We start from the raw sequence: 910789 nt of genomic DNA on the forward strand, positions 1-910789 counted from the left end.
GACCCAGGCCCCGTCGCACTCGGCGTCGGACAGGCACAGCCCACGCTGGACCTTGAGGTTGGCCCGCAAGGGTGCCAGTTCGCTGATCACTTGGTTAATCAGGGCATCCAGGTCGATACGCTGGAAGTTCAAGGCCGGCGAGCCCTGTTCCAGGCGGGCATAGGTGAGCATCTCGTCCACCAGACGATCCAGGTCCTGAATATCGTGATCCATACCATCCAGGTACTTCTGTCGCGCCTGATCGGTACTTGCCGAAGCAATCATCTCCAGACCAAAACGCAACCGAGCCACTGGTGTACGCAACTCATGAGAGACCGCCCGCACCAGTTCGCGCTGGATCGCCAACAAGCGTTGCAAATGCTCGGCCATGCCGTTGAATGCAGCCGCCAGGCGCCCCACCGAATCCACACCACGAGCCGGCACGCGAGTTTCCAGGCTGCCCTTGGCAATTTTCGTGGCTGCCGATTCCAGGCCGCTGAGACGTCGCTCCAGTTGGCGTACCAATAAATAGACGATCAGGCCGATCAAGCTCAGGCCGAGCACGGCAATCAGCACCAGCCATTGCGGCGGATAAGGGTTCATCTGATACAGAGGGCCGATTTCCAGCACCCAGGGCGTCCCCACCAACCCCGCAAATACCCGGATCGAATCACCGCCCTTGCCCAGGGCCATCACCGTATCGCCCTCGGCCACCCGTCGGCGCTGGTCCTCATCCATATCGGCGGCATCCAGGGTGGACAGGTGCATATCGAAACCAAACCCCTTGGCCTTCTTCAATGCCGCCAGGCGCTCAGGCTGCTCCGCCACCGGATACCGTACCAACTCGTCCGCCAGCAGATAGATGGTTGCCCGGGCCAGTTGCTCGCTGATCTGTTGCACTTCGGCACTGAGCAGCAACTGCTCCTTCTCGCTGACCAGGCGATAGACCCGGGCGGCAAAGGGCCCGATCTGCTCCACCAGCGCCTGCCCGCGCAGCACCCGGCCACGCTGGCTGCTGTCCAGGTCGGTCTGGTTGAAGGTCTTCAGGCTCAGGGGAATCCCCAACAGCCGCTCCCACACGGCCAGGGCGCGGCGACGCTCGATCTCGCTCATGGGCTTGAGGTTATCCGCCATCAGCGAGAAGGTGCCGTGGGCCAGTCGTTCGCGGTACTGCTCGCTGCGCACCTCGTTGAGCAGGTGCAGAGCCAGCACCCCCAGCAGCGCCACCAGGATCAGCGCGGCGCACATGCCGCCATAGATCCGCAGGAAGATGGAGTTCACGAGGGCAAGTCGGCGGCGGCTTCAGGAACGAACAGATAGCCCTTGCTGCGAATGGTCTTGATCAGTCGCGGGTGCTCCGGGTCGTCGCCGATCTTGGGCCGGATGCGCGAGATGCGCACATCGATGGAACGGTCCTGGCCGTCATAACCTATGCCGCGCAGAGCGGTGAAGATCTCCTCACGGGACAGTATCCGCCCCGCATTCACAACCAGCAGCCACAACAGATCGAACTCGGCGCTGGTCAGCTCGATGCCGACATCGCTCAGCCAGGCTTCACGCAGGGCGTTGTCCACCACCAGAGGACCAAATTGCAGGCGCCGGGTTTTCTCCTGGGCAGGCTCCGCTGCTTCGCTGCGCCGCAGCAAGGCCTGGATCCGCGCCAGCAACAACCGTGGGCGTACCGGCTTGCAGACGTAGTCATCGGCCCCCAGGTCCAGGCCCATGACCTGATCCATGTCATCGGTACGGGCGGTGAGCATGAGGATTGGCCCGTCATAGCGAGCCCGAACCTTGCGACAGATACTCAGGCCGTCTTCACCGGGCAGCATCAGGTCGAGAATCACCAGGTCTGGCTGCTCGGCAATGATCCTGGCGGCAGCCCGGGCGCCGTTGCCCTCGATGGCCACCTGCAGGCCGTTACTCTCGAGATATTCACGGGTCAACTCAGCCAGACGCTGGTCATCCTCGACAATCAGTACCTGCCAGGCTTCTTGCTCCACGCTCGACCTCTTTTTTATTGCCAGCATTCACTGGAAAGAAAGCACCCGTCTTTTTGTCATGAAAAAGACGGATAACCGGCCATGGAAAACGTCGCCAGCAACTCATGGACCGCGACGGATTGTAGCAACCGGGATCGGCCCACATACAAGCGACTAAAACGACTCGGTCAGGGGGATTTTTTGTGATAGGGTTCGCGCCCGCAAAAATCCGCCCAAGGCAATTTCAGGCGGTAAAAAACAGTGACAAATGGTTCCATGCACTAGGACTGCGGCCTGCGCGAGTTTTACCCAGCCCATACACAATTTACGCACAACCTTATCCACAGGCAGCACGTTGCAATCAGCCCCCAAAACGCATTATCTTGTAGCCCGCCGGCCAAAAACACCTATATCTAGGGTTTTACGCAAAAAACCAAACACACTTCAGACAAGAAACTCAAGCCCTTTTCTTGCCCCGTTTGGTGGAACCAATCGCTGTTTCAGAAGACCAAGACCGCGCGTGCGGATGGCATCGTTTTCCACCCTGTCCAGGAGAAAGCGGTACGGGTGTTGCAGCAACAAGACTGTCACCCACCAGGAATAAGGTGCCGAGCCCAGGCTCGACACCATGACTTCGGCATGGAAGCGGCGCCAATAGCCCCCTTCCTGAACTGTCCCGAAGTCGTTATGCCCGGCCTCTGCCGGCTGTAGTGCTTCAGGACGGAACGGTGGGCACCTCAATGGTGCCCAAACAAACATAGAGAACGTGGAGACACCCATGCAAACCGACACAACTCGCGAGAACCCGCAGGCCAATGCGCCGCAGGCCGCCGATTCCAACCTGGATCTGTCTGCTACCGCCCCTGGCCAATTGCGCGTGATCAAGCGAAACGGCACTGTCGTTGCTTACACCGATGACAAGATCACCGTCGCTATCACCAAAGCGTTCCTCGCAGTTGAAGGCGGCACTGCCGCTGCCTCGTCGCGAATCCACGACACCGTGGCGCGCCTGACCGAACAGGTCACCGCGACCTTCAAGCGTCGCATGCCTTCGGGCGGCACCATCCACATCGAAGAGATCCAGGACCAGGTCGAACTGGCCCTGATGCGCGCCGGCGAGCAGAAAGTTGCCCGCGACTACGTGATCTACCGTGACTCCCGCGCCAAGGAACGTGCCACTCGCTCCAGCGGCGAAGAGACGGTACAAGCCCACCCTTCGATCCGCATCACCCGCGCCGATGGCAGCTTCGCTCCTCTGGACATGGGCCGCCTGAACACCATCGTCAGCGAAGCCTGCGAAGGCCTGGAAGAAGTCGATGGCGACCTGATCCAGCGCGAAACCCTGAAAAACCTCTACGACGGCGTGGCCCTGAAAGACGTCAACACCGCCCTGGTGATGACCGCCCGCACCCTGGTCGAGCGCGAGCCGAACTACTCGTTCGTCACTGCCCGCCTGCTGATGGACACCCTGCGTGCCGAAGGCCTGGGTTTCCTCGAGGTCGCCGAGAGCGCCACCCATCACGAAATGGCCGACCTGTACGCCAAGGCACTGCCGGCCTACGTCGCCAAGGGTATCGAGTTCGAATTGCTGAACCCGGTGCTGGCTGAGTTCGACCTGGAGAAACTCGGCAAGGCGATCAACCACGAGCGCGACCAGCAGTTCACCTACCTGGGCCTGCAAACCCTGTACGACCGTTACTTCATCCACAAGGATGGCGTGCGTTTCGAACTGCCGCAGATCTTCTTCATGCGCGTGGCCATGGGCCTGGCAATCGAAGAGAAGCAACGCGAAGACCGTGCCATCGAGTTCTACAACCTGCTGTCGTCCTTCGACTACATGGCCTCGACCCCGACCCTGTTCAACGCCGGTACCCTGCGTCCACAGCTGTCGAGCTGCTACCTGACCACCGTCCCGGACGACCTGTCGGGCATCTACGGCGCCATCCACGACAACGCCATGCTGTCGAAATTCGCCGGCGGCCTGGGCAACGACTGGACTCCGGTACGTGCACTGGGTTCCTACATCAAGGGCACCAACGGCAAGTCCCAGGGCGTCGTCCCCTTCCTGAAAGTGGTCAACGACACCGCTGTAGCCGTGAACCAGGGTGGCAAGCGCAAGGGCGCTGTCTGTGCCTACCTGGAAACCTGGCACATGGACATCGAAGAGTTCATCGAGCTGCGTAAAAACACCGGTGATGATCGTCGTCGTACCCACGACATGAACACCGCCAACTGGATCCCGGACCTGTTCATGAAGCGCGTCTTCGATGACGGCAAGTGGACCCTGTTCTCGCCGTCCGAAGTACCGGACCTGCACGACCTGACCGGCAAGGCCTTCGAAGAGCGCTACGAGTACTACGAAGCCCTGACCGAGTACCCTGGCAAGATCAAGCTGTTCAAGACCATCCAGGCCAAAGACCTGTGGCGCAAGATGCTCTCCATGCTGTTTGAAACCGGCCACCCATGGCTGACTTTCAAAGACCCGTGCAACCTGCGCAGCCCGCAGCAGCACGTGGGCGTGGTCCACAGCTCGAACCTGTGCACCGAGATCACCCTGAACACCAACAAGGACGAGATCGCCGTCTGCAACCTGGGCTCGATCAACCTGCCGAACCACATCGTCAACGGCAAGCTGGACACCGCCAAGCTGGAACGCACCGTGAACACCGCCGTGCGCATGCTCGATAACGTGATCGACATCAACTACTACTCGGTGCCGCAAGCGAAGAACTCCAACTTCAAGCACCGTCCAGTGGGCCTGGGCATCATGGGCTTCCAGGACGCTTTGTACCTGCAGCACATCGCCTACGGTTCCGACGCTGCCGTCGAGTTCGCCGACAAGTCCATGGAAGCGGTCAGCTACTACGCGATCCAGGCTTCCTGCGACCTGGCCGACGAGCGCGGCGCCTACGAGACGTTCCAGGGCTCGCTGTGGTCCAAAGGCATCCTGCCGCTGGACTCGCAACAGATCCTGATCGAGGCTCGCGGCCAGAAGTACATCGATGTGGACCTCAACGAAACCCTGGACTGGGCACCGGTTCGTGCCCGCGTGCAGAAAGGCATTCGTAACTCCAACATCATGGCCATCGCGCCGACCGCGACCATCGCCAACATCACCGGCGTATCGCAGTCGATCGAACCGACCTACCAGAACCTCTACGTGAAATCGAACCTGTCGGGCGAATTCACCGTGATCAACCCATACCTGGTTCGCGACCTCAAGGCTCGCGGTCTGTGGGACTCGGTGATGATCAACGACCTGAAGTACTACGACGGTTCGGTGCAACAGATCGAGCGCATCCCGCAAGAACTCAAAGAGCTCTACGCGACCGCCTTCGAAGTGGAAACCAAGTGGATCGTCGACGCTGCCAGCCGTCGCCAGAAGTGGATCGACCAGGCTCAGTCGCTGAACCTGTACATCGCCGGCGCCTCGGGCAAGAAGCTGGACGTGACCTACCGCATGGCTTGGTACCGTGGCCTGAAAACCACTTACTACCTCCGCGCCCTGGCCGCTACCAGCACCGAGAAGTCGACCATCAACACCGGCAAGCTGAACGCTGTCTCCAGCGGCGGCAACCACGGTGACGACTCGGTCCTGGCAGCGCCTGCCGGCCCTGCTCCAGTGCCGAAGGCTTGCGCCATCGACGAGCCAGATTGCGAAGCTTGCCAATAAGCTGAGCTGACAGGCGCCCATGGCGCCTGCGCCAACCCCCGATAGGCCTGCGGCTTATCGGGGGTTTTCTTTTGCCCGCAACAAAGCTGTAGAAGCCGGCTTAGCAATGAACAAGCCTCCCCATCCAAGCGTTGCGCAAGCCTCAAGGACGCATTCACTGGCAAGCCAGCCCCGACAACAAGCCAGCCACCTGCGATACAAGCTTGCACGCCTGCAATGCCACCCCCACCAGCGCACGCCTACGAACCCACCACCAATAAAGGAACTGGATGGCAGCAAACAGGCATGAAAAAGCCCCTCATCGAGGGGCTTTTTGTGTAGCGCTCAAGCGAACCGGTATCAGGTCATCTGGATGATGGTCTGCATGATGGTGCTCTGAGTGGAGATGGTCTTGGCGTTCGCCTGATAGTTGCTCTGCGCCTTGATCAGGTTCACCAGCTCGTTGGTCAGGTTGACGTTGGACTCTTCCAGGGAGTTGGACTGGATCGCTCCCAGGGTGCCGGTCTTCGGTGCGTCATAACCTGGAATACCGGACGAGTAGGTCTCTTTCCACTGAGTGCCGCCTACCGGCTGCAGACCTTGCTCGTTGGTGAAGCTGGCCAGGGAAATCTGACCGATCGCCTTGGTCTGCTCGTTGCTGAAGTTGGCCAGCATCACACCGGTGCCATCGATGGTCAGGCTGCTGATCTGGCCAGTGGAATAGCCGTTCTGCGCGATGATCGAGCGAGTGCTTTCGCCGAACACCGAACCGGTTTTGGTCATGTCGATGCTGACACCGTTCGCCGCAGGCTTGGCACCGTTAGGGGCGAATACGCCATTGGTGACGGTACCCGGAGTCCAGGCGGCAGCCGACATGACAATTTTGTTGCCGGCTATGGTGTACGGCGTAGTCCCTGGCGCAGCTGGCGGGGTAATGGTACTGAGCTTGCCCGACGAGTCGAACGTCATGGTGATCGGCGACTGGTTGGCCATGGTGAATGCAGTACCATCCGGGTTGCGACCATCAATCAGCGTGTAGGTTTGCCACTCATTGGGGTTCGGCGTCTTGATCATGTACTGATCCATGACGTGCTTGTTGCCCTGAGAGTCATACACCGGGGTACTGAACGACTTGGTGTAGGTGGTGTTGTCGGTCGGATTGAACACATAGGCCGGAGTGGTCGAGGCCACATTGATCGGAGTCGAATCGGAGTTCAGGTTGATCGTCGAGGAGATCGAGTCGGTTGGCTTGGGCGCCAGGTTCGAGGTATCGATCCGCAGGTCGGTCAGTACACCGTTGATGATCTTGCCGTTGGCATCTACGGCATAACCTTGCAGGCGCGCAGTGCCATCACTGTTGGTGATGAAGCCTTCCTTGTCGGTCTTGAAGGTACCGGCACGGGTGTAGGTCAGCGAGCCATTGGTGCTGAGCACGAAGAAGCCCTGCCCCTGAATGCCCATGTCCAGCACGTTGCCGGTGTTGTTGATATCACCGTTAGTGAACTGCTGAGAAACGTTGGACAGGCGTACGCCGTTACCAATCACCTGAGTACCGCTGCCCAGCTTGGTGGCCGAGTAAACGTCGGAGAATTCTGCGCGGGAAGATTTGAAACCGGTGGTTGCGACGTTGGCGATGTTGTTACCGGTGACGTCCAGCTGTTTGTTGGCAGCGTAGAGACCGCTAAGGCCGATATTGAAAGACATATTCCACTCCTTGTGCCGGTTAGTCGGCTCTAGATACCAATGGTTTGTACTTTGGACAGGGCAATCGGGCTGCTCATTCCTGCCAGGTTCAGCATCAACTCTCCGCCGGTCTGGCTGATGGTGACGCTGTTGACCGTCGCCGGCAGGTAGGTGATCAGGTCAGTGCCCTTGCCATCAATGGTGGTGCTGGCCTTGAAGGTGTAGTTACCCGGGGCCGCCTTGGTGCCATCGGTCATGGTGCCGTCCCAGACAAAACTGGCGTTGCCGGCCTTCTGGCTGCCCATGTCGATGGTCTTGACGGTGTTGCCATCCTTGTCGGTGATGGTCACCTTGACCGAGCTGACGCTGGACGGAACGGTCACCGAACCGGTCATGCTCTTGCTGGTGTCAACCTGTGTGGTGCCGGACTGGACGATCACCGAGCGACCTACCAGGGACGAAGCCTGCAGAGCCTGAGACGATTTGTAGTTGCCGGTGATGGAGTTCACCGAGGTATTGAGGGTCGTGATCCCTTCCAGGGTGGAGAACTGCGCCAACTGGGCAACGAACGCACTGTTGTCCTGTGGATCCAGCGGGTTCTGGTTGTTCAGCTGGGTCACCAGCAACTTGAGGAACGCGTCCTTGCCCAGGGCCTGCTTGCCGGTGGCGCTGTTCGTCGCTGCCGCCAGGCCGTCGGCGCTGGTGGTGTTCGCGGTCTTCTTCGACGAGTTGGCCAGTACATCCTTGAGGGACGGACCGCTGGTGGTATCAGTAACGCTCATTGGCTTCGCCCCTTATCACTGACCCAGGGTCAGGACCTTCTGCATCATGGTTTTGGCGGTATTCATCATTTCAGCGTTGGTCTGGAACGAGCGACTGGCGGAAATCATGTCGGCCATTTCTTCCACCACGTTGACATTGGGGTAGAAGACGTAGCCCTTGGCATCTGCAGCCGGATGATTCGGTTCGTAGCGAGCTTCCAGATTGCTCTGGTCTTCCACCACGCCCAGCACCTGAACACCTTGGCCTGCAGCATCCTGGTTCTGGAACAGCGAATCGCTGCCACCGCTCTGGGCGCCCTGGAACATGGTGGCAAACACCGGATGACGAGCGCGGTAAGTCTGGTCGATGCTCGACGACACGCTCTCGGCGTTGGCGATGTTACTGGCGACGGTGTTCAGACGAGTGGTCTGAGCGCTCATGCCACTACCGGCAATATTGAAAACACTGGCAAGGGACATGGATTACTCTCCGCGCAGGGCTGCAACCAGCCCTTTGAATTTGCTGTTGAGCAGCGTGAAGCTGGCTTGGAAGTCCACCGAGTTCTGTGCGTAGCTCGACTGCTCCAACTGGGCATCCACTGTGTTCTGGTCGATCGAGGGTTGCATCGGCGTGCGATACAGCAGCGATTCGGCGCCACGGCTCAGGCCCTGGGCTTCGATATGCCGGGTGTTGGTCATGTTCAACGCGAAGGTGCCGCTCTTGACCTTTTCGTTCTGCTCGGCGAGCACAGCGGAGAAATCCAGATCCCGAGCCTTGTAGTTCGGGGTGTCGGCGTTGGCGATGTTGTTGGCCAGCACTTCGGCACGCTTGGCGCGAAAGCCAAGAGCTTGTTCGTGAATACCGAGCGCTTTATCGAAGCTGATGCTCATGTCGGAAACCTTTGGGTGACCTGATTTTTCGTAACCTTGACTTAGCAAGCTACGTGCCAAGTCAAAGACCCCCATAAATCAAGGCTTCTACGGCAGCGGCAAGGCGGCAATGCCAGAAAAGCGGCAATGGATTTCCGCGAAACGCCGGCAAAGCGGCAATCGACCTGCCGCTTTTCGCCCGGCCACCCGATAAAATGGCACCCACAAAAAAGGAGGCCCTGAGGCCTCCTTTTCTATTGCTGCAACCGCCCATCATTTCGCCTGGTAGATGATTCCAGGGCTGCATTGCACCATCTGATAATGATCCGGCAGACCATTGAGCGCTTCGGAAGCGCCCAGGAACAGGTAACCACCAGGCTTCAGCGTGCTGTGAATGCGCATCAGGATGTCCTTCTTGACCTCAGCCGAGAAGTAGATCAGCACATTGCGACAGAACACGATGTCGAACTTGCCAAGGCTGGCGTAACTGTCCAGCAGGTTGAACGAGCGAAACTCCACCCGGCTCTTGATCGGTGCCTTGACCACCCAGCGCCCCGGCCCTTTAGGGTCGAAGTAGCGCTGCAGGCGCTCGGCCGACAAACCACGGCCGATGGCCAAGCTGTCGTATTCGCCGGTCTTGCAGTTATTGAGCATGGTCCCGGACAGATCGGTAGCAACAATCTGCACCCCCATCTTCAACTGGCCCATGTTGCTGCGCTCGAACTCATCGATGGACATCGACAAGGAATAGGGCTCCTGCCCCGACGAGCATGCCGCCGACCAGATCCGCAAGCGCTGATTGGGACTGGCCTTGATGGCTTCGGGAAGCACCTTGTTCTTCAATACTTCGAAGGGATAGGTGTCACGAAACCACAAGGTTTCGTTGGTCGTCATCGCATCCACCACCATCTCGCGCAATCCGCTGCGCGGCTGGGTCTGAATCCGCTGAACCAGCTCACCCAAGGTTTTGATGCCTTGCTGTTCCATCAGTTTGTTGAGACGGCTCGAGACAAGATATTGCTTGTTTTCCCCGAGCAAAATACCACAGGCTTTTTCCAGGAAGACCCGGAACTGTTCAAAATCCAAATTACCCGTAGACAATGCTGCCGCCTCTTAAATCTTATGTTCGCCGGGGGCTGATGCCCTCAGCTGTGGTCTGCTGCTTTGATCCGGTCTACTACCCGGGATGCCAGGTCGTCAGGACGGAACTTGGCAAGGAAGTCATCGGCACCGACCTTCTTCACCATCGCCTGATTGAACACCCCTGACAACGAAGTATGCAGGATGATATGCAGCTTTTGCATGCGTGGATCGCTACGTATCTCGGCCGTGAGGGTGTAACCGTCCATTTCGGGCATCTCGATGTCGGAAATCATCATGAGGAATTCCTCTTCCGGCTTCTTGCCCTCATCCACCAGCTTGCGCAGGTAGTCCAGCGCCTGCCGGCCATCGTTCAGCGCCACCACCTCGACACCCACAGTCTGCAGGCAGCGAGTAACCTGCTTGCGCGCCACTGACGAGTCGTCAACGGTCAACACCCGCAAGGAAACAGCCTTGTGCTGAGTCTCGACGTCAACCACGCCCACCGAAATAGACTCGGAGGTGGGGGCGACTTCCGCCAGAACCTTTTCAACGTCGATGATCTCGACCAACTGGTTGTCCACCCGAGTCACCGCCGTCAGGTAGTGATCACGCCCCGTGCCCTTGGGCGGCGGATGGATCTCTTCCCAGTTCATATTGACGATACGCTCCACCGAGCGCACCAAAAACCCCTGAGTCTTGGTGTTGTACTCAGTGATAATGACGAACGGATTGCTCTGATCCTGCAACCCCCCCGAACCTGTGGCCATTGCCAGATCCAGGATCGGAATGGTCGCCCCTCGAATATTCGCGACACCGCACACCACAGGGTTGGATTTGGGCATCAGGGTCAACTTGGGGCATTGCAGCACCTCGCGAACCTTGAATACGTTGATCCCGTAGAGTTGCTCACCGTCCAGACGGAACAGCAGCAACTCCAGGCGATTCTGCCCAACCAATTGCGTGCGCTGGTTTACCGAATCCATTACACCAGCCATGCCCAGACTCCCCAAAGCTTTAAGATCCGACGCACGCTCATCACTAAACGGCACGGCGCTTGCTTTTTAACTGTTATGAACGCCAAAACGACATTTTTCCGACGCCTGACATCCCCCTACCGCGCATTGCTCTGCGGGATGTCGGCGCTATGTATCCTAAACCCTGGCGGCCCTGCCGTTGCTGATTCGGTCACCCTGCCTGATCTACTTATCGGCGTCACTCAAGGGTTTCTTGAATTCACGGTAGAAGACTACCTGGCTACCAGTCAAACGGAAGGACGCTACGAAATCCAAGTCAACCAGCTGGATCCCCGTATGCGCATGCCTGCTTGCGACAAGGAATTGACAGCGAGCCTGGAAAGTCCAGCACAGCCACTGGGGCGGGTCACGGTCAAGGTCCGCTGCGAGGGAGGCTCACCCTGGACGGTGTTCGTGCCAGCCCAGGTCAAACTGTTTCGCGAAGTGGTCACCACTTCGCGCCCACTCAAACGCACCGGGATCATCGAGCCAGAAGACGTGGTATTGCGCGAGAGAGATATCAGCCTGAACAATCAGGGCTACCTGACTTCCGTGGACCAGGCCATTGGTCAGAAACTTGTCCGACCAATGGTCGCCGACCAGCTTGTTACTCTGGGTCACCTGGAACAGGCTGAAGTAGTACGCAAGGGCGATCAGGTAGTGATTTCGGCACGTAGCGGCACCCTGAACGTGCGGATGCCGGGGGAAGCACTGTCCAACGGCGGCCTGAGCGAGCAGATCAGGGTCAAGAACCTGAACTCGCAACGAGTGATCAAGGCTCGCGTCACCGCGCCGGGGCAGGTGGAAGTGGCCATGTAGATAACTGGCGCTCGACTCGCTCGTTCCCTAAACTGTGGCCGATAACGGGTCGCAGATACCTGCGCTGGCTCGTCGACAATCGAGCCTAAAGTTTTTCAGGGTATGGCCGAAAACATGGCAAGCGTCCAAATACCCAGAGGTTTTCTTCATCATGGTCATCGACTTCAGCCGTTTAAACAGCTCCCCCTCACTGACAGGCAGTACGCGTACCAGCGCCAGCAAGGAAACCGGCGATGCCGGCAAATCCGCTGCGCTGACGACTGCAGCCGAGACCAGCAAAAGCGGGGAATCGGTACACCTCAGCAATGAGGCTCAACAGTTGCAGAAAATCACCGACAAGCTGCGCGATCAGCCTGCTGTCGACAAGGCCCGCGTGGCCGAGCTGAAGCAAGCCATTGCCGATGGCAGCTATAAGGTCGACAGCAACCGTGTAGCCAGCAAACTGCTCAACTTCGAAGCCCAGCGCTAGCCACAGGCTTGCGCCAGGCTTTTGGACGCTTAATCCCCAAGGCCAGCCATGCACGACATCAATCTACTGCAACTGATCAATGACGACCTTGCTCCAGCTCAACAACTGCTGGAGCTGCTCAGAGCCGAATCCATTGCCCTGCACGGCCGCGACATGCCGCTGCTGGAGGATATCCTGGCGCAGAAGCAGGCCCTGGTCATATTGCTGGAACAGCATGGCCGTAAGCGCACAGAGATCCTTGCCAGCCTGAACCTGCCGAGCAATCGTGCAGGCCTCGAACAACTGGCCAGTCACTCCAGCCTGGGCGATCAACTGCTCGAGCAGGGCAACCTGCTGACCCAGTTGCTCGCCGACTGCCAGGCCACCAACGAACTCAACGGCCGCTCGATCCAGATTCAACAGGCCACCACCGCCAACCAGCTGAAAATCCTCAACGGCGGCGAACCCCCAGCTCTTTATGACGCCCGCGGCTCTACCTCTATGCTTGCGAAGCCCCGCCCACTCAGTCAGGCTTAAGCCCCAAAAATGAGCGCGCGCTATCAAGCCGTGAAACATACTGGCAAAATGCCAGACCCTGCGTGTAGTTGTATTTTGTCTGGAGATTGATGAACCGTGTTCAACGCCTCAAACGCGGAAGATGCTCCGCAGCCACCTAAGGTGTTCACCACTGCGTTGGAAATTTCCTCCAACCTGCGGCTGCTGCAAGAGAGCCACGACCCGCTGATCATCACTTTCCATGAGCGCAGCCAGCGCTTCCAGAGCTATCTGGTGGAAGTGGACCGCGACAGCAACATGATTGCCCTCGATGAAATGATCCCCCGCGACGGTGAGCGATTCATGCTGGCGGGCGAGCCATTTCGTGTTGAAGGCTTTCATGAAGGCGTGCGCATCGCTTGGGAAAGCAACGGCCTGCCGACCCTCGACGAATCCAATGGCGGTCGCTGCTACCGGACCACCCTGCCGGACGAAGTGGTTTACCACCAGCGCCGCAACGCCTTCCGCGCCGCACTCAAGCTGGCGCAACTGGTCGACATCGAACTCAGCGGCGAAAAACTCAAGTCCCCTCTGACCGGCAAGCTGCTGGATATTTCCGCTACCGGCTGCAAGTTGCGCTTCGACGGCGATATCTCTTCGCGCCTGCAACTGGGCCAGGTGTACGAGCGCTTTATTGCCGCCCTGCCCTTCGGCAGCATGACCGCCCCGGTCGAACTGCGTTACCTGCATCACGAGGAACGTATCGACACCACCTTTGCCGGCGTACGCTTTCACAACATGAGCGGCCTGGTGCAGCGTCAGGTAGAGCGCTTCGTCTATCAGTTACAGCGTGAAGCGCGGCGCTTCGACAAAGACGATCTCTGAGCCCCACGCTCCAATGAAAACGGGCAGTGCCTTGCGGCAACTGCCCGTTTCTCGTTTCTAGGGCCGAGCCCCGCTTAAATGATCCCGAGCGCATTCATCGGGCGGCGCCTCATCCGGCGCTTGCGGCGTCTCAGGCTCCGCGGCAGGCGCGGCGTCCGGCGCGGGCGCGGTCTGCATCTGATCCTGCACCACCTGCTCATCCACCCGTGGATCGAGGGCCGCCACCAGAGGTGAGCTGGACATGCTGTCCGGCATGGCGACGTGATGCAACGGCGCATCATCCACCTGATGCAGATTGGTCACCGCCTTCGGCCGGATCCTCCAGACCAGGACCAGGGCAAAGAAGCTGAAGAAGGCATACAGCATCTGACTGCCGAACAACTTCATCAGCACCCCAGCCGCCAACGGACCGATGCTCGCCCCCACGCCATAGGTCACCAGCAGCATCGCCGTCAGCGACACCCGACGATCACTTTCCACGTGGTCATTGGAGAAAGCCACCGCCAGCGGATAGAGACAGAACTGCACCAGGGAACAAAGGAACCCGAGGACAAAGAGCATCTCCAGGGGGACCGACGGCAGGATCGCCAGAGGCAGGGCGACCACCGCCAGGAACAGCGCGAAACAGCGAATCAGCAACGCCCGATCATAGCGATCGGACAACCAGCCCAATGGCCACTGCACCACCAGACCGGCAAAAATGCAGCTCCCCATGAACAGACCGACCTGCTCGGTACTCAAGCCCTGCTGCGACGCATAGAGCGGCGCAAGGCCATAGAAGGAACCCACGATCAACCCCGATCCCAGCACGGTACTCAGGGACTGGGGAACTCGCTTGATAAAGAAGCGCGGCTCCATCGGCGCCGGATGCAGAGGCGCCGGGTGAATACGCCGGGTCATGGCCACCGGCACCAGGCACAGGGCAAAGCACAGGGCCACCAGCATCAACAGCTCCAGCCCCAAAGCGGGATGCATGACCAGAATCAACTGACCCAGAACCAGCCCCAGGTAAGAGGCGATCATGTAGCCGCTGAACACCAGCCCGCGCTGATTGGCGTCGGCCTGCTCGTTGAGCCAGCTTTCGATGACCATGTACTGGCACATCATTCCCAGGCCGACGATCATCCGCAGCACCAGCCAGGCCGGCAGCCAGTCCACCAATCCGTGCCCGAGCACCGCCGCCCCGACGATCCCGGCACAGGTAGCGTAGGCGCGGATATGCCCGACCCGGGCAATCAACCGGTGCCCCAGCTTGCCCCCCAATACCAGGCCGAAATAGTTGGCCGCCATCAAGGCACCCACCCACAGGCCATCGACATGGTCGGCGGCCAGGCGAAGAGCCAGATAAGTGCTGAGCAGACCCGAGCCGATCAACATCATCAGCGAGGCGAAATAAAGCGCTCGAAAGGATTTCCAGATTTGGCGCATCGGCGTTCCGAGCGGCTCCTTGAATGAGGTGTCGGACCCTTGGCAAATCAGGGCCCGACCAGCGACGGTTCGGTTATGCCTGGGCCGCTAGCACACGCCGCTCCCAGGGAGTGATTTCATCAAAGAAGCTGGTCAACTCCATGGTCTTCGAAGCGATGTAGCCTTCGATGAACTCAGTGCCGAACAGTTCCCTTGCCAACTGACTACGCTTCAGACGCTCCAGCGCCGCATGCAAGGTACAAGGCAGCGACAGATTGTCCGGAACCTCGAACTCGCCCTGGATCGCTGCCGTGGGTTCAAGCTCATTCTCGATCCCGTGCAAGCCCGCTGCCAGGCTCGCGGCAATCGCCAGGTACGGATTGGCGTCCGCGCCCGGCAGGCGATTCTCTACCCGTCGCGCCACCGGCGAACTGGCCGGAATACGCAGCCCCGCAGCCCGATTGTCATGGGACCAGCAGGCATTGTTCGGCGAAGCGTAAGGATGGCACAAGCGCTGATAGGAGTTCACGTTGGGCGCGAACAATGCGGTGAAGTCCGCCAGCCCGGCCTGCAACCCGCCGATGAAATGGCGGAACATCGCCGTCGGCTGCCCGGCATCGTCACTGAAGACATTACGCCCGCTGCCGATCTCCACCAGGCTCTGGTGAATATGCATCGAACTGCCCGGTGTATGCGCCAGAGGTTTGGCCATGCAAACCACGATCAGTCCGTGCTTGAGGGCCACTTCCTTGAGCAGGTGCTTGAACAGGAAGGTCTGGTCTGCCAGCAACAGCGGATCGCCGTGCAGCAGGTTGATCTCGAACTGGCTGACACCCATTTCATGCATGAAGGTATCGCGAGGCAGGCCCAGGGCCGCCATGCACTCGTAGACTTCCTTGAAGAACGGCCGCAGGCCGTTGTTGGAGCTGACACTGAATGCCGAGTAGCCCTCCTCCCGTCGACCGTCCAGGCCTACCGGTGGCCGAAAAGCCTGTGCCGGATCGTCATTGGCGGCGAACACGAAAAACTCCAGTTCCGTAGCCACCACAGGCGCCAGCCCCAGGGCCGCATAGCGTGCGATCACCTGCTTGAGTTGGCCGCGGGTGGAGAGTCGCGAACTTTCGCCACTGAGCTCATCCGCGTCACAAATGGCCAGCGCCCGCGGCGTCTGGCTCCAGGGCAGACGATGAATCTGCCGAGGGTCGGCATTGAGCGCCAGGTCGCCGTCGTCGCTGCCGTAAAACCGTGCCGGCGGATACCCGCCCATGATGCATTGCAGCAGCACCCCGCGAGCCATCTGCAAACGCCGCCCTTCGAGGAAGCCCTCGGCTGTCATCACCTTGCCCCGCGGCACGCCATTGAGATCCGCAGTGACGCATTCAATCTCATCAATGCCCGTCAATCGCTCGGCGAGTGAACTGTGGCCATCGGTTGTCATGACTCAATCCTTGTTGTTATACGAGCCGCGAACGGCGACCCGTACAAAATACGCATCACCCGTTCAGGATTTCAAGCAGGCAAGAATAAAATCCCGGGAAGGCGCGAACTCCCGGTGAGCAACCCACACGTCATGGCCAGCACCGACTCTGAAAAAGAAGAAGGGAACAGCCCCTGACAGGGCCTGGCCAGCCTGATAACACCTGGCCGCCGCAGCCTTCTGCGAGCACGCCGATCAGACACTCAAGGCAAGTACAGCTTGAACAGCCCGCCGCCTAATGGACCGCCGTTGCTGATGCGGGTGTGTCCGCATACGCCATTGCGCTGATGCAACTCGGCAATGCGCCCGGCGAAATACAGCCCCAGCCCGGTGCTGCCGCTGCTCTGATTGATGCCCTGCACATAATCGGCCTGACGCTCGATCATCGCTTGCGGGTAGCCGTCGCCGTCATCGTTGATGGACAGCACCACCTGCCCCTCTTCATCACTGACCGTGATCAACAGCGCATGGCGGGCATAACGCAGCGCATTGTTGATGCAGTTGGCCAACACCGAAGCAATCAGCTCTCGATCGAAGAAGCCCAGGGGACTCAAGGGATCGACCTCATAGGTGGCAGAGATTCCACGACTCTTGAACACATCCTGATGGCTCACCAGTTGCGCTTCGATGAAATCATCCAACTCGTGGTAAGCCGGTTGCAGCGGCAACTGGTTGACCCCTAGCTTGTACAGCCCCAAGAGCTGCACCAGCATGCCGTTGAGGTGAGCGAAGTGGTAATCGATCACCCCCTGTTCCGGCGCCAGTTGCGTCTCGGGCTGACGGGCCTGCCACTGGGCATGGGCCTGCATCAGCATGGCCAGGGAATTTTTCATGTCATGGACGGTGGAGGCAATCACCGTGGAGAAATCGAGCGCCTGTTGCTCTTCGTTCATTCGCCAAACGCCTTGCTTCGCAGCTTCTGGTAGCGCGCATAACGCGCATCGGTATCGGGCATCATGCCCACCATTTTCAGGCACGCCTGGCATTCTTCCAGGAGCGCCGCGTCTGTCTTGGGGTCTGTGCCGTGCAACAGCGACTGCGCCATGTTCAGGGCAATACTGATGTTCTTCGGCTGCATGGCCAAAGCCTTGCGGAACAGCTCCCGAGCCTCGCTCAGATTACCCGCCTTGTAGCTGCGCACCCCCTGGCGGTTGATGTCGGCCGCCGCATTGGACGAACTGAGAATAGTCGGATCATCGGTGAGCTTGGCGATGTTCTGCATGACCTTCGGATCGTCGCCGTAGATTTCCGCACAGTTTTTCAACATCGACGCACCGGCACTGGCCTGCCCCAACATCTGCAGCTGCTTGGCCACCAGCAATGCCGCTTCGGGACTCATGAACTGCTCCATGCCGTCCAGGCGCATCAACGCCTGCTCGGTGAGCTTCTCTGCGGTTTCCGCATCATTGAGCAGCAGGCTGGTGGCCTTCATCAAGCGCGCACGAATCTGCAGTCCGGGGTCGGTGGGGTTTTCCTTGGCCACGGCACTCAGGGTCTGGTTGATCTCCAGGCGGGTGCGGGTGTCCAGGCCCTTTTCACTGCCCTTGCTGATCAAGGCATGGGCCAGGCCAAGATTGCTTTCCGGGTCCTTGAAGCGCGACTGCGCGCCCTGAGATACAGCCTGCCGATAAGCCCTGGAAGCGCTGTCGAAGTCTTCGTTGGCCATGGCCAGCTTGCCCAGCAGCGCCTGACGACGCACCGCCAGCGGTGACAGGCGCACTGCCTCCTCCAGCACATGCTGGGCACGCTTGGTGTCGCCTTCAGCCACCAGCACATCCGCCAGTCCGTCGTAGAGCCCGGGCATCATCGGGAAAGCCTTGAGAGCCTTTTCATAGACGGCCTTGGCTTCGCCGACCTGCCCGCGCTTGAAAAGCAGGCGACCTAGGCCGACGTAGGCCCAGGGCAAAGGCCGATCCGCGAGAATACTGTTATACAGGCGCTCCAAAGGCTCGTTCTGATGCATGTCGCGCAGGGCATCCGCCCGATAGCGCAGGCACAACGGCGCGTAACGCGGGTCCTGCTTGCACAGGGCGATGCAGGCGTTGAGCACTTCCACCGGCTTGCCCCGATCAAGGGCTTGAAGAATCGGCTTGAGCAGGGTCTTGCGCTGCTGCAGCCGCTCCAGGCGCTGGGCCAGACCGGAACGGTTGAAGGGCTTGGTCAGATAGGCATCGGGCTCGTGCTCCAGGGCACTGAGTACCATGGCCTGACTGCTCTCGGCAGTGACCATGAGGAACACGCTCTCATGACTGATGAGCTTTTCCAGCATCAGGTCTTCCAGCACCTGCTGGCCGTTTTTCTTGCCGTCGCCCAGATGATAGTCCTGGAGGATGAAGTCATAGCGCTTCTGCGCGCACATGCGCAGGGCCTGTTCGCCGGTGTCGGCGGTGTCCACGTCCTTGACGCCCAGCTCACGCAACATCGAACGCACCGAACTGCGGAAGTCCGAGAAATCATCGACGATCAAAAAGCTCTTTTGGTGGTACGCCAGCATCGAAGATTCCAGGCAAGTAAGAAGATCAATCCAGGGACAGCAGGACCCGCCCGGCTTCGCAGCCTGTTTTTGGCGCGCAGATAATAGCTGCTGGCCACGGGCTATCAAGCACTTTCAAGTCGACCTGTGATGCAGATCGCCACTTGGGAACACAATTGTCCACTGAAGGTATCGGCCGGATTCGCCATTCCCTTATAGAGGCCAGACAGCATTTGCCGCCTGATGAAAAAAGTCCTGGCCCTTCGCTGAAAAACACTTAGGCGGCGTGCTCAAACCTTGGATTCTGAAACATCACCTGATAGCGTGCAGCGCCTCAAAGCCTCGATCGTTTTTGCTCCGCAATGCTGGTCCTGCATGCAGGATCGGCCAGCCGGCAAAGGTTCCATCAGTCGCAAGTCCCACAGGCTTGCAATCCGGGTGTCGAAGGATCGGCATGACGCCCGACGGCGGTATCATCGACGAGCAAATGCCGGTCTGCCAGGCAGTGCATCAAGGGATGCGCAGGTCATTATCAAATGGAGTTAACGATGGCGCATGACAGCAGTGCGATAACCGGGATTGAACTGGAACAGTTCATGGACCGCCTTGAGGCGCAACAGCAGGACCAGGAAACCGATACCCTGCTGGCCCAGTTGCAAGCACAGCCGCTGCGGGCCGACTCCCTGGCCTCGATCGACCGCCTGCACACGCTATGGATGCAGGCCGGTGATTCAGCCGCGGCCCGCGCCGTTATCGCAGAGGATGGCCATGCCCTGCTGCAAGCCGTGCATGAGCCTGCCCGCGCTGAGTTGATGATGAACCTGGCCATCCTGCGCTTGCGCATCGCCAGTTATCTGGACGACGACGCAACCTTGCTTGAGGTGCTCGAACAGCTCAACCAGATGGCTACGCAAACCCTGGACTTCAATGTCGAGCACTATCGTCGCTACCGAATCTTCGACGAGCTGGAACAGGGTCGCCTCGAAGTCGCGCTGAAAACCATCGAAGTGCGCTACGCCCTGACCTTGAGCAATCCTGCCCGTGCGGCGCTGCGTGCCTGGGACGCCGCCGACCAGTATCAACGCCGCGCCCGCGTCCTGGCCTTCCACGACCGCGGCGAAGAAGCCCGGAGCGCCGCGTTGGAAGCCGTCAACGCCTTACGCACTGCCGGCCCCGACCAGGACATCGATGAAGGCGACTGGCTGTGGCTGGGCAACTCCCTGATCGAGATCATCCCGTTACGCCTGGCGCTGTTCGAACAACCCATCGCCCAGCTGACTGCTGGCCGCTCGCTGCCCCAGCGCCGCGAATGGGAAGTGCGCACCGCACGCCTGGCCGCCCGCGCCCTGCACGCCCAGGGTGATCTGGCCGGAGCGTTAAAAGTCTGCAATGCCGCAGCCCTGAGCCTGGATTCTGACGGCGGCAACAATTTCATCGAGTACGAACTGCCTTGGCTGATGGAAGCCGGGCGTATCGACGAAGCGGGGTTTCGAGCCTTCATCGACGTTTATGACAGGCAAACCGAGCTCTGGCCGGCCACCGCCCGCCTGGTTCTCGACCGCCTGCAAGATCCCCAAGAGCACAGTGCCTGGTGGCCGATCTGCGTGATGCGCGCCTGTATTACCGAAGAAGCACTGCAGAGTTTTCTCGAAGCGCTGCCGAACATCGAAACCAGCGAGCCCGATACCACCCCACTCCTGGCGGCCCTGTACCAGGCCATGGAAGATCTGGAGACACGCGACTCCCTGTTTGCCCAAGCCCGCGCCGAAGCCCTGCGGCGTGCCCCCGAGCAGCCCTGGATCACCCGCCTGACCGCGGTGCATGACGCAGAGCGCGGCCTGATCGACGCGGCCACCGAAGCCAGCCTGCTGCAGAACGCCATCCAGGCAGGTCGCATGCAGGACAATCGCAGTGCGTTCTCGCTGTTTGCCGCTCGGGTCAACAGTCTGGGAGTGATCGAAGCACTGAAAGCACCGAAGCCGGTGCTGTCCTGCGGAAAATACGCCTACAACTACGCACTGAGCATCGAAGATCTGGCAGAGACCGAAGCCGACAAGTTGCCCAGAGACGCCCGAGACCAAGCCTATTCGTTGCTGCGCGAAGCGCAGAAAGACGCCTACGAGCAGGGCCAGGCCCACATGGAGCGCTACTTCGCCAGCGGCAGCGGACATCCCTACGATGCCTGCGCGCACCTGTACTCCATGCTCTGCAACAACCTGGCGATCAACTATCGCTACTACAACCAGATCCGCTACGAAGACGCCATCGAGTTGCACGCGCGCGGCATCGCCGCCAGCCCGTTCGCCGAGCACTACAACGGCCTGCTCAGTGCGCGTATCTGCCTGGAAGATCTGCCTGGCATCATCGATGCCGCAGAACAGCTTTGGCATTACTCGGCGGAGTTCGGCTATAGCCGCCACGACCCGAATGAGTACGTCGCCTCCGTGGCGTACGCCCTGTACAAGCTCGATCGCGACAATGAAATCCTCATCTGGCTTGAACGCTTGCTCAAGTGGCAGGAAGAGCAAGGCGTCAGCGATCAGCAATTGGACAGCTCCGCGCTGTTCGCCCGGATTCAGGTCGCACGCTACCTGGCCCATGCCCATCCCGACAACGCCGACAGCCTCTGGCAACGTTACGAGCCAGCAGTGCTGTCCTTGAACGAAGTCTCGGTCATGTCCAGCTCGGTGGACTTCCTCAAGGCCCGCGGCCGCACCGCCGAAGCCATTGACTACTGTGCACGAACCCTGGCCCTGTGCGCCCCGGACGATGACTACGACATCAGGTGCCGCGCCCGGATCGAAGAAATCCTGAGCGAGCTGCAAGCCCCGACTCAACCGACCGCCAAGAAAAACTGGTGGCAGATATGGAAGTAAGCGCCGACAAGCGCAGCCCCAGCTACGCCCCGCGCAACCTGCTGAATGCCGATGAACTCAAACGCGGCATCACTCAGCGCAGCCAAGGGCGCGGAGACGAGGACGCGGTACAGGGTTGGTTGCTGAATCACTTCTATCGACACCTGGTGGGCAACTTCGAACCCGCACGGCGCATCCAGACCCTGGAGGACGCCTGTGCAGCGCTGGGTACCGATACGCCGCCGGCCTGGGTGAGCGGGTACTTCGACAGCGCTGCCAAGGCACAGCCCGAAGACTCCGCAAAGGCCGTGGCGACGCTGGTATGGGTCGACCCGCAGGAGCCATTGCTGTTGCAGCAGGAACTGCAACTGGTGGAGTTCCTGACCTCGCGCAAAGGCACGGCACTGGAGGGTAAACTGGAGCGCATCACTTGCCCGCAGGCCCTGGCGCTATGGGAAAAAGAGCACGCACAGATGGCCGCACGGGTCGATCAGGGCTGGCGCCAGAGCTCTCCCGACGCCCTCAATGTGACGGTCTCCTGCGCCGAACACACCTGGGTCGAACTGCGCCCGGAAAGCCCGATGCTACGGGCTGAAATGGCCTTCGAAAGCTATGTGATGCGTCACTGTCTGGGGCAATTCGCCAACCGCCGGGCCTTGACCGGCGGCTACGGTGAACGCTATGCCGAAGCCGTGGAGCAACAGGGCATGCGCGTGTTCAGTCTGCGTGATGCTCAGGGCCAGCCCCACATCACCGTCAGCCTGATCATCCAGGACGACGGCGCACTGACCGTGGAGCAAGTCAAAGGCAAGCAGAACCGCCCGCCCATCGAGCGCTACTTCCAGGACCTGCTGCGCCTCCTCAACACCCTGGGCACCGACCTGCAGACGCCAGCCGACTGCATTGCCATCGGCATCGTCCGCACCGATGCCGGCTGGTTGCGTATCGAGGAAGTCAGCGATGCGCAAGCCCAGACCCGCCTGGTGGCTCGCTACCCGCAACTGTTCTACCGACTGGACGCTCCGTCGGCCATGGTCGAATGGCTGGTGGCGGCCCGTCAGTCCGACTTGCTGCTAGAGGTTGCCCCCCAGGCGCCATCGGTCAAGTACGCCACCCGCCATATCTTCAAGAAAAGCCCCCGGCCACAATGCCACCCCGACGACCCGCTGTATCGGACCGAAGGCGTGCCCTGGACGGACATGTCTGCGCCCCAGGCCGAGGAAATCGTGGCCTGGCAGGCCAGGAACCGGTGAAACGCACATGATGACGATAATTGCCGTAGCCTTCGGCGCCTGGCTGGTATGGCGCTACTTTCGCCGCCAGTCGCCCACCTCTCTGGTGGTGTTCACGCCGCGCAAACGCTGGGCACTGAGCCTGGCGCAACCCATGGTGGATGCCACAGGGATGACCGGCTTCTTCGATCCCGAGACAACTCATTTCATGGATCAGGCGAAAGCCTCCCTCAGGGCCCCGCTGCTGCACCAGATCGGCTTTCGCAGCAACGCCACGGACGACGAAGTCCGCGAGCACTTGGACAGCACCCTGGAACGCCAGTGGTTCCGGGTTGACCTGCACAGCCTGAACGCCAGCGACGACCCGCGAGCAGCAATGGCCTTCGCCTGCGTGCGCAGCGCCTTCTTTGTCCGCTGCGCAATGTTGATGGGCTGGATAGACACCGAGAGCGGATGGCGGATCATGCTCCTCAATGCCCAACGCGCTCAGGATTGCTTCAGCGACTGGGAGGACTTTGGCAGAGCCTTCATGCTCGGGCGCAACCAATGGATCGCAGCGTTCAGGGCCGACTCTCTGGGTGAGGTGTTCAATGAAACAAGCCTGAACCGACTGCTGATGCCCGGTAGCGGCATCTGGGCTGGGGTTGCCTGGCAGGGGCTGCCGGCGTTGTTGCCTGTAGCGGATTGAGACCGCGAAGGGATGGTGTCCCAGGGCAGGTTCGAACTGCCAACCTTCCCCTTAGGAGGGGGATGCTCTATCCAATTGAGCTACTGAGACAAAACGGCAGGCGCCTGATATTTCATGGCGCGTGGGACGGCGTGCATGTTAACGGCCAAGGCCGCATTTGTCATGTTATCCATAGGGCTTTTTGCACGAGCCGTCAGGAGCGCTCCGCTCGCTCATGGCCTCGTCGTGCACATTGCATCACTGCAAAAAGCCATCATTGCAAAATGCAATTCAACAATCCCCAGAATCCATCTCAAGTTATTGTTTTTAAAGAGTTTATCTGCAGTTAAACTCTTGGCACGCAGGCTGCTTTATCAGTGGGTAAAACACTGCGGAGATGACGCCCATGAACAGTGCCCTGTTTCTCTTGAATGCGATCGCCATTGCCGTACTAGTGGCCTTTCACTTTCAACCTGTAGACAACGCTGACCCTACCGGACTGTCTACCGCTCGTTACAACCAGCACCCGGTACCGCAGCTGGCAGTCATGAACACCCAGGTCGAGCCTCGCAGAGTGGCTCGGGTCACCCAGGAAAAGAGCCCGCAGCAACTCGCCGCCACGCCAACCGAAGGCTGGATTTTTTAAGACCAAGACTTCAGGAGTCTCCGATGTCCACCGCAGCCAAAAGCCTGCTTATTCTGACGTTAATCAGCGCTATCGCCGCCTTGCTGCTGCCTGAAGCCCCCTTGGGCAAAGCTGCTCTGATCATCTGCGGCTCAATGTTCAGCCTATTCCTTTTGGCGCTGTTGGCCGGACGCAAGATCAAGTTCGACCCGATATTGCGCTGATCCCGTGCTCGCTCAGTATGGCCAGCAGATGTTCCAGGGTTATCGTCAACTCACAGGAATTGTCTAGGCGCACAACCTGCTCGTCATCCAGCCAGGCAGAAGAGGCAAACTGTTCGTTGCGCTGTAGGCGACGCTCTATCTCCGGCAGGCTTTCCCTGCCTCTACGCAGCAGGCGACGGCGCAATACCTCGGTATCGACCATCAGAACTATCGGAACTAAATCAGGATAACGTTCCCGTGCCTGTGGCAAATGGCCTCTAGAGCCGTTGATCAATACATTCCGCCCCTGCGCCAACCAAGTATCGATTTGCACGGGAATGCCATAACCCAGACCATTAGCTCGCCAAAACAAGGCAAAATCGCCCCGGGCCACCCGCCGCTCGAACTCCTCGACAGTGACCTCTTGCGCCTCCTCACCCACCGACTCGGCCGAGCGCGTGATCACCCTTCTTACAACCTCACATCCCAATGCACTTAAAGGCTGCCTGGCCGCATCAATCAGGCTATCCTTGCCGGCCCCTGAAGGCCCCATCAAATAAATCAGTCTACCCGGCATGGGCTGCCGCTCCGGACAGCACAACTAGTAAATCGGCCATTTGCCACTATCCTCTAACAGGTAGGGATTACGCTTTCATCCGCATAGCATGCACCTTCACAAGTGCACTGACACTCCCGTCGGATGGGAGAATGCGGCCAACAACGCGGGCCCGGTGATCTTTTCAAACCAGTCCGCATTTCTGATAATTGGTGCTGGCATAACGCCTTTATCCAGTTCAATATTTGTCACAGAATTGACGCCAAGGATCTGGCAATTTTGAGGCATGATGCGGGCCTCTTAACAATTCAGGTTGAACATTTGGCAATCAGGCTTGTCCTAAAAGACAGCTCGCGGCCAATTCCGAGAACCGCTCCCCTGAACTAACCGGTTAAATATATGCGCCCATTGAAACAGGCAATTTATTCCAGCCGTACGGCTGACAAGTTCGTCGTACGTCTACCCGACGGGATGCGTGAACGCATTGCCGAGGTGGCTCGCAATCATCACCGCAGCATGAACTCCGAAATCATCGCGCGCCTGGAGCAGAGTCTTATTCAGGAAGGTGCCTTGGGTGAAGAGTTGAGCATGCGTCTGGACAGCCCTGAGCTGTCCTTGCATGAACGCGAACTGCTTCAACGCTTCCGCCAACTTTCACATCGCCAGCAGAACGCTTTGGTTTCGCTGATCGCCCATGACGCCGAAATGGCCGCAGACGCCAACTGATTTCACCCTGAAAGCTCAAGCCAGCCTAGTTGCTGGCTTTTTTTTGCCTGCGATAAAAGCAACGAAGCGCCATAAAGGCGCTTCGCGAATAAACCGATGTGCAAGGCTGGCTCAGAGCAGGAAGATCGTCGCCAAACCAAGGAAGATGAAGAAGCCGCCGCTGTCGGTCATGGCAGTAATCATTACGCTGGCGCCCATTGCCGGGTCACGCCCCAAGCGCGCCAGTGTCATGGGGATCAGGACCCCCATCAGGGCTGCCAACAGCAGGTTCAAGGTCATCGCGGCGGTCATCACCACTCCCAACGACCAACTTCCGTAAAGCATGTAAGCGACAACTCCGATCACTCCTCCCCAGACCAGACCATTGATCAGGGCTACAGCCAGCTCCTTGCGCATCAGGCGTGAAGTATTGCCGGTACTCACCTGGTCCAGGGCCATGGCCCGGACAATCATGGTGATGGTCTGATTACCCGAATTGCCGCCGATACCGGCAACAATCGGCATCAAGGCCGCCAGGGCTACCAGCTTTTCGATAGAGCCTTCGAACAGGCCAATCACTCGGGATGCGACGAACGCCGTGATCAGATTGATTGCCAGCCAGGCCCAACGGTTACGAAGGGACTTCCAGACCGAGGCGAAGATATCCTCCTCTTCCCGCAGACCGGCCATATTGAGGACTTCGGTCTCGCTTTCCTCACGAATCAGGTCGACCATTTCGTCAATGGTCAAACGGCCAATCAGCTTGTCGTTCTTGTCGACCACCGGAGCCGAGATCAAGTCATAACGCTCAAATGCCTGAGCCGCATCGTAGGCATCTTCATCCGGATGAAAGCTCACCGGGTCGCTGGCCATGACTTCCGCGACCTGCTTGTCTGGATCATTGACCAGCAGGCGCTTGATCGGCAGCACCCCCTTGAGCACGCCGTCGTAATCCACCACAAACAGCTTGTCGGTATGGCCCGGCAGCTCCTTGAGACGACGCAGGTAGCGCAGAACCACTTCAAGACTGACGTCCTCTCGAATCGTCACCATCTCGAAGTCCATCAGCGCACCGACCTGCTCCTCGTCATAGGACAACGCGGAGCGAACGCGTTCACGCTGCTGGCCGTCAAGGGCCTCCATCAACTCATGGACTACGTCTCGCGGCAGCTCGGGAGCCAAGTCAGCAAGTTCGTCGGCGTCCATCTCCTTGGCAGCAGCCAGGAGCTCGTGATCGTCCATGTCGGCGATCAGGGTTTCACGCACGGAGTCGGATACTTCGAGAAGAATATCGCCGTCACGCTCAGCCTTGACCAACTGCCAGACGGTCAGGCGCTCTTCCAGAGGCAAGGCTTCAAGGATATAGGCAACGTCGGCAGAGTGCAGATCATCGAGCTTGCGCTGCAATTCGACGAGATTTTGCCGATGGACCAGGTTCTCGACCCGATCGTGATGGTGACCTTCCTGACGGTGTGTCAGGTCTTCAACCACCCGCTGGCGCTGCAGCAGCTCAACGACTTGAGCGAGGCGGTCTTGCAGGCTTTCCTGCGTTTTCTTTACTTCTACTTCGGTCATAGGCGAACTCCACTCCCAGCAGAGGAGCACGCCGGAAGGATCAATCAGTCAGTTCATGATTGTGAAAACGGGATACTGAGTAACTACTGGGTAAGTCCATGGAGGTATTCCACAAGCCCCGGCGGGGCTGACGGGCGCAATGATACACCGCTTGGCAGTTTTAAATGTTAAAAAATCGCGGCAAGAACAAGCGCTTGCGGCATAAACCTGAGTAGCGTCCGAATCTATGAGATTGCGACGCCCCGGCAGAAAAAGAAAACACACACGCAGAGAAAAAAGTTCGGCGACAGACAGGGCATTCGACTTCCGAAGATCAAAGCTGTTCCAGCCGGACGAGCAAAAAGAGCGACAAATAAAACGCAGAAAGCAAAAAGCCCGCATCTTTCGATGCAGGCTTTCTGATGTATGGTGCACTCGACAGGATTCGAACCTGTGACCGCTCGGTTCGTAGCCGAGTACTCTATCCAGCTGAGCTACGAGTGCATTTTGTGTTTTTAGACCAGACCACAACTGGTTGAAGCCAAGTTAACTACATTACTGCAACCAACTCTTAAATGGTGCACTCGACAGGATTCGAACCTGTGACCGCTCGGTTCGTAGCCGAGTACTCTATCCAGCTGAGCTACGAGTGCATTTGTTGCCGCGCATTATAGGCCGTTAAATCTTTTTGTAAAGCACTTTTTCTAGTAATTTCAACAACTTACAGAAAAAGCCAGATTACAACGTACTAAACAAATAATGGCGGAGAACGGGGGATTCGAACCCCCGACACCCTTTTGAGGTGTACTCCCTTAGCAGGGGAGCGCCTTCGGCCACTCGGCCAGCTCTCCGCAACACGGGGCGTATATTAACCAGCTTTCTCCCCGTTTGCAAACAAAAAAAACGATAAAAATTAATGGCTTGGTTCTTCGTCCTTCTCTTTCTTTATCCGCAGGTAAATTTCCTCACGGTGAACCGCCACTTCTTTGGGGGCGTTGACACCAATACGCACTTGATTACCTTTGACGCCGAGCACGGTCACAGTGATCTCGCCATCACCAATGATCAGGCTTTCTGCGCACCGACGAGTCAGAATCAGCATACCTATCTCCTCACGCATTACATTTTCAGGGACTACAGTCTGCAAAAAAAAGGGTGTCGGCCTACAACCTGGTCGGCTGCAGTCCTACACGCCTAAGTATTGACTAGCACGGGCAAAAGAACAGTTTTCTCCCGTGCCGATCAAAAACACAAAGGGCGCGGTCAGACCGCGCCCCTTTCAAACACTTATCACTCGCCCTGGCGGGCTGGAGCGTCAAGCTCAAACGCGGTGTGCAGCGCACGCACTGCCAGTTCCAGGTACTTCTCTTCGATCACTACCGAAACCTTGATTTCGGACGTGGAGATCATCTGGATGTTGATGCTTTCCTTGGCCAGGGCTTCAAACATGCGACTGGCCACACCCGCGTGGGAGCGCATACCGACACCCACGATCGAGACCTTGGCAATATTGGTATCACCGACCACTTCACGGGCACCGATCTCACGAGCGGTGTTTTCCAGCACAGTCTGAGCCGCCAGGTAGTCATTGCGGTGCACGGTGAAGGTGAAGTCGGTGGTGTTATCGTGCGAGACGTTCTGCACGATCATGTCGACTTCAATGTTCGCCGCACTGATTGGGCCGAGAATCTTGAAGGCCACGCCAGGATTGTCTGGCACGCCACGGATAGTCAGCTTGGCTTCATCGCGGTTAAAGGCGATGCCGGAAATGATCGGCTGTTCCATGGATTCCTCTTCATCAATAGTAATGAGGGTGCCCGGACCCTCCTGAAAGCTGTGCAACACGCGCAGCGGAACGTTGTACTTGCCAGCAAACTCGACCGCGCGGATCTGCAGCACCTTGGAACCGAGGCTGGCCATTTCCAGCATTTCTTCGAAGGTGATTTTGTCCAGACGCTGAGCCTTGGGTACCACACGTGGATCAGTGGTATAGACGCCATCTACGTCGGTATAGATCTGACACTCATCAGCCTTCAGGGCCGCTGCCAGCGCCACACCAGTAGTGTCGGAGCCGCCACGACCCAGCGTGGTGATGTTGCCGTGCTCGTCAACGCCCTGGAAACCGGCAACCACAACCACACGACCGGCCTTCAGATCACCACGAATCTTCTGATCATCGATCTGCAGGATTCGCGCTTTGTTGTGAGCACTATCGGTAAGAATACGTACCTGGTTGCCGGTGTAGGACACCGCAGGAATACCGCGCTTGATCAACGCCATGGCCAGCAACGCAATGGTCACTTGCTCGCCGGTGGAGACGATCACATCCAGCTCACGGGGAACCGGTTTAGCTTCGCCACTGATCTGCTTGGCCAGATCGATCAGGCGGTTGGTTTCGCCACTCATCGCCGACAGCACAATCACCAGGTCATCGCCGGCTTCGCGGAACTTCTTCACCTTGTCGGCGACCTGCTCGATCCGCTCGACAGAGCCGACCGAAGTGCCTCCAAATTTCTGTACGATCAAAGCCATTTTCTAAGCCGCCTCAGCCCGTAAAGGGGCGCCCGTTAATCAATCAAACTGCACAGCGCATGGACCCGCCACTAGACGACGGGCCCGGCTCGGCGCCTTAAATACCCTGCTCGACAAATGGCACGGTCAGGGCCAGTGCCGCATCCAGCGCAGCAGCATCAACACCACCGCCTTGAGCCATGTCTGGACGACCACCACCCTTCCCGCCCACTGCCGCAGCGGCTTGTTTCATCAAATCACCGGCTTTGAGTTGGCCAGTCAGGTCCTTGGTTACACCTGCAACCAGTACGACCTTTTCCTCATGGACACTGCCGAGCAGGATCACTGCGCGGCCGAGTTTGTTTTTCAACTGATCCACCAGTGCCAACAGCGCCTTGCCGTCCTGGCCATCAAGACGCGCAGCCAGCACTTTCACGCCCTTGACGTCTGCCGCCTGGGCGGACAGATCGTCACCCGCAGCGCTGGCAGCCTTGGCCTGCAACTGCTCGAGCTGCTTCTCCAGCAGACGATTGCGCTCCAGCACCGCCGACAGCTTGTCGATCAGGTTGTCGCGGCTGCCCTTGACCAGGGTCGCCGCTTCCTTGAGTTGTTCTTCCGCAGCGTTCAGGTACGCCAGGGCCGCAGCACCGGTGACCGCTTCAATACGCCGCACACCGGAAGCCACACCGCCTTCGCTGGTGATCTTCAGCAGGCCGATGTCGCCGGTACGGTTGGCGTGAATGCCACCGCACAGCTCCACCGAGAAATCACCGCCCATGCTCAGTACGCGCACGCTGTCGCCGTACTTCTCGCCGAACAGCGCCATGGCGCCCTTCTTCTTGGCGGTGTCGATGTCGGTTTCTTCGGTTTCCACCGCAGTGTTCTTGCGAATCTCGGCGTTTACGATGTCTTCCAGCGCCTTGATCTGCTCAGGCTTGATCGCTTCAAAGTGGCTGAAGTCGAAACGCAGGCGCTGACTGTCCACCAGCGAGCCCTTCTGCTGTACGTGCTCGCCCAGTACCTGGCGCAGTGCGGCGTGCAGCAAGTGGGTGGCCGAATGGTTCAGCGAAGTGGCGTGACGCACGTCGGCGTCGACCTGAGCATCAACCGCAGCCCCAACGATCAGACTGCCCGACGCCAGTACGCCGTGATGCAGGAACGCACCGCCGGTCTTGGTGGTGTCGCGCACATCAAAGCGTGCATTGCCGGCCTGCAGGTAACCGCAGTCACCGATCTGTCCGCCGGACTCGGCGTAGAACGGAGTCTGGTCGAGAACCACAACCCCCTCTTCGCCTTCATTCAGTACGTCGACCGATTGCCCTTCTTTATAGAGAGCGACCACTTTGGCCGAACCGCTGGTGGCGTGATAGCCGGTGAACTCGGTGGCGACATCGACCTTGACCAGGCTGTTGTAGTCCATGCCGAAGGAACTCGCGGAACGGGCACGTACCCGCTGGGCTTCCATCTCGCGCTCGAAACCTTCCTCATCGAGGGTCAGGCTGCGCTCACGGGCGATGTCACCGGTCAGGTCCATGGGGAAACCGTAGGTGTCGTAGAGCTTGAACACCACGTCGCCCGGCACTACCGAGCCTTCGAGTGCCGCCAGATCCTGCTCGAGGATCTTCAGGCCCTGCTCCAGGGTCTTGGCGAACTGCTCTTCTTCAGCTTTCAGCACACGTTCGATATGCGCCTGCTGGGATTTCAGCTCTGGGAAGGCTTCGCCCATTTCGGCCACCAGGGCCGCGACGATCTGGTAGAAGAAGCTGCCCTTGGCCCCCAGCTTGTTGCCGTGACGGCAAGCGCGACGAATGATCCGGCGCAGTACGTAGCCACGGCCTTCGTTGGATGGCAGTACGCCATCAGCAATCAGGAAGCCGCAGGAACGGATGTGGTCAGCCACCACTTTCAGCGAGGCCTGGGCATCGTTGGTGCAACCGATGGCCTTGGCCGCTGCGTCCAGCAGGCTCTGGAACAGGTCGATTTCATAGTTCGAATGCACATGCTGCAGCACCGCGCTGATCCGCTCCAGGCCCATGCCGGTATCCACCGACGGCGCTGGCAGCGGGTGCAGCACGCCATCGGCGGTGCGGTTGAACTGCATGAACACGTTGTTCCAGATTTCGATGTAACGGTCACCGTCCTCTTCAGGCGAACCGGGTGGGCCGCCCCAGATATCGGCGCCGTGATCGTAGAAAATCTCGGTGCAAGGGCCGCACGGGCCAGTATCGCCCATGGTCCAGAAGTTGTCGGAAGCGTAGGGCGCGCCCTTGTTGTCACCGATGCGCACCATGCGCTCGGCCGGCACCCCGACCTCTTTGGTCCAGATGTCGTAAGCCTCATCGTCGCTGGCGTAAACCGTGACCCAGAGCTTTTCCTTCGGCAGGTTCAGCCACTTGTCGGAGGTCAGGAAGGTCCAGGCGAACGTGATCGCGTCACGCTTGAAGTAGTCGCCGAAGCTGAAGTTGCCCAGCATTTCGAAGAAGGTGTGGTGACGAGCGGTATAACCGACGTTTTCCAGGTCGTTGTGCTTGCCGCCGGCGCGGACGCACTTCTGGCTGCTCACAGCGCGGGTATAAGCGCGCTTTTCCTGGCCCAGGAAGCAATCCTTGAATTGGTTCATCCCCGCGTTGGTGAACAGCAGGGTGGGGTCGTTGCCTGGGATCAAGGAGCTGGAGGCTACACGGGTGTGGCCTTGCTCTTCGAAGAAGCGGAGGAAGGCTTCACGGATTTCTGCGCTTTTCATTAGGTTCTTCCACGGAGACTGCGGCCAAAGGCCTGTGCGCAACGTCAACAGACGAAACGACGGCAAAGGGCCGCATTATATCGGCGTTAATCACTTGGTACAGCGTGTTTGTACGATACAAACAGTCAATTGGACGGAGAACACTGTCAGTTACGGGAAAACTCGGCAAAAGTGCGCACCACTTGTTCGATTTGCCCGGAACTGACATCCAAATGGGTCACCAGACGCAGCCGTGACGCGGCACTGAGGCTGATACCTCGCTCGGCGGCGAACGCCTTGAGGGCTTCGGCCCTATCCCCCATCTGCACATACACCATATTGGTCTGCACCGGCTCGACACTGAAGCCCGCCTGGCTCAGCCCCTGGGCCAGCAGCTGCGCATTGGCATGGTCATCCGCCAGACGTTGCACCTGATGCTCCAGGGCATACAGCCCCGCTGCCGCCAACCCACCGGCCTGGCGCATGCCACCACCGACCATCTTACGCAGGCGCCGCGCCTTGCCGATCAGTTCACGGGAGCCGCACAACACCGAGCCCACTGGCGCACCGAGCCCCTTGGACAGGCACACCGATACCGAATCGAAGTGTTCGGTGATCACCCGGGCATCCACCCCTAGCTTCACCGCCGCGTTATACAAGCGCGCACCATCCAAATGCAGGGCCAGCCCCCGCTCACGGGTAAAGGCCCGGGCCTGGGCGAGGTAAGCCAAGGGCAGCACCTTGCCCTGCATGGTGTTTTCCAGGGCCAGCAAGCGCGTGCGGGCAAAATGAAAGTCATCGGGCTTGATCGCGGCCGCCACCTGATCCAGGTCCAGGGAACCGTCGGCCTGGAGCTCCAGCGGCTGAGGCTGGATCGATCCCAGCACCGCGGCACCACCTCCTTCATATTTATAGGTGTGGGCCTGCTGGCCGACGATGTACTCATCGCCTCGCTCGCAGTGGGCCATCAAGGCCAGCAGATTGCTCATGGTGCCGGAAGGTACAAACAGGGCCGCGGCAAATCCCAGGCGTTGTGCCAGTTCCGCCTCCAACTGATTGACCGTCGGGTCTTCGCCGTAGACATCGTCTCCGGTACGGGCGCAAGCCATGGCCTCGAGCATGCCGGGAGTCGGCTGGGTCACGGTGTCACTACGAAGATCGATCACGCTCATCACATCTGGCTCCAACTACGAGGGACCGCAAGGTCCGCGCTGAACAGGGGGAATTCCCTTTCGAAACGAATTACTGCGGCCCCACGGCCGATTAATCAAGCAGCAACTGTAGAAAACCTTGTGCTACAGGGTGAAAAATCTGATGAACATTATCCAAAAGGCACAATGCTTCCCCGCCAAATCTGTGTTAAAAACTCACCGCCCGCGAAAAACTCGCGGGCAATCGTTCTCAGGGCGGGGTGTAATTCCCCACCGGCGGTAATTGCGCGCAATGTGCATAGCCCGCGAGCGCTTGGCGATGCCCGTGGCAAGTCCACAGGTGACGACAAGGTCAGCAGACCCGGTGTGATTCCGGGGCCGACGGTCATAGTCCGGATGAAGAGAGAACGGGATTGGCGCCAAAGGGCCGCTGCCGGGCAGCTCGTGGGAAATCCACGGCCGTTCTGCGCGCACCCTTAAATCCCATTCGATTCATATACGCCCTGTTTTTCATACAAACAGGAGTCAGAACAGATGCAACCCACCGCAATCGATAGCAAAAGCAAACACCACCCCAACGAGCGCGTCGCCTTTATCCAGGCCTGCTGGCACAAGGAAATCGTCGATCAGAGCCGCCAGGGGTTCGTCGCGGAAATGCTCGCCCAGGGTTATCAGGAAAGCGATATCGACTTCTTCGAAGTCGGCGGCGCCTTCGAGATTCCTCTGCACGCCAAACTGCTGGCCAAGTCCGGTCGCTACACCGGGATCGTCGCTGCGGGGCTGGTGGTGGACGGCGGCATCTACCGCCATGAGTTCGTCGCCCAATCGGTGATCAGCGGCCTGATGCAGGTGCAGTTGGAAACCGAAGTGCCGGTATTCTCCGTGGTGCTGACCCCGCATCACTTCCACGCAGGCGAAGAGCATCAGAAGTTCTTCTTCGAGCACTTCGTGCACAAGGGCCAGGAAGCGGCAAAGACCTGCGCCGATACCCTGCAGAAAGTTCGCGCCCTGCGCCGTAACGAGCAGCGTGCGGTTGCCGTTTAAGCGATAAAAGCATCGCCGGTCACGCCGGCTCCTACAGGATCGTGTAGGAGCCGGCGTGCCGGCGAACCTCAGGCCAGGCCGTCAGCCGATGCCGGCACAATCAGAATCCCCGCACGCAGGCCGTTCTTGACCTTGGGGTTTGGAAAAATGATCCGCGCGCCCTCTTCCTCGATGACCCAACGGGTCTGGGCGATATCCTCGGCCAGCAGGTAACCCACTTCCAACTCGGAAAAGTTCTCGACGTCCGCCGGCAAATGCAGGTGGAAGCTGTCGCTGTGCTTGATGATTTCCCGCGCCACGCTGAACAGTTTCAAGCCATCGAGGGTGTCCTGTTCGGGCTCTGGCTCGGTGCCTTCGATGATGTGCTTGAGGCGGGTTTCCAGGCGCTCGACATTAACCCCCTGGTTCTGCCCGAACGGCCGTGCCTTGCCCAACTCCAGGGTGAAGGACTCGGCACCCAGCTGATCGTAGGTGTAGGCGCTGAAGACAATGGAAGGCTTGTTCTGCAGCAGCACCGCCTCCATGCCCGCCGCCCGCAGGCGCGCCAGTTCACGGCGCGAATGCTGGCGCCCATCCTTCCACGGATAGAGGGCAAACTGTTCGATCTTCGAGCCACGGATCGCCGTGTGCAGATCGTAGTGCAGGCGTTCGCGCCCCGGCAGGTTGAAGAAGCTCGCCGCCAGACGTTCCAGCTCGCAAGCCCGCAGGGCTTCGAAACCACTGCTCAATTCATGCCGGCCGTTGAACAGCCGGTTGACGTCCTGCTCGACGAATCGCTCGCCACGGCGCATGGCCTCGGGGTTGCCGAACAGGAACAGAATGCGTGCCCTGGGCTTCAAGTCGCCCCGGGCAATGTCATGCAACAAACGGTCGAGCAGCTCGATGGGGGCTGTCTCGTTGCCGTGGATACCGGCGGACAGCAACAGGTCCAGACCGTTATCCCGAGCTTCGGGCGGCCGTACTTCCAGGGCGCCCTCGCTCAGCCAGCGCATGCGCACGCCGTCGACAGTCAGTTGAGTCTTCTCTGCCGGCTCGCGGCCGGCGAGGGTCAGTTCAAGCAGTTTGCCGAGGGCGAGCATAAAGCGGCTTCCTTAGTGAGCGTGACCGCAGTCAGGGCCATGCACGTGATCATCTTCACCAGCGTCGGCCGGTTCCATTTCCAGTTGCAGGCTGACCAGGTTGGTTGCCAGCGGACGCAGCAACAGGCTGGCGTATTCGGCATCGCCCTCTTCCACGTCCACGCCGATCAGCAATTGGCCACGGCCGTCCTGCTGGATCCACACTTCCTTGCCCTGCCACAGCACCGCGAAGCGGGTGCAGGAGGTTTGCAGTTGGGTGCCGTCGGTGTCTTCAAGGATCAGTTGCAGGGTATCGCTCATGGGGGTCGTTCTCATCTGGGGTGAAGCGGCGCGCCCGGGATCGCCGGGCGCGGGCTTTCAATTGATCTGGAAGGGATAAACCGCGCCCAGTTTAAGGATTTGCGTCAGTTCATCCAGTGCCGTCCGGCATTCAAGCAACAGCTGCGGGTCCGCCAGATCACTTTCACTGAGGCGGTCGCGGTAGTGCTTGCCGACCCATTGGGTCAGGGTGTCGTACAACGGCGCGGTCATGATAACCCCAGGATTGACTGCCGCCAGCTCGGTTTCATTCAGAGCCACTCGCAGACGCAGACAAGCCGGGCCACCGCCGTTCTGCATGCTCTGCTTGAGATCGAAAACCTTCACTTCGCGGATCAGGCCACCCGAGCTGGTAAGGCTTTGCAGATACTGCCAGACCCGCTCGTTGCTGCGGCATTCTTCCGGCACGATCAGCAGCATCGAACCATCGGCACGGGACAGCAGTTGGCTGTTGAACAGGTAGGAGCGCACGGCATCTTCCACTGTCACCTGCGAGCGCGGCACACAAATCGACTGGAAGTTGCCGCCGCGCTTGCCCAGTTTGCCCTGCAGTTCGGCGAGCATCTTCTCGGTCTCGAGGAAGGCGTCCTCGTGATAGAACAGCACCTCGCCATTGCCCACGGCGATCACGTCGTTGTGGAACACGCCCTGGTCGATCACCGAGGGATTCTGCTGGGCATAGACCACACCCTCCTCGCTCAGGCCATGCAGACGCGCCACGGCTTGCGAGGCTTCCAGAGTCTGACGCGCCGGGTACTTCTGCGGCGCCGGGTAGCGGTTGTCGAACGCGCTGCGACCGAAAACGAAGAACTCGACACCGGCCTGGCCGTAATCACGGCAGAAGCGGGTGTGGTTGGCCGCGCCTTCATCACCGAACTGCGCCACCGCCGGCAACGCGGCGTGATGGGCAAAGTGTTTCTGGTCGGCGAACATCGCCCCCAGCACGCGGCTGGTGGTCGGGTGCTCGATGCTGCGGTGGTATTTGCAGTTCAAGTTGGCGGCGGTGAAATGCACGCGGCCATCGGCAGTGTCGGCACTCGGGCTGACGGTGGCGGCGTTGGCCACCCACATGCTCGATGCCGAGCAACTGGCGACCAGCAAGGGCATCGCCTGCTGGGCGGCTTGCTGGATGACTTGTGCATCAGTCCCGGCAAAACCCAGTTTGCGCAAGGCCGCAACATCAGGCCGCTCCTGCGGGGCGAGCACGCCTTGCTGGAAGCCCATTTCCATCAGCGCTTTCATTTTCGCCAGGCCCTGCAGCGCCGCTTCCTTGGGATTGGAGCCCTGCTGGCTGTTGCTCTGGGAGGCGACGTTGCCGTAGGACAAACCGCCGTAGTTATGGGTCGGCCCCACTAGACCGTCAAAATTGACTTCATAGGATTTCATCAGCGAGGCTCCACGAATCTGTTTGTTATAGGCATCGGTATCTACACAGGGCGCGCGTTTCGCGCTCGTTCGCCGACTAGCCGGCTCCTACACAGATCTGTAGGAGCCGGCTTGCCGGCGAAAAGGCCCCGCAAGTCAGGACAAGCGCACACCCGGCGTCAACGCGCTCGGCAGCACCAGGCTCGGGGTTTCCAGGGAAGCCACCGGATACGCGCAGTAATCCGCCGCGTAATAGGCACTGGCCCGATGGTTGCCCGAAGCCCCAACACCACCAAACGGCGCGCTGCTGGCGGCACCGGTCAACTGTTTGTTCCAGTTGACGATCCCGGCACGGCTCTGCAGCCAGAACTGCTGGTAACGCTCGGCAGAGTCCGACAACAGACCGGCAGCCAGGCCGTACTGAGTGTTGTTGGCCTCGGCAATGGCCCCATCGAAATCAGCGTAGCGGATCACTTGCAGCAAAGGCCCGAACAGCTCTTCATCGGGACGCTCAGCCACTGCCGTCACATCCAGAATGCCTGGGGTCAGCAAAGCGGCCTGAGCCTGGGGCTGGGTCATTTCCAGCAAGGCCACGGCGCCATTGGCCAACAGTTGCTGCTGCGCATCCATCAGCGCGCGAGCGGCGCCCAAGGAAATCACCGAACCCATGAACGGCGCCGGCTGCTGGTCATACGCACCGACATCAATGCTTGCGCTGACCGCCACCAGGCGCGCCAGCAACGCATCACCCCAGGCGCCTTGTGGCACCAGCAGGCGGCGGGCGCAAGTGCAGCGCTGGCCGGCTGAAATGAAGGCCGATTGGATGATGGTGTACACCGCCGCATCCAGATCAGCGACCTGATCCACCACCAGCGGGTTGTTGCCGCCCATTTCCAGCGCCAGGATCTTGTCCGGACGCCCGGCAAATTGCTGGTGCAGATGATTGCCGGTGCGGCTGGAACCGGTGAAGAACAAACCATCGATACCCGGATTGGCGGCCAGGGCGATACCGGTTTCCCGGGCGCCTTGCAGCAGGTTGAGGACGCCTGCCGGCAAGCCGGCTTCGATCCAGCACTGCACCGTCAGCTCGGCGACTTTCGGCGTCAGCTCGCTGGGTTTGAACAGCACGCTGTTGCCCGCCAGCAGCGCGGGAACGATGTGCCCGTTAGGCAAGTGCCCAGGGAAATTGTAAGGGCCGAACACCGCCACCACGCCGTGGGGCTTGTGTCGCAGCACAGCGGTGGCGTCGCCCAAGGGGCCGCTCTTCTCGCCGGTGCGCTCGCGGTAGCTCTGCACCGAGATGGCGATCTTGTTGACCATGCTGGTGACTTCGGTGGCGGCTTCCCACAGCGGCTTGCCGGTTTCCTCACCGATGCAGCGGGCCAGTTCATCGGCCCGCGCCTTGAGGCTGGCGGCAAAGGCCTCGAGCACGCCGATGCGCTTTTCCAGAGAGCGCTTGGCCCAGGCCGGAAACGCCTGGCGGGCGGCCTGCACAGCGCTTTCCACTTGCGCGGCCGTGGCGCCGTTACCGGACCAGATAACCGCCTGGGTCACCGGATTGACCGAGGTGAAGGCTTCGCCCTGGCCGGCCAGCCATTGGCCAGCGATGTACAGCGTGCTCATTATTTCGACTCCCGAGAAGCAGACAGCGGAACCGCGCGGACCTGGTCGCCGGCGTTGAGTTGCAGGCGCTTGGCGGTCAGAGGATCAACCACCAGGGTGCCCGCGGCGAAGCGTGCAGGCGCCGCGGTGATGCGGCAGTCCTCGCGCTTGCGGTTGTGGATCAGGAACGGCGTGGCGTCGTCGCCTGGGGTGCCGATGGCCAGCACCAATGCCTGGCTGTCACGTACCGCGCGGATCTTGCTGGTCTCGCACTCCACCGCCGGGCCGGCGTCGAAGATGTCGACATAGCCCTGGTAGCTGAAACCTTCACTCTTGAGCATGGCCAGGGCCGGCTCGGTGTCGGTGTGGACCTTGCCGATCACGTTGCGTGCATCCTCGGACAGGAAGCAGGTGTACAGCGGAAACTTGGGCATCAGCTCGGCGATGAACGCCTTGTTGCCAACCCCGGTCAGGTAATCCGCCTGGCTGAACTCCATCTTGAAGAAGTGCCGGCCCAGGCTCTCCCAGAATGGCGAACGACCATTCTCATCGGACATGCCGCGCATCTCGGCAATGATCTTGTTGCCGAACAATTGCGGGAATTCAGCGATGAACAGCATCCGCGCCTTGGCCAGCATGCGGCCATTGAGGCCGGTGCGGTAATCGGCATGCAGGAACAGCGAGCACAGCTCGGAGTTGCCGGTCAGGTCATTGGCCAGGAACAGCGTGGGGATCTCGCGGTAGATGTTCAACTCTTGGGAGGCGCTGACCGTCAGGCCGACCCGGAAGTTGTACCAGGGCTCGCGCAAGCCGACGGCGCCAGCGATGGCGGAAATCCCCACCACCCGGCCGTTGTCGTCTTCCAGTACGAACAGGTAGTCCGCATCGCCACGCTCGGCTTCGCCGCGAAAGGTCTTTTCCGCCCAGCCAACCCTGTGAGTCAGGCGCTCTTCGTTGGCCGGCAAGGTGGTGAGGCCGGTGCCGGTGCTGCGGGCCAGGTCGATCAGCGCGGGTAAATCGCTGCTGCGTACGGGACGAACGATCATGCTATCTCCTCAGACGCAGGCCGCTGATGGCCTGCGCGAAACTCGCTGCTTTCCAGGCATGCTTTCCAGGTAATGGAAGCAGGCTTTAAACCGCCACCAGACGCACGCTGGCACCTTCGCCGACGCCCAGGGCTTCGGCGGCTTGCAGATCCAGGGTCACTGGTTTGCCCGGGGCGTAATCCAGCTCCAGCAACACGGCGCGGTAATCCTGCAACTGACCGTTGGACACCAGGTACTGACGACCACCGCCCTTGAGCGCCTCGCCAATCTTCACTGGCACCACGCGGCTCTGGGCAATGGAGCGGATACCCGAAACCCGTGCATGCAAGGTCGGGCCGCCATCGAAAATGTCGATGTAGTGATCGGTTTCAAAACCTTCGCGCATCAGGATGTCAAAGGTGATCTGCGCCCGCGGATGCACCTGGCCCATGGCTTCCTGGGCGGCGTCCGGCAGCAGCGGCACGTAGATCGGGTAATGAGGCATCAACTCGGCAAGGAAGGTCCGGCTCTTCAGGCCGCACAGGCGCTCGGCCTCAGCGTAGTTGAGGTCGAAGAAATTACGCCCGATGGCGTCCCAGAACGGCGAATCACCGTGCTCATCGCTGTAGCCGACGATCTCGGTCACCACCGAATCGGCGAAACGCTCCGGGTGGCTGGCAACGAACAGCAGGCGGCCCCGGGAGTTGAGCTCCGACCAGGGCGATCCCACCAGTTCCGGCACCACATAGAAACTGGTCAACAGACTGTTGCCGGTCAGGTCGTGGCACTGGGACAGGACGTGGATCTTGTTATGGATCTTCAGCTCGCGGGACGCATGGACGAAGGTTTCATTACGGAAGCTGTAGAACGGCTCGGAATAACCGGCGGACGCGACGATGGCCGAACACCCCACCAGCTTGCCGCTGTCGGTGTCTTCCAGGACGAAAAAGTAGCTTTCCTCACCGTTGAAGCTCACTTCAGCAGCGAACGAAGCCTCGCTTGCAGCGATCTTGTCGCTCAAGCGGTCCACATCATCCGGCAAGGAGGTGACACCAATCGGGCTGTCTGCAGCCAGACGCTGTACCTCGCCCAGATCAGCCATTTGCGCGGGGCGCATCACCAGCATGGTGTCACTCCTTACTCTAAAACAGGTCGGAAACCGTCCGACTCAGGGAAAAAAATGCCGGGACAGCCCGGCACAGGAATTAGGCTCGACGCCGGCCACTAAAGCCGACGCCGAGAAGTACTGCTACCTGGATCAGGCTTGAGTCAGTTTCGCCACGGCGCGCTCGAAGCGGTCCAGGCCGGCGTCGATATCGGCATCCTCGATCACCAGGCTCGGGGCAAAGCGCACCACGTCGGGACCTGCTTGCAGAATCATCAGGCCTTCTTTCTCGGCGGCGTTGAACACGTCCTTGGCCTTGCCTTTCCAGGCTTCGCTGAGCACGCAACCGAGCAACAGGCCCAGGCCGCGGACTTCAGTGAACAGGCCGTACTTCTCGCCGATCTGCAGCAGACGGGTCTTGAAGCGATCGTGCTTGGCCTTCACGCCATTGAGCACCTCGGGGGTGTTGATCACATCGATCACCGCCTCGGCCACGGCACACGCCAGCGGGTTGCCGCCGTAGGTGGTGCCGTGGGTGCCAACCACCAGGTGCTTGGCCAGCGCTTCGGTGGTCAGCATCGCCGCGATCGGGAAACCGCCGCCCAGGCTCTTGGCGCTGGTGAGGATGTCCGGAGTCACGCCGTAATACTGGTAGGCAAACAGCTCACCGCTGCGGCCCATGCCGGTTTGTACTTCGTCGAACACCAACAGCGCGTTGTGCTGATCGCACAGCTCGCGAGCGCCCTGCAGATAGGCCAGTTCGGCCGGCAGCACGCCGCCTTCGCCCTGGATCGGCTCCAGCACCACGGCGCAGGTCTTGTCGGAAACCGCGGCCTTCAGAGCAGCCAGGTCGTTGTACGGCACATGGGTGATGCCGGTGATTTTCGGACCGAAGCCATCGGAATACTTCGACTGGCCACCGACGTTCACAGTGAACAGGGTGCGCCCGTGGAAGCTGTTCAGCGCGGCGATGATTTCGTACTTCTCGGCACCGAAACGATCGTGAGCCACGCGACGGGCCAGCTTGAAGGCGGCCTCGTTGGCTTCTGCACCGGAGTTACAGAAGAACGCGCGCTCAGCGAAGGTGGCGTCGATCAGCTTGTGGGCCAGACGCAGGGCCGGCTCGTTGGTGAACACGTTGGACACATGCCACAGTTTACTGGCCTGCTCGGTCAGAGCCCCCACCAGCGCCGGATGGGCGTGGCCCAGTACGTTGACCGCGATGCCGCCGGCGAAGTCGATCAGCTCCCGTCCCGACTGATCCCAGACTCGAGACCCCGCGCCGCGCACAGGAATGAAAGCCGCAGGTGCGTAGTTGGGAACCATCACCTGGTCGAAATCGGCGCGTTGCACCGGAGCTTGCTCAACGGACATCGGAGTCTCCTGAAGAGGAACACCCGCCTGAAACTGGCGAGCGATGGAGGGATTGTAAGGACAGTTTTGTGCCCGGCCTTGTCGCCAAGCGACAACTTCTTATAGCGCCAACCCAGGTTTTACGCGGGTTTATGGCAATGCGACAAATAGCGTCGCAAAGGCGCAGTTTAAACTGCGCAAGGCTCTAGCGGCAGATTCGCCGGGCAATTTGCCCAAGGTAATTACCCAGGTAGTTATCCAGGTTGCTATTCAGATAGTTACGTGGCGAGCGGACCCAAATCTCGAAAAGGTTATCGGCATTGCGACAACAAGGTGTCGAGCTGGATGTTGCGCGGTGAGCGGGTTGCCCGTGGGATTGGCCGGCAAGCCGACGCCTAACGGACGAGGTCAGCCGCGCTCGGCGGGTACGGAGGAGAGTTCGAACGGGCTGCTGCTGCGCCGTTGATTGCGATCTTCACGGGGAGTGGCGCCAAAGAAATTGCGGTAGGCACTGGAGAAGTGCGGACCGGAGGAGAAGCCGCAGGACAGGCCGATCTGAATGATCGACTTGCTGGTCTGCATCAGCATCTGTCGGGCCTTGTTCAGGCGCAGCTCCAGGTAATACTGGCTGGGCACCCGATTCAGGTATTGCTTGAAGATCCGCTCCAACTGACGTCGGGACACACAGACATGCTGGGCAATCTCGTCGGTGGTCAGCGGTTCTTCGATATTGGCCTCCATCAGCAGCACGGCCTGAGTCAGCTTCGGATGGCTGGAGCCCAGACGGTTCTGCAGCGGAATCCGCTGACGCTCGCCGCCCTCGCGGATGCGCTCCACCACCAGTTCTTCCGACACCGCACCGGCCAGCTCGGCACCGTGATCACGCGCCAGCACCGCCAGCAACAGATCCAGCACCGACATGCCGCCACAGGCCGTCAGGCGATCACGATCCCAATCGAACAGATGACTGGTGGCAATGACCTTGGGGAAGCGTTCGGCAAAATCGTCCTGCCAGCGCCAGTGCACCGCCGCCCGATAACCATCGAGCAGACCCAGTTGGGCCAGTGGGTAAACCCCGGCGGACAACCCCCCGATCACACAGCCGGCACGCACCAGCTGCTTGAGGGCGCTACTGAGGGTCGAACTCATCGGTGCCGGCGGCTCATCGGCCAGCAGGAACAACTTCTGACAACCTTCAAGCTTGCCCGCCCAAGGCTCCCCCGGCAGTTGCCAGGCGCCTTCGACTGGCGCTTCGGCCTGCAGGAATGCCAGCTCATAGACCACGTCCGGGTGCACCCGCTGGGCAACACGCAAGGCCTCCTCGGCCAGCGCCAGCGTCAAGGCTTTAGTGCTGGGCCAAATCAGGAAACCAATTCGATGGGCAGTCATGGCGGGCAATCCGAAACGAAAACAGTGTTAGAAGCCAAGGGCGGCAGCACCAAGTTAGACCATCTGGCGCGCGGTGCGCAGCATGACCTAATTTGGTGCATAACGGCAGCTATTACTTGAGGCTGCCAGAGAGGAATTGTTGCAAACGTTCTGATTGCGGGTTCACCAGCACTTCCCGCGGGTTGCCGCTTTCTTCCACCACGCCTTTGTGCAGGAACACCAACTGGTTGGAGACTTCACGGGCAAAGCCCATCTCGTGAGTCACCACCACCATGGTCCGACCTTCCTGGGCCAGGGCCTGCATAACCTTCAACACGTCACCCACCAGCTCAGGGTCCAGGGCCGAGGTCGGCTCGTCGAACAGCATGACTTCCGGCTCCATGGCCAGAGCCCGGGCGATAGCCACGCGCTGCTGCTCACCACCGGACATGTGCCCCGGGTAGGCATCCTTGCGGTGCGCCACACCCACCTTGGCCAGGTAATGCTCGGCCTTCTCGCGAGCCTCGGCCTTGGACACACCCAGCACATGCACCGGTGCTTCCATGATGTTTTCAATGGCGGTCATGTGCGACCACAGGTTGAAGTGCTGGAACACCATCGACAGGCGCGAACGCATGCGCTGCAACTGCTTGGGATCGGCGGCCTTCAAGGCGCCGTCCTTGTTGGCCACCAGCTTCAACTCTTCGTTGTTCAGCAGGATCTTGCCGGCATGGGGCTGCTCCAGCAGGTTGATGCAGCGCAAAAAGGTACTTTTGCCCGAGCCACTGGAGCCGATGATGCTGATCACATCGCCAGCTGCGGCCTTCAGGGACACACCCTTGAGCACTTCGTGACTGCCATAGCGCTTATGCAGGTCTTGGACTTCAAGTTTGTACATGCGGTCGGTTCTCACAAAAACAGTCAGTCGTTGAGCAAGCGCCCGTGACGCAGCGCTTCGCGCCCCGCCACCTTGGCCAGCCAGAAACCGGGTTGGGCATAACGCAGCCGCTCAACGGCGAACAACACGCCGCTGGTGCCAGCACACACCGTACTGACCCGATCGGATAGGGGATCAATCACTTCAAAAATCGGTTCGCCCACTTCTACCCAGCTACCGGCCGGACGCAGAAAGCTCACCACGCCGGGGTGCGGCGCATACAGCAATTCGGTGCCTTCAAACGGCATGGCTTCACAGGCTTCACGCCCGGGCGCCGGCCACTCACCGGCAATCAGCCCCTGCTCGGCGAGAAACGCCAGGATGCCAGCGGCATGCGCCTCGGCCTGAGGACGCCCGGTGTCGGCCTGACCGCCCAGTTCCAGAGTGGTGGCCAGGCAGGCCAGGGGGATCTGCGCCTCGGGAAACTGTTGCGACAGACGCAACCAGGGCAGCGAGCAGGCTTCATCGAACGAACTGCCACCGGAATCTTCCGCCAGCAACCCGACCTTCACATCCAGGTGCGCCGCCAGGGAGCGCCACTGCGGCCAATGCTGCGGCAAGGCGTACATATGCAGCGCCGCCTCGGTATCGCAATGCAGGTCCAGCACCACATCCGCCGTGCAGGCATGACTCAGGAGCACCCGCTGCATGCCCTGCAGCTGACTTGCAGCCGGTGGCAACTCGGACAGCACCTCGCTCATGGCCTGACGGATCAAGCGCACATTGGCGCGAGAATCATCCCCCAGGCGCCCTTCCAGGCGCTGGACCACAGGCCCGCTCAACTCGACGAAGTCGCGGTTGAAGTTCTTGCCGCTGCCGGCCTCGAAACGCCCCTGGTGATTGCCTTGCAGCAACTGCCCCAACCCCAGCGGATTGGCCACGGGCACCAGTTCGATAACACCGTTGAGGGCACCCTCGGCTTCCAGTTCGGCCAGGCGCTTTTTCAGCTCCCAGGCGGTGCGCATGCCGGGCAACTCGTCGGCATGCAGACTGGCCTGGATATAGGCCTTGCGCTCGCCACTGCCGAAACGGAACACCGAGATGCTGCGTTCGCTACCCAGGTGGCTCCAGGGCAATGGATGATCGATACGCTGCATATCAGTGCTTCCGCGGTGCCAGGTAGCGCAGCCAGCGGCCTTCGGCCAGCTTGAACAGGCGCACCAGGATGAACGTCAGGCACAGATAGAACACACCCGCAGTGATATAGGCCTCGAACGGCAGGTAGTACTGCGCGTTGACCGTGCGCGCCGCGCCGGTGATGTCGATCAGGGTCACGATGGAGGCCAGACTGGTGGTCTGCAGCATCATGATCACTTCGTTGCTGTACTGCGGCAGAGCCCGGCGCAGGGCCGATGGCAGGAGAATGCGGCGATACATCTTGTAGCGCGACATGCCCATGGCCTTGGCCGCCTCGATCTCACCGTTAGGCGTGGCCTTGAGGCTGCCGGCGATGATTTCTGCGGTGTAGGCGCTGGTGTTGACGGCAAAGGCCAGGCAGGCACAGAAGGTCGCGCTGGACAGCCAGGGCCAGAGGAAACTCTCACGCACCGCTTCAAACTGGGCCAGGCCGTAGTAGATCAGGAACAACTGCACCAGCATCGGCGTGCCACGGATTACATAGGTGTAGAGCCAGGCGCTCATGTTCACCAATGGCTGCTTGGACACCCGCATCAGCCCCAGGGGCAAGGCCACCAGCAAACCGAAGAACAGCGACAGTGCCAACAGCTTCAGAGTGGTCAGCAAGCCGCTGAAGTACAGCGGCAAGGCGTCATAGATGACGTTGTAGTCGAAGATCATAGATCAGCCGCCCTTACGCCTACCGAGTAGCGCTTCTCAAGGTGACGCAATGCCAGCAACGAAACACTGGTGATCACCAGGTACATGGCCGCCACTGCGAGGAAGAAGGTGAAAGGCTCGCGAGTGGCGTCTGCCGCCTGCTTGGCCTTGAACATCATGTCTTGCAGGCCCACCACCGAAATCAGCGCGGTAGCCTTGGTCAGCACCAGCCAGTTGTTGGTGAAGCCGGGAATCGCCAGGCGAATCATCTGCGGCACCATCACCCGGAAGAACACCTGGAAGCTGCTCATGCCGTAAGCCATGCCCGCTTCGGCCTGCCCCTTGGGAATCGCCATGAAGGCGCCACGGAAGGTTTCCGACAGGTAGGCACCGAAGATGAAACCCAGGGTACCGATACCGGCGGCCAGCGGATTGAGGTCGATGTAATCGTCGTAGCCCAGCAGTGGCGCCACACGGTTCAGCAGGTCCTGGCCGCCGTAGAAGATCAGCAGGATCAGCACCAGATCGGGAATGCCACGGATCACCGTGGAATACAGATCGCCGAGCCAGGCCAGCCAGCGCACCGGCGAGAGGCGCAACGCGACCCCGACCAGACCCAGAACAATGGCCAGGGCCATGGACGACAAGGCGAGCTGAAGCGTCAGCCAAGCGCCATCGAGGATGACAGCCCCGTAGCCTTTCAACATGATTCAGGTCCTCGAAAATTGGGATGAAAAAATGGCGCAAACTTCAGAGATTCTGCTGCTTGCGCCATCTCGGACTGACTGTTTCGACGGTCTTACTTGCCGTAAATGTCGAAGTCGAAGTACTTGTCCTGGATTTGCTTGTACTTGCCATTCTCACGAATGGCAGCGATGGCGGCGTTGATCTTGTCCAGATCGGCCTTGTCACCCTTGCGTACAGCGATCCCTACGCCATCGCCGAAGTATTTGACGTCAGTGAAAGCCGGACCGACGAAGGCGAAGCCTTTGCCGGCGTCGGTTTTCAGGAAGCCGTCATTCAACAGCGTAGCGTCCGCCACGGTGCCGTCGAGGCGACCGGCCGCCACATCCAGGTAGATTTCGTTCTGCGAGCCGTAAGGCTTGATCTGTGCACCCAGCGGCGCCAGGACTTCACGAGCGAAACGCTCGTGGATCGAGCCACGCTGTACGCCGATATTCTTGCCTTTGAGCTCAGCCAGGCCATCGCTGACCTGGGTACCGGCCTTCATCACCAGACGGGCCGGAGTGTTGTAGTACTTGTTAGTGAAGTCCACGGACTTCTTGCGATCGTCAGTGATCGACATGGACGAGAGGATGGCGTCGATCTTGCGCACTTTCAGCGCCGGGATCAGGCCATCGAACTCTTGCTCGACCCATACGCACTTGACCTTCATTTCTTCGCACAGGGCATTGCCGATGTCGTAGTCGAAACCGACGATGCTGCCATCCGGCGCCTTGGAGGCAAACGGAGGGTAAGCCGCTTCGATACCAATTTTCAGCGGCTTTTCATCGGCGAAAGTCGGCAAGGACAGCACGGACAGTGCCAGGGCGCCAAGAAGCACGAGTTTCTTCATCTTAGAACTCCATCGGTAAAGGGCGAAAACGGCAGAGTGAGCGACAGCCCAATATGCGAATGGGTGAAACCTGAATTGCCGCGCTGCGTCCTGGGAACTCCGCAGAGGACTCACACACAGGCAGCGACGAGCGAGTGACCGGCATTCTAACGACAGGCTGGAAGCCGATATTTCCTCAATGCGACAACAAATTACAGAAGCATTGAGAATGCCGGGGCAGCACATTGACAGCTCTTCAAATCTATGCAAGAGCAAAAGACAGTAAACCGATCTATGTTGCAAATTGCGGGCCTATTATTCGCAAAGCCTTCTATTCCGGCAAGCGCAGCGTGATGACTTATTTTTTATAAGGGTATAAAAGGCCCCGGAATAGGGCCGGGCGTTTCCCATTGCCCCGAAAGTGAGCGCGGGGTTACATCTTCGGCAACGTCGGTAACATTCGTATGCGCTCGCCGGAAATATCCGATATTTATTCGCCCCTCTTCGCTGACAAGCCAGCCCCCTGCAACAACCACGCAGGCCCGCAGCAATCAGCTTGCCGGCGCATCATGCGGCCACAAAAAAGCCCCGCCCGGCACAAGGCCGGGCGGGGCTGGATGACTCGGAACCCGCCTCAGGCGACGTTCATGGTCTTGTGGGTATCAATCAGATGCTGCACCACACTTGGGTCGGCCAAGGTGGAGATATCGCCCAGACCGTCGTACTCCGCCGTGGCAATCTTGCGCAGGATTCGCCGCATGATCTTCCCGGAACGCGTTTTCGGCAGGCCCGGCGCCCATTGGATGACATCCGGCGAGGCGATCGGACCGATCTCCTTGCGCACCCAATTCTTCAGCTCCAGACGCAGGGCTTCGCTCGGTTCTTCGCCGCCATTGAGGGTCACATAGACATAGATGCCCTGGCCCTTGATGTCGTGAGGCACGCCCACCACCGCCGCTTCGGCAACTTTAGGGTGAGCGACCATGGCACTTTCGATCTCGGCGGTCCCCATGCGGTGCCCGGACACGTTGAGTACATCGTCCACGCGACCGGTGATCCAGTAGTAGCCGTCTTCATCGCGACGAGCGCCGTCACCAGTGAAGTACATGCCGCGGAAGGTCTTGAAGTAGGTATCGACGAAACGATCATGATCGCGGTACAGGGTCCGCGCCTGGCCCGGCCAGGAGTCGAGGATCACCAGATTGCCCTCGGCCGCGCCTTCGATGATGTTGCCCAGGTTGTCTACCAGGGCCGGGACCACGCCGAAGAACGGACGTGCTGCAGAACCCGGCTTCAGGGCATGCGCCCCCGGCAGCGGGCTCATCAGGGTGGCGCCGGTTTCGGTCTGCCACCAGGTGTCGACGATCGGGCAACGGGATTGGCCGACGTTCTTGTAGTACCAATCCCAGGCTTCCGGGTTGATCGGCTCGCCCACCGACCCCAGCAGGCGCAGGCTGCTGCCGTCGGCGCCTTCACAGGCGGCGGTACCCGAAGCCATCATGGCGCGGATCGCGGTCGGAGCGGTGTAGAGGATGTTGACCTTGTGCTTGTCGACGATCTTCGCCACCCGGGTCACGTCCGGGTAGTTGGGCACACCTTCGAACAGCACAGTGGTGGCGCCGTTGGCCAAGGGGCCATAGACAATATAGGTGTGGCCGGTGACCCAGCCGACGTCGGCGGTGCACCAGTAGACTTCGCCCGGACGGTAGTCGAACACCCGCTCATGGGTCAGCGACGCATAGAGCAAGTAACCGCCAGTGGTGTGTTGCACGCCCTTGGGTTTGCCGGTGGAGCCGGAGGTGTAAAGGATGAACAGCGCTTCTTCGGCACCCATCTCTTTCGGTGCACAGACGCTGCCGGCCACTTTCATCAGGTCTTCGTACCAGATGTCGCGGTGCTGGTTCCACTTGATGTCGCCACCGGTGCGCTTGCACACGATGACTTTCTGGATGCTGCTGGTTTCCGGATTGGTCAGGGCGTCGTCGACATTGGCCTTGAGCGGCACCTTCTTGCCCGCCCGGATGCCTTCGTCGGCAGTGATCACCACTTTCGAACGGCAGTCGATAATGCGACCGGCCAGCGCCTCAGGCGAGAAGCCACCGAACACCACCGAATGGATCGCGCCGATACGGGTACAGGCCAGCATGGCCACCACCGCTTCGGGGATCATCGGCATATAGATAGTCACCACGTCACCGCGGTGCACGTCCTGGCCGCGCAGGGCGTTGGCGAACTTGCAGACTTCTTCATGCAGTTCGCGGTAGGTGATGTTGCGGCTTTCGGAAGGATCGTCGCCTTCCCAGATGATCGCGATCTGATCGCCACGTTCGGCGAGATGGCGATCCAGACAGTTGTAGGAGACGTTCAAGGTGCCATCGGCGAACCACTTGATATCCACGTGGTGGTCGTCGAAGGAGGTCTGCTTCACCGTGGTAAAAGGCTTGATCCAGTCGAGACGCTTGGCCTGTTCGCGCCAGAAACCGTCCGGGTTCACGACCGACTGCTGGTACATGGCCTTGTAGGTCGCCTCGTCAGTCAGCGTATTGGCCAAAACCTCGGGACGAACGGGATACAGAGAAGCCGCACTCATCTTTCTTACCTCGGTGACATAGTTGTTTTTGTATGACCCCGTTGTAGCCGGGGGGCGCCTATAGAACCATTCGACGATGGTAGTAACAACCCCCTGCGAAATACCCTGATATTTGCCGCAACCCTTCAAGAACGCTGCTTACAGCGATATTCACCGCGGATAAAAATGTTCAAACAGACCTGCAGACAGGCCTTTTCCGGGGATTGTTACAAAAACTGTCAAAGGTGTTTATCAAAAGTACGCCTATATGGCCGCCGGCCCCGGGCCTAAAATCCGTCTCGCCAAACAGGCAATCTGATTAACCAAGTTGCAGCCCCCACGAAGGCAGTTAATCAAACTTCTACTCAAGTTCCACACGCAGCCCCACAAAGGCTGCGTGACCCCACACGACCTTAGAAAGGTAAAACGCAAATGAAAGCTTTATTAGTTCTGGCCCTCAGCAGTCTGTGCGTTACCGCGATGGCTGATGAGATCCCGACTGATGTCGCCCAGCAGCAAGTACCGGTAGAGGAATACACTTACTCCACTGACCTGGATATCGCCAAAGTTATCTCCATGAGCGAAGTTCCAGAAGTATGCGAAGTTGTACCAGCGCGCATGGAATATGAAGACTCCCACGGTCAGCGGCATATTCTTCAATACCGCGTAATGGGCAACGGTTGTTCTAACGGTTAATAGCCAAGTTCATTGCATAGACCTTGATGACTGCCGGCCGCAAGAAATCCCTCTTGCGGCAAAGATGCCCGACAACGACCCGCACAAGGGTAGTGAAAGGCTTCACCTTGACGACGTGCGAGTACGGCAATCGCACGCACTTTTCCTGCTGTGGTTGAGGGCCTGCTCATGGCACTGCCAACGACCTTTTGAGCCTCTCGGCTGACGACTTCGGCGAGGGCAATCCCGCCGACCTTGAAGACCTCTGCCAGGAGATTTTCAGCGACAAAACCGGACGATTCGAGTTGTGTTCAAAACCTGAAAAAGGCTTGCAAAAACACAACATCTAGTAAAATTGGCTATTTTTTGGCCACTCGAGGATATTTTTTTCGAGCCTGAAAAAAAATCTTCAACGGCCAAAGCCTTGTAAACCCGCGCTTTGCTCTCAGTCCCCCTCCTTCTTGGGCCCGCCTGCGCCCATCGGTCGCCCCACGGCCCTGAAAATATCCTTATAATGCGTCCTCAAAACGGGCCCGCAACATTCCCTTACCGGATGAAAACGACCTGCTGAATCCCGCGCCGGAGCCGAGACCCTCAGTTCCGCCCGACAGCAGCTTCAAGGCACCCGAACACGTATTTCTGTTTATTGCCTGCGTTCACTGCTGCAACAAACGATTTCCAATGATTTAACGCGGCCAGTAGCGCCGTGTGAAAAGCCAACCCTTTTGTTTTCACACGGGCATCTGGCCCTCAAGCAGGAGACGACACGTCATGCTGAGCTGGGACGAATTCGACAAAGAAGAAGGCGAAGTTGCAGTCAAAGGCGCCAACGCCGGGCACGCTACCGAAGCCAACATGGACCGCCTCGACAGCGCCGGTGGTGCCGCCGCTCTTGAAGCACGCGCCGTGACTGCCAGCGACTCCGCTGCCGTGGCCCGCGCCAAGGCGTCCCTGGACCAGCTCGATATCGCCGAAGGCCTGGCTGAACTGGAAGGCTCTTCCGCTCGTGTCGCCGTTGACGAAAAGCGCATGATCAACTGCCGCGCCGACCTCAACCAGTTGGTACCGTTCAAGTACGACTGGGCCTGGCAGAAGTACCTCGACGGCTGCGCCAACCACTGGATGCCGCAAGAGGTCAACATGACCGCCGACATCGCCCTGTGGAAAAACCCGGAAGGCCTGACCGACGACGAGCGTCGCATCGTCATGCGCAACCTGGGCTTCTTCTCCACCGCCGACTCCCTGGTTGCCAACAACCTGGTATTGGCCGTGTACCGCCTGATCACCAACCCGGAATGCCGCCAGTACATCCTGCGCCAGGCGTTCGAAGAGGCGATCCACACCCACGCCTATCAGTACTGCATCGAATCGTTGGCCATGGATGAAGGCGAGATCTTCAACATGTACCACGAGATTCCATCGGTCGCGAAGAAAGCTGCCTGGGGCCTGAAGTACACCCGTTCGATCTCCGATCCGAAATTCGAAACCGGCACCGTCGACACCGACAAGGAATTGCTGCGCAACCTGATCGCCTACTACTGCGTTCTGGAAGGCATCTTCTTCTATTGCGGCTTCACCCAGATCCTGTCCATGGGCCGTCGCAACAAGATGACCGGTGTCGCCGAGCAGTTCCAATACATCCTGCGCGACGAATCCATGCACCTGAACTTCGGCATCGACGTGATCAACCAGATCAAGATCGAAAACCCGCACCTGTGGGATGCCGAGATGAAGGAAGAAGCCACCCAGATGATTCTCCAGGGCACTCAACTGGAAATCGAATACGCTCGCGATACCATGCCGCGCGGCGTACTGGGCATGAACGCGGCGATGATGGAGGACTACCTCAAGTTCATCGCCAACCGTCGCCTGTCGCAGATCGGTTTGAAGGAAGAGTACCCAGGTACCACCAACCCGTTCCCATGGATGAGCGAGATCATGGACTTGAAGAAAGAGAAGAACTTCTTCGAGACCCGCGTGATCGAGTATCAGACTGGCGGTGCATTGAGCTGGGATTGATTCCCGGATCGATGAAACAAACAAGAAGCCCTGACTTGGTCAGGGCTTTTTTATTGGCCGCGCAAATCCGCACCTGCTTCATCTACAAGGCCCGGCTCATTAAAGTGCGTGCAGGCTTCAAGACCTGCCGTTATAAAGTTCCCTCCTCCGCTTAAGGATCAAAGCGCTCATGAAATTCGATACCGCCTACTGCATCAGCCTCGACGAAAAGTTGTCGATCTATGACGTGCGGGATCTGAACTTCGATGAAACCCTGGTCTTCGACTCGACCAAGGAAAGCTTCCAGTGCCCCAACGATGACTGTCGCGCAGCGTTCGATGCCGCCAATCAACTGGGCACCTTCAATGCCAAGAACGTCAATTACATCCGCACTCCGCATTTCAAGAACCTGCCCAGCACTCTTCATATAGAAGGCTGCCCTTACGGGATCAGCAAAAGCCCCGGCAGCATCGAAGGGGCTGCAGTCGAGGATGATCGCGAGGAACACTTCCCTTCGGAGCTGCTGCTGACCCGCCGCGAATACCTGCGGCGACCGGCCAACCCGACAGCAGCGCCGCAGACACCTGGAAATAACCCGCCAGTGACGCCCGCCAGCTTGCAAGCGCCCCACGCCGGGCGCGATACAACCCCGGACAAGACCAGCGTCTTCGCTCACCCGGTGGAATGCTTCGTGTCGAACATCGACGACAAGGAACTGCTCAAGCGCATGCCGTTGAAGATTGGCGAACACACTGCGTCCTACGCCTCGTTCTTCAAGAAGATCGAGTACCTGCTGGATAACAAGGGGCTGATCTACTGGGGCAAGATCAAGGAAATCAAGGACTACACCCAGAGCTTTCGCATCGACTTCGAGCACAAGGTCTGGTTCAAGGAAGAGGGAGAAGCCAAGAAGAAGCCTTATTCAGTCAACGTCTACCTGAGCAAGAAACTGGTCGACAACTACCGCAAGCGCAAAGCCTTCCTTGAAGAGATAAAGAACGCCATCGACAGCCAGCGTGAGTTGTACTGCTTCTTCTATGGCGTCACCCCGACACTCAAGCAGGTGCCGAGCAAGAAAAACCCCGAAGCGACCTTCGGGGTGTTCAGCGCCAATATCGAGAACCTGGACCATTTCGTGATCCGCGAGGCACCAGGCCTGGAAGCAAAATAGCCCCTACGGTTTCACCGCTTGGGCAACTCCAGGGCCACGGCCCCTGGATGCTTCCTGACCACCGCCCCTGCCAGCCGTCGGCTGTGCATTGGATCAATCCGTTGAACATGGAAGCTCCCTTGTATGAAAAAGCCGAAAACACGGTCAGCCAAGCCAGAGCCAGCATTCAGCAGCGGGCAATTATGGATCTGCGGACAAGGACAATCGAGCCACCAAGCGTGACGCTCCTAGCCCTTCACACACATGCTGAACAGCACCAGCAACAACAGACCGATATACACCCTTGCATGTACACGGTCGGGAATTCTGCCAATCCAGGCAGTGGCCAGGCGGATGCCCAGCAACGAGCCGAGGGTCAGTACCGAGAACGCCAGCAGGTCGACATAACCGACAAACCAGGGGCCGAGATCGAACGAGCTGAAACCGGCCAGGGCCATGTAGGTGACCGTTCCCGCTAACGCCACAGGCACGCTCAGAGGATTGGCCATTGCGGTGGCCTGGGTCATGGACAGACCGCAACGGCGCAATAGGGGCACCGTCATGACACTGCCGCCTACGCCGAGAAAGGTGGCGACAACACCTATTCCTACACCGCCAAAGAGCGTTTCGCGGGCTCCAAGAAGACGCGCCTCCTGCCCTTGGGACGGTTCAAGAAAACCACGTCGCAGCAGGCAGTCAGCAACGGTGATTCCCAGGTAGGCGATAAAGGCATAGCGAAGCACTTCGCCACTGACCCACATGGCCGCTGCCGCACCCAAGATAGCCCCCAGCCCTATATAGCCCCCCAGCGGCCACAGGTAGTGGCGAACAAGATTGCCCGCCTGATGGTGTCGACGGCTAGCGGCCAGGGCATTGACGATCATCACGCAAGTAGAGGTAGCCACCGCGACATGCATCGCCGACTGCCCTGCCGCCGAGTCCGCCCCCTGGCTGCCCAGCAGCATCCAGTACAGCAGCGGCACCACCACAAATCCGCCGCCAAAGCCGAACAGCACGGCGCTGATACCCGTCATGCAACCAAAAAGTGCCAGCAGTAGATAGAACATCGGACCACGCTCGTCTTTGCACAAGAGCTGGACGATAGAGCTTCAGCGCTTGGCCGACTTCAGCAAGTCAGCCAATAATATTTGCGTTTACGCCAAACACGGAACGACTCGGCATGCGCAATATCTCCATCGATCAACTGGATCAGACACCGCGTGCGGTACTGGCCATCGGCACCGACTACGCCGACGGCCAACGCCTGCCTCGTCACCGTCATCGGCGGGCACAACTGCTGTATGGCGCTACCGGAGTCATGCAGGTGGGCACCGATCAGGGCAACTGGGTAGTGCCACCGCAACATGCGGTGTGGATTCCACCCGGGGTGGAACATGAGGTGCTGATGCTCGGGGTCAGTACCCGCAGCCTGTATATCGAACCTGCCGCGGCGCCCCTGGATAACAGCGGCTGTCGAGTCGTCAGCGTCTCACCGCTGTTGCGCCAACTGCTCCTGGAGGCCGTAGAGATTCCCCTGCAATACGATCAGGGCGGGCGTGACGGATTGCTGGTCGACCTGCTGCTGCATGAACTGCGACGCAGCACGGCGCTGCCGCTGCATATCCCTCTGCCGGCTGATGGCCCGCTACTGGAGTTGTGCCAGGCCTTTCTCGGGCATCCCGATATTCACCAATCCCCGGAGCACTGGGCGGATCGGTTGCACGTCAGCCTGCGCACGTTTAATCGCGTCTTCCGTCAGCAAACGGGTATGAGCTTCATTCAATGGCGACAACGAGCCTGCGTGATCCTGGCACTGGCGCGGTTGGCAGCCGCGGAGTCCGTGACACGCATCGCCCTGGATTTCGGCTATGACAGCCCCGGGGCATTCTCCACCATGTTCCGCCGGGTGCTGGGGCGGTCCCCCAGTACCTACCTGAACAGGACGGACCCGAGCCCGGGAAAAACCTTGTGACCAAAGGCGCGGGCAGAGAGCAAAAATCAGTTTGATCCGGGAATTAAACAACTGTACAAATAACCAGTACCAAGCCAACTTCCAGCCTAACCTCCCGGAGAAAACCATGGCCTCTCTAGCGATGAAAATCACCCTGGAACGTATCGCCCTTTATCAATTCACTCCGCAGCACTGTGCCCAGGCCCGGGACATGCTGGATTGGGACATGGATCAACTGTCCCGTGAATCCGCAGTCTCGGTGCAAGCTATCCAGCGCTTCGAAGCCGGCTACGAGGTGCGTGACGTGACCCGCCTGGCACTGGCGTTCTGCCTTGAAGCTCAAGGGTTGGTGTTCTTTCCCGGCTTCGCTCCGGGCCGCGGCATGAATATCAAGGGCGCGACTCCCAACCCCATGGAACGCCCTGACTACGCAATGATCGAGTGATCCAGTGCCTTGAGCAGTTGCCCGCACAAGTCCGGCACTGAAAGCCGGGTCGAATCCAGGCGAACGAGCGGACAGTCGAGGGTTTTGATCCAGCTTTCATGCCGCCGCAGACTGCGGGTTCCGTGGCCACCCTCGTCGTAGCCGGCGGCCCAGGCGAGAAAAGTCTGGGTCGCGACGTAGCGTTCGCCCCCCTCGAAAATCTGCTCGCCGTAGCGCTGGAATTCACGGGCACGCAAGCGCTGCAAGCGAACCTCAGGGTCCAATTGCACGAAGACCGCCAGAGTGAAACTGGGGATCAGCACATCTCCCCAACCACAGAGGGAGCCGGACAGGACCCAGTCCGGCTCCGTCAACACCTGGGTTTGCAACATATGGATACGTGCGTCACGGGGACGCCGGCAACTAAAAGGCTTGGCGCCGGGTTGCCAGAAAAAATCATCGGAATCGAAGTGTTTGCAGCACAAACGCTCGGCCAGGGCCCGACCCAAAGTTGTAGTCCCGGAACCGGATGCACCGAAGATATGAATTCTGTAGGCCATGACACTGCTCCCTCAGAGCGGACATCCAACAAGTTTCACAGCCTCGGCCTGTCTTTGCCCGACCTGCCACACATGGATCAGGACAGGATTACGCAGACTCGACAGCCGCCTGTTCCGAGGCGCCTTCCACCTCCAGCCACCAGGCTCCGCCCCGCTGAGGTTGTGCGAGGTTGAAGGCTTCACCCATCTGCGGCGTAGTGATAGTGATGCTGCGCTCCCAAGCCAGGGCCAGGATACGGTCGAAGGGCTCATGCCAGGCATGCATCGCCAGGTCAAAGGTGCCGTTATGGATCGGCAGCAACCAGCGACCTTGCAGGTCGATGTGAGCTTGCAGGGTTTGCTCCGGCTGCATGTGTACATGGGGCCATTCGACGTTGTAGGCACCGGTTTCCATCAGCGTCAGGTCAAAGGGCCCGTATTGCTGGCCAATGCGCTTGAAGCCGTCGAAGTAACCGGTATCGCCGCTGAAGAAGATCCGCGTCGCTGCGTCGATCATCACCCAGGACGCCCACAAGGTGTGATTGCCATCGAACAACCCGCGACCGGAAAAGTGCTGCGACGGCGTAGCGATAAAGCGGATGCCCTCGACTTCGCAGCCCTGCCACCAATCCAGCTGCCGGACCTTGGCCGCTGGTACCCCCCATTTGATCAGGGTGTCTCCCACTCCCAGCGGGGTGAGAAAGTGCCGGGTCTTGCCTGCCAGGGCCAGTACTGTCTGGTGGTCCAGGTGATCGTAATGGTCATGGGAGAGGATCACCGCCTCGATCTCGGGCAGCGCCTCCAGACTGATGGGGGGCTGGTGAAAACGCTTCGGACCAGCCCATTGCACCGGGGATGCACGTTCGGCAAACACCGGGTCAGTGATCCAGAACTTGTCGCGCATCTTCAACAGCACCGTGGAGTGCCCAAGACGAAACACACTGTGATTGGGAGCCGCCAGCAGTTGCTCACGGGTCAGCGGCTGGACGGGTATGGCACCGGCCGGACGGGTATTGCGCGGTTTGTGGAACAGCATGTTCCAGAAAATCTGCAGGGTTTTACCGAAACCGGCGCGACGTACCGGAGCATGGTTACGAAAGGCGCCCTGCTCCTGGCGGGAAGTTTCCTGGCGGGGTGTGCGTGTGACGCTGGACGAAACAGTGGCCATGATTGAAATGACTCCATTGGAACGCGGCAGGTTCCGACGTTGTTCTGCGGGACGATCTACTGGCCAAGGCACGCAAGCATCAGCCGCCAATCATCGTTTTCAAGAAAAGCTACACTACACAGTGTAGTTTCTGCATTGCAACAGAATTAAGACGAAGTAGACTGCCGACTGATTTCTACGCCGACCCTGACCGAACCCGACTTATGACAGCTCCGAAGCGCCTCACCGACCTTAAACGCGACGCCATCATCCAGGCGGCGATCAGCGAATTCCGCGCCAGCGGTTTCGAGATCACCAGCATGGACAAGATTGCCGCGACAGCCGGGGTTTCCAAGCGCACGGTATACAACCACTTCCCCAGCAAGGAGGAGTTGTTCGCCGAAATTCTGCATAAGCTCTGGAACAGCACCAGCGCCCAATCGGAAGTCAGCTACCGCAGCGACCAGCCATTGCGCGAGCAGTTGCAAAACGTTCTGCGCGCCAAGCTGCAACTGCTAGCCGACAACAACTTCCTCGACCTGGCCCGAGTCGCCATCGCCGCAACCATTCACTCCCCCGAGCGGGCACAGAACATGGTGGAACGACTCGGCGAACGGGAAGAAGGCCTGACCCTGTGGATCCGCGGGGCCCTGGCTGATGGCCGCCTCAAGCCCCTGGACCCGGAGTTCGCCGCGCAACAGATGCACGGGCTGCTCAAGAGTTTTGCCTTCTGGCCGCAGATCACCATGGGCCAGCCGCCCCTGACAGCAGACATGCAGACCCGGGTCATCGAATCGGCACTGGATATGTTCCTGGCCCACTACCAAGCATGAGCCAGCTTGCGCTCCCGTCGTGCAACGTTCCCGGCCACTGTTAAATGGCTTCGAAGGACACTGATTATTCCCACTGGAATAAATGACAATATTCACCAGACTGATCCGATAAACGGCCAAGCCGCAAAAAACACCACAAAGTGTTTCAGTACAGAATCCGGTGCACGAATTTATGGAAAACCAACGCGGCAAGGGGCTGTCATTTGCCCGGCGCATCTATTGGCCAAGGATCATCGGCCTGAGTATCGGCGGCATCAGTGTCCTGGCTGCAATTTACCCCCTGGCCCCGCCTGACTGGGTATGGGCCCTGCTGCTGTTCAATGGCCTGATCTGGCCCCATCTGGCGTATCAGCTCTCGACCCGTTCTGGTTTTCCCTACCGGGCAGAACGCCGCAACCTGTTGTATGACTCGCTGCTGGGGGGATTCTGGGCGGCAACCATGCAATTCAATCCACTGCCGGCAGTCACCATCCTCTCGATGATGTGCATGAACAATGTCGCCGCAGGTGGCTTGCGCCTGTTCATTCGTGGCGGCCTGGCCCAATGTGCAGGGATACTGCTGTCCTGGGCGCTGTTCGGGGCCGCCTTCAGTACCCAGATCAGCCCGCTGCAAATCTATGCCTGCCTGCCCATGCTGACCCTCTACCCCCTCGCAGTGGGCATGGTCTGCTATCGACTGGCGATCAAACTGTCCGAACACAAGCGTGCCCTCAGCGCCCTGAGCCGCACCGACAGCCTCACTGGCCTGCTCAACCACGGCTCGTGGAAAGACCTGTTGCACATCAAGTTCCACAAGTGCCAGCAACAGCAGATGGAAGCCAGCATCGCCCTGATCGACATCGACCACTTCAAAGCGATCAACGACACCTACGGACATATTGTCGGCGATACGGTGCTGCGCCATTTGAGCAATGAACTGCGGCGCAACCTGCGCCATGACGATCTCGCCGGCCGCTACGGTGGCGACGAGTTCTGCGTGATCCTGCCACGCATGAGCCGGCAACAGGCCCTGGATGTAATGGAGCGCCTGCGCCAGGTGTTCAACCAGTACCAGCATCCAGAGGTACAGGAGCTGAAAGTCAGCCTGAGTATCGGTCTGGCGGCTTTCGACTCAAGTTTCCCCGACCCTGCCAGCTGGCTCGATGCGGCGGACAAGGCCCTGTATCTGGCCAAGAACAACGGGCGCAACCGCACCGCCAGCAATGACAGCGAAGCCCATTTCTCGCACGCGCAAATGGCATAAAAACCGTTAAAACTTATACAAAAATGAAGTAAAAAATACTTTTGTATAAGTTTATTTGGATTTTTCTTCGTGGTTGACATCATAATGCCGCCACTTTGCAGCAACGGATAACGCCTTCGGCACCGCTGCCAGCAAAGTCATCCAACCCAACTAAATCGATTCGCAGCCGTTACGTCTCCTCTTGATGCGGCCAGCGACGTTCGCCCGAAATGTCGCCCGCTTCACCGCTGCGAAATTATCTGTCAGTCATGGAACGCTGACATTGAGCAGATAATGCCGATCGCCGGGGAGCTTTCGGCATACCGGCGCACTCCATAGGGATCGACGCGACGTTTCTCCCACAGAGCACCTGCCAACATGCTATTCAACCGTCACAACAAGACCATCGATTCCCTGAACCAGACCATCGTCGAACAATCCCGTCTGCTGGAGGCCATCGACCGCTCCATGGCGGTGATCGAGTTTGACCTCCAGGGCACGGTGCTCCGAGCCAACGACAATTTCCTGAAGACCCTGGGCTATCGGCAAGACCAGGTGATCGGCCAGTCTCACCGACTGTTCTGCCTCCCGGAATACGCTCGCAGCGCCGATTACCAGCAATTGTGGACCCGCCTGAAAAACGGCCAGTTCGAGTCCGGCACCTTTGAACGGGTCGGCGCCACCGGCCAGAGCCTGTGGCTGGAGGCCAGCTACAACCCGATCCGCGATGCCTCCGGTACGGTGTACAAAGTGGTCAAATACGCCCTTGACGTCACCGCCAGGGTGCAAGAGGAAGTCGAGGCCCGGAACAAACTGGAGGCCATCGACCGGGCCATGGCGGTCATCGAGTTCAACCTGGACGGCAGCATCATCGGTGCCAACGCCAACTTCCTCAGCCGCATGGGCTACAGCCTGGCCCAGATCCAGGGCAAGCATCACCGGATGTTCTGCAAACCCGAGCTGGTCAACAGCAGCGCCTACCAGGACTTCTGGAATCGCCTGAACAGGGGGGAGTTCTTCAACGGCCGCTTCGAGCGGGTCGACAAGCACGGGCGCACGCTGTGGCTGGAAGCCAACTACAACCCGGTCTATGACGCCAGCGGACGCCTGTGCAAGGTGGTGAAGTACGCCGCCGACGTGACTCAGCAGGTGGAGAAGCACGAGCAGGATGCCCAGAGTGCGAGCCAGGCTTATCACATCTCGGTGCAGACCCGGAAAGTCGCCGAACAAGGAACAGAAGTGATCCAGCAGGCGGCCAGCGAAATGCGCCAGATCGCCCATAACATCGAGGACTCTTCCTCGCTGATTGCCCACCTCGGCGAACGTTCCGAGCAGATCACCGCCATCGTCAACACCATTCGCGCGATTGCCGATCAGACCAACCTGCTAGCCCTCAACGCGGCCATCGAAGCCGCCCGTGCCGGGGAGCAGGGACGAGGTTTTGCCGTGGTGGCCGACGAAGTCCGGCAACTGGCGGCGCGCACCAGCGGCTCGACGGCGGAAATCTCCAGCATGATCGACATGATCCAGAACGAAACGCAGCAAGCGATCAAGAGCATGGACGGCACTCGTGAACGAGCCGCCAAGGGCGTGCAACTGGCGGATCAGGCCGGGACGGTGATCCTGCAGATTCGCGATGGCGCCAGCGACGCGGTACAAGCCGTCAGCATGTTCGCCAACGAACGCAACGTGCTCTGAGGGTGGTTTTCCCGGCGTCGATAACGACGTCGGGCCTGGCCTTGGGGACTATAGTGGCCTGACGTCCCAACGCTTGGCGGAGGCCATCATGAGTTCCAGTGACACCCCGGAAAAAACCACCCCAATCGTCGACCACCTGCGCTTTCACCGCGCCCACGCCCACCTGGCACCGACCTTTGGCAACGACGCCTTTGCCTTGAAAGCCGAAGCCTTTGCCCGGTTCTTTGGTACCCCGACCTTTCTCGGTGCACAGACCCTGATCGTAGTGATCTGGATTGCCCTCAACCTCACTGGCGTGACCCAGTTCGACGTCTACCCCTTCATCCTTCTGAACCTGGCTTTCAGCCTGCAGGCAGCCTACGCCGCACCGCTGATCCTCCTGGCCCAAACCCGCCAGGCCGCGCGGGACAAGGCCCAATCGGACGCCGACGCCCAACACCGCGAAGCCCTGGCCATCGCCAACAGTGAACGCCAGGCCCAGGCCGCACAGACCACCCGCCAGCTGCTGGAGTTGCTGGAGCAGAACACCCGGCTCACGGAGATGACCAAGCAACTGACCGAACGCATCGAGAACCTCACCAGCGAGATGCACGCACACTTTGTGCGCAAGGATCAGCCCCACCCTTGAGCCTTGCTCATGGCCAGCGCAGATGGCGCGCCAGTTCATCGAACAGGGTCACCACCGAACGCAGGGCCCGGCAATCCGGACGGGTCAGCAGCCACAGCGCGGTGTCATGCCCCAGAGGTTCACTCAACGCCTCCAGACCACCAGCGCCCATGAAAAAATCCGGCAAGGCTGCAACGCCGAGGCCGGCCCTTACCAGTTCGCTCACCGCGAGCATGCTGTTGCAGCGGTAGCTGGGCTGCACGCCAGGCCAGCGCTGACGGCGCCAGGCCACGGTGGGATGGTCGGGGAGAAAATCATCCGGGGCGATCCAGGCCACCTTCGACAGGTCGCTGCAATCCACCCGTAGCTTGTACTCCGGGCTCGCGCACAGCCGATACGACACCGCCCCCAGGCGGCGCCCCACCAGATGTTCCGGCGGTGTCGCGGTCAGACGCAGGGCAATGTCCGCATCACGCCGGTTGAGGTTGGCGAAATCATTGGACGTACAGAGTTCGATCACCAGCGCCGGGTAGTTCGGCATGAATTGCGCCAGGGCCGGCAGCAGCAGACCTTGCAACACCGAGTCGGTGCAGGTCAGGCGTACCGTGCCGCTGATCACCTCTCCTCCCTGGGCCACGCCGATCCGCGCGGCCTCCAGGGCCTGCTCCGCCTGTTCGGCCTGCTGTGCCAGAGCCTGGGCCAGGCTGGTGGGCAGATAGCCGGCGCGGCTCTTGTCGAACAGCTGCTGCCCGAGCCCGGCCTCCAGCCGGCGCACGGCACGAAACACCGTGGAAACATCCACCTTGAGCAGGGCCGCGGCGCGAGCCAGGGAGCCGCCACGGACCAGGGCGAGAATCAGTGACAGGTCGGGATAGTCCAGCTGATAGTGCACGGCTGCATTGATCACTTGGGCAAACGCCAATATTGATTGCGTGATCGCCAATCTATAGTGGCTCCAGGCAGTCGACAAGTCAGAGAGGCCACATGCACACAGCCCGATCTAGCGCCACCATCCGCATCGCCCTGGTAGGGGATTACGACCCACAGATCACTGCACACCAGGCCATTCCCCTGGCCCTGGAACGCGCCGCGACCGATAGCGGGGTCAGGGTGGACTACCAGTGGCTGGCCACGCCGGAGCTGATCCACGAGCAACAGCTCAAAGGCTTCGACGGAATCTGGTGCGTGCCTGGCAGTCCCTACCGCCACATCGACGGTGCCCTCTTGGCGATACGCGTCGCCCGGGAACAGCAACGGCCCTTCCTCGGCACCTGCGGCGGCTTTCAGCACGCGGTGCTGGAATATGCCCGCAACGTACTGGGTTGGTCCGACGCCGAGCACGGCGAGATCAATCCCCATGCCCAGCGCGCGGTGCTCACTCCCTTGAGTTGCGCCCTGGTGGAAGCCCGCGACCGAATCCAGCTGCACAGCGGCAGCCGGATCGCCCAGGCCTACGGCACCCAGAGCATCGAGGAAGGTTATCGCTGCCGCTATGGGGTCAATCCGGACTTTGCCGGCCCCTTGCTCAGCGGCGCCCTGCGCCCTGCTGGCCACGACAGTGACGGCGACTTGCGCGCCGTGGAACTGGACGGCCATCCGTTCTTCGTCGCCACACTGTTCCAGCCCGAGCGTGCGGCCCTCCAAGGCCGCACACCGCCCCTGGTCAACGCTCTGCTCAAAGCCTGCCTGGAGGCGCAAGGATGATCGGCCAGACGCCCGCCCCACCCTATTACGCAGTGATCTTCAGTTCCCAGCGCCACCAAACCGATCCCGCCTATGACCAGGCGGCCGAACACATGGTCGAGCTGGCTCGCCAACAACCGGGATTCCTTGGGGTCGAATCGGCCCGGGGCGAGGATGGCTTCGGCATTACCGTGTCCTACTGGAGCTGCGAGGCGGCGATCCTGGCCTGGAAGCAACACGCCGAACACCGCGCCATCCGCGAACGTGGTCGCAACGACTGGTACCACTACTTTCATACCCGGGTGAGCAAGGTGGAGCGGGCCTACAGCTTCGGCATTTGAAGCAAGGCCCTGAACCGCTCCGGATGCGGTTCAGGGCAAGCGCGGATCATCCCTGGGCGGTCGACAGCAGGCTGCGCACCGCCTGGATTTCCGGTAGATCGCTACGACGCATGTAGACCCGCAGCGGTTCGCTGATGTTGATCCGGTCGTCGATGTTCTGATCCAGCAGCAACTGGATCTGCTCGCGCTTGAGGCTCATGGCCTGATCGGACACCGGCGCCCAGACAAATTCATGGGCCGGCACTATGGCGTCATCCGCCACATCCATGCCGAAGGAGTCTTCGCTGAAACGCACGATGTAGCGACCGGTCTTGCGATTGAAGCCGACAAAGCCCTTGAGCTGATCGGCAGCCTGGCAGATGAGTTCGGAGGTGATGCTCATGGTAAACCTCACTGTAAGTCCCATGGGACGGGTGATCGATGGTCTACACGCGAGGCAAGGAAGGAGCTGTTTTCAGGCTTCCCTCTGATGGGGAAACTGCAGCGCCCAAGAGTACTGCAAAGCACCGGAAAAAACCGCGAAAGATGCGTATGAGAAGGATTTATGTCGCTCTGGAGATAGCACAAGCGTCATTGAGTTGCTAAAAGATATTTCCTTGTACTTGCCTCCACGAAAGGATTTCGAGCATGCCAGCGACCTTCCCCCCTTGTGCCCTGATGTTGGCCCTGATGCTCGGTTGCGGCCTGGCCCAGGCCACTGAACAGCCTGATCCGAATGCACTTGCCGCTCGCCAGGGCATTCCGCACCCGGCAGTGATCGCCCACCGTGGAGCCTCTTTCGATGCCCCCGAGTCCACCGCAGCGTCCTACAGGTTGGCCCGGGACCTGGGTGCCGACTACCTGGAGATGGACCTGCAGCGCAGCAAGGATGGTGTGCTCTTCGCCCTGCACGACAACAACCTGCAACGTACCACCGACGTGGCGCAGAAATTCCCCGAACGCAAGGACAGCCCGGCCAACGCCTTCACCATGGCCGAACTGAAAACCCTCGACGCCGGCAGTTGGTTCAACCAGGCCCATCCGGACCGCGCCCGTCCGGGTTTCGTCGGCCTGAAGATCCTCACCCTGGACGAGATCATCGACATCGCCCTGGGCAATCCACAGCACAAACCCGGGCTCTACATCGAGACCAAGGAGCCCCAGCTGTTCCCCGGCATCGAGCACGATCTCAAGGAAAAACTCCAGGACCGCGGCTGGCTGAGCCCGGCGGGCTCCAAGCTGGCGAAAAGCGAACTGGCCGTGGGCCAGGGCAAAGGCAAGGTCGTGCTGCAGACCTTCGACAAACACAGCCTGGAGCTGCTGCACAAGGCAATGCCCAAGGTGCCGAAAGTCCTGTTGCTGTGGGTGGCTCCCGGCAGCATCGAGCCAGCCTCCGGGCAGACATTCGCCAGCAGCGGCGAGACCGACAAAGCCGCTTTTTATGCCAAACAGCAACCCAAGGACCAGGCCGAGTTCAAGCGCTGGGTCGACTTCGCCAAGACCCAGGGAGCCATCGGCACCGGTCCCTCGGCAGCACTGACGGCTGGCGGCGATCAGAGCTATGCGGATCTGGTGCAACCCTGGATGAATCAGTACACCCACGACCAGGGCCTGCTGGTGCACGTCTACACCGTCGATGAACCGGTGGACTTCAAGAAGGTCATGGCGGCCGGGGTCGATGGCATCTTCACCAACCGCAGCGCCGAGCTGCTCAAGTATTTCAAGCGACCGGCCAGCGCCAGCGTGGCCCAACTGCTGGAGGCCAGCGGTTACTGAATGTCCGCCTCACACTGGAGCGGCGAACTCTGGCTGGGCCATGACTTTGGTCTGATCCATGGGGCGATGGGGCGCACCACGCCCCATGCCCACTACGCCCATCAACTGATCATTGCCCCTGAACAGCCGGTCACCGTGGAACTGGACGGAGTCCGACTCAGTGGCCACTTCCTGCTGATCCAGGCGCTGCGTCGCCACGCCATTATCCAGGCCCCCGACCGGGCCTTCACGGTCTTCGCCGAGCCACTGCGAATCACGGCGCAGGACCTGCAGCTCAGCGTCAGCCGTGTCGAGCCATCACTGCCCGGCCTGGAAGCGGCGCTGCGCAGTTGTCCGCGCCAGCCCATTGCCGACCGTCGCGTGGCACGGGCGCTGCTGGCCCTGGACGCTGCCCTGGAGGGCAAGGTGGCAGCGACGCAACTGGCAGCCCAGGCCCATCTGTCCCTGAGCCAGCTGGAACGGCTGTTCGCCCGTGATGTCGGCCTGCCCGTACGGCGCCTGGTGCTGTGGCGACGGCTGCGCCTGGCCATGGCCCTGTTGCTGGAGGGGCAGGCCATGGCCCTGGCGGCCCATGGCGCCGGGTTTGCCGACACCGCGCACTTCTCCCGCACCTTGAAGGCGCTGTTCGGCGTCACCGCCGGCCAGGCCCTGAAAACCCTCAAGCCCCGTCTGCTGGATTGACCGGGCGCCGCAACGCCTCCGGCACCTTAGGCTCGGCGGCATAGTGTTGGGCCTTGAATGGCTCCAGCAACTGCGGCCAGTAATCCACCGGATAGTCCGGACGGCTTCCGATGCCCAGGTCGCCCTGGCGCATCGCGTAGTCATGTCGATAGAACTCGGTTCCCAACAGCCAGTCCCATACATTGAAGAACAGACCGAAATTCACATCACCGGCACGGCCGTACTTCATATGGTGAAAGCGATGCACCGGCGCCCAGGCAAACACCAGGCGCAGCAATCCCAGACGCATATCGACATTGGAATGCTGCAACAGCAATTGAATGGCAATGGCCAGGGCCAGCAACTGTGCCACCGGCAGCGGAATGCCCAGCACCAACAACGGCAGCAACCCCGCCGTCGCTTCCAGCAGTTGGTGCAGGGGATGCTTGAGCAGACCGTTGAAACCGTACATGCGCAGCACACTGTGGTGCACCGCATGCAGGCGCCAGAGCCAGGCCCAGCGATGGCTGGCGTAATGAGCCAGGGTGATCCCGCAATCGGCGATCACGATCGCCAGCAGCAATTGGCCCCAGAGCGGCCAGTCCCGAGGCCACAGGCCGTCATGGGCCAGCAGCGCCACCAGTCCCGGCAATGCGAGCAGGCCCAGGGCATTCAGGCCCTCATTGACCAGAGCATGCAGACTGTCCCGCAGGCGATCACCCTGGGAGCGATTCCATGCCGGCTCATAAGGCAGGACCCACTCCACCAGGAAAGACACCAGGAGCGCGGCCGCAAACAACACCAGCAACCCGCTCGCAGACGCCTGTGCCGCACTCATCCAGCACACTGCACCACCGATGAATCCACCAAAGAACAAGGGGGCATACAACCACGCAAGCCATCGTTTCATTCACTGAGTCTCCTAGAAGGGAGACACCAGCTTGGGCCCCGCCCCAGCCCCCTGGCTTGAACAAACGGCGCAACCACTGACCTGAATTAAGGGTGAGTTAAGTTGCACTGGCTAACCTGTGTCCATCGAAACCCATCACCCCAAGGAATCAACCCATGACCAAGTTCTCCGCTCTGTTCGCCGCTGCCGCCCTGACCCTGACCGCCGGCCTGGCCCAGGCCGATGTCCGTCCGGACCTGATCCCGGGCCTGCTCAAATCCGGCGCCATCATGGACCTGGAAAAACTCAACCAGGCAGCCCTGGCCCAGCACCCGGGCACCACCGCCGCCAGCATCACCGACACCGAGCTGGAGCAGACCGCTACAGGCGCCTACGTCTACCAGGTGGAACTGCGTGACAGCAAAGGCATCGAGTGGGACGTGGACCTGGACGCCAAGACCGGCAAGGTCCTGAGCAACAAGCAAGACAAGTAAGCCCCCGCACACAGCACAAGGCCGCGCCCCGTTACCGGAGCGCGGCCTTGTGCTTTTGGGCCCGCGTACAGGGTGAGCGGTATCAGGCGCCGAGACGCGCCGTGACTTCGTTCAACTGTCCCGACAGACCATGCAGGTTGCGGCTCGCCGCTTCGGTGCGCTGGACGTTATCGAGGTTGGTACTGGCAATCGAAGTGATCTCGGTCAGGTTGCGCGAGATGTCTTCGGCCACCGATGTCTGCTCCTCGGCGGCGGTGGCGATCTGCCGATTCATGTCGCGGATCGCTTCCACCGCTTCGGTGATGCGCTCCAGCATTGCACCGGCCTCGGTCACCTGCTGCACACTCTGCTCGCTGCGCGACTGACCGCTCTCGATGGCCTGGGCCGCATCCACCGCACCGATCTGCACGCTCTGGATGATCTGATTGATCTCGATGATGGACGCCGCAGTACGCTGGGCCAGGCTGCGCACCTCATCGGCGACCACGGCAAACCCACGCCCCGCCTCACCGGCCCGGGCCGCTTCGATGGCGGCGTTGAGCGCCAGCAGGTTGGTCTGCTCGGCGATCCCCTGGATCACTTCCAGGACCTTGCCGATACGCCCGCTGTCAGCCTCCAGGCGGCGGATCACCGTGGCGGTGTTGGCGATCTCGCCACGCATCTGGGTGATGCTGTGGATCGTGCTCTGCATCACTTGCTCGCCCTGCTGCGCCGACTGGTCGGCATCATCTGCGGCGCGGGCAGCATCGGCAGCGTGGCGCGCCACTTCCTGGGCAGTGGCGGACATCTCGTTCATCGCCGTCGCCACCTGATCGGTGCGGTTGAACTCGTTGGTGCCCTGGGACATGAGGGTAGCAATGGAATTGAGCTCGCCGCTGGAGCTGTCCAGGTCCGCGGCACTGCGCTGCAGGCTGCTGAAGGTCTGGGCCAGGAAGTCACGCAGGGTGTTGGCGGCGGCGGCCAGCCTGCCCAGTTCGTCCTGACGATCGCTGGCCACCCGGTCGGCGAACTGGCCACGGCTGAGCTGGGCGACGTAGTCGATCAACTGGCGGATCGGCTGCACCAGGCTGCGGTTCACCAGCCACAGGCTGAGCAGGCCGATCAGCAAACCGGAAACCAGCATCACCAGGATGCCCAGCCACACCGTACGATCAGCCGCCGAGCTGATGTCCCGGGACTGCTGGTCACTGTGCTTGCGCAGCTCGGTCACCAACTCGCTCATCTGTTCGCTGGTGGCACGGTCCACGCCCTTGACCGCAGCGTCACCGGCACTCGGATCGGCGCCTGCGGCCACATAGGCGTCACGGCCCTTCTGATAGGCCGCCCCCAGCGCACGGTGCTCCTCGGCCAGGCGCTGCACCCGGCTCTTGAAGCCCGAGTCCAGGCCAGGCTTCTGGGCCAACTGGCCGAGGATGTTCTGCACATCCCGCTGACGATCTTCGAACTGCTGCCAGTACTTGTTCAGCTCCTGGGGCTGCTTGCCCCGCAGCAACACGTTCTTCCACTCCTGCACCTGGCTCTTGAACTGCAGGTTGGCCTCGTCGATCAGCTGCGAACTGCGCAGCGGACCTTCGATCAGCTCGCGGTAGCTCTGCACGCCACCGGACAGCAAGTGAAAACACGCCAGGGCGATCAACAACACCGCAAACAGGCTACCGCTCAGCAGGGCAAGAATTTGCGCTCTCAGGGATTTTTGCAAAAACATCGAGAAGATCTCATGGCAGGGATGGAGCAAGCCACTAAAGGCATGCGTAGGTCCGAACTTCCCTGTCAGGAGCATTCGAGGAAAATCGAATGCGCATTGCATGTGAGCGTGATCGGCATCCGCGATCCATTCTTGAGCGCTGCCGACCACTGGTATGGCAACGCGGACTGTGCACTTTGAAACGTCACAAAACTGTCAAAAAGCCTTGCCATGATGAGGCCCAAGTGAACCTGTAAAGCCCGCGCCAGGCACTGTCCCTCCTGCGAGACCCCATGAACCACAGCATCGACCAGAGTCACCGCGATTCCGATCTGTTTGGCCTGCTCTACGGTTTCAACTTTCGGCCCGGCGAACGGGGTCATGAACTGGACTCAGCCAAGGCCCTGCAAGCCCTGCAACAGCCGCACAACGACGACCAATTCCTCTGGTTGCACCTGAACCTGGCCCACGCCGCCTGCGAGCGCTGGATGAAAGCCCACCTGCAATTGCCCGAGGAGTTCTTCGAAGCCCTGCACGAAGGCTCGCGCTCGACTCGCATCGAACACGTGGACTCGGCGCTGCTGGCGGTGGTCAACGATGTGGTATTCAACTTCAGCAGCATGGTGTCCTCGGACATTTCCACCCTGTGGGTCTGCGTGCGCAGCAACCTGATCATCAGCGCCCGCCTGCAGCCCCTGCATTCGGTGGACAAGCTGCGCTCCTCGGTCAAGGCCGGCGAACGCTTTCGCTCGCCCCTGGAACTGCTGGTGCACCTGCTGCGCGACCAGGGCGAAGTGCTGACCCAGATCGTGCGCAAGACCAGCCTCAGCGTCGACCAGATCGAAGACCAGTTGCTGGCGTCCCGAGTCTCCAGCAACCGTGCCGAACTGGGGGCCATGCGCCGGGTACTGGTGCGCCTGCAACGCCTGCTGGCCCTGGAGCCGGGTTCCCTGCTGCGCCTGCTCAATCGGCCGCCGCAATGGCTGCAGAAGGAAGACGTCAAGGAACTGCGCAAGTCCACCGAAGAATTCGCCCTGATCATCAACGACCTCACCGCCCTCGGCGAACGGATCAAACTGCTGCAGGAAGAGATCGCCGCCAACCTCAATGAACAGACCAACCGCACCCTGTTCACCCTGACCGTGGTCACGGTGCTGGCGCTGCCGATCAACATCATCGCCGGCTTCTTCGGCATGAATGTCGGCGGTATTCCCTTTTCCGGCGACCCGGAAGGCTTCTGGATCCTGGTGGCGCTGGTGGCCACCTTCACCGTGATCGCCGGGCGCTGGGCCTTCCGCAAGCGCCAGGACTACTGACCCCACCTTGTAGGGGCCGGCTTGATTTGATCAACGGAACAGCTCAATCACCTAAACCATGACCTGAGGCAGTCTCCCTGTAACATTTGGCAACGATCATGGACACCATTCCTTTCCAGCAACAGGATTGTCCAGCAATGGCCACCCCGTCCCTGACTGCCGCCTCCTCCAGCCTCGATCGCCAACCGCAACTGGATAAAAAACCCGGCCCCTTCACCCTGGTGGTGTTTTTCGCGGTGCTGGCCATGGGCTTGCTGTTCACCGCCTACAGCCTGGTGCACGACATGCACGAACTGGGCACCACGGTCACCACCTGGACGCCCTTCCTGCTGCTGGGCGTGGCCCTGCTGATCGCCCTGGGCTTCGAGTTCGTCAACGGCTTCCACGACACCGCCAACGCCGTGGCCACCGTGATCTACACCCACTCGCTGCCGCCACAGTTCGCGGTGGTCTGGTCCGGTCTGTTCAACTTCCTCGGGGTGCTGCTGTCCAGCGGCGCGGTGGCGTTCGGCATCATCGCCCTGTTGCCGGTGGAGTTGATCCTGCAGGTGGGCTCCTCGGCCGGCTTTGCGATGATCTTTGCCCTGTTGATTGCCGCCATCCTGTGGAACCTCGGCACTTGGTGGCTGGGGTTGCCGGCCTCGTCCTCCCACACCCTGATCGGCTCGATCATCGGCGTCGGTGTGGCCAACGCGCTGATGCACGGCCGTGACGGCACCAGCGGCGTGGACTGGAGCCAAGCCACCAAGGTCGGCTACGCCCTGTTGTTCTCGCCATTGATCGGTTTCGTGTTTGCCGCCCTGCTGCTGTTGGCCCTGCGCCTGTTCGTCAAGAATCGCGCGCTGTACAAGGCGCCCAAGGGCGACGCCCCGCCGCCGTGGTGGATTCGCGGCTTGCTGATCCTGACCTGCACCGGAGTGTCCTTCGCCCACGGCTCCAATGATGGCCAGAAAGGCATGGGCCTGATCATGCTGATCCTGGTGGGCACCCTGCCCATGGCCTATGCCCTGAACCGCACCATGCCCGCCGACCAGTCACTGCAATTTGCCGCAGTGGCCGAAGTCACCCAGCAAGCCCTGGTGAAAAGCGCCCCGCAAGCGGCCCCCGCCGATCCTCGCGCGGTGCTTTCGGACTACATGCGCAGCAAGGAGGCAACGCCTGAACTGATCCCTGCCCTGGCGGCCCTGACCGGTGCCATCGGCGCCGAGGTCAAGGGCTACGGCTCGCTGGCCAAGGTGCCCGCCGAAGCCATGAGCAACGTACGCAACGACATGTACCTGACCAGCGAAACCATCCGCCTGATGGACAAGAACCAAGTGGGTCACTTCGATCAGGACACCCGGGACAAGCTGCAACTGTTCAAACAGCAGATCGACAACGCCACGCGCTTTATCCCGTTGTGGGTGAAGATCGCCGTGGCCATCGCCCTCGGCCTGGGCACCATGGTGGGCTGGAAGCGCATCGTGGTGACCGTCGGCGAGAAGATCGGCAAGACCCACCTGACCTATGCCCAGGGCGCCTCGGCGGAGACCGTGGCCATGCTGACCATCGGCGCGGCGGACATGTTCGGCCTGCCGGTATCCACCACTCACGTCCTGTCTTCGGGGGTGGCCGGGACCATGGTGGCCAATGGCGGCGGGTTGCAGATGCGCACCATCCGCAACCTGGCCATGGCCTGGGTCCTGACCTTGCCGGCGGCGATCCTGCTGTCGGGCAGCCTGTACTGGCTGTTCACCCAACTGTTCTGAGCCGCCGCTGGCCCCGCCCCGTCAGCCGGCGGCGGGCAAGCGGCTGTGCAAACGACTGGCCAGCCCGGCCTGCAAGGCAAACGCCAGGACCCCGGTCAGTGGTGCCGAAAAACTGGCCAAGCCACCCCCCGCCCACATCAGCATCAGGCCCAGGGCCGTGCCGCCGAACCAGGCCGTCAGCCCCACCGGGTTGAAGGCCGCCACGCGCTCAATCGCCGCCACGTCGGTACGCCCCAGCAGAATCTGCGCCAGGGCCACGCCGACCCAGGCCACCACGAAGATCCCCTGATAGGCCAGGGCCTTGAGCAGGTAGGCGAACACATCCGCCAGCATCAGGCCGTAGACAATGATCCCCACGGCCACCGCCCACATCAGGTAGGAACCGCGCAGGCCGAAGCGGCCGAAGAACGCCTGCATGTTCAAGGTCGCCAGGTAGTAGTTGGCGGTGTTGATCCGGGTTTGCGTGGCCCAGACGAACAACAGCCCCCACAGCCCCATCAATTGCAGGATCGCCATCACCACCGAGACTTCGTTGAGTGCACCGTCATGGGGAATGCTGCTCACCAGATAGATCCCTGCCGCACCGTTGAGCAAGAACGTCACTGCGTAGAACGGCATGCCGAAGTTCCAGCGACCGTGATAGCCGGCGTCTTCAGGCTTGCCGAAGCGCGCGTAGTCGAAGGTGAACAGCATCAGGATCCACACCCCCATGTAGGCCACGAAGCAATCCCACCAGCCTGTGCTACTGGGATTGGCCGGGCCAAAATCCAGCCATTGCGGCTGGTAGCCATAACGGCTGATGGACAGGCCCACGGCGAACAACAAGCCCCCCAGGTACACCGGCAACAGCACGCCGTTGAGCTTGTCCAGCCAGTGCTGCACGCTGCCCAGGATCAACGGCACGCTGTACAGCACCACCACCAGCGCCGCCAGCGGGTACAGCAGTTGCGGGTACAGGTGGTTGAGCGCCACGGCGATCACCGAACCCTCGAACACCGCGTAGTAGATGGCCGTGGAGAAGAAGATCAGGGTCGCCAGGCAAGCCCCGGTGCTGCCGAACAACAACCGTGAAAACAGCGCCACCGAGAGCCCGCTGCGCATAGCAAAGCGGCTGAGGACGCTGTTCACCAGGCCATAGCTGAGCACCGACAGGAGCATGCCGATCAAGGCATTGCGGGTGCCGTAGGACAGGGCCAGGGAAGCGCCGACGACGATGTAGAACATCGCGCTGCACACCGCCCACCAGGCCATGGTCAGGGACAGTCGGCCCATGCGTGCATCGCTGGGAAGGGCCACATTGGCCGGGGTCTGCCCGGTTTGATTCGCTTGCGATAAAGCTGCCATGTGCGTGAACTCCAGAACCGATCAAGGGTTGAAGCGCGGGCAGCCGTCACCGCACCGAAGTGCGGCGTTGGCCTACCGTTTGGCATGGCCCGCGCGATGCGGCGGGCAGAATCAGGAAGGAAACAGTTTGCTCAGACAGCTGAGCTTTTTCTTGTAGGAGCGCCGGGCCTCCAGCGCTTCTTCGAGGGTCACCGCGACAAAGCGGGCCTTCTGGTTGGGCTGCATCTGGCCGATCAGGTCAAGGTCGGCGCTGATCACTGTGCCGATCATGGCGTAGCCGCCACCGGACACCGCGTCCCGGTGCAGGACGATGGGTTCCAGCCCCGCCGGCACCTGGATCGAGCCAATCGGGTAGCAACTGTCGACGATGTTCGACGGATCGGAACCGGCGCCGAACGGCTGCTCCCGGGGCTGGAAGCTCAAGGCGCTGCCGCCCTTGAAGCGATAGCCGATGCGGTCAGCTTCCGAACCCACGGTCCAGGGTTCGGCGAAGAAGCTGGCCTTGGCCGCGTCGCTCAAACGTTCGTAGTACAGGCCCGGCACCACCCGCAGGGTGATTTCGCCCCCCAGGGACTGGCGCAACGCCATGGGCAAGCTGGCACCGGGACGGCTCTTGCCACTGGCGACGCCCACCGGCAGCTCATCCCCGGCCGCCAGGCGCCGGCCCTGGAAACCACCCAGGGCGCCCAGGGCGTAGGTCGAACGACTGCCCAGCACCAGCGGCACATCGATGCCGCCGGCTACCGCCAGATAGGCCCGGGCCCCGGCCTTGGGAAAGTCGAAGCGCAGCACTTGCCCGGCCTTGACCGCAAAAGCGGTGTCCAGGTGCATGTCCACACCATCGAGTTTGGGCGTCATGTGCGCGCCGCAAACCGCCACCAGGGCATCGGCGCTGAACTCAAGCTCCGGCCCGAGCAGCGTGCACTCCAGCCCGGCCGCGCCTGCCGGGTTGCCCACCAACTGGTTGGCCGCGCTCAGGGCGTACTGGTCCAAGGCGCCAGACGGCGGAATCCCCAGGTGATAGAAACCTTCGCGACCCAGGTCCTGCACCGATGTGGCCAGGCCCGGTTTGATGACCTTGATCATGCCAGCACCTCCTGCAGCGACTTGGGATAGCCGACCGGGTCGGCGAGAAAGGCATCCAGGGAAAACTCCACCTCGCGGATACGCAGGTCGAAGCGCCCGGCCTCGACTTCGGCCACCGCCTGGTCGTAAGCCTCACGGTCGATGGGCTTGAACTGCACGATGTCCCCCGGACGGAAGAACACCATGTGCGCCTTGAGGTAGGCCAGTTGCTGCTGCGGGTCGTAGATGGGGGCCGGGGTGACGCCGAACATCTGGTAGCCGCCGGCACCGCGCACCGAGTAGATGCAGCCGAAACAGCCTCCATGACCCAGGGTCAGTTTTGGCGTATCGGTGCGTGGTCGCAGGTACTTGGGCACCTGCAACTGCCGTTCACGTTCGACCATCTGGAACATGAACGGCAACCCGGCGACGAAGCCCACCATGGAGACAAACCAGGGCGCACCGCTGTGGGCGGCGATGAACGCCTCGACGTCCGCCAGGCCATTGATCCGCGCCGCGTACTCAAGATCCGTGGCGCTGGGGTCCTGGTGCCGGTCGCGAAAGCGCATCAGGGTTTCGTGGGTCCAGGGATCGTTGTAGAGCACCGGGATCTCGATGATCCGAGTGTGCAGGCTGCGCTCGGCCACCGCCCCGGCCTCGGCCTGCTGCACCGCCTCCAGCAGAACCTGCGGAGCGATGCGATCCGGGTCGAAACGAATCTGGAACGAGGCATTGGCCAGGCACACATCCAGCACCCCATCCAACTCCAGGCGCTCCACGGCACGGGTCACCGCCATGCCCTTGAAGAAGGCTTCCAGGGACATGCTGTCGCTGACTTCGGCGAACAGGTGCTCGTCGGCACCAAAGCTGTAGCGGATCGGCTGGTTCATGCGACACCTCCGGCGCGGCGCTCGGCCAGCCAGGTTTCCAGGGTTCCGGTGTGAAAATCGGCCTGCTGCAACCAGGGTTCGGCCAGCAGTTCACGGTGCAGCGCCAAGGTGCTGGCCATGCCGGTCAAGGTGGTGTGTTCCACGGCTAGCCGCGCCCGGGCCAGGGCCTCGCCACGGTCACGCCCGTGGACGATCAGCTTGGCCAGCAGCGAGTCGTAATAAGGCGGCACAGCATAGCCCGGGTACAAGTGACTATCGACCCGCACCCCCGCCCCTTGCGGCCAGATCAGTTGCTCGACCTTGCCCGGACTGGGGAAGAAATCCCGCGCCGGGTCTTCGGCATTCAGGCGCATCTGCAAGGCCGCGCCATTGAGCTGGATATCGCTCTGGCGCAACCCCAGGGGCTCGCCCCCGGCGATGCGCAACATGGCCTGGACCAGATCGATGCCGGTGATCAATTCACTGATGGGGTGCTCCACCTGAATCCGCGTATTCATCTCGATAAAGAAGAACTCGCCGGTGCTGTCGTCATACAGGTATTCCAGAGTGCCAGCACCTTGGTAACCCAAGGCTTCGGTGAGGCGCACGGCACTGCTGCACAACTGCTCACGCTGCTCGGCACTGAGCACCGGAGACGGCGCTTCTTCGAAGATCTTCTGCCGCCGCCGTTGCAGCGAGCACTCGCGTTCGAACAGGTGCACTGCGTGTTGGCCGTCGCCCAGCACCTGGACTTCGATGTGCCGCGCACGGCCAATGAAACGCTCCAGGTACAGCGCACCATTGCCGAAGGCGGTCTGGGCTTCGCGTTGCGCCCGAGGGAACTCCTCGGCCAGTTGCGCCGCATCCTGAGCCAGGCGAATCCCGCGCCCGCCACCGCCGGCGCTGGCCTTGATCAACAGCGGAAAGCCCACGTTTTCAGCGGCCTTGCGCGCGGCATCCAGGTCGAAGAGCTCACCTGGGGAGCCCGGTACCACCGGCACTCCTGCCGCCTGCGCCGTGCGCCGGGCTTCGGCCTTGTCGCCCATGCGGCGGATGGTTTCGGCGCTGGGACCGACGAAGATCGCCCCGGCCTTGACCACCGCCTCGGCAAAATCGGCATTCTCGGAAAGAAAGCCATAGCCCGGATGTACCGCATTGGCACCGCTGGCCTGCAAGGCACCGAGCAGGGCCTGGACATTCAGGTAGCTCTTGTCAGCCCGCGCCGGGCCGATGATCTGCACTTCATCGGCCATACGTGCAGCCATGGAGTCAGCATCCGCCTCACTGCAGGCGGCAACGGTGGGAATCCCCAAGGCCTTGGCCGCACGGATGATGCGCACGGCGATCTCGCCGCGGTTGGCCACCAGCAACTTCTTGATTGCTTGAGTCATGCCCAGGCCCTCACTGTTCGAGCGTCGCGACGACCTGACCCGGCTCCACCGGATCACCGTCTTCCACCACAAAGGCGCTGACCTGACCCGCGCTCCCGGCGGTCAGTTCGGAAAACTGCTTCATGACTTCGATCAGGCCGATCACGGTATCGGCGCTGACGCTGTCGCCGACCTCGACGAAAGGCGCCGACTCGGGGGTGGCCTTGCGATAGAAAGTGCCCGGCAAGGGGGTGATAACACTGTATTCGGCCATGTCTGTTCCTTTTGGAATAGTTGTAGAAAGGCAGGCAAAAAATCAAAACCAGATGAAACCCGCGTCTGTGCGCGGTGCTTCGTGTCAATGCGCCTCAGCGCGGTGCACGCACCTCGATGCCGGCCTGATCCAGCGCCGTGCGGGTGGCCTCCACCAGATCCAGGGCACCGGGGGTGTCGCTGTGCAGGCAGATGGAATCGAACTCGATGGCCAGGTCCTCGCCTTCGACCGTACGTACCAGGCCGGTCTGGCAGGCACGCAGCACCTTGGCGGCGACGGCGGCCGGGTCCAGGGCGCGCACCTGGCGGGTGAAGACGATGGAGCCGCTGAGGTCGTAATCGCGGTCGGCGTAGAACTCGCGGATCACCGGCTGCCCCAGCTCCTGGGCGACGTGCCAGATCACCGAATTGGGCATGCAATACAGCAGCAGCTCGGGCTCCAGCTTGCGCAGGTTTTGCACCAGCAGCCGCGCGGCCTCTTCATCCCGGGCCAAGTGCATGTAGAGCGCGCCGTGGGGCTTGATGTGTTGCAACTTCACGCCTTGCACCCGGGCCATTTCTCGCAGGGCGCCGAGCTGATAAAGCATGTCGTCCACCAGCTCCTGGGCCGGTGCGTTGATGTGCCGGCGGCCGAAGCCCACCAGGTCGCGGAACCCCGGATGCGCACCGATAGCCACCCCCAGGCGCTTGGCCTGTTCGATGGTGCGGCGCATGGTGCCGGGGTCGCCGGCGTGAAAGCCGGTGGCGATATTGGCCGAACTGATAAAGCCCATGAGCTCGTTGTCGACGCCGTCGCCAATGGTCCAGGGGCCAAAGCTTTCGCCCATGTCCGAATTGAAATCCACTGCCTGCATCACTGTTGCTCCAACTCTTGTGACTTCGTGCAGTGAAAATTAGAGCGGCCTTGACCCCTTGGGAAGATCTATTATCAGATAGAGCATCTTCTGAAAAACAGATAAAGCTTTGCTAGGAGTAGGCAGGCGGTGATCTACGTATCGGCGAAGACCGGCGCGAGATGGCTTTGGCCGGCAAGTCGGCTCCTACAGAAGTGATGGGGAATGGAACATGTCGTTGACCTTGCGCCAGGTGCGCTACTTCGTGGCGACCGCAGAGATCGGGCAGATCTCCCAGGCGGCGATCCACTTGAATATCTCCCAGTCGGCGGTAACCACGGCGATCAAGGAGCTTGAAGCCATGCTCGCCGTGCAGTTGTTCGTGCGCTCGGCCCAGGGCATGAACCTGACCGACGCCGGGCGGCATTTTCTCAACCGCGCCTATGTGATCTTGCGCAGTGTCGAGGATGCGCTGAACAGCCCGTTGCCGGACTACCGGGCCAGCGGCGTGCTGCACCTGGCGGCCAGCTACACGGTGATCGGCTACTTCCTGCCGCACCACCTGCAACGCCTGGAGCACTGGCACCCGGACGTCACCATCGAACTCCACGAGCAGGAGCGCCAGGCCATCGAGCAAGGGTTGCTGGAGGGCCGTTTCGACATGGCGGTGGTGCTCACCGCCAACCTGACCCACCCGGACATCGTCTCGGAAACCCTGTTCAACTCCGAGCGCCGGCTATGGCTGCCGGCCCACCATCGGCTCTGCGAACGAGCCAGCGTCAGCCTGGCGGACGTGGCCCAGGAGCCGTTCATCCTGCTCACCGTCGACGAAGCCGAGCAGAGTGCCATGCGCTACTGGGAACAGGCCGGCCAGCAGCCCAATGTACGGGTGCGCACCAGTTCGGTGGAGGCGGTGCGCAGCATGGTGGCCAACGGTAGCGGCGTGGCGATTCTTTCGGACCTGGTGCATCGACCCTGGTCCCTGGAAGGCAAGCGCATCGAGACCCTGAGCCTGAGCGACGCAGTGACCCCGATGAGCGTAGGCCTGGCCTGGCACCGCGAACGGACCTTCACCCCGGCGATGCAGGCCTTGCGCGACTACTTCCACGACGCCTTCCTCGCGCCCCAGCAACTCAGCGCCCGGCGCTGAACACCTTGCTTGGCGATCTCTTGCCGAACCTCCAGCGGCCTCAAGATCCACGCGTCTCCTACGGAGCCGTTCGCAGCCTGCGGCAGCGGCTACAACCCGACACCTGTAGCCGCTGCCGAGCCCGCGAGGCTGCGAAAAGGCCCGCAGGGCCTTGCCTGGCGATCCTGAGCCAAACCTGTGGCGGCCGGAAAAACCTGCGTCTCCTGCGCAGCCGTTCGCAGCCTGCGGCAGCGGCTACAGGGCTGATTCAGGGGCAGGTCCAGCGCTGTGCGGTGCTGGCGATCTGTGCGGCCAACTGGGCAATGGCCTGTTGATGAGCCTGCACCAGGCTGCTCAGTTCAACACCCGCCGGCTGGCGGATCTGGCTGCTGCAGGTCAGGCTGCGGGCCGGGCCGCCCTCGCCCCGCAAGCGCAGGCTCCAGACCACATCGATCAGCGCGTAACGCCCGGGCAGGGATTCGAAACGCCGTACATCGGTCTGCAACGACAGCACCGGGAGTCCGGGCTGCTTGGGCAAACCTTCAAGGTTGCGGGTGCCGAGCTTGTGCTCCATCTGGCTGGCCAGGGCGTCGTGGAACTCATCCACCAAAGGCGCGCTCCAGCGCTGGGTTTCCAGGATCGCCAGGGTGCCGCTGTCCTGGCGCACCACCAATTGCGGCTGATCCACCTGGACCGGGATGCGCACCGTGGACATCTCGAACTGCAGATTCGCGTTGCGGGCCGCAGCGCTGCCTTCAGTCACCGGCGGCATCAGGGTGTAGTAACGGGTCGGCGCAGAGCTGCAAGCGGCAAGTCCCAGGGTCAGGCTCAACAACAAGGCGATTTTTTTCATGGCTGGGCTTCCGGTGCGGATTCGCGGACAGAGGAGGATGGCGACTGGTAGGCATCCGGTTGGTTGTCTTTGAGACGACCGCGAATCAACGCTTCAGGATGACGACCGAGGAAATCGCTGAGCACCCGTACCGAACGGGCGGTGCGCTGCACTTCCTCCATGGCCTGGCTGAGTTTCTGTCGCTGCGGCGAATCCTCGGAGAAGCTCTCGTTGGCGCTGGCCAGGGTCTTCTTCGACTGCTCCAGGGTGTCGCGCATCTGCGGCAGCACTTGGCCGTTGACCTGTTTCAGGGTCTTCTGCATCTCCGCCAGGCTGCCATCGAGGTTGGCGGCGATGGAGTCGATCGGCAGCTTGCTGATCTTGTCCACCACGGCCTGCAGTTGTTCCTGCAACTTGTCCATGCTGCCCGGGATGGTGGGGATCTCCAGCGGCCGTGCGGCAGGGTTGTAGGCCACCGGCTTGGCATTGGCGACAAAATCCAGGGAGATGTACAGCTGGCCGGTTAGCAGGTTGCCGCTGCGGGGCTGGGCCCGCAGGCCGTTCTTGACGAAGGCGCCGATCAGTTGCGCGGAGCGGGCGTCGTCTTCGCCGCCGGTCTGCTTCACCAGTTTTTCATGGGCCTTGCCCAGGCGCTCGGGATAGATCACCGCCCCTACCAGGGTCGGGAAATACTTGCGCTGTTCGTCGTAGTCCAGGTCCATGGACACCACCTTGCCGATGTTCACCCCGAGGAACTCCACCGGGGCATTGAGCGACAGGCCGCGCAGGGCCTGGTCAAAGCGCATGCGGATGTAATACGGCGCGCCGTCCGGCGGAGCCAGCGCCGTATCCTGATCGCCGAACAGGGTGTATTCGGCATTCTCCTCGGCCGGCTTGGCGTTGGGGCTGTACTTGGGTTCGACGAAGGCGATGCCGCCAGCAAGGATCGAGGACACCGACTCGGTGTTGACCTTCAAGCCGTTGGCGCCCAGGGTCACATCCACACCGCTGGCGTTCCAGAATCGGCTGTCGGTGGTGACGTACTTATCATTGGGCGCGTTGACGAAGATCTTCACGTCCACCCCCTTGCCGCTGTTGGCCAACTGATAGGACACCACCTGCCCCACTTCGATGCGCCGGTAGTAGACCGGCGAACCGATGTCCAGGGAGCCCAGGTCGTCGGTGTGCAGGGTGAAGCGCTTGCCCTTCTGCCCGTAGGTAATGAGCGGCGGGGTTTCCAGGCCCTTGAAGCTGTTCTTGCGCTTCTCCGACTTGCCGGCATCGGCGCCGATAAAGGCCCCGGAGAGCAAGGTATCGACCCCGGAAACGCCGTTGGCGCCAATGCGCGGGCGCACCACCCAGAACATCGAGTCGTCGGCGGTGAAAGGTTCGGCGGACTGATCCAGCTCGACCTTGGCCAGCACCTTGCGGCGATCGTCGCTCAAGGCGATGGAGGTCACCTTGCCGATCACCACGTTCTTGTACTTGACCTGGGTCTTGTTGGCTTCCAGGCCCTCGGCAGTCTGGAAACTGATGGTGATTTCCGGCCCGGCCGACAGCGAGTTGTGGACCACCATCGACAGCCCCACCAAGGCCGCGACAATGGGCACCAACCACACCAGCGAGACATTGAAACGCCGCGTACGCAGCACCGGAGCGCCGGGAGCCGGCTGGGAACCTGCCGCCTTGGAACCTGGATGATCAGACATCTTCAACCTCTACATCCCAGATAAGCCGGGGATCGAAACTCATGGCCGCCAACATCGTCAGCACCACCACCAAACCAAAAAACAGAATGCCCATCCGCGGATCGATGGAACTCAGGGCCCGAAACTGCACCAGGGCCGCCACCAGGGCCACCACCAGCACATCGAGCATCGACCAATAGCCGATCACCTCGATAAAACGGTACAGCCTGGCACGCTCGCGCTGGGCCCAGAGGCTGCGGCGCTGGCAGGTCACCAGCAAGGTGCCGAGGACAAAGAACTTGATGCAGGGCACCACCACGCTGGCGATGAAGATCAACAGGGCGATGTCCCAGGAGCCGTGTCTCCAGAACTCCACCACGCCGCTCATGATGGTGTTTTCACTGGCGCTGCCAAAAATACTGGTGTGCATCACCGGCAGCAGGTTGGCCGGAATATAGAAGATCAGGCTGGCCACGAGAAAGGCCCAGGTCCGCGCCAGGCTGTTGGGCTTGCGCGCATGGACCACGGAGTCGCATCGGGGGCACTGGTGCTCGGATTGCTCGCAGACCTGGCCGCAGGTGTGGCAGAGCATCAGTTGATAGTCCCGGGCGTAAGGGGGCGTATTCATCAGTAGCGACCCTCCAGGTCATCCCACAGATAGCGGATGTCCTTGCCGGAAATCAGGATGATCAGCACCGTCAGCATGGCCAGGGCCCAGAGCCCGAGGCCGGGGTGCACATCGAGCATGCCAGCGAGCTTGACGATGGCCACCAGAATGCCCAGCAGGCACACCTCCAGCATGCTCCACGGCCGCAGGTGCTCCAGAGCCCGCATGCAGGCCTTGAAGCCTGGCGCGGCGCGATCGAAATTGGCGAACCCCAGCACCCAGCACAGCAGAATGATCTGCAGGCACGGTGCCAAAATAATGGTCAGGCCGGTGATCGCCGCAATCAGGCTGATGCGGCCCTGAGCCAAGGCTTCTACCGATTGCCAGAGCGTGGCTTCGTTGCTCAGGCCTTCGAGGCTGATCTTGATCACCGGAAACAGATTGGCGAAGACGAACAACAACCCGGCGGTAATCGACAAGGCGAACAGCTGCTGCACGTTCATGTAGCGGGCACGGGCCAGCAACGCGCCACAGCGCGAGCACTGAGCGGCCTGGCCTTTGCCGAGCGGCACGGATTCGTACAGCGAATCGCAGTGCTCGCAGATGATCCAGTTGCGGGAAATAGTCATGGTCTTCAGATAGTCGGGAGGGCTGCTGGTTCAGTGACGGCCTCCAGCGGACGCACATTTTCAGAAAAACCCGAGGACGGTGTCCAGTTCTGTCTGAAATCAGCTCGCAGACCTCTACGCCATAATAGGCCCCCCGTGGGTTTTCGCCGGCCGAAACCGGCGACTATCACAAAGGCCTGCGGCTCAATGAGCCAGACGCTGTTGCAACCACTTGTCCCGCAGTACGTCGTAGGCCCAGTGGTAGAGGTAGGTGTAGGGCAGAAAGAACAACAGCACGCCGATATCGAGGATGAACGCCTGCAACAGGCTGACATTCAACCACCAGGCAATCAGCGGTACACCCATCGCCACCAGACCGCCTTCGAACAGCAGGGCATGCAGGCCCCGGGTCCAACCATTGCGTGCAAGTTGCAGGCGCTTGAGCAGACGATCGAACAGACCGTTGAACACCACGTTCCAGATCAGCGCCAAGAGGCCGATGCCGATGGTCACCAGGCCCATGTCAGCCATGGGTTTATCCATGATCCAGGACAGCAGCGGTGTGCAGATCAGCACGGCCAGCAGCTCAAAACCTACAGCCTGGAAAATACGTTCGGTAAGGGATTTGTGCAGGCTCATTGCCGTGCTCCTTGAGTGAATGTGTTGGCGATCTTCCAGGATCAGGTCGATACTTCATAATCAATAACCATCGACCAAGGCGATAGTTCATGGCCTCACACGAAGTGCTGCTGGCGTTCGTCCAGGCAGCGACCCAGGGTTCCTTTTCCGCCGCCGCCCGCAAGCTGGGCAAGAGCCAGTCCACCATCAGCGCCGCGGTGGCCAGCCTGGAAATCGACCTCAATGTGCAGTTGTTCGATCGGGCCAGCCGCAAGCCCGGCCTGACCCCCGCCGGGCAGGTGATGCTGCAGCACGCGGAGGAAATCCTCGCGGCCACCAGCCGCCTGGAAATGGCCGCCAGCCAACTGTCCCAGGGAGTCGAGGCGAAACTCACCGTTGCCCTGTCCGACACCTATCAGTCGGATCGCTTTGAAAGCTGCCTGAGCGCCTTCGAGCAGCGTTACCCGGACCTGGAACTGGAATGCCTGATTGCCGAATGCGAAGACCTGATTGCCCTGGTGCAAAGTGGCCGGGCGCACATCGCCTTTGCCGAGATGCAGGCCGATTACCCGGCGGACCTGGATCACCAGACCCTGGATGAACAGGGCGAAATGTCCCTGTACGTCTCCCGCAAGCATCCGCTGGCCCGGCTCGAGCACGTCGATCAGGAAGCCCTGCGCCAGCACCGGGAGCTGCGCCTGGCGACGGTGCTCAACCCCTACGACAGCCGTCCCCAGGGACGGGTCTGGTCGGCGCCCAGCTACCTGATGCTGCTGGAAATGGCCCAGGGCGGTTTTGGCTGGGCGCCGTTGCCGAGCTGGCTGGTAGAAGGCTTCGGCGCCGGCAAATTGCAGGAACTGAACGTACGCGGCTGGCCGCGCAAGGTGGTGGTGGATGCCCTCTGGTCGCGCCTGCACCCGCCCGGGCCGGCCGGGAGCTGGCTATTGGGGCGGATGCTGGAGTGAGGCAGCTCGGGTATCCGCCCCTGTAGAGCGCGCCCTGTAAAGCTACGCAGAGCTGGAGACCAGTTGGGCCAGGCGCGCTTCGAGAAAACGCCGTTCCGGAGCTTGCCGGGTCAGGGCCAAGGCTCTTTGATAGGACTCCCGCGCCGCCTCGACTCGCCCCAACTGCCGGCAGAAGTCGGCACGGGCAGCGTGGATCAGGTGGTAATCCTGCAAGTCGCCGCGCTGCAGGATGGCCTCCACCTGCTCCAGGCCGGCCGCGGGGCCGTCACGCTTGGCCAGGGCCACGGCACGGTTGAGCTCGATCACCGGCGAAGGCTGCAGCCGCAGCAACACCTCATACAGGCCAACGATCTGCGGCCAATCGGTCTGTTCGGCGCTGGGAGCCTCGGCATGCACCGCGGCAATCGCCGCCTGCAGGCAATAGGCTCCGCCGCGTCCGCTGCGCAACCCGCGCTCCACCAGGGCACAGCCTTCGTCCATCAAGGCCCGCTGCCACAGGGAGCGGTCCTGCTCATCCAGCAGAATCAACTCGCCCGTGCTGGAGAGTCGCGCCCCACGTCGCGACTCGTGCAACAGCATCAGGGCCAGCAGGCCCAATACCTCCGCTTCCGGTAACAGCTCCAGCAGCAGGCGCCCCAGGCGTATCGCTTCGCGGGTCAGGTCCTCACGGGTCAACTCGGCCCCCATGGACGCCGAATAGCCTTCGTTGAACACCAGGTAGATCACTCGCAAGACACTGTCTAGGCGCTCGGGCAACTCGTCCAGCGTCGGCACCTGATAGGGAATTCCGGCGTCGCGGATCTTCGCCTTGGCCCGCACGATACGCTGGGCGATGGTGGCCGGAGAGACAAGAAAGGCCCGGGCGATTTCCTCGGTGCTCAGGTCGCAGATTTCCCGCAGGGTCAGTGGCACCTGGGCGTCTGCCGCCAGCGCCGGGTGGCAGCAGGTGAAGATCAACCGCAGGCGATCGTCTTGCACGTCCTCACCGTCCCAGTCGTGCTGTTCCAGGTGCTCCAGCTGGCTGACCAGCGCCGCCTGGGAAGCGGCGAAGCGCGCCCGCCGGCGCAAGGCATCGATGGCCTTGAAGCGTCCGACGGACACCAGCCAGGCCCGAGGATTGTCCGGGACGCCGTCCTTTTGCCAACGCTCCACGGCGACAAAGAAGGCCTCGTGCAAGGCCTCTTCAGCCAGGTCGAAATCCCCCAGCAGGCGGATCAGGGTGGCGAGAATGCGCCGCGATTGCTCGCGGTAGACCCGCGCCACCAGGACCTGCACGGCCTCACCGGATTGACCCGGCATCAGTCCGCCATGCCTTGGGTGACAAGGGTCACGAGACGCTCCAGGCTCTCTCCCCAACCCTGGTGAAATCCCATGGCTTCGTGGGCTTGCCGATCGGCTTCGCTCCAATGCATGGCGCGGGCGGTGTAGAGCGTCTTGCCGTCCTGCTCCTCGAAGGTCACTTCAGCGGTCATGAACGGCTTGCCCGAAGGAATCCAGCCCGGCACATAGGCATCGGTGAACACCAGGCGCGACGGCGCGTGGATCTCCAGGAACACCCCCATGGTCGGGTATTCGGCACCGTCCGCAGCCCGCATCAACGTGCGAAACTGGCCACCGACCCACAGATCCATTTCACACTCCGGGGTGGTCATGCCGTGCGGCCCCCACCATTGCGCCAGCAACGCCGGCTCGGTCCAGGCGCGAAACACCCTGGCCCGCGGCGCATCGATCAAGCGGCTGATGGACAGTTCATGCTCGGCGGCCTGGCGGCCGACTGTTGAAAAGGTCATTGGCAAACTCCTGCTTATGCTTGTTATCAGGGATTGAGTTCACGCACAGGACGCACTTCGACACTGCCGACCCGGGCCGCCGGAATGTTCCCCGCCACCTGGATCGCTTCATTCAAATCCCTGGCCTCGATCAGGTAGAAACCGGCCAGTTGCTCCTTGGTTTCGGCGAACGGACCATCGGTGATGGAGAGCTTGCCGCCACGCATGCGCACCGTGGTGGCGGTCTGTATCGATTGCAACGCCTCGGCGGCAAGCATCCGTCCGCTGCCCTGGACCGACTCGGCATAGGCCTGGCACTCGGCGTCCTTGGGGCTCTCGGGCAGGCTGTGCAACAACTGTTCATCGCTGTAGACCAGACAGAGGTATTTCATGGGTGTCTCCGGGTTCGGGCTGATCAACTATGGTTGCTGTTTTGTCCTTTGGCGAACCACCCGCTCATCAAGGTTGCAGATCGAACTGAGTGGTCCCGGTCTGCATGTCGAACGGCGCCGACCAGTGTTCATGCACCACTTGCCACTGCCCGTCGCGCAGCTCATAGGCGGCGCTCACCCGCATCCAGCAGGCCTTGGTCTGCCCTTGGGCATCGGTGCCCCCGCAATGGGCCAGCCAATGGGCGAACGCCAGTTCCTCGGCGGCCCGCACCTGCAGCTGGTGGAACTCGAAGATGCCCGGCCCCGGGCACTCCTGCATGCAGGCTTGCCAATGTTCACGGTAGGCCGCCTTGCCCGAATACTGCAGGGCGCCGACGGCGTCGAAAGAGACGATGTCATCGGCGTAAAAACTGACGATACGCTCGATGTCCCTGGCGACCACCGCCTGCTGCCAATGGCCGATCAGGCTACGGATCTGTGCTTCGCTGGATGGGTTGTGCATGGCAAAACTCCTCAAGGGTGGAATCAACCGGCACCGGGCAGCCCCTGCAAGAGCGCACTTGAATGCTCGGTACACCCTTAGTCGTCTGGCCAGCCAGACAATCGACAACCTCGATAAAAAATTTTACCGCTCGGGCAAAATCGCTAGAATCCGCCCCCTTCCCTCCCCTGGACAGTCCCGCCAGTGACCACTCGTCTCGTGCCTTATGAACAGCTCGACAGCCATCAGCGTGCCCAACTGCTGAGCCTTGAAGTACGGCCTGAACAGAGAGCGTTTTCCGGGGATATCCATGGCGCGCTGTACACCTTGGGCAATGCACCGGCCGGCGCCATCAAGGGCTTTGCCCTGCTCAGCGACGAACGGCCGGTGGCGTTCCTGCTGCTCAAGCACGCGCCTTGCCTGCCGGCCTGGGCCGAGGCCGACCACGCCACCCTGCACGCCCTGCAAGTGGACCTGCCGTTCCAGGGCCAAGGACTGGGCACCGCCTGCCTGCAAGCCCTGCCCGGCGCCGCGCTCCAGGAATGGCCGCAGCTCAAGGGCTTGATGCTGGCGGTGGATGCCGACAACCAGGCCGCACTCCAGCTCTATCTCAAGCTGGGCTGGGTCGAGAATGGCGAAGCCTGCAAAGGCCGGATGGGTTATGAACGCAGGATGGTCCTGGCGTTTTGAGTTCAGCACTTCAACTCAAGGGCACTCCTGCTTAGCAGCCCCCTGAAAAGCCCCTACGCCGGCGCCCCTTGTGCATCAGGGGCATGCCTGGGACTTACAACCCCCGCACCATCTCATGCCAGGCCATGCCGCCGTGGTCCGACGCCGACGCCTTGACATAGACGAAGCCAAAGCGCTCGTAGAGCGGCACATGGCGTTCCTTGCACATCAGGTGGATGCGCGCCTTGCCCAGCTCGGTCATGCGCGCAATGAAGGCTTGCAACAGTTGCCGGGACAGACCCTGGCCCTGGAAATCCGGATGCACCACCACCGACATGATCACCACTTCGGAACCGGCCGGGTCGTGACCGATCAGTTCCTTGAAGGCTTCGTCGGCCATCTGCACCTCGAAGGTGGCACCGGAGTTGATGAAGCCGGCCACTGCGCCCTCCACTTCGGCGACGATAAAGCCCTCGGGCCAGGTGGCGATGCGGGTAGCGATCTTTTCCCGAGTCGCGGCTTCGTCGCCTTCGTAGGCCAGGGTCTCGATGGCAAAGCAAGCATCCAGGTCGGTGGGCAGGACGGTACGGATCAGTGGGGTCGAAGCAGTCATGGGCGGCAACCTGAAGACGGTGAAGGGTGGCCGATTCTAGCAAGAGTGGCGTTATGGGGAGCCTTGCGTATGCAGGGCATAGGGATAGTCGGGGCCGCCGTAAAGCTTTCATATAAACCCTGGCAAGGGCGGCGCCCAGGGATTATCTATCTGATCCCCGACGCCTCCTGGCCGGCCCCATCAAGCCGGTCCTGCCGCGTCTTGCCCACAGGACTTTCCCCATGAGCAACATCCAGATCGGCCTTCTTGTGCTGTTCAGCATCACCGCCTTCGGCTGCATCACCTTGTACATCGATTTTGTACATGAGCGGCGTCGCGGCAAAAAAGCCCTGAGCGGCGCCACCAGGCAGGATCAGAGCCCCACCAGGCGATAACCCACCTGCAACTCGGTGATCAGGTGCTGGGGCTGAGCCGGATCAGCCTCCAGCTTCTGCCGCAGATGGGCCATGTGCACCCGCAAGTAATGGGCGCGGTCGACATAGTCCAGGCCCCAGACCTCCAGCAGCAGTTGGCGATGGGTCAGGACCCGGCTCTGGCCGCGGATCAGGGCGCAGAGCAGACGGTATTCGATGGGTGTCAGGTGCACCAACTGCCCTTCGCGGCGCACCTCATGGGTGGCCAGGTCGACCTCGATGGCACCGAAGGCCACCTTGCTGGTGGCCGCCACCGCGCCGCTCTGGCCGTGGCGCCGCAGTTGCGCACGAATGCGCGCCAGCAACTCCGGCACACCGAAGGGTTTGACCAGATAATCATCAGCGCCGGCATCCAGGGCGGCGACTTTCTCGTCTTCGCGGTCCCTGGCCGACAGCACCAGGATCGGCACCGCCAGCCAGCCGCGCAGCTCGCTGATCAATTGCTTGCCGTCGCCATCCGGCAGGCCCAGGTCGACGATCACCAGATCCGGCTGGCGGCTGGCGGCATGGATCAGGGCGCGCTTGACGCTGTCGGCCTCGAACACCTGGAAACCTTCGTCCTCCAGGGCAATGCCGACAAAACGGCGGATGTTGGCTTCGTCCTCGACAATCAGGATGCGTGGGTTGCTCATAGGGCTTCCATGGATGGCGGTTGTCCCGCCGGCAAGGTGATGACAAAACTCAGCCCGGCGTCGGCGTGAGGCTGGGCCTCGATACGCCCGCCATGGGCTTCGACAATCCGTTTGGCCAGGGCCAGCCCCAGGCCGATCCCGGCCACCGCGGACTCCTGCTGGCCACGGCTGAAGGCCTCGAACAGGCTGTCCGGGGAACTGCCCTTGGGACAGCCGGGGCCGGAGTCGCTGACCTGCAGGATGATCTGCTGGTCCACCTGGCGGGCCGTGATCTGCACCAGGGTGCCGGCAGGGGTGTACTTGGCGGCGTTGTCCAGCAGGTTCACCAGCACTCGTTCCAGCAGCAGTGCATCCACCTCCACCAGAGGCAGATGGGGCGCCATGGTCACCCGCAGTTCATGTCTGGCCAGGGGCTCGCGCAACTGGCGCAGGGCGCTGCCGACAATCTCCTCCAGGGAATTCCACTGACGCTTGAGGCGCACCCCGCGCTCCTGCATGCGCGCCATGTCCAACAGGTTTTCGATCAGGCGCTGCATCGACGTGGCTTGATCATGGATGCCATGCAACAGCTCGGGCAGCGGGCCACTGGGGGCATGGGGCAACGCGGCATCGGCGGCCCCGATGATGGTGGTCAGCGGAGTGCGCAAGTCATGGGAAATAGCGGCGAGCAAAGTGTTGCGCATGCGTTCGCCTTCCATCTGCACCACGGTGCTCTGCGCCACTTCGACGTAATGCACCCGCTCCAGGGCGATTGCCAGCTGGCTCATACAGGCCTCCAGCAGGCGCTGCTCCTCGGGTTCGTTGAGGCGTTCGGCGTCCGCCAGCTCCAGCACCAGCACCCCGCGCACGCGCATCGGCGCCTTGAGCGGCAGGTAGCAGCCCTTGGCCGCCGCCAGGGTGTCGGTGCCGCTGCCTGCCGGCTGGTCGTGGTCATAGGCCCACTGGGCAATGCTTTCATCAATCGCCAGGGTATTGGCATTCAAGGCTCGCACGCGATTGTCCGCATCCGGCAGCGCCAATCCGACCCGGGCCTCGAACACCCCGCTGAAGGTGCGCAGGGCCACGGCGCAGATCTGCTCCTCGGTCAGTGCCGCCGACAACTCCCGAGCCAGCCCGGCCAGGGAGGTGGCGCGGCGTTCGCCTTCGGCGGCGGTGCGGGCCTGGTGGCGCAGCCGCGCGGTGAGCTGGCCGGTGATCAGGGCAATGCCAAGCATCAAGGCGAAGGTGAAGAAATACTGGGTGTCGTTGACGGTGAACGACAACACCGGCTGGACGAAGAAGAAGTCGAAACACAGCACCGCCAGCATGGCCGCCCAGACACCCGGCCCCCGCCCGAAACGCAAGGCCACCAGAACCACAGTGAGCAGGAACAACATCACCACGTTGGCCGGGTCGAACACCTTCAGCAGCAGCGCCGCCACTGCAGTGGCGGCAAAACAGGCCAGGCTGGCCCACAGATAGGCCGGCGCTCGGCTCGGGGTCAAACCGGCCTCTGGCTTGTCCGCAGCGGCCGGGCGCCGGCTCAAGGGCCCGTTGGCGATCACGATCTGATCGATTTCCGGATGCTGGCGGCTGATGCGATCACTCACCGACTGATGCCAGAACTGCCAGACCTTGCGCGGGTAATGGCCCAGCACCAGGCGATTGGCATTGTGCTCGCGGGCACAGGCCACCAGCGCCTCGGCCACGTCCAGGCCGGGCAGGGTCGCGGTCTCGGCGCCGAACTCGGCGGCCAGGGCCAGGGTCTTCATCGCTGCTGCATAACGGCTGGCACCGTGGCCACGACGTTGCGCCGAGGCCACGTGCACGACGATCCAGTCGGCTTCGAGTTTCTGCGCCAGGCGCGCGGCCTCGCGCACCAGACGTTCGTCCGCCGGGTCGCCGGCGATCCCCACCAGCAAGCGCTCCCGGGCCGGCCACAGGGCATTGATCGAGCGCTCGCGGCGATAGTCGCGCATTTGCGCATCGACCCGGTCGGCGGTACGGCGCAGGGTCAGCTCGCGCAGGGCCAACAGGTTGCCCTTGCGGAAAAAATTGCGTGAAGCGCGCTCGGCCTGGGGCCCCATGTAGACCTTGCCGTCCTTGAGGCGACGCAACAGGTCGTCCGGTGGCAGGTCGATCACCAGCACTTCGTGGGCCTCATCGAACAGGTGATCAGGCACCGTCTCGCGCACGCGGATGCCGATGATGCCGCTGACGATGTCGTTGAGACTTTCCAGGTGCTGGACGTTGAGAGTGGTCCAGACGTCGATCCCGGCCCGCAGCAGCTCTTCCACATCCTGCCAGCGTTTGGGATGCCGGGAACCGGGAACGTTGCTGTGGGCCAACTCGTCCACCAGCAACACCGAAGGACGTCGCGCCAGGGCCGCGTCCAGGTCGAATTCGGGCAAGGCATAGTCGCGGTGCATCAGGCTGTGACGCTCCAGCACCTCCAGGCCTTGCAGCAGCTCGGCGGTTTCCCGCCGGCCGTGGGTTTCCACCACCCCGGCCACCACGTCGCGGCCCAGGGCCACTTCATTGCGGGCGGCGGTGAGCATGGCGCAGGTCTTGCCGACCCCGGCGTTGGAACCGAAATAGATCCGCAGCTTGCCGCGCTGGGCGGCTTGTTCGTCCTGTTGCAGCTTTTCCAGCAGCGCATCGGGATCGGGGCGCCCGTCGCGGGGCGCAGGACTTGCATCAAGCACAGTCATGAGCTTCCTTAAATGAACAATGCGGCGCCCCCAGGGAGCGCCGCATTGCCTGTCCTTGCGTCAAACCAGGCCAAGCCCGGCCAGCAGCATGTCAATCAGCTTGATCCCGGCAAAGGGTACCAGCACCCCGCCCAATCCGTAGATCAGCAGGTTGCGGTTAAGCAAGGCCGCCGCGCCGATGGACCGATACTTCACCCCCTTGAGCGCCAGGGGGATGAGGAACACGATGATCAGCGCGTTGAAGATCACCGCACTGAGAATCGCCGAGTTCGGGCTGGTCAGTTGCATCACGTTCAACGCGCCCAATTGCGGGTAAGTGGCGACGAACGCGGCCGGTACGATAGCAAAATACTTGGCCACGTCGTTGGCCACGCTGAAGGTGGTCAGGGCGCCGCGGGTCATGAGCATCTGCTTGCCGACTTCCACCACCTCGATCAGCTTGGTCGGGTTGCTGTCCAGGTCGACCATGTTGCCGGCTTCCTTTGCCGCCTGGGTGCCGCTGTTCATCGCCACCGCAACGTCGGCCTGGGCCAGGGCCGGGGCGTCGTTGGTGCCGTCGCCGGTCATGGCCACCAGCTTGCCCTTGGCCTGGTAGTCGCGGATCAGTTGCAGCTTGTCCTCGGGACGGGCCTCGGCGAGGAAATCATCGACCCCGGCCTCCACGGCAATCGCCGCCGCGGTCAGGCGGTTGTCGCCGGTGATCATCACGGTCTTGATGCCCATGCGCCGCAGTTCGGCAAAGCGCTCCTTCATCCCGCCCTTGACCACGTCCTTGAGTTCCACCACGCCCAGGGCCTGGGCGCCGTCGCTGACCACCAGCGGCGTGCTGCCGCGCCGGGAGACTTCGTCGACCTTGGCCTGCAAGGCCGGCGGGAAGCTGCCACCCAGGGCTTCGATGTGCCGGCGAATGGCATCGGCCGCACCCTTGCGGATGCTGCGCCCCTGCGGCAGGTCGACGCCGCTCATGCGGGTCTGCGCGCTGAACTGCACGAAGCTGGCGCCCAGGGCCTCGATGTCGCGGCCACGGATGTCGAACTTCTGCTTGGCCAGCACCACGATGCTGCGGCCTTCCGGGGTTTCGTCCGCCAGGGAGGCCAGTTGCGCGGCGTCCGCCAGTTCGCTGTCCTTGATTCCCGGGGCCGGCAGGAAGGCGCTGGCCTGACGGTTGCCCAGGGTGATGGTGCCGGTCTTGTCCAGCAGCAGCACGTCGACGTCACCAGCGGCTTCCACAGCGCGCCCGGAAGTGGCAATGACATTGGCCGACATCATCCGGCTCATACCCGCCACGCCGATGGCCGAGAGCAGGCCGCCGATGGTGGTGGGAATCAGGCACACCAGCAACGCCACCATCACCGTGGCGCTGATCACGCTGCCGGTGCCGCTCATGGCCACGGCGAAGATCGAGTACGGGCTCAGGGTCACGATCACCAGCAGGAACAGCAGGGTCAGCCCCACCAGGAGAATGGTCAGGGCCACCTCGTTGGGGGTCTTCTGGCGCTTGGCCGATTCCACCATGGAGATCATGCGGTCCAGGAACGACTCACCGGGGTTGACGCTGATGCGCACCACCAGCCAGTCGGACAGCACCTTGGTGCCGCCGGTGACCGAGGAGAAGTCGCCCCCGGCCTCGCGGATCACCGGCGCCGATTCACCGGTAATGGCGCTCTCGTCCACCGTGGCCACGCCTTCGATGACCTCGCCATCCAAAGGCACCAGGTCGCCGGCTTCGATCAGCACCACCATGTCCTTGCGCAGCTCGCTGGCAGCCATGGGCAACCAGGCAGCGCCATGCTTGGGCTGCTGCAACAGCTTGGCCAGGGTCTGGCGCTTCATGCCCTTGAGGCTCGCGGCCTGGGCCCGGCTGCGGCCCTCGGCCAGGGCTTCGGCGAAGTTGGCAAACAGCACGGTGAACCACAGCCACAGGGTGATGCTGAGGATGAAGCCGCTGGAGGCCTCGCCTTCACCGCCCAGGGACTGGAACCACAGCAAAGTGGTGAGAATGCTGCCCAGGTAGACCACGAACATCACCGGGTTCTTCCACTGCGCCTGAGGCAGCAGCTTCTTCACCGCATCCAGGCACGCCGTGAACAGCAGCCCACGGTCGAACAACGCTATACGAGGGTTATTACTCATGATCGGTATCTCTTACTCACTGACCGCAAGGGGCGAGGCATGCACGGGTGCCAGGGCATCCAGCGCGAGATTGAGTTGCAGCACATTGACCCGGGGCTCGCCCAGCAGGCCGAAGGTGCGGCTTTCGCTGTGGTCCTGCAGCAGCGCCTGCAGATCGGCCAGCGGCAGGTTGCGCAGGCGGGCCACCCGGTTCAATTGCAGCTGGGCGTTGGCCAGGGAGATGTGCGGGTCCAGGCCGGAAGCCGAAGCGGTCACCGCGTCCACCGGTACCTGCATGTCCGCCGCCAGGCCGTTGAGCTGGCGATAGGCGTTGACCCGCGCGGCTACGCTGTCCACCAGTTTCTGGTTGGTGGGGCCCAGGTTGCTGGCACCACTGGCCCCGGCGTTGTAGGGCTGGGGCACGCTCTTGCTCGGGTCCAGCGGATCGCTGCCCAGGGTCATGCTCGGGCGGCCCTGGAAATACTCCGGGCGACTGAAGGACTGACCGATCAGTGCCGAGCCCACCACCACCCCGTCACGCTGCACCAGGCTGCCCTGGGCCTGAAACGGGAACAGCAGGTTGGCCAGCACGGTGGTCGCCAGCGGATAGGCCAGCCCGGTCAGCAGCATGAAGAACACCGCCGCCACCAGCACCGGGCGCAACAGGCCCTTGAACAGCACCGCAGTGGTGCCTTGGGTTTGCATTTGCGTCGTCATCACAACCCCTTACTTGTAAGTCTGGCCGGCCAGCAACTGCAGTTGCTCCACCAGCGGGCCGAGCGCGAGGGCCGGCAGGAAAGTCAGGCCACCGACCACCAGCACCACGAACACCACCAGGAACATGAACAGCGGCGTGGCAGTGGGAATGGTGCCGGCACCGGCCGGGATGTTCTTTTTCGCCGCCAGCGAACCGGCCACGGCCAGCATCGGCAGCATGGTGAAGAAACGCCCCATGAGCATCGCCAGACCGATGGTGGTGTTGAAGAACGGCGTGTTGGCATTGAGCCCGGCAAACGCCGAACCGTTGTTGGCGGTACCCGAGGCGTAGGCGTAGAGCACCTCGCTGAAACCATGGGGGCCAAGGTTGTTGAGGCTGTTCATGGTGTCCGGCCACAACGCTGCCAGGGCGGTGAAACCGAGGATGCAGATCGGGTGCGCGAGCACCGAGAGCATCACCAGCTTGATCTCCCGGGCCTCGATCTTCTTGCCGAGGAATTCCGGACTGCGGCCGATCATCATGCCCACCAGGAACACCGTCAGCAGGGCGTACTGGATCAGGTTGATAAAGCCCACGCCGTCACCGCCAAACACGCAGTTGAGCATCATCTGCGCCAGGGGCACGAAACCGCCCATGGGGGTCAGCGAGTCATGCATGGCGTTCACCGAACCGGTGGTGGCGCCCGTGGTGGTGGTGACGAACAGCGCGGTGTCGGCGATGCCGAAGCGCAGTTCCTTGCCTTCCATGTTGCCGCCACTCTGGGTTGCCGACAGTTGCTGGTCGGCACCGACCTGGGTCAGCAGCGGATTACCGCCCTGCTCCGCAGTGAAGACAATGGCCAGGAAGCCGACGAACATCACCAGGAAAGTGCCGAAGAACACCCAGCCCTGACGCCGACGCAGCAGCATGCTGCCGAAGGCGTAGGTCAGTGCCGAAGGGATCAGCAACATGCTGAGGATGTGCAGGACGTTGGTCAGCGGGGTCGGGTTCTCGAACGGGTGGGCGGCGTTCATGCTGAAGAAGCCACCACCGTTGGTGCCGATGTGCTTGATCGACTCGAAGCTGGCCACGGCGCCGACGATCAACTGCTGCTGGGCGCCTTCCAGGGTGGTGGCCAGGGCCTGGGAGTTGAGGGTCTGGGGCATGCCCTGCCAGACATAGACCAGGGCCATGACCAGGCACAAAGGCAGCATCACCCGGTACAGGGTGCGGGTGAAGTCGACCCAGTAGTTGCCGATATCCGCCGAGCTGGAACGGCTCAGGCCGCGAATGAAGCCGGCCGCGGCGACAACACCGGCGGTAGCGCCGACGAACATCAGGAAGGTGATCACCGCCATCTGGCTGAAGTTCGACAGGCTGCTTTCACCTGAGTACGCCTGCCAGTTGGTGTTGGTGATAAAGGACGCGGTGGTGTTGAACGCCAGGTCCGGGGTCTGCGCCGCCAACCCCAGGGGGTTGAGGGGCATGACGGCTTGCAGGCGCAGCACCAGGTAGCCCAGGAGCATCATCGCCGCGTTGGACAGCAACAGCGCCGAGCCATAGCGGGCCCAGCCCATGGTTTCGCCGGGGTCGATCCCCAGCAGGCGGTAGGTGGCCCGCTCGGGCAAGGCGTGGCCGCGGCCGCTGAAGACCCGGGCCAGCCATTTGCCCATGAGTACGGCGAGCCCGGTCATTACCCCGAGGATCACCGCGTATTCCAGCACAGTACTCAACATGTCGATGCTCCGTTCAAATCTTGCCCATGGCGACGATGACCAGGGCCGTCAGTACAAAGAACCCCAGGGACAGGCCCACGAAGATCAGGTCGTACATGGCTGGTTTCCTTTCTCGAGAATGCCCGGACGGGCGAATGAAAATGCCGGGGTAGCGTTGGGTGCGGTCATCAGAATTTCTCGGCACGGATCAGCGCGTAACCCAGGTAGACAAACAGCAGCACGGCGCAAAAACCGCTGGCGCCGTAGATGAATTCCAGTGTCAGCAAGGCTTTTCCCCTTAATCCATTGAGGCGGCGCCGCAACCGCAGACAGCGGCCCGGGGCGCAACCGGTCAGGCACCCGGCAACGGGCACCGGCAGGGAGTCGGGAACGAGCCGTCCGCCGCTCTCCTCTGCGCCACGCAGGTTAGGTGAGGGCGTATCAAGGTCGGACACTGATTGCGGGGGGCGGTATTAAGACGGCGTATAGATTGCGGCCAAGGCCGGGGGAATCGGGGGCCGGCCAGCGCCCCCGAGGGGATCATTCACTTTTCAGCGGTAGCCAGACCTCCACCACGCCGCTGCCGGTATCGGGGTTGAAATCGGCGCTGTAGCGCTCGAATTCCGGGGCATCGGCCGCCTCGCGACCGGACTGGGGCAGCCAGGTCTTCCAGATGTAGTTGAAGGTCTGTGGCAGTTCCTGCAAGGAGCCACCGTGCTCGAACACCGCATAGTTCTGCGGCTGCACCTCGATCCAGCGATAGCGCTCGGGCAGGTCGTCAAGCTTGCTGATCTCGACTCCGGCCAGGTATTCGAAGCCACCCTGGCCATCGGGGTTGCAACAGATGCCGTAGGTCACCTCATCCACTTGCCCCGGCACCTTGCCGATGTGGGGGATGAAGCGCTGCCAGAGCTGACCGATGTCCTGGCTGGCGCCAGGGGTAAACCGCTCGCTGAAGCCGGCGATCAGCAGAAAACGCTCTCTTTCGAAGCGCGGTTCTGGACCTGCGCCCTGTTTTTGCTCATCCATGAATGCCACTCCTGCCGCAGAAAAGATGGGTACGGCAGCAAGTATAGAAGCCAATCGCCAGGGCCAGGATCAGAGCGCCGGAAGGTCGACCACCCCGGCGCCGACGATGAACTCCTGATAACCGGATAGGATCACGTACACCGCGAAATAGCAGAAGATCGCCGCAGATGCCAGGTAGGAGTAGCGCAACAGCTTGTCGCCCAGCAACTTGCCGCCCTGGGTCGCGGCCAGGCACAGGCCCATGGTCCAGACCAGCCCGGCGCAAAAGAAGCCGGCCAGGAACAACCCGGAGTCGGCAATCGTGCCGCCACCGGATCGAGCAATCAGGGTGCCCCCCACGGCGGCAAACCAGAGGATCGCGCTGGGGGAAGACATGGCCAGGAAGATCCCGCGCAGGAACTCCTTGCGCGGCGAACCGCGGTCCGCCTCCCCCGCCGTGGCCAGCAGCGCACTGTGATGAATGGCGGCGTAGATCATCTTTGCCGCGAAATACACCAGCAGCGCCGAACCGCCGATCCACAGCACCCAACGCACAGTTTCGTACTGCAACAGTACGGTCATCCCGGCCAGGGCCAATAGCGCGTAGATCAGGTCACCCACGCAAGTCCCCAGGCCCAGGCAGAAGCCCTGGAAATAGCCGCGCTGCATGGCCAGGGTGATCATCGCGATATTGGCCACGCCGATGTCCAGGCACAGCGAAAGGCTCAGCAAAAAGCCGCTGGTAAACTCCATCATTCATCCTGTTTGACGCTGTTGTTCGAAGAGCTGCCGAGCGGCATCAGATCCGCCCGAACGAATCAGGCACAGGCCGGGCGCCGTCCTTGCAGGCAAAAAGCGTGCACGTTATAGCGGCAAACCCGCCAGCCGGGCAAACCGCCGGCAGCGCAAAAATATTTTTCCGCTGCTCTGGACAAGCCCGCGCCAGCGCCTTTATCGTCTGCCCCCGCAGGCCACCGCAGTGGCCAACGTCGCTCGGACGGTTCCGGGCGCTTACGTCTTTTCGAGGCAACAATGGCCGAACAAGGTTCGCCGCGCCGCTTTGCGCGCATCGATCGTCTCCCCCCTTACGTTTTCAACATCACTGCCGAGCTGAAGATGGCTGCGCGTCGGCGCGGCGAAGACATCATCGACTTGAGCATGGGCAACCCCGACGGCGCGACTCCGCCGCACATCGTCGAAAAGCTGGTGACCGTTGCCCAGCGTGAGGACACCCACGGCTACTCCACCTCCAAAGGCATTCCACGGCTGCGCCGGGCGATTTCCCGCTGGTACAAGGATCGCTACGAGGTCGATATCGACCCGGAAAGCGAAGCCATCGTCACCATCGGTTCCAAGGAAGGTCTGGCGCATTTGATGCTGGCCACCCTGGACCAGGGCGATACGGTGCTGGTGCCCAACCCCAGCTACCCGATCCACATCTACGGCGCGGTGATCGCCGGCGCCCAGGTGCGCTCGGTGCCACTGGTGCCCGGAGTGGACTTCTTCGCCGAGCTGGAGCGGGCCATTCGCGGTTCGATCCCCAAGCCGAAAATGATGATCCTGGGCTTCCCCTCCAACCCCACCGCGCAGTGCGTGGAGCTGGATTTCTTCGAGCGGGTGATCGCCCTGGCCAAGCAGTACGACGTGCTGGTGATCCACGACCTGGCTTACGCCGACATCGTCTACGACGGCTGGAAAGCCCCGTCGATCATGCAGGTGCCCGGGGCCAAGGACATCGCGGTGGAGTTCTTCACCCTGTCCAAGAGCTACAACATGGCCGGCTGGCGCATCGGCTTCATGGTCGGCAACCCGGAGCTGGTCAACGCCCTGGCGCGAATCAAGAGCTACCACGACTACGGCACCTTCACCCCACTGCAGGTAGCAGCAATCGCGGCACTTGAAGGCGACCAACAGTGCGTCAAGGACATTGCCGAGCAATACCGGCAACGGCGCAATGTGCTGGTCAAGGGCCTGCACGAGCTGGGCTGGATGGTAGAGAACCCCAAGGCCTCGATGTACGTCTGGGCCAAGATTCCCGAAGCCTATGCGCACCTGGGCTCCCTGGAATTCGCCAAGAAGCTGCTGGCCGAGGCCAAGGTCTGCGTGTCGCCGGGGGTGGGTTTCGGTGAGTACGGCGACGATCATGTGCGCTTCGCCCTGATCGAAAACCAGGACCGGATTCGCCAGGCGGTGCGCGGTATTCGCGGGATGTTCCGCGCCGACGCCCTGGTGCAGAAAAGCTGAGACTCCTTCAGCCACAAAAAAACCGCAGCGATGCGGTTTTTTTGTGCCTGCACTGTAGCCGCTGCCGCAGGCTGCGAACGAGTGCGTAGCACTCGCGGCGATTCAGAAGCCTATCAAGGGCTGACGGCAGATCACCGGGCAAGGCCCTTCGGGCCTTTGCCCACAACCCCGCCGTTTAAACCACCAACGACAACAACAGGATAAAGATCAGGCCCACCACCGAGAGGATGGTTTCCATCGCCGTCCAGGTCTTGAACGTCTCGGCCACGGTCATGTTGAAGTACTGCTTGACCAGCCAGAAGCCCGCGTCGTTGACGTGAGACAGGATCAAGGAGCCGGCACCGGTGGCCAGCACCAGCAGTTCGCGGTTGACCCCGGGGATCATCCCCACCACAGGCACCACGATGCCCGCGCCCGTGATGGTGGCCACGGTGGCCGAACCGGTGGCGATACGAATCACCGCCGCCACCAGCCAGGCCAGGAGGATCGGCGAGATCTGCGCATTGACCGCCATGTGGCCGATCACATCACCCACGCCGCTGGTCACCAGCATCTGCTTGAAACCACCGCCGGCACCAATGATCAGGATGATCGCCGCGGTAGGCGCCAGGCTGGCGTCGAGCAAACCGAGGATCTGCTTGGAGCCGATGCCCTGCTTGTAGCCGAAGGTGTAGAGCGACAGCAGCAGGGCCAGCAGCAAGGCACTGATCGGGTGGCCGATCATGTCCATCCAGATGCGGAAGAAATGCCCGTCCGGCAGCGCCACGTCGGCGAAGGTCTTGAGCAGCATCAGGAACACCGGCAGCAGCACAGTCAGCAAGGTCACGCTGAAGCTGGGCAGGTTCTGCGAGGTGTTTTCACGGGCCAACTGGTCCACCAGCTCCTGGGACGGGTGACCCGGGATGTATTTGGCGATGAAGGTGCCGTAGATCGGACCGGCAATGATGGCCGTCGGCAGAGCAACGATCAGGCCGTAGAGAATGGTCTTGCCAATGTCGGCACCAAACACGCCGATGGCCAGCAGCGGCCCCGGATGCGGCGGCACCAGGCCGTGCACCGCCGACAGGCCAGCCAGCAGTGGAATGCCGATCTTGATCAGCGACACCCCGGTGCGTCGGGCCACGATGAACACCAGCGGGATCAGCAGCACGAAGCCGATCTCGAAGAACAGCGGGATGCCCACCAGGAACGCGGCGAACATCATCGCCCACTGCACCCGCTCCTTGCCGAACGAACGGATCAGGGTCTGGGCAATCTGATCGGCGCCGCCGGACTCGGCCATCATTTTTCCGAGCATGGTGCCCAGGGCCAGGATGATGCCGACAAAACCGAGCACGCCACCAAAACCGTCCTGGAACGCCTTGATGATCTTGTCTACCGGCATGCCCGAGGTCAGGCCGAGGAACCCCGCGGCAATGGTCAGAGCAATAAAGGGATGCAGCTTGAATCGGGTGATCAAGACGATCAGGCCGATGATAGTGACCACTGCATCAACCAGCAGATAGGTCTCTTGGGACATGCCAAACATGGGATTGCCTCCGGTTTGTTGTTTTTATTTAAGCGTTAAAAACAAGGGCCGAGTGGGATAGCGCTACCTATTTCGAGCCAGCACTTAATGTGAAGGTTCAAGGCCATGCTCCAGCCACCATTGGTTGGCCAGTTCGGCCAGGCGCTGGACGCTCAGGGTGCTGGCATCCAGGGCCAGGGTGAGCGGCTCCCCCACGGGGGATTCGAGGGTGGCGAACTGACTGTCGATCAGGGTCGAAGGCATGAAATGCCCTGGCCGGTGTGCCACGCGATCGGCGGCCACTGCCGGTGTCAGTTCGAGGAAGATAAAGCCCAGACCGGGGGTCGCTGCGCGCAGGCGTTCACGGTATTTGCGCTTCAAGGCCGAGCAGGTCAGTACCGGACGCTGACCGGCGGCCAGGGTCCGACGCAATTCATCGCAGAGGCTGTCGAGCCAGCCGGCACGGTCGTCGTCGTCGAGGGGAATGCCGGCGCTCATCTTGGCGATATTGGCGGCAGGGTGGAACGTATCGCCTTCAATGGCCGTGGCGCCGCTGCGTTGGCACAGCGCCTGGCTGACGCTGGATTTGCCACAGCCGGCAACACCCATGATGACCAGGGCGGTAATAGATTGACTCATGTAACACCTCAGCGCGCAGACAGCGCTACCTTCGCTAGTTCTAGTTCTAGTACAAAAACAGTGTCTGCCGACGCCTTCTTGTCATTTTTGTGGGTTGCCGCGTATATAGTCCGCCAAACCAAAGAGTGAGGGTCAGGCACACCTCGCTCACGCATTGCAGCTGTTTCAGGACAGCGCTACCTTAGTGACTTGAATTTTGTTTGGCAAGCCGTCTGATGACCCCTCATAAAAACGATAAAAGCTCCCGTACCACGGGGCGCCCTACCCTCAACGAAGTGGCGCGACTGGCCGGCGTCAGTCCGATCACCGCCTCCCGGGCCCTGCGCGGCGTCAGCAGCGTGGCCACCGAGCTGGTGGAAAAGGTGCAGAAGGCCGCGCAGGAGCTGAACTACGTGGTCAACTCCGCCGCCCGTGCCCTGGCCTCGGCCCAGAGCCAGTCGGTGGTGGTGCTGGTGCCGTCGCTGTCCAACCTGCTGTTCATCGAAACCCTGGAAGCCATTCATCAGGTCCTGCGGCCCAAGGGCTTCGAAGTGCTGATCGGCAACTACCACTACTCCCGGGACGAAGAAGAAAACCTGCTGCGCAACTACATGACCTACCAGCCCCGGGGTCTGTTGCTGACCGGTTTTGACCGTACCGAAAGCGCCCGGCGGATGATCGAGGCCAACAACATCCCCTGCGTCTACATGATGGACCTGGACCCCGGCGCCGGGCTCAATTGCGTGGGCTTCTCCCAGTTGAACGCGGGCGAGACTGCCGCCCAGCACCTGATTTCCCGTGGTCGCAAGCACCTGGCCTACGTCGGCGCACAACTGGATCAACGCACTCTGCTGCGGGGTGAAGGTTTCCGTCGCGCCCTGCAAGAGGCCGGGCTATACAACCCCGATCTGGAACTGCTGACCCCACGCCCATCCTCCGTGGGCCTGGGCGGCGAACTGTTCCTGCAACTGATGCAGAGCCAGCCACAAGTCGACGCCATCTTCTTCGGCAACGACGACCTGGCCCAGGGCGCACTGCTGGAAGCCATGCGCTGCGGGATCAAGGTTCCGGAGCAAGTGGCGGTGCTGGGTTTCAACGACCTGCCCTCCTCGGAACACATGGTGCCGCGCCTGAGCAGTATCAGCACCCCAAGGGAAGCCATCGGCCGCCGTGCAGCCGAGCAGATGCTGACCCTGCTGGCCGGCAATAGCGTGGCCGAGCCCGTGGTGGACATGGGCTTCGAGCTGCGGGTGCGGGAAAGCACCTGAGGTGTTTCAGGGCTGCAGGCTCAGCACGCTGAGCAGCAGCCCGAACCCCACCAGCACCACACCAAATACCTGATCGATACGGCGCTTGTATCCCAGCAATCGACTGGCAATGGCCGGTGCCGAGAAAAACAGCGCCACCGCCACGAACCACAACACGTGAGCCAGGACAATGATCCCCCCGTAGCCGATCTGCACCGGCAATGCCGTGCCCGGCTGGATCACCTGCATAAACAGGCTGAGAACGAAAATCATCGTCTTGGGGTTCAGCGCATTGGTCAGAAAGCCGCTGCGCAGAGCCGCCCATGACGAAGTCTCGACATTCGCCGCCCCCTCCTCGTGCGGCCCCTGGTCCGAGCCGCGCAACAGCTTGATCCCCAGATAGATCAGATAAAGCGCCCCGGCAATCTTCAGCGCGGTGAACCACAGCAGCGACTGCTGCAACAGCACCCCCACCCCCAGCAGGCTGTAGCCGATATGCAGCATGACCCCGAGCCCGATACCCAGGGCAGTGAACACACCGTGGCGGCGCGAGAGCATCAGGCTATTGCGCGTTACCAAGGCAAAATCGGCTCCGGGGCTGAGTACAGCAAGAATGGTAATGGTGATTACGACTAACAGTTCAGTCACGTTACATACGCCTTGGTTATAGAATCAGGCGCTACTGTATGGCGATCGGCACGGGGACAGCCAACGATGAAAACTGACACTCTCAGTGATAAAAACTCACAGACATTGCGCCGACGCCTGCCGCCCCTCGGCGCCTTGCGCTGCTTCGAAGCAGCGGCACGCCTGGAAAGCTTCACCCAGGCCGGCGCCGCCCTGCACCTGACCCACGGCGCCATCAGCCGCGCCGTGCGCGCCCTGGAAGAGGACCTGGGCACGGCGCTGTTCGAACGCCGCAGCCACCGGGTATTTCTGACGCCGGCCGGAGCCGAACTGCTGCACAGCGTGACCCAGGCCCTGGACCTGATCGAGAACACCGCCAGCCGCCTGCGGGCACCGGACCCCGAGGCGCCACTGGTGCTGTCCTGCGAACCGACCCTGCTGATGCGCTGGCTGATTCCACGCCTGCCGGCGTTCCAGGCCGCTCACCCGGAAATATCAATCCAGTTGCTGGCCGGCGGCGGGCCTTTCTCGTTCAATGCCGGCATCGACCTGGCGATCCGCCGCAACGATTTCGCCTGGAGTGATGAAACTCAGGCCCACTGGCTGTTCGACGAAGCCATTGGCCCCGTGTGCCGGCCGGACAAACAGGCTGACTGGACCCCTTCGCCAAACGGCCAGCCGACCCTGGCGGAACACGCTCCGCGCCTGCACAGTACCACCAGGCCACAAGCCTGGGAGCAGTGGCTGCAACAGCGGCAGCTGCCTGCTCCCCCGCCTCTCCAGGAGCAAGTCTTCGAGCATTTCTACTTCAGCCTGCAAGCGGCGGTGGCGGGACTCGGGCTGGCCATCGCCCCCTGGCAACTGGTGCGCGATGATCTGGCTGGAGGGTTGCTTTGCGCCCCTTTCGACTTCGTCGCCGACGGCAGCGCCTATTACCTGTTATCCGCCCAGGCGATCAGCGACGCATCGGCGGCCGGTCATTTGCTGCGCTGGTTGCGTGAACAGGCCCTGGGCTAAAACACGGGGGCGGGCAGCGGCCCCAGCGCTGGATCTTCGCCACTGAGCAACTGCACCAGGGCCAGGGCGCCCTTCTGCAGCGGCCGGTTCTTCAGCCACACCGCATGCACCGGCAAAGACAAGCCGTTGTCGAGGTTCTTGAACTTCAGCCTCTGCAGGCGCCCTGCCGCCAGCAGCGGCTGGATCACCGACAAGGGGAAATTGCCCCAGCCGATGCCGGCTTCCACCATGTGCAGGGCCATGGCCAGGCTGTCGGTGCGCCACAGCGACTCGCCCACCAAGGGCCGCGTATCGCTGATGGGCAAGTCGCGACTGGCCACCACAACCTGGCGAAACCGGATCAGCTCCTCCAGGTACAACGAGCCATCGCTGGCCACAAACACCGGATGTCGCGGCGAGATGCAAGCAATCACCCGCTCACTGCCGATGTACTGGAAATACTCCAGGGCATTCACGCTCAAGCCGGCAAAGGCCACGCCCACACTCACCCGCCCACTGTGCAGCAGTTGCAGCACATCATCCTGGGGGGCACTGAGCACCTCCACCTCCAGCAGCGGATAGCGCTCGGCAATCAGCTTGATGGCGGCCAGCACTCGCTGCTTGTCGATGTCATCCACCACGGCGATCGACAGCTTGCTCTCCAGGCCCAGGGACAGCTCGATGGCGTGCACCTGCAACTGCTTGAGCTGGTCGGCGATCAACCGCGCATGGGGCGCCAGGGACAGGGCCAGGGGCGTCGGCACCGGCTCGCGATGGCGGCGATCGAACAGGGCGTAACCCAGTTCAGCCTCAAGGTTGGCAATACCCATGCTGACCGCCGAGGGCACCTTGCCCAGGGAGCGGGCCGCCGCAGAAAAGGAACCGCGCTCGAGCACGGCGAGAAACAACTGGATGCTGTCACTGGAGAAATTCATGGGGGGCAACCTATCAATAAAACTGAAAGCTTCCGACTTTTTCTGTCATCGCTATTGAAGCTACCTTTCGCGCCCTGCGCCAGTCCAGCCCTGGCCATTGCCATTCAATACCGAGGAATTTCCATGCAAGGCGTGAAACGCAAACTGGTCTACGTATCCCTGTTCGAGGTGTTCGGCATGACGTTTTCGGCCCTCGGCCTGGCCCTGCTGTCCGGCACGTCCCCCAGCAGCACCGGGCCGCTGGCCGTGGTCATCACCAGCATCGCGGTGACCTGGAACTTCATCTACACCACCCTGTTCGAGCGCTGGGAAAGCCGCCAGCCGTCGCGCACCCGCACCGTCAAGCGGCGCATCGCCCATGCCGTGGGCTTCCAGTTGACCCTGATCGTGTTCCTGATCCCGCTCATCGCCTGGTGGATGAACATCAGCCTGGTGCAGGCCTTCCTCCTGGACCTGGCGCTGATCCTGTTCATCCCCTGCTACACCTTCGCCTTCAACTGGCTGTTCGACCGGGTCTTCGGTCTGCCGGCTTCGGCCCTGCCCGATCCGGCCTGAAGCTGGGCAAAACACCCCTGGAGGCAATTTGGCCGTCGCCGAGAACCTGGCTCGCTGATAGATTCCCATGGCCAACCTGTGCCACGAACAAGGAAGCGTCATGGGAACCTCCTGCAGAATTCTCGGTAGAGCCTCGTCCATCAACGTCAGGAAAGTCTTGTGGACCTGTGAAGAGCTGGACCTTTCCTACCAGCAGGAAGATTGGGGCAGCGGCTTCCAGTCGACCCACAGTCCCGAATTTCTCGCCCTCAACCCCAACGCCCAGGTCCCGGTGCTGATCGATGATGCCGGAGCCCTGTGGGAGTCCAACAGCATCTGCCGCTACCTGGCCAACCTGCACCCCGGCAGCGGCCTGCTGCCCATCGCCCCGCGAGCCCGGGCCCTGGTGGAACAGTGGATGGACTGGCAGGCCACCGAACTCAATCCGGCCTGGAGCTACGCCTTCATGGGCCTGGTGCGCCAGCATCCGGATTGCCAGGACAGCCGGCGCATCGGCGCCAGCCTGCTGGCCTGGAACGGCAAGATGGCGATCCTTGAACGGCAGCTTGAGAGCACCGGGAACTATGTTCTCGGTGAAGACTTCAGCCTGGCGGATATCGTCCTTGGCCTCTCGGTCAATCGCTGGAAGATGACCCCGATGGAACACCCGGACTTCCCCGCCGTGGCCGCCTACTACGAACGCCTCAGCCTGCGTCCGGGCTTTGTCCTGCATGGACGTAACGGCACGCCCTAGCCTGCCCCTTCTCAGCCCACCGGAGATTCGACATGGATGGACTCAACGTACTACTGACCGGCGCCTGCGGCAGGATCGGCAAAGTGTTTTTCCAGGGCTCCCAGGAGCGCCATCGCTTCACCCTCACTGACCGCGTCGAGCCGGACTTCGACATCCCGGCGCCCCACCGTTTCGTGCGCCTGGACCTTGATGACCCGCAAGCCATCAGCCGCCTGCTGCCGGGGATCGACGTCATCGTGCACCTGGCCGGCATCCCCCACGCCACTGCCGGTTTCGACGAACTGCTGCCCAACAACATCCTCGCCACCACCTACCTGTTCGAGGCCGCAGTGAACGCCGGTTGCCGGCGCCTGGTGTTCGCCAGCAGCGCCCAGACCATCGAAGGCTACCCGGTGGACCGGCAGATCACCCCGGGCATGCCGGTGATGCCGGCCAACCTCTACGGTGTGAGCAAATGTTATGGCGAAGCCCTGTGTGCCTTTTATGCAGCCCGGCGCGGGCTGTCCTGCATCGCCCTGCGCATAGGGGCGTTCGAGGACCCGCAACACCACGAACTGACCACCACCCGCGACCTGAGCGCCTGGCTCAGCCCTCGGGACGCTGTGCAACTGCTGCAGCGAGCGGTAGAAACCCCCGGGGTGCAGTTCCTGATCGGCCATGGCATATCCAACAACCGCTTCAAGCGCCTGGACCTCAGCGAAACCACCAAGATCCTGGGGTACGAGCCTGTGGACGATGCCTTCCAGGAGCATTTCGGCATTCCCATCACTTACTGAGACGCTGATCGCCGCCCCTCGGCAAACAGGCGGGCGGCAATTGCCAGGAAGCGGCAAGACTTGTCCGCTTACTGGCCACCCGCTGAGAACAATTGCCCTAACCCCCTGATATTCAATGACTAAAGTATCGGCATGGAACTTGCTAAAACTTCAGCCTAGTTCTCTCACACAGGTTCCCGATCATGTTGGTCAACGCCCAGAAATCCGTTTCGGTGCAGCCCACCTCGCGCACCGATATGGACCCGACCACCGCTGCCGCCAGCGCGCTGTACAGCGGCATGCTGCAGCAGGCCCAGAACTCCGTGACCGTGCCGACGTCCCAGTCCAGCCTGCAAGGCAATACCGTGGACGACAACGTCAATGCAGCGTTCGCCAAGACCCGTGTCCTGCTCCAGGCCACGCCGCCCGCCACCAGCACGCCACAGGCCACCAGCGCCACGGAAACCGGTGCCTTGAGCGAGTTCAAGGACTACATGAGCAAGACGCCCGAACAGCGTCTGCGCGACAGCATCCTCAAGGATATGGGGCTGACCGAAGAAGACCTGAGGAACCTGCCGCCTGAACGGCAACTGACGATCAACCAGGAAATCGCCCAGCGCCTGCAAGACAAGATGCAGTTGGCCAAGGAAGAGAAAGAGGCCAAGGACAGCGCCAAGCCGATCGACGAGAAGTTCCTCGCTGCGTTGTAACAGCGCCAACAAAAAGGGTTCCCTGCATGGGAACCCTTTTTTGTATCCGAAGGAAAAGCGCGGCTACAGCTGCAAGGTCGAATTGAACTGGCTGATGGCATCCACCACATGCCTTGAGCCCTGCTGAATCTCCAGAATCACCTCCCCCGCCTCATTGGCCAGCTCGACCCCAAGTCCGGTACGACTCAGGCTCGACTGCATGCTGGTGACCGCGCTCATGGACAGGTCGTGGTTCTTGCGCACCACCTCGACGATCTCCACCGTCGCCTGGCTGGTGCGTGCCGCCAGGCTGCGTACCTCGTCCGCCACCACCGCGAACCCCCGTCCATGCTCGCCGGCCCGGGCCGCCTCGATGGCTGCATTGAGCGCCAGCAGGTTGGTCTGGTCGGCAATCCCGCGAATGGTCTGGACTATGCTGCCGATGATCTCCGATTGTTTGCTGACCGCATCAATGCTGCGGGCGGCTTCGTTCAGGTCGTGGGAAATCTGCTGAATGATCCCCACCGTCTGTTGCACCACCTCCGAGCCCTTCTGGGCGCAGGCATCATTCTGCACCGAGGTACTGTGGGCCGATTCGGCGGCAGATTGCAGAGTGGTCACTTGCTGGGTGATATCGCTGGCGAACTTGACCACCTTGTACAAGCGCCCCTTGGTGTCGAACAGCGGGTTGTAGGAAGCCTCGAGGAACACGGTCTGGCCGTACTTGTTTTCCCGCTCGAAACGGTGGGAATGGTATTCACCACGGTTCAACGAGGCCCAGAACTGTTTGTACTCGGCAGACTCGGCTTCAGAGCGATGACAGAACATGCTGTGGTGCTGACCGAGTATTTCATTCAGGGAGTACTGCATGGTCTTGAGGAAGTTGTCGTTGGCGGCAACTATCTTGCCATCCGGGGTGAATTCGATGATTGCCATGGAGCGGCCAATGGCGTTCAACAGACTCTGGTTTTCATGTTCCAGATGGATGCGCTCGGAGATGTCCGAAGCCACCTTGATCACACTCTTGACCTGACGCTCGGCATCGAACACCGGCATGTAGCTGGCTTCGAGCCAGATCTCCTGGCCGCGCTTGTTCAGCCGCAGGAAGGTGCCGCTGACAGGTTCACCCCGGCCCAGATCACGCCACAACTTGGCGTACTCCTCACTGCGGTAGAACGCTTCCTCACAGAAGATCCGGTGATGCTTGCCGCGTATTTCTTCCGCGGAATAGCCCATGGCCTTGCAAAAGTTTTCGTTGGCGTCGAGCACGATGCCATCGGGAGAGAACTCGATCATCGCCATGGAATGACTGATCGCCGCCAACTTGGCATTGGCCTCGGTCAACGCACAATTAAAGCGCTCGATCTCTAGAAGGTCTGCCTTGTGATGTAGGTTAAACATGGTTGTATCACCTTCAACGCTGTCTTTTGATTGACGGAAGTTTCTAGTCTTTCAACTGATCCACCACAACGTTCCATTAACAGGGCAAGCGCCTCTCTCCATATGAGAAAGGAAGTGTCAGGTGACAAATGATGTTTAATCGGAGAGTCAATGTTGCAACGCTCTTATCAAGCCATCCTTTTCTTGATGACCCGCTGTCGGGTCGGACCTAACAAAGAAAAGAAATTCCATCTAATTAATTACTCCTGATCCTGCGGTGCCTCTAAATGCGCACTCTCGTCTTTATTCATGACGTCAATTTCGTGCCCGGATGAACATTCCACAAACAGCCGTTATAAGGCTGAAACATCACGAGACAGTGGTTGAAAAAGCGACCGATACGCTTTTTCACAATTAAGCATAGACAGACGCCGACTCTATGCAAGGTCACCAGTCATTCTGTTTTCACAACTTGTAAATGCCTCTCAAGCCTTCGCGAAAAGTCTCAATCAAGGCATAAACATGACTCGCCAGGAACCCCCCGCCGACTAGGCCCGAGCAAGCATCTGCACAAAGGCCTGAACCAGTCCGTTCGACTCCCGCCCCGGCGCCGCCACCAGGGCGAACTGGCGCTCGATCGCGCAACTCAAAGGCAGCACCCGCAATCCCTGGCGCTGTTCAGGCAAGGTGCTCTCGGGCACCAGGGTCACCCCCAAACGTTCACGCACCAGGCTGAATGCGCTCTTCCACTCGCGCACTTCGATCCGCACATCCGCCAACGACACTCCAGCTTCAAGCGCCAGGCTGCGGGCATTCACCGAGCAGCCGCCAGTGGCCAGGATAAAAGGCTGCGCCAGCAAGGCTTCAAGTTCGATGGTCGGGGCCAGCCAGGGGTGATCCTGGGGCAGCACGGCCACCCACGAATCGACACCCAGCAACCACGAACGACGCTCGGGAGGCGGATTCAGTACCACTCCCAGATCCACCAGTTGCGCCTCCAACAGGGCTTCGACCTCATCGTCGCTGACCTCCAACTGCACCACCTCGATCCCCGGGTACAGTTGCTTGAAACGTCGCAGCACCGGTGGCAGGAAGCTCGCCAGGACCATGGGAAAGCCCGCCAGGCGCAAACTGCCCTGGAGGATGCCCCGGGCCGTGTCCACTTGTCGGCGAACCTGGGCCAGGGCTCCGAGCATCACCCGGGCCTGCTCCAGCACCTGTAGACCGATTGCCGTGGGCAAAGCCTGGCGGCTTTCCCGAATGAACAGTTGCACGCCCAGCATGTCTTCCATCTGGGCCAAGGCCTGACTGGCCCCGGACTGGGTCATGCCCACCTGTTCGGCGGCCCGGGTGATGGTGCCGCACTCGGCTATCGCCACCAGCAAGCGCCAATGCATCAGGTTCATCATGGCAGTAGCTATCCTTATGGCCATTTTCTGAAAGATTAATTTTACCCATGCCAGTGCTGCCCCGACACTGGCTCGAACATCAACCAGAGACCTGCCGATGAAACTCTACTACGCCCCTCAAGCCTGCTCCCTGGCCTCCCATATCGTGCTGCGGGAACTGCAACTGCCGTTCGACGCCATCCGCGTCGACAATCGCAGCAAGCGCACCGCCGACGGCCAGGATTTCCTCACCCTCAACCCCAAGGGCTACGTGGCCGCCCTGCAGCTGGACAACGGCGAAGTGCTCACCGAAGGCCCGGCGATCCTGCAATACCTGGCAGACCTCAAGCCCGAGGCCGGATTGGCGGCGGCCAATGGCAGCTGGCAACGGGTACGCCTGCAGGAAACCCTGAACTTCATCACCAGCGAAGTTCACGGGATCATGGGCTGGCTGTTCAACCCAGGGCTCGATGACAGTGTGAAGGAGGTGTTCCGGCAGAAGCTGTTCAAACGCTTTGCCCTGTTGGAGCAGACCCTGGAGCGCCAGGATTATCTGCAAGGCGGACAGTTCGGCATCGCCGATGCCTATCTGTTCACCGTGCTGCGCTGGACTGCGCTGTTTGCCATTGATCTGGGAGCCTGGCCGGCACTGGCGAAGTTCCAGGCCCGGGTCGAGCAGCGGCCGGCGGTGCGGGAGGCATTGGCGGTGGAGCTGGCGTAGGTTCGAAACAGCAAATGGAGAAGTCGCGCTGAACAGGCAGAACCCGCGCCTGCCATTCTAGGAGGGATAAAACGAAGCCCGCGTTGCGGGCTTCGTCAAATTGATCAATGGCCGAAGATGTTCACTTCGGTTTTCTTGGCCTTTTTCTCGGCGCGCTTCTCGTCTGCGCTCTTTGCCGGTTTCTTCTTGGCATTTTTCTTGGCGTTCATACCTTTGGACATGATCTTTACTCCACTGCTGCGGGATAGGACTCAGGTATAGCACCTATAGCGGCCGGGGGTTCCTTTATAATCCGCCGCTCCCTGTTGCAATCCCGGAAAGCCATGTCCAGCCTCCAGATCTGCCTCCTTGCCGAGGCCGCGCGCCCCTTGCTGAACAAGTTCTATCGCCAGCACCAGTCGCCCATGCGGGCCTCGTCCGCAGGCCAGCTCTGGGTGGCCAGGAACGAGGGGATCGTCGCCGGAATGAGCCTGACCCCGGTGGCCCAGGGACATTGGCTAACGGGTTTGTTCGTCGCCCCCGACCACCGCGGCCAGGGGCTGGCCGGACAGTTGGTGGAGCGGGCGCTGAAGCAGGTCGAAGGGCCAGTCTGGCTGTTCTGTCACCCGGACCTGGAAACTTTGTATCAGCGCATGAGTTTTTCCACCGCGACCCGATTACCCCAGCCGCTGGCCGAACGGCTGGCTCGCTATCAACGCAGCAAGCCGCTGCTGGCCATGGGGACCGACAGCGTTTGCCTGGGTCCGTAAGCTTGGGCGTTACGCGTCAGCGTTGGGATCGAGGTCGGGAAACAGCACCTCGGTGAAACCGAACTTGCTGAAATCACTGATCCGCGACGGGTACAGCCGCCCGATCAAGTGATCGCACTCATGCTGCACCACCCGGGCATGAAAGCCCGAGGCCACACGCACGATAGGCTCGCCCTTGGGACTGAAGCCTTCATAGCGAATGTGCTGGTAGCGCTGCACCGCGCCCCGCAGCCCCGGCACCGAGAGACAACCTTCCCAGCCCTCTTCCAGCTGCGGACTCAAGGACGTGATCAGGGGGTTGATGAGGATGGTCTGAGGCACTGCCTCCGCCTCCGGATAACGTTCGCTGTGCTCGAAGCCGAAGATCACCAGTTGCAGATCGACACCGATCTGCGGTGCTGCCAGGCCAACGCCACCGACACTTTCCATGGTCTGGAACATATCGTCGATCAGTTGCCACAGCTCGGGGCTGTCGAACATCTCGGGCGCCACCGGGGGCGCAATACGCAGCAGGCGTTCATCGCCCATTTTGAGGATTTCACGGATCATGTTCAGGCTTCGTCAGTGGTCGGATGGCGCGAGTGATCCCGGCCCAGTCCCGATACGTGTTGTTTATCGCCGGGCCCGTCAAAGTCCTTTTCGCCAGGTTCCTTGCCTTCGGCCGACATGTGTTCGATCACCGCGTTCATCTCCGCCCCCAGCAACAGCACTGCAGCAGAGATGTAGAAGTACAGCAGCAACACGATGATCGCGCCGATACTGCCATACATGGCGTTGTAGTTAGCGAAGGTTTTCACGTAGTAGGCAAAACCCAGGGACGCGACAATCCAGACCACCACCGCCAGCACCGAGCCCGGCGTGATGAAGCGAAACTTCTGCTTCACATCGGGCATCACGTAGTACATCAGGGCCACGGCCACCATCATCAGCAGCACGATCACCGGCCAGCGCAGGATGGTCCACAGGGTGACGATGAACTCTTCCAGACCCACCTGCCCAGCCAGCCAGGTCATCACCTGGGGCCCCAGTACCATCAGGGCTGCCGCGGCCAGGAGCATGCCGGCAATGCCCACGGTATAGAACACCGACAGCGGAAAGCGCTTCCAGATCGGCCGGCCCTCGACCACATCGTAGGCAGCGTTCATTGCGCTCATCATCAGGCGCACGCCCGCCGAGGCGGTCCACAGGGCGATGACGATACCCACGGAGAGCAATCCGCCCTTGGACTGTTGCAATTGATCGATCACCGGATTCACCTGCTCCAGGGCCTGGGGCGGCAGCACCAGTTCCGATTGCAGGCGCAGCCAGGTAAAGAAGTCCGGCAGATGCAGGAAACCGATCAGGGCAATGAGAAACAGGATGAAGGGGAACAGCGAGAACAGCATCTGGTAGGCCAGCGCCGAGGCATAGGTGGACATCTCGTCCGCGATGAATTCATTGACCGTGCGGATCAGCACACGGTGCAGGGGCAAACCTTTGAGGTCCGGAAAAATCATAGCGTCTCCTTTCGCCGCAAAAAGGTTGAAGTCGATGGCGACTCAGGGGGCGTTTTCTACAACAAATTAGCCTAGTTGGCGAACCGCAACCATTCGCACGGGCTGATTACGGGTCCTCGACGGTAACGCACACATGAAAACGGCCATCCGAGGATGGCCGCTGCGGTGCATCATCGAAGGCCTCGTACTCAGGCCTTGTCGATGGTCTTTTTCACTGCATCCTTGGTCTTGCCAAGGGCTTGCTGGGCTTCGCCTTTCTTCTCCTGCAACTTGCCCTCTGCCTGCAGTTTGGGGTTGTCGGTGGCCTTGCCGACACCCTGCTTGACGTTGCCGATGGCTTCGTTGGCCAGACCTTTTGCCTTATCTGCTGTGCTGCCCATGGTATTTCTCCGTAGAACATTCATTGATCAAACAAAGAGGATTTGCGTCGTTACCCAAGGTTGACTCGTGGCCGTTGCGCAGAGTTTCAATTATTTTTCGTCAGGCATTTCATCGCAGGCCCGAGGTTGCCCTTTATGTTTGTCGGGCAACCCGGGAGAATGCTCGACCTGTTCAGGCCAAGCACTGAAGATCCAATCCCCGTAGGAATGTTATGAAACTCGATAAAAAGCAGGCCATTGCCCGTAGAAACCAGGAACTGGGCGGTGCGGTGCTGGGCGTCAACAACTGCCATTTCGCGGAACTGAACCGCAATCGCAATATCTGGTGGTTCGATATCCTGGTGACCCGTCTGGCCATTGGTCAGTACGAATGGGTGCACCTGCTGCTGCACACCCCGGACACCAACCAGTTGCTGCACCTGAAAGTGCCGACCGTGTTCCTGCGGGAAAAGATGGAAGGCCTGGTGATCCGCAATGAAGGCAAGCGCAAGGCCGCCCTGAGCCTGGAGTTGAGTGCCGACAAGGACTCCTTCCTCAAGGACGTGCGCCCGGCCGGCACCGGCGTGAACTTTGCCCAGTTCCAGCAGTAAGCCGGCACAAGTTACGACCCCATGAAAAAGCCCCGCACTGGCGGGGCTTTTTTGTGGATGCTGCGGCTTACTTCTTCACGCCGAGCTTCTTCAACTCTTCGTCACGCAGTTCACGGCGCAGGATCTTGCCGACGTTGGTGGTCGGCAGCGCATCGCGGAACTCCACGGCCTTGGGCACCTTGTAGCCGGTGACATTGGCGCGCATGTGTTCCATCACCTGCTCCTTGGTCAGGGTCACGCCTGGCTTGGCGACGATGAAGATCTTGATGATCTCGCCAGACTTCTCGTCCGGTACGCCGATCGCTGCGCACTGCAGGACCCCCGGCAGGGAAGCCAGGACGTCTTCCAGTTCGTTGGGGTACACGTTGAAACCCGAGACCAGGATCATGTCCTTCTTGCGGTCGACGATGCGGATATAGCCGTCCGGCTGAATCAGGGCGATGTCACCGGTCTTCAACCAGCCGTCGCTGAGGACTTCGTCAGTAGCGTCCTGACGCTGCCAATAGCCCTTCATCACCTGCGGGCCCTTCACGCACAGTTCACCCACTTCCCCGAGGGGCAGTTCGTCGCCCGCGTCGTTGATCACCCGACACAAGGTCGAAGGCACTGGAATGCCGATGGTGCCGATCTGGATGTTCTGGATCGGGTTGACCGTGGCCACCGGACTGGTCTCGGTCATGCCGTAGCCTTCACAGATCGAGCAATTGGTGACCGACTTCCAACGCTCGGCGGCCGCCAGTTGCAGGGCCATGCCCCCGGACAGCGTGACTTTGAGCGCGGAAAAATCCAGTTTGCGGAACGCTTCGTTGTTGCACAGGGCAACGAACAGGGTGTTGAGACCGACAAAACCGCTGAACTTCCACTTCGACAGTTCCTTGACCATCGCCGGCAGATCCCGCGGGTTACTGATCAGGATGTTGTGGTTGCCCATGAGCATGATGGCCATGCAATGGAAGGTGAACGCATAGATGTGGTACAGCGGCAGCGGAGTGATGAGGATCTCGCAACCTTCATTGAGGTTGGAGCCCATCAGCGCCTTGCACTGCAGCATGTTGGCCACCAGATTGCGATGGGTCAGCATCGCCCCCTTGGCCACGCCGGTGGTACCGCCGGTGTATTGCAGTACCGCCACGTCGCCGCTGGCAGGGTTGGCTTCCTGTACTGGCTGGCCGTGGCCCTTGCTCAGCACCTCATTGAACTTGACGGCCTGGGGCAAGTGATAAGCCGGCACCATCTTCTTCACGTACTTGACCACACTGTTGATCAGCACACGCTTGAAGGTGGGCAAAAGGTCCGCCACTTCGGTGATGATCACGTGCTTGACCGAGGTTTTGGGGACCACGGTCTCTGCCAGGTGGGCCATGTTGGCCAGGCAAACCAGAGCCTTGGCTCCAGAGTCGTTGAACTGGTGCTCCATCTCCCGCGCGGTGTACAGCGGGTTGGTGTTGACCACGATCAGGCCGGCGCGTATGGCACCGAACACCGCAATCGGGTATTGCAACAGGTTGGGCAACTGCAGGGCGATTCGATCGCCAGGCTGCAAATCGGTATGCTGCTGCAGGTACGCGGCGAAGGCCCCAGACAGTTCGTACAGTTCACCGTAAGTGATTGTCTTGCCGAGGTTGCTAAAGGCCGGTTTGTTAGCAAAACGTTGGCAGGACTGCTTCAACACCGCCTGAATATTCGGATACTCGTCAGGATTGATATCGGCAGCAATCCCAGCTGGGTACTTATCCTTCCAAAAGTCTTCGATCATGGAAGCCCACTCCTCAGCAACGCGAATTCATCACCGCATTTGATGCGATTATTATTTGTCTGTGTTTTTTATTGGTGTCTATTGTTGGTGAGTCTGGCTTTTACTTAGGCCGAGAAGTCACAAAGCGCGCCGAGAGTAGCAGCTTTGGAAAAGGCCGCCTAGAGCCAAAAAAGGCCTCAATAGTCACATTTATGACTCAAGACATTCCAATGGTCATTTTTAGAGTAAAGATTCTACAACCTTGAATTCCGCTCTGGCACGGGGCTTTGCGTCCCCAGAATGCATCGCGGGCAAGCCCGTTGAGCCAACAGGCTTGCCCGCGATGGAAAAAGCCAGGGATCAGGCGATGTCGCGCAGCTCGCGACGCAGGATCTTGCCCACAGGCGTCATCGGCAGAGACTCACGCAGCACGATGTGCTTGGGCACTTTGTACCCCGTGAAATTCTCCTTGCAGTAGGCCTTGAGCTCTTCAAGGCTGACCCCCGCCTCACGAGGCACCACAAACAGCTTCACCGCCTCGCCGGAACGTTCGTCCGGCACCCCGATCACCGCGCAGTTGGCGACCTTGGGGTGAGCCATGACCACATCTTCGATCTCGTTGGGGTAAACGTTGAAACCCGAGACGATGATCATGTCCTTCTTACGATCAACGATGCGCACGAAACCATCGGGATCGATCACTGCAATATCGCCGGACTTGAACCAACCCTCGGCATCCAGCACTTCGGCCGTGGCCTCCGGCTTGTTCCAGTAGCCCTTCATGATCTGTGGTCCCTTGATGCACAGCTCGCCACGCTCGCCCAGCGGCAGCTCGGTGCCCTGGTCATCGATGACCTTCAAGGTGGTGCCCGGCACTGGCAGACCGACCGTACCCAACCGCGAGCGGTCGCCATAAGGGTTGGTGCAGGCCACCGGCGAGGTTTCGGTGAGGCCATAACCTTCGGTGATCCGGCAGCCGGTGAGTTTCTGCCAGCGCTCAGCCGTGGCCTTGACCAAGGCCGTGCCACCGGAGTTGGTCAGCTTGAGGTTGGAAAAATCCAGGTTCTTGAATTCCGGGTGATCCATCAGGGCCACGAACAGCGTGTTGAGCCCCAGCAAGGCGGAAAAACGCCAGTTCTTCAGTTCCTTGATAAAGGCGCCGATATCCCGCGGATTGCTGATCAGCACGTTGTGGTTGCCCGTGACCATCATGCACATGCAGTTCGCGGTGAAGGCATAGATGTGGTACAGCGGCAGCGGCGCGATCATCACTTCCTGCCCTTCACGCCACTGGCTATGACCGTCGGGCCCATGCTGGCCGAGGCAGGCCCGGGCCTGCTGCATGTTGGCCACCAGGTTGCCGTGGGTCAGCATCGCGCCCTTGGCCAGGCCGGTGGTACCGCCGGTGTACTGCAACACGGCAACATCATCGAGCCCCACCTGCAGCGGCTTGATCCCCTGGCCACGCCCCAGGCGCAGGGCACTCTTGAAGGAAATGGCCTGGGGCAAGTGATAGGCCGGGACCATCTTCTTGACCTTGTCCACCACCAGGTTGACCAACCAGCCCTTGGCGGTGGGCATCAGGTCGCCCATCTTGGCCTCGATCAGGAACTGGATATCGGTATCCCCTAAAACTTCCTGGACCTTCTGCCCGAAGACATTCAGGTAGACCAGGGCCCGGGCTCCTGAGTCCTTGAACTGATGACGCATCTCCCTGGCGGTGTACAGCGGATTGGTGTTGACCACCACCAGACCGGCCCGCAGCGCACCGAAGACCGCGATCGGGTACTGCAAAACGTTGGGCATCTGCACCGCAATACGATCCCCCGGAACCAGATCGGTATGGCTTTGCAGATAACCGGCAAAGGCCGCGCTGTAGCGTTCCAGCTCGGCGTAGGTGAGGGTCACCCCCATATTGCTGAAGGCTGGGCGATCAGCAAATTTCTTGCAGGAACGCTCAAACACCTCGATCACCGACTTGAAGGCCCCCAGGTCAATCTCGTTAGGGACGCCGGCGGGGCGTTTATCATTCCAGAAATCAGGTTGCATTATTCTTGTCCTCTCATTACCTGAACGGTCCGGGCCGCCTCTGTAACGCTGTCAGCGGCGGGGCTCCTCGGACGTTAGCAGCTATGGTGAATCAGGCAAATATGCGCAAGTGTGTCATTAATTTTATGAATCTTGCTTCCAACAGGCGTGCGCATCAGACGCACACGCGGCGATACGCTATAAAGTGCAGCGTCTTCGTGCAAAGGAATCGCCATGACCCACGACACGTTCTGGTTGACCACGAGTGATCACCAACGCCTCTTCGTCAACCTGTGGCTGCCCGAGCGCCCGCTCAAGGCACTCATCCTGCTGTCCCACGGCATGGCCGAGCACAGCGGGCGTTATGCTCGCCTGGCCGAGGCCCTGTGCGCCGAGGGTTATGGAATCTATGCCCCGGATCAACGCGGCCACGGTAAAAGCGCGGAATACGGGGTCCTCGGCCACTACGCAGACCAGGGTGGCTGGAACAAGGTCGTCGGCGACCTGGCCAGCCTCAACCAGCACATCGGCCAGCAACACCCTGGCACGCCCATCGTGCTGTTGGGCCACAGCATGGGCAGCTACATCGCCCAGGCCTACCTGCAACATCACAGCGCCAGCCTCCACGGGGCGATTCTCAGCGGCTCGAACTTCCAGCCAGTGGCCCTGTACCGCGCCGCCAGCCTGATCGCGCGGTTCGAACGCTGGCGCCAGGGCGGCCAGGGACGCAGCGCACTGATCGAGTGGCTGTCGTTCGGCTCCTTCAACAAGGCCTTCAAGCCCAATCGCACCGCCTTCGACTGGCTCAGCCGCGACCCGGCCGAAGTCGACAAGTACGTGAACGACCCGCTGTGTGGCTATCGCTGCACCAACCAGCTGTGGATCGACCTGCTCGGTGGCCTGCAGCAAATCAGCAAGATTTCCAACCTGGCGCAGATCGATCCCGGCCTACCGTTGTTGGTCATGGGCGGAGAATGTGATCCGGTGAGCGATGGCAAGCGTCTCAAGGATCTGGCCAACGCATTGCGCGAGGCCGGCAGCCAGTGCCTGCAACTCAATATCTACCCGCAGGCACGTCATGAGCTGTTCAACGAAAGCAACCGTGATCAAGTGACCCACGACGTACTGGCCTGGCTGGACCAAGCGCTGCAACACCGCCGGCCTCCACGGTCGGAGTAAGCGACGGCGCGGTCAGTGCGCTCATTTACCTGTCAGAGGATTTCAGCAACATGACCCAGGTTACCAACACCCCTTACGAAGCCCTGGAAGTCGGTCAGACCGCCCAGTACAGCAAGACCGTCGAGGAGCGTGACATCCAGCTGTTCGCCGCCATGTCCGGCGATCACAACCCGGTGCACCTGGATCCCGAGTTCGCCGCCGCCACCATGTTCAAGGAGCGCATTGCCCACGGCATGTTCAGCGGCGCCCTGATCAGCGCCGCCGTGGCCTGCGAATTGCCTGGGCCGGGCACCATCTACATCGGCCAGCAGATGAGCTTCCAGAAGCCGGTGAAGATTGGCGACACCCTGACCGTACGCCTGGAAATCCTCGAAAAACTGCCGAAATTCCGCGTCCGCATCGCCACTCGCGTATTCAACCAGCGCGACGAGCTGGTGGTGGACGGCGAAGCCGAGATTCTCGCCCCACGCAAGCAACAGACCGTGACCCTGCCGACCCTGCCGGCCATCACCATTGGCTAAACCGCGCCCCACGTAGTCCTCCAGGAGCCGGCTTGTCGGCGAAGGCTTTGCTCGTCATGGCTTGCGCCAGCAAGCCGTCTCCTACCGTCCACTGCCCTCCTCGACCTGCACGCTGGCGGTCATCCCGGCGCTCAGGTTGATGCCTTCAGGCACCTTGTCCAGCTTGATCCGCACCGGAATCCGCTGGGCCAGACGAACCCAGTTGAAGGTCGGCTCCACCTCCGCCAGCAATTGCCCGTCAGGGGTGGCGTTGCGGTCGGTAATCCCCCGGCTGACACTTTGCACATGGCCCGGCAGGGCATCGCCGGCACTCATCAGCCAGACCTTAACCCGGTCGCCGACCTGGATTCGCGGCAGCTTGGTTTCCTCGAAATAAGCCTGGACGTAGAACGTCGAATCATCGATCAGCGCCATCACTGGCTGCCCGGCATTGACGTAGTTGCCCTCGGCCAGGCGCAGGTTGGTGATATGCCCGTTACGGGGCGCGCGCACCTGACTGCGGGCCAGGTTGAGCTCCGCGACCTTGGCCTCGGCCTGGGCCTGACGCAGTTCGCCCCGGGCTATGCCGGCATTGATCTGGGCGTTCTCGCGCAGCTCGGCACTGATGGCCTGGGGACCCAGGGCCGCACGGCGACTGGCCTCGTGCTCGCGCAGACTCAATTGCTGCTGACGGGTCTGAACCACGGCCTGGGCCTTTTCCAGGGCCGCCTCGAACCGGTCGCGGTCGATGCTCAGCAACAAGTCTCCGGCCTTCACGGGCTGGTTGTCCGCCACCTTGAGCTCGCGTACCCAGCCGGATACGTCCGGGGCCACGATCACCACGTCGGCGCGAATCCGCGCGTCCCGGGTCCAGGGCGTCAGCATGTAGTACTGCCACAGGTGATAACCGGCGAAGATCGCCACCGCCACCAGGCACAGGGTAAATACGACACGTACGGGTGTACGCATAATCAACTCCTTATAAAGGTCCCAGGACCACAGTGATCACCGTCAATACACAGACGTACAGGGCACAATCGAACAGGGCTTCATGCCAGATCCAGCGCCCCAATCCGGTGACTCGCACCAGCACTCGCAGCACGCCGGTGACCACCAGCGCCAGCACCACGTAAATCAGAAACGGGCTGAGCAGCACCCCGCCCAACGACCACTCACGCAGCCCCATGACTGTCCTCCTGCTGCCGGCACCAACTGCGCCAGCTGTTTTGCAATTGCAGCACCGCCCCCTTGGCCAGTTTCAACGCGTCACTGGGTGGCTGCTGGTCCAAAGCGTCGAGCAAGGCCGCACTGGGCGCCACCAGGGCTTCCTGGCGATGACCGGCCGGGCCCTGTTCAAGGATGCGTTGCAACTGCTCGAAATACTCGCGCTGCGCCGCACTCACCGGCACCTGGGCCACCGCCAGGCTCAGGCGCAGGTGCATCAGTTCATCGCCGACGTCCAGGCCCAACAGGCCATCGTCCCAGCGACTGCGGGCCTGCTCCGGCAGCTCCGGATAATGCCGGGCCAGTTGCAGCAGGCGATCGGCCATGCGCCCGCCGAACCAGCTTTCCGCGCCCCGCAGGTTGCGCCGGGTCAAACGCACCAGATCACTCAGGGTCGCCGCCAGCAGGCGCCGGCCATGCCAGGCCGGGTTACGCAGAATCAGCAGATGGAAGGCCAGTACCGCGGCGCCCACCCCCAGCACCATGGCCTGGGCATTATTGAAGAAGCTGGCGACATCGAAACTCATGCGGTTCATCGGCGAAATCAACACGATGAAATGCAGGCAGAACGAAGTGGCAGTGGCGCCTATCTGTGGCTTGGCCATGCCCAGGGCGCCGAAGAACAGCGGCACGCCCATGGCCATGGCCAACATCGCAAAACCGCTCCATTGAGGCAGGAGGATCTGCCCCACCAGGAACGCCGCCGGAATCGCCAGGAAGATTCCGCGCATGAAGCTCATGCCAATCTGCGCGCCGTTCTCACGGCTGGCGAACAGGCTGCAGACCACACACGTCAGGAGCATGGCCCCGGAGGCAGCAGGCCAGGCAGTGGCCAGCCAGAAGCTGGCTACCGTGAGGAACGCCAAGGCACTGCGGGCACCGAATACCAGGGCCAGCGACAGATCACGATGGGGAGTCAGGGTTGCCGGTTGCTCCACCGGCGCCCGCCCCTCCTGCACCGCGTCCAGGGCCTGGGTTGCCGCCAGGGCGGTATCCAGCAACAACGCAAAACGCGCCAGGCAAAAGCTCTGCGCCGGACTGATCTGAAGCTCATGGGACGCTTCCTGCAGGCGCGGACGCAGCGCTTGCAAACCAGCCTTGTCGGCCGCCGCCAGGGCTTCCTGAACCCGATCCAACCAGGGCTGCAGTTGCCGGGCTTCGTCGGCGTCCAGTTGTTTCCACTGGCGCCGCACCGAACGGGAGATCCGCAACAGCATCAGCAGCTTCTGGCTCAGGCCACTGATGGCCCGGGCCCGCTGGCGCCCCGATGGACCTTCGAACCAGGCGTGTTCGCGCTGGGAGTCCACGGCGACGATGCGCCCGAGAATTTCCAGCAGGCCCTTGCGCGCCAGGGCATCGCCGGCCAGGGTGGCGCGGGCCGCCTGCATGCCACTGTGCCAGGCGCTGCGGGCCTGATCCGCCAATTGCCGCTCTACCCGCATCGGCCAGATCAGGGCACTGCTGGCGGTGGCGCAAATGATCCCCAGGGAGATTTCCGTGCAACGGGCCACGGCCTGATCGAACACGGTCAACGGGTGACTGATGGCGGGCAAGGCGATGATCGCCACGGTGTAGCCCGCCAGCACGAAGGAATAGGACCAGGCACTGCGCAGCAGCGTGGAACTGGCGGTGCACAACCCCAGCCACAGGGCCAGGGCCAGCAGGAACAACCAGGGCGTCTGGGCGAACAGGCCCATGAACAGCACCGACATCAGCGTACCGACCAAGGTCCCCAGCAGCCGGGCCAGCCCCTTTTGCAGAACCATTCCGGACAACGGCTGAGCGACGATGAACGCGGTCATCAGGGCCCAGGCCGGCTGCTCCAGGCCCCAACGCAACGCCAGCCACAGCGCCAGGCCGCCACCCAGCAGCGTCTTGATCGCGAACTGCACCGCAGGAAGGCTGGGAGCAAGCAAGGCCTGCAAGGTAATGGGCACGAACAAGGACTCTTTGAAGGACTGAATAACCATAGTCGGGATCGCCACGAGTGGGCGCGAGCTAATTATTAGCTAGCTAACTAATTCCCGTCCAGCACTAAATCACAGGCATAAAAAAACGCCAGACTGGCTGGCGTTTTTGACAGGTTTTAACCGTTACGAACGGGCACGGGCCTGGTTGCGCAAGGCTTTGACCTGATCATGATTGCGTTGCACGCCGTGGTACTGGCGCTCTACCACATCACGAATACCCACCAGGTTGTGCTTGCTGATTTTATCCAGCGCCTCCTTGTAGGACTTCAAGGCATGGTCTTCGCCACGCTCGGCCTCGTTGAGCACCGATTCCTCATCCTTGCCGGTCACCAGTGACTTGAGGTCGACCCAACGACGGTGCAGATCGCCACTGACGCTGGTGGAGGTTTCCGGTTCGCCCCCCATGGAGCGCACCACGGACTGCAGTTCGGCGGCGGCGGTAGCGCAATCGGTGGAGCGCTTGATGAACAGCGCCTTGAGTTCTGGGTGCTTGATGTCTTCAGCACAGGTCTTGAACCCTTCCTGACCATCCTTGCTGGTCTCGATCAGGCTGTTGAGCACCGAAATTGCTTCTTTATTCAAGTCAGTCATTTTCTGGTTCCTTGCGGGTTGGGAGAGTTGAGTCAACTGCTGAGTTAACTACTGAATTAACCGTTGCACCCGCCATGCCAGACTTTGAATTTATATTTTTTGCTTAATTTTCAATAAGTTATCTTTTAACTAAAAATCTGTATCCGCGTTATTTGCATGATCTGTCATTTGGCCTGCATGCAGAATGCCTGTATTTTCCATGGCGTTCGAATCACACGAAAGTTGCGCCATGACCCCCGAGACACTTGAACTGCTGATCACCCGGGAAATGCCCTTCGGCAAGTACAAGGGCCGCATCCTGGCCGACCTGCCCGGCCCCTACCTGAATTGGTTCGCCCGCGAGGGCTTTCCCAAGGGCGAGCTCGGCGGCCTGCTGGCCCTGATGCAGGAGATCGATCACAACGGCCTGTCCGATCTGCTCGACCCGCTGCGCGCCAAACACGGCAAACCCAAGCCCCGTCACTGAAAAAGAGCCCACCATGCCAAGGACTGCAGCACCCCTTGCCCATGACGAAGACCATTGGCGTGCAATCGCCCGGCAGTTCGACATCGATCCTGGGCCGATCAATCTGGAGAACGGCTATTTCGGGCGCATGACGCGCAAGGTGGCCGAGGAGTACCAACACAATATCCAGTGGGTGAACCGCAGCAACTCGGTGCATGTGCGCCAGCGCTTCGAACAGATCGAGGCCCTGCAGATCCGTGGCCAGCTGGCAGCACTGCTGGAGGCCCCGGAGAATGCCGTGGCCCTGACTCGCTGTGCTTCCGACGCCCTGCAATCCTTGATCCGCAACTACAACCGCCTGCAACCCGGCGACCAGGTGCTGCTCAGCGACCTGGAGTACGACACGGTGAAAAGCGCGATGCGCTGGCTGGCCCGTCACCGGGGTGTGGAGGTGATAGAAATCGAGCACCAGCACCCTGCCAGTTTTGACAGCCTGGTCGACACCTATACAAGCGCGTTCGAGCGTTACCCGCGACTCAAGCTGATGCCCCTGACCTATGTCACCCATCGCAGCGGACTGGTCATGCCAGTCCAGGCCATTGCCGCCGCCGCCCGGGAACACCAAGTCGACATCATTCTCGACGGCGCCCACGCCCTGGGGCAGATCGAGTTCGACCTGCCCCAGCTGGGGATCGCCTTCGCTGGTTTCAACCTGCACAAATGGATCGGCGCGCCGCTGAGCCTGGGCTTTATCTACATCCACCCGGAACGCCTGGAGGATATCGACCCGGACATGGGCGAGTTCCACTTCCCCACCGACGACATCAGGGCCCGAACGCCCTACAGCACACCGAACATCCCGGCGCTGATGACTTTGCCCCTGGTGTTCGAGGAGCATCGAGCCATGGGCGGTTCGGCGGCCAAGGGCGCACGCCTGAACTACCTGCGCGCGACCTGGACCGAAGCCGTGCGCGAGACGCCAGGGATCGAAATCCTGACCCCGAAAGACCCGCGCCTGTGCTGCGCCATCAGCGCCCTGCGCTTTACCCGCCACGCCGACCAGCAAGCCCTGGTGGAGCGTCTGCTGCGCGACTACAACCTGTTCGCCGTAACCCGCACCGGCGCCGGTTTTGGCCCCTGCATCCGCATCACCCCGGGGCTGGTGACGCCTCTGGAGCACATCCAGTGCTTGATCAGGGCCCTTGGCGAATTGGCCAACCAGTGACGCCTCCCTCTCTTCAAGCGAGGGGCGAGGCTTTTTCTCCAGGCAAAAAAAAAACGGTGCACCGACCAAGCGCACCGTAAAGCCGTAGAACACACCAACGAATCAGGTAAAAATTTCAGTCCAGCAGAGACAGGGCCTCGGCCGTGCACTCTTGAATCCGCGCCCAGTCGCCGTTCTTGATCCACTCGGGATCGAGCATCCAGCTACCGCCCACGCACATCACATTCTTCAACGCCATGTAGCTCTTGATATTGGCCGGGCCAACGCCGCCAGTCGGGCAGAATTTCACCTCACCGAACGGACCGCCCAGGGCCTTGATCGCCGCCACGCCACCGCTGACTTCAGCCGGGAACAGCTTGAAGCGACGATAACCCAGGGCATAACCCTCCATGATCCCGGAAGCATTGCTGATTCCCGGCAACAGCGGGATCGGACTGGCGACACTGGCCTGCAACAAGTCACGGGTGATACCCGGGGTGACGATGAACTGCGAGCCTGCCGCTTCCGCCGCGGCGAGCATGTGCGGATCAAGCACAGTGCCGGCGCCGGTCACCAGTTCCGGGCGCTGCTCGCGCAGGATCTGGATGGCCTTGAGGCCGAACTGCGAACGCAGGGTCACTTCCAGGGCCGTCAGGCCACCTGCCGCCAGGGCGTCTGCCAGTGGCAGCACATCCTGCTCACGGGCGATGGTGATCACCGGCAGAATCCGCGCCTTGGCACAGAGGCTGTCGATCAGGGCAACTTTGTCCGCCATGGAAACGGTCGGGGGTAGGTTTGTCATAGCGGCTGATCCTTGGCTCATGGGCACCAGTAAATCTCTAACGGGGTTTGCAGGAAGGCGCGAATCGGCATTTCGGCAACAGCGTCACCGGCCAGTGCGGCACTCAGGGTGGTCAGCTTGGACTGACCGGAAATCGACAACAGCTGATGGCGGGCCGAGGCCAGTAAGGCCCGGCTCATGCTCAGGCGCTGATGGGGCACAGTCGGCGCCAGCATTGGCCAGCAGCGACGGCTGCCATCGACTCGAAGCGCCTCGGCCAGGTTCGGGCTGTTGGGGAACAGCGAGGCGGTATGACCGTCATCGCCCATGCCCAGCACCAGCACATCAATTCCCGGCAACTCAGCCAGAAGACGATCGGCCTGCTGGGCCGCTTCTTCCAGGTTGGCCGCCGCGCTATAGAGGCTGAGGAAGCTGGCCTTGGCCACCGGCCCCTGGAGCAGATAGCGCTTGAGCAGACCTGCATTGCTGTCGGCATGTTCCACCGGCACCCAACGCTCGTCCGCCAGGGTGATCAGCACCTTGGACCAATCCAGCTCCTGCTTCACCAGGGCCTGGAAAAACGCCACCGGGCTACGGCCACCGGATACCACCAGGGTCGCGTTGCCGCGGGCGGTAATGGCCTCGCGCAGCAGCTCGGCCACTCTCAGTGCCTGGCCTTCAGCCAACAAGGTAGGACTGCGGAATTCGTGGGCTGCTACCCCCGCCGGCAGTTGCAAATCAGATATCGCCATACCAAGACCTCCCGTCCCGCGTGATCAGTGCAATGGAGCTCATCGGCCCCCAGGACCCGGCCGCATACGGCTTGGGCGCATCACCGGATTTTTTCCACCCGGCGATCAACTGGTCACACCACTTCCACGCGGCTTCGATTTCATCTTTGCGGACAAACAGGTTCTGATTGCCGCGCATCACTTCCAGCAACAACCGCTCGTAGGCATCGGGAATCCGTGCACTGCGATAGGTATCGGAAAAATTCAGCTGCAACGGACCGCTGCGCAGCTGCATGCCCTTGTCCAGGCCTTGTTCCTTGGTCATCACCCGCAACGAGATGCCTTCATCCGGTTGCAGGCGAATGATCAGCTTGTTGCTGATCTGCAGGCGCTGCTCGGGGGCGAAGATATAGTGCGACGGCTCTTTGAAGTGGATGACGATCTGCGACAGTTTTTGCGGCATGCGCTTGCCGGTACGCAGGTAGAACGGCACCCCGGCCCAACGCCAGTTGCGGATGTCGGCACGCAGGGCAACGAAGGTTTCGGTGTCGCTCTGGGTGTTGGAGTTTTCTTCCTCCAGGTAACCCGGCACCGATTGGCCCTCGCTGTGACCGGCAATGTACTGGCCACGCACCACCTGGGTGGTCAGGCCTTCCGGGCTGATGGGCGCCAGGGCCTTGAGCACCTTGACCTTCTCGTCACGGATGCTGTCGGCGGACAGGTCGGCCGGTGGGTCCATGGCGATCAGGCACAGCAACTGCAGCAAGTGGTTCTGGATCATGTCCCGCAGCTGGCCAGCCTTGTCGAAATAGCCCCAGCGGCCTTCGATGCCAACCTTCTCGGCCACGGTGATTTCCACGTGGGAGATGTAGTTCTGGTTCCACTGGGTTTCGAACAGGCTGTTGGCAAAGCGCAAGGCGATCAGGTTCTGCACCGTCTCCTTGCCCAGGTAATGGTCGATCCGGTAGATGCGATTTTCCGGGAAGAACTGGGCCACCGCGTCGTTGACCTTGCGCGACGATTCCAGGTCCGAGCCAATGGGTTTTTCCAGGACCACGCGAGTGTGCTGGTTGAGTCCGACCCGAGACAGGTTCTCGCAAATCGCGCCATACACCGCCGCCGGTGTGGCGAAGTAGGCGATCAAGCGTTGTTCGCCGCCGGCGCGCTCAGCCAGTGCCACATAGTCCTCGGCCTTGAGGAAGTCCACATGCAGGTAGCTCAGGCGAGCGAGAAAAGTCTGCAGGACCTCACTGTCGATGTCCTTGTCGCCGACGTACTTGCGCAGCTCGGTTTCGATATTCGCCAGGTGATCTTGCTCGCTGCCCGGCTCACGGGCCAGGGCCAGAATCCGCGTGTCTTCATGCAACAGACCGGCGGCATCGAGTTGGTACAAGGCAGGAAACAGCTTACGCAGCGCCAGATCGCCCAGCGCGCCGAACAAGGCAAAGGTGCAGGGTTCAACCGTTATCGAAGGCATGATGTTTGTTCTTTTATCAAGTTAAGCTACAAATACCTTTTTTCAAGGCATCACTCAAGGAAAAATGTAGTAATAAACACAACATTTTTACAAAATACAGATTCCAGGTGGTGGTCGATCCAGGCCATCAGTAGGATAGGCCACCTCTCAACTTCGCATTGCGGGCGCTCTAGCGGCTCTGCTGCTGCGCCTGTCTAGCCGATCTAGGAAACCTGAATGGACCGAGTGCGAAATCTTCTGGAGCAGATCCAGAACCGCCTTGAAGAACTGAACAAGGCGGAACGTAAAGTCGCCGAAGTCATCCTGCTCAACCCACAGCAGGCGACTCGCTTCAGCATCGCTGCGCTGGCCCAGGCCGCTTCGGTCAGCGAACCGACGGTCAATCGCTTCTGCCGCTCGTTCGGTGTCAGCGGCTACCCGGAACTCAAGCTGCAACTGGCCCAGAGCCTGGCCAGCGGCGCCGCCTACGTCAGCCGCGCCGTAGAGGCCGACGACAACCCCGAGGCCTACACACAAAAGATCTTCGGCAGTGCCATCGCCTCCCTGGACAGTGCCTGCCAGGCCCTGGACCCGAACCTGATCAGCAAGGCCGTTGACCTGTTGATTCAGGCTCGGCAGATCCACTTCTTCGGCCTCGGTGCCTCGGCCCCGGTGGCCATGGATGCGCTGCACAAGTTTTTCCGCTTCAACCTGGCAGTGACGGCCCATGCCGATGTACTGATGCAGCGCATGATCGCCTCGGTGGCCCACACCGGCGAATTGTTCGTGATCATTTCCTACACCGGCCGGACCCGCGAACTGGTGGAAGTGGCACGCATTGCCCGGGAAAACGGCGCATCGGTGCTGGGACTGACCGCGGAAAACTCGCCACTGGCCAAGGCCAGTACCTTGAGCCTGAACATCCCACTGCCCGAAGACACCGACATCTACATGCCGATGACCTCGCGGATCATCCAGCTCACCGTGCTCGACGTGCTGGCCACCGGCATGACCCTGCGCCGTGGCGTGGACTTCCAGCCGCACCTGCGCAAGATCAAGGAAAGCCTCAACGCCAGCCGCTATCCGGTGGGCGACGAGTTCAACTGAGGCTGGCCGGTTCGCCGGCCTGCCGACTCCTACACCGCTGCCCGCGCCTGCAAGCTCAGGTGCGCCTGCTCCCCCGGCGCCAGGCACAGGCTGTCGGTGCCGCCGGCAGCCGCTTCGACGCAGACAAACCGCGACACCTCATTCCAGCTCACCCCCAGCAAGGGCCGGGTGCCGGGGTGCCAGACCACGGTGTCGGCATCGTCACCGGTATCGATACACAGCTCGCGCTGCCAGGCGTGGTCCTTGAGCTGCAATTCGCCTTCGTGCTGGAACACCCGCTGGCACCCGCCCTCGACCCGCAACTCGCCCTGCTGCTGACAGACCTGGCGGTTCAACTGGTCATAACCCTGGGCGCCATCAAGCCCGGACAGCGCTACCTCACCGACGTCACCAATACGCCAGTAGGCATGCAAAGCCTGGCTCAACTGACAAGGTTCACTGTCCTGGTGCTCGGTGCTCAGGCGCAGATCCATGCTTTGCCCCAGGTGTGCGTGCAGATCGACCTTCCAGTCGCACAACTGCAATTGCCAGTGCAGGCGCACGCCGTCCTCTTCGCTGCTGCTGTCCAGCAGTTTCCAGTCCAGCAGCCGCGCCCAACCGTGGGACGGCCAGGCATTTTCACTGGGATGGCGACCGTACCAGGGCCAGCACACAGGCACACCACCGCGGATCGCCCCCACTTGCGGCCACTTCGAGGCACACCACAGCCAGGGCTTCTGCCCGGCCGGCTGAAAGTGCAGCAGTTGGGCGCCCTGGCGACTGAACACCGCCTGGCACAGCGGGTGATCGATCACCAGCACATCGCGCATCTGATAGCGCTCCCAAGCGAACACCGGGCGTTCGCGCAGGGATTTGAAAAAGCGTTGTAGCGGATGCTCATGCATGGGCCGCGGTCCTGAAATTCACTGCTGTCTCGATACTCATCAGGGGGGACTTGCAATCCCCACAAAAAAAAGCGGACGGCCTGGGCCATCCGCAAAATGCGCACATGGAGGAGGAGCTTATCGCAACAGCTCTAGAACACCGACTGAATTTTCAGACCGGCCACCAACGCGTTATCCACTTCATCCACACCGCCCGGATGGGTGATGTATTGCAGGTTGGGGCGTACGGTCAGCCAGTTGGTGACGTGGAAACCGTAGTTGATCTCGTAGTTGTATTCCGTGTCGCGCAGCGGCATGTACAGCGGGTTGTCGTAGTTGCTGATGCCGTTGTCCTCGTTGATCAGCTGGGCGTTCTTGCGCACATCGTCGTTGACGTGGATCCGCGCAAAACCGATGCCCACGTCATCTTTCGGACGCGCATCGAACGGCCCCTTGTACACGAACATCAGCGACTGGTAGTTGTCGACGACGTTGGTGTCCTTGTCATGGAAGGTGGCGTTGGCGGCGATGTTCAAGCCACGGGAAGCGTCACCGTTGTGGGTGGTGAGTTGCTGTTGAGCGACGAACCAGTAGCCGTGCTTGCTGTTGTGCACGCGATAGGCGTCGCCCGTGTCCGCGGCGTCCTGGCCGTTGGCGTCCTTGCGCACATCATTGGCGTCGGCCGTGCTCTTGTAGTAACCCACGCGGTACTCGCCCGGCAGGCTATTGAGCTTGGGCGACCAGACCAGTTCCACCGGCAATACCGTGCCCTTGGTGCCGCTGCCGCTGAGCTTGAAGCCGTTGCCGTGCTCCAGCTGTGACGGGTTCTGGTTGTAAGCGCCGATCTGCGCATACAGCTCGGGGGTGATGTGGTATTTGACCCGCAGCGCCGCCTGGCTGACCGGCCAGTTGTACCAGATACCGGTGGCCCAGTTGCCCACCTGGGAGCCGCAGAAGGCCAGGTTCTGGAACTCGCAGGGGAAGGTGTTGAAGTCTTCGCCTTCGCCGAAGTAACCGGCCTTGACGTCCAGCTTGCCGTCGAGGAACTGGTGCTGAATCCACAGCTGGGTCAGACGCACCATATGGCCACGACCGTACACCTCCTGGGAAGAACTCAGGGTGCCGGCACGCGGGTCGCCGATGCGATCGTTGGAAATGTTCTGGCCGTTACGGTTGGTCAGCTGAATCTTGGCCTGGGTATTGTCCCAGCCCAGCAGCTTCTGCAGATCCAAGGCCACGCCGAGACCGAACTGATCGCTGTAGCGCCCGGTCTTGTCGTCGTTGTAGCCGCCGTGCAGGTTGGCGCCCATTTCACCGACGTAGTCGGCCTTGATGTCGATCCCCTGCTCGATCAGCTTGGTACGCTCACCACCCCAGTCGCCGGTCATCCACTTGGAGTCGGCGCTGAACGCCTCGTCCGCCATGGCATTGGCGGACAGGACCAATGCCGCAGCCGCTGACAACTGGCAAAGCAGCCGGGTATTGCTGTGTTGCTTTTTCATCCCTACATCCTCGTCTTTATTGTTATTAACGATTTATCCAACGCGGTTTACAGCGGGTGCGACGGATGACAGGCCATCCGCCACGGATTCATCGCCCCTTGAACTGCGCCACGTTGCCGCTACGGGGCTCGGACACAGGCGCGCCGGCCGCTCCCAGGCGCTCGCCGCTCTGGGCATCGAACAGCAGCACTCGGGCCGGATCGAACTGCAAGGTCAGGGTTTCTCCTGCCTCGGGCGCCTGATCCGGCGCCAGGCGGCAGCAGACCTTGGTGCCATTGAGGGTGACAAACACCAGGGTGTCGGGACCGGTGGGCTCGACCACCTGGACCTCGGCGCGCAAGGTCGGCAAGCCATTGGCTTCGGTGGCGGCCAGGGCAATCTGCTCCGGACGAATGCCGAGGATCACCTCACGGTCTTCGAGCCCCGCGTCCTGCATGCCCAGAGGCAGCTCGCAACGGGCCTGGCCACTGTCCAGTAGCGCCAGCAGGCGGCCGTCCTTGCGTTGCAGGCGCAGAGGGATGAAGTTCATCGGCGGCGATCCGATAAAACTCGCCACGAACAGGTTGGCCGGGTCGTTGTAGATCTGCTTCGGGGTGCCGAACTGCTGGATGATCCCGTCCTTCATCACCGCGACCTTGTCGCCCAGGGTCATGGCTTCGATCTGGTCGTGGGTGACGTAGACCGTGGTGGTCTTGAGGCGCTGGTGCATCAGTTTCATTTCGGTGCGCATCTCGACCCGCAGCTTGGCGTCGAGGTTGGACAGCGGTTCGTCGAACAGGTAGATCTTCGGCCGCCGCGCCAGCGCCCGGCCCATGGCCACCCGCTGCTGCTGACCGCCGGAGAGCTGGCCCGGCTTGCGGGTCAGCAGGTGCTCGATCTGCAGCAGCTTGGCCACCCGTGCCACTTCCGCGTCGATCTCGGCAGTGGGCATCTTGCGGATCTTCAGGCCGAAGGCGATGTTGTCGCGCACGCTCATGGTCGGGTACAGCGCGTAGGACTGGAACACCATGGCGATGTCACGATCCTTGGGGCTCATGCCGCTGATGTCGGCATCATCCACCAGGATCGCCCCGCCGCTGATGTTCTCAAGGCCTGCGATGCAGTTCATCAGGGTGGATTTGCCGCAGCCGGACGGGCCGACGAGGATCAGGAACTCACCGTCGTCGATCTTCAGTTCGATGTTCTTCAGGGTGTCCGGCAGGCCGGCACCGTAGGTCTTGTTGACGTTGCGTAATTCGAGAGTGGCCATGCTTTACCCCTTGACTGCGCCGGACGTCAGCCCGCGCAGGAAATACTTGCCGGCGAAGATGTAGACCAGCAGTGTCGGCAGCCCGGCGATCATCGCCGCCGCCATATCAACGTTGTATTCCTTGGCCCCGGTGCTGGTGTTGACCAGATTGTTCAGGGCCACGGTGATCGGTTGCGCATCGCCGCTGGCAAACACCACGCCGAACAGGAAATCGTTCCAGATCTGGGTGAACTGCCAGATCAGGCAGACCATGATGATCGGCACCGACATCGGCAAAAGGATCTTGCCGAAGATGGTGAAGAACCCGGCGCCATCCAGGCGCGCGGCCTTGACCAGGGCATCGGGGATGCTCACGTAGTAGTTGCGGAAAAACAGCGTGGTGAAGGCCAGGCCGTAGACCACGTGCACCAGCACCAGGCCGGTGGTGGTGTTGGCCAGGCCGAACTTGCCAAGGGTGAACGAGGCCGGCAGCAGCACGGTCTGGAATGGCAGGAAGCAGCCGAACAGCAGCAGGCCGAAGAACAGCTGGGAGCCGCGAAAGCGCCACATCGACAGCACGTAGCCGTTCATTGCACCGATGAAGGTGGAGATCAGTACCGCCGGCACGGTGATCTTCACCGAGTTCCAGAAGTAGCCGCCCACAGCGTCCCAGGCTTTGATCCAGCCGATGCCGTCCACCACCTGGGGCCAGCTCAGCAGGTTGCCGGTGCGGATGTCTTCCGGGGTCTTGAAGCTGGTCAGCAGCATCACCACCAAGGGAATCAGATACACCGCCGCCGCCAGCAGCAAGGTGGCGTAGATGGCGATCCGACTGAAGTTCAGGGTCGGCTTGGCGAGGGAGTTAGTCATGGCGCTTGCCTCGCAGTTCGGAGTACAGGTACGGCACCAGGATGGTCAGCACGGCACCGAGCATCAGCATGGCGCTGGCCGAGCCGATGCCCATCTGGCCACGGCTGAAGGTGAAGGAGTACATGAACATCGCCGGCAGGTCGGAGGAGTAGCCCGGGCCGCCCGCGGTCATCGCCGCCACCAGGTCGAAGCTCTTGATGGCGATATGGGCGAGGATCATGAAGGCACTGAAGAACACCGGCCGCAGGCTCGGCAGCACGATCCGCAGGTAGATGGTCGGCAGGCTCGCGCCGTCCACCTGGGCGGCGCGGATGATCGACTGGTCAACACCGCGCAGACCGGCGAGGAACATCGCCATGACAAAGCCCGAGGCCTGCCATACGGCGGCGATCACCAGGCAGTAGACCACCCGGTCCTGATCCACCAGCCAGTCCAGGCGAAAGCCTTCCCAGCCCCAGTCACGGAGCATCTTGTCCAGGCCCAGGCCCGGGTTGAGCAGCCACTTCCAGGCAGTACCGGTGACGATCATCGACAGTGCCATGGGGTACAGGTACACGGTGCGGATGAAGCCTTCCTTGCGGATGCGCTGGTCCAGCAGCACCGCCAGGAACACCCCCAGCACCAGGCTGATGGCAATGAACATGCCGCCGAAGAGCGCGAGGTTCTTGCTCGCCACCCACCAGCGGTCGTTGTCCATCAAGCGCAGGTATTGCTGCAGGCCGACCCACTTGTAGCTCGGCATGAAGCTGGAATTGGTAAAGGACAGAATGAACGTCCAGATGATGTAGCCATAAAACCCCACGAGCACGATCACCATGCTCGGCGCCAGCACCAGCTTGGGTAGCCAGCGCTGCAGTGCGTCCAGGGGTGAGGCCTTGCTGAAAACCGCCACAGAGCTCATCGCAAAAACCCAGTTATTGAAGTGAATCCGGGATGCACGCCGCCGCTGCATGGGCGTAAGCCCTGCAGGGCGGCAACACAGTCACAGGTCAGCCGCCGGCGTACCGGCGGCGGGGTCAAGGATTACTGCGCGGCTTTGACCGCCGAGGCCAGTTGCGCACTGGCCTTGGCCGGGTCCGCATCCTTGTCGTTCATGAAGTTGGTGACCACATCGAAGATCGCGCCCTGCACCGCCAGGGAAGTGGCCATGTTGTGCGCCATGCTCGGCTGCAGGCCGCCGGTCTTCTCGTCGGCCAGGAAGTCCTTGGCCGCTGCCTGGGCGCAGGAGTCGAAGCCCTCGGCGCTCATGTCGTTGAGCATGTCGGTGCGCACCGGGATCGAGCCCTTGTTGATGCTGAAGACCTTCTGGAAGTCCTTGCCCAGGGCGACCTTGGCCAGGTCTTGCTGAGCGGCGATATCACCTTTGCGATCGGCCTTGAGCTTGAACACCGCCAGGGAGTCGATGTTGTAGGTGAAGGCCTTGTCAGTGCCCGGGAACGGCACGCACTGGTAGTCCTTGCCGGCAACTTTCTTCGCCGCCGTCCATTCGCTCTTGGCCCAGTCGCCCATCATCTGCATGCCGGCCTTGCCGCCGATCACGTCGGCAGCCGCAATGTTCCAGTCACGCCCGGCACGGTTGGGGTCCATGTAGCCGGTGATTTTCTTCAGTTCGGCGAAGGTCTTGGTCATTTCCGGGCCGGAGAGGGTTTTCTGGTCCAGGTCCACCAGGGCTTTCTTGTAGCCTTCAGGGCCCATGACCGAGAGCACCACGTCTTCAAACACGGTGCTGTCCTGCCACGGCTGGCCACCGTGGGCCAGGGCGATAAAGCCCGCGGCCTTGAGCTTGTCGCCGGCGGCATAGAACTCTTCGAGGGTGGTCGGGGCCTTGTCGATCCCGGCCTTCTTGAACACTTCAGGGTTGATCCACAGCCAGTTGACCCGGTGGATGTTCACCGGCACTGCTACGTAATCACCTTCGTACTTGACGGTATTGGCCACCTTGGACGAGAGCAGGCCGTCCCAGTTTTCCGCTTTGGCCACGTCCTTGAGGGTGTCGGTGCTGAGCAGGCCGGTGCTGCCCCATTCCTGGATATCCGGGCCCTTGATCTGGGCTACGCCCGGCGGGTTGCCGGCCACGGCGCGGCTTTTGAGCACGGTCATCGCAGTGGAACCGCCACCACCGGCCACGGCGCCGTCCTTCCAGGTGAAACCGTCTTTTTCCACTTGGGCCTTGAGCACATCGACGGCAGCTTTTTCACCACCCGAAGTCCACCAGTGGACGACTTCCACGGAACCTTTGGAATCGGCGGCGAGGGCACTCAGGGGAAACAGAGAGGCAAGGGAAATGACAGTGGCGAGGCGAGAAATCGCATTCATTTGAAGTACCTTTCTTGTTGTTATGCATGCAAGTCTGGTGCTTGCGCTGCATACGAGTCTAAACAGCCTAGTCGAACGTTCGGGTAACGAAGCGACGGGGAAATGTCACGACATGGTTACACAAGGCCCGGAACAGACGCTTGGGCCAAAGCCGAAGCCATGCTCGGCGCCAGAGGCAGACGCGGAATCAGCACGGCTTGCCAGGCGTGATAGAGGTCCGGCTTGCCGCCCCAGATCTCGGCGGCCGGGCGGTTGTCGCGGCCCAGTTCGTGATGCCAGCTGCCCTGTTGGCGATCGATGAAATGCGCTTCGCAGAACTCCCAGAAACACCGGTACCAGGTCTCGTACTGCTCCTGGCCGGTGCGCTTAAGCAAGGCGCTGGCAGCGGCGCTGGCCTCGGCGTGGGTCCAGTGCAGGCGCTGGCGCACCACTGGCCGGTTGTCCCAGTCCAGGGTGTAGACGATGCCCGGGGCGCCATCCACGTCCCAGCCGTGGCGGCAGTTGCTCGCAAACAGACGTTGCGCATCCAGCGCCAGCCAGCCCGGGGTCAACAGGCCGGCCTGGACCCGCGATGCCTCCAGGTGCAACAGCAGGCGCGCCCATTCGAAACCGTGGCCCGGCGTGGTGCCGAAGGGCCGGAAACCGTCGGCGGGAAAGGCCCGGTTGTAGTCGCGCAGGGGCTGCCAGTCAGCGTCGAAATGCTCGATCACCATGAAGTCATTGGCGGCGGCGTGCTGATGGATCACCCGATCGACGATGCGCAGGGCGCGGTTGAGCCAGCGCGGGTCCTGGGTGACATCGGCCAGGGCCAGAAAGGCCTCGGTGGCGTGCATGTTGCTGTTGGCGCCGCGATAGGCTTCCGGCTCGCGCCAGTCACGGTTGAAGGACTCGAGCATGGCGCCCTCCTCCTCGCTCCAGAAATACCCGTCGACGATCCGGATCGCCTCCTCAAGTAGGGCCTGGGCACCCGGCCGCTGCGCCAACACCGCAGAGCTGGCGGCCAGGGCGACAAAGGCATGCAGATAGGCAGCCTTGGTGCTGTTGCCATCGGCCTGACCGGCCACGGCGAACCAGCCGCCGTGCTCGGCATCGCGCAACGGCCCCATGAGCGCGGCGATGCCGTGGTCCACCAGCCCGGCATAACCCGGCAGGCCCTGGATGTGCGCCATGGCGAAGCTGTGGGTCATGCGCGCGGTGTTCATGGTTTCGGCCTGGGCAGCGGCGGGCAGGCAGCCCCGGGCATCGAGGTTGCCGAAGCCTTCGGCGAGTCGTGAAGCCTTGGCGAAATCAAGCAGGCGCTGGCCTTCGGCGGCGAGCCAGGAATGGTGAGCGGGCGCGTTCAGCCAACTGCGCAGCGGCAGGGGGAGAGAGTCCATGAGTGGCCTGTTGTTGTTTTTATCGAAGGCTTGAGTCTAATCAAGCCGCTCGCAACCGCAGGTAACGAAGGGCCAGCACAATGTCACCAAGCCGTGACATTGTGCGGCTCCACCCGTAGGAGCCGGCTTGCCGGCGAAGAGGCCCTTGAGTCCTGCAGTGCCCTTGGGGACGCCTTCGCTGGCAAGCCAGCGCCTACACAAGTCAGTGTCTACACAGGCCAGCCGCTCAGTCGAAGGTCCGGGGCAGGTACAGGGTCACCCGCAGGCCGCCTTCGCGCAGGTTCTGCAGGCTGACTTCGCCGCCATGGCTGTGGGCAATGTTGCGGGCAATCCCCAGGCCCAGGCCGTAGCCCTGCTGCTGGCCGGCCAGACGGAAATGCGGCTCGAACACCTGCTCCAGGCGCTGCTCCGGTACGCCCGGGCCTTCGTCGTCTACATGCAGGACAAAACCGCTGTCGTCGTCTTCGATGTGCAGATGGGCTTTCTGGCCGTACTTCAGGGCGTTGTCGATCAGGTTGCCCATACAGCGCTTGAGCGCCAGGGGCTTGCCCGGATAGCTGGCCAGCGCCCGGCCCTGCTGGGTCACGCGGCCATTGCCGTTGGGTGCCAGGTAAGGCTCCACCAGGCAGTCGAGCACCTGGTTGAGGTCCACCGGCTCGATGTTCTCGTGGATGTCGGTGTCCTTGACGCATTGCAACGCACCTTTGACCAGCAGTTCCAGTTCGTCCAGGTCGCGGCCGAACTTGGCTTGAAGTTGTTCGTCCTCCAACAATTCGACCCGCAGGCGCAGGCGGGTGATGGGGGTGCGCAGGTCGTGGGAGATGGCGCTGAACAGCTGGCTGCGCTCGGTCAGGTAGCGGCTGATGCGTTCGCGCATGCTGTTGAAGGCCCGCCCCACTTCCACCACTTCACTGCCGCCGCCCTGCGCCACCGGCTCGACATCGGCGCCCAGGGACATGTCCCGCGCCGCCCGGGCCAGACGCTTGAGGGGCCGGCTCTGCCAATGCACCAGCAGGCCGATGAACAGCAGCAGAAAACCGCTGGTGAGCAGGATGAACCACACCTGCTGCGCCGGCAGCCCCTGCTCTTCGAGACTGGTGTAGGGCTCGGGCAACAGCGAAGCGATGTACAGCCATTCTCCCGGGGCCATCTGGATCTGGGTCACCAGCACCGGCGGGTTCACCGGCTCCAGGGTCAAGGCGTAATGGGCCCAGGAGCGGGGTAATTCGTCGAGCTTGAGGCCGCCATTGAAAATCCGCAGATCATCGGGGCTGACAAAGGTCACGGATAGATCCGCGTCGTTGCCCAGGGACTGGCGCAGCACTTGCTCCACCGCCTGCAATACCGCCTCTTTGCGCGGTGTAGCGGGCAGCACCTGCATGCCCAGGGGCTTGTCATTGAGGGTCACGACAAAACGGGTACCGCCCATGCTGCGCAACTGGTCGAGCACCAGGGGGCGATAAGCCACCGGCAGCGAACGCAGGTAACTGACGCTGGCGGTCATCGAGTGAGCCAGGCTGCGGGCGCTGGTCACCAGGCCTTCGAGCTGAGTAGCGCGCAACTGCGAAACCCAGATCACGCTGGACAGGGCCTGGGCGAACAACACCGCCAGCAAGGTCAGCAGAAGCATGCGCCCCAGCAGCGAGCGAGGCACCGGCACCCGCCGCAATACTCTGCGCACTGCCTCAGTGACCATTGCCGGCAACCACATTGGCTGCCAATTGATAGCCACTGCCACGCACGGTACGGATCAGCCGCGGTGGCTTTTCCGTGTCCCGCAGACGCTGGCGCAGGCGGCTGACAGCCATGTCGACGATGCGGTCCAGGGGCATCAGGTCGCGCCCGCGAGTGGCATTGCCGATGGTGTCGCGGTCGAGGATTTCCTGGGGGTGGTCGAGGAACAGCTTGAGCAGGGCAAAGTCGGCGCCGGAGAGGATCACCTCCTCGCCGTCGTTATGAAACAAGCGGTGACTGATCACATCCAGGCGCCACTCGTCGAAGCACAGCACGTCACCTGCAACCCGCTCCTGGGCGAACTGCACCCGGCGCAACAGCGCCTTGATCCGCGCCTGCAACTCCCGTGGGCTGAAGGGCTTGCCCAGGTAGTCGTCGGCCCCCAGCTCCAGACCGATCACCCGGTCGGCCTCGTCGGAGCTGGCGGTGAGCATGATGATCGGCACCTGGCTGCACCGTGGGTGCTGGCGAATCCAGCGGCACAGGCTGAAGCCGTCTTCGTCGGGCAGCATCACGTCGAGGATCACCAGGTCGCTGGGTGCCTCGCTCAGGGCCTGGCGAAAGCCGGCGCCATCGGCGGTCGTGCGCACCTGGAAGCCGCAGCGGCTGAGGTAGGTTTCCAGCAGCTCGCGAATTTCCTGATCGTCGTCAACCAACAAAATCGACTTACTGACTGAACTCACCGGGGCCGTCCTTATTGTTAGGCAGGGAGCGCGATTATGCCTGATGCCGGGAGGCGTGTTACCGCCTCTTCGCCGGTAAGCCGGCTCCTACGCTGTGCGGCTCAAGGTCAACCCAGGGCCTGCTCCAGCGCTACGCCGGCACCGGTCAGCCCGGAATAGGGCGCCGTCACCAACCACACCGGAATGCCCTTGAAGTAGTCGCTCATGCAGCCCTTGTCGGCAAAGCTCCTGGCAAAGCCGCTGTGGATGAAGAAGTCGGCGAAACGGGGAATCACCCCGCCGACGATATACACCCCGCCCCGCGCGCCCGTGGTCAGCACGTTGTTGCCCGCCACTCGCCCCAGCCAGCAGCTGAACTGCTCCAGCACTTCCCGGGCAATCGAGTCGCCAGCCAGCCCGGCAGCGGTGATGGCCTCCGGGGTATCGAGGCGCGGCTCATGACCGTCCACCGCACAGATCGCCCGGTACACCCGAGGCAATCCACTGCCGCTCAAAGCAGTCTCGGCGCTGACATGACCAATTTCATCGTGGATGTGCTGCCACAGCTGGGTTTCCCGCGGGCTGCTCAAGGGCAGGTCGACATGACCGCCCTCCCCCGGCAAGGCCATGTAGCGGCCGGCGCCGAAATTCAACAGGGTACCGACGCCGAGACCAGTGCCCGGGCCGATCACCACCGCCGGACGCAAGGGCTCGGCAACGCCTTCGCAGACCACGCGAAACTCATCGGGCTGCAAGCGGGTCATGCCCAGGGCCATGGCCGAGAAGTCGTTGACCAGCAGCAACTGCTCCACCTGCAAGGCCTGGCAGAACGCCTGGCGGCTCAGGCGCCAGTGGTTGTTGGTAAAACGGAACTCATCGCCGCTGACCGGACCGGCCACCGACAGGCATACCGAACCGATGGAACCCAGGGCCAGGCCCTGGTCTTGCAGGTACGCCTTGATGGCATCTTCCGGGCAGCGATAGTCCGCCGTTGCATGGACCTGGATCGCGTCCAGTTGTTGGTCTTTCCACAACGCGAAGCGCGCGTTGGTGCCACCGATGTCACCGACCAGGGCCAGTTTCAATTAAGCGTCTCCAGAGCAGAGGTAAAGGCGCTGGCGCCCTGCTCTGCCGAGCTGAAGGCCATGCGCATGAAAGCGAAGAGTTCACGACCGGTGCCGACGTTGTTGCCCAACAGGCCCTTGGCCGGTTCCCGGGCGGCGAATTCGGCGGCGTCGACCTTGAGTTCCAAGGTGCCCTTGACCCCGTCAACGCGAATGATGTCACCGTCCAGCACCCGAGCCAGCGCACCGCCGACCTGGGCTTCGGGACTGACATGAATCGCCGCCGGAATCTTGCCCGAGGCACCCGACATACGTCCATCGGTCACCAGCGCCACCTTGAAGCCACGGTCCTGCAGTACCCCGAGGAACGGGGTCATCTTGTGCAGCTCGGGCATGCCGTTGGAGCGCGGGCCCTGGAAGCGCATCACCGCGACGAAATCTTTTTCCAGCAGGCCGGCCTTGAAGGCGTCGGCCAGGTCCTGCTGGTCCTGGAATACCACGGCCGGGGCTTCGACGACCTGATGCTCGGGGGCCACGGCGGACACTTTCATCACCCCGCGGCCGAGGTTGCCTTCCATGACCCGCAAGCCGCCTTCCGGGGAGAAGGCCCGGGCCACCGGCCGCAGGATGTTTTCGTCGAGGCTTTCGATCGGGCCTTCGCGCCATACCAGCTTGCCGTTATCGAGGAACGGCTCCTGGGTGTAGCGGCTCAGGCCGCGGCCGGCCACGGTATTGACGTCTTCATGCAGTAGCCCGGCTTCCAGCAGTTCACGGATCAGGAAGGACATGCCGCCCGCCGCCTGGAAGTGGTTAATGTCGGCCTTGCCGTTGGGATAGACGTGGGACAGGGTTGGCACCACCTCGGACAGATCGGCCATGTCCTGCCAGGTCAACTGGATGCCTGCCGCCTGGGCAATGGCCGGCATGTGCAGGGTGTGGTTGGTGGAACCGCCGGTGGCGTGCAGAGCGACGATGGAGTTGACCAGGCAACGCTCGTCGACGATTTCGCCAATGGGCGTGAAGCTGCCGCTCTGCTTGGTCAGGCGCGTGACCTGCTGCGCCGCCTCATGGGTCAGGGCGTCGCGCAGCGGCGTGTTGGGGTTGACGAAGGAGGCGCCCGGCAGGTGCAGGCCCATGACTTCCATGAGCAACTGGTTGGTGTTGGCAGTGCCATAGAAGGTGCAGGTGCCCGGGCTGTGGTAGGACTTCATTTCCGATTCCAGCAGCTCCTCGCGGCTGGCCTTGCCTTCAGCATAACGCTGGCGCACATCGGCTTTCTGCTTGTTGGAAATCCCCGACACCATCGGCCCGCCCGGGACGAAGACCATCGGCAGATGACCGAAGCGCAGGGCGCCCATCATCAGGCCCGGGACGATCTTGTCGCAGATCCCCAGCATCAGCGCCGCGTCGAACATGTTGTGCGACAGGGCCACGGCCGTGGACAGCGCAATCACCTCGCGGCTCGGCAGGCTCAGTTCCATGCCGGCCTCGCCCTGGGTCACGCCATCGCACATGGCCGGAGTGCCGCCAGCGAACTGGCCCACCGAACCGATCTCGCGCAGGGCTTTCTTGATCTGCTCGGGAAAACGCTCGTAAGGCTGGTGAGCCGACAACATGTCGTTATATGACGAAACAATTGCCACGTTGGCCGCATTCATCATCCGCAGGCTGTGTTTGTCGTCGGCGCCACAACCGGCCACGCCGTGGGCGAAGTTCGCACACTGCAGCTTGCCGCGCTGCGGACCATCGCTGGCGGCACCACGGATCAACGCCAGATAAGCCTGGCGAGTGGCGCGACTGCGAGCGATAAGCCGTTCGGTGACCTCAAGAACGCGGGGATGCATATGTAGAACTCCAGGCTAACGGATGTGGCGACCTGTTTGTCTATGCTGATCAGAAGCCCCGCCACCGAGGGACAGTGGAGGACATTTCTGACCATTTGGACCAGTTGATTCAGGTCACTCGTTGTAGATAAGACAAAATATTGCCACTAAAAAGGCTTGTTTTCTATTTCTATGCGAATAATCTTGTAATTCCAACAACAAATTTAACGACAGGCGTTTGCACATGACTCTTCGAATCGCAATCAACGGTTTTGGCCGTATTGGCCGTAACGTCCTGCGCGCACTCTATACCCAAGGCTATCGTCAGGATCTGCAGATCGTCGCCATCAACGATCTGGGGGACAGCGCGATCAATGCCCACCTGCTGAAGTACGACACCGTCCACGGCACCTTCGACGCCGAAGTCCAGCACGACCAGGAAAGCCTGACCGTCAACGGCGACCGGATTGCCGTCAGTGCCATCCGCAACCCGGCCGAACTGCCCTGGGCCGCGGAAAAGATCGACGTGGTCTTCGAATGCACCGGCCTGTTCACCGACCGCGCCAAGGCCGCAGCCCATCTTACTGCCGGCGCCCGCAAAGTGATCATCTCGGCCCCGGCCAAAGGCGCCGACGCCACCGTGGTCTACGGGGTCAACCACGACATCCTGCGCCAGTCGCACCAGGTCATTTCCAACGCTTCGTGCACCACCAACTGCCTGGCCCCGGTGGCCCAGGTGCTGCACCGCGAGCTGGGCATCGACAACGGCCTGATGACCACCATCCACGCCTACACCAACGACCAGAACCTCACCGACGTCTACCACAGCGACCCCTACCGCGCCCGTTCGGCTACCCAGAACATGATTCCGAGCAAGACCGGCGCCGCTGAAGCTGTGGGCCTGGTGCTGCCGGAGCTGGCGGGCAAGCTGACCGGCATGGCAGTGCGGGTACCGGTGATCAACGTATCCCTGGTGGACCTGACCGTGACCCTCAAGCGCGACACCACCGCCGAAGAGGTCAACGCCCTGCTCAAGAGTGCCAGCCAGCATTCGAAGATCCTCGGCTACAACACCCTGCCGCTGGTCTCCAGCGACTTCAATCACAACCCGCTGTCGTCGATCTTCGACGCCAACCACACCAAGGTCAGCGGCGGTCGCTTGCTCAAGGTGCTGGCCTGGTACGACAACGAGTGGGGCTTCTCCAACCGCATGCTGGATAACTGCCTGGCCCTGTGCAACGCGGAATAAAACGGATATTCGTCGATGATCGGTATCAGTTTTACCCAAAAGACCATGGCGGCGCGCAAGCGCATCGCCCTGGTCGCGCATGACCACTGCAAGGTCTTTCTGCTGGACTGGGCCGAGCGACAGAAGTCACGCCTGGCCGAACATGAACTGCTGGCCACCGGCACCACCGGGCTGCTGCTGAGCAAACGCCTGGGACTGCCGGTGCAAAGCATGATCAGCGGCCCTCTGGGCGGCGATCAGCAACTGGGCGCGCAGATTGCTGAACAGCGGGTCGACCTGCTGGTGTTCTTCTGGGACCCCTTCGAACCCCAGCCCCACGATCCGGATATCAAGGCGCTGCTGCGCGTGGCGGCGGTGTGGAACATTCCCGTGGCCTGCAACGAGTGCAGCGCCGACTACCTGCTCAGCAGCCCACTGATGAGCCAGGCCCATGAACACCGGATTCCCGACTACCAGGCGTACCTGGCCGCTCGGGGATAAATCACACAAGGCTTGACCATTAGCGCAGATGACAATCATTATCATCTGCTGCAAAAATGGATCAGGCCTTGCTGTGAGTCAATCGCACTTCAACCACGTCTTCCTCACTCAACGAATTTCTCTGCTGCGAACGCTGGAGCGGATGGTCAACAACCACAGCACCGCCGAAGACCTGCTGCAGGAAACCTATCTGCGGGTGACCCGCGCCCTCAGCGAGCGGCCGATCACCCACCTTGAGCCCTTCGTGTTCCAGACTGCACGCAACCTGGCGCTCGACCACCTGCGGGCCCGGCGTATCCAGGGCCGCACCCTGCTGGAAGATGTGCCACCGGAGGTGGTGGAGAGCGTCGCCGCTCCCCTCAGCAGCGCCGAGGACGCAGCCCACGCCGAGCAATTGCTCGAACGCCTGAACCTCAGCCTCGGTCAGCTCAGCCCGCGCCAGCAGCAGATCTTCATCCTCAGCCGCCTGCACGGCCACAGCTATCAGGAGATCGCCGACGCACTCGGGGTGTCGCTGAGCACCGTGCAAAAGGAACTGAAATTGATCATGGCCATCTGCATCGGCGTCGCCGAACGTCTCGACGGCCAGTGAGTCTCAACCGCTGAGCACAATGACTGCGTCAGCCCCAGGCCTTTGCTAACCTTGGCCGGCTTTCGCTCTCTCTTGAAAAAACAGCTGCGCACAGACGCCGCCGAGGAACACCCGTGACGGATTTTCACAGCGCCGAGCCGCCCACCCCTGCCGGCTCGCACTCAAGCACCCTTGCCATGGATCAGGCGCTGGATTGGCTGATCGAGCTGGAACATCCGAACGAGGAACACGTGCGCCAGTTTCATCAGTGGCTGGCGGCTTCACCGCTCAATGCCCAGGCCTTCGAAAAGGCCCAGGCCATCTGGAACGGACCGCAAGTGGCGCTCTGTGCCCAGGCCCTGGCCGCCCCTGCACCGAAGGTTTCACGCCTGGCTCGCCTGCGCCCCCACTGGAAGCCCCTGGCCACCGCCGCGGTGCTGGTGCTTGGGCTGTTCAGCTTCAGCAACCTGCCCCTGCGCCTGCAGGCCGACCACCTGACCCTGGTGGGTGAACGCCAGCGCCTGCAACTGGAAGACGGCTCGAAAGTCCTGCTCAACACCAACTCGGCGTTTTCCAGCCAGATCAACGATCACCAGCGCGTGGCTCGGCTGTACCAGGGCGAAGCCTTCTTCGAGATCCCGGCCACTCTCGGCCGGCCCCTGGAACTGGACGCCGGTCCGGTCAAGGCCAGCGTGGGCGACACCGCCTTCGCCGTGCGCTATCTGGACGGCATCGCCCAGGTCCAGGTGCAACGCGGCGATATCGACCTGCGGGCGACCCACGCCGACCAGCGCATTCGCTTGAGGGCCGGGGAAAGCGTACGCGTCGGCCCTCAGGGGTTTGAGCGCCCGGCCAAGCTCGATGCTGGCAAGGACCTGGCCTGGGTCGAGGGGCGCCTGGTGTTCGAGAACTGCCCCCTCAATCAGGTGCTGGCGGAACTGCGGCGTTATTACCCGGGCTGGATCGTCAACAACAACGAGCAGTTGGCAAGTGTTGCGGTCACCGGCAACTACCGCCTGGACCAGCCCCTGGATGTGTTGCGTTCCCTGGCCCATATCACCTCGGCGCGACTCTCGGAATTCCCGGCGCTGGTGATTCTCAACTGAGAATAATTATTTTTACGCGATAGCCATGGGTCATACGTCTCGTTATAGCCAATGCAACTGATTCGCATTTTTAATGCGTGTCTGCACCTATAAGATTCGTGCGACCCGGAGCGCTCTCGATGTCCCCTCGCCTCAACAGCCGATCCTCTGTTCCCTGTACCCGTCTGCAGAACTGCACGCTGTCGCTGCTCACCGCAGCGATCCTGCTGGCCGGCGCTCACGCCACTCCTGTGATGGCCGCCGATGCCCCGGCGCCTTCCAGCCAGCGCATGGGCAACTACAACTTCGCCATTGCCGAGCAACCGCTGGTCTCGGCGCTCAATGCCTTTACTGCGGTCACCGGCTGGCAAGTGGGCCTGCCCGCCGAGCTGGGTTCCGGCGTTGCCTCCCCCGGCGTACGCGGCTCGCTGCCGCCGGAAAAGGCCCTGGATCGGCTGCTCAGCGGCACCAGCCTGAGCTACCGCAAACTGGGCAACAACAGCATCGTCCTGGAGAAGCGCAGCGGCGCCAACGTGGTGAACCTGCAGCAAGTGACCATCAGCGCTACCCGCCAGGAGCAGGACATCAACTCGGTGCCGAGCACCGTGAGCGTGCAGACCCGGGAAGAACTGGACCGCCAGAACGTCAACACCATCAAGGAGCTGGTGCGCTACGAGCCTGGGGTGTCCGTCGGTGGTGCAGGTCAGCGCGCAGGACTCAGCGGCTACAACATCCGCGGCATCGACAGCGACCGGATTCTCACCCAGGTCGATGGCGTGGAAGTGCCGGATCACTTCTTCAGCGGTCCCTACGCCAAGACCAACCGCAACTATGTCGACCCGGAAATCGTCAAGCGCGTGGAAATCCTCCGTGGCCCGGCCTCGGTGCTCTACGGCAGCAGCGCCATCGGCGGCGCCGTCAGCTACTACACCCTGGACGCCGACGACATCATCAAACCCGGTCAGGACGTTGGCGCGCGCCTGAAGAGCGGCTACAGCTCGGCTGACGAAAGCTGGCTGAAATCCGCCACCGTCGCCGGCCGGGCCAGCGACTTCGACGCCCTGCTGCATCTGAGCCGGCGTGATGGCCACGAAACCGAGTCCTATGGCAGCAACAACGGCACCGGCCTCAACCGCACCGCCGCCAACCCGGAAGACGCCCGCACCACCAACGTCCTGGCCAAGCTCGGCTGGAACTATGCACCGGATGCTCGCCTGGGCCTGACGTACGAAAAGTACAAGGATGACCGCGACACCAACCAGAAAAGCGCAGTAGGCGGCCTGTTTCTCAACGGCGTCGGTCAGAACTGGTATCGCTCGCGGGTCGGCAACGACACCATCACCCGTGAGCGCTTCGGCCTGGAAAACAGCTTCGCCGTGCAATCGCCGATCGCCGACCAGATCAAGTGGAGCCTGAACTACCAGATCGCCAAGACCGACCAGACCACGTCCGAGCGCTACAACCCAGTCTCGGTGTTCTCCCCCAACGCCCGCGACGTGCTGCGTGAACGGCAAACCCTGTACCAGGAAAAACAATGGGTATTCGACGCGCAGCTGGACAAGGCTTTCACCCTGGGTGAAACCGATCATCAACTGACCTACGGTACGACCCTCAAGCAACAGAAAGTTACCGGCTCGCGCTACGGCACCGCCACCTGCCTGAAGGTCGGTGCCGGTTGCACCGCCATCGGCGCGCCAAGCCCGAACGCCGGCGACAGCGTGAAAAAATCCAGCGACTTCCCGGACCCCACCGTCAGCACCTACAGCCTGTTTGCCCAGGACCAGATCAGCTGGAACGCCTGGACCTTCACCCCTGGCCTGCGCTACGACTACACCCAGCTCAAGCCGAAACTGACCCAGGAGTTCCTCAATGTCGCCAACCCTACCGGCAACTTTCCGGTCAGCGACGACAAGAAGACCTGGCATCGGGTTTCGCCCAAGTTCGGCCTGACCTACGCCTTCGACGAGCACTACACGGCCTATGGCCAGTATTCCGAGGGCTTCCGCACGCCGTCGGCCAAGGCGCTCTACGGCCGCTTTGAAAACCTCGCCACCGGGTACGTGGTCGAGCCCAACTCCAACCTCAAGCCAGAAACCAGCAAAGGTTATGAAACCGGCCTGCGCGGCAACTTCGACGCGGGCTCCTTCGATGTCTCGGTGTTCTACAACCAGTACCGCGACTTCATCAACGAAGACGCCATCACCGCCGGCGCACTGCAATCGGTGATCCAGAGCAACAACATCAAACACGCCACCATCAAGGGCGCCGAAGCCAGGGGCCGTCTGAACCTCGATGCCTTCGGTGCACCACAGGGCCTGTACAGCATCGGCTCGCTGGCCTACGCCTACGGTCGCAACAATGACAACGGCGAGCCGATCAACAGCGTCAACCCACTCAAAGGCGTATTTGGCCTCGGCTACGACCAGGACAACTATGGCGCGCTGCTGAGCTGGACCCTGGTCAAACGCAAGGACCGGGTCGACAACAGCACCTTCAAGGCCCCGGATGGCCGCGCCACCAGCGGTCAGTTCAAGACACCGGGCTACGGCATCCTCGACCTCAGCGGCTTCTACAAGGTCACCGATGACCTCACCGTGAACGCCGGCCTGTACAACCTGACCGACAAGAAATACTGGAACTGGGACGACGTGCGCGGCTACGACAGTGTCGGTGAGGCCGGACAAACCGCACCCGCCAACCTCGACCGCCTGACCCAGCCGGGCCGCAACTTCTCGGTCAACCTGGTGTGGGACATCTGACCCCAAACCGCCTCACTGCCCTTTTTCATCCGGGGCAGTGAGGATTTTTTACTGTGTCGCGTCTTCTTGTTCGTCTAGTCACTAAGTGCCTCTCATTCTCAAGGACATCTGCATGACCTCCCAGGATTCCTCCCAGCGTCATCACCTGCGCTCCCAGCGTCTGAACCAGATCACCCACGAGCCCCATTCCAAGCTCGACGCCCTGGTCAAGGCCCACGCACCGTTTGAAACCCAGGGCGCCTTCGCCCGCTTCGTGGTCGCCCAATACCTGTTCCAGTCGGAACTGGTGGAGCTGTACAACGATGCCGAACTGAACCGCATCGTGCCTGACCTGGCCGAGCGCTGCCGCGCCGAAGCGGCCAAGGCCGACCTGGCGGACCTGGACACTGAAGTGCCAGCACCGGTAGCCGGCGCCGTGCGCAACCCGAGCAAGGCCGAAGCCCTGGGCTGGATCTTCGTTTCCGAAGGCTCCAAGCTCGGCGCCGCGTTCCTGATCAAGCGCGCCGTGGGCCTGGGCCTGAGCGAAACCTTCGGCGCCCGGCACCTGGGCGAACCGGCCGGTGGCCGTGCCGAAGGCTGGAAGACCTTCACCCGCATCCTCGACGGCCTGGAATTCACCGCCGAAGAAGAAGCCGCTGCGGAAAAAGGCGCCCTGGATGCCTTCAACCGCTTCACCGTACTGCTGGAGCAGGCTTACTCCAGCGCCGCGCAACCGGCCTGACCCCGACGTTGTGGGCACGGTGGCGGCTGACCCCTCTGCCCTGCCCACAGCGGTATTTTGTCGGCCGGCATCTTCCCCGGATTGAGCCACACGACGCGTTACCTCATCATCGAAGCCATGACCCCCACTCGCCCCTCCTCGTCGAAAATATCCCGCCTGCTGTTTGGCGTGCTGGCCTATATCAGCCTGGCTATCGGCCTGATCGCCATCGTCGTACCGGGCCTGCCGACCACCGAATTCATCCTCCTGGCCGCCTGGGCCGCTACCAAGAGTTCGCCACGCCTGAGTGCCTGGATGGAGAACCACCGGCTGTTCGGCCCGATCCTCTGCAACTGGCGCAACGGCCGGATTGTCAGCCGCAAGGCCAAAGTCAGCGCCACCCTCAGCATGCTGCTGTGCGCCGGCCTGATGCTGACCCTGCTCAATCATCACTGGACGATGTACGCCGCCATCGCTGGCATGACCCTGGGCAACCTGTGGATCTGGTCGCGCCCCGAAGCCCTGCCGCAAACCTGCACCCCGCCTCTGTAACAGCCCGCTTGCCGGGCAGAGCGCCCTCAGCATTGGCATGAGCTTCACGGACCTTTTCGCTGGTAAGCCGGCGCCTACGCGGCGAAGGCCTCATACCTACCGTTCGTCGGCTAAACCTCACGCAAAAGCAGGCCAAGCCGATGTTCCAAACATGGCGCTAAAAGGACTTGGCGACCGGAATCAACCGATTCCGTGCTTACCATCCGTCCTTTCGCGAGATCGCCTCATGCTCGACTCTCTCTCCATCCGCCTGAAAATCGTGCTGTTGTCCGGACTGTGCCTGTTGGGCGTGGTGGCGCTGATCGTCGGCATGAACATCTATCAAAGCCAGCAGAACAACCAACTGGTCAACACCTCCAGCACGCAGATGCTGACGGCCGGTGTCGAGGACCTGTTGCAGGCCAAGGCAGCCGAACAAGCGGCACACATTCAGAAGACCTTCGGCGAAAGCCAGCTGGTAATCACCGCCCTGGCGGATCAGGTCCGGGACTTGCGAGACCTGGCCAACCAGCGCGGCCTGGATGCTGCAGCGCTGCGCGAAGAACTCAACCGCAGCCTGAAAACCGCCTTCGAGCGCAACCCCAAGGTGCTCGGCATCTGGCTCGCCTATGAGCCCAATGCCCTGGATGGCAAGGACAGCGAGTTCGCCAACGATGCCACCCGGGCCTCCAACGAGCGCGGACGTTTTGCTAGCTACTGGAGTCGCGCCGGCGGCCAGCAACTCAATACCGTGATGGCTGAGGAGGACATGACCAAGACCACCCTCAATCTCAGCGGCACACCCTACAACATCTGGTACACCTGCCCCCGGGACACCCGACGCATCTGCTTGCTCGATCCCTATGCCGACACCATCGGCCAGGACAAGAAACAAGTGCTGATGACCACCATCTCCCTGCCCCTGCTGGTGGACGGCAAGGTGCTGGGGGTGATTGGCGTCGACATCGCCCTGGACTCCCTGCAAGCCGCCGCTGTTGAGGCACAGCGGGACCTGTTCGACGGAGCCGGGCACATGATGATCCTCGCCGGTAGTGGGCTGCTGGCCGCTGTCGGCACCGATGCCGGCCAGGTCGGCAAGAACATCAATGAAACCCTTGGCGCCCAGGGCAAGGACATCCTCGCAACACTCAGCGGTAGCCCATCGAAAATCCTCCAGCAAGGCGACCTGATCCGCGCGGTCTATCCCTTCAGCCCGATTGCCGATGCCAAGGCCTGGGGCGTGACCATCGACCTGCCACAACAGGTACTGCTGGCGGACTCGGTCAAGCTGCAAACCCTGCTGGATCAAGCCCAGACCAGCGGCACCCTGAAAACCCTGCTGGTCGCCGTCGGTGCCGGCCTGCTGGGCCTGCTGTTGATGTGGCTCAGCGCCTCCGGCGTGACCCGACCGATCAACAGCGTGGCGCAGATGCTCAAGGCCATCGCCAGCGGCGACGGCGACCTGACCCAGCGCCTGAACTACAGCAAGAAAGACGAACTGGGCGAGCTGGTGAGTTGGTTCAACCGTTTCCTCGACAAGCTGCAACCGACCATTGCCCAGATCAAGCAAAGCATCATCGAGGCCCGCGGCACCGCCGACCAGTCTTCGGAAATCGCCCGCCAGACCAGCGAAGGCATGCAAGTGCAGTTCCGCGAGATCGACCAGGTGGCCACCGCCTCCAACGAAATGAGCGCCACCGCCCACGAAGTCGCCAGCAGTGCGTCCAACGCCGCCCAGGCCGCCCGTGGCGCCGACCAGTCGGCCAAGGAAGGCATGAGCATCATCGAACGCAGCACCCGGGACATCAGCCTGCTGGCCGACGAGGTGAGCAAGGCGGTGGGTGAAGTCGAAGCCCTGGCGGTGAGCAGCGAGCAGATCGGCTCGGTGCTGGAGGTGATCCGCAGCATCGCCGAGCAGACCAACCTTCTGGCCCTCAACGCCGCCATCGAGGCGGCCCGTGCCGGAGAAAGCGGTCGCGGCTTTGCCGTGGTCGCCGATGAAGTGCGCAACCTGGCCAAGCGCACCCAGGACTCGGTGGAGGAAATCCGCGTGGTGATCGAACGCATCCAGAGCGGCACCCGCGATGTGGTCAGCACCATGCACGCCAGCCAGAGCCAGGCGCAGAACAACGCCGGACAGATCCAGCAAGCGGTCCAGGCCCTGGGCAAGATCAGCGACGCGGTCACCGTGATCAGCGACATGAACCTGCAGATCGCCAGCGCCGCCGAGGAGCAGAGTGCTGTGGCCGAAGAGGTCAACCGCAACGTCTCGGCGATTCGCAGCGTGACCGAAACCCTGACCGAGCAAGCCAGCGAGTCAGCCCAGGTCAGTAGCCAGCTCAATGCCCTGGCGACCCAGCAGATGAAGCTGATGGACCAATTCCGGGTATAAGCGCAGGTTCTCGCCCCCCGGCCGCCCGCCGCGGCCGATGACCGGGGGTGATCGACAGGGGCGGCGGTTTCAGGGTGCAATGCCCTCCTCTGAACCGGGGAGTGCGTCATGACCGAACTACTGGTCACCCTCCAGGCCGCGCTGGGCCTGGCGCCCGCAAGCGTCCGACAAATCGGCCAGGGTGCCCTGCCCTCGGCCTTCGCCGTGACCGACCTGGCCTGCGCCAGCATCGCCGCCGCCGGGCAAGCCCTGGCCGAACTGCTCTGTACAGCCAGACCGGACGCCGGCCAGAGGTCAGCGTCGACCGGCGCCTGGCCTCGTTCTGGTTCGCCGGTTCAATCCGCCCGCAAGGCTGGAGCCTGCCCTCTCCCTGGGACCCGATTGCTGGGGATTACCCCAGCCGCGACGGCTGGATTCGTCTGCACACCAACGCGCCCCACCACCGCGCCGCCGCCGAACGGGTGCTGGGCGCGGTGACCGGGCGCGACGCGATGGCCGCCCGAGTGGCCACCTGGGACGCGCTGGAGCTGGAACAGGCCATCGTCGATCAAGGCGGTTGCGCCGCGCAGATGCGCAGTTGGGCGCAGTGGCAGGCGCACCCGCAGGGTCAGACCGTCAACGCCGAACCCCTGGTGCACTGGCTGCCGCACAGCGGCTCGCGGCCAAGCACCTGGAGCGGTTCCAGCGCCCGGCCCCTGGCCGGACTGAAGGTGCTGGACCTGACCCGGGTCCTGGCCGGCCCCGTGGCCAGCCGCCTGCTGGCGGGGCTGGGCGCCGAGGTACTGCGCATCGACCCGCCGGGCTGGAACGAACCGGCCCTGGAGCCGGAGGTGACCCTGGGCAAGCGCTGCGCACGCCTGGACCTGCACGACCTTGAACAGCGCGCGGTATTCGAGGGCCTGCTGGCCGACGCCGACCTGCTGCTGCACGGCTATCGCGCCGATGCCCTGGAACACCTGGGTTACCACGCCGAGGCACGCCAGCGCATCGCCCCGGGGCTGATCGAGGTCAGCCTCAACGCCTATGGCTGGAGCGGCCCCTGGCGCAACCGCCGGGGCTTCGACAGCCTGGTACAGATGAGCGCCGGCATCGCCGCAGCCGGAATGGACTGGAAAGCTGCGGACCAACCGCTGCCACTGCCGGTCCAGGCCCTGGATCACGCCACCGGCTACCTGATGGCCGCCAGCGCTCTGCGGGCCCTGAACCTGTCCTTGAGCGGCGGCCAGGGCCGCTCGGCGCGCCTGTCCCTGGCGCGCACCGCCAAGCTTCTGGTTGAGCATTGCCCGTCAGCGGAAAACGCAACGCCGCTACGCTCGGAAGACGCTGACGATCAGGGGCTGGTTCAGGAACAGACCCCTTGGGGACCGGCCCGACGCCTGCGGGTGCCGTTGCATATCGCAGGAACTCCCGTGCAGTGGGATTGCCCCGCCGGCACCCTGGGCGCCCATCGCCCCCAATGGTGATGAGCCCTCGATCACAGCGCCAGCAGACCGCTGTACAGGCCATAAGCCGCCAGCGAAGCGCCGATGATCACAGCACTGAAGATCAGCTTTTCCAGCGGGGTGAACAGCGGCTGGCCCTGCTCGCGCTTGGCCTGGGCAAACAGAATCACCCCGGGCGCATAGAGCAGCGCCGACAGCAGCAGGTACTTCAAGCCGCCGGCGTACAACAGCCAGATGGCGTAGCTCAGGGCCACGACGGCGATGAACAGGTCCTTCATCCGCTCCCGGGAGGCTTGCTCGTAGGTTTCCCCACGGCCGCTGAGCAACACCGCGTAGGCCGCCGACCACAGGTAGGGCACCAGGATCATCGACGATGCCAAATAGATCAGGCTGGTATAGGTGCCGGCGGAAAACAGGGTGATCAACAGGAAGATCTGGATCATCACGTTGGTCAGCCACAGGGCATTGACCGGCACATGGTTGGCGTTCTCCTTCTTCAGGAACGCCGGCATGGTCCGGTCCCGGGCGGTGGCGTAGAGAATCTCCGCGCACAGCAGGGCCCAGGACAACAGCGCCCCCAGCAGGGAAATCGCCAGGCCAATGCTGATCAGCAAGGCGCCCCAGGGGCCGACGATATGTTCCAGCACCGCTGCCAGGGAAGGGTTCTGCAGCTTGGCCAGTTCAGGCTGGCTCATGATCCCCAGGGACAGCACATTCACCAGCACCAGCAGCGCCAGCACCCCCAGGAAGCCGATCACCGTGGCCCGTCCGACGTCCGCGCGTTTCTGCGCCCGGGCCGAGTAGACGCTGGCGCCCTCGATGCCGATGAACACGAATACCGTGACCAGCATCATGTTGCGCACCTGGTCCATCACCCCGCCAAAATTCGGATTGCTGCGGCCCCAGATATCGCGGGTGAAGATGTCGGCCTTGAACGCCACGGCCGCAATGACGATGAACATCACCAGCGGCACAATCTTCGCCACCGTGGTCAATTGGTTGATGAAGGCCGCCTCCTTGATCCCGCGCAACACCAGAAAATGCACGGCCCACAGCAGCAATGACGCACAACCGATGGCCACCGGGGTATTGCCCTGGCCGAACACTGGGAAGAAATAGCCCAGGGTGCTGAACAGCAGGACGAAGTAGCCGACGTTGCCCAGCCAGGCACTGATCCAGTAACCCCAGGCGGACGAGAAGCCCATGTAGTCGCCGAATCCGGCCTTGGCATAGGCATAGACTCCGGAATCCAGCTCCGGCTTGCGATTGGCCAGGGTCTGGAAGACAAATGCCAGGGTCAGCATGCCCACAGCGGTAATTCCCCAGCCGATCAGCACCGCACCGGCATCGGCCCGGGCGGCCATGTTCTGCGGCAGGGAAAAGATCCCACCGCCAATCATGGAACCCACGACCAGAGCGATCAGTGCACCGAGTTGAAGCTTCTGCGCCGGTTGTGTCATCCCTACCTCTGCCTCAGTGAGTCGATCTGGCGATAAACCTGAAGTTTATTAAATAACGTCTACAAACGTGCGTCTAACAGTAACAGTCAATTAATCATCCTTTATCCGCACTGGCTTTAGATACCCTGCAGAAGACACTGAATAACCGAGTGTTTTGTTCTGTAAATGTACTAAGTGCCATCATCAGTAAGTGATTAATAAACACCCGTAAAGATTTGCACATTCTGCAAAAGGGTCTAGTTTCAAACATCGTCGGTAATGAGAACCCCTACTGATTAGGAGATCACAAAGCGTCTGGAATGGCCCTTTCAGGGCAGCATTCTACCTCCCGTAATAAATCTTAAGTCATTCATTCACAACGGAATGTAGCGATGAACTGATCTAAGTCAGCTGTTCGGATTGCCAGCAGATTTACTCTGAAGTCTCTCTTCTCCTGCATTGGAGTCACGCAATGTCTGAATCCCCCGGTAAACTAAGACTGGGCGCCTTAGTCGCCCTGGTAGTGGGTTCCATGATTGGCGGCGGGATCTTTTCCTTACCGCAAAATATGGCAGCCAGCGCCGATGTCGGTGCAGTTCTTATTGGTTGGGCAATTACCGCTGTCGGCATGTTGACCCTGGCATTTGTCTTCCAGACCCTGGCCAATCGCAAACCTGATCTGGACGGTGGTGTATATGCCTACGCCAAGGCCGGATTCGGCGACTACATGGGTTTCTCGTCCGCCTGGGGCTACTGGATCAGCGCCTGGCTGGGCAACGTCGGCTACTTCGTCCTGCTGTTCAGCACCTTGGGCTATTTCTTCCCGATCTTCGGCGAGGGCAACACTCCGGCCGCGGTGATCGGCGCCTCGGTGCTGCTCTGGGCGGTGCACTTCCTGGTGCTGCGCGGCATCAAGGAGGCCGCCTTCATCAACCTGGTGACCACGGTCGCCAAGGTCGTACCGCTGCTGCTGTTCGTGCTGATTGCCCTGTTCGCCTTCAAGCTGGACATCTTCACCGCCGACATCTGGGGCGTGAAAAACCCGGACCTGGGCAGCGTGATGAACCAGGTGCGCAACATGATGCTGGTCACCGTCTGGGTGTTCATCGGCATCGAGGGCGCCAGCATCTTCTCCTCCCGGGCGGAAAAGCGCTCGGACGTGGGCAAGGCCACCGTCATCGGCTTCATCACCGTGCTGCTGTTCCTGGTGCTGGTGAACGTGCTGTCCCTGGGGATCATGACCCAGCCGGAACTGGCCAAGCTGCAGAACCCGTCCATGGCTGCCGTGCTGGAGCATGTGGTGGGCCACTGGGGCGCGGTGCTGATCAGCGTCGGCCTGATCATCTCGCTGCTGGGGGCGCTGCTGTCCTGGGTGCTGCTGTGTGCGGAGATCATGTTCGCCGCGGCCAAGGACCACACCATGCCGGAGTTCCTGCGCCGCGAGAACGCCAACCATGTACCGGCCAACGCCCTGTGGCTGACCAATGCCATGGTGCAGATCTTCCTGGTCATCACTCTGTTCTCGGCCAGCACCTACCTGTCGCTGATCTACCTCGCCACCTCGATGATCCTGGTGCCCTATCTGTGGTCCGCGGCCTACGCGGTGCTGCTGGCAGTGCGCGGCGAAAGCTACGAACAAGCCCTGGCCGAGCGCAAGAAGGACCTGATCATCGGCGGCATCGCCCTGCTCTACGCGATGTGGCTGCTGTATGCCGGCGGAGTCAAGTACCTACTGCTCTCGGCCCTGCTCTACGCCCCCGGCGTGGTGCTGTTCGCCAAGGCCAAGATGGAACTGCACAAACCGATTTTCACCAACGTCGAGAAGCTGATTTTTGCCGCGGTGGTCATAGGCGCCCTGGTGGCGGCCTACGGGCTCTACGACGGCTTCCTGACCCTGTAACACCGCCTTTCAAGCAACACCCGATTGTTTTGTCTCTGGAGGATCACAGTAATGACCACGGAAAAAGTTAAGTACGGCGTCCATTCCGAAGCCGGTAAACTGCGCAAAGTCATGGTTTGCTCCCCAGGCCTGGCCCACCAGCGGCTGACCCCGAACAACTGCGACGAACTGCTGTTCGATGATGTGCTGTGGGTGGCCCAGGCCAAACGCGACCATTTCGACTTCGTCACCAAGATGCGCGAGCGGGACATTGATGTGCTGGAAATGCACAACCTGCTGACCGACATCGTCGCCATCCCCGAAGCCCTGGACTGGATTCTGGAGCGCAAGATCACCGCCAATCAGGTCGGCCTGGGCCTGGTCAACGAAGTCGGCTCGTGGCTGCGCAGCCTGGAACCACGCAAGGTCGCCGAGTTCCTCATCGGCGGCGTCTCCGCCGACGACCTGCCCAGCAGCTTCGGCGGCAAGACCATCGAGATGTTCCGCGACTTCCTCGGCCACTCCAGCTTCATCCTGCCGCCGCTGCCCAACACTCAGTTCACCCGCGACACCACTTGCTGGATTTATGGCGGCGTGACCCTGAACCCGATGTACTGGCCGGCGCGACGTCAGGAAACCCTGCTGACCACTGCCATCTACAAATTCCACCCCGAGTTCACCCACGCCGACTTCCAGATCTGGTACGGCGACCCGGACCAGGAACACGGCAATGCCACCCTCGAAGGCGGCGACGTGATGCCGATCGGCAATGGCGTGGTCCTGATCGGCATGGGCGAACGCTCATCGCGCCAGGCCATCGGCCAACTGGCACTGAGCCTGTTCAAGCACAAGGCCGTGGAGCGCGTGATCGTTGCCGGCCTGCCGAAATCCCGCGCGGCCATGCACCTGGATACCGTGTTCAGCTTCTGCGACCGCGACCTGGTCACAGTCTTCCCGGAAGTGGTGAGCCAGATCGTCGCCTTCAGCCTGCGCCCTGACGAAAGCAAACCGGGCGGCATTGACGTGCGCCGCGAAGAAACCAGCTTCCTCGACACCGTGGCCAAGGCCCTCAACCTCAAGGCCCTGCGCGTGGTGGAAACCGGTGGCAACAGCTTCGCCGCCGAACGCGAGCAATGGGACGACGGCAACAACGTGGTGGCCGTGGAGCCGGGCGTGGTCATCGGCTACGACCGCAACACCTACACCAACACCCTGCTGCGCAAGGCCGGGGTCGAGGTCATCACCATCAGCGCCGGCGAACTGGGTCGCGGCCGTGGCGGTGGCCACTGCATGACCTGCCCGATCATCCGCGATCCGATCGACTACTAAGCCTTTAGACGACACCCTCTCCGACCGCGCCTACCCGGCGCCGGTCGGACCGATTACCGAATCCGAGGAAATTAATCATGGCGTTCAACATCCACAACCGTAACCTGCTGAGCCTGGAACACCACACCCCACGCGAACTGCGCTACCTGCTGGACCTGTCCCGTGACCTCAAGCGCGCCAAGTACACCGGCACCGAGCAGCAGCACCTCAAGGGCAACAACATCGCCCTGATCTTCGAAAAGACCTCGACCCGCACCCGTTGCGCCTTCGAAGTGGCCGCCTATGACCAGGGCGCCAACGTCACCTACATCGACCCCAACTCGTCGCAGATCGGCCACAAGGAAAGCATGAAGGACACCGCCCGGGTGCTGGGGCGCATGTACGACGCCATCGAGTACCGCGGCTTCAAGCAGGAAATCGTCGAAGAACTGGCGAAATTCGCAGGCGTCCCGGTGTTCAACGGCCTGACCGACGAATACCACCCAACCCAGATGATCGCCGACGTGCTGACCATGCGTGAACACGCCGACAAGCCGATCCACGAGATCAGCTACGCCTACCTGGGGGACGCCCGCAACAACATGGGCAACTCGCTGCTGCTGGTGGGCGCCAAGCTCGGCATGGACGTGCGCATCTGCGCGCCCAAGGCCCTGTGGCCCCATGACGACCTGGTGCAGCGCTGCAAGCAATACGCCGAGGAAAGCGGTGCCCGCATCACCCTCACCGAAGACCCGAAGGCCGCGGTCAAGGGCGTGGACTTCATCCACACCGACGTCTGGGTCTCCATGGGCGAGCCGGTGGAAGCCTGGGCCGAGCGCATTGAGCAACTGCTGCCGTATCAGGTCAACGCCCAGCTGATGAAAGCCACCGGCAACCCGCGGACCAAGTTCATGCACTGCCTGCCGGCCTTCCACAACAGCGACACCAAGGTGGGCAAGCAGATCGCCGAGCAGTATCCGCACCTGGCCAACGGCATCGAAGTCACCGACGACGTATTTGAGTCCCCGGCCTGCATCGCCTTCGAGCAAGCGGAGAACCGCATGCACACCATCAAGGCGATCCTGGTTTCGACCCTGGCCGACCTCTAACCCGCCTCCCCTGCAGGTGCTGGCTTGCCAGCGCCTGCAACCTCTAGAAGGACTGCATTATGCGTATCGTCGTTGCACTGGGCGGTAACGCCCTGCTCCGCCGTGGTGAACCCATGACCGCGGACAACCAACGCGCCAATATCCGCATCGCCACCGAACAGATCGCCAAGATCCATCCCGGCAACCAGTTGGTGATTGCTCACGGCAATGGCCCGCAAGTGGGCCTGCTGTCGCTGCAGGCCGCCGCCTACACCCAGGTTTCGCCCTATCCGCTGGACGTGCTCGGTGCCGAGACCGAAGGCATGATCGGCTACATCATCGAACAGGAACTGGGCAACCTGCTGGACTTCGAGGTGCCCTTCGCCACCTTGCTGACCCAGGTGGAAGTGGACGCCAAGGACCCGGCCTTCAAGAACCCGACCAAGCCCATCGGCCCGGTCTACAGTCAGGAAGAGGCCGAGAAGCTGGCCAAGGAGAAAGGCTGGGCCATTGCCCCGGACGGCGACAAGTACCGCCGGGTGGTGGCCAGCCCGAAACCCAAGCGCATCTTCGAGATCCGCCCGATCAAGTGGCTGCTGGAAAAGAGCAGCATCGTGATCTGCGCCGGCGGTGGCGGCATTCCGACGATGTACGGCGAGGACGGCAAGCTCAAGGGCATCGAGGCGGTGATCGACAAGGACCTGTGTTCGGCGCTGCTGGCCGAGCAACTCGAAGCCGATCTGCTAGTGATCGCCACCGACGTCAACGCGGCATTCATCGACTTCGGCAAGCCGACCCAGAAGGCCATCGCCCAGGCCCACCCGGATGAAATGGACAAGCTGGGCTTTGCCGCCGGCTCCATGGGGCCCAAGGTCCAGGCCGCCTGCGAATTTGCCCGGCACACTGGCAAAGTCGCGGTGATCGGTTCACTCTCGGACATCGAAGCGATCGTCCAGGGCAAGGCCGGCACCCGCATCAGCACAGCGAAAGCCGGCATCAGCTACCTGTAAGACGCTTGCTGTGAGAACACGGGGCAGGCCCGCTGCCTGCCCTCATTCAAAGCCCTGGAGGAGAGACACCTATGGCCATGTTTGAGCCCGGTCACCTGCATATAGAGCGCCATGCGCTGAGCAAGGACGACTTCAGCTACAACCTGTGCATCGACTACGAACTGGCCCAGGACCCCAAGGAGGGTCATGGCATGCTGTTCACCCTGCACGGCACCATTGAAGACAAATCCTTGAAAGAGCAGTTCTTCCTGGCCAAGGACCTGGCCTTTGACTTCGCCCGTCACGCCACCCGCATCGCCCAGCAGTACGGCTTGCCCAAGAGCGCCAGCATTGCCTCCATGCACAAGTACTACGACGAGATGTTCGAAGACGTACGCAAGCAACTGAACGTCAAGCCCGGCGACCCGATCAACCCCGAACACCTGGCATGACCCCCCTTCTGTAGGAGCCGGCTTGCCGGCACGCCGGCTCCTACAACGCCCCCATCGATTTCGACTAAGGCCCTCGCCCAAGGCATACTGGCGCACTTCAGTGTCCCAGAATCTTCTGCCATCCCATGCGTATCCACGTCAGTTTCATCGACCGCGTCGGCATTACCCAGGAAGTCCTGGCCCTGCTGGGCGGACGCAATCTCAACCTGGATGCGGTGGAGATGGTGCCGCCCAACGTCTATATCGACGCCCCGACCCTGAGCCCCCAGGTACTGGAAGAGTTGCGTGATGCGCTGTTCAACGTACAGGGCGTGCAGGCGGTAACGGTGGTCGATATCCTGCCCGGCCAGCGTCGCCACTTGCAGTTGGACGCCTTGCTGGCGGCCATGACCGATCCGGTACTGGCCCTGGACAGCGCCGGCAAGGTATTGCTGGCCAACCCGGCGCTGATCGCCCTGTATGGTCGTGAACCGGCGGGAGAAAGCGTCGCCGAACTGTTTGCCGATGCCGCACTGCTGGAGGCCCTGCTGGAAAACGGCTTTCGCCTGCCGCTGCGGGAAATCATGGTCAACGGACAGACGCTGCTGCTGGACGCCACGCCCATTACCGATGCCGGCGCGCTGCTGACCCTGTATCAACCCAACCGCATCGGCGAGCGACTCTCGGCCCTGCACCATGATCACGCCGAAGGCTTCGATGCCCTGCTCGGCGAATCCCCGGCAATTCGCACGCTCAAGGCCCGGGCCCAACGGGTCGCGGCCCTGGATGCACCGCTGTTGATCCAAGGGGAAACCGGCACCGGCAAGGAGCTGGTGGCCCGCGCCTGCCACGCCATCAGCGCTCGGCACAGTGCGCCCTTCCTGGCCCTGAACTGCGCAGCACTGCCGGAAAACCTCGCCGAGAGCGAACTGTTCGGCTACGCCCCCGGGGCCTTTACCGGGGCCCAGCGCGGCGGCAAACCGGGCCTGATGGAGCTGGCCAACCAGGGCACGGTGTTTCTCGATGAGATCGGCGAGATGTCGCCTTACCTGCAGGCCAAGCTGCTGCGTTTTCTCAATGACGGCAGTTTTCGCCGGGTCGGTGGCGATCGCGAGATCAAGGTCAATGTGCGCATCCTCAGCGCCACCCATCGTGACCTGGAAAAGATGGTCGGCGAAGGCAGCTTCCGCGAAGACCTGTTCTACCGCCTCAACGTATTGAATGTCGAAGTGCCGCCGCTGCGCGAACGTGGCCAGGACATCCTGCTGCTGGCCCGCTACTTCATGCAGCAGGCCTGCGCGCAGATCCAGCGCCCGGTGTGTCGCCTGACCCCGGGCACCTACCCCGCCCTGCTGGGCAACCGCTGGCCGGGCAACGTGCGGCAGTTGCAAAACGTGATCTTTCGCGCCGCTGCGATCTGCGAAAGCAACCTGGTGGATATCGGCGACCTGGACATCGCCGGCACCTCGGTGGCACGACAGAACGATGCCGAAGTCGAGAGCCTGGAACAGGCAGTGGAAGCCTTCGAGAAGGAACTGCTGGAAAACCTCTACAGCAACTACCCTTCGACCCGGCAACTGGCCAACCGCCTGCAGACCTCCCATACCGCCATCGCCCATCGCCTGCGCAAATACGGCATCCCCAGCAAGGCCTGACCTGCCCCCTCACCCGTAGGAGCCGGCTCGCCGGCGAAGAGGCCCTCAAGCCCTGTGTCGCTCTTAAGGGTGCTTTCGCTGGCAAGCCAGCTCCTACCTCCCCGCCGCATCTACCGTTCTAGAAACGACCTGCAACTGTACTGAAAGCGCTACAGCGGAACGATTTCGCTACACAGCCTTGTAATCGCTGCCGTGCAAGGCTTTGATCCTCAAAGCCTTTTTTCTACAGCATCAGGTGTAGCGATTTCGCTACACGCGAAAATTTCAGGCCAAAGAGAAAAACACTCAAGCCATTGTTTTTAAAGGATTAAGTATTTATTGGCCGTGTTCTTGCTATGGACATTGTCATTCGGCTCGGCCCTGCACGAGCATTCAACCGCGTCCACCAGACGAGTCTGGCCCTTGAGGAGTTTCCATGAGCGAGTTGCGTTTTACTGAAGATCACGAATGGCTGCGTAGCGAAGCGGATGGCAGTGTCACCGTCGGCATCACGGCTTTCGCCCAGAACGCTCTGGGTGATGTGGTGTTTGTGCAACTGCCGGAGCTGCAGAGCTACGACAAGGGCGCCGAAGCCGCCACCGTGGAATCGGTAAAGGCCGCCAGCGGCGTGTACATGCCCCTGGACGGTGAAGTGGTCGCCACCAACCCGGCCCTGGAAGACAGCCCGGAACTGGTCAACGAAGATCCACTGGGTGAAGGCTGGTTCTTCCGCTTCATTCCCGCCGATGCCGCCGCTGTCGGCCAACTGCTGGATCAGGACGCCTACGACCGCCTGATCAAAGCCAGCGCCGAAGCCTGAGGAGCCCGTCATGACCGTCAACCTGACTACCGCCAACGAATTCATCGCGCGCCACATCGGCCCGCGCCAGGGCGATGAGCAAGCCATGCTCAACAGCCTGGGCTTCGACTCCCTGGAAGCCCTGAGCGCCAGCGTGATTCCCGACAGCATCAAGGGCACCAGCGTGCTGGACCTGGGTCAGGGCCAGAGCGAAGCCCAGGCCCTGGCCTCGATCAAGGCCATCGCCGCCAAGAACCAACTGTTCAAGACCTACATCGGCCAGGGCTACTACAGCTGTCACACGCCTTCGCCGATCCTGCGCAACCTGCTGGAAAACCCGGCCTGGTACACCGCCTACACCCCCTACCAGCCAGAAATCTCCCAAGGTCGCCTGGAAGCCCTGCTGAACTTCCAGACCCTGATCAGCGACCTGACCGGCCTGCCGATCGCCAACGCCTCGCTGCTGGACGAAGGCACTGCCGCCGCCGAAGCCATGACTTTCTGCAAGCGCCTGAGCAAGAACAAGGGCAGCCACGCCTTCTTCGCTTCCGTGCATTGCCACCCGCAAACCCTGGACGTACTGCGCACTCGTGCCGAGCCCCTGGGGATCAATGTGGTGGTCGGCGATGAACGCAAACTGACCGATGTCAGCCCGTTCTTCGGTGCCCTGCTGCAATACCCGGCGAGCAACGGTGACCTGTTCGACTACCGCGAACTGACCGAGCGCTTCCACACCGCCAACGCCCTGGTGGCCGTGGCCGCCGATCTGCTGGCCCTGACCCTGCTGACCCCGCCAGGTGAGTTCGGTGCCGACGTGGCCATCGGCAGCGCCCAGCGCTTCGGTGTGCCGCTGGGCTTCGGTGGTCCGCACGCGGCTTACTTCTCCACTCGCGATGCCTTCAAGCGCGACATGCCGGGCCGTCTGGTCGGTGTCTCGGTAGACCGTTTCGGCAAGCCGGCCCTGCGCCTGGCCATGCAGACCCGCGAGCAGCATATCCGCCGTGAAAAGGCCACCAGCAACATCTGCACCGCCCAGGTCCTGCTGGCCAACATCGCCAGCATGTACGCCGTGTACCACGGCCCCAAAGGCCTGATCCAGATTGCTCAGCGCATCCACCAACTGACCGCGATCCTGGCCAAGGGCCTGAAGGATCTGGGGCTGGCCGTGGAGCAGGACAACTTCTTCGACACCCTGAGCCTGCGCACCGGTGCCGATACCGCCGCGCTGCACGACAAGGCTCATGCCCGAGGCATCAACCTGCGGGTGATCGACGCCGAGCGCCTCGGTCTGTCCCTGGACGAAACCACTACTCAGGCCGACGTTGAAGGCCTGTGGAACCTGCTGGGCGAAGGCAAGGCCGCGCCGGACTTCGCCGCCCTGGCGGCTGCGGTCACCAGCAGCATCCCCGCCGCCCTGGTCCGTCAGTCGGCGATCCTCAGCCACCCGGTGTTCAACCGCTATCACTCGGAAACCGAGCTGATGCGCTACCTGCGCAAATTGGCGGACAAGGACCTGGCCCTGGATCGCACCATGATCCCGCTGGGCTCCTGCACCATGAAGCTCAACGCCGCCAGCGAGATGATCCCGATCACCTGGGCCGAGTTCGGTGCTCTGCACCCCTTCGCTCCGGCCGAGCAAAGCGCCGGCTACCAGCAACTGACCACCGAGCTGGAAGCCATGCTCTGCGCCGCCACCGGCTACGACGCCGTCTCCCTGCAGCCCAACGCCGGCTCCCAGGGCGAGTACGCCGGTCTCCTGGCCATCCGCGCCTATCACCAGAGCCGTGGCGATGACCGTCGCGACATCTGCCTGATTCCTTCATCGGCCCACGGCACCAACCCGGCCACCGCCAACATGGCCGGCATGCGCGTGGTGGTCACCGCCTGCGACGCCCGCGGCAACGTCGATATTGAAGACCTGCGGGCCAAGGCCATCGAGCACCGCGAACACCTCGCCGCGCTGATGATCACTTACCCGTCGACCCACGGTGTGTTCGAAGAAGGCATCCGCGAAATCTGCGGCATCATTCATGACAACGGCGGCCAGGTGTACATCGACGGCGCCAACATGAACGCCATGGTCGGCCTCTGCGCGCCGGGCAAATTCGGTGGCGATGTGTCCCACCTGAACCTGCACAAGACCTTCTGCATTCCCCACGGTGGTGGCGGTCCGGGGGTTGGCCCGATCGGCGTCAAATCGCACCTGGCGCCTTTCCTGCCGGGCCACGCGGCGCTGGAAAACAAGACAGGCGCGGTGTGTGCCGCACCGTTCGGCAGCGCCAGCATCCTGCCGATCACCTGGATGTACATCCGCATGATGGGCGGCGCCGGCCTCAAGCGCGCATCGCAGCTGGCGATCCTCAATGCCAACTACATTTCCCGGCGCCTGGAAGAGCACTACCCCGTGCTCTACACCGGCAGCAACGGCCTGGTGGCCCACGAATGCATCCTCGACCTGCGTCCTTTGAAAGACAGCAGCGGCATCAGCGTCGATGACGTGGCCAAGCGCCTGATCGATTTTGGCTTCCACGCGCCGACCATGTCGTTCCCGGTGGCCGGTACCCTGATGATCGAACCGACCGAAAGCGAATCCAAGGAAGAACTGGACCGCTTCTGCGACGCCATGATCCGCATCCGCGAGGAAATCCGCGCCGTGGAAAACGGCACTCTGGACAAGGACGACAACCCGCTGAAGAACGCTCCGCACACGGCAGCAGAACTGGTGGGCGAATGGACCCATCCGTACAGCCGCGAGCAGGCCGTGTACCCAGTGGCATCGCTGATCGAAGGCAAGTACTGGCCGCCGGTTGGTCGGGTCGACAACGTGTTTGGCGACCGCAACCTGGTGTGCGCCTGCCCGTCGATCGAAAGCTACCAGGACGCCTAAGCCGTCCATCACAGGAGAGCCGTGCCCCTGCAGATACCGCGTATACCTGTAGGAGCCGGCTCGCAGGCGATGAGCGATAACGCATCAATCGGGTAGAGCAGCGGCGCCTGAATCGCGGGCAAGCCCGCTCCTGCAAGTGCCTACTTGCCGATCACTACAATAAGAAACCGGAGAACCAACATGTCCCTAAGCGTGTTCGACCTGTTCAAGATTGGCATCGGCCCCTCCAGTTCCCACACCGTCGGCCCGATGCGCGCCGCCGCGCGTTTTGTCGAAGGCCTGCGGCGCGATCAACTGCTGGCCAGCACCACCTGCGTCAAAGTCGAGCTGTACGGCTCGCTGGGCGCCACCGGTAAAGGCCATGGCAGCGACAAGGCGGTGCTGCTGGGCCTGGAAGGTGAACACCCGGACACCGTGAACACCGAAAACATCGCCGCACGCCTGCAGCAAATACGCAGCAGCGGACGTATCGATCTGCTCGGCGAACACAGCATTGCGTTCAACGAGAAAGAACACCTGGCAATGATCCGCAAACCCCTGGCCTATCACCCCAATGGCATGATTTTCCGTGCCTTCGATAGCGCCGGTCTGCAGATCCGCAGCCGTGAGTACTACTCCGTTGGCGGCGGTTTCGTGGTCGATGAAGACGCCGCCGGCGCCGACCGTATCGTCGAAGACACCACCCGTTTGACCTTTCCTTTCAGGAACGCCAAGGAGCTGCTGCAGCACTGCAGCACCTACGGCTTGTCCATCAGCCAGGTGATGCTGACCAACGAAAGCGCCTGGCGCCCGGAAGCGGAAACCCGTGCCGGACTGCTGAAGATCTGGCAGGTGATGCAGGACTGCGTGGACGCCGGTTGTCGCAATGAAGGGATTCTGCCCGGCGGACTCAAGGTCAAGCGCCGCGCCGCCGCCTTGCATCGTCAACTGTGCAAACACCCGGAAGCGGCACTGCGCGATGCCCTGTCAGTACTGGACTGGGTCAACCTCTACGCCCTGGCGGTGAATGAAGAAAACGCCAACGGCGGGCGAGTAGTCACCGCCCCTACCAATGGCGCGGCCGGAATCATTCCGGCGGTGCTGCATTACTACATGCGCTTCATCCCCGGGGCCAACGAAGACGGGGTGGTGCGTTTTCTCCTGACGGCGGCCGCCATCGGCATTCTGTACAAGGAAAACGCTTCGATCTCCGGTGCCGAAGTCGGCTGCCAGGGCGAAGTGGGCGTGGCCTGCTCAATGGCGGCCGGGGCCCTGTGCGAGGTGCTCGGGGGCAGCGTGCAGCAGGTGGAGAACGCCGCGGAAATCGGCATGGAACACAATCTGGGATTGACCTGCGACCCGATTGGCGGCCTGGTGCAAGTGCCCTGCATCGAGCGCAACGCCATGGGTTCGGTCAAAGCCATCAACGCGGTGCGCATGGCCCTGCGGGGTGACGGGCAGCATTTCGTCTCCCTGGACAAGGTCATTCGCACCATGCGCCAGACCGGCGCCGACATGAAAAGCAAATACAAGGAAACCGCCCGTGGCGGTCTGGCCGTGAACATTATCGAGTGCTGATGCCCAAGCGACGCATCCGCACATTTTTCAGGAGTTGCCCATGTCCACCGAAACACTGTTGAAAACCCCATTGCACAGCCTGCACCTGGAACTCGGCGCCCGCATGGTGCCGTTCGCCGGCTACGACATGCCGGTGCAGTACCCGCTTGGGGTAATGAAAGAGCATCAGCACACCCGTGAGCACGCTGGTCTGTTCGATGTGTCCCACATGGGGCAGATCCGCTTGAGCGGCGCCAATGCCGCCCAGGCCCTGGAAACCCTGGTGCCGGTAGACATCATCGACTTGCCGGTGGGCATGCAGCGCTACGCCATGTTCACCAACGAACAGGGCGGTATCCTCGACGACCTGATGGTCGCCAATCTGGGCGACGGGCAACTGTTCCTGGTGGTCAACGCAGCGTGCAAGGAACAGGACCTGGCCCATCTGCGCCAGCACATCGGCGATCAATGCGACATCCAACCCCTGTTCGAAGAACGCGCCCTGCTGGCACTGCAAGGACCGGCAGCAGTCACCGTACTGGCACGCCTGGCGCCGGAAGTGGCGCAGATGACCTTCATGCAGTTCAAGCCGGTGCAGGTGCTGGGCGCCGACTGTTTTGTCAGCCGTTCGGGTTACACCGGGGAGGACGGCTTCGAAATCTCGGTACCGGCTGATCAGGCGGAAAAACTTGCCCGGGCGCTGTTGGCCGAGCCGGAAGTGGCGGCCATTGGGCTGGGCGCCCGTGACTCCCTGCGCCTGGAAGCCGGCCTGTGCCTGTATGGCCACGATATGAACAGCGACACCACGCCGATCCAGGCCAGCCTGCTGTGGGCTATCTCCAAGGTCCGCCGTGCCGATGGTGCCAGGGCTGGCGGTTTCCCAGGCGCCCAGGCGATCTTTGCCCAACAGCAAGATGGCGTCAGTCGCAAACGCGTCGGCCTGCTGCCCCAGGAACGGACACCGGTACGAGAAGGCGCGGAAATCGTCGACGCCGAAGGCAACATCATCGGTAGCGTCTGCAGCGGCGGCTTCGGCCCCACCTTGGGCGGTCCATTGGCCATGGGTTACCTCGACGTGAAGCACAGTGCACTTGATACGCCGGTTGCTGCGATAGTTCGTGGGAAAAAGGTGCCAATGCTTGTAAGCAAAATGCCATTCGTGCCACAACGCTACTACCGTGGCTAAAGGACTGTTTCTATAAGTAACGCGGTTGCGTTAGAAGTGCACTAATCTGTAACGCAACCGCCATAAAACAGTGCATATTTTCGATACTGAACGCTACTTATAACGCCCGAAAACAATTGAACAACTCTATCGAATAAGCCCTGCACGCTAGTTCCGCCAAACCTCGGAAAGCTGAGTAAAACCGGGGCTTCGCGGGGCTTGTTTTTTCTCCCATAGTTGGCGTAGAGTTTCCCCACTGTGTTTGCATGGGTCGCTTGGAATCGTGACCTGGGCAGTAGCTAACAAGTTTGCTACAACCCGTTCGACGTCTCTTACTTTCCTGCAACCCAGCCCAGTACTCTTTCATGAGGAAGAGACTGTCATTAATTTTTTAGCGTCAAAGGAAATAAGAAATGTCCCAACGTCAGAGCGGTACCGTCAAGTGGTTTAACGACGAGAAAGGTTTTGGTTTTATCACTCCAGAAAGCGGTCCGGATCTGTTCGTACACTTCCGCGCCATTCAGGGCAACGGCTTCAAGAGCCTGAAAGAAGGCCAAAAAGTGACCTTCATCGCTGTGCAAGGCCAAAAAGGCATGCAGGCTGACGAAGTACAAGCAGAAGCTTAATCGTCTGTAACGAAAAAGCCCCTGATGCTGACATCAGGGGCTTTTTTGTGCGCGCAATTCCGTAAAATGGCTTCTTTTTTCAGTCGAGAGCCTGTCATGTCGAAACATCTGCTAAGCCCCCAAGGCGAATTCCCCGCCGCCGGTCTGGGTCGTCGCCTGGCAGCGATGTTCTATGATTTTCTACTCTGCGTCGCCCTGCTGATTGTCACGGGCGGCCTCTACAAACTGATCCAGATGCAAATCATCGGCGAAACGCGGATGCGCGCCCTGACCGAGTCTGGAGCCCTGGACGGCGATCCACTGTACTCAACCGTACTGCTGTTCGTGCTGTTCGGTTTCTTCGCCAAGTTCTGGACCCATTCCGGACAGACCTTGGGCATGCAAGTCTGGGGCATTCGGGTGCAGAACGCCGATGGCAGCCGCATCAGCCTGTGGCAGGCGCTGTTGCGTTTCATGGTGTCCATCGCGTCCTGGCTGTGCGCCGGCCTGGGCTTCTTCTGGGTGCTGGTGGACAAGCAGAAACGCAGCTGGCACGACATCTATTCCAATACCCAGCTGGTGCGTATCCCCAAGAAAAAGAAATAGCCCGCCACTCACAAAAACGCCCCGACAGATCGGGGCGTTTTCATGACCACGGGAGAAAACCGATCAGGCGTTACCCGCCAGTTTCATCCGCGCCGCCTGGGTAAAGTCCAGCATGCGCTTGAGCGGCCGAACCGCATTAGGGATCAGCGCCGGGTCCACATGGATCTCGTTGCTGCCCTGCTGCAGGCACTGCAAGGTGCGCTCAAGGGTATTCATGGCCATCCACGGGCAATGGGCACAACTGCGGCACGCCGCGCCGTTACCGGCAGTAGGCGCCTCGATGAACACCTTGTCCGGGCACAGCTGCTGCATCTTGTAGAAGATGCCGCGGTCGGTAGCGACGATGAAGGTCTTGTTCGGCAAGCGCTGCGCGGCCGCGATCAACTGGCTGGTGGAGCCAACCGCGTCAGCCAGATCGATCACCGAACTGGGGGACTCCGGGTGCACCAGGATCGCCGCCTCTGGGTACAGCGCCTTCATGTCTTCCAGTTGCTTGGACTTGAACTCTTCATGAACGATGCATGCACCGTCCCAGAGCAGCATGTCGGCACCGGTCTGGCGCTGGATGTAAGTACCCAGGTGCTTGTCCGGCCCCCAGATGATCTTCTCGCCGTTATCCATCAGGCTTTCGACGATCTCCAGGGCGCAGCTGGAGGTGACCACCCAATCGGCGCGGGCTTTGACCGCTGCCGAGGTGTTGGCATACACCACCACGGTACGCTCGGGATGCTGATCGCAAAAAGCCGAGAACTCATCCACCGGGCAACCCAGATCGAGAGAGCAAGTGGCTTCCAGCGTCGGCATCAGCACGCGTTTTTCAGGATTGAGAATCTTCGCCGTTTCCCCCATGAAGCGGACACCGGCAACCACGACGGTCTTGGCCGGATGGGCATTGCCGAAGCGCGCCATTTCCAGGGAGTCGGAAACACAGCCACCGGTTTCTTCGGCCAGGGCCTGAATCACCGGATCACAATAGAAATGTGCAACCAGCACCGCATCCTGAGCCTTGAGCTCGGCAGCGATGGCGGTACGCAGATGGGCCTCTTGCTCAGCGCTCAAGGGTTTGGGCTGCTTGGCGTCGAGGTGGGCTTGAACCAGAAGGCGTTCAGAAATTTGCGTCATGTTCGCAAGACCTGCAGGCGCTTGGGCGCGAAAGTCGAGTATACCACCGGCTCCGGACCGCTTAGGGCCCCGCCGGGAGAGTGAGTTCATCAGGTACGGACAGCATTGGAGCCGCGCAAGGCTACAGAATATCCAGGGTATTCAAAAGCCTATTCTGCCCAACAGCCACGCCCTGCCCCGCCGGCTCCGTATCTGCCCCGGGGCGCGTTCAAGACGCGCCTGGACCGTCGGTCGGGCCGAACACTACCCAGCCCCGGTCCGGCATGCACCACCAGGAGGTGCAAGGAACGACCCAACGGGAACTTCACCCGCCTCGAACAACCCACAACCGCTCACCAAGCGATTCGCGGCAAGGCGCTGCGATCCATAAGCCAGGTCGCCACATCAGGGCTGTTGATCACTGAAGCATGGTGACTCCGCTCATCCCGCCAGTAGCGATTGTCCTGGGCCGGATCGAGGCCCAAGCCCTGGGCCAGCGCCTCGGCGCTGCGGCCAGCAGACAGCAGCACATCCACCGCGCGCCCCTTCAGCGACACGGCCTGCCACTCAGAGAGCAGCAGGATATTGCCGTGGACACAGTCGCGGCTGACCAACTGTGCATCCACCAAGTCGTCGATATAGGCGTACTGCGGGTCGGCTTCCAGGCGCTGGGCAATGGCGGCCGGGGCCAGTCCTCGTAGCTCGGACAGCCGTGGCGGGTCCACCAGCAATACGGGCTGCGGCGCACTTGCCGGGCTCCGCTGTGCCACGCAACAAGCGGCCACATAGGCGCCGAATGAGTAACCCAGCACCGCGTCCACTGTATTCAGGTCGTGCTCCTGGGCAATGTTTCGGGCCAGGGCGCCGACACTGGAATAGGGCCAGTAGTCGCTGTAGTTGACCTGCACCAGCGACACCCGCCCCTTGAGCGCCCGCCCCAGGGCGGAGAAACAGATCGGATGGCCGACAAAGTCGGGAAAGCAGATCAGTTTCATCGCCGTTCCCCCGCCGCGACAAAAGACTCAAGGAAGGCCCGGGCCTGCGGCTCTGGCAAATAGCTGTTGAGCAGCACCTCGCAGCCCTGGGGCGACTTGACCACCGTCAGGTCAAGCAGGGTCTTGGGCCACTCAGTGACCGGGTTGGCGATCCGGGTTTGCAGCCACTGTGCATCACTGGCCGGCAGCTCGACGAAGTTGCACAGGAACGCCGGGGCAAAGCCATACAAGCCCAGCGCAGCCAGTATCTCCTCATAGCCGAGCGCCGCTCGGGCCAGCTTGGCATTCAGGTAATCCATGGTGGCTTGCGGCTCGCAACCCTGGGCAAATCGCCCCGCTGTCAGCGGCACCGGCACGGTGTAAGTGGAAAAACCGCTGATCACCGCCTGCTCGGCCCAGGCGAACAGCAGATTGACAATCGGCGCCTCAATCCCCAGTCCCCCGACACAGCCCTGGCGAAACGCCTGCAACAGGTGGAACAGACGTTGCGGCGAGGCCAGCTTCAGCGGGTCCATGGCCAGCCGCGTCCGCATCTGTACCGCCTGGGCGGTGGCCACTGGCGCTACGACATCGGCCAGCGGCGCATACTCCTCGGCCTCCTGCTCCCAGGCCTCGGTGCCGCCATCTGCCAGGCGCTCATAGTCCTCGACCTGCATCAGGTTGTTACCGATAAAGGAAAAATCCGTCCCCTCCGCTATCAACTGCGGGTCCTGCGCCAACTGCTCAACGCTGCGCAGCAGGCTCAGTTGTCCAACGTGGTTGCCGAGAATGTGATGCAGCCACAGCCCCAGGTGCAGGACACCGTCGATGCGCACCTTGAACAGGCTGCACAGGTCCTGTTCGAACAACGACAGCGGCCGCTGGAGGAAGTGTTCCACACAGGCCTCCTGGCTGGGGAACTCCGCCACGGCGTCCAGCCACAGGCGCGCCGGCGGCTCGGGAGCCAGGTCGAAACAGTACTCGCCCTCGACCCGGGCCACTCGACAGCCCGCTAGCGGATAACGCCGCTTCAGCCCCTGGGCCAGCGCCGCCAGGTCCACTCCGGTGGCCGGCAACTGCTCGGGCCGGAACAGATAGAGCACGTTGTTGGCGCGCAGGTCCTTGTGCAACAGCTCGGCATACACCATCGACAGCTGGCTCTTGTTCAGGCCGATCCAGCGACTGTCACCAGCCGCCTGCAACGGCTCGGGAACGCTACGCAGCGCCTCCCGGGCCTGGCTGGCGGAGGTGGCGCGGACCACGGCAAAACGCCCCAGGTGGCTGTTGATCGAAAACCCTGCATGGGCTTCGGACAGGGACTCCTGCTGCAGCGGCGTGACGTAGTACTGCTCGGTGCCCCTTTCCAGCAACGACGCCAAAACGGGCTGCGCCTGCAGCCAGTCCAGCAACTGCTGCAGGCTGCTCATGCGGTAGAACTGTTCCAGGCCCAGGCCCTCCCGGCCCAGGTGCCGGTTCACCGTATCCACCAGCTTGATTGCCCCCAGTGAGTTGCCTCCGTTGTCGAAGAAACTGCGCTGACGGTCATGAGCGCACACGCCAAAGCGCGCGAGAAAACGCCCCGCTGCCGAATCGTCCACGTCCCGGGGCCGCTGCTCGCCGCACAGGCGCTGCTTCAGTTCAGCGATATCCAGCTTGCCGGACGCCCGCAGGGGAAAGCGTTCAAGCCCGACAAAGCGCTGCGGCAACATGAACGGCGGCAGGCGTTGCCGACCATACTCGGCCAGCGCCCCAGGCTCGACACCGGGGGCTTCCAGGTACACCAGCAGCAACTGCGCCTCGCTCCCCAGATCATCCAGCAGCACCGCACAGTCGAGCATTCCCGGATAACGCTTGAAGGCCGCAGCCACCTCAGTCAACGACAGGCGCTGGCCACGCAACTTGATCTGGTCATCGCTGCGGCCGTGAAAGTGATACAGCCCCTGGCCATCGCGGGAAACCAGATCACCGCTGCGGTAGCAACGCAGCGTCTGGCCCTGCCACGGCCGTTCGATGAAGCGCTCCCGGGTCAGCGCCGCGTCCCCAAGATAACCGGGGGACAGCCCATCTCCGGCAATCAGCAATTCACCGGGCTCATCCACATCGCATTCCTGCCCGTCGGCCCGCACCAGCAGCAAGACAGCATCGTCCACGCCATGGCCGATGGGAATCTCACGGGAGCTGTCAAAGTCCCGGGGAATGGCATAGACACAGGTGCCCATGGTGTTTTCCGTGGGGCCATAACCGTTGTACAGCGTCAGCCCGTCGGCGGCGGCATAGGCCTGCTGGATATGCCCCGCGGACAGCACCTCGCCGCCGACCATCAGCCGCTGGACACCCCGCAGCCAGTCGCGATCGATGTCGATGAAGGTGTTGAACAGGGTCGAGGTCAGCCACAGGCTGTCGACCCCGGCGTCATGGATGTAACGCCGCAGGTGCCCGAGGGTCAGTGGACCGGGGACATGAATATGCAGCTCGCCGCCATTGAGCAGCGCGGTCCAGATCTCGAACTGCGAGGCATCGAAGGTCAGGTTCGAGGCATAGAGCATGCGAAAACCCGGCTGCAACGGAAAGTGTCGCGGGCGGTCGCAAAAGCCCAACACCCCGCGATGGGTGCAGGGAATGATCTTCGGTGCGCCAGTAGTGCCGCTGGAAAAGTTCACGTACACCGGCTCGGCACCGGTTAGCTGCGGCCAGCACGGCCGCTCGTCCGTCGGCGCCAGCAATGGCTCCAGTGCCAGATACCCGGGGCCACCGGCAGCCTCCTGAGTGATGCGCCAATGCACGCCGCTGCGCTCACAGACCGACTGGTTCCACTGGGGCGGATTGCTGCGGTCCAGATAGCAGTACGACAGGCCTGCCCGGACCATGCCCACCAGCAGCACCAGTTGCTCGATCGAACGCTCCACCTCCAGACCCAGGGTGCTGCCCGGCGACAGGCCGAGGCCCAGCAGCCGCGCCGCCACAGCGGCCGAGCGCTGCTCCAGCTCTCGGTAGCTAAGCCGTGCGCCGTTGCAGCTCAGCGCGGTGTCCGTGGCGTGGCGAGCGAAGACTTCATACAGGCGCGAAGCAATAGATAGATGGCCCATGCCGTTAATCGTCCCTGTGCTTGATCAGGTTGATTCCAGGGGCGAAGAACGCCTCTGAGTTGTAGGTCTGCAACGCCTTGTCCAGATTCATCTCGACTCGCTGCAAGTGCTCCAGCCAGGCCTTGCCGGCCACCAGATAGTCGAGGCAGCGCGTGATGTTGCGCTCCACACTGGCTTCCCCCACCGGGCACTGCACGTTCTTGAGGCCATGATGGTAAGCGTCGTCGCGATAACCGTTGCCGCAGCGGGAAACGTTGACGATGTCGATGTTGCCCATTTGCGGCGAGAGCTCCAGGGTCAGGCTGACTCGCCCGACATTCACCAGCCGCGAACGGGTCTGCCCGTTGCCCTCCGGATCGAGCAGCGCCAGCAAGCGCGGAAACAAGGCGCTGATATCGCCATCGATGCACAGGAAGATCCGGGTGAAACGCCCGGCCATCGCCCCAGGCTCGGCCAACAGGTCAAGCACCCGCACCGGCAGGCCCGGATCGATGGCGGCCGGGTTCAGGTCGGCCACCCAGATCTGCGCGTCATGACAGGCCGCCACCAGGCCGAGCATCTTGCCCACCAGGCCCATGCCCACCACCAGGATCTGTTCCCCCGCCTGCAATTGCGCACGGTCCACCGCGTGCACGGCCGTGGCGCCCAGGGTGGCGAGAATCGCCTGGTCCTGAGTCAGTGATGGCGGCACCTTGCACACCAGGCGCTGCGGCACCTGGATCCAGTTGGAATGGGTGGCGATCTTCCAGCCCATGGCCACCACCCGGTCCCCCGGTTGCAAGCCTGCAACCTTGGCCCCCACTGCGTGAACCACCCCGACCGCGCAATAGCCCAGTGGCAACTGCTCGCCCGTCTCGCGAACCTGCTGCAGGTAGTGGCGCTCGGTCCCCGGGCTGACCATGGAATAGTCCACCGCCACCCGCACTTCGGTGGCCGCCAGTGCGGCGAGCGGCGCCTCAAGGGCGATCACGCCATTGGCGCCACAGGCGGTGAGTGTGTAGCAATCGGCGCGCATCAGGCCTCCCGTCCGGTCAGGCGATCCAGGCATTGGGCGAACCCTGGAAAGGAAGTCTGGTAGCAATGCCCTTCGAGGATGGTGGCCTTGAGCCCGTGGGCCAGCAGTAGCACATGGGCAGTCATCGACAGGCGATGATCGCCGAAGGTCGGGATCGCCCCTTGCACCCGCGGTGTCTGCCCGCCCGACACGTGCACGTCGTAGCCCTCGACCCGATAGTCCAGGCCCAGGGCATTGAGCATGCTGCGGGTGGCTGCGATCCGGTCCGACTCCTTGAAGGTCAGTTCGTAAAGGTCACTGAAGGTCGCACTTCCCGGCAGCACGCAGCTGATGGCCAAGGCCAGCGGCACCTCGTCGATCATCGCGTGGAACTGATGCTTGTCGCGCAAGTCGTGGGCCCTGGGTCGGCCACCACCGCGCAGCAGCAGACGCCCCACCGGCTCGCCATGGCGAATGCTGTCCACTTCCAGCGTCAGGTTGAAGCCGCAGGCCAGCAGCCAGTTGAAGAAGCCCAGGCGCGTCGGGTTCAGGCACAGGTTGTCGAAGCTCAGGCACTGCTGCTCCTGGTGGCGGTTGCACAGCAGGAACAGCGCCGCGGGATAGGCAATGGCCGATGGGTCGCGGGGCACGCTGATCTCGGTGGGAATCGCACAGTCACGGGGCTGATAGTGGATCTGCAACTGCTCGTCCTGCAGCCAGTCGCCAAAACTGTTGATGATGCGCTGGGTGTGATCCCGGGCCACCACCGGGTAACGGATCGACATTGGCTTGCGTGCCGCCACCCCGGCAAACAGCAAGGTGCTGATGGCCTGGGCGCTGCCAATCCGGATCTGCGCTGCACCGCCCTGGAACGACGCCTGATGAATGCGGATTGGCAGCGCTCCCGGTCGGCCCAGGTACTCCAGGTGGGCGCCCATCTGGTTCAAGGGCTCGACGATCCAGTCGAAGGGACGATTGCGCAGGGTCTCGTCGCCGTCGACGATGCACGGCACATTGAGCCCCACCAGCATCCCGATCAACAGCCGCGCCGCAGCGCTGGAGGGCCCCAGGTCGACCCGCCGATCATGGGTTGCCTGGGCGAACTCACCGCTGATCTCCAGGGTCTGTGGCGCTTGCCCCGGCGTGACCTCAAGGCCCAGTTGCTGCAGGGCATCGAGCAACAGGGTCACCGCCTTGCCCCGATTCAAGTCCCGCAGGCGCACCGGGTGCCGAGCCAGCGCAGCGAACAGGATCATCCGGTGGCTGATGGACTTGTCCGACGGCAAGTAGTCGTCGATGTTGGCCCAGACCTGCTGTTCACGGTCCAGGGTGAAATCGATGGGCCGGTCCGGATAATCGATCATGGGGTACTCCTGTACTTGGCGGGGTTGATCAGTTCGGCGTCGTCCACCAGTGCTTCGTCGTCGAAGTGGTCGCCCACGCCGGGGCCGGCGGGCAGCACCAGCGGCTGGGTTTCGTAGAAGCGCCGGCGGTTCTTCTTGCGTTCAAGGCCGAGGTTGAAGCCACTCAGGTCGACGCCCCAGCTTTCCAGCCGGCCGTGGGCGATCGCACTGTCCACCAGGGCCTGGCCCCTTTCGGTACGGATCAGCGCACGGCCGTGTTTCTGCTCCTGGGAGCCGTTGAGGCTGGCTTCAAAAATGTTCGGGTCGCCGTCACAGACGCTGACGTCGGCCAGCCCGCTCATCCAGTCACCGCAACTGAGGCAGCGAAAGGTCTTGTTGTCCTTGAGCTTGCCGAGGATTTCCCAGAAATCGATGCCGAAGGTCTGGCTGTCCAGCAGGGTGACTTGCAGGCGCCCGGGGTAATCGCCTTCGCGGTACTTGATGCCGCGGACCTGTTGCGGGTCCTGCCCCAGCACTTCGCTGATGATGCTGCGGGTGCCGGCCGGCAAGGTGTTGGAGGAACAGGCGGTCTCGATCACACAAACGATCTGACTGCGGGCCCAATGGCCGATGGCCGTGTCCCGACGCTGCAACTTGCGGATCGCCTGCACGTGGCAAGCCAGCCCCACCAGGGCGATGCGTGCCTTGGGCTGCTGTTCGTAAACTTCACGCAGGGCATTCAGGTAAGGCGCCAACTGGTAGGTGGACTGGGCATTGTTGATGATCGCCTGTGCGGCGCTGCCCAGCTGCGGGGCACTGCGCCAGCCCTGCTCGGGGTGACGGCCCATGGTCAGGGTCAGGTCCACGGCGAAGTGGTCCCGAGCAGTCAGCAACAAGGTGGTGGCGGTGCCGCCACTGGCCGAGCGCCGGACAATCTGCGGATCGGTGGAGCGCGCGCCGATGGCGTGGCGGCTGATTCCCAGCCAGCGCTCATCGGCACGGCGGGTACGACCGAACAACTCCAGCTCGGCGCGATCGGTATCCGGCTGCAACCCCGGACACACCGCCAGGCACTCGGTGCAACTCCCGCAACTGTCGCCGATGCCCTCCAGCAAAGGCACCACCCGATCCGGGTCGAAGCTGATCAGTTGCTCTGGACACACCAGGGCACAGGCGCCGCAACCGGCACACAGATTCTGATCGAGCACCGTTAGTTTCAATAACATCCCTGTCATCTTGGACAAGCCTCGTGTGCCGTTTCCGGGTGCAGCCGGCCGCGCCCCTGCGAATCAGGAGCGGGCAGAACCTGCAGTGCTGAAGTGGCCGCTGACGGTCAGCTCAAAGCGGGCGTTCCATCTTGATGATTTCGATGGAGACCGGGCTGTTGCCTCGGCTGAAAGTACCTTCGCCGATCTTCTGGAAGCCGTGATGGGCATAGAAGCCTTCGGCCGTCAGGGTCGCCTCCAGGTAGGCGGAGCGGGCACCGCTGGCCCGCAGTCGAGCGAGTGCCACCTCCAGCAAGCGGCTGCCGATACCGCGCCTGGCACCGTCGCCACGCATGAACAACTTGCTGATCTCGTTGCCGTCGAGCTCGACGAAACCTTCGATCTGCTCGCCCTCGGCCAGCCACAACAAGCCCTTTTCCACGGCTTCGCGGTAGGTTTCCGGCGAGCGCCCATCGAGCCACATGCGGATCTGCTGATCGCTGTATTCAGAGGTGCACAGGCGCTCTACCGAGTTGCGGTGGGCCTCGAAAATACCGATCAGATCGTCCGTGGTTGCCTGGCGTATCCGTACATTGCTCATTCAGCTGAACTCCACTTTCTTGGGGGCGGGGTGGTAGCGAAACTTGAAGTTGATCAGGCTGCCCAGCATCACCAGGGCGCTGCCGAGCATCAGGTGCAGGCTCAGGGGCGTCTCCCCCAGCCACGCCGACAGGTAGCTGGCACCAATCGGGTACAGCACGCCGACGTAGCCGGCGTTTTCGGCGCCCATGCGTTTGATCAGGTCGATGAACAGCACGAACACCAATGCCGAACACACCACCCCCAGGTACAGCAGGATGCCGAGGTCGGCCAGGGTTGTGGGCAGTTGCAGCCCCTGGCCGCTGAGCAGCAGGCTGATGGCGTACAGGGCGCAGGCCCAGCCGGACGCGACCTTGTTGATGTGCAGGGTGCCGAGCTGGAAGGTCTTCTGGATATGTTCGGAAAGCACCGAGGCGATGGCCACCGCCAGAAAGGACGTCAGCCCCAGAGCCACCCCAGCCAGCGACAGCGGCCGTCCCGGATCGCCAAGCATGAACACCCCCAGCCCGGCAATGCACACCACTGCGCCGAGCAGGTTGTGCAAGGCCACCGGCACATGCAGGAACACCCGCTTGAGACCGATGATGAAGAAAATAACGAAGGCGCTGAGGCAGGCCATCTGCGCAGCGCCCAGGTAGGCAGTGGCCAGGTAGGCCAGGCCAATGCCGGCATAGAAGTACACCGCCCCCACCGTGGCCATCAGCAGGTAGGCCTTGCGTGCCACCGGTTGCCGGGGGCCAGCGAACAGCCGTTGCCACAACCACAGCACGCCATAGGCGATCAGGAAGCGCAGCATCAGCGACGAGCCGACGTCGCTGCGCTCCACCTGCAGGGAGATGGCGATCCAGTTGGTGGACCAGATCAGCAGGCAACCGAGAAACATCAGCACGGCAACCAGTGAACGAGGTTTCTTGTTGTTATCGGGCATGGCGTTCATGGAGGTTTCTCTAGTTCAAGGCAGTGACGATTCCGCTCAGCAACGACTCCAGGCGCTCGGCGCCGAAGACCTGCGGGTCGTAATCGATTTTCAGCAACAGCTCGCCCGCAGCCAGGTAGCCGGTGAACTCCAGGTGATGGCTGGGGCTGCCCTGCATCAACTGCAGGCTCAAGGGATGCACGCCGACCCGGGCCCCGGGTTGGTTCTCCACGGCGCCGAGGAAGTTGTAGCTGTAGCCACAATCGAACAGGCCCTTGAGCCGCTCGGCCTCGGGCGTGGCGAAATAGCGGTTGCCGAAACTGTGGGCGATCCCCTGGCTGGCCTGCTGGCTGGCCTTGATTGCGCCGGCAATCGCCTGCAGGTCCAGGCTGGTGATCTGCAACACCAGGGGGTAGATCACTGTCAGCCAGCCGAACACGCTGTTGAGCTCGGCGCCACTCTTGTCCAGGGCCCGGCCGTGATCCAGCACATGGACTTTCTGGAACGGGTTGTCGTCGCCCTGGCTCATGGCACGGAGAATTGCCGCCAGCAACAGCTGGCTGGTCTCGGCAACGCCCTGGGCCCACTGCGGCAGGTCGCCGACCGGCCCCAGCGACAGCTCGACACGACGAAAAGCCTCGCGCCGGGGAAACTCGGGCGGCTGCTCCGTCAACGCCCCGCAGCGGCTCCACGGCAGCGCCTCCCAGAACGCCTCATGGGTAGCAGCGGCATGCTCACGCTGGTAGGTCTGCTGCCACTCTTCGAAAGCCGTTGGCCGAGCCCAGCGCTGCATGCACTCCAGGCCCCGTACCAAGCATTCGTCCAGCTCGGAAACCAATAGCATCCAGGAGTACCGATCGACGTGGAACTGATGCCCGGCAATGATCAGGTGGTGGCCATCGGCGTCCTGTTGCTGACTGAAACACAAGTGCTGCCCCTGACTCAGGGAGATGGTCGCGCAGGTCTGGGCCACGGCTTGTTGCAGGTCCGTCGTGGCGGGCAGCAAGCCGAGGTCCTGCACGCCGTGCTCGATGAAGTGATGGCTGAATATCGCCCGCAACGCCTGGCTGACCCGCCCTGGCTCCTCGCCTTCGGCGATATCCAGCACCAGGGCCTGGTTCCAGTGGTCCAGGTCGCTGATCCCGCGACTGAGCAGAAAACGCCGATTGGGCAAGCCAATGGCCTGTGCTCGGGAAACTCCGGGACGGGCCTTGGCCTTCGCTGGCAGAAGCTGCAACTGCCCCAGCGCCTGATCCGACAGCAGCTCTTCCAGGTCCAGCACCAGACCTTTTCTCTTCAGCGTGGCGACCACCTGCAAGGCCCGCAGCGAATCACCGCCATTGTCGATAAAACTCCTGGCCGGGTCCGCACTCTGCCCGCCGAGCACCTGGCCGATGGCCTGCCACAAAGGCTCCGATGCGGCCTCTGTTGACGTTGGTGCCATGGCACTGGCGGCCAGTTGCGCGAGCGCTTGCCGGTCGATCTTGTTATTGCGGTTCAGGGCGAAACGCTCCACCAGCATGAACCGCGCCGGCACCCTGTGCGCGGGTAGCGCGGCCCTGGCGGCCTGACGCAGCAGGTCTTCGTCGAGGCTGGCGTCGCGGGCAATGACAAAGGCCACCAGGGCCACGTTATCCCCCGCCTGATGGGCAATCACGCAGGCTTCCTGCACCTGGGCCAGGGCCTTGAGCTCCGACTCCACCTGAACCAGGCTGACCTTCTGCCCGTTGACCTTGACGATGGAGTCCTTGCGCCCCAGCAGGCGAATGGCGCCATCAGGCAGGCGGCACGCCAGATCGCCGGTGGCATAGCACGGGCGCTGCGGGTCCATGGGGCTGGGCTGGGTCAGCTCGACGATCAGCCCGCTGGCCGGGTCCAGGCGCCGGGCAATCAGGGAGGAATAGAGCAGCAATTCACCCACGCCCTCGCCATAGGGCTGCCCCGGCTCCTGGGCAATCTCCAGGGTTACACCCTCCACCGGGCGATCCAGGGCCCAGGTCGGGTCCTGCAGAGTCTGTCCCTGATCGATCCTGGCGTAGAGCGCGGTGGTGCACTCGGTCGGCCCGTAGGCGTTGAACAATTGCGAACCTGGCGCAAAGGCCTGGTTGAAACGCTGGATGTCCGAGGGGTGGATGATCTCGCCACCGATCACCAACCGCTTGGGCCGGGCGTAAGTGGCGCTGGCGTCGCTGTAGAAGGCTCGCAGGTAGGGCACGGTCATGTGCAGCACGTCGATGTCGTGCTCGGCGATCATTGCCTCGACGGCGGCGAAGTCATGTTCCCGGGGATTGAGGCTGCATAGGGTGGCGCCGGTCTTCAGGCTGGCAAAAATGTCCATCAGGCCGGCGTCCCAGCCAGCGGAAGCCAGTTGCAGGACACGCTGCCCGGGGCCGATACCGACATAGCCGATGTAGTTGTCGATGTGCCGACCCAGGGCCTCGATGCGCTGCACTATGGCCTTGGGCTCGCCGGTGGAGCCGCTGGTGAAGATCACGTACTCCTGGCAGCGCAGCGGGTATGCACGGCCAGGGGCTACGGGCCGGGGCTGCAGTTGCAGCAGATCAAGCACCGCCAAGGAGGCGCTCAGTTGCGCGCCGGGCCGCGTCATGCCATTGAGGATCAGGTTCACGCCCAGGCGCTCAAGCACCGGCGCCAGTTCGTCCAGGTTGCTCGCCGGGTCAATGAACACCACGCGCCGGGCGCTGGACAGGGCCGCGATCAGCGCCGCATACAGGGCCCGGCCATGGCTGGCATACAACGCCACCACCGGCTGCTGCAACCCTTCCAATTCGGCACTGAAAGCCTCGCGCAACTGGTCTAGCTCGGCAAAACCAAGGCGGCCCTGGACATCAATGATTCCTGCAACATCGGTACCCGCCATGCGAGCAAAAGCCTGCAACATGATATCCCTGCCTTGTTGTTATTAGAGGGAGCGGCAAACGCCCTGCAGCGTCTGCATGAATGCCTGGATTTCCTGCCGGGAGATGCTCAGTGGCGGGGTCAGCTTGACCGTCGCCGGATTGCGTCCGCCGGTGCGCACGATCACGCCGTGCTCCAGCAGGCGGTTGCGCAGGGCCAGTACATCACCGCCCTGACCCTGGCCCTCGAAATCGAAGGCGAGCATCAGGCCGCGACCGCGCACATTGACCACCCGTGCATCCTGCCCCCCCTGTTCCTCAAGGGCCTGGCGCAGATAGGCGCCGTTGCTCGCCGCCCACTCCCAAGGTTGCTCCTGGTGGTAGATGTCCAGCACCTTGGAGGCCACGGCGCAGGCCAGGGGCATCAAGGTGAAGGTGGAGGAGTGCTCGGCATACCCCAGGCAGTCCACCAACTCCGGGCGGCCCACCACTGCAGAAATCGGCAGGCCGTTGCCCAGGGCCTTGCCCAGGACCAGCAAGTCCGGCAGTAGCTGCGGGTTGCTGAAAAATGGGGTCCCGGTGCGACCGAAACCGGTGTAGATCTCATCGAAGATGGTGATCACGCCGAAGGTCTTGCCCAGTTCGACAATCGCTTCGAGCAACGCCAGGGGCACCGGGTACATGCCTTCCGCCGCCTGGATCGGTTCGATGATCAGCGCCGCCGGCAAGCGATTGGCCTGATGCGCCTGGCGCAGATCCTCGGCCAGTTGCTCGCGCCACAAGGCGGCTCTGGCCGGGTCCTGGTCGGCATCATAATCCAGGGCCAGGGCGGTCAGTTGCAGGCTGTCGCTACCGGCCAGGTGCTTGCGAAAACCGCGGTTGGAGGTCACCGACAAGGCGCCCTGGGTCTTGCCATGGAAGGAGTTGTGGAAATACACCACGCCCTGGCGTCCGGTCGCGGCGCGGGCAATTTTCAGCGCTACCTCGATCGCCTCGGCACCGGTGACCGCGGCAAACACCGAAGCTTGCGCGTAGGGCACCAGGCCCTCCAGCTTGGCCACCACTTCATGGCGCTGCGGGTTGTCGATGTTCCAGCCGGTATGAATCAGCAGTTCGGATTGACGCTTGAGGACCTCGACCAGGTCATCGCGCTGATAACCCAGGTTGGCGGCGCCGCTGCCACCGGACATGTCGAGAAAGGATTTACCCTGCTCATCGTAAAGAAAGCATCCCTTGCCACGAACAACGGAAGGGCTGGAGGGGGCGCTGCGCTTAACGGATATTGCAACCGCTTCTGTGAACATCCTGTCACCTTGAGTAAGCCGGGCTTGTGACTCACGCACATACTCAGGGACAGATTCGTGCAGGCAGGGCAAAGCCCTGCTGGTTGCGAAGTTACCGACCCTGGTACGTGTTCTCCTTGCCAGGGACGCAACCCCTGTCGGCAATGGCGGCAAGATTTACGCGGGAGGCATTTGCACTGTCAACGAGACCCGCAATTATTTCGAATTTAAAGCGATAACCACTGAAAAAAAGTGGGAATTCAGATAAAGCCCCTGAATTTATCAAGGTTTTTAGGGAGGAGTCGGGCTACCGGCAAAAGGCCAGTCGTTACAGAAACACGGGGCTTTGAGTCGTGGGGAGAGCTGGTGAGTTGAACCATCGCAGCGCGGCAGGGACGTTTTTGCAAGGCAAAAAAAAACCCGGAAATCCTCACTTTCGTGGGCCTTCCGGATTTTCTAAACCGCCAAATATGGTGGGTCGTGTGGGATTCGAACCTACGACCAATTGGTTAAAAGCCAACTGCTCTACCAACTGAGCTAACGACCCGCTGTGTGGTGGCGCGTATAATACTGATTTCTAACGGGAATTCAACACCCTATGTGAAAAAAATCAAAAATAAGGTGTTGGATCGCTGATACCGGCTGCATTGAAGCCCTCCGCACGCAGACGGCAGCTGTCACATTTACCGCACGCATGCCCTCTGTCGTCCGCCTGGTAGCAGGAAACCGTCAGCCCGTAATCCACTCCCAGGCGCACCCCGGCCTTGATGATCTCGGCCTTGCTGAGGTTCTGCAGAGGCGCCTGGATACGGAAGCCCTGCCCTTCGACACCGGCCTTGGTCGCCAGATTGGCCATGCGCTCGAACGCTTCGACGAACTCGGGACGGCAATCCGGGTAGCCGGAGTAATCCACGGCGTTGACGCCAATGAAGATATCCCGCGCCTCCAGGACTTCCGCCCAGCCCAGGGCCAGGGACAGGAATACGGTGTTACGTGCCGGCACATAAGTCACCGGAATACCTTCACCGGGAGTTTCCGGCACATCAATGGAACTGTCGGTCAGTGCCGAGCCGCCGATACCGTTGAGGTTCAGGCCAATCACCTTGTGCTCCACCACGCCCAGATCCCGCGCCACGCGCTCGGCAGCGTGCAACTCGGCACGATGGCGCTGGCCGTAATCGAAACTCATGGTGTAGCAGCGGTAGCCTTCGGCGCGGGCCATGGCCACCACGGTGGCCGAGTCCAGGCCACCGGAGAGCAGGATCACTGCACGTTTTTCGGTCAAGGTTTGGTTCTGTGCTTGCTCAGTCATGTCAGCGCCCCGGCTCATCATTCCAAAGGTATTTGTGCAGCTGCAATTGCAGGCGTACCGGCAGGTTGTCAGCGACGATCCAGTCCGCCAGGTCCCGTGCATTCAGGTCGTGGTGGCTCGGCGAAAACAGCACTTCGCCGGCACGTCGCTCAAGGCCGTACTGGATCAGCTTGGACACGGCCCAGTCATAGTCCTCGCGGGAACAGATGACAAACTTGACCTGATCGTTGGCGGTCAGCAGCTCGATGTTCTCGTAGCGATTGCGATGAGCTTCCTTGGAGCCCGGCGTCTTCAGATCAAGGATCCGACTGACGCGCTGATCCACGGCCGAGATATCCAGGGCGCCGCTGGTTTCCAGCGACACTTCATAACCGGCATCGCACAGCTGCTTGAGCAAGGGAATGGCATTGGGTTGGGCCAGCGGCTCGCCGCCGGTGACGCAGACGTAACGCGGACGGAAATCGGCAACCTGCTCCAGCAGGCTGTCGAGAGTACGCAGGGTGCCGCCGCTGAAGGCGTAGGCACTGTCGCAGTATTGGCAACGCAACGGACAACCGGTCAGGCGCACAAAAACCGTGGGCAGCCCGGCAGTCCGAGTTTCCCCCTGCAACGAGTAGAAAACTTCGGTGATTCTCAATGTGTCTTGCATAGTCGCCACGGGCGTAACAGCTAAACAGGCTGTCCGCCTCCGTCAGGCACTTCAAGGAACCCCGCCATCGCGCAGATCCCAGGAAGCGTGTTTCAGAAAAAAGGGCATGGATTCTAACGAAAAAACCCGCGGCAAGCGCGGGTTTCTTGTAACGGCTGCCAACGCATTTACATGCGTTGCAGATCCCGTTGTGCCAACTGAGCGGCGGAAGTGCCCGGATACTGGGCTACCACCTGCTGCAGAATGCCTTTGACCCGGTCGATATGACCCAGGCGGCGCTCTACATCAGCCAGCTTGTACAGCGAGTCCGGCACCTTGGCGTGCTTGGGATACAGCTGGGAAACCTTGGCGAACGCCTGACCTGCACCTTGCAGATCGCCCTTGGCCAGGTTCACTTCACCCAGCCAGTACTGGGCGTTGCCGGCGTACTGACTGTTGGGGTACTTGCGCAGGAATGCCGAGAAAGCTTGGCTCGCCTTGTCGAAATCCTTGGCTTTGATCAGGTCGAAGGCAGCATCGTAATAGAGCTTTTCCTTGGCCGGATCACCGGGTTCGCTGCTGGCAGCTGGTGCCTGGGCAGCAGCGCCGGCGGCACCGGCGGCATTGCTATCGCCACCGGTAGAAGAATTCTCAGGAGTCGCGGCAGGTGCAACACCGCTTCCTATGCGCCGATCAAGATCCTGGTATCGCTCCAGGCTTTCTTGCTTCATGCGCGCTACATCATTTTGCAGAACTTCGATCACGCCTTGTTGGCGTGCAATCTGCTCCTGCATTTGCTGCAGTTGCTGGAACAGCTCGCCCTGTGCCGAGACAGGGGTCGAAACCCCTCCCCCGGCATAGGCGCCGTTCGTGCCATAACCCGCTGGCGGATAACTGCTCCCGCTATTGTTATAGCCGGAGTTGTTATCGACCACAGGAACCGCAGACCACGCCACAAGCGGCGTGAGACTGAGAGCCAAAATAGTTACAGCACGACGGCACGTTCGCATGACGAATTACTTACGCAGTTCGACGCGACGGTTTTGAGCCCAGGACTGCTCGTCGTGGCCAGTAGCAACTGGACGCTCTTTACCGTAGGAAACCAGCTCCAGCTGTGCAGGGGAAACGCCCTGCAGAACCAGGTAGCGCTGAACGGCTTTCGCACGACGCTCGCCCAGAGCCATGTTGTACTCACGAGTACCACGTTCGTCGGTGTTGCCTTCCAGAACAACGCGAGCGCCGTTTGCTTTCAGGTCTTTGGCGTGAACGTCCAGAGCGCGCATGGCTTCTGGCTTCAGGTCCGAGCTGTCGTATTCGAAGTAGAAGGTGGTGATTGCGCGCAGAGCAGCTTCTTCGCTCAGGGAGCCATCAACAGCACCAGTGTTAGCGCCGTAACCAGCGTTTGGATCAACAGCGCCTTCGCCGGCGTTGTCGCCACCTTTGGAGGAGCAACCTACAGCCACAGCCATGGCCAGAGCCAGCGCAGCAAACTTACCAAACTTCAACATTTCCATCGTGAAACTCCTAATGAACCCCAGTGTGTTAAGTGAAACATTGTAGCGCCGCGTCAGTTCAGGTAAGGGGACCAGGACGGTTCTCTGACTTCGCCTTGAGCGGTAGGAAGCGGGAGCCTCACACGTCCATTAATGGACACGAGCATCAAGACTCCCCGGCCCTGCTGGCGGGTGGCGTAGATTACCATGGTGCCGTTGGGCGCAACAGTAGCTGACTCATCAAGGTTGGTGTCTGTAAGGATTTTTACGCTACCGCGCTGCAAATCCTGAGCCGCCACCCGGAAGTTGGTGAAACCATCCTGGCGGTGAATCATTACCAGGGTCTTTTCGTCAGCAGAAAGTTTCGGGTTGGCGTTGTAGTTACCAATAAAGGTCACACGCTCGGCGCCACCACCGTTGATATTGCTTTTATAGACCTGCGGCTTGCCGCCACGGTCGGATGTGAAATAGATGGTGGAACCATCCTTGCCCCAGAACGGCTCGGTATTGATGCCCGGGCCACTGGTGACACGGCTGATTTGCCGGGATGCCATGTTCATCACATAGATATCCGGGTTGCCATCCTTGGACAGCACGAATGCCAGGCGGCTGCCATCAGGCGACCAGGCAGGTGCACCGTTCAAGCCTTCGAAGTTGGTGATCTGCTCACGGCGCCCGGTATCGATGTGCTGGACGAAGATGCGCGGACGCTTCTGCTCGAACGACACGTACGCAATGCGCTTGCCATCCGGTGCAAAACGCGGCGACAGAATCGGCTCGCGGGACTGCAACAGAGTCACGGCCCGCGCACCGTCGTAGTCCGAACGCTGCAGGGTGTAACGGGTGTTGTTCACCGAAAAGCGCTCAGCCGTCACATACAGCAGGCGCGTCGAGAACGCGCCCTTGATGCCGGTGAGCTTTTCAAAGGACTGGTCGGAAATGTAGTGCGACATGTCACGCAACTGATCGACGCTGCCCGACACGCTACCGGTCAGCACTTGCTGCTCGGTGGCGACGTTGAACAGTGCGTATTGCACCTGCAGGCGACCGCCCGCTGGAACAATGCTGCCGACCATCACGTACTGCGCGCCCAGGGCTTTCCAGTCACGGAAGATGACTTCGCTGGCCTGGGTCGGCAGGCTGATCATGTTCTGCTTGGGGATAGGTGCGTAGTAACCCGAGTTGCGCAGGTCGTCACCGATGATCTGCGCCATGTCGTCCGGCAGCACGCTACCGCCCTGCCAGCCAAACGGCACTACCGCGATCGGAGTGGCCCGATCACTGCCGCTGGTGACCAGAATGTTTTTTTCATCCGCTGCCGCTATCCCTGCCATACAGCAAATAACGACAAGCATTCCTCGAAGAAGGTTTCTCACAAGGCTAGATCCTCAGGTGTGAATGTCATCTTGAATGAACGATAGGGAGCGAAGTCCTTCGGACTCAAACCCTGCATTTCTGTCAAACGCCCAATGTTCTTGACTGCCGCCACCGCCGAGGCGTCGAACGGACCATCACCACTGGACTTGATCACGCTAACCGTAGTCACCGTGCCATCAGGCAACATGCCGATCCGCAGCTCCACCGTCATGCCCTTGCGCGCCGAAGGAGGACGAGCCCAGCCTTCCGCTGCACGGATACGAATCAGGTCATCGAAACTGCCCGCGACACTGTCCCCCACCTCATCCGACTTCGTGGCTTCACGCTCCGGCGTATCGGATAGCAAGTCTGCCAGGGCCTGAGCCTTTTTCTCTTCGGCAGATTTGCGCGCTGCTTCCTGGGCCTTTTTCTTCGCGGCGTCGGCAGCAGCTTTTTTCTTCGCATCCTCAGCGATCTTTTTCTTCGCCTCGTCAGCTTCAGCTTTCTTCTTCGCGTCTTCCGCGGCTTTCTTCTTCGCGTCTTCGACGATTTTCTTCTTCGCTTCTTCAGCGACCTTTTTCTTGGCCTCTTCTTCAGCGGCTTTCTTGGCTTCTTCTTCGGCTTTCTTCTTGGCTACATCAGCCAATTGCTTCTCTTCAGCCTTCTTGGCTTCCGCAGCTTTCTTGGCTTCATCAGCCTTCTTCGCCTCGTCAGCTTTCTTGGCTTCATCGGCCTTTTTCGCTTCCGCGGCCTTTTGAGCAGCCTCTTCTTTCTTTTGTTCCGCAGCCTTGATCTCTTCCTGCTCGACCTTCTTCTGCTCCAACTGCTCGGCTTCGGTCTGACGCGCGGCGGATTTCTTCGCCTCACCCGCAATTTTTTGATTGGTCTGGGTGGTCGCCGGGCTCTTGGATTTCAGCTGATACAGGGTCGCCTGGACGATCGGCTTAGCCGGGGGCAATTCCGGGGTCATGGCGAAGCTGACGAACAGCATGCCAAACACCAGCACGTGCAGGGCGATTGCCCAAACACTAGGCCAGAAGTAGCTTTCCGAGGCGGACGGCTCTCGCTGTTGGTGCATCAGGGCGCCTCGGTAATCAAGCCAACGTTACCGACTCCGGCTTTCTGCAGGCCGCCCATGGCACCCATCACGGCGCCGTAGTCGACGGATTTATCACCGCGAATGAACACCTGGGTGTGTTTGCCGCCTTCGTTGCCGGCACGGATGATCTTGGTCACCGCGTCGGTCATCTGCGGCAAGGTCATCGCCTTGTCCTGTTGCTTTTCGGTGTCGACTTCACTGCCAAGGTTCCAGTAGTAGGTCTTGTCAGCCTTGATCGAAATGGTCAGTACCTGGGTGTTGTTGTCCTGGGGCAAGGCTTCACTGGAAACCTTGGGCAGATCAACTTTCACGCCCTGGTTGAGCATCGGCGCGGTCACCATGAAGATAACCAGCAGTACCAACATCACGTCGATGTAGGGCACCACGTTCATCTCGGCAACCGGCTTGCGTTTGTGGCGAACTCGGGCCATTGGGTTTACCTGCTCACTCTTCGCTGGTGTGCACTTTACGGTGCAGGATCGCCTGGAACTCGTCGGCGAAGGTGTAGTAGCGGCTGATCAGCGTCTCGCCACGAGCGGCGAAACGGTTGTAGGCGATCACCGCCGGGATGGCCGCGAACAGGCCGATGGCCGTAGCGATCAGGGCTTCGGCGATACCCGGGGCCACAGTGGCCAGGGTCGCTTGCTGTGCCTGAGCCAGGCCGCGGAAGGAGTTCATGATCCCCCAGACAGTACCGAACAGACCGATGTACGGGCTGACCGAACCGACGGTGGCGAGGAACGGCAGGCTCTGTTCGAGCTTTTCTTCTTCGCGGGAAATCGCTACACGCATGGCGCGAGCAACGCCTTCCATGACCGCTTCAGGATCTACGCCCGGTTGCTGGCGCAGACGGGAGAACTCCTTGAAACCGGCACGGAAGATCTGCTCTACGCCCGAATCCGGGTCAGGGTTGCTGCCCGCCTGACGGTACAGCTTGGACAGGTCGATACCGGACCAGAAGCGCTCTTCGAAGCTCTCCAGGGCACGTCGACCGGCGCGCAGCAGGTTGCTGCGCTGAAAGATCATGATCCATGAAGTCACCGATGCGGCAACCAGGGTCAGCATTACCAACTGCACTACAACGCTGGCATTGCTGACCAGGCTCCACATGGAGGAATGGTCGACGACGTTAGCTTCCACGCTTTATCTCCTGCTCTGAGTGTGTACCCGCGCTGCTCTCGTCGGCAAAGGCCGTACGCAGAGCGTCTGGAATGGCGCGGGGTTTGAAAGTGTCGGCGCGCACACAGGCCACCAAAAACTGCCCTTCACAGAGCAGCGCATTATCCGTGGATCGCCTGACCTGCTGAGTGAAGCGCAGGCTGACCCGGTTCAATTCGGTGACTTGGGCACTGACCAGAAGCTCGTCGTCCAGTCGCGCCGGCGCGTGATAACGCGCTTCGCTGGAATGCACGACGAATAACAGGTTCTCCCCTGCCAGCTGCGATTGGGCAAAGCCCAAGTGTCGTAGCCGCTCGGTTCGAGCCCGCTCCATAAACTTAAGGTAATTAACGTAATACACGATGCCGCCAGCATCGGTGTCCTCGTAATAAACGCGACAACGATGTGCGAACGGCTCAAGCCCGTTTTGCGCGCGCATACTCTAGTGCTTACTCCTCAGGTTGCCAATCCGGCCAGGCAACTGTTTTTTCATTCTTGAACGACTTTTCGTGAAGTTTTAACGACGCCAGTCCCTAGGACAGCACAAACCCCGAATAAATCGACAAGGCGCGGGTTACTAATCGTCCACGGCATCGAGGAATTCGTCTACCACGGGCATGTCCCCCATTCGTGACGGAATGTTTAGACCGAAGTGCAGGTACGCATGCCGGGTCACCACACGACCACGAGGGGTACGCATGATGTAGCCCTGCTGGATCAGGTACGGTTCCAGCACATCCTCGATGGTATGACGCTCTTCGCTGATGGCCGCAGCCAGGCTGTCGACCCCTACCGGGCCACCGTCGAACTTCTCGATCATGGTCAGCAGTAGACGCCGGTCCTGGTGGTCGAAGCCACGCTCATCAACGTCCAGCAGGTTCAGTGCCAGATCAGCGATCGGCTTGGTGATATGGCCCTTGGCTCGCACTTCGGCAAAATCCCGCACCCGGCGCAATAGCCGATTGGCGATCCGCGGAGTACCCCGGGCACGCCGAGCCACCTCGAAGGCGCCCTCCGGGTCCAACGGCAAGCCGAGAATGCCGGCGGAACGACTGACAATAGTCGCCAGATCCGCCGTGCTGTAGAACTCCAGGCGCTGGACGATACCGAAACGATCGCGCAACGGGTTGGTCAGCATCCCCGCACGTGTGGTCGCCCCCACCAGAGTGAACGGCGGCAGGTCCAGTTTGATCGAGCGCGCCGCAGGGCCTTCGCCGATCATGATGTCGAGCTGGAAGTCCTCCATGGCCGGGTACAGCACTTCCTCAACGATCGGCGACAGCCGATGAATCTCGTCGATAAACAGTACGTCATGGGGTTCAAGATTGGTCAGCAGCGCCGCCAGATCACCGGGGCGCTCCAGCACCGGGCCGGAAGTGCTCTTGATCGATACCCCCATTTCCTCGGCGATGATGTTGGCCAGGGTGGTCTTGCCCAGTCCCGGAGGGCCGAAGATCAAGGTGTGATCCAAAGACTCGTTGCGCCCGCGGGCCGCCTGGATGAACAGCTCCATCTGCTCGCGCACGCTAGGCTGGCCAATATAGTCGGCCAGACTGACTGGACGAATCGCCCGGTCCTGGATTTCCTCGCGCTCACGGGGGCCCGTGGCGGCGATCAGACGGTCAGCTTCAATCACTTAAATCATTCCCTTCAGGGCTCGGCGGATCATGTCTTCACTGCTCAAGCCTTTGTCTTTGATCGCGGAGACCGCCTTGCTGGCTTCCTGCGGCTTGTAGCCCAGGGAGATCAGCGCACTGACCGCATCCGACTCGGCGCTGGCCACCGGCACCGGCGCATCCGGCTGGTTCGGCACCAGGGCAAACATGCTCGGTACGGTTTCCCAGGCTTTGAAGCGGTCCTTGAGCTCCACCAGCAAGCGCTCGGCGGTTTTCTTGCCGACCCCGGGCACCTTGGTCAAGGCCGAGGTGTCCTGGGCCTGCACGCAACGCACCAGCTCATCCACCTCAAGGCTGGACATCAAGGCCAGGGCCAGTTTCGGGCCCACACCGTTGAGACGGATCAACTCGCGGAAAAAGTCTCGCTCGCGCTTGCTGGCGAAGCCGTAGAGTAACTGCGCATCCTCGCGGACGACCAAATGGGTGTGCAAGGTCAGGGGTTCGCCGACCGACGGCAGGCGATACAAGGTGGTCATCGGCACTTCGACTTCATACCCCAGCCCATTTACATCAAGAATCAGGTGCGGCGGCTGTTTCTCAGCCAGAGTGCCGCGCAAGCGTCCAATCACGTTTCAGATCCTTAGGCGATGGCCAGCCCGCAGCTGGCGACTCACAGAGCAGGCGTGCGGGCCGGGGACTCGGCCGCGCAACGCTCCACTCCTAAAATGACTGCGCTGATGCTATCAGAGACGCAAGCGACCGCCACGACTGCGTGCCGTTCCCAGCCCATGAGGCAGCAGACTGGAACGGGTGTGGGCGTGACAGATGGCGATGGCCAGGGCGTCCGAGGCATCGATCTGCGGCTTGGTGGTCAATTTGAGCAGGTGCATGACCATCATTTGCACCTGTTCCTTATTGGCGCCACCGGTACCGGCCACAGCCTGCTTGACCTGGGTGGCGGTGTACTCGGCAATCTCCAGTCCTTCTTCGGCGCCGGCGACAATCGCTGCGCCACGTGCCTGACCGAGCTTCAGCGCCGAGTCGGCATTGCGCGCCATGAACACCTTCTCGATCCCCATGGTCACCGGACCGTAGGTCTGGATGACCTCACGAACACCGCGATAGACGATCTGCAGCCGCTCCGGCAATTCGCCGGCGCCGGTACGGATGCAACCGGAGGCCACGTACACACAGCCGCGCCCCGTGTCTCGAACCACGCCATAGCCGGTAATGCGCGAACCGGGGTCGATGCCAAGAATAAGAGTCATAACGCCTGCTGCTTGAGTAAAGAGGCTTGCCGGCCACGACCGGAACAGCGAAAAGGCAGAAGCCGGAGGCACCCCGCCGCGTAACACTCACGGCTTCGCACATCCGGCCTCAAGGTTAGTGCAGTTGAATCAGCCGAGCTGCTCGGCGACCGACTCAGGAATATCGGCGTTGGAATAGACGTTCTGCACGTCATCCAGGTCTTCCAGCATATCGATCAGCTTGAGAACCTTTTCCGCGCCTTCCAGATCCAGTTCGGCACTGGTGGTGGGCAGCATGACGATTTCTGCGTCCGCAGCAGTGAAACCTGCCGCTTCCAGGGCATTGCGCACGCCATAGAAACCGGCGAACGAGGTGAACACGTCGATGGAACCGTCTTCATTGGTGACCACGTCGTCGGCATCGGCTTCCATCGCCGCTTCCATCAGCGCGTCTTCATCGACACCTTCGGCGAAGGTGATCTGCCCCTTGCGCTCGAACAGATAGGCCACCGAACCGTCGGTGCCCAGATTGCCACCGCACTTGCTGAAGGCATGACGAACAGCAGCCGCTGTACGGTTGCGGTTGTCGGTCATGCATTCGACCATCACCGCCACGCCGTTGGGGCCGTAACCTTCATAAGTCAGCTCGACCACGTCGTCGCTGCCGGCAGCGCCGGTGCCACGGGCGATGGCACGATCGATGATGTCGCGACTCATGTTGGCGCCCAGGGCCTTGTCCAGGGCCAGGCGCAGGCGTGGATTGGAGTTCGGGTCGCCACCGCCCTGGCGGGCGGCAACAGTCAGCTCACGAATCCACTTGGTGAAGATCTTGCCTCTCTTGGCATCCTGACGCTCTTTGCGGTGCTTGATGTTCGCCCACTTGGAATGACCTGCCATAACTTGCTCCAAATTCTCTTTGAAACATTGCCCGCGCCACTTGGCGGGTACGGACAACAAAAACTCGACCCATAGAAAAAGCGCACCCGAAGGTGCGCCTTATCGGGCCGGCTTATTCAGCCTTAGGCTGTTCACGCAGACGGATGTGCAGCTCGCGCAGAGCCTTGGCATCCACCAGACCCGGTGCCTGAGTCATGACACAGGCCGCGCTCTGGGTTTTCGGGAAGGCGATCACTTCACGGATCGACTGGGCGCCGGTCATCAGCATGACCAGACGGTCCAGACCGAAGGCCAGGCCACCGTGCGGCGGCGCGCCGTATTTGAGGGCGTCCAGCAGGAAGCCGAACTTCTCTTCCTGTTCGGCTTCGCTGATACCCAGCAGGCGGAACACCGCTTGCTGCATTTCCTTGCGGTGGATACGGATCGAACCGCCACCCAGCTCGGTGCCGTTCAGAACCATGTCGTAAGCGCGCGACAGAGCGGTAGCCGGGTTGGCTTCCAGCTCTTCAGGCGAGCATTTCGGTGCGGTGAACGGGTGGTGCAAGGCGGTGAAGCTACCGTCGTCGTTCTCTTCGAACATCGGGAAGTCGACTACCCACATCGGAGCCCATTCGCAGGTCAGCAGGTTCAGGTCGTGACCGAGCTTGATGCGCAGGGCGCCCAGGGCTTCGCTGACGATCTTGGCCTTGTCGGCACCAAAGAACACGATATCGCCGTCGACCGCACCCACGCGATCCAGGATCACGTTCAGGTTGGCTTCCGGAATGTTTTTCACGATCGGCGATTGCAGGCCTTCAACACCCTTGGCGCGCTCGTTGACCTTGATGTACGCCAGGCCCTTGGCACCGTAGATGCCGACAAACTTGGTGTAATCATCGATCTGCTTGCGCGGCATGCTCGCCCCGCCAGGAACGCGCAGGGCGGCGATACGGCATTTCGGATCGTTGGCCGGGCCGCTGAAGACCTTGAATTCCACTTCCTTGAGCTGATCGGCAACGTCCACCAGTTCCAGCGGGTTACGCAGGTCCGGCTTGTCGGAACCGTAGCGACGCATGGCTTCTTCAAAGGTCATGTGCGGGAATTCGCCGAACTCCAGACCCAGCACTTCCTTGAACAGGTTGCGGATCATGCCTTCGGTCAGGCCCATGATGTCTTTTTCGTCGAGGAAGCTGGTTTCGATGTCGATCTGAGTGAACTCAGGCTGACGGTCGGCACGCAGGTCTTCGTCGCGGAAGCACTTGGCGATCTGGTAGTAGCGGTCGAAGCCGGCCACCATCAGCAATTGCTTGAACAGCTGTGGCGATTGCGGCAGGGCGAAGAAGCTGCCGGCGTGGGTACGGCTCGGCACCAGATAGTCGCGAGCACCTTCAGGGGTGGCGCGAGTGAGGATCGGGGTTTCGACGTCGAGGAAACCGTTCTCGTCCAGGTAGCGACGGATGCTGGTGGTCATGCGCGAACGCAGACGCAGCTTCTCGGCCATTTCCGGACGGCGCAGGTCGATAAAGCGATAGCGCAGACGGGTTTCTTCACCCACGTCGGAGTATTCGTTGAGCGGGAACGGCGGGGTTTCCGCTTCGTTCAGCACTTCCAGCTCGTAGCCCAGGACTTCGATCATGCCCGAAGCCATGTTGGCGTTGCCGGCACCGGCCGGGCGCAGACGCACCTTGCCGGTGATCTTGACCACGTATTCACTGCGCACGCGGTCGGCGGCGGCGAAGGTTTCAGCGCGGTCCGGGTCGAACACCACCTGGGCCAGACCTTCACGATCACGGATATCGAGGAAAATCACCCCGCCGTGGTCACGGCGACGGTGGACCCATCCGCAAAGGGTTACTTCCTGACCTTCCAGGCTTTCGTTCAGTTGGCCGCAATAATGGCTGCGCATCATGGTAGTGGTTTCACTTCTCGTAATTCGAAATTCGATGGAGGCCTTGCGCACCTCAAGGTGCCGGATAGTGCAAGAACTCGCGCGTGTCGTTCAACTTAGTCAGCTTTGTCGCCACCGGCCAGATTCTTCTTGGAGCCGGTCTTGAAGTCGGTTTCATACCAGCCGGTACCGCTGAGGCGGAAACCAGGCATGGACAGCATCTTTTTCAGTTCAGGCGCCTGGCAGGCAGGGCAGTCGACCAGCGGCGCGGCGCTGATCTTTTGAATAGCTTCCAACTGATGACCACAGGAAGCGCATTGGTAGTCGTACATGGGCATGGGGGGCGTCTCGGCGATCCAGATTACTGCTTGAACTACAGCCAGAGCCCACGCCAAAGCTCGGGCTACTTAGCAAAGAGCGGGATTATATCCATTAAATCGGCCCTGTGCAGCCGTATGACCATATAGATAGCGGACGCTGTGAAAAGGCGCGAATGACGCCCAGGGCGCCATTCGCGATTACAGGCTTAACGATTTTCCAGCAGAGAACGCAGCATCCATGCGGTTTTTTCATGCACCTGCATACGTTGGGTCAACAGATCCGCCGTCGGTTCATCGCTGACCTTGTCCAGCAACGGAAAGATGCCGCGGGCGGTGCGGGTTACCGCTTCCTGACCGGCCACCAGCTGCTTGATCATTTCTTCAGCCGCCGGCACGCCCTCCTCCTCCTTGATCGAGGACAGTCGGGCATAAATGGAATAGGCGCCCGGAGCCGGGAAGCCCAAGGCACGGATACGTTCGGCAATCAGGTCGACGGCCAGGGCCAGTTCGTTGTATTGCTCTTCGAACATCAGGTGCAGAGTACGAAACTGTGGACCGGTGACGTTCCAATGGAAGTTATGGGTTTTCAGGTACAACACGTAGGTATCCGAAAGCAGACGGGAAAGGCCGTCGACGATGGATTTACGATCTTCTTCGCTGATACCGATATCAATTGCCATGTTTCTCTCCGTTAACGGGATGGATTCACCCAATCAGCTGCCGGACCACTCTAGCAAGAGTACTGCTCCCTCGCCGACCAGGATCGTCGATCAGCCTGCGGTGGATTGTCTCGCGGCCCAGCCAAGGCGTTTAAGCCTTGAGTTCGAGCCGATTTTGACAGCAGGGAAAAACCGACGTTCCTTGGAAAACCCTCTGCCATCTGTCTAGAACAGGCCTTTGCCCAATACTGCGAACCCACCGCCTGAGCCACGGCATTTGCGCCCCCCGCCAACGGGCCGCTGCTGATTTGAGAAGGCCTGGGCTTTGCTGTTAAATAGAGCCCGTGTCGCTGTTGCCTATTTCTTCGGCCAGCGCGCATAGGCTGACACCGCGTACGTAACCACCGCCTCACCTATTTGTTCAGAAGCGAACCGTGCGTGATCAGCTCTTCCTTGTGCTTCCTTCTTAACGTGAGTTAATCAAAATGTTGAAAATCGTCCACCTGCTGACAGGCATTGCAGCTCTGCTGCTGTCCTTGATTCCGAGCCTTAGATCCGACGCAATTCCCTACCTGCAACAACCCGATGCTATTTACCTGGCCCTTTTCGGCCTGCTCAACCTGATCCTCGCTCCAGTTATCCCTTACTGGAACAAAGGCTCGCGCCATCATCTGCAGAACCTGGTCAGTGCCCTGCTGGTGCTGGTTGTGGTCCTGCAAACCCTCACCCTGCTGGCACCCATGCCTGTCATTGGCGGCCAACCGGCAGTCCTGGCCAGTTTGTTGATCGCTGTGCTCGCCGTGGCCCTGCATCTGGCCATCAGCTTTTACAAGTCCTCACCGGCGGCCTCCACTGCGCCTACTTACGACATGAGCAATCGCGATACCGGTACCGTGAAGTGGTTCAACACCTCCAAGGGTTTCGGCTTTATCTCCCGGGACTCCGGCGACGATATCTTCGTGCACTTTCGCGCCATTCGCGGAGAAGGCCACCGTGTCCTGGTAGAAGGCCAGCGCGTAGAGTTTTCGGTGATGAACCGCGACAAGGGCCTGCAAGCCGAAGATGTCATTGCCGCACTGCCACGCCGCTGATCCACGCCCACAAAAAAACCGCGCCAAGGCGCGGTTTTTTTATGCATCAAAGACACCTGCTCTCCCTCAATAATGTGGCGGCGGCGCCTCCTCCTCGAAAGATTCGAACTGCCCGACCATTTCTTCCTGACGCTTGAGCAAGGCACTCATCTGCAACTGCAGGCGTTCCACAACCTTCTGTTGCGATACCAGTACATCGTTCAAGGCTTGAATGGTGTCATCCTGGAACGCCAGACGGCTCTCCAGATCGGTTACACGCTCTTCCAGGCTCATAGTTCAGTCCTCCAGAAACTGGAAATCATCGGCCAACACCACCCGCAACCGATCACGGATCGCCTCAACCTGCTGCGCACTATAAGGTTTGGCCGGATGCTTGCCCCAAACCGGCGCGGGCCAGGCGGCATCATCACGCTTACGCACGATCACATGCATATGCAACTGGCTGACCACATTACCCAGGGTCGCCACATTCATCTTGTCGGCGTCGAAGGAGTCCTTGAGCACTTCAGCCAAAGCCGTGGTTTCCCGCCACAGTTGCTGCTGGTCGGTGACATCCAGCTGAAACAACTCACTGATATCTTCCCGACGTGGCACCAGGATGAACCAGGGATAGTTTGCATCATTGGACAGCAACAACCGGCAGAGGGGGAAATCCCCAATGGGCAATGTGTCTTGTTGCAGCCGTGAATCTAAAGTGAACACCGCGCTTACTCCCGCTCAACTCATTCCAGCCTGGTTTTCAGTATCAACGGCACTGGCCAGGCGACAGACGCGCAGCATACCTGCGAATGCATCGGGCTTCATGACCAATGAGCCTGAGCCCGGATAGCGCCCTCGCACCACTTGGCAAGGAGCCACCTCAATGCAAGAGCCACGCCCCACAGCAGGACACTTTCCGGCGCTTCGCACCATTTGCGTACAAGGCACAGGAAACACCCGAAAAGTGACCGGCCAAGCCATTGATGTTCCTCACCCTACTTGCCCATGACTGTATGAACCGTGCACAGCGTTGCAAAAGTTTTGCACCAGAATCGTACAGACGGTCTACGCTGGAATCCTCAAGCATCCGCCGTCTACTCACTTTGCAGTGTGCGGCGGTAACGTTTTGGCACGCTGTGCAACTTATTGCACAGCCCTGCACCAGGAAGAGCATGGCGTCAAGCCAAACAAAAAGACGCTTGGAAGAGCGATTTTATGCGGTTTTTACAGGTCAGCATGCCGCCCAGCAGAAAAAATACGGGGCAAAATCGGTTTGTGCACGCTTGTTGCATTCAACCCGACATTGTCTGCGGCGGACCACTCGAAGTGGCCCGTCACAGACTCATAATAATAGTGGCAGGGTTGCCCCGCGGTGCTTTGTAGAGTGTGTACATGGGGGGCTCAATTCCTCGTGATATTGCTTCGAAGAACACTGCATAAGTTGTTGGTCCGGATACAGACTGGCTGCAGAATTGCGACACCAATCGAGCAATTTGCGACAGGGTCGTAAAGAAGCTGAAAGGATAGATAGGCAAGTATCGCCAACATTGTCAGCGTGATATAAGTTTGCGCCGACACAAAAAGAAAGAGCCGCCCAGATAATAAAACAGGTGGGACGGCAGTACTCTTCTAAAACCAAAGGAGCAAATCACGATGCGCGTGATGAAGTGGAGCATGATCGCCCTGGCTGTATCAGCAGGCACCTCGCAGTTCGCAATCGCGTCCTCCCAGGACGACGCAAAGGGCTTTATCGAAGACAGCACCCTGACCGCGAAAACCCGTCTTGAGTACATGAACCGTGACTTCAAGAACGGTGCAGGTAACCGTCAGCGCGACGATGGCACTTTCAAAAGCGGCTATCGCCAAGACACCGGCCTGAGTGAACTGCTGCAGTACAGCTCCGGCTTCACTCAAGGCACCGTAGGTGTAGGCGTTGATGCTTTCGCCATGGGTGTGATCAAGCTGGATGGTGGTGCTGGTCGTTCCGGTAACGGCATGGCAGCCAACAACCGCCTGGGCGAGCCTGAAAAAGACTCGTCCGCTGTAGGTGGCGCAGTCAAGTTCCGCATCTCCGATACCGTACTCAAGTACGGTAATCAAATGGTTGCCAGCCCAGTATTCTCCACCGACGACAGCCGTCTCCTGCCAGAAGTCGCCACCGGTACCTTGATCACCAGTAACGAGATCAAAGGCCTGGAGCTGAATGCGGGTCACTTCACCGCCCTGCGCTCTCAGACCGGTCAGTACAACGACAGCATCAACGGCCGTAACGGCGACACTGGCCTGAAAAACCCAGGTCTGACTTCCGCTGACTTCGCTGGCGCTACCTACCAGTTCACCGATAACTTCGTCGGTGGCGTTGCAACGTCCAAGGTCGATGACTACTTCAAGAAGCAGTACATCAACCTGAACTACACCTTCCCGATCGCCGATAGCCAGTCGCTGAACCTCGACTTCAACGGCTATCGCACCACGGACGATGGCAAGAAACTGTACGGCAAGCTGGACAACAAACTGTGGAGCCTGGCAGCAGCCTACAGCATCGGCCCGAACAAATTCACCATCGCCCACCAACGCTCTACCGGTGATACCAACTACCAGTACGGTGTTGACGGCAACGGCACTGTCTACGTAGCCAACTCCATCCAGATCTCCGACTTCATCGGCGAAGACGAGCGCTCCTGGCAGGCTCGCTACGACCTGAACATGGCGACTCTGGGTGTTCCTGGCCTGAGCTTCATGGCCCGTTACGTGAAGGGTGACAACATCACCACTTCGTCGAACACCGAAGGCAAGGAAAACGAGTTCAACTTCGAAACCAAGTACGTGATGCAAGAAGGTCCAGCCAAAGACCTGTCGTTCCGCCTGCGTAGTGCTGTGTACCGTGCAAACGGTGCTTACAACACTGATTACACCGCAGATAACAACGACGTTCGTATCATCGTAGAGTACCCGCTGAGCATCTTGTAATAACGCTGCCCAGCAGATTGCGCTAACACGCAATATCTATAGAAGCCGCCGCCCCTAATCAGGGCGGCGGCTTTTTTTTGATCATTAAAAGTATCAGGCGGAAGATAAAATAAAATAGCAAGCTAACTAACATAGTGATCAACGACCGTTGCTATATAACAGTCTGCAAAATCTACCCCCACTACTAGCTCTTGGTGGAACCTCAAAAACAAACAAGGGGCCGATAGCCCCTTGTCTTGAACAGCATTAGTTGACTGTACGGCCAACTTTTGAAACTGACTTACTACACTGCGGCTTCCTGAACCACACGAATCACTCGCTGCGGGAAGGGAATATCGATTCCCGCTGCCTTCAAGCGATCACGGGACAGTTCATTGAACTGGAACATTACGTCCCAGTAGTCCTCAGTCTTGACCCAAACCCGCAGCGACAGAGTAATCGCGCTGTCTCCAAGAGTGGACACCACAGCTACCGGTGCAGGATCGGCCAGCACACGTTCGTCTTTCGCCAACTCCAGCAGCACCTCGCGGGCTTTCTGCAGATCCGCGTCGTAGTCCACCCCCACGTCGAACACCACCTTGCGGGTCGGCTGACGGTTGTAGTTGGTAATAATGCCGTTGGACAGGTTGCCGTTAGGCACGATCACCGTCTTGTTGTCACCGGTACGCAACACGGTGTGGAAGATCTGAATGCTGTCCACGCTACCGCTGATGCCCTGGGCCTCAATGAAGTCGCCAATACGAAATGGGCGGAACAGCAGGATCAGCACCCCGCCGGCGAAGTTCGCCAGGCTGCCTTGCAAGGCCAGGCCGATGGCCAGACCGGCAGCACCGATCGCGGCGACGAAAGAGGTGGTTTCGACACCAATCATCGAGGCCACGCTGACGATCAGCAGCACTTTGAGAATGATGTTGGCCAAGCTGCTGATAAAACCCTGCAACGCCAGGTCAGCATTGCGCAGCGCCAGCAGCTTGCCCACTTTATGAGTCAGTTTGTTGATTAGCCACCAGCCGATGGCCAGGGTGATTACCGCCAGCAGCACCCGGCTGCCGTATTCCATGATCATGGGAATCCAGGCTTGGGAAGCCCGGACCAGGTTGTCTACTTCAGCGTTCAAATCCATCTATCTCTCCAGATTCCCGGGGTTGCGGCGTGCATGACTGACCGGCAGAACGACCGGCTCACCTGGAGCTCAATCGTTTCTGCCATTGCTCCGGCCTCGGACGCCAAAAAGCTCTAGAGGTTCCCGGAGAAGTGGGTCAGTCGCGGAAGTTGTTGAACTGCAGCGGCATGCCGAATTCCTTGGCACGCAGAGCAGCGATGGCCTCTTGCAGGTCGTCGCGCTTCTTGCCGGTAACCCGTACCTGCTCGCCTTGAATCGCCGCCTGCACTTTCAGCTTGGCATCCTTGATATGGGCGACGATCTTCTTCGCCAGCTCTTTATCGATGCCTTCCTTTAATACGGCTTCCTGCTTCATCACCTTGCCCGAGGCAAAAGCGTCCTTGACCTCCAGGCACTGCACGTCGATCTTGCGCTTGACCAGGGCCAGCTTGAGGATCTCGATCATGGCCTCGAGCTGGAATTCAGCTTCGGCGGTCAGGTTGACGGTCAGTTCCTTGTCCTTGAACTCGAAGCTGCCCTTGCCCTTGAGGTCATAGCGGCGATCCAGTTCCTTGACGGCGTTTTCCACCGCGTTGGTGACTTCGTGCTTGTCCAGTTCGGATACCACGTCAAACGACGGCATGTACTCTCTCCAAATAAAAAGGGGCGCTGTTCAAAACATCGAACACGCCCGGCTTGCGGTTAAAATCCGCGCTCATTATAACGGGTCTTTCCACTCCTTCACCGCGCGCCCTTTGCGGGGCTGCGAAACAGAGCGAAAACTTGATGTCCACGACCTGGCATGTTCTCGGCGCCGGCAGCCTCGGCACCTTATGGGCCACCCGCCTGGCCCGCGCCGGCTTGCCCGTGCGCCTGATCCTGCGCGATCAGTCACGCCTGCAGGCCTATCAGGCGGCAGGCGGCCTGACCCTGGTGGAGCAGGGCCAAAGCAGCTTGCAGGCCATACCCGGGGAAACCTGCGATAGCACCGCCCCCATCCATCGCCTGCTGCTGGCGTGCAAGGCCTACGACGCCGAAGCCGCGGTAGCAAGCATCGCCCCCCGCCTGGCCCAGGGAGCCGAATTGATCCTGCTGCAAAATGGCCTGGGCAGCCAGGACGCAGTGGCCGCCAGAGTGCCCCAAGCGCGCTGCATCGCCGCCTCCAGCACCGAAGGCGCATTTCGCGACGGTGACTGGCGAGTAGTCTTCGCCGGCCATGGCTACACCTGGCTGGGCGACTCAGGCCACCCTACCCCGCCGATCTGGCTGGATGAGTTGGGCAGCAGTGGCATCCCCCACGAATGGAGCACCCAGATACTGACCCGACTCTGGCGCAAGCTGGCGCTCAATTGTGCGATCAATCCTTTGACGGTGCTGCACGACTGTCGCAACGGCGGCCTGCAGCAACACCAATGCGAAGTGGCAACCTTGTGCGCCGAGCTGAGCGAGTTGCTGCAATGCTGCGGCCAACCTACTGCGGCGCAGAACCTGCAGCAGGAGGTGGAGCGGGTCATCCAGGCCACCGCTGCCAACTACTCCTCGATGCATCAGGATGTGGCCAGTCAACGGCGGACCGAAATCAGTTATTTACTGGGCTACGCCTGCCAGGCTGCCGCCCGTCACCGCTTGCAACTGCCTCATCTGCAACAGTTGCAGCAACGCCTGGTGAGTCACCTGCGTTTACTCGGATTGCCCAGCGACTGAGCAGCGGCTACGCTGCCCACTTGCTCATTTCCAGCGATACAGCCGATGCCATTGCGCCAGCGTCTTGAAAACCTGCCCGTGGGCCAAAAGCTCCTGGCTGCCCTGCTTGTCCTGCTGACCACCGTGCTGCTGGTCGCCAACCTGACCTTTATCAGCGCCGCTTACTGGATATCCCAGGAAAGCATGGCGCCCCAGGCGCTACAGACCATCGGTCGGCTGGTGTCCAACCCGGCCCTGGCGGCACAGGCCCTGAACTCTCCCGAGGATGCGCAAAAGCTGCTCAGCGAGCTGGACAGCTATACCCCCCTGCGGGCGGCCGCTCTCTATGACGGCAAGGGCATGCGCCTGGCCCAACTGCAACACGGTGAACACCTCAAGCTGCCCGAACGTTACCGACACATCGAAGCCTGGCAACTGACCGAGTTTCGCAGCAACCAAGTGATTGCCCTGCCCCGCCCGGGCCAGGCGCCTGGCCATCTGCTGCTGGTGGCCACCAGCGAACTGCCGATGGCGTTCTACACCGGCACCCTCACCGCAAGCCTAGGGATCCTGATTTTCAGCGTGTTGCTGTGGCTGATCATCGCCCGGCAGATCAAGCGCCTGATCACCCAGCCCATTCACCAGCTCGAGGTGCTTTCGCGCCAGGTGACTCGCGAAGAGAACTACTCCCTGCGCGCCTCCCGAGGCAACCACGATGAAATCGGCAGCCTGGCGGAAGCCTTCAACACCATGCTGTCGCGTATCGAAGCCCGGGAACAACAGCTCAAGCGTGCCCGGGACGACTCCCAGGCCGCCTACGATCAGGCCCAGGGGCTGGCGGAGGAAACCCGCCATACCAACCGCAAGCTGGAACTGGAAGTCCAGGTGCGCAGCAAGATCGAGAAGAAACTCACCGGCTTCCAGAACTACCTCAACAGCATCATCGACTCCATGCCCTCGGCGCTGATCGCCCTGGATGAGCAGTTGTACGTCACCCAATGGAACCAGGAGGCCAGCGCCCTGTCCGGCACCCGCCTGGACGAAGCCCTGAACCAGCCGATCTTCCTCGCCTTCGAACCCCTCAAGCCGTTCCTGCCGCAACTCAAGGAAACCGTCGAGCAGCACACCGTCACCAAGGTCGAGCGGGTGACCTGGTTCAAGGATGAGGAAGCCAAGCACTACGCCCTGACCTTCTACCCACTGATGGGCGGCGCCGGTCGCGGCGTGGTGATTCGGATCGACGACATCACCCAGCGCCTGTCCCTGGAAGAAATGATGGTGCAATCAGAGAAGATGCTGTCGGTGGGTGGTCTTGCGGCCGGCATGGCCCACGAGATCAACAACCCTTTGGGAGCGATCCTGCACAACGTGCAGAACATTCGTCGCCGGCTGTCTCCCGATCTGCCCAAGAACCTCGAACACGCGCAGCAGATCGGCGTCGAACTGCAAACCGTCAACCACTATCTGGAAAGCCGCGAAGTGCCGCAGTTGCTCGATGGTATTCAACAAGCCGGGGCCCGCGCCGCCAAGATCGTCACCCACATGCTCAGTTTCAGCCGGCGCAGCAATCGCCAGATGGCCCCCTGCGATCTGCCGGCACTGATTGATCAGGCGGTGGAAATCGCCAGCAATGACTTTGACCTGGCCATAGGCTTCGACTTCAAGGGGCAGGCGATTATCCGTCAGTTCGACCCGAACCTGGGGCCCGTGCCCGGCACCGCCAACGAGCTGGAGCAAGTGTTGCTCAACCTGCTGAAGAACGCCGCCCAGGCCATTCACCAGCGTGAGGACGACAGCGAACCCGGTCGTATCATCCTGCGCACCAAGCTGAATCCGCCCTGGGCGGAAATCCAGGTGGAAGACAACGGCGTCGGCATGAGCGAAAGCGTGCGCAAACGCACCTTCGAGCCCTTCTTCACCACCAAGGAGATCGGCCAGGGCACCGGACTCGGACTGTCGGTGTCGTACTTCATCATCACCAACAACCACAAGGGGCAAATGGAAGTGCAATCGACCCGGGGCCAAGGCACCTGCTTTACCTTGCGCCTGCCCCTGGCCAGCAGCCAGCCCCAGATTCAAGAACCCCTACCACTGGAGAACTAAGCATGGGTTTTCGCTTGTCGAAGATTTACACCCGCACCGGCGACAAAGGCGAAACCGGACTCGGAGACGGCCGCCGGGTTGCCAAGGATCATCCTCGAGTGGAAGCCATCGGTGAGGTCGACACCTTGAACAGCCAGTTGGGACTGCTCCTGGCCGGCCTGGAAGAGCAGGTTGATACCTGCCAGGGCTTCAAGGAAATCATCGAGGTATTGGCCCCCTGTCAGCACCGGCTGTTCGATCTGGGGGGCGAACTGGCAATGCCGGTGTATCAAGCCCTCAATGAGGCCGAGGTGGAACGTCTTGAGGCGGCCATCGATGTCTGGAATGAAGAGCTGGGCCCCCTGGAGAACTTCATCCTCCCCGGTGGTTCGTCACTGATCGCCCAGGCCCACGTTTGCCGCAGCCTGGCTCGCAGCGCCGAGCGTCGCTGCCAACACCTGAATGCCGTGGAACCCTTGCAGGGAGTGGGACTGGCCTACATCAATCGCCTGTCGGACTTGCTGTTCGTCGCGGCGCGCCTGATTGCCAAGCGCCAGGGCATCGCCGAAATCCTCTGGCAGGCCGCCGCCAAACCCTCCGCGTAGGAGCGGGCTTGCCGGCGATCGGTCCCACGAGCCTTGGGCAACGGCCGACGATGCGCTGGCAAGCCAGCTCCATAGACAGCCGCTGCCAGCACTGCCACAGAGGATGCCTTCAGTCCTGGGGCCAGAAGGCACGGATACCGGCAACACCTTGAGCACCGGCTTCCCAGGCTTGCTGGCACTCGGCAGGCCCCACGCCTCCCAGCAGATAGGCAGGCCTGTTGAAACCACTGAGCAACTGCTGCGCCTGCTCCCAGCCCAGGGGTTGGGCATCGGGGTGAGTCTGGGTCGGCTGCACCGGGGACAAGGTCACGAAATCCACATCCATCTGCTGCGCCAGGGACAGCTCCTCGGCGTTATGGCAGGAGGCAGCCAGCCAGCGATCCTTGCCAAAAGGCCGTCCAGCACTGGCGTACTTGCGCAATTGCGCCGCAGTAATGTGCCAGCCGGCAGATGGGAAATCCCCCAGCCACTCGAAAGGCCCCTTGAGCATCAACTGCGCCTTGCCCGCACACAGGCCCACTGCATCCACCGCCAGATCGCGGTACTGCGGATCGTAGCCACCAGGGGCGCGCAACTGAATCAGCTTGCTGCCCTGGGCAATGGCCTTCTGCATGCCCCGCAGCAAGGTCGGGGTTTCCAGGCCTTCTGGGGTAATCAGGTAGTGAGCGGGTAAACGCGCTGCAGCGACAATCGGCTGATTGGCCGCGGGGAATTCATAATCGGCCAGCTCACGAGGGCTGACCCAGGCCAGGGGCTGGCCTTCGGCGCCGTGAGGCTCGCCGCTGAATGCCGAAACCTCCCAGACATCCAGCAACACCTGTTTATCCGGGTAATCGTGCTGCACCTTGATCAGCGGGCGCGCCGTCTGTACGACGATACCCAACTCTTCCTGCAGCTCGCGGGCCAGCGCGGTTTGTACCACTTCGCCAGCCTCGACCTTGCCTCCGGGAAACTCCCACAGGCCACCTTGATGCTGAGTATCGGCACGCCGGGCAATCAGGATCTTGCCGCTGGCATCCCGGATGACGGCCGCAGCCACATGTACTCGTTTCACCGCACTGTTTCCTCTGATCAGGCATTGGGCCTGGCCCTCACGGGCCAGGCGTTGAGATGCGCGCTTCGCCGGCAAGCCGGCTCCCACAGTGGCTGGAGCAGCGTTGCCGGAGAGGTGCTTAAGTGCGGTATTCCGCGTTGATCTTCACGTACTCGTGAGACAGATCAGTGGTCCAGATGGTTTCGCTGCAAGCACCACGCCCCAGTTCGATGCGAATGGTGATTTCTTCCTGCTGCATCACGGCCGCGCCCTGGGCCTCGGTGTAGCTGGCAGCACGCGCACCACGGCTGGCAATGCAGACTTCACCGAGGAACACATCGATCTTGCTGACATCCAGATCCGCTACGCCAGCACGGCCGACGGCGGCGAGAATGCGGCCCCAGTTCGGATCGGAGGCGAACAGGGCGGTCTTGATCAGCGGCGAGTGAGCCACGGTGTAGCCCACGTCCAGGCATTCCTGGTGAGTGCCACCGCCGTTGACTTCAACGGTGACGAACTTGGTTGCACCTTCGCCATCACGGACGATGGCCTGGGCCACGTCCATGCACACCTCGAACACCGCCTGCTTCAGGGCAGCGAACAGCGGGCCCTCGGCCTTAGTGATTTCCGGCAGCTTGGCCTGACCGGTAGCGATCAGCATGCAGCAATCGTTGGTGGAGGTATCGCCGTCGATGGTGATGCGGTTGAACGACTTGTTGGCACCGTCCAGCAACAGGTTTTGCAGCACTTCCCGGGAGACTTTGGCATCGGTGGCGATGTAGCCGAGCATGGTGGCCATGTTCGGACGGATCATCCCCGCCCCCTTGCTGATGCCGGTCACGGTGATGGTCACGCCATCGTGCTGGAACTGGCGGCTGGCGCCCTTGGGCAAGGTGTCAGTGGTCATGATCCCGGTGGCCGCAGCCGCCCAGTTGTCCACGGACAGGTCATCCAGTGCGGCTTGCAGAGCCCCCTCGATTTTCTCTACCGGCAGCGGTTCGCCAATCACCCCAGTGGAGTACGGCAGCACAGCGCTGGCATCGACGCCGGTCAGCTCCGCCAGCTTGGCGCAAGTGCGGGTGGCAGCAGCCAGGCCCGGCTCGCCGGTGCCGGCGTTGGCATTACCGGTGTTGGTCAGCAGATAACGCACCGCCCCCTGCACACGCTGCTTGGCCAGAATCACCGGCGCGGCGCAGAACGCGTTGAGCGTGAACACACCGGCTACGGTGGAGCCTTCGGCACAGCGCATGACCACCACATCCTTGCGCCCGGGGCGCTTGATGCCGGCCGAAGCGATACCGAGCTCAAAACCGGCAACCGGGTGCAACGTAGGCAAAGGACCAAGACCAACAGCCATGAATGCGCTCCTCTTATCAGGTGTCTGCACCGTCGTCTCAAAAGACGGTGTTGCAAATGGAAAAACGCCGCGACGGCGGATGCCGTCACGGCGCGGGTGTTTCAGTGTCTGGCGAGGATCTTAGTTGATCTGGCCGTGACAGTGTTTGTACTTCTTGCCCGAACCGCAGTAGCACAGTTCGTTGCGTCCCAGTTTCTGTTCGTTGCGCACTGGCGCGGTAGCCAGGGCGACATCGACATCCACCCCTTCTTCCTGCGCTTGCGGCTGATCCAGACCCGGAGCCTCGGCGTGTTCGAACTGCAGGCGCTGAGCCAGTGCCTCGGCTTCCTGACGCAGGCGTGCCTCTTCCTCGGCCGGATCTTCGCGACGAACCTGCACATGGGACAGGACGCGGATCGAGTCGCGCTTGATGGAATCCAGCAACTCGGAGAACAGGGTGAAGGACTCGCGCTTGTACTCCTGCTTCGGGTTCTTCTGCGCATAACCGCGCAGGTGAATACCGTGGCGCAGGTGGTCCATGGTGGACAGGTGGTCTTTCCACAAGTCATCCAGCACCCGCAGTACGATCTGCTTCTCGAAAGAACGCAGCGCTTCGGCACCGGCCTGGTCTTCTTTCTCGTTGTACGCGGCGATCAACTCGTTGAGCAGCTTCTCGCGCAGGGTTTCTTCGTACAGGTGATCGTCTTCGTCGAGCCACTGCTGGATCGGCAGGCTTACACCGAAACCGCTCTGGATCGACTCTTCCAGACCGGCCACGTCCCACTGCTCGGGCAGCGATTGCGGCGGAATATGCGCGCTGACGGTGGCGTTGAGCACGTCCTGGCGGAAATCGGCGATGGTTTCGCCAATGTTGTCCGCAGCCAACAAGGTGTTGCGCATGTGATAGATCACTTTACGCTGCTCGTTGTTGACGTCGTCGAACTCCAGCAATTGCTTACGGATGTCGAAGTTGCGGCCTTCCACCTTGCGCTGAGCCTTCTCGATGGCGTTGGTCACCATGCGGTGCTCGATCGCCTCGCCGGACTGCATGCCCAACGCTTTCATGAAGTTCTTCACCCGGTCAGAGGCAAAGATGCGCATCAGGCTGTCTTCCAGGGACAGGTAGAAACGGCTGGAACCGGCGTCACCCTGACGACCAGCACGACCACGCAGCTGGTTGTCGATACGGCGCGACTCGTGACGCTCGGAAGCGATTACCTGCAGGCCACCGGACTCCAGCACTTGCTGGTGACGCTTCTGCCAATCGGCCTTGATCTGGGCGATCTGCTCAGGCGTCGGGTTCTCCAGAGAGGCGACCTCCACTTCCCAGTTACCACCCAGCAGGATGTCGGTACCACGACCGGCCATGTTGGTGGCGATGGTCAAGGCCCCCGGGCGACCGGCCTGGGCGATGATTTCCGCTTCCTTCTCGTGGAACTTGGCGTTCAGGACCTTGTGCTCGATGCCTTCCTTGTTGAGCAGGTTGGACATGTGCTCGGAGGTTTCGATGGTCGCAGTACCTACCAGTACCGGACGGCCCTGGGCCATGCACTCCTTGATGTCATTGATGATCGCGGCGTATTTCTCGTCCGCGGTCAGGAACACCAGGTCGTTGTAGTCCTTACGAGCCAGCGGCTTGTTTGGCGGAATCACCATCACCTGCAGGCCGTAGATCTGATGGAACTCGAAGGCTTCGGTGTCGGCGGTGCCGGTCATGCCGGACAGCTTGGTGTACAGACGGAAGTAGTTCTGGAAAGTGGTCGAGGCCAGGGTCTGGCTCTCGGCCTGGATGTTGAGGTTTTCCTTGGCTTCGATGGCCTGGTGCAGGCCTTCGGACAGGCGACGCCCCGGCATGGTCCGGCCGGTGTGCTCGTCCACCAGGACCACTTGGCCATCCTGGACGATGTATTCGACGTTGCGATTGAACAGCTTGTGGGCACGCAGGCCGGCATAGACGTGAGTCAACAAGCCCAGGTTGTGGGCCGAGTACAGGCTTTCGCCTTCCGCCAGCAGGCCGACCTGGGTCAGCATTTCTTCGATGAACTGGTGACCGGCTTCGTTGAGCTCGACCTGACGGGTCTTCTCGTCGACAGTAAAGTGACCAGCCTTGGTGACCTGGCCTTCCACTTCCTCGATGTGCTGCTCGAGACGCGGGATCAGCTTGTTGATTTCGGTGTACAGGCGGGAACTGTCTTCAGCCTGACCAGAGATGATCAACGGGGTACGGGCTTCGTCGATAAGGATCGAGTCGACTTCGTCGATCACGGCAAAATTGAGCTCGCGCTGGAACTTGTCTTCCATGCTGAAAGCCATGTTGTCGCGCAAGTAGTCGAAACCGAATTCGTTGTTGGTGCCGTAGGTGATGTCGGCGGCGTAGGCGGCGCGCTTCTCTTCCGGCGGCTGGAACGGCGTGACCACGCCAACAGTCAGGCCGAGGAATTCATAAAGCGGACGCATCCAGTTGGCGTCACGGCGAGCCAGGTAGTCGTTCACCGTCACTACGTGCACGCCCTTGCCGGACAGTGCGTTGAGGTAGACGCCCAGGGTTGCCACCAGGGTCTTGCCTTCACCGGTACGCATCTCGGCGATCTTGCCTTCATGCAAGGTCATGCCACCGATCAACTGCACGTCGAAGTGACGCATCCCCATGACGCGCTTACCGGCTTCACGGGCGACCGCGAAGGCTTCGGGAAGCAATTTGTCGAGGGTTTCACCCTTGGCGATACGGGCCTTGAACTCGGCAGTCTTGGCACGCAATTGATCGTCCGAAAGGGCCACCATTTGCTCTTCGAAGGCATTGACGATTTGTACCGTCTTGAGCATGCGTTTGACTTCACGCTCGTTCTTGCTTCCAAAAAGTTTCTTTAACAAAGGCGCAAACATATCGGCAGGATCTTCCACACATAGGGTTGGAGGGCGGCCCCGTGAGTCGCCCGAGCAGCCCTCATGGCCGCATGCGAACGAGCATTCTACCCGGAAACGATGGTGAGGAAAGTGGCGTTATTCCACGATGCTGGCACAGCGCTGTGACGGGGCTCACCTAAAATAAGGGCTTTTTGCCGAACTTCAAGCCCATTGACCACAGAACTTAATGATTACGATCAGCAAAGCGCCAGAAAGTAGTCAAAGTACGAAAAAGCAATGAGGGCGGTGCCCCGGGCGCTTTCTGCTACCATGGCGCCTCTGTAACTTCAGGTTTCTGATCATGGCATTTCGCCCCCTTACGGCACGCGCGCCTGCCGTTCTTCTTCGCGAAGCCAAGCCACTCAAAGCCATACTCGGCCACGCCCAGCGCCTGGCGCATCTGCAGCGCCTGCTGGAGAGCCAGTTGCAACCGGCTGCTCGCGAACATTGCCACGTCGCCTCCTGGCGAGAAGGCAGCTTGCTGCTGATCGTCACCGATGGCCACTGGGCTACGCGCCTGCGCTATCAGCAAAAACGCCTGCAGCGCCAATTGCAGGAGTTCAACGAGTTCAGCAACCTCACGCGCATCCTGTTCAAGGTCCAGCCACCCACGGTCCAACAGGGCGCAGTGGGGCACACCATGGATCTGTCGAACAACGCCGCCGAAACCATCCAGGCCACAGCCGAAGGCATCACCGATCCCAATCTGCGTGCCGCCCTGGAGCGCCTGGCCAGCCACGCCAAACCACGGGGCTGACCCAGACGCCAGGCTTCAGCGCCGCTTGCTGCCACCCAGCAACGACCCCATCAGCCCCCTGACCAATTGCCGGCCCAACTGATTGGCCGCCTGACGCATGGCTGACTTCAACGCCTGCCCGGCCGCCGTGCCGAGGAACTCACCCGCCCGGTCAGCCAGACTCGGTTCTTCAGCGCCGGGCTTGTCGGGCGTCGCCTGCGCTTCAGGCGCCAGGTCCTTGCGCCCCACCAACACCTCATAGGCAGACTCACGATCGATAGGCTTGTCATAACGCCCCTGTAACGGCGAACTGGCGATCAGGGCCTTGCGCTCAGCCTCGGTCAAAGGTCCGACTCGCGATTGCGGAGGCGCCACCAACACGCGCTGGACCATCTCCGGCGTGCCCTTATCTTGCAGAGTACCCACCAGCGCCTCGCCGATACCCAGCTCAGTGAGCACCGCCAGCGCATCGAAGTCCGGGTTCGGACGGAAACCATCGGCCACAGCCCGCAACGACTTCTGCTCCTTGGCGGTGAACGCCCGCAAGCCATGCTGAATACGCAGGCCCAGTTGAGCCAGCACATCGTCCGGCAAATCCCCTGGCGATTGGGTCACGAAATACACCCCCACCCCCTTGGAACGAATCAGCCGTACCACCTGCTCCAGTCGATCCTGCAAAGCCTTGGGAGTGCCCGCAAACAGCAAGTGGGCCTCGTCGAAAAACAGCGCCAGCACAGGCTTGTCCGCATCACCGCGTTCCGGCAATTGCTCGAACAACTCAGCCAGCAGCCATAAAAGGAAGGTCGCATAGACTTTCGGCGCCTCATGCACCAGACGGCTGGCATCGAGCAGATGAATCCGCCCACGGCCATCGGCCGCCGGTTGCAGAATATCTTCCAGTTGCAACGCAGGCTCACCGAACAGAGCTTCCGCCCCTTGCTGCTCCAGGGTCGCCAAGCGCCGCAACAGCGCCTGACTGGAACCTGTGGTCATCAGCGCCGCGTCATCTCCCAGCAGTTGAGGGTTGTCCTTGAGGTGATTGAGCAGCGCCTTTAGATCCTTCAAATCCAGCAACAAAAGCCCTTCACGGTCCGCCACCTTGAACGCGGCATACAGCGCAGACTGCTGGCTGTCGGTGAGCTCAAGCAGGCTGCCCAACAATAGCGGACCCATTTCGCTCAAGGTGGTGCGCAAGGGATGACCGGACTGGCCCTGGATATCCCATAGCGTTACCGGATACGCCTGAGGCTTATGCTCAAGCCACGACATGCCGGCGATCCGTTCGGCGATCTTGCCCTGTGGATTGCCCGCCGCCCCCAGCCCGCACAAATCGCCTTTGATATCCGCGGCGAACACCGCCACCCCGGCGTCACTGAAGGCCTCGGCCAGGCGTTGCAAGGTCACGGTCTTGCCAGTGCCGGTGGCGCCCGCCACCAGGCCATGGCGGTTGGCCAGGCGCATGGCCTGAGCGATCGGCTGACCACCAAGGTCGGCACCGATAACGAGTTGCGATGAATCAGGCATTTTGTCACCCCTGGTTAAGCTTTGGCCTTACACGGTCGATATGAAGAAATGATGGATCAGAAGTATCTGAAATAAAGGTCAGGTAATTCCTTTGGGATAGATGGAGATATCAGCTTACTTATAACACCGCCCATTCTGCGCGCTTTTCCAACCCGATGCCCTGGACTCAAAGACCTTAGCGGACACACCAAGCCATGAACAAAAATCTGCGCTTCAGCCACAAGATCCTGCTTGCCGCCTCGCTGATCGTCATAGCTGCATTTGCGCTATTCACGCTCTACAACGATTACCTGCAACGCAACGCCATTCGTGATGATCTGGACAACTATCTTCAGGAAATGGGCGACGTTACGGCAAAAAATATTCAGACCTGGCTCGCCGGTCGCGCCTTGCTGATCGAGAACATCTCGCAATCGGTAGCGCTGAACCCCGACCCGACCAATGTCAGCAATCTGCTGGAACAGAAGTCCGTGAGCTCAACCTTCATGGGGGCTTACCTGGGTAACAAGGATGGCACCTTCATCATCCGTCCGAACAGCAAGATGCCCGACGGCTACGACCCTCGCGCACGTCCTTGGTACAAGAGTGCCGAGAGCACCAATGGCTCGGCCCTGACCGAACCCTATATCGACCTGGCCTCCGGCCAACTGGTGATTTCCATTGTCGACAGCGTGATCAAGGCCGGCCAGCGTGTTGGTGTAGTGGGCGGCGACCTCAGCCTGCAGGTGATTGCCGACAGCATCAATGCCCTGGACTTCGACGGCATGGGCTACGCCTTCCTGATCAGCGCCGACGGCAAGATCCTGGTGCACCCGGACAAGAACCTGGTGATGAAGAATCTCAAGGACGTCTATCCCCAGGACACCCCGCGCATCAGCAGCGAGCTCAGTGAGGTCAGCGTCGACGGCAAAACCCGCATCGTCACCTTCACCCCGATCAAGGGCCTGTCTTCGGTGAACTGGTACATCGGCCTGTCGGTGGACAAGGACAAGGCCTTCGCCATGCTCAGCGAATTCCGTACCTCGGCCCTGATCGCCACCCTGACCGCCGTGGCCCTGACCATCGCCCTGCTGGGCCTGCTGATTCGCCTGCTCATGCAGCCCCTGCATGTGATGACCCGCGCCATGCAAGACATTGCCGATGGCGAAGGCGACCTGACCCGCCGCCTGAACATCCACAACCAGGACGAATTCGGCATCCTCGGTACCGCCTTCAACCGTTTTGTCGAACGTATCCACGGTTCGATCCGCGAAGTCTCCTCGGCCACCGAGCATGTCAACGAAGTAGCCCTGCGGGTGGTCAGCGCCTCCAACTCATCGATGCTCAACTCCGATGAGCAGGCCAGTCGCACCAACAGTGTCGCCGCTGCCATCAATCAACTGGGGGCCGCGGCCCAGGAAATCGCCCGTAATGCCGCCCAGGCCTCGCAGCAGGCCAGCGACGCCCGCAACCTGGCTGAAGACGGCCAGCAGGTGGTGGATCGCAGCATCCAGGCGATGAACCAGCTGTCGGACATGATCAGCGCCTCCAGCAGCAACATCGAGACCCTGAACAGCAAGACCGTGAACATCGGGCAGATTCTCGAAGTCATCACCAGCATTTCCCAACAGACCAACTTGCTGGCACTCAACGCCGCCATTGAAGCCGCCCGTGCAGGTGAGGCCGGCCGCGGATTTGCCGTGGTTGCCGACGAAGTGCGCAACCTGGCGCACCGCACCCAGGAGTCGGCGCAGCAGGTACAGACCATGATCGAGGAACTGCAAGTGGGCGCCCGCGAGTCGGTGAGCACCATGAGCAACAGCCAGCGTCACAGCCAGGACAGCGTGGAGATCGCCAACCAGGCAGGAGAACGCCTGAACAGCGTGACCCAGCGCATTGGTGAAATCGACGGCATGAACCAGTCGGTGGCCACCGCCACCGAGGAACAGACTTCGGTGGTGGAGTCCATCAACATGGACATCACCGAAATCAATACGCTGAACCAGGAAGGCGTGGAAAACCTCCAGGCGACACTGCGGGCCTGCTCCGATCTGGAACAGCAAGCAGCGCGCTTGAAGCATCTGGTAGGCAGTTTCAGGATTTGATGACGGGCCTCAGGGCCCTTTCGCCGGCGAGTCGGCTCCTACGCGAGGAGCCGATTGCCAAGCTTTAAAATAGAAGCCGGCTTGCCGGCGAACCACTCACTGCGGTTGCGGCGCGAGCTCCTGCTGCAACTGTTCCCACAGTTGGGCGGCACCCGGAAACTCGGTGCCGTCATCGGCATCAAGTTCATCGGGGTCATAGCGGCTCAAGCACCCCTCGCCGAGGGTCGCGGGGGCCTGGGAAGTGGCTTTATCCAGTGGATCGGTCATCGGGCTGACCTCGTGATTTACAGAACCAGGAGCGGGATATTGACCCCCCGCTCCTGGTTTTTTTTTCAATCAGAACACCACGGTCTTGTTGCCGTGCACCAGCACCCGGTCTTCCAGGTGGTAGCGCAGGCCGCGGGCCAGGACCATCTTCTCCACATCACGACCGAAACGCACCATGTCCTCGATGCTGTCGCTGTGGCTGACCCGTACCACGTCCTGCTCGATGATCGGACCGGCGTCCAGCTCTTCGGTGACGTAGTGGCAGGTGGCGCCAATCAGCTTCACCCCACGCAGAGAAGCCTGGTGGTAAGGCTTGGCACCGACGAAGGACGGCAGGAAGCTGTGGTGGATGTTGATCACCTTGTGCGCATATTCGCTGCACAACGCCGGCGGCAGGATCTGCATGTAGCGCGCCAGCACCACCACTTCGGCGTCGTGCTGTTTGACCAGACGCGAGACCTCGGCGAAAGCCGGCTCCTTGTCCTGGGGATTGACCGGTACGTGGTAATAAGGAATACCGTGCCACTCGACCATGCTGCGCAGGTCATCGTGGTTGGAGATCACACAGACGATCTCACAGTCCAGCTCATCGCTGTGCCAGCGGTGCAACAAGTCGGCCAGGCAATGGGACTCGCGACTGGCCATGAGCACCACACGCTTTTTCTCGGCGGTATCAGTGATTCGCCAGTCCATCGAGAACTCTTCGGCGATCGGCGCAAATGCCTCGCGAAAAGCCTCCAGGCCAAAAGGCAGGGAATCGGCACGAATCTCGTGGCGCATGAAGAACCAGCCACTGAGGTTGTCCGAGTGGTGGCTCGCTTCGGTGATCCAACCGTTATGGGAGGCCAGAAAGTTACTGACTTTGGCAACGATGCCAACGCGGTCAGGGCAAGAAATCACCAACCGAAAGGTGCGCATGAGGGGGAAACTCCAGAACTTCGCAAAGGTCGCCATTCTAGCCACTGCGCGAAAAAACTGCAGTATCCATTGCGCGCCGGGCCTTGATTAGATTGGCAATCGCCGCTTGAAACGCCTAATCCACAGCCACTGCAACGACAGATACCGACACTTGCCAATAGCGCACAACTAGTTTGTGAATAGCGCAGTTGAACCCTTCGACCTATTAAATACCGAAATGATTTTTACGTCTAAACACACTAAGAGAGACAAATAAAACAGCGGTATTATGTTTACTTGCACATACTCTCTGACTATTATTGCGACATTGTCACCCAGCCACTCAGCGCTCAATAAGGTAGTCCACATGTCCCTGATCAACGAATACCGTGCTACAGAAGAAGCCATTAAAGAACTGCAAGCACGTTTGAAAAACCTGTCCCAAGACGACAAACTGAAAACCGAACTGGAATTCGAAGGCAAACTGCGCAGCCTGATGGGCGAGTACTCCAAGTCCCTGCGCGACATCATCGCCCTGCTGGATCCGGACTCGAAAGTTAAAGCACCACGCGCCGCAGTAAAAACCACCGGCACCAAGCGTGCTCGTAAAGTTAAACAGTACAAAAACCCGCACAACGGTGAAGTCATCGAAACCAAAGGTGGCAACCACAAGACTCTGAAAGAGTGGAAAGCCAAGTGGGGCGGCGATGTGGTTGAAGGCTGGGCAACCCTGCTGGGCTAAGCCTTGCCAGTGAGCGCCCGGGCTCCTGCAGTCCGATTGAAAAACGCCAGCCCGCTGGCGTTTTTTTATGCCCCGGCAACCTGTTCCAGAGCCGGGGCCATCGTTCAAAGAGCCAGGCGCCCAGCCAAGGCCCGAACATGCTCGCGCCACTCATCCAGCACCTGGCGCTGCTTCGGATCAGCACTTAACAACGATTGCTCAAGTCCCTGAGCAAAACTTTCCAGGGTATTGGGCGCGCCGAGTTTCGGGTCAAGCAAACGTTGCTGACAGAACCCGCGCCAACGCTCTTGCTCAGTTTTATCCAATGTCTCTGGAAAGTTGCGGGCACGGTAGCGAAAGAGCAATTCAGGCAAGCGCTCATCATCAAATGGCCACTGTTGCTGAGCCAAATGCAACGGATCAGCCTCACGCACTTGCTCACACAAACGCCGATCGCGATCACCAATAAAGCCGTCGTACAACTGTTGCTCCGGGTCCTCGCTGGCCGCGAACTCGTCAGGGCCATAAATCACCGAAAGTTTATCCCGCCAAACTTCCTGGGCTTCAGTCAAAAGCAAGCCACGGCGCTGGTACTGCTCCATGTCCAAGTGCAGCCGTTGTTGATCCTCCACGCGCAAGACATTCAAGGGCGCCACTACCGGGCAGCGATTGATATGGATGAGTTTCAACGGCACTGGCAGCTCACCGTCCAGAAGATCTTCGCGCCGCGTATATAAACGCTGACGCAAGGTTTCGGCATCCAGATCCAGCAGCCCCTGCGGATCCAGATGCAGGTCACAAACGATCAGCGCATTGCGGTTGCGTGGGTGCCAGGCCAGGGGCAGCACCACCCCGATGTAGTGCCGGGCCGCAGAGAAACGCCCGGAAATATGCACCAGAGGCTGCAGCAGGCGGATCTGATCCATCACCCGCTGCTTGCTGCGCAGTTGAAACAGCCAGTCATAGAGCTTGGGTTGCTTGTCGCGAATCAGACGCGCCAAGGCAATGGTGGCGCGGACATCGGACAGTGCATCGTGGGCCTGGCCGTGGTCGATACCATTGGCGGCGGTCAGGCGCTCCAGCTTGAGGGTCACCTGCCCCTGCTCCTGCGGCCAGACGATCCCCTCGGGACGCAGAGCGTAGGCCGTACGCACCACATCGATCAGGTCCCAGCGGCTGTTGCCACCCTGCCATTCACGGGCATAGGGATCGAAGAAATTGCGATACAGGCTGTAGCGGGTCACTTCATCGTCGAAACGCAAGGTGTTGTAGCCAACGCCGCAAGTCCCAGGGCGCGCCAGTTGCCCGTGCACCCGGGTCATGAAATCCGCCTCGCTCAAGCCCTGCGCCGCCAGCCGGCTCGGGGTGATGCCGGTGATCATGCAGGCCACCGGGTGCGGCAGGATATCGTCGCTGGGCTGGCAGTATAGGTTGACCGGTTCGTCGATCTCATTGAGCGCCAGATCGGTGCGAATACCGGCCACTTGCAACGGGCGATCGCTGCGAGGATTGATGCCGGTGGTTTCGTAGTCGTACCAAAAGAGGGAAGTCACGGCCTGTTCCTGAACTGAAAGACCGCCGCAGTCTAGGCGCTCAAGCATCCCCAGGGCCAGCCGCGCGAACCGGCGGCACACAGAGCGCCACGTTGAATTAGCAGTTAATGATGTCGTTTGCCCCTCGGACACTGCTAGCATCTGCGCTGGATTTTTCTCTACCAGGCCAAGCCCCAAAGTTGCCCATGCTTGAGACGACAGCAACGCCAAGGAACGCATCGCTGCACCCGCCACTGGATACGCGGTATCAGGTCGAAACCCCCGAGGGCATCGATCTGCCGCTGCGACCGGCGGGATTGCTGGTGCGTACCCTGGCGTTTGCCCTCGATCTGGGCATCCGCGGGCTGGTGTTGGGCCTGCTGTTCATTGTGCTGGGCTTTTTCGGCGAGATCGGCATCGGTCTCGGTTCGATCCTGCTATTTCTGATCAGCTGGTGGTACATGGTGCTGTTCGAGGTGCTGAACCAGGGCCGCTCTCCCGGCAAGCAAATAATGGGACTGCGAGTGGTTCAGGACGATGGCACCCCCATTGGCTGGAGCGCCTCCCTGACCCGCAACCTGCTGCGCTTTGCCGACATGTTGCCGTTCGGCTACTTCCTTGGCGCGATCAGTTGCCTGCAGCACCCGACCTTCAAGCGCCTGGGCGACCTGGCCGCCGGCACCCTGGTGATCTATCGCGAGCAGTCGGTCAAGCGCCCGGAACTGCCACCCGCCGTCCCCCGCTCCGCGCCTTTTGCCCTGAGCCTGAACGAACAACGGGCGATTCTCGGGTTTGCCGAACGTCAGAATCAACTGTCGGCCGAGCGCACCCGGGAACTGGCGGCGATCCTCGCACAACCGCTGCATGTACCCACCGCCCAGGCCACTGCCGAACTCAACGGCATCGCCCGCGGTTTTCTGGGAACGACATGAAACAAAGCCTTTTTGAGAACCGTCATCAGGCGCAATGGCAACAGTTCGAGCATCTGCTGGACCAGTTGGAGCGACGCCGGGTCAAAGCCGAGGACTGCCAGAACTTCGTCCAGGACTACCGCCGCCTGTGCCAGCACCTGGCCCTGGCCCAGGAGCGCGGTTACAGCAGTTACCTGATCGATCCATTGCAGCAGTTGGTATTGCGCGGCCATCAGCAGTTGTACCGGCAACGCACCGCCATCAGCGCCAACGTCCTGGGCTTCATACTGGCCGGTTTTCCGCGTCTGGTGCGCCAGGAGTGGCGCCTGGTACTGATCGCCAGCCTGCTGTTCTTCGGCAGCCTGCTGGGTATCGGCCTGTTGGTGTACCTCTACCCCGAACTGGTCTATAGCCTGGTGAGCCCGGAGCAGGTGTCGGAAATGCAGAGCATGTACGAGCCCACCGACGGACGCCTGGGACGGGTCGCCGAACGCGCCTCAAGCCAGGACTGGGTGATGTTCGGCTACTACATCATGCACAACATCGGCATCGCCTTTCAGACCTTCGCCAGCGGCCTGCTGTTTGGCCTGGGTAGCGTGTTCTTCCTGTTTTTCAACGGCCTGATGATCGGCGCCATCGCCGGCCACCTGACCCAGATCGGCTTCGGCCAGACCTTCTGGCCCTTTGTCATCGGCCATGGCGCCTTCGAGCTGAGCGCCATTGCCCTGTCCGGTGCGGCCGGGTTGAAACTGGGCTGGGCACTGATCGCCCCCGGTCGCCTGAGCCGCGGCGAAGCCCTGTTGCAGGCTGCGCGGATAAGCGTGCAATTGGTCTACGGGGTCATCGTATTCTTGTTGATCGCGGCCTTTATCGAAGCCTACTGGTCCTCCATGACCTGGCCCGCGCCCTGGATCAAATACAGCGTCGGCGCCATCCTGTGGAGCCTGGTGGTGGCGTACCTGACCCTGGCCGGACGTGAATCCCATGCGCCTGAGTGACGCCAGCGTGACGATCCGCCCACGCAACCCCTGGGAAGCCATGGACCTGGGGATACTGCTGAGCCAACGTCACCGGCGCCTGCTGATGACCAGCTGGGCCATCGTCAGCCTGCCGGTGTTCGCCCTGCTGAGCCTGCTGCTGTGGCAATCCCCATCCTTGGCAGTGCTGTTGTTCTGGTGGCTGAAACCGGCCTTCGAACGCCTGCCACTGTTCATCCTCTCCAAAGCCCTGTTCGGTGAAACCCCAAGCCTGGCAGAGGCGCTGAGGCAGTGGCCACGCTTGCTCAAGCCACAATTGCTGGCCAGCCTGACCTGGCGCCGCTTCAGCATGAGCCGCAGCTTTGTCATGCCGGTGGTGCAACTTGAAGGCCTGAGTGGCGATGCCCGGCAACAACGCCTGGCGGTCCTGCTGCAGCGCAATGCCGGGGCCGCACGCTGGTTGACCCTGATCGGCATGCACCTGGAAGGCGCCTTGTGGATCGGGTTGATGGTGCTGTTCTACCTGCTGCTGCCGCAACAGATCGAACTGGACTGGAGCTGGCAGAGCCTGGTCATCGCCGCCCAGCAGGACTGGTTCTGGCTGGAACACCTGACCAACGCCTTCTACGCTCTGGTCTTGGTGATCTGGGAGCCCATCTACGTGGCCTGTGGCTTCAGCCTGTACCTCAACCGCCGCACCGAGCTAGAGGCCTGGGACATCGAACTGGTTTTCCGCCGCCTGCGCCAGCGTCTGGCGGGCGTCGCGGCGCTGCTGCTGGTGACCGGCCTGATGCTGGCGATGCCGGGCGCATCGATCTGGGCAGCCACTCCCAGCAGTTCCGTGGCAGGCCCCGAAGCGCCACGACTGCTGCAGCAACCGCTGACCAGCAAAGCCTCGAAGGACAGCATCCAGGGCATCCTGGAAAAGCCGCCGTTCAAGAACCAGGAGTCGGTCACCCGCTACCGCTTCGGCGAAGAGCAGGCACAGAAGAAAGACGCCAAGGACAAGCCGCCGGGCTGGCTCAAGAGCCTGCTTGAGAACCTCGACAACAACAGTTTCGGCAGCCTCGCCAAGGGCCTGGAAATCCTCCTCTGGGCCTTGCTGCTAGGGGCCCTGGGCTGGCTGATCTGGCGCTACCGCGATTGGCTGCGAGCCTTTGTCAGCCGCCGTCCGCTACCGCGCAAAAAACGCCCCGCCGCGATCCCCCAGCAACTGTTCGGCCTGGACGTCAGCAGCGAAACCTTGCCTGCCGATGTGGCCGCCCGCGCCGAGGAGCTCTGGTCCAGTCAGCCCCGGGAAGCCCTGGGCCTGCTGTATCGGGCACTGCTCAGTCGCCTGCTGGAAGACTTTCATCTGCCCCTGAGCGTGGCCGATACCGAAGGCCAGGTACTGGAGCGGATCAAGGCCTTGCAGCAACCGCCCCTGGAAGCCTTCAGCCGCGAGCTGACGGAGCATTGGCAGAACATGGCCTACGGTCACCGGATTCCCGGCGCCGATCTGCAACCGCAACTGTGCGACGCCTGGCGCAGTCTGTTCGGCCCAGGAGCGCCAGCATGAAGCGCTATCTTTGGGGCAGCCTGGCCCTGTTGCTGATCCTGGTACTGGGAGCCGCCGGCTACTACCTGTACCGCCACGCCACGCCCTATCAGGAACTCGTCGATCACGGCCCGTCGCCCGAAGCCCGCGCCAATCCCTACCTGGCCGCCGAGATGTTTATGCGCGAACGCGGCCTCAAGGTCGATCACGCCAACGGCCTGGAAGTACTGGCCACCTTGAAGCCCGCCGGCAACAGCCTGCTGTTGCTGGGGGAGCGCTCGAACATGAGCCCGCGCCAGGCCGACCAGGTGCTGGATTGGGCCCGTGCCGGTGGCCGGCTGATTTTTGTCGCCGAAGCCCTGTGGGACGATGACACCCAGCAAAGCGGTGACTTGCTGCTGGATCGGGTGCAGATCCATCAACAGCTCAGTGAAGACCTCGAGGAGCCGCCGGAACAGGAAGCCAACGACGCCTTTCCAAAGCTGACCAAAGTCTATCTGGAAGACGAACAGGCCCCGGCCTACATCGGCTTCGACACCGCCTTCCACCTGGACGACCCTGACAGCCTGGCCCAGTCCTGGGCCAACAGCGGCGTGGCCACCCACATGATCCAGCTCGACTACGGCCAGGGCTCGGTCACCGTGCTGACCGACGCCGACATCTGGAAAACCCCGGCCATCGGCCTGTACGACAACGCCTGGCTGCTGTGGTACCTCAATACCGATACGGCCGTGACCCTGCTGTTCAACACCGACCACCCGAGCCTGTGGCAATTGCTCTGGCGCTATTTTCCCCAGGCGTTGGTAGCCCTGGCGCTGTTGATCGGCCTGTGGCTGTGGCAGGCCGGTAGCCGCCAGGGGCCTTTGCTGGCGCCGGCCCCCAAGGCCCGGCGTCAACTGCGTGAACACCTGCGCGCCAGTGCCGATTTCATCCTGCGCCATGGCGGCCAGGGCCCACTGCTGCAGGCCCTGCAACTGGATATCCGGCGCCGGGCACGACGTCGCCATCCGGGTTTCGAACAACTGGAACCCGAAGCCCAGTGGGACGTCCTCGCCCTGCTCAGCCAGCAGCCTGTCGATGCTGTGCGCCAAGCCCTGCAACCGGTGTCCGGGCAGCGCCTTTCCGGTGCTGATTTCAGCCACCAGGTCGCCCACCTGCAAACTCTCAGGAATGCCCTATGATCTGGTACCTTGCAAAGGTTAGATTCCCATTGTATTAGAAACAGGCCCTTACGAACTCATAGCCTGAGGTGATGTTTGAGGGGCAATCTAATGGCCCTAAATCTGCCAGAGCAGACAAAGGGATTGGGTGCCTAGTCAGTGCAAGGGATGGCAGATGGAGCTTGTGTGGGCTACTGAGGAGTTGATGATCTCTGGGCAACCCTATCCTGGGTTCCCCATCCTCCTGTGGGACACGATGGAGAGTTGCGTCCCAGCCAATCAATTCTTCCGTCACTACCTGCTTCGCGGAGCCATTGGCTCTAAGCGTTCCTGGCCCAGCACCGGGCGCGCGCTGTACGACTTCTTCAGCTTCATCCAAGCTCATGAACTGGACTGGCGCGACGTTGATCGTGGCGAGGCCAAGAGCCTTGTTGCGGCCTATCGGGACTACTGCCTGGTAGCGTGCGAACTGGCACCCGCCACCACTCGCCAGCGCCTGTATTACATCTGCAAATTCTACGAGTTCGCGCTGAAGGAGGGGTGGGTAGAGCGCCTGCCCTTCGCCTACGAAGAGCGCACCGTGAAGCGAGAAACAGGCTTCCTTGCGCATGTCGATGCCAGTGGCGGCAAGGCCATGGCAAACGATGTGATGCCACGTCGCCCCAAGGCCTTGCCCAAGTTTTTGAGCATGACCGAGGTCAAGGCGCTCCTGGCCGTAGCGGAGAACCCCCATCACCGGATGATCATGAGCCTAGCACTGCATACAGGTCTGCGCCGTGAGGAAATCGCCGCCTTCCCGTTGGCCTATGTCTTCGACCCGGACAAGGCGGTACGAACCGAGCGCAACCTCCGCATTCGCCTCGATCCGTTTGATGGTAGCGGCATGGTGACCAAAGGCAGCACGCCGCGAGAGATTCGCGTCAGTCGTCAGTTCATGGCCGAACTCTATCGCTATGTGACGAAGCTGCGCGGTGAACGTGCCTCACTGAGCAAGACCCCGCAAAGGGCGCTGCTCCTCAACCAGTTCGGGCAACCCTACGGTGAGGACGGCAAGAGCCTCAACCGGATCATCAGCGAGGCCGGCAAGCGGGCGGGGATCAAGGTCCATACGCACATGCTCCGACATACCTATGCCACCCATACCCTGGTCAGCCTTCAACGCAACCCTGCGAGCGGGCTGGAGCCCCTGGTGTTCGTCCAACGGCAACTTGGTCACAGTTCGATTCAGACGACCATGGTGTACCTGCATCTGGTCAACGAAATGGCCGACGAGGCGGTGCTGACCTATGACGACGAGTTGAATGCACTGGCGGGGGCGGCCTGATGGGCAAGCGTAAGGTATTTGCCAAGACCGACCTCAGCATCCCTCAAGTCGAGCACAGCCACGACGCGGTAGGAAATGTAGTCATCCTGAACGAGGCCATCCCTCCGAAGAACACCACGGTCGAGTTCGGGCGGAGCAGCTCTAGCCTCCGGCGCTTCGATTTTGCCCGCTGGTACGACTCCGGCATCGACCCCATCACCTACGCCTGCCAGCGTCAGATCGAACGCTTCCTCGCCGGCCAGGACGGTGCCGTCACGGCCAGCACCGTGGTTGGCTACTGCAAAAATGGGCTTCGCAATTTCCTCGACTGCTGCGTTTTGCGCGCAACGGCTTTTGGCCGTGACCTGGCCCTGGCCGATGTGAACCGGGACCTGATCGACGGCTACCTCGGCCATCTGGCCGGGCTGGGTGTGGCGACTACAGCTCAGAAGACCCTCTACACGCAGACCAAGCCCGTGCTGCTTGCCTTGGGGCGGCGAGGATTGATCCCCTTGGTCACCTCCGGCGATGCGGCCACCTTCCCACGTAACCCCTTCCCAAACAGCAACCGCAAGCACAAGAGTGAGACGGCGCTGTCCAAGTTCGAGCGGCAAGCGTTCGCGGTGGCTCTGCGGCAAGTAATCACACCGATCTGGGCCGACGACGCGCCTGTGACCAGCGAACTACTGGCTTGCGCCCTGCTGGTCGTGGCGCTACACACCGGACGCAATACCACGCCGTTGTTGGAAATGGGTCGCGACTGCCTGCGCCCGCACCCCAAGGACAACACCGTGTTCCTGGTGCTGTGGAAGCGGCGCGGCTACAACACCAGCAAAGTGGCTCTGCGCGCCGAGTCGGACGCCGAGCGCCTTCTGGAGTCTACGCCGAGCGTGAGAACCAACGTGGAGCGCCTGATCCGCCGTGTGATGACTCTGACTGAACCCCTGGATGCAGAGACTCCGGACGACCTCAAAGGCCGCGTATGGCTGTATCGCGCTCGCGACAGCAAAGGCCTCAGTCGTATCACAGCGCTGAACACAGCAACGTTGGCATGGGCGACAAACCGCCTTGTAGCCGAGCATGGTCTAACCGACGGCAACGGAAAACCGCTGCGCATCAATATCTCTCGCCTGCGCAAGACCTTCGCTAACCGAATCTTCGAGCTAACCGACGGCGATCTAGCGACCACCGCCGCGGCCCTCGGCAATACCCTGCAGGTGGCCGACCAAAACTACCTGAAGCCCAACGAGAATTCCCGTCGCAACTGGCAGTTCATGGGCGAGGTACTGGTGCAGGAGTTGCTGACTCGGAGCATCGGCGCGACCTATAAAGACACGCCTATGGGCCACTGCGCCGACCCAGAAAATGGTCAATACGCCCTGAGGCGTGAGGGCGCAACTTGCATGAACTTCATGAACTGCCTGCGCTGCAAGCACTACGCGGTGACCGCCGAGGATTTGTACAAGTTGTTCAGCTTCTACTTTCGTGTGCTGGCCGAGCGCTCGCGCATGGACAAGCGACGCTGGGCACGGGAGTACGCCCACATCCCCCGCTTGATTGACAACTACATCGTTGCCGAGGGACTGCGGCGCGACACCTTCAAGGCCGCAGCCATAGAGGCCACCCGTGAGCGCGCCCGCACCCAGCCGCATCCGTTCTGGTCGATTGATCTGATCGAAAGCCTGGAGGTCTTTGCATGAGCGACAACACCCTGGCAGAGCGATCCTGGCCCCCCCTTGCCGCCCAGCCGGGCGATGTACGTGGACTCCCCGAATCCGAACACGACGCCCTGATCATCAGCGCTACTCAGGTCGATGGGCAGTGGGTCATCCTCAGCCGCTACGGCGACGATATCTGGCAACTCGACGGCTTCACGAGCAACGCACAAGCCAGTCATAAACGGCTGGACTTCAGCACCGTGCCGCAGGCGTTTCGAGCGGTGATGAAGGCAATCCTGTACCGTTACCTGCGGCGTGGGCGTGGGCGCGGGATGGGTCGGCCTAAAGGCAACGTGTTACGGCAAACTCTCACTGATGCCAGGCCATTCCTGCGCTATCTGGAAGTGCTCAAGCTCGACCACCTGGGCGCGGTGACGCCCATGGTCTGCGCGACCTATGTGGCCGCCTGCAAAGCACACCGGCAGACCCACCGTTCCAAGGGCAAGCCGCTATCGCAGAATGGGCTGCGCGGCCGCTTCAGGGCCGTCGAAGCGCTCCATGAACTCAGCCAGTACACCGACGACCGGATGCCTCAACATCCCTGGCCAGAGACTTCCGCGAAGGCGATGTCGGGACTTATTGGCAGCGGAGCCCCCCATAAGCTGGGCGGCAAGACACCGCTGATCCCCGATGATGTGTTCTGCGCGCTATTCGAGCAGGCCTACCAGCAGGTTGAGCGAGGCCAGCAACTGCTTGACCTGCGCGACGCGCTAGATGCCCTTGCAGTGCAGCGTAAAGGACGGAGTACCTGGGGGGACATTTGGGCGAAGAACAATCACCTGGATACCCATGGTTGGGAGGGTGGCCTGAGAACATTCCTCAAAGCTCTGACCCACCTACGCACAGCCTGCTACATCGTATTGGCCAGCACCTCCGGCTGCCGCAACCACGAACTGGCCAACGTACTATCAGGCGCACACCACCGTACCCAGGACGATGAAGGCACCGTCTACCACTGGATGCGCTCGCGATCGGATAAGACGGATGCCGGTGTCCATGATTGGATGATCCCCGAAGCTGCCGTACGTGCCCTGCGTCTGATGGAGCGCTGGGCCGCCCCCTATCAGGCCATGATCGCCGCCGAGATCGTGCAGCGCCGGCGTACCAGCTCGCATGATCCGCAAATCGCCGAGGCGCTCAAACACCGCCATGCGCTATTTCTCGGCGTAGCTATGGGAGGCAATCAGGTACGCACGCTTTCAAATAGCACTTGGTGTTACCACCTCAAAGCATTCTCCAAGGCTTGCGGACTGGGCTGGGATCTCGCCAGCCATCAGTTTCGCCGCAAGTTCGCTAACTACGCCGCACACAGCCGCTTCGGCGACCTGCGCTACCTCAAGGAACATTACGCACACTGGTCGCTGGACATGACCTTGGGCTACGCCATGGACGACAGTTGGGGGCAGCACCTTGACCTTGAACTGTACGACGATATTCAAGCGGAGTTGGAAGACATCAAGCTCGGCGTCGTCGATAACTGGCTGGGTGACGCCCCCCTGGCCGGCGGCTATGGCCGCTCGATAAAGCAGTGGCAGCGGGAGCCGCAAAACCTACTGATCTTCAAGGATCACACCTCGATGCTGAAGTCCATTGCCGAAAGCACCGCGATTCGCAGCAACGGCCATGCTTGGTGCACTGCGGACAATGACGGTTGCGTCGGCAATACCCTTGAGCGTACCCGCTGCGGCAACTGCAACAATGCCGTGATCGGACCCGGCCATGCGGCCATTTACCAGCGACTCTACGATGATCTGAAAGGGTTGTTACATTGCCCGGACATTGGCGAGGGCGGCCGCCAACGAGTTGAGCGCGACCTGAATCGCTGCCGTGACGTACTGGCCCAGTTGGGAATGACCCCGGAGACTTTAGTCGCATGAAGCAGAAGGACAAGGCAACCAACTACAAGCCAGCGGAGGATCGTGAAAAGGATCTGAAGATCGCCCTCTACCGCATCCAGAAGGGCCGTACCCGCACCGGGGAAACCAAGGTTACCATCACCGCAGTAGCCCGCGAGGCAGGCGTATCGACGGCGCTAATCCATAACCACTACCCAAGAATTGCCGAGGCTATCCGCGAGGCTCAGGGCCGCTCTAGTCGTGCCATGCGTGATGTGAAACAACAAGACTTGATTGCAGAGCGCATGAAGTCCGCAGCATACCGTCAGGAGATAGAGAAACTGCGGGCCAAGGTTGCCAATCTCGCGTCCGTCAATGAGGTGCTATTGGACGAGAACCGTGTGCTTAAGACTAAGATGAACGACCGAAAGGTGGTCGATCTGACTTCAAAGAACAACTAGCCTCTCGTTATCAGCTGCCTTTTGTCGTCTGATCGAAGACGATGACCAGCAGGCGGAACTACGTCGCTTGCGGGCCGAGCTCAAGCGGGTCACAGAAGAGCGAAACATTTTAAAAAGGCCGCCGCATACTTTGCCAAGGAGTGCGGCTGTAGTGGTCTAATGAAACCGAAAGCCCGCGTCACTGCGGGCTGAAGAGTTAGTTTTTAGACGGAGAAGGCCGAGGTGGAGGCGGAGGCGGCTCTTTCCTCGGCTGGTTATCTTTTACGTAGCGCATCGGCGGTGGAGGTGGCGGTGGTGGCTTTTGGGTCATTACGAGCTTGCTCCTGCTGATGTACGTAGAACGGAAGGAATGACAGCACTGAGACGAACAACGCCGCTGTTACATAGTTTGCAAGCGATCGGAGATAGATCCCACGCTTGTCATTATTTTCTGTATTCACCGTGGCGCCTTCGATGAAGTAATTAAGCACCAAGCTCTTGAAGTGCGCATCGGCTTCCTCTGGAGTATCCCAATATTTCTCGTAGTCATCGCGGAAGCTGCGCCGATGAGTCTCAAGCTCCATCAGTGTGGGAAGGCCCCTGTCGGAATCCCTCAGGGACCATGCAGCACGGAAATACAGAGCGCCGATCAGTAGCATCACACATGTGCTGAGATAGAAAATCCAGAAGAAGATGCTTGCGGTACCGTCCTCGGTGGTTGGTGCTTTGTTAAGCATATACGAGAGGAAGGTCACTATGACTACCAGCATCGCAAGCGGCATACTCAATCTGGCGTAGAGCTTTTCCTTGCGGTCGAGCTCCTGATAGAAAACCTTCTCGTAAAAAGCAAACCTCTCTTTATCGTCCATTATTAGCGCTAGTGCTCCTGGTGGCGTCCAAGGGCCATCATTACCACACCACCAAGCACCACGAAACCGGATCACTGAATTTTATTACACGCAAGGGACGCTGCCATGGCGCTGACCGAGAGCTACCAAGGGAGGCCAACCCGCTCCACCATGAGATACTGCTCTCCTGGTCGATAAGTGAAGATTGCTTTTGAGCTTTGCCTATCGGCAGATTCTTACGCGTCAGGCGAGTACGCTCCAGCGGTCGCGCTTAAGGTGTCTAAAGCATCGCCAACTGCGGATGGTTCGAAAAGTCTTCCCTCGCTGTACTAATCAAGCTGCCGAAGCTGATGCTCCTGCCACCGCCGCCCTGTTTCAGCGTGCGAAGCGCTGCATGCCAAGAAGCCTGCCCGGTAGGATGAAACTGCAGACGAGACAGGTCACCGCCAGCACGGCTCCAAACTTCTTGGTCCCGCGGTCCGAATGGGTAGAGCTCGACCAGAGTCTTTTCTAGCACCGACCAAGGGAGCTCCTCTTGCACCGCTAGCATGATCTCAGGACTGTACGACGACTTCTTCCCACCTTGGCTCAGCGCGACAGCGAAGTTCCCTTCAAGGTTGTCAGCCTTAAAAATTGGGTGCTGGTCGTCTGGGATCAGCTTAGGTACCTCTTCGGAGACATAGTTAAACAGGTCAAAGACCTTGATAAAGCCGCTTGCGCTCTTGTCGGCAGCTCCGCGCAAACCTGCAAGCAGTGCTGTCGTGAATACGCTGTTCCTTGCACCGACAAATACGGACGACACTTCGTCAGCACGACACGACGCCATTAGTGCACGTCCGCTACCAACTGCCAGCTTCGCGAAGGTATTTTGGCTATAGCCAGACTTGAGCTCGTGGCCTTTGTCATCAGTCAGACTCTTCGAGATTGCAGCGCCTCCAGCATGACAAGCGTCGATGAAGACCAGAAGTCGCTTCGCCTTGATCTGCGCAAGTGCAGTAGCTAGTTCATTCGAGCTAATGGATGTGTTTTCAATGTCGGCGAGATCGCTATCCACAGCGACCAGCACACTGTCTTCATTGCCTGCGCTACCCACGACACCACCGTGGCCGGAGAAGAACACGCAGGCCGTATCATCAGGCCCCGCACGACTAGCCAGTTCGTCTAACCCTTTCAAAATTGCTGCCCGAGTAGCTTTTGCATCTAAGAGAGTGACGACGTTGGCGGGGGGATAGCCACAGTGATCCGGCGATGAGAGCGTTGCGGCGACGTCATTGACGTCGTTCAGAATCGCGGCAGGTAGTCTGGAGATTTGCTTATAGTCCGCCACACCAATAAGAAGGGCGTGGCCTTGCGGGTAGCCAGTTGGGTTCATGTTTCAACCATGCGTATGTGGGAGTTTTAACGCCAGCCAACAATGTCCGTGTCGCTAATATAGAGGCGTAGCTTCTCGTTCATTGGAAAATCTCTGCACATCATCTTAAGCAGATCATGTGCTGTCGGACGGCCGCCGAAACGGATTGAAGTCAATGCAGTGTGCCAACGAGTTGAACCATTTTGAGACCGTCCTGGCAGGTCGGAATTCTTGCCACCGGCGCGTGACCAGAGCTCGTCGCTATCCGGACCGCTTGGATATAGTTCACAGACCTCATCTTCGAAGGCTTTCCACTTCTCGGCAGCGCTTAGTTTTGAGAGTCCAAGCATCCAACGCGTATAAAAGCTGAGCAAGTGTGCGCACAGCCTTAGCCCTGGCTTAATATCTGGACGCTTGGCAAGCCAGTCCGCAAGATGTCTAGCCGCGCGCTCCCAATGTCGGGACGCCACAAGCGCTCCCAACTGCTCAGAAGCCGCATGGGAAAGCATGCGAGCGCCCTTCAAGAGGTTGTTCAGCCATTCGATAAACACCTCTTCGGGAAAAGACGGGAGGTCACTGACGATCGCTAGATGCGTTTCAACCGGCACTGATGACCTTTCAAGGACTGACCGCAGGCTCAAGCTCGCCATGATTGCGCGTTCAAGTGGGGCTTCAGGGGTAGTCATCACCTCGCCTTTCGCCGCGCCTTCCAGCCAGCCTGTTGCGGTCGCCTGCAGGTAGTGATCACGCTGTGAAGCGGGTAGAAGCGACCACAGTCGCGCCCGCTCCGAAGTGGCGCAGAGGTCAGCCAATGGGGTCTTTGCCATCGCATCGAGTAAGCCGATGTCGACGATTCGTCCTTGGACGAGTTGAGCTAAAACAGTGTCACGCGCGCCGACGGCATTGCTAGGTGCGTTCCACAGGGAAGAGTTCTTGCCAATCACAGCGCCCCACACCTGTTGCTCAGTAATGTTATCGCAGCGGATGTTAGACAGGATCTGAGGATGAGTAGCGGCCTGCTCTGCGCACAATTCAACCAAGCGCAAATCCTTATGCGCGAGCGTACACTCCAACGTCTGTGAAGGGCTCGCGAACCGAAGGGCTGACCTCAAACCGGCGCTGTGATCTAGGTCTTTATCCACATTCAGCTGCTGGCCTGTTGCATCGATAGGGGACAGTGTTGCCGCTAGCGCAGCGCCGTACGCAGTCAGCCAGCGCTTCTTCAGGAGCGGCGAAAGTAGAGCGGCCGAAGAGGCAACGTGGAGCTTTCTGGGCACTTCCTCCGCCAGCCGCTGCTCAACTGCAGCGTCAGCTGGCAGTGTGCCTACAGCTGCGGCGAACGCGACGTGGCTATGCTCGGCCCATCTCCAAGCTGCTTGGTAAATGGCGGGCTTGTCTCTACGAGCAGCTGTCGATAAGCCGGTTGTCACTGCAGCGCACCATGGCGGCAATGCGAGCGCCTCATCAACCGAGGCCGCGACCATCTCCATCAAGTCGCTGTCGTCCACTGGCGCAAATCCGAGGTTACTAACGAGGAACTCAACGGCTGACCACAACGGTCGTGTGTTGGCAAAGCCAGAGAGCACCAAATTCCTCATTAACAACAACTGCTTGCAGCCTGTGCTTGGAATCAAGGCCGTGAACCGACCGATGAGTTTGTCCTTGATGCTAGCGCCGAATGCCGGCTGATTTGAGAGACCGTCTGCCAAGCGTATAGCAGCCAGCAAATCATCAAAGCTTTCGCCAGTAGAGAGGATGGTTTGCAGCCGTTCAAGCCGGCTCAAGTCCCTGAGCGTATGAACTCCAAGGCCCAGCTCCTCGGCGAGAGCTAGGATTGACTGCACTTCGCGCTGGCCACAGAGAATCCCGGCAGTTTCAGAATTCGAAGTTTGATCGTCTGGCTTGACTATACGATGCTTTGTCCAACGAGCTTGGAGCTGCTCGGGCGTGCATACAAGCGCCGGCGTGGGTTGCTCTACCACATCGTTCGGACCGAAGCTCAGCCGGAACGCAAAGGTTCGTCTTAAGGCCGGCCAGAGGTTATTCCACAGTGAATCAACGAGGTGCTCGAATCCCTCAACGCTCAGTCGTACAACTGGAGCGAGTCCTTGGTCTGCCAACGCGTTCGCCGTACCGATCAAGTCAGCGGCCAGCAGGTTGCTACTGTCTGCAATGTCAAGCTCCAGCGTTACCACCGAGTCGGGGCACTCTGTGACCGAGGCTGCCAGTCGTCCAAATAGCGCGACCAGGCTTCCCACCTCGCACATATCGTCCAATCTGATGATTAACGCATGAGTCAGCACCATGCCACCGCGCGACGCGCTCGAATCCAAAAACGTGCGGGCGAGAAGGTAGTGCTCGTCAATAGGAAAGCCGCGAACAAACGGCGACCAAGCTTGGACACCTGGCGGCACTACATCTGGCAAGTCGAGCCTTGATGCGATGGCAGCGACTATCGGCGCATTCGTACTCGATGTTCTCAGTCCGTGACCACGACCTGGAATCTCGCCATAAACGGCCTGCTCAACTCGCATTCGCTTAGGTCCCGTCTGCCATCAAATATTGAATCGGCAGGGTAATGTCGGTGCTCTTCTCACCGTTAGGTAGCACCACATAACCGAACTCTTCCGGGCCACGGATTGCGTAGTCCTGGTCCGCATCCGTTTTGTCGAGCGCCCGTTCAAGAGCAGATAAGCCAATGACAGTAGGCAATGCCCAATTGCTGCGCACGAACGACCACAGCATCGGCAGTCGAGACTCCAAGAGGTCAGCCGGCAGCTCCGTCGTTTCAAGCTCATCCCAACAGCTCAGCAAGATGGTTAAGCGAGGTTTGTGAAGCGGCCGGTCCAAATGGAACTGCGCCAGGTAGAGCAGCATCTGAAGGAGCTCTACAGTCCTTGCTTGATCTGACAGCTCGTATGTCGCCGCCTCGCCCTGTGCCTCAACTGAAGCGAAAGATTGCAGCGGGCGCGAGAACAAGTCTTCTTCGGATCGAAACGAATGCAGCCTGATGAGTAGGACCCAATCCGTGGCTTCAACCACTCGATCTCGCCAGGCGGCCGGGATCCGCCGCTGCGCGACAAGGTTACGAACCTGTTCGCCGCCATAGTCTGGCCAAACCAGTTCGGCGTAACGACCGGCCTCATCCGAGATGGGCCAGACGCTCTCGACGTAGATGTCAGCAGGTGTGTGGTCTGTCGACTTTCCCTCAGTCAGGCAACTGAGAGCTGTAGTGAACGCCTCCAGGTTCGTTGGAGCGCCGGTCATCTTGAGCGCGCATGCCTTGACCATAAGACGCTTCAAAAACTGGGCACCGTAATGAGTCTTACCGACATTTGACTCGCCGACCAACAAGATGGTGTGTTGAGGCGCCACCAATTATCTCCTACCAAATCGAAAAAGCGGATCGTGACCACAGACTTCTGTAGTGGGTAAATCAACCCCAGCACGCTTGGTGCAAACTATCCAGTCAAATAGCTGACGGAAGCCTTGTGCAGCGTCTACCTCGCCGCAAGGCGATACGCTGACGACGAACTCCGGGACGATAGATGAGTGCGATGCGACCGCTTTTCTGATCTGCGCCTCCATGGCTGCGGCCACATCTACGTCCCCCTTCGTCCAGACAAGTGCCAAGCGCCGTCCGCGGGCCTCAGCCACTGCACGTTGAGCAAGTAGCTGAAAGTCGTTCCGAGCGGTCCCCATTTTGGACCCAGCAAGAGCTTGACGGTCAGCAATCAGGAGTGTGACGTCTGCATGCCGTGCAATCCAGCGTGCTCCTTCCGCGTCAACTGCCTGCTCGTTGATCGCCCATTTCTGAAACCACTCTCCAGGTGCATCGGCAAAAAGAAAGTCGCGTAGCGACCCGTCTTCACGGCGAAAGCCAAGGTGAAGCATTCCGGGTGCTCGGGCCGCTCCGCTGGGGGTGTGGGGCGGAAAGCTTGGGGGCTGCCCCGGCTTCCAGCGCAGATACGTCGCCACCGCCTCCCAACCTGCCAGCGTATAAGAGTTGCTGAATAAATTGGCATCAGTAGTCAGCGCACCTTGCCCCAGCAGCAGATAGAACGCACCGAGTAGTGTCGTCTTACCTGCGCTTTCCGGGCCGACGATACCGATAGTGATGGGTTTTACCTTGCCGCTGACGAAATTGAGATCAGACTCCCCCATTGCCAAACCGCTCCACGGGAGCAGCATCTGGTCGCAGTCAGCCGAAGCAGCTACTTCGCCTTTGCTAACACGCGTCCATTCGGGGCATACGTCAAGCCGGATGTGACCCAGCGTACAGGTGGTGTTGTCATCAGCGAAACAGTTGAGATGGGGGCATCTGTCCATGAGCGCCTTAATTCTTCTTGACCCGCTTGGTTGAGTTTTCGTTTACAGCGCGTGCGCTCTGAAGCTCACGGAATAGGTATGTACCCCACTCAGACGGGGTCATATTAGTGGACGCATCCACGCCAACGAGGACACGCAGAGTCGTCGCGTCGATTTCACTTGAATCCCCAGGGTACCCGATCAACGATAGGAGAGGGCCTCGGCCAACGGGTGCAGTTACGTACCGAGCAGCCAGCGTACGGAAAGGCTGCATGAATACAGTTGTCCTAGCATCGCGCAAAAGGCTAGAGAATTTACACTCGCAGCCTCCTAGATCATCTTTATATGTAGGAAGGCAGCGGATGGCCTCTCGCAGGAAGGCCGATACACTTGCTGGCGAATAGGTTGGTACCTGCTCGTGCAAATCCAGCGCCATCAAAGCAGAGGCTTCGAACGGAGGTAGGTCAAGGTAGCTCGCATGAGCACTTGGAGAATAAAGTGCCTCCTTCCACCAAAGTAGGTTTGTGCGGCGTTGCAGACCTGCCGTTGCACCGCTGAAGCTCGATAACGCCTTATCAACATGGACTGTTATCGCCTTTGATAGATTGGAGAGTGGACCCGAGAGGTCGACAGGAGCTGGCGCTAGCTCCTCGGCCATCTCATCCAACGTCTCTGCGATGACGGCGCTCATCTTGCTTGCAAACTCTTTTCCCCATACTTCGGGATTGTTGTGCGGATAGTGGGCGTTCTTAGGTTCGTTGGTTCCCCACGGCCCCGTTGCTGAGTTTACTTTCGCCCGGAGCTCACTCAGATCGACAGTGGGCGCCTTATAATCCGTAGCCACTGGCGCTGGCGGTTTGTACTGCAACGGTTCAACCGTAATCATTTCTGGCGTTGCCCACTCTTCCTCGGCACGCGCATCGACTTTCGTTTCAATTTCGCTTACAGCTTCGCGCCAAATCTCAGTTTCGTCGGACGTTTCGGCGTGAACCAAGGCATTGCGCGCCGTGTTGACGAAGGCAACGGCAATCGCATCGTCCGAACGAGCCGCCTGCACGATGGCATCCAATAGGATAGCCCGTAAGATGCCAACGGGCCGCCCGGCAAAGGCGTTAGCAACAGTCTCCCATTGCATGCGGAGGCAGGTCATTGCCTCCTCTACAGTTTGGTCCGTCGCTGGAATGTTGGGATCCGCCGCCACCATCGTGAAGCTGGCAGTCTTTGAGGGTACCTTTCTAAGAGTGGCTGACAGACCTTTGGCTGTGGATCGCAGCTTATCGAGTTTAGTGTCATCGCCTTTGAGATCGATGACACCAATCTCAAGAAACCTCAACAAAAATTCTTGTTCCATTCCCTGGTCTCCGGACCTTTTTTGTCATGCAGCAATACATTACTTGAGCCTCCTGGTTCAACACCGGGGGAGTACACAATTTCCGCGACGTCGAGTATGGAAGATCTGATTGTTCCCGAGATCGAGTCCCTTTGGCCCAATAATAACACTCCAATAACCGCGAAGTAGCTGCAACCGTGAACTCAGCCCCCTTCAACTCCCAAGCGCATCTAGGTCGATTTTAGGGACCAAGGCTCGATTATCCGAACTGGATTTTCTTCGGTTTCGTAATCGATCCTGAATCACGTACCTTTGACCATCATGGACTAACCTCCCCCCCTTAAAAATGTTCAAATGAGGCGTTGTCTAAGGATTGCCATAAGGAAAATTGGCAGTCACTCACTCGTTCGACGGGTAAAAAACTTGAAAAAAGTTAAATTAGGTAAGTGACTGATTTATGGAAGATAAACTACATATAACAGTTAGCAAGGCTCCGGAACTGATGAGCGAACAACCCGTCGAATCCCTTGACTCCTCCGAGGCGCCTCAGCCCCAGGTCCATGCGGCCCAGCAGCGGCAACGGGCCAGCCAGCTGGCGCAGGCGGTGCGCCAGGAACTGCAGAAGGTGGTGATCGGCCAGGAGGCCGTGATCGATGATGTGCTGACGGCCCTGATCGCCGGTGGCCACGTGTTGCTCGAAGGCGTCCCAGGTCTGGGCAAAACACTGTTGGTACGGGCCCTGGCCCGCTGCTTTGGCGGAGAGTTTGCACGCATCCAGTTCACCCCGGACCTGATGCCCAGCGATGTCACCGGCCACGCGGTGTACGACCTGCAGACCGAGCAGTTCAAACTGCGCAAGGGTCCGCTGTTCACCAATCTGCTGTTGGCGGACGAAATCAACCGCGCCCCGGCCAAGACCCAGGCCGCGCTGCTGGAAGCCATGCAGGAACGCCAAGTGACCCTGGAAGGCCGGGCCCTGCCCATCGCCCAGCCATTCATGGTCCTGGCGACCCAAAACCCCATCGAGCAGGAAGGCACCTACCCGCTGCCGGAAGCCGAACTGGACCGTTTCATGCTCAAGTTGCGGATGGACTACCCGGACGCCGAGGAGGAGCTGAACATGGTTCGCCAGGTGGCTCGCTCGACCCGCGCCGACATGCTTGATGTACAGCCCCTGCGTACCGTGCTCCAGGCCAAGGACGTGCTGGCCCTGCAGCGCATCGCCAGTGAACTGCCCCTGGACGAACAGGTGCTCGACTATGCCGTGCGCCTGGCCCGGGCCACCCGCAGCTGGCCGGGACTGACGCTGGGCGCTGGCCCGCGTGCCTCCATTGCCCTGGTGCGCGGAGCCCGGGCCCGGGCCCTGCTGCGGGGCGGCGAATTCGTGATCCCGGATGACATCAAGGGCTGCGCCCTGGCCGTGCTACGGCATCGGGTACGGGTCGCTCCGGAGCTGGATATCGAAGGGCTGTCGGTGGAACAGGTGCTCAAGCAGATGCTCGAGCAGATTCCGGCACCGCGCCTGTGAGCCGCCCACACTGATGAAGCCGACTCGTCTGTTGCTGATCTGGCTGGGCACCCTGACCGGCCTGTACATCCTTCTGGGAACGGTGCGTGCCCTGGGTATCGAGGCGGTGCCGCGCCTGGACTCGATCGCCTGGGGCCTGTTGCTGGCGCTGTTGCTGCTGGCGCTGCTGGATGCCCTGCGCTTGTCGCGCCTAGCGTCGCCCGAAATACAGCGTCAGTTGCCCGGCAGCCTGCCCCTGGGACGCTGGAGCGAAGTGCAACTGGAGATCCGCCACCCTTATCGGCAAGCGCTTGAGGTGCAACTGTTCGACCATCCGCCCCAGGGCTTGAGCTTTGAGCACCTGCCACAATCGGTGAGCCTGGAGCCGGGCCAGGTCAGCCGAGTGGGGTATAGCGTGCGACCGCTGCAACGAGGGCATTTCAACTTCCACCAGTGTGAAGTCAGCCTGCCCAGCCCCTTGGGCCTGTGGAGCGCCAGACGACGATTGAAAGTCCACGACAGCTCGCGGGTCTACCCGGACTTCGCCCGCCTCTATGGCGCGCAGTTGCTGGCAGTGGACAACTGGCTCAGCCAACTCGGGGTGCGCCAGTTGCAACGCCGCGGGCTGGGCCTGGAATTCAATCAACTGCGGGAGTTTCGCGAAGGCGACAGCCTGCGGCAGATCGACTGGAAAGCCACCGCCCGCCAGCGCACGCCCATCGCCCGGGAATATCAGGACGAACGCGACCAGCAGATCATCTTCATGCTCGACTGCGGACGCCGCATGCGCAGCCAGGACGGCGAGCTGGCGCACTTCGACCATGCCCTCAACGCTTGCCTGCTACTCAGCTATGTCGCGCTGCGCCAGGGGGATGCAGTAGGCCTCTACAGTTTTGCCGGAGAACGCTCGCGCTACCTTGCGCCAGTCAAGGGCTCGGCCCAACTGAGTGTGCTGCTCAACGGCGTCTACGACCTGGACACCAGCCAGCGTCCAGCCGACTACCAGGCTGCTGCCAGTGAATTGCTGGCGCGGCAGAAGCGTCGGGCGCTGGTGGTACTGGTCACCAACCTGCGGGATGAAGACGACCAGGAGTTGCTGACTGCGGTCAAACGCATCAGCCGCCAGCATCGGGTACTGGTGGCCAGCCTGCGCGAGGAAGTGCTCGATCAGTTGCGCCAAAGCCCAGTACAGACCTTGCCCGAGGCGCTGATCTACAGCGCCGCCGTGAACTACCTCAATAGCCGGGCCGAACTGCATGAACGCCTGAGCGCCCACGGCATCGCCCTGCTCGACGCCCGTCCAGGCGAGCTGGGGGCGGAGCTGGTCAGCCGGTATCTGAGCTGGAAGAAAGCCGGCAGCCTGTAGTGGCTGCCGCGACATTCAGGCCGATGTCTGCAACGGATGGAAGCTGAAGTAGTGCCGCAAGGCCTGCTCCAGTTCAGCGAATTCGGCGGTCGCCCGCAGCAGGCTGAAACCGCTGTCGTACTGGTGAGGGGTCAGGTCCTCATGGCACCACAGGCAACAGGCGCTGAAATCGATGAACTGCGTCTGTCCATCACTGCCGGGGACTTTCACCCGCAGCTCGAACTCGGCACCGATCAGCATCGGCAACTGGCTGATCAACATCAGCCCGTCAGCGGAAATATTGCCCAGGTAACCGACAGGCTTGTCGGTAAACCGGTTGAAGACTTTCAAGTAGGACGGCAGTTGATGCCGCTCGATCCGAGGTTCCGTGAACATGCTGGGTATCGCTATGAAAGGTCATTAAGCATGACCGCACTAGTGCTTCGGAACGGGCCTTGAGTAGCGGCTCGTTCTCCCGGATTCGAGGTGCGAGGAAAATCTTCACAAGGATTTCAACGCCACTGCGCCAGGCAGGAACCGTGCAGTGTTCGAACAACCTGTACAAATGTTAGCTCAAGCGCGAGGGGCAATTACACTGCCCCTGACCGGTATCGCTTACAACGCTGTACGGCGAACTTGTGCTGCACCGTTTGCCGGGTAATGCCCCAGTTGCTGCAAGGTGTCCAGGCGGGCACGAGCACGGTAGGCGTATTCGCTGCTGGGGTACTGGGTAATGATGAACTGATAAGTCTGCGCCGCATCGACGAACAACTTCTGCCGCTCCAGGCATTGCCCGCGCAGCATCGACACTTCCGGTTGGATGTAAGGCCGCGCACGGCTGTTGCGGTCGACCTGGCTCAACTCGAGCATCACGCTCTCGCAGTTGCCGCGGTCATAAGCGCGGTAGGCGTTATTCAAATGATGGTTCATGGACCAGCGGGTGCAGCCGACAACACTGACGGCCAAGATAGCAATGAGTACGAATCGCATGGGGTATCTCCTGTCTTGTGCAGTGTATCGACTCATCGGCAAAAATCTTCAAGGTTGTTGCGGTAAACAAACAAAGCAATAAGTAGTGCAAACGAACAATGACTACAACTTCGGAGCATAGTAGCCTCTCGTTGCGCTTGAACTCAGGAGTCCGTGCATGTCCGTTCGTCGTACCAAAATCGTTGCCACCCTTGGCCCAGCCAGTAACTCGCCGGAAGTTCTCGAACAGTTGATTCTCGCGGGCCTGGATGTTGCCCGTCTGAACTTCTCCCACGGCACTCCGGACGAGCACAAGGCTCGCGCCCAACTGGTCCGCGACCTGGCCGCCAAGCACGGCCGCTTCGTGGCCATCCTCGGCGATCTGCAAGGCCCGAAAATCCGCATCGCCAAATTCGCCAACAAGCGTATCGAACTGAAGATCGGTGACAAGTTCACCTTCTCCACCGTGCACCCGCTGACCGAAGGCAACCAGGACATCGTCGGCATCGACTACCCGGATCTGGTCAAGGACTGCGGCGTCAATGACGAGCTGCTGCTGGACGACGGCCGTGTGGTGATGCGCGTGGAAACCGCCACCGCCACCGAGCTGCACTGCGTGGTGACCGTCGGCGGCCCGCTGTCCGACCACAAAGGCATCAACCGTCGTGGCGGCGGCCTGACCGCTCCGGCCCTGACCGAGAAAGACAAGGCCGACATCAAGCTGGCCGCCGAAATGCAAGTCGACTACCTGGCCGTGTCCTTCCCTCGCGACGCTGCCGATATGGAATACGCGCGCAAACTGCGTGACGAATCCGGTGGTACGGCCTGGCTGGTGGCCAAGATCGAACGCGCCGAAGCCGTAGCCGACGACGAAACCCTCGACGGCCTGATCAACGCCAGTGACGCCGTGATGGTGGCCCGTGGCGACCTGGGTGTGGAAATCGGCGACGCCGAGCTGGTGGGCATCCAGAAGAAAATCATTCTTCACGCGCGCCGCCACAACAAGGCAGTGATCGTCGCGACCCAGATGATGGAGTCGATGATCCAGAACCCGATGCCGACCCGTGCCGAAGTGTCCGACGTGGCCAACGCCGTGCTCGACTACACCGACGCGGTCATGCTCTCGGCAGAAAGCGCCGCCGGTGCCTACCCGCTGGAAGCGGTCCAGGCCATGGCGCGGATCTGTGTCGGTGCGGAAAAACACCCCACCAGCAAGACCTCCAGCCACCGCATGGGCAAGGTGTTCGAAAGCTGCGACCAGAGCATCGCCCTGGCTGCCATGTACACCGCCAACCACTTCCCGGGCGTGAAGGCCATCATCGCCCTGACCGAAAGCGGCTACACCCCGCTGATCATGTCGCGCATCCGTTCCTCGGTGCCGATCTATGCCTACTCCCCGCACCGTGAAACCCAGGCGCGTGCAGCCATGTTCCGCGGCGTCTACACCATCCCGTTCGATCCGGCTTCCCTGCCGCCTGAGCAGGTCAGCCAGGCTGCGATCGACGAGTTGCTCAAGCGCGGCGTAGTAGAGAAAGGCGACTGGGTGATTCTCACCAAGGGCGACAGCTACCACACCACCGGCGGCACCAATGGCATGAAGATCCTGCACGTTGGCGACCCGATGGTCTGAGCCCTGGCTCGCTGAACGCAAAAGCCCCGGTGGTGGAAACCCCGGGGCTTTTTTATGTCCGTCCTTCCCTGTAGCGACAGGTGTCAGCCTTTGGCGAAAAAACCCGACAAGGCGGCGATGGCTTCTGGTGAACGCAGGCGCTGAGTGAACTGCGCGCCCTCTTCTTCTATTACCTGGCGCAGTTGCTCACGATAGGGAGCCTTCATCAGGCGCTTGCTCACCTGCACCGCTTCCGGCGCCAGTTGGCTGAAACGCAATGCCGCCTCCCTGGCTTTGGCCAGGGCTGCCGCGCCATCTCCCAGGGCCGCAGTGGCAATGCCCCAGGCCGCCGCCTGTTCACCACTGAAGCCTTCGCCGAGCAGCAACAACTCAGCGGCCTTGGCCTGTCCCAGCAAGCGCGGCAGGATCAGGCTCGAGCCAAATTCCGGGCACAGCCCGAGGTTGACGAACGGCATGCGCAACCGTGCATCACGGCTGACATAGACCAGATCGCAATGCAGCAACAAGGTGGTGCCAATGCCCACGGCCGCGCCGGCCACCGCAGCCACCACCGGCTTGCGGCAATCGAGCAGGTTGCGCATGAACTGGAACACCGGGCTATCGAGGTCCCTGGGCGGCTGTTGCAGGAAGTCGGCGATGTCGTTGCCGGCGGTAAAGCATTCACTGCTGCCGCAGATCAGCAGGGCATTGATTTGCGGATCGGCGTCCGCCTCGGCCAGGGCTTGCGCCAGACGACTGTACATGGCACGGGTCAGGGCGTTTTTCTTGTCGGGGCGGTTCAGGCGCAGGGTCAGCAGCCCGCCCTCGCGTTGCAGCTCGATGGCATCGGTCATGAAGATCTCGCTCTGGAAAAATCAGCGCTCAACCACGGGGCAGGAACACATCGGCCAGCAGTTGATTGCGCGGCAGCCCCGCCAGGTACAGGCGTCGGGCAAAGGCATCGACACTGTCGGGGTGCCCGCAGAGTAAGGCCTGGGTTTGCCGGGAAACAAGTCGCAGTTGCGCCAGGGCCGTCGTCAGCTGCGCCCCCTGCCACAGCTCCACACTCAGCTGGGGACGGTTCGCTGCCAGGGCTGCCAAGGGTTTGGCCAGGTAATGCTCGGTGGCGTCATGGGCCAGGTGAATGATGCGGATAGGGCCTTGGTGATCCTGACGCAAGGCTTCGCGCAACACCCCGAACAAGGGCGCCAGGCCAGTTCCCGAGGCCAGCAGCCACAGCGGTCGCTGCTGCCAGTCCGGATCGTAGTGCAAGGCGCCACCGCGCAACTCGCCCAGGCGGATCGGGTCGCCCAGTTGCAACTGGCGTGCGGCGTCGCTGAATTGTCCCGGATGCCGGCAGTCCAGATGAAACTCCAGGAAGCGGTCCTCTTCCGGCAGGCTGGCCAGGGAATACGGCCGGGCGATCTGGCTGGTGGTCCACAGCACCAGGTGCTGGCCGGCGCGATAACGCAATGGCCGCTCAGGTTGCAGACGCAAGCGCAGGACTGTGGGCGATAGCCAGTCGAGCCCGACCACTTGGGCCGGCCGGCCATCGCGCAACGGATCGAAAGTCTCGACCTGCAGGTCCTCCACCACCTGGCACTGGCAGGCCAGGCGCCAGCCGCGGCGGCGCTGTTCATCGCTCAAGGCATCCGGCCGACTGTCGTTGGGCAGGCCCTGGACGCAATGCACCAGGCAGGCATGACAACTGCCGGCGCGACAACTGTAGGGCACCGCCACACCGGCCTGATTCAAGGCATCCAGCAGGTTGCTTGCGGGTGCCACCGACCAGCGCCGGCTGCCCACGGTCAATTCAGGCATCGAGGTTTTCCCAGGCGGCGGAACAACGATTGCGGCCGTCGCGCTTGGCCCGGTACAGCGCCTGATCGGCGCGTTGCAGGGCATTATCCAGATCATCACCGGCCTGCAGCAGGGTCATCCCTGCCGACAGGCTCAGGTCACGCACATTCAGGCCCACCAGTTGCACCTCCATGAAGGCCAGGCGCAGACGCTCGCAACAGGAGGTCAGGCGCTCGGCATCACAGTCGGGCAGGAGCACCACAAACTCCTCACCGCCGTAGCGGGCCAGTACATCACCGTCCCGCAGGCAGGCCGTGGCCACCGCGGCGAACGCCTGCAACACCTGATCTCCTGCCGCATGGCCGTGAAGATCGTTGATGCGCTTGAAATGATCCAGGTCGATCAGCGCCAGCCCATGCATCTGCTCCTGGTCCATGGCCTGCAACTCACGGCTGGCGATACGCAGGAAGTGCCGGCGATTGAACAGCCCGGTCAACTCATCGGTAGCCACCAGATCTTCCAGTTGCCGCATCATCCCCCGCAAGGTGTCCTGATGGGCCTGCAAGGCAAAACGCCGCTGCCGCATGCGCGAACGCGACGCCTGGACATAGGCAGCGTACAGGCACATCCACACCAGTATCACCAGCAGCACACAGACTTGCAGCGCCGCCAGCTGGGGATCGTCGAGGACAAAGCGATAGCCGTCCCACAGGTTGACCCCGGCAAAACAGAAGAAGATCAGCGCCGCGCAACGCAGGTAGGCCCGGCGGGATAAATGGAACAGGCCGAACAGCAGCGGCAGGATATAGAACACCAGGAAAGCGCCCCGGGCCTGATCCAGGTGGGCGATCAGCCAAGTCTGCCAGGCAATGCCCAGGACCACTTGGACTTCAGTCAGGCTGGGATCGGCAAAGCGCAGGTTGCGCCCGCTGATGAACACCCAGCACAGCAGGCCCTGAGTGGCCAACACCAACCCCGAGGCCAACAGCGCACTGCTGGTGGAGGCGCGATAGTGCCCCGCGAGAACCGCCAGCCAGAACAGCAGCAGGATCAGTCCGTAGGTGCCCGCAGCAATGGTGAAGCGCTTGAGTAACAAGCTCTGGATGGCTTTATGGGTCAATCGTTGACTCACCGTGAGAAAGGAGGCTTAAAGAGTTTCCTACCCTGCTGGCCAGTTGCAACTTTAGTGCTGCGCCCGGCAAATGACTATCCAAATTTTAAGCCGTGTTCTGCGGTTTTGCCGCTGATTCAGGCAAGAACAGTGCCCATCCGATGGGCGACTTTCGTTTGCCCGGCTGGCGGGTGTGCCGGACCCCCAGGCGCGGTATACTGCCGCGCCTTTTTAGCGTCGCGCCAGTTGTCTGTCCGGCGTGCCTTAGAAGGTGTCTGCAACCGACCGATACACCCTGCTGCAGCCACCTTATTAAATGTTCCCGTCTTTTAGAGGAGCGCGACTCATGACCGTGATCAAGCAAGACGACCTGATTCAGAGCGTTGCCGACGCCCTGCAGTTCATTTCCTACTACCACCCCGTGGACTTCATCCAGGCGATGCACGAGGCCTACCTGCGCGAGGAATCGCCGGCCGCTCGTGACTCCATGGCACAGATCCTGATCAACTCGCGCATGTGCGCCACCGGCCACCGGCCGATCTGCCAGGACACCGGGATCGTCACCGTGTTCGTTCGCGTGGGCATGGACGTGCGCTGGGACGGCGCCACCATGAGCCTGGACGACATGATCAACGAAGGCGTGCGTCGCGCCTACAACCTGCCGGAAAACGTCCTGCGCGCTTCCATCCTGGCCGACCCGGCAGGCGCCCGGAAAAACACCAAGGACAACACCCCGGCGGTGATCCACTACTCCATCGTTCCCGGCAACACCGTGGAAGTGGACGTGGCGGCCAAGGGCGGCGGCTCCGAGAACAAATCGAAGATGGCCATGCTCAACCCGTCCGACTCCATCGTCGACTGGGTCCTCAAGACCGTACCGACCATGGGTGCCGGCTGGTGCCCACCGGGCATGCTGGGCATCGGCATCGGCGGCACCGCCGAGAAGGCTGCGGTGATGGCCAAGGAAGTGTTGATGGAGTCCATCGACATCCACGAGCTCAAGGCTCGCGGCCCGTCCAACCGCATTGAAGAAATGCGCCTGGAGCTGTTCGAGAAGGTCAACCAACTGGGCATCGGCGCCCAGGGCCTGGGTGGCCTGACCACGGTGCTCGACGTGAAGATCATGGACTACCCGACCCACGCCGCCTCCCTGCCGGTGTGCATGATCCCCAACTGCGCCGCCACCCGTCACGCGCACTTCGTGCTCGACGGCTCGGGCCCGGCCGCACTGGAAGCGCCACCTCTGGACGCCTACCCGGAAATCGTCTGGGAAGCCGGTCCGTCGGCACGTCGGGTCAACCTCGACACCCTGACCCCGGAAGACGTGCAAAGCTGGAAGCCGGGCGAGACCGTGCTGCTCAACGGCAAGATGCTCACCGGTCGCGACGCGGCGCACAAGCGCATGGTGGAGATGCTGAACAAGGGTGAAACCCTGCCGGTAGACCTCAAGGGTCGCTTCATCTACTACGTCGGCCCGGTTGATCCGGTGGGCGACGAAGTGGTGGGCCCGGCCGGCCCGACCACTGCCACGCGGATGGACAAGTTCACCCGGCAGATCCTCGAGCAGACCGGCCTTCTGGGCATGATCGGCAAGTCCGAGCGTGGCCCGACCGCCATCGACGCGATCAAGGACAACAAGGCCGTGTACCTGATGGCCGTCGGCGGCGCCGCCTACCTGGTGGCCCAGGCGATCAAGAAGTCCAAGGTCCTGGCCTTCGCCGAACTGGGCATGGAAGCGATCTACGAGTTCGAGGTCAAGGACATGCCAGTGACCGTCGCCGTCGACAGCAAGGGCGAGTCGGTCCACATCACAGGTCCTGCCATCTGGCAGAAAAAGATCAGTGACAGCCTGGCGGTAGAAGTGCAGTAAGCCCTTCTCACGTTTGGCCAAAGCGGCGGTGCTGTTGAGACAACAGCCCGTCGCTTTTTTTATGCCGCGCCCTTTCGCGACACTGTCGGCGATCAACGTTCCACCCGTCGCTCATGCTATCGTTCCCGCCCCCATTGCAGCCTGCCCCGACTCATGGCCCAGATCTCTCGCCCTCTCCGCTTGACGTTCTATATCCTGGTTATTCTCGCTGGCACCGTCATCAGCGCCGGCCTGGCCATGCGCCACGCCGAACGCCAGACGCTGGTGGAGGATGCCGCCCGAGCCAATGAACAGCTAGGGCTGTATGCCAACTCGCTGCACACCCTGATCGAACGCTATCGCGCCCTGCCAGCGGTGCTGGCCCTGGACCCGGAACTGCGTTCGGCACTTCAGGGCCCGGTGACGGCAGACACCCAGGATGCACTGAACCGCAAACTGGAAAAGATCAACGGTGCCGCCCGCTCCTCGACCCTGGAACTGCTGAACCATGAAGGCCTGGCCGTGGCGGCCAGCAACTGGCGACTGCCCAGCAGCTATGTCGGCCACAACTATGGTTTTCGCCCCTACTTCAAGCAGACCCGCAGCCAGGGCAGCGGGCGTTTCTACGCCGTGGGCGTCACCAGCGGCATTCCGGGGTATTTCCTCTCCAGCGCGGTCAAGGCCGACAACGAGGACTTCCTCGGGGCCATGGTGGTCAAGCTGGAGTTCCCCGAACTGGAGCATGAATGGAGCCAGGGCAACGACACCCTGCTGGTGAGCGACGCCCGGGGCATCATCTTTATCGCCAACCAGCCCGGCTGGCGTTACCGACAGTTGCAACCGCTGTCCGCAAACGACCTGGCGGAGATCAAGCTCACCCGTCAGTACGACAAGCAACCGCTGACGGCGCTGCAACATACGACCCTGCAAACATTCGACGACAACAGCAGACTGGTCCAGGTCGAAGGCCCCGAGGGCGTGGCCAACTATCTCTGGGAATCCCTGCCGCTGACCGCCGAAGGCTGGACCCTGCACCTGCTGCGCAAGCCGGCCAGCGCTTTCGAGGAAAGCCGCAATGCCGGGCTGGCGGCCGCCGGTGCCTGGCTGACCCTGGTGTTCCTGTTACTGTTCCTCAGCCAACGCTGGCGCTTGGGGAAAATCCGTCAACGCAACCGTGAAGAGCTGGAGCAATTGGTCCAGGAACGCACTCGGGATCTGCGCACCGCCCAGGAAGGCCTGGTGCAATCGGCCAAGCTGGCCGCCCTGGGGCAGATGTCCGCGGCCCTGGCCCATGAAATCAACCAACCCCTGACCGCCCAGCGCATGCAGCTTGCCACGCTGCGGCTGCTGCTGGATCACGGCCGGGTGGATGAGGCTTACAAAGCCCTGCGACCATTGGACGACATGCTGACCCGCATGGCCGCCCTTACCAGCCACCTCAAGACTTTCGCCCGCAAGAGCCCCAGCGGCCTGCGCGAACGCCTGGATCTGGCCGCGGTGGTGGACCAGTCGCTGCAGTTGCTGGAAACCCGGCTGCGTGCCGAAAACATCCAGATCGAGCTGCACCTGACCCGCCCAGCCTGGGTTCGCGGTGATGCCATCCGCCTGGAGCAGGTGCTGATCAACCTGCTGCGCAATGCCCTCGACGCCATGCAGAACAAGCCTGAAAAGCACCTGCAGATCAGCCTCGAAGCCGAGGACCAATTGTGGCAACTGCGGGTCGCCGACAACGGCGGCGGGATCGCCGAAGAGCACCTGCTGAGCGTGTTCGACCCGTTCTTCACCACCAAGCCGGTGGGCGATGGCCTGGGCCTGGGGCTGGCCGTGTCCTACGCCATCGTCCATGAACTGGGGGGACGCTTGAGCGCCGCCAACCAGGATCAGGGCGCGGTGTTCACCCTCAGCCTGCCCATCGATCTGGAGGCGCACATCCAATGCTGAACTCGGTAATCGTGGTGGATGACGAGGCCAGCATCCGTACCGCCGTCGAACAATGGCTGAGCCTGTCGGGGTTCGAGGTCCAGCTGTTCAGCCGCGCCGAGGATTGCCTGGCGCAACTGCCGAAGAACTTCCCCGGGGTGATCCTCAGCGATGTGCGCATGCCCGGTATCAGCGGCCTGGAGCTGCTGGCCCAGGTCCAGCGCCTGGACCCCGACCTGCCGATCATCCTGCTGACCGGTCACGGTGACGTGCCCATGGCGGTCGAGGCCATGCGCGACGGTGCCTATGACTTCCTGGAAAAACCCTTCAGCCCCGACACCCTGCTCAGCAGCCTGCGCCGGGCCCTGGACAAACGCCGCCTGGTCCTGGAAAACCGTCGCCTGCACCAGCAGGCTGACAGCCGGGCCAAGCTCGACGCCACCCTGCTCGGCATGTCTCGGGCCCTGCAGACCCTGCGCCGCCAGGTACTGGATCTGGCCGCCTTGCCCGTGAATGTGCTGATCCGAGGTGAAACCGGCAGCGGCAAGGAATTGATCGCCCGCTGCCTGCACGACTTCGGTCCCCGGGCCGGCAAGCCCTTTGTCGCCCTGAACTGCGCAGCGATCCCCGAGCAGCTGTTCGAGGCCGAGTTGTTCGGCCATGAAAGCGGCGCCTTCACCGGCGCCCAGGGCAAGCGCATCGGCAAGCTGGAGTACGCCCATGGCGGCACGCTGTTTCTCGACGAGATCGAAAGCATGCCCCTGGCCCAGCAGGTCAAGCTGCTGCGGGTGCTGCAGGAGCAGAAACTGGAACGCCTGGGCTCCAACCAGAGCATCAAGGTCGACCTGCGGGTGATCGCCGCCGCCAAGCCCGACCTGCTGGAGGAGGCCCGAGCCGGACGCTTTCGCGAAGACCTGGCCTATCGCCTGACCGTGGCCGAACTGCGCCTGCCGCCACTGCGTGAGCGCCGCGAGGATATTCCACAACTCTATGAACACTTCGCCCAGGCCGCCGCCGAGCGCCTGGGGCGCAGCGTCGCGCCCTTGAGTGGCGCCCAGTTGAGCCGCCTGCTCAGTCACGACTGGCCAGGCAACGTGCGCGAACTGGCCAACGCCGCCGAGCGTCAGGTGCTGGGCCTCGGGGAGCCGGAAGCCGAAGTCCTCGAAGCCGGCCAATCCCTGGCCGCGCAGCAAGAAGCCTTCGAAGCCCAGTGCCTGCGCGCAGCCCTGACTCGCCACAAGGGCGAGATCAAGGCCGTGCTCAACGAACTGCAACTGCCGCGCCGGACCCTGAATGAAAAAATGCAGCGTCACGGCCTGACCCGGGAAATGTTCCTCAAAGACCCATAACCCCCGCCTGTAGGAGCCGGCTTGCCGGCGAACAGGCCCTCAAGCCAGGTGCAGCCCCACCCACACCCGCAAACGGCAAACCGCCCGAACGCGCCTCCCAGGTGCCGCGCACCTTTCGGCAATTTCCCGCCTACCCCACAGGCACCCATAGGCGGATTTCCGCTCATCACCACCGATCAAACCCCTCTAGCCCGGGCCTCTTGTCCTTGGCACAGGTCCTGCTATAGCCCCAGCAGGCTGCGCTTGCGCGCGCTCCACAAAAACAATGAATAGAAGGGTCCGTCATGGATATCTCTAATACCCTGCCTGCCGGGTCGGCGGCTGCATCCGCCACCGAAAAGACCACCGCCAGCCGCCTGAAGTCGATCTTCAGCGGTTCCGTGGGCAACATGGTCGAGTGGTACGACTGGTACGTCTACGCGGCATTCTCGCTGTACTTCGCCAAAGTCTTCTTCCCCAAGGGCGACACCACCGCACAACTGCTGAACACCGCCGCGATCTTCGCCGTGGGCTTCCTGATGCGCCCGATCGGTGGCTGGCTGATGGGCCTGTACGCCGACCGCAAAGGCCGTAAAGCCGCGCTGATGGCTTCGGTGCTGCTGATGTGCTTCGGCTCGCTGATCATCGCCCTGACCCCGGGTTACGAAACCATCGGCGTCGGCGCCCCCATCCTGCTGGTGCTGGCGCGCCTGATGCAGGGCCTGTCGGTGGGCGGTGAATACGGCACCTCGGCCACCTACCTCAGCGAGATGGCGACCAAGGAACGTCGCGGCTTCTTCTCCAGCTTCCAGTACGTGACCCTGATCTCCGGTCAGCTCATCGCCCTGGGAGTACTGATCGTGCTGCAGAACATTCTGACCACCGAGGAGCTGCAATCCTGGGGCTGGCGGATTCCGTTCGGCATCGGTGCCCTGTGTGCGGTCGTGGCCCTGTACCTGCGTCGCGGCATGGAAGAAACCGAGTCCTTCACCAAGAAGAAAGAGAAGCCAAAAGAAAGCCTGATGCGCACCCTGATGCGTCATCCCAAGGAACTGATGACCGTGGTCGGCCTGACCATGGGCGGCACCCTGGCCTTCTACACCTACACCACCTACATGCAGAAATACCTGGTGAACACCGTCGGCATGAGCATCTCCGACTCCACCACCATTTCTGCCGCCACGCTGTTCCTGTTCATGTGCCTGCAGCCGGTGATCGGTGCACTCTCGGACAAGGTGGGCCGACGGCCGATCCTGATTGCCTTCGGCATCCTCGGCACCCTGTTCACCGTGCCGATCCTCACCACCCTGCACACCATCCAGACCTGGTGGGGCGCGTTCTTCCTGATCATGGCGGCACTGATCATCGTCAGTGGCTACACCTCGATCAACGCGGTGGTGAAGGCCGAGCTGTTCCCCACTGAAATCCGTGCCCTGGGCGTGGGCCTGCCCTACGCGCTGACCGTATCGATCTTTGGCGGCACCGCGGAATACATCGCCCTGTGGTTCAAGAGCATCGGCATGGAAACCGGCTACTACTGGTACGTCACCGCCTGTATTGCCTGTTCGTTGCTGGTCTACGCGACCATGAAGGACACCCGCAAGCATTCGCGGATCGAGACCGACTGATAGAAAAACGGCGCCCGGGTGCAAGGCCCGGGCGCTTTTTTCGCGATCTGTGGGGAGGCTTTCGCCGGCCAGCCGGCTCCTACAGATGATCAACAGATCAGGCAAGTGCGGCGGTGCCCTGGCGCCCATAGCGGTTCTGGGCCCAGGTCGCCCCCACGATCATCACCAGCACAATCCCCACCAATCCCGCCAACGAGCGGATGATGCCGAAGTCCAGGCCACCCTTTTCATGGGGCTTGCTGAGGAAGTCGCGCACATTCGCGCCAAACGGCCGGGCCATCAACGACAGATCACCAGCGGTGTTATCCGGGATCGTCGCGCCGTTGTTCATGACCCAGAAGGCCTGGGTGATCTGGGGGAGTTTGTTCACGGGCAAGGAAACTCACGGCGGCGCCTACGAGTGAGTCTCGTCATGGGGCTGGCTGAAAGAACCGCTGAAGGTTTTTTGTCCTTTTTTATCCGCCACCTGAACAATTAATGATCAGTTAATGGCGCATGCGCAGTCTGACAGTGAATCCAAGTTGCGACTTGGCACGTATCTGTAGTGAGGCCTGGGTGCGGTAACCGGTGGTCAGTAATGACGGCCTACATATCGGTAAATTCGATTTTAATTAGCATTAATTTGCGCTTTTTAATCAAATTTACAGGAGTAGGATTCATTCCAAGCCCAACGCAAACACCTCAACAAACCTGGAGTCACCACCATGAAAAGCAAACTGATCCTCGCCCTGACCCTGTCGGTACTGACTGCCAATACCTTCGCCGCTGACGGTTTCGATCGCACCGGTTCCGCCACCTTCGCTGCCGACGGTTACGACCGCACCGGTTCCGCTACCTTCGCTGCCGACGGTTACGACCGCACCGGTTCCGCCACCCTCGCTGCCGACGGCTATGACCGCACCGGTTCCGCCACCCTCGCTGCCGACGGTTACGACCGCACCGGTTCCGCCACCCTCGCTGAAGACGGCTACGACCGCACCGGTTCCGCTACCTTCGCTGCCGACGGCTACGACCGCACCGGTTCCGCCACCCTCGCTGCCGACGGTTACGACCGCACCGGTTCCGCCACCCTCGCTGAAGACGGCTACGACCGCACCGGTTCCGCTACCTTCGCTGCCGACGGTTACGACCGCACCGGTTCCGCTACCTTCGCTGCCGACGGTTACGACCGCACCGGCTCCGCCACCATCAGTTGATCGATTCACCTGACACCACAGCCCGGCTTCGGCCGGGCTTAGTCTTTTCTGGCCGAGGAAAATCTTTCGCCCCCTGGATCAACCGAGGCCCGGACGCTGGAATTCGACCAGAGCGCACTGCACTATGGCGCCCTTCACTCGCCCCACAGCAGGAACCTTGAGCCATGTCCGACGATATCCACTTTTACCAACCTGCCCTGGGCCACGGCCTGCCCCATGACCCGTTCAATGCCATCGTCGGCCCGCGTCCCATTGGCTGGATTTCTTCCCAGGATGCACAAGGCCGGCTGAACCTGGCGCCTTACAGTTTCTTCAATGCCTTCAACTACATTCCGCCGATCATCGGGTTCTCCAGCGTCGGGCGCAAAGACAGCCTGAATAACATCGAGGCCACCGGAGAGTTCGCCTGGAACCTGGCCACCCGGCCCTTGGCCGAGCAGATGAACCAGAGCTGCGCCGCGGTCCCCGCCGAGGTCGACGAGTTCGAACTGGCCGGGTTGAAGACCGTGGCCTCGAAGATCATCAGCGTGCCCCGGGTTGCCCAGAGCCCGGTGTCCTTCGAATGCAAGGTCACCCAGATCATTCAGTTGCAGCGTGCGGACAAGGAACCAGTGCCGAGCTGGCTGATCCTCGGCGAAGTGGTCGCCGTGCATATCGCCAAGTGGCTGCTCAAGGACGGGATCTACGATACCGCCGCGGCAGAACCCATTCTGCGCGGCGGCGGACCGGCGGACTACTTCCAGCTGGGACCAGAAGCCCTGTTCAAGATGCACCGCCCGGGAGCGGTCAGGTAGTTCGGCGACTCAGTGACTGTGAAAGCTCAGTTCGCCGTCTTGATCGACGTCGGCCAGCTGTTCGAGTTGTTGCGCGGCAGCCTGGTCGGCTTCGTGAGCGGTCTTGAATGTCTGCTCAACCAGGACTTTATGAAAGCGTGGAGCCCCTGAAGCGCCCAGGGCTTTGACGGCGATGGCGGCGCTGTATCCCCCCTCCCCTGGAACCACAGCGGAAACTGCTTCGTAGTGTGCAAACTCTTTACGTGCCATGTTGCTGATCCTGGCCAATGGAAAGTCGGCCATTCTAAACCTTCAACTGGCCAGCTTGTGCAGCGGCGCACGCTGTAGCTGCGCGTACTCTCCATGAGCCTCAAGCGCCGACACCGTGCTGAAGGTGTGGAAGTCCAGGCTGTTGACCACCAGGTCCTGGACCAGCTCGGCGAAGATGGCCATGGTCGGCGAGTTGAAATAGGCGGTCATGCTCTGCTGGCTGCTCCAGAAGCCGGACACCAGCCACAGGTCGGCATCGCACTGCGAATGCTGCAGAGCAAAGTGCAGGCAACCGCTGGCCTGGCGCGATGGTTCGATCAGGCTACTCAAGCGCGCACCCAACTCCGTGGAGCGCCCGGCTCGGGCCCGAACAAAAGCCATGTGACTGACGGGAATATGCGTGGACATGTGGAACCCTCCCAGGGTGTTGTCGAGGCAGCCGGGGACGGGCTGCGACAGAATCAACGATACGGGGCGGGCCCACTTGCGCGTTAGTCGATTTCTGCCGTTGATTTGCCCAATCCTGCGACAAGCCCGCTGCTGCAGCGCATGGGCGGCGACAGGGCACAGAAGCGTTACAACGGTGTTTCAAGCAAGTGAAGCCCCCGAGCATCGGCTCATCTTGTCTATCTCGCGCGCAAGCAGCAGGATCAGGCAAGTTTTACGCAGAATTCGCCTACCCGCGACTCTTGCACAAACTTAAGCTGTGTCGACTGCAAACACCCCGAGGCGCCCCATGTCATCACTGGATACCCTGCCGCCGCCCCTGGCTCCGGAGATGGAACGCCAGCGCGTAGAACTGGCCGCGATCATTGCGCGCAACACCACTGAAGATGGCAGCTATGCCACTGCCATCGACTCGCTGTTTGTCTCGCGCCACAGCACTTCCCATCACTTCGGCTCGGTGCTGGCGCAACCGGCGCTGTGCATCATGGCCCAGGGCCGCAAGGAAGTGCGCCTGGCCGATGAAAGCTACAACTACGACCCGCTGAATTACCTGGTGGTGTCGGTTTCCGTGCCACTGAGCGGCAAGGTGGCGATCGTTTCGCCGCAAGAGCCGATCCTGGCCCTGCGCCTGGACATCGACCCCGGGGAAATCAATGCACTGATCGCCGATGCCGGCCCTCTGGGCGTGCCCGCCCGGCCCACCGGACGGGGCCTGTACGTAGAGCGCCTGGACCCGGCGATGCTGGACGCCGTGCTGCGCCTGACCCGCCTGCTGGACACCCCGAAAGACATCGCCATGCTCGCGCCGCTGGTGCGTCGGGAAATTCTCTATCGCCTGCTGCGCAGCCCCCAGGGCCACCGTCTGTACGAGATCGCCACCGCCAACAGCCAGGGTCACCGAGTCAACCAGGCCATCAAGTGGCTCAACGGCAATTTCGTGCAGCCGTTGCGCATCGATGACCTGGCCCGGGAAGTGAACCTGAGCGTGTCGACCCTGCACCACCGCTTCAAGGCGATGACCGCCATGAGTCCCTTGCAGTACCAGAAACAGCTGCGTCTGCAGGAAGCCCGGCGCTTGATGCTGGCCGAAGGTCTGGAAGCTTCGGCGGCGGGGTATCGAGTCGGCTATGAAAGCCCGTCGCAGTTCAGCCGTGAGTACAGCCGACTGTTTGGCGCGCCGCCCTTGCGGGACATGGCGCGCCTGCGGGTTGGCGGGTAACCCGGGTTCACCGGCAAGCCGGCGCCTACAGCGCGCGGATTACGTGTTTGAGCTCCTGGAAGGCATGCAAGCCCCAGGGGCCCAGTTCACGGCCGATGCTGCTCTGCTTGTAGCCGCCCCAGGCAGTCTGGGGAAAGATCACCTGAGGGGCGTTGATCCACACCAGGCCGGCCTGCAGGGCATTGGCCACCCGCTCGGCATTGTCCACGTCCGCCCCCACCACACTGGCCACCAGGCCGAACTCGCTGTCATTGGCCAGTTCGATTGCCTCTTGCTCGCTGCTGAAACTGCGCACACAGAGCACCGGGCCAAAGATTTCGTCACGCCACAGGGCACTGTCCAGCGGCACCTCGGTGAACACCGTGGGCTGGATGAAAAAGCCCTGCTGCAACCCGGCCGGGCGGCCACCGCCACAGACCAGCTTGGCACCGACATTCAGGCCACGATCGATGTGCGCCAGCACTCTGTGGTATTGCGCCTGGTTCACCAGGGCGCCCATGACCACCTCGGGGTCGAACGGGTCGGCCACCCGAATGCCTTCGGCCCGGGCCTTGAGCCGCAAGAGGAATTCATCGGCCAGCTCGTCGGCGACCAGTACCCGGCTGGTGGCGGAGCACATCTGCCCGGCATTGAAGAAGCCACCGCCACAGGCCAGTTCCACCGCCAGGTCCAGGTCGGCATCCGCCAGCACCAGCAAGGATGACTTGCCCCCCAGTTCCAGGCTCACGCCCTTGACGGTTTCCGCCGCCCGCTGCATGACCTGGACGCCCACCGCATTACTGCCGGTGAAGGAAATCTTCGCCACTCGCGGGTCCGCCGCCAAAGGCGCACCGACCGCCAGGCCCGTCCCGCAGATCAGGTTGAACACCCCGTTGGGCAAGCCGCTTTCGGCGATGATCGCCGCCAGCTCCAGCTCCGGCAGTGGCGTCACTTCCGAGGGCTTGAGCACCACGCTGCAGCCGGCGGCCAGGGCTGGTGCTAACTTCCAGGCCGTGGTGACCATGGGGAAATTCCACGGCACGATCAGCCCGACCACGCCACAGGGCTCACGACGCAGGCGCGCGCTGAAATCCTCACTGGGCAGCGGCACATTCGCATCCTGGGTCGCGTCCAGCTCCTCGGCCAGCCCGGCGTAGTACTCAAAGGTGGCAATGACATCGTCCACATCCATGGCCGCCTCGAACTGCGGCTTGCCGTTGTTGCTCGACTGCAGGTGCATCAGCCGCTCCCGGCGTTCGGCCACGCCTGCAGCGATCTTGCGCAGCACGGCGGCACGCTCGCTGCCACTGCTTTGCGCCCAGCGGGCAAGCCCCGCCGTAGCGGCCCGCAGCGCCTGATCCACGGCTTGCGGCCCGGCGCCTGCCACCCAGGCCAAGGGCGCCTCGGTGGATGGGTTGATCACCTGCAGGTGCTCGCTGCCTGCCGACCATTGGCCGTCGATGTACACACCGTTCAACAGGTGCGGCGAACTCATGCCTGTACTCCTTGAGTCCAGCGATTCTGGTCAACTTCAATCAAGGTCGGTCCCTGGCGGTCAACGGCCATGCGCAGGGCCGCACGCAGTTGTTCGACACTGTCGATGCGCTCGGCTGCGCACCCGAGGCCCTTGGCCACGGCAATGAAATCCGGGGTGTAGATGTCGACGCCGACTGGCTCGATGGCCCGATTGACCATGTATTTCTTGATCTCTTCATAACCCTGGTTGTTCCACAGCAGGACGATGATCGGCGTGCGTGCTTCCACGGCGCAGGCCAGTTCCGCCAGGGTGAACTGCAAGCCGCCGTCGCCGATCAGGCAAGCCACCGGCCGCCGCGAGCTGGACTGGGAAGCGCCCCCGAGCCAGGCACCGATGGCGGCCGGCAAGGCATAACCCAGGGTGCCGTAGCCGGTGGACGAGTTGAACCAGCGCCGCGGCTGCTCAGGATTGAACGTCAGGTTGCCGCTGTACACCGGCTGAGTGGAATCGCCCACCAGGACGATCTCCGGCAACTCCTGGACCACGGTTTCCAGGAACAGGGTCTGGGCCCGGGTCGGCGTGTCCCACAGGTTCTCGAGTTCGCTGCGCAAGGCCGCGGCGCGGGCCTGGCCCCAGTCGCTGCTGCGCTCGCTCAAGGTATGCCGGGACAGCTCTGCCAGCAGGGCTTGGGCTGCGTTCCCGGCATCGGCCACCAGTGCCACTTTCGGTGGGTAGTTGCGCACCGTTTGATCGGCATCGATATCGATCCGCAGCAAGGCCCCGGGAATTTCAAAGCCGCCGGCAAAGGTCACGTCGTAATCGGTTTCCGCCAGTTCGGTGCCGATGGCCAGCACCACGTCGGCCTCGGCCACCAGGGCACGGGTTGCCACCAATGACTGGGTGGAGCCAATCAGCAGCGGGTGGGCCGACGGCAACATGCCCTTGGCGTTGATCGTCAGGGCCACCGGAGCCTGCAGCAGTTCCGCCAAACGGGTCAGGGGAGCGGCCGCATCAATGGCGCCGCCACCGGCCAGGATCAGCGGGCGCTTGGCCATCGCCAGCAGCTGACTCATCCGGGCGACAGCGTCCGGGGCGGCACCGGCACGGGCAATGGTTACCGGCTCGCTGGCCAGCAGATGATCGGCATCCTGAACCAGTACATCGAGAGGAATCTCGATATGCACCGGACGTGGGCGTCCAGCCTGGAACAGGGCGAAAGCCCGGGCCAGCACCACTGGCAATTCATCGGCGCTCATCAGGGTATGGGAAAACGCCGCCACGCCGCTGACCAGCGCACTCTGGTTCGGCAACTCATGGAGCTTGCCGCGCCCGCCACCCAGCTGGCTGCGGGTCTGCACGCTGGAGATCACCAGCATGGGAATCGAGTCCGCATAAGCCTGGCCCATGGCGGTGGTGATGTTGGTCATGCCGGGGCCGGTGATGATGAAACACACGCCGGGCTTGCCGCTGGTGCGGGCGTAGCCGTCGGCCATGAAACCGGCACCTTGCTCATGGCGCGGGGTGACATGCTGGATGGGCGAGCGGGCCAGGCCGCGATACAACTCGACGGTATGCACCCCGGGAATGCCGAACACCTGCTCAACCCCATAACCTTCAAGTAACTTGACCAGTACTTCGCCGCACGTCGCCATCTCATCGCCCTTCTTATTGGTGGAATACCCGACTGACTGCCGACTGAAAAACTCAGCAGACGTCGGGAGGGCTATTGGAACGGTGAGGCTGTAGCCGCAACAATGGATAAAAAGTCATACTAGCCATGTCCTCACGTCATGCCTTGGCTGCCCATGAAACGCTTGCCTCCCCTGCCCGCACTGCACACCTTTCTGGTCACCGCCCAGTGCTGCAATTTCACGCGCGCTGCCGAGCAGTTGCACATCACCCAAGGAGCGGTGAGCCGACAAATTGCCGGCCTGGAAAGCCATCTGGGTTATCCGTTGTTCCAGCGCCATGCCCGGGGCTTGAGCCTCACTAACGAAGGGGCGCAATGGTTGCCGCGGGTGCAGCAGGTATTCGAACTGATCAATGGCGCGGTGGATGACATCGGTGGGCAGAGCCGCAACCTGCGCCTCAAGGCGCCGACCTGTGTGATGCGCTGGCTGCTGCCACGGCTGCTGCAGTGGCAGAGGGAACGCCCGGATGTACCGGTGCAACTGACCACCACCATTCAGCACGGCGTGGATTTCAGCCGCGAACCCTTCGATGCCGCCGTCATGTACGGAGCCCCGCCGTCCCCGACCCTGGGTTCGCGTCACCTGTTCAATGAACAACTGACGCCGGTCTGCTCGCGACCGCTGCTGGAGGGCCCGGTGCCCCTCAAGAACCCGGCGGACCTGCAACAGCACTTGCTGCTGCATCCCTCCCACGATCAACGGGACTGGCAAAGTTGGTTGAAAGCCGCCGGCACGCCACTCAATACCCTGGGCAAGGGTCAGCATTTCGAGACCCTGGACCTGGCGATGTCCGTGGCGTCCCAGGGAACGGGCGTGGCGATTGGCGACTGGGCGTTGATTGGCGACGACCTGAGTGCCGGACGGCTGGTCATGCCTTTTGAACTGAAGATCCCGACGGGCCAGGCGTACTATCTGGTCTACCCGGAGCACCCTGGGCCTGCGGCGGCCTTGCAGGAACTGCTGGACTGGCTGGTGGAGCAGGCCAAACAGCGCTGAATGAGAAAACCCTGATGCCGGCAGACAGCAAAAAGGCCCGCGAGGGCCTTCAACACTGATCGGAACTCCCCGATAACCGCCAACGGCAGGCGGCTACCGGGGCAATCGGCCGCTCATCAGTAACCGACGGTGAAGCGCTGGCGGCGGTGGGCCGGCTTCTCCACTTCATCGAGCATGGCGATGGCGTAGTCGGCGAAGCTGATCCAACTGCGCCCCTGGGCATTGACCAGCAGATCGTCCTGGCCCAGGCGGAACTGCCCGGTGCGCTCACCCTCAACGAACTCCGCCGATGGCGAGAGGAACGTCCAGTCCAGATCCTGCTCCTTGCGCAAGGTGTCCAGGTACACGCCACCGGCGCTGGCCTCGGCCTTGTACTCCTCCGGAAAACCGGGGCTGTCGATGACCTTGCCACCACCGGGCAGCAACAGCGAACCGGCACCGCCCACCACCAGCAGACGCTTGACCCCGGCCTTTTTCACCGGATCGATGATGGCATCAGCCGGGATGGTGGAAAAATGCGCGGCACTGATCACCACATCGTGGCCGGCTACCGCCGCTTGCAATGCAGCACTGTCGGCCACATCCACTTCGCGGGTGAGCACGCCGGCACGCTGGCCGATCTTCGCCGTGTTGCGGGCGATGGCGGTGACGCTGTGACCACGACGCAGGGCCTCTTCCAACAGTTGGCTGCCGGCACGGCCGGTGGCACCAATGATTGCGATTTTGCTCATGACATGTCTCCAGTTGGCTGGGTTCTGAAAGAGTACAGGGGCATCCGCTCCCCGAAGGGAGCGGGTCAAACCGGTTTCACCACTTCATTTCGCCCTTGGCAACCTTGGCGCTCAGTTCCAGGGAACTGTCTTCGCCCAGGTCCGGGTAACGCTTTTTCATGGCTGCGATCAGCGCAGCGGAGTCCTTGGCCTTGGCCGTCTCTTCATCGAAGGCCTTGATGTAGTCCGCGGTGAAGTGCACCGGGGCCAGGGAGCGTGCGCTGTCGCCGAGGAAGTGCCCGGGGATCACAGTCTTGGGCTGCAGGCCCTCAATGGTCTTCAGGGTGCTCAGCCAGTCCTGGTGAGACTGCGGGGTCTGGGTATCGGCCATCCATACGTGGATGTTTTCCGCGACCACCACACCACCGACTACCGCCTTGATCGACGGAATCCAGACAAAGCTGCGATCCGGTTGCTTGCCGTCCAGGCCGATGACTTCGAGCTTCTGCCCTTCCAGGGTCAGGCTGTGGCCCTTGAGTACGCCGGGCACGATGGTCTTGGCCGGAACGTCAGCGCCCATTTTCGGGCCCCAGAACGCCAGCTTGCCATCCACCGTGGCCTTGATGTGATCCACCGTAGGCTGTGAGGCAACAACCTTGGCATCAGGGAAAGCCTTGGTCAGGGTGTCGAGGCCGAAGTAGTAATCCGGATCACCGTGGCTGATGTAGATGGTGGTCAAGTGCTTGCCACTGGCACGGATCTTTTCCACCAGTTGCTGGGCCTGGGATTTGCCGAACTGGGCATCCACCAGGATCGCGTCCTTCTTGCCGCTGACCAGTACCGAGGTCACCGGGAAGATGGCATTGGCCCCCGGGTTGTAGACATCCAGCTTCAGGCTGGGCTCGGCGGCTGCGGCATGGGCGGCAAAACCCAGGGTGGCGGTGGCCAGCAGCAGGCGTTTAAGAGAGGTGAATCCGATCATGAGGGCAGCTCCAGCATCTGTTGGCTTGGTGAGAAGTGGACAAAGCTTAGTTGCCAGACTCGTTACAAAAAATGCGATGCTTGAACATAGTTTGTTTCTGAAAGCGGGCAAATCATGGATCGTCTCCAAGCAATGCGGGTCTTTGTCACCGTTGTGGACCTGGGCAGCCAGTCGGCCGCCGCTGACCACCTGGACCTTTCACGGCCGGTGGTTTCACGTTATCTGGCGGAGCTGGAGGATTGGGTCGGCGCCCGGTTGATGCACCGCACCACGCGCAAGCTCAGCCTGACCGCGGCCGGCGGCGAGATCCTGCCCCGCTGCCGACAGATGCTGGAGCTGTCCAACGATATGCAGGCTGCGGTGGGCGAGCCTGATGATGCGCCCCGCGGGCTGCTGCGCATCAGCGTCAGCACCTCGTTCGGCCAGTCACAACTGGCGGAGGCGGTGGCCGACTACGTCAAGCGTTATCCCGGTGTGAGCATCGATCTGCAGATGCTCGACCGCACGGTGAACCTGGTGGATGAGCGTATCGACTTGGCGATCCGCACCAGCAACGACCTGGACCCGAACCTGATCGCCCGACGCCTGACCGTCTGTCGCTCGGTGATCTGCGCCTCACCGATCTACCTCCAAGAGCACCCGGCGCCACAACGGGTGGAGGACTTGAGCCAGCACAACTGCCTGACCCACTCCTACTTCGGCAAAAGCCTGTGGCATTTCGAACAGGACGGCGAGCAAGTGTCGGTGCCGGTGCAGGGCAATATCAGCGCCAACGAAGCCAGTACCCTGTTGCGCACCACAGTAGCCGGCGCCGGCATCGCCATGCTGCCCAGCTACCAGGCCGGGGAGTACATCAAGCGGGGAGAACTGGTGCGCCTGCTGCCCCATGCCGAACCCCGCAAGATGAACATGTATGCGGTCTACGCCTCGCGCAAGCACATGCCGGCGACCTTGCGCAGCATGCTGGATTTCCTGGTGCTCAGGTTTCCCCAGGAACCGCTCTGGGATGTGGGGCTGTAGACACGATCCAGCGGTTCAATACCTCGCCAAACAGGCTGGGCAGCAGCCTGGCAAGCCCCCGCAACTGACCTATGCTGATATCAGTGCCCCTGAAAACACGGGGTATTGGTTCAGAGGTCGTTGCCATGAACGTCAAGACAAGAAGGTACCTGGCCATCTTCATGACCTGCACCATGACCCTGGCGCTATACGGTACCGCCGCTTATCGCGTCGAGCAGGCCCGCATGCAACAGCGCAACTACGCCAGTTGCAACCTGGAACGCTGCATTCCCCACAACGCCACCTTGAACGCCCTCAGGTGAGCGGCAACGCCCCAGGCTCCCCCGCCTGATCGGCCTTGAGCCGGTCGCGGAACACCTTGGGCGAAATCCCCTCGCGGCGTCGGAACAGCCGGGTGAAATTGGTGGGATCGGAAAAGCCCAGGTCATCGGAAATCTCGTAGATGGTCATCCCGGTGTAGGTCAGCAGGCGCTTGGCCTCCAGCAGTTGACGCTCGTGCATGATCTGCAGCGCCGGTTGCCCGGCCAGCTCGCGGCAGGTGCCGTTGAGGTGCGATACGGAGATGCCTAGCTTGTGAGCCAGGTCCTCGACCTTCACATGCTCGCGGTAATGGGCCTCCACCAACTGGATAAAACCGTTGAAATACTCCCGGGCCCGCTGAGGACGCTGACTGGAACTGCTGCGCTGCAGTGCCTGGCGACCAATCCAGACCACAATCATGCTCACCAGGGCGTGCATGATCATTTCCCGAGCCGGCTGCTGCCCTTGATACTCATTCTGCAAGGCACTGAACAAACCGTTCAGGTACTGCGCATCCTCCCGGGCCGGGTAGCTGCAAGACGTGGCCAGGGTATTTTCCGAACGCCCCAACTGAGCTTGCAAATGGCTCAACAGCGGCGCCGCCAGAGTCACGACATAACCTTCGACATCCTCGGAAAATCGAAAGCCATGGACCGATAACGGCGGCAACACCTGGATCATCGGTTCATCCAACAAGGTCCGCTGGCCTTCGACCTCCAGTTCGGCCTGCCCTCGGAAGACGAACAGCAATTGGCCGAGATCGGCATGCCGATGGGGTTTTATTTCCCACTGGTGCTCACGGCTGCGTTGACTGATGGACTCGCAATGGAGCAGATCCGGGGTGGGCCACTCCAGGCTCTCGCCATAGAGTTTGAACACGGGAATGGCAGCAAGAGCAGGCTTGTTCATCACTACAGTCCAGGCCTCAGAGTAACGGGGGGGGGAGAATTGCACCGCTGAAAAAAAGCTCAGGTAACCGCCAGGTTTCATCGGCCCATTGACGGGTTCAGCCAGGAAAAACGCAAGCACCGGCAACACAAATAAACATTCGTACAGCCAGGATTCAGGAAGCCGGCACCGAGCGCACACTATACAGAATGCGTCCCATTACACATCAACACCAAGTGCCACAAAGCTTTTCGAGAGCGGTGAATCCAAGGCGCTTTGGCACAACCTCCCCCCTTGGAAACCTTCATGAAAAAACGCCGTGCTCTTCCTTGTAGCGCTATCCGATAGCACCCTATCGAGTACACTGACGCCCATTCCCGCCAGCCTTGCCGCTACGGTTCAATCACTGCCCGCAGGTTTTTTCGTGACTCACCTCCAACAGCCTGGCCCACCCAAACCGGCCATCCGCAGCGTGCTGATCGCTCTGATGCTGGCGATCTTTCTCGGCGCTCTGGACCAGACCATCGTCGCGGTCTCCATGCCGGCCATTTCCGCTCAGTTCAAGGATGTCAGCCTGCTGGCCTGGGTCATCTCCGGCTACATGGTGGCGATGACCGTGGCAGTGCCGATCTACGGCAAGCTCGGTGATCTGTATGGCCGGCGTCGGCTGATGCTGTTCGGCATGGGATTGTTCACCCTGGCCTCGCTGTTCTGCGGCCTGGCCCAGAACATGGAACAACTGGTGCTGGCGCGGATCTTTCAGGGCATCGGCGCCGGCGGCATGATCTCGGTGAGCCAGGCCATCATCGGCGACATAGTCCCGCCCAGGGAGCGCGGCCGCTATCAGGGCTACTTCAGCAGCATGTACGCGGTGGCCAGTGTCGCCGGCCCGGTGCTGGGCGGCTATATGACCGAGTTTCTGTCGTGGCGCTGGGTGTTCCTGATCAACCTGCCCCTGGGACTGGGTGCCTGGTGGGTGGCCCACCGCACCCTGGTGGGGCTGCCGGTGCCCCAGCGCAAGCCGATCATCGACTACCTCGGCACTGTGTTGCTGATCATCGGCCTGAGCGCCCTGCTGCTGGGCATCACCCAAGTGGGCCAGGGCCACTCCTGGCGCAGCGCCGAAGTGCTCGACCTGCTGGCCATCGGCTGCATCGTCCTGGCTCTGTTCGTCTGGCATGAGCGCCGGGCTAGGGAACCCCTGCTGCCGATGCACCTGTTTGCCAACCGCAATGCGCTGCTGTGCTGGTGCACGATTTTCTTCACCAGTTTCCAGGCCATCTCGCTGATCGTGCTGATGCCCCTGCGTTTCCAAAGCATCACCGGGGCCGGGGCCGACAGTGCCGCCCTGCACTTGCTGCCCTTGGCCATGGGCCTGCCCATGGGCGCCTATTGCGCCGGACGCCTGACCTCGGTGACCGGACGCTACAAGCCGATGATCCTGGGCGGCGCGCTATTGATGCCGGTGTCGATTCTCGGCATGGCCCTGGTGCCGCCCCAGGAGGTCCTGCTGAGCAGCCTGTTCATGTTGCTCTGCGGGATCGCCGGCGGCATGCAGTTCCCTACCTCCCTGGTGGGCACCCAGAACTCGGTGGAGCAACGGGATATCGGTGTCGCCACCAGCACCACCAACCTGTTTCGCGCCCTGGGCGGCGCGGTGGGAGTGGCGCTGATGTCGGCCTTGCTGTTGGCCTTGTTGCAGGATTCCAGCCTGGCGCATCTGAGTGGCACAGGGCTGATGAACGAGGGGCACTCCGGCAATGCCTTGCTGCAAGGCCTGGACGCCGCGCCTGGCCCCGCCCGCGACGCATTGCGCAACGAGTTGCTGCTGACCTTCCGACATCTGCTGCTGGTCAGTGCCGCAGTCTCCCTGCTGGGGCTGGCGGCGGCGATTGCCATGCCCAATCGCCTGCTACGGGGCCGTGAAGACAAGGCGCATTGATCCTGATGCTGGCAGGGGCCAGCGTTCAGGACTCAGGGGCTGTAGTAACCCACGGCAACCAGCAGCTTCCCGACCTTGCGCAAGTAGGCATGCTTGTCCTCGACCTTGCCCGTCACCGGGTTCTTCCAGCGGTACTCGTATTCCCCCTGATCCTGGCCTGCCATCAGCGCCAGGATCGGCTCCCCCACCGGCTTGCCCTCTGGGTCCTTGATCTTGCCAAAATCGGTATTGAGCAGGCGCAGGTTGGTGCCATGGGCCAGATAGCGGTGGCTGTCGAGGTCCACCACGAACACATACAGATCGTCTTCGAGAAACCCGCCACGCAAGTCATTGATGGCTTTGAGCGTACCCGGCTGATCGCCGCCCAAGGCCGTGGCCGCTCGATCCAGCAGCGCCTTGGCCTGCTCGGCCGAGGCCCGAGGCAGGTAATACCCCACCGCCAGGATGCGTTCGCCGATACGCTGGAAGTACACATGCTTGCGTTCGATCTTGCCGTCGGCCCAGTTCTGCCAGCGGTATTCGGCTTGCTGGATGCCATTGGCCTCGGGAATTTTCAGGGCGTCCTTGAACGCCTTGCGCAGATCCGGTCCCAGGACTTCGGAAACATCTCGGCCAATCAGTGCCGACGAAGGACCGCCACTGGCCAGCATCACGCCCCGGGTGTCCACCACGAACACATAACGATCGCGATCGACAAACTCACCCTGGCGGCTGAAGGCCGCAAACGCCTTGTCACCCTGGTCGTGGTAATAGCGCAGGGCTTTTTCCAGCAGCGCCCGGGCCGCCACACCGTCATCGGCCGCCGGTACCGCCGCATGCAACGACCCCATGCACAGCAATAACAACCATCCCAGCCAGGTATTTTTATGCAACAGCCTCATCGCTCGCTCCTCGTTCCTGATGGCGTTTGAAGAGCGTAGACGGCTGCGCAATATGGGTGAACATTCAGCACACTTTGGCCGAACAGCCCCCACGCCGTGCGCGGGGAGGGCCTGACCACTCAAGGACGGGTATTGATCTGCTGCTGCAGGTTCTGGATCTGGCTTTGCAGGGTATTGATGTTGCGGGTGACTTGGCCACGGAACGCATCGAACTCGGCGGTGCTGGCTCCGTTCTGGGCAGCGGGACGATTGTCCTGCTCACTCTTGAGTACCACCAGCTCCTGCTCCAGTCGCTCGATGGCAGCGCTCGGGTTGCCCTGCTTCTTCAATGCGGCAAGGTCGGCACTCAGACTCTTGAGCTGGCTATCGAGCTTGCCGGCGTCCGCCTGGGCACCTTTGAGGCTCGCCAGTTCAGCGCTCAAGGCTTTCACCTGGGCCTGCAACTGGGCGTTGGCCGCCTGCTGCTCGGCAGTCTGGGCTGTCATCTGCGCCAGGCGCTTGTCCAGGTCAGTCGCCTGCCCGGCCACGCCCTGCTGTTGTCGGCTCTGATCCTGCAGCCGGCTTTCCAACTGTTTGATCTGCAGCTTCAAGGCTTCGCTGTCAGTGGTGACATTGGTCTGACTGGCCACTACCTTGCCGGAGATGTCCTGCAGACGACCGGCGGCCTCTTCACTGATCCTGGCGAAGCTTTCCTGGGTCGCCACCAGTTGCTGCTCCATCAGCGAAATCTGCTGGAAGCTCCACCAGGCAAGACCGATGAAGGCAAAGAACAACGCCCCCACCAATGCCCACAATGGACCGGTACTGGGCCCCTTGGCCTTGGCCACCGGAGCGCTGCGCGAATGCACGGTGGTGCGCTCACGGGCAGCGCTGGTGGTAGGAAAGACATCGTCATCGAGGGGATCGGCGCGCAGACTTGGAACGTCATCGAAGTCATCGTGTGCATCGTTACGCATGGGGCAACCTTTGTGAACCGCGGTGATGGCTGAATGCGGCGAGTATAAACCGCTAATTCACCCGGCCAATGGACCGGCCCGGGCAAACCGGGTTCAGTCTTTGATTTCAGCTTATGTCCTGAGCCTTCCACCAACTGCAGAACTCATCCAGAGCGGCCCACAAGCTGACCTTGGGCTCATAGCCGAGGTAATGCCGGGCCCGGCTGATATCCAGGGTGAAGTTCTTGTTCATGACCTGCATCCCCAGGCGCGACAAGGTCGGTTCAGGACGGCCGGGCCAGAGCTTGCAGAACCCCTCGTTGAGCGCCGCCACGCTATAGGCCAGGCCAAAAGAGCGATAGCGGGTGACTTGCGGCACCTGCATCTGGCGCATCACGTAGTTGACTACGTCCCACAGCGGCACCGGCGCGCCGTTGCTGATGTTGTAGACCTTGCCCAGGGCCGAACCACTGGCGTGCAGGCTGCTGAACAGGGCCTCGTTGAGGTTGTGCACACTGGTGAAGTCGACCTTGTTCAGGCCGTTGCCGACGATGGCCAGGCGACCTTTGCGCTGCATCTTCAACAGCCGCGGGAAGATGCTCATGTCGCCGGCACCGGTGACAAAACGCGGCCGCAACGCAATGACCTCCAGCCCGAACTCCTGGGCACCGAAAACCTTCTGCTCGGCCAGGTACTTGGTGGCTGCGTAGGGGTGCTTGAAACGCTTGGGCACTTGCTCTTCGGTCAGCCCCAGGTGATCTCGGCCATCGAAATAGATCGACGGCGAGGACAGGTGCACCAGGCGCTGGACCCGTTGCTTGAGGCAGGCTTCGACCACATTCTCAGTGACCAGCACGTTGCCCTGATGGAAATCCTGATAACGCCCCCACAAGCCCACCGCACCGGCGCAGTGCACCACGGTATCGACATCGCGACAGAGTTCGCGCACCAGGCCGGCATCGTTCAAATCGCCCTGGACGAACTCGGCGCCACGGCGCACCAGATGATCCACCGCTTCGGCGCGACGGCCGTTGACCCGGACCTCCAGGCCCTGCTCAAGGGCAAAACGAGCAAAGCGCCCGCCGATGAAGCCGCTTGCGCCGGTAACCAGAATTTTCATGAATATTCCTAAACAAAGCAGTGACGAGCTACGAACTACAAGCCGCGCATTGAAAGTCGAAGCGCAAGCTGTGCACTCGCAGCTTGTCGCTTGACGCTTATGGCTGCTCCCAAGGCACCAGCCATTGTGCAGATAAACGTGCCAGGTGCTCGGTCAACAAGCCCAGCAATTGTCCGCCGTTGCGCCAATGATGCCAGTACAGCGGCACATCGATGGGTTTATCCGGCAAAAGCTCCACCAGCAAGCCTCGCTGCAGTTGCTCGCGAACCTGCAGTTCGGGCACCAGTCCCCAACCCAGGCCGGCTTCGGCAAGACGGATGAAGCCCTCGGAAGACGGGCATAAATGATGTTCGAAACCGCCATCGACCCCCAGGGACGCCAAATAGCGATGCTGCAGGAAATCGTCGGGGCCGAACACCAACGCCGGGGTCCGAGCCAACTGCTCGGCGCGCACGCCCTGGGGAAAATGCCGGGCGATGAACGCCGGGCTGGCCAGGGCGCGGTAACGCATGGCACCCAGCAGCAGACTGCGGGCCCCGGCCACCGGGCGCTCACTGGCGCAGACACACGCTGCCACTTCGCCGGCGCGCATGCGCTTGAGGCCCACCGTCTGGTCCTCCACCACCAGGTCCAGAAGCAAGTGATGTTCGGCGCAAAAGTCAGCCACCGCTTCGGCCCACCAGGTGGCCAGGCTGTCGGCGTTGAGGGCGATGCGCAGGCGTTCCGGCAAGCCTTCTTCGTCCAGGGCCGGCACCAGGCTTTGCAGGTCCCGCTCTAGAAGGCGTACCTGCTGCACATGGTTGAGCAGGCGGCGCCCGATTTCCGTGGGCGAAGGTGGCGTCACCCGCACCAGCACCGGCTGCCCGACCCGGGCCTCCAGTAGCTTGATGCGCTGGGAAATTGCCGACTGCGACAATCCCAGCACCTGGGCCGCCCGTTCGAATCCTGCCTGTTCGATCACCGCGGCCAGGGCAGAGAGCAACTTGTAGTCGAACATCAGTTTTCCTAATGAGTGATCAGCACTATTGGTTTTTCTTATACCGCCTGGAGCGAGAAAATAGCCAGCGTAAAGCCTCTGTAATGCTTCTTCGCTCAAGGATTTTGTTCATGGCTGGTGAAACCTCCCTCGCTACCCTGCTACGCAGCATGAGCCCACAGCTCAACGACGGCGAGTACGTGTTTTGTTCTCTCACTGACCCCAGCCTGCTGCAGGACTGCGAAGTGCTGGGCAGCTTTCGCGAACGCGAGGGACTGACGGTTATCCTCCCGCGCAAACAGGCCGAGCGCCTGGGCCTGGCCTTCGATTACGTGGCGGCCTGGATCACCCTCAACGTGCATTCGGCCCTTGAAGCCGTGGGCCTGACAGCGGCCTTCGCTGGCGCCCTGGGCCAGGCTGGGATCAGTTGCAACGTGATCGCCGGCTACTACCACGATCACCTGTTTGTCGGTCAGGCGGATGCCCGGCGAGCCATGCAGGTTCTGCAAAAACTGGCCGCCGGCGAGGAGCAGTAATCATGTGGCAAAGCTATGTAAACGGTCTCTTGGTGGCCGCCGGCCTGATCATGGCCATCGGCACGCAAAACGCCTTCGTCCTGGCTCAGAGCCTGCGCCGTGAACACCACTTGCCGGTGGCGGCACTGTGCGTGACCTGCGATGCCCTGTTGGTGGCCGCCGGGGTGTTCGGCCTGGCCACCGTCCTGACCCAGAGCCCGATGCTGCTGGCCGTGGCGCGCTGGGGCGGCGCGGCGTTCCTGATCTGGTACGGCGCCCAGGCCCTGCGCCGGGCCTGCTCGAAACAAAGCCTGCAACAGGGCGAAGGCCAGACCGTGCGTTCGCTGCGGGCTGTCATGCTCAGTGCCCTGGCGGTCACCCTGCTCAACCCCCACGTCTACCTGGATACGGTGTTGCTGATCGGTTCACTGGGGGCGCAACAAACCGAGCCCGGCGCTTACGTGGTGGGGGCCGCCAGCGCCTCGTTGCTGTGGTTCTTCACCCTGGCCCTGGGCGCCGCCTGGCTGGCTCCGTGGCTGGCTCGCCCCAGTACCTGGAGGATTCTCGACCTGCTGGTGGCGGTGATGATGTTCAGCGTGGCGTTCCAGCTGATCAGCGCTGCGTGACTTATTCCAAAAGGCTCTGGAACCTCTATCCCACACAGTTGTTGCGTGGTTAAGCCGCACCCCCGGTGCTATGATCCGAACCCTGCGCCGCAAAGAGTACAAACTCCCCGGCGCTTGTCTGGCCGCCCGTGATCGGCCTTGCGCTCACCGCAACTGACCTGATTAGGAGAATCATCATGGCTTTCGAATTGCCGCCGCTGCCCTATGCACACGACGCCCTGCAGCCGCACATTTCCAAGGAAACCCTGGAATACCACCACGACAAGCACCACAACACCTATGTCGTGAACCTGAACAACCTGGTGCCAGGCACCGAGTTCGAAGGCAAGACTCTGGAAGAGATCGTCAAAACCTCTTCGGGCGGCATCTTCAACAACGCAGCCCAGGTCTGGAACCACACTTTCTACTGGAACTGCCTGGCGCCAAACGCCGGCGGCCAACCTACTGGCGCTCTGGCCGAGGCCATCAACGCAGCCTTCGGTTCGTTCGACAAGTTCAAAGAAGAATTCACCAAGACTTCCGTTGGCACCTTCGGTTCCGGCTGGGGCTGGCTGGTGAAGAAGGCTGACGGTTCCCTGGCCCTGGCCAGCACCATCGGCGCCGGCAACCCGCTGACCAGCGGCGACACCCCGCTGCTGACCTGCGACGTCTGGGAACACGCCTACTACATCGACTACCGCAACGTTCGTCCTAAATACGTCGAAGCGTTCTGGAACCTGGTCAACTGGAAATTCGTGGCTGAGCAGTTCGAAGGCAAGAACTTCGTCGCTTAAGTCCGTTTGCAGTGCAAAAAACCCGGCCTGGCCGGGTTTTTTTTGCCTCTGACAAAGCCGGCATCTTGTCCCGCCCAGCCGAGACGCTAAGATTCATCTGATGTAAAAATCAACGCCGCCCCTCAAGTTGCAAGGCGTCGCTACCGACACACTATCCACAGCAAGAGCAATCCTGAATCTGATCACCCGGGCCTGGCCCGCAGACGTCCTGTTCTCGGCCTTAATGTCACTTTGACGGCCAACACGGGATTGCCAATACTCATGGCAACTTGACGCTACGCGCACGGAACAAGGAATAGCCCTTTGAAGCTGGAACTCAAAAACAGCTTGTCGGTGAAGTTGCTCCGGGTTGTGCTGCTGTCGGCACTCATAGTGGGCGTAGTCCTGAGCTGTGCCCAGATCGTCTTCGATGCCTACAAGACTCGGCAGGCGGTAGCTAACGACGCCCAGCGCATTCTCGACATGTTTCGCGACCCATCGACACAGGCGGTCTACAGCCTGGACCGGGAAATGGGCATGCAAGTCATTGAAGGCCTGTTCCAGGATGATGCGGTGCGCATGGCCTCCATTGGCCACCCCAATGAAACCATGCTCGCGGAAAAATCCCGCGAGCTGCAGCATTCTTCCAGTCGCTGGCTCACTGATCTGATTCTTGGCCAGGAACGCACCTTCACCACCCAGTTGGTGGGCCGCGGCCCCTACAGCGAGTATTACGGCGACCTGAGCATCACCCTCGACACCGCTACCTACGGCCAGGGCTTCATCATCAGCTCGGTGATCATCTTCATCTCCGGCGTCCTGCGCGCCCTGGCCATGGGCCTGGTGCTGTACCTGGTCTATCACTGGTTACTGACCAAACCGCTGTCGCGAATCATCGAGCACCTGACTACCATCAATCCCGACCGCCCCAGCGAACACCAGTTGCCACTGCTCAAGGGGCACGAAAAAAACGAACTGGGAATCTGGATCATCACCGCCAACCAGTTGCTGGCCTCCATCGAGCGCAACACCCACTTGCGCCACGAAGCGGAAAACAGCCTGCTGCGCATGGCCCAGTACGACTTCCTGACCGGCCTGCCGAACCGTCAGCAACTGCAGCAGCAACTGGACAAGATCCTGGTGGACGCCGGACGCCTGCAACGCCGGGTGGCAGTACTGTGTGTCGGCCTGGATGACTTCAAGGGCATCAACGAACAGTTCAGCTACCAGACCGGCGACCAACTGCTGCTGGCCCTGGCCGATCGCCTGCGCGGCCACAGTGGCCGCCTCGGAGCCCTGGCTCGCCTGGGTGGCGATCAGTTCGCCCTGGTCCAGGCCGATATCGAACAACCCTATGAAGCCGCAGAACTGGCACAAAGCATCCTCGACGACCTGGAGGCCACCTTCGCCCTCGATCATCAGGAAATCCGCCTGCGCGCCACCATTGGCATCACCCTGTTCCCGGAAGACGGCGACAGCACGGAAAAACTCCTGCAAAAAGCCGAACAGACCATGACCCTGGCCAAGAGCCGGTCACGCAATCGCTATCAGTTCTATATCGCCAGCGTCGACAGCGAAATGCGCCGCCGCCGGGAGTTGGAGAAGGACCTGCGTGAAGGCCTGACCCGGGAGCAGTTCTTCCTCGTCTATCAGCCACAGATCAGCTATCGCGACCACCGGGTGGTGGGCGTCGAGGCGCTGATTCGCTGGCAACACCCGGAACACGGCCTGGTGCCGCCGGACCTGTTCATTCCCCTGGCGGAGCAGAACGGCACCATCATCGCCATCGGCGAATGGGTCCTGGATCAGGCCTGCCGCCAACTGCGCGAATGGCACGACATGGGCTTCAGCGACCTGCGTATGGCGGTCAACCTATCCACGGTGCAACTGCACCACGCCGAACTGCCACGGGTGGTCAACAACCTGCTGCAGATCTACCGCCTGCCACCGCGCAGCCTGGAACTGGAAGTCACCGAAACCGGCCTGATGGAAGACATCAGCACCGCCGCCCAGCACCTGCTGAGCCTGCGACGCTCCGGAGCGCTGATCGCCATCGACGATTTCGGCACCGGCTATTCGTCCCTGAGCTACCTGAAAAGCCTGCCCCTGGACAAGATCAAGATCGACAAGAGCTTCGTCCAGGATCTGCTGGATGACGACGACGATGCGACCATCGTGCGCGCCATCATCCAGCTGGGTAAAAGCCTGGGCATGCAGGTGATCGCCGAAGGCGTGGAAACGGCCGAACAGGAGGCTTACATCATCTCCGAAGGCTGTCATGAAGGTCAGGGCTATCACTACAGCAAACCCCTGCCGGCGCGGGAGTTGAGCGCCTACCTGAAACAGGCGCAGCGCAGCAACGCGGTGATCCTATGACCTAAACAGAGCACTGGCCGGCTTGACCTGGCGCAGTCCCCTTCTGAATAAGAAATATTTACAAGCGCGACTCTTTACACATAATGCAAATCTTTCGCATTATGTTGCAGTTTTGCGCGCCCCCCAGCGCCGTCCACTCCCCCTCTCGAAGCAGGATGTTCGCCATGATTCGTATGCCTCTGGCTACCGCCAGTCTGTTGGCCATCGCTATTTCCCTCGCCGGCTGCGGCGAAGGCAAAGACGACAAGGCTGCCGCTCAAGCGCCGACCCCGGCCGCCAGCACTGCCACCCCAGCCACTGACGCTGCCGGCAAGGTCGACGAAGCCGCAGCCAAGGCTGTAGTCGCGCATTACGCCGACATGGTATTCGCCGTTTACAGCGACTCCGAATCCACCGCGAAAACCCTGCAAACCGCCATCGATGCCTTCCTCGCCAAGCCCAACGACGACACCCTGAAAGCCGCCAAGGCTGCCTGGGTTGCCGCTCGCGTGCCTTATCTGCAGAGCGAAGTGTTCCGCTTCGGCAACACCATCATCGATGACTGGGAAGGTCAGGTGAACGCCTGGCCACTGGACGAAGGCCTGATCGACTACGTCGACAAGAGCTACGAGCACGCACTGGGCAACCCGGGCGCCACCGCCAACATCATCGCCAACACCCAGATCCAGGTCGGCGAAGACAAGGTCGACGTGAAAGACATCACCCCGGAAACCCTCGCCAGCCTGAACGAGCTGGGCGGTGCCGAGGCCAACGTCGCCACCGGCTACCACGCCATCGAATTCCTGCTCTGGGGCCAGGACCTGAACGGCACCGGCCCTGGCGCCGGCGCCCGCCCTGCTTCCGACTACCTGGAAGGTGCCGGTGCCACCGGCGGCCACAACGAGCGTCGTCGCGCCTACCTGAAGGCCGTGACCCAACTGCTGGTCAACGACCTGGAAGAAATGGTCGGCAACTGGAAGCCGGATGTGGCCGACAACTACCGCGCCACCCTGGAAGCCGAACCGGCCGAGACCGGCCTGCGCAAGATGCTGTTCGGCATGGGCAGCCTGTCCCTGGGCGAACTGGCGGGCGAGCGGATGAAGGTATCCCTGGAAGCCAACTCCCCTGAAGATGAGCAGGATTGCTTCAGCGACAACACCCACAACTCGCACTTCTACGATGCCAAGGGCATCCGCAACGTCTATCTGGGCGAGTACACCCGTGTCGACGGCAGCAAGATGACCGGCGCCAGTCTGTCGTCCCTGGTGGCCAAGGCCGACCCGGCAGCCGACGCCGCCCTAAAAGCCGACCTGGCCGCCACCGAAGCCAAGATCCAGGTCATGGTCGACCACGCCAACAAGGGTGAGCACTACGACCAACTGATCGCGGCGGGCAACGAGTCCGGCAACCAGATCGTGCGCGACGCCATCGCCGCCCTGGTCAAGCAGACCGGTTCGATCGAACAGGCTGCGGGCAAACTGGGCATCAGCGACCTGAACCCGGACAACGCCGATCACGAGTTCTGATCAGCGCGGCTTCAGCCAAAAGGCGACCTGCGGGTCGCCTTTTTTGTGCCCGTGGCGCTCCGTTTCAGGCGCCTGGACGCTTCCCGGCAAGCTTGTCCTGGGTCAAACCAAACGATAATTCCTCTTATTCAATCCAGGCGGCCCTGTTAGACTTTGCGCCCTTGTTTTGCTCGTCTTGCAGGATGTCCGATGCCCCCGTCGCTGCTTCGCTGGTCCGCTCTACTCATGGCCTTGAGCCTGAGTGCCTGCGATGACGCTCCGCGCTTTACCCAGGCCGAACCGGGGGAAGCCCGGGCCGGCGGCGCGACCACGGTCAACAAGGCCGATCGCAATGCATTCTCCCTGCCATCGGCCAACCTGCCACCGACCCGACGCCTGGACTTCAGCGTCGGCAACAGTTTTTTCCGCAGCCCCTGGGTGATCGCCCCTTCCACCACCACCGCCCGTGACGGCCTCGGCCCGCTGTTCAACACCAATGCCTGCCAGAACTGCCACGTCAAGGACGGCCGCGGCCATCCGCCCGCGCCGGATGCGCTGAACGCGGTGTCGATGCTGGTGCGCCTGTCGATTCCGGATACCCCGGCCTACGCCAAGGTCATTGAGCAGGTCGGCGTGGTGCCGGAACCGGTGTATGGCGGCCAGTTGCAAGACATGGCGATTCCCGGAGTCGCCCCCGAAGGCCGGGTACGGGTCGAATACGATCCGCTGCCCGTACGGTTCAAGGACGGCACCCAGGTGGAGTTGCGCAAACCCAGGCTGCAGATCACTGACCTGGGCTACGGCCCAATGCACCCCGAGACGCAGTTCTCCGCCCGAGTGGCGCCGCCGATGATCGGCCTGGGGTTGCTGGAGGCCATTCCCGAAGCGGCAATCCTGGCCAACGCTGGGCCCGCTGCCGGCAATAAGGCCATTGCCGGACGACCCAACTGGGTCTGGGATGACGCCCAGCAAAAGACCGTACTCGGGCGTTTTGGCTGGAAAGCCGGCCAACCCAACCTCAATCAACAAAATGTTCACGCGTTCTCTGGTGATATGGGCCTGACCACCCGCCTGAGGCCCTTCGATGACTGCACCGACGCGCAAACCGCCTGCAAGCAGGCCCCCAACGGCAATGGTCCGGACGGTGAGCCGGAGGTCAGCGACAACATCCTACGCCTGGTGCTGTTCTACACTCGCAACCTGGCGGTACCGGCGCGCCGCGATGTCGATTCGCCCCAGGTCCTGGCCGGCAAGAACCTGTTCTTCCAGGCCGGCTGCCAGTCTTGCCACACCCCAAGTTTCACCACTGCGGCCAACGCCGCCGAACCCGAATTGGCCAATCAGGTGATACGCCCCTACAGCGACCTGCTGCTGCACGACATGGGGGAGGGCCTGGCGGACCACCGCACTGAGTTCAAGGCCAGTGGCCGCGACTGGCGCACTGCGCCCCTGTGGGGCATCGGCCTGACGGAAACCGTCAGTGGCCACACCCAGTTCCTGCATGACGGCCGCGCCCGCAACCTGATGGAGGCGGTGCTGTGGCATGGCGGCGAAGCCGAGGGCGCAAAGCAACAGGTTCTCGCCTTCAATGCCGAGCAGCGTGCCGCGCTGCTGGCCTTTTTGAATTCGCTATAAACATTCGTCTTATCTGCTTTCTCCACAATAAAGGGAGCCCGAACATGTTCCGCCCCAAACTGCTGTTCACCAGCCTTGCCGCACTCGCCCTGGGCGCCTGCTCGCCCCAGGACCCACAAGCCGTGACCTCGGCCGCTATCGCCAAGCAGGTGATCCTACCGACCTACAGCCGTTGGGTCGACGCTGACCGCCAGCTGGCCATCAGCGCCCTGGCCTTCTGCGAAGGCAAGGAAAGCCTGGACACCGCCCGTGCCGACTTCCTCCACGCACAAAAGGCCTGGGCCGAGCTACAACCGCTGCTGATCGGCCCGCTGGCCGAGGGCAACCGCGCCTGGCAAGTGCAGTTCTGGCCGGACAAGAAAAACCTGGTGGGCCGCCAGGTCGAACAACTGGTCAGCGCCAATGCGCAGATCGATGCCGCGGCCCTGGCCAAGTCCAGTGTGGTGGTGCAAGGCCTGTCGGCCTACGAGTACATCCTGTTCGACAGCAAGATCGACATGGCCGACAGCGCACAGAAAGCTCGCTACTGCCCACTGTTGACCGCCATCGGTGAACGTCAGAAACAACTGGCGGAAGAAATCCTGGCGGGCTGGAATACCAACGACGGCATGCTCGCGCAGATGAGCAAGTTCCCCAACCAGCGCTACGCCGACTCCCATGAAGCCATCGCTGATTTGCTGCGGGTCCAGGTCACTGCCCTGGATACCCTGAAGAAGAAGCTCGGCACGCCGATGGGCCGCCAGACCAAGGGCATTCCCCAGCCGTTCCAGGCCGACGCCTGGCGCAGCCAGTCGTCCCTGCAAGGCCTTGAGGCCAGCCTCAGCGCTGCTCAGACGGTCTGGGCCGGAGTCGACAACAAGGGCCTGCGCGGCCTGTTGCCAGCCGATCAGAAGCCCCTGGCCGACAAGATCGACGCTGCATACGCCGCCTCGCTGAAACTCTTCGCCAGCACCCAGCGCTCGCTGACCGAAATGCTCGGTGACGACGCCGGGCGCCAGCAGCTAAATGATCTGTACGACAGCCTCAACGTGGTCCACCGCCTGCACGAAGGCGAACTGGCCAAGGCGCTGGGTATCCAACTGGGCTTCAACGCCAACGACGGTGACTGATGATGCTGCGACGTCAGGCTTTGGTTCTGGGCAGCCTGCTGCTCAGTGCGGTGACCTTGGGCGGCTGGACGCTGTTCAAGCAAAAGGGCAAACAGCCCTTGCTGCTTTCGGCCAGGGACGATGGTGACGGCAAGCATTACGCCGTCGGTTATCAGCTGGACGGTAAACAGGTGTTTGCCACCCAGGTCGGCCAGCGTTGCCATGACATCATCAATCACCCGCAGTTGCCGATCGCCCTGTTCGTGGCCCGGCGCCCGGGCACCGAGAGTTACCTGATCGACCTGCGCAACGGCGCGCTGCTGCAGACCGTGACCTCGCAACCTGACCGGCACTTCTACGGTCACGCGGTGATCCACAAGGATGGCCAGTGGTTGTACGCCACCGAGAACGACACCCGGGACCCCGGCCGCGGCCTGCTCGGGGTGTATCGCTTCGAAGGCGAGCGTCTGGTGCACAGCGCTGAGCTGTCCACCCACGGTATCGGCCCGCACCAGGTGTCGTGGATGCCCGACGGTGAAACCCTGGTGGTAGCCAATGGCGGCATCCGCACTGAAGCCGAGAGCCGGGTGGAGATGAACCTCGATGCCATGGAGCCCAGCCTGGTGCTGATGCAGCGCGACGGCACCCTGTTGAGCAAGGAAACCCTGGCCCAGCAGATGAACAGCGTGCGCCACATGGGCATCGCCAGCGACGGCACCATCGTCACCGGCCAGCAGTTCATGGGCGCCGCCCATGAGCCCTCGGAACTCCTGGCAATCAAGCGTCCGGGCCAGCCCTTCGCGGCCTTCCCGGTGCCCGAACAGCAGCTGCAAGCCATGGGGCACTACACCGCCAGCGTCGCGGTGCACAGCGACCTGCGCCTGGTGGCCCTGACCGCCCCCCGGGGCAACCGCTTCTTCATCTGGGACCTGGACAGCGGCGCAGTGCGGGTCGATGCGCCCTTGCCAGACTGTGCCGGCGTCGGCGCCGTGGCCGACGGTTTCGTGGTGACGTCGGGACAAGGCCGTTGCCGCTTCTACGACTGTCGTCAGACACAGATTGTGGCAAAGCCGCTGGATCTGCCCGCAGGGCTCTGGGACAACCATCTGCATCTGATCTGAAAAAACCTCCCCGGCCTTGGCGCCGGGAGCTTCGCTGAACGACAGGACGCTCATCTGGAACCCGCACGCGACTCGGAGTAATGTCTACCGGGCTTGTTTACCGGGCTTTCCAAGGAAGCGGAATATGCTGCGTCGCCGCATGCTGATCATGCTAGGTGTGGTCCTGTTGGTCGTGCTGTTGCTGGCCGGCTACAAGGCGTTTTCGATCTACAAGATGGTCCAGGTCTACTCGGCCCCCAAGCCGCCCATCAGCGTGGCGGTGATTACCGCCGACGAGCGCCCCTGGCAAAGCCGGCTGCCCAGTGTCGGCAGCCTCAAGGCCCTGCAAGGGGTCAACCTCAGCCTGGAAGTCGCCGGTACGGTCAAGGACCTGCAGTTCGAATCCGGGCAGCAGGTCAAGGCCGGCCAGCCGTTGCTGACCCTGGACAGCGCGGTGGAAAGCGCCCTGCTGGAAACCGCCCAGGCCGACCTCGGCCTGGCCCAGCTGGATTTCGGACGCGGCAGCCAACTGGTGGGCAGCCAGGCGATTTCCAAGGGCGAGTACGACCGACTCTCGGCACAGCTGCAAAAAAACAAGGCCACGGTCAACCAGCTCAAGGCCGCCCTGGCCAAGAAACGCATTCTCGCCCCCTTTGCCGGCACGATCGGCATCCGCCAGGTGGATATCGGCGACTTCCTGGCCAGCGGCACAGTGATCGCCACCCTGCAGGACCTGAGCAGCCTGTACGTGGACTTCTACATCCCGGAACAATCGGTGCCCAAGATCCGCCTGGGCCAGACCGTGGAACTCAGCGTTGCGGCGTTCCCCGGAGAGTCGTTCCCCGGCAGCATCAGCGCCATCAACCCCAAGGTCGAGAACAGCACCCGCAACGTGCTGGTACGCGCCACCCTGGCAAACCCCGGAGGCCGCTTGCTGCCAGGCATGTTCGCCGACCTGCAAGTATTGCTCCCTGATCCGCAGCTCAAGGTCGTGGTGCCGGAAAGCACCCTCACCTACTCCCTCTACGGCAACTCGGTGTATGTGGTAACGCAAAAGAAAGCCGCCGACGGTAGCCTGGAGAAAGACCCCAAGGGCCAGCCGCTGCTGGTCGCCGAGCGGCGCTTCGTCGACACGGGCGAGCATCGCGGCGGCCTGGTGATGATCAACAAGGGCGTGAAAAAGGGCGAACAGGTGGTCAGTGCCGGTCAGATCAAACTGGATAACGGCGCCGACATCAGCATCACTCCGGACAAGCTGCAACCGGAACAGCCGAACAGCCAGCCCCGCGCCGACTGATCAAGGAATCCCCATGGCCTTTACCGATCCGTTCATTCGCCGCCCGGTGCTCGCGACCGTGGTCAGCCTGCTGATTGTGCTGTTGGGGTTCCAGGCCTGGAGCAAGCTGCCCTTGCGCCAGTACCCGCAGATGGAGAACGCCCTGATCACGGTGACCACCGCCTACCCCGGGGCCAATGCCGAAACCATCCAGGGCTATATCACCCAGCCCATGCAGCAGAGCCTGGCTAGCGCCGAAGGCATCGACTACATGACCTCGGTGAGCCGGCAGAACTTCTCGGTGATCTCGATCTACGCCCGGATCGGCTCCAACAGCGACCGCCTGTTCACCGAACTGCTGGCCAAGGCCAACGAGGTCAAGAACAAGCTGCCCCAGCAAGCCGAAGACCCGGTGTTGAGCAAAGAAGCAGCCGACGCCTCGGTGCTGATGTACATCAGCTTCTCCAGCCCGCAACTGAACAACCCACAGATCACCGACTACCTGTCGCGCGTGATCCAGCCCAAGCTGGCGACCCTGCCGGGCATGGCCGAGGCGGAGATCCTCGGTAATCAGGTGTTCGCCATGCGCCTGTGGCTGGACCCGGTGAAGCTGGCGGCCTATGGCCTGGCGGCCAGCGACGTGAGCAACGCCGTGCGCCAATACAACTTTCTGTCCGCCGCCGGCGAGGTCAAGGGCGAGTACGTCGTCACCAGTATCAATGCCAACACCGAACTGAAATCCGCCGAGGCGTTCGCCGCTATCCCGTTGAAAACCGATGGCGACAGCCGGGTCCTGCTCAGGGATGTGGCGCGGGTGGAAATGGGTGCGGAAAACTACAACGCAATCAGTTCCTTCGGCGGCGTCCCCTCGGTCTACATCGGCATCAAGGCCACCCCCGGAGCCAACCCTCTGGACGTGATCAAGGAGGTGCGCAAGCTGCTCCCGGAACTGGAAGCGCAATTGCCTCCGACCCTCAAATTAGACATTGCCTACGACGCCACGCTGTTTATCCAGGCCTCCATCGACGAGGTGCTCAAGACCCTGTTCGAGGCAGTATTGATCGTGATTGTGGTGGTGTTCCTGTTTCTTGGCGCCTTGCGTTCGGTGGTGATCCCGGTAGTGACTATTCCACTGTCGATGATCGGCGTGATGTTCTTCATGCAGTTGATGGGCTACTCGATCAACCTGCTGACCTTACTGGCCATGGTCCTGGCCATCGGCCTGGTGGTGGACGACGCCATCGTGGTGGTGGAGAACATCCATCGGCACATCGAAGAGGGCAAGTCCCCCCTGGACGCGGCCATCGAAGGAGCGCGGGAAATCGCCATGCCGGTGGTATCGATGACCATCACCCTGGCGGCGGTTTACGCCCCCATTGGTTTTCTCCAGGGACTCACCGGGGCCCTGTTCAAGGAGTTCGCCCTGACGCTGGCCGGGGCCGTGGTGATTTCCGGGATCGTCGCCCTGACCCTGTCACCGATGATGTGTGCACTGTTGCTGCGCCGCGAGGAAAACCCCAGCGGCCTGTCCCATCGCCTGGACCGGATTTTCGACAGCCTGAAGCAGCGCTACCAGCGCCTGCTCCACGGCACCCTTGATACCCGCCCCGTCGTACTGGTATTCGCTCTGATCGTGCTGTGCCTGATTCCCCTGCTGCTCAAGTTCACCAAGGCGGAGCTGGCTCCGGACGAAGACCAGGGCATCATTTTCATGCTGGCCACGGCGCCGCAACCGGCCAACCTGGAGTACCTCAATGCCTACACCGATGAGTTCCTGGCGATCTTCAAGGAGTTCCCCGAGTACTACTCCTCATTCCAGATCAACGGTTTCAACGGAGTGCAGTCAGGCATCGGCGGCTTCCTGCTCAAGCCCTGGGACCAGCGCCAACAGACCCAGATGCAAATCCTGCCTCAGGTCCAGGAGAAACTGGCAGGCATTGCCGGCCTGCAAGTCTTCGGTTTCAACCTGCCAGCCTTGCCCGGTTCCGGCGAGGGCCTGCCCTTTGCCTTCGTGATCAACACCCCCAACGATTACGAGTCCCTGTTGGAGGTGGCCAACCGGGTAAAGAAACGCGCCATGGAGTCGGGGAAATTCGCCTTTGTCGACATTGACTTGGCCTTCGACAAGCCCGAGGTAGTGGTCGACATCGATCGGGCCAAGGCGGCGCAGATGGGCGTTACCATGCAGGACCTGGGGGGTACGCTGGCGACCTTGCTCGGCGAGGCGGAAATCAACCGTTTCACCATCGACGGACGCAGCTATAAAGTGATCGCCCAAGTGGAGCGCGCCTATCGGGACAACCCTGACTGGCTGAACAACTACTACGTGAAGAACAGCAAGGGTGAGGCCTTGCCGCTGTCGACCCTGATCAAAGTCAGCGACCGCGCCCGCCCTCGGCAGTTGAACCAGTTCCAGCAACTCAATGCCGCGACCATTTCCGGTGTGCCCGTGGTCAGCATGGGCGAAGCCATCGACACCATGCGCCAGATCGCCACGCAGGAGGCCCCCGCCGGCTATGCGTTCGACTATGCCAGCGCCGCCCGCCAGTACGTCCAGGAAGGCAGCGCGCTCTGGGTCACCTTTGGCCTGGCCCTGGCGATCATTTTCCTGGTACTGGCGGCGCAGTTCGAAAGCTTCCGCGACCCGGTGGTGATTCTGGTGACCGTGCCACTGTCGATCTGCGGCGCCCTGATCCCGCTGTTTCTCGGCTGGTCGAGCATGAACATCTACACCCAGGTCGGCTTGGTGACGCTGATCGGCCTGATCAGCAAGCATGGGATCCTGATCGTCGAATTCGCCAACCAACTGCGCCGGGACCAGGGACTCAGCGCCCGACAGGCGGTGGAGCAAGCCGCGTCCATTCGCCTGCGCCCAGTGCTGATGACCACAGCGGCGATGGTATTCGGCATGGTGCCACTGATCCTGGCCAGCGGTGCCGGAGCAGTCAGCCGCTTCGATATCGGCACGGTGATTGCCACAGGCATGTCCATCGGCACCCTGTTCACCCTCTTCGTCCTGCCCTGCATCTACACCCTGCTAGCCAAGCCGGACGCCTGAGCCGGGGACAAACAAAAGGCCTCGCAATGCGAGGCCTTCAGGTGGCAGTTTCAGGTCTTCAACTCTGGGGCTTCAACGCCTGGCTCATGCCGAACATGAACAGCAGCAGTTCATGATCCGGCTTGACCGCCACCGAGCTCTTGGCCCCCCGTGGCAATGGGCAATGTTCACCCTGAGCGGCGCTGAGAACCTGCGTTCGCGGCTGCTCCCAGACAACCATCGCCAAGGAAGCAACTGCCAAGGCTCCTGCCAGGAACAAACCTCGTGCAATTTCTAGCTTCATAGCTATAAACCTTTGATGGGGCTGCCAAACACCGTTCTATAAAGGTAGTAGAGCTTTTGCCAGTCGGTGTCATTCCACGACGAATGGCGGCGCAGTTGCTTAAGGTCGTGGGCCGCCGCCCGGCGGCTGCTCAGGCGCTGGCGGCACTTCTCGAAATCCAGCAATGCAATCCTCACCTGGGCCTGCTCGCCCTCGCCATCTACTCGCACGAAAACATGTTTGGAATACAGGCAGCCATGCTGCCAACGGCCCTTGTGCATGCGCGCCAGGGTCTGCGCCAGTGTCTGCAACACTCGTTCGTGCAACGCTTCGCCGTGGCGTTCACGCTCACCTGCGGCATACCAGTTGTCGATTTCCACGAAGCCGTCGAGCGCAGCGGTCACCAGTAGGGCCTGCCACTGGTGCTCGGGGCCGCGCCGGGCGCCGCAGAACACCAGTTCCGGCACCTCTATATCCAGCGAACGCAAGCTTTGCAGGGCATCGCGCTCACGCAGGACAGTCGGACGGCCAAAAGGATGCAGAAAACTGCGATGAATATGCCCGATCTGCCGCTTGGCATAGAGCAAACGACCGCCGCTGATCAGGCGCTGCACGCCGCTCTCACCGCCTCGACGCTTATTGGGTTGCTCGACCCATTCACCTTGTTGGTCCCAGAAGTATTCGAAGCAATCTGTGGGCACGGCATCCATTTCCGAAGCACATTCAACAGCCATCCTCTTACCTCTTGCGTAATACGTAGACTCGCCACATGGCGTAGAGCGGAAAGAAGTCCAGATGCTCCTGGACACGAAAACCGGCTTGCCTGAACTCTTCTTCGACCGTAGCCGCCGGTAACACGAAACGATTCTGGTAACCCTCCTGCCCACCTTCGGACAGCCGCTTGCGCTCCATACGCTTGCGCTTCCAGGCCTTGAAATTGCCATCGACCCATAGCGAGACAATCACGCTGTCACGGGTAACCCGCTGAAACTCCCGTAGCAGCGCCATCCGATGCTCGACCTCGCCGATGTGGTGCAGCAACCGCATGGAAAAAATGCAGTCCACAGCGTTGTCCGGTAAATCGATGGCAAACGCAGACGTTTGCAAGGCTCGTACCCGTTTCACCACGTCGGCCGGTTGCGCCACCGTAGCGGTGCTGAGCATAGCCGCTGAATTGTCAGCGCCAACAATGACTCGATTGGCCTTTTCGGTCAGCAGCGGCCAGAAACGGCCCGTGCCACACGGCAGGTCCAGCACCAGGCCCGGCTCTCCCGCCAGGGCCAGCGCAGCGCGAGCCAATTGTTCATCACGCTTGTGGGACAACTGTCGTGCCAGTCCTTGCTGGTGCTTGAGCAGGTATTGCTGCGCATGTTGGGCATCGTACTTGTCGGAAAATTCCAGCTTGATCGGTGTCGCCATCATCAAAGTCTCCTGCAACTGATGGCGCCACCTTAGGCAGCGACGTGTCAGCGACAGGTCATCCCCTTGTGAAAACTTCGTACCGTCCAACGATGAAATATTTCAGAGTTTTACAGGCAGCAGGCAATGGCCTGGGGCCACTTCAGAAGAAAAATCGACAAGCGAGTGGCCCTGCAAAACAGGGCCTGGCAAGAGTATTCAAGCCTTGGAAGGGGGGAGCTGAACGTGAAAACGACAGCCATTGGGGGTCATGGTACTGAGAGTGACGCTCCAGCCCTGGTTCTCGCAGATGCGCTGGACCAGGGACAAGCCCAGCCCCAGGCCCTCACCGCGTTTTTCATCGCCACGGACAAAGGGCTGGAACATCGCCTCGCGTTTTTCCTCGGGAATGCCCACGCCGCTGTCCTCGACGACAAATCCATCCGCCACCAGGCTCAAGCGAATGAATCCCTGTTCGGTGTAGTGCAAGGCATTGCGCAACAGGTTGCCCATCACCGCATGCAGGAAGGTGGCGTTGTAGCGAGTTTCACCCGGTTGCCCCGGCTCGAAGATCAGCTCGATACCCTTGGCTTCGATGAATTCGCGCCACACCCCGATCAGGTCCTTGGCAGCCTGGGTCAACGTCAGTTGCGGCGACATGCTGGCATCTTCTCGCTGGGCCCGGGCCAGCATCAGGAACGTCTGCACCAGCTCACGCATTTCGTCGCAGGCCCGGGCAATACGTTCGACCTGGGATCGTCCACGGGGATCAAGCCCAGGGTTTTCCAGGAGCAGCTCGCAGGACGTGGCCAGAACCATCAGCGGCGTTCGCAGTTCATGGCTGACGTCACTGGTGAACAGGCGCTCACGGCTCAAAGCCTGGCGCAGACGTCCCAGCGTCGCATCGAAGGCGATCGCCAACTCGCCCACCTCATCCGCCGCATAATCCGGCGCCAGGGGCGGGGCCAGGCCCAGCAATTGATCGCGGTGACGGACCTGGCGAGCCAGACGAACCACCGGTGCCATCACCCTACGCGCCAAGACCCAACCCAGGAACACCGCCAGCGCCAGGCTGAGGACAAAGCCCACCAGCACCACCGCGAACAGCACCCGCTCGCGCTCTTCGAAATCACTCTGATCCTGCAGCAGCACATAACGCCGGCCATCCACCACTTCAACCATGGCGTGATAGGACAGCTGCTCGCGAAACACTTCATGGAAGCCTGGGTCCAGATGCCTCAGGTCCTTGGGCAACTCGAAGTCGCCGCGCCCGCCACTGTAGTAGAACAGCTGGTCGGGCTCGGGGCGGTGATTCCAGTCGGCAACGTTATCCATCAGCAACAGGCGTTGCAGATCGCCGCCAAGGCCGGCGGAGATGAGTTTCTCCTCCACCAGATGCACGGTCGCCACGATGCCCATGGCGAAAGCCCCGGCCACCAATGCGCTCATCAAGGCAAAGGCAATGATGATGCGCTGGGCAAGGCTCTGCTTAAACTCCATCACGGCCCTCGGCCAACCGGTAGCCGACACCGTGCACGGTGTGCAGCAACGGCTTGGCGAACGGCTTGTCGATCACCTGGCGCAGTTGGTGGACATGGCTGCGCAGGCTGTCACTGTCCGGACAGTCATCGCCCCACAGGGCCTCTTCGAGGATTTCCCGGCGCAACACATGGGGGCTCTTCTGCATCAACACTGCCAGCAGCTTGAGGCCCACCGGGTTGAGCTTGAGCAGACGCCCTTCGCGGGTGACTTCCAGGGTATCGAGGTCATAGCTGAGGTCACCGACCTGCAGCGCTCGACGACCACCGCCCTGGGTACGGCGCATCACCGCCTCGATCCTCGCGGCCAGTTCGGACAGGGCAAATGGCTTGAGCAGATAGTCGTCGGCCCCGGACTTGAAGCCCTGAAGCCGGTCATCCAACTGGTCGCGGGCCGTGAGCATGATCACTGGGGTATCGCGCCGGGCATCTTCGCGCAGGCGCTTGCACAGGGTGTAGCCGTCGATCCCTGGCAGCATGATGTCGAGCACGATCAGGTCGTAATGCTCGGTGGCAGCCAGGTGCAACCCCGACAGACCATCCTGGGCGCAGTCCACGGTATAGCCCTTGAGTCCCAGGTAATCCGCCAGGTTGGCGAGAATATCGCGGTTGTCTTCGACCAGTAGAATTCGCATCGGCACTCTCTCCGCACACAGTTAGGGCCGTCTTGGCTCGCGCAGCTTAAGGCCAAGTCCGACTCGCCGCCAGCCTTGTCTGACCGCTCCTGGGGCACTTTTCACCCCTTCAATGGCTTAACAAATTTTTCACCGCTGGCTCACAACCTGACTACAGGGGCAAGCCCAGACTGCCGACCGTTTGCCGACAAGAAACAGACCGGAACAGCCACTTCCTGGCTTGCCCGCCGAGCAGAATGAGCCAATGCGTTTCATTGGCCAGAACTCAGTGGATGTTCGCCGCGCCAGCGCTGTTGGGTTGTTGAACCTGAACGACGAATCGAGCGTCCTGGAGCTGTTGCAAGACACCCCACGGCCACTGCGGTCCTGGTGGGCAACCACCAACACCTGGGACTGTTCGACGGCAAGGGCCTGGCCATTCTCAGTCCATGCCAGAGGCGGCACCGACAGGCGCCCCTCAATTTCAGGCACAAAAAAGCCCCGCCGGTTTTCACCGGCGGGGCTTTTTCAATACGGGGGTAAGGCTGGCTTACATCATGCCGCCCATGCCACCCATGCCGCCCATGTCTGGCATGCCGCCAGCTGCCGGCTTGTCTTCCACGATTTCAGCAACAGCGGCTTCGGTGGTCAGGATCAGACCGCCGATGGACGAAGCGGCTTGCAGCGCGGAACGGGTTACCTTGGTTGGATCCAGGATGCCCATTTCGATCATGTCGCCGTATTCGCTGGTGGCAGCGTTGTAACCGAAGTTACCAGCGCCCTGCTTGACCTTGTCCACAACCACGCTTGGCTCGTCACCGGAGTTGGCAACAATCTGACGCAGTGGAGCTTCGATAGCGCGACGCAGAACAGCGATACCCACGTCCTGGTCGGCGTTGTCGCCTTTGAGGTCCTTGATGCCCTGCAGAGCCCGGATCAGGGCTACGCCACCGCCAGGTACCACGCCTTCTTCAACGGCTGCACGGGTCGCGTGCAGGGCGTCTTCAACGCGGGCTTTCTTCTCTTTCATTTCAACTTCGGAGCCAGCGCCAACCTTGATCACTGCAACGCCGCCGGACAGCTTGGCCAGACGCTCTTGCAGTTTTTCACGGTCGTAGTCGGACGAAGTGTCGGCCACTTGTTGACGGATCTGAGTCACACGAGCCTGGATGTCCGCTTCAACGCCAGCACCGTCGATGATGGTGGTGTTTTCTTTGGACAGGATTACGCGCTTGGCGTTACCCAGGTGCTCCAGAGTGGTGCTTTCCAGGCTCAGGCCGATCTCTTCGGAGATGACGGTACCGCCGGTCAGAACGGCGATGTCCTGCAGCATGGCCTTGCGACGGTCGCCGAAGCCCGGTGCCTTGACGGCAGCGACTTTGACGATGCCACGCATGTTGTTCACAACCAGAGTCGCCAGGGCTTCGCCTTCAACGTCTTCAGCCACGATCAGCAGTGGGCGGCCGGCTTTGGCAACGGCTTCCAGCACTGGCAGCATTTCGCGAATGTTGGAGATCTTCTTGTCCACCAGCAGGATCAGCGGGCCGTCGAGTTCGGCGACCATGGTGTCCGGCTTGTTGATGAAGTAAGGGGACAGGTAGCCACGGTCGAACTGCATGCCTTCTACAACCGACAGTTCGTTTTCCAGGCCCGAGCCTTCTTCAACGGTGATCACGCCTTCTTTACCGACTTTTTCCATGGCTTCGGCAATGATGTCGCCGATGGAGTTGTCGGAGTTGGCGGAGATGGTGCCGACCTGAGCGATGGCTTTGGAGTCAGCGCATGGCTTGGACAGACCTTTCAGCTCTTTGACGATGGCGATGGTGGCCTTGTCGATACCGCGTTTCAGGTCCATCGGGTTCATGCCGGCAGCGACGGCTTTCAGGCCTTCGTTGACGATCGACTGAGCCAGAACGGTAGCGGTGGTGGTGCCGTCGCCAGCGTCATCGTTGGCACGGGAGGCAACGTCTTTGACCAGCTGCGCGCCCATGTTTTCGAAGCGATCTTTCAGCTCGATTTCTTTGGCTACGGAAACGCCGTCCTTGGTGATGGTCGGAGCGCCGAAGCTCTTCTCGATGATCACGTTACGGCCTTTCGGGCCCAGGGTCGCTTTTACTGCGTCAGCCAGAACGTTGACACCAGTGAGCATTTTCTTGCGGGCGGAATCGCCGAATTTAACTTCTTTAGCAGCCATGATCGATATTCCTTAAATACTGTGTAGTAGCGGGGAAATACGTGGGAAATCAGCCTTCGATAACGGCGAGAATCTCGTTCTCAGCCATTACCAGCAGATCTTCGCCATCGACTTTCACGGTGTTGCTGCCGGAGTACGGGCCAAACACCACTTTGTCACCCACTTTCACGGCCAGCGCACGTACTTCACCGTTGTCCAGCACACGGCCGGTACCTACAGCGACGATTTCGCCACGGTTAGGTTTTTCAGCAGCCGAACCAGGCAGAACGATGCCGCCAGCAGTTTTCGATTCTTCTTCGCTGCGACGGATGACGACGCGGTCATGCAGAGGACGAAGCTTCATTGTCGATCTCTCCTAATTGTGGTTTTCAACGGCCGGTGTCGATACCGGCGGGTTAGCAAATCCGGCTTTGCCGGGTGCGGCTCGACGAGCGAGCCGCGGAAGTCTGTCTGGTGTCAGCACCAGAAACCTTGCGGTGACCGTTACATAAGGGCGCATAAGGTTATTACAAGGGCTGGCTGATGAAATTTTTTACATCACCCGGGTTAAAACGAACACGGCACCCGAAGGTGCCGTGTGTTTGAGGCCAGTTATCAAGAATCTCGGTGCTCGAACTCACCTTCAATGACATTGGGCTCACGGCCCAACGGCTGTTGCGGCGCCGGGCCGCCACGGGCCGCACGCATGTCATCGGCGAAGGCACGTTGGCGCAGGGCCTGCTCCTCGGCGCGCTGGCGCATCTTATTGGCCAGCAAGCGACGACTGATCGGCAACAGCATCAGCAGACCGAACACATCACTGATGAAACCCGGCAGGATCAACAGGCCGCCACCCAGGGCCAGCATCAGCCCTTCGAGCATTTGCTGGGCCGGCAGCTCGCCGCGATTGAGACTTTCACGAGCACGCAGTGCCGTGGCCAGACCGGCCACGCGCAACACCAGCACACCGAGCATCGAACCGAGAATGATCAGCAGCAGTGCCGGGAAAAACCCGATGGCCGCGCTGACCTTGACGAAGACGAACAGCTCCAGCACCGGGAACAGTAAAAAGAGCAACAGAAAAGGGCGCATCAAATGGTTTCCTCTGCGGAAGAATGCCTTCCAGTAGACCGTAAATGACGTCGCCAATTCGTGAATTCAAGCACCCGGTGCCGGATTTTTCGGCCATTGATCGGCGTGGGCCAGAAAAACCAGGGCTTCGCGCACTTGTGTCGGCGTGTTGCAAAGGCTTGGAAAGGGCAGCCAGTAAAGAGCCTGGCCAATGCGCAGGTGCATGCCTTCACTGTCGATTCCGGCCAGTTGCGCGGGCTCGCTGTGCGGCAGTCCGGCCAACTCCACATAGTGGGCAATAGCTTTGGCGTGGTCGCTGTTCATATGTTCCACCATGCTCAGCTCAGCCTTGCCGGCGAACGGGTTGGCCAGGGCCACTTGATCCACCCAGTGAATGGCGCCGAAACCGCCGATATAGCGGTGACGCACGGGCTTGAGCACCCAGAAATCGAAGTCATGGGCCTTATGGTAGTTCTGGGATTCCGGGAAATAGCGGTAGTAGCGCTCGGCGGCGGCCTCGATGGCGTCCTGGTCCTCAAGCTTCTCGGCTTCGGCCAGGTAGGTCAGGCGCCCCACTGCTTGCACGTCGTCGGCATCGCGCTCGCCCACCAGCAGCGAACACTTGGAATCCTTCTGCAGATTGTGGGTGTGCTGGGCAATGCGGCTGATAAGAATCAGCGGTCGCCCCTCGGCATCCAGGCAATAAGGCACTACGGACCCAAAGGGAAAACCCGGCATGGCCTTGGAGTGCGTCGACAACACGCCGCGGTATTCCTTGAGCAGCAATTCTCGTGCATTCTTGGCAGCTTCAACGCTCACTTTATGACTCCTTCTTTAGAATCCGTCGAAAACGGACGGGCGCCTGGAGCATTGTTCCAGCTACGCCAACGGGGCAATTCTCTTCTGCAGCCAGGCCAGGTCCGGCAGCCAGCCGAGGTTCCCCCAAAAGGACCACCCCTCAAGACCTGCTAGCGGGACATGCGAATGCAACTCACTGACAAAGTAATCATTATCACCGGCGGTTGCCAAGGTCTGGGCCGCTCCATGGCCGAGTATTTCGCCGCCAAGGGCGCACGGCTGGCCCTGGTGGACCTGAACCAGGAAAAACTCGACCAGGCGGTCGCGGCCTGCAAGGCCCACGGCGTAGAAGCCCGAGCCTATCTGTGCAACGTCGCCAATGAAGAACAGGTCAACCACATGGTGGCCCAGGTCGCCGAGGACTTCGGTGCCATCCACGGCCTGATCAACAATGCCGGGATCCTGCGCGACGGCCTGCTGGTCAAGGTCAAGGACGGCGAGATGACCAAGATGAGCCTGGCCCAGTGGCAGGCAGTGATCGACGTCAACCTGACCGGTGTCTTCCTCTGCACCCGTGAGGTGGCGGCGAAAATGATCGAGCTGAACAACAGCGGCGCGATCATCAACATCTCGTCAATCTCGCGCGCAGGCAATATCGGCCAGACCAACTATTCCGCGGCCAAGGCCGGCGTAGCGGCAGCTACCGTGACCTGGGCCAAGGAACTGGCGCGCTATGGCATCCGCGTGGCCGGCATTGCCCCGGGCTTTATCGAAACCGAGATGACCCTGGGCATGAAGCCTGAGGCCCTGGAGAAGATGACTTCCGGCATTCCGCTCAAGCGCATGGGCAAACCGGAAGAGATCGCCCATTCAGCGGCGTACATCTTCGAGAACGACTACTACACCGGACGCATCCTGGAAATGGACGGCGGCCTGCGAGTCTGATCCTGTCATCGCAACGGTAGGAGCCGGCTTGCCGGCGAAAGCGATCTTGAGGGCGCCTTCGCCGGCAAGCCGGCTCCTACATGACTCACCCGTCTTAGGGTTTCAGTCGTCGCTGATGGTGATGTTGGGCATCGCCGGCGCCGCGGCTTCCTGCAAGACGATGCGCGCGCCGACATGCCGCGCCAGTTCCTGATAGACCATGGCGATCTGGCTTTCAGGCTCGGCGATCACCGTCGGCTTGCCACCATCGGCCTGTTCGCGGATCAGCATCGACAACGGCAACGAAGCCAGCAGTTCAACATCGTATTGACTGGCCAGCTTCTCGCCACCGCCTTCGCCAAACAGATGCTCGGCATGGCCACAGTTCGAGCAGATGTGCACCGCCATGTTCTCCACCACACCCAGCACCGGGATGTTGACCTTACGGAACATCTCGACGCCCTTGCGCGCATCCAGCAACGCCAGGTCCTGCGGCGTGGTGACGATCACGGCACCGGCCACCGGGACTTTCTGCGCCAGGGTCAGTTGGATATCGCCAGTGCCCGGCGGCATGTCGATCACCAGGTAATCGAGATTGCCCCAGTCGGTCTGGGTCACCAGTTGCAGCAAGGCGCCGGAGACCATCGGGCCGCGCCAGACCATCGGCGTGTTGTCGTCGGTGAGGAAAGCCATGGACATGACCTCGACCCCATGGGACTCGATGGGCACGAACCACTTCTGGTCCTTGATCTTCGGCCGGGTGCCTTCGGCAATGCCAAACATGATGCCCTGGCTCGGACCATAGATATCAGCGTCGAGAATCCCCACCTTGGCGCCTTCGCGGGCCAGGGCCAGGGCCAGGTTGGCCGCAGTGGTGGACTTGCCCACGCCGCCCTTGCCGGACGCCACCGCCACCACATTCTTGACGTTGGCCAGGCCCGGGATCTGCGCCTGGGCCTTGTGCGCGGCGATCACGCTGGTGATCTCGACCTTGGCCGAGCTCACACCGTCCAGGCCCTCGATGGCCAGTTGCAGCATCTGCGCCCAGCCGCTCTTGAACAGGCCGGCGGCATAACCCAGTTCCATGCGGACCGTGACCCGGTCGCCCTGGACGTCGATGTCGCGCACGCAGCCGGCGCTGACCGGGTCCTGGTTCAGGTAAGGGTCGGTGTATTGGCGAAGGACGGCTTCCACCGCTGCGCGATTGACGGCGCTCATGGGCAACTCCGATAACAAGACTGGAAAATCAGGCGGCTATCCTACGCCGCCGACTCCTTCGTGGCGAGAAAGCTTGCTGTGCACAATGTGCCCGGAAGGGTGAAAAATCCGCGCTGGCGCTTTATAGTGGCCGACCTCCGTTTCATCAAGTAGCCGAGCCCCATGTCCGAGCCACGCAAGATCCTCGTCACCAGCGCCCTGCCCTATGCCAATGGTTCCATTCACCTTGGCCACATGCTTGAGTACATCCAGACCGACATGTGGGTGCGCTTCCAGAAGCATCGCGGCAACCAATGCATCTATGTTTGCGCCGACGACGCACACGGCTCGGCCATCATGTTGCGCGCGGAAAAGGAAGGCATCACCCCGGAACAACTGATCGCCAACGTCCAGGCCGAACACAGCGCCGACTTTGCCGACTTCCTGGTGGACTTCGACAACTTCCACTCGACCCACGCCGAAGAAAACCGTGAGCTGTCGAGCCAGATCTACCTCAAGCTGCGGGACGCCGGGCACATCGCCACGCGCTCCATCACGCAGTATTTCGACCCGGAAAAGAAAATGTTCCTGGCCGACCGCTTCATCAAGGGCACCTGCCCGAAGTGCGGCACTGAGGACCAGTACGGCGACAACTGCGAAAAATGCGGCGCCACCTATGCCCCGACCGACCTGAAAGATCCAAAGTCGGCGATCTCCGGCGCCACCCCGGTGCTCAAGGATTCCCAGCACTTCTTCTTCAAGCTGCCGGACTTCCAGCAGATGCTGCAAAGCTGGACCCGCAGCGGCACCCTGCAAGACGCCGTGGCCAACAAGATCGCCGAATGGCTGGATGCCGGCCTGCAGCAGTGGGACATCTCCCGCGACGCGCCGTACTTCGGCTTCGAGATCCCGGACGAGCCGGGCAAGTACTTCTACGTGTGGCTGGACGCGCCAATCGGCTACATGGCCAGCTTCAAGAACCTCTGCGCCCGTCGTCCTGAGCTGGATTTCGACGCGTTCTGGGGCAAGGACTCCACCGCCGAGCTGTACCACTTCATCGGCAAGGACATCGTCAACTTCCACGCCCTGTTCTGGCCCGCCATGCTCGAAGGCGCCGGCTACCGCAAGCCGAGCGGCATCAACGTCCACGGCTACCTGACGGTCAATGGCCAGAAGATGTCCAAGTCCCGGGGCACCTTCATCAAGGCCCGCACCTACCTGGAGCACCTGTCGCCGGAATACCTGCGCTACTACTACGCCTCCAAGCTGGGCCGTGGTGTCGACGATCTGGACCTGAACCTCGAAGACTTCGTACAGAAGGTCAACTCCGACCTGGTGGGCAAGGTGGTGAACATCGCCAGCCGTTGCGCCGGTTTCATCCACAAGGGCAATGCCGGGCTGATGGTCGACAGCAATGCCGCTCCCGAGCTGACCGAGGCCTTCCTGGCTGCCGCGCCAAGCATCGCCGACGCCTATGAAGCCCGCGACTTTGCCCGTGCCATGCGCGAAATCATGGCCCTGGCCGACCGCGCCAACGCCTGGATCGCCGACAAGGCCCCATGGTCGCTGAACAAGCAGGAAGGCAAGCAAGCCGAGGTGCAGGCCATCTGCGCCACCGGTATCAACCTGTTCCGCCAGCTGGTGATTTTCCTCAAGCCGGTGCTGCCGCTGCTGGCCGCCGATGCCGAGGCATTCCTCAACGTTGCACCGCTGACCTGGAACGATCACCTGCACCTGCTGGCCAACCATCAACTCAACGAATTCAAGCCGCTGATGACGCGGATCGACCCGGTAAAAGTACAAGCCATGACCGACGCCTCGAAAGAAGACCTGACCGCCAGCCAGACCGACACCGGCGCAGCCGCGCCAGCAGGCAACGGCGAACTGGCCAAGGATCCACTGTCGCCGGAAATCGACTTCGACACCTTCGCCGCCATCGACCTGCGCGTCGCCTTGATCGTCAAGGCCGAAGCCGTGGAAGGTGCAGACAAGCTGCTGCGCCTGACCCTGGATATCGGTGATGAGCAGCGCAACGTGTTCTCCGGAATCAAGAGCGCCTACCCGGATCCGTCCAAGCTCGATGGTCGCCTGACCATGATGATCGCCAACCTCAAGCCGCGAAAAATGAAATTCGGCATCTCCGAGGGCATGGTGATGGCCGCCGGCCCTGGTGGTGAAGAGATCTACCTGCTGAGCCCGGACAGCGGCGCCAAGCCGGGCCAGCGGATCAAGTAAGGCTACAGGCTGGACCCCATCCCCCCGTTGTGCCCGGCGCAACGGGGGGATTTGCATATCTGGCGGCCCTGCGCCCGCGCCGGAGTTTGCCTACTCTTGAGAGACCGCCTGCCCGTACCGGCCCAACCATGACCCACTTCCTCCTCGCCCTTGTCAGCACTGCCCTGATCAACAACTTCGTGTTGCAGTGGCCGCTGGGCGTCGATCCACTGCTGCAGGCCCCAACCGATAGCGCTCGGCAGCGGATTCACGCGCTGGGCCTGGCGACCACGGTCCTGATGCTGGTCAGTTGCGTGCTCGGCCATGTCCTTTATCGTGGCGCGCTGCTGCCTTGGGGGCTGGAATCCTTGCAGTTGTTTCTCTGGCTGCCCCTGAGCGTGCTGCTGATCAAACCGCTGTTGCAGTTGCTATCCCGGGCCTTGCCCAATGTTCCATTCGACGGCCTTTGGCCGCTGCTGCTGGGCAATGCCAGTGCGCTCGGCCTGCTGCTGATCGCCACTGGGGAAAACCTCGGGCTCGCGACCCTCAGCGCCATGAGCCTGGGGGCCGGACTGGGCTTCTGGCTGGTACTGAGCCTGTTCAGCGATCTGCGCCAGCGTATCTCCAACAACGATATTCCCCTGCCCTGGCGCGGCCTGCCGATCGACCTGATCAGCGCCGGCCTGCTGGCAGTAGCGTTTTTCGGCTTCAACGGACTGATCAAAACATGAGTCTGATTCAACGCATCGATGCCCTCCTGCCCCAGACCCAGTGCGGCAAGTGCGGCCACCCCGGATGCAAACCCTACGCCCAGGGCATCGCCAACGGCGAGGCCATCAACAAGTGTCCACCCGGCGGCGAGGAAACCATCGCCGGCCTGGCGCAACTCCTGCAGTTACCGGTGCTGGAGCTGGATCGCAGCCGCGGCGAAGCTCCGGCCCAGATCGCTTATATTCGCGAGGCCGAATGCATCGGCTGCACCAAATGCATCCAGGCCTGTCCAGTGGACGCCATCGTCGGCGCGGCCAAATTGATGCATACCGTGCTGATCGACGAATGCACCGGCTGCGACCTGTGCGTGGCGCCCTGTCCGGTGGACTGTATCGATATGCTGCCGCTGCCCGAGAGCAAGGTGGTACCGATCGTCGGCGGCCTGGCCACCAGCCCCGAGCAGCTGCAAGCCCGCAGCAGCAAGCGCGAGCAGGCGCGACGACGCTTCGAACAACGCAACGAACGCTTGCAACGGGAAGACGCCCGGCGCCTGGCCGAGCGCCAGGCCCGCGCACAACGAGCCGCGCAAACCACTGACGACAGCCAGAACCCGGTGCAGGCCGCCATCGAACGAGTCCGTGCGCAGAAGGCCGCGGCGGCCGATGCAGCACTGAAGAAAGCCAAGATCGAGCTGGCCATGAGCCGGGCCCAGTTGCACAAGTCGCTCAAGGCTTTCGGCCATCCACCGACCTTCGAGCAGCAAATGCAATTGATCGTCCTGCAGCGTCAGTTCGAAACCGCCGAGCAGGCCTTGGCCCAGCTGGAGTCCCAGGCGCCACCTGCTCCGCCGCCAGTGGCCAAGGATGCTGATCTCAAGCGCGCGAAAATCCAGTTGGCGACGCGCCGCGCCGAACTGAAGAAAGCTCAGGCGGCTGAAGCGTCCAGTGCTGAACTGGAAACCCTGGGCGCAGCCCTGGCGGCGGCCGAACAGGCCCTGCATGCCGCCGAGGACGCCAGTGCGAAACCGGCGCCGACACTGACTCGTATCGAAAAACGCCCGATCGATCCACAGCTGCGGCAACTGAAAACCGAACTGGCCTACGCCCGCGCCGATCTGAACAAACTACAGCGCCAGCCCGACACCCGAGCAGAACAGCTGGCCCAGGCTCAGGCACGCTTGTACGAGGCCGAGCGCCAGGTGAAGGCCCATGCTGATAGCTGACGGCGTCGACCAGCGCCTGCGCCAGGCCATGCAGCGAGTGCTGCTGGCCACGCTGCCGGGCCTGTTGCTGATGCTGTGGCTGTACGGATGGGGCGTGCTGCTCAATCTGCTGCTGACCGTCAGCGGCGCCCTGGCCATGGAAGCCCTGGTCCTGTACCTCAGAAGACGCCCGCTGCCGCCCAACCTAGGCGATGGCAGTGCCTTGGTCAGCGCCACGCTACTGGCCCTGGCCTTGCCAGCTTACTGCCCCTGGTGGCTGCCGCTGAGCGCAGCCGCTGCCGCCATTGTCCTGGGCAAGCACTTGTACGGCGGTGTCGGCCAGAACCCGTTCAATCCGGCCATGCTCGGCTACGCCCTGGCCTTGTTGTGTTTTCCCCAGTCGATGACCCATTGGCCTGCGCCCCACGCCATGGACCTGCTTGGCGGCCTGCAACAGGTATTCGGTGTCGCGGACGGCCTGCATGCGGACGCCTGGGCTCAAGCCACGGCACTGGACAGCCTGCGGATCAACAAGAGCCTGACCCTCGACGAACTCTTTGCCGGCAACCCCGCCTTCGGGCACTTCGGCGGCCGTGGCGCCGAATGGATCAGCCTGGGATTTCTTGCCGGGGGGCTGTTTCTGCTGCAGCAGCGGGTCATCAGTTGGCAGGCGCCCGTGGGCATGCTGGGCAGCCTCTTTGTCATCAGCCTGCTGTGCTGGAACGGCTCGGGCTCCGACTCCCATGGCTCACCGCTGTTTCACCTGCTCAGCGGCGCCAGCATGCTGGGCGCATTCTTTATCGTCACCGAACCGGTGTCCGGCCCCAAGGCGGCGAAAGCCAGGCTGCTGTTCGGCGTCGGCGTCGGCCTGCTGACCTACCTGATCCGCACCTGGGGCGGCTACCCCGACGGCGTTGCCTTCGCCGTACTACTGATGAATCTGGCGGTTCCGGGGCTGGAACGCCTGTGCCTCTCGGAACAGGAGAAAGCTTGAGCATGAAGAGAACGCGAGGTCTGCTCCTGCTGGTGCTGCTCGGCGTTCTCGGCGTGGGCGCCACCCTGTGGCTGCAATACGCTGGCGCACCGCGCATCGCCGCCGAGCAACGGGCGTTGCAGGCCCGCAAGTTACTCGACCTGCTGCCTGCGGCAAGCTACGACAACCAGCCACTGGAGCAACCACTGCCCTTGAGGGATGTGCAACTGGATAACAGCCGCTTGCTGGATGGCTACCTGGCCACCCGCGCGGGTCAGCCCAGTGCCGTGCTGCTACGCACTCGAGTGAACGGTTACGCAGGCCCCATCGAGCTGCTGATCGCCATCGACAGCCATGGCCGCCTGCTGGGCAGCAAGACGCTCAAGCAGGATGAAACCCCAGGCCTGGGAGGCCGCATCGCCGAACAACCCAACGCCTGGCTGCTGGGGTTTTCCGGCAAATCCCGCACATCCCCGGACGATGCTGCCTGGGCCCTGAAAAAGGACAATGGCCAGTTCGATCAGATCGCCGGCGCCACAATCACCTCCCGCGCGGTGATCAGCGCCCTGCACGATGCCCTGCGCTACTTCGATGAGCATCGTCAGCAACTGCTTTCGGGAGCCGCCGATGAGTAAGCCACTGTCATTGCCGGGCCTGCTGATGCTGACGCCGTTGATCGGGGCCACGGATTCCTGGGTCAAGGCCCTGGGCCTGGCTCTGGCGTCCACGCTGCTGATCGGGACCTTCGGGGCCGGCATGGGCCTGCTACGGCCACATTTGCAAAGCCGTCAGCAGTGGCTGGCCAGCCTGTTGCTCGCCGCCACTCTCGGCAGTTGGCTGTGGCTGGTGGTGCAAGCCTGGAGTTATGAGTTGCACCAGCAGTTGAGCCTGTACCTGGGCCTGCTGCCCCTGCAATGCGTGATATTGGAACAGGCGGGCTTCTTCCAGCACCGCGACCGGCTACGCCTAACTGCAGGTTTCTGTGGCGCGCTGGTGCTGGTGGGCGCGCTGCGCGAATTGCTGGGCACCGGCGCCCTGGGCAGCCATCTGGGCTGGCTCGCCGGCCTGCCCGGAGATAGCGCCGGTTGGGTGTTGCTGCCCCAAGGCGGATTGCGCCTGCTGACTCTGGCCCCTGGGGGTTTTATCCTGCTTGGCCTGCTGCTGGCGGCAAAGCGGGCCTGGACCACCTCTTCATCCTTCAACCGACCGCCTTCGAGGAAATGAACCACCGATGAATGCCGCCAAACGCCTGGAAATATTTCGCCGACTTCACGAAGACAACCCCGAACCAAAAACCGAACTGGCCTACTCCTCGCCGTTCGAGTTGCTGATCGCGGTGATTCTTTCGGCGCAATCGACCGACGTCGGGGTCAACAAGGCGACCGCCAAACTCTTCCCCGTGGCCAATACACCGGCAGCTATCCATGCACTGGGGGTCGAGGGCCTGTCCGAATACATCAAGACCATTGGCCTGTACAACAGCAAGGCCAAGAACGTCATCGAGACCTGCCGCCTGCTGGTGGAACGCCACAACAGTGAAGTGCCACAGACCCGGGAGGAGCTGGAAGCCTTGCCCGGCGTCGGCCGCAAGACCGCCAATGTGGTCCTCAACACCGCTTTCCGGCAATTGACCATGGCCGTGGACACCCACATCTTCCGGGTCAGCAACCGCACCGGGCTGGCCCCGGGCAAGAATGTAGTAGAAGTGGAAAAAAAACTGCTGAAGTTTGTACCCAAGGAGTTTCTGCTGGACTCCCATCACTGGCTGATCCTTCACGGTCGCTACGTCTGCCTGGCCCGTAAGCCACGTTGCGGTAGCTGTCGAATCGAAGACCTGTGCGAGTACAAGCAAAAGACTTCTGACGATTGAGGCAGCATTGATTTTGTTGATGAGTCGATTGAAAAAATCTTTTTTACCCGCCAGGAGAATATCGATATAAGGAGCGCCAATGGCAGTCTTAGCCTGGAGTTGACCTTATGAGCACTGGCAAAGAACAACTGGACGTGGAAGAAGACTTCATCGCAGCAGACGCAGACGATGCTGAACCGGTGGTCGAGGTGGCGAAAACCAATCTGAGCAAGCGCAGAACCATCGACAATCTTCTGGAAGAACGACGGCTGCAGAAACAACTGGCCGATTACGACTTTGACCTCTAGTCACAAAAGAACCTCCAGACGGAGGTTTTTTTGTGCCTCTCTCGCCCTGAAACTCGACCGGTCAGCCCCTCGGCATGACCGGTCCGTTCCGAATTAGCAGATTGCTCCATTCAGGCAGTCGCTTCAGTCATCCACACTCATACCAACTGATGGCGCTGGGCAAATTCGATCAGGTCAACCAATGAACGAGCATTGAGCTTGGCCAACAACCGCCGCTTGTAAGTGCTGACGGTCTTGTTGCTCAAACACAAGCCCTCGGCGATTTCCTTGTTACTCATGCCATTGGTGAGCTGCTTCAATACGATCAACTCACGCCCTGAAAGAAGCTCGATCATTTCTTCCTCGCTGCTGATGCCCTGACTGGAACGAAAGGTGTGCAACGCCTCGTTGGGAAAGTAGCTGTAACCTGCCAGCACCGCCCGCACCGCACTGATCAGTTCGGTAATGTCCTGCTGCTTGCACACGTAGCCGGCGGCCCCGGCCTGCATGCAACGCATGGAAAAGGGTCCGGGAACTTGCAGGGTCAACACTAGAATTTTGATCGGCATGCCTCTGGACATCAGGCGGGTTATAACTTCAAGCCCATCAAGTTGTGGGATACCAATATCCAAAATCAAAATATCGGGAACATATTCAAGAGCCAACTTTAAAGCATCCGTGCCGTTATCTGCTTCTGCTACTACTTCAAAACCATGGCGTTCCATCAACATGCGCACAGCCAGGCGAATAACAGGATGATCATCCACGATCAATACTCTTTTCATAGGTCCATCCAAGTCCTTAGAGTTTTTTAGAGCCCGCACAATACCCCAGAGAATTGACTCTGACACCGTGCTACCAGGGGCTACGACCCTACGAGGACGATCCTTACAAACAATACCGATTTACCTTACAAAAAAATTTAGATAAAGGTCACTTAACTGGAAAAGCGCTTAAGATTAATCGCTAGAGCAGCTACTTTTCGTACTAAAAGCCACATCATCAGGCAGCACTTTCAGCAGCGGGAGGGTGATTAACAAACTGCACTCAATAGCACTTCTTCGTTCAATCAACTGCCCTACTCAGCCTCTGCCCGTAGGCACCATTAATCAGAAGCAAAAAAAACCCCGCTTATCGCGGGGTTCTTTTAGCAACTCAAGGTATCAGACCAGGGTCCGGCCCTTGTTTGCAGCGATGCGCATGCGCAATGCGTTGAGCTTGATAAAGCCTGCTGCGTCCGCCTGGTTGTAAGCACCACCGTCTTCTTCGAAGGTGGCGATGTTGGCGTCGAACAGCGACTCATCGGACTTGCGACCGGTAACGATCACGTTGCCCTTGTACAGCTTCAGGCGCACTACACCGTTCACGTGGGCCTGGGAGGCGTCGATCATCTGTTGCAGCATCAGACGCTCAGGGCTCCACCAGTAGCCGGTGTAGATCAGGCTGGCGTACTTTGGCATCAACTCGTCTTTGAGGTGAGCCACTTCGCGGTCCAGGGTAATGGACTCGATGGCGCGGTGGGCGCGCAGCATGATGGTGCCACCCGGGGTCTCGTAGCAGCCACGGGACTTCATGCCCACGTAACGGTTCTCGACGATGTCCAGACGACCGATGCCGTGTTCACCACCGATGCGGTTCAGGGTCGCCAGCACGGTAGCCGGAGTCATTTCCACGCCGTCGATGGCGACGATGTCACCGTTGCGGTAGGTCAGCTCCAGGTATTGCGGGGTGTCAGGAGCCTTCTCCGGGGAGACGGTCCAGCGCCACATGTCTTCTTCGTGCTCGGTCCAGGTGTCTTCCAGCACGCCGCCTTCATAGGAAATGTGCAGCAGGTTGGCATCCATCGAGTACGGCGACTTCTTCTTGCCGTGACGCTCGATCGGAATACCGTGCTTCTCGGCGTAGTCCATCAGCTTCTCGCGGGACAGCAGGTCCCACTCACGCCAAGGGGCGATCACTTTGACCCCTGGCTTGAGGGCATAGGCGCCCAGCTCGAAACGCACCTGATCGTTGCCCTTGCCGGTGGCGCCATGGGAAATGGCATCGGCGCCAGTCTCGTTGGCGATTTCGATCAAACGCTTGGCGATCAACGGACGAGCGATGGAAGTACCCAGCAGGTACTCGCCTTCGTAGACGGTGTTGGCGCGGAACATCGGGAAAACGAAATCACGCACGAACTCTTCGCGCAGATCGTCGATGTAGATCTCTTTGACGCCCATGGCTTGCGCCTTGGCGCGGGCCGGCTCGACCTCTTCGCCTTGGCCCAGGTCAGCAGTGAAAGTCACTACTTCACAGTTGTAAGTATCCTGCAGCCACTTGAGGATCACCGAAGTGTCCAGGCCGCCCGAATACGCCAGAACGACCTTGTTTACGTCCGCCATGCCATCACTCCACGGGGTTGTACGGAAAGCCGTCGAGTCTACCGATCCACGAGGATAATTTACAGAGGCGCGACAGCTTATGACGACCAAGCGACAGATTATGTCGAGCGCGCGACGACGACAGCCGTATCAGGAAGTCGCCGCAGCGCTGGAACCGGAGGTGGCCTGAGGCGCCGGAGCCGGTTTTTCGGTGGGGGCGACCCGTTCCAGATGCACATTGACCCGGCGATTCTTCGCTCGGTTGGCAGGATTGGTGTTGGGAGCCAGGGGATAACGCTCACCGTGGAAGCGCACCACAATCTGGTTTTCCGCCAAACCGTTGGCCTTGAAGAACTCCATCACCGCCAAGGCCCGGCGGCGGGACAAGTCGCGGTTGGTCAAGCGATTGCCGCTGTTGTCAGAGTGGCCATCCAGTTCGACGTGATTGACCGTCGGATCGGCCTTGATGAAGTCCACCATCACCTGCAACTTTGCCTTGGCCCGAGCATCGAGTTCGATACCGCCGCCCGGGAACCCGATCTCGCCCTGTTTCACCTGTTCGTAGTTCATCGGCAGCAGTTTGGTCATGCAGCTTTGATAGTCGCTGTAGGCCTTGCTGAATTTCACCGGAAGCAGGCGCACCTCGGAAACCCCACCCTCGCGGGAAAAATGCCGGACCACCGGACTACGCCCCTCCAGCAAACCGATGATCAGGCGACCGGCCTGCATCTGATTGCTGTTGTACAGCACCCCATCCGTGCCGGCCTTGACCGCCCCGAGGTTGATGTCGCCACGCCCCGGCTGCCAGGGCGCCGCGGCCGCAAGCAGCGTCGCCGAGCCACCTGCCTGCATCGGGTTGAAACTCTTGAGGCGAAAAATCGCCTGCTCACCGGCGCGGCGAACGAATTCGCCGGAACCAAAATCGGTGACGGGCTGGATCAAGCGGCACTCGAATTTGTCACCTTCGACCGTCCACTCAATGCTCTCCAGACGGGTCTGGAAAGTGAGAGCCATCGCGGGCAGGCTGGCAAACACACTGAGCAAGGCTAGATAACGCTGGCGCACGGGAGGCTCCACTGACGTGTACAACAGAAAAATCGATAGGCGTTAATACGCCATACCTTCGGGATATCGGTTGCTCGTCGCAAAACTTGATAGCGAGTGCCTGGAAGAGTCTTTTCCGGTAGCATTCCCCCCGAGTTTTACCCGCCTGGAACCTCCAATGTCCGACCGCCTGACCCTGCTGCGTCCCGACGACTGGCATATTCATCTTCGCGATGGTGCCGTGTTGCCCAATACAGTCGCAGATGTCGCGCGCACCTTTGGCCGCGCCATCATCATGCCCAACCTGGTACCTCCGGTGCGCAACGCCGCGGAAGCCGACGCCTATCGCCAGCGTATTCTAGCTGCGCGCCCGGCCGGCAGCCGCTTCGAGCCGCTGATGGTGCTCTACCTGACCGACCGCACCCAGCCGGACGAGATCCGCGCAGCCAAGGCCAGCGGTTTCGTGCACGCCGCCAAGCTGTACCCGGCCGGCGCGACCACCAACTCGGACTCGGGCGTGACCAGCATCGACAAGATTTTCCCGGTGCTCGAAGCGATGGCCGAAGTCGGCCTGCCGCTGCTGATACACGGTGAAGTGACCCGCGGCGACGTCGACGTCTTCGACCGCGAGAAAATCTTCATCGACGAGCATATGCGTCGCGTGGTCGAGCGCTTCCCCAGTCTGAAAGTGGTGTTCGAACACATCACCACCGGTGAAGCCGTGCAGTTCGTCAAGGAGGCTTCGGCCAACGTCGGCGCAACCATCACCGCGCACCACCTGCTGTACAACCGCAACCACATGCTGGTGGGCGGTATTCGCCCGCACTTCTATTGCCTGCCGATTCTCAAGCGCAACACCCACCAGGAAGCTCTGCTGGATGCGGCCACCAGTGGCAGCGAGAAGTTCTTCCTCGGCACCGACTCGGCGCCTCATGCCCAGCACGCCAAGGAAGCCGCTTGCGGTTGCGCCGGCTGCTACAGCGCCTATGCCGCGATCGAGCTGTATGCTGAAGCGTTCGAACAGCGCAATGCCCTGGACAAACTGGAAGCCTTTGCCAGCCTCAACGGCCCGCGCTTCTACGGCCTGCCGGCCAACACCGATCGCATCACCCTGGTTCGTGAAGAATGGACCGCCCCCGCCAGCCTGCCGTTCGGTGAGCTGACTGTCATTCCGCTGCGCGCCGGTGAAAAACTGCGCTGGCGCCTGCTGGAGGATCACTCGTGAGTGACGACCATTTCGACGACGAACAAGAAGGTAACGGCGGCGGCCCTCGACACCCGATGGCAGCTCGTTTTCGCGGTTACCTGCCGGTAGTCGTCGACGTTGAAACCGGCGGCTTCAACTCGGCCACCGACGCCCTGCTGGAGATTGCCGCCACCACTATCGGCATGGATGAAAAAGGCTTCGTGTTCCCGGAACACACCTATTTCTTCCGGGTCGAGCCTTTTGAAGGCGCGAACATCGAAGCCGCGGCCCTGGAGTTCACCGGGATCAAGCTCGACCACCCGCTGCGCATGGCCGTCAGCGAGGAAACTGCACTGACCGATATTTTCCGTGGGGTGCGCAAGGCGCTGAAAGCCAATGGTTGCAAACGCGCCATCCTGGTGGGCCACAACAGCAGTTTCGACCTGGGCTTCCTCAACGCCGCTGTGGCGCGCCTGGATATGAAGCGCAATCCGTTCCACCCGTTCTCCAGCTTCGACACCGCCACCCTGGCTGGCCTGGCTTATGGACAGACCGTTTTGGCCAAGGCCTGTCAGAGCGCGGATATCGACTTCGACGGTCGCGAGGCTCACTCGGCCCGCTACGACACCGAGAAGACTGCCGAGCTGTTCTGCGGCATCGTCAATCGCTGGAAACAAATGGGCGGCTGGCAGGATTTCGACGACTGATCAATTCTTCATCGGGTTGAATTGCCTGCATAAAAAAACCGGCCCTGAGGCCGGTTTTTTTTATGCGTGACGCCTGGCTTACAGCTTGCCAGCGTTCTCGCTCAGGTAAGCAGCAACGCCTTCTGGCGAAGCGGTCATGCCTTTGTCACCTTTTTTCCAGTTGGCAGGGCAGACTTCGCCGTGCTCTTCGTGGAATTGCAGAGCGTCAACCAGACGGATCAGCTCTTCCATGTTACGGCCCAGTGGCAGGTCGTTGACGATCTGCGAACGAACAACGCCTTTGTCGTCGATCAGGAACGCGCCACGGAAAGCCACGCCGCCTTCGGACTCAACGTCGTAGGCCTTGGCGATGTCGTGCTTCATGTCAGCCGCCATGATGTATTGAACCTGACCGATGCCACCGGCATTGATCGGGGTGTTACGCCAGGCGTTGTGGGTGAAGTGCGAGTCGATCGAAACAGCGATCACTTCCACGTTACGTGCCTTGAAGTCAGCCATGCGGTGGTCCAGGGCGATCAGCTCGGACGGGCAAACGAAGGTGAAGTCCAGTGGATAGAAGAACACCAGGCCGTATTTGCCTTTGATGGCCGAGGACAGGGTGAAGCTGTCAACGATTTCGCCATTGCCGAGAACGGCCGGTACGGTGAAGTCAGGGGCTTGTTTGCCTACGAGTACGCTCATTGGATATCTCCTGGTGTGGACGTAGTAATGAAGAAGGGGATTGGCCTTGAGTCTGCCACGCGGATGCGACAGCTCCGTGACCTGACCCCGCTTCGCAAGGACCGGCCATCATACACCGCGTCTTTGAGCTGTCCTTAACGGTTTTTCATCAGCCCGGCTCACAAAGCGAAAAATGCGAATCATCTGTCACTATCGCGAACAAAACCGTTCGTCACCCTGGTAGGAAACTGCAACAAAGGTCGCCGAAACCACTTTGACAATCATTCTCGTTAACATTAAGATCCATCGCAATTGAGCCCTAACCAGCGACGGTTCTCATCCTATGTATGTCTGCCTCTGCACCGGTGTCACCGACGGACAAATTCGCGAAGCCATCTATGAAGGTTGCTGCAGCTACCGCGATGTGCGTCAGGCAACCGGCGTCGCCAGCCAATGTGGTAAATGCGCATGCCTGGCCAAGCAAGTGGTCCGCGAGACCCTGACCGAACTGCAGAGCAGCCAGGCAGCAATTCCCTATCCAGTAGAATTTAATGTCGCCTGATTTCTCGGATAAATAGCACTGTTTTAAACAACCGGACCTAGCGTCCGGTTTTTTTATGCCTGTAATTCAATCGCTTAGGGTCAAAACGCGGAACACAAACATTCTTATTCCGATTAATTTTCATATATTATTCAATAACTTAGGTTTGACAGTAATGTTTGCGCGGCTCAGACTCTGTCCTTATTCCACTAATTAAAGGGCAGGACCCCATCATGAAAGGCGACATTACAGTCATCCAGCATCTCAATAAAATCCTTGCCAATGAACTGGTCGCGATCAATCAGTACTTCTTGCATGCACGCATGTATGAAGATTGGGGCCTGAACAAGCTGGGCAAGCACGAGTACCACGAGTCCATCGACGAGATGAAGCATGCGGACAAGCTAATCAAGCGCATTCTCTTCCTCGAAGGCCTGCCGAACGTTCAGGACCTGGGCAAGCTGCACATCGGCGAACACACCAAGGAAATGCTCGAGTGCGACCTGCGTATCGAACGCACCGGCCATGCAGACCTCAAGGCAGCCATCGCCCATTGTGAGTCGGTGAGCGACTTCGGCAGCCGTGAACTGCTGGAAGATATTCTTGAATCCGAAGAAGAACACATCGACTGGCTGGAAACCCAATTGGGCCTGATCGATAAAGTCGGCATCGAGAACTATCTGCAATCGCAAATGGGTGACGAGTAACTTAACTCGTAATACTCACGCAATAAAAAGCCCCGCCCTCGAAAGAGAGGCGGGGCTTTTTATTACGCGGATATATTCGCGTCAGGCTTCAGTCTTGGCCGCGGCTTTTTCGGCTGCGTCCTTGATCAGAGTCTGCAATTCACCGTTGGCAAACATCTCAGCCATGATGTCGCTACCACCGACCAGCTCACCTGCCACCCACAGCTGTGGGAAGGTCGGCCAGTTGGCGTACTTAGGCAGGTTGGCGCGAATTTCCGGGTTCTGCAGGATGTCCACATAAGCGAACTTCTCACCACAGCCCATTACGGCCTGGGCGGCTTTCGCGGAGAAGCCACACTGCGGGGCATTCGGCGAGCCTTTCATGTAAAGCAGAATGGTGTTGTTGGCAATCTGCTCTTTAATAGTTTCGATGATATCCATGGAACACCTCGGCTGAACTTTCCGACGCTGTTGTCGGCACGGTGGCGCATTGTAACGGAAACCTGAGCGCCCTGCTCGGCCTCTCCGACAGACATCTCAGGCCGCTTCCACCTTGACTGGCACCCCGTTCAACGCCGCATTCCCAGACAACGCATCAAGCTGACGCTCATCGGTCAGGTCATTGGCGCTGCAACCGGGCTGCTCCATGGCAATGTTCAGTTGCACCCCTGGGCGCCCGTGCCCCCAACCATGAGGCAAGCTCACCACCCCCGGCATCATTTCAGTGCTGGCCAGCACCTCTACCTCCACCGCACCAACCCGAGAGCTGATTCTCACCCGCTGGCCGTCATTCAGCCCGCGGCTGGCCAGGTCATCCGGGTGCATCAGCAACTGGTGACGGGGCTTGCCCTTCACCAGGCGGTGATAGTTGTGCATCCACGAGTTGTTACTGCGTACATGGCGACGGCCAATCAGCAGCAACTCATCCAACGGCGGCACGCTCAAGGCGGCAAATCGCGCCAGATCCGCCATGATCGGCGCTGGCGCCGCCTGAATCCGCCGATTCTCGGTTTTCAAGCGTTCCGCCAGATTCGGCTGCAGCGCCCCCAGATCAATACCGTGGGGATACTGGTCCAGTGTTGCCAAGGACAGTTTGAGCGGCGATGCATCGCCGTAGGCACCGGCTCGCAAACCCATGTCAATCATCTGCGCAGGGGGGATGGTCGGCTTCAGCGGTTGTTCGGTTTTCGCGGCAAACGCTTTGGCCAGGCCGACAAAGATCTCCCAGTCGTGCAGCGCACCCGCAGGCTTGGGCAGGATCGCCCGGTTGAAGCGACTGACATTGCGCACTGCAAGGAGATTGAACGTGGTGTCGTAGTGATCGTTCTCCAGAGCCGAGGTGGACGGCAGGATCAAGTCGGCATAACGGGTCGTTTCATTGATGTACAAGTCGATGCTGAGCATGAACTCCAACCCGTCCAGTGCCTGCTCCAACTGCCGGCCATTGGGTGTGGACAACACCGGGTTGCCTGCCACGGTGATCAATGCCCGAACCTGTCCCTCGCCCTCAGTGAGCATCTCTTCGGCCAGGGCCGATACAGGCAGCTCGCCGCCATACTCCGGAAGCCCGGAAACCCGACTCTGCCAAAGGTTGAAATGCCCCCCCGAAGTCGCCGCTACCAGATCCACCGCCGGCTCGGTACACAGGGCCCCACCTACCCGGTCAAGGTTGCCGGTGATCAGATTGAGCAGTTGCAGCAACCAATGGCACAACGTACCGAAGGCTTGGGTCGAAACCCCCATGCGTCCATAACAGACCGCTCGCTCCGCCGAGGCGAACTCCCGGGCCAACTGCCGAATCTGCGGCGCCGCAATCGCACACAGCGGGCTCATGGCCTCTGCGGTGAAGCGGGAAATCGCCTGGCGCACCTCTGCCAATCCATCGACTTGCAGATGACTGTCGCGAATCGGCCCTTCCTCAAAAATCGTGTTCAACAGGCCAAACAGCAAGGCCACATCGCCTCCAGGACGGACGAACAGATGCTGATCGGCCATGGCCGCCGTTTCACTGCGCCGAGGATCGACCACAACCACCTTGCCACCACGAGCCTGGATTGCCCTCAAACGCTTTTCCACGTCCGGCACCGTCATGATGCTGCCGTTGGACGCCAAGGGATTGCCGCCGAGGATCAGCATGAAGTCGGTGTGGTCGATGTCCGGAATCGGCAGCAGCAGACCGTGGCCATACATCAGGTAGCTGGTCAGGTGCTGAGGCAACTGGTCGACCGACGTGGCCGAGAAACGGTTACGGGTCTTGAGCTGGCCAAGGAAGTAGTTGCTGTGAGTCATCAGCCCGTAGTTGTGAACGCTGGGGTTGCCCTGATAGACCGCCACCGCATTATTGCCATGACGCTGCTGGATGCTCGCCAGCCTCTCGGCTACCAGGGCGAAAGCCTCGTCCCACTCGATCGGCTGCCATTCATTGCCCACGCGCCGCACCGGCTGACGCAGGCGATCGGGGTCATTCTGAATATCCTGCAGGGCCACAGCCTTGGGGCAGATGTGGCCGCGACTGAAGCTGTCCTGAGCGTCCCCCTTGATCGAGGTAATGCGCGGAGCGCCACCCTCTTCCTCGGTGACTTCCAGGGTCAGGCCGCAGATCGCTTCGCACAAGTGGCAGGCACGGTGATGGAGAGTCTTGGTCATGGCCAGTCTCTATTGTTTGAAGGCAACCCATAGGGGGCCGCTGGAAGCAAAAACTATGGCGGCTGACCGCTGCTGACACCAGCGACGTTCGCCCCATGAATTCAGGGCCATCAGCCCCAGCCATGATCAGTGCTGTCAGTTCGGCGCCAAGCGCGGCAGGCCATCGGCAGCAATTGAGCAGCAATTCAAAAAAAGGACTGTCACTGAGGCGGTCATGTCAGTGAGTGTCCGGGCCATCTCCTCCCCCAAAAGCGCCATCAGTTACTGCTCCTTGGATTTCATCGCGCATCTATCCCGGCCGCAGATTCGCCTTGGTAACCGCAGTACTTTGCATTAGGAAATGTTTCAGACTGACACCTCCTCGGCATGCCCATGGCAGCGATCTCGGCCCACAGGTCAGAAAACGACTGCAAGCGAACAGCCGGCGCCCCGCTGGATTGCCAAGGCGCGCCAGGGCAGTGTACAAATGCTCGGCTGCTGTCTGGAAACTGGTCTCAAAAGCGTCAGCGCAATCGCGTCCTGACCTCTCTTGCCCGTAATCGCCGTAGCACTATTGGTAAGACGCGACATTTAATTATAAGATCGCGCCTTCCCCTATTTCGTCGCCCCGTGCGGCTTTCGCCGCAGGTCCAGCCCGTTGTTCGATTAAACAAGGCTTTGAGAATCTGCGGTCCGTTGCAAAAAGGTAGTTAATGATGAGCGCAAGGCACTTTCTCTCCCTGATGGATTGCACGCCCGAAGAGCTGGTCAGTGTGATTCGTCGAGGCATCGAGCTGAAGGACCTGCGTAACCGCGGCGTACTCTTCGAGCCCTTGAAAAATCGTGTGCTCGGCATGATTTTCGAGAAGTCGTCGACCCGTACCCGACTGTCTTTCGAAGCCGGCATGATCCAACTGGGCGGCCAGGCCATCTTCCTTTCGCCACGGGATACCCAACTGGGACGCGGCGAGCCCATCGGCGACTGCGCCATCGTCATGTCGCGCATGCTCGACGCAGTGATGATCCGTACCTTTGCCCATAGCACCCTGACCGAATTTGCGGCCAACTCCCGGGTACCGGTGATCAACGGCCTGTCCGATGACCTGCACCCCTGCCAACTGTTGGCGGACATGCAGACTTTCCTTGAACATCGCGGTTCGATCCAAGGCAAGACCGTGGCCTGGATCGGCGATGGCAACAACATGTGCAACAGCTATATAGAAGCGGCCATGCAGTTCGATTTCCAACTGCGCGTCGCTTGCCCTGAAGGCTACGAACCCAACCCGGAGTTTGTCGCTCTGGCCGGCGATCGCGTGACCATCGTCCGCGATCCTCGCGAAGCGGTAACCGGCGCCCACCTGGTGAGCACCGACGTCTGGACCTCCATGGGCCAGGAAGAGGAAACCGCCAAGCGCCTCAAGCTGTTCGCGCCATTCCAGGTAAACCGCGCCCTGCTCGACCTGGCCGCGCCGGACGTACTGTTCATGCATTGCCTGCCCGCCCACCGCGGCGAGGAAATCAGCCTCGACCTGCTGGACGACCCACGTTCGGTGGCTTGGGACCAGGCGGAAAACCGTCTCCATGCGCAAAAGGCCCTGCTCGAGTTTCTTGTCGAACCGGCGTACCACCACGCATGAGCCAGCCATTACTGCTCAACCTGCGCAATCTGGCATGCGGCTATCAGGACCAACGGGTGGTGCAGAACCTCAATCTGCACCTCAATGCCGGTGATATCGGTTGCCTGCTGGGTTCATCCGGCTGCGGCAAGACCACCACCCTGCGGGCCATCGCCGGATTCGAGCCCGTACACGAGGGCGAGATCCAGTTGGCCGGCGAAACCATCTCCAGCGCTGGCTTCACCCTGGCGCCGGAGAAACGCCGGATCGGCATGGTGTTCCAGGACTACGCCCTGTTCCCACATCTGTGCGTGGCGGACAACATTGCCTTCGGCATTCGCAAGCACCCACAGAAAGATCGGGTGGTCGCTGAATTGCTGGAACTGGTCAACCTGAAGAACCTCGGTCAGCGCTTCCCCCACGAACTGTCTGGCGGCCAACAACAACGGGTGGCTCTGGCCCGCGCCCTGGCACCGGAACCCCAACTGCTGCTGCTGGACGAGCCCTTCTCCAATCTCGATGGCGAATTGCGCCGCAAGCTCAGCCATGAGGTGCGTGACATCCTCAAGGCTCGGGGTACCAGTGCCATCTTGGTCACCCACGACCAGGAAGAAGCCTTTGCCGTGAGCGATCAGGTCGGGGTGTTCAAGGAAGGCCGCCTGGAACAGTGGGATACCCCCTACAACCTCTATCACGAGCCGCAGACGCCCTTTGTCGCCAGTTTCATTGGCCAGGGCTACTTCATTCGTGGCCAGTTGAGCAGCCCGGAATCGGTGCAGACCGAACTGGGTGTGCTGCAGGGCAACCGGGCCTACACCTGGCCGTCCGGTGGAGCGGTGGACGTACTGCTGCGCCCCGACGATATCGTCTATGCGCCGGACAGCACTCTGAAAGCGCGGATCGTCGGCAAGACCTTTCTCGGTGCCTCGACCCTATATCGCCTGCAACTGCCGACTGGCAGCCTGCTGGAGTCGATCTTCCCCAGCCATGCCGATCATCAGGTTGGAGCGGATGTGGGGATTCGGGTCGCCGCAGAACACCTGGTGCTATTCCAAGCCTCGGGCAGCACCGCCGCGCAGATTCCACACAGTGAATCAGGGGTACGCCGCTACAGCAGCGCGCACTGATAACGCTTCCCCTGGCCAACCGTCCCCTACAAGATCGCAACGAAATGTAGGGGCCGGCTTGACGGCGAAACACCCGGCACAGTCATTCCAGGTGCAAATGTCCGCTGGCAATCAGCCGCGCATGGCCACCGATCTTCACCCGCTCTCCCTCCAACCGACAGAACAAGGCTCCACCTCGCGCCGAACACTGATAAGCGCTCAACTGCTGTTTATTTAATTGCCGTGCCCAGTAAGGCGTCAGGCAGCAATGGGTCGAACCGGTCACCGGGTCCTCGTCGATGCCAATGGCCGGGGCAAAATACCGCGAGACAAAGTCATGCCGATCTCCACGCGCCGTGACAATCACTCCAGGCCAGGGCAGCTTCGCCAACGCTGCCATATCCGGCTGGCAATCGCGCACCGCCTGCTCCGACTCCAGCACCGCCAACAGCTCATTGGCGCCCAGCAGCTCGATGACTCGAGCACCCAGTATCTGCGCCAAATCTTCCAGCCCAGCCTGGCTGCTGGGGCTGCGCAAAGGGAAATCAAGCCATAGCAGCCCGTCTTCGCGGGTGACACTCAAGGGCCCGGAACGGCTCTGAAAATCGATGCGTTGCGTCGGCTCGTCGTAGACCTCGAACAACACATAAGCACTGGCCAGGGTGGCATGCCCGCACAGGGGTACTTCAGTGGTCGGAGTAAACCAGCGGATTCGCCAGCCTTGCGCCTCGCGCACCACAAAAGCGGTTTCCGCCAGGTTGTGCTCGGCGGCGATCTGCTGCATCAGCGCCTCGTCAAGCCACGCATCAAGCCGGTAAACCATGGCCGGATTGCCGGCGAAGGGGCGATCACTGAAGGCATCGATCTGCTGGAACTCAAGCGGCATAACTGTGCTCCTTGGATAGTCGGCCGCCAGCATGAGGCCCGGAACAAGGAACCCGACAGACACAGAAGGGAAGATTTTCCGGCATACAGCAGCAGCCCGGGCCGCTGCCGACGCCTGGGCTCAAGAGCGACCGATGTCGGCGAACTTCGCCTGGGTGTGCTCGGCCAGCACGGCCGCCGCCAACTCCACCTCCAGGCCACGGCGACCGGCACTGACGAAAATACTGGCCAACGGCTGGGCACTGTTGTCGATAAAGGTCCGCAGTCGTTTTTTCTGCCCCAGCGGACTGATGCCCCCCAGCAGATAACCGGTGGCACGTTGGGCAGCGGCCGGATCAGCCATCTCAGCCTTCTTCACCCCCGCAGCATGGGCCAGGGCCTTCAGATCAAGACTTCCGACGACCGGCACCACCGCCACCAGCAATTCGCCCTTTTCACTGCTGGCCAGCAGGGTCTTGAACACTTGCGCCGGATCGAGATTGAGCTTCTCCGCCGCCTCCAGGCCGTAGGACGCTGCCTTGGGGTCATGTTCGTAACTGTGGATGCGATGTTCGGCGCGAACTTTTTTCAGCAGGTCCAGTGCAGGGGTCATGGCAGCTCCAAGGGGGACGAAAAGGCAAAACCGAGCGAGCGAATTTTAGGCCATTCATCAGCAAAAGGCTCTATTCCAAGCCTTGATAACGCCCCATGAGAGCTGCCAGCACAACGTTCTCTGTCACTCCCGAGACTGCCACCCAGGATCATTCATCTGATTGATATCTATAAAATGACCAATCGTTCACTTTCGACCTTTGACAGCGGTGTTTCTTGTCTATATTTTTTCGTTTCTGAATATCCTGCGGTAGATCCAAGGTTGCACCCAGTAGCAAGACGAGGCCGGAATGGGGATTCCGTCTTCGTTGGAAGTCGCGCTCCATGCCTTTTGCAGCAGCGCCAGACAACAACAAAAATCGAGGTTCACAATGACAACTGCTCTGCAACAACCGTCGCTATCGGGCCAATGCATGGCCGAGTTCCTGGGTACTGCGCTATTGATCTTCTTCGGCACCGGCTGTGTCGCCGCGCTCAAGGTCGCGGGCGCCAGCTTCGGTCTGTGGGAAATCAGCATCATCTGGGGGATCGGCGTGAGCATGGCGATCTACCTGACTGCCGGGGTCTCCGGCGCGCACCTGAATCCGGCCGTGAGTATCGCTCTGTGGCTGTTCGCCGACTTTGATAAACGCAAACTGCCGTTCTATATCCTGGCCCAGGTCGCCGGCGCCTTCTGCGCGGCGCTGTTGGTTTACACGCTGTACAGCAACCTATTCTTCGATTTCGAACAATCCCACCAAATGATCCGTGGCTCCCAGGCCAGCCTGGAACTGGCCTCGGTGTTCTCCACCTTCCCCAACCCGGCACTGTCCACTGCCCAGGCGTTCCTGGTGGAAGTGGTGATCACAGCGATTCTCATGGGCGTGATCATGTCCCTGACCGATGACAACAACGGCCTGCCACGCGGCCCGATGGCGCCGCTGCTGATCGGCCTGCTGATTGCCGTGATCGGCAGCGCAATGGGTCCCCTGACCGGCTTCGCCATGAACCCGGCACGGGACTTCGGCCCTAAACTGATGACGTTCATGACTGGCTGGGGTGAAATCTCCTTCACCGGCGGCCGTGACATTCCGTATTTCCTGGTACCAATCTTTGCCCCGATTCTGGGGGCCTGCCTCGGTGCTGCGGCCTATCGCGGGCTGATTGCCCGGCATCTGCCCAGCGCTGTTGCCGCCTCCGAGGCCGAACCGGCCATAGAGGGCAAGGTCAAAGTTTCTTGATTCTCGCGGCGCGTGATCCTGCCCAAATCGATCACGCGCCTGTTCTCACTCCCTTATTTCGTCCAAGGCAATCGACATGACCGACATTCAGAATAAGAACTACATCATTGCCCTTGATCAGGGTACGACCAGCTCCCGGGCGATCATTTTCGACCGCGATGCCAACGTGGTCTGCACTGCCCAGCGTGAATTCGCCCAGCATTACCCTCAGGCCGGCTGGGTCGAACATGACCCGATGGAAATCTTCGCCACCCAGAGCGCGGTGATGGTGGAGGCCCTGGCACAGGCCGGCCTGCATCACGATCAGGTAGCGGCCATCGGCATCACCAACCAGCGTGAAACCACAGTGGTCTGGGACAAGACCACCGGCCGCCCGATCTACAACGCCATCGTCTGGCAGTGCCGCCGCAGCACCGAGATCTGCCAGCAGCTCAAGCGCGACGGCCTGGAAGACTACATCCGCGACACCACCGGCCTGGTCACCGACCCCTACTTCTCCGGCACCAAGCTCAAGTGGATCCTCGACAATGTCGAAGGCAGCCGTGAGCGCGCCCGTAGCGGCGAACTGCTGTTCGGCACCATCGACAGCTGGCTGATCTGGAAATTCACTGGCGGCAAGACCCACGTCACCGACTACACCAACGCCTCGCGCACCATGCTCTTCAACATCCACACTCTGGAGTGGGACGCGAAGATGCTGGAGGTGCTGGACATCCCGCGGGAGATGCTCCCGGAAGTGAAGTCCTCGTCGGAAATCTACGGCCGTACCAAGAGTGGCATCGCCATCGGCGGTATCGCCGGCGACCAGCAAGCCGCATTGTTTGGCCAGATGTGCGTCGAGCCGGGCCAGGCCAAGAACACCTACGGCACGGGTTGCTTCCTGCTGATGAACACCGGCGACAAGGCGGTGAAGTCCCAGCACGGCATGCTCACCACCATCGCCTGTGGCCCCCGCGGCGAAGTGGCCTATGCCCTGGAAGGCGCCGTGTTCAACGGTGGCTCCACTGTGCAGTGGCTGCGTGATGAACTGAAAATCATCAACGACGCCCATGACACCGAATACTTCGCCGGCAAGGTCAAGGACAGCAACGGCGTGTACCTGGTACCCGCCTTTACCGGCCTGGGCGCTCCCTACTGGGACCCCTACGCCCGCGGCGCGCTGTTTGGCCTGACCCGTGGCGTACGCGTGGACCACATCATCCGCGCCGCCCTGGAGTCCATTGCCTATCAGACCCGCGATGTGCTCGACGCCATGCAGCAGGATTCCGGCGAACGCCTGAAAGCCCTGCGGGTTGACGGCGGCGCAGTGGCCAACAACTTCCTCATGCAGTTCCAGGCGGACATTCTCGGCACTCAGGTGGAACGCCCGCAAATGCGCGAAACCACAGCCTTGGGCGCGGCCTACCTGGCGGGCCTGGCCTGCGGTTTCTGGGGCAGCCTGGAGGAACTGCGGGGCAAGGCCGTGATCGAGCGCGAGTTCGAACCACAGCTGGCGCAAGAGGAAAAAGAAGGCCTGTACGCAGGCTGGAAGAAAGCGGTGAGCCGCACCCGCGACTGGGAACCCCACGACGAGGCCAAATAAGCCAAGCCGTGGATTGGTAACCGCTTGTAACTGGTCGGGAGGGGATTCCTGCGGCATCATGGGCAAATTTTGCACGGCAGCCCAAAGGAAGCCCCATGAATCTGCCTCCCCGTCAGCAACAAATCCTCGATCTGGTCCGCGAACGCGGGTACGTCAGCATCGAGGAATTGGCCCAGCTGTTCGTTGTTACCCCGCAAACCATCCGCCGCGACATCAACCAGCTGGCGGAAGCCAATCTGCTGCGCCGCTATCACGGCGGCGCGGCCTATGATTCCAGCGTCGAAAACACCGCCTACGCCATGCGCGCCGATCAGATGCGCGACGAAAAGCAACGCATCGGTGAAGCCGTTGCCGCGCAGATCCCCGATCACGCCTCGTTGTTCATCAACATCGGCACCACCACCGAGTCCATCGCCCGCGCCCTGCTCAACCACAGCCACCTGAAGATCATCACCAACAACCTGCACGTGGCCTCGATGCTCAGCGCCAAGGACGATTTCGATGTGCTGCTCACTGGCGGCAATGTGCGCCGTGACGGCGGCGTGGTCGGCCAGGCCAGCGTCGACTTCATCAATCAGTTCAAAGTGGATTTCGCCCTGGTGGGCATCAGCGGTATCGACGAAGACGGTAGCCTGCTGGACTTCGACTATCAGGAAGTACGGGTATCTCAGGCGATCATCGCCAACGCCCGACAAGTGATCCTCGCCGCCGACTCCAGCAAGTTCGGGCGCAATGCCATGATCCGCCTGGGTCCCATCAGCCTGATCGATTGCCTGGTCACCGACCAGCAACCGGTACCGGCCCTGACCCAACTGCTCAACCAGCACAAGATCCGCCTCGAAGTGGTCTGACCCCCTCCTCCCCTCCCGGATCCGGCTGTGTCCGAACGCCGCCCAGCAAGGGCTGCATCGTTTTCGGAATCGACACGGCCGATCACTCGCACACAGTCAAAGCCCGCGGCAGCGACTACAGTTACCCCTCGTTAATGTTCGTAAACTTTCCTTTCAGGGCATTTCGATCAGTTTTTTCAATCGAAACTTGCTGGATACGCCCTTCTTTATGCGCTAGTATTTTCGAAAATGAACATTAATGTTCGAATTCAAATATCAAAGCAACACGAGGCCTGTCGATGCCCACTTCTACCTTGCCCGCGCGCCCTCTCTCCGAGGTTTACGATATCGCCGTCATCGGCGGTGGGATCAATGGTGTTGGAATTGCCGCGGATGCGGCAGGTCGCGGCTTGTCCGTGTTCCTTTGCGAAAAAGACGATCTGGCCAGCCACACCTCGTCGGCCAGCAGCAAGCTGATCCACGGCGGCCTGCGCTACCTCGAACATTACGAGTTTCGCCTGGTGCGCGAAGCCCTGGCCGAACGTGAAGTGCTGCTGGCCAAGGCCCCGCACATCGTCAAGCCCATGCGTTTTGTCCTGCCGCACCGGCCGCACCTGCGCCCGGCCTGGATGATTCGTGCCGGCCTGTTCCTATATGACCACCTGGGCAAGCGCGAAAAACTCGCCGGCTCGCGCAGCCTGAAGTTCGGCGCCGACAGCGCCCTGAAGGCCGAGATCACCAAAGGCTTCGAATACTCCGATTGCTGGGTCGACGATGCCCGCCTGGTGGTGCTCAATGCCATGGCCGCCCGGGAGCACGGCGCCCACGTGCATACCCAGACCCGTTGCGTCAGCGCCCGGCGCAGCAAGGGCCTGTGGCAGCTGGAACTGGAGCGTGCCGACGGCAGCCTGTTCTCCATCAGCGCCAAAGCCCTGGTGAACGCAGCCGGCCCCTGGGTCGCCAAGTTCATCAAGGATGATCTGAAGCTGGAATCGCCTTACGGCATCCGCCTGATCCAGGGCAGCCACCTGATCGTGCCCAAGCTGTACGAAGGCGAGCACGCACACATTCTGCAGAACGAAGACCAGCGTATCGTCTTCACCATTCCCTACCTCGATCAGTTCACCCTGATCGGCACCACCGACCGCGAATACACCGGTGATCCGGCCAAGGTGGCGATTACCGAAGCGGAAACCGATTACCTGCTGCAAGTGGTCAATGCGCACTTCAAGAAGCAACTGAGCCGCAGCGACATCCAGCACAGCTACTCCGGGGTTCGCCCACTGTGCAACGACGAATCCGACAACCCTTCGGCGGTGACTCGCGACTACACCCTGGCCCTTTCCGGCACTGGCGAGGAAGCTCCGCTGCTCTCGGTGTTCGGCGGCAAGCTGACCACCTATCGCAAGCTGGCGGAATCGGCCATGGCGCAACTGGCGCCTTACTTCAAGCAGGCCAAGCCCAGCTGGACTGCCACAGCCACCCTGCCCGGCGGCGAGAACATGAGCACGCCACAGGCCCTGGCAGAAGCCATCCGCAAGAAATTCGACTGGGTGCCCAGCCAGATCGCCCAGCGCTGGGCCAGCACCTATGGCAGCCGCAGCTGGCGCCTGCTGGAGGGTGTACACAGCCTCAGCGACCTGGGCGAGCACCTGGGTGGCGGCCTCTATACTCGTGAAGTGGATTATCTGTGCGCGGAGGAATGGGCACTGAAAGCCCAGGACATCCTCTGGCGCCGGAGCAAACTCGGCCTGTTCACCACCGTGGCGCAACAGCAGCAACTGGAAGACTACTTGCAGAAGGTCGAGCACAACCGCGGCAAGATCAAGGCCGCCTGAGTAGCTCGGATAGACAAAGCCCCTGCGCCCTAAGGTTCAGGGGCTTTTTTGTGGGCGACGCATTGAACGTTTCGCCAGCACGCCGACTCCTACAGGTGCCGGATGCGCATTCGGTTTTCCGAACGCAGCACCGAAAATGATTCGGATAACCGGATAATCCGCAGTAAAAACCTTCGCAACAAATATTTAATAGCTTTTAAAATCAAGGTGTTACCTATAAACAATGGGTCTGGCACGACTCATGCTCTACACTGTGCGACGAATGCCTGTCGTGCCAACACAACAGGAGCCGTCAAGGCATTCGCTGTATAAAAGAGCCGTCGAACTGGCTTCATAAAAAAAACAAATGTCGAGGAAATATTGATGCGCATCGTTCCCCATCTGTTGGGCGCAGCTATCGCTGCCGCTCTGATTAGCACTCCAGTTTTCGCAGCCGAACTCACCGGCACACTGAAGAAAATCAAAGAATCCGGCACCATCACCCTCGGACATCGCGACGCTTCCATTCCGTTTTCCTACATCGCTGACGCTTCCGGCGTGCCAGTGGGCTACTCCCACGACATCCAGCTGAAAATCGTCGAAGCGATCAAGAAAGACCTCGACATGCCTGACCTCAAGGTCAAGTACAACCTGGTTACCTCCCAGACCCGTATCCCACTGGTGCAGAACGGCACCGTCGACGTCGAGTGTGGTTCCACCACCAACAACGTGGAACGTCAGCAACAGGTCGACTTCTCCGTCGGCATCTTCGAAATCGGTACCCGTCTGCTGTCCAAAAAGGACTCGACCTACAAAGATTTCGCTGACCTCAAAGGCAAGAACGTGGTGACCACCGCTGGCACCACTTCCGAGCGCATCCTCAAGGCGATGAACGCCGACAAGCAGATGGGCATGAACGTGATCTCCGCCAAGGACCACGGTGAGTCGTTCCAGATGCTGGAATCGGGCCGCGCTGTGGCCTTCATGATGGACGACGCGCTGTTGGCCGGTGAAATGGCCAAGGCCAAGAAGCCTGCCGACTGGGCCGTGACCGGCACTCCTCAGTCCTACGAAATCTACGGCTGCATGGTGCGCAAGGGCGATGCCCCGTTCAAGAAAGCCGTGGATGACGCCATCGTCGCCACCTACAAGTCGGGCGAGATCAACAAGATCTACGACAAATGGTTCCAATCGCCGATCCCGCCAAAAGGCCTGAACCTGATGTTCCCGATGAGCGACGAGCTCAAGGCCCTGATCGCCAACCCGACCGACAAAGCGGCTGACGACAAGAAGTCCTGATTCCTGACTAACCTTATCTCCTGAAGGGGTCCTGCCCTTTCAGGAGCCTGTCACTACCTGCTGGCATTTTTTGGAAACACTCGAACCGGTGGTTGTCGAGCCGCTCGTGTGTGCCTGATCGTCATGATCAGGCGGGAACGGACGTCCCCAGGCGGGTGCTTGTACATCGAACGATCTGAGGGGTAACCCTAATGAATTACAACTGGGACTGGGGCGTATTCTTCAAGTCCACCGGTGTGGGCAGCGAGACCTATCTCGACTGGTTCATCAGCGGTTTGGGCTGGACCATCGCCATCGCCGTGGTGGCCTGGATCATCGCGCTGCTGCTGGGGTCGATCCTGGGCGTCATGCGCACCATACCGAACCGTCTGGTGTCGGGCATTGCCACGGTCTACGTGGAGATTTTCCGTAACGTGCCGCTGCTGGTGCAGCTGTTCATCTGGTACTTCCTGGTGCCGGATCTGCTGCCGGCCAACCTCCAGGAGTGGTACAAGCAGGACCTCAACCCGACCACCTCGGCCTACCTGAGCGTTGTCGTGTGCCTGGGCCTGTTCACCGCCGCACGGGTTTGCGAGCAGGTGCGTACCGGCATCCAGGCGCTGCCACGTGGCCAGGAATCCGCCGCTCGTGCCATGGGCTTCTCGCTGCCGCAGATCTACTGGAACGTGCTGCTGCCCCAGGCCTACCGGATCATCATTCCGCCGCTCACCTCGGAATTCCTCAACGTCTTCAAGAACTCCTCCGTGGCGTCCCTGATCGGCTTGATGGAACTGCTGGCCCAGACCAAACAGACCGCCGAGTTCTCGGCCAACCTGTTCGAAGCCTTCACCCTGGCTACCCTGATCTACTTCACCTTGAACATGAGCCTGATGCTGCTGATGCGCCTGGTCGAGAAAAAAGTATCGGTCCCCGGCCTGATCTCCGTGGGAGGTAAATAATGGAATTCGACTTCTCGGGCATCATCCCGGCCATTCCCGGCCTGTGGAACGGCATGCTGATGACCCTCAAGCTGATGGTCATGGGCGTGGTGGGCGGGATCATCCTCGGCACCTTGCTGGCACTGATGCGCTTGTCCCACAACAAGCTGCTGTCGAACCTGGCCGGTGCCTACGTCAACTACTTCCGCTCGATTCCGCTGCTGCTGGTGATCACCTGGTTCTACCTGGCGGTGCCGTTCGTGCTGCGCTGGATCACCGGCGAAGACACCCCGATCGGTGCGTTCACCTCCTGCATCGTGGCCTTCATGATGTTCGAAGCGGCGTACTTCTGCGAAATCGTCCGTGCCGGCGTGCAGTCCATTCCCAAGGGCCAGATGGGCGCTGCCCAGGCACTGGGCATGAGCTACAGCCAGACCATGCGCCTGATCATCCTGCCTCAGGCGTTCCGCAAGATGACTCCGCTGCTGCTGCAGCAGAGCATCATCCTGTTCCAGGACACCTCCCTGGTGTACACCGTGGGCCTGGTGGACTTCCTCAACGCCTCGCGTTCCAGCGGCGACATCATCGGCCGCTCCAATGAATTCCTGATCGTTGCCGGTCTGGTGTATTTCACAATCAGCTTTGCCGCCTCGCTGCTGGTCAAGCGTCTGCAAAAAAGGTTCGCCGTATGATCTCTATCAAGAACATCAACAAGTGGTATGGGGACTTCCAGGTGCTGACTGATTGCAGCACCGAGGTCAAGAAAGGTGAAGTGGTGGTGGTCTGCGGGCCGTCCGGCTCGGGTAAATCCACCCTGATCAAATGCGTCAACGCCCTGGAACCCTTCCAGAAGGGCGACATCGTGGTCGATGGCACCTCCATCGCCGACCCGAAGACCAACCTGCCGAAACTGCGTTCTCGCGTGGGCATGGTGTTCCAGCATTTCGAGCTGTTCCCGCACCTGACCATCACCGAGAACCTGACCATCGCGCAGATCAAGGTCCTGGGCCGCAGCAAGGAAGAGGCCACCAAGAAAGGCCTGCAACTGCTGGATCGCGTCGGCCTCTCCGCCCATGCCCACAAGCACCCGGGCCAGCTGTCCGGCGGCCAGCAACAGCGTGTGGCCATCGCCCGCGCCCTGGCCATGGACCCGATCGTCATGCTGTTTGACGAACCCACGTCGGCCCTGGACCCGGAAATGGTCAACGAGGTGCTGGACGTGATGGTGCAACTGGCCCAGGAAGGCATGACCATGATGTGCGTGACCCACGAAATGGGCTTTGCCCGCAAAGTGGCGAACCGGGTGATCTTCATGGACAAGGGCCAGATCATCGAAGACTGCCAGAAAGAGGAATTCTTCGGTGACATCAGCGCCCGCTCCGAACGTGCCCAGCACTTCCTCGAGAAGATCCTGCAGCACTAAACCTGTGCTTCTGTAGGAGCCGGCTGGCCGGCGAAGGGGACGCACCGGGCTCCCCTATCGCCAGGTTCGCCCGCTTTGCCGGCCAGCCGGCTCCTATGGACACCGCACAGTGGTTGACCCAAGGCATCTGTGATGAAATGCGACCCCACTCTCTATCGCGCCGCGCCGCCATCACTCGCCGTGAAACCCCGCCTGATCCGTCACCTGTTCCTGCCGCCCCTGGTCATCCTGCTGATGATCGGCCTGGGCTACGTCGGCTTCTGGATCAGCGAACACAATGGCATTCGCAGCCTCAGTGAAAATGGCGAACGCCAGCTGGAACTGCACGCCCGCGCCGTAGAAAGCGAGATCAGCAAATACACCTATCTGCCCAGCCTCCTGGAACTGGAGTCCAGTGTCTCCAGGCTGCTGGCCGATCCCTCGCCGGAGCACCGGCAAACCGTCAACCAATACCTCGAAGGCCTGAATCGGCGCAGCCGCAGCCGGGCCATCTATGTCATGGACACCACCGGCCGGGTGCTGGCCACCAGCAACTGGCGCGATGTCGACAGCTACCTGGGTGAAGACCTGTCCTTCCGCGCCTACTACCAGAACGCCGTACGTGGCCAGCCCGGACGTTTCTACGGCATCGGCAGCACCAGCGGCGAGCCCGGCTACTACCTGGCCCACGGCCTGGAAGAACACGGCAAGATCATTGGCGTGGCGGTGGTCAAAGTGCGCCTGGAGGCCCTGGAGGAACGTTGGCAAAGGGCCCGCCTGGAAGCCTTCGTCAGTGACGAGAACGGCATCATCATTCTCTCCAGCGACCCGGCGCGACGACTCAAGTCGGTCCGCCCGCTCAGCGACGACACCAAGGAACGCCTGGCCCGCAGCCTGCAGTACTACTGGTTCCCCCTCAACGAACTGGAACCCCTGGCCCGGGAACGCCTGGCCGAAGGCGTGGAGAAGCTGACCTTTCCCGCCAATACCGAACTGGTATCCGATGACAAGGCCATCAGCTACCTGTCCCAGACCCGGCCGCTGAGCGACACCCCGTGGAACTTCACCCTGCTCACCCCGTTGCAGGACCTGCGCCGGGAAGCCATCAACCAGGGCATCCTGGTGGCCGTGGCCTTTGCCCTGGTGGCCTTCCTGCTGATCGCCTGGAATGAACGGCGCAAGGTCATCGCCACCCGCCTGGCCGCCCGAGAAGCCCTGCAGGAAGCCAACAGCCAGCTGGAGCGGCGGATCACCGAACGCACCGCCGACCTGCGGGCCAGCAACGAGCGCCTCAAGGGGCAGATCCGCGAACGCCGCCAGGCCGAAGAGACCCTGCGCCGGGCCCAGGACGAACTGGTCCAGGCCGGCAAGCTGGCGGCCATCGGCCAGATGTCTACCAGCATCGCCCACGAGTTGAACCAGCCGCTGGCGGCGCTGCGCACCTTGTCCGGCAACACCGTGCGCTTTCTTGAGCGCGGCGCCCTGGACACCGCCAGCGCCAACCTCAAGACCATCAATGAACTGATCGACCGCATGGGCCGCATCACCGCCAGCCTGCGCTCCTTCGCCCGCCGCGGCGACGACCAGGGCCAGGCCAGCCTGGACAAGGCTGTGGACGCCGCCCTGCAACTCCTCAACGCGCGCATCGAACCCTTGCCCCTGCAACTGCACCGAGCCTTCACCGAACAGACCCTGCAGATCGACCAGACCCGCCTGGAACAGATCCTGGTCAACCTGATCGGCAACGCCCTGGACGCCATGCAGGCCCAACCGGCGCCGGAGCTGTGGCTGGAAGGCGAGCTCGGCGACGGCAAGTATCGCCTGCGGGTCCGCGACAACGGCCATGGCATCGATCTTGAGGCGCGCAAGCACCTGTTCGAACCCTTCTTCACCACCAAACCCGGCGAACAGGGCCTGGGCCTGGGCCTGACCCTGTCCGCCAGCCTCGCCGCCGCCACCGGCGGCAGCCTGGGGGTGGAACATCCGGCAAGCGGCGGCACCGCCTTTGTCCTCAGCTTGCCCCTGGCAAGCCCCAATCAAGCCGAGCCGATATGAACAACGAGCTGACCGTGCTGATCGTCGAAGACGACCCCCATGTCCTGCTGGGTTGCCAACAGGCCCTGGCCCTGGAAGACATTCCCTGCATCGGCGTGGGCAGCGCCGAAGAAGCCCTGGCCCAGGTCGGGGAGAACTTTCCCGGCATCGTGGTCAGTGATATCCGCCTGCCGGGCATCGATGGCCTGGAACTGCTGACCCAACTCAAGGCCCGGGATCGCAGCCTGCCGGTGGTGCTGATCACCGGTCACGGGGATATTTCCATGGCCGTGGGGGCAATGCAGAAAGGCGCCTACGACTTCATGGAGAAACCCTTTTCTCCCGAGCGTCTGGTGGACGTGGCCCGCCGCGCCCTGGAACAACGGGGACTGGCCCGGGAAGTGACCTCCCTGCGCCGCCAGTTGGCCGAACGCAGTTCCCTGGAGGGACGGATCATCGGCCGCTCGCCGGCCATGCAGAACCTGCGGGAGCTGATCGCCAACGTCGCCGACACTTCGGCCAACGTGCTGATCGAGGGCGAAACCGGTACCGGCAAGGAACTGGTCGCCCGCTGCCTGCACGACTTCAGCCGCCGCCACCAACAACAGTTCGTCGCCCTGAACTGCGGCGGCCTGCCGGAAAACCTCTTCGAAAGTGAAATCTTCGGCCATGAGGCCAACGCCTTCACCGGCGCCGGCAAGCGCCGTATCGGCAAGATCGAGCACGCCCACCAAGGCACGCTGTTCCTTGATGAAGTGGAAAGCATGCCGATCAATCTGCAGATCAAGCTGTTGCGGGTATTGCAGGAGCGGACCCTGGAGCGCCTCGGATCGAACCAGAGCGTGGCCGTGGATTGCCGGGTGATCGCGGCCACCAAGTCGGACCTGGACGAACTGAGCCGGGCCAAGGCATTTCGCAGCGACCTGTATTACCGCCTCAACGTGGTGACCCTGGAACTACCGCCCCTGCGCGAACGCCGCGAGGACATCCTGCAACTGTTCGAACACTTCCTGCAGCAGTCGTCCCTGCGTTTCGACCGCACCGTGCCAGAGCTGGACAACCAGACCCTATCGACCCTCATGAGCCACGACTGGCCGGGCAACGTGCGCGAGTTGCGCAACGTCGCCGAGCGCTTTGCCCTCGGTCTGCCGGCGTTCAAGAAGTCCGGCAGCAGCAACGCCCAGGGCCTGGGTTTCGCCGAAGCGGTGGAAGCCTTTGAACGCAACCTGCTGAACGATGCCTTGCAGCGCAGCGGTGGCAACCTGACCCAGGCCAGCCAGGAACTGGGCATGGCCAAGACCACGCTGTTCGACAAGGTCAAGAAATACGGCCTGAGCCACTAGGCTCTGTACGAAAAGTTTTGAGACGAAGGTCAGGCAAGGCGAAAACGGTCGAGGAAGCGGAGTTTACGGGTTGTAAATGAGCATTCCGAGACCGTTTTCAACGCAGCATCACCGAGTATCAAGGCTTTTCGTACAGAGCCTAACCCAAGGCGCAAACATTTATGGATCTATTATTGAAGGCCGCCCTGGGCGCGGCGGTGGTGGTGATTCTGGCGGCCCTGGCCAAAACCCGGAACTACTACATCGCCGGCCTGGTGCCGCTGTTCCCGACCTTTGCCCTGATTGCCCACTACATCGTCGGCAAGGGCCGTTCTCTGGATGACCTGAAGACCACCATCCTGTTCGGCATGTGGTCGATCATTCCCTACTTCGTCTACCTGGCGACGCTCTATGTAATGGTCGATCGCCTGCGCCTGGAAGCCTCCCTGGCGGTGGCCGCCGTGGCCTGGTTGATTGCCGCCACCCTGCTGGTCAGCGTCTGGGTCCGCCTCCACGCCTGAGCCCCTAGCATTCCCGTAGGAACGAGCTTGCTCGCGAAGCCTGCGCCGCGGTCTCTCGCCGGCAACCTGGCCACGACCCTGGCCCGACCCTTGCATTTACCCTGTAAAGCCCGCCCAGCCTGCGTTTTCGCCTGATCACGCAGTTTTCTGGAGGGCGCTGCCATGGGTAAAGAACACCTTGAACATCTTAGATCTCGACCACAGCCTGACCGCCCAGGAGCCCATAGTCCGGCGCCTGAAAAGCGGCCAGGCGCGACGCCTGGACCTGCTGGACCTGGGCCCCAAGCTGCGACTCTGGTCCACCGAACGCACCTACCGTCATTTCCGCGAACGCCTGGGCCAACGCCCCCGGCACAGCGGCCCGCAACCGGAAATCTTCTTTGTCGGCTCCGGCGACTATCACCACCTGACCCCGGCCTTTCTCTACGATCTGCCCGAACCGATCAGCCTGATCCACTTCGACAATCACCCGGATTGGGTGCGCTTCGCCCCCCGCCGGCACTGCGGCTCCTGGGTCAACCGGGCGCTGCAGCTGCCCAATATCCAGCGCATTGTCACCCTGGGCCCGTGCAGTGAAGATCTGCACAACCCGCAACTGCGAGGCGGCAACCTCGGCGCCCTGAAGCACGGCAAGCTGCAGCTGTTTCCCTGGCAGCACGCGCCGTCCAAGGTCTGGGGCCGGGTCGGCGATGGCGCCGGGCACCAGCAACAGGAAAACCACCTGCACTGGCGCAATCTGGCGGACCAGGACTGGGCCGCCTTCCTCGCGCAAATGATCGACAGCCTGCCCACCGCAGCGGTGTGGATCACCATCGACAAGGACGTGCTGGCCAGCGAAGACGCCGCCACCAACTGGGACCAGGGCGGCATGCGCCTGACCCACTTGCTGCAAGCGATACGCGAACTGGCGGCGCGCAAGCGGGTGCTGGGCATCGATGTCTGCGGCGAGTTCGCCAAACCCGCCTTCAGCAATGCCTTCAAACGCTGGGAAGCCAAGTCGGACCAACCTCCGGCCGAGCGCTGGAGCCAGGACGACCTGCTGCGCAACTCAGTGACCAATGAAGCCCTGATCTCGCTGTTCGAGGAGCTGTTCCCGTGACCTTGACCGTTGTTCTGCTAGTCGCTTTTTCCATTGTGCTGGACGTCATCGGCCAGCTCTGTTTCAAGCTCGGCCTGGACCGCCTGCCGGAGCTGGACGGCGGTTTTCGCCTGAATGCCTTCTGGGGCCAGGTGTTCAACGCGCCCCTGCTGTGGTGCGGTATCGGGGCCTATGTGATCGAGTTTTTCGTCTGGCTCGAAGCCCTGTCCCGGGCCCCTCTGAGCCTGCTGTTTCCGGCTGCGGCCCTGGCCTATTGCGGCGTGGTACTGGCGGGCAAGCTGGTGCTGGGCGAGACCGTCAGCCGTCGGCGCTGGATGGGCACGCTGGTGATCACCGCCGGGGTGATGCTGGTGTGCGTGGCCAGTACCTGAGCCTTATTCAACGAATAGAAGGAAACCTTTCATGAGTTCGAACACCTCCCACGGCTGGCTGCACGAGCGTCTGGGCACCATCGTGCTCTGGGCCCTGCTGATCGGCTTCGAGAGCGCCGGCCAGATCGCTACCAAAGTTGGCGGCGACCAATTGGGGCAGATGGATTTCAACCTGCAATGGCTGGCGGCGGTAGCGGTCAATCCGGGCGTGTTGCTGGCAATTGCCTGCTATATCGGCGCGTTTTTCGTGTGGATGCTGATCTTGCGTCGCAGCAGCCTGTCCCTGGCCTTCCCCTTGAGCTCCCTGGTCTTTGTCGTGGTGCTGCTGGGCTCCTGGCTGGGCCTGGGCGAACAGATCAGCCTGCTGCACTGGGTCGGGGTCTTGGTGATCATCGGCGGGATTGCCCTCTTGGCGGAGGGTGAAGAGGCCTGAGGGCCTCTTTGCTACAGCGAAGGGATGTTGTGTAGGAGCCGGCTTGCCGGCGAAGGCGATCTTGCCGGCCCCTTCGCTGGCAAGCCAGCTCCTACAGCCACGGGGTTTAGGCCTTGCGGTGGGCAACCAGGAATCCCAGGCCGTGGGACACGGGAATCACTTTCACCCCCGCCGCCCGCTGCTGTTCGCGGATCTCGCGGTGGAAGGCCTTGACCTTGGTCCAATGCATTTTCGGCCGGTAATGGTGCTCGGCGTGATAGCCGTTGTTCATCCAGATCAGGTTGTACAGCGGGCTGTAGGAACTCACGCCCCAGGCAATCGGCAGGTCCGGATTGCCCCCCAGGTGCTCGTAGTAGCCATTGAGCGAAGACAGCGACTGCCCCAGGTACCAGAACGGCAGCAGCACCAGCACCGCATGCCAGTCATACAGCGCCAGGGCCAGATAGAACGCCACTGTGGCGCCGATTTCCACTTTTACCCAACGAGCATCGTCAGGCCGTTTGCGCTGCATTTCCTGATAGATCTCCTTGGGATCGTCACGGAAAAAGCTCAGAAAAGTGTAGGCCCAGGGATTGTCCGGTTGGCCATTCTTGCCATGCAGGTAGATCGACAGCGGGTCCACAGTCTTGCCGTGGGCGTCCGGCAGGTCGGAGTTGCCCCGGTGATGGCGGTTGTGGATATCGCGGTACAGGGTCTGGGAGAAACCTATGGTCACCGACAGCAGCAGATCGAAGGCGCGGTTCATCCACCCGGGGGTGAAATAGGCGTTGTGGATCTGGTTGTGGGAAATGCTGTTGATGCTCCACGACAGGCTGACTGAATACAGCAGCGCTGCCGGGATGATGAACCACCAGGACAGGGCGTGGAAATCCAGCACCAGCCACAGGACGAAGGCGAAATGCGCCACGGCCATGACAATCGGAATCAGGTCCCAAAGGGAATAGGCCAGTAGACGGTAGGCAGGTCGAGCCATGAAGAACTTCCTAAGAAATTGAGTGCATGGCCGTCATTGCAAAGGCCAGACCAGTTTTCCCTGGAAGCGCCGCAGGCCGGGGGGCGGCCTGCAGCAACGCGCCTCAGAACTTGTAGCTGACGGCGGTCTGCACCTGGCCCTGGTTGACTTCGCCCCGCTGGCGAACAATGGAGCTGTTCGCTGCGGAGTTGACCAGACGGATCCAACTGGCGCTGGCCACCAGCGACCAATTGTTGCCCAGCGGCACCTGGATGTTCTGGCTCAGGCTGAAGTTCTGCAGGCCACCGCCGGCACTGTAGCGATCGATACCCGAAGCCAGGGCTTCCTTGGCGTTGACGCCAAAGAAGGTCTGACTCTGGCGGGCGTCGGCAAAGTGCAGGGTCAGGTTATTGCTGCCGATGATGCCCATGCCCAACGGATAGCCGATCTCCCCTCCGACCTTGCCCAGCATGCCGCCCTGGCCACCGGCACCGCCGACGGCCTGGCCCACGGCGGCGAACACCCGCCAGAAGTCGTCCGGGGCGTATTGCACGAAAGCCCCGACATCGGCCATGTCGCGCACATCCCGCAAGCCGCGCAGCTCACCATCGGCGTTACGTCCCTGCAGGTAGTTGATATAGGGGCCGGCGCTGAAACCATTGCCCTTGAACGCATCCCAGGTCAGGCCGTCGTCGGTACTGAGGCTGACATCGCCCCAGTCCAGATCCAGGTACGGCAGCGGCACAGTGTCATAGCGGCTGCCCGTGGGGTCATGGGGTTGATAGCCGACACCCAGACCGAGTTCGCCCGTGATGTCGGAATCGGCAAAGGCACTACAGGCAACGGTCAGCGACAGCAGGCCGGCGAGTAAAGCAGGGGAAGAAAGCCGAGGCATGAATGAGTTTCCTTGTCTGAACATGCGCGCATCAATCATCAGAGCGCCCCTGGAACGCAAGCACTGATGTTGTTTGTAGCGACCTACAAAATTTGTAGCAAGAACGCTACAAATCTCCTGCCGCCCTCGCCAGAGGCCCAGCCCTGCTGGGTTTTCGCAACTTGGCACAGTCCCTGCTCTACCCCTGTCGCAAGCGCAAACAGCGCTCTTATTCAACAGGTAACAGCAGATGATGCACTGGCATATCGTATGTGACTTCGACGGGACCATCTCCCGCGCCGACGTGATCGATAACGTTCTCCAACGCTTCGCCGACCCGAGCTGGGAAGGCATAGAACAGGAATGGCTGGACGGTCACATCGGCTCCCGAGAATGCCTCAGTCGCCAACTGGCCCTGGTCAAGGCTTCGCCCGCCGAACTGCTGGGCTACTTCGACAGTGTCGAAATCGACCCGGACTTCCCCGACTTCGTCGATCACGTGATCGGCCTGGGCGCTTCCATTGAAGTGGTCAGTGACGGCATCGAGCAAGGCATCGCCCGCATCCTGGCACGCAACTACGTGACCCTGCTGCCGATCCTCGCCAACCGCCTGCGCCAGGTCGACCACAACAGCTGGCGCATCGACTTTCCCTACGCCAGCGACGCCTGCCGCGCCGCCTCCGGCAACTGCAAGTGCAAATCCACGCCACGGGGCAAACGCGTGCTGGTGATCGGTGATGGCCAGTCGGACATGTGCGTGGCTACCACCGCCGACTTCGTCTTCGCCAAGGATCGCCTGGCCGACTACTGCGAACGCAACAAGATTCCTCACGCTCGGTTCGACTCCTTCGCCGAACTGCCGGCGCTGTTGGCAAAACTGCCGAACAACGCGGCCAACGCCACCCATTTCTCCCTTGAAACCCAGGAACTCTTCCACCATGTCTGATATCCGCATCGCTACCGCCGAAGACCAGATCCTTCTGGAAAAAGAAGCCAAGTACTGCTCCTACGGCGATACCGTTCACTACATCGAACCCCCGCGCATCTTCAGCCGCTGCGAAGGTTCCTACGTCTGGGACACCAGCGACCAGGCCTACCTCGACCTGCAGATGTGGTACTCGGCGGTGAACTTCGGCTACGCCAACCCGCGCCTGAACAATGCCCTCAAGCAACAGATCGACACCCTGCCGCAGATTGCCAGCCAGTACCTGCACAAAGGCAAGATCGAGCTGTCGGAAATGATTGCCGTGGACGCCAAGAAGAAGTTCGGCCTCGACGGTCGCGTGCACTTCAACGTCGGCGGTTCGCAGTCGGTCGAGGACTCGCTGAAAGTGGTGCGTAACGCCACCAACGGCAAGAGCCTGATGTTCGCCTTCGAAGGCGGCTACCACGGTCGTACCCTGGGCGCCTCGTCGATCACCTCCAGCTACCGCTACCGTCGCCGCTACGGCCACTTCGGCGAGCGCGCGCAGTTCATCCCGTTCCCGTACCACTTCCGCGGCCCTAAAGGCATGACCAAGGAAGAGTACGGCAGCCACTGCGTGCAGCAGTTCGCCCGCCTGTTCGAGACCGAATACAACGGCGTGTGGGACCCGAAAGTCGGCCAGAGCGAATACGCCGCCTTCTACGTCGAGCCGATCCAGGGCACCGGCGGCTACGTGATCCCGCCGATGAACTTCTACAGCGAGCTCAAGCAGGTGCTGGACCAGCACGGCATCCTGATGGTGGTGGACGAAATCCAGATGGGCTTCTATCGCACCGGCAAGCTGTGGTCCATCGAGCACTTCGACGTCCAACCCGACGTGATCGTGTTCGGCAAGGCGCTGACCAACGGCCTCAACCCACTGGGCGGCATCTGGGCCCGTGAAGAGCTGATCAACCCGGGCGTGTTCCCGCCAGGCTCGACTCACTCCACCTTCGCCTCCAACCCGCTGGGCACCGCCGTGGGCCTGGAAATGTTCAAGATGACCAGCGAGATCGACTACGGCGCGATGGTCATGGAAAAGGGCAAGTACTTCCTGGCCGGCCTGCAAGACCTGCAGAAGCGCTACCCGATCATCGGCGATGTCGACGGCCTGGGCCTGGCGCTGCGCTGCGAAATCTGCACCACCGACGGCTTCACCCCGGACAAGGCGACCCTGGACTTCATGGTCGAGGAAGGCATGAAGGGCGACATCGAGATCGACGGCCAGCGCCTGGGCCTGATCCTCGACGTGGGCGGCTACTACAAGAACGTCATCACCCTGGCCCCGTCGCTGGAAATCAGCTACGCGGAAATCGATCTGGGCATCGCACTGCTGGACCGCCTGCTGGACCGGGCCATGAAGCGATGAGCGCCGCTGAGATCGATCTGGGCGAAGGCGACGCCGGCTTCGTTCTCGGCACGGGTCCGGTCGGGGTCTTGTTGATCCACGGCCTGACCGGCACCCCGACGGAACTCCGTCGGGTGGCCCAGGGCCTGGCCAAGGACGGAACGTGCACGGTGTACGTTCCGACCCTGCCCGGGCACTGCGGGGACAACAGCGACCTGCAGGCCACCGGCTGGCAGGACTGGTACGAGGGCGTACGCAAGACCTTTGTCGGCGTGCAACAGCGTCACGAGCAAGTGTTCGTCGGCGGTCTGTCCATGGGCGCCGTGATGTCCATGTACCTGGCGTCCGAGCATCCGGGGCAGATCAGCGGCCTGCTGATGTATTCCACCACCCTCAAGTACGACGGTTGGAGCATCAACAAGCTGGCGTTCCTCACCCCGTTGCTGATGAAGATTCCCTTCGGCGTGCACATCTGCCGCTTCGAGGAAAAGCCGCCCTACGGCATCAAGAACGAACGCCTGCGGGCCATTGTCGAGAAACAGATGAAGGCCGGCCAGAGCAGCGATGCAGGCCTCTTGACCATGGAGGGCGTGACGGTGCGCGAGTTGCACCGGATGAACGCCGTGGTCAAGAAACGCATGCCTTCGATCATGACCCCGGCCCTGGTACTGCACTCCAGCGAGGACGACATCACCAGTCCGTGGAATGCCGACTACGTGGAGCGCAAGCTCGGCGGCCCGGTGACCAAGATCCTCCTCGACAACTGCTATCACATGATCACCGTGGACCTGCAATACCAGCGGGTGATCGAGTTGAGCGTGGACTTCATCCAGCAGCGAGTGGTTGCACCTGCGGTGCGCGAAGACTATCGCCAGCTGGCATGACTTAAGGAAGATACGTGATTACCGCCCAAGCCTTTTCCACCATCCAGGCCATTGAACGCAGCGCCTGGAATGACTGTTTTCCAGACGCCCTGGAGGATTGGGACTACTACCTGGCCGTGGAAAAAGCCGCCATCGCCGACTTCCAGTGGCGCTACCTGGCGATCTACGAGGGCTCGACCCTGGTGGCGGTAGCGCCGGCCTTCACGACTCAGTATCGGCTCGACACCACGGTCTCCGGCCTGGCCAAACGCTTCACCGAACGCCTGGCACGCCAGTGGCCAGGTGCCCTGGAGCTGCGCCTGTACGCCATCGGCTCGCCCGTGGCCGAACAGTGCAGTGCCGGCACCGCCAGCCATGTTCCCCTGGAACGTCGTCAGGCGTTGCTGGAGCAGTTGTTGCAACTGGCCCGGCGCGACGCCGACAGCTTCGGCATCGGCCTGATGGCGGTCAAGGATGCCCCCAGCAGCGACCCGCAATGGGCCGCCAGTTGCCGGGCCGCCGGCCTGCAAGCCATGCCGAGCCTGCCCAGCGCGCTGCTGCCGGTGCCCTTCGCCTCGATCGACGCCTATCTTGGCACCCTGGGCAAGTCCACTCGCAAGGACCTGCGGCGCAAGCTGCGCGCCCCGGCGCCGCGCATCGAGTGGCGGCGGCAGATCGACGACGTGCTGCCCGACATCATGCGCCTCTACGAAGCCACCCTGGAACGCAGCGACCTGCAGTTCGAGCGCCTGCCGGCGGCCTATTTCACCGGCATTCTCGAACAACTGGACCAGCGCGCCGCCTGCGTCCTGTACTGGGTCCAGGACCAACTGGTGGCCTTCAACCTGGTACTCATCGACCAGCATCGGCTGATCGACAAATTCTTCGCCCACGACTTGAACGTCACCCGTGAGCACAATCTGTACTTCCGCAGTTGGCTGGCCAACGTCGACTACTGTATCCAGCAGCACATTCCCCTGTACGAGTGTGGTCAGGCCGGTTACGCCAGCAAGTTGCGCCTGGGTTGCCAGTTCACCGGTAACATGTTGTTTTTCCGACATCGCAATCCCTTGCTCAATGCCCTGCTCAAGGTGATAAAACGCTTTGTCCGTCCGGATCGCTCCGACCCCGCCATGGCTGCTGCAATAAGCGAAAGTACATGACCAGAAAAGATCGTCGCCCGCCCCGCCCTTTTGCCATCTCCCGCTGGAGCCTGCAGCGCAAGCTGGTGTTGGCGTTCTGGCTGGTCAGTGTGATTCCCACCATGATTGCCGCGGAGCTGGCGGCCACCACGTTGTCGGAGATTTTCGACAGCAACGTGCGCATCTGGCTGCAGGAATCCACCAAGATCGTCGAGGACGAGATCACCGAGATCCTCCATGACAACGCGCGGATCGCCCAGCTGTTCCTGCGCTATACGCGCCCGCCCACGGACCGCAATGCAGCCAAGCATGACAAGCTCACCGCCGATATTGCCGACTCCATGGGCATCGACGTGGTGGCGCTGATCCGCAAGAGCGACCACAAGGTGGTGTTCACCACCGCCGCGGACGACGTGGTGGGGCAGATCAGCACCGCTTCCAACGCCGTCCTGCAGACCATCCAGGTGGGTGGCGTGGCCACCGGGGCGGTGGTCTCGACCTTCCAGACCCAGCTCGACGGGGTCGACTATCAGCTGTTGATCGCCACCTACCTGGACGCCAGCTTCCTCACCAGCGTGGCCGATGTGCACTCCCTGGACCTGCGCCTGTACCTGGCCAAGGCCGATGATTTCTCGGAGATCTTCGCCACCCAGCGCTTCGAGGACCATCCCCCCCGCGTGCCGCACAAGATCGAAGACATCCTGCGCGCCACCCGCCAGCCCACCGAGCAGTTCACCAGCCGCTACAGCGGCCTGTACCGGCCGATCTTCAACGACAGCGGCGATCTGGTGGGGGTAATTTTCAGTGGCCTGCTGCGCCACAGCAGCCTGGTGGGCCTGGTTAACCAGAGCAACCTGTTCATCCTGATCTTCCTCCTCAGCTCGGCCGCCTCGCTGTGTGTCGGCTGGCTGGTGTCGCAACGCCTGACACGGCCGCTGCGGGGCCTGTCCAAGGGAGTCCAGGCGGTGATCGCCGGCGACTACCGGCAGCGGGTGCCGGTGATCGGTGGCGACGAACTGGCGGAGCTGAGCAGCACCTTCAACCACATGAGCGAGCGCCTGGGAGAACTGCAGCACCTGGAGGGCCAGTTGCGCCGTCGCGATCGCCTGCATGCCCTGGGCGAGGTGGCCATGGGCCTGGCCCATGAAATCCGCAATCCGCTGGGCATCATCAAGACCGCCACCCAGTTGCTGCACCGTCGGGCCAACCTGCCGGAAAACGACAAGCGCCACCTGGAATACGTGATCAGTGAAGTCAGCCGGATCAACGACCTGATCACCGACTTTCTCGACTTCGCCAAGCCCAGCGCGCCCATTCGTGCCACCCAGGCGGCACGCCCGCTGGTCGAGGAACTGCTGGGCTTCTGCACCCCGGAACTGGCGACCCACAATATCGAAGCGCGGATCGACGACCAGGCACCGGGTGCGACCATCCATGCCGATGCCCGGCAGCTCAAGCAGGCCTGCCTGAACCTGATCCTCAACGCCATCGACGCCATGCCCGAGGGCGGCCGCCTGACCCTGGGCATCGCCCAGCAGGAAGACGAAACCATCCTCAGCGTCAGCGATACCGGCCAGGGCATCGAGCCGGACATGCTGGAACGCATCTTCACCCCCTTCGTCACCACCAAGGCCTCGGGCACTGGCCTGGGCCTGGCGAAAGTCTTTTCGATCATGGAAAGCCATGACGGCCACATCGAGTGCGTCAGCGAAAAAGATGCCGGCGCCACCTTCAGCCTGTACATTCCGGCCAACGGTGAAGAGGACGACGAGGACACTGATGACGCATAACCTGCTGGTGGTCGATGACGAACCCAAACTCTGTGACCTGCTGTCTTCGGCCTTGAGCCAGAACGGCATCCAGGTGTTCACGGCGGGCAATGGCCTACACGCCCTCAAGGTGCTGGAGCAGGAAGACATCGACCTGGTGATCAGCGACTGGCGCATGCCGGGCATGGACGGGCCGCAACTGCTGGCAGAAATCAAGCAGCGCTACCCGAACCTGCCGGTGATCGTGATGACCGCCTACAGCACGGTGAAGAACGCTGTGCAGTCCATGCGCAACGGCGCCTACGACTACATTGCCAAGCCCTTCGATATCGATGAGCTGGACATCACCGTCAGCAAGGCCCTGCAGTTTCGCGACATCCTCAAAGACAACCAGCGCATGCGCGCCGAGCTCGACGAGCACCAGCAGTTCGACAGCCTGGTGGGCGACAGCCCGGCCTTTCGCCAGGTACTGCAGGCGGTGGACTCAGTACGCGAGAGCAGCGCCACCATTCTCCTGACCGGAGAAAGCGGCACCGGCAAGGAGATGGTCGCCCGGGCCATCCACAAGCACGGCAATCGCGCGGACAAACCCTTTGTCGCCGTCAATTGCGCGGCCATTCCCGAAGGCTTGCTGGAAAGCGAGATGTTCGGCCACCGCAAGGGTGCCTTCACCGGCGCCGTGGCGGACCGGGTCGGACGCTTCCAGCAGGCCGACAAGGGCACCCTGTTTCTCGATGAAGTGGGCGACATGCCCCTGGCCTTGCAGGCCAAGATCCTCCGCGCCCTGCAGGAACGCGTGATCGAGCCGGTGGGCGATCCCCGGGAGCGCAAGGTCGATGTGCGGGTGATCGCCGCGACCAACAAGAACCTGCTGGAAGCCGTGGCCAACAAGGAGTTCCGCGAGGACCTGTACTACCGCCTCAACGTCTTCCCCATTCCCTTGCCGGCGCTGCGCGAGCGGGTCGAGGACATCGCTCCACTGGCCCGCCACTTCGCCCACAGCCTGGGGGCCACCGCCGGCAAGCGCATCACGGGCTTCAGCCCCCAAGCCTTGCAGGCCATGGCCTCCTACACCTGGCCAGGGAACATCCGCGAACTGCAGAACTGCGTGGAGCGGGCCACCATCGTCGCCCGCGCATCGGTCATCGAAGAAAGTGACCTGCCAGGCTATCTGTTCGACACCCCACCAGCAGGAACCGAGGGCAGCGTGGCCCTCAGCGTCGGCCCACAAGTGCCCAGCGACCTGGACGCGGCCCTGGCCGAAGTGGAGCGGGCCTACATTCTCGCGGCCCTGCACCAGAGCAACGGCGTCCAGGCGGCAGCGGCGCAGATGATCGGCATTTCCGAACGCAGCTTCTGGTACCGCCTGAAAAAGCTCGGCATTCAGGTAGACAAGATCATTCGTTGAGCGGGGGTTGCCTCATTCGCCGGCAAGCCGGCTCCTACTGGCGCATGACCTCACAGCACATTCGCGCTATCCACCGGCTCGATCTGGGCCCAGTGGGAAGTGTCTTCGCGATGGTTTTGCAGGTATGGCAGCACCGCCGCCAGCAAAGGCGCCTTGAAGGCGTCCTGGAAACGATGGGCCAACCCCGGAATCAGCTTCAGCTGGCTGCCCTGGATCTGCGCCGCCAGGTGCACCCCATGCATCACCGGCAACAGCGGATCGGCGGTGCCGTGCACCACCAGCGCCGGCACCCGCAGTTGCTTGAGCAAGGCCACACGACTCGGCTCGGCGAGGATCGCCATGATCTGGCGCTTGACGCCCTCCGGGTTGAACGCCCGGTCATAGGACAACGCAGCCTGATGCAGCAGGACCTGACGGTCATCCGCGACCTTCGGGCTGCCCAGGGCCGCCAGCAGGTCCGCCTGCTGCTCCAGGGCGGCTTCACGGTTCGGTGCATTGCGCCGGGACAGCAATTGCACCAGCGCCTCGTTCGGCGCCGGCAGGCCTTCGGCCCCGGAACTGGTCATGATCAGCGTCAGGCTCTCGATTCGTTGTGGCGCCATGGCCGCCAGATGCTGGGCAATCATGCCGCCCATGCTCGCCCCCAGCACATGGAACTGCTCGATGTGCAGGGCATCCATCAACCCCAGGGCATCATCGGCCATGTCGCTCAGGGTATAAGGCGCAGCCACGGGCAGGCCGAGCTTGTAGCGCAGTACTTCGAAGGTCAGGTTGGCGCTGGCCGGAGCCTGGCGCCAGGTGGACAGGCCGACGTCGCGATTGTCATATCGAATCACCCGAAACCCTTGCTGACACAAGGCCTCCACCACTTCGTCCGGCCAGTGGATCAATTGTCCGCCCAGGCCCATGACCAGCAGCAATGCCGGATCGGAACTTCGACCGATGCTTTGGTAGGCCAGGCTCACCTGCGCCAGGTCGACCCGTTGCGTGGGTACGTTGACATCGCAGCGCGAGGCCGCAAAAGACAGCTGGCCGAGCAAAAGCCCGGCCAGCAGGATGACAGTGGAAAACAATCTTGCCCGCATGGAAAACACCGAAACGCAGAACCCCAGTAGAGCGCGAGTCTGATGAACTTCGATGTTTCGCGCTGCCACAGTTGCGTGACAGTTTGATGAAGCCCGCCCAGCGGTCATCGCTTAGGGGCGCTCGAGCGGCGCCTCGTTTGCCGACGAGGTGGAACTGATGATCGCCTTCGTCGGCAAGCAGGTTTCTACCGGCTTTCAGGCCAACTGGCTGCGCAGCTGGCGGGCCGCGGCCACCATGTTCACCAGGGCCGCTTCGGTTTCCGGCCAGGCGCGGGTCTTCAAGCCGCAGTCGGGGTTGACCCACAGTCGCTCGGCGGGAATGCGTTTGACCGCCTTGCTCATCAACTTGACCATCTCGGCAGTGTCCGGTACCCGTGGCGAGTGGATGTCATACACCCCCGGGCCGATGTCGTTGGGGTAGTCGAAGGCTTCGAAGGCTTGCAGCAACTCCATGTCCGAGCGGGAAGTCTCGATGGTGATCACGTCGGCATCCATGGCAGCGATGGACTGGATCACATCGTTGAACTCGCTGTAGCACATGTGGGTATGGATCTGAGTTTCGTCCCGCACACCCGAAGCGCTCAGGCGGAAGGCCTGCACCGCCCAGTCCAGGTACTCCTGCCATTGCGCGCGGCGCAGGGGCAGGCCTTCGCGGAACGCCGCCTCGTCGATCTGCACGATCTTGATCCCGGCCTGTTCCAGGTCCTGCACTTCATCGCGCAGGGCCAGGGCCAGTTGCTGGGCCTGGACCTTGCGCGATACGTCTTCCCGGGGAAAGACCACATGAGCATGGTCACAGGGCCAGTCAGCATGCCTTTCATGACCTTGTCGGTGAGGCTCTGGGCGTACTGGATCCAGTCCACGGTCATGGCCCGGGGCCGGCTCAGGTCGCCGTAGATGATGGCCGGCTTGACGCAGCGCGAGCCGTAGCTCTGGACCCAGCCAAAACGGGTGAACAAGTAGCCGTCCAGTTGCTCAGCAAAGTACTCCACCATGTCGTTGCGCTCGGCTTCACCGTGGACCAGCACGTCCAGGCCAAGGCTCTCCTGGATCTGCACTGCGTGGCGGATCTCGCTGTGCATGGCATCGGTGTAGTCGTTGAGCGACAGCTTGCCCTGCCGGTAGGCCTGGCGCGCCAGGCGAATCGATGCAGTCTGCGGGAAAGAGCCGATGGTGGTGGTGGGAAAGACCGGCAATTGCAGGCGCGCTCGCTGCTGTTCGATACGTTGGGCAAAGGGTGACTGACGCTGACTGTCGGCGGCGCTGATGGCCTTGATCCGGGCCTGGACCTGGGCCTTGTGAATCCGCGGGGACAGGGCACGACTGGCCTGGACCTTGCGGCTTTGCGCCAGGGCCGCTTGCACCGCCGGGGCCTGGGGATCGTTCAGGGCATCACGCAGGACCGAGATCTCGCCGCACTTCTGCACGGCAAAGGCCAGCCAGCTTTTCAGTTCGGCATCCAGCTGGTCTTCCCGGGACAGGTCCACCGGGCTGTGCAGCAGGGAGCAGGAGCTGCTGACCCAAAGGTTGTCGCCGAAACGCTCCTGGGCCACCTGCAACTGCTGCAGGGCCTGTTCCAGTTCGCAGCGCCAGACGTTGCGCCCATTGACCAGGCCCACGGAAAGAATCTTGTAGGTCGGCAGCCGGTCCAGGACCTGGCCCAATTGTTCCGGAGCCCGCACCGCATCGATGTGCAAGCCGTCCACCGGCAGGCCCACCGCCAGGCCGAGGTTGTCTTCCAAACCGCTGAAGTAAGTGGCCACCAATTTTTTCAGCGGCGAGTACTGGAGGATGTGGTAGGCCCGCTCGAAGGCGCTCTTCCACTCCTGGGGCAGATCGAGGGTCAGGATCGGCTCGTCGATCTGCACCCATTCCACGCCCTGGGCCTTGAGCCGGTTGAGGATCTCGCCGTACAGCGGCAGCAGGCGCTCCAGCAGGTCGAGCTTGTTGAATGCATTGCCCTTGGCCTTGCCCAGCCACAGGTAGGTCAAGGGGCCGATGATCACCGGCTTGACCTGATGACCCAGGGCATGGGCTTCCTCGACTTCGTCGAACAGTTGCTCCCAGCTCAGTTGGAACGGCTGGTCGGCGCTGAACTCGGGGACCAGGTAGTGGTAGTTGGTGTCGAACCACTTGGTCAGTTCCTGGGCGTATTGCGCCTGGCCCTGCTCACCGCAGCAGCCAGCACTGGCGCCACGGGCCATGGCGAACAGAGTGTCCAGGGTCGGGCGGCCCTGGGCATCGCGAAGACCGTCGAAACGCTCGGGAATCACCCCGAAGGTCAGGGAGTGACCGAGCACCTGGTCGTACCAGGCAAAGTCGCCCACTGGCAGCAGGTCGATGCCGGCGTCTTTTTGCACTTGCCAGTGCCGAGCCCGCAGCTCGCGACCGACCTCTTGCAATGCAGCCTGATCGAGGGCGCCCTTCCAGTAGGCTTCGAGGGCTTTTTTCAGTTCGCGGTCAGCGCCGATGCGGGGAAAACCGAGGGTGTGGGCCAGAGCCATGGGAAAGCGCCTCCTTGTCAAAGATGGCGCTATTGTCGACAGCCCGGGCAACATGAGACAAACTCAACCTTTTCGTGTTGATCACAAAATTTACTCATGGAGATCCTGGTGCTCGAAATCCGTCACCTGAAGACCCTGCACGCCCTGCGCGAAGCCGACAGCCTGGTTGAAGCCGCCGAACGCCTGCACCTGACCCAGTCCGCCCTGTCCCACCAGTTCAAGGAACTTGAAGAACGCCTGGGCATGCCGCTGTTCGTGCGCAAGACCAAGCCGGTGCGCTTCACCAGCGCCGGCCTGCGCCTGCTGCAACTGGCCGATGCCACCCTGCCGCTGCTGCGCGGCGCCGAACGGGACATTGCCCGCCTGGCCGGCGGCACCGCCGGCCGCTTGCACATGGCCATCGAGTGCCATAGCTGCTTCCAGTGGCTGATGCCCACCATCGACCAGTTCCGCGACGCCTGGCCGGAAGTGGAGCTGGACCTGGCCTCGGGCTTCTCCTTTGCACCGCTGCCGGCGCTGGCCCGGGGTGACCTGGACCTGGTGGTGACCTCCGATCCCCTGGAACTGGCCGGCATCACCTATGTGCCGCTGTTCACCTACGAAGCCATGCTTGCAGTGGCCAACCAGCATCCCCTGGCAAGCAAGCCCTACATAGTTCCGGAAGATCTGCTGAACGAAACCCTGATCACCTATCCGGTGGAGCGGGATCGTCTGGACATCTTCACCCGCTTCCTGGAACCGGCGGACATCGAACCGGCGCAGGTCCGCACCTCGGAACTGACGGTGATGATGATGCAGCTGGTGGCCAGCGGCCGCGGGGTGTGCGGCATGCCCCATTGGGCCCTGCATGAATACAGCTCACGGGGTTATGTGAAGGCCAAGCGGCTGGGTGAAAAGGGACTGTTCGCCACCCTGTACGCAGCGATTCGCGCCGACATGCTGGACGCGCCCTACATGCGTGACTTCCTGCTGACCGCCAAGGACACCTCGTTCTCGACCCTGGACGGCGTCAGCGCTGTACGCTGAGCGCCACCCTCACGCAGGCGCCGGCTGGCCAGCGAGCAGGATCAGCGTGGCACTTCGCGCCACATGTGGATCTTGTCGAGATAGTCCTCCCCCACGCACACCGCCTGGGGTTCCAGCCCGAACTGGACAAAGCCGCAGCGCTGGTACACGGACAGCGCTGCGTCATTGCCCGCCGTCACCGTCAGTTGCACCAGGCGCAGCCCTTCATAATCGGCCGCCTCTGCCAGTAACCTCTGCACCAGTTGATAACCCAGGCCGCAGCTACGCTGCTCGCCCGTGACGTAGAGCCCGAAAAGGGTCGCCTTGTGCCGGGCTTTCTCGCGAAGTTCAAAGGCCAGGCCGACAATCCCCAGCAAACGCCCCTCGGAAAAGGCCCCCAGCAGCAAGTCCAGTTCGCCATCCAGGCGTGCGGCCCACCAGGCCAGTGGCAGCTTTTCCCGCTCCCTGACGCTGGAAGTGAACGCCTGGGGATGGCGGTCATAGGCTTCGAGCATCAAGGCCCGGTATTGCGCGGCATCGTCAGGAGTCAGGTGTTGGATCTGCAGGCTCATGCGAGATCGTCAGTCCGTCATGTTCAGTTGGTACGGCGTTGTTCGAACATCAAGCGCACCGCCAGCCCCGCCAGCACGAACCCCATGAAGTAACGCTGGGCCGAAAGCCAGGTGGGGTTGCTGGCGAACCAGGAGGCAATGCCTGCGGCAAACAGGGCAATCAGCAGGTTCACCGAAAAGCTCACGCTGATCTGGGTCAGGCCGAGAATGAGGCTCTGGGAGAACACCGAACCGTGCTCGGGATGAATGAACTGCGGAAAGATCGACAGGTAGAACACCGCGATCTTAGGGTTCAGGGCGCTGGTCAGAAACCCCATGATCACCAGCTTGCGGGGCGAGTCCACCGGCAACTGCTGGGCTTCGAACGGCGATCGCGCGCCAGGCTTGAGCGCCTGCCAGGCCAGCCACAGCAGATACAGGGCACCGGCCCACTTGAGCACTTCATAGGCCATGGGCACCGCCATGAAGATCGCGGTCAGGCCCAGTGCAGCGGCAAACAGGTGGACGAAAAAGCCCGCCACGACGCCCAGTAACGACGTCACCCCGGCCTTGCGCCCCTGGCAGATCGAACGGGAAATCAGGTAGATCATGTTCGGGCCTGGGGTCAGCACCATCAGCAACGAGGCCGCGGCGAAAATCAGGTAGTCGTGAAGTGGGATCATGGCAGTCCTTGGCAACGGGAGGTCAGGCGAGGCTCGCCTGGGCCTTGCGATAAAACGGCAAGATCAGATCCCGTGTCAACGGCGCCAGAAACAAATCACCATCGCTGGCCGGATCGATCCAGCGCACCTCCTCGATCTCCGCCGCCGGGGTCACCGCAGTGTCGATGCGAACAAGAAAGACCTCCGCCTGCACCACATGGCCGGGCTCGTTGGCGGCCGGTGCGCAAAACTGTTGCAGATAGCGGGCCTGGCTCGGATCGATGCGCAGGCCGAGTTCCTCTTCCAACTCTCGGGCCAGGGCCAGCACCGGCGGCTCGCCGGCTTCGATCTTGCCGCCAGGCTGCATGAAGGCCTCGGTGCCGCGTTTGCGCACCAGCAGGGTCTGGCCATCGGTCCCCAGCAACAGGGCGGCGGCGATACGGATGACGGAGGGTGCAACGGCGGAGGGCAGCGACATGGGGACCTGGACACCTTGAGAACGAAGGCGCAAGGATCACATGCCCGGCAGCGGGTCGTCATCCGCCAGCAGTATATTTCCCGTCGTTCCAGGGTGTTTCTCAGGTGCCCGACTGCGGCTCTCGCGCCAGCTTGACGAACACGCTGTAACGGGCGCCTTCCATGGTTTCAAAGGCGATCAGTTTGTCCACCAGAGGCTGGCTCAGCACCTTGCCGGCGTTGAGCAGAAGCATGCCGTTGTCGGCATTCAGGTTGCGCGCCAGCAGCATGCCCGCCGCCAGCTCCCGGGTGCCCAGGACCTTGACCGAAGGGTCGCCCAGGGTCACATCGCTGAGGTACACAGAACACACTTGGATAAACCCCTCCACCAACTCGGGGTCGTACAGCCGGCCGGCGTATTTACGGATGAACACCAGGGCCTCGTCGCTGTTCATGTGCCGTTCGAGAATCAGCCCGCACTGCAGTTCGATAAAATCCACCGCCAGCTTGAGCAGCCGCGAGCCCAGGGGAATCGCCTCGCCCTTGAGGTGATCGGGAAAGCCGCTGCCATCCCAGTGTTCCTGGTGATGGCGGATCAGGCGCGCCGCATCCTGCACCGGTTCCAGGGTCATCAGCAGCGATTCGCTTTGCGCCGGATAGGCCCGATAGCGTTCACGCTCATGGTGGTGCAACCAATCGGCCGGGGTGATCATCATGCTGTCGCTCCAGCTCAGCTTGCCGATGTTGTGCAGGGCCGCGGCCATGGCCAGGTCGCGCTGCGCCACGGCGTCGATGCCGTGGATCTTGCAGTAGGCACGCACCAAATCGATGATCCGGCGGTTGGTCTGCTTGTCGCTAGGCAGACGCTGGTTCACCAGCAGCGAGAACAGCTCGGCGCCCGTGGCATAGCTGTGCTTGAGCTCCTCATAGGCCAGGTCCAGCATGTCGGCGGTTTGTTGCAGCTCCGCGGTGCGCGACGCGACGCGTTTTTCCAGCTCGGCATTGAGGGCCTTGAGCTGAGTGTTCTGTTCTTGCGCCAGAGCCTCCAGGCGCTGGCGTTCACGCACGGAATGCTGATGCTCCAGCGCCTGGCGCAAGGTCAGCAACAGTTCCTGATCATCCCAGGGCTTGCTCAGGTAACGGTAGATTTCCCCTTCATTGATCGCCTTGGCGATCAGTTTCAGGTCCGGGTCACCGGTCAGCAGGATGCGCGTAGTGTCCGGATAGTGCTGATGAATGCGCGCCAGCAGGGACGGGCCATCCATCTGCGGCAGATGGGCGGCGCTGATTATCAGGTCCACCTCCCGGGTGGCCATGACCTTCAGGGCTTCGCTGGCGTCGTGGGCAAGGTGCAGCACGTAGGAATGAGCACTGAGCAGTTGGTGCAGGCGTTGCAGGATCGCGTCCTGGCTGTCCACCAACAGAACCTCGGGCTGGCGTGTGACTGTGGCAACGTTCAGCTCACCCATGAGACACCTCGGGTCAACATCGATGCACATGTCCTTCATTCTTTTCACTGGCAACACTGATCCTTGTTGCCTGATTCAAGCGTAGAAGCATTTCCGAGGGGAATGATGGCTTTTTAATACCATCCGTCCGCTGAAAGAGCTCCAACGGACGGCGGCGAGAATGGAGGCCAATGACCTCACTTGGCAGCGGCTTTACCGCTGGAACCGAAGGAGGCAAAACGTTTGTTGAAGCCAGCAATACGGCCTTCGGACTGGGTCTTGCGTTGCTGGCCGGTGTACACCGGGTGCGAAGCGCTGGACACATCCAGGGTCACGTAGGGATAGGTCTGGCCATCACTGTGCTGGTAAGTGCGGTCGGTATCGACGGTAGAGCCAATGAGGAAAAACACGTCGGCGGCAGTATCGTGAAACAGCACGGGGCGGTAGTCAGGGTGAATGTTGGGTTTCATCGGAGTCTCCAGCGGCTGGGGTGAAAAATAGTGTTATACAGTAACAATAAAATCCTCTTTAAACGAGAACTTATCGCAATAAGCTTCTACAACAATGGTCTGACTCCTGCCTCGTTCCCCCGATTCAGGCTTGCCCGTAAGGCCCCAGCGGGCCAGTATGCTGGGCTGCAACGCTCTGACACAGCCGTGAATTCCTATAAGAAATGCCTGTGCAGCCCACCGTCCCAGCCGTTCGGTGTCGCTGTCGATTACCCGTTATCAAGGCACCAGGTGCCTGATTGACCTGATGAGTCCGAACCAAGGAAACCGTATGAGCCTGTCACTTCTGAGCCGCTACGCCTTCTTTGCTGCCTGCGTGATATTCACCCTCGCCAGCCTGCCCTTTCTCGAACACGACTGGCTCTGGCCATTCACCCTGGTCACCGGCCTGCTGAGCCTGCTGGGGATCTTCGATCTGCTGCAAAGTCCCCACGCGGTACGCCGCAACTACCCGATCCTGGGCAACATCCGCTACCTGGTGGAAGGCATCCGTCCGGAGATCCGCCAATACCTGCTGGAATCCGACAGCGACGCCCTGCCCTTTTCCCGCGCCCAGCGCTCCCTGGTGTACTCGCGAGCCAAGAATGAAAGCGCCGACAAACCCTTCGGCACCCTGATCGATGTCTACCAGTCGGGCTTCGAGTTCATCGGCCATTCCATGCGCCCGGCGCCCTTGAGCGACCCCAGCAGCTTTCGGGTCACCGTCGGCGGCCCGCAATGCACCCAGCCCTATTCGGCCTCGGTATTCAACATCTCGGCGATGAGCTTCGGCTCCCTGAGTGCCAACGCCATCCGTGCCCTGAACCAGGGTGCCAAGCTCGGCAACTTCGCCCACGACACCGGTGAAGGCAGCATCAGCCCCTATCACCGTGAACACGGCGGCGACCTGACCTGGGAGCTGGGCAGTGGCTACTTTGGCTGCCGTACCGCCGACGGTCGCTTCGACCCCGAGCGCTTCGCCACCCAGGCGCAGAACCCGCAAGTGCGGATGATCGAGATCAAGATGAGCCAGGGCGCCAAGCCGGGCCATGGCGGCATCCTGCCCAAGCACAAGGTGACCCAGGAAATTGCCGACACCCGCGGCATCCGCATGGGCGAGGACTGCATTTCGCCGTCGAGCCACAGTGCATTTTCCACCCCGATCGAAATGATGCATTTCATCCAGCAACTGCGTGAGCTGTCAGGCGGCAAGCCGGTGGGCTTCAAGTTCTGCCTGGGCCACCCGTGGGAATTCATGGGCATTGCCAAGGCCATGCTGGAAACCGGCATCCTCCCGGATTTCATCGTGGTCGACGGCAAGGAAGGCGGCACCGGCGCAGCCCCCGTGGAGTTCACCGACCACATCGGCGCGCCCATGCGCGAAGGCCTGCTGTTCGTCCACAACACCCTGGTGGGCCTGAACCTGCGGGACAAGATCAAGCTCGGTGCCAGCGGCAAGATCGTCAGTGCCTTCGACATCGCCAGCGTCCTGGCCATCGGCGCCGACTGGGCCAACTCGGCCCGGGGCTTCATGTTCGCCATCGGCTGCATCCAGTCGCAAAGCTGCCACACCAACAAATGCCCGACCGGCGTCGCCACCCAGGACAACCTGCGCCAGCGTGCCCTGGTGGTGCCGGACAAGGCCCAGCGGGTGTACAGCTTCCACCGCAACACCCTCAAGGCCCTGGCCGAGATGCTGGCCGCCGCCGGCCTGCAGCACCCGTCGCAACTGGAAGCCAAGCACCTGGTGCGACGCATGTCGGCCACCGAGATCAAGCTGTTCTCCCAACTGCATGTGTTCCTCAAGCCCGGCGAATTGCTCACCGGCGAAGTCAACGGCGAGTTCTACTCGCGCATGTGGCAATTGGCCCGGGCCGACAGCTTCGAACCCAATACCCAAGCCGCCGCTTAAGCACGTCTGTCCAGGCCTCCCCGGCTACCTGGGGAGCCTGGCGACTCACAAGGAAGATTGGAATGCTCAAGGTTATCGCTGAAGATTTCATCAAGCCCGAACACCTGGAAACCGTGCGCCCGTGGTACGCCGAACTGGTGGAAAAAACCCGCCAGGAACCGCTGTGTATCGCCTACGATCTGTTCGTCGATCAGAAAGACCCCGGGCACTTCATCTTCGTCGAACAGTGGCCGGACCGCGCCGCCCTCGACGCTCATTGCAACACCGAACACTTCACCCGCCTGGTACCACAGATCAACGCCTTTCAAGCCCGCGAATGCCGCGTGCTGCTGATGGACGAATTCTAGAAGCCGACATCATCCCGATGCTTGACCGGACCACCGAAAGCAGACCGAACCACCACTGACCTTTCGCAGTTCCAGCATGCCCTTGCTGTCTTTCGAGCAACTGTCCCAGCAACTGCCCGGCAGCCACGGCACCCTGGTGATCATCGAAGTCTAGCCTCACTCGGCACTCGACAAGGGTTCACAACCCGAACCGGGGCCGACTGTGGACGCCCCCTTTATCAGGGACATTCACGCCCGCCACAATGCACAAACGCATAATTAAATTGCATTGACGCATATCTCATCTAAGGTTGCTTGCAGACCCGGCCAGCGCACGCCATCGAGGCTGGCGCCGCGCAGCACCCAGCGCCGGGTCCGGCAACTTGCTGTAGCCCAGATGCCACAGCGACACCAGCCGGAGGCTGGTTTTCACTCATGGAGGATGAACATGTTAAGCACCACCTTGACTCCCACCGGCAACCCGCAGGCCCTGCCCCAATGCCTGGCCGGTACGCTGATCGATCCGCAACTGGCTGAAATCGACCCACGCGCCGAGGCGGCACCCCAGGCCGGCGCCCGACTCAATTTCAGCGTGCAGCCGCAAACCCAGAGCAACTGGTGCTGGGCGGCACTGTCGGCATCGGTCGGCAACTACTACGGCACCGGCTCCTGGACCCAGTGCGGGGTGGCCAATGCCGAATTGGGCCGCAACTCCTGCTGCAGCCAGCCCGGACCGTGCAACGTCTACGGCTACCTGGACTCGGCCCTCAGAACCACCCGCAGTTATGGCGGCATGCGGGAAAACCGGATGCAGATGCCGGCCATCGAAAACCAGCTCGGCATGGGCCGTCCCGTCGGCCTGCGTTGCGCCTGGTATGGCGGCGGCGCGCATTTCCTGACGATCTACGGCACCGATGGCAGCTACATCCTGGTCGCCGACTCCATCTTCGGTTACTCGACCCGTGCCCTTAACAGCTTCCCCGGTTCCTACAACGGCGGCGGCAATTGGACCCACACCTACTTCACCCGGAAAAACTAGGAGGCGTCATGCAACTGACTTACCCCAAGGCGCCCACCCACGGCGTCCAGACCTTGCACCCGGCACTGCAGGCAGCCCTGCGCACCCAGGGTTTCGGCGTCAACCGCGCCTTTGCCAATGCCGGCACCCTGAGCCTGTCCCAGGCATTTCGCGGCTACGCCCTCAGCCTGGAGGACCTGGCCAACGGCAAGGGCCTGGACCAGGCCACGACGGGGGACTGGCATTACCTGGTGTTCGCCGGCGGTGTATCCATCGCCGACGCGCAACTGACGGAAGTGGCCGGCAAGGTCGAGTTCGCGGCGCTCAATCACGGCGCTCTGGCGGCGTCCACCATCAGTGCCCTGAACCTGGCGGAACAGGCCCCCCTGCTGCAGGGGAAATCCTGCGAGTTGAGGTTGCTGTTCATCCCGGCGTTGCAGGTGACGGCGATCTGGCTGCACGCAGCCGATGCCGAAGTGCTGATTCCCATCGACCCCACCCCGGCGAACCTGGCGGCCCACCAGCTCTATGACGCAGCGACGCTGTTGAGCCTGCTGAGCCCCTCGGCCCGACAAGCCAAGGCAGTTTTCGATGCCGATACCAGCGGCACCCTGGGAGGCTGAACCGCGGCAAAAAAAATCCGGCGGCCCTGGCGGGACGCCGGATTCTTCTGTTCAGGCCGTTGGCCCGGGAGGCTCAAGACAAGAGCCTCCCGGGCGAGGGATCACGACGCCGAACTCACCGCATCCTGTTGGGCGTTGGTGGGCTGCAGCTTGAACAGGTAGAACAGCACCGTCAGCAGCACCAGGAACGCCGGGCCGACATACAGCGCCACGCGAGTGTCCGGGAAATAGGCCATCAGCCCCACCACCAGTACCAGGAACGCCAGGGCGAAGTAGGAACTGACCGGGTACAGCCACATGCGGTATTTCAGCGCAGCCCGCTCGCTCGGGCTCAGGCCTTTGCGGAACTTGAGCTGGGCCAGCAGGATCATCACCCAGGTCCAGATAGCCCCGAAGGTGGCGATCGAGGTCACCCAGACGAACACTTTCTCCGGCACCAGATAATTCAGCAGTACCCCCAGCAGCAAGGCGAAGATCGACAGCAGCAGCGCGCGACGCGGCACACCGTTGTTCGAAGTCTTGGCGAAGCCGGCCGGGGCCTGGCCGTTCTGCGCCAGGCTGTAGAGCATGCGCCCGGTGCTGAAGATGCCGCCGTTGCAGGACGACAGCGCGGCAGTGATCACCACGAAGTTGATGATGCCGGCGGCAGTCTTGATGCCCAGACGCTCGAAGGTCATCACGAACGGACTGCCCTGGGTGCCGATCTCATTCCACGGGTAGATCGACAGGATCACGAACAGCGCGCCCACGTAGAACAGCAGGATGCGCCAGAACACCGAGCCGATGGCGTTGGGAATGGTCTTCTGCGGGTTGCGCGCTTCACCGGCGGTGAGGCCGATCATCTCTACGCCCAGGTAGGCGAACATCACCATCTGCAGCGACATCAGCACGCCGGTCACGCCATTGGGCATGAAGCCACCGTGGGCCCAAAGGTTGGAAATCCCCAGCGCCACGCCGTCGTTGCCGAAGCCGAAGGCAATGATGCCAACGCCGCCGATCACCATGGCGATGATGGTGACGATCTTGATCAGGGCGAACCAGAACTCGAACTCACCGAAGGCCTTGACCGCGATCAGGTTGATCGAGCCCATGCTCACCAGGGCCGCCAGGGCCCAGATCCAGCGCGGCACATCGGGGAACCAGATGCCCATGTACACCGCCACCGCCGTGATCTCCGCGACACAGGTCACCAGCCACAGGAACCAGTAGTTCCAGCCGGTCAGAAAACCCGCCAACGGGCCCAGGTAGTCTTGTGCGTAACGGCTGAAGGAACCGGCGACCGGGTTATGCACCGCCATCTCGCCGAGGGCGCGCATGATCACCAGGATCGCCAGGCCGCCGATGATGTAGGACAGCATGATGGCCGGACCGGCCATTTCGATGGCCTTGGCCGAGCCCAGGAACAGGCCGACGCCGATACAGGCGCCCAGGGCCATCAAGCGAATATGCCGTTCGCCCAGTTCGCGTTTCAGCGGGCCGCCCTGAGCGGTCTCGCCGTGGGGCAGTTGGTTGCCAACTGACATAGAGATACAACCTCATTTTGTTATTGGATATGAACCACCGAGTCTGCGAAGCCATGGCGGATAGCCGCAGCTTGCTCAACCGTACCGGCCTTGTGGGGCGGCGCGTCTGTAGGACAAGACCTGCCAGATCAGCGGGGTGCGCAGTATAAAAAGCTCCCGACAGGGCTTTTCACTCTATAAGTAGCTAAATTCAGAGAGAAATCTCGGCAAATACCGCTTTCGCGGAGAAGCATTACCTGCTTTTTGCCCTTAAACCTCACTCGGAAAGGGCCCGGAGTATTGCACAGCCCTGGTGCATCGTCATGCCCCTACCTAGGGCGTATTTACCTGGAAGAAGGCTCTATCACAGCCCTTTCCCACCGGTTCCTGATCAGCCCTGCGGCCGCGGCCCGGTTCCAGGCCCCATTGCTTTCACAATTTCTTCTGCCGCGGCTACCACCGACTAAGCTTCAGACAAGTCCGATCAATCTGCGTGAATGGATCAATCGACTATGGGCGCTCTGTGGCAGACCGATTCGCGTAAAAACGCAGTGCCAAACCACAGCGAGGACGAAGCGCCTTTACCCAAAAAACCCAGGGCCCACCGTTATGCCTGGCGTCTGTTCTGGCTGCTACTGCTGATCACGCTGATCGCCCTGGGTGTCGCCGCCACCCGGGAAATGCGTACCTCCAAGCTCCAGGCCCGGGAATTCAGCAAGCTGGCTCAAGACTTGAGCTATTCCCTGCAACCAGGCCCCAGCGACGCCATGCTCTATCCCGGCGCCGGCCCCTTCGACCGGCGTCTGGGCTATAGCGCCCTGGGCGAGTTCCTGCCGCGTCTGCTCAAACGCGGCTACCTGATCGACGCTCAGACACGGTTTTCCCCGGCATTGATGGACTACAGCAAAAACGGTTTTTTCGTGCCCTATACCGAGAAAATCCAGGCCGGCCTGTCCATCACCGATTGCCGCGCCGCGCCCCTGTATCAATTCAATTACCCACAACAGCTGTATGCCAGCTTCAACCATATTCCGCCCCTGATGGTGCACAGCCTGCTGTTCATCGAGAACCGCGATCTGCTGGACCCCAAGCTGGCCCAGGCCAACCCGGCGGTGGACTGGCCGCGCTTCGCCAAGGCCGCCTGGTCCCAGGTGGCCAAGCTTCTGCACCTGCCCGGGCAGACCGCCGGCGGCAGCACCCTGGCCACCCAGCTGGAAAAATACCGCCACTCCCCCGATGGCTTGACGGTGTCCGGCGGCGAAAAGATCCGCCAGATGATTTCCGCCAGCGTGCGCGCCTATCAGGATGGCCCGCAAACCCTGGAGGCCCGACGCCGGATCGTCCGCGATTACCTCAACAGCGTGCCGCTGTCGGCGGTTCCGGGCCACGGCGAGGTTCATGGCATGGCCGAGGGCCTGCGGGTCTGGTACGGCGCCGATTTCGATCAGGTCAACCAGGCCCTGTCCAGCAACGCCACCGATGCCAGGAGCCTGGCCCAGCGCGGCCTGGCCCTGCGCCAGGTGCTGTCGCTGATGATCGCGCAACGCCGCCCTTCCTATTATCTGGTCAAGGGGCACGCCGAGCTGGCGGACCTCACCGACAGCCATATCCGCCTGCTGGCGCAGAACAATGTCATTGATCCCGCCCTGACCGCCGCGGCCCTGGCCAGCAAGGTCAGCTACCGCGACTGGCAGCAGCAGCCGACGATCCAGCCGATCGAAACCAACAAGGGCATCAGCGTGGCCCGCCGCCGTTTGGCAGCGCTGCTCAACCGCCCCTTGTACGACCTGGACCGCCTTGACCTGTCGGCCACCAGCACCTTGCAGAGCGACCTGCAGCGCCAGGCCACCGAGTACCTCAAGCAGCTCGCCGACCCGGCTTTCGCCGCGCAGATCGGTGTGCTCGGCGAGCGCCTGCTGACCCCCACCAGCACCACGCAAGTGCGCTACAGCTTCACCCTGTTCGAACTCACCCCCGACGGCTCGCGGGTGCGGGTGCAGACCGACAGCACCGACCAGCCTTTCGACATCAACGAAGGCAGCAAGCTGGAATTGGGCTCCACCGCCAAGCTGCGGGTGCTGACCACCTACCTGCAGATCATTGCCGAGTTGCACGACAAGCACGCTGGGAAAACCCCGGCCGAGCTGAAGAAGTTTGTGGTCAACGACCAGGACCGACTGAGCCGCTGGGCCCTCGACTACCTGATGCAGAACAGCGACCGCAGCTTGCCGAAGATGCTCGACGCGGCCCTGGACCGCACCTACTCCGCCAGCCCCGGCGAAGCCTTCTTCACCGGCGGCGGGTTGCATCACTTCAACAACTTCCGCAAAGAGGACAACGGCCGCAGCCCGACCCTGCGCGATGCCCTGCGCGAATCCATCAACCTGCCGTTCATTCGCCTGATGCGTGACCTGGTGCGCTACAGCACCTACGGCGGCGACAGCAGCAGTGCCGAGTTGCTCAAGGACGACGCCAACCCGCGGCGCCAGGAATACCTAGCACGCTTCGCCGACCACGAAGGCACCTCGTTCCTGCTGCGGTTCTGGAAGAAGTACCGCAACAAGGACACCCAGGCACGCCTGGACACCTTTCTCGACGGCATGCACCCCACGGCGATCCGCCTGGCTGCCGTGCACCGCTACCTGCTGCCGGACGCCAGCCAGGACAGTTTCAATCGCTTTGTCCGGGCCCATATGAAAAACGCCAAGACCGCCGAAAAACTCACCGACGAGCGCCTGGACAAGCTCTATGCCGGCTATGGCCCGGGAGCCTATGACCTGCCGGACCAGGGCTACATCGCCAAGGTCCATCCCCTGGACCTGTGGCTGCTGGGCTACCTGATGAACAACCCCGACGCGACCTTCAGCCAGATCGTCAAGGCCAGTGAATTCGAACGCCAGGAGGTCTACAGCTGGCTGTTCAAGAGTCGCCATCGCAGCGCCCGGGACAGCCGCATCCGTACCATGCTGGAAGTCGAAGCGTTCCTGGATATTCACCAGCGCTGGCAGAGCGTCGGTTACCCGTTCGACCACCTGGTGCCCTCCCTGGCCACCGCCATTGGCAGCTCCGGCGATCGTCCGGCGGCGCTCGCCGAACTGGTGGGCACCATCCTCAACGACGGCGTGCGCCTGCCGTCCCTGCGCATCGACAGCCTGCACTTTGCCGCCGGCACGCCTTACGAAACCCGCCTGAGCAACGACCCAGGCAAGGGCAAGCGCGTGATGCCTTCGGAGGTCGCCACGGCGCTGCGCGGGGCCCTGTCACAGGTGGTGGATGCCGGTACCGCGAAACGGGTATCCGGCAGTTTCAAACTGGCGGACGGCACGCCACTGGCCATGGGCGGCAAGACCGGTACTGGCGACAACCGCATCGAGGCCACTGGTGCCGGCGGCCGGGTGCTGAGCTCCAAGTCCATCAACCGCACCGCAACCTTCGTGTTCTACATCGGCGACCACCACTTCGGCACCCTCACAGCCTACGTGCCGGGGGCTTCGGCCCAGGGCTTCAAGTTCACCTCGGCCTTGCCGGTGCAGGTGCTCAAGGGCATGGCGCCGATTCTCATGCCCTACCTGCAGCCTGGCAGCAGCACCCAGTGCCTGGGCAGCCTCGCCCAACGCTGAATCCCTGCGGTGCCCCGCCCCTCCACGCCACTCCATGGCGTGGATCGCCCGCCCATTGTGATTTTCCATCTCAGACCAACGGCAGCTTTGGATGGCGTAGAAGTGCTTGCGTAATCGTTAAGATATATCTTAAGTTATATCTGAACCGAACAGGAGAAAGAGAAAATGAGAGAGCCCCCTCACCACCGCGAACAGGGTGACGGCCACGACAGTTTCGAGCGCCGTCCCGCTCGCGAACGCGGCGGCCGCGGCCCCCGGGTGTTTGCCCCCGGCGACTTGAAGTTGCTGCTGCTGGCGTTGATCGCCGAGCAGCCCTGCCACGGCTACGACCTGATCCGCCAGATCGAAGGCATGTTCGACGGCGCCTACAGCCCGAGCCCCGGTGTGATCTACCCGACCCTGACCTTCCTGGAAGAAAGCGAAATGATCCAGGGCGACGCCGAAGGCGGAAAAAAGCGCTACAGCGTCACCGACGCCGGTCGTCTTTCCCTTCAGGAGCAGGCCATTGCCCTGGACGGTGTGCACATGCGCATCGAGGTCAGCAAGCGCTCCCTGCGCGGCCACGACCGCCCTGCAGAAATCCATGAGGCGGTGCACAACCTGCGCCACGCCCTGCAAATGCACCATGGGCGCTGGAGCCCGGAAGAAATCCTCCGGGTGCGTGACCTGCTGAACAACACCGCCAAGGCCATTGTCGATGGTCCTGTCAGCCACACTGCCCAGGAGAAATCCGAATGACTGCAACCCCAGAGCCATCCATTCACCGGGTCATGCACGAGATCAAGCGCCGGCGCCTGGAAGTCTTGCGCGTTGTCGACCTGACCCCGCGCATGCGCCGCATCACCCTCGGCGGGCCGGAGCTGGCCGGCTTCATCAGCCTGGGCAGCGACGATCATGTAAAGCTGCTGTTCCCGCAGAACGCCGAACAGCAAGCCGCCCTGGAAACCCTGGTGCTGGGCCCGGGCAAGGACAGCGGACCGATGCCCGCCATGCGCGACTACACCCCGCGCCGCTACGACCTGGAACAGGGCGAACTGGACATCGACTTCGTGCTCCATGGCGACGGCCCCGCTTCGTCCTGGGCCGAGCAGGCCAAGCCGGGGCAGTACCTGCACATCGGCGGGCCGCGGGGTTCGATGATCGTGCCGGACATCTTCGACAGCTACTTGTTGATCGGCGATGAAACGGCCCTGCCTGCCATAGCCCGACGCCTGGAAGAACTGCCGGCCGGACGCCGGGTATTGGCGGTGATCGAGGTTCAGGATCGAGCGGAGCGCCAGGCACTGCATAGCGCCGCCGAGGTCGAGGTGATCTGGGTGGAGCGTGATGGCGGCGCGCAGGACCTGATCAGCACTGTGCGTCAGTTGCAGGTCCCGCAAGGCAAGCTGTATGCCTGGGTGGCCACCGAGAGCAAGGTTTCGCGCCAGGTGCGTCGGGTGTTGCTGGATGAGCACCGGCTCAACGACGAATTCGTCAAGGCTGCCGGTTACTGGCGCCTGGACGGCAGCGAAGCAGAATAACCCCGCCTCACGGTAGGAACTGGCGCGCTAGCGAAGGCGATCTCAAGGCCCCCTTCGCCGGCAAGCCGGCTCCTACGGAGTGACCGGGAATGCATTTCCCTTGTAGGAGCGGGCTTGCCAGCGAAAGCGGTCTCAAGGCCCCCTTCGCCGGCAAGCCGGGGCCTACCGGGGTGGCGCCGGGCGCTTGCCCAGCCAGCGATCCAGGCCCAGCAACAACAACGACACCAGGACGAATCCCGCCAATATGCCCAGGGCATTGAGCAGCACTTGGGGATAGCCGAGCTTGTCCACGGCGATAAAAGGATAGGGGTACAGCCCCAGCACATTCCCGCGCAAGAGCAGATAGGCGAAATACAGTATCGGATAAAGCATCCATAAGCCGACGTGCCTCAGCCGCAGCCCACCCTTGGGCACACAGCACCACCAGTAGATCAGGAACAGCACCGGCATCACGTCGTGCAGCAACTCATCCGCCAGCCATTGCCAGCCCTGGGGATGCCACAGATGACGCAACAGCAGGCTGTAAGCCAACCCCACCAGGACAATGCTCGCCGCTACCGCGCCACTGACCGCCGGATGCAGCATGAACGCCTGCCCCCGGGAAATCCGCAGATTCAGGGCACAGGTCAGCACACTGGCCACCAAGGTATTGCTGAGTACGGTGAAGAAGCTGAAGAAGTTCACCAGCCCACCCAGCAGGCTGGCCCCGGCCTCCCAGCGCAACAACAGAATCAGGTACAGCTGAACCGTCAGCCCCAGCCAACCCAGCACTGCGGCAATGGCAATCAGCCCGCGTCGGCTGAGCAGCCCCTGCAGCGATACACCGGCCATGGAATTCCTCAGAGCGGACGCTTGGTGCGCTGCAACTTCACGTAGAGCTTCTCGACCTTTTCCCGTGCCCAGGGCGTCTTGCGCAGGAAGGTCAGGCTCGACTTGATGCTCGGGTCACTTTTGAAGCAACGGATATCGATGCGCTCGGCCAACCCCGACCATTCGTAGTGTTCCACCAGCGCCTTGAGGATCTGTTCCAGGGTTACGCCATGCAGCGGGTCGGTGTGGGTGTCGGTCATGCCAGGCCTTTGCGGGAAGAAAATAGGGAAAGCCGCGCACCTTAGCCGAGGGCATGCGCCCGCGCCAGAGCGCTGTTTTAACTGTAGCCGCCGTAGACAACCACGGCGATTGAGCATGAGAAGCAAAAAGTTCCTGGCTTTTCGCGACAAAAGAGATGTTATATTGTATCAATCAATAACAACTCACCCGCATCCTGGGCACCCCCGTGTCCTGCCTGTTTTCTGACTCAAAGCGCGCTGCGCAACGCTTGCCAAGGAATGACCGATGTCCCTTTCAGTCCCTCGCCCTTCCCGCTCTTTACTGTGGCGCCTGTCGCCGCTGTCCGCCGCCTTGCTGATTGCCTCCCAGGCCCAGGCCCTGGATTTGCCCCAGCAAGTCATCACCGCCAATCCTCTGGGCAGCACTGAGCTGGCCGCCCCCACCACCGTGCTGGAAGGCGATCAACTGACCCTGCAACAGAAAGGCAGCCTCGGTGAAACCCTGAACAAGCAGCCGGGTGTGTCTTCGTCCTACTTCGGTCCCGGTGCCAGCCGCCCGGTGATTCGTGGCCTGGACGGTGACCGCATCCGCATCCTGCAAAATGGCGTCGGCGCCCTGGATGCCTCGTCGCTGTCCTACGACCACGCCGTGCCTCTGGACCCGGTCAACGTTGAACGCATCGAAATCGTTCGTGGCCCGGCGGCCTTGCTGTACGGCGGTAACGCCATTGGCGGAGTCATCAACAGCTTCGACAACCGCATTCCCACCGAAGCCATCGAGGGCATTCACGGGGCCGGTGAACTGCGCTACGGCGGCGCCGACACCACCCGCAGCAGCGCCGGCAAACTGGAAGCCGGCGACGGCACCTTCGCCCTGCACCTGGACGCCAACTCCCGGCAGTTCAATGACCTGAAGATTCCCGGCTACGCCCGCAGCCGCCACGCGCCAGCGAGCGAAGATGGCGACGGCAAGAAAGGCCGCCTGGGCAACAGCGACGGACGCCAGGACGGCGGCGCCATCGGCGGTTCCTACACCTGGGACGACGGTTATGCCGGCCTGTCCTACAGCAACTACGACGCCAACTACGGCTCCCCCGCCGAAGACGACGTGCGTATCCGCATGAAGCAGGATCATTACGCCTTTGCCTCGGAGCTGCGCAACCTGCAGGGCCCGTTCAGCTCGCTCAAGTTCAACGCCGGCTACACCGACTATGAACACCGGGAGATCGAAGGCGGTGAAACCGGCACCACCTTCAAGAACAAGGGCTACGAGGCGCGGGTCGAGGCCCGGCACCTGCCCATCGGCCCGCTGGAAGGCGTGATCGGTGCCCAGGTCAATCGCAACGAGTTTTCCGCCCTGGGTGAAGAAGCCTTCGTGCCGAAGACCGATACCAACAGCGGCGCCCTGTTCATTCTTGAAGAACTGCAAGCCACCGAGCGCCTGAAACTCAGCCTCGGCGGACGCCTGGAACACACCACCGTGGACCCGGACGGCAAAGGCAACGAGCGTTTTGCCCAGGCCGACAAGTCCAGCAGCTTCACTGCCGGCAGCCTGTCCTCCGGCGCGGTTTATACCCTGACGCCGGTCTGGTCCCTGGCCGCGACCCTGGGCTACACCGAACGCGCCCCGACCTTCTATGAGCTGTATGCCAACGGCGCCCACGTCGCCACCGGCACCTATGAGCTGGGCAACGCCAAGCTGTCCAAGGAAAAGGCCGTGTCCAGCGACCTGGCCCTGCGCTTTGACAACGGCACCCACAAAGGCAGCGTCGGGGTGTTCTACAGCCACTTCTCCAACTACATCGGCCTGCTGGGCACGGGCCGGACCCTCAACGATGAAGGCGAAGAAGAGGCAGGCGGAATTCCGGAATACGCCTACAGCGGAGTACGAGCACGCTTCACCGGGATCGAAGCCCAGGATCGCTGGAGCCTGGGAGAAAGCGCCTACGGCAAGTTCGCCCTGGATCTGTCCGGCGACTACACCCGGGCCAAGAACCTCGACAATGGCCAGTACCTGCCGCGCATTGCCCCGCTGCGCCTGAACAGCGGCCTGCTCTGGGAACTGGATCGCTGGCAGGCGCGCCTGGATGTGCAGCATGCCGCCGGCCAGGGCCGAGTGCCGGACCACGAAAGCAGCACCGATGGCTACACCACCTTTGGCGCCAGTGCCGGTTATCGCTTCGATATTGGCCGTAGCCAGTGGCTGGCCTTCGTCAAGGGCGAGAACCTGACCAACCAGACCGTGCGCTACGCCAGCTCGATTCTGCGGGATATCGCCCCGGCCGCCGGGCGCAGTGTGGAAGTGGGGTTGCGTACTACCTTTTAAACCGTTCGCCGGCAAGCCGGCTCCTACAGATCTGTGTAGGAGCCGGCTTGCCGGCGAAAGCGGTTCTCAGCAATAACGTCGCGGGTCCGCCTCGATCAAGCTGGCCAACTGAGTCAGGGCAAAACGCAACTCGTCCTGGGTCGTCGGCGACATCAGCACCACCCGCACGCAACGAGAACTGGCGCCACGCTCCACCTGGAACTGGCTGCCGCTCATCACCAGCACGCCATTGGCTCGGGCCAGGGTGGCGAACTCATCGCCAGTCCAGGGCTCCGGCAAGGTCAGCCACAGGTGATAGCTGTGGGGCTGAGTCTCGATCTCCAAGCCGGCAAACACTTCCCGGGCAATCGCCTGACGCGCCGCCGCTTCGTTGCGCTGGGTCTGCACCAGCTTGCGGTCCAATCCCTCGACAATCACGTTGCTGGCCAATTGCGCGGTCAGGGGCGAGGGCATCCACACACTGCTGCGGACCATCGAGCTCAGGCGCGACAGCAACTTCGGCGGGCTGTAGAGATAGCCCACGCGCAACGCCGGCATGATCGCCTTGGACAGGCTGGTGAGGTACACCGAACGCTGCGGCGCATAGCTGGAAAGCGGTTTGATCGACGGATCGGTGGCGAGAAAGCCGTAGATATCATCGTCGATGATCAAAAAGTCGAACTCTTCGGCAATCGCCGCAATCTGCGCCCGACGCTGGGGTGACATGATCGCCGTGGTGGGGTTCTGGCAGCTGGCGACGCACACCAGCAGCGCCGGTTTTTCCCGCAGGCACTGCTCGCGCAAGGCCTCGGGAATCATCCCCTGCTCGTCCATCGCCACGCCCCGCAGGCGCCGCTCCAGGCCGTGGGCCACGGAGATGATGCCCGGGTAGGTCAAGGATTCGCAGAGCAGCAGATCGCCGGCATTGCTCAAGGCGCTGATGGCCACCATCAACCCGTGCTGGGCACCGGCAGTCATCACCACCTGCTGCCAATGGGCTTCGGGCAGGGAATGGCGCAGCCACTGGGCACCGGCTTCACGATGGGCCGGATGACCACCGTCGGGGGCGTAGTCCAGCGCACGACCGAAATCGCTGCTGCGGGCCATGCCCACCAACGCGCCGCGCAACCAGTACTCCAGGGTTTCGCTGTAAGGCTTGATGATCGACAGATCCAGGGCTTCGGACTGCCCCAGGGACAGCGACGGTGCGCTGGAACCTTCCGGCAACACCAGCGGCGGCTGAGCCAGCACATAAGTGCCGCGCCCGACTTCGCCCTGCACCAGCCCGCGCCGCTGGGCTTCGCTGTAGGCGCGGCTGATGGTGCCGGGGGTGACATTGAGGGTCACCGCCAGCTCGCGCAAGGTCGGCAAGCGGTCACCGTCGTTCAACAGGCCGCTGCTGATATCCCGCGCCAAGGCGTCGGCAATGGACAGGTAGACCGGCTGATTAAACTCGCTTAACTGGGGAACCCACATGGAGACTGATCACCATCGGCTGCATTGAAGTGGGCCGGAGCATATCACAGGCCAGCATGGCCCCTTAACATCGACTCAATCGACCTATTGATTCGATCATCAGGCAAATGAAATAACCGCAAGCGACTCGAACACTTTATTCATGATCAAGATAAGTACTTATAAATTAATAAGTTACACACAAACCCAAAAGACCTCTGGCAAATCTTTCTTGAGAAACAATTGAATCGATCCAATTCATTGAAATACACTCAGCCAGCACCAACCCAATCGACTCAATTTTCTCTCACCCACGCCAGTCGAGATGCCATGCACAGTCTCAGCAAGGACCTGTCCCTCTCCGCCGTGATCGCCGGCCTGATCGCCGTGATCATTTCCTACGCCGGCCCCTTGATCATCGTGTTCCAGGCCGCCCGCGAAGCCCACTTGCCCAGTGACCAGATGTCGTCCTGGATCTGGGCCATCTCCATCGGCAGCGGCCTCACCGGCCTGCTGCTGAGCTGGCGCCTGAAGGTGCCGGTGATCACCGCCTGGTCAACGCCCGGCGCAGCGCTGCTGGTGTCGATGCTGCCCACGGTGTCGCTGCCCCAGGCCATCGGTGCCTATATAGTCGCCTCGCTGATCATTGCCGTGGTCGGGCTGTCCGGGGCCTTCGACAAGCTCATGAGCCGCCTGCCCAAGGCCATTGCCGCGGCCATGCTGGCGGGGATCCTGTTCCGCTTCGGCGCCGAGCTGTTCACTTCGGTCACCCTGCAACCGGCCCTGGTGCTGGCGATGATCGCGGCCTATCTGTTGGGCAAACGTTTCTCGCCACGCTACGCGATCCTGGCAGTGCTGCTGGTGGGCTGCGCCGTGGCCGCCGGCCTCGGCAATTTCAACGGCGGCTCCATCACCCTGGCACTGGCCAAACCGATCTTCACCGCACCCGAGTGGAGCTGGCACGCCATCGTCAACATCGGCCTGCCCCTGGCCCTGGTGACCCTCACCGGACAGTACGTGCCGGGCATGGCGGTGATGCGCAGCGCCGGCTACACCACCCCGGCGCGCTCGATCGTGTCCTGGACCGCTATCACTTCGGCGCTGCTGGCCCCCTTCGGTTCCCATGGCATCAACCTCGCGGCCATCACCGCCGCCATCTGCACCGGTCGCGAAGCCCACGAAGACAAGGACAAACGCTACATCGCCGGGATCGCCTGCGGCCTGTTCTACATCCTCATGGGGATTTTCGGCGCGACCCTGGCCTCGGTGTTCGCCGCCCTGCCCAAGGAGCTGATCGCGGCCCTGGCCGGCCTGGCCCTGTTCGGCGCCATCAGCGCCGGGCTCAGCGGCGCCATGGCCGATGAGAAACAGCGTGAAGCCGCGCTGATCACCTTCCTGGTCACAGCCTCAGGCATGAGTTTTCTCGGCCTGGCCGCCGCGTTCTGGGGGTTGATCTTCGGCCTGGTGGCGCACTTCGCCCTGAGCTACACCCGGCAGAAACAATCCCTCGCCGGGGCCACCGCCCCGCGCTGAACCTGCCCGGGCCCGGTGACTGTTACCGAATCCGAAACGGTTCATGTCAATAAAAGCGCTTTCTCTTGATGAGACGGCGCTTTATCCTTAGCCCCCTAATAAAGCTGAACCGTTTCATCTTTCCCTTTGAAATCAGTGGCCTGCCGTCCTCGATCAACCCGTATCGATGCCACGTGCCGCGCCCTTGCTTCTGCCTATTCCTAGAAAAAGACCTGACTCGAATGCCTATGCCTACTTTTCAGCGCCTAAAAGACAGCGCTGTCCTAACTCCCGTTGCCCTGCCCAAGACCCTGAGCCTGCTCGGCGCCCTGGGGTTTGCCGCCTGCGCCCAGGCCGCCCCGGCCTTCGACAGCGACTCGCCCTGGATGCTCGGCGACTGGAACGGCACGCGCACGGAACTGGCGAACAAGGGCTACGACTTCAAGGTCGACTACGTCGGCGAAATGGGTTCGAACCTGCATGGTGGCTACGACCACGACCGCACCGCACGCTACAGCGACCAGTTCGCCTTCGGCAGCCACCTGGACCTGCAGAAGATCCTCGGCTGGGATGACGCCGAGTTCCAACTGACCGTGACCAAGCGCGACGGCGACAACATCAGCAACGACCGGATCAACGATCCACGGGTCGGCGGCTTCACCTCGGCCCAGGAAGTCTGGGGCCGTGGCCAGACCTGGCGCCTGACGCAGATGTGGTACCAGCAGAAATTCTTCGACCAGAAGCTCGACATCAAGGCCGGCCGCTTCGGCCAGGGCGAAGACTTCAACAGCTTCCCCTGCGACTTCCAGAACCTGGCGTTCTGCGGTTCCCAGGTGGGCAACTGGGCTGGCAGCGTCTGGTACAACTGGCCAGTCAGCCAGTGGGCGCTGCGGGTCAAATACCACCTGACTCCAGAGGTCTACGCACAGATCGGCGCCTATGAGCAGAACCCGTCGAACCTGGACCGCGACAACGGCTTCAAGCTCAGCGGCAGTGGCACCCAGGGCACCCTGTTGCCGGTGGAGTTGGTATGGACACCGAAACTCAACGGCCTGGCCGGTGAGTACCGCGCCGGCTACTACTACAGCAGCGCCAAGGCCAGCGACGTCTACAAGGACAGCAACGGCCAGAGCGCGGCCCTGAGCGGCGAAGCCTACCGCAGCAGCTCGAGCAAGCACGGCCTGTGGTTCGGCGCGCAACAGCAAGTCACCAGCCTGGCCAGCGACCACTCCCGCGGCCTGAGCCTGTTCGCCAACGTCACCGCCCATGACAAGAAGACCAACGCCATCGACAACTACGTCCAGGCCGGTTTGGTCTACAAGGGCCTGTTCGATGCCCGGGCCAAGGACGACATCGGCTTTGCCCTGGCCCGGGTCCACGTCAACCCGGCGTACCGCAAGAACGCCCAGGCCCGCAACCAGGCCCGCGCGATCTACGCCTACGACAACCCCGGCTACCTGCCGCCCCAGGACACTGAATACAGCGCCGAGCTGTACTACGGCGTGCACCTGGCCAACTGGCTGACCGTGCGCCCCAACCTGCAATACATCCGTCATCCCGGTGGCGTCAGCCAGGTGGACGACGCGCTGATCGGCGGGATCAAGATCCAGAGTTCGTTCTAAAGCCGCGAGGCAAAAAACGACGCCATTCACAGTTTTCAGCTGAACCAAGCCCGCGCCTGATCGTCATCTACAGTGAACAAGCGCGGGAACACTCTTAACGTCACGGAGAACCACACTATGAGCACTGAGGGTGCTTCAAGTCCGAGCCGCCGGCTGCCAAGCCTGCTCGGAGTCTTGCTGCTGCTAATGGGCCTGGCCTTGCTGGCCGGGGGGATCAAGCTGAGCATGCTCGGCGGCTCGCTGTACTACGTCCTGGCCGGTATCGGCCTGACGCTGACCGGCCTTCTGCTGCTGGCCGGCAAACGCGCCGCGCTGGGCCTTTATGCTTTGGTACTGTTCGCCAGTACCCTCTGGTCGCTGTGGGAAATCGGCCTGGACTGGTGGCAACTGGTGCCACGCCTGTCCCTGTGGTTCGCCCTGGGCGTGGTCCTGCTGCTGCCCTGGTTCCGTCGTCCGCTGCTGCGCGATGGCCCGGCTCCGATCGGTACTGCGGCCTTGAGCGTGGCCGTGGTTCTGGCCGGTGGCGCCGCCATTGGCAGCCAGTTCACCAACCCTGGGGAAATCTCCGGCGACCTGGGCCGCGACAGCACCGACATGGCCAGCACTGCGCCGGCCATGCCTGATGGTGACTGGCAGGCCTACGGTCGCACCGAATTCGGCGACCGCTACTCGCCGCTGAAACAGATCACCCCGGCCAACATCGGCAAACTGCAGGAAGCCTGGCGCATCCGCACTGGCGACATGCCGACCGCCAAGGACCCGGTGGAGATCACCAACCAGAACACCCCGCTGAAGGTCAACGGCAAGCTCTATGCCTGCACCGCCCACAGCCAGGTCCTGGCTCTGGACCCGGATACCGGCAAGGAAATCTGGCGCTTCGACCCGCAGATCCAGGGCCCCAACGGCGACGACTTCCGTGGCTGGGCGCACATGACCTGCCGTGGCGTGTCGTACTACGACGAAGCCAACTTCAAGAACACTGACGCCATCAGCCAACCGGCCACCCTGTCCCCAGCGGGCCAGGCCATCGCTGCCAGCTGCCCGCGTCGCCTGTTCCTGCCCACCGCCGATGCACGCCTGATCGCCATCAACGCCGACACCGGCAAAGTCTGTGAAGACTTCGGCAACAAGGGCGCCGTGGACCTCAAGGCCGGTATCGGCCCGTTCACTCCGGGTGGCTACTACTCCACCTCGCCAGCGGCCATCACCCGCAACCTGGTGATCATTGGCGGTCACGTCACCGACAACGAATCGACCAATGAACCGTCCGGCGTGATCCGCGCCTTCGACGCGCACGACGGTCACCTGGTGTGGAACTGGGATTCGGGCAACCCCGACGAAACCGCTCCCCTGCCAGAAGGCCAGACCTACACCCGCAACTCGCCGAACATGTGGTCCCTGGCCAGCGTCGACGAGAAACTGGGCATGGTCTACCTGCCACTGGGCAACCAGATGCCTGACCAATGGGGCGGCAACCGCACCGCAGGCGCCGAGAAATTCAGCGCCGGCACCGTGGCCCTGGACATCGACACCGGCAAGCTGCGCTGGAACTACCAGTTCACCCACCACGACCTGTGGGACATGGACGTGGGCAGCCAGCCGACCCTGCTCGACATGAAGACCGCGGACGGCGTCAAGCCGGCGCTGATCCAGCCGACCAAGCAAGGCAGCCTGTACGTACTGGACCGTCGCGACGGCACCCCGATCGTGCCGATCCGTGAAGTACCGGCCCCGACCGGCGCAGTCGAAGGCGACCACACCGCCCCGACCCAGGCCCGTTCGGACCTGAACCTGCTGCCGCCGCCACTGGACGAAAAAGCCATGTGGGGCGCCACGCCGTTCGACCAGATGCTGTGCCGCATCCAGTTCAAGGAACTGCGCTATGAAGGTCAGTACACCCCGCCGTCGGTGCAGGGCAGCCTGATCTACCCGGGTAACGTCGGCGTATTCAACTGGGGCAGCGTCTCGCTGGACCCGGTGCGCCAGTTGCTGTTCACCAGCCCGAACTACATGGCCTTCGTTTCCAAGCTGGTGCCGCGCGCCGAAGTCGCCGCCGACAGCAAGCGCGAAAGCGAAACCTCGGGCGTGCAACCCAACACGGGCGCGCCTTACGCGGTGATCATGCATCCGTTCATGTCGCCTCTGGGCGTGCCCTGCCAGGCACCGGCCTGGGGCTACGTGGCCGGTATCGACCTGACCACCAACAAAGTGGTGTGGAAGCACAAAAACGGCACCAGCCGCGACAGCTCGCCGATCCCGATCGGCCTGCCAATCGGCGTACCGAGCATGGGCGGCTCCATGGTTACTGGCGGTGGCGTGGGCTTCCTCAGCGGCACCCTGGACCAGTACATCCGCGCCTATGACGTGAAAAACGGCAAGGAACTGTGGAAATCCCGCCTGCCAGCGGGCGGCCAGGCCACGCCGATGAGCTACACCGGCAAGGACGGCCAGCAGTACGTCCTGGTGGTCGTGGGCGGCCACGGCTCCCTGGGCACCAAGATGGGCGACTACATCATTGCCTACAAACTGGCGGAATAAGCTTTACCGGCAGGCATGAAAAAGGCGGCTACCTTGGGGTAGCCGCCTTTTTTTGTGTTCTGGGTAGAGATGGACGGTGTACATATCCATTGCTGCGGGTGTGGCTACTGGCGGTTCCGCTCTTACAGCGGGTTTGGGGACATATCCGTTCTTGCGGGTGCGGCCGCTGGCGGTTCCGCTCTTACAGCGGCTCACTTTTGAAAAGCGCAAAAGTAAGCAAAACGCTTCTGCCCCTCCACTCGGTGCCTCGCCTAGGCTCGGCATGCCCTCACTCCGGCATTGATCCGTGGGCCGCCGCCACCGGCCATCCATGGCCGGGTGGCGGCTAACCCGGCATCCCTGCCGGGTTACCCACGGATCAATGCCTGCGTTCGGCCATCGTGGTTAACGGGGCTAACAGATCAAGATCAAAAGCCACAGCAAGAGCAAGACGGCGGCATGCCGGCCGGCCTTGTTTCATTTTTCCTTCACAGGGCGACGTTGCTCTTGGCATAGCCGAAGGTCCTGCGGACCTCTTCGCAGCTTCGCAGGCTCAGCAGCGGCTACAGAACGCACATACTCTGTAGCCGCTGCCGAAGGCTGCGAACGGCTCCGCAGGAGACGCTAAACCTGCCTACCCAATTTTCCTGACATACCGCGCCGCCTGGTTTCGCAGCCTTCGGCAGCGGCTACAGAGAGCTGGCCTGCGCACCTTGGCTTCGGCTTTTGATCTTGATCTTGATCTTGATCTTGATCTTGATCTTCCGACCCCTTCCCAGCCGGCCGAGCGTAGGCGTTGCGTAGGGGGCAGCTCGGCAAGGATGCCGAGCCAGCCGCCGTGACCGCAGCAACGGATATGTACACAAAAAGATCCCGGTTTTACGACTAGCTTCCCCACCGCTCAAGACCAAACCCTCCCCCCCTTCCCCTCAAACCGCGATCACCGAAAATTCCTACAACTCGCGTCCAATTGCATCACCTTGTCCCTCCAAGGCGATGCCCTTAAGGTCTGGGGGTCATTGCAAATTCAGTGACAGGGGTGTGGAAGCCCCTATATCGTTAGGCGCGCAAAGCACCAGCAACCGTCAGGCATGTTTGTAGCCTGCACTTTATGGTGGCTGTGCGCGGGGCACTCTTGAGTGCGCCGGGTGCCTAACGTCCCGGTCTTCCACACCTGCGTACAGCCGCCACCTAATTACGTGGAAGTGATTTTTGGCGACTCCGACTCATACGTTAGGAAGCAGACCAATGAAGAAAATCACACCCGATCCACCCATCGATACAGTGGATAAAAACGTGGAGCACTACATGCCCCTCACCAGCAACGACTACAACATCCCCGCCCTGCTGGTGGACACCCAGGCCCCGCTGGACGCCCTCCACGAAGCCGCCGCCCACCGCATCCGCGCGGCCACCCAGCTGCTGGAAAACATCGCCAGCCACGACAACCTGCAGAGCAACCCGGCCCTGCTCCAGGACTTCGCCCAGCTGTGCGTCATCCCCCTGCGCGACGGCTGCGACCTGCTCGATGTACTGGGCCGGCGCCTGCAGGAACAACTGCTCACCTGACCCCTGATCCGGGCCCGGCGCGCCCCGCCGGGCCAATCAAGCCGCCCCGATAACCGCCCCCTGCGCCCCGTAATTGCAAAGCGACATTAGCCCATTTGTGCTAATCGACCCTCCCCCAGGCCGGGGCTATAGTGCCGAGCAACCACCCGCTCTCCTCCAACACCGCCGTTATGCGGTGTCGGGAGCGGCTGCGCCGTTGAAAACACAACAACACCAAGGAAGATTCATCATGAAACTCCAGTCCAGCCTCCGCCCCTTCGCCCTGATCAGCGCCCTGGCCCTCACCCTGGGCGGTTGCGCCATTGCCAAACCGAGCAACGACGACCTCAAGAACCGCGCCCAGATCACCATTGGCAAACCCGTGTCCACTGTCTCGAACGTGCGTAGCGACGCGTCCCAGACCTACTTCACCGCCAACACCAGCAACGGCGGATACGAGTGTGTATTGCCCAGCGGCGGCATGGTCGCCTTCGCCACCATGGGCGGCGCAGTAGCGCTCCCCGCCCAGTGCACCAAGCAGTAAGCCGGCAGTCCCTGACTACCCAGGTTCGCGGCGACCACCGGCCACTGCGCCATGGCAGGGCTGTGTCGCGCGAACACTGCAACCTCTGCAAAGGTTCTGAACCCATGAACTCCCGCTTATTCATGGTGGCAGGCACAGTCCTGCTCGCCTGTGCCTTGAGTGCCTGCGCGCCGCGCCAGGGACGAACCCTGGACGAATACCCGCCGGTAAAAATCCCCACCGTGCAGTACCCCACCGTCCCCTTCGATACCCAGGCCGCGCGCGCCGCCCTGCAACCCGGCAACGCAACGCTCACCGGCAAGTTCTGCATCGTCGGCAACGACGGCATCGAGAACAGCGGCAATGTGGAGATCTATCTCTACCCGGTCACCCCGCACTTGCAGGCCTGGCATGACTTGCGCAGGTCCCAGCCCGAGGGCGCGCCGGTGAGCATGGCCCCCGAGGCCGTGGCCGTGCACCGGGTGACCCGGACCGACGGCAACGGCATCTTCCAGTTCACGGGGCTGCAACCGGGCCGCTACTTCGTCCAGGGCCAAGACATGGTGTACGGCACCAGCCGCTGGAATGAGTACGTGGGCACCGGCCAGAGCAACACCAACTACGGGCCGGTGACCACCCACTACTACACCGAGCGCAGTTCGATCTCTTCGTACTCAGGGATGCTGGATGACTTCGTCGAACTCGCCAGTGGCGAGAACAAGAAGCTGACCATGACCAACTATCCCCTGCTTATCCCGTGCCGGACCTGGTAGCAGCCTCTTGCGTCACGGCCCTGTGACTGGACGCCAGCGGCGTCTCGCGCAGGGCCCGTAAGGTGCCCCGCAGTTCCACCGGACGCACCGGCTTGGAGAGGATGGCGATGTTGCGGTCGTGCAGGGCGGCGTGGATTTTCTCGAGGTCGTGTCCGGTGATGATCAGCGCCGGCACTTCCCAGCCCCGCTGCTGGCGGATGCTGTCGATGCATTCGATACCCGAGGCACGGGTGCCCAGGTCGTAGTCGGCGACGATAATGTCGCAATCGGTCAGTAGATTCTCCCCGCTCGATTCGGCCTGGACCACGCAGCCCCAGCGCTCCAGCAACGCCGAGGTGGCCAGCAGGACGTTACGGTCATCTTCCACCAGACAGACTCGCAACCCGGTCAGCAAGCCGCTCTGCACCGCTTCGTCACGGCTGTGCAAACGCTGCGGCGCAGCCAATACCAAGCCATGCAGGCTGACGGTAGTACCGTGATCGACCCGCGAACGAATCGTCACCTGCAGGTCGGTCATCTGCCCCAGGCGCTTGACGATGGACAGGCCCAGGCCAACGCCTTCGACGTCCTTGTCGCGCACCTGGCGGACCCGGTAGAACTCATCGAAGATCTTTGGCAGATGCTCCTCGGCGATGCCCCGGCCCTGGTCATAAATGACAATGGCCAGGCCCTGGCCACGACGGCGCACACCGATCAGCACCGGCCGTTCTGCGGCGTACTTGAAGCAGTTGGACAGCACGTTCTGCACCATGGTCGCCAACAGCCCCGGATCAACCCGCACCCAGTAACTGCAGGGGCGCAAGCGCAGTTCGACCCGCGCCCAGCGCGCCGCTTCGGCGTTCTGGCGCACCAGATCCCGCAGTAACTCCCCCAGGTGCACGGTTTCGTACTTGGGCTGCACGCGTCCGTTGTCCAGGGTGTAAAGGTCGAGGATCGAACGGAACAACTGCGACACGTTGAGCAGCGAACGGTCGATGTTGTCCACCAGCCGCCGCTCTTCGCCCCCCAGGTTGGCCTCGCGCAGGCAAGCAGTGAACAGGCCGATGGAATGGATCGGCTGGCGCAGGTCGTGGCTGGCCTGGGCCAGGAACCGGGACTTTTCCAGGTTGGCGGCAATCGCCTCTTCCGAAGCCAGACGGGTGCGCTTGAGCAGGATGTGGGCGTACACCGGAATCACCGTGCTGGTGATCATCAGCATCAGCACCATGTAGGGCTGGGCCTGCCAATACGGGGTCAGCAGATAGACCATGAACAGCGCAAACAGCGCCAGCACGGTGGCAATGGCCAGGTAGCGCGAGCCAAAACGCATGCCATTGCCCAGGTTCACCCAGACCATCACCGCATAAATCGGTAGCGCCCCCTCGCCGCCTACCACCAAGCCGTAACAGGTGCCGGTGTAGTCGTAGACCATGCCCAGGATGCGCCGCGCCGGGTAATGCCCGGGCCAGCGGGCAATGGCCATGCGCAGCAGGATCGAACCCAACATGAACAGGGCAATGTAGATCATCACCGGCACATAAGGGTCGACCTGCTGCCCCGGGAGAAAGCCGATCACGGTAAACCAGACCAGGGCGCACCCGGCCACGATAATCCGCAGGGTGGCCTGGTCGAGTTCGCTGTCCTTCTCAACGTTCATGCAATCACCTCCTTGTGCAATCTGTGTTGCCGTGGTCTTTTGCCGCTCGGCAATACCGCGTATCGAACACGACCAGCGGCCAGTTACAACGCCGCGCGTCAAGTTAGCATGCGCGCAGGACTGGATGTTTCAAGGAGTTTCACGACATGACATGCCGGATTATCGTCGCCGACGACCACCCGCTATTCCGCGAGGGCATGCTGCGCACCCTCCAGCGCCTGCTGCCCGACGCCCTGCTCGAAGAGGCTGGCGACCTGGCGGCGGTACTGGCCCTGGCCCTGACCGGCGAGGAGCCGGACTCGCTGATTCTGGACCTGCGTTTCCCCGGATTGACCTCGGTCAGCCTGATTGCCGACCTGCGCCGACAGCTGCCCCGAACCTCGATCATCGTGGTATCGATGGTGGACAACCAGGACCTGATCGGCGAAGTCATGGCCGCCGGTGCCGACGGTTTTATCGGCAAGAGCATCAGCCCGGAGGAGATCGGCCAGGCAATCCAGGCCATTCGCCAGGGCGAAGTGGTGGTCAAGTACGCACCTTCCGGCTTGCTGCTGCCCCTGGATGCCGGCGCCGAGATCAGCCAGCTAACCACCCGCCAGCAAGAAGTGCTGCGCCTGATCGCCCAGGGCAAGACCAACAAGGAAATCGCCCGGGAGCTGGATATCTCGCCGTTCACCGTACGCATCCATGTCTCGTCCCTGCTGCACACCCTGAAAGTGCCCTCACGGGCAGCGGCTGCGGTGAAGTTCGCCGGGGCCTGGTAACCCGGGACAGGCTCGCGCCCCCATGCCAGAGAGTCGTCTCCGGCGCTGCACCGGCTGTTTGCCCCGGTTGCACCTTTAACGCTGGGAAGCTTGGCGCAAATGAGGCAGCATCGGTCCTGGCACGCCTGTATAAACGCCATGGCATTGGGCGGCACGCCAGGAACAGCGTGCTGGCGCGGCCGCCCCACGCAGGAGAAAAACATCATGAATACGGATGAACGTGATGAACTATTTGATCGGTTGCACCACTGGTTCGGTGACTCGGAAGCCACCAACTGGAACGAATACACCACCGAACAGGTGGCCAAGGGCGTGCTTCACGCCTTTACCCCGGCGCAATGGCAACGGCTCGGCGAGACACTGCTGTCTCGGCCCGAGTACTGGCAGCACCGCTGCGCCGTCTCCCTGGGCGAGTTGCGAACGGCACCGGCCATCGCCTTGTTGAAACGCCTGCTGGCAGACTCGCCTTACCTGGATGTACGGGTCATGGCGGTCTATGAGCTGGACTGGGCGCAAGCTGCCATCGAGCAGCGCTATGCGCCCTGTATCCTGGAAATCATGGACAACCTCAGTGAAGAAGGCATCGAGCCGGAGCTGCACAGCCTGCTGACCAAGGCCGAGTCGGCCACCCTCTGAAAGCCCCAACCCTGGATGCCGGCTCCCCGCCGGCCATCCAGCCCCTTCAGCTGGACACCCGAGACTTCAACATCCAATGCTCGAAGGCCTCGGCGGGCAACGGCCGGCTGATCAGGTAACCCTGGACCGTGTCGCAGCCCCAGCTTTCCAGCAGTTTCAGGCAATGCTCGAACTCCACCCCTTCGGCCACCACCTTGAGCCCCAGCTTGTGACTCATTTCGATGGTTGAGCGCACGATCACCGCATCACCGCTGGTTTCGTCCAGGTTGCGGATAAAGGACTGGTCGATCTTCAACTCCTGCACCGGTAGACGCTGCAACTGGGCCAGGGATGAATAGCCGGTGCCAAAATCATCCACCGACAGACTGATGCCGCAGCCACGCAAGCGCTGCAGCACCGCCAGTGACTGTTCCGGATGGCGCATGATGGCGCTCTCGGTGATCTCGAACACCAGTTGCTCAGCGGCCACCTGATAGCGCTCCAGGCACTGGCTGACCCGGACTTCCAGGCCGTCGTCCTCCAGGTCGCTGGCGGAGATGTTCAGCGACAGGCGCACGGGCAAAGCCCGGCGGTTCCACTCCGCCAACTGCCGAATGCAAGCCTCGATGACCCAGGAGGTCAGGCTGTGCATGCTGCCGGTGCGCTCGGCCAGGGGAATGAACTCCGCCGGCGACACCACGCCAAATACCGGATGCCGCCAGCGCAGCAGGGCTTCGGCCTGGTGCAGGTAATCCCGGCGCAGATCCAGCTTGGGCTGATACAGCAGGAACAGCTCGCCATCGGCGGCGGCGCGACGCAGGTCACGGATCAGGCTGATCTGGCGCTGATGAGCCAGGTCGCGGTCTTGCTGGTAGACCTGCAGGTAACCGGGGTTGAGCGCTGCATCGTGGCGGGCGATCGCGGCACGGCTGATCAGCTCTTCGGCGGACTTGCCGTCGGCGGGATACACCGCCATGCCCATGCAGATCTGGCGCCGTACCTCATCCCCCTGAATCAGCTGGGGTCGGCTCAACAGGTCATGGAGGCGGTCGGCCATGGCAATGGCGCCATCGAGCTCGGTGTTTTCCAGCAGCAGGAGGAACTCGCTGGCGGTGATCCGCGCCGCGGTATCGCCCTGGGACAGCACATCACGCAGCCGCCGGCTCAGTTCCCCCATCATCTGCTCCAGCCCTTCATTGCCAAAGCCTTCGTTGATCGCCCGATAGTTGTCGATCCCCAGGTACAGCAACACCACGTTGCGCCGGGCAGCGATGGCCTGGCTCAGGCGCTCGATGGCCAAGGCCCGATTGGGCAGCCCGGTCAGGGGATCATGCAGGGCGTTGTGGGCCAGTTGCCGCTCACGGGTGGCAATGGCGCTCTGCATGGCGTTGAAGGCATCCGCCAGCACACCGAACTCGTCGCTGCGCTTGATGGCCACCGTGGCCTGATAGTTGCCGGCACCGATACGTCGGGCAGCCTGGGCCAGGTCTTCCAGGGGCCGCGAAACCCGCCGAGCCATCAACAGGGCGAAGACCAGGGAAATCACCAGCGCCACCATGGCGATCCACAGGAACTCCCGGTCCAGTGGCGCAAAGGCTTGCAGTGCCTGTTCCAGGGGGCTCTGCAACAAGACCATGACCCGTGGATCGTGGGCATCCCCGGTATTGGCCAGTTGCAGTGCCTGGTTGAGAAAGCGTTGGCCGTGGGTTTCGCTCATCTGCGGCAGGGACTGCCACAACGAGTCACGCAGGACATTGATGATCGGCGACCAGAAGAACTCCGGCTGGGTGCTGAACAACTCTCCGGGGTGCTCGCCGTCAACGGTCAGGAATGAGACTTCCAGGTTGCTCATGGAACGCAGTTCCCGGGCGAACAACTCATCCATGGGAAAGCCCATCACCACCCGGGCAACGGGCAGCGAATCCAGCACTTCACCTTGCACCAACAGATAGGGGCGGCCTTTGATCGCAACGAACAGCATGTGGGTGTCGTGCCGCTGCGCTCGGCGCAACGCCCGGTCATAGGGAAACGGCTGCCCCCTGGCAATGTCCGCCAGCGTACTGGCGATTACCCGTCCCTCGGGACTGAGCACGAACATCTCGCTGGAACGAATACCCCCACGGTACTGCGCCAGGGACGCGAGGATGTCCACCGGCTTGCCGCTGACCACCGCGCGGTGAAACTCCGAATCCACCACCAGCCAGTCGATACCGTATTGCAGATTGCGACCCCGCAGGTCGAGCAGGCGCTCGAACACGCGAGTGCCGATCTTCAATTGCAATTGCGCCTGCTTCTCCACTGCGTGAGTAGTGGCGGTCTTCACCGCAAAGTACACCGCGCCAATCAGCACCAACAGCAACAGCGCCAGCACCCCGACAATCCTTGCCTGAAAGGTTCGGCGCCACTTCATAGGGCTGCTCTCATCCACTCCGATCGCCCGCCGGGCCGGAAAAGCACCTGCGCGGGTGACGGCCGCCGGGAGCTGAAAAATCCGTTCTTCATACCCATCCCTCTAAGAAGCTGAATGCGCGCGTCAAATAAATGCCGATTTTACTCCGGCATTCCGGACACTCAGATTAATCCTCAAACTGTAGAAGATCACGCAATAAAACAGGTGACATCCAAGTCATTTTATTGACATTTGATGTCCGTCAACGCCGTCCAATACGTCCACAGCGTCCACACCACACGTCTGGACAGAGCCTCAACGGACAGTTGAGGGCCGCTCGGAAAAAAGCTGAAACCAGTTTCCCATTGAAACCCGTCTCGACCTGCCCCATCTAACCTGCATAGCCCATCGCGCAGGAGCCTTCATGAGCGACCAGCAAGCATTTCCCGAAGATCCACGTGAGTACCTCGATCCGGAAAATACCGAACAGCCCAGTGCCCATGGCACCGGCCTGGCCCTGCCCGGGCAGAATCTGCCGGACAAGGTCTACATCATGCCGATTCACAATCGTCCCTTCTTCCCGGCGCAGGTGCTGCCGGTGATTGTCAACGAAGAACCCTGGGCCGAAACCCTGGAGCTGGTAAGCCAATCCGACCACCACTCCCTGGCCCTGTTTTTCATGGATACCCCCCAGGAAGATCCGCGCCACTTCGATACATCCGCGTTGCCGGAGTACGGCACCCTGGTCAAGGTCCACCACGCCAGCCGCGAGAACGGCAAGCTGCAATTCGTCGCCCAGGGCCTGACCCGGGTACGCATCCGCACCTGGCTCAAACACCACCGGCCGCCCTATCTGGTGGAAGTCGAATACCCGCACCAGCCCAGCGAACCCACCGATGAGGTCAAGGCCTACGGCATGGCGCTGATCAACGCGATCAAGGAGCTGCTGCCCCTCAATCCGCTGTACAGCGAAGAACTGAAGAACTACCTCAACCGCTTCAGCCCCAACGACCCTTCGCCCCTGACCGACTTCGCCGCCGCCCTCACTTCCGCCACCGGCAACGAGTTGCAGGAGGTGCTGGACTGCGTGCCGATGCTCAAGCGCATGGAGAAAGTCCTACCGATGCTGCGCAAGGAAGTCGAGGTCGCGCGCCTGCAGAAAGAGATCTCCGCCGAGGTCAACCGCAAGATCGGCGAGCACCAGCGCGAATTCTTCCTCAAGGAACAGCTCAAGGTGATCCAGCAGGAGCTGGGACTGACCAAGGATGACCGCAGCGCCGACCTGGAACAGTTCGAGCAGCGACTGAGCGGCAAGGTCCTGCCGGCCCAGGCGCAGAAGCGCATCACCGAGGAAATGAACAAGCTGTCGATCCTCGAAACCGGCTCGCCGGAATACGCCGTGACCCGCAACTACCTGGAATGGGCCACCGCTGTGCCCTGGGGCGTCTACGGCGAGGACAAGCTCGACCTCAAGCACGCGCGCAAAGTGCTCGACCAGCACCACGCCGGGCTCGATGACATCAAGACCCGCATCCTCGAATTCCTCGCGGTGGGCGCCTACAAGGGCGAGATCAGCGGCTCCATCGTACTGCTGGTAGGCCCGCCGGGCGTGGGCAAGACCAGTGTCGGCAAGTCCATTGCCGAATCCCTGGGGCGGCCGTTCTATCGCTTCAGTGTCGGCGGCATGCGCGACGAAGCCGAGATCAAGGGGCACCGCCGCACCTACATCGGCGCCCAGCCGGGCAAGCTGGTGCAGGCCCTCAAGGAAGTGGAGGTGATGAACCCGGTGATCATGCTCGACGAGATCGACAAGATGGGCCAGAGCTACCAGGGCGACCCGGCCTCAGCCCTGCTGGAGACCCTCGATCCGGAGCAGAACGTCGACTTCCTCGACCATTACCTGGACCTGCGCATGGACCTGTCCAAGGTGTTGTTCGTGTGCACCGCCAACACCCTGGACTCGATCCCCGGGCCGCTGCTCGACCGCATGGAAGTGATTCGCCTGTCGGGTTACATCACCGAGGAAAAACTCGCCATCGCCAAGCGCCACCTGTGGCCCAAGCAGTTGACGAAAGCCGGTGTAGCCAAGAGCAGCCTGAGCATCAGCGACAGTGCCCTGCGCGCCGTGATCGACAGTTACGCCCGGGAAGCCGGGGTGCGCCAACTGGAGAAACAACTGGGCAAACTGGTGCGCAAAGCGGTGGTCAAGCTGCTGGACGAGCCGGATGCAAACATCAAGATCGGGCCCAAGGACCTGGAGGCCTCCCTGGGCATGCCGGTGTTCCGCAACGAGCAGGTCCTGAGTGGCACCGGAGTCATCACCGGCCTGGCCTGGACCAGCATGGGCGGCGCGACCCTGCCCATCGAGGCGACGCGGATTCATACCCACAACCGTGGTTTCAAGCTCACCGGTCAGTTGGGGGATGTGATGAAAGAGTCGGCAGAGATCGCCTACAGCTACGTCAGTTCGCACCTCAAGCAGTTCGGCGGCGACAGCAAGTTCTTCGACGAAGCCTTCGTCCACCTGCACGTTCCTGAAGGTGCCACGCCCAAGGATGGCCCGAGTGCCGGGGTGACCATGGCCAGCGCCCTGCTGTCCCTGGCACGCAACCAGCCGCCGAAAAAAGGCGTGGCCATGACCGGCGAGCTGACCCTCACCGGCCACGTACTGCCCATTGGCGGGGTGCGGGAAAAAGTCATCGCGGCGCGGCGCCAGAAGATCTTTGAGCTGATCCTGCCGGAGCCCAACCGCGGGCATTTCGAGGAACTGCCGGACTACCTCAAGGAAGGCATCACCGTGCATTTCGCCAAGCGTTTTGCCGACGTGGCCAAGGTACTGTTCTAAATCCCTTCGCCGGCAAGCCGGCTCCTACAGGTTGTCCCTTGTAGGAGCCGGCTTGCCGGCGAACAGGCCATAAGCGCCAACCTCCGTCCCCCGGCCCACACCGCCCATCATCTTCAGTTATGCTCGCCGTTCGTCACGAATGATCGGAGCTTCCTGACCCATGTCCGCACCTCGCCTGCTTGCCCTGCTCAGCCTCGCCCTGCTGGCCGCCTGCGCCAGCCAGCCCAAGCAAAACGTCACCGTGGAAAACCAGAGCCAATGCCCCCTGCAATTGCACAACGGGCAAACCCTGACCCTGACTCTGCCCAGCAATCCCACCACGGGCTATCGCTGGGCAATCCAGGATTCGGCCGGCGGCATCCTGCGCAAGGTCAGCCCCGAGGTCTACAGCAATCCCGAGAACACCGGTCTGGTGGGCAGCGGTGGTCAATCCACCTGGCGTTTCCAGGCGTTCGCCAGCGGCCAGGGCCGACTGCTGCTGACCTATCAGCAACCCTGGGCACCGGAAGAAGCACCGGTAAAAGCCTTCGACTGCTCGATCACGGTCAACTGACATGGGCTGGCTGATTCTTGCGCTAATGGGCGCCGCCACCTTCATCTACGGGATCAGCGTGCACGCCACGTTGCTCTGCCTGTTGGTCAAGCCGTTGCCGGTACTGGCCCTGCTGGGCTGGTTGCACGATGCGCCGCCGGGGGACTATCGCCGCTGGATCGCCATTGGCCTGTTGTTCTCAGTGCTGGGTGACGTGCTGCTGGCCTGGCCTTCGGACCTGTTCGTGTTCGGCCTCGGGGCGTTTCTGGTGGCGCACCTGGCCTACCTCAAGGCCTATCTCTGCGACTGTCGGCGCCTGGCGCTGTTGCCGCTGGTGGTGGCACTGGCCATTGGCGCGGGGCTGTTGAGCATCCTGATTTCCCACGGCCTGGGCCCGCTGCTGATCCCGGTGATCGTCTACGCCCTGACCATCAGCGCCATGCTCTGGCGCGCCCTGGCACGCCTGGGCTCGACAGTGCCTGCGCGCTCGGCGGCCCTGGCCGCGGTGGGCGCCTTGAGCTTTGCCTTCTCCGACAGCCTGATTGGCATCAGCCGCTTCGTGGTGGCCTTCGATGCTGCGCCCTACTTGATCATCATTTTCTACTGGCTGGGCCAGTGGGGTATCGCCGCTTCGGCGTTCAGCCAGAAGCCGCGCTGACCTACCTTCGCCGACAGGCCGGTCCCTACAATCTGTAGGGGCCGGCTTGCCGGCGAACAGCATCACACCTTGCGTCGCCCTTGCGCTCCTGAAGGCCCTACGGGCCTTATCGCAGCCTGCGGCAGCGGCTACAATGCCGCCCTCTTTTTATCTCCATCGCTGGAAACGCCGTGAGCAAAGAACCCGACCGCCTATTCGCCCAGCCCCTGGCCCAGGTGCCCGACTTCGCCTTTAACGAGGATGTGGTGCGGGTGTTCCCGGACATGATCAAGCGCTCGGTGCCGGGTTACCCGACCATTGTCGAGAACCTCGGGGTGCTGGCCGCGCAGTTCGCTCAGCCCAACAGCGTGCTCTACGACCTGGGCTCATCCCTGGGCGCGGTGACCCAGGCCCTGCGCCGCCATGTGCGCAGCGACGGTTGCCGGGTGATCGCCGTGGACAATTCGGCGGCCATGGTCGAGCGTTGCCGGGAATACCTCAACGGCCAGGATTCGATGTTCCAGGAGTTGCTGCCGGTGCAGGTGATCGAAGGCGATATCCTGGCCCTGGAGTTCCAGCCGGCCTCGGTGGTGGCCTTGAACTTCACCCTGCAGTTCATCGCCCCGGAGCAACGCCTGGCCCTGCTCGGGCGCATCCGCCAGTCGTTGCTGCCCGGCGGCGCGCTGATCCTCTCGGAGAAGCTGCGCTTCAACGACACCGAGGAACACGCCCTGCTCACCGACCTGCACATCGCCTTCAAACGCGCCAACGGCTACAGCGAACTGGAAATTGCCCAGAAGCGCAGCGCCATCGAAAACGTCATGAAGCCCGACAGCCTCGAAGAACACCGCGAACGCCTGCTGGCCGCCGGGTTCTCGAAAGTCGTGCCGTGGTTCCAGTGTCTTAATTTTGCCTCGTTGATTGCCCTGCCATGATTGATCTGTCTCCCCTCGCTCGCCGTCTGGCGGGCACGCCCCTGGCCGAATGGGCCAACGGCCTGCAAGCCCAGCTCGATGCCAAGATGGAAAAGGGCCATGGCGACCTGGAGCGCTGGCAGAGCGCCCTTGACGCGTTGCCGAAGATCCAGCCCAGCGAAGTCGACCTGATCAACGGCCTGCGCCTGGACACCGACTGCGACGACGCCACCCGGGCGCAGATGCGTACCGCACTGATGGGCCTGTCACCGTGGCGCAAGGGCCCGTTCGACCTGTTCGGCGTGCACGTGGATACCGAATGGCGTTCGGACTGGAAGTGGTCGCGGGTCGCACCGCACCTGAACCTTGAAGGCAAACGCATCCTCGATGTCGGCTGCGGCAATGGCTACTACATGTGGCGCATGCTCGGCGCCGGCGCCCATAGCGTGATTGGCGTCGACCCCAACTGGCTGTTCTTCTGCCAGTTCCAGGCGGTGCAGCGCTACCTGTCGGAGCCCTCGGTGTGGCACTTGCCGTTTCCTTTCGAAGACCTGCCGGCCAACCTGGAAGGTTTCGACACGGTGTTTTCCATGGGGGTGTTCTACCACCGGCGTTCGCCCATCGAGCATCTGCTGGCGCTCAAGGACTGCCTGGTCAAGGGTGGCGAACTGGTGCTGGAAACCCTGGTGGTGGAAGGCGATCAGCATCAGGTGCTGGTGCCGGAAGACCGCTACGCGCAGATGCGCAATGTGTGGTTCCTGCCCTCGGTGCCGGCCCTGGAGCTATGGCTGCGGCGCGCCGGGTTCAGCGACGTGCGCTGCGTGGATGTGAGCGTGACCAGCATCGAGGAGCAGCGCGGCACCGAGTGGATGAAGTACCAGTCCCTCAGCGATTTCCTCGACCCCAATGACCACAGCAAGACCATCGAAGGCCTGCCCGCACCGATGCGCGCGGTGATTGTCGCCAGAAAATAGGCACCGCCCTCCTCCTGTAGGAGCTGGCCGGGCGGCGTTCAGCTTGCCAGCGAACGCGCCCGCCAGAGCGGCGCAAGGCTCAAGGGCCTGTTCGCCGGCAAGCCGGCTCCTACGGTTTTTGCAGGAGCGAGCTTGCTCGCGAAAACCGCAGACGCGTTTGAGATCAGCGCGCTCGACGCGCCTTGAAGAACTCGCTCAGCACCGTGCCGCACTCTTCGGCCAACACCCCGCCCTCGTACAGCACTCGATGATTGAGAAAGCCCTGGGTGAAGAACTGACCCTGGCTCTGCACGATGCCCGCCTTGGGTTCCAACGCGCCGTACACCACGCGGGCAATGCGCGAATGGACGATCAACCCGGCGCACATGCTGCAAGGCTCCAGGGTCACGTACAGGGTGCTCCCGGGAAGGCGATAGTTGCTGACCGCCTGGGCCGCTGCGCGGATCGCCACCATCTCGGCGTGGGCGCTGGGGTCGCTGCCGCTGATGGGGCAGTTGTAACCGCGGCCGATAATCTCACCATCCAATACCAGCACCGCGCCCACCGGCACTTCCCCCAGGGCTGCGCCTTGGGCGGCCAGGGCCAGGGCTTCGCGCATGAAGTCCTGGTCGCGGCTGCGGTCGATGATCGGCGCCGGGCGTATCTGACGCATCACGCCACCTCGATGGCGGCCATCAGACCGGTTTCCATGTGGTCGATCACGTGGCAGTGGAACATCCAGACCCCAGGGTTATCCGCCACCAGCGCCACGCGGGCACGCTCGTTCTTGCCCAGCAGGTAGGTGTCGGTGAAGTAGGGAGTGATCTTCTTGCGATTCGAGGCGATGACCTTGAAGCTCATGCCGTGCAAGTGGATCGGGTGTTGGTACTGAGTCATGTTCTTCAATTCGAAAATGTAGCTCTTGCCCTTTTTCAACGTGGCAATCGGGCGGTCGGCGCAGGTCTTGTCGGTAATGTCCCAGGCCTGGCCGTTGATCTGCCACAGGCTCGGCGGCTGGCCATTGTCCACGTTCACCGAGACCGAGCCAACCCACTCGAAATTGAAGTTGAGCTTCTCGGCGTTGTCGAGATCCGGCTCGGCCACCGGGTTGGCCGGCAGGGCTGGCGGCCACTGGGTCGGCGCATCGTTGTTGGCCACCGAACGCAAAGTGCCCAGGCGCACCGGACCGTTGCGCAGGGACAGTTCCTGCCCCGCCGCCGGCGCCTTGATCGCCAGGCAGATACGCATGCCCGGCCCCAGCCAGTATTCCTTGCCCAAAGGACGCGGCTCGATGGGGTTGCCATCCAGTGCATAGATCTGCGCTTCGACATCGGGGATGTTGATGCGGTAGGTCAGGGTGTTGTCCAGGTTGAGTAGACGCACCCGAGTAATCTGCCCGGCCGGCAGGTCGATCACCGCCTGGGACACGCCGTTGATGGTGGACAGGCGCCCGGCCGTGCCGCCCCGCGCCGCTTCCCGGGGGATGCTGAAGGAGACGAACGCGCCCTCTTCGTCCACGTGCCAGCTTTTCAGGCTCAGGGTGCGCTCGTACTGGAAACCGGTGGGTTCGCGCTCTTCGACGATCAGCGGGCCCACCAGGCCGCGGCCCAGTTCTTCGCTGCTGTTCACATGGGGGTGATACCAGTAGCTGCCGGCATCCGGTACGCGGAATTTGTAGTCGAAGTACTCGCCGGGCAGCACCGGCAGTTGCGAGACATAAGGAACACCGTCCATTTCCAGGGGCAGGCGGATGCCGTGCCAGTGGATGGTGGTGGCCACGGGCAAGTGGTTGATAAAGCGCACCCGCAGCCACTCGCCCTGGCGTACCCGCAGTTCGGTGCCCGGTGCCGATGGCCCGAAAGCCCAGGCTTCAGTCTTGTGCCCTGGCACCAGTTCCACATCCAGCGGCGCGGCGATCAGCTCGTAGTCGTGGCCCGCTTCAGCGTCGGCCATTTTCCCCAGCCAGTAGCGCGAGGCTCCACCCGCTCCCACGCCCACCACTACCAGACCGGCCAGACCACCGAGTATTTGTCGACGGGTAAAGGACATGGACTCAACTACCTCACGTATCCGCGGCGGGCCCAGGCCCGCAAAAGGCGAATACGATACACCCGCAGTTGAGAAACAGTAAGGCCGGCGCGGCGACCGGACGCAGGCGGGACGGGGAAACGATGGGTGTTTTCGAGGGTGCGCTCGCTGGCAAGCCCGTTACTCTTGCAGGAGCCGGCTTGCCAGCGAACAAGCCCCTCAGCCCTGCAATCCCAACAGCAGATGCACCACGCCACCGGCCAGGGGCATCACTGCCGGTACCCCCGCCACTCGCAGGGCGCGGCTGTCCAGCAACTGCGGATCATGCAGTTCCAGGCGCAGGCGGGTCAGGGCCAATGGTTGCTGGCTCTTGATATTGGCGCTGCCACCCAGCGCCGCCAGCATCGCGTCATTCAGAACACTGCCCTTGGCCTGGGGGGCCTTCGGCTGATCAGGGATCAGGTCTGGAGTCAGGGCCTTCCAGAACGCCCGTTGCAATTTCTCGAACATCTTCAGTTCTCCAGAACCAGTGAGTCGGCGGCGACTTGCTGCCGTTGCAGGCATTCACGTACCTGAACCGCGTCTTCCAGATCGATGATCCGCGCTGCCAAGGCCTGGCACTCGCTCAGATCCAACTCCCGCACCCGGGCCTTGATAGCGGGAATCAGCGGCACGCTCACCGACAGCTCGTCTACTCCCAGGCCCAGCAACAGCGGCACCGCCAGGGTCTCGGAAGCCAGTGCACCGCAGACGCCGACCCACTTGCCGTGGGCATGGGCGGCCTGCACCGTGCGCGCGATCAGGCGCAGCACTGACGGATGGAAGCTGTCGGCCTGACTGGCCAGGCGCGGATGATCACGGTCCATGGCCAGGGTGTACTGGGTCAGGTCGTTGGTGCCGATGGAGAAGAAATCCACCTCCGGGGCAAAACGGTCTGCCATCAGGGCCGCCGAAGGCACCTCGATCATGATGCCCAACTTGGGCCGCTCCGCCAGGCCCAGGGCCTGAACCTCGTCATCGAGCAATTGGCGCGCCTGACGCAGCTCCGCCAGCTGGCTGACCATCGGCAACATGATGTGCAGGCGGGCCTGCCCGGCGCTGGCGAGAATCGCCCGGAACTGCTCCCGCAGCAGTTCGGGACGCTCCAGGCACAGGCGGATGCCCCGCAGGCCGAGAAAGGGGTTGGCTTCGCTGTCCATGGGCACATAGGCCAGAGGCTTGTCGCCGCCCACGTCCAGGGTCCGCACCACCAGATTGCGCGTCGGCCCCAGGGCCTGGGCAATGGCCAGATAGGTTTCGGCCTGCTCCTCGGCGCTCGGGGCGTGGCTGCGGTCCTGGTAGAGGAACTCCGAACGCAACAGGCCGACGCCTTCGCCGCCCAGGCTCATTGCCTGCTCGGCCTCCGCCAGAGAGGCAATGTTGGCCGTGACCTCCAGATGATGACCATCGCGGGTCACCGCCGGTTGCGCCGCCTGGGCCAGGTCCTGACGCTGGCGCAGGCGTTGCTGCTGACGCAGGGACTCCAGTTGCTGCAGACGCTGAGGGTCCGGGTCCGTATGCAGTTCGCCGCGATCGGCATCCAGCAGAACCCGGGTGCCGTTGGCCAGGGACAGGACCCGGGACGACAGGCCACAGATCGCCGGCAGGCCCAGGGCCCGGGCGAGGATCGCCACGTGGCTGGTGGCGCCGCCGCCAACGGTGGCAAATCCCAGCACCTTGGCCGTGTCCAGGCTGGCGGTCTGCGAGGGGGTCAGTTGCTCGGCAATCAGAATGGCCTGATCCGGCAAGCTCAGGGCATGCTCTTGCACCCCGAGCATCCGCTTGAGCACCCGTTGGCCGACGTCCGCCAGATCCACCGCGCGCTCAGCCAGCAGCGTACTGCCCAGGCCCTTGAACAGCTCGGCGGTGGCCTCGATGGCACGGTTCCAGGCAAAGGCAGCGCTCTTGCCGGTGACGATCAGGGCCTCGGCCTGCTGCAACAGACTCGGATCGTCGAGGAGCTCCTGGTGGGCCCGAAAGATTTCCTGCTGCGCGCCACCCCGGGCATTGTCCCGCAGCTGCTGCAGGTCCCGGACCGCCTCCCCCAAAGCGCGCTCAAGCACTTCGCGCTCCTGCTGCGGGTTCGCCGCCCACTCCTTTATCTGCAGGCGCTGTTCAGCCACCTGCAGCACCTGGCCGACCGCCGAACCCGGTGACGCACAGACTCCCCGCAGAACCGTCTCCAACGACTCATCCCGCGCCGCTAGCGGCGCAATACTCGGCGCCGCAGCACTGACTTTCTCGCCACAACCTGAGGCCAACAGTTCCACCAGAACCTGGATTGCCTGCTCGGCATCCGCACCTGCGGCACTGACCTGCAAGACATCGCCTTGCACCGTCTGCAAGGCCATGATCGACACCAGGGACTTGGCATTGGCCGAGTCCTGGCGCCGGTGCAGGCAGATATTCGCGGCAAAGCCCTTGGCGGCCTGGGCCAGCAAAGCCGCCGGGCGCGCATGCAGGCCCTGGGGGTTGCCGAGGATCAGCGGTTTGGAAAACAGCGCCTCAGCTTCAGCGTCCTCGGCCTTGGCACCTTCCTCTGCGGAGGCGGGCTCGATCTGTAACACCGGCTGTCCCAGCTCCACCAGCAGGCTGTCGGACACCAGCCCCGTCACCGCTTCGCCACTGACCACCAGCATCAGGGTCAACAGGCTGCGGGCATGCAGGGCCAGGTAGTCAGCGTCGAACTCGATCAGCGGCTGGCCAGCCGAGACCTGCTGACCTTCCTCGATCAGGCAGGTGAAGCCCTTGCCCGCCAGGTTCACCGTGTCCAGCCCGATGTGCATCAGCACCTGCTGGCCCTGCTCGCCGGTAATGCTCAGCGCATGGCCGCTGCGCTGCAGGTTGCTGACCACCCCGGACAGCGGCGCGCAGAGGATCTGGGAAGTCGGGTCGATGCACAGCCCGTCACCGATCACCCGGCTGGAAAACACCGGGTCCGGGACCTGGTCCAGGGGCAGCAGCACCCCGGACAGGGGCGCGAGCAATTGCAAGGGTTGGGTTATGGCCATGACGTCACCTGCTAATGATTCCTTGAAGTGCCGATGGAGCGCGAGCCCCGACAGCATCGCTTATTTCCACCAGTACTCGACCTGCAAACCGACGTTCGCACCATGCCGGGCGCTGCCGAACACACCGCTGTCGGACAGCGCGGAACCGGCCGCCAGCTCATTGGCCGCGCGTTTGGCGGCCTCGTTCCAGCTGGCATAGGTGTAGTACAGGCGCACCTCCGGCCGGGCCCAGAAGTCCGGTCCCTTGGGTGACCAGGTGGGCGCGAAGGTAAATTTACTGAGCTTGCGGGTGCCCCCGGGCGCTTGCACCTGATCGTGGCCAAACTCGGTCACCAGCTTGAACTGCTCGGTGATGGCATAGGCCGGACGCACGCCCAGGGAGATCCAGTTCTGGTCCTGGCCGTCGGGGCGGATGTCCTTCTGATAGACCGCCTCGACCTGGCCGCCGAAGCGCGGGGTGACCTGCCAGTCGAAGAATTCCACCAGGCGATAGCTCTTGTTGCCGTCATCCAGGTAGGGATTGCCGGTGTAGCCCAGGCCGGTACCGGGGCCCTCACCGTATTGCAGGGCCAGTTTGTTCTTGCCGCCGAAAAAATCTTTCTGCACATGCTGGGTGGTGATCGCCCAGCCATTGTGGGCACCACGGCGATCGGGCTTTTCCAGGTAGCTCAGGCCCAACTCCAGCTCGCCGCCGGGGTTGGTCTGGAAACCGGCAACGTTGAAGTCGTGACGGCTCACGGCCTGCTTCTGGTAGAGGTTGTCCTTGCGGGAAAAGGCGTAGCTGTATTTCAGATCGCCGATGCGCACGTCCTCGACCCCGCCGCCGGTGGCGCTCTGGTTCCAGTAGTAGAAGTCGGAAATATGGATGTCGTTACGCTTGTAGTAACGGCGCCCGGCCCACAGCGAGCCGCCATTGAGGCTGGGCAGGTTCGACCACTGGGCGTACATCTGCGGCATGCGCGCCGAGCCGTTCTCGCCCTGGAAGGTCAGGTTGCGGTCGTAGCGGTTGTAGAGCGACGCCATGCCGTCGACGCTGAGCACCGAGCCATCTTCCAGGGTGTACAGGTCCTGGCGCAGCTCAAGCTCCGCGTACTGCTCACACTCGTTGCCCAGGCGGTACTTGGACTGCGCGCCGGGCAACTGGAAGCAGGACTGCGAGCCGCTGTTCACCGAGGTCCCCAGGCCGCTGCGCAGGTACCCGGCAAACTCCAGGGCCTGGGCCGGCAAGGGCAAGGCCAGACACAGGCAGGACGCCGCCAGAGCGCGATTTATTGTTGTTTTCATAAGCCACCGCATTATTTTTATTGTGTTGTATGGATTCATCGGAACCGGCTTGGCGGCGCATGCGCTGGGCCAGAAAGATCGCCTGGCCCGGTTCGCCGGCAAGCCGGCTCCTACAGGGTCAGGTGCAGGACGAAGGACTCGTAAGGCCGCAGGTGCAAGTGCTGGCTGCGCAGCTCGTGGTCCGGGTAGTTGCTGATCAGCAGGCGCTGTTGCATGCCCGTGCTGATCACCGCTTCCGGCAACTCGACCTCACACGGCGAGCCATAGAAGTTGTTCACCACCAGCAGGCGCTCGCCGTCGCCCTCGCGTACATAGGCCCAGATCTGCCGATGTTCGGGCAGCAACTGGCGATAGAGGCCGTGCTGGATCAGCGCCTCATGGCGGCGCAAGGCAATCAGCCGGCGATAGTGATGCAGCACCGAATCTTCGTCGTCGAATTGCGCCTCGACATTGATCTGGCTGGCGTTGGCCGGTATCCCGATCCAGGGCTCGGCGCTGCTGAACCCGGCATTGACCCCGGCATTCCACTGCATCGGCGTGCGCCCGTTGTCCCGGGACTTCTGCTGGATCGCCGCCATGATGGCCTGCGGTTCTTCACCGGCCTCGCGCTTGAGGCGGTGGATGTTCAGGGTCTCGACATCGCGGTACTGCTCGATCCGCTCGAAGTGCGGATTGGTCATGCCCAGCTCTTCGCCCTGATAGACGAAAGGCGTGCCCTGGAGCAGGTGCAGCGCGGTGGCCAGCATCTTCGCCGACACCACCCGGTGCTCACCGTCGTCGCCAAAGCGCGAGACCACCCGAGGCTGGTCGTGGTTACACCAGAACAGCGCATTCCAGCCGCCACCGGCCTGCATTCCGGTTTGCCAGTCGGAGAGGATGCGCTTGAGTTCGAGGAAGTCGAAATCGGCCCGCAGCCACTTCTGCTGGTTGGGGTAGTCCACCTTCAGGTGATGGAAGTTGAAGGTCATCGACAGCTCCTTCGACTCCGGATGGGAATAGCGAATGCAGTGTTCCAGGCGGGTGGAGGACATCTCGCCCACATTCACCAGATCGTGCCCGGCGAACACTTCCCGATGCATTTCCTGCAGGTACTGGTGCACGTTGGGACCGTCGGTGTAGAAGCGGCGGCCGTCGCTCTGATCCTCGGGGAAATCCGCTGGTTTGGAGATCAGGTTGATCACATCGAGACGGAAGCCACCGACGCCCTTGTCGCGCCAGAAGCGCATCATCTTGAAGACTTCGGCGCGCACCTGGGGGTTGTCCCAGTTGAGGTCGGCCTGGGTGTGATCGAACAGGTGCAGGTAGTACTGCCCGGTCTGGGCCTCGTATTCCCAGGCGGAGCCGCCGAACTTGGATTCCCAGTTGTTGGGCTCATCGCGCCAGATGTAGAAGTCCCGGTAGGGGTTGTCCAGGCTGCTGCGGGCCTGCTGGAACCAGGCGTGCTCGATGGAGGTGTGGTTGACCACGATATCCAGCATCAGCTTGATCCCGCGCTTGCCGGCTTCGGCGATCAGCAACTCGCAGTCGGCCATGCTGCCGTAGCTGGGATCGATGGCGTAGTAGTCGCTGATGTCATAGCCGTTGTCCCGTTGCGGCGAACGCAGGAACGGGGTCAGCCACAGGCAATCGACCCCCAGCCAGTGCAGGTAGTCGAGCTTGTCCACCACACCCAGCAGGTCACCGGTGGCCTGGCCTTGGTGGCTGTGAAAACTTTTCGGGTAGATCTGGTAGATCACCGAACGCTGCCAGTCTTGCATGGGGGAATCCTTTGGAAAGTGCGAGGGCATTCGCCGGCGAGCCGGCGCCGACAAGGCCGGTCAGGCCACTCGGTAGCCGGGGCGGATGATCTTCAGGCTCAGGCCGCAGGTCAGGACGAAGGGCACCACCAGGGCGATGACCATGCCAATCACGAACATCGGGATGTACTGGGGAATGATCGAGATGAACCCCGGCAGCCCACCGACACCGATGGCCGAAGCCTGGACCTTGTTCAGCGAGAGAAAGATGCTGCCCAGGGCCGAGCCGATCAGCGCGGCGTAGAAGGGAAACTTGTAGCGCAGGTTGACGCCGAACATCGCCGGCTCGGTGATGCCGAAGTAGGCGGAAATCGCCGAGGTCGAGGCCATGCTGCGATCACGAGCGTTGCGGCTCATGGTGAATACCGCCAGGGCTGCGCTGCCCTGGGCCAGGTTGGACATGACGATCATCGGCCAGATAAAAGTGCCGCCCTGGGTGGCGATCAGTTGCAGGTCGACGGCCAGGAACATGTGGTGCATGCCGGTGATCACCAGCGGTGCGTAGAGCAGGCCGAAGATGGCGCCCCCGAGCACAGGAGCCAGGTCGAACAGGGTGACCACACCCTCGGTGATGAGGATTCCCAAGTGCCGGGTCACCGGCCCGATGATCGCCAGGGCCAGTACGCCGGTGACCACGATGGTGGTGATGGGTACCACCAGCAGGGTGATGGCGTTGGGCACCCGGGCGCGCAGCCATTTTTCGATCACGCTCATCACATAGGCCGCCAGCAGGATCGGCAGGATCTGCCCCTGATAGCCGACCTTCTCGATCTGGAACAGACCGAAGATGTCGAAGTACGGCAGGCTCTGGCCGTCCAGCCCAGCCACGGCCTTGCCATAGTTCCAGGCATTGAGCAGGTCCGGGTGGACCAGCATCAGCCCCAGGACAATGCCGAGGATCTCGCTGCCGCCAAAGCGCTTGGCCGCCGACCAGCCCACCAGGGCCGGCAGGAACACGAAGGAGGTGTTGGCCATCAGGTTGATCAGGCTCCAGAGCCCATCCAGCCCCGGGTACGCCTCAAGCAGGGTCTTGCCCTCGATGAACATGCCCTTGGCGCCCAGCAGGTTGTTCACCCCCATCAGCAGGCCGGCGATGATCAGGGCCGGCAGGATGGGCATGAACACATCGGAGAACACCCGCACCAGACGCTGCATGGCGTTGGTCTTTTCCGCGCCCTTCTGCTTCACGTCGGCAATGGTGGAAACCGCGAGCCCCGTCTGTTCACGCAGGGCGGCGTAGACCTTCTCTACCTCGCCAGGGCCGATCACCACCTGGAACAGGCCACCGGTGAAGAACGAGCCCTTGACCAGATCGATCTGGTTGAGGGTGGCGCTGTCGACCAGGCTCGGGTCCTTGAGGGCCAGGCGCAGGCGGGTCACGCAATGGGCCGCCTGTTCGAGGTTGTCGGCGCCACCGAGGCTGTGCAGCAACTCGCTGGCGATCGTTGAATAGTCGTGGCTCATGCTTGTTCTTCCACCTGAGATTTTTGTTATTGGCAGCACGCCGAGGGGCAAATTACTCGTCTGTACGAGTTAAATCAACAACTCGTACAGACGAGTTTGAAATTTTCTTCCGGCGTGGCCCTGCCCCATGCTTTTTCCACCCGCTAAAGCATCACCAGGGCGCATGGACAAATGCCCCGTCCAGCCCTTAAGGTGCCTGCCTTGAGCACAGTCCGGCACAGAGCCATCCCATGAGCAAATACAACCAGATCTACAGCGATCTGCTTGCCAGCATCACCACCGAACGTCTTGAGCGTGGCGCCCGCCTGCCTTCGGAAAGCGAACTGATGGACAGCTACCAGGCCAGCCGCGGCACCGTGCGCAAGGCCATCGAACTGCTGCAGGAGCGCGGTTTCGCGCAGAAGATCCACGGCAAGGGCACCTTCGTGCTCTCGCCCAACCCTATTGAGTTCCAGCTGGGCGGCATCGTCAGCTTCCAGGAAACCTATCCACGCCTGGGGGATGACGTCAGCACCGAGGTGGTGGAGTTCAGCCAGTTCCCCCTGCAAGGCGCCCTGCGCAACCATCTGCAGGCGCAAGAAGGCAGCCTGATCACACGGATCAAGCGCGTGCGGCGAATCGACGGCAAGCGGGTGATTCTCGACATCAACCATTTTGTCGCCGAGCTGATTCCGGGGCTGGACCGAGAGATCGCCGAGCATTCGATCTACGCCTACATCGAACAGACCCTGCAACTGAACATCAGCTATGCCCAGCGCACCATCGAGGCCAGCCCGCGGAGCAAGGACGACCAGCAACTGCTCGACCTGGACGGCCAGAGCCATGTGATCGTGGTAAGCAACCAGACCTTTCTCCAGGACGGGCGGCAGTTCGAGTACACCGAATCTCGGCACACCCTGGACAAGTTCTACTTCTCCGACGTGGCCCGGCGCTAAGCCCTACCCCGTCAGCCCAACAGAGCCACCAGCTCACCGCTGAGGGGGCCGATGCGCTTCGACTCCTTGGCGGTGTTCACCTGCTGTGCCACCCGCGCCACCTCGATCACCGGGTGTTTGAGAGGGTAACCGCCCTTGCTGTCCAGCCAGCTCAGGACCTCCGCCAGATGCCACAGCGAGGTGCTGCCCTCATGGATCGCCAGGGGAAAACTGTCGGCGTGGCCAAGCATCAGCTTGCGCATGTTCTGCCGTGACACGCCGACGATCTCGGCGATCTCGCTGAGGCCGACAAAGTCCGGGCTGGCCTCCACCAGCCGCGCCTCGGGGATGATGCGCTTGATATCCCCCAGGGCACTGAGCAGCGCCGCTTCGGCACTCTCGGCCTCGCGACTGAACTCCAGGGCCAGGCGCCCGGCCAGACCAGTGCCGACCAGAACATCGGTGCAGCCCGCCGCACCGAGGCGCTCCACCAGTTGCAGCGGATCGCAGCCCTCCAGCGGCAGCAGATAGTTGAGGGTGAACAGGTATTCCATGGTGCTTACTCCTGACGGGCTGCCGGCGCCTTGGCCACACGCAGCTGATTCACGGTGCAGTTGTCGATCACCCGGCATAGCGCCCGGGCGTGCTGGGTCGGGTTCTTCGGCGTACGCCAGACACTGGTGATGCAGAACTCGCCGCAGCGGCACACTTCGTTGTTGTACGGGCAGTAGATCCGCCCCCACGCATGGCCACCACCGACCTCGATTCGCCAGCCCTGCCATTCGGCGTAGCGCAGAGCCATTTCAATGTCCTTCTTGGGATGAGTTGCACGAGCCATCCATAGCCTCCAGTATCGCCAGTCATGCATGGTTGTCAACTGACAACCTTATGCAATCCGATCAAACCCGCGCCACGAACAAGCCGCAGCAAAAACAGCGGGGGGAGACCCAAGGGTAGAGAGAAGCCCGGGGCAGAGCGCCGAACATGTCTTACGTGATATTGCCGGAAGGTGAAAAAGCAGCGTTTCTAAAGGTTCTGCAACACAAATGCCGATGTGTAACGGATTCAATCTCCGCAGAAACGACAATGGCGATCGATCCCCGAAGGTCCCGATCGCCATTGGTTAAAGCCAGCGGATCAAGCGCCGATCACTCGGCCCCGATCATTCCCACTCAATCGTTGCCGGCGGCTTGCTCGACACGTCGTAAGTGACGCGGGAGATGCCTTCGATTTCGTTGATGATCCGGCCGCTGACGGTTTCCAGCAGCTCGTAAGGCAGGTGCGCCCAACGGGCGGTCATGAAGTCGATGGTTTCCACCGCGCGCAGGGCCACGACCCAGGCGTAACGGCGGCCATCGCCGACCACGCCGACGGATTTCACCGGCTGGAACACGACGAATGCCTGGCTGACCTTGTGGTACCAGTCGGCCTTGCGCAGTTCTTCGATGAAGATGTGGTCAGCGCGACGCAGCAGGTCGGCGTATTCCTTCTTCACTTCACCCAGGATGCGCACACCCAGGCCCGGACCCGGGAACGGGTGACGGTAGACCATGTCGTACGGCAGGCCCAGCTCCAGGCCCAGACGGCGGACTTCGTCCTTGAACAGCTCGCGCAGCGGTTCAACCAGCTTGAGGTTCATTTCTTCCGGCAGGCCGCCCACGTTGTGGTGCGACTTGATCACGTGGGCCTTGCCGCTTTTCGCGCCAGCCGACTCGATCACGTCCGGGTAGATGGTGCCCTGGGCCAGGTACTTGATGTTTTCCAGCTTGCAGGATTCGGCATCGAACACGTCGATGAAGGTACGGCCGATGATCTTGCGCTTCTTCTCAGGGTCCGACTCGCCGGCCAGGTTGTTGAGGAACTGCTCCTCGGCGTTGGCGCGGATCACCTTGACGCCCATGTTCTCGGCGAACATGGCCATCACTTGCTCGCCTTCGTGCAGGCGCAGCAGGCCGTTGTCGACGAAAACGCAGGTCAGCTGGTCGCCGATGGCCTTGTGCAGCAGGGCCGCGACCACCGAGGAGTCGACACCGCCGGACAGGCCCAGCAGGACGTTGTCGGTGCCGACCTGGGCACGGATCTGGGCAATGGCGTCTTCGGCGATCTTCGACGGGGTCCACAGCGCTTCACAGCCGCAGATGTCGAGGATGAAGCGCGACAGGATGCGGCCGCCCTGCTTGGTGTGGGTCACTTCCGGGTGGAACTGCACGCCGTAGTAGCGCAGGTCATCGTTGAACATGCCGGCAATCGGGCAGCTCGGGGTGCTGGCCAGGATGTGGAAATCCTTTGGCATCTTGGTGACCTTGTCACCGTGGCTCATCCACACGTCGAGACCGAACAGGCCGTCGGCGTCGACGTGGTCTTCGATGCCGTCCAGCAGGCGGCTCTTGCCCACCACATCAACCCGGGCATAACCGAATTCGCGCAGCTCGGAACCTTCGACCTTGCCGCCCATTTGCTCGGCCATGGTCTGCATGCCGTAGCAGATGCCGAAGACCGGAACGCCCAGATCGAACACCGCTTGTGGGCAGCGAGGGCTGTTGGCTTCGTGCACGGACTCGGGACCGCCGGCGAGGATGACGCCTTTGGGAGCGAATTCGCGGATCGCTTCGTCGTCCATGTCGAACGGATGCAGTTCGCAGTAGACCCCGATCTCGCGCACGCGGCGGGCGATCAATTGGGTGTACTGGGAACCGAAGTCGAGGATCAGGATGCGGTGGGCGTGAATGTCGAGGGCCATGGTCAGTCTCGTCTAATTTCAGAAACGACACGGGGCTGAAAAACACAGCCCCGGTTACTAAATTCGTCAATCGCCTCCGGGCCTGGGCCTGGAGGCGATCACTATCAACCTACGCGATAGTTTGGCGCTTCCTTGGTGATCTGCACGTCGTGGACGTGGGATTCAGCCATGCCGGCGCCGGTGATGCGGACAAACTCCGGCTTGGTGCGCATTTCTTCGATGTTGGCGCTACCGGTGTAGCCCATGGAAGAACGCAGGCCGCCCATCAGCTGATGGATGATCGCGGTCAGGGAGCCCTTGTACGGCACGCGACCTTCGATCCCTTCCGGCACCAGCTTCTCGGCACCCGCGGAGGAGTCCTGGAAGTAGCGGTCGGAAGAGCCCTGGGCCTGGGACATGGCGCCCAGGGAACCCATGCCGCGGTAAGCCTTGTAGGAACGACCCTGGAACAGTTCGATCTCGCCCGGAGCCTCTTCGGTACCGGCGAACATCGAACCCATCATCACGCAGGAGGCACCGGCCACGATGGCCTTGGACAGGTCACCGGAGAAACGGATACCGCCGTCGGCGATCAGCGGAACGCCCGTGCCGACCAGTGCCGCTGCAACATTGGCGATCGCGCTGATTTGCGGCACGCCGACACCGGCAACGATGCGGGTGGTGCAAATCGAGCCTGGGCCGATACCGACCTTGACCGCGTCGGCGCCGGCTTCGGCCAGGGCCTTGGCGGCAGCGCCAGTGGCGATGTTGCCGCCGATCACCTGCACTTGCGGGAAGTTCTCTTTGACCCAGCGAACGCGGTCGATCACGCCCTTGGAGTGGCCGTGGGCGGTGTCGACCACCACCACGTCGACACCGGCGTTGACCAGCGCAGCAACGCGATCGCCCGTGTCTTTGCCGGTACCGACCGCAGCACCGACACGCAGACGACCTTGATCGTCCTTGCTGGCCAGCGGGTAGGCCTTGGCTTTTTCGATGTCGTTGACGGTCATCATGCCCTTGAGGGCAAAGGCGTCATCGACGATCAGCACGCGTTCGATGCGATGCTTGTGCAGCAGCTCACGGACGGCGGTCTTGTCGGCGCCTTCCTTGACAGTGACCAGGCGCTCTTTAGGCGTCATCACTTCGCGGACACTGGCTTCCAGACGGCTTTCGAAACGCACGTCGCGGGAAGTCACGATGCCCACCAGATCGCCGTTGTGCAGCACGGGCACACCGGAGATGTTGTGCATGTTGGTCAGTTCGAGCAGATCACGCACGGTGGCGTCGGCTTCGATGGTGATGGGGTCTTTGACCACACCGGCTTCGAAACGCTTGACCTTGCGCACTTCGGCAGCTTGCTGCTCGATGGTCATGTTCTTGTGGATGATGCCGATGCCGCCTTCCTGAGCCATGGCGATTGCCAGACGGGCTTCAGTGACGGTGTCCATGGCGGCGGAAACCAGTGGAATATTCAGCTCGATGCCACGGGTCAAACGGGTCTTTAGACTGACTTCATTAGGCAGTACTTCGGAATAACCGGGCACTAAGAGGATGTCGTCGAAGGTGAGGGCTTCTTGGCTGATACGCAGCATCGCGGGGGCTCCCGGGCGGGAAAATGGAAGCGCGCCATTATACTCAGACACCTACCCGGGCTCAATGTAAAACTCTGTCTAATATCACTGGAGTGATAGATGGAGATATCAGCGCGCTACAACTCGACCTTGACCCAACTTATCGGTTGATCCAGCCAGTCGGCGAACTCGTCGATAAAACTCTGTTTGAAACCCGCTTCGGCCCAGTTGTTGAAGATAAAGCCCAAGTTGGAAAAGCCGCATTCCTGAAGAAACAGAAAGCCGTTGATGTCATCTTCATGACCGCACTCGGGACAGGTGAAGTTATCGGTTCGCCCCGGCATCCAGTCTTCCAGGCTCTCGAACAGCGCTTCACCCACTTCCTGGCGGCATTCGGCACAGCCGGCTTCTTCGAGAAAGCCCTTGGCCGGGGTATAGATGCAGCGCTTGGTGATGATCTCCAGACCATTGATCGGCTCGCCGAAGGGCAGCGCCTGCGGCCGCAGCACCACCTCCCGTGCCCCCGGCGCAATCGCATGGCCCATGCGATTGCCGGTGCGCCCGCACGTGCTCAGGGTTTCCTCGACGATGTTCTTGCGCACCAGCCAACGCACAATGGCCCGAGCCCGGGGCTCGTGCACCGGCAGGGTGGAAATTTTCGGGACGAGGATGCTTTGCGAGTTCATGGATAAGCCTGAAACGTGCGGGACAGTACGAACGCTTTCGCCGGCAAGCCGGCCCCCACCATCAATTGTAGGAGCCGGCGTGCCGGCGAACGAATTTAAAGGCCCGCAGCTTAATCCCTGAACCCCGCAGGTCAAGTGCTCAGAAAGCGCCCGATCAAGGCAACACCACTGGCCAGCACCAGCCAGGTCACCAGGCGCACAAAGGCCTCCCGGGACAACCTCATGGTCAAGCGCCGTCCCACCCATAGACCCAACGCCATCGCCGGCAACAAGCACACCGCCAACAGCAACAGCGGCAACTCGGCATAGACCCCGGCCAAGGCAAACAGACTCAAGCGCACCACGGTACTGCAACTGATCAACGCACTTTGAGTGGCCCGTGCCGGGTCCTTGGGCAAACGACTGTTCAGGTAAATGGCATATAAAAAGCCGCCACTACCGAACAAGGCGCCAAACATTCCTCCCACTATTCCCATCGGCACCGACCAGCCGGCCGCCAACTGAGCCGGGCGTACCTTCACCCACAAGCTGTAGATGGCATAGGCACTGATAAACAGCCCCATTAATAGAAGCAGCAGATCGGACTTGAGATTGAGCAGAAAGATCACCCCCAAGGTGCAGCCCAGCGCCATGCAGGGCAGCAGGCGCAACAGCTCCGGCTTGGCCACGTCCTTGCGCGATGGCAGCAGGTTGCCGAAGGCTGCGACAAAGTCGAGCAGCACCAACAGCGGCACGATTTTCGACAACGGCATGAACAGGATCAGGACCGGTCCCGCCACCAGCGCCGTGCCGAAACCGGCGATGCCAAACACGATGTACGCCAGCGCGATGCCCAGGCCGATCGCCAACCAACCACCCGGGCCGAAAGACCACTGGTTCAAACCTTCGATTACCACGCTCATCACTGCGACTTCCCCCAAGCGGATCAGCAATGACTTTAGCCAGCGGCGAGCCTTGCGACTAATATCATCAAAGCCTTCAACCCATCGCAAAAAGGCATGCCTTGTGATTTCAACCCGTCAATTGCGCTATTTCGTGGAAATCGCCGAATGCGGCAGCTTCAGCGCTGCGGCAGAACGCCTGTTTGTCGCCCAATCAGCCCTTAGCCGGCAGATCAAGGAACTGGAAAGCCAGCTGCAAACCCCACTTTTCCAACGCACTGCCCGCCAGCCTCGGCTGACCGCCGCCGGTGAAGCCTTCCTGCCCAAGGCACGCAACCTGCTGAGCGAACTGCACAAGGCCGCCGAGCTGGCCACCCAGGTCGGCCAGGGGCAACTGGGCACTCTACGCCTCAGTCACTCAAGCACCGTGCCCATGAGCGGCCGTCTGCTTGGAGGCATCAGCGAGTATCTACAGGCGTGCCCCGGCGCTTCGATGGACATCGTCAAGCTGTCGTCCGAGGCGCAGTTGCAAGAACTCGCCGAAGGCCGGCTGGATGCTGGCCTGCTGCGCCTGCCGGTACTGCGCCAATGCGAGGGAGTGCAAATCGTGCCCTTGTTCAGCGAACCCCTGCTGCTGGCATTGCCGCCGCAGCATCCCCTGGCCCTTGATCCTCCGGCCCACGGGGTGGAGCTTGCACAACTGCGCAACGCAGCCTTTATCTCCATCCCCCATCCCCAGCGTGGGGGCTTGAGCTACCTGTCGGCACAGCTGTGCATGAGCCAGGGTTTCTTTCCCAAAGCGGCGCGAGTGATGTCACGCAAGACCACTCAATTGCAGTTGATCCAGGCTGGTTTCGGCGTTGCCCTGCTGCCCGAATCGATGCAGGACATCGCCCCGGCCAGCGTGCGTTTCCTGCCTCTGGCCGATAGCGATTGCCAGAGCACCGTCGCCCTCGCCTATCGGCAAGACCCCACACCGCTGGTGGCGCAGTTTGTCGAACAGCTGCGCAATCATTGGCAATCGAATTGCGTTGTTCCATGGACTGACAGCCCCTTAAACTGCGCCCCATGATTAAAGATCCCTTTGCACGACTCGGCCTGGACCGCGAGGTCCTCACTGTCACCCAGCTCAACGGCCGCGCCCGGGTGCTGCTCGAGGACGTGTTCAGCAATATCTGGGTCGAAGGCGAGATCTCCAACCTCGCTCGCCCGGCTTCCGGCCATGTCTACTTCACCCTCAAGGACAGCGGCGCCCAGGTGCGTTGCGCGCTGTTCCGGCAGAACGCCGCGCGGGTCCGCCAGGCACTGAAGGACGGCCTGGCGGTCAAGGTCCGGGGCAAGGTTTCGCTGTTCGAGGGGCGCGGCGACTACCAACTGATTCTCGACACCGTGGAGCCCGCCGGTGATGGTGCCCTGCGCCTGGCCTTCGATGCACTCAAGGAAAAGCTCAGCGCCGAGGGGCTGTTCAGTGCCGAACGCAAAGTGCCGTTACCGGCCCATCCGCAACGCATCGGCATTATCAGCTCCCCCACTGGCGCGGTAATCCGCGACATCATCAGCGTGTTCCGCCGCCGTGCGCCCCAGGTGGCACTGACGCTGATCCCCACTGCCGTGCAAGGTCGCGAGGCCACGGCGCAGATCGTCCGGGCCCTGCAACTGGCCGATGCCCGAGGCTTCGATGCCTTGATCCTGGCTCGGGGCGGCGGCTCTCTGGAAGACCTCTGGTGCTTCAACGAAGAGGCGGTAGCCCGGGCGGTGGATGCCTGCGTGACGCCGATCGTCAGCGCCGTCGGCCATGAAACCGATGTCTCCATCAGCGATTTCGTCGCTGACGTACGGGCCCCCACCCCTTCCGCCGCTGCTGAACTGCTGGCACCCGACGCCAGTGACCTGCAACACCGCGTCGACAGCCTGCATCGCCGCCTGGTGATGCGCATCCGCGACCGGCTGATGCGCGACCGCTTGCGCCTCGACGGTCTGGCCCGCCGCCTGCGCCATCCCGGCGAACGCCTGCGCCAGCAGGCACAACGCCTGGATGACCTGGATATGCGCATGCGCAGGGCCTTCGAGCGCAACCTCAATACCCGTCGCGAGCGCCTGATCCGCCTGGAAACCCGCCTCGGCGCCCAGCATCCAGGCCGGCAACTGGCCCTATTGCGCCAGCGCCTGGACAGCCTCGCCGAACGCCTGCCCCGAGCCATGCGCGAAGGCCTGAAAGCCCGACGCCTGCAGTTGCACAGTCAGATGCAGACCCTGCATGTGGTCAGCCCCCTGGCCACCCTGGGACGCGGCTATAGCATTCTTCTGGACGACCGCGGCCACGCCATCCGTACTGCCGCCCAGACCCGCAATGGCCAGCGCCTCACCGCCCGCCTGGGCGAAGGTGAACTGCAGGTGCGAGTCGAAGACAACCACCTGACGCCTGTCACTCTTTCTCTACTGGACTGATCCATGCCGCGCTTTCTCACTTCCCTGCTGTTGCTGTGCCTGGCCTTCAACGCCAACGCCGACAGCTACATCACTCGCCTGTTGAACAAACCCGTGCCTGGTGGCGTGGCGGTAGTGGACCTGGGCAGCGCAGCCCAGGCGCCCAAGGTCAGCTACCAGGGTAAACCCGTGCTGGTGGTGAAGGAGCAGAACAACTGGCTGGCCATTGTCGGTATCCCGTTGACGGTCAAGCCAGGCACCCAGCAGATCAGCGCCGGCAACCGCAGCCTGAACTTCGTGGTGGGCAGTAAAAAATACCCCGAGCAGCACATCACCCTGAAGAACCAGCGCCAGGTCAATCCAAACCCGGCAGACCTGAAACGCATTGATGGAGAACTGGCAGAGCAACTCCGTGCCTATCGCAGTTTCAGCCCCAACACCCCGAGCAACCTGCTGCTGGACAAGCCAGTGAACGGGCCGCTGTCGAGCAAGTTCGGGATGCGCCGGTTCTTCAACGGCGAGGAGCGCAATCCCCACGCCGGCCTGGACTTCGCAGTGCCGGCAGGCACACCGATCAAGACTCCGGCAGCCGGCAAGGTGATCCTGACCGGCAACTACTTTTTCAATGGCAACACGGTGTTCGTCGACCACGGCCAGGGCTTTATCAGCATGTTCTGCCACATGTCGAAGATTGACGTGAAGGTGGGTCAGTCCCTGGCTCGCGGGGCAGTGGTGGGCAAGGTGGGTTCGACCGGACGCGCTACCGGCCCGCATATGCACTGGAATATCAGCCTGAACGATGCCCGGGTCGATCCGGCGATCTTCATCGGGGCGTTTCAGCCCTGATCCCGAGCCCTGATCGCCGGCAAGCCGGCCTCCCCTGAGAATTGCGCAGCCCATCACGACTGCGCAATCGTTAGTATTCTTTCAAAGAATAGCCAGCATAAAATCTCGATATAGATTCGATTTCGAGTATTCCTCTCAATTTTTTTCGACTGCTTGCCATCTCTCACCTCAGTGGTTAGGGTTGAGCACATGAAAACCTCTCACACCCTCATTCAGCGTCGTCAACACCGGAGCCTCTGCCTCGTCAGCGCACGACTGCCAGGCTGAATCGCGGTGCCTCATCCCCCTGCGTCAACACTGCACTCTTGACTCACCGGTAGGCCGCCTCTTTTCGGCCCGGACCATAAGGATTTCTCCATGACCATGCTCAAAGACCCCTCCTCCAAGTACCGCGCGTTCCCGACCATCAACTTGCCGGACCGCACCTGGCCGTCGAAGACCATCACCCGCGCGCCGATCTGGTGCAGCTCGGACTTGCGTGATGGCAACCAGTCGCTGATCGAGCCGATGGATGCGGTCAAGAAGCTGCGTTTCTGGAAGACCCTGGTGGCCGTTGGCGTGAAAGAGATCGAGGCTTCGTTCCCTGCCGCCTCGCAAACCGACTTCGACTTCGTGCGCACCCTGATCGAAGGCGGCCACATCCCGGACGACACCACCATCCAGGTGCTGACCCAGGCCCGTGAAGACCTGATCGCCCGCACCTTCGAATCCTTGCGTGGTGCCAAGAAAGCCATCGTCCACCTGTACAACGCCACCAGCCCTTCGTTCCGCCGCATTGTCTTCAACCAGGACAAGGCCGGTGTGAAAGAAATCGCGGTGAACGCGGCCAAGCTGTTCGTCAAATACGCCGCCCAGCAGCCGGAAACCCAATGGCAGTTTGAATACTCGCCAGAAACCTTCAGCGCCACCGAACTGGAGTTCGCCAAGGAAGTCTGCGACGCCGTGGTGGAAGTCTGGAACGCAACGCCGACCAACAAGGTGATCCTCAACCTGCCGGCCACCGTTGAAGTGGCGACACCCAATATCTATGCCGACCAGATCGAGTGGTTCTGCCGCCACATCAACCGTCGTGACAGCGTGCTCATCAGCCTGCACACCCACAACGACCGTGGCACTGGCGTAGCCGCCACCGAGTTGGGCCTGATGGCGGGCGCCGACCGTGTCGAAGGCTGCCTGTTCGGCAACGGCGAACGTACCGGCAACGTCGATCTGGTCACCGTGGCCTTGAACCTCTACACCCAGGGTGTGAACCCGGAACTGGACTTCTCCGACATCGACGGCGTACGCAAAGTCGTGGAAGAGTGCAACCAGATTGCCGTGCATCCGCGCCATCCTTATGTCGGCGACCTGGTGCACACCGCCTTCTCCGGCTCCCACCAGGACGCGATCCGCAAGGGCTTCGCCCAGCAGAAGTCCGATGGCTTGTGGGAAGTGCCGTACTTGCCGATCGATCCGGCCGACATCGGTCGCAGCTACGAGGCGGTCATCCGCGTCAACAGTCAGTCGGGCAAAGGCGGTATCGCCTACCTGCTGGAACAGGAGTACGGCATCAGCTTGCCGCGCCGCATGCAGATCGAGTTCAGCCAGGTGGTGCAACGGGAAACCGACCGCCTGGGTCTGGAGATGACCGCCCAGCAAATCCACGCGCTGTTGCACAGCGAATACTTGCAGGCCAACACTCCGTACGCGCTGGTCAGCCATCGCCTGCAGGAAGAAAACGGCCACAGCGCCGTGGAAGTGGAAGTGTCGAGCAAGGGCCAGGGCGAAACCAACCTGAGCTGGCGCGGCAAGGGCAATGGCGCCCTGGAAGCCCTGGTGGCCGGCCTGCCGATTCCTGTAGAGATCATGGACTACAACGAGCACGCCATCGGTGCGGGCACCAACGCCAAGGCTGCGGCCTACATCGAACTGCGGGTCAACGGTGAACGTGCGGTCCACGGTGTTGGTATCGACGAAAACATCACCACTGCCAGCTTCAAGGCGCTGTTCAGTGCCCTGAACCGCTCTCTGAGCGAGCAGGAAGCCAAGGCCGCTTAAGCAGCCCTGATAAAAAAGGCCCCGGGGAGTTCTGCTCCTCGGGGCTTTTTTGTATCCGGCCTTGAGCTAACAACTGCGGTGTGTGTCTCAGGCATGCACATCGACGCTGAACATGGCCTGCAACAAGGCTGCCTGCAACACTTGCAAGGTGCTGTTGGTTACGGCGATCTGGGTCTGGATCTCCATCACTTGCTGGACTTTCTGCTCATCGCTGGCCTGCCCCTTCTCGACACTGGCCAACTGCGCCTGTTGCTGTGCCAGGATCTTCTGGGTCTGTTCGATCTGCTTCTGCAACTGCTTGACCGGATCGCCTCCGCCTTTCACCGCATCGATACTGGCATCCGCAGAGTTGACTCGCAGCTCCTGGTCTTCGGCGTCCTTGCTTTCAGCCACCGGCGCCAGCGGGCTGGTGCTGGTGGCTTCGGCCTCCCCCGTCACCGCTTTCGGCGCGGACAGCGGGTAAGGATTGACGACATTGGCATTGATGGTGGTCATGAGTGATTCCTCCTGAATGCCCGTCCTATCGGCTTTCATCCCTGAAGCTTGATATCGGCAACCTGTAAAAAAGTGTGCAGCCGCGCCCCAATCCTTCTAGGTGAACATGAAGGTATCGGCGTCGAGATTCGCGGGAAAGCGTGCTCGATAGGCCGCCAACTCGCCGGCGTTCAAACGTACCTGGAACACCCCATCCGCCTCACCGGCACTGAGCAGGGTCTCGCCCTGGTAGTCCAACACCTGGCTATCACCGGTATACGCAAAGCCCTTGCCGTCGGTACCTATCCGGTTCACCGCAGCGACATAGCACAGGTTTTCAATAGCTCGGGCCGGCAACAAGCGGTTCCAGTGCAGCCGCCGAGCCCCGGGCCAGTTGGCGGTGTACAGCAGCAGATCAGTGTCCTGGGCATCGCGGCTCCACACCGGAAAACGCAGGTCGTAGCAGATCAGCGGACGAATCCGCCACCCCTTGAGTTCGAACTGTACCTGGCGCTCACCTGGGGTGAAGTGATTGTGCTCGCCGGCCATGCGGAACAGGTGGCGCTTGTCGTAATGCCAGACTTCACCGTCGGGACGCGCCCACAACAGGCGGTTGCGATGGCTGCCGTCCGCCGCCTGGATGATCACGCTACCAGTGATCACCGCATCGAGCTTCTTCGCCTGACAGCGCAGCCACTTGCTGGTGGGGCCGTTCTCCGCCTCCGCCAAGGTGCTGGATTCCATGGAGAATCCGGTGGTGAACATTTCCGGGAGGATGATCAGATCCGCACCGCGGGCCTGCTCCAGCAACTGCTCGAAATGCTCGAAGTTGGCCTGGCGGTCATGCCAGGCCAGGGTGGTCTGGATCAACGCCAGATTCAGATCGGGTAACGCACTCAGATCACGCATAGTTTCTCCGCTGCCTGACGCAGCGTCTCCTCGCGCTTGGCAAAACACAGACGTACCAGACGCTGCCCCTGGGGCGGCTGCTGATAGAACACCGACACCGGAATGGCTGCCACGCCGTGTTCGCGGGTCATCCAGGTTGCCATGTCGACGTCATTCAAGTCTGGACGAATCCGCGAATAGTCCACCAGTTGAAAGTAGGTGCCGGCCACCCGGGTAAAGCTGAAGCGCGAAGGGCTCAGCAAGTCGCAGAACAGATCACGCTTGGCCTGGTAGAAGGCCGGTAGCTGCTCGACATGTTCCGGGCATTCGGCCATGAAGTCCGCCAGAGCGTACTGCAAAGGGGTCACGCCGCAGAAGCTGACATATTGATGCACCTTGCGCAGCTCGGCGCTCAAGGCCGGTGGCGCTACGACATAACCGGTCTTCCAGCCGGTCACGTGGTAGGTCTTGCCGAAGGAGCTGACGACGAAAGCCCGCGGATACAGCTCCTCGTGGGCCAAAACGCTGACATGGGGGACACCGTCAAACACCAGGTGCTCATAGACCTCATCGCTGACCAGGTAGATGTCGCGATCACGGATCAACGCTGCCAGTTGATCCAGTTCGGCACGGCTGATCAAGGCTCCACTGGGGTTGTGTGGAGTGTTGAGAATGATCATCCGCGTACGCGGACTCAGGGCTTCGCCAAGTTTCTGCCAGTCGATGGCAAAGTCATCAAGGCCCAGTTGCACATGCACACAACGGCCGCCGGCCAGTTCCACTGCCGGCTCATAACTGTCGTAACAGGGATCGAAAACGATGACCTCGTCACCGCGCTGAATCACCGCCTGGATGGCACAGAAAATGGCCTGGGTGGCGCCCGGGGTGATGGTCACTTCGCTGTCGGCATTGACCTCGACGCCATAGCAGCGAGCGATTTTCGCCGCCACCTGTTGGCGCAAGGCCGGTAATCCGGTCATGGGTGCGTATTGGTTGTGGCCATTGGCGATATGCCGTCCAACCGCGTCACGCAAGGCTTGGGGACCCTCGAAATCAGGGAAGCCCTGGGACAGATTGAGCGCTCCGGTTTCAACCGCGAGCTGGGACATCTGCGTGAAGATGGTGGTGCCGACATTCGGCAGCTTACTGGTGATCATGAGGATTCCCTGCTGAACACCCGGCTCTACGACGGCGCGGGAGGTCCCGAGAATAGCCCAAACACCGGGCATGAAAAAGGGCGCATAAAGCGCCCTCTTACCCACACAAATCCCGGTCGCTCAGCGCTTGTCGCGGCGCTTCTTGTCGGCCTTCTTGTGGTGCGACATCAAACGACGCTTCTTGTTGACCTGGCGGTCGGTCAGCGTGTTCTTGTTGCCCTCGTACGGGTTCTCGCCACCCTTGAACTCGATGCGAATTGGCGTGCCCACCAACTTCAGTACACGGCGGTAGGTGTTTTCCAGGTAACGCACGTAGGACTTGGGCACCTTCTCCACCTGGTTGCCGTGGATCACGATCAGCGGCGGGTTGGCACCGCCCAAGTGGGCGTAGCGCAGCTTGATCCGACGGTTGTTGACCATAGGTGGCGCATGCTCGCCAACGGCGTCTTCGAGAATCTGCGTCAGGCGGCTGGTCGGCCAGCGGGTCACCGCCGACTTGAAGGAGTTCTGCACCGACTGGTAGAGGTTGCCCACGCCGGTTCCGTGCAAGGCCGAGATGAAGTGGATATCGGCGAAGTCGACGAAGAACAACCGGCGCTGCAGCTCGGTCTTCACATAGTCGCGCTCGCTTGGCTGCATGCCGTCCCACTTGTTCAGGGCGATCACCAGGGCCCGACCGGCTTCCAGGGCAAAGCCCAGCAGGTTCAAGTCGTGGTCCACCACCCCTTCCCGGGCGTCCATGACGAAGATCACCACGTTGGCGTCTTTGATCGCTTGCAGGGTTTTGACCACCGAGAACTTTTCAACTTCCTCGTGGATCTTGCCGCGCTTGCGCACACCGGCGGTGTCGATCAGCGTGTACTTCTCGTCGTTGCGCTCGAACGGGATGTAGATACTGTCGCGGGTGGTGCCGGGCTGGTCGTAGACGATGACCCGGTCTTCTCCGAGCATGCGGTTGACCAGCGTGGATTTACCCACGTTGGGGCGGCCGATGATGGCGATCTTGATCCCGTCTTTCTCGCTCGGACCAGGAATGCGCTTGGCTTCCTCGCCTTCGGCGACGATCTCTTCCTCGCCTTCTTCCGGCTCGTCGGCGTCATCCTTGGGGAACTCGCTCAGGGCGATTTCCAGCATCTGGGTGATGCCGCGACCATGAGCACCAGCGATTGGAATCGCATCGCCCATACCCAGTGGCGCGAACTCGGCGCGGGCCATGTCCGGGTCGATGTTGTCGACCTTGTTGGCGATCACGTAGGAGGTCTTGTTACGTTTGCGCAGGTGTTCGCCAATCATCTGGTCGGCCGCGGTAAACCCGGCCTTGGCGTCCACCAGGAACAACACCACATCAGCTTCTTCGATGGCCAGCAGCGACTGCTCGGCCATCTTTTCATCCATGCCATGTTCGTCACCGGAAATACCACCGGTGTCGATCAGAATATAGGTACGCCCTTGCCACTTGGCCTCACCGTATTGGCGATCACGGGTCAGACCGGACAGGTCACCAACAATGGCGTCGCGAGTCCGAGTCAGGCGGTTGAACAAGGTGGACTTGCCGACGTTAGGTCGGCCCACCAGGGCGATTACGGGAACCATGCGGCTCTCCACTGCGTTAATTGCGAAAATACAAAAGCCGCTGCGAGGCAGCGGCTGGTGCTCGGGGCAGCACCTTGAAGTGCTGCGAACCTTGTCAAGACAAGGCCGCTTGGGGAATCAACCCCAAGCATAGTCAAACCATTACTTGATGGTCAGGGCTTCCAGTTTGCCGCTGTTGCCATACACATAAATCATGTCGCCCACCACCAGCGGACGAGCGCGCAAGCCGTCGCTATCGATGCGGGTACGGCCGACGAAACGACCGTCCACCTGACTCAGCAGGTGCAGGTAACCTTCCAGGTCACCCACCGCTACGTAGCTGGAGAAGACTTCCGGGGCCGACAGTTGACGACGGGCCAGGGAGTCGTTGCTCCACAGGGCCGTAGTCGAACGCTCGTCCACGCCTTCCACGGTGCCCGACGACAGGCTGACATAGACGCTGCCAAAACCTTGCGCCACACCGGCATAGCTGGAAGCGTCACGCTGCCACAGCGGACGACCGCTCTCCAGGTCCAGGGCAACCACACGTCCCTGATAGCTGGCGACGTACAGGGTACCGCCGGACAGCAGCAAGCCGCCGTCGATGTCCACTACCCGATCCAGCTCGGAACGGCCTTGTGGAATAGCGACACGCTGCTCCCACACCGGCACGCCGTTGCGGATATCCAGCGCCACCACCTTGCCAGTGGAGAGACCGGCCAGGGCCAGACGGTTGGTGGCCAACGGCGCACTGGTGCCCCGCAGGGTCAGTACCGCTGGAGTGCTGTCGTAGAGCCAGAGCTGGTTGCCGGTGCTGGCATCGAGGCCAATCACCCGGTCATCCTGAGTCTGGACCACGACCACGTCACCGTTGGTCGCCGGCGGAGCCAGCACTTCACTGGTGACCCGGGAGCGCCACTTCTCTTCACCGCTGGAAGCATCCAGGGCAACCACTTCGCCTTTCAGAGTGCCGATCATGACCAGGCCGTAACCCACGCCGACGGCGCCGGAAACAGGCAGTTCGAGATCTTTCTTCCATTTGACGTCGCCGTTCATGCGATCCATGGAAACCACAACGCCAGTGACGTCGGCGGCATAGATGGTGTCACCATCGATCGCCGGCACCAGCATGTTGTAGGTTTCGCCCTGACCGTCACCGATCGAACGGCTCCACTGCTTCTGCAGGACCACTTCTTCTTTGAAGTCGACCAGTTCAGCCGGCGGCAGTTCTTTCTTGCTATTGCTGCTGCAACCCGCGGCCAACAAGGCCAGGGCCAGCAATGCTGCATGTTTCCAACGGATCACGTCATGCATCCCCTTTGGCCAGGTCGTCCAGCTTGATTTGTAAGCCACCGACCGCCGCCTCATCCGAGAGCGCCGCCTTGGCTTTTTGGTATGCCGCATGGGCTTCATCCACACGGCCCAACTGGACCAGCAGATCACCCTTGAGTTCTTCGCGGGTCGCCAGGAACGCCTTGTCGGCATCACCCTCGAGCAGCTTCAAGGCCTCGTCAGCCTTGTTCTGCGCCGCCAGCACCTGGGCCAGACGCTGGCGCGCCACTTCACCCAGAGCCGGGCTCGCCGGCTTGTCGAGCACTGCTTTGAGCTGCGCCGCTGCGTCGTCCAGCTTGCCGGTGTCCACGGCTACCTTGGCCACGAACAGGTTGCCGTATTGCGCGTAGGCAGTACCGCCGAACTCGCTGTTGAGCTTGCCGGCCAGGTCTGCAACCCGGGCGGCGTCAGGCTTGCCATCTGGCGTCAGGGTGGTTTCCAGCAGTTGCTGATAGAGCACCGAAGCACCTTGCGACTGATTGTTCTGATACTTGTGCCAGGCCTGCCAGCCGAACACGATAACCAAGGCCAACAGGCCGCCAGTCACCAGGGGTTTGCCGTTGCGCTGCCACCAGTCTTTCAATTCCGCCAGCTGTTCATCTTCGGTACTCGACACCCCAATACTCCTTATTCGCTAAATCGGCTGTTTGACAGCTTCAACCCTGCACGATGCAGGTGGCCAGGTGCGCGGCGAGCGCATCCCAGGCAATGCTTTGTTGTTCACCCTGGCCACGCAGGGGTTTGAAACCTACCACTTGCTGGGCCAGTTCGTCGTCACCAAGGATCAGCGCGTACAACGCACCGCTCTTGTCGGCCTTCTTGAATTGGCTCTTGAAGCTGCCGGCACCGGCATTGATCTGCAGACGCAGGTTCGGCAATTGGTCTCGAACGCGCTCACTCAGCGCCAGTGCGGCCAGTTCGGCAGCCTCGCCGAAGGCGCAGAGGTAAACGTCGACCTGACGCGAGATTTCTTGCGGGATCTGCTCCAGGGTTTCCAGCAGCAGCACCAGACGTTCGATCCCCATGGCGAAGCCAACACCCGGTGTAGGTTTGCCACCCATTTGCTCGACCAGCCCGTCGTAACGGCCGCCGGCACACACTGTGCCCTGGGCGCCGAGCTTGTCGGTGACCCATTCGAAAACGGTCTTGCTGTAGTAATCCAGCCCGCGCACCAGCTTCGGGTTGATCACATAAGGGATACCCGCGGCGTCCAGACGGGCCTTGAGCCCCTCGAAGTGCACACGGGACTCTTCGTCCAGGTAATCGGCCAGCTTGGGCGCGTCCACCAGTACGGCTTGAGTGTCCGGATTCTTGGTATCGAGCACGCGCAGCGGATTGGTCTTCAGGCGACGCTGGCTGTCTTCGTCCAGCTTGTCCATGCGCGCCGACAGGAACGCCACCAGCGCGTCGCGATAACGTGCGCGAGCCTCAGCAGTGCCCAGGCTGTTCAGTTCGAGCTTGACCGCATCACGGATGCCCAGCTCGCCCCACAGGCGCCAGGTCAGCACGATCAGCTCAGCATCAATGTCCGGACCGTCGAGGTTGAAAACCTCGCAACCGATCTGGTGGAACTGGCGATAACGGCCTTTCTGCGGGCGCTCGTGACGGAACATCGGGCCGATGTACCAGAGCTTCTGCACCTGGCCACCGCCAGTGATGCCGTGCTCGAGTACAGCGCGTACGCACGCCGCAGTGCCTTCCGGACGCAGGGTCAGGGAATCACCGTTGCGGTCTTCGAAGGTGTACATCTCTTTTTCGACGATGTCGGTCACTTCACCGATGGAGCGCTTGAACAGCTCGGTGAATTCGACGATCGGCATGCGGATCTGCTTGTAGCCGTAGTTATCCAGCAGACGCGCCACAGTGCCCTCGAAATAACGCCACAGGGGCGTCTGCTCGGGCAGGATGTCATTCATGCCACGAATGGCTTGCAGAGACTTGCTCACAAAAAATCCTTAAATACGTTCGGTTAGCCGCGAGCGATAAGCGCTGCGTCGGCTTCGACCTTTTCGGCCGCCTTCTGCCGGATCAGCTTTTCAAGCTCGTCCACCAGATTGTCATTGGTCAGTTTCTGTGCAGGCTTGCCGTCGATGTAGATCAGATTCGGCGTACCACCGGTCAGGCCGATATGCGCCTCTTTGGCTTCACCCGGACCGTTGACCACACAACCGATCACTGCGACATCCAACGGCACCAGCAAGTCTTCCAGGCGCCCTTCCAGTTCGTTCATGGTTTTCACCACATCGAAATTCTGCCGCGAGCAGCTCGGGCAAGCGATGAAGTTGATGCCACGGGAACGCAGGTGCAGGGACTTGAGAATGTCGTAGCCGACCTTCACTTCCTCGACCGGGTCGGCCGCCAACGAGATGCGAATGGTATCGCCAATGCCTTCGGCCAGCAGCATACCGAGGCCGACGGCGGATTTCACCGTGCCTGAACGCAATCCGCCGGCTTCGGTGATCCCCAGGTGCAGAGGCTGGATGATTTCCTTGGCCAGCAAGCGATAGGCTTCGACGGCCATAAACACGTCGGACGCCTTCACGCTGACCTTGAAGTCCTGGAAATTCAGGCGTTCAAGGTGCTCGACGTGGCGTAGTGCCGACTCAACCAACGCTGCTGGAGTCGGTTCGCCGTACTTTTTCTGCAGATCTTTTTCCAGGGAGCCGGCGTTGACCCCGATACGGATCGGAATCCCGCGGTCACGGGCGGCATCCACCACCGCACGCACCCGATCTTCGCGACCGATGTTGCCGGGGTTGATCCGCAGGCAATCGACACCCAGCTCGGCTACGCGCAGGGCGATCTTGTAGTCGAAGTGAATGTCGGCCACCAGCGGCACCTTGACCTGCTGCTTGATGCGACCGAACGCCTCGGCGGCGTCCATGTCGGGCACCGAGACCCGCACGATGTCGACACCGGCAGCTTCAAGGCGGTTGATCTGGGCGACGGTTGCGGCCACGTCGTTGGTGTCGCTGTTGGTCATGCTCTGCACCGCAATCGGGGCATCGCCACCGACCGGTACCGAGCCGACCCAGATCTTGCGGGACTCGCGACGTTTGATTGGAGATTCGCCGTGCATGACTTATTGACCTAACTTCAGGCGAGCGGTCTCGCCACTGGTGAACGGGGCGATATCCACCGCCTGACCGTTGTAAGAAATTTGTGCGCCACGGGCATACCCCAGACGTACGGCAAAAGGCGGCTTGCCGCTGACATCGACCGTTTCACCCTTGCGCTTCAGGGCGCTGAGCAGAATCTTGCCGTTGCCATCGATCACCTGGGCCCAGCAATCGGCGCTGAACTGGATCTGCACCTGGCCCGAACCGGCGACCGGAGTGGTTGGCGCCGCTGCGGTGGCAGGATTCGCTGGCGTAGCGGGTACGACAGCCGGAACCGGCGCCTGAACTGCTGGTGCGCTGACAACGGGCGCAACGGTCGGGGCGGTATGCGCAGGAGCGGTTGGGGCCGCAGGAGTCGCAACCGGAGCCGGCGTTGCAGGCGTCACTGGATTGGCAGGCGCCTCAGCAGCAGCCAGGCTCTGAGTTTGCGCGGCGTTGTCCTGGGCTTCGCTCTGACCTTCGGCGACGGCCTGGTCTTCCGGCTCGTCGATTGGATGGATCTGCGTGGTGCCGTCGGCACCCTCAACCTCAACGTGCTCGGGACTCAAGGAGATCGGCTCCTTGCCGCGCAAGGAGGACTGATCCTGCCACCAGATGAAACCGCCACCCACCACGGCCACCAACAGCAGCAAGCTGACGATGCGCAGGATGGTGTGGGAAACCCGTACCGGCTCTTCGATACGCCCCAGAGCGTGAACGCTGCTGCCTTGGGAGTCGGTACCGGTGTATTGATCGAATTCCTGTACCAGGATGGCCTGGTCCATGCCCAGCAATTTGGCGTAGGCACGGATATAGCCGCGAGCAAAGGTATGCCCTGGCAGTTTGTCGAACGCGCCGGCTTCCAGATTGCTCAGGGAGCTCACGGTGAGGTTGAGCTTGTGGGCCACTTCAGCCAGCGACCAACCATTGCTTTCGCGGGCCTGACGCAGGGTCTCACCGGGGTTTACGCGAGTCACTGCTTGAACTTCGGGATGCGCCGCTTTCATCATTGCTCCGACAGGTATTGCTGATATTCCGGCGTACCGGGATAAAGTCGTTTTAGTTGCAGGCCGTAACTGGCGGCCTTGTCGCGATCTTCGAACACCGTTGCCAGCCGAACGCCGAGCAATAGACTACGTGCATTTTGCTCGCCGAGCAGGCTAAAACGATCGTAATAGTCGCGCGCGGGCACATAATGCCTGTCTTCGTAAGACAACTCAGCCATTTCCAGCAATGCGCGGGGCTGTTGGTGATTCAGGCGCAGGGCTTTTTCCAGTTGCAGTTGGGCCAGCTCACGCTGGCCCAGCTTGGAAGCGGTCATACCGAGGTTTTCGAACACCCGGGAACGCTCGGGGTACAGAGTATCAGCAGCGGCCTGCTCGAAGCGCTGATAAGCCTCTTTGTAACGTTTTTCTTCGAACAGGAAGCTGCCGTAGTTGTTGAGGATACGCGCACTGTCCGGACGGGCCGCCAGAGCTTGGCGAAAGTGCTCATCGGCCAGCGCAGGTTCCATCTCGGCCTGGAACACCAGCGCCAGGGCGGCGTTGGCATCAGCATCGGCAGGCGCCAGCTCCAGGGCCTTTTTCAACGGCACCTTGGCCCTTTCGCTCATGCCCTGCTGCAAATACCCCAGGCCCAACTGTACGTAGGCCTCGCGCGCCTCATCACGGCCCTTGCTGGTGTTCATCGGACTGGAATCACCCGACAGAACACAGCCAGCACAGAGACTGGCAACAAGCAGGAGCAGCGCGAAGCGCAGGGTCATGGAGATCCTCTCTCAGGTACGGGTCGCGGCGCTTTGCGGCATATCGGCGTCGGCGCTCAGCTCACGCACGGCGATATAACGTTCGCTACGGCGGGTGCGATCCAGCACCTGCCCGACCAACTGACCGCAGGCGGCATCGATGTCTTCACCGCGAGTCGTACGCACGGTGACATTGAAGCCGGCGTGATGCAGTTGGTCCTGGAAACGACGAATGGCGTTGTTGCTCGGACGCTCGTAACCGGAATGAGGGAACGGGTTGAACGGGATCAGGTTGATCTTGCAAGGAATGTCCTTGAGCAACTCGATCATCTCAACCGCGTGTTCCAGCTTGTCGTTGACGTCCTTGAGCAGGGTGTACTCGATGGTCAGCACGCGCTTCTCGCCCAGGGAGGACATGTAGCGCTGGCAGGACTCCAGGAGCATCTTCAGCGGGTACTTCTTGTTGATTGGCACCAGCTGGTTGCGCAGCGCATCGTTGGGTGCGTGCAGGGACAACGCCAGGGACACGTCGATGTGCTTGGCCAGCTCATCGATCATCGGCACCACGCCGGAGGTGGACAGGGTCACACGGCGCTTGGAAATGCCGTAGCCCAGGTCGTCCATCATCAGGTGCATGGCGGCGATGACGTTGTCGAAGTTCAGCAGCGGCTCACCCATGCCCATCATCACCACGTTGGTGATGGCACGGTCGACGGTTGCCGGGACGCTGCCAAAGGATTTGTTGGCAATCCACACCTGGCCGATGACTTCGGCGGCGGTGAGGTTGCTATTGAAGCCTTGCTTGCCGGTGGAGCAGAAACTGCAATCCAGGGCACAGCCTGCCTGGGACGAAACGCACAGAGTGCCGCGCTTGCCCTGGGGAATGTACACGGTCTCGACGCAGCTGCCGGACGCCACGCGCACCACCCATTTGCGGGTGCCGTCGCTGGAGATGTCCTCGCTGACCACTTCCGGACCGCGAATCTCGGCAACGACCTTGAGCTTCTCGCGCAAGGCCTTGCCGACATTCGTCATGGCGTCGAAATCATCGACGCCAAAGTGGTGAATCCATTTCATTACCTGACCGGCACGGAAACGCTTCTCCCCGATTGAGTCGAAGAATTTCTCCATTTCCGGTTGAGTCAACCCCAACAGGTTAGTTTTGCCGATCGATGTAGTCATGGTCTCACCCCTCACTCGCCAGCCTTACTCAGCGAGCGGTTACTTCAGTAGCTGCGAAGAAGTAAGCGATTTCGCGAGCAGCGGCAGCTTCGGAGTCCGAACCGTGAACGGCGTTGGCGTCGATGGACTCGGCGAAGTCAGCACGGATGGTGCCGGCAGCAGCTTCTTTAGGGTTGGTAGCGCCCATCAGCTCACGGTTGCGAGCAATGGCGTTTTCGCCTTCCAGAACCTGAACAACAACTGGACCGGAAGTCATGAAGGCAACCAGTTCGCCGAAGAAGCCACGCTCGCTGTGCTCAGCGTAGAAGCCTTCAGCTTCAGCCTTGGACAGTTGCTTCATTTTCGAAGCTACAACGCGCAGGCCGGCTTCTTCAAAACGGGAAACGATCTTGCCGATAACGTTTTTTGCAACAGCGTCAGGCTTGATGATGGAGAAAGTACGTTGAACAGCCATGGTGTAACTCCAGAAACGGTGATTAAAGCGAAAAATTAAACCCGCGAATTATACGCGGGTTTATAGGGATTGCCTAACTGCGTAGCCCGCGGATTCAGTCCGCTTCGTCGATCCAGGCGGCCTGAATTGCTTCAAGAACCTTCTCGCCTCCGCGAGCCGGATCGTCGCTGAACTCTGGCAGTGCCAGAACCCATTGGTGCAAGTCGACAAAGTTCACATAACGCGGGTCCACATCCGGCTTGGAATCAGCCAGCTGGATCGCGATTTCCAGTACATCAACCCACTTCAGACTCATGACGGCTCCTTGAATCAGTGCGGCGCTTCGGCGGCATGGTTGAGTGAGTACTTGGGAATTTCAACGGTCAGGTCTTCATCACCAACGATGGCCTGGCACGACAGGCGCGACTGTGCTTCCAGGCCCCAGGCCTTGTCCAGCAAGTCTTCTTCCAGCTCGTCGGCTTCGTTCAGCGAGTCAAACCCTTCACGAATGATGCAGTGGCAGGTAGTGCAGGCGCAGACGCCGCCGCAGGCGCTCTCGATCTCGATGTGGTTGTCGTGGGCCACGTCGAGCACCGAAACACCAGGCTCGACCTCGACAACCAGACCGTCCGGGCAGAACACGGCGTGTGGCAGAAAAATGATCTGCGGCATCAGTTATTCCTCGATTTCATTCAGGTTGCGCCCCGCCAACGCGGCTTTCACCGTCGAATCCAGGCGGCGAGCAGCAAAGGCATCGGTCACTTGCGACAGACGCTTGGTCTGCTGCTCGATGGCGTAACCATCGGTACCACGCATCAATTCACTCAGTTCCTGCATCTGCAGCTCGATGACCATGCGCTCTTCAGCGTCCAGCAGACGATCACCATCGGCGTCCAGGGCGCCCTGCACAGCCTCGATCAGGCGCTGAGCATCAACCTGCTGCTCACGCAGCACGCGGGCCACCTTGTCGTCACCGGCGTACTGGAAGGAGTCCTTGAGCATCTTGGCGATTTCGCCGTCAGTCAGGCCGTAGGACGGCTTGACCTGAATGCTGGCTTCAACCCCCGAACCCAGCTCTCGGGCAGAGACACTGAGCAGGCCATCGGCGTCGACCTGGAAGGTCACGCGAATCTTCGCCGCACCGGCCACCATCGGTGGGATGCCACGCAGCTCGAAGCGCGCCAGGGAGCGGCAGTCACTGATCAGCTCGCGCTCGCCCTGCAGCACATGAATCATCATGGCCGTCTGGCCATCCTTGTAGGTGGTGAAGTCCTGGGCACGGGCAACCGGGATGGTGGTGTTACGCGGAATCACCTTCTCCATCAACCCGCCCATGGTTTCCAACCCCAAAGACAGCGGAATCACGTCCAGCAGCAGCAATTCACCCCCTTCGCGCTTGTTGCCCGCGAGGGTATCGGCCTGGATCGCGGCACCAATGGCCACCACTTGATCCGGATCGATCTCGGTCAACGGCTGGCGACCAAACATTTCAGCCACCGCTTCACGCACACGCGGCACGCGGGTCGAACCGCCCACCATGACCACCGCCTGCACTTCGTCCAGCTCGACATTGGAGTCGCGAACGGCACGACGACAGGCCTTGAGGCTGCGGGCAACCATAGGCTCGATCAGGGCGTCGAAGGCCTCGCGAGTCAGGGCGGCGCGCCAATCGCCATGCACCACTTCCACGGATGCAGCACTGGTCAGGGCTTCCTTGGCCGCACAGGCGGTCTGCAACAGATTGCGCTGCGTGCCTGGGTCCAGGTCGGCGGACAGGCCCGCGCCCTCGATGATCCAGCCGGCAATGGCGTGATCGAAGTCGTCGCCACCCAGAGCGGTATCGCCACCAGTAGCCAGCACTTCGAAGACGCCGCCAGTCAGGCGCAGGATGGAAATATCGAAGGTACCGCCGCCCAGGTCATAGATCGCAACCACACCCTCGGCGTGCTGGTCCAGACCGTAAGCCACGGCAGCTGCGGTCGGCTCGTTGAGCAGGCGCAGCACATTCAGGCCAGCCAACTTGGCAGCATCCTTGGTGGCTTGACGCTGGGCATCATCGAAATAGGCCGGAACGGTAATCACCGCACCTACCAGCTCGCCCCCCAGGGCCGCCTCAGCACGCTGACGCAAGACCTTGAGCACTTCAGCCGATACCTCCACCGGGCTTTTCGGCCCCTGGATGGTCTCGATGAACGGCATATGCGACTCACCATCAACGAAGCGATAAGGCAGTTGCTCACCCAATTGCTTGACGTCGGACAGGCCGCGCCCCATCAGGCGCTTGACCGAGAGCACGGTGTTCAGGGGATCGCTGGACGCAGCCAGGCGGGCGGATTCACCCACTTCGACGCGGTCGGCGTGATAACGCACGGCCGACGGCAGAATCACCTGACCCTGCGCGTCAGCCAGAGGCTCGGAAAGACCACTGCGCAAGGCAGCAACCAGCGAATTGGTGGTACCCAAGTCGATCCCCACAGCCAGACGACGCTGGTGCGGTTGAGGACTTTGGCCGGGTTCGGCGATCTGCAGTAGGGCCATGCTTATCTGGACTTATCTGTATATCAGGCGTGCGACCGTAGCGGCACTGGGTTAATCGTCGAGGCGCTCTTCTAACTGGCGCACTTCGTAGGTGAGCTTGTCGAGGAACTGCATGCGCCGCATCAGGCGTTCGGCCTGCTCGCGTTGCGCTGCATCATCCCAACAGGCTGCGAAGCTTTCGTTCAGTTCATCCTGTGCAGTCTTGAGTCGACGCTTGAATGCTGCCACTCCAGCCAGGTCGGCGCTGTCCTGCAAGTCTTCGAGTTCTTCGCGCCACTGCATCTGCTGCAGAAGAAACTCCGGATCATGCACCGTGACTTCCAGCGGCAACTCACCGCCATTCAAGGCCAGAAGATAACGAGCACGCTTTGGCGGACTCTTGAGGGTCTGGTAAGCCTCGTTGAGGCTCGCCGACTGCTCCAGGGCCAGACGTTGCTCGCGCTCGGAAGCATCGGCAAAACGGTCGGGATGAACCCCACGCGCCAACTCACGGTAGCGCGCAGCCAACTGCTCGAGATCCAGACGGAAGCTCGGTTGCAGTTCAAATAAAGCGAAATGACAAGGAGTACCCACAAGAAGCCTCAGATATTGAAGCTTTCGCCGCAGCCACACTCACCGCGCACGTTGGGGTTGTTGAACTTGAAGCCTTCGTTCAACCCTTCCTTGACGAAATCAAGCTCGGTGCCGTCCAGATAGGTCAGGCTCTTCGGGTCGATGATCACTTTCTCGCCGTGACTTTCGAACACCTGATCGTCCTCGCCGATCTCGTCGACGAACTCCAGCACATAGGCAAGGCCGGAACAGCCTGTGGTGCGAACACCCAGACGAATCCCATCACCCTTGCCGCGCCCATTGAGGGAGCGTCGCACGTGTTGAGCAGCCGCTTCTGTCATGCTGATAGCCATCGTGACTCCTTACTTGTCGCCAAATCTGTGAAAGCCGATCGATCAGATCAGGCCTTTCTTCTGCTTGTAGTCGCGAACGGCGGCCTTGATGGCGTCTTCGGCGAGCACCGAGCAGTGGATCTTCACTGGAGGCAGAGCCAGCTCTTCAGCCAGCTGGGTGTTCTTGATGGTTTCGGCTTCATCCAGCGTCTTGCCCTTCATCCACTCAGTGGCCAGGGAGCTGGAAGCAATGGCGGAACCGCAGCCATAAGTCTTGAACTTGGCGTCTTCAATGATGCCCTGCTCGTTGACCTTGATCTGCAGGCGCATCACGTCGCCGCAGGCTGGAGCGCCGACCATGCCGGTGCCGACATCCGGATCTTCCGCGTTCATCTTGCCGACGTTGCGCGGGTTCTCGTAGTGGTCGATGACCTTTTCGCTGTAAGCCATGATTCTTAATCCTCACTCATCAGAGAGTCGCTCTTGGGTTCTGCAAATCGCCGTTATCGGGACGCTCTACAGAACCCTGTGCGGCGACTTATATTCAGTGCGCCGCCCACTCGATCTTCGAGATATCGACGCCATCTTTGTACATGTCCCACAGCGGCGACAGAGCGCGCAGCTTGGTAACGGCTTCGCAGACTTTCTGCGCCGCGTAATCGATTTCTTCTTCGGTGGTGAAGCGGCCGAAGGTGAAGCGGATCGAGCTGTGAGCCAACTCGTCGTTACGGCCCAGGGCACGCAGCACGTACGAAGGCTCGAGCGAAGCCGAAGTACAGGCCGAACCGGAAGACACTGCCAGATCCTTGAGGGCCATGATCAGCGACTCGCCTTCAACGTAGTTGAAGCTCAGGTTCAGGTTGTGCGGTACACGAGCCGTCATGCTGCCGTTGATGTACAGCTCTTCCAGGTGCTCAACCTGCTTGTAGAAGCGATCGCTCAGGGCCTTGATGCGAGCATTTTCGGCGACCATGTCTTCCTTGGCGACGCGGAAGGCTTCGCCCATGCCGACGATCTGGTGAGTGGCCAGGGTACCGGAACGCATGCCGCGCTCGTGACCGCCGCCGTGCATGGTGGCCTCCAGGCGCACGCGAGGCTTACGGCTGACGTACAGCGCGCCAATGCCTTTAGGGCCGTAGGTCTTGTGGGCAGAGAAGGACATCAGGTCGACTTTCAGGGCCTGCAGGTCGATTTCGACCTTGCCGGTGGACTGAGCGCCGTCGACGTGGAACAGAATACCTTTGGAGCGGGTCAACTCGCCGATGGCGGCAATGTCGTTGATGGTGCCGATTTCGTTGTTCACATGCATGATCGAAACCAGGATGGTGTCGTCACGCAGGGCCGCTTCAACCATGGCCGGAGTGATCAAGCCATCTTCGCCCGGCTCGATGTAAGTCACTTCAAAGCCTTCACGCTCGAGTTGGCGCATGGTGTCCAGGACAGCCTTGTGCTCGATTTTCGAGGTAATCAGGTGCTTGCCCTTGGTGTGATAGAAATGCGCGACACCCTTGATTGCCAGGTTGTCGGACTCGGTTGCACCGGAGGTCCAGACGATTTCACGCGGATCAGCGTTAACCAGGTCGGCCACTTGGCGACGGGCATTCTCCACCGACTCTTCGGCCTTCCAGCCGAACACGTGAGAGCGGGACGCCGGGTTACCGAAGTTTCCGTCGACCAGCAGGCATTCACTCATTTTTTGCGCAACACGCGGATCGACCGGCGTGGTTGCTGAGTAATCAAGGTAAATCGGCAATTTCATGGACTCTCTCCTAAATCAGGCTGGCTGGCGTGCCGCTAGCTCTTTGGCTGTCATTCGACGGCGGACGCTTCAATCTTGTCCAGGCGCGGCGCCTTACCATTACAACGGCGCTGGTCCTGACGCTGGGCTACTTCTTGTACCTCACGGCGAGTAACAAGATCAGCCAAGCTGATACCGCTCAGAAATTCGTGAATCTGCAGGCTCAAGTCGCACCACAGGTGATGGGTCAGGCAGGTGTCGCCGGCATGGCAATCACCCAGCCCCTGGCATTTGGTTGCATCGACCGATTCGTTCACCGCATCGATCACCTGAGCCACCTGAATCCCCTGCATGTCACGGGACAGCTGGTAGCCGCCACCAGGACCACGGACGCTGGACACCAGGTTACTGCGGCGCAGTTTGGCGAAAAGCTGTTCGAGGTAGGACAGGGAGATGCCTTGGCGCTCAGAGATATCGGCCAGGGAGACCGGGCCATGTTGCGCGTGCAACGCCAGATCAAGCATGGCGGTCACGGCGTATCGGCCTTTAGTAGTCAGTCGCATGGACAAGTACCACGGAGTTTCGGAATGGACGCGAGTATGCAATACCCGAGTAATCGAGTCAACTATAAGACCAACTACTTTAGTCGGGTTTACCCGCAAAAGAGCGCGCGAATCATAGCAAAGTCTGCGACGTAATGGCACAGCAGGATGGCAACACCTGACCTGCGGGTCACTCAAAGGGTATTAGGCCCTTTCGCTAGCAAGCCGACCCCACAGAGGGGGCCGGTTTGCGCCATCAGCCGACCTGACTGCCGTCCTTGCCTTTGACTTCAGCGAAGTCTTCTTCACGCAATTGAGGCAGATCCTTGGCACAGTAATCACTGCCCAGATCCTTCAGCGCGCCACACATATCCTCCAGACGACCGTCGACTGCCTGCAGGTGATCCAGCAACTGCCCGATAGCCCGAGCCACCGGATCCGGCATGTCCTCGCCGACACCGTAGGCATCGAAACCGAGCTTTTCCGCCATGGCCTTGCGCTTGGCCGCCTGCTCGTCGCTGGACTTCATGATGATCCGCCCAGGAATGCCCACCACCGTCGCTCCGGCCGGCACCGCCTTGGTCACCACCGCATTGGAACCGACCTTGGCCCCCGCCCCCACAATGAAGGGACCCAGCACCTTGGCGCCCGCCCCCACCACCACACCGTCTTCCAGGGTCGGATGGCGCTTGCCCTTGTTCCAGCTGGTGCCACCCAGCGTCACCCCTTGATAGAGGGTCACGTCATCACCAATCTCGGCGGTCTCGCCAATGACAATGCCCATGCCATGGTCAATAAAGAAGCGACGGCCGACTTTGGCTCCCGGATGAATTTCGATCCCGGTCAACCAACGACCGAAGTTCGACACCAGCCGCGCCAGCCATTTCCAACCCATGCCCCACAAGGCGCCGGACAAACGATGAATCCAGATCGCGTGCATGCCTGGGTAGCAGGTCAACACCTCGAAGGCATTGCGCGCCGCCGGGTCACGATGAAACACGCTTTGGATATCTTCACGCAGACGCTCGAACATCACTGATCCTTCCGCTTTTGTAGCTCTCCACGGGCCGCTTTCTGGGTTTCCGTGAGAATGCCACGCAATATATTCATTTCCGCCCGGCTGACCGAGCTGCGACCGTATAACCGACGCAGGCGTGCCATCAAGTGCCGCGGCTTTTCCGGATCGAGGAAGTCGATGGCCACCAGCGTCTGCTGCAGATGCTCGTAGAACCGCTCCAACTCATCCATGGTCGCCAGCTCTTCACTGCGCGGCGAAGCCACTTCATCCTTCTCTACCTTGGTTGGCCGGCCTTGGGCCGCCAGCCAGGACATGCGCACTTCATAAGTCAGCACCTGCACCGCCGTGGCCAGGTTCAGCGAGCTGAACTCCGGGTCCGACGGGATATGCACGTGGAAATGACATCGCTGCAGCTCATCATTGGTCAGGCCGGAATCTTCACGACCGAACACCAGGGCGATCTGCGCACCCTGACCGGCTTCCTCTACCACCTTGAGACCGGACTCACGCGGATCAAGCAAGGGCCAGGGAATGCGCCGGTCGCGAGCACTGGTGCCAAACACCAGCGTGCAACCCGCCAATGCCTCCTCGAGGGTGGCGACTACCTGGGCATTGGCCAGGATATCGGTGGCACCGGAAGCACGCGCATCCGCCTCGTGAGACGGAAATACCCGGGGCTCCACCAGCACCAGCCGCGACAAGCCCATGTTCTTCATGGCACGCGCAGCCCCGCCGATATTGCCCGGATGACTGGTATTGACCAGGACGACACGAATGTTCTGCAGCAAGGGATGCGCTCTCGGACACGATAAGGGGGAGCAAATCTTACCGAACAGGCAAGACTCCCGCCTCAAAAATAACCACCCGACAGATTCCAGCGCTCTATAAAGGCGCCCAGCAACCGGCACAAACACTCGCCACCGGAGAACGCCACACAGCGGATCAATGCAATCAAAGCGAACACCAGCCTTCATCTGCAAAAGTTTTCTGCTAGAATGCTCGGCTTTCTTTAACAACCTTAGGTGACCTATCCATGCAGCCAATGCTGAATATCGCGCTGCGCGCCGCCCGCAGCGCCAGTGAATTGATTTTCCGCTCCATCGAGCGCCTGGATACCATCAAGGTCGACGAAAAAGACGCCAAAGACTACGTATCCGAAGTTGATCGCGCTGCTGAGCAGAAGATCATCGACGCGCTGCGCAAGGCCTACCCGACCCACGCCATCCTCGGCGAAGAAACCGGCCTGCACGCAGGCAGCGGCGAAGGCGAAGACTACCTGTGGATCATCGACCCACTGGACGGCACCACCAACTTCCTGCGCGGCATCCCGCACTTTGCCGTGAGCATCGCCTGCAAATACCGTGGCCGCCTGGAACACGCCGTGGTCCTGGACCCGGTTCGCCAGGAAGAATTCACCGCCAGCCGTGGCCGTGGCGCCCAGCTGAACGGTCGCCGCCTGCGCGTCAGCGGCCGCACCAGCCTCGACGGCGCCCTGCTGGGCACCGGCTTCCCATTCCGTGACGACCAGATGGACAACCTGGACAACTACCTGGGCATGTTCCGCGCCCTGGTTGGCCAGACCGCCGGCATCCGCCGCGCTGGCGCTGCAAGCCTGGACCTGGCCTACGTGGCCGCCGGTCGTTTCGACGCTTTCTGGGAGTCGGGCCTGTCCGAATGGGACATGGCAGCTGGCGCCCTGCTGATTCAAGAAGCCGGCGGCCTGGTGAGCGACTTCACCGGCGGTCACGACTTCCTGGAAAAAGGCCACGTGGTAGCTGGCAACACCAAATGCTTCAAAGCGGTCCTGACCGCCATCCAGCCGCACCTGCCGGCTTCGCTGAAGCGCTAAGCGCCAGCGACAAAAAAGCACCCCGAGGGGTGCTTTTTTTATGTCCGCAAAACCCGACCTGTAGGAGCCGGCTTGCCGGCGAAGGCGATCTCAAAGCCCATTCGCCGGCAAGCCAACCCCTACAAGCGAGGGTTATTGGCCGGGTTGATTCTGGTTCTGACCCAGAATCAGACGCCCCTCTTTATCCACCGGAATCTGGTTGCCCGGATCACGATCCATGCGCACCTGGCCTTGCTTGCCGCCCAGGTCGTACTTCACGTCATAACCCACGACCTTCTCACTGATGTCATTGACTGTATTACAGCGAGTCTGGGTGGTGGTGTAGGTGTCACGTTCCTGCATGCCTTCCTGCACCTTGTTGCCGGCATAGCCACCGCCAACCGCACCCGCCACAGTGGCGATCTTCTTGCCATTACCACCACCAATCATGCTACCCAGCAGACCGCCGCCCACCGCACCCGCCACGGTACCCAGGATCTGATGCTCATCCTTGACCGGGCGCTGGCGAGTCACGGCGACGTCCTTGCAGACTTCACGAGGGGTCTTGATCTGTTGTTTGACCGGCTGTACAGCCAGCACTTGCGCATACTCAGGGCCGCTTTTAACCAGGCTGTAGGTGGCAACAGCACCCCCGGCGGTGACACCGACAGCACCCAATACCGCACCAACCAGCAACGACTTGTTCACGTGAACCTCCTGACCATACAAACGGGACTTGGCCCGCGCTTCTCCCAGCGTTGGAGCAATAAAAAAGGCGCGAGTTCAACACTCGCGCCTTTTTAACTGACAGCCGGAAAAGGGCTAGATCCTCATGGACGGTCGTCCACTTCCTTCTCGGTATTGGCCGGAGGAATCAGATCCTCGCTGTTCAGGTTCAGCCAGATCAGCACCACGTTGGCGATGTAGATCGACGAGTAGGTACCCGCCAGAACACCGACAAACAGGGCGATGGAGAAGCCCCACAGGTTGTCGCCACCAAAGAACAGCAGCGCGATGATCGCCAGCAAGGTGGAGATCGAAGTCGCCATGGTCCGTAGCAGGGTCTGAGTGGTCGAGATGTTGATGTTCTCGATCAGGCTGGCCTTGCGCAGCACACGGAAGTTCTCACGCACCCGGTCGAACACCACGATGGTGTCGTTGAGGGAGTAACCGATGATCGCCAGCACCGCCGCCAGCACCGTCAGGTCAAAGGTGATCTGGAAGAACGAGAGGATGCCCACCGTCACGATCACGTCGTGGATCAGCGAAACGATCGCGCCCACCGCGAACTTCCACTGAAAGCGGAAGGCCAGGTAGATCAGGATGCCGCCCAGGGCCATGAGCATGCCGAGGCCGCCCTGGTCCCGCAGCTCTTCACCCACTTGCGGACCGACAAACTCGACGCGCTTGACCTGCGCCGGGTTGTCACCGCCAACCTTCTGCAGCGCCTCGGCCACCTGGTGGCCCAGTTGCGGGTCTTCACCCGGCATCCGCACCAGCAGATCGGTGGTCGCACCGAAGCTCTGCACGATGGCTTCGTGATAACCGGCATCGTTCAGTTGCGAACGCACCTTCATCACATCCGCCGGACGCTCGTAGGTCAGCTCAATGAGCGTACCGCCGGTGAAGTCCAGACCGTAGTTCAAGCCTTTGTGGAACCAGCTGAACAACGCCAGGATGGTGAGCAGCACAGTGACGCCGAACGCAACGTTGCGCACGCCCATGAAGTTAATAGTACGTAACATGGCAGCCCCTTAAATCCACAACTTCTTGAAGTCACGACCGCCGAAGATCAGGTTGACCATCGCACGGGTCAGCCAGATGGCCGTGAACATCGAGGTAAAGATCCCGAGGGACATGGTCACCGCAAAGCCTTTCACCGGACCGGTACCCATGGCGAACAGAATGCCGCCCACCAGCAGGGTGGTCAGGTTGGAGTCCAGGATCGCGGTGAATGCCCGGCCGAAGCCTTCGTTGATTGCCCGCTGCACACTCATGCCGGCGGCGAGCTCTTCACGTATCCGCGAGAAGATCAGTACGTTGGCGTCCACCGCCATACCCATGGTCAAGACGATACCGGCGATACCCGGCAGGGTCAGCGTCGCCCCCAGCAGGGACATCAGGGCCAGCAGCAGCACCATGTTCAATGCCAGGGCCACAGTGGCGATGACACCGAAGAAACGGTAGATGGCGATGATGAACAGCGACACGAACAGCATGCCCCACAGGGAGGCATCGATACCCTTGGTGATGTTGTCAGCACCCAGGCTTGGACCGATTGTGCGCTCTTCGGCGAAGTACATCGGCGCCGCCAGACCACCGGCACGCAGCAGCAGCGCCAGTTCGGAAGACTCGCCCTGGCCGTTCAGGCCGGTGATGCGGAACTGGCTGCCCAGCGGCGACTGGATGGTCGCCAGGCTGATGATCTTCTTCTCTTCCTTGAAGGTCTGCACCGCCACGTCTTTCTCGACACCGTTCACCACTTGTTTGGTGTAGGTGGTGGTCGGCTTCTGCTCGATGAAGATCACCGCCATGCTGCGACCGACATTGCTGCGAGTCGAACGGTTCATCAGCTCGCCACCGTGACCATCAAGCTTGATGTTCACCTGTGGACGGCCGTGTTCGTCGTAACCGGCCTGGGCATCGGTCACCTGGTCACCGGTGATGATCAGGCCACGCTCGATCAGTGCAGGAGGACGGTTGCCCTCACGGAATTCGAAGGACTCGGAAGTCGCCTTGGAAGCACCCGGCTCGGCGGCCAGACGGAACTCCAGGTTGGCGGTCTTGCCCAGGATCCGCTTGGCTTCAGCGGTGTCCTGCACGCCCGGCAGCTCAACCACGATACGGTTGGCACCCTGACGCTGAACCAGAGGCTCGGCCACACCCAGCTCGTTGACCCGGTTACGCACGGTGGTCAAGTTCTGCTTGATGGAGTATTCACGGATTTCCGCCAGCTTGGCCGGGGTCATCGCCAGACGCAGCACCGGTTGGCCATTGAGGTCGGCCGGTACGATATCGAAATCGTTGAAGTTCTTGCGGATCAGCGAACGAGCCTGTTCACGGCTGTCTTCATCGCTGAAGCCCAGCTGGATGGCGCCATTGAGCTGCGGCAGGCTGCGATAGCGCAGGCGCTCTTTGCGCAGCAGGCTCTTGACGTCGCCTTCATAGACTTTCAGGCGGGCGTCGAGGGCTTTGTCCATGTCCACTTCCAGCAGGAAGTGCACACCACCGGACAAGTCCAGACCCAGTTTCATCGGGTGCGCACCGAGGTTGCGCAGCCATTGCGGAGTGGTTTGCGCCAGGTTCAACGCCACCACATAGTCATCGCCCAGCGCCTTGCGCACTACATCCTTGGCCGGAAGCTGGTCTTCCTTGTTGGTCAAGCGCAGCAGACCGCCCTTGCCGTTGGCAGCAATGGAAGCAGCCTTGACCTTGATACCGGCGTCGGTGAGCGCTTTGCTCGCACGATCCAGATCCGCCTGAGTGACCTGCAACGCAGTGCTCGCACCGCTGACCTGAATGGCCGGATCATCAGGGTATAGATTGGGAGCGGAATAAATAAAACCGATCGCCAGCACCGCCAGGATCAGTAGGTACTTCCACAGAGGATATTTGTTCAGCATCACGCCGCCCGTTTATGACGCGGGGCGCCTTGCGCGCCCCGTCGATTGGTAAAAGATGAAACTTAGATGGCTTTCAGCGTGCCTTTTGGCAGCGTGGCAGCGATCGCGCCCTTCTGGAACTTCAGCTCAACGGAGTCCGACACTTCCAGAACCACGAAGTCGTCGGTCACCTTGTTGATCTTGCCGGCGATACCGCCAGTGGTCACAACTTCGTCGCCTTTCTGCAGGCTGCTCAGCAGGTTTTTCTGCTCTTTGGCGCGCTTGGCCTGCGGGCGCCAGATCATCAGATAGAAGATGACCAGGAAGCCAACCAGGAAAATCCACTCGAAACCAGTGCCAGCAGGACCGGCAGCGGCAGGTGCAGCGGCGTCCGCATACGCGGCAGGGATCAAAAAGCTCATTTAACACTCCGATAATTGCAAAATTAGTGGCTTAACGTCTTTAGAACTTATTCTAAAGGCGGCACGGGTAACCCGCGTTTGGCATAGAAGGAATCGACAAAGGCGGCCAATGTACCTTGTTGAATAGCCTCGCGCAAACCAGCCATAAGACGCTGGTAATGGCGCAAATTATGGATGGTATTGAGCATACTCCCGAGCATTTCCCCACACTTGTCCAAGTGATGCAGATAGGCACGGGAGAAGTTCTGGCAGGTGTAGCAATCACAAGTTGGGTCCAGCGGCGAATCATCATGGCGATGGAACGCGTTACGGATTTTCAGCACGCCTGTATCGATGAACAGATGCCCATTGCGGGCATTGCGGGTTGGCATCACGCAATCGAACATGTCCACACCGCGGCGCACACCCTCAACCAGATCTTCCGGCTTGCCAACTCCCATAAGGTAACGAGGTTTGTCGGCAGGCATCTGGCCCGGCAGGTAGTCCAGGACCTTGATCATTTCATGCTTGGGCTCGCCCACCGACAGGCCACCGATGGCCAGGCCGTCGAAGCCGATCTTGTCCAGGCCTTCCAGGGAACGCATGCGCAGGTCCTGGTGCATGCCACCCTGAACGATGCCAAACAGCGCCGCCGTGTTGTCACCGTGGGCATTCTTGGAACGCTGGGCCCAGCGCAGGGACAGCTCCATGGAAATCCGCGCCACGTCCTCATCGGCCGGGTACGGGGTGCACTCGTCGAAGATCATCACGATGTCCGAACCCAGGTCGCGCTGCACTTGCATCGACTCTTCCGGGCCCATGAACACCTTGGCACCGTCCACCGGCGAGGCGAAGGTCACGCCCTCTTCCTTGATCTTGCGCATGGCGCCCAGGCTGAACACCTGGAAACCACCGGAATCGGTGAGGATCGGGCCGTTCCACTGCATGAAGTCATGCAAATCACCGTGAGCCTTGATCACCTCGGTGCCCGGACGCAGCCACAGGTGGAAGGTGTTGCCGAGGATGATCTCGGCGCCGGTGGCGACGATATCCCGCGGCAGCATGCCCTTGACCGTACCGTAGGTGCCCACCGGCATGAAGGCCGGGGTTTCCACCGTACCACGGGGGAAGGTCAGGCGACCGCGACGAGCCTTGCCATCAGTGGCCAGAAGCTCGAAGGACATACGACAAGTGCGACTCATACAGTTTCCTCGGGGGCCAGATCCTTGGGAGCGGTCGGCGCAGGATTACGGGTGATGAACATCGCATCACCGTAGCTGAAAAAGCGGTACCCATTTTCCACCGCGGCGCGATAGGCGGCCATGGTCTCGGGATAACCGGCGAACGCCGAAACCAGCATCAACAGCGTGGATTCCGGCAGATGGAAGTTGGTCACCAGGGCATCGACCACATGGAACGGCCGGCCCGGGTAGATAAAGATATCGGTGTCGCCGCTGAACGGCTTGAGCACACCATCGCGCGCGGCACTTTCCAGGGAACGCACACTGGTGGTGCCCACCGCCACCACCCGACCACCGCGAGCACGGCATGCGGCAACCGCATCCACCACGTCCTGGCCGACTTCCAGCCACTCGTGGTGCATATGGTGATCTTCGATACGCTCGACCCGCACCGGCTGGAAAGTGCCGGCACCGACATGCAGGGTCACGAACGCCGTCTCCACGCCCTTGGCGGCAATGGCCTCCAGCAGCGGCTGGTCGAAATGCAGCCCCGCCGTGGGCGCCGCGACAGCCCCCAGACGCTGGGCATACACGGTCTGATAACGCTCACGGTCCGCGCCTTCATCCGGGCGGTCTATATAAGGAGGCAACGGCATGTGCCCGACCCGATCCAGCAGCGGCAGCACCTCCTCGGCAAAACCCAGCTCGAACAGCGTGTCGTGGCGCGCCAGCATCTCGGCCTCGCCACCGCCGTCGATCAGGATCTTCGACCCAGGCTTAGGCGACTTGCTGGAGCGCACATGGGCCAGCACACGATGGCTGTCCAGCACCCGCTCGATGAGGATCTCCAGCTTGCCTCCGGAGGCCTTCTGGCCGAACAGACGGGCCGGAATCACCCGGGTATTGTTGAACACCATCAGATCGCCCGGACGCAAATGCTCCAGCAGATCGGTGAATTGACGGTGGGCCAAGGCGCCGGTTGGCCCATCCAGGGTCAACAGACGGCTGCCGCGACGCTCGGCCAAAGGATGGCGGGCGATCAGCGAATCAGGAAGCTCGAAGGTAAAGTCAGCAACGCGCATGATGGGGTTCGTCTAGCAGGGCCGGAAAGTTTAGCGGAATAACTAAAAATTGACCACGAAAGCCGATTGACCAACGGTAACTGCCTCTCTATACTTCGCCGCCATTGAGCCCTGATGGCGGAATTGGTAGACGCGGCGGATTCAAAATCCGTTTTCGCAAGAAGTGGGAGTTCGAGTCTCCCTCGGGGCACCAAGTACATATCTCAAGATGCCGCTCAATGCATCTTGAACTCAAAAAAACCGGCCACCTGAGCCGGTTTTTTTGTGCCTGGCTATTCGCCTCTCTACCCCCCCTCCTCTTCTGTACTCCTGCTTCCCGGCTCGCAAGGATGGAGTCTGAATCGCCCCGGGTTTCGTAGGCACCTCTTTGTCTTAACGACAAAAGAACCCAAATCGAAAAAAGCCCATCCTGCAGAAGAACGAGCCGCCGCCGCGTATGCAAGCGCGTTGAGCGATGGAGACGACACAGCAGAACAGCGAGCAGAGAAGGCACTCAAACTCGCCTCTGAGGATGTTACGCAGGCTGCCCAAGGAAAACGCGGAGACGCAGCGGTTGTGAGTGCGCTAACAATTGAGGTCGAAAAGCTTGATGAAGCAATCGCCGAAACCAAGCAGCTTTTAATGAGTCTTCACAAGGACCTACTAAAAGCAACTGACTTCCTACTGGCCAACCGTTTGGACAAGGCCGCGCAAGAACTCACAAATATTGCTACACAGCTACACGTCACTCAGAAAGCGTTGAGGTGGGGTAGCTCACTGCATGGTCTATATGCCTCTGCAGACGCCTATTGGCCCTAAGTCCATTACCGAACGTACAGTTAGCGAAAAAGCATCAGGGATCGCTTTAGAGCAAATTCTAGCGGCGTGACTGATGTACCTGTCATCGCATTAAGCGGTGATTCACATCCAACCGGGACAACACTCGCGGAACACCAAACGTGTTCCGTGCAGTCGGTGTTCCGCTTGTTCTTTTTTGTGTTCCACCTCTGAAAGCCTTGCAAAACTGGGGCTCCAGCCATTCTGGAACACATGGAACACCTACATAACCCTATCAGTAGATGATCGCTCCCCCGGCCCCTTTCAGGGGTTGGACCATCAGCGGAAAAAATAGCGACAGGTTGATCTGATACAGCCAAGATCACACCCTGACTCGTCGGAGTATGCCTATCCAACCAGGGAAAATATGGGTCCTCCCAAAGCCCCACCTGCACGGGTCACCATACTCGCAGGTTTCCTCTAGCTGAAAAACTACAGAGATGTACGTCTTTTTTGCAAGACGCGGAGACCTGACGGTAAGGAGGATCGACCAGTGAAAACTGTTCAGTCGGGACTCAGTGAAGATTTATCGATCGTTTTGGACGCTTGTCGTACCCGAACTCTTCGACTAAATGCTCAGATCCTGCTCGTACGTCACTCAGGCACTGCTGTATATTTAAGCCAAGGGTTGTGACTCCATCAGGATTGCTGAGTGACGTTCAAACGCTTACTCAAATTGAAAGCGACCTGATAGCTGAAAATATCAAACCCTACAAACATTACAGTTTTTAATAATTTAATTTTCAACACCAAATAATTGTAGAAACACAGCAGATTCATGATGGGGAACAAATGGAAGGCTTTGCGGAATACAACACAAAACTTGAGCAAGTCTTCCACCTATGGAAAAAAGACGCTAATTCCGAGTTTTCCAATCACAGCAATGTCACAGCAGCCAAAGTAAGAGAGCTGATAGACATTACGACCCTACGCGAGTCCGGGGTCTTTTTTACTAGCGACGCTTTGGCAGAAAAAGCGATAAACTCTTTTAACACACCAATTAATGATAGTGCTCTCGTCGTAGACCCAACATGTGGCTCAGGAAGTCTTTTGGTTGCTGCCTCAAGAAAGCTTTCTGTAATGCCTTTAGCAAGCGAAACTTTAAAGAAGTGGGGTAACCAGCTGTGCGGAATTGATTTATTTCCAGAGTTTGTATACTGCACCAAGCTGAGACTAGTACTAGAAAGCTTAGTAAGAGGAGCTAAAGCAGATAAAAGTTTATCTGAACTTTTGAACCTGCTAACCAACATTCACACCGGCGACTGTTTAAACAACACCGCGCTTATCGCAAAGGCCACACACCTTGCTCTAAACCCTCCTTACAACAACTCGAAGACAGTAGCAAAATACAGTTGGGCCAATGGAAAGATAAACAACGCTGCCATTTACTATTATGAGCTATCACTTTCTTTAAAGGATGGTTGTTCGATTTCGGCCATTCTGCCTGATGTGTTAAGAAGCGGAAGTAGGTTTGAAGCATGGCGTAACACTGTCGAGCCCGCACTCAAAACATCCAAAGTGTCCGTCGAAGGCAGATTCGACAAACAAACTGATATCGATATTTTCATACTCAATGGATTAGTTGACCGCAAAGGCTCAAACAAAGTTGAATGGCAGACAGCGGCAACATTATGCATCGGCGACGCCCCTAAAATTCGAGATTTTTTTGAAGTTGCAGTTGGAGCCGTCGTGCCGTACAGAGACCCTCATGAAGGTAAAACGTACGCATACATTCACCCAAAAACACTTCCACGGTGGGGAGAGATAAGTAAGATCCCGGAAAGCCGAAAATTTCTAGGTAGAGTTTTCCAACCACCCTTCGTTGCTGTTAGAAGAACATCTGGACCTAGAGACAAACATCGAGCCGTACCGACTCTAGTGCTAGGTAAAAGATTAGTCGCAGTCGAAAACCATCTAATAGTATTAACACCAAAGAATGGGAGCTTAGATAGGTGCCGCGAGCTTTCAGAATTACTCAAAGAAAACCATATCAATGAGTTTCTGAACAATAGAATTCGATGCCGCCACTTAACAGTATCGGCAATATCAGAAATACCATGGAGGTTTGAATGAAAGAATTGTTAGATGAGCTGCCTTTTGAGATCGCGGCTCGCTTACCTATTCAGCTCGGACGGCAAAGCATATCGAGCTCTATGGTTGCTATTTCTGAACTCATTAAAAACTCTTACGATGCCGACTCTAAAAAAGTACGACTTACATTCACTAATTCTAAAGACGGCCTTCCATCCCTAATAATCGAAGATGATGGGGAAGGCATGTCTTACGAGGATGTAAAAGAAAATTGGCTAATTATCGGAACAAGTCATAAGACACATCAAGACATCTCGGGAAAGGACAGAATTTATACTGGTGCAAAAGGGCTTGGCCGACTTGGAGCAGATAGGCTCTGTAGAACTTTAGTTCTGCAGACCAAGCAAGAAAGTGACCAAACCGCACTGGAGCTTCAAATAGAATGGGAGGCATATGAAAATGCAGAAAAGCCTCTTTCACAGATAAAGCACAAGCTCTATAAACATACCAGCCAAATTCAAGACACCCATGGAAAATTTCCGGACAATGAAAAAAACTCCGGCACGCGAGTTATACTACAAGGATTAAAAGACGACTGGAATTTGAGTCTTTTAACAGACCTAAAAAAAGAGCTATCACTTTTAATCTCTCCATTCGACGAAACTAACGATTTCTCAATCTCAATTAAATCGGATTTCCCTGATATAAACGGAAACGTCTCAAGCTCGTCTGCGGTTGAGTATGCACGCTGGGTAGTTGATGCCGAGCTTGATGGAGAAATCATTAATGCCAACTTTAGATATTCTGACGGCCGAGAGTTTAAAATTAATTCAGAAGAGTGGAGGAACTGGATTAAGGATCGGCCGCCGGTACCAAGCTCTGGTCCTCTGAAACTCAAAATGTACTTTATCCCATGGGATGCACCTGGCCTAAAGAACGTGGACTTTACTAAGCGTAATTGGCGGGAGTTCATGAATGCGAACCAAGGAATACGCATCTATCGAGATAGATTCAGAGTACGTCCTTATGGCGAGCCCACCGGTAAAGGCGATTGGCTAGATCTTGGTATTCGTCGCGCACGCAGTCCTGGCGGGGTCAAACAAGGTGGCTGGAAAGTGGGGCCGCACCAAATTATTGGCGCAGTATTCATCGGTAGAAAGACCAATCCTCTCCTGGAAGATCAAACAAATCGTGAGGGGATCGTTGAGTCAGAAGCATTTTATGACATGCGTGCTTTTTGCGTAAAAATCATTGATCGATTTGAGTTGTACGCTCATCAAATAGCCCGAGAAGAAGATGATGGGTCTGATACAGAAGAAAAAAAACTGCTTGCTAAAAAAGCTATCGCGGACACAACAAAGGTAGTTGAAGAACTTAAAGAGTCAATCTCTAAGAATCTGCAAGAGACCGTTGATACTGGTGAGCAGAAAGATATCAGCGTCAATGAGCCTGAAACTCTAATGATTAGAATTTCCGAGGTGGAATCCAGATTGGCAGAGGCTGCTGCCCGATCAAATGAGCTGGAAATTCACTTAGAGAAAAAGGCTGAGGAGTTAGAGCATGAAAAGGACACCTTAGCTAACCTAGCGTCGCTGGGAATTCTTACGGTCTGTTTCGGACATGAAGCAAAAGAATTTACAAACCTTTCATTAGTTAACGCAAAAAATCTTAAGGACAGTTTCGAAAAAGGCATTTTCATGCTGACGCCTCCTTATGACGAAGAGTTCTCAAACTGCCTAAAAACGATAATTTCAAGCACAGGCTTCGTAAGGAACTTTGCATCTTTTGCCTTGGGAAACATTAAACCGGACAAAAGAAAGCGCAGGGCCGTTGATATTGGTGACGTAGCGTCAGGCGTATTCAAAGCCTTAAGCGCGTCATTAGATAGGCAAAACATTGAGACAAGCGTTACTTGCGAGACTAAAAGAAAAATTATTGCCTTTGAAATAGATCTAGAGAGCATATTTGTCAACCTCATATCGAACTCTATATGGGCACTCAAAAAAACCGCAGTAGGTGAACGTTTCATATCCGTTAACATTCACGAAAAAGATGATCACATAACTATTAGCTTTGCTGATAGCGGCTTTGGACTAGAGTCTGGATCAGAAGAGCAAATCTTCCAACCAATGTATAGCACTCGACTCGATAGAAAGGGCTCAGTAGAAGGCACAGGCATGGGGCTTTCCATTGTAAAAAGTTTTGTTGACAACCATACAGGTGGGAATATCTCCGCAATACCAAAAGGAAGACTTGGCGGAGCAGAATTTATAATCAACATACCATTGAACACAAACAACAAGGCCTGACTTCATGGAAAAGAATGTTGTGCTATATATTGATGAGGAGCAAATCGCTCTAGACTCCTATGGCCGAGAACTAAGAAAAAATTTACCTCCAGAACTAGAGATCATTTGCACCCTACCTGAGCCCACACTTCCTTTAATGCTGAAGTTCATTTGCAGCATGCGCCCTCGTATTGCTTCCATCGTCGTCGATGAACACCTTGAGGTCGCAGGAACTGCTGATTATATCGGGAGCCAATTAGCGGACGCATACAGACAACTTGACAGCAAAATCCCTATATATATTCTCAGCAATCACCCAGATGAAATAGATGACAACCTAGAAAGTGTTGAGTACATATTAAGCAAGGATGACTTTGCTGACGGAGGTCCAGCGCTTGAAAGCGCCATCAAACGTATGGTCCGCCACATCAACGCTTACGAGCAAATTGTAAATGAGCGCGAACAGCGATTTGTAGTTTTATTAAAAAAATATGTTTTATCTGAAATTTCAACAGAAGAAGCAAAAGAGCTAAACGAGTTAAAATTCTGGCGAGAAGCTCCCGCAGCCATCGAGGAGTCGACCATGACCCTAGAGCTCAAAAGAAAACTAGACGAACAGGAATACACATTAAACAATATAGAAAAACTACTTTTGGGTAAAAAATAGATGTTCTACCCCATACTCACTCGTCGACCTATTTATTCAAAAAAAAATGACGGCAATTATTACGCGGATTATCGCCATTACTTCACGGAAATAAAAGAAGACTGCCAAGAACGCTGTGTTTATTGCGACGCACTGCTTTCAGAACACGGGAATGAAGGTTTTCACATCGATCATTTCAGACCATACGTGCATTTTGCAGAGTTAAAGAACGATCCAAACAATTTAGTTTTAGCCTGCTCTAAATGCAATGTATGGAAATCAAAAAACTGGCCAACAAACATGTACTTCCATGTACATGCATCCCACGACGGCAGCATTGGCTTTATTGACCCGTTCCAAGAACCATTATCCAATCACTTCAGCGTAGAACCCTCAGGAAAGCTTTTAACAACTGGAGCAGTCGCGAAATACATGCTCGAACTCCTACACCTTAATAGAGAATCAAGAATTCAGTTAAGGAGAAAGAGAGCAGTCCTTCACAAGGCAATGCAGCTCAATGAAGTTGTCGACCAAGAACTAAAAGAATTAGTTGAATACATGCAGACAGATGACTTTGACCGAGATACCGCGAGAAACATGGCCAGCTCACTACGCAAAGTGAAAAACTTGTTAACTGACGCTTTAAATATGCTTCACAAAAGAGCTACGTAGTGTTACGCACACGAAAAAAAAGTAGGATGCGTCAGGTCTCATATGCCTGTTGCTGCACTACTCTATCTGCAGGAAAAGCATCACCTCCGGCCTACTCATCAACTGCTACCTGGTATTTCATGAATGGAACCGTCATCCCAGAAGCGCGCTTTTCGTACCCCTGAAAGTATCCAAGCCGAACGGGAAACCCGAGGAATGCTCAAACCATTTCTAGAAGGTAGGAGGTTCACCGAGGTTACTGACCGCCGTAAAGGGCACTCTCAATTGCTCACCGCCACCAGTCCTGAAGGTGTGAAGTTCTGCGCTCGGGTCAGATTGTGTTGGCGCTGGGAGGATCAACCGGAAAAATACTCTGCTGCACAGTTACGCGCGCGGTTAATCGATGGCGATTGGGATTTAACAATCGCTGAGCTAGTTGGTCGCGAAGCTCCCCAGGGGGTGACGCATTCGCTGCTGGTGCAGCGCTACAAAAGTGATATCAGGTTTGCTGCTTTGATACCTGTGAGTGCCATGACTGGCATCATCAACGAGCAGAAAAGAGTCAGCGCTAATCTCATCGCGGCGGGAAAATTAGGACGTCAAAAGAAAAATCATGCGGTCAATGGTGATAGTCCAACGATGTGGCTGATGGACAACCGCTCTGAGGAGGGACATCAAGTCTCTGATATTCTATGGCGATGGGATGGAGTGGAGGACATCGCCAAGCGACCACTCACCACTGATCTCTTAGGGTTTATTGACGACACCTTCAGTGATGTTGCTGGGCTCGATTTATCGCTGTTCGGTCGCGACGAAGCTTCACGTTATCAATCCACGGTATCTCGGATAGCTAGAGATCCCAGCGTTCGAAAAGCTGTAATTGAACGTTGCAACGGACGTTGTGAGCGTCCTGGATGTGGAGCAAGCCGCTCCTACTCTGGTTTCCTTGATGTACACCACATATTGGGTGCTGAGATAAGCGATCGCGTGGCCAACTGTGTTGCCCTTTGCCCAAATTGCCACCGAGATGCACATTTTTCATCGGATCGACAAAAGTTGAATGACTCGCTGCTGCTGGTAGCTCAGAATCATCCTGAGGCCGTATATACGATTTAACGGATCGTCAGTAGTAGAAGCGGTGTATCCCCGCTTGTATCCCTTTAGCAATATATACTCTGAAGACCACAGATTATATGGCGCAGTCGAGTCTCCCTCGGGGCACCAAGTACATATCTCAAGATGCCGCTCAATGCATCTTGAACTCAAAAAAACCGGCCACTTGAGCCGGTTTTTTTGTGCCTGTTCGAACCCTCACTCGCTCTGAATCGGCCCCTTGGTTCCGGCATCGGTATCCATCCACACATCTTCATTCTTCAGGCGTCGATCACCTTGAATGGTGAACAGCAGCGTGCCCTGACGAAATTGCAGGGCGCCATCCGTGCGCTTGGCTTTGACCTCTTTGCCGTTCACCCACACATGCTCTTTGGCATCAATACGAATGGTGGCGACTGTCGCGCCAGTATCGCTTTTGGCCGTCCACTGTCCGGCGTAGGGGGTTTGTTCCTTGGCGCTGTCAGCAGCGGCGGCGGGTGTGTAAGGGTCGGCAAATCCGGCCTTGGCGTTTTCCGCCTTGCTCTTGTGGATATCGCATCCCTGAAGCTCGGTCATTTGGGTACAGCCCGATTGCTCAAGCTGCTGGCGATACTTTTCATTGATGGCATGGGCCGGGGACTGGACGAACAGCAAAGCCATCAGTGCCGGCCAAACGAACTTGTTCATTGTGTGCTCTCTTCTGATCAAATCTCTGTGCTTAACAATAGTCCGGCTGCAAACACCTGTTAGGCAAAATCGGTCTGGCAAGGCTTGTGCTCAAGCCGTCCCTCGTCAGTAAACAATCTCACTGCGGATGGCCTGTATCACGATGTTCGACAGCCGTTCGGTCAGCGGGTCCGGGGTTGCCTCGCGGCGATGCAACGTGAGGGCTATCGAGGGCAAGGCTGGCAAGCCGCGGTCGCCGGCCTGCAGCAGCTCGGTGCCTGGCTGCAGGCCCAGGGCCGTACGAATGGTGTAGCCCAAGCCGGCTTCGGTCGCCGCGGATAGGCCATTGAGGCTGGAGCTGGTGAACGACAGCAACCAGGGAATCCCTTCGCGGTTGAGCGCTTCGGTGGCCATCGAATGAAAAGGACAAGGCGCGTCGAACGCGATGATCGGCAACGGTGTTCCCGACTCGGCGCGCCAGTCGAGGTACTGGTGCGATGAGCCGATCCACTGCATGGGCAGGTCCGCCACCACTTCCTGATACCCGGTGGTCCGCTCTGCCCCCCAGGCCACGGCGAGATCCAGGGAGCCGTTTTCGATGCGGCTGAGCAGATCGCCATTGCGCGCGATGCGGGCTTCGACCCGAACATCGGGATGGGCCCTGGCGAAGCGGCCCAGCACCGTGGGCAGGAAGCTGCCCAGGTCTTCCTGAAGCCCCAGACGCACCCAGCCTTTGAGCTTGAGCTCAGACACCGCGGTGATGGTTTCATCGTTGAGGCTTAAAAGCCGCCGGGAGTAATTCAGTAGCACTTCCCCGGTGTCCGTGAGTGCCAGCCTGCGACCGGCCTTCTTGAACAAGGGCGAACCCGCCTGGGCTTCGAGTTTCTTCAACTGGGCGCTGATGGCCGATGTCGAACGAGCGAGCTTTTGCGCCGCCTTGGCAAAACTGCCCAATTCGACCCCTGTGACGAAACTGCGCATGACATCCAAATCGAAATTTACTGGTCTCATGACAATCCTGTTTTTTGGGACTAACACGCAAAATTATTTGATATTCGAGACGATACTCCCATGAGAGTCTTTTGCCCCACAACTATTTAACTAGTGGGATTCTTATGCCTGTAGATAACGGTCACCGTTGGAAAGTGCTCGGCGTCGGCGTTGCGGCCAACGCCAGCTTTTCCAGTGTGGTGGGTGGACTGCCCGCTACAGCGGTCTATATGCGCGCCACCTATCAGCTGGACAACGCTGAGCTGGGGCTGGTCCTGGGGGTGCTCGGACTGGGCATCGCCATCAGCGAAATTCCCTGGGGCCTTCTGACCGATCGCTGGGGGGATCGTCCGGTTCTGCTGACCGGGCTTTTGACCTCCGGCATCGCCTTGCTGATCCTGGCCATGCTGGCCTTTTATGCCCCCACGGTGGTCCTGCTGGCGGCGGGGCTGTTCACCGTGGGCCTGCTGGGCAGCAGCGTCAACGGCGCCAGCGGCCGGGCCATCATGGCCTGGTTCAAGGAAGGCGAGCGCGGGCTGGCCATGAGCATCCGGCAAACCGCTGTACCCGGGGGTTATGCCTTGGGCGCGGTGGTGTTGCCCTATCTGGCTCATACCTACGGTTTTATCGAAGTATTCACGGCATCGGCGCTGTTCTGCCTGGTGGCCGCCCTCTTTGCCTGGTTATGGCTGTATGAGCCGGACTTCTCCAGCAGCGCGGCAAAAAAACAGAGCCTGGAGAGCAGCAACAGCCCCTTGAAAGACCCGAGGATCTGGCGAATCGTCCTGGCCATCGGCCTGCTCTGCGCCCCGCAATTTGCCATTCTCACTTATGCGGCGGTGTTCTTTCATGACTTCGGCAACATCAACATCACCCTGGTTTCCGCGACTCTGGCAGTCATCCAGATTGGCGCGATCGTCAGCAGGATCTGGAGCGGACGCTGGACCGACAAAAACAAGAACCGCCGCAGCTACCTCAAGGCCTGCGCCTGGTTGAGCACCCTGACCTTCCTGGCCTTGAGCGGGACGGTATCGGCCGCCAGCTTCTATGGCATCAGCCAAACCCCGCTGGCCAGCGCCGTGATCATCGGTGTGATGGTCGTCGCCGGGATCAGCGTGTCCGCCTGGCACGGTGTTGCCTACACCGAACTGGCCACACTGGCCGGCGCCAGTCGCGCCGGTACCGCCCTGGCCATGGGCAATACCTGCGTGTTTGTGGTGCTGTTCGCGACCCCCATCGCGGCCTCCGCCCTGATGACTCATTTTTCCTGGAGCCTGGTGTGGTTGGCAGCCGCCTTCTGCGCCCTGTTGACCGTACCGCTGTTTCCTCGTGTTGAAAAAAACTACGCGCTGGAACTTGGCTCGGCTTGAAGTTGCTGTTCATAAAAGTTTCACAACTATAACGCGTGCCATACAACTTTAAGAACGGCACGCGTCGCGCACTGACTTATATACGCCAACTGCCTAACCATTCGATTAACTAGTCCGATCTTATTCCATGGAGGAAACCAATGATCCCGCTATTTATTTTTGAAGCCGGTGAAAAGTCGCAACTACTGAGTCTTCTTGAACAAGTCCAGCTATCGCCCTACAAGAACTACAGCGACTTCTCAGAAGCAATAAAAGAGCTGCACTCCCAGGTTCCACAGCGTTTTGTAAAGGCCTGCCAACTCATCAGCGATGAACGCGCTCGCCATCAGCAGAAGATCCACGTGATCCGCAACTGCCCCATGGACCAAGTCATCCCCGAGTTGGACCCGGACGATCCAGTCAGTGACAAACACCTGAAAAAGAACAAGTTCATCAGCGAAGCCTTTCTCGAACTGTTCGCCCAACTGACAGACACTCCGCTGCTGTCCTACGAAACCAGAAACCAGGGTGACTTCTTTACCGATGTCATCGCGATCAAGAAATACAGCGGACAACTCACCGGCTTCAGCGACAGCGAACTGGTGTTTCACAATGACCGCACCGCCCATAAAGTCCGGGCCGACTACATCACCCTGCTGGGCATGCGCTGCCCCGATGATGACCTGATCTACACCGGCTACATCGACGGCGCGGACATCGTGAACAACCTGGAACCCAAGCACATCGCCTACTTGCGTGAACCACACTTCTATACGGTTTTCGATGTCTTCTCACGGGACATGAACAAACAACTGAGCACCTCCGAGAAACACCCGATCCTGAGTAACCTTCACTCCATTCGCTTCCTCGACACCATGACCTGCGTGGCTGAAGAAGCACCGCTCGAAGCGCGGGATGCCTTCATTGCTTTCAAAAGTGCAATGACCCGCTCTCAATGCAAGCGCCACCGCATTCTCACCGGCGACCTGCTGACGTTCGCCAATCAGGATGGCCTGCATAACCGGGAAAAGATCGACATCCTCAATCCTGAGAGTGCCGCTGCGCGCTGGCTGTTGAAGACCTATGCCTTCAAGGACTCCCGCACTGCCGAAAGTTACGAAGCGTACTGGGCCAATAACCGGGCCGGCTGCGTCATCGACTAAGTTCACCGCTAAAACAATAACTTCATTATCAGCATGACCAGTCAGGGTGATTTAAATGCGCCTACACGCATTCTCCAAACGGGTTGAAAACCTTGAGCTTTCGGAAACTTACGCCATTTTGGATATGGTGCGCAGCCTGCGTGAGCAGGGGGAAGATATCGTCGATCTCGGCGGTGGTGAACCTGACTTCAGGACGCCCAATCATGTCGTAGATGCTGCCGTTGAAGCACTGTCAGACGGTGACACTCATTACACACCCAGCCGTGGCACCAAGGCACTGCTGGACGCCGTAGCCCATAAATACAAGACCGAACATGGGCTCGATCTGGCCGCCGACAAGAACATCATTGTCACGCCATCGGCAAAGCACGCGCTGTTCATCACATTGATGACCTTGCTGGACCAGGGCGATGAAATCATCATCCCAACCCCCAGCTGGGTGAGCTACAAGGCCATGGCGGCCATGGCCGGTGCCACCGTCAAGGCCGTGCCGCTGGACGGCAAAAACGGCTTCATGCTCGAAGCCGACGCCCTGGAACAGGCGATCACGCCACGCACCAAAGCCATTCTGATCAACAACCCCAACAACCCCACCGGCCGCGTGCTGACCCGCGAAGAGGTCACCGGGGTGGTGCAGGTGGCGTTGAAACACGGGCTGTACATCATTTCCGATGAGATCTACGAAAAGGTCATCTACGGCCAGGCCCGCCATATCAGCATCGCCAGCATCGAAGGCGCCCAGGACATCACCGTTACCATCAGCGGCTTTTCCAAAGCCTACGCGATGACCGGATGGCGCCTGGGGTACGTCGTCAGTTGCGAGCGCATTTCCAGTGAGCTGCTCAAGGTCCATCAGCACACCGTCGGCTGCGCGGGCTCCTTCATTCAACGCGGCGGCGTTGCGGCCCTCAAAGGTTGCCAACACCGGATAGCCGACATGGTGACCTCCTATCAAAAGCGCCGCGACCGGCTGATTGAAGGCCTTCAGAGCATTGCCGGCATCCAGTGCGTAGCCCCCGAGGGCGCACTGTATCTGTTTGCCTCCATCGCCGACCTGGGCTTTGAAAACTCCCTGGCGTTTACCCGCTGGCTGCTCAGCACCGCGAAAGTCGCCGTCACCCCAGGCACGGCCTTTGGTGAGGGGGGCGAAGGCTATATCCGACTGTCCTTTGCCGGTAGCGATGAAGCCATAGACGAAGCCATCAGGCGCTTTCATCAAGCCTTCAAATAATTGCCCGCCCTTTGAACCGTCATCACATACAAACAGGAGTCAGTATGTCTCTGCGACACATCACGCCTTCGTCGCCTGCACACCGTATCGCTATCATCGGCAGCGGCCCCCGTGGTCTGTCTGTGCTGGAGCGCCTGGCCGCGCTCATGCTCATGGACGCCCCGCTCAAACAAGTCATGGTCTATCTGATCGACAGCGCGCAAATGGGCTCCGGCCGGGTTTGGCGCACCGATCAACCACGCCACTACGTGATGAATACCGTCGCCGAGGAGGTTTCGTCCTTCTCCGGGCCCTTGGACGACGGCCCGATCAGGCCGGGCGCCGGGCCGTCGCTGGCACAGTGGTGGAGCTCCGTGGACCCGGCCTACCCGGGGCCCAATGCCTATGCGCCGCGCGCGGTACATGGCGAGTACATGCAATTCGTCCTGTCGACCATCGAGGCCAGCTTCACGCCGAACATTTCGCTGCAGCGCGTACCGGCGGTGGTCGTCGATCTGCTCAACGAGGAAAACGTCCAAACCCTGGAGCTGGATAACGGCGCTTTTCTCCAGGTCGACAAGGTGGTCATCGCCACCGGGCACCCAACCCCCGAGTTGATCGGCTGGGAAAGGGAGCTGCAACAGTTCGCCCAGCAGACGACCGGGCTGGAGTTCTTTCGCGGCGACTCCGCAGCCGACATGCCGCTGTCGCGAATCCAGTCTGAGCAGCAGGTGGGGATCGTCGGCCTGGGCCTGGCGTTCCACGACATCGTCGCCGCCCTGACGGTCGGTCGTGGAGGCCGCTTCAGCGTTGTCGACGGTGTCACCACCTACATCCCGTCGCACCGTGAACCCAAGCTGTTCGCCGGCTCCCGCAGCGGCATGCTGATCCCCGCCAGGGGCCGCAACCAGAAAGGCCCGAACTTTCAGTACCAACCGCTGTGCATCACCCGCGACAAGATCGACGCGCTGCAAAAACGCGGTCACATCGAGTTCGCTGCCGAAGTGCTCCCGCTGTTGCTGGTGGAAATCAACATCGTCTACTTCGCCACCGCCATACGGGCCCAGGCGGGGCAGGCAGCCGAACAGCAGTTCAAGCATCGCGTGGCGCAACAGCAACTGTTCTCGTTGCCAGCCCTGGTCGCCGCGGCTGCCGATTTCGGCGTGAGCGACCTTCCGGTCCTGGAACTGGACCGACTGGCCAGGCCGTTCCGCGCCCAAGAGTTCCACAGCCCGGCAGACTTTGCCCTAGCCCTTGATCGGGTGCTGGAAGACGACTTGTGCAGCGCCCGCGAGGGCAACGTCGACAACCCGATGAAAGCCGCCCTGGATACCATTCGCGACACCCGCGCCCTGATCAGGAGCGTGGTGGATTTCGGCCGGCTGACTCCCCGCTCGCATCAAGAAGATTTCCTGCAGTACTACGCCCCTACCAGCCTGTTTCTCACCGCGGGGCCGCCCCTTTACCGCACCGAGCAAATCCGCGCCCTGATCGCTGCGGGGGTACTGACGCTGGTGGGACCTGAAACGGTCTATGGCATCGATACCCAGCACCGCAAGTTCAGCATCGAATCCCCTCGGGTCCGTCACTCCAGGCAATTGATCGATGTGGTCATCGACGGCCGAATCCCTTCGCCGGACTTGCTTCGAGACCCGTCACCGCTGACCAGAAACCTGGTGCGGCGCGGGTACTGGACCAACTACATCAACCAGGGAATCGACGAGGCCTTCGTCACCGGCGGCGTGGCCGTCACCCCCGGTCCTTATCACCCGATCGACCGCGCGGGCCAGCCCATCAAGGGGCTCTACGTCCTGGGCCTGCCTTCCGAGCACACCCGCTGGTTCATGCAGGCCGGCAGTAGCCGCCCGGGCTTCTGGACCGACTTTGCCCAGGATGCCCACTACGTGGCGTCCGATGCACTGCAGTTGGCCTACGCCCAAGCGCCTGTGGCAATCACTGAAGTGGCCTGATCGCCCCCCTCATTTAAAGGAATGAATGATGTCTGCAAACAAAGCACTGCTGGTCATGGACTTCATCAATGAAATTGTCCATCCCGAAGGGGTTTATGCCCGTGAAGGCTATTACCAACAGACCCAGGAACGTCGGGTGCTGGAAAAGGCCGCGTCGGCCCTGAACTACGCCCGCAGCAATCACCTGCCGATCATCTTTATCGTCGTCGGTTTCAACACCCACTATGAAGGTTTCCCCCCGCACTCCCGAGTCTTCGCTCCCGCCAAGGAGCATGGCGTCTTGAAGTTGCAGACCTGGTCGACCCAGGTGCACGACGACCTGCGCCCCCGCGAGGACGAAATCGTGATCGCCAAGAGCCGGGTCAGCCCGTTCTATCAAACCAACCTGGAATTGATACTCCGCACCCAAGGCATTGAAGAGTTGGTACTGACGGGGGTGTCGACCGAACACGTCATCCTCGCCACCACCCTCGACGGGCATGACAGGGACTTCAAGATCACCGTTCTCGAAGATGCCTGCGCGGCGGTGACCCAGGAGCGTCACCTGGCGGCGATAGAAAGAATCTCCCGCACAGCGAACATCAGCTCGACCTTCAGCTTCATCACCTCCTCTCTATAACAGGCGCACATCCATGAACCCGACAGTTTTCAATCTGCTGAATGTATCCAGCGAGCCGGATTCGATCCAATGGTCGACTCATCAACAACTGGGTCGCAGCGGCGCCAGCATTCACACGCTGTTCGAGTGCCAGGAGAGTGCCCAGCGCATTGCCCTGATCCGTTGCGAAGCCGGCGCCAGCGCCCAATCTCACCACCACCACGGCCATGAAACCTTTCTGATCCTCGACGGTGACTTTGAGGATGAAAACGGGATTTACCTCAAGGGCGACCTGGTGATTTACCCGCCAGGCAGCACCCACGCCTGGAAGTCCTCCAAGGGCGCGTTGATCTATGCCACCTGGGGAGGCGCCGTGACCGCGAAACCAGCGCCAGCCGCCGAGGCCGCCAAGCATGCCGCCTACGACAACAGCGTCTATGACGGTCGGCACTTGATCTGAAACCGTCGGCCATTTCTTTTGGGGTAAATCATGGGTTTCAAGCTTGACGCAAAGCTGCTTTTTCTAAGCAGCGATCCTTTGAAAGTGTCACGGCAGTTGGGGGGGCAAACACTGACCCTCGAGGAGGCACAGCCCCTGCGCGATGACATTTCAACGGATGAAATAACGCCGATTCCGGTGCTGGCTTTCTTTGACCAGCGGCTGGGTTCATACCCCTATGTCGGCCTCAAGACGGGCCCGGTGCTGCCTATCGGCAAGGACGATGTCGCCTCCGGAGGCTTTACAGTGAGCGTGGCGGGCACCCGCTACGGCAAAGGTTCTTCCCGCGAGCACAGCCCGCTGGCGGAGAAAAAAGCCGGCATACGCCTGGTCATCGCCGAAAGCTTCGAGCGCATCTACCGACAGAACGCCGACAACATCGGGCTGCTGACCTCCACCGACTTGTCCTTGGTGCCGCGCTTGCAGGCTGGCGAGGAGCTGGCGCTGGAGGAGCTGATCGGCAACAGGGATGCGCTGTCCACGGCCATTCTGCGCAGCGGCGGGCTGCTCAACTACGGGCGCGAGCATTTGCGTCAGCAGCCGGACCAGCCCGCAGAAGCATCGCCGCAGCAGCCCAGCGGGCCCCTGACTTTTGCCGAGAAGATCATTCATCGGCATTTGCTCAAGGCCCCCGGCGCCGAACGCGTCGAGCAGGGCGCCGGCATTCTGCTGAAGGCCGACTGGCGCTTTATCCACGAGTACTACACCGGGCTTTGCGCCCATTTGCTCCACGATGCCTTCGGCGAACGCTTCTCTGTGTACCAACCGGAATCGATCCTGGCGTTTGAGGACCACTTGTCCTACAAACACCGCAGCCCGGCGCACCTGCAACAGAGCCTGGTGGGCGAACTCGATGGTTTGTCTCAAGCCCATCGGGACTTCGTCGCCAAGCATCGACTCAGCGCCCACGGCTATCTGCCGGCGGAAGGCAGCGAGGGCATCTCCCACGCGATGATGGCCGAGCACTATGCCCTGCCCGGACAAGTCGTGGTCGGCACCGACTCCCATACCCCCCACAGCGGCGCACTCGGCTGCCTGGCGTTTGGCGTGGGCACCACCGACATGGCCAACGCCTTCATGACCGGCTCGGTCAGGACCGTGTATCCACAGGTGCTGCGCATTTCCCTGGTCGGCCGCTTGTCCACCGACGTGACCGCCAAGGACCTGGTGCTGGCCCTGCTGGCCGATAGCCGGATCAAAGCCGGCCACGGCGTCGGCAAGATCTTCGAATTCGGTGGCCCGGCCCTGGCGTTCCTGTCCACCGACGAACGCACCACCCTCACCAACATGACTGCGGAGCTGGGTGGTTTCAGCGGGATCGTCGTGCCCGATCAGGAGACCGTTCGTTTTCTCAAGGAGCGACGCCAGCTCGACTTCGTGCTCGAACCCTGGATGACCAGCGACCCCGAGGCGAAGTACGCCGACACGATCGTCCTCGACTGCGATCAGATCCTGCCGATGATTGCCGCTCCGGGCGACCCCGGCAACGGACAGCGCCTCACCGACCTGACCAAGCGGGTCAGGGTCGATATCGCCTATGGCGGTTCCTGCACCGCCGGCAAGCGCGATGACTTCGATCATTATTTCGAGGTGATCAACTGGGCGCTGGAAAACGACCTGCGGCTGCATCCCGAGGTCAAACTCTATTTGCAGTTCGGCACCGTGGATGTTCGCGACTACTGCGAGGAGCAGGGTTACCTGCCGGCCTTCGAAACCTTTGGCGCGCAACTGCTGCAGCCGGCCTGCGGCGCCTGCGCCAACTGCGGCCCTGGTTCATCGACCCACCAGGAGCAGGTCACCGTCAGCGCCATCAACCGGAATTTTCCGGGGCGCTCCGGTCCAGGTCAGGTCTGGCTGGCCAGCCCGCCGACCGTGGTCGCCAGCGCCATTGCCGGTTACATCACCTCGTTCGGCGCCCTGCAAACCCGACACAGTGCCGCCACCTCGGCAGCCTCCAAGCCCGGCCAGCGCGATCCCGCGGACCGGCGACCGGCTCTGGTTCACTGAAAACGACAGGAGGCGGATTGATATCCGCCGTCCTTTCACCGCTGCGCGCACCAAGATCCTGCGGCGCCATCGTCAGCCGTTATGGCCAGCGCCCCAGGTCAGATAGCTCCCGAATGAGCCGCCGAAAAAATCTCAACTGATTACCGACTTTTCCTTATTACAAACTTGATCGAGATCAACGGCCGCCAACTGCCCAGCCCTAAAAATGACCGGAGGACATTGAACGCAACTACAGGCCCCCCTCCCATGAGTGAAGAATCCACCGCCCTGCCCGTGCCTCCCGCCCCAGCGCAAAACGCTCCGGCCACAACCAGCCCTGCCAGCACCAAGGCTGCTCCACGCAAAGCGGCTACGCCGCGCCCTCGCCGCCCACGCACAACCAAGACCGCCCCGGTGAAAGCCGCCGAAGCCGAAATCAACGCCATCAGCCAGAAGCCCATGGCCCTGCAAGTGGCCAGCGCGCCTCGCGGCTCCAATGAAGACAGCGTGTCCGCTGCGCTGCCGGGCAACTATCCGTATCGCAACCGCATGCGCCGCGCCGAGTACGAAAAGGCCAAGAACGAGCTGCAGATCGAGCTGCTCAAGGTGCAGAGCTGGGTCAAGGAAACCGGGCAGCGCATCGTGGTGCTGTTCGAAGGCCGTGATGCGGCCGGTAAAGGCGGCACCATCAAGCGCTTCATGGAACACCTCAACCCCCGTGGCGCGCGGATCGTGGCCCTGGAAAAGCCCTCGGAACAGGAAAAGGGCCAGTGGTACTTCCAGCGCTACATCCAGCATTTGCCCACCGCCGGGGAAATGGTCTTCTTCGACCGCTCCTGGTACAACCGCGCCGGGGTCGAACGCGTGATGGAGTTCTGCTCGCCCCTGCAATACCTGGAGTTCATGCGCCAGACCCCGGAGCTGGAACGCATGCTGTGCAACAGCGGCATCCTGATGTTCAAGTTCTGGTTCTCGGTGAACCGCGAAGAACAGTTGCGGCGCTTCATCTCACGCCGGGACGACCCGCTCAAGCACTGGAAGCTCTCCCCCATCGACATCAAGTCCCTGGACAAGTGGGACGAATACACCGCCGCCAAGCAGGCGATGTTCTTCCACACCGACACCGCCGATGCACCGTGGACGGTGATCAAGTCCGACGACAAGAAACGCGCGCGGATCAACTGCATCCGCCATTTCCTGCATGAGCTGGACTACCCGGGCAAGGACCTGAAAGTCGCCCACGCCCCGGACCCACTGCTGGTGGGCCGCGCCTCCCGGGGGCTGGAAGAAGATGAGCGCACCCAGGTCCAGGCGACTGCAGATGCCGGCGCTACAAAACTGGCCCTGTCGGCCTGACTGCCAGGCAAAAAAACTGCGCACAGACAGGCGGGTCTGGGCGCAGTCAAAGTTCAGCACCACGCTGAATCAGATCGGGGCCTCAAGCGGCCTCGGTCACCGGCGTCACCTTTACCGGAGGTTTGATCGACCCGATGTACACGGCAAAGATCGTCAGCAACGCGCCAGCGATCTGCAGCGCCGAACTGGCCTTGCCGAGAAACGCCACGTCGACGAAGTAGGTGATCACCGGCTCCAGCAACAGGATCAATCCCGCCAGTCCGAGGCTGATGGCGCCGATGGAGCGGTTGACCAATAGCCAGCCCACGAACTGCACCATCACCCCATAGATGATCAGCATCACTAACGTCTGTCCGTCGACAATGGCCAGGCTTTCCCCCATGGCCAGGGCGTAGGCCAGCAGCACCAGCGCGGCCCACAGGCTCAGGTTGAGCATCTGTGCGATCTTGTCGCCACCGCCGTCAGGCAACTGCGTGTTGACCTTGAGGAAATACACGCAGACGGCGTAAGCCAGGCCCGAGAGCACGCCATACACCACACCCTTGATACCCAGAGCACTGCTCATTTCCGGCAGCAACAACAGATACAGTCCAACAAACGCCAGGGTGATGGAGATCAGGAAGTAGAGCGAAGGCTTCTCCTTGAGCAGATAAAGGCCCAGCAGGGTCATGAAGAACACCTGGCAGTTGGTCAGGATCGAGCCGATACCCGGGCCGACGATGTAAATGCTCTGGTGCCAGAGCACCAGGTCGATGGCCAGGAACACCCCGGCCAGGGCCGTGTAAGACCGTGCCTTGGCACTCTTGAGCAACACCGGGATGCGGCGCACCTTGAGCAACAGGAAAAACAGGATCGAGGCGAACAGCATGCGGTAGAACCCCGCCCCGCCCGCGCCGATGTGGGCAAAGGCCACCGCCAGGGCCGACAGGCTGAGCATCAGCCCCCCAGAGTCAGTTCCACTACCGCTCTATTGCTCGACATAGATTCCCCCACCGTGATTGACCTTGTAGTTGCCCTGCACGCTGGACATTCAAGTTTCCTGCATCGCCAGTTTCAGCCACAGCAACACCGGAGGGTGCAGCAACACCGCATCGGCGTAGGGTTTCAGATCCCCCGGAATGGCGATGCCATAGCGCATGAAGCGCAACAGCACCGGCGCGAACATGGCATCCACCACCCCAAAGGTTCCGCACAGGAACGCCTCGGATTGGCTCCTGGCCCGCAACTGGCGCCAGATCGAAAACACCCGTTGGATCTCGGCCTCGGCTGCCTGGCTTAACACCTGGGCTGGCTCGCCGCGGTTGAGCCCGAACGGCAGTTGGGTACGCAACTCGGTGAAGCCGGCGTGCATTTCGGCGCACGCCGCGCGGGCCAGCGCCTTGAGCCCGGCATCCGCGGGCCATAGTTGGGCCTGGGGCCAGTGTTCCGCAACGTATTCACAGATCGCCAGGCTGTCGTTGATCGACAGGTCGTCCTGCAACAGCACCGGCACCTTGCCCGAAGCGGAATAGGCAAGGATTCGCTCGCCAGTCTGCGGCGCCTCCAACTTGATCTGGATGACCTCAAAAGGCACATCCGCAGTGACCAGGACCAACCAGGCCCGCAATGACCAGGAGGACTTCTTGTAGTCGCCGATCACCAGTTTCATCGCACTCATCGCGTCTAGCTCGCAGGGTTCAAGGAGTGCTAAATTTATCGGCCGGCAATCACCGCGTATTGCACAAAACTGGACATGGAATGGATGCCCACCAGAACCAACCCCCACCACCGCCAGGGGATTTCTCCCGCTTCTGGCGCATTCCGGAAGGTGACTGCGAGCTGCTGGCAGCCCGCTACAGCAGGCAGTCGTTTGGCCGTCACAGCCATGACCGCTATGCCGTAGGCGTCATCAGCGGCGGCGTGGAAAAACTCTTCTATCGCGGCAGCCACCACCTGGCGACCCAGGGCTGCGTGGTCACCATCAGCCCCGGCGAAATCCACGACGGGGTCCAGGCCTGCGACCAGGGCTGGGTCTATCGCATGCTGTACATAGACCCGCAGTGGCTGAACCGGGCCATTCTCGGTCAGCGCTTCGCAGCGGATCACATTCACCTGTTTCGCGAAGTGCTGAGCGAAGATCCGGCCTTCGCCCGCTGGTTCCTGCGACAACACCAACGGATCGAACAAGCCGACTCCAGCCTTGAACGCGAAAGCATTCTGCTGGAACTGCTGGCGCAGTTATTCCAGAGAAACGGCGTGCGCCAGCCAGCGACTTATCGCCAGGAGCGCGAGGCGGTGAAACGCATCAGACAGCGCCTGGACGACGACTTCGAACAGAGTATCCGCCTGGAAGAACTGGCGGCCCTGGTGAACCTGGAGCCGCTGTACATGATCCGGGTGTTCAAGAACAGCCTGGGCATCTCGCCCCACAGCTATCAGATTCAACGCCGCATCGCCCGGGTCCAGCACCTGTTGCGCAGCGGCGCGAGTATCACCGAGGCCTCTTTTCACTGTGGCTTCTTCGATCAAAGCCACATGACCCGGGCCTTCAAGAAAGTCGTCGGCGTCACCCCCGGCAGCTTTCGCAATTGCCACGCCTGAATCGCGCCACCGCGCGCACCTGACCTGTGCCCCATCAAGGACCCGTTGCATGCCTACCATCCAGACCCCGGAACTCACTCAACTGCCTGCCGGCGCCGTCGCCTACCCCGACGCCCGTGAGCTGTTCGTCGCCGACCAGCAAGAGCTGGCCGAGCACCTGCTGCCGCTGCTGTCCATAGACGCCAGCCTGATCAACCCCGAATGGTCCGGGCGCCTGCACCTGTTAAGCCCCATCGAACCTCACGAGGGGTTGGTGGGCGAGTTGACGGAACACTGCGGCTTTGGCAGCGAGCTGCTGAAAACCAACTGGATCGGCTTCAAGATCGAGCACGGTCGCTACCGCCTGTGCGGTGACCCGCGCTACTTCTTTCTGCACCCGGACAACGCCCAGTTGCCCGAACCACAGCGTAACTTGCGCAGCGAGCTGCAACGCCATTACGCCGAGCAGCATGCCGCCTACCAGACCGCGCGCCAGCGCTACCAGCAATTGGGCTACCTGACCTGGCCGGAAGATGACGAGCAGCGCCTGACCTTTATCGATGAGATCGGCGGTGTCGCCGAGGGTTACGGCAATTGGGTGGAAACCGTGGAGTTCCCCATGGATATCGTCGAGGCCACCGATGACAGCGGCGACATCGACGTCTGGCCCCTGAGTCCCGCGGGTCGGCGCTTCCAGCACGTACTCGGGGCTCCGGCTTACCACTATGGCATCAGCGGCGCCGACCTGATCGTGATGTTCTACGAGCCGGTGGAAGGCCTGGTGCTGTTCTGCTTCGACTGGTCCTGAGCCGCAACGGATTCAGTGTTCCCAGGCCGGGATCGGCCGGCCTGGGCGCTCGAAGGACTTCGCAAGGCCCTTCCGGGCCTTGTCGCAGCCTGCGGCAGCGGCTACAGCGGCAATTCCACCCGCGCTTCCAACCCACCGCCTTCACGATTGAACAGGCGCAACTCGCCGCCATGCTCGCGAACGATGGCCCGCGCCGCCGACAGCCCCAGGCCCACACCACCGGTGCTCTTGTTGCGCGAACTCTCCAGCCGGTAGAACGGCGCAAATACCTGCTCCAGCGCCTCGGGCGCAATTCCCGGGCCACGGTCCAGCACCCGCACCCGCAATTGATCGGCGCCCTGCTCCAGCACGATGGCCGGCTCGCCCCCGTACTTGATCGCGTTATCCAGCAGGTTGGTCATCACCCGCTTGAGCCCCAGGGGCCGGCCGCAATACACCAGGCGCGGCGGCCCGCTGAAAAGGATCTCCATGGACTGGTCGCGATAGTCGTCCACCAGGGTCTGCAGCAGCTCGGCCAGATCGAAATGGGTGGCCTGTTCCAGACGCGCATCGTCGCGAAAGAACTCCAGGGCCGAATTGATCATGGCCTGCATTTCGTCCACATCACGAAACAGGCGCTGCTGCTGATCGGCATCTTCGATGAACTCGCCGCGCAGGCGCATGCGGGTCAGCGGTGTGCGCAGGTCATGGGAAATAGCCGCGAGCATCTGCGTGCGGTCCTTGATGAAGTGCTGCAACTGCGCCTGCATGGCGTTGAAGGCGAGGATGGCCTGGCGGATTTCGTGAGGGCCCACCGGATCGATGGGCGGCGCGCGAAAGTCCACGGCAAAGCGCCGCGCACCCTGGGCGAACTGCTGCAGCGGCTTGGCCAGCCGGCGCGTGGCGATCAAGGCCACAAGGCCAGTGGAGATCAGCACCAGGGCGATCACGATCAGGTTGCGCGTGCCCTCCTCCAGGCCCCAACTGCGCGACGCTGAGGAAAACATCACCCAACTCTGATCAGTCAGTTGCACCAGCAACGCGTAACGCCCATCCGGGCCCGGCCAGTCACTGGGCTGGTAGGCCTCGATATGTCGCTGGGGCGGTTGCAGCATGGCGCGGATACCTTCCGAGCCGACCCGATACTCCGGGTCGTCCAGCTCAGGCAGGGCAAAGCCCTGGCGCGTCGGCTGCCAGCGAATACTCAGGTGGTCATTGCTGACCGCCGCCGCCAGTTGCGGGCGCTGGCCCGGTTCCGAGGCTTCGATCATGCGCACGATGGCCGCGGACTTTTCCAGCAACCCGGTTTCCGCCAGCGGTGGATAGGCCCAGACCCCGGCCAACTGCACGAACAGCGCATTGAACGCCAGGGCGGTGAGCATGGCCATGATGATGGTCAGGGCAATCCAGCGCGCCACGGTGTCGCGCAGTCGATAGCGCCACAGGGGCTTGATCAGCTTCACTGGCGGGTCACGCTGGGGGTGAACAGGTAACCGCCGTTGCGCACGGTGCGAATCATCGCCGGGCGCTTGGTGTCGAACTCCAGCTTGCGCCGCAGACGGCTGACCTGCACATCGATGCTGCGATCGAAGGCGTCATGGGCCTGGCCCCGGGCCAGGTCCAGCAACTGCTCGCGGGTGAGGATGCGCTGCGGGTGCTCGACAAACACCAGCAGCAGGTCGAATTCCCCCGCCGACAACGGAATCATCACCTGGTCCGGCGAGCGCAGCTCGCGGCGGGTCAGGTCCAGTTGCCAGTCGGCGAACTTGATCAAGGGCCGCGGCACCTCGCCGCTCACCGGCCGGCTCTCCCCAGCCCGGCGCAGCACCGCACGCACCCGGGCCAGCAGCTCACGGGCATCGAAAGGCTTGCTCAGGTAATCGTCGGCGCCCATCTCCAGGCCCACCACCCGGTCGCTCAACTCGCCCATGGCGGTGAGCATGATCACCGGCGTGGCGTGCTGCTGGCGCAGCCGCTGGCACAGGGTCAGGCCGTTGTCGCCGGGGAGCATCAGATCGAGGATGATCAGGTCCGGCACCTCGCGCTCCAGCGCCGCCCACAGCGACACACCATCGGTGGCCACGGCCACCTGATAGCCCTGTTGGACAAAGAATTTCTTCAGCAGCGCGAGGACTTCAATGTCGTCGTCCACGATCAAGAGACGGCTCACCAGCGGACATCACTTCAAGTCGGAGTAAGCGGTTATCTAAAACCATTCGCCGCCCGGCGTCATATATTTCAACGCAGTAACAAACCTTCAGCGGCGCAATAAAGCAGACATCTTTGCGCAAGGTTTGCCTGCCAGCATCGGCTTCCCCTTGCTGGAGAACCCTGACCATGCGCCTGATCAACCCCGCCCCGGCCCCTCTCGTCGCGCAGGATCTGCCCCTGCCGACCTCCGATCAACACGCCCTGATGCTGCTGCAACGGGTGACCAAACTCGCCGACGCCAGCCTGCATTGCCGCGAAGTCAGCCTGCGCCTGTCCGACGACCAGCACTACCTGGTGCTGACCCGCTACAGCGAGCACTACAGCCCCGAAGGCATGGAATGGGTGGAACGCAAGCACCGGGTGTCGGTGACCGAGCTGTTGCGCTGGGTGATCGAACAAGGCCAGCCGCAGAGCATTGAACGCGGCGAAGAGCACAAGGCCTCGGCCTGAGAGAATCGCAGGCGGGGAGCAACTCACCTCCGGGCTCCCTGCGCCTACACAGACCTTTAAAGCTTCACCTCAATCCGCGCGCTGCCCTTCCCCGGCAGCCGGCCAGCTCCCCAGGCACAAATCATCGACAATCGCCTTGCCCATCTCGCTGAAGTAATGAGCGGCCCAGGCATAGCGGTCGTCCCGCTCCAGCGCCGCGTCCCGAGCCAGATGCTTGGCGTGGAACAGCAATTGCGACACCTGCTCCAGGGCTTCGCGCAGCGGCACGTCTGGATGTAGGAGCGAGCTTGCTCGCGATGGACGTTAACGATGTGGCACTGACAAACGCTTTTATTGCGCCGCATAGGTGACTAAATTAGACACATGATCACTGACCTTCCCCCCTTGAACGCCGTCCGCGCCTTTGCCACCGCCGCTCGCCACGAAAGTTTCAGCCGCGCTGCTGAAGAACTGCACGTGAGCCACAGCGCGGTAAGCCGCCATATCAAACTGCTGGAAGAGCACCTGGGTGTGTTGCTGTTCGAACGGCGCATTCGCCAGTCGGTGCTGACCCCCGCCGGGCAAGCCTTCTATGAACAGGTCAGCGTGGCCTTGACTCAGATCGCCGCGGCCGCGGTGTCACTGCGCCGCGGCGCGGCCCTGCGCAAGGTGACTGTCAATGTGCGGCCGTCCTTCGCGGTGCGCTGGCTGATTCCGCGCTTGCCGCAGTTCATGGCGCTGTACCCGCAGATCCAGCCGGAAGTGGTGACCAGCACCCTGCTCCCCGACCCGGCCAAGGAAACCTTCGATCTGGTGATTCGTCGCGGGCGTTCGGGCTGGGCGCCATCGCTGCAGCCTCAGCGCTTGCTGGAGGATGAAATCCTGGTGGTGGCCGCGCCCTCGCTGTTGCAAAGCGCAGCGCTGAACAGCCCCAAGGATCTGGGACGCCATACCCTGCTGGTCAGTCGTACCCGCGCCAACGACTGGCAAAAATGGCTGGAACACTGCGGTCTGAAGCCACTGCGCCAGCCACCGACCTTGCATTTCGACCATCTGCACTTCGTGCTCCAGGCCTGTGTCGACGGACTGGGGCTGGCGCTGTGCCCGGCCTCGTTGCTGGCCAAGGATCTGAGCAGCGGCCGGCTGGTCTGCCCGTTGCCGGAACTGCACCAGCCGCTGACCCGCTATTACTACGCGCTCGCCGCCGATGCCGCCCCCGAAGCCCAGGTGTTTATCGAGTGGATGCTGGCGCAGATTCAACAGGACGCGGTGACTAATCGGACCCAGGTGCCCGCCCGGGCCAGCGGCGCCTGAGACGCTTTGTAGAGCCTGTGCATGGATCTGATTTAGGCACATCAGCCGTGCAATTAAAGCGTTTGTCAGGCCGCCAACCGCGGAGCAGGCTGCGCCCCTTCAATGGCTCATTTCTGGAGTGTTCCATGGCAAGTTATGGACTGTTTTTACTGCTGGCCACCCTGACCATTCTCAGCCCCGGCCCCGGGGTGGTGCTGACCCTGTCCAACGCCCTGCGCCACGGCTGGAGCGGGGCACTGCCGGGCATTTTCGGTATCGCCCTGGGCGCCTTTGTAGTGGCGGGGATCTCCGCCAGCAGCCTGGGTCTGGTCCTGGCGGCCTCAACCACCGCCTTTACCCTGCTCAAGTACATCGGCGCCCTGTACTTGCTGTATCTGGGGGTGAAGATGTGGCGCACGCAGAGTTTCATTCCGCCACTCCAGGACACTAAAAGCCGCCCCGGACGGCGCTTTGTCGAGGCCCTGTCGATCCAACTGCTCAACCCCAAGGCCGGTTTTTTCTTTCTCGCGGTGTTCCCGCAGTTCATCCAGCCGCAAGGCGATTACTACAGCCAGTTCTTTGTGCTGGTGGCGTCCTACAGCCTGTTGGTGATTGCGCTGCACAGCGGTTACGCGCTGATGGCCAACGGCGCCAGGGGCTGGCTGTCCAGTAGCCGAGGGGCCAGGATCGTCGGCAAACTGTCGGGGATGACCTTTCTCGGATTCGGTGTGATGCTGGCCAGCGCCCATAAATAATCGGATACAAAAGCCTTGACCCGGCGCCCGCAGCCGACGTTTCTTCGACATCGGCTGCGCTACCATTGCGCCCCCTTTGCTACCGCTAGAGACCCCGCAGCAGATGCCACTGACTAAGCCCGCCCCTGCCCTGCCCCCCGTTCTTGCCGGCCCGCTGCTGCGCCGCCTGGAGCCAACGCGGCTGGTGCTGTGGCTGGTGGGTTCAAGGGCGTTGCCGCTGACCCTGCGCCTGCAACCCGCGGGCGGCCCGGCCCTGGAACGGCCCCTCGATCAGCAGCAATGCCAGGTCATCCCCGTCGGGCGCCAGGCCTTTATCCATCTGATCGATGTGCCCCTGGACGACGCCCTGCCCCAGGACGTGACGATTGCCTATGACCTCTTGATCAACGACGCCGAGGACGGCGCCCGATCCATTGCCGACTGGGCGCCGCACCTGCTGTATGGCGATGCCAGGACTCCGGAGTTCGTGCTCCACAGCCGCATCGACAACCTGCTCCACGGCTCCTGCCGCAAGCCCCATCACCCGTCCACTGATGGCCTGCTCTGCGTCGACCGCCTGCTGGCGCAACAGCCCGAGCCCGCACAGCGCCCCGCCTTGTTGATGATGAGCGGCGATCAGGTGTACGCCGACGATGTGGCCGGGCCCATGTTGCGGGCGGTTCACGCCCTGATCGAGCGCCTCGGGCTGTTCGATGAAGAGTTGGAGGGCGCGGTGGTGGCCGACAGCCAGGCGCTGTACCGCCATGGCGCCAGCTACTACCAGCGGGCCGAATTGCTCCCGGCGCTGAAGAGCAATGAAACCCTGCGCGAGCGGTTTTTCGGCGGGGTGAAAAAGCCGATCTTCACCAGCAGCAATGCCGACAACCACCTGGTGACCTTCGCCGAGGTGCTGGCCATGTACCTGCTGGTGTGGTCACCGGTGCCCTGGACCCTGATCGCGCCACAGCCACCGCAACTGACGCCGGAACAGCAAACGCGCTACACCCGGGAACAGCAGCGCATCGATGATTTTGTCCAGGGGCTGAAGGGTGCCGCGCGGGTCTTCGCCCACCTGTCGTGCCTGATGATCTTCGACGACCACGACATCACCGACGACTGGAACCTCAGCGCCCAGTGGGAAGAAACCGCCTACGGTCATCCCTTCTCCAAACGCATCATCGGCAACGCGCTGCTGGCTTACATGCTGTGCCAGGGCTGGGGCAACAACCCGGACGCCTTCACCCAACTGCTGGACCACACCCGCGCCTTGAGCGCCACGCCACAAGGCCCGAAACACCTGTTGCAACGTCAGGCCCAGGACGATTTGATCGACCAGTTGCTGCGCTTTGCACAGTGGCAGTACGTCTTGCCCAGTACCCCTGCCCTGGTGGTGCTGGACACCCGCACCCGGCGCTGGCGCAGCGAGTCCAACCTGGGCCAGCCCTCGGGCCTGCTGGACTGGGAGGCCCTGTGCGAACTGCAACACGAACTGCTGGATCACCCCTCGGCGATCATCGTTTCACCGGCGCCGATCTTCGGCGTCAAGCTGATCGAGACGGTGCAGAAAGTCTTCAGCTGGTGCGGTTACCCGCTGCTGGTGGACGCGGAAAACTGGATGGCCCATCGCGGTTCGGCCCAGGTGATCCTGAACATCTTCCGCCACTCGCGAACCCCGGGCAGCTACGTGATTCTCTCCGGCGATGTGCATTACTCCTTCGTCTACGAAGTGCTGATCCGTCACCGCCAGGGCGGCCCGCGCATCTGGCAGATCACCAGCAGCGGCATCAAGAACGAATTCCCCGACACCCTGCTGGAATGGTTCGACCGCCTCAACCGCTGGCTCTACTCGCCGCGCTCGCCGTTGAACTGGTTCACCAAGCGCCGGCGGATGAAGGTGATACCCCACGTGCCCGAGCATGCCGAAGCCGGGGAGCGACTGTGGAATTCGTCGGGGATCGGCCAGGTGTTTTTCAATCAGCAGGGCCAGCCGGTGACCATCCTCCAGCACAATGCCAATGGCGCGGCGCCGACGCGAATGATTGCGCCGAGATAGAATCCGCCAGCGCGCCAGGCAGATCCCCGAAAGCCCAAGGAAGGAGCACCGCGTGTCATCAGACATCACCCCGAAGCAGCGGGACGATATTCGCTACGTGTTATCGGACGCCTTTGTCGATAACGAGGTGGACTACGCCTACATCGCCCGCGAAACCCAGGCCTATGACCGGGCCGAGGTGGAGCGCATTCTCTACGAAGAGGTGGCGCCGGTGTGCTACATCAACCTGATGGCAGTGATCCCGGAAATCTGGATGGGCTTTGCTCGCGAGCCCTTGCTGGAGGAGATCGAGGCAGGCCTGGCGCTTCGGCGCAGCAACCGCTGGCAGGCGTTTCGCGTGCGCTTGTTCATCCGTTGGATCCGCTTTCGCGGGGCCTATATCTGGGAGGAAATCTGCAAGCACTATGCGCCCTAGGTTCGAGCCCTAACGCGCATCAGCGCTGCAGTAATCGGTAGGCCGCAGCGCCACCCGTTCCGGCAGCATTTCGCCCTGATCGTCGATCTTGCGCAGCATCGCTGTGCACATCTGGTCCTGGAGAAAGACCATCTGATAGGTCGCACCGGCCTCGGGAACGAAGGTCACGCTTTGTTCGCAGACAAAGCGGTAGTCCTTATCCATCCCGGGCTCGGTGTTGTAGAACATGAAGGCGAACGGACGATTGGCCGGGATCTTCAGCTCGTTGGCGCCAAAGCCTTCCTGACGGCGCATGCGGTCGGTGGCGGCCGTCATGGGGATGCCCAGGTTGCGGAAGTTGGGATGGGCAATACCACGATGGGGGCGAACCATCAGCCCGGAGCTCGGTTTGCGCCAGTCGATGCAATCGCTGTAAGGCACGCCACGCACCAGCCCCTGGGCGACGATGCGGATCAGCGCGGTGTCACCGGCATCGGCCGGCACCCGGTAGCTCACGGTGGTGGCCTTGAGGGTGGAGACAAAGGTACAGCCGCCGAGCCCCAGTGACAGGCTCAGCAACAGGATCGAATGCAGCCGCATGATTCATCCTTGATGGGACCGCCAGCGAAGGCTGAGGCAAAGGATGGCGATCTTACCTCGGCGCCAGGGAGCATCGGCAGATTTTTCTGCGGGGCCTGTAGCCGCAGCTCAAGGCGGCGGCTACAGGGTCAAGCCCTCAGTAACGAGCGTCCACCGGACGGCCACCGTTGGGCCAGTCCTTGACCTTGTCCGGGAAGTCCGGCCGCGGTTGGTGGGAGAAGTACTCGGCCACGTCCAGGGCTTCCTGATCCGAGAGGCCGCCCTGGCCCAGGGGGAATTTCTCGTGGAAGCCAATCGGCATGTTGCGTTTGACGAAGGCCGCTGCGGTGTAGGTGCGGGCCATGCCGGCGCCGATGTTGAAGGATTGATCGCCCCACAACGGCGGGAAGATCAGGCTGCCGTCGGCCCGTTTCAGGCCTTCGCCATCCGCGCCGTGGCACACCGCGCATTGCTTGGCATAGACCTGCTTGCCATTGTCGGCGTTAGGCTTGAGGGCCGGGTCGATCTTGCCCACGCCGCGTCCGGCCACCTTGTCTTCGGGACGAGTGTTCATCTTCATCCACTCGAAGTAGGCCACCATGGCTTGCATGTCGGCGCCGTTCACCGGCAGCGGCTTGCCATGCATGGAACGGCGGAAGCAGCCGTTGATGCGCTCTTCCAGGGTGATGGTCTTGCCCGCCCGCGGCGCGTAGCCGGGGAAGAACGCCGAGACACCGACAAAGGGAGAACCGTCAGCCACGGTGCCGGCGTTGAGGTGGCAACTGGTGCAGTTCAGCGAGTTGCCGACGTTGTCCGGCAACAGGGCTTTGGTTTCCAGGTGCAGGCGCATGCCACGCACCACTTGCTCGGCATTCGGCGCCGCCAGCAGGTTGGCCAGGCGCGGGGTTTCGAACAGGGTGCTTTCCACTTGCGGGCTCAGTTGCGCACGCATCTTTTTCACTTGCTCGGCGCTGATGGCCGAACCGTTGTTGCCCCAACTGCTGCGGATAAAACTGAGGATCTCGGCGATCTCGCCGTCCGCCAGCTGAGCAAAACCAGGCATGGTGTAGACCCGCGGATGAGCCGCGGTCTGCGCGGTCTGCCAGCCGGTCAGGGTGATGTGCAGCAGGGAGGTCGGGTTGGCCGAAGCGACGCTGGGGTTGCCCGCCAGGGACGGGAACATCTGCGGCACGCCGGCGCCGTCCTGGCGGTGGCAGTCGGAACAGAATTGCGCGTAACCCAGGCCGCCACGGGAGGTGAACAGGTTGTTCGGCGGGGCCGCCGGGGTCAGGGCCACCGAAGGCATGGGCAGGTCATCCTTGCCGGCCGGCAGGGACTTGAGGTACGCGGCGATGGCGGTCAGGTCGGCGTCGGTGAAGTGCTGGGTGCTGTGGTGGATCACGTCGGCCATGTTGCCGGACACCGTGGCGAAGCGGTTCTGCCCGGTCTTGAGCAGTTGCACCGTGTCTTCCACGGTCCACAGGTTGCGCAGGCTCAGGGCCCGCCACTCTTCCACCGTCTCGCCGGCCAGGTAGTGCTGGCCGCCGGACTCGGTGTCGCTCATGGCCTTCTCCTGGAAGGCAATGCCCCGTGGCGTATGGCAGGAACCGCAGTGACCCAACCCCTGGACCAGGTAGGCGCCGCGATTGAGCTGCTCGTCCTTGGCTGGATCGGGCTTGAACGGCTGCTTGTCGACGAAGGCCAGGTTCCAGAACCACAGGCCCCAGCGCTGGTTGAAGGGGAAGCCCATGTCGGCTTCCAGGTTGCCCTGGGCCACCGGTTCCACGCCGTGCATCAGGTAGGCGTAGAGAGCGCGCATGTCCTCTTCGGTCATCTTGGCGTAGGACGGATAGGGCATGGCCGGGTAAAGATGGCTGCCGTCAGGGGTGACGCCTTCGCGCATGGCGCGATCGAACTCTTCAAAACTGTAGCGGCCGATACCGGTGTTTTTATCCGGGGTGATGTTGCTGGAGTAGATGGTGCCCATGGGCGTCTTCAGCTCCAGGCCACCGGCCATGGTGGCCCCGCCCTTGGCGGTGTGGCAGGCGATGCAGTCACCCAGCTGGGCCACGTACAGGCCACGCTGGATCAGCTCGGAGTCGGATGGGGTAACCGCCGTTGCCGGGGTCGGCTCACTGGCTTGCAGAGGGGGTACGCAGAGCAACGCAGCGCCTAGCAGGCACAGGCGCGACAGAGAAAAAGCCATCAGGTTATTCCTTTAAAATCCGCCTGGGGTGGTCCCCTCGGCCGATATCCACAAAGGTTTTTATTGGTTATCCCGACCTTCACGGTGCAGGTCAGGGGCTCGATACCTCGTGAGTCCGAGCCTGGTGCCCTTGTATCGGATTTTTCTGAAAGCCCTGTTGATATGGATCATGGCGCCCTAGGCAATGTCCTGTATGCCCGCCTACGTGACACTTTTACTCACTGGTTTCCACCTCCAATCCGACCGCTTGCCAATCGCTGAACCCCTCATCAAGGCGTCGCACCTTGAAGCCCTTGGCCCGTAGCAGGGCTGCGGCATTCTGTGACAGCACGCAGTACGGACCACGGCAGTAGGCCACCAGCTCTTGATCGGTGGACAGTTCGGCCAGACGCTGTTCCAGGTCCGCCATCGGGATGTTGATTGCCCCAGGCAAATGCCCTTGAGCGAACTCCTCCGGCGAACGTACGTCCAGCAGGGTCATGCCGCCTTCCTGCAAGCGTTGACGCAGTTCCTCACGGGATATGCCCTCCAGTCGCATCGGCTGTTGCTCGCTGTCGGCCAGCAGTTGGCGAATCTGCCCATGGTTGTAATCGACGTACTGACGCAAGGCGTCCAGCAGGCTCACCAGCGGCCCCGGGCTCAGGCTGTAGAGCACCCGTTTGCCATCACGCCGGGTCTGTACGAACCCGCCTCGCCTCAGCTGCTGCAGGTGTTGCGAAGTGTTAGCCACCGAGAGCCCCGAGGCTTCCACCAGGCGCTCCACCGGCTGCTCGTCGCGGGCGATGTGCTCCAGCAGGATCAGGCGATGGTGGTGGCCGAGAATACGTGCCAGCTCAGCCATCTCGGCCAGGGGCTGCTGGGGGGAAATCGAATCGCTCATTGACAGCTCCTGCTGTTTTATTGATCATTCAATCACTTAATTGAATGAAAACCTATCACACCCATGCACAAGGCTGAAGCACAGCCCGTCGCACTTCAAGGAGTCCTTAATGCATGAGTTCGTCGCGTTGATTTCACAGGCGTTGCTGTTGGGCATAGGCGCTACCTTGATCCTTGATCTTTGGACGCTGCTTCTGGCGCGGGGGCTGAACATTCCTGGTGCCAACTGGGCCATGGTCGGCCGCTGGATAGGGCATTTTCCTCGCGGGCGCTTCGTGCATCCAAGCATCGCCCAAGCCGCCGCGGTACCCGGGGAGCATGCGCTGGGCTGGCTGGCGCACTACCTGATCGGCGTCGGCTTTGCCGCCCTGTTGCTGCTGATCTGCGGCCTGGAGTGGGCGCGACAACCGACCCTGGCACCGGCCCTGATCATCGGCGTGGTGACGGTGGCTGCACCGTTCCTGCTGATGCAACCGGGCATGGGCGCCGGAATCGCGGCGAGCAAGATGCCCAAGCCGAATGTGGCCCGGCTGCGCAGCCTGATGGCGCATTCGGTGTTCGGGCTGGGGCTGTATGGCGCGGGGATGTTCTGGGCGTGGGTCCAAGAGCTGACCGCGTGATCGGCCATCCAGCCAGTGTCCACTAGGCTCCGTTCTCAAACCGTCACTCGGGAACAGGTGCCCCCGGCTGGCTTTCACTGATCAATGTCAGCCCTAAAGTAGGTTCTTTTCCGGAGTGGCAGATTTTTCTGCCCCCTGTATCAGCTCCATCAAGATGATGGAGCTGACGCACTCCCCCCCTCAGAAACAAGGCACTCACAGCCAAGATCACGACTCGACGTCGTTGCTGTGGTAGCACTGGTCGCCGTTGCCGCGCTGATCCGTCACCTGCGCAAACGGCGCAAGACCCGGGATCGTTGACACGGCACTTTGGGCACATCGGGAATTTTCATACTGAACCGACGACTTTATTTCGTTTGTCCCAAGCCCTCGCCAACGGCTTAGATAACGGCTCGTTTCCGGCACCCAGAGCCCGCATCCATGAGCCACGAGAACATCAGCCGTTCGCTTTCCACCGTCCACCCGATCCGCCTCAGCCACGGGCGCAACGCCGAAGTCTGGGACAGCGACGGCAAGCGCTACATCGACTTTGTCGGCGGTATCGGCGTGCTCAACCTTGGGCATTGCCATCCGCGGATCATCGCGGCCATCCAGCAGCAGGCCACCCGGCTCACCCACTACGCCTTCAACGCCGCGTACCACGAGCCCTACATCGAGTTCATGCAGCGCCTGGCGGACTTTATCCCGGTGCGTTACCCGGTCAGCGGCATGCTTACCAACAGCGGCGCCGAGGCCGCGGAAAATGCCCTGAAGATCGTCCGCGGGGCCACCGGGCGCAGTGCGGTCATCGCCTTCGACGGCGCCTTTCACGGGCGCACCCTGGCCACACTCAACCTCAACGGCAAGGTAGCGCCCTACAAGCAGAAGGTCGGAGTACTACCCGGGCCGGTGTACCACCTGCCCTTCCCCAGCGCCGACAACGGCGTCACCTGCGACGAAGCGCTGAAGGCCATGCAGCGCCTGTTCAGTGTGGAAATCGATGTCGAGGAAGTGGCCTGTTTCATCCTCGAACCGGTGCAGGGCGAAGGCGGCTTCCTGGCCCTGGACGCCACCTTCGCCCGGGCGTTACGCAGCTTCTGTGACGAACACGGAATTCTGCTGATCGCCGATGAAATCCAGTCCGGCTTCGGCCGCACCGGGCAGCGCTTTGCCTTCTCTCGCCTGGGCATCGAGCCGGACCTGATCCTGCTGGGCAAGAGTATTGGCGGCGGGCTTCCGCTGGGCGCGGTGGTAGGTCGCAGGGCGTTGCTGGACGTGCTGCCCAAGGGCGGCCTGGGCGGCACCTATTCAGGCAACCCGATTGCTTGCGCGGCCGCTCTTGCCACCCTGGAGGAAATGACCGATGCACATCTGCAAGCCTGGGGCGAACGCCAGGAACAGGCCATCGTGCAACGTTATGAGGGCTGGAAAGACGATCGGCTGAGCCCGTATCTGGGACGCTTGACCGGCGTCGGCGCGATGCGCGGCATCGAGTTGGTCAATGCCCGCGGCGAACCGGCGCCGGAACAGTTGAGCGCCCTGCTCGGCAACGCCCGGGAGGCCGGGCTGCTGCTGATGCCCAGCGGCAAGTCGCGGCACATCATTCGCCTGCTGGCGCCCTTGACCACCGAGCCTGAAATCTTTGAGGAGGGCCTGGATGTTCTCCAGGAGTGCCTGGCGCGCCTGTGACTCCCGGCGCGCCTCAGGGCGAGGCTAGAACAGGTAGCCCATGTAGGTGGCAATGCCGCCACCGGCCTGTGGTCCGACGTTCATGCCAGCCATGACCACTGCGCCCTTGGCCGAACGCAGCAGCTGCTCGTTGACCTTGATCGAAGCCATCATGGTCGCCGGGTTGCTTCCCAAAAAGACGGCCAGGGCCAGTAGCTTGGGGTCCAGGCCGAACAGCAGGGCCGTGGCCGAACCGCCCACCACCAGTCCGCCACCGACTTCGGTATAGAAGCAAGGCCCGGTGATGTCGTCCTCGGTCAGGTCCCGGCTGCGAAGGGCATCGCTGACAAAGACCTTGCCGGTGCTGGGAAAAGCCTCCGCCGCACCGGCACCACTGACGCTCTTGCCCTTGACCTGGATATTGACCTTGCCGAAACGCGGCAGGCGCCCACCAAAGCCGGCGCCCACCCCCAGACCGCCGTAGCGATAGCTGACGTCCTTGCCCTGAGGCGAACGCAGGGTGATCGATCCACCACCGCCGGCCACTAGGGCGATGGTCAGGCCGCCACCGCTGGCGGTCTGGTACAGCCATTTACTTTCGTTGACCGGAATCGGAATGCTGAGGTTCATGGGGTCAAAGTCCTTTTGCTCTTTGTGTGGCTCGTCCGCGCTGGCTGATGACACCCACCAGGCCGGCCAGGGTAAATACCAAACCGATCAGGCCGAGCACACCCGGGGTGGCCCAGAGTGCTGCCGGGTCGTCGATGACCGCGCTGTTGGCCGGCCGCTCAGGCTGGTAGTACACCCGCACGGGCTGATCCTTCTGGTAGCCGAAGATAAAGCCGCCCTGGGGGTAGGAAATTTTCTCACCGCTGCCGGTGGTAAAGGCGATCTCGGGGTGCGAACCACCGGCGTTCAGGTCGCTGACGATACCGTCGGCGGTCTGGGCGCTGGCAATGAATTCGCGACGATCGAGGGTGAGATTGACAGCAATGGCCAACAGGCCAATGCCGATCAGAACAAACAGCAGACCCTGGAGGATCTTGCCGAGGCGTGACGGGGTGGAGTTAGCCATGGGCTGTCTCGATATTCGTCCGTGAAAGAGGGAGGCCACGATAGCAAGAAACCTACCCCCAGAAAAACCGCCGCAGCGGCGTTCAGGCGCCCAGGAGATCCGCTTGAGCGCCTTTTGCCAGCGCTTACAAACCGAATACCCGACGGGCATTGCCCTGGAGGAATTTGTCCGCAATGGCCGGCGGAAGTTCCAGCGCTCGCACCTGTTCCAGGCATTTTTTCAGCGACAGCTGGGGGAAGTTGCTGCCGAACAACACCTTGTCCTGGCCATAAGTGCGCATGAAGTGCAGCAACTGCGGGGGGTAATAGGCCGGCAGGTAGGCGGAGGTATCGATGTGGATGTTGTCGTGCTTCCAGGCCAGACCGATCATCTCGTCGGTCCAGGGGTGCCCGATATGCCCGCCAACGATCACCAGTTCGGGAAAGTCCAGGGCCACCTCGTCCAGGTACGGCACGGGCCGCCCGGTTTCCGAGGGCATCAGCGGCCCGGTATGACCAACCTGGGTACAGAAGGGAATGCCCAATTCGATGCACTTCACATACAGCGGGTAATACCAGCGATGATTGGGCGGCAGTTTCCATAACCAGGGCACGATGCGCAGAGCCTTGCAGCCCAGTTCCTTGACGGCCCGTTCCAACTCGGCCACCGCCGCCATCGGCCGGCTCAGGTCCACCGTGGCCACGCCGACGAAACGTTCGGGAAAGGCCCGGGTATAAGCCGCAATCTCATCGTTGCTGAACACCCAGCCCTCGGGCCGGCACCAGGCCGAAAGCATGAGTTTCTCCACTCCTGCCTGGTCCATCAGTTCCACCGTGTGTTCAATGCTCAGGGCCTGGTCCAGCAAATGCGCGGACCCGGACTTCTCGAACAACCGCGCCACTTCCGGCAACAGCGCCCGGGCACGGCCGTTGGCCGGCTGCGTCCAGGCATCGATGGCGCCCCGTTTCAAGGTCATTGGGCGGTCCCCCCTATGTATTCAAGATCGAAACCACAGGCTAGATCCGGACCTTGCCGCCAACAATGTCCGCAGCGCTCATCAGGCTTGACCCATGTGTTCAAGCCATGGATAAAGCTTTCCCCTTCCCGACACCCTCGCAAGGACGCTCCATGACCGATCAAACCACCCCCGAGCAATGGCCCCCTGCCGGCTGCCCGCCCCTGGCCTGGCCGGATCTGCCTGATCAAGCCGCGCGGCTGAGCTGGTACCTGGCGGTCATCGGTGCCTACGGTGCGCTGTGGGAAGGACACGTCAACGAGCCTGAATTAACCCCCGTCAGCGAGGAAGCGCTGGTAGCCCTGGAGCAGCGTCTGGGCTGTGCCTTGCCGCCTTCTCTGCGCGACTATCATCGGCAGCTGGGGGTCTTGTCCCTGGCGGAGATCCTTTGCAGCGTAGGCCCCGGCCATACCCCGATCCAGCCTCTGCTGGAGGCCTACCCTGGCATTGTCGATATCCCCGAGAGCGATCTGGACCTGGCACTGGCGCACCAGTTGGTTGCCTTTGGCGACTACCTGGGCAACGGCAACCTGTTCTGTTTCCACCGGGAAAGCGGCGCGGTCTACTACTTCGATCACGACACCGGCGTAGCGCTGACACGTTTCTTCGACTCCCCCGAGGAGTACCTGGATGCGCTGATGCTGCTGTGCCTGGCCGAGGTGTACGAGGACGACGACGGCGCCGAAGCGCTGATCAGCCAGCGTTACGGCGACGACTTGGTGCGCAAGTGGCGCTACTGAAGAACAAGGACCTCGGTCTCTACTAACGCCAATGCCGGCGCACAATCTGCGGTTCTCAACCCCGAACAAGGATGCTCCATGTTTCAGCGTGCCCTGATCTGCACACTCCTGACACTGCTTGCCTTACCCGCCAGCGCCGCTCCGGCCAAGGTCGAACGCCGATGCGGCTGGTTCGAGAACCCGACGCCGGCCAACGCCACCCTGACCGACCGCGACGGCGTCTGGGAAATTGCCAGCCAGGGCGGTTATCAGGCCGAGGGCGACTGGCCCACCTTCAACGATCAGCAATGGGTGCGGACCAACAATCATTACGGCTACGGCTGTGCTTGTGTCAGCGCCAACGCTGATCCACAGACTCATCGCCTCGACCACTTGCACAAGGCCAAGGCCCGCCCGCTGTCCGCCTGTCGCGACGATCCCAGCCTGTACGAACCCTTGCGCGAGGAAGCCGGAGTTCCGGTATTGCCCATGGATTCACCACGCTTCAAGGCCCAGGGCTTCAGCCTGCAATACCCCAAAGGCTGGAAGCTTGGCCAGGCGCAGAACTGCCTCACCCTGGACCACCCGAAAAAACGTCCCCAGGAGGAATACACCCTGCACCTGTGCCTGCAGCAGGGCAGCCTGGAACAGGCCGCCGAAGGTTTGTTTTTCTATCAGGAAAACGGCGTGTGGATGCGCAGCGCCGGAAGGGATGAACCCAGCCCGGTGCAAGAGATTTCAGGCCCCGGCTGGAAAGGCCTGCTGGCCTATCAGACCTGCGGCATCAGCGATGGGGACACCGGCTTTCACGCCTATGGCGGCACCTGCCTGATGGCGCTGATCGACAGCGGCCAGCGTCAGGTGGTGGCTGATAGCGTCGGGTTCTTTCAGGACTTCGCCACCCTGAGGGCGATTCTGTACTCGATCCGCTTCGCCCCGGCGCCAGCGGCGCCATAGAGCTCGCGCTAAGGCACCGCCCGATACAGGGCCTGCAGGTGACAAAGGCGCAAGCCGTAGTGCTCCAGGTTGCGCCGGCTTTGCGAGTTCACCAGGGCCGTGGCCGCGACACTCCGGGCGCCAAGAGCGGCGGCCTGTTGCACGCGATGGCCGATCAGGGCCCGATGATGGCCCTGCCCCCGGGCGGCCCGGGTGGTAAAGGCAGTGCCCAGGTAGGCCACGCCATTGTCAGCGATGAACAGCGCTGCGCCAGCCACTGCAACACCCCGGTCCCGCAGCAGGTACAAATGCCCGCGCCCATCGTTGAGCAAGCCGCTGAAAGCCGCCTGGTTGATCGGCCGCGCCGCCGCAGGGGTATTGAAGCCTTCGCTGTGCAGCGCGCAGAACCTTTCAAGGTTCAAGGCCGTCACCGGCTCGATATCCAGCGCCGAAGACGGCGGCGCCAGTTCGTCGATCGAAGCGAACAACTGCCCGTGGGTCCAACCCTTGAGGCGCTGCAATGGCTGCCCCTCCAGTTCCAGGGTGCCCGCCACCTTGGCTGACTCAGCGATCAAGGCGATCGCCGGGGCGCAGGCCGCGCAGGTCTGTAACAGCTCGGCGAGGCGGCAGGCCTGTTGCGCCCAGTCGCCATGCACCCGGTTCATCATCGGGCTGGGATTGCCAGCGACGACGAAGGCGCCACACCCCGGCTCGCCCAGCAGGCTGGCCCCATGGGGGTTGCCTGCCAAGTTCGCCAAGCCCTGAACCCGGGCCCGCAGGTACTGGGCCTCCGCATATTCAAGCGCCAGCGCCCGGCGGCGATCCATATCAGCGACCGCCCATCGGGGTTTCACTGACCCAGGGCACGCGCACTTGTTCGGCAATGCTGGCAGCCTGCTGCTGCAGGACCTCGAGTTTGGCGCGACGCCCAAACAACCCGCTGAAGTGCAGCAGCAGGCGCCCGGCAAAGCCCAGGGCATCGCCACGCTTGCGCGGGATCAGGTGCAGATGGGCATGGGGGATGTGCTGGTTGGTGGCCCGACCATCATTGACCAGCAGGTGGGTGCCTTCGACGCCGTAGCCGGCACGCCGCTGCGCGGCCAGCAATCCATCGAACACCTGATACAGATGCTGACGGACGAAGCCGGGCAATTGATCGAGCTTTTCCACGTGGGGCTGGGGAATCAGCAGGACATGACCCGCCCCCATGGGATGCACGTCCATGAAGGCCATGCAGTGTTCATCGCGGTAAACCACGGCCGCTGGCAGGGTGCCGGCGACAATCTGGCAGAAAATGCAGTTCATCCATGAATCCTCAAGTGACAAGGTGCGTCCTGGCGGGCTACGTCAATGTAACCCACCTTATCCCTTGAAGGCCTGTCCCTTGAAGACTCATTCTTGGAGAGCCCGTTCGCAGAACAGGCCTGCGGATCAGTCCAGAGCCAGATAGGCGCCGGCGTCGACTTCGATCATCACCGGCTGGCGGATATCCCTGAGGCTCTGCAGCAGTTGCTGCAACTGCGCCGGGGTGTCGGCGCGATGGTGCCCCACATGGAAGCTCTGGGCCATGGCCCGGAAGTCCGGAGTGAGGATGTCCACCCCCAGCGGCGCGATGTCCCGGGCCTGCATGTAGTCGCGGATCTCGCCGTAGCACTGGTTGTTCCACACCAGCAGGATCACCCCGATCTGCGCTTCCTTGGCGGCGATCAGTTCGCTGCTGGCGAACTGCAAGCCGCCGTCCCCCACCAGCGCCACCACCGGACGCTCGGGCCGTGCCAGCTTGGCGCCCATGGCTGCCGGCAGGCCGTAGCCCAGGGTGCCGTAACCGCTGCCGGCGTTGAACCAGCTGGCCGGGGCCGGTGCCTGGTAGCCGCAGGCGCCCTGGTACACCGGTTGGGTCGAGTCGCCCACCAGGATCGGGCTGCCCAGGGTGTCGCGCAGCAGGTCGAGCAAGCCTTGCAGGCCTTGTTGCTTGGGCGTCCAGCCGGTGCGTTCGGCCTGGTTGACCCGCTGCACGCTGTCCACGGCCCAACGACCGCGAGAGCTGGGTTGCAGCACTTTGCCAAGCAAGGCTTGCAAGCCTTCCAGGGCATCGCCCACCAGGCCGACATGGGCCCGCTGCACGCCCATGACCTGCATCGGGTCGATGTCCAGGCGGATCAACGAGCCTTTGAAACGCAGCGGGCCCAGGCCAAAGAAGTCGTAGTCGGTTTCCCCCAGTTCAGTGCCCACGGCCAGCACCACGTCGGCTTCGTCGATCAGCGCCCGGCCATGGGCCGATGACTGCACGCCGTCGAGCAACAGCGGGTGCGCGCAGGGCAACAGTCCCCGGGCGTTGGTGGTCAGGGCCACCGGCGCTTGCAGGCGTTCGGCCAACTGGCGCAACGTCTCGGCGCAACCCCGGGCGCCGCCGCCGGCCAGGATCAACGGCCGGTGAGCGCTGTTGAGCAAGGTCGCGGCCGCTTCGATCGAGGCTCCGGCCGGGGCCGGAGCACCGGGCAGGCTGCGGGGCATCAGGTTGAGGTCGTTGGCGGGCATGTCCAGCACATCCAGGGGAATCTCGATGTGCACCGGCCGTGGCCGCGCGCACTTGAACACGGCAAAGGCCCGGGCCAGGAGCTCCGGCAGTTCCGCAGGCGACTGCAGGGTATGACTGAAGGCGCAGACCCCGGCCACCATCGCCCGCTGGTCCGGCAGTTCATGCAGATGGCCATGGCCCAGGCGCAGGTGCTCGCGACGGTTGACCGTGGAGATCACCAGCATCGGCACCGAATCGGCGTAGGCCTGGCCCATGGCGGTGAGGATGTTGGTCATGCCGGGGCCGGTGATGATGAAGCACACCCCGGGCTTGCCGCTGGCCCGGGCATAACCGTCGGCCATGAACCCGGCGCCCTGTTCATGCCGCGGGCTGACATGGCGCAGGCGGCTGCCGTGCAGGCCGCGATACAGCTCGACGGTGTGCACGCCGGGAATCCCGAACACCGTGTCCACGCCATAACCTTCCAGCAAACGAACCAGCGACTGGGCACAGGTGGTCATCGACTACTCCTCTTGTTCTTATGCGTCCGGACGACACCCTGCGCCCGGCTGATGTCGAGGGACATTAGTCGCTGCACCCGAGGCGCAACAATCGAAAAAAATCGCGGCGATTGCTCAATAAAATTCACGCTTTGCCGTTGCGGCGCGGCTCCGGGTGCAAGCGGGTGATGCCCTGCAACTGGGATTTGACCCATTCGCTGAAGGCCAGCACCACCGGACGCTCGGCCTTGAGCAGATCGGCCACCAGGTAGTAACCGCGGTTGGATTCGATCTCGGTGCCGAAGGGCTGCACCAGTTGCCCCCGGGCCAGGGCCTCGCCGCTGATCAGGTTGTCGCCCATGGCGATGCCCTGGCCGGCGATGCAGGCCGATTGAACGAAGTGCGCGTCGGCGAAGATGATGCCCCGGCGTACATCGACATTCGGCGCCCCGGCCGCTGCCAGCCAGACCCGCCAATCGGAGTAGTCGATCATGTGCAGGAGCAAGGCGTGATCGAGCCCGTCGAGGGTTTTCAGGCCGCCCATGGCATTCACCAGGCTCGGGCTGCACACCGGGAAGTAACGCAGGGAGACGATCTTCTGCACATGCTGGTTGGGCCAGTCACCCATGCCGTAGGCGACGAACAGATCGACGCTGCTGTCGCTGGTGTCGCCCGGAGTGCGGGGTGACACCAACTGCAGTTCCACCTGGGGATACAGCGCCTGGAACTCGGCGATATGGGTGCACAGCCAGTAGGTGGCGAACCCTGGCGGGCTGCTGATGCACAGCCGGCCACTGACCTGCTGGCCATCGGAACGCTGCCCGGCCTCGAGGATATTGGCCAAAAGCAGGTGAATGTCCCGAGCGTAGCGCTCGCCCTGATAGGTGATGCGAATGCTGCGGCCCTGGCGCTCGGTCAGCGCAAACCCCAGGGTCTGCTCCAGGCTCTTGATCTGGTGGCTGATGGCACTGGGGGTCAGGTTCAGCTCATTGGCGGCTTCGGCGACACTGCCCAGGCGGGCCACCGCGTCCAGCGCGCGCAGGGCGGTCATGGAGGGATAACGCATACCGATCAGGCCTCGACTGCAAAAAAACGAGTGGCAGCACCATAGCTGCAAACGTGGTCCGGCAATAGTCTTGTCCGTCGCCGGAAAAACCGTCCATTGCTGAAAAAAATTACCGGGTCCGGCTAAAAAAGCTCGATTGACCCCAGGCCATCGATGGCTAATTCTCCAGCCCTACCCTGTGCCGGGTACTGCCCGGCCATCGCACAATAACAAGAGGGTCGACCCTTGCAATCGCAGCCCAACTCCGTCAATCCCGTGGTGGCGATCGATGATCTGCACAAGAGCTACGCCGATCACCACGTGCTCAAGGGCATCGCCCTGCGCGCCAATGAAGGTGAAGTGGTCTCGCTGATCGGCTCCAGCGGCTCGGGCAAAAGCACCCTGCTGCGCTGCATCAACCTGTTGGAAATTCCCTGCAGCGGCAGCTTGCGCATCAATGGCGAAGAGGTGCGCATCAAGACCGATCGCGCCGGCAACCCCCAGGTCGCCGACCCGGCCCAGGTGGCACGCCTGCGCACCCAACTGAGCATGGTGTTCCAGAGCTTCAACCTGTGGCCCCATCGCACCGTGCTGGAAAACGTTATCGAGGCGCCGGTGTATGTCCTCGGTGAAGATCGCAAGGATGCCATCGCCCACGCCGAGCACCTGCTGGAAAAAGTCGGCCTGGCCAACAAACGTGACACCTTCCCGTCCTTTCTGTCCGGTGGCCAGCAGCAGCGTGTGGCCATCGCCCGGGCCCTGGCCATGCGCCCCCAGGTGCTGTTGATGGACGAACCGACCTCGGCCCTGGACCCGGAACTGGTGGGCGAAGTGCTCAAGGTCATCCAGGGCATCGCCGAGGAAGGCCGCACCATGATCCTGGTGACCCACGAGATGGCCTTTGCCCGGGATGTGTCGAGCAAGGTGATGTTCCTCCACCAGGGGCTGGTGGAAGAGGAAGGCCCGCCGCAGCAAGTGTTCCTCAACCCGGTCAGCGAACGCTGCCGGCAATTCGTCATGGCTCAGGAAAACCGCGTCTGACGTCCCGCTTCAATCCTTGAAAACAACAACTTCGATAAAGGGTAAAGCCATGAAAAACCTGCTCAAGGTGCTTGCCACCGGTTGCCTGTTCAGTGCATTGGCCAGCCACGCCGTGGCCGCCGACAAGATCGTCTTCGGCATCGCCCTGGAACCCTACCCGCCGTTCTCGATGAAAAGCGGCAACGGCAACTGGAGCGGCTTCGAGCCGGAGCTGATCAAGGCCCTGTGCGAGCGCATGCAGGCCCAGTGCCCGCTCAAGGAAGTGGCCTGGGACGGGCTGATTCCGGCCCTGCAATCGAGCCAGATCGACGCCATCCTCAATTCCCTGAGCATCACCGAGGAGCGCGAGAAGGTCATCGATTTCTCCGCGCCCTACTACCAGACCCCGGCCATGTGGGTCGCCGACCAGAGCCTGGAGCTTGCGACCACTCCCGAAGGCCTCAAGGGCAAGCTGATCGGCGTGCAGGGTTCGACCTCCAACGCCACCTTCGCCAAGACCTACTACGGCAAGACCTCGACCCTGCGCTACTACACCACCCAGGACGACATGATCGCCGACCTGCAGAGCGGGCGCATCGACGTGATGCTGGCCGACGCCCTGACCATCGAGCCGATCCTCAAGACCGCGGCCGGTGCCGGCCTCGCGGACAAGGGCCTGGCGCCGAAAGACCCGCTGTTCGGTTCCGGTATCGGCGTCGGCCTGCGCAAGGGTGACAGCGCCCTGCAACAGCGGATCAACACCGCCCTGGCCTCGCTCAAGGCCGACGGCACCTACGACAAGATCCGCAGCCGCTACTTCAGCGTCGACATCTCTGCCAACTAAGCCGTCCGGCGCGCCCGTTTGCGCGGGCCGCCGGCGTTGACTGGATACGTCATGATTTCTCTGTCCGACCTTTCCCAACTGTTCGTCGCCGACGGCTGGCTCGGCGCCCTGGCCCAGGGCGCGCTGGTGTCCCTGCAGATTTCCGCCGGGGCCTTCGTCCTCGGCCTGGGCATCGGCCTGCTGGTGGCGATGATCAAGCTCAAGGGCCCGCGCTGGCTGGTGAAACTGGCCAACGTCTACACCACCCTGTACCGGGCCATGCCCGAGCTGCTGCTGATTCTGTTGCTGTACTACGCCGGCACTGACCTGTTGAACATGGCCATGGCCGCCATGGACCGTCCGAGTGTCACGGTCAACGGCTTTATCGCGGCGGTACTGGTGCTGGGGATTGTCCAGGGCGCCTATTCGGCGGAGATCATCCGCGGCGCGATCCAGGCCATTCCCCACGGCCAGATCGAAGCGGCGCGGGCCTACGGCATCGAGCGCTGGCTGCTGGTGCGGCGCATCCTGCTGCCGAGCATGCTGCCCTACGCCATGGCCGGGCTGTCGAACCTGTGGCTGGTACTGGTCAAGGACAGCGCGCTGATCAGCATCGTCGGTTACAGCGAACTGCTTTCAGTAGGCAAACAGGCGGCCGGTTCCACCAAGCACTACCTGGTGTTCTACCTCGCGGTCGCGGCTTTCTACTTCGTCATCACCCTGGTGTCCGGCAGCCTGTTCCGTGTGCTCGAACGTCGCACCAACCGCTGGCTGCCCCAGCACTAGGAGACTCGGATGGACTTTTCCTGGATCAACGGTTTTTCCACAGAGCTGCTGCGCGGCCTGGGCATCACCCTCAAGCTCCTGCTGCTGAGCGGAATCTGCGGCTTTGCCCTGGCGGTGGTGGTGGGCCTGGGCCGGGCGTCGCGCAACCCTCTGATTCGCGCACCGATGCAGTTCTATATCAGCGTGTTCCGCGGTACGCCGCTGCTGGTGCAGATCTACATCCTCTATTACGGGGTCGGCAGCCTGTTCGCCGCCTACCCGCCGATTCGCGGCAGCTTTCTCTGGCCCTACCTGCGTGAAGGCTTCTGGTACGTGGCCCTGGCCCTGACCCTGAGTGTCGGCGCCTATGTCGGTGAAGTGCTGCGCGGTGGCCTGCGCGCGGTGCCCCGGGGCGAACTGGAAGCCGCCCGCGCCTACGGCATGGGTTACTGGCTGACCCTGCGCCGGGTGTGGCTGCCCCGGGCCCTGGAGCTGGTGCGCCCGACCCTGGTGGGCGAATGCGTGCTGTTGCTCAAGGCCACTGCGCTGGCGTCCACCGTGGCGGTCACTGATTTGCTCGGCGCCGCCAACCTGGTGCGCGCCCAAACCCTGAAGGTCTACGAGCCGCTGCTGGCGGTGGCACTGATCTACATCATCCTGGCCTTCGCCATTGAGCATCTGTGCGCACGCCTGGGCAACCCCGAACGAAACCGGGCCCCCCAGCGTCAGGCCTGAACCCATTGATTGCACGGGCAACCAAGCCCGTGAGGAGAACAACATGCGTTACTCACCTTTCGTTCAGCGCATCAGCGGCGAATCCGTCAGCGCCTGGGATATTCACTACGCAGCCATCGAGGCCCGGGGCCGTGGCGAGGATGTGATCGTCCTCAGCGTCGGTGATCCGGACTTCGCCACCGATGCGCGCATCAGCGCCGCCGCCAGCGCTGCCCTGGAGCAAGGTGACACCCACTACACCCATGTCCTCGGCCGCCCGGCCCTGCGCGAGGCGATTGCCGCCAAGCAGCGGCGCCTGCTGGGCATCGATGTCAGTGCCGATAACGTGGCCCTGGTGGCCGGTGCACAGAACGGTCTGTTCGCCACCTGCCTGTGCCTGTTCGGCAGTGGCGACGAAGTGCTGGTGCCCGAGCCCATGTACCTGACCTACGAGGCCTGCGTGCATGCCTCCGGGGCGCAGATCGCCTGCGTCCAGCAGCCGGCGGCCAACGGCTTCCGCCTGACCGCCGCCGCGCTGGAAGCGGCGCTGACCGACAAGACCCGGGGCATCGCCCTGGCCACGCCGTGCAACCCCACCGGCAACGTCTACAGCCGCGAGGAGCTGGAAGCCGTGGCCGAGGTGGCGCGCAAGCATGACCTGTGGGTGATCTCCGACGAGGTCTACGGGCAACTGACCTATGACCGCGAACACCTGAGCATCGCCTCAATGCCAGGCATGGCCGAACGCACGGTGATCCTCAACAGCCTGTCGAAAACCCATGCCATGACCGGCTGGCGCGTGGGCTGGGTGATCGCCCCGCCGGCCTTGGTCGGGCACCTGGACAACCTGCTGCTGTGCATGCTCTACGGCCTGCCCGGGTTTATCCAGGAAGCCGCGCTCAAGGCCCTGGAGCTGGATGAAGAAGTGATCGGCAGCGCTCGCGAGGTCTATCGCCGGCGCCGCGATCTGGTGGTGGCCGGCCTCAAGCCGGTGCAACTGCTCGATTGCCGCGAGCCCGAGGCCGGGATGTTCATGCTGGTGGACGTGCGTCGTACCGGGCTGTCGAGCATGGATTTCGCCTGGCAGCTGTTCCGCGCCACCGGGGTCTCGGTGCTCGACGCCCAGGCCTTCGGCGCCAGTGCCGAGGGCTTCGTGCGGATCTCCTTCACCGTCGCCGACGACGTGCTCAAGGACGCCTGCCAGCGCATCGCCGGCTTTGTCGAAACCCTGGGCGCACAACGCTGAATGCATGACCCGGGCCGCCCCGCGGCCCTCGTACCTCTGACAAGAACAATGCTGCGCCTTACTTTTTTGCCCACCTTTGAAGGGCCCCCCTGCTTGAGAGGTTGACCCCGTGACCGCTTCCGACCAATTCAACTCCACCCATAGCGCCGTCGATCAATACGCCGAACTGGTGCTGCACAACGGCCGGATGTACACCCTCGATCCGGCCCAGCCCTGGGCCGATGCCGTAGCGATCCGCCAGGGCAAGCTGATCGCGGTGGGCAGCCTCGCCTCCCTGGCTTCGCTGATCGGGCCCAACACCCGTCAACACGATCTGGATGGGGCCTTCTGCATGCCCGGCCTGCACGACATGCACACCCACCCGGACCTGGCCCTGGCGCCGCGCTACGCCGACGATCTGGACGTGGGCATCGAAGACCCGACTCCCGAGCAACTGGCCGCGGCGATCCACGCCTATGCCGACAGTCACCCAGGCGATGGCTGGATCTACGGCCAGTACTGGGTGCGCTACACCTTCCGCGAAGCCGGCCTGATCCCGGGCCGCGAGTGGCTCGACAGCGTCATGCCGGACCGTCCGGTGGCCCTGCTGGACCGCATGTGGGGCACCATGATGGTCAACTCCAAAGCCCTGGAACTGGCCGGTATCGACCGCCACACCAGCGACCCGCGCAACGGCTACCTGGAGCGCGATGAACTGACCGGCGAACCCAATGGCCTGCTGATCGACGGCGCCTACGCCCTGATCCACGCCGCCATGCCGCCGACTCCGGTGTCGGTACTGCGCCGCGCCTACCGTGATGGCGTGCACTTCCAGACCTCTCGCGGGGTCACCGCCACCAAGTACGTGCACGTCTGCGAGAACCGCCTGCAGGCCCTCAAGGAACTGGACGATGCCGGTGAGCTGACCCTGCGGGTGGAGGCGGCCATCAGCTGGCAGGACGATATCTTCCCGGTGCGTCGGCGCTGGGAGCTGCTCAGCGGCGAGCGGCATTTCTATCGCAGCGCCCGCCTGAATGCCAACGCGGTGAAGTTCCATTTCGACGGCACCGTGGAGCCCAAGTCGTCCTACCTGCTGACCCCCTGGCCGGAAGAGTCGAGCTGGCGCGGCAAGCTCAACCTGACCCCGGAACACATCACCGACATGGTGGTGGACATGGACAAGCGCGGCCTGCGGGTGATCGCCCACTGCACCGGCGACGGCGCCTCCGACGTGTTCCTCGACGCCGTGGCCGAAGCCCGGCGGCGCAACGGCAACAGCGGCATCCGTCACCAATGTGCCCACAGCACCCTGCTGCACCCGGGCAACCTCAAGCGCTTCCAGAGCCTGGACGTGATTGCCGAGTTCTCCCCGGCGGCCTGGTACCCGACGCCATTCGCCAGCGGTGCGCGTTCCGGCTACGGCCAGGAGCGCCTCAAGCGCATCTATGACTTCAAGGGCGTGCTGGCGGCCGGCGGCATCGCGGTGTTCGGCACCGACTGGCCGGTGGCGTCCATCGACCCGTGGCTGGCCCTGGAAACCATGGTCACCCGGCAGAACCCGTGGAACCAGGAACCCGACACCTTCGGCGACCCCATCAGCCTGGAGCAGGCCCTGCAAGTGGCGACCCTCAACGGCGCCCACGCCATGGGCCTGGAACACCTGACCGGCAGCCTGGAGGCTGGCAAGTCGGCGGACCTGATCGTCCTCGACCGCAACCTGTTCGCCCAGGACGCGCGCAACTACATCCACCACACCCAGGTGCAACTGACCTTCGTCGAAGGGCAACTGGTCTACGACCGCCAGGGCATCTTCAGCGACACGCCGTTGCAGGCAGTGTGGGAAGGCCTGCCGCCGGTGATCGAGGGCAAGGAATAATGAACAGCACCCCGAGCATTCCGGTCACCGTGGTTGCAGGCTTTCTCGGCGCCGGCAAGACCACCCTGCTCAACCGCATGGTGCAGCGCGCCGACAGCGGCCGGCTGGCGGTGATCGTCAATGATTTCGGCGAGCTGAACATCGATGCGGCGATCATCGCCGAGGTCACCGACGCGGTGTACAGCCTGCAGAACGGCTGCATCTGCTGCACCGTGCAAGAGGACCTGCTGGCGCAACTGGTGAGCCTGTCCAAGCTGCGCCCGGCCCTGGAGCGAATCGTCATCGAGTGCAGCGGCGTCTCCGACCCGCAGCGTATCGTGCAGACCATCGGCTACCCGCAATTGCGCAACCGCCTGCACCTGGACGCGGTGATCACCCTGGTGGACGCCAGCGGCTACCAGGACCTGGAAGGGGAAATGGCCCGGCTGTCCCGGGCCCAGGTGGCCTGCGCCGACTGGGTGCTGCTGAACAAGGCCGACCTGGTGAGCGCCGAGCAGTTGCAGAGCATTCGCGCCAGCCTCGGCCACCGCGCCCCGGTGTTCGATACGGTGCAAGCCGAGCTGCCGGCGGAGTTGCTGCTGACGCCGCCGGTGCGTTCCACCGAAGTGCTGTTCAAGGCCCTGCCCCAGGCCCACGACGAATTGTTCGAAAGCTGGGTGTGGAAAAGCTCGCGACCGCTGCAGCCCAAGGCTTTGCGCGACTGGCTGGCGCGCCTGCCCGCCGACCTGCTGCGCCTCAAGGGCCTGGTGCGCCTGGAAGGCAATGAACAACCCTACTGGTTGCAGCATGTGGGCAACCGCAGTCAGTTCACCCTGGCCACAGGGCAGCCCACCGAGCATGCCGCGCAGTTGGTGTTCATCGCCCGCCGGGGCAGCGATCTGCGTCAGGAACTGGAGGCTGGGGTCAGCGATACACAAGTGCTTTGAACGACAGGGAATCTGTGGCGAGGCGGCCGGTCTGATGAGGCGCGGCTGCCGGGCCGTCGCTTGGTCCGTGACATTAGGGGCCGGGTCCAATAGATTAGGCGCCCCCGAAAATGCCCCCCGGGCCTTTCGCGCCTCAAACCTGTTAAACCAAGTAGTGGATGTTCAATGCCTGATTCCAACACCGAAGAATCCGTGATCGCCCTGTCCAACAAGGCCGAATACGAAAACGCCATTCATCTTTCCCAGCACGTGTCCCAGGCCAAGACCATCAGCGAGATGGTGCTCGACGCCTTCCACAGCTCGAAAGAAAGTGACCAGATTCGCGAACTGCGTGCTGCGATTCGCCAGGCCCACGACCGCTTTGACGACGACACCGCCTATGAACTCATGGGCCAGCTCAAGCAGCTCAAAGACGCCGAGGCCGCCGACCTGGCCGCCCTGGAAGACCTGAGCAAGAAATTCCCCATCAGCCGGATTCTCTCCAGCTACAAGGACGACCCGGACTTCCAGGAACTGGTCTACGGCCTGGCCCTGAAAGTGCTGAACCAGACGCACCAGGCCATCAGCAACCCCAGCGGTGGCAAGAGCAAGGCGCGGCCGAAGAAGGAAATGGAAGTGTTCGCCATCAGCAAGGACGGCATCAGCGTCACCCTGCCGATGCGCCCGCGCTCCAAGGCCAACGTCGACCGTGAAGCCTTCGAATTCCTCGGTTTCAGCTTTGTCGGCGAAGGCGATGAGGCAGAGCTGGAAAGCGAAATGTTCCTCGACAAGAACGGCAACGAGCAGCAAGCGACCCGCAAGAACATCGTCACCGCGATCCAGCAACAGACCGCATTCGAAGGCTACAGCGCGCAGCAACAGCTGTAACCCGGCCCTGTAGGAGCGAGCTTGCTCGCGAAGGCATCAGCCCGCCCCGAGCAGCCAAAAAAAAGCCCCGTACTTGCGTGTGAAGTCGGGGCTTTTTGTTTTCAGCGATCCCCGTACTCACGGATCGGGTACATCGCGCACAACGCTTCGGTCTGTTGCCGGAACTGCTCCTGCAATACGGGCTCCAGGGTGTATTTCTGCTCGCCGTGGGGCTGCACCTGATCGAGTATCCGGCACACCAGGTCGACGATCTGGCAACACCCTTGGGCGTCCACGTAGCGCTGGGCGATGGAGCCGGTGCCGATACACAAGCCATTGGCGGCAAATGATGATCGGTTTTCCCTCGGACCGCGTTTTTTGCTGACGATGATTCCACACTTCTCCAGCGCCGATTCGGCGATGGAGCCGCTGATGCCGCCACGCAAGCGCAGCAGGATCGTGTGATTTTCCGTCCCTCCTCCCACAACCTCGTAGTCCCGCGCCATGAACGCGCAGGCCATTTCATCCGCCGTGGCGCGAATCCGCCCCATGTAGGCATCAAACGGCGGGGACATCGCATAGCCCAGCGCGGCCGCCTTGGCGGCAATCACGTTGACCGCAGGCGCGCCTTGCATGCCGGGGGAAACCGCTTGTTCGAGAACCCGGCGAAAACTCGACCTCAGGCCAGGCACTTTGGTGTCTGCATCACGACCGGAAAGAATCAGACCTCCACGCGGGCCGGCGAGCTGCTTGTGGGTGCAGGTGATTGTGACGTGCGCGGCATCGATCGGGCTCGGATGGCGCCCTGTGGCCACCAGCCCGGCGATATGGGAAATATCGGCAAGCACGATGGCCCCGGCCTCATCGGCAATGGCGCGAAAGCGCTGAAAGTCCACGACCCGAGAATGGGCCGTCGCCCCGCAAATGATGATCCGCGGACGATGGGCCATCGCCAGTTGGCGCACTTCTGCGTAATCGATATCCCCCTGGGATGTGGTGCCGTAGCGAATAGCCTTGTAGTTGGCCTCCGTGAAGGCTTCCACTCGGCCATGTGCAAGGTGCCCACCCTGTTCGAGGGCCATGCCCAGGATCGTATCCCCCGGCTCGGCCAGCGCCGTCAGCACCTGGTAAATGGCATTCGAGGCCGAGTGTGATTGCACGCAGGCGTATTGGGCAGAGAACAGCTCCCGAGCGCGTCGGATCGCCAGAGCCTCAACCCGATCGACGTTCTCACACCCACTATAATGACGCCGGCCGGGAGCGCCCTCGACTGTGACGTTGACCAGCGCAGAGGCTGATGCCGCCAAGCTCCGGGGGCCGGCCGCGCAGGAAGATGAAACCAAAGACAGTGTGCGGTGTTGGCGCGTGACTTCCGCGTCCAGGATGCTTGCCAGCTCCGTGTCTTCAGCGCGCAGATCGGCCAAGCCACGTCGCAGCAGGTCGGCCTGGGTCCTGAGTGGTTCAGTGTCAGCTGCCATTGTTCTGTGTCCCTTCCTTGTATGTTGCGCGCCACGAACGACAGCACGCTTCCTGGATATCACGTTCGTTTGCCTGCATCGGGCTTATCCAAGCCTCGACGTCAGACTCTATAAGGCGCAACAAAATTAATCAAAGAATTAAACATTTTCCAAATTAAATGCTGCTTTTCTGCCCAGATAAAAACATCAGCCCTGTACTGTTGCTCAATACCCAGCAACGAGGAGCCAGGCCACGGTTTTTTGGGGCTTTATTCCCCGGACTGACGCATGTAACACTTACCCACCGCGGCGCCCTTACGAATCGTGATTTCTCCCACGATTTGATCGCCCCACATACCAACAGCAGAGCAACCCAGGACGGATGCACGCTGACTAAAGGAGTAGTAGCGAATTGGTAAATATCAAAAACTAACCTGCCCACTTTCGCTGCAGTAGCCCAGCGCTTGGCATAACACATGCCGAGAGCCATATACGGCATAACTTCTATAAACGTCTCGATGCCTGACGACTATAAGGAAATGGTGAGCATTTGATGCACAGAAGAGAAAGAACAGAGTATTTGAAGAGCAATATCAAATACTTGATAAAAAGTCGCGGCGAAACGCAATTATCTTTGTGCAACGCTAGTGGCCTGACCAGAACGACCATATACAACATACTGGAAGGCAAGGTTACTAATGTACAGCAATCCACCATTCGAAAGATTTCCGACTTCTTCGGTGTTTCCTACGAAGAAATAGAAACCATCGACTTTGAAGAAAAGGAGATCATCGAAAGCAGCATCTCACCTCAAGGCAACATGAATCCCGCCGCTGTGCCAATCATCAAGGAAAGTCTGCTGATCGCCAATCTCGATAGACGCATCGGCGAACTAGCCACGCTTTATCCGCTGACCTATTATTTCGGCACATCTCACAACTTGATAGCGGTACTGCTTGAGAATGAAATACGTGACATGAATGAACCTGGCGACCTTTTGATCGTGCAAAAAGGGTCATCGACAGACGACAAGGAAAAACTCGTTTACGACAGGCTGACAAAGAAACTGTTCATCGTAAACACTCCGTACTCCAGCTCAGATGATATGTGCATCGTGGGAGACATCATCGAGGAGCGATTCAATGACAGCATTTGAAAGTGAAATCGAGAACAGCAAATATAAATTACTAGGCTTTGAAAACAACAAGAATCTAGCTGTGATTATGATTATCGCCACAGGCAAAGTCATCAGAATAAAGCTGAACGAAGTATTGAACAGTGAAATAATGGACAATCTGAACAAAATGGAAATCAGAAACCTGTATAAAAAATTCTATTCCCAAGGAGGAGCACTTACTGCCTACGACCTGAATGACCGCCACGAAAACTCATGGATGATTTATATCATCCTGAACCTACTACTCTTTACATTCTATATTTTCACCAGTATTGCTGCGACAAAGCCAATTTATCTGGAGTCGCTCAATATCATCATCACTCCCGGCACCTTTCTTTATCCCCTGACATTTTTGATCGTTGACCTGCTAAACGAAAACTTCGGACTCAGACTTGCAAGAAAAGCCATTTTCTTTGCTTTTGCAAGCAACGCAATGATCATCATCCTTCTTTATGCTTCGACTTTTCTCCCTGGACTGCCCGACTGGAAACTCGACAAACCTTATAACGACGTCATCATTCAGGTGACTTCCGTATTGATTGCTTCCTCCGTTTCTTTCCTTGTTTCTGAAAACGTAAACTCATACTTACTATGCAAGATAAAGGAACTGACAAACTCTAGATTCCTCTTCCTGCGTATATTCCTGAGCACCTTGTTTGCAGTAATCATCGACAGCTTCCTGTTCTGCTTCATTGCTTTTTATGGAGCAATGCAGAACAACGATATTCTGAGCATGATTTATGTCCAGATCGCGATCAAAGTATGCTTTGCTTTTTTCAACATTCTACCTGCCTATGGTGCGCGATCACTATTCAAGAGATACGTCACAGATAACCAGGTAGGAAAATAGACATACAATAGGCGAAAGCCATTGAATTCAATACTCACCTGTTTCAAAGACAGGTGCAGTATTGAATAGCAATGGCGAGTCAGCACTTATAAATTATTTCAGAGCCATTTTGCTTTTCAAGCTATTCATCACTTCAGCTTTATTCTCCAAGTAACTGCTCAAGCCTCTTGCACGAAGGTTGCAAGCATCACAATTAGCACAGCCACTTCCGATGACACCGTTATAGCAAGTCAGTGTTTGCTCGCGAATCAGATCCAAACAGTTGTGGTAGTCCGCCAGCGCCCAAGTCTCTGCCTTGTTTAGCCACATCAACGGGGTTTCAAGAAGCAGCCGGTACTCCATTCCTAATTCAAGGGCCTTATTCAAGGCTTTCACGAACTCGTCCCGACAATCGGGATAACCGGAAAAGTCTGTCTCACACACCCCGGTAATGACAGTCTCAGCCTTTACTTGATAGGCATATATAGAAGCCAACGTTAAAAATAGAATGTTTCTTCCTGGCACAAAAGTGCTCGGCAAGCTTTCACCGGAACTGTTTACCGTCGGAACGGGAATATTGTCCCGAGTGAGGCTACTGATCGCCAGCTCATTCAACAACGAAGCGTCCAGTACCTTGTGGACTGTCGCTCCTAATTGTTTGGACAGTCTCTGTGCCGTTTCGATTTCCGCGTGATGACGCTGACCATAGTCAAACGTAATACAGTGCACTTCGTCATAAGCCGGCAGTGCATGGATCAAACAGGTTGTTGAATCCTGCCCGCCACTAAAAACGACAACGGCTATTTTTTTCATCATTCTGCTTCCTGCAAAGGTTGAGTCATTTATATGGTTTGAACAGCCCAATGGCGGGCTCTGGATAAACAACCCCGCCCGTCTCTCGAAGGCGGGGTTTTCTCTGCTCGGACGATCAATCAAGCCGAGGTCGTGCTACCCGCCATGCGCCGCAGGACATGCCCCTGGCCTTTGACGCAATGCAGGATCACCGCCGCTACATGGCCCACGATCAGTACCAGCAAGGTCCAGCCCAGCAGGCTGTGGAAGCTGTTGCCCAGGTCGGTCATCCACTGGATCTTCGGCCCTTCGAAACCGCTCATCACCGGCAGCCCGAAGGCGGAAAACGCTCGCCCGGAACCGTATTGGCGCAGCAGGCCGAGAAACGGGATGGCGAACATGCCGGCATACAGCAGCCCATGCCCCAGACGCGCGGCCAGGTTCAGGCTCGGCGGCCGACGATGGCGGTTCAGCAGGCTCCAGAGCAGCCGCACCAGCAACAGCCCCATCAATAGCAGCCCGACTTGCTTGTGGGTCGGCCAGAGGAACTTGTCCAATGCCGAATCCTCCAGCAGGTAATGGGCGGCGGTCGAGCAATAGATCCAGGCAAAGGCCAGCGCCATGGCCCAGTGCAACCCACGACTGACCGCGCCGTAGCGCGCCTTGGAGTCGTTCATTTCAATACGGCTTTGCATGACATCCACTCAGGCTTAATCAACGAACCGGCAATTTTACCCAGCCCGGGGATCGTACTGGGCCGAAAAACTTTAAATGATGTAACGACGCGGCCAAAAAAAACCCCGCGCTTCTCTCGAAGGCGGGGCTTTTCTGTGGCCTGGACAGCTTAGTGTGCGTAGGTCAGCAACAGCTCGGTCGGGGCCTTGAAATCCACCGACATCATCACGCTCAGCGCGGTGATGGTGAAGATCGAGAACACGAACAGCTTGCGCGCCCACACGGTGTCATCCACCGCCTTGTAGCCGGTCCAGGCCATGTACAGCCAGTACATGCCCATCGCCGCCGCTACCGCCAGGTAGCTCATGCCGGCGTAACCGCTGAAGGTCAGCATCAGGGTCGCCACCAGGAACGCCAGGATGTAGAGCAGGATGTGCTTCTTGGCCACGCGAATCCCACGTTTTACCGGCAGCACCGGAATCGATGCGGCCAGGTAATCGTTGAAGCGGAAGATCGCGATGGCGTAGGAATGCGGCATCTGCCACAGGCTGAACATCACCAGCAGGGTCAGCGCGGCCATGTCGAAGCTGTTGCTCACGGCCACATAGCCGATCACCGGCGGCATGGCCCCGGACAGACTGCCCACCAGCGTGCCGTGAACCGACTTGCGCTTGAGGTACAGGCTGTAGAGACCGACGTAGATGACAAAGCCGATTACCGCGAACAACGCGGCCAACGGATTGGCCACGTAGTACAGCAGGGCGACGCCAGCGACCCCGAGGAGGGAGGCATAGACCAGGGCCGCTTCCAGGGAAATCAGGCCCTGGACCAGCACCCGGTTCTTGGTGCGCTCCATCTTCAGGTCGATGTCACGGTCGATGCAGTTGTTGAACACGCAACCGGACGCTACCACCAGCGAGGTGCCGATCATGGCGGCCAGGAAAATGGCCAGATCGACATGCCCTTTCGAGGCCAGGAAAAACCCGCCTGCCACAGAAAGCACGTTACCGAAAATGATCCCCGGTTTGGTGATTTGGATAAAGTGCTTGAGCGACATCGGGTTTACCTCACTTGGCCATCATGACGGTGTGGATGCTGAACATGATCCACAACGACAGACCAACCAGCAGAACAATGACCAGCGCCGCGAAGATAAACGCGATGACGTTGTTACGCTGCGCCGCGGAACGGTCCAGATGGAGGAAGTACACCAGGTGAACGATCACCTGGATGACCGCGAACGCCAGGACGATCCACAGGGTCACGTCTTTAGGCAGCGACGGGTACATCACCAGGCCGAACGGGATCAGTGTCAGGATGACCGACAGGATGAAGCCGATGGCGTAGGACTTGACGCTGCCGTGACCGGCTTCGTCGTGGGAGTGTGTGTTGGCCATTTACATAGTCCCCATCAGGTAAACAACGGTGAATACGCAGATCCACACCACGTCCAGGAAGTGCCAGAACAGGCTCAGGCAGCTCAGACGGGTCTTGTTGGTCGCCGTCAGGCCGTTTTTCTGCACCTGATACATCATGATCGCCATCCAGATCAGACCGCTGGTCACGTGCAGACCGTGGGTGCCGACCAGGGTGAAGAACCCGGACAGGAAGCCGGAACGGCTAGGGCCGTAGCCTTCGGAGATCAGCAGGTGGAACTCGTTGATCTCCATGCCGATGAAGCCCAGGCCGAACAGGAAGGTCATGGCCAGCCAGCCCAGTACCTGCTTCTTGTTGCCCCGGAAGAACGCCAGCATGGCGAAGCCGTAGGTGATCGAACTGAACAGCAGCAGAGCGGTTTCGCCCAGTACGTAAGGCAGTTCGAAGATGTCGTGGCCCGACGGGCCACCCGCTACGTTGTTAACCAGTACCGCGTATACCGCGAAGATCGACGCAAACAGAATGCAGTCGGTCATCAGGTAGAGCCAGAAACCGAATACGGTCATCTCGCCCGAGTCGTGGTGATGGTCATCGTGCCCATGGTCATCGACATGGGCGTGTCCAGCATTGGTCACTAAGTTCGACATGGATTAAGCCTGTTCCAACGAGGTTTCAACACGGGTAGCCGGGATCTTGTTCTCCGATACCAGACGCTTGTGCTGCTCGGCTTCGATGCGTTCGATCGTCTCGACCGGCACCATGTAGCCTTGATCATCACGGGCAGCGTGGATCGCGAAATAGATCACGGTGCCGGCCAGGCTTGCGATGGCCAGCCACCAGATGTGCCAGATCATGGCGAAACCGAACACGGTCAGCAGGGCCCCCATGACCACACCGGTAGCGGTGTTGTTGGGCATGTGGATCGGCTGGTAGCGGCTTGGCTTCGCGTAGGCGGTACCGTCTTCCTTGGCTTCGGTGAACGGGTCGATGCCGTCGGCTTTGGGCAGTACCGCGAAGTTGTAGAACGGCGGTGGCGACGAGGTCGACCATTCCAGGGTGTGGGCGTTCCATGGGTCGCCGGACACACACATGTTCTGCTTGCGGTCACGCACGCTGACGTACAGCTGGATCAGCTGGCAGGCGATACCCACAGCGATCATCAGTGCACCCACCATGGCCACGTACAGGTATGGCACCCACTCAGGGTTGGTGGTGGCGTTCAGACGACGGGTCATGCCCATGAAGCCCAGTGCATAGAGCGGCATGAATGCGACGAAGAAGCCCGAGATCCAGAACCAGAAGGCAGCCTTGCCCCAACCTTCATGCAGCTTGAAGCCGAAGGCTTTCGGGAAGTAGAAGCTGAAGCCGGCGATGTAGCCGAATACCGCGCCGCCGATGATCACGTTGTGGAAGTGAGCGATCACGAACAGGCTGTTGTGCAGGACGAAGTCCGCACCCGGGATGGCCAGCAGTACGCCGGTCATGCCGCCGATGGCGAAGGTCACCATGAAGCCCAGGGTCCACAGAACCTGGCTGGTGATGCGCAGACGGCCGTGGTAGATGGTGAACAGCCAGTTGAATAGCTTCACCCCCGTCGGGATCGAGATCAGCATGGTGGCCAGGCCGAAGAAGGCGTTGACGCTGGCCCCCGAACCCATGGTGAAGAAGTGGTGCAGCCAGACCATGAAGCCCAGGATCGAGATCGCGCCGGAGGCGTAGATCATCGAGTGGTGGCCGAACAGGCGCTTGCCCGAGAAGGTCGAGATGACTTCGGAGAAGATACCGAACGCTGGCAAGATCAGGATGTACACCTCGGGGTGACCCCAGGCCCAGAACAGGTTCACGTACATCATTGGATTGCCACCAAGTTCATTGGTGAAAATGTGGAAATCCATGTAACGGTCAAGCGTCAGCAGTGCCAGGGTAGCGGTGAGGATCGGGAACGAAGCCACGATCAGCACGTTGGCCCAGGTGCAGGTCCAGGTGAAGATCGGCATGTCCATCATCTTCATGCCCGGGGTACGCATTTTCAGCACGGTGGCCAGGAAGTTGACCCCCGTCAGCGTTGTCCCCAGCCCTGATAGCTGTAGCGCCCAGATGTAGTAGTCGACACCCACGCCCGGACTGTATTGCAGGCCCGACAGCGGCGGATAGGCAACCCAGCCGGTCTTGGCGAATTCGCCAACGCCCAGGGACAGGTTGATCAGCACCACGCCCGATACCAGCAGCCAGAAGCTCAGGGAGTTGAGGAACGGATAGGCCACGTCACGCGCGCCGATCTGCAGCGGCACGACCAGGTTCATCAGGCCGGTGAAGAATGGCATCGCCATGAAGATGATCATGATCACACCGTGGGCGGTGAAGATCTGGTCATAGTGTTCAGGTGGCAGGTAGCCAGGCGAACCCTCGGTGGCCATGGCCAGCTGGGTACGCATCATGATGGCGTCGGCGAAGCCACGCAGCAGCATGACCATGGCGACGATGATGTACATCACACCGATTTTCTTGTGGTCGACGGACGTCAGCCACTCGGTCCACAGGTAGGTCCACTTCTTGAAGTAGGTGATTGCCGCGAACAGCGCCACGCCGCCGAGCGCGATCATGGCAATGGTCACCATGACAATCGGCTCGTGGAACGGAATCGCTTCCAGACTTAATTTACCAAACATCGTTTACTCCTCTGCCCCGGCAGCTGAATGCGAACTCACGTCCATCCCTTCGGTTGCAGCCACTTCCTTTTCTTTCTTCTCGTGCTTGAGCGGCTGGCCCGGTTTCATGCCTTCATACTTGTCGATGATGGTCTGGAACAGGTTCGGCGCGTACGCGGAGTAGAGTTCTACAGGATTGTTCTGGCTCGCCTTGGAAAGGGCTTCGTATTCAGCGGTGTCCAGCTGTTTAGGTGCCTTCTTGACTTCGTTTACCCAGGCGTCGAAATCTTCCTGACTGGTTGCGATCGCTTTGAATTTCATGCCGGTAAAACCCGCGCCGCTGTAGTTGGCGGAGATACCTTCAAGTTCGGTGTTCTGGTTGGCAATCAGGTGCAGCTTGGTGGTCATGCCCGCCATCGCGTAGATCTGGCCGCCCAGGCCCGGGATGAAGAACGAGTTCATCACGGTGTCGGAGGTCACGCGGAAGTTCACCGGGGTATGGGCCGGGAACACGATCTTGTTGACGGTGGCGATGCCTTGCTCGGGGTAGATGAACAGCCACTTCCAGTCCATGGCGACCACTTCGATGGTCACCGGCTTGACGTCGGACTCCAGCGGACGGTACGGGTCCAGGGCGTGGGTCGACTTGTAGGTGACATAACCCAGGGCAATGATGATCAGCACCGGAACCAGCCATACGGCGATTTCGATCTTGGTGGAGTGGGACCACTTCGGCGCGTAGGTCGCGTCCGTGTTCGAGGCGCGGTATTTCCAGGCGAAGGCGAAGGTCATGATGATGACCGGCACAACCACCAGCAGCATCAGGATGGTTGCCGTGATGATCAGGTTTCGTTCATCCAGACCGACCTGACCCTTAGGATCGAGCAAGGTCCATTTGCAGCCTCCCAGCATCAACATGCCGAGCAGCGGCAATAAGCCTAGTAATCTGGGGTACCTGTTTTTACTCATCTCACGACCTCTAAAGCAGCTTGCGCAATGCAGTTGGGTTTTGATCGCCAACACTTCACCCTGCCAAGGGTTGGCATTTTTCTTCAATGGAATAAGGGCCTGCCCGTTGCGTTAAACGCTCAACGACACATCCCGGGCTAGCAGTGGTTCTTATTCGATCTCGTGGTCAAAGGCCTTGTTACAGACCAATTCCATTTGGTGCGGAAGTTTGGAAGGCGCCGACACCCGCAGTCGCATGGAGCGCTCAATCCGCCCCTCGACCGTCCTCGTGTGCTCAGGGATGAGCAGCGTCGGAAATTCAGTGCGGGCGATTGTAGATATGTCGCGTTTTATAAACCATGTCTTATCCCGAAATAATTTTTATCGCTGGGCGCAACAATCGCTCACGATTGTTGCAAAGGATCGCAATCATAACGATTTTCATTATCAACAAAAACCCCCAAAAAGGACTTGAAAAAGCCCCGCCGCCGGACCTCTACCCACCCCTGAAAGCCGCCTTTCATATGGCTTCACCCCTTGTAAAACGGGGTCTGTGAAGAATTGTATAGATAGCAGGCTATGGGTTTTCCCCAACAACGCGGCTTACATAAACTGACAGACTTGTATGGAACCAGTTGCCCGGAATGCAGTCTGTTGGCAGCCCCCGACCGCCCGCCTGCGGCCGCGACAGTGTGACAACATGTCGCACTTTTGCCGCACCCTCACTTGCCGCAAATCACGGACTTTTCAACTGCTGGATGAAGGACATGAAAAAGCCCCGGCCCCTGTTGAGGGACCGGGGCTTTTCCGGGTGAATCAGTAGGTTTTCTTGCGATTGCGCACCACGCCCAGGGGCACCAGGATCACCGTCAGCACGAACGCCAACAGTGCCCACTGGGCCAGGGACAGCCCAAGGATCGGCGGATACGGCGTGGAGCAGAAGCCGTCTACCTGAAAGCCCAGGGGAAAGATCGTCGCCAAAGGCAGGCTGTCGACAATCGGCTGCAGCACGTCAATGCCACAGCTCACTGCTGGATAGAACTGGGTGTACACATGGTGCCCGGCCACTCCCGCGCCGGCGATGGCACTGATCACCACCAGCGTCTCCATGATGGTGATGCCACGCCGCGAACTCAGGGCCGCGCCAATGAAGGCGAACAGTGCAATCAGCAGCAAGGCGTAGCGCTGCAAGATGCACAGAGGGCAAGGCGCCTCGCCCAATACCACCTGCATGTACAGGGCACCGCCGATCAACGCCAGGCAGATAACCCCCAGCAGCACCAGGAAGCGCCGTTCACGTCCCAAACGCAGTCTGTCGTCACTCATCCCTTTTCCTTTTTTCTGTTGTCTGTCCAACCGGGCCACCTGTGCTGCTCACGGCAGCCCACGGTTGAATTGCGAAGTTGATCTGATTGCCATCGGGTGCCCGGAAGTCTACACGCTGATCATGACCTTTGAATGCATTGCATCGCAGGCAATACCCAAGGTTTACGGGCCTGGGGGACGCACAATGAAAGGGCCGGCATGGCAGCGCCATCCCAGCATCGTGGGGAATTAACGACAGGCAGGTTAAGCAAGGATTAACAAGCCAGCCCCATTGCAGGGCTGGCTTGTGCAGGAGTCGCGAGGGTTATTCCAGGGCCGCCGCCGGGCCGAAGAACTCGTAGCGACTTTGTTGCTCGGGAATGCCCAGGGCCTTGAGATGGCGCTTGATGGCCGCCATGAAGCCCTTGGGCCCGAGGAAATAGGCATCCAGATCACGCTGCTCCGGCAACCAGTCGGCCAACTGCTCCCGGGTCAGCAGCCCCAGTTTGTCTGCTGCTGGGCTGATGCCGTCGTCTTCGGCGTAGCAGTAGAAACGCTTGAGCTGTGGATAACGTTGCGCCAATTCGTCGACCCAGTGGCGAAACGCATGCACCTGGCCATTGCGTGCACAGTGGATGAAATGCACCGGGCGCTCGGTCGCCAACGCGGCCTCCAGCATCGGCAGGGTCGGGGTGATACCAACCCCGCCACTGATCAGCACCAGGGGCTTGTCGCTGGCCTCCAGGGTGAACTCACCCGCCGGCGGAAACAGCATGATGCGCGCGCCCACTGGGCACTGGTCATGCAGGTAGTTGGACGCCACGCCTCCGGCCTCGCGCTTGACGCTGATGCGGTACTGGCCCTGGCTGGTAAGCGCCGACAGGGAATAATTGCGCCGTACTTCCTCGCCCTCGATGAAGAGCTGCAAGCCAATGTACTGCCCAGGCTCGGCGGCGAGGATCGGCCCCCGGTCCAATGGCTCGAAATAGAAGGAGGTGATTTCCGCGCTCTCCTGGACCTTATCCACCAATGTGAATTCCCGCGCGCCCCGCCAGCCGCCGGGTGCCTGGGCCTTCTCGTCGTAGATGGCCGCCTCGGCGCCAATCAGGATATCCGCCAACTGGTTGTAGGCCGCGCCCCAGGCATTGATCACGTCGGGAGTGGCGATCTCGCTGCCCAGCACCTCGGAAATGGCCCGCAACAGGCAGGCGCCAACTATGGGGTAATGCTCCGGCAGGATCTGCAGGGCCACATGCTTGTTGATGATCTTGGCCACCAGGTCCCCCAGTTGGTCCAACTGGTCGATATGCCGGGCATACATCAGTACGCCATTGGCCAGGGCCCGGGGCTGATCACCGCTGGCCTGGTGGGCCTGGTTGAACAGCGGACGCACCTGGGGGTACTCGGACAGCATCATCCGGTAGAAATGGGTAATCAGGGCTTCGCCACCGCTTTCCAGCAGGGGCACAGTGGATTTGATGATGGCGCGATCTTGAACGCTTAGCATAGGGACAACTCCTGGACTTTTTGACTGCTTGCAGGTTGCCCTTAACTAATCAGTTTCCATGCCAGAATTTAAATCTTTATAAATCAATAACTTAAAATATAAATAGTCATAAAGACACGCCGACCTTTATAGTCATTAAGACAACGCGGAGTCCTTATGACTGCAAAATCCCTACTCACGACCCTACTGCCACTGGTGACCGACCTGTCTCGGGAACTGCCTGAGGGCGAACGATATCGCCGCCTGCTGGAGGCCCTGCGAGCCCTGCTGCCCTGCGATGCCGCCGCGCTGCTGCGCCTGGATGGCGAATGGCTGGTGCCGCTGGCGGTCAACGGCCTGAGTACCGATACCCTGGGCCGGCGCTTCAAGGTCAGCGAGCACCCGCGCTTTGCCGCCCTGCTCAGCAGCCCGGGACCGACCCGTTTTGCCAGCGACAGTGAACTGCCCGATCCCTATGACGGCCTGGTGGAAGGTCTCGACGACCACCTGGAAGTCCATGACTGCATGGGCTGTCCGCTGTTCGTCGATGAACGCCCCTGGGGCCTGCTGACCCTCGACGCCCTCGACCCGCAGCGCTTCGAGCCTATCGAGCTGGACGCCCTGCAAGCCTTCGCCAGCCTGGCTGCCGCCACGGTCAGCGCTGCCGAGCGCATCGAGCGCCTGGCACTGCGCGCCGAAAACGAGCATCAACGGGCCGAAGTCTTCCGCCAGGCCAGCGGGCAGAACCGCGAGATGATCGGCCAGAGCAAGGCCCACAAACGCTTGCTGGAAGAGATCAATCTGGTTGGCGGCAGCGACCTGACCGTGCTGATCACCGGGGAAACCGGCGTTGGCAAGGAGTTGGTGGCCCAAGCCATTCACGCGGCCTCGCCCCGGGCGGAGCAACCGATCATCAGCCTCAACTGCGCGGCCTTGCCCGAAACCCTGGTGGAGAGCGAGCTGTTCGGCCATGTGCGCGGCGCCTTTACCGGGGCCACCCAGGATCGCCGGGGGAAATTCGAGCTGGCCAATGGCGGCACCCTGTTTCTCGATGAAGTCGGTGAACTGTCGCTGACGGTACAAGCCAAGCTGCTGCGGGTGCTGCAAAGCGGCCAATTGCAACGCCTGGGCTCGGACAAGGAACATCAGGTGGACGTACGCCTGATCGCCGCCACCAACCGCGATCTGGCAGAAGAGGTGCGCAACGGTCGTTATCGCGCCGACTTCTACCATCGCCTCAGCGTGTATCCACTGCGGGTGCCGGCCCTGCGGGACCGGGGCCGGGACGTGCTACTGCTCAGCGGCTACTTCCTGGAACAGAACCGCTCGCGCATGGGCCTGGGCAGCCTGCGCCTGAGCGCCGATGCGCAACAGGCGCTGCTTGCCTACAACTGGCCGGGCAACGTCCGCGAACTGGAGCACTTGATCGGCCGCAGCGCCCTCAAGGCCTTGGGCAACTGCCGTGAACGGCCGAAGATCCTCAGCCTGGATGCAACGGACCTGGACCTGCCGCGGGTCAGCGAAAAGGCGCCTGCCGTGCCCGAGCAAGCCCTTGAAAGCGCGCCTCTGGCCCTCACCAACGGCGATCTGCGCCAGGCTACCGAACACTATCAACGCCAACTGATCAACGCCTGCCTTGAACGGCACCAGCACAACTGGGCCAGTGCCGCCCGTGAGCTAGGCTTGGACAGGGCCAACCTCAGCCGCCTGGCCAAGCGCCTGGGCCTGCGGTAGAGGCCAAGGGCCTGCTCGCTGGAGCGGGCGTGCCAGCAAAGGGCACGGCGTAAATCCAGGGACCCGCGCAGCGGCCGACGGAAAGCAGCCTCGCCGCTAAAGCCCGTCCTGAATACGTCGATAACCCGTTATCAAGGGTTGTCCGTGGGTCGAGCCACAAGCCAATTTTTTCCAGAGAAGGTTTTTATGTCCTCCAACAAAGCCCGCGCAGACTCGCTTTCGCTTCTGCTGTTTACCTTGCGCAGCGGCAAGCTGATGGCAATCAACCTGCTTAAAGTCAGTGAAATCATTCCCTGCCCGCCGCTGACCAAGCTGCCGGAATCCCACCCCCATGTGAAAGGCATCGCCACCTTGCGCGGCAACTCGCTGTCGGTGATCGACCTCAGCCGGGCCATCGGCGAGCGCCCCCTGGCCGACCCGGACAGCGGTTGCCTGATCGTCACCGACGTCAGCCGTTCCAAACAGGGCCTGCACGTGCAGGCGGTGAGCAAGATCGTCCACTGCCTGACCACCGATATCCGCCCACCGCCCTTTGGTTCCGGCGGTATCAAGTCCTACATCACCGGCGTGACCCAGGTGGACGGCACGCTGGTGCAAGTGCTGGATATCGAGAAAGTGATCCACGGCATCGCCCCGGCGCAGATCGAGATGGCGCCCACCGAACTGAGCATGGAAGACGCCGATGCCCTGGGCAATGCGCGCATCCTGGTGGTGGACGACAGCCAGGTAGCGCTGCAGCAATCGGTGCACACCCTGCGCAACCTCGGCCTGCAATGTCACACCGCCCGCAGCGCCAAGGAGGCCATCGAATGCCTGCTGGAACTGCAAGGCACGGCCAACGAGATCAACCTGATCGTTTCGGACATCGAGATGTCGGAAATGGATGGCTACGCCCTGACCCGGACCCTGCGGGAAACCCCGGACTTCGCCCATCTGTATGTGTTGCTGCACACCTCGCTGGACAGTGCCATGAACAGTGAAAAAGCCCGCCTGGCCGGAGCCAATGCGGTACTCACCAAATTCTCCTCGCCGGAACTGACCCGCTGCCTGATCGACGCTGCCAAGACCATCGCCAGCCAGGCAGCCTGAGCCATGAGCGAGGTCCACTGCCTGCTGCTGCGTCGTGACCTCAGTGTCCCCCAGGCCACGCCACAGTGGCCGGCGGGCATCACCCTGCAGCACTACAGCCCGGAACTGGCCGAAGCCGTGCATCAACTGCTGCACCTGGGCTACCAGGACGGCGGTGGCCAGGTGCCACCCCTGGAAAACTGGCGCCGGGCCTTCGAAACCGATGCCGAGTACGACCCTCAACTGTGCCTGGTGGTGCGGGATGCGCAGGGCGTAGTGGCGGTGGCCCAGTGCTGGACCAGCGCCTATATCAAGGATCTGGTGGTGCACCCTCGGGCCCGTGGTCAAGGACTGGGCCGCGCCCTGCTGCTACAAGCCTTCATGATGTTCGCCGAACGCCGGGAAGGCTTTGTCGATCTCAGGGTGCTGGAGGACAACCTGCGGGCGCGGCGCTTGTATGAAAGCACCGGCATGCATATCGTGCGTCGCGAAGTCCTGCCCTAGGCGACAGCCATCAAGACCCGACAGCTGGCGTGCAACTTGCTTCGACACGGCTCCTGGCCGCGTCAATAACAGCATTTATGGCGCTATCCCTGTCGACCCAGAACGGTTTACTCGCTCCATGAATACTCAGTTTTCCTGCGTTGGTTGCGGCAAGTGCTGCAACGATCACCATGTGCCCCTGACCCTCACCGAAGCCCGGGCCTGGGCCGCCGACGGCGGTCAGGTGATCGTCCTGGTGGAGGCCTTCCTCGGCAATGGCCTGGGGCTGCCGGCGCAACAGCGCGAGCACGCCGAGCGCCGTTCCTGCCGGGTCAGCAGTGGCAGTACCGAGGCCTACGTGGCAATCACCTTTGCCGCCTACAACGTCGGCCCCTGCCGGAATCTTGACGAAGACCAGCTCTGCCGCATCTATGAGCGTCGCCCCCTGGTGTGCCGTATCTACCCCATGGAGATCAATCCCCATATCCCCCTCAACCCGCAGGCCAAGGAGTGCCCGCCGGAATCCTGGGAACAGGGACCGCAACTGATTCTGGGGGGAGCACTGGTGGATAGGGAACTGGCCGAGCTGATCAGCCGCTCACGCCAGGCCGACCGCGACGATATCCACACCAAAGAAGCCATTTGCGCCCTGCTGGGCATTCGCACCACAGCCCTCAAGGGCGACGGCTTCACCGCCTACTTGCCCGACATGAATGCCCTGGCCAAGGCCATCGATCAAGTTCAGGCAGCGCCCCCCGTGGCATCCAGCCAGCCCTGGCGCTTTCACCTGTCCGGAAACGACATCGCCGGCCAGGTCAAGGCTGCCGGCGCCCAGGTGGTCAGCGAAGCGGCCCTGGACTACGCCTTCATCTCGCTGCGCGCCGCCTGACCCCGCAGGATCAGGCTGGCCGGCGAACCGGCCTATCCGCGCTTATGCCAGAACTCCTGGGCCAGTTGCCGCAAGTCCCCCGCCAGCCCGGCCACGTCGCCTGAATTGACATGACTGAGCTGGCCGGCACTGACCGTCACTTCACAGGCATTGCGAATACCGATGATGTTGCGGTTGATGTCCTCGCTCACCGCGCTCTGCTCCTCCACCGCCGCGGCAATCTGCAGGCTCATTTCGGTGATCTGATTGACCCGCTGGCTGATGCCGTCCAGGGCCACTGCGGCGCGCTGGGCCTGGTCGACGCTGCTTTCCACATGCGCACTGCTGTGCTGCATGGCCTCCACGGCATGGCGCGCCGCATTTTGCAGGGTGCTGATCATGCGCTGGATTTCGTTGGTGGAATCCTGGGTCCGCTGGGCCAGCCCACGGACCTCATCGGCCACCACGGCAAAGCCGCGCCCCTGCTCCCCGGCCCGCGCCGCCTCGATGGCAGCGTTCAGGGCCAGCAGGTTGGTTTGCTCGGCGATGCTGCGGATCACCTCCAGCACCCCGGAAATATCCGTGCTGTGGCCCTCCAGCTGATGGATGACCTCGGTGGCCCGCTCCAGCTCGCTGGCCAGGCGTAGCACCGCGCTGCGGCTTTCGCCCACCAGCTGATGGCCTTCACGGGTTTCGCTTTCCGCCTGATCCGCCGCCACCGATGCCTGCTGGGCATGGGTGGCGACCTCGGCCACGCTGGCGGCCATCTGGTGAATGGCGGCCGCCACCTGATCGGTTTCCGCCTGCTGCTCCAGGGTGCTGTTGTGGCTGCTGTGCAGGTGTTCCACCAGCTCTGCGGCGTGCCCGGCCAGGCGCTGGGACGCATCGCCGATCCGCCCCACCACCGCCCCCGCTTGGGCCTCGAGCATCTGCAAGGCGAACTCGATACGCCCGAACTCGTCGGCACGACCGGTGTAGATGCCCTGGCTCAGTGGGTTGTCGCCGATCTGCCGGGCACGCTCGGCGAGGCGATCCAGCGGGCGCATTTGCAGACCGACCGCCACCAGACTCAGGCACCAGCCCATGGCCATCACCGTGCCCTGGAGCATCCAGGACTCGGGCAGCAGCCAGGCTGAAACCCCGAAACTGCCGATAAAACCGGCGCTGATAGCGGCCCACAGGCGCAAGCGCAGGCTGACGACAGGCAGCATGCTCCAACCTGAACGCCCGCCCTCCCTGAGCCGGGCATAAGCCCGCTCCGCGGCGTCGATCTGTTGCGGACTGGGCTTGGTGCGCACCGATTGGTACTCCACCGCCTGACCGTCGCGGGTCACCGGCGTGACGTAGGCGCTGACCCAGTAGTGGTCGCCGTTCTTGCAGCGGTTCTTGACCATGCCCATCCACGAGCGGCCGCTCTTGAGGGTGCGCCACATATGGCCGAAGGCCGCGGAGGGCATGTCCGGGTGACGCAGCAGGTTGTGCGGCGAACCCAGCAGTTCCTCGCGGGTGTAGCCGCTGATCTCGATGAAGTCAGGATTGGCGTAGGTGATCGCGCTGGTCAGATCGGTGGTCGAAAGGATGTTCGCATCAGGGGCAAAGTCCACGTTTCGCCCAGTAACCGGCAGGTTGATCTTCATGGGAAGCGCGCTCGTAATTGTTAGGAGGAGTCGGCAGGGCTGCTGACTCTAAGCGCACTGATGCCACAAATACTGATCCAGCTCAGGTTTAAAGCAATTAGCCATCATTGCGATTAAAAAGCGCAAATCGAGGCAATATCTTCGATTGTCGGCGATATCAACGTTTGCCCATGGAGCGCCGGGTACCGGGAGGCGCTGCGCCGGGGGTCTTGGTGTGGCCATTGCTGGCGCCGTTCTTGTACCAGGGCTGCTGAACGTTTTTGGCCGCGGCGAATTCGGACGGTTTGAAGGGAAACTTGAACGCCGGTATCTCAGCCTTGCCCTCGGTTTCAGGGGTGGCCGGCTCGGCCGCAGGATCAACGCTCAGGGCGTCATCCGCAGCAGGTTGTGCAGGGGAAGTCATGGAAGCTCCAGGAGAGAAAGAAAAGCCGGGCCGAGGGACGGGCCACAGGGGCCGGCAGTATACCTGTGTGCCTGCGATCTTTGACCTGCATCGCAAGGGCTGGCAGGTACTTTTCTGACAGGGCTGACAGCTGGCCGTCACCCTGCTGACCGGGTTAGCGGACTATAACTGTGCACAGATCATGGCCATCCTTCCGACATCACTGCCCGGCGCCCTCCCCCCATGCCCATTGCCAAGAAAACCGTCGTGACCGCAACGCTTCTCCTGGCCATCGCCGCCGCTGCGATCTGGTTCTTCAACAAACCCACAAGCCCCAGGCTGGCCGCGCCCACGGCGATACCAGTGCGGGTGGTACAGGTGGTCCAGCAGGACGTAGCGCGCTACACCAGCGGCATAGGCTCGGTGCAGTCGCTGCACAGTGTGACCATCCGTCCCCAGGTGGACGGCATCCTCACCCGATTGCGGGTCAAGGAAGGGCAGTGGGTGAAAGCAGGTGACCTGCTGGCCACTCTCGATGACCGTTCGATCCGCGCCAACCTGGATCAGGCCCGGGCCCAGCTGGCACAGAATCAGGCCCAGTTGCAGGTGGCGCAGATCAATCTCAAGCGCTACAAGCTGCTGTCGGTGGATGACGGCGTCTCGAAGCAGACGTACGACCAGCAAGTGGCCCTGGTCAATCAGCTCAATGCCACGGCCCAGGGCAACCAGGCCGCCATTGACGCCACCCAGGTACAACTCTCCTACACCCAGATCCGCTCTCCCGTCACTGGCCGGGTGGGTATTCGTACCGTGGATGAAGGCAATTTCCTACGCGTGACCGACACCCAGGGGCTGTTTTCGGTGACCCAGATCGACCCCATCGCCGTGGAGTTTTCCCTGCCCCAGCAAATGCTGCCGACCTTGCAGCAGTTGATCCGCGCCCCGAAGCCGGCGGCGGTCCAAGCCTACCTGGGCGCCGACAGCAACAGCCCCGATGCCCTGCTGGGCAACGGGCACCTGACGCTGATCGACAACCAGATCAATGCCGGTACCGGCACCATTCGCGTCAAGGCCGAGTTCGACAACGCTCAGCAAAAGCTCTGGCCCGGACAATTGGTGACGGTGAAAATCCAGACGGCGCTGGATCAGGCCGCGCTCACCGTACCGCCTAACGTGGTCCAGCGCGGCCTGGATCAGCACTTCGTGTTCAGGGTCAAAGACCAGCACGTGGAAAGCGTGCCGGTGCAGGTGCTGTATCAGGACAGCGAGCTGAACATCATCTCCGGCGTCCAGGCCGGGGACGTGCTGGTCAGTGACGGCCAGTCGCGGCTCAAACCCGGCTCCCAGGTCCAGGTACTGAGCGACCCGCCGCCCCTGGTGCAGGCCTCGGAGCCCAAGCCATGAAGGGCCGTGGCTCGATGTCCGCCTGGTGCATCGACCATCCGGTCGCCACCGTGTTGCTGACGTTCGCGCTGGTGCTGCTGGGGCTGATCGCCTTTGCGCGCCTGCCGGTGGCGCCGCTGCCAGAGGCCGAGTTTCCCACCATCCAGGTTTCCGCCACCCTGCCCGGGGCCAGCCCGGACACCATGGCCTCATCGGTAGCCACGCCGCTTGAGGTGCAGTTCAGCGCCATCCCCGGCGTGACCCAGATGACCTCCAGCAGCGCCCTGGGCTCCTCCCTGCTGACCCTGCAATTCACCTTGAACAAGAGCATCGACACCGCCGCTCAGGAAGTACAGGCGGCCATCAACACCGCCGCCGGCAAACTGCCCAAGGACATGCCCACCCTGCCCACCTGGAGGAAGGTCAACCCCGCCGACAGCCCGGTGCTGATCCTCAGCATCAGCTCGACGCAGATGCCCGGCACCGAGCTCAGCGACTACGCGGAAACCCTGCTGGCCCGGCAGATCAGCCAGATCGACGGTGTTGGCCAGATCAACATCACCGGCCAGCAGCGCCCGGCGATCCGGGTCCAGGCTTCAGCAGACAAGCTGGCGGCCATCGGCCTGACCCTGGCCGACATCCGCCTGGCGATCCAGCAAACCAGCCTCAACCTGGCCAAGGGCGCGCTGTATGGCGAATCGAGCATCTCCACCCTGTCCACCAACGACCAGCTGTTCCATCCCGAGGAATACGGCCAGTTGATCGTTTCCTACAAGGACGGCGCACCAGTGCACCTGCAGGACGTGGCGCGAGTGGTCAACGGCTCGGAGAACGCCTACGTCCAGGCCTGGTCCGGCGATCAGCCTGGGGTCAATCTGGTGATCTCGCGCCAACCGGGGGCCAATATCGTCGACACCGTGGACCGCATCCAGGCTGCGCTGCCGGGCCTTGAGGCCATGCTGCCGGCGTCGGTGCAGGTCAAGGTGCTGGTGGATCGCACCCAGACCATCCGCGCCTCGCTGCATGAAGTGGAGATCACGCTGCTGATCGCCGTGCTGCTGGTGGTGGCGGTGATGGCGCTGTTCCTGCGCCAGTGGTCGGCGACCCTGATCGTCTCCGCAGTGCTGGGGGTATCGCTGACCGCCAGTTTCGCCCTCATGTACGTGATGGGCTTCAGCCTGAACAACCTGACCCTGGTGGCCATCGTCATCGCCGTGGGCTTTGTGGTGGACGATGCCATCGTGGTGGTGGAAAACATCCACCGTCACCTGGAGGCCGGCGACGGCATGCGCGAGGCGGCGATCAAGGGCGCCGCAGAGATCGGCTTTACCGTGGTCTCCATCAGCTTTTCCCTGGTGGCGGCGTTCATTCCCCTGCTGTTCATGGGCGGCGTGGTCGGCCGGCTGTTCAAGGAGTTCGCCCTGACCGCCACCTCCACCATCATGATTTCGGTGGTGGTCTCGCTGACCCTGGCCCCGACCCTGGCCGCCCTGTTCATGCATGCCCCGGTGCACCCGACCCATGCCCAGCCGGGTTTCGGCGAGCGCCTGCTGGCCTTCTACGAACGCGGCCTGCGCAAGGCCCTGGCCCATCAGCAACTGATGCTGGGGATTTTCGGCCTGACCTTGAGCATGGCCATCGCCGGTTACATTCTGATTCCCAAGGGCTTCTTCCCGGTGCAGGACACCGGCTTCGTGCTGGGTACTACCGAGGCGGCGGCGGACATCTCCTACCCGGACATGGTGAAAAAACATCAGGCCCTGGCGGAAATCGTCGCTGCCGACCCAGCAGTGCAAGCCTTCTCCCATTCGGTGGGCGTCTCCGGCAGCAACCAGACCATCGCCAATGGCCGCTTCTGGATCTCGCTGAAAAAACGTGCCGACCGGGATGTCTCCGCCAGCGCCTTTATCGACCGCATCCGCCCACAACTGATGCAGGTGCCGGGCATCGTCCTCTACTTGCGGGCCGGCCAGGACATCAACCTCAGTTCCGGCCCCAGCCGCGCCCAGTATCAATACGTGCTCAAAAGCAACGACGGCCCGACCCTGAGTACCTGGACCCAACGCCTGACTGAAAAACTGCGCGGCAACCCGGCGTTCCGCGATGTTTCCAACGACCTGCAACTGGGCGGCAGCATTACCCACATCAACATCGATCGCACCGCCGCCGCGCGCTTCGGCCTCACAGCCAGCGATGTCGACGAAGCGCTGTACGACGCCTTCGGCCAGCGTCAGATCAACGAGTTCCAGACCGAGATCAACCAGTACAACGTGATCCTCGAACTCGACACTCAGCAACGGGGCAAGGCCGAGAGCCTGAACTACTTCTACCTGCGCTCGCCGCTGACCGGGGAAATGGTCCCGCTGTCGGCCCTGGCCCGCTTCGACGCGCCCAGCATCGGCCCGCTGTCGATCGCCCACGACGGCATGTTTCCGGCGGCCAATCTGTCGTTCAACCTGGCCCCCGGCGTGGCCCTGGGGGATGCGGTGATCCTGCTTGACCAGGCCAAGAGCGAGATCGGTATGCCGGCGGCCATCAGCGGCAACTTCCAGGGCGCGGCCCAGGCCTTCCAAAGCTCCTTGGCCAGCCAGCCGTACCTGATCCTCGCCGCGCTGGTGGCCGTGTACATCATTCTCGGGGTGCTGTACGAAAGCTTCGTGCATCCGCTGACCATCATTTCCACCCTGCCTTCAGCGGGCCTCGGCGCCTTGTTGATGCTCTGGCTCTGCGGCCAGGACTTTTCCATCATGGCGCTGATCGGCCTGGTGCTGCTGATCGGCATCGTCAAGAAAAACGGCATCCTGATGATCGACTTCGCCCTGGAGGCCCAGCGCAACCGTGGCCTGGCTCCTGAAGAAGCGATCTACCAGGCCTGTATCACCCGCTTCCGGCCGATCATCATGACCACCCTCGCCGCCTTGCTCGGCGCCCTGCCGCTGATGCTCGGCTATGGCACCGGTGCCGAACTGCGCCAGCCCCTGGGTATCGCCGTGGTCGGCGGTTTGCTGGTGAGCCAGGCCCTGACGCTGTTCACCACGCCGGTCATATACTTGTGGCTCGAGCGGCTGTTCCACCGGCCCCAGCCGGCCCTTTCGCCGGCCACCAACACCTGAGGCGGGTCATGCGCGTTCTGATTATCGAAGACGAAGAAAAAACTGCGGACTACCTGCATCGCGGACTGACCGAACAGGGCTATACCGTCGACCTGGCCCGGGATGGCGTCGAGGGTCTGCACCTGGCTCTGGAAAGTGACTATGCGGTGATCGTGCTGGATGTGATGCTCCCCGGCCTGGACGGCTTTGGCGTGCTGCGAGCCCTGCGGGCGCGCAAGCAGACTCCGGTGATCATGCTCACCGCCCGGGAGCGCGTGGAGGACCGGATTCGCGGCCTGCGCGATGGCGCCGACGACTACCTGGGCAAGCCCTTTTCCTTCCTTGAACTGGTGGCCCGCCTGCAGGCCCTGACCCGCCGCAGCGGTGGTCACGAACCGGTGCAGATCAGCATCGCCGACCTGTGGATCGATCTCATCAGCCGCAAGGCCAGCCGCGCCGGCACGCGCCTGGACCTGACCGCCAAGGAGTTTTCCCTGCTCAGCGTGCTGGCCCGGCGCCAGGGCGAGATCCTGTCCAAGACCTCGATTGCCGAGATGGTCTGGGACATTAACTTCGACAGCGACGCCAACGTCGTCGAAGTGGCAATCAAGCGCCTGCGGGCCAAACTCGACGGCCCTTTCGAACACAAGCTGCTGCACACCATCCGCGGCATGGGTTATGTGCTGGAGAGCCGCAGTGCCGAGTAACTCCATTGCCCTGCGCCTGAGCGGGCTGTTCACCCTGGTGGCACTGCTGATCTTCCTGCTGATTGGTGGCGCCCTCTATCAACAGGTGGACAAAGGCCTGGGCCTGCTGCCGGAAGCCGAGCTGGACGCGCGTTACAGCGTGCTGGAGTCGGCCTTGAACCGTTACGGCACGCCTGAACACTGGGCCAAGATCAACGCCAAGCTCAAGCTGCTCAGCGAGGAGGACAAGCGCATCCGTTTCTGGGCAGTGAGCGGCGATCCCGCTTATGAGTACGGCAACCCGGACCCACAGATCCGCGCATTCGCCCAAGGTCCTCTGGGCATGCGCGACCTGATCCTGAGCGCTCATCCCTATCCACTGAAGGTACTGGTCAGCCAATTGCCGGCCAAGGAACAGCGCCCGGCCCTGCGCTTCCTGATTGCCATCGACACCGATACCTTCCACCAGACCCAGCAGCAGTTGCTGATAGCCCTGATCGGCCTGGCCATCGTCGGTGTACTGCTGGCCTCGGCCCTGGGTTACTGGGTGGCGCGGATCGGCCTCAAGCCGCTGATCAAGCTGTCCCAGGAGGCCCAGCGCCTGGCACCGCCGCGGCTCTCCGGGCGCCTGCAGCTCTCGCCCCTGGCGCCGGAGCTGAGCCAGTTCGTCAGCTCCTTCAACTCCACCCTGGAACGGGTCGAACAGGCCTATTCGCGCCTGGAGTCGTTCAACGCCGACGTCGCCCATGAACTGCGCTCGCCCCTGACCAACCTGATCGGCCAGACCCAGGTGGCCCTGACCCGGGGCCGCTCGGCGGAGCATTACTTCGAGGTACTGCAATCCAATCTTGAAGAACTGGAACGGCTTCGCTCCATCGTCAACGACATGCTGTTCCTGGCCAGTGCCGACCAGGGCAACAAGGCCACCAAGCTCACCAGCACCTCCCTGGCGACGGAAGTGGCTGCCACTCTGGACTACCTGGACTTCATCCTCGAAGACGCCCAGGTCAGGGTCGAGGTCCAGGGCGATGCCCAGGTACGGATCGAGATTGCCCATCTGCGCCGGGCCCTGATCAATCTGCTGAACAATGCCGTGCAGCACACGGCGGTGGGGGAAGTGATCCAGGTGCGGATTGAAGTGCAGGAGCAGCAAGTGACGATCGCCGTCAGCAACCCGGGGCAAGGCATCGCCAGCGAACACCTGCCGCGTTTGTTCGAGCGTTTCTACCGGGTCGATGCCTCGCGCAGCAACAGCGGCGCCAACCACGGCCTGGGGCTGGCCATCGTCAAGGCCATCGCCCTGATGCATGGCGGCGACGTCTTTGTGCGCAGCGATCGGGGGATCAACACCTTCGGCCTTTATCTGCCTCTGTGACTCGGGATTCTCGGATTCTGCAGACGCCGACTGGCCGACGCACGCCTCAACCTATCCGGCGCGGACTATGGGGCACTTTCGCTGGCAACCCGGCACCTGCTGGCCAGTCTCTACTGTTGTGTTTTTGGTAACAGTCCTTATCCTGTTCGGCTCTTTTTCCAGCAGCCCCATGGTTATATTTTTGTCGCACCGAATTGAACTTGCTCTGCAAGAAGGTCTTCAGAAATGTCCAACAGTATGGGTTTGGCCAGCGTCTTTGTTTTGTCTTCCCTGTTCGTGGTGCCAATGGCCATGGCCGAAGAATCCCAGGGATTCGTGGCGAGAAATGCCGCACGCGCCGCCGCGTTCGAACAAGCACAGATTGCCCTGGCCGCCCAGCAGCAACACAGTCAGCAAGCCCAGAAGATCACCGCTGAGCACAGCAAGACCGACGCTCACAAAGACAGTTGATCGGCGATAGCCACTCGTTTCCCTCGACAACTTCTCTGCTTTCAACCCTGGAGTAAGTTGTCTTAAAGCCGCTGACTTCAGCGGCTTTTTTTTGCTGTAGAGAAACCCTCTGCACATTCGTCATGCACAGAACAAGAAACAACCGAATTCACAATAAAAAATCATGTTCATTCACCAAAGGAGCTACAAGTTGTTCAGGACCACGCTGAGAATCAGCCCACTATTCATTGCAATCGCTGCAACTATTCCCGCCTTGGGCCAGGCTGCCGAAGAGCGCGACAAACAGGGCTTCGTCGCCGGCTCGAGCCTCAAGCTCAACGCCCGCAACTACTACATGAATCGCAACCGGCATCAGCAAGCCGATGACAACATCGAATGGGGCCAGGGTTTCCTGGGGGTCTTCGAGTCCGGCTACACCCAGGGCACCGTGGGTTTCGGCCTGGATGCCAATGCCATGCTCGGCCTCAAGCTCGATGGCGGTGGCGGCACCGACAGTTCGAGCATCCTGCCCATCAGCGATGGCAACGGAAAAGCGCCCGCAGCGTTCTCCACCGCTGGCGCCACCTTGAAGATGCGAGCCTTCGACACCGAGCTCAAGGCCGGCGATCTGTTTCTCAACAACCCGGTGATCGCCGGGGGCATGAGCCGCATGCTGCCGCAGACCTTTCGCGGCGTCAGCCTGACCAACCACAGTTTCGACGGCTGGTTGATCGAAGGCGGCCAAGCCAGTTTCACCAAGCCTTACAACCAGAGTGGCCACAAGCGCATCGGCACCTCCTACGGCACCTTGCAAAAAGGTGACGAAAGCCTGCACCTGAATTGGGCCGGGGTCGCCTGGAGCGGCGTTCCGGGGCTGACCAGCAGCCTCTACGCCTCCGAACTCAAGGACATCTGGAACCAGTACTACTACGACCTGGACTACACCTACGCGCTCAACGATCTGGTCAGCCTCAATCCGGGCCTGCACTTCTATCACACCCAGGACACCGGCCAGGCGCTGCTGGGCAACATCGACAACAACACCTACAGCCTGCACTTCACCGTGGGCGTAGGCAGCCACAGCGTCACTGCAGCCTACCAGCGGGTCAACGGCAACACGCCGTTCGACTACATCGCCCAGGGCGACAGCATCTACCTGGACAACTCCCAGCAGTACTCGGACTTCAACGGTCCCAACGAGCGCTCCTGGAAGCTCAAGTACGCCTACGATTTCGCCGGCGTCGGCCTGCCGGGCCTGACCTCGGCACTGTCTTACTCCCGGGGCGAGTTGGACCTGACCCAGGTCGATCCGGCCAGCCGCGGCTATGCCAACTGGTACAGCGCCGACGGCAAGCACGCCAAGCACTGGGAGCGCGACCTCGACCTCAAGTACGTGGTGCAAGGCGGCACCGCCAAGGACCTGGCCGTGCGCTTGCAATGGGCCACCAACCGTGGCGGCAACGGCTACGGCGCACTGGACAACGACACCGATGAGTACCGGGTGATCGTCGACTATCCGATCAACGTGTTCTAAGCCGATATAAGCAAAAGGCCAGCATGTTTTGCTGGCCTTTTTTTTATTCGGGATTTATACAGGCGCGAAGGCGTGACCGATTTCTGTAGCCCACGTCCACACTAGACTTAACTATGTCGACGTAGCAGAAATCAAAATCATGAGCGTGAGTCGTGCGACACCCCGCACAGGGAAAATCGCGTCAAATCCGGAACGTCTGTTGGTCCTGGCCAGCTCGCTGATCGTCGTGGCCATTCTCAGTATCGTCACCTACCTGTTGATCCGTGAACACGCTGCTGCCGAACAGGCTGCCACCCGTGCCGCGAACAACATCGTGCAACTGATCGAAGCGGATGTGTTGCGCAACGTCGAACTCTACGACCTGTCCCTCAAGGGGCTGATCAGTGCGGCGCAACGCGACGACCTGAAGGACGTGTCGGCGCCCATCCGCCACCTGGCGCTGTTCGACCGGGCCACCGCAGCGCCTTACAAGGGCGATATTCTGTTGCTGGACAAGCACGGCGAGGTACTTGCCGACTCGGCTTCGGTCGTGCCGCGCACGGGCAACTACGCCGACCGCGAGTACTTCCGCTCACATGTCGACAATCCAGATCCAGAGATGATGATCAGCCCCCCGTTCCGTGCCCGCACCGCAGAGCATGACTGGCGGATCAGCTTCAGTCGTCGGCTCAGCAACGAGAATGGCGAGTTCATTGGTGTCGCCGAAGCGGCCATGCGCCTGAGCTACTTCAATGAGCTGTTCAAGAATCTGGATATCGGGCGCAACGGCTCGATCAACCTGATCAGCCGCGACGGGGTTCTGCTAGCCCAACAACCGCCCCTGGCGGACGACCTGATTGGCAAGAGTTTCAGTAACCGCCCCAACTTCGTGCGCATCCTGCGCGAAGGCAATGGCAGCTTCGGCAGCGTGTCCAGCGTGGATCGGATGCACCGGCTGTACACCTTTTCCCAGGTGGGCGACCTGCCGCTGATCGTGGTTGTGGCGCTGTCCATCGACGAAGTCTTCGCTGCCTGGCAACGCACGGCGCTGCTGATCAGCGGCGCCACTGGGGCGCTGTGCATCGCCCTGTTCTGGCTAACCTGGCAACTGTGTCGCGAACTGCGGCGCCGGCAGGATGCCGAGCAGGAGCTGGCGCGCCTGGCAGCTGTCGATGCCCTCACCGGCCTGGCCAACCGTCGTACCCTGGATCAGGTGATGAACAATGAGTGGGCCCGGGCCCGGCGCACCAACCAGCCCCTGTCGCTGCTGATGGTCGATGTCGACCACTTCAAGTCGTTCAACGACCGCTTTGGCCATCCACTGGGGGACCAGGCATTGCGTGCAGTGGCGCAGAACATTGGCACTTGCGCGGGACGCCCGGCAGATCTGGCGGCGCGCTACGGAGGCGAAGAGTTCGCGGTAGTACTGCCGGAGACCGACAGCGCCGGCGCCGCCGTACTCGCCGAGCGAATCCGCGCCAGCATCGCCGCCTTGCCGCCTGTCAGCGAACAGGCCACACCCTTGACGGTGAGCATCGGCATCAACACCTGGTCGGGCAATCCCGATATCAGCCTCGACCAATGGGTGAGTGACGCCGACAAGGCCCTGTATCAAGCCAAGTACAGCGGCCGCAACCGAGTGGTTTCCAACATGTCACGGCGCAGCAGCTGAACCTTCGGGCATAAAAAAAGGCCATCCGGGGGGATGGCCTTCAAAAACAAAAGGAAAGAGAGAGTAATTACACGGCCGCGACCGGACGCATGTAAGAGATCGGTGCAGTGCTGGCATCTTCGAAGGTCACGACTTCCCAGGCATCTTTCTGCTCAATCAACTTGCGCAGTAGCTGGTTGTTCAGTGCGTGGCCCGACTTGAAGCCCTTGAACTCGCCTATCAGGCTGTTGCCTAGCAGGTAGAGGTCACCAATTGCATCCAGGATCTTGTGCTTGACGAATTCGTCTTCGTAGCGAAGACCGTCTTCGTTCAGTACGCCATCCGAATCGACCACAATGGCGTTTTCCACGCTGCCGCCGAGTGCGAGGTTGTGCTTGCGCAGGTACTCGATATCACTCATGAAACCAAAGGTACGGGCGCGGCTGACTTCTTTTACAAACGAAGTGCTGGAGAAGTCCACGCTTGCACTCTGGGTGCGGTCACGGAAAACCGGGTGATCGAAATCGATCTCGAAGCTCACTTTAAAACCATCGAAAGGCACGAAAGTGGCGCGCTTGTCGCCGTCTTCCACGGTCACTTCACGAAGGATGCGGATGAACTTTTTAGCTGCGTCCTGTTCTTCGAGGCCAGCAGATTGAATCAGGAATACGAAGGGTCCGGCGCTACCATCCATGATCGGGACTTCGGACGCGGAGAGCTCGACGTAGGCGTTATCGATGCCCAGGCCAGCCATGGCCGAGAGCAAGTGCTCCACCGTGTCCACTTTGACGTCACCGTTGACCAACGTGGTCGACATCGTGGTTTCGCCAACATTTTCCGCGCGAGCAGGAATCTGCACCACAGGGTCCAGGTCGGCACGACAAAACACAATGCCGGTGTCGACAGGCGCAGGCTTGAGGGTCAAGTAAACCTTCTCCCCGGAATGCAGGCCTACACCTGTGGCACGGATAATATTCTTCAGGGTGCGTTGTTTAATCATGGCTTGGGCCGCTTCAGCGCAAATTGCGAACTGGTATCAACAAAGGCTGGCGATAATAGCAGACCATGCCTTTGCTGAACACCAATCACCCTAATACCCCTGATACATTCCATCAATCGGCCTGACGACGCAGGAATGCCGGGATGTCCAGGTAATCCAGATCATCTTGCGGATTCAGCTTCGCCGCGGTCGCCGCGTTCGACTGCGCCTGATTGCGCATGACGGTCGGACGGTCCAGGTCACGGTAGTTCACCGACGGCAGTTCCTGACGAGCAGGGGCTGGCGCTTGCGACTGCGCGGACATGGAAGTCTGAACGGTGTTGTCGATGACCTTTACAGGTTTCTCGATTTTCGCGCCCAGACCGGTGGCCACTACGGTTACATGCAGTTCGTCACGCATGTCCGGATCGATAACGGTACCGACCTTGACCATGGCGTGTTCGGAAGCGAAGGCTTCGATGATGCTACCCACGTCGGAGTACTCACCCAGGGACAGGTCAGGACCGGCGGTGATGTTCACCAGGATGCCGCGTGCACCTTCCAGGTTCACGTCTTCCAGCAGCGGGTTGCGGATCGCCGCTTCAGTGGCCTCACGCGCACGGTTCGGACCGCTGGCGCAGCCAGTGCCCATCATCGCCATGCCCATTTCGCTCATCACGGTACGTACGTCGGCAAAGTCGACGTTGATCATGCCCGGACGCTTGATGATGTCGGAGATACCGCGAACGGCACCGGCCAGCACGTCGTCAGCCTTGGCGAAAGCCGACAGCAGGCTGGCGTCCTTGCCGAGGATGGTCAGCAGCTTCTCGTTGGGGATGGTGATCAACGAGTCGACGCTTTCGCTCAGCGCGCGGATGCCCTCATCGGCGATCTGCATGCGCTTGCGGCCTTCGAACGGGAACGGACGGGTCACCACCGCAACGGTGAGGATGCCCATTTCCTTGGCCACTTCAGCGATGATCGGCGCCGCACCGGTACCGGTACCGCCGCCCATGCCGGTGGTGATGAACACCATGTTGGTGCCCGCCAGTACTTCGGCGATACGCTCGCGGTCTTCCAGAGCGGCTTGACGGCCGACTTCCGGATTGGCGCCAGCACCCAGGCCCTTGGTCACGCCGGTACCCAGTTGCAGGATGGTCCGCGCGCCGATGTTTTTCAGCGCTTGAGCATCAGTGTTGGCGCAGATGAACTCGACGCCTTCGATGTTGCTCTTGACCATGTGATTGACCGCGTTGCCGCCGCCACCGCCAACACCGATAACCTTGATTACCGGACTCTGCGGGATGTTGTCTACGAGTTCGAACATTTTCCCTCTCCTTTCATTTCTCTAGTTTTTCGCCTACTGCCTACTGCTATGAAACGGTGTTGCGGTAAATCTTTAGAAGTTGCCCTGGACCCAGCTCTTGATGCGGTCCAGTAACGCGGCCTTGGGCTCGTCGCTGCTGTAGCTGTCGCGGCTGCCGATGCCGGAGAACGAGATGCCATCGGACTGTTTCTGCAGTCCATAGAGCAGCAGGCCGACGCCGGTGGAATAGATCGGGTTGCGCACCACGTCGGACAGGCCCTTGACACTGTGGGGCACGCCCAGACGAACCGGCATGTGGAAAATCTCCTCGGCCAGTTCCACCGCGCCTTCCATCTTCGAAGTACCACCGGTGAGCACGATGCCGGCCGGGATCAAGTCTTCGTAGCCGCTGCGACGCAGCTCGGCCTGGATCAGGGTGAACAGTTCGTCGTAACGCGGCTCGACCACTTCGGCCAGGGCCTGGCGCGACAGCTCGCGCGGCGGACGATCGCCAACGCTCGGCACCTTGATGGTTTCGCCGGCACCGGCCAGCTTGGCCAGGGCGCAGGCGTAACGGATCTTGATCTCTTCGGCATACTGGGTCGGCGTGCGCAGGGCCATGGCGATGTCGTTGGTCACCTGATCGCCGGCAATCGGGATCACCGCGGTGTGACGGATCGCGCCTTCGGTGAAGATCGCCATGTCGGTGGTGCCGCCGCCGATGTCCACCAGGCACACGCCCAGCTCTTTCTCGTCGTCGGTGAGTACCGAATAGGCCGAGGCCAGTTGCTCGAGGATGATGTCGTCGATTTCCAGGCCGCAGCGACGCACGCACTTCTCGATGTTCTGAGCGGCATTCACCGCACAGGTCACCACGTGCACCTTGGCTTCCAGACGCACGCCCGACATGCCCAAAGGCTCACGCACGCCTTCCTGGTTATCGATCACGTAATCCTGTGGCAGGGTGTGCAGGACCCGCTGGTCAGCCGGGATTGCCACGGCCTGGGCCGCATCCAATACCCGCTCCAGGTCCGCCGAGCTGACTTCACGGTCGCGGATCGCCACGATGCCGTGGGAGTTCAGGCTGCGGATGTGATTGCCCGCCACGCCGACGAAGGCCGAGTGGATACGGCAACCCGCCATCAGTTGCGCTTCTTCCACCGCGCGCTGGATCGACTGCACGGTGGACTCGATGTTCACCACCACGCCCTTCTTCAGGCCGCGGGAAGGATGGGTGCCGATGCCGACGATTTCCAGCGAGCCATCGGCCGCGACTTCGCCCACCAGCGCCACCACCTTGGAGGTGCCGATATCCAGGCCGACGATCATTTTGCCGCTTTGCACATTTGCCATGGTCCTGCCTCTTCTTAATTCTTCGCGACGGCAGGTTGCGCCGTCGTGGGTGCCGCCGGATCGCGCCAGCCCACGGCCAGGCCGTTGGCGTAGCGCAGATCGATGCGCGCGATGTTCGTGATCTGTTCTTTCAGCGTTTTTTCATAAATGGCAATGAAGCGGCGCATCTTCTCCACCAGATGATCGCGACCCAGGAGCAACTCGATACCGGGACCGGCACTGCCGGCACCGGTGGTCAGGAACCAGCTGCCGCGCTCGCGCAGCTCCAGACGGGCGATCGAAAAGCCCAGCGGCCGCAGCATCTGGCTCAACACCTGATACTGCTGCATCACTTGCTGCTGGGCCCGCTGCGGCCCGAACAACTGCGGCAAGTGTTCATAGTTCGCCAGTTCACGCGGAGTGAAGGCCTGGCCCTGGTTGTTCAACAGTGCCTCGTCGCCCCAGCGGGCCACTGGCAGTTGTTCTTCCAGGCGAATCACCACTTGGTCCGGCCACACCCGACGAACTTCGGCGTGGGCGATCCAGGGCATCTTTTCCAGCTCGGTGCGCATGCTCGCCAGGTCGATGGTGAAGAAGCTCGCCGCGACATAAGGCGCGATCCGCTGCTGCACCGCCTGCTGGCTGATGTAGCTCAAGTCCCCCTGCACCGCGATCTTGGTGATTGGACGGTCAGCGTATGGCAGCAAGCGCTGGGCACCTTCATAGGTGCCAAAGCCCAACGCCACCAGCAGCACCGGCCAGAACAGGCTTTTCAGAAAACCAAAGTTGGCTTTCGGCAGGCGCACCGACATCGGCTCTTTGGCCACCATACGGCTGGCACCCCGCGGTACCGGCTTGCGGCCGGGTGCGGGTTGCTGATGACGAAGCGACGCGCCTTGCATGGACTTAACCTCTCGCCTCAAGACTGGCTGCCAGGATGGCCAGGACCAACTGCTGGAAATCCAGACCGGCCGCACGAGCGGCCATCGGCACCAGGCTGTGGTCGGTCATCCCGGGAGCGGTGTTCACTTCCAGGAACCAGAACTGCCCCTGGGCATCCTGCATTACATCGGCACGCGCCCAACCGGCGATACCGAGCGCCTCACAGGCTTTCGCCGTGAGGTCCATGAGTTCCTGTTCCTTGGCGCTATCGAGGCCGCATGGAATCCGGTACTGGGTATCGGAAGCCAGGTACTTGGCGTCGTAGTCGTAAAACGTGTGGGGAGTACCCAACGCGATCGGTGGCAGCACCTGACCACGCAGGGTTGCGATGGTGAACTCCGGACCCTGGATCCATTGCTCGACCAACACTTGCGAATCGTAGGTACTGGCCGCCTTCCATGCCTCGATCAATTCGGGCGCGGAAGTCACCTTGGCCATACCGATACTGGAGCCTTCATGAGCCGGTTTGACGATCAAAGGCAGGCCCAGTTCCGCCACCGCGGAAATACAGTCGGCTTCCGAACTCAGGACCGCGTGACGCGGCGTCGGAATACCCAGGCTGTGCCAGACCTGCTTGGTGCGCAGCTTGTCCATGGCCAGGGCCGAAGCGAGGATGCCGCTACCGGTGTAGGGAATCCCCAGGCATTCCAGCAGGCCTTGCATGCTGCCGTCTTCTCCGCCACGGCCGTGGAGAATGATGAAGGCACGATCAATCTTCTCGCTCAAGAGGCGCTGCAGCAGGTCGTCACCGACATCAATGCCGAAGGCGTCCACGCCGCCACTCTGCAAGGCTTCAAGCACGGCCTTGCCGGACTTCAGCGACACTTCGCGCTCGGCGCTCTTGCCGCCGTAGAGCACGGCAACGCGACCGAAATCGCTCGGCTTTACGGTGGAGAACAGGTTGGCGTAGGCAGCTGTCATTTCGCCCCCTTGCCAGCGGCCACAGCACCGGCGAACAGCGGGCTGTTGAGCAGTTTTGGCGCCAGGCCACCGATATCACCGGCGCCTTGGCACAGCAGGATGTCACCAGCACGCAGCAGTGGCTTGACCAGCGGTGCCAGGTCGACGCCTCGCTCGATGTAGATAGGGTCCAACTGGCCCCGTTGCCGAATGCTGTGGCACAACTGGCGGCTGTCAGCGCCCGGAATCGGCTCTTCACCGGCCGGGTAGACCTCCATCAACAGCAGCACGTTGGCATCGGCCAGCACCTGCACGAAGTCGTCGTACAGATCGCGGGTACGGCTGAAACGGTGCGGCTGGTAGACCATCACCAGACGGCGCTCCGGCCAACCGCCACGCACGGCCTTGATCACTGCCGCGACCTCGGTCGGGTGGTGCCCGTAGTCGTCCACCAGCATGACGTTGCCGCCTTCCACCGGCAGTTCGCCGTAGACCTGGAAGCGCCGGCCCACACCCTGGAAGCCCGACAGCCCCTGGACAATGGCTTCGTCGCTGATGCCTTCGTCGGTGGCGATGCAGATGGTCGCCAGGGAGTTCAGCACGTTGTGGTTGCCCGGCATGTTCACCGACACGTCCAGCGGCTCGCGGTCACGACGCAGCACGGTGAAGAAGGTCTGCATGCCTTGCTGGCGTACATTGATGGCACGCACGTCGGCTTCTTCGCTGAAGCCGTAGGTCACGGTCGGACGCTTGACCTGCGGCAGGATATCGCGCACCACCGGATCGTCCAGGCACATCACCGCCAGCCCGTAGAACGGCAGGTTATGCAGGAAGTCGACGAAGGTTTTCTTCAGTTTGTTGAAGTCACCGTCGTAGGTCGCCATATGGTCAGCGTCGATGTTGGTGACCACGGCCACCAGCGGCTGCAGATGCAGGAAGCTGGCGTCGCTTTCGTCGGCTTCGGCAATCAGGTAACGGCTGGTGCCCAGCTGGGCATTGGTGCCCGCTGCATTGAGCCGACCACCGATGACAAAGGTCGGGTCCAGACCGCCCGCGGCGAACACCGAAGCCAGCAGGCTGGTGGTGGTGGTCTTGCCGTGCGTACCAGCCACGGCAACGCCGTGACGGTAGCGCATCAGCTCGGCGAGCATTTCCGCCCGCGGCACCACCGGAATACGCCGTTCCAGTGCAGTGGCGACTTCCGGGTTGGAGGTGTTCACGGCGCTGGAAACCACCAGTACATCGGCGTTCGCAGCGTTCTCGGCGCGGTGGCCGATAAAAATCTGTGCACCGAACGACTCCAGGCGCTCGGTGACCGGCGACGCCTTGAGATCGGAACCGGAGACCTGGTAACCCAGGTTCAGCAGCACCTCGGCAATCCCGCACATGCCCACGCCGCCAATACCGACGAAATGGATACGACGGATACGGCGCATTTCCGGTTGCGGCATGGCTTTTTGATTCTCAACCATGGGCCACCTCCAGGCAGATATTCACCACATCGCGGGTGGCATCGGGTTTGGCCAGGCGGCGCGCAGCCTGGGCCATCTTGTCGAGTCGTTCTGGTTGCATCAAAACCTCTGTCAGGCGAGCGGCAAGGTCCGCTGCACCAGTCGTTCTTTGCGGCATCAGGAAGGCAGCACCTTCACGAGCCAAATATTCGGCATTGCGGGTCTGGTGATCGTCGATCGCATGGGGCAAAGGCACCAGCATCGAAGGCAGACCGGCAGCAGCCATTTCGCTGACGGTCAACGCGCCTGCGCGACAGACCACCAGGTCGGCCCAGCCGTAGGCTTGAGCCATGTCTTTGATAAAGGGCTGCACTTGCGCCTCGACGCCGGCGGCGCGATAGCGCTCTGCAGTGACTTCATCGTGGTTTTTACCAGCCTGATGGAACACCTCCGGACGCAGCTCGGGGGCGACCTGTGCCAGGGCTTCCGGCAATAACTTGTTCAACGGCTCTGCCCCCAGACTTCCGCCCAGGATCAGCAAACGCGCCTTGCGTCCGGCCAGGGCCTCGCGCGGTGTGTCGAGGAACAGTTCGGCGCGCACCGGATTGCCCGTGGTGCGGCGGCTGTCGGAAGCTCCGAAGGTGTCCGGGAAAGCTTCGCAGACTCGGGCGGCCAACGGCACCAGCAGCCGATTGGCGGTACCGGCCACAGCATTCTGCTCGTGAACGATCACCGGCACCCCCGACAACTTGGCGGCAACACCACCAGGGCCGGTCACATAACCACCAAAACCCAGCACACACACCGGCTTGAGTTGCCGAATGATCCGCCGGGCCTGGAGCACCGCCTTGATCAGGACGAACGGCGCCTTGAGCAGGGACAGCTTGCCCTTGCCCCGCAGCCCGGTGACGTTGATCAAATGCAGCGGCAGGCCAGCCGCCGGTACCAATTCGTTCTCGATCCCGCGGGGAGTACCCAGCCAGTGCACGCTGTAGCCACGGGCCTGGAACTCGCGGGCACAAGCCAGCGCCGGGAACACGTGGCCACCGGTGCCGCCCGCCATGATCAGCACGTTAGCGCCCATGGATCGGCTCCTCGGCAAAGTCACTCTCACTGAACTCCATCTCTTCACTGCCCAGGTGGGTCCTGCTCTCCCATTCGATACGCAGCAACAATCCGAGGCAGGCGCAGCAGATCACCAACGAACTACCGCCATAACTGAGGAACGGCAGGGTCAGCCCCTTGGTCGGCAACAGACCGACGTTCACCCCGATATTGATCAAGAACTGACCAATCCACAGGAACGACAAGCCATAAGCCACATAAGCGGCAAAATACTGCTTGGCTTTCTCGGCCCACAGGCCGATGTACATGCCGCGTATACAGACGAATACGAACAGCGCCACCGTGCACAAGGAGCCCACGGCTCCCAGCTCTTCGGCCAGCACCGAGAACACGAAGTCGGTGTGAGCCTCCGGCAGATAGAACTGTTTCTGCACACTGTTGCCCAGGCCCACGCCCAGCCACTCGCCACGACCGAAGGCGATCAAGGCTTGGGACAGCTGGTAACCGGCACCGAACTGGTCCGCCCAGGGGTCGGCAAAGTTGGTCAGACGGGCCATTCGATAGGGCTGCATCTGAATCAGCAAGACAACCGCCGCCACCGCCAGGAGCACCATCAGGGAAAACCGGAACAGCCCGACACCGCCGAGGAACAGCATCGCCGCCGCGGCGCCCATCATCACCACGGTGGCACCGAAGTCCGGCTCCATCAGAAGCAGGCCCGCCATTGGCAGCAGAACGATGAACGGCTTGAAGAAGCCCATCCAGCTTTCACGCACTTCCTTCTGCCGCCGCACCAGGTAGCCGGCGAGGTAAATCACCACGAACACCTTGGCAATCTCGGAGGGCTGAACGTTAAAGAAGCTGAAACCGATCCAGCGCATCGAACCGTTCACTTCACGGCCAATCCCCGGAATGATCACCATCACCAGCAAGCCGAAGGCACCAATCAACATCATCCAGCCCAGGCGCTGCCAGGTGGCGATGGGAATCATCATGGTGACAATGCAGGCCCCCAGGCCCAGCACGATGTAGATAAGGTGGCGAATCATGTAGTACAGGGCACTGCCCGACTGCGCCGCTGCCACTTCGGTAGAGGCCGATGCAATCATGACCAGCCCCAGGCCGAGCAGCGTCAAGCAGCCGGCGAGCATCGGGAAATCAAGATCGATGCCACGCCCAGTGATGAGCGGTGACGGATATGGCTTGATGATGTTTCTCAGATTCATGCCAGTTCCTCCACGACGCGGACGAACTGGTGACCCCGGTCTTCGTAATTCTTGAACATGTCGAAACTGGCGCAGGCGGGAGATAGCAACACCACGTCGCCAGGCTGCGCGACTGCGCGGCATTGAGCCACAGCGTCGGCCAGCGAATCGGCACGAATCAGCGGCACGGCATCGCCGATGGCCTCACCGATCTTGTCGGAGTCACGGCCCATCAAGACCACCGCGCGGCAGTTGGCCGCCACCGGGTCCCGCAGATCCTTGAACTCGGCGCCCTTGCCGTCGCCACCGGCGATCAGCACGATCTTGCCAGCGATGTCCGCACCCAGGCCTTCGATGGCAGCCAGTGCGGCGCCGACGTTGGTGGCTTTGGAATCGTTGTAATAGCCCACGCCATCCACGTCGCGAACCCACTGGCAACGGTGCTCGAGGCCGGCGAAGGTGCGCAGGGCCGAGAGCATCGCGTCGAACGGCAAGCCGACTGCATGCCCCAGGGCCAATGCCGCCAGGGCGTTGGACTGGTTATGGGCACCACGGATTTTCAGTTCGCGCACCGGCATCAGGGTCTGGAACTCGAAGGCCAGGTACTTCTCGCCGTTCTCTTCCCGCAGGCCAAAGCCCTTGAAATCGGGCTTGCCCAGGCCGAAGGTCCAGCACGGCAGGTTCTCGCTCAACAACGGCCGGGACAGCGCATCCTGGCGATTGACCACCACTTGCCGCGCTCCCCGGAAGATCCGGTGCTTGGCCAGGTGATAGGCCGGCAGACCGCTGTAACGGTCCATGTGGTCTTCGCTGATGTTGAGCACAGTGGCCACTTCAGCGCCCAGCTGGTCGGTGGTTTCCAGCTGGAAGCTGGACAGTTCCATCACGTACAGCTCGACATCGTCGCTGAGCAGATCCAGGGCCGGAGTACCCAGGTTGCCGCCCACGGCGACCCGCTTGCCCGCCGCAGCGGCCATCTCGCCCACCAGGGTGGTCACGGTGCTTTTCGCGTTGGAACCGCTGATGGCGACAATCGGCGCCTTCGCGTTACGCGCGAACAGCTCGATGTCACCGGACAATTTCACGCCACGGGCAGCAGCGGCCTGCAGGGCCGGGGTCGCCAGGGCCAGGCCGGGGCTCACATAGAGCTCGTCGGCACGGCACAGGAACTCGACGTCCAGCTCGCCACAACGCACCTCCACCTGCGGGTAGTCACGACGCAACGTGGCCAGCTCAGGTGGATTTTCCCGCGTATCGGCCACCGCAAAAGCCACGCCCCGGTTCGCCAGGAAGCGAACCAGGGACATGCCGCTCTTGCCGAGGCCGACAACGATGCGGAAGTGGTCAGAAGCGATCAGAGACACTCGTTCTACCTCAGCTTCAGGGTGGCAAGGCCGATCAACACGAGGATCACGGTGATGATCCAGAAGCGGACAATCACGCGAGGCTCGGGCCAGCCCTTGAGTTCAAAGTGGTGGTGGATCGGCGCCATGCGGAACACACGGCGACCGGTCAATTTGAAGGAAGCGACCTGGATCACCACCGACAGGGTCTCCATCACGAACACACCGCCCATGATGAACAGGACGATTTCCTGACGGACGATCACCGCAATGGTGCCCAGGGCCGCGCCCAGCGCCAGTGCGCCGACGTCGCCCATGAAGACTTGTGCCGGATAGGTGTTGAACCACAAGAAACCCAGGCCGGCACCGATCAGCGCACCGCAGAAGACGATCAGCTCGCCCGCCCCCGGTACGTAAGGAATCAGCAGGTATTCGGCGAACTTCACGTTACCCGACAGGTAGCAGAAGATCCCCAGCGCGCCACCAACCATCACGGTCGGCATGATCGCCAGGCCATCGAGGCCATCGGTCAGGTTGACCGCGTTACTCGAACCGACGATGACGAAGTAAGTCAGGACCACGAAACCGATGCCCAGAGGAATACTCACATCCTTGAGCATCGGAATCAGCAGGGTGGTTTCCACCGGACTCTGTGCGGTCATGTAAAGGAAGATCGCGGCACCCAGGCCGAACACCGACTGCCAGAAATACTTCCAGCGGCTGGGCAAGCCACGGGAGTTCTTCTCGATCACCTTGCGGTAGTCATCGACCCAACCGATGGCGCCAAACGCCAGGGTGACCACCAGCACTACCCACACATAGTGGTTGCGCAGGTCGGCCCAGAGCAGGGTGCTGATACCGATAGCGGAAAGAATCAGCGCGCCCCCCATGGTCGGCGTACCGGACTTGGACAGGTGGGACTGCGGACCGTCATTACGCACGGCCTGGCCGATCTGCCGGTTTTGCAGAGTACGGATCATCCACGGACCCAGGCACAGCGCCAAAGACAGCGCAGTCAGTACCCCGAGAATCCCGCGCAGGGTCAGGTACTGAAAGACCGCGAAGCCTTTGTAGAACTGTTGCAGGTACTCCGCTAGCAGCAGCAGCATCAATGTTTCTCCGTGCTCGAGCCGCACAAAGCCGCGACGATGTTTTCCATCACCGCGCTGCGCGATCCCTTGATCAAAATGGTGGTATTTGGGTCTTGCTCGACGTCCAGGGCGGCAATCAGATCAGCCTGGCTGGCGAAGTGGCGCGCGTGTTCGCCGAAGGCGGCAACGGCATGAGCCATCATCGGGCCTACGGCGTAGAGGGCCGAAACCTTGCCAGCGGCATATGCACCTACTTCGCGGTGCCCCTGCTCCGCCCACTCGCCCAACTCGCCAATGTCTCCGAGCACCAGGACGGTGCGGCCGGAAAAGCCGGCGAGTATATCAACGGCGGCACACATTGAGGTGGGGTTTGCGTTGTAAGTGTCATCGATCACCCGCAGGCCGTTCTTGGCCAGTTGGGCAACGGTGCGGCCCTTGACCGGCTGCACAGCGTTCAGGCCAGTGACGATGCCGAACAGCGAGACGCCCATAGCATGGGCTGCGGCAGCAGCAGCCAGGGCGTTGGCCACGTTATGGGTGCCAAGCAGGTTCAGTTGCACCCTATCCACGCCCTTTGGGCTGTGCAATGTGAAGGACGGGCAACCACGGGCATCACGACCGATATCCGAGGCATGGAAATCTGCTGCGCTGTTGTCCAGGGCAAAGCTCAGCACCTGGCGACCGGCGGCTCGGGTCTTCCAGATTGGGAAGGCCTTGTCGTCCAGATTGAGCACCGCGATCCCGGCGCTATCGAGCCCCTCGAGAATCTCGCCCTTGGCTTCGACGATTTTCTCCGGGCCGCCGAACTCACCGACGTGAGCGGTACCTGCATTATTGATGATCGCCACATGGGGGCGAGTCATGGCCACGGTGTAGGCGATTTCGCCGATGCGTGACGCACCCAGCTCGATCACCGCAGCGGTGTGTTCGGGGGCCAGTTCCAGTAGTGTCAGCGGCGCGCCCAGATCATTGTTCAGGTTGCCCCGGGTTGCCAGCACTGGACCACGGGTACGCAGGATGCTGGCCAGCATCTCCTTGACCGTGGTCTTGCCGCTGGAACCCGTCACCGCAGCTACCGGCTGGGTAAAGGCGCCACGATTCAGAGCGCCCAATTGGCCGAGGGCCAGACGGGTATCCTTGACCAGCAACTGAGGCAGGGTGCTGTCGGGAACTTCACGTTCAACCAACGCGGCTACGGCACCTTTGCCTGCCACTTCGTTCAAGTAGTCATGGCCGTCAAAACGGGGGCCCGTCAAGGCAACGAACAACTGGCCCGCCTGAATCGCCCGACTATCGATACTGACACCACTGAAACGCACGTCGCCCGCGATCAAGCGGGCATCCAATGGGGCCGATACTTCACTGAGCAGCAAGGCTTTAAGCATGTGCCACCTCCCATGCGGTCAAGGCCTTGTCGGCTTCAGCAAGGTCGGAGAAGTCATGGCGCTGGCCATTGATCTCCTGATAATCCTCATGGCCCTTACCCGCCAGAACCACCACATCGTCTGCCGATGCGGCGGCGATCAATCGAGCAATGGCGAGGCCACGACCGGCAACAAAATCGACCTTGTCTACCGCGCTGAAACCAGCACGGATGTCGTCGAAGATCTGCGCAGGGTCTTCGCTGCGTGGGTTGTCATCGGTGACCAGCACACCATCTGCCAGGCGCTCTACCACCTCGGCCATCAGCGGACGCTTGCCACGATCGCGGTCACCGCCGCAGCCGAACAGGCAGAGCAGACGCCCCTTGGCGTGAGGGCGCAGGGCCAGCAATACTTTTTCCAGGGCATCCGGAGTGTGGGCGTAATCCACGACCACCAGGGGCTGAGTACCACCACCCAGGCGTTGCATGCGCCCGGCAGGACCTTCGAGCTTGGGCAGCACGGCGAGAATTTCGTCCAGTGCATACTCCAGGCCCAACAAAGCACCGACCGCAGCCAGCACATTGCTCAGATTGAAGCGTCCGAGCAGAGCGCTGCGCAGATGGTGCTCGCCCTGCGGAGTCACCAGGGTTGCGCGAACGCCGTCGTCGTCGAAGGTCGCCTCACGGCAATACAGATAAGCAGAGGCATCCTCGAGACTGTAAGTAATCAGCCGTGACTCGTGCTTGTCCGCTGCCAGTTGCCGGCCGAACTCATCATCGAGATTGATCACCCGGCAACGCAGGTCGGTCCAGTTGAAGAGCTTCGCCTTGGCTGCGCCATAGGCTTGCATGGTTCCGTGGTAATCCAGATGGTCACGGGACAGATTGGTCAGCACCGCAACATCGAATGCCAGGGCCGCCACGCGCCCCTGATCCAGACCATGGGACGAGACCTCCATGGCCACCGCCTTGGCGCCGGCGTTTTTCAGGTCAGCCAGGGTCGCCTGCACAGCGATAGGGTTAGGCGTGGTGTGCAAGCCACTTTCCAGCGCGCCATAGAAGCCAGTGCCCAGCGTGCCCACCAAACCACAACGCTGGCCCAACAAATCCAGAGCTTGGGCGACCAACTGGGTAACACTGGTCTTGCCGTTGGTACCGGTCACGCCCAGCAGATTCAGCTGGCGGCTTGGATCACCATAAAAGCGTCCGGCAATATCCGACAGCTGCGCCGCCAGGCCCTTGACTGGGATCAGCGGCACATCAGTCAGCGGCAATACAGTTGCGCCTTCCACCTCATAGGCCACTGCAGCAGCACCGCGCTGCAAGGCGTCGGCAATATGCGCACGGCCGTCAAACTTGGCGCCGGGTACCGCCAGGAACAAATCACCGGCACGTACATTGCGGCTGTCCAGCGTCAACTCGCGGATCAGCAGATCGCGACCAGCGTGGGCGAATATCTTGTTCAGGCTAAGAGACATTAGCCGCGCCCTCCATTAGCTCGTACTGGGGTACCGGGCACCGCATTGGCCTGTTGCGTGGCCGGCAGATTATCCGGAGTGATGTTCATCAGGCGCAGGGTGCCGGACATCACTTTGCTGAACACCGGAGCCGATACCAGGCCACCGAAGTAACCGGCCTTGCTCGGCTCGTCGATCACCACCACGATGGCATAGCGCGGATCGCTCATCGGGCCGAAACCGGCAAACAGCGAACGATAGGAATTCTCGGCATAGCCTTTGGTGCCGACCGAAGTCTTGCGCGCGGTACCGCTCTTGCCAGCCACGTGATAGGCCGGAACCTGGGCACGGAACACGCCCCGGGGCGCCTCGATCACCTGCTGCAGCATGCCCTGCATAGTCTTGGCGACGTTTTCCGGAATCACCTGGGCGGTTTGCGGGGTCTTGTCGGATTTGATCAGCGTCAGTGGAGCGATCCGACCATTGTTGGCCAACGCGGAAAACGCGTGGACCAGCTGGATCGCGGTCACCGAGAGGCCGTAGCCATAAGACAGGGTCGCGGTTTCAGCCTTGCGCCATTCACGGTAGTTCGGCAGGTTGCCGACTCGCTCGCCAGGGAAGCCCAGGCCGGTGTCCTGACCCAGGCCAATCTTCTGTGCCAGACGAAAAATGGCTTCACCACCGATATCGAAGGCGATCTTGCTCATGCCGACGTTACTGGAGTTGATCAGGATGCCGGTCAGATCAAGCACCGGCCCTTCGGTCTTCGACACGTCACGAATGGTGTATTTACCCAACTGCAGGGTGCCCGGATAGACCTCGACAGTATCGCTGGGCTTCCAGCGCCCGGTTTCCAGAGCGGCACTCATGGAGATCGCCTTCATGGTCGAGCCAGGCTCGAACACGTCGATCATCGCGCGGTTACGCATCATCGCCGGCTGCAAATTGCGGCGGTTGTTCGGGTTGTAGGTCGGCTGGTTGACCATGGCCAGGATCTCGCCAGTCTTCACGTCCATGATCACCAGGCTGCCGGCCTTGGCGCCATTTTCGACAATGGCATTGCGCAGCTCACGGTTGGCCAGGTACTGCAGGCGCAGGTCAATCGACAACGCCAAGGGCTTGCCGGCCTTGGCGTTCTTGGTGACTTGGACATCCTTGATCAATCTGCCGCGCCGGTCCTTGATCACCTGGCGCTTGCCGGGAACACCGGCGAGCCATTCGTCATAGGCCAGCTCGACCCCTTCGCGGCCACGGTCGTCAATGTCGGTAAAGCCAACCATGTGCGCGGTCACTTCGCCGGCCGGATAGAAGCGCCGGAACTCCTCAATGCCATAGACGCCCGGCACCTTCAGATCGAGCACAGCCTGGCCCTGCTCCGGAGTCAGGCCCCGGACCAGATAGATGAATTCTTTATTGGCCTGAGCTTCGAGACGCTCAGTCAGCGCCTTGGGGTCCTGACCAAGAGCCATGGCCAATGCTGGCCAGCGGTCCTTGGCCAACTGCATTTCCTTGGCATTGGCCCAAAGCGTGGTCACTGGCGTACTCACGGCCAGAGGCTCGCCATTGCGGTCGGTGATCAGGCCACGGTGAGCGGGAATAGGGATGTGCCGGACACTGCGCGCATCGCCCTGCCCCTTGAGGAAGTCACGGTCGACCACCTGCAGATCGATAATGCGCCAGCCAATCGCCGACACCATGATCGCCAGCAGACCCAGCACCACACGGAAACGCCAGGGGTAGAGAGCGCCTTCAAGTTTCATGGCGCCACCATGCGGACTTCAGCCGCGCCAGGGATATGCATTTTCAGCTGTTCGGTGGCCAGCACTTCGATCCGGCTATGAGCGGTCCAGGTGCTTTGCTCGAGAATCAACCGTCCCCATTCGGCCTGGGCCTTGTCACGCACACTCAACTCGCCATACAGCGTATTGAGTAATTGACGATTCCAGTGGGCGCTGTAGGTAACCGCAATCGCGGAGACCAAAACGCCAACGAATAGCAGAAGCATGAAAAAGCTTCCGCCTGGAAGAGGCTTGGCGAAGAGCTTGCTCACCGAAGCTTCTCCGCAACACGCATGACCGCACTACGGGAACGGGGATTGGCTTTGAGCTCGGCCTCGGAGGCGAACTGCGCTTTGCCATGAATCTTGATTTTCGGCACGAAGGCTTCGAAACGTACCGGCAGGTTGCGCGGCAGATTGTCGGACTCGCCCTTCACCAGGCGTCGCATGAACAATTTGACGATGCGATCTTCCAGGGAGTGGAAGCTGATCACCACCAGGCGACCACCCACTTCCAGCGACTCCAGCGCCGCTTCAAGGCCAGCCTCGAGATCGCCCAGTTCGTTGTTAACGTGGATGCGCAATCCCTGGAAAGCCCGAGTAGCAGGATTCTTGCCCTTCTCCCAGGCAGGATTGGCGACTTTCAACACTTCGGCCAGATCGGCGGTGCGTTCGAAGGGCTGGATTTCACGACGCTCGACCACGGCCCGCGCCATGCGCCCGGAGAAGCGCTCTTCGCCGTACTCCTTGAACACACGGGCAATTTCCTCGACGGGCGCGGTGGCAATGAACTGCGCAGCGCTGATGCCACGAGTCGGGTCCATGCGCATGTCCAGAGGGCCATCATTGAGAAAGCTGAAGCCGCGTTCAGGATCGTCCAGCTGTGGCGAAGACACGCCAAGATCCAGCAGAACACCACTGACCTTGCCTGCCAGGCCGCGCTCCGCGACCTCCGAACCCAACTCGGCAAAACTGCGCTGTACAACGACAAAGCGGCCGTCTTCGGCCGCTAGCGCTTGCCCGGTGGCAATCGCTTGGGGGTCCTTATCAAATCCGAGGAGCCGGCCCTCCGTTCCGAGCTTGCTGAGAATCAAGCGGCTATGCCCGCCACGGCCGAAGGTGCCATCCAGATAGCAGCCATCAGGGCGCACGGCGAGAGCCTCGACGGCTTCGTCAAGCAGCACGGTGATGTGGTTAAAGCCGCTATCAATAGTCACAGGATCAAATCACGCAGTTCATCAGGCATCGCGCCCGGTTGTTGAATAGCCGCCAGGTCAGCCGCAGAAACAGCATCCCAGGCATCCTCGTCCCACAATTGGAACTTGTTCAGTTGGCCCACCAGCATTGCGCGCTTATCCAACTTGGCATATTCACGCAGGCGCGGCGGCACCAGAAAACGACCACTGCCATCGAGCTCAAGATCGACGGCATTACCAATCAGCAAACGCTGCAAACGACGGTTTTCTTCGCGAAGCGAAGGCAATGCGCGCAGTTTGGTTTCTATCAGCTCCCACTCATCGAGGGGGTAAACACACAAACAAGGATCAACAGCGTCGATAGTGACGATTAATTGCCCGGAACTTCGCGAAACGAGCTCGTCACGATACCGGCTCGGCATGGCGAGACGGCCCTTCGCATCGAGACTGATAGCGTTAGCTCCGCGAAACACGTCAGCGTTTCTCCAAATTTTAGCGTTTTGCGCTCAAAAAACCCACTTCATGCCACTTTCTGCCACTTGCGCACACTATAGGAATGCGCCCACACCACCGTCAAGGCGCGCAGCGACGGAAAAGCCTTATAGAACGGAGATTTAGGAGACTAAGAGGAGAGATAACGAGAATTCGGAGGGCATTCCAGAGCATCAACTTCAAACAGCTCAATAAGCTGCAGCATGAAGTTAAAGTAATTTATTAAGAGTAAGATTTTTTCGGTATTACAGAAACGCTTCTGCTATTGATTCAAGCAGGGAGGGAAAAGGTGGAGAGTCGATCTGTAAGCCGGGTTCTGTCGAGGACAGTCATTCCTCTACGATGGCCATCACTGGACATCTTTAGCAACCTACCCGGTTCCAGCGCGGGCCACGCCTTGGAACCCTATTTGGTCTTGCTCCGAGTGGGGTTTACCTAGCCACGAACTGTTACCAGACGTGCGGTGCGCTCTTACCGCACCTTTTCACCCTTACCGGCACCGAAGTGCTTAGGCGGTTATTTTCTGTGGCACTTTCCGTAGGCTCACGCCCCCCAGGCATTACCTGGCACTCCGCCCTATGGAGCCCGGACTTTCCTCCCCCCTCTAATTTTCATAGAGGGCAGCGACTGTCCAATCGACTCTCCGCCGCGCAGGTTAACGGCAGAGCGCCCCAAGAACAAGCGCTAAAAGCCTTTGGCCACCCTGCCACGCAATTTATTGTTCTTTCTGTTTATTCAGTGCTACCTGATACAGGACATTCTTGCGCTCACCCGTGATCTCGGCTGCCAGCGCCGCCGCCCTTTTGAGGGGCATCTCCTTAAGCAACAGATCAAGAATGCGCATCGACTCACTAGTGATCGCTTCATCACTTTCCGGTGCCGTCCATCCCGCCACCAGCACTACGCACTCACCACGCTGCTGGTTGCTGTCAGCCTCTACGAACTGGCGCAACTCGGAAAGAGGCAGCCCCTTGAGGGTCTCAAAGGTCTTGGTCAGCTCTCGAGCCAACAGTGCCGGCCGCTCACCACCGAATACCGCTTCCATGTCTTGCAGACACTCAAGAATGCGATGCGGCGCCTCATAAAAAATCAACGTGCGGGGTTCTTCCTTGACCAACTCCAGGCGCCCACGCCGCCCAACGGCCTTGGCCGGCAGAAAACCCTCGAAGATAAACCGATCCGACGGCAAACCTGCCGCCGACAGTGCCGCGATCAATGCACAAGCCCCCGGCACAGGAACCACATTGATGCCTGCAGCTCGAGCCTGCCGTACCAAGTGATAACCCGGGTCGGAAATCAGCGGCGTGCCGGCGTCGGAAATCAAGGCGATATCATCACCCGCCAATAAACGAGTAATGAAACGAGAGCCTTCATCACGCTCGTTATGCTCATGGCAAGCCGCCAAGGGCGTGGAAATGCCAAAGTGCTGCATGAGGCGCTGAGAGTGCCGGGTATCCTCGGCAGCGATCAAAGACACTTCGCGCAACAACTTAAGGGCCCGGGCACTGATGTCATCCAGGTTGCCGATGGGCGTTGCCACCACATAAAGCGAGCCGGCAGCGGTATTCAAAGCACCTGGAGCAGTCAAAGGGCACACCTCTAGATCGAAAAAAGCACCATTGTAACGCGTTGAAGCCCTATCAATACGCCTGACGATCACTCAACAACCCAGCCCTTTGGGACCTTTTAGGCACTACGGCAACATTTGCACCAGCTAAATAGACTGTTTATCACCAGCAACATCGCGCCCCGGCCAGCGCTTGGGTACAATTCCACGCTCATTTGATCGAGTATCAGGAACACTTACATGATCGCTTGCCTGCGGCTGTTTCTTGCCCTCTGCCTGGCTACCCTTTTGGTGGCTTGCGCCAGCTCGCCCTCTTCCAGCCTTGGCGAACTTCCACGGACACCGGATGCCAGCATCGAGCAATTGCTCGAACAGGCCGCCACCAGCAAAAGCCCGGACAAGGCAGCCCTGCTGCGTTTGAGCGCTGCAGACCTGGCATATCGCCAGGGCAACGCAGGACGCGCCGGACAAATCCTTCAGCAAGTGTCGCTGGATCAACTCAAACCTGCCCAGCAGATCTTCGCCAGCACCCTGGCCGCAGAGCTGGCCATGATCCGCAATCAGCCGAAAGCCGCGCTGACTGCGCTGAGCCATCAGAGCCTGCAGCATCTCAGCGAACTACCTGCAACTCAGCAGATCCGCACCGGCAACGTTTATGCTCGTGCCCTGGAAGCAGACGGCCAAACGCTCTCTGCCGCCAAGCAGCGAATTCTTATCGCCCCCCTGCTGAAAGATGATGCCGCGGCAAAAAACCATGAGGCCATCTGGGCACTGATTGCTGCCCTGCCCACCGACCAACTGCAACCTGCAGGCAACGATGACCTGGCCGGCTGGCTGAGCCTGGCCCTGGCAGTCAAGACCGCCGGCACTCTAGAGCAGCAACAGTCGGCCATTGATAACTGGCGCGCGCAGAACCCAAAGCATCCTGCCGCCATTCAACTGCCACAACCGCTGACCCAGCTCAAAGAGCTGGCTAGCCAACCCGTTTCGAAAATCGCCCTGCTTCTGCCACAAGATGGTCCCTTGGCTTCGGTTTCCAAGGCCCTGCGTGAAGGCTTCATGGCCGCTCACTACCAGGCTCAGCAAGCAGGGCAAAAGCCGCCCAGCATTGAGTTTTACGACAGCTCGCGCTTGAGCTCCCTGGACGACTTCTACCGCAAAGCCCAGGCCGCAGGCGTGCAACTGGTAGTCGGCCCCCTGGAAAAACCATTGGTCAAGCAACTGGCCACACGCTCGCAACTGCCGATTACCACCCTCGCACTGAACTACAGCGAAGGCGAACAAGGCCCGGCGCAACTGTTCCAGTTCGGCCTGGCTGCCGAGGACGAAGCCCGTGAAGTCTCTCGTCGTGCCCGCGCCGATGGCCTGCATCGCGCCGCGGTACTGGTCCCCAAGGGCGAGTGGGGCGATCGCGTGCTCAAGGCGTTCCGCCAGGATTGGGAAGCCAACGGTGGCAGCGTGATCGGCATCGAACGCGTTGACCAGCCTGTCGCCTTAGCTCAGCAAATTGCCGACCTGTTCCGACTGCGCCAAAGCGAGAGCCGCGCCAAGAGCCTGCAGAGCACTGTAGGCACTCAAGTCGCCGCACAACCGTCGCGCCGCCAGGATATCGAGTTCATTTTTCTCGCATCCACTCCACAGCAAGCACAGCAGATCAAGCCGACCCTGAACTTCCAGTACGCTGGCGATGTTCCGGTGTACGCAACTTCCAACGTGTTCAGCGCCAGCGGCGATCAGAATCAATACAACGACATGAACGGTGTAATGTTCTGCGAAACGCCTTGGCTGCTGGATGCCAACGGCCTTCTGCGCCGCCAGGTCACTGCACAATGGCCACAAGCTGGAGGCAGCCTCGGTCGCCTGTACGCAATGGGTGTCGACGCCTATCGCCTGGCGCCACGCCTGGGTCAGCTCAAGGCTCTGCCCGACAGCCGTATCGAAGGCGAATCCGGAAGCCTGGGCATTGCCGCCGGTCAGCGCATTGAGCGTCAACTGCCCTGGGCCAAGTTCGTCAACGGCCAAGTCACCCGCCTGCCCGACACACCGCGCTAATGATTCAAGGATCACGCCAGCAAAGCGGAAGAGATGCCGAGAGCCAAGCACTCCGGCATCTCCAACAGCACGGGCTGCGCCTATTGGCGCAGAACTGGCTGTGCAAACGCGGCGAGCTTGATCTGGTCATGCTTGACGGCGATACAGTAGTATTCGTCGAAGTCCGCTACAGACAACACACGCAATGGGGTGGAGCTCTGGGCAGTATCGATGGACGCAAGCGTCAAAAATTGATTCTTGCCGCGCAGATTTTCCTGCAACGCGAATCATGCTGGTCCAACCACCCCTGCCGTTTCGACGTGGTCGCCATTGAAGGCGCCCCGGGTGCAGAAGCCCGTTTGAACTGGCTACGCAATGCCTTTGATAGCTGAAAGACGCCTTCAGGCCGCACCCATTTTCACTCAACTTTTTTGCTCTTTGCTTTGCGGGCTGCACATTCACGTGCCACCAAGCCGCGCCACTTAAGGTCACACAGATGGACATGCAATCCCGAATTCGCCAGCTTTTTCAGGCCAGCATCGACACCAAGCAACAGGCGATGGACGTACTTGCACCGCACATCGAGCAAGCCAGCCAGGTCATGGTCAACGCCTTGCTCAACGAGGGCAAAATGCTCTCCTGTGGCAACGGTGGCTCCGCCGGCGACGCCCAGCACTTCTCCTCCGAGTTGCTCAACCGCTTCGAGCGTGAGCGCCCCAGCTTGCCCGCCATCGCCCTGACCACCGACAGCTCGACCATCACTTCGATTGCCAACGACTACAGCTACAACGAAGTCTTCTCCAAGCAGATTCGCGCTCTAGGCCAACCTGGCGATGTGTTGCTGGCAATTTCCACCAGCGGTAACTCGGCGAACATTATTCAAGCCATCCAGGCCGCACATGATCGTGAAATGATTGTCGTAGCATTGACTGGTCGCGACGGCGGCGGCATGGCCTCACTGCTACTGCCTGAAGACGTGGAAATTCGCGTACCGGCCACCGTCACTGCACGTATTCAAGAAGTCCACCTGCTGGCGATCCATTGCCTTTGCGACTTGATCGACAGCCAATTGTTCGGGAGTGAAGAATGACCCTTAATCGCCTTGGCCTTCTGGCCTTGACCTTGTGCCTCGGCATCACTGGTTGCAGCTCGGTGATTACCGCCACCCGCGACAAACCAATCGATGACGATCGCGGCACCCGCACCTTCGGCAGCAAGATCGACGATTCGCTGATAGAAACCAAAGTCGCCGTCAACGTTGCCAAGGCCAACCCGGATCTGGAAAACAACTCGCACATTGTCGTCACCAGCTTCAACGGTATCGTCCTGTTGGCCGGCCAGACACCGCGCCCCGACCTCAAGGCAACAGCCGAACAGGCCGCCAGCGAGGTACAGCGAGTCAAGAAGGTGCATAACGAACTGCAGGTGCTGCCACCATCAGGATTCCTGGCACGGCAGAACGATGGCTGGCTGACCACCAAGATCAAGACACAGATGCTCACCGACGCCAGCATTCCCGCTTCACGGATCAAGGTGGTGACCGAGAACGGCATTGTCTACTTGCTGGGCTTGCTGACCCAACAGGAAGCCGCCCAAGCCACCAATTTGGTACAGGGCGTCTCCGGCGTACAGAAAATCGTTAAGCTGTTCGAATACATCGACTGACAAAGCACTGCAGCAGATACAAAAAAGGCGATCCATCCGGATCGCCTTTTTTATTACTTGACCACTTTCAGGCTCGGCCGGCCGCTAGGTCGCGGCGGCTCACTGCCCGGTGGAGGCAGGTCGTCATCCGGCTCAATATCGTCCTCCTCATCCAGAGGCGATTCCAGATCAAAGACCATGCCCTGCCCATTCTCGCGCGCATAGATCCCAAGGATCGCAGCAACCGGTACGTGCAGGCTGTGAGGCACACCGCCGAAGCGCCCTCGAAAGTTACTGCATCGTTGTCCATATGCAGATGGCGCACGGCACTGGGAGAAATATTCAGAACAATTTGCCCATCGCTGGCGAAACCCTGAGGCACCTGTACAGCCGGATAATCGGAGTTGACCAGCATGTGCGGGGTGCAATCGTTGTCCACAATCCACTCATAGAGCGCGCGGACCAGATAAGGTCGACTGGAGTTCATAGCGGCTCCTTAAGCCTCAGCGCATATCACGTTCGACGCCAGACAAACTTGCCTGGAAAGCCTCACGCGCAAATTGGCGGTCCATATAATCAAGCAGCGGCTTGGCCTGCCGCGGCAGTTCGATACCCAGGATTGGCAACCTCCAGAGTATGGGCAGTAGGCAGCAGTCCACCAGGCTTTGTTCCTCACTGAGGAAAAATGGCTTATCGGCGAACAGCGGGGAAACCCCTGTCAGACTTTCGCGTAATTCCTTACGCGCCTGCACCCGGACCGCCTCCTTGGTCCGCGAATCCAGAATCAGATCCACCTGCCCGCACCAATCACGCTGGATCCGATGGATGAGCAAGCGACTGTTGGCACGCGCAACAGGGTAAACCGGCAGCAATGGAGGATGAGGGTAACGCTCATCCAGGTATTCCATCACCACTGTCGATTCCCACAACGCCAGGTCCCGATCGACCAGCGTCGGCAAGCTTCCGTAAGGGTTCACTTCGATCAGTTTCGGCGGCTGACGCCCCGCCTCCACACTGATGATCTCGGCGCTGACACCCTTCTCCGCAAGCACAATGCGCACCCGGTGGGAATAGTGGTCGGCGGGGTCGGAGTAACAGGCCAACCGATTGGTCACGCCCATGGCGATCCTCCTCGCTTGTTGAAATTATCGGAAGCAGAAAAAACAAGCGCGCCCTCAGGGCGCCTCTGGTAACCCCCGAATGATACAGGGTTGTTACAGTTTCAGAGACGCCCCTGGGCGCGCATGTTCAACAACTGATGCTTAAAACGATATTAATGCACATCCTTCCAGTATTCGCGCTTGAGCAGATAGGCGAATACGAAGAAGAAGGCCAGATACAAGAGCACGTAAGTACCGATGCGCTGGTGCTGCAGCTTGACAGGGTTGGCCGAGTAAGCCAGGAAGGTCACCAGATTCTTGACCTTCTCGTCGAACTGAGCCTCATTGAGAGTACCGGTACCCTCTTTGACTGTCAGCTGGTCGCACGCCTCGTGAGTCAGGGGCGTACCAGTCAGCGGATCGTATTGTTTCTTACCGTCTTCAACGATTTGCACCTGCTTGCAACCGACAACTTGACGCCCTTGCAGACCGACCAGGACGTTAGGCATACCAACGTTCGGGAAGACCTTGTTGTTCACGCCCCAAGGGCGCGCAGGATCTTCATAGAAGGACTTGAGGTAGCCATAAAGCCAATCGGTACCACGCACGCGAGCCACCAGGGTCAAATCTGGCGGCGCAGCGCCGAACCAGGTCTTGGCATCAGCCGGCTGCATGCCGATGTTCATGTGGTCACCGATCTTGGCACCGGTGAAAACCAGCTTGCTCAACATCAAGTCGTGAGGAATGCCCAAGTCATCGGCGACCCGCTCATAACGCTGGAACTTGGCGCTGTGGCAGCCCATGCAGTAGTTGGCGAAGGTACGCGCACCGTCTTGCAAGGCAGCCTTGTCGGACAGGTCAATATCAACCTTCTCCAACTCAGGACCCGCGGTATTCGCGAAAGACAACACAGGCATAGCAGCAAGAATCAGTACAGCAAATAGCTTTTTCATCAGCCAGTCACCCTTTCCGGAACCGGTTTGGTCTTCTCGAGCCTGGTATAGAACGGCATCAGAATGAAGTAGGCGAAGTACAGGAAGGTACACACCTGCGACAACAGCGTACGGCCTGGAGTCGGCGCCAACACACCCAAGACACCCAGGATCACAAACGAGACGCAGAACACCAGCAGCCAGATCTTGCTCAGCCAGCCTTTGTAGCGCATGGACTTGACCGGACTACGGTCGAGCCAAGGCAGCACGAACAGGACCGCAATTGCAGCGCCCATCGCGATAACACCCAAGAGCTTGTCTGGCACCGCACGCAGAATCGCGTAGAACGGAGTGAAGTACCAAACAGGAGCAATATGCTCAGGTGTCTTGAACGGGTTGGCCGGTTCGAAGTTCGGCTTCTCGAGGAAGTAACCACCCATCTCAGGGAAGAAAAACACGATCGAGCAGAAGATGAACAGGAACACAACTACGCCGACGATATCCTTCACGGTGTAGTAAGGGTGGAAAGGAATGCCATCCAGCGGGATACCGTTCTCATCCTTGTTCTTCTTGATGTCTACGCCATCCGGGTTATTCGAACCCACCTCGTGCAACGCCAGAATGTGCAGCACCACCAGACCGAGAATCACGATCGGCAGGGCTACCACGTGCAGAGCGAAGAAGCGGTTCAGGGTAATCCCGGAAATCAGGTAATCACCACGGATCCACTGAGTCAGGTCGTCACCAATAACGGGGATCGCACCGAACAGCGAGATGATCACCTGGGCACCCCAGTAGGACATCTGCCCCCAAGGCAGCAGGTAGCCCATGAAGGCCTCGGCCATCAGCGCCAGGTAGATCAGCATGCCGAACAGCCACACCAGCTCACGAGGCTTCTGGTAGGAACCGTAGAGCAAGCCACGGAACATGTGCAGATAGACCACGATGAAGAACGCCGAAGCGCCGGTGGAGTGAAGCAAACGCAGGATCGCGCCGTACTCGACGTCGCGCATGATGTATTCAACGGAAGCAAAGGCTTCTTCCGCCGAAGGGGTGTAGCTCATGGTCAACCAGACACCAGTAACGATCTGGTTAACCAGAACCAGCAGTGCCAGGGAGCCAAAGAAATAGAAGAAGTTGAAGTTCTTCGGAGCGTAATACTTGCTGAGATGGTCTTCCCACATCTTGGTCGCGGGGAAGCGCGCATCAACCCAATCCATGAACTTGCTCATCACGCTTTCTCCGTGTCGACGCCAATGACGATGATGTCATCCGACTCATAGGAATGCGGGGGTACTGGCAGGTTCAGGGGCGCAGGCTGCGCTTTATAGACGCGACCAGCCAGGTCGTAGTGGGAGCCGTGGCAAGGGCAGAAATAGCCACCTACCCAGTCCTTGCCCAAATCAGCGGGCGCCACTTCAGGACGGAAGGTCGGAGAACAACCCAGGTGAGTACAGATCCCGATCAGCAGCAGAATCTCTGGCTTGATCGAACGCACTTCCGGATCGACGTAGGTTGGTTGTACCGAGTTCTTGGAGTCAGGGTCAGACAGCTGGCCCTCGATCTTTTTAAGATTCCCCAGGATTTCCTCTGTACGGCGGACGATGAATACCGGTTGACCACGCCACTCAGCAATCATCTGCTGACCTGGTTCGATCTTGCTGATATTCACTTTCACCGGTGCACCTGCGGCTTTCGCCTTGGCACTGGGAAACCATGACCCCACGAACGGGACCGCAGCCCCCACCGCTCCAGCAGCACCCACCACGGATGTGGCTGCTACTAGGAAGCGACGCCGGCCTGCATTCACGCCGTCATTGCTCATTCAGTCCTCTCCCATCAGCTTTGTGGCCTGTTAAATCAGGCATCTACTAAGTAAAAATCTGAACTTATAAAAATTTTGCCGAATGGTAATGAAAAGCCCCTATTCTGACAAGGTAATTACCAAGCCGACCCAGCCCGAAGCCTTGTAGTATAGGGCCTGCGCGGATGTGGCAAGTTGTCACAGCGCAAATTTCAGACAATAAAAAACGCCCAGCTCCGCGAGGAGACTGGGCGCTTTTGAACGCAGTAGCGAATTAACGCTTGGAGTATTGCGGACGCTTACGCGCTTTACGCAGACCCACTTTCTTACGCTCAACTTCACGTGCGTCACGGGTTACGAAGCCAGCTTTACGCAGAGCGCTGCGCAGAGTTTCGTCGTAATCCATCAGAGCGCGAGTGATACCGTGGCGGATTGCGCCAGCTTGACCACTTACACCGCCGCCGATAACGGTAACGTAGATATCGAACTTCTCAACAGTCTCGGTCAGCTCCAGCGGCTGACGAACTACCATGCGGGCAGTTTCGCGACCGAAGAAGTTATCCAGGGAGCGGTTGTTGATCGAGATATTGCCAGTGCCCGGACGCAGGAAAACGCGTGCGGTTGCAGTCTTGCGACGGCCAGTGCCGTAATTTTGAGTCGCCGACATAATGAACTATTCCGTTAAATCTTCAGTTCTTGGGGCTGCTGAGCAGTATGAGGGTGAGCAGCGCCCGCATAGACTTTCAGCTTACGGTACATGTCGCGACCCAGCGGGTTCTTAGGCAGCATGCCTTTTACCGCGGTCTCGATCACGCGCTCAGGGGCTTTAGCGATCAGCTTTTCGAAGTTGATCGACTTGATGCCGCCCGGGAAACCGGAGTGGGAGTAGTACATTTTGTCAGTGGTTTTAGCGCCAGTAACACGTACCTGCTCGGCATTGATTACGACGATGTAGTCGCCGGTATCAACGTGAGGAGTGTACTCAGGCTTGTGCTTGCCACGCAGACGGCTCGCGATTTCGGTGGCCAGACGACCCAGGGTCTGACCAGCAGCGTCGACGACGAACCAGTCGCGCTTTACTGTTTCCGGTTTAGCAGTAAAAGTTTTCATTCTTTATAGCCTCAGGGGCCGCCCAGCAAAATAGACGGCGGATCTTACTGAATAGTGCGTACTTTGACAAGGTCAAAGGCAGCCGGACACAGACGCTATCGGGGGCTCGGGTCAGCGCGTCTGATATACGGCAAGATTCTTCGGCAGGCGGCGCATCACTTCCACTGCAGAAAGAGCTGCCGAATTATGCAGATTGCGAAAAAAAATTCAACCTGCTTTTATGATTGTTTTGCCAAGGGAGTACCCGATGGACTACCGCCAGCTGGGCCGAACCGATCTGAATGTGAGTGCGATTTGCCTGGGTACCATGACTTGGGGCGAGCAGAACACCGAGGCTGAAGCCTTCGCTCAAATCGAGCGAGCCAAGAACGCCGGAATCAACTTTATCGACACCGCCGAAATGTACCCGGTGCCGCCCAAGGCCGAAACCTACGCCACCACCGAACGCTATATCGGTAACTGGTTCAAGCAACGTGGCGACCGCGCCGACTGGGTCCTGGCCAGCAAGATCGCAGGTCCAGGCAACACCATCGACTATATTCGCGACAAACAGCTCAAGCACAACCGCAAACATATAACTGAAGCCGTGGATGCCAGCCTCAAGCGCCTGCAGACTGACTGGATCGACCTCTACCAACTGCACTGGCCCGAGCGCAGCACCAACTTCTTCGGCCAACTGGGCTACAAGCATCAGCCCGATGAAGACTTCACACCTCTGGAGGAAACCCTCGAAGCCCTGGACGAACAGGTTCGCGCCGGCAAGATCCGCCATATCGGCCTGTCCAACGAAACGCCCTGGGGCACCATGAAGTTCCTAGCCCTGGCCGAAAGCCGCGGCTGGCCAAGGGCCGTTTCGATCCAGAACCCCTACAACTTGCTCAACCGCAGCTTTGAAGTAGGCCTGGCGGAAGTCGCCATTCGCGAGCAGTGCGGCCTGCTGGCCTACTCGCCCCTGGCGTTCGGTTTCCTGTCCGGCAAGTATGAAAATGGCGCCCGACCAGCCAAGGCTCGACTGAGCCTCTACAGCCGCTTCAGCCGCTACTTCAACCCTCAGTCGGAAGCGGCCTGCAGCCGTTATGTGGCGCTGGCCCGCGAGCATGGTCTGGACCCGGCACAAATGGCCCTGGCCTTCGTCACTCAACAGCCGTTCGTGACCAGCAACATCATTGGCGCCACCACACTGGAACAGCTGGACAGCAACATCGCCAGCGCCACCTTGAAGTTGTCGGAAGAGGTCCTCGCCGGGATCGAGGCAATCCACAAGGATCACCCCAACCCTGCGCCTTAACTGGTCTACAGGAGCTGGCTTGCCAACGAATGGGCACGTCGCACCATTTGCCGGCAAGCCGGTCCCTACAGTGAACGGGCGATGATTTCCTTCATGATCTCGTTGGTCCCGGCATAAATGCGCTGCACCCGCGCATCGGCCCAGGCCCGGGCCACCGGGTATTCCCACATGAAGCCGTAGCCGCCGTGCAGTTGCACGCACTCATCGAGCACCTTGCACTGCAGATCGGTGCCCCAGTACTTGGCCATGGCCGCCGTCGGCACATCGAGTTTGCCCTGCAAATGCAGCTCAAGGCAGCGATCGACAAAGACCCGGCCGATCTGAATTTCCGTGGCCATTTCAGCCAGCTTGAAGCGACTATTCTGGAAATCGGCAATTGCCTTGCCAAAGGCCTTACGTTCGCGGGTGTATTCCAGGGTCCACTGCAACGCGGCCTCGGCACTGGCCAGGCCACCAATGGCCACGGTCAGGCGCTCCTGGGGCAACTCCTGCATCAAGTAGGCAAAGCCTGCCCCAGCCTGCCCCAGCAGATTTTCCTTGGGCACTCGCACATCCTGGAAGAACAGCTCTGAGGTGTCCTGAGCCTTCATTCCAACCTTTTCCAGGCGCTTGCCCTTGGAGAACCCGGGAGTATCGGCCTCAACCAGAAACAGGCTGGTGCCCTTAGCTCCTGCCTTGGGATCGGTCTTGGCCACGACTATCACCAGGTCCGCCAGGTAGCCGTTGGTAATAAAGGTCTTGGACCCATTGATCACATACTCGTCGCCGTCGAGCATTGCCGTGGTCTTCACCCCTTGCAAGTCAGAGCCCGCACCCGGCTCGGTCATGGCAATGGCCGTGACCATATCCCCCGACACCAGACGGGGCAGGTATTTGCGTTTCAACGCCTCACTGCCGTAGTGCAGGATGTAGGGCGCAACAATGTCCGAATGCAGAGAGAAACCAATGCCGGTCAGGCCCAGACGGCCGATCTCCTCGATCACCACCGCACTGTAGAGAAAATCCGCCCCCAGACCGCCGTACTCCTCGGGAATGTGCGAACACAGCATCCCCGCCTCCCCGGCCTTGCTCCACAACTGACGGTCGATGAAGCCCTGTTTTTCCCACTCACCATGGAAAGGCACAGCCTCTTTTTCAAGGAACGTACGCACGCTGTCACGAAAGAGTTCATGCTCGGAACTGAACAAGGTTCTAGGGATCATGCAGGCACCTGTGATGTTGATTGATCATGGGTTGGCTGCCAGAGCCTAAGCCCAGGCACCTGCACGGGACACTGGACACATCCGACAAAAAATAAGACGATCCAGCCGTCTGGTGACCACTTTCCCCTATAAGAACAATTGAATTATGTCTAACCAAACCTCCACGCCCTTGCGGCGCGTCAGCATCCTGGCTATCGACCGGGTTTTCGCTTCCACCCTCATGCAGGCAAAAGATTTTTTTCATCTGGCCAGCCTGCGTTACGGCAAACAGCTGGGCCAAGGCCTGACTCCGGCGTTCGAAACTCGCCTGGTCAGCCCCGACGGCCAGCCAGTCTGCAGCTTCAGCAATGTGATCATGCCGGTGGACGGTGCGCTGGAAGATACCGATGTGATCATTCTCCCGGCCTTCTGGGATGACTTCGACACCCTGTGCCAGCGTTATCCACAGATACTGCCCTGGCTGCGCGCCCAGCACGCCCGCGGCGCGGTGCTTTGCGGTGAAGCCACCGGGGTTTTCTGGCTGGCTGAAGCCGGACTGCTCGACGGCAAGGAAGCCACCACTTACTGGCGCTTCTTCAACGCCTTCAGCGAGCGCTTCCCCAAGGTCCAGCTCAACCAGGACAAGCACCTGACAGACGCCGACAATCTCTATTGCGCCGGCGGCACCACCTCGGCCTGCGACCTGTACATTTACCTGATCGAACGCTTCTGTGGAGCCAACGTGGCCCAGGCCGTGGCTCGGGACATCCTCTATGAAGTGCAGCGCAGCTACGCCCCCGGACGCATCGGCTTCGGCGGCCAGAAACTGCATCAGGACGTAATCATCCTGCAGATCCAGCATTGGCTTGAAGAGCACTTCGCCGACAAGTTCCGCTTCGAGGACGTGGCTCGCGAACATGGCATGAGCATTCGCAATTTCATGCGCCGCTTTCAGACGGCTACCGGCGACAAGCCCCTGCACTACCTGCAGCGTCTACGCATCGAAACCGCCAAGGGCCTGCTTTCGGGAACGCGCAAGAGCATCAAGACCATCAGCTATGAAGTCGGCTACGACGACGCCAGTTTCTTCGCCCGCCTGTTCCGCCAACACACCGAACTCTCACCCAATCAGTACCGCCAGCAGTTTCAGCAGCAGGCGGCATAAAAAAGGGCCTGCAATGCAGGCCCTTTTTCATCGACTCGAGATTATGGCTTGTGCGCCCGCGACAGAAACTCGTGGGACTGCATCTCCAGCAACCGGCTGAGAGTGCGCTGGAACTCGAACGTCAGGCGCCCTCCGGTATAGAGGTCCTTGAGCTCGACCTCGGCGGAGATGATCAGCTTGACGTTGCGGTCATAGAACTCGTCGACCATGTTGATGAAACGCCGAGCAATATCATCCGTGGTAACACTCATCTGCTCCACGCCACTGAGCAGTACGGCATGAAAGATCTTGCCCAGTTCGATGTAGTCGTTCTGGCTACGAGGACCATCGCACAGCTCACGGAAGTCGAACCAGGCCACATCATCACAGGTGCGCAGCGCACGAATTTCTCGGTTCTCGATGATCAATACATCGTTTTCCACCGCCTGAGTGCACTCTGGCGTCAGCGCACGGAAGCTCTTGCGCAGACTTTCATGGGCAGCTTCATCCAATGGATAGTGAAACAGCTCCGCCTGCTCCAGATGCCGCAGACGGTAGTCGACGCCGCTGTCGACGTTGACGATCTCGGTGTTCTGCTTGATCAGGGCAATGGCCGGCAAGAAGCGCGCACGCTGCAGACCGTCCTTGTACAAGCCATCCGGAACGATGTTCGACGTCGCCACCAGGGTCACACCGTTCTTGAACAACTCTTCCATCAGGGTGCCGAGAATCATCGCATCGGTAATATCAGACACGAAGAATTCATCGAAGCAGATCACCCGCGCCTCTTGTGAGAAACGCTTGGCAATGATGGTCAGCGGATTCTTTTCGCCACCCAGGGTTTTCATTTCTTCGTGTACGCGCTTCATAAAGCGGTGAAAGTGCGTACGAACCTTTTCCTTGAACGGCAAGGCTTCGAAGAAGGTGTCTACCAGATAAGTCTTTCCACGCCCTACTCCGCCCCAGAAGTACAGCCCCTTGACCGGCGCCTGATCCTTCTTGCCAAAGAGCTTGCCGAGCAAGCCCGGCTTGTTTTGCTCGGCTGCAATCAGATCCTCATACAGGCGCTGCAGATGACGCACAGCGGTTTCCTGTGCCGCGTCATGAAAGAAGTCCGGGCGTTTCAGATCTGCTTGGTATCGTTCTAGGGGCGTCATAATTCGTTAGCAAGGCAACAAAAACGGGCCGTCACTTTAGCGACGGCCCTGGGGAATGGCAATCAGCCCTTGGTCGGGAAGATTCCGATTAGTCCTGCGCTGGGGTCAGCGCAATCCGCAGCGCATCAATGGCTGCGTCACGCGCGGCAGCGTCAGCGAAGGCTGGACTGTCAGCCACGCAGGCGCCATCCAGCCAAACGCTGAAACTGCCAGCTTCGCTACGCAGATCCAGCTCCTGCCCCGATTGCAGTCGTTTGGTCACCGCACCGGCAGCCTTGCCATCGGCGAAGTGACGCGACAGCAGCAACTGCTCGCCATCGGCGGACAGCAAGCGGAAACGGAAACTACCATCGTCTTCACGGAAGCTGATGAAGCGCGGGGCCTTGGCGGCCTTTTTCTTGGTCGTGGCGGCAACTTGCACCTGACTGGCAAAGGAGCGCAGGCCCACGGCCTCACGCAGCTCGGCAAGGAACGGCGTAGCCACAGCCCGAGCTTTGGCGGCACCGGCACGCAGAATGTCTTCCAGATCCCCGGGACGGGCGATCAACTGGTGGTAACGTTCACGAGCCTCACCCAATTCACCATCCAGCAACTGGAACAGGCGGCTCTTGGCTTCGCCCCAACCCAGCCCCTGCAACAGCTCAGTACGGAACTCGGCAGCCTGTGCCGGGGTAGAAAATGCCTGGAACAGAGTGAACAGATGGGAGTTGTCCGGGTCCTTGGCCTCACCCGGCGCCTTGGAGTCAGTGACGATCCGCGAGATCGCGTCCTTCATGTCCTTGGCACTGGTGAACAAAGGGATGGTGTTGTCGTAGCTCTTGGACATCTTGCGACCGTCCAGGCCAGGCAGGGTGGCGACGCTCTCCTCGATCAGCGCCTCGGGCATGGTGAAAAACTCCTTGCCCTGGCCAAACAGATGGTTGAAACGCTGGCCGATGTCCCGAGCCATTTCCACGTGCTGGATCTGATCACGGCCCACCGGCACCTTGTGCGCGTTGAACATCAGGATGTCCGCGGCCATCAGCACCGGGTAGCTGTAGAGCCCCATGGTGATGCCGGCATCCGGGTCTTCACCGGCCTCGAGGTTCTTGTCCACCGATGCTTTGTACGCATGGGCACGATTGAGCAGGCCCTTGGCGGCTACGCAGGTCAGCAGCCAGGTCAGTTCCGGAATCTCCGGAATGTCCGACTGACGATAGAAGGTCACACGTTCCACATCCAGGCCGCCCGCCAGCCAGGTCGCCGCGATTTCCTGGCGCGAACGCTGAATGCGCAACGGGTCATCGCACTTGATCAGCGCGTGATAGTCGGCCAGGAAGTAGAAGGAATCGGCATTACTGTCACGGCTGGCAAGGATCGCCGGGCGAATCGCGCCAGCGTAGTTGCCCAGGTGCGGGGTACCGGTGGTGGTGATGCCGGTGAGGATACGCGTACGAGTAGTCATGGGTAATCGCTTATCAGACTGCTATCAATTCGAAAGTCGCGGCAGCACCAGATCCTTGAGATCAGTGAGCTTGCCATGAAAAAAGTGCCCGCATTCTGCCACTTTCAGCAGCTCATGGGGGCGAACAAGCGCGTCGGACCAGTCATAGACCGCTTGAGGGTCAATGACTTCATCGGTTTCCGGCTGGATCAGGGTCAGCGGGCAGTTTTCCGGCAACTGGTCGGTATCCCGCAGACGGGTCACCGCCGCCGCCACCATGAACAGGTGCTTGAGCTGCACGCCCTGGGCCTCCAGGCGCCCGCCAAGACTGGCGGCGACAAAACCGCCGAAGGAGAACCCCAGCAGGGTCAATGGCAGTTCAGGATGTTTGGCCTGCAACCACTGGGCGGCAGCCTGGGCGTCATCGATTTCGCCACTGCCCATGTCGTGACTGCCTTCACTGGCGCCAACACCCCGGTAGTTGAAGCGCAGGGTGATCAGGCCGGCATCCCGCGCGGTGCGCTGCAAGGTGGACACCACCTTGTTGAGCATGGTGCCGCCCTGCACCGGGTTGGGGTGGCAGATCAGTGCCACGCCACGAGGATCGGGCACCTCCAGATACAGGGCTTCCAATTGGCCCACCGGGCCGGCAATCACTACAGGGGTTTCACGCATTAGCAAGGAAGGAACTCCGTGACCTCGAAGGGGGTCGACTCGTCTAGCAAATGGTCTGTGCCAATCTATTGCGAGTGAATCGCGGTATACAGCGCAGGTTCGAGCCGTTAACGTAAAGCAAAGCCGTTTATAGAGGAAGGACTCGTGGAACACTCGCTCTTAGTTTGGTTGTTGCCGACTCTTGCCCTGGTCGCGGGTGTCGCCATTGGATTCCTGGTTGCTCGCCTGCTGCCCAATGCCGCGCCTAACCGCACGCAGCGTCAGTTGGACGATATTCAGGAACGTTTCGACAATTATCAAAATGAAGTGGTCACCCATTTCAACAGCACTGCCACCCTGGTGAAAAAGCTCACCCAGAGCTATCAGGAAGTGCAGGACCATCTCGCCGAGGGTGCCAACCGCCTGGCCCTGGACGAACTGACCCGGCAACGCCTGCTGGCCGCACTGCATTCCGAGTCGGCACAAGCTCCACGGGAGCGCCTGACTCCACCGCGGGATCAGGAGCCACCACGGGACTACGCGCCGAAGACGCCAAACGCTCCGGGCATGCTCGACGAGCACTACGGCCTGAAGAAGTAACCGCTTCAGTCATTAAAAAGCCCGCCCGATTTGCATCGGGCGGGCTTTTTTGTACCTGGGATTGCAGTCGAGTCGATCAGTACTGTTGGTAGGGCTGCTGGTACTGCTGACCTTGCTGCTGATACTGCTGGCCCGGAATCGCCTTGAGGTTGACCTCTACACGACGGTTCTGCGCACGGCCATTGACGTCGGCGTTGCTGGCAATCGGATTGTCCGGACCAGCACCGCGAGCGGACAGGTTGGCACTGCTCACCCCCTGAGACGTGAGGTAGGTCGCCACGCTCTGGGCACGACGCTGGGAAAGGTCCATGTTGTGCTGACGGCTGCCAGTGCTGTCGGTGTAGCCGACGATCTCGATCTGGTTCTGGTTGAACTCGCGCAGGGAGTTGGCCAGGTTGTTCAGCGGCTGGTAGAAGCTTGGGGCGATATTCGCCGAATCAGTGGCAAACGTGATGTTGCCCGGCATGATCAGCTTGATCTGATCACCCTGACGCTGCACTTCAACCCCGGTATTGGCCATGCTGGCGCGCAGTTTCTTCTCCTGCTGGTCGGCGTAGTAACCGTAACCGGCGGCAGATGCTCCCACCACGGCGGCACCGATCAACGCGCCCTTGCCACGGTTATTGTGGTCAATGGCAGCACCGGCCAATGCACCAGCCAGGGCACCCAGGCCACCGTATTTTGCAGTTTTGCTCATGCCCGACGAGCCGCCGTCGGCCTGCCCCTGATTGTCATAGGGGTTAGGCGAAGCGCAGCCGGACAACAAGGCCACAGCAGTAGCGACAACAATCAAACGACGCGAGGTGAACATGGAAAACTCCTACATTTTGCATTCTGTGGTGCAGCGGACGTTGGCAACAGACCTTAGCTAGCGTTGGAACACACAGAGTGGCAAAAATTCCGTCAGCGGGCTGGCTAAAAGTCAGGCCCTCACAAACGGATTCTGGCGCATCTCATCGCCCAATCGGGTGTCTGGGCCGTGCCCGGCAACCACTGTGGCATCTTCATCAAGGGTATACAGACGCTGCTTGATCGAACGCACCAGGGTGGCCTGATCCCCGCCCCACAAGTCCGTGCGCCCGACCCCACGCTTGAACAGCGTGTCGCCGGCAATCAGAAGCTTAGCCTCGGAAAACCAAAAACTCATGGAGCCCGGAGTGTGCCCGGGAGTATGCAGGGCCACGCCGCAACCGCAGGCCAGTTCCTCATCGTCGTCCAGCCAGCGGTCCGGGGACGGAACAGCCGTGTAGGGCACGCCGAACATGCTGCATTGCATCTCAAGGTTGTCCCACAGGAACTGGTCGTCCTTATGCAGATGCAAAGTAGCGCCGGTCTTTTCCTTCATCTGCCCGGAAGCGAGAAAATGATCCAGGTGCGCATGGGTATGAATGATGCTCACCACCTTCAATCCCAGGGCATCGAGGCGAGCCATGATCAAATCGGGATTGCCTCCCGGATCGACAACTATCGCTTTCTTGGTCAGCGGGTCGCCAATGATGGTGCAGTTGCACTGCAAAGGGCCGACGGGGAAGGTTTCGCGGATAAGGCTGGGTTTGGCGGCGTCCATGGAAGAGTTCCAGAAAAAATCGATGGCCCATTCTGGCACAGCTCGCCGCCAGCACTCACTCAGAACGCCAGTTGCAGCGTCTCCTCCCCCTCCAGCGCCAGCAGGAACTGCTTGGCTTCAAGCCCTCCGGCAAAGCCGGTCAGGCTCCCCGATGCACCGATCACTCGATGACAGGGGGCCACAATCGAGATCGGGTTCCGGCCATTGGCTGCGCCCACCGCCCGCACCGCCTTGGGACTGCCAATCTGCTGGGCGATCTGGCTGTAGCTGCGGGTCTCACCGAAAGGGATGGTCAGCAAAGCCTGCCAGACCTTGCACTGAAACTCGGTACCGACGAAATCCAGCTCAAGCTCGAAGCGCTCACGGCTGCCTGCAAAGTATTCCCGAAGCTGGCGCTCGGCTTCCAGCAGCATGGGATGATCAACCGCCTCCTGCAACGGCCCGAGACGTACCCGGTTCTGCCGTTCGTGCTCCCAGAGAATCGCCGCCAGCTTGCTCCCTCTGGCCACCAGGGTCAGTTGGCCAACGGGGGACGGCATCAGTTTGAATACGCAGGACATCTCAGGTCTCCTTCAATCCGTCAGTGGAATCGGACCCGGAACCCAGTGGTCCATGGCCGTCCTCTTAGTACGCCGACACTGTAAAACGAGATTCAAGCGCAAGAACCACGTTTCTTGCGCTTGAACTCGACGGCGAAGCAATCTGAGTGCCGAGCGGACCCGAAGCTAATCGTCCTCATCCACCAGGAAACAGTTGTCACTGCTACTGCGCTGGCCATAAGGGTCGACAATGAATGCCCCGCGCCCCTGGCCGCATTCGAGCAGGTGCACCGGGGACAATTCGCGCTGCCGGTCGATCTGCGCATTGAAGCGCATGATGTAGATCCCCAGGGAGATCGATACACAGAGAATCAGCACCAGGCACAGCACCAACTGATCGGTGTAGCTGGCGCCGGCCTTATCAGCATGCAGTGATGACATGCTCGGATCCCGCCCGCTCAACACTGTGGCCAATCAGTAACCAACTCAGGGGGCCGCCCCCTCCCAGGCGCCCCAAAGATGCCTGGGAAGGCAGGACGCAGGCCATCAGGACGAGAAGTATCAGAACCAGCAGGATTCCTTTGACTACCGAAATCAGGTTCATGGCTGTGCCACGCTCTGGAGTTAAGAAGAGCCCGAGCTTAGAGACGGCCGGGTTAACACCGGGTAAACATCCGCAGAAACCGGCCTGACTCCGCTATCCTTCGGCCCATCGAGCGCCAAGGGTCCAAGGGGACGTTTCCGTGCATATTCAACTGCTATTGGTCGAGGACAACCTCGACCTGGCCAACACCGTCATCGAGTACCTGGAAATCAGCGGCATCGTCTGCGACCACGCCAGCAATGGCCAGACCGGCCTTAACCTGGCTTTAAGCCAGCACTACGACGTCATCCTGCTGGACATCATGTTGCCGCGACTGGACGGCCAGCAGCTGTGCCAACAGTTGCGCCAGCAAGGCAGCCAGACGCCGATCCTGATGCTCACCTCGCTGGATGCCCTTTCCGACAAACTCGCCAGCTTCGCCGCCGGGGCCGACGACTATCTGGTCAAGCCCTTTGAAATGGCGGAACTGGTGGCCCGTATCCGAGCCCTGAGCATGCGCCGCAGCGGCCAGGCAAGCCGCCTGCAAGTGGCCGACCTGGTGATGGAGCTGTCTACCCGCAAGGTCAGCCGCGCCGGGCAAGAACTGCATCTGTCACCCATTTGCTGGACCCTGCTGGAGTGCCTGATGCGTGCCAGTCCGGAACCGGTAACCCGGGAACGCCTGGAGACAACGATCTGGGGCGACGAGCCACCGGACAGCAATACCCTCAAGGTGCACATGCACCGATTGCGCAAGACCGTGGACAAATCCTTCGGCCAACCGTTGATCCACACCCTCCCTGGTATTGGCATTCAGATGAGGTCACATGCGTAACGGTCTGGGTCTGAAATGGGTAATCAGCGGCAGCTTCCTGCTGCTGATTGCCGTGGTGTTGCTGATCTACAGCCTGCTGCTGCCCGAATACAGTGTCCGTGGCCTGCTCTATACCGCCAGCGCAATGATGGAGGAGGAAGCCCAGTACTTCGCCAGGCATTACAAGAAAGATCCAAACACCCCACCGCCGCATAACTACTTCTATACCAGCGTCATCGGCAAGGAGGCGCTGCCGGAGAAAATCCGTCAGATGCTGGACACCCCACCCAGCCTGTCCTTCGGTGCGGTGCAGGCGTTTGGCGACCTGGAGTCCGATGACGAGGATGAAGGGCGGGTGGTACTGGCCCAGCCGCTTAGCGACGGCAAGACCCTGTACATGTACGACGTCGACCACGACAAAGAAGAAGGCGGTGAAGTGGAGACGCCACTGTCCGACGCCTACATCGAGCGAGAGTTGCGCGGCGTCAACTTCATCAGCCTGGCGGTGTTCGTCCCGGCGCTGATTATCATTGCCCTGCTGGTCTGGTGGCTGGTACGGCCCCTGGGGCGCCTGGCCCAATGGTCCTCCACCCTCAAGGATGCGGACGCGGTATCCAGTCAGCGGCCGAGTTTCGGCTTCAAGGAGTTCAACATGCTGGCCGATGCCCTGGCCCAAAGCGTGCAGCAGGTGCAGGCCGCCAGCCTGCGAGAAGGCCGCCTGCTGCGCTACACCAGCCATGAGCTGCGCACCCCACTGGCGGTGCTCAAGGCCAATATCGAACTGCTGACCTTGCAATCCGGCGGCGTCCTGCCGCCGCCCCTGCAACGTATCGAGCGCTCGGTATTGAACATGCAGCGCATCGCCGAAACCTTGCTGTGGATGAGTCGGGAACTGCCAGAACCCTTGCCCGAGGAGCCCATCGACATGAGCGGCCTGGTCACTGAATTGATCGAGGAACACCGCTACCTGATCGGTACACGGGATATCGAACTGCTGCTGGACATCAGCAGTACCCCTTGCCGCCTGCCTCTGACCGCCTGCCGCATCGTGGTGGGCAACTTCCTGCGCAATGCCTTGCAATACGCCGATGAGGGCAGTGTCGAGATCAATTTCGACTACCCACAACTGCGCATCGTCAACCGCATCCGGGAAGCCAAGCAGTTGGAGCCATCCAACGACTTTGGCTATGGCCTGGGCTTGGAACTGATGCGGCAACTCAGTGCCCGGCTCGGCTGGCGCATTGAGGTGCTGATGGAACAGCAACGCTTCACGGTCACCCTGGACTTCAATGCCGCCCCGCCCGCCGAGGAGCTGCCTGCACCGCAGAGCGCTCCAGAGGCGTAAAGTTGAAAACCATCGTCCTGGCCGAGATCGGTTAAGGCCAGGAAATACCTGCTCACAAGCGATGAAAAAACTGCCTAGACCCCGCCCTTTCCGACAGCGTTTGTGAGTATCGTTGACGGACAAGAAACCAAGCCCGGGAGGCTTGTCGGTGCATAACTTGCTTGCAGGAAGCGGGCTGCATCTTTCGCAGTGCACTCTAGAGCCGGATCAGAACGAGGTTCGCTGTGGCCGCCTACAATCTGCGTCAACTCAAGTACTTCATCACCACCGTCGAATGCGGCAGCGTCGCTGAAGCGTCACGCAAGCTGTATATCGCCCAGCCGTCGATCTCCACCGCCATCAAGGGCCTGGAGGACAGCTTCGGCGTGCAATTGCTGATCCGCCACCACGCCCTGGGTGTGTCCCTGACCCCAAGTGGTGCACGCTTCTACCGCAAGGCTCAGGAACTGCTGCGCATGGCCAAGGAGTTCGAGCAGAACGCCCTGGCGGACAACGACGTGGTGGCCGGACAGATCGACATCGGTTGCTTTGAAACCGTGGCACCGCTGTATCTGCCGCAGTTGATCGCCGGCTTCAGTGCCCTGTATCCCGGGGTGGAAATCCGCATCCGCGATGGCGAACAGCAGGAACTGGTACAGGGCTTGACCGGCGGTGCGTTCGACTTGGTGATCCTGTACGAGCACGAACTGGACGGCACCATCGAAACCGAACCACTGATGCCACCGCAACGGCCCTATGCGTTGCTTCCCGCCGACCACCGCTACGCCCAGCAGGCCCAGGTTTCACTGCGTGACCTGAGCCTGGAACCAATGATCCTGCTGGATGTGCAACCGAGCCGGACCTACTTCGTCAGCCTGTTCGAGGAACTGGGATTGACGCCACAGATCGCCTTCAGCTCGCCCTCCATCGAGATGGTGCGGGGCATGGTGGGCCAGGGCTTCGGCTTTTCGATTCTGGTAACCCGCCCCCACTCCCAGTGCTCCTACGACGGCAAGCCGGTGGTGTGCGTGGATATTGTCGAGGACGTGACCGGCTCCGGCCTGGTGGCGGCCTGGCTCAAGCGTGGCCAGTTGACCAAGCCGGCGCGCCTGTTCGCCGATTACTGCAAACAGCACCTGGCCCGATAACCCCGGGCCCGGCGCTGTATCACGGCGCAGCTGCAGCCGGTCGGCCGACCACGACGCGACCGCTACAAGCCCTGGCCGGCAGAGTAGCGCCTACCCCAGCAACCCCAACTCCTGGGCCCGTGCCACTGCCTGTGTACGTCGCTCAACCCCCAACTTGCTGTTGATATGGCTGGCGTGGGTTTTCACCGTATGCAGCGAAATGAACAAGCGCTCGCTGATTTCCTGATTGGAACACCCCTGAGCAATCAATTGCAGCACCGACAACTCCCGGGAACTCAACGACTCACTATGAGCCGCCTCGGGAAGCTCACGGGGGGCAGCAGGCAAACGCTGCAACAGAGCCTGGGTCAAAGCGGTCGACACACAGTGCTGCAATTGCTCGCGCATCCAGCAGGGGTGACTGCGGATCAAGCTCTCGAAAGGTTGCACTGCGCCTCCCACCGCTGCTTCCAGGGCCTGGGCAAAGTCCCGTCGTGCCTCTGCGCCGCGCCCGGACGCCAGCAACAGCAGGGTTTTCTGGGTCAGGGCCATAACGCTCAACAACTGCCGACCGCTTTGCTGGCCATGCTCCACCAATCGACTCAAGCGCTGTTCGGCCCGGGCGGAGTCGCCCTTGATGGTTTCCAGTTGGGCTTGCTGCAATTCGATGTGCAAGGGCAACTGCGGATGGAACTCCGGCGGCGCCGCAGCCTGTTCTCCAGTGTAGGTCTGGCCCAGACGCGCCAGCCAGGCCTCGGCCAGGTCGATGCGGCCCTGGGCCAGCCAGAGCTCGCACTTCACCAGGGTGATCATCGCCAAGTAGTAGATCGGCGGCACGTCCCAGATATGCATCAGGCGCTCGGCCTCGGCCAACTCGGCAAAGGCCCGGGAAAACTCGCTCCGCAGGCCTTCCTGCTTGGCGATCACGCAATGGGCGATCAACACGCTGATGTCGCGGCAGGCCCGCGCCTCCAGCAACCCGGCCTGTAAACGCACCAGGCCGGCCTCAGGCTGGGCACGCAGCGTCAACAGATAACCTTCATACAGGGTCAGCCGGGCCCGCACCGCGTACAGCCGCTGAGCCGACAGTCCCTGCAGCCGTCGCAACCCTTGGTGCACCTCCTCCAGCGCTCTGAGCACCTCGCCCCGCGCCTGCAGAACCCGGGCCCGATCGTAATGGGCCAGGGCCTCGAACAGCGGATTGCCGACCCGCTGCGCCAGCTCCAGGGATTCGCGATTGAGACTGCGGGCGCGCCACAGGTCGGCGTCGGTAATCGCCAGGTTGGACAAGGTCGACAGACACATCAGACGCTGTCCGTAACGCTTGTGCGGCAGGCTTTCCAGAGCCTCGCCGCAGTAGGCCAGGGTCCGTTCCCGCTGGCCCCGCCCGCGAGCGATGATCCCGCTCAAGGCCAGCCATTGCGCCAGCATCGACTTTTGCGCAGTGGCCGAAGGCGCCGGCAGGAAACGACTCAGGTGATCCGCCAGTTCCTCTGCCGCGTCCAACTGGCAGGCCAGGCCCAGGGCCCAGCTGTAGAGCACGATCAGCCGCGGTGTGCTGATCAGCAGGCTGTCGGGCAGGTCCATCTTCCAGCGCAGCAGCATGCCGACATTCTGCTCCGCCAGCAGTTGCTCCTCCGAAAGGTTCTGCACCAGGTTGGCCGCCACATCCAGGTGTCCGGCACGCAGCGCCTGCTCCACGGCTTCATCCAGCAGCCCCTGAGCGTTGAACCAACGACAGGCACGCAAATGCAGGCTGGCGGCCGGCACCAGGGTATTGGCCGTGGGTCGGGTACGCAGCAGATCGGAAAACAGATGGTGATAGCGATACCAGTGCCCGTGTTCGTCCAATGGCACCAGGAACACTTGGTGAGCCTGCAGGAAACCCAGGATCTCGGCACTGTCATGCGCTTCGCGCAGGGCGTCGCAGAGCTCGGCGCAGAAGCGCTCCTGGGGCGCCGTGTCATAGAGGAATGCCTGGACCTCGGCGGGCAGGCAGTCGATGACCTCTTCCAGCAGGTAGTCGCGGATGAGCCCTTCGCCCCCATGCAGTCCCTGAGGCAAGGTGCCCAACGCACCAGCCTCGGACGCTGCCAACAGCCAGAAACGCAGCCCGGCAACCCAGCCCTCGCTGCGCTGGATCAGACTTTCCAGAGCCTCGCCGCGCAAGGAACTGCTGTGGCGGTCCAACAAGCTGAGGGACTCGTCATGGGTCAGGCGCAAATCCTGCTCATGCAGCTCCAGCAACTGTCGTGAAAGCCGCAGCCGCGCCAGATGCCAATCCGGACGCTGGCGGCTGGTGACCAGCACCAGCAGGCCGTCGGGCAGGTGATTGAGGAAAAACTGCAAGCAACGATCAAGCACCGGCCCCTGGGCCAGGTGATAGTCGTCCAGGACCAGCAACAACGGCCTGCTGCTAGACAGGTGAAGCGCCAGTTCGTCCAGCAAGCCATCCAGCCACTCTTCAAAGGCGAAAGGCTGATGGCGCTGGCGCATTTTCAACAGACCGAGAGACTGCCGGCCCAATTGGGGAAAGTACTGCTGCAAACCGGCCAGCAAGCGTTCGAGAAAACGCCCGGGATCGCTGTCCCGGCGGCTCAACCCCAGCCATAGGCTCTGCCAGTTGCCCGGCAAGCCCTGGCAAAACTCCACCGCCAACGAGCTCTTACCGAACCCGGCCGGCGCACTGACCAGCAACAGCCTGCCCTTCAACCCGGCACTCAAGCGCTCGCAAAGACGCGGCCGCTGCACGTATCCGTCGGGCAGAGGGGGTCGATAGAAACGCCCTTCCAACGCAGGAATCACCGCGCTGGCAGACCGTTGAAGGGGGGACAGCTCAGTCATGGCCAACTCTTATTGATGTAGGGTTGTCGGCGTAGCAGATGCCCGCAGACTAGCGGTAAAAAGCGACCTGTTGAAGATTTTTGCGACCATTCGAGTGAAAAAGACTATGACCAAATGGGTCAGATACAGCTGATTGATCAGTCGTTATTTCGGTTGTTTATCCGGCAACCTACTAATTCATCTGGAGAAAGCCTGCCGGAACAGCCTAGATTGTTGTGCATATCTGCGAATCCACAATCTTCCAGGCAAAAAAAAGCCCCGAGCCAGTCGGGGCAATTTCCGAGGATGCGGCCTCTATTTGCAGCGGATCAGCGAACCCCGTCCTGACGCAAGGCGGCTGGAGTGAAGTCGCTGGTGGTCGCGGTGAAGCCAAAGTCATACGCCTGCTTCTCTTCGTTCTTCATGCCCAGTGCCAGGTAGCGGCCGGACTGCAGGTCGTAGAGGGTTTCCAGGGCATACCACGGTACTTGCTTGTCGTAGTAGTTCTCGGCATGGGCTTCGGCCACACGCCACAGTTGACCACGACCGTCATAGTGGTCGATCACCGCAGCCTGCCAGGTGTCTTCGTCGATATAGAAGTCACGTTTGGCATAGATGTGCCGCTGACCTTCCTTCAAGGTGGCGACCACATGCCAGACCCGACGCAGCTCGTAGCGAGCCAAGTCCTGGTTAATGTGTCCGGCCTTGATGATGTCGGCGTACTTCAGGCTCGGCGAGTCGAGCTTGTAGCTGTCGGAGGCGATGTACATCTCCTTCTTGCCTTCCAGTTTCCAGTCGTAGCGATCCGGCGCACCGTTGTACATGTCCAGGTTGTCGGAAGTCCGCAGACCATCGGCGGCGGTACCCGGGCCGTCATAGGAGACTTGCGGGGCACGGCGCACACGACGCTGGCCAGCGTTGTAGACCCAGGCCGAACGCGGCTCCTTCACTTGGTCGAGGGTTTCGTGGACCAGCAGCACGCCACCGGCCAGACGCGCCGGGGCCGTCACCTTCTGCTTGAAGTAGAACAGGATGTTGCCCGGGTTTTTCGGGTCGTAGTCCTTCATCTTGTCGCGGAACACGAACTGGTCCTGGAAGTACACCAGGCTGTAGGAGCCGTTGGCCTGTGGCGTGGCCTGGGTCACCAGACGGGTCACGCTGCCACCGCGATAGCGGGTGATGTGGTTCCAGATGACTTCCACACCGCTTTTCGGGATCGGGAACGGAATCGCGGTTTCGAAGTTCTCCAGGCCGTTGCCGCCGGACACCAGGTTGGTGCTGGTGGCATTGCGTTTGATGGCGGCGAACACCTCAGCAGGCACCGTGGCCCCGCGATGAGACGGGTAAACCGGCATCTTGAAGGTTTCCGGGTAGCGCTTGAACATCGCGTACTGCCCGGGGGCCAACTTGTCCTTGTACTGCTCGACGTTCTGCGCAGTGATCGTGAACAACGGCTGCTCGCTGCCGTATGGGTTGGACAGGAAACCCTTGCTGTCCACGGTACCGGCGTTGGTTGCCAGGGGTTTCCAGGCGGGAATGGTACCGGCAGCGTTACCGGCCATTTCCGCGCCCATCGGCGTCAGGCTGGTGCCCAGCTTGGCCGCTTCATCGGCCGAGACCGCGGCCATGACCCCGGTGGCCAGCAGTGACAGTCCCAGCACACCGATGTGCAACAGACTCTTGGTGATGTTCATATTGTTGTTCTTCCTGAAAATGCAGTGTGCTTAGAAGTTCACGCCAACGCTCAAGGCGAGGAAGTCCCGATCATCCACGGTGCTGTAGTCGCCACCAAAGAAGTTGGTATAGGCCAGGCTCGCGGTGTAGGTGTTCTGGTACTCGGCATCCAGCCCCAGGCTGATGGCCTTGCGGCCTTCCTCGAAGTTAGCGCCAGGACCTGGCGAGTAGCCCTTGACGTCATGGGACCAGGCCACGTTCGGCTTGAGGTTCACACCGGCGAATACATCCGGGTATTCCCAGATCGCCCGGCCGCGGTAACCCCAGGAGGTGGCGGTGGTGAAGCCGTCGTTGTTGCAATTGGAAGTGAGGTTACTGGCATCGGCTCCTGGGCCTGCGCCGGCAATGGTGGCGGCATTGAGCACCCGGCAACTGTTCTGTCCACCGGGAGTGGCAGGCAGGGCACCGGGGCCGAAGACAGGATCGCGGCCATAACGCACATCCGATTTGCTCTCCAGGCCACCCACACGAGTGATCCCGAGCTCGCCTACCAGGGTCAGGCGGCTGGCACCCATGACCTGGTCGAAGAAGTGCGTGAAGGTGGTCTGGAACTGGGTAATCTCTTTACGGCGATAGCCATGAAGGTCTTGTCCAGGAATCCCATCGAGCAAGGAAGCATTGGTGAAGTTGCCTCCCAAAGGCCGGACAGCAGAGTAGAGGATATCGGTGCTGTTCAACTGAACCGGCGCATTCGGCCGATAACTCAGTTCGCCGCTCCAGGCGGTCCCTGTAGGCAAGGTGGTGGAGAAGCTCAGCCCGTACAGGCGGATGTCTTCCGGATACTCGACAAAGTACTTCGAGTTACCGGCAATCCACACCGGCGCCAACGTGCCAAAGCCCGGGGCGATGGTATAGGCCGACTGAGGTGCACCGGTGGCGCTGAAGATCGGCGCACGGCTGTGATAGTTCATGAAGTAGGCGCCGAACTCGGTGTCCAGCGGCTCGAAGTTGTAACGGAAAGCCACACCGAACTGGCCGCTGTCACGAGCATCGCGGTCGCCACTGCGACGCACCAGCGCACCCTCTTCATTGACATCGACGCCACGAGCCTGCATCGCCGCCAGGGCCGCCCGGCCCGGGGCCGTGGCGGTGATGGTCGAACGCTTGGCGAGCAGACGCAGATTGTCGTCACAGCCATCGGAAATGTTGTCCGGCTGCGAGAAGAAGGTCCCGCAGTTGTCGGTAACGGTCTGGTCCCATTCCAATTGATAGAAAGCTTCGGCCGACAGGTTCTCGGTCAGGTTCTGGGAGATGTAGAACATGTTGACCGGGATCAACCCTTCCTTGACCTCGGCACCGGGACGGCGGAATGCCGACACGTCGATCGGGTTGATCGAGTTGATACCGCCGCCAATGAAGGTACTTTCACCCCAACTCACTACCTGCTTGCCCAAACGCACCGAGCCCGGTTCATCGGCGATGGAGTAGTTGTGATAGACAAAGGCATCGAGGATCTGACCGCCGGAGGACTTGGCGCCTTCCTTGCGGTTGTTGTCACTGATGTTCTTGAAGTCCATGTCTTCGTCTTTGAGCTTGAAGTCATACCAGTACTTGCCACGAACAAACACACCGGTATCGCCGTACTTCAATTCCAGGTCATGAATGCCCTTGAAGATCTTCGAGAAGGTCTGCCCCTTGTTGAAGTTCAAGTGGCCGTCATCGGTGGTCTGGGACAGACCCTTGCCGCCATTGTTGACCCCGATCAGGTCCTTGTTGCGTCCGGCGGTCGACCAACTGGCCCCCACCGACAGGGACGAATCGAAGCTGCCTTCGATTTCACCGATATTGAAGCTGACGCCGAATGCAGGCCCGGCGAGCGTGGAGGCGAGACCGACGGCCAGGGGCAGTTTCGCCCGGCGCCAGAACTGGTTTGCTGATGTCATCGACGCTACTCCATGTGCATTATTTTTATGGCAGTACGCTCTTCTGAAAACGCTTCGAATACCGGTTGGATGAACACTTGCCCGGTTCCGAAGTTGCATGGCGCGAGCACCCCACAGTGCTCCGTTGTTCAGAAAAATCCGTAGGCGGACTATATCCAGCAGGGATTACTGCTTGATCCCTCTAAAGTGTGATTTGCAGCCGACCACCGCATTGGAACAGTCCTTTGCCACAACCGTTGAAAGACGGCGCGGTAAGGATGGCTGAAAATCTCGTGAGCACAAGGCAAAGGCTTGTCGGATGGGCATGCCGTGCCCGGACGGGCACGGCAGAGGACGCTCAAAGCGTGGAGAGGAAGGTGCTGTTACTGGCTTGCCATTCGCTGATGTCGACGCGGATGCGCTTCTTGTCGAGCTTACCAACGCTGGTCTTGGGAATTTCAGTAACAAGGGCAATCTGGCTGGGAATCGCCCACTTGCTCAGGTGCCCCAGCTCCACGAACGGCTTGAGGTGTTCCTTGAGCTCACGAGCACCAATCTCATGGCCTTCGCGGATCACCAGCAAGGCAAACGGGCGCTCGCCCCACTGTGGATCGGCGATGCCCACCACTGCTACTTCACGTACCGCCGCATGGCGACTGATGAGGTCTTCCAGGTCCAGGGAGGAGATCCACTCGCCACCGGTCTTGATCACGTCCTTGATCCGGTCACGGATGTCGATCACCCCCATGCTGTCCAGGGTCGCCACGTCGCCGGTGTGCAGCCAGCCGCCCTCCCAGAGCTCGGCGCCCTTCTGCGGCTCGTTGAAATAGCCTTCAGTCAGCCAGGGCGCACGCAGCACCAGCTCGCCCTGGGACTCACCGTCCGCCGGCAGGAAGTTGCCCTCGGCATCGATGATCGCTGCCTCCACCAAGGGCCCTGGTACCCCGGCCTTGATCCGGTAAGTGGTGCGCTCGTCTTCGCTGCCCGCCATCAGTTCATCGTTGAGGTGGGCGCAGGACACCAGCGGACCAGTCTCCGACATGCCGTAGGCGGCCGTCAGTTGAATCCCCTTGGCCTTGGCCGCCTCGTACAGCGCACGGTTCAGCGCACTGCCGCCGATGACGATCTTCCAGCCACCGAAATCGGTGTTCTGGGCCGCCTTGGCATTGAGCACCATCTGCAGGATGGTCGGCACACAGTGGGAGAAGGTGACCTTCTCCCGGCGCCACAGCTCCACCAGGTACTCCGGGTCGTAACGCCCGGGATAGACCTGCTTGAGCCCAAGCATGGTGGCAACATAAGGCAGCCCCCAGGCATGCACATGGAACATCGGCGTAATGGGCATGTACACATCGTTGGTGCCTAGCAGGCGCACACTGTCGATGGAGCCCATGATGGTGGAGACGCCCATGGTGTGCAGCACCAGTTGCCGATGGGTGAAATACACCCCCTTGGGATTGCCGGTGGTGCCGGTGGTGTAGAAGGTGGTGGCCACCGAATTCTCGTCAAAGTCCTCGAACTGATACTGGGGGCTGGCGGCGGCCAGCAAGGTCTCATACTCGCCCACCAGATTCGGCAGTTCGGCAGTCTTCTGCGGTGCATCGGTGAGCAGCAGGGTTTTCTCCACCGTGGTCAAGTGCCCGGCGATGGCCTGATACAGACCGACGAACTCGCTGTTGACCAGCACGAAGCGGTCCTCGGCGTGGTTCATGGTGTAGAGGATCTGCTCCGGTGACAGGCGCACGTTGATGGTGTGGATCACCGCACCGATCATCGGGATGGCGAACATGCACTCCAGGTAGCGATGGCTGTCCCAGTCCATCACCGCCACGGTATCTCCGGCCTTGACCCCGGCCGCAGTCAACACATTGGCCAGACGCGCCACCCGCTCGATCAGGGTCGGATAGGTGTAGCGCAACTGGTCGCGATAGATGATTTCGCGGGTTTTCTCGTAGCGCGCGCCGGACATCAGCAACCGCTTGATCAGAAGCGGGTATTGATAAGCGCCTTCGGCGGGGGGAATAACACGAGTCTGCAACATAAGAATCCCTTTTCTGACGGCTCGGTCGTGACTGGAGGATGACCACTCTAAAGTTCCCGTGCGCCGGCTAAATCAGCCAAAGGGATGATTTGCAGGGCCGCACCAATACTAGCTCCAGGCCAGTATTCGCGCGGTTCAGGAGATCCTGCGTGCCCTGTCCGGGGAGAGTGTTCAATGCATCTCGGTGAAGGCCAGTTTCACGCCGATGGCGATCAGCACCGCGCCCATGGTGCGGTCGAACCAGTGCCCCATGCGGGCGAAGCCGGCACGCACCCGTTGCTGGCTGAAGAGCATGGCTACCAGGCAGAACCAGATAGCAGTGGCCGCCGCCAGATACACCCCATAACCGGCCTGGATCGCCAGGGGCGTGTGCGGGTTGATCACCACGGTGAACAGCGAGAGGAAGAACAGAGTCGCCTTGGGGTTCAAGCCATTGGTGACAAAACCGGAAGTAAAGGCACCGCGCGCGGTACGCTCTCCGGCTTCCTTGTGCAGGTCGTCCGCCGCCGGCTTGGCCGGCTGAGCACGCAGGGCCTTGTAGCCGATGTACAGCAGATACGCCGCCGCCAACCACTTCAGGGCGTTGAACAGCACGATGGACTGGGAAACGATCAGGCCGATCCCCAGCAGCGAGTAACCCACGTGCAGGAAGATCGCACAGCCCACTCCCAGGGCAGTCCAGGTACCGGCGCGGCGGCCGTGGGTGACGCTTTCGCGCACCACCACGGCAAAGTCCGGGCCGGGGCTGGCCACCGCCAGCAAGTGGATCAGGGCAACGGTCAAGAACTCGGTGAGGTACATGCAGGCTCCTGTGTATGTCTAATTATTTCATCTGTTAGGCTCGGCAGATTACGCCTTAGATCCCTCGTGCAAAAGGTACAGTTCATGATCAACAATCGCCGCGCCGTCTTCCTCGATCACAGCTCACTGGACCTGGGCGACCTGGATCTGAGTGCGCTGCATGAGTGCTTCAGCCCCCTGCAAGTGCATGCCCACACCCCCGCGGACCAAGTGACCGAGCGCTTGCAGGGTGCGCAGGTCGCCATCAGCAACAAGGTGGCCCTGAGCGCCGAGACCCTGGCGGCCTGCCCTGATCTGCAACTGATCCTGGTGGCCGCCACCGGCACCAACAATGTCGATCTGGCCGCTGCCCGCCAACAAGGCATCAGCGTCAGCAACTGCCAGGGTTATGGCACTCCGTCGGTGGCCCAGCACACCCTGATGCTGCTGCTCAATCTCGCCACTCGGGTTGCCGACTACCAACAAGCCGTGGCCGCCGGCCGCTGGCAACAGGCCAAGCAGTTCTGCCTGCTGGACTTCCCCATCATCGAACTGGCGGGCAAGACCCTGGGTCTGCTGGGCAATGGCGAGCTGGGCAGCGCCGTGGCACGCCTGGCCGAAGCCTTTGGCATGCGCGTGGTATTGGGGCAGATCCCCGGACGCCCGGCTCGACCGGATCGCCTGCCGCTGGAGGAACTGCTGCCACAAGTGGATGCCCTGACCCTGCACTGCCCACTCAACGAACACACCCGAAACTTCATCGGTGCCCGGGAACTGGCCCTGCTCAAGCCCGGCGCCCTGGTGGTCAATACCGCCCGCGGCGGCCTGATTGACGAACAGGCCCTGGCCGATGCGCTGCGCAGTGGTCATCTGGGTGGGGCGGCCACCGACGTCCTGAGCGTCGAGCCGCCAGTGAATGGCAATCCACTGCTGGCCGGTGATATCCCACGCCTGATCGTCACGCCGCACAATGCCTGGGGCAGCCGCGAAGCTCGCCAGCGAATCGTCGGGCAACTGACGGAAAATGCCCAAGCCTTCTTCAGTGGCGCCCCACTGCGTGTCGTGAGTTGATAAACTTCGCCACTTTTTTCGGGTGCGGATCATGGACACACGCAGTGAAGTACTGTTACGCCAGGCTCAATTGTTTCAAGGCTCACTGCTGCTGGCCGGCCTGACCGCGGATGACCTGCTCGGGCGTCTGCCCAATGCCCGTGGCTGGAGCTGGCACGCCGGGGACCACGCGGCCCTGGAGGCACGCTTTCCAGGCCGCAGCCACTTTGGCGTAGAAGCACCAGCAGAATCCTTCGACAGCGCCGTGCTGTTCCTGCCCAAGTCCAAGGACCTCACCGACTACCTGCTCAACGCCCTGGCCTCACGCCTGGCCGGACGCGAGCTGTATCTGGTGGGGGAAAAGCGTAGCGGCGTAGAAAGCGCCGCCAAGCAACTCAACCCTTTCGGCAAACCGCGCAAGCTCGACAGCGCGCGCCACTGCCAGCTGTGGCAGGTCACGGTCGCCAACGCTCCCGAACCGGTGGCGCTGGAGAGTCTGGCCCAGGAATACGAACTGCCCCTGGCCGAAGGTCCATTGACGGTCGTCAGCCTGCCGGGAGTGTTCAGCCACGGGCGCCTGGACCGCGGCACCGCGCTGTTGCTGGAGCATCTGGATCACTTGCCCGCCGGCCACCTGCTGGACTTCGGCTGTGGCGCCGGGGTGCTGGGGGCCACAGTGAAGCGCCGCTACCCGGACAACAGCGTGACCTTGCTGGATGTGGACGCCTTTGCCGCCGCCAGCAGTCGCCTGACCCTGGCCGCCAACGGTCTTGAAGCCGAGGTACTGACCGGCGACGGAATTGATGCCGCGCCCATGGAGTTGAACTGCATTCTGACCAATCCCCCCTTCCATACCGGGGTCCACACCGATTACCAAGCCACAGAAAACCTGCTGCGAAAAGCGGCCAAACATCTGCAAAAAGGCGGCGAACTACGGGTAGTAGCCAACAGCTTCCTGCGCTACCAACCCCTGATCGAAGAGCACCTTGGACCCTGCGCAATCAAGGCCGAAGGCCAGGGATTTCGGATTTATCGGGCCAAGCGCGGCTGACCTTCTTTTCGCAAACAAGGCTTGCCGAATGGAGTTTGCCTAGGCAGAATCCGCTCCGTCCTAGGGGAGTAGTCTCCCACGAGCGCCACGCTCGTCCGGCATGCGTCAACATACTTGGTCCTCAGACCATGGCGCATGCGACCCAAGAGTCCGCACAGACGGACCGCAGGGTTTGACAAGACCTATGACACGCACACCTTACCCGGGGCGGGAAGGCTGTACGTGTCATAGCCGTGTCGACCCGCCCCTTAGGAAAACCCTGATGATGCTGGATTCTCTCCTCGTTCCCACCGCGATTGTTGCCTTGGCCGAAATCGGCGACAAGACGCAACTGCTCGCCCTGATTCTTGCCGCGCGCTTTCGCAAACCCTGGCCCATCATCGCCGGCATCGTCGCCGCGACCCTGGCCAACCATGCGGCCGCCGGCGCGGTAGGTGCCTGGTTCGGCAGCTTCTTCTCGGACGCGACCCTGCACTGGATTCTCGCCGCCAGCTTCACCGCCACCGCCCTGTGGACCCTGGTTCCAGACAAGATGGATGACGATGAAGCCACTACCGCACGCAAGTTCGGGCCTTTCCTCACGACCCTGATCGCGTTCTTCCTGGCTGAAATCGGCGACAAGACCCAAGTCGCTACCGTCATGCTGGCGGCGCAATATCCGGATCTGTGGCTGGTGATCATCGGCACCACCTTGGGCATGCTGATTGCCAACGTGCCGGTGGTTCTGGCAGGTAACTTCGCCGCGGACAAGCTGCCCCTGACCCTGATTCGTCGCCTGGCGGCGACGGCCTTCTTCATCCTCGCCGTAGTGGCGGTGTACAAGGCCATGCAGATCAGTGGCTGGCTGTAAATGAAATCGCCGGCAAGTCGACTCCTACACAACCTGCAGGAGCCGGCTTGCCGGCGAACGCGTCAGCGCAAATGAAGCAATGGATCAGGACTTCTTGGCCTGCTCATACAACGGCATCACCTTTGGAATCGCCGCCTGCAGGGAGGCGATACGGCTGGTGGAAGCCGGGTGAGTACTCATGAACTCGGGCGGCGCAGAACCACCGGCAGCCTGCCCCATCTTGTTCCACAAGCTGATGGCCGCGTTCGGGTTGTAACCGGCGCGGGCAGCCAGCTCCAGACCAATCAGGTCCGCTTCGTTTTCATTCTCGCGGCTGTTGGGCAGAGTCATCAGCAGGCTCACCCCGTTGTCGCCCAGGGCTACGGTTTCCTGCGAGACACCGAACAGGGTAGCGATTTGCTTGCCTGCACCGACCGCGTACTGCTTGGACATCGCTTCACGACCATGCTCGCGCAGGGCGTGGGCAATTTCATGACCCATGACCGCAGCGATTTCATCGTCGGTCAGTTTCAGCTTTTCGATCAGCCCGGAATAGAAAATGATCTTGCCGCCAGGACCGCAGTTGGCGTTGAGCTCGTCGCTCTTGATCAGGTTGACTTCCCATTTCCACTGCGCGCAGTCGGGACGGAAGGTCGGTGCCTGGGCAATCAGGCGATTGGCAATGACCTGCAGGCGCTTGGCATTGGCACTGGTCTTGTCCAGTACGCCTTGGCTGCTGGCCTCACCCAGAGTCTGTTGATAGGACTGGGCGTAGGACTGGTTGACTTCAGCGCTGGACACCATGCTGAACATCGACTGTTTGCGATCCACACCCACCACGCCACCGCTGGTGGTATTGACCGTTTCACAGCCGGTCAGCAGCACAGCAGCGCTCAATGCACATACGAGTAACGACTTCTTCATCATGAAACCTCCCTGAAAACATGGCGCGTATCCTAAGGGCGGAACTGTGTCTGCGCCAGATGCAAAACACGCATTCAGTCGCAATTCAGATACATCCAGAGCCTGACGAAAAAACTTCACATACCGCCCAAGGCCGCCAACGGCCTGCAACACGCCCCCGCCAATAACGACCTTTAACCATCTGAAACAGTCATTTCTCCTCTCCAGGCTAATGACCGGTGAGGCTGCGGCCGATACAGCACGGCAGACCTAAATTCCTGCGCCCGGAGCCTCTATGAAGTTCAAGTCGATCCAGTTTTCCGTCGCCGCCCTGGCCGGTGCCATTGTCCTCAGCGTGGTTGTAGCCCTGGTGCTGTACGCCCTGTTCTCCGGGGCCAAGACCCAGCAAATGGTGCAGGAACGGACCCAGGCCCAATTCGAGCAAGTCATCGAACAGCGCCTGAGCGGCCTGGCGCAGACTCAGGTCAGCCAGATCCAACGGGAGCTGGAAGCGCCACTGCTGATTGCCGGCGGCCTGGTGCGGGTCAATGCCCTGATGGGCACCCAGGACTCCCAAGGCCACGCCGGACTCAGCCTGAACCGTGAGCAGCTGATCGCCCTGATCAAGGAGAACGTCACCCAGAACCCGAAGATCCTCGGCGCCTACATCGCCTGGGAGCCGGGCGCCATCGACCACAACGACGCGGCCTACATCGGCACATCGGTGGTAGGCATGGACGCCGCCAACGGGCGCTTCCTGCCCTGGTGGTTCCGCAACGAAGACGGCAGCCTGGGCCTGGACAAGCTGGCCGACGTCAACGACCGGACCCTGCTCTCCACCGGCGTGCGTACCAGCGAGTACTACCTGTGCTCCCAGGACAGCCTCAAGTCCTGCGTCATCGACCCCGCTCCGTACAAGGTCGGCGACAAGGTGGTGATGCTCGCCTCCTTTATCCAGCCCATCCTGCTCAACGGCAAATTCCAGGGCATCGTCGGCGCTGACCTGTCGGTGAACTTCATTCAGGACATGCTGGTAGCTGCCAATCAGAAGCTCTACAACGGTGCCGGGGAAATGGCCCTGATCGGCGGCAACGGCCGTCTGGTGGCCTACACCAAGGATTCGAGCAAGTTCGGCGAGAAAGTCAGCGACGTGCTGCGCCAAGACACCGTGGCCAGACTGTCCAACCTCAAGCGCGGCGAAGTGACCTACAACGTCGACCAGGCCAACGGCCAGATTGCCCTGTACCTGCCGTTCGGTATCGGCCAGACCGATGCCAACTGGACGCTGTTGCTGCAACTGCCCCTGGGGGCGGTGATGGCCGATCTGGACAAGCTGCAAGGCGACCTGGCCGAACAGCGCAAGGCCGACACCTTCGGCATGGCCATGGTCGGCTTGGTGATTGCTGGCCTCGGCCTGCTGGTGATCTGGTTGGTGGGACACGGCATCGCACGTCCACTGCGGCAGATGGTGGCCATGCTCGATGATATCGCCCAGGGCGAAGGTGACCTGACTCGGCGCCTGACCAGCGACCGGGCCGACGAGCTGGGCTCCATCGCCAAAGGGTTCAACACCTTCCTGGCCAAGCTGCAGGCAATGATCAGCCAAGTGGTGACCTCGGTGCAGAGCGTCAGCGATTCCTCGGAACATACCGCCGATATCGCCATTCGCACCAACCAGGGCGTACATAAACAGATGGTGGAAATCGACCAAGTGGCCACGGCAGTGCATGAAATGACCGCCACCGCCCAGGACGTGGCCCGCAATGCGACCCAGGCTGCGCAAGCGGCCAGTCATGCCGATCAGGCCGCCAGCCAGGGCATGCAGATCGTGCGCGACACCTCCAGCTCGATTGGCGCCCTGGCCGAGGAAATCGGCCGCGCAGTAGGCGTGGTGCAGACCCTGGCCAAGGACAGCGAGAACATCAACGCCATTCTTATTGCCATCCGTGGGATTGCCGAGCAGACCAACCTCCTGGCCCTTAACGCAGCGATCGAGGCGGCACGAGCAGGCGAACAGGGCCGCGGCTTTGCCGTGGTCGCCGACGAAGTGCGCAATCTGGCCCAGAAGACCCAGCAGGCCACGGAAGAAATCCAGTCGATGATCCAGCAGCTGCAGCAGGGCACCCGGGAAGTGGTGCGGGTCATGGAAGACAGCCAGCACAAGACCGACCAAAGCGTGGAGCATGCGGCCAAGGCAGCCCAGGCTCTGGAAACCATCACTCAGGCGGTATCGGTGATCAACGACATGAACACCCAGATCGCCAGCGCCGCCGAGGAGCAGAGCGCAGTGGCCGAGGACATCAACCGCAACGTGATCAACATCGGCCAGGTGGCCAACGAGGTAGCAAGCGGTGCCGATGAGTCCAGCGCCGCCAGCGCCGGGCTGACCAAGCTCGCCGAACAGCAACGGCGCCTGATCAATCAGTTCAAGGTTTAATCCAGCACCACGCCGCCGCTCCATCCCTCTTGGGAGCCGGCTTTTCGGCGAAGGTGGCTCAAGGCCCTTTCGCCGGCAAGCCAGCTTCTATTGCCAGCCAATCAGGCGGGGGTCAGGCACTCGGGGCCGTTGAGCTTGGGGTCGTTGACCAGGTTGGCCAGGACCCGCTCGCGCAACGCGGCAGGCGGGCTGGCGAGCAAGGCTTGCAAGGCAGGTAGCGGCGTCTCGGGATCGAGCCAGACTTCCTGGGCGGCGGCATCCAGGATCAACGGGCGACGCAGATTGGCAGCCGCCTGAGTCACCACCGCAGTACTCAGCCAGACCTGTTCCTGTACCGGATAGGCCTCCCAGATCGCGGCAAAGAAGATCGACGAACCCTCACCCGGCGTCAGCCAATAAGGCCGTTTACGACTTCCGCCGCGCCATTCATAGAAGCCGTTGGCCGGTAAAAGACAGCGGCGCTCACGGAACGCCTGACGAAACATCGGCTGCTCCGCCAGGGTTTCCGCCCGGGCATGAGCCGGAGTACGCGACAGGTCCGTCAGCCAGGGCGGGGTCAGCCCCCAACGGGCCCGGGCCAGAGTGCGCTGGCCGTTTTCGGCCCGCTGGATCAGCACCGAATCATTGGGGGATATATTCCACTGCGCGCGCTGATCCTCGGGAAATCCCGGCAAGGCGGCAAAAGCGGGGTTCCAACGAAACAGGGCATAACGTCCACACATGGGGCAATACAACTCTCGGCAAATCGGCGCTCAGCCTAACAGACCAGCACCCCGGTAAAACTATCCGGTTCTTCAAAGGGCAATGGCTGGGCCGCATTGTACGCAGCGATCAGTTCCAGCGCCTGCTGCGCCTGATCATTCTCCACCGTCAGCCCCAGCAGTCCGAACAGCGGCAACTCCCCCGCCCCGCCCAACAAATCGCGCCCTTGCAGGTGTGCCTCGATACCCTCGCTCGCCAGCATGCACTGGAGCAACTCGCCTTCCATCAGATTTTCCGGCTCATAGATGCGCTGCATAAGAACCACGCCCCACTCAGTCATTTTCACTGTGGACATCGAGCATCCACTCCCGACCATCGGTTTGCAGCGTGAAGACAATGGGCCGGCAGCACACCGGGCAGTCTTCGATATAGGTCTGGTCGCCGGCGGACAGGTCCAATACAGCTTCTGCCTGTTCGCCACAGTAAGGGCATTGATAATGGTCGGTTTCCAGCATCGCCGTCTCCAGAGTGACTTATGCGTATAATCGCCGGTCTATTTGCAGGGCTTTTTTTGTTTGAGCTGAACTTTCAGACCATGCCCGGCTTTTTTCGATACAGACCTTTTCTTACCCTAGCCGTTTCTAACAAGAGAGCATGATGGGCGAATTCGATGCCATCCGACCTTACCACGACAGCGAAGTACCAGCGGTGCTGGCCCGGCTGCTCAGCGACAAGGCGTTTCTAGATATCCTCACCCACTTCCGCTTCCCGCGTTTTGCCAATACGTTCGGCTGGCTGCTCAAACCCCTGATTGCCCATCGCCTGCGCCGCGAATTCGCCGGGGTCACTTCGGTGGCGACCCTGCAGGACAAGGTCGAGTTCTACGTCGACCACACCATTGAACGTGCCACCGACGGCGTGACCTATACCGGCGTCGAGCAGTTCAAATCCGGCACCGCCTATGTCTTCCTGGCCAACCATCGCGACATCGTCATGGACCCGGCCTTCGTCAATTACGCGGTGTATCACGCCGGACTGCCGACACCGCGCATCGCCATTGGCGACAACCTGCTGCAGAAGCCGTTCGTCAGCGACCTGATGCGCCTGAACAAGAGTTTCATCGTCCATCGCTCCATCAGCGGGCGACGGGAAAAACTCGCGGCCTATCAACTGCTCTCGGCCTATATCAACCATTCGATCCGCAACGATGTCCAGTCGATCTGGATCGCCCAGGCCGAAGGCCGGGCCAAGGATGGCGACGACCGCACCGAGTCGGCGATCCTCAAGATGTTCCACATGAGCCGCAAGGACGAGCCGTTTGGCGAGGTCATCCAATCGCTGAACCTGACCCCGGTGTCCATCAGCTACGAATATGACCCCTGCGACCAGGCCAAGGCCCGGGAGCTGTACATCCGCGCCACCACCGGCAGCTACACCAAAGCGCCAGGGGAGGATGACGTGAGCATCGCCAAAGGCATCACTGGCTATAAGGGCCGGGTCCACGTGAACTTCGCCGCCCCCATCAGCGAACTGTTCGAAGACACCAAGCAATTGGCCATGGAAATGGACCGGCAGATTCTCGGCGGCTACCGCCTGTTCCCGGTGCATTACCTGGCGTATGCCCAGTGGAGCGATGCCGACCCGCAACTGCAGGTACCGAGCGCCGCCGAGGTCTTCGCGCCACAGGAACTGGCCAAGGCCGAGGAAGAATGGCAGCGCCGGCTGGACGCCTGCCCACCGGAGCACCGCCCTTACCTGGTGCTGCAATATGCCAATCCGGTGCGCAATCAGTACCGGGTCAAGGCAGGCCTGGCGCTGTAATCGCGGCACTGCAACGCACAACGGCGCCTGCGGGCGCCGTTGTCATGTCTGCGGTTCAAGGATCGGTCAGAAACGCGTACTGATCCAGGACACCAGCAATGCCAGCCCCAGGCAGGCGAAACCGAAGCGGTAGAAGAATCGGTTCATTCGCAAAGTAGCGGGGTCCAGCATGGGTTGACCCAGCCCCCGGTCTTCACTCTGGACGGCCAGGTTGGCCAGGGCCCGCCGTTCACGGCAACGAGTGGCGTGCAGCAGCCAACTGCCCGGGCAAGCAAACAGCAGGGCCAGCAGGTTGATCAATTTGGCAGGGTGGGCGTTGAACATCGACCAGATCAGTTGCAGCGACATCATGAACCTCGAATGAAACCTGTATTCGGGTCGTCGAGTGCACCCGCGGCGCGGATTCTACTCAATCCCCGGATAAACGCGGGGGCTTTCCGACCAGTAACGAGGTGTCGACCAATTAATTTGAATCGTCATCTTTTCGTCATCTAAACAAGCCAGTCTGTTGCCCCTCGATGCCCCACGGAGCTTGTCATGCTGCACGCAGAAAACCAGGATCGCCTTTACCTGATAGCCCCCAGTGAAGAACAGCAAGCGCTAGTGGGCGCCCTGGCCTTCAACGTTCAGGACCGGCATTGGCTGGTGTATTGCGCCCTGGGCGGACATCAGCATGCGGACTTGCCGGAAACCGATCTGCTGACCGGCGTCAGCATGCTGGACTTCTACGTCGAGGCGGCCTGACACGCGAACAGCAAAAAGCCCGGCTGCCTGATGGGCAGCCGGGCTTTTTAGTGACGGAGCCAGTAGCGAGCATGAAGCCGCAGCGGCGCCTTACTCGCCGAGGATTTGGCCGACGGTCGGGTCCTTGAACAGACGGGTCAGCGCATCGCTCAGTACGTCGCTCACCAGTTTGGTATTGGTGTCCTGGTTCGGCGCCATGCCGAAACGCTGGTCAAGGGAGGCGCCATAGCGACCGCTGTAGCGACGGTTGGCGTTCTGCACATCAGAACGGAAAGTGGCGCCAATGGTGGCCTCGGTCACGTACAGGCCCTCTTTGGGCGACTGGTACTTGAGCTCGGCCAGGGTCACGGTCAACTGCGGAGCATTGCTGCCGCCAGCGGTCGGGGTGAAGCCCAACAGACGTACCGCGGCTTCGGCCTGGGCCTGCAGTTTCGGCAGGATCTGCGCGCTCTGCACAGTAATGGCGCTGGTTTCCGGGTACAGACCGCCACGGGTACCCAGGGTCGGCGATGGACGTCCATCAACCACTTTCACCACCACCGGCTGGCCATGGCCGACGGGGGCCAACTGGGTCGTGAGCTTCGGCTCCGGGCTCAGTTGTTGCGGGCTGTGGGCGCAACCCACCAGCGACAGGCTGGTCACAGTGATCAAACCGAACAACAGGCGTTGCAACATGCTCATCTCTCCAGGAATCAGGCACAAACAGGGCCGCAGTATAGCGGTGCATAACCGCGACGAACCAGCGTCAGGCAAGAGTTAGTCAAGTCTCAGACAGGTGCCGTACAACCAGGTTCCTGTAACCTGCCGTTCACTCGCAATACATCATGATGTAACGGCTCAAGGGCACCCTTATCGTCAATGACCCACTCACAGGTGTTCGGTTATGAACTTCCTTCGCTCCCTGTTCGCCCCGCGTCAGCAGTTCCGCAGTTTTGCCCTGCTCGATGGCCAAGGCCGTTGCCGCGCCTTCAAACACTGCCCGGCGGCTCCCGTGGGTGACGGTTGGGTGGAAATCCAAGAGATTCGCCTGAACTGGTTGCACCAGGTATTACCCGCCAGCGCCCGGATCAGCCCACGCTGCGCCAGCTCCTTGGTGCGACCGATACTGGCCACCTGACCAACAGCCTAATAAAAGTCACGAAACAGGATCATTTCTGCGCATTTCTTCGTTACAATCTCCCCCCGATTATAAGGACGTCTCCTGATCGGGCCTCGCAGTACCGCCAACGCCACTGCATTGGCACCCCGCACCGCCCACAGAGAGCCGCCCACACAGATCGAGTGAAGCTGGCGTGCTTGCTGTACCACCTTGCAAACCTCCACTTTTCGCGAATCTGCAGAGCTGCCATTGCTCGGCCACTTAAAGCTGTTTGCCCGTTGTGCCCGCATGCCTTGCATGCCGGTAACACCGCTCGGGCCAGGTGCCAGGCCGAGGCAGCCCTTTTTTGAGGTTCACGTCTTCAAAAGAGCGTGAAAAAACGGGTTTTCACAACTTCACAAGAGTGTGGCGAGCAAATGAATAGTTTTGCGTCTGAACTGGCACCATTGGCCTCTACAACAGCCCGATTACACAGGACCGAGCACTCCTCAAGAACTGGTGCTTGAAGCCTGTCCGCTGACGGATTTGGTTGCACGAGCGGATGTATCGACCATAAGTCGAATTGCCTGAGGCGCCCCGAGATGCGTTCATATGCACCTTGAGGCCCGGTTGGCAGCGTCCGCAGTAGTTGCAAAGAATTGCGAAGATTCGGACATGGCGATCCTGGCCATGGGTAACCTGGGGCATTACGTGAACCGCCCCGTCACTCCTGGCAGCCATGCCGTCAATTTGGTGCTGCAGATTTTGGAGACGCGTTAATGGCGCATAACGAAGCAGTAGACGTCGTATTGGTTGGGGCCGGCATCATGAGTGCCACCCTCGCTGTACTGCTCAAAGAGCTCGACCCCGCAATCAAGCTGGAAGTCGTCGAGCTGATGGATTCGGGTGCCGCGGAGAGTTCCAACCCGTGGAACAACGCCGGTACCGGCCACGCAGGCCTCTGTGAGCTGAACTACACGCCACAGGCCGCCGATGGCAGCATCGACATCAAGAAAGCCGTACACATCAATACCCAGTTCGAAGTGTCGAAACAGTTCTGGTCCTACCTGACCAAGAAAGGCACGTTCGGCTCGTCCAAGTCCTTCATCAGCCCAGTGCCGCACCTGAGCTTCGTGCAGGGCGACAAGGGTGTGTCCTTCCTCAAGAAGCGTTTTGAAGTGCTGAGCCAGCACCATGCCTTCGCGGACATGGAATACACCGAAGACAAGGCCAAGATGGCCGAGTGGATGCCGCTGATGATGCCAGGCCGTCCGGCAGATGAAACCATCGCCGCGACCCGGGTGATCAATGGCACCGACGTCAACTTCGGCGCACTGACCAACCAGTTGCTCAAGCACCTGACCAGCGCACCCGATGCCCAGGTCAAGTACTGCAAGCGTGTGACCGGTCTCAAGCGCAACAAGGACAACGGCTGGACCGTGAGCATCAAGGACGTCAACAGCGGCAACAGCCGCGAAGTCGACGCCAAGTTCGTGTTCCTCGGCGCCGGTGGCGCGGCCCTGCCGCTGCTGCAGGCTTCCGGCATTGAAGAGAGCAAAGGCTTTGGCGGCTTCCCGGTGAGCGGCCAATGGCTGCGTTGCGACAATCCGGAAGTGGTCAAGCAACACCAGGCCAAGGTCTACAGCCAGGCCGCCGTGGGTTCGCCACCGATGTCGGTGCCGCACCTGGACACCCGCGTGGTCGACGGCAAGAAATCCCTGCTGTTCGGACCTTATGCCGGCTTCACCACCAAGTTCCTCAAGCACGGCTCGTTCCTCGACCTGCCAATGTCGGTTCGCGCCGGCAACATCGGTCCAATGCTGGCCGTAGCCCGGGACAACATGGACCTGACCAAATACCTGGTCAGCGAAGTCATGCAGTCCATGGAGCAGCGCCTGGAGTCCCTGCGCCGCTTCTATCCACAGGCCAAGGCGGAAGACTGGCGCCTGGAAGTGGCCGGGCAACGGGTGCAGATCATCAAGAAAGACCCGAAGAAAGGCGGCATCCTGCAGTTCGGTACCGAGCTGGTGGCGGCCAAGGACGGTTCTCTGGCCGCCCTGCTCGGCGCTTCGCCAGGTGCATCGGTGACCGTGTCGATCATGCTGGAACTGATCGAGCGTTGCTTCCCGGCCAAGGCCAGCGGCGAATGGGCTACCAAGCTCAAGGAAATTTTCCCGGCGCGGGAGAAGGCCCTGGAAACCGACGCAGCGCTGTATCACAAGATCAACAGCGAAAATAACCTGAGCCTGGAACTGGTCGAGCCCAGCAAGGAAACCGAAAGCTGCGCCTGATCTGACGCCCATAAAAAACGCCCCGGCCTGCAAAGGACGGGGCGTTTTTTTATGCCTTCCGAGCGGGTCAGCCGCGGGCGTTGTCCATCAGCTCGATGTAGTCGGCGGCGTTGCGCTGATCCTTGATCAGATCAACGAAGGTCTGGCCGTGCTCATCCTTGCCATCCAGATCCAGACCGGCTGCTACGAAGAAGGTCAGGAAGCGCTCGAAATCGTCGATGCGCAGGCCACGGTAGGCCTTGATCAGTTTGTGCAGGGACGGCGAAGTGGCGTCGACCGGCTCGAAATCGAGGAACAACTTGATCTGCTCGTCGCTGATCTCGTCACCAATCACTTGTTTCTTATCTTTACGCATCGCCGACTCCAGCTCGCAGACATTTCACGGGGCGGGCAGTTTACCCTCAGCCCGCCTCGGGCCTCAACGCGGACGCACGCTGCCGGTGTGCAAGTCAGCCCAGATATGACCATTGGCATAACTGAGAAACTGGCAATACACCGTGTCGTTACGCAGCAGGTCCATCACTGCCCGGTACTGGGCCAGGGGGTAATAAAGGGTCAAGGTCCTGGACTTGGCGTCGTACTGGGGCTTTTTCAGGCTTTTGCTTTCACCGTCGAAATTCACCAGTACCTGGCTGATGGTGGCCCCCTTGTTCAGCGGCTTGCCCTTGAGGCGCACCCACACCGGCGATGTCACCGGAATCGGCTGCTGATTGGATTGGCGCTGGCTGCCGATCACCACGGAATACTCAGTTACCTGCAACAGCTGCTGCTGTTCAGGGACCGAGTCGCGCAAGGTCAGGTCGTCAGGCGGCAAGAATTGCCCGTGCAGAGGCGCCGGGGCGGCTGCCAGGGGCAGGCTCAAGCTCAGAAGAAGGGCCGCGCTAGTGCGAATCAACAGGCTCATGACAGGCTCCAATCAAGGGCTGAGCACTCTAGCATGGGTTTTTGTCGCAAATCCTGCACCGCAGTCTGAGGCGCCTGCCGCAGGCTGCGGATACGACAAACGGGGGAACACAATCAGTCGAATTGCGCACGCATCCAGGCGTGGTATTGCGCCACTCCCGGCTCGCCTTCCCGAGGCGCCCAACTGGCCAATTCGCCCTCGCTCACCGGACGGTAAGGCCCGGCCTTGCATTCGAACATCAGGCTGTCGGGCTCAAGCACCACCAGGCCATGGAAAACCCCGGCCGGCAGATCAACACCGACGCAGTCACCACCGGCCTGCAAGACGCGCTTGCCCAGCACCTGGCCCGCCTCATCGAAAATCAGCACGCCTAGCCGTCCCTTGAGCACCAGCAGAGTCTCGGCCTTGTCGGCACTCAGGTGCCGGTGCGGCGGAACGTAGGTGGAAGGTTGCAGCCCCACTGCCATGCGATGGCAGGGCTCTTCCATGGCGTGGAAGTTGTGGTGCTGACGACCACGGGGATTGGCCAAGGCCTTCTCAGCCAGGTCGCTGAACAACGCTTGATCGAGAAAGCTCGGCCCGGGCATGTCTTACATCCCCTTCACGGCGTAGATGCCAGCGGCGTTGCGCCAGTAGCCTTTGTAATCCATGCCGTAGCCGAAGACATAGCGGTCGACGCAAGGCAGGCCCATGTAGTCGGCCTTCAGGTCCGGACGGGCCTTGCGATCGTGCTCCTTGTCGATCAGCACCGCGGTGTGCACCGCGCGGGCACCGGCATGTTTGCAAAAGTCGATGATGGCGCCCAGGGTGTGACCTTCATCAAGAATGTCGTCGATGATCAGCACGTCACGGTCGATAAAAGAGACTTCCGGCTTGGACTTCCAGAACAGCTCGCCGCCGCTGGTTTCGTTGCGATAGCGCGTGGCGTGCAGGTAGGAGGCTTCCAGGGGGAACTGCAGGTGGGTCAGCAGCTTGCCAGCGAAGATCAGGCCGCCGTTCATGACGCAGAACACCACCGGATTGCGCTCAGCCAGTTCTTCAGTGATTTGTGCACCGACCCGGGCGATGGCCGCCTCGACTTCAGCTTCGGTGTACAGGCAGTCAGCCTCGCGCATGATTTGACGGATATGCTCGAGATCAGCGGACATGGCGCTCTCCAAGGGGGTGGCAGTTTCGGAAAAGCGGGCAAAGGTACGCATCCGGCCCGATCAGATCAAGCGTTTCTGGACTAACGTACTTTATGTCTATAGGACAACAACCCCGGATAGATTAATCTAGGCCGTTTTTTTTGCCCGCCGCCGGAGCCTTTCCCTATGCCCATCCGTGAGATCCGCCATCCGCTGATCCGACACAAACTTGGCCTTATGCGCCGCGCAGACATTAGCACGAAGAACTTTCGCGAGCTCGCTCAGGAAGTCGGTGCCCTGCTGACGTACGAAGCCACCAAAGACCTGCCCCTGGAAAGCTATGAAATTCCAGGCTGGTGCGGCCCTGTCCAGGTCGAGAAAATCGCCGGCAAGAAGATTACCGTGGTGCCGATCCTGCGCGCCGGTATCGGCATGCTCGAAGGCGTGCTGAGCCTGATTCCGGGCGCCAAGGTCAGCGCCGTGGGCGTGGCCCGCAACGAAGAAACCCTGCAGGCTCACACCTACCTGGAAAAACTGGTTCCGGAGATCGACGAACGTCTGGCGATGATCATTGACCCGATGCTGGCCACCGGCAGCTCCATGGTTGCCACCATCGACCTGCTGAAAAAAGCCGGCTGCCGGGATATCCGCGCCATGGTCCTGGTGGCCGCCCCCGAAGGCATCGCCGCCGTCGAGCAGGCGCACCCGGATGTGACCATCTACACCGCTTCCATCGATCAGAAGCTCAACGAGCATGGCTACATCATTCCAGGCCTGGGTGATGCCGGTGACAAGATCTTCGGCACCAAGCAGAAGGACTCCTGATCATGCAGGATGAGTTCAACGATCCGCTCTGGCGCCAGGTATTGTCTGGCGCGCAGATGCTCTTCGTGGCCTTTGGTGCCCTGGTGTTGATGCCGCTGATTACCGGTCTTGACCCGAACGTGGCGCTGTTCACGGCGGGTCTCGGGACTCTGTTGTTCCAGGTAGTGACCGGCCGCCAGGTGCCAGTCTTCCTGGCGTCAAGCTTTGCCTTCATCACTCCGATCATTCTCGCCAAGGGCCAGTTCGGCCTCGCGGCGACCATGGGCGGGGTGATGGCGGCGGGCTTCGTCTACACCTTTCTGGGCCTCGCGGTGAAGATCAAGGGCACCGGTTTCATCGACCGCCTGCTGCCACCCGTGGTCATCGGCCCGGTGATCATCTCCATCGGCCTGGCCATGGCCCCGATCGCCGCCAACATGGCCATGGGCAAGGCTGGCGACGGCAGTGAGCTGATTCATTACCAGACGGCGATGATGATTTCGATGCCGGCGCTGCTCACCACGCTGATTGTCGCGGTGTTCGGCAAAGGCATCTTCCGCCTAGTGCCGATTATTTCCGGGGTGCTGGTGGGCTTTGCCCTGTCCTTCTACTTCGGCGTGGTGGACACCGCGAAGATCGCCGCCGCTCCCTGGCTGGCACTGCCGCATTTCACCGCCCCGGAGTTCAACTGGCAAGCGATCCTGTTCATTGTCCCGGTGGCCCTGGCGCCGGCCATCGAACACATCGGCGGTGTGATTGCCGTCGGCAGCGTCACCGGTCGCGACTACCTGAAGAAACCCGGGCTGCATCGCACCCTGTTCGGTGACGGCATCGCCACCACCGCTGCCGGCCTGTTCGGCGGCCCGCCCAACACCACCTATGCCGAAGTCACTGGCGCGGTGATGCTGACCAAGAACTACAACCCGAAAATCATGACCTGGGCGGCGGTCTTCGCCATCACCCTGGCCTTTATCGGCAAGTTCGGCGCGCTGCTGCAAAGCATCCCGGTGCCGGTGATGGGCGGGATTCTCTGCCTGCTGTTCGGTTCAATTGCAGCGGTGGGCATGAACACCCTGATCCGTCACAAGATCGATCTGGGGGAAGCCCGCAACCTGGTGATCGTTTCGGTGACCCTGGTGTTCGGCATCGGCGGCGTACTGGTGGGAACCGGTACCGGTCCGGACGACTTCGGCCTCAAGGGCATTGCCCTGTGCGCCATCGTCGCCATCGTGCTGAATCTGGTACTGCCGGGTAATGACGGCTGGAAGAACAAGAAGGCCGACGAGCCTCTGATCTGAAGACGCGTTCGCCGGCAAGTCCGCTCCGCAGGAGCTGGCTTGCCGGCGAAGCTGTTTACAACGCCAACGGCGCCCTGGCGCACAAGGTGTTCAAGGCCTGCGCCCATTGCGGGTCGTCATTCAGGCACGGGATCAACACCAGATCCTCACCTCCGGCTTCGCGGAACTGCTCACGACCGCGATCACCAATTTCCTCCAGGGTCTCGATGCAATCGGCAACAAAAGCCGGGCACATCACCATGACCTTCTTCACCCCCTGCTTGGCCAACTCATCAAGCCGTGCCTCGGTGTAGGGCTCGATCCATTTGGCCCGCCCCAAACGCGACTGGAACGACACCGACCAGGAGCCTTGCGCCAACCCCAGATGCTCGGCCAGGGCCGAGGCCGTCCGCATGCACTGAGCGCGGTAACAGGTGGCCAGCACCTGCGCAGAGGCGTTGCGGCAACAGTCGGCATCCTTGAAGCAATGCTGGCCGGTCGGGTCCAGTTTGGTCAGGTGCCGCTCCGGCAGACCGTGAAAGCTCAGCAGCAGATGATCATGCTCCTGGGCCAGGTAGGGTCTGGCGCTGGCCGCCAGGGCCTCGATGTACTCCGGCTGATCGTAGAAGGGTTGCAGCACGCTGAACTGCACATCCAGCTTGTGCTCGCGCACCACACGCTTGGCCTCTTCGATCACCGTGGTCACGGTACTGTCGGCGAACTGTGGATAGAGCGGTGCCAGGGTGATTTTCTTCTGCCCCTGGGCCACCAACTTGAGCAGCGCCGACTCGATCGAAGGCTGGCCATAACGCATTGCCAGCTCCACAGGCCCCTGTTTCCACTGCTCGCTCATCACCTGTTGCAACCGGCGGCTGAGCACCACCAACGGCGAACCGTCCTCCCACCAGATCGATGCATAGGCGTGGGCAGACTGCTCCGGGCGCTTGATCAGGATCAGCGACACCAGCAAGCGCCGCACCGGCCAAGGCAGGTCGATGACATAAGGGTCCATGAGAAATTGGTTGAGGTAGCTGCGCACATCCGCCACCGAAGTGGAGGCCGGCGAACCGAGATTGACCAGGAGCAACGCGTGATCGGTCATGCAACGTCCTATTTCAAAGGCGGCTGGACACATCGTCCAGGGCCGCGGACAAATCAGTGAACTGGAAAGTGAATCCCGTCTCCAGCAAACGCGCGGGAACGGCACGCTGGCCGCCCAGCAACAGCAACGACAGTTCACCCAGCGCCAGGCGCAAGACAAAGGCCGGCAGCGGTATCAGCGCCGGCCGGCGCAGCACCCGCCCCAGGCTCTTGGCGAACTCGCGGTTGCGCACCGGCTTCGGCGCGCAGGCATTATAAGGACCCCGTGCCTCATCCTGATGCACAAGAAAATCAATCAGGGCGATTTGGTCATCGATATGAATCCACGGCATCCATTGCCGACCGCTACCGATCGGCCCGCCCAGCCCCAGCTTGAACGGCAGCAGCAGGCGCGACAAAAAGCCGCCCTCGGACGACAGCACCAAACCGGTGCGCACCAGCACTACGCGCACGCCCAAGGCCTCGGCCCGCTGAGCGGTTTCTTCCCAGGCAATGCACAACTGGCTGGCAAAATCCTCGCTGACCGGAGGTGAATCCTCGCTCAGTTCCCGCTCGCCACCGTCGCCATACCAACCTACTGCCGAGCCAGAAACCAGCACCCGAGGTTTATGCTCGCGAGTTTCAAGCCAGGCCAGCAGGGTTTCGGTGAGGGCAATACGGCTGCTCCACAGCAGCGCCTTGCGCTTGTGGGTCCAGGGCCGATCGGCAATCGGCGCTCCGGCCAGATTGATCAGCGCATCCAGCGGCGCCTGGTCCAGCTCTTGCAAAGTTCTGATGGCCCGCACTTGGGGACCGCACAGAGCGGCCACTTTTTCGGGATGGCGCGTCCATACACTCAATTGGTGACCCTGGGCCAGCCAGTAACGGCACAGCGCACGCCCGATCAAACCAGTACCGCCGGTCAGCAATATATGCATGACATCTTCCTCGCGTGGCGTTTTACCCGAATCACTAGTCTATTTTTATAGGCAGGGATCTTTTCAATCGGACAGGCTGTGACTTAACGATAGACAACTTGCACAACCGATGACGCCGAAAGCTATACCAAAAAACAATATTGTACAGGTTTTAGTAGCGGCGTAATCTGTACAGACTGGTAAACGAGGCCCCTATGACAGTACCCATCGCAATCATTGGTACCGGCATCGCCGGACTCTCCGCCGCCCAGGCACTTCGAGATGCCGGGCACAGCGTCCAACTCTTCGACAAGAGCCGCGGCAGCGGTGGGCGCATGTCGAGCAAACGCAGCGATGCCGGCAGCCTGGACCTGGGGGCCCAGTATTTTACCGCTCGCGACCGCCGTTTCGTTACCGAAGTCCAGCGCTGGCAAGCCAAGGGCTGGGTCGCCGAATGGGCGCCGCAACTCTACAACTCCCACGGCGGACAACTCAGCCCTTCTCCCGATGAACAGACCCGCTGGGTCGGCACGCCACGCATGAGTGCCATCACCCGCGCCCTGATCGGCGACCTCGAAGTGCACTTCGCCTGCCGCATCACTGAAGTCTTCCGTGGCGAACAGCACTGGCACCTGCAGGACGCCGAGGGCTTTACCCACGGCCCCTTCAGCCACGTAGTGATCGCCACGCCGGCACCGCAAGCCACCGCTTTGCTGGCCGCCGCGCCGAAGCTCGCCGGAGTCGCCGCCGGGGTGAAAATGGACCCGACCTGGGCTGTCGCACTGGCCTTCGATACGCCCCTGGAAACCCCCATGGAAGGCTGCTTCGTCCAGGACAGCCCGCTGGACTGGCTGGCCCGCAACCGCAGCAAGCCCGGACGCGACAGCCATCTCGACACCTGGATACTGCACGCCACCAGTGCCTGGAGCCGGCAACACATCGACCTCAGCAAAGAGGCCGTGACCGAGCAATTGCACGGGGCCTTCGCCGAATTGCTGCACAGTGTCATGCCCGCCCCAACCTTTAGCCTGGCCCATCGCTGGCTCTACGCAAGACCGGCCGCCAGCCATGAATGGGGTGCCCTGGCCGATGCCGACCTGGGGCTGTACGTATGTGGCGACTGGTGCCTGTCCGGCCGGGTCGAAGGCGCTTGGCTCAGTGGCCAGGAAGCCGCACGCCGTTTGCACGAGAGCCTGCAGTGAATCGACTCAACCCGCGTAAACTGCTGCTGTCGAAATGGACAGCAGCCCACCCGCAACACCGCGAGAAACACTTTCTGGTCACTGAGCTTTTCTGCGACGAAGAAGGCACCGTGCTGGACATCGAACTGCAAGCCGTACTCACCCGGCGCAGCCAGCGCCTAAGCTGGCAAACCCTGCTCAACGACAGCGACTGGCGAATGGGCTGGCAGTAATTCGACAACCTGCCTGGCAATACCTGTACAAATAAATTGACTTGTACAACTTTAATTCTATGATGAAGACAAGTTGTACAACGTTTCGTTTTTGTACAGGTAAACCCCGGAGGTTGCATCATGTCCGCCAAGCCGAAAATTGCCATCAGCGCCTGCCTGATGGGCGTCGAGGTCCGCTACAACGGTGGGCACAAGGAGTCTCGCCTGTGCAGCCGAGTACTCAGCGAGCACTTCGATTTCGTGCCCCTGTGCCCGGAAGTCGCGATCGGCATGGGCACCCCACGCGAACCTATTCGACTGGTCGGCGACCCTGAGCAACCCCGGGCCGTGGGCACCGTGGACGCCAGCCTGGATGTCACCCTGCCCCTGGCAGAATACGGCGAGCGCATGGCGGCCCAGGTAGATGACATCTGTGGCTATATCTTCATGCAGAACTCGCCATCCTGTGGTCTGGAGCGGGTCAAGGTGTACCAGACCAATGGCATTCCCCATAGAAACGGCGGCCGGGGCATCTACGCCCAGGCATTTTGCGCACAGCACCCCGATCTACCGGTGGAAGAAGCCGGACGCCTGAACGACCCGGTCCTGCGGGAAAACTTCCTGACCCGGGTCTACGTCTATCGCGACTGGCAGGCACTGCTCAAGCAAGGCCTGACCCGCCGCGCCCTCACCGACTTCCACTCGCGCTGCAAATACCTGCTGATGGCTCACCATCCCGTGCAGTACAAGACCCTGGGCAATCTGCTGGGCAGCATGGGCAAGGGCGATCCGAACCTGATCGGCCCGCGCTATTTCAGCGAGCTGATGGCGGCCTTGAGCAAATGCGCGACCCGGGGCACCCACAGCAATGTGCTGCAGCACCTGAGCGGCTATCTCAAGCAGTCCATCAGCCCCGAAGACAAGCAGGAAGTGCAACACGTGATCGGCCAGTACCGCCACGGCATCGTGCCTCTAGTCGTGCCGCTGACCCTGCTCAAGCACCACTTTCGCCAGCACCCCGATCCCTACATCGCCCAGCAGCTGTACCTGCAGCCACACCCGGAAAACCTCAGCCTGCGCAACGCGATCTGAGCCATGAAACAACCCGCTCAAGAAGCCGACAACAGCGCCCAGTACCGCAGCGCCCTGGATCAGGGTTGGCTGCCGATTCGCGAAGTGGCGCGCCAGACCGGGGTCAACGCCGTAACCCTGCGGGCCTGGGAGCGCCGCTACGGATTGATCGTGCCCTTGCGTACGCCCAAGGGTCATCGCCTGTATTCCCAGGATCAGGTGCTGGAGATCCAGACCATCCTTACCTGGCTCAATCGCGGGGTCGCGGTCAGCCAGGTCAAGCACCTGCTGGACAGTGCCCCCACCGCCAGCACACCGGCCGAGAATGACTGGCAGCGCCTGCGTCAGACCCTGAGCCTGGCCATCAGCCAATTGGCCGAACGCAAGGTCGACGACACCTTCAACCAAGCCATGGCGCTGTACCCACCCCGCACACTGTGCGAACACCTGCTGATGCCGCTGCTGGCGGAGCTGGAGCAACACTGGCAGGGCCAGTTCGGCAGCCAGATGGAACAGGTGTTTTTCTACTCCTGGCTGCGCAGCAAGCTGGGCGCGCGGATCTACCACAACAACCGCCAACTGCAGGGCCCACCGCTGCTGCTGGTCAACCAGTCGGACCTGGCCCTGGAACCCCATCTATGGCTGACCGCCTGGCTGGCCAGCAGTGCCGACTGCCCGGTGGAGGTCTTCGACTGGCCGCTGCCCGGCGCCGAACTGGCCCTGGCCATCGAACGCCTGCAAGCCCGCGGCCTGCTGCTGTATTCCAGCAAGGCGCTCAATCCTGCGCTGTTGCCCAGGCTGCTCAACGGCATTGCCTGCAAAAAAATCATCGCCGGACCCGCGGTGTGCATCCACCCCGACGACTGGTCCGTATGTATCACTGAAATCGCTGATCTGTACCTGGCCCAGGACCCGATCTCGGCCTGCCAGGCGCTGCTTGAGCGAGGACTCTTTTGAACCGGGAATCAGCATGCAATTGATCTGGCTGCGCAGCGACCTGCGCCTAAATGACAACACCGCCCTCTGCGCCGCCACCCAGCGTGGCCCCACCGTGGCCGTGTACCTGCTGAGCCCGGAACAATGGCAAGCCCATGACGATGCCCCCTGCAAGGTCGACTTCTGGCTGCGCAACCTGCAGCACCTGAGCACTGCCCTGGGCCGGCTGAACATTCCTCTGCTGATTCGCAGCGCAGCCACCTGGGACCAGGCGCCCCACGTCCTGCTGGAACTGTGCCGGCAACTGCAGGTACGCATGCTGCACTTCAACCAGGAGTACGGCATTCACGAGAGCCGCCGCGATGCCGCCGTGGCCAGGGTCCTGGAAGAAGCCGACATCAGCGTCCAGGGTTACCTCGATCAGTTACTGTTCCAGCCCGGCAGCGTGCTGACCCAGAGCGGCGGCTACTTCCAGGTGTTCAGCCAGTTCCGCAAGGTCTGCTACAGCCGCTTGCACAGCGCGCTGCCAGCCCTGGTCGCCAGCCCCAAGGCGCAATCGCCGCTGTCGATCCAAGCCGATCCTGTACCCCGCCATATCGATGGCTTCCCACGCCCCAGCCAGTCACTGCGTGATCTGTGGCCGGCAGGTGAAGATCAAGCCCTGGGCCGTCTGCAACAGTTCACCGACGAGCAGATCGACTACTACCAGAGCGAACGCGACTTCCCGGCCAAGCCCGGCACCAGTCAGCTTTCACCCTACCTCGCCGCCGGGGTGATCTCGCCCCGCCAGTGCCTGCACGCTGCCTTGCGCTGTAACCAGGGAGAGTTCGAAAGCGGTAATCCCGGGGCCGTCACCTGGATCAACGAACTGCTGTGGCGCGAGTTCTACAAACACATCCTGGTGGGCTACCCACGGGTTTCCCGGCACCGTGCCTTTCGCCCGGAAACCGAAGCTGTGGCCTGGCGCGACGCCCCTGAGGAACTCGCCGCCTGGCAGGAAGGCCGCACCGGCCTGCCGATCATCGACGCCGCCATGCGCCAACTGCTGGAAACCGGCTGGATGCACAATCGCCTGCGGATGGTGGTGGCCATGTTCCTGACCAAGAATCTGTTGATCGACTGGCGCGAGGGCGAGCGTTTCTTCATGCGCCACCTGATCGACGGCGACCTGGCAGCGAACAATGGCGGCTGGCAGTGGAGCTCCTCCACCGGCACCGACGCCGCGCCCTACTTCCGCATCTTCAACCCTGTAAGCCAGTCGGAACGCTTCGACGCCGAAGGACGCTTCATCAAGCACTGGCTGCCACAACTGGCGGGGTTGAACAAAAAAGATATCCACAACCCCGGAGCCATGGGCGGCCTGTTCGCTGTCGCCGATTACCCGGCGCCTATGGTCAACCTGTCGATGTCCCGGGATCGGGCATTGGCGGCGTTCAAGGCGCTGCCTTCGCGCCAGGATGTGGGAGGCGCCCATGAGTGACTTCCTCGACCGCTTCGCCCGGGATTTCGCCAGCCTCGACAAGCACAGCCTGCAACGCCTGGACCAGCTCTACAGCGAGGACATCCAGTTCACCGACCCGCTGCACGAGGTCAATGGTCTGCCACGCTTGCGGCATTACTTTGCAGAGCTGTACGCCAATGTCAGCGAACTGCGCTTCGAATTCCACGGTGTCGACACCTGCACCGAAGGCCAAGGCTATCTGCGCTGGACCATGAGCTACCGCCACCCGCGCCTCAAGGGCGGCCAGGTGATCCGGGTCCCCGGCTGCTCGCACCTGCACTGGCGCGACGGCAAGGTCTACCGTCACCGGGACTATTTCGACGCCGGCGCCTTGCTCTATGAACATCTGCCGCTACTCGGTGCGGTGATTGCCTGGTTGAAAAGGAGGCTCGGATGAACCCTGCAATGCCACGGCGGATCTGGCTCACCGGCGCCAGCAGCGGCATCGGCGCGGCGCTGGCCGAAGAACTGCTCAAGACTGGCGCCCAAGTGGCCGTCAGCGCTCGCTCGCGCGAGCCCCTGGAAGCGCTGGCCCTGCGTTATCCGGGCCGGGTGCTGGTGGTGCCCGGCGATCTCACCGACGCCCTGCAGGTGCGCGAGATCGGCAAGCGTATCGCCCAGGCCTGGGGCGCACTGGACACCGCGATCCTCAATGCCGGGACCTGTGAATACATCGAGGTGCAGCAATTTGACGCGACGCTGATCGAGCGCGTGCTGAGCAGCAACCTGCTGTCCGCCAGCTATTGCATCGAGGCTGCTCTACCGCTGTTGCGCGCCGGCAATCGCCCGCATCTGGTAGGAGTGGCCAGCTCCGTGACCTACCTGCCGCTGCCTCGGGCCGGCGCCTATGGCGCTTCCAAGGCAGCCTTGCGCTATCTGCTGCAATCCTTGCGCATCGACCTGGCTGCCGAGGGCATTGACGTCACCGTGGTCAGTCCCGGCTTCGTCGATACCCCGCTCACCGCGCGCAATGACTTTGCCATGCCCATGAGCTGGCCCGCCGCCAAGGCTGCGCGGCATATCTACAAACGCCTGTCACACCGGGATCTGGAGATCGCTTTCCCCGCCCCGTTCATCTTCGGCCTCAAGCTGCTGTCCTGGCTACCCGGCCGCCTGCAACTGGCCATCGCCAAACGCCTGGCCCGCACAGGGAGTGCATCGTGAAAATCGCCATTATCGGTAGCGGCATTGCCGGCCTGACCTGCGCCTACGTCCTGAACCGTCGCCATGACATTCGGGTTTATGAGGCCGGCAGCTGGATCGGCGGTCACACCCATACCGTGGATGTCAGCCTGAACGGCGAGACCCAGTCTGTGGACACCGGTTTCATCGTCTTCAACGACTGGACTTACCCCAACTTCATCCGCCTGCTGGGACAGATCGGGGTCAAGTTCAAACCCACCGAGATGAGTTTCTCGGTGTGCGATCCCGCCTCGGGCCTGGAATACAACGGCAACAACCTCAACAGTCTGTTCGCCCAGCGACGCAATCTGCTATCGCCCGGGTTCTGGGGCATGCTGCGGGACATCCTGCGCTTTAACAAAGCGTCGCTGCTCGATTTGCAGCAACAGCGGATCGCCGCCGACACCACACTCGGCGACTACCTGAAAAGCCAAGGCTATGGCGAGCGTTTCATCCAGCACTACATCGTGCCCATGGGCTCGGCGATCTGGTCGATGTCACGGGTGCAGATGTTGGGCTTTCCCCTGCAGTTCTTTGTGCGCTTCTTCAAGAACCATGGCTTGCTGTCGGTGAATAACCGTCCGCAGTGGTGCGTGATCGAAGGTGGCTCAAGCCGCTACATCGAACCGCTGACCGCCTCGTTCCGCCAGCACATCCGCCTCGACTGCCCGGTGCAACGAGTCGAGCGCGACGAGGCTGGCGTGCTGATCCACAGCGCCGCCGGCAGCGAGCGCTTCGACAAGGTGGTGTTCGCCTGTCACAGCGACCAGGCCCTGCAACTGCTGGCCAGCCCCAGCCAGGCCGAGCGAGAGATTCTCCAGGCCCTGCCCTACGCCGACAACGACGTGGTGCTGCACACCGATACCCGGCTGCTGCCCCGCCGGCGCCTGGCCTGGGCCAGCTGGAACTACCGCCTGGACGCCAGCGGCGAGAAAGCCGCAGCCGTGACCTACGACATGAACATCCTGCAAGGCCTGAAGAGCGACACCACCTTCTGCGTCAGCCTCAACCAGACCGCAGCCATCGATCCGACGCAGATCCTGGCCCGTTTCACTTACGCCCACCCGCAATACAGCCTCGATGCGGTGGCGGCCCAGGGCCGCTGGAATGAACTGCAAGGCGCCCAGCACAGCTTCTACTGCGGCGCCTACTGGGCCAACGGCTTCCACGAAGACGGCGTGGTCAGCGCCTTGCGCGTGGCCCAAGCCTTTGGTGAACAACTGTGAACAGTGCCCTGTACAGCGGCTGGATCAGCCACCGGCGCTTTGCCCCCAAGGACCATGCCTTCCGCTATCGGATCGGCCTGCTGTACCTGGACCTGGATGAGCAAGACAAGGTGCTGGGGCTTTCGCCCCTGGCAGGCCAGAGTCGCTTCGCGCCGTTCGCCTTCCGTGAAAGCGACTACCTGACGTCCTTCACCGGCCAGGGCATGCGCCTGATCGACGCGGTACGCCAGCAAGTGGCGCAGGCGATAGGTCACGTGCCCGGAGGCGCAGTGCGCCTACTGACCCAGGTACGCAGCTGGGGCCTGGCGTTCAACCCGGTGAGTTTCTTCTACTGCTTCGAGGCCGACGGGCAACTGGCAGCGATACTCTGCGAGGTCACCAACACCCCCTGGCGCGAGCGCTACCACTATGTACTGCCGGCCCGCCCAGGCAGTGCCACGGCTCCCGAGCACCAGCACTTCGCCGTGGCCAAGGCCTTTCACGTGTCACCGTTCCTGCCCCGGGACCTTGAGTACCGCATGAGCTTCAGCCCACCAGCCGAACGGCTCGGGGTGCACATGGCCGACTGGCAGGGCGAGTCCAAGGTGTTCGACGCCACCCTCAGCCTGCAACGCCAGCCCCTGGATCGCCGCAGCCTGCACCAGTATCTGCTGCGCTTTCCGTGGATGACCGCCAAGACCTGCCTGGCCATCTACTGGCAGGCCCTGCGCCTGGCCGGCAAAGGCATCAAGTTCTTTCCTCACGAGGCCGCCGACGGCGCCTATCGCACAGCCGCTGTACAACCCAAGGATCGCCGCCATGAAATCCTCTAGCGTATCGGCCAGAACTACCCTGTTCAGCACCCACAGCCTCACTGCCAGCCTGCTGCGCCGTGGCGTACTGCGACAATTGGCGCAACTCAAGCACGGACAACTGCTGATCATCGAAGACGGCGAGCGCCTGGTCTTTGGCAGCGACAGCGCGACCCTGATCGGGGAAATCCATATTCATGACAGCAGCGCCTGGGGGCTGGTAGCCAGCAGCGGTTCGATCGGCGCCGGTGAGGCCTTTATCCACGGCTACTGGAGCACCCCGGATCTGACGGCAGTCATCCGTGTATTCGTCAGCAACCTTGAGGTACTGGACGCCATGGAAGGCGGCCTGGCGCGACTCGGTCGCCCCCTGGTGCGCGGCCTGCACTGGCTCAATCGCAACACCCGCAAAGGCTCGCAGAAAAACATCGCCGCCCATTACGACCTTGGCAACGAGCTGTTCGAGCAGTTTCTCGACCCCACCATGATGTATTCCGCCGCACAGTTTCGCAGCGATGAAGACAGCCTGGAGCAGGCCCAGTTGAACAAGCTGGAACGCATCTGCCAGAAACTCGCCTTGCAGCCCGAGGATCACCTGCTGGAGATCGGCACCGGCTGGGGCAGCATGGCGCTGTATGCGGCCCAGCATTACGGCTGCCGCGTGACCACCACCACCCTGTCCAAGGAGCAGTTCGCCTTTACCCGGCAACGCATCGACGCCGCCGGCCTGCAGGATCGGATCACCCTGCTGCTGGAGGACTATCGCGATCTCACCGGGCAATACGACAAGCTGGTGTCCATCGAGATGATCGAAGCCGTGGGCCATCGCTTCCTGCCCACCTACTTCAAGCAGTGCGCGCAGTTGCTGAAAAGCAACGGCCTGATGCTGCTGCAAGCCATCACCATCCGCGACCAGCGTTATGAACAGGCGAAGAACGGCGTGGACTTCATCCAACGCTATATCTTCCCTGGCGGCGCCCTGCCCAGCGTGCAGAAGATGCTCGAAGTGGTCGGTCGCGACACCGACATGAATCTGCTGCACATGGAGGACTTCGGCCTGCACTACGCCCGGACCCTACGCCTGTGGCATGAGAACTTCCGTCGCGCCCACAGCCGCCTGAGCGAGCTGGGCTATGACCAGTACTTCCTGCGGCTGTGGGAGTTCTACCTGTGCTACTGCGAAGGCGGCTTCCTGGAGCGCAGCATCGGCACCGCGCAGATGCTCCTGGCCAAACCCTCGGCAGTGCCACAACCTTTGCTGGGCCGTTTCGATGCGTAAGCAACTGGCCAACGCCCTGCTGTTCCAGCTGGGCTGGTTCATCTGCGTGCTGTCTGGCGACAGCGCCTGGCTGCTGCTGGGGGTGGCGATCCTGCTGGCGCATTTTCGCTGGATCGGCAGTTGGACCGGGGAAAGTCGGATGATTGTCGGCGTCGCCCTGATCGGCATCACGCTGGACAGCTTCCTGCACTGGCTGGGGGTGTTTCAGTTCCAGCAAGTGAGCCTGCTGATTCCCCTATGGCTGATGCTGCTCTGGATCTTGCTGGGCACCACCCTGCGCCACTGCCTGGCATGGACGGCACGTCCCTGGTGGCTGGCCAGTATCCTCGGGGCGCTGTGCGGACCACTGTCCTATTACGCCGGCGGCCGCTTGGCCGGAGTGACCTTTGCCTATGGCCTGTGGCCGACCTTGCTGGGGCTGGGCCTGCTCTGGGGAGTACTGCTACCGCTGTTTCACGTGCTTGCGCGTCCCACTGAAGAAGCACCGCAGCCGGCCCCTCAGGACTGAGCGTCCGTCAGGGCTCTCACACAGCCCTGGCCCACTGCCTTACACTGCGCGCCTATGACTAACATCCCCGTTACCCCCATCCCCGAACCGGCCATCAGTTGCTCGACCTGCGCCGCTTGCTGCTGCCAGCTGGAAGTGATGCTGATCACTGACACCGGGGTGCCCGAGCGCTTTATAGAAACCGATGACTGGGGGGGCGAAGTCATGCGCCGCCTGGACGACGGCTGGTGCGCAGCACTGGATCGCGACAGCATGCGCTGCACTATCTATGAGCTGCGGCCGCTGATCTGCCGCGAGTTCGAACTGGGAGAAGCGGACTGCCTGAGCGAACGCCGGGGAATCGCCACGGCATATCGCTGAACCGCTTTTTTCACGACTCGAAACGCTGAACGCTACCAGGACTTTTCCACAGCAGAGGAAGCACCTGGGCAAAGTGCGTGACATCGCCACTGGTCCAGAAGCGCGCCTCACGGGCGACTCCTCGCGCACGCAGGTCACTCTCGTCAAGCAGGCGCTGCAACTGCCGGGCAACCGCCGCACCGGTGTCGATCAGGCTGATATGGGCAGGCAGCATCTGCACCAGCACCGGCTTGAGAAACGGGTAATGGGTGCAGCCCAGGATGATGGTGTCGCAACCGGCGGCCAGCAGCGGTTCGACATAGCCCTGCAACAGCTGGCACAGGGCGCTGCTGTTGAGGTCGCCGTTTTCGATCATTTCCACCAAGCCGGGGCAGGGCTGGGTGACCACCTTCACATCAGCGGCAAAGCGATCGAGCAAGGCGGCGAACTTGGCGCTCTGCAAGGTGCCGGTGGTCGCCAGCACGCCGACCACGCCGCTGCGGGTCGCGGCCGCTGCGGGCTTGACCGCAGGTTCCATGCCGACGATGGGCCAGTCCGGGAAGTCCCGGCGCAGCTCGGCGACCGCGGCCACGGTCGCCGTGTTACAGGCCAGTACCAGCGCCTTGGCGCCCTGCTCGCGGAAAAAGCGCGCCATCAGAGCACAACGCTGGCGAATGAACTCGGGGGTCTTTTCACCATAGGGAATATAACCGCAGTCCCCCAGGTAGAGCAGCGACTCTTGAGGCAGCAGTTGCTGTATTTCCGCCAGCACCGAGAGGCCGCCGACGCCGGAATCGAAGACTGCTACCGGAGCCTCACCCATGGCGACTACCACAAACGGTGCAGCCCGGATCGCGCTTGACCCGCAGCTCACGGAAACGCGTGCCCAGGGCATCGATCAATAACAATCGGCCCACCAGAGGCTCACCAAATCCGGCCAGCAGCTTCAGGGCTTCCAGCGCTTGCAGACTGCCCACGGTGCCCACCAGCGGGCCAAGTACCCCGGCTTCACTGCAGGTCAGCTCGGCTTCGCTGCCATGCCCGTACAAGCAGTGGTAGCAAGGGCTTTCCGGGCGCCGCGGGTCGAACACCGACAACTGCCCTTCCAGGCGAATGGCCGCGCCGCTGACCAGAGGCTTGCCGGCGGCCACGCAGGCAGCGTTCACCGCCTCGCGAGTGCCGAAGTTGTCACAGCAATCGAGGACCAGATCCACCGCAGCCACCGCAGCGGCCAAGGTGTCTTCATCCAGTGCCACGGGGTGAGGCACCAGGCGGATTTCCGGATTGAGGGCAGACAGCCGGCTGATGGCCGAGTCCACCTTGCTGACCCCGACACTGGCGCTGTCATGAATGATCTGGCGTTGCAGATTGGTCACATCCACCGTGTCGAAGTCCGCCAGGTGCAGTTCACCGATACCGGCAGCGGCCAGGTACAAGGCTGCGGGGGCACCCAGGCCGCCGAGACCGACGATCAGTACCCGGCTTTGCTTGAGGCGCAGTTGGCCGTCGATATCGACGTGCTGCAACAGAATCTGCCGGCTATAACGCAGCAGCTCCTGATCCGTCAGCACGGCAAGCACCCAAGGCTGATGCGCTCATGCCCACCCAGGTCGACGCGACTGTGGACCTCGATAAAACCCTGGGCCGTCAACAATTCACGCACGGCTGCTGCCTGGTCGTAGCCGTGCTCCAGCATCAGCCAGCCGCCGCCTTCCAGATGTTGCGGAGCCTGGGTGACGATCAGGCGCAGGTCGTCCAGGCCATCCTTGCCCGCCACCAGGGCACTTTCGGGTTCGAACCGCACATCGCCGGCCACCAGATGGGGATCGGCCTCGGCAATATAAGGAGGGTTGCTGACGATCAACTGGAAGCGCTGGGACTCGACGGCGCTGAACCAGTGACTGCTGAGCACGGTGACGTTGTCCAGTTGCAGGCGCTGGCGGTTGCGCTCGGCCAGGGCCACGGCTTCCAGCACCCGGTCCACGGCCGTGACCTTCCAGGCTGGACGTTCGCTGGCCAGCGCCAGGGCGATGGCGCCGCTGCCGGTCCCCAGGTCGAGGACCTTGGCCGGAGTCGCTGGCAGCAGTTCCAACGCCGCCTCCACCAGCAGCTCCGTGTCGGGACGCGGGATCAGGGTGTGCGGTGCCACTTCAAGATCCAGTTTCCAGAAGCCCTGCTGGCCGAGGATGTAGGCCACCGGTTCGCCGGAACGGCGTCGTTGCAGGTATTCAGTGAACAGCAACACGGCCTCGCTGGGCACGATGCGCTCAGGCCAGGTATGGAGAAAACTCCGCGGCTTGCCCAGGGCCGCTGCCAGGAGCAGTTCGGCATCCAGGCGCGGCGTCGGCGAATCGGGTAATTGGGCTGCGCGCAGCAGGCTGGCGATGATGGTCATTTACTCACCCAATGCCGCAAGTTGATCGGCCTGATACTCAGCCAGCAGCGGTTCAATCACGGCCTCGACGCCCCCGGCGAGGATTTCGTCCAGGGAATACAGGGTCAGGTTGATCCGGTGATCGGTGACCCGGCCCTGAGGGAAATTGTAGGTACGAATACGCTCGGAGCGATCCCCCGAGCCCACCAGCAGCTTGCGCTCGCTGGCGATGGCATTGGCCGCGGCGCTGGTCTGCTGGTCGTTGAGCTTGGCCGACAGCCAGGACATGGCCCGGGCCCGGTTCTTGTGCTGGGAGCGCTCTTCCTGGCACTCCACCACGATGCCCGAAGGAATGTGGGTGATGCGGATCGCCGAGTCGGTCTTGTTCACGTGCTGACCACCGGCGCCCGAAGAGCGGTAGGTATCGATGCGCAGGTCCGCCGGGTTGATCTCGATGGCTTCCTGTTCGTCCGGCTCGGGCAGTACCGCCACGGTGCACGCCGAGGTGTGGATGCGACCCTGTGATTCGGTGGCCGGTACCCGCTGCACACGGTGCGCGCCGGACTCGAACTTGAGCTTGCCGTAGACGTTCTCGCCTTCGACCCGGGCAATGACTTCTTTATAGCCGCCGTGCTCACCCTCGTTTTCCGAGAGGATCTCCAGCCGCCAGCCACGCCGCTCGGCGTAGCGCGAATACATGCGGAACAGGTCGCCGGAAAAGATCGCCGCTTCGTCACCGCCGGTGCCGGCGCGGATTTCCAGGAACACGTTACGCCCGTCGTTGGGGTCCTTGGGCAGCAGCATGCGTTGCAAGGCGCTTTCCAGTTCGGCCAATTGCTCCTTGGCCTCGCGCACTTCCTCGGCGGCCATTTCCCGCAGGTCCGGGTCATTGTCCTTGAGCAGCGCCTGGGCACCCTCGAGGTCGGCCTGGACCTTGAGCACCTGTTTGTAGGAGGCGACGATCGGCTCGACTTCCGCGTATTCCTTGGAATAGGCGCGGAACTTGGCCTGATCGGAAATGACCTCAGCATCGCCGAGCAAGGCGGTCAGTTCCTCGAAACGATCCTGGAGAATGTCCAGCTTACTGAGCAGTGACGCTTTCATTACGGGGTTTTATCCGATGAGCCCTCACCGAGGGCAAAGAGTTCTTGAGCCATGGCCAACGCATCGAGGCGGCCTTCGGCGGACAGCTTTTTCAGCTGCACGCTCGGCGCGTGCAGCAGTTTGTTGGTTAGGCCACGGGCCAGTTGGGCCAGTACATCCTCGGCGCTGGAGCCATTGCTCAGCAGGCGCAGAGCCTTCTGCAGTTCTTCATCACGCAGGCGCTCGCTCTGCTGACGATAGGCCTTGAGCACATCAACCGCCGCCAATTCACGCAGGCGCACCATGAAATCCTCGGCGCCGATGTTCACCAGCTCCTCGGCTGCCTGGGCCGCGCCCTGACGGCTCTTGAGGTTTTCCGCGACCACTTCGTGCAGGTCATCGACGGTGTAGAGGTAAACGTCGTCCAATTCGCCGACTTCAGGTTCGATATCCCGGGGAACGGCGATATCCACCATGAAAATCGGCTTGTGCTTACGCAGCTTCAGCGCGCTTTCCACTGCGCCCTTGCCAAGGATCGGCAACTGGCTAGCAGTGGAACTGATCACGATATCGCTGTGCACCAGCTCCTGGGGAATGTCCGACAACAGCACCGCGTGGGCGCCGAACTGCTCGGCCAGGAGGCTGGCCCGCTCCAGGGTGCGGTTGGCCACGACGATGCGCTTGACCCCAAGGTCGTGCAGATGGCGGGCCACCAGGGTAATGGTCTCGCCGGCACCGATCAGCAACGCCTGACTGCGCTGCAGATCGCTGAAAATCTGTTTCGCCAGGCTCACCGCAGCAAAGGCCACGGACACCGGGTTCTCGCCAATGGCGGTATCGGTGCGTACTTGCTTGGCGGCACTGAAGGTAGCCTGGAACAGCCGGCCCAGCAGCGGGCCGACGGTGCCGGCCTCACGGGCCACGGCGTAGGCGGACTTCATCTGCCCGAGAATCTGCGGCTCGCCCAGCACCAGCGAATCCAACCCCGACGCCACCCGCATCATGTGACGAACTGCCGCATCATCTTCATGCACATAGGCACTGGCACGAAGCTCGTCTAGGCTCAGGTGGTGATATTCCGCCAGCCAGCGCAGCACCACATCCGCAGAAAGATGATCCTGTTCTACATAAAGCTCACTGCGATTGCAGGTGGAGAGGATCGCAGCTTCGCGGCTGTCGGTGAGTCGGCAGAGCTGCTGCAAGGCCTCAACCAACTGCTCAGGGGTAAAGGCCACGCGCTCGCGGACGTCTACAGAAGCAGTCTTGTGGTTAATACCGAGTGCAAGGAAGGCCATTCAAGGTCGCTGATGATGTCGAGAAGCCGGCAATTGTCCTACTTCGACCGACGCAGAACAACTACCGCCGACTATTGTCCTAATAGACTGCCTCTGTTCTGGCATCCCGTTGAGTCTCGGTTATGTTTGACCGAAGGCTTGTGTCATGATGATCCGACCGCAGGTTAGTCGCCCTCTTCCTATATGAATAGATCTTCCGCGTTGCTCCTCGCCTTTGTCTTCCTCAGTGGTTGCCAGTCACTGGCCCCCGTTTCATCGGACGCTACGTCGCCGGTGGAAGACAGCACCCCCGCCCCTGAAAAGCCCAAGGTCTATTCATCGTTCAGCGAAGACACCATCTTCAGCCTGCTGAGCGCTGAACTGGCGGGCCAGCGCAATCGTTTCGACATTGCCCTGGACAACTACGTGACCCAGGCCATCAACACCCAGGATCCGGGCATCTCCGAGCGCGCCTTTCGCATTGCCGAGTACCTGGGAGCCGACCAGGCAGCCCTGGACACTTCGCTGATCTGGGCCAAGAACGCTCCAAACGATCTGGAAGCACAACGGGCTGCCGCTATCCAGCTGGCCCGCGCCGGTCGTTATGACGACTCCATGCTCTATATGGAGAAAGTTCTGCAGGGCAAGGGCGACACCCATTTCGACTTTCTTGCGCTGTCGGCTGCCGATACCGACCAGGACACCCGCAATGGCCTGATGAAAAGCTTCGATCGCCTGCTGCAGAAGCACCCGCACAACAGTCAACTGATCTTCGGCAAGGCCCTGTTGATGCAGCAGGATGGCGACGCCAAGGATGCCCTGAGCTTGCTGGAGCAGAATCCGCCGGAAGACGGCGAGGTGGCGCCGCTGCTGTTGCGCGCCCGTCTGTTGCAGAGCCTGAACCGCGGCAAGGAAGCCCTGCCGCTGCTGGAAAAAAGCATCCGCAAATACCCGGACGACAAGCGTCTGCGCCTGACCTACGCCCGCATGCTGGTGGAACAGGACCGCATGGAGGACGCCAAGACCCAGTTCTCCAGCCTGGTCCAGCAGTACCCGGAAGACGATGAACTGCGCTATTCACTGGCGCTGGTGTGCCTGGAGGCCAAGGCCTGGGAAGAGGCCAAGGGTTACCTGGAAGACCTGATCGCCCGGGAAAGCCACGAAGACTCCGCACACCTGAACCTGGGACGAATCGCCGAAGAACTCAATGACCCGCAAGGGGCCCTGATCGAATACGCCCAGGTCGGACCAGGTAACGATTACCTGCCAGCGCAACTGCGTCAGGCCGATATCCTGATGAACAACGGCCGTACCGACGAGGCGCAAAAGCGCCTGGTGGCAGCCCGCGATGCCCAGCCCGACTACGCCATCCAGCTGTATCTGGTCGAAGTCGAAACCCTGTCGGCGAACAATCAGGGCGATCGCGCCTGGAACGTTATTCAGCAGGCGCTGCAACAGTATCCCGATGACGTGAACCTGCTCTATACCCGTGCCATGCAGGCGGAAAAACGCAATGACCTGGCACAGTTGGAAAAAGACCTGCGCCTGATCATCCAGCGCGAGCCGGATAACGCCATGGCCTTGAATGCCCTGGGCTACACCTTGTCGGACCGCACGACCCGCTACACCGAAGCCAAGGCACTGATCGAGCAAGCCCACCAACTGACCCCGGAAGACCCGGCGGTGCTGGACAGCCTGGGCTGGGTAAACTTCCGCCTGGGCAACCTCGACGAGGCCGAACGCCTGCTGCGCCAGGCCCTTGAGCGCTTCCCCGACCAGGAAGTCGCGGCGCATCTGGGCGAAGTGCTGTGGAACAACGGCAAGCAGCGCGAGGCCAAACAGATCTGGAGCAAGTTCATCAAGGATCAGCCCGATAGCCCCGTATTGCGCGACACCATCAAACGCCTGACCGGATCAGAGACTCTTTAAGACTATGTTTTTGCGCCACGTAATTGTTTTCAGCCTTATCGCCCTGCTTGCCGGCTGTGCCGGTTTTGGCGCCCGCGAGTCAGTCCAGGGCCAGGGCAACGCTGCCCAATGGCGTCAGCACAAGGAACTGCTGACCGGCCTCGATGGCTGGCAGATCAACGGCAAAATCGGTATTCGCGCGCCCAAGGATTCCGGCAGCGGCACGCTGTTCTGGCTGCAACGCCAGGACTATTACGACATTCGCCTGTCCGGTCCGCTGGGTCGTGGTGCTGCACGCCTGACCGGTCGCCCCGGCCAGGTCAGCCTGGAAGTGGCCAATCAGGGTCGTTACGAAGCGGCCAGCCCGGAAACTCTGCTTGAAGAGCAGATGGGCTGGAAACTGCCGGTCTCCCACCTGGCCTGGTGGGTTCGCGGTCTGCCTGCCCCAGACAGCAAAAGCCGCCTGACCCTGGATGGCGACAGCCACCTGGCGAGCCTGGAACAGGATGGCTGGCAAGTGGAATACAGCAGTTATTCCGAACAGAACGGCTACTGGCTGCCCGAGCGCATCAAACTGCATGGCAGCAACCTTGACGTCACCCTGGTGATCAAGGAATGGCTGCCACGCAAGCTGGGGCAATAACATGTCCCTGGAAAAGCTGACCCTGCCCTCCCCGGCCAAACTTAATCTGATGCTGCACATTCTGGGTCGCCGTGAAGACGGCTACCACGAGTTGCAGACGCTGTTTCAATTTCTCGACTATGGCGATGAAATCACCTTCGCTCTCCGCGATGACGCAGAGATTCGCCTGCACACCGAGTTCGACGGTGTGCCTCACGACAGCAATCTGATCGTCAAGGCGGCGAAAAAGCTCCAGGAACAGTCCGGCTGCACCCAGGGCATCGATATCTGGATCGACAAGATCCTGCCTATGGGCGGCGGCATCGGCGGCGGCAGTTCCAATGCCGCCACTACCCTGCTGGGCCTCAATCATCTCTGGCAACTGGGCTGGGATGAAGATCGACTGGCTGCATTGGGGCTGACCCTGGGGGCCGACGTTCCAGTTTTCGTACGTGGGCACGCTGCGTTCGCTGAGGGCGTGGGTGAAAAACTCACCCCCGAATACCCCGAAGAACCCTGGTACCTGGTGCTGGTCCCGCAAGTGTCTGTAAGTACAGCAGAAATTTTTTCCGATCCGCTGTTGACACGTGACACTCCGCCCATTAAAGTGCGCCCCGTTCCCAAGGGAAACAGCAGAAATGACTGCCTTCCGGTAGTCGCAAGGCGTTATCCAGAAGTACGTAACGCATTGAATTTGCTAGGTAAATTTACCGAAGCAAAACTGACTGGAACTGGAAGTTGTGTGTTTGGGGGCTTCCCAAGCAAAGCTGAAGCTGATAAAGTCTCGGCCCTTCTTACAGAGACCCTTACAGGGTTTGTAGCAAAAGGAAGCAACGTTTCGATGTTGCATCGCAAGCTGCAAGGTCTGCTCTAAAGGAATCGAGTATCAGGTACTCGAAGCAACAGATACAGGGGCGTCGCCAAGCGGTAAGGCAGCAGGTTTTGATCCTGCCATGCGTTGGTTCGAATCCAGCCGCCCCTGCCATTTTCCTTATACTCATCCAGGTATACCCTCAGCCTTCAGGTACTGCGCGTGTCCAAGATGATGGTCTTTACGGGGAACGCTAACCCCGATCTGGCTCGGCGTGTAGTACGTCAGCTGCATATCCCTCTCGGTGACATCTCTGTTGGAAAATTCTCCGACGGCGAAATTACTGCCGAGATCAATGAAAATGTCCGCGGTAAAGACGTCTTCATTATTCAGCCGACTTGCGCTCCGACCAACGATAACCTGATGGAACTCGTCGTGATGGCTGATGCCTTCCGCCGCTCCTCAGCGACTCGTATCACTGCTGTTATTCCTTATTTTGGTTATGCCCGTCAGGATCGCCGTCCGCGTTCCGCACGTGTGGCTATCAGCGCGAAAGTCGTGGCTGACATGCTCACCGTAGTCGGCATCGACCGTGTTCTCACGGTTGATCTGCATGCTGACCAGATTCAGGGTTTCTTCGATATCCCGGTAGATAACATCTACGGCTCCCCGGTTCTGGTGGATGACATCGAAGACCAGCGTTTCGAAAACCTGATGATCGTGTCCCCGGACATTGGCGGCGTCGTGCGTGCACGTGCCGTGGCCAAGTCGCTGGGCGTGGATCTCGGGATCATCGACAAGCGTCGTGAGAAAGCCAATCACTCCGAAGTGATGCATATCATCGGCGACGTCGAAGGACGCACCTGCATTCTGGTCGATGACATGGTCGATACCGCCGGCACCCTGTGCCACGCGGCCAAGGCCCTGAAAGAGCATGGCGCAGCCAAGGTCTTTGCCTACTGCACACACCCTGTGCTGTCGGGTCGAGCCATCGAGAACATTGAAAATTCCGTGCTGGACGAGCTGGTGGTGACCAACACCATCCCGCTGTCCGCTGCAGCACAAGCCTGTGCGCGTATCCGCCAACTGGATATCGCACCGGTAGTTGCCGAGGCGGTCCGCCGCATCAGCAATGAAGAATCGATCAGCGCGATGTTCCGCTAAGGGCTAGTCCCTGGCAAAACATCCCGATGACGAAAAGCGCCCCGTCCCAACCTGTGTTGGGACGGGGCTTTTTTGCCCATATCGCCTTTAGCGCTGGTCGCAAACGCTGGGGCGAGTGTGGTTATTTTGGAGATACAACATGAACGATTTTACTCTGAATGCTGAACTGCGTTCCGACCTGGGGAAAGGTGCGAGCCGCCGCCTGCGTCGTCTCGCAAGCCTGGTTCCAGCTGTAGTTTACGGTGGCGACAAAGCCCCTGAATCCATCAGCATGCTGGCCAAAGAAGTGGCCAAGCTGCTGGAAAACGAAGCTGCCTACAGCCACATCATCGAACTGAACGTTGGTGGCACCAAGCAGAACGTCGTGATCAAGGCCCTGCAACGTCACCCGGCCAAAGGCCACGTGATGCACGCTGACTTCGTTCGCGTAGTTGCTGGTCAGAAACTGACCGCCATGGTTCCAGTGCACCTGATCAACGAAGCTGCACCGATCAAGAAAGGCGGCGAGATCTTCCGCGCAGCCACCGAGATCGAAGTTTCCTGCCTGCCGAAAGACCTGCCTGAGTTCATCGAAGTCGACATGGCTGAGACCGACATCGGCACCGTGATCCACCTGTCCAACCTCACCGCTCCTAAAGGCGTTGAGTTTGTTGCTCTGGCACACGGCAACGACCTGGCAGTCGCCAACGTCTACGCACCACGTGTTGCTTCTGAGAAAGAAGAAGGCGCTGCAGAGTAATTCACTCTGACGCCGGAGTTGAGCGGAACACATCGCGGACTGGAACGTAGCGAGAAAGCGGGCGAGAACGCGAAGTTTGCCGCAAGGCAACCAAGCTTTTGTCGTCCACTTTCGCCGTAGCACCGGTTGCGGCGATGTTATCCACCACTCCAAAGAAGGGCCCCTATCGTGACTGCCATCAAACTGATCGTTGGCCTGGGTAATCCAGGCGCCGAATACGAACAGACCCGGCATAACGCAGGGGCCCTTTTTGTTGAGCGCATCGCCGAGAAACAAGGTGTCAGCCTTGTCGCCGATCGCAAATATTTCGGCCTGACCGGGCGCTTCAGTCACCAGGGTCAGGACATTCGTCTGTTGATTCCCACCACCTACATGAACCGCAGCGGCCAGGCCGTGGCGGCGCTTGCCGGCTTCTTCCGCATCAACCCGGAAGAGATCCTGGTGGCCCACGACGAACTCGACTTGCCACCCGGCGTTGCCAAGCTCAAGACCGGCGGCGGGCATGGCGGGCACAACGGACTGCGGGACATCATCGCGCAGCTCGGCAATCAGAATACCTTTCACCGCCTGCGGCTCGGCATCGGCCACCCGGGTGTTGCCAGTATGGTTTCAAACTTTGTCCTGGGTCGTGCGCCACGCGCCGAACAGGAAAAACTCGATGCCAGCATCGATTTTGCCCTCGGCGTGCTGCCGGATATCTTCGCCGGTGAATGGAACCGCGCGATGAAAAACCTGCACAGCCAGAAGGCCTGACTCTACTCCTCGGGGAATACACCATGGGATTCAATTGCGGCATCGTCGGCCTGCCTAACGTCGGCAAGTCCACCCTGTTCAACGCCCTGACCAAATCCGGGATCGCGGCCGAGAACTTCCCCTTCTGCACCATCGAGCCCAACAGCGGCATCGTGCCGATGCCCGACCCGCGCCTGGACGCCCTGGCCGCCATCGTCGTGCCGGAGCGCGTGCTGCCGACCACCATGGAGTTCGTCGACATCGCCGGCCTGGTGGCCGGTGCCTCGAAAGGTGAAGGCCTGGGTAACAAGTTCCTGGCCAACATCCGCGAAACCGATGCCATCGCCCACGTGGTCCGCTGCTTCGAAGACGACAACGTGATCCACGTGTCCAACAGCGTCGATCCCAAGCGTGACATCGAGATCATCGATCTGGAACTGATCTTTGCCGACCTCGACAGCTGCGAAAAACAGCTGCAGAAAGTCGCCCGCAACGCCAAGGGCGGTGACAAGGATGCCGTGGCCCAGAAAGCCCTGCTGGAGCAGTTGATCGCCCACTTCACCGAAGGCAAGCCGGCTCGCAGCCTGATGAAGGACATGAGCGCCGACGAGAAGCTGATCATCCGCGGCTTCCACCTGCTGACCACCAAGCCGGTGATGTACATCGCCAACGTTGCCGAAGACGGCTTCGAGAACAACCCGCTGCTGGACGTGGTCAAGGCCATCGCCGAAGAAGAAGGCGCGATCGTGGTGCCGGTGTGCAACAAGATCGAAGCGGAAATCGCCGAGCTTGAAGACGGCGAAGAAAAGGACATGTTCCTCGAGGCCCTGGGCCTGGAAGAGCCTGGCCTGAACCGGGTGATCCGCGCCGGCTACGAAATGCTCAACCTGCAGACCTACTTCACTGCAGGTGTGAAGGAAGTTCGTGCCTGGACCGTACGTGTCGGCGCCACCGCGCCACAAGCGGCCGCCGTGATCCACACCGACTTCGAAAAAGGCTTTATCCGCGCCGAGGTCATCGCCTACAACGACTTCATCCAGTTCAAGGGTGAAGCCGGTGCCAAGGAAGCCGGTAAATGGCGCCTGGAAGGCAAGGAATACATCGTCAAGGACGGCGACGTGATGCACTTCCGCTTCAACGTGTGATCCCCTTCAGCCCCATTGCCTGGCAATGGGGCTGATTCCCCCGCTACATCCAGCGGCCTCAGAAGTAAGTGGTCGCCCCCGCGAAGAATGCCCGTCCGGGCACGTAGAAGTTGGTCGATCCGTCCCGCAGGTCCTTGTCCATCAGGTTCTGCACCCCACCGTTCAACGTCAGCCATTTGGTCAACGCCAGGTTCGCCGTCAGGTCATAGGTGGTGTAGGACTGCACGAAATCATTGCCCAGGCCCCGCTGCTTGCCGACGTGCTGCGCCGACAGTTCGGTGCTCAAACGGTCATTGATCTGCCAGTCCAACGCGCTGAATGCCGACAGTTTGGGTGAGCTGATCAGATCTTCGCCCGTGCTCAGGTTCCGGCTTTCCAGCATGTAGGTGGCGTTGGTACGCCACGTCACAGAGTCGCCCAACGGAACCCGAGTGGTGCCTTCCCAACCACGGGTGCGGGCCTTGTCGACGTTTTCCAGCATGGTCCACCAACGGCCCTGGTACTGACCCAGCGGGCCGTATTCGATCTTGTCGGTGAAGTCGGTGTGGAAGTAGGTCAGACCCGCCTCCCAACCGTCATGATCGAACGACAGGCCGATTTCCTTGTTGGTGCTGGTTTCCGGCATCAGGTTCGGATTGCCGGCCATCCAGCAACTGCCGGTGACATAACCCAACGGACGCAACGAACCACAACCACGGCCTCCGGACTCGGTCGCTGCTCCCGCACTGCCTTCCTTCAGGCTCGGCGCACGAAAGCCCTTGGAAACACCCCCTCGCACGGTCCAGTCCGGATGCGGGTGGTAGACCACATAAGCCCGTGGACTGTTGTGGTTGCCGTACTTGTCGCTGTGATCGAAGCGGTTGCCCAGGGTCAGGGACAGGTTGTCCAGCAGGAACAACTCATCCTCGATGAAGGCCGCCGAGTAATCGCCCTTCAAGGTCGAGCCGCTAACCGGAGTACCTTGGTAATCCACCGGTACGGTGCCGAGGGTATTGGTGTTGGTCAGTTCTTCACGCTTCCATTGCCCACCCAGCGTCAGGCGCTGATCCACCAGCAGTTCGAAGGGCAGATTGAGACTGCCCTCGACAATCTTCTCCTCGGAGTTGGCTTTGCCCATATCCAGATCGTTGCGGTACTTGTTCAGGTAGGCATCGAGCTTCGTGGTACCAAAGCTCCAGTCACCGGTGTGGGACAGGATGTAGCTGTCGCGAGTCAGTCGGCTGGGACCAAAGGCGCCACCAACGGTATCGCCCCAATCACCAAAGGTTTTCTTTGATGCCCAGGAACGCTCAACGCCATGCACCGCCTCGAAGGACAAGCTCTGTTCTTCGTTGATCTGCCAGTCCAGCAGCGCATTTACGCTTTGATTCTTGGAACCGCCTGCACCGTCGTCGTACATGAAATCGCCTTGGGCATCGCGCCGCACCTCGACTTCATCCGCTGCCCGACGCGTGACGTTGGCCCCCAGGCGTAATCCCAGGGACTCGGTCAACGGCCCCGAAGCATTCGCGCTGTACTGAGTGGTCTGGCCGCGATCGGAGTCCTTGGGCACGGTGATGTGGGTGCTGGCCGAACCGGTCCAGGTCCGCGAGACCTTGCGGGTGATGATGTTGATCACCCCGCCCATGGCGTCCGAGCCGTAGAGCGACGACATCGGCCCACGGACGATCTCGATGCGCTCGATCATGTTCGGCGAGATCCAGTTCAAGTCCTGACGCGCCAAGTCACGACGATAACTCAGGTCAGCGGAGCTACCGACACGCTTGCCGTCCACCAGAATCAGCGTGTACTTGTCGTCCAGGCCCCGCAGCTTGATCTTCGACTGCTCGCCCACCGGGCCGAAACCACCGGTCACCCCCGGCACCCGACGCAACAGGGTGTTGAGGTCGTAGACCGGCTGGCGCTCGATTTCCTCACGGGTGATGACGCTGACGCTGGCTGGGGCATCCTTGAGGTCCGTGGCGCCGCCGGTAGCGGTGACAAACGCGGTGTCCAGTTCCAACGGCGCCGGTTTGACCTCTTCTGAGGCCTCGCCGGCCTGCGCCAGCGGAGCCAGCAGGCCGACACCGGCACTGAGCAGAAGCGAATTGAACAGGCAGGAGCTGACTTTCATTACAAACGATCCTTGTCGATTCAGTGCACCTTGGTGGTGCGCCAGGGAGAGGGGACCGAAGTGTAATGCTAATAAATATCATTTAGAAATAGGAATGTTTCTTGACCGATACCTTTCGGCCCGTGCCCATGTGCAAACACGGCCCCGCAACCACCCCCGTTCGCGAGCGGTTCCAAGGCCGATGCTTCCAATGCCGAAGGCTCAGCAGATTTCCTCGTACGGCAGGCCCACATAGTTCTCGGCAATATTCACCAGGCCCGCGTGGGAGTTGAGGAAATACTCGCGGTCGGCCTGCTGCATCTTGTGCTCCCAGGCGTCATGGTGCTCGCCGAAATCGTGCAGCAGGTTGGTCATGAACCAGCTGAAACGCTCGCCCTTCCACACCCGGCGCAAGGCCAGCTCGGAGTACTTGTCCAGCAGTTCGGTACGCCCCTCGCGGTAGACCTTGACCAGGATCCGGTACAGGTAACACACGTCGGAAGCCGCAAGATTCAGGCCCTTGGCCCCGGTGGGCGGCACGATGTGCGCAGCGTCCCCCACCAGGAACAGCTTGCCGTACTGCATGGGCTCGACCACATAGCTGCGCAGCGGCGCGATGCTTTTCTCCAGCGCCGGCCCGGTGACCAGATCCGCCGCCACCTCCGCCGGCAGACGGGCCTTGAGTTCGCTCCAGAAACGTTCGTCGGACCAGTCTTCGACCTTGTCGCTCAGCGGCACTTGCAGGTAGTAGCGGCTGCGGGTCAGGGAACGCTGGCTGCACAGCACAAAACCGCGCTCATGCTGGCCATAGATCAGCTCGTGGTTGACCGGCGGGGTATCGGACAGCAGGCCCAGCCAGCCGAAGGGGTACTCGCGCTCGTAGTGGGTCAGTACCTGCTCGGGAATACTCTTGCGCGCCACACCATGAAAACCATCGCAACCGGCGATGTAGTCGCAATCGATGCGGTGCTGCTGGCCGTCCTTTTCATAGGTGATGTAGGGCTGCGCGCCCTTCATGTCGTGGGGCTGCACCCGGTCCGCCGAGTAGATGATCGGTGCCCCGCTGGCAGCGCGGGCTTCCATCAGGTCGCAGGTGACTTCAGTCTGGCCGTAGACCATCACCGTCTTGCCCCCGGTCAGGGCCTTGAGGTCGATGCGCACGCGCTTGCCGCCCATCAACAGCTCCACCCCTTCGTGAACCAGGCCTTCGGCGTCCATGCGCTGCGCCACTCCAGCCTCACGCAACATGTCCACCGTGCCCTGTTCCAGCACCCCGGCGCGGATGCGGCCGAGTACGTATTCCGGGGTCTGGCGCTCGACAATCACTGTGTCGATGCCGGCCTTGTGCAGCAGTTGGCCCAGCAGCAGGCCGGAAGGTCCGGCACCGATAATCGCAACCTGAGTTTTCATTATTGTCGTCTCATTAGGGCATTCCAGTGGGCCGACAGGCGCAGACTGGAATTTATGGTTATTGTTGTACCCCTGCATTTTTGCCGACAGAAACGCGGAAAAATGGTGATAAGCCACGCTAAAAATGCACTTTTGAAAACAACGTTCGATTATCGAGCACTCCAGCCAAGCCCTTGCCAAGGTCGCGTCCGATGAAAGCCAGCCGCTCCAGCATCCCGGTGTTCAAGCTCTATGGGGAAAACCAGGCCTGGCCGACTCCGGACCTGCTGCACTGCGAATCCATCCCCAAGCGCAGCAGCCTGCACCACTGGGAGATCAAGCCACACCGTCACGCCGACCTCTATCAACTGCTCTACGTGCAACGCGGCCAGGCCCTGGTGGAGGTCGAGGGACGGCGCCAGGACGTGCGCGAGGCGACGATCCAGGTGGTGCCGCCGCTGATGGTCCACGGCTTTCAGTTCTCGGAAAACATTCAGGGTTACGTGCTGACCCTGGGCGCGCCCCTGGTAGCCCAGCTGGAAGCGCAACTGGGTGCGCCGCTGGCGGTGCTGGCCAGCGCCGGCTGCTACCCCGTGGGCCGCGACCGCCACAGCCTCAACACCCTGTTCAAGGCGCTGATGGATGAATACGAAGGCAGCGCCGCCGCTCGCGATTTGTTGCTGCACTCGCTGGTCAACGTGCTGGTGGTATGGATCAGTCGCCGCGGCCAGCAGAACACCCCGCCGAGCAATCGCGGCGAGCGCAATCAGCAGCTATTGGGGCACTTCATCAAGCTGGTGGAGCGCCACTATCAGCAACACCCCACGGTGGAATCCCTGGCCCACCGCATCGGCCTGTCCAGCGTGCACCTCAACACCCTGTGCCGGGAGCTGGCCGGGCAGAGCGCACTGCAGATCCTGCACCAGCGCCTGATGCTGGAAGCCAAGCGCGGCCTGATCTACACCAACATCAGCATCAGCCAGCTGTCGGACAACCTGGGGTTCAGCGACCCCACCTACTTCTCACGCTTCTTCAAGCGCCTCAGCGGCCAGTCACCCAACGCCTTCCGCCAGAGTGCCGGGCAAGACGCCAACAGCCCCTGAGGCGCCACGAGTTTTGTGCAGGTAGCCGATTTCTCTTAACAAATCTCGCCACGCGCTCGCCGGGGCGGCGGTCCTGCGGGCCGCGCCACATATCCATCCTATTGATTCAAAAAGAAAATATTCGAATAAAAGGTTTGGCACGCTAGTTGAGAAGCTCAGCCGGCGCGCCAGGAGCCACCTCCTGCCAGCGCCCCCCATAACAATAAGGCAGACCTTCTCATGCACCCGACCTCCTCGCGCCTGCGCGCCCTTGCACTCACTTCAAGCCTGCTGTTGACCGCCCACGCCCCCTGGCTCCAGGCCAGCGAAGGCGGCGTTTCCTCCTGGCCCATGGGCATCGAACTCTACGGCATGGGCATCCTGCCGCCGCCCGGCACCTACGCCCAGGTCTTCGTCGGCAACTACCTGGCCGACAGCCTGCGGGACGACGCCGGCCGCCGCATCGCCCGCATCGATTTGCGCGTCACCAGCGTGGTGCCACGCTTTGTCTGGGTCACCGAGCAACAGGTGCTGGGGGCCCAACTCGGTTTCCACGCCCTGCTGCCGCTGAACGACATACGCCTGAACATCCAGAACGGCCCCCACGATCACAAGCGCGGCATCGGTGACGCGCACCTCGGCCCGGTGCTGGGCTTTCATCACAGCGACAAATTCCACAGTGCCCTTGGGGTCGATTTCGTCCTGCCCAGCGGCGGCGAATACGACAAGAACGACCTGATCAACCTGGGTAACCACTACTACACCGTGCAGGCGGTGTATGCCATGACCTACACCGACCCGCAGGGGTTCAACGCCGATGTTCGCCTGATGCACGACTACAACTTCGAAAACCGCGCCACCCACTATCAGTCCGGACGCGAGCTGCACGCTGACTACAGCCTCGGTTGGGGCGTGGGCAATGGTTGGGTGATCGGCGTCGGCGGGCACGCCTATCAGCAGATCAGCGACGACAAGTGCAACGTCACCGATTGCGCCGCCGCGGCCCAGGTGCAGGCCGGCGACGGCCATCGCGGCCGCTCGTTCTCCATTGGTCCGGCAGTGCAGTTCAGCAGCAAACAGGGCTGGTCGCTGAGCGCCAAATGGCAGGATGAATCGGCGGTGCGCAATCGCGCTGAAGGCCAGACCTACTGGCTGAAATTCACCAGCGCACTCTGAACCGCCGAGTGGCGGGCCAACTCGTGCCCAAGCGCAGGAGAGGGCCCGCTCAGCGGCCCTTGAGGCGATAGCTGACCTGGGCCCGGCTCATGCCGAGCATCTGCGCCGCCGCGGTGATATTGCCCCCGGAGCGCTCCAGGGCCAGACGCACCAGGCGCCGTTCGATCTCTTCCAGCGAAGTGCCCAGGGCCGGTGCCCGCCCGGTGAGAAACGCTTGCAGGCTGGCCAGTTCCGGCTCTTCGACCGGGGCTTCATCTGCCCGGGCCGGGGCCACGGGCTGGGCCGCTTCCCGTAGCGCCGCTGGCGACAGGCGGCCGTCGGCGTTGAGGCCGATGGCGGCGCCCGCCAGCGGCGTCCCCGCCTCGCTCAGATGCACCACGTCCATGACTTCGCCGTCGCTGGCGGCGATCACGCCCCGCTCGATCAGGTTCTGCAACTCGCGGATATTGCCCGGGAAGCGATAGGTCAGCAGCGCATTCACCAGCCGCGTGCTGAAACCCGCCAACTGACGGCCGTGACGCTGGCTGAAGCGATGCAGGAAGTAACTCATCAACAGCGGAATGTCTTCGCGTCGCTCACGCAGGGGCGGCAGGTGAATGGGAAACACATTCAGGCGATAGAACAGGTCCTCACGAAAGCGTCCGGCTTCCACCTCGCGCCGCAGGTCGAGGTTGGTCGCGGCAATCACCCGCACATCCACCTGCATCGGCTCAGTACCGCCCACCCGCTCGATCTCGCCTTCCTGCAAGGCACGCAGGATCTTGCTCTGGGCCGAGAGGCTGAGGGTGGCGATCTCATCGAGGAGCAGGGTGCCGCCATGGGCCCGCTCAAAACGTCCGGGCCGCGAACGATCGGCGCCGGTAAAGGCCCCCCGCTCCACCCCGAACAGTTCAGCCTCCACCAGGTTTTCCGGCAGGGTCGCGCAGTTCAGCGCCACCAGCGGCTTGTGCCGGCGGGCGCTGGCCTGGTGCAGATGGCGCGCGAACAACTCCTTGCCCACCCCCGACTCCCCGGTCAGCAGCACCGTGGCCTGGGTCGGCGCCACCCGCTGCAACAACTGGCTGGCGGCCACGAACGCCGCCGAGATGCCCACTCGTTGCCCCTCGCCCAACGGCGCCGGCAGCTCGGCGACCTGAGTCTCCTGCCCCGTGGCATAGGCACTGCGGCTGAGAAAATCCCCAGGGTCGAGGTACATCAGGTCGATATCGATGTCGTCCCACTGCTGGGCCGGTTTGCCGACAATCCGGCAGGCCGGCTGGCCCATCGAGCGGCACTCCAGCTCGCGAAACACCACCAGCCGCCCCAACAGCGACGAAGCGTAGCCGCTGGCATAGCCGATCTCCATCCAGCAGGCCGGCTCGCCGCCCAGGCCATAGGCGGCGATATGCTCGTCATCCTCCAGCGAGTTGTGCCAGAGAAACTCCGAATAGAAATGCCCGATGCTGGAGTCGATCTCGAAGCGCACCACCTCGACATTGACCATGCCTTCGAGCATGTGCAGGCGCGGCCCGGCGCTGTAGAGGCTGGCGTGGTCGCCGTCCGGCCACTGCTCGCTGACCTGGGCCGCGTCCCGGGCGCCGGCCTGCCAGCCGATGCGGGTGATCAGGCCACGGGCTTTGTCCAAGCCCAGGGCTTCGATCAATTCGCGCCGGATGGAGCCGAACGCCGAACCCTGCATCAGCATCATCCGCTGCCCGCACAGCCAGATGCTGCCGTCCTGGGGCGCAAAGGCCACGGTCTCGGCCAGTTGCTCGGCCGAAGGCAGGCCGCTGGCCTCGAACTGGCTGGCGCGATCGACGATCAAGCGCTTGTGCCGCCCCAGCATCTGCTTGAGGAAATCTTCATCCACAGGACGGCCGGGCTGGCTGGAAGGAGAACGGGTCATGGGCAATCAACAGGCAGTTCAGGGGCCTTGCAGTATGCCCCGGCGCTTTTCCGGGTCAATCGCCATCCCCCGTCGCCGTCGGTGCTGCACAAGTTCTGGCCGATAACCGCACAGTTTCCACGAGCGCCCATGGAGTGCCGAGCTTTCGACAACCTCGCGACTTCTCTGCATAAATTTCCGCAGCCCGCGCCTGATGCCGCGTGGCGGGCTCGCTCAAAAATCCGAAAAAAAACAAATAACTAATTGTTTTTAAAAGATATTTTTCAAAACAAAGCGCGTGGCACGATAGTTGTTATGCACAGGCAGATGCTCATCCATAACAACACAACAGGTGACCTTGCCATGCCTTCCGCCCGCCTTGCGCCTCCTCTGCCCTACCCCGCTGCCCTGGACGAGCGCTCCTTGCGCAACCTTGCCCGCCTCGGCTGAGACGCCGTCGTAACGGCCCCATCCCCACCCTCACGCGTCATCGGCTTGATTGCTGACAGCCGAGCCATGGCCACGAACCAGAGAGAACCCCATGACTGCGACTCGACCTGCCTATCAACACCTGGAACTGCAACCCATCGCCGCAGACTGGCGAGCCGGCAGCAGCGGCCGGGAGCTACCCGTCCACGACCCGTTCACCGGGCAATGCCTGCTGCAGATCAGCCTGGCCAACCGCCAGGACCTGGATCAGGCCTATGCCAAGGCCCGCCAGACCCAAGGCCAATGGGCCGCCAGCAGCCCGGCGCAACGCAGCGAGGTATTGCTCAACGCCGCGCGGATCTTCGATGAACGCCGTGAAGAAATCATCGGTTGGCTGATCCGCGAATCCGGCAGCACGCGGATCAAGGCGCAAATCGAATGGGGCGCGGCCCGCGCCATCATCGTCGAGGCCGCCAGCCTGCCCAGCCGGGTGCACGGGCGGATCGTCGCCTCCAACATTCCCGGCAAGGAAAGCCGCGTCTACCGCAAGCCGCTGGGGGTGATCGGGGTGATCAGCCCGTGGAACTTCCCCCTGCACCTGAGCGCCCGCTCCCTGGCCCCGGCGCTGGCCCTGGGCAACGCGGTGGTGGTCAAGCCGGCCAGCGACACCCCGGTGACTGGCGGCCTGCTGCTAGCGCGGATCTTCGAGGAAGCCGGGCTGCCCGCTGGGGTACTCAGCGTGGTGGTCGGCGCCGGGGCGGAAATCGGCGACGCCTTTGTCGAGCACCCGGTCCCGGCGTTCATTTCCTTTACCGGCTCGACCCAGGTCGGCCGCAACATCGGGCGCATCGCCAGCGGCGGCGAGCACCTCAAGCACGTGGCCCTGGAACTGGGTGGCAACAGCCCGTTCGTGGTCCTGGCCGATGCCGACCTGGAACAGGCGGTGAACGCCGCGGTGGTGGGCAAGTTCCTGCACCAGGGGCAAATCTGCATGGCGATCAACCGCATCATCGTCGAACAACCAGTGCTGCAAGCCTTTACCCAACGCTTTGTCGAACGGGTCAAGGCCCTGCCCTACGGCGACCCGAACCTGGCGGCCACGGTGGTCGGCCCGGTGATCAACAGCAAACAGCTGGCCGGTCTGCAGGACAAGATCCGCCTGGCCCTGGCCGAAGGCGCGACCTTGCTGGCGGGTGGCCCGGCTTCGGGCAATGTGCTGCCGCCCCACGTGTTCGGCGACGTGCACGCTGACATGGAAATCGCCCGCGAAGAAATCTTCGGCCCCCTGGTGGGCATCCAGAGCGCGCGGGATGCCGAGCACGCCCTGGAGCTGGCCAATGCCAGTGAATACGGGCTGTCCAGCGCGGTCTTCAGCGCCAACCCCGAGCGCGGCGTGCAGTTCGCCCAGCGCCTTCAAGCGGGGATGAGCCACGTCAACGACATGCCGGTCAACGATGAGCCCAACGCACCCTTTGGCGGCGAGAAGAACTCCGGCCTGGGCCGTTTCAACGGCGACTGGGCAATCGACGAATTCACCACCGACCACTGGATCACCCTGCAACACACACCACGTCCCTATCCCTTCTGAGCTGGGCGCTTATCAACCGAGTCACCCCATAACAATACGGAGTACGCAATGTCCTCGCTCCTCAACAGCCCCGCTGCACAGCGGACCCTTGCCTTGTGCCTGGCCCTGCCCCTGATGGTGCTGGCCGGTCCGGCCGCCGCCGATGGCGACGGCGTCTGGAAAAACGGTGAAAACGTCTACGCCAAGGTCTGCGGCCACTGCCACGAAAAGCAGGTCGGCCCGCAGATCAAGGGACGCCAACTGCCGCCGCCCTACATCACCGCGGTGGTGCGCAACGGCTTTCGCGCGATGCCGGCCTTCCCGGCATCGTTCATCGACGACAACGCCTTGCAGCAGGTCGCCGAGTACATCTCCAACTCCCCGGCCCCGGCCGCCCAACCTTGAGGAGACGCCCATGAACATTGAACGTCGCTCACTGCTCAAGGGCATGGCCCTGGGCGGCCTGGCCAGCGTCGCGGTGACCGGCCCCGGCCTGGGCCTGGCCAACAGCGTGCTGGGCCCGTCCACCGGCCCACGGCTACCGACCCTGGCCCTGGTCAGCCCCGCCGTCGCCGACTCGGCTTTCGTCCAGGGGATCAACGCCAGCTCGGTAGCGCGCCAGGTCAGCGTGCAGCGCTGGGAGGGCAACCTGGCGTCGCTCCAGGCGCTGCAGCAACGCCTGGGCAGCGGCCGGCCACAACGCCTGATCGGCCTGCTGGACGACGCCAGCGCCGCCCTGGTGCTGGACCAAGCCCGTAGCGCCGGGGCCCGGGTGCAATGGCTCGGTCAGCACCACAGCGATGCCCGGAGCTCGCGCCACCAACTGCTGGGCACCACCGCCGCCCATGGCTGCGCCTTGCAACTGGGCCTGCAACTGAACGCCTGTGGCGCCGGTTTCAGCCTCAGCGAACAACGCCTGCTGGCACAGCGGGCGTTCCAGGCCGGCGCTCGCGCCCGCGATCCGCGCAGCGCCGAACAATGGGCCGCCATCCTCGGCTACAGCCTGGCCGAACTGACCCGCGGCCGCCTCGGCCAGGCGCCTTTGGCCAGCCCACGGGCCACGCCGCTGAGCGGCCATTTCGTTTCGTTTTCGATCGAGGCTTGAAGGAGCTGATTCCATGACTGAGCAAACCCAGAAGCCACTGCTGCCCCGGGGCGTGAATGCGGCCCACTTCAATAAAGCCATCGCCCAGTTCCGAGCATTGCTGGGGGACGAGAACGTCCTGGTCAAGGACGACCAACTGGTGCCCTACAGCAAGATCATGATGGCGGTGGACACCGCCGAGCACATGCCTTCGGCCGCGGTCACCGCCACCAGCGTCGAGCAGGTGCAGGGGGTGGTGAAGATCTGCAACGAACACAAGATCCCGGTCTGGACCATCTCCACCGGACGCAACTTCGGCTACGGTTCGGCCGCCCCCGGCCAGCGCGGCCAGGTGATTCTCGACCTGAAGAAAATGAACAAGATTCTCCACGTCGACCCGCAGCTGTGCACCGCACTGGTGGAGCCCGGGGTCACCTACCAGCAGCTCTACGACTACATCCAGGAGCACAACCTGCCGCTGATGCTGTCCTTCTCGGCGCCCTCGGCCATCGCCGGTCCCCTGGGCAACACCATGGACCGCGGCGTCGGCTACACCCCCTACGGCGAACATTTCCTCATGCAGTGCGGCATGGAAGTGGTGCTGGCCAACGGCGACGTCTATCGCACCGGCATGGGCGGGGTCAAAGGCGACAACGCCTGGCAAGTGTTCAAGTGGGGCTACGGCCCGACCCTGGATGGCATGTTCACCCAGGCCAACTACGGCATCTGCACCAAGATGGGCTTCTGGCTGATGCCCAAGCCGCCGGTGTTCAAACCGTTCGAGATCAAGTTCGAGAACGAGTCGGACATTGCCGAGATCGTCGAATTCATCCGCCCGCTGCGCATCGCCCAGGTGATTCCCAACTCGGTGGTGATCGCCGGCGTGTTGTGGGAAGCGGCCACCTGCAACACCCGCCGCTCCGACTACACCAGCGAGCCGGGGGCCACCTCCGAGGCCATCCTCAAGCAGATCCAGAAGGACAAGAACCTCGGTGCCTGGAACGTCTACGCCGCCCTGTACGGCACCCAGGAGCAAGTGGACGTCAACTGGAAGATCGTCAACCAGGCCCTAAAGGCCCTGGGCAAGGGACGCATCGTCACCCAGGAAGAAGCGGGCAACACACAACCGTTCCTGTACCGCTCGCAACTGATGTCCGGGGTGCCCAACCTGCAGGAGTTCGGTCTGTACAACTGGCGCGGCGGCGGTGGCTCGATGTGGTTCGCCCCGGTGAGTCAGGCCCGCGGCAGCGAGTGCAACAAGCAGCAGGCCCTGGCCAAGCAGGTCCTCAACAAGCACGGCCTGGACTATGTCGGCGAATTCATCGTCGGCTGGCGCGACATGCACCACGTGATCGACGTGCTGTACGACCGCAGCAACCCGGAGGAAACCCTGCGCGCCCACGCCTGCTTCGCCGAACTGCTGGATGTGTTCGAGCAGCACGGTTATGCCGTGTACCGGGTCAACACCGCCTTCCAGGAGCGGGTGGCGCAGAGCTACGGCCCGGTCAAGCGCAAGGTCGAGCACGCCATCAAGCGCGCCCTGGACCCGAACAACATCCTCGCCCCGGGCAAGTCCGGGATCGATCTGGCCAACCCCTTCTAAATCGCACACACGCCCCGTCGGCCTGGCGCCACGGGGCCCTTTGAAGCACAGGAAAATCCATGAAGTACACCCCACTGCTCGCAGCTCACGCCCTGTTGCTGGCTGCCCCCCTGGCCCTGGCCGACGGCGATGCGGTCCTCGGCAAGACTCTGTTCAGCGCTCAATGCGGCTTCTGCCACAGCGTCGAGAACGGCAAGCACCTGATGGGCCCCAGCCTGCAAGGCGTGTTCGGCCGGGCCAGCGGCCAGGCCCAGGGCTTCAGCTATTCCAGTGCCCTGCAAGGCGCAGGCCTGCACTGGAACGACGCCACGCTGGAGCGCTGGTTGAGCAACCCGGCGACCCTGGTACCGGGCAACAAGATGATGTTTCCCGGCCAGGCCGACCCGCAGAGCCGGCAACACCTGATTGCCTACCTGAAAAGTCTGCACTGAGGCCGCAGGCAGCGACGCCTCAACTAGCACTACGCTGAAACGAAAACGCCCGGAGCATGGCCCCGGGCGTTGTTTTACGCGTCGAACAACCGCGCGTCAGGCTTTACGGGTACGCGGCAGGAAGATAGCCAGCACTCCGAACAGCGGCAGGAACGAGCACAGGAAGTACACGTACTCGATGCCATGGAGGTCCGCCAGGTGCCCCAGCAGCGCCGCGCCGATCCCGCCGAAACCGAACATCAAACCGAAGAACACTCCGGCGATCATGCCGACGTTGCCCGGTACCAGTTCCTGGGCGTAGACCACGATGGCGGAGAACGCCGAGGCCAGGATGAAGCCGATCACCACACTGAGGACGCTGGTCCAGAACAGGTCGACATGGGGCAGCAGCAGGGTGAACGGCGCCACCCCGAGGATCGAGAACCAGATCACCGCCTTGCGCCCGATCTTGTCGCCGATCGGCCCACCGAAGAAGGTCCCCGCCGCCACCGCACCGAGAAACAGGAACAGGTGCAGTTGCGAACTGGCCACCGACAGGTCGAATTTCTCGATCAGGTAGAAGGTGAAATAGCTGGTGAAGCTGGCCATGTAGAAATACTTGGAGAACACCAGCAGCCCGAGGACCACCAGGGCGCTGATCACCCGGTTCCTCGACAGACCATGGGTCGCCGCCTGGCCCTGCTTGAGCTTGTGCAGGCGCAGATGGTTGGCGTACCAGCGGCTGATGGCGTAGAGCACCACCAGGGCAAACAGCGCGAACAGACCGAACCAGGCCACATTGCCCTGGCCGTAGGGAATGATGATCGCCGCGGCCAGCAAGGGGCCGAACGCGGTGCCGGCATTACCACCCACCTGGAAGCTCGACTGCGCCAGGCCGTAGCGCCCGCCGGAAGCCAACCGGGCGACCCGCGAAGCTTCCGGGTGGAAGGTCGAGGAGCCAATGCCGATCAATGCAGCCGCCAGCAGGATCAAGGCAAAGCTGCCGACCTGGGACATCATCAAAATGCCGATCAGGGTGCAGATCATGCCCGCTGGCAACAGGAACGGCAGAGGCCGTCGATCGGTGTAAAAACCAACCCAGGGTTGCAGCAGGGAAGCGGTGAGCTGAAAGGTCAGGGTGATCAGGCCGACCTGGGTGAAGGTCAGGCCGTAGTTGTCCTTGAGCATCGGGTAGATCGCCGGCAGCACCGCCTGGATCAGGTCGTTGATCAAGTGGGCCAGGGCCACCGCACCAATGATGCGCAAGACCAGTGGACTGCTTTGCGAAGCGGGAGATGCCGTCGTTGCGACGGTCTGAGGGTTGCTGCTAGCCATAGGATTTTCCGTACAACGGGTGGGTGCACAGGGGCAGGTGCGCCAATGTGCCATTTTTTGCTGCGCACACGCCATCCCATTAGCTTGCTAACGACCCACTATCCGCGCCTCGGGGAAGTCCGCTTCAAGCTCGGCCTTGAGCCATTGGATGAACCACTCCACGTCCTGCGACCATTCAGTGGCCGGGGTCAGCACCCGGTAGCTTTCCAGCTTCACCTGATCCTCCAGCACCCGTACCAGGGTGCCGGCCTTGAGCTCCTCGCGCACCAGCACTTCATTGGCCAGGGCAATGCCGCCGCCGCTTTCGGCCACCGACAGGGCGTGGTCGTTGTTTACATAGATCAGGTCGGAGCTGAGCTGGATATCCAGGCCATTGGCGGCAAACCACAGGTTCCACCACTCACCGTCATCGAAATGGATCAACTCGTGACGGGCCAGATCCGCCGGGCCCTTGATCGGCTCGATGCCGGCCAGGTAAGCCGGGGTGCAAATCGGAAACACCCGAGGACAGATCAGGCTGACCCGGGACTCGGCATATTGCCCGTCCAGGCCATAGGCGATCCCCAGGTCGGCACTCTTGGCGTCCACTTCGGTGAAGGTGGAGTTCGGCTCGATGGCGAACTTCAAACCCGGACGCACATGGCGCAGCGCCTCCAGGCGCGGGGTCAGCCAGCGCTTGGCAAAACCCGGCACCACCATGATCCGCAGCCAGCGCTCGGCGGCCTTGGGCTGGGCTTCGCGACCGGCCTCGATGATCAGTTGCAGGGCGGCGGCGATCTTGCGGTGGTACTTCTCCCCCGCCGGGGTCAGGATCACCCCGCGCGAGGTGCGTTCGAACAACTGCACCCCGAGCCAATCCTCCAGCAACTTCACATGGCGGCCGATGGCCGGCTGGGTGACATGCAGCGACTTGGAGGCTTCGACATAGCTGCCCAGGCGGGCCGCGGCATCAAAAGCCCGCACCGCATTCAACGGTGGCAAACGCTGTTCGGCCATGGTTTTGCACGCTCTCTGCTATTAAATTATTTAATAGCTGGTATGTTAAAATTGATGTTTCGCCCCCGCAACCCCTCACTGATAATCAGCCCCAGCAGAACAATAAGAACCCGCGCAAAGCCCGTAAAAACAGGCTTTGCACGCATCCGAACACATCTCGATCCTGCCCAAGAAAAACAATATCCATGGCCTGCGCGACAGCCCATGGGGGAATCGGAGGTAAGGCATGAATGCCCTGCATGCGCTGCAAACACTGGCGGTGTCCATCCGCTCGGTGCGCAAGGTCTACGGCGATCCACACAGCGGCCCGGTGGCCCTGAAGCACATCGACCTGGACATCCGCGACAACGAATTCTTCACCCTCCTCGGCCCCTCTGGCTGCGGCAAGACCACCCTGTTGCGGATGATCGCCGGGTTCGAATTTCCGACCCAGGGCGAGATCCTCCTCTACGGCGAGAACATCGCCGAGCGGCCGCCCTTCGAGCGCCCGGTGAACACCGTGTTCCAGCATTACGCCCTGTTCCCCCACATGACCCTGGCCGAGAACCTGGCCTTCGGCCTGGAATCGCGGCCCATGGGCCAGGTGCTGAGCAAGGCGCAGATCGCCGAGCGGGTGCGCGAGATGCTGGCCCTGGTGCAGATGGAACGCTTCGCCGGGCGCAAGCCCAACCAGCTCTCCGGCGGCCAGCAGCAACGCATCGCCCTGGCCCGGGCCCTGGCGCCCCACCCCAAGGTGCTGTTGCTGGACGAACCGCTGTCGGCCCTGGACCTCAAGCTGCGCCAGGCCATGCGCGAAGAACTCAAGGCGATCCAGGCCAAGACCGGCATCACCTTCATCTTCGTCACCCATGACCAGGAAGAGGCCCTGACCCTGTCCGACCGCATCGCCGTGCTCTCCGAAGGCGAAGTGCAGCAAGTGGGTCGCCCGGAAGAGATCTACGAGCAACCGCGTAATCGCTTCGTCGCCGACTTCATCGGTGAAACCAACTTCATCCAGGCCACCGTCAGCCGCGTCGAAGCCGGCCTGGCCTGGTTTAGCGGTCCCGCCGGAGAGGCACTGCCGGCGCAACCCTGCAACACGGTCAAAGTCGGCCAGCAGGTCACCCTGTCCGTGCGCCCGGAGCGCCTGCACCTGCGTAGCGACGCCGTGGAAGGCGCCCTGGCGTGCCGCATCGAGGCGCAGATCTACCTGGGCACCGACCTGCAATACCAGGTCAGCCTTGGCGACGGCATGCGCCTCACCGTGCGTGCGCCCAACAGCCTCGAACACCATCCGCGCCTGAGCGTGGGCAGCCACGCCGGGCTGGTGTTCGAACGCGGCAGCGCCAGCGTCCTGCTGGATTGACCACGAGGATTCGCCATGCACGCCTCATCGATTTCCCAGCACCTGGAACGGCGCAAGGCCTTGCGCAGCGTTCTCGGAGTCAGCCCGGCGCTGATTGCCATCGGCCTGTTCCTGATCGTGCCGATCCTGATCGTCATCGGTTACTCGCTGATGGAAGCCAACCCCTACGGCGGGGTGAACCAGGTCTTCAGCAGCGACGCCTACACCTCCCTGCTGTTCGAACGGCAGCTGGATGACAGCCTGGCCTTCGCCGACTCCTACCTGCTGATCGCCCTGCGCTCCATCGGCATTGCCGGGCTGACCACCCTCATCACCCTGCTGATCGGTTTTCCGGTGGCGGTGTGGCTAGCCATGCAACCAGTGCAGCGCCGGGGCTTGCTGATCTTCCTGATCACCGTGCCGTTCTGGGCCAACCTGCTGATCCGCACCTACGCCTGGATTCTGCTGCTGCGCAACACCGGGGTGATCAACAACAGCCTGATGGGCCTGGGGGTCATCCACGAGCCGTTGCAGTTGCTGTACACCGACGGCGCGGTGCTGCTGGGGCTGGTCTACACCTACGCGCCCTTCGTGGTGCTGCCGATCTACGCCACCCTGGAAAAGATGGACATCCGCCTGTTGGAGGCGGCCCAGGACCTCTACGCCGGACGCTGGCGCACCTTGCGCAAAGTGGTGCTGCCAATCGCCAAGCCGGGGATTTTCGCCGGGGCGATCCTGACTTTTGTGCCCTGCCTGGGGGCGATGATCGCCCCTGAACTGCTCGGCGGCGGCACCCGGATGATGCTCGGCAACCTGATTTTCCGGCAGTTCAGCGACGCCCGTAACTGGCCCTTCGGCGCGGCCCTGTCCCTGGTGCTGATGGCCGCAGTGATGCTGGTACTGACCGTCTACGCCTTGCGCGCCCAGCGCCAGCGAACCCTTCAGGAGGGCGCATGATGATCCGCCTGTTCAAACGCAACGGCCTCGGCGTCCAGGACTTTCCCGGCTTCGGCGGCTTCAGCTTCCTGTTCTACCTGTACCTCTACGCGCCGATCCTGGTGCTGGTGGTGTTCTCCTTCAACGCCAACCAGTCGGCCACTGTGTGGAGCGGCTTCAGCCTCGACTGGTACCGCGCGGCGTTTGCCAACCAGGCCCTGCGCCAGGCGGCGGGCAACAGCCTGCTGATCGCCGTGTGCGCCAGCATGGCGGCCACCGCCATCGCCACCCTGGCCGCCCTGGGCACCTCACGCGGGGCGAAGTTCAAGGGCCTGCAACTGTCCATGGGCGCCATCATGCTGCCCCTGGTGCTGCCGGAAATCGTCGTCGGCGTGGCCACCCTGGCGCTGTTCTCGACGCTGGGACTGTCCCTGGGCTACGGCAACCTGATCATCGCCCACACGGTGTTCTGCATCCCCTTCGCCTACCTGCCGATCCGCGCCCGCCTCAACGACATGGACCTGTCCCTGGAGCATGCCGCGGCGGACCTGTACGCCGGCCCCTGGCGCACCTTTCGCAAGGTGACCCTGCCGCTGCTGATGCCAGGGATCGTCTCCGGGCTGATGCTGGCCTTCATCGTCTCCCTGGATAACTTCGTGATCTCGATGATGGTGTCCCAGGCCGGCACCACCACCCTGCCGATCTTCATCTTCGGCCTGTTGCGCATGGGCGTGACACCCGACGTCAACGCCGTGTCGACGCTGATCCTCGGCGTCTCGGTGCTGTTCGTCAGCCTCTCTTACCTGTTGAGCAAGAAACACCCTTGAACCGTCCACTGACCTTGGGGAAATGCCATGAGCAAGTTGATCGCAAGTCTGGGAACCTCGCTGCTGCTGAGCCTGCCACTGGCGGTACAGGCCGCCGAGAAACTCAACGTCGTGAGCTGGAGCGGCTATTTTTCGCCGGAAATTCTCGCCAAGTTCCAGAAGCAGACCGGCATCGAGGTCACGGTGGACTCCTACGATTCCAACGAAACCCTGCTGGCCAAGCTGAAACAGGGCGGCACCGGTTATGACGTGGCGATCCCGTCCCACCAGTTCATTCCGATCCTGATCCAGGAGCAGTTGCTGGAACGCTTCGATCCGGCCCAGCAGCCCTACTACGCCGGCGTGGTCGACAACCTGAAAAAGCCCACCTGGGACCCTGAAGGCGCCTACTCGGTGCCCTTCATCTGGGGCACCACCAGCGTGGTGCTCAACGGCGAACGCTACACAGGCCCGAGCGACAGCTACAAGGTGCTCTACGAACCGCCAGCGGAGCTGCAGGGGCGGATCAACATGTTCGACTCGGTGAGCGAAGTGATCGACATGGCCAGCCTGTACCTGAACATTCCGCTGTGCAGCGAAGACCCCAAGCAGATGCAGCAGATCCTTGGCCTGCTCAAGGCACAGAAGCCCTTCGTCAAGACCTACAGCTCCAAGGCCGGGGCGATCCGCGAGAACCTGGCGGCCGGGGAAATCGACATGTCGATGTTCTGGGGCGGCTCGTCGATGCGTGCCCGGGAGATGAAGCCCGGCCTGAAGTACCTCTATCCCAAAGAAGGCGTGCTGGCCTGGGTGGACAACATGGTCATCCCCAAGGGCAGCAAGCACCCGGCGAACGCCAAGGCCTTCATTGCCTTCCTCAGCCAGCCTGAGAACGCCGCCATGACCCAGAACTTCCTCAAGCACCAGAGCCCGATCAAGGGCGTCGAACCCTTCCTCGATGCCGGGTTGAAGGATGCTCCCGAGCTGCACATTCCCGAGGGCACCAAAGTGGTTTTCAGCCAGACCTGCGGCGAAGGCGCGATCCGCCTCGCCGACCGCCTGTGGACCAACCTGATGCGCTGAGCTGCGTTGACTTCTGCCGCCCCGGCCTGGATGCCGGGGCGTTTCTAAAGCCGTTTGAAAGGCCCCCTGCCATGAACGCCAATCCCCCCAGCGAACTGGTCCTGCTCCAGGCCCATGAACTCGCCGAGCGTATCCGCCTGCGTCAGGTTTCCTGCCGGGAAGTGATGCAGACCTACCTTGCCCACATCGAACGCTATAACCCCAAGGTCAATGCCCTGGTCAGCCTGCAACCGGCCGACAGCCTGCTGGCCCAGGCCGAGCAGCGCGACGCCGAACTGGCCCGTGGCGACTATCGCGGCTGGATGCACGGCCTACCCCACGCGATCAAGGACCTGTCCCTGACCCAGGGCATCCGCACCACCCTGGGTTCGCCGCTGTACCGGGACTTCATCCCCGAGCGCGACGGCATCATGGTGGAACGGATCAAGGCTGCCGGGGCGATCATTATCGGCAAGAGCAACACCCCGGAATTCGGCCTCGGCTCGCAGACCTACAACCCGCTGTTCGGCGCCACCGGCTGTGCCTATGACCCGAGCAAGACCGCTGGCGGCAGCAGTGGCGGCGCCGCCGCAGCCCTGGCCCTGCACCTGGTGCCGGTGGCCGACGGCAGCGACATGATGGGCTCGCTGCGCAACCCGGCGGCCTTCAACAACATCTTCGGCTTCCGACCGTCCCAGGGCCGGGTGCCGTTCGACGACAGCAGCGACCTGTTCATCGACCAGCTCGGCTACGAAGGCCCCATGGCCCGCAGCGTGCGCGACGCAGCCCTGCTGTTATCGGTGCAGGCCGGCGGTGACGCCCGAGCACCGCTGTCCATCGCCGAATCCGGCCAGGGCTTCGCCGCGCCACTGGAGCGCGACTTCAAGGGCACGCGCCTGGGTTGGCTGGGGGACTTCAACGGTTACCTGCCGATGGAAAAGGGCCTGCTGCAACTCTGCGAAAAAGCCTTGGGCGATTTCCGCAGCCTGGGCTGCAGCGTCGAACCGGCCAGCCCGAACTTCGCCCCCGAGCGCCTGTGGAGCAGTTGGCGCACCCTACGCCACTGGATGGTCGCCGGGTCCCTGGGCAGCACCTATGCCGATCCACAGAAACGCACACTGCTCAAGGACGAGGCCATCTGGGAAGTGGAGAGCGGCCTCAAGCTCTCCGCCAGTCAGGTATTCGAAGCCTCAGTGATCCGCAGCGACTGGTACCGCGCCATTTCAAAGCTGTTCGAGCGCTTCGACTACCTGCTGCTGCCCAGCGCCCAGGTCTTCCCCTTCGACAAGCACACCCCCTGGCCGCGCAGCATCGAAGGCGTGGCCATGGACACCTATCACCGCTGGATGGAGGTGGTGATTCCCGGCACCTTGTCCGGCTGTCCGGTGGCCAGTGTCCAGGCCGGCTTCAATGCCGAAGGCCTGCCCATGGGTTTGCAGATCATCGGCAAACACCAGGCCGACTTCGCCGTCCTGCAACTGGCCCACGCCTACGAACAGGCCAGCCGCTGGTTCCAGCGCTGCCCGTCGCCGCTGATTTCGGGGGGGAAGGGATAAACGGTTGATAGCGTAGATAATTTTTTTATAAAAACGCTTGACGCATTGTCGTTCTGCGCGAATAATGCGCGCCACTTGGCTACATAGCTCAGTTGGTTAGAGCATAGCATTCATAATGCTGGGGTCCGGGGTTCAAGTCCCTGTGTAGCCACCAAGTACCGATCCATAGATGTCTACAGCAGTCTATGAATCACCTCAAGAAGCCCGCCTAGTGCGGGCTTTCTTGTTTCTGGCTGTCTACCTCCCATCCCCTCGACTATGCGAATCAACTCGTCGCTGCGTCAGTCACACATCTGCTTCGCGAGCCGTCTCAATCTCGACGCAAGAGGGTATTGGGCGCAACGCCAAATCGTTTGCGAAATGCATGGCTGAAATGAGAGAAGTCAGAAAATCCGAAGTCCAGCGCGGCCTGGGACACACTGCGTACTTGCCCACGTTCAATCGCTTCACGGCTGGCATTCAGGCGCTCTTTCCAAATTTCCGCGACAGGGGTTTTCTGGTAGCGGGCGAAGGCGCGCGTGACGGTCCGGGTGGACACATTGTGGGCCTGCGCGATGAGTTCAATCGACAGGTCCGGATCGCTCAAGTGGCGCTGGATGTACTTCATGATGCGAGCGTAGAGGTCCAGCTCCTGATGAGTTGCATTCAGATCCTGGAGTTCCAGGCTCATCACCAGCAGGTCAAGCAATACACTTGAACACCGATTAGAAACGCGCTCACCCTGCAGCGACGCCGGCGTGCTGGCCACCTGACGCAACATTTCACGGAGCGGGATAACGCCAGGGCGCCGGTCGTCGAGGACCATCGCAGTCTGTTCCGCAATACGCGGCAGAGGCTCGGTCAGCAAGGCTCGGGGAATGCGGATCAAGTGGTTTTCGGTACCACCCAGGCTGAATCGAAACGCTTGAGTTGCGTCATAAAGAAACAGATTGCCAGTGCTCAGGCTGGCTTTTCTTCCACCTTGTTCAATCTGGCCATGGCCATTTCGGGCGAACCCCAGCCATAAGTCCTCGGCCGGACCACTGCGCAGGTGCTGCTCGGAGCGCTCCCAGTAATGCAGTGGCGATGACAGGGAACAGACGTCCAGTTCGCCCAGGGTATTGATGCTAAGCGCACCATCGAAACTGCCCTGAGACAAGGGTTTGCTATCTGCCGCTAAGCAATGGCGACAGACCACTTCTTTCCAGTAATCAAAGCGACGCGGTGCCGGAACGGCAAGGGTCGAATACTGAGTGCTTGGATTCATGGCACGGACCTCGGTACAGCGGTGCAGTTAGAGCTCAAGAAGGTGTAAGCAATTCGCAACCCAAAGCAATTAGCAGGCCAAGCACAATGGCGCGCCCCCTTGAGGTCCAACCGCGGATGTCTCATCGAGGTGGCCTACCCATCCGCGAGTTTTCAAGCCCTGGTCCCGCCCATTTAGAGGCACAGAACGCCAACCGTCGGCAGCGGCGCACCAAGGCAGGTCATGGGTAGAGCGTCAGTCGCCACCCTGTCTTTTCCAACCAAACGATTGTCTCGGCGAACCAAGCGGTCCCTCACCGCCCAGCCTAATTTCCACCTCACAGCAGCTCATATCCCGCTGATGAGGCATGCCATGCATAGACCGTGTTCACAACGATTGGCTGATTGCTCCTGGCTTCTGCTGAGGCGCGACCTCATGCCTGAAGAGTCGGCTTATTGGTTGATTGAGTGGGGAGCCATGAAGCTGCTGCACCGACGACAGACCGCCAAGCGCGGCCCGTCGCCGAAGCACTGACGCCCACCCGTAGGCCTGAACGAAAATAACCAGGAGCTCAAGATGGAATCCGCAATCGACAGACATCTCAAATGCCCACGCAGCCTGTCGCGCCGCGTGCCCGAAGACTACCAACCGCCCTTTGCGATGTGGGTGGCACGGGCCGACGAGCAGTTGCAACAAGTGGTGATGGCCTACCTCGGCGTGCAGTATCGAGGCCAGGCCCAGCGCGAAGCCGCACTGCAGGCCATGCGTCACATTGTCGGCAGCTTCAGCCTGGCCGATGGCCCGCAGCACCATGATTTGACCCACCACACCGACAGCAGCGGCTTTGAGAATTTGATCGTGGTCGGGTACTGGAAAGACCCTGCTGCGCACTGTCGCTGGTTGCGCTCGGCGCCGGTGAACGACTGGTGGGCGTCACCGGATCGCCTCAACGACGGCCTTGGCTATTTTCGGGAAATCAGCGCACCACGCACCGAGCAGTTCGAGACGCTGTACGCCTTTCAGGACAACCTGCCCGGTGTCGGCGCGGTCATGGATGCAACCAGCGGGGAAATCGAAGAACACGGTTACTGGGGCTCGATGCGCGACCGCTTCCCGATCTCCCAAACGGACTGGATGAAACCTACCGGTGAACTGCAAGTGATCGCCGGCGACCCGGCCAAAGGCGGACGGGTGGTGGTCCTGGGGCATGACAACCTGACGCTGATTCGTTCGGGCCAGGACTGGGCGGATGCCGAGGCGGACGAACGCTCGCTCTACCTCGACGAAATTTTGCCCACCTTGCAAGACGGCATGGACTTCCTGCGCGACAACGGCCAACCGTTGGGCTGCTACAGCAACAGGTTCGTGCGCAACATCGACCTGGACGGCAACTTTCTCGACGTCAGCTACAACATCGGTCACTGGCGCTCGGTAGAAAAACTCGAACGCTGGGCTGAATCCCACCCGACTCACCTGCGCATTTTCGTGACGTTCTTCCGCGTGGCCGCAGGCCTGAAGAAGCTCAGGCTATACCACGAAGTGTCCGTGTCGGACGCCAAGAGCCAGGTATTCGAGTACATCAACTGTCACTCGCAGACCGGCCTGTTGCGCGACGCGCGTGCGCCGGGCACCTGAGCGCCAACGACGTTTAACCCCCTCCCCCCAACTCATGTCTACTCGCCACCCTTTCACGGGTGGCCGGGTCTGGCTGCGCGAGGAATAAACAATGAACAAGATCCGCCTGTTGCCCCTCTGCACCCTGTTACCGGCGCTACACGCGAGCGCCGGTGAAGTTGCGCCCGGCGATTATGAGCAATACCCGGCCGGCACCAACATCGGTGCGATTTATTACCAGCACGCCACCACAGACGCGGCTTATGCCAACGGACACAAGGTCAGCTCCGACTTCAAGGTGACCTCGGACGTCGGCATCCTGCGGCTGATCCATGTCTACGCGCTCAGCGACACCGTCACCATCGACCCGCAATTTCTTTTGCCTTTCGGCCACGTCTCCAGCGCGGCTGACGCCTCAACGCTGGGCAGCACCCGTGGCTTTGGCGACCTGATCCTCACCGCGCCGGTCAAGTGGCGGATCAACGAAGCCCGCGACACGCTCAGCATCGCCCCGTATCTGTACGTGCCTACGGGTACGTATGACAAGGACGATGCACTCAACATCGGAGAGAACCGCTGGAAATTCGAACTGCAGAGTGCCTACGTCAAACACTTCACAGAACAATGGGCCGTGGACCTGGTAGGCGGCGCCACCTGGTATGGAGACAACACTGATTACGCTGCCAATGCCGAGCGCATGAAGCAGGACGTCTCCTTTGCAGCACAGATCATGGGGCGTTACATGCCGAACGCCAGCACCGCGTTTGGCATCGGCTTCGGACGCACCTGGGGAGGTGAGACGAACATCGAACACGTCAATCAGGATAACGAGTTGGGCACCACCAACTTCCGCCTTACCGCCACCCAATTCGTCACCCCAAGGACCAGATCCAACTGCAATTGGGCAAGGACCTCTCGGTGGACAACGGCACCCAGGAAGACTTGCGGGTGAACCTGCGTTACGCGCGGATTTTTTGAAGCAAGAGCCCATCGGACCGCCACCGCACACCACGGTGCGCCTGGATGCCGGGGTGTCCGGCTCAGCCAAGTCGATGTCTTTTTCAACCAAGCCTGCGCCAGCAGGCTCGGACTATCTTGAGCGCCAGGCCCCACTGATGTTGATGAGCACGCCGTGCTCTTCGGCCACTTACGATAAGGACAGCCCAACCATGGCAATCGTTCGTCCCACCCTCGAACAGCTATTGGACATCTCCAGCAACCTGCACATGCAGCTCAGTGCAGAGCAAGCCGGTGAATACCTGGCGCTTATGCAGTCAAGCTTCGACGCTTATGACCTGATAGACGAGCTGCCTGACTTCATCCCGCCGGTACGTTACGAACGCAGCTCGGGCTATCGCCCGTCCAGTGCACACAACCCGCTCAACGCCTGGTACTTCCGAACGCAAGTCAGCGGTGCTGGCGAAGGCAAACTGGCGGGCAAAACGGTCGCACTCAAGGACAACATTTCACTGGCTGGCGTCCCCATGATGAATGGCGCCAAACCCCTTGAGGGGTTCATTCCATCCTTCGATGCCACCGTGGTCACTCGACTGCTGGATGCCGGCGCAACCATCCTCGGCAAGGCAACGTGCGAGCACTACTGCCTGTCTGGCGGCAGTCACACCTCCGATCCCGCGCCGGTGCACAACCCCTATCGCCACGGGTTTGCCTCGGGTGGCTCGTCTTCCGGCAGCGCCGCACTGGTGGCCGCAGGCGAGGTCGACCTGGCCGTGGGCGGCGACCAGGGTGGGTCGATCCGGATTCCTTCCGCCTTCTGCGGCACTTACGGAATGAAGCCGACCCATGGGCTGGTGCCTTACACCGGAATCATGGCCATCGAGGCGACTATCGATCATGCCGGCCCCATCAGCGCAAGCGTGCGGGACAACGCGTTGATGCTGGAGGTCATGGCGGGAGCCGATGGGCTCGATCCGCGCCAAGCCGCGCCCCAGGTCGACGCTTACACCGATTACCTGGAACGCGGTGTGAGCGGGCTGAGGATCGGCATCCTGCGCGAAGGCTTTGAGCTGGCCAACCAGGACCCGCGCGTGGCCGCCTGTGTACGCAATGCCATCGCAGCGTTTTCGCGGCTGGGCGCGCACGTCGAAGAGGTGTCGGTGCCCGAACACAAGATTGCCGGTTCGCTGTGGCACCCCATCGGCTGTGAAGGCCTGACGATGCAGATGATGCACGGCAATGGGGCCGGCTTTAACTGGAAAGGGCTGTATGACCTCGGGCTGCTGGACAAGCAAGCCGGATGGCGCGAGCAGGCCAATGACCTCAGCGCCTCTCTCAAACTGTGCATGTTCGTCGGGCAATACGGCCTGGACCGCTACAACGGTCATTTCTATGCCAAGGCGCAAAACCTCAGGCGCCTGGCACGCAGCGCTTATGACGCGGCATTGAGCCGTTACGACCTGCTGGTGATGCCCACCGTCCCGATCATTGCCCAACCCCACCCGGAGCCGGGTTGCTCGATCACCGAGTACGTGGCCCGCGCGCTGGAAATGATCGGCAATGCCTCCGCCCAGGACATCACCGGCCATCCGGCCATGTCGATTCCCTGCGGCCTGGTAGAGGGTTTGCCTGTCGGGCTGATGCTGGTGGGCAAGCACTATGCAGAAGGCACGATTTACCAAGCTGCCGCGGCGTTCGAAGCGGCGGTCGACTGGAAAAACAATTAGCCGGTGCGTCCCACGCAGCGCCAAAAGAACAAGCCGCCAGGCGCTGCCCAGAAGCTCAATGATGAGGAGTCAACTGATGACCACAGATGCAAAAAACACATCAACCCCAGGCGAGCGAGCACAGGCGTTACTACAAGTGCTCAAGCAAAAGGACCTGATCCCCGACGGTTACATCGAGCACATGACACAACTGATGGCGCACGAATGGAGCCCACAAAACGGTGCTCGGGTGGTGGCCAAGGCCTGGGTCGACCCGCAGTTCCGCGAACTGCTGCTCAAGGACGGCACCGCTGCCTGCGCCCAATTTGGCTATACCGGCCCGCAGGGTGAATACATCGTTGCCCTGGAAGACACGCCCAGTGTGAAAAACGTGATTGTGTGCAGCCTGTGCTCCTGCACCAACTGGCCGGTCCTGGGCTTGCCGCCTGAGTGGTACAAGGGCTTCGAGTTCCGCGCCCGACTGGTTCGCGAAGGGCGCACCGTCCTGCGGGAACTGGGCACTGAGCTGCCGGACGAAGTCACCGTCAAGGTGTGGGACACCAGCGCCGAAAGTCGCTACCTGGTACTGCCTGTGCGGCCTCAGGGCAGCGAGTCCATGGATGAAGAGGCTCTTCGACAATTGATCACCAAGGATGTCCTTATCGGCGTGGCGCTACCGCGTGTGGCCTGACCGGGACGCTGTCTTTCCTTCACTGTTCAGAGGTATTCACGATGGATGGCTTTCACGATCTCGGTGGGTTTCAAGGCTTTGGCAAAGTCCCGCACACCGTCAACAGCCTCAGCTACCAGCCTGTGTTCAAGCAAGACTGGGAGCACCTGGCCTACAGCTTGATGTTTATCGGTGCCGATCACTTGAAGAAGTTCAGCGTGGACGAAGTGCGCCACGCCGTCGAACGCCTGGATGTCCGCCAACATGTCGGCACCCAGTACTACGAACGCTACGTCATCGCGACCGCCACCCTGCTGGTGGAAACGGGCGTCATCACCCAGGCGGAGCTCGATCAGGCGCTGGGCTCTCACTTCAAGCTGGCGAACCCCGCGCATGCTCAGGGTCGCCCGGCGATCACCGGCCGGCCGCCCTTTGAAGTCGGCGACCGGGTTGTCGTGCGCGACGAGCATGTGGCCGGGCATATCCGCATGCCGGCCTACGTGCGCGGCAAAGAAGGCGTGGTCCTGCACCGGACCTCAGAAAAATGGCCGTTCCCGGACGCGATAGGTCATGGCGACTTGACCGCAGCCTATCAGCCGACCTACCACGTCGAGTTTCGCGTGAAAGACCTGTGGGGGGAGGCCGCCGATGATGGTTTCGTGGTGGTCGACCTGTTCGAAAGCTACCTGGACAAGGCCGCCAGCTCGCGAGCGGTGAACCTATGATTGACGGCGCCCAGGCGGGCCGACTGCCGGTGACCGTGCTTTCTGGCTTCCTCGGCGCCGGCAAGACCACCCTGCTCAACCATATCCTGCGCAATCGCGAAGGCCTGAGAGTGGCCGTCATCGTCAACGACATGAGCGAGGTCAACATCGATGCCGAAGAGGTGCAGCGCGACGTGATGCTGCACCGTGGTCGCGATGAGCTGATCGAAATGAGCAATGGCTGTATCTGCTGCACGCTGCGGGCCGACCTGCTCGAACAGATCAGCGCCCTGGCACGCCAGCAGCGCTTCGACTATCTGCTCATTGAGTCCACGGGGATCTCGGAGCCGATGCCGGTCGCCGAGACGTTCGCCTTCCTTGACGCCGAGGGCTTCAGCCTCAGCGAACTGGCGCGGCTCGACACCTTGGTCACGGTGGTCGACGGCAGTCGTTTTCAAGCGCTGCTGCAGTCACCGGACACCCTGCCCCACGACGATGCCCAGAACAACGCGCCCCAACGTCAGCTGGCAGACCTGCTGATCGAGCAGGTGGAATACGCCAACGTCATTCTGGTCAACAAACTCGATCTGATCGACGAGCCTGGCTACCAGGCGGTGCGCGCGATCCTCGCCGGCCTCAACCCCACCGCACGGATCATGCCGATGACCCAGGGCAACGTCGGCCTATCCAGCATCCTTGGCACGCACCTGTTTGATTTACCCAGCCTTGCCGCATCGCCGGGCTGGATGCGCAAGATGGAAGCCGAAGACGCACCGGCCTCCGAGTCGGACACCTATGGCGTGACATCCTGGGTGTACCGCGAGCGCGCGCCGTTTCACCCCCAGCGATTATTCGACTTTCTCCAGCAGCCCTGGCGCGACGGCCGCCTGTTGCGCTGCAAGGGTTACTTCTGGCTTGCCAGCCGACACCTGGAAACCGGCTTGCTGGTGCAAAGCGGCAAACAGTTCCAGTGGGACTTTGTCGGGCGCTGGTGGAACTTCATTGAGCAATCGCACTGGCCACGGGATGAATACCGCTTGCAGAGCATCATGGCCAAGTGGGACGGCATTGTCGGCGATTGCCGGCAGGAGTTGGTTTTCATTGGCCAGGATCTGGATACCGAGGCGTTACAGCGTGAACTCGACACCTGCTTGCTGAGTGCTCAGGAAATCGCCGCGGGCCCATCCACCTGGCAAACCCTGCCAGGGGCGACGGCGTTTGACGCCCATGCCTTGTCGACCCGCCAGACGCAATCCTTGCTGGCTGATCCATTGACCCCAGATAGAGGTATTGCATGAACTTTTTCAACCGAACCACCCGCTGGGTCTTGGCACCGCTCGCCGACAGGCTGGAACTGCCTGACCAGGACTGCACGCCGCTGTCGTCGAACAACCCGTTATTGCGCCGCATCCTGGCCGGGGTGGAACAACTGCTGCAGGAACGGCGAACCCTGAAGGACCAGGCACATGCCCTGAGCATGGACGTCGCCCGGTTGACTGAACAACTGGCCGAGCGCAACAGCCAGTGGCACCAAGCGCAAGCGTACTGGGCGCTGATCAGCCAAGGCGCAGGCGAGTGGTTTTGGACGCTGGAACTGGACGCAACCACCACCCCCACGCCGGAATGGGCCATGCACTGGACCGGGCCGGCATCGCTCCAGGTCCAGGGTGTCGATCAGCTGGGCGATTGGAGCGAACGACTGCACCCGGCTGACCAGCAACTGCATCTGGAGGCGCTCACCCGGCATCTGGCCGATCGCAGTGGGCGCACGCCGTTTACGCTGGACGCGCGGATGAAGCCGACCGCCGACGGCGACTATCGCTGGTGCCGAATCAGCGGGGTATCGCGGCGCGACGAGCAAGGCAAGGCGCTGGCCATCGGCGGCAGCGTTCGTGACATTCACGAACAGTATCTGCACAACCAGCAACTCGAACTGGCGGCCACCCGTTTCGACATTTCCCGGGAGATGCTGCACGACGGGCTCTGGGACATCGAGGTGGTAGCCGGCGACCCGGCGAACCCGAAAAACACCATTTGGTGGTCGTCGCAAATGCGTCGGCTATTGGGGTGCAACACGGTTGAGGAGTTTCCCAACACCCTGGAAAGCTGGACCTCACGCTTGCATCCCGACGATAGCGCACGGGCCATCGGTGCCTTTGTCGCCCACGTTAACGATCGCAGCGGCAAGACACCGTTCGATGTGGCCTATCGACTGAAGCACAAAAATGGCACATACCGCTGGTTTCGCGGCCGCGGACAAACACGACGTGCGCAGGACGGCTCCCCGCAAAGAGTGGTGGGCGCCATCACCGATATCCATGCCCACCATGAAGAAAGCGCGATGCGCGAAGCTCAGGCGGAACAACATCGGGTGATGCAGGAAACCCTCAACAAACTGACGCAAATTGTCGCCACCATCCAGGGCATCGCCAGCCAGACCAACCTGTTGGCGTTGAACGCCGCCATCGAGGCAGCGCGTGCCGGCGAGGCCGGACGCGGCTTTGCGGTGGTCGCCGATGAAGTACGCAAGCTGGCCACCCGGACCAGCCAGGCGACCCAGCAAGCGGCAGAGATGATGGATAGCTAGCGGCACCCTCAGCGAACGGAGGGCGCACGCTGCGGTTCTTTTCGGTCAGTTGAACGGCTGCGGACGCGGTGTCTGCGCCGAGGACGGCGGTAGCATCGGTAATTTGAAGTCCGGCTGATCGCCGGTCAGGGTTTCCAGGAAGGCCACGATCTGGCCGACTTCCTCAGTGCCCAGCTTGCGCCCCAGTTGCAGGCGGGCCATCACGTCCACCGCCTCTTCCAGCTTCCAGTAGGCACCATCGTGGAAGTAGGGATAGGTCAGCGCCACGTTGCGCAGGGTCGGCACCTTGAACAGCATCCGGTCGGCGTCCTTGCCGGTCAGTCCGGCCACGCCCTGGGCTGGGTTCTGGGTGACGTAGGGTTCGATCATGCCCATTTTCTGAAACGAGCCGCCGCCCACCGCCTCGCCGTTATGGCAGGCCACGCAGCCGATGGACTTGAACAGTTGGTAGCCCTTGAGCGCAGTCGGGCTGATGGCCGCCTTGTCGCCCTTGAGCCAGCGGTCGAACGGCGCGTTGGGCGTCACCAGGGTGTCTTCGAAGGCGGCAATGGCGTTGGTGGCGTCTTCGAACCTGATCTCATCGTTGCCATACACACGCTTGAACGAAGCCCGGTACTGGGGAATGGAACGCAGTACGTCCACCGCCAGGTCATGGGTAAAACCCATCTCCCCCGGGTTGGTGATCGGGCCGCTGGCCTGCTCCTGCAGCGTCGCCGCACGGCCATCCCAGTACTGGGCAAAACTCAGCCCAGAGTTGAGCACCGTGGGCGAGTTGATCGGCCCCTGGTGCCAGTTGTGGCCGATGGAGGTGGGCAGGTTGTCGCTGCCACCCATGCTCAGGTTGTGACAGGAGTTGCAGGAGATGAAACCGGATTTGGACAAGCGCGGGTCGAAGAACAGCTGCTTGCCCAACTCCACCTTGGCCACATCACTGATCTTCGCCGGCTGCACCGGCAGGATCGGCTCGCTCGGCGTCTCTCCCCGTGCCTCGCTCCCCAGCAGCAATCCGAACACAAGTAACCACTTACAACCGTGCATGGCGTCCTCTCATCAGGCTTATGGTTTGCTGCACCATGTGCCCAACCTCCCCCAGCCGCCCTGACTCAGATCAATCGGTGGCCGGGTGCACGCCTGCCTGCGACCCTATGTACAGGGCCGCTGAGCAGCGCCTTGCCACTGGCCCAGCGCACGGTCATGGCCACCTGCCGGCCCTGCTGGCGGCGCCACTGCTGTACATTCCCCTCCACGGACGACACCTCATTTCCCAGTGAACGGAGCTCAACGCGTGTTCTCGATATTCCCTCCCCGTCACCCCTCACTCCTCAGCCTCGGCCTGCTGGCCGCCGCCCTCAGCCTCAGCGCCTGCAACAACCCGCCCTCTTCCACCGCCCTGCCTGCCGCTCCGGAAATCGCTTCGGGCTACCGCACCGACATGCAAACCCGGCATGCCGACAAACACATGGCGGCCGCCGCCAACCCGCTGGCCGCCGAGGCCGGGCGCGAGATGCTGCGCAAAGGCGGCTCGGCCATTGATGCGGCGATTGCCATGCAAGCGGTGCTGACCCTGGTGGAGCCGCAGTCCTCGGGGATTGGCGGCGGCGCGATGATCGTGCTCTGGGACGGCAAGGCCGTGCGCACTTATGACGGTCGGGAAACCGCGCCGGCGGGCGCCACCGAGAAGCTCTTCCTGCAGGCGGACGGCAAGCCGATGCCCTTCCCTCAGGCGCAGATCGGCGGCCGCTCGGTGGGCACCCCAGGCGTGCTGCGGGCCCTGGAAATGGCCCACCAGAAACACGGGCGCCTGCCTTGGGCGCAATTGTTCGAACCGGCGATCCGCCTGGCCGAGCAAGGCTTCGCCATCTCGCCACGGCTGCACAGCATGATCAGCGCCGACCCGTTCCTGGCGCGCTCGCCGGACATGGCCGCGTACTTCCTGAATGCCGACGGCACGCCGAAAGCCGTGGGCACCTTGCTGAAAAATCCACAGCTGGCCGCCGTGCTCAAACGCATCGCCCAGGAAGGCCCGGACGCCCTGTACACAGGCCCGGTGGCCGCGGAAATCGTCGCCAGGGTCCAGGGCCACGCCAACCCCGGCAGCCTGTCGCTCAACGACCTGCAAGGCTACCGCGCCAAGGAACGCGCGCCGCTGTGCAGCGACTACAAGCGCTGGCAGGTGTGCGGCATGCCGCCGCCTTCATCGGGCGGTGTGGCGGTGGCGCAGATCCTCGGCACCCTGCAGGCTCTGGAACAACGCGACCCGCGCTACACCCTGGCCAACCTCAAGCCGCAGAAAACCAACCTGCCCGCCGGCCTTGAGCCAGCGCCACAAGCGGTACACCTGATCGCCGAAGCCGAACGCCTGGCCTATGCCGACCGTGGCCTGTACGTGGCCGACAGCGACTTTGTGCCAGTACCGGTGGCCGGCCTGATCGCCCCGGACTACCTGGCCCAGCGCGCTGCGCTGATTGGCGAACGCAGCATGGGCAAGGCCGAACCGGGCAAGCCTCAGGGCATCCAGGTGGCTTACGCACCGGACCGTTCGCCAATGCGCATCTCCACCTCGCAAGTGGTGGCGGTGGATGACTTAGGCGGCGCGGTGTCCATGACCACCACGGTGGAAGCGGCCTTTGGTTCGCACCTGATGGTCCAGGGCTTCATGCTCAACAACCAGCTGACCGACTTCTCCTTCATCCCCGAGGAAAACGGCCAGAAGGTGGCCAACCGCGTCGAACCGGGCAAGCGCCCGCGCTCCTCCATGGCGCCGACCCTGGTCTTCGACCGCGCCAGCGGCGAACTGCTGGCCAGCGTCGGCTCCCCCGGCGGCTCGCAGATCATCGAGTACGTGGCCAAGTCGGTGGTGGGCATGCTCGACTGGAACCTCGACCCGCAAGCCGCCGTCGGCCTGCCCAACTTCGGCAGCCGCAACGGCCCTACCGAACTGGAGAAGGGCCAGTTCAGCCCGGCGCTGAAACAGGCGCTGAGAGCCCAGGGTCATGAACTGAACGAGATCGACATGACCAGCGGCACCCAAGCCATCGTTCGCGTGCGTGATGCACAGGGCAAGGCGTCCTGGGCCGGCGGCGCCGATCCACGGCGCGAAGGGGAAGCGCTGGGGGATTGAAGGCCCTGCGCTGAACCCGAGGGCCGGCCGTGAGGCTGGCCCTTTTTTGTGGGCGGGGGCCCAGGGCACTGTATGCAAGATTTTGCGGCGCTCTGTGTCTGACCCGGCCTGTGGATCTGCCCTAGCATCGTCCCTGCCCACCGAGGAACCGACGATGAACAAGATTGCAGCCGACCTTGATATTCCGGGCCTTAGCCCACGACGCCTGACGCCCCAGGACCTTGAATTGATCTGCCGCCATCGCCAGGCGATGTTTCTCGATGCGGGTAAGGACCTCTCCACCTTGCAGGTGATGACCGAGCACTTTCGCCCCTGGTTGCGCGAACGCCTGGAGGACGGCCGCTACTACGGCTTCGCCCTGATGGACGCCGAGCAGAGCGTGGCCAGCATCGGCCTGATGAACATCGACTGGCCGCCCCACCCTTCCCATCCAACTCAGGACCAGCGCGGCTACGTGCTCAACGTCTACGTCGAACCGGCCTACCGGCGCCGCGGCCTGGCGTCGGCGCTGATGAAACTGGCAGAGGCCGAGTTCAGCCAGCGCGGGCTGGGCTTTGCCGTGCTGCATGCGACCGAGGCCGGCAAGCCGCTGTATCAGGGGCTGGGTTGGGCCGCGACCAGTGAGATGGCGAAACAGGGCTTTCTGTAGCCGCTGCCGCAGGCTGCGACAAGGACCGAAGGGCCTTCGGCGCCTGGGAGATCGCTGCGACCGTTCCGGTCGTTCGCAGCCTGCGGCAGCGGCTACAGGGTTGGTTCACAAAATGTCGCAGTAATGCCGTTGCGACGCCCCCTACTCCAACCTATGGTTCGACCGTCGCTGCAAAATCAGCGAACAGGCTTGGCGGCCTGATAGAATCGAGGCGCAACAGCGCCCCACCCACATGCGGGCGCTTTTTTTGCGCCCGCATACCTGCGTTATGGCGGGTTGCGTGGGAGAACCTTCGGGTTCGCCGGTTCCTTGATTCCCGGTCCGCCAATCCTGCGCAATCCGCCACCCTGATCTGCTTGGCGGCAGACGGTGACGGTCCTTCGAATCAAGGAGTCGTGACCATGAACTGCTTCTGCAATCTGTTTCTCCATTACCTCCCGTCACAAAAAGCCGGAGGTGCCCGATGACCACTCAATCGCCCCTGACCACCCTCGGTGAAATCCGCTTTTCCCAGTGCGGCGAACACCTGCATCCGCTGTTTCGGGTGAATGCCGACGTGCCGATCAGCGATGCCCTGGAACACGCCTCTGCGCTGTTGCATCTGGCAAAGCAATTCACCCTGGAGGCCGCCATGGAGCCGCGGTGCGACCGCTATGCTTGGGCGGCACACTACCTGGCAGAGATGGGCAAGGCACTGATGGACGACGTGCACGCCACGCTCTCTGCATGACCTGATCGTCCCTGAGCCGACGTTGCCTGCGCGGGCAGATCCAGCGATCTGCCCGTACATCGCTTGACGCACTCAGCGACTTGTTTAAGTCCCAGGACGGGACTAGGATCACGCCATGAGAATTATTGCAGTCAGTCAGTTGAAGGCCTTCTGGGAGAAGTACCCGGACGCAGAACAGCCCTTGCTGGCCTGGGTCGATGAAGCAAGGAAAGCCGAGTGGTCCAACCCTGCGCAGATCAAGGACCAGTATCGCAACGCGAGCATTCTCAAAAGCCGCAGGGTGGTCTTCAACATCAAGGGGAATGAGTATCGACTGATCGTTGCCGTGGCCTATCGCTTCGGCGCGCTCTACATCAAGTTCGTAGGTACCCACCAGCAGTACGATGCCATTGACGCCGACAGCGTAGACATGGAGCAACCCGCATGAACATCCGCCCTATCCACACCGACCAGGATTACCGCGCCGCGCTCAAAAGCGTCTCGCCCCTGTTCGACAACGAACCGCAGCCCGGGACGCCTGAAGGCGATTACTTCGATGTGATGATCACCCTGATCGAGGCATACGAAGCCAGGCAGTTTCCCCTGGACCTGCCCAACCCGATCGAGGCGATCAAGTTCCGCATGGAGCAATCCGGCTTGTCCGCCGCCGACCTGGCGCCGGCCATCGGCCGCACCAATCGCGTCTACGAAGTGCTCAACGGCAAGCGCGCGCTGACCCTGCCGATGATCTGGAAACTGCACCAGCTGTTCGGCATCCCGGCCGAAAGCCTGATCAAGCCGAGCAAATCGTCCTGAGCCACGCTGCCGGGCTTGAGCTTGCCCTTGGGTAAACCCTCAGACTGCCGTCCAGCCCCACCACCCAAAGGACGTTCCATGCTCACCATCGGCCAAATGGCTCGCTGCCACAGCCTCACCACCAAGACCCTGCGCCATTACGACAGCATCGGCCTGTTCACCCCGGCCCTCACCGGCCGTGACAACGGCTATCGCTACTACAGCCCGGAACAGATCGTGACCCTGGGCCGCATCGTCTGGCTGCGGCAACTGGGCATGTCCCTGGAAGACATCCGCACGCTGGCGGACCAGGGCGGCCTGGACAGCGTGTTGCACATGCAGCAATCACTGCAGGACCACGCCCGGCAGTTGGAAAGCGAGATTGCCCGCAGCCAGAAAGTGCTCGGTCATCTGCAGCGCTATCTGGCGCAGCCGCAACGCCAGATTCCTGCGCCGCAAACGCCGGAAAAAGTGCTCCTGGCGCCGCTGCGAATCATCGGCATGGCCTGGCAGCAGAATGATCCCGGCTCCATCGCCGAACTCTGGCAGCGCTTCGAACCCCGGGAGCAGGAGATCCAGCGACTGGCCGACCCTGTTGGCACTTACGGCATCTGCCAACCTCTGGAGGACGGCCATTGGCGCTACATCGCCGGCTTGCCGGTGGCGGCCGACGCGCCCTTGGTGCCGGGCATGGTGGAACTGGAAATCCCCGGCCGCCACTACGCCCGGGTCGAGCATCACGGCACGGTGCAAACCCTGCCGGAAACCTTCCGCGCCGCCTACAGCGAATGGCTGCCCGCGGCCGGGCTGCTGCCCATCGAAGCCCTGGAGTTCGAGTACAGCGGCGAACGCTTTCTGGGCCCCATGAATCCCCACAGCGTGGTGGAGTTGTATATCCCGTTGAACGCCTGAAACGCCCGGCAGACGGGCCCGTACTGGGAAGACCGCTGGTCTGGGAGCCTGTCCGGGCCAGCCGTTGTCAGCAAAAGTACCGCGGATGCCGTTATGCTCTGCAACCATTCCCAGGTAACCGAGCGAAGGCCCGATGAGTTTCCAGGCAGGTGTGTTGCAGCAGATAACCGGCATCCGTCATGACTTTTCCAACGTGGGCGCTGCCCTGCCGGCCAATCTGTTCTTCTGCTCCCAGGTCCACAGCGGCGAAGTGGTGGAAGCCAGTACCACCCTGCCCAGCGGCATCATTCGTGGCGACGCGGTACTGACCCGCTCGGCCCGGCCGATTGCGGTGGTCACCGCCGATTGCCTGCCGATGTTGATCAGCAGCCACGACGGCGCCTGGGTAGCAGCGGTGCATGGCGGCTGGAAAGGCCTGCACGGCGGGATCATTGCCCATGTGCTGGAGCACTTCGCCGCTCGGGGCATCGGCGTACATCAGTTGCGCGTGGCCATTGGCCCGTCGATCAAGCCTTGCTGCTATGAAGTCAGTGCGGATTTCGTCAACCACTTGTCTGCCAGCCAAAGCCATCTGTGGCCCGCAGCTCAGGCCCCCTGGAGCCGTCAGCAACCGGCCCCCTTGCTGCCGCCCGAGATCACCCCGCCGCAACCGACCCAGGAAGGCTCGCTGTGGTTCGACCTGAGCCGCTATGCCCTGTACTTGCTGCGTGCGGCCGGGATGAGTGATGAACAGGTCGAGTTCAGCCCACTGTGCACCTACTGCTCGACCCCGAAGCTGGCCAGCTACCGGCGCCGGGGCCATCGCGGTGACGAGAAGGCCTTTCAATACTCCTGGATAGCCCGCACATGAGCCCGGTGCTTGCATTGCAAGCCACCACCGCAAACGATCTGGAAACCCTAGTCAACATGCGTATAACGGCGATGCGCGACAGCCTGGAACGCATCGGACGCTTCGACCCGCAGCGCGCCCGAGAACGCTTTGTGGCAAGTTTTGCTTGCGAACGATGCCAATTCATCTGTCTCGACGGACAGCATGTAGGCTTCATTCAGAGCCAAGCCTATAGCGATCATTTGCTTTTGCAGCACCTGTACGTCATGCCTGATTTTCAGGGGCAGGGCATCGGCGAGAAGGCCTTGAAACCGCTGATTGATCGATCAACCCTGGAACAGGTGCCAATCCGCCTGGATGCCCTGCGTGGCAGTGACTCGAATCGTTTTTATCGACGCCTGGGTTTTGTTCAGGTCAGTGAAAGCGAATGGGATATTCATTACCTTCGCCCGGCAGATCCGCTGCGTCGTGAGTCATCCCGCGCAGACCTGCCTGAATGCCAGTAGGCGTCCCACCCCAAGCGGCGCTAACGTTGCCGCTTCTTCAGACCCAACCAAGGAGTGCCCGTGTCTGACAACCTCTATGCCCCGCCCAAGGCGGAACTGGTCGCGCCGTCCCCCCAAGCGCAGCTGCAACCGTTCTATGTGGTGTCCAGGGCCAAGTTCATCACCCTGTACATCGTCACTTTCGGCATTTACCAGCTGTATTGGGCCTACAAGCACTGGCATCAATTCAGGCATGCCAGCGGCCAGGAACTGTGGCCCGTGGCCCGGGCGTTTTTTGCGATTTTCTTCACCCACGCGCTGTACCGCGAAGCCGATGCACAGCTCAAGCGCGACGGCCGCAGCCATGACTGGCGGCCCGGTGAACTGGCAACCCTGTTTGTGGTGGGGCTGATCGTCAACAACGTGGTGGATGCCCTGTCACGCAAGAACATCGGCTACCCGGTGACCGACATCGCCAGCCTGGCGCTGCTGCCAGTGCTGGCATGGGTCACCTGGCTGGGCCAGCGGGGTCTGAATGCTGCTGCGGGTGACCCCGAGGGTCGCAGCAACGCCCGCTTCACACCCATCAACTACGTGTTCATCGTGCTTGGGTCGCTGTTGCTGGCGCTGGCCTGCATCGGGCTGATGCTGCCGCCGGAATGAGCCCGGAAGGAGGCTCGCCTTAGCGGGTGATTTTCAAGGTTTGGCGCTCGCCGTGACGCTCCAGGGCCAGCTCGATCAGCCGGCTGACCAGCTCGCTGTAGCTCATGCCGGCGGCCTGCCATAGTTTGGGGTACATGCTGATACGCGTGAACCCTGGCAGGGAGTTGATTTCATTGATCAGCACTTCGCCACTGTCAGTGAGGAACACATCGACCCGGGCCAGCCCGGAGCAACCCAGTACCTGGAATGCCTCGATGGCCAGGGCCTGAATCCGCTCGCTATCAGCCGGACTGATCGCCGCCGGTACCACCACCTGAGCCGCCTGTTCGTCGATGTACTTGCTGTCGTAGGAATAGAAGCCCTGGCTGACCACGATCTCGCCACAGCCACTGGCAAGCGGCTGGTCATTGCCCAGCACCGCGCATTCGATTTCCCGCCCCCGCACTGCCGACTCCACCAGCACCTTGTGGTCAAAGCTCAGGGCCAGTTCCACGGCAGCCAGATAATCGGCTTCGCTTTCGACCTTGCTCACCCCCACCGACGAGCCCTGGTTCGCCGGTTTGACGAACAGCGGCAAGCCGAGTTTCTCCCGGGCCTGGGCAAAACCGTAGCGACCACGAGTGGCACGGGTCAGGGTGATAAACGGCGTCACCGCCAGCCCGGCATCGCGCAGCAAGCGCTTGCTGATGTCCTTGTCCATGCATACCGCCGAGCCCAGTACATCGGAGCCGACAAAGGGCAGGTCGGCCATGCGCAACAAGCCCTGCAGGCAGCCATCTTCCCCCAGGGTGCCGTGGACGATAGGGAAGATCACATCGACATGGCCCAGCAGTTCCTGGCTGGAGGTTTCCACCAGTTGCTGACTGGCCTTGCCCGGTACCACCGCCAGTTCGCGGTTGGACTGGTTGAGGGCAATCAGCGCCGGGTTTTCCTGGTTGATCAGAAAGTTCGAGGTGTCATTGAGGTGCCAGTGGCCCTGCTTGTCGATACCGATCAGCACCGGCTCGAAGCGCGAACGATCCAGGGCATCGACGATGTTGCGCGCCGACTGCAACGACACTTCGTGTTCGGCCGAACGGCCACCAAAAATAATTCCGACCCGCAACTTGCTCATGAATGGTTCCCGTTAAAAAAATGATCGCTGACGCTTCTCTTGGTTTCAGCTGGGGCTGTAGCGCAAATGGATCAACGCCACCCGCTCCTGCTCCTTGTTCTTGCGCTCTTCGATGGCGAACGGCACAAAACCCAGCTTCGGATAGAACAGCAACCCCGCCACATTGCTGTTGAAGCAGGACAGCGTCACCTCGCTGGCCTGGTGCTTGCTGCGAGCGATATGGATCATCTGCCCGATCAGTTGCGCTCCCAGGCCCGCGCCGCGCACCTCTGGGTCGACGATGACATTGCCGATGGTGCAGGTGCCGCCACTGGCCCAGCGATAGAAGTTGGCAAAGCCCACTACCTGCCCATCCAACTCGATCACTGTCGAGTCGCTGCGCTGGGCGATGGAGTCGCGCAGCTGTTTGTGGGTCAGCGGCCAGGTGGCAGCGGGAAAAAAGAAATACAACTCTTGGGGACTGCCCACGAAACTGCAGATCCGCGCAATGTCGGCGTCCGCTACCGGGCGAAAAACAACAGCCATGTTCAGTCTCCTGATACGGGGACATAACGTCCGTGTTGAGGGGCAATCGTGCCTGCAGATTAGTCACCAGCCACCGGGGCAATAGCAAGAGGCAGTTGCAGCACAGAGGCATGCGTTATCGGCTCAGGCCTTGCAGACAAACTCCAAGCCCCTGAGTTAATGTGCGGCTCTTGCGATTGCTCACCAGGACCGTCCAATGGCCAAACCCACCGCTGTCACCGACTGGGTTCACCGCGCGCCGCCCGCCCGGGGCCTGGAGCGCATCGAGGCGTATTTCGCCGGCCATGGTTATGACATGCACCGCCACGACACCTACGCTATCGGCCGCACCCTGCGCGGGGTACAGAGCTTCCAGTACCGTGGCGGCTGGCGCCACAGCCTGCCTGGGGCCACCATGGTCCTGCACCCCGACGAGCCCCACGACGGCGAAGCCGGCACCCACGACGGTTTTCACTACCGCATGCTGTATGTCGAGCCGGCGCTGATCCAGCAAATCCTCGGCGGCCAGCCACTGCCCTTCATTGCCGGCGGCCTGTCCAATGACCCGCGGCTGTTCGCCGCCACCGAGACCCTGCTGCGCAGCGTCGACGGCCCCCTCGATCCGCTGGAACAGGAAGACGCGCTGTTCGACCTGGCCCACGCCTTGAACAGCGTGTCCGGAGTCCCGCGGTCCCGCCAGCGCTTCGACTACGTAGCGGCAGAACGCGCCCGAGAGTACATCCACAGCGCCCTGGACCGGACCCTCACCCTGGACGAGTTGGCAGCCCATAGCGAACGCGACCGCTGGAGCCTGTCCCGGGACTTTCGCCTGCTGTTCGGCACCAGCCCCTATCGCTACCTGAGCATGCGCCGCCTGGACCTGGTCCGCGCCCTGCTGGTGCAGGGCCAGTCCCTGGCCAATGCGGCGCTGATGGCGGGTTTCTCCGACCAGAGCCACATGACCCGACAGTTTCGCCAGACCTACGGCCTGCCTCCCGCTCGCTGGCTGAAGATGCTCGGCCGCTGAGCCACACACGATCGTTCAAGAAGCCCGCGCCCCTGCCTGTTTACCCTCAGTGTTCATTCATCACTGAGGTGGACCGCAACATGCAAAACCCTGCCCCGCAAGACGCCTACCAAAGCATCAACTTCGCCAACAAACTCGGCCTGTTCAGCGAACACTGGACCCCCAAGGTGATCGCCGAGATGAATGACTACCAGTTCAAGATCTCCAAGCTGCAAGGGGAATTCGTCTGGCACAGCCACGCCGACACCGACGAAACCTTCATCGTGCTCGACGGCCTGCTGCACATCGACTTCCGTGACGGCCAGGTGTCCATCGCCAGCGGCGAGATGTTCGTGGTGCCCAAGGGCGTCGAACACAAGCCCTGGGCCGAGCAGGAGGTCAAACTGCTGTTGATCGAGCCCAAGGGCGTGCTCAACACCGGCGATCAAGGCGGCGAACGTACGGCACAGAACGACGTCTGGATCTGACCCCGGCCCGAATCTGCAAAGTGGAAAAGGGAATTTCCACCGCACCGGCGGGGTCAGACGCTTTGACACGCCACTCAATCAACGCTGCTGACCGACCGACGGTGTGACAAAACCCCTACGTCGAGGGAAAAAGCACGGGTAAAGTGACGCGCCGATTTTTTCTGTGCGATGGCTCTATCGCGGGGATGCCAGCCTGGTCCCGGCTTTTGATGACGCCCATGGCGCGTCCACTACCTGTTGCGACCCCTGATCCCTGCATGCCGACACCGCACCAAGCCAGCACCACGCCCACCCTGCTTCAAGACCTGCGCACCGGCACCGCGACCTTGCACGTTGCCCTGGAGAAACGCCTGCCGTTCTTCTGTGAGCGGCTTGATGCGCTCTGGTATCGACGCCTGATCCAGGCCTATTACGGCTTCTATCAGCCCCTGGAAGCGGCCCTGCAGAACAGCGGCCTGATCCCTGCGGGCTATGACCTGAGCCAACGCCTGAAGACCCCGACCCTGTTCGGGGATCTGCGTGCCCTGGGCTTGGATGTCGCCAGCATCGAGGCCCTGCCCCGCTGTGAGCAACTGCCGCCTCTGAACAGCGCCGGAGCCTGCCTGGGCACCCTCTACGTACTGGAAGGCGCGACCCTGGGCGGACAGATTCTGCGCCGGGAAATGGCCCGGCGCCTGGATCTCGATGCCGACAACGGCGGCGCCTTTCTCGACGTCTATGGCACTGCCACCGGGCGGCGCTGGAAGGACTTTCTCGACTACCTGGGGCGCATGCCCGAAGACCCGAGCACACGCCGACACCTGGTCAGCGCCGCGCAATCCACATTTGCCTGTTTCGAACGCTGGCTCGACCGCCGCGAGGTGCTGCTATGACCCCCCAAGATTCCCAAACCTTCGAACAGTTGCTGGCCAATTGCGCCAACGAACCCATCCACTCCCCGGGAGCGATCCAGCCCCACGGTGTGTTGCTGACCCTGTGCGAACCGCAACTGCGCATCCAGCAGATCAGTGCCAACGTCGAGACCCTACTGGGCCCGCCTGCCGATTCGCTGCTAGGTCACCCCCTGGAGCAGTTGCTGGGAGAAACAGACGCTCAACGCATCCGTGAAGTGCTGCAACAGGACCAGCTGTTCGATGCACCGCCGCTGCACCTGTCACTCAACGGAACACCTTTCGAAGCCCTGCTGCATCGCCATCAGGGGGTGCTGATGCTGGAGCTGGAAATCCAGCCCGATCACTTGCAGCACCAGCACCTCAAGCAACAGACCGAGAACCTCGGGCGCCTGCTGCGGCGCCTGCAAGCGGCCAGGACCCTGCACGAGCTGTATGCCATCAGCGTTGCAGAGATCCAGGCCATGACCGGCTACGACCGGGTGCTGATCTACCGCTTCGAAGAGGAAGGCCACGGCCAGGTGATCGCCGAAGCCACCCGCCCCGACATGGAGGTGTTCAACGGCCTGTTCTTCCCCGCCTCGGACATTCCCCAGCAGGCCCGCGAGCTGTATCGCAGCAACTGGCTGCGGATCATTCCCAACGCCGACTACCAGCCGGTGCCGCTGCTGCCGACCCTGCGCCCGGACACCCAGCAGCCCCTGGACCTGAGTTTCGCCACCCTGCGCAGCGTGTCGCCGATTCACTGCCAGTACATGAAGAACATGGGCGTGCTGTCGTCCATGAGCATTTCCCTGCTCAAGGACGATCAGCTCTGGGGCCTGATCAGCTGCGGCAACCGCCAGCCGCTGCTGGTGCCCCACGAACTGCGCATTGCCTGCCAGACCATTGGCCAGGTGCTGTCGTTGCAGATCAGCGCCATGCAAGCCCTGGACCTGAGCCGCCAGCGGGAAGAGAAACTCACCGCCCTGGCCAGCCTCGACCAGGCCATGCGCGACGCCTGCGGCAGTGTTTTCGACGGCTTGACCCAGGCGCCGCAGGTGCTGCTGGACCTGACGCAAGCCGGCGGTGTCGCGATCATCGAGGACAAACAGTTGCACTGCTTCGGCCAGTGCCCGCCCCAGGACGAAATCCGCGCGCTGCATCGCTGGCTGCAAGGCACGGGGGAAGCGGTGTTTGCCAGCCATCACCTGGCCAGCGTGTACCCGCCGGCGGCGAGTTATCAACAGGTCGCCAGCGGCGTCCTGGCCATGAGTCTGCCTAAACCTGTGGATAACGGCGTGCTGTGGTTCCGCCCCGAAGTGAAGGAAAACATCCACTGGAGCGGCAACCCGCAAAAACCCCTGGACCTGGAAAACTCCGACGCCGGCCTGCGCCTGCGACCGCGTACCTCGTTCGAGATCTGGAAGGTGGAAATGGCCGGGATCTCCAGCAAGTGGAGCCACGGCGACCGCTTCGCCGCCAATGACCTGCGGCGCTCGGCCCTGGAACACGACCTGGCGCGCCAGGTCCTGCGTGAACAAGAGGCAGTGCGCGCCCGGGACGAGCTGGTGGCGGTGGTGTCCCACGACCTGCGCAACCCGATGACCGTGATTTCCATGCTCTGCGGCATGCTGCAAAAGGCCTTCAGCTCTGACGGCCCGCATACGTCACGACGCATTTCCTCGGCCATCGACACCATGCAACAGGCCGCCAGCCGCATGAACAACCTGCTGGAGGACTTGCTGGACACCTCGAAGATCGAAGCCGGGCGCTACAGCATCGCGCCACAGCCGCTGGAGGTGAGCCAGATCTTTGAAGAGGCCTATTCGCTGCTGGCCCCCCTGGCCCTGGACAAGGCCATCGACATCAGCTTCCACGCCGAGCCCGAGCTGACCATCAATGCCGATCCCGAGCGGTTGTTCCAGGTGTTGTCGAACCTGGTGGGCAACGCCATCAAGTTCACCCCCAAGCAAGGCAAGGTCGGGGTGGTGGCGATGTCCGACGGCGAGCAGATCGTCTTCAGCGTCCGCGACACCGGGGAAGGCATTCCCGCCGACCAGCTGCCGTTCATCTTCGACCGCTACTGGACCCTGAAGGAAGGCAACCCCAACGGCACCGGCCTGGGGTTGTACATCACCCAGGGCATCATCCAGGCCCACGGCGGCAAGATCGAGGCCCACAGCGAACCGGGCAAGGGCAGCGAGTTCCGCTTCAGCGTGCCCCGCGCCAGCCTCTGATCCAGGCAGCGGGGCTGGCACACCGCCCCGGGCGCTCATTCACTCGCCTGCGCCACCAGCCAGTCGCGAAACAACTGGCCACTGGCAGACAGGCGCTTGTGCCGCACATGCACCAGAAAGTCTGCCTGCCCGGTGCGAAACGCCCACTGGCCGACGCGCTGCAACTCGCCCTGGGCCACCAACTCGCTGGCCATGAAATCCCAGCCCAGGCCCACCCCCATGCCCTGCTGCACGGCGCTGAACATCAGCGTCAATTGATTGAAGCCCATGGCCCCTGGCGGCGCGCTGTAGTCCAGGCCGAAATGCCGGAACCAGTCGCGCCAGTCGATGCAGTTCCAGGCCGAGGCATCCAGCTGGATCAAGGGCAGCTCGGCCAGTTGCGCCAGCGCGTCAATGGCCGGCAACTCCAGGCGCCGGCTGGCGATGGGATAGACAATCTCGGCGAACAACGGCGTGGCGGTCAGGGACGACCAATGCCCAGCGCCGTAGAGAATGGCGAAGTCGTGCTCGGCCACGCTGGACTCGTCCATGTCGTTGTTGGCGTGGATGCTCACGGTGATGTCCGGGTGTTGTTTGTTGAACGCCAGCAAGCGCGGAAACAGCCAGAACTGCGCCACCGCATGGGTGCATTGCACGGTAACGGTGTTGGCATCGCGCCCGGCCCGCAGGCGACTGACGCTGCGCAGTAACGCCTCCAACTGAGTGCTGACCTCGGCGAACAGCGAGGCACCGCTGGCGGTGAGTTTCACCCCCCGGGCCTGGCGCTCGAACAGTTCGGTCTTGAGCGACAGCTCCAGGGCACGGATCTGCTTGCTCACTGCGCTCTGAGTCAGGCACAGCTCGGTGGCGGCGCGGGTGAAGCTGGCGTTGCGCCCCACCGCCTCGAAGGTCACCAGGGTTTCCAATGGTGGCAAATGACGGGCAAAGCGGCTCATGAGGCATTCCCCAGAAGAATAGGTAGGTGCCTATATATCCTTTGTCCACTCGGTCAGCAATGACTAGGCTGCGCGCTTTGATGAATCGCTGCGAGTGTGTGCATGAAACGCGGAGTTGCTTACGCCGCCCTGGCCGGTGCGGTCTGGGGCCTGGCCATTGTGGTGCCCAGCCTGTTGCCGGAGTTCAGTCCGCTGATGCTCAGCTGTGCCCGCTTCACCCTGTACGGTGCATTCTCCCTGCTCCTAGCTGCGCCCCAGGCCCGGGAACTCTTGCAACGCCTGACCTGGAGCGATGCCGGGTTGCTGGTGAAGCTGGCGCTGACCGGCAACCTGATCTATTTCATGCTCCTGGCCAGCGCCATCCAGTGGGCCGGGGTGGCCAGCACCGCGCTGATCGTCGGCCTGTTGCCGCTGACCATTACCCTGGCCGGGCGCGGCGACGCCGACGCCGTGCCCTTGCGCCGCCTGCGCTGGCCCCTGCTGCTGGTGTTCGCCGGCATCTGCTGCATCAACCTCGACACCCTGCTGACCGCGCCTGGCGATTCACCCGAGCTGGGCCAGCGCGCCCTGGGCCTGCTCTGCGCCTTTGGCGCCCTGCTGTGCTGGACCTGGTTCGCCACCGACAACGCCCGCTACCTCAAAGGCAGCCGTTTCAACAGCAGCCAGTGGTCGACCCTGTGGGGCATCACCACCGGGCTCATGAGCGCTCTGATCTGGCTGCTGGCGGAAGCTTTCTCCCTGCCGGGCACCCAGGTCGAGGCCAGCGAGCATCGCTGGATGCTGTTCTGGGGCCTGAGCCTGTCCAGTGCAGTGCTGGGTTCCTGGTTCGGCAATCGCATGTGGAACGCCTCGACCCGGCGCCTGCCCCTGACCCTCAGCGGCCAACTGATCGTGTTCGAGACCCTGTTTGCCCTGCTGTACGGTTTTATCTGCCTGCAACACCTGCCGAGCCTGCTGCAAAGCTCGGCGGCCCTGCTGTTGCTGGCCGGGGTGCTGTGGGCGGTGCGCCGCCACTTGCCCCAACCCCACTGAACGCGCCTCAGCCCTGGGCCACGGAACAGGCCGGCAAGGCTGGTGACGCGCGAGGCAAGCGCAGCGCCAGGAGGGCCCCGAGCAAGGCCAGCAGGGCGCTGGCCGCAGTGGCCATTTCAATGCCATGAGCCTGATTGCCCTCAGGGCTCAAGGTATTGGCCAGGGACACCAGCAGCGCCAGCCCCAGGGCCCCGCCGATTTGCTGACTGGTGGAGGCCACCCCCGCTGCCACCCCTTGCTCGGATGCTGCGATACCCTGCCCGGCCGAGACCCACATCGAGGTCCAGGTCATGCCCTGGCCGATGCTCATGACCACGATTCCCGGCAACAGGCCGACAAAACCGCTGCTGGCGGGCAAGGCCAGGTACATCATGCCGATGCCCAGCGCCCCAAGCAGCAAGCCGCTGACCAGGGTCGCCCGCAAGCCGATACGCAGCAGCGCCCGTTCCGCCACCCAGATTCCGGCCGTGCACAGCAGGGTCGAAGGCAGGAACGCCAAGCCGCTCTGCAACACGCTGAACTGGTAGACCTGTTGGAAATACAGGCTGAGAAAGTAGTACTGCACGCCGAAGCTGCTCATGAACAATGCAGTAATCACCATGGCCATGCGCAGTTGTGGATAACCCAGCAAACGCAGCGGCATCAGCGGGTCCGGGCTGCGCTGCTCCAGTCGGACAAACAGCCAGAGCAACGCCAGGGACAGCATCAGGCAAGCCAGGGTCGCCGGCGCGGTCCAGCCCCACTCCGGCCCCTGAACAATGGAAAACACCAGCAAGGTGCCCCCCAGGGTCACGGTCAGGGCACCGCGCAGATCGAACTGACGGCCACGCTGGCGCGCCGGGTCGGCAGGAATCCAGCGCCGGGCCATCAGTGCGCAGGCTCCGGCCAGGGGCACGTTGACCAGGAACACCGCTTCCCAGCCCCAGTACTGGGTCAACACCCCGCCCAGCAAGGCCCCCAGGGCCAGCCCCGCCGCCGAGGCCGCGCTCCACACCGCAAAGGCGCGGTTACGGGCCGGGCCTTCGGCGTACCAGGTGTTGATCAGGGCCAGGGTGGCCGGGAACAGCATCGCCCCGCCCACGCCCTGCACGGCCCGGGCCAGCACCAGCAACAGGGCGCTGCCGCCCAGGCCGCCGGCCAGGGACGCCAGGGCGTACAGGGACTGGCCAATGATGTAGAAACGCCGCTTGCCCAACAGGTCCGCCGCACGCCCGCCCAGCAGCAGGAAGCCGCCAAAGGCCACACTGTAGGCGCTGACCACCCATTGCAGTTGCTGGGCAGAAAACCCCAGACGCTGGCCAATGTCCGGCAGGGCAACAAAGACGATGGTGGCGTCCAGGGCGATGATCAACTGCGCGGTGGCCAGCAGTAACAGCATCCAGCCCGACGGCTTGGCTAACGGGGTCGCGGACATCGCGAAAATCCTTGTCTGAAATAAGCGGCGCCCAGTGTCATCGATGCCGTTTAAATGATAAATACGCCACTTCCTCTTTCAGTAATGACTTTAATCATGGATCTGAACGCCCTTCGCCTGCTGGTCCGGGTGGCCGAGACCCGCAGTTTCACCCGGGCCGCCGGCGACCTGGGGCTGACCCAATCCGGCCTGTCCCGGGCCATTGCCCGCCTGGAACAGCAACTGGGCGTGCGCCTGCTGCAACGCAATACCCGCAGTGTCAGCCTGACCCCGGACGGCCAGGTTCTGGTGGACCGGGCCGGACCGCTGCTGGCAGAACTGGCCCATACCGAGCACTTGCTGCTGGACCGCCGGGACTCTCCCACCGGAGCGCTGAAGATCAGCACCCCTTCACTGTTCGGGCGCAAGGTGGTGATGCCGGTCATTGGCGAACTGACCACCCGCTATCGCGAGTTGAGCATCGAGGCGGTCATGACCGATCGGGTGGTGGACATCATCGACGAAGGCTTCGACGCGGTGCTGCGTACCGGGGTGATCAACGACCAGCGTCTGATCGCCCGTCCCCTAGCGCCCTTGCGCTGGGTAACGGTGGCGGCGCCGGCTTATCTGCAGCGCCATGGCACGCCCCGGCAACTGGCGGACTTGCAGCAGCACAACTGCCTCACCGTGCGCAACCTGCGCAGCGGCCGCCTGGTGGACTGGCAGTTCATGGACCAGGGCAAGCCTCTGGACCTGGCGGTGCAGGGGCGGCTGATCTTCGACATCGGCGATGCCCTGGTGGATGCGGTGCTGGGTGGCTTCGGCATCGCCCAGTTGATGGAGTTCGCCGTGCGCGATGCCCTCGACGCAGGCCATCTGGTGCCGATTCTCCAGGCCCATGACGGGCGCTGCCGGGAACTGTCCCTGGTCTACCCGCCCTCACGCCAATGCTCGCCGAAACTCAACGCCTTCGCCGACGCCCTGGGCCAGGTGAGCTGGTAGCCAAGACCCAGTCGGCGGCAGAGCGCTGGACTTGCAGGTGCTGGATCACACCCAGCAGACGTTGACTCAAACCTCACCGGCCTGGGGCAACTGACGACCGTCAACGGCGTCGCCAATGGTCAGGAAATGCCCACCCGCTACATGGTGCAGGGTGCGCAGCGAGTCCTGACCCTCGAAGTGCCAACGCCCTTCGCTGAACACTCGGGTATCGGCCTGGGCCGCAATCACCTCACCGAGGAACAGGTCGTACTGCTGGTGATTGTGGGGCTCGGGCAACAGCCGGCATTCCAGCCAGGCCACGCAACCTTCCAGCAGCGGAGCCTCAAGGGCCTGGCCGGCAAAGGTCGATAAACCATAGGCGCAAAACTTGTCGCGCCCGGCGTGGTGCAGCTCCAGTCCGGAGCTGTTGCCCAGGCTCTGCACAATGTCCACTTGAGCGGCGCAGGGCACGTTGAGGACGAAGGTGCCCGAAGCCTCCAGCAACTGCCGGGTCCAGGTGGACTTGTCGAGCACCACGGCAACTTTCGGCGGCTCGAAATCCAGGGGCATCGCCCAGGCCGCGGCCATGATATTGCGCTGGCCACCATGGGCCGCGCTGACCAGCACCGTAGGGCCGTGATTGAGCAGGCGGTAGGCCTTTTCCAGAGGGACCGAACGACGAAATGCAGGCATGGCAGGCTCCTGAAAAAAAACCGATTGTAGCCCTATCCAGCCCTCGGGCAGACCGCGGCATTGGATGGATTTTCTGGATAATCCGTCCAGCCGCCGACGGCTTATCCGCGCCCTTCCAAAGACTAGACTCAGCCTTCACCAACCGTCGAAGGAGCCGCACCATGGCCGATCATTCCCTGAACAACAAAGTCGTGTTGATTGCCGGAGGGGTGAAAAACCTCGGCGGCCTGATTGCCCGTGATCTTGCCAGCCACGGGGCCAAAGCCGTGGCCGTGCACTACAACAGCAGCGCCAGCCAGGCCGACGCCGAGCGCACCCTGGCGGCGCTCAAGGACCTGGGGGTCGAGGCCCACGCCTGGCAGGCCGACCTCACCAGCGCCAGTGCCGTGGAGCGTCTGTTCAGCGAGGTCAAGGCGCGTTTCGGCAAGATCGACATCGCCATCAACACCGTGGGCAAGGTGCTGAAAAAACCCATAGTCGACATCAGCGAAGACGAGTACGACCAGATGTTTGCGGTCAATGCCAAGAGCGCGTTCTTCTTTATCAAGGAAGCCGGCAAACACCTGGAGGACAACGGCAAGCTGGTGACCCTGGTGACGTCGCTGCTGGGAGCCTTCACCCCGTTCTATGCCGCCTATGGCGGTTCCAAGGCACCGGTGGAACACTTCACCCGGGCCGCAGCCAAGGAGTTCGGCGCCCGCGGCATCTCGGTCACCGCTGTAGGGCCAGGCCCCATGGATACACCGTTCTTCTACCCTGCCGAAGGGGACGACGCCGTGGCCTACCACAAGAGCGCCGCGGCCCTGTCGCCTTCGAGCAAGACCGGACTCACTGATATCGAGGATGTGGTGCCCTTCATTCGTCACCTGGTGACAGAAGGTTGGTGGATCACCGGTCAGACCTTACTGATCAACGGCGGCTACACCACCAAGTAATCCTGGCGCCCAAGGGGTAAATTGGCCTGCCGAGCCGCTGCATCGATCGCCTCGGACGATGCCGCGATCCATTGCCGCTCGGCGTCCCCCGGACCAGGATCGTTCATACGATGGATAAGCTTGAACAATACCGCGTGTTCATCCAGGTGGCCGACATGGGCAGCTTCATCAAGGCCGCCCATGTCCTGGAACTGCCACGGGCCACCGTCTCCTCCGCCGTGCAGCAACTGGAAACCGGCCTCGGCACGCGCCTGCTGCACCGCACGACCCGGCATGTGCAATTGACCGCCGACGGCGCCATCCTTCTGGAGCGAGCCCGGCGTCTGCTGGCGGATGCATCCGAACTCAGCCAACTGTTCCAGCATCGCCAGGTGGATGTCAGTGGACGTCTGAACATCGACGTACCCAGCCGCATCGCCCGGCGCCTGATCGTGCCCGCCCTGCCCCAATGGCTGGCGCAATACCCCGACCTGCAACTGGCGCTGGGGGCCTGCGATCGCAGCATCGACCTGGTCCAGGAAGGCATCGACTGCGCGATCCGCGTCGGCAGCCTGGCGGACAGCAGCCTGATCGCCCGTCCCCTGGGGCGCCTGGCGCTGATCAACTGCGCCAGCCCCGCCTACCTCGCCGAACATGGCGAGCCTCGAAGCCACCAGGACCTGCAGAACGGCCAGTGGATGGTGGGCTACGCCTCCCCGGACACGGGTCGAGAGCAGCCCTGGGAATACCTGCAGGAAGGTCGCGAGCACCTGCTGGGCCTGCCCAGTCGGGTGATCGTCAACAACGTCGAGAACTACATTGCCTGCTGTCGCCAGGGCCTGGGGCTGATCCAGGTGCCGCGCTTCGATGTGCAGCATCTACTGGAGCGCGGCGAACTGGTGCAGGTGCTTCATGAACTGCCGGTGGCGCCCATGGAAATCAGCGCACTGTACCCCGACCGCCGCCATCGCTCGCGCCGTCTCAATGTGTTCATCGAATGGTTTGCCGAACTGATCAAACCGCACCTGGAGGCTTGAAGCCGACCTGCAGAACGTGAGATGAAAGCGCCTTCAACGGATTGAGGCCACCGGACCATGACGCACCTGTACATCACCGCCCCGCAGCCTGACGACGTGCATGAACTGCTAGCTTTTGAACAAGAGAACCGCGTTTTTTTCGAGGCCTCGATCAACGCCCGACCCGCCGCGTACTACTGTGCCGAAGGCGTCGCCGAAGCCATCGCCCAGGCTCGACAGGACGCCGAAGCGGATCGCGGCTATCAATTCCTGATCCGTGAAAACTCACAGCTGGTGGGACGCATCAACCTGCACCGGGTGCAGCGCGCCTACTTCAATTGCGCCGAACTGGGCTATCGAGTGGGCGCCCGTTTCAACGGCCGCGGCATCGCCAAGGCGGCGGTGGAGCAAGTCCGGCAACGGGCCTTCGGGGAGTTGCAACTGAGCCGCATCGAAGCCAACGCCCGCCCGGAGAACCTCGGCTCGGTGCGGGTACTTGAGGCGTCAGGGTTCTCCCGCTACGGCCATTCACGCCGCAGCTTCCTGCTGCACGGGCAGTGGTTCGACCGTTTGCATTACGAATGCCATGGGCCGTTGCAACACTGAAACCCTCCGCGTCCGCTGGGCCAGGCGGACGCGAAACTTGAACCCTCAGCGTGACACTCAGCTGGACAGCTGACTGGCGAACTGCCCCACCGCGCCCACCACTTTCTGCGCACCGTCCTGGATCTCGACGATCACCGCGCCGGCCTCCGCCGCCAGAGTCAGGCCCTGCTCGGCTTGCTGGCGACCTTCGGCCATCAGTTCCACCGCCGAGCGGGCCATGTCCTGGTTGTGCCGGACCACGCCGACGATTTCGTCGGTGGCGTTGCTGGTACGCGAGGCCAGTTGTCGGACCTCGTCGGCGACCACGGCAAAACCCCGTCCCTGCTCACCGGCACGGGCTGCCTCGATCGCCGCATTGAGGGCCAGCAGGTTGGTCTGCTCGGCAATCCCGCTGATGGTCTTGACGATGCTGCCAATCACCAGGGACTGCTCGTTCAGGGCTTCAATACCGTCACCGGCGTCTTGCATGCACTTGGCCAGGTCACGCATCACGTCCAGGGTTTGGGTGACCACCGCCGAGCCGCGCTGGGCGCTGGTATCGGTTTGGCGGGAGATGCTGTAGGCGATGTCGGCGGCCTCGGCCACCGAGCGTTCCTGGTTCACCTGATCGGTGATCAGGGTGGCGAACTTCACCACTTTGTACAGCTGGCCGTTGGCATCCAGCACCGGGTTGTAAGAGGCGTCGAGCCACACGACACGCCCCTGGCTGTCGATACGCTTGAAGCGGTCGGCGACATATTCGCCAGCGTTCAGGCGCGCCCAGAACTCCTGGTAAGACGGCCCCTCATATTCCTGGGGTTCGCAAAACAGACGGTGGTTCTGGCCCTGGACTTCATCGAGGCGGTAACCCATGCAGGCCAGAAAACGCGGGTTGGCGGTCAGCACTCGGCCTTGCAGATCGAACTCGATCACCGCAGTGGAACGCAGCAACGCCGCCATCAGGTTTTCATGCTCGCAGGCGCTTTCCACCGACGCCGTCTGGTCGCTGCAGATCAGCGAGTAGTGGTCCAGGCGCCCGGCGCTGTCATGGACCGGCTGCACGCAGGTATGCAACCAGGCGTCACGGCCGTCGCCCCGCTGCAGGCGCAACTGGCCGATGTAGCCTTCGTTGCGCCCCAGGGCCGCCTGGAAAGTGCGATACAACTGCGTCGCCTGGGTGTGGCGCGACACAATCTGCTCCAGGGGCTGCCCACAGAGCTGTTGGCCATCAAGGCCCAAGGTGCGTGTGAAGTTCTGGTTGACCCGACGGATCACCCCCTCGCCGTCCAGTTCGATGCTGAGCACCTGGGTTTCCAGACAGGCCTTGAATTGCTGCAGAGCATTCAGCTCGTCGCTCAAGGTGGCAAGCTGTTGCTTCAAACGTTTGTTGAACATGGATACACCGACAGACTAAGAGTGGATACAGCGACCCTCTTGCCATCGGCGCTGCGTGACCTTTCTCCAAGCCGTGCGCAGCGTTTCAGAATATTCTTAAGACCTCTTCGGAAATTTCCTCAAGGCCATCGTGGCCGGCGAACGCCGTGCCGAGAGGATGAGCGGTGCCCCGTCACCGGGGCCCCACGACTCAGGTCGACAGTTGATTGGCGAACTGACCCACCGCGCTCACCACTTTCTGTGCGCCGTCCTGGATCTCGACGATCACCGTGCCGGCTTCTGCAGCCAGGGCCAGGCCCTGCTCGGCCTGCAGCTTGCCTTCGGCCATCAACTCCACGGCTTCACGGGCCATGTCCTGGTTCTGCCGGACCACGCCGACGATTTCTTCGGTGGCCTTGCTGGTACGCGAGGCCAGTTGCCGGACCTCATCGGCGACCACGGCAAAACCCCGTCCCTGCTCACCGGCACGGGCTGCCTCGATCGCCGCATTGAGCGCCAGCAGATTGGTCTGCTCGGCAATTCCGCTGATGGTCTTGACGATGCTGCCAATCACCAGGGATTGCTCGTTCAGAGCGCCGATCCCCTCGCCGGCCTCCTGCATGTGTTTGGCCAGATCACGCATGACGTTCACCGCCTCGGTGACCACCGTAGTGCCGCGCTGGGCGCTGTTGTCGGTCTGCAACGAGGTGCTGTAGGCAATGTTCGCCGCTTCGGCCACGGCCAGTTCCTGATTCACCTGATCGGTGATCACCGTGGCGAACTTCACCACCTTGTAGAGCTTGTTGTTGGCGTCCAGCACCGGGTTGTAGGACGCCTCCAGCCAGACCACCCGGCCGTGGGCATCGATCCGCTTGAAGCGTTCAGCGATGAATTCCCCGGCATTCAGGCGTCTCCAGAACGCCTGGTAGGCCGCGCTGTTGTACTCCTCCGGCTCACAGAACATGCGGTGATGCTTGCCCTTGATCTGCGCCAGGCTGTAACCCATCCCGGCCAGGAAACGGTCATTGGCGGTCAGCACATGGCCATTGAGATCGAACTCGATCAGCGCGGTGGAACGCATCAGCGCGCCGATCAGGTTCTCGTGCTCGCGGGAGGCCTCGATGGTGCGGGTCAGGTCGCTGGAAAAGATCGCGAAGTACTTGATCCGGCCCTCTGAGTCGCGAATCGGCTGGGAAATGGCGCGCAGCCAGGCTTCCTCACCGTTGCCCCGCAACAAGCGCACCGCCCCGGCAAAATGCTCGCCCCGGGCCAGGGTCGCCTTGAAGCGCTGATGGAACTCGTCGCGCTTGACGTGTTCCGGGACGATGTCCTCCAGGGCACGCCCCACCAGATCGCCTCCCTTGTAGAGCATTTCCTGGGCGAAGTTGTGGTTGACCGATTGAATCCGTCCATCGGCGCTCAAATTGATCACGAGCATCTCGCTTTCAAGACTTTCCTTCACTTGCTGAAGGCTCGAGAGTTCTTCACGAAGCGCCGACAACTCTTGCTTCAAGCGTTTATTGAACATGAGGATGCACCGGGGACGGGGGACTGAAAAAAATGGGCTGCTTTGGGCCTAACATCGGCCCTGAAAGTATTTTCTTAATAGCAACTGCGACTTGTCCGACCAAAAAATTTCAACGGCAGGCAAAGCCCGTCGATACGGGGCTTTCGCCGAAGATTCATCGCCGCGTTGGAGCGCGTATAGTCGGCTTCTGGAAATTCCACGGCGATCGACGGAGTTGGACTATGGACGCAACACGCAAGGCACTTTTCCAGCAGGCGGCAGCCCGGATCGGCCACAGTTTCGAAGGCGAGATGCGCATTGGCGGCAACTATGTGCCGGCGGTGCGTAACGGTGATGAGGTCTATGTCAGCGGGCAGATCCCGCGCATCGACAACACGGTGATGGTGGTCGGCCGGGTGGGTGCCGAGACGTCCCTGGAGCAGGCTCGGCACGGGGCACAGATTTGTACCCTGCGAGCCCTGGCGATCCTGGAACAGATGCTCGGCGACCTGCAGCGGATCAAGCGCATTCTGCGAATCAACGTCTATGTGCAGAGCGCGGCGGACTTCACCCAGCAGAGCGAAGTGGCGGATGGCGCCTCAGAGATCCTGTATTCGGTGTTTGCCGAGGCCGGCGTGCACACACGCACTTCGCTGGGGGTCTATCAGTTGCCGAAAAACGCCTCGGTGGAAGTCGACATGATCGTTGCCCTGCACCCCGAGCCAGGCGACGCCTGAGGGCACGACACCGGAGTCAGCTGCCGTTGTTGCGGCACTGACCCACCACCTGATATTCGATGGTCTTGAGCTGACCGGCGGAGTCTTCATACGTCATGCGCGAGGGCACCACCTCGCAGGACTTGGCCGCAGGCGTCACATTGACCACCCTGGCGATATCCAGCGCCATGCCATAGCGGTAGCTCTGCACCACCGGGGCCGGTTTGCCCTGGCTCGCGGCATAGCGCTCCATGGCCTTCTGGTTCTCCAGCATGGCGCGGGTAAAGGTGCGATCACCACCGCCCTCGGCCAGGGCCAGGGCAGAAATGGACAGCAGCAACGCGGCGATACTCAAGTTGAACAGCTTCATGACAGTTTCCTCGTCCAGTTGACTCCAGCGAGGATAAGGAACCGACCCTGTCAGAATGATCGCGGGCACATTACTTATCTGTAATGCCCCTTCAGGCAACTTCCCTCCCATTGCCATCGCCACTGTTCATGGGGGTTTCAGAGGCTTTGGCCGAGCGCTACCAGCATCCTTTCTTGCACAATTGTAATCACCGGGTCACCTCGCCGTTATCGACTGTTTGCAACTATCGACAGCGACTTTCAGGGCGCTTCTGCGCCGGTCAGTCCCCCCAATAAGAACGCCTCTGGCGATATAAAAGTTGATAGCTGCCAACACTCAGGAGCGACCCCATGCGAATCAATCCCCCTCTGTCCCTGTCCGTGCTTGCCGCGGTACTGGGGCTATGTCCCGTGGCGGCGGTAACCGCCGAGGAACGACCCGAAGGCTTTGTCGAAGGCAGCCGCCTCGACCTGTTGCTGCGCAACTACTACTTCAACCGCGATGATCGCAAGGGCCAGTCCAGCCCCACCGGCAACGGTTACTCCGAAGCCTGGGCCCAGGGCCTGATCGGCAAGTTCGAGTCCGGCTTCACCCAGGGCACGGTCGGCTTCGGCATCGATGCCTTCGCCATGTACGGCCTCAAGCTCGACTCCGGCAGCGGGCGCAGCGGCGGCCGTGGCTCCTTCGGCATGCTGCCGGTGAACCACGACAACGAGCCCGCCGACGGCTATGGCAAGGCCGGCGGCGCGGTGAAACTGCGAGCCCTGGACACCGTGGTGAAAGTCGGCGACGTGTTCCCCAAGACGCCGGTGGTGCACTACGGCGACTCGCGCCTGCTACCGGAAAGCTTTCGCGGGGTGACCCTGGAAAACACCAGCCTCGACGGTCTCAACCTGCAGGGCGGGCGCCTGCACGCCATGAGCCAGCCCGACAGCAGCGGCATGCGCGACGGCTTCGCCACCTTCTACGCGGGCAAGGTCGACTCGCCTTGGGTCGGCTACTTCGGTGGCGACTACAAGTTCAACCCCAACCTCAGTTTCAGCCTCTACAGCAGCCGCCTGAAAGACGCCTGGGATCAGTACTACTTCGGCACGGCGGTGAACTACCCGGTGTCCGACGACCTGACCCTGTTCAGCGGCTTCAACTATTACAAGGCTGTGGACGAGGGCAAGAAACTGCTGGGCGAGTTCGACAACAACATCTGGAGCGCCAAGGTCGGCGCCACCTACGGCGCCCACACCCTGGCCCTGTCGCACCAGCGCAACAACGGCAACGACGACTTCGACTACCTGCGCCAGTCGGACTCGATCTTCCTCGACAACTCGATCCAGTACAGCGACTTCAACTCGCCCAAGGAGCGTTCGTGGATGGTCCGCTACGACCTCGACATGCAGACCTTCGGCATCCCCGGTCTGTCGTTCATGACCCGCTACGCGCGCGGCAGCGACGCCGACTACAGCCATGCCAACTCGGTGTACATGCGCCGCGACGCGGCGGGTGATCCGCTGACCGATCAGCGTCGCTGGGAGCGGGACATCGAAGCCAAGTACGTGTTCCAGGGCGGCACGCTCAAGGACCTGTCCCTGCGCATCCGCCAGGCGACCATCCGCTCCAGTCAGTTCGAGTCCGACCTGGAAGAATTCCGACTGATCGTCGAGTACCCCCTGGCCCTGCTCTGATGTACCTGGCCGGGCAGGTTGACGCCTGCCCGGTGTTAAAACTTCTTCACAGACGCATGGCTTTCAGAACTGTAATATCGGCCTCACCTTCTCGTTAGGTTGGCCTCCATATACTCCTGAACACACTCGAATCCGCCGTGATTCCCCCTGGCCGGCGAGCTTGTCAGGAGAAACACCATGGGTCCCACCCGACTATTGTTGATCGGCCTTCTGGCCACTACCGGCTCCGCCGTCTGGGCATCTGATGGCAGCGAACGCCCACGGCAGGTCCGCGACACCTTCCTCGCCAGCCAGGAACAGATTCACGGCAACGCCAGTCAGCAAACAGCCGCGGCTGGCACCGGCACTTCCCCTCGCGACGCTGGCGCATCCGCTACGGCCGAGGAAGATATTTAACGGCGATGGCCTACCGAGCACATTCATCTCTTGAAGCGTTTTTTTGATGCTCCTTTGGAAAGAGATGAATTTTTAGCGTCCCGCATGGGGCGCTTTTTTTTGCCCGAGAATTACCGGCCATGCTGGGCTTTTTCAGCCGCTGCCGCAGGCTGCGAACACCTGCGCAGGAGGCGCCGTTCTTTACCGCGCTGAAGGTCCTGCGGACCTTTGCGCAGCTTCGCCTTGGCTCAGCAGCGGCTACAGGGATGCAAGAGAGACATAGGTGTTAACGAGATACATCTGTTAACAGGCCGAGCCAGGACTAGCGTGAAGGGATCATTCCAGCACAGGGAGAGCCGGGTAATGCAATTCCGATCCAATGGTTATCGCCTGCTCAAAGGACGACACACACAGATCGGTAGAATCTACGCGATAACCGCCGTGACCGAACAGCGACGCCCGATGTTCAGCGACTTCTACCTGGGGCGGCTGGTGGTCGAACAAATCAGGGCCCAACACGAAGCGGGACTCATCCACTCCCTGGCCTGGGTGGTCATGCCTGATCACATTCACTGGTTGTTCCAACTGCAGAAATGCTCGCTGGAAGAGTCCTTGTGCCGGCTCAAGTCACGAAGCGGGCGCAACATCAACCAGCGCCTTAACCAGCGTGATCGACTGTGGCAAAAAGGGTATTACGAACGGGCCATCCGTCGCGAAGCAGACCTCAAGGCGCTTGCCCGCTACATCATCTACAACCCGGTTCGAGCGGGACTGGTCCAGCGCGTAGGCGACTATCCCCTCTGGGATGCCGCCTGGCTCTAACCCACCCGCCCTGTAGCCGCTGCTGAGCCAAGGCGAAGCTGCGCAAAGGTCCGCAGGACCTTGCCTGACGATCCCCCGCCAACCCCGCAGCGACCTCAAGACCGCCGCGTCCCTTCGACGGAGTGCCGCCCAGCCCGCTCACAGCCTGCGGCAGCGGCGACAGGCGCTAATCCTCTTCCTTGTGGTGCGCCCATTGGTACAGCGCCGGCAGAACCAGCAAGGTGAGGATGGTGGACGACAGGATGCCGCCAATCACCACGGTCGCCAGGGGCCGTTGTACTTCGGCGCCGGTGCCCGTGGCCAGGGCCATGGGGATAAACCCCAGGGACGCCACCAGCGCGGTCATCAGCACCGGACGCAAACGGGTCAGGGCGCCTTCGTGAATGGCCGTGGACAAGGGGCGCCCTTCCTCGCGCAAGTTACGGATAAAGGCAATCATCACCAGGCCGTTGAGTACAGCGACACCGGAAAGTGCAATGAACCCCACCCCCGCCGAGATCGACAGCGGAATATCCCGCAACCACAGGGCCATGATCCCGCCGGTCAGGGCAAAGGGAATGCCAGTGAACACCAGCAGGCCGTCCTTAAGGTTGTTGAACATCATGAACAACAACCCGAACACCAGCAGCAGCGCCACCGGCACCACCACTTGCAGGCGCTGGGACGCCTCCTGCAATTGCTCGAACTGGCCGCCCCAGGTGGTCCAGTACCCCGCGGGCACCTTGACCTTGCCGGCAATCAAGGCCGTGGCCTCTTCGACAAATGAACCGATATCTCGCCCGCGAACGTTGGCGCTGACGATCACCAGGCGCTTGCCGTTCTCACGGCTGACCTGATTGGGGCCCAACACCAGATCGAGGCTGGCCACTTCCGACAGGGCGATAAAACCGATCTGCCCGTTGGCCGTGCCCGCGGTCGCCGGGATCGGGATCAGCAGCCGCGAAAGGCCGTCAATGTCGGTACGCAGTTGGTCCGAGAGACGCACCACCATGTCGAAGCGCCGGTCGCCTTCATAAAGGGTGCCGGCCTGACGCCCGCCCACCGCCACTGCGATGGTGTCTTGCACATCGCCCACGTTCAGGCCGAATCGCGCCGCCTTGTCGCGGTCGATATTGATGGTCAGCACCGGCAGGCCGGAGGTCTGCTCGACCTTGACTTCCGAGGCACCGGACAAGCCCTGCAGGGCCGTGGCGATTTCATTGGCGGTCTTGTTCAGCACGGTCATGTCGTCACCGAACACCTTGACCGCCACATCGCTGCGCACCCCGGAAATCAGCTCGTTGAAACGCAGTTGGATCGGCTGCGACAGTTCATAGGCGCTCCCCGGCACCAGGGCGCTGGCGCGCTGGATATCAGCAATCAATGCCTCCCGGGACTTGCCCGGGTCCGGCCATTGCGCCTTGGGCTTGAGCATCACGTAACTGTCGGAAATATTCGGCGGCATCGGGTCCGAGGCGATCTCCGCGGTGCCGGTGCGGGCAAACACCCGCTCGATCTCCGGCACCTGCGCCAGCAGGGTTTTCTCCAGACGCTGCTGCATGTCCACCGACTGCGTGAGGCTGGTGCCGGGCACCCGCAGAGCCTGTTGGGCGAAGTCGCCTTCGCTGAGGCTGGGAATGAATTCACTGCCCATGCGGCTGGCCAGCACACCGCTGCCCAGCAGGATCGCCGCGGCCGCCGCGAAGGTGGTCGCACGATGGCCCATGACCCAGTCCAGCACCGGGGCGTAGCCACGCTTGGCGCTGCGCACCAGCAGGTTTTCCTCTTCCTTGACCTTGCCGGTGACGAACAGCGCAATGGCCGCCGGGACGAAGGTCACCGAGAGGATCATCGCCCCCAGCAGGGCCATGACCACGGTGAAGGCCATGGGGTGGAACATCTTCCCGGCCACCCCGGTCAGGGCGAAGATCGGCAGGTACACCACCATGATGATCAACTGGCCGAAGATCAGCGCACGCCGGGCCTCCTTGGCCGCGGCAAAGACTTCATGCAGGCGTTCGGAGCGAGTCAACATGCGGCCGTGGTGCTGCTGGGCATGGGCCAGGCGGCGGATGGCGTTCTCCACAATCACCACCGCGCCGTCGACGATGATGCCGAAATCCAGGGCGCCGAGGCTCATCAGGTTGGCGCTGACCTTGTTGCTGAACATGCCGGTGAAGGTGAACAGCATCGACAGTGGAATCACCAGGGCGGTGATCAGCGCGGCGCGGATGTTGCCCAGGAACAGGAACAGAATCACGATCACCAGCAACGCGCCTTCGAAGAGATTCTTCTTCACCGTGGCGATGGCTTTTTCCACCAGGTTGGTGCGGTCGTACACCGTGACCGCCACCACCCCTTCGGGCAGCGAGCGGTTGATCTCTTCAAGCTTTTTCGCCACGGCCTGGGACACGCTGCGGCTGTTCTCGCCGATCAGCATGAACACCGTCCCCAACACCACTTCCCGGCCGTTCTCGGTGGCCGCGCCCGTACGCAGTTCGCGGCCGATCTGCACCTGGGCGACATTGCGCACGCGGATCGGCGTGCCGTCGCTGCTGCTGATGACGATGTTGGCGATGTCCTCGATGGACGCCAGTTGCCCCGGCGCACGGATCAGCAACTGCTCGCCGCTGCGCTCGATGTAGCCAGCGCCGACGTTGGCGTTGTTGCGCTCCAGGGCCGTCACCAGATCATTCAGGGTCAGCTTGTAGGCCGCCAGGCGCTTGGGGTCCGGAGCGATCTGGTACTCCTTGGCGAAGCCACCGATGGTGTTGATCTCCGCCACGCCCTGCACGTTGCGCAACTGCGGCTTGATGATCCAGTCCTGGATCACCCGCAAGTCGGTGGGGGTGTAGGGCGTGCCATCTTCCTTGCGCGCACCGTCCTCGGCCTCCACGGTCCAGAGGAAGATTTCCCCCAGCCCGGTGGAGATCGGCCCCATCACCGCCTCCACGCCTTCAGGCAATTGCTCACGAGCCACTTGCAGGCGCTCGTTGACCAGTTGCCGGGCGAAGAACAGGTCGGTGCCGTCCTTGAAGATCACTGTCACCTGGGACAGTCCCGAACGCGACAGCGAGCGGGTCTGCTGCAACCCTGGCAAGCCGGCCATGGCGGTCTCGATGGGAAAGGTGATGCGCTGCTCGGTTTCCAGAGGCGAAAACCCTGGCGCTGCGGAGTTGATCTGCACCTGGACGTTGGTGATGTCGGGGACCGCGTCGATCGGCAGTTTCTGGTAGCTGGCGATGCCGACCCCGGCCATCAGCAGCACCGCCAACAGGACGATGATGCGCTGCTCGATGGCGAATTGAATGAGGCGCTCAAACATGGGAAATCACTCTGTGCTGTGACCGATCAATGGCCATGGTCGGCCGAGCCTTTGCCCAGCTCGGACTTGAGGGTGAAGCTGCCACGGGTGGCGACCCGGGCACCGGCGGCCAGGCCTTCGCGGATCTCGACGAAACCGTCCTGAGTGGCCCCGGTGACCACCGGCGTGGCCTGGAAGCCCTCGGCCACCCGGACAAACACCGAAGGCCGGTCTTCCACGGTCTGGATCGCCGTCTGCGGCACGCTGACCGGCGCTTCGAAGGCCTCGGTGGCCACTTGCACCGAGACGAACAGCCCCGGGCGCCAGGCGTCATCGGGGTTGGCCAGGGTCACCCGTACGGTGGCGGTCCGGGTCTGCTCCCCCAGCAAGTTGCCGACGTAGGCCACCTGGCCCTGGACCTGGGTCCCCAGCTCACTGGAGCTGACATGCACCGCCTGACCGACCCGGACTTTGTCCAGGTCCTTGGGAAACACCCCAAAGGTGGCCCAGACCCGGGACAAGTCAGAAAGGGTGAAAGCGGCGCTGGTTTCGCTCACCACTTCGCCGACGCTGAGGTGTTTCTCCACCACCACGCCATCGAACGGCGCGCGCATTTCATAGCGATTGCCCCCCACCAACTGCGCACTGCCACTCAGGGCATTCATCTTCTGCCGGGCGTTGTCGAGGGCGATTTGCGCTTCTTGCAGGGTCTGCCGCGCCAGCAGGTAATCCTGCTCGGCGGAGATCTGGTCGACCCACAACTGGCGTTCACGCTCGAAAGTGGTACGGGCCAGTTCCACCCGCCGTCCGGCAGCCGCCAATTCACTGCGCAGGTCAGACACCTGCTGGCTGGCAATGACCGCCAGCAGTTCGCCGCGCTTGACCGCCTGACCGAGATTGACCTGCACCGACTCCACCACGCCGGCAGCCCGCGGCACGATGTGGGAGGTGCGATCCTCGTCAAAGCGGATTTCCCCCGGCAGGCTGAGCAGGCGGTTGAGGCGCCGGGGCCCGGCCTCGGCCAGCTCGATACCGGCCGCCTGGATCTGCTCGGGACTGAGCTCCAGATGCCCTTCAGGTTCGTCTTCGCCATGCCCGGCCGGCTCTGCCACTGCAGGTGCCTGGGTGCGGGCGGGGGTAGCGAACAGGTCCGGCAGCAGCAAGGCCGCCGCTCCCAGGCCGACCACCGCTGAAATGGCCATGACAAGGCTGCGTTTTTTATCCATGGGTGCTCCTGACAATCGATGTTCGGCAGCGCGAGAAGCGCCTTACGAGGTAGGCGGAAAGAAAAGTTCGTCGAGAGCCCGGTGCCATTCATGGACGCACCAGTGCCGGGGCGGCTCATCCGGCGGCGCCAGCGGTGCACCGCTGCAATCGCTGACCAGCAGGGCGGCTAGGCACGCGAGGCCCCTCAACCAGGCTTTCACCAACGGCTGAGGTCGCCGTAGATGCGTTCGATCCGCACCCAGGCATCGGTGGTTTGCGCCACGGCGGCAAGGTACTGGCTGCGAGCGCTGATCAAGGTGCGCTGGGCATCCAGTACTTCGAGGAAGCTGAACTTGCCCATCTCGAAGCCCCGGGTGGCACTGTCCACTGCGCGCTGGGCCGCGGGCAGGATGATCTGGTTGAACGACTGCACCTCGCCCCTGGCGGTGCTCCACTGCTCCAGGGCCTGGCGGGTTTCGCTGCGCAGGCGCAGCTCGGTGGCGTTGCGCAGGTCCCGGGCCTGATCGGCGCGCCGGGCGGCAGACAGCACATTGCCCTGGTTGCGGTTGAACAGCGGCAGCGGCATCGACAGGCCCACCAGGTTCACCCGCTCGCGGGCACTGGCGTCGTACTGACTGCCAACGCTGACGTCGAGGTCGGGAATGCGCTGGGCTTTTTCCAGGCCCAGGGACGCCTCGCGCTGGACAATCTCCTGCTCCGCCAGACGCAGCTCCGCGGTCTCCTGCAACCGATTCAGCAATTGCGCCGAAGCCGGCGGAGTGACCACCGCCAGCGAGGGCTCCTGCACGGCGGCAAAGTTCGTGGTGGCAGCGCCTGTGATCCTGGCCAACTGCCGATAGGCATTGTCCTGCTCCATCTGGCCACGATTGAGTTCCAGGCGAACTTCCGCCAACTGCACCTGGGCCCGGGTGGCCTCCACCGGCGAGGCCTTGCCGGCATTGACCCGCCCCTGGGCCACCGTGACACCGCGCTCGGCCAGGGCCAGGGAACGCCCGGCCAGTTGCGTGCGCTCCTGGGCCCGCAGGGCGGCGTAGAAAGCCTCCAAGACATCGGCCCGCAGCTGGTTGCCCCGTCGCTCCAGTTCCAGGGCCGCCAGCGCCTGCCCGCGGCTGGCCAGCTCCACCCGAGCGCCGCGCTTGCCTCCCAGTTCCAGCGCCTGGCTGAGTTTGACCGAGGTGGTGCGGGTATCCCTGCGGGTGTCCTCGGCATCCACCGACAGCACCGGGTTGGGCATCAGCCCGGCCTGTTGGCGAGCGCCCTGGGCGATCTCGATCTCCCAGCGTGCGGCGGCCAGTTCGGGGTTGTTGGCAAAGGCATTGGCCAAGGCGCTATCCAGGCTCAGCGCGAGTGGCTCGGCAGCACTCGGAGACTGCGCCAGCAGCGCCAGCAGCAGCGCCGCAGAGCAGCGCCAGGCTGCCCGGGGAAGTGTTCTCGGGAAAGTCGGCATAACAGGTTCCGGCCCCTATAGAGGCAAAGTGTCTGCGAAAGTGCAGCGGAACATATCGGTGGTTATTCAACAGCGCCCTGGCCGATATGGAACTGCAACAGTTCGCCCATTGACTGGGAGAGTTTCAATATCGACTAAGGGTAACTTTCGCTGCTTATCAGCAGGGTGGCGCAAAGATTACAAATCCGTTAGCAAAGGCTCTGCATCAACGTTCTGTATTAACATTCCGCCATCCAAAGACAATGCCAGACGCACTTTGAAACGCTCCACACAAAGTTAAGTGCGTCTCAAGCTGCCTGCATGAAAGTGCACTTTTAAATTATTAATCCCGTCATTTACAGCAACTTTCTTTTACTGCCCCTTATCGCCGAGAACCTCATCAGCATGCGTATTCTGGTTATCGAAGACGAACTTAAAACTGCCGACTACCTGCATCAGGGACTGACTGAAAGTGGATATGTGGTGGATTGTGCCAATACCGGCGCGGATGGCCTGCACCTGACCCGCCAGCACGCCTACGACCTGGTGATCCTGGACGTCAACCTGCCGCAGATCGACGGCTGGGGCGTGCTGTGCCAGATCCGCCAGGACAGCAACACCCGGGTAATGATGCTCACGGCCCAGGGACGGCTGGCGGACAAGATCCGGGGGCTGGACCTGGGGGCCGATGACTACCTGGTCAAGCCGTTCGAGTTCCCCGAACTGCTGGCCCGGGTCCGCACCCTGATGCGCCGCAGCGAACAGGCAGCGGTGCCCGACGTGCTCAGGGTCGCCGACCTGGAACTGGACCAGGGCCGGCACCGGGCCTTTCGCGGTAAACAACGCATCGATCTGACCACCAAGGAATTCGCCCTGCTGCACCTGCTGATGCGTCAGAGCGGCGTAGTGCTGTCCCGGACCCAGATCATCTCCTTTGTCTGGGACATGAACTTCGATTGCGACACCAACGTGGTGGAAGTCTCGATCCGCCGCTTGCGAGCGAAGATCGACGACCCTTTCGAGCGCAAACTGATCCACACCCTGCGGGGCGTGGGCTACGTCCTCGAAGAGCGCGACTGAGCCGCACGATCGCCTCGCCGGCCAGACCACCTTTTTGCTCATGCATCTGCTGATGCCCCGCCGGCTCCACCTGCTCGATCTCGATCCCGTCCGGCACGCCTTGCAGGAGCAGGTACATGCTCTCCCTGGCAACAGCTCTGTAGAATGCCTGCTCCATTCTCAGCGCAAGGGACCGACATGCCTCATCAGCCTTGGATCTTTGGCCTTGTCATCGCCGTACTCGCCAGTACCGCTGGCTGGGCGCCTGCCCAGGCCGCAGCACTGGACTGCGAGCACATCAGCGTCAGCGAACAGATCGATCGCTGCGCCCGGCAGGACAAGGATCGCGCCGACGCTGCGCTCAACCAGAGCTATCAGGCACTGCTGGTGCGGGTCCACAACCTGTATCCCAGCAGCCTGCTGCAAGAGCAGGAATACCTCGGCAAATTGAAGAATGCCCAGCGTGCCTGGATCAAATACCGCGACAGCAGCTGCGTGCTGGAGGCCTTCGAAGTGGAACCGGGCAAGCCGGCCCACGTCACCCTGATCAACCGCTGCGTGACCCGCCTGAGCAACGAGCGCACCCGCTACCTGGACCAACTGCTACCCAAATAATCACACCCGCTGAAGAAAATTCGCGAAGCTGATCAGTAGCCCCCATCAGGTTGCGCCGATGCGTGCCGAGCCTCGCCCACGCGCCCACCAAAGTAGCCGGCACTGGCCACCCCCACCGCCCCCATCACCGCGCAATAGATCACGCAGATCCATGGGCTCCAGGGCATCAGGGCAATCAGCAACAACGGCGTGGTGCTGGCCCAGAGGGCATAGGCGATGTTGTAGGTGAAGGAAATGCCCGAGACGCGAATCCGCGGTGGAAACAGGCTGACCATCACCGATGGCACCGCCCCCACCACCCCGCAGCCCAGGCCGGCGATGGCGTAGGCCAGGCCGATCCACTCACCGCCGCTGATCAGGCAGCCATAGAGCACGGCGATGCCCAGGGGCAGCAGCAGGCTGTAGAGCATCACCGTGCGCCAGGCGCCGAGGCGGTCGACGATCAGCCCGGCCAGGATGCAGCCGATGTTGAGGAAAACGATGCCCAGGCTACTCAGAGCAAAGGTATGGCTGGCGCTCATGCCGAAGCTCTTCTGCATCATGGTCGGGGTGATGACCACGAACACCACCACCGCCGAGGTCAGCACGCAGGTGAGGATCAGCGCCGGCAGGATCGCCAGCCGGTGCTCGCGCAGCACGGTGCGCAGGGGTAATTCGCCGGCGCTGTCGCGTTGGTTCTGCAGGGCCACGAACACCGGGGTTTCACTCAGCCAACGGCGCAGCCAAACGCCGATCACCCCAAACACCCCGCCCAGCAGGAAAGGGTAGCGCCAGGCATGGTCGAGAATTTCCTCGGGGCTGAAGACCCGCGCCAGCAGGGTCGCGGTCAGCGCGCCCAACAGGTAGCCGAAGGTCAGCCCGGCCTGGAGAAAACCCAAGGCATAGCCGCGATGGGCCCGTGGCGCGTGCTCGGCGACAAATACCCAGGCACTGGGCACTTCGCCCCCCACGGCGGCACCTTGCAGCACGCGCAGCGCCAACAGCAGCAAGGGCGCGAAGTAACCGATCTGGGCATAGGTGGGCATGATGCCGATCAGCAGGCAAGGCAGCGCCATCATCAGGATGCTCAGGCTGAAGACCTTCTTGCGCCCCAGCCGGTCGGCGAAGTGGGCCATGAGAATGCCCCCCAGGGGCCGGGCCAGGTAGCCGGTGACGAAGATCCCGAAGCTTTGCAGCAGGCGCAGCCATTCGGGCATTTCCGGAGGGAAGAACAGCTGGCTCAGGGTCAGGGCGAAAAATACGAAGATGATGAAATCGTAGATTTCCAGGGCGCCGCCCAGGGCGGCCAGGCCCAGGGTCTTGTAGTCGGCGCGGGAAAAGCGCGCCGGCGACGACTCAGTGGAAGGGGTCATAAAAGCAACTCGGAGGGTGGCAATCAGCAAGGCTGCACATGGTCTATGCAATCGTCCCGAGGAACAACCATCAGTCGTTGGCGACCCGGGCTATAGACGAGCCCTTGGCCATGGCGATGGCGGCCTGGATCGCGGCGCGGGCCTGGGGGCTGTTTTTCCAGCAGCTGGAGCCCACCAGGGCTGAAGCCTGGGTAACGATATCCAGGGCATCGGCGGCGGCCAGCTGGCTCAGGGAAATGATCCCCAGTTGCTCCAGGCGACCCACCACTGTGGGCCCGACACCCTTGACCTTGAGCAGTGCGGCGCGTTCTTCGGGGGAAAATGACATCGGCTTTGAGTCCTTTGCAGTCCGTGGCAATTGCCGCATTCTTGCACAGTTCTCGGCCGCCTCAGCCTGGGGCGGCCGTCTTCCTTATAAACATAAGAAATCCGAGGTACTGACGTGGCCGCTGATATTCAAGATAGCCGCTCCGCCCGCTTTGCCCTGCGCTGTTCGAACTGGGCTGAACGCTGGTTTCCCGATTCCTGGGTGTTCGCCGCACTGGCGGTGATCATCGTCACCCTGGCCACCCTGGCCATGGGCGCCAAGCCCACCGATGCCGCCATGGCCTTCGGTGACGGTTTCTGGAGCCTGATTCCCTTCACCATGCAAATGGCCTTCGTGGTCATCGGCGGTTACGTGGTGGCCAGTTCGCCGCCAGCGGTGAAGCTGATCGACAAGCTGGCGCGCATCCCCAAGAACGGCCGCTCGGCGGTGGCCTGGGTGGCGCTGATTTCCATGGTCGCCTCTTTGCTCAACTGGGGCCTGTCCCTGGTGTTCGGCGGCCTGCTGGTACGGGCCCTGGCCCGACGCACCGAACTGCGCATGGATTACCGCGCCGCCGGGGCGGCCGCCTACCTGGGCCTGGGCGCTGTCTGGGCCCTGGGGCTGTCGTCCTCGGCCGCGCAGTTGCAGGCCAACCCCGGCAGCCTGCCGCCGTCGATCCTGGCCATCACCGGGGTGATTCCTTTCACCCAGACCATCTTTCTCTGGCAGTCGGGGGTGTTGCTGCTGGCCCTGATCGTCGTCTCGCTGATCGTCGCCTACGCCACCGCCCCGGGGCCCAACAGTGCCCGGGATGCCCAGGCCTGCGGGGTCGACCCGAGCTTCAGCATGCCCAAGCCGCAACCGCGGACCCGCCCCGGCGAGTGGCTGGAGTACAGCCCGTTGCTGACCATTCTCCTGGCGCTGCTGGCCGCCGGCTGGCTGTATCACGAGTTCGCCACCAAACCGGCGATCACCGCAATCTCCGGGCTCAACACCTACAACTTCCTGTTCCTGATGGCCGGCGCCCTGCTGCACTGGCGCCCACGCAGCTTCCTCGATGCCGTGGCCCGGGCGGTGCCCACCACCACCGGGGTGCTGATCCAGTTCCCGCTTTACGGTTCCATCGCCGCGCTGATGACGGTGGTCAAGGGCGTGGACGGCCAGACCCTGGCCCACCACATCTCGACCTTCTTCGTGCAGATCGCTTCCCACGACACCTATGCCCTGCTGATGGGCCTGTACTCGGCGGTACTGGGCTTCTTCATTCCGTCGGGCGGCGGCAAGTGGATCATCGAAGCGCCTTATGTGATGCAGGTGGCCAATGACCTGCAATACCACCTGGGTTGGGCCGTGCAGATCTACAACGCCGCCGAGGCCTTGCCGAACCTGATCAACCCCTTCTACATGCTGCCGCTGCTGGGAGTACTGGGCTTGAAGGCCCGGGACCTGATCGGTTTCTCCTTCGTCCAGTTGCTGGTGCACACCCCTCTGGTGCTGGTCCTGCTCTGGGCCCTGGGCACCACCTTGGCCTACTTGCCGCCCGTGATCCCCTGAAGGCTTGCCGAGCCCGCTCCGCCAAGTCGGAGCGGGCCTGTGGATAAGTCTTTTTCGACGCTGATTTCAGACTTTTCAGAGGCCATCGCAGTGGACTCCTGAAGCATTCCTGTAGTCTTTGCGTCATATTCGGTTGTTACCGTGCCACCGAAATAGTTTGTAACGAATTTCCAGATCGACGTGCAAGGAGCCGACATGAGCGACGATACCGACCAGCGCGACACCCCCGAAACCAACGCCGACCAACCCACCGACACCAGCCGCCGCCGCTTCCTTGGCGGCGTTGCCGTTCTTGGGGTCGGCGCCACCCTGAGCGCCTGCAGCAAGCCCGGCGAACCCGCTGGCAAACCGGATGCACGTCCGCTCTCCCCCACTGAGCTGGACAAGGCGCTGCGCGATCAGGTGAAGAACGTGGTGGTGCTGTTCGCCGAGAACCGCAGCTTCAACAACCTGTTCGCCAACTTCCCCGGCGTGGAAAAACCGCTGTCGGCCCTCAAGCCCGAAGCGTTCCAGCAACGGGACCGCGATGGCAGCCTGCTGTCGAAACTGCCGCCCATCTGGGGCGGCATCCTGCAAGTGGGGCCACAGACCCTGGACGGCATCACCTACCCAGTGGAAACCCAGTTCCAGGAAAACCTGCCCAATGCGCCATTTGCCCTCAAAGGCCCCAGCGGCGAGGACCTGCCCCTGGGCCTGGTGACCCGCGACCTGTGGCACGTGTTCTACCAGAACCAGATGCAGATCAACGGCGGCAAGAACGATGGCTTCGTGGCCTGGGCCGACTCCGGTGCCCTGACCATGGGTCACTACGCCCAGACCCGTTACTCCCTGCGCCTGTGGGATGTGGCGCGAGAGTTCGTGCTTTGTGACAACTTCTTCCAGGGCGCCTTTGGCGGCTCCTTCCTCAACCACCAGTACCTGATCAGCGCCAAGGTGCCGTTCTACCCCGACGCGGCCAACTCGGTGGCCAAGTCGCAGATCGCCACCTTGCAGGGCGACGACCCCAAGGGCACGCGCCTCAAGCCCCTGGACAAGTCCCCGGCCAGTGCCATGGACGGTGCGCCGCAGTTCGGCCCCAGCGCCCTGACCCCGGACGGTTACGCGGTCAATACCATGGCCCCGCCCTACTGGCCGACCTGGATTCGCGACCCGGAGCGCCCGGACTACGCCAAGCCCGATCTGCCCAGCGTGCTGGTGCCCCAGACCCACGAACACATCGGCGACAAGCTGTCGAAGAAGAACGTCGACTGGGCCTGGTACGGCGGTGCCTGGCAGGCCACTCTGGAGCAGTTCAAGGATTCCGGCGGGATTCCCAAGATCCCCAACTTCCAGTACCACCACCAGCCGTTCAACTACTTTGTGCGCCAGGGCCCGGAGAATCCGGCCGAGCGTGCCAAGCGCCTGCGCGACGGCGGCCTGGGAGACGAGTCGAGCACCAACAAGTTCTTCGCCGACGCCGAGGCCGGCAAGCTACCGGCGGTGACCTTCTACAAACCCCAGGGCAACCTCAACCTGCACGCCGGCTATGCCGACGTAGCCGCCGGCGACCGGCATATCGACCGGGCCCTGAAAGTGCTGCGGGAAAGCCCGCAATGGAAAAACATGGTGGTGATCGTCACCGTCGACGAAAACGGCGGCTGGTGGGACCACGTGGCGCCGCCCCAGGGCGATCGCTGGGGCCCGGGCACGCGGATTCCAGCGCTGGTGGTGTCGCCGTTCGCCCGCAAAGGCACGGTGGATCACACGGTGTATGACACGGCCTCGATCCTGCGGCTGATCACCCGGGTGTTCCAGCTGGAAACCCTGGACGGCATCAAGGAACGTGATGAGGCCATGATTGCCCGGGGCCAGAAACCCATGGGCGATCTGACCAACGCCCTGCACTTCAGCGTCTGACCCCGGCGGGGCCCGCAACAGGCCCGCCAGCCACCGCAGAACCGAAGCTCAAGATCCGCTTCGGCTCTGCGGCATCGGCACCAATAATAGCCATGTGACATCACACACTTTACCCATCCACCCGACGGGTAATATCCTGCGCGCCACTTATTTGTTTCATCAGTTTTCCGATTGGAAAGGGAGTTCGTCGTCATGATCGTAGGCATCGACCTGGGGACCACCAACAGCCTGGTGGCGGTCTGGCGCGACACCGCCAGTGAGCTGGTGCCCAACGCCCTGGGCCAGCTCCTGACCCCCAGCGTGGTGGGCCTGGACGATGAGGGCCGGGTGCTGGTGGGCCAGGCCGCCCGGGAACGCCTGCACACCCATCCGCAACTGACCACCGCACTGTTCAAGCGCTACATGGGCAGCGCCACCGAAGTGCGTCTGGGGGATCGTCTGTTTCGCCCGGAAGAACTCTCGGCCCTGGTGCTCAAGAGCCTCAAGGAGGATGTCGAGCGCACCTACGGCGAGCCGGTGGAAGAGGCGGTGATCAGCGTGCCGGCCTACTTCAGCGACGCCCAGCGCAAGGCCACGCGGATCGCCGGCGAGCTGGCCGGGCTCAAGGTGGAAAAGCTGATCAACGAACCCACTGCCGCGGCCCTGGCCTACGGCCTGCACCAGCGCGACAAGGAAACCTCGTTCCTGGTCTTCGACCTCGGTGGCGGCACCTTCGACGTGTCGATCCTGGAGCTGTTCGACGGGGTCATGGAAGTCCGCGCCAGCGCCGGTGACAACTTCCTCGGCGGCGAAGATTTCGACAGCCTGCTGCTGGAGCACTTCATCGAACAGCAAGGCCAGGCGGCGGACTTTCCCGAGCGCCAGAGCGTGCTCCAGGCCCTGCGCCGGGAAGCCGAACGGGTACGCCGTGCCCTGGGCCAGGAACCCAGCGCCGAGTTCAGCCTGCGCGTCGATGGCCGGCAATGGACCCAGACCATCACCCAGGCGCAGTTGGCCAACCTCTACACGCCCCTGCTGGAACGCCTGCGGGCCCCCATCGAGCGGGCCCTGCGCGATGCGCGAATCCGCGTCAGCGACCTGGATGAAATCCTCCTGGTGGGCGGCGCCACCCGCATGCCCCTGGTACGCAAGCTGGCGGCCGGATTGTTCGGGCGTTTTCCGTCCATCAGCCTCGACCCCGACGAAGTGGTGGCCCAAGGCGCGGCGGTCCAGGCCGCCCTCAAGGCACGCTCCGCGGCCCTGGAAGAAGTGGTCCTGACCGACGTCTGCTCCTACACCCTGGGCATCGAAACCTCCCAGCAGTACGGCAACCAGATCGAGGGCGGGCATTACCTGCCGATCATCGAGCGCAACAGCGTGGTGCCGGTGAGCCGGGTCAAGACCGTGCAAACCTTGCACGACAACCAGGAGCAGGTGCTGCTGAAGATTTTCCAGGGCGAGAGCCGCCTGGTGCGCGACAACGTCGCCCTGGGCCAACTGGAAATGCAGGTGCCCAAGCGCCCGGCCGGTGAAGTCTCGCTGGACGTGCGCTTCACCTACGACATCAACGGCCTGCTGGAAGCCCAGGTGAGCATTCCCCTGACCGGTGAGAGCCGTTCCCTGGTGATCGAGAACAACCCCGGCGTGCTCACCCCGGAAGAAATCCAGGAGCGGCTCAAGGCCCTGGAGCAACTGAAGGTTCATCCCCGCGACCAGCAGGTCAACACCCTGCTCAGCGCCCGCCTGGAACGTCTGTATCAGGAAAGCCTTGGGGAATTGCGCGAACAGATCGGCTATTGGGCCGGGCAATTCCAGCAAGTGCTGGACACCCAGGACGAGCGCAAGATCCGCGAAGTGCGCAACCAACTCAGTGAACAGTTGCAGAGACTGGAAAACGGCCACTGGCACTGAGGAGCGGCGACATGGACTGTTGGACCCTGCTGGAGCTGCCGGACGATGCCGATGAGCGCAGCATCAAGCGCAGCTACGCCAAACGCCTGAAAACCACCCGTCCCGATGAGGATGCCGAAGGCTTCCAGCGTCTGCGCGAGGCCTACGAGCGGGCGCTGCAACTGGCTCGCTGGCGGGAAGAGGAAACCGACGACTGTTCCCCCGAGCCCATCGCCTCTGCTCTGCCTGCGGACAACCTGCAGGCCTGGTCGGGCCTGGTAGAGATGAGCCCGAGCCTGGCCCCCATGCCAACAGCCGCTGTCACGCCAACACCGGCACAGAGCCTACTCAAGGGCCTGACCCTGGAGAACCTGCCGCAACGCTGGCCAGAGGCCCAGGCCCAACAATGTGCCCAGGACTTCCAGAACCTGCTGCTGGAGCACTGCTGCAACCACCCCGAACAGCGCGCGCCCCTGGTTGAGTGGGCGGTTCAACATCTGGAATGGCTGACGCCCTGGCAAAGCCTGTCGATGGGCGACGCGCAACAACGCTCGCTGGTGGGAGCCCTGCTGGGCTATTACCGCCAGACCCTAAAAGACCAGTTGCAAGCCAACCAGGAACGGGCGTTCCTCGCGCAACTGACGCACTACAGCGAACAGCTCTGGCTGCAGATTTTCGATCACCGTCTGCAATGGCAAAGCACGGTACTGATGCTGCTCAACGAGCAACAGTGGAGCGTTCCCCTGTTCGAACGGGTCTGCCAAGTGTTCGGCTGGGATGAACAACGCGGCGCGATCCCGGAACCGGCCTGGGTCTGGCAACACCTGGTCCAGCGCTGTCAGCAGGAAACCTTCTATCAGGACTTGCAAAACAAGCTGCAACAGGAACACAGCTGGGCCCCTGAGGTACTGGCGGCGCAACTGCTCGCCAAGCCACTGTCCCCGCGCCAGCAGCGCAACCTCACCCGCGGCTTTACCCAGAATGAATGGCAAGCCTGCCAGGAGCTGGCACAGACCCTGACCTGGCGCTTCCCGCAACTGATCGAGCGCCTGCCCCAGCGTGACGTGTTCTATTGGCAGAAATTCATGCCGCAACCCTCCACCACCGGGGAAACATGGGTCCGGGCCTGGGCCGGCATCGGGCTAGCGTTCACCCTCTTTTTCATTCAGGAACGCCAGGACCCGCCGTTGCTGGCGGCCATCATGGCGGCCTTGTGCGGCTGGCTGGCGGCGGTGCTCGGCCTGTTGGCACTGAGTGCCTGGAACGCCCTGGCGTTGCGCCTGCTGGATCTGGACCTGTGGCTCAGTGAACGCCTGATACCCAAACAACTGCACAGGCCTCCCTATCGAAGGCTGCTGCGCCACGGCGTGCCCTTCCTGGCCTTGCTGGCGCTGTTCGCCTGCCTGCTCGGCGTGCTGGGGATGCTGACCTATCTGGGCTTCAGCCTGATTGGCGCCCTGCACCACAAGCGCATCGGCCACATGAGCGAAGCCTTCAGACTCAAGCATCCCTGGCTGAGCGTCTTGCACTGGTCGAACTTCAGCCCCTGGCAACCCGTCTTCTTGTTGCTGATGGTGGTTGTCATCCGGGCGTGCCAAGTGTTCTACCCGGCCTTCCCGCTGACCCGGTTGATCCCGGGCTGAAGCCTGCACATGGGGGACAGATTTTTTCTCCGCTGTCTTTCTCTATCCACGGCGGTGTTCCAGTATGAGCAGCCCCCGTGGAGGGGTTCACGCTGAAAAGGATCTGAGCATGTTCAAATTCGCAGGAATCTCCCTGGCCCTGGCGGCCGCAGCCCTGAGCACGAGCGTCATGGCCGATGTTGAGGTCGATCTGGGCAGTCCGCAACGTGTCACCCAACTCTTCGCCTACCCCAACAACTGCAACGTGATCTGCTATCGCAACTGGACCCTGGAGCAGACGGTGGAGCACTACCTGACCCAGAGCGTGCAGCGCGATGGCTACAGCGCGGCCAAGGTCAGCGTGAAAACCGCCAACGACAAGGTTGTCGCCTCCATCAGCGGCGTGCCCGAGGGCTACGACAAGCCGTTGAGCGCCCTGCTCGATGCCGGCGACCTGGCCTATAAAGGCGCCAGCCAGCTCAATGCCGATGGCAAATGGGCCTACAGCTGGTACCTGTTCCTGCCTCTGGGCATGGCCCTGGAAAACCGCAAGAGCGTCGAGCTGCTGCACTTCCCGCCGGACTATTCATTGACCCAGGCCCAGGACTATCTGGAGTCGGCCACCACCGACCGCTGGGCCACCCTGCTCACCGTCAACGGCATTGCCGCAGAGCAAACGCCGGCGTACCAGACCATTGTCGATATCGCACCGATCGCCGCGCCATCGAGTGCCGGCAAGGACCTGGAAGGGGTCTACAGCTACTTCAACAACTACCAGACCACCATGGTCAAGCAGGTCAGCCAGAACGCCAGCGGCGCGGCCCTGCCGATGGTGGCTTTCGGTGCGCCCGTGCGTAACTGGCTCAAGCAGCAATATGGGGTCACGGTGAATGTGCTGGGCCTGGCGCAGATCAGCCCCAGCGAAGGCGTGAAGGTGCCGGTACTGGGCTCCAACCACCCGAGCTACATCTGGTACGCGGCGGACCCGGACAACTATGACAACGACGAGGCCAAGGCCGACGCCGCAGGGCTGAAAGTCATGGGACAGGATTTGAGTGCGGCCTGCTGGCAGGCCGGTATGGGCAGCAAGCCGGGGACGGACCCGAGCACCCTGCTCAGCAGTTGCACCCAGACCTGGCAGGTGACACAAAAAGAGCAGACCTGCGAGTTGTTCTACACCTCGGTACGCAAGCTGACCGAGCAACAGGCCGCGGCCAAGTGCAGCAGCGCACCGGTCACGACCCAGCTCAAGCAGCTCAAGGCACCGGCACCGGCGCCAAGCACCGAGGTGCCGCACCTCTGAAGTCCGCCGCTGGCCGCTGCGCCTTCACGCAGCGGCCAGCCCGCATTCAGACGGCGCCGAGGGGACGCAGGCGATATTGCGGTGGCAGTTGTTCGAAACCGCTGATGGTCGTGTCCAGGCTCTTCCAGCGACCGTCCTTGATCCCGTAGATGCAACCGTGGATCGACAGGCTCTGCCCGCGATGCCAAGCGTTCTGCACGATGCTGGTATGGCCGACGTTGGCCACTTGCTGGATCACGTTCAGTTCGCACAGGCGGTCGACTTGTTCTTCTTCCGTGGCCAGTTGTGCCAGCGCCTCGCGGTGCTCGTAGTACAGGTCACGAATCGAACGCAGCCAGCCATCGATCAGGCCAAACTGGCGATCCTGCATCGAGGCGCGCACGCCGCCGCAACCATAGTGGCCGGTGACCAGGATGTGTTTGACCTTGAGTACATCCACCGCGTACTGGATCACCGACAGGCAATTGAGGTCGGTGTGCAGCACGACGTTGGCCACGTTACGGTGCACAAACAGGTCGCCCGGCAACATGCCGACGATCTCGTTGGCTGGCACCCGGGCGTCCGAGCAGCCGATCCACAGGTACTCCGGAGTCTGCTGGCGGGCCAGCTTGGAGAAGAATTCCGGATCTTCCTGCTTGATCGCTTCGGCCCAACGCGCGTTGTTATCAATCAGATCTTGTAGTTCGTTCATGCTGTGAAGCCTCAAGAATGATGCGCAGCTTTGACAGACGAGTGTCTGTCGAGGTCACGCCAATAACGGCAGATACCGGTTATCCCTGCCGGGGAATCTTCACCGGGGCTGTGGGTCCACCCTGCAAGCCCCTAAAAGTATGAGCAATCGCCATGACCGAATCACGACGCCCCTTCAACGCGCCCCAGCCCGAGCCGATCGACGATGATCAGGATCGCATGGGGTCCATGGAAGAACTGCATTTCGATGACGACGAACCCGGCGCCCTAAGCAGCACCGGCCTCACCAGCGACGGTTCCAGCGACGACGACCTGAGCCCGGAAACCCTGATCCGCGAGGATGGGGCCCGTTCTGCCCGGGAAATCGGCGCCGATAAACCGGCGGACTGGGATCTGAGTATTGTCGATGCCACGGACATTGGGGGTGGCAGTGGTCTGGATGAAGCCGAACTGGCGCGCCGCGACCCGCTGGACGGCAAACCCTGAGCTCGGCGCCACATTTAATGACGCCCTCTCCCGCAGGAGCCGGCTTGCCGGCGAAGAGGCCCTCAAGCCATACATCGCCGCGAATGGCGCCTTCGCTGGCAAGCCAGCTCCTACAGCAGGCAGCGTGCGATTAAAGGCTCAGTCGACCAGGGTACAGGCCATCACCAGGGCGTCTTCGCGGCCACCTACTGCCGGGTAATAGTCGCGGCGGCGCCCGACTTCATTGAAGCCATAACGCTCGTAAAGCCGATAAGCGGTCTGGTTGCTGGAACGCACTTCGAGGAAACATTCGCGCGCGTCCTTTTGGTAGGCGCGCTTCATCAGCTCTTCCAGCAGCCGCAGGCCCAGGCCGCGGCCCTGGCTTTCCGGCTTGACGGTGATATTCAGCAGATGCGCCTCGTCAATGATCACCTGGATCACCCCGTGGCCCACCTGCTGGCTGCCTTCGAACATCAGCCAGACTTCGTAGGACTTGAAGGCATCCATGAAAATGCCCCGGGTCCAGGGGTGACTGAACGCGGCATATTCGATTTTCAGGATGGCATCCAGGTCCGCCTCGGTGGCCAGGCGGAAGGTCAACGCGTCACTCATTGGTCATTGTGCTCATCAGTGCTTTTCCAGCGCGTCATCAATCGACGCATGGCTTGCCAGACATCAGCCTTACGCTGTGGCTCTTCCATTAATAGTTCCAGGCCGGGCAAGGCCCAGGCCGAACCCAGGCCTTCGACCTGCAGTTCACGGTTGTAGGATTCAGCGTTGGCTTCCCCGGCGAAACGTACGGCCGGCAGACCGATCAGCCACAGGCAGACGCAGGGCTCTTCTTCGATTCGCACGCCGACAAAGGCCTGGACGAAGTCCCGGGCGGCTTCCGGCCCTTGGTCGAGGTTGCCCCGGGTCAGCATCGGCCAGCGCACCGGCTCGGCGAGGATCTGCGGGCTGTCCGGCAGGCCGGCGGCGCGCAGCATGTCCTTGAGCAGCAAGTAGGCCGGGTCGCGGCTCTGGAAGGCTTCGCCTGTGGGTAACTCCACCAGCAGCAGGCAACGGCCGGCCCGCAACAGCTGCAGGGCGAAGCGCGGCGGAGGAACCACCGGCGCCTTGACCACCGGAGCCGGGGCTTCTTCGCCCTCGGCCACTGGCTTGCTGGCTGACTTTGCAGGCGTGGTGGAAGGACGCGGCACCTCGATCTTCGGCCGCTCGACGGTCCTTGCAGCCGCCGCCGGGGCCTTGGCCTCGACCACAGGGGCAGGCGGCGCCTGCACCTCGGGTTCCGGCAAGGCCAGCAATTCAGGACGCGAAGGGGCGGCAAAGGGCAATTCGCTGCGCGGCAGCCAACTGACCACCTGCATGGCGGACAGATAAGCGCGACGACGGGACTCGATAAGCAAAGGTCGGCCACTTGTGGATAACTGAGGTGGGGGATTCTACCGTCCTTCGTCAAAGATCGCCTGCTGTTGATTGCGCGCAAAAGCGACAGTCCGTCTCATACCTGGACCTGGGGGTGAATCGTCGGCCCCCTGATGCAGTACAATCGCCGCTTTTCATTGCCAACCAGCCGGCCATTCCGATGATCGAACCCAAGCGCGTCTTGCGCGCCCTCGCCGAACACTGGGCACTTCTGGAGCCGCTGTGCGAGCACTTCGACCAAGGCACCCTGAGTCTTGCCGAACTGCGTTCACAGCTGTCTGCCCAACAACTGGACAGTACGCCCCAGGACATCACCCACCTGCTGGACGTATGGATACGCCTGGACATCCTGGTCCCGGTGGCGAAAAGCCCGAACCGTTTCGAGCTCAATGCGCAGATCCACGACTTCCTCGCCTACCTGCGCCGTGAACACCGCCTGGGCCTGTGCCTGGAGATCGAAGCCTACCTGCGTCACCTGGAGCGCCTGGCCGGTTACATCCAGGACGCCTTCGACGTACGCGACGGCAACGACCTGGCGCGCCAGTTGCGGCTGCTGGACATGCGCGTGCGCGATGTCCTGAAGAAACTCGCCAACGACGAACAGGCCCTGGTGGCCGTGGCAGAGCGGGCCAAGACCAGCGACCGGCAGATTCCCCTGCGCCAGCGCTACGCCGAGGTGCTGGCCACCTGGGACGAATACGTCGAGCCAATGATTCAGTTGGTGAACGCCGACGGCGCCTTCGAACAGGGCGTGCGCAAGGTGGAGAACGTCCTGCTGCGCCTGCTCACCGAGCAACAGCGCCTGGGCCATCTGGTGGACGACGACATGCTGTTGCGCACCCACGCGCGCATCCTGGAAATGCAGACCAGCGCCCAGTTGACCCTGCGTCACGCCCGGGAGCTGCTGCTGCCGTTGCGTGAGGAAGCCCGCCGCCACAACGCCGTGACCCGCGGCGCCGCCCTGGCCCTGGCGGCCATCCGCCGCAAGGGCATCGACGCGGTGCCCCAGGCGGCGATGCCGATGTTCACCCGTCCGCAGAGCACCTTCCTCGGCAGCTCCGGCCAGGTGGAAGCCTATGTCTACGCCCTGGCCCGCTTCGAGCCCAAGCCGGCGCGTTTCCCCAAGGCCCACAAGACCCACAAGGGCCTGGCTCCCAAGGCGCCGCGCACGGTTCGGGAAATGCTCGAGCGCTGCGAAGACGCCCTGCCGATGCCAGACCTGATGAGCTGGCTGCTGGACCAGGAACCGGATGGCGCCACCGACGAATTGCTGTACTGGTTCTCCCGCCTGTCACGGGAAAAACGTTTCAAGCGCGAGCGACTAGAACGCCGCGACTACCACACCCAGGAGCACCAGGTCAGCCTGCGCTCCTTCGCCCTGCTCTCGGCCCGCGATGACACCGCCGAGCATTCTGCGAGCAACGCCCATGCATCTTGATCTTTCCGAACTGTCCCAGCTGGCGCCGATCTTCCGCGAGCTGTTCAAGGGTTACCACGTCAGCCGCCGCGACCCGGAGCTGTACGCGCAATTGTCGAACTTCCAGGACCAGTACCGCACGCTGTTCAAGGCCCTGGGCTTCGAACTGGTGTGCGACACCCGCGGCTTCTACTACTTTGTCCCCGACAACGCCGCCGCCCAGGTGAACAAGACCGCCCAGCGCCTGGCGCTGTTCACTTTCATCCTGGTGGAGCATCTGGCCGACCAGGGCCGCGACCCGATTGCCGTGCTCGATGGCGGTAGCCTCGGCCGTGACGAACTGCCGTCCTTGCTGGAGAAATACCGCGACCTGTTCATCCAGGCCGAAGTACAGACCCAGGAAGAGCTGGAAGAGAAAATCATGCGCCGCATGACCCAGCTGGGTTTTGCCGCGGAGGAACCGGGGATCTACCGCTTCCTGCCGCCAATGCACCGCTTCCTCGACGTTTGCCTGTCGGTGCAGCAGGACCGCGACCTGGCCGCCAGCCTGCACAGCGTGCTGCCGTTGCCGACCCCGGTGCTGGTGGACAACGACAGCGACGAGAAACTGCTGCAGACCGATGACCCGCTGGACCTGAGCGAATTCGACGAGTCCGAAGAAAGTGAAGAAGACGCGCTGGCCCGGGCCATCGCCGAAGAACAGGAGCTCGACGCATGAGCAAGGAACGCTACGGCATCCGCCGCTTTGCCCTACTGAACACCGCCGGCTACAGCTTGGGCCTGTTCCCCCTGGAAGAGCCGCTGTCGGTCTACGGGGCCAACAACCTGGGCAAGTCGGCGTCGATCAACGCCCTGCAATTCCCGATCCTGGCACGCATGTCGGACATGAGCTTCGGCAAGTACAGCCTGGAACAATCCCGGCGCTTCTACTTCGCCTCCGACACCAGTTACATCCTGGTGGAAGTCTCACTGCCCCACGGCCCTCATGTGATTGGCGTGGTCGGGCGCGGCCCGGGCGGCGGTTTCGGCCACCAGTTCTTCGCCTACGCCGGCCAGCTGGACCTGGCGCATTACCAGAAGGACGACACCTGCCTGCGGCAGAAAGAGTTGTTCACCAACCTGGAACGCCAGGGCCTGAAGGCCTACGAACTCAAGCCAGATGAACTGCGGCGCCTGCTGGTGGGCGGCCATACGTCGATCCCCCTGGACCTGACCCTGATCCCGCTGCGCTCGACCAGCGAGCAGAGCCTGAAGACCTTCCGCGCGCTGTTCATCAACCTGCTGCACATGCGCGAGATCACCGCAGCCAAGCTCAAGCAGCTGTTCCTCGATGCCTTCGAGCACAGCCTGCGCTCCGGCAGCGTCGACTACATCGCCGCCTGCGACGAAGCCTTCCGCGATGTGCGGCGCATGGAGCAGGACTACAACTCCCTGGTGGCCGCGGGCCCTCTGGTGGAAGCCCTGGCCAACGGCGTGAAGCAGCGGGACATTCTGCGGGGCAAGCTGCATCGCCTGTCGCCTCTGCTGGATTCGCTGCTGGGCACTTGGTCGGACTACGCCGGCGCGCGCAAGGAAGAGCTGACCATCCAGGCCGAGCACTACCGTAATGAGCAGGACGCGCTGCAAAACGACCAACGCAGCAGCACCCAGGAAATGATGCGCCTGGAACGGGAAATCACCGGCACCCAGCGTTGGCTCGGCGAGCTGTCGGTGCTCAAGCACCGCTTCGCCCTGGTGGATGACGTCAAGGTCCTGGAACAGCAACTGCTGGCAGCCAAGGATGCCCACGATGAACTGGCCGGCGCCCTGGCCCAGTCCCGGCAGTTCTCCGCTGAAGATTTGGAAGAACGCCTGCGGGATCTGGAAAAGCGCCTGAAGTCGGTCAAGCAGCAACTCGATCACGCTGACAACAACAGCTATGCACGCCTGCGCGAGGAGTTCTCCCAGCAGGACGTGGAGCGCCTGATGCGCCTGTTCAACAGCGCGCTGTTCAGCCTGCCCCTGGGCGAGCACGGCATCGCCCTGGACGACAACGGCGAGTGGGTGAAGTCGGTGGAGCTGATCCTCGATGGCTTCAAGGGCGAGCGTTTCGAAGTGCCGGGGTTGACCATCGACATCTCCCACATCGAGCCGCCAGCCCTGCAGGCCCTGGCCGACCGCGCCGCCCTGCGGGATCAGAAAGAGCGCCTGGAAAAAGAACTCAAGCAGCTCAAGACCCAGGCCGCCGTGGCTGCCGACCGCGCCGCGAGCAAGACCCAGACCGAAGCCCTGTACCAGCAGGTGCTGGATGCGCAGAAGGCCCTGGAAGACTTCCGCCGTGCCCAGACCCTGAGCGCCGAGGAAGGCGAGAAGCTGGAACAGCTGGCGCAGATGGAAGCGGCCCAGGACGAACTCAAGCGTTCCAGCGATGCCTTCACCGAACGCGTCCAGCAACTGTCGGCCAAGTTGCAACTGGTGGGCCGGCAGATCGCCGACATGGAAGCCAAGCAGCGCACTCTGGATGACGCCCTGCGTCGCCGTCAGCTGCTGCCGGCAGACCTGCCGTTCGGCACGCCGTTCATGGACCCGGTGGACGACTCCATGGACAACCTGCTGCCACTGCTCAATGACTACCAGGACAGCTGGCAGGGTCTGCAACGGGTCGACGGGCAGATCGAGGCGCTGTATGCCCAAGTGCGCCTCAAGGGCGTGGCCAAGTTCGACAGCGAAGATGACGTCGAGCGCCGCCTGCAGTTGCTGATCAACGCCTATGCGCACCGTACCGACGAAGCCTTGACCCTTGGCAAGGCACGCCGCGCCGCGGTGACCGATATCGCCCGGACCCTGCGCAATATCCGCAGTGACTACGACAGCCTGGAACACCAGCTGGCGCTGTTCAACCGCGAGATCAACAAACGCCAGGTGTCCAACCTGCAGAGCTTCCGCATCGTCCTGGCGCCGAACAAGGAAGCCCTCAAGCACATCGACCAGATCATCCACAGCGCCGGCCAGTACGAGGAAGGCGAGACCCTGTCGGTGTTCGACCTGAGCCAGAGCGCCGAGCAGGACAACAAGAACGAAGAGGCCAAGGAGTACCTGGCGCGGTTGGTAGCCGCCAACCACAACCAGTTGGGCCTGAAGGACTTGTTCGAACTGGCGTTCGAGATCACCAAGGTCAACGGCCAGCCGGTGATCCACACCGACATCGATGGCGCGGCGTCCAACGGCACCACCATGACCATCAAGGCGCTGACCAACATGTACCTGTTGCTGCACTTGATGGACCGCGACCAGGCCGGGCGCATTCGTCTGCCCTATTACCTCGACGAGGCAGCGGACATCGACGAACGCAACCAGGCGGCGCTGCTGGAAACCAGCCTGCAGCTGGGCTTCGTGCCGATCCTGGCCAGTGTGAAGCCGCAGGTGTCGGCCCAGGTCGCCATCGACCTGGAAGGCGGCAGCGGACCGAACGGCATCTACATCGACGAGGCGGACTGGAAGTTCATCCGTCGTCACGATCAGGTCAAGGCGACGCTGAACGTGGAACCCGAAGCCGAGGCAGAAGCGCAACTGGACGAAGTCTGATTTCGTAACGCTGCAACGAAAAAGGCCGCGCTCTTGGGAGCGCGGCCTTTTTTATTGGATAGCTTTTGTAGGAGCTGGCTTGCCAGCGAAGGCGTCCTCTAGAAGAACGCAGGACTTGAGCGCCTCTTCGCCGGCAAGCCGGCTCCTACAACAGGGTTACTTACCCAGGGGGATCTTGGGAGCCCAGGTCAGCCATTCATCCTCGAACTTGTCGAACAGCGGGAAGGTCTGCTGGGGACGGGCCGGGTTGCCCATGCGTTCGCCATCCGGGGTGGCGAAGGCAATGCCACCCTGGATCAGGGTTTCCAGGGATTCGGTGCGCACTGTGGCGCCCTTGAACAGGCCAAAGTCCACACCAAATCCGCTGCTGTTCCAGAAGCGCGTGCCACCACGAATCAACGGCGCGTATTTGGGTTCGATGAGGATATGGATCAGTACCCGGTCGGCGGTCTGTCCCAGTTCGTAGCCGGTGACCTTGCCCACGGTCACTTCCCGGTAAGTCACTGGGACACCCACCTTCAGCGAACCACGGCGAGCAGCACTCAGCACCAGGCTCAGACCCGCTTCCTGGGAGCTGGCTTCCGGTGGCTGCGGCAAGGCGACAAAGCTGGTTTGCACGCCCTGGTTCTTCGCCGCGGGCTGAACCTCGATGTATTGACCGGTCACCAGGGTTTCCAGGTTCGAGGTCTTCATCAGCCCCAATTCCGGCTTGACCACCCAGAACTGGCTGCCGACCCGGGCAATACGTTCCGGCACTTCGGTGATCCGCGCCTTGAGCATTACCGATTGCAGGTCGGCGCTGAGGGTCACTTCTTCCAGTTTGCCCACATCCAGGCCCTTGAAGCGCACCGGCGTTCCGGCACGCAGCCCATCGGCGCGATCGACCTTGATGTTGACCAGGGTGCCGCGCTGCGCCGCCTCTTCCTGGTTGGCGAACAGACGGAACCGCGGAATGCGCTTTTTCAGCTGCACGTTGGGCAGCGGCGTCTCGAAGGCGATGCCGCCGGCCATCAGGCTTTGCAGCGACTCACTCTTGATCTGGATACCGCCAGTGAGGCCGCCCGTAAGGGTAATGCCACTGACGTTCCAGAAGCGCGTCGAGCCGTTGACCAGCCCCTCGTATTCTTTCTCGATATGAACACCGATCACCACTTGCTTGCGGGTGTGGGAGAACTGGTAGCTCTGCACCGAGCCGACCTTGACCTGTTTGTAGAGAATCGGACTGCCCACCTCCAGGGAGCCGAGATTGTCGGTAAAGAGCACCATGTGCAGGCCAGGTGCTCGCAGGTCCAGGGGCGGGGCCTTGGCCCGCGCCTCGAACTCGCGCTGGGGGGCGGCGCCCTTGTCACCGGGGCGAATGGCGATGTAGTTGCCTTTCACCAAGGCCTCGAGCCCCGTGATACCCGCCAGGGAGATCGAGGGTTTGACCGTCCAGAACTGAGTGCCCTGGACCAGATAGTCCTCGGCCAGTGGGTCGAGGGTCAGCTCGGCGGTGGCACTAGTCAGGTCGGAGTCGACCTTCAGGGCTTTCAGGCTGCCCACCTGGATGCCTTTGTACATCACAGGCGTGCGCCCAGCCTGCAGGCCTTCGAAATCGGTGAGTTTGACCTTGACCCGGATGCCCGCCTGGGCGGCATCGAAATCTTCGTATAGGCGGAACGGCAGGCTCGGGTCGGTGGGCGGGCTGTCCCTGCGATTTTCCGGAGTGGCGAACGCGATACCGCCGGCCACTATGCTGGACAGGGACTCACTGCGCACTTTTACCCCGGACAGATTGGCGTCGATGCTGATGCCGCTGGCGTTCCAGAAGCGCGTGTGTTTGCGCACCAGATTGGCGTAGGTCGGTTCGATGTAGACCTTGAGCTCGACTGTGTTCTGATCCTCGGAAAGCAGGAAGCTCTTGATCTGTCCGACCTGGATTTGTTTGTAGAAGACCGGACTGCCGCGGCTCAACGACCCCAGGCGTTCGGCCTTGATGGTCAGGTGCAGACCAGGCTTGGCATCCGATAACGGTGGTTCTTCGGCCAGGGCCTTGAACTTGCGCGTGGGTTCTCCTTCTCCGGGATTGACCGCGATGTAATTGCCTGAGACCAGGGTTTCCAGACCGGTGATCCCGGCCAGGCTGACACTAGGCTTGACCAGCCAGAAGCGGGTGTTGGTCTTCAGGTACTGTTCGACATCCTTGTTCATTTCGACCGTGGCAATCACCCCCTTGGAGTTGCCCTCATCGTCCAGAGCCAGAGTCTTGACCTTACCCACAGGCATGCCTTTGTAGACCACTTCGGTCTTGTTGGCCTGTATTCCTTCGCCGCTTTCAAAGCGCAACTGGATCTCGATACCGGTCTGGCTGTAGGCACGCCAACCCAGCCAGCCACCGATGATCAAGGCAATCAGGGGCAGCACCCAGATGGCCGACCAGTTGGAGGCCGGGCGGGTTTTGGCGGTAGGCAAATCACTCATGGTCGTCGTCCGACTCCGTGTTATCCCAGATCAGTCGGGGATCAAAAGTTACTGCGGCCAGCATGGTCAGGATCACCACGCTGGCAAAGGCGACCGCACCGAGATTGGCCTCGATACTGGCCAGCCGGCCAAAGTTGACCACCGCCACCAGAATGGCGATGACGAAAATATCCAGCATCGACCAACGACCGATGAACTCGATAAAGCGGTACATGATAATCCGTTGCCGCGCTGACAGTGGCTGGTGACGCTGCACCGAGAACAGCAACAGGGCAATGCCCACCAGTTTGAAGGTAGGCACCAGAATACTGGCGACAAACACCACGGCGGCGATGGGGAACATTCCATGCTGCACCAGCTGGATGACCCCGGACATGATGGTGCTCGGGTCGCCCTGGCCCAGCGAGCTGACGGTCATGATCGGCAGGACATTGGCGGGTATATAGAGAATGGCGGCGGTAAGCAGCAGGGCCCAGGTACGCAGGATGCTGTTGGGACGCCGTGGGTGTACCAAAGCTCCGCAACGAGTGCAGGTCTGCCCGTCACTGTCGGCCTCCTGCCGGTTCAATTCATGGCATTCGGTACAAATCAGAATGCCTGCATCAATCGCCCGCATGTATGTCTTCTCCCGATAGCGCCTGCCAGACCTGATGAGGCGACATCACCACTTCCAGCCAGACCTGCACCAACAACAGACTGATGAAACACACCAGCCCCAGGCCTACGGTGATGGAGGCCATGTCGGCCAACTTGACGATGGCCACCAGTACGCCCATCAAGTAGACCTCGAGCATGCCCCAATCGCGCAAATGGTGATAAATGCGATAGAGCAGCAAACCGTAACTACGGCCGATGTTCCAGCGGATACTTAGAAGCACCAAAAGTTGGCAAATCAACTTGAGCAATGGAATGCCCATGCTGCACAGGAATACCACCAGCGCTACGCCTTCCATGCCGGTATCGAACAGGCCTTGTACCCCACTCCAGACCGTATCTTCGGAAGACTGTCCCAATAGATTGAGCTGCATGATGGGTAGAAAGTTCGCCGGCACGTAGAGCAATAAGGCGGCGATTACCAGAGCCAGGCTGCGTTCGACCACATTGTGCCGATGGGCATACAGCTCATAGCCACAACGCGGGCACTGGGCTTTCTCGCCAAGGGCGAGCGTTGGCTTGCGCATCAGCAGGTCGCACTCATGGCAGGCAACCAGGTCGTCCAGTGGTAGTTCTGACAACCCGGGGGCGTCAACCGGATCTGGCATAGAGGGCTCTGGAAGTGGAGAAAGTAGCGGCTATTCTAGTGTTCCAATTCGAAAATAACTGTGCAATTTTGTTTGCGAATAAGAGCAATTTTTCTTCGCGCAAAAACAAAACCCCAATTGCTTTCGCAATTGGGGTTTCGGAATTTAATCTTGACGATGACCTACTCTCACATGGGGAAACCCCACACTACCATCGGCGATGCATCGTTTCACTTCTGAGTTCGGGATGGGATCAGGTGGTTCCAACGCTCTATGGTCGTCAAGAAATTCGGTAGCCAGTCCGTTGCTGATGCAACGTGCCAGCGAATGGGTATGTAATAGATTTGTGTGTTGTGCAAACTTTCGGTTTGTTGCGTCTTCACACACCGCAATCTGGTCTCTTTCGAGTTCGCAAATTGCTTGGGTGTTATATGGTCAAGCCTCACGGGCAATTAGTATTGGTTAGCTCAACGCCTCACAGCGCTTACACACCCAACCTATCAACGTCGTAGTCTTCGACGGCCCTTTAGGGGATTCAAGATCCCAGTGAGATCTCATCTTGAGGCAAGTTTCCCGCTTAGATGCTTTCAGCGGTTATCTTTTCCGAACATAGCTACCCGGCAATGCCACTGGCGTGACAACCGGAACACCAGAGGTTCGTCCACTCCGGTCCTCTCGTACTAGGAGCAGCCCCTCTCAAATCTCAAACGTCCACGGCAGATAGGGACCGAACTGTCTCACGACGTTCTAAACCCAGCTCGCGTACCACTTTAAATGGCGAACAGCCATACCCTTGGGACCGGCTTCAGCCCCAGGATGTGATGAGCCGACATCGAGGTGCCAAACACCGCCGTCGATATGAACTCTTGGGCGGTATCAGCCTGTTATCCCCGGAGTACCTTTTATCCGTTGAGCGATGGCCCTTCCATACAGAACCACCGGATCACTAAGACCTACTTTCGTACCTGCTCGACGTGTCTGTCTCGCAGTCAAGCGCGCTTTTGCCTTTATACTCTACGACCGATTTCCGACCGGTCTGAGCGCACCTTCGTACTCCTCCGTTACTCTTTAGGAGGAGACCGCCCCAGTCAAACTACCCACCATACACTGTCCTCGATCCGGATAACGGACCTGAGTTAGAACCTCAAAGTTGCCAGGGTGGTATTTCAAGGATGGCTCCACGCAAACTGGCGTTCACGCTTCAAAGCCTCCCACCTATCCTACACAAGCAAATTCAAAGTCCAGTGCAAAGCTATAGTAAAGGTTCACGGGGTCTTTCCGTCTAGCCGCGGATACACTGCATCTTCACAGCGATTTCAATTTCACTGAGTCTCGGGTGGAGACAGCGCCGCCATCGTTACGCCATTCGTGCAGGTCGGAACTTACCCGACAAGGAATTTCGCTACCTTAGGACCGTTATAGTTACGGCCGCCGTTTACCGGGGCTTCGATCAAGAGCTTCGCGTTAGCTAACCCCATCAATTAACCTTCCGGCACCGGGCAGGCGTCACACCCTATACGTCCACTTTCGTGTTTGCAGAGTGCTGTGTTTTTAATAAACAGTCGCAGCGGCCTGGTATCTTCGACCGGCATGAGCTTACGGAGCAAGTCCTTCACCCTCACCGGCGCACCTTCTCCCGAAGTTACGGTGCCATTTTGCCTAGTTCCTTCACCCGAGTTCTCTCAAGCGCCTTGGTATTCTCTACCCAACCACCTGTGTCGGTTTGGGGTACGGTTCCTAGTTATCTGAAGCTTAGAAGCTTTTCTTGGAAGCATGGCATCAACCACTTCGTCACCTAAAAGGTAACTCGTCATCAGCTCTCGGCCTTAGAACCCCGGATTTACCTAAGATTCCAGCCTACCACCTTAAACTTGGACAACCAACGCCAAGCTGGCCTAGCCTTCTCCGTCCCTCCATCGCAATAACTAGAAGTACAGGAATATTAACCTGTTTTCCATCGACTACGCTTTTCAGCCTCGCCTTAGGGACCGACTAACCCTGCGTCGATTAACGTTGCGCAGGAAACCTTGGTCTTTCGGCGTGGGTGTTTTTCACACCCATTGTCGTTACTCATGTCAGCATTCGCACTTCTGATACCTCCAGCAAGCTTCTCAACTCACCTTCACAGGCTTACAGAACGCTCCTCTACCGCATCACTTACGTGATACCCGTAGCTTCGGTGTATGGTTTGAGCCCCGTTACATCTTCCGCGCAGGCCGACTCGACTAGTGAGCTATTACGCTTTCTTTAAAGGGTGGCTGCTTCTAAGCCAACCTCCTAGCTGTCTAAGCCTTCCCACATCGTTTCCCACTTAACCATAACTTTGGGACCTTAGCTGACGGTCTGGGTTGTTTCCCTTTTCACGACGGACGTTAGCACCCGCCGTGTGTCTCCCATGCTCGGCACTTGTAGGTATTCGGAGTTTGCATCGGTTTGGTAAGTCGGGATGACCCCCTAGCCGAAACAGTGCTCTACCCCCTACAGTGATACATGAGGCGCTACCTAAATAGCTTTCGAGGAGAACCAGCTATCTCCGAGCTTGATTAGCCTTTCACTCCGATCCACAGGTCATCCGCTAACTTTTCAACGGTAGTCGGTTCGGTCCTCCAGTCAGTGTTACCTAACCTTCAACCTGCCCATGGATAGATCGCCCGGTTTCGGGTCTATTCCCAGCGACTAGACGCCCTATTAAGACTCGCTTTCGCTACGCCTCCCCTATTCGGTTAAGCTCGCCACTGAAAATAAGTCGCTGACCCATTATACAAAAGGTACGCAGTCACAGAACAAAGTCTGCTCCCACTGCTTGTACGCATACGGTTTCAGGATCTATTTCACTCCCCTCTCCGGGGTTCTTTTCGCCTTTCCCTCACGGTACTAGTTCACTATCGGTCAGTCAGTAGTATTTAGCCTTGGAGGATGGTCCCCCCATATTCAGACAAGGTTTCTCGTGCCCCGTCCTACTCGATTTCATGACTAAGAGATTTTCGCGTACAGGGCTATCACCCACTATGGCCGCACTTTCCAGAGCGTTCCGCTAATCTCAAAGCCACTTAAGGGCTAGTCCCCGTTCGCTCGCCACTACTAAGGGAATCTCGGTTGATTTCTTTTCCTCAGGGTACTTAGATGTTTCAGTTCCCCTGGTTCGCCTCTTGCACCTATGTATTCAGTACAAGATAACCATCTTATGATGGCTGGGTTCCCCCATTCAGAGATCTCCGGATCAAAGTCTGTTTGCCGACTCCCCGAAGCTTATCGCAGGCTACCACGTCTTTCATCGCCTCTGACTGCCAAGGCATCCACCGTATGCGCTTCTTCACTTGACCATATAACCCCAAGCAATCTGGTTATACTATGAAGACGACATTCGCCGAAAATTTGCAATTTAACTCACAAATTTTACCTTAGCCTGATCCGTTACCAGTGAAAGTAACGTTCAGTCTATCTTTCTATCACATACCCAAATTTTTAAAGAACGATCTAATCAAAAGACTAGAAATCAACATTCAAGCAGAATGCTCATTTCTAAGCTTTCAGAAGCAGTTTATGGTGGAGCCAAGCGGGATCGAACCGCTGACCTCCTGCGTGCAAGGCAGGCGCTCTCCCAGCTGAGCTATGGCCCCATAACAAAATTGGTGGGTCTGGGCAGATTCGAACTGCCGACCTCACCCTTATCAGGGGTGCGCTCTAACCAACTGAGCTACAGACCCAATTTCGAGCTTGTAACTGTTAGCTTGGAGCTATCAGCTTGGAGCTTAAAGCTGCTTCTATCGTCTTCTTCAATGAATCAAGCAATTCGTGTGGGAGCTTATGAAGCAGCTGATGTCGTCGATTAAGGAGGTGATCCAGCCGCAGGTTCCCCTACGGCTACCTTGTTACGACTTCACCCCAGTCATGAATCACACCGTGGTAACCGTCCTCCCGAAGGTTAGACTAGCTACTTCTGGTGCAACCCACTCCCATGGTGTGACGGGCGGTGTGTACAAGGCCCGGGAACGTATTCACCGCGACATTCTGATTCGCGATTACTAGCGATTCCGACTTCACGCAGTCGAGTTGCAGACTGCGATCCGGACTACGATCGGTTTTATGGGATTAGCTCCACCTCGCGGCTTGGCAACCCTTTGTACCGACCATTGTAGCACGTGTGTAGCCCAGGCCGTAAGGGCCATGATGACTTGACGTCATCCCCACCTTCCTCCGGTTTGTCACCGGCAGTCTCCTTAGAGTGCCCACCATAACGTGCTGGTAACTAAGGACAAGGGTTGCGCTCGTTACGGGACTTAACCCAACATCTCACGACACGAGCTGACGACAGCCATGCAGCACCTGTCTCAATGTTCCCGAAGGCACCAATCTATCTCTAGAAAGTTCATTGGATGTCAAGGCCTGGTAAGGTTCTTCGCGTTGCTTCGAATTAAACCACATGCTCCACCGCTTGTGCGGGCCCCCGTCAATTCATTTGAGTTTTAACCTTGCGGCCGTACTCCCCAGGCGGTCAACTTAATGCGTTAGCTGCGCCACTAAGAGCTCAAGGCTCCCAACGGCTAGTTGACATCGTTTACGGCGTGGACTACCAGGGTATCTAATCCTGTTTGCTCCCCACGCTTTCGCACCTCAGTGTCAGTATCAGTCCAGGTGGTCGCCTTCGCCACTGGTGTTCCTTCCTATATCTACGCATTTCACCGCTACACAGGAAATTCCACCACCCTCTACCATACTCTAGCTTGCCAGTTTTGGATGCAGTTCCCAGGTTGAGCCCGGGGCTTTCACATCCAACTTAACAAACCACCTACGCGCGCTTTACGCCCAGTAATTCCGATTAACGCTTGCACCCTCTGTATTACCGCGGCTGCTGGCACAGAGTTAGCCGGTGCTTATTCTGTCGGTAACGTCAAAACAATCACGTATTAGGTAACTGCCCTTCCTCCCAACTTAAAGTGCTTTACAATCCGAAGACCTTCTTCACACACGCGGCATGGCTGGATCAGGCTTTCGCCCATTGTCCAATATTCCCCACTGCTGCCTCCCGTAGGAGTCTGGACCGTGTCTCAGTTCCAGTGTGACTGATCATCCTCTCAGACCAGTTACGGATCGTCGCCTTGGTGAGCCATTACCTCACCAACTAGCTAATCCGACCTAGGCTCATCTAATAGCGTGAGGTCCGAAGATCCCCCACTTTCTCCCGTAGGACGTATGCGGTATTAGCGCCCGTTTCCGGACGTTATCCCCCACTACTAGGCAGATTCCTAGGCATTACTCACCCGTCCGCCGCTCGCCACCAGGTACAAGTACCCGTGCTGCCGCTCGACTTGCATGTGTTAGGCCTGCCGCCAGCGTTCAATCTGAGCCATGATCAAACTCTTCAGTTCAAACATCTTTGGGTTTTGAGAAAACCCTAAACTTGGCTCAGCAATCGTTGGTTACATCTTTGATTTCTCGCGGAGTAACTTGTGATGCTGATAATCTTTTTGACTATCAGTCTGACTCCACAAGCACCCACACGAATTGCTTGATTCAGTTGTTAAAGAGCGGTTGGTTAAGATCTTTCGTCTCAACCGAGGCGCGCATTCTACAGCAGCCTCATTTGCTGTCAAGTGATTTTTTTAAGAAGTTTTCAAAGTTTCCTTTTTAACTTCAACCACTTGCGCTTCCGATCTCTCGTTAGCGGGAGGCGAATTCTACAGCGTTACACGCTGCTGTCAACACCTCTTTTTAACCGCTTTCGACCGAGAGGATCGAATCGTTAATAAGGCGAAAACACACTGCCTTACCAACTGCTTCTGGCATCGATGAACTGAAGCGTAACCGCTGCCGAAAACCGCGTAACTCGTTGAATCTCAAGGAGTTTTCCGTTTCGACTGCGCCGGAATTGGGGCGAATTATAGACCTGTAGAATCTGCCGTCAAGGGTTAATTACGCTTTTGTTGCAGAAGATGCTTTTTTAGCAAGAACCCGAGGAATCCGGCGCATGACTGACGGTACGCGCAACAACAGTAATAACGCACCTATAGATGCATACACCGCCCACTCCTTCAGATCGGCCCGGACAATCCAGAGCATATGCAGCAATCCAAGCCCGAGAATGAAATACACCAACCGATGCAGCTTTTTCCAGCGTGCGCCCAGTCGGCGCTGACTGTAACGATTGGACGTGACCGCCAACAACAATAGAAAGACGAAGCCCAGACTACCGACAAAGATATATGGCCGCTTGCGCAGCTCTACGCCCAACTGCGACCAATCCAAACCGAGAATGAATACGCCGTAGGCACACAAGTGCAACACGACATAGGCGAAACACCACAACCCTAACTGCCTGCGCACCGCTATCCAACCCGCCCACCCAGTAAGACGCTGCAACGGCGTCATACTTAAGGTGATCAACAGCAACACCAGCGTACCCAAGCCCAGACGATCAACCAAAACCTTGCCGGGGTCTGGCCCCAACACCGAAGCCCAGGCCTCATACAGCCAATACAGGGGCCAGACAGCCGCAGCAATAAAGACGACGACACGCCAGAACGAATAACGCATCAGTAATTCTTCCGAAGGTCCATGCCGCTATATAGAGAAGCAACCTCATCCGAGTAGCCGTTGAACATCTGCGTTTCTCTTACGTTAGGACTGAACAGCCCACTCGGCAGACGACGCTCCCGTGCCTGAGTCCACCGAGGATGATCAACAGCCGGGTTCACATTTGCGTAAAAACCATACTCGTTGGCCGCAATGCTCTGCCATGTAGTCTTCGGCTGCTCACTGACCAGGCTGATACGCACAATCGACTTCACACTCTTGAAGCCATACTTCCAAGGCACCACCAGTCGCAGAGGCGCACCATTCTGGTTAGGCAGCTCACGCCCATACATCCCTACCGCAAGAATTGCCAATGGATGCATCGCCTCATCAAGACGCAAGCCTTCGACATAGGGCCAGTCGATCAAGGCAAAACCGGAACGCTGACCCGGCATGCTCTTAGGGTCCTGCAGTGTTTCAAAACGAATGAACTTGGCTTTACTGGTTGGCTCCACCTGCTTGAGCAACGCAGAGATTGGAAAGCCTATCCAGGGAATCACCATCGACCAGGCTTCTACACAGCGAAGTCGATAAATACGCTCCTCCAGCGAGTAGGGCTTCATGAAATCTTCGAGGGTATAGCGTCCAGGCTTGGCGACCTCACCATCAACCACCACACTCCATGGTTCGGTCTTGAGCGCACCCGCGTTGGCCGCCGGATCCCCCTTGTCCGTACCGAACTCATAGAAGTTGTTGTAGTGGGTCGCATCCTTGAAAGGCGTGATCGCCTCTCCCTTGACTGTTACGGCTTGCCACTGGGTGTTGGTCAGCTTGTCAGAAAACCACGCAGGCGCACGGCCAGGCTCTACGTCGGCGTAACGCGCCATATCCTGCGCAACCGCCCAACGTGGCAAACCGGCAAAGGCCATGCCTGCTACCGCACCACCCAGCAAGCTGCGTCGAGAGAGATAAAGAGATTCAGGCGTGACATCCGACTCATTGCAGTCGGACGCTTTGGGGAATTTGAACAACATGGCAACTCCGCAGTATTGGAGGACAGATGTACCAATAGACTGCGGAGTATGGAGGAAATTACATCACTCGGCGCTTTTGCGACGACGCAGGTGCAACAGGTACTGGATAGGACCCGAAGCTGCATAAGCCAGGAACACCAGCAACAGAATACGTGGCGGATCGCTGAACACCACGGCAAACACCAGCACTACTGCCAGAATCGCTACAAAGGGTACCCGCCCTTTCAGATCCAGGTCCTTGAAGCTGTTGTACTTGATATTGCTGACCATCAACATGCCTGCCGCCGCCACCATCAGCGCCACCAGAAACGACATCTTCGAACCCTGGATACCGTAGTCACTGAAAGCCCAGACAATACCCGCCACCACACCCGCCGCCGCAGGGCTGGCCAGGCCAATGAAGTAACGCTTATCAGCAGTTCCCACCTGAGTGTTGAAACGTGCCAGGCGCAGTGCAGCACCCGCCACATAGATAAAGGCGACCATCCAGCCGACCTTACCCATATCGCCAAGAGCCCAACCGAAGGCAAGCAATGCCGGCGCTACGCCAAATGCAACCATATCCGACAGTGAATCGTACTCGGCGCCGAAAGCACTTTGGGTATTGGTCATACGAGCTACACGCCCATCCAAACCGTCAAGGACCATAGCGACAAAGATCGCAATAGCGGCAAAGGCAAAGTACTTGCTTGCCCCCGCCGTGTCCCCAGCACTCAGCGCACTCTGGGCACTCATGGAACTGATAATGGAATAGAACCCCGCGAACAGGTTCGCAGTGGTGAACAGATTCGGCAGAAGATAGATACCACGATGCCGGACTTTACGGCCTTCAGCGTCATGCCCTTCTTCGACATGCTCATCGATCGGTAGCAGGCTTTCGGCGTCAGAGGCCTGGTTTGGCTCTTCGGGACGTTCGCTCATGGACAAATACCTTGCAACGGTGTGAAAAGTTTCGACAGATACCCCAGGGCCGTGATTCGGCCACAAAGGATCCAGCTTTATACCAGAACCTACCCGTCCAAACGAAAAAACGCGGCCTAGGCCGCGTTTTCTCTGACAAGGCTCGAACTTAGTTCTTGGCTTTGTCGACGATTTTGTTAGCACCGATCCACGGCATCATCGAACGAAGTTGCTCACCGATGATTTCGATACCGTGAGCAGCGTTGTTACGACGCTTGGCGGTCATCGATGGGTAACCGGTAGCACCCTCGCTGATGAACATCTTCGCGTACTCACCGTCCTGGATGCGCTTCAGAGCGTTGCGCATGGCCTGGCGAGATTCGGCGTTGATAACTTCTGGACCAGTCACGTACTCGCCGTATTCGGCGTTGTTGGAGATCGAGTAGTTCATGTTGGCGATACCGCCTTCGTACATGAGGTCAACGATCAACTTCAGTTCATGCAAGCATTCGAAGTAGGCCATTTCCGGCGCGTAGCCAGCTTCAACCAGGGTTTCGAAACCGGCTTTGACCAGCTCAACGGTACCGCCACACAGAACAGCCTGCTCGCCGAACAGGTCGGTTTCAGTCTCGTCCTTGAAGGTGGTTTCGATGATGCCGGTACGACCACCGCCTACGCCAGCTGCATAAGACAAGGCTACGTTCTTGGCATTGCCGGAAGCGTCCTGATAGATAGCGATCAGGTCAGGAATACCGCCACCTTTGACGAACTCGGAACGCACGGTGTGGCCTGGAGCCTTCGGCGCGATCATGATCACGTCGAGGTCAGCACGTGGAACGACCTGGTTGTAATGGATCGCGAAGCCGTGGGAGAAGGCCAGGGTGGCGCCCTTCTTGATGTTCGGCTCGATTTCATTCTTGTACAGCTGGGACTGGAACTCGTCCGGGGTCAGGATCATGACCAGGTCGGCGCCGGCAACGGCTGCAGCAACGTCGGTCACTTTCAGGCCATGAGCCTCAGCCTTGGCAACAGTGGCCGAGCCTTTGCGCAGGCCTACAGTCACGTCAACACCGGAGTCTTTCAGGTTGCAAGCTTGAGCGTGGCCCTGGGAACCGTAACCGATGATGGCAACTTTCTTGCCCTGGATGATCGACAGGTCGCAGTCTTTATCGTAGAAAACTTTCATGAATTTCCCCTATATCAGGCCGTTCCGGCCATTCGCTAATTTGAGTTAGATACTCAGTACTTTGTCGCCACGGGCAATCCCGGTGACACCACTGCGTACGGTTTCCAGAATCGACGCGGTGCCGATCGATTGAATGAAACTGTCGAGCTTGTCGCTGGTACCGGTCAATTGAACGGTATACACGCTGGCGCTGACATCAACGATCTGCCCACGGTAAATATCGGTAGTGCGCTTGACCTCGGCGCGCTGTGCACCAGTGGCCTTGATCTTGACCAACATCAGTTCGCGCTCGATGTGAGCACTTTCCGAAAGGTCCACCAGCTTCACCACCTCGATCAACTTGTTCAGGTTCTTGGTGATCTGCTCGATGATCTCATCATGACCAACCGTGGTGAGGGTCAGACGCGACAGGGTCGGGTCTTCAGTCGGTGCCACGGTCAAGCTTTCAATGTTGTAGTTACGCTGAGAGAACAGACCGACTACGCGAGACAACGCGCCCGGTTCGTTTTCCAAAAGCAAGGAAATGATGTGCCGCATGATTAAGTACGCTCCGTCTTGCTCAGCCACATATCGCGCATAGAGCCGTCTTTGATCTGCATCGGATAGACGTGCTCGCTGGTGTCGACCTGGATATCGAGGAATACCAGGCGATCCTTCATGGCGAACGCTTCTTCCATCTTCGGCTTCAGATCCTTCAGATCCGTGATACGCATGCCCACGTGCCCATAGGCCTCAACCAGCTTGACGAAGTCAGGCAGCGACTCCATGTAGGAGTGCGAGTGACGGCTGCCGTAGCTCATGTCCTGCCATTGGCGAACCATGCCCAGCACACCGTTGTTCAGGTTAACGATCTTGACCGGCAGACCGTACTGCAGGCAGGTGGACAGCTCCTGGATATTCATCTGGATACTGCCCTCGCCGGTGACGCAGGCGACATCATTATCCGGAAAGCTCAACTTGACGCCCATGGCTGCCGGGAAACCGAAGCCCATGGTGCCCAGGCCGCCGGAGTTGATCCAGCGATTGGGCTTGTTGAACTTGTAATACTGCGCCGCGAACATCTGGTGCTGGCCCACGTCGGAGGTGACAAAGGCATCGCCCTTGGTCACTTCGCACAGAGTCTCGATCACCGTTTGCGGCTTGATGATGCTGCCGTCGCCCTTGTCGTAAGGGAACAGGCCGCGATCACCACGCCACTCGTCGATCTGCTTCCACCAGCTGGCGACCGTGTCCTTGTTCGGGGTCTCGCCGATTTCCTTGAGCGCCGCGACCATTTCGGTCAGGACACTTTCCACAGGCCCCACGATAGGCACGTCAGCCTTGATGGTCTTGGAGATGGAAGCAGGGTCGATGTCCACATGAATGATCTTGGCGTTCGGGCAGAACTTCGGTGCACCGTTGATAACCCGGTCATCGAAGCGCGCGCCTACTGCAAGAATCACGTCAGCGTGGTGCATGGTCAGGTTGGCCGTGTAGCTGCCGTGCATGCCGAGCATGCCGACGAACTGTCGGTCAGTACCCGGATAGGCGCCCAAGCCCATCAAGGTATTGGTCACTGGCAGATTGAGCATCTTGGCCAGTTCGGTGAGCGGTGCAGAGCCGCCACCAAGGATCACGCCGCCGCCTGCATAAAGCACAGGTCGCTTGGCCGCCAGGAGCATCTCTGCCGCCTTGCGGATTTGCCCGGAATGACCACGGACAGCTGGGCTGTAGGAGCGCAGCTTGGCTTTCTTGGGGAAAACGTATTCGAACTTTTCAGCCGGGTTGGTCATGTCCTTCGGGATATCGACCACTACCGGACCGGGACGACCGGACTGCGCCAGGTAGAAGGCTTTCTTCATGACTTCCGGGATTTCCGAAGCGTGCTTGATCATGAAGCTGTGCTTCACGATCGGCCGGGAGATACCGATCATGTCGGTTTCCTGGAACGCATCGGTACCGACCATGGTGCTAGGCACCTGACCGGAAATAATCACCATTGGAATCGAGTCCATATAGGCGGTGGCAATACCGGTAATGGCATTGGTCGCGCCCGGGCCGGAAGTCACCAGTACCACACCGGCTTTACCGGTGGCACGGGCATAGCCGTCAGCCATATGGGTCGCCGCTTGTTCGTGACGAACCAGGATGTGAGTCACTTCCGGCTCTTTGAACAGGGCATCGTAAACATGAAGGAGAGCACCACCTGGGTACCCGTAGATATATTTGACACCTTCGTCACGCAAAAAGCGGACGAGCATCTCACCGCCAGATAAAAGCTCCACGTTGTTCACCTCTAAAACGCCAGAATACCGCCCTCAAAAGGGAGCGGGTCTTAATAGGTTTACTTCTCAGCAGAGCATGAGCGACGGTGGTCGCCGACTACGTCAGCACTGACTGAGCAAGTATTGGGAGCGCCCCAAAGTGTTGCGGGGTTTTCCCACCCAGCGCGAGGTAACGCGTTGCGGGTGTAGCACTTCGGCGCGGATGTGCGCCTCATGATCTGCTGAGTGGGTCTGCTTCTGGCAGTCCCTCTACAGCGGACTTTGGATTCTTCTGTTTCGTCCCCTTCAAGTCAAGTCGTCTATGTAGTTAATTCGAACTAAGCGCATGAGAACGCAAGAAAAAACCCAAAAACAACCACCGCCTGCACTTCGATTGCGCAATATTCGACAAGCAACTCAGAAATGCGCACCTTGACTTTGGTCATCGGCCTATAGACAGGGACTGGTCAAGGCTGCCGGCAGAACGGCAAGAAGAGCGCTAGGAAGAGGTGAGGAGGACGGTGTCTGGCATCCGAAGGCGACTGCCAGGCATACCCGGCAGTCTCGGATTCAGCGGGTGGCCGCGATGAGCTGATCGAACTCTTTGAGCAACATTCGCAACTGCAGATCGCGCCCCTGCATCGGCCGGGTGGAGAACACCATTTCGGCCATCTCCTGGATACCGGAGGCATTGGGCAGCGGCAGGTCCTGCTCCAGAATCACCTTCATGCGCGGCAGAAAGATCCACTGCAGCCACTGCTCGAAATCCAGCGTATCCACGGCAAAAGGCTGAGTACTGGCCAGAGCCTCGGCACTGGGTGCTATCTCGTCCCACAGCCCCTGCACGCGCAACTCACGCTCGATCAGCAGCAACTGCTCGGCGATCTTGGGAAAACGCACATCCATCACAGCGAGACTCGGGCTTTCTGCCGTGCCTGGGCGGCACCAGCTGCATCACCCTGTTTCTCCCGTGCCTGGGCGATCAACTCCCACAAACTCGCCTGAAGATCGGGACGACCATTGGCAAAACTCAGACCGCGACGAGCAAACTGTTCGGCTTGCGGCGCATCGCCCTGGGCCATGCGCACCTGAGCCAAGCGGTACAGCACCTGCGGCTCACGTGGAGCAACACGCTGCGCCCGCTCGAGGCTGGAAGAAGCACCGTTCAGGTCACCACTGGACTGCTGCTGTTGCGCAGTGGTTAGCAACGCTAGCACCGGACCGTCCAGTTGCTCATCAGCAGACAGGCCACCGGCACGTGCCGAAGGGATGCCACTGGGCGTGGAAGGCATGTTGTAGGTGCCCTGGTTGATCGGCGCCGGCTGATAGCCAGAGCCGTCCACCGGACCCGGGGTAATAGGCCCCGGAGTAATCGGTGAGCTGCTGATCGGCGCCGAAGCCGTTGCGCCACCACCCGGAACCATCACCACCACCCCGGAGTCCTCCGGAATCGCCTGTGCTTGAGCTTGCGCCGGACGCTTGATCGTCGTCTGTCGAAAGCCTCCGGAGGCAGAAATCCGCTCACTGTTGGACACGGCCGTGCCGGAGTCCACGACGGGAATGGAGCCGCGCTGCACACTGGCGCAACCGTTGAGCAACGCCAGAGCTGTAATAGCTGGAACCCACCACTTGTTCACGTCAAACCCTCATCGCTTAGTTCATCCAGCCCTTGACCCAATCCATCACATCGCTACCTGCCGGGGTTTCACCACCGCAGGAGGCGCCGGGAGGCGGTTCGCTGCCGCGAATATACGGCATCTGTACAGCCCCCGGACAGTTGGCATCGGAGCCCTGTCCGGTACGCGAATCGACCCAGGCTTGAACCACGTTGTCCGGCTGCGGCATATCCAGCGGCAGCGGATCGGCCTTGCGCATGAAACTGGTCCACACCTGCAAGGCACCCGTGGCGCCGGTAAACGGCGTCTTGCCATTATCGTCACGGCCCAGCCAGACCACCGCCAGCAGGTCCTGGCTGAAGCCCGCGAACCAGCTGTCACGGGAGTCGTTACTGGTGCCGGTCTTGCCCGCAAGCGCCAGGGTCTTGGGCAATACGTTGTAAACCGAGCTACCCGTGCCTTCGCGCATCACACGCTGCATCGCACTCTGGATCAGGTAGATAGACCCAGCATCGAATCGCTGCTGAATCTGGAACGGATAACGCTTGAGCGGTTCGCCTTCGGCCGTCAATACGCTGCGAATCCCGCGCATTGGCGTATTGAAACCGCCATTGGCCAGGGTCTGGTACATGGTCGCCACTTCGATCGGGCTCATGCCACCGGCTCCCAGCAGCATCGAGGGGAACGCCGGGAACTCCCGGGTAACGCCCAGGCGCCCCAGGGTTTTCAGGACGTTGGGTACGCCCACTTCCAAGCCAAGTCGCGCGGTGGACAAGTTGTAGGAATGGGCCAGGCCCTGGTACAGGAAAACGGTGCCATGGGAACGACGGTCGTAGTTCTGCGGCTTCCACACCTGGCCGTCAGCCCCCTTCACCGAGAAAGCCTCATCGGAAAGCCAACTGGTCAGGGTGTACTGGCTGGGCTTTTCCAGAGCCGTCAGGTAGACCGCAGGCTTGATCAGCGAGCCGATTGGACGCACTGCGTCCAATGCCCGATTGAAACCGGCGAAGCTGGCTTGACGACTGCCAATCATGGCCTGGACTTCACCGGTTTCCGGATTGGTCACCACCATGGCCGCTTCAACGTCTTCCGAGCCCTTGCGTCCAGCCAGGCGTTTGAAGGTATCGTTGACCGAAGCCTCAGCCTTCATCTGCAGGATGGGATCGAAACTGGTGAAGATTCGCAGCCCTTCTTCAGTCAAGTCTTCGTCGCGATAATCTTCTCGCAACTGGCGCTTAACCAGGTCGAGGAAGCCTGGGAACGAGCTGTCAGCCAGGCTGCCGCGCTTGGTCACGCCCAATGGCATTTTTTTCGCAGCTTCAACCTGCTCGGCAGTGGCCACACCCTGTTGCTCAAGCAGGTCGAGCACCAGGTTGCGCCGTTCCAGAGCACGCTCCGGATAACGCCGCGGATTGTAATAGGAAGGACCTTTGACCATCCCCACCAGCAGCGCTACCTGATGCAATTTGAGTTCGGACAGCGGCTGGCTGAAGAAGAACTGGCTGGCCAAACCGAAACCGTGCACCGCTCGCTGACCATCCTGGCCGACAAAAACCTCGTTGAGATAGGCCTCGAGAATCTCGCGCTTGTCGTAATGCAGTTCCAGCAGCAGCGCCATCATGGCTTCATTGAGCTTTCGCGACAGGCTGCGTTCACTGGTCAGGAAGAAGTTCTTCACCAACTGCTGGGTCAGGGTGCTGCCACCCTGGCGCATCTGGCCCGACGAAGTGTTGACCCAGATCGCCCGGGCAATCGACTTCGGTGACACCCCGAAGTGCGAATAGAAGTCACGGTCTTCCACCGCCACCAGGGTTTCCAGCAGGTAGGGGGGAACCTGATCGATCTTGATCAGGATCCGGTCCTCCAGGTTTTTCGGGTACAGGCCACCGATCAGCAGCGGCTCCAGCCGCACGACCGCAAGCTTGGCGCCCTTACTGCCGGACAGCTCCGCCACATAGTCACCGGAGAAACGCACGCGAACCGGCTGCGCCTGCTCCAATCCTTCATAGAACTGGAAGCCACGGGTATTCAGATCGACAGTGTTGCCGCTGACCGCAGCAGCACCGGGACCGTTGGCGACACTTTCGCGGCGATAGCCCAGGGCATCGAGCTCCGTCAGGAAGTCCTCCTTGCTGAGCTTTTGTCCGACGAACAGCTCCAGCGGACGGGCATAGACCTTGGCCGGGATAGTCCAGCGCTTGCCGGAGAATTTTTCCTGGACCACAGCATCGAGGTAAACCGCAAAGCCAGCGAGCACTACCAAGCCGACCAAACTGAGCTTGAGCGCCCAGCCCAGCCAGGGGCGCAGGCCACCAGAGGGAGTTTTTTTAGCGGAACGAGGGGATCGGGTACGAGTCATGGCGGCGGATTATACGCACTTTATTCATCCTCAACATGCGCCACCCGAGGTTTGCGTTACCCCTCCCAACGGCCATAATGACGCCCTCGATTTTCCCGACTCTAAAGGATCACCCGTGAGCCAGTCACTGATCGCCGCCCTGCAAAACCCCGCTTTGTATCCTCATCCCGTAGAAGGGTTTCAGGTCATCGAAACCCACATCTCCTGGGTACTGCTCACCGGTCCCTTTGCTTATAAAGTGAAGAAGCCGGTGAATTTCGGGTTCCTCGATTTCACCAGCCTGGATGCCCGGGAGCATTTCTGCGGTGAAGAGCTGCGCCTGAACCAGCGCCTGACCCAGGACCTGTACCTGGAAGTCCTGCCGATCACCGGTAGCGCCGAAGCACCAGAGCTGGGCGGCAACGGCCCGGTCATCGAATACGCGCTGAAAATGCGCCAGTTCCCCCAGAGCCAATTGCTCAGCACCTTGCAAGCCAATAGCGAACTGACCACCGCGCACATCGACGAGCTGGCCAAGCAGATCGCCGAGTTCCACCTCAGCGCCCCCAAGGTCCCGGCCGCCCACGAAGCCGGTACACCGGAAAGCGTAATGGCGCCAGTACGCCAGAACTTCGAGCAGATACGCCCCTTCCTCAGCGATAAGGCCGACCTGCAGCAGCTCGAAGCCCTGGAGGCCTGGGCCGAGGCTAGTTTCGAACGCCTCAAGCCACTGCTGGCCCAACGCAAGAGCGAAGGCTTTATCCGTGAGTGCCACGGTGATATCCACCTGGGCAACGCCACCCTTATCGACGGCAAGGTGGTGATTTTCGACTGCATCGAATTCAACGAACCCTTCCGTTTCACTGACGTCTATGCCGACACCGGTTTCCTCGCCATGGACCTGGAAGATCGCGGCCTGAAAAGCCTGGCGCGGCGTTTCATCAGCCAGTACCTGGAACTGACCGGTGACTATCAGGGCCTGGAACTGCTGAACTTCTACAAAGCCTACCGTGCTCTGGTACGCGCCAAAGTCAGCCTGTTCAGCATGCCGGCCGATGCCACTCCGGTGCAGCGCGCCACCACCCTGCGCCAATACCGCAACTACGCCAACCTGGCGGAAAGCTACAGCACCATTCCATCACGCTTCCTGGCGATCACCTCGGGCGTCTCGGCCGTTGGCAAAAGCCGCGTAGCCATGCGTCTGGTGGAGGCACTGGGCGCCGTTCGCCTGCGCTCCGATGTGGAACGCAAGCGTCTGTTCGGCGAGCAACAAGTGCCGAACGACCCTCACGCCGGTATCTACAGCAGCGAAGCCAGCAGCGCCACCTACACCCGCCTGCATGAAATTGCCGAAACTATTCTGCGCGCTGGTTTCCCAGTCGTGATCGACGCTACCTACCTCAAGCGCGCGCAGCGGGATGCCGCAGCCAAGGTGGCCGAATCCACCGGCACCCCTTGCCTGATCATCGACTGCAACGCACCCGAGGCCGTGGTCGCCAGCTGGTTGGCTCAACGTCAAGCCGATCAGAACGATCCTTCCGATGCCACTCTGGAAGTGATCGCCACCCAGCAAGCCACGCGTGAGGCCCTGACCGACGAAGAGCTGCTACGCAGCAAGCGTATCGAAACCAACGAAAGCGGTAGCCTGGATGCTCTGGTTGCCAACATTCGTCAGCGCCTCCCAGGCCTGTAAGCAGTAATTTCAGCCGTGAAGTGCAAAGACTTCACGGCTGAAAAATAGTGGCACTATACTGGCGTCATAAATCCAACACTGGTGACGTCGCCATGAGCCAACCGAAACTTCTGGATACTCCGCTTTACGCCCTGCTGCATAAAGACGACATCGTCGGTTTCAACCGCGAACGTCCAAAGGATCAACCCATCGACATGCGTGGCGGTGACTTCCGCGGCCTCGACCTGCGACAGTTGAACGCTCAGGGCATCGACTTTACTGACGCCTACTTCCGTTCCGCCGATCTGCGTGGCCTGGACCTGCGCAATGCCACCATGGAAGGCGCCAGCCTGGCCCATGCGCAAATCTCTGGCGCCTACTTCCCGGTAGAACTGACTGCCGACGAAATCCTCATGTCAGTCAACTTCGGTACCCGCCTGCGTTACAACACCCGCTGAAAGCCCCTGCACTGCTCTGTCCGGCGCCCAACTGCGCGCCGGACCCGTGACATCCCCATTGCTCCCTTACCCTGCAAGGCCCGAGCGCTCTCGCTGCCTCGTCCTGATACCCCCTCCTTAGAAGCATTTGCGCCAAACCCGACCAAAGAACAGCGCGTTTTCTACTGAGCGCTACACTCCTTTGAGGCTGCCCACTCACCATTCGGCCATCGCCAGGAGGCTTAATGAATGATGAACTGCAACATTTGAAGAACCTTGGCAAGACCTCCGCACAATGGCTGCATGCAGTGGGCATCCATAGTGCTTCGGACTTGCGCCGCCTGGGCGCGGTAGACGCCTATCGGGCGGTGCGCACCCGCGGCTTTCGCGCCTCTAAAGTCCTGCTATACGCCATTGAAGGAGCCTTGATGGACATGCACTGGAACGACCTTCCTGCTGAACGCAAAGAGGCGTTGAACAAACAGCTGGACGCCATTTCCTCTCGCCACAAAAACTGACTGGCAGAACCTTATGTACCTGATGGGGGAGCAACCGGCCTACGCCGATGCCTTGATCAATCGTCTGCAAAGCATCCCGACGCAACTACTGGCGGGACTTTCACCCAGCGGTTCAGTCCTGGAATTTGAAGCTGTAGCAGACCTGTCCAACGCACTGCCCGGCCACCAACTGTTCCTCCTCGACAGCGGCGTGATCCAGGCCAGCGTTGACGAACGACCACTTTTTTACCTGCATGAAGGCGATCTGGTGGGGTTGCGTCGAGGTATCGAGCAACCACAGTGGCACTTGAGCAGCGACACACCACTGATATTGACCCCCTATTTGCGGACCGACGTGTTCCGGCATATCTACGCCGACGAACAGCGCTCGGAACTGTTGCTGCAATACCTGATTGGCCAGACCGCCCTACTCTCTGATGCAGTAGCACGCTTGAAACCTCCGGAATTACGCAGCAGCAACGGCTTCAAACGGGTAGCTTCCGGCGAAGTACTGATTGCTCAGGGGGATGAGGCGGATCATGTGTTCGTGATTCTCGAAGGGCACGCCCAAGCCTTTGTCGATGGCCACAAAGTTGGCGATGTACCCAAGGATGAGATTTTTGGCGCCATGGCGGTCTTCACCGGAGAGAAACGCAGCGCCAGTGTGATCGCCAGCGAGCCGAGCACGATCATGCTGATTCCCAAGGAGCAGTTCCTCAGCCTGACCCAGAGCAATCCACGCATCGCCCACAGCCTGATCGAGAGCATGGCAAGGCGCATCGACCTGCTGAACAAGGAAGTGACCCGTCTCATGGCCTTGAACAGCCCGAGCCAAGATTGAACGAACAGAGGATCCAAACAAGCGTTTAGCGAAATATGCGAAAACTGAAAAAGCTTTGTTGACTTAGAAATGAGAATCGTTATGATTATCACAACTGGTCGCGAGATCAGTCGATAACCTGGAAGACCAGTGGTTCGGACTCTCAGATTATCTCCTCATCAGGCTAATCACGGTTATTTGACCCGGCTCTTGCCGGGTCTTTTTTTGCCCGTGAAAAAGTGAGCCACTCAAGGTTTCAATTGCGCGCAGTAATCCTTGGGTGGCTGGGGTGGCGTGTACCAGACGTAATCGGCCGATGCCGGGGAAACCTCACTTCCCTGCTCCGCCAGAATCAGCACCACAACTTCCTGCCCCTGATCCAGATCAGCCATATGCAAGGGCACCCCAAGATCCCGGCGCCCATGAAAAGATCCGGCAAACAGCAAGGCTGGAGTCGGTGCTGCCAGCAGCCGCTCGGCCATGCGCCGATCCCGCTGTTGCTGCACCGCCAGCATGGACGGCACCTGGCTTTCGCGCAGTAGGCCGCAGTGGGACTCGCGAATTTGCGCGGACAATAGCTGAGTCACCGGGCGGGCATTGCTCCGCGCCCCTGACAGAACAGGCGCCTGTGCATAAATCCTGCGCACGTCCTGAGTGTTCAGATTGGCTGCCAGCAATGGATAGGGCTGCTTCAACGCATAACCCACCAGCGGACCGTAGAGACTCCAGTCCCAACCCGGTTGCCAGGCCAGCGTAGCGGGTAGTCCATCAGGCAAACGCCGCCCATCCAGGGACCGCTTGACCTCATCGACTTTTGATTGCTGATCCGGATTGAGCATTTCCAACAACAGACTGCCCTGTTGCCGCTCCGCGGACATAGAGCGCAAGAGCCAGAGCTGCAACGCGTGATGATCGGCGTTGTCATGCTGCTCACCGACTATCAGCCTGGGCGCCTGTGCCAGGCGTTCAACCAGCTCGCCAGGGCTCAGCGCCTCACCATTGTGCAGATCAATAATGTTGCCTGGCTCCTGCGCAACCGGCGGCAGCGTTTCCGGCATGCTGTGACAGGCCGCCAGCAACAGGGCCAGCAGTAGCGAGAGTGCACGCATCAGGTCTCTCCGTGTGTCAGATCAACGGGCAATGATCAACGGATGCCCGCGTTCAGGGTGCTGCTGCACCAGAACCTCCAGGCCGAACACCGCTTGCAACGGCTCGGAACGCAGCACCTCGGCTGGCGTCCCCAACGAATGTGGGCGTCCGCCTTCAAGCAGCAATACCCGATCACAGTAGCGCGCCGCCAGATTCAGGTCATGGAGGATAATCAGCACCGCCGCGCCGCGATCGGCAAACTCCCGGACGGCCTGCAAGGTGATGTGTTGATGCAACGGATCGAGGGCAGACGTGGGCTCATCCAGCAACAGGTTGTGTCCACTCTGTCCTGGCCACAATTGCGCCAGGACCCGCGCCAGATGCACCCGCTGCCGCTCTCCACCCGATAACGCCAGGTAGCTGCGCCCCGAAAGATGCATCACATCGGCCGCCTCCAGCGCAGCACTGACTATCTGCGCGTCACGCACGCGACCACTCTGATGGGGCAAGCGCCCAAGCCCCACCACTTCCTCGACCCGAAAAGCGAAGTCCAGACTCGACGCCTGAGGCAACACCGCCAGACGTTGCGCCCGCAATGTACCCTGCCACTGCGCCAACTCTTGCCCATCCAGCGACACTCGGCCCTGGTGGGCCGCCAACTCTCCACTCATGGCTCCGAGCAGGCTGCTTTTACCGGCGCCATTGGGTCCAAGCACCCCCAATACCTGGCCCGGCAACAATTGCAGGTCCACGCCGGACAGAACATCTTTACCACCACGGCGGACATGCAGATTCTCGACTCGCAGCATCAGGCGCGCCCTCGCAACAACAGGTACAAAAAGAACGGCGCGCCGATAAAAGCGGTGACGATACCGATGGGCAATTCGGCTGGTGCCAGCGCCAGGCGCGCCACCAGGTCAGCCAACAGCAACAAGCTGGCCCCCGCCAGGATCGATGCCGGAAGCAAGGTGCGATGATCCGGCCCCGACAGCAGGCGCACCAGATGGGGCACCACCAGTCCGACAAAACCTATCATCCCCGCTGCAGCGACGGCAGCTCCCACGCCCAGGGCAGTACAGAACACCAGCTCGCGCTTGAGTCCTTCGACATCGATCCCCAAATGCTTGGCCTCGGACTCGCCCAGTAGCAGCGCATTCAATGCCGTGGCCCGACGAGGCAACCACAGAGCTACCGCAGCCGTCACCAGCAGCAGCGGCCACAACCGCTGGTAACTGGCACCGTTCAGGCTGCCCAGGTTCCAGAAGGTCAAGGTTCGCAAGGTGGCATCATCCGCCAGGTAGGTGAACAAGCCCACAGCCGAGCTGGCCAGAGCCGTCAAGGCTATTCCCGCCAGCAACATGGTTGCTACATGAGTCTGGCCATTGCGCCGGCCAAGACGATAGACCAGCGCTGTCACTCCCAGGCCACCCAGAAAGGCACAGAGTGAGAGCAGGTAGGGGCCAATGGCTTCCGGTACACCGCCGAACATCGAGCCGCCAACAATGGCGATCGCCGCGCCCAACGCTGCTCCACTGGACACCCCCACCAGCCCCGGATCCGCCAGGGGATTGCGAAACAGTCCCTGCATGGCCACGCCGGACAGTGCCAGCACTCCACCCACCGCAAGGCCAAGCAAGGTCCGCGGCAGGCGGATCTGCCCGAGGATCAGCTCCGCCTGCTCCAGCCCCTGCCCATTGATCGGTATTCCAAGCAAGCGCAGGGCGGCGCGCAAGGTATCGAACAGGGGCAGGCTGACCGGCCCCAAGGCCAGTGACAGCCAAATAGCCAGGAGGCACAGGGCTCCCAACCCGAGAAACAGCGTTCTAGGTTTGACCAGACGACTCATTGGGCCGACTTGGCCTGGGGGTAGAACACTGCCGCCAGGCGCTTCAGGCTATCCGGCAACCGAGGCCCCAAGCCCCCCACCAGCAAGGTCGGATCCAGTTCGACCACCCGCCCAGCCTTGACCGCCGCAGTAGACGCCAGCACCGGGTTTTCCTTGAACAGCGCAGCACGGGCCGCGTCGCCGCTCAGGCTGCGATCGGAAAACACCAGGACTTGCGGACTCAAGCTGGCCAAGGACTCCACCGAAAACGGCTTGTAGCCGGTATGGGTCGCCAAGTTGTGCCCACCGGCCTGCTGCAGGAGCCAGTCCGCCGCAGTGTCCTTGCCGGCAATCAGCGGTTTACCGCCAGCATGCCCCAGCAGCAGCAATACTCCCGGCGCCGCCTGGGCCTTCTGTGCCTCACGGACCCAGGCGTGTTGCTGTTCAAGCTGCTTTTGATAGTCCTGAAACAGCTCTGCGGCTTGCGCCTCGCGGCCCAGTAGTTGCCCCAGATGCCGCAAAGTGTGCTGCATGGTAGGAAGATCGGCCTGGGCAGAAAACAGCTCGACCCTGACCCCGGCGCTACGAATCTGTGACAGCACCGGCGGCGGGCCCATTTCCTCTGTACCCACCAGAATCTGCGGCCGCAGGCTCAGGATCCCTTCCGCCGATAGCTGTCGTTGATAGCCAATGCTGGGCAGCGCCTTGAGTGATGCCGGATGCTGGCTGGTGGTGTCGACCCCCACCAGCTTCGACTCCGCGCCCAGAGCGGTTACCCACTCAGACAAGGCCCCACCAGCACTGACCCAACGCTGCGGCAACTCATCGGCGGTGGCCCACTGGCTCACCAGCATTCCGGCACAGAACGCAATGGCGCTGGCACTCAGGCGCATAAGTACATTTCCTTTATAGACGTGGGGCCCGCGAAGCAGCTGTCCATGTGACATGCCAGGCAGAGCAGGCATCGAAATGAGCAAGCACCCCGTGTCGGGCGAGGCGGCCATTTGATAATTGTTTTCATTTAGCAGTCAAGCGTCGACATGTTTCATCCTGCCGCCACGGAAAAACTGTGACAGCCTTAGCGCAGAGCCTTCGGACCAAGAGGATAGACATGAAATTTCTTTGCGCCGGGAGTGACCTTCCCGAGGCCGGTAGCCGGGGTTTCCAGCTTGCGGGCTTGAAGCTCTTTGCCGTGCGCCGCGAGGGGCAGGCCTACGTGTATGCCAATCAGTGCCCGCACCGAGGAGTCCCCCTGGAATGGCAACCTGATCAGTTCCTCGATCCCAGCGCCAGCCTGATCCAGTGCGCCACCCATGGCGCACTGTTTCTGATCGAGAGTGGCGAATGTGTGGCAGGGCCATGCGCCGGGCAATTCCTGAGGGCTATCGACTGCAGGGAAGACAGTCAGGGTATCTGGGTCGATCTTTAACCCTAAAACAGCACCTCTAGGCGCCGATCGATAGAGACTTCCTGTGCAGTCAGGCGAACGCCATAAGCCAGCACCTCGACACCGGCCGCTACCGCCTCCCTCAGGGCTACGGCATACCCCGGATCAATCTCCTCTGCCGGACGCACTGCTTCTATACCCGAGAGATTGACGCAATACAGCTGAACCGCACGTACCCCCTCCCGAGCCAGGCTTGCCAGTTCACGCAAGTGCTTGGCGCCGCGCTGGGTCACCGCATCGGGGAACGCCGCCACTGCGCAACCATCGAACCCCAGAGTGACACTCTTAACCTCGACATAGGCCGGACCGCCCGGGTAATCCAGGCGAAAATCGATGCGACTGTTCTCCTGCCCATAAGGCACCTCACGCTTCAACCCGGTGAAGCCGTTCAATTCATTGATCAGCCCTGCCCTCAACGCCTCTTCAACCAAGCTGTTGGCCCGCCCGGTATTGACGCAGGCCAAACGACCTTGAGGCGTTTCACTGATTTCCCAGGTGCCCGGCAGCTTGCGCTTGGGGTCGTTGGAACGGCTGAACCACACCTGCCCGCCTTCAACCATGCAATTGAACATCGAACCGGTATTGGGACAGTGAATCGTCATCTGTTCGCCTGCAGCGGTTTCGATGTCTGCCAGGAAACGCTTGTAGCGACGCAGCAGACGCCCTTCTTCCAAGGGAGGATTGAAGCGCATCAGCCTTGCCAGCTCTGCAGGCCACGGGAGATACGCTGCACCGCTTCCTGGAGGCGCTCCAGGCTCTGGGTGTAGGCGAAACGCACATGGTGTCCCGCCTGGTGACGACCGAAGTCCAGGCCGGGAGTGAAGGCCAAGTGCTCGGTCTCCAGGAAGTGCCGGCAGAAAGCAAAGGCATCACCACCAAAAGCGCTGATATCGGCGTACAGATAGAAGGCTCCTTCAGGCTCCACGGCGATACCAAAGCCCAACTCGCGCAAGGCCGGGAGCAGGAAATCCCGGCGGCGCCCGAATTCGGCACGACGCTCCTCCAGCATGCTGATGGTTTGCGGCTCGAAACAGGCCAGAGCAGCGTACTGGGCCATGCTCGGCGCACTGATGTAGAGGTTCTGCGCCAGTTTCTCCAGCTCACCCACAGCCGCAGGCGGTGCCACCAGCCACCCCAGGCGCCAACCGGTCATGCCAAAATACTTGGAAAAACTATTCAGGACGAAAGCGCTGTCATCCACTTCCAGCACGCTGGCGGCATCAGTGCCATAGGTCAGGCCGTGGTAGATCTCGTCCACCACCAGATGTCCGTTGCGAGCCTTGATCGCAGCGGACAGGCCCGCCAGTTCATCACGACTGAGCACAGTCCCGGTAGGGTTCGCCGGGGAAGCAACCAGGGCGCCGACGCTGTCCTGATCCCAGTAACGCTCCACCAAGTCAGGAGTCAGTTGATAACGCACATCCGGCCCTACCGGCACCAACTGCGCAGCACCTTCCACCAGACGCAGAAAATGCCGGTTGCACGGATAGCCCGGGTCAGCCAGCAGCCAGTGCTTGCCCGGGTCCACCAGCAGGCTGCTGGTCAGCAGCAACGCACCAGAACCTCCGGGAGTGATCATGATCCGCTCGGGGTCGATATCCAGGCCATAACGCTGCTGGTAGAAACCGGAGATTGCCCCACGCAGCTCCGGGATACCTCGCGCCGCGGTGTAACGAGTCTTGCCGGCGCTCAAGGCCGCCTGCCCGGCCTTGATGATCGGCTCGGCGGTGGTGAAGTCCGGCTCGCCGATCTCCAGGTGAATCACATCATGTCCGGCGGCCTGCAACTCATTGGCGCGGGCCAGCAGGGCCATGACATGGAAAGGTTCGATAGCGCGACTGCGCGCACTGTAGGGCAGAGCCATTAGCCTTCCTTTATTCGAGGGGGAGCAAAAGTCCGATTCTACCCATCCAGTGAAGCTCGGGAGAACCCAACCCCATCCACGCGGTCTGTTGCCTTGCGCCAACTGGTGCAAACAGAAACCGCAGATTTGACTAAAATCAACGATTGAGCGGACCGATCTGCAAGCCATGCCAGAGTTTTCCCGTGTCTACGGACTGCGACTGGACGCAGGCTCGACAACCGGGAGTAGCGCGCTCTGGTTTGATCTGGTAAGTTCGCCCGCTTGCAGCCGCAGGGCCGGCAAGTGTCGGAGATGGAGCAATCCTGCGCAATGGATTACAAGAGTAGAGGCGGTCCATTCATGCCCACCCAAGCAAAGCAACAGATTCAATCGATCAGCGGTTTTGAACCTTATGTTGAAACTGCGGGCGAAGAGTACATGGGCAAGCCCATGCGTGAGCACTTCACCAAGATCCTGAACAAGTGGAAACAGGACTTGATGCAGGAAGTCGACCGCACTGTTGATCACATGAAAGATGAAGCGGCCAACTTCCCTGATCCGGCCGACCGTGCCAGCCAGGAAGAAGAGTTCAGCCTTGAACTGCGCGCCCGTGATCGTGAGCGCAAGTTGATCAAGAAGATCGACAAGACCCTGCAATTGATCGAAGACGAAGAATACGGCTGGTGTGAATCCTGTGGTGTCGAGATCGGCATCCGCCGGCTGGAAGCCCGCCCAACCGCCGATATGTGCGTTGATTGCAAGACCCTGGCGGAAATCAAGGAAAAACAAGTCGGCAAGTAATCGCCGGCCTGAACCTGAAACGGAGCGTATACACGCTCCGTTTTCGTTTCCGCCTTGCGCTGTAGAAGCAATCCCCCCGTTCCTGTCATCACTCCGGGGCCAGCCCCGATAGCATCCTGCCCATGACTGCCTCCACATCTCCTTCATACATCGGACGCTTCGCCCCCACCCCCAGCGGCTACCTGCATTTCGGCTCGCTGGTTGCAGCCCTTGCCTCCTATCTGGATGCCCGAGCTGTCGGCGGCCGCTGGCTGGTGCGCATGGAAGACCTCGATCCGCCCCGGGAAGAGCCCGGCGCCCAGGCAGCGATCCTCAAGGCCCTGGAATGCTACGGTTTCGAATGGGACGGTGACATGGTCCGTCAGAGCGAACGCCACACTGCCTATGCCGAGGTGCTCAACCGCTTGTTCAACCAGGGCCTGGCCTATGCCTGTACCTGTTCACGCAAACAGCTGGAGCCCTACCACGGCATCTACCCGGGCCTGTGCCGCAACCTCGGCCATGCCCGAGAGCATGCAGCGATCCGCCTGCGCGTGCCGGAGCTGGAGTACCGCTTCACCGACCGGGTCCAGGGCGAGTACCGCCAGCACCTGGGCCGGGACGTGGGGGACTTCGTGATCCAGCGCCGGGATGGCCTCTATGCTTATCAACTGGCCGTGGTGCTGGATGACGCGTGGCAAGGCATCACCGACATCGTCCGTGGTTCTGACCTGCTGGACTCCACACCGCGTCAGTTGTACTTGCAGGAATTGCTGGGGCTGCCTCAGCCGCGTTACCTGCATGTGCCGCTGATCACTCAGCCGGACGGCCACAAACTGGGCAAGTCCTACCGCTCGCCACCACTGAGCGAAGATCAGGCGCCGCCCTTGCTATTGCGAGCGCTGCGGGCCCTGGGGCAGACAGCGCCAAGCGAACTGGCCGATGCCAGCGTGGCAGAAATCATGCGCTGGGGTACTGCGCACTGGGATGCACGCTTGATTCCACGCACACTGAGCGTGCCGGAAGCCCAATTGAGCTGACGCCCCTTGCAGCTTGGCGCCCATCCGTTACCATCGCCGCACGTTTTCGGGCACGCACACAATAAAGAGAGGCCGAGATGTACATCTATCGCTTGGTCCTGCTCCTGGTAGTGGGGATCTATCTGTTCTCCCCCGCCATCATGGATTGGTGGATCGATGCTACTGGCGCCTGGTATCGCCCGTATCTGCTCTGGCTGATTCTGATCGTCGTGACCTTCATCCTGCAGAGCCAAAAAGATGCCGATGAGCTTTAGCCTGACCCAGATGATCCTGATCAGCGCCGCCTACTTGCTGGTGCTGTTCGGGGTGGCCTGGATCAGTGAGCGCGGCATGATTCCGCGCTCGATCATTCGCCACCCACTGACCTACACCCTGTCGCTGGGGGTCTATGCCAGCGCCTGGGCCTTCTACGGCACGGTGGGCCTGGCCTATCAGTACGGCTACGGGTTCCTCTCCAGCTACCTGGGGGTGTCCGGGGCCTTCCTGCTGGCGCCGGTGTTGCTCTATCCGATCCTGAAGATCACCCGCACCTATCAACTGTCATCCCTGGCGGACCTCTTCGCCTTCCGTTTCCGCAGCACCTGGGCCGGCGCCCTGACCACCATCTTCATGCTGGTAGGAGTCCTGCCCTTGCTGGCCCTGCAGATCCAGGCAGTGGCCGACTCGATCGGCATCCTCACCCATGAACCGGTGCAACATCGAGTAGCGCTGAGCTTCTGCGCGCTGATCACCCTGTTCACGATTTTCTTCGGTTCACGGCACATCGCTACCCGGGAGAAACATGAAGGCCTGGTGTTCGCCATTGCCTTCGAATCGGTGATCAAGCTGATCGCCATCGGCGGTGTCGGCCTGTATGCGCTGTACGGGGTCTTCGATGGTCCGCAACAGCTGGAACTCTGGCTGCTGCAGAACCAGACCGCCCTCGCCGCGCTGCACACCCCACTGCAAGAGGGCCCGTGGCGCACCTTGCTGCTGGTGTTCTTCGCCTCGGCGATCGTCATGCCGCACATGTACCACATGACCTTTACCGAAAACCTCAACCCCCGAGCCCTGGTCAGCGCCAGCTGGGGGCTGCCGCTGTTCCTGCTGCTGATGAGCCTGGCGGTGCCGCTGATTCTCTGGGCCGGACTCAAGCTCGGCGCCACCACCAACCCGGAATACTTCACCCTGGGCATAGGTATCGCCGCCAACAGCCCGGCCCTGGCACTACTGGCCTATGTCGGCGGACTCTCGGCCGCCAGCGGTCTGATCATCGTCACCACGCTGGCCCTGTCGGGGATGGCCCTGAACCATCTGGTGCTGCCGCTTTACCAGCCCCCCGCAGAAGGCAACATCTATCGCTGGCTGAAGTGGACCCGTCGCGCCCTGATCGTCGCCATCATCATGGCCGGCTACGCCTTCTACCTGCTGCTGGGAGCCGAACAGGACCTGGCCAACCTGGGAATTGTCGCCTTCGTCGCTACCCTGCAATTTCTTCCCGGCGTGCTTTCGGTGTTGTACTGGCCGACCGCCAACCGTCGGGGCTTCATTGCCGGGCTGCTGGCGGGGATCCTGGTCTGGCTGGTGACCATGCTGCTGCCTCTGATCGGCAACCTGCAGGGTTTCTATATCCCGCTGCTGAACATGATCTACGTCCTCGACGACACGAGCTGGCACATGGCAGCCATCGCCTCGCTGGCAGCCAACGTACTGATGTTCACCCTGATTTCGCTGTTCACCAACGCCAGTACCGAGGAAACCAGCGCCGCCGAAGCCTGCGCAGTGGACAACGTGCGCCGACCGCAGCGCCGGGAACTGCATGCCGCCTCACCTCAGGAGTTCGCCACCCAACTGGCCAAGCCGCTGGGAGCCAAGGCCGCGCAAAAGGAAGTGGAGCAAGCCTTGCGCGACCTGTATCTGCCTTTTGACGAACGCCGCCCCTATGCCTTGCGGCGTCTGCGTGACCGTATCGAGGCCAACCTGTCCGGCCTGATGGGACCGAGTGTCGCCCAGGACATGGTGGAAACCTTCTTGCCATACAAGGCCGGCGGAGAAAACTATGTCACCGAAGACATCCATTTCATCGAAAGCCGCCTCGAGGACTACCACTCACGCCTGACCGGCCTGGCCGCCGAGCTCGATGCCCTGCGCCGTTACCACCGACAAACCCTGCAGGAACTGCCTATGGGGGTCTGTTCCCTGGCCAAGGATCAGGAAATCCTCATGTGGAACAAGGCCATGGAGGAGTTGACCGGCATTCCCGCTCAGCATGTGGTGGGATCGCGCCTGAGCACCATCACCAATCCATGGAAAGACCTGCTGCAGGGCTTTATCAACTTGCCGGACGAGCACTTGCACAAGCAGCATCTGGCCCTCGACGGCCAGACTCGCTGGCTGAACCTGCACAAGGCGGCCATCGACGAGCCGTTGGCTCCGGGTAATAGCGGCCTGGTGTTACTGGTGGAAGACCTGACCGAAACCCAGACCCTGGAAGACAAGCTGGTGCACTCCGAACGCCTGGCCAGTATCGGACGCCTCGCTGCCGGGGTGGCTCATGAGATCGGCAATCCGATCACCGGCATCGCCTGTCTGGCGCAGAATCTGCGGGAGGAGCGCGAGGAAGACGGTGAGCTGACGGAAATCAGTGAGCAGATCCTCGAACAGACCAAGCGCATTTCGCGCATCGTCCAGTCACTGATGAGCTTTGCCCACGCCGGTAGCCATCAGCACAACGACGAAGCCGTCTGCCTGGCCGAAGTTGCCCAGGACGCCATTGGTCTCCTGGCCTTGAACCGGCGCAATTTCGAAGTGCAGTTCTTCAATCTGTGCGATCCCGACCACTGGGTCGATGGTGATCCGCAGCGGCTGGCGCAGGTACTGATCAACCTCCTGTCCAACGCCCGCGACGCCTCTCCTCCCGGCAGCGCGGTACGCGTCAAGAGCGAGGCTTTCGAACACACGGTCGATCTGATCGTGGAAGACGAAGGCAGCGGCATCCCCAAGAACATCATGGACCGATTGTTCGAACCTTTTTTCACCACCAAGGACCCTGGGGAAGGTACCGGACTGGGCCTTGCACTGGTCTATTCCATCGTTGAAGAGCATTATGGACAAATCACCATCGACAGCCCGGCCGATCCACAAAGCCAACGCGGCACCCGTATTCGGGTGACCTTACCGCGTCATGTCGAAGCGACGTCCGCTGTGAACTGAGACCGTCGAGAGAATTGAATCAATGCCGCATATTCTGATCGTCGAAGACGAAACCATTATCCGCTCCGCCCTTCGCCGCCTGCTGGAACGCAACCAGTACCAGGTCAGCGAAGCCGGCTCGGTGCAGGAAGCCCAGGAACGCTTCAGCATTCCCACATTCGACCTGATTGTCAGCGACCTGCGCTTGCCTGGCGCCCCCGGCACCGAACTGATCAAGCTCGGCCAGGGCACTCCTGTACTGATCATGACCAGTTACGCCAGCCTGCGCTCGGCTGTGGACTCAATGAAAATGGGTGCGGTGGACTACATCGCCAAACCGTTCGACCACGATGAAATGCTCCAGGCCGTGGCCCGGATTCTCCGCGACCGACAAAGCGCCGAGAACGCACCGGCAGATCGTCCAGCCACCAAGACGGGGAGCGTTGCGGACAAGGCCGGCTCCAGCAACAACAACGGCGAAATCGGCATCATCGGTTCCTGCCCGCCCATGCAGGATATGTACAGCAAGATCCGCAAGGTGGCGCCAACAGATTCGAATGTCCTGATCCAGGGCGAGTCCGGTACCGGCAAGGAACTGGTGGCCCGGGCACTGCACAACCTCTCCAAGCGGGCCAAGGCCCCCATGATCTCAGTGAACTGCGCAGCCATTCCGGAAACCCTGATCGAGTCCGAATTGTTCGGCCATGAGAAAGGCGCGTTCACCGGCGCCAGCGCCGGGCGTGCAGGCTTGGTGGAAGCAGCGGACGGCGGAACACTGTTCCTCGACGAAATCGGGGAGCTGCCACTGGAGGCCCAGGCGCGCCTGCTGCGGGTTCTGCAGGAAGGCGAGATCCGTCGCGTGGGGTCCGTGCAGTCGCAAAAAGTCGATGTCCGCCTGATTGCAGCGACTCACCGCGACTTGAAAAGCCTCTCGAAAATCGGCCAGTTCCGTGAAGACCTGTATTACCGTCTGCACGTGATTGCCCTGAAACTGCCCGCCTTGCGCGAGCGCGGCGCCGACGTCATTGAAATCGCCAATGCCTTCCTCGCCCGCCAGAGCGCACGCATCGGCCGCTCGGACCTGAAGTTCGCCGCCGACGCCGAACAGGCTATTCGCCATTATTCCTGGCCAGGAAACGTGCGTGAACTGGAAAACGCTGTAGAGCGCGCGGTAATCCTGTGCGAAAGCCCGGAAATCTCCGCTGACCTGCTGGGGATTGATATCGAGCTGAGCGACCTCGAAGACGATGACTTCGTCGGCCTGCCAGCGCAACAGGGCAACACCAGTCACGAGCCCACCGAGGACCTGTCCCTGGAAGACTACTTCCAGCACTTTGTCCTCGAACACCAGGACCACATGACCGAGACCGAATTGGCACGCAAACTGGGCGTCAGCCGCAAATGCCTTTGGGAACGTCGCCAGCGCCTGGGCATCCCGCGGCGCAAAAGCGGGGTAGCCAGCGAAAGCTGAACCCAGGCTGACCCGAGTGTGGGTAACGCTCGACTTTGTGAAAAAAACTGTTACCTGTGTAATTGGACGTAACAAAAGCCGGGGCTAAAGGTAACGAAGCCCCGGTTTTTTTTGGCCTGAAAAACACCACCAGGCACGCCTAACCCCTTGTTTTACTGGGGATCTCAAAAGTTGGCACGGCACCTGCTATATGTTTAGTACAAGAACAATAACAAGCAATGCACAAGACAATAAAAATAAGACGAATCGACTCACGCATAATAAAAACAACACGGCGGAGGCGCAGCTAACTGATTCTTTTGGAGAGGCGTTGTATTTGGGGCATGCCCCACAACCAGGCCGAGAACAACAAAAACTGCCCTAAGGCAGAGCCTGAACTGGTTGGATCGAAAGGTCATTGCAACTCAGCGATCAAAGCAATCCGTTTGCTCTTGGCTCCCGATTGGGAGGGTCACTCTGGATAACCTTAGTGACAAGGGCGTTTAACAAAAACAAGAAGCCCGAAACCAATAATAAAAATAGAGCACGCACAACTATTCTGGGGGAGCTTCGGCTCCCCTTGTGGTTTCCAGAATTCGCATTTCCCCCAAAAAAACCTACGCCAGCCCTGCTAGATCGCACCTTTGCGCAGACCTGCACAAGTCGCGGCAGCTTCCTACACCATCCTTCGACTAAATGCTAGAATCCCCGCCCATCATGCGGTCATTCTTCGTTTTGGCCGAACATTCCTTCAAACAGTGCATCCCATGCTGAAGAAGCTGTTCCAGTCATTCCGTTCTCCCTTGCGTCGTACGCAACATAAACGCAGCACCCCTGAAGTGCTCAATAGCAGCCAACATTCGCTGCAACGTGCCCAGTTCAGCCGGTATGCGGTAAATATCGTCGAACGCCTGCAGAACGCCGGCTACCAGGCGTATCTGGTGGGTGGCTGCGTGCGCGACATGCTGCTCAACATCACCCCCAAGGATTTCGACGTCGCCACCAGCGCTACACCGGAGCAGGTCAAGGCCGAGTTTCGTAACGCACGGATCATTGGCCGTCGTTTCAAACTGGTGCATATCCACTTCGGTCGCGAAATCATCGAGGTCGCGACTTTCCGCGCCAACCACCCGCAGAACGACGACGAGGAAGACAGCAATCAATCCTCCCGTAACGAAAGCGGGCGAATTTTGCGGGATAACGTCTACGGCACCCTTGAAGAAGACGCGCAACGCCGCGACTTCACCATCAACGCCCTGTATTACGACCCGGTCAGCGAACGCATCCTCGATTACGCCAATGGCGTACACGACATTCGCAACAATCTGATCCGCCTCATCGGCGACCCTCGGCAGCGCTACCAGGAAGACCCGGTGCGGATGCTGCGTGCCGTGCGATTCGCGGCAAAACTCAACTTCGGTATCGAAAAACACACCGCAACTCCGATCCGCGAACTGGCTCCCATGCTGCGGGAAATCCCTTCCGCACGTCTGTTCGAAGAAGTGCTCAAGCTGTTCCTCTCCGGCTACGCGGCCGACACCTTCGAAATGCTGGTGGACCTGCAACTCTTCGATCCATTGTTCCCGGCCAGCGCCGAAGCCCTGGAATACAACCCGACTTACACCCATACATTGATCAGTGAAGCCTTGATCAACACTGATTTGCGAATCAAGCAGAACAAGCCCGTGACTCCGGCCTTCCTGTTCGCCGCCCTGCTCTGGCCGGCCCTGCCCGCCCGGGTCCTGCGCCTGCAGGAGCGCGGCATGCCGCCAATCCCGGCCATGCAGGAAGCTGCCCACGAACTGATCGCCGAACAGTGCCAACGCATTGCCATTCCCAAGCGCTTCACCATGCCGATCCGCGAAATTTGGGATATGCAGGAACGGCTGCCACGGCGCAGCGGCAAGCGCGCCGACCAGTTGCTGGACAACCCGCGCTTCCGTGCCGGCTACGACTTCCTGCTGCTGCGTGAAAGCGCAGGCGAGCAGACCGACGGCCTGGGCGAATGGTGGACCGACTACCAGGACGCCAATGACTCCGAACGCCGCGACATGATCCGCGACCTGAGCGGTAAGGAAGACACCAGCGGCGCGCCACGCAAACGTCGGCGCAGCAGCGGTGCCAAACGCAAGCGTGCAGGCAGCTCCAGCGCTTCAGGCGAGTAATGGATGGAACGCATCTACATTGGCATGGGCAGCAATCTGGCTGCCCCTGAAGAGCAACTGCGCAGCGCACTCGAGGCCTTGGCGCAGTTGCCCGCAAGCCACTTCCACGGCGTGTCGGCCTTCTATCAAAGCGATTCCCTGCTGCCCGGCCAACCGCGCTACACCAATGCCGTGGCGGCGCTGGACAGTGACCTGGAGCCCTTGGCACTGCTTGATGCGCTGCAGGCCATCGAAAACCAGCAAGGCCGAGAACGTCATGAACGCTGGGGCCCTCGCACCCTGGACCTGGACATCCTCCTGTTCGGCGATCGCCTGATTGACGAACCGCGCCTCAAAGTCCCTCATTACCATATGCACGCCCGCCCCTTTGTCCTCTATCCCCTGGCAGAACTGGCCCCCGCTGAATTGCGACTGGCCGACGGACGTACCCTGCAGGAGCTGCTCGACGCCTGTCCATTTGTCGGCCTGGAACGGCTGAAATAACCGCTGAAACGCATCAGTAACGGCGGTAACACTCCCGGCGTAACAAGGCGGTAACACATCTAATTGACTTCCAGAGTCCTCATCACGACTATAGGCGTCCCGTTGCCGCCATCCCGGCGTTAAAGGGCGCAATTCAAGCGAGGCTTGTTCGCGGCGACCCCAGGAAACGCTAGGCCAAGGCGCTTGTGCAACGGCGGTGGCACCCGCTGGTACACAGCCCCTTCTGGGCACAGAATAAGGCGTCCAACGCCACCAGCGCGAATCCCGGTACCGCTTTCAAATCGCTTGGAACCAGGCTGTATAAGCACGACAAAAGACCGTGCGCCTGAATAACGAAGAATCACGCGCGTTACTCGCAGTAGTTTCCAAAGCGCCTGAAATGAGGACCCCTTTTCATGCCAGACATCACTCTGACCACCCTGCAAAGCCTCAAGCAGAAAGGTGAAAAGATCACCATGCTGACCTGCTATGACGCCACCTTCGCCCACACCTGCTGTGAAGCCGGCGTCGAAGTCCTGCTGGTAGGCGACTCCCTGGGCATGGTGTTGCAAGGGCACGACAGCACACTGCCCGTGAGCAACGCCGATATGGCCTATCACGTCGCGGCGGTCAAACGCGGCAACAATGGCGCTTTGATCCTCGCCGACCTGCCCTTCATGTCCTATGCCACCCCCGAACAGGCCCTGAGCAGCTCGGCCCAGTTGATGCAGGCCGGGGCGCACATGGTCAAGATCGAAGGTGCCGCCTGGCTGGCCGAATCGGTTCGCCTGCTGAACGAGCGCGGCGTCCCGGTCTGCGTACACATGGGGCTGACCCCACAAACAGTGAATGTGCTGGGCGGCTACAAGGTCCAGGGGCGCAACGAGAACCAGGCGCGGCAGATGCGGGCCGATGCCATTGCCCTGGAGCAGGCCGGTGCCGCCATGTTGCTGCTGGAGTGCGTCCCCAGCGAACTCGCGGCGGAAATCACCCAGGCAGTGAAGATCCCAGTGATTGGCATCGGTGCCGGCAGCGCCACCGACGGCCAGGTGTTGGTGCTCCACGACATGCTGGGCCTGTCCCTGAGCGGTCGCTCGCCCAAGTTCGTGAAGAACTTCATGGCCGGCAAAGACAGCATCCAGGCGGCGTTGAGTGCCTATGTCGAAGCGGTCAAGGCCGTTACCTTCCCAGGCGTCGAACACGGGTTCTCTGCATGAATACAGTCAAAACCGTGCGCGAGTTGCGCGCTGCGGTCGCCCGCGCCCGCAGCGAAGGCAAGCGGATCGGCTTCGTCCCCACCATGGGCAACCTGCACAGCGGTCACGCCGCCCTGGTGGCCAAGGCCGCCCAGCGAGTGGATTTCGTGGTGGCCAGTATCTTCGTCAACCCGCTGCAGTTCGGCGCCGGCGAAGACCTCGACAAGTATCCGCGCACCCTGGCCGCCGACCAGGAGAAACTGCTCGAAGCTGGCTGCCATCTACTGTTCGCTCCCAGTGTCGAAGAGATGTACCCCGACGGCATGGCTGGACAAACCCGGGTCAGCGTGCCGCAGCTCTCCGAAGGCCTGTGCGGCGCCAGCCGCCCCGGTCATTTCGAAGGCGTGGCCACGGTGGTCAGCAAGCTGTTCAACATGGTCCAGCCGGACCTTGCCGTGTTCGGCCAGAAGGACTACCAGCAGTTGGCGGTCATTCGTGCCCTGGTGCATGACCTGAACATGCCGATCCAGATCATCGGCGAGCCAACGGTGAGGGCCACCGACGGCCTGGCCCTGTCCTCGCGCAATGGCTACTTGAGCCCAGAGCAGCGCGCCATCGCCCCCGTGCTGTACCGCAGTCTGAGCCAAATCGCTCAGGCCATTCGGGATGGCGAGCGTGACTATCCGAGGCTACTGGCCGAGCAACAGCAGCAGCTCGAGGCGGCCGGCCTGCGACGGGACTACCTGGAAATCCGTCACGCGAAAAACCTGCGTCCCGCCACTGCCGAAGACCGTGACCTGGTGATTCTGGTGGCGGCTTATCTGGGCGCAACACGCTTGATCGACAACCTGCATCTGGACCTCGACACGCCGGCATGAACGCCTGATTGCCCGAACGCCAACCTTCGGGCAAACTGCCGCCGGCTGGGGCCTGCAGCTGATACTGCAGGTCCTGTTCGAGGATCCGACCCAGGAATTTCCCATGCGTGCCATCTTGCCCAGGGTGAAAGCGATCTGCTCAGTGCCAGACCACGCAGGCGGTAGATGCCCCCGGCAACGAGCGGAACCACGAAACCTTGGGGTCCCCGTTGAAGCCAGCCGATTCCAACCCCGTTTATTCCCGCTGAAAGCCCCCCATGCAGCCCTGATTGGCCCCGCCAGTACAAAATAGTACCGGCCACAAGGCGCACAAAGCCAAGACAGAACAGCACGCTGGAGTTACTGTTATCGCCCTGGGTGATTAATCGAATCAGCACAGGACTGAAGGAACGAGGTCTTTGAGACCGCGCAGGACGTTCCGGGCTTCTCAGTGTCCAAAAAGGCAGTTCAAGCAAAAGGAAAACCGCAGCGATGGCGTACTACCGCACTCCTCACGACGTTACCGCTCTGCCCGCCTGGCAAGCGTTGAAAGACCACCGCCAAGCCATGCAGGATTTCAGCATGCGCGAGGCGTTCAATACCGATCCACAGCGCTTCAACCAATTTACCCTGAGCAGCTGCGGACTGTTTCTCGACTACTCGAAAAACCTGATCACCAGCCAGACCCGCGATCTGCTGGTGAATCTGGCCAAGGAAGTCGGTCTGGCCGATGCCATCAAGTCCATGGTGACCGGTGAGCTGGTCAACGCCTCCGAAGGCCGTCCGGCGCTGCACACTGCACTACGCCGTCCGGTGGGCGACAAGCTGTCGGTCAATGGCGTCAACGTGATGCCGGAAGTACACAAGGTACTGAACCAGATCACCGAACTGGTCGGGCGCATCCACGACGGCCTGTGGCGCGGCTACACCGAGAAACCCATCACCGACGTGGTCAACATCGGTATCGGTGGCTCGTTCCTCGGCCCGGAGCTGGTGTCCGAGGCGCTGTTGTCCTATGCCCAGAAAGGCGTGCGCTGTCACTACCTGGCCAATATCGACGGTAGCGAGTTCCATGAGCTTTCAGCGAAAATCCGTGCAGAAACCACGCTATTCATCGTTTCTTCCAAGTCATTCAACACCCTCGAAACCCTGAAGAACGCCCAGGCGGCGCGGGCCTGGTACCTGGCCCAGGGCGGTTCCGAAGCCGAATTGCACCGCCACTTCATCGCCGTATCGAGCAACAACGCGGCCGCCGTGGCCTTCGGCATTCGTGAAGAGAACATCTTCCCAATGTGGGACTGGGTCGGTGGACGCTACTCGCTGTGGTCCGCCATCGGCTTGCCGATCGCACTGGCCATCGGCATGTCCAACTTCAAGGAACTGCTGTCCGGTGCCTACACCATGGACCAGCACTTCCAGAGCGCACCGTTCGAGCAGAACATGCCGGTACTGCTGGCCCTGCTGGGAGTGTGGTACGGCAACTTCTGGGGAGCGCAAAGTCACGCGATCCTGCCGTACGACCACTACCTGCGCAACATCACCAAGCACTTGCAGCAACTGGACATGGAATCCAACGGCAAGAGCGTGCGCCAGGACGGTACCCCGGTGGCCACCGATACCGGCCCGGTGATCTGGGGCGGCGTAGGCTGCAACGGTCAGCACGCCTATCACCAGTTGCTGCACCAGGGCACCCAACTGATTCCGGCCGACTTCATCGTGCCGATCGTCAGCTTCAACCCGGTGGCTGACCACCACCAGTGGCTGTACGCCAACTGCCTGTCCCAGAGCCAGGCGCTGATGCTGGGCAAGACCCGCGCCGAAGCCGAGAGCGAACTGCGCGAGAAAGGCATGAGCGAAGCCGATGTGGCAAAACTCGCGCCGCACAAGGTGATTCCCGGCAACCGTCCGAGCAACACCCTGGTGGTGGAACGCATCAGCCCGCGGCGCCTGGGCGCCCTGGTAGCGCTGTACGAACACAAGGTCTTCGTGCAAAGCGTGGTCTGGGGCATCAACGCCTTCGACCAGTGGGGCGTGGAGCTGGGCAAGGAACTGGGCAAAGGCGTCTACAACCGTCTGGTCGGTAGCGACGAAACCCTGGCCGACGATGCTTCGACCCAAGGCCTGATCAACTACTTCCGCGGCCGTCACCGCGGCTGATCAACCTTCTCTGTCCCGGGAGCCGCCACGTCGGCTCCCGTCCGGGCCCCGGCCCTCCCCCCTTGAACCTTCCTGACACTTGTGCGCACCCTTATGGCTTGTCGCAAAACAAGAATAAGGAACCGTCATGTTCGATATCAGCACTTTTCCGAAAGCCGATGCCGTCCGCCGGGCGGCGCAAATGAGTCAGGACGACTACCACCACCTCTACCGCCAATCCATTGAGCAGCCAGATGTGTTCTGGGCCGAGCAGGCCAAGCGCTTCCTGCACTGGAGCAGCCCCTGGGACAGCGTGCACAGCCATGACATGCGCACCGGCGAGGCCAGCTGGTTCCGTGGCGGCCAACTCAACGTCAGCTACAACTGCATTGATCGTCATCTGGAAAAACGCGGCGATCAGGCAGCCATCATCTGGGAAGGCGATAACCCCGCCGACTCACAGCGCATCACCTACAAAGAACTTCACGGGCATGTCTGCCGCCTGGCTAACGTGCTGAAAAGCCGTGGCGTGAAAAAAGGCGACCGGGTGTGCATCTACATGCCGATGATTCCCGAAGTGGCCTACGCCATGCTCGCCTGCACCCGAATCGGTGCCGTGCATTCGGTGGTGTTCGGCGGCTTCTCCCCGGAGGCCCTGCGCGACCGGATTCTCAACGCCGACTGCCGCACCCTGATCACCGCCGACGAAGGCGTGCGCGGCGGCAAACAGATTCCCCTCAAGAGCAACGTCGACAAGGCCCTGCTCAGTTGCCCGGACGTCAGCAGCGTGGTGGTGGTCGAGCGCACCCGTAATCCGGTGAACTGGGTAGAGGGCCGCGACATTCACTACCAGCAGGCCGTAGCCGCGGCCAGCGACCAGTGCGCCCCCGAGCCGATGGACGCCGAAGACCCGCTGTTCATCCTCTATACCTCCGGCAGCACCGGCAAACCCAAAGGCGTTCTGCATACCACCGGCGGCTACCTGCTACAGGCCGCCATGACCTTCAAGTACGTACTGGACTACCGCGACGGCGAGGTCTTCTGGTGCACCGCCGACGTCGGCTGGGTCACCGGCCACAGCTACATCCTCTACGGTCCGCTGGCCAACGGTGCCACCACGCTGATCTTCGAAGGCGTGCCCAACTACCCCAGCACCTCGCGTTTCTGGGAGGTGGTGGACAAGCACCAGGTGAACATTTTCTACACTGCCCCGACCGCCCTGCGGGCCCTGATGCGCGAAGGCAACGACCCCGTGCAGCGCACCTCCCGCAGCAGCCTGCGGCTCCTGGGCAGTGTTGGCGAACCGATCAACCCGGAAGCCTGGGAGTGGTATTTCAATGTCGTGGGCGAGCAGCGCTGCCCGATTGTCGATACCTGGTGGCAGACCGAGACCGGCGGCATCATGCTCAGCCCCCTGGTCAGCGCCCGACAGGTCAAACCCGGCTGCGCCTCGACGCCGATGTTCGGTGTACAACCGGTGTTGCTGGACGACCAGGGCAAGGAAATCCAAGGTGCCGGCAGCGGCATCCTGGCGATCAAGGCCAGTTGGCCGGCACAGATACGCAGCGTCTACGGCGATCCCAAGCGCATGATCGAAACCTACTTCGCGCCTTACCCCGGCTACTACTTCACCGGTGACGGCGCGCGCCGGGACGAGGACGGCAGCTACTGGATCACCGGACGCATCGACGACGTGATCAACGTCTCCGGGCACCGCATCGGCACTGCCGAAGTGGAAAGCGCCCTGGTACTTCACGACGACATCGCCGAGGCCGCCGTGGTCGGTTACCCCCACGACCTCAAGGGCCAGGGGATCTATGCCTTTGTCACGCCCATGCAAGGCATCGAACCCGACGAGGAACTGAAAAAGCAACTGCTGGCCCTGGTCAGCCGTGAAATCGGCAGCTTTGCCAAACCGGAGCTGATCCAGTGGGCCCCGGCCCTACCGAAAACTCGCTCGGGCAAGATCATGCGGCGTATCCTGCGCAAGATCGCCTGCAACGAACTGGAGACCTTGGGGGATACCTCGACCCTGGCGGACCCCAGTGTGGTGGAAGGCCTGATCGACAAGCGCCTGAACGCTTGAAACCGGCGCGGCCACGGCCGCGCCTTTTTTCACTACCCGCACCGAGCTGTCATGGAATTCATTCGCAGCCGTATCGAAAGCCAGGTCATGAGCTTGTCTGGCCTCTCCCTGGGGCAACTCGACCTGGAGCATCCCAAGGGCGACCCCGGCCTGTTCGGGCCGGGCTCGGTCAGTTGGCAGGTACACGCCGACTTCAGCAGCATGCTGATCGGCGGCATCAGTGCCTTGCTGATGCAAGCCCTGCACCCCCTGGCCCTGGCCGGGGTCTGGGACCACTCGAACTTTCGCCAGGACATGATCGGCCGCCTGCGCCGCACCGGCCAGTTCATTTCCGGCACCACCTTCGGCTCCCGTCAGGACGCCGAATGGCTGATCGAAAAAGTACGCACTATTCACCTGCATATCGTGGGCACCGCTCCTGATGGCCGTCCTTACGCCGCCAGCGATCCGGACCTGCTGACCTGGGTGCATGTGGCGGAAGTCAGCAACTTTCTCGCCGCCCACCTGCGTTACCTCAACCCTCGCCTGTCAGGGGCAGACCAGGACCGCTACTACAACGAGATCGCGCTGATCGCCGAACGTCTCGGCGCCCGGGATGTGCCCCGCTCGCGGCGGGCGGTGGCCGACTACCTGCAGGCCATGCGTCCGCAACTGCTGTGCGACGATCGCAGTCGCGAGGTTCTGCGCCTGCTACAGGCGGCTCCAGCTCCCAGTCGCCTGGCCAAACCTTTTGGCTCATTGATGATGCAGGCCGGTATCGACCTGCTGCCGGACTGGGCCAGCGCCATGCTTGACGTCAATCAGAACCCGCTGCAACGCCAGCTGATTCGAGCCAGCGTCAAACGCAGTACGCCGATGCTGCGCTGGGCGGTGCGTGACAGTTCGGTGCATCGAGCGAAACGACGCATGGGTCTGTAGAAGACGACCGCTCATGCACAACACGCCCAGACAGTTCGCAATTGGCCGGCCAGCACCACGCCGTACCCACCATGCCCTTGAACAAAGTCTGCGGCTCCGGCCTCAAGGTCTTGCACCTGAGCGCCCAGGCCATTGGCTGCGGCGATGCCAAAGTGATCATCGGCGGCGGCCAGGGCGTGGCCTTGGCCATAGAGTCCGAGAGATCGCCTTCGCCAGCACTTGGCTCCTACAACGGGCAGGAGGCTGGTAAACTGCGGCGCCTTATTCCTCTTCTCCAAGGCGCCCTGCATGTCTTCCTTGAATCAGGCGCTGCGCGCCGCCCTCGATCACCGTCAAGACCTGCTCGCCGAACTGCACCAGCAAGGCACCGACTGCTATCGCCTGTTCCACGGCAGCCAGGAAGGCGCCGGTGGCCTGACCGTCGACCGTTATGGGCCGCAGTTGCTGGTACAGAGCTTTCACCAAACGCTGGAACGCGATGCCCTGCTGCAATTGCACGAAACCATCAATCAACAGCTGAACCTGTCGACCCTGCTGGTCTACAATGATCGCTCCCGCGGCAACTCGCGTATCGACCGTGAAGACTCGGTATACCGCGCCGACGACAGTGCCCTGGAGGATCTGGTCGGCCATGAATGGGGGTTGAATTATCGTGTCCGTGGCCGTCATGCCGGGCAGGACCCGTTGCTGTTTCTCGACCTGCGCAACGCTCGCGGCTGGGTCAAGCAGCACAGTGCCGGGAAAAGCGTGCTCAATCTCTTCGCCTATACCTGCGGTGTCGGCCTCTGCGCTGCGGCCGGAGGCGCCCGGGAGGTCCTCAACCTGGACTTCGCCGAAGGCAACCTGGCGGTAGGCCGGGAAAACGGCCAGCTCAACCCGCAGCTACCCGGTATGCAGTTCGTGCAGTCGGACTACTTCCCAGCAATCCGCCAACTGGCGGGCCTGCCCATCAGTCAGCGACGTGGACAGAAGCTCCCCAGCTATCCGCGTCTTGAACAACGCCAATACGATCTGGTCTTGCTGGACCCTCCGGCCTGGGCCAAGAGTGCCTTCGGCACCGTCGACCTGCTGCGCGATTATCAGAGCCTGCTGAAGCCGGCGCTGCTGGCCACTGCCGAAGAGGGTGTGCTGATCTGCTGTAACAACCTGGCCAAGGTGTCGTTGCAGGAATGGCGAGAACAAGTGCTGCGCTGCGCCGAGAAAGCCGGGCGGCCAGTACGCGATTGCCAGGTCCTTGCCCCTGCTGCGGACTTCCCTTCCCAGGACGGACAACCACCGCTGAAAACACTGATCCTGCAACTTTGATCAGGGGCAAAAAATCTGAACAATCCTGAAGACTGTGATGGTTTCGGAACCGTAAACGCGTGCCATACTCCAAGGCACTTCCGATCCAGATAGATGAAGCCTCGCATGACCAAAGGATTGATTCGCGCTCTCTGCGCCTTGTTGACCGCTCTCGCCCTTTACAGTCTGCTGGGCTTTCTGATTTTGCCGGGCATCGCCTTGCGGGTGGCCAACCAGCAACTGGCCAACTACGCCACGACCCCGGCCCATATCCAGCGTATCGAACTCAACCCCTTCAGCCTGGAACTGACCCTCTGGGGCCTGAGCGTCGGCGAACCGGGCAAGGAACAGATTGCCTTCCAGCGCCTCTACGCCAATCTGCAATTGGACAGTCTGTGGAAACGCGCTCTGCATCTGGCGGACGTCGAACTGGACCAGCCCAAGACCGAGATCCTCTTCGACAAGGAAGGCAAGCTCAACCTCCTGGCCCTGTTCAAGCTGCCTGCCAGCGAACCGACCCCGAGCGATCCCGACGCCAAGCCGTTTCCCGTTCGCATTGAACGCATCAAGCTGGCGGGCGGCTATCTGCACTTCAAGGACCTGCGCCCCAGCGAGCCCATCGAATTTCTCTACAACAAGCTCGACTTTGAACTGAAGAACCTCAGCACCCTGCCGGATGACAGCGCCGACATGACCCTGGTGGCCACCGGCCCGGAAGGCGGACAGATCGACTGGAGCGGCAACTTCAGCGTGACCCCGCTGGCTTCCGAAGGCACCTTGAAAGTCACCGACGGCAAGATGAAAGCCTGGTGGCCCTATGTACGTGACGCCGTGCCGCTGGTGCTGGAAGACGGCGTGGTCAACCTCAGCACCCACTATAAATTCAGCCTGACCAAGGAAACCGAACTGCTGCTGGACAACACCTCCATCAGCGTTGCGCCATTCGCCATCAAAGCCCCGGACGGTCGCCCGCTGGCGCGCCTGGAGCGCCTGGACATCAGCGAAGCGATGGTGGACCTGGCCAAGCAGCACGTCATAGTCGGCAAGATCCGCAGCCAGAAACTGGAGACCTGGGCCGCCCTTGAAGCCGATGGCCAACTGGACTGGCAAAAGCTCTTCGCCAGCCAACCCGCCAAGCCGGCAGCCAAGCCTCAGCCAGCCACAGCCGATACCACCAAGGAACCCGCAGTCCCCAGCAAGCCCTGGCAGGTACTGCTCAAGGATGTGGAACTGCGCAACTATCAGGTGCACCTGGCCGACCGCCAAGCCAAACCGGCCGTGGCGCTGGACGTTGGCCCGCTGAACCTGGATCTGAAAAACTTCGACAGCCTCAACCAGTCGCCTTTCACCCTAAAGCTCGATACCGGCCTGGGTAAACAAGGCAAGGTCAGCGCCACCGGCGAAGTCAACCTCAACCCCATCACCGCCAAGCTCAAGGTGCAGACCAAGGACATCGACCTGCGGGTCGCCCAGTCCTACATCAGCCCGTTCATTCGCCTGGAACTGCGCAGCGGCATGCTCGGCAGCGACCTGGCAGTGGACCTGAAGAAAGTCGAACCGTTGACCTTCAGCATCACCGGCCGGGCCGAAGTGGATCAGTTGCACACCCTGGACACCCTCAAGACCCGCGACTTCGTGAAGTGGAAACAAGTGGTGGTGGAGGGCCTGAACTATCAGCACGGTGACAGCCTGACCATCAGCCAGGTCAACCTGATGCAGCCTTATGCGCGCTTCATCATCAACGATGACCGCACCACCAATATCGACGACCTGCTGATTCCACAACCCGCAGGCGGCAGCAGCAAATCCTCGGGCAAGCCCGCCCCAAGTTCCAGCAAGCCACTGGGTATTCACATTGGTAAAATCGCCATCAACGATGGTTCGGCCAACTTCGCCGACCTGAGCCTGATACCAAACTTCGCCACGGCAGTCCAGCAACTCAACGGGCATATCGGCACCATCGACAGCCGCCAGGCCAAGCCGGCGGAGGTGGGCGTCAAGGGCAAGGTCGACCGTTACGCTCCAGTGACCATCAAGGGCAGCGTCAACCCCTTCGATCCAATGGCCGCACTGGACATCGCCACCAGCTTCAAGCGAGTGGAGTTGACCACCCTGACGCCCTATTCCGGAAAGTTCGCCGGTTTTCGTATTCGCAAGGGCCGACTCAACCTCGACTTGCACTACATGATCACCAAGGGCCAGCTCAAGGCCGAGAACAAACTGGTGGTCGAACAACTGCAACTGGGTGAAAAGGTCGACAGCCCAGACGCCGTGGACCTGCCGATTCGCCTGGCCGTAGCCCTGCTGAAAGACACCGACGGCAAGATTTCCATCGAGTTGCCAATTTCCGGCGACCTCAACAACCCACAGTTCAGCGTGATGCCAATCGTCTGGCAGACCCTGCGCAACCTGGTGCTGCGAGCAGCCCAGGCCCCCTTCAAGTTCATTGGCGGCCTGGTCACCGGCGGCGACTCTGAAGACCTGAGCAGTGTGTCTTTCGCTCCTGGCTCCAGCGAACTGAGCAAAGAGTCCGAATCAGCCCTCACCACCCTGGCCAAGGCCCTCAAGGAGCGTCCGACCTTGCGCCTGGAGATCGAAGGCACCAGCGCCCAGAGCAGCGATGGTCCGCTGATCGCCGAACAGCGTCTGGAGCGCGAGTACCAGTACAACTACTACAAAATCCTGCAACGGCGCGGCGACAAGGTGCCGGCCCAGGCGTCCTTGCTGCAGGTTCCCGAGGGCGAGAAAGCGCCATTGCTGGAAGGCATCTACCGCACCCGCCTGAAACAGCAACCTCCGGCCGAATGGACCCAGCTCAGCCGCGACGAGCGCAGTGCCAAACTGCGTGAGGGGCTGATCAAGTTCTGGAGCGGCAGCGACGTGTTGCTGCGCCAACTGGGCCAGGAACGGGCCAGCAGCATCAAGGACTTCCTGGTGGACAAGGGCCAATTGGCCGATGACCGGGTCTACTTCATCGATGCCAACCTCGGCCAGGCCGAAAGCGACGGCAAGGTGATCACTCCGCTGCACCTGGACAGCGAGTAAGGCTCGCGCCGGCCTCAAGCAGCGCCACTTCCCCGCCCAATAGAACAGGCCCCGACACAAAGTGCCGGGGCCTGTAATGATCACATCCTTGTGATCTTCCGCATGAACCTTTGAAAGAAGCGGCAGACGTATCGCTTGGCTCGTCTACCGCCCCCTCTCCCTGTCCAGGCGAGAAGCTTGGGGTCTTACTCGGCTTTCAGGCCGTCGGCAGAGACCGCTTGAACGCCTTTGATTTTCTTGGTGATTGCCACTGCTGTGGCTTTCTGCGCCTCGGTAATGGCAACAGTGGACGACAGCGAGACGACGCCCTTGTTGGTTTCAACCTTGATGTCGGTGCCAGGAATGCCTTTCTCGGTTACCAGATCGCTTTTCACTTTGGTGGTGATCCAGGTATCGGAGGTGGCCTCTTTGGCCTTGGTCACTTCACCGGCAGCCACGACCATAGGCGACTGGGTGCTTTGAGTGGTCTGCGCAAATGCTGCGTTGGACATGGTCAGGGTCAGAGCGGTAGCAGTTGCAGCAGCGATAGCGAACTTCTTCATACGAGTAACTCCTGTTCTTTTAGAAAGCCTGCGCCGTGTCCTGGCAACAGGGTTATGAGGGATATTGCAGGTGCTGTGCCAAGTCCAGACCACATAAAAAACTCATAAAAAACAATAAGTTATAGATAACGCGAAGAATCAGCATCATGCAAAATGCATGACCACCCAACAATCTGCATGCAAGTTGCGGCTTTTTTCGACGCAGTTCATCAAGCCCACACCCAACAGCCTGCCAGGACTCAGGTGTCGTGCGCGGCACAGCCCTTGGGCGCATAGTCGGCCTCCACTGTGGTGTTGCACGTCCATCCCGAAGCTGGCGAACGGCTCAGTACCAGAGTCTTGTTCAACACCGCCCCCGGAGCATTGAGGAGGGTACAGCCGATACTGCCTTCACCGGTGGCGGCAGTGCCCTCGGCGCTCATTCGGCAGTTCAACGTCAAGGGCGTGCCACCGGCGAGGGCCAGAGTCGGGTCGATTCCCTGATTAAGCAGGTCCTCGATATTGACCTTCAGCGCCGACGCCTCGGCCAACGCGGCCATCATCTTGGCCCGCACCTGGTACTTGGAATACAGCGGCATCGCCACTGTGGCGAGAATGCCGATGATGGCCACCACCACCAGCAATTCGATCAGGGTAAAAGCGGATTGATGTTTCATGAGTTGCCTCCTGGCAAGAATGCTCCGTGGGTAATCAGCAAGGCTTGAAGCATGCCCTGTGCCAAGGTTAACCCCACGGAATTCAAGGCCTGCAGCGCTGATAGCCCATGGCCTTAAGTACGAGGAGTTGCACAAACTGACAAATTTCGTCATCTAGCGCCCCTATGCGTCAGGTGCCCGGCGGCTAGGCTTCAAGAAGCTCACCCCTGCATCAAGGATTGAACCATGGCGGTAAAAGCACCTGTGGCCAGCGTCTATCTCTGGCAAGGCACCGACGGCCAGGGCCACAAGTTGGCCGGCGAGCTGAGCGCTGCAAACCCGGCGCTGATCCGAGCTCAGCTGCGCAGGCAAGGCATCACTCCAACCCGGGTACGCCGCAAGCCCAGGGCCTGGCTCCGATCGGGCCAACGAATCAAGGCACGGGAGATCGCCCTGTTCACCCGGCAACTGGCAACCCTGATGCAGGCCGGAGTGCCACTGCTGCAAGCCTTCGAAATCATTGCCGAGAGCTTCGTCCAGCCGTTGATGCGCCAACTGCTGGCCAGCCTCAAACGCGACATCGAGGCTGGCTCCAGCCTGGCCACAGCGCTGCGCCGACATCCGCGCCACTTTGACGAGCTGTACTGCAATCTGGTGGAGGCCGGCGAACAGTCCGGCGCCCTGGATACCCTGCTGGAACGGGTCGCCACCCATAGGGAAAAAAGCGAGAACCTCAAGGCCCGGGTAAAAAAGGCCATGGTCTATCCCGTGGCGGTGATCGGCGTGGCCGTCCTGGTCAGCAGCATCCTGCTGATCAAGGTGGTTCCCCAATTCCAGAGCCTGTTCGCCGGGTTCAACGCCCAATTGCCGCTCCTGACCCAATGGGTCATCACCCTTTCCCATGTCATCCAGAACCACGGCGGATGGTTGCTCAGCGCCGGCCTGCTGATGGGGGTAGGGATCAGGCAGGCTTATCGGCGCTCGGAGCGCCTGCGGGACAGTGTGGATCAGGGACTGCTACGCCTGCCCTTGGCCGGCCCGCTGCTGTACAAGGCCGCAGTGGCCCGCTACGCCCGTACGCTGGCCACCACCTTCGCGGCTGGCGTGCCTCTGGTCCAGGCCCTGGATTCAGTGGCCGGAGCCAGCGGCAACAAGGTCTTCAGGCAAGCGGTGGAACGCATCCGCCAACAGGTGGCCAGTGGCATGCAACTGAACTTTGCCATGCGTGCCAGCGGCGTCTTCCCTACTATGGCGATCCAGATGACCGCCATCGGTGAAGAGTCCGGAATGCTGGATCATCTGCTGGAAAAAGTCGCAGCGCATTATGAGGTCGAGGTGGACCACCTGGTCGACAGCCTGACCAGCCTCATGGAGCCGTTGATCATGGTCATCCTGGGCAGTATCGTCGGCGCCCTGGTGGTTGCCATGTACCTGCCCATCTTTCAACTCGGCACAGCGATCTGAACATGTCCTTGACTGAAGCCATGACCCTTTACCCCCTGGCCTTCGTGACTGCGGCCCTGGTACTGGGGCTGCTCGTAGGCAGCTTTCTGAACGTGCTGGTGTGGCGCCTGCCGAAAATGCTTGAACGCGATTGGCGGGCTCAAGCCCACGAAGTGCTGGGACTGCCCCCGGAGCCTGTAGCGGCGCCCTACAACCTGCTGCTGCCCCACTCCCAATGCCCCCATTGCGCACAACCGATCCGCCCCTGGCAAAACATTCCCCTGCTCAGCTATCTGTGGCTGCGGGGCCGTTGCGCCCACTGCAGGACCGCCATCAGCCCGCGCTACCCACTAACCGAACTGGCTTGCGGGCTGATCTCGGCGTACGTCGCCTGGCACTTCGGTTTTGGCTGGCCCGCGGGCCTGCTGCTGATCCTCAGTTGGGGGTTACTGGCCATGAGCCTGATCGATGCCGATCACCAACTGCTGCCAGACGTGCTGGTGTTGCCACTGCTGTGGCTGGGACTGATTGCCAATAGCTTCGAGGTACTGGCGAGCCTGGAGGATGCCCTGTGGGGCGCGGTACTCGGCTATCTGTGCCTGTGGTCAGTGTTCTGGCTGTTCAAATTGCTGACCGGCAAGGACGGCATGGGCCACGGCGACTTCAAGCTGCTAGCGATGCTTGGCGCCTGGGGCGGCTGGCAGATCCTGCCGCTGACCTTGCTCCTGTCCTCTCTGGTGGGAGCGATTCTCGGCACTGTCATGCTGCGCCTGAACCGGGCCAAGACCTCGACGCCCATCCCCTTCGGCCCCTTTCTGGCCATTGCCGGCTGGATTGCCTTGCTCTGGGGTGGTCAAATGACCGACTTCTATTTGCAGTTTGTCGGTTTCCAATGACTCGCTCCGTAAACACACCCTGGACCCTCGGCCTCACCGGCGGCATCGGCAGCGGCAAAAGCGCTGCCGCCCAGCACTTCATCGACCTGGGAGTGCATGTGATCGATGCCGATCACGCCGCTCGCTGGGTGGTGGAACCGGGCCGCCCGGCCTTGGAACAGATTGCCCAGCACTTTGGTGACGGCGTGCTGCAGGCCGACGGCCAACTGGATCGCGCGGCACTGCGCAAGCTGATCTTCGAAGTCCCCGAACAGCGTCGCTGGCTGGAGGCGCTATTGCACCCGCTGATTGCCGAGGAGATCGTCAGCCATCTGGCCCGTGCAGAATCGCCTTACGCGATCCTGGTGTCGCCACTGCTGATCGAGTCAGGCCAGTTCCGGATGACCCAACGGATTCTGGTGATCGATGTGCCGCAACAATTGCAGATCGAACGCACCTTGCAGCGCGACCAGATCAGCGAACAGCAGGTCCAGGCGATTCTCAAGGCCCAGGCCAGCCGCGAGGAGCGCCTGCGTCACGCCGACGATGTGCTGGTCAACGACCGCGATCACGCCTGGTTGCGCAGCGAGGTCGAACGCCTGCATCACTTTTACCTAACTTTGCGTGGAGGCCAGTCATGAGCCAACCCCTGACCGTCGAATGCCCAACCTGTGGCGCCCCCGTGGAATGGACCGCGACCAACACCAACCGGCCGTTCTGTTCCGACCGTTGCAAATTGATCGACCTGGGGGCCTGGGCCGCCGAGGAACACAAGATTCCAGTGAGCCCGGATGCCGAGGACGAACTGTTCTCGGAAGAACTGCCGCCCCGCGCTCACTGAGTGCTCGAACCGACGCCGATCAGGGCCGCATGAAGCTGTAGTCCTGATCGTCGTCGAGGTTCTCCGCGAGGAACTGCAACTCGTCAGCCAGATCCTCGATGCTACGTACGCCCTTGCTCTGCTGCACCACCGCGCTGAGCAGCGCCCGCAGGCTCAAACCCGGTTCAAACCCTTCCTGCTGGGCACTGTGCAGACTGTCGCGCACTTCTTGCCGGGCCCACTGATAGACGCTCATGACCGCACTCCTGAGATTTTTGCCGAGCATGCAGCGCGGCCCCAGGCTCGGAGTTGATATGGATCAAGGGCGCGGGTCCTCATCCTTCCAGGGCGCACTGAGGTAGCGGGTGCGATTGAAGGTTTCCAGCCATTCCGGGCAGAACACCACCAGGGCGCTGATCACCATGCCGTTGATAAATGCCTCGGGAAAGATGATCAGCCACAGGTAGCCGACAAAATCCTCCAGCCATTCGGGCATGGCGAAACGCCCATCAAGCCACAAGAGCCCCAGGCCACAAAGCAGGCACAACAGCGCCGACAGGGCCGCGGCGAAGAATCCGGAGCAGAAGATATAGACGAAGGGATTGCGCGGTTGAGCCCGCTCCACCAGACCGGCACAGGCCTCGGTTACCGCCACCGGCAACAGGATCAGCAAGGCGCCATTGACCCCCAGTGCCGCCAGCTCCTGCCGCCCCAGTGCCAGCAAGCCCAGCTGCGCAATCAGGCCACCGACAATCGCCAGTGGCCAATCCAGCAGTAAGGTCACCGCCGTCATGCCGATGAAGTGATAAGACACTCCAGTATCGAAATCCCGGCGCACCAACCACAGCAGAAACAACGCAAACACCGTTCCGAACAGTAGATGCTGACGGCGACTGTCGGTGAACAGCTCGACCCAGGGCGCCCGCCACACCGCCCAGATCAGAACCGGCACATACAGCAGCCAGCCGATGCTCAGGCTTGCCGGTGACAGCAGCGCCGCGCTGATCATGGCCGGGCTTTCTCCAGCGCAGTCTTCAGTTGCTCGACGGTGGTGAATTCCTGCCGAGACACCAATTGGCCATCCTGCAATTGCAACCACAAGACCTTGTCCTCGGCGGCAGGGTAACGAGAGGCCACACGCCCTTCGCGGTCGAGCATCACCCGGTAGGGATAATCACGCATGGCCGGAACTGCGAACATCTTGGCGATCAGCGCCGGCATGCGCTGGATATCCGCGACAAACACCCCGTGACGCGCCTGCAGATAATCCTTGGGCTTGTCCTTGAGCGCCCCGTTCACCACCTTGGCCGCGTCCATACCGCGCGCCACCAGCAGGATCTGCGCCTGTGAATCGAGGCTGTAGGCTTGATCGAACTGATCCAGCAAGGTCCAGGGTGCCAGACGCTCACCGATTTCAAGGGCCTGGGCGCACAGGGGCAACAGGCCCAGCAACAGAATTGACCAGCGTTTCACTGCACACTCCTTATCGAGGGGTAGGACGGGAAACAGTCTACACCGCCCCTGGGCAGGCTCCAGCAAGCACCGCCAGGCACCGGGTGCAGAGGTTTTTCGAGAAGCGTGGTTTTTAAGGTCATATTTGAGCGCTAAGCTTGGGGATATGGATGACTCAGATTTTTTGCGCCTGCTCACCATTCAGGCCGAACAAGCCAACGCGTTTCTGTCCAATGCCCGCAAATGGGAGCGTGAGCGTTGGGTCTGCCAGCGCCTGCTGCAAGGCCTGAATATTCCCTATCGCAACGACGAATTCAGCGCCGCCGGGCAGGAACCGCCGGATGTGCTGTTTCGCGAGGCCAGCTTCGAGGTGTTCTTCGTCCTTGATGAAGGCCGCCGACTCAATGATGAATGGCGCGACGAACTGCAACGCCGGCGCAGCGCATTTTCCCTGAGCCAACTGGTACGACGCGAAGCCAAGCCCAAGCGCATCCCGGCTAACGAACTGTTGCTGCGCCTGGGGCCGACCCTGCGCAAGAAGGCCCACAACTACAAGGAGCGTGGGATGAACCTCGGGGAGCTGGACATCATCGCCTTCGCCGCCCTGAAACGTGAAGTGCTGGATCTGAACAGCCACTTCCCGCCCCCCACCGAGTACCTGCGCCAGGGCTGGCGCTCGCTGTCCCTGGTGGGACCGACCTTCGCCCGGGTGCTGTTCGCCCATCCGGATGCGCCGGAGTTCCTGCGTAGCAACCTGGGCCGCAGTATCGTTTTCGACGTCGGCATCAGTTTGTAAAGTCCGTCAATCCGCCTCGCCTGGGCATGGCGCAATATCCCGGGCAATGGTAAAAAAGCGCTCTTGCCTGCCAACGCCGGGACTTCGTCATCGAGCCCCCACGCGCAGCGGCTATGCTCGGTAAATGCTCGATTGCATCGCGCTGTAACATTCCCCTGTGTTGCGACGTCTACCTGACGAGGCCCTTTATGAGCAGCCGCCTGAACCCCGACGACCAACGCCATGTCGAAGAATACCTGCAACTGCCCCAGCACCGAGTCGAGCGCCGGCCCTTTCGGCCGTGGATGCTCCTTGTGGTGGTGGTCGTGGTGACGGTCGCCCTGGGCCTGTTGAGCCGTTTTATCAGTTACCTGACGCTATGAGCTGCATCGCGCTCGCTCGGTTGACTGCACCGATTTCTTTTAGCCTTGCGAGATATCCCCATGACTCATCGTATTGTCATCGTTGGCGGCGGCGCCGGCGGCCTGGAGTTGGCGACCCGCCTGGGTAAGACCCTGGGCAAGCGCGGCACCGCCAGTGTGATGCTGGTGGACGCCAACCTGACCCATATCTGGAAACCCCTGCTGCACGAAGTGGCCGCCGGCTCACTGAACTCCTCCGAAGACGAACTCAACTACGTTGCCCAAGCAAAATGGAACCACTTCGAGTTCCAGCTGGGCCGTATGAGCGGGCTCGATCGTCAACAGAAAAAGATCCAGTTGGCTGCCACCTATGACGAGGAAGGCACAGAACTGTTGCCGGCCCGTGAACTGGGCTACGACACCCTGGTGATCGCCGTGGGCAGTACCACCAACGACTTCGGCACCCAGGGCGCCGCCCAGCATTGCCTGTTCCTCGACACCCGCAAACAGGCCGAACGCTTCCACCAGCAACTGCTCAATCACTACCTGCGGGCCCACGCCGGGCAGACAGATGCCGTGGAACAGATCAGCGTGGCCATCGTCGGCGCCGGTGCCACCGGTGTGGAACTGGCAGCGGAACTGCACAACGCCGCCCATGAACTGGCCGCCTACGGCCTGGATCGGATCCTCCCGGAAAACATGCACATCACCCTGATCGAAGCCGGGCCACGGGTGCTGCCGGCCCTGCCCGAGCGCATCAGCGGGCCGGTGCACAAGACCCTGGAGAAACTCGGGGTCAAAGTGCTGACCAACGCTTCAGTCAGTGAGGTGACCGCCGACAGTCTGATCACCGCTGATGGCCAGACCATTCCCGCCAGCCTCAAGGTGTGGGCTGCCGGCATCCGCGCGCCGGGTTTCCTCAAGGACATCGACGGCCTGGAAACCAACCGCATCAACCAGCTCCAGGTGCTGCCAACCCTGCAGACCACCCGTGACGAGAACATCTTTGCCTTCGGCGACTGCGCCGCCTGCCCTCAACCGGGCAGCGACCGCAACGTACCGCCACGGGCCCAGGCTGCGCACCAACAAGCCTCACTGCTGGCCAAATCGCTGAAACTGCGTATCGAAGGCAAAGACCTACCGACCTACAAGTACACCGACTACGGTTCGCTGATCTCGCTCTCGCGCTTCTCGGCGGTGGGCAACCTGATGGGCAATCTCACCGGCAGCGTGATGCTCGAAGGCTGGCTGGCGAGGATGTTCTACATCTCGCTGTATCGCATGCACCAAATGGCCCTGTACGGAGTGTTCCGCACGGCGATGCTGATGCTCGGCAGCCGGATTGGACGAGGCACCGACCCACGCTTGAAGTTGCACTAAGCGCCTGAAAGTACGCCCCGCTACGCAAGGTAGTGGGGTGCACGGGCGGGCGAAGCGTGTGCTACAGACACTCATCCAGAAAGCTCACCACCGTTCCCATACAGGCAACCCGCTCCTCGATATGGGGCATGTGGCTGGAGTTCTCGAACAGTGCCCAGCGAATGTTCGGAACGTTGTCCAGATAGGGTTTGACCACTACAGGGGTTGCTTCGTCGTAACGCCCTGAGATCAGCAGGCTCGGCACCTTGATTCGCGGCAGGCGCTCGACAACGCTCCAGTCCTGCAGGTTGCTCAGGAGAGGGAAATTTCTAGCCCGCTGCGGCACACTTTCCATCGTGGTAGCGCAACATCCCCTGGAAAAAATGCGTACCACCTCTTCCGGCCAAGGCCGAAGCCGGCACACATGCCGCTCAAAATACACTTGCGACGCCTGCACATATTCGGCGCTATGAAGGGTTCCAGCCTGCTCGTGGCCGATCAGCGTCTGCAAGACCCCCTCTGGCAAGGCCTCACGCAAACCCAGGGTTTCAGCCTGCCAGGTCCGCATGTCGGCCGGGGCATTGGCGATGATCAGGGCCCGCAGGCCCGCAGGGGCCAAGACGGCATGCTCGCTGGCCAGCGCCCCACCCCAGGAGTGTCCGAGCAAGGCGTAGTCCTCACTAATGCGCAGGTGATCCAGAAGATTGTTCAGCTCTTCCAGATACAGCTCGACGCTCCAGAATGAAGAAGGCTTGTCCTCCAGGCGAGTGGAAAATCCACTGCCGAGATGATCGAACTGAACGATCGCCCGGCCACTGGCCGCCACATCCCTGAAGGCATCAACGGTGTCATAAGTGCAGCCCGGGCCGCCGTGCAATATCACCAGGGGCGTCAGACCATTCTGCAGATCCCCCGTCACCCGATACCAGGTCTGCCAGGAGCCAAAGGAGGCATAACCTTCCTGTGGTGGTTTACTTGCTTTCATTGCGCATCACTCCCTGATGACGATCACCCTGTGTCATTTTCGGCCTCGCCCCCGTATCTGCGATAAGACCGGGCCGGTTGTGCTCGCTTTAGTTTTCCAGCAAGCGATAGTGAACGGCTCGAACCACGGCCTGAACCCGATTCTTGGCGCCCAACTTGTGCATCGCCGAGGTCAGATGCAGGTTGATGGTGGCCACGGAACGCTGCAGGCGTTCAGCAATCTCACCAGAGGTCATGCCCTCGGCCGCCCATTTCAGGCACTCGCGCTCGCGCTTGGTCAGTTGAACCGGATAGCTGCGAATGCTTTTACTGAGCGGTGGGTAGAGGTGTTCCTGCAGAGCATGAGAAAGAAGCGTGAAATCCCTCAAGACCTGTTGCAGATCATGCAAGGCCACCTGGGTACTGCCCGAGCGCAAACCGGTCAGGCTGGCGAAACCACCACCAGGCAAGTGAATGGGAACAGTCATGCCATGGGACATTTGATGATGCTGCAGGTAACTCGATACCGGCGCGTGCTGCTGCCCCATAGCCTGGCGCAAGACGGTTTCCGCTTCGGGTCTGTAGGACCAGATAAAGGGAGAAATGCTGTCCAGCGCCACCTGCTGGACCGGGTCGATATGGTAATACCCCTCGTCGCACCAGAGCTCCAGCCAGTCCTTTGGGGTATTGCAGACCATTGCACTGGGAATGATCAGTTCGCCCTGCTGATCAAAAGGCACCGGACTGTAGTCGTAAACCAGGGCATCGAACCCCAACCCCGAGGCCACTTCCATGGTCCCCGCCATCCGCTCATGCAATGTGTTTCCGAGCAAAAGACGAGAGTTAACTTCCGCGAGCCTGCTTTGCATCCGTTCAGTCTCCTTACTGTCTGATCCTTAACAGCAGGGCCTAGAATGCCACGCTCGATAGGAGCCGACCAGGCAAAACCTATAAGAACTACTAGGTTGTGCTACCCGGTTTAGCGGTGCACTTCATGAAAGAAGCCCATGCTTCAACCTCTCCTGCCCCTTTGAACCGCCGCGCTGACAACCACATCAAGGTCGGTATCACGCATGCCCACACCTCCCCGGTCTGCTGCAATGCCGCTTCATGGCCCACCCGAGTGTGGCGCCGCGCATCGCTCATTGCAGACAAGGACCCGTGCCATGCAGATGCCCAAGACCCTTCAGATCCACAACGGTGAAAAAGTCCCTTCAACCTTCTCCCTTGAAGAATACGCCCAGCGCCTGAGCACGCTGCGAGCCTATATGGCCCAACAGGATATCGACGCGGCGCTGTTCACCTCCTACCACAACATCAACTACTACGCCGACTTCCTGTATTGCTCTTTCGGCCGTCAGTACGCCCTGGTGGTGACCCGGGAACGTAGCGTGCTGATCAGCGCCAATATCGACGGCGGGCAGCCCGGGCGTCGGGCGGTCTGCGATGATCAGGTGGTGTACACCGACTGGCACCGGGGCAACTTCTTCGTCGCGGTCAAACAGGCCTTGCCGCAGGCAGCACGGCTGGGCCTGGAGTTCGATCAACTGACCCTGCCCAGCCACCAGGCCTTCGCCGAGCTCTATCCTCGGGCGCAACTCCTGGATATCGCTGCCCCGTGCATGAGCATGCGCATGCTCAAGTCAGTCGAAGAACAGGCACTGATCCGCCAGGGCGCACGCATCGCCGACATCGGCGGGGCCGCCGCCATCGATGCCCTGCAGGATCAGGTATCGGAATACGATGTGGCCCTGCACGCCACACAGGCCATGGTGCGGGAAATCGCCCGGACCTTTCCCGCAGCCGAATTGATGGACACCTGGACCTGGTTTCAATCAGGGATCAATACCGACGGCGCACACAATCCGCTGACCTCGCGGCGCATCAGCCCGGGAGAGATACTCAGCCTCAACTGTTTCCCGATGATCGCCGGTTACTACACCGCGCTGGAGCGCACACTGTTCCTTGGGCATTGTCCCGACGCTTATCTGCGGCTGTGGGAAATCAACCTCAAGGTGCATGAGGCCGGATTGCAACTGATCAAGCCCGGAGCCCGCTGCAGCGACATTGCCCGACAGTTGAACGAAATCTACCTGGAACACGACTTGCTGCAATACCGGACCTTCGGCTACGGCCACTCGTTCGGCATCCTCAATCACTACTACGGGCGCGAGACCGGGCTGGAGTTTCGCGAGGACGTGGACACTGTGCTGGAGCCCGGCATGGTGGTGTCCATGGAGCCGATGATCAGGCTACCCGAAGCCAGTCCAGGTGCCGGTGGTTATCGTGAGCACGACATTCTGATCGTCAACTCCCAAGGCGCGGAAAACATCACCCGGCTGCCCTACGGACCACAGCACAACATCATCGACCGCTGAAGAAACAATCAGGACCACTCGACCGGGATGCTCAACGCGCTCTTGATCAACAGGCATCTACAAAGCCAACAAGCCGTGAAGATTGCAGCGATTACCTCTGAAACCCAACGAGAAAAAGCTTAAGCAACAAGAGCTTTCAGGGCTTATCCAGGATGAGCCCTGAAACCCAATAGAAACAGATGCCATGCATTTCACTCAGGTGTCTGCCCGGATACTTTCGAAGTCATGTAGAACGAGCAAACACGGCATGCCCCATCGTTCTGTAGCGATCCAGACACAACTAAGTGAAAACTCGACATTACAAGTAACCGACCATGTTCACTTTATGGAATCAAAGCATTGCGCTTGGCAAACTCCGCCAGGCTTACTTGCGACTCCAACCCCAGCTTCTGCAACAGTCGGGTCTTGTAGGTGCTGACTGTCTTGTTGCTCAAGAACAGTTTTTCACCAATGGCCTTGTTGGAATGTCCCTGTGCTAGATACTGCAACACGATCATTTCCCGATCAGTCAGCAGGCCTATCTGATCCGCCTCGGACTGTTGTTCCGCCGTGGGCATGGAAACATCCAAAGCCATCGACGGATAAAAAGTGTAGCCGGCCAACACAGCATTCAGAGCCACCACCAGATTGCCCAGATCCTCCTCCTTGTTGACGAAACCCCGAGCTCCCAGCTGAATACAGCGTCTGCAGAAGCTTTCAATCGACTGCGAGGTCAGCACCAGCACTTCAGTGGGCAAGCCCAGAGCCTTGATACGTGAAAGCACCTTGAGGCCATCCAGCTTGGGAATACCGATATCGAGGATTACCACATCCGGCCCATGCTCGCGCACCAACTCCAGCGCATCCAATCCATTGTCTGTTTCGGCCACCACCCGCATGTTGTTCTTTTCCAGCAAGACCTTAACGGCGAGCCGAACAACAGGATGATCGTCAACTATCAATACGCTGTGCATATTGTCACTTCACCTTAAAAACCCGGCCTTCGGTTGAGCCGGACCGACCGGAAAATATACGTAACCGCACCCTGTATGCTGCAACTTACGTATCCGTATAAAGACGCTGATGTCATGTAGAAATTTCGTGCACAGCACCTTGATGTCGTCCAGAAATCTCAGATTCCCGGCAAATAACAGAGGATACAAGGGGTTAATGACGCCTCCTTAAGGAATCAGACAGTCTGATTTTTCAATGAGAAATTTCCTACTGCACATAAGGATTTGCCTAATGGTTGCAACTCTAGAGCCTTAGCACTATGACCGGCAAATAATGACATGAGCCGGCAATGCAAAATTTGAACGTTCTGGTCCTGGAAGATGAACCGCTGCAACGCCTGGTTACCGTCACTGCATTGAAAAAAGTGATGCCTGGGCAGGTGCATGAAGCGGCCAGCGGTAGTGAAGCCCTGGCACTGCTGGAGCACTGCGAAAGGATGGACATTGCCATCTGTGACCTGAAAATGCCCGGAATGGACGGTTTGGCCTTCCTACGCCACGCCAGCCAAAGCGGCAAACTGCACTCCGTGATCCTGTGCAGCCAGATCGAGCCGATTCTGCGCCAAACTACCGCCTCGATGATCAGGCGCCTGGGCTTGAACTTCCTGGGTGATCTGGGCAAGCCCTTCAATCTGGAGCGCCTGACCACCCTGCTGACTCGTTATCAGAACCAGCGCCACGGTCTGGTCACTGCTCTGAAAAAGTCCGAACTACCCACCCTGGCGGACGTGATTCGCGGCCTGGACAACGGCGAATTCGAACCCTACTACCAACCCAAGGTGGCACTCGACAACGCGTCGCTCCAAGGGGCGGAAGCGCTAGCCCGCTGGAATCATCCACAGCTGGGAGTACTGCCGCCTTCGCACTTCCTGCACATCATGGAACACCACAGCTTGCTGGACCGCCTGTTCTGGCAACTGTTCGACCAGGGCCTGGCCTTGCGCCGCAAACTGGCGCAAAAAGGCATCCCCCTGAGTTTCTCGTTCAATCTGCACCCATCACAGCTGGCGTCCCAGACCCTGACCGAATCCATTGCCGCCCTGCTCGTGCTGTTTCAGGTTCCATCCAGCAGCATCACCTTTGAAATCACCGAAACCAGTCTGATCAGCGCTCCCGCCAGTAGCCTGGAAAATCTGGTACGCCTGCGGGTAATGGGCTGCGGCTTGGCCATGGATGACTTCGGTGCGGGCTACTCCTCCCTGGATCGCCTCTGCGAGTTGCCCTTCAGTCAGATCAAGCTCGACGGCACTTTCGTGCGCAAGATGGGGCATCACCCCAGAAGCAGCGCCATCATTAGCTACACGGTGGCGCTCGCCCGTTCATTGGGTATGTCGCTGATTATCGAAGGAGTGGAAACCCGCGAGCAGCAGCAACGCCTACTGGAACTGGGATGCGACATAGCCCAGGGCTTCGTGTTTGCACGCCCGATGCCGGAAAGCCATTTCATTGCCTACTGCATTCGTTAGTCCCTTGGGAGAGCCGATCAAAGAGGCGACCCGTTGCTCAGGTTCTGTACCGCCCGCCGGGCGCTCATTGCGTTGTGACTCGTTGATCGAGCCATCTGGCCCCCCACTATCTGAAGCGATTATGCATTCACGACTTTTCTGGCTTTTTATCTGCTTGGCGATATTGGCTGTTCAACCGGCAGCGGCCCAGCTTCCGAGTTTGCCCAATACGCTGTACAGCACGGCACGCCTCGATCACCACGACCTTGCCCTTGACGATGAAGACTGGCGTTGGCTGCGCCACAGGTCGGAACTGAAAATCGGTGCCGTGGCTACAGAATCGTCCCCCTTCAATGTCAGCTACAACGACAATCACTACGAGGGCATTACCGCTGACGTCAGCGCTCTGATTGGGCAGATACTCGGGGTTCGCATCAAGATCGTGTCCTTTGCCACCCGGGCAGAGGCCATGCAAGCCTTACAGGCTGCCAATATCGACTTGCTAGGCAGCTACAGCTCCGAGCAGCCTGCCGAGGCCGTCAGGTTTACTCGCCCCTTCGCCGAAGCCCGACTGGCACTGTTCAAACGCAAGGATGAATTGCGCAAATCGCCCTCCAACCTGGCCGGATTACGAGTTTCTGTGGCCCAGGAACACAGCGCGCAACTGCAGTCGCGCTTTCCCTTGGCCCACTTGATGGTCTATCCCACCCATGACGAGGCCATAGCCGCGGCAGCCTTTGGCCATACCGACATGTACGTGGACGATGTTCTGAGCGCCTACTTCCGCATCAATCGTTCCTACTACGGCTTTCTCAAGTTCGAGCGCTTCGCCGACTTTTCCCAAGGCGGCTACGGTTATGCGCTCCAAGAGGATAACCAGCGCCTGCTGCGGATTATCAACCAGAGCATCGACGCGATCGGTAAGGAAAAACTCCTCAATCTGAGTCGGCGCTGGGTGGGTAGCGGCTTCATTGCGTCGGACCAAAGGATGGCACTGACGCCGGAAGAGTCGCGCTGGATAGCCCGCAACCCAGTCATACGCCTGGTGATCAATGACGATCTGGCGCCCATTGCCTTCTTCGACGCCAATGGCGTTTTCTCGGGTGTCACCGCTGAACTGCTGGACGTGCTATCACAGCGCACCGGACTCGACTTCCAGGTCACCGCTCGCAACGGCGGCTACCCGGAACAGATTGAAGCCTTGCGCCGATCAGAGGCCGACCTGGCCATCATGACTGCCAGTGAACAACGCGAAGACAACCTGCGCTTCACTCGCTCCTTCCTGACCAGTCCCTTCGTCCTCGTGACCCAGACCGACAAGAAAGGCATGGCACAGCGGCCTGGAGACCTGGCAAACAAGCGCCTGGCCATCCCTTCCGGACACGTGACACTGCAGCATGTGCGCGAGCGCTACCCGAAAGCCAAAGTCATTGAAGTCGGCACCTCGCTGGACGCCATGAACATGGTCTATACCGGCGGCGCCGATGCCGCGGTGGTTTCATTGCCGGCCTCGCGTTACTACATTGTCCGCCTGTTCCAGAATCGCCTGGCTGTTGCCGATCTGATTCACACCCGGCAGGCGACCGCCAGCTTTGCCCTGAGGCGAAGCGATTCGGAACTGCAATCCATCCTCGACAAAGCCCTGATCAGCCTCCCGACGGACGATTTGAACGCCATCGCCAACCACTGGCGCTCACCGCCGGGCATGAGCAGCGAAACCTGGCGCGATTACGCGTTGATGATCGCCGAAATCATAGCTGGCGCTTCGTTGCTGCTCCTGCTGTCGCTGCTCTGGGTCTTCTATCTGCAACGCCGGGTCAAGGCCGAGAAAACGCTCAATGAGCAATTGCGCTTTATCGAGACCCTGGCAGAGAACATGCCCCCGGCCCTCTATCTCCGGGACATTGAGGGCAACATGCTGTCCTGCAACCGCAGCTATCTGCAGAGCGTCGGTCTGAGTGCCGAGGACGTCCTGGACAAGACCGTGCAGGAACTGCCTGATGAGCACTTTGCGGCAGGACCCGACCTGCACCAGAACTACCTGCAAGCGATCAATGACGGCAAGACCATTACCTCGGTATATGCCGTGCAATTGCAGGGCAAGGACGTCTGGATCGAGCACTGGATTCAGCCATTCCAGGACGCCACCGGTGTCACAAAGGGCGTGATCTGCGGCTGGCTGGACATAACCAAGCACCGTCATCTGGTTCAGGAACTGAAGGAGGCGAAGAATCTCGCCGATGAGGCCAGCCGGGCCAAGACCACCTTCCTGGCCACCATGAGCCATGAAATACGCACGCCAATGAACGCCATCATCGGCATTCTGGAACTGGCGCTCAAACGCGCCGACAGCGATCGGATCGAGCGCTCCAGCATTGAAATCGCCTACAGTTCGGCCAAGAGCCTGCTGGAGCTGATCGGCGATATCCTCGACATTGCCCGCATCGAGTCCGGACGCCTGAGCCTCTCGCCCAAACGCGCCAACCTGCGCGAACTGGTGGAATCAGTGGCTAGAGTGTTCGAGGGGCTGGCCCGGCAGAAATGCCTGAGCCTGATCCTCGAGATCGACTCCAGCATCAACGGCGATGTACTGGTGGACGGGATGCGTTTCAAGCAGATCCTGTCCAATCTGGTGAGCAATGCCATCAAGTTCACCGAAGCCGGTTTTATCAAGGTGACCATTTCCGGCGAGCTAGTGGAAAACGCTGTGCTGCGGGTCGAGCTCAGTGTCGAAGACTCGGGAATTGGTATTTCCCCCAGTAACCAGCAACGCCTGTTCCAACCCTTCGCCCAGGTAGAGCGCAACGTGCAGAACATCGAAGGCACGGGGCTGGGCCTGGTGATTTGTCGTTCCCTGTGCGAAATGATGGGTGGCCAGGTGTCGATGAGCAGCACCCTGGGGCATGGCACCCGGGTGGATGTGGCGCTGCGTTTGCAAGTACTGGAGCGCACGGCCACCTCTGAGCGTCCGCCTCAGGTCAAGAGGCGCTACACGCACCGTTTGCAGATTCTGGTGGTAGACGATCATCCGGTGAACCGCCAGGTCCTGCAGCAGCAGCTGTGCTTTCTCGGACATGACGTGTTCGAAGCGGAGAACGGCCTGGAAGCACTGCATCTCTGGCGCGAGCAGGACTTTGACGTGATCATCACCGACTGCCACATGCCCATCATGAACGGCGCCGAGATGAGCCGGGCGATCCGCCAGGATGAGCGGGACAAGGCCTGCGAACCAATGATGATCATCGGCCTGACCGCCGACGCCCAGCAGGAAGAAGTGGAACGTTGCATCCAGGCGGGAATGAATGATTGCCTGATCAAACCCATCAGCCTGGATGAGTTGGAAGAACGTCTGCTGGCCATGGGACAGGCCGATGAGAGCGAACGTGAGAACCTCATCCCCACGAAGCCCACCAGCCCCCGCTCTCCCCGGGTATTCGACCTGGAGTCATTGCATACCCTGGTGGGCAGCGAGCCGACGATGTTGCATCACATCTTGAGTGAGTTGCTCAGTAACAATCGCATGGACATGCAGAGCCTCGACACCTTGCTTCAAGAGCAGGCAACAGCTGAGTTGGCAGAGTTGGCGCATCGTATCAAGGGCGCTGCGCGCGTGGTCAAAGGCGAAGAATTGGTAGAGAGTTGTCGTCAGCTGGAAGATGCCTGCCTGAGCCCCGACCTGTCCCTGAACATGATCAAGGAATGCGTGGAACAGGTGAAACAGGCCATCATCACCCTCGAACAGCGCCTGTTTGAACAACGTAAGGTCTGGGAAGAACTGCCTATCGACTGACAACAAGAGGCTCGCCTCCCGGGCTGCCCCTCGACCTCAGCGCTTTTTTACAGACAAACGATAAAAGGCACCTCTAGAGGTGCCTTTTATCGTGAATATGGTCGGGGTAAGGGGATTCGAACTCCTGACATCCTGCTCCCAAAGCAGGCGCGCTACCGGACTGCGCTATACCCCGGTAAAAAAAAGGCACCTTTAAAAGGCGCCTTCTGCGAACAGAGCTTTTGGCGTCTGATCTTAAGATTCGATTCCAGCGAACTGGTCTCAAAAATGGTGGGTCGTGTGGGATTCGAACCTACGACCAATTGGTTAAAAGCCAACTGCTCTACCAACTGAGCTAACGACCCAAAAATGGTCGGGGTAAGGGGATTCGAACTCCTGACATCCTGCTCCCAAAGCAGGCGCGCTACCGGACTGCGCTATACCCCGGTTTGAAATTGGCTCCGTGACCAGGACTCGAACCTGGGACCCAATGATTAACAGTCATTTGCTCTACCGACTGAGCTATCACGGAACTACATATTTCAAGTTACAACGTTTTTACTTCATCCTCTTCGGCTTTCCCGTATCGCTACGTTCATGCCTCTGAGGCGCGCTATTTTACAATCTTCAAACTACCTGTCAACCCCTTAAATTGCTTTTAAGACAATGATTTGCGACTTCATTGCCGGTTTCTTCTACATCAGAAAAAACCTAGGGGGTGACTGACTGCGGGGCGCACTTTACAAGCCTTTTCCTTTCAGTTCAACGCCCTAGTGAAAAAAAGGCCTCGCCATGCGAGGCCTTTTCATCAATACGCCACTGTGCGATCAGGCAAAGACGATTTCATCGTCCCGCACCGATGCAGTGAGTGTTGCTCCTGGCAGGAAGCCACCGGACAGGATCAACTGGGCCAACGGGTTCTCGATCCAGCGCTGGATCGCACGCTTCAGCGGCCGTGCGCCATACACCGGGTCGTAACCCACGGCGATCAGCTTGTCCAAGGCCTCGTCGCTCAGTTCCAGGCTCAGCTCGCGCTCCGCCAGACGGCTGCGCAGGCGCCCCAACTGGATCTGCGTGATGCCAGCGATCTGATCCCGTGCCAGAGGCTCGAAGATCACCACTTCGTCGACCCGGTTGATGAACTCCGGCCGGAAGTGGGTGGACACCGCATCCATCACCGCTGCCCGCTGTGCCTCGCGATCCCCTACCAATTCCTGGATCTGTGCCGAGCCCAGGTTGGAGGTCATGACGATCACCGTGTTGCGGAAGTCCACGGTGCGTCCGTGGCTGTCCGTCAGGCGACCATCTTCCAGAACCTGCAGCAGGATATTGAACACATCCGGGTGCGCCTTCTCGACTTCGTCCAGGAGGATGACCGAGTACGGCTTGCGACGCACGGCTTCGGTCAGGTAGCCACCTTCTTCATAACCGACATAGCCTGGCGGCGCACCGATCAGGCGAGCCACGGAGTGTTTCTCCATGAACTCGGACATGTCGATCCGCACCATGGCTTCCTCGGTATCGAAGAGGAACTCCGCCAAGGCCTTGCACAACTCAGTCTTACCCACCCCAGTTGGGCCGAGGAACATGAACGAGCCACTTGGCCGGTTCGGATCGGACAAGCCAGCCCGGGAGCGGCGCACTGCGTTGGATACCGCCACCACGGCTTCGTTCTGGCCGATCACCCGTTGATGCAGCAGGCTTTCCATCTTCAACAGCTTGTCGCGCTCGCCTTCGAGCATTTTCGACACCGGGATGCCGGTCCACTTGGACACCACTTCGGCAATTTCTTCCTCGGTGACCTTGCTGCGCAACAACTGATTTTCACTGTGGCCGTGCTGATCGACCATCTGCAAGCTGCGCTCCAGGTCCGGGATCACCCCGTACTGCAGCTCGGCCATGCGATTGAGGTCACCTTTACGCCGCGCCGCTTCCAGCTCCTGACGCGACTGCTCGATCTTCTGCTGGATCTGCGCAGAGCCCTGCACTTCGGCTTTCTCCGAGGTCCAGACCTCCTCCAGGTCAGCGTACTCACGCTCCAGACGAACAATCTCTTCCTGGAGTTTTTCCAGGCGCTTGATCGCTGCCTCGTCGTCTTCCTTCTTCAGCGCCTGGGATTCAACCTTCAGTTGAATCAGGCGCCGCTCCAGACGGTCCAGCACTTCCGGCTTGGAGTCGATCTCCATGCGGATGCGGCTGGCAGCTTCGTCGATCAGGTCAATGGCCTTGTCCGGCAGTTGCCGATCAGTGATGTAACGATGGCTGAGCTTGGCCGCGGCAATGATCGCACCGTCAGTGATGGCTACCTTGTGGTGCACCTCATAGCGCTCCTTCAGGCCGCGCAGGATAGCGATGGTGTCTTCCTCGCTCGGCTCGTCCACCAACACTTTCTGGAAGCGCCGCTCAAGGGCTGCATCCTTCTCTATATATTGGCGGTACTCGTTGAGCGTGGTGGCACCGACGCAATGCAGCTCGCCACGGGCCAGAGCCGGCTTGAGCATGTTGCCCGCATCCATCGAGCCTTCGCCTTTACCGGCGCCGACCATGGTGTGCAGCTCGTCGATGAACAGGATGATCTGACCTTCCTGCTTCGACAGCTCGTTGAGCAGGGATTTCAGGCGTTCCTCGAACTCGCCACGGTACTTGGCACCGGCAATCAGCGCGCCCATGTCCAAGGACAGCAGGCGCTTGCCTTTCAGGCCATCAGGCACTTCGCCATTAATGATCCGCTGGGCCAGGCCTTCGGCGATGGCGGTTTTACCCACGCCAGGTTCACCGATCAGCACCGGGTTGTTCTTGGTCCGGCGTTGCAGCACTTGGATGGTCCGGCGAATTTCATCGTCACGCCCGATCACCGGGTCAAGCTTGCCCTCCTCGGCGCGCTTGGTCAGGTCGACGGTGTACTTGTCCAGCGCCTGGCGCGACTCCTCGACGTTGGCGTCATTCACCGCCTCGCCGCCGCGCAGGTTATTGATGGCGTTTTCCAGGGCTTTCTTGCTCACGCCCTGACCCAGCAGCAACTTGCCGAGCTTGCTGTTTTCATCCATGGCGGCCAGCAGTACCAGCTCGCTGGAAATGAACTGGTCGCCTTTCTGCTGAGCCAGGCGATCGGCCTGGTTGAGCAGGCGCGCCAGATCCTGGGACATGTTGACGTCGCCAGTGGGGTTCTGGATTTTTGGCAGTTGGTCGAGCTCTTTGCTCAGTTCCTTGCGCAGGCTGTTGACGTCGAAGCCCACCTGCATCAGCAGTGGCTTGATCGAGCCGCCTTGCTGTTCCAGCAGCGCCTGCATCAGGTGCGCAGGTTCAATGGCCGGATGATCGAGGCCAACGGCCAAGGATTGAGAATCGGATAAGGCCAGCTGCAATTTGCTGGTTAATCGGTCTATACGCATTAGTCACCTTCCTTTTGAGCAGGCCGGAGCGATGGACACACCTAAATAGAGAAACCTGCCAGATGATTCTCTAGATGCGGTCGATTCTGGGAGATTCAAGCGTCAGCTGCTTGACGCAAGTCAGATTAGTCTAGCGTTCAAGCCAGATAAGGGAGGCAAAACGCCCGGTACGTGGGCTGCGCCGATAAGAGAAGAAGCGAGGGTCGGTCACGGTGCAGTAGCCACCACCATAGACCGCCGTCACACCCCGGGTGGCCAAACGCAGGCGCGCCAACTGGTAGATGTCAGCCATGAAGCGCCCGGCATTGACGCTAGGGACAAAGGCTTGCTCCGCGGCCGCTAATTGGGCAACGAAAGCTTCACGGACCTCCGCACCCACTTCGAAACTCTGTGGACCTATAGCGGGCCCCAGCCATACCAAGACCTCAGCGGCGGGGACATCCAGGCTGTCGAGAGTGGCTTCCAGCACTCCGGCTGCCAGCCCGCGCCAACCGGCATGGGCTGCCGCGACCCGGGTTCCAGCTCGGTTGCAGAACAACGCAGGCAGGCAGTCGGCGGTCATCACCGCACAGGCAATGCCTGGCGTGGCGGACCAACTGGCATCGGCGCTGACCACGACGCCAGGATCGGCGTGAGCCACAGCAATCCCGTGCACCTGTTGCAACCAGGCCGGGGCAATATCGAAGTGTTCGGTCAGGCGCCGGCGATTCTCGGCCACCGATTGAGGCCGATCCTCAACGTGGTCGCCCAGATTGAGGCTGTCAAACGGCGCCAGGCTGACGCCGCCATCGCGGGTAGTAACACAGGCTTTGACCCCAGCCGGCGCGGGCCAGTCAGGAATCAGCCAGCCACTCATCCGATGAACGCCTCACGGTCCTGCTTGAGCAGCGACAACAACCAGACGAAGTCATCCGGCAGCGGCGATTCCCAGCTCATGCGTTGACCAGTGGTCGGATGGTCCAACTCCAGGAAACGCGCATGCAAGGCCTGGCGCGGGAAGTTTTTCAGCGACTCGACCATGGTCTGGCTGGCCGCCGGCGGAATGCGGAAGCGACCGCCGTAAGCCGGATCGCCCACCAGCGGGAAGTTGATGTGGGCCATGTGCACCCGAATCTGGTGAGTACGACCGGTTTCCAGCTTGACCCGTACATGGGTGTGGGAACGGAAACGCTCCAGAACGCGGTAGTGGCTGACAGCCTGCTTGCCACCCTCCATCACCGCCATGCGCTGGCGCTGCTGGCCGTGGCGACCAATGGGAGCATTGATCTTGCCACCCGCAGTCACTACACCGATCACGATGCATTCATAGATGCGGCTGACGCTGCGGCTCTGCAACTGAGCCACCAACTGGGTCTGCGCTTGAATAGTCTTGGCCACCACCATCAGACCGGTGGTGTCCTTGTCCAGACGGTGGACGATACCCGCACGCGGCACATTGATAATGTCGGGGATGTGATGCAGCAGGGCATTGAGCAGCGTGCCATCGGCATGGCCGGCAGCCGGGTGCACCACCAGGCCCGCAGGCTTGTTGATCACCAGGATGTCATCGTCTTCATAGACGATGTCCAGCTCGATGTCCTGGGCGATCCACTCACCCTGAGCCTCCTGCTCGGCGGTCAGTTCGAGAACGGCACCGCCGTGCACGATGTCCCGAGGGCGGATCACCGCTCCGTCAACAGTCAGGCGGCCGTCTTTGATCCAGGCGGAAAGGCGCGAGCGCGAATGCTCAGCGAATAGTTGTGCGGCGACTTGATCGAGGCGTTGACCGCCCAGTTCGGACGGCACCTCTGCGCGAAGTTCAATTTTATCGGACATGCTCGGACTGGGCGTCGGCACAGCCTTTGGTTTCGGCTGCGCGCTTGTGGTTAAATACGGCGTCTTTTGCCCCGAGGCTTTCAACGGGGCGCTCATCATAACAGGACGGCCCCGCCCAAGACAGCGGCCGTCATAGGGACGCAAGCCGCCATGCAAGTGAAACACCTGCTGCTGATCGCCATCCTCGCACTGACCGCTGCTTGCTCATCGAAGGAAGTCGTTGACGAAAACCTGAGCGAAGTCGAGTTGTACCAGCAGGCGCAGACCGACCTGGACAACCACAGCTACACCAGCGCCACCGCCAAGCTCAAGGCCCTGGAATCGCGCTATCCCTTTGGTCGCTACGCCGATCAGGCACAGCTCGAGCTGATCTACGCCAACTACAAGAATGCCGAGCCAGAGGCTGCGAAATCCGCCGCCGAGCGCTTCATTCGCCTACACCCACAACACCCGAACGTCGACTACGCCTACTACCTCAAGGGCCTGACCTCCTTCGATCAGGACGTCGGCCTACTGGCGCGCTTCCTGCCACTGGACATGACCAAGCGTGACCCGGGTGCCGCCCGCGACTCCTACAACGAGTTCGCCCAGCTCACCAGCCGCTTCCCCAACAGCCGCTACGCCCCGGACGCCAAGCAGCGCATGATTTACCTGCGCAACCTGCTGGCCGCCTACGAAATCCACGTGGCCGACTATTACCTGACCCGTCAGGCCTATGTCGCCGCCGCCAACCGTGGCCGCTACGTGGTGGAAAACTTCCAGGAAACCCCTTCCGTGGGTGACGGCCTAGCGGTGATGACCGAGGCCTACCAGCGTCTGCACCTGGACGAACTGGCTGCCACCAGCCTGGAAACCCTGAAGCTCAACTACCCTGACCACCCAAGCCTGGTTGATGGTCAGTTCGTGCCACGGGTGGCCGAAGCCGACAACCGCTCCTGGCTGAGCAAGGCCACCCTGGGCCTTATCGAGTCCCGTCCACCGCTGCCGCCGGGAGAAACCCGCGCCAATCAGGACGTGATGAAGCAGTATCAGGATGCCAAGGACGCGATCCCGTCGGAGCTCAAGCCTAAAGACAGCAACGGCGACGTGGTCGAGGAAGAAGAGCACGAGGCCACTGGCAACAACAGTGACCGCTCCTGGTTCAGCTACATGACCTTCGGCGTGTTCGACTGATAGCGCCGCAGTAAAAAAGGGAGACTTCAAGTCTCCCTTTTTCATGCCCGCAGCTTTATGGGCCTGTGCGCCCGCCGGGCGCTTGGATAAACTGCTCCCTCTTTTCCCCATAAAGCTGGTCACCATGGTTCGTCTACTGTTCTGGATCGCTCTGATTGCCGCTGCGGTATGGTTCTGGCGCAAATTCAAGCGCCCCGCTGCAACTCCCCGCACACCCCAGGAGCCGGCGAGTACGCCAATGGTGCGCTGCGCTCACTGCGGCGTACACCTGCCTCAGGACCGGGCGTTGAGCCTGTCACAACAGTGGTACTGCAGCCAGGCCCATCTGGAGCAGGGCCCGGGCAGCCAGGATCGCTGAGCCCTACACCCATCGTCCGCACAATTGGCGACAAAATAACCCGCCCCCGGCCCCCTGCGCCGCCCATCCCAAGGGCCTAGACTGAGCTCTCGCCCCCCAACACGGGCGCTATTGCCCGTTGTTGACTGACCCATGAAAACGGCAGCCGCCATGAACCCAAAGCCCAGGGTGCTGGTGGTCGATGAGGCCATGGAAGTCCGTGCCCTCGTGGAAATCACCCTCGGCCGCATGCGCCTGCACACCCAAAGTGCCCGCACCTTGCAGGAAGCCCGGACTCACCTGGCCCGGGAGCGCTTCGACCTGTGCCTGACAGACCTGCATTTGCCGGATGGCAGCGGACTGGACCTGCTGCTGCATATTCGCCAATGCCACCCTCAATTGCCGGTCGCACTTCTAAGCAATGACCCAGGCACGCAGGCCAGCGCCCTGGAAGTCGGGGCTTGCGACCTGCTGCACAAGCCTCTACACCCCATGCGCCTTCGAGAATGGATAAGCAGCAGACTGAAGCGGCTGCCCACCACCACAAAAAACCTACCCGACCATCAGTTGTTGGGACATTCACCACCCATGGACAACCTGCGCCAACACATCGACAAGTTGGCCCCCAGCCTGGCGGCGGTCTACATCAGCGGCGAATCCGGCAGTGGCAAGGAGCGAGTGGCGCGTTTGATCCACCAGTTGGGTCCAAGGGCCAGGGCGCCCTTCATTCCGGTCAACTGTGGCGCCATTCCTGGCGAACTGATGGAGAGTGAGTTTTTCGGTCACCGCAAAGGCAGCTTCAGTGGCGCCCTGGCTGATCAGCCTGGACTGTTCCAGGCCGCTGAGGGGGGAACCCTGTTCCTCGACGAGGTCGCCGACCTGCCTCTAGCCATGCAGGTGAAGCTACTGCGTGCACTGCAGGAAAGGTCTGTGCGTCCGGTGGGCAGCCAGGAGGAAAGAGCCGTCGATGTGCGGATTCTCTGTGCCACTCACAAGGATCTGAAGTGCGAGGTAGAGTCCGGCCGCTTTCGCCAGGATCTCTACTACCGCTTGAATGTGATCGAACTGCGAGTTCCCGCGCTGCGCGAGCGTCCAGGAGATATCGAGATACTGGCGCGGCATATTCTGCAACGCCTGGCCAAATCCGGCGACAAGCCTGCCACCCAACTAAGCCCGCAAGCACTGCAAGCCCTGGAGCGCTACGACTTTCCCGGCAACGTACGTGAACTGGAGAACCTGCTGGAGCGGGCCCAGACCCTTTGCGAGGGTCCGTGGATCGAGCTGAGCGACCTGCATCTGCCTGTCAGTGAACACCAGGACGTCCCCTCCCCCTCGCTCCCTCCCAACCTGGACCTCGCGCTGCACCTGCAACAGGTGGAGCGCCATTTACTGCTCCAGGCCCTGGAGGAAAGCCGCTGGAACCGCACGGTGGCGGCCCGACGGCTGAGTCTGTCCTTGCGTTCGATGCGTTACCGCATGAAGAAGCTTGGCCTGAATTAAATTCGACCTTCGGGCGCATAGGGCGCCGGATCGATGATCGGCGCTTGTCCCAGCAGCAGGTCGCAAAAAAGCTGGCAGGAAGCGGGCGCCAGCACCAGGCCGTTACGGTAATGCCCACAGTTGAGCCACAAACCGGCAAAGCCGGGAACTGGCCCGATGTAGGGAATGCCCTCCGGCGACCCCGGACGCAGCCCAGCCCAATGCCCCACGACCTCAGCGTCCGCCAGCGCCGGGATCAGCTCGACAGCAGAAGCCTTGAGGCTTTCCAGAGCGGATGCAGTCGGCGTCTTGTCGAACCCTTCGTGCTCCAGAGTACTGCCTACCAGGATGTGTCCGTCACGCCGGGGAATCGCATAACGGCCCTTGGCCAGGACCATGCAGGACAGGAAGTCGGCAGCGCATTTGTACAGGATCATCTGCCCTTTGACCGGTTCCACCGGCAGTACAAGCCCCAGGCTGCCCAGCAACTCGCCACTCCAGGCCCCGGCGCAGAGCACCACCTGATCGGCGCGGATCTCACCCAGCGAACTGTGCACGCCTGCCACCTGCCGGCCTTCACAAATAAAGCCGCTGACGCTGCACTGCTCGTCGATGTGCACGTTGGGCAAAGCCTGCAAAGCGGCCTTGAGGGATTTGACCAGCCGCGGATTACGCACATTGGCCACATTGGCCATGTAGATCGCCCGCTGGTAGCCGCTTCCCAGCACCGGCACCCCATCATGTACCGCCGAGATATCCACAGCGCTCAGGGGCCGCCCCTCGCGCCGCGCCCATTGCAGGGCCTGGGCCTCATCCTCCAGGTCCAGCCAGTAGAGCCCGGTGGTATGCACTTCGGGATCAACCCCGGTAGCACTCAGCAGTTGCTCCGCCAGCTGTGGATAAAAGTCCTGGGACCAATGGGCCAGCGCCGTGACTGCCGGACTGTAGCGCCAAGGGTACAGCGGCGAGACGATGCCTCCACCAGCCCACGACGACTCACGCCCCAGTTCCGAACGCTCTACAAGCCGCACCTGCTGGCCCCGGGACGCCAGATTGAAAGCCGTGAGCAGGCCGATCACTCCGCCGCCCACCACCAGCACTTGCTGTTGCTTGACCATAATTCGATCCAATCATGAGAAAGACAGTGGGCGCCGCAGCTCCCTGATACAGAGACTCAGCGTCCCCAGCAATCCTTAGCCGCCAGCCCGTCGGCTTGGCCGCTGATGCTGGTGGCACCTGTCTGATCGATGCTGAAGCTGCCGCATTTGTCCCCCGCCATCATCCCATCGGCTTTTGGCGTCGCGGTCAGCGAGAACCCGCTGTCGCTCAGAGTCGGGGTGATGCTGTAGTACTCATTGCCGGTGCTCAGATCCGGGGCGTTGCTGTAGGCACCGGTCTTGGAGAAGTGGCGCTCAAGTTGCTGCGCCTGTTCGGTGAGCAGCACGGCGATTTCACTGCGATGGGGCTTCTTCATGTATTCGGTGATGCTGGGAAGGCTCAAGGTAAGGACCAGACCGATGATCGCAATCACGATCATGATTTCGATCAGGGTGAACCCTTGGTTGGATCTGCGCATGGTCAAGAATCTCGCTTACTGAATTTGTCGCCACAGGATGCGCCGGCTGCCACCGTCGTTTTTGTCCACCCGGGGGCTGATGCCACCACTGGAATCGCGGATGATCTTGCCAGTGCCATGGGTGTGCGCAACCGCAGCGTCGAGCATCTTACCGCTGAACGCTTGCAGCTCGATCAATTTCCCACTACCAGTGTTTGAGTCGGGGCCATCGATCTTGAACGGCAGAAGGTTGCAGGACACCCGCCTAGCGTCACGAACATGCACCGGCCGCCACGGAACCACACCCATGGGCTGGCCGGCACTGCCCATCGCTGCACAAGGCAAGACCTGTCCGCGTACAAAGGGCAGAACATAAGGAGTGCTGGTTATCACTTCAGGCGCTGCTGCAACAGCGCCTGGGAGTAGGCTGTTGGCGGGACCGCGCGCCTGGGCCGGGCCCCCTTGCCACAAACTGCCCAGCAACGTAGCGGCAACGACGAGCAAAAGCCGGCTACCTTTCGAATCAGGTTCAGTATTTGGCATAAATGCTCTCCAAGACGCTGCGCGAATGACCGGCCAAACCCACGGCAGTCACTCGATACAAGGTGGCGACGGTATTGATCGGCAGGTTGACCGCATCCGTAGAAGCCCCCAGGTTCTGCACCCCATAGAAACCCTCTCCGGTGGCGATCCAGGTTACGGCGGAAACACTGTTGAAGCCCGCGCTGCTGACCGCTGCAGACTCAGCGGGAGGGGCACATTCAGAAGGATTGGCGCATACCGACAAACGATAGTCATCCATGCGCACCGCGTTTTCCCCGAGGCGCAATGCCGCTTCTGCAGCCTGGAATGCGCGGTTGTTCAAGGTCAGGCTGGCGCTCATCTTTTCCTGGAGGATGGCGTTCTGCAGCGATGACAGGCCGATCATGGTCAGCAGCAACAAGAACACCAGGCTCATCAACAGCGCCATGCCTCTCTCCCTGGTGGGCCCTGCGCGATTGATGCCAGGCATCAGGGCAACCTGTTACGCAAGGCCGCCACTAGCGTAAAGCGCTGCGGGCGCACACGCTGCTGGGGATCGGCCAATGTCAGCTGCAACCGCACGCTGCGAATACGTGCCGGATCTCCCGGGTTGCGGCTGTAGCTGGAAGCGGCACTATCCGTTGCGGTACGGGCCATGCCGAAACTCACCTCGAAGGCCTCGACATTATCCAGCAGCACCGCCTGCTGCTTGCCCAAGCCGTTGCCCAGCATCAACTGGTGGTCCTGGAGGCTATAGAACAGCCGGCGCAAGGCCAGGATCTGCTGCCCGTGCTCCCCTTGATGAGCACCCGAATAGACCACGGCGCTGCGCCGACAGTCGGTGACCAGGCTCCAGGTCGGCGTCCCGCCATGATCACCGATGTCGGCGGTGATCAAGGTCAGCTTGCGCTCGACATTGCTCCACTGAATCGGGGTGGCCGCGTAGCGGGAAAACTCCTTAGCCGTACTGCGATCATTGACGGTGCGCAGGCAACCGAAAAGCCCTGCCATGCGAATTTCCTGGAGCATCTTGCTCAGAACAAAACGCGCATCCTCCAGCAGGTAGGCCGAGGCGTTCTGGCTAAGGTAAGTAGCCTTCGCCGCGATAAACACCTGAGCCGCACCCAACACCAGCACCAGGCTCAAAGCCAGTGCCAGCATTATCTCTACCAGCCCGAAGCCTTGGCTGCCCTGCCTCATCGCGCCCCTCACGAATCCACGGCCACGCGGCTGCTGAGCACCAGAGCGCGCTGACTGCGCGAATGCCCCTCGGCCCGGGAATCGTCCCACGTGATGCGGATGGTATAGACCTGCTGATTGACACTGATACTGCCCTTGGCGCTGGGGCCCCCGAAGTTCGCCACGTTGTTGGCGAAATCATGCAGGTCCTGATCCCGCACATTGCCCGGGCTGCCTGCGGCGGGCGTGGCAACACCATAGTCGGCCGCCGTATTGGCACGGATCCGATCAAGCATGTCGTAGGCGATAAAGCTGGCCTGGGTGCTCATCCGTGAACTGTCGGTGTACTGCAAGGCCTTGATCTGGACCGCCGCGGCCCCCAGCAGCCCCACCGCGAGAATCAACAGGGCCACCAGCACCTCGATCAGGGTCATGCCGTCCTGTGCATGCTGCTCCCTCATGTTCCAATCTCCGTCACGCTCCCAAGCCCATGCAGACAACCACCGATCTCCGATGAAGCAGGCTCGTGTGAGCCCACAGAAACGATGGAAACCACTGCTCTCGACTTCAAAGGTTAGTGCCAGAGTCAGCCCCGGGCCGCCTCGCGGAACAACCCGCAACACATTGCTCACAGCCCCCTACCTCTCCCTTGAGGCCAAGCCGCGAGGGTCCAGGCGCCGGGCCGTTTCAATCGGGTGAAACCCTTTGTACGCAAATACACCACCCACCCTGGAACAGGCATCGGCTATAACGGGCGGCGACTCGCCCCATCCCAGACCGGCAAGTTGGTCATCTGCTCAGCGCCTGCATACGGATAGCGTGAACGCCTCATCTCCAGGGAGGAGACACCATGCATGAAAAGGGCTTCAGCCTGATTGAACTGCTGATCGCGCTGGCCTTGCTGGCACTTTTGCTGCCGCTGTCCACGGCTGCGCTCAGTGAACTATTGCGCACCAATCGACAGCAGGAAGCGGCGCAGATGCTCGCCAGCGGCCTGCGCAATGCACGGGCGGCGGCCATCCTGCATCAGCGCACCGCGCTGATACATAGTCTGAACGACGACTGGAGCCAGGGCTGGCGCATCATTCTGGATGTCAGTGGCAAGGGGTGGGAGGATCCAGAGAATCCGCTGCTGATCGAGCGTCAGAGCGGCGGGCAAGTGCTGATTGTGGGTAATCGTCCGGTACAGCACTTCGTGCGCTTCAGTGCCCAGGGCAATCCGTTGCTGCCCAGTGGCGCCTTCCAGGCCGGCACCTTGCATATTTGCCAGGCCGACCAGGAACACAGCCGCCATCAGGTGGTGCTGTCGCGCAGCGGGCGGGTCAGCCTGCGCAGCGAAACCGCCGAGCAGGCCCTTTGCATGGGAGTGGACTGATCAGAGCAGGGAGCGAACCCGCAACTCTTTGGGCATGGAGAAGGTGATGTTCTCTTCGCGGCCGGCCAACTCGTCGGCACCGGTGGCGCCCCAGGCCTGCAACTGCTGGATCACCCCACGCACCAGCACTTCCGGAGCCGAAGCGCCGGCGGTAATGCCGATGCGCTCGACACCGTCGAACCAGCTGCGCCGCAGGTCCTCGGCACCGTCGATCAGGTAGGCGGGAGTGGCCATGCGCTCGGCCAGCTCGCGCAGGCGGTTGGAGTTCGAGCTGTTGGGACTGCCCACCACCAGCACTACATCGCACTCGTCAGCCAGTTGCTTGACCGCGTCCTGGCGGTTTTGCGTGGCGTAGCAGATATCGTCCTTGCGCGGCCCGCCAATGGCCGGGAAACGCGTGCGCAAGGCATCGATCACCCGGCTGGTATCGTCCATGGACAAGGTGGTCTGGGTCACGAACGCCAGGCGTTCAGGGTTCTGCACCTGCAGCTCGGCTACATCCTTTTCATCTTCCACCAGGTAGATGGCGCCGCCGTTGCTGGCGTCGTACTGACCCATGGTGCCTTCGACTTCAGGGTGGCCGGCGTGTCCGATGAGGATGCACTCACGACCATCACGGCTGTAGCGCGCCACTTCGATATGCACCTTGGTCACCAGCGGGCAAGTGGCATCGAACACTTTGAGACCGCGACCGGCCGCTTCACTGCGTACAGCCTGGGAGACACCGTGGGCGCTGAAGATAACGATGACGTCGTCCGGCACCTGCTCCAGCTCTTCGACGAAGATCGCACCACGATTGCGCAGGTCTTCGACGACAAATTTGTTGTGCACCACTTCATGCCGGACGTAGATCGGCGGCCCGAAGACTTCCAGGGCGCGATTGACGATTTCAATCGCCCGGTCCACACCGGCGCAGAAGCCACGGGGATTGGCGAGTTTGATTTGCATGCTGTGCCTCGTGTCTTGCGCGCAAGAAGTTAGATCGTTATAGACAGCGGATCGCCAGCAAACCAGCCCCTACAGAGTAGGGCACGGCATGCCGGCGATGCTGTTAAAGCGCTTTGACGTCGATGATTTCCACGTCGAAGGTCAAGGTCTTGCCGGCCAGCGGGTGGTTGAAGTCGACGGTGACTTGAGCATCATCGAAGGCTTTGACCACACCCGGCAGCTCAGTATTGGCCGCGTCATTGAAGATCACCAGCAAACCTTCCGACAACTCCATGTCCTGGAACTGCGAACGCGGGATGACCTGCACGTTCTGCGGGTTCGGCTGGCCAAAGGCGTTTTCCGGCTCAATCGTCAGGCTACGCTTGTCACCGGCCTTGAAGCCGAACAGCGCGGCCTCGAACCCGGGGAGCAGGTTGCCGTCACCGACCTTGAAGGTCGCCGGGGCCTTGTCGAAAGTGCTGTCTACGGTATCGCCGTTCTCCAGGCGCAATGCGAAGTGCAAAGTGACTTCCGTGTTCTGACCGATGCGTTGCTCAGTCAATACCTGTTCAGTCATGAACGGCTTCTCCGGTTTTCTTGCTCTTGAACATATCCAGGGCCAGCATCACCGCGCCAACGGTGATAGCACTGTCGGCGAAGTTGAATGCCGGGAAGTACCAGCGGTTCTGCCAGTGCACCAGGATGAAATCGATCACATGGCCCAGGGCAATGCGGTCATACAGGTTGCCCAAGGCACCGCCCAGTACCAGGGCCAGAGCGATGGCCAGCCAGGTTTCGTTACGCCCCAGGCGCTTGAGCCAGACCACCAGCACGGCGCTGACCACAATCGCGATCAGGGCGAACAGCCAGCGCTGCCAGCCAGAGCTGTCCGCGAGGAAGCTGAAGGCTGCGCCGGTGTTATAAGCCAGGGTCCAACTGAAGTACTCGGGGATCACTACGATCTGCTGGTACATGGTCAGTGAGCTTTCAAAGTGCAGCTTGCTGGCCTGGTCGATGACCAGGACCAGCAAGCTCAACCACAGCCAGCCCAGACGGCCGAAACGGCCTGCGGCGTTAGGCATAGTGACGAACCTCGCCCGCGCCGCTGATGTTATCCACACAACGACCGCAGATTTCCGGGTGCTCAGGGTTCACGCCGACGTCTTCACGGCAGTGCCAGCAGCGGGCGCACTTAGGGAAGGCCGACTTGACGACTTTGAGCTTGAGGCCCGGTACTTCGGTAGCCACGGCATCCGCTGGTGCCTGGGCAAACGGTGCCAGGCTGGCGGTCGAGGTGATCAGCACGAAACGCAGTTCGTTGCTCAGCTTGGCCAGGTCGGCGGTCAGGCCATCCTCGGCAAACAGGGTAACTTCGGCTTGCAGGTTGCCACCGACGGCCTTGGCCGCACGCTGAACTTCCAGCTCCTTGTTCACTGCAACCTTGACCGCCATCACGCCCTCCCAGTACTCGCGGCCCAGTTCGAAGTCAGCGGGCAATTCGCTCAGGCCTTCGTACCAGGTGTTGAGCATCACGGATTCGTTACGCTCGCCCGGCAGGTATTCCCACAGTTCATCAGCGGTGAAGGCCAGGATCGGCGCGATCCAGCGCACCAACGCTTCAGAGATGTGGTACAGCGCGGTCTGCGCCGAACGACGTGCCTTGCTGTTGGCGCCGGTGGTGTACTGGCGATCCTTGATGATGTCGAGGTAGAAACCACCCAACTCCTGCACGCAGAAGTTGTGGATCTTCGAGTACACGTTCCAGAAGCGGTATTCGCCGTAGTGCTCCTGCAACTCGCGCTGCAGCAACAGGGTACGGTCCACGGCCCAACGATCCAGGGCGAGCATGTCCTCGGCCGGCAGGATGTCGGTGGCCGGGTTGAAACCGCTCAGGTTCGACAGCAGGAAGCGTGCGGTATTGCGGATACGGCGGTAGGCGTCGGCACTGCGGGCCAGGATCTGGTCCGACACGGCGATTTCGCCCGAGTAATCGGTCGACGCTACCCACAGACGCATGATGTCGGCACCCAAGGTGTCGTTGATCTTCTTCGGCTCGATCACGTTCTTCAGCGACTTGGACATCTTGCGGCCCGTCTCGTCGACGGTGAAACCGTGGGTCAGCAGTTCGCGGTACGGCGCGTGGTTGTCGATGGCGCAACCGGTCAGCAACGACGAGTGGAACCAGCCACGGTGTTGGTCCGAGCCTTCCAGGTACAGGTCGGCACGTGGGCCGTTCACGTGGCCCATTGGGTGCGAACCGCGCAGTACGTGCCAGTGAGTGGTGCCGGAGTCGAACCACACGTCGAGGGTGTCGCTGATCTTGTCGTAAAGCGGCGCTTCGTCGCCCAGCAGCTCGGCGGCGTCCAGCTTGAACCAGGCCTCGATGCCTTCCTGCTCAACACGCTGGGCCACTTCTTCCATCAGCTCGACGGTGCGTGGGTGCAGTTCGCCGCTTTCCTTGTTCAGGAAGAACGGGATCGGCACGCCCCAGTTGCGCTGGCGGGAGATGCACCAGTCCGGACGGTTGGCGATCATCGAATGCAGGCGCGCCTGGCCCCAGGCGGGGACGAACTTGGTGTCTTCGATCGCTTTGAGCGAGCGCGCACGCAGGGTGTCACCGCTGACCGGCTCTTTGTCCATGCCGATGAACCATTGCGCGGTGGCACGGTAGATCAACGGGCTCTTGTGGCGCCAGCAGTGCATGTAGCTGTGGCTGATGATTTCGGTGTGCAGCAACGCACCCACTTCACTCAACTTATCGACGATGAGCGGATTGGCCTTCCAGATGAACTGGCCGCCGAAGAACTCCAGCGATGGCGCGTAGACGCCGTTGCTCTGTACCGGGTTGAGGATGTCGTCGTTGACCATGCCATAGCGCTTGCAGGTCACGAAGTCGTCTTCACCATAGGCCGGGGCCGAGTGAACCACGCCAGTGCCAGCCCCCAGTTCCACGTACTCGGCCAGGTACACCGGCGACAGACGATCGTAGAATGGATGACGGAAATTGATCAGTTCCAGGGCAGAACCCGGGGCGGTAGCGATCACCGAACCTTCCAGGTTGTAGCGAGCCAGGCAGGACTCAACCAGCTCTTCGGCCAGCACCAGCAGGCGCTCGCCGGCATCCACCAGGGCGTAGTTGAACTCCGGATGGACGTTCAGCGCCTGGTTGGCCGGGATGGTCCACGGGGTGGTGGTCCAGATCACGATAGCCGCGGGCTTGGCCAGTTTGGCCAGGCCGAAGGCGGTGGCCAACTTGTCTTCATCGGCGATCGGGAAGGCCACGTCGATGGTCGAGGACTTCTTGTCTTCGTACTCGACTTCTGCTTCGGCCAGGGCCGAACCGCAGTCGAAGCACCAATTCACAGGCTTGAGGCCCTTGAACACGAAGCCGCCTTTGACGATTTCGGCCAAGGCGCGGATTTCTCCGGCCTCGTTCTTGAAGTTCATGGTCTTGTACGGGTTGTCCCATTCGCCCAGAACGCCCAGACGGATGAATTCGGACTTCTGCCCTTCGATCTGCTCGGTGGCGTAGGCGCGGCACAGTTCGCGGGTTTTTATCTGCGCCCAGGTTCTTGCCGTAGGTCACTTCGACTTTGTGCTCGATCGGCAGGCCGTGGCAGTCCCAGCCCGGAACATAAGGTGCGTCGAACCCCGACAGGGTTTTCGAGCGCAGGATCATGTCCTTGAGAATTTTGTTCAGCGCATGACCGATGTGAATAGTGCCGTTGGCATAAGGAGGACCGTCGTGCAGAACGAACTTCGGACGATCCTTGCCAATCTCGCGCAACTTTCCGTACAGGCCAATGCTGTCCCAACGCTGCAGAATCTGTGGTTCGCGCTGAGGCAGGCCGGCCTTCATTGGGAAGGCGGTGTCCGGAAGGTTTAACGTGGCTTTATAGTCGGTCATTTAAGGCTCTTCATTAGCGATTGGCGCTATGGATACGTGCCACTTGGGCACGGGCGGCGGCAACATCCGCATTGATCGCCGTCTTCAACGCCTCCAGGGAGGCGAAACGCTGCTCTTCACGCAGCTTGTGGTGGAAAACCACCGTCAAACGCCGGTCATACAGATCGCCGGCAAAATCTAAAAGATGAACTTCCAGGTGGGCCTTGCCATCACCTGCGACCGTTGGCCGAACGCCGATATTGGCGACCCCCGGCCAGGTCTTGCCGGCAATGTCGACACTCACCAGGTAAACCCCGGAAAGCGGCACACGCCGGCGCTTCAATTGCACGTTGGCAGTGGGCGTACCCAACTGGCGCGCCAGTTTCTGCCCGTGCAGCACCCGCCCGGCAATCCGGTACGGCCGACCAAGCAGACGCTCGGCCAGTTCAAAATCTGCTGCGGCCAAGGCATTACGGACCTGGGTGCTGCTCACACGCAAACCATCCAGTTCTACGGTCTGCGCCGCTTCGACGGTAAAGCCGTGGTTGGCGCCAGCCTGCTGCAGGAACTCGAAATCGCCGACCCGGTCGCAACCAAAACGGAAATCGTCGCCGACTTCCAGATGCTGCACGCCCAGACCATCCACCAGGATCCGCTCGACAAATTCATTGGCGCTGAGTTTGCTCAGGCGCTGGTTGAACGCCAGGCACAACACCCGATCGACACCGGCCTGGGCCAGCAGTTGCAGCTTGTCACGCAGGCGGGCCAGGCGCGCCGGCGCCGTCTCAGGGGCAAAGAATTCCCGCGGCTGGGGCTCGAAAATCACCACACAGCTGGGCACGCCCAACTCGAGCGCACGCTCACGCAGCCGGCCCAGGATGGCCTGGTGACCACGGTGAACACCGTCAAAGTTGCCAATAGTGGCGACGCAGCCCCGATGCTGGGGGCGCAGATTGTGGAGGCCTCGAACCAGCTGCATAACGCGCTTCTTGCTCATAAAGTGGTCGATTATAACCACACCCGACGGCCGACGACAGGCAGCACCGTCACCCAAATTGATCGAACCGACAAAACCGGTAGCTGCCTCGCACCAACGACTAAACAGCCGTCAGTTCAAGGCCTTGCGATTGAAGTCGCGCAAACGGAAGCCCAGCAGGGCCAACATGCCGAAATACGCCACCACCCCAGCCACCACCAGCACGCCCAAGCGCAGGAAACGCTGGAGCATGTGCCCCTGGTCCCAGGCCGGCATAAAGTGCAGCAGCCCCAGCAATACCGCCGACATCACCGTCACAGCCACGATCAGCTTCAAGGCAAACAGCCCCCAGCCCGGCTGCGGCTGAAACATCTGCTGCTTGCGCAACTGGTAGAACAACAGCCCAGCGTTGATACAGGCCCCAGCGCTGATGGCCAAAGCCAGGCCTGCGTGCTTCAAGGGACCGATAAAGGCCAGGTTGAGCAGTTGGGTGACGATCAGCGTGAAGATGGCGATCTTCACCGGTGTGCGTATGTTCTGCTGTGCGTAGAAACCCGGCGCCAGCACCTTGATCACGATGATCCCCAGCAAGCCCACGGCGTAAGCCACCAATGCACGCTGAGTCATAGAGGCGTCAAAAGCGCTGAACTCACCGTACTGGAACAGCGACACCGTCAACGGCTCAGCAAGTATCCCCAGCGCCAGGGAACATGGCAGCACCAGAATGAAGCACAGACGCAGCCCCCAATCGAGAATCCGCGAGTACTCATGGCGATCCTTGTTGGCGTAGGTCTTGGCCAGGGTCGGTAGCAAAATAGTGCCCAGGGCCACGCCCAGCACACCGGAAGGCAGCTCCATAAGACGGTCGGCGTAATACATCCAGGACACAGAGCCCGCGACCAGGAAGGAAGCAAAGATGGTGTTGATGATCAGCGAGATCTGACTGACGGACACCCCGAGGATCGCCGGCAACATCTGCTTCATCACCCGCCAGACACCGGTATCACGCACATTCAGTCGAGGCAGCACCAACATGCCGATCTTCTTCAAATGCGGCAGCTGATAGAGCAATTGCGCCAAGCCCCCTGCCAGCACTGCCCAGCCCAGGGCCATCACTGGAGGATCAAAGTAGGGCGTAAGGAACAGCGCGAAGATGATCATGCTGACGTTGAGCAGAGTCGGCACGAACGCCGGCACCGAGAAGCGGTTCCAGGTATTGAGAATCGCCCCGGCCAGGGAGGACAGCGAGATCAGCAATATATAAGGAAAGGTCACCCGGAGCAGATCGGAAGTCAGGGCGAATTTTTCCGGGGAGTCGACAAAACCCGGTGCCGTAGCCCAGATCACCCAGGGTGCAGCGATGATGCCCAATGCAGTGACCAGGGCCAGAACCAGGGTCAACAAGCCCGAGACATAGGCAATGAAGGTCCGAGTCGCCTCCTCCCCCTGCTGACTCTTGTACTCCGCCAGAATCGGCACGAAGGCTTGAGAGAAGGCTCCCTCGGCAAAGATTCGCCGCAACAGGTTGGGCAACTTGAAGGCAATGAAGAAGGCATCCGTAGCCATCCCGGCGCCGAACGTGCGCGCGATGATGGTATCGCGGACAAACCCCAGTACCCGGGAAAGCATCGTGATAGAGCTGACCGCGGCCAATGACTTGAGCAGGTTCATGAAAAGGTTGTTTGCCTGTAGATAAACAGCAGGCGAAAAGACGCCCACTTATGCGATACTCCGCGCCGCAACAGCACAGAGCCAAAGCTCGCGAGTTTACAGGTCAAGCGCCGGAAATAAATATCCCGCCTCTTCAGATCGACCACTCAGCGGAACGCATCAGCTGCCCTTGACAAGACTTCAACTCATCGGCATGATTCGCGGCCTATTTTGTTTGCTATTTCCCAAAAAGTCTTTCGAGGAGCTCGACGGTGGCCAACACACCTTCCGCCAAAAAACGTGCAAAACAGGCTGAGAAGCGTCGCAGCCACAACGCCAGCCTGCGTTCCATGGTTCGTACCTACATCAAGAACGTAGTTAAGGCCATCGACGCCAAAGACGCTGCTAAAGCGCAAGCCGCTTATGTTCTGGCCGTGCCAGTTATCGACCGCATGGCCGATAAAGGCATCATCCACAAGAACAAAGCTGCTCGTCATAAAGGTCGTCTGAATGGCCACATCAAGGCTCTGAACCTTGCTGCTGCAGCCTAAGCGACACGCTTGTTAAAAAACCGACCCAAGGGTCGGTTTTTTATTGCCTGCAATTTACCCGCCCGCAACAAGCCAGCCCCATCAGGGGCCGGCCCGACAATACTCAACAGGTCATTGATGAGGCCAAGGCAGAATAGGGATCGCCGTTACCGCATTCTGCGGACTACCCTCGATCACACGATCGCTATAGACCAGATACACCAGGGTGTTGCGCTTCTTGTCGAGGAAGCGCACCACCTGCATGGTCTTGAACACTAGCGAGGTGCGCTCCTTGAAGACCTCGTCACCATCCTTGAGCTCGCCCTTGAAGGCGATCGGCCCCACCTGGCGACAGGCAATGGACGCCTCGGCACGATCCTCAGCCAAACCCAAGCCACCCTTGAGACCACCTGTCTTGGCTCGCGACAGATAACAAGTCACACCATCCACCTTGGGATCATCAAAGGCCTCGACCACGATCCGGTCGTTAGGCCCGACAAATTTGAACACCGTGGACACCTGGCCAATCTCCTCGGCCGACACCATGAACGGCATCACCAAGAGCAGACCCAACAATCCTTTTGCTACGCGCATTCGCTTTTCCTTAGGTCACTTACACCAGAATCAGGTTATCGCGGTGAACCAATTCCGGCTCAGCCATGTAACCCAGGACACCGACAATCGCATCAGAGGGCTGACCGATGATTTTCTGCGCCTCAAGGGCACTGTAGTTGGCCAGGCCGCGGGCAATTTCACGCCCATCAGGCGCCACGCACACCACCATTTCACCGCGACGGAAACCACCCTGGACCTGCTTGACCCCCACTGGCAACAGACTCTTGTTGCCCTGAGACAGGGCCGACACAGCCCCCTCATCCAGCACCAGGGTACCGCGGGTTTGCAGATGTCCAGCAAGCCACTGCTTGCGCGCCGCCAACATGCCACGCTCCGGCGACAGCAAGGTACCAATGCGCTCCCCCGCTTTCAGGCGATCCAGCACCCGCTCCAGACGCCCACCAACAATGATGGTATGCGCCCCGGAGCGCGCCGCCAGGCGCGCCGCTCGCAACTTGGTCTGCATACCACCACGCCCCAACGCCCCGCCAGTACCGCCAGCCACGGCATCCAGCGCCGGATCATCGGCCCGCGCCTCGTAAATCAACTGCGCATCGGGATTGTTGCGCGGATCAGCATCGAACATGCCATCGCGATCAGTGAGGATAACCAGCAGGTCAGCCTCCACCAGATTGGCCACCAGCGCCGCCAGGGTGTCGTTATCGCCGAAGCGGATTTCATCGGTCACCACGGTGTCGTTTTCATTGATCACCGGAATCACCTTGAGCTCCACCAGCGCCCGCAAAGTACTGCGAGCATTGAGGTAACGCTTACGGTCCGACAGATCGTCGTGGGTCAGGAGAATCTGCGCCGTATGCCGGCCATGCTCGGCAAAGCTCGACTCCCAGGCCTGCACCAAGCCCATCTGGCCAATGGCCGCAGCCGCCTGCAGCTCATGCATCGCACTCGGTCGTGCGGTCCAGCCAAGGCGACTCATTCCGGCCGCCACAGCACCCGAAGAGACCAGTACCAATTCGACCCCCGCCTCATGCAAGGCCACCATCTGCTCGACCCACACGCCCATTGCCGCGCGATCCAGTCCCTTGCCGTCCGCCGTCAGCAGTGCACTGCCGATCTTCACGACCCAGCGCTGTGCACCCGTCACCTTGCTCCGCATCTTATTCAACCTTTGCCAGCGAGCAGCGCGACCGAGCGCCACTCATGGGGTTATTCGTATTTAAGCCTTGCAGATACCAAAACGCCGCTCGAATGAGCGGCGCCTTGAGAGCTGGCTGGCAGCGATGATAACACCGCACCCACCCAGATAAACCGTGTTCGCGGGCAAGCCCGCACCACAGGATCAGTCGCGGACGTAGATGATTTCCGGGCCGTCCTCGTCATCCACATCCTCTTCATCCCAGTCATCGTCGCCAATGTCATGGACACTCTTGACGCCGCTACGGCGCAGGGCACGCTGATCGTCCAGCGCCTGCAACTGGGCACGCGCCTCATCTTCGATGCGCTGATCCAGCTCGGCCAGCTCATCGGCATAGGCCGGGTCGGCTGCCAGGCGATCGGCACGATCTTCCAGATAACGCATGATGTCGCGACTCAGACGCTCGGTACCATCCTTGGAGATGGCCGAGATCACGTACACCGGACCAGTCCACTCCAGACGATCAACGATCTCCTTGACGCGCTCCTCACGCTCCTCCTCAAGAATCTGATCGCTCTTGTTCAGCACCAGCCAGCGCTCACGCTCAGCCAGGGACGGACTGAACTTGACCAACTCGTTGACAATCACTTCTGCGGCATCCGCCGGATTGGTTTCATCCAGCGGAGCCATGTCCACCAGATGCAGCAGGATGCGCGTACGCGCCAAGTGCTTGAGGAAGCGAATCCCCAGGCCAGCGCCATCGGAAGCCCCTTCGATCAAACCTGGAATATCGGCGATTACGAAGCTCTTCCAGCGGTCAACACTGACCACGCCCAGGTTGGGCACCAGCGTGGTGAAGGGGTAGTCAGCCACTTTCGGCTTGGCGGCGGAAACCGAGCGAATGAAGGTACTTTTACCGGCATTCGGCAAACCCAGGAGGCCAACGTCCGCCAACACCTTCAATTCCAGCTTGAGATCACGCTGCTCACCCGGCTTGCCCGGAGTGGTCTGTCGCGGCGCACGGTTGGTACTGGACTTGAACCGGGTGTTACCCAGGCCGTGCCAGCCACCCTGCACCACCATCAGGCGCTGACCAGCCTTGGTCAGGTCGCCGATGACCTCCTGAGTACCGGCATCAATGATGGTGGTACCGACCGGAACCCGCAGCTCCAGATCCTCGCCTTTCTTGCCGGTGCAGTCGGTGCTGCCACCATTGGAGCCGCGCTCAGCATCGAAGTGCCGGGTATAACGGTAGTCCACCAGGGTGTTGAGGTTTTCGTCAGCGACCATGTAGATCGAGCCACCATCACCACCATCACCGCCGTTGGGACCACCGTTCTCGATGAATTTTTCCCGACGGAAACTCATGCAGCCATTGCCGCCGTCGCCAGCTTTTACTCGAATCGAAACTTCATCAACAAACTTCATGATCAAACGCCTCTCACCGCACGGGCGAGCTGAAGAAACCAAGACATAAGACTCTTGCAAAAATGAGCGCAGCGACCTCAATCAACGACCGAAACATCCAACGCTGCCAGCTCGTACAAACAGTTTTGCAAGAGACTCATCCCACAAACGAAAAAGCCCCGTCGCGAGACAGGGCTTTTCCAGCGATCGCGCAATTAAGCCGCGACGACGCTCACGTAACGACGACCGAAGGCGCCTTTTACTTCAAACTTGATCACGCCTTCGATTTTCGCGAACAGGGTGTGATCTTTACCCATGCCAACGCCGTAGCCAGCGTGGAATTGGGTGCCGCGCTGACGCACGATGATGTTGCCGGCCTTGATGACCTGGCCGCCATACATCTTCACGCCAAGGCGTTTGGCTTCTGAGTCGCGACCGTTACGGGTACTACCACCAGCTTTTTTGTGTGCCATGAGTTCAATTCTCCTAGTGAGGAATTAGGCTGAAATTAAGCCTGAATACCGGTGATTTTGATCTCGGTGAACCACTGGCGGTGGCCCATACGCTTCATGTGGTGCTTACGGCGACGGAACTTGATGATGCGGACTTTATCGTGACGACCTTGGGAGATCACTTCAGCCTTGACGGTTGCGCCAGCAACAACAGGTGCGCCGATGTTCACGTCGTCGCCATTGGCAACCAACAGAACGCGGTCAAAAGTCACGGACTCGCCAGTGGCGATTTCCAGTTTTTCGATCTTCAGGTATTCACCTTCAGCGACCTTGTATTGCTTACCGCCGGTAACGATTACTGCGTACATGGTATTTCTCCGATAATCCTGCTCACCCAGCTCTTTATAAGAAGAGGTATTGGCTGGCATGGCTGCATGGGGCTGGAACGGCCCAAGTGCAATTGCGTAAGGCAGGTGCTGCCCAGGAAGTTCAGGGTGCGCGATTGTACGCAAGGCACAATAGCGATGCAAGTGCCGTTCAGGCGGCGCGGAGTCCTGCCCGGAGCGCGCCTTGACACCTGCGGACGCGGGTCCTAGCATGCCGCGCAACCCTTCTGGAGCACCTGTCGCTGATGCAACCCCAAGCTTTCTACCGCGCGGTGGCGGACGATTTTAGCGCCGTCGACGGCATCATCAAGAAACAGCTGACTTCCCGAGTGCCGCTGGTTTCAAAAATCGGCGACTACATCACTTCGGCCGGAGGCAAGCGCCTGCGTCCTTTATTAGTGCTGCTGTGTGGCAAGGCACTGGGGCGCGAAGGCGACGATTTGCGCCTGCTGGCCGCCACCATCGAGTTCCTGCACACCGCCACCCTGCTGCATGACGACGTGGTCGACATGTCCGGCATGCGCCGTGGCCGTTCGACCGCCAACGCTATGTGGGGCAATGCGCCCAGCGTACTGGTGGGAGACTTCCTGTACTCCCGTTCGTTCGAAATGATGGTTGAACTGGGCTCGATGCCAGTCATGCGCATCCTGTCCCAGGCCACGCGGATCATCGCCGAAGGCGAAGTCCTGCAACTGTCCAAGGTGCGCGACGCCAGTACCACCGAAGAAACCTATATGGAAGTCATCCGCGGCAAGACCGCGATGCTCTTCGAAGCCTCGACCCACAGCGCAGCCGCCCTGGCCGGCGCCACACCGGAACAGGCCGAAGCCCTGCGCACCTTCGGCGATCACCTGGGCGTGGCCTTCCAACTGGTGGACGACCTGCTGGACTACCGTGGCGACGCCGAAACCCTGGGCAAGAACGTGGGTGACGACCTCGCGGAAGGCAAACCCACCCTGCCGCTGATCTACACCATGCGCGAAGGCACCCCAGAGCAGGCAGCCCTGGTTCGCCAGGCCATCCAGAAAGGCGGTATCGAAGACCTGGAAAGCATCCGCGCCGCCGTTGAGGCTTCGGGCTCCCTGGACTACACCGCGCAATTGGCCCGCGACTACGTAGCTCGCGCCATCACCTGCCTGGAAGCCCTGCCACCCAGCGAATACCGCGACGCTCTGGTGGAGTTGAGCGAATTCGCCGTCGCTCGCACCCACTAAACCGCACCGGCTCCTGCTGATCGGCAGGAGCCGGCGCAACTCCCCAGCGCCCCCTCCCCGAAAAAACCCTATACAATGTGCGCTTTTTAGCCATCCTGACTTTGAGGAGCTTAAGTGAGCACTTTGCCACCCTGCCCAAAATGCAATTCCGAATACACCTACGAGGACGGCACCCAGCTGATCTGCCCCGAGTGCGCCCACGAGTGGTCCGCCAGCGGCGAAGCCGAAGCCGCATCCGATGAAGCCGTGAAGAAAGATTCGGTGGGCAACGTGCTGCAAGACGGCGACACCATCACCGTGATCAAGGACCTCAAGGTCAAGGGCACCTCCCTGGTGGTCAAGGTCGGCACCAAGGTCAAGAACATCCGCCTGTGCGATGGCGACCACGACATCGACTGCAAGATCGACGGCATCGGCCCGATGAAGCTCAAATCCGAGTTCGTCCGCAAGGTCTGACGCCTGCACCCTCTCGCGCCTGCCGCGAGAGGGTATCCCGCCTATCCCCCCGCCCTGCTTGATCCACACACCTGCTAGCGAAAAGCCAGCCGATTTGATCGAAAACAATTTCCACACAGAAAAAAGCAGAAACCGCCAATAGGTACTTGCTATTCATTGAATAAGAATTATTCTCATTGAACCCCATTCAAGGAGATGACACCCATGACTTATTTGATTGATGCCTGGCTGGACCGCCCACACCCTTACCTGCGCATCCTGCATCGGGAAACCGGGGAAGTCTGTGCTGTGCTGGAAGAGGAAGCCCTGAGCGAGCTGCAGGACCAGGGAGATCTGGACCTGATCGGCTTGAGCTCCAGCGAACCGCTGGTTCTCAAGGAATTGGTGCGCAACCTGTTTTTGTTCTGCTACGCCAGAGCCTTGCGGCCAACCGGCGCCGATGGCCACAGCCTGGGCGCAAAAATTCGTCTATGAAACCAAAACCGCGAAAGGGGCAAGTTGGCCGAGGATGAACTGACCGCGCGTGCGCGGCCGTCATCGCCAGCCATCTGGCCCCTACCGGGTTACAGAACGTCCAGCAGCTCGACGTCGAACACCAGAACGCTGTGCGGCGGGATGCTGCCCACGCCTTGTGCGCCGTAAGCCAGCTCGCTCGGCACGTACAGACGCCATTTGCTACCGGCGTTCATCAATTGCAGCGCTTCGGTCCAGCCGGCAATCACGCCGCCTACCGGGAACTCAGCAGGTTGGCCACGCTCGTAGGAGCTGTCGAACACAGTGCCGTCGATCAGGGTGCCGTGGTAGTGAGTACGCACGCTGTCTTCACGGGATGGCTTGGCGCCGTCACCCTGGGTCAGCACTTCGAATTGCAGACCGGAAGCCAGAGTGGTGATGCCTTCACGCTTGGCGTTTTCCGCCAGGAAAGCCAGACCGGCACCCGCAGCAGCTTCGGCTTTAGCAGCGGCTTCAGCTTGCATGATTTCGCGGATGACCTTGAAGCTCGCGGACATTTCTTCCTGACCCACACGGCTTGGCTTACCGGCGAAAGCGTCGGTCAGACCCGCCAGGATCGCGTCCAGGCTAACGCCCGGTGGAGGGTTGTCGCGCAGTTGGTCGCCCAACTGACGGCCAATGCCGTAGCTGACGCGGGTTTCGTCGGTGGACAGATTTACTTCGGACATGACACTGCTCCGCTGTGCGGACGGCTCGGAAAGGCCGCAGGAACACAGCGCCTCCCGGAGCGCCCGGAATCAAAAGGGCGAGCAGACTAGCACAGAAGCCCGGCACGGATCATCGCCGTGCAGGCCTCAGCCCCCCGAGTGCAAAGTGATGGGCACTTTCAAGCTTTCCTCGACACCCGCGGACAAGCCGCACATCTCGTCATGCACTGACGTGTGAATCAGATTGAACGGCAACTTGGGAAAGGACTGCAGGACCTCACGAGCATGCTCCACGGAGCGCAGATGAAACATCTGGCCCTGGGCATCGCTCAGTGGATAAGCCGCCCCGTGCATGCGCGCCTCAAGCAGATAGATTCCGCCCTCCAGGGAGATCAGATTCAATTCGTCGACTTTTCCGGCAATGGCGTAGGCATTCATTTCTTGCAGATTCATGAGAGCACCTCGTGCTTTTACAGCCCTGACAGCTACAGGCATATGCCCCAGCCAGGAAAAGCACAAGCCACAAACAACGCCGCCCGTCCGTTTCGCAACGGCCGGGCGGCATTCATTCACGCAGCGAAACCTGTCAGTGCTTGGTCAGCTTGTCCAGGTAACCCATGGCAAACGCCGAAATCACGAACGTCATGTGAATCACCACGTACCACAACAGGTACTCGGTAGGGATGTTCTTGGCATCCATGAACACTCGCAGCAGGTGGATCGACGAAATCGCCACGATGGACGCGGCCACTTTCATCTTCAACGACGAAGAATCCATCTTGCCCAACCAGCTGAGCTTCTCCTTGTCTTCGTCGATGTCCAGTTGCGACACGAAGTTCTCATAACCGGAGATCATCACCATCACCAGCAGGCCACCTACCAGCGCCATGTCGATCAACGACAACAGCACCAGGATCAGGTCGGACTCGGCCATGGAAAACACATTGGGAATGACGTGGAAGACTTCCTGGAAGAACTTCAATGCCAGTGCCAGCAAGCCCAGAGACAAACCGAAGTAGATCGGCGCCAGCAGCCAGCGTGAGGCATACATTGCATTCTCGATAAAACGTTCCATTGAATCTCGCACCCGGTGTAAAAACGGCGGCGAGTATATCAGCGCCCGAAACCCCCATAAACCACAGACAATCACCTGATCCACGGGTTTTTCCGGGCGTATTTTCTGCTAGTGTCGAAGCCATTGCTCACGCTCACCGACATTGGACAGGAAGACTGGAAATGGATGTGCGATTGCCTTTGGCCAGTGTCGGCCTTGGTCTGGCGCTGCTGATCAGCGGCTGTTCCCCCAGCGACGAAAAGAAACAGGCGAGCCTCGAAGAGAAAACCGTACAGTTTGAACAGTCGCTGGACGCCATCCAGGATCCGAAGCTCAAGGACGCCATTGCCAATCTTGGTGGCTCCCTCCTGCTGCTGGAACGAGCACAGCTCAAACTTGACAGCAAGCCGCTGGAAACCGAATACGGCGACGACAGCCTGGCCCTGCTCAAGCACTATCCCACTGCCCAAGCCTTGGTGGACACCTACGTCAACGGCCTGTTCGTACTGCGCAAATCCTCCAATTCCGACTACCTGACCGATCTGCAGCCCGTCTTCCCCTTCAGCTTCAGCATGCCCACACAGTTCCCGTTTCCCCACGGGTTGGAATGGCAGTCGGTCACCCTCAGCAACAAAAAAGTCATTCCCTTCCAAGCCGAATGGTCGGAGACCGATCCGGGCATCCAGCTCAGCCCCTCCAGCTCCAACCTGACCAATCCGGATGACTTGACCATCACCTACCCCTTTATCGAGGGCCTGGAGGTGGACAACAAGAATCAGCCGCAGCCGGTTTCCCTACAAGGCAAGCTGGAGGTGATAGCCCCAGGTCGGGTGCTCGCTTTTGAACTGACCAAGGCCGACATCGGTAAACCGCGTCAGGACGGCAATATCCGCCTGACCCTGTTGACGCTGGACAGGAACGTTGCCGAGATCGAGCTGAGCAATAGCGCCCCCCTGCCCGAAGAAGCCAATGATGCCTCCCTCAATCCCTTGCTGGCCCAGGCCCGTGACAGCAAGGGGCAGATTCTGTCCCGCGCAGGCTCGATCAACGAAAGTGCCCAACAGATCGCCTTCTACCAACAGCAATTGGCCGAGATGCAAAAGCAGAAGGCGTGGAGCGAGGCATTCGAGAAACAACTGGAGGACGAGCAAAAGGCCTTCGACCAGCAACACACCAATCATTACGCCAAGGTGTATTTCAATGGCCTGGTGGATCGGCTGGAAGTCGCAGTACTGGATTTCTCCCAGGCCAGCGTCACGCGCAAGTACCTGGACCTGCCGGTACATCGTTTCGACAGCAATACCACCGACAGGAACATCCAACCGCTGCCAATGCCGGTGGTGGTCTATGACGATCAAGCCCCCCACTACCTCAAGGGCGCACAGCTGGACGAAGAGTCACTGAAAAAATCCGTGACCATCAGCCAGTCGGTGGAAGATGCCAGCGCAGCGCGCATCGAGTTCAGCCACCCGCGGACCTTCAATGATGAGTTGCTGGGCTCAGAGTTCAGCACCAACGATACCCCGCTGACTTTCTTCACCCAGAACGAGAAGGGCCAACGGGGTGAACCGATCGAACTGCCGGACGAGGCCTTCGACATCGACCCGTTGCGGGGCGTCATCACCTACGACCTCAACCTTTTCCCGGAAACCCCCGCCTACGCCGTAGGCTCCATTCCTCTGTTCCTGGCCACCATCGAGAAGAGCAGCATCAACGCTCAACAGCTGCCCAAAGGCCTAGAACTCAGGGGCAACGCCTTGATCGTCGACCAGAAACTCTTTCCAGCAGACGCCTGGCGCTTCTTTGCCAAGGACGCCAGCGGCCAATACCTGAAGGAGATTCTTGCAAGCAGCCACAGTGCCTCGGCCGACGGTACGGCGTTATTCGATGTGCACTACTTCTACGGCGAGCCCAGCCAGTTGGAAAGCTACACCCGCAGCACACTCGACACGGTGCAATACGGCTTTGAGGTCAAGCTCGACAAAGCCGAGTCGGCGCCCCCGGCCCCCTAGGGGTCAGTGTTCGGGATGGAACTGGAAATCACCGGCATGGCGTCCCCGCTCACCATTGATCTGACGTAACTGGGCCTGCAGATGCAGGCACCAGATCTGTGGATCATCGGCCAGCTGATAGCCATGGGTGGTCAGGCTTTCAACAATCGAATCAAGGATGGACTCCGCCACCACGGGTCCACAGAACGGGCCTTGGGACTTGATCGCTGAGGGTTGTTCACCCGCCATTCCGGCGGCGAAGAGAAGGGTCCACATACCGTTGTCCCCCGCCAGTGGGCGGACGCTGCATTCGATACGGGTGACCAAGCCAAGGCATTGGCGGGTGAGGCAAAGGTTGCGCGACATGGCGGCGACCCTCGGTAGAACCACTGTTCAGCCTTCAGTAGAGGACTGTTTCGATCCAGCGACGACTGTCGTTCTCCTTGCCCTGAGAATAGAAGAAAAGCCTGATAAACAAAGTTGACCGATCCAACAGGCGCCGAATGGTCTATTTTGAGAAATTGGCGTCAGCCCACTGACGCCGCTGGCGAGGGACAAAGCCCTCGCCAGCGGCCACTGTCACGCCGGCTTGGCCTCTGTCAGCGCCTCTTGCGCCAGTTCCTTTTCCGCTTCTTTCAGGTCTTCTTCGCTGATCATCTCGGCAATGACCCGCAGGCGCTCCACCACCCGCGCGTTGACGCTGCCTTCGGGGAACTGACCTTCGGCATCCGGTTCACCAGCCGGCTCGCCCACCAGCAGGCTCAGGGCTTCATCAGCCTGACGCACCGCATACACATGGAACTGTCCAGCACGTACGGCCTGCAGCACCTTCTCATCGAGCATCAAAGTGGCCACGTTGGCCTGAGGAATGATCGCACCCTGCTCTCCGGTCAAGCCGCGGGCTTCGCACAGGCGGAAGAAGCCTTCGATCTTCTCGTTGACTCCGCCCACAGCCTGCACCTCGCCGAACTGGTTGATCGAGCCGGTGATGGCGAAACACTGTTTGAGTGGAGTTTTCGACAACGCCGAAATCAACGTGCAGGCCTCCCCCAGCGAAGCACTGTCGCCATCCACGTAGCCGTAGGACTGCTCCAGGGCAATGCTCGCGGAAATCGCCAGGGGGAACTCCTGGGCATAGCGACTGCCCAGGTAACCGGTCAGGATCATCACCCCCTTGGAGTGGATGGGCTGGCCAAGATTGACCTCGCGCTCGATGTCGACGATGCCACTGCCACCGGGGTAGACCGTGGCGGAAATCCGCGCTGGCACGCCGAACGCCGAATCCCCCACCTCCAGTACCGTCAGGCCGTTGCACTTGCCCACAGCCGCACCATCAGTGTCGATGAGAATGATGCCGGCGAGCATGTCATCGAGAATCCGTGCCGATACCCGACCGGTACGCGTCGCCTTGGCCTTCAGCGCCCTTTCGATATGTCCAGCGTCAGTCATTTCGTCGGAAGCCAGGTGGCGGATAAAGTCGGCCTCGCTGACCAATTGGAACAGGTCGCCGATCCGCGCCGACAGACGCCCCTGGTGCTCCGCCAGACGCGCGCTGTAGGTGGCCAGGCGCGCCACCGCATCAGCGGTCAGCGGGGCCATGCCCTCCTCCGAGGTGCGGGTTTTCAGCAACTGGGCAAACTGCTCCAGGCTTTCATCCACCATCGGGATGTCTTCGTCGAAGTCCACCAGTACCCGGAACATTTCCTGGAAGTCCGGATCCAGGTCCTGCAGCGTGTAATACAACTGGCGAGCACCAATGATGATGACCTTGACCTGCAGCGGAATCATCTGCGGCGTCAGGGTCACGGTAGCCAGACGCCCCATCTCGCCCAGAGGCGATTCCATCTTCAGCTTGCGCGATTGCAGGGCACGCTTCAGGGCGTCCCAGACAAAGGGTTCGCTGAGCATCTTCTCGGCTTCCAGAATCAGGAAACCACCATTGGCTCGATGCAGTGCACCGGGACGCAACTGCCGGTACGTGGTGTAGAGCGCGCCCTGGTCGGTGCTGTACTCGATCCGGCCGAACAGGTTGTCGTAGGTCGGATGCGGCTCGAACACCACCGGCGCGCCGCCACTGGCCGGGTGGCCCACCACCAGGCTTGGGCAGTACTGTTCTTCCAACAGCTTGCGTGCCACCGCATCGGTCTTGCTGTCGTCCACCAGTTGCTCGACCACGGTCTTCAATAGATAGACCTGCATGGCTTGCAAGTAACCGCAGACCGCAGCGTTTTCCGCGTACTTCTCGGACAGTGGCGCCAACAACGGCTGCAGGGCCAGGGTGATGGTTTCTTCATTGAGCTGACGCAACTGGTTGCTCGACTCGCGCTTCCACTGCGGCAAGCTCGCCAGCTCTTCATTAAGGCGCTCTTCCAGAGCGGAAATATCCTCGTGGAAACGCTCGCGATCAGCCTCCGGCAGTTGGGCGAACTCGGCTTCGTCCAGGGCCTTGCCATCGAGCATCGGGGTAAAGGCGATATTGCTGCTGTCGCGGTACAGCGCCACGTCCTTTTCCAGGGCCAGGCGCTCGATCACGTCCAGTGCGCGGTCGTAACGCTGGTTGAAAGCGCGGTCGATGGCGCTCTTCTTCTGCTGATAGGACGGGTGCTCGAAGACTGCCGGGAAGGTCGCCAGCAGGTTATCGATCAAACCGTTGATGTCGCTGATGAAACTGCCCGCGGCACCGGCCGGCAGTTCCAGCGCCCTAGGCTCCCGGGGCTCGTCGAAATTGTTGACATAGACCCAGTCAGACGGGGTCTGCAGGCGCTTGCCTTCAGCCTTCAGGTAGCGCTTTACGAAAGAAAAGCGCCCCGTACCGGGTTCCCCCATGACAAACACGTTGTAACCGGGGCGTGGCATGGCCACGCCGAACTGCAAGGCTTCGACCGCACGTTCCTGGCCAAGCACACCGCGAAAGGGCTCCAAATCATTGGTGGTCGAGAAGCTGAACTGTTCAGCAGAGAAAGGACGGGTCAGCGCTTCAGGCGCAAGACGCAGGCTGGCAGCAACAGGATCAGGCATCGGGCTTCCTTACATCAGGCGGGGCAGATGGCGGCATTCTGGCGCCGGGTATGCCCGGCTGGCAAGGCGCGCCTCAGGGGAAAGCATAGACAAGGCGGATACAGCTACCCGCCCCATGTAAAACCAGCTATTTCAGGCATTGTTTTGTAAAAATCTACGGAACCCATGGAACCTGCCTAAACTCCAAACTGCGCGGCTGGATAGATAACCGGCCCACTGGCGCCAATCAGCGCCAGTCTCCCTGTCCATTGGTATGCACACAAAGAGAACAACGCTATGAAACGGATTCTTCTCGGTACTCTTTTCACCGCTGTATCCCTCAACGCCATGGCTCAGGCGCCAGGCGGTCCGGATTGCGGCTGGGGCAACATGCTGTTCGAAGGTCAGCGTGGTACTCCAGCGCACTTCCTGGCTTCCACCACCAACGGCACCTCCGGTAACGCGACCTTCGGCATGACTTCCGGCACCAACGGCTGCTCCACCAATGCATCACTGACTTACGGTGGTAAATCCTGGTTCGCCATGAACGGCATGATGAACGAGCTCTCCGAAGACATGGCCAAGGGCCAAGGCGAAGCCTTGACCACCTACGCCGTGGTACTCGGTGTCGCCCCTGAAGACCGTGCGCACTTTGCTGCGGTCACCCACGAACACTTCCAACAGATCTTCAGCAAGGCTGACGTGACCGCGGAAGATGTGCACACCAATACCCTGGCCGTGTTGAAGAACGATGCGCGCCTGGCGAAATACGCCACTCCAGCTTAAGCTCGACCCGCCCGCTCCCCCCGGGGAGCGGGTTTTGTCTTCTTGACCTTGCCCATCTTGGGTCTTTGTATTTCCGACTTAAGTTGCCCACCATGCTCAAACGCCTTGCCTACCTGGCGCTCTTTGTCTGCGCCCCGCTGTATGCCGCGCCCCACATCGATCCCCAACGTTTGCAGCAACTGGCCAATGACCCGTTCTGGATTTCCATCGGACACTATGAAACCGCCAAGCTGGGCGGCTGGCGCAGTTATGTCAGTGATCCGAAGTTCTTCCTCGCAACCGATGGCGCCCACCATCCTGACGCCGAGCTGAGCGCGACGCTGAACGCCCTCTACGCTGCCCCCGACGCCGGTGACCGGCATGCGCAGTGCGTCTATCCGTCCCGCACCCGCTGGCTCAAGGCACAACTGAGGCTGAATGACTTGCCCCAAGTCGAGTGCACCGAATTCAAACAATGGTTCAAGGATGTCTCGCCCCACAGCACCGTGATGATTTTCCCTGCGGCCTACCTCAACAGCCCCTCCTCGATGTTCGGCCATACCTTGCTACGCATCGACCAGGCCGACGTACAAAGCAACAACACGGCCCTGCTCAGCTACGCGATCAACTTCGGTGCCTATATCGAAGGTTCGGACAACAGCATCCTCTACGCGTGGAAAGGCCTGATGGGCGGCTACCCCGGACTGTTTGCCCTGGTGCCCTACCAGGAGAAGCTTTCGGAGTACCGCAGCCTGGAAAACCGCGACCTGTGGGAGTACCGCCTGAACCTGACGCCAGTTGAAACCGAGCGCATGGTGGAGCACGTCTGGGAGCTCAAGCAGATCAAGTTCGACTACTTCTTCTTCGATGAGAACTGCTCCTACCGCCTGCTGGAGTTGCTACAAGTCGCCAGGCCCAGCCTACGCCTGACCGGACAATTCCCCTTGACCGCCATTCCCACCGACACGGTGAAGGCGGTCAAGGACGCCGGGCTGGTGGAGCGCATCGACTATCGCCCGTCCCGGGAGCGGGAGCTGCTCAGCCGCGCCCAGCCCCTGAGCCACGACGAACAGCAATGGGTGCTCAAGGTCAGCGCCGATCAGAAACAACTGCAAGGCGCCGAGTTCAAGGCCCTGCCGCGGGCTCGCCAGGCCTTGATCGTCGACGCCGCCTACCGCCTTGAGCGTTACCGGGCCAACGGGCTGGAGCGCGATACCGAGCGTTCCCAGCGCAGCTTCGAACTGTTGCGGGCAATCAACCAGAACCCCGCGCCGGAACTGCAGATCGAACGCCCTGGCCTGCCGGAAGATGGTCACCAGTCCCGTACCTGGCAACTGGGGCTCGGAACCCGGGACGACAAGGCCTTTGCCGAATACGGCCTGCGCATGGCCTACCACGACCTCAATGACAACGCCGAGGGTTTCCCATTAGGGGCGCAGATCGAAATCCTGCAGATGAAACTGCGCCAGTACGAAGGCAACCGCTGGCAGTTGCAACAACTGGACCTGGCGACCATCCGCTCCCTGACTCCACGCAACGAACTGCTGCAACCCTGGTCCTGGCAGGTCACTGGCGGCCTGGAGCGGGTGCCTGGCAAGCACGACGATGAAACCCTGGTCAGCCACGTCAACGGCGGCGCCGGCGGTACCTGGCAGTTGGGCGAGGACACCCTGGGTTTTGTCCTGGGTACCGTGCGGGTAGAACACAACGCCGACTTCGCCGGGTTTATCGCCCCGGCGGCAGGCTTCAACTCCGGGCTGCTGTGGAAGAACCCACTGGGCAACTTCAGCCTCGAAGCCAAGGGCGACTACTTCACCAACGGCGAAGTCCGCCGCAGCCTGAGCCTCAACCAGCAATGGGAGCTGTCCCGCAACCTGGGCCTGCGCCTGAGCGCGCAGCGCGAGTTCAGCCAATTGGCTAGCCCGGTCAACGAAGTCATGCTCGAACTCAAGTGGTATCACTATTAAGAACAGCTGCAAGCCTCAAGTTGCCAGCGACAAGGTTTTCACGCGTCGCCGACAATCGCCCTTCTAGACTTCACTCAGGTGAAGCCTGGGAGTGACTCGATGTGGCGTTATGGTTGGGCAGTGCTGGCACTGGCACTGATCGGTGGTTGTGAGTCGAACCACGAGTATTTGCTCAAGCAAGGCTATCCGCCGGCCTTCGTCGACGGCTTCGACGCTGGCTGCGTCAGCGGCCGTCAGGCGGCAGGATCGATCAGCGGTGAATATCGCAAGGACGTTCCGCGCTACCTCAAGGACCCGCAGTATGCCGAGGGCTGGAGCGATGGTTTCCGCCAGTGCCAGGGCATGCTGGAGAACCAGGAGCGCAATGAGTACCGGGAACGTCACTGGGACGAACGGGAACGTGCCTGGCAGCAGGAGAAGGACCGTGACGCGGCTCGGACTTATCGCTCGCAGTAAGTCGTTTTTAGCTAACCGCCCGGGTCAAAAGCCTGCAACCATGGTCCATCGCTCCCTTTAAGGAGAACAACCATGAGCCGCGCTTTCGTCAATGAAGATCTGGCCGCAGCCCAGGTCGAGCAACCCGTGGAACGTCAGATCAGCACCCTGCCCAACTACGTCACGCCCCTGGGTTTTGCCGAGTTGCAGGCCAAGGTGGCAGAACTGCACAGCCAGCACTCGGCACAAACCGACTTGGGGGACGCCGCAGACCAGCAGCAGGTGGCGGAACTGGAGCGGGACCTGCGCTATTTCTCGTCACGCCTGCACAGCGCCCAGGTGGTCAATGCAAGCACCTGCGACAAGGTGCAGATCGGCAGCCGCGTGACCTTTGCCGATGAACAGGATCAGCAGCAGAGCGTGCAGTTGGTCGGTGAGGATCAGGCCGATGCCGCCAGAGGCCTGATCAATTGGGCCTCGCCCCTGGGCCGTGCCCTGATGGGGGCACAACCCGGTGACGAAGTCCTGTGGCAACGGCCGGCTGGGGATCAGTTGATCGAAATCATCCGAATCGAACTGGCCTGAGACGGCTCAGACCACGCCCTGGGCCAGCATGGCATCGGCAACCTTGACGAAGCCGGCGATGTTCGCCCCTTTGACGTAGTTGATCCGACCGTTCTCTTCGCCGTAGTGCACGCAGGCATGGTGGATCGACTGCATGATGGCGTGCAGCTTGCTGTCCACTTCACCGGCAGTCCAGAGCAGGCGCATGGCGTTCTGCGACATCTCCAGCCCGCTCACCGCCACTCCGCCGGCATTGGATGCCTTGCCCGGGGCGAACAGGATGTCGGCCTCGATAAAGATATCCACAGCCTCCAGAGTGGTCGGCATGTTGGCGCCTTCGGCGACGCAGATGCAGCCGTTGCGCAGCAGGGTACGCGCAGCCTCGGCATCCAGTTCGTTCTGTGTGGCGCATGGCAGGGCGATATTGCAGGGCAAGTCCCATGGGGTTTTCCCGGCGCGGAACTCCAGGCCGAATTGAGTCGCCAGTTCGCTGATGCGTCCACGCTTGACGTTCTTCAGTTCCAGCACCGCCAGCCATTGTTCTTCGCTCAGGCCGGACTCGCAGTACAGGGTGCCTTCGGAGTCCGACAGGGAGATCACCTTGCCGCCCAAGTCCATGACCTTGCGGGCCGCGTATTGCGCCACGTTACCGGAACCGGAAATCGCCACTCGCTGACCTTCAACCCGGGCACCACGACGCTTGAGCATTTCTTCGGCGAAGTACACACAACCGAACCCCGTGGCTTCCGGACGGATCAGGCTGCCGCCGTAGCTGATGCCCTTGCCGGTGAATACCGAGGTGAACTGGTTGCTCAAGCGCTTGTACTGACCGAACAGGAAGCCAATTTCCCGGGCTCCGACGCCGATATCGCCCGCAGGCACGTCAACATCGGCACCGATATGCCGGTACAGCTCGGTCATGAAGGCTTGGCAGAAGCGCATCACTTCAGCATCGCTCTTGCCTTTGGGATTGAAGTCGGAGCCACCCTTGCCGCCGCCCATGGGCAGGGACGTCAGGGAGTTCTTGAAGGTCTGCTCGAAGGCGAGGAATTTCAGCACGCCCATGTTGACCGACGGATGGAAGCGCAAGCCGCCCTTGTAGGGACCGATGGCGCTGTTCATCTGGATGCGGAAACCGCGATTGACCCGGACCTTGCCCTGATCGTCGACCCAGGACACGCGAAACACCACAGTGCGTTCCGGTTCGCAGATTCGCTCGAGAATACCGGAGCTCAGATAGTGCGGATTGGCCTCGAGAAATGGCCAAAGGCTGCGCAGGACCTCTTCCACCGCCTGATGAAACTCAGGTTGGTCCGGATCGCGCTTTTTCAGGCGGGCGAGGAAATCTTCGACGGATTCGATCATGGGAAGTCTCGGCAAATTTATTGTCGTTAAGGGGAGATTTGCCCGGGACTTTATCAATTCAACTCGCACCGCGACAGCGCAAAATGTCGCAGATATGAATTTAAATGGTGCATTAGATATAAATGACGACGATTTACAGGGATTTTGTGCACGGATTTGGTGGCACAAATTGCATGGCCTGCACGTTTTTGGGGAGTCGCAGAAAACCCTTCACCGGTCAGCCGACGCCTACCGCAACGGCAGTATTTTTGTAGGCGCCGGCTTACCGGCGAACAAAAAAAACGGAGCCCGAAGGCTCCGTTTGTTTCAAGCAGCGAGCCGATCAGGCCAGCTTCTTGTGCCGCACACGGTGCGGTTGCGCTGCGGCTTCGCCCAGGCGCTTCTTGCGATCGGCTTCGTACTCGGTGTAGTTGCCTTCGAAGAACACCGCTTGCGAATCGTCTTCGTACGCCAGGATGTGAGTGGCCACCCGGTCCAGGAACCACCGATCGTGGGAAATCACGATGGCGGCGCCCGGGAAGTCCAGCAGGGCCTCTTCCAGGGAACGCAAGGTTTCGACGTCGAGGTCGTTGGACGGTTCGTCGAGCAGCAGGACGTTGCCGCCCTCTTTCAGGGTCAGGGCCAGGTGCAGACGGCCACGCTCACCACCGGACAGGTCCTTGACGAACTTCTGCTGGTCGCCACCCTTGAAGTTGAAGCGACCGACGTAGGTACGCGACGGGATCTCGTAGTTACCAATGCGGATCTGGTCGGAACCGTCGGAAATCTGCTGGAACACGGTCTTGCTGCCGTCCAGGTCCTCACGGCTCTGATCCACGCAGGCAAGCTGCACGGTCTCACCGATCTCGATGCTTCCCGAATCCGGGGTTTCCTTGCCCATGAGCATGCGGAACAGGGTCGATTTACCGGCACCGTTACCACCGATCACGCCGACAATGGCGCCTTTGGGCATGGAGAACGACAGGTTGTCGATCAGCACGCGATCGCCGTAGCCCTTGGTGACGTTCTTGAACTCGATGACCTTGTCACCCAGGCGCGGACCGGCCGGGATATAGATCTCGTTGGTTTCGCTGCGCTTCTGGAATTCCTGGGACTGCATTTCCTCGAAGCGTTGCAGACGAGCCTTGGATTTCGACTGGCGGGCCTTGGCGCCTTTGCGCACCCACTCCAGCTCTTCCTTCATGGCCTTTTCATGGGCCGACTGCTGTTTGGATTCCTGGGCCAGACGCGCAGACTTGGCTTCCAGCCAACCCGAATAGTTGCCCTCGTAAGGAATACCGGCGCCGCGGTCGAGTTCGAGAATCCAACCGGCGACGTTGTCCAGGAAGTAACGGTCGTGCGTAATCGCGACCACGGTGCCTGGGAAGTCGTGGAGGAAGTGTTCCAGCCAGGCCACGGAATCGGCATCCAGGTGGTTGGTTGGCTCGTCGAGCAGCAGCATGTCGGGGGCGGACAGCAGCAGGCGGCACAGGGCCACACGACGCTTTTCACCACCGGACAGGTGCTCGACCTTGGCGTCCCAGGCCGGCAGGCGCAGGGCGTCGGCGGCCACTTCCAGCTGGCGCTCCAGGTTATGACCGTCGCTGGCTTGCAGGATGGCTTCCAGCTTGGCCTGCTCGGCGGCCAGCTTGTCGAAATCGGCATCCGGCTCGGCGTAGGCGGCGTAGACTTCGTCCAGGCGTGCCTGGGCGTCCTTGATCACGCTCACCGCTTCCTCGACCACTTCACGCACAGTCTTGGTTGGATCCAGTTGTGGTTCCTGAGGCAGGTAGCCGATATTCAGGTCCGGCATCGGACGGGCTTCACCTTCGAACTCGGTATCGACGCCGGCCATGATTTTCAGCAGCGTGGACTTACCCGAACCGTTGAGGCCCAGTACGCCGATCTTGGCGCCAGGGAAAAAAGACAGGGAGATGTTTTTCAGGATTTCCCGCTTCGGCGGAACAACTTTGCCCAGCCGATGCATGGTGAAGACGTATTGAGCCATGGTGAACCTAGCGTCAGTGACAGATGAATAGAACGGGCCGGGCCCGGGCCAGGCCATGCGCGGCACCGGCATTGACCATGATCAATACCGACGGGCGGAAAAAGCCTGATTGTTTGGAGCTGGAACGCTCCCGCGTAACCGGCAAAACTACCTCAATGCACGATCCAGGTCCAGCCAAGCGGGACTGGCACTTTGCCACAACTCAAGGCATGCTAGCCGCCCTTCGGGCGTCCGGCTTATAGTGCACGTCGCGCCAGCCCAGCCAAACCGCAGGATCACAGCTTGTCCAACGTCATTTCGCCACAGCCCGCGCGCGCTAAAGCCTCCGCGTCGGCCCTTCCTTTGCGGGGCACACTCAAAGGCGCACTGGCGACGCTGGTGCTATTGCTCCTGGCCCTGTTGTTCTGGCAACTGCTCGATCAACTGCAGCAAACCCGCAAGGACCAGCGCCAGCACGCCATCGACTACAGCGCCGATCTGGCCGACCACCTGAGCCTGAACCTGGCGCTCAATGCCCAGATCGCCCTCAATCTGCTACCGACCGTCGAAGCCCCCCAAGACAGCCAGCAACAACAGCAATTGCTGCAAAAGCTCAAGCGCTCCCTGCCGGACGTCCGCAGTTTCGCCCTGCTGGACAGCCAGGGGCAGATCCTCAGCGACAGCGCCACCGACAGTCAGGATGCTCTCTGGCTCGCCGAACTGGTCCAGCGCAGCCGTTCCCAGCGCTATTACTACAGCAATCCTGCCGACGGTTCAGTGGTGCATGTCTTGCTGCACCAGGCCAGTGGCTCGACTCGCAGTTTCTGGATACTGCGCATGTCCCCCAGTTTCCTGCAGACCCTGGTGCGGCAAAGCGAGGAAAGTTTCAAGCCGACCTGGGTGATCGAGAATCGCCTGAGCCGACAGGTGATCAAGCGCGACGAACGCAGCGCCCCGACCCCAGGCATGCTGGACCCCGACGAGATGGCCAGCAGTGTGCTGCTGGTGCCTTTGAACAATAGCGACTGGCAGCTGCGCGGGCTGTTCGACCAACGGGCGGTGATCGAGGAACTGCTGCCGGCCTTTATCGGCAAGTGCCTGCTGGGCCTGGCGTTCTCCCTGCTGCCGGTGATTGCCCTGCTCAACATGCGTCGGCGCCAACGCCAGCTCCACGAGGGCCGGCGACGCTATCAGGATATTTTCGAGGGCACAGGGGTCGCCCTCTGCGTCCTGGATATCTCCGGGCTCCCGGACCTGCTCGGCCAACACCATTTACACAACAGCGAGCAGCTCAAGCGCTGGCAATCCAGCCATCCGGACCACCGTCGCCAGTTGCTGAAAGAATTGCGCATCACCGAAGTCAATCAGGTGGCGCTGCGCCTGCTCAATGTCGAATCCAGCGACCAGGCCTGGCAGCTACTGATCGAAGGCTGCCCGAAGAACGGCAACGCCATCGGCGGCCAGTTACTGGAAGCCGTGGTCAACCAGCAGAAACAGTTGGAACTGGAGATCAAGCTCAGCGACGCCCAGGGCAATGACCAGCATCTATGGCTGGTGCTGCGCCTGCCGGAAGCGACTGAGGATTACAGCGCCGTGATCCTCAGCATCAGCGACATCACCAGCCGCAAGCTGATCGAGCTGTCGCTGCTGGAGCGCGAAGGTTTCTGGTCGGACGTGGTGCGCACCGTGCCCGATCACCTGTATGTGCAAGACGTGATCAGCCAACGGATGATCTTCAGCAACCACCACCTGGGCCAGACCCTCGGCTACAACAAGACCGAACTGCACCAGATGGGCGAGTACTTCTGGGAAATCCTCCTGCACCCGGAAGACGCCGACCTCTATCACCGCCTGCGCCAGGAACAGCGCCACTCGGCCTACGCCCAGCTCCTGCAATGCCAACTGCGCTTTCGCCACCGCAGCGGCCAGTGGCGGCGCTTCGAGATCCGCGAACAGGCCCTGGCCCGGGATCGCTACGACCAGGTGACGCGAATCATCGGCGTGGCCAAGGACATCACCGACCAGATCGAGGCCAGCGAGTCGCTGCGTGACAGCGAACAGCGCTACCGCATGCTCGCCGAAAGCATCAGCGACGTGATCTTCTCCACTGACAACAAGCTGTCGCTGAACTACGTCAGCCCCTCGGTGCATGCGGTGCTCGGCTACGACGTGGAGTGGATCTTCCAGAATGGCTGGCAGTCCACCATCGCCAACCCACAGCAACTGGCCGGCATCTACACCCTGATGGACCGGGTCAGCAAGGCCCTGGACAAACCCGAGCAACTGGCGCAGTTGCGCAGCCAGGTGCAGACCCAGCTGTTCCTGTTCGACTGCCTGCGAGCCGATGGGCGCAAGATCCCCATCGAACTGCGCCTGGTCCTGGTGTGGGACGAACACGGCGCCTTCGAGGGCGTGCTCGGGGTTGGCCGCGATATCAGCCAGCAACGCCGGGCGGAAAAAGACCTGCGCATGGCGGCCACGGTATTCGAGCACTCGACCTCGGCGATCCTGATCACCGACCCCGCCGGCTACATCGTCCAGGCCAACGAAGCCTTCAGCCGGGTCAGCGGCTACGCGGTGTCCCAGGTGCTTGACCAGTTGCCGAACATGCTCACCGTCGACGACCAGCAGGAAGCCCACCTGCGCTATGTGCTCAAGCAGTTGCACCAGCACAGCAGTTGGGAAGGCGAAGTCTGGCTCAAGCGCCGCAATGGCGAGCACTACCCGGCCTGGGTCGGCATCACTGCGGTGCTCGACGATGAAGGCGACCTGGCCAGCTACGTATGCTTCTTCAGCGACATCAGCGAGCGCAAGGCCAGTGAACAGCGGATTCACCGCCTGGCCTACTACGACGCCCTGACCCACCTGCCCAACCGCACCCTGTTCCAGGACCGTCTGCACACCGCGCTGCAATCGGCGGAGCGGCAGAAGTCCTGGGTGGTGCTGATGTTCCTCGATCTGGACCGTTTCAAGCCGATCAACGACTCCCTGGGCCACGCGGCGGGCGATCGCATGCTCAAGGAAATGGCCACCCGCCTGTTGGGTTGCGTCGACGATGACGACACCGTGGCGCGCATGGGTGGCGACGAATTCACCCTGCTCCTGCAACCGCGCGCCAGCCGCGAGATCGCCCTGAACCGGGCCATCAATGTGGCCGAGAAGATCCTCGCCAGCCTGGTCAAGCCCTTCGTCCTCGAAGGTCGGGAGTTCTTCGTCACCGCCAGTATCGGCATCGCCCTGAGCCCTCAGGACGGCAAAGAACTGAGCCAGCTGATGAAGAACGCCGACACCGCGATGTACCACGCCAAGGAGCGCGGCAAGAACAACTTCCAGTTCTACCAGGCCGACATGAACGCCAGTGCCCTGGAGCGCCTGGAGCTGGAAAGCGACCTGCGCCACGCCCTGGAACAGGAAGAGTTCGTGCTCTATTACCAGCCGCAGTTCAGCGGCGACGGCAAACGCCTGACCGGTGCCGAGGCGCTGCTGCGCTGGCGTCATCCGCGCCGCGGGCTGGTGCCGCCGGGCGACTTCATTCCGGTCCTGGAAGAACTGGGCCTGGTGGTGGATGTGGGCGACTGGGTAATCAGCGAAGCCTGCCGCCAGCTCAAGTCCTGGCACCAGGCCAAGGTGCGGGTGCCGAAGGTCTCGGTGAACATTTCCGCGCGGCAGTTCTCCGACGGCCAACTGGGCATGCGCATCGCCACCATCCTCAAGGACACCGGCCTGCCGCCGGCGTGCCTGGAGCTGGAGCTCACCGAAAGTATCCTGATGCGCGAAGTCAGCGAGGCGATGCAGATTCTCGACGGCCTGAAGAATCTAGGCCTGAGCATCGCGGTGGACGACTTCGGCACCGGCTATTCATCGCTGAACTACCTCAAGCAGTTCCCCATCGACGTGCTGAAGATCGACCGCACCTTCGTCGACGGCCTGCCGTCCGGCGAGCAGGATGCGCAGATCGCCCGTGCCATTATCGCCATGGCCCACAGCCTGAACCTGGCGGTAATCGCCGAGGGCGTGGAAACCCACGAGCAGCTGGAGTTCCTGCGCGAACACGGCTGCGACGAGGTCCAGGGCTACCTGTTCGGCCGGCCGATGCCAGCCAACCGCTTCGAAGCGCAGTTCAGCAACGACGCCCTGTTCATGTTCGACTAGAAGCGGTGGCAAGCTTCAAGCGACCAGCGGCAAGAAAGCATGGCGGTTTTCTGCTTGCGGCTTGCTGCTCGTCACTTGAACGCTGCTTCTATGCGACATGATGTCCTTTCATATGCCATCTAAAACCCATTGGGTTAGAATGCCTCCCCTTTCTGCCCCCCGATCCTTGAGGACCGCCATGTTCAGCCGTGATTTGACTATTGCCAAGTACGACGCCGATCTCTTTGCCGCCATGGAGCAAGAAGCTCAGCGTCAGGAAGAGCACATTGAGCTGATCGCTTCGGAAAACTACACCAGCCCAGCGGTGATGGAAGCTCAAGGCTCGGTACTGACCAACAAATACGCCGAAGGCTACCCAGGCAAGCGCTACTACGGCGGTTGCGAATACGTCGACGTGGTTGAGCAACTGGCCATTGATCGCGCCAAGGAGCTGTTCGGCGCCGACTACGCCAACGTCCAGCCACACGCCGGCTCCCAAGCCAACGCAGCGGTCTACCTGGCCCTGCTGCAAGGCGGCGACACCATCCTGGGCATGAGCCTGGCCCACGGTGGTCACCTGACCCACGGTGCTGCCGTTTCCTCCTCCGGTAAGCTGTACAACGCTGTTCAGTACGGCATCGACGCCAACGGCCTGATCGACTACGACGAAGTCGAGCGCCTGGCCGTCGAGCACAAGCCGAAAATGATCGTGGCCGGTTTCTCCGCCTACTCGCAGATCCTCGACTTCCCGCGTTTCCGCGAAATCGCTGACAAGGTCGGTGCCTACCTGTTCGTCGACATGGCCCACGTGGCCGGTCTGGTCGCCGCTGGCGTCTACCCGAACCCAGTGCCATTCGCCGACGTGGTCACCACCACCACCCACAAGACCCTGCGCGGTCCACGTGGCGGCCTGATCCTGGCTCGCGCCAACGCCGACATCGAGAAGAAGCTGAACTCCGCGGTATTCCCGGGCGCCCAGGGTGGCCCGCTGGAGCACGTGATCGCCGCTAAAGCGATCTGCTTCAAGGAAGCGCTGCAGCCTGAGTTCAAGGCCTACCAGGAACAAGTGGTGAAGAACGCCCAAGCCATGGCCGAAGTGTTCATCGCCCGCGGTTTCGACGTGGTTTCCGGTGGTACCAAGAACCACCTGTTCCTGCTGTCGCTGATCAAGCAGGACATCTCCGGTAAAGACGCCGACGCCGCTCTGGGCAAAGCGTTCATCACCGTGAACAAGAACTCCGTGCCTAACGATCCACGTTCCCCGTTCGTCACCTCCGGCCTGCGCTTCGGTACTCCGGCTGTGACCACCCGTGGCTTCAAGGAAGCCGAGTGCAAGGAACTGGCCGGCTGGATCTGCGACATCCTGGCGGACCTGAACAACGAAGCGGTGATCGACGCCGTGCGTGAGAAGGTCAAGGCCATCTGCAAGAAGCTGCCGGTGTACGGCGCTTAATCAGCCCGCAGACCGCAACAGAAAAAGCCCGGCCCAGCGCCGGGCTTTTTTGTGCCTGGATAGCCGCCGCACCAGGCGCTGAAAAGAGCCTGCGAGGTCTTGCGAACGCAAGATACTCGGCGATCGCAGCCTACGGCAGCGGCTACAGTGGCCAGGGGAGGAAAAACCACTGGTCAGACCGGTAAAGCCAATTTTCGTTCAGCATCTTGTAAACCCATAAAACCCGAGCGTAGACTGCGCCTGCACTGGACATACCGGTAAGACCACAATAATTAAGTCCTCCATCCGCTGCGCCCCCCCCGCGCACGGCAGACAGGACACCGACCAGGATTCCTCCCCATGCTCAGATGGTGCTCGCGTTCGATTTTCCTCCAGGTTGTGCTCGGACTGATGCTCGGCATCGTGTGCGGACTCACCCTCCCCGAATACTCCTCACAACTCAAACCACTGGGCGACGGCTTCATCAAGCTGATCAAGATGCTCATCGGCCTGATCGTGTTCTGCGTGGTGGTCAGCGGCATCTCCGGCGCCGGCGACCTGAAGAAGGTCGGCCGCATCGGCCTCAAATCAGTGATCTACTTCGAAATACTCACCACCATCGCCCTAGTGATCGGCCTGGTCATGGCCTTCAGCACCGGCATCGGCAGCGGCGCCAATATTCACCTGGAGCAGCTGTCCACCGCCGACATGGGCGATATCGCCCAGCGCGGCCAGCACATGCACACCACCACCCAGTTCCTGATGGACCTGATCCCCACATCGGTGATCGGTGCCTTTGCCGAGAACAATATCCTCCAGGTGCTGCTGTTCTCGGTGCTGTTCGGCAGTGCCCTGAACCTGGTAGGCGAAGCCGCCTCGGGCATCTCCCGGCTGATCAATGAACTGAGCCACGTGATCTTCCGCATCATGGGCATGATCGTGCGCCTGGCGCCCATCGGCGTGTTCGGCGCCATCGCCTTCACCACCAGCAAATACGGTCTGGATTCGCTGCAGCACCTGGGCAGCCTGGTGGGCCTGTTCTACCTGACCTGCGTCGCCTTCGTCGCGCTGATCCTCGGCCTGGTCATGCGCCTGTCGGGCCTGCGCATGCTGCCCTTCCTCAAATACCTGCGCGAAGAGTTGCTGATCGTTCTCGGCACCGCCTCCTCCGACGCCGTCCTGCCGCAGATCATGCGCAAGCTGGAGCACCTGGGCATTGGCAGCTCCACCGTGGGCCTGGTGATTCCCACCGGCTACTCGTTCAACCTGGATGGTTTCTCCATTTACCTGACCCTGGCCATCGTCTTCATCGCCAACGCCACCGGCACGCCGTTGTCCATGTCGGACCTGTTGACCATCCTCCTGGTGTCGCTGATTACCTCCAAGGGCGCCCATGGCATTCCCGGTTCGGCCCTGGTGATCCTGGCGGCGACCCTGACCGCGATCCCGGCAATTCCGGTGGTGGGCCTGGTGCTGGTGCTGGCAGTGGACTGGTTCATGGGCATCGGTCGCGCCCTGACCAACCTCATCGGCAACTGCGTGGCCACCGTGGCCATCGCCCGCTGGGAAAAGGACATCGACGTGCAACGGGCCAACAAGGTGCTCAGTGGTCAACAGGGCTATACCTTCCAGGCGCGAAAACCGGTGGCCGGTGCCCACCAGCAGGAATTTTGATCCAACCTTGTGCCTGCCGACGGCAGGCACAACAATCAGCGCGGCAACAGCGCGCTACCGATAGCTCATGGAGTCAACAGTGATCAGCTCGTCAACGGTTGTGAATTCAGTGGTAGAAAAGCTCCGGGCGGCCCTTGCCCGAGGCCAGTGGCGCTCCGGCGACATGCTGCCCGGGCAACGTGAATTGGCCGAGCAACTGGGCATCAGCCGCCCCAGCCTGCGTGAAGCGGTGATCGTCCTGGAAACCCTGGGCCTGGTGCGCTCCATGCCTGGCAAGGGCGTGGTGGTGCTGGATGCGCCCCAGGGCGAAGCCCAGGGTGCCGAGCGCAGCGTGGCCGGCGCCAGCCTCGAGGACGTGCTGCAACTGCGCTACACCCTGGAGCCCTTCATCGTCGGGCTGGTGGCGCAATCCATCAGCAGCAAGGAAGTCGGCCAGCTGCGCCTGACCCTGATGGACATGCGCGAAGCCCTGGAGGCCAATGACAGCGAAGCCGGGGTCAATGCCTACATCGCCTTCCACGAGGAACTGTTCACCCTGACCAGCAACCCGATCTTCCAGAACGTGGTGCAACAGACCAGCAATGCCCTCAAGCAAAGTGCGCAGATCCTGCGCAATTCGCCGGAGCACCTGGCCGAACGCCTGGAAGAAAATGAAGCCGTGGTGCGGGCGATCCGCAACAAGAACAGCGCCCTGGCCAGCGCCGAGATGCGTCGGCACATCCTCCAGGAAGGCCAGCGCATGGGCATCGAACTGAATATTCCGGACGATCACCTGGGCTCCAACGCCCTGTAATCAACCCCCGAGTCAGCAACTGGACTGGAGACAGGCCATGGTCAGCTACGCCCTGAAAAACAACCCCTTCACCCTGGTGGCCAGCCTGCCTCGGCGTCAGTGCGGCGAAAAAAAACTGCTGGTCGATGATGTCTATCCGCAGATCTTCGACGCCATTCTCGAGCAGCGCATCGCCCCCGGCAGCCGCTTCACCGAAGACAGCCTCGGGCAGGCCTTCGGCGTCAGCCGCAGCATCATCCGCCAGGTTCTGGCGCGCTTGTCCCACCAGCAAGTGGTGATCCTGCGGCCCAATTACCGCCCCCAGGTCGCGGCTCCTGACCTGGAACAGACCCGGCAGATCCTGCACGCCCGGCGCCTGACGGAAATCACCCTGGTGCGCCTGGCCTGCCAGCAACCCCGACGCCAGTTGCAGTCCCTGCGACAGTTGATCGCCCGGGAACGTGAAGCCATTGAGCGCGACCAACGCGGCCCGGCCATTCGCCTGTCCGGGGAGTTCCACCTGCAACTGGCTGAAGTGGCCGGCAACGCCCCACTGGCGCAGTTTCTCGGCAGCCTGGTGCCGCTGACCTCCCTGGCCATCGCCCAGTTTGAAGGCCGCGCCCGCCACTGCTGCGCCTGGCAAGAGCACGCGACGATCATCGATGCGCTACAGGCGGCTGATGTAGAAAAGGCCGAAGCCCTGATGAACCGCCACCTGGATCACCTGGAACAACGCCTGCTCGGCACGGCTCCCGCCGACCTGTAGGAGTCGGCTGGCCAGCGAGGACTTCAGCCCCCCAGCATCTTCTCGAAGCCCTGCCGGATCTTCTCTTCCGGCAGATCGTCGGCAATGAACACCATCACACTCTCCCGCGCCTCGCCCTCAGCCCATTCGGTATCCCAGTCAAAGCCATAAAGCTTGAGCACGCCCTGGAACACCATGCGCCGTGGCTCGTCGATCACGTTCAGCACGCCCTTGTAACGCAACAATTGCTTGCCATGATCCTCCAGCAGCTCATTCATGAACTCGCTGAGGCGATCCAGGTCCAGGGCCTGTTCAGTGCGCAGCACCAGGCTGGAAATCCGATCCACCGAGGGTGCCGGGCTCACCGGACGCAGGCTGATGCCGCCGCCCAGATCAGCATTCAAGTTGAAGCCCCGCACATCCAGCAGTTCCGCCAGATCGATCCGGCCGTGCTCCACCAGGCGAATCGGCGCCCGGCGGTTGATCCGCGTCAGGCGCTGGCTGAGGGCCTCGAAGGTCTGCTCATCCACCAGGTCGCGCTTGCTCACCAGCAGCCGGTCGGCAAAGCCGATCTGCGCCTGGGCGATGGTCTGGGTCAGGTGGAACTCGGCGTGCTTGGCATCCACCAGGGTAATGATGCCGTCGAGGATGTAGCGCTCACGCAACTCTTCATCAATGAAAAAGGTCTGCGCCACCGGAGCCGGGTCGGCCAATCCGGTGCACTCGATCACCAGTCGATCAAAGGCGATCTCGCCACTGTCCAGGCGCTCCAGCAGTAGATACAGGGCCTTGGTCAGGTCGGTGTGGATGGTGCAGCAGACACAGCCATTGGACAGGGTCATGACCTGGACCGGCTCGTCCCCCAGCAGCTGGGTGTCGATACCGGCATCACTGAACTCATTCTCGATCACAGCGATCTTCAAACCGTGCTCGGCCTTGAGCAGATGACGCAGCAAAGTGGTCTTGCCGGCGCCGAGGAAACCGCTGAGCACGGTGACGGGAATAGGATTTTGCAAAACAGGATCTCCCACGCATAAAAACGTAGGAGCCGGCTGGCCGACGATGGCGTCAATCAGAGCGCTATCGCCGAGCAGCCGGCTCCTACATGGGTGTGGCTTACACGCTGTACTTCAACAGCACTTCGGACCGCCCTTGCCGCCGTACCGGGCTTCCTGGCGTTCACGGAAGAACGCCTCGTACGACATCACCGGCTTGTCCGGGTGCTTGGTTTGCATATGCTCGACGTAGTTGTCGTAGTCGGGCATGCCGACCATCAGGCGCGCGGCCTGACCGAGGTATTTACCGAGGCGACTCAGGTCATTGAACATGGTTGCAATCCTCGGGTTACGCGTCAGGCACAGCCTGGTAGGGCGATTCTTTATCCGTACGCTCCTTGCTGCCCCAAGCCGCGATACCGACCTTGAGCGCGTAGAACAGGATGCTGAACACCACCAGCAGGAACAAGGCGGTCAGGGTCGCGTTGGTGTAGGCGTTGAAGATCACGTGCTGCATCTGCGTGATGTCCTTGGCCGGAGCGAGGATCTGACCATTGGCCATCGCATCGCTGTATTTCTTCGCCAGCGACAGGAAGCCAATCGCCGGGTTGGCGTCGAACAGCTTGATGAAGCCCGCAGTCGTGGTGCAGATCAGCAGCCAGACAGCCGGCAGCAGGGTGACCCAGATGTAGCGCTGGCGCTTCATCTTGATCAGGACCACGGTGCCCAGCATCAGGGCGATACCGGCCAGCATCTGGTTGGAGATGCCGAACAGCGGCCACAAGGTGTTGATGCCGCCCAGCGGATCGATCACGCCCTGGTACAGCAGGTAGCCCCACAGGGACACGCAACCGGCGGTAGCAATCAGGTTGGCGGTCCAGGATTCAGTGCGTTTGAGCGCTGGAACGAAAGACCCCAGCAAATCCTGGAGCATGAAACGACCGGCACGGGTACCGGCATCCACAGCGGTCAGAATGAACAGGGCTTCGAACAGGATCGCGAAGTGATACCAGAACGCCATGGTGTTCTCACCCGGCAGTACTTGGTGGAGGATCTGCGCGATACCCACCGCCAGGGTCGGTGCCCCACCGGCACGGGCCAGGATGGTGTTTTCACCGATGTCCTTGGCCACCGCCTGCAATTGTTCCGGGCTGATGACAAAGCCCCAGCTGCTGACGGTCTGGGCCACGGCCACCACGTCGCCGCCGACGATGGCCGCCGGGCTGTTCATGGCGAAGTAAACGCCAGGCTCGATCACCGAAGCCGCGACCATGGCCATGATCGCCACGAAGGACTCCATGAGCATGCCGCCGTAGCCGATGTAGCGGGCGTTGGTTTCGTTATCCAGCAGCTTGGGCGTGGTCCCCGAGGAGATCAACGCATGAAAGCCCGACACCGCGCCACAAGCGATGGTGATGAACAGGAACGGGAACAGGCCGCCTTTCCATACCGGGCCAGTGCCATCGGTGAACTGGGTCAGGGCCGGCATTTTCAGCTCGGGCATGGTGATCAGGATGCCAATCGCCAGGGCGATGATGGTACCGATCTTGAGGAAGGTCGATAGATAGTCACGGGGCGCCAGGATCAGCCACACCGGCAGCACCGCGGCGACAAAACCGTAGCCGATCAGCATCCAGGTGATCTGGATGCCGGTGAAGGTAAACATCTTGCCCCAGACCGGATCGGCGGCCACCTGCCCCCCCAGCCAGATGGAACCCAGCAGCAATAGAACGCCGATCAACGAAATCTCGCCGATGCGGCCCGGGCGGATGTAGCGCATGTACACGCCCATGAACACCGCGATCGGAATGGTCGCCATCACCGTGAAGATGCCCCACGGGCTCTCGGCCAGGGCCTTGACCACGATCAGCGCCAGCACCGCGAGGATGATGATCATGATCAGGAAGCAGCCGAACAGCGCAATGGTGCCGGGAATACGCCCCATTTCCTCACGGACCATGTCGCCCAGGGAACGGCCGTTACGCCGGGTGGACAGGAACAGCACCATGAAGTCCTGAACCGCACCGGCCAGGACCACCCCGGCAATCAGCCACAGGGTGCCGGGCAGGTAGCCCATCTGCGCCGCCAGGACCGGGCCCACCAAAGGGCCGGCGCCGGCAATGGCCGCGAAGTGGTGACCGAAGAGAATGTGTTTGTTGGTCGGCACATAGTCCAGACCGTCATTGTTGAGCACGGCGGGAGTGGCCCGACGCGGGTCCAGCTGCATCACATTATTGGCAATGAACAGACTGTAGTACCGGTACGCCACCAGATAGATGGCCACCGCGGCCACCACAATCCACAAGGCGTTGATCGCCTCGCCGCGACGCAATGCAACTACGCCGAGGGCGCACGCTCCTACGATTGCCAGCAGCAGCCAAGGGACATGGCGCAGCAGGCTATTATTATTTTTCATTTTTTTATTCCGGCCAGGGGGATAGAAAAACAGCATTTCGAGTGTAGCGCTACTGTTCTCAAAGACCACCCCCCACGTTGGTCTAGAGCCTTCTTTTATCTTATGAGCGGCATTTTTTTGGAAATTTTTCTGCTCAAGGCGCACCGCCACAAAACCCTGAATCAGGCCCATTCGTCCGGCAAGCCGCGAGCACGGCGGCATTGCATTTTTTTTGCGGTCCGATGGCTTTGTAGCGACAGTAATAAACCGGGGTCTATAGTCAGTGCACCACGCAGAGGGCCAGCCCATGAGCGAGCAACACGCCGAACGCCGACGCTTCAAACGCATCGCCTTCGATGCCACGACTGAACTGAGTCAAGGCACCCACCGCTGGCCGGTGCGGTTGCTGGACCTGTCCCTCAAGGGACTGTTGATCGAACGCCCCGACCCCTGGCTCGGAGATCCCAACCGCCCCTTCGAAGCCGATATTCACCTGGGCCTCGATGCCGATGTGCGTATGAATGTGCAACTGGCCCACGACCATAACGGTCAGTTGGGCTTCGTCTGCCTGCACATCGGCCTGGAGTCCATCGAACACCTCAGGAGGTTTGATCGAGCTGAAACCTGGGGGACCCCGAGGAGTTTGGAGCGGGAAACTGGGTGCGCTGATCAGTATTTGATCAAAGGCACCAGGATTCAGGGGAACAGCGGCGGGTTTCGGGAAAGTCGCTTTCCATGTCCCAGTAACCCGCTTGCTGCCGTGACGATACTGTCCATTGGCCGTCGACATAACGGAAGGTGCGATAGGTGGTGATGAACTCTTCGTTTCTCCATCGACGACGCCGATGACACCTGCTGGATGCTTTCGGTGCCCCCTTCCCGGGACGGCACGATCCGCCACGCCGCCTTGCCAGTCTGGGCAAACACCAGCGGCTGCCTTTTCCCCTTCTTCACCCAGATAGAGCACCGAGTCCAGCTGACTCTGCTGCGGCATCAGCACTTGCGTGGCCGGACCGCTGTAGCTGCCCATGGGGGCGGTCTGGTCGACGGTGAGGAAAAAAACGCCGGCGATGGCAGGCCGTTGAGCGGCGCCTTTTTCCACCGTGGCCAGGGGATAGCCCAAGGAACCTCTGCGCAAGCACCTCGCCCACCGTCGGAAAACCAGGCGCACCTGAGCGCCCAAGGGCGTGGTCGGGTGATCGTCCTCGGATTGGGCAAAGCTGTCCGGCGTCCAGGCCATTGCCCCAGCTGTCGGCGTGCAGTTTGCGGCGTGATGCGCACATCCTCCAGCACCTCCAGCAGCGAGCCATCGCCCACCAGCACTTGCTGGGCCACGCGATAGCCCTCGGGCACCTCGCTCGGCTTGCGCCACGGCAAAAGCCCACTGCCACACAGCAGGCTGAGGCCCAGCCCACCAGCCCTTCAACTTTGTCATGCCCATTACCTGCTTCCTTCCATGAGAGCCCAGCTCGATTTTATTCGAAGAGCGCATCCAACGCCTGTTTCCAGGCGGGTCACGGCAATGATCTTCAAGCCCGGCGGCGACTCTTTCGGCGCATTGCCCCTTGGGCCACGATGGCCCGTTTTGAAGCCGTGCTTGGCGGCCTCTTTCAAACGCTCCTGGCCGCTGGGCACCGGACGCACTTCACCGGACAGGCCGACTTCACCGAACACCAGCAAGTCATGGGGCAGCGGACGATTGCGCAAGCTCGACATCACGGCGGCCATCAACGCCAGGTCGGAGGCGGTTTTCCAGCACCTTGACCCCACCCACCACGTTGAGGAAACACGTCCTGGTCATGGGTCGGAATCCCGCCGTGGCGATGCAGCACCGCCAGCAGCATGGCCAGGCGGTTTTCTGATCCAGGCCCAGGGTGGACCCGGCGCGCGGATTGGCCAGGTGGCTGTCATCCACCAGCGCCTGGACTTCCACCAGCATCGGCCGGGTGGCCTTCCCCAGGTGGCCATCACCACGCTGCCGGGCACTTCTTCCTGGGCCCGAGTGAGGAAAAATCGCCGAAGGGTTTGGAGACTTCCTTCAAACCGCGGTCGGTCATGCCGAAACACACCCAGCTCATTGACTGCACCAAAAACGGTTTCTTCACCGCCCGCAGCAACCGCAGGCGACCGTCAGACTCGCCCTCGAAATACAGCACGGTGTCCGACCATGTGCTCCAGCACCCGCGGCCCGGCCAGGGGCGCCTTCCTTGGTCCACGTGGGCCCACCAGGAAAAATCGCCGTGCCGCTCTGCTTGGCGTAACGCACCAGCAAGGCGGCGCTCTCGCGCACCTGGGACACGCCGCCCGGAGCCGATTGCAGCTGTTCGGTGAAGATGGTCTGGATCGAGTCGATCACCATGACCTTGGGTTTTTCCACCCGAGCGGTGGCGATGATGGTTTCGATGCAGGTCTCGGTCATCACCCGCAACTGATCCTGGGGCAGGCCCAGGCGCCGGGCGCGCATCGCCACCTGCTGCTGAGACTCCTCGCCAGTGACGTACAGGGCCGGCATCCGCGTGGCGATGTTGCACAGGGTCTGCAGCAGGATGGTCGACTTGCCGATCCCCGGATCACCACCGATCAGCACCACCGAGCCGTCCACCAGGCCGCCGCCCAGCACTCGGTCGAGCTCGCCGGAAGCGGTGGAGAAACGTGGAATTTCCTCGACGCTGACTTCTGCCAGGGTCTTGATCTGCGCCTGTTGCCCGGCCCAGCCAGTGCGCCCGGCAGGTGCCGCGGCACCACCGCTTTCGATCATGGTCTCGGTCAGGGTGTTCCAGGCCCCGCACTCGCCACATTGCCCGGCCCATTTGGGAAAGGTGGAGCCGCACTCGGTGCAGCCGTACATGCGCTTGGCCTTGGCCATCTGAACCCCCGGCAAAAACCGCGATGATAGCTCAGCTGGAACCGATCAGCGCGGCGCCGTGGTGCGTATCTGCCCGCTGACCAGCCGCGTGGCGCTATTGCCCAGCGGGTCTTCGGCATTCAGGTCAGCGCCCTTGGCGGCCAAGGCGTCCAACAGTTCGACCCGCTTGAACAACCCGGCGTACATGGCCGCCGTCTGCCCGGCGCCATTGCGCTGATCGGGACTGCAATCGGTCGCCAGCAAACGCCGAGCGATCTGCACCTCGCCCTTGAAGATCGCCCCCATCAACGCCGTGTTGCCGCGTTTGTCCTGGGCACAGGCATTGGCGCCGGCGTCCAGCAGGCGCTCCACTGCCGGACCCTGGCCGTGATAAGCGGCGAGGATCAACGCGGTGTAGCCCTTTTCATCCTGGGTATCGAGGGAGTAACCGGCCTCGATAAAGGTGTCGAGCATTTCCACATCGCCCCGGCGGGCGGCATCGAAATAGTAGTGTTCCAGCTGCACCTTGACCGCCACCGGGTCGGCGGCGGTCGCGGCTTCGGCCGCCGGCTGCGCGTAGGCGGCAAACGAACAGGCCACTGACAGCAGCGCTGTAAAAAGACGCATGGCACGACTCCTCTGTCGGAAAAAGCCGTCACGCCCGGGCGGGCGTGACGGAGTGAAACGCGCTCGATCAATCGCTCAGCTTGGCCGCCAGCGCCTTGACCCGAGTCAGGTCGCCCTTGGCCACGCGGGTCACGCCGGTGCCGTACTCCGGGTCGGCCTTATACAGGAACGACAGGATGATGTGCTTGCTCTCATCATCGGTGGTGGCCAGGGAGCCGCCGAAGCTGTCGATCAGGTCCTGACGTTCCTTCTTGCTGAAGGAACGGTACAGATCACCGGCCTGCTTGAAGTTCTGCTCGCGCTGGATCTTCGCCTGCTGGGTGCTGCCCGACAGTGCCAGCTGGCTGTAGCGCGCGGTTTGCGGCTCTTCGCGGGGCATCAGGCGGCTCGGCTGGTAGTTGACCCCCGTGCTGGTGTGACCCAGGTTCATCGCGCCGTCCTGGTTGCCGTTGTTCACCGGGTTCTTCGGTGCGTTGATCGGCAGTTGCAGAGCATTGGCGCCGATGCGGTACATCTGGGTATCGGCGTAGGAGAACACCCGGCCTTGCAGCAGGCGGTCTTCCGAAGGCTCGATCCCCGGTACCAGGTTGGACGGGGCCATGGCCACTTGCTCAGTCTCTTGGAAGACGTTGGCCGGGTTACGGTTCAACACCATCTGTCCCACTTTGCGCTCGGGCACATCCGGCCAGATCTTGGTGGCGTCCAGCGGGTCGAAATCAAACTTGGCCAAGTCTTCGGGTTTCAATACCTGGACATACAAGTCCCACTTGGGAAAGTCCCCTTTATTAATGTGGGTTACCAAGTCATGGGTCATATGGCTGTAATCACGCCCTTGTACCTCGACCACCTGTTTCGGATCGAGATTCTTCAGACCTTGCAGACTCTTCCAGTGAAACTTCACGTAGTGCACTTCACCCTTGGCGTTGATCAACTTGTAGGCGTGCACCCCATTACCATCCATTTCCCGGTAACTGGCCGGAGTTCCGGAGTTGGAATACAGCTCGGTCAATGTGCGAGTGGCTTCGGGAACATGAGAGAAGAAATCAAAACGTCGCGAGTCATCATCCAGATTGGTACGCGGATCGGGTTTGAACGCGTGCACCATGTCCGGAAACTTGATGGCATCGCGAATGAAGAAGGTCGGGAAGTTGTTGCCGACCAGGTCCCAGTTCCCCTCTGCGGTATAGAACTTGGTGGCGAAACCCCGTGGATCACGCAAGGTTTCCGGGGAGTGGTTGCCATGCACCACCGACGAGAAACGCACGAATACCGGGGTCACCTCGCCGGCGGCAAACACCTTGGCACGGGTCAGGTCGCTGAGGTTGTCGGTGACGGTGAAGGTGCCGTGGGCGCCGGTGCCACGGGCGTGTACCACGCGCTCTGGAATGCGCTCGCGATCAAAACGCTGAAGTTTCTGGATCAGTTGCACATCTTGCAGCAACACCGGGCCGGTGGCGCCTGCGGTCTGTGAATTCTGGTTATCGCCCACTGCCGCGCCATTGTCGCGGGTCAGCGTGGCGGCCTGTACGGAAAGGGAAAGCAGACTGGCGGCAAGCACGCCCAGTACGCGTCGCTGGGAAAAACTCCCAAGGCCAAGAGAAGCGGTCATGTTGAATTCCTCTAGTTATATAAGGCGCATCTCGGTGCGCCTGCTAGAGGCTAGTGACTAAACATTTGAAAGATAAATAGAAAGGCCATAACCCATCGATTGACAGAATGTTCTGGTTATCTCGTCAAATGCGGGGTATATCGCGCGCGATCCGATGGCACTTTGAAAAAACTCTTTGCCTGTTTATCGGTCAATAACCCCGCGTGCTGTTAAAAGTTGTGTCGGCAAAATGCTTTTTGCTGAATTACACTGCCGTAACCAACCTCATCTGTAACAAGGAATAACCTATGGGCGTGCTAAGTGAGTTCAAGGCCTTCGCGGTCAAAGGTAACGTGGTCGATATGGCCGTGGGTATCATCATCGGCGCCGCGTTCGGCAAGATCGTCTCGTCCTTTGTCGGCGACGTGGTCATGCCGCCCATCGGCGTGTTGGTCGGTGGGGTGAACTTCGGGGACCTGGCGGTCACGCTGAAAGCGGCGGCAGGGGATGCACCCGCGGTGGTTCTGGCCTATGGCAAGTTCATCCAGAGCATCATCGACTTCATCATCATCGCCTTCGCCATCTTCATGGGCGTCAAGGTCATCAACCGCCTGAAACGCGAAGAAGCCGTGGCCCCTACCCTGCCACCGGTACCGACCAAGGAAGAAGAGCTGCTGGGAGAGATCCGCGATCTGCTCAAGGCGCAGAACAACAAGCCCTGAGGCGAGTCCTGCAATACATCAACGGCGCCCTCAAGGCGCCGTTTTGGTTACCAGTAAGTCTCCACCGCCACCTGCCCCGGCCGTCGACTCAGGCTCAGGTTCATCCCTCGCTGCTTGAGCAAGGCACGGGTGTCGTCGATCATCTGTGGGTTGCCGCAGAGCATCACCCGGGAATGCTCGGGGGTCAGTTCCACTCCAGCGGCACGTTCCAGCTCGCCGTTCTCGATCAGTTGGGTGATGCGCCCATTGAGGCTGCCCGGGTGCTGCTCGCGGGTCACGGTGCTGATGAATTGCAACTTATGCGTGAACTCGGCCAGGTACTCACGTTGCGGCAACTCGGCAAGCAACTGCTGATAAGCCAGCTCCCTGGCCTCGCGCACGCTGTAGACCAGGATGATGCGTTCGAATTTCTCCCAGACCTCGAAGTCCTGAAGGATCGACAGGAACGGCGCAATCCCGGTGCCTGTGGATAACAACCAGAGATCGCGACCGTCGACGAAACGATCCAGGGTCAGGTAGCCAAAGGCCTGACGATCCACCAGCAGGCTGTCCCCCACTTCCAGGCGGCTCAGCTCACTGGTGAACTCGCCGCCGGGCACCACGATGGAGAAAAACTCGAGAAACTCATCGAACGGCGACGACACCATGGAATAGGCGCGCCACACCGTGCTGCCATCGGCCTTGGTCACCCCGAGACGAGCGAACTGCCCGGCGCGAAAGCGAAAACCCGCATCCCGGGTAGTGCGCAGGGTGAACAGGCTGGAGGTCAGCGGCTGGACCTCGAGCAGGGTCTGGCGAGTGTACTTTTCTTCACTGGCGGTCATGACGGGCTCCACAAAAGCGATGCGCTAGTGTCCCGCAAAGCGCCGGACAGAAACACCGGCGGTTTGTAGTGGCATAGAGCGCGGGCAATCCCCGGCAAAAAAACGTACCATTTAGCCCCGCTTCGAATGGCCCGCGCCTGCGCTGTTCGAGGGTTCCCGTGCGCGCGACAGACCCCACCGCCGGGACATTCACCGATTACCTAGAGTCCGCCCCATGCCCCTGCTTGCAAGCCCCTTCGCCCAGCTCGACCTGATCCGCCAGCCCGAACAGCAAAACGAGCCGCTGCAAGCCTTCGACGCAGCGGACGAATACCTGCTCAACCATCTGGCCGAGCAGCAACCGACCAGCGATACCCGGGTGCTGATCCTCAACGACAGCTTCGGCGCCCTGGCTGCAAGCCTGCTGGGCAAGGTCCAGGTCAGCAGCAGCGGCGATTCGTACCTGGGCGCCCTGGCCCTGGAAAAGAATCTGGTGCGCAACGGCCTGCCCTTTGACGCCCTGCGGGTGATACCGGCCAGCGAGCCGTTGCACGGTTCCTTCGACCGGGTGCTGATTCGCGTCCCCAAAACCCTGGCCCTGCTGGAAGAACAGCTGATCCGCCTGCAGGGACAACTGGCCCCTGGCGCCCAGGTCGTGGCGGCGGCCATGGTCAAGCACCTGCCCCGCGCCGCCGGTGACTTGCTGGAGCGCTACATCGGCCCGGTGCAGGCCTCCCTGGCGGTGAAAAAGGCCCGCCTGCTAGTTGCCACGCCAGCAGCCAGACCGCCGGTCGTGTCGCCCTACCCGACCCGCTATCGCCTGGAGCAGCCGGCCATCGAGCTGCTCAACCACGCCAACGTGTTCTGCCGCGAAGGCCTGGACATCGGCACCCGCGCCTTCCTCCCGCACTTGCCACAGAACCTCGGCAGCGCCCGGGTCGCGGACCTGGGCTGCGGCAACGGCGTGCTAGCGATCGCCAGCGCCCTGGACAACCCCCAGGCCCACTACACCCTGGTGGACGAATCCTTCATGGCCGTGCAGTCGGCACGGGAGAACTGGCAGGCCGTGCTGGGCGAGCGCGAAGCCCAGATGCGCGCCGGCGATGGCCTGGCCGGTCAGGCGCCGCAGTCCCTGGACGTGGTGCTGTGCAACCCGCCGTTCCACCAGCAGCAGGTGGTGGGCGACTTCCTCGCCTGGCGCATGTTCCAACAGGCCCGGGAAGCCCTGGTGGTGGGCGGTGCGCTGTATATCGTCGGCAACCGTCACCTGGGTTATCACAGCAAGCTGGCGCGGCTGTTCCGCGGCGTCGAACAAGTGGCGGCCACGCCCAAGTTCGTGATCCTCAAAGCGCGCAAGTAACAGGCAAAAAAAACCCTCCGCAAGCGGAGGGTTGAAACCGTGCCGCAAGGCAACGGGATGGGATGATCAGTGGGTAGTCAGGCCCGCGGCGCTCATGAACATGCGCATCAGGCTGGCCACCACGAACAGGGCCAGCACACTGCCACCCCAGATCATCGCCAGCCAGCCCAGGCGCCGCCACAGGGGCTGTTTTTCCGCCTGTTCGATTTCCTGCAAAGAGTGTTTATCGCTCATGATTTCAACTCCTGCTTGACCCAAACCCTCGTCGGAGCTGGCTGGCCAGTGAAAGCGCCGGCCAGCCAGGCACAAGGTGCAAGGGCCTGTTCGCCGGCAAGCCGGCTCCTACCTAGTGGTAACCGTCTTCGTGGGTGACCTTGCCGCGGAACACGTAGTAGCTCCAGAAGGTGTAACCCAGGATGAACGGGATGATGAACAAGGTGCCCACCAGCATGAAGCCCTGGCTTTGCGGCGGCGCCGCGGCGTCCCAGATGGAGATCGACGGCGGCACGATGTTCGGCCACAGGCTGATACCCAGGCCGCTGTAGCCGAGGAAGATCAGCACCAGGGTCAACAGGAACGGCGTGTAATGCGCGTTGCGGGCCACAGCACGGAGCAGGCCGTACATGGTCACCAGCACCAGGATCGGCACCGGCAGGAACCAGAACAGATTGGGCAGGGTGAACCAGCGCGCCGCGATATCGGCATGGGCCAAGGGCGTCCAGATACTGACGATGCCGATCACCGCCAGCACCACATAGGCCAGGGGCCGGGCCAGGTCATGCATCTGCTGCTGCAGCTTGCCTTCGGTCTTCATGATCAGCCAGGTGCAGCCAAGCAAGGCATAGGCCACCACCAGCGCCAGGCCGCAGAACAGGGTGAAGGGCGTCAGCCAGTCCAGGGAGCCACCGGCAAACTGGCGGTCCACCACCGGCAAGCCGTCGATGAATGCGCCCAAAGCCACGCCCTGGAAGAAGGTCGCCGCCGCCGAGCCGCCGATAAACGCCTTGTCCCAGATATGACGCTTGTCTTCCTTGGCCTTGAAGCGGAACTCAAAGGCCACCCCGCGGAAGATCAGGCCGATCAGCATCAGGATCAGCGGCAGGTACAGCGCCGAGAGCACCACCGAGTAGGCCAGCGGGAAGGCGCCAAACAAAGCCGCGCCCCCCAGCACCAGCCAGGTCTCGTTGCCGTCCCAGACCGGGGCGACGGTGTTCATCATCACGTCACGGTCGCGGTCGTCCTTGACGAACGGGAAGAGAATCCCGATCCCCAGGTCGAAGCCGTCCATGACCACATACATCATGATGCCGAAGATGATAATCACGGCCCACAACAGCGGAAGATCAATACCCATGACTCAGTTCCCCTTGTTCAGGCGGGTGCCGTGGTCGGCGTCGTGGTCATCGTCGGCTGCGGACAGCGGACGGGCCGGGGTACGTTTCTGCCCGGGACCACCGTGGCTGGTTTCGGCACCTTCGTTGGTGACCGGGCCTTTACGCACCAGGCGCATCATGTAGCCCAGACCCACGCCGAACAGCGAGAAATACACCACCACGAACAACGCCAGGGTGATGCTCATCTGCACAAAACTGTGTGCGGACGAAGCATCCGCCGTGCGCATCAGGCCATAGACCACCCAAGGCTGACGGCCGATCTCGGTGGTGAACCAGCCCGCCAGGATCGCGATCAGGCCGGACGGCCCCATCCACAACGTCAGGTACAGGAACGGACGTGAGGTGTAGAGGGTGCCGCGCTTGCGCAGCCAGACACTCCACAGGCCGGTGAAGATCATCAGCATGCCCAGGCCCACCATGACCCGGAACGACCAGAACACAATGGTCGAGTTGGGGCGGTCTTCGGGCGGGAACTCCTTGAGCGCCGGCACCTGCTTGTCCAGCGAGTGGGTGAGGATCAGGCTGCCCAGGTAAGGGATTTCCACTGCGTATTTGGTTTTCTCAGCCTTCATGTCCGGCCAGCCGAAGAGGATCAGCGGGGTCGGCTCATTACCGACGTTTTCCCAGTGACCTTCGATGGCGGCGATTTTCGCCGGCTGGTGCTTGAGGGTATTCAGACCGTGGAAGTCGCCGATCACCGCCTGCACCGGCGCCACGATCAAGGCCATCCACATGGCCATCGACAGCATGCGACGAATGGCCGGGTTGTCGCGGCCCCGCAGCAAGTGCCAGGCTGCGGACGAGCCGACGAAGAACGCCGTGGCGACGAACGCCGCCACCGCCATGTGCGCCAGGCGATAGGGGAATGACGGGTTGAAGATCACCGCCAGCCAGTCCACCGGAATCACTCGGCCGTCAACGATTTCGAAGCCTTGCGGGGTCTGCATCCAACTGTTGGAGGACAGAATCCAGAAGGTCGAAATCAGGGTGCCAATGGCCACCATCACCGTGGAGAAGAAGTGCAGCTTGCGCCCGACCTTGTTCCAGCCGAACAGCATGACCCCGAGGAAACCAGCCTCGAGGAAGAACGCGGTGAGCACTTCATAGGTGAGCAAGGGGCCGGTGACAGCACCCGCAAAATCGGAGAAACGGCTCCAGTTGGTGCCGAACTGGTAGGACATCACCAGACCGGAAACCACCCCCATGCCGAAGTTGACAGCGAAGATCTTCGACCAGAAGTGGTAAAGATCACGATAGGTATCGTCGCGGGTCTTGAGCCACAGGCCTTCGAGTACCGCCAGATAACTCGCCAGACCAATGGTGATGGCCGGGAACAGGATGTGGAACGAAACGGTGAATGCGAACTGAATTCGGGCGAGATCAAGCGCCTCTAAACCGAACATAAGCTTTCCTCTATCAGGTAAAACCGGCTGCGGGCCAAAGGCCAGCGCCTACTGCCCCCACGGATATGGAGTTCGGCGAATTCGGATTCGTTCTTTTTTAAACCATCGCAACGTAGGGATTCTGGCCCTTGGGCCGCCACATCAAACCACTGGAAAAGGTTTTGATCTGGGTCAAGCAACGTTAAAAGAGTAGTCCTATTTTCAGCGCGCAACTCTGTGGTTATTTGCCGCGTGACAGCTTGCCTCACCCCGCCAAACCCGGGGTTTTCCCGGCTTTTCCCCACACAAAACGCCTGTAGCCGCTGCTGAGCCTGCGAAGCTGCGAAAGGCCGGGCCGCGTTCGGTACGCAGGGTCTTGCCTGGCCATTTCCCGGCGAACCTGCGGCGTATTCAAGATCCTGGCGTCTCCTGCGACGGAGTGCCGCCCAAAGCGTTCGCAGCCTGCGGCAGCGGCTACAGGGTTCGCGACCCGGTGTTCGAGCGAAAAACGAGATAGATGCGTGGCTAACGATTTCCCCCGTCCCGCAACTATTGGTTACATCTTGGTGATAACCTCGTCGCACTCCCCGCTCAGATCGACCGCCCGATGCCCAGCCAAGACCCTCTGCTGCTCCGTCACCATCGTCCGTTCATTGCGTTCTGGCTGGCCCGGATCTTCACCGCCAGTGGTTTCCAGATGCTCACTGTGGCCATCGGCTGGAACCTCTACCAGCTGACCGGCAATGTGCTCGACCTGGGCCTGGTGGGGCTGGTGGAGTTTGCCCCAAGAGTGCTGTTCATGCTGCACACCGGGCACGTGGCCGACCGCTACGACCGGCGCCGAGTGGCGGCTATCTGTCAGTCGCTACAAGCCTTGATCGCCCTGGCCCTGGCCGTCGGCAGCCTGACCGACAGCGTGACCCGGGAAATGATCTTCATCCTGGCCTTCCTCCTCGGCGGCGCCCGTTCCTTCGAGATGCCCACCACCCAGGCCCTGCTGCCGAGCATCGTGCCCGCGGCGCTGTTTCCCCGGGCGGTGGCGGCCGCGCAATCGGCGCAACAGTCGGCGACCATCGTCGCCCCGGCCCTGGGCGGGTTGCTGTACGCCTTCGGCAGCGTCTGGGTCTACGGCCCCACCGTGGTCCTGTACCTGATCGCCTGCCTGCTGATGCTCAACCTGCCGGCCCGGCAGACGCCGCTGAACAAGGGCAAGGCCACCCTCGATTCGCTGCTGGCGGGGATTCGCTTCATCCGCAGCCGCCCGGACATCCTCGGCGCCATCTCCCTGGACCTGTTCGCCGTGCTGCTGGGCGGCGCCACAGCACTCTTGCCGGTGTTCGCCAAGGACATCCTGCTCACCGGCCCCTGGGGCCTGGGCCTGCTGCGTTCGGCGCCAGCGGTGGGCGCGCTGCTGATGTCACTGTGGCTGGCGCGCTTTAGCGTCGAGCGCAAGGTCGGGCGGGTGATGTTCACCGCCGTCGGCGTATTCGGCGTGGCCACCATCGCCTTCGGCCTCTCGACCTCGTTCTGGTTTTCCCTGGCGGTGCTGGTGGTGCTGGGGGCGGCGGACATGATCAGCATGGTGATCCGCGCGTCCTTCGTGCAGCTGGAAACCCCGGACGAAATGCGCGGCCGGGTCAGCGCGGTAAACGGCCTGTTCATCGGCGCTTCGAACCAGCTGGGGGAATTTGAATCCGGGCTGACCGCCCACTGGTTCGGCACCGTGCCGGCGGTGGTGCTGGGCGGGGTCGGCACGCTGGTCGTGACCGGGGTCTGGATCAAGCTGTTTCCGACCCTGGCCAAGCGCGATCGGATGATCGAGCGAGTGGAAGAGGCCAAGGCCTGAAGCCGCGCCGGACGGGCGCGGCCAGATTCAGGTATCAGTGACTGGGCTGAGCCTCAGCGACTACACGCCATTTCGCCGCCTCCAGCAGGTCGCAACCATCCTGGGTCAGTACATAGAGCACATCGATGATGTGCGGGATGTCCTTCACATCGCCGTGGCTGAAGTTCAGACAACAGAGGGTTTCCAGCAGGTTGGCAGCAGCGCGCATGCGTTGCTCTGCAGCCTCGTGCAACGCCTCAGTGGACGCATTGGCGTTGATGAAAAAAACACCAGGCCGGCTTATGTTGGATTTGAGCGGCACATAGTGAGCAGCAGTTTTCGGGGTACTCATCATTAGATCCTTCTTTATGAATGACCGCCCCAATCGTGACCAAACGATGGGTGGCGGACTGTGCACAGGTTGGTCAACCGGGAAGAAGGCACCCGGCACACCCGAAGGTGTCCCGCGCACAGTCCACCATGAAGCGTGCGGACACGAAAAAGTGCCTGCAAACCAGGGTGGCGCGTGCGCCTTCTAATTTCGGGTGACCAAACCCGTTCGCTGAATTGGCAGCGACGGCGCGAACTATAGGGGTGATGGGACGAGCCGTGCAAGGAGCGGCTGGTTAGCCTTTGTTACCCGACTTTGAGCCACTCGCCATGGAAAGTGAGGTCGCGGTTTATCAACGCAATTGCCCCTAGACCAGCAACTCTGCTGCCACCTGGGCGCGCTTGCCGCGACCGCACAGCGCCTCCACCAGGGCCAGGGCAAACGTCAGGGCCGCGCCGGAACCCTGGGCGGTGATGCAGTTGCCATCCACCACCACCGGCTGGTCGACAAAGGTACAGCCCAACAGCTGATGGCTGGCGCTGGGCAGGCAGGTCATGCGCCGCTGGCGCAGCACCCCATAGGCCTGCAAGGCCAGGGCCGGTGCTTCGGCGATGCCGGCGAAGAACCTGCCGGCGGCCGCCTGATCCTTGAGCAACTGCATCAGGGGTTGATGGCCCGCCAAATGCTGGGCACCTACCGCGCCGCCGGGCAACACAATCAGGTCGAAGCGCTGGGCCAGCACATCCACCAGCATGGCGTCGGCGGTCAGTCGAGTGCCGCGGGCGCAGGTGAGCATGCGCCGGTTTTCGACACTGGCCGCCAACACCTCGATTTCGGCACGGCGCAATACGTCAATCAGGGTCACGCTTTGCAGGTCATCAATGCCTTCGGCAAGGGTGACCAAGGCTCTGAAGGCCATGGGGATGACTCCACAAGGAAGGTCTTTAGAGCTTAGTCAGCTTTGCCGAACGCCGTTCGGGGCTACCGGATGTAGATCTGCGCACTCAGGGTATTGCCCGGTGCGTTGATCGAGGTGTTGCTGAAGCTGAAGGTGCCTTCCTGCTTGCCCGCCAGGTCGAAGACATAGATGTAGCCCACGGTGATTCCCGAGTTGCCGCAGGGCACATAGGCGGAGCCGTCCTCGCACACCGGCGAGCGAGTGCCGTCGACTTCGAAACCGTCCAGGTTCACATGGGGCTCGCGGCCGTAGCCGATCTCCAGCACGTAGACCTTGATGTTCGGGCCGTTGTGGTCGCACTGAGTGCGTTCACGCCCATCGGAGACATCTTCCAGGCCGCAGGAAGGTGACAGCACCTTGAGAATCTCCACCTGGCTCAACGGCGGCGCCGAACGCGCCAGGGCCGGAGCCGCCAACCAGCAGGCCGCAGCCCCCAGCAGCGTCAATGCTGTCATTTTCACTGTGCTGCGCATAAATCCCCCCTTAAAAGCAGGGCGCAGTATGCGCTACTTGCCAGCAGTGCAAAACATCGCCGACGATCGCAGCCATTGGCCCACGCTGCTGGTATGATGCGCGGCTTTTTCCGACCCAGGGCAAATCCACAGGCGCCTTATAAAGTCTGTGCTTTGCTGTTGGAGTCGATACATTCACGGCGCCCGGCGGCGCCACGGGGAGCAGACATGCTGGAAAGGCTGTTTCAACTCAAGGCACACAACACCAACGTGCGCACCGAGATTCTTGCGGGCGTCACCACCTTCCTGGCCATGGCCTACATTCTCTTCGTCAACCCGAGCATTCTCGGCGAGACGGGCATGGACAAGGGCGCCCTGTTCGTTGCCACCTGTCTGGCTGCCGCCATCGGCTCCACCATCATGGGCCTGATCGCCAACTACCCGATCGCCCTGGCCCCGGGCATGGGCCTGAACGCCTTCTTCACCTACACCGTGGTCCTGCACATGGGCCACACCTGGCAAGTGGCGCTGGGTGCGGTGTTCATCTCGGCGGTGCTGTTCTTCCTGCTGTCGATCTTCAAGATCCGCGAATGGATCATCAACAGCATCCCCCTGCCGCTGCGCTCGGCGATTGCTGCCGGTATCGGCCTGTTCCTGGCGCTGATCGCCCTGCACAACGCCGGCATCGTGGTCAGCAACCAGGCCACCATGGTCGGCCTGGGTGATCTGAAAAAGCCGGCGCCGATCCTCGCCACCCTGGGCTTTGTCCTGATCGTCGCCCTGGAAGCGCTGAAAGTGCGCGGGGCGGTGCTGATCGGCATCCTCGCGGTGACCATTGCCTCGATCATCATGGGCTTCACCCCGTTCGCCGGCGTGACCTCGATGCCTCCGTCCCTGGCCCCGACTTTCCTGCAACTGGACATCAAGGGCGCCCTGGACATTGGTCTGGTGAGCGTGATCTTCGCCTTCCTGTTCGTCGACCTGTTCGACAACTCCGGCACCCTGATCGGCGTCGCCAAGCGCGCCGGCCTGATGGGCAAGGACGGCCACATGCCGAAAATGGGCCGCGCGCTGATCGCTGACAGCACCGCCGCCATGGCCGGCTCCCTACTGGGCACCTCGACCACCACCAGCTACATCGAATCTGCTGCGGGCGTGAGCGCCGGTGGCCGCACCGGGCTGACCGCCATCGTGGTGGCGATTCTGTTCCTGCTGGCACTGTTCTTCTCGCCGCTGGCGGCCAGCGTGCCACCGTTCGCCACCGCGCCGGCACTGCTGTTCGTGGCCGTGCTGATGACCTCGGGCCTGGCGGAAATCGACTGGGACGACATCACCGTCGCCGCGCCGGTGGTGGTCACTGCCCTGGCCATGCCGTTCACCTATTCGATCGCCAACGGCATCGCCTTCGGCTTCATTGCCTGGACCGCGATCAAGCTGCTGTCGGGCCGCGCTCGCGAGCTGAACGCACCGCTGGTGATCCTGTCGATTCTGTTTGTGATCAAGCTGGGTTGGTTCGCCGCATGACTTTTGACGCCGCAAGCTACAGCACCCAATTGAACGACAAGGTCGCGCGCCTGCGTGACCTGCTGGCGCCTTTCGCTGCCCCCGAGCCCCAGGTCTTCGACTCGCCCCTGCAGAACTTCCGCCTGCGGGCCGAGTTCCGCCTGTGGCGCGAGGCCGGTGAACGCCACTACGCGATGTTCTCCCAGGACGACAAACGCACGCCGATCCTCATTGAAGAGTTCCCCATCGCCAGCCAGCGCATCAACCAGTTGATGCCCCGGCTCAAGGCCGCCTGGCAGGCCAGCGCGCCTTTGAGCCACAAGCTGTTCCAGGTGGAGTTCCTCACCACCCTGGCCGGCGATGCGATGATCACCCTGTGCTACCACCGCCCGCTGGACGAGCACTGGCACAAGGCCGCGAGCCAACTGGCCGCCGACCTCAATGTCAGTGTGATCGGCCGTTCCAAGGGCAAGCGCGAAGTCATCGGCCAGGACTACGTGGTGGAAAAGCTCGAAGTCGGCGGGCGTACCTTCAGCTACCGCCAACCCGAAGGCGCCTTCACCCAGCCCAACGGCACGGTGAACCAGAAGATGCTCAACTGGGCCTATGAAGCCCTGGGCGAGCGCCAGGACGACCTGCTGGAACTGTACTGCGGCAACGGCAACTTCACCCTGCCCCTGGCCACCCGGGTGCGCAAGGTACTGGCCACCGAGATCAGCAAGACCTCGGTCAACGCCGCCTTGAGCAACCTCAGCGAAAACGCTGTGGATAACGTCACCCTGGTGCGCCTGTCCGCCGAAGAGCTGACCGAAGCCCTCAACGAAGTGCGTCCATTCCGCCGCCTGCAGGGCGTGGACTTGAAGAGCTACGAATTCGGCAGCGTGTTCGTCGACCCGCCCCGGGCCGGCATGGACCCGGACACCTGCGAACTGACCCGGCGCTTCGACAACATCCTGTACATCTCCTGCAACCCGGAAACCCTGGCGGCCAACATCGCCCAGTTGCACGACACCCACCGCATCACCCGCTGCGCGCTGTTCGACCAGTTCCCCTGGACTCACCACATGGAATCCGGGGTCCTGCTGACCCGCCGCTGATTTGCCCCGCTCCCCAACGGCCGTCCTCGAGACGGCCGTTGTCATTCTGGGCCTCCGATCCCCCTCCCGCTTCCTGTAGCCGCTGCCGCAGGCTGCGATCGACTGCGAAGCAGGCGCAAACCTGACACCGCGGTGCATCAGGCACGTCTGCGTCGCCGGGTGTGCGGGGCTGCGCCCCGGTCGCAGCCTGCGGCAGCGGCTACAAGGTCAGCCCGCGGGTTGAAAGTACCCGGCCAGTTGCTGCAGGTCCTGTTCATTGAGCAGGCCGGCGTAATACTTGAGCTCAATCCGTGCCAGCAGGTAGGCATGCCGGGCATCCGCCAGGTCACGACGGGCAGTGAACAGTTGCTGCTCGGCGTCCAGCACATCGAGGTTGACCCGCTCGCCACCCTGCACGCTTTTGCGGGTCGCGGTCACCAGGGCCTCGGCTGAGCTGACGGCCATTTCATAGGCGCGGACCTTGGCCGCGGCACTGGTGTTGAGGTTGAACTGCTTGCGCAGCTGGTTGAGGGTATTGGCGGTTTGCGCATCCAGTTCATATTGCGCCTGGGACAGCTGACTGGCCGCCTGGCGGGTCGAGGCCGAGACCGAACCACCGGCAAACAGCGGCAGGCTGACCTGGATACCCACGGTGTTGGTGTCGTACTGCTGGTTGTAGGTGCTCTCCGAATCAGAGCGGGTCTGCCGGCTGCTGGCGTACAGGCTGATCTTGGGCAGGTGCCCGGCGCGCTTGCGCTCCACCTCGTATTCCGCCGCCCGCAGGGCCTGCTGCTGGGAAGCCAGTTCAGGGTTGTTGGCCATGGCCAGGTCGCGCCAACTGTCGAAGCGGTTGGGCTGCAGCGGCTGGATCTCGAACTGCCGGGTCAGCGGGTCCAGCTCGTCGATCTGCAACGGCTCGCCGACTATGGCTTGCAGCTCGCGCAGGGCCGCATCCTGCTGGTCCTGGGCCTCGATCTCTTGCGCCAGGGCCAGGCTCAAACGGGCCTGGGTCTCCAGCACATCGGTGCGGGTGCCCTCGCCGCCCTTGAGCAGACGTTCATTGAGCTGCAAGCGTTCGGCGTAGGCGCGTTTCTGTGCCCGGCTCAGTTCGATGCGCTCCTGGGCCAGCAGCGCCTGGCTGTAGGCACTGAGCAGGCGCACCGCCAGTTCCTGGCTCTTGCCGCGAAAACGCTCGTCGGAAAACAGCGCCTGGGCCGAGCCCTGGCGATAGCGCGCATAGGCCTCGTAGTCCAGCAACGGCTGTTGCAGGGTCAGGGTCGAGGCATAGCTGCGGTAGTCACGATCGGTGGTGACATCGCCACGAACCGTGTCCTGGGTCACCTCGGACTGGTTGCGCGAATTGTTGTAGCTCCAGGACAGGCTCGGCAACAGCCCGGCACGGCCGATGGCCCGGTTCTCTTCACCGGCATCGCGCTCCTTGATCGCCGCCTGGAAGGTCGGGTCATTACGCAGAGCCAGATCGTAGGCATCGAGCAAACCCAGGGCCAGGGCCGACGGGCTGCTCAGCAGGCACAGCAGCGCGAGGAAGCAAAAGGCGCGAGTCATTCTTCCACCAACGCCATATGAGTCCGGTCCAGCAGGGGCTTGAACAGGTAGTTGAGCATCGAGCGCTCGCCGGTACGGACAAAGGCCTCCACCGGCATTCCCGGCCGGATCTGCAACCCCTGCAACTGCTGCATGCCTTCGGCGCTGACCGTGGCGCGCAAGGTGTAATAGGGTTCTTCAGTACGTTCGTCGACCTGGCGATCGGCAGACACCAGGGTCACCTCCCCCGGCACCCTCGGCGTGGTGCTCTGGTTGAAGGCCGAGAACATCAGTTCCACGGGCAGCCCCGGGTGCACTTTGTCCACCAGTTGCACCGGCACCCGCGCCTCCACCAGCAGCGGCTCGTCCTGGGGCACGATGTCCATCAGCGGCTGGCCCGGCTTGATCACCCCGCCCTCGGTGTACACCTCCAGGCCCACCACCACCCCGGCAGCCGGGGCGCGCACCTGGCTGTTGGCCAGTTCGAACTCGGCGGAGGCCAGGCGATTGCGCAGGTCTTCGGTGCGAATCCGGGTGTCGGCCAACTGGCTGCGCAGGTCTTTCTGGAAGTCCTCGGTGGACTGGCGGATGCGCAGGCGCAGTTCGAGGATCTGTCGCTGCAACTGGCCGATACGGCCGAAGTCCTCGGCGATCGAGCCGTCGATCTGCGCGTACAGGCGTTCGCTGTCCAGCAGGCGATTGCGCGGGATGTAGCCGTCCCGGGCCAGCTCCCGCAGGCCCTGCAACTGTTCGTTCAAGGCACTGCGCTGTTGCCGCTTGCTGGCCTGGGAATCCCGGGTACCGCGCAACTGCGCTTCGGAGCCGGCAATGGTCTCGGCAATGCCCTGTTGCTCCATGCTCAGGGCCTGGCGCCGGCTGCTGAACAGCTGCCGTTGCAGGGCCAGGCTGGCGGCCACCTCAGGTTCGCTCGCCAAGGCCTGGAGCTGAGGATCAAAGACGATCTCGCTGGCGCCATCGCGCTCGGCATTGAGTCGCGCTTCGCTGGCCAGGGAACCCAGGTACTGACTGCGCAAGGACTGCATCTGGGTGCGCAGCGGGGTCTCGTTGAGGCGCAGCAACACCTGCCCGGCGCTGACCCGGTCGCCCTCCTTGACCTCGATCCGCTCGACGATGCCGCCGCTCTGGTGCTGCACCGTCTTGCGATGGCCCGAGACCATGACCTTGCCCGATACCGCCACGCCCTTGTCCAGCGGCGCCAGGGCGGCCCAGCCGATAAACCCGGCAAAGCCTCCCAGCACCAGGAGCCAGCCGAGGCGTGAATACTTCCTGTCGTCCAGGGACAACACATTGCTGGCGGCGGGCCCCGCGACCGGCGCAACCGAGCCTGTGGATACATTCGCCTTCATGCTTTTTTCCCTTCGCCGCCGGCCACGCCCAGTCGGTAATTCATGTTCAGGCTGGTCACCGGATTACTCACCGGTACCGCGGGCGGCGGCGCGGCCTTGGCCTTCTGGTTCGCCTCCAGCACCCGCGCCGTCGGGCCGAAGGCTTGCAGCTGGCCTTCGCGCAGGATCATCAGCTGGTCGGTCAGGCTCAGCACATTGGGCTTGTGAGTGATCAGCACCAGGGTCCGCTGCCGTTGCTTGAGTTGGCTGATGGCCTGCAACAGCGCCTGTTCGCCAGCTTCATCAAGGTTGGAGTTGGGTTCGTCGAGCACGATCAGCGCCGGCAAGCCGTACAACGCACGCGCCAGGCCGATGCGCTGGCGCTGCCCGCCGGACAGCCCGGCACCGCCCTCACCCAGGCGCGTGTCATAGCCCTGGGGCAGTTGCAGGATCAACTCATGCACCCCGGCCATTTGCGCAGCCTGCAGGACCTGATCGGAGTCCAGCGCGCCGAAACGCGCGATGTTCTCGGCAATGCTGCCGGCGAACAATTGGATGTCCTGGGGCAGGTAGCCGATATGCGGGCCCAGTTGCTGCTTGTCCCACTGGGCCAGGTCCGCGCCATCCAGGCGCACCTTTCCCGTCAGGGGCGTCCAGGCACCGACCAACAGCCGAGCCAGGGTGGACTTGCCGCAACCGGAAGGGCCAATCACCCCCAGGACCTGGCCGGCCTCCAGGGTGAAGCCGAGGTTGCTCAGGGCCGGACTGCGACTTCCCGGGGCACAGGCACTCAATTGCTCGACACTCAACTTGCCCTTGGGCGTCGGCAGGCTCATGCGCACCGGCCGTGGCGGATTGGCCTGCAACAGCTCGGACAAGCGCTCGTAGGCCAGGCGCGCCGAGCTCCACTGCTTCCAGACCGCGATCAACTGGTCGATGGGGCTGAGCACCCGGCCCATGAGAATCGAGCCGGCGATCATCATCCCCGGGGTGATCTGCCCCTGCACCGCCAGCCACGCGCCCAAGCCCAATACCAGGGACTGCAAGGCCATGCGCACGCCCTTGGACCAGGCGCTGATAGTGGCGGTCTTTTCACTGGCCAGGTTCTGCTGAGCGAGAAAGCCCTGATGACCGACGAACCAGCGCTCGCGCAGCGCGCCGAGCATGCCCATGGCTTCGATGGCGTCGGCGTTGCGCAGGTTGGCCGTGGCCTGCTGGCTGGTGATGATCGACAACTGGCTGGCCTGGGCCAGCGGCGCCTGGCAGATATGCTGATTGATCCAGGCCAGCGCCACCAACAGCAGCGCTCCGCCCAGGGCCAACAGACCAAGCCAGGGGTGAAAGAGGAAGATCACCAGCAGATAGACCGGGAACCAGGGCGCGTCGAAGAAGGCGAACAAGGCATTGCCGGTGGCGAACTGGCGCAGCGCGGTCAGGTCATTCAAGGCCTGGCCGGCGGCCTGGGGGCTGCCCTTGAGCTGGGCCTCGAACGCCGCGTCATACACCCGCTGGTTCAGGCGCATGTCCATCTGGGTGCCGAGGTGGATCACCACCTGGCTGCGCACCCACTCCAACGCCCCCATCAGGCCGAACAGGCCGAGGATCATCAGCGTCAGCATCAACAGGGTCATCTGATTGCCCGAGGCCAGCACCCGGTCGTAGACCTGCAGCATGTACAGGGCCGGGGCCAGCATCAGCAGATTGATCACCGCCGAGAACAGGCCGATGTTGAAGAAGCCGCCCTTATAGGCCGTCAAGGCCGCCAGCGTCTCGGAAGCGGCAAGTGGATTCGGCCTGCTCATCAAGGTGTCCTGTGCAGAGTTTAGGGATACAGGGTCTTCCGCTCAGGCAGAGCGGAACGACAAGAGGCGCGCCCGGTGCGTTGACAGGCACCCCGGCGCTCCCCAGAATTTGCCACCGCCGCCGCCCTGGCCTTCGAAAACTCGGGCGACGGAGGTGAGTCAAACCAGCGAATGGAGGAGCGATCCTGCATTCGCTTTTTTATGCCTCAAGCCGGCACTCAGGCCGCCAGTGCCCAGTCCTGGGCCACGTCCTGCACACCCACCAGGCCGACATCGGCTGCGGCGGCGGCAGCCGGGGTGACGTGGGCAACACCGGCAGCGGCCAGGTCGTCGAAAGTGGAGTTCACCGACAGGCTTGGGTCGATCGCCTTGAGCAGGGCATCGATCTCGCCGGCCAGCGCCGAGCTGTCGCCGCTCATCAGGCCGTAGACCACCTTGTGCACTTCACCGGCACGGCCTTCATCTTTCAGGCTGTTGAGGCCCAGGTTGCTGAAGCTGACTTCCTGGCTGACCAGGTGGTAGTTGCTGCCCGAACCACCGGCGAGGGTGTCGCCCAGAGAAACGCTGTCCAGCGAGCCCCACAGGGTGTGGCTCGGGTTGCTGAACAGGGTGTAATGCAGGTTGCCGTCGGCCACGAAGGCGGCGTCGCTGGCGGTGCTCTTGATGGCGTACTGGGTGCCATCGAACGGGCCCGGGTTGAAACCACCGGTATTGGTGCCATCAACCACTTCGCCTGGGCGGTGGTTGACGTCGCCGAAGTAGGCCGACCAGTCAGTCAGGTATTGCGCAACAGTGTTACCGCCGTAGGTAGCGCTGTAAGAGATCGAAATGCTCATGCAAAACTCCAATACATTAGGTGGGTCAGGTCCGCAGCACGCCAGTGCCTGCTGCGGTTTTGCCCTTCAATGGGCAAAAGCGGTCAGAACTGATATTCCACGGTGCCCTGCAAGGTGCGGCCACGGCCGAGGGTGAAGGCCAGGACATCGCCGAGGGGCACCAGGTAGGCGCGGTCGGTGACGTTTTCCATGGCCAGGCGCAGGGTCAGTTCTTCAGTGGCGCGGTAGCTGCCATACAGGTCGTAGACGGTGTAGGGCTTCCAGTCGGCCGGGTAGACACCGGTCTGGCTCACGGTCCCGGTCGCCGAGCCGGCGATCGAGTAGCCGGCGCTGTAGCGGGCCCGGGCACCGATATCCAGTTTGCGTTCGAAAAAGCGCGCGCCCAGGGTCAGGGTGCCGCGGTCCATGGGCATGTGTTCGGCCGAACCGAGGATCGCGGCGTTGCAGCGGCTGGCATTGTTGGCCGCATCATCGGGACGCATGCCGGTGACAATCGCGCCCCGCCCTGTGCCGTTCTTCACCGGCTGGGTCACCCCTCCCAGCCAGGCGGTCTTCATGCAGAAATCGTTGTCGCCGATCATGTGGGTGTAATTGAGCTGGCCGTAGGCGCGACCGGCGTCATAGTCGAGCTGGTACTCGACGCCCTTGAAGCGGGTGCTGCTGAGATCGTTGACGTAGGCGCTGTTGCCGATCCCGGGGGAGCCATAGCCCGGGGGCTGCACGCCCATGGCCATGTAGATGAAGTCATCGACCCGGGTATCGAAGTAGGCCACCTTGATGCCCAGGCGGTCATCGTTGAACCAGAGGTTTTCCTTGAAGACGTTGACCCCCGCTTCCCAGGTGGTGGAGCGCTCCGGCTTGAGGAAGGGGTTGGGAAAGGTGCTCTCAGAACCTCCACCATGGGGGCGTCCGGTGATCATGGTTTCGGTCACCGCCGGTGGCCGCCAGCCCTTGCCATAGCTGGCGAACAGTTGCAGCCACTCGACCCCGGGCTTGACCGACAGGCCGAAGGTCGGCGAGAAGCGCCCTTCCTGGTTGTCGATGTCATAGGCCACCGGCACCGAGATTTGCTGGGGCGTCTTGCCGATCACGAAGGTGCGGGTGTTGATTCCGGTTTCGCCGCGCAGGCGGTAGCGGTCGTAACGCAAGCCGGCATTGAGGTTCAACCAGCCGTCGTAGTCGAAGTCCAGGCGGGTGAACAGGCTGCCCAGGGCTCGATCACCCTCGGGGGTCATGCTCGCCGCAGGCGAGGCACTGACCGCCGAGCCCTTGGGCACCGGCTGGCTGGAGTCGGGGCGGACCTTGTCGTAGAAAAACTCCAGGCCGTAGTTGGCCTTCAGCGTGGACAGCCCGCCCAGGGCAAAGGTCGACGTGTTCTGCGCCTGGGCGCCATAGGTATCGGTCTGGTAGGTGATCGAGTAGCCAGGGCTGCTGCGGCGGTTCAGGGTGCTCTGGTCATTGCTGTTGTCGACGTAATAGAGCTTGGCCTTGAAGTCGATCAACGGGTTGTCCGGGGTGTAGCTGTAGTCGAGGCCGAAGTTCTGCGAATGCACATCGCTGCTGCCGAGCTTTTCCCAGAGCTGATCCTTGTTCTCGGTGTTCATCATGTTGGCGTCGTCGTAGGACACCTCAGTGGTCAGGTAGCTCAGCTGCAGACGCTGGTCCTGGGGCAGGTTGAGCCCCAGCTTGACCAGGCGCGAGCGCATCACCGAAGCGGAATAGGCCACCTTGGAATGCTTCACTCGATCATTGATCGACGGGTCCATCCAGCTGCCGGTGCGCAATTCGCCAATGCCGCCACGGGTCCCCGGCTTGTAGTCCCCAAGGTGTCGTTCACTGGCGGCCAGCAGCATGTCCCAGACTTCGGTGCCGATGGCGAAGGCGGAACTGCCGATGAAGTGAGTGCCGTTGCTGCGGCCGCCCAAGCCGGTGGTCAGGCTAATTCGGCCACCGATCTCCTGGCCGGGCTTGAGCAGGTCGCGGGCCTCGATGGTGCGAAAGTTGGCGACCCCGCCAATCACTCCAGCCCCGCCCATGGTGGAGGTGGCGCCCTTCTCCACCACCACTTCGGAGAGCAGCTCGGGGTCGACATAGAGCGTTCCGTTGCGCTGCTGGTGGCCGCTCTGCTGATAGTTCTGGCGCATGCCGTCCACCGACATGTTGACCCGACCATAGTCCTGGATACCGCGGATGTTCACCGACACGCCCGGGTCCTGCTGGCTGAGCGCCGAATACACGCCGGACGTTTCCTCCAGCATTTCGGCGGCATGCCGCGGTGGATTGCGATCAAGTTGCTCGCGCCCGACCACGCTCACCGAGCGTGGCGCGTTGTATACCCAATCGCTCTGCCGGCCTTCGAGGTCGCCGGAAATCGTGGTGGGGGCCAAGGCCAGGGCGCCATCACGTCCGGTTTCCACCCGACTCAGGGTCACCTGGCGCTCGCCGCTAAAGCGGTACTCCACCGGCGCATTGCCCAGCAGCCGGGCCAGTCCTTCCTCGGCGCCGTAGCGGCCCTTGAGCGGCGAGCTGTGCAAGCCATGCAGGCGCAGGCTGTCGAACAGCACCTGCACCCCGGCCTGCTCGGCAAAAGCCAGCACCGCACTGCCGAGGGCCTGGGCAGGGATATCGAAATCCAGTTCGCGTGGTTGCTGAGCACTCTGCGGGGCTACGCCCACGGGCTCTGCCGCGTGCAACAAACCGCCTCCTGCCAACAGCCCTGCTACGCCCAAGTGAATGGCCAGGGCCAGACGACTTGCGGCGTGAATTCCAGTGCGACTGCCTACCCTCATGTTCCTGATTCCTGCGCTGGCTACTTTTAGTGCATGCGAATGCATCTCAATTAGCTAGACGTGCCAGGCAGGAAAACTCAGTAAGGTTTTTTCAGTTATTTTTCGCCGAAGGTGAAAAAAGGCCAGCAGGCCTCAATAAATAAGGCTGACGCCGGCCAGGTCGAAACGCTGCACCTGCAACTCCTGGGTGAGGGTGACCAGGGCCGCGTCGAGCATATCCAGACGGAACACACCGCTGACCTGACGCTGGGCCAGGGCACTGTTGGTCAGCACCACCCGCCCGGGTCGATAGCGATTGAGGCGCTCCACCACCACGCTCAAGGGCTGGCGATCGAACACCAGGACTCCACGTCGCCAACTGGTGGCGCGCTGCAGGTCGAGCCCATCAAGTGCCACCACCCCCGACTGCGAGTCATAGCGCACGCTCTGTCCCTCTTGCAGAACCCGCTCGGAAACGCCGCGTTGCGCCGGGGCATCCAGGCTCACGGCGACACTGTGCTGCAACACCCCAACCCAGGTTTGTTGATCGCTCTCACGCCCGACCACAAAACGGGTGCCCAGGGCCCGGGTCTGGCCGCTGGCGCTGTGCACGATGAAAGGTCGTTGCTCCTCACCGACCATGGGCGCCACATCAAATACTGCGGAGCCGGCCAGCAATTGGATCTGACGCTTGTCGCCGCTGTAATCCAGGCGAATGGCGCTGCTCGAGTCCAGCTCCACTTGGCTGCCATCGGCCAGTTGCACGGTGCGCACCTCGCCCTTGCCGGTCTGGTAGTCGGCCTGCAGGTACAGCAGTGCCTGCGGCCCTTGCAGCCAGCCCAGGGCAACCGCCAGAACCAGCATGGCCGCACTGGCGACCCGCACCAGCCGGCGTCGACGGCGCGGGCGCTGTATTGTCGCCGCAGGCCGTTCCACCTGGCGTCTTGGTGGGGCAGTGGCCGCCAGCTCGGGGTCCAGGCGCAGCTCGCCCAAGGCCTCCCAGGTCTGCCGGGCAAACACCAGAGCCTGGGGATGACGCGGGTCCTCGGCCTGCCATTGGGCAAGCTGCGCCTGCTCGGTGGCGCTCAGGCCTCCCGCGTGCAAACGCACCGCCCAATCGGCGGCGGCCTCGGTGATACTGCGCTCTTGCGGACCCTGGCTATTCACGTGTGAATCTCGATTTCTCGTTATATATAAGCAGTGACGTCTGACCCCGACTTTTACCGTAACTCACTGGTCAACCGGCCGACCGTCGGTAGCCTGCAGGCGTTGCATCACATAAGCCAGCGCCCGGGACAGGTGCTTTTGCACCGAGCTGTCGGAGATATTCAGGTGCCGGGCCACCTCGGCGTGGGTCATGCCTTCGATACGGTTCAGGCGGAAGATTTCCTGAGTGCGCGCAGGCAGCTCCGTGATCGCCTGTTTCAGTGCCTTGCGCTGTTGTTGCGCCATCACCTGAGCCTCCAACCCGGCCGCCTCATCCTCGATGTCGGCCAGTACTTCATGGGGCACGGTCTCGGTCTTGCGCCGCGCCTCCTGACGTACATGGTCGATCAGCAGGTTGTTCGCCGTGCGGTAGAGATAGCCCTGGGAGTTGTCGATCCGCTCACCGCGCGTTTGCTCGGCCAGCCGCAGAAAACTCTCCTGCACCAGATCTGCGGCCAACTGCGGGTCCCGTACCTTGCGCGCCAGGTACCCACGCAAGGTCGCGGCATGCTTGAGAAACAGTCCCTTGAGATCCACGTCCGACAAACCGACTCCCTGGAACATGAAGGAAATTGCCGGCATCTTACGGTCAGTCGAGAATGATTTTCAATTGATATCAGTATTCATTAGCGATCGCTTACACCAGCTGCCAGCCGCTTTCCAGGACCTAGGCTGGCACCTCGACCTTGCGCGGCCGGCCGCCCTTCTTGCCATTCAGGCGCGCCGCCCGAGCCTTGGCCGCGCTGCTTTGCCGACCGTTACGGGAGGCGACCAACTGGGTCGCCAGTTTCATCAGCGGCTCGCTGGCCGACAGCAGCCCGACAATCGACAGCTGCAGGTCCACGGCTTCATGGCACACCGCCGTGGCGGAAAAGCCCAACTGCAGTTGCTGCAATTGGGTGTCGCTCAGCGCCGCCAGCTCCGGATAGTTTTCCACAGGCAAATGAATCGAGCTGCCATCGGCAAAGCCCAGGCACAGGCACCCGGCCGCATAGCTCAAGGTACTGACTTGCAAACCCGCGTCGTGACGCGCCTCACCGCGTTCGACCGCTTGATCCAGCTGCTCCTGGGTCAAGGGCACATCGACGGGCACCGCTGCTTTGACGACTTTCATAGTTCGATCTCCACTCCTTGCACCGCACCCACAAGGGTCAGGCGAGTCAGGTTTCGTTGTTCCTCGTAGTGCGCTGACTCAATCAGGTACACCCTGCAGCCGGCGCTTGAACCTTCCACCACAGCGTTCGCTTGCCAATCCCACAACTGCTGCTCAAGGCACAAGGTGCGCAGTTTGCTCCACCAGATACGCCGAGCCAGATGCACCCGTTGCTTCAAGGCCTGGCGCAAGCCTTCAAGGACTGCCAGTGCCGGGCGACGGCCATGGGGGACAACGTCCCAGAGCTCGACGCCGTTGTGCCAGAAGCTGAAGCGAAAACGGGCACTCCAAGGACCGCCATCCACATGCACATGGGGTGGGCAATGTTCGTCACGCAACATGACGACGACCGCATAGCCCTTGTAAACGAACACTTTCATGCTAACCCATCAGTTAGGTTACCGAGTCCAAAGACTCGTGTTTCCATGATTAATCCGACCACCGGCCTGAAAGGGCAGCAGTGAGGTGACCTGCTTGAGGTTAGTCCCGGAGAAGGTCAGGAAGGCCTCCGGGCAGCCGCAAAGTCGTCAGCATTTATTGCCGGGCAAGGCCTCGCCACGGCCATCGCCAATAACAGCGTTCGGTTATCGAACACTTAATCAGCCTTCCCGGGTTCCGCTCTCGGCCATCAATTGACCAAATTAACCAGTTAGTACAATTTACCTCCCCAGTGCCTCGTACCCTCTCCCGAGGCTGACAATAACAACGGAGATCTACCCCCATGCGTCCTATCGTTCTGGTGCTTAACGGCCCGAACCTGAACCTGCTCGGCAGCCGTGAACCTGCCACTTACGGCCACGAAACCCTGGCCGATGTCTCGGCTTTGTGCGGCCGTGCCGCCGAGGAATTGGGCCTGGCCGTGGAGTTTCGCCAGACCAACCACGAAGGCGAATTGCTGGACTGGATCCACGCCGCCCGCGGGCGCTGCGCCGGCATCGTGATCAACCCCGCCGCCTGGACCCACACCTCGGTGGCGATCCGCGATGCGCTGGTGGCCAGTGAACTGCCGGTGATCGAAGTGCACCTGTCCAACGTCCACGCCCGCGAACCGTTCCGCCATCACTCCTTTGTCTCGGGTATTGCCCTGGCGGTGATGTGCGGCTTTGGCAGCCACGGCTATCGCCTGGCGCTGGAACACTTCAGCCTGCGGTTCAAGGAGCAAGGTCTATGACAGGCCATACAGGCGTACTCGCCGGACTGATCGGCGCCGGCATCCAGGCTTCACGCACCCCGGCCCTGCATGAACACGAAGGCGACGCGCAAAACCTGCGCTACCTCTACCGGTTGATCGATCTGGACCAGCTGGGGCTCGACAGCAGCGCCCTGCCCGACCTGCTCAGCGCCGCCGAACGGATGAACTTCACCGGCCTGAACATCACCTTTCCCTGCAAGCAGAGCATCTTGCCGCTACTGGACGAACTGTCCCCGGAAGCTCGCGGCATTGGCGCGGTCAACACCGTGGTCCTCAAGGACGGCAAGCGGGTCGGCCACAACACCGACTGCCTGGGGTTTGCCGAAGGGTTCCGGCGCGGTCTGCAAGGCGTGGCCAGACGGCACGTGGTGCAGATGGGGGCCGGCGGCGCCGGAGCGGCAGTGGCCCACGCCCTGCTCAGTGAGGGTGTGGAGCAACTGAGCATTTTCGATGTGGAAAACCAGCGGGCGCAGAGCCTGGCGGACAACCTCAACCAGCATTTCGGCGCCGCTCGGGCCAAGGCCGGTGGCGACCTGCCCAGCACCCTGGCGAGCGCCGACGGCCTGGTGAACACCACGCCCATGGGCATGGCCAAGCTGCCGGGCACGCCGGTGCCGGTGGAACTGCTGCGGGCGGAGCTGTGGGTGGCCGAGATCGTCTACTTCCCGCTGGAAACCGAGCTGCTGCGCAATGCCCGCGCCCTGGGTTGCCGAACCCTGGATGGCGGCACCATGGCGGTGTTCCAGGCGGTCAAGGCGTTCGAGCTGTTCAGCGGCCAGAGCGCCGACCCGCAACGCATGCTGGCGCACTTCCACAGCATGAATGGCTGAAATACGCCTGTGGCCGCTGCCGCAGGCTGCGACAGGCCCCGCAGGGGCCTCGGCATCCGTCAGGACGCTGGCGAGCCTGCGGCTCGTTCGCAGCCTTCGGCAGCGGCTACAGGTCCTGCGTTTACTCGGGCTTGAGCTGCAGGCGCGCAAGCAGGCCGATCAACAGCACGTTGAAGAGAATCATCAGCAGACTGCCGAACAGGCCCACCAGATTGATCACCGAGCTCGGCAGCCAGTCGAATACGCTGAAACCGGTCAGGGACAGCAGGCGCTCACCGAACCAGAACGAGTCAACGACGATCATCAGGATCAGGATGATTTTAAGCGTTGGGACGGGGTTACCCATGGTGCCTTCCTTGTCGTGGGGGATGATGCGAGAGCCGGGGTGGCGAGGCGATCTTACGGAGGCTTTGGCCAGCAAGCCAGCGCCTGACAAGCCAACCCGGCCCTAAAGCTCCGGGTCAGGCCTGCAGGTAGCGCAGCACCGATTCGCAGATCATTTCCCGGTGCCGCTGCTTGATGCTTTCGTCCGGCAGGTCGATCTGGAAGATCTCGCCAAAGGTGTGACGGTTCGACACCCGATAGAAGCAGAACGAGCTGATCAGCAAGTGCACGTCCAGCGGGTCCAGGCCACTGCGGAACACGCCTTCCTGCGCGCCGCGCTCAAGGATTTCGCCCAGGGCATGGAGGATGGTGTTGTTCATTGCCTTGATTACGCCGGACTGCTTCACGTACTCGGCCTTGTGGATATTCTCGATGCTGACGATGCGCACGAAATCGACATTGCGGTCGTGGTGATCGAAGGTGAACTCCACCAGCCGGCGAATCGCCTCCCGCGGTGCCAGCTCGGCCAGATGCAGGCGGCTCTCGGTGCTGCGGATATCGCCGTAGAGTTTTTCCAGGACTTCGACGTACAGCTGCTCCTTGCTGCCGAAGTAGTAATAGATCATGCGCTTGGAGGTATGGATGCGCTCGGCGATCGCATCCACCCGCGCACCGGAAAGTCCCTGCTGGACGAACTCGACAATAGCTTCTTGAAGGATGTTCTCGCGGGTTTTTTCCGGGTTGTTCTTGCGACTCTTGCGCGGTTCGAGAGCAGGCTCATCGGACGCAATCGAGCGTTCACTGGTCATTGTCATTCTGGGCTCACGGCCATCACTGAACACGCGGGCGATTATGAGCCGCGTCCTGTCGCGAAAGAAAGCACAGAGGCGGTGGATTACCGCCTCCGGTTACCAATGCGCTACAACTTGGCCTGGCGCACCGCGCCACTGCGAGACTTGGCCATGGCCGCCAGGCGCACCGCAACGTTGGCCGCACCATAGCCGGCGTAGCCGTTCTTGCGCTGGATGATCTCGAAGAAGAACCGCCCCTCGAACGGTTCGGTGTAGACGTGAAACAGCTCGCCGCCCTGGGCATCGCGGTCATACAGGACGTTGTAGTAGGCCAATTCGCTGAGAAACTCGTCATCGAAATCAAAACGCGCCGCCAGGTCGTCGTAGTAATTGAGCGGAATATCCAGCAGCGGCACTCCGGCCTGCTTGGCCCGGCTGACCTCGGCGAAAAGGTCGTCGCAGTCGAAGGCAATGTGATGCACCCCGCTGCCACGATAACTGGACAGCGCGTGGGAAATCGCGGTGTTGCGGTTCTCCGAGATGTTCAGCGGCAAGCGGATCGAGCTGCAACGGCTGCGCAGGGCGCGGCTTTTCACCAGGCCATAAGGATCGGGCAGCACCACTTCATCATCGGCCTCGAAATCCAGCAGGCTCTTGTAGAACAGCGCCCAGCTGTCGAGGCTGTCCGCCGGCAGGGCCATGGCCATGTGGTCGATACGCTTGAGGCCGCCCTTGGCCTGCACATCGTCATGCATGTTGAAGTCGGTGTCGTACAGGTGCTGACCGCCCTGCTGCGGGTCCACCAGATAGATCAGGCTGCCATCGGGCTCGCGCACCGCCGCCAGTTCCAGCTCGTTGGGGCCCACCAGGCCGCGATAAGGCTGGCCCTTATAGGCCACCGCCCGCTCCAGAGCCTTGGCGCTGTCCTTGACCCGGATGGCCGTGGCACACACCGAAGGGCCATGGGCCTCGAAGAAGCTGTGGGCGAAGGAATAGGGCTCGGAGTTGAGGATCAGGTTGATATCGCCCTGACGCATCAGGCTCACGTTCTTGGAACGATGCTGTCCGGCCTTGGCAAAACCCAGGCGCTCCAGCCAGCTCCCCAGCTTGGCGCCCAGGGCATCGTCCACCGCGAACTCAAGGAACTCGGTGCCGCCATAGGCTTCAACCGCTGGCGGGGCAAACAGAATGTCCAGGTTGGCCACCGGCTGCGCCTCCTGCAGCAGGCGCTCGCGGGTCTTCTCCTCCAGGTACAGCAAGGAGCGCAAGCCGTCGGCGGCATTGGCCCGCGGCGGCGCGGCGCGAAAGCCGTCGTTGAAGATCTCCAGGGACAGCGGCCCGGTGTAGCCGCTCTTGATGATCGGCGCCAGAAAGCCCGGCAGATCGAACTCGCCCTGGCCCGGAAAACAGCGGAAATGCCGGCTCCACTCCAGTACATCCATGGCCAGGATCGGCGCATCGGCCATCTGCACGAAGAAGATCTTGTCCCCGGGAATCTCGGCAATCGCCGCCGGGTCGCCCTTGAGCGACAGGGTATGGAAGCTGTCCAGCAACACCCCAAGGTTGGGGTGATCGGCGCTGCGCACGATGTCCCAGACCTGTTGATAGGTATTCACGTGACGGCCCCAGGCCAGGGCTTCGTAGCCGATGCGCAAGCCGCGCAGCGCGGCCCGCTCGGCCAACAGGTGCAAATCATCGATGAGAATCTGCCGCTCGCCGAGGCTGTCGGCCTGGGCGTTACTGCACACCAGCACCAGGTCGGTGCCCAGCTCCTGCATCAAGTCGAACTTGCGTTCGGCACGTTCCAGGTTGCGCGACAGGCGATCGCGGCGGCAGCCCTCGAAATCCCGGAATGGCTGGAACAGGGTGATGGCGATCCCCAGGTCGGCGCACATCTGCCTGATTTCCCGAGGGCTACCGTCGTAATAGAGAAGGTCGTTCTCGAAAATCTCCACCCCATCGAAGCCGGCGGCGGCGATGGCTTCGAGTTTTTCCGGCAGGGTGCCGCTCAAGGAAACGGTGGCAATGGAACGCTGCATGATTGAACTCCCGGGGGATGACGGCCGGTGGCACCCGAGCCTTTTATTCGATGTTGCGGATTATTCCACAGCATGATTTAAAGTGTACGAACCAGTTAGTTTTGTGTTCGATTATCGAACAAAAAGCCGCTTGGCGAATTGACGATTTTTCAGCCACTGCGCACCATCGACAGCACATTGAGCCGCCCCAAGAAACCGTGGCTTCAATCACCCAGACCCAGAACACACCATAAAAATTTTAAAAATCGGGTACATCCTCATGCTTGCACTCAACGCCCCGCCCTGCTGCTCATCCCTTTGGCTCGCGCCTGGAACGGCCTCAATCGGCACCCTGGATCACGACCCGCTACTGCCCTGAGCGGAGCGTCGTACCGATGGCGTTCGCCGGTCCGCAATCAACGGCTCGACGAACCAAACCAGCCGATCAATCACCCAGTCCCTGGCGCTCATGCCCTCGCTGACGATTGATCACGCGCCCTTGAGTTCCGACGAGCCCTGGCTCGTCAGTCACTGAACGGATGGCCTATATGATTCCTTCCCAAAGCTCTCGCATCGCCCCGAGCCTCAGTGTTGCCGGCGGCATCGGCGACAAGATCCGCGGCGCCATGGCCGTCGGCAAGACCCGCTGGGGCATGCTCGCCCTGGTGTTCTTCGCCACCACCCTGAACTACATCGATCGCGCCGCACTGGGCGTGATGCAGCCGATCCTGGCCAAGGAAATGAACTGGACGGCGATGGACTACGCCAACATCAACTTCTGGTTCCAGGTCGGTTACGCCGTGGGCTTCGTGCTGCAAGGGCGACTGATCGACCGAGTCGGCGTGAAACGGGTGTTCTTCTTCGCCGTGCTGCTGTGGAGCCTGGCCACCGGCGCTCATGGCCTGGCCACTTCGGCGGCAGGCTTCATGGTTTGCCGCTTCATTCTCGGGCTCACTGAAGCCGCCAACTACCCGGCCTGCGTGAAGACCACGCGCCTGTGGTTCCCGGCCGGCGAACGCGCGGTAGCCACCGGCATCTTCAACGCCGGGACCAACGTCGGCGCTATGTTCACCCCCATGCTGCTGCCGTTGATCCTCCACGCCTGGGGCTGGCAAGCGGCGTTCCTGTGCATGGCGGCACTGGGCGGCGTCTGGCTGCTGTTCTGGGGCCTGAAGTACTTCAACCCGGAAGATCACCCCAGCGTCAAAGCCTCGGAACTGGCCTACATCCAGCAACAAGTAGAACCCGAGCCGACCCGCGTGCCCTTCAGCCGCATCCTGCGCATGCGTGGCACCTGGGCCTTCGCCCTGGCCTACTCGCTGACCGCGCCGGTGTTCTGGTTCTACCTGTACTGGCTGCCGCCGTTCCTCAACCAGCAGTACAACCTGGGGATCAACGTCACCCAGATGGGCATCCCGCTGATCATCATCTACCTGACCGCCGACTTCGGCAGCGTCGGTGGCGGCATCCTCTCCTCGTTCCTCATCGGTCGCGGCATGAACCCGATCAAGGCGCGGCTGCTGTCGATGTTCCTGTTCGCCTGCTGCATCATCGGCGTGATCATGGCCGCCGGCACCGCCAACCTGTGGCTGGCCGTGTTCGCCATCTCCCTGGGGATCGGTGCCCACCAGGCCTGGACTGCCAACATCTGGAGCCTGGTGATGGACTACACGCCCAAGCACATGATGAGCACCGTGTTCGGCTTTGGCGGCATGTGCGCGGCCATCGGCGGCATGTTCATGACCCAGATCGTCGGCCACATCCTGACCGTCACCAACAACAACTACACCCTGCTGTTCACCCTGATCCCGGCCATGTACTTCATTGCCCTGACCTGGATGTACTTCATGGCCCCGCGCAAGATTCCTCACGTAGAAGACTGATGCTCCTTTCACGCAGGCCCGCTCAGGGCCTGCGTTTTTTTATCGGCTCCCCCTCCCCCCCCCTTTTGTTTTTCCACACTCGGAGATCGTCCCATGACGCTGGGTAACCTGAGCATCGCCAAACGCGCCGTGATCAGCTTCGGCGTGATTGCCCTGCTGGTCCTGCTGCAGGGGCTGTTCGCCCTCAAGCAAGTGGCCGAAGTCCGCGCCACCGGCCAGCACACCGAAAACATTTCCCTGCCCAGCACCCGCTACCTGGGAGAAGTGCGCGATTACGTGTTGAGCATCCGCGTGCTGAGCCTGCGCATGGCCCTCAACCGTGAACCCAAAGTGCTGGAAAGCACCATTGCCCGCCTGCATCAGGTACAAACCTGGCTCGACCAGGCCCTGGCCAGGTTCGCGCCGCTGGTGGGCGATCACAACCGGGTGCAATACGAGACATTCCTCGCCACGGTAAAAAGCTACCAACAGGCCCTGGCCCAGTACGAAGCCCTGTCCCAGGACAATCGCAGCAGCGAGATGACGGCCCTGCTCAACGGCAAGATCCAGGATTACTCGACCCAGACCGGCGACCAGTTCGCCGAACTGATGAACCTCACTGCCGAGGAAGTCAGCCAGTCGGCCCAGCATGCAGACGCGCTGTACACCCAGGTAAAAATCACGGTGATCGGCGCCCTGATCGCCGTCGCCCTGCTGACCCTGTGCCTGGCCTGGCTGTTGATTCGCAGCATCGTCGTGCCCATCCGCCAGGCCGTGGGCGTGGCCGAGCAAGTGGCCGCCGGCGATCTCAGCCGACCGATCCACAGCGAGGGCCGCGATGAAACCGCGCGCCTGCTCAAGGCCCTGGCCAGCATGCAGGCCAGCCTGCGTGAAACCCTGCAACTGATCAGCAGCACCTCGACCCAGCTCGCCGCCGCCGCGCAACAGATGAGCCAGAGCACCCACCAGGACTCCAGCCGCCTGCAGCAGCAACACAACGAAATCGAGCAAGCCGCCACCGCCGTCAACGAGATGACCGTGGCCGTCGAGGAAGTGGCGCGCAACGCGGTGTCCACCTCCGACACCACCCGCCAGTCCACCACCCAGGCGACCCAGGGGCAGGCCCGGGTGATCCAGACCCTGGACTCGATCCAGGCCATGAGCAGCGATGTCGGCACCGCCTTGCAGCAAGTGCAGACCCTGGCCGAGCAATCACGGGAAATCGGCAAGGTGCTGGACGTGATCCGCGCCATTGCCGAACAGACCAACCTGCTGGCCCTGAACGCCGCCATCGAGGCCGCGCGGGCCGGGGAAGCCGGCCGCGGCTTTGCCGTGGTGGCAGACGAAGTGCGGGCCCTGGCCCATCGCACCCAGCAGTCGACCCAGGAAATCGAACAGATGATCGGCCGGGTCCAGGGCGACACCGACAGCGTGGTGCAGTCCATGCACGGCAACAATCAGCGGGTGGCCCAGACCCTGTCCATCGCCGAACAGGCCGGGCTGGCCCTGGGGGAAATCACCCGGGCCATGGAGCAGATCCACGAGCGCAACCTGGTGATCGCCAGTGCCTCGGAAGAACAGGCCCAGGTGGCCCGTGAAGTGGACCGCAACCTGCTGAACATCCGCGACCTGTCCCTGGAAAGCGCCGACGCCGCCACGCGCACCAACGCCACCAGCCAGGAGCTGTCGCACTTGGCGGCCGGCCTGCAGAACCTGGTGGTGCGCTTCCGGTTCTGAGTCGTCTCAGCGGCGGCGTTGCTGCCACGCCGCCGCCAGCCCGCTGAGGCAGATCACGGCGATGCCCACCTGGGTAATCGCATCCGGTGTGTGGTTGAACAGCAGCCAGCCCAGCAGCCCGGCAAAGACAATCTGGCAATAGCCGAACGGCGCCAGCAGCGCCGGCGCCGCGTGACGAAAGGCCTGGGTCAGGAACAGATGGGCACTCATGCCGCAAGCCCCCAGCGCCAGCATCAACAGGCCATGAACCAAGCCCGGGGTCTGCCAGAAGAACGGCACCAGCGCACTCATCACCAGGGTGTTGCACAGCCCGGCGAAGAAGTTGCTGGTGGTGGGGCTGTCATGCTCGGCCAGCTTGCGGGTCAGCAGTTGATAGAAACAGAAGAACAGCGCCGAGCAGAACGGCAGCAACACCGCCGGCGTGAACAGCTCGCCCCCCGGATGCACGATGATCAGCACCCCGATGAAACCGCAGATCACCGCCAGCCATTGGCCGCGGGTCACCTGTTCGCCGAGCAAGGGCACCGACAACGCGGTGACCAGCACCGGCGCGAGAAAGTTGACCGCCGTGGCCTCGGCCAGGGGAATGAACAGCAATGCCGAGGTGAACAGCAAACTGGTGCTCAGCAGGCACAAGGCCCGCAGCAATTGCAGCAGCGGTCGCTTGCTGCGCAGCACCCGCAGGCCCGATTGCGGCAGGAAGATCCCGGCCATCAGCAAGGTATGGATCAGGTAACGGGCCCAGACCACCATGATCACCGGGAAAAACCCCGAGAGGTATTTGGACAGGGCATCGTGGCTGGCGAACAGAAAGGTCGCCAGGACGATCAGCAGGATGCCCTTGAAGGGGTGATTGGTCCCGGAGAGGGGCGTGCTGCGGGTCATGGGCATTCCTTGAAGGTGATTGAAGACACAGCTTCGCCGGCAAACCGGCTCCTAGCGGGTATTTGTAGGAGCCGGCTTGCCGGCGAAAGCCCTCCCGCCGACTCAGGTCCTGGCCAGCAGCGCGCGAGTTGCATCCAGCGCCATCTGTGCCCGCTGCAAGGCACTCACGCCCTGTTCGAGCAATTGCACCGTGGGAATTTCCAGACTCAGGGGCAACTCCGGCGGCAGACACTTGAGCAACCCCGCCAGATCACAATCGCCCTCCCCTGGAAAGCGCCGCTCGTTACGGGCCTGACGCAGGATCTCCTGCATATCGTCCGGCCGTGGCCCGGCAACGTCGCACAACTGTGCATAACGCAGGCGCGCCGGATCAACCTTGGCCAGGTCCTCCAGGCGCGAACCCGAACGGTCGAAATGGAAGGCGTCCACCAGCACGCAGCCATTGTCACGGCCAGCGTTTTCCACCACCCGCAGCGCCTGTTCCAGGTTGCGTGCATCGGTCCAGGGCATGAATTCCAGATGGGGATGCAGCCCGTACTGCCGCGCCAGATCGCACAAGGCGGCGAAGTTGTCGGTCATGCGCGCCTCATCGGGATCATTGCCCGCCACCAGCAACTCGCTGGCGGCAAACTCGGCGCCCACCGCCAGCACCGCCTCGAAGTCGCGGACCCGGGTCTGTGGCTTGAGCCGCAGGATCTCCACATCCAGCACCCGCACGCCGGTATCACGCAGGCGCGCCAGGGTCTGGCGCCGCAAGCCGGCATCGGCCACCAGCGGGAAGTGATGTTCCTCCGGGGTTGCCGGCACCAGCCGCAGGCCCACATGGCTGTAGCCGGCACGGGCCGCCACGTCCACCATCTCTGGCGGCGACAGCTCCAGCACGGTCAGGCTGGCCAGGGAAAAAATCCGCTCACTCATCAGTCGTTCACTCAATAGGGGTGGGGGTGCAGGCGCGGCCCGTGGCGGCGGCCTGGCGAATCGCTTCAATCAGCGCCAGGGTGCGCGCGGCATCGGCGGCGCTGACCAGCGGCGCGACTTCGCCGCGGGCGACCTTGACGAAATGCTGCAGTTGCAAGCGCAACGCCTCATCCGGCACGAAGCTTTCCTGCTGCATCAACAAGGGCTGGTGCCAACCGGCGCCCGCCTCGGCGTAGTGCCAGCGCTTGAGCTGAGGAATGCTCAAGGCCCCCTGAGTGCCGGCCAGCAGGTAGCAAGGCTGATCGGCCTGGCGCGGGTACACCGGGTTCTCCCCGGAATCCAGCTCCCAGCTCCAGGGCGCGGCCACCGCGTCGGAACCGGTGAGGCTGCCCAGGGCGCCGCTGTCGAACTGCAACAGCACAGCGGCGCAATCTTCATTGGCGTAACCACGCACGTGATTGCTGGTGATGGCCTGCACTTGTCGCACTTCGCCGCACAGGTGGCGCAACAGATCGAGGTCGTGGATCAGGTTGGTCAGCAACATGCCGGCGCCGGGCTCACGGCGCCAGGGGATGTCGAAGTAGCTCTCGGGCTTTTGCAACTGCCAGAGTGCAGTGACCGTGGTTAGCCGGCCCAGAGCGCCGCTGTGCACCAGTTCATGGGCACGGGCGATCAACGGGTTGTGTCGTCGATGGTGCCCCACCAGCACCGGCACTCCAGTGTTGCGCGATGCCGCCACCAGCTCGCGCACTTCATCCAGGTGCACACCCACGGGTTTTTCCAGCAGCACCGGCACGCCTGCGGCCAGGCAATCCAGGGCCGTGCTGACGTGGAGGTTGTTGGGATTGGCGACGATCACCGCATCCGGGCGCACGTCCTTGAGCAAGGTCCGGTGATCACTGAAATGCGGCACCTGCCATTGCCCGGCAATGGCTTGCGCCTGGGGCCCGGGATCGGCCACAGCGCACAGTCGGGCCTCGGCCAGGGTCTTGAGGTGCTGGTAATGCTGCTGCCCCATATTGCCGACGCCGATCAGGGCAATGCGCAGTGGCGGATTCAATGGAAGATCCTCTTGTGATTGTTATAGGGACAATGAATTCCAAATATTTAGAACTCAGTTCCATTTTCATACAAGAGGGATAAAAAATACCGTCCGATTATCGAACGGCTTTGTGCCGAGCCGAAGCCTGTGTAGCCGCTGCCGCAGGCTGCGAACGGCTGTGCAACAGACGCGGCGATATCAAGGCCACCACACGCCCGACGGTAGATCGACAAGCAAGGCCCTGCGGGCCTTTGCGCAGCCTCGCAGGCTCGGCAGCGGCTACAGGTTGAACAGTTCGGAAGCCTGGCTGGCGGCCGACAGCTCTTCGGCAAATCGCAGTAGCAACGGCGCCAGTTCATGCAGCCGCGCCAACGGTAGGCGCGCGCTGGGACCGGCGATGCTGAGCACGCCCACCACCCGGCCATCGATGGGATGGCGCACCACCGCGGCAATCGCCGAGGTGCCGACCGCCGAGCTTTCTTCGACCCAGGCATAGCCCTGCTCGCGGGCCAGGCGCAGGCGCTCCAGCAACTCGATGTTCGAGCGCGGTGCATTGGGCCCCAGGTCCGCCGGGGGCTCCACACCCTGGCGCTCCACCAGCGACAACGCCTCGGCGTCACTCAGCGTGGCCAGCCAGGCATGCCCGGAAGCGGTGTAGAACAGCGGCGCCTCGCGGCCCATGTCCGGGTCGTAACGCAGCCCGGAACGGGCGCCCTGGGACTTGGCGATCCAGGTCTGGCGCTCGCCCTCGATCACTCCCAGGCGCACCAGCTCGCCGGACTCCTGGGCCAGACGATCGAGCACCGGCTGGACAATGTCGGCGCCGCTGACCGACAGGTAGCGAAAGCCCATGGCCACCAGCCGGGTGGACAGCTGGTAACGCAGGTTGTCCGGGTTCTGGCGCACGTAGCCCAGGCGAATCAACTCCGCCAGCAGGCGATGGGTTGCACTTTTGGGGATCTCCAGTTGTTCCGCCAGGGTCTGCAACGGCAGGCCGCGGGGATCACCGGTAAGACGTTCGAGAACGCTGAAGACGCGTTCGATTTGACTGCCAGCCATGGTCGGGTCCCGACAAAATTTGGCCGATTCTAGTGACAACGGGCCGGTTGGGGAACTGCAGGGCAGTGGTTCGATTACCGCCCAGAATCGACGAAAGCGGGCTTTTCACCCGACGCAACGCCTTGTGCGCAGGTTAGCCGAGTCAGTATATTTTTTGGAATCACTTTCCATAAATACAACAGCTACCACAGGCCTCCACACTCGATTCGCCGGGCATTTTCTGTGCGGCGGCGCTGTCCAAACCAGCGACGCCCTACAGCCCCCGCCGACCCGGCCGTGTTCTTTTATCCACAGGGAGATGCCCATGCCTCACTCCGTAGATTGCCCAGTCCTGACCCACAGTGGGCTGCACATGCCCAAGCTTGGCCTCGGCACTTGGCCGATGCTCGATGACCAGTGCACCCGCGCCGTGGAACAGGCCCTGGACCTGGGTTACCGACACATCGATACCGCCCAGGCCTACAACAACGAAGACGCCGTGGGCCAGGCCCTGATCAACACCACCGTGCCCCGGGAGCAGATCCACCTCACCACCAAGGTCTGGTGGGATCAACTGCGCCCCGACGCCATGCGCCATTCCCTGGAGCGCAGCCTCAAAGCCCTGCGCTGCGATTATGTGGATCTGTTTCATATCCACTGGCCCACCAGCGATTGGGAGCTGGAACGCAGCATCGAAACCCTGGTGTCGTTCAAGGAACAGGGATTGGTGAAGCACATTGGCGTGGCCAATTTCCCCCTGGCGCTGCTGCGCCGGGTCATTGAAGGGCTGGGCGCACCGCTGTCAGCAATCCAGGTGGAGTACCACGTGCTGCTGGGGCAAAGCGGCCTGCTGGACTATGCCCGCAGTCGCGACATGGTGCTGACCGCCTATACGCCGCTGGCACGCAACAAGGTGTCCGAGGTGCCCGAGATCCGGCAGATCGCCGCCAAGCACGGCGTGCTGCCGACCCAGGTGGCGCTCAAGTGGTTGCTGGATCAGGACAACGTCGCGGCCATTCCAAAAGCCAGTAGCCGGGCCAACCAATTGGCCAACCTGGAGTCCCTCAGGCTGCAGCTGGACGATGAAGACCGAGCACTGATCGCCGGCCTGCCCAAGGATCAGCGTCAGGTCAGCCCGGACTTCGCTCCGGTCTGGGATCATTTCGATCATTGACCCACTGCGGCCATGCCTGGCCCGCAATGGGCACCACGCATGGCCTCAGGCTTTTCAGAAGTCGAAGAACACCGTCTCGCCTTCACCTTGAATGCGAATGTCGAAGCGATAGGCGCGCTGGCCATTGACCTCGCAAGGATGGGCCAGCAGGGTTTCCCGACGTTGCGGCTGCTCGATCAGGTTCAACACCGGGCACTGGGCGTTAGCCTCCGGCTCGTCGGCAAAGTACAACCGGGTATGCAGGTGGATGTTGATCCCCCGGGCAAACAGCGACAGGTTGATGTGCGGCGCCATCGGCACGCCGGCGGCGTTGTTCACCACCCCGGGCTTGACGGTATGGAGGGTCCATTCCCCGGCATCGAAGGTGGTGGCGGTGCGGCCAAAGCAGTTGAAGGGCTTTTCCGTGTCGAACACCGGGTCGTAGACCCCGGCAGAATCGGCCTGCCAGAACTCCAGGAAGGAGTCGCGCACCAGGTGGCCGTTGCCGTCGTACACATGGCCGATCAGCAGAATCCGCTCGCCCGGCGCATCAGGCTTGGCCATCTGGTTCCAGATCTCCTCGGGACGGGTCGGATTTCCCGCCGCCGCCAGGGCCAGGCCGATGTGCACATAGGGGCCGGCCGTTTGCGAGGGGGTTTCAGGCAGCAGTTGAACAGGCATGGCAGGCTCCTCAGCAGTTTTCGAAGTGGGTCTTGCGCTGGCCGCGCAGCACGATGTCGAAGCGGTAGGCCAGGCAATCCATGGGGTTGGCGTTGCCCATGTCCAGGCGCGCGATCAGGCTCTGCACCGCGTCCGGGTTGGCGATGGACTTGACGATCGGGCACAGCGGGATCAACGGGTCGCCTTCGAAATACAGCTGGGTGATCAGCCGCGTGGCAATCGACGGGCCGCTGATGGAGAAGTGGATATGCGCCGGGCGCCAGTCGTTGGGACCGTTGCGCCAGGGGTAAGGCCCGGGCTTGATGGTGCGGAAGCTGTAGTAGCCGTCACGGTCGGTGAGGGCTCGGCCGACGCCGCCGAAGTTCGGATCAAGGGGCGCCAGGTAGCGGTCGTTCTTGTGCCGGTAACGGCCACCGGCGTTGGCCTGCCACATTTCCACCAGGGTGTGGGGGATCGGCTTGCCATATTGATCGCAGACCCGCCCGGAAACGATGATCCGCTCCCCGATCGGCAAGCCGCCGTGGTTGAAGTTGAGCAGCAAGTCGTTATCGAAACGCCCGGTGCGCAAGTGGGAGAAGTCCGGGCCGCTGGTTTCGCTGGCCGATTGCGGAATGCTCACCAGTGCCTGGCGCGGCGAGCGGGCGACGGAGGTCTTGTAGTCGGGGGTCAGGGCCTTGGGGTGCCAATTACGGTCGCGAATCACGAAGCGACTGCTGTCTGCATCAGACATGTCGATCTCCTGTTGTTTGATTTATGGAGCGCAGCCGGCGCAGTTTCAAACAAACCAGGAGCGGGGAAAATTGAAAAGCCGCCCGCCATCCATAACCAAAAGGTTATGGATAACTGCCCTCGTGATAGGCCCGCCCCACTTCCCTGAGCACATCCACCGCCCATTGCGCCGCCAGGGACAGCGGCAGGCTGGCATTGCTGGAGATACCCACCGAACCGCCGGGCTCGCGCAGGCCCAGATCCAGCTCCTGCAACTCGCCGTTGGCCAGGTCCAGACGCACCGCATCCAGCGGCGCTATCCACAGTGCATCGCTGGACAGGGTGTAGCGCCGGCTCAGGGCCACCGACAGGGTTTCCAGGCGTTGTTGCGACTGGGCGATACCGCACTGAATGAACAGGCTGTCGGCGTGCTTGCGAATGCTGGTGCCAGCCAGGGGCAGTACCAGCGGATAGGCGCTGAGCGCGTCGCGATCCAGGGGCCCGGTCGCCAGGGGATGCTCGGGGCGGGCCACCAGGGTCATGGATTCGCTGTACAGGTGCTCGAAGCTCAGGCCGTGGATCTCCGGACTCTCGGTCATGCGGCCGACCACCAGATCCAGGTCACCGACTCGCAGTTGCGAAAGCAGATGGGCGCTGGGGCCGGTCAGCACACTCACGGTCAACGCCGAATGCCGCTGGTGCAGGCGCCGCATCACCTCCGGCAGCAGCAGGCTTTCCACGGTGGACAACACGCCGATACGCACCAGCCCGGCAGCGTATTCGCCGCCGCGCAAACTGCTGACGCCTTCGCGCAGGGCCTGCACCGAAGGCCCGGCATAGCGCAGGAAGGCTCGCCCGGCTTCGGTCAGGCTGAGCCCGGCCTTGCTCCTGGCAAACAGCCGAGTGTCCAGCAACTCCTCCAGTTCCTTGAGGGCTTTCGACATTGCCGGCTGGCTCACCGACAGCACGTCGGCGGCCCGCGCCAGGCTGCCTTGACGGGCCATTTCAAGAAAACACACCAAGTGACGGAATTTGATGCGGGTATCGATGTTCAATAGGGAGCCCCGAATGCGCCAGGAGCGGAGAGATCCGCAATCGGGCCATGGTAGCGTGCGCAAAAATCCCTGACGACCGGACTGGCGCCGCTTCATGCCAGCAGCAACACTGACCAGCAGAAAAAAACGAGGACTCCCCCATGCTTTGGAAAAAAGGCCGGCGCAGCGACAACGTCGTGGATGCGCGAAATGACAGCGGTGGCGGCGGTGGTGGCGGCCTGCGTTTTGGCGGTGGCAAGGGGCTGAGCCTGACGGCGATCATCCTGATCGTCGGTATCGGCTGGGCCACCGGCCAGGACCCGCTACAGATCCTCGGTCAACTGGTGGGCCAGAGCAGCCAGACTTCGGCCCCGGCCACCACCCAGGCGCGCAAGAGCCCACCGGCCAATGACGAGCAGGCGGAGTTCGTCCGCGCCATCCTCGGCGACACCGAAGACACCTGGGGCCAGATCTTCCAGCAGGCCGGCCGCCAGTATCAGGCGCCCAAGCTGATTCTGTTCCGTGGCCGGGTCAACTCCGCCTGCGGCTCCGCCACCTCTGCCAGCGGCCCCTTCTATTGCCCTGCCGATCAGCAGGTGTACCTGGACATGGACTTCTTCCGCGAGATGGCCCAGCGCTTTTCCGCTGCCGGCGACTTCGCCCAGGCCTACGTGATTGCCCATGAAGTCGGGCACCACGTACAGACCCTGCTGGGGGTCTCGGCGAAAATGCAGGCCGCACGCCAGCAAGGCCGGCAAATGGAAGGTGACGGCGGTCTACTGGTGCGCCAGGAATTGCAGGCCGACTGTCTGGCTGGGGTCTGGGCCTACCATGGGCAGAAGCGCCTGAACTGGCTGGAGCCCGGGGATGTGGAAGAAGCCCTGAACGCTGCCAATGCCATCGGTGACGACCGACTGCAGCAACAGGGCCAGGGCCGGGTCGTACCGGATTCCTTCACCCACGGCACCTCGGCGCAACGGGTGCGCTGGTTCAAGACCGGCTTCAGCCAGGGCCAGGTTGGCCAGTGCGATACCTTCGCCGCCAAGAGCCTGTAGATGGGCCGACTGCTGGCGGCATTACTGTGCCTGGGCTGCCTGGGTGCCCAGGCCGCGGAACACACAGTCAAGGTCGTCAGCCCCGAACGCCTGCCCCTGGAGGGCGGGCAACTGGCCCTGGGCCTGAGCCAGGACTGGCGCCAGCCACTGCCCGGGGTGCAGCGCGCGCTGATCATGGTTCATGGTCGGCTGCGCAACGCCCAGACTTACCTGAAGAGCGGCGAAAGTGCTTCACGACAAGCAGGGCAAAGCGCCGCAACCCTGGTGATCGCCCCCCAGTTTCTCAACCAGAGTGACATCGCCCGCCATCAGCTACCGGACGCGCTGCTGCGCTGGAAAGGTAATGACTGGATGGCCGGCGAACCTGCTGCCGGCCCCGTGGCCATCAGCTCCTACGCGGTACTGGATGCCGTCCTCCAGCGTCTGCAGGACCGCCAGTTCTTTCCTGCACTCAAGGAAGTGGTGATTGCCGGCCACTCCGGCGGCGCCCAGGTGGTACAGCGCTATGCCCTGACCACAGGGCAACATGCCGAGCTGAAGCAGTCCGGAATCGAACTGCGCTACGTGATCGCCAATCCGTCGTCCTACGCCTACTTCGATGCAACGCGCCCGGTGGCTTTCGAGCCGGCCAGTTGCCCGGGGTTCAACGACTGGAAATATGGCCTGAACCGGCTCCCGGCCTATGCCAGCACCCCATCCCCGGCGCAGCTCGAACAAGGCTACGTGACACGCCACATCACCTACCTGCTGGGCCAGCAGGACATCGACCCCAACCACCCGGCCCTGGACAAGAGCTGCGCGGCCGAGACCCAGGGCGCCTACCGGCTGATTCGCGGGCACAACTACTTCGACTACCTGATGCGGCGTCACCCGCAAGGCTTGCCACAACGGCTGGTGGAAGTGCCAGGGGTCGGGCATGACGGCGACAAGATGTTCACCTCCCCCGCAGGGCAGGCGGCGCTGTTCAAGTAGAGAAAGGCGCTGTCTGAAATGACGCTTTCGCCGGCAAGGCGGTTCCTACAGGACGGGTAAGAACCGACTTACCAGCGAACAGGCCCTCAGGCCGACAGCAGTTCGCGCAACTGCGCGCAATCCCGGGCATGCCAGTCGGTCAGCTCCGGCCAGGGGTTGTCCGGCAGGTTCACCAGCACCGTGCGCGTCCCCGCTGCCCGTCCACAGTCCAGGTCGAAGCGGTAGTCACCGACCATGACCATGCGCTGCGGCGCCACATCCCAAGCCTCGGCCAGTTTCAGCAAACCACCGGGATGGGGTTTGGGCGGGGCCTCGTCGCGCCCCAGCACATCAGCTTCGGCGAAGCAGTCCGCCAGGCCGATGGCTTCCAGGGTCACGTGGGCCAGCTCCCGGGCATTGCGGGTGAGGATGCCCAGGCGATAACCGCGTCCGGCCAGTTCCCGCACCAGTTCCACCGCACCCGGCGCCGGGCGCGAACCCAGGGCCAGGTCGCGCTCGTGCTCCAGCAGCCAGGCGTGCTTGGCCGCAGACTCCTCTGCCGGCAAGGCCGCCAGGTGAGTGAGGATGTCGTCCTCCGGAGGAATCGACAGCGCCTGGCGGATCGCCGCGAAATCATGCACGGCGATGGTCAGGGTGCCGTCCATGTCGAACACCCAATGTTCTATGTCTGAAAGACTCATGCCCAATCCTTGCGATGACGGATCAACCCTTCCTGAGTCACCGAGGCTACCAGTTGACCGGCACGGTTGAACACGCTGCCCCGGGAGAAGCCCCGGGAGTTACCGGCCCAGGGGCTGTCCATGGCGTACAGCAGCCAGTCGTCGGCCCGCAGGTCGGCGTGAAACCACAGGGCGTGATCGAGGCTGGCGACCTGCATGTCCTTCTGCCACACCGACTTGCCATGAGGCAGCATCGAGGTGGTCAGCAGGCCGAAGTCCGACGCGTAGGCCAGCAGGTATTTGTGCAGCGCCGGGATGTCCGCCAGAGCACCGTCGGCGCGGAACCAGACGTACTTCACCGGATCCATCGGCTGCGGGTTGTAGGGGTCCTTCTCGGTCACCGGGCGCACTTCGATGGGCTTGGGGCACAGCAATTTCTCGCGCATGTGCTCGGGAATCAGGTGCGCACGCTGGGTGGTGATTTCCAGTTCCGACGGCAGGTTCTCCGGCCCGACCACCTGGGGCATGCTGTTCTGGTGCTCGAAGCCTTCTTCGTCGTACTGGAAGGAAGCACTGCAGGTGAAGATCGGGTTGCCCTTCTGGATCGCCGTCACCCGCCGGGTGCTGAAGCTGCCGCCGTCGCGCACCCGATCCACCTGGTAGACCACCGGCAAGGCGGCGTCGCCGGGACGCAGGAAGTAGCCGTGCATGGAATGCACGTGACGTGCTTCCTCTACCGTCTGACTGGCCGCGGACAACGACTGGCCGAGCACCTGGCCGCCAAACAGCTGGCGAAAACCCAGGTCCTGGCTGCGACCGCGAAACAGGTTTTCTTCAATGGCTTCCAGGGTCAACAGATCGACCAGATCATCCAGCACATGACTCATTCAGACTCTCCTCACACAGGGCAACACCGCGCAATCTCGGCTGCGGCGGTGATATCAATTGGGGCCAGGTATCTCGTCGGCACATTCTAAACGTGCGCGCCTGCTATCCATGCAAGGTTTCCAGCCATTGTTCGCGGGTAATGCGGTACAGCACATGCTCGCGCAACGGATGATCGGCGGCGAGTTTCGGGTGTTCGAAATCCTCCTGGGCCGCGTGATGCATGCCAATGGCCTGCATGACTTTCTGCGACGGCAGGTTATTGCGGGTGGTGAAGGCCACGACTTCGTCCAGGGCCAGTCGATCGAAAGCGCAACGCAAGGCAGTCCAGGCCGCTTCGCTGGCATACCCCAGGCCCCAGTGTTCCCGGGCCAGGCGCCAGCCGATCTCCACCGCAGGGGTAAAGGGCGCTTCGAAACCCACCTCCAGCAGCCCGGTAAAGCCGATAAAGGCGCCGTTATCCTTACGTTCAAGCGCCCAGAGGCCAAAGCCATGTTCGGCGAAATGCCCGCGTATGCGCCCGATCAGCGCGGCACTTTCCAGACGACTCAGGGGCGCGGGAAAGTAGCGCATGACCTGCGGATCGGCACACATCGCGGCAAATGCCGGCAAATCATCGTCACGCCACTGGCGCAGCAGCAGACGCGCGCTTTCGAGTTGCAGTATTGGCTCCATCAGGCCCCTCCGTTTCCGTGGGTGCAAGTCTACATCGCTGGTAGGATCCTTCACGGGTTCCTCTAAGAAAATGCCATGTCATTGCCACTGATCTATCACGACGACTACAGCCCCGAGTTCCCGGCGGAGCACCGCTTTCCCATGGACAAGTTCCGCCTGCTGCGCGACCACCTGGTGGACAGTGGCCTGACCCACGATGCCGATTTGCTGCGCCCCGAGCTGTGCCCGGCCGACATCCTCGCCCTGGCCCACGACCCTGGCTATATCGAACGCTACATGAGCGGCGAGTTGTCCCGGGAAGACCAGCGGCGCCTCGGCCTGCCCTGGAGCGAAGCCCTGGCCCGGCGCACGGTGCGCGCTGTCGGCGGTTCCCTGCTCACGGCCGAAAAGGCGCTGCAACATGGCCTGGCCTGCCACCTGGCCGGCGGCACTCACCACGCCCACTACGACTACCCGGCGGGGTTCTGCATCTTCAACGACCTGGCCGTGATCAGCCATTACCTGCTGCAAAGCGGCCGCGTGGGACGGGTGCTGATCTTCGACTGCGACGTGCATCAGGGCGATGGCACTGCTCGGATCCTGCAACATACCCCCGACGCGGTGACCGTCTCGTTGCACTGTGAAAAGAACTTCCCCGCACGCAAGGCCCAGAGCGACTGGGATATCCCGCTGCCCATGGGCATGGGCGACGCCGACTACCTCAAGGTGGTGGACGACGCTCTCAACTACCTGCTGCCCCTGTATCAGCCGGATCTGGTGCTCTACGACGCCGGGGTCGACGTGCACCAGGACGATGCCCTGGGCTACCTCAAGCTCACCGATGCCGGCCTGGCCGAGCGTGACGAGCGAGTCATGCGCCACTGCCTGGGCCGCGACATCCCGGTGGTCGGCGTGATCGGCGGCGGCTACAGCAAGGATCGCCAGGCCCTGGCCCGACGCCACGGCATCCTCCACCACAGCGCACAACGAGTCTGGGAGTCGTCAGGCTGCTACTGAGCCCTTGCGGCCTTACCCACATGCACTGTGGAGCCGCTTGTGGATAACCTGGGAGAAAGCCTCTACAGCCCTTGCTCTACGGGGCTTCAAGGCAATCGCCTGTTTTTTGATCAATGTCACCAGACGGTCATGTTGTTGTGGATCGCTTACCCCCAATACCTGTGGAGCTGCCTGTGGATAACCTGAGTGAAAGGCGCTAGATCCCTTGCTCTGCAAGGCTTGCAGAGCGGTGTCTGTTTTTTGATCAGGGTAGCGACACACCTCCCTGGCGTTTTTCGACGCCCACACTCGTTGCCAGATAACGGTTTGCTCGATAAGCCAGGTGGGGCCGTAAACCTTTTCTGCCCCGCGAAGCTGTGCGTCGCGTCCTTGAGCCAGTCACTCAACCACGCATCGGTAAAGCTCGATGGAGCTGCCGAAGCATGATGCAGTCGCACGATTGTGTGCGTCATGGCACCGCCACGCTGTTCACGGCCTGAACTAACTACAGGGGCATTTGATTAGGAATATTGAATATCAACATCGGCATCAACAGTGGCTGGAAGTTGCTCAAGAAGATCAATCGAGAAATACCCAAGCATCTACAACTGCATTTGATGACCGACAACTACACCCCCCACAAGCATCCCAATATGAAAGCGTTGCTGGAAAAACATAAACACTTCCAAGTGCATTTCCCCCCGACGTTCAGCTCTTGGATGAACATGGTCGAGCGCTTTTTCCGGGACATCACCGCGTATTTGTCTGAGGGGACCACGTTTGCGAGTGATCAAAAGCAAGATCCTGCGATCTGACAAGCGCACTGGACATCGGGCTTGACGCGAGAAAATTTTATTATGTTGTCAGAATGAAAGCGTTAAAAACCTATTGGCAGTGCTGTATCATTTTTTCAAAATCCACCATCAGATCCAGATAATACTGCGGCCGGACTGTCAGCACTCACTTGAAACAGGCTCATAACTATGCGGTTCTTAATAACTGGCGGTGCAGGGTATATTGGTTCACACACATTGCTGGAATTGCTTCAAGCAGGCCACGAGGCGGTGGTTCTGGATAACCTGTGCAATAGTTCCATGCTCTCGCTACAGCGCGTGCAACAAATTACCGGTCGCACCCCTGTATTTGTTCAAGGTGATGTTTGCGACCGCGCCATCCTTGAGCGTATTTTTACCCAGCACGAGATTGATGTGGTATTGCACTTCGCTGGCCTGAAAGCCGTCGGTGAGAGCGTAAAGCAACCCTTGTCCTACTATCAGAACAACGTGAGTGGCAGCATCACCTTGTGCCAGGCCATGGCCACCGCAGGCGTCTACCGCCTGGTGTTCAGTTCCTCCGCCACAGTGTACGGCGACCCGGTGCAGATACCGATTGTCGAGAGCTGCCCGCTGGGAACACCTACCAACCCCTATGGCACCTCCAAGTTAATGGTAGAAAAGATGCTGCAGGATATGGCAGCAGCCGATCCACGCTGGTCAGTTGCCCTGCTGCGCTACTTCAATCCGGTGGGCGCACACCAGAGTGGACTTCTGGGCGAGGACCCCAACGGCCTGCCGGAAAATCTACTGCCCTACATAAGCCGTGTCGCAGTGGGAAAACTCGAAAGACTTTCCATCTATGGCAACGACTATCCGACCCCCGATGGCACCGGTGTTCGGGACTACATTCATGTAGTTGATCTTGCCAAAGGGCACGTAGCAGCCGTGAACTACATTTCCCAGCACACCGGTATAAATGCCTGGAACCTCGGGACTGGGGTGGGTTACTCAGTACTGGAGATGATCCAAGCCTTCGAGGACGCCTCTGGCTGCAGCATTCCCCACACTTTCTCCCCACGTCGCCAAGGCGACATTGCGCAATGCTGGTCAGACCCGTCCAAGGCACTTCAGGATCTGGGCTGGAAGGCGGAGCTCGGGTTGAAGGAGATGATGGAGGATACGTGGCGTTGGCAGTCGAATAACCCAGATGGGTACCGGTCGTCTTAAATGAAGACTGCACTGGCCGGCGCGACTGTTTCATGCGTTTACGGGGTTCGTGCAGATTTAATCAAGGACTTGGTTACTGCCGGCCATGACGTTGTACCAATGGCCGGCAACTCATCCAGCAGGTGCTGTTCCCGAGCATTGCTTACAATAACCACCCCTCCCATTTTCTAGGCTTTTTGATGTCCCCCTCCCCTACTTCCCACGTCGCGATCATCGGCGGCGGTCCCGCCGGTCTGATGGCTGCCGAGGTACTGAGCCAGGCCGGCGTTCGGGTCGATCTGTACGACGGCATGCCATCGGTGGGCCGCAAGTTCCTCCTGGCCGGGGTCGGTGGCATGAACATCACCCACTCCGAAGCCTACCCGGCCTTCCTCTCGCGCTATGCCGAGCGAGCCCCGCACATCGCCCCGCTGCTGCGCGAGTTCGGCGCCGAGGCCTTGTGCCAATGGATTCACGGCCTGGGTATCGACACCTTCGTCGGCAGCTCGGGACGGGTGTTCCCCACCGACATGAAAGCCGCGCCGCTGCTGCGCGCCTGGCTCAAGCGCCTGCGCGACGCCGGGGTGGTTATCCACACCCGGCACCGCTGGCTGGGCTGGAATGCCGACGGCAGCCTGCGCATCCAGTACCCCGAAGGCGAGCGCGCGGTAGAGGCCGATGCAACCCTGCTGGCACTGGGCGGTGGCAGTTGGTCGCGCCTGGGTTCCGATGGAGCGTGGCTGCCCCTGCTGCAACAGCGCGGAGTGCAGGTAGCCCCCTTGCAACCAAGCAATTGCGGGTTCGAGGTCAGTGCCTGGAGCGAGTTGCTGCGCAGCAAATTCGCCGGGGCGCCGCTGAAGAACGTGGCCATCGGCCTCAATGACGACATCCCCCGGCTGGGGGAATGCGTGATCACTGCCAGCGGCATCGAAGGCAGTCTGATCTATGCCCTGTCGGCGCCGATCCGCGACAGCATCCACCAGCACGGGCAAGCCACCGTTCATATCGACCTGCTGCCGGGCAAGCCTCGGGACAAGGTCCAGGCCGCCCTGGCCAAGCCGCGTGGCTCGCGCTCCATGGCCAAGCATCTGCAGAGTCAGTTGGGGATCGAGGGGGTGAAAGCGGGGTTGCTGCGGGAGCTGACGGGCGCCGACACCTTCAACGATCCGACGCGCCTGGCGGCGGCGATCAAGGCTCTGCCCTTGACGCTGGTGAAGACCCGCCCATTGGACGAGGCCATTAGCAGCGCCGGCGGCGTCGCCTTCGAAGCGCTGGATGAACGACTGATGCTGGAGCAACTACCCGGGGTGTTCTGCGCCGGGGAAATGCTCGACTGGGAAGCCCCCACCGGCGGCTATCTGCTGACCGCCTGCTTTGCCAGCGGCCGTCGGGCCGGGCTGGGAATGCTGGAGTGGCTGCAACACCGGCCATAAATAGCTTCGCCGGCCAGCCGGCTCCTACGGGGGATTGTAGGAGCCGACTGGCCGGCGAAGAGGTCAGCACAATTCAGATCAAGGCTTGCGCTTGCGTGGCCCGGTGTTGAACGCCGGGACCTTGCGTACCGGTTTCACCGCCGGCGCTTCGGCCACTTCACCACTGTCCACCCACTTGCCCAGGTTGCGCTTGCCGCCACCGCCGGAAGTTTTCGGTTTCTTGGGCTTCTTCGGTTTTTTCACCACCTGGCCACTGGCGTCGGTTTCCGGCACCCGGTGCTCGGGCTCGAAGTCCTGCTCTTCATGGCGCTTCAAAGTCTGGCGAGTGAGCATCTCGATCGCCGACAGCAGGTTGACTTCGTCGGCACACACCAGGGAGATCGCCTCACCGGTGGAGCCGGCACGGCCGGTACGACCGATGCGATGGATGTAGTCCTCAGCGACGATCGGCAGGTCGAAGTTGACCACCAGCGGCAGGTCTTCGATGTCCAGGCCACGGGCCGCCACGTCGGTGGCCACCAGGATCTGGATCTCGCTGGCCTTGAACCGGTCCAGGGCGCGCTGGCGCGTGGCCTGGGGCTTGTCGCCATGGATGCCGTCGGCGTTCACGCCCTGGCCCTGAAGCTTTTCCACCAGCGCATCCACGCCGTTGCGGGTCTTGGCGAACACCAGCACCTGCTTCCAGCGGTTCTTGCGCAGCAGGTGGCTGAACAGTTCCGGCTTGCGCTTCTTGTCCACCGGCACCACCCATTGCTTGACCGTGTTGGCGGCCACGTTGCGCGGGCTGACCTCGATGCTCAGCGGGTCGTTGAGCATCTGCCCGGCCAGTTGGCGGATGGCGTCGGAGAACGTGGCGGAGAACAGCAGGGTCTGGCGCTTCTTCGGCAGCGCGGCATAGATGCTCTTGAGCTCCTCGGAGAAGCCCAGATCCAGCATGCGGTCGGCCTCATCCAGCACCAGGGTCTGCAACTGGCTGAACTTCACCGCGTTCTGGCGGAACAGGTCCAGCAGACGCCCCGGGGTCGCCACCAGCAGATCGATACCTTTGCGCAGCTTCATCATCTGCGGGTTGATGCTGACCCCACCGTACACCGCGTAGGTGCGCAGCGGCAGGTGCTCGGCGTACTGACGCACGCTTTCGTGGACCTGTTCGGCCAGCTCGCGGGTCGGCACCAGGATCAGCGCGCGCACCGAGTTGCTGTCGACCTTCGGCCCTTCCATGGTCAGCAACTGCAGCAGCGGCAAGGCAAAACCGGCAGTCTTGCCGGTGCCGGTCTGGGCCGCCGCCATCAGGTCACGACCGCCCAGCACCGCCGGAATGGCTTGCGCCTGCACCGGGGTCGGGGTCTGGTAGCCGAGGGTTTCGAGGGCGCGCAGCAGAGGTTCGATCAGGCCAAGAGTGGCGAATGTCATGGGGGGTACCGTAGGAAAAAGTCAGCACTGAAGAGGCAATGGGCGGCAGTTTACCGCACTTTTAAGCGCTTGCTTTCCCTACCGCCGCTTGGCATCCCCGCGCATCCGCTGCTTCGTACGTGACCGAAAAGGCCTGGCGGACATGTACAAGCAACAGGTCGATTCATAAGATTCACCGCGCCGGCAAACCTCCCGAATCCATCTCATCAGCGCCCGTCATTCAGCGATTCCCAAAACCGGTTTCGCGCTGCGCTGTGCTTGTCCTGGAGTGGTTATGCCCCACCGCCAACTGCCTTACCTTTCCCTGGCCGACGCCATCCGCGCCGCTAGCCTGGGTGCCGTCCTGCTCATGCCCTTGGCCAACCCGGCCCTGGCCGACGAGACATCACCCGCCACACCTGCCGTTGCCAGCACCGCTGTGATCAGCGGCCCGTTCATCGACATCCAGGCCTTGAACCCCGATCCCAGGCTGCGCAACGCGCCTGCCGCCAGTACCGAGCGCCTGACCCAGGCCACCGGACTGAGCATCGGCGCCCTGCGCCTGGATCAGGATGATCGCTTCAAGGACATCAAGGTCCTGGTGGGCCGGGCCCAGGGCCCCGCTCGCCTGGCATTCGGTGAAAGCAACGTCGTCGTCACCGCCCGCAGCGATGGCAGCTTCATCGCCCTGCTGCCCAATGCCACCATTCGCGGCGACGCCAATGGTCAGCAGACGCTGATCCCCGCCGAAACCAGGCACTCCCATGAGCCCGGCAACATCGACTATGTGCAGTCCGAGCAAGCCCAGGAGCCCAACCTGCTGCAGACCCGCAACGGCCAGCGCAGCTTTCAGGTCGACCGCAACGCCCAAGGCGAAACCGTCATCGACCTGCTGGCCGGCTTCTCCCAGGCCGCCGCCGACTACATCGGCGACCATGAAGCCTACGCCCTGGCCCAGGTCGCCTCGGTCAACCATGCCTTGCGCCAGTCACAGATCGAAGGGGTACGCCTGCGCCTGGTGGGCACCCAGGTCATTGCCGAGGATCACCCGATCACCTCCGGCCCCGACGGAACCATGCGCAAGGTCAGCACCCTGTTCGCCGAAGGCATGCGGCAATACAGCCCCGATCTGGTGACCGGGTTCTTTGTCGGCACCCCGGGGGTCGACACCATGCTCGGCTGGGGCAATATCAATGGCCGTTACTCGATCAACAACATCAAGTCGCCCACCACCTTTCGCCACGAGGTGGGGCACAACATCGGTGGCGATCATTGCTCGGACGGCAGCAGCGACCGTTTCGGCTACCACAACGGCCGGGTGGGCACGATCCTGTGTGGCAACCACGTGGGCTACTACTCCAACCCTGATGTCAGGGACAACCTGGGCGTGCCCCTGGGCCAACTGGGCACCGCCAACATGGCTCGCCTGTGGCGTGAAGGCGCCCAGCGCATGTCCGCCTACAGCCCGGCGGTGATCCCCATGGACCACGAACAGGTCACACCGCTGCTGAGCAAGTCCATCGACCTGAAACAGAACGTCATCCACTACGAGGCCCTGGATATTCCCGAGGGCACCGAGCGCCTGGCGTTGTCGATCAACCACGGCCCGCGCCATGAACGCGCGGGCAAGGTGCAACTGCTGCTCAAGCACGGCGCCCGCCCCACCGCCAGCGACTATGACTACCGCTCCCTGGAAAACCATGGCGTCGCCCTGGGGGTGAGCCATCCCAAGCCCGGACGCTGGTACGTCGGGGTACGAGCCGAGAAGAACAAGAGCGCCAGCGACCAGTTGCTTGAAGGCCATGTCTTCGCCAAGACCCAGGAAACCAGCCAGGCTCGCTACCTGCGTTTTGTCGCCACGTCGTCGATCAACGGCAGCAAAGTCGCCAGCATCGCCGAACTGCTGCTGGCCGACGCCAAGGGCAAGCCGCTGCCGAGAAACGGCTGGCGCGTCCACTCGGTCAACGGCAAGACCTCCGGCATCGACAACAGCCTGTGGTTCGTCGATGGCAAACCGAACTCGTACTGGAGTTCGGGCAGTGCCAGCTATCCCCACGAGATCATCATCGACCTCGGAGCAGAGCGGGGCTTCTCTTCCTTGAATTACCTGCCGCGGCAAAACAACGATGCCGCCGGCAACATCAAGGGCTACGAAGTGTATGGCGGTGACAGCCCGACCAGCGCCTGGGCGCTGCTGGCCAAAGGCGAGTTCAGTGCCGACAACGAGGTCAAATCCGTTGCCCTCAAACCAGTCGAGGCCAGCCTGCCACCTGTCGCCGTGATCAGCGGTCGCAGCCAGGCCAACGCCGGTGAACGGGTGCTGCTGGATGCCTCGGGCTCCAGCGACCCGCAAGGCAAAGCCTTGAGCTTTGCCTGGCAAGTCACGCCGGCACTGGACTTCAGCTATGACGGCGCAAGCGTCAGCTTCAACGCCCCGCAGCTCAAGCAAGACACCCGCTACCGCTTCACCCTGAGCGTGGACAACGGCCAGAAAACCGCGACCGCCGAGCACAGCGTCACGGTCCTCGCCCCCCCACCGCAAACGGCGCCTGGCTGCACAGCTGCCTGGACGCGCAGCACGGCCTACCTGGGCGGTCAGAAAGTCAGCCACAACGGGCGCTTCTTCCTCGCTCGCTGGTGGACCCAAGGCCAGGAGCCGGGCAATCCGGCGTTCACCGGGCCGGACTTCAGCGGCAAGGTCTGGAACGACCTCGGCCCCTGTCACTGACAGCCGCCGGGGGCTTCACGCCCCCGGCAACCAGCCCCCTTCCCCCAGCGCAGGCGACGGCCCCTGTGGCCGCTGCCTGCGTGACCTCGCCAGCCTCTCTGTGACACCGCACCCATGCTGTTGTTTAGCGGCCTGGACGCTCCGTCCCACCCGCTCCGGCGATCCTGCCCGGCACCTAGGACCGGTACGAAAAGCCCCCTGTTCGATGTACGCCCGGAGCGCCCCTGCCTATGATGCCCTCCGCCGGCAAAACTCCTTATCCACCTCATCAGCGCGGACGCTTTAGCGGTCCTGTTCGCCAGGTTTCGCACCGCGCTGAGACTATCCAGGAATAGTTATGTCGAGCTTCAGATTGACCGCCTTGTCCCGCGCTACCCGCCTTTGGGGCGCCAGCCTGGGCGCTGCCCTGCTCTTGCCGCTTGGCGGCATGGCGCAGGCCGATGTCGTCCAGCACAGCCCCGATGCCGCTCTCGGCGCGACGGTGATCCAGGGTCACTTCATCAACCTGCAGTTGCCCGGCGCCAGGGCGATGCCATTCGGCGCCGCCGAAACCGGCACCGAACAGCTGCAACAGGTCACCGGGATGCGCATCCGCAGCCTGATCGCGCAACAGGACGATACCTTCAAGGACCTGCGGGTCATGACCGGCCAGTTGGAGGGACGCGCCCGTACCCTCAGCGCCCCCGGAGAGATGACCCTCGCCGCGCGCCCCGACGGCAGCTTCATCGCCCTGTTGCCGGACGCCAATGCCATCATTCGCGGCGACGCCAACGGCCAGCAGTCGATGATCCACTTCGACGCTGGAGCCGCCTTTGACCCGTCGAGCGTCGACTACATCGCCGATGACGGCAGCGAAACCCCAGCCCTGAAGGAGTCGCAGAGCGGCCTGCGCAGTTTCCAGGTCAACCGCAACGTCCAGGGCGAAACCGTGATCGACCTGCTGGCCGGGTTCTCCCAGGCCGCCGCCGACTATATCGGTGACCACGAAGCCTACGCCCTGGTCCAGGTGGCCTCGGTCAACCGCGCCTTGCAACAGTCCAAGGTCCAGGGCGTGCGCCTGCGCCTGGTGGGCACTCAGGTGGTGACGCAGGATGCGCCCATCACCAGAACCAGCCTGAGCCAGGTGCGCAACGTCTTCGCCGAAGGCATGCGTCGCTACAGCCCCGACGTGGTGGCCAGTTTCGTCATGGGCACCCCCGGCCAGGACACCGCCGTGGGGTGGGGGAACATGCCTGGGCGCTACACTATCAACTCCATCAAGTCGGCCACCGTCTTCCGTCATGAACTGGGCCACAACATCGGCGGCAACCACTGTTCCGATGGCAAGAGCTACCGCTTCGGCTACAACAACGGCCGGGTCGGCACCATCCTCTGCGGCAACCATGTGGGCTATTTCTCCAACCCGGACGTCAAGGACAGCCGGGGCGTGCCGCTGGGTAACGCGGACACCGCCAACATGGCCCGGGTCTGGCGGGAAAACGCGGCGCGGATGTCGGCCTATAGCCCTTCCGTGGTCCCGCTCGAGCAGGAACAAGGTACCTCGATCCTCAGCCAGAAAGTCAGCCTGGCCAGCGGCCAGACGCGCTACTTCCCGGTGGATGTCCCCGAAGGCACCCGGCGCCTGGTATTCACCGTGGTGGACGGCGAACTCACCGAGAAGGCCGGCCAGATCCAGTTGCTGCTCAAGCGCGGCGCCCAGCCCAGCGGCTCAAGCTACGACTACCGCTCGGCACGCAACCATAACGTGTCCCTGGGGGTGAACGACCCGCAGCCGGGGCGCTGGTACCTGGCGATCAACACCGACAACCGGGCAACTCAGGATCAGGTGCTTGAAGGCCATGCCTACGGTCTGACCCAGGACACGACCCAGGGCCGCTACCTGAAATTCGTCGCCACCTCCGCGGTGGACGGCAAGGACAACGCCAGCGTCGCCGAACTGCTGCTGGTGGATGCCAAGGGCAAGGCCCTGCCCCGCGATAGCTGGAAGGTCATGTCCACCAGCAGCGCAGTGCCTGGCGCAGCGGTCGGCAACCACGCCATCGACGGCAACCCCAACTCCTACTGGAGCACGGCGGCGGGTGCACGCTACCCCCATGAAATACTGATCGACCTTGGGGCCGACAGCCGCTTCTCGCAACTGCACTACCTGCCGCGCCAGGACGCCGGCCTGAGCGGCAACATCAAGGGTTATCAGGTCTATGGCAGCAACAGTGCAAACGGCGCCTGGACCCTGCTGGCCGACGGCGAATTCAGCGCCGACAACGACATCAAGGCCGCGTCCCTCAAGCCGGTGAATGCCGGTCAACCTCCGGTGGCGGTGATCAGCGGCAAGACTGAAGCCAATGCCGGGGACAAGATCGTCCTCGATGCCTCGGCCTCCAGCGATCCCCAGGGCAATGCCCTGAACTTCGCCTGGGAAGCCTCGCCGCGCCTGGACTTCGACTTCGACGGCGCGCGCATCAGCTTCACCGCGCCGGAACTGCAGAGCGACACCCGCTACCGTTTCACCCTGACCCTGAGCAACGGCAAGCAGAGCAGCACCCGGACCCACGAGGTGCTGATCAAGGGCAAGGCCGCCGATGCCAGCTGCAAACCAGAATGGACGCTCAGAGGCACTTACGTCGGCAATGATGTGGTGCAGTGGAAAGGTCGTCAGTACCAGGCTCGCTGGTGGACCTCCGGCACCGAGCCGGGCCTGGCCAGCACCACCGGCCCGGACGGCGCCGGCAAGGTCTGGCGTGACCTGGGCCCGTGCCAGAGCGAGGGCGAGAAACCGGTCGAGCCACCGGTGGAAGAGGTCAAACCGCCGGTAGCGGTCATCGGCGGCGCGAGCGAGGCCAAGTCCGGAGAAACCGTGTACCTCGACGCCACGGGGTCCAGCGACCCGGCAGGCCTGAAGCTCAGCTACAGCTGGAGCATCAGCCCCAACGTCGCCTTTGACGCCGCAGGCCACCTGATGAAGTTCGTCGCCCCGAAGGCCGAGCAGGATGTCACCTACAACGTCAGCCTGACGGTGAACAACGGCAAGCACAGCGCCACCCGCACCCATCAGGTCAAGGTCCTGGCCGAGAAGCCGGCACCGGTCAAGCCGCCGCTGGCGAGCATCGCCGGGGCCAGTCAGGCCAAGGGCGGTGAAACAGTGACCCTGGACGCCGCCGGTTCCAGCGACCCGGCCGGTCTGGCGCTGAGCTACCAATGGACAGTGACGCCCAGCGTCGCCTTCCAGGTCTCGGGGTCGAAACTGACCTTTGTCGCGCCCAAGAGCGACAAGGACATCAGCTACCGCTTCACCCTGAACCTGGGCAACGGCAGCCATACGGTCAGCCGTGACCATAGTGTGACCGTGCTGGCCGACATCGTGGAAACGCCGGCCGGTTGCCTGGGCGCCTGGAGCCGTCAAGGCACCTACCTGGCCAATGACAAGGTCAGCCACAACGGCCGCTACTACATCGCCCGCTGGTGGACCAAAGGCAACGAGCCGTCTGCTGCCACCGTCGGCGGTGAAGGCAGTGGCAAGGTCTGGCGCGACGCCGGCGCCTGTAACTGATGCCAGAGGCGTGACCGCTTGCTCCGCAATCCGGTCACCCTTTCCCGGCCACTTCAGGTAAAAGGGTGGACGGCGACTGCCATCAGTCGTCGTCAACCCTCTGCCGCTGAACGCCGTCGATTCCTCCAAAGCGCGCCCCCACTGGCAGAACACCGATGCTTTGCCAATGGAGATCTGAATGCGCAAATTTGCCCTGTCCGCATGGATGCTAGCGGGCCTTTGCCTGCACCTGCCCCTGGTGCATGCCGCCGAACTCATCGGCTTTCGTGAAGTGACGCTGGCGGACGCCAGTCAGCAGCGCCCCCTGCATGTCGCCCTCTGGTACCCCACCACGACCACCGCCCCCCTCCGACCATCGGCTGAAAACCCGATTTTCCAGGGTGTAGCGACCATCAAGGATGCCGCCCCTAGCGGTTCTGCCCATCCGCTGGTGGTGCTGTCCCATGGCTATCGCGGCAACTGGCGCAATCTCAGCTGGCTGGTATCGAGCCTGGTGGACCAAGGCTATATAGTCGCGGCCCCCGACCATCCGGGCACCACCACATTCGACCAACGCCCTGCAGAAGCGGCGAAGCTCTGGGAACGCCCGCGCGACCTGAGCCGGGTCATCGACAAGCTCACCCTCGATAACACCCTGGCCGGCCCGGTCGACCCGCAACGCATCGCCGCCATCGGTCACTCCCTGGGCGGCTGGACGGTCACCGCGCTGGCCGGCGCCCGCTACAGCCCGCAACGTTACCTGGAGGAGTGCCGGCTGCATCCCAATCCACGCCTTTGCCAAATAGCACCGGAACTGGGAATCACCGCGCACAATCAAGGCCCGCTGAGCGCCGATCTGCGGGACCCGCGAGTCAAGGCCGTCGTTGCGCTGGACCTGGGGTTCGCCCGCGGCTTTACCCCCGAGAGTTTGTCGACGCTGCACACACCGGTCCTGGTCCTGGGGGCCGGAGTGAACATCGCGGACATGCCCGTGGAAGAAGAGTCGGGCTATCTGAACGCCCATCTGGCGTCCCCGCCTTCGCGCTATGAGGTCCTGGCCAATGCCAGCCACTTCAGTTTCATGCAAGTCTGCAAGCCAGGCGCCGTGGCCCTGCTCAAGGAAGAGGCGCCTGGGGACGAGATTATCTGCCGCGATGGCGATGCCGGTGATCGCCAGGATATCCACCGGCAGGTGGCAAAGCTGATCGGCGACTTTCTGGATCAGAAGCTTGCCGGCCAACCACCGGCAGGCTGATCAGACAACCTCTTGCTGAGGAGCGGCTTTCGGCTTACGCCACTGGGGCAGGCCGATCAGCACCACCGCGCTGATGATCACCAGCATGGCCAGGCCCTCCTCGATGCCGATGGTTTCACCGACAAAGACGATCCCCAGCAGCACCGCCACCGCCGGATTGACGTAGGCATAGCTGGTGGCCGCGGCCGGCCGTACGTGCTTGAGCAGGTACATGTAGGCGTTGAAGGCGATGATCGACCCGAAGCCGGCCAGATAGGCCAGGGCCAACCAGCCTTCCAGGGGCGGCATGGCGTCCAGATGCTCGCCGCTCAAGACGCTGCCGATCATCAGCACCACGCCACCGACGAGCATTTCCGCAGCGCTGGCCATGGCCCCCTGGGGCAGCGGCAGGTGCCTGCTCCACACTGAACCGAAGGCCCAGGCCGCCGCCGCGAACAGCAACAAGGCCGCACCCAGCGGACTCGATTGCAGGTTGGAACCCAGGTTGAGCATGCCGATACCGATCATCCCGAGGATGATCCCGGCCCACTCCAGACGCGTGTTGCGTGCCCCCCAGAAATAGCCGCAGAGCAAGGTGAACAAAGGCACCGTGGCCACCGCCAGGGCCGCCACTCCAGAGGTCACCCCGGAGTGTTCGGCCAGCGTCACCGCACCGTTACCGCAACTGAGCAGCAACACGCCGATGATCCCCGCGGCCTTCCATTGCGCCCAGGTCGGCGCCGGAACCCCGCGCCAGCGCAGGAAGGCGTACATCAAGCTGCCGGCGATGATGAAACGCACACCGCCGAGCATCAGCGGCGGCCAGTACTCGACGCCGATGCGGATCACCAGATAGGTCGACCCCCAGATCACGTACAGGGCAAAAAAGGCGGCGATCAACGGCAAGGGAAAACGGCTTTGGCCAGGCATGGGGGGCAGCTCGGAGCAGGCAGGGGGAGAACTATTCTAGAAAGGCGACCCGGGGAACTTAAGTTACAAAACCTGTTTATAACGGCAGTACACTTTCCAAAGCATGGAGTTCAGGGCTATATGCCGTGCTTTCGAAAGTCGTACCTATTAGAGGCCTTCCATGGACAAATACGATCGCTTGCTCCTGGCCAGCCTGCTGGAAAACGGCCGGGCGAGTTATGCCGAGCTGGCGCGCAAGGTCAACCTCTCGGCGCCGGCAGTGGCCGAGCGCGTGGCCAAGCTGGAGGCCAGCGGCGTGATCACCGGTTATCAGGCCAAGGTCGACATGGCCAAGGTGGGGTTGCCGATCCAGTGCGTGATCGAACTGCGCCTGGCCCAGCATGGCAACCAGAAGAACTATGACGAACTGATCAAGATCCCCCAGCTCACCGAGTGTCATCGGGTGACGGGAGATCCTTGCGTGATCATGCAGGCTGCCGTGGGCTCGATGCCGGAGCTGGAGGAACTGATCAACCGCGTGGCCCAGTTCGGTTTCAGCAAGACTTCCATCGTGCTTTCCAGCGCCATCGAACGGCGTGTCCCCCTGGGGCAACTGGAAAACAACGGCAAGTGAGCCGCAGCTCTGCCTCAGAAACCGCGCTGGCGCCTGAGGTGCTCGGGGATCTTGGCAGCCGGGACCTTCTGCAACTTGCAGAGGAAGTCGTGGGACAGTTCACGCAAGCCATGCTTGTGGCGTAGCTCGCCGGCCAGGTGCGCCACCAGGTTGGCGGCCATTTCCGCGTCGGCCATGGCCCGGTGCGCCTGACCGGTGTGGGGCAAGCCGGCGAATGAGGTCAGGGTGCCCAGCTTGTGGTTCGGCGCCGCCGGCATCAGGCGCCGGGCCAGCAGCAGGGAACAGGCGAAATTCTGCAAGCGGGTGCGCTTGATCCGCCCCAGCTCGAAATCCCAGAACTTCTGGTCGAAGGCCGCGTTGTGGGCCAGCAACGGCGTGGTGCCGACAAACTCGTTGACCTCGTTCATCACCTGCTCCGCCGGCGGGGCGCTGCGCAGCATGGCGTTGCTGATGCCGGTCAGTTGTTCGATAAAGCCCGGCACCCGCACGCCGGCATTCATCAGGCTCTGGTAACGCTCGACGATGCGCCCCTGCTCAAGAATCACCACGGCGATTTCCGTGGCCCGGCAACTGCTGCTCGGGGAGATCCCGGTGGTTTCAAAGTCGATGACGGCAATACGTTCCAAACCTGTGCAGCTCCGTATAAAAAATGATCAGCTTTTCAGCAGCAAGGCGCCTTCGATCGGCACATAGCGGGTGGCGGCGCGAATCAGCGAATTGGCAGTCAGACCCGGCACGCCATAAGCCACCGCGCTGACCCCATGCTTGTGGATGATGCGCTCGAGCAGCAGGTCGAAGTCGCCGTCGCCGGAGGCCAGCACCACTTCGTCGACCTGGGCGGCAGCGTCCATGATGTCGATGGTGATGCCCACGTCCCAGTCACCCTTGGCCGAGCCATCGCTGCGCTGAATATAGGGTTTGAGTTTTACCGTGAAGCCCAGGTTGCGCAGGATCTGCTGAAACTGCTGCTGCTTGCTGTCACCGCGATCGATGGCATAGGCATAGGCTTCGACGATCTGCCCCTCCTTACTGATATCCGCCCACAGCGCCGCGTAGTTGAAGTGACAACCATAGGCCTGGCGGACGGTGTAATAGAGGTTCTGGACGTCGGCGAACACCGCGATTTTCTTCACCGCTAATCCTCATGGCGCAGCAGCGCAGGGGCTGGAACGGGGCTCAAGACCCGAAAAGTCGCCCAGTATGCCAGTCACAAGGAATGTTCCGCGAATAATCGGTCCGGGGCAGGTGCCTGCCCCGGACCGACGGAGCCTCAGACGAAGGAATCGTCGTCGGAGAAGAACGAACTGTCGTCGTTTCCGTAATCGGCGTTGCTGAAGCCGCCCTGGTCGCTGTTGCCCCAGGAGTCGTTGTTGGCCAGCCGCTGATCGTCATTGCCCCAGCCACTGTTGTCGCTGGCCGGTGCCGGTTCTTCCTTGATGACTTCGACAACTTCCTGAGGCTGCTGGTTGCTGTGGAACAGGCTGCTGATGCCCTGGGCCAGCATCACCCCGCCGGCCACGCCGGCAGCGGTTTTCAAAGCCCCGCCGAGGAAGCTGCTACCGGCCGCCGGTGCCGGTTGCGGCGCATAGTTCTGCTGCGGGGCGCCGAAATTCTGCTGCGCAGGCGCGCCGAAGGAAGAACGGGACGGCTCACGCCAGCCACCGCCGGAGGATGGCGCCACACTCGGGGCCTGCACGGGAGCCGGTTGCGGCTCGCGGGAACCGCCGAAGATGCTCGACAGAAAGCCGCCACTCGCCGCCGGAGCTGGAGCCGCAGCGGCGGCCTGGGAGCGAGCCTGTTGCAGTTCGGCCTGCAACTGCTGCACTTGCTGGCTCAATTGTTTGTTCTGCTCATTGAGGCTTTTCAGGGCAGCCTCCTGCACCAGGATCGCCTGGGTCATGAAATACCCGGCCGCAGGCTGGCGGATCAGGTGTTCCTTGATCCGCGCTTCGGCCTGGGCGTCACGTGGAGCTGAGTCCGTCTCGGCTTGTTGCAACCGTGAAAACAGTCCATCGATCAGGGTTTGCTCTTCGCTGTTCATGGCGACCTCTTTAGATTGCCGGTAAAAATCTGGTCCGTGCCCCCACAGGGCTGCGGTACGCACCAGTTATGGGGTTGGGGCGACGACTTTCAATGGTCTTTACTCAAGGTTTACGTTTGCTCCCGAAGGGCCTGCTTCGGTTAAAGTGTTCAACCGCTTGGTCAACTGCGATCCCCATCAATGACTCCGTTAGATGTTCTGCGCGACTCTTTCTATTTTTTCCAACGCAACTTCGGCCGCATCGCCCAACTGTGCCTGCCCCTGGTGATTCTCGAAGCGCTGCTGCAACAAGGCGTCAGCAGCGCCCTGGGCGAGAATGCCTTTCCCGGCTCCAGCGTGGTGGTGGGACTCTTGCTCTATCCGCTGTACACCGGCGCGCTGATCCTGTTTCTCGACGCCCGCACCCGGGGGGAATCGCCCCGCAACCGTGACCTTTGGGCCATGGCCCTGAGCCTGTGGCCGCGCTTCGCCGTGCTGACAGCGGTCAGCACGCTGCTGATTCTGCTCGGGCTGTCGCTGTATTTGCTGCCGGGGCTGTGGCTGATGGTGGTGCTGGCCTTCGCCGAGTACCTGCTGGTGCTCAAGGGCCTGGCGCCCCTGGCGGCCATCAAGGAAAGCCTGCGCCTGAGCCGCGGGCACTTCCTGCGCATCCTGTTGTGCATCCTGGCGGTCATGGCCCCGTTGTGGCTGCTCAAGGGGGCGAGCGAAGCCGCCTATCCCGATCCGCACAACCCGATCCTGTCACTGGCCATCGACAGCGCTTACAGCTTCCTGCAGCTGTTCACCAGCGTGGTGCTGTTCCGCCTGTTCATGCTCATCAACGAGCCAGCGGACAACCGCTGATTCACCTTGCGGCCGCTCTACCCCTTGGGTGACGGCCGCGCACTCGGTTATGCTCCGGCCCATCCTGCAACGCCATAAGCCGAGCCGATGACCCGTCTACTGCGCATCACCCTGTTGAGCCTGCTCCTGATCGGCCTGGTACTGACCGGCCTGATCTACAGCCTGACCTGGCGCCCTCTGCCCAAGGAAACCCTGACGGTCAGTTGCAGCGCCCAGGCCACGCCGCTGGTGCCGGGCCAGGCACTCAAGGTGATGACCTGGAACCTGCAGTACCTGGCGGGCAAGCGCTACGTGTTCTGGAACGACCAGGCTCGGGGCGAGGACGAACGTCCGACCCTGGAAGACATGGCTTTCAGCCTCGACGAAGTGGCCCGGGTCATTCGTGACGAACAGCCGGACCTGGTGCTGCTGCAGGAAGTGGACAACGGCGCCAAGGCCAGCGCCTACCAGGATCAACTCAAACTCCTGCAGGAGCGGCTCGCCGACCTCTACCCCTGCAGCACCCAGGCTTACGACTGGCAGGCGGACTTCGTGCCTTCGCCGCACATTTTCGGCAGCGTCGGCCGACAACTGGCGACCCTCAGCCGCTACCGCATTGATCACGCCGAACGCTTGCAACTGCCGGTTGCCCCGCACTCGCTCATCAGCCGGCAGTTCCAGCCCAAGGACGCCCTGCTGCTGAGCTACCTGCCCCTGAGCGATGGCGGCCAACTGGTGGTGCTGAACACCCATCTGGAGCGTGCGCAGCGCGCCGACGACACTCAGCACAAGCAGGTGACGGCCATTGCCAAGGTTCTGGACAAACTGGAGAGCCGCGGCACCCCCTGGCTGATTGGCGGCGATTTCAACCTGCTGCCCCTGAGCCAGTACCAACGCCTGAGCGAAGAACAGCGCGCGCCCTACAACGCTGACAGCCCGCTGCACCTGCTGTGGGACAAGTACCCGATGATCCCCAGCAACACTCAGGCCAGTGGCGTCGACCGTGCTCGTTGGCTGACCCACTACCCCAACGACCCGAGCCTCGACGGCCCGGATCGCACGGTGGACTACCTGTTCTACAGCCCACGACTGAAGCGGGTTGAATCCCGAGTACGCCAGGACGACACCCAGCGCATCTCCGACCACCTGCCGGTGCTTGCCCGGTTCCTGTTGCCGGCGTTGTAACCCCGCTCTACTTGCGGGGTTTGATCCGCGCCGTAGCCTCGGCAATCAGTGGATCGTCCGGCCAGTAATGCTTGGGATAACGGCCCTTGAGATCCTTCTTCACCTCGGCGTAAGTGCTGCGCCAGAAGTTCGCCAGATCCTGGGTGACCTGCACCGGACGCCGCGCCGGCGACAGCAAGTGCAACTTGACCACTTGGCGGCCACCGGCAATCCGCGGCGTGTCCGACAGCCCAAACAGCTCCTGCAGGCGCACCGCCAGAATCGGCGGCTGCTCGCTGTAGTCCAGTCGGATCGAGGAGCCCGAGGGCACTGTCAGATGATGCGGAGCCAGCTCGTCCAGGCGCTGGGGCAGCGGCCAGGGCAACAGGTTGTGGACGATGCCGGCCAGCTCCAGGTTGGCAAAGTGACTCAGTCGCGACACCTTGCCCAGGTAGGGCTGTAGCCACTGCTCCAGCCCTGCGAGCAAGGCGCCATCACTGACATCCGGCCATTGGCTCTCGCCCTTGTCCGCCAGATCCAGCTGCCGCAGCAAGGTCACCCGAGCCTGCCACTGGCGCAGCTCCGGGGTCCAGGGCAGCAGCTCCAGGCCCTTGCGCCGCACCAGATTGACCAGGGCCTGGCTACGGGCTGACTCGTCCAGGCCGGTGAGCGGTTCACGGCTGAGTACCAGCTCACCAACCTTGCGTTGACGCTCGGCCCGCAGCACGCCTTCACGCTCGTCCCAATCCAGCTGGTCGACGTTGCGCACCTGCTCTGCCAGCACGGTATCGAACAGGGTCGGATCAAAATCCGCGGCCAGGTAGATGCGCTCCTCACGCTGGCCCTGGCGGCTGCCCAGGTCGGCGATCACCAGCCAGGGCTGCTTCATCAGGTTGTCGGTTTCGCTGAACAGCGCCGCGCGGCCGTTGGCCAGTCGATACTCGGCACCACCGGGACGGCGCTGCTGGGCCACGCGATCGGGATAGGCCAGGGCCAGCAAGGCACCAAGCCAGCGCGGATGCTCGGGATCGGCGACGGCTGCCTCGGGCTGCCCTCGCAGGTAGCCACGGTACTGCCGCGCCAGTTGCCGCGCACGCTGGACACCACCCTGGGCACCACGGGCCGCGCGCTCCTCCCCGGAAAGCAGCACCAGGCGACTGTGCAGGTCGGCGCCGGCACCGCGCAAAATGTCCCGTTCCCCCAGCAGGGCCGCGACGTCGCAGGCCATCTGCGCCAGCCCCAGGGACTGGCCGCGCAACAGCAAGTGGGCAATGCGCGGATGGGCCGGCAACTCGGCCATGGCCTGACCGTGGCGGGTCAATGTGCCGTCATCGTTGAGCGCTCCCAGGCGCTGCAACAGGTCTTGAGCCTGTGCATAAGCGGCGCTGGGAGGCGGGTCCAGCCAGGCCAGCTGATTCGGGGTCACGCCCCAGCGCGCCAGTTGCAGGGCCAGACCGGCCAGGTCGGCCTGAAGGATCTCCGCGCCGGCATAGGCCGCCAGTTGTTCCTGCTGATCCGCCGACCACAAGCGATAGCACACGCCAGGCTCCAGGCGCCCGGCCCGGCCGGCGCGCTGGGTGGCGCTGGCCCGGGAGATGCGCTGGGTGTCGAGGCGGGTCATGCCGCTGCCGGGATCGAAGCGCGGCACTCGGGCCAGCCCGGCGTCCACCACTACCCGCACGCCGTTGATGGTCAGGCTGGTTTCGGCGATGTTGGTGGCCAATACCACTTTGCGCCGCCCCGCCGGGGCCGGATCGATGACCGCGCGCTGGGCGGCCAGGTCCAGCTCGCCATGCAGTGGACAGAGCAGAATCTCACTGCGTTGTCCCAAGGACTCGGCCAACTGCTGATGCACTCGACGAATCTCGGCCTGGCCTGGGAGAAACACCAGCAGGCTGCCGCTTTCATCGTTGATGGCTTCAAGCACGGTCTGCACCACCCGCGGTTCGATGAACTCGCCGGGCTGGAACGGCCGCCCCCAGCGCTGGGTCACCGGGAACATGCGCCCCTCACTGCGCAGGATCGGCGCATCGCCCAGCAGCGTGGAAAGACGTTCGCCCTCCAGGGTCGCCGACATCAACAGAATCTTCAGGGGCTGCTCGTCACGAAACAGCTCCCGGCCATTGAGGCTCAAGGCCAGGGCCAGGTCGGCATCCAGGCTGCGCTCGTGAAACTCATCGAAGATCAGCAGGCCAACCCCTTCCAGGGCCGGGTCGTCCTGCAGGCGTCGGGTGAGGATGCCTTCGGTGACCACTTCGATACGGGTCCGCGGGCCGACCTTGCTCTCCAGGCGGATGCGGTAGCCCACGGTTTCACCGACTTTCTCCCCCAGTTCGCTGGCCAGGCGCTCCGCCGCAGCCCGGGCCGCCAGGCGCCGGGGTTCGAGCATGAGGATGGTCTGTCCGGCCAGCCAGTCCTGATCCAGAAGCGCCAGGGGCACACGGGTGGTCTTGCCGGCACCGGGCGGGGCTTCGAGCACCGCTTCATGGCGCGCCGCCAGGGCCTCGCGCAATGCAGGCAAAACTTCATCAATTGGCAAAGAATTCATGCTGGCTCCAAAACAGAGGCGCGAGTATAACGGCGAACTGCCTGGGGTTAATCATGGTCTGAGTGCTGATCGACAAGACTCAATGCCCCGCTCCATTTCGCTTTGTCTGCATATTTACCAGGAGATATCCATGCGTATTCCCCACCGTGTCATTGGCGGCGTTCTGGTGACCACCCTGCTGACCCAACTCACAGCCTGTGGCTCGATCTTCTTTCCCGACCGCCGCGGCCAGATCGACGGCAAGATCGATCCAGTGGTGGTGGTGCTCGATGCCGTGGGCCTGCTGTTCTATGTCATTCCGGGGCTGATCGCCTTTGGCGTCGACTTCGCCACCGGGGCGATCTACCTGGAGCCGGGCAAGACCGCGCAAATCGCTCCGGAAAAACTCCAGCAGGCCATTGGCGCCGACGGTAAAGTCGACAACCGCAAACTGCAGGCCATTCTGGAAAGCGAACTGGGGGGCAGCTTCCCTCTGGATGACCCGCGCCTGATCCAGCACAAGGGCAGCGTGCAGCAATTGGCCTTGTACGGTCTGCAGCCTGCAGCCTGACCCCACCTTCAAGGAACCCACCGCCGATGATTGGCAACCCGGAACACGCTCGCCTCCTGCGCCTGGCCACCCGCGCCTCGGTTACGGTGGCAGGCATCCTGATTGTGACCAAGGCCATCGCCTGGTGGCTCAGTGGCTCGGTGAGCATGCTGGCGGGGCTGACCGACTCGGTGCTCGACGGCTTCACCTCGCTGCTCAATCTGTTGGCGGTGCATTACGCCCTGCGCCCGGCCGATGATGATCACCGCTACGGCCACGGCAAGGCGGAGTCCCTGGCGGGCATGGCCCAGGCGCTGTTCATCGCCGGTAGTGCAGTGCTGATTGCCTTTCAGGCGTTCGAACGCCTGCAGCACCCGGAACCGGTAGGCGCGCCCTGGCTGAGCATCGGGGTGATCGGGCTGTCGTTGGTGCTGACCATGGCGCTATTGATCCTGCAACATCGGGTGATCCGCGAAACCGGCTCCAACGCGGTACGGGCCGACTCCCTGCACTACCGCTCCGACCTGCTGCTCAATGGCAGCATCCTCCTGGCCCTGGTACTAGCGGCCTTCGGCTGGCATCAGGTGGATGCCTGGTTCGGCCTGGGGATCGCCGTCTACATTCTCTGGAGCGCGATCCAGATCGCCCGGGAAAGTTTCTCGGTGCTGATGGACGAGGAACTGCCCGCCGATGTCAGCCAACACATGCTGGAACTGGCCTGCAGTGTGCCCGGCGTGCTGGGCGCCCATGACTTGCGCACGCGGATTTCCGGCAGCCACTGGTTCGTCCAACTGCATCTGGAACTGCCCGGCGACCTGAGCCTGTCGGTGGCCCACGCCATCAGCGATCAGGCCGCCGACGCGATCCACCAGGCCTATCCACGGGCCGAGGTGCTGGTACACGCCGATCCGCAGGAAGTGGTCGAGGCCGCCAGGGCTCAGTAAGTGACCTGGTAACCCCGCGAGCTCAGGCAGTTGCCCTGGGCCTGACGGTAGGCCTGCACCACTTGCGGGGCCGGCTGATAGGTTGCGCTGGCCGGATCGAAGCCACTCTGCTGCACCGCCCAGCGATAGCAGTCGTAGCGATCCTGATCGATCTGCTGTGGCGACTGGCCGTTGACCGGGTACGCCAGCACGTCATAGCCATTGCCACTGGGCTGAGTGGGCGGCGCCGCTACCGGCGGCTCTACCACGACATACTGCTGGGTGTTGGCTTCATAGGTGTAGTAGGCCCCGGCAGCGAGGAAGAACAGTGCGCTGCCGATCCAGACTTCCCGGGCATAGTCGGGCAGGTAGGCCACTCGAATCCCATAAGGCGGGCGCACCACTACATAACGCGGACCTTGTGGGCGATACCAGTAGCCCCCCGAGAAAAAGTAATCCTGACCACGGTACGGCACCCGGTAATTGCGCTCGGGGAAACGGTCAATCACGTAGCCGGGGCGATATTGCGGGCCTGGCCCCCAGCCGTTGCCATGCCCGTCGGGACGGCCCGGCCAGCGATAGTCGTTGGGGCGACCATGGTCGGGACGCGAGCCTGGACCACCGGCCTGCCAATGCTGGTTGTAATCGTTGCGCCGGGGAATGTCCTGGTAATAGCCGCGCTGGGGCTCCTGGGTCTGGCGCACGGTATCGGGCCGGCTCTGGATGGGCAGCCCTGGCGCCGGCTGCGGCTGCTGAGGAGCCGGTCGCCCCTGCTGATTGGGATCATGCTGGGGACGGTTCTGCCACTGCCCACCCGGATTCTGGCCGTTGTGTTCGAACTGCCGGCTGTTATCGCCACGAATGATCTCATTCTGCGGACGCGGCTGCTGCGGGGCAGGTTGTGCACGTTCAGGCAAGTTCGCCGAGCGGCCCTGATGGCCCTCTCCACGCCCTTCGGGGGCATGCTCACGCGGCCCGCCCGAAGGCGCTCCCTGCTGGGGTGGGCGTCTATCGTCCCGCTCATCGGCGAGCACTTGCGCGCTGACGCTCACGCACAACACACCAACACCTGCCAAACGCCAGATGCGCGACTTCATGCTATTCCTCACTGCGGATTGGGGCCTGTACCTAAGACTGAAAAAGCCCGGGGCGGTTCTGCAGCAGATTATCAGTCACGAGACTTATTTCGCAGGCAATAAAAAAGGGCGGCCCGTCGGCCACCCTTTGAGATTTTGTCCGTGCTCGACGCTTGTGGCGCCGGCTCACCTCACTCCGTCTTCTGGACAGGGTGTAGCCCGGGGGCCGGATCAACCCTGTGGGGTTGGCGGCCGCGGCAGGCCTGATTCGGCGGGCCGCAGTGGACTCTATGTCCGGGCAGTGATTCTGGTGATAAGAATAGGCTTGGGTCGGCGACAGCGGATTGCGAAGATTGCTTGCAAAAACACCTCTTGCGCAATTTTTAACTCAAGATAGATAATTCAACGCAATACTTATGACAAAGGCCTGATTGATGAGCAAACTCGACCGCTATGACCTGAGTATTTTGGCGGAATTGCAACGCGATGCCCGCATCTCCAACCAGGAACTGGCCGAGCGCATCGGTCTGTCGCCCTCGCCCTGCTCGCGCCGGGTCAAGCAACTGGAAGACGACGGTTATATTTCCCGCCAGGTCGCCCTGCTGGACCGCAAGATGCTCGGCCTGAGCCTGACCGCCTACGTATTGATCGGCATGGACCGGCACACGCCGGAACGCTTCGAGAACTTCGAAGCGGCCATCCGCAGCCTGCCCCAGGTACTGGAATGCAGCCTGGTGACCGGTGTGGACGCCGACTACCAGCTCAAGGTGGTGGTGCCGGACATGGATCACTATCAGAAGTTGCTGCTCGGCCACCTGACTCGCATCGACGGCGTGACCAGTGTGCGCTCCAGTTTCGTGCTCAATCAGGTACTCAACAGCACCGAACTGCCCCTGACCCACCTGCGCAGCTGAATAGCGGCTGTGGCGACGTAACGCAGGCAGATCAATGCTCGGCAAGTGCCCCTTGGCGTATACTCGCCCGGCATTTTTTGACCTGCCTGCAATGGAGATGATCGATGGACCCAGCAGTATTCGAAGAGTGGATGATGACCGGTCTGGTCAGCATCCTGATCATATTCATGGGTTTCATCGTCTGGGACCTGGCCAAGAAGTCCAAGGCCGGACGCTTCGGCTCCTTTATCCTGTTCTTCGTGCTGGGCCTGGGCGTGGCCGCCTTCATCATCAAGAGCGTGGTGATCGGCCTGATCGAATCCGGCGCTCTATAAGCGCGCCGGAACTTCCTTCCACTGGCCCTGATCCAGGCCATCCAGGGTCCAGTCGCCAATCCTGACCCGCACCAGCCGCAAGGTCGGCAGGCCGACGGCGGCGGTCATGCGCCGCACCTGGCGATTGCGCCCTTCACGAATCACCAACTCCAGCCAATGGGTGGGCACGCTCTTGCGAAAGCGCACTGGCGGATTGCGCGGCCACAGCTCTGGCTCTTCCAGCCGTCGCGCCTCGGCCGGCAAGGTCATGCCGTCGTTCAACTCCACGCCGTCACGCAAGCGCTGTAACTGCTCAGCGCTGGGTTCGCCTTCGACCTGTACCCAATAGGTCTTGGCCAACTTGTGCTTGGGATCGGCGATCCGCGCCTGCAACTGCCCGTCATTGGTCAACAGCAGCAACCCTTCGCTGTCGCGGTCCAGGCGCCCGGCCGGGTAGACCCCGGGAATGGCGATGAAATCCTTGAGCGTCGCCCGTCCCTCGCCATCGCTGAACTGGGTCAGCACGTCGAAAGGCTTGTTGAACAGGATCAGCTTCGGCTCGGCCGGTGGCGCCTTGGCCACGCGCTTGGAGGGAGAAACGGAAAACGGCTTCGCGCCAGGGCGACGGGAAGCAGGACGGGACGGACGGGACATGGGATCAGGAACATTCAGCGATCAGGACCGACAATGCTAGTGGCCTGATCGCCAAATGACCATGGATTAAACGCTTAGCGGAAAGGCGGCTCGTCGAAGCTGCGCAGTTTGCGCGAGTGCAGGGAGTTGAGCTCACTGCGCATCAGGTCCACGGCTTCGATACCGATCTTCAAATGCTGGCTGACCGCCCGCTCGTAGAAGGCATTGGCCGCCCCCGGCAACTTGATCTCACTGTGCAGGGGTTTGTCCGAGACACACAGCAAGGTGCCGTAAGGCACCCGCAGGCGATAGCCCTGGGCCGCGATAGTGCCGCTTTCCATGTCCACCGCCACGGCCCGGGACAGGTTGATGAACGGACGTTCCTCGGCCCAGCGCAGCTCCCAGTTGCGGTCGTCGTAAGTCAGGACGGTGCCGGTGCGCAGGCGCTTCTTCAGTTGCTCGCCCTTCTCCCCGGTGACATTGGCCGCCGCTTGCTGCAACGCCAGCTGGACCTCGGCCAGGGCCGGAATCGGAATGTTCGGCGGCACCACGCGATCAAGAATGCCGTCACGCCGCATGTAGGCGTGAGCCAGGACGTAATCGCCGATGGTCTGGGACTGCCGCAGTCCACCGCAGTGGCCAATCATCAACCAGCAATGAGGGCGCAGCACCGCCAAGTGGTCGGTGATGTTCTTGGCATTGGAGGGGCCGACGCCGATATTCACCAGGGTCACACCGTGGCCATCGCTGGCCTGCAGGTGATAGGCCGGCATCTGGTAGCGATGCCAGACAACACCGGCGGCGATTGCCGAAGCCTCGCCGTGATCCATGCTTTTTTCAATGATCACGTTGCCCGGCAGGACCATGCGCACAAAACGCGGATCACTGCGCAGTTGCTCCAGACCATGGACGATGAACTGGTCGACGTAACGGTGATAGTTGGTCAGCAGGATCCACGGCTGCACATGACGCCAGTCGCTGCCGGTGTAATGCACCAGGCGCCGCAAAGAGAAATCGACCCGCGCCGCATCAAACAGCGCCAAAGGCAGCGGGTGAGTGTTTTCCCAGTCGTAGAGACCGTCGGCGATACCGTCGGTGGCAGCCGACAGGTCGGTGCTAGGAAATACCCGGGCCAGGGCCGCCGCGGTTACGCCGGAACCGGCCAGTTCGTCGCCCTGTTCCACCACATAGGGATAAGGAATGTTCTGCTCGCTGACACCCACTTCCACCGTGACGGTGAAGTCATGCATCAAAGGCACCAGTTGCTCGAGCAGGTAATTACGGAAGGCCGCGGGATGAGTGACGGTGACGCTGTAGGTGCCCGGCAGTTGCACCTTGGCATAAGCCCGGGTGGTCTGCGGAACTTCGCCATGGCAGAGGTAGGTCAGGCGCAATTCGGGATAGCGAAACAGCGCTCTTTGCTCAGCATCCGGCTCGACCCGGTCCTTGAGGTAACGCTTGAGCGCCTGGCTCAGCGCCGTAGTGGCCCGCTCATGCAAAGCAGCAAGCCGATCCACGGCTTGCTCGGCGGTTTGAACGACAATAAAAGCTTCGGTCACGGTAAGCATCCTGTGTTCTGATCTTGCAGGCGTTCATCTTGCCTGCAACACCGCCCCACGGGAACAGCGGAGTTATAGGAGCCGGCGTGTCGGCGCTGGCCATGGCGACAACGCCTCTTCGCCGACAAGCCGGCTGCTACGAAAGGTCAGAAGCCTTGAGGCGTGGAGCGGGCAACAATGGCGGCTACGTCCAGCCCGCGGGGCAAGGTACCGTAGACCCGACCGCTCTGCCCTCCAAGACGACTGGCGATAAAGGCATCGCTGACCACCTCGTTACCGGCCTCAAGCAGGAGCTTGGCCTGCAGGCTCAAGGCAATGTCCTCGGTCAGTTGGCGGGCGCGGTACTGGATGTCGCCGGTGTCCCTGAAGCTGTCCTTGAGCGCCGCAATATGCGCCGCCAGACGCTGCTCGCCATGCCCGTCCCCCAGCTCGGCAAACAATACATCGAGTACCCCGGGCTCTTTCGACAAGGCCCGCAGCACGTCCAGGCATTGCACGTTGCCTGAGCCTTCCCAGGTGGAGTTCACCGGCGCCTCGCGGTACAGCCGCGGCAGGATGCTGTCTTCGACATATCCGGCGCCTCCCATGCATTCGGCGGCCTCGTTGATCATGGCCGGGGCGCGCTTGCAGATCCAATACTTGCCCACTGCCGTCACTAGCCGAGAGAACTTCGCTTCCTGGGCATCGTCCTGATGATCCAGGGCTCGTCCCATGCGCATGCTCAAGGCCAGGGCCGCTTCGCTTTCCAAGGCCAGGTCAGCCAGCACGTTCTGCATCAGCGGTTGCTCACTGAGCACCCGCCCGCCGACGCGGCGATGGGCACAATGATGGCTGGCCTGGGTCAAGGCCTGGCGCATCAGCGAGCTGGAGCCGACCATGCAGTCAAAGCGAGTCATGGCGACCATTTCGATAATGGTGGGTACGCCGCGCCCCTCGTCACCGATCATCCAGGCCAGAGCGCCACGGAACTCCACTTCGCTGGAAGCATTGGAGAGGTTGCCCAGCTTGTTCTTCAAGCGCTGGATATAGAACTGGTTGCGGCTGTCATCCGGACGATGACGGGGCAGGAGGAAACAAGTCAGGCCCTTGTCGGTCTGGGCCAGGGTCAGGAAGGCATCGCACATCGGCGCCGAGCAGAACCACTTGTGCCCCACCAATTCATAAGCCTGCCCCGGTCCCGGGGCTCCCACCGGATAGGCTCGGGTGGTATTGGCACGAACATCGGTCCCGCCCTGCTTCTCGGTCATGGCCATGCCAATCGTCAGCCCGGTCTTGTGCTGCATGCCAACATTACGCGGGTCGTATTGAGTGGCGAGGATCTTCGGCAGCCACTGCTCGGCGATGTCCGGCTGCAGTTTCAGCGCCGGCACGCAGGCAAACGTCATGGTCAACGGGCAACCGCTGCCCGCCTCGGCCTGACTGTGCAGATAGGTCATGGCGGCGCGGGCTACATGAGCCCCCGCTTGTGGGTCGGTCCAGGGCAGTGAGGTCAGCCCGCCCTCGATGGCCGCCTGCATCAACTGGTGATACGCCGGATGAAACTCCACCAGGTCGATCCGGTGACCAAAGCGGTCGTGACTGGAAAAAACCGGTTTGTTCTGATTGGCCAGGAACCCCGCCTCCATCAGCGGACCACCCGCCAGGGCGCCATAGGCATCGACCCGGGATTCGGCCCAGCCGGCATCGAAGCGCCGCATCCACTGCTGCAACGGCAGGTCGATCCGATAGAGGTTGGCGCCGTCCAGGGCGGGCGGCTGGTTGGTGACTTCGTGAGTTTCAGCGAACTGGTGGAGGTTCATTGCGGGACTCCTTCAGGGTGTGCCAAGACCCCAGTTAAGCACCCGCTCTACCCCGAACAAAGTGGCATATCAGCCTAAATATCGGCACTTTCGCCTTGCTCAACACAAAGTACCCGCTTCAACAGCACCGCTTGCAGTGCCTCGAATTTCACCGGTTTGCCCAGGCAGTCGGCCCCTGCTGTCGCTGCACAACCTTCAGTACCAGGAGCGCAGGCCAGCAAGATGGGCAGGTGGGCGTATCCGGGCATTGCCTGGGCCTGAAGACGAAATGCCCCCAGTTGCGCTGCAGTGATCTGGCCATCGATCAGCACCGCGCTGACAAGTTCACGCCCCAGCAGTTGCAGCGCATCGGTGGGACTGCCGACGGTACGAACTCGGTACCCCAGCTTGAGCAACATGCCCCGCACCACCAGTTGATCGACGTCGTTATCGTCCATCAGCAGCACGGTACAGTCCTGGGGCGCACGCCGATGAAGGGCTGTCGGCGCCCGAGGAGTGGGTTCCTGGACATCGAACTCCACCAGCAAGCGGAAACAACTGCCCTGTCCAGGCGTGGACTCATGGGTCAACTGCCCGCCCAGCAAGTCCACCAATTGCCGGCAGATCGCCAGGCCGATGCCCAATCCGCCGTATTCACGCGTCATGGAACCGTCGAGCTGGAAGAAACGCTGGTACAGCGTCGCCTCGTCCAGATTGACAAAACCTATCCCGCTGTCGATCACCTCAAAGCTCAGGCTCACCCGCTCGGCCGAAACAGACCGGGTGACCACCCGCAACACCACGCCGCCGGAATGGGTGAACTTGACGGCATTCTCCAGCAGGCACTCCAGGCAATGGCTTAGCTTGCAGCGATCTCCCTGCAAGCGGTCGGGCAGCCCGGCACTGAGGTCGACCTGAAAGGACAGGGACTTGGCCGCCGCGCTGGCGCCGAACTGGGTTTGCAGTGCACTGAGCATCGAACGCAGGCTGAACGGCTGGCGCTGGGCGCTGAGCTTGCCGGCTTGCAGTTCGGTCAACGTGAGGATGCCGTTGACCATGCGCATCATGTCCCGTGCCGAGCCGGCGGCGGTCTGCTGGTACTGCTCCATCTCCGGGTCCAGTTCCAGGGTCTGCATCAGCTCAAGCGAGCCGATGACACCGTTCATCGGCGTACGCAACTCGTGGGTCAGGGTAGCCAGGAACTCATCCTTGAGACGGTTACTGTGAGCCAGTTGCTGGTTCAGCACTTCAAGCTTCTGCCCGGCCTCAAGCAGCGTCTGGGCTTGTTGCTCACGCATCGAGTTGATCCGGTCGGCCAGGGCCAGGGATAGCAGCGCTACCTCGATCGCCGAGCCGATCTGGCTGGCGTACATGGTCAGGAATACGTTCGGCAGGTAACCCAGCACCATCAAGGTGTTGATCACCCCACCGAACAGAAAGGCCGACCAGGCAATGATGAAATAACGCGCCACCCGCAATCCGCGACACCAGGCGACGATCCCCGCCACATAAATCACCACGGTAAACAGCAGCGCCAAGGTGGTTGCCAGGCGCAAGGCCAGGGCGTAGCTGGTCATCAGTGACAAGGCCATGACCACTGCGCCGAACGCCATCAGCGCCAGCAGCACCCGGTCAACCCAGGGACTGTGCCGGGAGGTCTGCAGGAAACTGCGGGCGAACTGACTGCCGAACAGCCCCGCGGCGCCGATGAAGAATGGCGTCGCCGCATTGGCCCACCACGGACTGTTGGGCCAGAAGTACTCCACTGCGGCACCATTGACCGACAGTTGATAAAGACCGAACGAAGCGATGTAGACGATGTAGTAGAGGTAGCTGGTGTCACGCACGCTGAGATAGATGAACAGGTTGTACACCAGCATGCCCAGCAACACCCCGTAGATCAGCCCCAGCACGTAGAGCCGCACTGGCTGCGCCTCGAGGTAGGCCGTGTTGGACCAGAGGCTCAGCGGCGCCTGGATCGAACCTTCACTGGCCAGGCGCAAATAGACAGTCTTGTGCTCATGGGGGGAGAAATTCAGGTTGAACAGGTAATTGTTCTGGCGAATCTGTCGGCTGTCGAATGGCAAGGCATCGCCGGTGCGCTCCGCCAGACGAAAGCCACCGGCTTCATCGGGGACGTACAGATCCAGGTGGTCCAGGGGCGGATAGGCCAGTTCCAGCAACCAGTTGCGCTGCGCCGTGGGATTGCCGGGGCGGTATTGAAGGTCGATCTTCAGCCAGAAGGCCGAACGTGAGTAACCGGCATTGAGGGTATCTTTATCGTGGGGTTTGAAGTGCTCAGCCAAGGGCCCCGAACTGACATCGGCAATTGTTGCTTCGCTACCCGCGTCTTCGAATACTTGCATCACTCGGCCCAAAGGCAAGCGTTGAGTGAACTCGTCGAACTCGACGGCGCCAGCCAGCATCGGCAAGCTCAACAGCAACATCAGCAAATAGCGCATTAAAGCCCCAGCGTGGCTTGTCCGGTGGTGTCAGGAAGTCCCCCATTTCCCTTGAGCAGACGCAAGACCGGCATGACCTGTTATTGGTTTGAATGCACTCTAGCATAGCCGTTGATGGCCAATGAACACCATTGAAAATTTTAGTCTAAAGGCTCTAGAACGGGCCTTTCAGCGCAATCCAGCGAGCTAGAGCTGTTGCATCGGTCAAGAAGATCGAACACGGCAAAGCGACAACTTCCATTGCGCACCAGGCGCCGCGAAAAAAAGCGTTTGGTGGTAAGCTCGCCGCCCATGAATATCTACAGCTCTCGCCCCGTTGTCCTCTGTCTCTCCGGCCACGACCCCAGTGGTGGCGCCGGCTTGCAGGCAGATATCGAAGCCCTGCTGGCTCAGGGTTGTCACGCAGCTCCGGCTGTCACCGCCCTGACCGTGCAAGACACGGTCAACGTCAGCGATTTCCGCGTTCTGGATCGCGAGTGGGTATTGGCCCAGGCCAATGCCGTGCTCAACGACTCCACTGTCGCCGCGGTCAAGCTGGGCATGCTGGGCTCCCTGGAGATGGTCGACACCGTGGTCGAACTGCTGCAGGCGCACCCACACCTGCCCCTGGTGTGCGACCCGGTGCTGCGCGCCGGCGGCGGTGGCCGTCTGGGCAAGGATGAAGTGGGCTACGCCATGCGCGAACGCCTGCTGCCCCTGGCCACCATTGCCACTCCCAACCTTCCCGAAGCCCGAATTCTTGCGGAACTGCCCGAAGGCAGCGCCGACCAATGCGCCGAAAAACTCCTGCCGTTCGTCAAGCACCTGCTGATCACCGGCGGCCATGGCGATGAACACGAAGTGCACAATCGCCTGTACAGCCGTGACGGCCTGCGCGAGACCTACACCTGCCAGCGCCTGCCGGGCAGCTACCACGGCTCCGGCTGCACCCTGGCCAGTGCCCTGGCCGGACGTCTGGCCCAAGGCGAACGTCTGGCCAGCGCCGTAAAGTCGGCCCTGGACTACACCTGGCGCACCCTGCGCGACGCCGAGCAACTGGGCCGCGGCCAGTTTGTCCCGCGCCGCTTGCCGTTGGATTTCTGCTCGTAATGTCATGAGGCCCGCTCAATGAAACTACGTGGTCTGTACGCCATCACCGACAGCCAGCTGTTGGCCGGCAAGTTCCTGAAGTACGTGGAGGCGGCGCTGGAAGGCGGCGTCACCCTGTTGCAGTACCGCGATAAGAGCGACGACCAGGCCCGCCGTCTGCGGGAAGCCGAAACCCTGCTGACCCTGTGCGAACGCTACAAGACCCGCCTGATCATCAACGATGACGCCGAGCTGGCGGCACGCATCGGTGCCGGCGTGCATCTGGGCCAGAGCGACGGTCCCCTGACGCCGGCCCGGGCCCTGCTGGGGCGCCAGGCCATTATCGGTTCGACCTGCCACGACCAATTGCCACTGGCCGAGCAAGCGGCCAAGGAGGGCGCCAGCTATGTCGCCTTCGGCCGCTTTTTCAATTCCACCACCAAACCCGGCGCGCCCACGGCCAGCCTGGAGTTGCTGGATCAGGCCCGGGCCAGCCTGCATCTGCCGATCTGCGTGATTGGCGGCATCACCCTGGAAAATGCCGCCCCCCTGGTGAACCACGGCGCCGACCTGCTGGCGGTGGTTCACGGCCTGTTCGGCGCCGATAGCGTCGACGAAGTGACCCGTCGCGCCCGCGCCTTCAACGCCCTATTCAACAGCTGATTTTTTGAGAGCCCGATCATGTCCCGTTCCGAAACCCTGTTTGCCGACGCCCAGAAACACATCCCTGGTGGCGTCAACTCGCCGGTCCGCGCCTTCAAGAGCGTGGGCGGCACCCCGCTGTTCTTCAAGCACGCCGAAGGTGCCTACGTCACTGACGAAGACGACAAGCGCTATGTCGACTATGTCGGGTCCTGGGGCCCGATGATTCTCGGCCACAGTCACCCGGACGTGCTGGACGCGGTACGCAAGCAGCTGGAGCATGGCCTGTCCTACGGCGCTCCGACTGCCATGGAAACCGAAATGGCCGATCTGGTGTGCTCCATCGTTCCCTCCATGGAAATGGTGCGCATGGTCAGCTCCGGCACTGAAGCCACCATGAGCGCGATTCGCCTGGCCCGTGGCTTTACCGGCCGCGACAGCATCATCAAGTTCGAAGGCTGCTACCACGGACATTCCGACAGTCTGCTGGTCAAGGCCGGTTCCGGCGCCCTGACTCAAGGCGTACCCAGCTCTGCCGGTGTACCTGCAGCTTTCGCCAAACACACGCTGACCCTGCCCTTCAACGACATCGCTGCAGTGGAAAAAATGCTGGCGGAAGTGGGCCAGGAAGTGGCCTGCATCATCGTCGAGCCTGTGGCCGGCAACATGAACTGTGTGCCGCCGGCGCCGGGCTTCCTCGAGGGGCTGCGCACTCTTTGCGACCAACACGGCGTAGTGCTGATCTTCGACGAAGTGATGACCGGCTTTCGTGTCGCTTTAGGCGGCGCCCAGGCCCATTACGGCGTGACTCCAGACCTGTCCACCTTCGGCAAGATCATCGGCGGCGGCATGCCGGTGGGCTGCTTCGGCGGCAAACGCAAGATCATGGAACACATTGCGCCCCTGGGTCCGGTCTACCAGGCCGGCACCCTGTCCGGTAACCCGCTGGCCATGGCTGCCGGCCTGACCACCCTGCGCCTGATCAGCCGCCCGGGCTTCCACGCCGAACTGAGCGACTACACCAGCCGCCTGCTCGAAGGCTTGCAGCAACGCGCCGATGCCGCGGGCATTCCGTTCGTCACCACTCAGGCGGGCGGCATGTTCGGCCTGTACTTCAGTGGCGCCGACGATATCGTCACCTTTGACGATGTGATGGCCAGCGATGCCAACCTGTTCAAGCGCTTCTTCCACCTGATGCTGGAAGGCGGTGTATACCTGGCGCCAAGTGCCTTTGAGGCCGGTTTCACCTCGATCGCCCACGGAGAGACTGAGCTGCAACTGACCCTGGATGCCGCAGAGCGCGCATTTGCCGCCCTGAAATAAGCGCTACATGGCTGGCATGGTGATCAACCATGCCAGCTTCGTGCTTTACTCGAACTTTCCCTTGGCAAAGGGGGAAATACGCGGCAAACCAGCGGATATCGCGGCCACGCAGCAGAAAAACGAGTAAAGACTTTGTAAGGTTGGCCCTGCTTATTTCATAATGCGCGCTTATTGGACCCCCTCGCCGGGTCCGCGCGCCCCTCAGAGGTAAGTCGATTCCCATGAACCGCACCGGCCGCGCCCTGACATTGGGCTGCCTGTTGCTCCTTCAGCCCCTGCTCGCGCACGCACAAGCAGGCGGCAACTCGTTGTTGATCCCAGCGATGGGTCGCTGCACCCTCGATCCCCAGGCACAGGAACAGGCCGAGGCGCTAGCCGCGTGCCAGAAAGCCGCCGATGAAGGGGACGCACAGGCGCAATACGAGTTGGGTGAGTTCTACTACGAGGGTAAAGGCGCGCCGCAGGACCTCAATCAAGCCCTGAGCTATTTCGAAAAGGCCTCGTTGCAAGGCCATGCCCAGGCGCAGTTCAAGCTCGGCACCATGTTCTTCCACGGCGAAGGCGTGCCGGCCAACAACGTTCAAGCCTACATCGTGCTGAAGATGGCTGCGGTCAACGGTGCCGAAGACGCCCTGGACACCGCCGACGAAGTCGCCGAGCACATGCAGCGTGACGAACTGGAAGTTGCGACCCAAGTGCTGGGGCAGATCTTCCGTAAATACCTGATGGAACTGCAAAGCGCCGATGGGCGTTCGCCTTTCTCGCCCCTGCCGTAACACCTTCGCGTCACTCACCGGCAAACTGGCGCCTACGCAAACCAGGCTTACTTTTCGGGCATTGGCATGGGAAACGGCATGACGTTGCTTACGCCGCGGGCCTCGCTGATCTTCGGTGTGCCCAGGCGCTCCACTTCGTCGATGCGCACAATCGAATGCATCGGCACAAAACTGCGCACAACGCCCTCGAATTGAGCCTTGAGTTTTTCTTCGCTCGGATCGACGACCACTTGCGTGCGCTCGCCAAAGACGAACTCTTCCACTTCCAGAAAACCCCACAGATCACTTTGATAGATCTGCTTGGCGTACATTTCGAACACCTGGCCCTGGTTGAGAAAAATCACCTTATAGATTGGGGCTTCACGTTTGGTCATGGTGGGCGGGCAACACATCGGGGGATAAAAATAGGGCGCGAACTATAGCATAGCTACCCGATGCACAACGCTAGGAACCTGTAGGTATGGCCCCTATAATGCGCGGTTCTTTGAATCACGTGAGACCGAGGTCCATGGCCAAGAAGCTTTACATCGAAACCCACGGTTGCCAGATGAACGAGTACGACAGCTCGCGCATGGTGGACCTGCTGGGTGAACATCAGGCCCTGGAAGTCACCGCCCGCGCCGAAGACGCTGACGTCATCCTGCTCAACACCTGCTCCATTCGCGAGCGCGCCCAGGACCGGGTGTACTCGCAACTGGGGCGCTGGCGCGAGCTGAAGCTGGCCAACCCGGACATGGTGATCGCCGTCGGTGGCTGCGTGGCCAGTCAGGAAGGCGCGGCCATCCGTGATCGAGCGCCCTACGTGGACGTGGTCTTCGGCCCGCAGACGCTGCACCGCCTGCCGGAAATGATCGACGTCGCTCGCGCCACCAAACTGCCGCAAGTGGATGTTTCATTCCCGGAAATCGAAAAGTTCGACCACCTGCCCGAGCCGCGCATCGACGGCCCCAGCGCCTATGTGTCGGTGATGGAAGGCTGCAGCAAGTACTGCACGTTCTGCGTAGTGCCTTACACCCGCGGCGAAGAAGTCAGCCGGCCATTTGACGACGTGATCGCCGAGATCATCCACCTGGCGGAAAACGGTGTGCGTGAAGTCACCTTGCTGGGCCAGAACGTCAACGGCTACCGGGGTCAGACCCACGACGGGCGCATGGCGGACCTGGCCGAGTTGATCCGCGTAGTGGCCGCTGTCGATGGTATCGAACGAATTCGCTACACCACCTCGCACCCTCTGGAGTTCTCCGACAGCCTGATCCAGGCTCATGCCGAAGTACCAGAGCTGGTGAAACACCTGCACCTGCCGGTGCAATCGGGCTCGGACCGCATTCTGGCGGCGATGAAACGCAACCACACAGCTTTGGAATACAAGTCCAAGCTGCGCAAGCTACGGGCGGCAGTCCCGGGAATCTGCATCAGTTCGGACTTTATCGTCGGTTTCCCCGGCGAGACGGAGAAAGACTTCCAGCAGACCATGAAGCTGATCGAGGACATAGGCTTCGACTTCTCCTACTCCTTTATCTACAGCCAGCGCCCAGGTACCCCGGCTGCAGACCTCGCCGACGACACACCCGAAGCGCTGAAGAAGGAGCGCCTGAACGCACTGCAGCATCGCCTGAACCAGCAAGGATTCGAGATCAGCCGACAAATGGTCGGCTCGACCCAACGCATTCTGGTCACCGATTACTCCAAGAAAGACCCTGGCGAATTGCAGGGCCGTACCGAGAACAACCGAATCGTCAACTTCCGTTGCGACAATCCCACACTGATCGGCCAGTTCGCCGACGTGCACATCGATTCGGCTCAGCCCCATTCGCTACGCGGCTCGCTGTTATCGTAAGCACTGACTTGTGTAGGAGCGGGCTTGTGCAGGAGCTGGCTTGCCGGCGAAGAAACCTTCAAGAGCACCTTCGCCGGCAAGCCGGCTCCTACAAAGAAAGCATCACCGGCCATTGCACCGCATAAGAGCTTTCGCACCCAGGCCGCTGGCGTTATCCTTGAATTCATCTTAATTGCCGTTGGGCGGCTAAAAAACGACCTTGAACGCACCCATAGAACCTCATCGTTTCATCCTCGAGCCCTTCGAGGCTCGCCGCTTCGCCAATCTGTGCGGGCAATTCGACGAGCATTTGCGCTTGATCGAACAGCGCCTGATGATCGAGATCCGCAACCGCGGCAATCAGTTCGAGCTGATTGGCGAACCCAAGCACACCACCTCCGCGGAAAATCTTCTGCGCCGTCTCTACCGGGAAACCAAGGGCACCGAGCTATCGCCGGACCTGGTACACCTGTTCCTCCAGGAATCCGCCGTGGAAGAGTTGGACAACCCATCGGTGGCCGATGCCGCCATAGCCCTGCGCACCAAGAAAGGCATGATTCGCCCTCGCGGCCTGAATCAGCAGCGCTATGTCAAAGAAATCCTCGGCAATGACATCAACTTCGGCATTGGCCCGGCCGGTACCGGCAAGACCTACCTCGCGGTGGCTTGCGCCGTAGATGCCCTGGAGCGCGAGCAAGTGCGGCGCATCCTGTTGGTGCGGCCAGCCGTGGAAGCGGGCGAGAAGCTCGGTTTCCTGCCCGGCGATCTGGCACAAAAAATCGACCCGTACCTGCGCCCGCTGTATGACGCGCTGTATGAAATGCTCGGTTTCGAACAGGTGGCCAAGCTGATCGAGCGTCAGGTCATCGAGATCGCGCCCCTGGCCTACATGCGCGGCCGGACCCTGAACAACAGCTTCATCATCCTCGACGAAAGCCAGAACACCACCGTGGAACAGATGAAAATGTTCCTCACCCGAATCGGTTTCGGCTCCACTGCAGTGATCACCGGCGACATCACCCAGGTCGACCTGCCCAAAGGCACCAAGTCGGGCCTGGCCCAAGTGATCAACGTGCTCAAGGATGTACCCGGCATCAGCTTCACTCACTTCATGCCCAAGGACGTGGTGCGCCATCCACTGGTGCAACGCATTGTCGAAGCCTATGAACGCTTCGAGCTGCGAGCCGAGGACGAGGCCGCCAAGGCTTCAGCCGACAGAGGCAACCGCCGCGATGCTTGAGCTTGACCTGCAACGCGCCAGCCAGCAGCCGGCCCCCAGCGATGAAGAGTTCCGCCAGTGGTGCGAGCTGGCTCTGCGCCAGCGCACCGCCGATTCGGAACTGACCATCCGCCTGGTGGATGAAGACGAAGGCCGTGAGCTGAATCACACCTGGCGTCACAAAGATTACGCAACCAATGTGCTGTCTTTTCCTGCCGACGTGCCGGATGAACTGCTGGATATCCCCTTGCTGGGGGACCTGGTGATCTGCATTGCGGTGGTCGAACGCGAGGCCGCCGAACAAGGCAAGGAACTTAAGGCCCACTGGGCCCATCTGGTCATTCACGGCTGCTTGCATCTGTTGGGTTACGACCATATAGATGATGACGAAGCCGAAGAAATGGAAGCACTGGAACGAACGTTGCTTGCTGAGCTGGGTCACCCCGACCCGTATGCAGACGACGAAAGCTGATCAACAACCACCTGTAACAACCAAGGATTCAGAGCAATCGCTATGAGCGAAGATCGATCGAGCAACGGGCAAAAGTCATGGCTGGGCAAACTGACCCAGGCTTTTGCCCATGAGCCGAAAAACCGCCAGGAGCTGCTGGAGCTGCTGCGCGAAGCCCATCAGAACAAATTGCTGGACAGCGAAGCGCTGGCCATCGTCGAAGGCGCCATCCAGGTAGCTGACCTGCAAGTCCGGGACATCATGGTTCCGCGCTCGCAGATGATCAGCATCAAGGCGACCCAGACACCCCGGGAGTTCCTGCCTGCAGTCATCGATTCGGCGCACTCGCGCTACCCGGTGATCGGCGAAAGCCATGACGACGTGATGGGCGTCCTGCTGGCCAAGGACCTGCTGCCGCTGATCCTCAAGGAGAACGGCGACAGCTTCAACATCAAGGACCTGCTGCGCCCGGCGACCTTCGTCCCCGAGTCCAAGCGCCTGAATGTGCTGCTGCGCGAGTTCCGCGCCAACCACAACCACATGGCCATCGTCATCGACGAATACGGCGGCGTGGCAGGCCTGGTGACCATCGAAGACGTGCTGGAACAGATCGTCGGCGACATCGAGGACGAGCATGACGTCGAGGAAGACAGCTACATCAAACCGCTTCCCAGCGGTGACTTCCTGATCAAGGCGCTGACGCCGATCGAGAACTTCAACGAGTTTTTCGACAGCGACTTCTCCGATGACGAGTTCGATACCGTGGGCGGCCTGGTGATGAGTGCTTTCGGCCACTTGCCAAAACGCAACGAAATCACTGAAATCGGCGCCTATCGCTTCCGCGTGCTCAACGCCGACAGCCGGCGGATTCATCTGCTGCGCCTGACCCCTATCTCCCGCTAGGGACAAGGGGCATCAGCCCTCCCCCGCACAGAATCATCGTCCCCAGGCCAACGACCTGGCCTGGGGACGACAGATCTCGGGGGCGGACTGTCAAACAGCGCTGCAGGATTCGCCGCTCATCTGAATCCACCCACCCCATCTCCTCGTGCCCCGCCCGGCGCGAAACAGGAAAGAGCTGATGAAACGCCTCTTGCAGCGCTCAACCCGACCCGGCTGGCCCGGCAACCTGCTGGCCGTTGCAGCCGGCGCCATTACCACCCTGGCCTTGGCGCCCTATGACATCTGGCCGCTGGCGCTGCTGGCGGTAGGACTGTTCTATGCCGGTCTGCGGGAGCTCACGCCCCGCCAGGCCCTGGGCCGTGGCTGGTGCTTCGGCTTCGGCCTGTTCGGCGCCGGTACCAGTTGGATCTACGTCAGCATCCACACCTACGGCGGCGCGTCGGCTTTGCTCGCCGGTGTGCTGATGCTGGCCTTCATCGCCGCCATTGCCTGGTTCTTTGCCCTGCCCGCCTGGCTCTGGGCCCGCTGGCTGCGGCGCAACGAAGCACCGCTGGCGGATGCTCTGGCTTTCGCTGCCCTGTGGCTGGGGCAGGAAGCGTTTCGCGGCTGGTTCCTTACCGGCTTCCCCTGGCTCTACTCCGGCTACAGCCAGCTCGACGGTCCCCTGGCCGGACTCGCGCCTGTGGGCGGCATCTGGCTGATTTCCTTCTCCCTGGCGTTGACCGCTGCATTGCTCTACAACCTGCCGCGCCTGATCAAGGCCGGACGCAAGGGGTTTATCGCCGCCGGCCTGTTGCTGCTGGCTGCGCCCTGGGCAGTTGGCCTGGCACTCAAAGGTCACGCCTGGACCAGCCCTTCGGGTGATCCGCTTTCGGTCGCCGCCATTCAGGGCAATATCGAACAAAGCATGAAATGGGACCCGGCCGAGCTCAATGCCCAACTGGCTCTGTACCGCGACATGAGTTTCAGCAGCAAGCGGGTAGACCTGCTGGTCTGGCCGGAAACCGCGGTTCCGGTGCTCAAGGAGTCCGCCGAGGGCTACCTGACGATGATGGGCAACTTTGCCGCCGACCGTCATTCCGCACTGATTACCGGCGTTCCGGTGCGCCAACTGGTGCACCATGAAAAACGCTACTTCAACGGCATCACCGTGACCGGCGAAGGCGATGGCACCTACCTGAAACAAAAACTGGTGCCCTTTGGCGAGTATGTGCCCCTGCAGGAGCTGCTGCGTGGCCTGATCGACTTCTTCAACCTGCCAATGTCGGATTTTGCCCGCGGCCCGGCCGACCAGCCGTTACTGCAAGCCAAGGGGTATCAGATTGCGCCGTTCATCTGTTACGAAGTGGTCTACCCTGAGTTCGCCGCCGGTCTTTCGGCCCGCAGCGACCTGCTGCTGACCATCAGCAACGACACCTGGTTCGGCACCTCCATCGGCCCTCTTCAGCATTTGCAGATGGCGCAGATGCGCGCTCTGGAAGCCGGACGCTGGATGATCCGCGCCACCAACAACGGAGTCACCGGGCTGATTGATCCGTTCGGCAAGATCACCGTGCAGATTCCACAGTTCGAACGGGGCATTCTCTATGGCGAAGTGGTGCCCATGCATAACCTGACACCTTACTTGCAGTGGCGCTCATGGCCACTGGCAGTGCTCTGCGCCCTGCTGTTTGGCTGGGCCTTGTTGGCCAGCCGCATCGCCAAGACCGTTTAGAAAGCTTCGCCCGCAAGCCGGCTCCGACTGGAGTCGGCCCTGTGATCAGCGATAAAAGAGGCGATAACCTAACTGACCCACCGCCTCGTTCAGCAACTGGCCGCTCTGCCAGATCGACTTGAACTCCGGCATCCAGCCTCCCAACGGCCGGGCGTTGTCCACGCCCAGAAAACCTACCGGTGCCGGCACCACAACAAACCCTGCGCGCTCAAAACTCCAGACCGAACGTGGCATGTGCCAGGCCTGGGTCACGACCACCACGCGCTTGATACCCAGTGGCTGCAAGACTTCGGCGCTGAACTGGGCGTTTTCCCAGGTGGTGCGGCTACGACCTTCCTGCCAGCGCACGCTCACGCCAAAGTCATTGAGCAGCGATTCGGCCATCAGCGCAGCTTCGGTGGGCGGCGTACCGTAATGCAGGCCGCCGCTGGTCAATAGGGGCAGCCCGGAAGCCTTGGCCAGCCGCGCGGCATAACGCTCGCGCTCCAACCCCACGCCCGTGGGCTGATCAGAACCCCAAGCCGGATCACCCCGCTCACGGCCGGAACCCAGGACCACGATCGCGTCCGCCTGCTCTGCCAGGCTGGCCCATTGGCTCTGTGGCAAGGGCGGCAACCGCTCAAGCCCACGGGCACCCCACTCCACCATTACCGGCAGGCTCATCAACCAGAAGCCGCCCAACCCCAGGACAAAGCACCATCGCGCCAGCCGAGGCCTGGACCGACGCAGACTCCAGGCCAGTAGAAGCAACAGCAAGAGAATGCCGGGCGGCAGCAGTAACTGTTTGATGAAATAACGAAAAGGCATCGAGCATCTCCAAAAGATGCTCGAAGCCTAAAGGGGATACCCATGCGGCAACAACCGCTGCCAGACACTTTCGCTTTCGAGGTCCTCGGCAACGACCTCTCAACCCAATGAAGGGCTCGGGACCTACTTGAACTGCTGGGACCGGACGCTTACCGAATCCCTGAGGGGCGCCTGATCCTTCAACCAAATGACCTTGGCCGAACGGGGCCTTTCCTGGTGTTGCGGACTGCCCGATACATTGACCTGCATTTCATGCTGACTGCGGGCCAGGTAGGCCCTGATCAACTCGAACTCAGCAGGGCTCAACCCCCGCAGCTCCAACTCGACCGGCCGTTCATTGCGCAGTCGATCCGCAGTTCTTGCCGCATCCAGGGCCAGAGCCAGTCGATTCAGCAGCCTTTCATACACCTCCGGTTCTGTTACTTTTCGCTGCGACTCAAGCATCCGTTCACCTCATCGAAGATAAGAATCACTCCCCTTTTTGAGCTTAGTCGGACAGCTGGAAGCGACGCGCCGCCGCGACCAACGGCCCGCGCGAGCAATCAGGGTTTCCCTCGGCAGAGTGCGGTCATGTATGCTACGGCGCTTCCTGTAACTCCACTTCCAGCTCCACCGGGCCCTGAAAAACGCCGTATTTGGCGCCATCACTACCCGAGGTTGCGTTGAAGAGGATTAGGCCACCCCTATTCAGTACAAAAGTAGCCATGCACGAACACTATCAGCCCCGTGAAATCGAAGCCGCCGCCCAGTCGTTCTGGGATGAGCAAAAGTCCTTTGAAGTCAGAGAACAGCCAGGCAAGGAAACTTACTACTGCCTATCGATGTTCCCTTACCCCAGCGGCAAGCTACACATGGGGCACGTGCGCAACTACACCATCGGCGACGTGATTTCCCGCTACCAGCGCATGCAAGGCAAAAACGTCCTGCAACCCATGGGTTGGGACGCCTTCGGCATGCCGGCGGAAAACGCCGCGATGAAGAATAACGTCGCACCGGCCAAGTGGACCTACGAAAACATCGCCTACATGAAGACCCAACTGCGCAGCCTGGGCCTGGCGGTGGACTGGTCTCGTGAGGTCACCACCTGCAAGCCGGACTACTACCGCTGGGAACAGTGGCTGTTCACCCGCCTGTTCGAAAAAGGCGTGATCTACCGTAAGAACGGCACCGTGAACTGGGACCCGGTCGACCAGACCGTCCTGGCCAACGAACAGGTGATCGATGGCCGCGGCTGGCGCTCCGGCGCGCTGATCGAAAAGCGCGAAATCCCGATGTACTACTTCAAGATCACCGCCTACGCGGATGAGCTGCTGGAGAGTCTCGACGAGCTGCCGGGCTGGCCCGAGCAGGTCAAGACCATGCAACGCAACTGGATCGGCAAGTCCCGTGGCATGGAAGTGCAGTTCCCTTACGATCAGGCGTCGATCGGCGAAACCGGCACCCTGAAAGTCTTTACCACCCGTCCCGACACCCTGATGGGCGCGACTTACGTCGCCGTCGCGGCCGAACACCCGCTGGCCACCCTGGCCGCACAGAACAACCCCGAGCTGCAGGCGTTCATTGCCGAATGCAAAGGCGGCAGCGTTGCCGAAGCCGACATGGCGACCCAGGAGAAAAAAGGCCTGCCAACCTCGCTGTTCGTCGAGCACCCACTGACTGGCGAGAAGCTTCCGGTCTGGGTCGCCAACTACGTGCTGATGCACTATGGCGATGGCGCAGTAATGGCAGTGCCGGCCCACGATGAGCGCGACTTCGAATTCGCCAGCAAGTACGGCCTGCCGATCAAGGCCGTGGTGCGCACCAGCGCCGGCGATGAGACGCCTGCCCCTTGGCAGGACGCTTACGGCGAGCACGGCGAACTGATCAACTCCGGCGAATTCAACGGCCTGGACTTCCCCGGCGCGTTCGACGCCATCGAAGTGGCCCTGCTGAAGAAGAACCTCGGCCAATCGCGTACCCAGTTCCGCCTGCGGGACTGGGGCATCAGCCGTCAGCGTTACTGGGGCTGCCCGATCCCGATCATCCACTGCGACAGCTGCGGCGATGTGCCGGTGCCGGAAGACCAATTGCCGGTCGTGTTGCCGGAAGATGTGGTGCCGGACGGCGCCGGTTCGCCCCTGGCACGCATGCCTGAGTTCTACGAGTGCAGTTGCCCGAAATGCGGCGCACCGGCCAAGCGTGAAACCGACACCATGGACACCTTCGTCGAATCGTCGTGGTACTACGCCCGCTACGCCTCGCCGCACTATGAAGGCGGCCTGGTGGAAAAATCGGCAGCCGACCATTGGCTGCCGGTGGACCAGTACATCGGCGGTATCGAACACGCCATCCTGCACCTGCTCTACGCGCGCTTCTTCCACAAGCTGATGCGTGACGAAGGCCTGGTGAGCTCCAACGAGCCATTCAAGAACCTGCTGACCCAAGGCATGGTGATCGCCGAGACCTACTACCGTCGTGAAGCCAACGGTGCCTACACCTGGTTCAACCCGGCGGACGTCGAACTCGAACGCGACAGCAAGGCCAAGGTCATCAGCGCCAAGCTGATCGCGGACGGCCTGCCGGTGGAAATCGGCGGCACCGAGAAGATGGCCAAGTCGAAGAACAACGGCGTCGACCCACAGTCGATGATTGACCAGTTCGGCGCAGACACCTGCCGCCTGTTCATGATGTTCGCCTCGCCACCTGACATGAGTGCCGAATGGTCGGACTCCGGCGTTGAAGGCTCGCACCGTTTCCTCAAGCGCGTCTGGCGCCTGGCTCAAGCACATGTCACACAGGGCCTGCCGGGCACACTGGACATCGCCAGCCTGAACGACGAGCAGAAAGCCATTCGCCGCTCGATCCACCAAGCCATCAAGCAGGCCAGCCACGACGTGGGCCAGAACCACAAATTCAACACCGCCATCGCCCAGGTGATGACGCTGATGAACGTGTTGGAAAAAGCCCCGCAAGGTACAGAGCAGGATCGCGCACTGGTTCAGGAAGGTCTGGAAACCGTAACCTTGCTGCTGGCGCCGATCACCCCGCACATCAGCCACGAACTGTGGAATCGCCTGGGTCACGCCGACCCGGTGATCGACGCAGGCTGGCCGGTATTGGACGAAAGCGCCCTGGTTCAGGACAGCCTGCAACTGGTCATCCAGGTCAACGGCAAGCTGCGCGGCCAGATCGAAATGCCGGCCAGCGCCAGCCGTGAAGAAGTCGAAGCCGCGGCGCGCAGCAACGAGAACGTGCTGCGCTTCACCGAAGGCCTGACCATCCGCAAGGTCATCGTGGTGCCTGGCAAACTGGTCAACATCGTCGCCAGCTAATTGGATCAGGCGCCCGGTCCGGGACCGGGTGCCGAACAAAACCTTCAGGGCCACAAGGTTGGCCCATATGGTTTCAAGGGGAGCAATACATGATCAAACGTAACCTGCTGGTGATGGGCCTGGCTGTTCTGCTGAGCGCCTGTGGCTTCCAGTTGCGCGGCACGGGAACCCAGGAGCTGACCATCAAGGAGCTCGACCTGAGTGCTCGGGACGCCTACGGCACCACCGTGAAAATGCTCCAGCAGCAACTGGAAAACAGTGGCGTACGGGTCCATGCCGGCGCGCCCTACAAGCTGGTGCTGCTGAATGAGGAAAACTCCCAGCGCACGCTCAGCTACACCGGCGGTGGCAGCTCGGCCGAATACGAGATCAGCACAACCCTCAGGTACGAGATCCTGACTCACGACAACCTGCACCTGCTCAACGACAAGCTGGAAGTGCAGAAAGTCTTCCTGCACGACGGCAACAACATCACCGGTTCGGATCAGGAATCGTCGGAAACCCGCAAGGAAATGCGTCGCGACCTGATCCAGCGCATGCTGATCCGTCTGCAACTGCTGACCCCGGAACAGCTTGCTCAGTTGCAGGCGACCGCCGAGGCCAAAGCCAAGGCAGAAGCCGAGGCCCTGGAAGCCGCACGCAAGGCTGAGGCGGAAACTCCGCAACAGTCTCCCTTGGAACTGCCGAACCAGTAAGCCTTGCGGGGCGCTCAGGCGCCCCTCTGGCCCCCGCCTATGAAACTCGCCCCCGCCCAACTCGGCAAACACCTGCAAGGCACACTAGCGCCGGTCTACGTGATCAGCGGCGACGATCCCCTGCTGTGCCAGGAAGCCGCCGACGCCATTCGCTCTGCCGTGCGCCAGCAGGGATTCGACGAGCGCCAGGTCTTCAGCGCCGATGCCAGCTTCGACTGGGGCACCCTGCTGCAAGCAGGGGCCAGCATGTCGCTGTTCGCAGAAAAGCGCCTGCTGGAGTTGCGCCTGCCTTCGGGCAAGCCTGGGGACAAGGGTGCAGCAGCACTGATCGAATACTGTTCGCGTCCGGCCGAAGACACGGTGCTGTTGATCAGCCTGCCCAAGCTCGACGGCAGCGCACAGAAGACCAAGTGGGGCAAGGCCCTGGTCGAAGGTGCCCAGACTCAGTTCGTGCAGATCTGGCCGGTGGACGCCAACCAGCTTCCACAGTGGATTCGCCAGCGCCTGTCACAGGCCGGCCTGTCCGCCAGCCAGGACGCCGTCGAGCTGATCGCCGCCCGGGTAGAAGGCAACCTGCTGGCGGCCGCACAGGAAATCGAAAAGCTCAAGCTGATGGCCGAAGGTGGGCAGATCACCGTCGAAACGGTACAGGCCGCCGTGGCCGATAGTGCTCGCTTCGACGTGTTTGGGCTGGTGGATGCGATTCTCAACGGCGAGGCCGCCCATGCCTTGCGCATGCTTGAAGGACTGAGAGGCGAAGGCGTCGAACCGCCGGTCATTCTCTGGGCCCTGTCCCGGGAACTGCGACTGCTGGCCAACCTGGCACTGCAATTCAGCCAGGGTGTGCCTCTGGACAAGGTGTTCAGTCAGGCTCGCCCTCCCGTCTGGGACAAGCGAAAACCCCTGATGAGCAAAGCCTTGCAGCGCTATTCGGCGCAACGTTGGGGTCAATTGCTACTGGATGCCCAGCGCATCGATGCCCAGATCAAGGGCCAAGCCAGTGGTTCGCCCTGGAGCAGCCTGAGCCGCCTGTCGCTGCTGATGGCCGGCCAACGCCTGGCCCTGCCTGCCGAATAATCGCGCTACTTATCTTTTGCTTGCACTAGGGTCTGTTCTCGTTTGACCCAGCAACGCGGCTCGTCACCAAACGGGAACAGACCCTAGACAGCAACGCCACTCTGGCCGATGATTCGCGCCGCAACACTTCTAATCCTGAAACAGCGAGCACTCACCATGAGCAAGCCATCCAAGCATGGCCCCAACAAGGCCAAATCCATCATCGCCCAGCCACTGTTCCGCAGCCGTCAGGAACGCCCGGCCAAGGGCAAAGGCAGCTACCGCCGTGAAGCCTTCCAGTCTAAAAGCTGGGAGGCTTCTTACTTTCTGGCCGCCTAAAGCCCTGAACCCCGTTGGCATGATAAGGTCTGCACCTGATTGTTATTCTCTCTGGACCCGTGCATGCCCTTTTGTCTTTCTCGTCGTTGGCACATGCGCCAACTGATCGCTGCCTCCAGCCTTGTTCTACTCGTCGCCTGCGCGGAGAAACCCACTGCCGCCGACGCCCAGCCGCTACCCAACCTCCAGACAGCCCCCCTTGCCGCACCTGCCACCGTCGCACCACTGGCCGTCGACAATCTGGACATCCAGCCCACTCAGACCTTCGATGAATGGATGAACGCGTTCCGCGCCGAAGCCTTGGGCGCCGGGATTCGCGCCGATGTATTCGACCGCGCCTTCGCCGGGGTCACCCCGGATATGAGCGTGATCAAGGCCGACCGCAGCCAACCGGAATTCACCCGCCCCGTCTGGGAATACCTGGATGGCGCGCTGTCCCCGGTACGGGTACGCAAGGGCAAGGCACTGCTGGTCCAGTACAGCGACATCCTGCAACGGATCGAACAGCGCTATGGCGTTGATCGCCAGACCTTGGTGGCCGTTTGGGGCATGGAGAGCAATTTCGGTGACTTCCAGGGCAACAAGTCGGTGATTCGCTCCCTGGCAACCCTGGCGTATGAAGGACGGCGCCCGGCCTTTGCCAACAGCCAGCTGATTGCCGCCTTGCAGATCATTCAACACGGCGACATCCAGCCAGAGAAGATGCTGGGTTCCTGGGCCGGGGCCATGGGCCAGACCCAATTCATTCCAACCACCTACAACACCCACGCTGTGGACTTCGACGGCGATGGTCGTCGCGATATCTGGAACAGCCCGGCCGACGCCCTGGCCTCCACCGCCCACTATCTACAAAGCTCAGGATGGCAAAAGGGCCAGCCCTGGGGTGTTGAAGTCCAGCTCAACAGCGGCTTCGACTATGCCCTGGCCGATGCTTCCACCCGCAAGACCGTGGCCGAGTGGATGCGCCTGGGGATGACAACCGCCAATGGCAAGGCGCTGCCTTACGGATCAGAGCAATTGTCCGCCTCGTTGCTGCTGCCTGCGGGTTATCGGGGGCCGGCGTTCCTGATCCTGGATAACTTCCGAGCGGTGCTCAGGTACAACAACTCATCGTCCTACGCGCTGGCAGTCAACCTGCTGTCCGAACGCTTCGGCGGCGCCGGCCTGATCAGTGGCGACTGGCCCAAGGACGACCTGCCCCTGAGCCGCTCCGAGCGCATCGAATTGCAGACCCTGCTCAACGCCAACCAGTATGACGCCGGCAACCCCGACGGCATCATCGGAGCCAACACCCGCAAAGCCATTCGTAGCGCCCAGCAAGCATTGGGTTGGCCCGCAGACGGCTACCCTACTCACAAGTTGCTGGACAGCCTGCGCAACCGCTAAGCCCGGAGCTGGCGAAGGGGTTCCCCCTTCGCCAGGGCCAGCCCTACTTGAACACCACGTCCTGTGCCAGGGTCAACTCCCTCGCCCCTGCGTCCAGCCTGACCAGAGCGCCCATGGGCAAAGTCAGGTTCGGGTCACAATGGCCACTGCGCCATCCTGCCAGCACCGGAATCCGCAACGGCTCGAAGGTCTGCTTGAGCAGGCGGCACAATGCGCTGAAGTCCACACCGGCCACATCCCCCACCAAGACGCCCCGCAGGTTGTCCAGTTTGCCGGCCAGCCGCAGGTGATTGAGCAAGCGGTCAATACGGTACAACGGCTCGTTGACGTCCTCGATAAACAGGATGACGCCGTCGGTATTGATTTCGTAAGGCGTGCCCAGCGTGCAGGCAATCATCGACAGATTCCCCCCCAACAGCGCACCCAACGCAATGCCCGGCTCCACAGTGGTCAATGGGAAAGCCACGGGATGAGACAGCAGACTACCCGCCTTTACCTGGCCCCGGAGCAGGTTGAAAAAGGACGCCTCGGTTGGCGGTTGCTTGTCACCCAGCAGGTCGGCATTGAGCATCGGTCCGTGAAAACTCACAAACCCGGCATAGCGGTTGATCGCCAGGTGCAGGGCGGTGATATCGCTGTAGCCGACAAAGGGCTTGGGGTTGCGCCGCAGTAACTCAAAGTCGATCTTGTCCAGCAAACGCGGACTGCCATAGCCCCCGCGCAGGCACACAATGGCGTCGACTTGGCTATCGGCAAAGGCGCTGTGCAAGTCATCGAGGCGCACCTCGTCGCTGCCAGCCAGATATCCCTCCTGCTGCCCGACGCCGGGAAAGATCCGCAGCGTATAGCCACGGGAACGCATCCATTGAAAGGCTTTTTCGGTATCCAGCACTGCGGGACCGGCGGGGGCAATAAGGCCGATGACGCCTTCCGCAGCCAGTGCCGGCACCGGCAGATGAGCATGAAGGGCAGCAGTCGGTTGGATGGGCATGCAGATTCTCCCTGTGTGAATTCACTCAAGCACAGTAGCCATGAATCTCGTTAAACAGAAGAGGAGGACGCGACCGGAGGGGCAAAAAACAACCGAGACTGCAGAGGTGCTCGAAAGAGCCGGGAAACTGCCCGCAAGACCCAAGCCTTGCGGGCAGGCAAATCAGGAAACCAGGCCTTCTCTGGCCAGTTTCGCTTGTTCGTCGGCGTGATACGAGGAACGTACCAGCGGGCCCGAAGCGACATTCTTGAAGCCCATCTTGTAACCTTCCTCGGCGAACCAGGCGAAGGTATCCGGATGCACGAAACGCTGAACCGGCAAGTGGTTGCGGGACGGCTGCAGGTACTGGCCAAGGGTCAGCATATCGATGTCGTGCTCACGCATGCGCTTCATGACTTCGATGACTTCGTCGTCGGTTTCGCCCAGGCCCAGCATCAAGCCGGACTTGGTCGGTACATGGGGCACCAGTTGCTTGAACTTCTGCAGCAAGGTCAGCGACCACTGGTAATCCGAGCCCGGACGCGCAGCCTTGTACAGGCGCGGCACGGTTTCCAGGTTGTGGTTGAACACATCCGGTGGCGTGGCGGCGGTGATTTCCAGGGCTACATCCATGCGACCGCGGTAGTCGGGCACCAGGGTTTCCAACTGTACGTTCGGCGACAGCTTGCGGATCTCGCGAATGCAGTCGGCAAAGTGCTGTGCACCGCCGTCACGCAGGTCGTCGCGGTCCACCGAAGTGATCACCACATACTTCAGGCGCAGGTCGGCGATGGCCACTGCCAGGTTCATCGGCTCGTCGACATCCAGAGGTTTTGGACGACCGTGGCCAACGTCACAGAATGGGCAGCGACGGGTGCAGATGTCGCCCATGATCATGAAGGTTGCGGTACCGCCGGAGAAGCATTCGCCCAGGTTCGGGCAGGATGCTTCTTCGCAGACGCTGTGCAACTTGTGCTTGCGCAGCAGTTGCTTGATCCGGTCGACTTCCGGGGATACCGGAATACGTACCCGGATCCAGTCCGGTTTCTTCGGCA

Annotated in this window: 823 protein-coding genes, 14 tRNA genes, 3 rRNA genes, 1 other RNA gene, 22 pseudogenes and 2 riboswitches (2 of these 865 cut by a window edge); of the genes and pseudogenes, 405 read left to right on the forward strand and 458 right to left on the reverse strand. The window is 61.4% G+C overall.

Going from position 1 to position 910789, the window contains the following annotated elements; all coding sequences use genetic code 11:
- On the reverse strand, positions 1-1260 hold the 5' portion of the coding sequence (locus LOY69_RS22110) for an ATP-binding protein (protein WP_110594736.1). Its footprint begins 351 nt before the window's first position; 1260 of the gene's 1611 nt are visible here — the first part of the coding sequence; it begins with the start codon at positions 1258-1260; its stop codon lies beyond the left edge, outside the window.
- On the reverse strand, positions 1257-1979 hold the full coding sequence (locus LOY69_RS22115) for a response regulator (protein ID WP_102880580.1): 723 nt from the start codon (positions 1977-1979) through the stop codon (positions 1257-1259). The genes LOY69_RS22110 and LOY69_RS22115 overlap by 4 nt, the downstream gene beginning before the upstream one ends.
- A 757-nt stretch (positions 1980-2736) precedes the next feature.
- On the opposite strand from LOY69_RS22115, the gene LOY69_RS22120 reads away from it, so the two are divergent.
- Complete coding sequence (locus LOY69_RS22120; protein WP_102860712.1) at positions 2737-5631, forward strand: ribonucleoside-diphosphate reductase subunit alpha; 2895 nt, start codon at positions 2737-2739, stop codon at positions 5629-5631.
- 339 nt (positions 5632-5970) lie between these two features.
- Here LOY69_RS22120 and flgE read toward each other — a convergent pair whose 3' ends face one another.
- From flgE to LOY69_RS22150, 6 genes are all read right to left on the reverse strand, one after another.
- The gene (gene flgE / locus LOY69_RS22125) at positions 5971-7314 is read right to left on the reverse strand and encodes a flagellar hook protein FlgE (protein ID WP_102880581.1); all 1344 of its coding nucleotides are present in this window, start codon (positions 7312-7314) and stop codon (positions 5971-5973) included.
- A gap of 29 nt (positions 7315-7343) precedes the next feature.
- Complete coding sequence (gene flgD, locus LOY69_RS22130; protein ID WP_102860710.1) at positions 7344-8075, reverse strand: flagellar hook assembly protein FlgD; 732 nt, start codon at positions 8073-8075, stop codon at positions 7344-7346.
- 15 nt (positions 8076-8090) lie between these two features.
- Positions 8091-8534, reverse strand: a complete 444-nt coding sequence (gene flgC, locus LOY69_RS22135; protein ID WP_102860709.1) for a flagellar basal body rod protein FlgC — start codon at positions 8532-8534, stop codon at positions 8091-8093.
- Positions 8535-8537: 3 nt separating this feature from the next.
- Entirely contained in the window at positions 8538-8945 is a 408-nt protein-coding gene (gene flgB, locus LOY69_RS22140; RefSeq protein ID WP_265073599.1) for a flagellar basal body rod protein FlgB, read from the reverse strand.
- A gap of 252 nt (positions 8946-9197) precedes the next feature.
- Positions 9198-10025 (reverse strand): protein-glutamate O-methyltransferase CheR, encoded by an 828-nt coding sequence (gene cheR, locus LOY69_RS22145; RefSeq protein ID WP_011062744.1) that lies wholly within the window; start codon positions 10023-10025, stop codon positions 9198-9200.
- Between the two features lie 44 nt (positions 10026-10069).
- Positions 10070-11002: a chemotaxis protein CheV gene (locus LOY69_RS22150; RefSeq protein WP_102860707.1), complete on the reverse strand. Its 933-nt coding sequence runs from the start codon at positions 11000-11002 to the stop codon at positions 10070-10072.
- Between the two features lie 75 nt (positions 11003-11077).
- Between LOY69_RS22150 and flgA the strand changes: the two genes are divergently transcribed.
- From flgA to LOY69_RS22170, 4 genes are all read left to right on the forward strand, one after another.
- Positions 11078-11839 carry a flagellar basal body P-ring formation chaperone FlgA gene (gene flgA / locus LOY69_RS22155; protein WP_110651462.1) on the forward strand — a complete coding sequence of 254 codons (762 nt, stop codon included), beginning with the start codon at positions 11078-11080 and terminating at the stop codon, positions 11837-11839.
- A gap of 151 nt (positions 11840-11990) precedes the next feature.
- Positions 11991-12308: a flagellar biosynthesis anti-sigma factor FlgM gene (gene flgM, locus LOY69_RS22160; RefSeq protein WP_102880583.1), complete on the forward strand. Its 318-nt coding sequence runs from the start codon at positions 11991-11993 to the stop codon at positions 12306-12308.
- A gap of 48 nt (positions 12309-12356) precedes the next feature.
- On the forward strand, positions 12357-12824 hold the full coding sequence (locus LOY69_RS22165; protein WP_102860704.1) for a flagella synthesis protein FlgN: 468 nt from the start codon (positions 12357-12359) through the stop codon (positions 12822-12824).
- A 96-nt stretch (positions 12825-12920) separates the two neighbouring features.
- Positions 12921-13667: a flagellar brake protein gene (locus LOY69_RS22170; protein ID WP_265073600.1), complete on the forward strand. Its 747-nt coding sequence runs from the start codon at positions 12921-12923 to the stop codon at positions 13665-13667.
- A gap of 57 nt (positions 13668-13724) precedes the next feature.
- On the opposite strand, the gene LOY69_RS22175 is transcribed toward LOY69_RS22170, so the two are convergent.
- From LOY69_RS22175 to LOY69_RS22190, 4 genes are all read right to left on the reverse strand, one after another.
- Positions 13725-15095 (reverse strand): MFS transporter, encoded by a 1371-nt coding sequence (locus LOY69_RS22175; RefSeq protein WP_102880584.1) that lies wholly within the window; start codon positions 15093-15095, stop codon positions 13725-13727.
- Between the two features lie 73 nt (positions 15096-15168).
- A complete protein-coding gene (locus LOY69_RS22180; protein ID WP_180988437.1) occupies positions 15169-16410 on the reverse strand; it encodes a glutamine synthetase family protein in 1242 nt (413 codons plus the stop codon).
- A 344-nt stretch (positions 16411-16754) separates the two neighbouring features.
- On the reverse strand, positions 16755-17444 hold the full coding sequence (locus tag LOY69_RS22185) for a sensor histidine kinase (protein ID WP_102880585.1): 690 nt from the start codon (positions 17442-17444) through the stop codon (positions 16755-16757).
- Entirely contained in the window at positions 17441-19045 is a 1605-nt protein-coding gene (locus LOY69_RS22190) for a tetratricopeptide repeat-containing response regulator (protein WP_102860699.1), read from the reverse strand. Before LOY69_RS22190 ends, LOY69_RS22185 begins: the two co-directional genes overlap by 4 nt.
- Before the next feature lie 527 nt (positions 19046-19572).
- Here LOY69_RS22190 and LOY69_RS22195 point away from each other — a divergent pair.
- The 3 genes from LOY69_RS22195 to LOY69_RS22205 are packed head-to-tail and all read left to right on the forward strand — an operon-like array spanning position 19573 to position 23799.
- On the forward strand, positions 19573-21900 hold the full coding sequence (locus LOY69_RS22195) for a hypothetical protein (protein ID WP_265073601.1): 2328 nt from the start codon (positions 19573-19575) through the stop codon (positions 21898-21900).
- Complete coding sequence (locus tag LOY69_RS22200; RefSeq protein ID WP_265073602.1) at positions 21891-23132, forward strand: hypothetical protein; 1242 nt, start codon at positions 21891-21893, stop codon at positions 23130-23132. The genes LOY69_RS22195 and LOY69_RS22200 overlap by 10 nt, the downstream gene beginning before the upstream one ends.
- Positions 23133-23139: 7 nt before the next feature.
- The gene (locus LOY69_RS22205; RefSeq protein ID WP_110651457.1) at positions 23140-23799 is read left to right on the forward strand and encodes a DUF1266 domain-containing protein; all 660 of its coding nucleotides are present in this window, start codon (positions 23140-23142) and stop codon (positions 23797-23799) included.
- Positions 23800-23812: 13 nt separating this feature from the next.
- On the opposite strand, the gene LOY69_RS22210 is transcribed toward LOY69_RS22205, so the two are convergent.
- A tRNA-Arg gene (locus LOY69_RS22210) sits at positions 23813-23889 on the reverse strand.
- 295 nt (positions 23890-24184) lie between these two features.
- On the opposite strand from LOY69_RS22210, the gene LOY69_RS22215 reads away from it, so the two are divergent.
- Together LOY69_RS22215 and LOY69_RS22220 are read left to right on the forward strand one after the other, a co-directional pair.
- Positions 24185-24424 carry a hypothetical protein gene (locus LOY69_RS22215; RefSeq protein ID WP_102880589.1) on the forward strand — a complete coding sequence of 80 codons (240 nt, stop codon included), beginning with the start codon at positions 24185-24187 and terminating at the stop codon, positions 24422-24424.
- 23 nt (positions 24425-24447) lie between these two features.
- Positions 24448-24627 (forward strand): PA3371 family protein, encoded by a 180-nt coding sequence (locus tag LOY69_RS22220; protein WP_102860694.1) that lies wholly within the window; start codon positions 24448-24450, stop codon positions 24625-24627.
- On the opposite strand, the gene phnN is transcribed toward LOY69_RS22220, so the two are convergent.
- Complete coding sequence (gene phnN / locus LOY69_RS22225; protein ID WP_265073603.1) at positions 24602-25183, reverse strand: phosphonate metabolism protein/1,5-bisphosphokinase (PRPP-forming) PhnN; 582 nt, start codon at positions 25181-25183, stop codon at positions 24602-24604. The genes LOY69_RS22220 and phnN overlap by 26 nt on opposite strands.
- A gap of 378 nt (positions 25184-25561) precedes the next feature.
- Here phnN and LOY69_RS22230 point away from each other — a divergent pair, with 378 nt between their 5' ends.
- Positions 25562-25888 (forward strand): Arc family DNA-binding protein, encoded by a 327-nt coding sequence (locus tag LOY69_RS22230; protein ID WP_016968184.1) that lies wholly within the window; start codon positions 25562-25564, stop codon positions 25886-25888.
- Between the two features lie 111 nt (positions 25889-25999).
- On the opposite strand, the gene mgtE is transcribed toward LOY69_RS22230, so the two are convergent.
- From mgtE to ltaE, 8 genes are all read right to left on the reverse strand, one after another.
- On the reverse strand, positions 26000-27442 hold the full coding sequence (gene mgtE, locus LOY69_RS22235) for a magnesium transporter (protein ID WP_102860692.1): 1443 nt from the start codon (positions 27440-27442) through the stop codon (positions 26000-26002).
- Between the two features lie 406 nt (positions 27443-27848).
- Positions 27849-27925: transfer RNA gene (locus LOY69_RS22240), tRNA-Arg, on the reverse strand.
- Between the two features lie 72 nt (positions 27926-27997).
- A tRNA-Arg gene (locus LOY69_RS22245) sits at positions 27998-28074 on the reverse strand.
- Positions 28075-28181: 107 nt separating this feature from the next.
- Positions 28182-28272 (reverse strand) — tRNA-Ser (locus tag LOY69_RS22250).
- Positions 28273-28334: 62 nt separating this feature from the next.
- Positions 28335-28523 (reverse strand): carbon storage regulator CsrA, encoded by a 189-nt coding sequence (gene csrA / locus LOY69_RS22255; protein WP_002554426.1) that lies wholly within the window; start codon positions 28521-28523, stop codon positions 28335-28337.
- 188 nt (positions 28524-28711) lie between these two features.
- On the reverse strand, positions 28712-29953 hold the full coding sequence (locus LOY69_RS22260) for an aspartate kinase (RefSeq protein WP_102860691.1): 1242 nt from the start codon (positions 29951-29953) through the stop codon (positions 28712-28714).
- 97 nt (positions 29954-30050) lie between these two features.
- The gene (alaS, locus tag LOY69_RS22265; protein WP_102860690.1) at positions 30051-32675 is read right to left on the reverse strand and encodes an alanine--tRNA ligase; all 2625 of its coding nucleotides are present in this window, start codon (positions 32673-32675) and stop codon (positions 30051-30053) included.
- Positions 32676-32821: 146 nt separating this feature from the next.
- Positions 32822-33826, reverse strand: a complete 1005-nt coding sequence (gene ltaE / locus LOY69_RS22270) for a low-specificity L-threonine aldolase (protein WP_102860689.1) — start codon at positions 33824-33826, stop codon at positions 32822-32824.
- Between the two features lie 221 nt (positions 33827-34047).
- Positions 34048-34218, forward strand: a riboswitch (FMN riboswitch).
- 121 nt (positions 34219-34339) lie between these two features.
- Here ltaE and LOY69_RS22275 point away from each other — a divergent pair.
- Positions 34340-34849 carry a 6,7-dimethyl-8-ribityllumazine synthase gene (locus LOY69_RS22275; RefSeq protein ID WP_102880592.1) on the forward strand — a complete coding sequence of 170 codons (510 nt, stop codon included), beginning with the start codon at positions 34340-34342 and terminating at the stop codon, positions 34847-34849.
- A 68-nt stretch (positions 34850-34917) separates the two neighbouring features.
- Here LOY69_RS22275 and astE read toward each other — a convergent pair whose 3' ends face one another.
- From astE to acs (LOY69_RS22345), 14 genes are all read right to left on the reverse strand, one after another.
- The gene (gene astE / locus LOY69_RS22280) at positions 34918-35928 is read right to left on the reverse strand and encodes a succinylglutamate desuccinylase (protein WP_102860687.1); all 1011 of its coding nucleotides are present in this window, start codon (positions 35926-35928) and stop codon (positions 34918-34920) included.
- Positions 35929-35940: 12 nt separating this feature from the next.
- Complete coding sequence (locus LOY69_RS22285) at positions 35941-36228, reverse strand: topoisomerase II (RefSeq protein WP_102860686.1); 288 nt, start codon at positions 36226-36228, stop codon at positions 35941-35943.
- A gap of 57 nt (positions 36229-36285) precedes the next feature.
- Positions 36286-37632: an N-succinylarginine dihydrolase gene (gene astB / locus LOY69_RS22290; RefSeq protein ID WP_102860685.1), complete on the reverse strand. Its 1347-nt coding sequence runs from the start codon at positions 37630-37632 to the stop codon at positions 36286-36288.
- A 135-nt stretch (positions 37633-37767) separates the two neighbouring features.
- Positions 37768-39237, reverse strand: a complete 1470-nt coding sequence (astD, locus tag LOY69_RS22295; protein WP_265074918.1) for a succinylglutamate-semialdehyde dehydrogenase — start codon at positions 39235-39237, stop codon at positions 37768-37770.
- A complete protein-coding gene (astA, locus tag LOY69_RS22300; RefSeq protein WP_016968175.1) occupies positions 39234-40259 on the reverse strand; it encodes an arginine N-succinyltransferase in 1026 nt (341 codons plus the stop codon). Before astA ends, astD begins: the two co-directional genes overlap by 4 nt.
- An 85-nt stretch (positions 40260-40344) precedes the next feature.
- Positions 40345-41364, reverse strand: coding sequence for an arginine/ornithine succinyltransferase subunit alpha (aruF, locus tag LOY69_RS22305; protein WP_102860683.1), 1020 nt, complete (start codon positions 41362-41364; stop codon positions 40345-40347).
- A gap of 132 nt (positions 41365-41496) precedes the next feature.
- Positions 41497-42717 carry an aspartate aminotransferase family protein gene (locus LOY69_RS22310; protein WP_265073604.1) on the reverse strand — a complete coding sequence of 407 codons (1221 nt, stop codon included), beginning with the start codon at positions 42715-42717 and terminating at the stop codon, positions 41497-41499.
- A 387-nt stretch (positions 42718-43104) separates the two neighbouring features.
- Positions 43105-44085, reverse strand: a complete 981-nt coding sequence (gene argR, locus LOY69_RS22315; protein ID WP_102860681.1) for a transcriptional regulator ArgR — start codon at positions 44083-44085, stop codon at positions 43105-43107.
- Positions 44086-44197: 112 nt separating this feature from the next.
- Complete coding sequence (locus LOY69_RS22320; RefSeq protein WP_011062773.1) at positions 44198-44962, reverse strand: ABC transporter ATP-binding protein; 765 nt, start codon at positions 44960-44962, stop codon at positions 44198-44200.
- A 23-nt stretch (positions 44963-44985) separates the two neighbouring features.
- Complete coding sequence (locus tag LOY69_RS22325) at positions 44986-46098, reverse strand: succinylglutamate desuccinylase/aspartoacylase family protein (RefSeq protein WP_265073605.1); 1113 nt, start codon at positions 46096-46098, stop codon at positions 44986-44988.
- 1 nt (position 46099) lies between these two features.
- The gene (locus tag LOY69_RS22330) at positions 46100-46798 is read right to left on the reverse strand and encodes an ABC transporter permease (protein ID WP_102860679.1); all 699 of its coding nucleotides are present in this window, start codon (positions 46796-46798) and stop codon (positions 46100-46102) included.
- Positions 46795-47484 (reverse strand): ABC transporter permease, encoded by a 690-nt coding sequence (locus LOY69_RS22335; RefSeq protein ID WP_102880596.1) that lies wholly within the window; start codon positions 47482-47484, stop codon positions 46795-46797. The genes LOY69_RS22330 and LOY69_RS22335 overlap by 4 nt, the downstream gene beginning before the upstream one ends.
- Before the next feature lie 92 nt (positions 47485-47576).
- A complete protein-coding gene (locus tag LOY69_RS22340) occupies positions 47577-48353 on the reverse strand; it encodes an ABC transporter substrate-binding protein (RefSeq protein WP_102860678.1) in 777 nt (258 codons plus the stop codon).
- A gap of 613 nt (positions 48354-48966) precedes the next feature.
- A complete protein-coding gene (acs, locus tag LOY69_RS22345; protein WP_016968106.1) occupies positions 48967-50922 on the reverse strand; it encodes an acetate--CoA ligase in 1956 nt (651 codons plus the stop codon).
- A 411-nt stretch (positions 50923-51333) separates the two neighbouring features.
- Between acs (LOY69_RS22345) and LOY69_RS22350 the strand changes: the two genes are divergently transcribed.
- The 3 genes from LOY69_RS22350 to LOY69_RS22360 all read left to right on the forward strand — a co-directional run bounded on the left by LOY69_RS22350 (position 51334) and on the right by LOY69_RS22360 (position 54745).
- The gene (locus LOY69_RS22350; RefSeq protein WP_016968107.1) at positions 51334-51597 is read left to right on the forward strand and encodes a DUF2790 domain-containing protein; all 264 of its coding nucleotides are present in this window, start codon (positions 51334-51336) and stop codon (positions 51595-51597) included.
- 750 nt (positions 51598-52347) lie between these two features.
- Entirely contained in the window at positions 52348-53595 is a 1248-nt protein-coding gene (locus tag LOY69_RS22355; protein WP_011062780.1) for a ribonucleotide-diphosphate reductase subunit beta, read from the forward strand.
- A 169-nt stretch (positions 53596-53764) separates the two neighbouring features.
- On the forward strand, positions 53765-54745 hold the full coding sequence (locus LOY69_RS22360) for a hypothetical protein (protein WP_265073606.1): 981 nt from the start codon (positions 53765-53767) through the stop codon (positions 54743-54745).
- A 227-nt stretch (positions 54746-54972) separates the two neighbouring features.
- Here the strand turns inward: LOY69_RS22360 and LOY69_RS22365 are convergent, their stop codons facing one another.
- The gene (locus LOY69_RS22365; protein WP_265073607.1) at positions 54973-55791 is read right to left on the reverse strand and encodes a sulfite exporter TauE/SafE family protein; all 819 of its coding nucleotides are present in this window, start codon (positions 55789-55791) and stop codon (positions 54973-54975) included.
- A 113-nt stretch (positions 55792-55904) separates the two neighbouring features.
- On the opposite strand from LOY69_RS22365, the gene LOY69_RS22370 reads away from it, so the two are divergent.
- Both LOY69_RS22370 and LOY69_RS22375 read left to right on the forward strand, forming a co-directional pair.
- On the forward strand, positions 55905-56696 hold the full coding sequence (locus LOY69_RS22370) for an AraC family transcriptional regulator (RefSeq protein ID WP_110651450.1): 792 nt from the start codon (positions 55905-55907) through the stop codon (positions 56694-56696).
- A 106-nt stretch (positions 56697-56802) separates the two neighbouring features.
- On the forward strand, positions 56803-57120 hold the full coding sequence (locus LOY69_RS22375) for a transcriptional regulator (protein ID WP_102860674.1): 318 nt from the start codon (positions 56803-56805) through the stop codon (positions 57118-57120).
- Here the strand turns inward: LOY69_RS22375 and LOY69_RS22380 are convergent.
- Positions 57102-57659: an AAA family ATPase gene (locus LOY69_RS22380; protein ID WP_265073608.1), complete on the reverse strand. Its 558-nt coding sequence runs from the start codon at positions 57657-57659 to the stop codon at positions 57102-57104. The two genes, LOY69_RS22375 and LOY69_RS22380, sit on opposite strands and share 19 nt — an antisense overlap.
- 88 nt (positions 57660-57747) lie before the next feature.
- Entirely contained in the window at positions 57748-58806 is a 1059-nt protein-coding gene (locus tag LOY69_RS22385) for an MBL fold metallo-hydrolase (RefSeq protein ID WP_265073609.1), read from the reverse strand.
- A gap of 203 nt (positions 58807-59009) precedes the next feature.
- Here LOY69_RS22385 and LOY69_RS22390 point away from each other — a divergent pair, with 203 nt between their 5' ends.
- The 5 genes and pseudogenes from LOY69_RS22390 to LOY69_RS22405 all read left to right on the forward strand — a co-directional run bounded on the left by LOY69_RS22390 (position 59010) and on the right by LOY69_RS22405 (position 63166).
- Positions 59010-59618 (forward strand): TetR/AcrR family transcriptional regulator, encoded by a 609-nt coding sequence (locus LOY69_RS22390; protein ID WP_102880602.1) that lies wholly within the window; start codon positions 59010-59012, stop codon positions 59616-59618.
- Between the two features lie 172 nt (positions 59619-59790).
- Positions 59791-60861 carry a diguanylate cyclase gene (locus LOY69_RS22395; RefSeq protein ID WP_102880603.1) on the forward strand — a complete coding sequence of 357 codons (1071 nt, stop codon included), beginning with the start codon at positions 59791-59793 and terminating at the stop codon, positions 60859-60861.
- 357 nt (positions 60862-61218) lie between these two features.
- Positions 61219-61992 (forward strand): annotated as a pseudogene (locus LOY69_RS30630) (PAS domain-containing protein); the annotation flags it as partial.
- Between the two features lie 105 nt (positions 61993-62097).
- Positions 62098-62538: pseudogene (locus tag LOY69_RS30635) on the forward strand (methyl-accepting chemotaxis protein); the annotation flags it as partial.
- A gap of 88 nt (positions 62539-62626) precedes the next feature.
- Positions 62627-63166 carry a DUF1003 domain-containing protein gene (locus LOY69_RS22405; protein WP_110594778.1) on the forward strand — a complete coding sequence of 180 codons (540 nt, stop codon included), beginning with the start codon at positions 62627-62629 and terminating at the stop codon, positions 63164-63166.
- 7 nt (positions 63167-63173) lie between these two features.
- Here LOY69_RS22405 and LOY69_RS22410 read toward each other — a convergent pair whose 3' ends face one another.
- Complete coding sequence (locus LOY69_RS22410) at positions 63174-64052, reverse strand: LysR family transcriptional regulator (RefSeq protein WP_265073610.1); 879 nt, start codon at positions 64050-64052, stop codon at positions 63174-63176.
- Between the two features lie 77 nt (positions 64053-64129).
- Between LOY69_RS22410 and LOY69_RS22415 the strand changes: the two genes are divergently transcribed.
- Positions 64130-64849 (forward strand): CTP synthase, encoded by a 720-nt coding sequence (locus LOY69_RS22415; RefSeq protein ID WP_265073611.1) that lies wholly within the window; start codon positions 64130-64132, stop codon positions 64847-64849.
- A complete protein-coding gene (locus LOY69_RS22420) occupies positions 64846-65169 on the forward strand; it encodes an antibiotic biosynthesis monooxygenase family protein (protein WP_123394115.1) in 324 nt (107 codons plus the stop codon). The genes LOY69_RS22415 and LOY69_RS22420 overlap by 4 nt, the downstream gene beginning before the upstream one ends.
- A 46-nt stretch (positions 65170-65215) precedes the next feature.
- Here LOY69_RS22420 and LOY69_RS22425 read toward each other — a convergent pair whose 3' ends face one another.
- On the reverse strand, positions 65216-65551 hold the full coding sequence (locus tag LOY69_RS22425) for a DUF2025 family protein (protein WP_102880608.1): 336 nt from the start codon (positions 65549-65551) through the stop codon (positions 65216-65218).
- 245 nt (positions 65552-65796) lie between these two features.
- Between LOY69_RS22425 and LOY69_RS22430 the strand changes: the two genes are divergently transcribed.
- Both LOY69_RS22430 and LOY69_RS22435 read left to right on the forward strand, forming a co-directional pair.
- Positions 65797-66924: a glycerophosphodiester phosphodiesterase gene (locus LOY69_RS22430; RefSeq protein ID WP_102880609.1), complete on the forward strand. Its 1128-nt coding sequence runs from the start codon at positions 65797-65799 to the stop codon at positions 66922-66924.
- Complete coding sequence (locus LOY69_RS22435; RefSeq protein ID WP_170001962.1) at positions 66925-67605, forward strand: helix-turn-helix domain-containing protein; 681 nt, start codon at positions 66925-66927, stop codon at positions 67603-67605. It abuts the gene before it with no gap.
- Here the strand turns inward: LOY69_RS22435 and LOY69_RS22440 are convergent.
- Positions 67583-68494 (reverse strand): sterol desaturase family protein, encoded by a 912-nt coding sequence (locus LOY69_RS22440; protein WP_265073612.1) that lies wholly within the window; start codon positions 68492-68494, stop codon positions 67583-67585. The two genes, LOY69_RS22435 and LOY69_RS22440, sit on opposite strands and share 23 nt — an antisense overlap.
- A 155-nt stretch (positions 68495-68649) precedes the next feature.
- Here LOY69_RS22440 and LOY69_RS22445 point away from each other — a divergent pair, with 155 nt between their 5' ends.
- A complete protein-coding gene (locus tag LOY69_RS22445) occupies positions 68650-68967 on the forward strand; it encodes a PepSY domain-containing protein (RefSeq protein WP_011062798.1) in 318 nt (105 codons plus the stop codon).
- An 82-nt stretch (positions 68968-69049) separates the two neighbouring features.
- Here the strand turns inward: LOY69_RS22445 and LOY69_RS30640 are convergent, their stop codons facing one another.
- Together LOY69_RS30640 and LOY69_RS30645 are read right to left on the reverse strand one after the other, a co-directional pair.
- Entirely contained in the window at positions 69050-69814 is a 765-nt protein-coding gene (locus LOY69_RS30640; protein WP_413787148.1) for a methyl-accepting chemotaxis protein, read from the reverse strand.
- A 165-nt stretch (positions 69815-69979) separates the two neighbouring features.
- Positions 69980-70774, reverse strand: a pseudogene (locus tag LOY69_RS30645) (methyl-accepting chemotaxis protein); the annotation flags it as partial.
- 170 nt (positions 70775-70944) lie between these two features.
- Here LOY69_RS30645 and LOY69_RS22455 point away from each other — a divergent pair.
- Positions 70945-71967 carry a transporter gene (locus LOY69_RS22455; protein WP_102880613.1) on the forward strand — a complete coding sequence of 341 codons (1023 nt, stop codon included), beginning with the start codon at positions 70945-70947 and terminating at the stop codon, positions 71965-71967.
- Between the two features lie 137 nt (positions 71968-72104).
- The gene (locus LOY69_RS22460) at positions 72105-73715 is read left to right on the forward strand and encodes an inorganic phosphate transporter (protein WP_102880614.1); all 1611 of its coding nucleotides are present in this window, start codon (positions 72105-72107) and stop codon (positions 73713-73715) included.
- 21 nt (positions 73716-73736) lie between these two features.
- On the opposite strand, the gene LOY69_RS22465 is transcribed toward LOY69_RS22460, so the two are convergent.
- The 6 genes from LOY69_RS22465 to LOY69_RS22490 all read right to left on the reverse strand — a co-directional run bounded on the left by LOY69_RS22465 (position 73737) and on the right by LOY69_RS22490 (position 79490).
- Positions 73737-75059 (reverse strand): purine-cytosine permease family protein, encoded by a 1323-nt coding sequence (locus LOY69_RS22465; RefSeq protein WP_170001728.1) that lies wholly within the window; start codon positions 75057-75059, stop codon positions 73737-73739.
- A 111-nt stretch (positions 75060-75170) separates the two neighbouring features.
- A complete protein-coding gene (locus LOY69_RS22470) occupies positions 75171-76145 on the reverse strand; it encodes a biotin-dependent carboxyltransferase family protein (RefSeq protein WP_102880616.1) in 975 nt (324 codons plus the stop codon).
- Positions 76142-77014 carry a 5-oxoprolinase subunit B family protein gene (locus tag LOY69_RS22475; protein ID WP_102860656.1) on the reverse strand — a complete coding sequence of 291 codons (873 nt, stop codon included), beginning with the start codon at positions 77012-77014 and terminating at the stop codon, positions 76142-76144. The genes LOY69_RS22470 and LOY69_RS22475 overlap by 4 nt, the downstream gene beginning before the upstream one ends.
- Positions 77011-78384, reverse strand: coding sequence for an acetyl-CoA carboxylase biotin carboxylase subunit (locus LOY69_RS22480; RefSeq protein ID WP_123394113.1), 1374 nt, complete (start codon positions 78382-78384; stop codon positions 77011-77013). Before LOY69_RS22480 ends, LOY69_RS22475 begins: the two co-directional genes overlap by 4 nt.
- Positions 78385-78394: 10 nt before the next feature.
- Positions 78395-78637: an acetyl-CoA carboxylase gene (locus LOY69_RS22485; protein ID WP_102880618.1), complete on the reverse strand. Its 243-nt coding sequence runs from the start codon at positions 78635-78637 to the stop codon at positions 78395-78397.
- A gap of 94 nt (positions 78638-78731) precedes the next feature.
- Complete coding sequence (locus tag LOY69_RS22490) at positions 78732-79490, reverse strand: 5-oxoprolinase subunit PxpA (protein WP_102860653.1); 759 nt, start codon at positions 79488-79490, stop codon at positions 78732-78734.
- A 211-nt stretch (positions 79491-79701) separates the two neighbouring features.
- On the opposite strand from LOY69_RS22490, the gene LOY69_RS22495 reads away from it, so the two are divergent.
- Positions 79702-80619, forward strand: coding sequence for a LysR family transcriptional regulator (locus LOY69_RS22495; protein WP_102860652.1), 918 nt, complete (start codon positions 79702-79704; stop codon positions 80617-80619).
- 247 nt (positions 80620-80866) lie between these two features.
- On the opposite strand, the gene LOY69_RS22500 is transcribed toward LOY69_RS22495, so the two are convergent.
- The 5 genes from LOY69_RS22500 to LOY69_RS22520 form a co-directional block, all read right to left on the reverse strand.
- Positions 80867-81451: a membrane integrity-associated transporter subunit PqiC gene (locus LOY69_RS22500; protein WP_102860651.1), complete on the reverse strand. Its 585-nt coding sequence runs from the start codon at positions 81449-81451 to the stop codon at positions 80867-80869.
- Positions 81448-83139 (reverse strand): intermembrane transport protein PqiB, encoded by a 1692-nt coding sequence (locus LOY69_RS22505; RefSeq protein ID WP_265073614.1) that lies wholly within the window; start codon positions 83137-83139, stop codon positions 81448-81450. The genes LOY69_RS22500 and LOY69_RS22505 overlap by 4 nt, the downstream gene beginning before the upstream one ends.
- Positions 83132-83746 carry a paraquat-inducible protein A gene (locus tag LOY69_RS22510; protein WP_110651437.1) on the reverse strand — a complete coding sequence of 205 codons (615 nt, stop codon included), beginning with the start codon at positions 83744-83746 and terminating at the stop codon, positions 83132-83134. Before LOY69_RS22510 ends, LOY69_RS22505 begins: the two co-directional genes overlap by 8 nt.
- On the reverse strand, positions 83746-84354 hold the full coding sequence (locus LOY69_RS22515; RefSeq protein ID WP_102860648.1) for a paraquat-inducible protein A: 609 nt from the start codon (positions 84352-84354) through the stop codon (positions 83746-83748). Before LOY69_RS22515 ends, LOY69_RS22510 begins: the two co-directional genes overlap by 1 nt.
- Positions 84355-84537: 183 nt before the next feature.
- Positions 84538-84972 carry a multidrug/biocide efflux PACE transporter gene (locus LOY69_RS22520; RefSeq protein ID WP_265073615.1) on the reverse strand — a complete coding sequence of 145 codons (435 nt, stop codon included), beginning with the start codon at positions 84970-84972 and terminating at the stop codon, positions 84538-84540.
- Positions 84973-85061: 89 nt separating this feature from the next.
- Between LOY69_RS22520 and LOY69_RS22525 the strand changes: the two genes are divergently transcribed.
- Positions 85062-85916: a LysR family transcriptional regulator gene (locus LOY69_RS22525; protein ID WP_102880623.1), complete on the forward strand. Its 855-nt coding sequence runs from the start codon at positions 85062-85064 to the stop codon at positions 85914-85916.
- A 42-nt stretch (positions 85917-85958) separates the two neighbouring features.
- On the opposite strand, the gene LOY69_RS22530 is transcribed toward LOY69_RS22525, so the two are convergent.
- From LOY69_RS22530 to LOY69_RS22545, 4 genes are all read right to left on the reverse strand, one after another.
- Entirely contained in the window at positions 85959-87215 is a 1257-nt protein-coding gene (locus tag LOY69_RS22530; RefSeq protein WP_102880624.1) for an RNA polymerase sigma factor, read from the reverse strand.
- A complete protein-coding gene (locus tag LOY69_RS22535; protein ID WP_102880625.1) occupies positions 87215-87706 on the reverse strand; it encodes an SRPBCC family protein in 492 nt (163 codons plus the stop codon). The genes LOY69_RS22530 and LOY69_RS22535 overlap by 1 nt, the downstream gene beginning before the upstream one ends.
- A gap of 26 nt (positions 87707-87732) precedes the next feature.
- On the reverse strand, positions 87733-88077 hold the full coding sequence (locus LOY69_RS22540; RefSeq protein WP_102860643.1) for a YciI family protein: 345 nt from the start codon (positions 88075-88077) through the stop codon (positions 87733-87735).
- 67 nt (positions 88078-88144) lie between these two features.
- Positions 88145-88579, reverse strand: coding sequence for a YybH family protein (locus LOY69_RS22545; protein WP_102880626.1), 435 nt, complete (start codon positions 88577-88579; stop codon positions 88145-88147).
- Positions 88580-88762: 183 nt separating this feature from the next.
- On the opposite strand from LOY69_RS22545, the gene LOY69_RS22550 reads away from it, so the two are divergent.
- Positions 88763-89248, forward strand: coding sequence for a GNAT family N-acetyltransferase (locus LOY69_RS22550; RefSeq protein ID WP_102880627.1), 486 nt, complete (start codon positions 88763-88765; stop codon positions 89246-89248).
- A gap of 94 nt (positions 89249-89342) precedes the next feature.
- On the opposite strand, the gene LOY69_RS22555 is transcribed toward LOY69_RS22550, so the two are convergent.
- Complete coding sequence (locus LOY69_RS22555; RefSeq protein ID WP_102860640.1) at positions 89343-89840, reverse strand: GNAT family N-acetyltransferase; 498 nt, start codon at positions 89838-89840, stop codon at positions 89343-89345.
- Positions 89841-90061: 221 nt separating this feature from the next.
- Here LOY69_RS22555 and LOY69_RS22560 point away from each other — a divergent pair, with 221 nt between their 5' ends.
- Positions 90062-90214 carry a hypothetical protein gene (locus tag LOY69_RS22560; protein WP_162884081.1) on the forward strand — a complete coding sequence of 51 codons (153 nt, stop codon included), beginning with the start codon at positions 90062-90064 and terminating at the stop codon, positions 90212-90214.
- On the opposite strand, the gene LOY69_RS22565 is transcribed toward LOY69_RS22560, so the two are convergent.
- From LOY69_RS22565 to LOY69_RS22605, 9 genes are all read right to left on the reverse strand, one after another.
- Complete coding sequence (locus tag LOY69_RS22565; RefSeq protein WP_102860639.1) at positions 90193-90885, reverse strand: response regulator; 693 nt, start codon at positions 90883-90885, stop codon at positions 90193-90195. The two genes, LOY69_RS22560 and LOY69_RS22565, sit on opposite strands and share 22 nt — an antisense overlap.
- A complete protein-coding gene (locus tag LOY69_RS22570; protein WP_110594799.1) occupies positions 90882-93575 on the reverse strand; it encodes a sensor histidine kinase in 2694 nt (897 codons plus the stop codon). The genes LOY69_RS22565 and LOY69_RS22570 overlap by 4 nt, the downstream gene beginning before the upstream one ends.
- A 60-nt stretch (positions 93576-93635) precedes the next feature.
- Entirely contained in the window at positions 93636-95708 is a 2073-nt protein-coding gene (kdpB, locus tag LOY69_RS22575) for a potassium-transporting ATPase subunit KdpB (protein WP_123394109.1), read from the reverse strand.
- A gap of 12 nt (positions 95709-95720) precedes the next feature.
- Positions 95721-96404 (reverse strand): K(+)-transporting ATPase subunit C, encoded by a 684-nt coding sequence (gene kdpC / locus LOY69_RS22580; RefSeq protein ID WP_102880631.1) that lies wholly within the window; start codon positions 96402-96404, stop codon positions 95721-95723.
- Between the two features lie 9 nt (positions 96405-96413).
- Entirely contained in the window at positions 96414-98120 is a 1707-nt protein-coding gene (gene kdpA / locus LOY69_RS22585) for a potassium-transporting ATPase subunit KdpA (RefSeq protein ID WP_110594803.1), read from the reverse strand.
- 13 nt (positions 98121-98133) lie between these two features.
- Positions 98134-98304, reverse strand: a complete 171-nt coding sequence (locus LOY69_RS22590) for a hypothetical protein (RefSeq protein ID WP_162884082.1) — start codon at positions 98302-98304, stop codon at positions 98134-98136.
- Positions 98288-98386: a K(+)-transporting ATPase subunit F gene (kdpF, locus tag LOY69_RS22595; RefSeq protein ID WP_016968152.1), complete on the reverse strand. Its 99-nt coding sequence runs from the start codon at positions 98384-98386 to the stop codon at positions 98288-98290. The genes LOY69_RS22590 and kdpF overlap by 17 nt, the downstream gene beginning before the upstream one ends.
- 253 nt (positions 98387-98639) lie before the next feature.
- Positions 98640-99128, reverse strand: coding sequence for a GyrI-like domain-containing protein (locus tag LOY69_RS22600; RefSeq protein WP_102860634.1), 489 nt, complete (start codon positions 99126-99128; stop codon positions 98640-98642).
- 69 nt (positions 99129-99197) lie between these two features.
- Positions 99198-99860 carry a LysE family translocator gene (locus tag LOY69_RS22605; protein WP_110594805.1) on the reverse strand — a complete coding sequence of 221 codons (663 nt, stop codon included), beginning with the start codon at positions 99858-99860 and terminating at the stop codon, positions 99198-99200.
- A gap of 279 nt (positions 99861-100139) precedes the next feature.
- Between LOY69_RS22605 and alaC the strand changes: the two genes are divergently transcribed.
- Entirely contained in the window at positions 100140-101351 is a 1212-nt protein-coding gene (alaC, locus tag LOY69_RS22610) for an alanine transaminase (protein ID WP_102880635.1), read from the forward strand.
- Positions 101352-101526: 175 nt separating this feature from the next.
- Here alaC and LOY69_RS22615 read toward each other — a convergent pair whose 3' ends face one another.
- Both LOY69_RS22615 and LOY69_RS22620 read right to left on the reverse strand, forming a co-directional pair.
- Entirely contained in the window at positions 101527-102879 is a 1353-nt protein-coding gene (locus LOY69_RS22615) for a GntP family permease (protein ID WP_047305702.1), read from the reverse strand.
- 84 nt (positions 102880-102963) lie between these two features.
- On the reverse strand, positions 102964-103497 hold the full coding sequence (locus LOY69_RS22620) for a gluconokinase (protein WP_102860632.1): 534 nt from the start codon (positions 103495-103497) through the stop codon (positions 102964-102966).
- A gap of 215 nt (positions 103498-103712) precedes the next feature.
- Between LOY69_RS22620 and LOY69_RS22625 the strand changes: the two genes are divergently transcribed.
- On the forward strand, positions 103713-104744 hold the full coding sequence (locus tag LOY69_RS22625; RefSeq protein WP_102880636.1) for a LacI family DNA-binding transcriptional regulator: 1032 nt from the start codon (positions 103713-103715) through the stop codon (positions 104742-104744).
- A 6-nt stretch (positions 104745-104750) separates the two neighbouring features.
- Here LOY69_RS22625 and LOY69_RS22630 read toward each other — a convergent pair whose 3' ends face one another.
- Complete coding sequence (locus tag LOY69_RS22630; RefSeq protein WP_102880637.1) at positions 104751-105371, reverse strand: LysE family transporter; 621 nt, start codon at positions 105369-105371, stop codon at positions 104751-104753.
- 66 nt (positions 105372-105437) lie between these two features.
- Here LOY69_RS22630 and LOY69_RS22635 point away from each other — a divergent pair, with 66 nt between their 5' ends.
- Complete coding sequence (locus LOY69_RS22635) at positions 105438-106367, forward strand: LysR family transcriptional regulator (RefSeq protein WP_265073616.1); 930 nt, start codon at positions 105438-105440, stop codon at positions 106365-106367.
- On the opposite strand, the gene LOY69_RS22640 is transcribed toward LOY69_RS22635, so the two are convergent.
- Complete coding sequence (locus tag LOY69_RS22640; RefSeq protein ID WP_265073617.1) at positions 106364-107281, reverse strand: LysR family transcriptional regulator; 918 nt, start codon at positions 107279-107281, stop codon at positions 106364-106366. The genes LOY69_RS22635 and LOY69_RS22640 overlap by 4 nt on opposite strands.
- A gap of 123 nt (positions 107282-107404) precedes the next feature.
- Here LOY69_RS22640 and LOY69_RS22645 point away from each other — a divergent pair, with 123 nt between their 5' ends.
- The 4 genes from LOY69_RS22645 to LOY69_RS22660 all read left to right on the forward strand — a co-directional run bounded on the left by LOY69_RS22645 (position 107405) and on the right by LOY69_RS22660 (position 110034).
- Positions 107405-107836, forward strand: coding sequence for a PACE efflux transporter (locus LOY69_RS22645; protein WP_102860627.1), 432 nt, complete (start codon positions 107405-107407; stop codon positions 107834-107836).
- A 100-nt stretch (positions 107837-107936) separates the two neighbouring features.
- Positions 107937-108569: a glutathione S-transferase family protein gene (locus LOY69_RS22650; RefSeq protein WP_265073618.1), complete on the forward strand. Its 633-nt coding sequence runs from the start codon at positions 107937-107939 to the stop codon at positions 108567-108569.
- 32 nt (positions 108570-108601) lie between these two features.
- On the forward strand, positions 108602-109345 hold the full coding sequence (locus LOY69_RS22655; protein WP_102880640.1) for an NAD-dependent epimerase/dehydratase family protein: 744 nt from the start codon (positions 108602-108604) through the stop codon (positions 109343-109345).
- A 182-nt stretch (positions 109346-109527) separates the two neighbouring features.
- Positions 109528-110034 (forward strand): hypothetical protein, encoded by a 507-nt coding sequence (locus LOY69_RS22660; protein ID WP_102880641.1) that lies wholly within the window; start codon positions 109528-109530, stop codon positions 110032-110034.
- Between the two features lie 63 nt (positions 110035-110097).
- Here the strand turns inward: LOY69_RS22660 and LOY69_RS30650 are convergent, their stop codons facing one another.
- The 3 genes and pseudogenes from LOY69_RS30650 to LOY69_RS22675 all read right to left on the reverse strand — a co-directional run bounded on the left by LOY69_RS30650 (position 110098) and on the right by LOY69_RS22675 (position 112802).
- Complete coding sequence (locus LOY69_RS30650; protein WP_258010334.1) at positions 110098-110634, reverse strand: methyl-accepting chemotaxis protein; 537 nt, start codon at positions 110632-110634, stop codon at positions 110098-110100.
- 3 nt (positions 110635-110637) lie between these two features.
- Positions 110638-111414 (reverse strand): annotated as a pseudogene (locus LOY69_RS30655) (PAS domain-containing protein); the annotation flags it as partial.
- 527 nt (positions 111415-111941) lie between these two features.
- Complete coding sequence (locus LOY69_RS22675) at positions 111942-112802, reverse strand: LysR family transcriptional regulator (RefSeq protein WP_265073619.1); 861 nt, start codon at positions 112800-112802, stop codon at positions 111942-111944.
- 97 nt (positions 112803-112899) lie between these two features.
- Here LOY69_RS22675 and gstA point away from each other — a divergent pair, with 97 nt between their 5' ends.
- Positions 112900-113502, forward strand: a complete 603-nt coding sequence (gstA, locus tag LOY69_RS22680) for a glutathione transferase GstA (protein ID WP_102880644.1) — start codon at positions 112900-112902, stop codon at positions 113500-113502.
- 323 nt (positions 113503-113825) lie between these two features.
- Positions 113826-114251 carry a GNAT family N-acetyltransferase gene (locus LOY69_RS22685; RefSeq protein WP_110594815.1) on the forward strand — a complete coding sequence of 142 codons (426 nt, stop codon included), beginning with the start codon at positions 113826-113828 and terminating at the stop codon, positions 114249-114251.
- 9 nt (positions 114252-114260) lie between these two features.
- On the opposite strand, the gene def is transcribed toward LOY69_RS22685, so the two are convergent.
- The 3 genes from def to LOY69_RS22700 form a co-directional block, all read right to left on the reverse strand.
- On the reverse strand, positions 114261-114800 hold the full coding sequence (def, locus tag LOY69_RS22690) for a peptide deformylase (protein ID WP_265073620.1): 540 nt from the start codon (positions 114798-114800) through the stop codon (positions 114261-114263).
- 2 nt (positions 114801-114802) lie between these two features.
- Positions 114803-115747, reverse strand: a complete 945-nt coding sequence (locus tag LOY69_RS22695) for a YihY/virulence factor BrkB family protein (RefSeq protein WP_102860618.1) — start codon at positions 115745-115747, stop codon at positions 114803-114805.
- Between the two features lie 188 nt (positions 115748-115935).
- Positions 115936-116127, reverse strand: a complete 192-nt coding sequence (locus tag LOY69_RS22700) for a CsbD family protein (protein WP_110594819.1) — start codon at positions 116125-116127, stop codon at positions 115936-115938.
- A gap of 212 nt (positions 116128-116339) precedes the next feature.
- On the opposite strand from LOY69_RS22700, the gene LOY69_RS22705 reads away from it, so the two are divergent.
- Positions 116340-116717, forward strand: coding sequence for a hypothetical protein (locus LOY69_RS22705; RefSeq protein ID WP_110594821.1), 378 nt, complete (start codon positions 116340-116342; stop codon positions 116715-116717).
- A 67-nt stretch (positions 116718-116784) separates the two neighbouring features.
- Here LOY69_RS22705 and fadD1 read toward each other — a convergent pair whose 3' ends face one another.
- Both fadD1 and fadD2 read right to left on the reverse strand, forming a co-directional pair.
- Positions 116785-118473 (reverse strand): long-chain-fatty-acid--CoA ligase FadD1, encoded by a 1689-nt coding sequence (fadD1, locus tag LOY69_RS22710; RefSeq protein WP_102860615.1) that lies wholly within the window; start codon positions 118471-118473, stop codon positions 116785-116787.
- A gap of 339 nt (positions 118474-118812) precedes the next feature.
- The gene (gene fadD2 / locus LOY69_RS22715; protein WP_265073621.1) at positions 118813-120501 is read right to left on the reverse strand and encodes a long-chain-fatty-acid--CoA ligase FadD2; all 1689 of its coding nucleotides are present in this window, start codon (positions 120499-120501) and stop codon (positions 118813-118815) included.
- Between the two features lie 213 nt (positions 120502-120714).
- Between fadD2 and LOY69_RS22720 the strand changes: the two genes are divergently transcribed.
- Together LOY69_RS22720 and LOY69_RS22725 are read left to right on the forward strand one after the other, a co-directional pair.
- Positions 120715-121659 carry an alpha/beta hydrolase gene (locus LOY69_RS22720; RefSeq protein WP_110651428.1) on the forward strand — a complete coding sequence of 315 codons (945 nt, stop codon included), beginning with the start codon at positions 120715-120717 and terminating at the stop codon, positions 121657-121659.
- 50 nt (positions 121660-121709) lie between these two features.
- The gene (locus LOY69_RS22725) at positions 121710-122180 is read left to right on the forward strand and encodes a MaoC family dehydratase (protein WP_011062855.1); all 471 of its coding nucleotides are present in this window, start codon (positions 121710-121712) and stop codon (positions 122178-122180) included.
- An 81-nt stretch (positions 122181-122261) separates the two neighbouring features.
- On the opposite strand, the gene LOY69_RS22730 is transcribed toward LOY69_RS22725, so the two are convergent.
- The 4 genes from LOY69_RS22730 to LOY69_RS22745 all read right to left on the reverse strand — a co-directional run bounded on the left by LOY69_RS22730 (position 122262) and on the right by LOY69_RS22745 (position 125944).
- On the reverse strand, positions 122262-123128 hold the full coding sequence (locus LOY69_RS22730; RefSeq protein WP_102880649.1) for an HlyD family secretion protein: 867 nt from the start codon (positions 123126-123128) through the stop codon (positions 122262-122264).
- Positions 123129-123138: 10 nt separating this feature from the next.
- A complete protein-coding gene (locus LOY69_RS22735; RefSeq protein ID WP_102860611.1) occupies positions 123139-123345 on the reverse strand; it encodes a DUF1656 domain-containing protein in 207 nt (68 codons plus the stop codon).
- Positions 123332-125320, reverse strand: a complete 1989-nt coding sequence (locus LOY69_RS22740; RefSeq protein WP_265073622.1) for an FUSC family protein — start codon at positions 125318-125320, stop codon at positions 123332-123334. Before LOY69_RS22740 ends, LOY69_RS22735 begins: the two co-directional genes overlap by 14 nt.
- 156 nt (positions 125321-125476) lie before the next feature.
- The gene (locus LOY69_RS22745) at positions 125477-125944 is read right to left on the reverse strand and encodes a ferritin-like domain-containing protein (protein WP_102860610.1); all 468 of its coding nucleotides are present in this window, start codon (positions 125942-125944) and stop codon (positions 125477-125479) included.
- 229 nt (positions 125945-126173) lie between these two features.
- Here LOY69_RS22745 and LOY69_RS22750 point away from each other — a divergent pair, with 229 nt between their 5' ends.
- Positions 126174-126410 (forward strand): DUF3820 family protein, encoded by a 237-nt coding sequence (locus tag LOY69_RS22750; protein WP_025126856.1) that lies wholly within the window; start codon positions 126174-126176, stop codon positions 126408-126410.
- Between the two features lie 13 nt (positions 126411-126423).
- Complete coding sequence (locus LOY69_RS22755; RefSeq protein ID WP_123394103.1) at positions 126424-127614, forward strand: aminotransferase class V-fold PLP-dependent enzyme; 1191 nt, start codon at positions 126424-126426, stop codon at positions 127612-127614.
- 115 nt (positions 127615-127729) lie between these two features.
- Here LOY69_RS22755 and LOY69_RS22760 read toward each other — a convergent pair whose 3' ends face one another.
- The 3 genes from LOY69_RS22760 to zwf are packed head-to-tail and all read right to left on the reverse strand — an operon-like array spanning position 127730 to position 130582.
- Entirely contained in the window at positions 127730-128395 is a 666-nt protein-coding gene (locus tag LOY69_RS22760; RefSeq protein WP_102880651.1) for a bifunctional 4-hydroxy-2-oxoglutarate aldolase/2-dehydro-3-deoxy-phosphogluconate aldolase, read from the reverse strand.
- A 17-nt stretch (positions 128396-128412) separates the two neighbouring features.
- On the reverse strand, positions 128413-129126 hold the full coding sequence (gene pgl, locus LOY69_RS22765; protein WP_102880652.1) for a 6-phosphogluconolactonase: 714 nt from the start codon (positions 129124-129126) through the stop codon (positions 128413-128415).
- Positions 129113-130582 carry a glucose-6-phosphate dehydrogenase gene (gene zwf, locus LOY69_RS22770; protein WP_213665846.1) on the reverse strand — a complete coding sequence of 490 codons (1470 nt, stop codon included), beginning with the start codon at positions 130580-130582 and terminating at the stop codon, positions 129113-129115. Before zwf ends, pgl begins: the two co-directional genes overlap by 14 nt.
- A 225-nt stretch (positions 130583-130807) precedes the next feature.
- On the opposite strand from zwf, the gene LOY69_RS22775 reads away from it, so the two are divergent.
- A complete protein-coding gene (locus LOY69_RS22775) occupies positions 130808-131668 on the forward strand; it encodes a MurR/RpiR family transcriptional regulator (protein WP_170001736.1) in 861 nt (286 codons plus the stop codon).
- Between the two features lie 29 nt (positions 131669-131697).
- Here LOY69_RS22775 and LOY69_RS22780 read toward each other — a convergent pair whose 3' ends face one another.
- The 11 genes from LOY69_RS22780 to edd form a co-directional block, all read right to left on the reverse strand.
- The gene (locus tag LOY69_RS22780) at positions 131698-132552 is read right to left on the reverse strand and encodes a D-hexose-6-phosphate mutarotase (RefSeq protein WP_110594833.1); all 855 of its coding nucleotides are present in this window, start codon (positions 132550-132552) and stop codon (positions 131698-131700) included.
- Positions 132553-132683: 131 nt separating this feature from the next.
- Positions 132684-134033 carry a carbohydrate porin gene (locus LOY69_RS22785; protein ID WP_110594835.1) on the reverse strand — a complete coding sequence of 450 codons (1350 nt, stop codon included), beginning with the start codon at positions 134031-134033 and terminating at the stop codon, positions 132684-132686.
- An 88-nt stretch (positions 134034-134121) separates the two neighbouring features.
- Complete coding sequence (locus LOY69_RS22790; protein WP_110594837.1) at positions 134122-135282, reverse strand: ABC transporter ATP-binding protein; 1161 nt, start codon at positions 135280-135282, stop codon at positions 134122-134124.
- Positions 135283-135285: 3 nt separating this feature from the next.
- On the reverse strand, positions 135286-136131 hold the full coding sequence (locus LOY69_RS22795; RefSeq protein WP_102880657.1) for a carbohydrate ABC transporter permease: 846 nt from the start codon (positions 136129-136131) through the stop codon (positions 135286-135288).
- Positions 136124-137032 carry a carbohydrate ABC transporter permease gene (locus tag LOY69_RS22800; protein ID WP_102860601.1) on the reverse strand — a complete coding sequence of 303 codons (909 nt, stop codon included), beginning with the start codon at positions 137030-137032 and terminating at the stop codon, positions 136124-136126. The genes LOY69_RS22795 and LOY69_RS22800 overlap by 8 nt, the downstream gene beginning before the upstream one ends.
- 122 nt (positions 137033-137154) lie before the next feature.
- Positions 137155-138447 carry an ABC transporter substrate-binding protein gene (locus LOY69_RS22805; protein ID WP_102880658.1) on the reverse strand — a complete coding sequence of 431 codons (1293 nt, stop codon included), beginning with the start codon at positions 138445-138447 and terminating at the stop codon, positions 137155-137157.
- Positions 138448-138563: 116 nt separating this feature from the next.
- Positions 138564-139823, reverse strand: a complete 1260-nt coding sequence (locus LOY69_RS22810; protein WP_265073623.1) for an AGE family epimerase/isomerase — start codon at positions 139821-139823, stop codon at positions 138564-138566.
- Between the two features lie 226 nt (positions 139824-140049).
- Entirely contained in the window at positions 140050-141519 is a 1470-nt protein-coding gene (locus tag LOY69_RS22815) for an ATP-binding protein (protein ID WP_300242458.1), read from the reverse strand.
- Positions 141509-142240, reverse strand: coding sequence for a response regulator (locus LOY69_RS22820; protein WP_102860596.1), 732 nt, complete (start codon positions 142238-142240; stop codon positions 141509-141511). The genes LOY69_RS22815 and LOY69_RS22820 overlap by 11 nt, the downstream gene beginning before the upstream one ends.
- Positions 142241-142347: 107 nt before the next feature.
- On the reverse strand, positions 142348-143304 hold the full coding sequence (locus LOY69_RS22825) for a glucokinase (protein WP_265073624.1): 957 nt from the start codon (positions 143302-143304) through the stop codon (positions 142348-142350).
- Positions 143301-145127, reverse strand: coding sequence for a phosphogluconate dehydratase (edd, locus tag LOY69_RS22830; protein WP_102860594.1), 1827 nt, complete (start codon positions 145125-145127; stop codon positions 143301-143303). The genes LOY69_RS22825 and edd overlap by 4 nt, the downstream gene beginning before the upstream one ends.
- 223 nt (positions 145128-145350) lie before the next feature.
- Between edd and gap the strand changes: the two genes are divergently transcribed.
- From gap to LOY69_RS22875, 9 genes and pseudogenes are all read left to right on the forward strand, one after another.
- The gene (gap, locus tag LOY69_RS22835; protein WP_102880664.1) at positions 145351-146355 is read left to right on the forward strand and encodes a type I glyceraldehyde-3-phosphate dehydrogenase; all 1005 of its coding nucleotides are present in this window, start codon (positions 145351-145353) and stop codon (positions 146353-146355) included.
- 15 nt (positions 146356-146370) lie between these two features.
- Positions 146371-146835, forward strand: a complete 465-nt coding sequence (locus LOY69_RS22840) for a methylglyoxal synthase (protein ID WP_102880665.1) — start codon at positions 146371-146373, stop codon at positions 146833-146835.
- A 73-nt stretch (positions 146836-146908) separates the two neighbouring features.
- A complete protein-coding gene (locus LOY69_RS22845) occupies positions 146909-147427 on the forward strand; it encodes an RNA polymerase sigma factor (RefSeq protein ID WP_102860591.1) in 519 nt (172 codons plus the stop codon).
- Between the two features lie 113 nt (positions 147428-147540).
- The gene (locus tag LOY69_RS22850) at positions 147541-148512 is read left to right on the forward strand and encodes a FecR family protein (RefSeq protein ID WP_110594843.1); all 972 of its coding nucleotides are present in this window, start codon (positions 147541-147543) and stop codon (positions 148510-148512) included.
- A 119-nt stretch (positions 148513-148631) separates the two neighbouring features.
- A complete protein-coding gene (locus tag LOY69_RS22855) occupies positions 148632-151250 on the forward strand; it encodes a TonB-dependent receptor (RefSeq protein ID WP_110594845.1) in 2619 nt (872 codons plus the stop codon).
- A 112-nt stretch (positions 151251-151362) separates the two neighbouring features.
- On the forward strand, positions 151363-151971 hold the full coding sequence (locus tag LOY69_RS22860; RefSeq protein ID WP_110651420.1) for a biliverdin-producing heme oxygenase: 609 nt from the start codon (positions 151363-151365) through the stop codon (positions 151969-151971).
- A gap of 117 nt (positions 151972-152088) precedes the next feature.
- Positions 152089-152502, forward strand: coding sequence for a YbaN family protein (locus LOY69_RS22865; RefSeq protein WP_102880668.1), 414 nt, complete (start codon positions 152089-152091; stop codon positions 152500-152502).
- A 226-nt stretch (positions 152503-152728) separates the two neighbouring features.
- Positions 152729-154873: a methyl-accepting chemotaxis protein gene (locus LOY69_RS22870; protein ID WP_265073625.1), complete on the forward strand. Its 2145-nt coding sequence runs from the start codon at positions 152729-152731 to the stop codon at positions 154871-154873.
- 108 nt (positions 154874-154981) lie between these two features.
- Positions 154982-156336 (forward strand): annotated as a pseudogene (locus tag LOY69_RS22875) (CoA transferase).
- Between the two features lie 11 nt (positions 156337-156347).
- Here the strand turns inward: LOY69_RS22875 and arcD (LOY69_RS22880) are convergent.
- Positions 156348-157775 (reverse strand): arginine-ornithine antiporter, encoded by a 1428-nt coding sequence (arcD, locus tag LOY69_RS22880; protein ID WP_102880671.1) that lies wholly within the window; start codon positions 157773-157775, stop codon positions 156348-156350.
- Between the two features lie 451 nt (positions 157776-158226).
- Between arcD (LOY69_RS22880) and arcD (LOY69_RS22885) the strand changes: the two genes are divergently transcribed.
- The 12 genes from arcD (LOY69_RS22885) to LOY69_RS22940 all read left to right on the forward strand — a co-directional run bounded on the left by arcD (LOY69_RS22885) (position 158227) and on the right by LOY69_RS22940 (position 172681).
- A complete protein-coding gene (arcD, locus tag LOY69_RS22885; RefSeq protein WP_102880672.1) occupies positions 158227-159654 on the forward strand; it encodes an arginine-ornithine antiporter in 1428 nt (475 codons plus the stop codon).
- A gap of 51 nt (positions 159655-159705) precedes the next feature.
- Positions 159706-160962, forward strand: a complete 1257-nt coding sequence (gene arcA, locus LOY69_RS22890) for an arginine deiminase (protein ID WP_102860582.1) — start codon at positions 159706-159708, stop codon at positions 160960-160962.
- A 77-nt stretch (positions 160963-161039) separates the two neighbouring features.
- Positions 161040-162050: an ornithine carbamoyltransferase gene (locus tag LOY69_RS22895; RefSeq protein WP_015636749.1), complete on the forward strand. Its 1011-nt coding sequence runs from the start codon at positions 161040-161042 to the stop codon at positions 162048-162050.
- A 59-nt stretch (positions 162051-162109) separates the two neighbouring features.
- Entirely contained in the window at positions 162110-163039 is a 930-nt protein-coding gene (gene arcC, locus LOY69_RS22900) for a carbamate kinase (protein ID WP_102880673.1), read from the forward strand.
- A gap of 71 nt (positions 163040-163110) precedes the next feature.
- Positions 163111-163470, forward strand: coding sequence for a DUF5064 family protein (locus LOY69_RS22905; RefSeq protein WP_102860580.1), 360 nt, complete (start codon positions 163111-163113; stop codon positions 163468-163470).
- Between the two features lie 125 nt (positions 163471-163595).
- Positions 163596-165104 carry a sigma-54-dependent transcriptional regulator gene (locus LOY69_RS22910; protein ID WP_110594856.1) on the forward strand — a complete coding sequence of 503 codons (1509 nt, stop codon included), beginning with the start codon at positions 163596-163598 and terminating at the stop codon, positions 165102-165104.
- A 415-nt stretch (positions 165105-165519) separates the two neighbouring features.
- The gene (gene gcvH / locus LOY69_RS22915) at positions 165520-165903 is read left to right on the forward strand and encodes a glycine cleavage system protein GcvH (protein ID WP_102860578.1); all 384 of its coding nucleotides are present in this window, start codon (positions 165520-165522) and stop codon (positions 165901-165903) included.
- 10 nt (positions 165904-165913) lie between these two features.
- On the forward strand, positions 165914-168769 hold the full coding sequence (gcvP, locus tag LOY69_RS22920) for an aminomethyl-transferring glycine dehydrogenase (protein ID WP_265073626.1): 2856 nt from the start codon (positions 165914-165916) through the stop codon (positions 168767-168769).
- A 180-nt stretch (positions 168770-168949) separates the two neighbouring features.
- Positions 168950-170326 carry an L-serine ammonia-lyase gene (locus LOY69_RS22925; protein ID WP_102880676.1) on the forward strand — a complete coding sequence of 459 codons (1377 nt, stop codon included), beginning with the start codon at positions 168950-168952 and terminating at the stop codon, positions 170324-170326.
- Between the two features lie 40 nt (positions 170327-170366).
- Complete coding sequence (gcvT, locus tag LOY69_RS22930; RefSeq protein WP_102860575.1) at positions 170367-171491, forward strand: glycine cleavage system aminomethyltransferase GcvT; 1125 nt, start codon at positions 170367-170369, stop codon at positions 171489-171491.
- A 392-nt stretch (positions 171492-171883) separates the two neighbouring features.
- Positions 171884-172096 carry a cold-shock protein gene (locus tag LOY69_RS22935; protein WP_007977299.1) on the forward strand — a complete coding sequence of 71 codons (213 nt, stop codon included), beginning with the start codon at positions 171884-171886 and terminating at the stop codon, positions 172094-172096.
- A gap of 96 nt (positions 172097-172192) precedes the next feature.
- Complete coding sequence (locus LOY69_RS22940) at positions 172193-172681, forward strand: RDD family protein (RefSeq protein ID WP_102880677.1); 489 nt, start codon at positions 172193-172195, stop codon at positions 172679-172681.
- Between the two features lie 63 nt (positions 172682-172744).
- On the opposite strand, the gene nadA is transcribed toward LOY69_RS22940, so the two are convergent.
- The 27 genes from nadA to LOY69_RS23075 form a co-directional block, all read right to left on the reverse strand.
- Entirely contained in the window at positions 172745-173803 is a 1059-nt protein-coding gene (nadA, locus tag LOY69_RS22945) for a quinolinate synthase NadA (RefSeq protein WP_102860573.1), read from the reverse strand.
- A 332-nt stretch (positions 173804-174135) separates the two neighbouring features.
- Positions 174136-174777 carry a thioesterase domain-containing protein gene (locus LOY69_RS22950; RefSeq protein WP_265073627.1) on the reverse strand — a complete coding sequence of 214 codons (642 nt, stop codon included), beginning with the start codon at positions 174775-174777 and terminating at the stop codon, positions 174136-174138.
- The gene (locus LOY69_RS22955; protein WP_265073628.1) at positions 174774-177842 is read right to left on the reverse strand and encodes an AMP-binding protein; all 3069 of its coding nucleotides are present in this window, start codon (positions 177840-177842) and stop codon (positions 174774-174776) included. Before LOY69_RS22955 ends, LOY69_RS22950 begins: the two co-directional genes overlap by 4 nt.
- Before the next feature lie 4 nt (positions 177843-177846).
- Positions 177847-178857, reverse strand: a complete 1011-nt coding sequence (locus tag LOY69_RS22960; protein ID WP_265073629.1) for a zinc-dependent alcohol dehydrogenase — start codon at positions 178855-178857, stop codon at positions 177847-177849.
- Positions 178857-180200, reverse strand: a complete 1344-nt coding sequence (locus LOY69_RS22965) for a 3-phosphoshikimate 1-carboxyvinyltransferase (protein WP_102880681.1) — start codon at positions 180198-180200, stop codon at positions 178857-178859. The genes LOY69_RS22960 and LOY69_RS22965 overlap by 1 nt, the downstream gene beginning before the upstream one ends.
- Positions 180197-181405 (reverse strand): Coenzyme F420 hydrogenase/dehydrogenase, beta subunit C-terminal domain, encoded by a 1209-nt coding sequence (locus LOY69_RS22970; protein ID WP_258379201.1) that lies wholly within the window; start codon positions 181403-181405, stop codon positions 180197-180199. Before LOY69_RS22970 ends, LOY69_RS22965 begins: the two co-directional genes overlap by 4 nt.
- Before the next feature lie 112 nt (positions 181406-181517).
- On the reverse strand, positions 181518-181985 hold the full coding sequence (locus LOY69_RS22975; RefSeq protein WP_102860567.1) for a GNAT family N-acetyltransferase: 468 nt from the start codon (positions 181983-181985) through the stop codon (positions 181518-181520).
- A complete protein-coding gene (locus tag LOY69_RS22980) occupies positions 181986-182921 on the reverse strand; it encodes a DMT family transporter (RefSeq protein ID WP_265073630.1) in 936 nt (311 codons plus the stop codon).
- A 10-nt stretch (positions 182922-182931) separates the two neighbouring features.
- A complete protein-coding gene (locus tag LOY69_RS22985; RefSeq protein ID WP_265073631.1) occupies positions 182932-185802 on the reverse strand; it encodes an AMP-binding protein in 2871 nt (956 codons plus the stop codon).
- Positions 185803-185823: 21 nt separating this feature from the next.
- Entirely contained in the window at positions 185824-187062 is a 1239-nt protein-coding gene (locus tag LOY69_RS22990; protein ID WP_265073632.1) for an aspartate aminotransferase family protein, read from the reverse strand.
- A gap of 450 nt (positions 187063-187512) precedes the next feature.
- Positions 187513-187588 (reverse strand) — tRNA-Lys (locus tag LOY69_RS22995).
- Between the two features lie 63 nt (positions 187589-187651).
- Entirely contained in the window at positions 187652-188353 is a 702-nt protein-coding gene (queC, locus tag LOY69_RS23000; RefSeq protein ID WP_102860563.1) for a 7-cyano-7-deazaguanine synthase QueC, read from the reverse strand.
- A gap of 1 nt (position 188354) precedes the next feature.
- Positions 188355-189002: a 7-carboxy-7-deazaguanine synthase QueE gene (queE, locus tag LOY69_RS23005; RefSeq protein ID WP_102860562.1), complete on the reverse strand. Its 648-nt coding sequence runs from the start codon at positions 189000-189002 to the stop codon at positions 188355-188357.
- 167 nt (positions 189003-189169) lie between these two features.
- Positions 189170-189991 carry a tol-pal system protein YbgF gene (gene ybgF, locus LOY69_RS23010; RefSeq protein WP_265073633.1) on the reverse strand — a complete coding sequence of 274 codons (822 nt, stop codon included), beginning with the start codon at positions 189989-189991 and terminating at the stop codon, positions 189170-189172.
- 6 nt (positions 189992-189997) lie between these two features.
- Positions 189998-190495: a peptidoglycan-associated lipoprotein Pal gene (gene pal / locus LOY69_RS23015; protein WP_003227510.1), complete on the reverse strand. Its 498-nt coding sequence runs from the start codon at positions 190493-190495 to the stop codon at positions 189998-190000.
- Between the two features lie 53 nt (positions 190496-190548).
- Complete coding sequence (tolB, locus tag LOY69_RS23020) at positions 190549-191829, reverse strand: Tol-Pal system beta propeller repeat protein TolB (RefSeq protein ID WP_170001676.1); 1281 nt, start codon at positions 191827-191829, stop codon at positions 190549-190551.
- 17 nt (positions 191830-191846) lie between these two features.
- Entirely contained in the window at positions 191847-192908 is a 1062-nt protein-coding gene (gene tolA / locus LOY69_RS23025; RefSeq protein WP_265073634.1) for a cell envelope integrity protein TolA, read from the reverse strand.
- A complete protein-coding gene (tolR, locus tag LOY69_RS23030; protein ID WP_011063015.1) occupies positions 192908-193360 on the reverse strand; it encodes a protein TolR in 453 nt (150 codons plus the stop codon). Before tolR ends, tolA begins: the two co-directional genes overlap by 1 nt.
- A 13-nt stretch (positions 193361-193373) precedes the next feature.
- A complete protein-coding gene (tolQ, locus tag LOY69_RS23035; protein WP_011063016.1) occupies positions 193374-194069 on the reverse strand; it encodes a protein TolQ in 696 nt (231 codons plus the stop codon).
- Positions 194059-194526 (reverse strand): tol-pal system-associated acyl-CoA thioesterase, encoded by a 468-nt coding sequence (ybgC, locus tag LOY69_RS23040; protein WP_102860558.1) that lies wholly within the window; start codon positions 194524-194526, stop codon positions 194059-194061. The genes tolQ and ybgC overlap by 11 nt, the downstream gene beginning before the upstream one ends.
- Before the next feature lie 138 nt (positions 194527-194664).
- A complete protein-coding gene (gene ruvB, locus LOY69_RS23045) occupies positions 194665-195723 on the reverse strand; it encodes a Holliday junction branch migration DNA helicase RuvB (RefSeq protein WP_011063018.1) in 1059 nt (352 codons plus the stop codon).
- Positions 195724-196332 (reverse strand): Holliday junction branch migration protein RuvA, encoded by a 609-nt coding sequence (ruvA, locus tag LOY69_RS23050; protein WP_110594877.1) that lies wholly within the window; start codon positions 196330-196332, stop codon positions 195724-195726.
- Positions 196333-196446: 114 nt separating this feature from the next.
- Positions 196447-196971 (reverse strand): crossover junction endodeoxyribonuclease RuvC, encoded by a 525-nt coding sequence (gene ruvC, locus LOY69_RS23055; protein WP_016963215.1) that lies wholly within the window; start codon positions 196969-196971, stop codon positions 196447-196449.
- 129 nt (positions 196972-197100) lie between these two features.
- Positions 197101-197847 carry a YebC/PmpR family DNA-binding transcriptional regulator gene (locus LOY69_RS23060; protein WP_102860556.1) on the reverse strand — a complete coding sequence of 249 codons (747 nt, stop codon included), beginning with the start codon at positions 197845-197847 and terminating at the stop codon, positions 197101-197103.
- Between the two features lie 112 nt (positions 197848-197959).
- Complete coding sequence (gene aspS, locus LOY69_RS23065) at positions 197960-199735, reverse strand: aspartate--tRNA ligase (RefSeq protein ID WP_011063022.1); 1776 nt, start codon at positions 199733-199735, stop codon at positions 197960-197962.
- Between the two features lie 95 nt (positions 199736-199830).
- Entirely contained in the window at positions 199831-200052 is a 222-nt protein-coding gene (locus LOY69_RS23070; RefSeq protein WP_010457489.1) for an FmdB family zinc ribbon protein, read from the reverse strand.
- A 188-nt stretch (positions 200053-200240) separates the two neighbouring features.
- A complete protein-coding gene (locus LOY69_RS23075; protein ID WP_011063023.1) occupies positions 200241-200714 on the reverse strand; it encodes a Dps family protein in 474 nt (157 codons plus the stop codon).
- A gap of 464 nt (positions 200715-201178) precedes the next feature.
- On the opposite strand from LOY69_RS23075, the gene LOY69_RS30405 reads away from it, so the two are divergent.
- Positions 201179-201784 carry a cold-shock protein gene (locus LOY69_RS30405; RefSeq protein ID WP_102860555.1) on the forward strand — a complete coding sequence of 202 codons (606 nt, stop codon included), beginning with the start codon at positions 201179-201181 and terminating at the stop codon, positions 201782-201784.
- A gap of 66 nt (positions 201785-201850) precedes the next feature.
- On the opposite strand, the gene LOY69_RS23085 is transcribed toward LOY69_RS30405, so the two are convergent.
- Positions 201851-202057, reverse strand: coding sequence for a SlyX family protein (locus LOY69_RS23085; protein WP_102860554.1), 207 nt, complete (start codon positions 202055-202057; stop codon positions 201851-201853).
- A gap of 3 nt (positions 202058-202060) precedes the next feature.
- A complete protein-coding gene (locus tag LOY69_RS23090) occupies positions 202061-202486 on the reverse strand; it encodes an HIT domain-containing protein (RefSeq protein WP_102880691.1) in 426 nt (141 codons plus the stop codon).
- A 930-nt stretch (positions 202487-203416) separates the two neighbouring features.
- On the opposite strand from LOY69_RS23090, the gene LOY69_RS23095 reads away from it, so the two are divergent.
- Positions 203417-204733 (forward strand): OprD family porin, encoded by a 1317-nt coding sequence (locus tag LOY69_RS23095; RefSeq protein WP_102880692.1) that lies wholly within the window; start codon positions 203417-203419, stop codon positions 204731-204733.
- 283 nt (positions 204734-205016) lie between these two features.
- Here the strand turns inward: LOY69_RS23095 and LOY69_RS23100 are convergent, their stop codons facing one another.
- Together LOY69_RS23100 and LOY69_RS23105 are read right to left on the reverse strand one after the other, a co-directional pair.
- Positions 205017-205856, reverse strand: a complete 840-nt coding sequence (locus tag LOY69_RS23100) for a mechanosensitive ion channel family protein (RefSeq protein WP_102860551.1) — start codon at positions 205854-205856, stop codon at positions 205017-205019.
- A 136-nt stretch (positions 205857-205992) separates the two neighbouring features.
- On the reverse strand, positions 205993-206478 hold the full coding sequence (locus tag LOY69_RS23105) for a YajQ family cyclic di-GMP-binding protein (RefSeq protein WP_102860550.1): 486 nt from the start codon (positions 206476-206478) through the stop codon (positions 205993-205995).
- 143 nt (positions 206479-206621) lie between these two features.
- On the opposite strand from LOY69_RS23105, the gene LOY69_RS23110 reads away from it, so the two are divergent.
- Genes LOY69_RS23110 through LOY69_RS23120 form a run of 3 tightly spaced genes read left to right on the forward strand, consistent with a single transcriptional unit; the run spans position 206622 to position 210205 of the window.
- Positions 206622-207539: a putative 2-dehydropantoate 2-reductase gene (locus LOY69_RS23110; protein ID WP_265073635.1), complete on the forward strand. Its 918-nt coding sequence runs from the start codon at positions 206622-206624 to the stop codon at positions 207537-207539.
- A 45-nt stretch (positions 207540-207584) separates the two neighbouring features.
- On the forward strand, positions 207585-209621 hold the full coding sequence (locus tag LOY69_RS23115; protein ID WP_102860548.1) for an ATP-binding protein: 2037 nt from the start codon (positions 207585-207587) through the stop codon (positions 209619-209621).
- A 2-nt stretch (positions 209622-209623) separates the two neighbouring features.
- On the forward strand, positions 209624-210205 hold the full coding sequence (locus LOY69_RS23120) for a cob(I)yrinic acid a,c-diamide adenosyltransferase (protein ID WP_170001672.1): 582 nt from the start codon (positions 209624-209626) through the stop codon (positions 210203-210205).
- Positions 210206-210314: 109 nt separating this feature from the next.
- On the opposite strand, the gene LOY69_RS23125 is transcribed toward LOY69_RS23120, so the two are convergent.
- The 3 genes from LOY69_RS23125 to secA form a co-directional block, all read right to left on the reverse strand.
- Positions 210315-211259: a Nudix family hydrolase gene (locus LOY69_RS23125; RefSeq protein ID WP_265073636.1), complete on the reverse strand. Its 945-nt coding sequence runs from the start codon at positions 211257-211259 to the stop codon at positions 210315-210317.
- Positions 211260-211377: 118 nt separating this feature from the next.
- Complete coding sequence (argJ, locus tag LOY69_RS23130) at positions 211378-212595, reverse strand: bifunctional glutamate N-acetyltransferase/amino-acid acetyltransferase ArgJ (RefSeq protein WP_102880697.1); 1218 nt, start codon at positions 212593-212595, stop codon at positions 211378-211380.
- Positions 212596-212715: 120 nt separating this feature from the next.
- The gene (gene secA, locus LOY69_RS23135; RefSeq protein ID WP_102860544.1) at positions 212716-215457 is read right to left on the reverse strand and encodes a preprotein translocase subunit SecA; all 2742 of its coding nucleotides are present in this window, start codon (positions 215455-215457) and stop codon (positions 212716-212718) included.
- A gap of 322 nt (positions 215458-215779) precedes the next feature.
- On the opposite strand from secA, the gene LOY69_RS23140 reads away from it, so the two are divergent.
- Positions 215780-216235 (forward strand): DUF721 domain-containing protein, encoded by a 456-nt coding sequence (locus tag LOY69_RS23140; protein ID WP_102860543.1) that lies wholly within the window; start codon positions 215780-215782, stop codon positions 216233-216235.
- A 15-nt stretch (positions 216236-216250) separates the two neighbouring features.
- Here the strand turns inward: LOY69_RS23140 and LOY69_RS23145 are convergent, their stop codons facing one another.
- Positions 216251-217738 (reverse strand): DUF853 domain-containing protein, encoded by a 1488-nt coding sequence (locus LOY69_RS23145; protein WP_265073637.1) that lies wholly within the window; start codon positions 217736-217738, stop codon positions 216251-216253.
- 194 nt (positions 217739-217932) lie between these two features.
- Between LOY69_RS23145 and LOY69_RS30660 the strand changes: the two are divergent.
- Together LOY69_RS30660 and LOY69_RS30665 are read left to right on the forward strand one after the other, a co-directional pair.
- Positions 217933-218964, forward strand: a pseudogene (locus tag LOY69_RS30660) (cache domain-containing protein); the annotation flags it as partial.
- Positions 218965-219057: 93 nt separating this feature from the next.
- Positions 219058-219822: a methyl-accepting chemotaxis protein gene (locus tag LOY69_RS30665; protein WP_371826169.1), complete on the forward strand. Its 765-nt coding sequence runs from the start codon at positions 219058-219060 to the stop codon at positions 219820-219822.
- Positions 219823-219918: 96 nt separating this feature from the next.
- Here LOY69_RS30665 and LOY69_RS23155 read toward each other — a convergent pair whose 3' ends face one another.
- Together LOY69_RS23155 and purU are read right to left on the reverse strand one after the other, a co-directional pair.
- Complete coding sequence (locus LOY69_RS23155) at positions 219919-220089, reverse strand: hypothetical protein (protein WP_180988429.1); 171 nt, start codon at positions 220087-220089, stop codon at positions 219919-219921.
- 69 nt (positions 220090-220158) lie between these two features.
- On the reverse strand, positions 220159-221007 hold the full coding sequence (gene purU, locus LOY69_RS23160) for a formyltetrahydrofolate deformylase (protein WP_102880993.1): 849 nt from the start codon (positions 221005-221007) through the stop codon (positions 220159-220161).
- A gap of 346 nt (positions 221008-221353) precedes the next feature.
- On the opposite strand from purU, the gene mvaT reads away from it, so the two are divergent.
- On the forward strand, positions 221354-221728 hold the full coding sequence (mvaT, locus tag LOY69_RS23165) for a histone-like nucleoid-structuring protein MvaT (RefSeq protein ID WP_102860539.1): 375 nt from the start codon (positions 221354-221356) through the stop codon (positions 221726-221728).
- 104 nt (positions 221729-221832) lie between these two features.
- Here the strand turns inward: mvaT and sbcB are convergent, their stop codons facing one another.
- A complete protein-coding gene (sbcB, locus tag LOY69_RS23170) occupies positions 221833-223260 on the reverse strand; it encodes an exodeoxyribonuclease I (protein WP_110651400.1) in 1428 nt (475 codons plus the stop codon).
- Between the two features lie 185 nt (positions 223261-223445).
- On the opposite strand from sbcB, the gene LOY69_RS23175 reads away from it, so the two are divergent.
- From LOY69_RS23175 to LOY69_RS23215, 9 genes and pseudogenes are all read left to right on the forward strand, one after another.
- Positions 223446-224171 carry an RDD family protein gene (locus LOY69_RS23175; protein ID WP_102880700.1) on the forward strand — a complete coding sequence of 242 codons (726 nt, stop codon included), beginning with the start codon at positions 223446-223448 and terminating at the stop codon, positions 224169-224171.
- On the forward strand, positions 224168-225148 hold the full coding sequence (locus LOY69_RS23180) for a stage II sporulation protein M (protein WP_265073638.1): 981 nt from the start codon (positions 224168-224170) through the stop codon (positions 225146-225148). Before LOY69_RS23175 ends, LOY69_RS23180 begins: the two co-directional genes overlap by 4 nt.
- Positions 225135-226685, forward strand: coding sequence for a DUF4129 domain-containing protein (locus tag LOY69_RS23185; RefSeq protein ID WP_123394084.1), 1551 nt, complete (start codon positions 225135-225137; stop codon positions 226683-226685). Before LOY69_RS23180 ends, LOY69_RS23185 begins: the two co-directional genes overlap by 14 nt.
- Entirely contained in the window at positions 226682-227845 is a 1164-nt protein-coding gene (locus tag LOY69_RS23190; RefSeq protein ID WP_110594886.1) for a DUF4350 domain-containing protein, read from the forward strand. Before LOY69_RS23185 ends, LOY69_RS23190 begins: the two co-directional genes overlap by 4 nt.
- 154 nt (positions 227846-227999) lie before the next feature.
- Complete coding sequence (locus LOY69_RS23195; RefSeq protein ID WP_265073639.1) at positions 228000-229148, forward strand: tyrosine-type recombinase/integrase; 1149 nt, start codon at positions 228000-228002, stop codon at positions 229146-229148.
- On the forward strand, positions 229148-230827 hold the full coding sequence (locus LOY69_RS23200) for a hypothetical protein (RefSeq protein ID WP_265073640.1): 1680 nt from the start codon (positions 229148-229150) through the stop codon (positions 230825-230827). Before LOY69_RS23195 ends, LOY69_RS23200 begins: the two co-directional genes overlap by 1 nt.
- Positions 230824-232722, forward strand: a complete 1899-nt coding sequence (locus LOY69_RS23205) for an integrase (protein WP_265073641.1) — start codon at positions 230824-230826, stop codon at positions 232720-232722. The genes LOY69_RS23200 and LOY69_RS23205 overlap by 4 nt, the downstream gene beginning before the upstream one ends.
- Positions 232719-233141 (forward strand): TetR family transcriptional regulator, encoded by a 423-nt coding sequence (locus tag LOY69_RS23210; protein WP_265073642.1) that lies wholly within the window; start codon positions 232719-232721, stop codon positions 233139-233141. Before LOY69_RS23205 ends, LOY69_RS23210 begins: the two co-directional genes overlap by 4 nt.
- A gap of 34 nt (positions 233142-233175) precedes the next feature.
- Positions 233176-233290, forward strand: a pseudogene (locus tag LOY69_RS23215) (IS3 family transposase); the annotation flags it as partial.
- Between the two features lie 105 nt (positions 233291-233395).
- On the opposite strand, the gene LOY69_RS23220 reads toward LOY69_RS23215, so the two are convergent.
- From LOY69_RS23220 to LOY69_RS23245, 6 genes are all read right to left on the reverse strand, one after another.
- A complete protein-coding gene (locus LOY69_RS23220; protein ID WP_265073643.1) occupies positions 233396-233989 on the reverse strand; it encodes a hypothetical protein in 594 nt (197 codons plus the stop codon).
- 259 nt (positions 233990-234248) lie between these two features.
- The gene (locus LOY69_RS23225) at positions 234249-235340 is read right to left on the reverse strand and encodes a caspase family protein (protein WP_265073644.1); all 1092 of its coding nucleotides are present in this window, start codon (positions 235338-235340) and stop codon (positions 234249-234251) included.
- 26 nt (positions 235341-235366) lie between these two features.
- Positions 235367-237853, reverse strand: coding sequence for an effector-associated domain EAD1-containing protein (locus tag LOY69_RS23230; protein WP_265073645.1), 2487 nt, complete (start codon positions 237851-237853; stop codon positions 235367-235369).
- Between the two features lie 4 nt (positions 237854-237857).
- On the reverse strand, positions 237858-238694 hold the full coding sequence (locus tag LOY69_RS23235) for a hypothetical protein (protein ID WP_265073646.1): 837 nt from the start codon (positions 238692-238694) through the stop codon (positions 237858-237860).
- A 3-nt stretch (positions 238695-238697) separates the two neighbouring features.
- A complete protein-coding gene (locus LOY69_RS23240) occupies positions 238698-239483 on the reverse strand; it encodes a TRAFAC clade GTPase domain-containing protein (RefSeq protein ID WP_265073647.1) in 786 nt (261 codons plus the stop codon).
- 172 nt (positions 239484-239655) lie between these two features.
- Positions 239656-240978 carry a GTPase-associated system all-helical protein GASH gene (locus LOY69_RS23245; RefSeq protein WP_265073648.1) on the reverse strand — a complete coding sequence of 441 codons (1323 nt, stop codon included), beginning with the start codon at positions 240976-240978 and terminating at the stop codon, positions 239656-239658.
- 481 nt (positions 240979-241459) lie between these two features.
- Here LOY69_RS23245 and LOY69_RS23250 point away from each other — a divergent pair, with 481 nt between their 5' ends.
- Both LOY69_RS23250 and LOY69_RS23255 read left to right on the forward strand, forming a co-directional pair.
- Positions 241460-242485, forward strand: coding sequence for an AAA family ATPase (locus LOY69_RS23250; RefSeq protein WP_102860533.1), 1026 nt, complete (start codon positions 241460-241462; stop codon positions 242483-242485).
- A 13-nt stretch (positions 242486-242498) separates the two neighbouring features.
- On the forward strand, positions 242499-243830 hold the full coding sequence (locus LOY69_RS23255) for a DUF58 domain-containing protein (protein ID WP_102880704.1): 1332 nt from the start codon (positions 242499-242501) through the stop codon (positions 243828-243830).
- 15 nt (positions 243831-243845) lie between these two features.
- Here the strand turns inward: LOY69_RS23255 and LOY69_RS23260 are convergent, their stop codons facing one another.
- Both LOY69_RS23260 and LOY69_RS23265 read right to left on the reverse strand, forming a co-directional pair.
- The gene (locus LOY69_RS23260) at positions 243846-244205 is read right to left on the reverse strand and encodes a PilZ domain-containing protein (protein ID WP_102860531.1); all 360 of its coding nucleotides are present in this window, start codon (positions 244203-244205) and stop codon (positions 243846-243848) included.
- A 219-nt stretch (positions 244206-244424) separates the two neighbouring features.
- The gene (locus LOY69_RS23265) at positions 244425-244799 is read right to left on the reverse strand and encodes a hypothetical protein (RefSeq protein ID WP_102860530.1); all 375 of its coding nucleotides are present in this window, start codon (positions 244797-244799) and stop codon (positions 244425-244427) included.
- Positions 244800-244956: 157 nt separating this feature from the next.
- Here LOY69_RS23265 and pyk point away from each other — a divergent pair, with 157 nt between their 5' ends.
- Positions 244957-246408, forward strand: a complete 1452-nt coding sequence (pyk, locus tag LOY69_RS23270; RefSeq protein ID WP_016963242.1) for a pyruvate kinase — start codon at positions 244957-244959, stop codon at positions 246406-246408.
- Between the two features lie 83 nt (positions 246409-246491).
- Here pyk and LOY69_RS23275 read toward each other — a convergent pair whose 3' ends face one another.
- From LOY69_RS23275 to LOY69_RS23285, 3 genes are read right to left on the reverse strand one after another with little or no spacing between them, the layout of a single operon-like run.
- Positions 246492-247241: an enoyl-CoA hydratase-related protein gene (locus LOY69_RS23275; protein ID WP_102880705.1), complete on the reverse strand. Its 750-nt coding sequence runs from the start codon at positions 247239-247241 to the stop codon at positions 246492-246494.
- Between the two features lie 28 nt (positions 247242-247269).
- A complete protein-coding gene (locus tag LOY69_RS23280; protein ID WP_102880706.1) occupies positions 247270-248208 on the reverse strand; it encodes an iron-sulfur-binding ferredoxin reductase in 939 nt (312 codons plus the stop codon).
- Positions 248201-249307 carry a sensor domain-containing diguanylate cyclase gene (locus tag LOY69_RS23285; RefSeq protein ID WP_102880707.1) on the reverse strand — a complete coding sequence of 369 codons (1107 nt, stop codon included), beginning with the start codon at positions 249305-249307 and terminating at the stop codon, positions 248201-248203. The genes LOY69_RS23280 and LOY69_RS23285 overlap by 8 nt, the downstream gene beginning before the upstream one ends.
- A gap of 337 nt (positions 249308-249644) precedes the next feature.
- On the opposite strand from LOY69_RS23285, the gene LOY69_RS23290 reads away from it, so the two are divergent.
- The 4 genes from LOY69_RS23290 (at position 249645) to LOY69_RS23305 (ending at position 256023) form a co-directional block, all read left to right on the forward strand.
- A complete protein-coding gene (locus tag LOY69_RS23290; protein ID WP_102860526.1) occupies positions 249645-251168 on the forward strand; it encodes a fumarate hydratase in 1524 nt (507 codons plus the stop codon).
- Between the two features lie 153 nt (positions 251169-251321).
- The gene (locus LOY69_RS23295) at positions 251322-253088 is read left to right on the forward strand and encodes an ATP-binding protein (RefSeq protein WP_102880709.1); all 1767 of its coding nucleotides are present in this window, start codon (positions 251322-251324) and stop codon (positions 253086-253088) included.
- Positions 253082-254416 (forward strand): sigma-54-dependent transcriptional regulator, encoded by a 1335-nt coding sequence (locus LOY69_RS23300; protein ID WP_265073649.1) that lies wholly within the window; start codon positions 253082-253084, stop codon positions 254414-254416. Before LOY69_RS23295 ends, LOY69_RS23300 begins: the two co-directional genes overlap by 7 nt.
- Positions 254417-254700: 284 nt before the next feature.
- Positions 254701-256023, forward strand: coding sequence for an MFS transporter (locus LOY69_RS23305; protein WP_047305837.1), 1323 nt, complete (start codon positions 254701-254703; stop codon positions 256021-256023).
- Positions 256024-256120: 97 nt separating this feature from the next.
- Here LOY69_RS23305 and LOY69_RS23310 read toward each other — a convergent pair.
- Positions 256121-256306, reverse strand: a pseudogene (locus LOY69_RS23310) (hypothetical protein); the annotation flags it as partial.
- 421 nt (positions 256307-256727) lie between these two features.
- On the opposite strand from LOY69_RS23310, the gene LOY69_RS23315 reads away from it, so the two are divergent.
- The gene (locus tag LOY69_RS23315) at positions 256728-257219 is read left to right on the forward strand and encodes a heme utilization protein (RefSeq protein WP_265073651.1); all 492 of its coding nucleotides are present in this window, start codon (positions 256728-256730) and stop codon (positions 257217-257219) included.
- A 164-nt stretch (positions 257220-257383) separates the two neighbouring features.
- Positions 257384-258013, forward strand: a complete 630-nt coding sequence (locus LOY69_RS23320) for a flavin reductase family protein (RefSeq protein WP_123394079.1) — start codon at positions 257384-257386, stop codon at positions 258011-258013.
- A 9-nt stretch (positions 258014-258022) separates the two neighbouring features.
- Here the strand turns inward: LOY69_RS23320 and LOY69_RS23325 are convergent, their stop codons facing one another.
- Together LOY69_RS23325 and LOY69_RS23330 are read right to left on the reverse strand one after the other, a co-directional pair.
- The gene (locus tag LOY69_RS23325) at positions 258023-258295 is read right to left on the reverse strand and encodes a hypothetical protein (RefSeq protein ID WP_265073652.1); all 273 of its coding nucleotides are present in this window, start codon (positions 258293-258295) and stop codon (positions 258023-258025) included.
- A gap of 9 nt (positions 258296-258304) precedes the next feature.
- Entirely contained in the window at positions 258305-258670 is a 366-nt protein-coding gene (locus LOY69_RS23330; protein ID WP_102880714.1) for a putative quinol monooxygenase, read from the reverse strand.
- Positions 258671-258998: 328 nt separating this feature from the next.
- Between LOY69_RS23330 and LOY69_RS23335 the strand changes: the two genes are divergently transcribed.
- On the forward strand, positions 258999-259928 hold the full coding sequence (locus LOY69_RS23335; RefSeq protein ID WP_102860520.1) for an AraC family transcriptional regulator: 930 nt from the start codon (positions 258999-259001) through the stop codon (positions 259926-259928).
- A 25-nt stretch (positions 259929-259953) separates the two neighbouring features.
- On the opposite strand, the gene LOY69_RS23340 is transcribed toward LOY69_RS23335, so the two are convergent.
- Both LOY69_RS23340 and LOY69_RS23345 read right to left on the reverse strand, forming a co-directional pair.
- Positions 259954-261402 (reverse strand): aldehyde dehydrogenase family protein, encoded by a 1449-nt coding sequence (locus LOY69_RS23340; RefSeq protein WP_265073653.1) that lies wholly within the window; start codon positions 261400-261402, stop codon positions 259954-259956.
- Positions 261399-263036 carry a 5-guanidino-2-oxopentanoate decarboxylase gene (locus tag LOY69_RS23345; protein ID WP_102880717.1) on the reverse strand — a complete coding sequence of 546 codons (1638 nt, stop codon included), beginning with the start codon at positions 263034-263036 and terminating at the stop codon, positions 261399-261401. Before LOY69_RS23345 ends, LOY69_RS23340 begins: the two co-directional genes overlap by 4 nt.
- Positions 263037-263189: 153 nt before the next feature.
- On the opposite strand from LOY69_RS23345, the gene LOY69_RS23350 reads away from it, so the two are divergent.
- A complete protein-coding gene (locus LOY69_RS23350) occupies positions 263190-264071 on the forward strand; it encodes a LysR substrate-binding domain-containing protein (RefSeq protein ID WP_102860996.1) in 882 nt (293 codons plus the stop codon).
- A 116-nt stretch (positions 264072-264187) separates the two neighbouring features.
- Here the strand turns inward: LOY69_RS23350 and LOY69_RS23355 are convergent, their stop codons facing one another.
- Both LOY69_RS23355 and LOY69_RS23360 read right to left on the reverse strand, forming a co-directional pair.
- On the reverse strand, positions 264188-264802 hold the full coding sequence (locus tag LOY69_RS23355; protein ID WP_110651388.1) for an NAD(P)-dependent oxidoreductase: 615 nt from the start codon (positions 264800-264802) through the stop codon (positions 264188-264190).
- A 76-nt stretch (positions 264803-264878) separates the two neighbouring features.
- Positions 264879-265763, reverse strand: coding sequence for an MBL fold metallo-hydrolase (locus LOY69_RS23360; RefSeq protein ID WP_265073654.1), 885 nt, complete (start codon positions 265761-265763; stop codon positions 264879-264881).
- A gap of 114 nt (positions 265764-265877) precedes the next feature.
- On the opposite strand from LOY69_RS23360, the gene LOY69_RS23365 reads away from it, so the two are divergent.
- Complete coding sequence (locus LOY69_RS23365) at positions 265878-266783, forward strand: LysR family transcriptional regulator (RefSeq protein ID WP_110594892.1); 906 nt, start codon at positions 265878-265880, stop codon at positions 266781-266783.
- A gap of 125 nt (positions 266784-266908) precedes the next feature.
- Positions 266909-267085: a hypothetical protein gene (locus tag LOY69_RS23370; protein WP_162884084.1), complete on the forward strand. Its 177-nt coding sequence runs from the start codon at positions 266909-266911 to the stop codon at positions 267083-267085.
- On the opposite strand, the gene LOY69_RS23375 is transcribed toward LOY69_RS23370, so the two are convergent.
- Complete coding sequence (locus LOY69_RS23375) at positions 267078-267992, reverse strand: helix-turn-helix domain-containing protein (protein ID WP_110651386.1); 915 nt, start codon at positions 267990-267992, stop codon at positions 267078-267080. The genes LOY69_RS23370 and LOY69_RS23375 overlap by 8 nt on opposite strands.
- A gap of 403 nt (positions 267993-268395) precedes the next feature.
- Between LOY69_RS23375 and LOY69_RS23380 the strand changes: the two genes are divergently transcribed.
- Entirely contained in the window at positions 268396-269913 is a 1518-nt protein-coding gene (locus LOY69_RS23380; protein ID WP_102880722.1) for an MDR family MFS transporter, read from the forward strand.
- Positions 269914-269945: 32 nt separating this feature from the next.
- Here the strand turns inward: LOY69_RS23380 and LOY69_RS23385 are convergent, their stop codons facing one another.
- The 4 genes from LOY69_RS23385 to LOY69_RS23400 form a co-directional block, all read right to left on the reverse strand.
- A complete protein-coding gene (locus LOY69_RS23385; protein WP_265073655.1) occupies positions 269946-270794 on the reverse strand; it encodes a cache domain-containing protein in 849 nt (282 codons plus the stop codon).
- A 119-nt stretch (positions 270795-270913) separates the two neighbouring features.
- A complete protein-coding gene (locus LOY69_RS23390; protein ID WP_265073656.1) occupies positions 270914-271750 on the reverse strand; it encodes an ATPase in 837 nt (278 codons plus the stop codon).
- Between the two features lie 106 nt (positions 271751-271856).
- Positions 271857-272849: an NAD-dependent epimerase/dehydratase family protein gene (locus LOY69_RS23395; protein ID WP_110651384.1), complete on the reverse strand. Its 993-nt coding sequence runs from the start codon at positions 272847-272849 to the stop codon at positions 271857-271859.
- A gap of 97 nt (positions 272850-272946) precedes the next feature.
- A complete protein-coding gene (locus tag LOY69_RS23400) occupies positions 272947-273846 on the reverse strand; it encodes a LysR family transcriptional regulator ArgP (protein WP_110594895.1) in 900 nt (299 codons plus the stop codon).
- A 110-nt stretch (positions 273847-273956) separates the two neighbouring features.
- Between LOY69_RS23400 and LOY69_RS23405 the strand changes: the two genes are divergently transcribed.
- The 10 genes from LOY69_RS23405 (at position 273957) to LOY69_RS23450 (ending at position 287735) form a co-directional block, all read left to right on the forward strand.
- Positions 273957-274361 (forward strand): ACT domain-containing protein, encoded by a 405-nt coding sequence (locus LOY69_RS23405; RefSeq protein WP_265073657.1) that lies wholly within the window; start codon positions 273957-273959, stop codon positions 274359-274361.
- A 2-nt stretch (positions 274362-274363) separates the two neighbouring features.
- Positions 274364-274966 carry a LysE/ArgO family amino acid transporter gene (locus LOY69_RS23410; protein WP_102880727.1) on the forward strand — a complete coding sequence of 201 codons (603 nt, stop codon included), beginning with the start codon at positions 274364-274366 and terminating at the stop codon, positions 274964-274966.
- Positions 274967-275142: 176 nt separating this feature from the next.
- Positions 275143-275739 (forward strand): superoxide dismutase, encoded by a 597-nt coding sequence (locus LOY69_RS23415; protein WP_011063080.1) that lies wholly within the window; start codon positions 275143-275145, stop codon positions 275737-275739.
- Positions 275740-276042: 303 nt separating this feature from the next.
- Positions 276043-278094 carry a putative bifunctional diguanylate cyclase/phosphodiesterase gene (locus LOY69_RS23420; protein WP_110594897.1) on the forward strand — a complete coding sequence of 684 codons (2052 nt, stop codon included), beginning with the start codon at positions 276043-276045 and terminating at the stop codon, positions 278092-278094.
- 164 nt (positions 278095-278258) lie between these two features.
- Positions 278259-279599, forward strand: coding sequence for an imelysin family protein (locus LOY69_RS23425; RefSeq protein ID WP_102880729.1), 1341 nt, complete (start codon positions 278259-278261; stop codon positions 279597-279599).
- 189 nt (positions 279600-279788) lie between these two features.
- A complete protein-coding gene (locus LOY69_RS23430; RefSeq protein ID WP_265073658.1) occupies positions 279789-281213 on the forward strand; it encodes a di-heme oxidoredictase family protein in 1425 nt (474 codons plus the stop codon).
- 44 nt (positions 281214-281257) lie between these two features.
- Positions 281258-282322, forward strand: coding sequence for an imelysin family protein (locus LOY69_RS23435; protein WP_102860502.1), 1065 nt, complete (start codon positions 281258-281260; stop codon positions 282320-282322).
- 2 nt (positions 282323-282324) lie between these two features.
- Positions 282325-283422 (forward strand): DUF1513 domain-containing protein, encoded by a 1098-nt coding sequence (locus LOY69_RS23440; RefSeq protein WP_102860995.1) that lies wholly within the window; start codon positions 282325-282327, stop codon positions 283420-283422.
- A gap of 124 nt (positions 283423-283546) precedes the next feature.
- Positions 283547-284698, forward strand: a complete 1152-nt coding sequence (locus tag LOY69_RS23445) for an efflux RND transporter periplasmic adaptor subunit (RefSeq protein ID WP_102880732.1) — start codon at positions 283547-283549, stop codon at positions 284696-284698.
- Between the two features lie 13 nt (positions 284699-284711).
- On the forward strand, positions 284712-287735 hold the full coding sequence (locus tag LOY69_RS23450) for a multidrug efflux RND transporter permease subunit (protein ID WP_265073659.1): 3024 nt from the start codon (positions 284712-284714) through the stop codon (positions 287733-287735).
- A 58-nt stretch (positions 287736-287793) separates the two neighbouring features.
- Here LOY69_RS23450 and LOY69_RS23455 read toward each other — a convergent pair whose 3' ends face one another.
- The 9 genes from LOY69_RS23455 to LOY69_RS23495 all read right to left on the reverse strand — a co-directional run bounded on the left by LOY69_RS23455 (position 287794) and on the right by LOY69_RS23495 (position 295610).
- Entirely contained in the window at positions 287794-288018 is a 225-nt protein-coding gene (locus tag LOY69_RS23455; RefSeq protein WP_102880734.1) for a hypothetical protein, read from the reverse strand.
- Between the two features lie 2 nt (positions 288019-288020).
- Entirely contained in the window at positions 288021-288731 is a 711-nt protein-coding gene (locus LOY69_RS23460; protein WP_170001646.1) for a lipopolysaccharide kinase InaA family protein, read from the reverse strand.
- A gap of 4 nt (positions 288732-288735) precedes the next feature.
- Positions 288736-289416: a class I SAM-dependent methyltransferase gene (locus tag LOY69_RS23465; protein WP_265074920.1), complete on the reverse strand. Its 681-nt coding sequence runs from the start codon at positions 289414-289416 to the stop codon at positions 288736-288738.
- Positions 289417-289614: 198 nt separating this feature from the next.
- On the reverse strand, positions 289615-290895 hold the full coding sequence (locus tag LOY69_RS23470) for a sensor histidine kinase (protein ID WP_102880736.1): 1281 nt from the start codon (positions 290893-290895) through the stop codon (positions 289615-289617).
- Positions 290885-291568: a two-component system response regulator ColR gene (colR, locus tag LOY69_RS23475; RefSeq protein ID WP_047305857.1), complete on the reverse strand. Its 684-nt coding sequence runs from the start codon at positions 291566-291568 to the stop codon at positions 290885-290887. Before colR ends, LOY69_RS23470 begins: the two co-directional genes overlap by 11 nt.
- Before the next feature lie 529 nt (positions 291569-292097).
- Entirely contained in the window at positions 292098-293741 is a 1644-nt protein-coding gene (gene groL, locus LOY69_RS23480; protein ID WP_047288866.1) for a chaperonin GroEL, read from the reverse strand.
- 49 nt (positions 293742-293790) lie between these two features.
- Entirely contained in the window at positions 293791-294084 is a 294-nt protein-coding gene (locus tag LOY69_RS23485) for a co-chaperone GroES (protein WP_011063093.1), read from the reverse strand.
- A 251-nt stretch (positions 294085-294335) separates the two neighbouring features.
- The gene (locus tag LOY69_RS23490) at positions 294336-294812 is read right to left on the reverse strand and encodes an FxsA family protein (RefSeq protein WP_011063094.1); all 477 of its coding nucleotides are present in this window, start codon (positions 294810-294812) and stop codon (positions 294336-294338) included.
- A 66-nt stretch (positions 294813-294878) separates the two neighbouring features.
- The gene (locus LOY69_RS23495; RefSeq protein WP_102860495.1) at positions 294879-295610 is read right to left on the reverse strand and encodes a HugZ family protein; all 732 of its coding nucleotides are present in this window, start codon (positions 295608-295610) and stop codon (positions 294879-294881) included.
- 165 nt (positions 295611-295775) lie between these two features.
- Between LOY69_RS23495 and LOY69_RS23500 the strand changes: the two genes are divergently transcribed.
- Entirely contained in the window at positions 295776-296534 is a 759-nt protein-coding gene (locus LOY69_RS23500) for an SDR family oxidoreductase (RefSeq protein ID WP_102860494.1), read from the forward strand.
- Between the two features lie 102 nt (positions 296535-296636).
- Here the strand turns inward: LOY69_RS23500 and apbC are convergent, their stop codons facing one another.
- Positions 296637-297731 (reverse strand): iron-sulfur cluster carrier protein ApbC, encoded by a 1095-nt coding sequence (apbC, locus tag LOY69_RS23505; protein ID WP_110594902.1) that lies wholly within the window; start codon positions 297729-297731, stop codon positions 296637-296639.
- Between the two features lie 162 nt (positions 297732-297893).
- Here apbC and metG point away from each other — a divergent pair, with 162 nt between their 5' ends.
- The 8 genes from metG to LOY69_RS23545 all read left to right on the forward strand — a co-directional run bounded on the left by metG (position 297894) and on the right by LOY69_RS23545 (position 304966).
- Positions 297894-299945 carry a methionine--tRNA ligase gene (gene metG / locus LOY69_RS23510; RefSeq protein ID WP_115580784.1) on the forward strand — a complete coding sequence of 684 codons (2052 nt, stop codon included), beginning with the start codon at positions 297894-297896 and terminating at the stop codon, positions 299943-299945.
- Between the two features lie 128 nt (positions 299946-300073).
- A complete protein-coding gene (locus LOY69_RS23515; protein WP_102880740.1) occupies positions 300074-300655 on the forward strand; it encodes an Rnf-Nqr domain containing protein in 582 nt (193 codons plus the stop codon).
- Positions 300652-301857: an electron transport complex subunit RsxB gene (rsxB, locus tag LOY69_RS23520; protein WP_265073660.1), complete on the forward strand. Its 1206-nt coding sequence runs from the start codon at positions 300652-300654 to the stop codon at positions 301855-301857. Before LOY69_RS23515 ends, rsxB begins: the two co-directional genes overlap by 4 nt.
- Complete coding sequence (locus tag LOY69_RS23525) at positions 301844-302830, forward strand: RnfABCDGE type electron transport complex subunit D (RefSeq protein WP_265073661.1); 987 nt, start codon at positions 301844-301846, stop codon at positions 302828-302830. The genes rsxB and LOY69_RS23525 overlap by 14 nt, the downstream gene beginning before the upstream one ends.
- 2 nt (positions 302831-302832) lie before the next feature.
- The gene (locus LOY69_RS23530; RefSeq protein WP_110594906.1) at positions 302833-303444 is read left to right on the forward strand and encodes an RnfABCDGE type electron transport complex subunit G; all 612 of its coding nucleotides are present in this window, start codon (positions 302833-302835) and stop codon (positions 303442-303444) included.
- Positions 303437-304033 carry an Rnf-Nqr domain containing protein gene (locus tag LOY69_RS23535; RefSeq protein WP_213665877.1) on the forward strand — a complete coding sequence of 199 codons (597 nt, stop codon included), beginning with the start codon at positions 303437-303439 and terminating at the stop codon, positions 304031-304033. Before LOY69_RS23530 ends, LOY69_RS23535 begins: the two co-directional genes overlap by 8 nt.
- A 7-nt stretch (positions 304034-304040) precedes the next feature.
- Positions 304041-304679, forward strand: coding sequence for an endonuclease III (gene nth, locus LOY69_RS23540; RefSeq protein ID WP_060840796.1), 639 nt, complete (start codon positions 304041-304043; stop codon positions 304677-304679).
- Positions 304680-304786: 107 nt separating this feature from the next.
- The gene (locus LOY69_RS23545) at positions 304787-304966 is read left to right on the forward strand and encodes a PA3496 family putative envelope integrity protein (RefSeq protein ID WP_265073662.1); all 180 of its coding nucleotides are present in this window, start codon (positions 304787-304789) and stop codon (positions 304964-304966) included.
- A gap of 137 nt (positions 304967-305103) precedes the next feature.
- Here the strand turns inward: LOY69_RS23545 and LOY69_RS23550 are convergent, their stop codons facing one another.
- The 3 genes from LOY69_RS23550 to LOY69_RS23560 all read right to left on the reverse strand — a co-directional run bounded on the left by LOY69_RS23550 (position 305104) and on the right by LOY69_RS23560 (position 308370).
- Positions 305104-305730 (reverse strand): response regulator transcription factor, encoded by a 627-nt coding sequence (locus LOY69_RS23550; RefSeq protein WP_102860486.1) that lies wholly within the window; start codon positions 305728-305730, stop codon positions 305104-305106.
- 378 nt (positions 305731-306108) lie between these two features.
- Positions 306109-307326 carry an argininosuccinate synthase gene (locus LOY69_RS23555; RefSeq protein WP_102880745.1) on the reverse strand — a complete coding sequence of 406 codons (1218 nt, stop codon included), beginning with the start codon at positions 307324-307326 and terminating at the stop codon, positions 306109-306111.
- 129 nt (positions 307327-307455) lie between these two features.
- Positions 307456-308370, reverse strand: a complete 915-nt coding sequence (locus LOY69_RS23560) for a flagellar protein MotY (protein WP_102860484.1) — start codon at positions 308368-308370, stop codon at positions 307456-307458.
- A 157-nt stretch (positions 308371-308527) separates the two neighbouring features.
- Between LOY69_RS23560 and pyrC the strand changes: the two genes are divergently transcribed.
- Together pyrC and rnt are read left to right on the forward strand one after the other, a co-directional pair.
- The gene (pyrC, locus tag LOY69_RS23565; protein ID WP_123726050.1) at positions 308528-309574 is read left to right on the forward strand and encodes a dihydroorotase; all 1047 of its coding nucleotides are present in this window, start codon (positions 308528-308530) and stop codon (positions 309572-309574) included.
- A complete protein-coding gene (rnt, locus tag LOY69_RS23570) occupies positions 309571-310242 on the forward strand; it encodes a ribonuclease T (protein WP_102860482.1) in 672 nt (223 codons plus the stop codon). Before pyrC ends, rnt begins: the two co-directional genes overlap by 4 nt.
- Before the next feature lie 78 nt (positions 310243-310320).
- Here rnt and LOY69_RS23575 read toward each other — a convergent pair whose 3' ends face one another.
- Entirely contained in the window at positions 310321-310923 is a 603-nt protein-coding gene (locus tag LOY69_RS23575) for a peroxiredoxin (RefSeq protein WP_007922432.1), read from the reverse strand.
- A 322-nt stretch (positions 310924-311245) separates the two neighbouring features.
- Here LOY69_RS23575 and LOY69_RS23580 point away from each other — a divergent pair, with 322 nt between their 5' ends.
- Together LOY69_RS23580 and bfr are read left to right on the forward strand one after the other, a co-directional pair.
- A complete protein-coding gene (locus tag LOY69_RS23580; protein ID WP_102860481.1) occupies positions 311246-311464 on the forward strand; it encodes a bacterioferritin-associated ferredoxin in 219 nt (72 codons plus the stop codon).
- Positions 311465-311676: 212 nt separating this feature from the next.
- Complete coding sequence (bfr, locus tag LOY69_RS23585; RefSeq protein WP_025129649.1) at positions 311677-312150, forward strand: bacterioferritin; 474 nt, start codon at positions 311677-311679, stop codon at positions 312148-312150.
- 81 nt (positions 312151-312231) lie between these two features.
- Here bfr and grxD read toward each other — a convergent pair whose 3' ends face one another.
- Together grxD and LOY69_RS23595 are read right to left on the reverse strand one after the other, a co-directional pair.
- On the reverse strand, positions 312232-312570 hold the full coding sequence (grxD, locus tag LOY69_RS23590; RefSeq protein ID WP_075121425.1) for a Grx4 family monothiol glutaredoxin: 339 nt from the start codon (positions 312568-312570) through the stop codon (positions 312232-312234).
- Positions 312571-312666: 96 nt separating this feature from the next.
- Positions 312667-314775 (reverse strand): molybdopterin oxidoreductase family protein, encoded by a 2109-nt coding sequence (locus LOY69_RS23595; RefSeq protein WP_265073663.1) that lies wholly within the window; start codon positions 314773-314775, stop codon positions 312667-312669.
- A 695-nt stretch (positions 314776-315470) separates the two neighbouring features.
- On the opposite strand from LOY69_RS23595, the gene argF reads away from it, so the two are divergent.
- Entirely contained in the window at positions 315471-316391 is a 921-nt protein-coding gene (gene argF / locus LOY69_RS23600; protein WP_102860479.1) for an ornithine carbamoyltransferase, read from the forward strand.
- Positions 316388-317497, forward strand: a complete 1110-nt coding sequence (locus LOY69_RS23605) for an ABC transporter ATP-binding protein (protein ID WP_102880750.1) — start codon at positions 316388-316390, stop codon at positions 317495-317497. Before argF ends, LOY69_RS23605 begins: the two co-directional genes overlap by 4 nt.
- Before the next feature lie 82 nt (positions 317498-317579).
- Here LOY69_RS23605 and LOY69_RS23610 read toward each other — a convergent pair whose 3' ends face one another.
- Together LOY69_RS23610 and ybaK are read right to left on the reverse strand one after the other, a co-directional pair.
- Positions 317580-318362, reverse strand: a complete 783-nt coding sequence (locus tag LOY69_RS23610) for a PhzF family phenazine biosynthesis protein (RefSeq protein ID WP_265073664.1) — start codon at positions 318360-318362, stop codon at positions 317580-317582.
- Between the two features lie 120 nt (positions 318363-318482).
- A complete protein-coding gene (gene ybaK / locus LOY69_RS23615) occupies positions 318483-318953 on the reverse strand; it encodes a Cys-tRNA(Pro) deacylase (protein WP_102860476.1) in 471 nt (156 codons plus the stop codon).
- A 370-nt stretch (positions 318954-319323) separates the two neighbouring features.
- Here ybaK and LOY69_RS23620 point away from each other — a divergent pair, with 370 nt between their 5' ends.
- The 14 genes from LOY69_RS23620 (at position 319324) to LOY69_RS23685 (ending at position 333799) form a co-directional block, all read left to right on the forward strand.
- Positions 319324-320172 carry an MIP/aquaporin family protein gene (locus LOY69_RS23620; RefSeq protein WP_102860475.1) on the forward strand — a complete coding sequence of 283 codons (849 nt, stop codon included), beginning with the start codon at positions 319324-319326 and terminating at the stop codon, positions 320170-320172.
- Positions 320173-320248: 76 nt separating this feature from the next.
- Entirely contained in the window at positions 320249-321754 is a 1506-nt protein-coding gene (glpK, locus tag LOY69_RS23625; protein ID WP_102860474.1) for a glycerol kinase GlpK, read from the forward strand.
- A 95-nt stretch (positions 321755-321849) separates the two neighbouring features.
- A complete protein-coding gene (locus LOY69_RS23630) occupies positions 321850-322605 on the forward strand; it encodes a DeoR/GlpR family transcriptional regulator (protein ID WP_011063123.1) in 756 nt (251 codons plus the stop codon).
- 278 nt (positions 322606-322883) lie between these two features.
- Positions 322884-324422, forward strand: a complete 1539-nt coding sequence (gene glpD / locus LOY69_RS23635; RefSeq protein WP_265073665.1) for a glycerol-3-phosphate dehydrogenase — start codon at positions 322884-322886, stop codon at positions 324420-324422.
- Between the two features lie 363 nt (positions 324423-324785).
- Positions 324786-325700, forward strand: coding sequence for a glutamate/aspartate ABC transporter substrate-binding protein (locus LOY69_RS23640; RefSeq protein WP_102860472.1), 915 nt, complete (start codon positions 324786-324788; stop codon positions 325698-325700).
- Between the two features lie 191 nt (positions 325701-325891).
- On the forward strand, positions 325892-326638 hold the full coding sequence (locus tag LOY69_RS23645) for an amino acid ABC transporter permease (protein ID WP_102860471.1): 747 nt from the start codon (positions 325892-325894) through the stop codon (positions 326636-326638).
- Complete coding sequence (locus LOY69_RS23650; protein ID WP_102880754.1) at positions 326638-327309, forward strand: amino acid ABC transporter permease; 672 nt, start codon at positions 326638-326640, stop codon at positions 327307-327309. The genes LOY69_RS23645 and LOY69_RS23650 overlap by 1 nt, the downstream gene beginning before the upstream one ends.
- Entirely contained in the window at positions 327306-328040 is a 735-nt protein-coding gene (locus tag LOY69_RS23655; RefSeq protein ID WP_102860470.1) for an amino acid ABC transporter ATP-binding protein, read from the forward strand. Before LOY69_RS23650 ends, LOY69_RS23655 begins: the two co-directional genes overlap by 4 nt.
- A 132-nt stretch (positions 328041-328172) precedes the next feature.
- Positions 328173-330074 (forward strand): sensor histidine kinase, encoded by a 1902-nt coding sequence (locus LOY69_RS23660; RefSeq protein ID WP_213665882.1) that lies wholly within the window; start codon positions 328173-328175, stop codon positions 330072-330074.
- Positions 330071-331396 (forward strand): sigma-54-dependent transcriptional regulator, encoded by a 1326-nt coding sequence (locus LOY69_RS23665; RefSeq protein ID WP_102880756.1) that lies wholly within the window; start codon positions 330071-330073, stop codon positions 331394-331396. Before LOY69_RS23660 ends, LOY69_RS23665 begins: the two co-directional genes overlap by 4 nt.
- 161 nt (positions 331397-331557) lie before the next feature.
- The gene (locus LOY69_RS23670) at positions 331558-331896 is read left to right on the forward strand and encodes a GlpM family protein (protein WP_102860467.1); all 339 of its coding nucleotides are present in this window, start codon (positions 331558-331560) and stop codon (positions 331894-331896) included.
- A gap of 178 nt (positions 331897-332074) precedes the next feature.
- Positions 332075-332995 (forward strand): arginase, encoded by a 921-nt coding sequence (locus tag LOY69_RS23675; RefSeq protein ID WP_102880757.1) that lies wholly within the window; start codon positions 332075-332077, stop codon positions 332993-332995.
- The gene (locus LOY69_RS23680; protein ID WP_102880758.1) at positions 332992-333366 is read left to right on the forward strand and encodes an EamA family transporter; all 375 of its coding nucleotides are present in this window, start codon (positions 332992-332994) and stop codon (positions 333364-333366) included. The genes LOY69_RS23675 and LOY69_RS23680 overlap by 4 nt, the downstream gene beginning before the upstream one ends.
- 31 nt (positions 333367-333397) lie before the next feature.
- Positions 333398-333799 carry an EamA family transporter gene (locus LOY69_RS23685; protein ID WP_025129629.1) on the forward strand — a complete coding sequence of 134 codons (402 nt, stop codon included), beginning with the start codon at positions 333398-333400 and terminating at the stop codon, positions 333797-333799.
- A gap of 106 nt (positions 333800-333905) precedes the next feature.
- Here the strand turns inward: LOY69_RS23685 and LOY69_RS23690 are convergent, their stop codons facing one another.
- Positions 333906-334772: a fatty acid desaturase family protein gene (locus tag LOY69_RS23690; protein WP_265073666.1), complete on the reverse strand. Its 867-nt coding sequence runs from the start codon at positions 334770-334772 to the stop codon at positions 333906-333908.
- Between the two features lie 103 nt (positions 334773-334875).
- Positions 334876-335646, reverse strand: a complete 771-nt coding sequence (locus tag LOY69_RS23695) for a MipA/OmpV family protein (protein ID WP_249735707.1) — start codon at positions 335644-335646, stop codon at positions 334876-334878.
- Between the two features lie 229 nt (positions 335647-335875).
- On the opposite strand from LOY69_RS23695, the gene LOY69_RS23700 reads away from it, so the two are divergent.
- From LOY69_RS23700 to LOY69_RS23725, 6 genes are read left to right on the forward strand one after another with little or no spacing between them, the layout of a single operon-like run.
- On the forward strand, positions 335876-336571 hold the full coding sequence (locus LOY69_RS23700; protein WP_102860463.1) for an HAD-IB family phosphatase: 696 nt from the start codon (positions 335876-335878) through the stop codon (positions 336569-336571).
- Positions 336564-337958, forward strand: coding sequence for an aspartate aminotransferase family protein (locus LOY69_RS23705; RefSeq protein WP_102860462.1), 1395 nt, complete (start codon positions 336564-336566; stop codon positions 337956-337958). Before LOY69_RS23700 ends, LOY69_RS23705 begins: the two co-directional genes overlap by 8 nt.
- A complete protein-coding gene (locus LOY69_RS23710; RefSeq protein ID WP_102880761.1) occupies positions 337955-338821 on the forward strand; it encodes an alpha/beta hydrolase in 867 nt (288 codons plus the stop codon). Before LOY69_RS23705 ends, LOY69_RS23710 begins: the two co-directional genes overlap by 4 nt.
- Positions 338822-338835: 14 nt before the next feature.
- Entirely contained in the window at positions 338836-339963 is a 1128-nt protein-coding gene (locus LOY69_RS23715; protein WP_265073667.1) for a GNAT family N-acetyltransferase, read from the forward strand.
- Entirely contained in the window at positions 339960-341732 is a 1773-nt protein-coding gene (locus tag LOY69_RS23720; RefSeq protein ID WP_102880763.1) for a sensor histidine kinase, read from the forward strand. Before LOY69_RS23715 ends, LOY69_RS23720 begins: the two co-directional genes overlap by 4 nt.
- Positions 341722-343119, forward strand: a complete 1398-nt coding sequence (locus LOY69_RS23725) for a sigma-54-dependent transcriptional regulator (RefSeq protein WP_265073668.1) — start codon at positions 341722-341724, stop codon at positions 343117-343119. Before LOY69_RS23720 ends, LOY69_RS23725 begins: the two co-directional genes overlap by 11 nt.
- A gap of 50 nt (positions 343120-343169) precedes the next feature.
- Here the strand turns inward: LOY69_RS23725 and LOY69_RS23730 are convergent, their stop codons facing one another.
- Positions 343170-344204 (reverse strand): alpha/beta fold hydrolase, encoded by a 1035-nt coding sequence (locus tag LOY69_RS23730; protein ID WP_102880765.1) that lies wholly within the window; start codon positions 344202-344204, stop codon positions 343170-343172.
- 195 nt (positions 344205-344399) lie between these two features.
- Positions 344400-346708: pseudogene (gene metE / locus LOY69_RS23735) on the reverse strand (5-methyltetrahydropteroyltriglutamate--homocysteine S-methyltransferase).
- 108 nt (positions 346709-346816) lie between these two features.
- Between metE and metR the strand changes: the two are divergent.
- Positions 346817-347734 carry a transcriptional regulator MetR gene (gene metR / locus LOY69_RS23740; RefSeq protein ID WP_102860993.1) on the forward strand — a complete coding sequence of 306 codons (918 nt, stop codon included), beginning with the start codon at positions 346817-346819 and terminating at the stop codon, positions 347732-347734.
- A 41-nt stretch (positions 347735-347775) separates the two neighbouring features.
- Here metR and LOY69_RS23745 read toward each other — a convergent pair whose 3' ends face one another.
- The 5 genes from LOY69_RS23745 to LOY69_RS23765 form a co-directional block, all read right to left on the reverse strand.
- Entirely contained in the window at positions 347776-348279 is a 504-nt protein-coding gene (locus LOY69_RS23745; protein WP_413787149.1) for an N-acetyltransferase family protein, read from the reverse strand.
- 29 nt (positions 348280-348308) lie between these two features.
- Positions 348309-348947 (reverse strand): LysE family translocator, encoded by a 639-nt coding sequence (locus LOY69_RS23750; protein WP_102880767.1) that lies wholly within the window; start codon positions 348945-348947, stop codon positions 348309-348311.
- A gap of 22 nt (positions 348948-348969) precedes the next feature.
- Entirely contained in the window at positions 348970-349404 is a 435-nt protein-coding gene (locus LOY69_RS23755) for an NUDIX hydrolase (protein ID WP_265073670.1), read from the reverse strand.
- A 100-nt stretch (positions 349405-349504) separates the two neighbouring features.
- Positions 349505-350851: an HD domain-containing phosphohydrolase gene (locus LOY69_RS23760; protein ID WP_102880769.1), complete on the reverse strand. Its 1347-nt coding sequence runs from the start codon at positions 350849-350851 to the stop codon at positions 349505-349507.
- A gap of 176 nt (positions 350852-351027) precedes the next feature.
- Positions 351028-351300 carry a type B 50S ribosomal protein L31 gene (locus tag LOY69_RS23765; protein WP_102860452.1) on the reverse strand — a complete coding sequence of 91 codons (273 nt, stop codon included), beginning with the start codon at positions 351298-351300 and terminating at the stop codon, positions 351028-351030.
- Between the two features lie 310 nt (positions 351301-351610).
- Between LOY69_RS23765 and LOY69_RS23770 the strand changes: the two genes are divergently transcribed.
- The 4 genes from LOY69_RS23770 to LOY69_RS23785 all read left to right on the forward strand — a co-directional run bounded on the left by LOY69_RS23770 (position 351611) and on the right by LOY69_RS23785 (position 355197).
- Positions 351611-353230, forward strand: a complete 1620-nt coding sequence (locus tag LOY69_RS23770; protein WP_102860451.1) for an FMN-binding glutamate synthase family protein — start codon at positions 351611-351613, stop codon at positions 353228-353230.
- Positions 353231-353292: 62 nt separating this feature from the next.
- Positions 353293-353577 (forward strand): putative quinol monooxygenase, encoded by a 285-nt coding sequence (locus LOY69_RS23775; protein ID WP_102860450.1) that lies wholly within the window; start codon positions 353293-353295, stop codon positions 353575-353577.
- Positions 353578-354004: 427 nt separating this feature from the next.
- Positions 354005-354595 carry a papain-like cysteine protease family protein gene (locus LOY69_RS23780; RefSeq protein ID WP_102860448.1) on the forward strand — a complete coding sequence of 197 codons (591 nt, stop codon included), beginning with the start codon at positions 354005-354007 and terminating at the stop codon, positions 354593-354595.
- 8 nt (positions 354596-354603) lie between these two features.
- Positions 354604-355197 (forward strand): hypothetical protein, encoded by a 594-nt coding sequence (locus tag LOY69_RS23785; RefSeq protein ID WP_265073671.1) that lies wholly within the window; start codon positions 354604-354606, stop codon positions 355195-355197.
- 101 nt (positions 355198-355298) lie between these two features.
- Here the strand turns inward: LOY69_RS23785 and LOY69_RS23790 are convergent, their stop codons facing one another.
- Entirely contained in the window at positions 355299-356720 is a 1422-nt protein-coding gene (locus LOY69_RS23790) for an amino acid permease (protein ID WP_265073672.1), read from the reverse strand.
- Positions 356721-357211: 491 nt separating this feature from the next.
- On the opposite strand from LOY69_RS23790, the gene LOY69_RS23795 reads away from it, so the two are divergent.
- The 3 genes from LOY69_RS23795 to LOY69_RS23805 all read left to right on the forward strand — a co-directional run bounded on the left by LOY69_RS23795 (position 357212) and on the right by LOY69_RS23805 (position 361839).
- Positions 357212-360319, forward strand: coding sequence for a transglycosylase domain-containing protein (locus LOY69_RS23795; protein ID WP_102880772.1), 3108 nt, complete (start codon positions 357212-357214; stop codon positions 360317-360319).
- Between the two features lie 165 nt (positions 360320-360484).
- Positions 360485-361057 (forward strand): PadR family transcriptional regulator, encoded by a 573-nt coding sequence (locus tag LOY69_RS23800; RefSeq protein WP_110594923.1) that lies wholly within the window; start codon positions 360485-360487, stop codon positions 361055-361057.
- On the forward strand, positions 361054-361839 hold the full coding sequence (locus LOY69_RS23805; RefSeq protein ID WP_265073673.1) for a siderophore-interacting protein: 786 nt from the start codon (positions 361054-361056) through the stop codon (positions 361837-361839). The genes LOY69_RS23800 and LOY69_RS23805 overlap by 4 nt, the downstream gene beginning before the upstream one ends.
- Before the next feature lie 162 nt (positions 361840-362001).
- Here the strand turns inward: LOY69_RS23805 and LOY69_RS23810 are convergent, their stop codons facing one another.
- Together LOY69_RS23810 and LOY69_RS23815 are read right to left on the reverse strand one after the other, a co-directional pair.
- Positions 362002-362670 carry a Pr6Pr family membrane protein gene (locus LOY69_RS23810; protein ID WP_110651355.1) on the reverse strand — a complete coding sequence of 223 codons (669 nt, stop codon included), beginning with the start codon at positions 362668-362670 and terminating at the stop codon, positions 362002-362004.
- 8 nt (positions 362671-362678) lie between these two features.
- Positions 362679-362909: a VF530 family DNA-binding protein gene (locus LOY69_RS23815; protein ID WP_019093117.1), complete on the reverse strand. Its 231-nt coding sequence runs from the start codon at positions 362907-362909 to the stop codon at positions 362679-362681.
- Between the two features lie 265 nt (positions 362910-363174).
- Between LOY69_RS23815 and LOY69_RS23820 the strand changes: the two genes are divergently transcribed.
- Positions 363175-365214 (forward strand): TonB-dependent receptor, encoded by a 2040-nt coding sequence (locus LOY69_RS23820; protein WP_110594926.1) that lies wholly within the window; start codon positions 363175-363177, stop codon positions 365212-365214.
- 66 nt (positions 365215-365280) lie between these two features.
- Here the strand turns inward: LOY69_RS23820 and LOY69_RS23825 are convergent, their stop codons facing one another.
- Complete coding sequence (locus tag LOY69_RS23825) at positions 365281-366669, reverse strand: PLP-dependent aminotransferase family protein (protein ID WP_110594927.1); 1389 nt, start codon at positions 366667-366669, stop codon at positions 365281-365283.
- A gap of 309 nt (positions 366670-366978) precedes the next feature.
- On the opposite strand from LOY69_RS23825, the gene LOY69_RS23830 reads away from it, so the two are divergent.
- The 6 genes from LOY69_RS23830 (at position 366979) to LOY69_RS23855 (ending at position 375143) form a co-directional block, all read left to right on the forward strand.
- Positions 366979-368181, forward strand: a complete 1203-nt coding sequence (locus tag LOY69_RS23830) for a benzoate/H(+) symporter BenE family transporter (protein WP_265073674.1) — start codon at positions 366979-366981, stop codon at positions 368179-368181.
- A 227-nt stretch (positions 368182-368408) separates the two neighbouring features.
- Complete coding sequence (locus LOY69_RS23835; RefSeq protein WP_265073675.1) at positions 368409-369782, forward strand: carbohydrate porin; 1374 nt, start codon at positions 368409-368411, stop codon at positions 369780-369782.
- A gap of 117 nt (positions 369783-369899) precedes the next feature.
- Positions 369900-372320 carry a glucose/quinate/shikimate family membrane-bound PQQ-dependent dehydrogenase gene (locus LOY69_RS23840; protein WP_265073676.1) on the forward strand — a complete coding sequence of 807 codons (2421 nt, stop codon included), beginning with the start codon at positions 369900-369902 and terminating at the stop codon, positions 372318-372320.
- Positions 372321-373547: 1227 nt separating this feature from the next.
- Positions 373548-373868: a hypothetical protein gene (locus LOY69_RS23845; protein ID WP_102880781.1), complete on the forward strand. Its 321-nt coding sequence runs from the start codon at positions 373548-373550 to the stop codon at positions 373866-373868.
- Positions 373869-374097: 229 nt separating this feature from the next.
- Positions 374098-374391, forward strand: a complete 294-nt coding sequence (locus LOY69_RS23850; protein WP_110597117.1) for a hypothetical protein — start codon at positions 374098-374100, stop codon at positions 374389-374391.
- A 104-nt stretch (positions 374392-374495) separates the two neighbouring features.
- Positions 374496-375143, forward strand: a complete 648-nt coding sequence (locus LOY69_RS23855; protein ID WP_123394042.1) for a carboxypeptidase-like regulatory domain-containing protein — start codon at positions 374496-374498, stop codon at positions 375141-375143.
- Here LOY69_RS23855 and LOY69_RS23860 read toward each other — a convergent pair.
- Positions 375121-376779 (reverse strand): hybrid sensor histidine kinase/response regulator, encoded by a 1659-nt coding sequence (locus LOY69_RS23860; protein ID WP_110597119.1) that lies wholly within the window; start codon positions 376777-376779, stop codon positions 375121-375123. The two genes, LOY69_RS23855 and LOY69_RS23860, sit on opposite strands and share 23 nt — an antisense overlap.
- A 146-nt stretch (positions 376780-376925) precedes the next feature.
- On the opposite strand from LOY69_RS23860, the gene LOY69_RS23865 reads away from it, so the two are divergent.
- Both LOY69_RS23865 and LOY69_RS23870 read left to right on the forward strand, forming a co-directional pair.
- A complete protein-coding gene (locus LOY69_RS23865) occupies positions 376926-377543 on the forward strand; it encodes a LuxR C-terminal-related transcriptional regulator (protein WP_265073677.1) in 618 nt (205 codons plus the stop codon).
- Positions 377544-377747: 204 nt separating this feature from the next.
- Positions 377748-378179: a hypothetical protein gene (locus LOY69_RS23870; protein ID WP_102880785.1), complete on the forward strand. Its 432-nt coding sequence runs from the start codon at positions 377748-377750 to the stop codon at positions 378177-378179.
- A gap of 46 nt (positions 378180-378225) precedes the next feature.
- On the opposite strand, the gene LOY69_RS23875 is transcribed toward LOY69_RS23870, so the two are convergent.
- Positions 378226-380568 carry a putative bifunctional diguanylate cyclase/phosphodiesterase gene (locus tag LOY69_RS23875; RefSeq protein ID WP_110653603.1) on the reverse strand — a complete coding sequence of 781 codons (2343 nt, stop codon included), beginning with the start codon at positions 380566-380568 and terminating at the stop codon, positions 378226-378228.
- 403 nt (positions 380569-380971) lie between these two features.
- Here LOY69_RS23875 and lon point away from each other — a divergent pair, with 403 nt between their 5' ends.
- The 5 genes from lon (at position 380972) to cmoB (ending at position 386449) form a co-directional block, all read left to right on the forward strand.
- Entirely contained in the window at positions 380972-383392 is a 2421-nt protein-coding gene (gene lon, locus LOY69_RS23880) for an endopeptidase La (RefSeq protein ID WP_102880787.1), read from the forward strand.
- Between the two features lie 160 nt (positions 383393-383552).
- Positions 383553-383945, forward strand: coding sequence for a protease inhibitor I42 family protein (locus LOY69_RS23885; RefSeq protein ID WP_102860427.1), 393 nt, complete (start codon positions 383553-383555; stop codon positions 383943-383945).
- 1 nt (position 383946) lies between these two features.
- Positions 383947-384582 (forward strand): lysoplasmalogenase, encoded by a 636-nt coding sequence (locus LOY69_RS23890; protein ID WP_110597121.1) that lies wholly within the window; start codon positions 383947-383949, stop codon positions 384580-384582.
- 170 nt (positions 384583-384752) lie between these two features.
- A complete protein-coding gene (gene cmoA / locus LOY69_RS23895) occupies positions 384753-385496 on the forward strand; it encodes a carboxy-S-adenosyl-L-methionine synthase CmoA (RefSeq protein WP_102880789.1) in 744 nt (247 codons plus the stop codon).
- The gene (gene cmoB, locus LOY69_RS23900) at positions 385493-386449 is read left to right on the forward strand and encodes a tRNA 5-methoxyuridine(34)/uridine 5-oxyacetic acid(34) synthase CmoB (RefSeq protein WP_102880790.1); all 957 of its coding nucleotides are present in this window, start codon (positions 385493-385495) and stop codon (positions 386447-386449) included. The genes cmoA and cmoB overlap by 4 nt, the downstream gene beginning before the upstream one ends.
- Positions 386450-386612: 163 nt before the next feature.
- Here the strand turns inward: cmoB and tadA are convergent, their stop codons facing one another.
- The 7 genes from tadA to treP form a co-directional block, all read right to left on the reverse strand.
- A complete protein-coding gene (gene tadA / locus LOY69_RS23905; RefSeq protein ID WP_110597123.1) occupies positions 386613-387101 on the reverse strand; it encodes a tRNA adenosine(34) deaminase TadA in 489 nt (162 codons plus the stop codon).
- Positions 387101-388477 (reverse strand): multicopper oxidase family protein, encoded by a 1377-nt coding sequence (locus LOY69_RS23910; protein ID WP_102880792.1) that lies wholly within the window; start codon positions 388475-388477, stop codon positions 387101-387103. Before LOY69_RS23910 ends, tadA begins: the two co-directional genes overlap by 1 nt.
- A 198-nt stretch (positions 388478-388675) precedes the next feature.
- Positions 388676-388966, reverse strand: a complete 291-nt coding sequence (locus tag LOY69_RS23915) for a PTS transporter subunit EIIB (RefSeq protein ID WP_265073678.1) — start codon at positions 388964-388966, stop codon at positions 388676-388678.
- A 2-nt stretch (positions 388967-388968) separates the two neighbouring features.
- The gene (ptsP, locus tag LOY69_RS23920; protein ID WP_265073679.1) at positions 388969-391506 is read right to left on the reverse strand and encodes a phosphoenolpyruvate--protein phosphotransferase; all 2538 of its coding nucleotides are present in this window, start codon (positions 391504-391506) and stop codon (positions 388969-388971) included.
- Between the two features lie 60 nt (positions 391507-391566).
- Positions 391567-392790, reverse strand: coding sequence for a maltoporin (locus LOY69_RS23925; RefSeq protein WP_123394034.1), 1224 nt, complete (start codon positions 392788-392790; stop codon positions 391567-391569).
- Positions 392791-392900: 110 nt separating this feature from the next.
- Positions 392901-394547 (reverse strand): alpha,alpha-phosphotrehalase, encoded by a 1647-nt coding sequence (gene treC / locus LOY69_RS23930; protein ID WP_265073680.1) that lies wholly within the window; start codon positions 394545-394547, stop codon positions 392901-392903.
- 60 nt (positions 394548-394607) lie between these two features.
- Positions 394608-396050: a PTS system trehalose-specific EIIBC component gene (gene treP / locus LOY69_RS23935; protein ID WP_265073681.1), complete on the reverse strand. Its 1443-nt coding sequence runs from the start codon at positions 396048-396050 to the stop codon at positions 394608-394610.
- A gap of 230 nt (positions 396051-396280) precedes the next feature.
- Here treP and treR point away from each other — a divergent pair, with 230 nt between their 5' ends.
- Complete coding sequence (treR, locus tag LOY69_RS23940) at positions 396281-396985, forward strand: trehalose operon repressor (RefSeq protein ID WP_110597127.1); 705 nt, start codon at positions 396281-396283, stop codon at positions 396983-396985.
- 11 nt (positions 396986-396996) lie between these two features.
- Here the strand turns inward: treR and LOY69_RS23945 are convergent, their stop codons facing one another.
- From LOY69_RS23945 to LOY69_RS23970, 6 genes are all read right to left on the reverse strand, one after another.
- Entirely contained in the window at positions 396997-397518 is a 522-nt protein-coding gene (locus LOY69_RS23945; protein WP_016968315.1) for a helix-turn-helix transcriptional regulator, read from the reverse strand.
- 5 nt (positions 397519-397523) lie between these two features.
- Entirely contained in the window at positions 397524-397802 is a 279-nt protein-coding gene (locus LOY69_RS23950; protein ID WP_265073682.1) for a hypothetical protein, read from the reverse strand.
- A 324-nt stretch (positions 397803-398126) separates the two neighbouring features.
- The gene (gene guaA, locus LOY69_RS23955) at positions 398127-399704 is read right to left on the reverse strand and encodes a glutamine-hydrolyzing GMP synthase (RefSeq protein ID WP_102860414.1); all 1578 of its coding nucleotides are present in this window, start codon (positions 399702-399704) and stop codon (positions 398127-398129) included.
- 104 nt (positions 399705-399808) lie between these two features.
- A complete protein-coding gene (gene guaB, locus LOY69_RS23960) occupies positions 399809-401278 on the reverse strand; it encodes an IMP dehydrogenase (RefSeq protein WP_102860413.1) in 1470 nt (489 codons plus the stop codon).
- A gap of 116 nt (positions 401279-401394) precedes the next feature.
- The gene (locus LOY69_RS23965) at positions 401395-401943 is read right to left on the reverse strand and encodes a sugar ABC transporter ATPase (protein WP_102860412.1); all 549 of its coding nucleotides are present in this window, start codon (positions 401941-401943) and stop codon (positions 401395-401397) included.
- Positions 401944-402074: 131 nt separating this feature from the next.
- Complete coding sequence (locus LOY69_RS23970; protein ID WP_102860411.1) at positions 402075-402845, reverse strand: sulfite exporter TauE/SafE family protein; 771 nt, start codon at positions 402843-402845, stop codon at positions 402075-402077.
- 103 nt (positions 402846-402948) lie between these two features.
- On the opposite strand from LOY69_RS23970, the gene LOY69_RS23975 reads away from it, so the two are divergent.
- From LOY69_RS23975 to leuA, 4 genes are all read left to right on the forward strand, one after another.
- Positions 402949-403896 carry a LysR family transcriptional regulator gene (locus tag LOY69_RS23975; RefSeq protein ID WP_265073683.1) on the forward strand — a complete coding sequence of 316 codons (948 nt, stop codon included), beginning with the start codon at positions 402949-402951 and terminating at the stop codon, positions 403894-403896.
- The gene (xseA, locus tag LOY69_RS23980; protein ID WP_102860409.1) at positions 403893-405272 is read left to right on the forward strand and encodes an exodeoxyribonuclease VII large subunit; all 1380 of its coding nucleotides are present in this window, start codon (positions 403893-403895) and stop codon (positions 405270-405272) included. Before LOY69_RS23975 ends, xseA begins: the two co-directional genes overlap by 4 nt.
- A 3-nt stretch (positions 405273-405275) precedes the next feature.
- Entirely contained in the window at positions 405276-406097 is an 822-nt protein-coding gene (locus tag LOY69_RS23985; protein ID WP_265073684.1) for a M23 family metallopeptidase, read from the forward strand.
- A gap of 357 nt (positions 406098-406454) precedes the next feature.
- Positions 406455-408134 carry a 2-isopropylmalate synthase gene (gene leuA, locus LOY69_RS23990; RefSeq protein WP_265073685.1) on the forward strand — a complete coding sequence of 560 codons (1680 nt, stop codon included), beginning with the start codon at positions 406455-406457 and terminating at the stop codon, positions 408132-408134.
- 87 nt (positions 408135-408221) lie between these two features.
- On the opposite strand, the gene LOY69_RS23995 is transcribed toward leuA, so the two are convergent.
- The 22 genes from LOY69_RS23995 to trmJ form a co-directional block, all read right to left on the reverse strand.
- Positions 408222-408629, reverse strand: coding sequence for a hypothetical protein (locus tag LOY69_RS23995; protein ID WP_265073686.1), 408 nt, complete (start codon positions 408627-408629; stop codon positions 408222-408224).
- 96 nt (positions 408630-408725) lie between these two features.
- Positions 408726-409517: an amidohydrolase gene (locus LOY69_RS24000; protein WP_265073687.1), complete on the reverse strand. Its 792-nt coding sequence runs from the start codon at positions 409515-409517 to the stop codon at positions 408726-408728.
- Positions 409505-410653 (reverse strand): pyridoxal phosphate-dependent aminotransferase, encoded by a 1149-nt coding sequence (locus tag LOY69_RS24005; protein ID WP_265073688.1) that lies wholly within the window; start codon positions 410651-410653, stop codon positions 409505-409507. The genes LOY69_RS24000 and LOY69_RS24005 overlap by 13 nt, the downstream gene beginning before the upstream one ends.
- Positions 410654-410773: 120 nt before the next feature.
- Positions 410774-412246 carry a ribosome biogenesis GTPase Der gene (gene der / locus LOY69_RS24010; RefSeq protein ID WP_011063203.1) on the reverse strand — a complete coding sequence of 491 codons (1473 nt, stop codon included), beginning with the start codon at positions 412244-412246 and terminating at the stop codon, positions 410774-410776.
- Between the two features lie 141 nt (positions 412247-412387).
- A complete protein-coding gene (gene bamB / locus LOY69_RS24015; protein WP_102860403.1) occupies positions 412388-413539 on the reverse strand; it encodes an outer membrane protein assembly factor BamB in 1152 nt (383 codons plus the stop codon).
- Positions 413532-414173 (reverse strand): tetratricopeptide repeat protein, encoded by a 642-nt coding sequence (locus LOY69_RS24020; RefSeq protein WP_102860402.1) that lies wholly within the window; start codon positions 414171-414173, stop codon positions 413532-413534. The genes bamB and LOY69_RS24020 overlap by 8 nt, the downstream gene beginning before the upstream one ends.
- Positions 414174-414213: 40 nt before the next feature.
- Complete coding sequence (gene hisS / locus LOY69_RS24025; protein ID WP_102860401.1) at positions 414214-415503, reverse strand: histidine--tRNA ligase; 1290 nt, start codon at positions 415501-415503, stop codon at positions 414214-414216.
- A 23-nt stretch (positions 415504-415526) separates the two neighbouring features.
- Entirely contained in the window at positions 415527-416636 is a 1110-nt protein-coding gene (ispG, locus tag LOY69_RS24030; RefSeq protein WP_016968333.1) for a flavodoxin-dependent (E)-4-hydroxy-3-methylbut-2-enyl-diphosphate synthase, read from the reverse strand.
- A gap of 3 nt (positions 416637-416639) precedes the next feature.
- The gene (locus LOY69_RS24035; RefSeq protein ID WP_110597134.1) at positions 416640-417662 is read right to left on the reverse strand and encodes a helix-turn-helix domain-containing protein; all 1023 of its coding nucleotides are present in this window, start codon (positions 417660-417662) and stop codon (positions 416640-416642) included.
- Positions 417662-418420, reverse strand: a complete 759-nt coding sequence (pilW, locus tag LOY69_RS24040; RefSeq protein WP_102860399.1) for a type IV pilus biogenesis/stability protein PilW — start codon at positions 418418-418420, stop codon at positions 417662-417664. Before pilW ends, LOY69_RS24035 begins: the two co-directional genes overlap by 1 nt.
- Positions 418421-418432: 12 nt before the next feature.
- Positions 418433-419581 (reverse strand): 23S rRNA (adenine(2503)-C(2))-methyltransferase RlmN, encoded by a 1149-nt coding sequence (gene rlmN / locus LOY69_RS24045; RefSeq protein WP_110653614.1) that lies wholly within the window; start codon positions 419579-419581, stop codon positions 418433-418435.
- Between the two features lie 28 nt (positions 419582-419609).
- Positions 419610-420035: a nucleoside-diphosphate kinase gene (ndk, locus tag LOY69_RS24050; RefSeq protein WP_025129556.1), complete on the reverse strand. Its 426-nt coding sequence runs from the start codon at positions 420033-420035 to the stop codon at positions 419610-419612.
- Positions 420036-420129: 94 nt separating this feature from the next.
- Positions 420130-420330: a Fe-S cluster assembly protein IscX gene (gene iscX / locus LOY69_RS24055; protein ID WP_102860397.1), complete on the reverse strand. Its 201-nt coding sequence runs from the start codon at positions 420328-420330 to the stop codon at positions 420130-420132.
- Positions 420331-420344: 14 nt separating this feature from the next.
- Positions 420345-420686 carry an ISC system 2Fe-2S type ferredoxin gene (gene fdx, locus LOY69_RS24060; protein ID WP_025129554.1) on the reverse strand — a complete coding sequence of 114 codons (342 nt, stop codon included), beginning with the start codon at positions 420684-420686 and terminating at the stop codon, positions 420345-420347.
- Positions 420687-420689: 3 nt separating this feature from the next.
- Positions 420690-422552 (reverse strand): Fe-S protein assembly chaperone HscA, encoded by a 1863-nt coding sequence (gene hscA / locus LOY69_RS24065; RefSeq protein ID WP_102860396.1) that lies wholly within the window; start codon positions 422550-422552, stop codon positions 420690-420692.
- 51 nt (positions 422553-422603) lie between these two features.
- On the reverse strand, positions 422604-423125 hold the full coding sequence (gene hscB / locus LOY69_RS24070) for a co-chaperone HscB (protein ID WP_011063215.1): 522 nt from the start codon (positions 423123-423125) through the stop codon (positions 422604-422606).
- An 8-nt stretch (positions 423126-423133) separates the two neighbouring features.
- Complete coding sequence (iscA, locus tag LOY69_RS24075) at positions 423134-423457, reverse strand: iron-sulfur cluster assembly protein IscA (RefSeq protein WP_007929524.1); 324 nt, start codon at positions 423455-423457, stop codon at positions 423134-423136.
- A gap of 42 nt (positions 423458-423499) precedes the next feature.
- Positions 423500-423886 carry a Fe-S cluster assembly scaffold IscU gene (iscU, locus tag LOY69_RS24080; RefSeq protein WP_007929523.1) on the reverse strand — a complete coding sequence of 129 codons (387 nt, stop codon included), beginning with the start codon at positions 423884-423886 and terminating at the stop codon, positions 423500-423502.
- A gap of 94 nt (positions 423887-423980) precedes the next feature.
- A complete protein-coding gene (locus tag LOY69_RS24085; RefSeq protein ID WP_102860394.1) occupies positions 423981-425195 on the reverse strand; it encodes an IscS subfamily cysteine desulfurase in 1215 nt (404 codons plus the stop codon).
- 50 nt (positions 425196-425245) lie between these two features.
- Positions 425246-425737, reverse strand: a complete 492-nt coding sequence (gene iscR, locus LOY69_RS24090) for a Fe-S cluster assembly transcriptional regulator IscR (RefSeq protein ID WP_011063217.1) — start codon at positions 425735-425737, stop codon at positions 425246-425248.
- Between the two features lie 235 nt (positions 425738-425972).
- Positions 425973-426749, reverse strand: a complete 777-nt coding sequence (gene cysE / locus LOY69_RS24095; protein WP_102880807.1) for a serine O-acetyltransferase — start codon at positions 426747-426749, stop codon at positions 425973-425975.
- Positions 426749-427522, reverse strand: coding sequence for a tRNA (cytosine(32)/uridine(32)-2'-O)-methyltransferase TrmJ (gene trmJ, locus LOY69_RS24100; RefSeq protein WP_102860392.1), 774 nt, complete (start codon positions 427520-427522; stop codon positions 426749-426751). Before trmJ ends, cysE begins: the two co-directional genes overlap by 1 nt.
- Positions 427523-427767: 245 nt before the next feature.
- Between trmJ and suhB the strand changes: the two genes are divergently transcribed.
- Positions 427768-428583, forward strand: a complete 816-nt coding sequence (suhB, locus tag LOY69_RS24105; protein ID WP_011063220.1) for an inositol-phosphate phosphatase — start codon at positions 427768-427770, stop codon at positions 428581-428583.
- Positions 428584-428715: 132 nt separating this feature from the next.
- On the opposite strand, the gene LOY69_RS24110 is transcribed toward suhB, so the two are convergent.
- From LOY69_RS24110 to queA, 6 genes are all read right to left on the reverse strand, one after another.
- Positions 428716-429270, reverse strand: a complete 555-nt coding sequence (locus LOY69_RS24110; RefSeq protein WP_102880808.1) for a glycine zipper 2TM domain-containing protein — start codon at positions 429268-429270, stop codon at positions 428716-428718.
- A gap of 122 nt (positions 429271-429392) precedes the next feature.
- Complete coding sequence (gene secF, locus LOY69_RS24115; RefSeq protein ID WP_102860390.1) at positions 429393-430307, reverse strand: protein translocase subunit SecF; 915 nt, start codon at positions 430305-430307, stop codon at positions 429393-429395.
- Between the two features lie 9 nt (positions 430308-430316).
- Complete coding sequence (gene secD / locus LOY69_RS24120; RefSeq protein ID WP_102860389.1) at positions 430317-432185, reverse strand: protein translocase subunit SecD; 1869 nt, start codon at positions 432183-432185, stop codon at positions 430317-430319.
- Between the two features lie 62 nt (positions 432186-432247).
- Positions 432248-432586 (reverse strand): preprotein translocase subunit YajC, encoded by a 339-nt coding sequence (yajC, locus tag LOY69_RS24125; RefSeq protein ID WP_102880809.1) that lies wholly within the window; start codon positions 432584-432586, stop codon positions 432248-432250.
- Positions 432587-432633: 47 nt separating this feature from the next.
- On the reverse strand, positions 432634-433749 hold the full coding sequence (tgt, locus tag LOY69_RS24130) for a tRNA guanosine(34) transglycosylase Tgt (protein ID WP_161799191.1): 1116 nt from the start codon (positions 433747-433749) through the stop codon (positions 432634-432636).
- A gap of 14 nt (positions 433750-433763) precedes the next feature.
- Complete coding sequence (queA, locus tag LOY69_RS24135) at positions 433764-434828, reverse strand: tRNA preQ1(34) S-adenosylmethionine ribosyltransferase-isomerase QueA (protein WP_102860388.1); 1065 nt, start codon at positions 434826-434828, stop codon at positions 433764-433766.
- Positions 434829-434936: 108 nt separating this feature from the next.
- On the opposite strand from queA, the gene LOY69_RS24140 reads away from it, so the two are divergent.
- The 7 genes from LOY69_RS24140 (at position 434937) to LOY69_RS24170 (ending at position 442376) form a co-directional block, all read left to right on the forward strand.
- Positions 434937-435021 (forward strand) — tRNA-Leu (locus LOY69_RS24140).
- 254 nt (positions 435022-435275) lie between these two features.
- Complete coding sequence (locus LOY69_RS24145; protein WP_265073689.1) at positions 435276-435626, forward strand: hypothetical protein; 351 nt, start codon at positions 435276-435278, stop codon at positions 435624-435626.
- An 810-nt stretch (positions 435627-436436) separates the two neighbouring features.
- Positions 436437-437717, forward strand: a complete 1281-nt coding sequence (locus LOY69_RS24150) for an N-6 DNA methylase (protein ID WP_265073690.1) — start codon at positions 436437-436439, stop codon at positions 437715-437717.
- The gene (locus LOY69_RS24155) at positions 437714-439984 is read left to right on the forward strand and encodes a sensor histidine kinase (protein ID WP_265073691.1); all 2271 of its coding nucleotides are present in this window, start codon (positions 437714-437716) and stop codon (positions 439982-439984) included. The genes LOY69_RS24150 and LOY69_RS24155 overlap by 4 nt, the downstream gene beginning before the upstream one ends.
- 4 nt (positions 439985-439988) lie before the next feature.
- Positions 439989-440630, forward strand: a complete 642-nt coding sequence (locus LOY69_RS24160) for a hypothetical protein (protein WP_265073692.1) — start codon at positions 439989-439991, stop codon at positions 440628-440630.
- The gene (locus tag LOY69_RS24165) at positions 440631-441281 is read left to right on the forward strand and encodes an HNH endonuclease (RefSeq protein ID WP_265073693.1); all 651 of its coding nucleotides are present in this window, start codon (positions 440631-440633) and stop codon (positions 441279-441281) included. It begins immediately after the preceding gene.
- A gap of 195 nt (positions 441282-441476) precedes the next feature.
- Positions 441477-442376, forward strand: a complete 900-nt coding sequence (locus LOY69_RS24170; protein WP_265073694.1) for an HNH endonuclease — start codon at positions 441477-441479, stop codon at positions 442374-442376.
- 195 nt (positions 442377-442571) lie between these two features.
- Here LOY69_RS24170 and LOY69_RS24175 read toward each other — a convergent pair whose 3' ends face one another.
- Both LOY69_RS24175 and LOY69_RS24180 read right to left on the reverse strand, forming a co-directional pair.
- Positions 442572-443039 carry a hypothetical protein gene (locus tag LOY69_RS24175; protein ID WP_102880822.1) on the reverse strand — a complete coding sequence of 156 codons (468 nt, stop codon included), beginning with the start codon at positions 443037-443039 and terminating at the stop codon, positions 442572-442574.
- 105 nt (positions 443040-443144) lie between these two features.
- On the reverse strand, positions 443145-444029 hold the full coding sequence (locus LOY69_RS24180) for a LysR substrate-binding domain-containing protein (RefSeq protein WP_102860386.1): 885 nt from the start codon (positions 444027-444029) through the stop codon (positions 443145-443147).
- A 104-nt stretch (positions 444030-444133) separates the two neighbouring features.
- Between LOY69_RS24180 and LOY69_RS24185 the strand changes: the two genes are divergently transcribed.
- From LOY69_RS24185 to ppk2, 8 genes are all read left to right on the forward strand, one after another.
- Positions 444134-445378 carry an MFS transporter gene (locus LOY69_RS24185; RefSeq protein ID WP_102880824.1) on the forward strand — a complete coding sequence of 415 codons (1245 nt, stop codon included), beginning with the start codon at positions 444134-444136 and terminating at the stop codon, positions 445376-445378.
- 140 nt (positions 445379-445518) lie between these two features.
- Positions 445519-446520, forward strand: coding sequence for a taurine catabolism dioxygenase TauD (locus LOY69_RS24190; RefSeq protein WP_265073695.1), 1002 nt, complete (start codon positions 445519-445521; stop codon positions 446518-446520).
- 55 nt (positions 446521-446575) lie between these two features.
- On the forward strand, positions 446576-447751 hold the full coding sequence (locus LOY69_RS24195) for a pyridoxal phosphate-dependent aminotransferase (protein WP_265073696.1): 1176 nt from the start codon (positions 446576-446578) through the stop codon (positions 447749-447751).
- A 44-nt stretch (positions 447752-447795) separates the two neighbouring features.
- Complete coding sequence (locus tag LOY69_RS24200; protein WP_253084919.1) at positions 447796-449700, forward strand: FAD/NAD(P)-binding protein; 1905 nt, start codon at positions 447796-447798, stop codon at positions 449698-449700.
- A gap of 28 nt (positions 449701-449728) precedes the next feature.
- Complete coding sequence (locus LOY69_RS24205) at positions 449729-450319, forward strand: cysteine hydrolase family protein (RefSeq protein ID WP_181430852.1); 591 nt, start codon at positions 449729-449731, stop codon at positions 450317-450319.
- A 13-nt stretch (positions 450320-450332) separates the two neighbouring features.
- Entirely contained in the window at positions 450333-450758 is a 426-nt protein-coding gene (locus LOY69_RS24210; protein WP_102860381.1) for a cupin domain-containing protein, read from the forward strand.
- Positions 450759-450842: 84 nt separating this feature from the next.
- On the forward strand, positions 450843-452804 hold the full coding sequence (locus tag LOY69_RS24215) for an aconitase family protein (protein WP_265074921.1): 1962 nt from the start codon (positions 450843-450845) through the stop codon (positions 452802-452804).
- A gap of 438 nt (positions 452805-453242) precedes the next feature.
- On the forward strand, positions 453243-454139 hold the full coding sequence (gene ppk2, locus LOY69_RS24220; protein WP_265074922.1) for a polyphosphate kinase 2: 897 nt from the start codon (positions 453243-453245) through the stop codon (positions 454137-454139).
- 82 nt (positions 454140-454221) lie between these two features.
- Here ppk2 and LOY69_RS24225 read toward each other — a convergent pair.
- Together LOY69_RS24225 and LOY69_RS24230 are read right to left on the reverse strand one after the other, a co-directional pair.
- Positions 454222-455120 (reverse strand): annotated as a pseudogene (locus LOY69_RS24225) (DMT family transporter).
- A 49-nt stretch (positions 455121-455169) separates the two neighbouring features.
- Positions 455170-455796, reverse strand: a complete 627-nt coding sequence (locus LOY69_RS24230; RefSeq protein WP_170001461.1) for a glutathione S-transferase family protein — start codon at positions 455794-455796, stop codon at positions 455170-455172.
- Positions 455797-455876: 80 nt separating this feature from the next.
- On the opposite strand from LOY69_RS24230, the gene LOY69_RS24235 reads away from it, so the two are divergent.
- A complete protein-coding gene (locus tag LOY69_RS24235) occupies positions 455877-456719 on the forward strand; it encodes an AraC family transcriptional regulator (RefSeq protein WP_265073698.1) in 843 nt (280 codons plus the stop codon).
- Positions 456720-456768: 49 nt separating this feature from the next.
- Positions 456769-457506 (forward strand): hypothetical protein, encoded by a 738-nt coding sequence (locus LOY69_RS24240; RefSeq protein ID WP_265073699.1) that lies wholly within the window; start codon positions 456769-456771, stop codon positions 457504-457506.
- Between the two features lie 101 nt (positions 457507-457607).
- On the opposite strand, the gene LOY69_RS24245 is transcribed toward LOY69_RS24240, so the two are convergent.
- Both LOY69_RS24245 and LOY69_RS24250 read right to left on the reverse strand, forming a co-directional pair.
- Entirely contained in the window at positions 457608-458948 is a 1341-nt protein-coding gene (locus LOY69_RS24245; RefSeq protein ID WP_265073700.1) for a sensor histidine kinase, read from the reverse strand.
- A complete protein-coding gene (locus LOY69_RS24250) occupies positions 458945-459655 on the reverse strand; it encodes a response regulator (protein ID WP_265073701.1) in 711 nt (236 codons plus the stop codon). Before LOY69_RS24250 ends, LOY69_RS24245 begins: the two co-directional genes overlap by 4 nt.
- Positions 459656-459822: 167 nt before the next feature.
- Here LOY69_RS24250 and LOY69_RS24255 point away from each other — a divergent pair, with 167 nt between their 5' ends.
- Positions 459823-460146 (forward strand): hypothetical protein, encoded by a 324-nt coding sequence (locus LOY69_RS24255; protein WP_016968355.1) that lies wholly within the window; start codon positions 459823-459825, stop codon positions 460144-460146.
- 69 nt (positions 460147-460215) lie between these two features.
- Here LOY69_RS24255 and LOY69_RS24260 read toward each other — a convergent pair whose 3' ends face one another.
- Positions 460216-460413: a DUF3077 domain-containing protein gene (locus tag LOY69_RS24260; RefSeq protein ID WP_265073702.1), complete on the reverse strand. Its 198-nt coding sequence runs from the start codon at positions 460411-460413 to the stop codon at positions 460216-460218.
- 96 nt (positions 460414-460509) lie between these two features.
- Between LOY69_RS24260 and gcvA the strand changes: the two genes are divergently transcribed.
- The 4 genes from gcvA to LOY69_RS24280 all read left to right on the forward strand — a co-directional run bounded on the left by gcvA (position 460510) and on the right by LOY69_RS24280 (position 464620).
- Positions 460510-461439 (forward strand): transcriptional regulator GcvA, encoded by a 930-nt coding sequence (gene gcvA, locus LOY69_RS24265; RefSeq protein ID WP_265073703.1) that lies wholly within the window; start codon positions 460510-460512, stop codon positions 461437-461439.
- A gap of 125 nt (positions 461440-461564) precedes the next feature.
- Complete coding sequence (locus LOY69_RS24270; protein ID WP_102880834.1) at positions 461565-462173, forward strand: LysE family translocator; 609 nt, start codon at positions 461565-461567, stop codon at positions 462171-462173.
- Between the two features lie 103 nt (positions 462174-462276).
- Positions 462277-464205 carry an alkaline phosphatase D family protein gene (locus LOY69_RS24275; protein ID WP_265073704.1) on the forward strand — a complete coding sequence of 643 codons (1929 nt, stop codon included), beginning with the start codon at positions 462277-462279 and terminating at the stop codon, positions 464203-464205.
- On the forward strand, positions 464192-464620 hold the full coding sequence (locus LOY69_RS24280) for a hypothetical protein (protein WP_413787133.1): 429 nt from the start codon (positions 464192-464194) through the stop codon (positions 464618-464620). Before LOY69_RS24275 ends, LOY69_RS24280 begins: the two co-directional genes overlap by 14 nt.
- Before the next feature lie 9 nt (positions 464621-464629).
- Here LOY69_RS24280 and LOY69_RS24285 read toward each other — a convergent pair whose 3' ends face one another.
- The 3 genes from LOY69_RS24285 to LOY69_RS24295 form a co-directional block, all read right to left on the reverse strand.
- Entirely contained in the window at positions 464630-465199 is a 570-nt protein-coding gene (locus LOY69_RS24285) for a hypothetical protein (protein ID WP_213665906.1), read from the reverse strand.
- 136 nt (positions 465200-465335) lie between these two features.
- Entirely contained in the window at positions 465336-467384 is a 2049-nt protein-coding gene (locus LOY69_RS24290) for a c-type cytochrome (RefSeq protein WP_265073706.1), read from the reverse strand.
- 214 nt (positions 467385-467598) lie between these two features.
- Entirely contained in the window at positions 467599-468264 is a 666-nt protein-coding gene (locus LOY69_RS24295) for an ArsR/SmtB family transcription factor (protein ID WP_102880838.1), read from the reverse strand.
- 109 nt (positions 468265-468373) lie between these two features.
- On the opposite strand from LOY69_RS24295, the gene LOY69_RS24300 reads away from it, so the two are divergent.
- Together LOY69_RS24300 and LOY69_RS24305 are read left to right on the forward strand one after the other, a co-directional pair.
- Positions 468374-468883 (forward strand): DUF2938 domain-containing protein, encoded by a 510-nt coding sequence (locus LOY69_RS24300; protein ID WP_102880839.1) that lies wholly within the window; start codon positions 468374-468376, stop codon positions 468881-468883.
- A gap of 420 nt (positions 468884-469303) precedes the next feature.
- Positions 469304-470551, forward strand: a complete 1248-nt coding sequence (locus tag LOY69_RS24305; RefSeq protein WP_265073707.1) for an aspartate aminotransferase family protein — start codon at positions 469304-469306, stop codon at positions 470549-470551.
- 24 nt (positions 470552-470575) lie between these two features.
- On the opposite strand, the gene LOY69_RS24310 is transcribed toward LOY69_RS24305, so the two are convergent.
- The 3 genes from LOY69_RS24310 to LOY69_RS24320 all read right to left on the reverse strand — a co-directional run bounded on the left by LOY69_RS24310 (position 470576) and on the right by LOY69_RS24320 (position 472560).
- Positions 470576-471160: a hypothetical protein gene (locus LOY69_RS24310; RefSeq protein WP_102880841.1), complete on the reverse strand. Its 585-nt coding sequence runs from the start codon at positions 471158-471160 to the stop codon at positions 470576-470578.
- Between the two features lie 4 nt (positions 471161-471164).
- Positions 471165-471605, reverse strand: a complete 441-nt coding sequence (locus tag LOY69_RS24315; protein ID WP_199012301.1) for a DUF3592 domain-containing protein — start codon at positions 471603-471605, stop codon at positions 471165-471167.
- 124 nt (positions 471606-471729) lie between these two features.
- A complete protein-coding gene (locus LOY69_RS24320; protein WP_265073708.1) occupies positions 471730-472560 on the reverse strand; it encodes an amidohydrolase family protein in 831 nt (276 codons plus the stop codon).
- A gap of 152 nt (positions 472561-472712) precedes the next feature.
- On the opposite strand from LOY69_RS24320, the gene LOY69_RS24325 reads away from it, so the two are divergent.
- Both LOY69_RS24325 and LOY69_RS24330 read left to right on the forward strand, forming a co-directional pair.
- Complete coding sequence (locus LOY69_RS24325) at positions 472713-473339, forward strand: SMI1/KNR4 family protein (protein WP_102880842.1); 627 nt, start codon at positions 472713-472715, stop codon at positions 473337-473339.
- A 78-nt stretch (positions 473340-473417) separates the two neighbouring features.
- Positions 473418-474275 (forward strand): DUF4087 domain-containing protein, encoded by an 858-nt coding sequence (locus LOY69_RS24330; protein ID WP_265073709.1) that lies wholly within the window; start codon positions 473418-473420, stop codon positions 474273-474275.
- A gap of 8 nt (positions 474276-474283) precedes the next feature.
- Here LOY69_RS24330 and LOY69_RS24335 read toward each other — a convergent pair whose 3' ends face one another.
- From LOY69_RS24335 to LOY69_RS24350, 4 genes are all read right to left on the reverse strand, one after another.
- Positions 474284-475081, reverse strand: a complete 798-nt coding sequence (locus LOY69_RS24335; RefSeq protein WP_265073710.1) for a GNAT family N-acetyltransferase — start codon at positions 475079-475081, stop codon at positions 474284-474286.
- Position 475082: 1 nt separating this feature from the next.
- The gene (locus LOY69_RS24340; RefSeq protein ID WP_265073711.1) at positions 475083-475559 is read right to left on the reverse strand and encodes an HIT family protein; all 477 of its coding nucleotides are present in this window, start codon (positions 475557-475559) and stop codon (positions 475083-475085) included.
- Positions 475560-475685: 126 nt separating this feature from the next.
- The gene (locus tag LOY69_RS24345) at positions 475686-477293 is read right to left on the reverse strand and encodes a 5-guanidino-2-oxopentanoate decarboxylase (protein WP_265073712.1); all 1608 of its coding nucleotides are present in this window, start codon (positions 477291-477293) and stop codon (positions 475686-475688) included.
- Between the two features lie 124 nt (positions 477294-477417).
- Positions 477418-478338 carry a LysR substrate-binding domain-containing protein gene (locus LOY69_RS24350; protein WP_170001477.1) on the reverse strand — a complete coding sequence of 307 codons (921 nt, stop codon included), beginning with the start codon at positions 478336-478338 and terminating at the stop codon, positions 477418-477420.
- A 225-nt stretch (positions 478339-478563) separates the two neighbouring features.
- On the opposite strand from LOY69_RS24350, the gene LOY69_RS24355 reads away from it, so the two are divergent.
- From LOY69_RS24355 to LOY69_RS24390, 8 genes are all read left to right on the forward strand, one after another.
- Positions 478564-479358 (forward strand): ABC transporter ATP-binding protein, encoded by a 795-nt coding sequence (locus tag LOY69_RS24355; protein WP_102860358.1) that lies wholly within the window; start codon positions 478564-478566, stop codon positions 479356-479358.
- A 49-nt stretch (positions 479359-479407) separates the two neighbouring features.
- Positions 479408-480181 (forward strand): transporter substrate-binding domain-containing protein, encoded by a 774-nt coding sequence (locus tag LOY69_RS24360; RefSeq protein ID WP_102860357.1) that lies wholly within the window; start codon positions 479408-479410, stop codon positions 480179-480181.
- A gap of 51 nt (positions 480182-480232) precedes the next feature.
- Entirely contained in the window at positions 480233-480946 is a 714-nt protein-coding gene (locus LOY69_RS24365) for an ABC transporter permease (protein ID WP_047305985.1), read from the forward strand.
- A gap of 9 nt (positions 480947-480955) precedes the next feature.
- The gene (locus tag LOY69_RS24370) at positions 480956-481660 is read left to right on the forward strand and encodes an ABC transporter permease (RefSeq protein WP_102860356.1); all 705 of its coding nucleotides are present in this window, start codon (positions 480956-480958) and stop codon (positions 481658-481660) included.
- Between the two features lie 43 nt (positions 481661-481703).
- Positions 481704-482885: a pyridoxal phosphate-dependent aminotransferase gene (locus LOY69_RS24375; protein ID WP_110652255.1), complete on the forward strand. Its 1182-nt coding sequence runs from the start codon at positions 481704-481706 to the stop codon at positions 482883-482885.
- A 109-nt stretch (positions 482886-482994) separates the two neighbouring features.
- The gene (locus tag LOY69_RS24380; RefSeq protein WP_213665914.1) at positions 482995-484740 is read left to right on the forward strand and encodes an amidohydrolase; all 1746 of its coding nucleotides are present in this window, start codon (positions 482995-482997) and stop codon (positions 484738-484740) included.
- A complete protein-coding gene (locus LOY69_RS24385) occupies positions 484740-485666 on the forward strand; it encodes a CobW family GTP-binding protein (RefSeq protein ID WP_123394011.1) in 927 nt (308 codons plus the stop codon). Before LOY69_RS24380 ends, LOY69_RS24385 begins: the two co-directional genes overlap by 1 nt.
- Positions 485667-485831: 165 nt before the next feature.
- Positions 485832-486533 (forward strand): hypothetical protein, encoded by a 702-nt coding sequence (locus tag LOY69_RS24390; protein ID WP_213665915.1) that lies wholly within the window; start codon positions 485832-485834, stop codon positions 486531-486533.
- A 101-nt stretch (positions 486534-486634) separates the two neighbouring features.
- Here the strand turns inward: LOY69_RS24390 and glyA (LOY69_RS24395) are convergent, their stop codons facing one another.
- Entirely contained in the window at positions 486635-487990 is a 1356-nt protein-coding gene (gene glyA / locus LOY69_RS24395) for a serine hydroxymethyltransferase (protein WP_265073713.1), read from the reverse strand.
- A 532-nt stretch (positions 487991-488522) separates the two neighbouring features.
- Here glyA (LOY69_RS24395) and LOY69_RS24400 point away from each other — a divergent pair.
- A complete protein-coding gene (locus LOY69_RS24400; protein WP_110596366.1) occupies positions 488523-489125 on the forward strand; it encodes a helix-turn-helix transcriptional regulator in 603 nt (200 codons plus the stop codon).
- On the forward strand, positions 489112-489996 hold the full coding sequence (locus tag LOY69_RS24405; RefSeq protein ID WP_102860348.1) for a queuosine precursor transporter: 885 nt from the start codon (positions 489112-489114) through the stop codon (positions 489994-489996). The genes LOY69_RS24400 and LOY69_RS24405 overlap by 14 nt, the downstream gene beginning before the upstream one ends.
- Positions 489997-490089: 93 nt before the next feature.
- On the opposite strand, the gene queC (LOY69_RS24410) is transcribed toward LOY69_RS24405, so the two are convergent.
- The 9 genes from queC (LOY69_RS24410) to hmpA all read right to left on the reverse strand — a co-directional run bounded on the left by queC (LOY69_RS24410) (position 490090) and on the right by hmpA (position 499227).
- On the reverse strand, positions 490090-490788 hold the full coding sequence (queC, locus tag LOY69_RS24410) for a 7-cyano-7-deazaguanine synthase QueC (RefSeq protein WP_265073714.1): 699 nt from the start codon (positions 490786-490788) through the stop codon (positions 490090-490092).
- A 119-nt stretch (positions 490789-490907) separates the two neighbouring features.
- Entirely contained in the window at positions 490908-491462 is a 555-nt protein-coding gene (locus LOY69_RS24415) for a cytochrome b (RefSeq protein ID WP_110596365.1), read from the reverse strand.
- A gap of 149 nt (positions 491463-491611) precedes the next feature.
- Positions 491612-492499, reverse strand: a complete 888-nt coding sequence (gene cyoE / locus LOY69_RS24420; protein WP_102880855.1) for a heme o synthase — start codon at positions 492497-492499, stop codon at positions 491612-491614.
- A gap of 10 nt (positions 492500-492509) precedes the next feature.
- Complete coding sequence (cyoD, locus tag LOY69_RS24425) at positions 492510-492839, reverse strand: cytochrome o ubiquinol oxidase subunit IV (protein ID WP_016964601.1); 330 nt, start codon at positions 492837-492839, stop codon at positions 492510-492512.
- Entirely contained in the window at positions 492840-493466 is a 627-nt protein-coding gene (locus LOY69_RS24430; RefSeq protein ID WP_011063285.1) for a cytochrome o ubiquinol oxidase subunit III, read from the reverse strand. It lies immediately after the preceding gene.
- Between the two features lie 3 nt (positions 493467-493469).
- Positions 493470-495488, reverse strand: coding sequence for a cytochrome o ubiquinol oxidase subunit I (gene cyoB / locus LOY69_RS24435; protein WP_102860344.1), 2019 nt, complete (start codon positions 495486-495488; stop codon positions 493470-493472).
- Between the two features lie 3 nt (positions 495489-495491).
- Entirely contained in the window at positions 495492-496436 is a 945-nt protein-coding gene (gene cyoA, locus LOY69_RS24440; protein WP_102860343.1) for a ubiquinol oxidase subunit II, read from the reverse strand.
- 795 nt (positions 496437-497231) lie between these two features.
- A complete protein-coding gene (locus tag LOY69_RS24445) occupies positions 497232-497741 on the reverse strand; it encodes a disulfide bond formation protein B (RefSeq protein ID WP_102880856.1) in 510 nt (169 codons plus the stop codon).
- 304 nt (positions 497742-498045) lie between these two features.
- A complete protein-coding gene (gene hmpA / locus LOY69_RS24450) occupies positions 498046-499227 on the reverse strand; it encodes an NO-inducible flavohemoprotein (RefSeq protein WP_265073715.1) in 1182 nt (393 codons plus the stop codon).
- A 156-nt stretch (positions 499228-499383) separates the two neighbouring features.
- Between hmpA and norR the strand changes: the two genes are divergently transcribed.
- The 4 genes from norR (at position 499384) to LOY69_RS24470 (ending at position 503380) form a co-directional block, all read left to right on the forward strand.
- Positions 499384-500940 carry a nitric oxide reductase transcriptional regulator NorR gene (gene norR / locus LOY69_RS24455; RefSeq protein WP_110596362.1) on the forward strand — a complete coding sequence of 519 codons (1557 nt, stop codon included), beginning with the start codon at positions 499384-499386 and terminating at the stop codon, positions 500938-500940.
- Positions 500941-501126: 186 nt separating this feature from the next.
- Positions 501127-502029 carry a chemotaxis protein CheV gene (locus tag LOY69_RS24460; protein ID WP_265073716.1) on the forward strand — a complete coding sequence of 301 codons (903 nt, stop codon included), beginning with the start codon at positions 501127-501129 and terminating at the stop codon, positions 502027-502029.
- A 3-nt stretch (positions 502030-502032) separates the two neighbouring features.
- The gene (locus tag LOY69_RS24465; RefSeq protein WP_102880860.1) at positions 502033-502512 is read left to right on the forward strand and encodes a GNAT family N-acetyltransferase; all 480 of its coding nucleotides are present in this window, start codon (positions 502033-502035) and stop codon (positions 502510-502512) included.
- Positions 502513-502630: 118 nt separating this feature from the next.
- Positions 502631-503380: a YkgJ family cysteine cluster protein gene (locus LOY69_RS24470; RefSeq protein ID WP_102880861.1), complete on the forward strand. Its 750-nt coding sequence runs from the start codon at positions 502631-502633 to the stop codon at positions 503378-503380.
- A 32-nt stretch (positions 503381-503412) separates the two neighbouring features.
- Here the strand turns inward: LOY69_RS24470 and LOY69_RS24475 are convergent, their stop codons facing one another.
- The 3 genes and pseudogenes from LOY69_RS24475 to LOY69_RS24480 form a co-directional block, all read right to left on the reverse strand.
- Entirely contained in the window at positions 503413-504468 is a 1056-nt protein-coding gene (locus LOY69_RS24475; protein WP_413787150.1) for a methyl-accepting chemotaxis protein, read from the reverse strand.
- A 246-nt stretch (positions 504469-504714) separates the two neighbouring features.
- Positions 504715-504996, reverse strand: a pseudogene (locus LOY69_RS30670) (PAS domain-containing protein); the annotation flags it as partial.
- Between the two features lie 157 nt (positions 504997-505153).
- Entirely contained in the window at positions 505154-505399 is a 246-nt protein-coding gene (locus tag LOY69_RS24480; RefSeq protein ID WP_102860335.1) for a hypothetical protein, read from the reverse strand.
- Between the two features lie 222 nt (positions 505400-505621).
- On the opposite strand from LOY69_RS24480, the gene LOY69_RS24485 reads away from it, so the two are divergent.
- The 7 genes from LOY69_RS24485 (at position 505622) to LOY69_RS24515 (ending at position 515528) form a co-directional block, all read left to right on the forward strand.
- Positions 505622-506782: an efflux RND transporter periplasmic adaptor subunit gene (locus LOY69_RS24485; RefSeq protein ID WP_265073718.1), complete on the forward strand. Its 1161-nt coding sequence runs from the start codon at positions 505622-505624 to the stop codon at positions 506780-506782.
- Complete coding sequence (locus LOY69_RS24490; RefSeq protein WP_265073719.1) at positions 506779-509874, forward strand: multidrug efflux RND transporter permease subunit; 3096 nt, start codon at positions 506779-506781, stop codon at positions 509872-509874. Before LOY69_RS24485 ends, LOY69_RS24490 begins: the two co-directional genes overlap by 4 nt.
- Before the next feature lie 8 nt (positions 509875-509882).
- The gene (locus LOY69_RS24495; RefSeq protein WP_102860332.1) at positions 509883-510560 is read left to right on the forward strand and encodes a heavy metal response regulator transcription factor; all 678 of its coding nucleotides are present in this window, start codon (positions 509883-509885) and stop codon (positions 510558-510560) included.
- The gene (locus tag LOY69_RS24500) at positions 510550-511914 is read left to right on the forward strand and encodes a heavy metal sensor histidine kinase (RefSeq protein WP_102880865.1); all 1365 of its coding nucleotides are present in this window, start codon (positions 510550-510552) and stop codon (positions 511912-511914) included. Before LOY69_RS24495 ends, LOY69_RS24500 begins: the two co-directional genes overlap by 11 nt.
- 225 nt (positions 511915-512139) lie before the next feature.
- Positions 512140-512364: a hypothetical protein gene (locus LOY69_RS24505; RefSeq protein WP_265073720.1), complete on the forward strand. Its 225-nt coding sequence runs from the start codon at positions 512140-512142 to the stop codon at positions 512362-512364.
- Between the two features lie 163 nt (positions 512365-512527).
- Positions 512528-513877: an OprD family porin gene (locus LOY69_RS24510; RefSeq protein WP_265073721.1), complete on the forward strand. Its 1350-nt coding sequence runs from the start codon at positions 512528-512530 to the stop codon at positions 513875-513877.
- Positions 513878-514016: 139 nt separating this feature from the next.
- Complete coding sequence (locus tag LOY69_RS24515; protein WP_265073722.1) at positions 514017-515528, forward strand: sensor domain-containing diguanylate cyclase; 1512 nt, start codon at positions 514017-514019, stop codon at positions 515526-515528.
- A 67-nt stretch (positions 515529-515595) separates the two neighbouring features.
- On the opposite strand, the gene lpxC is transcribed toward LOY69_RS24515, so the two are convergent.
- The 18 genes from lpxC to rsmI all read right to left on the reverse strand — a co-directional run bounded on the left by lpxC (position 515596) and on the right by rsmI (position 534994).
- Positions 515596-516507, reverse strand: coding sequence for a UDP-3-O-acyl-N-acetylglucosamine deacetylase (gene lpxC, locus LOY69_RS24520; protein ID WP_011063304.1), 912 nt, complete (start codon positions 516505-516507; stop codon positions 515596-515598).
- Between the two features lie 112 nt (positions 516508-516619).
- Positions 516620-517813 (reverse strand): cell division protein FtsZ, encoded by a 1194-nt coding sequence (gene ftsZ / locus LOY69_RS24525; RefSeq protein ID WP_011063305.1) that lies wholly within the window; start codon positions 517811-517813, stop codon positions 516620-516622.
- 72 nt (positions 517814-517885) lie between these two features.
- Entirely contained in the window at positions 517886-519145 is a 1260-nt protein-coding gene (gene ftsA / locus LOY69_RS24530) for a cell division protein FtsA (RefSeq protein WP_011063306.1), read from the reverse strand.
- Between the two features lie 14 nt (positions 519146-519159).
- Positions 519160-520026: a cell division protein FtsQ/DivIB gene (locus tag LOY69_RS24535; protein WP_102860327.1), complete on the reverse strand. Its 867-nt coding sequence runs from the start codon at positions 520024-520026 to the stop codon at positions 519160-519162.
- A gap of 4 nt (positions 520027-520030) precedes the next feature.
- Entirely contained in the window at positions 520031-520987 is a 957-nt protein-coding gene (locus LOY69_RS24540) for a D-alanine--D-alanine ligase (protein WP_102880869.1), read from the reverse strand.
- Positions 520984-522438: a UDP-N-acetylmuramate--L-alanine ligase gene (gene murC, locus LOY69_RS24545; protein WP_102860325.1), complete on the reverse strand. Its 1455-nt coding sequence runs from the start codon at positions 522436-522438 to the stop codon at positions 520984-520986. The genes LOY69_RS24540 and murC overlap by 4 nt, the downstream gene beginning before the upstream one ends.
- Entirely contained in the window at positions 522431-523501 is a 1071-nt protein-coding gene (gene murG / locus LOY69_RS24550; RefSeq protein WP_265073723.1) for an undecaprenyldiphospho-muramoylpentapeptide beta-N-acetylglucosaminyltransferase, read from the reverse strand. Before murG ends, murC begins: the two co-directional genes overlap by 8 nt.
- Positions 523491-524708 (reverse strand): putative lipid II flippase FtsW, encoded by a 1218-nt coding sequence (gene ftsW, locus LOY69_RS24555; RefSeq protein WP_102860323.1) that lies wholly within the window; start codon positions 524706-524708, stop codon positions 523491-523493. Before ftsW ends, murG begins: the two co-directional genes overlap by 11 nt.
- A complete protein-coding gene (gene murD, locus LOY69_RS24560) occupies positions 524705-526051 on the reverse strand; it encodes a UDP-N-acetylmuramoyl-L-alanine--D-glutamate ligase (RefSeq protein ID WP_265073724.1) in 1347 nt (448 codons plus the stop codon). The genes ftsW and murD overlap by 4 nt, the downstream gene beginning before the upstream one ends.
- A gap of 5 nt (positions 526052-526056) precedes the next feature.
- Positions 526057-527139: a phospho-N-acetylmuramoyl-pentapeptide-transferase gene (gene mraY / locus LOY69_RS24565; RefSeq protein WP_102860321.1), complete on the reverse strand. Its 1083-nt coding sequence runs from the start codon at positions 527137-527139 to the stop codon at positions 526057-526059.
- Positions 527139-528506 carry a UDP-N-acetylmuramoyl-tripeptide--D-alanyl-D-alanine ligase gene (locus LOY69_RS24570; protein WP_265073725.1) on the reverse strand — a complete coding sequence of 456 codons (1368 nt, stop codon included), beginning with the start codon at positions 528504-528506 and terminating at the stop codon, positions 527139-527141. Before LOY69_RS24570 ends, mraY begins: the two co-directional genes overlap by 1 nt.
- On the reverse strand, positions 528499-529962 hold the full coding sequence (locus LOY69_RS24575) for a UDP-N-acetylmuramoyl-L-alanyl-D-glutamate--2,6-diaminopimelate ligase (RefSeq protein WP_110596350.1): 1464 nt from the start codon (positions 529960-529962) through the stop codon (positions 528499-528501). The genes LOY69_RS24570 and LOY69_RS24575 overlap by 8 nt, the downstream gene beginning before the upstream one ends.
- Positions 529962-531701, reverse strand: a complete 1740-nt coding sequence (locus tag LOY69_RS24580; RefSeq protein WP_102880874.1) for a peptidoglycan D,D-transpeptidase FtsI family protein — start codon at positions 531699-531701, stop codon at positions 529962-529964. Before LOY69_RS24580 ends, LOY69_RS24575 begins: the two co-directional genes overlap by 1 nt.
- Positions 531698-531991, reverse strand: a complete 294-nt coding sequence (gene ftsL / locus LOY69_RS24585) for a cell division protein FtsL (RefSeq protein WP_102860317.1) — start codon at positions 531989-531991, stop codon at positions 531698-531700. Before ftsL ends, LOY69_RS24580 begins: the two co-directional genes overlap by 4 nt.
- Entirely contained in the window at positions 531988-532935 is a 948-nt protein-coding gene (rsmH, locus tag LOY69_RS24590; protein WP_162884089.1) for a 16S rRNA (cytosine(1402)-N(4))-methyltransferase RsmH, read from the reverse strand. Before rsmH ends, ftsL begins: the two co-directional genes overlap by 4 nt.
- A complete protein-coding gene (gene mraZ, locus LOY69_RS24595) occupies positions 532932-533387 on the reverse strand; it encodes a division/cell wall cluster transcriptional repressor MraZ (RefSeq protein ID WP_019693566.1) in 456 nt (151 codons plus the stop codon). The genes rsmH and mraZ overlap by 4 nt, the downstream gene beginning before the upstream one ends.
- A gap of 308 nt (positions 533388-533695) precedes the next feature.
- An RNA gene (gene rnpB / locus LOY69_RS24600) (RNase P RNA component class A) lies at positions 533696-534049 on the reverse strand.
- Positions 534050-534121: 72 nt separating this feature from the next.
- The gene (gene rsmI, locus LOY69_RS24605; RefSeq protein WP_265073726.1) at positions 534122-534994 is read right to left on the reverse strand and encodes a 16S rRNA (cytidine(1402)-2'-O)-methyltransferase; all 873 of its coding nucleotides are present in this window, start codon (positions 534992-534994) and stop codon (positions 534122-534124) included.
- A gap of 219 nt (positions 534995-535213) precedes the next feature.
- Here rsmI and LOY69_RS24610 point away from each other — a divergent pair, with 219 nt between their 5' ends.
- From LOY69_RS24610 to LOY69_RS24625, 4 genes are all read left to right on the forward strand, one after another.
- Positions 535214-537025 (forward strand): penicillin-binding protein activator, encoded by a 1812-nt coding sequence (locus LOY69_RS24610; RefSeq protein WP_265073727.1) that lies wholly within the window; start codon positions 535214-535216, stop codon positions 537023-537025.
- Positions 537025-537396: a YraN family protein gene (locus LOY69_RS24615; protein ID WP_102880876.1), complete on the forward strand. Its 372-nt coding sequence runs from the start codon at positions 537025-537027 to the stop codon at positions 537394-537396. The genes LOY69_RS24610 and LOY69_RS24615 overlap by 1 nt, the downstream gene beginning before the upstream one ends.
- Before the next feature lie 104 nt (positions 537397-537500).
- Entirely contained in the window at positions 537501-538094 is a 594-nt protein-coding gene (locus LOY69_RS24620) for a phosphoheptose isomerase (RefSeq protein ID WP_015636934.1), read from the forward strand.
- Positions 538091-538669, forward strand: coding sequence for a BON domain-containing protein (locus LOY69_RS24625; RefSeq protein ID WP_102860313.1), 579 nt, complete (start codon positions 538091-538093; stop codon positions 538667-538669). Before LOY69_RS24620 ends, LOY69_RS24625 begins: the two co-directional genes overlap by 4 nt.
- Before the next feature lie 53 nt (positions 538670-538722).
- Here the strand turns inward: LOY69_RS24625 and LOY69_RS24630 are convergent.
- The 7 genes and pseudogenes from LOY69_RS24630 to rplM form a co-directional block, all read right to left on the reverse strand.
- Positions 538723-539135: pseudogene (locus LOY69_RS24630) on the reverse strand (ClpXP protease specificity-enhancing factor).
- Positions 539136-539151: 16 nt separating this feature from the next.
- A complete protein-coding gene (locus LOY69_RS24635; RefSeq protein ID WP_102860311.1) occupies positions 539152-539769 on the reverse strand; it encodes a glutathione S-transferase N-terminal domain-containing protein in 618 nt (205 codons plus the stop codon).
- A gap of 152 nt (positions 539770-539921) precedes the next feature.
- Positions 539922-540701, reverse strand: a complete 780-nt coding sequence (locus LOY69_RS24640; protein ID WP_102860310.1) for a cytochrome c1 — start codon at positions 540699-540701, stop codon at positions 539922-539924.
- Entirely contained in the window at positions 540701-541912 is a 1212-nt protein-coding gene (locus tag LOY69_RS24645; RefSeq protein WP_102860309.1) for a cytochrome b, read from the reverse strand. Before LOY69_RS24645 ends, LOY69_RS24640 begins: the two co-directional genes overlap by 1 nt.
- Positions 541912-542505 carry a ubiquinol-cytochrome c reductase iron-sulfur subunit gene (petA, locus tag LOY69_RS24650; protein ID WP_102860308.1) on the reverse strand — a complete coding sequence of 198 codons (594 nt, stop codon included), beginning with the start codon at positions 542503-542505 and terminating at the stop codon, positions 541912-541914. The genes LOY69_RS24645 and petA overlap by 1 nt, the downstream gene beginning before the upstream one ends.
- 253 nt (positions 542506-542758) lie before the next feature.
- A complete protein-coding gene (rpsI, locus tag LOY69_RS24655; RefSeq protein ID WP_003228056.1) occupies positions 542759-543151 on the reverse strand; it encodes a 30S ribosomal protein S9 in 393 nt (130 codons plus the stop codon).
- Between the two features lie 14 nt (positions 543152-543165).
- Positions 543166-543594 carry a 50S ribosomal protein L13 gene (gene rplM / locus LOY69_RS24660; RefSeq protein ID WP_007928449.1) on the reverse strand — a complete coding sequence of 143 codons (429 nt, stop codon included), beginning with the start codon at positions 543592-543594 and terminating at the stop codon, positions 543166-543168.
- A 247-nt stretch (positions 543595-543841) separates the two neighbouring features.
- Here rplM and LOY69_RS24665 point away from each other — a divergent pair, with 247 nt between their 5' ends.
- Positions 543842-544882 (forward strand): NADP(H)-dependent aldo-keto reductase, encoded by a 1041-nt coding sequence (locus tag LOY69_RS24665; protein WP_265073728.1) that lies wholly within the window; start codon positions 543842-543844, stop codon positions 544880-544882.
- Positions 544883-544947: 65 nt separating this feature from the next.
- On the opposite strand, the gene LOY69_RS24670 is transcribed toward LOY69_RS24665, so the two are convergent.
- On the reverse strand, positions 544948-546084 hold the full coding sequence (locus tag LOY69_RS24670; protein WP_265073729.1) for an acyl-CoA dehydrogenase family protein: 1137 nt from the start codon (positions 546082-546084) through the stop codon (positions 544948-544950).
- A 244-nt stretch (positions 546085-546328) separates the two neighbouring features.
- On the opposite strand from LOY69_RS24670, the gene LOY69_RS24675 reads away from it, so the two are divergent.
- A complete protein-coding gene (locus tag LOY69_RS24675) occupies positions 546329-547228 on the forward strand; it encodes a GlxA family transcriptional regulator (protein WP_170001537.1) in 900 nt (299 codons plus the stop codon).
- 41 nt (positions 547229-547269) lie between these two features.
- Here LOY69_RS24675 and zapE read toward each other — a convergent pair whose 3' ends face one another.
- The 3 genes from zapE to LOY69_RS24690 form a co-directional block, all read right to left on the reverse strand.
- Entirely contained in the window at positions 547270-548364 is a 1095-nt protein-coding gene (zapE, locus tag LOY69_RS24680) for a cell division protein ZapE (RefSeq protein ID WP_102860304.1), read from the reverse strand.
- An 88-nt stretch (positions 548365-548452) separates the two neighbouring features.
- Positions 548453-549808: a tryptophan--tRNA ligase gene (locus LOY69_RS24685; RefSeq protein WP_265073730.1), complete on the reverse strand. Its 1356-nt coding sequence runs from the start codon at positions 549806-549808 to the stop codon at positions 548453-548455.
- A 24-nt stretch (positions 549809-549832) separates the two neighbouring features.
- Positions 549833-550462 carry an alpha/beta hydrolase gene (locus LOY69_RS24690; RefSeq protein WP_110652239.1) on the reverse strand — a complete coding sequence of 210 codons (630 nt, stop codon included), beginning with the start codon at positions 550460-550462 and terminating at the stop codon, positions 549833-549835.
- Positions 550463-550606: 144 nt separating this feature from the next.
- Between LOY69_RS24690 and LOY69_RS24695 the strand changes: the two genes are divergently transcribed.
- Complete coding sequence (locus LOY69_RS24695) at positions 550607-551041, forward strand: YhcB family protein (protein WP_102880880.1); 435 nt, start codon at positions 550607-550609, stop codon at positions 551039-551041.
- A 76-nt stretch (positions 551042-551117) separates the two neighbouring features.
- Here LOY69_RS24695 and LOY69_RS24700 read toward each other — a convergent pair whose 3' ends face one another.
- The 4 genes from LOY69_RS24700 to LOY69_RS24715 form a co-directional block, all read right to left on the reverse strand.
- Positions 551118-551852 (reverse strand): OmpA family protein, encoded by a 735-nt coding sequence (locus tag LOY69_RS24700; protein WP_102860300.1) that lies wholly within the window; start codon positions 551850-551852, stop codon positions 551118-551120.
- Between the two features lie 111 nt (positions 551853-551963).
- Complete coding sequence (locus LOY69_RS24705; protein ID WP_265073731.1) at positions 551964-552608, reverse strand: MBL fold metallo-hydrolase; 645 nt, start codon at positions 552606-552608, stop codon at positions 551964-551966.
- A gap of 59 nt (positions 552609-552667) precedes the next feature.
- Positions 552668-553168, reverse strand: a complete 501-nt coding sequence (locus LOY69_RS24710) for a methylated-DNA--[protein]-cysteine S-methyltransferase (RefSeq protein ID WP_265073732.1) — start codon at positions 553166-553168, stop codon at positions 552668-552670.
- Between the two features lie 165 nt (positions 553169-553333).
- Positions 553334-553588, reverse strand: coding sequence for a hypothetical protein (locus LOY69_RS24715; protein ID WP_102880883.1), 255 nt, complete (start codon positions 553586-553588; stop codon positions 553334-553336).
- A 302-nt stretch (positions 553589-553890) separates the two neighbouring features.
- Between LOY69_RS24715 and LOY69_RS24720 the strand changes: the two genes are divergently transcribed.
- The 3 genes from LOY69_RS24720 (at position 553891) to LOY69_RS24730 (ending at position 557016) form a co-directional block, all read left to right on the forward strand.
- Entirely contained in the window at positions 553891-554565 is a 675-nt protein-coding gene (locus LOY69_RS24720) for a response regulator transcription factor (protein ID WP_102880885.1), read from the forward strand.
- Positions 554558-555889, forward strand: a complete 1332-nt coding sequence (locus LOY69_RS24725) for a sensor histidine kinase (protein ID WP_102880886.1) — start codon at positions 554558-554560, stop codon at positions 555887-555889. The genes LOY69_RS24720 and LOY69_RS24725 overlap by 8 nt, the downstream gene beginning before the upstream one ends.
- Positions 555890-556113: 224 nt before the next feature.
- Positions 556114-557016, forward strand: a complete 903-nt coding sequence (locus LOY69_RS24730; RefSeq protein ID WP_102860294.1) for a LysR family transcriptional regulator — start codon at positions 556114-556116, stop codon at positions 557014-557016.
- Between the two features lie 90 nt (positions 557017-557106).
- On the opposite strand, the gene LOY69_RS24735 is transcribed toward LOY69_RS24730, so the two are convergent.
- The 5 genes from LOY69_RS24735 to LOY69_RS24755 all read right to left on the reverse strand — a co-directional run bounded on the left by LOY69_RS24735 (position 557107) and on the right by LOY69_RS24755 (position 566256).
- The gene (locus tag LOY69_RS24735; protein WP_102860293.1) at positions 557107-559839 is read right to left on the reverse strand and encodes a LuxR C-terminal-related transcriptional regulator; all 2733 of its coding nucleotides are present in this window, start codon (positions 559837-559839) and stop codon (positions 557107-557109) included.
- 308 nt (positions 559840-560147) lie between these two features.
- Positions 560148-561512: a DUF1329 domain-containing protein gene (locus tag LOY69_RS24740; protein WP_102860292.1), complete on the reverse strand. Its 1365-nt coding sequence runs from the start codon at positions 561510-561512 to the stop codon at positions 560148-560150.
- A 30-nt stretch (positions 561513-561542) separates the two neighbouring features.
- On the reverse strand, positions 561543-563435 hold the full coding sequence (locus tag LOY69_RS24745) for a DUF1302 domain-containing protein (protein WP_102860291.1): 1893 nt from the start codon (positions 563433-563435) through the stop codon (positions 561543-561545).
- A gap of 337 nt (positions 563436-563772) precedes the next feature.
- Entirely contained in the window at positions 563773-565455 is a 1683-nt protein-coding gene (locus LOY69_RS24750) for a fatty acid--CoA ligase (protein ID WP_102880888.1), read from the reverse strand.
- Between the two features lie 171 nt (positions 565456-565626).
- Positions 565627-566256 carry a LysE family translocator gene (locus LOY69_RS24755; RefSeq protein ID WP_110652238.1) on the reverse strand — a complete coding sequence of 210 codons (630 nt, stop codon included), beginning with the start codon at positions 566254-566256 and terminating at the stop codon, positions 565627-565629.
- An 84-nt stretch (positions 566257-566340) separates the two neighbouring features.
- On the opposite strand from LOY69_RS24755, the gene LOY69_RS24760 reads away from it, so the two are divergent.
- The 3 genes from LOY69_RS24760 to LOY69_RS24770 all read left to right on the forward strand — a co-directional run bounded on the left by LOY69_RS24760 (position 566341) and on the right by LOY69_RS24770 (position 569186).
- Positions 566341-567306 carry a 2-hydroxyacid dehydrogenase gene (locus tag LOY69_RS24760; protein WP_110596345.1) on the forward strand — a complete coding sequence of 322 codons (966 nt, stop codon included), beginning with the start codon at positions 566341-566343 and terminating at the stop codon, positions 567304-567306.
- 31 nt (positions 567307-567337) lie between these two features.
- On the forward strand, positions 567338-568336 hold the full coding sequence (locus LOY69_RS24765) for a class I SAM-dependent methyltransferase (protein WP_110652237.1): 999 nt from the start codon (positions 567338-567340) through the stop codon (positions 568334-568336).
- 51 nt (positions 568337-568387) lie between these two features.
- A riboswitch (yybP-ykoY riboswitch) is annotated at positions 568388-568509 on the forward strand.
- A gap of 92 nt (positions 568510-568601) precedes the next feature.
- Entirely contained in the window at positions 568602-569186 is a 585-nt protein-coding gene (locus tag LOY69_RS24770; RefSeq protein ID WP_102860988.1) for a TMEM165/GDT1 family protein, read from the forward strand.
- 84 nt (positions 569187-569270) lie between these two features.
- Here LOY69_RS24770 and LOY69_RS24775 read toward each other — a convergent pair whose 3' ends face one another.
- On the reverse strand, positions 569271-570089 hold the full coding sequence (locus tag LOY69_RS24775; protein WP_102881002.1) for a M48 family metallopeptidase: 819 nt from the start codon (positions 570087-570089) through the stop codon (positions 569271-569273).
- A gap of 1363 nt (positions 570090-571452) precedes the next feature.
- On the opposite strand from LOY69_RS24775, the pseudogene LOY69_RS30675 reads away from it, so the two are divergent.
- Positions 571453-571650, forward strand: a pseudogene (locus LOY69_RS30675) (HAMP domain-containing protein); the annotation flags it as partial.
- A gap of 111 nt (positions 571651-571761) precedes the next feature.
- On the forward strand, positions 571762-572505 hold the full coding sequence (locus LOY69_RS30680) for a methyl-accepting chemotaxis protein (protein WP_372820917.1): 744 nt from the start codon (positions 571762-571764) through the stop codon (positions 572503-572505).
- 101 nt (positions 572506-572606) lie between these two features.
- On the opposite strand, the gene LOY69_RS24785 is transcribed toward LOY69_RS30680, so the two are convergent.
- The 3 genes from LOY69_RS24785 to LOY69_RS24795 are packed head-to-tail and all read right to left on the reverse strand — an operon-like array spanning position 572607 to position 573722.
- The gene (locus tag LOY69_RS24785; protein ID WP_102880892.1) at positions 572607-573227 is read right to left on the reverse strand and encodes an SOS response-associated peptidase; all 621 of its coding nucleotides are present in this window, start codon (positions 573225-573227) and stop codon (positions 572607-572609) included.
- 35 nt (positions 573228-573262) lie between these two features.
- The gene (locus LOY69_RS24790; RefSeq protein WP_102860283.1) at positions 573263-573523 is read right to left on the reverse strand and encodes a putative signal transducing protein; all 261 of its coding nucleotides are present in this window, start codon (positions 573521-573523) and stop codon (positions 573263-573265) included.
- A 16-nt stretch (positions 573524-573539) separates the two neighbouring features.
- Positions 573540-573722 carry a CPXCG motif-containing cysteine-rich protein gene (locus LOY69_RS24795; protein ID WP_016967048.1) on the reverse strand — a complete coding sequence of 61 codons (183 nt, stop codon included), beginning with the start codon at positions 573720-573722 and terminating at the stop codon, positions 573540-573542.
- A 139-nt stretch (positions 573723-573861) separates the two neighbouring features.
- Here LOY69_RS24795 and LOY69_RS24800 point away from each other — a divergent pair, with 139 nt between their 5' ends.
- The gene (locus tag LOY69_RS24800; RefSeq protein WP_102860282.1) at positions 573862-575028 is read left to right on the forward strand and encodes a 1-acyl-sn-glycerol-3-phosphate acyltransferase; all 1167 of its coding nucleotides are present in this window, start codon (positions 573862-573864) and stop codon (positions 575026-575028) included.
- Positions 575029-575094: 66 nt separating this feature from the next.
- Here LOY69_RS24800 and LOY69_RS24805 read toward each other — a convergent pair whose 3' ends face one another.
- Positions 575095-575376, reverse strand: a complete 282-nt coding sequence (locus tag LOY69_RS24805; RefSeq protein ID WP_162884090.1) for a hypothetical protein — start codon at positions 575374-575376, stop codon at positions 575095-575097.
- 189 nt (positions 575377-575565) lie between these two features.
- Between LOY69_RS24805 and LOY69_RS24810 the strand changes: the two genes are divergently transcribed.
- Positions 575566-575772, forward strand: coding sequence for a hypothetical protein (locus LOY69_RS24810; protein WP_011063378.1), 207 nt, complete (start codon positions 575566-575568; stop codon positions 575770-575772).
- 90 nt (positions 575773-575862) lie between these two features.
- On the opposite strand, the gene LOY69_RS24815 is transcribed toward LOY69_RS24810, so the two are convergent.
- Positions 575863-576447, reverse strand: a complete 585-nt coding sequence (locus tag LOY69_RS24815; RefSeq protein WP_102860280.1) for a YajG family lipoprotein — start codon at positions 576445-576447, stop codon at positions 575863-575865.
- 208 nt (positions 576448-576655) lie between these two features.
- Between LOY69_RS24815 and LOY69_RS24820 the strand changes: the two genes are divergently transcribed.
- Together LOY69_RS24820 and mqo are read left to right on the forward strand one after the other, a co-directional pair.
- Positions 576656-576889, forward strand: coding sequence for a hypothetical protein (locus LOY69_RS24820; RefSeq protein WP_102860279.1), 234 nt, complete (start codon positions 576656-576658; stop codon positions 576887-576889).
- A 740-nt stretch (positions 576890-577629) separates the two neighbouring features.
- The gene (gene mqo / locus LOY69_RS24825) at positions 577630-579141 is read left to right on the forward strand and encodes a malate dehydrogenase (quinone) (RefSeq protein ID WP_102860278.1); all 1512 of its coding nucleotides are present in this window, start codon (positions 577630-577632) and stop codon (positions 579139-579141) included.
- Positions 579142-579208: 67 nt separating this feature from the next.
- Here mqo and LOY69_RS24830 read toward each other — a convergent pair whose 3' ends face one another.
- From LOY69_RS24830 to LOY69_RS24845, 4 genes are all read right to left on the reverse strand, one after another.
- Positions 579209-579496 carry a PA4642 family protein gene (locus tag LOY69_RS24830; RefSeq protein WP_102860277.1) on the reverse strand — a complete coding sequence of 96 codons (288 nt, stop codon included), beginning with the start codon at positions 579494-579496 and terminating at the stop codon, positions 579209-579211.
- Positions 579497-579559: 63 nt separating this feature from the next.
- A complete protein-coding gene (locus LOY69_RS24835) occupies positions 579560-580045 on the reverse strand; it encodes a hypothetical protein (RefSeq protein ID WP_102860276.1) in 486 nt (161 codons plus the stop codon).
- Positions 580046-580158: 113 nt separating this feature from the next.
- Positions 580159-580632, reverse strand: a complete 474-nt coding sequence (locus tag LOY69_RS24840; RefSeq protein ID WP_110596340.1) for a WbuC family cupin fold metalloprotein — start codon at positions 580630-580632, stop codon at positions 580159-580161.
- A gap of 3 nt (positions 580633-580635) precedes the next feature.
- Complete coding sequence (locus LOY69_RS24845) at positions 580636-581193, reverse strand: hypoxanthine-guanine phosphoribosyltransferase (protein ID WP_042941423.1); 558 nt, start codon at positions 581191-581193, stop codon at positions 580636-580638.
- 165 nt (positions 581194-581358) lie between these two features.
- Between LOY69_RS24845 and upp the strand changes: the two genes are divergently transcribed.
- On the forward strand, positions 581359-581997 hold the full coding sequence (gene upp / locus LOY69_RS24850) for a uracil phosphoribosyltransferase (protein WP_011063386.1): 639 nt from the start codon (positions 581359-581361) through the stop codon (positions 581995-581997).
- 2 nt (positions 581998-581999) lie between these two features.
- Complete coding sequence (locus LOY69_RS24855; RefSeq protein ID WP_016965962.1) at positions 582000-583274, forward strand: uracil-xanthine permease family protein; 1275 nt, start codon at positions 582000-582002, stop codon at positions 583272-583274.
- 55 nt (positions 583275-583329) lie between these two features.
- Here LOY69_RS24855 and hemH read toward each other — a convergent pair whose 3' ends face one another.
- Both hemH and LOY69_RS24865 read right to left on the reverse strand, forming a co-directional pair.
- On the reverse strand, positions 583330-584355 hold the full coding sequence (gene hemH / locus LOY69_RS24860; RefSeq protein WP_102860273.1) for a ferrochelatase: 1026 nt from the start codon (positions 584353-584355) through the stop codon (positions 583330-583332).
- 13 nt (positions 584356-584368) lie between these two features.
- Positions 584369-585271 carry a TIGR01777 family oxidoreductase gene (locus tag LOY69_RS24865; protein WP_265073733.1) on the reverse strand — a complete coding sequence of 301 codons (903 nt, stop codon included), beginning with the start codon at positions 585269-585271 and terminating at the stop codon, positions 584369-584371.
- A gap of 194 nt (positions 585272-585465) precedes the next feature.
- On the opposite strand from LOY69_RS24865, the gene LOY69_RS24870 reads away from it, so the two are divergent.
- From LOY69_RS24870 to LOY69_RS24925, 12 genes are all read left to right on the forward strand, one after another.
- Positions 585466-586452, forward strand: coding sequence for an NAD(P)/FAD-dependent oxidoreductase (locus LOY69_RS24870; RefSeq protein ID WP_102880897.1), 987 nt, complete (start codon positions 585466-585468; stop codon positions 586450-586452).
- Complete coding sequence (locus LOY69_RS24875; RefSeq protein ID WP_102860270.1) at positions 586449-586664, forward strand: TIGR02450 family Trp-rich protein; 216 nt, start codon at positions 586449-586451, stop codon at positions 586662-586664. Before LOY69_RS24870 ends, LOY69_RS24875 begins: the two co-directional genes overlap by 4 nt.
- 120 nt (positions 586665-586784) lie before the next feature.
- Positions 586785-587735, forward strand: coding sequence for a YbgA family protein (locus LOY69_RS24880; RefSeq protein WP_265073734.1), 951 nt, complete (start codon positions 586785-586787; stop codon positions 587733-587735).
- A gap of 3 nt (positions 587736-587738) precedes the next feature.
- Positions 587739-588671, forward strand: a complete 933-nt coding sequence (locus tag LOY69_RS24885) for a MerR family transcriptional regulator (RefSeq protein WP_110652232.1) — start codon at positions 587739-587741, stop codon at positions 588669-588671.
- A gap of 13 nt (positions 588672-588684) precedes the next feature.
- Complete coding sequence (phrB, locus tag LOY69_RS24890; RefSeq protein WP_265073735.1) at positions 588685-590130, forward strand: deoxyribodipyrimidine photo-lyase; 1446 nt, start codon at positions 588685-588687, stop codon at positions 590128-590130.
- A complete protein-coding gene (locus tag LOY69_RS24895; RefSeq protein WP_170001505.1) occupies positions 590123-590548 on the forward strand; it encodes a nuclear transport factor 2 family protein in 426 nt (141 codons plus the stop codon). Before phrB ends, LOY69_RS24895 begins: the two co-directional genes overlap by 8 nt.
- Positions 590545-591315: an SDR family NAD(P)-dependent oxidoreductase gene (locus LOY69_RS24900; RefSeq protein WP_102880902.1), complete on the forward strand. Its 771-nt coding sequence runs from the start codon at positions 590545-590547 to the stop codon at positions 591313-591315. The genes LOY69_RS24895 and LOY69_RS24900 overlap by 4 nt, the downstream gene beginning before the upstream one ends.
- A complete protein-coding gene (locus tag LOY69_RS24905) occupies positions 591312-592559 on the forward strand; it encodes an NAD(P)/FAD-dependent oxidoreductase (protein WP_102880903.1) in 1248 nt (415 codons plus the stop codon). The genes LOY69_RS24900 and LOY69_RS24905 overlap by 4 nt, the downstream gene beginning before the upstream one ends.
- Positions 592556-593371, forward strand: coding sequence for a DUF1365 domain-containing protein (locus tag LOY69_RS24910; protein WP_265073736.1), 816 nt, complete (start codon positions 592556-592558; stop codon positions 593369-593371). The genes LOY69_RS24905 and LOY69_RS24910 overlap by 4 nt, the downstream gene beginning before the upstream one ends.
- On the forward strand, positions 593358-594629 hold the full coding sequence (locus LOY69_RS24915; protein ID WP_102880905.1) for an SAM-dependent methyltransferase: 1272 nt from the start codon (positions 593358-593360) through the stop codon (positions 594627-594629). Before LOY69_RS24910 ends, LOY69_RS24915 begins: the two co-directional genes overlap by 14 nt.
- The gene (locus tag LOY69_RS24920) at positions 594622-595137 is read left to right on the forward strand and encodes a DUF2878 domain-containing protein (protein ID WP_265073737.1); all 516 of its coding nucleotides are present in this window, start codon (positions 594622-594624) and stop codon (positions 595135-595137) included. Before LOY69_RS24915 ends, LOY69_RS24920 begins: the two co-directional genes overlap by 8 nt.
- A gap of 54 nt (positions 595138-595191) precedes the next feature.
- Positions 595192-595497 (forward strand): YkgJ family cysteine cluster protein, encoded by a 306-nt coding sequence (locus tag LOY69_RS24925; protein WP_102880907.1) that lies wholly within the window; start codon positions 595192-595194, stop codon positions 595495-595497.
- 10 nt (positions 595498-595507) lie between these two features.
- Here the strand turns inward: LOY69_RS24925 and murI are convergent, their stop codons facing one another.
- From murI to hemA, 5 genes are read right to left on the reverse strand one after another with little or no spacing between them, the layout of a single operon-like run.
- Positions 595508-596299: a glutamate racemase gene (murI, locus tag LOY69_RS24930; protein WP_110596333.1), complete on the reverse strand. Its 792-nt coding sequence runs from the start codon at positions 596297-596299 to the stop codon at positions 595508-595510.
- The gene (locus LOY69_RS24935) at positions 596292-597047 is read right to left on the reverse strand and encodes a molybdopterin-synthase adenylyltransferase MoeB (RefSeq protein ID WP_265073738.1); all 756 of its coding nucleotides are present in this window, start codon (positions 597045-597047) and stop codon (positions 596292-596294) included. Before LOY69_RS24935 ends, murI begins: the two co-directional genes overlap by 8 nt.
- On the reverse strand, positions 597041-597871 hold the full coding sequence (gene prmC, locus LOY69_RS24940; protein WP_110596332.1) for a peptide chain release factor N(5)-glutamine methyltransferase: 831 nt from the start codon (positions 597869-597871) through the stop codon (positions 597041-597043). Before prmC ends, LOY69_RS24935 begins: the two co-directional genes overlap by 7 nt.
- The gene (prfA, locus tag LOY69_RS24945) at positions 597872-598954 is read right to left on the reverse strand and encodes a peptide chain release factor 1 (RefSeq protein WP_102860257.1); all 1083 of its coding nucleotides are present in this window, start codon (positions 598952-598954) and stop codon (positions 597872-597874) included.
- The gene (gene hemA / locus LOY69_RS24950; protein ID WP_102880910.1) at positions 598954-600228 is read right to left on the reverse strand and encodes a glutamyl-tRNA reductase; all 1275 of its coding nucleotides are present in this window, start codon (positions 600226-600228) and stop codon (positions 598954-598956) included. Before hemA ends, prfA begins: the two co-directional genes overlap by 1 nt.
- Positions 600229-600411: 183 nt before the next feature.
- Between hemA and LOY69_RS24955 the strand changes: the two genes are divergently transcribed.
- The 8 genes from LOY69_RS24955 (at position 600412) to ychF (ending at position 607328) form a co-directional block, all read left to right on the forward strand.
- Positions 600412-602136 carry a tetratricopeptide repeat protein gene (locus tag LOY69_RS24955; RefSeq protein WP_265073739.1) on the forward strand — a complete coding sequence of 575 codons (1725 nt, stop codon included), beginning with the start codon at positions 600412-600414 and terminating at the stop codon, positions 602134-602136.
- 4 nt (positions 602137-602140) lie between these two features.
- Positions 602141-602758 carry a lipoprotein insertase outer membrane protein LolB gene (lolB, locus tag LOY69_RS24960; RefSeq protein WP_170001508.1) on the forward strand — a complete coding sequence of 206 codons (618 nt, stop codon included), beginning with the start codon at positions 602141-602143 and terminating at the stop codon, positions 602756-602758.
- 1 nt (position 602759) lies between these two features.
- Positions 602760-603611, forward strand: a complete 852-nt coding sequence (gene ispE, locus LOY69_RS24965) for a 4-(cytidine 5'-diphospho)-2-C-methyl-D-erythritol kinase (protein ID WP_102880912.1) — start codon at positions 602760-602762, stop codon at positions 603609-603611.
- 36 nt (positions 603612-603647) lie between these two features.
- Positions 603648-603722, forward strand: a tRNA-Gln gene (locus LOY69_RS24970).
- Between the two features lie 48 nt (positions 603723-603770).
- On the forward strand, positions 603771-604712 hold the full coding sequence (locus tag LOY69_RS24975; protein ID WP_003171603.1) for a ribose-phosphate pyrophosphokinase: 942 nt from the start codon (positions 603771-603773) through the stop codon (positions 604710-604712).
- Positions 604713-604851: 139 nt separating this feature from the next.
- A complete protein-coding gene (locus tag LOY69_RS24980) occupies positions 604852-605451 on the forward strand; it encodes a 50S ribosomal protein L25/general stress protein Ctc (RefSeq protein ID WP_102880913.1) in 600 nt (199 codons plus the stop codon).
- A 168-nt stretch (positions 605452-605619) separates the two neighbouring features.
- Entirely contained in the window at positions 605620-606204 is a 585-nt protein-coding gene (pth, locus tag LOY69_RS24985; RefSeq protein ID WP_213665938.1) for an aminoacyl-tRNA hydrolase, read from the forward strand.
- A 23-nt stretch (positions 606205-606227) separates the two neighbouring features.
- Positions 606228-607328 (forward strand): redox-regulated ATPase YchF, encoded by a 1101-nt coding sequence (gene ychF / locus LOY69_RS24990; protein ID WP_102880915.1) that lies wholly within the window; start codon positions 606228-606230, stop codon positions 607326-607328.
- A gap of 58 nt (positions 607329-607386) precedes the next feature.
- Here the strand turns inward: ychF and LOY69_RS24995 are convergent, their stop codons facing one another.
- Both LOY69_RS24995 and pobA read right to left on the reverse strand, forming a co-directional pair.
- Complete coding sequence (locus LOY69_RS24995) at positions 607387-609441, reverse strand: TonB-dependent receptor domain-containing protein (RefSeq protein WP_110652226.1); 2055 nt, start codon at positions 609439-609441, stop codon at positions 607387-607389.
- 201 nt (positions 609442-609642) lie between these two features.
- Positions 609643-610830: a 4-hydroxybenzoate 3-monooxygenase gene (gene pobA / locus LOY69_RS25000; RefSeq protein WP_265073740.1), complete on the reverse strand. Its 1188-nt coding sequence runs from the start codon at positions 610828-610830 to the stop codon at positions 609643-609645.
- 191 nt (positions 610831-611021) lie between these two features.
- Between pobA and LOY69_RS25005 the strand changes: the two genes are divergently transcribed.
- Together LOY69_RS25005 and LOY69_RS25010 are read left to right on the forward strand one after the other, a co-directional pair.
- Entirely contained in the window at positions 611022-611912 is an 891-nt protein-coding gene (locus tag LOY69_RS25005) for a helix-turn-helix domain-containing protein (protein WP_102860248.1), read from the forward strand.
- Between the two features lie 219 nt (positions 611913-612131).
- Positions 612132-613067 (forward strand): transporter, encoded by a 936-nt coding sequence (locus tag LOY69_RS25010; RefSeq protein ID WP_265073741.1) that lies wholly within the window; start codon positions 612132-612134, stop codon positions 613065-613067.
- 49 nt (positions 613068-613116) lie between these two features.
- Here the strand turns inward: LOY69_RS25010 and LOY69_RS25015 are convergent, their stop codons facing one another.
- A complete protein-coding gene (locus tag LOY69_RS25015; protein WP_265073742.1) occupies positions 613117-614952 on the reverse strand; it encodes a sigma-54-dependent Fis family transcriptional regulator in 1836 nt (611 codons plus the stop codon).
- Positions 614953-615472: 520 nt separating this feature from the next.
- On the opposite strand from LOY69_RS25015, the gene LOY69_RS25020 reads away from it, so the two are divergent.
- Genes LOY69_RS25020 through LOY69_RS25040 form a run of 5 tightly spaced genes read left to right on the forward strand, consistent with a single transcriptional unit; the run spans position 615473 to position 620045 of the window.
- Positions 615473-616948 carry an aldehyde dehydrogenase family protein gene (locus LOY69_RS25020; RefSeq protein ID WP_265073743.1) on the forward strand — a complete coding sequence of 492 codons (1476 nt, stop codon included), beginning with the start codon at positions 615473-615475 and terminating at the stop codon, positions 616946-616948.
- Positions 616949-616996: 48 nt separating this feature from the next.
- Positions 616997-617332 (forward strand): c-type cytochrome, encoded by a 336-nt coding sequence (locus LOY69_RS25025; protein WP_265073744.1) that lies wholly within the window; start codon positions 616997-616999, stop codon positions 617330-617332.
- Between the two features lie 10 nt (positions 617333-617342).
- On the forward strand, positions 617343-618032 hold the full coding sequence (locus LOY69_RS25030; protein ID WP_265073745.1) for a hypothetical protein: 690 nt from the start codon (positions 617343-617345) through the stop codon (positions 618030-618032).
- A 13-nt stretch (positions 618033-618045) separates the two neighbouring features.
- Positions 618046-619614, forward strand: a complete 1569-nt coding sequence (locus LOY69_RS25035) for an FAD-binding oxidoreductase (protein ID WP_102880924.1) — start codon at positions 618046-618048, stop codon at positions 619612-619614.
- A gap of 59 nt (positions 619615-619673) precedes the next feature.
- Positions 619674-620045 (forward strand): c-type cytochrome, encoded by a 372-nt coding sequence (locus tag LOY69_RS25040; protein ID WP_102880925.1) that lies wholly within the window; start codon positions 619674-619676, stop codon positions 620043-620045.
- A 96-nt stretch (positions 620046-620141) separates the two neighbouring features.
- On the opposite strand, the gene LOY69_RS25045 is transcribed toward LOY69_RS25040, so the two are convergent.
- Together LOY69_RS25045 and LOY69_RS25050 are read right to left on the reverse strand one after the other, a co-directional pair.
- The gene (locus LOY69_RS25045; RefSeq protein WP_123393968.1) at positions 620142-621359 is read right to left on the reverse strand and encodes an MFS transporter; all 1218 of its coding nucleotides are present in this window, start codon (positions 621357-621359) and stop codon (positions 620142-620144) included.
- An 87-nt stretch (positions 621360-621446) separates the two neighbouring features.
- Positions 621447-622355 (reverse strand): LysR substrate-binding domain-containing protein, encoded by a 909-nt coding sequence (locus tag LOY69_RS25050; RefSeq protein WP_102880927.1) that lies wholly within the window; start codon positions 622353-622355, stop codon positions 621447-621449.
- 226 nt (positions 622356-622581) lie between these two features.
- Between LOY69_RS25050 and LOY69_RS25055 the strand changes: the two genes are divergently transcribed.
- The 6 genes from LOY69_RS25055 (at position 622582) to LOY69_RS25080 (ending at position 628193) form a co-directional block, all read left to right on the forward strand.
- Positions 622582-623700: an ABC transporter ATP-binding protein gene (locus LOY69_RS25055; protein WP_110596323.1), complete on the forward strand. Its 1119-nt coding sequence runs from the start codon at positions 622582-622584 to the stop codon at positions 623698-623700.
- 15 nt (positions 623701-623715) lie between these two features.
- Complete coding sequence (locus LOY69_RS25060; RefSeq protein ID WP_102880929.1) at positions 623716-624636, forward strand: ABC transporter permease; 921 nt, start codon at positions 623716-623718, stop codon at positions 624634-624636.
- Positions 624633-625442: an ABC transporter permease gene (locus LOY69_RS25065; RefSeq protein ID WP_110596322.1), complete on the forward strand. Its 810-nt coding sequence runs from the start codon at positions 624633-624635 to the stop codon at positions 625440-625442. The genes LOY69_RS25060 and LOY69_RS25065 overlap by 4 nt, the downstream gene beginning before the upstream one ends.
- 27 nt (positions 625443-625469) lie before the next feature.
- A complete protein-coding gene (locus LOY69_RS25070; protein ID WP_123393965.1) occupies positions 625470-626504 on the forward strand; it encodes an extracellular solute-binding protein in 1035 nt (344 codons plus the stop codon).
- 71 nt (positions 626505-626575) lie between these two features.
- Entirely contained in the window at positions 626576-628039 is a 1464-nt protein-coding gene (locus LOY69_RS25075; RefSeq protein ID WP_265073746.1) for an amidase, read from the forward strand.
- A gap of 77 nt (positions 628040-628116) precedes the next feature.
- Positions 628117-628193, forward strand: a tRNA-Met gene (locus tag LOY69_RS25080).
- 156 nt (positions 628194-628349) lie between these two features.
- Here LOY69_RS25080 and LOY69_RS25085 read toward each other — a convergent pair.
- The gene (locus tag LOY69_RS25085) at positions 628350-629285 is read right to left on the reverse strand and encodes a helix-turn-helix domain-containing protein (RefSeq protein WP_102880933.1); all 936 of its coding nucleotides are present in this window, start codon (positions 629283-629285) and stop codon (positions 628350-628352) included.
- Between the two features lie 555 nt (positions 629286-629840).
- Between LOY69_RS25085 and LOY69_RS25090 the strand changes: the two genes are divergently transcribed.
- From LOY69_RS25090 to LOY69_RS30690, 8 genes and pseudogenes are all read left to right on the forward strand, one after another.
- Entirely contained in the window at positions 629841-630899 is a 1059-nt protein-coding gene (locus LOY69_RS25090; RefSeq protein ID WP_265073747.1) for a phenylacetaldoxime dehydratase family protein, read from the forward strand.
- 91 nt (positions 630900-630990) lie between these two features.
- Positions 630991-631856, forward strand: a pseudogene (locus LOY69_RS25095) (transporter).
- A gap of 191 nt (positions 631857-632047) precedes the next feature.
- The gene (locus tag LOY69_RS25100; protein ID WP_102880936.1) at positions 632048-633562 is read left to right on the forward strand and encodes an amidase; all 1515 of its coding nucleotides are present in this window, start codon (positions 632048-632050) and stop codon (positions 633560-633562) included.
- Between the two features lie 76 nt (positions 633563-633638).
- A complete protein-coding gene (gene nthA / locus LOY69_RS25105) occupies positions 633639-634232 on the forward strand; it encodes a nitrile hydratase subunit alpha (protein ID WP_102880937.1) in 594 nt (197 codons plus the stop codon).
- A gap of 41 nt (positions 634233-634273) precedes the next feature.
- Positions 634274-634936 (forward strand): nitrile hydratase subunit beta, encoded by a 663-nt coding sequence (nthB, locus tag LOY69_RS25110; RefSeq protein ID WP_102880938.1) that lies wholly within the window; start codon positions 634274-634276, stop codon positions 634934-634936.
- Positions 634933-636213: a GTP-binding protein gene (locus LOY69_RS25115; protein ID WP_265073748.1), complete on the forward strand. Its 1281-nt coding sequence runs from the start codon at positions 634933-634935 to the stop codon at positions 636211-636213. Before nthB ends, LOY69_RS25115 begins: the two co-directional genes overlap by 4 nt.
- Positions 636214-636545: 332 nt before the next feature.
- Positions 636546-637223 (forward strand): annotated as a pseudogene (locus tag LOY69_RS30685) (PAS domain-containing protein); the annotation flags it as partial.
- Between the two features lie 15 nt (positions 637224-637238).
- Positions 637239-637493, forward strand: a pseudogene (locus LOY69_RS30690) (methyl-accepting chemotaxis protein); the annotation flags it as partial.
- Positions 637494-637547: 54 nt separating this feature from the next.
- Here the strand turns inward: LOY69_RS30690 and LOY69_RS25130 are convergent.
- On the reverse strand, positions 637548-638516 hold the full coding sequence (locus tag LOY69_RS25130; RefSeq protein WP_306383202.1) for a cytochrome-c peroxidase: 969 nt from the start codon (positions 638514-638516) through the stop codon (positions 637548-637550).
- Positions 638517-638787: 271 nt separating this feature from the next.
- Here LOY69_RS25130 and ggt point away from each other — a divergent pair, with 271 nt between their 5' ends.
- The 9 genes from ggt (at position 638788) to LOY69_RS25175 (ending at position 645665) form a co-directional block, all read left to right on the forward strand.
- Entirely contained in the window at positions 638788-640623 is a 1836-nt protein-coding gene (gene ggt / locus LOY69_RS25135; protein WP_265073749.1) for a gamma-glutamyltransferase, read from the forward strand.
- 154 nt (positions 640624-640777) lie between these two features.
- Positions 640778-641272, forward strand: a complete 495-nt coding sequence (locus LOY69_RS25140; RefSeq protein ID WP_123393939.1) for a GNAT family N-acetyltransferase — start codon at positions 640778-640780, stop codon at positions 641270-641272.
- Positions 641273-641735: 463 nt separating this feature from the next.
- Positions 641736-642002, forward strand: coding sequence for a DUF3077 domain-containing protein (locus LOY69_RS25145; protein WP_248764742.1), 267 nt, complete (start codon positions 641736-641738; stop codon positions 642000-642002).
- 115 nt (positions 642003-642117) lie between these two features.
- On the forward strand, positions 642118-642429 hold the full coding sequence (locus LOY69_RS25150; protein WP_072450953.1) for a type II toxin-antitoxin system HigB family toxin: 312 nt from the start codon (positions 642118-642120) through the stop codon (positions 642427-642429).
- The gene (locus LOY69_RS25155) at positions 642426-642797 is read left to right on the forward strand and encodes a helix-turn-helix domain-containing protein (RefSeq protein WP_016967390.1); all 372 of its coding nucleotides are present in this window, start codon (positions 642426-642428) and stop codon (positions 642795-642797) included. Before LOY69_RS25150 ends, LOY69_RS25155 begins: the two co-directional genes overlap by 4 nt.
- Before the next feature lie 78 nt (positions 642798-642875).
- The gene (locus tag LOY69_RS25160; RefSeq protein ID WP_110652212.1) at positions 642876-643688 is read left to right on the forward strand and encodes a MerR family transcriptional regulator; all 813 of its coding nucleotides are present in this window, start codon (positions 642876-642878) and stop codon (positions 643686-643688) included.
- Between the two features lie 133 nt (positions 643689-643821).
- Positions 643822-644538, forward strand: coding sequence for a polyphenol oxidase family protein (locus LOY69_RS25165; protein WP_253085011.1), 717 nt, complete (start codon positions 643822-643824; stop codon positions 644536-644538).
- Positions 644535-645023 carry a GNAT family N-acetyltransferase gene (locus LOY69_RS25170; protein WP_265073750.1) on the forward strand — a complete coding sequence of 163 codons (489 nt, stop codon included), beginning with the start codon at positions 644535-644537 and terminating at the stop codon, positions 645021-645023. Before LOY69_RS25165 ends, LOY69_RS25170 begins: the two co-directional genes overlap by 4 nt.
- A gap of 60 nt (positions 645024-645083) precedes the next feature.
- On the forward strand, positions 645084-645665 hold the full coding sequence (locus LOY69_RS25175) for a DUF4234 domain-containing protein (protein ID WP_110652209.1): 582 nt from the start codon (positions 645084-645086) through the stop codon (positions 645663-645665).
- A 19-nt stretch (positions 645666-645684) separates the two neighbouring features.
- Here the strand turns inward: LOY69_RS25175 and ddlA are convergent, their stop codons facing one another.
- Together ddlA and LOY69_RS25185 are read right to left on the reverse strand one after the other, a co-directional pair.
- Positions 645685-646779: a D-alanine--D-alanine ligase gene (gene ddlA, locus LOY69_RS25180; protein WP_265073751.1), complete on the reverse strand. Its 1095-nt coding sequence runs from the start codon at positions 646777-646779 to the stop codon at positions 645685-645687.
- A gap of 45 nt (positions 646780-646824) precedes the next feature.
- Positions 646825-647304 (reverse strand): GNAT family N-acetyltransferase, encoded by a 480-nt coding sequence (locus LOY69_RS25185; RefSeq protein ID WP_102880953.1) that lies wholly within the window; start codon positions 647302-647304, stop codon positions 646825-646827.
- Between the two features lie 196 nt (positions 647305-647500).
- Here LOY69_RS25185 and LOY69_RS25190 point away from each other — a divergent pair, with 196 nt between their 5' ends.
- From LOY69_RS25190 to LOY69_RS25205, 4 genes are all read left to right on the forward strand, one after another.
- Positions 647501-648310 (forward strand): AraC family transcriptional regulator, encoded by an 810-nt coding sequence (locus LOY69_RS25190; protein ID WP_102860222.1) that lies wholly within the window; start codon positions 647501-647503, stop codon positions 648308-648310.
- An 80-nt stretch (positions 648311-648390) separates the two neighbouring features.
- Complete coding sequence (locus LOY69_RS25195; protein WP_102880955.1) at positions 648391-648777, forward strand: cupin domain-containing protein; 387 nt, start codon at positions 648391-648393, stop codon at positions 648775-648777.
- Between the two features lie 257 nt (positions 648778-649034).
- On the forward strand, positions 649035-649649 hold the full coding sequence (locus LOY69_RS25200; RefSeq protein WP_265073752.1) for a biliverdin-producing heme oxygenase: 615 nt from the start codon (positions 649035-649037) through the stop codon (positions 649647-649649).
- Positions 649646-651886, forward strand: a complete 2241-nt coding sequence (locus LOY69_RS25205) for an ATP-binding protein (RefSeq protein ID WP_265073753.1) — start codon at positions 649646-649648, stop codon at positions 651884-651886. Before LOY69_RS25200 ends, LOY69_RS25205 begins: the two co-directional genes overlap by 4 nt.
- Positions 651887-651921: 35 nt before the next feature.
- Here LOY69_RS25205 and LOY69_RS25210 read toward each other — a convergent pair whose 3' ends face one another.
- Positions 651922-652821 (reverse strand): LysR substrate-binding domain-containing protein, encoded by a 900-nt coding sequence (locus tag LOY69_RS25210; protein ID WP_102880958.1) that lies wholly within the window; start codon positions 652819-652821, stop codon positions 651922-651924.
- A gap of 102 nt (positions 652822-652923) precedes the next feature.
- Here LOY69_RS25210 and LOY69_RS25215 point away from each other — a divergent pair, with 102 nt between their 5' ends.
- On the forward strand, positions 652924-653853 hold the full coding sequence (locus LOY69_RS25215; protein WP_123393928.1) for a DMT family transporter: 930 nt from the start codon (positions 652924-652926) through the stop codon (positions 653851-653853).
- Positions 653854-653860: 7 nt separating this feature from the next.
- On the opposite strand, the gene LOY69_RS25220 is transcribed toward LOY69_RS25215, so the two are convergent.
- Positions 653861-655267 (reverse strand): MFS transporter, encoded by a 1407-nt coding sequence (locus LOY69_RS25220; RefSeq protein WP_265073754.1) that lies wholly within the window; start codon positions 655265-655267, stop codon positions 653861-653863.
- 96 nt (positions 655268-655363) lie between these two features.
- On the opposite strand from LOY69_RS25220, the gene LOY69_RS25225 reads away from it, so the two are divergent.
- Positions 655364-656248 carry a LysR family transcriptional regulator gene (locus LOY69_RS25225; protein WP_265073755.1) on the forward strand — a complete coding sequence of 295 codons (885 nt, stop codon included), beginning with the start codon at positions 655364-655366 and terminating at the stop codon, positions 656246-656248.
- Positions 656249-656314: 66 nt separating this feature from the next.
- Here the strand turns inward: LOY69_RS25225 and LOY69_RS25230 are convergent, their stop codons facing one another.
- On the reverse strand, positions 656315-656920 hold the full coding sequence (locus LOY69_RS25230; RefSeq protein ID WP_102880961.1) for a flavin reductase family protein: 606 nt from the start codon (positions 656918-656920) through the stop codon (positions 656315-656317).
- A 161-nt stretch (positions 656921-657081) separates the two neighbouring features.
- Here LOY69_RS25230 and LOY69_RS25235 point away from each other — a divergent pair, with 161 nt between their 5' ends.
- The 3 genes from LOY69_RS25235 to LOY69_RS25245 all read left to right on the forward strand — a co-directional run bounded on the left by LOY69_RS25235 (position 657082) and on the right by LOY69_RS25245 (position 659456).
- Entirely contained in the window at positions 657082-657855 is a 774-nt protein-coding gene (locus LOY69_RS25235) for an SDR family oxidoreductase (RefSeq protein WP_102860213.1), read from the forward strand.
- A gap of 110 nt (positions 657856-657965) precedes the next feature.
- A complete protein-coding gene (locus LOY69_RS25240; protein ID WP_102880962.1) occupies positions 657966-658871 on the forward strand; it encodes a LysR family transcriptional regulator in 906 nt (301 codons plus the stop codon).
- Between the two features lie 57 nt (positions 658872-658928).
- Positions 658929-659456 carry a GNAT family N-acetyltransferase gene (locus LOY69_RS25245; protein WP_102880963.1) on the forward strand — a complete coding sequence of 176 codons (528 nt, stop codon included), beginning with the start codon at positions 658929-658931 and terminating at the stop codon, positions 659454-659456.
- 57 nt (positions 659457-659513) lie between these two features.
- On the opposite strand, the gene LOY69_RS30695 is transcribed toward LOY69_RS25245, so the two are convergent.
- From LOY69_RS30695 to LOY69_RS30710, 4 genes and pseudogenes are all read right to left on the reverse strand, one after another.
- Positions 659514-660059, reverse strand: coding sequence for a methyl-accepting chemotaxis protein (locus LOY69_RS30695; protein ID WP_258010339.1), 546 nt, complete (start codon positions 660057-660059; stop codon positions 659514-659516).
- Positions 660057-660830, reverse strand: a pseudogene (locus LOY69_RS30700) (PAS domain-containing protein); the annotation flags it as partial. The pseudogene LOY69_RS30700 and the gene LOY69_RS30695, both read right to left, overlap by 3 nt.
- Before the next feature lie 190 nt (positions 660831-661020).
- Entirely contained in the window at positions 661021-661452 is a 432-nt protein-coding gene (locus LOY69_RS30705; protein ID WP_253085032.1) for a methyl-accepting chemotaxis protein, read from the reverse strand.
- Positions 661453-661566: 114 nt separating this feature from the next.
- Positions 661567-662337, reverse strand: a pseudogene (locus tag LOY69_RS30710) (PAS domain-containing protein); the annotation flags it as partial.
- A gap of 221 nt (positions 662338-662558) precedes the next feature.
- Between LOY69_RS30710 and LOY69_RS25265 the strand changes: the two are divergent.
- Positions 662559-663053, forward strand: a complete 495-nt coding sequence (locus tag LOY69_RS25265; RefSeq protein ID WP_102860208.1) for a RidA family protein — start codon at positions 662559-662561, stop codon at positions 663051-663053.
- Positions 663054-663069: 16 nt separating this feature from the next.
- Here the strand turns inward: LOY69_RS25265 and LOY69_RS25270 are convergent, their stop codons facing one another.
- On the reverse strand, positions 663070-663402 hold the full coding sequence (locus LOY69_RS25270) for a DUF2790 domain-containing protein (RefSeq protein WP_102860207.1): 333 nt from the start codon (positions 663400-663402) through the stop codon (positions 663070-663072).
- Between the two features lie 329 nt (positions 663403-663731).
- On the opposite strand from LOY69_RS25270, the gene LOY69_RS25275 reads away from it, so the two are divergent.
- The 3 genes from LOY69_RS25275 to LOY69_RS25285 all read left to right on the forward strand — a co-directional run bounded on the left by LOY69_RS25275 (position 663732) and on the right by LOY69_RS25285 (position 666257).
- Positions 663732-665060, forward strand: coding sequence for an OprD family porin (locus LOY69_RS25275; protein ID WP_102880966.1), 1329 nt, complete (start codon positions 663732-663734; stop codon positions 665058-665060).
- A 177-nt stretch (positions 665061-665237) separates the two neighbouring features.
- Positions 665238-665456, forward strand: coding sequence for a hypothetical protein (locus tag LOY69_RS25280; protein ID WP_265073756.1), 219 nt, complete (start codon positions 665238-665240; stop codon positions 665454-665456).
- Between the two features lie 342 nt (positions 665457-665798).
- Positions 665799-666257, forward strand: coding sequence for an REP-associated tyrosine transposase (locus LOY69_RS25285; protein ID WP_102880968.1), 459 nt, complete (start codon positions 665799-665801; stop codon positions 666255-666257).
- A 166-nt stretch (positions 666258-666423) separates the two neighbouring features.
- On the opposite strand, the gene LOY69_RS25290 is transcribed toward LOY69_RS25285, so the two are convergent.
- The 3 genes from LOY69_RS25290 to LOY69_RS25300 all read right to left on the reverse strand — a co-directional run bounded on the left by LOY69_RS25290 (position 666424) and on the right by LOY69_RS25300 (position 672214).
- Complete coding sequence (locus LOY69_RS25290) at positions 666424-669561, reverse strand: efflux RND transporter permease subunit (RefSeq protein WP_265073757.1); 3138 nt, start codon at positions 669559-669561, stop codon at positions 666424-666426.
- Between the two features lie 26 nt (positions 669562-669587).
- Positions 669588-670766 carry an efflux RND transporter periplasmic adaptor subunit gene (locus LOY69_RS25295; RefSeq protein ID WP_265073758.1) on the reverse strand — a complete coding sequence of 393 codons (1179 nt, stop codon included), beginning with the start codon at positions 670764-670766 and terminating at the stop codon, positions 669588-669590.
- Positions 670767-670963: 197 nt separating this feature from the next.
- On the reverse strand, positions 670964-672214 hold the full coding sequence (locus LOY69_RS25300) for a TolC family protein (protein ID WP_265073759.1): 1251 nt from the start codon (positions 672212-672214) through the stop codon (positions 670964-670966).
- 384 nt (positions 672215-672598) lie between these two features.
- Here LOY69_RS25300 and LOY69_RS25305 point away from each other — a divergent pair, with 384 nt between their 5' ends.
- Positions 672599-673273, forward strand: coding sequence for a heavy metal response regulator transcription factor (locus LOY69_RS25305; protein ID WP_102860200.1), 675 nt, complete (start codon positions 672599-672601; stop codon positions 673271-673273).
- A gap of 177 nt (positions 673274-673450) precedes the next feature.
- On the forward strand, positions 673451-673867 hold the full coding sequence (locus LOY69_RS25310) for a lysozyme inhibitor LprI family protein (RefSeq protein WP_102880972.1): 417 nt from the start codon (positions 673451-673453) through the stop codon (positions 673865-673867).
- 32 nt (positions 673868-673899) lie between these two features.
- Here LOY69_RS25310 and LOY69_RS25315 read toward each other — a convergent pair whose 3' ends face one another.
- The gene (locus tag LOY69_RS25315; RefSeq protein WP_102880973.1) at positions 673900-675219 is read right to left on the reverse strand and encodes an MFS transporter; all 1320 of its coding nucleotides are present in this window, start codon (positions 675217-675219) and stop codon (positions 673900-673902) included.
- A gap of 70 nt (positions 675220-675289) precedes the next feature.
- Positions 675290-675547 (reverse strand): Pathogenicity locus, encoded by a 258-nt coding sequence (locus LOY69_RS25320; protein WP_102880974.1) that lies wholly within the window; start codon positions 675545-675547, stop codon positions 675290-675292.
- Between the two features lie 114 nt (positions 675548-675661).
- Between LOY69_RS25320 and LOY69_RS25325 the strand changes: the two genes are divergently transcribed.
- The 5 genes from LOY69_RS25325 (at position 675662) to LOY69_RS25345 (ending at position 683770) form a co-directional block, all read left to right on the forward strand.
- Complete coding sequence (locus LOY69_RS25325; RefSeq protein WP_102860196.1) at positions 675662-677080, forward strand: short-chain fatty acid transporter; 1419 nt, start codon at positions 675662-675664, stop codon at positions 677078-677080.
- Positions 677081-677275: 195 nt separating this feature from the next.
- The gene (locus tag LOY69_RS25330; RefSeq protein WP_102880976.1) at positions 677276-678976 is read left to right on the forward strand and encodes an acid phosphatase; all 1701 of its coding nucleotides are present in this window, start codon (positions 677276-677278) and stop codon (positions 678974-678976) included.
- Between the two features lie 192 nt (positions 678977-679168).
- Positions 679169-680866 carry a molecular chaperone HscC gene (locus tag LOY69_RS25335; protein WP_110652194.1) on the forward strand — a complete coding sequence of 566 codons (1698 nt, stop codon included), beginning with the start codon at positions 679169-679171 and terminating at the stop codon, positions 680864-680866.
- Positions 680867-680877: 11 nt separating this feature from the next.
- Entirely contained in the window at positions 680878-682488 is a 1611-nt protein-coding gene (locus LOY69_RS25340) for a J domain-containing protein (protein WP_265073760.1), read from the forward strand.
- 109 nt (positions 682489-682597) lie between these two features.
- Positions 682598-683770, forward strand: a complete 1173-nt coding sequence (locus LOY69_RS25345) for a hypothetical protein (RefSeq protein WP_102880979.1) — start codon at positions 682598-682600, stop codon at positions 683768-683770.
- Positions 683771-683816: 46 nt separating this feature from the next.
- Here the strand turns inward: LOY69_RS25345 and can are convergent, their stop codons facing one another.
- On the reverse strand, positions 683817-684461 hold the full coding sequence (can, locus tag LOY69_RS25350) for a carbonate dehydratase (protein ID WP_016963568.1): 645 nt from the start codon (positions 684459-684461) through the stop codon (positions 683817-683819).
- A gap of 152 nt (positions 684462-684613) precedes the next feature.
- Between can and LOY69_RS25355 the strand changes: the two genes are divergently transcribed.
- Positions 684614-684946 (forward strand): hypothetical protein, encoded by a 333-nt coding sequence (locus LOY69_RS25355; RefSeq protein WP_047306113.1) that lies wholly within the window; start codon positions 684614-684616, stop codon positions 684944-684946.
- 138 nt (positions 684947-685084) lie between these two features.
- On the opposite strand, the gene rimI is transcribed toward LOY69_RS25355, so the two are convergent.
- Complete coding sequence (rimI, locus tag LOY69_RS25360) at positions 685085-685537, reverse strand: ribosomal protein S18-alanine N-acetyltransferase (protein WP_047285456.1); 453 nt, start codon at positions 685535-685537, stop codon at positions 685085-685087.
- Positions 685534-686331: an energy transducer TonB gene (locus tag LOY69_RS25365; RefSeq protein WP_110596293.1), complete on the reverse strand. Its 798-nt coding sequence runs from the start codon at positions 686329-686331 to the stop codon at positions 685534-685536. Before LOY69_RS25365 ends, rimI begins: the two co-directional genes overlap by 4 nt.
- 179 nt (positions 686332-686510) lie before the next feature.
- On the opposite strand from LOY69_RS25365, the gene mksB reads away from it, so the two are divergent.
- The 3 genes from mksB to mksF are packed head-to-tail and all read left to right on the forward strand — an operon-like array spanning position 686511 to position 691331.
- Entirely contained in the window at positions 686511-687788 is a 1278-nt protein-coding gene (mksB, locus tag LOY69_RS25370) for an Mks condensin complex protein MksB (protein WP_180988442.1), read from the forward strand.
- A complete protein-coding gene (gene mksE, locus LOY69_RS25375; RefSeq protein ID WP_015637041.1) occupies positions 687778-688485 on the forward strand; it encodes an Mks condensin complex protein MksE in 708 nt (235 codons plus the stop codon). The genes mksB and mksE overlap by 11 nt, the downstream gene beginning before the upstream one ends.
- Positions 688482-691331 (forward strand): Mks condensin complex protein MksF, encoded by a 2850-nt coding sequence (gene mksF / locus LOY69_RS25380; protein WP_170004429.1) that lies wholly within the window; start codon positions 688482-688484, stop codon positions 691329-691331. Before mksE ends, mksF begins: the two co-directional genes overlap by 4 nt.
- A 156-nt stretch (positions 691332-691487) precedes the next feature.
- Here mksF and LOY69_RS25385 read toward each other — a convergent pair whose 3' ends face one another.
- The 17 genes from LOY69_RS25385 to mrcB all read right to left on the reverse strand — a co-directional run bounded on the left by LOY69_RS25385 (position 691488) and on the right by mrcB (position 710883).
- Entirely contained in the window at positions 691488-693791 is a 2304-nt protein-coding gene (locus tag LOY69_RS25385; protein ID WP_265073761.1) for a PqiB family protein, read from the reverse strand.
- Positions 693784-694407 carry a paraquat-inducible protein A gene (locus LOY69_RS25390; protein WP_102860187.1) on the reverse strand — a complete coding sequence of 208 codons (624 nt, stop codon included), beginning with the start codon at positions 694405-694407 and terminating at the stop codon, positions 693784-693786. Before LOY69_RS25390 ends, LOY69_RS25385 begins: the two co-directional genes overlap by 8 nt.
- Complete coding sequence (locus LOY69_RS25395; RefSeq protein ID WP_102860186.1) at positions 694394-695053, reverse strand: paraquat-inducible protein A; 660 nt, start codon at positions 695051-695053, stop codon at positions 694394-694396. Before LOY69_RS25395 ends, LOY69_RS25390 begins: the two co-directional genes overlap by 14 nt.
- A gap of 148 nt (positions 695054-695201) precedes the next feature.
- Positions 695202-695317, reverse strand: a 5S ribosomal RNA gene (rrf, locus tag LOY69_RS25400).
- Between the two features lie 146 nt (positions 695318-695463).
- A 23S ribosomal RNA gene (locus tag LOY69_RS25405) occupies positions 695464-698355 on the reverse strand.
- 221 nt (positions 698356-698576) lie between these two features.
- Positions 698577-698652 (reverse strand) — tRNA-Ala (locus LOY69_RS25410).
- Positions 698653-698662: 10 nt separating this feature from the next.
- Positions 698663-698739 (reverse strand) — tRNA-Ile (locus LOY69_RS25415).
- Positions 698740-698862: 123 nt separating this feature from the next.
- Positions 698863-700401, reverse strand: a 16S ribosomal RNA gene (locus LOY69_RS25420).
- Together the 16S, 23S and 5S rRNA genes with 2 tRNA genes alongside form the textbook arrangement of a ribosomal RNA operon.
- A gap of 544 nt (positions 700402-700945) precedes the next feature.
- Positions 700946-701566: a protein-methionine-sulfoxide reductase heme-binding subunit MsrQ gene (gene msrQ, locus LOY69_RS25425; RefSeq protein ID WP_213665036.1), complete on the reverse strand. Its 621-nt coding sequence runs from the start codon at positions 701564-701566 to the stop codon at positions 700946-700948.
- A complete protein-coding gene (gene msrP, locus LOY69_RS25430) occupies positions 701566-702579 on the reverse strand; it encodes a protein-methionine-sulfoxide reductase catalytic subunit MsrP (protein ID WP_123390470.1) in 1014 nt (337 codons plus the stop codon). The genes msrQ and msrP overlap by 1 nt, the downstream gene beginning before the upstream one ends.
- A gap of 63 nt (positions 702580-702642) precedes the next feature.
- On the reverse strand, positions 702643-703500 hold the full coding sequence (pssA, locus tag LOY69_RS25435) for a CDP-diacylglycerol--serine O-phosphatidyltransferase (protein WP_102865505.1): 858 nt from the start codon (positions 703498-703500) through the stop codon (positions 702643-702645).
- A 148-nt stretch (positions 703501-703648) separates the two neighbouring features.
- Entirely contained in the window at positions 703649-704665 is a 1017-nt protein-coding gene (gene ilvC / locus LOY69_RS25440) for a ketol-acid reductoisomerase (RefSeq protein ID WP_007959661.1), read from the reverse strand.
- A gap of 45 nt (positions 704666-704710) precedes the next feature.
- Positions 704711-705202: an acetolactate synthase small subunit gene (gene ilvN, locus LOY69_RS25445; RefSeq protein WP_016964842.1), complete on the reverse strand. Its 492-nt coding sequence runs from the start codon at positions 705200-705202 to the stop codon at positions 704711-704713.
- A gap of 2 nt (positions 705203-705204) precedes the next feature.
- A complete protein-coding gene (locus LOY69_RS25450) occupies positions 705205-706929 on the reverse strand; it encodes an acetolactate synthase 3 large subunit (RefSeq protein ID WP_042940970.1) in 1725 nt (574 codons plus the stop codon).
- Positions 706930-707478: 549 nt separating this feature from the next.
- The gene (locus LOY69_RS25455) at positions 707479-707814 is read right to left on the reverse strand and encodes a YqcC family protein (RefSeq protein ID WP_102882215.1); all 336 of its coding nucleotides are present in this window, start codon (positions 707812-707814) and stop codon (positions 707479-707481) included.
- On the reverse strand, positions 707814-708545 hold the full coding sequence (locus tag LOY69_RS25460) for a tetratricopeptide repeat protein (protein WP_102882216.1): 732 nt from the start codon (positions 708543-708545) through the stop codon (positions 707814-707816). Before LOY69_RS25460 ends, LOY69_RS25455 begins: the two co-directional genes overlap by 1 nt.
- Before the next feature lie 16 nt (positions 708546-708561).
- Positions 708562-710883: a penicillin-binding protein 1B gene (mrcB, locus tag LOY69_RS25465; protein WP_110597059.1), complete on the reverse strand. Its 2322-nt coding sequence runs from the start codon at positions 710881-710883 to the stop codon at positions 708562-708564.
- Positions 710884-710998: 115 nt separating this feature from the next.
- On the opposite strand from mrcB, the gene LOY69_RS25470 reads away from it, so the two are divergent.
- The 4 genes from LOY69_RS25470 to LOY69_RS25485 all read left to right on the forward strand — a co-directional run bounded on the left by LOY69_RS25470 (position 710999) and on the right by LOY69_RS25485 (position 714309).
- Complete coding sequence (locus tag LOY69_RS25470) at positions 710999-712555, forward strand: AAA family ATPase (RefSeq protein WP_123390465.1); 1557 nt, start codon at positions 710999-711001, stop codon at positions 712553-712555.
- Between the two features lie 92 nt (positions 712556-712647).
- The gene (locus LOY69_RS25475; protein ID WP_102882219.1) at positions 712648-712992 is read left to right on the forward strand and encodes a pentapeptide repeat-containing protein; all 345 of its coding nucleotides are present in this window, start codon (positions 712648-712650) and stop codon (positions 712990-712992) included.
- Positions 712993-713216: 224 nt separating this feature from the next.
- A complete protein-coding gene (locus LOY69_RS25480; RefSeq protein WP_011063495.1) occupies positions 713217-713489 on the forward strand; it encodes a TfoX/Sxy family protein in 273 nt (90 codons plus the stop codon).
- A 13-nt stretch (positions 713490-713502) separates the two neighbouring features.
- Positions 713503-714309 carry a Crp/Fnr family transcriptional regulator gene (locus LOY69_RS25485; RefSeq protein ID WP_265073762.1) on the forward strand — a complete coding sequence of 269 codons (807 nt, stop codon included), beginning with the start codon at positions 713503-713505 and terminating at the stop codon, positions 714307-714309.
- A 227-nt stretch (positions 714310-714536) separates the two neighbouring features.
- On the opposite strand, the gene LOY69_RS25490 is transcribed toward LOY69_RS25485, so the two are convergent.
- The 4 genes from LOY69_RS25490 to LOY69_RS25505 are packed head-to-tail and all read right to left on the reverse strand — an operon-like array spanning position 714537 to position 718095.
- A complete protein-coding gene (locus LOY69_RS25490) occupies positions 714537-715397 on the reverse strand; it encodes a ChaN family lipoprotein (RefSeq protein ID WP_265073763.1) in 861 nt (286 codons plus the stop codon).
- A gap of 21 nt (positions 715398-715418) precedes the next feature.
- Positions 715419-716186, reverse strand: a complete 768-nt coding sequence (locus LOY69_RS25495) for a heme ABC transporter ATP-binding protein (protein ID WP_102865497.1) — start codon at positions 716184-716186, stop codon at positions 715419-715421.
- The gene (locus LOY69_RS25500; protein WP_102865496.1) at positions 716186-717223 is read right to left on the reverse strand and encodes a FecCD family ABC transporter permease; all 1038 of its coding nucleotides are present in this window, start codon (positions 717221-717223) and stop codon (positions 716186-716188) included. Before LOY69_RS25500 ends, LOY69_RS25495 begins: the two co-directional genes overlap by 1 nt.
- Positions 717220-718095, reverse strand: coding sequence for a heme/hemin ABC transporter substrate-binding protein (locus tag LOY69_RS25505; RefSeq protein WP_265073764.1), 876 nt, complete (start codon positions 718093-718095; stop codon positions 717220-717222). The genes LOY69_RS25500 and LOY69_RS25505 overlap by 4 nt, the downstream gene beginning before the upstream one ends.
- A gap of 218 nt (positions 718096-718313) precedes the next feature.
- Here LOY69_RS25505 and LOY69_RS25510 point away from each other — a divergent pair, with 218 nt between their 5' ends.
- Positions 718314-718631, forward strand: a complete 318-nt coding sequence (locus LOY69_RS25510) for a Rieske (2Fe-2S) protein (protein ID WP_102865494.1) — start codon at positions 718314-718316, stop codon at positions 718629-718631.
- Between the two features lie 2 nt (positions 718632-718633).
- Here the strand turns inward: LOY69_RS25510 and sfsA are convergent, their stop codons facing one another.
- A complete protein-coding gene (gene sfsA, locus LOY69_RS25515; protein WP_102882223.1) occupies positions 718634-719341 on the reverse strand; it encodes a DNA/RNA nuclease SfsA in 708 nt (235 codons plus the stop codon).
- The gene (locus tag LOY69_RS25520; protein ID WP_102865492.1) at positions 719341-720513 is read right to left on the reverse strand and encodes a pyridoxal phosphate-dependent aminotransferase; all 1173 of its coding nucleotides are present in this window, start codon (positions 720511-720513) and stop codon (positions 719341-719343) included. The genes sfsA and LOY69_RS25520 overlap by 1 nt, the downstream gene beginning before the upstream one ends.
- A gap of 339 nt (positions 720514-720852) precedes the next feature.
- Between LOY69_RS25520 and dksA the strand changes: the two genes are divergently transcribed.
- From dksA to LOY69_RS25595, 15 genes and pseudogenes are all read left to right on the forward strand, one after another.
- Positions 720853-721293: an RNA polymerase-binding protein DksA gene (dksA, locus tag LOY69_RS25525; RefSeq protein WP_011063504.1), complete on the forward strand. Its 441-nt coding sequence runs from the start codon at positions 720853-720855 to the stop codon at positions 721291-721293.
- 122 nt (positions 721294-721415) lie between these two features.
- Entirely contained in the window at positions 721416-722312 is an 897-nt protein-coding gene (gene gluQRS / locus LOY69_RS25530) for a tRNA glutamyl-Q(34) synthetase GluQRS (protein WP_102882224.1), read from the forward strand.
- Between the two features lie 77 nt (positions 722313-722389).
- Positions 722390-722566, forward strand: coding sequence for a hypothetical protein (locus LOY69_RS25535; RefSeq protein WP_003176118.1), 177 nt, complete (start codon positions 722390-722392; stop codon positions 722564-722566).
- Positions 722550-725504, forward strand: coding sequence for a sensor histidine kinase (locus LOY69_RS25540; RefSeq protein ID WP_162884092.1), 2955 nt, complete (start codon positions 722550-722552; stop codon positions 725502-725504). The genes LOY69_RS25535 and LOY69_RS25540 overlap by 17 nt, the downstream gene beginning before the upstream one ends.
- 22 nt (positions 725505-725526) lie before the next feature.
- The gene (locus LOY69_RS25545) at positions 725527-726954 is read left to right on the forward strand and encodes a sigma-54-dependent transcriptional regulator (protein WP_265073765.1); all 1428 of its coding nucleotides are present in this window, start codon (positions 725527-725529) and stop codon (positions 726952-726954) included.
- Between the two features lie 746 nt (positions 726955-727700).
- A complete protein-coding gene (locus LOY69_RS25550; RefSeq protein WP_110597066.1) occupies positions 727701-729098 on the forward strand; it encodes a polynucleotide adenylyltransferase PcnB in 1398 nt (465 codons plus the stop codon).
- A gap of 3 nt (positions 729099-729101) precedes the next feature.
- Positions 729102-729581: a 2-amino-4-hydroxy-6-hydroxymethyldihydropteridine diphosphokinase gene (gene folK / locus LOY69_RS25555; protein WP_102882226.1), complete on the forward strand. Its 480-nt coding sequence runs from the start codon at positions 729102-729104 to the stop codon at positions 729579-729581.
- Between the two features lie 395 nt (positions 729582-729976).
- On the forward strand, positions 729977-730777 hold the full coding sequence (gene panB / locus LOY69_RS25560; protein ID WP_102882227.1) for a 3-methyl-2-oxobutanoate hydroxymethyltransferase: 801 nt from the start codon (positions 729977-729979) through the stop codon (positions 730775-730777).
- Positions 730774-731634, forward strand: a complete 861-nt coding sequence (gene panC / locus LOY69_RS25565; RefSeq protein WP_102882228.1) for a pantoate--beta-alanine ligase — start codon at positions 730774-730776, stop codon at positions 731632-731634. The genes panB and panC overlap by 4 nt, the downstream gene beginning before the upstream one ends.
- A gap of 471 nt (positions 731635-732105) precedes the next feature.
- A complete protein-coding gene (gene pgi, locus LOY69_RS25570) occupies positions 732106-733770 on the forward strand; it encodes a glucose-6-phosphate isomerase (protein ID WP_102882229.1) in 1665 nt (554 codons plus the stop codon).
- A 127-nt stretch (positions 733771-733897) separates the two neighbouring features.
- Positions 733898-735835: an acetate--CoA ligase gene (gene acs / locus LOY69_RS25575; RefSeq protein ID WP_110652093.1), complete on the forward strand. Its 1938-nt coding sequence runs from the start codon at positions 733898-733900 to the stop codon at positions 735833-735835.
- A gap of 51 nt (positions 735836-735886) precedes the next feature.
- Positions 735887-736753, forward strand: a complete 867-nt coding sequence (locus LOY69_RS25580) for an oxygenase MpaB family protein (protein ID WP_102882231.1) — start codon at positions 735887-735889, stop codon at positions 736751-736753.
- A gap of 44 nt (positions 736754-736797) precedes the next feature.
- Positions 736798-736926: pseudogene (locus LOY69_RS25585) on the forward strand (acetyl-CoA C-acetyltransferase); the annotation flags it as partial.
- A 115-nt stretch (positions 736927-737041) separates the two neighbouring features.
- Entirely contained in the window at positions 737042-738058 is a 1017-nt protein-coding gene (locus tag LOY69_RS25590; RefSeq protein ID WP_213665047.1) for a class I SAM-dependent rRNA methyltransferase, read from the forward strand.
- Between the two features lie 105 nt (positions 738059-738163).
- Positions 738164-741082: a DUF748 domain-containing protein gene (locus LOY69_RS25595; protein ID WP_265073766.1), complete on the forward strand. Its 2919-nt coding sequence runs from the start codon at positions 738164-738166 to the stop codon at positions 741080-741082.
- A gap of 185 nt (positions 741083-741267) precedes the next feature.
- Here the strand turns inward: LOY69_RS25595 and LOY69_RS25600 are convergent, their stop codons facing one another.
- Together LOY69_RS25600 and LOY69_RS25605 are read right to left on the reverse strand one after the other, a co-directional pair.
- On the reverse strand, positions 741268-741624 hold the full coding sequence (locus LOY69_RS25600; protein ID WP_102865479.1) for a BON domain-containing protein: 357 nt from the start codon (positions 741622-741624) through the stop codon (positions 741268-741270).
- A gap of 239 nt (positions 741625-741863) precedes the next feature.
- The gene (locus LOY69_RS25605; RefSeq protein ID WP_102882235.1) at positions 741864-742280 is read right to left on the reverse strand and encodes a pilin; all 417 of its coding nucleotides are present in this window, start codon (positions 742278-742280) and stop codon (positions 741864-741866) included.
- 225 nt (positions 742281-742505) lie between these two features.
- Between LOY69_RS25605 and LOY69_RS25610 the strand changes: the two genes are divergently transcribed.
- The 4 genes from LOY69_RS25610 to yacG are packed head-to-tail and all read left to right on the forward strand — an operon-like array spanning position 742506 to position 745418.
- The gene (locus tag LOY69_RS25610; protein ID WP_102882236.1) at positions 742506-743723 is read left to right on the forward strand and encodes a type II secretion system F family protein; all 1218 of its coding nucleotides are present in this window, start codon (positions 742506-742508) and stop codon (positions 743721-743723) included.
- A 2-nt stretch (positions 743724-743725) separates the two neighbouring features.
- Positions 743726-744598, forward strand: a complete 873-nt coding sequence (locus LOY69_RS25615) for a prepilin peptidase (RefSeq protein ID WP_123390445.1) — start codon at positions 743726-743728, stop codon at positions 744596-744598.
- Positions 744595-745218, forward strand: a complete 624-nt coding sequence (gene coaE, locus LOY69_RS25620) for a dephospho-CoA kinase (protein WP_265073767.1) — start codon at positions 744595-744597, stop codon at positions 745216-745218. Before LOY69_RS25615 ends, coaE begins: the two co-directional genes overlap by 4 nt.
- Positions 745215-745418 (forward strand): DNA gyrase inhibitor YacG, encoded by a 204-nt coding sequence (gene yacG, locus LOY69_RS25625; RefSeq protein ID WP_102865474.1) that lies wholly within the window; start codon positions 745215-745217, stop codon positions 745416-745418. The genes coaE and yacG overlap by 4 nt, the downstream gene beginning before the upstream one ends.
- A gap of 19 nt (positions 745419-745437) precedes the next feature.
- On the opposite strand, the gene LOY69_RS25630 is transcribed toward yacG, so the two are convergent.
- The 3 genes from LOY69_RS25630 to LOY69_RS25640 form a co-directional block, all read right to left on the reverse strand.
- A complete protein-coding gene (locus LOY69_RS25630; RefSeq protein ID WP_102865473.1) occupies positions 745438-745653 on the reverse strand; it encodes a hypothetical protein in 216 nt (71 codons plus the stop codon).
- Positions 745654-745716: 63 nt separating this feature from the next.
- Positions 745717-746406, reverse strand: coding sequence for an energy-coupling factor ABC transporter permease (locus LOY69_RS25635; protein ID WP_102882238.1), 690 nt, complete (start codon positions 746404-746406; stop codon positions 745717-745719).
- Positions 746403-746870 (reverse strand): FAD/FMN-containing dehydrogenase, encoded by a 468-nt coding sequence (locus LOY69_RS25640; RefSeq protein WP_265073768.1) that lies wholly within the window; start codon positions 746868-746870, stop codon positions 746403-746405. The genes LOY69_RS25635 and LOY69_RS25640 overlap by 4 nt, the downstream gene beginning before the upstream one ends.
- Before the next feature lie 145 nt (positions 746871-747015).
- Between LOY69_RS25640 and LOY69_RS25645 the strand changes: the two genes are divergently transcribed.
- The 3 genes from LOY69_RS25645 to LOY69_RS25655 all read left to right on the forward strand — a co-directional run bounded on the left by LOY69_RS25645 (position 747016) and on the right by LOY69_RS25655 (position 749366).
- Complete coding sequence (locus tag LOY69_RS25645) at positions 747016-747645, forward strand: DUF1780 domain-containing protein (protein ID WP_102882240.1); 630 nt, start codon at positions 747016-747018, stop codon at positions 747643-747645.
- 188 nt (positions 747646-747833) lie between these two features.
- On the forward strand, positions 747834-748007 hold the full coding sequence (locus LOY69_RS25650) for a DUF3094 family protein (RefSeq protein ID WP_043274580.1): 174 nt from the start codon (positions 747834-747836) through the stop codon (positions 748005-748007).
- A 60-nt stretch (positions 748008-748067) separates the two neighbouring features.
- Positions 748068-749366: an NAD(P)/FAD-dependent oxidoreductase gene (locus LOY69_RS25655; RefSeq protein WP_102865469.1), complete on the forward strand. Its 1299-nt coding sequence runs from the start codon at positions 748068-748070 to the stop codon at positions 749364-749366.
- Between the two features lie 61 nt (positions 749367-749427).
- Here LOY69_RS25655 and LOY69_RS25660 read toward each other — a convergent pair whose 3' ends face one another.
- Together LOY69_RS25660 and LOY69_RS25665 are read right to left on the reverse strand one after the other, a co-directional pair.
- A complete protein-coding gene (locus LOY69_RS25660) occupies positions 749428-750330 on the reverse strand; it encodes a proline iminopeptidase-family hydrolase (protein WP_110597073.1) in 903 nt (300 codons plus the stop codon).
- A gap of 88 nt (positions 750331-750418) precedes the next feature.
- Positions 750419-751177, reverse strand: coding sequence for a LuxR family transcriptional regulator (locus tag LOY69_RS25665; RefSeq protein ID WP_102882242.1), 759 nt, complete (start codon positions 751175-751177; stop codon positions 750419-750421).
- Between the two features lie 297 nt (positions 751178-751474).
- Between LOY69_RS25665 and LOY69_RS25670 the strand changes: the two genes are divergently transcribed.
- On the forward strand, positions 751475-752686 hold the full coding sequence (locus tag LOY69_RS25670; RefSeq protein WP_265073769.1) for a M24 family metallopeptidase: 1212 nt from the start codon (positions 751475-751477) through the stop codon (positions 752684-752686).
- Positions 752687-753009: 323 nt separating this feature from the next.
- Here LOY69_RS25670 and LOY69_RS25675 read toward each other — a convergent pair whose 3' ends face one another.
- Complete coding sequence (locus LOY69_RS25675) at positions 753010-753639, reverse strand: response regulator transcription factor (protein ID WP_265073770.1); 630 nt, start codon at positions 753637-753639, stop codon at positions 753010-753012.
- Between the two features lie 329 nt (positions 753640-753968).
- On the opposite strand from LOY69_RS25675, the gene LOY69_RS25680 reads away from it, so the two are divergent.
- Complete coding sequence (locus tag LOY69_RS25680; RefSeq protein WP_265073771.1) at positions 753969-755144, forward strand: EAL domain-containing protein; 1176 nt, start codon at positions 753969-753971, stop codon at positions 755142-755144.
- A gap of 121 nt (positions 755145-755265) precedes the next feature.
- A complete protein-coding gene (locus LOY69_RS25685; RefSeq protein ID WP_170002362.1) occupies positions 755266-758913 on the forward strand; it encodes a transporter substrate-binding domain-containing protein in 3648 nt (1215 codons plus the stop codon).
- A 98-nt stretch (positions 758914-759011) separates the two neighbouring features.
- Here LOY69_RS25685 and LOY69_RS25690 read toward each other — a convergent pair.
- The 7 genes from LOY69_RS25690 to rluD all read right to left on the reverse strand — a co-directional run bounded on the left by LOY69_RS25690 (position 759012) and on the right by rluD (position 764099).
- Positions 759012-759088, reverse strand: a tRNA-Pro gene (locus tag LOY69_RS25690).
- Between the two features lie 93 nt (positions 759089-759181).
- Positions 759182-759257 (reverse strand) — tRNA-Lys (locus tag LOY69_RS25695).
- Positions 759258-759262: 5 nt separating this feature from the next.
- Positions 759263-759339 (reverse strand) — tRNA-Pro (locus LOY69_RS25700).
- 9 nt (positions 759340-759348) lie between these two features.
- Positions 759349-759424: transfer RNA gene (locus LOY69_RS25705), tRNA-Asn, on the reverse strand.
- 295 nt (positions 759425-759719) lie between these two features.
- Entirely contained in the window at positions 759720-762284 is a 2565-nt protein-coding gene (clpB, locus tag LOY69_RS25710) for an ATP-dependent chaperone ClpB (RefSeq protein WP_265073772.1), read from the reverse strand.
- 130 nt (positions 762285-762414) lie between these two features.
- Complete coding sequence (pgeF, locus tag LOY69_RS25715; protein WP_265073773.1) at positions 762415-763140, reverse strand: peptidoglycan editing factor PgeF; 726 nt, start codon at positions 763138-763140, stop codon at positions 762415-762417.
- Entirely contained in the window at positions 763137-764099 is a 963-nt protein-coding gene (gene rluD / locus LOY69_RS25720; protein WP_102865461.1) for a 23S rRNA pseudouridine(1911/1915/1917) synthase RluD, read from the reverse strand. Before rluD ends, pgeF begins: the two co-directional genes overlap by 4 nt.
- 150 nt (positions 764100-764249) lie before the next feature.
- Between rluD and LOY69_RS25725 the strand changes: the two genes are divergently transcribed.
- From LOY69_RS25725 to LOY69_RS25735, 3 genes are all read left to right on the forward strand, one after another.
- Positions 764250-765272: an outer membrane protein assembly factor BamD gene (locus LOY69_RS25725; protein ID WP_102882249.1), complete on the forward strand. Its 1023-nt coding sequence runs from the start codon at positions 764250-764252 to the stop codon at positions 765270-765272.
- A 124-nt stretch (positions 765273-765396) separates the two neighbouring features.
- On the forward strand, positions 765397-765630 hold the full coding sequence (locus LOY69_RS25730; protein WP_102882404.1) for a PP0621 family protein: 234 nt from the start codon (positions 765397-765399) through the stop codon (positions 765628-765630).
- A gap of 150 nt (positions 765631-765780) precedes the next feature.
- A complete protein-coding gene (locus tag LOY69_RS25735) occupies positions 765781-767109 on the forward strand; it encodes a sigma-54-dependent transcriptional regulator (protein WP_265073774.1) in 1329 nt (442 codons plus the stop codon).
- Here the strand turns inward: LOY69_RS25735 and thiO are convergent.
- From thiO to pilV, 6 genes are all read right to left on the reverse strand, one after another.
- On the reverse strand, positions 767106-768206 hold the full coding sequence (gene thiO, locus LOY69_RS25740) for a glycine oxidase ThiO (RefSeq protein WP_110652086.1): 1101 nt from the start codon (positions 768204-768206) through the stop codon (positions 767106-767108). The genes LOY69_RS25735 and thiO overlap by 4 nt on opposite strands.
- Before the next feature lie 56 nt (positions 768207-768262).
- On the reverse strand, positions 768263-768664 hold the full coding sequence (locus LOY69_RS25745; protein ID WP_102882252.1) for a type IV pilin protein: 402 nt from the start codon (positions 768662-768664) through the stop codon (positions 768263-768265).
- A gap of 15 nt (positions 768665-768679) precedes the next feature.
- Positions 768680-768841, reverse strand: a complete 162-nt coding sequence (locus LOY69_RS25750) for a hypothetical protein (protein ID WP_265073775.1) — start codon at positions 768839-768841, stop codon at positions 768680-768682.
- Between the two features lie 331 nt (positions 768842-769172).
- Positions 769173-769613, reverse strand: coding sequence for a PilX N-terminal domain-containing pilus assembly protein (locus LOY69_RS25755; RefSeq protein WP_123390422.1), 441 nt, complete (start codon positions 769611-769613; stop codon positions 769173-769175).
- Positions 769614-769654: 41 nt separating this feature from the next.
- Complete coding sequence (locus LOY69_RS25760) at positions 769655-770365, reverse strand: PilW family protein (RefSeq protein ID WP_265073776.1); 711 nt, start codon at positions 770363-770365, stop codon at positions 769655-769657.
- Between the two features lie 8 nt (positions 770366-770373).
- The gene (gene pilV, locus LOY69_RS25765; protein WP_265073777.1) at positions 770374-770805 is read right to left on the reverse strand and encodes a type IV pilus modification protein PilV; all 432 of its coding nucleotides are present in this window, start codon (positions 770803-770805) and stop codon (positions 770374-770376) included.
- Positions 770806-771194: 389 nt separating this feature from the next.
- On the opposite strand from pilV, the gene LOY69_RS25770 reads away from it, so the two are divergent.
- Positions 771195-771719, forward strand: a complete 525-nt coding sequence (locus LOY69_RS25770) for a GspH/FimT family protein (RefSeq protein WP_102865453.1) — start codon at positions 771195-771197, stop codon at positions 771717-771719.
- Here LOY69_RS25770 and ispH read toward each other — a convergent pair whose 3' ends face one another.
- The 6 genes and pseudogenes from ispH to murJ form a co-directional block, all read right to left on the reverse strand.
- The gene (ispH, locus tag LOY69_RS25775; RefSeq protein ID WP_253085053.1) at positions 771720-772667 is read right to left on the reverse strand and encodes a 4-hydroxy-3-methylbut-2-enyl diphosphate reductase; all 948 of its coding nucleotides are present in this window, start codon (positions 772665-772667) and stop codon (positions 771720-771722) included. It abuts the gene before it with no gap.
- Between the two features lie 103 nt (positions 772668-772770).
- Complete coding sequence (fkpB, locus tag LOY69_RS25780; protein WP_102865451.1) at positions 772771-773223, reverse strand: FKBP-type peptidyl-prolyl cis-trans isomerase; 453 nt, start codon at positions 773221-773223, stop codon at positions 772771-772773.
- Positions 773216-773728: a signal peptidase II gene (gene lspA, locus LOY69_RS25785; RefSeq protein ID WP_102865450.1), complete on the reverse strand. Its 513-nt coding sequence runs from the start codon at positions 773726-773728 to the stop codon at positions 773216-773218. Before lspA ends, fkpB begins: the two co-directional genes overlap by 8 nt.
- A pseudogene (ileS, locus tag LOY69_RS25790) lies at positions 773721-776553 on the reverse strand (isoleucine--tRNA ligase). Before ileS ends, lspA begins: the two are co-directional and overlap by 8 nt.
- 13 nt (positions 776554-776566) lie before the next feature.
- Complete coding sequence (gene ribF, locus LOY69_RS25795) at positions 776567-777511, reverse strand: bifunctional riboflavin kinase/FAD synthetase (RefSeq protein ID WP_162884093.1); 945 nt, start codon at positions 777509-777511, stop codon at positions 776567-776569.
- Between the two features lie 129 nt (positions 777512-777640).
- Positions 777641-779179 (reverse strand): murein biosynthesis integral membrane protein MurJ, encoded by a 1539-nt coding sequence (gene murJ, locus LOY69_RS25800; protein ID WP_102882258.1) that lies wholly within the window; start codon positions 779177-779179, stop codon positions 777641-777643.
- Positions 779180-779430: 251 nt separating this feature from the next.
- Between murJ and rpsT the strand changes: the two genes are divergently transcribed.
- Complete coding sequence (rpsT, locus tag LOY69_RS25805) at positions 779431-779709, forward strand: 30S ribosomal protein S20 (RefSeq protein ID WP_016967023.1); 279 nt, start codon at positions 779431-779433, stop codon at positions 779707-779709.
- A 111-nt stretch (positions 779710-779820) separates the two neighbouring features.
- Here rpsT and LOY69_RS25810 read toward each other — a convergent pair whose 3' ends face one another.
- The 5 genes from LOY69_RS25810 to rplU form a co-directional block, all read right to left on the reverse strand.
- Entirely contained in the window at positions 779821-780282 is a 462-nt protein-coding gene (locus LOY69_RS25810; RefSeq protein ID WP_265073778.1) for a CreA family protein, read from the reverse strand.
- Between the two features lie 19 nt (positions 780283-780301).
- On the reverse strand, positions 780302-781420 hold the full coding sequence (proB, locus tag LOY69_RS25815; RefSeq protein ID WP_047289314.1) for a glutamate 5-kinase: 1119 nt from the start codon (positions 781418-781420) through the stop codon (positions 780302-780304).
- A gap of 183 nt (positions 781421-781603) precedes the next feature.
- Positions 781604-782827 (reverse strand): Obg family GTPase CgtA, encoded by a 1224-nt coding sequence (gene cgtA, locus LOY69_RS25820; protein WP_110596205.1) that lies wholly within the window; start codon positions 782825-782827, stop codon positions 781604-781606.
- A gap of 194 nt (positions 782828-783021) precedes the next feature.
- A complete protein-coding gene (gene rpmA, locus LOY69_RS25825; protein ID WP_003228360.1) occupies positions 783022-783279 on the reverse strand; it encodes a 50S ribosomal protein L27 in 258 nt (85 codons plus the stop codon).
- Between the two features lie 35 nt (positions 783280-783314).
- Positions 783315-783626 carry a 50S ribosomal protein L21 gene (rplU, locus tag LOY69_RS25830; RefSeq protein WP_007924746.1) on the reverse strand — a complete coding sequence of 104 codons (312 nt, stop codon included), beginning with the start codon at positions 783624-783626 and terminating at the stop codon, positions 783315-783317.
- Positions 783627-783889: 263 nt separating this feature from the next.
- Between rplU and LOY69_RS25835 the strand changes: the two genes are divergently transcribed.
- From LOY69_RS25835 to LOY69_RS25845, 3 genes are all read left to right on the forward strand, one after another.
- A complete protein-coding gene (locus LOY69_RS25835; RefSeq protein WP_016967027.1) occupies positions 783890-784858 on the forward strand; it encodes a polyprenyl synthetase family protein in 969 nt (322 codons plus the stop codon).
- A 114-nt stretch (positions 784859-784972) separates the two neighbouring features.
- Complete coding sequence (locus tag LOY69_RS25840; protein ID WP_016967028.1) at positions 784973-785314, forward strand: zinc ribbon domain-containing protein YjdM; 342 nt, start codon at positions 784973-784975, stop codon at positions 785312-785314.
- 204 nt (positions 785315-785518) lie between these two features.
- Complete coding sequence (locus LOY69_RS25845) at positions 785519-785788, forward strand: hypothetical protein (RefSeq protein WP_102865444.1); 270 nt, start codon at positions 785519-785521, stop codon at positions 785786-785788.
- 89 nt (positions 785789-785877) lie between these two features.
- On the opposite strand, the gene LOY69_RS25850 is transcribed toward LOY69_RS25845, so the two are convergent.
- From LOY69_RS25850 to LOY69_RS25860, 3 genes are all read right to left on the reverse strand, one after another.
- Positions 785878-786495: an FKBP-type peptidyl-prolyl cis-trans isomerase gene (locus LOY69_RS25850; RefSeq protein ID WP_044465159.1), complete on the reverse strand. Its 618-nt coding sequence runs from the start codon at positions 786493-786495 to the stop codon at positions 785878-785880.
- Between the two features lie 126 nt (positions 786496-786621).
- Positions 786622-786927 carry a DUF6482 family protein gene (locus LOY69_RS25855; RefSeq protein WP_102882261.1) on the reverse strand — a complete coding sequence of 102 codons (306 nt, stop codon included), beginning with the start codon at positions 786925-786927 and terminating at the stop codon, positions 786622-786624.
- Positions 786928-787060: 133 nt separating this feature from the next.
- Positions 787061-787549, reverse strand: a complete 489-nt coding sequence (locus LOY69_RS25860; protein ID WP_102882262.1) for a TIGR00645 family protein — start codon at positions 787547-787549, stop codon at positions 787061-787063.
- 161 nt (positions 787550-787710) lie between these two features.
- On the opposite strand from LOY69_RS25860, the gene LOY69_RS25865 reads away from it, so the two are divergent.
- Positions 787711-789540, forward strand: coding sequence for a hypothetical protein (locus LOY69_RS25865; protein WP_265073779.1), 1830 nt, complete (start codon positions 787711-787713; stop codon positions 789538-789540).
- Between the two features lie 3 nt (positions 789541-789543).
- Here the strand turns inward: LOY69_RS25865 and LOY69_RS25870 are convergent, their stop codons facing one another.
- Both LOY69_RS25870 and LOY69_RS25875 read right to left on the reverse strand, forming a co-directional pair.
- Positions 789544-789885, reverse strand: a complete 342-nt coding sequence (locus LOY69_RS25870) for a hypothetical protein (protein ID WP_102865440.1) — start codon at positions 789883-789885, stop codon at positions 789544-789546.
- Between the two features lie 213 nt (positions 789886-790098).
- Positions 790099-792537, reverse strand: a complete 2439-nt coding sequence (locus tag LOY69_RS25875) for a Lon protease family protein (protein ID WP_102865439.1) — start codon at positions 792535-792537, stop codon at positions 790099-790101.
- Between the two features lie 276 nt (positions 792538-792813).
- On the opposite strand from LOY69_RS25875, the gene LOY69_RS25880 reads away from it, so the two are divergent.
- The 4 genes from LOY69_RS25880 to LOY69_RS25895 all read left to right on the forward strand — a co-directional run bounded on the left by LOY69_RS25880 (position 792814) and on the right by LOY69_RS25895 (position 796268).
- A complete protein-coding gene (locus LOY69_RS25880) occupies positions 792814-793302 on the forward strand; it encodes a DUF3015 domain-containing protein (protein ID WP_011063564.1) in 489 nt (162 codons plus the stop codon).
- Between the two features lie 92 nt (positions 793303-793394).
- On the forward strand, positions 793395-795248 hold the full coding sequence (locus LOY69_RS25885; RefSeq protein ID WP_265073780.1) for a DUF4105 domain-containing protein: 1854 nt from the start codon (positions 793395-793397) through the stop codon (positions 795246-795248).
- A gap of 99 nt (positions 795249-795347) precedes the next feature.
- Positions 795348-795704: a hypothetical protein gene (locus LOY69_RS25890; protein ID WP_265073781.1), complete on the forward strand. Its 357-nt coding sequence runs from the start codon at positions 795348-795350 to the stop codon at positions 795702-795704.
- Between the two features lie 72 nt (positions 795705-795776).
- Positions 795777-796268 (forward strand): GreA/GreB family elongation factor, encoded by a 492-nt coding sequence (locus LOY69_RS25895; protein WP_102882266.1) that lies wholly within the window; start codon positions 795777-795779, stop codon positions 796266-796268.
- A gap of 6 nt (positions 796269-796274) precedes the next feature.
- Here LOY69_RS25895 and gdhA read toward each other — a convergent pair whose 3' ends face one another.
- Together gdhA and ettA are read right to left on the reverse strand one after the other, a co-directional pair.
- Positions 796275-797612: an NADP-specific glutamate dehydrogenase gene (gdhA, locus tag LOY69_RS25900; protein ID WP_102882267.1), complete on the reverse strand. Its 1338-nt coding sequence runs from the start codon at positions 797610-797612 to the stop codon at positions 796275-796277.
- A 322-nt stretch (positions 797613-797934) separates the two neighbouring features.
- Positions 797935-799599: an energy-dependent translational throttle protein EttA gene (ettA, locus tag LOY69_RS25905; protein WP_092309880.1), complete on the reverse strand. Its 1665-nt coding sequence runs from the start codon at positions 799597-799599 to the stop codon at positions 797935-797937.
- A 282-nt stretch (positions 799600-799881) separates the two neighbouring features.
- Between ettA and LOY69_RS25910 the strand changes: the two genes are divergently transcribed.
- The 5 genes from LOY69_RS25910 (at position 799882) to LOY69_RS25930 (ending at position 808353) form a co-directional block, all read left to right on the forward strand.
- A complete protein-coding gene (locus LOY69_RS25910) occupies positions 799882-803730 on the forward strand; it encodes a bifunctional diguanylate cyclase/phosphodiesterase (RefSeq protein WP_102882268.1) in 3849 nt (1282 codons plus the stop codon).
- Between the two features lie 178 nt (positions 803731-803908).
- Positions 803909-805162 (forward strand): serine hydroxymethyltransferase, encoded by a 1254-nt coding sequence (gene glyA, locus LOY69_RS25915; RefSeq protein ID WP_102882269.1) that lies wholly within the window; start codon positions 803909-803911, stop codon positions 805160-805162.
- Positions 805163-805501: 339 nt separating this feature from the next.
- Complete coding sequence (locus LOY69_RS25920) at positions 805502-806815, forward strand: C4-dicarboxylate transporter DctA (protein WP_102882270.1); 1314 nt, start codon at positions 805502-805504, stop codon at positions 806813-806815.
- Positions 806816-806894: 79 nt separating this feature from the next.
- Positions 806895-807608, forward strand: coding sequence for a FadR/GntR family transcriptional regulator (locus LOY69_RS25925; RefSeq protein ID WP_102882271.1), 714 nt, complete (start codon positions 806895-806897; stop codon positions 807606-807608).
- A gap of 37 nt (positions 807609-807645) precedes the next feature.
- Entirely contained in the window at positions 807646-808353 is a 708-nt protein-coding gene (locus LOY69_RS25930; RefSeq protein ID WP_102865430.1) for a GntR family transcriptional regulator, read from the forward strand.
- A gap of 23 nt (positions 808354-808376) precedes the next feature.
- Here the strand turns inward: LOY69_RS25930 and yjiA are convergent, their stop codons facing one another.
- The 3 genes from yjiA to LOY69_RS25945 all read right to left on the reverse strand — a co-directional run bounded on the left by yjiA (position 808377) and on the right by LOY69_RS25945 (position 811743).
- On the reverse strand, positions 808377-809348 hold the full coding sequence (yjiA, locus tag LOY69_RS25935; RefSeq protein ID WP_102865429.1) for a GTPase: 972 nt from the start codon (positions 809346-809348) through the stop codon (positions 808377-808379).
- A gap of 114 nt (positions 809349-809462) precedes the next feature.
- The gene (locus LOY69_RS25940; RefSeq protein WP_007937254.1) at positions 809463-809660 is read right to left on the reverse strand and encodes a YbdD/YjiX family protein; all 198 of its coding nucleotides are present in this window, start codon (positions 809658-809660) and stop codon (positions 809463-809465) included.
- Positions 809661-809676: 16 nt separating this feature from the next.
- Positions 809677-811743, reverse strand: a complete 2067-nt coding sequence (locus LOY69_RS25945) for a carbon starvation CstA family protein (RefSeq protein WP_102882272.1) — start codon at positions 811741-811743, stop codon at positions 809677-809679.
- Between the two features lie 286 nt (positions 811744-812029).
- On the opposite strand from LOY69_RS25945, the gene LOY69_RS30715 reads away from it, so the two are divergent.
- Positions 812030-812536 carry a PilZ domain-containing protein gene (locus LOY69_RS30715; RefSeq protein ID WP_413787134.1) on the forward strand — a complete coding sequence of 169 codons (507 nt, stop codon included), beginning with the start codon at positions 812030-812032 and terminating at the stop codon, positions 812534-812536.
- 661 nt (positions 812537-813197) lie between these two features.
- Here the strand turns inward: LOY69_RS30715 and radA are convergent.
- From radA to katB, 3 genes and pseudogenes are all read right to left on the reverse strand, one after another.
- Positions 813198-814588: pseudogene (radA, locus tag LOY69_RS25955) on the reverse strand (DNA repair protein RadA).
- A gap of 45 nt (positions 814589-814633) precedes the next feature.
- Positions 814634-815194: an ankyrin repeat domain-containing protein gene (locus tag LOY69_RS25960; RefSeq protein ID WP_265073782.1), complete on the reverse strand. Its 561-nt coding sequence runs from the start codon at positions 815192-815194 to the stop codon at positions 814634-814636.
- A gap of 67 nt (positions 815195-815261) precedes the next feature.
- Positions 815262-816803: a catalase KatB gene (katB, locus tag LOY69_RS25965; protein ID WP_170002340.1), complete on the reverse strand. Its 1542-nt coding sequence runs from the start codon at positions 816801-816803 to the stop codon at positions 815262-815264.
- Between the two features lie 287 nt (positions 816804-817090).
- Between katB and mscL the strand changes: the two genes are divergently transcribed.
- Positions 817091-817504, forward strand: coding sequence for a large-conductance mechanosensitive channel protein MscL (gene mscL / locus LOY69_RS25970; protein ID WP_102882276.1), 414 nt, complete (start codon positions 817091-817093; stop codon positions 817502-817504).
- Between the two features lie 47 nt (positions 817505-817551).
- On the opposite strand, the gene LOY69_RS25975 is transcribed toward mscL, so the two are convergent.
- Entirely contained in the window at positions 817552-818328 is a 777-nt protein-coding gene (locus LOY69_RS25975) for a ferredoxin--NADP reductase (protein ID WP_265073783.1), read from the reverse strand.
- Between the two features lie 214 nt (positions 818329-818542).
- Here LOY69_RS25975 and LOY69_RS25980 point away from each other — a divergent pair, with 214 nt between their 5' ends.
- On the forward strand, positions 818543-819667 hold the full coding sequence (locus LOY69_RS25980) for a methyltransferase (RefSeq protein ID WP_265073784.1): 1125 nt from the start codon (positions 818543-818545) through the stop codon (positions 819665-819667).
- A gap of 66 nt (positions 819668-819733) precedes the next feature.
- On the opposite strand, the gene LOY69_RS25985 is transcribed toward LOY69_RS25980, so the two are convergent.
- The 3 genes from LOY69_RS25985 to LOY69_RS25995 all read right to left on the reverse strand — a co-directional run bounded on the left by LOY69_RS25985 (position 819734) and on the right by LOY69_RS25995 (position 822464).
- A complete protein-coding gene (locus LOY69_RS25985; protein WP_102865421.1) occupies positions 819734-819901 on the reverse strand; it encodes a DUF2474 domain-containing protein in 168 nt (55 codons plus the stop codon).
- Positions 819902-820013: 112 nt separating this feature from the next.
- Complete coding sequence (cydB, locus tag LOY69_RS25990) at positions 820014-821021, reverse strand: cytochrome d ubiquinol oxidase subunit II (protein WP_102882278.1); 1008 nt, start codon at positions 821019-821021, stop codon at positions 820014-820016.
- A gap of 3 nt (positions 821022-821024) precedes the next feature.
- Positions 821025-822464, reverse strand: a complete 1440-nt coding sequence (locus tag LOY69_RS25995) for a cytochrome ubiquinol oxidase subunit I (RefSeq protein WP_102865419.1) — start codon at positions 822462-822464, stop codon at positions 821025-821027.
- 586 nt (positions 822465-823050) lie between these two features.
- Between LOY69_RS25995 and LOY69_RS26000 the strand changes: the two genes are divergently transcribed.
- Complete coding sequence (locus LOY69_RS26000) at positions 823051-824289, forward strand: MFS transporter (protein WP_253165488.1); 1239 nt, start codon at positions 823051-823053, stop codon at positions 824287-824289.
- 34 nt (positions 824290-824323) lie between these two features.
- Here LOY69_RS26000 and LOY69_RS26005 read toward each other — a convergent pair whose 3' ends face one another.
- The 3 genes from LOY69_RS26005 to LOY69_RS26015 form a co-directional block, all read right to left on the reverse strand.
- Complete coding sequence (locus tag LOY69_RS26005; protein ID WP_265073785.1) at positions 824324-824620, reverse strand: hypothetical protein; 297 nt, start codon at positions 824618-824620, stop codon at positions 824324-824326.
- A 346-nt stretch (positions 824621-824966) separates the two neighbouring features.
- Entirely contained in the window at positions 824967-825518 is a 552-nt protein-coding gene (locus tag LOY69_RS26010) for a DJ-1 family glyoxalase III (protein ID WP_265073786.1), read from the reverse strand.
- Positions 825519-825580: 62 nt separating this feature from the next.
- Complete coding sequence (locus tag LOY69_RS26015) at positions 825581-826030, reverse strand: DUF4879 domain-containing protein (RefSeq protein ID WP_102882281.1); 450 nt, start codon at positions 826028-826030, stop codon at positions 825581-825583.
- A 207-nt stretch (positions 826031-826237) separates the two neighbouring features.
- On the opposite strand from LOY69_RS26015, the gene LOY69_RS26020 reads away from it, so the two are divergent.
- Together LOY69_RS26020 and trmA are read left to right on the forward strand one after the other, a co-directional pair.
- Positions 826238-827533, forward strand: coding sequence for an NCS2 family permease (locus tag LOY69_RS26020; protein WP_265073787.1), 1296 nt, complete (start codon positions 826238-826240; stop codon positions 827531-827533).
- Positions 827530-828609, forward strand: a complete 1080-nt coding sequence (gene trmA / locus LOY69_RS26025; protein ID WP_110596216.1) for a tRNA (uridine(54)-C5)-methyltransferase TrmA — start codon at positions 827530-827532, stop codon at positions 828607-828609. Before LOY69_RS26020 ends, trmA begins: the two co-directional genes overlap by 4 nt.
- 207 nt (positions 828610-828816) lie before the next feature.
- Here trmA and LOY69_RS26030 read toward each other — a convergent pair whose 3' ends face one another.
- The 9 genes from LOY69_RS26030 to LOY69_RS26070 all read right to left on the reverse strand — a co-directional run bounded on the left by LOY69_RS26030 (position 828817) and on the right by LOY69_RS26070 (position 839624).
- A complete protein-coding gene (locus LOY69_RS26030; RefSeq protein WP_265073788.1) occupies positions 828817-830154 on the reverse strand; it encodes a TolC family outer membrane protein in 1338 nt (445 codons plus the stop codon).
- Positions 830151-831500: an HlyD family type I secretion periplasmic adaptor subunit gene (locus tag LOY69_RS26035; protein ID WP_110652069.1), complete on the reverse strand. Its 1350-nt coding sequence runs from the start codon at positions 831498-831500 to the stop codon at positions 830151-830153. The genes LOY69_RS26030 and LOY69_RS26035 overlap by 4 nt, the downstream gene beginning before the upstream one ends.
- Positions 831497-833281 (reverse strand): type I secretion system permease/ATPase, encoded by a 1785-nt coding sequence (locus tag LOY69_RS26040; protein ID WP_265073789.1) that lies wholly within the window; start codon positions 833279-833281, stop codon positions 831497-831499. The genes LOY69_RS26035 and LOY69_RS26040 overlap by 4 nt, the downstream gene beginning before the upstream one ends.
- A gap of 218 nt (positions 833282-833499) precedes the next feature.
- Entirely contained in the window at positions 833500-834117 is a 618-nt protein-coding gene (locus LOY69_RS26045; protein WP_102865410.1) for a heme acquisition protein HasA, read from the reverse strand.
- An 83-nt stretch (positions 834118-834200) separates the two neighbouring features.
- Positions 834201-836906, reverse strand: coding sequence for a TonB-dependent receptor (locus LOY69_RS26050; RefSeq protein WP_265073790.1), 2706 nt, complete (start codon positions 836904-836906; stop codon positions 834201-834203).
- Between the two features lie 132 nt (positions 836907-837038).
- Complete coding sequence (locus LOY69_RS26055) at positions 837039-838052, reverse strand: FecR family protein (RefSeq protein ID WP_102882288.1); 1014 nt, start codon at positions 838050-838052, stop codon at positions 837039-837041.
- A gap of 63 nt (positions 838053-838115) precedes the next feature.
- Complete coding sequence (locus tag LOY69_RS26060; RefSeq protein WP_110596286.1) at positions 838116-838637, reverse strand: RNA polymerase sigma factor; 522 nt, start codon at positions 838635-838637, stop codon at positions 838116-838118.
- Between the two features lie 121 nt (positions 838638-838758).
- A complete protein-coding gene (locus tag LOY69_RS26065; protein WP_102882289.1) occupies positions 838759-839205 on the reverse strand; it encodes a DUF2442 domain-containing protein in 447 nt (148 codons plus the stop codon).
- Complete coding sequence (locus LOY69_RS26070) at positions 839202-839624, reverse strand: DUF4160 domain-containing protein (protein WP_265073791.1); 423 nt, start codon at positions 839622-839624, stop codon at positions 839202-839204. Before LOY69_RS26070 ends, LOY69_RS26065 begins: the two co-directional genes overlap by 4 nt.
- A gap of 341 nt (positions 839625-839965) precedes the next feature.
- On the opposite strand from LOY69_RS26070, the gene aroQ reads away from it, so the two are divergent.
- Together aroQ and LOY69_RS26080 are read left to right on the forward strand one after the other, a co-directional pair.
- Positions 839966-840415 carry a type II 3-dehydroquinate dehydratase gene (aroQ, locus tag LOY69_RS26075; protein WP_102865405.1) on the forward strand — a complete coding sequence of 150 codons (450 nt, stop codon included), beginning with the start codon at positions 839966-839968 and terminating at the stop codon, positions 840413-840415.
- Entirely contained in the window at positions 840412-841266 is an 855-nt protein-coding gene (locus tag LOY69_RS26080) for a shikimate dehydrogenase (protein ID WP_102882291.1), read from the forward strand. Before aroQ ends, LOY69_RS26080 begins: the two co-directional genes overlap by 4 nt.
- Positions 841267-841387: 121 nt before the next feature.
- Here the strand turns inward: LOY69_RS26080 and LOY69_RS26085 are convergent, their stop codons facing one another.
- The 3 genes from LOY69_RS26085 to quiC all read right to left on the reverse strand — a co-directional run bounded on the left by LOY69_RS26085 (position 841388) and on the right by quiC (position 844420).
- Positions 841388-841612: a hypothetical protein gene (locus LOY69_RS26085; RefSeq protein ID WP_016967259.1), complete on the reverse strand. Its 225-nt coding sequence runs from the start codon at positions 841610-841612 to the stop codon at positions 841388-841390.
- Positions 841613-841727: 115 nt separating this feature from the next.
- Positions 841728-842405 (reverse strand): TetR family transcriptional regulator, encoded by a 678-nt coding sequence (locus LOY69_RS26090; protein WP_102882292.1) that lies wholly within the window; start codon positions 842403-842405, stop codon positions 841728-841730.
- 104 nt (positions 842406-842509) lie between these two features.
- Positions 842510-844420 carry a 3-dehydroshikimate dehydratase QuiC gene (gene quiC, locus LOY69_RS26095; protein WP_265073792.1) on the reverse strand — a complete coding sequence of 637 codons (1911 nt, stop codon included), beginning with the start codon at positions 844418-844420 and terminating at the stop codon, positions 842510-842512.
- A gap of 527 nt (positions 844421-844947) precedes the next feature.
- On the opposite strand from quiC, the gene LOY69_RS26100 reads away from it, so the two are divergent.
- Positions 844948-846282, forward strand: a complete 1335-nt coding sequence (locus tag LOY69_RS26100; protein ID WP_102882294.1) for an MFS transporter — start codon at positions 844948-844950, stop codon at positions 846280-846282.
- Between the two features lie 93 nt (positions 846283-846375).
- Positions 846376-847998 carry a methyl-accepting chemotaxis protein gene (locus LOY69_RS26105; RefSeq protein ID WP_265073793.1) on the forward strand — a complete coding sequence of 541 codons (1623 nt, stop codon included), beginning with the start codon at positions 846376-846378 and terminating at the stop codon, positions 847996-847998.
- A 6-nt stretch (positions 847999-848004) separates the two neighbouring features.
- Here the strand turns inward: LOY69_RS26105 and LOY69_RS26110 are convergent, their stop codons facing one another.
- The 4 genes from LOY69_RS26110 to LOY69_RS26125 all read right to left on the reverse strand — a co-directional run bounded on the left by LOY69_RS26110 (position 848005) and on the right by LOY69_RS26125 (position 851902).
- A complete protein-coding gene (locus LOY69_RS26110) occupies positions 848005-848883 on the reverse strand; it encodes a DMT family transporter (protein WP_110596223.1) in 879 nt (292 codons plus the stop codon).
- A 102-nt stretch (positions 848884-848985) separates the two neighbouring features.
- Positions 848986-849801, reverse strand: coding sequence for a sugar phosphate isomerase/epimerase family protein (locus LOY69_RS26115; RefSeq protein WP_102882297.1), 816 nt, complete (start codon positions 849799-849801; stop codon positions 848986-848988).
- A gap of 7 nt (positions 849802-849808) precedes the next feature.
- Positions 849809-850861 (reverse strand): Gfo/Idh/MocA family protein, encoded by a 1053-nt coding sequence (locus LOY69_RS26120; RefSeq protein WP_265073794.1) that lies wholly within the window; start codon positions 850859-850861, stop codon positions 849809-849811.
- 261 nt (positions 850862-851122) lie between these two features.
- Entirely contained in the window at positions 851123-851902 is a 780-nt protein-coding gene (locus LOY69_RS26125) for an IclR family transcriptional regulator (RefSeq protein ID WP_123390380.1), read from the reverse strand.
- A 304-nt stretch (positions 851903-852206) separates the two neighbouring features.
- On the opposite strand from LOY69_RS26125, the gene LOY69_RS26130 reads away from it, so the two are divergent.
- Positions 852207-853055 carry an aldo/keto reductase gene (locus LOY69_RS26130; RefSeq protein ID WP_265073795.1) on the forward strand — a complete coding sequence of 283 codons (849 nt, stop codon included), beginning with the start codon at positions 852207-852209 and terminating at the stop codon, positions 853053-853055.
- 54 nt (positions 853056-853109) lie between these two features.
- Here the strand turns inward: LOY69_RS26130 and pcaG are convergent, their stop codons facing one another.
- The 3 genes from pcaG to pcaQ all read right to left on the reverse strand — a co-directional run bounded on the left by pcaG (position 853110) and on the right by pcaQ (position 855478).
- Positions 853110-853715, reverse strand: coding sequence for a protocatechuate 3,4-dioxygenase subunit alpha (pcaG, locus tag LOY69_RS26135; RefSeq protein WP_102865394.1), 606 nt, complete (start codon positions 853713-853715; stop codon positions 853110-853112).
- A gap of 10 nt (positions 853716-853725) precedes the next feature.
- Entirely contained in the window at positions 853726-854445 is a 720-nt protein-coding gene (gene pcaH / locus LOY69_RS26140; protein ID WP_123390378.1) for a protocatechuate 3,4-dioxygenase subunit beta, read from the reverse strand.
- A gap of 103 nt (positions 854446-854548) precedes the next feature.
- Complete coding sequence (gene pcaQ / locus LOY69_RS26145; protein WP_265073796.1) at positions 854549-855478, reverse strand: pca operon transcription factor PcaQ; 930 nt, start codon at positions 855476-855478, stop codon at positions 854549-854551.
- A 140-nt stretch (positions 855479-855618) separates the two neighbouring features.
- Between pcaQ and LOY69_RS26150 the strand changes: the two genes are divergently transcribed.
- Positions 855619-856512, forward strand: a complete 894-nt coding sequence (locus tag LOY69_RS26150) for a neutral zinc metallopeptidase (protein ID WP_265073797.1) — start codon at positions 855619-855621, stop codon at positions 856510-856512.
- Positions 856513-857484, forward strand: coding sequence for an alpha/beta hydrolase (locus tag LOY69_RS26155; protein WP_265073798.1), 972 nt, complete (start codon positions 856513-856515; stop codon positions 857482-857484). It abuts the gene before it with no gap.
- Positions 857485-857570: 86 nt separating this feature from the next.
- Here LOY69_RS26155 and LOY69_RS26160 read toward each other — a convergent pair whose 3' ends face one another.
- From LOY69_RS26160 to LOY69_RS26170, 3 genes are all read right to left on the reverse strand, one after another.
- Positions 857571-858164, reverse strand: a complete 594-nt coding sequence (locus LOY69_RS26160; RefSeq protein ID WP_102865389.1) for an HAD family hydrolase — start codon at positions 858162-858164, stop codon at positions 857571-857573.
- On the reverse strand, positions 858161-859030 hold the full coding sequence (tesB, locus tag LOY69_RS26165) for an acyl-CoA thioesterase II (protein ID WP_102865388.1): 870 nt from the start codon (positions 859028-859030) through the stop codon (positions 858161-858163). Before tesB ends, LOY69_RS26160 begins: the two co-directional genes overlap by 4 nt.
- A gap of 103 nt (positions 859031-859133) precedes the next feature.
- Positions 859134-859703, reverse strand: a complete 570-nt coding sequence (locus tag LOY69_RS26170) for a GNAT family N-acetyltransferase (protein WP_102865387.1) — start codon at positions 859701-859703, stop codon at positions 859134-859136.
- A 75-nt stretch (positions 859704-859778) separates the two neighbouring features.
- On the opposite strand from LOY69_RS26170, the gene LOY69_RS26175 reads away from it, so the two are divergent.
- The 4 genes and pseudogenes from LOY69_RS26175 to LOY69_RS26190 all read left to right on the forward strand — a co-directional run bounded on the left by LOY69_RS26175 (position 859779) and on the right by LOY69_RS26190 (position 864093).
- Positions 859779-860699: a histone deacetylase gene (locus LOY69_RS26175; RefSeq protein ID WP_102882304.1), complete on the forward strand. Its 921-nt coding sequence runs from the start codon at positions 859779-859781 to the stop codon at positions 860697-860699.
- Between the two features lie 300 nt (positions 860700-860999).
- A pseudogene (locus LOY69_RS26180) lies at positions 861000-861454 on the forward strand (transposase); the annotation flags it as partial.
- 207 nt (positions 861455-861661) lie between these two features.
- The gene (gene galE / locus LOY69_RS26185) at positions 861662-862681 is read left to right on the forward strand and encodes a UDP-glucose 4-epimerase GalE (RefSeq protein ID WP_110652057.1); all 1020 of its coding nucleotides are present in this window, start codon (positions 861662-861664) and stop codon (positions 862679-862681) included.
- Positions 862682-862860: 179 nt separating this feature from the next.
- Entirely contained in the window at positions 862861-864093 is a 1233-nt protein-coding gene (locus tag LOY69_RS26190; RefSeq protein WP_110596230.1) for a TIGR03862 family flavoprotein, read from the forward strand.
- Between the two features lie 78 nt (positions 864094-864171).
- On the opposite strand, the gene LOY69_RS26195 is transcribed toward LOY69_RS26190, so the two are convergent.
- Entirely contained in the window at positions 864172-865506 is a 1335-nt protein-coding gene (locus LOY69_RS26195) for a DEAD/DEAH box helicase (protein ID WP_102882307.1), read from the reverse strand.
- A 274-nt stretch (positions 865507-865780) separates the two neighbouring features.
- Between LOY69_RS26195 and LOY69_RS26200 the strand changes: the two genes are divergently transcribed.
- The 3 genes from LOY69_RS26200 to LOY69_RS26210 all read left to right on the forward strand — a co-directional run bounded on the left by LOY69_RS26200 (position 865781) and on the right by LOY69_RS26210 (position 872994).
- Entirely contained in the window at positions 865781-868213 is a 2433-nt protein-coding gene (locus LOY69_RS26200; RefSeq protein WP_265073799.1) for a discoidin domain-containing protein, read from the forward strand.
- Positions 868214-868550: 337 nt separating this feature from the next.
- Positions 868551-871760, forward strand: a complete 3210-nt coding sequence (locus LOY69_RS26205; RefSeq protein ID WP_265073800.1) for a discoidin domain-containing protein — start codon at positions 868551-868553, stop codon at positions 871758-871760.
- A 178-nt stretch (positions 871761-871938) separates the two neighbouring features.
- A complete protein-coding gene (locus LOY69_RS26210) occupies positions 871939-872994 on the forward strand; it encodes an alpha/beta hydrolase family protein (protein WP_265073801.1) in 1056 nt (351 codons plus the stop codon).
- On the opposite strand, the gene yedA is transcribed toward LOY69_RS26210, so the two are convergent.
- Entirely contained in the window at positions 872995-873903 is a 909-nt protein-coding gene (yedA, locus tag LOY69_RS26215) for a drug/metabolite exporter YedA (RefSeq protein ID WP_102865379.1), read from the reverse strand.
- 160 nt (positions 873904-874063) lie between these two features.
- Between yedA and LOY69_RS26220 the strand changes: the two genes are divergently transcribed.
- On the forward strand, positions 874064-874516 hold the full coding sequence (locus tag LOY69_RS26220; protein WP_016963834.1) for an Lrp/AsnC family transcriptional regulator: 453 nt from the start codon (positions 874064-874066) through the stop codon (positions 874514-874516).
- Between the two features lie 14 nt (positions 874517-874530).
- On the opposite strand, the gene LOY69_RS26225 is transcribed toward LOY69_RS26220, so the two are convergent.
- From LOY69_RS26225 to LOY69_RS26235, 3 genes are all read right to left on the reverse strand, one after another.
- The gene (locus LOY69_RS26225) at positions 874531-875142 is read right to left on the reverse strand and encodes a PolC-type DNA polymerase III (RefSeq protein WP_123390359.1); all 612 of its coding nucleotides are present in this window, start codon (positions 875140-875142) and stop codon (positions 874531-874533) included.
- Positions 875143-875169: 27 nt separating this feature from the next.
- Positions 875170-875649 (reverse strand): NYN domain-containing protein, encoded by a 480-nt coding sequence (locus tag LOY69_RS26230; RefSeq protein WP_102882313.1) that lies wholly within the window; start codon positions 875647-875649, stop codon positions 875170-875172.
- Between the two features lie 137 nt (positions 875650-875786).
- A complete protein-coding gene (locus LOY69_RS26235; protein ID WP_265073802.1) occupies positions 875787-876557 on the reverse strand; it encodes a DUF2076 domain-containing protein in 771 nt (256 codons plus the stop codon).
- A 180-nt stretch (positions 876558-876737) separates the two neighbouring features.
- On the opposite strand from LOY69_RS26235, the gene LOY69_RS26240 reads away from it, so the two are divergent.
- Positions 876738-877400, forward strand: a complete 663-nt coding sequence (locus tag LOY69_RS26240; protein ID WP_110652050.1) for a YciC family protein — start codon at positions 876738-876740, stop codon at positions 877398-877400.
- Between the two features lie 87 nt (positions 877401-877487).
- Positions 877488-878564 carry an endonuclease/exonuclease/phosphatase family protein gene (locus LOY69_RS26245; protein WP_265073803.1) on the forward strand — a complete coding sequence of 359 codons (1077 nt, stop codon included), beginning with the start codon at positions 877488-877490 and terminating at the stop codon, positions 878562-878564.
- A gap of 7 nt (positions 878565-878571) precedes the next feature.
- Here LOY69_RS26245 and hrpB read toward each other — a convergent pair whose 3' ends face one another.
- Positions 878572-881091, reverse strand: coding sequence for an ATP-dependent helicase HrpB (gene hrpB, locus LOY69_RS26250; protein ID WP_265073804.1), 2520 nt, complete (start codon positions 881089-881091; stop codon positions 878572-878574).
- Between the two features lie 130 nt (positions 881092-881221).
- Here hrpB and LOY69_RS26255 point away from each other — a divergent pair, with 130 nt between their 5' ends.
- The gene (locus LOY69_RS26255) at positions 881222-881641 is read left to right on the forward strand and encodes a polyribonucleotide nucleotidyltransferase (RefSeq protein WP_102865373.1); all 420 of its coding nucleotides are present in this window, start codon (positions 881222-881224) and stop codon (positions 881639-881641) included.
- Positions 881642-881667: 26 nt separating this feature from the next.
- Entirely contained in the window at positions 881668-882564 is an 897-nt protein-coding gene (locus LOY69_RS26260) for a cation diffusion facilitator family transporter (RefSeq protein ID WP_123390350.1), read from the forward strand.
- On the opposite strand, the gene LOY69_RS26265 is transcribed toward LOY69_RS26260, so the two are convergent.
- Positions 882558-883640 (reverse strand): DUF6515 family protein, encoded by a 1083-nt coding sequence (locus LOY69_RS26265; RefSeq protein WP_265073805.1) that lies wholly within the window; start codon positions 883638-883640, stop codon positions 882558-882560. The genes LOY69_RS26260 and LOY69_RS26265 overlap by 7 nt on opposite strands.
- Before the next feature lie 413 nt (positions 883641-884053).
- Between LOY69_RS26265 and LOY69_RS26270 the strand changes: the two genes are divergently transcribed.
- Both LOY69_RS26270 and LOY69_RS26275 read left to right on the forward strand, forming a co-directional pair.
- Positions 884054-884533 (forward strand): Lrp/AsnC family transcriptional regulator, encoded by a 480-nt coding sequence (locus tag LOY69_RS26270; protein ID WP_102865370.1) that lies wholly within the window; start codon positions 884054-884056, stop codon positions 884531-884533.
- A 104-nt stretch (positions 884534-884637) separates the two neighbouring features.
- On the forward strand, positions 884638-884847 hold the full coding sequence (locus tag LOY69_RS26275; RefSeq protein ID WP_003228500.1) for a DUF2788 domain-containing protein: 210 nt from the start codon (positions 884638-884640) through the stop codon (positions 884845-884847).
- Here the strand turns inward: LOY69_RS26275 and LOY69_RS26280 are convergent.
- The 4 genes from LOY69_RS26280 to LOY69_RS26295 all read right to left on the reverse strand — a co-directional run bounded on the left by LOY69_RS26280 (position 884842) and on the right by LOY69_RS26295 (position 891258).
- Positions 884842-885408, reverse strand: coding sequence for a pseudouridine synthase (locus LOY69_RS26280; protein ID WP_162884158.1), 567 nt, complete (start codon positions 885406-885408; stop codon positions 884842-884844). The genes LOY69_RS26275 and LOY69_RS26280 overlap by 6 nt on opposite strands.
- Positions 885409-885554: 146 nt before the next feature.
- Positions 885555-887027, reverse strand: a complete 1473-nt coding sequence (gene amn, locus LOY69_RS26285; protein ID WP_181430847.1) for an AMP nucleosidase — start codon at positions 887025-887027, stop codon at positions 885555-885557.
- 137 nt (positions 887028-887164) lie between these two features.
- The gene (locus LOY69_RS26290) at positions 887165-888817 is read right to left on the reverse strand and encodes an acyl-CoA dehydrogenase family protein (protein WP_265073806.1); all 1653 of its coding nucleotides are present in this window, start codon (positions 888815-888817) and stop codon (positions 887165-887167) included.
- Positions 888818-888891: 74 nt separating this feature from the next.
- Entirely contained in the window at positions 888892-891258 is a 2367-nt protein-coding gene (locus LOY69_RS26295) for a hybrid sensor histidine kinase/response regulator (RefSeq protein WP_170002110.1), read from the reverse strand.
- Positions 891259-891549: 291 nt separating this feature from the next.
- On the opposite strand from LOY69_RS26295, the gene LOY69_RS26300 reads away from it, so the two are divergent.
- The 4 genes from LOY69_RS26300 to LOY69_RS26315 all read left to right on the forward strand — a co-directional run bounded on the left by LOY69_RS26300 (position 891550) and on the right by LOY69_RS26315 (position 895067).
- On the forward strand, positions 891550-892347 hold the full coding sequence (locus LOY69_RS26300; protein ID WP_265073807.1) for a hydroxymethylpyrimidine/phosphomethylpyrimidine kinase: 798 nt from the start codon (positions 891550-891552) through the stop codon (positions 892345-892347).
- A gap of 18 nt (positions 892348-892365) precedes the next feature.
- A complete protein-coding gene (gene thiE / locus LOY69_RS26305) occupies positions 892366-892989 on the forward strand; it encodes a thiamine phosphate synthase (protein ID WP_265073808.1) in 624 nt (207 codons plus the stop codon).
- An 18-nt stretch (positions 892990-893007) separates the two neighbouring features.
- Positions 893008-894291 (forward strand): glutamate-1-semialdehyde 2,1-aminomutase, encoded by a 1284-nt coding sequence (gene hemL, locus LOY69_RS26310; RefSeq protein WP_102865364.1) that lies wholly within the window; start codon positions 893008-893010, stop codon positions 894289-894291.
- A gap of 221 nt (positions 894292-894512) precedes the next feature.
- Positions 894513-895067 carry a tetratricopeptide repeat protein gene (locus LOY69_RS26315; RefSeq protein WP_102865363.1) on the forward strand — a complete coding sequence of 185 codons (555 nt, stop codon included), beginning with the start codon at positions 894513-894515 and terminating at the stop codon, positions 895065-895067.
- A gap of 47 nt (positions 895068-895114) precedes the next feature.
- Here LOY69_RS26315 and LOY69_RS26320 read toward each other — a convergent pair whose 3' ends face one another.
- Positions 895115-895441: a DUF1820 family protein gene (locus tag LOY69_RS26320; RefSeq protein WP_007927079.1), complete on the reverse strand. Its 327-nt coding sequence runs from the start codon at positions 895439-895441 to the stop codon at positions 895115-895117.
- A gap of 134 nt (positions 895442-895575) precedes the next feature.
- Between LOY69_RS26320 and miaB the strand changes: the two genes are divergently transcribed.
- The 5 genes from miaB (at position 895576) to lnt (ending at position 901170) form a co-directional block, all read left to right on the forward strand.
- Positions 895576-896904 (forward strand): tRNA (N6-isopentenyl adenosine(37)-C2)-methylthiotransferase MiaB, encoded by a 1329-nt coding sequence (gene miaB / locus LOY69_RS26325; protein ID WP_265073809.1) that lies wholly within the window; start codon positions 895576-895578, stop codon positions 896902-896904.
- A 199-nt stretch (positions 896905-897103) separates the two neighbouring features.
- A complete protein-coding gene (locus LOY69_RS26330; protein WP_102865361.1) occupies positions 897104-898123 on the forward strand; it encodes a PhoH family protein in 1020 nt (339 codons plus the stop codon).
- Positions 898116-898574, forward strand: a complete 459-nt coding sequence (gene ybeY, locus LOY69_RS26335) for an rRNA maturation RNase YbeY (RefSeq protein ID WP_102865360.1) — start codon at positions 898116-898118, stop codon at positions 898572-898574. Before LOY69_RS26330 ends, ybeY begins: the two co-directional genes overlap by 8 nt.
- A 42-nt stretch (positions 898575-898616) precedes the next feature.
- Positions 898617-899456: an HlyC/CorC family transporter gene (locus LOY69_RS26340; protein WP_011063653.1), complete on the forward strand. Its 840-nt coding sequence runs from the start codon at positions 898617-898619 to the stop codon at positions 899454-899456.
- Between the two features lie 190 nt (positions 899457-899646).
- The gene (gene lnt / locus LOY69_RS26345; RefSeq protein WP_102882407.1) at positions 899647-901170 is read left to right on the forward strand and encodes an apolipoprotein N-acyltransferase; all 1524 of its coding nucleotides are present in this window, start codon (positions 899647-899649) and stop codon (positions 901168-901170) included.
- A 45-nt stretch (positions 901171-901215) separates the two neighbouring features.
- Here the strand turns inward: lnt and LOY69_RS26350 are convergent, their stop codons facing one another.
- Positions 901216-901977: a YdcF family protein gene (locus LOY69_RS26350; RefSeq protein ID WP_102865359.1), complete on the reverse strand. Its 762-nt coding sequence runs from the start codon at positions 901975-901977 to the stop codon at positions 901216-901218.
- Positions 901978-902100: 123 nt separating this feature from the next.
- Positions 902101-902421 (reverse strand): hypothetical protein, encoded by a 321-nt coding sequence (locus LOY69_RS26355; RefSeq protein ID WP_102865358.1) that lies wholly within the window; start codon positions 902419-902421, stop codon positions 902101-902103.
- A 260-nt stretch (positions 902422-902681) separates the two neighbouring features.
- On the opposite strand from LOY69_RS26355, the gene leuS reads away from it, so the two are divergent.
- From leuS to LOY69_RS26380, 5 genes are all read left to right on the forward strand, one after another.
- Positions 902682-905288, forward strand: a complete 2607-nt coding sequence (gene leuS / locus LOY69_RS26360; protein ID WP_213665083.1) for a leucine--tRNA ligase — start codon at positions 902682-902684, stop codon at positions 905286-905288.
- 89 nt (positions 905289-905377) lie between these two features.
- Positions 905378-905983: an LPS assembly lipoprotein LptE gene (gene lptE / locus LOY69_RS26365; RefSeq protein WP_102865356.1), complete on the forward strand. Its 606-nt coding sequence runs from the start codon at positions 905378-905380 to the stop codon at positions 905981-905983.
- A 39-nt stretch (positions 905984-906022) separates the two neighbouring features.
- Positions 906023-907060, forward strand: a complete 1038-nt coding sequence (gene holA, locus LOY69_RS26370; RefSeq protein ID WP_115581007.1) for a DNA polymerase III subunit delta — start codon at positions 906023-906025, stop codon at positions 907058-907060.
- A gap of 156 nt (positions 907061-907216) precedes the next feature.
- A complete protein-coding gene (gene arfA / locus LOY69_RS26375) occupies positions 907217-907378 on the forward strand; it encodes an alternative ribosome rescue factor ArfA (RefSeq protein WP_007927093.1) in 162 nt (53 codons plus the stop codon).
- A 63-nt stretch (positions 907379-907441) separates the two neighbouring features.
- Positions 907442-908764 (forward strand): lytic murein transglycosylase, encoded by a 1323-nt coding sequence (locus LOY69_RS26380; protein WP_110596246.1) that lies wholly within the window; start codon positions 907442-907444, stop codon positions 908762-908764.
- Between the two features lie 43 nt (positions 908765-908807).
- Here LOY69_RS26380 and LOY69_RS26385 read toward each other — a convergent pair whose 3' ends face one another.
- Both LOY69_RS26385 and lipA read right to left on the reverse strand, forming a co-directional pair.
- Positions 908808-909755 carry a S66 peptidase family protein gene (locus LOY69_RS26385; RefSeq protein ID WP_102882331.1) on the reverse strand — a complete coding sequence of 316 codons (948 nt, stop codon included), beginning with the start codon at positions 909753-909755 and terminating at the stop codon, positions 908808-908810.
- A 162-nt stretch (positions 909756-909917) separates the two neighbouring features.
- Positions 909918-910789 carry the 3' portion of a lipoyl synthase gene (gene lipA / locus LOY69_RS26390; protein ID WP_102865352.1) on the reverse strand. 151 nt of this gene lie beyond the right edge of the window, so 872 of the gene's 1023 nt are visible here — the last part of the coding sequence; its start codon lies beyond the right edge, outside the window; its stop codon occupies positions 909918-909920.

This window comes from Pseudomonas sp. B21-059 (assembly GCF_026016285.1).
Lineage (GTDB): Bacteria > Pseudomonadota > Gammaproteobacteria > Pseudomonadales > Pseudomonadaceae > Aquipseudomonas > Aquipseudomonas danubii.

Excerpts from the sequence above, each read along its gene's own strand:
- LOY69_RS22120 (WP_102860712.1), top strand. The coding sequence starts at position 2,737 with ATGCAAACCGACACAACTCGCGAGAACCCGCAGGCCAATGCGCCGCAG.
- flgE (WP_102880581.1), bottom strand. The coding sequence starts at position 7,314 with ATGTCTTTCAATATCGGCCTTAGCGGTCTCTACGCTGCCAACAAACAG.
- flgD (WP_102860710.1), bottom strand. The coding sequence starts at position 8,075 with ATGAGCGTTACTGATACCACCAGCGGTCCGTCCCTCAAGGATGTACTG.
- flgC (WP_102860709.1), bottom strand. The coding sequence starts at position 8,534 with ATGTCCCTTGCCAGTGTTTTCAATATTGCCGGTAGTGGCATGAGCGCT.
- flgB (WP_265073599.1), bottom strand. The coding sequence starts at position 8,945 with ATGAGCATCAGCTTCGATAAAGCGCTCGGTATTCACGAACAAGCTCTT.
- LOY69_RS22150 (WP_102860707.1), bottom strand. The coding sequence starts at position 11,002 with ATGGCTGGTGTAATGGATTCGGTAAACCAGCGCACGCAATTGGTTGGG.
- flgA (WP_110651462.1), top strand. The coding sequence starts at position 11,078 with ATGAACGCCAAAACGACATTTTTCCGACGCCTGACATCCCCCTACCGC.
- flgM (WP_102880583.1), top strand. The coding sequence starts at position 11,991 with ATGGTCATCGACTTCAGCCGTTTAAACAGCTCCCCCTCACTGACAGGC.
- LOY69_RS22165 (WP_102860704.1), top strand. The coding sequence starts at position 12,357 with ATGCACGACATCAATCTACTGCAACTGATCAATGACGACCTTGCTCCA.
- LOY69_RS22175 (WP_102880584.1), bottom strand. The coding sequence starts at position 15,095 with ATGCGCCAAATCTGGAAATCCTTTCGAGCGCTTTATTTCGCCTCGCTG.
- LOY69_RS22180 (WP_180988437.1), bottom strand. The coding sequence starts at position 16,410 with ATGACAGCCGAGGGCTTCCTCGAAGGGCGGCGTTTGCAGATGGCTCGC.
- LOY69_RS22185 (WP_102880585.1), bottom strand. The coding sequence starts at position 17,444 with ATGAACGAAGAGCAACAGGCGCTCGATTTCTCCACGGTGATTGCCTCC.
- LOY69_RS22190 (WP_102860699.1), bottom strand. The coding sequence starts at position 19,045 with ATGCTGGCGTACCACCAAAAGAGCTTTTTGATCGTCGATGATTTCTCG.
- LOY69_RS22195 (WP_265073601.1), top strand. The coding sequence starts at position 19,573 with ATGGCGCATGACAGCAGTGCGATAACCGGGATTGAACTGGAACAGTTC.
- LOY69_RS22200 (WP_265073602.1), top strand. The coding sequence starts at position 21,891 with ATGGAAGTAAGCGCCGACAAGCGCAGCCCCAGCTACGCCCCGCGCAAC.
- LOY69_RS22205 (WP_110651457.1), top strand. The coding sequence starts at position 23,140 with ATGATGACGATAATTGCCGTAGCCTTCGGCGCCTGGCTGGTATGGCGC.
- LOY69_RS22215 (WP_102880589.1), top strand. The coding sequence starts at position 24,185 with ATGAACAGTGCCCTGTTTCTCTTGAATGCGATCGCCATTGCCGTACTA.
- LOY69_RS22220 (WP_102860694.1), top strand. The coding sequence starts at position 24,448 with ATGTCCACCGCAGCCAAAAGCCTGCTTATTCTGACGTTAATCAGCGCT.
- phnN (WP_265073603.1), bottom strand. The coding sequence starts at position 25,183 with ATGCCGGGTAGACTGATTTATTTGATGGGGCCTTCAGGGGCCGGCAAG.
- LOY69_RS22230 (WP_016968184.1), top strand. The coding sequence starts at position 25,562 with ATGCGCCCATTGAAACAGGCAATTTATTCCAGCCGTACGGCTGACAAG.
- mgtE (WP_102860692.1), bottom strand. The coding sequence starts at position 27,442 with ATGACCGAAGTAGAAGTAAAGAAAACGCAGGAAAGCCTGCAAGACCGC.
- csrA (WP_002554426.1), bottom strand. The coding sequence starts at position 28,523 with ATGCTGATTCTGACTCGTCGGTGCGCAGAAAGCCTGATCATTGGTGAT.
- LOY69_RS22260 (WP_102860691.1), bottom strand. The coding sequence starts at position 29,953 with ATGGCTTTGATCGTACAGAAATTTGGAGGCACTTCGGTCGGCTCTGTC.
- alaS (WP_102860690.1), bottom strand. The coding sequence starts at position 32,675 with ATGAAAAGCGCAGAAATCCGTGAAGCCTTCCTCCGCTTCTTCGAAGAG.
- ltaE (WP_102860689.1), bottom strand. The coding sequence starts at position 33,826 with ATGAGCGTGATCGATCTTCGTAGTGACACCGTGACCCAGCCGACTCCC.
- LOY69_RS22275 (WP_102880592.1), top strand. The coding sequence starts at position 34,340 with ATGCAACCCACCGCAATCGATAGCAAAAGCAAACACCACCCCAACGAG.
- astE (WP_102860687.1), bottom strand. The coding sequence starts at position 35,928 with ATGCTCGCCCTCGGCAAACTGCTTGAACTGACCCTCGCCGGCCGCGAG.
- LOY69_RS22285 (WP_102860686.1), bottom strand. The coding sequence starts at position 36,228 with ATGAGCGATACCCTGCAACTGATCCTTGAAGACACCGACGGCACCCAA.
- astB (WP_102860685.1), bottom strand. The coding sequence starts at position 37,632 with ATGAAATCCTATGAAGTCAATTTTGACGGTCTAGTGGGGCCGACCCAT.
- astA (WP_016968175.1), bottom strand. The coding sequence starts at position 40,259 with ATGATCGTTCGTCCCGTACGCAGCAGCGATTTACCCGCGCTGATCGAC.
- aruF (WP_102860683.1), bottom strand. The coding sequence starts at position 41,364 with ATGCTGGTGATGCGCCCCGCGCAAATGGCTGATCTGGGCGAGGTACAG.
- LOY69_RS22310 (WP_265073604.1), bottom strand. The coding sequence starts at position 42,717 with ATGTCCGTTGAGCAAGCTCCGGTGCAACGCGCCGATTTCGACCAGGTG.
- argR (WP_102860681.1), bottom strand. The coding sequence starts at position 44,085 with ATGACTGCCCATCGAATTGGTTTCCTGATTTGGCCCAGCACTAAAGCC.
- LOY69_RS22320 (WP_011062773.1), bottom strand. The coding sequence starts at position 44,962 with ATGTACAAACTTGAAGTCCAAGACCTGCATAAGCGCTATGGCAGTCAC.
- LOY69_RS22325 (WP_265073605.1), bottom strand. The coding sequence starts at position 46,098 with ATGCAGCGTATCGATCATCCATTGCCCTGGAGCCACCTGGGTAGCGAA.
- LOY69_RS22330 (WP_102860679.1), bottom strand. The coding sequence starts at position 46,798 with ATGATCTTCGACTACAACGTCATCTATGACGCCTTGCCGCTGTACTTC.
- LOY69_RS22335 (WP_102880596.1), bottom strand. The coding sequence starts at position 47,484 with ATGTTGAAAGGCTACGGGGCTGTCATCCTCGATGGCGCTTGGCTGACG.
- LOY69_RS22340 (WP_102860678.1), bottom strand. The coding sequence starts at position 48,353 with ATGAAGAAACTCGTGCTTCTTGGCGCCCTGGCACTGTCCGTGCTGTCC.
- acs (WP_016968106.1), bottom strand. The coding sequence starts at position 50,922 with ATGAGTGCGGCTTCTCTGTATCCCGTTCGTCCCGAGGTTTTGGCCAAT.
- LOY69_RS22350 (WP_016968107.1), top strand. The coding sequence starts at position 51,334 with ATGAAAGCTTTATTAGTTCTGGCCCTCAGCAGTCTGTGCGTTACCGCG.
- LOY69_RS22355 (WP_011062780.1), top strand. The coding sequence starts at position 52,348 with ATGCTGAGCTGGGACGAATTCGACAAAGAAGAAGGCGAAGTTGCAGTC.
- LOY69_RS22360 (WP_265073606.1), top strand. The coding sequence starts at position 53,765 with ATGAAATTCGATACCGCCTACTGCATCAGCCTCGACGAAAAGTTGTCG.
- LOY69_RS22365 (WP_265073607.1), bottom strand. The coding sequence starts at position 55,791 with ATGTTCTATCTACTGCTGGCACTTTTTGGTTGCATGACGGGTATCAGC.
- LOY69_RS22370 (WP_110651450.1), top strand. The coding sequence starts at position 55,905 with ATGCGCAATATCTCCATCGATCAACTGGATCAGACACCGCGTGCGGTA.
- LOY69_RS22375 (WP_102860674.1), top strand. The coding sequence starts at position 56,803 with ATGGCCTCTCTAGCGATGAAAATCACCCTGGAACGTATCGCCCTTTAT.
- LOY69_RS22380 (WP_265073608.1), bottom strand. The coding sequence starts at position 57,659 with ATGGCCTACAGAATTCATATCTTCGGTGCATCCGGTTCCGGGACTACA.
- LOY69_RS22385 (WP_265073609.1), bottom strand. The coding sequence starts at position 58,806 with ATGGCCACTGTTTCGTCCAGCGTCACACGCACACCCCGCCAGGAAACT.
- LOY69_RS22390 (WP_102880602.1), top strand. The coding sequence starts at position 59,010 with ATGACAGCTCCGAAGCGCCTCACCGACCTTAAACGCGACGCCATCATC.
- LOY69_RS22395 (WP_102880603.1), top strand. The coding sequence starts at position 59,791 with ATGGAAAACCAACGCGGCAAGGGGCTGTCATTTGCCCGGCGCATCTAT.
- LOY69_RS22405 (WP_110594778.1), top strand. The coding sequence starts at position 62,627 with ATGAGTTCCAGTGACACCCCGGAAAAAACCACCCCAATCGTCGACCAC.
- LOY69_RS22415 (WP_265073611.1), top strand. The coding sequence starts at position 64,130 with ATGCACACAGCCCGATCTAGCGCCACCATCCGCATCGCCCTGGTAGGG.
- LOY69_RS22420 (WP_123394115.1), top strand. The coding sequence starts at position 64,846 with ATGATCGGCCAGACGCCCGCCCCACCCTATTACGCAGTGATCTTCAGT.
- LOY69_RS22425 (WP_102880608.1), bottom strand. The coding sequence starts at position 65,551 with ATGAGCATCACCTCCGAACTCATCTGCCAGGCTGCCGATCAGCTCAAG.
- LOY69_RS22430 (WP_102880609.1), top strand. The coding sequence starts at position 65,797 with ATGCCAGCGACCTTCCCCCCTTGTGCCCTGATGTTGGCCCTGATGCTC.
- LOY69_RS22435 (WP_170001962.1), top strand. The coding sequence starts at position 66,925 with ATGTCCGCCTCACACTGGAGCGGCGAACTCTGGCTGGGCCATGACTTT.
- LOY69_RS22440 (WP_265073612.1), bottom strand. The coding sequence starts at position 68,494 with ATGAAACGATGGCTTGCGTGGTTGTATGCCCCCTTGTTCTTTGGTGGA.
- LOY69_RS22445 (WP_011062798.1), top strand. The coding sequence starts at position 68,650 with ATGACCAAGTTCTCCGCTCTGTTCGCCGCTGCCGCCCTGACCCTGACC.
- LOY69_RS30640 (WP_413787148.1), bottom strand. The coding sequence starts at position 69,814 with ATGTCCCAGGGCACCAACGAGTTCAACCGCACCGATCAGGTGGCGACG.
- LOY69_RS22455 (WP_102880613.1), top strand. The coding sequence starts at position 70,945 with ATGAACCACAGCATCGACCAGAGTCACCGCGATTCCGATCTGTTTGGC.
- LOY69_RS22460 (WP_102880614.1), top strand. The coding sequence starts at position 72,105 with ATGGCCACCCCGTCCCTGACTGCCGCCTCCTCCAGCCTCGATCGCCAA.
- LOY69_RS22465 (WP_170001728.1), bottom strand. The coding sequence starts at position 75,059 with ATGGCAGCTTTATCGCAAGCGAATCAAACCGGGCAGACCCCGGCCAAT.
- LOY69_RS22470 (WP_102880616.1), bottom strand. The coding sequence starts at position 76,145 with ATGATCAAGGTCATCAAACCGGGCCTGGCCACATCGGTGCAGGACCTG.
- LOY69_RS22475 (WP_102860656.1), bottom strand. The coding sequence starts at position 77,014 with ATGAACCAGCCGATCCGCTACAGCTTTGGTGCCGACGAGCACCTGTTC.
- LOY69_RS22480 (WP_123394113.1), bottom strand. The coding sequence starts at position 78,384 with ATGACTCAAGCAATCAAGAAGTTGCTGGTGGCCAACCGCGGCGAGATC.
- LOY69_RS22485 (WP_102880618.1), bottom strand. The coding sequence starts at position 78,637 with ATGGCCGAATACAGTGTTATCACCCCCTTGCCGGGCACTTTCTATCGC.
- LOY69_RS22490 (WP_102860653.1), bottom strand. The coding sequence starts at position 79,490 with ATGCAGGCAGTGGATTTCAATTCGGACATGGGCGAAAGCTTTGGCCCC.
- LOY69_RS22495 (WP_102860652.1), top strand. The coding sequence starts at position 79,702 with ATGTCGTTGACCTTGCGCCAGGTGCGCTACTTCGTGGCGACCGCAGAG.
- LOY69_RS22500 (WP_102860651.1), bottom strand. The coding sequence starts at position 81,451 with ATGAAAAAAATCGCCTTGTTGTTGAGCCTGACCCTGGGACTTGCCGCT.
- LOY69_RS22505 (WP_265073614.1), bottom strand. The coding sequence starts at position 83,139 with ATGTCTGATCATCCAGGTTCCAAGGCGGCAGGTTCCCAGCCGGCTCCC.
- LOY69_RS22510 (WP_110651437.1), bottom strand. The coding sequence starts at position 83,746 with ATGAATACGCCCCCTTACGCCCGGGACTATCAACTGATGCTCTGCCAC.
- LOY69_RS22515 (WP_102860648.1), bottom strand. The coding sequence starts at position 84,354 with ATGACTATTTCCCGCAACTGGATCATCTGCGAGCACTGCGATTCGCTG.
- LOY69_RS22520 (WP_265073615.1), bottom strand. The coding sequence starts at position 84,972 with ATGAGCCTGCACAAATCCCTTACCGAACGTATTTTCCAGGCTGTAGGT.
- LOY69_RS22525 (WP_102880623.1), top strand. The coding sequence starts at position 85,062 with ATGGCCTCACACGAAGTGCTGCTGGCGTTCGTCCAGGCAGCGACCCAG.
- LOY69_RS22530 (WP_102880624.1), bottom strand. The coding sequence starts at position 87,215 with ATGCCGGGTCAATCCGGTGAGGCCGTGCAGGTCCTGGTGGCGCGGGTC.
- LOY69_RS22535 (WP_102880625.1), bottom strand. The coding sequence starts at position 87,706 with ATGACCTTTTCAACAGTCGGCCGCCAGGCCGCCGAGCATGAACTGTCC.
- LOY69_RS22540 (WP_102860643.1), bottom strand. The coding sequence starts at position 88,077 with ATGAAATACCTCTGTCTGGTCTACAGCGATGAACAGTTGTTGCACAGC.
- LOY69_RS22545 (WP_102880626.1), bottom strand. The coding sequence starts at position 88,579 with ATGCACAACCCATCCAGCGAAGCACAGATCCGTAGCCTGATCGGCCAT.
- LOY69_RS22555 (WP_102860640.1), bottom strand. The coding sequence starts at position 89,840 with ATGACTGCTTCGACCCCACTGATCCGTACCGTCCTGCCCACCGACCTG.
- LOY69_RS22560 (WP_162884081.1), top strand. The coding sequence starts at position 90,062 with ATGAGCAACATCCAGATCGGCCTTCTTGTGCTGTTCAGCATCACCGCC.
- LOY69_RS22565 (WP_102860639.1), bottom strand. The coding sequence starts at position 90,885 with ATGAGCAACCCACGCATCCTGATTGTCGAGGACGAAGCCAACATCCGC.
- LOY69_RS22570 (WP_110594799.1), bottom strand. The coding sequence starts at position 93,575 with ATGACTGTGCTTGATGCAAGTCCTGCGCCCCGCGACGGGCGCCCCGAT.
- kdpB (WP_123394109.1), bottom strand. The coding sequence starts at position 95,708 with ATGAGTAATAACCCTCGTATAGCGTTGTTCGACCGTGGGCTGCTGTTC.
- kdpC (WP_102880631.1), bottom strand. The coding sequence starts at position 96,404 with ATGACGACGCAAATGCAAACCCAAGGCACCACTGCGGTGCTGTTCAAG.
- kdpA (WP_110594803.1), bottom strand. The coding sequence starts at position 98,120 with ATGTTGAGTACTGTGCTGGAATACGCGGTGATCCTCGGGGTAATGACC.
- LOY69_RS22600 (WP_102860634.1), bottom strand. The coding sequence starts at position 99,128 with ATGGATGAGCAAAAACAGGGCGCAGGTCCAGAACCGCGCTTCGAAAGA.
- LOY69_RS22605 (WP_110594805.1), bottom strand. The coding sequence starts at position 99,860 with ATGGAGTTTACCAGCGGCTTTTTGCTGAGCCTTTCGCTGTGCCTGGAC.
- alaC (WP_102880635.1), top strand. The coding sequence starts at position 100,140 with ATGGCCGAACAAGGTTCGCCGCGCCGCTTTGCGCGCATCGATCGTCTC.
- LOY69_RS22615 (WP_047305702.1), bottom strand. The coding sequence starts at position 102,879 with ATGTTTGGCATGTCCCAAGAGACCTATCTGCTGGTTGATGCAGTGGTC.
- LOY69_RS22620 (WP_102860632.1), bottom strand. The coding sequence starts at position 103,497 with ATGAGTCAATCTATTACCGCCCTGGTCATCATGGGTGTTGCCGGCTGT.
- LOY69_RS22625 (WP_102880636.1), top strand. The coding sequence starts at position 103,713 with ATGACCCCTCATAAAAACGATAAAAGCTCCCGTACCACGGGGCGCCCT.
- LOY69_RS22635 (WP_265073616.1), top strand. The coding sequence starts at position 105,438 with ATGAAAACTGACACTCTCAGTGATAAAAACTCACAGACATTGCGCCGA.
- LOY69_RS22640 (WP_265073617.1), bottom strand. The coding sequence starts at position 107,281 with ATGAATTTCTCCAGTGACAGCATCCAGTTGTTTCTCGCCGTGCTCGAG.
- LOY69_RS22645 (WP_102860627.1), top strand. The coding sequence starts at position 107,405 with ATGCAAGGCGTGAAACGCAAACTGGTCTACGTATCCCTGTTCGAGGTG.
- LOY69_RS22650 (WP_265073618.1), top strand. The coding sequence starts at position 107,937 with ATGGGAACCTCCTGCAGAATTCTCGGTAGAGCCTCGTCCATCAACGTC.
- LOY69_RS22655 (WP_102880640.1), top strand. The coding sequence starts at position 108,602 with ATGGATGGACTCAACGTACTACTGACCGGCGCCTGCGGCAGGATCGGC.
- LOY69_RS22660 (WP_102880641.1), top strand. The coding sequence starts at position 109,528 with ATGTTGGTCAACGCCCAGAAATCCGTTTCGGTGCAGCCCACCTCGCGC.
- LOY69_RS22675 (WP_265073619.1), bottom strand. The coding sequence starts at position 112,802 with ATGATGAACCTGATGCATTGGCGCTTGCTGGTGGCGATAGCCGAGTGC.
- gstA (WP_102880644.1), top strand. The coding sequence starts at position 112,900 with ATGAAACTCTACTACGCCCCTCAAGCCTGCTCCCTGGCCTCCCATATC.
- LOY69_RS22685 (WP_110594815.1), top strand. The coding sequence starts at position 113,826 with ATGTCCAGCCTCCAGATCTGCCTCCTTGCCGAGGCCGCGCGCCCCTTG.
- def (WP_265073620.1), bottom strand. The coding sequence starts at position 114,800 with ATGATCCGTGAAATCCTCAAAATGGGCGATGAACGCCTGCTGCGTATT.
- LOY69_RS22695 (WP_102860618.1), bottom strand. The coding sequence starts at position 115,747 with ATGATTTTTCCGGACCTCAAAGGTTTGCCCCTGCACCGTGTGCTGATC.
- LOY69_RS22700 (WP_110594819.1), bottom strand. The coding sequence starts at position 116,127 with ATGGGCAGCACAGCAGATAAGGCAAAAGGTCTGGCCAACGAAGCCATC.
- LOY69_RS22705 (WP_110594821.1), top strand. The coding sequence starts at position 116,340 with ATGAAACTCGATAAAAAGCAGGCCATTGCCCGTAGAAACCAGGAACTG.
- fadD1 (WP_102860615.1), bottom strand. The coding sequence starts at position 118,473 with ATGATCGAAGACTTTTGGAAGGATAAGTACCCAGCTGGGATTGCTGCC.
- fadD2 (WP_265073621.1), bottom strand. The coding sequence starts at position 120,501 with ATGCAACCTGATTTCTGGAATGATAAACGCCCCGCCGGCGTCCCTAAC.
- LOY69_RS22720 (WP_110651428.1), top strand. The coding sequence starts at position 120,715 with ATGACCCACGACACGTTCTGGTTGACCACGAGTGATCACCAACGCCTC.
- LOY69_RS22725 (WP_011062855.1), top strand. The coding sequence starts at position 121,710 with ATGACCCAGGTTACCAACACCCCTTACGAAGCCCTGGAAGTCGGTCAG.
- LOY69_RS22730 (WP_102880649.1), bottom strand. The coding sequence starts at position 123,128 with ATGCGTACACCCGTACGTGTCGTATTTACCCTGTGCCTGGTGGCGGTG.
- LOY69_RS22735 (WP_102860611.1), bottom strand. The coding sequence starts at position 123,345 with ATGGGGCTGCGTGAGTGGTCGTTGGGCGGGGTGCTGCTCAGCCCGTTT.
- LOY69_RS22745 (WP_102860610.1), bottom strand. The coding sequence starts at position 125,944 with ATGACTGACTTGAATAAAGAAGCAATTTCGGTGCTCAACAGCCTGATC.
- LOY69_RS22750 (WP_025126856.1), top strand. The coding sequence starts at position 126,174 with ATGACCCCCGAGACACTTGAACTGCTGATCACCCGGGAAATGCCCTTC.
- LOY69_RS22755 (WP_123394103.1), top strand. The coding sequence starts at position 126,424 with ATGCCAAGGACTGCAGCACCCCTTGCCCATGACGAAGACCATTGGCGT.
- LOY69_RS22760 (WP_102880651.1), bottom strand. The coding sequence starts at position 128,395 with ATGACAAACCTACCCCCGACCGTTTCCATGGCGGACAAAGTTGCCCTG.
- pgl (WP_102880652.1), bottom strand. The coding sequence starts at position 129,126 with ATGGCGATATCTGATTTGCAACTGCCGGCGGGGGTAGCAGCCCACGAA.
- zwf (WP_213665846.1), bottom strand. The coding sequence starts at position 130,582 with ATGCCTTCGATAACGGTTGAACCCTGCACCTTTGCCTTGTTCGGCGCG.
- LOY69_RS22780 (WP_110594833.1), bottom strand. The coding sequence starts at position 132,552 with ATGCATGAGCATCCGCTACAACGCTTTTTCAAATCCCTGCGCGAACGC.
- LOY69_RS22785 (WP_110594835.1), bottom strand. The coding sequence starts at position 134,033 with ATGAAAAAGCAACACAGCAATACCCGGCTGCTTTGCCAGTTGTCAGCG.
- LOY69_RS22790 (WP_110594837.1), bottom strand. The coding sequence starts at position 135,282 with ATGGCCACTCTCGAATTACGCAACGTCAACAAGACCTACGGTGCCGGC.
- LOY69_RS22795 (WP_102880657.1), bottom strand. The coding sequence starts at position 136,131 with ATGACTAACTCCCTCGCCAAGCCGACCCTGAACTTCAGTCGGATCGCC.
- LOY69_RS22800 (WP_102860601.1), bottom strand. The coding sequence starts at position 137,032 with ATGAGCTCTGTGGCGGTTTTCAGCAAGGCCTCACCCCTGGACGCACTG.
- LOY69_RS22805 (WP_102880658.1), bottom strand. The coding sequence starts at position 138,447 with ATGAATGCGATTTCTCGCCTCGCCACTGTCATTTCCCTTGCCTCTCTG.
- LOY69_RS22810 (WP_265073623.1), bottom strand. The coding sequence starts at position 139,823 with ATGGACTCTCTCCCCCTGCCGCTGCGCAGTTGGCTGAACGCGCCCGCT.
- LOY69_RS22815 (WP_300242458.1), bottom strand. The coding sequence starts at position 141,519 with ATGGTCACTGAGGCAGTGCGCAGAGTATTGCGGCGGGTGCCGGTGCCT.
- edd (WP_102860594.1), bottom strand. The coding sequence starts at position 145,127 with ATGCATCCCCGCGTTCTTGAGGTCACCGAACGGCTTATCGCTCGCAGT.
- gap (WP_102880664.1), top strand. The coding sequence starts at position 145,351 with ATGACTCTTCGAATCGCAATCAACGGTTTTGGCCGTATTGGCCGTAAC.
- LOY69_RS22840 (WP_102880665.1), top strand. The coding sequence starts at position 146,371 with ATGATCGGTATCAGTTTTACCCAAAAGACCATGGCGGCGCGCAAGCGC.
- LOY69_RS22855 (WP_110594845.1), top strand. The coding sequence starts at position 148,632 with ATGTCCCCTCGCCTCAACAGCCGATCCTCTGTTCCCTGTACCCGTCTG.
- LOY69_RS22860 (WP_110651420.1), top strand. The coding sequence starts at position 151,363 with ATGACCTCCCAGGATTCCTCCCAGCGTCATCACCTGCGCTCCCAGCGT.
- LOY69_RS22865 (WP_102880668.1), top strand. The coding sequence starts at position 152,089 with ATGACCCCCACTCGCCCCTCCTCGTCGAAAATATCCCGCCTGCTGTTT.
- LOY69_RS22870 (WP_265073625.1), top strand. The coding sequence starts at position 152,729 with ATGCTCGACTCTCTCTCCATCCGCCTGAAAATCGTGCTGTTGTCCGGA.
- arcD (WP_102880671.1), bottom strand. The coding sequence starts at position 157,775 with ATGACACAACCGGCGCAGAAGCTTCAACTCGGTGCACTGATCGCTCTG.
- arcD (WP_102880672.1), top strand. The coding sequence starts at position 158,227 with ATGTCTGAATCCCCCGGTAAACTAAGACTGGGCGCCTTAGTCGCCCTG.
- arcA (WP_102860582.1), top strand. The coding sequence starts at position 159,706 with ATGACCACGGAAAAAGTTAAGTACGGCGTCCATTCCGAAGCCGGTAAA.
- LOY69_RS22895 (WP_015636749.1), top strand. The coding sequence starts at position 161,040 with ATGGCGTTCAACATCCACAACCGTAACCTGCTGAGCCTGGAACACCAC.
- arcC (WP_102880673.1), top strand. The coding sequence starts at position 162,110 with ATGCGTATCGTCGTTGCACTGGGCGGTAACGCCCTGCTCCGCCGTGGT.
- LOY69_RS22905 (WP_102860580.1), top strand. The coding sequence starts at position 163,111 with ATGGCCATGTTTGAGCCCGGTCACCTGCATATAGAGCGCCATGCGCTG.
- LOY69_RS22910 (WP_110594856.1), top strand. The coding sequence starts at position 163,596 with ATGCGTATCCACGTCAGTTTCATCGACCGCGTCGGCATTACCCAGGAA.
- gcvH (WP_102860578.1), top strand. The coding sequence starts at position 165,520 with ATGAGCGAGTTGCGTTTTACTGAAGATCACGAATGGCTGCGTAGCGAA.
- gcvP (WP_265073626.1), top strand. The coding sequence starts at position 165,914 with ATGACCGTCAACCTGACTACCGCCAACGAATTCATCGCGCGCCACATC.
- LOY69_RS22925 (WP_102880676.1), top strand. The coding sequence starts at position 168,950 with ATGTCCCTAAGCGTGTTCGACCTGTTCAAGATTGGCATCGGCCCCTCC.
- gcvT (WP_102860575.1), top strand. The coding sequence starts at position 170,367 with ATGTCCACCGAAACACTGTTGAAAACCCCATTGCACAGCCTGCACCTG.
- LOY69_RS22935 (WP_007977299.1), top strand. The coding sequence starts at position 171,884 with ATGTCCCAACGTCAGAGCGGTACCGTCAAGTGGTTTAACGACGAGAAA.
- LOY69_RS22940 (WP_102880677.1), top strand. The coding sequence starts at position 172,193 with ATGTCGAAACATCTGCTAAGCCCCCAAGGCGAATTCCCCGCCGCCGGT.
- nadA (WP_102860573.1), bottom strand. The coding sequence starts at position 173,803 with ATGACGCAAATTTCTGAACGCCTTCTGGTTCAAGCCCACCTCGACGCC.
- LOY69_RS22950 (WP_265073627.1), bottom strand. The coding sequence starts at position 174,777 with ATGAAACTGATCTGCTTTCCCGACTTTGTCGGCCATCCGATCTGTTTC.
- LOY69_RS22955 (WP_265073628.1), bottom strand. The coding sequence starts at position 177,842 with ATGGGCCATCTATCTATTGCTTCGCGCCTGTATGAAGTCTTCGCTCGC.
- LOY69_RS22960 (WP_265073629.1), bottom strand. The coding sequence starts at position 178,857 with ATGCGCGCCGATTGCTACACACTCACCGCCTGTGGCGCCAATGGCGTG.
- LOY69_RS22965 (WP_102880681.1), bottom strand. The coding sequence starts at position 180,200 with ATGATCGATTATCCGGACCGGCCCATCGATTTCACCCTGGACCGTGAA.
- LOY69_RS22970 (WP_258379201.1), bottom strand. The coding sequence starts at position 181,405 with ATGTTATTGAAACTAACGGTGCTCGATCAGAATCTGTGTGCCGGTTGC.
- LOY69_RS22975 (WP_102860567.1), bottom strand. The coding sequence starts at position 181,985 with ATGAGCAATGTACGGATACGCCAGGCAACCACGGACGATCTGATCGGT.
- LOY69_RS22980 (WP_265073630.1), bottom strand. The coding sequence starts at position 182,921 with ATGAACGCCATGCCCGATAACAACAAGAAACCTCGTTCACTGGTTGCC.
- LOY69_RS22985 (WP_265073631.1), bottom strand. The coding sequence starts at position 185,802 with ATGTTGCAGGCTTTTGCTCGCATGGCGGGTACCGATGTTGCAGGAATC.
- LOY69_RS22990 (WP_265073632.1), bottom strand. The coding sequence starts at position 187,062 with ATGTTCACAGAAGCGGTTGCAATATCCGTTAAGCGCAGCGCCCCCTCC.
- queC (WP_102860563.1), bottom strand. The coding sequence starts at position 188,353 with ATGACTGAGCAAGCACAGAACCAAACCTTGACCGAAAAACGTGCAGTG.
- queE (WP_102860562.1), bottom strand. The coding sequence starts at position 189,002 with ATGCAAGACACATTGAGAATCACCGAAGTTTTCTACTCGTTGCAGGGG.
- ybgF (WP_265073633.1), bottom strand. The coding sequence starts at position 189,991 with ATGCGAACGTGCCGTCGTGCTGTAACTATTTTGGCTCTCAGTCTCACG.
- pal (WP_003227510.1), bottom strand. The coding sequence starts at position 190,495 with ATGGAAATGTTGAAGTTTGGTAAGTTTGCTGCGCTGGCTCTGGCCATG.
- tolB (WP_170001676.1), bottom strand. The coding sequence starts at position 191,829 with ATGCTTGTCGTTATTTGCTGTATGGCAGGGATAGCGGCAGCGGATGAA.
- tolA (WP_265073634.1), bottom strand. The coding sequence starts at position 192,908 with ATGCACCAACAGCGAGAGCCGTCCGCCTCGGAAAGCTACTTCTGGCCT.
- tolR (WP_011063015.1), bottom strand. The coding sequence starts at position 193,360 with ATGGCCCGAGTTCGCCACAAACGCAAGCCGGTTGCCGAGATGAACGTG.
- ybgC (WP_102860558.1), bottom strand. The coding sequence starts at position 194,526 with ATGCGCGCGCAAAACGGGCTTGAGCCGTTCGCACATCGTTGTCGCGTT.
- ruvC (WP_016963215.1), bottom strand. The coding sequence starts at position 196,971 with ATGACTCTTATTCTTGGCATCGACCCCGGTTCGCGCATTACCGGCTAT.
- LOY69_RS23060 (WP_102860556.1), bottom strand. The coding sequence starts at position 197,847 with ATGGCAGGTCATTCCAAGTGGGCGAACATCAAGCACCGCAAAGAGCGT.
- aspS (WP_011063022.1), bottom strand. The coding sequence starts at position 199,735 with ATGATGCGCAGCCATTATTGCGGCCAACTGAACGAAAGCCTGGAAGGT.
- LOY69_RS23070 (WP_010457489.1), bottom strand. The coding sequence starts at position 200,052 with ATGCCCATGTACGACTACCAATGCGCTTCCTGTGGTCATCAGTTGGAA.
- LOY69_RS23075 (WP_011063023.1), bottom strand. The coding sequence starts at position 200,714 with ATGGCAATTGATATCGGTATCAGCGAAGAAGATCGTAAATCCATCGTC.
- LOY69_RS30405 (WP_102860555.1), top strand. The coding sequence starts at position 201,179 with ATGTTGAAAATCGTCCACCTGCTGACAGGCATTGCAGCTCTGCTGCTG.
- LOY69_RS23085 (WP_102860554.1), bottom strand. The coding sequence starts at position 202,057 with ATGAGCCTGGAAGAGCGTGTAACCGATCTGGAGAGCCGTCTGGCGTTC.
- LOY69_RS23095 (WP_102880692.1), top strand. The coding sequence starts at position 203,417 with ATGCGCGTGATGAAGTGGAGCATGATCGCCCTGGCTGTATCAGCAGGC.
- LOY69_RS23100 (WP_102860551.1), bottom strand. The coding sequence starts at position 205,856 with ATGGATTTGAACGCTGAAGTAGACAACCTGGTCCGGGCTTCCCAAGCC.
- LOY69_RS23105 (WP_102860550.1), bottom strand. The coding sequence starts at position 206,478 with ATGCCGTCGTTTGACGTGGTATCCGAACTGGACAAGCACGAAGTCACC.
- LOY69_RS23110 (WP_265073635.1), top strand. The coding sequence starts at position 206,622 with ATGTCCACGACCTGGCATGTTCTCGGCGCCGGCAGCCTCGGCACCTTA.
- LOY69_RS23115 (WP_102860548.1), top strand. The coding sequence starts at position 207,585 with ATGCCATTGCGCCAGCGTCTTGAAAACCTGCCCGTGGGCCAAAAGCTC.
- LOY69_RS23120 (WP_170001672.1), top strand. The coding sequence starts at position 209,624 with ATGGGTTTTCGCTTGTCGAAGATTTACACCCGCACCGGCGACAAAGGC.
- argJ (WP_102880697.1), bottom strand. The coding sequence starts at position 212,595 with ATGGCTGTTGGTCTTGGTCCTTTGCCTACGTTGCACCCGGTTGCCGGT.
- secA (WP_102860544.1), bottom strand. The coding sequence starts at position 215,457 with ATGTTTGCGCCTTTGTTAAAGAAACTTTTTGGAAGCAAGAACGAGCGT.
- LOY69_RS23140 (WP_102860543.1), top strand. The coding sequence starts at position 215,780 with ATGGCATTTCGCCCCCTTACGGCACGCGCGCCTGCCGTTCTTCTTCGC.
- LOY69_RS23145 (WP_265073637.1), bottom strand. The coding sequence starts at position 217,738 with ATGCCTGATTCATCGCAACTCGTTATCGGTGCCGACCTTGGTGGTCAG.
- LOY69_RS30665 (WP_371826169.1), top strand. The coding sequence starts at position 219,058 with ATGCTCAACTCCGATGAGCAGGCCAGTCGCACCAACAGTGTCGCCGCT.
- LOY69_RS23155 (WP_180988429.1), bottom strand. The coding sequence starts at position 220,089 with ATGACCGATCCACTGGATAAAGCCACTTCCCAGGCCCCCGCGACCCTC.
- purU (WP_102880993.1), bottom strand. The coding sequence starts at position 221,007 with ATGCGCACCTTTCGGTTGGTGATTTCTTGCCCTGACCGCGTTGGCATC.
- mvaT (WP_102860539.1), top strand. The coding sequence starts at position 221,354 with ATGTCCCTGATCAACGAATACCGTGCTACAGAAGAAGCCATTAAAGAA.
- LOY69_RS23175 (WP_102880700.1), top strand. The coding sequence starts at position 223,446 with ATGCTTGAGACGACAGCAACGCCAAGGAACGCATCGCTGCACCCGCCA.
- LOY69_RS23180 (WP_265073638.1), top strand. The coding sequence starts at position 224,168 with ATGAAACAAAGCCTTTTTGAGAACCGTCATCAGGCGCAATGGCAACAG.
- LOY69_RS23185 (WP_123394084.1), top strand. The coding sequence starts at position 225,135 with ATGCGCCTGAGTGACGCCAGCGTGACGATCCGCCCACGCAACCCCTGG.
- LOY69_RS23190 (WP_110594886.1), top strand. The coding sequence starts at position 226,682 with ATGAAGCGCTATCTTTGGGGCAGCCTGGCCCTGTTGCTGATCCTGGTA.
- LOY69_RS23195 (WP_265073639.1), top strand. The coding sequence starts at position 228,000 with ATGGAGCTTGTGTGGGCTACTGAGGAGTTGATGATCTCTGGGCAACCC.
- LOY69_RS23200 (WP_265073640.1), top strand. The coding sequence starts at position 229,148 with ATGGGCAAGCGTAAGGTATTTGCCAAGACCGACCTCAGCATCCCTCAA.
- LOY69_RS23205 (WP_265073641.1), top strand. The coding sequence starts at position 230,824 with ATGAGCGACAACACCCTGGCAGAGCGATCCTGGCCCCCCCTTGCCGCC.
- LOY69_RS23210 (WP_265073642.1), top strand. The coding sequence starts at position 232,719 with ATGAAGCAGAAGGACAAGGCAACCAACTACAAGCCAGCGGAGGATCGT.
- LOY69_RS23220 (WP_265073643.1), bottom strand. The coding sequence starts at position 233,989 with ATGGACGATAAAGAGAGGTTTGCTTTTTACGAGAAGGTTTTCTATCAG.
- LOY69_RS23225 (WP_265073644.1), bottom strand. The coding sequence starts at position 235,340 with ATGAACCCAACTGGCTACCCGCAAGGCCACGCCCTTCTTATTGGTGTG.
- LOY69_RS23230 (WP_265073645.1), bottom strand. The coding sequence starts at position 237,853 with ATGCGAGTTGAGCAGGCCGTTTATGGCGAGATTCCAGGTCGTGGTCAC.
- LOY69_RS23240 (WP_265073647.1), bottom strand. The coding sequence starts at position 239,483 with ATGGGGGAGTCTGATCTCAATTTCGTCAGCGGCAAGGTAAAACCCATC.
- LOY69_RS23245 (WP_265073648.1), bottom strand. The coding sequence starts at position 240,978 with ATGGAACAAGAATTTTTGTTGAGGTTTCTTGAGATTGGTGTCATCGAT.
- LOY69_RS23250 (WP_102860533.1), top strand. The coding sequence starts at position 241,460 with ATGAGCGAACAACCCGTCGAATCCCTTGACTCCTCCGAGGCGCCTCAG.
- LOY69_RS23255 (WP_102880704.1), top strand. The coding sequence starts at position 242,499 with ATGAAGCCGACTCGTCTGTTGCTGATCTGGCTGGGCACCCTGACCGGC.
- LOY69_RS23260 (WP_102860531.1), bottom strand. The coding sequence starts at position 244,205 with ATGTTCACGGAACCTCGGATCGAGCGGCATCAACTGCCGTCCTACTTG.
- LOY69_RS23265 (WP_102860530.1), bottom strand. The coding sequence starts at position 244,799 with ATGCGATTCGTACTCATTGCTATCTTGGCCGTCAGTGTTGTCGGCTGC.
- pyk (WP_016963242.1), top strand. The coding sequence starts at position 244,957 with ATGTCCGTTCGTCGTACCAAAATCGTTGCCACCCTTGGCCCAGCCAGT.
- LOY69_RS23275 (WP_102880705.1), bottom strand. The coding sequence starts at position 247,241 with ATGACCGATGCCATCGAGCTGCAACGCGAGGGCGGGCTGCTGACCCTG.
- LOY69_RS23280 (WP_102880706.1), bottom strand. The coding sequence starts at position 248,208 with ATGCCTGAATTGACCGTGGGCAGCCGGCGCTGGTCGGTGGCACCCGCA.
- LOY69_RS23290 (WP_102860526.1), top strand. The coding sequence starts at position 249,645 with ATGACCGTGATCAAGCAAGACGACCTGATTCAGAGCGTTGCCGACGCC.
- LOY69_RS23295 (WP_102880709.1), top strand. The coding sequence starts at position 251,322 with ATGGCCCAGATCTCTCGCCCTCTCCGCTTGACGTTCTATATCCTGGTT.
- LOY69_RS23300 (WP_265073649.1), top strand. The coding sequence starts at position 253,082 with ATGCTGAACTCGGTAATCGTGGTGGATGACGAGGCCAGCATCCGTACC.
- LOY69_RS23305 (WP_047305837.1), top strand. The coding sequence starts at position 254,701 with ATGGATATCTCTAATACCCTGCCTGCCGGGTCGGCGGCTGCATCCGCC.
- LOY69_RS23315 (WP_265073651.1), top strand. The coding sequence starts at position 256,728 with ATGAAAAGCAAACTGATCCTCGCCCTGACCCTGTCGGTACTGACTGCC.
- LOY69_RS23320 (WP_123394079.1), top strand. The coding sequence starts at position 257,384 with ATGTCCGACGATATCCACTTTTACCAACCTGCCCTGGGCCACGGCCTG.
- LOY69_RS23325 (WP_265073652.1), bottom strand. The coding sequence starts at position 258,295 with ATGGCCGACTTTCCATTGGCCAGGATCAGCAACATGGCACGTAAAGAG.
- LOY69_RS23330 (WP_102880714.1), bottom strand. The coding sequence starts at position 258,670 with ATGTCCACGCATATTCCCGTCAGTCACATGGCTTTTGTTCGGGCCCGA.
- LOY69_RS23335 (WP_102860520.1), top strand. The coding sequence starts at position 258,999 with ATGTCATCACTGGATACCCTGCCGCCGCCCCTGGCTCCGGAGATGGAA.
- LOY69_RS23340 (WP_265073653.1), bottom strand. The coding sequence starts at position 261,402 with ATGAGTTCGCCGCACCTGTTGAACGGTGTGTACATCGACGGCCAATGG.
- LOY69_RS23345 (WP_102880717.1), bottom strand. The coding sequence starts at position 263,036 with ATGGCGACGTGCGGCGAAGTACTGGTCAAGTTACTTGAAGGTTATGGG.
- LOY69_RS23350 (WP_102860996.1), top strand. The coding sequence starts at position 263,190 with ATGAAACGCTTGCCTCCCCTGCCCGCACTGCACACCTTTCTGGTCACC.
- LOY69_RS23355 (WP_110651388.1), bottom strand. The coding sequence starts at position 264,802 with ATGAGCAAAATCGCAATCATTGGTGCCACCGGCCGTGCCGGCAGCCAA.
- LOY69_RS23360 (WP_265073654.1), bottom strand. The coding sequence starts at position 265,763 with ATGATCGGATTCACCTCTCTTAAACGCCTGCTGCTGGCCACCGCCACC.
- LOY69_RS23365 (WP_110594892.1), top strand. The coding sequence starts at position 265,878 with ATGGATCGTCTCCAAGCAATGCGGGTCTTTGTCACCGTTGTGGACCTG.
- LOY69_RS23370 (WP_162884084.1), top strand. The coding sequence starts at position 266,909 with ATGAACGTCAAGACAAGAAGGTACCTGGCCATCTTCATGACCTGCACC.
- LOY69_RS23375 (WP_110651386.1), bottom strand. The coding sequence starts at position 267,992 with ATGAACAAGCCTGCTCTTGCTGCCATTCCCGTGTTCAAACTCTATGGC.
- LOY69_RS23385 (WP_265073655.1), bottom strand. The coding sequence starts at position 270,794 with ATGAGGCTGTTGCATAAAAATACCTGGCTGGGATGGTTGTTATTGCTG.
- LOY69_RS23390 (WP_265073656.1), bottom strand. The coding sequence starts at position 271,750 with ATGCGTAACGATGCACACGATGACTTCGATGACGTTCCAAGTCTGCGC.
- LOY69_RS23395 (WP_110651384.1), bottom strand. The coding sequence starts at position 272,849 with ATGAAAATTCTGGTTACCGGCGCAAGCGGCTTCATCGGCGGGCGCTTT.
- LOY69_RS23400 (WP_110594895.1), bottom strand. The coding sequence starts at position 273,846 with ATGTTCGACTACAAGTTGCTCTCTGCCCTGGCCGCGGTGATCGAACAG.
- LOY69_RS23405 (WP_265073657.1), top strand. The coding sequence starts at position 273,957 with ATGGCTGGTGAAACCTCCCTCGCTACCCTGCTACGCAGCATGAGCCCA.
- LOY69_RS23410 (WP_102880727.1), top strand. The coding sequence starts at position 274,364 with ATGTGGCAAAGCTATGTAAACGGTCTCTTGGTGGCCGCCGGCCTGATC.
- LOY69_RS23415 (WP_011063080.1), top strand. The coding sequence starts at position 275,143 with ATGGCTTTCGAATTGCCGCCGCTGCCCTATGCACACGACGCCCTGCAG.
- LOY69_RS23425 (WP_102880729.1), top strand. The coding sequence starts at position 278,259 with ATGATTCGTATGCCTCTGGCTACCGCCAGTCTGTTGGCCATCGCTATT.
- LOY69_RS23430 (WP_265073658.1), top strand. The coding sequence starts at position 279,789 with ATGCCCCCGTCGCTGCTTCGCTGGTCCGCTCTACTCATGGCCTTGAGC.
- LOY69_RS23435 (WP_102860502.1), top strand. The coding sequence starts at position 281,258 with ATGTTCCGCCCCAAACTGCTGTTCACCAGCCTTGCCGCACTCGCCCTG.
- LOY69_RS23440 (WP_102860995.1), top strand. The coding sequence starts at position 282,325 with ATGCTGCGACGTCAGGCTTTGGTTCTGGGCAGCCTGCTGCTCAGTGCG.
- LOY69_RS23445 (WP_102880732.1), top strand. The coding sequence starts at position 283,547 with ATGCTGCGTCGCCGCATGCTGATCATGCTAGGTGTGGTCCTGTTGGTC.
- LOY69_RS23450 (WP_265073659.1), top strand. The coding sequence starts at position 284,712 with ATGGCCTTTACCGATCCGTTCATTCGCCGCCCGGTGCTCGCGACCGTG.
- LOY69_RS23455 (WP_102880734.1), bottom strand. The coding sequence starts at position 288,018 with ATGAAGCTAGAAATTGCACGAGGTTTGTTCCTGGCAGGAGCCTTGGCA.
- LOY69_RS23460 (WP_170001646.1), bottom strand. The coding sequence starts at position 288,731 with ATGGCTGTTGAATGTGCTTCGGAAATGGATGCCGTGCCCACAGATTGC.
- LOY69_RS23465 (WP_265074920.1), bottom strand. The coding sequence starts at position 289,416 with ATGGCGACACCGATCAAGCTGGAATTTTCCGACAAGTACGATGCCCAA.
- LOY69_RS23470 (WP_102880736.1), bottom strand. The coding sequence starts at position 290,895 with ATGGAGTTTAAGCAGAGCCTTGCCCAGCGCATCATCATTGCCTTTGCC.
- colR (WP_047305857.1), bottom strand. The coding sequence starts at position 291,568 with ATGCGAATTCTACTGGTCGAAGACAACCGCGATATTCTCGCCAACCTG.
- groL (WP_047288866.1), bottom strand. The coding sequence starts at position 293,741 with ATGGCTGCTAAAGAAGTTAAATTCGGCGATTCCGCCCGCAAGAAAATG.
- LOY69_RS23485 (WP_011063093.1), bottom strand. The coding sequence starts at position 294,084 with ATGAAGCTTCGTCCTCTGCATGACCGCGTCGTCATCCGTCGCAGCGAA.
- LOY69_RS23490 (WP_011063094.1), bottom strand. The coding sequence starts at position 294,812 with ATGCGCCCTTTTCTGTTGCTCTTTTTACTGTTCCCGGTGCTGGAGCTG.
- LOY69_RS23500 (WP_102860494.1), top strand. The coding sequence starts at position 295,776 with ATGCAACTCACTGACAAAGTAATCATTATCACCGGCGGTTGCCAAGGT.
- apbC (WP_110594902.1), bottom strand. The coding sequence starts at position 297,731 with ATGAGCGCCGTCAATCGCGCAGCGGTGGAAGCCGTCCTTCGCCAATAC.
- metG (WP_115580784.1), top strand. The coding sequence starts at position 297,894 with ATGTCCGAGCCACGCAAGATCCTCGTCACCAGCGCCCTGCCCTATGCC.
- LOY69_RS23515 (WP_102880740.1), top strand. The coding sequence starts at position 300,074 with ATGACCCACTTCCTCCTCGCCCTTGTCAGCACTGCCCTGATCAACAAC.
- rsxB (WP_265073660.1), top strand. The coding sequence starts at position 300,652 with ATGAGTCTGATTCAACGCATCGATGCCCTCCTGCCCCAGACCCAGTGC.
- LOY69_RS23525 (WP_265073661.1), top strand. The coding sequence starts at position 301,844 with ATGCTGATAGCTGACGGCGTCGACCAGCGCCTGCGCCAGGCCATGCAG.
- LOY69_RS23530 (WP_110594906.1), top strand. The coding sequence starts at position 302,833 with ATGAAGAGAACGCGAGGTCTGCTCCTGCTGGTGCTGCTCGGCGTTCTC.
- LOY69_RS23535 (WP_213665877.1), top strand. The coding sequence starts at position 303,437 with ATGAGTAAGCCACTGTCATTGCCGGGCCTGCTGATGCTGACGCCGTTG.
- nth (WP_060840796.1), top strand. The coding sequence starts at position 304,041 with ATGAATGCCGCCAAACGCCTGGAAATATTTCGCCGACTTCACGAAGAC.
- LOY69_RS23545 (WP_265073662.1), top strand. The coding sequence starts at position 304,787 with ATGAGCACTGGCAAAGAACAACTGGACGTGGAAGAAGACTTCATCGCA.
- LOY69_RS23550 (WP_102860486.1), bottom strand. The coding sequence starts at position 305,730 with ATGAAAAGAGTATTGATCGTGGATGATCATCCTGTTATTCGCCTGGCT.
- LOY69_RS23555 (WP_102880745.1), bottom strand. The coding sequence starts at position 307,326 with ATGGCGGACGTAAACAAGGTCGTTCTGGCGTATTCGGGCGGCCTGGAC.
- pyrC (WP_123726050.1), top strand. The coding sequence starts at position 308,528 with ATGTCCGACCGCCTGACCCTGCTGCGTCCCGACGACTGGCATATTCAT.
- LOY69_RS23575 (WP_007922432.1), bottom strand. The coding sequence starts at position 310,923 with ATGAGCGTACTCGTAGGCAAACAAGCCCCTGACTTCACCGTACCGGCC.
- LOY69_RS23580 (WP_102860481.1), top strand. The coding sequence starts at position 311,246 with ATGTATGTCTGCCTCTGCACCGGTGTCACCGACGGACAAATTCGCGAA.
- bfr (WP_025129649.1), top strand. The coding sequence starts at position 311,677 with ATGAAAGGCGACATTACAGTCATCCAGCATCTCAATAAAATCCTTGCC.
- grxD (WP_075121425.1), bottom strand. The coding sequence starts at position 312,570 with ATGGATATCATCGAAACTATTAAAGAGCAGATTGCCAACAACACCATT.
- LOY69_RS23595 (WP_265073663.1), bottom strand. The coding sequence starts at position 314,775 with ATGACCAAGACTCTCCATCACCGTGCCTGCCACTTGTGCGAAGCGATC.
- argF (WP_102860479.1), top strand. The coding sequence starts at position 315,471 with ATGAGCGCAAGGCACTTTCTCTCCCTGATGGATTGCACGCCCGAAGAG.
- LOY69_RS23605 (WP_102880750.1), top strand. The coding sequence starts at position 316,388 with ATGAGCCAGCCATTACTGCTCAACCTGCGCAATCTGGCATGCGGCTAT.
- LOY69_RS23610 (WP_265073664.1), bottom strand. The coding sequence starts at position 318,362 with ATGCCGCTTGAGTTCCAGCAGATCGATGCCTTCAGTGATCGCCCCTTC.
- ybaK (WP_102860476.1), bottom strand. The coding sequence starts at position 318,953 with ATGACCCCTGCACTGGACCTGCTGAAAAAAGTTCGCGCCGAACATCGC.
- LOY69_RS23620 (WP_102860475.1), top strand. The coding sequence starts at position 319,324 with ATGACAACTGCTCTGCAACAACCGTCGCTATCGGGCCAATGCATGGCC.
- glpK (WP_102860474.1), top strand. The coding sequence starts at position 320,249 with ATGACCGACATTCAGAATAAGAACTACATCATTGCCCTTGATCAGGGT.
- LOY69_RS23630 (WP_011063123.1), top strand. The coding sequence starts at position 321,850 with ATGAATCTGCCTCCCCGTCAGCAACAAATCCTCGATCTGGTCCGCGAA.
- glpD (WP_265073665.1), top strand. The coding sequence starts at position 322,884 with ATGCCCACTTCTACCTTGCCCGCGCGCCCTCTCTCCGAGGTTTACGAT.
- LOY69_RS23640 (WP_102860472.1), top strand. The coding sequence starts at position 324,786 with ATGCGCATCGTTCCCCATCTGTTGGGCGCAGCTATCGCTGCCGCTCTG.
- LOY69_RS23645 (WP_102860471.1), top strand. The coding sequence starts at position 325,892 with ATGAATTACAACTGGGACTGGGGCGTATTCTTCAAGTCCACCGGTGTG.
- LOY69_RS23650 (WP_102880754.1), top strand. The coding sequence starts at position 326,638 with ATGGAATTCGACTTCTCGGGCATCATCCCGGCCATTCCCGGCCTGTGG.
- LOY69_RS23655 (WP_102860470.1), top strand. The coding sequence starts at position 327,306 with ATGATCTCTATCAAGAACATCAACAAGTGGTATGGGGACTTCCAGGTG.
- LOY69_RS23660 (WP_213665882.1), top strand. The coding sequence starts at position 328,173 with ATGAAATGCGACCCCACTCTCTATCGCGCCGCGCCGCCATCACTCGCC.
- LOY69_RS23665 (WP_102880756.1), top strand. The coding sequence starts at position 330,071 with ATGAACAACGAGCTGACCGTGCTGATCGTCGAAGACGACCCCCATGTC.
- LOY69_RS23670 (WP_102860467.1), top strand. The coding sequence starts at position 331,558 with ATGGATCTATTATTGAAGGCCGCCCTGGGCGCGGCGGTGGTGGTGATT.
- LOY69_RS23685 (WP_025129629.1), top strand. The coding sequence starts at position 333,398 with ATGAGTTCGAACACCTCCCACGGCTGGCTGCACGAGCGTCTGGGCACC.
- LOY69_RS23690 (WP_265073666.1), bottom strand. The coding sequence starts at position 334,772 with ATGGCTCGACCTGCCTACCGTCTACTGGCCTATTCCCTTTGGGACCTG.
- LOY69_RS23695 (WP_249735707.1), bottom strand. The coding sequence starts at position 335,646 with ATGCCTCGGCTTTCTTCCCCTGCTTTACTCGCCGGCCTGCTGTCGCTG.
- LOY69_RS23700 (WP_102860463.1), top strand. The coding sequence starts at position 335,876 with ATGATGCACTGGCATATCGTATGTGACTTCGACGGGACCATCTCCCGC.
- LOY69_RS23705 (WP_102860462.1), top strand. The coding sequence starts at position 336,564 with ATGTCTGATATCCGCATCGCTACCGCCGAAGACCAGATCCTTCTGGAA.
- LOY69_RS23710 (WP_102880761.1), top strand. The coding sequence starts at position 337,955 with ATGAGCGCCGCTGAGATCGATCTGGGCGAAGGCGACGCCGGCTTCGTT.
- LOY69_RS23720 (WP_102880763.1), top strand. The coding sequence starts at position 339,960 with ATGACCAGAAAAGATCGTCGCCCGCCCCGCCCTTTTGCCATCTCCCGC.
- LOY69_RS23725 (WP_265073668.1), top strand. The coding sequence starts at position 341,722 with ATGACGCATAACCTGCTGGTGGTCGATGACGAACCCAAACTCTGTGAC.
- LOY69_RS23730 (WP_102880765.1), bottom strand. The coding sequence starts at position 344,204 with ATGCGGGCAAGATTGTTTTCCACTGTCATCCTGCTGGCCGGGCTTTTG.
- LOY69_RS23750 (WP_102880767.1), bottom strand. The coding sequence starts at position 348,947 with ATGATCCCACTTCACGACTACCTGATTTTCGCCGCGGCCTCGTTGCTG.
- LOY69_RS23755 (WP_265073670.1), bottom strand. The coding sequence starts at position 349,404 with ATGTCGCTGCCCTCCGCCGTTGCACCCTCCGTCATCCGTATCGCCGCC.
- LOY69_RS23760 (WP_102880769.1), bottom strand. The coding sequence starts at position 350,851 with ATGGGTGAGCTGAACGTTGCCACAGTCACACGCCAGCCCGAGGTTCTG.
- LOY69_RS23765 (WP_102860452.1), bottom strand. The coding sequence starts at position 351,300 with ATGAAACCCAACATTCACCCTGACTACCGCCCCGTGCTGTTTCACGAT.
- LOY69_RS23770 (WP_102860451.1), top strand. The coding sequence starts at position 351,611 with ATGAGCCTGTCACTTCTGAGCCGCTACGCCTTCTTTGCTGCCTGCGTG.
- LOY69_RS23775 (WP_102860450.1), top strand. The coding sequence starts at position 353,293 with ATGCTCAAGGTTATCGCTGAAGATTTCATCAAGCCCGAACACCTGGAA.
- LOY69_RS23780 (WP_102860448.1), top strand. The coding sequence starts at position 354,005 with ATGTTAAGCACCACCTTGACTCCCACCGGCAACCCGCAGGCCCTGCCC.
- LOY69_RS23785 (WP_265073671.1), top strand. The coding sequence starts at position 354,604 with ATGCAACTGACTTACCCCAAGGCGCCCACCCACGGCGTCCAGACCTTG.
- LOY69_RS23790 (WP_265073672.1), bottom strand. The coding sequence starts at position 356,720 with ATGTCAGTTGGCAACCAACTGCCCCACGGCGAGACCGCTCAGGGCGGC.
- LOY69_RS23795 (WP_102880772.1), top strand. The coding sequence starts at position 357,212 with ATGGGCGCTCTGTGGCAGACCGATTCGCGTAAAAACGCAGTGCCAAAC.
- LOY69_RS23800 (WP_110594923.1), top strand. The coding sequence starts at position 360,485 with ATGAGAGAGCCCCCTCACCACCGCGAACAGGGTGACGGCCACGACAGT.
- LOY69_RS23805 (WP_265073673.1), top strand. The coding sequence starts at position 361,054 with ATGACTGCAACCCCAGAGCCATCCATTCACCGGGTCATGCACGAGATC.
- LOY69_RS23810 (WP_110651355.1), bottom strand. The coding sequence starts at position 362,670 with ATGGCCGGTGTATCGCTGCAGGGGCTGCTCAGCCGACGCGGGCTGATT.
- LOY69_RS23815 (WP_019093117.1), bottom strand. The coding sequence starts at position 362,909 with ATGACCGACACCCACACCGACCCGCTGCATGGCGTAACCCTGGAACAG.
- LOY69_RS23820 (WP_110594926.1), top strand. The coding sequence starts at position 363,175 with ATGTCCCTTTCAGTCCCTCGCCCTTCCCGCTCTTTACTGTGGCGCCTG.
- LOY69_RS23825 (WP_110594927.1), bottom strand. The coding sequence starts at position 366,669 with ATGTGGGTTCCCCAGTTAAGCGAGTTTAATCAGCCGGTCTACCTGTCC.
- LOY69_RS23830 (WP_265073674.1), top strand. The coding sequence starts at position 366,979 with ATGCACAGTCTCAGCAAGGACCTGTCCCTCTCCGCCGTGATCGCCGGC.
- LOY69_RS23835 (WP_265073675.1), top strand. The coding sequence starts at position 368,409 with ATGCCTACTTTTCAGCGCCTAAAAGACAGCGCTGTCCTAACTCCCGTT.
- LOY69_RS23840 (WP_265073676.1), top strand. The coding sequence starts at position 369,900 with ATGAGCACTGAGGGTGCTTCAAGTCCGAGCCGCCGGCTGCCAAGCCTG.
- LOY69_RS23845 (WP_102880781.1), top strand. The coding sequence starts at position 373,548 with ATGAAGAAAATCACACCCGATCCACCCATCGATACAGTGGATAAAAAC.
- LOY69_RS23850 (WP_110597117.1), top strand. The coding sequence starts at position 374,098 with ATGAAACTCCAGTCCAGCCTCCGCCCCTTCGCCCTGATCAGCGCCCTG.
- LOY69_RS23855 (WP_123394042.1), top strand. The coding sequence starts at position 374,496 with ATGAACTCCCGCTTATTCATGGTGGCAGGCACAGTCCTGCTCGCCTGT.
- LOY69_RS23860 (WP_110597119.1), bottom strand. The coding sequence starts at position 376,779 with ATGAACGTTGAGAAGGACAGCGAACTCGACCAGGCCACCCTGCGGATT.
- LOY69_RS23865 (WP_265073677.1), top strand. The coding sequence starts at position 376,926 with ATGACATGCCGGATTATCGTCGCCGACGACCACCCGCTATTCCGCGAG.
- LOY69_RS23870 (WP_102880785.1), top strand. The coding sequence starts at position 377,748 with ATGAATACGGATGAACGTGATGAACTATTTGATCGGTTGCACCACTGG.
- LOY69_RS23875 (WP_110653603.1), bottom strand. The coding sequence starts at position 380,568 with ATGAAGTGGCGCCGAACCTTTCAGGCAAGGATTGTCGGGGTGCTGGCG.
- lon (WP_102880787.1), top strand. The coding sequence starts at position 380,972 with ATGAGCGACCAGCAAGCATTTCCCGAAGATCCACGTGAGTACCTCGAT.
- LOY69_RS23885 (WP_102860427.1), top strand. The coding sequence starts at position 383,553 with ATGTCCGCACCTCGCCTGCTTGCCCTGCTCAGCCTCGCCCTGCTGGCC.
- LOY69_RS23890 (WP_110597121.1), top strand. The coding sequence starts at position 383,947 with ATGGGCTGGCTGATTCTTGCGCTAATGGGCGCCGCCACCTTCATCTAC.
- cmoB (WP_102880790.1), top strand. The coding sequence starts at position 385,493 with ATGATTGATCTGTCTCCCCTCGCTCGCCGTCTGGCGGGCACGCCCCTG.
- tadA (WP_110597123.1), bottom strand. The coding sequence starts at position 387,101 with ATGCGTCAGATACGCCCGGCGCCGATCATCGACCGCAGCCGCGACCAG.
- LOY69_RS23910 (WP_102880792.1), bottom strand. The coding sequence starts at position 388,477 with ATGTCCTTTACCCGTCGACAAATACTCGGTGGTCTGGCCGGTCTGGTA.
- LOY69_RS23915 (WP_265073678.1), bottom strand. The coding sequence starts at position 388,966 with ATGTTCGAGAAATTGCAACGGGCGTTCTGGAAGGCCCTGACTCCAGAC.
- ptsP (WP_265073679.1), bottom strand. The coding sequence starts at position 391,506 with ATGGCCATAACCCAACCCTTGCAATTGCTCGCGCCCCTGTCCGGGGTG.
- LOY69_RS23925 (WP_123394034.1), bottom strand. The coding sequence starts at position 392,790 with ATGAAAACAACAATAAATCGCGCTCTGGCGGCGTCCTGCCTGTGTCTG.
- treC (WP_265073680.1), bottom strand. The coding sequence starts at position 394,547 with ATGCAAGACTGGCAGCGTTCGGTGATCTACCAGATCTACCCGAAAAGT.
- treP (WP_265073681.1), bottom strand. The coding sequence starts at position 396,050 with ATGAGCCACGACTATTCAACGATCGCCAGCGAGTTGCTGCACAGCCTC.
- treR (WP_110597127.1), top strand. The coding sequence starts at position 396,281 with ATGAGCAAATACAACCAGATCTACAGCGATCTGCTTGCCAGCATCACC.
- LOY69_RS23945 (WP_016968315.1), bottom strand. The coding sequence starts at position 397,518 with ATGGAATACCTGTTCACCCTCAACTATCTGCTGCCGCTGGAGGGCTGC.
- LOY69_RS23950 (WP_265073682.1), bottom strand. The coding sequence starts at position 397,802 with ATGGCTCGTGCAACTCATCCCAAGAAGGACATTGAAATGGCTCTGCGC.
- guaA (WP_102860414.1), bottom strand. The coding sequence starts at position 399,704 with ATGGCCCTCGACATTCACGCCCACCGCATCCTGATCCTCGACTTCGGT.
- guaB (WP_102860413.1), bottom strand. The coding sequence starts at position 401,278 with ATGCTGCGTATCAGCCAAGAAGCCCTCACCTTCGACGACATCCTCTTA.
- LOY69_RS23965 (WP_102860412.1), bottom strand. The coding sequence starts at position 401,943 with ATGAACTCGCAAAGCATCCTCGTCCCGAAAATTTCCACCCTGCCGGTG.
- LOY69_RS23970 (WP_102860411.1), bottom strand. The coding sequence starts at position 402,845 with ATGAGCGTGGTAATCGAAGGTTTGAACCAGTGGTCTTTCGGCCCGGGT.
- xseA (WP_102860409.1), top strand. The coding sequence starts at position 403,893 with ATGATTAAAGATCCCTTTGCACGACTCGGCCTGGACCGCGAGGTCCTC.
- LOY69_RS23985 (WP_265073684.1), top strand. The coding sequence starts at position 405,276 with ATGCCGCGCTTTCTCACTTCCCTGCTGTTGCTGTGCCTGGCCTTCAAC.
- leuA (WP_265073685.1), top strand. The coding sequence starts at position 406,455 with ATGACCATGCTCAAAGACCCCTCCTCCAAGTACCGCGCGTTCCCGACC.
- LOY69_RS23995 (WP_265073686.1), bottom strand. The coding sequence starts at position 408,629 with ATGACCACCATCAATGCCAATGTCGTCAATCCTTACCCGCTGTCCGCG.
- LOY69_RS24000 (WP_265073687.1), bottom strand. The coding sequence starts at position 409,517 with ATGCGTGATCTGAGTGCGTTACCCGATCTGAATCTGGCGTTGATCCAG.
- LOY69_RS24005 (WP_265073688.1), bottom strand. The coding sequence starts at position 410,653 with ATGATCACCAGTAAGCTGCCGAATGTCGGCACCACCATCTTCACGCAG.
- der (WP_011063203.1), bottom strand. The coding sequence starts at position 412,246 with ATGGTTCCCGTAATCGCCCTGGTGGGCCGACCTAACGTCGGCAAGTCC.
- bamB (WP_102860403.1), bottom strand. The coding sequence starts at position 413,539 with ATGCATGACGTGATCCGTTGGAAACATGCAGCATTGCTGGCCCTGGCC.
- ispG (WP_016968333.1), bottom strand. The coding sequence starts at position 416,636 with ATGCACGGCGAATCTCCAATCAAACGTCGCGAGTCCCGCAAGATCTGG.
- LOY69_RS24035 (WP_110597134.1), bottom strand. The coding sequence starts at position 417,662 with ATGAAAGCGGCGCATCCCGAAGTTCAAGCAGTGACTCGCGTAAACCCC.
- pilW (WP_102860399.1), bottom strand. The coding sequence starts at position 418,420 with ATGACCCTGCGCTTCGCGCTGCTCCTGCTTGTTGCCAGTCTCTGTGCT.
- rlmN (WP_110653614.1), bottom strand. The coding sequence starts at position 419,581 with ATGACTACATCGATCGGCAAAACTAACCTGTTGGGGTTGACTCAACCG.
- ndk (WP_025129556.1), bottom strand. The coding sequence starts at position 420,035 with ATGGCTGTTCAACGTACTTTCTCCATCATCAAGCCTGACGCTGTTGCA.
- iscX (WP_102860397.1), bottom strand. The coding sequence starts at position 420,330 with ATGAGTCTGAAGTGGGTTGATGTACTGGAAATCGCGATCCAGCTGGCT.
- fdx (WP_025129554.1), bottom strand. The coding sequence starts at position 420,686 with ATGCCGCAGATCATTTTTCTGCCACACGCCGTGTTCTGCCCGGACGGT.
- hscA (WP_102860396.1), bottom strand. The coding sequence starts at position 422,552 with ATGGCCCTACTGCAGATCGCCGAACCCGGCCAAAGTCCTCAACCGCAC.
- iscA (WP_007929524.1), bottom strand. The coding sequence starts at position 423,457 with ATGGCTATCAGCATGACAGAAGCGGCTGCTCAACACGTGCGACGCTCC.
- iscU (WP_007929523.1), bottom strand. The coding sequence starts at position 423,886 with ATGGCTTACAGCGAAAAGGTCATCGACCACTACGAGAACCCGCGCAAC.
- LOY69_RS24085 (WP_102860394.1), bottom strand. The coding sequence starts at position 425,195 with ATGAAATTGCCGATTTACCTTGATTACTCAGCAACCACGCCGGTCGAT.
- iscR (WP_011063217.1), bottom strand. The coding sequence starts at position 425,737 with ATGCGACTGACTACTAAAGGCCGATACGCCGTGACCGCCATGCTTGAT.
- cysE (WP_102880807.1), bottom strand. The coding sequence starts at position 426,749 with ATGTTCGAGCGTCTGCGTGAAGATATCCAAAGCGTGTTTCATCGTGAC.
- suhB (WP_011063220.1), top strand. The coding sequence starts at position 427,768 with ATGCAGCCAATGCTGAATATCGCGCTGCGCGCCGCCCGCAGCGCCAGT.
- secF (WP_102860390.1), bottom strand. The coding sequence starts at position 430,307 with ATGTTACGTACTATTAACTTCATGGGCGTGCGCAACGTTGCGTTCGGC.
- secD (WP_102860389.1), bottom strand. The coding sequence starts at position 432,185 with ATGCTGAACAAATATCCTCTGTGGAAGTACCTACTGATCCTGGCGGTG.
- yajC (WP_102880809.1), bottom strand. The coding sequence starts at position 432,586 with ATGAGCTTTTTGATCCCTGCCGCGTATGCGGACGCCGCTGCACCTGCC.
- tgt (WP_161799191.1), bottom strand. The coding sequence starts at position 433,749 with ATGTCCTTCGAGCTTCTGGCCACTGATGGCAAGGCTCGTCGCGGTCGC.
- queA (WP_102860388.1), bottom strand. The coding sequence starts at position 434,828 with ATGCGCGTTGCTGACTTTACCTTCGAGCTTCCTGATTCGCTGATCGCC.
- LOY69_RS24150 (WP_265073690.1), top strand. The coding sequence starts at position 436,437 with ATGGAAGGCTTTGCGGAATACAACACAAAACTTGAGCAAGTCTTCCAC.
- LOY69_RS24155 (WP_265073691.1), top strand. The coding sequence starts at position 437,714 with ATGAAAGAATTGTTAGATGAGCTGCCTTTTGAGATCGCGGCTCGCTTA.
- LOY69_RS24160 (WP_265073692.1), top strand. The coding sequence starts at position 439,989 with ATGGAAAAGAATGTTGTGCTATATATTGATGAGGAGCAAATCGCTCTA.
- LOY69_RS24165 (WP_265073693.1), top strand. The coding sequence starts at position 440,631 with ATGTTCTACCCCATACTCACTCGTCGACCTATTTATTCAAAAAAAAAT.
- LOY69_RS24170 (WP_265073694.1), top strand. The coding sequence starts at position 441,477 with ATGCTCAAACCATTTCTAGAAGGTAGGAGGTTCACCGAGGTTACTGAC.
- LOY69_RS24175 (WP_102880822.1), bottom strand. The coding sequence starts at position 443,039 with ATGAACAAGTTCGTTTGGCCGGCACTGATGGCTTTGCTGTTCGTCCAG.
- LOY69_RS24180 (WP_102860386.1), bottom strand. The coding sequence starts at position 444,029 with ATGAGACCAGTAAATTTCGATTTGGATGTCATGCGCAGTTTCGTCACA.
- LOY69_RS24185 (WP_102880824.1), top strand. The coding sequence starts at position 444,134 with ATGCCTGTAGATAACGGTCACCGTTGGAAAGTGCTCGGCGTCGGCGTT.
- LOY69_RS24190 (WP_265073695.1), top strand. The coding sequence starts at position 445,519 with ATGATCCCGCTATTTATTTTTGAAGCCGGTGAAAAGTCGCAACTACTG.
- LOY69_RS24195 (WP_265073696.1), top strand. The coding sequence starts at position 446,576 with ATGCGCCTACACGCATTCTCCAAACGGGTTGAAAACCTTGAGCTTTCG.
- LOY69_RS24200 (WP_253084919.1), top strand. The coding sequence starts at position 447,796 with ATGTCTCTGCGACACATCACGCCTTCGTCGCCTGCACACCGTATCGCT.
- LOY69_RS24205 (WP_181430852.1), top strand. The coding sequence starts at position 449,729 with ATGTCTGCAAACAAAGCACTGCTGGTCATGGACTTCATCAATGAAATT.
- LOY69_RS24210 (WP_102860381.1), top strand. The coding sequence starts at position 450,333 with ATGAACCCGACAGTTTTCAATCTGCTGAATGTATCCAGCGAGCCGGAT.
- ppk2 (WP_265074922.1), top strand. The coding sequence starts at position 453,243 with ATGGCCCTGCAAGTGGCCAGCGCGCCTCGCGGCTCCAATGAAGACAGC.
- LOY69_RS24230 (WP_170001461.1), bottom strand. The coding sequence starts at position 455,796 with ATGAGTGCGATGAAACTGGTGATCGGCGACTACAAGAAGTCCTCCTGG.
- LOY69_RS24235 (WP_265073698.1), top strand. The coding sequence starts at position 455,877 with ATGGATGCCCACCAGAACCAACCCCCACCACCGCCAGGGGATTTCTCC.
- LOY69_RS24240 (WP_265073699.1), top strand. The coding sequence starts at position 456,769 with ATGCCTACCATCCAGACCCCGGAACTCACTCAACTGCCTGCCGGCGCC.
- LOY69_RS24255 (WP_016968355.1), top strand. The coding sequence starts at position 459,823 with ATGCGCCTGATCAACCCCGCCCCGGCCCCTCTCGTCGCGCAGGATCTG.
- gcvA (WP_265073703.1), top strand. The coding sequence starts at position 460,510 with ATGATCACTGACCTTCCCCCCTTGAACGCCGTCCGCGCCTTTGCCACC.
- LOY69_RS24270 (WP_102880834.1), top strand. The coding sequence starts at position 461,565 with ATGGCAAGTTATGGACTGTTTTTACTGCTGGCCACCCTGACCATTCTC.
- LOY69_RS24275 (WP_265073704.1), top strand. The coding sequence starts at position 462,277 with ATGCCACTGACTAAGCCCGCCCCTGCCCTGCCCCCCGTTCTTGCCGGC.
- LOY69_RS24285 (WP_213665906.1), bottom strand. The coding sequence starts at position 465,199 with ATGCGGCTGCATTCGATCCTGTTGCTGAGCCTGTCACTGGGGCTCGGC.
- LOY69_RS24290 (WP_265073706.1), bottom strand. The coding sequence starts at position 467,384 with ATGGCTTTTTCTCTGTCGCGCCTGTGCCTGCTAGGCGCTGCGTTGCTC.
- LOY69_RS24295 (WP_102880838.1), bottom strand. The coding sequence starts at position 468,264 with ATGAGCGATTCGATTTCCCCCCAGCAGCCCCTGGCCGAGATGGCTGAG.
- LOY69_RS24300 (WP_102880839.1), top strand. The coding sequence starts at position 468,374 with ATGCATGAGTTCGTCGCGTTGATTTCACAGGCGTTGCTGTTGGGCATA.
- LOY69_RS24305 (WP_265073707.1), top strand. The coding sequence starts at position 469,304 with ATGAGCCACGAGAACATCAGCCGTTCGCTTTCCACCGTCCACCCGATC.
- LOY69_RS24310 (WP_102880841.1), bottom strand. The coding sequence starts at position 471,160 with ATGAACCTCAGCATTCCGATTCCGGTCAACGAAAGTAAATGGCTGTAC.
- LOY69_RS24315 (WP_199012301.1), bottom strand. The coding sequence starts at position 471,605 with ATGGCTAACTCCACCCCGTCACGCCTCGGCAAGATCCTCCAGGGTCTG.
- LOY69_RS24320 (WP_265073708.1), bottom strand. The coding sequence starts at position 472,560 with ATGACCTTGAAACGGGGCGCCATCGATGCCTGGACGCAGCCGGCCAAC.
- LOY69_RS24325 (WP_102880842.1), top strand. The coding sequence starts at position 472,713 with ATGACCGATCAAACCACCCCCGAGCAATGGCCCCCTGCCGGCTGCCCG.
- LOY69_RS24330 (WP_265073709.1), top strand. The coding sequence starts at position 473,418 with ATGTTTCAGCGTGCCCTGATCTGCACACTCCTGACACTGCTTGCCTTA.
- LOY69_RS24335 (WP_265073710.1), bottom strand. The coding sequence starts at position 475,081 with ATGGATCGCCGCCGGGCGCTGGCGCTTGAATATGCGGAGGCCCAGTAC.
- LOY69_RS24340 (WP_265073711.1), bottom strand. The coding sequence starts at position 475,559 with ATGAACTGCATTTTCTGCCAGATTGTCGCCGGCACCCTGCCAGCGGCC.
- LOY69_RS24345 (WP_265073712.1), bottom strand. The coding sequence starts at position 477,293 with ATGACCACCTGTGCCCAGTCGCTGGTTCGTTTGCTGGAAGGTTATGGC.
- LOY69_RS24350 (WP_170001477.1), bottom strand. The coding sequence starts at position 478,338 with ATGCGTTATCCCTCCATGACCGCCCTGCGCGCGCTGGACGCGGTGGCC.
- LOY69_RS24360 (WP_102860357.1), top strand. The coding sequence starts at position 479,408 with ATGAAAAACCTGCTCAAGGTGCTTGCCACCGGTTGCCTGTTCAGTGCA.
- LOY69_RS24365 (WP_047305985.1), top strand. The coding sequence starts at position 480,233 with ATGATTTCTCTGTCCGACCTTTCCCAACTGTTCGTCGCCGACGGCTGG.
- LOY69_RS24370 (WP_102860356.1), top strand. The coding sequence starts at position 480,956 with ATGGACTTTTCCTGGATCAACGGTTTTTCCACAGAGCTGCTGCGCGGC.
- LOY69_RS24375 (WP_110652255.1), top strand. The coding sequence starts at position 481,704 with ATGCGTTACTCACCTTTCGTTCAGCGCATCAGCGGCGAATCCGTCAGC.
- LOY69_RS24385 (WP_123394011.1), top strand. The coding sequence starts at position 484,740 with ATGAACAGCACCCCGAGCATTCCGGTCACCGTGGTTGCAGGCTTTCTC.
- LOY69_RS24390 (WP_213665915.1), top strand. The coding sequence starts at position 485,832 with ATGCCTGATTCCAACACCGAAGAATCCGTGATCGCCCTGTCCAACAAG.
- glyA (WP_265073713.1), bottom strand. The coding sequence starts at position 487,990 with ATGGCAGCTGACACTGAACCACTCAGGACCCAGGCCGACCTGCTGCGA.
- LOY69_RS24400 (WP_110596366.1), top strand. The coding sequence starts at position 488,523 with ATGCACAGAAGAGAAAGAACAGAGTATTTGAAGAGCAATATCAAATAC.
- LOY69_RS24405 (WP_102860348.1), top strand. The coding sequence starts at position 489,112 with ATGACAGCATTTGAAAGTGAAATCGAGAACAGCAAATATAAATTACTA.
- queC (WP_265073714.1), bottom strand. The coding sequence starts at position 490,788 with ATGAAAAAAATAGCCGTTGTCGTTTTTAGTGGCGGGCAGGATTCAACA.
- LOY69_RS24415 (WP_110596365.1), bottom strand. The coding sequence starts at position 491,462 with ATGCAAAGCCGTATTGAAATGAACGACTCCAAGGCGCGCTACGGCGCG.
- cyoE (WP_102880855.1), bottom strand. The coding sequence starts at position 492,499 with ATGTCGCTCAAGCACTTTATCCAAATCACCAAACCGGGGATCATTTTC.
- cyoD (WP_016964601.1), bottom strand. The coding sequence starts at position 492,839 with ATGGCCAACACACACTCCCACGACGAAGCCGGTCACGGCAGCGTCAAG.
- LOY69_RS24430 (WP_011063285.1), bottom strand. The coding sequence starts at position 493,466 with ATGTCGAACTTAGTGACCAATGCTGGACACGCCCATGTCGATGACCAT.
- cyoB (WP_102860344.1), bottom strand. The coding sequence starts at position 495,488 with ATGTTTGGTAAATTAAGTCTGGAAGCGATTCCGTTCCACGAGCCGATT.
- cyoA (WP_102860343.1), bottom strand. The coding sequence starts at position 496,436 with ATGAGTAAAAACAGGTACCCCAGATTACTAGGCTTATTGCCGCTGCTC.
- LOY69_RS24445 (WP_102880856.1), bottom strand. The coding sequence starts at position 497,741 with ATGAGTGACGACAGACTGCGTTTGGGACGTGAACGGCGCTTCCTGGTG.
- hmpA (WP_265073715.1), bottom strand. The coding sequence starts at position 499,227 with ATGCTAAGCGTTCAAGATCGCGCCATCATCAAATCCACTGTGCCCCTG.
- norR (WP_110596362.1), top strand. The coding sequence starts at position 499,384 with ATGACTGCAAAATCCCTACTCACGACCCTACTGCCACTGGTGACCGAC.
- LOY69_RS24460 (WP_265073716.1), top strand. The coding sequence starts at position 501,127 with ATGTCCTCCAACAAAGCCCGCGCAGACTCGCTTTCGCTTCTGCTGTTT.
- LOY69_RS24465 (WP_102880860.1), top strand. The coding sequence starts at position 502,033 with ATGAGCGAGGTCCACTGCCTGCTGCTGCGTCGTGACCTCAGTGTCCCC.
- LOY69_RS24470 (WP_102880861.1), top strand. The coding sequence starts at position 502,631 with ATGAATACTCAGTTTTCCTGCGTTGGTTGCGGCAAGTGCTGCAACGAT.
- LOY69_RS24475 (WP_413787150.1), bottom strand. The coding sequence starts at position 504,468 with ATGCTCCAGGGCACGGTGATGGCCATGGGCTGGTGCCTGAGTCTGGTG.
- LOY69_RS24480 (WP_102860335.1), bottom strand. The coding sequence starts at position 505,399 with ATGACTTCCCCTGCACAACCTGCTGCGGATGACGCCCTGAGCGTTGAT.
- LOY69_RS24485 (WP_265073718.1), top strand. The coding sequence starts at position 505,622 with ATGCCCATTGCCAAGAAAACCGTCGTGACCGCAACGCTTCTCCTGGCC.
- LOY69_RS24490 (WP_265073719.1), top strand. The coding sequence starts at position 506,779 with ATGAAGGGCCGTGGCTCGATGTCCGCCTGGTGCATCGACCATCCGGTC.
- LOY69_RS24495 (WP_102860332.1), top strand. The coding sequence starts at position 509,883 with ATGCGCGTTCTGATTATCGAAGACGAAGAAAAAACTGCGGACTACCTG.
- LOY69_RS24505 (WP_265073720.1), top strand. The coding sequence starts at position 512,140 with ATGTCCAACAGTATGGGTTTGGCCAGCGTCTTTGTTTTGTCTTCCCTG.
- LOY69_RS24510 (WP_265073721.1), top strand. The coding sequence starts at position 512,528 with ATGTTCATTCACCAAAGGAGCTACAAGTTGTTCAGGACCACGCTGAGA.
- LOY69_RS24515 (WP_265073722.1), top strand. The coding sequence starts at position 514,017 with ATGAGCGTGAGTCGTGCGACACCCCGCACAGGGAAAATCGCGTCAAAT.
- lpxC (WP_011063304.1), bottom strand. The coding sequence starts at position 516,507 with ATGATTAAACAACGCACCCTGAAGAATATTATCCGTGCCACAGGTGTA.
- ftsZ (WP_011063305.1), bottom strand. The coding sequence starts at position 517,813 with ATGTTCGAACTCGTAGACAACATCCCGCAGAGTCCGGTAATCAAGGTT.
- ftsA (WP_011063306.1), bottom strand. The coding sequence starts at position 519,145 with ATGGCAAATGTGCAAAGCGGCAAAATGATCGTCGGCCTGGATATCGGC.
- LOY69_RS24535 (WP_102860327.1), bottom strand. The coding sequence starts at position 520,026 with ATGCAAGGCGCGTCGCTTCGTCATCAGCAACCCGCACCCGGCCGCAAG.
- LOY69_RS24540 (WP_102880869.1), bottom strand. The coding sequence starts at position 520,987 with ATGACAGCTGCCTACGCCAACCTGTTCTCCACCGTAAAGCCGAGCGAT.
- murC (WP_102860325.1), bottom strand. The coding sequence starts at position 522,438 with ATGGTTGAGAATCAAAAAGCCATGCCGCAACCGGAAATGCGCCGTATC.
- murG (WP_265073723.1), bottom strand. The coding sequence starts at position 523,501 with ATGGGCGCTAACGTGCTGATCATGGCGGGCGGCACCGGTGGCCACGTG.
- ftsW (WP_102860323.1), bottom strand. The coding sequence starts at position 524,708 with ATGAATCTGAGAAACATCATCAAGCCATATCCGTCACCGCTCATCACT.
- mraY (WP_102860321.1), bottom strand. The coding sequence starts at position 527,139 with ATGCTGCTGCTGCTAGCGGAGTACCTGCAACAGTTCTACAAAGGCTTC.
- LOY69_RS24570 (WP_265073725.1), bottom strand. The coding sequence starts at position 528,506 with ATGCTTAAAGCCTTGCTGCTCAGTGAAGTATCGGCCCCATTGGATGCC.
- LOY69_RS24575 (WP_110596350.1), bottom strand. The coding sequence starts at position 529,962 with ATGTCTCTTAGCCTGAACAAGATATTCGCCCACGCTGGTCGCGATCTG.
- LOY69_RS24580 (WP_102880874.1), bottom strand. The coding sequence starts at position 531,701 with ATGAAACTTGAAGGCGCTCTCTACCCCTGGCGTTTCCGTGTGGTGCTG.
- LOY69_RS24610 (WP_265073727.1), top strand. The coding sequence starts at position 535,214 with ATGATCGCTTGCCTGCGGCTGTTTCTTGCCCTCTGCCTGGCTACCCTT.
- LOY69_RS24615 (WP_102880876.1), top strand. The coding sequence starts at position 537,025 with ATGATTCAAGGATCACGCCAGCAAAGCGGAAGAGATGCCGAGAGCCAA.
- LOY69_RS24620 (WP_015636934.1), top strand. The coding sequence starts at position 537,501 with ATGGACATGCAATCCCGAATTCGCCAGCTTTTTCAGGCCAGCATCGAC.
- LOY69_RS24625 (WP_102860313.1), top strand. The coding sequence starts at position 538,091 with ATGACCCTTAATCGCCTTGGCCTTCTGGCCTTGACCTTGTGCCTCGGC.
- LOY69_RS24635 (WP_102860311.1), bottom strand. The coding sequence starts at position 539,769 with ATGGGCGTGACCAATCGGTTGGCCTGTTACTCCGACCCCGCCGACCAC.
- LOY69_RS24640 (WP_102860310.1), bottom strand. The coding sequence starts at position 540,701 with ATGAAAAAGCTATTTGCTGTACTGATTCTTGCTGCTATGCCTGTGTTG.
- LOY69_RS24645 (WP_102860309.1), bottom strand. The coding sequence starts at position 541,912 with ATGAGCAAGTTCATGGATTGGGTTGATGCGCGCTTCCCCGCGACCAAG.
- petA (WP_102860308.1), bottom strand. The coding sequence starts at position 542,505 with ATGAGCAATGACGGCGTGAATGCAGGCCGGCGTCGCTTCCTAGTAGCA.
- rpsI (WP_003228056.1), bottom strand. The coding sequence starts at position 543,151 with ATGTCGGCGACTCAAAATTACGGCACTGGCCGTCGCAAGACTGCAACC.
- rplM (WP_007928449.1), bottom strand. The coding sequence starts at position 543,594 with ATGAAAACTTTTACTGCTAAACCGGAAACAGTAAAGCGCGACTGGTTC.
- LOY69_RS24665 (WP_265073728.1), top strand. The coding sequence starts at position 543,842 with ATGGACTACCGCCAGCTGGGCCGAACCGATCTGAATGTGAGTGCGATT.
- LOY69_RS24670 (WP_265073729.1), bottom strand. The coding sequence starts at position 546,084 with ATGATCCCTAGAACCTTGTTCAGTTCCGAGCATGAACTCTTTCGTGAC.
- zapE (WP_102860304.1), bottom strand. The coding sequence starts at position 548,364 with ATGACGCCCCTAGAACGATACCAAGCAGATCTGAAACGCCCGGACTTC.
- LOY69_RS24685 (WP_265073730.1), bottom strand. The coding sequence starts at position 549,808 with ATGACTACTCGTACGCGTATCCTCACCGGCATCACCACCACCGGTACC.
- LOY69_RS24690 (WP_110652239.1), bottom strand. The coding sequence starts at position 550,462 with ATGCGTGAAACCCCTGTAGTGATTGCCGGCCCGGTGGGCCAATTGGAA.
- LOY69_RS24700 (WP_102860300.1), bottom strand. The coding sequence starts at position 551,852 with ATGTTCACCTCGCGTCGTTTGATTGTTGTCGCTACTGCTGTGGCCTTG.
- LOY69_RS24705 (WP_265073731.1), bottom strand. The coding sequence starts at position 552,608 with ATGGACGCCGCCAAACCCAGCCTTATCCGCGAAACCTTCCCCGTCGGC.
- LOY69_RS24710 (WP_265073732.1), bottom strand. The coding sequence starts at position 553,168 with ATGTCCTGCGTATTCAAACTGATGCCGTCCCCCGTTGGCCAACTGACC.
- LOY69_RS24715 (WP_102880883.1), bottom strand. The coding sequence starts at position 553,588 with ATGTCATCACTGCATGCTGATAAGGCCGGCGCCAGCTACACCGATCAG.
- LOY69_RS24725 (WP_102880886.1), top strand. The coding sequence starts at position 554,558 with ATGCGTAACGGTCTGGGTCTGAAATGGGTAATCAGCGGCAGCTTCCTG.
- LOY69_RS24735 (WP_102860293.1), bottom strand. The coding sequence starts at position 559,839 with ATGACTGAGCTGTCCCCCCTTCAACGGTCTGCCAGCGCGGTGATTCCT.
- LOY69_RS24740 (WP_102860292.1), bottom strand. The coding sequence starts at position 561,512 with ATGAACATCACCAAGAGTCTGTTGCACATCGGTGTGCTGGGACTGTCA.
- LOY69_RS24745 (WP_102860291.1), bottom strand. The coding sequence starts at position 563,435 with ATGACATCAGCAAACCAGTTCTGGCGCCGGGCGAAACTGCCCCTGGCC.
- LOY69_RS24750 (WP_102880888.1), bottom strand. The coding sequence starts at position 565,455 with ATGTTGCAGACTCGTGTTATTCCCCCCGCCGAAGGCGCTTATCAATAC.
- LOY69_RS24755 (WP_110652238.1), bottom strand. The coding sequence starts at position 566,256 with ATGTACCTCACCGAGTTCTTGACCGTTGCCCTGATCCACTTGCTGGCG.
- LOY69_RS24760 (WP_110596345.1), top strand. The coding sequence starts at position 566,341 with ATGATCAACAATCGCCGCGCCGTCTTCCTCGATCACAGCTCACTGGAC.
- LOY69_RS24765 (WP_110652237.1), top strand. The coding sequence starts at position 567,338 with ATGGACACACGCAGTGAAGTACTGTTACGCCAGGCTCAATTGTTTCAA.
- LOY69_RS24770 (WP_102860988.1), top strand. The coding sequence starts at position 568,602 with ATGCTGGATTCTCTCCTCGTTCCCACCGCGATTGTTGCCTTGGCCGAA.
- LOY69_RS24775 (WP_102881002.1), bottom strand. The coding sequence starts at position 570,089 with ATGAAGAAGTCGTTACTCGTATGTGCATTGAGCGCTGCTGTGCTGCTG.
- LOY69_RS30680 (WP_372820917.1), top strand. The coding sequence starts at position 571,762 with ATGGTGGAAATCGACCAAGTGGCCACGGCAGTGCATGAAATGACCGCC.
- LOY69_RS24785 (WP_102880892.1), bottom strand. The coding sequence starts at position 573,227 with ATGTGTGGACGTTATGCCCTGTTTCGTTGGAACCCCGCTTTTGCCGCC.
- LOY69_RS24790 (WP_102860283.1), bottom strand. The coding sequence starts at position 573,523 with ATGCAGCGCATCTATGAGCCGGAAAATCTGATGGAAGGCGAGTTGCTC.
- LOY69_RS24795 (WP_016967048.1), bottom strand. The coding sequence starts at position 573,722 with ATGCTGGAAACCGACCATTATCAATGCCCTTACTGTGGCGAACAGGCA.
- LOY69_RS24800 (WP_102860282.1), top strand. The coding sequence starts at position 573,862 with ATGATGGGCGAATTCGATGCCATCCGACCTTACCACGACAGCGAAGTA.
- LOY69_RS24805 (WP_162884090.1), bottom strand. The coding sequence starts at position 575,376 with ATGTCGCTGCAACTGATCTGGTCGATGTTCAACGCCCACCCTGCCAAA.
- LOY69_RS24810 (WP_011063378.1), top strand. The coding sequence starts at position 575,566 with ATGCTGCACGCAGAAAACCAGGATCGCCTTTACCTGATAGCCCCCAGT.
- LOY69_RS24815 (WP_102860280.1), bottom strand. The coding sequence starts at position 576,447 with ATGTTGCAACGCCTGTTGTTCGGTTTGATCACTGTGACCAGCCTGTCG.
- LOY69_RS24820 (WP_102860279.1), top strand. The coding sequence starts at position 576,656 with ATGAACTTCCTTCGCTCCCTGTTCGCCCCGCGTCAGCAGTTCCGCAGT.
- mqo (WP_102860278.1), top strand. The coding sequence starts at position 577,630 with ATGGCGCATAACGAAGCAGTAGACGTCGTATTGGTTGGGGCCGGCATC.
- LOY69_RS24830 (WP_102860277.1), bottom strand. The coding sequence starts at position 579,496 with ATGCGTAAAGATAAGAAACAAGTGATTGGTGACGAGATCAGCGACGAG.
- LOY69_RS24835 (WP_102860276.1), bottom strand. The coding sequence starts at position 580,045 with ATGAGCCTGTTGATTCGCACTAGCGCGGCCCTTCTTCTGAGCTTGAGC.
- LOY69_RS24840 (WP_110596340.1), bottom strand. The coding sequence starts at position 580,632 with ATGCCCGGGCCGAGCTTTCTCGATCAAGCGTTGTTCAGCGACCTGGCT.
- LOY69_RS24845 (WP_042941423.1), bottom strand. The coding sequence starts at position 581,193 with ATGTCCGCTGATCTCGAGCATATCCGTCAAATCATGCGCGAGGCTGAC.
- upp (WP_011063386.1), top strand. The coding sequence starts at position 581,359 with ATGCCCATCCGTGAGATCCGCCATCCGCTGATCCGACACAAACTTGGC.
- LOY69_RS24855 (WP_016965962.1), top strand. The coding sequence starts at position 582,000 with ATGCAGGATGAGTTCAACGATCCGCTCTGGCGCCAGGTATTGTCTGGC.
- hemH (WP_102860273.1), bottom strand. The coding sequence starts at position 584,355 with ATGACCGATCACGCGTTGCTCCTGGTCAATCTCGGTTCGCCGGCCTCC.
- LOY69_RS24865 (WP_265073733.1), bottom strand. The coding sequence starts at position 585,271 with ATGCATATATTGCTGACCGGCGGTACTGGTTTGATCGGGCGTGCGCTG.
- LOY69_RS24870 (WP_102880897.1), top strand. The coding sequence starts at position 585,466 with ATGACAGTACCCATCGCAATCATTGGTACCGGCATCGCCGGACTCTCC.
- LOY69_RS24880 (WP_265073734.1), top strand. The coding sequence starts at position 586,785 with ATGTCCGCCAAGCCGAAAATTGCCATCAGCGCCTGCCTGATGGGCGTC.
- LOY69_RS24885 (WP_110652232.1), top strand. The coding sequence starts at position 587,739 with ATGAAACAACCCGCTCAAGAAGCCGACAACAGCGCCCAGTACCGCAGC.
- phrB (WP_265073735.1), top strand. The coding sequence starts at position 588,685 with ATGCAATTGATCTGGCTGCGCAGCGACCTGCGCCTAAATGACAACACC.
- LOY69_RS24895 (WP_170001505.1), top strand. The coding sequence starts at position 590,123 with ATGAGTGACTTCCTCGACCGCTTCGCCCGGGATTTCGCCAGCCTCGAC.
- LOY69_RS24900 (WP_102880902.1), top strand. The coding sequence starts at position 590,545 with ATGAACCCTGCAATGCCACGGCGGATCTGGCTCACCGGCGCCAGCAGC.
- LOY69_RS24915 (WP_102880905.1), top strand. The coding sequence starts at position 593,358 with ATGAAATCCTCTAGCGTATCGGCCAGAACTACCCTGTTCAGCACCCAC.
- LOY69_RS24920 (WP_265073737.1), top strand. The coding sequence starts at position 594,622 with ATGCGTAAGCAACTGGCCAACGCCCTGCTGTTCCAGCTGGGCTGGTTC.
- LOY69_RS24925 (WP_102880907.1), top strand. The coding sequence starts at position 595,192 with ATGACTAACATCCCCGTTACCCCCATCCCCGAACCGGCCATCAGTTGC.
- murI (WP_110596333.1), bottom strand. The coding sequence starts at position 596,299 with ATGGGTGAGGCTCCGGTAGCAGTCTTCGATTCCGGCGTCGGCGGCCTC.
- prmC (WP_110596332.1), bottom strand. The coding sequence starts at position 597,871 with ATGACCATCATCGCCAGCCTGCTGCGCGCAGCCCAATTACCCGATTCG.
- prfA (WP_102860257.1), bottom strand. The coding sequence starts at position 598,954 with ATGAAAGCGTCACTGCTCAGTAAGCTGGACATTCTCCAGGATCGTTTC.
- hemA (WP_102880910.1), bottom strand. The coding sequence starts at position 600,228 with ATGGCCTTCCTTGCACTCGGTATTAACCACAAGACTGCTTCTGTAGAC.
- LOY69_RS24955 (WP_265073739.1), top strand. The coding sequence starts at position 600,412 with ATGAATAGATCTTCCGCGTTGCTCCTCGCCTTTGTCTTCCTCAGTGGT.
- lolB (WP_170001508.1), top strand. The coding sequence starts at position 602,141 with ATGTTTTTGCGCCACGTAATTGTTTTCAGCCTTATCGCCCTGCTTGCC.
- ispE (WP_102880912.1), top strand. The coding sequence starts at position 602,760 with ATGTCCCTGGAAAAGCTGACCCTGCCCTCCCCGGCCAAACTTAATCTG.
- LOY69_RS24980 (WP_102880913.1), top strand. The coding sequence starts at position 604,852 with ATGAACGATTTTACTCTGAATGCTGAACTGCGTTCCGACCTGGGGAAA.
- ychF (WP_102880915.1), top strand. The coding sequence starts at position 606,228 with ATGGGATTCAATTGCGGCATCGTCGGCCTGCCTAACGTCGGCAAGTCC.
- LOY69_RS24995 (WP_110652226.1), bottom strand. The coding sequence starts at position 609,441 with ATGAAAGTCAGCTCCTGCCTGTTCAATTCGCTTCTGCTCAGTGCCGGT.
- pobA (WP_265073740.1), bottom strand. The coding sequence starts at position 610,830 with ATGAAAACTCAGGTTGCGATTATCGGTGCCGGACCTTCCGGCCTGCTG.
- LOY69_RS25005 (WP_102860248.1), top strand. The coding sequence starts at position 611,022 with ATGAAAGCCAGCCGCTCCAGCATCCCGGTGTTCAAGCTCTATGGGGAA.
- LOY69_RS25010 (WP_265073741.1), top strand. The coding sequence starts at position 612,132 with ATGCACCCGACCTCCTCGCGCCTGCGCGCCCTTGCACTCACTTCAAGC.
- LOY69_RS25015 (WP_265073742.1), bottom strand. The coding sequence starts at position 614,952 with ATGACCCGTTCTCCTTCCAGCCAGCCCGGCCGTCCTGTGGATGAAGAT.
- LOY69_RS25020 (WP_265073743.1), top strand. The coding sequence starts at position 615,473 with ATGACTGCGACTCGACCTGCCTATCAACACCTGGAACTGCAACCCATC.
- LOY69_RS25025 (WP_265073744.1), top strand. The coding sequence starts at position 616,997 with ATGTCCTCGCTCCTCAACAGCCCCGCTGCACAGCGGACCCTTGCCTTG.
- LOY69_RS25030 (WP_265073745.1), top strand. The coding sequence starts at position 617,343 with ATGAACATTGAACGTCGCTCACTGCTCAAGGGCATGGCCCTGGGCGGC.
- LOY69_RS25035 (WP_102880924.1), top strand. The coding sequence starts at position 618,046 with ATGACTGAGCAAACCCAGAAGCCACTGCTGCCCCGGGGCGTGAATGCG.
- LOY69_RS25040 (WP_102880925.1), top strand. The coding sequence starts at position 619,674 with ATGAAGTACACCCCACTGCTCGCAGCTCACGCCCTGTTGCTGGCTGCC.
- LOY69_RS25045 (WP_123393968.1), bottom strand. The coding sequence starts at position 621,359 with ATGGCTAGCAGCAACCCTCAGACCGTCGCAACGACGGCATCTCCCGCT.
- LOY69_RS25050 (WP_102880927.1), bottom strand. The coding sequence starts at position 622,355 with ATGGCCGAACAGCGTTTGCCACCGTTGAATGCGGTGCGGGCTTTTGAT.
- LOY69_RS25055 (WP_110596323.1), top strand. The coding sequence starts at position 622,582 with ATGAATGCCCTGCATGCGCTGCAAACACTGGCGGTGTCCATCCGCTCG.
- LOY69_RS25060 (WP_102880929.1), top strand. The coding sequence starts at position 623,716 with ATGCACGCCTCATCGATTTCCCAGCACCTGGAACGGCGCAAGGCCTTG.
- LOY69_RS25065 (WP_110596322.1), top strand. The coding sequence starts at position 624,633 with ATGATGATCCGCCTGTTCAAACGCAACGGCCTCGGCGTCCAGGACTTT.
- LOY69_RS25070 (WP_123393965.1), top strand. The coding sequence starts at position 625,470 with ATGAGCAAGTTGATCGCAAGTCTGGGAACCTCGCTGCTGCTGAGCCTG.
- LOY69_RS25075 (WP_265073746.1), top strand. The coding sequence starts at position 626,576 with ATGAACGCCAATCCCCCCAGCGAACTGGTCCTGCTCCAGGCCCATGAA.
- LOY69_RS25085 (WP_102880933.1), bottom strand. The coding sequence starts at position 629,285 with ATGAATCCAAGCACTCAGTATTCGACCCTTGCCGTTCCGGCACCGCGT.
- LOY69_RS25090 (WP_265073747.1), top strand. The coding sequence starts at position 629,841 with ATGGAATCCGCAATCGACAGACATCTCAAATGCCCACGCAGCCTGTCG.
- LOY69_RS25100 (WP_102880936.1), top strand. The coding sequence starts at position 632,048 with ATGGCAATCGTTCGTCCCACCCTCGAACAGCTATTGGACATCTCCAGC.
- nthA (WP_102880937.1), top strand. The coding sequence starts at position 633,639 with ATGACCACAGATGCAAAAAACACATCAACCCCAGGCGAGCGAGCACAG.
- nthB (WP_102880938.1), top strand. The coding sequence starts at position 634,274 with ATGGATGGCTTTCACGATCTCGGTGGGTTTCAAGGCTTTGGCAAAGTC.
- LOY69_RS25115 (WP_265073748.1), top strand. The coding sequence starts at position 634,933 with ATGATTGACGGCGCCCAGGCGGGCCGACTGCCGGTGACCGTGCTTTCT.
- LOY69_RS25140 (WP_123393939.1), top strand. The coding sequence starts at position 640,778 with ATGAACAAGATTGCAGCCGACCTTGATATTCCGGGCCTTAGCCCACGA.
- LOY69_RS25145 (WP_248764742.1), top strand. The coding sequence starts at position 641,736 with ATGACCACTCAATCGCCCCTGACCACCCTCGGTGAAATCCGCTTTTCC.
- LOY69_RS25150 (WP_072450953.1), top strand. The coding sequence starts at position 642,118 with ATGAGAATTATTGCAGTCAGTCAGTTGAAGGCCTTCTGGGAGAAGTAC.
- LOY69_RS25155 (WP_016967390.1), top strand. The coding sequence starts at position 642,426 with ATGAACATCCGCCCTATCCACACCGACCAGGATTACCGCGCCGCGCTC.
- LOY69_RS25160 (WP_110652212.1), top strand. The coding sequence starts at position 642,876 with ATGCTCACCATCGGCCAAATGGCTCGCTGCCACAGCCTCACCACCAAG.
- LOY69_RS25165 (WP_253085011.1), top strand. The coding sequence starts at position 643,822 with ATGAGTTTCCAGGCAGGTGTGTTGCAGCAGATAACCGGCATCCGTCAT.
- LOY69_RS25170 (WP_265073750.1), top strand. The coding sequence starts at position 644,535 with ATGAGCCCGGTGCTTGCATTGCAAGCCACCACCGCAAACGATCTGGAA.
- ddlA (WP_265073751.1), bottom strand. The coding sequence starts at position 646,779 with ATGAGCAAGTTGCGGGTCGGAATTATTTTTGGTGGCCGTTCGGCCGAA.
- LOY69_RS25185 (WP_102880953.1), bottom strand. The coding sequence starts at position 647,304 with ATGGCTGTTGTTTTTCGCCCGGTAGCGGACGCCGACATTGCGCGGATC.
- LOY69_RS25190 (WP_102860222.1), top strand. The coding sequence starts at position 647,501 with ATGGCCAAACCCACCGCTGTCACCGACTGGGTTCACCGCGCGCCGCCC.
- LOY69_RS25195 (WP_102880955.1), top strand. The coding sequence starts at position 648,391 with ATGCAAAACCCTGCCCCGCAAGACGCCTACCAAAGCATCAACTTCGCC.
- LOY69_RS25200 (WP_265073752.1), top strand. The coding sequence starts at position 649,035 with ATGCCGACACCGCACCAAGCCAGCACCACGCCCACCCTGCTTCAAGAC.
- LOY69_RS25205 (WP_265073753.1), top strand. The coding sequence starts at position 649,646 with ATGACCCCCCAAGATTCCCAAACCTTCGAACAGTTGCTGGCCAATTGC.
- LOY69_RS25210 (WP_102880958.1), bottom strand. The coding sequence starts at position 652,821 with ATGAGCCGCTTTGCCCGTCATTTGCCACCATTGGAAACCCTGGTGACC.
- LOY69_RS25215 (WP_123393928.1), top strand. The coding sequence starts at position 652,924 with ATGAAACGCGGAGTTGCTTACGCCGCCCTGGCCGGTGCGGTCTGGGGC.
- LOY69_RS25220 (WP_265073754.1), bottom strand. The coding sequence starts at position 655,267 with ATGTCCGCGACCCCGTTAGCCAAGCCGTCGGGCTGGATGCTGTTACTG.
- LOY69_RS25225 (WP_265073755.1), top strand. The coding sequence starts at position 655,364 with ATGGATCTGAACGCCCTTCGCCTGCTGGTCCGGGTGGCCGAGACCCGC.
- LOY69_RS25230 (WP_102880961.1), bottom strand. The coding sequence starts at position 656,920 with ATGCCTGCATTTCGTCGTTCGGTCCCTCTGGAAAAGGCCTACCGCCTG.
- LOY69_RS25235 (WP_102860213.1), top strand. The coding sequence starts at position 657,082 with ATGGCCGATCATTCCCTGAACAACAAAGTCGTGTTGATTGCCGGAGGG.
- LOY69_RS25240 (WP_102880962.1), top strand. The coding sequence starts at position 657,966 with ATGGATAAGCTTGAACAATACCGCGTGTTCATCCAGGTGGCCGACATG.
- LOY69_RS25245 (WP_102880963.1), top strand. The coding sequence starts at position 658,929 with ATGACGCACCTGTACATCACCGCCCCGCAGCCTGACGACGTGCATGAA.
- LOY69_RS30705 (WP_253085032.1), bottom strand. The coding sequence starts at position 661,452 with ATGCGTGATCTGGCCAAACACATGCAGGAGGCCGGCGAGGGGATCGGC.
- LOY69_RS25265 (WP_102860208.1), top strand. The coding sequence starts at position 662,559 with ATGGACGCAACACGCAAGGCACTTTTCCAGCAGGCGGCAGCCCGGATC.
- LOY69_RS25270 (WP_102860207.1), bottom strand. The coding sequence starts at position 663,402 with ATGAAGCTGTTCAACTTGAGTATCGCCGCGTTGCTGCTGTCCATTTCT.
- LOY69_RS25275 (WP_102880966.1), top strand. The coding sequence starts at position 663,732 with ATGCGAATCAATCCCCCTCTGTCCCTGTCCGTGCTTGCCGCGGTACTG.
- LOY69_RS25280 (WP_265073756.1), top strand. The coding sequence starts at position 665,238 with ATGGGTCCCACCCGACTATTGTTGATCGGCCTTCTGGCCACTACCGGC.
- LOY69_RS25285 (WP_102880968.1), top strand. The coding sequence starts at position 665,799 with ATGCAATTCCGATCCAATGGTTATCGCCTGCTCAAAGGACGACACACA.
- LOY69_RS25290 (WP_265073757.1), bottom strand. The coding sequence starts at position 669,561 with ATGTTTGAGCGCCTCATTCAATTCGCCATCGAGCAGCGCATCATCGTC.
- LOY69_RS25295 (WP_265073758.1), bottom strand. The coding sequence starts at position 670,766 with ATGGATAAAAAACGCAGCCTTGTCATGGCCATTTCAGCGGTGGTCGGC.
- LOY69_RS25300 (WP_265073759.1), bottom strand. The coding sequence starts at position 672,214 with ATGCCGACTTTCCCGAGAACACTTCCCCGGGCAGCCTGGCGCTGCTCT.
- LOY69_RS25305 (WP_102860200.1), top strand. The coding sequence starts at position 672,599 with ATGCGTATTCTGGTTATCGAAGACGAACTTAAAACTGCCGACTACCTG.
- LOY69_RS25310 (WP_102880972.1), top strand. The coding sequence starts at position 673,451 with ATGCCTCATCAGCCTTGGATCTTTGGCCTTGTCATCGCCGTACTCGCC.
- LOY69_RS25315 (WP_102880973.1), bottom strand. The coding sequence starts at position 675,219 with ATGACCCCTTCCACTGAGTCGTCGCCGGCGCGCTTTTCCCGCGCCGAC.
- LOY69_RS25320 (WP_102880974.1), bottom strand. The coding sequence starts at position 675,547 with ATGTCATTTTCCCCCGAAGAACGCGCCGCACTGCTCAAGGTCAAGGGT.
- LOY69_RS25330 (WP_102880976.1), top strand. The coding sequence starts at position 677,276 with ATGAGCGACGATACCGACCAGCGCGACACCCCCGAAACCAACGCCGAC.
- LOY69_RS25335 (WP_110652194.1), top strand. The coding sequence starts at position 679,169 with ATGATCGTAGGCATCGACCTGGGGACCACCAACAGCCTGGTGGCGGTC.
- LOY69_RS25340 (WP_265073760.1), top strand. The coding sequence starts at position 680,878 with ATGGACTGTTGGACCCTGCTGGAGCTGCCGGACGATGCCGATGAGCGC.
- LOY69_RS25345 (WP_102880979.1), top strand. The coding sequence starts at position 682,598 with ATGTTCAAATTCGCAGGAATCTCCCTGGCCCTGGCGGCCGCAGCCCTG.
- can (WP_016963568.1), bottom strand. The coding sequence starts at position 684,461 with ATGAACGAACTACAAGATCTGATTGATAACAACGCGCGTTGGGCCGAA.
- LOY69_RS25355 (WP_047306113.1), top strand. The coding sequence starts at position 684,614 with ATGACCGAATCACGACGCCCCTTCAACGCGCCCCAGCCCGAGCCGATC.
- rimI (WP_047285456.1), bottom strand. The coding sequence starts at position 685,537 with ATGAGTGACGCGTTGACCTTCCGCCTGGCCACCGAGGCGGACCTGGAT.
- mksB (WP_180988442.1), top strand. The coding sequence starts at position 686,511 with ATGATCGAACCCAAGCGCGTCTTGCGCGCCCTCGCCGAACACTGGGCA.
- mksE (WP_015637041.1), top strand. The coding sequence starts at position 687,778 with ATGCATCTTGATCTTTCCGAACTGTCCCAGCTGGCGCCGATCTTCCGC.
- mksF (WP_170004429.1), top strand. The coding sequence starts at position 688,482 with ATGAGCAAGGAACGCTACGGCATCCGCCGCTTTGCCCTACTGAACACC.
- LOY69_RS25385 (WP_265073761.1), bottom strand. The coding sequence starts at position 693,791 with ATGAGTGATTTGCCTACCGCCAAAACCCGCCCGGCCTCCAACTGGTCG.
- LOY69_RS25390 (WP_102860187.1), bottom strand. The coding sequence starts at position 694,407 with ATGCGGGCGATTGATGCAGGCATTCTGATTTGTACCGAATGCCATGAA.
- LOY69_RS25395 (WP_102860186.1), bottom strand. The coding sequence starts at position 695,053 with ATGCCAGATCCGGTTGACGCCCCCGGGTTGTCAGAACTACCACTGGAC.
- msrQ (WP_213665036.1), bottom strand. The coding sequence starts at position 701,566 with ATGCGTTATTCGTTCTGGCGTGTCGTCGTCTTTATTGCTGCGGCTGTC.
- msrP (WP_123390470.1), bottom strand. The coding sequence starts at position 702,579 with ATGTTGTTCAAATTCCCCAAAGCGTCCGACTGCAATGAGTCGGATGTC.
- pssA (WP_102865505.1), bottom strand. The coding sequence starts at position 703,500 with ATGAGCGAACGTCCCGAAGAGCCAAACCAGGCCTCTGACGCCGAAAGC.
- ilvC (WP_007959661.1), bottom strand. The coding sequence starts at position 704,665 with ATGAAAGTTTTCTACGATAAAGACTGCGACCTGTCGATCATCCAGGGC.
- ilvN (WP_016964842.1), bottom strand. The coding sequence starts at position 705,202 with ATGCGGCACATCATTTCCTTGCTTTTGGAAAACGAACCGGGCGCGTTG.
- LOY69_RS25455 (WP_102882215.1), bottom strand. The coding sequence starts at position 707,814 with ATGGATGTGCGTTTTCCCAAGATCGCCGAGCAGTTGCTGCTGATCGAG.
- mrcB (WP_110597059.1), bottom strand. The coding sequence starts at position 710,883 with ATGACTCGTACCCGATCCCCTCGTTCCGCTAAAAAAACTCCCTCTGGT.
- LOY69_RS25475 (WP_102882219.1), top strand. The coding sequence starts at position 712,648 with ATGAGCCAACCGAAACTTCTGGATACTCCGCTTTACGCCCTGCTGCAT.
- LOY69_RS25480 (WP_011063495.1), top strand. The coding sequence starts at position 713,217 with ATGAATGATGAACTGCAACATTTGAAGAACCTTGGCAAGACCTCCGCA.
- LOY69_RS25485 (WP_265073762.1), top strand. The coding sequence starts at position 713,503 with ATGTACCTGATGGGGGAGCAACCGGCCTACGCCGATGCCTTGATCAAT.
- LOY69_RS25490 (WP_265073763.1), bottom strand. The coding sequence starts at position 715,397 with ATGCGTGCACTCTCGCTACTGCTGGCCCTGTTGCTGGCGGCCTGTCAC.
- LOY69_RS25495 (WP_102865497.1), bottom strand. The coding sequence starts at position 716,186 with ATGCTGCGAGTCGAGAATCTGCATGTCCGCCGTGGTGGTAAAGATGTT.
- LOY69_RS25500 (WP_102865496.1), bottom strand. The coding sequence starts at position 717,223 with ATGAGTCGTCTGGTCAAACCTAGAACGCTGTTTCTCGGGTTGGGAGCC.
- LOY69_RS25505 (WP_265073764.1), bottom strand. The coding sequence starts at position 718,095 with ATGCGCCTGAGTGCCAGCGCCATTGCGTTCTGTGCCGGAATGCTGGTG.
- LOY69_RS25510 (WP_102865494.1), top strand. The coding sequence starts at position 718,314 with ATGAAATTTCTTTGCGCCGGGAGTGACCTTCCCGAGGCCGGTAGCCGG.
- sfsA (WP_102882223.1), bottom strand. The coding sequence starts at position 719,341 with ATGCGCTTCAATCCTCCCTTGGAAGAAGGGCGTCTGCTGCGTCGCTAC.
- LOY69_RS25520 (WP_102865492.1), bottom strand. The coding sequence starts at position 720,513 with ATGGCTCTGCCCTACAGTGCGCGCAGTCGCGCTATCGAACCTTTCCAT.
- dksA (WP_011063504.1), top strand. The coding sequence starts at position 720,853 with ATGCCCACCCAAGCAAAGCAACAGATTCAATCGATCAGCGGTTTTGAA.
- gluQRS (WP_102882224.1), top strand. The coding sequence starts at position 721,416 with ATGACTGCCTCCACATCTCCTTCATACATCGGACGCTTCGCCCCCACC.
- LOY69_RS25535 (WP_003176118.1), top strand. The coding sequence starts at position 722,390 with ATGTACATCTATCGCTTGGTCCTGCTCCTGGTAGTGGGGATCTATCTG.
- LOY69_RS25540 (WP_162884092.1), top strand. The coding sequence starts at position 722,550 with ATGCCGATGAGCTTTAGCCTGACCCAGATGATCCTGATCAGCGCCGCC.
- LOY69_RS25545 (WP_265073765.1), top strand. The coding sequence starts at position 725,527 with ATGCCGCATATTCTGATCGTCGAAGACGAAACCATTATCCGCTCCGCC.
- LOY69_RS25550 (WP_110597066.1), top strand. The coding sequence starts at position 727,701 with ATGCTGAAGAAGCTGTTCCAGTCATTCCGTTCTCCCTTGCGTCGTACG.
- folK (WP_102882226.1), top strand. The coding sequence starts at position 729,102 with ATGGAACGCATCTACATTGGCATGGGCAGCAATCTGGCTGCCCCTGAA.
- panB (WP_102882227.1), top strand. The coding sequence starts at position 729,977 with ATGCCAGACATCACTCTGACCACCCTGCAAAGCCTCAAGCAGAAAGGT.
- panC (WP_102882228.1), top strand. The coding sequence starts at position 730,774 with ATGAATACAGTCAAAACCGTGCGCGAGTTGCGCGCTGCGGTCGCCCGC.
- pgi (WP_102882229.1), top strand. The coding sequence starts at position 732,106 with ATGGCGTACTACCGCACTCCTCACGACGTTACCGCTCTGCCCGCCTGG.
- acs (WP_110652093.1), top strand. The coding sequence starts at position 733,898 with ATGTTCGATATCAGCACTTTTCCGAAAGCCGATGCCGTCCGCCGGGCG.
- LOY69_RS25580 (WP_102882231.1), top strand. The coding sequence starts at position 735,887 with ATGGAATTCATTCGCAGCCGTATCGAAAGCCAGGTCATGAGCTTGTCT.
- LOY69_RS25590 (WP_213665047.1), top strand. The coding sequence starts at position 737,042 with ATGTCTTCCTTGAATCAGGCGCTGCGCGCCGCCCTCGATCACCGTCAA.
- LOY69_RS25595 (WP_265073766.1), top strand. The coding sequence starts at position 738,164 with ATGACCAAAGGATTGATTCGCGCTCTCTGCGCCTTGTTGACCGCTCTC.
- LOY69_RS25600 (WP_102865479.1), bottom strand. The coding sequence starts at position 741,624 with ATGAAGAAGTTCGCTATCGCTGCTGCAACTGCTACCGCTCTGACCCTG.
- LOY69_RS25605 (WP_102882235.1), bottom strand. The coding sequence starts at position 742,280 with ATGAAACATCAATCCGCTTTTACCCTGATCGAATTGCTGGTGGTGGTG.
- LOY69_RS25610 (WP_102882236.1), top strand. The coding sequence starts at position 742,506 with ATGGCGGTAAAAGCACCTGTGGCCAGCGTCTATCTCTGGCAAGGCACC.
- LOY69_RS25615 (WP_123390445.1), top strand. The coding sequence starts at position 743,726 with ATGTCCTTGACTGAAGCCATGACCCTTTACCCCCTGGCCTTCGTGACT.
- coaE (WP_265073767.1), top strand. The coding sequence starts at position 744,595 with ATGACTCGCTCCGTAAACACACCCTGGACCCTCGGCCTCACCGGCGGC.
- yacG (WP_102865474.1), top strand. The coding sequence starts at position 745,215 with ATGAGCCAACCCCTGACCGTCGAATGCCCAACCTGTGGCGCCCCCGTG.
- LOY69_RS25630 (WP_102865473.1), bottom strand. The coding sequence starts at position 745,653 with ATGAGCGTCTATCAGTGGGCCCGGCAAGAAGTGCGCGACAGTCTGCAC.
- LOY69_RS25635 (WP_102882238.1), bottom strand. The coding sequence starts at position 746,406 with ATGATCAGCGCGGCGCTGCTGTCACCGGCAAGCCTGAGCATCGGCTGG.
- LOY69_RS25645 (WP_102882240.1), top strand. The coding sequence starts at position 747,016 with ATGGATGACTCAGATTTTTTGCGCCTGCTCACCATTCAGGCCGAACAA.
- LOY69_RS25650 (WP_043274580.1), top strand. The coding sequence starts at position 747,834 with ATGAGCAGCCGCCTGAACCCCGACGACCAACGCCATGTCGAAGAATAC.
- LOY69_RS25655 (WP_102865469.1), top strand. The coding sequence starts at position 748,068 with ATGACTCATCGTATTGTCATCGTTGGCGGCGGCGCCGGCGGCCTGGAG.
- LOY69_RS25660 (WP_110597073.1), bottom strand. The coding sequence starts at position 750,330 with ATGAAAGCAAGTAAACCACCACAGGAAGGTTATGCCTCCTTTGGCTCC.
- LOY69_RS25665 (WP_102882242.1), bottom strand. The coding sequence starts at position 751,177 with ATGCAAAGCAGGCTCGCGGAAGTTAACTCTCGTCTTTTGCTCGGAAAC.
- LOY69_RS25670 (WP_265073769.1), top strand. The coding sequence starts at position 751,475 with ATGCAGATGCCCAAGACCCTTCAGATCCACAACGGTGAAAAAGTCCCT.
- LOY69_RS25675 (WP_265073770.1), bottom strand. The coding sequence starts at position 753,639 with ATGCACAGCGTATTGATAGTTGACGATCATCCTGTTGTTCGGCTCGCC.
- LOY69_RS25680 (WP_265073771.1), top strand. The coding sequence starts at position 753,969 with ATGCAAAATTTGAACGTTCTGGTCCTGGAAGATGAACCGCTGCAACGC.
- LOY69_RS25685 (WP_170002362.1), top strand. The coding sequence starts at position 755,266 with ATGCATTCACGACTTTTCTGGCTTTTTATCTGCTTGGCGATATTGGCT.
- clpB (WP_265073772.1), bottom strand. The coding sequence starts at position 762,284 with ATGCGTATAGACCGATTAACCAGCAAATTGCAGCTGGCCTTATCCGAT.
- pgeF (WP_265073773.1), bottom strand. The coding sequence starts at position 763,140 with ATGAGTGGCTGGCTGATTCCTGACTGGCCCGCGCCGGCTGGGGTCAAA.
- rluD (WP_102865461.1), bottom strand. The coding sequence starts at position 764,099 with ATGTCCGATAAAATTGAACTTCGCGCAGAGGTGCCGTCCGAACTGGGC.
- LOY69_RS25725 (WP_102882249.1), top strand. The coding sequence starts at position 764,250 with ATGCAAGTGAAACACCTGCTGCTGATCGCCATCCTCGCACTGACCGCT.
- LOY69_RS25730 (WP_102882404.1), top strand. The coding sequence starts at position 765,397 with ATGGTTCGTCTACTGTTCTGGATCGCTCTGATTGCCGCTGCGGTATGG.
- LOY69_RS25735 (WP_265073774.1), top strand. The coding sequence starts at position 765,781 with ATGAACCCAAAGCCCAGGGTGCTGGTGGTCGATGAGGCCATGGAAGTC.
- thiO (WP_110652086.1), bottom strand. The coding sequence starts at position 768,206 with ATGGTCAAGCAACAGCAAGTGCTGGTGGTGGGCGGCGGAGTGATCGGC.
- LOY69_RS25745 (WP_102882252.1), bottom strand. The coding sequence starts at position 768,664 with ATGCGCAGATCCAACCAAGGGTTCACCCTGATCGAAATCATGATCGTG.
- LOY69_RS25755 (WP_123390422.1), bottom strand. The coding sequence starts at position 769,613 with ATGGCGCTGTTGATGAGCCTGGTGTTCTTGTTGCTGCTGACCATGATC.
- LOY69_RS25760 (WP_265073776.1), bottom strand. The coding sequence starts at position 770,365 with ATGAGGCAGGGCAGCCAAGGCTTCGGGCTGGTAGAGATAATGCTGGCA.
- pilV (WP_265073777.1), bottom strand. The coding sequence starts at position 770,805 with ATGAGGGAGCAGCATGCACAGGACGGCATGACCCTGATCGAGGTGCTG.
- LOY69_RS25770 (WP_102865453.1), top strand. The coding sequence starts at position 771,195 with ATGCATGAAAAGGGCTTCAGCCTGATTGAACTGCTGATCGCGCTGGCC.
- ispH (WP_253085053.1), bottom strand. The coding sequence starts at position 772,667 with ATGCAAATCAAACTCGCCAATCCCCGTGGCTTCTGCGCCGGTGTGGAC.
- fkpB (WP_102865451.1), bottom strand. The coding sequence starts at position 773,223 with ATGACTGAACAGGTATTGACTGAGCAACGCATCGGTCAGAACACGGAA.
- lspA (WP_102865450.1), bottom strand. The coding sequence starts at position 773,728 with ATGCCTAACGCCGCAGGCCGTTTCGGCCGTCTGGGCTGGCTGTGGTTG.
- ribF (WP_162884093.1), bottom strand. The coding sequence starts at position 777,511 with ATGCAGCTGGTTCGAGGCCTCCACAATCTGCGCCCCCAGCATCGGGGC.
- murJ (WP_102882258.1), bottom strand. The coding sequence starts at position 779,179 with ATGAACCTGCTCAAGTCATTGGCCGCGGTCAGCTCTATCACGATGCTT.
- LOY69_RS25810 (WP_265073778.1), bottom strand. The coding sequence starts at position 780,282 with ATGCGCGTAGCAAAAGGATTGTTGGGTCTGCTCTTGGTGATGCCGTTC.
- proB (WP_047289314.1), bottom strand. The coding sequence starts at position 781,420 with ATGCGGAGCAAGGTGACGGGTGCACAGCGCTGGGTCGTGAAGATCGGC.
- cgtA (WP_110596205.1), bottom strand. The coding sequence starts at position 782,827 with ATGAAGTTTGTTGATGAAGTTTCGATTCGAGTAAAAGCTGGCGACGGC.
- rpmA (WP_003228360.1), bottom strand. The coding sequence starts at position 783,279 with ATGGCACACAAAAAAGCTGGTGGTAGTACCCGTAACGGTCGCGACTCA.
- rplU (WP_007924746.1), bottom strand. The coding sequence starts at position 783,626 with ATGTACGCAGTAATCGTTACCGGCGGTAAGCAATACAAGGTCGCTGAA.
- LOY69_RS25835 (WP_016967027.1), top strand. The coding sequence starts at position 783,890 with ATGCAACCCCAAGCTTTCTACCGCGCGGTGGCGGACGATTTTAGCGCC.
- LOY69_RS25845 (WP_102865444.1), top strand. The coding sequence starts at position 785,519 with ATGACTTATTTGATTGATGCCTGGCTGGACCGCCCACACCCTTACCTG.
- LOY69_RS25850 (WP_044465159.1), bottom strand. The coding sequence starts at position 786,495 with ATGTCCGAAGTAAATCTGTCCACCGACGAAACCCGCGTCAGCTACGGC.
- LOY69_RS25855 (WP_102882261.1), bottom strand. The coding sequence starts at position 786,927 with ATGAATCTGCAAGAAATGAATGCCTACGCCATTGCCGGAAAAGTCGAC.
- LOY69_RS25860 (WP_102882262.1), bottom strand. The coding sequence starts at position 787,549 with ATGGAACGTTTTATCGAGAATGCAATGTATGCCTCACGCTGGCTGCTG.
- LOY69_RS25865 (WP_265073779.1), top strand. The coding sequence starts at position 787,711 with ATGGATGTGCGATTGCCTTTGGCCAGTGTCGGCCTTGGTCTGGCGCTG.
- LOY69_RS25870 (WP_102865440.1), bottom strand. The coding sequence starts at position 789,885 with ATGTCGCGCAACCTTTGCCTCACCCGCCAATGCCTTGGCTTGGTCACC.
- LOY69_RS25875 (WP_102865439.1), bottom strand. The coding sequence starts at position 792,537 with ATGCCTGATCCTGTTGCTGCCAGCCTGCGTCTTGCGCCTGAAGCGCTG.
- LOY69_RS25880 (WP_011063564.1), top strand. The coding sequence starts at position 792,814 with ATGAAACGGATTCTTCTCGGTACTCTTTTCACCGCTGTATCCCTCAAC.
- LOY69_RS25885 (WP_265073780.1), top strand. The coding sequence starts at position 793,395 with ATGCTCAAACGCCTTGCCTACCTGGCGCTCTTTGTCTGCGCCCCGCTG.
- LOY69_RS25890 (WP_265073781.1), top strand. The coding sequence starts at position 795,348 with ATGTGGCGTTATGGTTGGGCAGTGCTGGCACTGGCACTGATCGGTGGT.
- LOY69_RS25895 (WP_102882266.1), top strand. The coding sequence starts at position 795,777 with ATGAGCCGCGCTTTCGTCAATGAAGATCTGGCCGCAGCCCAGGTCGAG.
- gdhA (WP_102882267.1), bottom strand. The coding sequence starts at position 797,612 with ATGATCGAATCCGTCGAAGATTTCCTCGCCCGCCTGAAAAAGCGCGAT.
- ettA (WP_092309880.1), bottom strand. The coding sequence starts at position 799,599 with ATGGCTCAATACGTCTTCACCATGCATCGGCTGGGCAAAGTTGTTCCG.
- glyA (WP_102882269.1), top strand. The coding sequence starts at position 803,909 with ATGTTCAGCCGTGATTTGACTATTGCCAAGTACGACGCCGATCTCTTT.
- LOY69_RS25920 (WP_102882270.1), top strand. The coding sequence starts at position 805,502 with ATGCTCAGATGGTGCTCGCGTTCGATTTTCCTCCAGGTTGTGCTCGGA.
- LOY69_RS25930 (WP_102865430.1), top strand. The coding sequence starts at position 807,646 with ATGGTCAGCTACGCCCTGAAAAACAACCCCTTCACCCTGGTGGCCAGC.
- LOY69_RS25940 (WP_007937254.1), bottom strand. The coding sequence starts at position 809,660 with ATGTTCAATGACCTGAGTCGCCTCGGTAAATACCTCGGTCAGGCCGCG.
- LOY69_RS25945 (WP_102882272.1), bottom strand. The coding sequence starts at position 811,743 with ATGAAAAATAATAATAGCCTGCTGCGCCATGTCCCTTGGCTGCTGCTG.
- LOY69_RS30715 (WP_413787134.1), top strand. The coding sequence starts at position 812,030 with ATGAGCGAGCAACACGCCGAACGCCGACGCTTCAAACGCATCGCCTTC.
- LOY69_RS25960 (WP_265073782.1), bottom strand. The coding sequence starts at position 815,194 with ATGCGTCTTTTTACAGCGCTGCTGTCAGTGGCCTGTTCGTTTGCCGCC.
- katB (WP_170002340.1), bottom strand. The coding sequence starts at position 816,803 with ATGACCGCTTCTCTTGGCCTTGGGAGTTTTTCCCAGCGACGCGTACTG.
- mscL (WP_102882276.1), top strand. The coding sequence starts at position 817,091 with ATGGGCGTGCTAAGTGAGTTCAAGGCCTTCGCGGTCAAAGGTAACGTG.
- LOY69_RS25975 (WP_265073783.1), bottom strand. The coding sequence starts at position 818,328 with ATGACCGCCAGTGAAGAAAAGTACACTCGCCAGACCCTGCTCGAGGTC.
- LOY69_RS25980 (WP_265073784.1), top strand. The coding sequence starts at position 818,543 with ATGCCCCTGCTTGCAAGCCCCTTCGCCCAGCTCGACCTGATCCGCCAG.
- LOY69_RS25985 (WP_102865421.1), bottom strand. The coding sequence starts at position 819,901 with ATGAGCGATAAACACTCTTTGCAGGAAATCGAACAGGCGGAAAAACAG.
- cydB (WP_102882278.1), bottom strand. The coding sequence starts at position 821,021 with ATGGGTATTGATCTTCCGCTGTTGTGGGCCGTGATTATCATCTTCGGC.
- LOY69_RS25995 (WP_102865419.1), bottom strand. The coding sequence starts at position 822,464 with ATGTTCGGTTTAGAGGCGCTTGATCTCGCCCGAATTCAGTTCGCATTC.
- LOY69_RS26000 (WP_253165488.1), top strand. The coding sequence starts at position 823,051 with ATGCCCAGCCAAGACCCTCTGCTGCTCCGTCACCATCGTCCGTTCATT.
- LOY69_RS26005 (WP_265073785.1), bottom strand. The coding sequence starts at position 824,620 with ATGAGTACCCCGAAAACTGCTGCTCACTATGTGCCGCTCAAATCCAAC.
- LOY69_RS26010 (WP_265073786.1), bottom strand. The coding sequence starts at position 825,518 with ATGGCCTTCAGAGCCTTGGTCACCCTTGCCGAAGGCATTGATGACCTG.
- LOY69_RS26015 (WP_102882281.1), bottom strand. The coding sequence starts at position 826,030 with ATGCGCAGCACAGTGAAAATGACAGCATTGACGCTGCTGGGGGCTGCG.
- LOY69_RS26020 (WP_265073787.1), top strand. The coding sequence starts at position 826,238 with ATGCTGGAAAGGCTGTTTCAACTCAAGGCACACAACACCAACGTGCGC.
- trmA (WP_110596216.1), top strand. The coding sequence starts at position 827,530 with ATGACTTTTGACGCCGCAAGCTACAGCACCCAATTGAACGACAAGGTC.
- LOY69_RS26030 (WP_265073788.1), bottom strand. The coding sequence starts at position 830,154 with ATGACTCGCGCCTTTTGCTTCCTCGCGCTGCTGTGCCTGCTGAGCAGC.
- LOY69_RS26035 (WP_110652069.1), bottom strand. The coding sequence starts at position 831,500 with ATGAAGGCGAATGTATCCACAGGCTCGGTTGCGCCGGTCGCGGGGCCC.
- LOY69_RS26040 (WP_265073789.1), bottom strand. The coding sequence starts at position 833,281 with ATGAGCAGGCCGAATCCACTTGCCGCTTCCGAGACGCTGGCGGCCTTG.
- LOY69_RS26045 (WP_102865410.1), bottom strand. The coding sequence starts at position 834,117 with ATGAGCATTTCGATCTCTTACAGCGCTACCTACGGCGGTAACACTGTT.
- LOY69_RS26050 (WP_265073790.1), bottom strand. The coding sequence starts at position 836,906 with ATGAGGGTAGGCAGTCGCACTGGAATTCACGCCGCAAGTCGTCTGGCC.
- LOY69_RS26065 (WP_102882289.1), bottom strand. The coding sequence starts at position 839,205 with ATGAAAGTCGTCAAAGCAGCGGTGCCCGTCGATGTGCCCTTGACCCAG.
- LOY69_RS26070 (WP_265073791.1), bottom strand. The coding sequence starts at position 839,624 with ATGAAAGTGTTCGTTTACAAGGGCTATGCGGTCGTCGTCATGTTGCGT.
- aroQ (WP_102865405.1), top strand. The coding sequence starts at position 839,966 with ATGCGTCCTATCGTTCTGGTGCTTAACGGCCCGAACCTGAACCTGCTC.
- LOY69_RS26080 (WP_102882291.1), top strand. The coding sequence starts at position 840,412 with ATGACAGGCCATACAGGCGTACTCGCCGGACTGATCGGCGCCGGCATC.
- LOY69_RS26085 (WP_016967259.1), bottom strand. The coding sequence starts at position 841,612 with ATGGGTAACCCCGTCCCAACGCTTAAAATCATCCTGATCCTGATGATC.
- LOY69_RS26090 (WP_102882292.1), bottom strand. The coding sequence starts at position 842,405 with ATGACAATGACCAGTGAACGCTCGATTGCGTCCGATGAGCCTGCTCTC.
- quiC (WP_265073792.1), bottom strand. The coding sequence starts at position 844,420 with ATGCAGCGTTCCATTGCCACCGTTTCCTTGAGCGGCACCCTGCCGGAA.
- LOY69_RS26100 (WP_102882294.1), top strand. The coding sequence starts at position 844,948 with ATGATTCCTTCCCAAAGCTCTCGCATCGCCCCGAGCCTCAGTGTTGCC.
- LOY69_RS26105 (WP_265073793.1), top strand. The coding sequence starts at position 846,376 with ATGACGCTGGGTAACCTGAGCATCGCCAAACGCGCCGTGATCAGCTTC.
- LOY69_RS26110 (WP_110596223.1), bottom strand. The coding sequence starts at position 848,883 with ATGACCCGCAGCACGCCCCTCTCCGGGACCAATCACCCCTTCAAGGGC.
- LOY69_RS26115 (WP_102882297.1), bottom strand. The coding sequence starts at position 849,801 with ATGAGTGAGCGGATTTTTTCCCTGGCCAGCCTGACCGTGCTGGAGCTG.
- LOY69_RS26125 (WP_123390380.1), bottom strand. The coding sequence starts at position 851,902 with ATGGCTGGCAGTCAAATCGAACGCGTCTTCAGCGTTCTCGAACGTCTT.
- LOY69_RS26130 (WP_265073795.1), top strand. The coding sequence starts at position 852,207 with ATGCCTCACTCCGTAGATTGCCCAGTCCTGACCCACAGTGGGCTGCAC.
- pcaG (WP_102865394.1), bottom strand. The coding sequence starts at position 853,715 with ATGCCTGTTCAACTGCTGCCTGAAACCCCCTCGCAAACGGCCGGCCCC.
- pcaH (WP_123390378.1), bottom strand. The coding sequence starts at position 854,445 with ATGTCTGATGCAGACAGCAGTCGCTTCGTGATTCGCGACCGTAATTGG.
- LOY69_RS26150 (WP_265073797.1), top strand. The coding sequence starts at position 855,619 with ATGCTTTGGAAAAAAGGCCGGCGCAGCGACAACGTCGTGGATGCGCGA.
- LOY69_RS26155 (WP_265073798.1), top strand. The coding sequence starts at position 856,513 with ATGGGCCGACTGCTGGCGGCATTACTGTGCCTGGGCTGCCTGGGTGCC.
- LOY69_RS26160 (WP_102865389.1), bottom strand. The coding sequence starts at position 858,164 with ATGAGTCTTTCAGACATAGAACATTGGGTGTTCGACATGGACGGCACC.
- tesB (WP_102865388.1), bottom strand. The coding sequence starts at position 859,030 with ATGAGTCATGTGCTGGATGATCTGGTCGATCTGTTGACCCTGGAAGCC.
- LOY69_RS26170 (WP_102865387.1), bottom strand. The coding sequence starts at position 859,703 with ATGGAGCCAATACTGCAACTCGAAAGCGCGCGTCTGCTGCTGCGCCAG.
- LOY69_RS26175 (WP_102882304.1), top strand. The coding sequence starts at position 859,779 with ATGTCATTGCCACTGATCTATCACGACGACTACAGCCCCGAGTTCCCG.
- galE (WP_110652057.1), top strand. The coding sequence starts at position 861,662 with ATGCGGTTCTTAATAACTGGCGGTGCAGGGTATATTGGTTCACACACA.
- LOY69_RS26190 (WP_110596230.1), top strand. The coding sequence starts at position 862,861 with ATGTCCCCCTCCCCTACTTCCCACGTCGCGATCATCGGCGGCGGTCCC.
- LOY69_RS26195 (WP_102882307.1), bottom strand. The coding sequence starts at position 865,506 with ATGACATTCGCCACTCTTGGCCTGATCGAACCTCTGCTGCGCGCCCTC.
- LOY69_RS26200 (WP_265073799.1), top strand. The coding sequence starts at position 865,781 with ATGCCCCACCGCCAACTGCCTTACCTTTCCCTGGCCGACGCCATCCGC.
- LOY69_RS26205 (WP_265073800.1), top strand. The coding sequence starts at position 868,551 with ATGTCGAGCTTCAGATTGACCGCCTTGTCCCGCGCTACCCGCCTTTGG.
- LOY69_RS26210 (WP_265073801.1), top strand. The coding sequence starts at position 871,939 with ATGCGCAAATTTGCCCTGTCCGCATGGATGCTAGCGGGCCTTTGCCTG.
- yedA (WP_102865379.1), bottom strand. The coding sequence starts at position 873,903 with ATGCCTGGCCAAAGCCGTTTTCCCTTGCCGTTGATCGCCGCCTTTTTT.
- LOY69_RS26220 (WP_016963834.1), top strand. The coding sequence starts at position 874,064 with ATGGACAAATACGATCGCTTGCTCCTGGCCAGCCTGCTGGAAAACGGC.
- LOY69_RS26235 (WP_265073802.1), bottom strand. The coding sequence starts at position 876,557 with ATGAACAGCGAAGAGCAAACCCTGATCGATGGACTGTTTTCACGGTTG.
- LOY69_RS26240 (WP_110652050.1), top strand. The coding sequence starts at position 876,738 with ATGACTCCGTTAGATGTTCTGCGCGACTCTTTCTATTTTTTCCAACGC.
- LOY69_RS26245 (WP_265073803.1), top strand. The coding sequence starts at position 877,488 with ATGACCCGTCTACTGCGCATCACCCTGTTGAGCCTGCTCCTGATCGGC.
- hrpB (WP_265073804.1), bottom strand. The coding sequence starts at position 881,091 with ATGAATTCTTTGCCAATTGATGAAGTTTTGCCTGCATTGCGCGAGGCC.
- LOY69_RS26255 (WP_102865373.1), top strand. The coding sequence starts at position 881,222 with ATGCGTATTCCCCACCGTGTCATTGGCGGCGTTCTGGTGACCACCCTG.
- LOY69_RS26260 (WP_123390350.1), top strand. The coding sequence starts at position 881,668 with ATGATTGGCAACCCGGAACACGCTCGCCTCCTGCGCCTGGCCACCCGC.
- LOY69_RS26265 (WP_265073805.1), bottom strand. The coding sequence starts at position 883,640 with ATGAAGTCGCGCATCTGGCGTTTGGCAGGTGTTGGTGTGTTGTGCGTG.
- LOY69_RS26270 (WP_102865370.1), top strand. The coding sequence starts at position 884,054 with ATGAGCAAACTCGACCGCTATGACCTGAGTATTTTGGCGGAATTGCAA.
- LOY69_RS26275 (WP_003228500.1), top strand. The coding sequence starts at position 884,638 with ATGGACCCAGCAGTATTCGAAGAGTGGATGATGACCGGTCTGGTCAGC.
- amn (WP_181430847.1), bottom strand. The coding sequence starts at position 887,027 with ATGCTTACCGTGACCGAAGCTTTTATTGTCGTTCAAACCGCCGAGCAA.
- LOY69_RS26290 (WP_265073806.1), bottom strand. The coding sequence starts at position 888,817 with ATGAACCTCCACCAGTTCGCTGAAACTCACGAAGTCACCAACCAGCCG.
- LOY69_RS26295 (WP_170002110.1), bottom strand. The coding sequence starts at position 891,258 with ATGCGCTATTTGCTGATGTTGCTGTTGAGCTTGCCGATGCTGGCTGGC.
- LOY69_RS26300 (WP_265073807.1), top strand. The coding sequence starts at position 891,550 with ATGAATATCTACAGCTCTCGCCCCGTTGTCCTCTGTCTCTCCGGCCAC.
- thiE (WP_265073808.1), top strand. The coding sequence starts at position 892,366 with ATGAAACTACGTGGTCTGTACGCCATCACCGACAGCCAGCTGTTGGCC.
- hemL (WP_102865364.1), top strand. The coding sequence starts at position 893,008 with ATGTCCCGTTCCGAAACCCTGTTTGCCGACGCCCAGAAACACATCCCT.
- LOY69_RS26315 (WP_102865363.1), top strand. The coding sequence starts at position 894,513 with ATGAACCGCACCGGCCGCGCCCTGACATTGGGCTGCCTGTTGCTCCTT.
- LOY69_RS26320 (WP_007927079.1), bottom strand. The coding sequence starts at position 895,441 with ATGACCAAACGTGAAGCCCCAATCTATAAGGTGATTTTTCTCAACCAG.
- miaB (WP_265073809.1), top strand. The coding sequence starts at position 895,576 with ATGGCCAAGAAGCTTTACATCGAAACCCACGGTTGCCAGATGAACGAG.
- ybeY (WP_102865360.1), top strand. The coding sequence starts at position 898,116 with ATGCTTGAGCTTGACCTGCAACGCGCCAGCCAGCAGCCGGCCCCCAGC.
- LOY69_RS26340 (WP_011063653.1), top strand. The coding sequence starts at position 898,617 with ATGAGCGAAGATCGATCGAGCAACGGGCAAAAGTCATGGCTGGGCAAA.
- LOY69_RS26350 (WP_102865359.1), bottom strand. The coding sequence starts at position 901,977 with ATGCCTTTTCGTTATTTCATCAAACAGTTACTGCTGCCGCCCGGCATT.
- LOY69_RS26355 (WP_102865358.1), bottom strand. The coding sequence starts at position 902,421 with ATGCTTGAGTCGCAGCGAAAAGTAACAGAACCGGAGGTGTATGAAAGG.
- leuS (WP_213665083.1), top strand. The coding sequence starts at position 902,682 with ATGCACGAACACTATCAGCCCCGTGAAATCGAAGCCGCCGCCCAGTCG.
- lptE (WP_102865356.1), top strand. The coding sequence starts at position 905,378 with ATGATCAAACGTAACCTGCTGGTGATGGGCCTGGCTGTTCTGCTGAGC.
- holA (WP_115581007.1), top strand. The coding sequence starts at position 906,023 with ATGAAACTCGCCCCCGCCCAACTCGGCAAACACCTGCAAGGCACACTA.
- arfA (WP_007927093.1), top strand. The coding sequence starts at position 907,217 with ATGAGCAAGCCATCCAAGCATGGCCCCAACAAGGCCAAATCCATCATC.
- LOY69_RS26380 (WP_110596246.1), top strand. The coding sequence starts at position 907,442 with ATGCCCTTTTGTCTTTCTCGTCGTTGGCACATGCGCCAACTGATCGCT.
- LOY69_RS26385 (WP_102882331.1), bottom strand. The coding sequence starts at position 909,755 with ATGCCCATCCAACCGACTGCTGCCCTTCATGCTCATCTGCCGGTGCCG.